The organism is Paenibacillus glycinis (assembly GCF_009909185.1).
Lineage (GTDB): Bacteria > Bacillota > Bacilli > Paenibacillales > Paenibacillaceae > Paenibacillus_Z > Paenibacillus_Z glycinis.
Genome location: NZ_JAAAMV010000001.1, coordinates 115,343 through 928,982 on the forward strand (window position 1 = coordinate 115,343; position 813,640 = coordinate 928,982).

The window sequence follows — 813,640 nt, forward strand, 5'->3', positions numbered from 1 at the left end:
AGACATAAATGCGCTCGCTGGAGACGTACACCCGATAAATCCAGCGGTCCGGAAACCGGCCCACGATCAATGCCTTCAGCTCGTCCGCGTTGCGGTTCAACAAATTCCCTTTATACGCATCTTCAAACGAATGGCAAATCGGAAACAGCTGCTTCGTGTCGATATAGAGCTTGTCCGTGTCCTTGAGCAGCAAGCTCGCGTATTTGCGCGGATGCCTGAGCAGCGGGAAGCTGTGCGGGACGCGATGCTCCGCAGCAAGCCGCAAAAAATGATGAAGCGCCTCCGTCTCCTGCGTCGACGATTGCCCGTTATACCGGACATTGAATCCGTTCTCCATCATCAAGCCGTACGTTTCGTTGTCGTTGGCGTAAATGTCGAGCCGATTGACAAAATAAGGCCGCTCGCCTTCGATCCGTTCATGAAGATACCCGCAGCACAGGATGTCGTAACCGAAAGTGTCCTTCAAGAAGGACGTCATTTCCGCAAAAATAGGGCGCTGCGCCTGAAGCCCGTCCTTGATCCGCTTCACCGGCGCATACAAGCCAACATCGATAATCATCTACACCTCCTCCAGTTCTGACGAATCCTGCCGGACCAGCAGCCCTTCATTAGACGCGCCGGCTTGGATTTTGTTCCTCTTACCAGCTTAGCAGAGATTTTGGGCATATGGGATAAAAATCGCATCCGGGCTCGGCCGGCGGTCAATAGGTCCAGCGGCAATCCTCGGGATTCTTGTCGAACAGAAAGCCTTTGAACCGCGTCTCCAGCAGCTGATGACGGTCGGTGCGATCCCGATATTCGATGCGGCAGCACAGCTTCGGCGTTATCCACCGGACGAGACGGTCCGTCCGATCCTGCAGCTGTTCGGCAATGGCCAGGAATGCGTGCTTCTCGAGGTCGGTGAATCCCGTCTCGACCGTGGCGACCGGTTTATAGCGGATCGTCCTGAAGTGAAGGCCGACGATGAGCGCGAATCGCGGTTCCGTTCTATACCCCAAGATGATGGCGTCGATCGTTTTGACATTCTTGATTTTGATCCAATCGCCGGAGACGACGTCCGTCCGATAGCGCGAATCCAGCCGCTTCGCGACGATTCCCTCCATATCCCGCTCGATCGTCCAAGCCTGGAGCGCTTTGCCCTTTCCGTTTACGCTGGCCGTAGGCGCAATCGTATCCGACGGCGCGACGATGTCGGCCAATCTTGCTTTCCGGTCCGTCAAGGGCTCGTCCATGTGATCGGCCGACGTATGCAGCACGTCGAACGCGATGAAGGTCGCCGGATGCGACCGGATTGCGGCGTTAATTTTGGCGGCATCGCCGATGCGCAAGCGATAGACGAAATCATCGAAGGCCGGTTTGCCGCCGCGCAAGCAAACGCCCTCGCAATCCAAGATCGCGGCGGGCGCTTTGATGGCTGCAACCGCTTTCCTCAATTCGGGAAACTTGCCCGTGACGACGTGCCCGTTACGGGTATACGCCTCCAGCCGATCCCCCTGCTTATGCAGCAGGATTCTCGCCCCGTCCCACTTGGGTTCGAACAGAAACGCTTCGTCGTCGAACGCCTTCATCCCCGTCGATAAGAGCATGGGCTTGATCGAAGTAAACAACATGGCCGGCTCGCCTCCTCTAGCGGTTATCGCAGTTCGGCTCTGCTTCAAGTATAACCTTGCCGGCGAAACGCGAAACCGCCCGTCAATCGCGCGCGAACAAGAAACAGGCCGCAAGCTGGCCGCGCGACGACGGCAACCGATCGGATACGGCAAGCGCGCGCGAGGTCCTGCAACGCATGAAAAAACCGCCGCAGGCTCTCCTTTGGCGGTTATTGGCATGCATGCTTAATGCGGCCTGTACGCCGCGCGCTGGCGGTTCGGGCTCGCGCAACGTCAACGATAGCTCGGCATCGTTCCAAACTCCGCGGCCGACTGCATGACGTTCCCCAAGAGACGGAGATGGTCCGCGCGCCCCTTACAGGCTCGGTTCGAACCGGCCCTCGTTGCGGTACTTCAGCGGCGAGATTCCCGTCTTGCTCTTGAAGAAGCGCGAGAAATCGTCGGCATCCTCGTAGCCGATCAGCTTCGCGACCTCGCCGATCGGACGCTTCTCCGTCTCCAGCAAATGCTTGGCTTTTCGCAAGCGAAGGTGAAGCTGCAGCTGCATCGGAGTGATTCCGTATATTTTCTTGAATTGGTTAGAAATGTAAGTCGGGTGCAGACTGTAGCGCTCTCCTAGCCCGGCAAGGTCGATGCGGGTCTCCGGGCTCTCGAGCAGTTCGTTCAGAATCGACGTGAACGCTTCCGAATAATCGGCCTTCAAGCGCGCATCCGGCTGACGCAGCGCCGATTCGATCAGAATGGCGGCCAATTCCTGCGACTTGGCGCCTCTCATCAAGCTGTCCGCAAGCGATGCGGGACGCTCCGCGCACCGGCGGTATTCCAGGTACAAATGCTCGAAGCGTTCCGTATCGCCCAGACGGAACAGCAGCGGAAACTGAAACAGCTGCAGCGCGTCCATGCAGTCCGCGATCGTGAGCGTGAAATGCCACCACAGCATGGTCGTGACCTCGCCCGTATCCTTCACTTGGTCATGAAGCGCCCGGGGCGGCACGAGGAGCACATCCCCCTGATTCGCATGGTAATCGCGGCCTCCGATTCGGAGCCGGCAGGATCCTTCCTTGATAAAAGAGACGACGTAAAACGGAAGCTCGCGGCCAAGCTGCCGAAGCTCAGTGCGCCGAAGCACGTCATGCTGCAAAATATGAAGCGATGCTTTCTCGATCAGGTGCAGCCACGGTTGCATGCCGTTCATGGAATCCTCCTGATGGACTGAATAAAGTATGCAGAATGACCTGCATCTTCATTATAAAACGGCGCGGCGACTTAGGCAGGGGGAAATTCGTACGGAATGAGGAACCCTTTTGAACCATTTTTTGGAATACGGGCTGCGCAGATGACGTTTTTCTTACCTGCCGGACCGTTCGGCGCTTGAACTCGCATTTCGGCACGAAGAATAACCGCATGAATGCCGGGACCGGCGCAGGCGAACGGACCGTTCTTATCATGTCGCCGCCCGATTCGCACGACCGCGCCATGAACGGAACGGGATGGATCAGTTCGTTTCGCTCTCGTGCCGTTCGTTGACTTCCTTCGTGATTTGTTCCCCGCCCTTCTTGTTCCATGCCGCGACGAAGCGGTCGAAGTCGGATATCGGCCTGCCGCCCGTGATAAACTCGAGAAACGCCTTCGTTTCGAGGTCGGTCAGCGCGCTCCAGTCGCGCTCCATCGTCTTGGTCGTGCCGGTAAACTCGTTGAACACGTTGTTCTGCTTCGTGCGCGCGACCACGCCGTTGCCTTCCATCCACGCCAGATAGGTCTTATAGTTGCCCAGATCCTTCTTCGGGTTATCCTTCTCCGACTTCACCCGATCGTAGATCGACCTCTCCGCCGCGTCGAGAATGTCCGGCCGCGCTTTGCCGGCGAAAATCGCGTCGAACTTGCGCACGGTGCGCGCCGTCGTGTCCGTGAACACCGGAGCGATCAGATTATTGTTCAAGCCGAACATATAGCGCGTCGAATCAGCCGATTTATAGATGCCGGTCGTCTCGAGCTCCTGCAGCTCCGGAATGCGTTGCTGGGATGCCTCTTTCAGCACGTTCATGAATTTCATCGCGAGCTCCGGGTGGGCGAAGCCCTTCTTCACGACCAGGAACGCATTGGAGACAAACCCGTTGTCGACGTTGACGTGATCGCCCGTCATGATCGGATACGCCTTCCACTCGCCCTTCGGGTTGTTGTCGATCGCGCCCCCGAGCGGCCAGACCGGAGCCCACCATTTGCCGAGCATCAACCCGGCGCTTCCGTCCGCCAAGAATTCGCTCGTCATGTTGCCGTCGCGAAGCGCGAACTCATGATCGATCGTGCCGTCCTTGTACATCTGCGCGAGCTTCGCGAGCACTTCCTTCATGGCCGGCTGCGTCGAGCCGTACACGAGCTTGCCGTCGCCGTTCTTGACCCACATCGCCGGATAGGCATCCATCGCCCACGCGAAAGCATTCAAGGAAAACGGCTGCGAATCGAACAGCATGTCTCCTTTGAGCGCCAAGCCTAGCGTATCCGCCTTGCCGTCGCCGTCCGGATCGTCGTCCTTGAACGCCTTGGCGACGTTCATCAGATCCGCGATGCTGTCCGGAGCCGGAAGCTCGAGGTTATCCAGCCAATCCTGGCGGACCCAGACCATCTGCACGTTGTTCATGTCCAGCACGTTCGGCAGACCGTACAGCTTGCCGTCGAAGGTCGCGTTCTGCAGCGCCTTGCCTTGGACCGAGTCCTGCACCTCCTTGATCGCCGGGCTGGCGTACTGCTCGTAGACCGAAGTCAAATCCTCGAGCATGTCGTTGTCGTACATCCGCTTCAGAATCGTCTTCGCCGGCTCGGCGTCGATACGTTCGACGGTGAAGATGTCCGGCAGGTCGTCGCTTGCGATCATCAGGTTGAACTTGTTGAAATACGCGGCGCCGTTCGCCTCCCAGAGCGGCGTCGATTTGATGTTGAGCGCGTTCTCGATATAGGTTTTGTACCGATTGGATTCGAATGATTCGCCCGGAGGAAAGCTTTTCGCCACTTCCGGATTGTTGTTCAGGATGGTCGTGAACGCGATGGTTTCCGGATATTTGCCGAACGGATCCGGGCCCGCGTCCGGACGGCCCGCGTTCGAAGCCCCGCCGGATTCGCCGCGGTCCGCCGCCGCGCGATCGGATGCGCGGTCGCCGCCGTTCGAATCGCATGCGGTTACAAGCAGCAGCGCCGTCAGCGCCGCGGCGACGGTCGTTATTCTCTTGCTCATGCGAGCCCTTCTTTCGCGATGTTGTTCATCATGAATCCATGTCGACCGGAATGCCCTGCCGGTCGAGCCACCACTCAAGGGCACGAAACGGCGCTCCCTGCCTAACGAAGGCGCTTATCCCGATATTCGGAGGGCAGCATGCCGGTTTGGACCCGGAAGATTTTGCTGAAATATTTCTCGTCCTGGAACCCGGTCTTCTCCGCGATCCAGTAGATCGGCATATCGGCATGATCGAGCAGCAGCTTCTTGGCCTTCTCCAGCCGAATTTCCTTGGCCGCGTCATGGAACGAACGGCCGACGATTTCCTTGAAAATCGTGCTGAAATAGCCTTGGCTCAAATTCACCTTCGCCGCCAGATCCGCGCGTCCGGCATGTTCTCCGTCCTCCGTCTGCAGCAGCTCGATCGCGCGCAATATGGCCACGAAGACGTCGCCCGAACATGCGAAGCCCTTCGCGATCGCCGCCAGTTCGTCGCGGTACCGCCCGAACCAGCGCAGCCAGTCCTCCAATGTGCGGAAGCGCGCGACATGCTCCCGCCATTGCCGGAACGGCTCGGAAATCCCGGCCAGCATCGCCCAGGAAGCCGCGCTCCGCTCGAACAGCATGATCGCCGTGCGGCTAGGCAGGCGCAACGTTCGCAGCATCGACGTCAGACCTTGAAACTCTTTCGCGTCGAATACCCAGCGCATCGCCGTCCAAGCCTGGCGCACGCACCGCACGTCCGTTTCCGACGGCCTCGGAAGCCGCAGCGCTTCCAGTTCTTCGAGCGAGACGGACCATGCGCCCTCCGCGAAGGCGTCTTCGTCATAGAACAGCTTCTCGCGCAGCGCGGCAAGCCATTCCGCGGGCTTCGCGCGCGCATGCCAATCCGTCACCCTGACGAAACCGGCATGGCCGACCAAGGGCGAAGCGGACAATTCCGCGATCAGGTCGTCGATCTCCGACCGGGCGCGGTTCGCGATCAGCCAGCTGTTCCCGCCGAGCGGGACCGCGCCGCCCGCGGGCTCGATCCGCGCAACCCCGGCTTCGTCCGCATTCTCCGTGCCGAGCAGGACCAGCGATTGCTTGATCGGCGCCGCCGCAAGAGCCAGCGAAGACGGATGCCTTTGGTACAGCTGCATGCGGTCCGCGACTCGTACCAGCATCTCTTCGAGGTTTTCGTCGGCCAAATTCGTCTTGACCACGTAATCGATCGCCCCGAGGCGCATCGCGTCCTGCAGGAAATGAAAATCCTGATGGCAGGTCAACACGACGGTGAACACGGACGGATACCGGCCCCTGACCCGCCTCATCAGCTCGAAGCCGTCCATGGCCGGCATGGTCAAGTCCGTCATGAGCAAATCGACCGGCAGCTTCTCCATCATGTCCAGCGCGGTCTCGCCGTTGTCCGCCTCGCCCACGACTTGAAAGCCGCGCGCTTCCCACGGCAGCGTCAAAAGCAAGCCTTGTCGGACCCAATGCTCGTCATCCACGATCAAAGTCCTGATCATCCCGAAACCTCCTTCATCCTGACCGGCAGCCGCAGCCGCATCGCCGTACCCGCGCCGAGCTCGCTCTCGACCTGCAATCCGTATTCGTCCCCGTAATAGACGGCGGCGATATTGTTGACGAACGCGAGCCCGATCCCGAGTCCGACCTTCCTTTGTTCCCGGCCGTCCTGCGCGAACAGCGCTTGTACGGTTTCCGGCGCCATCCCTTCTCCGTTGTCGGTCACCTCGATCAGGAAATGCCCGTCGCCGGTCAGCCCTACGGCGACGCGGATGACGCCGTTCTTATGCTTAAAGCCGTGATAGAGCGCATTTTCGACCAGCGGCTGCAGCAAAAACCGGGGCATCCGGATCGATGCCGCGTCCTCGTCCAGGTCGATCTCCACGCGGAACTGATGGTTGTAGCGCATCTGCTGCAGCTCGATATAATCCCGGACCGTTTGGATTTCTTGCCGAACGGTGACGAGCTTGCCTTCTTTGCCCAAGTTGTAATTCAGCACGCGCGCGAAAATCGACAGCAGCTTGACGATCTCCTCCTGCCCGTTGATCCTGGCCAGCCATTGCGCCGAATTGAGCGTGTTATGGATAAAATGCGGATTGATCTGATACATGAGCTTCTCGACTTCCAAATGGCGCTTGCGCGTCTCCTTCTCTTCGATCTCGGACATCAGTCCGCGGATGCGCTTGCGCATGTCGTAGAAATGCGAGAGCAGCTCGTCGAATTCCTTGATCTGTATGGAATCGGGCGGCTCGTTGAACCGGTTCTCGCCAAGCATCATGAACTGCGCGCGGATGCGCTGCAGCGGGCGGTAGATCATCGTCCAGATGACCCATCCGATCAGCAGGCCGACCACCAGCGAGAGCAGGGCGACGAGGGAGAAGCGCTTCAGCCACGTGTTCATTTCCTTGTGGTAATCCACGCGGTCGATGACGAGCGCCAGCTGGATGCCGTACTTGCTCGGGATATCGAAGAAGACGAAGCTGCTCTTGCGCGCGGATTGAATCTCCTTGTAGCTCGTTCCCGCAGGAAATTGCTTGTTGCCGCCGCTGTAGATGATGTTCCCTTGCTCGTCCAGCAGCAGATGCGTCACCGGCATGCCGTATGGTTCGCTGTTGAATAATTTGGCGACGGTCGACACGTTCGTCTCGATATAGACGAAGATGGGCGGTCCGTCCGGATTGTCCGAGCCCGCTTCCGTCTCGCGCATGATCGAAAACACGGAATTGTCGCTGTTGACGTACAGCGTCCGATGCGGCCCGTTCAGCGTGTAATTGTCCGTATCCGTGGTGATCTTATGAAAGCTTTCGATGCTCAGCTTCGGATTGATGTATAAGTTCTCGAAGAGAAACTGCTTCGTCTCCGGCAAATAATACGCGGTGAGGCCGAGCAGCGGATTCGTATAATTGATCAGCGAGATATAGTCTTCGATTTCTTCGCCCAGCTTCTGTTTGACGACCAAGTCGTCCTTCTTCAGATACGCCTTCAAATCCTTGCCGACCTTGCCCTCGAACGCAAGCTGCCGCGATGAATAGTCGAGGTTGCTCAGCACCGACTCAAGCCCGTTGCGCTCCTGCTCCAAATTCTTCTCGACGCCCCGTTCGACTTTGTTCTGCAGCACGTTGTAGATGCCGTAATAGGAGATCGCCCCGATGAGCGACAGAGGAATCATGACCGACAGGAGCAGCATCGCGAGCAGCCGGCGTTTTAGCGTATAGGGCAGCATGCGCTGCAAGCGTCTCGCTAGACCGTTCACCCGCCGCACCCCGCGTCCCGTTCCCCGCGGGTGACGGGCGGCTTTCGCTCCAGCCGTATTCTATTCACGAACAAGCCCGCAACCCCCTTCTGTGCGCATCATATCCCAAAAACGAAATCTGCGCAAACGGACCATTATGCGCCGCTTGCCGCGAAAGCAGGGCTGCGAGCTCCAAGGAGCCGTTTTCGTCGAAAACGGCAAAAGGCGCACCGCGCTTGGAACGCGGGGCGCCGATCTGTTGATCGTGCAGCCAGAGCGCCTGCCTGCCGACGAATCCTGCTTGGGCAGCGAGCATTGGGCAAGCAGCGATTGCTGCATCCTCTCCAGCGGATCAGGAATCTCAAGGTGCCGAAGCCGGACCGCAGTCGGCAGGAACCGCCTTCGGCAAGAACCGCCTTCGGCCGACCGGCTTCCGCTTGTCAACCCGATTCCGGCGGTTATCCGATCGGTCTCTTCGCCGCGAGCGTGACGCAGTCCGAAGCGAGGATGACCGGGCGTCCCTGCCGGTCGATGTCGAAGACCAGCGGTTTGACCGTGCGAGCGAGCATCTCCCAGCCGGCATAATGCTTATCGAACAGCGCGAGCAGCTCGGTTGTCGCCAAATTGATTTCGAACAGCGGCTCCAGCGCTTCGCCGGTGTCCGCGTCCTTCTCGCCGATGCCCGTGCCGACGACGAGGCAATGGACGCCTCCCGCCTTCGTGCCGCGGACCATCTCGGCAAGCTTGGCATCGAGCGCTTCAAGCGATGCCAAATGCTCCAGCGTCGATACGGCGACGATATAATCGTAACGTCCCGGCTCGATCTCGAACGCTTCGATGCTCGAGAGAACGGGCCGGATAATCGAGGCGACGCCGAACTTCCGACTGTACGCCGCCAGCTGCGCGACTGCCGAATCCAGCAGATCCACGCCCACGACGGTGCTTCTACGGCCGATCAACGCTTCGGCGATCGGAATGCTGTTGCGGCCGATGCCGCAGCCGAGATCCAGCACCCGCAGGTCTTCGCGGCCTTCGAACTCGGCCATCAGCTCCATGACGGTCCGAACCGGCTTGTGCAGCCACGATCCCGGCTCGAACAATCCGTGCTCGCGATAGCAGGCGTCATGGTAAGCCTTCTCTTGTTCGCGTATGTACGTTATCCGGTCCAAGCCGATGCCTCCTTCGACAGTCCATCATCCGCCGCTTGGCGTTCCGCCTTCGCTTCCGCCCGAGGCCGGCGTTGTCGTTCCGGTAACGCCTTGCTGCGCCTTGATGACGGCCGTTAATTCCGCGATCCGTTCCTTCATCTCCTGCATCTCGCGCCTATGCACGCTGCTCGCCGTGCGCAGCTCGTCGAATACCTCGCCCAGCACCGAGCCGTTGATCGCGGACTGGATGATCCAATGCAAGAGGAGGCCGCCGATGATCGCCGCGAACAACCAAATGATAACCGCAATGCCCATTCGCCCATCTCCTCCCGTTTAAGGCGGAATCGCCAAACTGTTGGCTACCGGATGCCAACCACCCCCGCGCGGGCTTCGCCGCCGTTCGAATCCACTGAAGGGTCGACGCTCCATAGCCCGGCCATGCGCAGCACGTCGGCTTCGTTCGGCGACACGGGCTCTTCGGCATCCATTCCGGTAAAGGCGAGATTCGCTTCCCGCTCTTCCCGGCTAAGCTCCCCTTGATCGAGAAGCGTCTCCCCGCGCTCGCCGAGATAAGCATAGCCGCGGACGATTTCCCCGTTCGACGATCGGATCCAAGCCTGATAGTCGACCACGCGATGCGTCGCGAAATAACACGCCTCGCCGAAGGCCAAGCTCAGTCCGGCGAGCGTCGGCAGCGGTCCCGCAGCTTCCGGCGCGGACAGATCCGGCATCGACGCGTTGACCACGAGCGTCCAGCCGCGCACCGGAGGAGCGACGAAATAATAGCCCCGGTAGGCGCCGTCGATGCCGGTCCGCCAATTGGCCCGCTGCCGGTCCGCCAGCTTCAGCAGATCCGCGACCGCGCGCGTATCCGTCGTTTTGACCGCATACCACTGGCATTTGCAGCCGAACGGAACCGGCATGTCCGGCGCGGCATCGAACGATACGCCGGCTTGCCGATTGCGACTCCCCGCCGAACGGCCTCTTTGCGCGTTCTTCTGAAATCGCCATAAACCGAAAATAAGCATAAAAAACATAACGGCCGGAACCGCGGCCGCGACGATTGGACTCAATATTTTCGATCCCCTTCATGCTGCAATGGTTTGATCAAGTAATAATGCCGATGTCCGAGGGGAGCATTATCGATGACGGCAAGCTCTTCGTATCCGTGCTTCTTATAAAATGCCGGCGCTTGGAACGAGAACGTGTTCAGCTTGACGAACGTGCAGCCGCGTTCCTCCGCGGCGCGTTCGACGGCCGCCAGCAGCGCGGAGCCGTACCCTTGGCCGCGGCAGGCGTCGTCCACCCACAGAATGTCGACTTCGATCCAATTCCAGCAATAGACGCTCAAAATCCCGCCGACGATCCGGCCGTCCGCATCGCGCTGAACGAGATCGATTTCCTCGTACCGGCTGCCCAATGCTTCCGGCAAACGGCTGCTATTGAAGGCGATCAGCCGGTTTCGAATATACGTGCTCACTTCGCGAGAGCTTGCCGGTTCCGGCATTCGCAGGTTCATGATGCAGCCGCTCCTTTCTTCGTTCATCTTGCGCATGTTGACCGCGTAGGGGACAAAGCCGACGCTTCGCCAAAACCGTTCCCCTCGCGGATTGGCGCTCAGCACGTCGAGCACGACCGCCGCGCCCGGCGGGAAAGCCTCCGCCTCCAGCATCGCGATGCCCGCCCGCCCGATGCCTTTGCTCAGGTACTCGCGCGATGATATACCGCCGCAGATGGACTTCCCAGCGATCCTCGTCATACGGACGGGGCTGTATCCGATAAAGCGCGTATCCGGCCGTGTCCTCCTTCAGCTCCAGGATCGCGCACGTCCAATTCGCTTGCAGAAAGCCCCGCATGCGCGCCTCCAGCTCGGCCGGTCCCATCGGGTTCTCGCTGCCCTCGTCCGCGATCAGCTGCCGGTTCATGCCGGCCAGCAGCGCCGCATCGTCCGGCACGGCGAAACGGAACGTCAATGGGCTCGACCGCTTAGCCTCCTCCTGCCTGCTCACGCCCAAATGCGATCCAATTGATCCGCATAGAAGCCGATCGCCCGGCCGTAGGATTGAATGCCTTCGTCCCGGCTCGTATCGGCGAGCTGGCGCAGCAGGATGTGCATCGCCGCGGCATGATCGTTCAAATTATACAGCACCATGGCATAAAACGTCTCGAATTCGCGCCGCTCGGGATATTCGCGAATCGCGTACTCGAATAATGCCCGGGCCTCGGCGTACCGGCCCAGCGTTCGGAGCGTGCTGCCGAGACCGAGCATGGCCCCCGGCCGCGCCTCGCCCGCCAGACCGAGCTCGAGCGCGCGCTTGTAATGCGGCACCGCTTCCCGCTCCAGTTCCATGACATCGTGCACCCAGGCATATTGGTACCAGAGATCCGGATTGCCCGGTTCTTGCTTCAGCAGTTCGGCCAGCATCGCCCGGGCCTCTTCCGGCCGGCCCTGCTCCCGGAGCGCGACCGCTTCTTGCATGTTCATCATGACGCAACCTTCCTTTACCGCTCAAAATGAAAATAATGGCTCGTTACGCATCCGATTCCCCGGGCTTCCAACCGGTCTTCTGGCTCCAGCGGCTGGCGCTCCGGAGGATGTCCCACACGTAAGGTTCCTTCTCCTCCGTGTACCTGTCGCGTTCGTGGCGCAGCGACTTGGCGAGCGAATGCTTGACGGCGGCGTAACGCTTCGCTTCGTGCGCATGGGCCCGGACGTAATCCCGGAACAACAGCGCCAGCTGCTCCGTGAAGCTTCCTTGCTCCCGGACATGGATATGCGTTCTGCGCATGCCGTCCGACTCCCGGAAATACCGCTTCGTCAAATCGGGATTATCGTCCCGAAGCAAGTAACCGAGCTCGGCGAACAACTCGGCCAACTCGCGCTTGTCGTTAAACCGCTCCACGGACACCTGGATATCGATGACCGGTTTGGCATCCAAACCGACGATCGCGGTGGACCCGATGTGGTCGATCCGCAGCGCCCGCGCCGCGAGGGCATGCCGCAGCCGGCTGCCGATCTCGTTGAATTCCGCCGGCCAATTCGCATCATAGGGCATGATCACGATCGGATCTCTCATGATTTCACCTTCCTCGTCAACGAATACGCCGCATACCCGATCAGAAACAGCGCGAAGCACGCGAGAAAACAAATCGCATACCCCGTCCATCCCACATGCATGACCATAAAATAACTGTCATGATATTGAAAATCGTTTGTTTGCGTTTGAAATTTGGCCTGCATGCCCAATAAAATAAAATACACCAGCCAAGGAAAGGCTGCGGAGATCCCCAATCCTGCCAATAGTAGACGCAATTTCATAGTCCATCTCCCTTCGCGGATTAACGTCATGTAAGGAAACGCCGATGTGTTGCGCCTTGCCGGTAGTTAGCTCCCCGTGTCGGTGCGCCAACGATCGCTTCTGTCATTGCCCGGCTGCGGCATGCATCCGAATCGCGTGGCCCAGCCGGTAAAGCTCGGCCAAATCGAACCTCCCGCCGCCTTGGAACCGTCGAACCGCCTCGCCGATATCGACCGCTTCGACGCGCAAGACCCGTTCGCCGTCGGCGGGGTTGAGCGGTTGGCCGACGACGATTACGTCGCCATATCCGACCACTCTTCGGAAACTCGGATGCGGAATGTAAGGCCGGTAAGGCGCAGGCGCGCTCGAGCGGCACAGAAAATGGCCGAAGATCCGATAGGACGCGAGCTCGGCGCCAAGCTCTTCCAACAGCTCGCGCCGCAGCCCGTCGAGGTAGAATTCCCCCGCCTCGAGCGTCCCGCCGGGCAGTTCCCACCGCCCGTCGTCCACTTGCATCATGACGACCTTGTCCCCGACATGCGGGACGATGCTGACATTGCTGACGAGCGACAAATCGCCGGCTTCTTCGGAGCCGACGAACGTGCCCGTCACCGTTCCCCAGACGATAGGCTTGGACAGCGTAGGATAGATACGAGCATCCGGCGTATTCAGCTTTATGCCTCCTTTTACGTCACGTAATTGCAGTCGATTCCAGCCGATAAGCGCTTTTGACGAAGATCGGCGCTTCCGGTCTTCCATCATTCTCCAAAGGAAGCGTTCCCAATTACAGTCGGAGGTCGATTCCCATGTGAATCGTGATGATGCTCCCTTTATGTTCGACGGGCACGATTTTCAGATCGAAGGGTTTAAAGCCCTGCTTATGGCAGAAGGCCAGCCCGCGACGCTGCCCGTGCCTTCCTCGACAACGACGGTAAGCGAATGTCGATTTTCGAGCAACGGCATGATCTGCTCGGCGGTCAGCGGATAATGAAACCGCGGGCTTACGTAAAACGACTCATCCGCGGATTGCGGAAACGTAGCGATCAACGCCGGTTCCTCGGCGGCCAGCGGTCTAAGCGAGAACTTGCCAATCTCCATTCAGGAAGGCTTGGATCGAGGCGTTTCCGTCATCTACTCCCCCCGAAACGACAAGCCCTTGCGTTCGAGCGCCCGACTTAGCAGCTCGATCGCCTTCGGGCCGATGCCGTGCAGTTCCTTGAACTCGCTTGCGCTTAGCCCGGACAACTGCGCCAGACTGTTCAGCCCGGCGTTCGCCAGCGCGCGCTGCGCGGGTTTGGACAGCCCTTCCGGCAGATCGCTGCCCGGCTGTTGACTTTGATTTTGACTTTGATTGGCACTCACTCGATCCATCCTCCTCCTCCGGCATGAACGATGCCGATCGACGATCCGCAAGCAGCGCCTACATGATCAATGTTCTCCGAAGCCGCTCATTTTCCTTCTTCATCCAAGACCGAACCCTTGTACTTCCGGTCAAATTCTTCGTTCCGTTGCTTCAGCAGTTCTTTGTAGCGCCGAGAAATACCCTTCATGAAACACTCGTAGAGGAGCACCGCGAGTCCCGCGACCGCGAGGCAGATCCCCATGACATGCGCGGCCGACCCTCCCGACTCCCGCAGTGCCTGATGCATTCTCGACGTCCTCCACGCCGTGACGTTCGGCAGGTAAATTACCGCCGCGATGCTCGTTCCGAGATATAATAAGATTCCGCAGAACAGCATCGAAATGCCTGCAACGATACGTTTCAACGCCTTCACCTCGCAGCTATCGCGCTCACCGATAGTCGATCGTTGCCCCGTGTTTCTCCCGAAAGGCACTCTCCCATTATAACGGTATTCTAAATATTGGAAAACAAAAAAAGGCGCCGACGGCGCCCTTCGTGGCAGCCGGCTCCTCCGAACGGGGCAAGAAGCCTTGTCCGCCTCACTCCGCGCGCGCCGAAACGCTTCTTCTTTGCCAGAGCCGATGTCCGATATAGATCGCGAGCAGGAAGCCCGCGTAAACGCAGATAGCGGCGATTAACGACCGCCGATCGCCCGCGATCCGGTCGCCGATGAAGGCGAACACGAGCATGCCCGGGATTTTGCCCAGCAGCGATGCGCCCGCATAGATCAAGAACGGGATCGGCAGCGCCGCCGCATAGACGTTCACCGCCTGCTGCGGGACGACCGGAAGCAGCCGCGCAACGACGATCGAGCGGAACGGGCGGCGCTCGACGAGGGTCGTCCAGCGGTCGGTCAGGCGATAACGGCCAAGCAGCAGCCGCGCCCGGTCGCGCAGCGTATACCGGAATGCGCCGTACATGATGAGCGCGGCAAACCAAGCGCCGGCTAAGCTCATCGACGCGCCGAGCAGCGGACCGTACAGATAGCCCATCGTGCCGATGACGACGCTGAACGGAATGACGGGCACGCAGGCAAGCCCGGCTACGATGAGCAGCATCAGCGCCGGCGGAACGCCGCCGCCGTTGAGCCAGGCGATGAGCTCGGTCTTGTTCGCCCATACCGCGGCGAGGATGACGAGATAAGCCGGCAGCGGCAGCCAGCGTTTCCAGGCCGACGTCCCGTTTCGAGGCCGGTCGTGCGATTCAGCGTCCTTGTTGTTCATTCTCATACTCAGCCTCGATCGAATGCGACATTTTGCTCACGTCGGATAATCTCCGTTCGTCTTGCCCTTGATTAACCCATGCCCTTCATTATAACGTGCTTGCGCGCGAAGGGACAGGCCGACGCTATCGGTTTCTCCGATCGTATTCATCATTGCCCTTCATGCGTTCGGAGGCGGACGGATGCGGCAAAAGGCCGCCGGAGCGGTACGGCAGCTGCCGTTTCCGTCTCCATGCGGCCTCTCTTCCGGGGTCAAGCCGTCTGGCTCCCGGAACGAAGCTTGAAGCCATTACGCCAACCAAGTCAGCTTGAGCAGCGCGGATTCCCCGGCCGCAAGCGGCAGCTCGATGGTTCCCGCGCCTTCGGTCGCGGCCCCGGACCACAGATCCTCCAGCCGGTAACGGGACGATCCCCGGCCGGCCGCCAGGCGCTCCGCCGGCACGGACTTTACGGCTGGCGATACCGGATCGAAATTAAACACGGCCAGATACATTCCTTCGCCATGGCTCTCCAGCACGAACGCATCCGTCGAGCCCGCGCCGGGAATGCCCTCGACCGGAACGAACGTCTGTCCGCGCCGGGCCAGCGCCATGACCTTGTCGTTCGGCAGCCATTCGGACGCCCGCTCCCGCGCCTCCTCCTTGCGGAAATCGTCTCCCAGGAGCAGGACCGTTCCGCTGACGACCGAGGCGTTCAACCGGCTTCGGCCTTCGTGATAAGACGTCGCGTCCTGATTGTAGCTCTTGTAGAGCACCGTATGGTCGGGATCGTTGAACCGGTAAATCGCATCGTTCGCCCACCAGGCCCCGCCGAGCGAGTTGAGCATGTATTCCGTGTCCGAGAGCGTCCCGAACGCGTCGCACGAGATGCGCCGGCTATGCCCGTATTGGTACGGAAACAGCGGCGCGATGGACAAGTTGACGTGGAACGGCCGGCCGATCCGTTCGGGGGCGAGCAGCTTGCGGACGCAGTCCATGCCGAGGTTATACGCCTGCATGCCCGTATGTACCGACGGATCGTGATGCTTGCCCTCCAGCGCCCCGTGGCCCAGAAAATCAAGCTTCACGTAGTCGAAGCCCCAGTCCACGAAGCGGTTCAGATGGTATTCGGTCCGCAGCAGATTGCCGGGATGGGTCGGATCGATCGCCAGCCCGCCGTCCAGTTCCGGCAGCACGTTGCCCTCGCGATCGCGCAGCAGCAGCTCGTCGTACGCATAACGCCCGTCCGTTCCTTCGACCTTGCGGCTCGCGTCCTTGCCCCAGAACGCGAACGGCGTCCAATAGATGCCGGCTTTCTGGCCGTTGCGGTTGACATGCGCCACCGACTGCCGGAGCTGCTCCGGCGTCAGATTCGTCCAGAACGAATCGAAATTGATATAGACGTCGCCGTTGTTGTGAAATCCCCGATCCTGCATCCCGCGCAAAAAATCCGACGTCTTGACGTACAAGTCGTAATCCAGCTTGTTGGCGGCCGCGGACCAGCTGTTCCAGCCGAACGGCACGCCTTGCTCCCACGCGAGCGCGGGAACGGTCGCCGCATTGGCTTGCCCGAACGCCTCGAGTCCCCGGCGATAATCCCCGTAGACGCCGATCCAGATGTCCGGCGAAGCGATCGTCGCCCCCGTCACGGCGCCGTGCGCGATGCTGTCACGGGTCAGCTCGCCGGCCGCCCCGCCGTACGCTTCGACCGCCTCGACGTGCGCGCCGCTGCCGCTCGCGAGCTTCAGTCCCGTCTTCCACGTATCGTGCCGCACGGACCCCATCACCATGCCTCTGCGCGATACCGGCTCGTAGACGGCGGTCGCTTCGTAGCTCTCCAGCGCACCGGGCATCGCCGTCGTCTCGTACCGGACCCATTTGTCGTTATCGAACGGCACGCGGAGCGCCAGCAGCGCAGTGGCAGCTTCGTTGCCGTCCCCAGCCCGTTCGCCGTCGCCGCTTCCCAGCCTGAGCGCGCCAAGCGCCGAAGCCGCCAGCACCGGCGCCAAATAATTCGATTCCAGCATGCCGCCCGCTTGGGCCTCCAGCTCGAAGCCGACGACGATCGACGGCCGCTCCTCATAGAGCGTGAAATGCTGCTTCAACAGCGGCAGCTCCGGCGCTTCGTGCCGAACCGTGAGCCGGATGCCGCGGACGGCGCCGTCGTTCACTTCCTGAATCGCATCCCCTCCCGCGGTATGAATCCCGTAATCCGAGGTACGCAATACGTCGTCCCCGAACCGGTACGCGGCCGAGACGCCGGTCAGCGCCGAGCCGTCCCTCCAGACAAGATCATAGGTCCCGGCCGCCAGATCGACCTGCAGCTCCATCAAGCCGTTGTCGACCTTGAGCAGCGCGCCGTCCGACGTCGTCCTCCATTGCGATTGTTCGATTGTCATCGTTTCACCCTCCCGAATTGAATGCCTGAAGGGGGCTTCGCAGCCCCCCCGTGCAACGCTATTTCCAAAGCTCCATGCGCGCCTTGTAATTGTCCGTGATGGCTTTCTCGACGCTCTCGTCGCCCGCCGCCTTCATCTCCGCCAGCATGGCGTCGAAGCCCGCGCTCGCATCCTGCTCGGATTTCGAGATGATGATCTTGGTCAGGGACTGCTTCATGATGTCCTGCACCTTCTGGAAGCTCAGCGATACCGGCGTGCCGCCCTCGGGGTTCAAGTTGTCGTACGGCGAGGTGTCGTAGACGGAATCCAGCAGGTTCTTCGTCGCCATTTGCTCGATTTCGCCCCGGTTAAGCCGCGAGATGTCGTACGGCGATCCGTCGGAGCCGAGTCCGTTCTTGATGAACCAGGTCCACGTGCGGATGCCCGTTTTCTTGGTTTCGCCCGCCCAGTCGTCCTTCAGCGCCTTCAGCACCTCCGGCTTCGGCGTATGCTTGCCGTCCTTGGTATCCCAGGTTTGGCCCTCCACGCCCCACATCAACAGGTATTGCCCTTCCTCGCTGGCCAGGTAATTGATGAATTTCATCGTTTCTTCCGGATGCTTGTTCGCCTTCGTGATGGCGATCGCGTCCCAGCCGAGCGGACTGCGCGGTCCGAACGTCGTTTGCGACGGGTCCGTGCCGGGCGCCACGACCTTGTAAGCGAACAGCTGTTTATCCAAGCCGCCGTCCTTCTTCAAGGCGCCGTTCGCGTTGCCGAGATCCCAATACGCGGATACGGTGGAGAACACGATGCCGTTCGATATCTTCTGCTCCCAGGTTTGCGATTTGTTGACCGCCCAATCCTGCTCGATCAAGCCTTCGCGGTAGAGCTTGTTCATATAGAGGATCATGTCGCGGTATTTGGGATCCTTCACGTCGAACTTCAGGCTGTCGCCGTCTTCGTAATAAGGCTTCATGCCCCACATGCCCTTGAACGTCCCCAGCACCGCGCCCATGTTCTCCGCGTTCAGCGTCAGCGGAATCGAAGGCTTGCCGTCGATGCTCGGATATTTCGCCTTGAAATCCTTCAGCAGCTGCTCGAATTCGTCCGTCGTGAACGGCTGGCCGCCTTCCGCTTTGTCCGGAGCCAGCTCCTTCAGCAGGTCCTTGCGCATCTGAACGCCGAATACCGGATCGTTGTCCATGCCGTACCAATTGGAGAGGTAATAGTTCTTGCCGTCCTTGAAGCGCGTTTTCTGCAAAATGTCGCCGTATTGCGACTTCACGTCCGGGCCGAACTTGTCGAGCAGGTCGTTCAGCGGAATGATCGCGCCGGCCGCGATGTATTTGTTCACGATATCGCCGCCGCGGTCCATCAAGATGATGTCCGGCAGGTCGTTGCTCGCCAGCATGAGGTTCAGCTTCTCCGACGGATTGCCGGTCGGCTGCTGAATCTCGACCTTGACGCCGGTGCGCTTCATGATCTCCTGGGCGACCGGATTGTCGAAGGCCGCGCCAGTGTTCTTATCGAAGAAGGTCAGCGTGATCGGATCGGACGGTTTGTCGGCGTTCGCGGCGTTCGCGTTGTCGGCCGCCGCATTCGTGCCGGCGTTGGATCCGGCGTTCGCGCCCTCGTTCGTGTTCGCGTTGCCGTCTCCGTTGCTGCCGCATCCGGCGAGCAGGGCCGGCATTAACGCCGCCGCGAGCACGAAGGGCAGAACTTGTTTTTTCTTCATGGAAACTTACCCCCTATAGGCATAGTTGATGAATCGGAATGGATCTTCCATCGAGCGGATGTCTATCGTTTCCGGCAGGCCGGGCTCGGGATGGCCGGCGTTCACCCCTTTCCAATTTGCATCGGTTCCCTTTAGCTTTTCACGGAGCCGAGCGTCATGCCTTTCACGAAATAGCGCTGCAGGAACGGGTACACCATGACGATCGGGATCGTGGCGACCATCGTGGCGGCCATGCGGATCGTGTCCGAAGAGACCGCCAGCCGCTTGCTGGAATCGGCCAGCTTCTGGGCATCGGATACCATCGCGCCCGTCTGGTACTGGTTCAGAATTTTGACGAGCACGGCCTGCAGCGTCTTCAAGCTCGACTTGTACGTGAACACGTAGGAATCGAACCAGGCGTTCCAGTGCCCGATCGCCGTGAACAGCGCGATGGTCGCCAGCACCGGCATCGTCAGGGGCATGATGATCCGGAAATACACCTGCAGGTCGTTCGCGCCGTCCATCTTGGCGGATTCCGAGATTTCCTGGGGAAGCTGCTCGATGAACGTCCGCACGAGAATCATATAGAAGACGTTCATGAGGCCCGGCAGCACGAACACCCAGAACGAGTCGATGAGCTGCAGGTTCTTCAGCACCATGTAGTACGGGATCAAGCCTCCGCCGAAATACATCGTGAAGATGAAGTAGAGCGTCACCGGCCTTCTGGCCACCAGCTCGCGGTTGCTTAGCGGATACGCGAGCAGGCTGATCACGATGACCGTCAGCGGCGTGCCGATTACCGTCCGCGCCACCGTCACCCAGACCGCGTGCAGGATCTCATGGTCGGTCAATATTTCCTTGTAGCTGGTAAAATTCAACTCCCGCGGCCAGAAATAAATGCCGCCTTTGATCGTGTCGGACGCGCTGTTGACCGACAGGACGAGCACGTTCCAGAACGGATAGAACGTCACGAACACGACCGCGAACAGAAATAGGTACACCACGCCCGCGTACAGCAGGTCCCCCGTCGATTTGCCTCTCATGCCCTCACTCCTTCGCGTATAGTCTCCGGCTTAGAACAGCGCTTGGTCGTTGACTTTCTTGGCCAGCCGGTTGACCATGAGCACCAGGATGAACGCCACGAGCGATTTGAACAGGCCGACCGCCGCGCCGTAGGAGAACATGCCGTTCTGCAAGCCGTACCGGTACGTGTACGTATCGATGACGTCGGAATATTTCAGCACGAGGTCGTTTTGCATCAGGTATTGCTGATCGAAGCCCGCGTTCAGCACGCCGCCGACCGCGAGGATGAGCAGGATGACGATCGTCGGGCGCAGCGCCGGCAGCGTGACGTGCAGCATTTGACGGATGCGGCTCGCGCCGTCGACCCTGGCCGCCTCGTACAGCTCCGGGTTGATGGAGGCGATGGCCGCCAGATACATGATGGCGTTGAAGCCCATGTCCTTCCACATGTTCGAGAGCGCGATGATCCACCAGAAGTACGGGCCGTGCTGGAAGAAGGCGATCGGTTTGTCCGTGACGTGCAGCAGCATGAGCACCTTGTTCACGAGCCCCTGCGAGGACAGCACCGAGATGATGATGTTGGCCGCGATGACCCACGAGATGAAATGCGGCAGGTAAGACACCGTCTGCACGAAGCGCTTGAACGCTCCGCTCCGCACCTCGTTGATGGCGATGGCGAGAATGATCGGCGCCGGGAAGCCGAACGCCAGGCTGAGCAAGCTTTGGGCCAGCGTGTTCCGCAGGATGATCCAGAAATCGCCACTGTCGAAAAAATACTTGAACCACTGCAGTCCCACGAACTCGCCGCCGAAGAACGACGACGCGAACGATCCTCCGGGCTGGTAGTTGATGAAGGCCATATACAGCCCGAACATCGGCGTATACGAGAACAGCAGCGTGCATATGAAGGCGGGCAGGATCATCAGCCACAGAAACTTCTGGTTTCGTAACCGTTTCCAATTGCCGGTTCGCCGCGCGGCCGGCGGCAGGCCGGAAGCCGCATGATCCGCTTGGGTTTTCACGATCGCTTTCCTCCGTCCATTATGTTGTCTTAGCGGGAACAATCCCCATTATAGGAGACAAACGGCCGGCGCATCCATGCAAACATCCGCCGATTCATGCTCCAAACCTCCTCAGTTGCTTCCGTCCCATTGTTGAAATCCATCGGCCGACATACAATAATGTAGCGGAAGCTCGCGGTTGGACGGCGATCGCATGCGATATCCGGCAGCAGATTCCATTTCATTGAGAAAGAAGGATGTATGCCCATGTACTCGATCCTGCTCGTGGACGACGAAAAAATGGAATTGGATACGCTTTCAACTTACGTGCCGTGGGAGTCGATGAACATTGCCGTCGCCGGCACGGCCAAGAACGGCAGGGATGCGCTCGAGCTGGCCCGCACGCTGGAGCCGGACATCATCCTGACCGACGTGCGCATGCCGATCATGGACGGGCTCGAATTCGCGAAGCGCGCCAAAGCGCTCAGCAAACGGGTAAAGATCGTCTTCCTCAGCGGCCATGACGAATTCCAATATATCAAAGCGGCCATCGCCGTAGAAGCGTCCGGCTACCTATTGAAGCCGATCGATCTCGACGAGCTGCGGACCCTGATGGAGAAAGTGAAACAGAAATGCGACGAGGCGCGGCTGGCGGAGCAGACGCACGCGATGGCGGCGGAGAAGCTGCTCCGCACGCTGTTCATCGAGCCGCGCCGCGAAGCCCGCTCGGGAGCCGCGGCCAAGCTGCTCCGCATGGAAGGCATGGCCGACCTGCTGCGCGGTCCGCTCGCGGCCGCCTGCCTGACCATCGGTTGGACGAACGGTGACGTCGGCTCGGCGTCCGTCCAAAGTCCGCCCAAGCAGCTGGAGGAGAGCCTGGGGGAAGCCGTCCGCGCCCGCCTGAAGGCGCTCGGCTTCGCCGGCGCCCTGATCGATTGGGAGTACGGCTCCTTCGCCGCGCTGTTCCCGTCCGACGATCCACGCAACGGCGACGCGCTGTGGACGGCGCTTCAGCGGGAGATGCAGGAGAGCTTCCCGGTACGGCTGACGATCGGCCTGTCCCGTCCGGGCGAACGGCCCGAGGACGCCTTCGCCCTGTTCAAGGACGCGCGCGCCGCGGCCGAGCATGCCTTCTACCTCGGCAAAGGCGCGCTGCTAAAAGCGGAAGCGATGCGGGAGCCCCGTACGGAGGAGTTCGGCGTCGAAGAGCATCAAGCCGCTCTCGTCCGCGCGATCGGCCAATTGAAGCCCGAGGAAGCCGACCGGGAGATCGACCGGTTCATGCGCGCGCTCAAGGAGCGCTACGTGCACCGCCATCCGGCGCGCGCCGCCGCCGTCCGCCTGCTGTCCGGGGTCAAGCAGCAGCTCGGCGCCTCCGTCAAGGACGCTTCTTCCGGCCTGAATCGCGGCGAGTGGGAGATCATGAACAACTGCGAGGTGCTCGATGACATCGGCGACTACCTGAAGCAGGCTTGCGGCAGCCTCATCCTCGTCTCTTCGGAGAAGGACCGCGATCGCCATCTCGGCATCGCCCGCAGCATCGAGGCGATTCTCGACCGATCGTTCCACCTTCCCTTGACCGTCGAGGACATCGCCAAGGAAATCTACCTGTCGCCGAACTACATCCGCACGATATTCAAAGAAAAGACCGGCCGGACCATCTTGGAGGCGATCACGGACAAACGGATGGAGCGCGCCTCCGCCCTGCTCGCGGACCGCTCGCTCAAGATTCACGAGATCGCCGGCCTGGTCGGTTACGAGAACGTGTCGTATTTCTGCTCGTTGTTTCACAAGACCGCCGGGGTTACCCCCAACCAGTACCGCAAACAATTTTATTGACGATGGAGGATGAAGCCTCGTGCATCGCCCGCTGGAACGCTATCTCATCAGGCCTTTCCTCGACATGCGCCTGCGCAACAAGCTGTTCGTGGCGCTCGGGCTCGCCTCCGTCGCGCCCCTATTGTTCTTTGCCGTCTATTCCTACGAAACGATGAAGAACGAGCTCAGCCGCCAAATGTACGCCAGCATGGCCACGACGACCGACCAGATCGGCGCGAATCTGAAAATGAAGCTGGACTCGTATTCCAAAGTATCCTCCTCGCTCTACCTCGACCGGCGGCTGCGGGACTTCCTGTCCGCCGACTATACGAACAGCTTTGCGTATATCGACGGCTACGACTACGTCGACGGCGTGTTTCGCAACATGCTCGTCACCAATTCCGACATCACGAGCATCGCCGTCTACCTGGACAACCCCACGCTGCCCGTCGACGAGGTCTACATCCGTCGCGCGAACGCGGACGCGAAGCGGTCGCCGTGGTACGAGGCCGCGAACAAAGCCTTCGGCAACGTCACCTTCACCCCCATGCCGGCGACCCACCCGACCGACCAGCAGGTGACCCAGGGCGTGCTGGAACGCAAGCCGTCCCGGATCGTGCTTGCGCGCCTGCTCGACAACGACAGCCTTAACTTTCCGTACGGCATCCTGACGATGGACATTCCGGAGACCGATCTGTACGCCCTCATGGCGAAGGAGAACCGCAACAAGGACCTGTTCATCGTCTCCGAGCAGGGCGTCATCATCTCCGCCCGGGACAAGGCGAAGCTGAACCATCCGCTCGGCGAATACGTCAAGGGCGGCCCGGAGCAAGGACGGACGGGCAGTTTCCTCGGCCGGTACGACGACGAGAACGTCTACGTCGTCTACAATGCGATCGAGAACGGCTGGAAGGTCGTCTCGATCGTCTCCTACGACAGCCTGCTCAGCAACGTCAAACGGGCGTTCTCCCGCCTGCTCACGATCGCGATCGTTTGCGTCCTCCTCGCGATCGTGCTGATCTACGTCGCCGCCCGGATGTTTACCAAGCGCATCGAGAAGCTGCTGCAGATCACGCGCCGGATCGAGCGCGAGGACTTCGACGTGCAGGCCGGCTCCGTCTCGCAGGACGAGGTCGGCCGGCTGATGTTCGCCATGACGAAAATGGCGGGCCGCATGAAGGCGCTCATCAACGAGGTCTACAAGAAAGAGATCGCCAAGAAGGAAGCCGAGATGAACATGCTGCAGGCGCAGATCAACCCGCATTTCCTGTACAATACGCTGGCATCCATCTCCGCGCTCGCCATGCGGAACCATGACGACCGCATTCAGTCGATGGTCACGCATCTCGCCAAGTTCTACCGCATCTCGCTCAACAAGGGCAAGACGATCGTGAGCCTCGGCGAAGAACTCCGGCTGACGAATTCCTACGTCGCGATCCAACAGCTCCGGTTCAACGGGCTGCTGCATTTGCATTATGCGGTCGACGAAGCCGCGCTGCCTTATCCGGTCGTCAAGCTCGTGCTCCAGCCGTTCATCGAGAACGCCATCAACCATGCCGTCTGGGACGATGATGCCGGCATCGCGATCATCATCAAGGCCCGGATCGAAGACGACACGCTCGTGCTGGAGGTCATCGACGACGGCATGGGCATGCGCCCGGAGACGCTGGCCCGCATCCGGAGCAGCGCGGCGGACGACGCGGCCGGCGGCGCGACGGTCGGCGCGACGGGCGGCGCGACGGGCGGATACGGGATCCGCAACGTCGACCGCCGCATCAAGATGACGTTCGGGGACGCGTACGGCGTGCGGATCTACAGCCGGTTCGGTATCGGCACGACGGTCCAGCTGCGGGTGCCGCTCAGCGGCCCGCTGTAGAGGCCCGCTGTAGAAGCCCTCTGCCAGTGAGCGCCATCGCTATGGTCAACCTTGAACAAGCCGGACGGAGGCTGGATGAACATGGCCCGACGCGGCCGGATATCCGATCCGCGCGCGACACGGCAAGTAACCCGGAGGCGTTTGCCCCCGGGTTACTTGCCGTGCTTCCGGCTGGGTCGCGGCATGCTTGCCGTTGCGACTCGCCGCATGCATTTTGATGCGATTCCATGCAGCGTACAATTTACATGCTTCCGGTTCTTGTCCCGGACCGGCGATGTCTAACGGCAGCCGGGCGCGGGGTTAATGCCCGTTTTTCTTGTCCGGCTCCAGGCGGAACAGCTTCGACTCCGTGCCCTCGAGCTGGACCGCCAGCTGGCCGGCAACGCTCGAAACGGCATTCGTCCACAGGTCGGTTACCTTGTAGGCCGCGCCTGCCTTCAGACCGGCTCTCGCGAGATCGATCGTCTTGGCGGCCGGCGACTTATCGTAGTTGAACACGGCCAGGTAATACGCGTCCTTGTCCTTCAGGACGAACGTTTCCGCCGCTTTCGCGCCCGTATTGCCTTCGAGCGGCCGGAACGCTTCGCCCTTCTTGGCAAGCGCGAGCACGGTCTTGTTCGTCAGCAGCGTCTTCATGTATTCCTGCGCGCGCTGATCGTGCATGTCGTCGGAGTTCAGGAACACGGTGCCCGAGATGACCGCGGAATTGACCCTCGATCGCGCTTCCGTCAGCGAACCCGCTCGGCTCAGCGCCATGTGGTCGGGGTCCGTGTACGAATAGATCGTCCCGTTCTGCCACCAGCCGTAGGTCAGCGCGTTAAGCTCGAATTCCGTATCGGAGATGCTGCCGAACGTATCGGTCGCGATCCGGCGGCTATGCGCGTATTGGCTCGGGAACAGCGGCGCGATCGACTCGCTGATGAACATCTGGTCCGCGACCAGCTTGTCGACATACCCCATGCCTTGATTGTACGCCTGCGTGCCCGTTTGAACCTTCGGATCGAAGTGACGCCCTTCCAGCGCGCCATGCGTCAAGAAGTCCAGCTTGATGTATTCGAACCCGAGCTTCTTGAATTTCTTGAGGTAATAATCCATCCGCTGCTTGGCGCCCGGATGCGTCGGGTCGACGGCATATGCCCCATCGAGCTTCGGCAGCAGCTTGCCGTTCTCGTCCCGCAAGAGAATGTCCCCGTACTTATACGTCGCGGAGCCTTCTACCGGCTGGTCCATATTATCGCCCCAATAGACGAACGGTCCCCAGTAGATGCCCGCCTTCTGCCCGTTGCGCTTGATCGTCGCGACCGCGTCCGCAAGCTGCGCGTCGGACAAATTGTCCCAATACGAATCCATGTTCACGTAAGTCGTGCCGTCGTTGTTGAAGCCTTGCTTTTGCAGGCTTGCTTTGATGAAATTCGAGGTGTCGATGACGTCCTGGAACGTCAGCCTGCTCTCGTAGGCGCCCCAGCTGTTCCAGCCCACCGGCACGCCGTCCGGCACGCGCTTGCCGAATTCAAGCGGCGGCGCGATCACGGCGTTCGCCCGGCCGTACGCCTCCATGCCCGCGCGGTAATCGTCGTAGAACCCGACGAATACCGTCGGAGACTGAAGCCGCGACCCGGTGACCGTGCCGTGCGGCTGCGAATCATGCGTCTTGGCGGAAGAAGCGCCGCCGTAGACCTCGAGCGCGTTCAGCTTGTTGGCGCCGCCCGCGAAACGGATGCCGGTCTTCCACGTATCGTGCGTCACGGAGCCGACGATCAGCCCGCTGCGGGTCGCATTGTCATAGACCGCCGATACTTCGTAGCTCGTGTCGGCGGCATTGATCGGCACCGCCTGGTGGCGGATCCACATGTCGTTGTCGTACGGCACGGACAATACCCGGCCGTCCGCGACGACCCCGACGTCCACGCCCCCGTTCGTGTTCGTGACCAGCGGCGCGAAATAATTCGCGCTGACCGGCGCGGCGGCGGTAGCTTCCGTGCTGGTGAGGAAGAACGGCGAATCGGCGTAGAAGCTGTACGTCTGCGTCAGGTCAGGCTGGCCGTCCTGCTTGTTGACGATCTTGAGCGAGATTCCTTTGCCGAACCCGTCCTTGATCGGCTTGACGTCGTTCATCGCGAAGCCGTGCGCGCCGTAGCAGCTGCTGGCCTGGTCGCCGAATTTGCTGTAAACGCCGGTTGCGACCGTCTTGCCGTTCCAGGCATAGGATGCCATGCCGGACTTGAGATCGAACGTGACCTTGTACTGTCCGTTATCGACGACCACGGCGTCGGCAAATTGCTTCACCGAGACGGACTGGATCGTCTTGCTCAATACGGATGTCCCCGGCTCCGCAGGGGTCGCTTGCGCCCGCTCGCACGGCTGGATCGCATGGCCGTCGTCGACCGTGACGACGAGCTTGTCGAAGTCCGGCGAGTAACCGCCGCCGTCGGAGAACAGAATCGAATTGCCGCCTGCGTTCAGCGGGGCGGCGAACGAATACGTCCCCGTCGTGTTCCAGTCCGCCGTGGCCGGGAACAGGATGTTCTGCGGCGGCGCGCCGTTCACGCTGACATCCGCCGCGCGCGGATCGCCGGAGATATAATGGACCGTCACCGTATAGCTTCCCGCGGCCGGAGCCTGGATGCCGTTGAATTGCAGCGAAGCGCCTTGATAGAGATTGCCGACCTTCTGCCCGCCCGAGCAGCCGCCGCATTCCGCGATCTTCGCGTTGCCGCTCAGCGCGTTGGCGGGCGATTCGGCTTCGTAGCCGGACGCCAGCGGCGCGATCGCGATTCGGTCGATGTCCGGCGAATATTGCCCGCCGTCCGAGAACAGGATCGCGTTCTCGCCTTTGCTCAGCGCGACCGTTATCGTCATGCTGCCGACCGTGTCCCAATCCGCCGTTTTATCGAAATCGACATGCCGGGCCGCGCCTCCGTTGACCGAGATGTCGGCGCTGCGCGGATCGCCGGAGATGTAATCGACGGTCAGCTTGTAATCGCCGGCTGCCGGCGCCGCGACATGGTTGAATTGCAGCGTCGCGCCCTGATAGAGATCGCCGACCTTCTGCCCGCCCGAGCAGCCGCCGCAATCGCCGACCTTCGCATTGCCGGTCAGGACGTTCCCCGGCGCTTCGGCCTCGTACCCGTCGGAGGCGGGCGCAATGGCGATCTTGTCGATATCGGGCGCATATCCGCCCCCGTCGGAGATCTCGATGGCGTTGCCGCCCTGCGCCAGCGTCATGCGGATGGTTTTGGCGCCGAGCGTGTCCCAGTCGGCGGTTTTATCGAATTCGTAATGCACCGGCGCGCCGTCGTTCACGCGAATATCGGCTCCCCGGGGGTCCCCGGACAGGTAGGCGAACGTCACGTCGTACTGGCCGGCATCCGGAACGGATACGTCCGCGAACCGCAGGCTGCTGCCTTGGTACAGGCCGCCGATTTTCTTGCCCCCCGAACAGGCGGCGCAGTCCGCCGCGGAAGCATTGCCGGTCAGCGCGTTGCCTTCCGCCTCGGCCTCGTAGCTGACCGGCGAATCGTCCGCGGCCGCCTGTCGGACGACCGCAGGCGAGCTTGCCGTCTCGGAAGGATCGGCATTGGATAGCGGCGCTGCGCCATAACCGATGCTGCCGGCCAGCAGGCAGATCGCCGCAATCCTCGAAAGCGTTCTCATGATTAACTTCTCCTCTCGCTTAAACGATGATATGAGGTACATGTCTCACTCTAATCGAGAGAATCGCGGCGTTCCATACAAGAATGCATCAAAATATGCCGGAAACGAACCGAAAAAAGGCCCGCTGCGCGAGCGGACCCCTGAACTTATTAAATGGAGCGGCAACGCGCCGTCCGTAACTGTAACCATGTAACCGCATCCTGCCTGCCGTTATAGGCGCTTGCGCATATTGACATGCGGAATGCCGGCATCGAGGAATACGCCGCCCGGCTCCGTCTCGTAGCCCAGCTTATGATAGAAGCCTTCCGCCGTTACCTGCGCGCCCAGCACGGCCGCCGAGTAGCCCGCCGCTTTGGCGTCGGCTTCCATGACCTCGAGCAGCTTTCTGCCCACGCCGGTTCCCCGGTAAGGCAGCAGCACGGCGATCCGCTGCAGCTTCGCGGTTCCGGGCTCGTATTCCTTCCATCTGCCGGCGGCAATCGCCTTCTCGCCGTCCTTGACCACGAAATGATGGCAGGATGCCGGCGTGTCGTCGTAAGCGTCCCGCTCTTCCTCGACCGGCACCTTCTGCTCATCCACGAACACCGTAAAGCGCACTTCGATGGCTTGTTCCAGCAAGTCTTGCGTCGTTACTTTCAAGTATTCCACTTCGAATGACCTCTTTCTTCTTATAGGGATGCATAAGTTCGTTCGTCTAGGAGTTCGTCTGCATGTCCGCCGCTTGCTGCGCCTGTTCGAAGTACGCCTCGACCGGCCCTTTCAGGAACGGGCCCGCGCTGCCGAGCGCGAACAAGTGCAGCTCGTGCATGGCGCGCGTGCAGACCGTGTAAAACAATCGGCGGTCGGTTTCCTTGCCGTAGCCCGAGGGCGAGCCGGAAGCGTCGTAGACGAGCACGGCATCGAATTCGACGCCCTTGGCCAAATACGACGGAATGACGACGACGCCCGGTTCGAACGTGGACGTCTCGGATTCCACGAGCCGCAGCGGCACGCCGTCCCGCAACGCTTCGTAGACCGCCCTGCTTTGAGAAGCGGTTTTGCAAATGACCGCGATCGTGCGGTTCCCCTGCGACGCCAGCTGTCTCAGCCTTTCGCCGATCATGCCCTCCAGCGCGTCCGCGTCCGCGGCGACGGTCAACGTCGGCTTGTCGCCGTCCCGGTTGAAGGGCTCGATCTCGCTGCCGCCGGGAATCAGCATGCTCGTAAACTCCACGATCGGCCGCGTGGAGCGATAGCTCTGCTTCAGGACGATCGTCTCCGTCTCCTCGGCCGCGTAGAGCGAAGCAAGCGCCGTAAAGCCCGTGCTCTCGCCCGTGTCCGCATGCGCCTGAATCGATTGATTGAGGTCTCCGAGCGCCGTGATGCGGCTGAACGGGAACAACCGCTGCAAGTACGCGAATTGGAACGCGGTGTAATCCTGCGCCTCGTCGATCAGCACATGCCGCACGGACGTATTGGTCTGGAAGCCCCGAAGCCGCTCCACGACGTACAGGAAAGGCGTCGCGTCCTCGTACGCCATTCTCTTGACGAGCAGCCGGTCGATCGTATCCTTGCAGATCGCCTCCCAATGCTCCGGAAGCTCGATGCCCGCTTGGGACGCCGCGCGCGCGGCCATGTCCGAATCCAGGAACAGCTTGAGAAACGTCGAGCGCACGTCGACGAAGGTCAGCCGCTTGATCCGCGCGCGAACCGGCTTCACCGCCTCCATCACGACATATTGGCCCAGCAGCTCGCGCTCGCGGTCATAATCGTCGAAGGATTCGTCCTTGAACTTCCGGTTCTGGCGCCTTATCGTCTGGTACGCTTTCAGATACGTTTCTTTGTCCAATAGGTCGACAGCCGCGTCCACCCAGTCTTCCTTGAGCGCGGCTTTCTGGCGCTCCTTCAACTGCCCGAGCAGCCACTCCGCCGTCAAGCGCATCCGGTTAGGCACCGCGATCGTGCGGTCCAGCCCGTAGAAATACGCGCCGATCGCCTCGCCGGCGACGAGAACCTCTTCGCGGAATCGCACGTCCCGAAAGACGATTCCTTCGCCGCCCAGTACCCCGAGATAGCCGTCGATCAGCCGCACGAAGCCCATCGTCGCTTTATACCGGATACCCGACATCCGGGATTCGTAGCCGGGCTCCAGCTCGGCTCTGAGCGCGTATTCCAGCTGGGCGTACGGATTCTCCAGCTTGAAGGAATGCCCCAGGCGCGCGGCCAGATAATCCTGGAACGTCGTCTGCTGCATGTTCTCTTCGCCCAGCTCCGGGAGCACCGTGGAGACGTAGCTGTTGAACATCGGATTCGGCGAGAACAACACGATTTGATCGGCGCTCAGCGTGCCTCTGAAGCGGTACAGCAAATAAGCCACGCGCTGCAGCGCCGCGGACGTCTTGCCGCTGCCCGCCGCGCCTTGCACGAGCAGCAGGCGGCTCCGTTCATTGCGGATGATGCGGTTCTGTTCCCGTTGGATCGTGCCGACGATGCTGCGCATCTGAGCGTCGGAATGCCTGCCCAGCACTTCCTGCAGCAGCTTGTCGCCGATAGTGACGCCGGTATCGAACAGGCTGACGATCTCGCCTTCCCGGATCACGAACTGCCGTTTGAGCCGCAGCTCGCCTTCGATGCGGCCCGACGGCGTTTGCAGCTCGGCCGGACCCGGCGGATAGTCGTAATACAGGCTGGCGATCGGCGCCCGCCAATCGTAGATCAGGTAATTCTCGTCCGCTTTGTCCCGCAGCGACGCGATGCCGAGATAGACCTGGTCCGCCGCCGTTTCGCCGTTCTCCAGAAAATCGATGCGTCCGAAATACGGCGAGGATCTCAGCTTGCGCAGCGTGCGCAGCTGCCGAGCGGCATGGCGGTGCGTGCGTTCCCGCTCCGACAGGATTTCCGCCTGCTGCTTGAGGCTCGCGAACGTCTCGGCCATCTCGGCCGAATCTTCGAAATTGACGGTCACGTCGTCCCAAAAGTTTTTGCGGATGTCGACCATTTCCGAATGCGCATCGGACGTTTCCAGCTCAAGCGCCTCGATACGCCGTTCGACCTGCTCGACGACCTCGTCGACGCGCTGCTGCTCGACAAGCCACTCCGGTTCTCTCTCGCTCACCCTAAACCACCCTTTCCTAATGTCGCCAGCGCGAAAATCGCTATGTATACATACGACTCCCCTTCAACCATCGTGCATGAAGACCGAGGGGACCGAAGGGGAGCCTGTGCACCGCTTATGATTACGCGTTTACTTTGTCGTGCCCGAACGTTATCGCGGCCTGTTTGGCTTCTTCGATCGCTTTGGCTTTGATTTCTTCCGCTTTGTCCGACATGGCGGCCATGCCTTCGCAGAAAACATGCTTGAAGTCGGTAATGCCGAAGAACTGCATGATGCTCGCCAAATGATTATGGCTGAAGTTCATGCCCGTGGCCGGACCTTCTGAATATATACCGCCGCTTGCTTGAATATGAATCGCCGATTTGCCCGGCAGCAGCCCGACAGGGCCGTTCGACGTGTATTTGAACGTTTTGCCCGCGACGCAGATGGAGTCGATGTACGCCTTCATGATCGGCGGATACGAGAAGTTCCACATCGGGTTCACGAACACGTATTTGTCGCCGCCGACGAATTCGTCGGCGATCGCGCCCAGACGGCCCACCTTCGACTGCTCCCCGGCCGACAGATCCGAGAACTGTCCGCCGGTCTGAAGCTTGCCCCAGCCGCTGAAGACATCGGCGTCGATATGCGGAATGTCCATCTCGTACAAATCCAGATGCTTGATCTCATCCTGCGGATGAGACGCGCGGTAAGCATCGATGAACGCTTGTCCGACTGCCATGCTGTATGACTTGGCGTGATCATGCGGATGCGCGGTAATGTAGAGTACTTTCGCCATGGTTGAATGCAATCCCTGCCTCTTCGTTAGAATGAGTGACGCTCCATAGGTTGTTCCGCCAAGGAGGGCTTCATGTAACGGTTCGGGCGCGGGAGCGCGATTATTGCTGGCGGGATTGCTTAATTTAACCGGCCCGGCATATACGCCGGCGGCTTTCCTCGGTACATTACGAATGCCCGGCGGAAGCAAATTAAAGTTGATTCCCCATGGGCGCGCCACGCTTGCCGGCCTTGAACACACGCCTCAATTCCGCCCGCGCGGAGCGTCAACCGTTTCCGGTCTTATTGTTATAGCACAGTCGGCCGCAATATGCCAATGAAGGTTTCCTCACGATTCTCCGCCAATTCGTTGCGGCGGCGGCTCGGACCGGCCGGTCAGCAGGTCGACGAAATGCAAGGCCGCCGGGACCGGCGCTTCGTCCGCCCGCGTGTACAGCAGGATGGGATTGCGCAGGTCGGTTCCTTCCACGTGCAGGCGCGCGAGTTCGCCTCGCGCAACCGGCGCCCGGGCTTCCAGGGACGAGACGAAAGCCAAGCCGAGACCGGAAGCCGCGGCAAGCAGCGATTCGTGGGCGCCGCTGACTTGCAGCGCGACCTTAGGCGGCGACATGGCGCGGATCCTGCAAAGCGAGAGCAGCTGGTTCCTGGCCTCGCTTCCTTCCTCCCGCATGACGAACGGCTCGTTTGCGAGCTTCTTAAGCGAGAACCGCCGACCGGCCAGCGGATGCGCAGGCGCCGCGACGAACCAATACTCGTCCTCCAGCAGCAAAGTCCGGGACACGCCGGGATCGTCCAGAATCACGCCTTCGATGACGGCGGCGTCCGCTTCGTAACGAAGCAGCGCGTTCAGCGCAGCGTCCGCATGGAAGGTCTTCAGCGAGATGGCGACGTCCGGATAAGCCGCCCGATAGGCGGCCAGCCGTTCCGGCAAGTAGAAACCGGCAGGCAGCGACGTCGCGGCTAGGCGGAGTTCCCCGGCCGCCCCCGACAGATAATCGGTCATGTCGCGCGCGATTTCCTGCTGAAGGGCAAATAAGCGGGCGGCATTCGCGGCCAATCGCTGCCCCGCTTCGGTCAGGAATATCCCTCTTCCCTTCGGGGCGAGCAGCGCAATGCCCAACTCGCCCGCCATGTTGCGCACATGCGCCGTCACGGCCGGCTGACTGATTCCGAGCGCCTCCGCGGCTTTCGTGACGCTGCCGGTCACGGCCACGTGATGAAACACGATCAACCCGTACAAGTTCATTGTTGGTAGCTTCCCCCGCTCGCACGCCGGCATGCATCTTGCGGCAAACCGTCTTCATTCATAATGATTGCTTATCGTTTACATGCATTGCATTGAACGGATTATTAATGATTTCCATTTATTGTAGTGTTCCGCCGAGCCGCCCGCAAGCGAACAAACATTAAAAAACGGCTAAAGCCCGCCTGCCGGCGCCTCGGACGCAGGTTTGCGCCGGACGCCGTCAGGGACGGGCTTTGCCGTAGTGTGCTGAAGAGCATGAGCGTTAGGAATCGAGAAAGAGGGCTTGCCGGAAACGCGTTGCCTGATGCGAATGGCAAAATCGCGGCAGCGACTTGTCTGCGGATCGCCGAATTCGGCGCGTGCGATTCGAAGAGCGTTAATTCCGGAAAGCTAGGCTTGCTTATCCGGCAGATTCGGGAGCGAGATCGTAATCGTCGTCCCGACGCCGGGCTTGCTCCTTGCCTTCACCTGGCCGCCATGCATGTCGACGATGACCTTGACGATGGACAATCCAAGCCCGCTCCCGCTGCCGTTATGCCTGCGCGTCCGGGATTTGTCCGCCTTGAAGAACCGTTCGAAGATATGCGGCAGGTCTTCCTTGTCGATGCCGATGCCGTTATCGGAGATGACGACGACGGCTCCTTCTGCGCTGCGCTTCACCTCGACGGACACGGTGCCGCCTTCGGACGTGTACTTCAAGCTGTTGGTCAGCACGTTCATCCAGACTTGAGACAGCAGCTCCTCGTCGCCGGTCAAGATGACGCGTTCATCCAAATTGACGTCCATCAAAATGTTTTTCTCCGTCCAGATCGGCTCGCAGGCCAGAATCATCGCGCGAAGCTGCTGATCCAGCCGGAACGGCTTGGGATGCAGCTGCTGCTCGTCCGCTTCGAGCGTCGTCAGCTTCATTAAGTTATCGCTCAGCCTGGACATGCGGATGCTCTCGGCTTCGATGATCCCGGCATAGTGCTGTCGCTGCTGCTCATCGAGCCCATCCTGCTGAAGGGCCCGCGCGAATCCTCGAATCGACGTCAGCGGGGATTGGATCTCGTGCGATACGTTGGAGATGAACGCCTGCCGCATCTGCTCCATCTGGTTCAGCTCGGCCGCCATGTCGTTGATGCTGGCGGCGAGCTCTCCGAAATGCCCGCGCATCTTCTCCGCCTTATCGATCGAGACGGTGAAATCCCCCTTCGACATCCGGCGAATGGCCGAGATGTAGACGTAGACGCCGCCCTGCTCCCTCCACGGCCGGCCGATGAGCATCATGAGGATGAACATCAGCAGGAAGCCGAAGAAAACGGTCAGCACCTGCTGCCAGAAATCGTGATACAGGCTCGGCGCCTTCTGCGCAAGGAACAGACCGGTAGGCTGTCCGTCGATTACGGCCGGCACGCCCGCCACCGCGGTCCCCTCGGAGAAAGGGTATCTCCGGTCAATCTCCTTCACTTCGACCCCGGCTATGACCTGCTGGACGTCCTCCTGCTCGATGTTGTTCCGATTGCCGTCCCCGTTCGCGGTCGAATAGGTCAGCTTGCCGGCGGCATCGGCCAACACGACCGTATACCGCCGTTCCTTCGCGATCGCCTGCAGCATGACCGGCCAATCGGCCGCGGGCTTCGACCCGAGCGCGTCGGTGATCAGCCGTCCGTCCTGGACCAACCGTTCCGTGATCGCAGCCTGGCCGTGCTTTTCTTTCACGAAGCCGATCACCGTATAGGAAATGAAGAAGCAGGTATACGTCAAAACATTCATGAGCAAAATGCCTGCGATCACCTTTACGACCTGCAGCCACATCGGCGGCTTCGGCTTTGGTACGCGTTTGGGCTTGGCCATCCGTCACACCTCCAGCCGGTAACCGAGCCCGCGGATCGTTTGGATGCGGAAACGGCTCCGCTCCTCGGGAAATTTCTCGCGCAGCCGCTTGATGTGCACGTCGACCGTGCGCTCGTCTCCTTCGTAATCGAAGCCCCAGAGCTGTTCGATCAACTGCTCGCGCGAAAACGTTTTGCCGGGATAGCTGGCCAGCTTGAAGAGCAGCTCGAACTCCTTGAGCGGCAGCGACAGGGTCTCTTCCTCCAAGGTCACCGCATGCGTCTCGCGGTTCAATTGCACCTTTCCGGCCTGGACGCTCCGGGACGTCGCGATCCGGTATCGCTTCAGCAGCGCCTTGACCCGGGCCACGAGCTCGAGCGGTTCGAACGGTTTTACGAGATAATCGTCCGCGCCGAGGTCGAAGCCTTTGATTTTCTGGCTCGTTTCCCCTTTGGCCGTGAGCATGAGCACCGGCAGCTCCTTGTCGCGGCGGAGCTCCCTGCACAGCTCCCAGCCGTCCATGTTCGGCATCATCACGTCGAGGACGACCAGCTGCACCTGCGTCTGCTCCAGCACGCGCAGCGCGTCCCCGCCGTCCTCCGCCTCGACGATATCAAAGCCTTCGCGCGCCAGAAACAGGCGCAGCAGCTCGCGTATATGGGGATCGTCGTCTACGACCAGCAATGTCGTCACCTTCATCATCTCCGCCTAGTCTAGTCGGTCCGCTTCGATTTCCCGCGGTCCTGATGAATCCACTATAGAATCGTTGCGTGAACGGAATATGAACAGCCGCGAACGAACGCCCGGTTCAGGGTCGCCGTTTCGTTTGCTCCTCCAGTCGCTTGGTTTCTTCGTCGATGCGGCTCGGATCGATGCGCTGGAACAAGAGCTCGAGTCCTTGAATCCGCCTGCCTTCCGGCACGCCGGCCGACTTCCAGGCCGGTTCTTCGAGCGCGAGAAAGGCGGTGATTTTCGCGCAGGCAAAGGGGATGAACGGCTGAAGCAGGCGGGAAAGATTGACGATGATCTGCGTGCAGGCGTGGAGCGTAGCCCCGCAATCCGCGACGCTCGTCTTGATCTGCAGCCACGGCTTGCGCTCGTCATAGAACTTGTTGGCCCGGCGGACGAGCTCGAAGATCAGCTCCAACGCTTCCTTGAGCCGGCCCTCTTCGATCAGCGCCCCGGCGTCCGCGTACAGCGATTCGATCGCGTTCGTCCATTCGGAATCCAGGCTTCCCGCGGGAACGCGTCCGTCGAACGACTTCTCGATGAAGGCAAGCGTCCGGTTGACGAAGTTGCCGAAGGCCCCGAGCAGCTCGCCGTTATGGCTCAGGATGAATTCCCGCCACGAGAAATCCGTATCCCGCTTCTCCGGGCCGTTCGCGATCAGAAAATAGCGGATCGAATCCGGCTGATAGCGGCTCAGGATATCCGGCACCCAAACCGCCCAGTTATTGCTCGTCGAGAATTTCTTCCCTTCCAGCGTCATGTATTCGCTCGAGACGATCCGGTCCGGCAGATGCAGTCCACCCGCGCCCATCAGCAGGGCCGGCCAGATCAGCGTATGGAACGGAATGTTATCCTTCCCGTGCACGTAATAAGCCGTAATCGCTTCCTGCCCGTCGATCCAGAAGGACGACCAGTCGCCCCCTGTCAGCTCGCCCCACTGCTTGCTCGCCGACAGAGCTGACGGCCTCGATCCAGACGTAGATTTTCTTGCCCTCGAAGCCTTCGACCGGTACGTCGACGCCCCATGTCAGGTCCCGGGTCGCCGCGCGGTCCTGCAGGCCTTCGTCCAGATAGCGCTTCGTCAGCTGCTTCGCGTTGTCCTTCCAGCCTTCGGCTTGCCCGGCGTAGCCGGCGAGCGCGTCTTGAAACCGCGAGAGCGCCAGGTAGAAATGCTCCGTCTCCCGCTCCACCGGCGGATTGCCGCACAGCTTGCAGACGCTGTCGATCAGATCGGACGGTTCCAGCAGGGTCGAACAGTAGTCGCATTGGTCGCCGCGCGCGCGATTCCCGCACACCGGGCAGGTCCCCTCCACGTAGCGATCGGGCAGAAACCGCCGATCCGTCTCGCAATACGTTTGCAGCGTCGTTTTCTGGTACAGATGGCCGTTCGTCAACAATGCCAAGAATAATTCCTGAACGACGCGGTGGTGGAAGGGCTGGTCGGTGCGCGTGTACAGGTCGTACGTGAAGCCCAATTGCGCGAAGCACGCCGCGAACTCCTCGTGATACCGGCTCGCGATATCGCCGGGCTCGATGCCCTCCTGCATCGCTTGGACCGCCACGGGCGTGCCGTGGCAGTCGCTGCCCGAGACGTACAGCACCCGGTCGCCCTTCAGCCGAAAGTAACGGGCCAGCACGTCTCCCGGCAGTACGCTTGCCAAGCGTCCCATGTGCAACGAACCGTTGGCGTAGGGCCATGCCCCGCCGATAAATACATTCGCCATGCCGATCTCCACCCTTCGAATTGTTCGTTGCCCGACCGTGGACCGGTCGCCGCGGCCCGTTCGTCGCCAAATGACAAAAAAGCCCTCATCCCAAAGGGACGAGAGCTGTGCTCGCGCGGTACCACCCAATTTTCATGAACGCCTTGCGGCGCTCACCTCTTCGGGTACGACGCCGGCGGCGTGTATACCCTAGCACGATAACGGGTGCGGGGCACGGCGCAGCCTACGCCCGCGAACGGGTTCGGCGCGCAGCTCGGAGACCATGTTCCCAAGACTCGTCTTTGCCCCTTTCCAGCTGCCGGGGCTCTCTGGCGAAAGACATGGCCAAGGTACTCTTTCTCTTCGTCGCTATTCAGCTTATGCAAGTTATTGTAAATAATAGTCAATCGCATGGGAGAAGTCAAGCGGCTCCCGCCCGAACGCGCGATACCCCTTCGGCACCCCGCCCGGTCGAATCCGTCATGGCCGTCCGGCGCCTTGTCGATCTTCGCCGTCATGTCGCGAAGCTCGCCCGGTGCCCTTCAGAGGATCCGCACGACGGACGAGATCAGCGTCATCGCTTCGTCCCTGACTATTCCCGCTCCTTCGCGCGAAGATTAACCCATCCAACAGCAAGGCCATGCCGATACCCGCGGCATAACGCAGCAAGTCGACGGCCAGGAAGCCCTGCCCCAGCACCAAGCCGCCCAGCGCCGTCCGCCTGATAGCATTGATCCAATCCGCCTGATAGAGCTGGCTGCATTCGACGGCGAAGCAGAACAGGACGGCGGCGATTGCCGCGAACGACGGCAGTCGTCCGGGCCGGAGCAGCCGGCAGCCATAATAAATCATCGCCGCCCACAAGGCGTCGCCCGCCTGGTCCGCCACCCATTCCGGCAGCGAAGCGGCGAAGCGCCTGGAGCACAGGCCGAGAACGACGGACGCCGCTGCGGCAAGAAAGTAGCCGAACCGTAGTCCGGTTCGACTGCCGCTGGGCCGACTGCGCTGTACGATATTCTTTCCGCCGCGATAGTTGCCCGGTCGTTCGCTTCCTTCACCGTCGTCGCCGTTCTTCTCGCTTCCGGCATGATCATTGCGGGTATGATTGCTGCTTCCACGTTCGTCGCCTGCCAGCTTCCCCACTTCCCTTCGCCGTCCGGATGTACGTTAATAGGGCAGGTTATCCTTCGGCTGCTCCTTCTCCTTGCCGCGCCCCACGACTTCGAGCACCTCCAGCAAATCCGGCGGCTGTAGCAGCTCCACCGGGGACATGCTGCGGTCGAATTGAAAGAAGTCGCCTTCAATGAGCGCAACGTAGCGCCCGTTATACGTCGCGAAATGGATCGACTGCCCGAACTCCGACAATGGCCCTTTCACCGAGACGTCGCCCAGCTTGAACGCCACGCTCAGATTCGGCTGCTGCTCCACGAGCTGTTCGGCCGCCGCGATCACGCGCTCCTGCGGCCAAGACTCCTGCAGCTCGCGCTTCTCGCTGGCCGCCCAGACCTCGAACCGCTGCGCTTCCTGCTGGCGGTCCTCGCCGTCTTGGCCCTGCCATTTATCTTCCATGTACTCGTGCACCATCGTCAGCACCTGCTCGCTCATCAGCTCGGGCATCGCCTTCTCATAGCTGATGAAGCGCAGGAAGTCCTCGAAATACCGGGCATGCGAAGCCTGGTGAATCTTCAGTTCCCAATATTCCAGCATGCCTTCCTCCGGCATGTGCGGGTATTGAATCGACTTCATGTTGCGCGCGCTGATCGCCATCTCCACGTGCGAGATCAGGTTGCGCTCGTCGGTGATGCGGGCGATCTTCGGTTCGAAATCGCATTTCAGCACGAACAGGATCGGCTGGTCCGTATGCCGGTTCGGCGTGGCGTGCACGACGATGAAGGCGCCGCCGCGCACGGCTGCCGCGTCCATGTAGAGCCGGACCAGCTCGTCCGCGAAGCCGTGAAATTCGGCGGCGTTCTCGGCCGTGCGCAGACGCTGGAACGTGTTGTAATTGGGATTGCTGTCAAGCTCGTAGCCGGGCTCCACGATGAACCGGCCGATCTTGGTCGGCGCCGCCTCCGAGTTCGGATGGCGCTCCGCCTTGCGTTTCACGATCCGGGAGAACTCGCCGTCCAGGAACGACTTCAGCTCGCTGTCCGCGTAATCGTAACGGTCCATCGTCTGATAATGGCTGAACGTCTTGGCCGCGTTGTTGTCGCCGCCTTCTCCTTGAATGACGAAGAACGATAAATATTCCACGATAAAGTCCATGCGGTAAAATGGCTCCTTTTGCCGAGATGATCTTCTAGCGTAAGAAGTGCCGAGCGGCACTCGAGTCATTAGCATAGCATAATTCGGCGCCGGCTGTCGTGACCGTTATCGGGGCATTTGGTCGTATTCGTTGCTTTCGTTCCGCCGATGTCGCGAAGGAACCGCCGCGCCGGCGCAGCCTTACGCTGACGGCATCGCCCTTCGTCTTCTTCGCCGCATGCCGACAATTCAAATCATAACGGGAGTGCCTCGTTCGAAAAAGAGAAATTCCCCGCGGCGCATGTTCTTGTTGTCGCGGACGCTAAAAAGTCCGCCTGCGCGAGGCGGACGGACGGAACGATTCGATGGGCAAACTTCTAACGGCATTCGCTAGACGACGGCCGCCGGTTCCGCGACCAGCGAGGTCAGCTCGCCGCAGTAGAGGAGCTTCAGCTTATGCAGCGCCCGGGTGCACGCGACGTACAGCAGCTTGGCGTCGTTGGCGCCGAAGCGCTCGCCGTCGGCATCGGCCACGAGCACGGCGTCGAACTCCAGCCCCTTGGCCAGGTAAGCGGGCACGACGGTAAGACCGCCGCCATAGGCTTCCTGCTTGCTCTGGACGAGGGAAGCTTGAATCCCGGCACCGTTCAACCGCTCCGCGATGGCTTCGCAGGAGCGAATATTGCGTCCCAGTACGGCGACCGTGCGGTAATCGCCGAATTGCTGCCAATCTCTCACGGTCCGCTCGACTTCGACCAGGCGTTGCTCGTCGGATTCCAGCGCCACGACGTCCACGGCCTCGCCGCTCCGGAAGACCGGCACGGCCGGCTTCACGCCGTCGCCCATGCCGCCGAGCACGCGGTTGGCGAAATCGATGATCTCCATCGTCGACCGGTAGCTGCGGTCCAGCTCGAAGTAGCCGGTGTCCGCCTGCGGGAACAGCGCCGTCAATTCGGCCCAGCCGTGAATGCCGGCATATCCGTGAATCCCCTGCTGCAAATCGCCCAGCACCGTCATCGACGGCTGGCGCTGGCACTGCTTCAGGGCTTCCAGCTGGAACGGCGAGTAATCCTGCGCCTCGTCGATGACGATATGATCGTAAGGCGAGCCGTCGAAGCCGTTCAAGCGCACTTGGATGTAGACGAGCGGAGCCAAGTCCTCCGGCCAAACGAGCTTTCCCTTGAGCAGCTTGGCCGTCGCGGCGCAGCTCTTGGCCGGCAGCAGCGATTGGGCGGCGGATTCGCCAAGCAGCGCGCCGTACAGCTGCGCCGCCGTCGGCGAAGGGATTTTCTTCGCATAGGCGGTCAGCTTCGCGTTCAGCTTCGACTTCAGCTTGGCGTCCGTCAAGCGGCGCGCTTTCCATTCCGATTCCAGCCAGCGCTTCAAACGGCTGACAAGGCGGGCGCGGCGCTTCATGTACGGCTCGCCGATGTCATCGGTCGCGAGCCATTCCGCAATCATGGCGGGGGTTACCCGCCAGCCGGCCATCGGCTCGAACGGCTCGCCGGGTATGAGCGAGGCTTCCGTGTGCGCCAGCTTCGCGTCGATGACCGATTTGAAATCAAGGCTGCCCTTGATGCGCCCGGTCGACGCCAACAGCTCTTCGCGCGTCCGCGGCTGCTCGAACCAATACGCCATCGGGTCGTACGCCTCGTCGAGCCGAACCTCCTGCCGCAGCTGCTCGAGCGCCCAGTCCGCGAACGTCGTCTGCTGGATATCGCCGACGCCGAGCTCCGGCAGCACGCCGGAGATATAATCGAGGAACATGCGGTTCGGCGCGAAGATGACCATGCGGTCCGCGCGTATGCTGCCGGCGTACCGATACAGCAAATAAGCGAGGCGGTGAAGCGCGACGGTCGTCTTGCCGCTTCCCGCCACCCCTTGGATAAAGACGGCTTTGTTCTTGTCCGTCCGAATGATGCGGTCCTGCTCCTGCTGGATCGTCGAGACGATGTCGCGCAGCTTGTTGTCCTTGCTCTCGCCGAGCCGGTAGAGCAGGAATTCGTCCGTGACGCTCTCGTCCTCCTGCCCCCGGACGTAGCTGTCGACGACGCGCTCGAGCTTCCCTTCGCGCACCATCAGGTTGCGCTTCAGATGCACGGTCCCTTCCACGTCGCCGTCCGGCGATTCGTAGGCGACCGGGGCTTCCCCGCCGCTGAAGGCATAGAACAAGCTCGCGACGGGCGCGCGCCAATCGACGACCAGCACTTCGTTCGACTTCTCGTGGGCAACCCCCGCTTTGCCGATATAAAGCGGCTTCGGCGCGGGATGCGCTTCTTCTTGAAAATCGATGCGGCCGAAATACGGCTCGCGCTCGGCGACGGTCAGCCGCTGTTCCCGCTGCTCGCGCTGAAGCTCGAGCATTTGCTCCGTAAAATCGTTCCCGGTGTACCGCGGTCCGATCTCGCGCAGCTGCTTGCGAATGCTGCGCAGCACCTCGTCGATGCGCTTCGCCTCTTCTTGAAAGGCACTTTGAACGGTCATGTCAGTTACCTCCCTCTGCGACAGCAAGCCTCGCGCGTCGTCCGCGGCCCGCGCTGCCCCCGAATTGCGAATGAAGGCGGCGAAAGCCGCATTCGCATGCGGCTTGGTCTGATCGTATTTGGTATGCGGATATGCGCTCGCTAGGAGCATGAGTTCACAATATAGCATACGCCGTAAACCGCTGTCAATCGGTGCCGAGCCGTCTAAGAGGCAGCTCCGGACAGCGATTTCAGAAACCGTTCGACGCCGGGAAGCCCTTCCTCTTCAAGCAGCGTGAGCAATCGGGTGCCGATGATCGCGATATCGCTTTTTCCCCGAAGGAAAGCGACGTCTTCCGCATGCTGGATGCCGAAACCGACGGCGACCGGCGTCCGCGCGACGGCGCGGACGCGGGCCAGGAACGCGTCCGTCTCTTCGCCGAAGGTCGTCTTCGACCCGGTGACGCCCTTGCGCGCCGCGCAGTAGAGAAAGCCGCCCGTTTGGCGGGACAGATACGCGAGGCGCTCATCGGACGTGTACGGCGTGACGATCAGGATCGGCTCGACGCCATGCTCGCGGCAGGCTTGGAGGAAATCGTCGCTCTCCTCCGGATACGCGTCGGGCACGATCAGTCCGCGGATGCCGATGTCGGCGCAGGTCCGGACGAACGCTTGAATGCCTTGCCGAACGACGATATTGTAATAGGTCATGAAGACGAAGGCGATGCCGGGAAAATCCGCCACCACCTTGCGGGCAAACCGCAGGCACTGTTCCGTGGTCGTTCCGTTCTCGAGCGAAGCTTGGTTCGCCTTCAGAAACACCGGCCCGTCCGCGATCGGTTCGGAGAACGGCAGCTGGAGCTCCACGATCTCCACGCCGTTCTCGTGGAACAGGCGAATCATCTCGTAGTTGGCGTCGAAGTCCGGATACCCGAGAATTTGATGCGTCATCAACTGGATCGGTTTCCCCGCAGCCGCGGTCCGCGCGATGCGTTCGGCAAGCTCACCCGTTGTACTGCTGATGCTTCCGCTCGATAAAGCCGTTCCATTCTTCATCCCGCAACCCCTCCGCTACATTGAATATATCTTTGTCGCCCCGCCCGGACATGTTGACGATGACGATCTCCGACGCCGACGTTTCCTCGATATGCTTGAACAACCCGGCGAACGCGTGCGTCGATTCCAACGCGGGAATCAGCCCCTCTGTTCGCATGACGAGCTGCAAGGCCTCGACGACCTCCGCGTCGGTCGCCGCCTCGAAACGGACGCGCCCGCGCTCGGCCAGATCCGCCAATATCGGCGATACGCCCACGTAATCCAACCCCGCGGCGATGCTGTACGTATCTTTCATTTGCCCGTCCCGATCCTGCAAAAACATCGTCTTGTAGCCCTGCGCGATGCCCGGCGACGCTTCGCCGTAGACGAGACGCGACGCATGCTTGCCCGAATCGCGGCCCTGCCCGCCCGCTTCGACGCCGACCAACTGCACCTCGTCGTGGGGGTGAAACGCTTGGAACGCGCCGAGCGCATTCGATCCGCCGCCCACGCAGGCATAGACCCGGTCCGGCAGACGGCCCGCCGTGCGCAGAACCTGCTCCTTCGCCTCGATGCCGATGATGGACTGGAAGAAGGAGACGATCGCGGGAAACGGATGCGCGCCGGATGCCGTTCCAAGCAGATAATGCGTCGTCTCGAAGCTCGACACCCAGTCGCGCAGCGTCTCGTTGATCGCGTCCTTTAGCGTCCGCGAGCCGTAATCGACGGCGACGACCTCCGCGCCCAGCCGCTTCATCCAGAACACGTTGGCGTATTGGCGTTCCATGTCCTCGCGCCCCATGTAGATGGTCGCGGACATGCCGAGCTTGGCGGCGACCGTCGCGGTCGCCACGCCGTGCTGGCCGGCGCCGGTCTCGGCGATGAGCCGCGTTTTGCCCATGCGCTTCGCGAGCATCGCTTGGCCGAGCGCGTTGTTCAGCTTGTGCGCGCCGGTATGGTTCAGGTCCTCGCGCTTGACGTAGATCCGCGCGCGGCCGAAATGCGCCGTCAGCCTGTCCGCGTGCGTGAGCGGCGTCGGGCGGCCGGAATAATCCGTCAGCAGCGCGGTATAGTCCTGCCAGAACGACGCGTCCTGCTTGATCGCCTCGAACTGCGCCGAGAGCTCCGCGAACGCCGGAACCAGAATCTCGGGGATGAACGTGCCTCCGTAATTGCCGTAATACCCGTTCTCCGGCGCGAGAACGCGGGTCGCGCCGGGAATCGCATTATCGGCTGCTATTGGTTCTGTTGACATGGGATGCGTCCTCCTTCGTAACGGTTAGCGTGATGAACTTGGGCTTGTTGTTGTCGGTTGTACGGACGACTGTACGTCTGTCTGTAAGAATGTACGGCTGTACGGTTGTACGGCTGAATGTTTCATTAATGGCGCAGACGGGCAGCTATTCAATCCAGCCTTACCAGGTCCGGTCGGCACGGCGTGAATTCAGTTCGTTCCTCCGCCTTGATGGAACGCCAGGACCGCTCTGGCCGTCGCCGCGTCGGTGACGAGGATGTCGATCCATTTGCCGCGCAGCGCCGCCGTTATCGCCTTCACTTTGCGTTCGCCGCCGGCCATGCCGATCACCGTCGGAATCGCCCGGAGCTCGGAGGCCGACAAGCCGATCCACCGTTGCCGTTCCGGAAAATCAAGCTCCCTGCCTTCGGCGTCGATGAACGAGGCGCACAGATTCGCGGCCGCGCCAAGCGCCTCCAAATCGCCGACGTCAGCCGGATTCATGCTGCCCGACTCCACCATCGTCGCCTGATCGTCCACTTCGCCGATGCTGATCACGGCTACGCGGCTTTGCCGGGCGAGCTGGAGCACCTTGGCGATCTCCGGCTCCTGCCGCAGGAGCCGCCCCGTCTCGACGCTGGCAACGGTGGCGGGCGCATGCATCATCCAATATTTCGCCTTCAGCCTGTTCGCGAACGCCATCGTGTTGGAGTTGGCATGCCAGTTGCCGCCCTCCGAGCCCCAGCCGCCGATGAGCGGCACGAACCGCAGTTCTTCGCGGGCGAAATAATCAAGCTCCTCCGCCGCGCTCGCCACGGTCCGGCCGGCCATGATGCCGACGATATCCCCGTCCATCAGCACGGATTCGAGCAACGCGGCGCCGGTCCGTCCAAGCTGCGCGCGCAGCTTCGCCGGATCGCCCGCGGACGCATCGATGATGATCGCGTCCTGGATGCCGAAGGTTTCGGCGAAGCGCTTCTCCAGCTCCTGCTCGCCGGAGAACGGATTCTGAATCGTGATCCGCACGATTCCCTCGTTCTTCGCGGCCGTCAGCATCCGGCTGACATGCGGCCTCGATATGCCGAGCCGTTTGGCGATCTCCTGCTGATTCAAGCCGTCCTCGTAATAGAGCTGGCAGATCTTGACGAGAATCCGGCGGCGTTCCAGGTTGATTTCGCTCATGATTTATCCGATCGCCACCTTTTTAGTACATATGTACATAGCATAAACATTTGTTCTTCATTGGATTGAGTATACCCCAGAGTCCCGCCCGTGTAAACCGGATTCAAGCGACGAAAAACGCCGCGGACGAAGAATGGTTCTTCCCCTGCGGCGTTTTCGTTGCAGCGTTATAAGGTTTCCAGCCAGACAATGACGGCGATATGGACGAGCAGCATGATCGGAATGCCCGCGGCGAACGCGGGGTGCTTCGTCTTATGCCGGAACAACCGCATGGCGGCGAAGGCGCCGAGCGCGCCTCCCGCGGCGCTGGCGCCCAGCAGCCTGCGTTCCGGAATCCGGTGCCTGCGGTCCTTCACGGCCCGGATCTTATCGATGCGCATCAGCGCGAACGCGTAGATATTGAGGATGACGAGGTAGATCGCAACGAGTTTCTCGATGGGCAACATATGAAATTCTCCTTTAGGATCGCGGGCTGCCTTGACGGCAGGCTGGATGCGTGCTTGCTGTTTCCGTGCTGCGGACGGCGAGGCGTTTGCGGCATGACCGCCGAAACGCTGGCTTACGCCAAAGCGCTGGCTGAACGCCGAACGAAGCGACGAGGCCGCTTACGCTTGCGGCCTCGGCTTGGCCCGGTTCGTTGCCGGCGCCTCGAGCGGATTGTCCGGCCAATAGTGCTTCGGATACCGGCCCTTCAGATCTTTCTTGACGTCGAAATACGCGTGTTCCCAGAAGCTGGCCAAATCCTGCGTCACCTGCACCGGGCGATGCGCCGGCGACAGCATGTGGATGGTCACGGGCAGCTTGCCGCCCGCAATCCGCGGCGTCTGCCGCAGGCCGAACAGCTCCTGGAGGCGGACGGCCAGCACCGGCGCGGCCGGATCGCCGTAGTCGAGCGGAATGCGCGAGCCGCTCGGTACCGTCAGATGCGTCGGCACCTCCTTCTCCAGCAGCTGGCGTTCCTGCCACGTGAGCAGCGATTCCATGATCGCGGCCATGGAGAGGCGCGACAGGTCGTTCCGGCTGCGCATGCCGCCGACGTACGGACCGAGCCAGTCCCGGATCGAATCGATCAGCGCTTCGTCGGAGACATCCGGCCATTCCGGATTATGCGCATGCATGAGATTCATCCGGTCCCGCAGTTGTCTCGCTTGCTTGGACCACGGCAGCAGCTCGAGGCCCTGCTCCGCGATTCCGCCGAGCAGCGCTTCGGCGACGAGTCCCGGATCCGCATCGGCAAGCTGCGATTCCTTCAGCACGAGCGCCCCGAGCCGCAGCCTCCGTTTCGCCCGCACGGCTTCCGCCTGACGCTCCCATTTCACTTCCGTCTCCGATTGGATCTGATCGGCAAAATACGCGAGCAGCTCGTCCAGCCCGAGCGGGGCCGCGAGCAGGATTCGGCTGTCGCTGCCGCTGTCTTCCAGCTCGGCCGTCGCCAGATACGGCGCCGCCGACAGCGGCTGCAGCTCCTGCACGGCGGCTCCCCGGCCGCCCCTGAGCAGGAAGCGGCCGTCGCCGCGCCGCTGGGCGATGCGGTCGGGGTACGCGAGCGCGAGCAGCACGCCGCAGGCGGCATCCGGCTGCGGCGGAGCGGCAGACGAGGCGCCGGAAGCTCTGCCGTCCGGGCTCGGCGATATACCCGCCGCGCGCATCCATTCGCGCGCCTCCGCGACGAGCCGCTGGACCGCCGCGGGATCGGCGGCTTCGCCGGCGCCGCGGCCATGCAGCGCGTCGAGACGCAGGCGGATATCGATGCTGCGCGTGCTCCGCAGCAGATCGCGGTCGCCTAGCAATACCGCGAGCTCGCAGGCAAGCGCGCCTAGGCCAAGCGGCTTCGCCTCCAGCACCATATGGGCGAGGCGCGGATGCATGCCGAGCTCCGCCATCGCCTGCCCGTGCGCCGTCGGCTTGCCGCCGGCATCCAGCGCGCGCAGCTCGCGCAGCAGCTCTACGGCTTGCGCGTACGCCGCGGCGGGCGGCGGGGACAGCCACGCCAGCTCGCCGGGATCGGCGTTGCCCCAGATCGCGAGCTCGAGCGCAAGCGGCGCCAAATCCGCGCCGAGCAGCTCCGGATCGCTCTGCGGCTTGAGCTGGCGCTGCTCGCCTTCCGTCCATAGGCGATAGCATACGCCCGGCGCCTCCCGTCCGGCACGGCCGCGGCGTTGATCCGCCGAAGCCGCCGATACGGGCACCGTCTCGAGCCGCGCCATGCCGGTTCGCGGGGAGAAGCGCGGAACGCGGCTTAACCCGCAGTCGACGACGATGCGCACGCCTCGAACGGTAACGCTCGATTCCGCGATCGAGGTCGCAAGCACGATTTTTCGTTCGCTGCCCGCCACGGCCGAGACGGCCCTGTCCTGCGCTTCCGGAGGCAGCGCGCCATAGAGCGGCAGCACGGCAACGCCCGCCTCCAGCCCCGGTCCGCGACCGTTCGCGCCGCCGGACTGCGCCGCGCGCAGCAATCGCTCCACCCGGCGGATCTCGCCCGCGCCGGGCAGGAACACGAGCGCGTCGCCTTCATGCGCGCGCATCGCCTCCAGCGTGCAGCGAACGACGGCGTCCTCCATTCGGCCAACCGTCGGCTTCGGCGCATACACCGTCTCGACCGGGAACGCCCGGCCTTCGCTGACGAGCAGCGGCGCGCCGCCCAGCAGGCGCGCGACCGGCTCGGCTTCGAGCGTCGCCGACATCACGAGCAGCCGCAGCTCCTCGCGGAATAAAGACTGCGCCTGCAGGCACAGCGCCAGCCCGAGATCGCCGTGCAGATGCCGTTCGTGAAACTCGTCGAAGATGACGAGCCCGACGCCGTCGAGCGACGGATCCTGCTGCAGCATCCGCGTCAGCACGCCTTCGGTAATGACTTCGATCCGCGTGCGCGGACCGACCTTCGTGTCCATTCGCACGCGGTAGCCGACCGTCCCGCCGACCGCTTCCCCGAGCGATGCCGCCATGAACCGGGCAGCCGAACGGGCGGCCAGCCGACGGGGCTCCAGCATGAGAATGCGCTGCCCGGCAAGCCATGGCGCATCGAGAAGCGCAAGCGGAACGCGGGTCGTCTTGCCCGCGCCCGGCGCCGCCACCAGCACCGCCGATGGCCGGTTCGCCAACGCCGTCCGAAGCTCCGGAAGCAGGTAGTCGATCGGCAGATGCCCCCGGGCGGCAGCGTTTTGGTTATCGTCATGATCGTTCATCGCCTAATCCCCTGTCCTGTCTTTTCCTATGCTCCATTATAGGGACTTTACGGCAGACCCGTCAAAAAGCGCCGGGTAGCCCGAACGGCCCGACAAAAAAGCGCGCAAACCGTTCGGTCTGCGCGCTTGGATTCCGGCTTGCCGTCTTTCGCTTGACTTCGGCTTGCTATTAACCGCTTGAATTCATGGTTTGCTTTTGCAGCAACAGTCTACTTCATCTTGACTCGTCCCCGTTCCGTCGAGACGCGGAAGCTTCGAACGGTCAAGCCTCGCCCTGCGTGCGCACGGCTTCCGTCACCGTATCGTATACGAGGCGGCCGATCGCGTCCCCGAGCTGCGTCGCCGCGCCGGCGTACAGATGCGTGCGTCCATGCCGGTCGGTCTGACTGGAGGCGATCACGATGGCATCCGTCGTGGTCCCCGTCGCGGGCCGGCCGTGCAGCTTGTCCAGCACGCCGCAGTCCTGCAGCGCCGCCGCCTTGGCTTCGGTCGCCGTGATGACCGCGTTGACCATCGCCGCCGCCGTCAAATTCCCGTCAATGAACAAGAATTGGTTGACCGTCCCCGGCTCGTAGGCCGGATACGTCTCGCGGGTCAGACCGGCGCGCGCGGCGTTCCCGGTCCCGGCCGTCGTGCAGCATAAGAGGCTGAACGCCTCGCCCTCCGACTCCAAGACCGACGCGTGCGACAGCTTCGCCGCGGTCAGAAATCCGATCGTCGTATGCGGCGAATATCCCCAGGCGCTCAGCATCAATCCGAAATCCCGGGCGGGGTCGGCGCAATCGTAGCTAAGCGGCACCTTCCAATTGATGAACCGATAGGCGCTTCCGTAACCGCCGCCGTGCACCGCGCTGCTTAAGGTGAGATAGGCGTCTTCCGTTTTCAGCACTAAGCGGTCTTCCTCGCAGCGAATGGAAATGCCGGGGCAAAGCGCGGATTGAAAGGACGCCGTTCCTTTTCGAAAAGGTTGACTCATCGCCCTCCTCCTCTCTATGAAGTTAGTCCGATGATGCGCTTCAGCCGATCGATGTCGACATGCTGCCGTACATGAGCGGCCAATCGCGCGAATGCCTGCTCCCGCAGCTCGCCGACGCGGATGCCGCCCTCGAGCGGAGCCATGCCCCTAGCCATGCGAAGCCGGTTCAGCCAGCCCCGGCGAAAATCATCATTATGCAGCACGCCGTGCAAAAACGTCCCCCACACGCGTCCAGCTTCGTCCGCGCAGCCTTCGGGCGCATAATCGGCCGCGGACGATTCTTCCGCCATGCGGCTTTCGCGCAGCCGGAACGGCCGGCCGGCCGCCGGCGATGCCAGTCCCGCTGATTCGGCCACCCAGGCCTGACCGCGCCAAATCACCTGGCCGGTATGAATTTCATAGCCCGACACGGGGAATTCCACCTGCCAGCCTGGCATGGCGGCATATCCTTCCGCCCGGACCGTGCGCTTCTCGGCCGCGAACCGCACGTCGAACGGAAACCAGCCGAAGCCCGGCACTTCATCGCGATCCGATTCCGTATGCAGGGGATCGAGCAGCCGCTCGCCGAACATCTCGTAGCCTCCGCACAGTCCGGCGACATGGCCTCCATCGCGTTTGAAGCGATCCAGCTTGTCCGCCAGTCCGCTCTCGCGCAGGAAGATCAGGTCGTCGACCGTGTTTTTGCTGCCCGGCACGATCACCGCATCCGGTTCGCCCCACTGCTCGGCCCTCGCGATAAAACGCACCGCAACGTCCGGCTCGGCGCCCAGCGGATCGATATCGGTGAAATTCGAGATATGGGGCAGCCGGATGACGGCGATATCCAGCTTGCCGGCGCGGCGTTCCGGCCGGCGTCCCGACGAGTCCGCCGCCGCCGCGATGGCCGTATCCAGCGAGAGGGAATCCTCGTCCTCCAAGCCGACGTTCGGCAAGTACGGCACGACGCCGAGAACCGGCTTGCCCGTCCGCGCCTCCAGCCAGTCGAGGCCCGGCTGCAACAGCGTGACGTCGCCGCGGAACTTGTTGATGACGAAGCCGCAGACCCGTTCGCGCTCATGCGGCTCCAGCAGCTCGAGCGTCCCGACGATCGCCGCGAACACGCCGCCGCGGTCGATGTCCGCCGCCAGCACGACCGGAGCGTCCGCCCAGGCCGCCGCCCGCATGTTGACGATATCGCGGTCCTTCAAGTTAATTTCCGCGGGGCTGCCCGCTCCCTCCAGGACGACGACGTCGTAGTCGTCTCTCAGCCGCCCGAGCGCCGCTTGAACGATCGTGCCGGCTTCCGCCAGCACCTCTTCGCGGTAGACCCGCGCTTCGAAGTCGCCGAGGGGCTTGCCGTGCACGACGACTTGCGACACCATCTCCTTCTTCGGCTTGAGCAGGATCGGATTCATGTCGGTCGTGGCGAGAATGCCGCAGGCGTCCGCCTGCATGCCCTGCGCCCGGCCGATCTCCTTGCCGTCCCAAGTGACGTATGAATTCAGCGACATGTTCTGCGATTTGAACGGGGCCGTCCGGTAGCCGTCCTCCTTCAGAATGCGGCAAACGGCCGCGGTCAGCAGGCTCTTCCCGACATCCGAGGCCGTACCTTGGATCATGAGCGTGCGCGCGGGGCGGTAATCGGAACGGCTCATTCGCATTCGGCCTCCCTGCTCGCCGCCTGCGGGTTCGTCGATAGCAGCTGCCGAAGCTGCTCCAGCAGCAACTCGTTGTCGGGCCGCAGCCGGACCGCCAGGCGGAAGTACCGTTCATCCAAACCGACGAAATGCGCCGCGTCGCGAATCAATATCCCCTTGAACCCCAGCGCCTCCTGCAGGCGCGCGGAGGTCCAGCTTCGCTTGTCCGGGAAGGCCGACAAGACGTAATTAACCGAAGCGCTGCCATAGGTAACCAAACCAAGCGCCGCCAACTCCGAGCGCAGCCATTGACGTTCCTCCCGCAACCACGCGATCGTGTCGCGCGCGTAGCGCGTATCCTCCAGCACGGCTTCTCCGATCTGCTGGGCGAGCGAGTTCACGCTCCACGGCACCTGCAGCGCCGCGAGCCGACCGATCAGCGCAGGATGCGCCGCCATGTACCCGAGCCGGATGCCGGGAATCGCGTAAAATTTCGTCATCGACCGGATGACGATCAGCCCCTCGCGCGAGGCGGCGTCGCGCAGCACGCCAAGCTCCGATTCATTCGCGGCGAAATCCATGAACGCTTCGTCCACGGCCACCGTTTCGCCTTCATCCAACAGCTCCTTCACGATCGCCGCGTCGACGACCTGTCCCGTCGGATTGTTCGGCGAGCCCAGAAACCACAGCGTCTGCCCGCCGCGCAAGCCCGATCGCCGCAGCTGCGCGAGCTTCTCCCTCACCGCTTCGGGCGTCAGGCGAAATCGTTCTTCGGCCCGCAATTCGATCGCTTCGACGTTTGCGCCGTTCTTGACCGCCGCCTCCCGATATTCGCTGAAGCAGGGCTCCGCGAGCACGGCCGCTTTCGGCCGCATCGACCGGAACAGCAGGTCGATCAGCTCGGCGGCGCCGTTGCCGACGAGCAGGCTGTCCATCGGCACGTCGTGATGCCGCGCAAGCTTGTTGCGCAGTCCGCGAACGGCAGGATCGGGATAAATCATGATCGCGTCCCCGTAATTCCTAAGAAGCTCGAAGACGCCGGCGGGCGGACCGAACGGATTCATGTTCGCGCTGTAATCGATGAATTGCCGGGGACCGCCGTTCGCTCCGAACAGCTCCCGGGCGGTTGCCCAATCTCCGCCGTGACCGTAGCGCTCCAACATCGTACCACTCCTCCCGTTAATTCAGCTCTCAACGCTAACTCACTTGCAAAACGATAACGAACAACAGCATCGCCTCGAGGATCTCGGCCATCGCGCCGTACGTATCGCCCGTCAATCCGCCCAACTTGCGGGTCAGCCAAGCGGCGAGCGCGGCGCCGGCCGCGACGGCAAGTCCCGCCGGCAGCGCGATTGCCGCCAGCCAGCCGATTGAAGCGGACGGTATCGTCAACAGGCACGCGACCGACATCGCCGCCTGGACGATTGCCGCGGCGACGGCATGTCGCGGCTTGACGTCCTTGAACAGCGCAGCCATGCCTTCATCGGCCCGCGCGAACGGCCAGCATGCCATGGCGGCGACGACCCACAAGCGGCTTAGGCCGCAGCCCAGCGCCAGCAGAGGCGCTTCCGCCAGCCAATCCTTCCCGTCGTCCAACCATGCCGCGAGCAGCGAGAATTTGAACAGCAGCAGCATAATCGCGGCCAGCACGCCCATGGCGCCGACGCGGCTGTCCTTCATGATCTCGAGCATCCGTTCGCGGGAACGATGGCTCAGCACCCCGTCGGCCGTATCCATCAGCCCGTCCACATGCAGCCCGCCGCTCAGCAGCACCCAGAATCCCAGCAGCAGCACCGCCGCGGGCATGGACGGCATATGCCCGTCCAACAATGCGCCTGCGGCGGCAACCAGACCGCCGATGACGCCCCCTACGACCGGATAATAGACCGTGCTCCGGGCCAGCAGCTCCGGCGTGAACGGAATCGACGCCGGCACCGGAATGCGCGTCAACAGTTGAAATGCGGCCCCGGCCGCCTGCAGCTCCCGTCTCAGGAAACCCATCGCCATGCGGCGACCACCCCCGCAAAACAAAATAAGCTCACGATATACAGCAGCCTGACGGTCCGCACGATATCCCGAGCCTCGATCGGCCGAAGCGGCCAGCCCATCCTGGCGCGTTCGCTGACCGCCCCGAAGTACACGTTCCGTCCGCCGAGCTCGATGCCGAGCGCGCCCGCGGCGGCGGATTCCGGGATGCCGCCGTTCGGGCTCGGATGAAGGCGCGCGAACTGCCGCACGGCCCGGAGCGCCCTGCCGGCCGACAGGCCCGGCGTGATCCAGGCGGCCGCGGCCAGCAGCAAGCCGCTTATTCTGGCCGGTATGTAATTCAGCGCGTCGTCGAACCGGGCGGATGCCCAGCCGAACCGCGCATAACGTTCGTTCTTGTAGCCGACCATGGAATCCAGCGTATTGGCCGCGCGGTACAGCATCGCAAGCGGAGCGGCCCCGAGCACCGCGAACAGCAGCGGCGACAGGAAGGCGTCCACGGTGTTTTCAGCGACCGTTTCGATGGCCGCGCGGGCCGTCTCCTGCTCGCCCATCGCCGTCGTATCGCGGCTGACGATATAGCCGGCGTATTTGCGGGCTTCGTTCAAATCGCCCGCGGCAAGCGGTCGGAAGACGAGCATCGCCGCGTCCTTGAGCCCTTTGACCGCCATCGTCGTCGACATCAGCCAAGCCGACGCGGCATAACCGAGCCACGGATGAATCCATGCGGCGAGCCAGCATATCCCCGCGGTCGCGGCCGCCGAGACGAGAACCGTCGCGACGGTCAACAGCACGCCGCGCCTTTTCAAGGCGATCGGCGTCAGGCGTACCCCCTCCGGGCGGAGCACCCGCTCCAGCCACGCGATCATCCGCCCGATCAGAATGACGGGATGCGTGATCCATCTGGGATCGCCGACGGCCCAATCGATCGCGATCGCGGCAGCCGCGAGCAGCAGCGTTTCGTGCAGGGAATAGAACAACATCCCGATTAATCCTCCTCCAGGCGAAACGCGTGCTTCTTCAGATCCAGCGGGATGCCGGCCACGACGAGATAGGCTTCCTCGCAGGTCGCGGCGAGCTTGCGGTTCAAGCGGCCAGCCTCATCGCGAAAACGCCTTCCGAGCGGGTAGGCGGGCACGATTCCGCTGCCGACTTCGTTCGTGACGAGCAGCAGCGGCCCGGTATAGGCGGCGACGGCGGCGGTCAGCTTATCCGCTTCCGCGTGCAGCTCCCCGTACGTTCCCGTATCCTGATCGCCATCGCCCTGCTTGCCTGCATCCAACCGCAGAAGCCAGTTCGTCAGCCATAGGGTCAAGCAGTCGACGAGCACCGCGGGCCGTTCGCCGCCGTCGTTCTGCTCGCGTTCGAGCTCGCCCAGCAGCTCCGCCAGGGCGAGCGGCTCCTCGATCGTCCGCCAGCGATAACCGGATCGTTCGCGCATCGACCGATGCCGCGCCGTCCGCTCCTTCATCTCGTCGTCCCAGCTCTGGGCGGTCGCGATATAGATGCCATGACCGGACAGCTTCATCGCATACGCTTCGCCGAAGCCGCTCTTGCCGCTTCTCGCCCCGCCCGTTATGAATATCGCCATTTCGCTCGCCCCGTTTCCGATATCGTTCCGTCCGCGCCCGCAGGCCGGACTCGTAATCCTAACGGCAAGTGTTCGCGCGGAACGAGCTTACTCTCTCGACACCCCGGCGCTTTCGAAGGTCGCCATTTCGCGCATCACGCCGAGAGCCGCGTCCACCAAATGAAACGCCAGCACGGCGCCCGTTCCTTCTCCGAGACGCATCTCCAAATGGATCAGCGGCGTGAGGCCGATGCGCCGCAGCAATCCGGCATGTCCCTGCTCGTGCGAGAGGTGGGAGCCGAGCATGAATGCGGCCGCTTTCGGAGCGATGGCGGTCGCGACGAGCGCGGCCGCGGAAGAAATGAAGCCGTCGACGACGACGAGACAGCGGTTCGCCGCCGCGCCTAGAATGACGCCGACCAGGCCGGCGATCTCAAGCCCGCCGACCTTCGCCAACGCGTCGATGGGATCGGACGCGTCGGGGCGGTTGAGGGCGATCGCGCGCTTGACGACATCGACCTTGTGCCGGCGGCGCGCTTCGTCGATCCCCGTGCCGAGTCCGACCGCCTCGTCCGCCGGCAGGCCGCCGAGCACGGCGCAGAGCGCCGCGCTCGCCGTCGTATTGCCGATGCCCATATCGCCCGTCGCGAACATCCGGTAACCGTCGGCCGCTAATCCCGCGACGAGGTCGAATCCGCCCTGAATGGCGGCTTCCGCATCCGCGCGCGACATTGCGGCTTCACGCGTCATGTTCGCCGTTCCGTTGCGCGTCTTGCATACGATAAGTCCTTCGTGCATCAGATCCGCATTCACGCCCATATCGACGCAAAAGACGTCCGCGCGGGCGCCTCGCGCCAGCACGTTCACCGCAGCGCCGCCCGCCAGGAAGTTCAACACCATCTGCGGCGTTACCTCCGCCGGGAACGCGCTGACGCCCTCTTCGCATACGCCATGATCGCCGGCCATGACGATGACGGCGCGCTTGGAGAAATCCGCGCCAATCTCCCCGGTTATGCCCGCGGCCTGAACGGCGATGCTTTCCAGCCGGCCCAGGCTCCCCGGCGGTTTCGTCAAGCTGTTCAGGCGTTGTTCCGCGGACGCCATGCCCGCGGCGTCCAGCTCGCCGATTTTTTCAATGCATGCCGTCAATCGTTCTTCGCTCATGAACTCGCTTCCTCTCTTCTCTCTTCGGCTGGCGGGACTTCCGGCAGCAGCAGCAGCTGCGGCACGCCGGTTTCGGGATGCGGCAGCACGACGGTCCGGGCGCCGAAGACCCGCTCTATCAAATCCGGTTGAACTACCTTGGAAGGCGGTCCGAACGCTTCGATGCCGCCGCCGTGCAGCACGAGCAATTCGTCGCAATAATGCGCCGCCAGGTTAAGATCGTGCAGGACGGCCACCACCGTCAACTGCCGCTCCGCCTGCCAACGCTTGACGGTATCCAGCAGCTGCACCTGGTAACCGATATCCAGATAAGTCGTCGGCTCGTCGAGCAGCAGCAGCTCCGGCTCCTGCGCCATCACTTTCGCGAGCGCGACGCGCTGGCGCTCGCCGCCGCTCAGGCCGTCGACCCGGCGATCCTGCAGCTCGGCTAGCCCCATATCGCGCAGCGCCCGCTCCACGACCCGCCCGCCTTCGGAGGCCTCCTCGCCGAGCCAGTTTTGGTACGGGAACCGCCCCATCGTCACGGCCTCGCGCACCGTGAAGCTGACGGCCGGCAGTCCGCCCTGCTGAAGCACGGCGACCCGTTTGGCCAGCTCCTTGCGCTTGTATGCCGAAGCCGGCTTGCCTTCCAGCAGCGCCTGTCCCGCAGTGGGGCGTTCCATGCCGGAGAGCAAGCGCAGCAGCGTCGATTTGCCGGCGCCGTTCGGACCGATAATGCCGTACATGGCGCCTTTGCGCATCGCGAAGCTCATCTCGTTCAATATCGAATGGCCGGCAATCGTCATCGCGAGTCCCTTCGCCTCGATCATGACGCACCTCCTTGCAGCACCTTGCGCCGATAGAGCAAATACGCGAAGAAGGGCGCGCCGATCAAGGCCGTCACGATGCCGAGCGAGATTTCCTTCGGACTGAGGGCCGTCCGCGCGAGCGTGTCCGCCCAGACGAGGTAAAAGCCGCCGCCGATCGCGGACAACGGCACGATAATCCGGTAATCGGGTCCCACGATCAGCCGGATCAGATGCGGCACGACCAGCCCGACGAAGCCGACGACGCCGGCGACGGAGACCGCGACCGCGGTAAGCAGCGTGGAGACGAGCAGGACGATCAGCTTCGTGCGCTCGACGTTGACGCCCAGATGCGCCGCATGCCGCTCGCCGAAGACGAACAGATTCAGATGCTGCGAATACCGGATCAGCACCGGCAATCCCACGACCAAGAAAGGCGCGACGAGTTTCGCGTGCTCCCAGCTTCTCGCGCTGAGGCTGCCCATGAGCCAAAACATCGCTTCGTTCACGACGTTCTGCGACAGCGTCACCAGGAACGAGACGAGCGCGCCGAGGAAAGCCTGCACGATCACGCCCGACAAGATCAGCGTCTCGACGTTCATGGCGCCCCTGGCCCGGGACAACGCGAACACGATCAGCAGCGTAACCATGCCCGTGGCGAAGGCGACCAAAGGAACGGTCCAAAGGCCTAGCGCCGTTTGCAGCCCGAACACGATCATGAAGGCGGCGCCTACGGAGCAGCCCGAAGCCACGCCGAGCGTGAACGGATCCGCGAGCGGATTGCGCAGCACGCCCTGGAAGCCCGCTCCGGCCAAAGCCAAGCAGGCGCCGACCAGCACGCCCAGCACGACGCGCGACAGACGGAGCTGCGTCACGATGGCGATCTCCGCGGCATCCCACTTCGTGCCGGCATCCGGCATCCATGGCAGCTGATGCAGCAGAATGCCCCACACGTCCTTCAGCGCCAAGCCGGCCGAGCCGATCGACAGGCTGATGACCATAGATGCGAGTAAGAGGAGCATCGCTGCTCCTCCATACGCGTATAATTTCTTCCGCATCTTAGTGGAACAGATCCGGATGCAGCTTCTTCGCGACTTCCAGCAGACCGTCGGCCAAGCGGGGACCGACGCGCGTCAGCGGATCCTGATCGACTTCGAATACCTGTTTATTCTTGATGGCCTTGATCGCATTCCAGCCCGGGCGCGATTCGATCGCCGCGAGGATCGGGTTTTTCTCGCCCTCCTTCACCGTCATGGACGCGTAAATGATCTCGTCGGGGTTCGCCTTTACGACGGCCTCCGGATCGATCTCGTACCAATTGGGCTCCGTGGCGATGTTCGTGCCGCCGGCCAGCGTGATGAGTTCGTCCAGAAACTCGCCCTTGCCGACCGTCCAGCCCGGCGAAAATTCCAGGTACACGTTCGGCTTCTGCGCATCCTTGACCGTATCCGCCACCTGCGTGCGCACCTGTTCCATGTGCTCGGCGACCGCCGCCGCTTCGTTCGCTTTATCGAGCACCGCGCCGATCTGCTTCACCTTCTCGATTACCGCGTCGTAGGTCTTGGGATCCGACGCATAGACCGGCAGCTTCAGCGCGCGCAGCTTATCGACGACGGCCGAGCTCATGCTGTACGAAGCGAGGATCAAGTCCGGCTTGAGCGAGACGATCTTCTCGATATCCGCGTTCATGTCGCCGATCTTCGGCTTATCCGCCGCTTCCTTCGGATAATTCGAGAAGTTGTCCACGGCCGCGACCGCATCGCCCGCTCCGAGCGCGTAGACGATTTCCGTCTCGCTCGGCACGAGCGTCACGATCCGCTGCGGCGCGGCCGCGAACGTCAGCTCGGTACCCGTGACGTCCTTGACCGTGAGCGGGTAAGTCGTGGCTTGCGGACCTGCCGCGGCGACTTCGTTCCCGGCGGCCGTGCCATTATCGGCGGCTGCTTCATTGCCGGCAGCCGCATTATCGGCCGTCGCCCCGTTGCCGGGCGCGTTGTTGCCGGCAGCCGCATTGGACGCATTGCCCGCCGCCGCATTGTTCGTCGCTCCGCCTTCGTTCGTTTTTTGCGTGCCGCAGGCCGTCGCGAGCAGCAGCAGCGCCGCCGCCAGCAGGACGAAGGCGACATTCCTGATAGCAGATGATTTCCGTTTCCATTCCCGTTTCATGTTCATCGTTCTCTCTCCCGTTCTTATCATCTTATGCCTCTACTTCTTCGCCTTCACTGGTTCCCGCAACAAAAAAAGCATCTCCGACTGCAGTGTCAGAAATGCTCATGTCCCAATGAACGGCGGCAATAAACGCTCCGCGGACGGAAGCGGCGGAATTCGAGTTCGTATCCGGCTCATTGCCATTTTCTAACACCCTCCTAAATCCTCGTAGGCAGCGTTATCCCGTTACAGGCAGGTCTCCTGACTCGGAGCAGCGGGCATCGTCGTCTTCCCGGACGGTCGAACCGTCCAGTGACTTTCATCGATGCCTTGCCCGGGCTCGTCATGCAGCCGGGGCGCTCCTTACAGTGGCGGGTCCGTGCCGGCTTCTCACCGGTCTTCCCTATTAAGCCGCACGCTCGCTGACAGCGCGGTCATGCAGCACCTGTAACTTCATCTATGCAATTGTATCTGAGCTACTATACCATTCCCCCGCAAGTATTGTCCAGACGATTCGCTGGCAATCGCGAGGTCTTTTGGCCGGGTTGTGCCGCATATCCTATACCCTTCCCCTAATTCCGAGCATGGCACTATACATTATTGGGAGGCGTTCGAATGTCTCGCCGGAAAGAGCTTCATGCCGCCAGATGCCGCACGGCGCTGTTCGCCGCCGCGGCCGTGCTTGCCGTTGCCCGCGTGCAGGCAGGCTGCGAGCCGCGACCGCTTAAGCTGCCAAGCGCCGGTCCAACTTGCGCTTCATCTGGCCATTCAAGCGAAGCGCGTTCCCCACGACCGATACGGAGCTGAGCGCCATCGCCGTTCCCGCCATCCAAGGCTCGATGCCGCCTACCGCCGCGAACGGGATCACGACCGCATTGTAGAGAAAGGCGAAGCCCAGGTTCTGCCGGATGTTGCGAACGGTCAGCCGGCTGATCTGCAGCGCCTCGGAGATCCCTGTCAGCCGCGACCTGAGCAAGGTCATGTCTCCCGCGTCCAGCGCAGCTTCCGTGCCGCCTCCCATGGCGATGCCCACGTCCGCCGCGGCGAGCGCCGGCGCGTCGTTCCACCCGTCCCCGGCCATCGCCACGACCAGCCCGTCTCCTTGCAGCCTGCGAATCAACGCGGCTTTCTGGTCCGGCAGCATGGACGCATGCACGTCCCGGATCCCCGTCAGCCCCGCGGCCTTCTTGGCCGCGGACGGATGATCGCCGGTCGCGAGCAGCACGCGGATGCCCTCTCGTTTCAAGTCCTCCACCGCTTCCTTGGACGTGCGCTTCACGGAATCGGCCAGCGCGAACGCCCCGGCGCAGACGCCGTCGACGAAAGCGTAGACGACGGTCTCGCCCGCTTCCTCCTTCCGTTCGGCAAATCCTTGCAGCGAGCGGTGAATCGGCCAAGACCGCTCCGCGGCGAAGCCCGCGTTGCCCACCGCGACCGCTTTGCCCTCGACGAGCGCCTCGATGCCTTTGCCCGGGTATGCGGCATGCGACGCCGAAGCCGGAACGACCAGCCCCGCGCGCCGGGCCGACTCCCGGATCGCTTCCGCGAACGGATGCTGCGACCGCTCCTCCGCCGCCGCCGCAAGCCGCAGCAGCCCGTTCGGCGCGCCGTTCAGCGCGGACACGCCCGTTACGGCCGGCTTGCCTTCCGTAAGCGTGCCGGTCTTGTCCAGCACGATCAGGTTCAGCTGCGCCAGTCGTTCAAGCGCGCTCGCTTCCTTCAGGACGATGCCCCTTCTGGCGAGCTTGCCCGTGGCCAGCACGAGCGATATCGGCGCGGCCAGCCCGAGCGCGCACGGGCATGCCGCGAGCAGCACGGCCAGCGCATGAATCGATGCCGTTTTCCAGTCGCCCGGGTTGAGCCACAGCAGCCACAGCGCCAGCGTGGCGAGCGACAGCGCCATCATGACGGGGACGAACACGGCCGCCATGCGGTCCACCTTGCGCCCGATCGACGACTTCGTCGCCTGCGCCTGCCTCGTGATCGCCGCGATGCGGCTCAGCAAGGTCCCGCGTCCCGTGGCAAGCACCTGCATGCGCAGCGGATGGCCGATGACGGTCGTGCCCGCAAACACGCGGTCTCCCGCGAGCCGTTTGACCATCCCGCTCTCCCCCGTCAGAAACGATTCGTCCAGCGTCGCTTCGCCATCCGCGACGATCCCGTCCGCTGGCAAATGCCCGTTCGCTTCGACGATGAGCTGATCCCCGACGCGCAGCCGGTCGAGCGGAATCCGTTCGGATTTGCCGCCGCGCACGACGATCGCTTCCTTCGCCTGCAGCGACGCGTAGCCGTCGCCTTCTTTCATCGCCCGCTCGGAGGCGGCGGCCTCCAGCAGCTTGCCGCCCAGCACGGCGGTGATGACGACGGCCGACGTCTCGAAATACAGGGCGCCTCCCGCCATCATCGAGATGTAACTGTACACGTAAGCGGCCGTCGTGCCGATCGCGACCAGCACGTCCATGTTGGCCGTCCGCTCCCGCAACGCATAGTACGCGCCGAAGTAAAACGGCATGCCGATAAAAAACTGCACGACCGACGCGAGCAGCAGCTGCAGGATCGGCTCTTCGATGAAAGCGGGCACCGGAATGCCGCGCAGCAGGTCGTAGTGATGAACCATCGTCCATAACAAAGGCAGCGTCAGCAGCGAACCCGCGATGACGCGGAGCTTCAACGCGTCGATCTCGGAGCCCGCATCCTCGTCCCGTCCGTGCGGAATGGCCTGAAAGCCGATTTGCCCGATCCGCTCGATGATGACTGCCGGCGTAACGGCCCCCGAAGCGTACGTAATATAAGCGGACTTCGCCGCGTAATGCACCGACACGCCGGACACGCCGGCCAGCTTGCCGACCGCCCGTTCGATCCGGGTCGCGCAAGCCGTGCAGCTCATGCCGTGGATGCGCAAATCCAGCACTTCTTCCTCGTCCAGCGGCTGCATGGCCCGCCCTCCTTCGATTCGTCGTTCGCGATGCAGGAACATCCGGATTACTCGACAGCCGTACAGACAAACCCAAGCTGTCCTACTCTCCACTATATGGCAGGAACGCAAGGCGCATGATACAAAATAAAAAGCACTTCCGCATCGAAATGCGAAAGTGCTTCTTCAAGCCGCTTAATTGCCGGTTTCGACTTCGCCCGGCCAGCTGAGCATGCCGCCGAGCACGTTGACGACCTCGTAGCCCTGCGCGGATAAATAATCGCAGGCTTTGCCGCTCCGGTTCCCGCTTCTGCACACCATGTACAGCGGCTCTTCCATGCCGTTCAGCTCGCCCACGCGCTCGACGAAGACGGACAGCGGGATGCTGACCGCCTCTTTAATATGGCCGGATTCCCATTCGTCCGGTTCCCTGACATCGATAACGCTCAGCTTCTCGCCTTCCCGAAGCCGAGTTTCCAGTTCGCTGGCCGTGATTTCTCCCATTGCTGCATGCACTCCTTCAAGCTTCATGTTGCCTTGCTATATAGGCATTTTACCGTTAAGCTCCTGGCCGTGTCCAGCTTCCCGGACATGAAGACGGCATCCGCGTTTATCGCGGATGCCGTCTTCGTCGCTTATTCGGGTTGAATGCGGACCGCCGTGCCGCTGACCGCGACCATCAGCATGCCTTCGCGGACGACCTCGTAATCGATGTCGATGCCGACGATCGCGTTCGCGCCCAGCCGCGAAGCCTGGCCGGACATTTCGCCGAACGCGACGTCGCGCGCTTCCTTGAGCTTCGTCTCGTACGCGCCCGAACGTCCGCCGACGATGTCGGTGATCGAAGCGAACAAGTCGCGCATGATATTCGCGCCCATGATCGCTTCTCCCGTTACGACGCCCAGGTACTGCTCGATCGGATGGCCTTCGATCGTCGGCGTTGTCGAATAAATCATCGTAATCCCTCCCACTCGGTATACTGCGTCATACGGTGCTCTCTCCAAAAGGTTTCATCATGCGCTTCATCAAGGATATACCCGTTTCAGGCGTTGCTAGAATGGCCCGCCGACGATCTTTTTATGCAATCCGCTAAAAGGTTTTCGTCCGTCCGTGCCTGCCGACCCGCGCGCTCGCGCGTTGCCGGTCGTTCGCGGTCAGCCAGCAGCTCAGCAGCAGCATGGCGGACCAGCACCAAATATAGGCGTTCCATACCGATTGAAAGTCCCCCTTGAACGCCCGGAACGCATGCGCCGACGCGTGATGCAGCTGATAAGGCGCGAGCAGGTATTCGCTCGTGCGAAAGAGGACAAGCGCGAGCAGCAGCAACGCCACGGCGGAGGCCCCGCCGGCGATTTTGCGGTTCTTGACGGCCCGGTATGACAAGGAAGCCACGAATACGCCGAACAAGGCCGAGGACAAAGGCGCCACGATCAGCGGACTGACCCAATTGTAACGATCTACCGAGAACGTCATCTTGGCCGCGAACAAGCCGAAGCCGAAAACCGCAGCCGTCGCCCACAGCAGCAGCAGCGTGCCCGGCCGCGAGATTTTCGGCGGACGCATGCCTTTCGCTTGCGCGTACCAGCTTCGATATCGGATGAACAGCAGCAGCGCCGGAATAAACAAGCCGACCAGCGATAACAGGTACTGCAGCAGCTGATAGGCCGGCAGGTCGCCGACGTGATCGCGCAAGACCGGAAACCATTTCACGAATACGCCGGTTCCGTGCGACCATGAATCCATGAACAGATGCGTCAAATACCCGATATACAACGACGCGAGATATACGATCCAGGCGCGAACGGAATTCAGCTTCCATTCCTCCGAAGACAAGCTTTTCGCGAACTGGTCCGCATGGCCGACCGACGGGAGAAACTTCGGAATCGCCGGCTTCACGACCGTATGGAACGCGAATGCGAGCGCGATGCTGAGCGGTACCCCCTGCACCAGAAAACCGCGCAGCGAATGTCCGATCGTTTGATAGGATTGCATGGCCATGAAGTATTCCATATCCGGAATCATGCTGCCGAGCAAGAGCCCCGTCACGCTCAGCCATCCGGGCGCAATCCGGCGGAGCGGCACCGCGAATAAAGGATGCGAGAATGTAAACGGCATGCCCTTACTCCAATTGACCGAACTTGCTCAGCGGCCACAGCCGGAACACGGCCCTTCCTTCGAGACTGGACAGCGCGATCGGTCCCAGCATCCGGCTGTCTTGGCTGTTCTCGCGGTTATCGCCCATGACGAATACGGATTTTGCCGGTACGGTATACGGCACCTTCAAGCCGTTGGAATACGTGAGCCCCTTCACGTATGGCTCCTGAAGCAATTTTTGATTCACCAGGACATGGCCGTCGCTCGTAAAATCAATCACGTCGCCCGGCAGTCCGACGACGCGTTTAATAAGACGCTTATCGCTCTCGGGCCCGTCGATGATGACGATGTCCCCCCGGTGCGGCATTTCGAAACGATAGCTGATTTTATCCTCGATGAGCCGCTGCCCGTCCACGAGCGTTTTCTGCATGGAGATGTTCTTGACCTCGGTTTGGGCAAAAGCGTAGTTCTGAATAAGGAGCGCCGCGGCAATCGCAATGCCCAGCGTGACGCACCAGTCCCGCACCTCTCGAATCCATGATTTCTTCATCTGCTTCTGACTCCTTTCCGGGTTTGCTTGTCCGAATGCCTGTAACTAATACGACAGTACCGCCAAATAAGTTTCTTTCCAAGGGACATATTGCTTAAAAAGGATTGCTCTTCCACAGGTCCTATTATACATTTAGAAAGCTGACATTCATAAATGCCGAAGGAGTGAAAGTTCCTTTGCCCGCATTGGAAAATACCCTGAACGGCTTCGCGCAGGGCATGCTCTGCCCATCCTGCTCGGGCTTGCCATCCAGCCGTTCGAATCGGCCAAACGCGCGACGGCCATGGGTTTCTACCAAGCCGTGTATTCCGTCGGCATGTTCACGGGACCGTTCCTGGCCCGCTTCGTGAACGATAGGTTCGGCCGGGATTACGGCTTCTGGCTCGGCGGCGGGTTCGCCGCGGCGGCGCTGCTGCTGACGCTGATCTGGAAGCATTCCTGAGCGGCCGCCTCCGCCGAATGAACAAAAACACCAGCCGGTTCGACGAGCGTCGAATCGGCTGGTGTTTTTATGGCCTGCTTACATGCACTCTTCCGGATCTTCCGTCTGCGCATCCTCGATCGTGATTTTCTCCGCGACCGTATCCCGAATGACGGACACGACCGTTTGCAGCAGGTAGTTGATGTCCGCTTGGCTTTGCTGGAACTCCGTGATGATCGGAATGCCGTCGAGCTCGTCTTGCAGCGTGGCGATCTCGCTCTCGATCTTCGCCACCATGTCGGCATTTTTGAACGTTGTCTCGAACGCGACGATTTCCTTCTGTTTCTTCTTGATCTGCGCAATCAAGCCTTGGATGCGATCATTGCCTTGAATCTGCTTCTCGGCGCGCTGGAACTGCTGCACTTCCTCGGACGTGAACAGCATGTTCGCCAATTCCTTCGTCTTGGCCATGATGTCCGCGCGGACGATAATGTCCTCCGTATTGAATTTTGGCACGCCGCAGCCCGCATCGTGGTCGTGATCATGCTCGTGTTTTGCCGTTTGTTCATTTGCCATCGTTTCCAGCTCCTCTAGTCGTTAAGATACGGCTTCCTGCTTCAATTCTTCTATGATCGGCTCTGCCTTGACATACCAGGTCTGCACGTCCGTTACGCGCGCTTCGATGAATTGTCCGATCCATGACGCCGGTCCCTTCATATGAACCAGCTTGTTCGTGCGCGTGCGTCCGGCCAGCACGTCCGGATTGTTTTTGCTCTGCCCTTCGATCAAGACCTCGAATGTTTGACCGAGCATCAGCTTGTTGCTTTGAAGGCTGAGCTCGCCGACGAGCGCATTCAACCGCGCCAAGCGCGCTTTCTTCACGGCCTCGGGAATATTGTCTTCCATGTCCGCGGCGGGCGTGCCGGCGCGCGGCGAGTAGATGAACGTGTATGCCGAAGCAAATCCGACTTCCTTCATCAGCGACAGCGTCTCCTCGAATTGCTCCTCCGTCTCGCCGGGGAAGCCGACGATGATGTCGGTCGTCAGCACGGCATCCGGAATCGCCCGCTTGATCTTGCCGACAAGGTCCAGATACAGTTCCCGCGAATATTTGCGGCTCATCCGCTTCAGCACTTCCGTGCTGCCGGATTGCACCGGCAAATGAATATGCTCGACGAGGTTCCCGCGCTCAGCCAGGACGTCGATCAAACGATCGTCGAAATCCCGCGGATGGCTCGTCGTGAAGCGGATGCGCGGCAGGTCGATCTTGGCCATGTCCGCCATCAGATCGCCGAACCGGTAATCGCGGTCCTCGAAGTCCTTGCCGTAGGCATTGACGTTCTGCCCCAGGAGCGTAATCTCCTTGAAGCCTTGGCGCGCCAGCTCGCGCACTTCGGCGATGACGTCCTCCGGACGCCTGCTTCGTTCCTTGCCGCGCGTATAAGGCACGATGCAGTACGTGCAGAACTTATCGCAGCCGTACATGATATTCACCCAGCCGCGCATGCCCTCGCGTTTCTTCGGCAGATTCTCGATGATGTCGCCTTCCTTGGACCACACTTCCACGACCATCTCTTTGCCGAACAGCGCATCCTGCAGCAAGTACGGCAGACGGTGGATGTTGTGCGTGCCGAAGATCAGATCGACGAAGCCGTGCTTCTGCATGATGCGTCCGACGACCGACTCCTCCTGCGACATGCAGCCGCAGACGCCGAGGATGAGCCCCGGCTTCTCGATCTTCAGGTGCTTCAGATGCCCCAGCTCGCCGAACACTTTATCCTCCGCGTTCTCGCGAACGGCGCAGGTATTGAGCAGGATGACGTCCGCCTGATTGCGGTCGTCGGTCGGCAGGTAGCCCATCTGCTCGAATATTCCTTTCATCACCTCGGTGTCATGCTCGTTCATCTGGCACCCGTACGTCGTGATGTTGTAGGTTTTTCCTTTGCCGAGCTCCATGAGCTCCGGCGGGATCGCGGATTCGTAGTGAACCTGAATCTCTTCCTTGCCCCTGCGCTTCTCGTCTTTGTAATTCGGCGCCGCGTTTATCGTTATATCTCTACCGTTGATGCGATAGGTTGTTTTTCCGTCCGATTCGTTCAGTACTTTCGCGTTCGAGAAATCAAAGTACTTGGAGAAGTCCTTCCCCGTGCTGGCCACAGCATTCACGTCCCCTCTCTATACGTGTCCATCTCCGCATTATAGCAAAATCCGCCGCGATTAGAAAGAAAAATGCTCCTCCTCTTCCATCTGCGCCGCAACGCAAAAAAGAGACGTTCGCCGCATGGCGGCAAACATCCCTTCGACTCGCTACCCGACGATTTCGGCCTCGTCGCCCGTTTTGGCTCCTGCGGCATTGGCTTCGTCGGTATCGATGTGCAGATCGAGCGCGAATTCCGGCGATACCCGCGCGATGACGTTTTCCAGCACGACGCCGCGTTCGCCGTGGAGACGTACCGCCAGCTTCTTCTTGTCCGCTATGCCCCAACGCTCCGCATCGCTCGTGTGGAAATGGATATGGCGCGCGGCCACGATGACGCCTTCCTCGATCGTCACTTCGCCGGCCGGCCCTTTGATCGTGATGCCGACGGATCCGTCGATGTCGCCCGACTCGCGAACCGGCGGGTTGATGCCGAGCGAGAACGCATCCGTGCGCGATACTTCCAGCTGCGTGCGCTTGCGGACGGGGCCAAGGATTCTGACCTTGCCGAAGCTTCCTTTCGGCCCGATTATCTCGACCGTCTCGTTCGCCGCGTACTGTCCCGGCTGCGAGAGCGGCTTGAACACCGATAGCTCGGCGCCTGGTCCGAACAGTTGCTCGACATGCCGTTGTTCCAGATGAATATGCCGGGCGGAGACGCCCACAGGTACTTTCTTCATGCTGCCCAAACCTTCTTTCCGTGCCCGGTCGTTACGACCGTTGCTTCTGCTAGTATTGCTGCGATTTCAAGAAGGCATACCGCCCCACACGGAAGCGGTATGCCTTCTGTCCTGCTGCGATGGGAAACTTGCTTAATGCTTATTTGAACTCCGCCAAGAGCTTGTCGAACTGGTCTTGGGAGAGCGACAGGTCTTGGTTGGCCAGACCTTCCGGCTGGAACCCGGTGATCATCGACTCGTACGCTTGACGCTCTTTGTTTTGATAGATGAGACCGGTCAGCATGCCGTTCGTCTCCATGATTTTGTTCATGGCCGCGATGCGGTTGGACGGATCGTAGTCCGGGAATTGATCCAGATTGACGATGTTCTCCTTGAACCAGTCGTAGGTGTTCACTTTATTGAACGTCACGCACGGGCTGAATACGTTGATGAGTGAGAAGCCCTTGTGGTTCAAGCCCGCTTCGATCAAAGCCGTCAGCTGCTTCAGATCGCTGGAGAAGGACTGCGCGATGAACGTCGCGCCGGCCGACATGGCGATTTCGAGCGGGGACAGCGTCGACTCGATGGAGCCTTCCGGCGTCGATTTCGTTTTGAAGCCTTCCGCGCTGCGAGGCGACGTCTGACCTTTCGTCAACCCGTAGATCTGGTTGTCCATGACGATGTACGTGAGGTCGATGTTGCGGCGAATCGCATGAACCGTATGGCCCATGCCGATCGCGAAGCCGTCGCCGTCGCCGCCGGACGCGATGACCGTCAGCTCGCGGTTCGCCAGCTTCACGCCTTGGGCGATCGGCAGCGCGCGGCCGTGAATGCCGTGAAGTCCATAGGCGTTAATGTATCCGGAGATCCGACCGGAACAGCCGATGCCCGATACGACGGCGAGGCTTTCCGGCTCGAGCCCGACGTTAGCGGCGGCGCGCTGAATCGCGGCCTGTACGGAGAAATCTCCGCAGCCCGGGCACCAGTTCGGTTTTACGTTATTGCGAAACTCTTTGAATGTCGCCATCTTACACCAACTCCTTGCATGCTTTGTGCACTTCGGAAGGCAAGAACGGATTGCCGTCGTATTTCAGGACGCTTTTGATTTTGTCGGCATGGCCGGCATGCAGCTTCACTTGATCGGCCAGCTGGCCGGTCGCGTTGTTTTCCAGCACGACGACTTTGGCGGCGCTCTTCAGGTAAGGCTCGACCAATTCCGCGGGGAACGGATGGATCTGGCGGATCGTGATATGGTTCGTTTTCAAGCCGTCGTTTTCCATGCGTGCGCGCGCTTCGTCGATCGTGCCCCCCGTCGAGCCCATGCCGATGATCAGCAGATCCGCTTCCGCATGAGGCGCGTCGGCGCGAACGGCATCGCGGATGTACATGCCGTCGAGCTTCGATAAGCGTTTATCCATCATCTTCTTGCGGTTGACCGAGCTTTCCGAAGGGCGTCCCGTCTCGTCGTGTTCCACGCCCGTGACGTGATGCAAGCCGAATTTGTCGCCGGGGATGACGCGCGGCGATACGCCGTCTTCCGTCAGCTGGTACCGTTTGAACAGTTCGTTCGTTTCCAGCTCGGGAAGTTCGCGCACGAGCTTGCCGCGGTTAATCGGCATTTTATGAAGATCCAGCGGCTCGCAGGATTGCTTGCCGAGCGAGAGCTGAAGGTCTGTCATGAGAATGACCGGCACCTGATACTGCTCCGAGAGGTTGAAAGATTCGATCGTGTCGTAGAAGCAATCTTCCAACGTGGCGGGCGCGATGACGATCTTCGGAATTTCGCCGTGCGTGCCGTATACCATCGCGTTCAGGTCGGACTGTTCTTGCTTGGTCGGCAAGCCCGTCGACGGGCCGCCGCGCTGCGTATCCACGATGACGAGCGGGGTTTCCGTCATGCCCGCCAAGCCGATCGCCTCCATCATGAGCGACAGTCCGGGTCCGGCGGATGCGGTCATCGTGCGAACGCCGGCATAATTGGCGCCGATCGCCATTGTCACGGCCGCGATTTCGTCTTCTGTTTGAACGACGGTGCCGCCGAACTTCGGAAGCTTCTTGATCAAATATTCCATAATCTCGGAAGCCGGCGTTATCGGGTATGCCGACATCAGCCGGCAGCCGCCCGCGACCGCTCCGAGACCGATCGCCTCGTTCCCGATCATGAACAGCTTTTGGTTGCCGTCGGCCGGTTCAAGCCGAAATTCCTCCAACGGTCCGCCGGCCAGCTCCAGCACGAAATCCGAGCCGCGTTTGACCGCTTCGATGTTCTTCTCCACGATGGCCGGGCCTTTGCGCCCGAACTCCTCTTCGACCGCTTTGTTGAACACGTCGATAGGCAGGCCAAGAAGCGCCCAGGATGCGCCGGACGCGACCATGTTTTTCATGAGCGACGTGCCCAGGTCCTCCGCGATCGACGTGATCGGCACCGGAAACAGGCGGGCATTGATGCCTTCCGGAAGAACCGGGTTAAACTTGGCGTCAGCCACGACGACGCCGCCGGCACGCAATTCGTGCGCGTTCAAATCGATGCTCTCTTGGTCGAACGCGACCAAGATATCCAGATCGTCCGAAATGGCAAGCTTCGGCTTCGTGCTGATTCTGATCTTATTGTTCGTATGACCGCCCTTGATCCGCGATGAAAAGTGGCGGTACCCGTACAAATAATAGCCAAGGCGGTTAAGCGCTGTCGAGAAAATACGGTCGGTACTTTCGACGCCCTCCCCCTGCTGTCCCCCGATTTTCCAAGACAATTGACTGATCAAAATGCCCATCTCCTCTTTTGAATAAACCTGCATATTTTCTGCTGCGTTAACGAATCGTAAAGGGTTGAACCATTCTATCTCATAATCAAATAAATTTTATGTCTCTAAGTACTAAAATGCAAGCAGTTCCAACGTATTTCTCGGATAGTTCTTTTCGATTATATCCATATCGCAGCGAGATCGGAATAAAAACATCGTTCACCGCGGAAGATGCATCGACAAAAACGACAATGCGTTTTCTTCGAAAAACGACTTTACCAAGGCCTCCGGGTATTTCGCCAGCAGCGCATCCAGCAAGCGATGCACCTCTCCCGGATGGGTCAAATCATTCACGTAACGGTCGATTCCGTCGAAATCCGATCCGAACATGAGCTGCCGCTCGCCGCCAAACTCGCAAATCCGCTCTACGTGACGCAGCACGTCAGCAATTTCGGCAGGAACGCGCGAAGAAACGAACTGCGGCACGAACGTCACCCCGATCAGTCCCCCGGCGGCAAGAAGCGCCTTGATTTGCTCGTCCGTCAAATTGCGCGGATGCGGGCATAGACTGCGGCTGTTGGAATGCGACGCGATGACCGGTTTGACCGTCGCCTGAAGCATATCCCAGAAAGCGCGGTCGCTCAAATGCGATACATCCAACAGTATACCCAATCTATTACATTCTTCTACGAAGGCGCGGCCTTTTTTTGTCAAGCCGCCGCCGCGGTGTTCGAGTACGCCGTCCGCCCCCCAATTCGCATGGTTCCAAGTCAGCCCCGCCGCCCTGACGCCGAGAGCGAACAAGATGCGAAGCATCGCTAGGTCTCCCTGGAGGCCGTCTGCGCCCTCGAGCGATAACATGGCGCCGATTGCCCCGGGTTTCCTTTGCAAAGCCTTAACATCCCCCGCCGTGCGGATAAACGTCATCTCGGGCGCGCTCAGTACCTTGCGGTAGAAAAGATCGATGCTTTGCAGGATCGGTACCATCGTTTTGTCCGTTCGCTCCGGCACGTAGACCGCGAAAGTCTGAAAGACAGACTCCGCTTGCTTCAACCTCGGCAGCGTCACGTCGAGTTTCCGCTGATCGTCCTGGATGAAGGACAGCGTCGGGTCCTCCAGCAGTTTCGACAGCACGTCACAGTGAAAATCGACCTTCCGAACATTCCCCAAGACCATCATCCTTCCTGAAATCGATTTGTCCGCGCAATGCAAAAAAACCTGCCTACGTCGTAAACAGGTCTAGTCGATTTACATGTCTCGCCTGGATTCCGGTTCTATCTGGGTTCGACGATCAGCTTGATTGCCGTGCGGTCTTCGCCATCGATGACAATGTCCGTAAATGCCGGAATGCAGATCAAGTCAACTCCGCTCGGGGCCACGAAGCCTCGCGCGATCGCGACCGCCTTTACCGCTTGATTCAACGCACCAGCCCCGATAGCTTGCAATTCAGCCGCTCCGCGTTCACGCAACACGCCGGCAAGCGCTCCTGCAACAGAATTTGGATTAGACTTTGCTGAAACTTTTAAGACATCCATGGAAAGTGACCTCCTCGGGAATGATGGATGAATACCGCTATTAAGATAGTATTCGAGAGAGGCAAAAAAATTCCTTCTTTCTTGCGTTATGTTAGCAAAATCTTCTGAATTGCGAGAATTTTCATAGAGCAGGAAGACCCCGCTTGACGTCCAGCGCACCGAGGCAAGCTTGCTCTCCCAGCCTGAGGACGCCAGTTAACGAGCTTTAAAGCTATCTGGCATCGTAGAATAGAAAACGGCTGCTACATGAGCAGCCATTCCGTTTCCGTCAACCGGATTTTTTGAATTTTTTTCGCTTTGCCCGTCGCATCGTCGATTTCCACGGAAACCCCGTGCAGATGCCAATCGCCTTCGTCGACCACGAAACGCGCCGGCAGCTGGGTCAGGAACCTATGCAGCACCGCTTCCCGCTCCATGCCGAGCACGCCTTCCATGGAACCGACCATGCCGACATCCGTAATATAAGCCGTCCCATTGGGCAAAATCCGGTCATCGTTCGTTTGCACGTGGGTGTGCGTGCCGACGACGAGCGAAACCTTGCCGTCCAGATGCCAGCCCATCGCGATTTTCTCCGAAGTCGCCTCCGCGTGAAAATCGACGAGAATGTTCTTCGTTTTCTGCTTGAATTGTTCGATGAGCTCGTCGGCTTTGCGGAAAGGACAATCGATCGGCGGCAGAAACGCCCGGCCCTGCAGATTGATGATCGCCAGTTCCTTCCCATTGGCCTTGATGATCGCGGCTCCTTGGCCCGGCGCCTCCGGCGCGAAGTTCGCCGGACGCACGAGGCGAGGCTGATCGTCGATCCATTCGAAAATATCTTTGTTGTCCCATGTATGGTTGCCCATCGTGATCCCGTGAACGCCGGCCTCCAGCAATTCCTTCACGATCGCGGCGGTAATCCCTCTGCCTGCCGCCGCATTCTCGCCGTTGGCAATGATGATATGCGGGTTGTATTTTGTTTTCAAGGCGGGCAGTACTTTTTTGAGTGCGGCACGGCCTACGTTACCTACGATGTCCCCGATAAACAATACGTTCATGTTCGTCAAACCTTTCTGTTATAAACCGAGAAAAGTGGCTGACAAGCAGCCACTTTTCCCGGTTTCATGCTATGTGGTTACTTGGCATATTCGACTGCGCGCGTTTCGCGGATGACAGTGACTTTAATATGCCCTGGATAATCGAGCTCGCTCTCGATTTTTTTCGTAATGTCGCGAGCCAAACGGAATGCTTCCGTATCGTCGATTTTATCCGGCTGCACCATGACGCGCACTTCGCGTCCGGCTTGGATCGCGTAGGATTTCTCGACGCCCTCGAACGATTCCGAGATGCCTTCCAGTTTCTCGAGGCGCTTGATGTACGTTTCGAGCGTCTCTCTTCTTGCCCCCGGTCTTGCCGCAGATAGTGCATCCGCAGCGCCGACCAGCATGGCGATGACGGAAGTTGCCTCGCAGTCGCCGTGATGCGACGCGATACTGTTGATGACAACCGGATGCTCTTTGTACTTCTTCGCCAGTTCGACGCCGATCTCGACGTGAGAGCCTTCCACTTCGTGATCAAGCGCTTTGCCGATGTCGTGCAGCAAGCCCGCTCTTCTCGCCAACGTGATGTCCTCGCCCAGCTCTGCTGCCATCAGACCGGTCAAATACGCGACTTCCATGGAATGTTTAAGCACATTCTGACCATAGCTCGTACGGTATTTCAAGCGGCCCAATATTTTGATCAGATCTGGGTGCAGACCGTGAACGCCAACTTCATACGTCGCCTGCTCTCCGTATTCACGGATGCGCTCGTCCACTTCCTTACGCGATTTCTCGACCATTTCCTCGATGCGGGCAGGATGGATGCGTCCATCCGCAACGAGCTTCTCGAGGGATGTCCGGGCGATTTCGCGGCGAATTGGATCGAAACCGGACAATATGACCGCTTCCGGTGTATCGTCGATGATGAGATCGATACCGGTCAACGTTTCCAGTGCGCGGATGTTGCGGCCTTCGCGGCCGATAATACGGCCCTTCATTTCTTCGTTCGGCAATGCCACAACGGAAACCGTCGTTTCTGCAACATGATCCGCTGCGCAGCGTTGGATAGCAAGCGAGATAATATCGCGTGCTTTCTTGTCTGCTTCTTCTTTCGCTTGCTGCTCGATTTCCTTGATCATTTGAGCCGTTTCATGACGAACCTCTTGTTCAACGTTGGTCAAGATGACTTGTTTGGCATCTTCCATCGTCAGGTTGGAAATTCGTTCCAGTTCATGAAGCTGCTGCTTGTAGAGTGAATCGATCTGCTCTTGCGTTTCCTCGATCCGCTTCTCTTTGTTGGCTACTTGTTCTTCTTTGCGTTCCAGCGCTTCTATTTTTTTATCCAACGACTCTTCTTTCTGAATCAGTCGTCTTTCAAGACGCTGTACCTCATTACGACGTTCGCGAATATCTCTCTCAGCCTCGGTACGGAGCTTGTGGACTTCATCTTTCGCTTCGAGAACCGTTTCTTTCTTCAGCGCCTCCGCGTCTTTTCTCGCATTCTCTACGATCTGACTAGCGGCTTGCTCGGCACTTGAAATTTTGGCCTCGGCGATCGATTTTCGAATAAAATAACCGACACCAAAGAAAATTGCACCAACAACGAGAGCGATCAGGATAGTTGCCCATACTGGCAGCATTATCTCACCTCCTCGTTGTTCACCTAAGCAAACGCTTGGGACAGTATTTGGTTTTCCAGCCGGTTTTTAACGTACATTCTTAATTGGCGAAAATAATCGTTTTGAATCAATTTTTGGAAGGAAAATCGATTCTGGAAGATAGAATACAAACTCATTTTATCTTTTGTGAAAATCAATTGTCAAGCATGAGCCCATCTTCATCCTCCAGATCCTCTTGCGCGGCCGTTTTTACGGCTTCTCTGACGGTCGATGAAGGAAAGCCCCTGCGCAGCAAAAACGCCGCCAGCTTCTGTTTCCTCTCGCGCTCTTCTCCTTTAATATAAGGCCATTTCTTCATCGCCGCGCGGATGGCGATCTCCGTCTCGGATTCTTCGTTCAGCTTCGCTGCGGCTTCCTTGGCCGTATCCCGCTTGATTCCGCGCTGCTGCAATTCCTGCTGCAGCAGTCGCCTGCCCTTCAATTGCGAACGCATCCGCTGCGTGGCATAAAGTTCCGCATACACGGGATCGTTTACCAGCCCCTCCCGTTTCAGTCGCTCGATCGCGATTAACGCCGCCTGTTCATCCAGTTCCTTACGGGCTAAATAACGCAAAATTTCCTTCTCGGTTCTCGGCCTGGCTCCCAGATGGGCCAACGCCAATATATAAGCGCGATGGTGGCTGTCCTCGAGTATAATTTGCTTCAGCTCATCCGCTTCGATTTCCCGCCCCTTCAGAAGCCGAAACTTGATTAATAGATCTTCATGCACGCTTGTGAATGGTTCATTTGCATCATTGACATACAAATAATACCGTTGTTTTTTCTTCTTGTCCTGCTCAACGCTCGTAATCGTAAGGATATGTCTTCACCTCTCTTATAAACAAAGAAGCACCTTGTTTAAAGGTGCTCCTGATATAACGTATACGGGATGCCGAATTATTCCAATTCGAGTTCCAATTCGTCCTCGGACTCTTCATCTTCGCTGAAAGCGGCAGCGTTCGCGTTCGCAGCCACGTTGCTAGCTTCGCGAATTTGTTTCTCGATCACGGAAGATATGTCCGCGCGGTCTTTCAGGAACTGCTTCGCATTCTCGCGGCCTTGGCCGAGACGCTCGCCGTTAAAGGAGAACCATGCGCCGCTCTTCTGGATGATATCGTGCTCGACGCCGATATCGACGATGCTGCCTTCCTTCGAGATGCCCTCGCCGTACATGATGTCGACCTCAGCTTGTTTGAACGGAGGCGCCACCTTGTTCTTCACGACCTTGATCCGCGTGCGGTTACCTACCACGTCATTGCCCTGCTTTATCGATTCGATACGGCGTACGTCAAGGCGAACGGAGGAATAGAATTTCAGCGCGCGTCCGCCTGGCGTCGTCTCCGGGTTACCGAACATTACGCCGACTTTCTCCCGCAATTGGTTAATGAAGATCGTGATGGTCTTCGATTTGCTGATGGCACCGGAAAGTTTACGAAGCGCTTGCGACATCAAACGCGCCTGAAGACCTACGTGGGAATCACCCATGTCTCCTTCGATTTCCGCCTTAGGCACGAGAGCCGCCACGGAGTCGACGACGACGATATCGACCGCGCCGCTGCGTACGAGCGCCTCGGCGATTTCAAGTGCCTGCTCGCCCGTGTCCGGCTGCGAAAGGAGCAGTTCGTCGATGTTGACGCCTAATTTGCTGGCGTAGGAAGGATCCAGCGCATGCTCCGCATCGATGAAAGCAGCTTGTCCGCCCGAGCGCTGCACTTCCGCGATGGCATGAAGCGCTACCGTCGTTTTACCGGAAGATTCCGGTCCGTATACTTCGATAATCCGACCTCTCGGAAAACCGCCGATCCCAAGAGCAATATCTAACGCAAGCGCACCGCTGGAAACGGTCTCGACTTGCATGTGTGTCGATTCGCCAAGCTTCATTATGGAACCTTTACCGAATTGTTTCTCTATTTGACGTAGAGCCATTTCGAGCGCAGCCTTACGATCTGCCAACGAACTCACATCCTTCATGATTTATACTCTCATGATACCTTGTTTCGAATGCTTTGACAAGACTTTTTACGAACATATATTCTTATTTCTCCATTGGCCAACAGAGAGCATAAAAAAAACCGCAGCAAAGTAATCTTCGCCACGGTTCTTCCGTCTAAGGTCGATTATAGTCGATCATCCATACGTTGGCAAGCTATATTTTTACACGATACGCTAGTTTACGTCCTTGCCGGACAACGCCTGCCACAGCCTGTAAAGAAGCGATTTCGCGGCGCGGACGCGAATCATTTCGCGGTTTCCGTTCAATGTGGCCGTGAATACTTTCGTCTGCTTCCCGCGCTCGGCCAATCCGAAATAGACGAGCCCTACGGGCTTGCCCTCGGACTCCGACGGACCCGCGACGCCGGTCAGCGAAACCCCGAAATCGCTCTCGGCCAGCTCCCGAACCCGCTCCGCCATCAGCGCCGCCGTCGATTCGCTGATCGCGCCCGGCGCGCCCGTTCCTTCCAGCTGTGACAACGGGATGCTGAGCAGGCGATGCTTCATCAAATTCGTATACGTCACCACGCCGCCCGTGAACTCCCCGCTGCTGCCAGGAATGCGGGTAATCAGTTGGGCGAGCAATCCCCCCGTCAGGCTTTCCGCGCTCGCCAGCGTTCTTCTGGAGGCCCTTAGAAGCCTGATGACCGCTTCTTCCAGCGTGATGTCCTCGCGCGCGTAGAGATATTGGCCGACGCGGTCCGTGATCTGCCGCTCCGCTGCATCCAGCCTGCCGTTCGCCTCCAGCTCGCTGAGCGCCTTGGTGGACAGCCTGATCGCCACCTCGCCCTCCTTGGCATAAGGCGCGATGGAAGGATCGGTCTGCGTCTCGATCAAATCGATCAAAGCCTGCTCCAAACTCGATTCCCCGATTCCCGCGAACTTCAGCAGCCGCGAGTACAATCGGCGTTCCTCGTTCATGACGGTTCGCAGCCATGCCTTTCCCGGTCCGTCGAACATCGGTTTCATTTCGCGCGGCGGGCCCGGCAGCAGCACGTAGTGGGTGCCGTCGACCGTGAGCGCGTTGCCGACGGCAAGCCCCGCTTCGTTATCCAGCGGATCGCTGCCTTCGATCAAATTCGCCTGCCTGCGGTTGCTCTCCACCATATGAATCCCGCGCGAGGTGAACATGGCTGCGATCTTGGCCATGCTCGGTTCGTGCTCCGAGATGGAACGGCCCAAATATTCCGCCAGGGCATCCTTCGTCAGATCGTCCATCGTGGGGCCTAATCCGCCGGTAAACATAATCAAGTCGGCACGGGTGCGAGCCAGCTCGATCGCTTGCCGGATACGGCCGGCATTATCGCCGACAACGGTTTGAAAATACACGTCGATTCCGAGTTCGGCCAGCCCTTGCGACAAATAGGTCGCATTCGTGTTGACGGTTTGGCCGAGCAGCAGCTCAGTCCCGACCGCTATGATTTCTGCACGCATCTGAACATCTCCACTTCTTATGTATAGGATTTGGCGATACCCGAGCAAGGAAAAGCAAAGCACCACTCTTTCCATAAAAGGCGAAGGAGTGATGCCGTATCTGTCGTGCTATGCCGTAAGCGGGATGAGATTCTTGTTTTTAACGAAGTAGTCGATCCCGGAATACACCGTGATCAGCGCCGCCGCGTAAATCGAGATCTGATCGAACGGAAAGTCCAGGAACGCGAACGGAAAATTGTTCAGCAACAGATCGATGATCATCGTAATCTGCACGGCCGTCTTCCATTTGCCCCACTTGCTCGCCGCCATGACCGTGCCTTCCAGCAAGGCGATTTGACGCAAGCCCGTAACCGCAAACTCGCGGCTGATGATCACGATGGCGATCCACGCGTGCAGTTTCTCCATTTCCACGAGGGAAATGAGCACGGCCGCGACCAAGAGCTTATCCGCGAGCGGATCAAGCAGCTTGCCCAGGTTGGTGACGATCTTGTTCTTGCGCGCGATATAGCCGTCAAGGCCATCCGTGCTCGCCGCTACTATGAATACGAGCGCAGCCAAAATTTGATTCCACGTAATGGAAAAATCGGAGCCGTCGAACGAGAGCGGCTTCAAATCCACGTTGATGAGCAGCAGCACCATGATGATCGGAACCAAAAAGATGCGTGCGAGCGTGATGCGGTTGGCTAAATTCACTATAGCCCCTCCCCGGACATGTCAAATTCGTAAGCGTGCGTGATCCGCACCTTTTGAATTTCGCCGATCGCGGCCTTGCAGTTGGAGATGAACACTTCGCCGTCGATTTCCGGAGCATCGTAAGGCGAACGGCCCACGTAAACGTCGCTGCGGCCGTCATAGCGTTCGACAAGCACTTCGATTTCTTTGCCGATATGCTTGCCGCTCAATGATTTGGACACTTCGCGCTGGATCTCCATCAACGTATTGGAGCGCCATTCCTTCACGTCGTCCGGCACCGCGTCCGGCAAACGAACGGCAGGCGTGTCCTCTTCCGGGGAATACGTGAAGACGCCGAGACGATCGAATTTCATCTCGCGGACGAAATCGCACAGACGTTCGAAATCTTCGTCCGTCTCGCCCGGAAACCCGACGATGATGGAGGTGCGAAGCGCCACGTCGGGAATCCTCGCGCGGATGCGGGCAACAAGCTCGCGCGTGTCGCGCTGCCTGCCCGGACGCCGCATCCGTTTCAGAATGGAATCTTCGCTGTGCTGCAGCGGCATGTCGATATAGTTGCACACCTTCGAATTGGTCGCGATCGTTTCAATCAATTCGTCCGAGAAGAACCCCGGGTACGCGTAATGCAGGCGAACCCACGAGATGCCTTCTACCTCGCTGACGCGGTTGAGCAATTCGGGCAGCATGAATTTGTCGTACAAATCCGTGCCGTAATTCGTGGAATCCTGCGCGATCAAGCTGACTTCCCGCACGCCCTGATCCGCAAGCTGCCGCACTTCGGCAACGATCGACTCCATGGAACGGCTGCGGAATTTGCCTCGCATGATCGGGATGGAGCAGAACGTGCAAGCATTATCGCAGCCTTCCGCGATCTTCACGAACGCGGTGTAACGCGGCGTCGTCACGAGCCGCGGCAGCTTCTGATCGTAATCGAAGGCCGGATTGCCGACTTTCACCGGGCGTTTGCCGCGAAGCGCCTCGTCGACGATGTCCGTGATATGATGGAAGTCGCCCGTTCCGACAATGCCGTCGATTTCCGGCATTTCCTCCATCAGCTGCTTCTTGTAACGCTGCGTCAAACAGCCGGAAACGATAAGCGCCTTCAATCGGCCGGTTTGCTTAAAATCGGCCATGTCCAAAATCGTATTGACGGATTCTTCCTTGGCGGCGTCGATGAATCCGCACGTATTGACGATTATGACCGTCGCCTCGTCGGCCTGATCCACCAGTTGGTAACCGCGCGCATCGATCAACCCCGACATGATTTCCGAATCGACGAGGTTTTTCTCGCATCCTAATGTTACGACTTTCACTCTTTCAGTCATCGATGTATCCCCCAAACCCCTCCGAAAAGCTATCCTAACAAGTATAATACATGGCCTATGCAGTGTCAAAACCGGAAAAAGTCCCACTCGGCCGCATTTATCGCGGCTTATGGGACTCCGATCTATGTAAGCAAAAAGCGTCCGGCGCCTTATTTATAGTTCGTGAATTGCAGATCGATTTGCAGATCCGCGCCTCGCAGCAGCGCGATAACGGCTTGCAACTCATCGAGGCTCTTGCCGGTTACCCGGATGGAATCGCCTTGAATTTGACTTTTGACCTTGATCTTGGAGTCGCGGATCAGAACGTTGATTTTCTTCGAGCTGTCCTGCTCGATACCCTGCTTCAGCTTGATTCGTTGTCTGACCGTTCCGAGGGATGCCCCTTCGACTTTGCCGAATTCCATGTTCTTGATCGGCACGCCGCGCTTGATCATTTTGGACTGCAAAATGTCGATGACGCTCTTCAGCTTGTACTCATCGTCCGAAACGACGACAAGGTCGCTCTTCTCGAGCGTAAAGCTGCTCTTCGTTCCCTTGAAATCAAACCGCGTCTCGATCTCGCGTTCCGCTTGCGTGATCGCGTTGCTCAATTCCTGCATATCGACTTTCGAGACAATGTCGAATGAATGTTCCGCCATGTGAGTTAGCTCCTTTATTTATACTTATTCTAAACATGTATTATAACGCATCCCGCTTCATAGGAAAAGGCATCCAGGACCGAAAAATCCAGTCTGAATGCCTCGGGCTTGCCGGGAAAATCATTGCGTCGTTGCCGTATCCGTTCCGGTCGCGCCGTCCGTGCCCGCCGTATCCTCGACGGGCGTCAGCTGCATTTTGCGCGGCTTGCCGGAACCGTTGCCATCGTCGATGGCGACGCCGTCGACGGTAACCTCTACAAAATCGGCTCGTCCGACCGATATATAAACGGGACCGTCCGCTTCGTACGTTGCGGTATCTCCGTCTTCCATCGTTTTGCTGAGGACCATTTTCCCGGATCGGCTCTTCTGGTAAATCCCCACCCAGGCATGGCCGGTGGACTTCATTTCAATCTTATGCGCGCCGCCCGGAGAAACATTGTAGTAGTCGGTCGAACCGGACGTGCGGTCAAGCGTAAGCGTCGTGGTCGGAGGAGGCGGGGTCGTATCCTGAGGCGGATCGGCCGGCGGATTCGAAGTGTCCGTCCCCGTGTCGCTGCCGCCGGTCGTTCCGCCGTTTGTCGCCGTATCTTGCCCTTGCTCGCCGTTTTTCACCGTATCCTTGTCCGGGGATGTCTCCGGCGGTTTCGTTTCATCGGTCATTTTCGTCTGATCGGCCGAATCCACTTTGTCCTTGGCCGGTTGTTTAATGGCGAAAATGTACACGAGCACGATGATGAGCAGCAAAAACGACCACATTAACGCACGAAAGCCCCATCTGCTGATGCGGTCGGACGTTTGCGATTGCGTCGCGCGGCGCGGTCGCTGAACGGGCTCGATGACTTGCTGCTCGGGTACGCTCGAGGGAATTTCTTTATTGTAGAGCCGAAGCACTTCCTCCGCGTCAAGTCCAACGGCTTCGGCGTAATTCTTCACGAATGCGCGCACGTAAAACGAGCCAGGCAGCACGCTGTAATTGCCTTCTTCGATGGCTTCAAGATAGCGTTTGCGGATCTTCGTCAAGTCCTGAATATCGTCCAAGGACAGGTCTCGCTGCTCCCTCGCTTTCTTGAGCAAAGCGCCCAAATCCGACATGACCACACCTCCTCTTCATTTTAACAAATGGCAGCTAGAAATCGTTGAACCCCATCGTGAACGATTCATACGATATTTCCTCGTCCGGGGTATTGCGCAATTCGATGATATAATCGAAATCGCTGTATTCAAATGCGGACTCCTTCACGAAAATGTCGGGATGCTCGATGACCTTGGTCGATGGCATCGCCATGATTTCCTGAAGCAGCGCATGATGTTTCTCGTTGGAGCGGATGGTGCTGACGATTCCGTCAATAATAAAAATATTGTTCGGTGTCATTTCTTCCTCGGACAGCTGGCTCCGCACAGTCTGGCGAAGAAGCGTCGAGGATACGAAGGTCCATCGTTTATTGGAGCATACGCTTCCGGCGATGATCGATTCCGTCTTGCCGACGCGCGGCATGCCGCGCAGGCCGATGACCTGATTTCCTTCTCTTTTAAACACTTCGCCCAAAAAATCAACCAGCATGCCCAGCTCGTCGCGCGTGAATCGGAACGTCTTGCGGTCGTCGGAATCCCGCTCGATGTAGCGGCCGTGACGAACGGCCAATATATCGACCAGCTTAGGCTCGCGAAGCTTCAGCACCGTAATATTGTCGACCTTTTGCAGCATCCGCCCGAGAATTTCGATCTTCTCGTCGTCGTTCGTTTGCAGGAGCATGCCCCGCGTCCGGTTCTCTACGCCGTTGATGGTCAGAATATTGACCTCGAGCATTCCGAGCAGCGATGCGATGTCCCCGAGCAAGCCGGGGCGGTTTTTATGTATTTTGTATTCCATATACCATTGTTTGAATTCCATATGACACCTCTGCTTGAGGAATAGTTGACGATAATGAAGCTTTAAAAAGTTTATTCTACAATATTCGTCAAATTCCTGCAACAATAAACGAACATTACAGAAAAGCCTCCGCTGGGGAGGCTTTTCTCGAGGAAGGTTTACGAATGTTGCACTAGCTTGACCATCAGGCCTGCAATCGTTTTGCGTTCCGACTCGTCGCCGGCATCCCACAGTTCTTTGAGCGTGCGTTGTTCTTCGTTTTTGGGATCGACCTTCTCATCAAGGAAGGAGCCGATCTCGAAAGCGAGGTTTGCAATGGTATCTTCGTTTAACCCCATGCTCTTTGCTTGTTCAACGCGGTCGGACAAAAACTCTTTCCATGTACCGAAGTTAGAAAGGACTGTTGCCATTAGTGTTGTTCCTCCTTTGCGTGTTGGCTGTTGATCAGCAACAACCGTATTGTTCGCGCAAGAGACGAATCTTATTCCTCCGGCCAAGGTCCTGTCCAACATTTGAGGTAGGTTATGATTTCAACCGATTCAGGTCAGCCATCCGCCGTTCGGACTGATGATTTGACCGGTTATGTAGGCCGATTCCGGCAAAGCCAGAAAATACACGAGCGACGCGATTTCTTCCGGCTGCGCGAAGCGTCCGACCGGAATTTCCGATTCGAGCGCCACTTTCTCGTCGGCATTCAGGTTGTCCAGCATGACGGTATCGACGGCTCCGGGAGCGACCGCGTTCACGGTTACGCCTGAGGGTGCAAGCTCCTTGGCCAGCGCTTTCGTAAAAGCGTTCATGCCGCCTTTGCTCGTGGAGTACAGCACTTCGCAGGATGCGCCGGATAACCCCCAAATCGACGATACGTTGATGATCCGTCCGAAGCGCTGATTGATCATGGCCGGCATGAAAAGCTGCGTGCATAGGAACATGCCCTTCAAGTTCACGTTCATGACTTCGTCCCACACGTCGTCCGTCACGTCCGCGAGCATGCCGTAATGCGCAATGCCCGCGTTATTGACGACGATATCCGGAATCATCCCTCTCTGCTCCAGCTTCTCGCGCATCCGCATCAGCTGGTCCCGCGACCGGATATCCGCCGTTACGGTAAGCACGTTCGCCGCGCCGAGCCGCATGCAGCCGCGAGCGGTTTCGTTCGCGGCCTCGTGCGCCTGGTTGTAATGAATGACGACGTTCATGTTCTCCACGGCGAATCGTCGGGCGATCGCCGCGCCGATCCCCCGGCTTCCCCCGGTAACCAGCACCGTCATTTCCTTCAAGGTTTTCACTTCTCGTCCTTCGCCACGATGGATACGGCCATCCGGTTCCAATCAAAGTGGCTGCGCAGGCGGGCATTTGCTTCCTCGAGCGTAATGTCCTCGTAAACCGGGAGCAGCTTGAACAAATCCGCGCCGCGGAACCGGTAACGCGTAAATTCGCTCGCAATCGCCTCGGGAGAATTAAGCATGCGAAGATAACCGCCGATTTTTTTGCGTTTCGTGCGTTCGAACGATTCCTTGTCCAAGCCTTTCGCCTGAGCGCCTTCGATCGCCGCGCGAAGTCTCCGCAGCAGTTCCTCGGGATCCCGGGTCTCGCCGCCGACGACGGAGAAGGCGTAATCCTCGCTGCTGTTGAATTCATGTCCGAACGAATCCGTTATGAGCGTGTCATCGTAAAGCTCATGATAGATCGGCGAGCTGGATCCCAGCAGCGCTTCCAGCATCAGCTTCGTGGTCAGCTCCGTGCGGAGCAGCTCGACCGGATCGGCCGAACCGCGGCTTTCCTTGAAACCGATCATGCACTTCGGCATGGAAACCGGCAGCGCCGTTCGCTTGAACGGCTCCTTGACGGTATCCGGCTCCGGTTCGAAGAAACGGGAAATGACGTCCTGCGGTTCATACGCCTTGCGCGCTTGATTGTCGCGGACCAGCTTCATCACGGCTTCGGGCTGAACGCCGCCGACAACGAACAGGAACATGTTCGAGGGATGATAGAACGTTTCGTAGCAGCGGTAAAGCGTCTCTTTGTCGATTTGGCGAATGGATTCCACCGTGCCTGCGATATCGATATGGATCGGATGCTTGTGATACAACGCGTCGATCAGCCCGAAATACACGCGCCAATCGGCGTTATCCCGGTACATATTGATTTCCTGCTCGATGATGCCTTTCTCCTTCTCGACGTTCTCGTCCGTAAAGTACGGGTGTTGAACGAAATCGATCAAGGTCGCCAAATTCGCCTCGATCTGCTCCGTTGCCGAAAACAAATACACGGTCCGGTCGAAACTCGTAAAGGCATTCGCAGACGCGCCTTGCGAGGCAAAGGTAGCGAAAATATCGCCGGTCGGCTCTTCGAACATCTTATGCTCCAGGAAATGGGCAATGCCGTCCGGAACCGAGATCGGCTGCTGATTGCCGACCGCGAAACGGTTATCGACGGAACCGTATTTGGTCGAGAAGGTTGCGTAGGTTTTGCTGAAGCCTTCTTTGGGTAAGACGACCACTTCCAGGCCGTTCGGCATGACTTCGCGGTACAACGTCTCTTGAACGCCGGGGTACGCTAACGTTTCCATAAGCTCAGCCCTCCTTTCTGTCGCGCAGGAAGTAAATCGTGTCCAGCTCGGTTTTGCGCGCGATCGCGGCGATTTGTTCGGCCGTTACGGCTTGCACCTGTTCCAGCAGCTGCATGGCCGAGCGCTCGCGCTTCGACAGCACGGCATTGAAATCAAAGCCGATCATCTCGTTCGCGGAGTCCTGGAGCTCCCGCAGGTGATTGGCGATCATCGCCTTCGTCTGGTTCATCTCCAGCTCGCTGTAGGAACCGCTGCGCATTTGCTCCAGCTGCTCTTGGATGATCGTCTTCGCTTTATCGTAATTTCCGAATTCGATGCCGGATTGAATCGTGCAAATTCCCTTGTGGCCGTCAAGGCGGGACGCCGCGTAGTAAGCCAAGCTAGCTTTCTCGCGAACGTTCAGAAACAGCTTGGAATGCGGGTAGCCGCCGAGTATGCCGTTATACATCAAGGCTGCCGGGTAATCGTCGTCGCCGTAAGCCGTATTGATGCGAAGTCCCAAATTAAGCTTGCCTTGGGTGACGTCCATGCGCTCCACGACGGTCCGGACTTCCTGGACGGGTTTGCTTACGCGCGGCAGGCCGTAATCGGCCGGCTCGCCTTGGTTATGCTTGAACGCCTCCGCAACCAGGGACTTCACTTCATCGAGCGACGTATCCCCGACCACGTACAAGTCGAACGCGGCTTGCGACAGCCAGTCCCGATAAGCGCCGGTGACGGATGCCGGCGTGATGCCGTCGATATCTTCCATTCTTCCGAGCGGATGAAGCCGATACGGCTCATCCTCGCACATGACTTCCAGGCAGCGCTCGGCCGCATACCTGATTTTGTCGTTGATGATCGCTTCGAGCCGTTTGCGCAGCGTGTCCTTCTCCGCTTCCACGTATTTGGACCTTAACTGGCCGTTCTCCAGCACCGGATCGGTTACCACTTCGCCAAGCAGCTTAAGCGAAGCCGCCAATAGCGGCCGGTCGGACGAAACGAACCGGTCGTTGATGACATCCATGCGGAACTGCACGATTTGCGCATCTCCGCGTTTATATACGTCAAAACCGAAACCCGCGCCGTACAGCTCATCCAATCGCTCGCGAAACGCGATCGTCTCCGGCGTGGAAGCGGTCCCTCTTCGCAGCACGAACGGAATCAAAGCGGCAGCAGTCACGGTCGATTCATGAAGCGGCAGTCCCGCGTACAGTGATATTGAAAAGGTTTTGAAACGCTGCGTCGGCAGCACATGCAGTCGAATCCGGTTCAGCTGTCCTCGTTGAAATGGCGAGTTGCTCACGCCTCACGTCCCCTTCCGCTCCAGTAATATAAAGTCAATCTATTCCAATTTCCAAGGATCTATTCCATTCTACCCGATCGGAAAAGGAAGAAGCAACCCGCGTCCAAATGCGGGCTGCTTCAGCCGACTCTACATGCAGAAAATATGTTTTCCGATTGTCTTCACCTGCGGCCGCGTCCAAATCCACTTGGACGTCGCCGTCTCCGGATTGAAGTAATAGAGGCAACCGCCGGTAGGATCCATCCCGTTCAATGCGTCTTGGACCGCCTGCGAAGCCTTCTCGTTCGGCGTTAACCAGATCTGGCCGTCGGCTACCGCCGTGAACGCGCCGGGCTGAAAAATAACGCCGGATACCGTGTTCGGGAAGCTCGGCGATTTCACCCGGTTCAGGATGACCGCCGCTACCGCCACTTGCCCGATGTAGGGCTCGCCGCGGGATTCGCCGTAAACGGCATTGGCCATCAGTTTCAGATCGTTCGCGGATAAACCGAGGTTGTTGGATTTGTCCACGTCCGATGCCGCATTGCCTTGATTCGATCCGCCGCCACTGCCGCCTCCCGAACCCGAACCACCGGAACCGGCCGTGTCCGCAGCCGACGGAGCCCAGCTTTTGGTCGCTTCCCAGAGTTTCAGCTTCGTCTTGGCGCCTACGACGCCGTCGGATTTCAACCCGAATTTCCATTGGAACCAAGTGACTGCGTTTTTCGTTGTCGTGCCGAACTGACCGTCGACTTTGCCGTCGAAGAAGCCCAGGAACTTCAGCCGCCCCTGCAGTTCGGTCACGTCTTTGCCGGACGAGCCTACCTTCAAGGTGGCGCTGCTGAACGTCTCGGCCGTCTTGCCGAAATACGCGTTTTTGAGGGTGAACGCCCCAAACAACAGAAGGACGATGACGATGGTCACCGCAATTAAACGATTTCTCATCTTGGAATCTGCCTTTCTCTTGCAAATGGTGTGCCAAGCAAGCGAAGCATATTCCTATTATGAGAAATCGAGGTAATAACTATGCATGATGCCGAATCATGAACTTATTCGCCCGGCATCGTATTGGTCGGCCGACAGCAGAACCTCGCGCGGCTTGCTGCCTTCGTAAGGACCGACGATGCTTCGCGCCTCCATCTGATCGATGAGCCTGGCCGCGCGCGTATAACCGATGCGCATGCGCCGCTGAAGCAGGGATACCGACGCCTGCTTCGCTTCAAGCACGATACGGACGGCTTGCTCGTACAGCTCGTCCAGAATCTCTTCGTTCTCGGCCGCCGAATCATCGATTTCCGGGACCAAATCTTCTTTGTACTCCGCTTCGCCTTGACCGCGCGCGTAGGCAACGATAGCCTCGACCTCTTGGTCGGAAAGGAAGGCGCCTTGAACGCGAATCGGCTTGGACATGCCTACCGGCAGGAACAGCATATCGCCGCGTCCCAGCAGCTTCTCCGCGCCGGCCATATCGAGAATCGTGCGCGAATCGACCTGCGAAGATACGCCGAACGCGATCCGGGAAGGGATATTCGCTTTGATGACGCCCGTAATGACGTCGACGGACGGGCGCTGCGTCGCGATGATCAGGTGGATGCCAGACGCGCGGGCCATCTGGGCCAGTCGGCAGATCGCATCCTCCACGTCGTTGGCCGCGACCATCATGAGATCGGCAAGCTCGTCGACGATGACGACGATATACGGCAATACGGCAGCCGGGTTGTCCGCCATCAACGTGTTGTAACCTTCAATATTCCGCGTGCCGGACTTGGAGAACAACTCGTAGCGTTTTTCCATCTCGACGACGATTTTCTTGAGCGCGAGCGAAGCGCGCCGCGGATCTGTCACGACCGGCGCAAGCAGATGGGGAATGCCGTTGTACATGTTGAGCTCGACCATTTTGGGATCGATCATGAGCAGCTTTACCTCATCGGGTCGCGCTTTGTACAAAATGCTCGTAATAATCCCGTTGATGCAGACCGATTTACCCGAGCCCGTGGCCCCCGCGACGAGCAAATGCGGCATTTTGGCCAAGTTGCCGACGATCGGTTGACCGGAGATATCCCGGCCGAACGCGATGGACATCCTGGAAGTCGCGTTCATGAACGACGGCGTCTCCATAACCTCGCGCATCGTCACGACGGACACTTCCGTATTCGGCACTTCGATGCCGATGGCCGACTTGCCCGGTATCGGCGCTTCCATCCGAATATCCTTCGCCGCAAGGGCAAGCGCGATATCATCGGTCAAGCCGACGATCCGGCTGACCTTCACGCCCGTCGCCGGCTGCACTTCATAACGCGTTACCGCGGGCCCGCGAACGACGTCGAGCACTTTCGCGCGGACGCCGAAACTCTCCAGCGTTGCTTCCAGCTTGCGGCGCGATTCTATCGAGTCCGCCGTATCCCCCGATTTCCCGCCTCCGCTCGGCTTCTGCAGAAGCGCCAAGGACGGCAGAAGATACGGTTTTTCCGTCGGCGGTTTAATGATGCTGCCCGGCGCGTCCAACCCTTCTTCTTCGTCCGGGGAAGCGATCGCCGGACTGCGAAGCGGCTGCGCGGGCGACGGTTCTTCGAACTCGTCCATCTCATCCGCCTCATCGAAGCTCTCCGCCGGATCAAACGGCGCTTCGTGCGCTTCCTCCTCAACTTGACGGTCAATCTGCGCCGGCGAATTCCGCAGCTGCTCTTGCGAAGGCAGCACGCCGGCGTTACCGCCGTCTTCAAGAACGGGATCCCGCCATGCTTCCTGATCGCCGTCCTCGTCCTCCTCGTCCTGCCAAGCAGCGGGATGACCCGGTTTGCTTCCGTAGGATTCGGTATCATGGCCGTCTTCAAGCTGCCATTCGTTCTCCCCGTGTTCCGAATGCTCCGGCTTGGATACGTCGTTAAACCACGAGAAGATCGGAGAACGTTTTTTCTGGGCGCGCGATTTCATTGCCGCCGCATAACCTTCGTCGTCGTCATCATCGTCCAAGTCGTCCAAGGTCACGGCCTTGCCCGCTCCTTTGGAAGCGGCAGCCGGCAGCGGTTGGCGTCTCGAGGCAAACTTCATACGAAGCAGCGACCATAGCCGCCCGCCCCGGACGCGGCCCGCGCGCAGCAAGTCCACGTAGGACTTGCCCGTCATCAGCATGATCGAGATCGCGAACATGACGATCATGATGAACTTCGCGCCGAAGTAGCCGAACAGCCAGTAGAGCAAGGTGTACTGAATCGCGCCCGCATAGCCGCCGCTCGCCGAATGGACTACGCCGTCCGCCGACGGATCGGCTGGAGAATCAAAGAGCGCTCCCCGGATGTCGCTTCCCAGCTGCGACAGTATATACGAGGCATCCAGTCCGCCGGTCGGCTCCGTTTTCTGATCCATGACGGCAATCGAGCTCCATAGCGTGCAGGCAAGCACGAGCAGCAGCACGCCCGTCTTGCGGCTGGACCAGCCCGAAGGCCATGCCCGTTTGATCATGACGGCCAAGCCGACATAGATGCCGACCAATGCCAAAACAAAATAGAACTTGCCTAGAACAAGTCCGAATAACTTCGATAATGCGCGGCCGACGGTCGCTTCTCCGGATAACGCGATGACGGAAACGGTTATGAGCAATATACCGTATACTTCGTACTTAAGGCTCGTCCCGACTGAGTGTTTTCTCTTCCTCTTTTTCTTAGCCAAAATCGTCACCTCTGGTAGCCATTATACCATAGGAGCAAAGCGCGATGTGCTACTATTATCCAGCAGCGGAGCTTGTTTACGGCGTCGTGGGGCCATACGCGACCATCGTGCCGGGCGTTAATTCAGGTCTCAAATAGGCATCGAGCGGACCGTCCAACAGCCTGACGATCCGGCCGATTCCCGGCGAAACGGCTTCGAGCTGCAGCCTTACGTCGCCGACTTGAACGGATACGTATGGCCCGCGTTCCTGGTGGATGCCTTCGAAGACGAGCTCCATCGGCATGATCGAATAGATCGTCATTGCGTCAGCCCTCCCGCCGCCGGAACGCCTGCCGATTGCCGTCTCGCTTCGATCAACTGATTTAATTCCCGGAGCGCTTGGCCGATGCCGCCCACCTTGTCGATCAAGCCATGCTTGACCGCGTCGGTACCGATGACCGTCGTCCCGATATCTCGCGTCAGCTCGCCTGTTTTGAACATGAGCTCCTTGAATACGTCCTCGGTTACGTTGGAGTGCGAGGTCACGAAGCGCACGACGCGCTCCTGCATCTTCTCCAAATACTCGAACGTCTGAGGCACGCCGATAACGAGCCCGTTCAGGCGAATCGGATGTATCGTCATCGTGGCCGTTTCGGCAATAAAGGACGTGTTTCCGGCAACCGCGATCGGCACGCCGATGGAATGCCCGCCGCCGAGCACGAGCGTCACCGTCGGTTTCGTCAAGGACGAGATCATTTCCGCGATGGCAAGTCCCGCCTCCACGTCCCCCCCCACCGTATTGAGGACGATCATGATGCCTTCGATTTTGGAATTTTGCTCAGCTGCGACGAGCTGCGGAATGAGGTGCTCGTACTTCGTCGTTTTATTTTGCGGCGGCAAGACGATATGGCCTTCCACCTGTCCGATGATCGTCATGCAAAAAACGTTGGATTCCGCGGCCGGCGTCGTCGTTTGCCCCAACTGCTGAATCGTCTCGACGATCGGGTTGACGATCGCCGGTTTACGCTCTCCTGCCGGCGGCTCCGGCTGTTCGGATGTAAAAGCTGTTTCCTCCCACATTGCTTGTCCTCCTCCGTATGCTTGCTAGCTTTGCTTTGGCTGGCTCTGCATAGTATGGAATCTGCTTACGGATTTATGCAAGCGCTTGGAAATAAAGCCAAGAGTGCGCAGATTAAAGGTATCGATTAGGCTTATGTAAATTTCACGACGAAAAACGGCCTTCGGCAGAAGCTCCCGCTTCGCCAAAGACCGTTTTGCAAGCAATCTATGAATTACACTTCCATGATGATCGGCAAAATCATCGGACGACGGCGCGTCTGCTCGTACAAGAAACGGCCGAGCGCATCCTTCACGTTCGTTTTGAGCGATGCCCATTCGTTGACTTTGTCGTTCATCAGCTTGTGCAGCGTCGAGGTTACGATACGATTCGCTTCTTCGAGCAGTCCTTCGGATTCGCGGACGTAGACGAAGCCGCGGGAGATAATGTCCGGTCCGGACAAAATCGTGCCGTCCTGCTTGCTGAGCGTGACCACGACGACGAGAATCCCGTCCTGCGACAGCAGCTTGCGGTCGCGAAGCACGATGTTGCCGACGTCGCCGACGCCAAGACCGTCGATCAACACGTTGCCGGCCGGTACTTTGCTGCCCTTGCGGCCAGAGCCGTTTTGGAATTCGACCGTATCGCCGTTATCGACGATGAAAATATTTTCGCGTTCGATTCCTACCGCCTCGCCGAGCAAGGCGTGCTGACGAAGCATCCGGTATTCGCCGTGGATCGGAATGAAGTACTTCGGACGAATCAAGTTGAGCATAAGCTTCAGCTCTTCTTGGCTGCCGTGACCGGAAACGTGCACGCCGGATACGGAACCCGGTCCGTAAATGACGTTGGCGCCCAAACGGAACAACTCGTCCACCGTGCGACCGACATAACGCTCGTTGCCCGGAATCGGCGTCGCCGCGATGATGACGGTATCGCCAGGCATGATGTCGACCTTGCGATGCGTGGAACGCGCCATCCGCGTCAATGCCGACATCGGCTCGCCTTGGCTGCCCGTGGACAATACCGCTACGCGGTCGGCGGCCATCTTATTGATTTCCTCGGGCTCGATGATCGTGCCTTCGGGTATGTTCAAGTACCCCAATTCGGAAGCAATCGTCACGACGTTGACCATGCTGCGTCCGACAACCGCGATTTTGCGCTTGGTTGCGATCGCCGCGTTGACGACTTGCTGAATACGGTGCACGTTGGATGCAAAAGTTGCGACAACGACGCGCTGCGTCGCTTTGCGGAAAATATCTTCCAGCTCCGAGCCGATCATGCTCTCGGACGGCGTGAAGCCCGCGCGCTCCGCGTTCGTGCTGTCCGACAACAGAGCCAGCACGCCGCGGCGGCCGATATCGGCGATTCGCTGCAGATCCGCGTATTGATTGTTTACCGGCGTATGGTCGAATTTGAAGTCGCCCGTATGCACGACGGTACCTTCCGGCGTGTCCAAGCATACGCCGACCGAATCCGGAATGCTGTGGTTCGTTTTGAAGAACGAAGCTTTAATGGAGCCGAGCTGTACTTCGCTGTCGGCATTGATCAAGATGCGTTTCGTTTCGCCGAGCAAACCTGCTTCTTTGAGCTTGCCTTCGATCAGGCCGAGCGTCAATTTGGTGCTGTAGATCGGCACATTGAGGTGTTTCAGCACGTACGGCAATCCGCCGATGTGATCCTCGTGACCATGGGTAATGAGAATACCCCTTACTTTATCGCGGTTCTCCGTCAAATACGTAATGTCGGGGATGACAATATCGATACCGAGCATATCTTCTTCGGGGAATTTAAGCCCCGCATCTACCACGACGATATCATTAGCATATTGAACGACATACATGTTCTTACCGATTTCACCTACGCCGCCTAGCGCGAAAATAAGCAGCTTATCCTGGATGTTCTTCTTAGACAAGTGAATCCATACCTCCTAATCGTAGTACGAAACAAGATGTACCCCGTTCGCAGTGAAAACAGCGAAAGAAGACACTCTGTCTCATCTATCCTATTTATTGTCCGTACTCAAATTACATGGCAGCCGTTCCCTCCCTCGGAAACGCCGCTGCATGCAATCAATAACTAGTGCTGTTGAACGCCGCCACTCGGCGTTACACTTTTTCAAAATTTTGCCGCACACCGTCACTTGCTCTCATTATACATGATTGAAAATAAGAAAAACAAGTAATCTTGCGTTGTTCCTTTTATGGAGTCGGTTCGAGTGGGAACGCTTTCGACCGCGGACAACGAAAACCGCGTCAATCGCGCCCGATTCATGAGCATCTCGATCGAAATCGGTAACACAAAAAACCGATGCAAGCGCACCGGTTTATCGTGAATATCGTCATAGGACCGCGAAACCAACGAACCTCAGTTCAATACGCGGCGAAGGACGGCTACTTCGTCCTCGGTCGCCGCTACCAGCGGCAAACGCACGCCGCCGACCGAAAGTCCGCGAAGCGCCAAGGCTGCTTTTACGAGGACCGGATTCGGAAGATCGAACAGCCCTTTGTAAATCGGAAGATTCTCGCCGTGCAGCCTGGCGGCCCGGGCAACATCGCCGTCCAAATAAGCTTGAATCATCGCTTTCATCGGCTTCCCGATAACATGGCTCGCTACGCTGACAATGCCATGCGCTCCGACGGATAAAGCCGGCAGTCCCGCGCTGTCGTCTCCGCTGTAGACGCGGAATTGTTCGGGCGCGCCCATGACGATCTCCGTCAATTGGTCCAAGCCCGCGCATTCTTTGGTGGCGACCACGTTCGGCAATTGCGCCAAACGGAGCGTCGTCGCCGCCGACAAGCTGATAATCGTGCGGCCCGGCACGTTATACAGCATGACCGGCAATGTCGTGGATTCGGCAATGGCTTTAAAATGCTGATAAAGGCCTTCTTGCGTTGGTTTATTATAATAAGGCGCGACCAGCAGAACCGCGTCCACGCCGCATTGCTCCGCGATTTTCGTCAGATGGACGGAGTGCGCGGTATCGTTGCTGCCGGTTCCCGCAATGATTTTGCAGCGTCCGCCGGCATGCTTGACGGCAAACGAGAACAGCGCCTGCTTCTCTTCGTCGTTGACCGTCGGCGATTCTCCCGTGGTACCGCAGACGACGATGCTGTCGCTCAGTTGATCTTCAATTAAATAGTCCATTAACCGCCCCGTCGTATCCCAGTCGATCGAACCGTCCGCCGAGAACGGAGTCACCATCGCAGTCACCAAGCGTCCGAAATCCAAAACTATTCCTCCTCAGAATTTTTGCGAATGCAAAAATTCGCATCGTAAGCATAATCTCCAATTTTTGCGAATGCAAAAATTCGCAGCGTCGGCGTAATCTAAGAAAAAATGATTCTATTCGCCATTGTAAGCTTATTTCGAGCTTACTTCAACTCTTTAATGTCATGCAGCGCGAATTTTGCATGGAGCGCCTGCAGCGCGTCAGCCATGTCGTTCTCCTGTACCAGCACCCAGATCGACGTGTTGGAATCCGCGGATTGCAGAATGGGAATCCCTTTTTCTGTCAAAGCTTCCACGATGCGCGCCATGATGCCGGGTACGCCGTTCATGCCGCCGCCGATGACCGAGACTTTGGCGCAACCGCTCACCGCGCGCGGCGCATAACCGATATCCCGCAATACGGATACCGCTTTTTTCGCGTCATGGTCGAAGACGGTATACACCGCCCCGCCCGGATTGACATTGATGAAATCCACGCTGATATGATGCCTGGCCATGGCCTGGAATACCTGCAGCTGCACGTCGGTGTGGCCGTCTTGCGCATGGACCGTAATTTGCGTAACGCCGCTAACATGCGTAACCCCGGTCACATGACGGTCGCGGACAGGCCCGGATTGCAGCGCTTCGATCGTGTCCGTGACCAGCGTGCCTTCGTCCTCCGAGAACGTCGAGCGGACGCGAAGCGGGATACGCGCCTGCTGCGCGATCTCGACGGCTCTCGGGTGAATGACCTTCGCGCCTTGCCTGGCCATATTGCCCACTTCCGAATAGCTGATGACAGACAGCGCCCGCGCATCCTTTACGATGCGGGGATCCGCGGTAAGGATTCCGTTAACGTCCGTATAAATATCCACGCGCTCGGCGCGAAGCGCGGCGCCGAGCGCCGTCGCGGACGTGTCGCTTCCGCCTCTGCCGAGGGTCGTGAAATCCCCGGATTCGGTCACGCCTTGAAAGCCGGTCACGACAACGACGTGATCCGATTGCAGCGCCTGATGGATCCGATCCGTGCGGATTTGCAAAATCCGCGCCTTGCCGAACTGATTGTCCGTTATGATGCCCGCGCCGCCGCCGGTCAACGCAATGGCCGGCACGCCGGCTGCGCGCAGCAAGCTGCACAATACCGACGCGGAGATAATTTCGCCGCAGCCCTGAAGCATATCGCGCTCCTTGGCCGGCAAGGAATCGCCGTGCTGGGCAATCAGGGTGAGCAGCGTGTCCGTTGCGTACGGATCGCCTTTTCGTCCCATTGCAGAGACGACAACGACAATCCCGTACTGTCGTTGCCGTTCTCTTTGGATATGCTGAATCACGAATGCCCTCGCTTCAGGCGAAGACAATGAAGTACCGCCGAACTTCTGCACGAGGATGCGCATGGTCAAACCTCCGTTATCCGACTGTGAAGCCCGTCGGATCGTCCCGTCTGACAACCACTCTGCCACGAATATTTATTCTTTCTCGATTGCGATGAATTCCGCGATTTGAACTGCATTCCATGCTGCGCCTTTAAGCAGGTTGTCAGATACGATCCATAAGTTGAGGCCGCGTGCATGACCCAAATCACGGCGAAGACGGCCAACGAACACTTCAGGCTTCCCGGCTGCATCCGTGGCAAGCGGGTAACGTTGACCTGCAGGGTCATCGACCAGTACGACGCCAGGAGCGTCAGCAAGCAGATTCTTGACGTCTTCCAGTTCATAATCGTTTTTGAGTTCTACATAAACCGATTCCGAGTGACCGTATACGACAGGAATCCGCACGCAGGTGGCCGTGACGTCGATGGATTCGTCGTCCATGATTTTTTTCGTCTCGCGCACCATCTTCATCTCTTCCAGCGTATACCCGTTCTCTTGGAACTTATCGATTTGCGGAATCGCATTGAAGGCGATTTGATGCTTCACCGGCAGCGAACCTACCGGCAAAATATCGGGATTCGGTTCGTTGCCGTCCAGTACCTCGCGCGTTTGGCGAAGCAGCTCGTCGATCGCCCGGCTGCCGGCGCCGGACACGGCTTGGTACGTGGAGACGATAATGCGGGAAATGCCGTACCGATCCTGCAGCGGCTTCAGCGCCGCGACCAATTGAATGGTGGAGCAGTTCGGATTGGCGATGATGCCCTTATGTTCGTTCACTTTATCGAGGTTGACTTCGGGCACGACAAGCGGCGTATCCGGATCCATGCGATACGCGTTCGTGTTGTCGATGCAAACGGCGCCATGTTCCACAGCGTGGGGGGCAAGTGCTTTCGACACGTCGCCGCCCGCGCTGAACAAAGCGATTTCAACGCCCGTAAAGCTATCCGGAGTCGCTTCTTCGACCGTATATTCCTTGCCTTTAAACGTAAGCTTCGTGCCCGCGGAACGGGCGGATGACAGCAATTTAAGTTCGGCGATCGGGAAATCGCGCTTCTCGAGCAACCCGATAATTTGTTCTCCGACTGCGCCTGTCGCCCCGACTACGGCGACGTTAAACAATTTCTGCTGCGACATTGGTTGTCGTCTCCCCTTCAAGAAAGAACTTATGTCAAGGATTGCTCCGTGTGCATACGTCGTCGATCGGCTAGATCACGCGCGTTCGATCAGCAGCGGCTGAAGCTGTTGACCGTTCAAGGCGGCTTCGCATGCTTCCGGAACCAGTTCCATTTTGGCAACCAAGGAATTCGGTTTCTGGATCGGGTTATCCTGTCCGAACGGTACGAAATATACGTTTTTGCAAACTAATAGTTTTGCTATGTTCGCCGCGTTCAAACCAAGTCCGTCATTGGTCGAGATGGCCAATACGAGCGGACGCTGATTGCGCATCTGCGCTTTGGCCGCCATCAGGACCGGACTGTCGGTCATCGCATTCGCCAGCTTGCTCGTCGTATTGCCCGTGCAAGGCGCGATCACGAGCACGTCGAGCAGTTTAGACGGGCCAAGCGGCTCGGCGTCGACAATCGTCGAGATGATTTCATTGCCGGTAATGCCTTTCAGCTGGCGCTGCCATTCCGCTGCCGTGCCGAAGCGGGTATCCGTCGTGATGAGCGTCTGCGTGACGATCGGAACGACGTTCGCGCCTTCGTCCACGAACCGCTGAATGACCGGCATAACCTCCGCGAACGTACAATGAGACCCGGAGAGCGCATAGCCCACCGTTTTTCCTTGCCATTTCATTGCTCATTCCCCCGTAACCTGGTATCTTCCAAAATCAATCGACTTAAACAATCCGCTATGATGCGTCCAGCTGTTTTGGGTGCGACGATTCCCGGGAGGCCAGGGGCGAGCAAAGCCTTGATTCCGCGCTTCTCGGCAAAGCGAAAATCCGTTCCGCCGGGCTTGGAAGCAAGGTCGATAATGACCGCTCTAGAGGGCAAATTTGCTATAATTTGCGCTGTGACTATCATAGTCGGAATTGTATTAAAAAGCAAGTCGATGCTGCCTGCGTATTGCTGCAAATCCTTGATGTAGAAAGGCTCGAAGCCCATCTCGTACGCCCGCGCGAAATGCTCTTCCCGGCGCACGCCGACCTTCACTTTCGCGCCGAGTCCCTGCAGCGTCCGCGCCAACGTCATCCCCGTCCGCCCGATGCCGAGCACCATGCAGGAGGAACCGTGAATCGTGATATCCGTGTTCTGGATCGCCATCATGACGGCGCCTTCCGCGGTCGGGATCGAATTGTAAATCGCCACGTCGTCGCGGTCGAACAGTTCGACCAGCGTTATGTCATGCTTTGCGCAAAGATTGCGAAGGTAAGGTTTGGCCATGCCCGCGTAGACTTTGCAGTGTTTTGGCAGCTTTGCGACGTACTCATCGGTCAGGACCAACTCCTGGTCGCTGAACACGGCTACGATTTTGCCGTCGTCATCCGTTCCCACCGCGGGCAGCACGAGCGCATCCGCATTCGCGAACAGCGCATCGCCCAACTCCGCCCGAACCGCGCCGTCGAGCGACGAATGCAGTTGATCGAATCCCGCGACCGTCACCGTTGCATCGAGCTCGGTCAGCTTTCGGATGACCTCCAGTCCCCGCGCGTCGCCGCCGAGCAGCACGACCTGAACTCCTGTCAGCATAAAGGCATCACTCCTTTCAACAGCAACCGATCCGCGCTGCTTCTTGCCAGCGGTTCGGTCGGCAGTACAAACTGAAACCGTCAGCCCGCGTAAAGGCTGCACGGTTGACAGTGTGCGCTCTTGGTTATAGACCATCTTATGCACCCGCCCAGAGCGAGGTGAGAACGATACGCTCTTTTAAGCAAAAAAGAAAAGCATCGGAGCTTGGGCTCCGATGCTTTTATGGATTTGCGCTTATTCAATGGATGGATATCCGCTAAACGCCGGTATGTCCGAATCCGCCGGCTCCGCGCACCGTATCGGGCAATTCCTCCGTCTCGGAGATCGCAACCTCGGGCACCAGCTGGAACAGCATCTGCGCGATGCGTTCGCCGCGTTCGATGGTGAACGGCTGCTGACCGAGATTGACGAGCAGCACCTTCACTTCGCCGCGATAATCCGCGTCGATGGTACCCGGCGAATTCAAGCAGGTGATGCCGTGCTTGAACGCTAGGCCGCTGCGCGGACGGATCTGCGCTTCGAGCTCGGCGGGCATGGCCATCGCGAAGCCGGTAGGAATCAGCTTGCGCTCTCCGGGATGCAGCGTTTCGGGTTCGTTAACGGCGGCATGCAGGTCGAATCCGGCAGCCAATTCGGACATCTTGCGCGGTAACTGAATGTCTTCGTTCCCAGGCAGGCGCTTAAACAATACTTGAAACAAGCGAGTCCCTCCCGATGGCGGCAGCCGCCTTGTCGTTGCTTCCGACCATCGCAACCGAGAATGGCACGGACAAGATCCGTTTCGTTACTTCCCGAATATCGCCCATTTGCACCGCGTCGATGCGTTCCAGCATTTGATCGAGCGTAAAGTGGCGGCCGAGCATCAGCTCGTTCTTGCCGAGCCGGTTCATACGGCTGCTCGTGCTCTCGAGACTTAGGATCAGGCTGCCTTTCAACTGTTCCTTGCCGCGCTGCAGTTCGGCGTCCGTCAAGCCTTTCGTCGCCAAATCGTGCATTTGTTCGAGCGTCAGGTCAAGCACTTCCTTCGTCTGCTTCGGCGCCGTGCCCGCGTAGACGGTGAACAGACCGCTGTCCGCGTACGACGTATGATACGAGTAGACGGAGTAGGCGAGTCCGCGCTTCTCCCGGATTTCCTGGAACAGCCTGGAGCTCATGCCCCCGCCGATTGCATTGTTCAGCAGAATCATCGCGTACTGCAGCGGATCGGCGATCGAACAGCCCGGAAACGAGATGCAAATATGATTTTGCTCCGTTTTCTTCTTATGGAACAAATAATTGCCGCTAAAGACCGGCGTCGTCACTTCGAGCTCGGAACCCGTCGTCTTGAATGCGCCGAAATGCTTCTCCAACAGCTCGAGCAGCGCCGCTTCCTCGACGTTGCCGGCAACGGAAACGACCGTATTGTCGATACGGTAATGGCTGTTCATATATCCGCGCAGGACATCGCCGTCCATGGCGTTCAACCGTTCTTCCAAGCCAAGAATGGAGTATGCCAGCGGATGATCGCCATAGGCCGCGCGGGATGCCTCGTCATGTACCTTGTCGTCCGGCGTGTCCTCGTACATCGAGATTTCTTCCAGGATGACGTTCTTCTCCTTGCTTAATTCCGTTGCATCCATCTTGGAATTAAAGAACATGTCGGCAAGCGCGTCCACCGCGATCGGCAGATGCTGGTCCAGCACTTTGGCGAAATAGCAGGTATACTCCTTGGCCGTAAAGGCATTGACGTTGCCGCCGAGGCCGTCGAACAGATCGGCGATGTCTTTGGCGTTATGCCGCTCTGTGCCTTTGAACAGCATATGTTCGATAAAATGGGAAATGCCGTTGTTCTCCGGCGTCTCGTTGCGAGATCCGGTTTTCACCCATATCCCGAAGGACACGGAACGGCAGGTCGGAATGTATTCCACAACGACTCTCAGGCCGTTGCTAAGCTTATAGTTGTTCAATCCTTACGCCTCCTACGGCAACAGCATGAAATTAATGACTTCACTATAACAAAATTATGGTGCCGTCTCAACTAACGATACCCGTTTGGCGGAAAGCGTGTCGCTGACCGTGCCGAGCATCAACCCTTTGGCCTTGATGGCCGAGATCATTCCCTGCAGCGCTTGGCTGGATGAATCCGTCGGATGCATAAGAATGAGCGAACCGGGCTCCACGCGCGTGCGGACCTTCTGAATAATCGAATACGCGGGCGGATGCGTCCAATCTACCGTATCGAGCGTCCACAGCACGGTCTTCAATCCCTGCTCGGCGGCGACATCGACCGTCATCTGATTGAAGTCGCCCGACGGCGGCGCAAACCAATGATTCTTTACTTGGAGCGTCGATTGCAGCAGCGCTTCCGTCTTCGCGATCTGATTGTACGCCGCATTGCGGTCCAGCTGGCTCATGTTAGGGTGCGTGTACGCGTGGTTCGATATTTCGTGCCCATCCGCTTGGATTTGCTTGGCGATGTCGGGATATTTCTTCAACCAGGAACCGTCGAAGAAAAAGGTCGCCTTGACGTTCTCTTTGTTCAGCGTCCGGAGCATGGAGGGAATATACTCATTGCCCCATGCGACGTTGATCATCAGCGCGACCATCGGTTTGTTCGGATTCCCTTTGTAAATCGGGACGCGGCCGAGATCTTCCAACGTCACTTTCGGTTCCACTTCCCGGTACACCAAGCGGATCGGTTCGTTCTCCGGCGCATGCACCATCAGCCTATAGGTTTTGTCCACGTCGACTTCAAGGCCGTTATAGCCCGGAATGGCTTTCCATACGCGGTCCACCCGAGCATCCACCGGAGCAACGCGTCTCTTCTCGGCTTCGGATTGAATCATCTCGCGCAGGGATGCTTTGCCTTGTGCCGAGGGCTCCGGCATCGCCGAGGCGTATACGGCCATATCCCCTTGCTTGACCGCGGACACGTAAGCCGACATCGGCGCGTTCAGCCTTACCGCGATCAGCAAAGCGCACATGGTCAAAAGCATGATGATCCCTTTCTTCAGCTTCATCGCGTTGTCCCACCCTTCTCCTTCATCTTATTATGGCTCGGCCCACAATATGAGAAGAAGAAGCGGACGCGGCAACAAAAAAAGGAGACAGGTTCGCCTGCCTCCTTGCGGTTCCGTACGCGATTAAGATTGTTGTGCGGGCACTTCAGGCGCCAGCACCGCTTTGCGGGACAAATTGATGCGACCTTGCGCGTCGATTTCCGTGACCTTGACCGTGATTTGATCGCCGATCTTCAGGACGTCCTCGACCTTCGCGATACGCTCCGTAGACACTTGCGAGATATGCACGAGACCGTCTTTGTTCGGCAAAATCTCGACGAAGCAGCCGAATTTCTCGATGCGCTTAACCGTTCCCAAGTAAACCTCGCCGACCACGACTTCGCGAACGATGCCTTCGATGATTTGTTTCGCGCGCTCGTTCGCCTCCGCGTTGGAGGACGCGATGAACACCGTGCCGTCCTGCTCGATATCGATCTTTACGCCGGTTTCATCAATGATTTTATTGATGATTTTGCCGCCGGAACCGATAACGTCGCGGATTTTGTCCGGATTGATATGCATGATCACGATCTTCGGCGCGTATTGCGACAAGCTTGTGCGCGGCGCCTGCATGACTTCGTTCATCTTGCCGAGAATGTGCATGCGGCCTTCGCGCGCTTGCTCGAGGGACTGCGCCAGAATCGCGCGGTCGATGCCGTCGATTTTGATATCCATTTGAATGGCCGTTACGCCAGCCGCCGTTCCGGCTACTTTAAAGTCCATGTCGCCGAGATGATCTTCCATGCCTTGGATATCCGACAGAATGGAGAAATGGTCGCCATCCTTGATCAGACCCATCGCGATGCCCGCGACAGGCGCTTTGATCGGCACGCCGGCATCCATCATCGCAAGCGTGCTCGCGCAGATGCTGGCTTGGCTGGTGGACCCGTTCGATTCCAACACCTCGGACACCAGACGGATCGTGTACGGGAATTCCGTTTCGCTCGGAATAACCTTCGACAGGGCGCGCTCGCCCAGTGCGCCGTGGCCGATTTCGCGGCGGCCCGGAGGACGAAGCGGTCTGGCTTCGCCGACGCTGAACGGCGGGAAGTTATAGTGATGCATGAATCGTTTCGTTTCCGTCAGGTCGATGCCGTCCAGAATTTGAACGTCCCCGAGCGCGCCGAGCGTGCAAATGCTGAGCGCTTGCGTCTGACCGCGCGTGAACAAGCCGGAGCCGTGCGTGCGCGGCAGAAGCGCGACGTCGCATTCGATCGGCCGAATCTCGCTCAGAGCCCGTCCATCCGGACGAACTTTGTCATGCGTGATCAAGCGTCGTACTTCTTCCTTCACGATATCGTATAGGACTTCTTTCACGTCGCCAAGCAATTCCGGCGTCTCGGCATACTCCACTTCGAAATGCGCGATGGTATCGGCGTTCACCGCATCGATCGCTTCTTGGCGGGCATGCTTCTCCGTGACTCGAACCGCTTCGACCAAACGCGCTTTGGCAAACGCGCGGACAGCTTCGTCCACGCCGCTGTCGGCCGCATGCAGTTTGACTTCCATTTTCGCTTTGCCGGCAAGGGCTTGCAGCTCTTCCAGCGAAGCTACGATACGGCGGATCTCGTCGTGACCGAACATGATCGCTTCAAGGATCACTTCTTCCGGCACTTCGTTCGCTTCCGCTTCCACCATCATGATGGCGTCTTTCGTTCCCGCGACGACGACATAGACATCGCTCTTCGATTCCTGTTCCACCGTCGGGTTGATGATGAACTGACCGTCGATACGACCCACGATAACGCCGCCGATCGGTCCGTTGAACGGAAGGTCCGAAATCGTAAGCGCAGCCGACGTTCCGATCATAGCCGCGATTTCGGGGGTGCAATCCTGATCCACGCTCATGACGATGTTCGCGATTTGAACTTCGTTGCGGAAGCCCTCAGGGAACAACGGGCGAATCGGACGGTCCGTCAGCCGGCTCGCCAGAATCGCCTTCTCGCTCGGCCGGCCCTCGCGTTTGATGAAGCCGCCCGGAATCTTGCCTACTGCGTATAAACGCTCTTCATAATTGACCGTAAGCGGGAAAAAGTCGAGATTCTTCGGCTCGGCGGACGAAACGACGGTGCACAGAATTACCGTTTCGCCGTATTTGACCGTCACCGCGGCGTTCGCTTGCTTCGCCAGGCGTCCCGTTTCAAGGATCAGCGGGCGGCCGCCCAATGTTGTTTCTACGCGATGCAGCATATATTTCCTCCTCATAGCAATGGACCGCCCGTCAGGAGCGTCCCATCGATAATAGTCTACTTTTTATGTGTCCTTATATGAAAGCCCGGCCGAAGAAGTCAAGCCGGTTCTGTTTTCATTTAGAGATTCAAGCTCCGCGGGGAGCTCATCAAGTCGATGTATGTATGCACGCGATGCGATATTTATAAAAAGCAACCCAGCGCAGCCGCCCGTCATTCCCGGGCGGCGTAACAACCAGGTTGCTTTTATCCCCGCATCTATTATCGGCGAAGGCCGAGTTTTTCGATCAATGCGCTGTAACGTCGTACGTCTTTGTTCTTCAGGTAAGCCAACAGCTTACGGCGTTGACCGACCATTTTGAGCAGACCGCGGCGCGAGTGGTGATCTTTCTTGTGCGTCCGAAGATGATCTGTCAAATTGACGATGTTTTGCGTCAGGATAGCGATTTGAACTTCCGGGGATCCCGTATCGTTCGCGTGGGTTTTGTGCTCGTCGATCAATTGGTGTTTGCGTTCTTGCGTAAGTGCCATCCGTGTTCACCTCCTTGTTTCATAATCGCCGTTAGCCTCGCCAGCGCCCGGTGAATGACGGACAGGCCAAGCTAAGGTTCAATTGCTGCGCATACCGATGTCAGTCTGTGACTACGCAACGTCTTAGAGTATACCATAACTGAAAGCAAGAAGTAAATGCGGTTCCTATTTCTTGTCGTAAGCCGTCAACAACGCCTTCGCTTGATCGGCATCGGAATGGATTTGAGCGATGAGTTCATCGATGGATCCGAATTTCTTCTCCGTCCTCAAAAAAGCAATGAATTGCACGGAGACGGTCTTGCCGTACAGATCGCCGCCGAAATCGAACAGATGCGCTTCCATGACCGGCTCGGTCAGGTTATCGTGAAAGGTCGGTTTGACGCCGATGTTCAAGACGCCCGAATAACGCTGCCCATCCGTCTCCGCCATGATCGCGTATACGCCCTGACGCGGAATTAAGAAGCCGTCTTCCTGCTGAATGTTCGCCGTCGGGTAACCGATCTTCCTGCCCCTGCCTTCGCCCTGCACGACAACGCCGCGTACGGCATAAGGCTCGCCAAGCAGTTCAGCCGCTTCTTCGGGACGTCCGTTCATCAGCGCCTCGCGAATGCGCGAGCTGCTTACTTTATCGCCGTCTTGCATGAATGGTTCCACAATATCCACCTCGATATCCGGTTCGCCAAGCGCCCATAACGTTTCCGGCTTGCCGGCGCCTTTGGCGCCGAACGTGAAGTCGAAGCCGACGACGGCCCGTTTCACCTGCAGCGGCCGCAGCATGTTGCCGACAAAGTCGAATGGCGATACCTTGGCAAAATCCAAATCAAATTGAACGATATACACGACATCGACCCCGAGCCTGCGAAACCGCTCGACCTTCTCGTCCAGCGGCGTCAAACAGGCGACGTACTGCTCGCTCCGGCCGAGAACTTGCTTGGGATGCGGATGAAACGTCATCACAGCCCCTTGGAGACCGAACGCCCGAGCCGACGAGATGGCCTTCGCGATGACATTTTGATGGCCGCGATGAACGCCGTCGAAATGCCCGATGGCCAGCGTCTTTGGCAAAGCAGCCCGGGCGGCTTCCGATTCCGCGATCGGGTACTGTAAAGAAATAATTTCCACTGCCGTCACACCTGCTTTATCAACTTGCTAGTCTGCCGTGGGCGTAAACACCTTGACGGCCTTAAGCGTTCCGGATTCCTCATCCGGCTGAAAGATACCTGCAAACAATCTATCTTCGCCATACACGCGCAGCAGCGAGCCTACATCGAAAGGCTCCTGGTCCAGTATGCCTTGAAGCGAAATCCGCTTGCCTTGGAATGCACGCTGCACGTCGGCCGCGCTGACCGTAACGCGCGGGAAATGATCCAGCGCTTCATCGGAAGCGGTCAGCCTGTCCGCAATCGTGTCTTTTAGCGCCGCGATTTCTTCCAGCGTCAGGCAATCTTCCTGCGTAAATCCGCCCGACATCGTCCTCGTCAGCCGGACCATCACGGACGGCACGCTGAGCGCCTCGCCGATATCGACGCACAGCGTTCGGATGTACGTTCCTTTCGAGCAGACGACGGAGAAACGGATGACGGGATGCGGCTGATCCAACTGAACCTCTAACAAGTCCAGCTCGTATATGGTCACTTTGCGGGACTGCCTTTCGATGACCTGGCCTTCCCGCGCAAGCTCGTACAATCGTTTGCCGTCTACCCGGACTGCCGAATACATCGGAGGTACCTGATCGATCTCGCCGATAAAGGATGCCAATACCTCGCGAATTTGCTGTTCATCGATAACGACTTCGGGCAACTCCTTGATGATCGTGCCGGTCAAATCCTCCGTATCCGTCGCCAGTCCGAACTGCATGACGGCTTCGTAGGCTTTAGGCCGTTCCTGCACGTACTCCACGACGCGGGTAGCCCTTCCGATGCAGAGCGGCAGAACGCCGGTCACCTGCGGATCCAGCGTTCCGGTATGACCGATGCGTTTGACCTTTAAGATTCCCCTGACTTTCGCGACGACGTCATGAGAGGTCCAGCCAGCCGGCTTCCAAACCGCCAATATGCCATCCATCATGCGCTCAGCGCCTCTCTTACGGCTTGCACGACGGATGCGATCGAGGCTTGAATATCCTGCTGCAGCCGACAGCCCGCTGCGCGGACATGGCCGCCGCCGCCAAAGGATTGCGCGATCGCCGCCACGTCGGCTCTCCCCGACGAACGCATGCTCACTTTCACTTCGCCGTTCTCCGTTTCTTTGAACAGGATCCCGACTTCCACGCCTTCGACGTTGAGCGCGTAGTTGACGAGACCTTCCAAATCGTCGCCGACCGCACCGGTCTCCGCCATATCGTCAAAGGCCACGTACAGCCAAGCAATGCGGGTGTCCTCCGAAAACGTCAATCTGCTAAGCGCCCGCTGCAGCAGCAGCAATTGCGGCTTGGTCATGCACTCCAGCAGATGGTTGGCGATCCAATGCCCCGTAACGTCCTCGGCGAGCATGCGCGAGGCGATCTGCATGACGCGCGGGCTCGTATTGGAATAACGGAATCCGCCGGTATCCGTCAACAAACCGGTGTAGATCGCCGTCGCCGCCTCTTTGTCGATCGGAATGCCTGCAAACTCGATAAGATCATATAAAATTTCAACCGTTGCCGCGGCGTCGACCCGAATCAAATTATGGGCGCCGAAGGCATCGTTCGTTGGATGATGGTCGATATTCAGCAGCTGCGCCTGTTCCGCGAAGCAGTCCTTGACGGTGCCGATTCGGCGGAAATCCGCGCAATCGACTGCAATGACACGGTCGAACTTCTCGTCCGGCGGTTGTTTGCCGTAGTGGATGACCGACGCTGACGCTTCCAGGAAATGGAGCCGTACCGGGACGGCTCCTTCGTTGATCAACACCGGCTGTTTGCCCAGCTGCCGGAGCAGCCAGCCGACGACGAGCGTCGAGCTGATGGCGTCTCCGTCAGGCTGAACATGCGAGACGACAAGAAATCTGCTGCCGTCCCGGATAAAATCCAATGCGTCCCGCAGCTGAGCTTGATAAGCGGCTGAAAACGCCGCCGCGTTCGACGCGGTCATTGCTCGTCTCTCCCGCCGCCGGAATTGATGTTCGTCAGCAGCGATTCGATTCGGCTGCCGTACTCGATGCTACTGTCGAACTTGAACAGCAGCTCCGGCGTATGGCGGAATCGAATGCGTTTGCCCAGTTCCGAACGGATAAATCCGGTTCCGCGCGCCAGCGCCTTGAGCGTCTCTTCCTTCTGCTCGTCGCTGCCCAGCACGCTCAGGTAGACGCGCGCCTGCGACAGGTCGTTCGTGACTTCCACGCCCGTCACCGTAATGAATCCGATGCGCGGATCTTTAAGCTCGGTCTGGATGATCGTGCTGAGCTCTTTCTTGATTTGTTCGCCTACGCGTCCTACGCGGACTTTGGCCATCGGTCAATCACCTCTCTACGGACTCCATGATGAAGGCTTCGATAACGTCTCCCTCTTTGAGGTCATTGTACCTATCGAGCGTAATGCCGCACTCGTAGCCTTGGGCCACTTCCTTGGCGTCGTCCTTGAACCGTTTGAGCGATTCGATTTCGCCTTCGAACACCACGATGCCGCCGCGGATCAAGCGGGCTTTCGCGTTGCGCGTGATTTTGCCGGACGTTACCATGCAGCCCGCGATAACGCCGACCTTGGTCACTTTGAACAGGTTGCGGATTTCGGCTTGGCCGATGATCACTTCTTTGAATACCGGATCCAGCATGCCTTTCATCGCGTGCTCGATCTCGTCGATCACGTTGTAAATGATGCTGTGGAGACGAATATCCACTTTCTCCTGCTCGGCCGTTGCGAGCGCCTGCGGCTCCGGACGAACGTTGAAGCCGATGACGATCGCGCTCGACGCGGCAGCCAGGTTGATATCCGACTCCGTGATCGCGCCCGCGCCGCTGTGAATGATTTTAACGCGAACGCCTTCGATGTCGATCTTCGCGAGCGAGCCTTTGAGGGCCTCGGAAGAACCTTGCACGTCGGCTTTGATGATAACGTTGAGATCCTTGATCTCGCCGTCTTTAATATGATTGTACAAATCTTCGAGCGTTACGCGCGAATTCGCGCCAAGCTCGGTTTGGCGATGCTTGATGGCACGGCGATCGGCGATCGCGCGCGCTTTGCGCTCGTCTTCGAATACGAGGAAGGGATCGCCCGCTTGCGGCACTTCCGTCAAACCGGTGATCTCGATCGGCGTGCTCGGTCCCGCTTCCTTCAGACGGCGGCCCTTGTCGTTGACCATGGCGCGGACGCGTCCGAAGCAATTGCCTGCAACGAAGGCGTCGCCGATCTTAAGCGAACCGTGCTGCACGAGGATACGCGCGACCGGCCCTTTGCCTTTGTCGAGCTCGGCCTCGATGACCGTACCGCGCGCCCGTTTGTTCGGGTTCGCTTTGTAGTCGTTCACTTCGGCGACGAGCAGGATCATCTCAAGCAGCTCTTCGAGGCCGATGCGTTGTTTCGCGGAAACGTTGACGAAAATCGTATCGCCGCCCCACTCTTCCGGCACGAGACCGTACTCGGTCAAGCTTTGCTTGATTTTGTCCGGATCGGAGCCCGGCTTATCGATTTTGTTGACGGCCACGATGATCGGCACGTTCGCCGCTTTCGCGTGGTTGATCGCTTCGACGGTTTGCGGCATAACGCCGTCGTCCGCCGCAACGACGATAATCGTAATATCCGTTACCTGTGCGCCGCGGGCGCGCATGAGCGTAAACGCTTCGTGACCCGGGGTATCGAGGAACGTGATTTTCTTATGGTTGATCTCGACTTGGTACGCGCCGATATGCTGCGTGATGCCGCCTGCTTCGCCGCTCGTAACGTTCGTTTGGCGAATGGCATCCAGCAAGGTCGTTTTACCGTGGTCGACGTGACCCATGATGGTCACGACCGGAGGACGCGCTTCGAGCAATTCCTCGTCGTCCTTCTCCTCGATCGTCTCGAATTGATCTTCTTCGACCGGGATCTTGACTTCGACCTCGACGCCGTATTCGGATGCGATCAGTTGAACCGTATCCAGATCGACCTCTTGGTTGATCGTCGCCATTACGCCGAGCGTAATGAGCTTCTTGATGACTTCGGAAGCATCCTTATGCAGCAATTTAGCCAAATCGCCGACGGTTACCGTGCCGCGGACGATGATTTTCTTCGGCGTGTTATCGATTTTCTCGCGGCGTTCCTGTTGTTGTCCGCCTTTGCCTCGGCTGTTCTTGCCCCCGCGGTTCTTGAAATTGCCGGACCGGCTGTTGTCGTCGAAACGCTTGTTGCTGTTGTACGAATTGTTCGATGCTTTCGGATTGTTTCTTCTCCGATCGTCGGAAGGTCCGCGATTGTTATCGAACGTGCGCGCCGGTGCGCTTGTGGCGCCGCCGCTTCCGCCGCGGCTTGCCGGTTGGCTCTGCGCAGGCGCGGAGGACGAACGGAATCCGCCTTGGCCGCCGCCTTGACTGCCGCCGCCTGCCGGGCGATTGCCTTGATAGCCGCCTTGACCGCCGCCGCCTGCCGGACGGTTGCCTTGATAGCCGCCGCCTTGGCCGCTGCCCTGTCCTTGCGGACGATTGCCCTGATAACCCCCGCCTTGGCCTTGCGGACGGCTGCCTTGACCGCCTTGACCGCTGCCTTGGCCCTGCGGACGGTTGCCTTGGTAGCCGCCGCCTTGGCCGCCTGCCGGACGGTTGCCTTGGTAACCGCCGCCTTGGCCTTGCGGGCGATTGCCTTGATAGCCGCCGCCTTGCCCTTGCGGACGGTTGCCTTGGTAGCCGCCGCCTTGGCCCTGCGGGCGATTGCCTTGACCTTGCGGACGGCTGCCTTGACCGCCTTGGCCTTGCGGACGCTGATTGCTGTTGTCGCTGCTTGCCGATGAACTGCCCGATGATTGCGCGGTCGAAGCCGAGCTGGCCGGCGTCTGACTTGTCGTCGTATTCGCGGACGATGCCGCGGTCGTGGTTGATTCCGTTGTATGTGAAATAGTCGTATTCCCCTGTTTTTCATTCGTATTTTTGTTTCCTTGCCCCTGCTGCACGGAAGCATTGAGCGTATGCTGAGGCTTGCGCTCCTGCTGGCCTTGCTGCCCTGGACGGTTGGACGACTGCGCCGCCGAAATCGTCGCGTTCTCCTGCGCGCGTTTGGCTGCTGCGTTCGCTTTGATATCCCGGAAGAAGCCTTCCACCTTCGAAACCATCTCATTCTCCATGACGCTCATATGATTGTTCACGGGCAGATTGAGACGTTTTAGAATGGTGATGATTTCTTTGCTGCTCATGCTGAGCGATTTCGCGTATTCGTATACGCGCAATTTATCTTTATTGTCTTTGTCTTGTTGTTTAGTCAATATACGCCACCTCCGTAGGTTCAGTTAAGCTTTGGACGATACTCTTGGCGAAGCCGGCATCCGTCAAACCCAGAATGACCCGCTCCGATTTGCCGATCGCTTCTCCGAGCGCGACCCGGTCGAAAGCTTCCACGCAATTCGTATTGTACGTCGCGCATTTGTCGCGAAACTTCTTCTTCGTATTATCTGATGCATCCGCCGCGACTATGACCAGTTTCGCCTTTCCTTGCCTGACGGATTTCAATACGGTTTCGTCGCCGGTCACCAGTTTGCCTGCCCGCATCGCCATGCCGAGCATGGCGAGCGCTTTATGCTTCTTCTTGTTCATCGTCCATCGCATCCTTACCGGCGTTAAACTCATCCTCGACGGCGATAAAATCCCGCGCAAGCTGATCGTAGATTTCCGGTCCGACCGTTTGCTTCAGCGCCCGGTCGAGCGCCCGGCTTTTCTTCGCCAGCCTGAAGCATTCCACCTTGCCGCAAAGATAAGCGCCGCGTCCCGCTTTTTTGCCCGTTAAGTCGATCAGGACGGCTTCGTCCGGCGTTCGCACGACCCGGATGAGCTCTTTTTTCGGCTTCATTTCTTGACAAGCCACGCATTTGCGCAGCGGAATTTTTCTCGGTCTCACCATTCATCCCTCCTGATACGCTTCCCCGTTTGCTCTTAGTCGATGGAGACGGAATCCTGATGCATGGTGCTCATGGGCGATTTCGGGCGGCCGAACTCCTGCTCCGCCTGCGTTTCGCTCTTGATATCGATTTTCCAGCCGGTCAGCTTGGCCGCCAGCCGCGCGTTCTGGCCCTTGATTCCGATCGCGAGCGAGAGCTGGTAATCCGGCACGATGACGCGCGCCATCTTCTCCTGCTCGTACACGATGACCTCGATGACCTTGGAAGGACTAAGCGCATTCGCCACGTATTCTTCCACGCTTTCGGACCAGCGCACGATATCGATCTTCTCGCCCTTCAGCTCCGTTACGATCGTCTGGACGCGCATGCCCTTCTGGCCTACGCAGGATCCGACCGGATCAACTTCCGCATTGCGCGAATGCACGGCGATTTTGGAACGGAAGCCCGCTTCGCGCGCAACGGAACGAATCTCGACCACCCCGTCGTAAATCTCCGGCACTTCCAGCTCGAACAAACGTTTGAGCAAGCCGGGATGCGTGCGCGACAAGAAGATTTGCGGCCCCTTCGTCGTGTTCTCCACTTTCGTGATGAAGGACTTGACGCGGTCGCCGTGCTTGAATTTATCCGTCGGCATCAGCTCCGTCAGCGGCAGGACCGCTTCCACTTTGCCAAGATCGATAAACAGGTTGCGCACGTCCTGGCGCTGCACGATGCCGTTCACGATATCTTCTTCCTTGTCGATAAAGGCATTGTAGATCAAGCCGCGCTCCGCTTCGCGAATGCGCTGCGTCACGACCTGCTTCGCCGTTTGCGCCGCGATCCGGCCAAAGTCGCGAGGCGTCACTTCGATCTCCGCGACGTCGTCGAGCGTATAATGCGGGTTGATTTCGCGGGAAGCCTCCACCGAAATTTCAAGGCGCGGGTCCAGCACGTCTTCGACGACGGTTTTGCGCGCATACACTTTGATGACGCCCGTAAACCGGTTGATGTCCACCCGTACGTTCTGGGCGGTGTTAAAATTGCGTTTGTAACTAGAAATCAGGGCCGCCTCGATCGCTTCCAGCAAAATATCTTTGCTGATCCCTTTCTCTCTTTCGATTTCCGTCAATGCTTCGATAAATTCCATGCTCATTGGAAATGAGTTCCCCCTTTCGACTGGTTCCCTAACGTTATAATAAAGCCAACTCTTCCAAGTCTTTTAGAAGACAATGGCCAAACGGGCGCTTGCTACTTTCGCATACGGAATCGCATGCTTCTTCTTGCCGATTTCCACGACCGCTTCTTCGCCGTCGAAGGAGAGCAGCGTGCCCTCGAATTCTTTCAAGCCGCCGATCGGCTCATAGGTGGTCACGAATACATGCTTGCCCACGGCCTTGGCGACATCCTCGGGCTTCTTCAGCGGGCGCTCCGCGCCGGGCGAAGATACTTCCAGGAAGTAAGCATCGGAAATCGGATCGTTCTCGTCGAGCTTCTCGCTCAAAAACTCGCTGATCCGTCCGCATTCGTCGATATCGATATTGCCTTCTTTGTCGACGTAGACCCGAAGAAACCAGTTGCTTCCTTCTTTGACATACTCCACGTCCACGAGTTCAAATCCATTTTCGTCGAGAAACGGTTTGACCATTTCCTCGACGGCGGTTTTGATTTTAGGTGTGCTCAAAAACGATGTACCTCCCACTGCAGCCGGTCGTCTCATTGTCGCGCTGTCAGTAAATTTTCAGCCGAAAAGCAATCTTGAAGTATAGCTTCTTGCCATTCGTAAACGTAAAAAGGTGCAGACAAAACGTAAAGAGTGGGTTTCCCCACTCTTCTGCGAAAAAGTCGTATCATCAGCATTACCAGAAAGATTATATCATAACCATGTAGTGGTGACAATAAGGGACGCCGGAATGCGCGATCGGGGCGGTCCATCGCCCCGGGCGGCGGCGAACTTGCGGCCGCCGTCGAACGCGCGATGCCGGACACGCACGCCGATCAGCGATCCCTTAAAACAACGATAATTGATTCGACTCCGGCAATCCGCGGAAGCAGCCCATGCCCGTCAACACTTCGACGATCGTCTTCGTCGCCTTCGACTTCTGCTGGAAGTCTTCGATGGACAAGAATTCCCCGAAATCGCGCGCGGCGGCAATGTTGCGGGCCGCGTTTTCGCCGATTCCGCTGATCGCGCCGAATGGCGGGATCAACGAAGTGCCGTCGACGATGAAGCGCGTCGCTTCGGAACGATACAGATCGACCGGCTTGAACGAGAAGCCGCGGGCGGTCATCTCGAGCGACATCTCGAGCAGGGAGACGCTGTTCTTTTCTTTCGGCGTGGCGCTGAAGCCTTTTTGCTCGATTTCGATCAGCTTCTTCAATATCGCGTCGTAACCTTGGCACAGCAGCTCCAGATCGAAATCCTCGGCCCGGATTGAGAAATACGTTGCATAATAATGGATGGGATAATACAGCTTGAAGAATGCCGTCCGCACGGCGGAAATAACGTAAGCCGCGGCATGGGCTTTCGGGAACATGTATTCGATCTTGAGACACGAATCGATGTACCACTGCGGCACTTTGCATCGCTTCATCTCTTCGATCCATTCGGGAGTCAAACCGCGTCCCTTACGCACGCTTTCCGTGATCTTAAACGCGAGTCCCGCATCCATGCCGGCTTTATAAATAAGAAACAGCATGATATCGTCCCGGCAGCCGATGACCGTCTTGATCGTGCAGGTCCGGTTCTTGATCAGCTCCTGCGCATTGCCGAGCCATACGCCCGTACCGTGGGACAAGCCCGAGATTTGCAGCAAATCCGCGAACGTCGAAGGCTTCGTCTCTTCCAGCATCTGGCGCACGAATTTCGTTCCCATCTCCGGAACGCCGTACGTTGCGACCGAGGAGCGAATCTTCTCCGGCGATATGCCCAAGGCATCGGTCGAGCTGAACATGCTCATGACCTTGGGATCGTTCATCGGAATCGTCGTCGGATCGACGCCGGTCAAGTCCTGCAGCATCCGCATCATGGTCGGATCGTCGTGCCCGAGAATATCGAGCTTCAGCAGGTTTTCCTCGAATGCGTGATAATCGAAATGCGTCGTCTGCCATTCGGCATTTTGGTCGTCCGCGGGATACTGCACGGGCGTGACGTCTTCCACGTCGATATAATCGGGTACGACGACGATGCCGCCGGGATGCTGTCCCGTGCTTCGCTTGACGCCTGTGCAGCCGCTGGCCAGCCTTGAGAGTTCGGCGCCGCGCCATTTCTTGCCCTTGTCTTCCTCGTATTTCTTGGCGAATCCGTAAGCGGTCTTCTCCGCAACCGTACCGATCGTCCCTGCGCGGTACACCGCTTTTTCGCCGAACATGATTTTCGTGAAGTTATGCGCCGTCGCCTGATATTCGCCGGAGAAGTTCAAGTCGATATCGGGAACTTTATCTCCTTTGAAGCCCAGGAACGTCTCGAACGGAATGTCCTGTCCTTCGCCCTTCAGCGGTTTCCCGCAATTCGGGCAAATCTTGTCCGGCAGATCGAAACCGCTCGGGTAACTGCCGTCGAGGAACCATTCGCTGTATTTGCAAGCCTCGTTCAAGCAGGTATAGTGCGCAGGGAGCGGGTTTACCTCGGATATGCCGAGGAAAGTCGCGACGACGGAAGATCCGACCGAACCCCGCGAGCCGACGAGATAGCCATCCTCGTTGGATTTTTTGACGAGACGCTCCGAGATCAGATAGTTCGCCGAAAAGCCCGCTTTGGTAATCGGCACGAGCTCTTTCTCCAAGCGCTGCACGACGACCTCCGGAATCGGCTCCCCGTAAAGACGCCTTGCCGTTTCGTAGCAGGTATTGCGCATCTCCTCGTCGGCGCCTTCCATGATCGGAACGAACAGCTTCGAAGGAAACAAATCGAACGGCTCGAACCGGTCGGTCAGCTCGTTCGTGTTCTTCACGACGACCTCGTACGCGCGCGCTTCGCCAAGGAAGGCGAACTCTGCCAGCATCTCTTTGGTCGTCCGGAAGTGTGCGTCCGGTTTCGTGATATCCTTCAGCGGGCTGAAGCCCGTGATGCCGTGAATCGTAATGTCCCGGAACATTTTATCCCGTTGAACCAGATAATGCACGTTGCCGGTCGCGATAACCGGCTTGCCCAGCTTATCGCCGATCTCGCAGACGCGGCGCAGCGCCTGTTCGATCTCGGCCCGGCTGGCGACGAAGCCTTTCTCGACCAGATGCATGTAGAAGGTGACCGGCTGGATCTCGAGCACGTCGTAATAACGGGCGGTTTCCTCGGCTTCTTCCATCGACTTGTTCAGGACCGCTTCGAAGAATTCGCCTTTCTCGCAGCCGGAAATGATCAATAGTCCTTCGCGGAGCTCGGTCAGCTTGCTCTTCGGAATGGTCGCGACGCGCTTGAAATATTGCGTATGGGATAAGGATATCAATTTGAATAAGTTCTTCTTGCCGACCGCATTCAACGCGTAAATGCAGCAATGGAACGGCCGCATGTTGGATAAATCGAGCCCTACGTAATCGTTCAGCATATGCAGGCCGGTAATGTTCCGGCCAGCCGCGTCGCCGATCAGGCCGAACAACACGCCTCCTAGGGCGATGGAGTCGTCGATGGCGCGGTGAGCGTTCTCGAGACTGATTTTGAATTTATCGGCCAAGGTGCCCAGCCGGTGGTTCTTCATCGTCGGATGCAGGAAACGCGCCAGCTCCAGCGTGTCGAGCACGGGATTCTTGATCTCCGGCATGCCGTAGAGCTTGCAGGCGGCCTGGATGAAGCCCATATCGAAGCGCGCGTTATGCGCCACGAGCACCGCGTCGCCGATAAATTCGACGAACTCGCGCATCTTCGGCTCCAGCTCCGGCGCGTCGACGACCATCTCGTTCGTGATGTTCGTCAGCTGCTGGATGTTGTACGGAATATTCTCATGCGGATTAATAAACGTCGAGAACCGGCCGATTTCTTTGCCTTCCTGCATCTTGACGCCCGCAAGCTCGATGATCTTGTTGTTCACGACCGATAGACCGGTCGTCTCGATATCGAATACGACGTATACGGCGGCCGCCAACGGCTCTTCGCGGGAGTTCAATACCATCGGCACGGCATCGTTCACGACATTCGCTTCCAAGCCGTACAGCACCTGGATGCCGTTCTTTTTCGCCGCCTTTGCCGCTTCGGGATAACACTGCACGTTGCCGTGATCCGTAATCGCGATCGCCTTGTGCCCCCATTTGGCGGCTTGTTTGATGTACGCGTCGACCGACGTGACCGCATCCATCGTGCTCATTGTCGTATGCAGGTGGAACTCGACGCGTTTCTCTTCCGCCTCGTCCTTCTGTTCCTTGGGCGCCACCACTTCATGCAAGTCGGACGGCATCATGACAAGCTCCGGCTCCATCATGAACCGGTCGTATTCCACGCGGCCGCGCGCCTTGATCCATTTGCCGTTCGCCAGCTGTTTGAGGACCTTGACGTCGTCCTTCGACTTGGCGAACATTTTCATGGCAATAGAATCGGTGAAATCCGTGACGTTGAACGTGAAGAGCGTGCTGCCGTTGCGCAGCTCCTTCTCGTCGAGACCGAAGACCGCGCCCTGCACGGTAATCTTCTTCTCTTCTTCCACGACGTTCATAATCGGCACGGCTTCCTCTCGGATGTCGTAGCCGACGACGAGGCGGACATCGCCTTCTTCCACCGGCGGCGCTTCCGGCATGGAGCTGGTCATCATTTGCTGAATGACGTCGCGTTCTTCCTGCTCCAGCTTTTGCGCAAACTCCTCATACATTTCCTGCTTCGATTCAGCGACCTTCAGCTTGACTCGGCATGCGACCGCGAATTGGTCTTTGTAGAACCCGACGGCCAGCTCATCGATCCGTTTCTTCTTGGCCATCTCGAGGCCCATCTCGTCCATCATATGCAGCGTGATGAGCTCCCCGTCCGTTTCCAGCTTCGCTTTGCTGATCCAACCGTTAACAGACGCATTGCTGTGCTTCAGCCATTCGACGCAAGCCGGCCAGTATTCGGTGACCAGTTCCTCCCGCGGAACGTCTTCGCCGTACTGGAATTGAAACGAAATCTTCGCGATATGCGCGAATTTCCCCTGAATCGCCCTGCAAAAAACACCAAAAGCCGGTAAAGGAACCAAGGACGCTTTGCTGATGCAAAACGTCCATTCCCGGTTACTCCGGCTTACGATCACTTTGTCTATATATCCGTCGCCAAAATGTTCATCCGTCAAATGCTGCGGCAGCTCCGCTTGCTTCATCAGAAGCTCGAACCTCTGCCGCTTTTCCCCGGTTTGGTTCATGTCGCCCTCCCCCAAAATCAATACGCCCGAGCAAATACGACGGAATGCTCCGCCTTCTCGCCGCATACCAAGCAGGTCGTCTTGCGTTCGGCGGGCTCGAAAGGAATGTTGCGGCTCGTAGCGCCCGTTTCTTCCTTCACCTGACGCTCGCAGGCTTCGGAACCGCACCAGCCCGCGAGCGCGAAGCCGCGCTTCTCCTCGAACAAGGCCTTCATTTCGTCCAGCGTTTCGACCGAATACGAATGCTCCGCCCTGAATTGCTTCGCGCGCTCGAACATATCGGCCTGAATGTCGGCCAGCATGCGTTCGATCTCTTCCTTCAGCTCGCTCTGCTGCACGATGCGCTTCTCGCCCGAAATGCGCGATACGAGAACGACTTGTCCATTCTCCATGTCGCGCGGCCCAAGCTCAAGCCGCACCGGCACGCCGCGCATCTCGTACTCGTTGAATTTCCAGCCCGGGCTCATGTCCGTGCGGTCGTCGACCTTCACGCGAATCCCGGCTTTCTTGAGTTCCGCAAAAAGCTCGTCCACGCGGCCGACCACTTGTTCGCGCGTCTTCGGCGGCCCGATCGGAATCATGACGACTTGCGTAGGAGCCACCTTCGGCGGAAGCACCAATCCGCGGTCATCGCCATGCACCATGATCATCGCGCCCATGAGTCGCGTCGATACGCCCCATGACGTCGTATGTACGAACTGCTGCGTATTCTCGCGGTCCAAATATTTGATATCGAACGCAACGGCAAATTTCGTGCCGAGATAATGCGAAGTTCCCGCTTGAACGGCGCGTCCGTCCTTCATCATCGCTTCGATGGAGTAGGTGTCCACGGCGCCCGCAAACCGCTCGGAAGGCGTCTTTTGTCCCATGATCACCGGAATGGCAAGGTAATTCTCGCAGAAGTCGCGGTAAATCTCGAGCATCCGATTCGTTTCTTCGCGCGCCTCCGACTCCAATTCATGCGCCGTATGCCCTTCCTGCCACAAAAATTCCGTCGTGCGCAGGAAAGGCAGGGTACGCTTCTCCCAACGGACGACATTCGCCCACTGGTTGATCAAAACCGGCAGATCGCGGTAGGATTGGATCCATTTCGAATACATATGGCCGATGATCGTCTCCGAGGTCGGACGGATGGCAAGGCGCTCTTCAAGCTTCTCGCCTCCCGCCTCCGTCACCCACGGCAGCTCCGGATTGAAGCCTTCGACATGCTCCTTTTCCTTCAGGAAAAAGCTCTCCGGAATAAACATCGGGAAGTATGCGTTGCGGTGTCCCGTTTCCTTGAATCGGCGATCGAGCTCGTCGCGCATATGCTCCCAAATCTCGAAGCCTTCGGGCCGAAACACGATGCACCCGCGGACCGGCGAATAATCCATCAGCTCCGCTTTCTTGATGACATCGATATACCAACGGGAGAAATCTTCGCTTTGCGGCGTTATTTCCGTTACGAATTGCTTTTCTTTCGACATGACCGACTAGTTCTCCCCTCTTACCAAACGCAAAATATCGTTGTACGTGACGGCCAGCATCAGCAGCATCAGCATCGCGAAGCCGACGAAATGCACCATGCTTTCCCGATTCGGGTCGACCGGACGTCCGCGAACCGCTTCCAGGCCAAGGAAGAGCAGGCGGCTTCCATCCAGCGCCGGAATCGGCAGCAGGTTGAATATCCCCAAATACAAGCTTAAAATGGCCACCCAAGACGTCAATTGAACGAAGCCTTGTTCCGCGATTTGGCTCGTCACTTGAGCCGTTCTAACGGGACCGCCGAGATCGTCGAGCTTAAAGTTCCCGATGATCAAATTTTTGAAGCCTTCGAAAATCGTCACCGTCATGTTCTTCATCGCCAGGCCCGCGTATTTGAACGTTTCGCCAAACTTGACGGAGCGCGATGGCACGGCGGCGGAAATGCCGAGTTTGCCTACGCCGGCGTCATCGGGCTTCGGCGTGATCTTGTTCGTGATCGTCTTTCCGTCGCGGATGACGGTAAACGTCAGCGGCACGTTGACCGATTTGCTGATCAAATCGATCATTTTCGTGGAATCTCCGCCGATCTTGACGCCATTCACGGAATCGATCGTATCGCCCACTTTGATATCGGCTTTCGAAGCCGGCATTCCGTCGACGATATCGCCGATCAGCAAGCGGTCCGGATTCTCCATCGGTACGCCCGACATTTGGAAATAGGCGAAGAACAGCACGAACGCAAGCACGAAATTCATGACGGGACCGGCCACGATGGCCAGTGCCCGCTGTCCGACGGTTTTGCTGCCGAACTGGCGGTCGAGCGGCGCGATTTGCGTCTCTTTCCCTTTCGCGATCATCAGGGCTTGCGGAATAATATCGAATTTTTCGATCACGCCGTCGGCATTCAAGGCGATCTTCAGCTTATTCTCGATGTCGATCGTTTCGACTTCGCCTCGCACGACGTTCGTTCGATCGTCGAGCCGATCCAAATATATTCGGGTTACCTTGCCGTCCTTCACGCGGACGGCTACCGTTTGGCCCGGCTGAACTTCAACCAGCTCCGGATCCTCGCCGGCCATCCGGACGAATCCGCCTGCCGGAACGAGCCGCAGCGTATAACGGGTTTCCCCGCGCTTGATGGAAAACAGCTTCGGTCCGAACCCGATCGCAAACTCCCTAACCAAAATCCCGGCACGCTTCGCAAAATAAAAGTGACCCCATTCATGTATGGTCACGATGACGAAGAAGACCATTACCGTCATAAAGACGACTTGAATCGTATGCATCGCTCTCGAGCCTCCTGTTCGTAACGGCCTGTACTTAGATTATCATTATTCTCCCGTTCGATACAAGAGAACCGTCGGTCAGACGCTTGCCGCCATTCGGCGGGCCCAAGCATCGACGTCGGCGATCGCCGCTACATCGGGCACTTCGACGATTTCATGCCGATTCAACACGGTTGCGATAACGGACTCGATATCGAGGAACGCGATCTCGCCGTTCAGAAACCGGGCTACTGCCGTTTCATTGGCCGCATTGAAAACCGTCGGCGCGGATTTTCCGGTCCTTCCGCTCTCGTATGCATAGCGCAGGCAAGGATAACGGTCGAAATCCATCTCCCGGAAATGCAAAGCGGACAGCTTCGCGAAATCGAGCGAATCCGTCGGCGTCGCCCTGCGCTCCGGATAGGTGAGCGCGTACTGGATCGGTACGCGCATGTCCGGCATACCTAGCTGTGCAATTACGCTGTGATCGACGAATTCGACATAAGAGTGAATGATGCTCTCCGGATGGATCAGCACGTGAATTTGATCGTAAGGCAACCCGAACAACCAGTGGGCTTCGATGACTTCCAAGCCTTTATTCGCCATGGTGGCGGAGTCGATGGTCACCTTCGCCCCCATCGACCAATTCGGGTGATTGAGCGCTTGCGCGACGGTTACGCCATGCAGTTCTTCTCTCGTTCGGTCGCGAAACGAACCGCCGGAAGCCGTCAGCGTTATGCGCTTGATCGCTTCCCGGCGTTCGCCGTTCAGGCATTGGAAGATCGCGGAATGCTCGCTGTCTACCGGAAGAATCGTCACGCCGCGCTCGGCCGCCCGCCTCATGACCAAATGCCCCGCCGTTACGAGCGTCTCTTTGTTGGCGAGCGCGATGGATTTCCCGGCATCGATGGCCGCCAGCGTCGCAGGCAGCCCTCTGCTGCCCACGATCGCCGTCACGACGGTATCCGCGTCCGTTCCGGCCGCGATCTCGACGAGCCCTTCGTCTCCGTATACCGCCTTCGTGCCGGCAGGCAGATGCGGCATCGCTTCGTCCGCCAGGGCTTTATTCGATAAGCATACCGTTTTGGGTCTGAACTGCTTGGCCTGCTCGATCAACAGGTCCACGTTATTCCCCGCCGCGAGTCCTTCGACTGCGTAACGGTCCGGGTTGCGGCCGATAATATCCAGCGTTTGCGTCCCGATCGAGCCCGTAGAGCCGAGAATCGTAATTTTTTTCACTTCGAATGCCCCCTAACCAAGCTCTACAGCGGCAGTAAATTCGTCATAATGAGGAGCGGGAATACGATCAGCCAGCTGTCGCAGCGGTCCAATACCCCGCCATGCCCCGGCAGGAGGGAACCCGAATCTTTGATTCCGCGAACCCGCTTGTAAGCGGACTGGATCAAATCCCCGAGCTGTCCCGCAACTGCCGCGATGAGGCCGATCATGACCGCACGGCCGATGCCGATGACATCCGGGTAGATGAAGGCGAATACGAGCGCGATGAGCAGCGCGATGACCACGCCGCCGAGCGAGCCCTCGATCGTTTTATTCGGACTGATCGCCGGCCAGAGCTTGTTTTTTCCGATCGCTTTTCCCGTAAAATACGCACCGGCATCCGATGCCCAAATGGCGAAAAACGCCATGATCGTCGTCATCAGGCCGTGCGTATCGCCGCCGCGCACCTCGTACATCGCATGAAATCCGTAGCCGATGTAGAGCGCGCCGAGCAGCATCAACGCCGACCCGTCGATCGTCACTTCATTCTTCGTGAGCACCGTTACGCTGAGCAGGATAAACATTAAAATCCAAATCATATGTAATGCAGCCGGCTGAGGCATTCCCATGTCATGCCATGGCAAGAATAGCAGCAACGCGCCCGCCATTCCGATCCAGGCAAACGGATGCTTCATCGACACGCCGTTCATTCGGATATATTCCGTCATCCCCACGACCGTCAAGAAGAGCAGCAGCGCAAAGAAGAACCACCCGCCGAGCACGGTTAAAACCACAAACGCAGCGCCAGCAATCACGCCCGATATTATGCGTTGTTTCACGCGTATGACACTCTCCAGTTCAGCTCGTTACAATCCGCCATATCGGCGAGCCCTTCGTTGGTACTCTCGTACCGCCTCATAGAAATGCTCGTCCGTGAATTCGGGCCAGTACACGTCCGTGAACCACATCTCGCTGTAAGCCAGCTGCCAGAGCATGAAATTGCTGAGACGAAGTTCTCCGCTCGTGCGAATGAGCAGATCCGGATCCGGAACCCCCGCCGAGAGCAGATGGCTTTCCATATGGGAGACTTCGATGTCCTCGGGAATCAGTTTCCCTTCCTTGACATCCCGTCCGATGCTTCGAACGGCTTCGATCATTTCTTTCCGGCTCCCGTAATTCAAGGCAAACGTAAGAACGAGTCCAGTATTGCCGGAGGTTTGAACGACCGCGTCTTCGACCGCCTTCAAGGTATGGGAGGGTAATTCCTCCTTGTGCCCCATCATCCGAATCTGGACGTTCTTCTCCATCAAATCTTTGATTTCCATCGTAAGGAACTCTTGCGGCAGCTTCATCAGAAACTCGACTTCCGCCTTGGGCCGCTTCCAATTTTCCGTCGAAAACGCATAGAGCGTTAAGTATTTGACACCTAGCCGATCTGCAGCCATCGTGATCCGCTTGACCGCCTTCATCCCGGAATGGTGACCGGCCATGCGCGGCAAGCCACGGCTCTTCGCCCATCTGCCGTTGCCATCCATGATGATCGCGATATGCTGCGGTATGTTATCAGGTTCAAGCGACAGCAACGGTTTCGCGGGCGCTTTGCCAAACAAGGCTCTTAATTGCTGTAACATGTTCGTCCTCCCGCCGCTAGCGTCGATTTATGCAACAAACCCCACCATTCGGAGGGGCCGGTGAGCACTATTAAACTTCCATGATGTCTTTTTCTTTGGCGGCAAGCACTTTCTCGACTTCGGCGACGAATTTATCCGTCGTTTTCTGAATGTCTTCTTGATGACGGCGGGATTCATCTTCGGATATGTCCGATTTCTCCAGCTTCTTGATATCGTCGTTCGCGTCGCGGCGAATGTTGCGAATTGCGACCTTCGCTTCTTCGCCGAACTTCTTCGTCATTTTGACGAGGTCGGAACGGCGCTCTTCCGTCAGCATCGGAATGCCGATCCGGATCGTGATGCCGTCGTTCGAAGGCGTCAAGCCGAGATCGGATTTCAGTATCGCTTTCTCGATGGCCGACAGCGAGGATTTATCCCAAGGCTGGATCAGCAGCGTGCGCGAATCCGGGGTGTTGATGTTCGCCAGTTGATTCACGGGCGTCATCGACCCATAGTATTCGACTTGAAGACGGTCCAGCAGCGCCGGCGTGGCGCGGCCCGCGCGAAGCGTGGACAAGTCGCGTTTGAGAGCCGAGATCGCTTTGTCCATCCGTTCTTCGGCGTTTTTCTTTATGGATTGTGGCATTTAAGTGGCACTTCCCTTCATCACGATTGTTCCGATTTTCTCGCCGAGCACGACTCGCTTAATATTCCCTGATTCCGTAATGGAGAATACGACCAGCGGAATGTTGTTGTCCATGCAAAGCGAGGATGCGGTGGAATCCATTACGCCCAGGTTGCGGTTCAGCACTTCCATGAAGGTCAACGTTTCGAACTTCTCCGCCGTTGCGTCTTTGAACGGATCGGCGGAATATACGCCATCCACTTTGTTTTTTGCCATCAAAATGACTTCGGCTTCTATTTCAGCTGCGCGCAAAGCGGCAGTAGTGTCCGTAGAGAAGAATGGGTTCCCCGTACCCGCGGCGAAAATAACGACGCGCCCTTTTTCCAAATGGCGAATCGCGCGGCGGCGAATATAAGGTTCCGCGATTTGCTGCATCGCGATCGAAGTTTGCACGCGTGTCGGCACTTCGATTTGCTCGAGGGCATCCTGCAGCGCCAAAGAATTCATGACCGTCGCAAGCATTCCCATGTAATCGGCCGTTGCGCGGTCGATGCCTTTAGCCGAACCGGCGATGCCGCGCCAGATGTTACCGCCGCCAACGACGATAGCCACCTCGACGTTCAATTCCACCACTTCTTTGACTTGCTCGGCGATCGAAGATATAACGGCGGAATCTATGCCGTATCCATTGTTACCCGAGAGCGATTCCCCGCTCACCTTCAGCACTATACGTTTGTACACGGGACTTTGCAACGTGGTTTACCTCCATCTTGGACCTTGTTTAAAGGCCGCATACTTTAAAAAATATTGCTTACCCTATAACCGTCGATAGGTAGAAAAAATGGCGGGGCGAACGCCCCGCCCCGCCTGTGCGTTCGGATTACAATTTTGCTTGGGACATAACTTCGGCGACGAAGTTGTCTTCTTTTTTCTCAAGGCCTTCGCCGAGCTCGTAACGAACGAAGCGACGGATGGAGATGTTCTCGCCGATCGTGCTGATTTTTTCTTTCAGCAGCGTGTGAACCGTTTTATCCGGATCTTTGATGAACGGTTGCTCAAGCAAACAGTATTCTTCGTAATATTTGCTGATGCGGCCTTCAACCATTTTGTCGACGATTTTCTCGGGCTTGCCTTCGTTCAGCGCTTGCGCTCTCAAAATCTCGCGCTCTTTGTCCAGCTCGTCGTTAGGCACTTCTTCGCGGCTGACGAATTTAGGGTTTGCGGCAGCGATTTGCATCGCGATGTCGCGCGCGAATTCGCGGAATTGATCGGTTTTGCCGACGAAATCCGTCTCGCAGTTGATTTCAACCAATACGCCGATTCGGCCGTTCGCATGGATGTAAGACTCCACCGTTCCTTCCGTAGCTACGCGGCCCGCTTTGTTCGCCGCAGCGGAAAGGCCTCTTTCGCGAAGCACGTCGACCGCTTTCGCGATGTCGCCGTTCGTTTCGTCAAGCGCTTTTTTGCAATCCAGCATGCCTGCGCCTGTTCTTTCACGCAATTCTTTCACTGCACTTGCACTAACTGCCATCGTTCGTGACCTCCTGAAATTAGATAAGGTTAGACTTTAAAAAAAGGGCGGTGAGAGGTTATACACCTTCTGACCACCCTTTCTAGTCGTTCGTTAATGCTTATTAAGCAGTCGTTTGCTCGCCTTGACGCGATTCGACGATTGCATCGGCCATTTTCGCCGTCAGCAATTTTACTGCGCGGATTGCATCATCGTTACCAGGGATAACGTAGTCGATCTCGTCCGGATCGCAGTTCGTATCAACGATACCTACGATTGGGATACCAAGTTTGCGTGCTTCCGCAACCGCGATGCGCTCTTTGCGCGGATCGATGATGAACAGCGCGCTTGGCAACGATCTCATGCCCTTGATGCCGCCGAGGAATTTCTCGAGGCGATCTCTCTCTTTGCGGAGAAGGATAACTTCTTTCTTAGGAAGCACGTTGAACGTACCGTCTTCTTCCCATTTGTCGATCGTTTTCAGACGATCGATACGTTTTTGAATCGTCGAGAAGTTCGTCAGCGTACCGCCGAGCCAACGTTGATTGATGTAGAAGTTGCCGCAACGTTCTGCTTCTTCTTTCACCGAATCCTGAGCTTGCTTTTTCGTGCCTACGAAGAGAATCGTGCCGCCTTCTTCGCCGATGGAACGTACGAAGTTGTAAGCCTCTTCGACTTTCTTAACCGTTTTCTGCAAATCGATAATGTAAATCCCGTTACGTTCTGTGAAGATATAACGATCCATCTTCGGGTTCCAACGACGCGTCTGGTGACCGAAGTGTACCCCAGCTTCTAGAAGCTGTTTCATGGAAATAACCGCCATCTCTTCAACACCTCCTGTTAAATGGTTTTGTGTTTGCCTCCGCCAATCTCATTTTTCGACATCACTCCGACCGGGTCGAAGCACCAATGACGAAATTAATCGGCGTGTGTTTTTAACACCGTCAATTACTATACCACAATTATATGCGGCCATGCAACCGCGATTGACGGCTTTTCAAAGCTCCTCTCGGCGTCCGTTCACCCGCCGCTCGCGGCCATTTCGTTTTTGGCCTTCTCCGGATCCAGCGGCTGGCTCGTGATGATGCCGCCCACTTGTTTCAGCGTTAATTTACCCTGAAAAGCAAAATAGCCTGCACGTATAGTCTTCTTACGCATCAGGTCTATAAACGCCTTCGTATCGGGGATCACGCCGCGATCGGAAAGCAAAGCCGCCGTCTCCGCTACGCTGGCATTCGGCGGTATGCGAACGATGATGCGGGACGGTTTCGACGCGTCCGGATCCCGTTCGCTCGTCTCGTGCTTGGTATCCGTCTTGACCGCCGGCTCGGACACTTGTTCATCGGCCGGCTGCGCAGGCTTGTCCGACTTGACCGCGGATGCCGGCTGCGCGTTCCGTTCGGCTTCGATCCGGCCGCGCTCATCGGAAACGGCTTTGTCGAGCTCGGCTTGCGTGTAGGTCCTCGCTGCCGGCTCCGCGTCGTTCAGCGCATCGGCCTGTTTCTCGCCGATCAACATTAATTGAAGCAACCCGGCTCCCAAAATAATGCCGATGCCGAGACCGAACAGGAATATCCGTTTATTCATGACGAGCCGCCTCCTCCTGTTTGGATAACTGGAGAATCAGCTGAACTTCGCCTTTGTTGCGGCCGAGCTTCTTCGCGATTGCATCAATCGACTTGCCGGCTTGATGCATGTCGAATAATTCCGCATATCGGACGCGGATCGACGGGGGGGAGAGATCCGGTTCGTTGAGTTCCGCGAGCTCTTCTTCCTGCAAGACGCTTGCCGTAAAATCCTGCCGCGCAACGGCTGGCTTTGCCTCATCGATCGCAGCCGGCTTCGGAGGAACGCTCAATAACGCTAATGCTGCTTGTTTCGTTTGCTCTGCAAGCGCGAGTTCGAGGTCGGCGCAGCGTTTCTCCAGTCGATCGATCCGTTCGTCGCGTTTGACTGCCTGCGCTTGCGCGTCTTGGTTCGATTTGCTGACCAAGCCGGCAATTTCCCGGTTGTCCGCCTCCATGTTCTCCATGAATTGCTCCAAGGCGGTTTCCATGTTGCGGACGGCTTGATTGTCGCTGCCTCTTCCGCTCGCGGCTGCCGCTCTGCGGGGAAGGACGGCGGAACAGACGACGGCGATGCCGCCGATAATCATGATGGTTTGCCAGGGTTCCATTACATTCACCTGCAATATGTTTAAAATGCCTTAAAGCGAATAATCGATGTGCTTGCCTTTAAAAGGATGCGGCGTTTGACTTGAACTATCCTGCTCGTCCGAAGCATCCTGCTCCCGAACGCTTCGCCGTTTGCGTTTGGACGGCGAATTCGAATCGCGATTGCGGTTGGCGGTTATGCCATGGTTGCCGCTCTGTTCCACTGCCGCATTGCGAGTGCGCTGCTGCTCGATCTGTTTGACCGCGTTCTGCTCCAGCAGCGTTTGTTCGATGGCCGGACGATGGTTCAGTTGGCTCTGCTGCGATGCGTTTTCGGGTGCGCGCGGCACGGAAATTTGAAAATCAATCGGCCTGTACGGCATTCATGATCCCTCCCATTCCGACAAATCGTCTCTCGCTTGACTGCGTCGATTACATATATGGTGCCATTACGATGTCGCCTTCGGAATAACGGAAGGACACGCGCTGCGTCGTGTCTTTAATGAAGCGCGTATAACGCCCGATGACGATCTTGGTTCCGCCATAGATGACATTGACCGCATCGACTTTGGCGCTTTCGGTATCTTCCAACGACTTCTCGATCTCGAGCACCCGGTCTTTGTTCACGGCAATCTCTTCAAGCGAAGCGCGTTTCGTCGAGCTCAGCTTGATGCGCATGGCCATCTTATCGTTCGACAATTGCCCGGCTGCGGCAAGCTGATCCAAGAGCGCGAGCGCTTTTTCCGTCTTGTCCAAATTATCGTTTAACTGCTTCAGCAGCGCTCGTTTTTCCATTAATTCGCTTCGCAGCTCCGGACGTACGCCGACCTCGATCGCGGTCGCGGTGGACATCGAATTGCCGATCACCCGCGCAACCACGCGGTCGCCCGCCTGAATATTGCCCCCGACCACAAGACCTTTCGCTCCGGTACATACGACATGCCGGCCCGCGCGCACCTGGGAATGCATGATGCTTTGCGAAACCATGACATCTTCGGCGGCCGATACGTTGCCTTCTTGGATAAAGGAGCATTTCACGTTTTTGCCTGCTTTTATGTAGCCTTTGCCGCTCCCGAGCACGCCGCCGGATATTTCGACGGAGCCGTCCGTTTCCAGAATGGCGCCTTCTACGCCGCCTACGACACGGATGTCGCCGGATGCCTTGACCTTGAAGCCGGTCAGAACGTTGCCCCGAATGACGACCGTTCCGACGAAATCGATATTTCCGGTCTTGTAATCCACGTCTCCGTTTACTTCATAGACCGGGAAAACGTTGATCTTGGATTTGTCCGTGATCGAGATCAAGCCGTCGATGGCGGCATAAATCGCCGTTTGCTCGGGATTGAGCACGACGTTCTTGCCCAGCTTGAAGTAGGCTTCTTTCCCGTTGCGGCACGGAATCGGATCTCCCGTAACCGCGATGCCGTCCCGGCCCGGGGTTGCTTTGACTTTCTCCGCGATGAGCTGGCCCCGTTTCACGTTTTTGAGCTGCGTCACTTCTTTGAAATCGATTTTGCCGCCTTCGAGCTCGACGGGCCGATAGTCGTCTTCGTTCATGTCATACGCGAAACGAATGAAGCCGTCTTCTCCCTGAACCGACCCTTCGCCTAACGCGACGACCGTTTGGCCGTGAAAAAACCGGCTCGGAAGCTTGACGATCTGTTCCAAAGTCTCGCGCTGCAGTCCGTATTTCACGCCATGGCTCTTCAAAAACTCCTCCAGCTGCGCCAGCGTGCAGGAGAAACTGTCGTCCGCGATGTTGAATTGAACGGTCGCGGTCAATTTGTCCGGTGACTGTTGGACAACAAGGTAATGCTGTAATTGTTCGGTCGTTGTCAAATCCGCCCCCCCTTATTGCATTAATGCTGCATCAACTGATCCTTTTGCTTCTCCAGGGCACCCCGGAGCCGCAAAATCGCCTTGGAATGAAGCTGCGAGATCCGAGAAGGCGAAAGCGACATGACTTCGGCAATTTCGCTGAGCGAGAGCTCCTCGTAATAAAAGAGCGAAATCACGGTCCGTTCTTTCTCGGTCAAACGGTCGATTCCGCGAACGAGCGACTCCTTCAAATAAAACTCGTGCACTTTGTAATCCGGATTTTTGGCCTTCTCGTCCACGAGGAGCGACAGTCGGGTCTCCGACTCCTCATCGCGGATCGGATCTTCCAGCGAGCATACCGTCGTAACGGCGATTTCCTGGAGCATGACGCCGAATTCCTTTTCCGTCACGTCCAGATGCCGGCTGATTTCGGAATCGGACACGGAACGCATATACTGCTGTTCTAATATTTGATAAGCTTCTTCAATTCGTTTCGCCTTCTCGCGAACGGAGCGCGGCACCCAATCCCCTTGGCGGAGGCCGTCGATGATCGCGCCCCGGATACGCCAGGAAGCATACGTTTCAAACTGAAGTCCTCTTCTGTAATCGAATTTTTCGATGGCATCGATCAGTCCCATGACGCCATTGCTCGCCAGATCGTCCTTGGAGACGTTTTTCGGCAAGCCGATGGCCATCCGGTTGCTCACGTAATCGACCAAAGTCAAGTAATACTCGATCAGCCGTTTCTTTGCTTCGATGTCCCCGTCTTCTTTCCACTTCCGCCAAATCTCGATGTTCGACAAATGAGGCGCTTTCGGCTCAATCATCGTCTCACCCTCCTGTTAGGTGACGTATCGCTTTTGCCAATTCTTCAGGCTCTTTGTTCTGCGTAGATACTAGTTTGGGAGGCGTCAGCGGTTTAAAAGTCGATTGTTGGCCTGGCTCAAGCATTACGTTTCCGTCCATTTGATTTTTGAGCAATTCATTCAGTTCGTCGCCTTCTTCGGGCGTGGAGTAATCGATCGCGTGACCGACGGCATGCTCCTCGCCGGCCGCGGTCTGGTGCATGGCCGCCGACGGGCTTGGCTTCAAGATCATGGCAAGCAAAGCCCGAAAGAGGAACGTCATTGCGAAAAAAGCGATAAATGCGTACAAACACCGGAAGCTGGTAATCGCCAGCCCGTTGCTGCCGAGCGAGAAAAGCAACGTCAGCAGGCTTCCGCCTATTCCAAGCGATACATTCCAGCGCCATGAACCGATCATGTTAAATCTCCTTTACTCCTTGCTGAACACTGCGAATGGTCAATATGCCGTTCATGCTGTTAAACTCGACCGTCCGGCCGTAATTCAAGCCCGTATCTTCCGACAGCAGCGGGATGTTGAACCGCTGAAGCATCAGTTTGCAGGCTTCCACGTTTCGCGGACCGATGCGCATGGTTTCGCTGCCCGTATTGAACGCGAACATTTGTGCGCCGCCGGCCATTTTCGCCACGAACCGTCTAGGCTCGGCTCCTTCCGTTCTCATCAATTCGATCAGATGGGGAACGGACGTATCCGCGTATTTAGCAATGTTGATCGATGCTTCCCTGGCGATCTCGGAAGACGGCAGCATGACGTGGATCATTCCGGCTACCTTGGTGCTTTCGTCAAACAAGGTTAATCCGACGCAGGAACCGAGTCCGGTCGTTTTCAGAATGGCTCCGCCTGCCGCAATCTTAAGGTCCGCCATACCCACCTTCACAACATTCTCTTGGATCATTCGTTAGGCACTCCCAAGGCGCTGAAAATTTTATCGAACGATTCCGGATCCGGAATTAGGAAGAAATGGCCGGCCAGCTCTTCCTGTCCTTCCAGGAACGTCGTGTCGATCAACAACGCGGAATCCCCCATCTCTCCGTAATGCACAAGCCCGTAACTTAGAATCGCCCCGGCCATGTCGACGGCAATCGCCGGCACCGTCGGCGATAAATACAAATGCGTAAAATCCGCCAACGACGATAAATACGAGCCCGCCAAAATATTCCCGATTTCTCCCAATGCCGAATATTCCATCTCGGAATACCCTTCATCCTGCACATCCATGGACAGCAAGTTGCGCAGCAATCGCTTCGCCGAATCTTCGTCGATGATGAAAAACATATTGCCCGGCGCGTCGCCTTCGACGCGCAGGAACACGGCGATGACGACCTGTTCGAAGCCGCCGACCTTATCGGCGACCTGCTCGAACGGAATTAGACTGACGGTCGGCACGTTCATATCGACAGGCTTGTCCAGCAGCCGGGACAGCGCTGTAGCGGCATTGCCCGCTCCGATATTCCCGACTTCCTTCAGAACGTCAAGCTTGAATGCCGCCAACTTGTTCAACGGATTCACGCCTTAAGCCTCTTGCTGCTCAAGCTGGATGATTTCGCTCTTGTTCAGCACTTCGGACAAGTTGAGCATAATCAGGAGCCGGCTGTCTCCGACCTTGGCCACGCCGCGCAGGTATTTCGCTTTGACGCCGCCGACGACTTCCGGAGGCGTATCGATGGTATCGGAATCGATATCGATGACGTCGTTCGCGGAATCCACGATAAAGCCGACTTCCAGCTCGTTCACCGCGACGATGATGATCCGCGAACTCTCGGTCGCCTCGGATTCAGGCAGCCCGAACCGGCCGCGCAAATCGATGACGGGAATGACGACGCCGCGCAGATTAACGACGCCTTTGACGAAGGCGAACGTTTTCGGAACGCGCGTAATCGGCATCATTCGCTCGATCGTGCGCACTTTTTCCACTTCGATCCCGTATTCCTCATTAGCCAATCCAAACACGATCACTTTCATTTCCTCACCCATACGTAATCCCTCCTTTATTTAATAAGCGCATTCGGATCCACGATCAGCGCGACTTGGCCGTCGCCCAGAATCGTTGCGCCGGAGATCGCTTCGATATTCGTCAAATATTTGCCGAGCGTCTTCAGGACGATCTCGCTTTGGCCGAGGAATTCGTCCACCGTCACCGCGCCGAGCTTGTTTCCTTTGCGGATCACGACGATCTCGGTCTCCAGCTCGTCTTCCTCCGGGAACGACCGGCAGTCCAGCACCTGCGCGAGCGAGATGAGCGGGATGACGGAACCGCGGTAATCGATCATGCGGTTGCCGTGGATTTTGCGGATCTGCTCCCGCGGCACGATAGCCGTCTCGACGATCGACGAAAGCGGAATGGCGTATTTCTCGGCTCCCAGCTTGACGAGCATCGCGGAAATAATCGACAGCGTGAGCGGAAGCTGAATGGAGAATTTCGTGCCCTTGCCCGGCGTGGATTCCACGCTGACGTGGCCGCCGAGCGATTCGATCTTCGAGCGAACGACGTCCAGTCCGACGCCGCGACCGGAAATATCCGAGATCTTGTCCGCGGTGCTGAAGCCGGCGGCGAAGATCAGCATGTTGATCTCGTTGTCCGTCAACCGGTTCGCTGCTTCGGCATCGAGCACGCCGTTCTTGATCGCGGTTTGTTTGACTCGCTCCGCGTTGATGCCCCGACCGTCCTCCTCGACTTCGATGAACACGTGGTTGCCGCTGTGGAACGCGCGCAGATGCACGGTTCCCGTCTCGGATTTGCCGGCGGCGACGCGGTCTGCGATCGACTCGATTCCGTGATCCAGCGAGTTGCGAAGCAAGTGGACGAGGGGATCGCCGATCTCGTCGATGACCGTCCGGTCCAGCTCCGTATCCGCGCCGGCAATGACCAACTCGACCTTCTTATCGAGCGACTTCGCCAAATCGCGGACCATTCGCGGAAACCGGTTGAATACGGATTCTACCGGCACCATGCGAAGCTTCAGCACGATGTTCTGCAGATCGCTGCTGACGCGGGACATATGCTCGACGGTTTCGGTCAAGTCGTTGCGGCGAATCTCGCTCGCCAGCTGCTCCAAGCGCACCCTGTCGATCAACAGCTCGCTGAACAAGTTCATCAACGAGTCCAGGCGTTCGATATCGACGCGGATCGTGCGCGACGCGTTGCCTCCCGCAGCCGGTGCCGCAGTCGTTGCGGCAGGTGCCGCGGGAGACGCCGCCGCTGCTGCGGTCTGGGCTTTGGCGGCCGCGACCGTTTCCTGCGCGATGGAAGCCGATGCCGTCGGCGCCCCCGGCGCGGACGCCGCGCCGAGCTGAATCAGCGATTCTTTGTCCAGCTGCGTAATCGCGGCGCTCTCGATCTCCGATACCGACTCTATGCCTTTACGCAGCTCGTCGCCCGAGATGCTGGCGATCGTGAAGACCGTGAAGGTACGGTCGAATTTCTCCTGCTCGATGTCCTGGGCGCTCGGAGACGACTTCACGATTTCGCCGCTGCGCTCCAAGAAGTCGAATACCATGTACGCGCGGGCTGCTTTGAGCACGCAGTCTTCGCGGACCGTTACCACGATGTGGAAAACCGACATGCCCGCCTCGATGGACTGCAGCAGGATCGAGCTTTGGAACTGATCCAGCTTGTTGCCGTCTTCCGGACTGGCTGTCCCGGCAGCCGAAGATTCCGACGCGGCTTCTTTCTTGTAGTCGCCTTTCACGATGGCCTTCAGCGAGGCTACGATCGCGGTCACATCCGCTTTGCCCGTTCCTCCGCCGGTAATGTCCTGCACCATCGATTCCAGCGCGTCCAGCCCTTTAAACAACGTATCGAAAATAAAATTGTCCATGGCGAGCTTATGGTTGCGTACGAGATCCAGCACGTTTTCCATTTCATGCGTGAGCGAAGCCAAGTCTTCGAAGCCCATCGTCGCCGACATGCCTTTGAGCGTGTGCGCGGAACGGAAAATGATTTGAACGATGCTGATGTCGTCGGGCGCGCTTTCGAGCTTCAGCAAATTTTCGTTCAGCGACTGCAGGTGATCGTTTGATTCGTCTATAAACATCGATAGATAGGCGTTCATATCCATTTCCATGCACCTCCTGTATGAGTGGTTGCCATACAAAACATTCGCTTTACTTGCTCACGGCTTGCACGAGCGCAGGCGCGATCTCTTTCAGCCGCAGCACGGCCTTCGCGGCGCCCGCTTCGACTGCGGAGCGCGGCATGCCGTAAACGACGCAGGTTTCTTCGGATTCCGCAATCGCGCTTTCTCCGCCGCAATCGTTCAACCGCAGCATGCCTTTCGCGCCGTCGTTGCCCATGCCGGTCATCAGCACGGCGTGGCGTCTCAGCTCCGGAAATTCCGCGCAGGATTCGAACATCGTGTCCACGGAAGGGCGGTGTCCGCTCCGCGGCGCGTCTTCCGTCAGCTTGATGCTGTAGCTCCCGCCAACCTTGGCCAATTCCATGTGATAGCCTCCGGGAGCTACATAGACCACGCCGGCGAAAACGCGTTCGCCCTGCTCAGCTTCCCGCACATGCAGCGCGCTGAACGAGTCAAGCCGTTGGGCCAGCGAGCGCGTAAACTTCGGCGGCATATGCTGCACGACGAGCACGGGAGCCGGAAAATCCTTGGGAAGCGACGAGATCACTTCGTGCAGCGCCCGCGGACCTCCCGTCGACGTGCCGATGGCGACGAGATGCTGAAACGCCTTCGACGGCTTCGGCTTGTCCATCGGCTGAAGCGGCGGCTCCGGCTCGTTCGATGCGGCGGTTTGCGATCGGGCAAGCTCTTTGCCGGCGCCGGCGGCCGGTTTCTCTTCGGCGGCAGGATGCCTGACGTTCGGTTCCGCCTGTTCCGCCAACGGTTCGAGCAGGGCCGGCATTTCCTTGCGCTCGGCCTTGCCGGCCGATCGTTTATCCGGCTTCTGCTTCGGCGGCGGCGGACTCACCGCCGGTTTCGTAATCGCTCCGGCGTTTCGCGGAGGCGCGATGCCCGAGACGTAAAATTTCGAATGCCGTTTCGTCATCGCCGCGACGCGAAGTTTCTCGAGCAGTTGCTCGCCGACGCTGCGGATATCGGGCGATTGCGGCCCGGCCGGCTTTCGGATAAAGTCGAAGGCGCCGTTCTGCAGCGCTTTGATCGTTTCCCTCGTCCCGTCATCGCTGATGCTCGACATCATGATGATCGGCACCGGATAGATGCGCATGATGCGTTCGACCGCTTCAAGGCCGTTCATTTCCGGCATTTCCAAATCCATCGTGACGACATCCGGCTTATGCTCGCGGACGGCTTCAATCGCCTCGCGTCCGTCTTTTGCCGTGCCGATTATCGTAAACTGCGAATCTCCCGCAATCAGATCACAGATTATTTTTCTCATAAAGGCGGAATCGTCTACGACGAGTACGCGAGAAGTCGCGCTCATTGGCCAGCCTCCCCAATATCAAAGGTTGATTATGATCGTTTGAACATGCGCTGTAGGAACCCTTTGACGCCATGGTTTACGGAAACGGATGAGCCGGGAAATTCCACGAACCGGCGGGCGATTTCGTCAATGGACCGCGTGGCGTCCGTACCCGGATAGGCGATGGCGAACGGAACCTGCTTTTTAACGGCTTTTATGACGTTGGGATCGTCCGGCATGATGCCGAGCACCGGGATGTCGAGTTCCAGGAACCTTCTGGCGACGAGTCCGATTTTGTCGGCGGTCGCCCGGCCTTCCCGTGCATCCACGGCCCGGTTGACGATGAGCTTGAAATTCACGTCATGCTCCATTGCCGTGACCATTTTGATGAGCGCGTACGCATCCGTGATGGACGTCGGCTCCGGCGTCGTCACGACGATGGTCTCCTGCGCGGCGGTAATGAACTTCACCGTTTCTTTGGACAATCCCGCGCCCGTATCGAACAGGATGACATCGTACTGCCCATGGAGCCTGCCGATCTGTTCCGCGAAATAATCTAGCTGGGATGCCGACAAATCCAGCAAATCCTTAAACCCTGAACCTCCGGCTATGAAATGAACGCCCTGCGGCCCCTCCTGGATAATCTCCCAAATCGTCTTCTCTTGCTTCAAGAGATGATAGAGATTGTACGTGGACGAAATGCCCATCAACACGTCGATGTTCGCCATGCTGATATCGGCATCGAAGATCAACACTTTCTTGCCGATCCGCGACAGGGCGAGCGCGAAGTTCAAGCTGAAATTCGATTTGCCGACGCCGCCCTTCCCGCTCGTAACGGTAAGGACGCGCGTCGTGCGGCCTTCGCTCCTTAATTCCTGATTGCGGACCATGTGCCGGAGCGCTTCCGCCTGGTCATTCATGCGAAGCCCCCAATAATTGCGCGACGTAGAGGGATGCCCGGAAAGCGGCGATATCGTCGGGAACCGTCTGGCCGTTGGCGATAAAAGTCGGCTTCAGCCCGTGCTCCAGCGCAAGGTTCAAAATCGATCCGACGGCGTTCGTCTCGTCCTGCTTCGTGAACAGGACGCGCTTGACGCCGTACTTCGCGAAATTGCCGGCCACCGCGGACATATCGCTGAACTTGCCCGTCAAGCTGAGCACCAGGAACGTCTCCGAATGGCTTCCGGACTGCAGCAGGCTGTTGACTTCCGACACGTAGAGCTCGTTGCGGAAATTGCGTCCCGCCGTATCCATGAAGATCAATTCGCGATCCTCCAGCGCCCGGAACGCTCTCGTCACTTCGGATGGCGAGAACACGACCTCCAGGGGCACGTTCAATATCGTCGCATAGGTGCGAAGCTGATCGACCGCCGCGATCCGGTACGTGTCGGACGTAATGAATCCGACCCGGCGGCCGGCTTTCAACGTTTGTTCGGCGGCCAGCTTCGCGATCGACGTCGTCTTGCCGACGCCGGTCGGACCTACGAAGTGGATAACCTTCGTCTCCTTGCCGATCTCGCCGTCTTCAAATTCGCTCAACCATTCAAGCAGCGTCCGTTCCGCGATGTTCCAAACTTCGGCGCGATCCGGGGCTATGTGTTCTTGGTCGTCCATCGCAAGTTCGAGCTGCGCTTCCACGGTTTCAAGAAGCCGGTCGATCCACTGCGGGCCGACTTCCTGCTCCAGCAAACGATCGTAAAGCGCCTGAATGGATTCGGGCCGCGCTTTGAGCTGCTGCTGCTTCGACATGCGCATGATCCACTGCTTCATGTCGCGAATTTCTTCCATCAGGGTATCGTCGGATACGCGCGCCTTCCGCTGCTCCGACGTTGACGTTCCGATCGGGTTTGCCGTTCGGGAGGATGGCTCTTGGGACAAAGGCACAGTTGAAGCCGTCTGCGCGGCCGCCGTGCACGCTGCATAGATTGCGCCGGGCGCAATCGCCGCAACCGGCTCCGGCTGAGCCGTTTCCGGCATGAGCACGGCTGCCCCCGCCTGCCTGGACGGCGCCGCCGACTGCTTCTCGCGGCCGGCTACCGCGGCCGATAACGTCGCCGCCATCGTCGCGGCGGCTTCCGGCGAGAGCGACGGCTTTGCCGACGACGCCGACGGCCTGGCAGCCGGCTTGGCTTTCTCGGCGCCGCTCGTTTCGACTGCCGCGATCACTTCCGTTTTTTTCTTGCCGAACATGCCGAGAAACCCGCCGACGCGAATTTCCTTCGTATTCAAGATAACGGCGTCCAACCCAAGCTCGCTGCGAATCATGGGCAGTGCTTCAGGTAATGCGTTGACGACGTAGCGCTTTACCTTCATAGATTCACCACCCCAATGCTTTGAACTTCAATGCTCGGTTCCAATTCGCTGTACGAAAGGACCGGAATATCCTGCATGGTTCGCTCCACGATTTGGCGGAGATACATGCGGATCGTCGGAGAAGCCAGCACGATCGGCTGGTTGCCGGATTGAATCTGCTTGTTCACCTGCTCGTTCAGCTTCTGATAAATGGTTTGCGTCGCGACCGGATCAAGCGCCAAATAGCTGCCTTGATCCGAGCTTTGCACGGATTCCGCGATTTTCTTCTCCAGGGAAGGGCCTACGGTGATAACGCGAAGCGTGTCGCCCTGATTGGAGAATTGCTGCGTGATTTGCCTCGATAGCGCCTGCCTAACATATTCCGTTAAAATATCGGGGTCTTTGGTATACGCGCCGTGATCGGCGAGCGCTTCGAAAATGGTCACCATGTCGCGGATCGATATTTTCTCGCGCAGCAGCTTGGACAGTACCTTCTGAACGTCGCCGACGTTCAGAATGGAAGGAATGAGCTCGTCCACGAGCGCGGGATACGACTCTCTCACATTGTCGATGAGCGCCTTAGTCTCTTGGCGGCCGATCAGCTCATGCGCATGACGCTTGATCAGTTCCGTCAAGTGCGTGGCGACGACCGACGGCGGATCGACGACCGTATAACCCGTCAATTCCGCGCGCTCTTTCATCGCCTCGTCGATCCATATGGCCGGCAGGCCGAATGCCGGCTCTACCGTTTCGATTCCGATAATGCCGTCGTCGTCGAAGCCCGGGCTCATCGCCAGATAATGATTGAGCAGCAGCTCGCCGCGCGCGACGGTGTTCCCTTTGATTTTGATCACGTATTCGTTCGGTTTCAGCTGAATGTTGTCCCGGATGCGGATGACCGGAACGACAAGCCCCAGCTCGAGCGCGCATTGCCTGCGAATCATGATGATCCGGTCTAGCAGGTCGCCGCCCTGCTGCGTATCGGCGAGGGGGATAAGGCCATAGCCGAATTCGAATTCGATCGGGTCCACCTGCAGGAGGCTGATGACGCTCTCCGGACTGCGAACTTCCTCGATTTCCTGTTCCTCGACCAATTGATCCTCCGCCTGCTGCTGCTTCGTCAGGTTCTGCTGCATCCGGTAACCCGCGAATGCGATCACGGCCGCGAACGGCAGCGTGGCAATCGGACCGATCGGCGTGCCCAGGCCAAGCAGCGTCACGGTCCCGGCGACGATATACAGCAGTTTGGGATACCGAAACAATTGGGCCGTCACGTCTTGCGCGAGGTTGCCGTCGGAAGCGGCGCGGGTCACGATCAGACCGGTTGCGGTCGATATGAGCAAGGCCGGAATTTGGCTGACCAAACCATCGCCGATGGTGAGGACGGAGAAGGTATTCAACGAATCGGCGAACGACATGCCGTGCACGGACATCCCGATGATGAATCCGCCGATCAAGTTGATGATCAGGATAATGATCGAGGCGATGGCGTCGCCTTTGACGAATTTGCTGGCGCCGTCCATCGAGCCGTAGAAGTCCGCTTCCCGCTCGATTTTCTGCCGGCGTTCCCTCGCCTGCTGCTCGTTGATCATGCCGGCGTTCAAATCGGCGTCGATGCTCATCTGCTTGCCGGGCATCGCGTCGAGGGTAAAGCGCGCGGCAACCTCGGCGACGCGCTCGGAGCCTTTCGTAATGACGATGAACTGCACGACGACGAGGATGAGGAACACGACGAAGCCGATAGCGATCTGTCCGCCGGCGACCCAGTTCCCGAACGTGCTCACGACTTTGCCGGCATGCGCATGCTGCAGGATGTTGCGAGTCGTCGAGATGTTCAGCGCTAGCCGGAACAGCGTCGTAATGAGCAGGAGCGACGGGAAAATCGAAAATTGGAGCGCGTCCTGCGTATTCATGGAAATCAGCAAAATCATTAACGCCGCGGAGATGTTCACGATCAGCAAGACGTCGAGCAGCGGAGTCGGAATCGGAATCACCATCATCAGCACGATGCCGATAATTCCGATGAGTATGGTTAAATCTCTGGCCTTCAAGTCGTTCCCTCCTCCATCGATCATGCTCTCGTTAGTTCACTCGGTTCTTGAGCTTATATACGTATGCCAATACTTCGGCCACAGCTTGGAAAAGGTCGGCCGGAACCGTATCGCCGATTTCCGTCCGATCGTACAACGCTCTGGCAAGCGGCCTGTTTTCCATCATAATGACTCCGTGCTCCTTCGCGATGTCTTTAATTCGAAGTGCGACGAAGTCCATTCCCTTCGCGATGATCGTCGGAGCTTCCATTTTCGTTCCGTCGTACTGCAGCGCGATCGCGAAGTGAGTCGGGTTCGTGATGATCACGTCCGCTTTCGGCACCTGCTGCATCATCCGCTGAAGCGCCATCCGGCGCTGCCGTTCGCGAATCTTGCCTTTGATGAGCGGGTCGCCTTCGGATTTTTTATATTCGTCCTTGATGTCTTGTTTGGACATTTTCAAGCTTTTCTCGTGTTCGTAGCGCTTGTAGAAGTAATCGAAAACGGCGAGCACGACGAGAATCGCGCCGATTTCCAGGCCGAGCCTGATGGTAATGCTGGCGATAAAGCCGAAGATATTCCCGATCGAAACGGTGGCGAGCCCCATGATGCGGTCCCGTTCGCTCCAAAGCGTGAAGTACACGATGAAGCCGATCAAAATCAGCTTCAGGATGTTTTTGATGAACTCCACGACCGAGTGCATGGAAAAAATATTTTTGAAGCCCTTGATCGGATTGATTTTGTCGAGCTTCATTTTGAGCGGTTCGCCCGTAAAGAGAATGCCGACCTGCGCATAGTTCCCGAGCAAGGCGATCAGGATCGCGATGATGAATATGGGCGCCAGAAGCATGAGGCCTTGCATCATCAGATCGGAGAACAGCGTCACGACGTTGCCCGTCGTTACCTCCATCAGCAGCTTCTGTTCCAGCAGCAAGCCGAATAGGTGCAGCAGACGCTCTTTGTAATAACCGCCCAGCATTATGAAGCTGAGGAAAACGAACAAGAGAATGAACGCGGCCGGCAGTTCCTGGCTTTTCGCGATCTGCCCTTTCTTGCGGGCCTCTTGCCGTTTCTTCGGGGTTGCACGCTCCGTCTTTTCCTGCGAGAACATCTGTAAATCGAGCGTCCAACGGTAATTCTTCATCACGAGAGCCTCCCACTTAAGATGCAGGACCCTGCAAGATCGACATCAGCTTCTGTATGGCGCTAAACATTTGTTCGAAAATATGCTCGTAGAGCGTGACCAGCGTCGGCATCAAAATGGCCAGCATCAGAAAGCCGACGAGGATCTTGATCGGTATTCCGATGACAAACACGTTGTATTGCGGCGCGGTACGGGCGAGAAACCCGAGCCCGACGTCCGTCAGAAACATCGCCACGACAAGCGGCGCGGACATCTGAAGCGCCAGCATGAACGTCTGTGCCAGCATCCCGGTGAGGAAGCTCGTTATGCTCCCGGTCTTGAGATGCAGGAACAGCGAATTCGATATCGGGATCCAGTCGTAGCTTTGCAGCAGCGCCGAGAGCAGATAGTGGTGCCCGTTGATCGATAGAAAGACCAGCGTCGCGATCATGCCTTTGAAGTTGCCGAGCAGCGGCGCCGATGCTCCGGTCATCGGATCGATGATATTCGCCATCCCGAAGCCCAGCTGCAAATCGATGAAGCTGCCTGCGGTGTTGATGATCGTGAAGAACAGATAGGCGACGAAACCGAGCAGCGCCCCGGCCAAGATCTCGCGAATGATGGCCAATATGTATTCGGCATCCGGCACGACGGTTTGCTTCATGCCATAGGTCAGAAATACGAGAAACGAGATGAAAAACGAGAATCCCAGCTTAAACGTATTCGGCACGTTTCGAGTCGAAAAGATTGGCGCCACGACGAAAAATGCTGTAATTCGACAAAAAATAAGCAAAAAAATAGGGAACCCTTGAAGAAACAACTCCATCGATCCACAGCCCTATCCGATGTATTTATACAAGTTATTCAGCAGGTTGTAAGTGAAATCGACCAGCGTGTTCAATATCCATGGACCAAATAACAAGATGGACAGCAAGACTGCCGCGACTTTCGGAACGAATGCCAGCGTTTGCTCCTGAATTTGCGTCGTCGCTTGAAAAATACTGACGATCAACCCCACGATCAAACCGATCAACAGCATGGGAGCGCTGGCCTTTAACACCGTATAGACCGCCTGCGCAGCCAAGGCGATGATGAAGTCCGAACTCATGATTGCACTCCTTCCCAGCAGGGGCTATGTCGTGTTAAAGCTTAACAATAACGACTTGACTACGAGATACCAGCCGTCTACGAGAACGAAGAGCAAGATTTTGAACGGCAGCGAAATCATCACCGGGGGAAGCATCATCATCCCCATCGCCATCAAGGTGCTCGCGACGACCATGTCGATGATCAGGAACGGGATAAAGATCATAAAGCCCATTTGAAAAGACGTTCGAAGCTCGCTGAGCGCATAAGCCGGCACCATGACGGTAATCGGGATGTCGTTGTACGTCTTCGGATCTTCCGTCTTGGTATACTTCATGAACAATTGAAGATCCTTCTCGCGCGTCTGGTTAAACATGAATTTCTTCATCGGTTCGGCCGCTTTGCCGAGCGCCTGCGTCTGCGTGAGTTCGCCCTTCAAATACGGCTGCAAGGCGACGTCGTTAATCGCGCCGATCGTCGGCGACATGATGAAGAACGTCAAAAACATGGCCAATCCGATCATGACTTGGTTTGGCGGCATGGATTGCGTGCCGAGCGAGGTCCGCACGAACCCGAGCACGATGACGATTCGCGTAAAGCTTGTCATCAAGACCAGAATCCCCGGCGCGACGCTGAGCACCGTGATGATCAATAGCAGCGATAGCGCGCTCGTCCCCGGTGTATCGCTTCCCTGGTCGCCGATGCTGACGCTGACGTTCGGAAGCGGTTCTGCAAAGGCATGCGCATGAAGCATAAGTCCAATAATTTGAAAAGCCAGTATCGCCAGTACGATTTTTTTATTCATTCGTCCAACTACCGATCATTGTGATTTTGCTCTTTAAGCAGCTCTTCGACTTTCTGTTTCTGATCCGCTTGCCGCTTCATTCCGTTGTTCAGCAGCTCCTTGAACGACACGGACGACTGCCAATCGTCCTCGGATGGGCGGGACGGCTGCTGCTTATTGCGGAGTCTGCCCAGAAAATCGGCAATTGTCGGCGTGCTCCAGGTACGGCCGTTCTGCTGTTCGATCGCGTCCATAATGGACGCCACGGCGTCCGGATCCTCGATTTTGTCCAGCATCGTGATAGCTTCGGCGACCCCGACGACGTACAAGCGTCCCGACAGCTCTACGACTTGCAGCGATTTGTTTTGCCCGAGCGGTATGCCTCCGAGCGAACGCAGCGCTTTGTTGGTGCCCCAACCGCGATTGCGGCTGGCGAGGTACTTGATGAGGAGCACGATCAATCCGATGACGATCAAGAGCGCGACGATCACCCAGATCAAATAGCCAATTCCCGTGCCGATCTCGGGCTTGCCTTCATCCGCCGCGCCGACCGCCGCGGATGCGAGACTTGCTGTCGTTAGCCAGCCGAAGACGGCTAATCCAGCAAGTCGGAATCCTTTCAAAACTTTCATCCTATTAACCTAGCGTTTTCTTGATCGCTTCGATGACGCGGTCAGCTTGAAAAGGCTTCACGATGAAGTCTTTCGCTCCGGCTTGGATCGCGTCGATGACCATTGCCTGCTGCCCCATCGCGGAACACATGATGACTTTGGCGTTGCCGTCGAGCTTTTTGATTTCTTTCAGGGCGACGATTCCGTCCATTTCCGGCATCGTAATATCCATCGTGATCAGATCCGGCTTCAATTCTTTGAATCGTTCGATCGCTTGCGCGCCGTCCTGCGCTTCCCCCACGACTTCATATCCGTTCTTCGTCAAAATATCGCGGATCATCATTCTCATAAAAGCTGCATCGTCAACGATCAAAATTCGGTTTGCCATTGCTTCTTCCCCCTATGATGTTATTGTAACTTTTGGATGCGATCCCATTGGCTTACAATGTCGGTCACGCGAACCCCGAAATTTTCGTCGATAACGACAACTTCGCCTTTGGCGATCAGTTTATTATTGACTAAAATATCGACCGGTTCGCCTGCCAGCTTGTCCAACTCGATAATGGAACCTTGCGACAATTCAAGAATATCTTTGATTTGTTTCTGAGTCCTTCCTAATTCTACCGTCACTTTCAACGGTATGTCGAGCAATAAATTCAAATTCGACTCGTCCGGTTGAACGTACGGCGTACCTTGAAAATTAGCGAATTGAACGGGCTGCACGTTCACGTTCCGGTTCGGCATCCCGCCGTAGGTTTGCGGCCCCGACTGTGCGGCGGCGGCATATTGCGGCATCGGCGGCTGCGCATAGGCATCGAGAGGGGCGGCCGGTGCCGGCGGCGTATGTACGGGAGCAGCCGCGACCGGTTCGACGTATGCGGCGGCCGGAATCGGCGTACTCGCCGCCGCAGGCGCTGATGCCGGGGGCGATGCAGGCGCAGGCGCGGCGTCCGAGGTGCCGCCCATCAGCGTATCCACCATTTCTTTCGCGAACGCGATCGGCAGCAGCTGCATGATGGTCGAATCGATCAGATCCCCGATCGTCAAACGGAACGAGACTTTAATGAAACGATCGTCCGGCGGCAGGTTGTCCACGCCTTCTCCTCTCGCCACGTCAAGGATGTCGATCCCCGGAGGCGAGATGTTGACGAAACGGTTGAAAATCGTCGACATCGACGTCGCGGAGGAGCCCATCATTTGGTTCATGGCCTCTTGAACGGCGCTGATATGAATCTCGTTCAGCTCGGAGCCCAGCAATTTGCCTTCTCCGCCAAGCATAAGGTCCGCGATCGTTTGGGCGTCCTTCGTTTTGATGACCAGCGAGTTGATGCCCTGGAAACCGTCAACGTAACTGACGGACACCGCCACATGCGGTTTCGGGAACTCTTCGTCCAGCTCGCTCCGTCTGATTAACGACACCTGAGGCGTCGTAATATCGACTTTCCGGCCGAGCAGCGTCGATAACGCCGTCGCGGCGCTGCCGAACGTGATGTTGCCGATTTCCCCCAGCGCGTCCTGCTCGATCGAGCTCAAGTACGTATTCAATTCCTGTTCCCGGCTAAGCGGCTCGGGCATATCGGGCTCATCGGAGGATTGACGCAGCAAGGCATCGATTTCTTCTTGCGATAAGTAATCTTTACTCGTCATACTCTTCTTCCACTCCTTCGGTGAGAACCTCGTTGATTTGAACGGCCATCCGTTCCTTGACCGAGCCCGGGCTGCCGATGAATTTCAGCTTGTCCCCGACTTTGATGTCAAGTCCCTGGTCGATCGATTTATTCAGCGAAATGACGTCGCCGACCGCGAGACCCAGAAACTCTCGAATCGATATGCTGGAGTTGCCTAGCTCGCACACGATCGGCAGCTTGGCTTTGCTGACCCGCTGCTTGAGCACCTCGATCTCTTCCGGCGCTCTCGTTTTCTTTTGCGATACGAACCAGTGGTGCACGGATAAACGCGGCATGATCGGCTCGATGACCACATGCGGGATACATAAATTGATCATGCCGGTCGTATCGCCGATTTTGGTGCTTAGCGAGATGAGCGCGATCGTTTCGTTCGGGGACACGATCTGCATGAACTGCGGATTCGTCTCCAGCGCTTCGAGCCGCGGTTGAATATCGATGATCGTCTTCCATGCTTCCTGCAGACTTTCGAAGGCGCGGCTGAATATCCGTTCCATGATCGTCGTTTCGATTTCCGTCAGCGCGTTGATTTTGGACGGCGCGAGCCCTTGTCCGCCGAGCATGCGGTCCAGCATCGCATAAGCGACGTTCGGATGCACTTCCAGCACCATTCGGCCTTCGAGCGGCTCGGCTTCGAAAATATTCAGGATGGTCATCTTCGGTATGGACCGGATAAATTCGTCATACGGCAGCTGTTCGACCTGAACGACATTTATTTGAACAAATGTGCGAAGCTGCGCTGAGAAATAAGTGGTCAAATATCGCGCGAAGTTTTCATGGATCCGCGTCAAGCTTCGGATGTGATCCTTCGAGAAACGAACCGCACGTTTGAATTCGTACACACGAATTTTCTTCTGCGTCTCTTCCTTCTTCAGTTCCTCCGCATCCATCTCGCCGGATGATAAAGCAGCAAGCAGCGCGTCAATCTCGTTCTGCGACAAAACATCAACCATTTTTCTCACCCCCTTCAAAGGAATGCGGCATTAGCTTACGATGATTACAGCTTCGTTACGATGTAGTCCGTGATTTCGACGTTGATGAGCTTGCCGTCCGGCAGCTCGGGATTTATCAAATTAAGCAGTTCTGCGCATAGCTTGTCTTTCCCCTGCGAGCCGTTGATTTCTTCCGGCTTCATGTCGGAAAGCGTCCGAATAATAATCGGCTTGATCTGGATGTCTTTGATTTTATCGAAGTCTTTCTTCGTCGATTTTTCATCCAGTTGAAAGGCAAAGCCAAGAACTGCAACATAATCAGAGTCCAATAAATTCGTTTGAATCTTCTCGATCGTGCTTGTCAATTCCACGCGTTTGTCCGCTGTGAGCTTCTCCGTTTTGACGGTCGCCGCGTTGTTCGCCGCTTTCGTTGCCGTGTCGTTGGCGTCGTCGCCGCCCATAACGGTTTTCATGAGGATGACGGCTACGATCGCAATCAAAGTGATGGCGAACAGAATGGTTATTAGCCAAGGCAGCATTTTCTTCATTGGGATGTTCCCTCCGTTTGATCACTCTTAATGGTCGCCGCATACACGCCGATCGAGCGAAGATAGGACTGTATGGAGGAAATCACGTCGTTTGCTTTCTCCAACACCAGTATTTTTTTACCTGTGGTCAGCGTAATCAATGTGTCAGGCGTTTCTTCAACCAACTCGATAAGCAGCGCGTTGAGATGCACAGTTTTTCCGTTCAAACGCGTCACAGCAATCATGGGCTTCCTCCTTAACCTGGTAGGGAGGCGAGTTAACGCCTCCCTTCGGCTATTTACCTATCGCTTAAGATTGACTACCTCTTGCAAAATCTCGTCCGACGTCGTGATGATTCGGGAGTTCGCCTGGAAACCGCGCTGCGCGACGATCATTTCCGTGAACTCGGAAGTCAGATCCACGTTGGACATTTCCAGTTGGCCGGCGATGATGGCGCCCGTTCCGGCTTCCGGATCGTTGGCGGTCGTCAACGTAACTTCGCCGTCGACGTTGGCGTTCGGCGTCATGCGGTACAGGTTGCCGCCGATTTTCTCCAAGCCGTTCGGGTTCGTGACCTTCACGATGCCCAGCTGAATGCCGGTTGCCGCGGTCGTGCCGTCGGCATTCACGGCGATGATGGAGCCGTCCTGCGCGATCGAGAACGACTTGACTTCCGCCGGATCCAAGACGATCGGGGCTCCGTTGGAATCGAGGACGAACATGCCGTCGCCGTTAACCATCTGTCCGGTCGCATCGACCGTGAAATTGCCCGCGCGCGTCAGGTACGGCGCTTCGGCGCCGTCGCCGTTAGGCGCTACCGCGAAAAATCCGTCGCCGTCGATCCGAACGTCGGTCGGCACGTTGGTCGTCATCGCGCTGCCCGGGGTATGAATCGTATCGATTGAAGCGATCGCGACGCCTAGACCGACTTGCTTCGCGTTCACGCCGCCCGTCGTTCCTTCTTCCGGACGCGTAACGCCGGATACGGTCTGGCTCAAAATATCCTTGAACATGACGCGTCCCGCTTTAAAACCTACCGTATTCACGTTCGCGATGTTGTTGCCGATCACGTCCAGTTTCGTTTGAAAACCGCGCATGCCGGAAACACCGGAGTACATTGATCTTAACATTCGATTGACAACCTCCTACGGGTATAAGTCGGATTTGCGAAAATGGTGCGTCAACGCCCGCGATGAGCCGCTTCCGTCGATCCACGGCCCTCGGCTTCCTATCAGCAGGTCCAGCCGGAATTACGAGACGATGACCGCACTGTCGATCTTAGTGAACACATTTCCTTGCATGGCGCTTCCGTCCATCGCGGTCACGACGGTCCGGCTCGGCACGTTGACGATCATGGCGATGTCGCGGTATACGACCAGCGAATCCTTCGCCCCTTTGGCGGCAGCCTGGTCGATGGCGTTACCGATCTTCGTCAACGTTTCCGGCTTCAGCGTAATGCCGCGCTGCGCGATGCGCTGTTCGGCATGATGGCTGAATTTGAGCACGTTGCGGTCCAACACTTCTTTAAAGGAAGCATTGCCTCCCGCGTTGTCCGTTTGCGCCGGTTTACGAAACTGCGCGTTCGCGGCGAGATGCAAATGACCGACTTTCATCACGTCATCCATTAACCGCATCACCGCCTTCGCTTTCGTCGGTATCGCCGCCTTCGCTGCCCGCGTCATCGCTTCCGATGGCCACGATGGCGCTCAGGTCGATGTCTTTATCGCCGACTCTCGCGTACTGCACGTTATCCTTGATGACAATGGAATCCACCACGCCGTTCTGAGGAATCATTTCCCCCGTATCCGAATAGTCGTACCATTGCACGTTTTTGCCGATCATCGTAGAGGCCATGCCCAAATTCTGACGAAGCGCCGTTAGTTGATCCGACATGTTCACCAGCTGCTCGACCGAGGTGAACTGCGCCATCTGCGCGATAAAATCCTTGTCCTCCAGCGGCTGCATCGGGTCTTGATTTTGCAGCTGCGTTACGAGGATCTTCAAGAAATCGTCCTTGCCCAAGGAAGTATCCTCCGGCTTATTCGCCGCAGCCTGGACGTTGCTTGAACTGTAATACGGCCATACATTCTGGGTTGAAACGCGATCCGGCATTTGTTCTCGTCACCTCCGTTCCCTTAAACTGCAATCGCGGCCCGCGGCTAGGCGATGGTATGAATGCCCCTGCCCAGTCCCAAGTCCCGGTCGACGGCCTGCTGCGTGGACAGCTCTTCCAAATCAGCCGTGAAATCGATCTCGTCGATGGCATCGTCCTGCGATTTATTGCGCTTCGAGGTTCCCTGGTTTTGTCCTTGTTGGCCCTGTCTGTCCTGGAACATGTTCGGCTGGACCGCCGTTTGGGAAACGACCAGCTTATCGACCTGCAAGCCCTGGGACTGCAACGCGGAGCGTAACTGCGCCATTTGGTTCTCCAGCATGTCCTTCGCCGTGACGGTATCCGTGACGAACTGCGCGGTCAGCGTGCCGTTATGAACGGAAATGTTGACGTTGACTTGGCCCAGGTGCTCCGGAAAGAGCGTTAGCTGCGCTTGGGAAATCCCGTTGCCCGTCGAAACGTTAAACTGCTTCACGACAAGGCCTTGGATCGTCGACGCAAATTGTTGAACGGGTACGGGCTGCGCGATGAGCGGCTTGGCGACCGACGCCAGCTGACGTTGAAGATCCAGGTTGGCTCCCGCGAGCTGCGGATTGATTTCGTTCGCGTCCGCGGCCAGCTTCGTCGATGCCTCCGCCTCGGTTCCCTGTTTCTCCGGCTGCTGCACCACGTTCAGCAGTCCAACGTGAAGAAGCTGATGGGACATGCGCTGAAGATGGGCGTTCCCTTGGATCGGCGTTTGCAGCGAACGGACGGAATCGACAACCTCTGCCGCATTCGCGTTGTTCGCAGCGGCGATCGGGTCGGAAGCGGCTGCAGGTTTTCCTTGCATTAACCGTTCAACCGACGCCAGTTCTTTGCCGATGAGGGCAAGCTGGTCCTTGTTCGCCGACGGCCCTTTCGGGTCTTGCAGCATGCCCCGCAAATCGGTCAGCGCTTCCTGCAAGCCGGCCTTTAACGCGTTCAGCTCTTCCAAATTCGCCACGACGGCTTGCGCCTGATTCGGCACGGCGGTTTCCGCCGCTTGCATGGATGCGGCTTGCGATACGGCCGCGTTCATGTTGGACAGCACGGCAAGCAGCGCGCTTCCCGCATCCGTTCCATTATCGGCGGAGGCATCGCCATCCGACGTTGCTCCAGCTTGAGTGGTCGCAATCGGCTGCTGCAGGAGCGGCACGCCGGCTAAGACGCTAAGCAGATCGTCCAGCTGCTGAAGCGCATCGGCCAGATTGCTCTCCGTCGTCGCCTCCGACAAATCCCCGGCATCGGCGTCATCCAACCGCTGCAGGAGCGCTTCGATCGCGGCCAGCAGATCCTTTGCATCCAGTTTTCCACCGAGCAGCGAAGCCAGTGTCGCGGAAGCCGAAGCCGCTCCTGCCGGAACCGCAGTCTCGCTACCCGCTTGCGCGCTCGCTTCTTTTCCTTGCGAGCCGGCTACCGTCTGAACGAGCGTTTGATTGAAATTTCCGCCATCCGTTCCTTTCGCGGAAGCAGCGCTTGCGGCGCCAGGGCCCGGAGCGGGAGCAGGAGAAGCGTTTGAAATTGGCATTTGCATATTTATCTCACCTCCTTTCGATGAAGGTTGAGCGCTGCTGCATGCGTTACTTTCCGACCATAAGCTTGGATACCAGCTGCGCCGTGATCGCCTTGTTCGCGGTCGACATCTCCGCGACGATCTTGGAGCGAGGCGCATCGTCCACGGCATTCAGGATACGGAGTACTTTGCTAGGGCTGAGGTCCGCCATTTTCAGCAGCAAGTCGGCCGCACTCTTCGGATCCATTTGCGAGAACGTGGAATTCAACTGCGCCGTGCTCAATACCGACGCGGCTTGGTCTTGCGTCGCCGTGGAGCCCTGCTTCTTGATCCTGGCCTGCAGCGCCGCGATCTCGCGATCCTTCACCGTTTTGACGTCTTTCAGCATGATCGTCGCGTCGGCGGCTTTCTTCGGCGTCATTTTCGCGAGCACGTTGGCCCGGTCCTCCGGCCGCATGGCGTCCAGCACCAGCACGGCTTCTTCCGTCTCCATGCTCTCCAAGATCGGTGCCGCCTTGCTTGGCGTCATCGTGGCATACATCGATGCCAATTCGCCGATTTTGCTCTGATACGCCGCATCGTCAAGCAGCTTATCCGCGTTCGCCTGTTTGAGCTCCTCGATCTGCTGCTTGAGATCTTTGACGGATCCGGTCAGTTGGCTTTTTTCGCCAAGCGCTTTGCTGAGTTCGGCTTCCTTCGCCGTAAGCTGGGATTGAAGCTCGGCGATCTTTGCTGTCGCGTTGGCCGATTTGATCGCGTCCTCATTGACGGCCTGACCGTCCTTCACCGCCGGAGCGGGGAGGATACGGCTCAAGAACGGAATGTCGTTCCCGATCTCCAGCGCTTTGTTGCGCAAATCAAAATTGAACAACGTCACAAGCACCCCAAGCAGAATGAGCGTGAATAATATCGGCGTAAAGAAAAACATGAATCGTTCGAATCCGCTATAGCCCTGCTTTTCCATTTCCAAGTCTGCCAAAATAATTCCCTCCCTCGGGCATTGGCTCCCGATTCGCAAAGCTTCTGTTCTCGTTAATGCGCGGCGTGCAAGAACCGAGCGGTCGCAAGCTCATCCAACGCGTTTTGTTCCTTCACCGACATTTCGGACTTGAAACGATGCAGCGCGTGCTCTTTCGATTTCAGCCATGCTTTCTCGTCAACCATTCGATCGGATAAGAATCGCCTGCCCGCTTCCACGGCCGATTCCGCCTTCTTCACGTCGCGAAGCTTGCGCAGGATGCCGTCGTCCAAAAAATCGATATACGTCTGTATCGTCAAGATTTCCGTCAACGGAACCGCGTGCACCGACGCGTTTTGCAGCTTCTCGCTCCAAGCGGCGCGATCTTCGCGCAGTTTCCGAAGACTGAGCTCCTCCTGCGAAAGCTTGCCGACGACTACGGACAACTGCCATTCCGCCTGCGATTTCTCGCTCGTCTTCAAATCGACGATTTTTTGGTAGGCATATTGAAATCGGGTCATGGATCAGTTCAACTCCCGTGGTTGTGGTAAAAATCATGGATCAGTCGATCCCGAGACGCCTCGTATCCGATCTTCTCATCCGTCTTTTGGCGGGTAAACGTCCGAATGGCTTCGTTGGCTTCGATCGCTTCGTCGATTTTTTCGTTCGAACCCCGCTGGTACGCCCCGATATTGATGAGGTCTTCCGAATCTTTATAAATAGCGAGCAGCCGCTTCAATTCATTGGCGGCTTCCTGCTGTTCCTCCGGCACGATTTCCTTCATGACCCGGCTTATGGAAGCCAGAATATCGATGGCCGGGAAATGTCCCTTATGCGCCAAATCGCGGCTAAGCACGATATGTCCGTCCAATATGCCGCGGACCGCATCCGCGATCGGCTCGTTCATGTCGTCGCCGTCGACGAGCACGGTATAGAACGCCGTGATCGTTCCCTTCTGGGCCGTTCCCGCCCGTTCGAGCAGCTTCGGCAAGTTGGCGAACACGGATGGCGTATATCCCCGGGTCGCCGGCGGCTCGCCGATGGCAAGTCCGACTTCCCGCAGCGCCATCGCGTACCGGGTTACGGAATCCATCATGAGCATGACGTTCAAGCCCCGGTCGCGGAAGTACTCCGCGATCGTCGTGGCGATCAGCGCGCCTTTGATGCGGATCAAAGCCGGTTGGTCGGACGTTGCCACGATAACGACGGATCGCGCCAGTCCTTCCGGACCGAGATCCTTCTCGATGAATTCGAGCACCTCGCGTCCTCGCTCCCCGATGAGCGCGATGACGTTCACGTCCGCGGACGTGTTTCGGGCAACCATGCCGAGCAGCGTGCTCTTGCCGACGCCCGACCCGGCGAATATCCCGACGCGCTGTCCCCGGCCGACCGTCAACAATCCATCGATGGCGCGAACGCCGATGCTCAGCGGTTCTTTGACCCGCGGCCGCATGAGCGGATTGCTCGGCTGATTATGCGTGGAATGATGCGGCATCCGGCTGGATATGTAAGATCCGTCGAGCGGCTGACCGAGTCCGTCCAGCACCTTGCCAAGCAGCTCGGAGCCCACTTGCACGCTTAACGGCTTGCCCGTCCCGACCACGTCGCAGCCCGGACCGATCGCTTGCAGCTCGCCAAGCGGCATCAGAATGACTTTGTTGTCGCGGAATCCGACGACCTCGGCTTTCAACGGTTTGGACGACTTGGCCGGATAGATCAGGCACACATCGCCGATGCTGGCATCCGGCCCTTCCGATTCGACGGTCAATCCGATGACTTGCGTCACCTTGCCGTTGACGCGAACGGGATCGATCGGTCTTAAATGCTCGATATAGCGTTCGGGATCCAATCGGTTAGCTTTCATCGGCAGCCCCTCGTTCTTCGGCCAGGACGGCCAGTTGGATCAGCTCGCGCTTGATTTCGGACAGCTGCGTGTCGATCCTGGCGTCGATGCTGCCAAAGGAAGAACGAATGACGCATCCGTAAGCTTTGACCGAGACATCGGGCACGATCTGAAGTTCGGCCTGCGAATCGATAACGAGCGTCAGCTCTTCGCGCGCCGCCTGCACGTAGGCCAGCTGCTGCGGCGACACGCAAAGGGTTATTACCCCTTGTTCGCGCCGGCGCTCCAAGGCTTTGCGGATAATATCGAGCGACCAAGCCGGCTCGACGGTCAATTGCTTCTGAATGATTTTCTCGGCGATAGCCGCGCTAAGCGCGACGACGAAAGGTTCGGCCTCTTGAATGATCTGCTCCTTCGTTTCGTACGAAGAATCGAGAATCGACTTCGCTTCCGTCAGCATCGCTTCCCATTGGGCGCGCACTTCCGCCTCGGCTTGCGCCTTGCCCTCCTGGAATCCGAGCTCATAACCTTCGCGGCGAATCGACGCCATCGTTTCTTCGTCCTGCAGGCGGCGCTCAAGCCACCATTGGTCGATTTGCGCCGTCGCGTCGGCATACATCGTTTCGATGTGCTCGCCGGTTTCCTGGATTCGCTGATTGGCGAATTGTTCGGCGTCATTCAGGATTTGATCGCGAAGCGAGACCGTTTCGGCGCTCGGCCCGGAAGGCTCGTCCTGCTCGGCTGCCGGCTTCACGTAGCGGTTATACCATTCCAGCCGTTTTAAATCTTCAACCGAGATAACGTTGGAAGATTTATACAACTTAGACAATGATATCATCCCCTCCGCCGCGTGCGATGATGATCTCGCCGGACTCTTCCAGACGACGGATCGTCGCTACGATGCGCGTTTGCGCTTCTTCGACGTCACGCAGCCGGACTGGACCCATGTATTCCATTTCTTCCTTGAACGTCTCGGCCATCCGTTTGGACATGTTCCGGAATATCGCTTCGCGCACTTCTTCGCTGGCCACTTTGAGGGCGAGCTGCAAGTCGGCGTTCTCGATATCGCGAATGATGCGTTGGATGGAACGGTTGTCGATGTTGACGATATCTTCGAAGACGAACATCCGTTTCTTGATCTCTTCCGCCAATTCGGGATCTTGAATTTCCAGCGCATCCAGGATCGTGCGTTCCGTGCCGCGGTCGACGCCGTTCAAGATTTGAACGATAGATTCAATACCGCCCGCACTGGTGTAATCTTGAGTAACGGTAGCGGACAGCTTCTGTTCCAGCACGCGTTCCACGTACGATATGACATCCGGCGACGTGCTGTCCATCAGGGCAACGCGGCGCGCCACCTCGGCCTGCTTATCCTGCGGCAGGGACGATAGAATCTGGGACGCCTGTTCCGCTTGAAGATAAGACAGGACCAGGGCGATCGTCTGCGAGTTCTCGTTCTGAATGAAATTCAGGATTTGACCGGCATCGGCTTTGCGCGCGAAATCGAACGGGCGAACCTGCAGCGTCGCCGTCAAGCGGCCGATCACTTCCAGCGCTTTCTGCTCGCCGAGCGCTTTCTCGAGAATTTCGCGGGCATAGGTGATGCCGCCTTGCGAGATGTATTCTTGCGCCACGCAGATTTGATGGAACTCGTTCAATATCGTCTCTTTGTCGATCGTATCCACCTTGCGCACATTCGCGATTTCAAGCGTCAGCTGTTCGATCTCTTCATCCCGTAAATGCTTGAAAATCTGAGCGGAAACTTCAGGACCTAGCGAAATTAACAAAATGGCTGCTTTCTGTCGACCGCTGAAACCTTGTAACTTTGCCATACCAGCCACCTCTATTCTTCAACGAGCCAAGTCCGGAGCAAATTAACGAATTCCTCTGGTTTGCGCTTGGCCAATGTTTCAAGCTGCTTGCGAACTTGACTTTCGTTCTGAACGCTTTCCAGATCGATCGTCGGGTATTCCACTTTCCCCGGTGCCGCCATTTCTTCGACGAGCGCCGCTTGTTTTCTCCGACGAACGACTACGTAGCCAAGTCCGCCGATCAACGCAAGAGCAGCAAGGCCGATTCCGACCAACCAGCCGGTCGAAAGGCCGGATGAAGAAGTTGCGCCGCCGTTGTCGATAAAACTTTGCGCCATGATCGAAACTTTTTTATTGATGAGCGCGTCATTAGTAACATCCTGTCCGGACTCGATCAATTGGGAGCGAATGAGCGACGTCAGAAAATTTGTCGTCTCCGTTTTGGCTTCTGCACTCAACTTTGTCTTTTCCACGCCGATACTAATAGATAGATCTTTGATTACATAAGGGCCGGACTCGATTTGAATGTTGCTTTTGTTGTAATCGTAGTTGGTGGTACGGCTGTTCTCTTCCGAAGTGCCGCCGCTGCTGTCGCTGGCCGTGTAGCCCGGAACGTCGGTTGCGCCCGTTCCCGCGACGCCTCCTGCGGAACCCGCGCCGTCGGTTGCCGATTTGGATGATGTCGACTCGCTGAGCACGATGCCGTTATTGTTGTTGTTCTCGAGCGGCGATACCAATTGCTGATCCGACTTTTTCTTGTCGAAATTGATCGAACTGGATACGTTTACGACCAGGTTGTCCATGCCGACCATCGGACCGAGGAACGATTGGATTTTTTGTTTCAAATCGTTCTCGTATTTATGCTGGATCTGATAGTGCGTCTCGAGCAAATCGCCGCCGATGCCGCCGCCCCCGACTTCGCTCGAAGCGAGCAGCTCGCCTTCGGGACTCGAGATCGTAATGTTTTCCGGTTTAATATTCGGAATCGACGTTTTCACGAGGTTATAATAGCCGTCGACTTCCTTTTGAGCCGGGCGATAACCAGGGCGGAACGTGAGCATGATCGACGCCGAGGCTTGTTCTTTCTCCTCCGTCGTCATGAATGGCGTCGACTCCGGCAGGTTCACCAACACGTTCGACTTCTGAACGCCTTGCATGTCGTTCAACAATCGCTGAATTTCCCCGTTCAACGCGCTGCGGTATTTGACGTCGAACTCCCGGTCCGTCGATCCGAACATCGAGGAACTGTCGTTGAACGATTCAAATCCGATCGACCCGTTGCGCACGATCCCCTGCGATCCGGCCTCGACTTTTACCTTAGCAGCTTCGGCGGTAGGAACCGATATGGTCTGCCCCGCATCGGAAAGCTTGTAAGGAATTTTACTCGCATCCAAATACTCCATGACCGCGGCTGCGTCCGTGCTATCCAAATCGCGAAAAGCGACCTCATAATTCGTTTTCGAAAACAGGACCGTCAGCAGAATGATCGACAAGATGAGGATCGCGGCCGAAGCGCCTAGCCAAATCTTCTGTCTTTTCTCCAATACGTTCCAATATTGAGCGACCTTAGCTCGATATTGGGCAAATTTCTCGTTCACGATTCCACCTCACTGTTGGCTTCTAATGCTTGTCTTGCTGTCATTAGATTTGCATCCGCATGATCTCCTGGTATGCCTCTATCACTTTGTTGCGGATTTGTGAGGTAAGCTGCAGTCCGAGCTCTGCTTGTTCGCTGGCCACCATGACCTGCGAGACGTCCACGTTTCCGAGCAAATATTGATCGTTCATCGTATGTACGTTTTGTTCCTGTGCGCCGACGCCGTCAAGCGCGTTTTGAAGGAAATCACTGAAGGTTTTTGTAATGTCTGCCGGTGAAGAAGAATTGCCGAGGTTGTTGGAAACGACCGGTTTAACGGTCTGGATTTGCACCGGGTTGAGTGTCATGGGGTTAATCAAGGGTATCCCTCCGCGTTATCTCTGTTTATTTACCGATTTCAAGCGCTTTGACAAACATGCCCTTCGATGCATTTAAAGCCGTGACGTTCGCCTCGTACGAGCGCGATGCAGAGATCATATCCACCATTTCCTTCAACACGTCGACGTTCGGCATCTTTACATATCCATTCTCGTCCGCGTCGGGATGCGTCGGATTGTATACCAGCTTCGAAGGCGTCGAGTCCTCCATGATGCGCGTTGCTTTCACGCCGGGAGCGGAATCCGAGCCGTTCATTTGACTATTCAACGTGTCGGCAAACGACTGGGAAGTCGGTTCTAACACGACCATTTTTCGTTTGTAAGGTTCGTAGCGTCCGTTTACGTAAGAGGCTCTTGTCGTTTCTGCATTCGCGATATTCGAAGAAATGACGTCCATCCGAAGACGCTGGGCGGTCAATGCAGAAGCGCTGGCGTCAAACCCGTTCGTTAGTCTCATAATCAGCTTCTCCCTTCGATCCCGATGCGCATCATTTTCACATCATGGTTGATTTGTTGAACGTAGAAGTTGTAATTCAATTGATTCTTGGCCATTAACGACATTTCCCGATCAATATCGACATTATTTACGTCGTTGTTCATCACGCTCGACTCGTCCGTGACGATCTGGGCTTGCGGCGCAGAAACCGATGAACCGATCGGTATATGTCTAGGATTCGTGCGCTTTCCGGCCAGCTGGGGCGTACCTGCGCCCATGTTCTGTTCGAGCAGCTGTTCGAAAACAACGTCGGAACGCTTGAATTTTGGCGTATCTACATTTGCGATATTGTTGGAAATGACACGTTGGCGCATCTCCGCAGCATTCAAGGCGCCCTGTAAGCGACTAAATTCCGGGCCATTCAACAAATTCACCAAAAAACCCCACTTTCGAATTCTTGTGATGTTAATATTCAACAGATTCCCCTGCAATCCTTCTTTGTTCGACAAAGAAATATTAAATAAATGAGAGAGTCTTGTCGAACTTTTCCAACAAACTAATCTTCCCCAACTTCCTAAATTATTACAATAAGAAAAAAGCCCCATCTTTGTCGAAGACGAGGCTTTAATCCGGGCTATTTGCACTAGTTTTTGAATGAAATTGTAATAAAATTGAAATTTTTAGCTTTTATTTTTTTTTAGCTCATGAAGAAGCTGGGTATTCAAGATACGGATATAGGTCCCTTTCATTCCTAAGGACCTGGTTTCGATCACGCCGGCGCTCTCCAGCTTGCGCAAAGCATTGACGATCACCGAGCGTGTAATTCCGACGCGGTCCGCGATTTTGGAAGCGACGAGCAGGCCTTCTTTGCCATCGAGCTCATCGAAGATATGTTCCACCGCTTCAAGCTCGCTGAAAGACAACGAACCTACCGCAACCGCAACGACCGTCCTGCTCCTGGCTTCCTGCTCGATCTCTTCCGCGCGTTCGCGCAAAATTTCCATTCCGACGATCGTGCTGCCGTACTCCGCCAATATCAACTCGTCGTCTCCGAACTGTTCGGAGCTCCGCAGCAGGATCAATGTCCCGAGCCGGTCGCGTCCTCCCACGATCGGGACCACGGTCATGATATCCTGCGCCGCCATCATCGGAAACGACTCCGAGATGCCGATGTCCGACGTGACGTTCGTCGCCGTTTCCTGCATGTTCATGAACCGTTCGTTGCTCTCAAGAGAAAACCGAAGCTCGGCTGCCGGCAGAGCGCGCAGCTGCTCGTGCTGATACGGCCCGGCCGCGGCGCATCCCAGTACTTTCCCCCTGCGGCTGACGACGAATACGTCAGCTTGTATGGTGGTACACAAGACTTCCGCCATCTCTCGGAAATTGAGCGCCCCTCCGGCCGCACGCTGCAGCAGCCGGTTAAGCGTTCTGGTTTTTGCCAATAAAATCATTGCTATTTGCCTCCTACTTTCCCTGTCCGACCCTTACAGTATATATTGACTCAGATCGCGATTTTTCGCAATATTGCCCAGCTTCTCGCGCACATATTCCGGCGTGATGGTCAGATGCTCGAGCGATAGCTCCGGCGCCTCGAACGATAGATCCTCCAGCAGCTTCTCCAAAATCGTGTGAAGACGTCTAGCCCCGATATTTTCCGTGTTTTTGTTGACTTCCGCCGCGATCGATGCCAATTCATGGACGGCTTCGTCGGAGAACGAAATCGTGATGCCCTCGGTTTCGAGAAGCGCCGTGTATTGTTTCGTGAGCGCGTTTTTCGGTTCCGTAAGAATCTTCACAAAATCTTCAAGGTTCAAGTTCGTTAATTCGACACGAATCGGAAACCGTCCTTGCAGCTCCGGAATCAAATCGGACGGCTTCGCCATATGAAACGCGCCGGCCGCGATAAACAGCACGTAGTCCGTTTTAACCGGTCCGTACTTGGTCATAACCGTCGAGCCTTCCACGATCGGCAAAATATCCCGCTGAACCCCTTCCCGGGATACGTCGGGTCCGGAGCCGCGCGACGAACTGGCGATCTTGTCGATCTCGTCGATGAAGATAATGCCCGATTGCTCCGCCCTGGAGACGGATTCGGCGATCACGTCGTCCATATCGATCAATTTGTTCGCTTCTTCCAGCGTAAGCGCTTTGCGGGCTTCTTTGACCGGCAGCTTGCGCTTCTTGGATTTTTTCGGCATCAGTTGGCCGAACAGTTCCTGCATGTTCGCTCCCATGCCCATGCCTTCGTTTCCCTGGCCCGCCAGCATATCCAGCATGTTCGGCGAATTGTCTCCCACTTCGATCTCGATTATTTCATTCTCCAGCTTGCCTGCCGCGAGCTGCTCTTTCGCCTGCTTGCGCCGCTCGACGACCGACGCGCTTTCTTCAGGCTCGGTCTCGGCCTCCTTCGCGCCTGAGGAGTTCCCGAACAGCATTTCAAGCGGATTCTTGGACGACTTCGCCTTCACCGAAGACGGAACCAGCAAGGTGACAATGCGGTCGTTGGCCATGGCCTCCGCCTTATCCTTCACTTTTTCCGTTTTCTCGAGCTTTACCATGCGAATCGCCGTTTCGACGAGATCCCGGACCATGGATTCGACGTCGCGGCCTACATAGCCCACTTCCGTGAATTTCGTTGCTTCCACCTTGACGAACGGAGCGTTAACCAGCTTAGCCAGCCTTCTGGCAATCTCGGTTTTGCCCACGCCGGTCGGTCCGATCATGAGGATGTTTTTCGGCACGATTTCATCGCGGATCGCCTCGTCCAGGCGGCTTCTCCGGTAGCGGTTGCGAAGGGCAACGGCCACGGACCGCTTTGCAGGCTTCTGGCCGACGATGTATTTATCGAGCTCCGTGACGATTTGTTTCGGTGTCAATGCTTCGTTTAGCATCTTATATCCCTCCAATTAGCCTTTCGCTGCCAACCTATTCGATCTCTTCGACAATGATATTCCGATTCGTGAACACGCAAATATCGGCGGCGATTTCCAAAGCCGATTTGACCATGTCCTTCGCTTCCATATGAGGGGCATGCTGACGGACGGCCCGAGCCGCCGCCAGCGCGAAGCTGCCTCCGGAGCCGATGGCAAGAATGCCGTCATCCGGCTCGATGATCTCGCCGCCGCCAGATATAAGCAGCAGGCCGTTCGCATCCATCACGATCATCATTGCTTCCAATTTACGCAGAACGCGATCGGACCGCCAGTCTTTGGCAAGCTCTACGGCGGCACGCTGCAAATTGCCGTGATGCTCCTCCAGCTTCCCTTCGAATTTCTCGAATAACGAAATCGCATCCGCTACCGATCCCGCAAAACCGGCAATGACTTGGCCGCGGTACAAGCGCCGTACTTTCTTGGCGTGATGCTTCATCACCATGCTGTTGCCGAATGTCACCTGTCCATCGCCGGCGATAGCGCCCTTCCCGTTATGCCGAACCGCGCAAATCGTCGTTGCGTGAAATTCCATGTTCATGTGAATGCCCCCTCGTTCATGTGCCGACAGCCGGATTATGTCAATGCAGCCCATGTTCATCATTCGTTAGAATAGCTTGATTATTGAAAAAACTTCAAACAAAGTCAACAGCGGCCGCCGTATGCTCGTTGCTGCCGCTGTTGACTTGTTCTTAGGCCGGCTTGCGGTTAATCCTGCAGTGCCGCTTGTTCCGCGGTTTGGTCGTTCAACTGCGTTTCTTTGAAGCGAGCCAGCTGTTCCAGCGCCCTGGAAGCAATCGCATCATTCTTGTCTTTCTTGCTGCGCATGCGTTTCTCCAGCGGCGGGAAAAGCCCGAAATTCGCGTTCATCGGCTGGAAGTGCTTGAAGTCCGCCGTCGTGATGTACTGCGCCATGCTGCCCAGCGTGGTGTCGGCAGGGAAGACGACCGGCTCCAACCCTTTGGCAACCCGGCCGGCATTGATGCCGGCGATCATGCCGGAGGCGGCCGATTCCACGTAACCTTCCACCCCTGTCATCTGTCCGGCAAAAAACAAGTTTTCGCGCTTTATCGTTTGATAGGTTGGCCGGAGCAGTCTCGGCGAATTAATGAACGTATTCCGGTGCATGACGCCGTAACGAACGAATTCCGCGTTTTCAAGTCCCGGGATGAGTCCGAGCACCCGCTTCTGTTCGCCCCACTTGAGATGCGTCTGGAACCCTACCAGATTGTACAGCGTCCCTGCGGCGTTATCCTGACGCAGCTGAACGACGGCATGCGGCAGTTTGCCGGTATGCGGATTAACGAGACCGACGGGCTTCATCGGCCCGAATAACACGGTTTGCTTGCCGCGGCTGGCCATCACTTCGATCGGCATGCAGCCCTCGAAATACTGCTCCTTCTCGAAATCCTTCACTTCGGCCGTTTCCGCCGTAATGAGCGCCTCATGGAAGCGTTCGAACTCTTCTTCGGTCATGGGACAGTTCAAGTAAGCCGCTTCGCCCTTGTCGTAACGGGAAGCCAAGTACACTTTCGACATGTCGATCGAATCTTTCTCGACGATCGGTGCCGCGGCGTCGTAGAAATAAAAATATTCTTCTCCCAGCAGTCCTTGGATCTGAGCGGATAGACTGGGAGCCGTTAACGGACCCGTAGCAATCAACACGATGCCCTCGTCCGGAATTTGCGTTATTTCTTCCATCCGCACGTCGATGAGCGGATGCTCTTTCAGCGTCCGGGTAATATCCCCGGAAAAGCCGTCGCGGTCCACCGCTAGCGCGCCACCTGCCGGAACGGCATTGCGATCGGCGCTGTCCATGATCAAGGAGTTCATGCGGCGCATTTCTTCCTTGAGCACCCCAACCGCGTTGGTCAAGCCGTTCGCGCGGAGGCTGTTGCTGCAGACCAACTCGGCAAATTGATTCGTATGGTGAGCCGGCGTTTTGGTAGCCGGCCGCATTTCGTATAACGTGACTGGGACGCCTTGCGAGGCGATTTGCCATGCTGCTTCGCTGCCCGCGAGACCCGCCCCGACAACGGTAACTCTTTGTATCTCTGACACTGCGCTTACCTTCCTTTCAATCCCGAGCCTCGGTCTACAATTCCGCGGATTCCGGCTCTTCAACCACTTCTTCGTTGTATTCGCATTGCGTGCAGATCAGCTTCGCGCCGCTGCGGTTGCGTTTCTCGACCATCAAACCGCTGCAATTCGGACAAGGCTTGCTGACCGGTTTATCCCACGATACGTAATCGCAGCCCGGATATTGATCGCAGCCATAGAAGAAACGGCCTTTTTTGCTGCGGCGTTCGATGATTTTGCCTACCTTGCATTTCGGGCATGTCACTCCGATATCCTTGACGATCGGTTTCGTGTTCCGGCAGTCCGGGAAACCGGAGCAGGCGAGAAACTTGCCGAAGCGGCCCATCTTGAATACCATATGTCGGCCGCATTTCTCGCAAATTTCATCGGATATTTCATCCTGCAGCTCGACTTCCTTCATTTCCTCTTCCGCGACTTCCAGCCGTTTCTCGAACGACTCGTAGAAATTGCCGAGCACGCGGACCCAATCTTCCTTGCCGTCTTCCACATGGTCGAGATCTTCTTCCATATGCGCGGTAAACTCCGCATCCAATATTTCGGGGAAAAACTCTTCCATCATCTGAATGACGAGATCGCCGAGTTCCGTCGGGATGAACTTCTTCTCTTCCATCGCGACGTAGCCGCGCTTCTGGATCGTTTCCAGCGTCGGGGCGTACGTGCTCGGCCTGCCGATGCCGATCTCTTCCATCATGCGTACAAGACGCGCTTCCGAATACCTTGGCGGCGGCTGCGTGAAATGCTGCTTCGGCTCAACGGCTTCTGCCGGGATCGACTCTTCCGCGACGAGGGGCGGAAGGAACTTCTCTTCGTCGGTCGTGCCGTCATCGTTGCCTTCGACGTAGATTTTCATGAAGCCCTGGAATTTCACTTTCGATCCGACCGCTCTGAATATAGCACCGTTGCCGACCGTAAAGTCGACCGTCATCGTGTCCAATACCGCAGAAGACATCTGGCTTGCCACGAAGCGTTCCCAAACGAGCTTATACAGCCTGAATTGGTCACGGCTGAGAAATTCCTTCACCGAATCGGGATCGCGTAAAACGGACGTCGGACGAACCGCTTCATGCGCGTCCTGGGCGTTGCTGTTCTTCTTCGCGTATACGCGAGGTTGTTCAGGCGCGAAGGCCGGCCCGTATTTCTCTTCGATATAAGCTTTCGTTTCCTCTTGCGCGACCGGAGAGACGCGCGTCGAATCCGTTCTCATGTAGGTAATGAGACCGACCGTGCCCTCCTTGCCCAAATCGACGCCTTCGTACAGCTGCTGCGCGACCGACATCGTCTTGGAAGCCCGGTAACCGAGTTTTCTCGCGGCCTCCTGCTGCAGGGAGCTGGTCGTGAACGGAGCGGCGGGATTGCGCAGCCGTTCTTTCTCTTTCACCTCGCTGACGGTGAAAGCGGACGTTCCCATCGCGTCCAGCACCGTCTGCATTTCCGCCTCGTTGCCGAGCTCTTTCTTCTCGCCGTTCAGCGAATGAAACTTGGCTTCGAACGTCGTCGCGCCTTTCTTCAGTTGGGCGGTAATGCTCCAATATTCTTCGGGAACGAACGCATCGATCTCGTTCTCCCTGTCGATGATGAGCTTGACCGCTACGGATTGCACGCGCCCGGCCGACAATCCTTTTTTGACTTTCTTCCATAATAATGGGCTGATTTTATAACCGACGAGCCGATCCAGAATCCGACGCGCTTGCTGCGCGTTGACCAAATCCATATTGATGGGCCGCGGCGTTTTGAACGCGTCCTTGACCGCTTGCTTCGTGATTTCGTTAAATACGACGCGACAGGTGTCGCTTTCGTCAATTTCGAGATAATGCGCCAAATGCCAGGCAATCGCTTCTCCCTCGCGATCCGGGTCAGCCGCGAGATAAACTTTTTTCACTTTTTTGCTGGCATCCTTCAATTCTTTCAGGACACTGCCTTTTCCGCGAATCGTTATATATTTGGGATGAAAATCATTATCCACTTCAACGCCGATCTGACTTTTGGGCAAATCGCGGATATGACCCATCGATGCTTTGACGATGAACTTGTTGCCAAGATATTTACCGATCGTCTTCGCTTTTGCCGGTGATTCTACAATGACAAGTGAATCCGCCATGGCTATGCCCTCCTCTCCACTGCTTTTTGCTACAATACACTATATATGGAACCGGGATGCTGTTCAATCTTCCGTTTTATAGTTAAATTTATCAGAACTGAGTGCAAAAGTCCAAACGGAAAGGACGAAAGCTCGTGAAGCTCATCCGTCGTACGCGCCTCTTCTTTCAAAATGCGGTAAATAATCGCTTCATTTTCTGTAAGCGAATCCTCTGATTCTACGGGAACCCGGTTCTCCTCGGACAAGGGCCGATTTTGAAAATCGAGCACGCCTTCGTACTCTTCCATGATATCCTGGAACGTGGCAACAAGCTTGGCTCCCTGTCGGATCAGCCCGTTCGTGCCCGCGCTTTTCGGAGACGAGATCGGCCCCGGAACGGCGAACACGTCGCGAGACATTTCGAGCGCTTGATCGGCCGTAATGAGCGACCCGCTGCGTTCCGCAGCCTCCACGACGACGGTGCCTAAGGACAACCCGGCGATAATGCGGTTTCTAAGCGGGAACAAACCCGGATGAAGAGGCGTTCCGGGCGGAACTTCGGAGACGACCAGTCCCCGTTCTGCGATTCTCCCGTACAGGAACCGGTTCTCGGCCGGATATACGCGATCTACCGGCGTCCCTAAGACGGCAATCGTGCTTCCGGCTCCATTTAGCGCGCCTTCGTGCGCCATGGCGTCTACGCCCCGCGCAAGCCCGCTAACGACGGTGATCCCTTTTTGCGACAGCTTCTCTCCCAACGAAGAAGCCGTTTTTCTACCATAAGAGGTCGGCCCTCTCGTTCCTACGATGGCAATCGAATGCCGTTGAAGCAATTCCAGGCGGCCGATCGCATATAACACCCAGGGCGGCTGAGGCGATTGCCTGAGCAGCTCCGGGTAAGCGTCGTCGTAATAAGTAAGGATGTTTATTCCTCTAATGCTTGCTTCCTGCCGCCTGACCGCGGGATTTACCGATGTAAACGCATTCGTTAACGCATTCGCCTGCTCCGGTTTCAATCCGACAGCGGATATCCAAGCTTCCGGCGAGAATCGCTCGTAATTGGCCCACTGGCCGCACTCGACGGCCTTTCGTACGGATTGCCAGCCTACGCCGGAGGTTTCATGCATCGTGATCAGTGCTTCATTCCGTTTATTCAACTCGTTCATCGAATAACCCAGCCTCTCGTAGGCTTGCATACTATTGTGCTTGAGCAGCAAGGAGAATGCAAGCCGATTTTAGGATCGCAAAAAAAAAGCAACCTCTCCTGCCCGAATCGGGCCATGGAAAGGTTGCTTACCTTCAGTGTTACGATATGCTATTGGCGATAAGCCTTAGTGCGTTTTGCATTTGTCCAGCAAGCCGCGCTCTTCAAGAACGCTGACAAGCGTGGAACCCATCTCGGAAGGCGTTGGAGCTACGCGAATGCCGCATCTCTCCAACGTCTCGATTTTCTCGGCTGCCGTGCCTTTGCCGCCGGAAATAATCGCGCCGGCATGTCCCATGCGTTTTCCCGGAGGCGCCGTTGCGCCGCCGATAAAGCCGACAACCGGCTTCGTCATGTTCGCTTTGACCCATTCCGCCGCTTCTTCTTCCGCCGAACCGCCGATCTCGCCGATCATGATAACCGCGTACGTGTCCGGATCGTCATTGAACATGCTCAAAATGTCGATGAATTCCGAGCCTTTGACAGGGTCGCCGCCGATACCGACAGCGGAGGATTGTCCGATGCCGCGAGTCGTCAATTGATGCACGGCCTCGTAGGTAAGCGTTCCGCTTCGGGAAACGACGCCTACATGGCCTTTCGTGTGAATATAGCCCGGCATAATGCCGATTTTGCATTCGCCTGGGGTAATGACGCCCGGGCAGTTCGGTCCGATCAGGCGCGTTTTGCGGCCTTCCATGTACCGGGTTACTTTGATCATGTCGATAACCGGAATGCCTTCCGTGATACAGATGACAAGATCCAGCTCCGCATCGACGGCTTCCAAAATGGAATCAGCCGCGAATGCCGGCGGTACGTAGATGACCGATGCCGTTGCGCCGGTTTTTGCGACTGCGTCCGCAACCGTGTTGAAGACCGGCAAGGAAACGACCGTGCCGTTCTCAAGCGTAATATCGACGTTGGTTCCGCCTTTGCCCGGCGTTACGCCGCCAACCATTTGGGTACCGTAATCCAGGGCGCCCTTCGCATGAAACAACCCTGTGGCACCTGTGATGCCTTGCGTAATGACTTTAGTATCTTTGCCTACCAAAATGCTCATCGAAACTCACATCCCCTAAAAGAATTCGTATGCCGCCGTATTGCGACAAAATTTAACTTATTTCACAAGCGCGACGATCTTCTGCGCACCGTCGGCCATGGAGTCGGCGGCAACGATGTTTAGTCCGGATTCGTTCAACATTTTTTTGCCGAGCTCGACGTTGGTGCCTTCCAGGCGAACGACGAGCGGACGGTCCAGTCCAAGCTCTTTCGCAGCGGAAATGACGCCGTCGGCGATAATGTCGCATTTCATGATTCCGCCGAAAATGTTGACGAAAATACCCTTAACCTTCTCGTCGGAGAGAATGATTTTGAAAGCTTCGGTTACTTTCTCTTTGGTAGCGCCGCCCCCTACGTCCAGGAAGTTGGCCGGGTCGCCGCCGTAATATTTGATGATATCCATCGTCGCCATCGCAAGACCCGCGCCGTTAACCATGCAGCCGATGTTGCCATCCAGCGCGATGTAGCTCAGATCGAATTTGGACGCTTGGATTTCCTTTTCGTCTTCTTCCTCCAGATCCCGCAGCTCGACGACGTCTTTATGACGGTACAGCGCATTGGAATCGAAGTTCAGCTTGGCGTCGAGCGCCATGACATTGCCGTCGCCGGTTACGACGAGCGGATTGATCTCCGCGATGGAGCAATCTTTATCAACGAACGCCGCGTACAACGAAAGCATGAATTTAGCCGCTTTGTTCACGAGTTCGTTCGGGATGTTGATGGCGTAAGCGAGTTTGCGCGCTTGGAAAACTTGAAGGCCGACGGCAGGGTCGATCACTTCTTTGAAAATTTTCTCTGGCGTGTGCGCAGCGACTTCTTCGATCTCCGTGCCGCCTTCTTCGGAAGCCATCATGACGATGCGGCCGGTTACCCGGTCTACGACGAGACCGATGTAGTACTCTTTCTTAATGTCGCAGCCTTGCTCGATAAGCAAGCGTTTGACTTCTTTGCCTTCCGGGCCCGTTTGGTGCGTGACCAGCACTTTGCCGAGAATTTGGCTAGCGTACTCCCGTACCTCGTCCAAATTTTTGGCGACTTTGACGCCGCCCGCTTTACCGCGTCCACCTGCATGAATCTGCGCTTTCACAACGACAACGGGCGTACCCAGCGATTTCGCCGCCTCTACGGCCTCGTCCACGGAGAATGCCACTTTACCGTCCGGTACGGCAACCCCATATTGCTTCAGCAATTGTTTACCCTGATACTCATGGATATTCATTTACGAAAATCCTCCTATCCGCAGTCAAATCCTACGTATGTACACAAAACCAATAAGTATTGTAACACGATTCGTCATGGCTTTCCTAATTTTTTAAGACAAAAATACAGCTTTTTTGATATCAGTTTCATCTCATATCGATATGAAAGCGGACAATATGCACATCGAATGGAGATGTATTGATATAGATCCTAGTATTACCAAAACCCTTCGAAATATCGATACGGAACGTTTGTTCTCGTCTGATCGAGTTTAGCATGATTATCCGAACGGAGCAAGCGCCTTTGCAATCCTCAGCTCGATTCGTTCGCATCGGCCTAAACTGTTGACAGCTTTTTCGCGTGTCATCTATGATGGTGATAAATATGTTTAGCGACGGACCTGTGAGGAAGCACCTTCGGCCGATAACGGTGAGGTGTTTTTTGTTATGTATATGCAAATTTGCAGCGGCAGCGTGTATGGCGTCGAAGGTCGAATGATTGCCGTCGAAGTCGACATTTCAAGCGGTCTTCCGCAAGTTAACGTGGTCGGCCTGCCGGATCCGGCAGTGAGGGAATCGGTCGAACGCGTCAGGGCCGCGGTGAAAAACTGCGGGTTCGCGTTTCCGATGGAGAGAATCACCGTCAACCTGGCGCCCGCGGATTTAAGGAAAGAAGGGACAGCCTTCGATTTGGCCATCGCCGCGGGAATATTGGCTGCCAGCAATCAGCTTCGCAGCGCGTTGTTTCAGGATTTTCTCGTGCTCGGCGAGCTTGCGTTGAACGGCGAATTACGAGCGGTCCCCGGCGTGCTCGCCATGGTCGAGCAAGCCAAGCTGCGCGGCGTGTCGAAGGTCCTCTTGCCGCGCGGCAACGCGGCCGAAGCCGCCTGCATTGAGGGCATGGAGCTGTATGCCGCCTCCCACTTGCGCGAGTTGGGAGACCCCAAGTCCGACAACCAATCCTGGGAACCCCTCCGCTACGACGCAGCCGCCGAGCGGGAACGGATTACGGTAAATTGTTTCGGAAGCGGAGGTGCCTTCATTCACGGCGATTACGGCGATGTATTGGGTCAGCATCATGCGAAGCGTGCATTGCTGATCGCGGCGGCCGGAAATCACAACGTGTTGCTCGCCGGACCTCCCGGAACAGGCAAAACGATGCTGGCCAAACGAATTCCGGGCATCATGCCCCCGCTTCAGGAAGAAGAAGCGCTGCAAGTGACGAAGATTTACAGCGCGGCCGGAAAACTGCCGGGCGGGATCCCTTCTCTCATGCACGAACGACAATTCCGAAGCCCGCATCATACGATTTCGGCAGCGGGATTAATCGGCGGCGGCTCCATTCCGAGACCGGGAGAAGTGACGCTTGCCCATCGCGGCGTTTTATTTCTGGATGAACTGCCCGAATTCTCGAGAACCGCGCTCGAAGTGCTGCGGCAGCCGCTCGAGGACCGGGAGGTGACGATCGCGCGATCGCGCGCCGTGTTTCGGTTCCCCGCTTCTTTTTTGCTGGCGGCGTCCATGAATCCATGCCCTTGCGGTTACTACGGCCACGACATGGACGAGCAGCGCTGCGTCTGTTCCGAGATTCAAATCGCCCGTTACCGCACCAAGATTTCCGGGCCGCTGCTGGATCGGATCGATATGCATATCGAAGTTCCAAGGCCGCTCACTTCCGAAGGCTTGACGGTTGGAATGACCACGGTTCAGATGCGCGAAATGGTGCTTCAGGCCGTCAGTCGCAAGCAAGAACGGCGCGGCGGACAGACGGAGCTGAGCCAGCTTGCCGGCGCCTCGCTTCGCAAGGCGGTCGAAATGACGAAAGATGCCGATGATTTGCTCCGAAAAGCTTTTGATTCCTTGGGCGTAAGCCTGCGCGCGCACGACCGTATCCTGAAACTCGCCAGAACCATAGCCGATCTCGAGAATGACGACCGCGTGGACAGCCAGCACGTGGCCGAAGCGATCGGCTACAGAAGCTTGGACCGCAAGCTTCAATCGCTATAGTCGGCACTGCTTGTATTCATGCTGCGGAGTAAAATAAAAGGAGATGCCATCAACGGGCATCTCCTTTTTAGCGTAATCCGGATTCCCGCGCCTCAGAACGCCGCCTCCACGTGACGCAGCTCGACGACTTCATACGCATCGGGCTCCCTCCCGCTTTGCGCAAGGGTAATGGCGATGACGTCGAATCGAATACGTATCCCGTGCAGCTTGTTCATCGACAGGTAGACCTCCGCCGTCGAACGGACCTGCAGCTGCTTCCTGGCATCGACCGATTCCACGGCGGTTCCGAATCTGCCGCCGGCCCTGCGCGTGCGGACTTCGACAATGACGATCGTCGACTCCAGCTTCGCCACGATATCCAATTCTCCCGAACGGCAACGCCAATTCCTGTCCAGCAGCAAATACCCTTTATCCAGCAAATAGCCGGCGGCTTCCGATTCGCCGTGAATGCCGATCGCGCGCCTGGCGTCCGGCTTCCCGGTCCGCTCCGGTTTAGTCAAAGCAAGCCACCTCCGGCGCGTTGATCCGAACGGTAAACGAAGGATAATATCTCGGCGACGAGCGTGTACAGTTCAGGAGGAATTTCCTGATCGAGATCCAGTTTCGACAAAACCTCGACAAGCGAAGAATCTTGTTGAACGGGCACCCCGTTCTCCGCGGCCTTCTCCAATATGGCTTCAGCCAATTTGCCTTTGCCTTTCGCTACGATGACCGGCGCGGTGTTCTCGCCCGGCTCGTATTTTAACGCGACCGCTTTTTTGGAGGGCTCGTACGTTTCGGTCTTCGACGATTGACTGCGTCTCTTCGGAGCGCTCATACGCGGACATCCACTCCTTTATACGGTTTTGCGAACCAATCCCGGTCTTCTGCCGTCGCAACCGTTCTTTCGGATGCATGGAACCGGTCCATGAACCGTTCCGGCATCGGTTCGGCCCGCAGCGTCAGCAATTGATACCCTGCGTTGGCAAGGGCCGCGGTTAACTCGGAGCGCGAAGATTCGATCAGCTGTTCAGAAGCGGGGTGGTCGTTCCAGACATGCAGGTTGACGATTTTATTGACGACCTGTACGTCAACCACCGTTTCGCCCATCGTCTTCATTCGCAAATCGAACAACAGTCGGCAGTTATCGCCATCCAGCTCCCCTTTGCGTCCTCTCCTCGTCTGGATATGAACGGATGCCGTTTGGCTGCCGTCCGGTCCCTTCATCGGGATGAACAGGGTTACGTGGGAGAACAATGAACCGTTTTTTTCCGGCGAAAGCAGCAGCTGCTGACCGGTAATATGCGACACGAGCTGCTGCGCGGTATCGCGAAGCTGTTGAGGTACGTCATCGCTCGCGGCAATGGTCAATAAAGCGCTCTTCAGCGTGTCGGCCGTGCTGGATTTCGTCCCTTCGCCATTCGGCGCGGCGCTGTCCTGGATGATGGATGCCAATGCGGTCGTTTGCTGCTGGTTCCGATCGAATAGGAGCGATGCGGCGCGTTCTTGACCGGCTGACGCAGGCATCCGAGCTTCGCTCGCCGTCTTCATAACATGTGGTGACTGCTCATCCTCTGCTGCATGCGGTACTGTAGCGGAGGCCTTTGACGAAGCATGCGCTTCTTGCTGAATGGTCGCCGTCGCCAGCATCCGCTCATGGTCGACGCCGATCCATTTCATCATTTGTCCTACCCAGCTGGTGCCGCTGCCAGCCTGAGCAGTTGTCCGCGCGGCGCCCGAACCTCCTGGTTGCCCAAGATTTGATGCTTGCGGGGCCGACCCTGTGTTCCTTCGGTCGTTTGCAACAGCCGAATTGCTTTGCTGCCGCGACGGCACACTTTCCGGACGTGCGAGAGACTGCTGCAAAGCACGGCCTGCTGGCGCATGTCCTACATCCGACACCGCTTCCCCGAAAACTTGTTGCTGCCCGCTGCTTAAGTTTGCTGGCGCTCCTGCTTGCTTTGAAGCACCGGCCGTGGCAGCAGTTTCGCTAAGTTGCGGCAATATCGCATGATCTATACTGACCTTCTGTCTTCCTCCGATTGTCGAAGCCGAACCATCGACAGGCAGCTTGCCGGAGTTCATTCCCTCCGCCACTCCGTTGGCGGCGCCAGCGGCGGCCGGCTGCGCCGACGCCGAGCTGCGCGCGCCCGGAGCGGCAGCCGCGCCGGCCGCTCCCCGGGGCGCCGGCTCCGCCCCGGCGCCCCCAAAACCCGCGGGCGGCTTCGCCCCGCCCGCCTGCTGCGCTTCGCGCATCAGCGCCGCGCCTTCGGCCAGCAGCGCCTGCAGCTTCGCTGCGGCCGCTTGCGCCGCCCCGGGCGGCTGCGCGGACCCTGCCGCGGCCTGCCCACCGGCAGGGTCGCTCCAAGCGGCAAGACCCGCCTCCAGCGCCTCCAACAGCGCATGCGCCGGCGGACCGGCAAGAACCTGCTGAAGCGCGCCGATCGTCGCGCCCGTCATCGGCAACCCGCGCTTGAAAGCCAGCGCGGCCGCCCGCATCCAAGACCGCGCGTCGCCGCCGTCCGGCATGGCGGCGAGCGCGGCTCTGAATTGCCCCGCCGTCTCGCGGGTCAAAACGACGCCGTCCTTGCGCAGCTCCCCGACCAGATCCGCGGACGCCTTCGTATCGGGCAAGCCGAGCGCCTTGATCCATTCCTTCACGCTCGCTTCCGGAATCGCCGCCGTTTTCGGATCCGCCGGCTTCAAGACAAGCGCGCCGTCGGCCGATTCGGGCTGCACCTGCAGCAAGACGGCCTTTCCCGGCTCCAGCGGGGTATCGAGCTTAGCCTGAACGGGCGTGCCGTTGATTTGCACGATCCCCTCCCGATCGCCGGTCATTTTCACCAGGACGCCGCGTACCGTTTGCCCGACCTTAAGCTCCAGCGCCTTGCCGTCGCCGGGCTGAGCATCGCCGATAAGGCCCTTCATTAATTGTCCGATCGACATCGACATTCGCCGCACATCCTTCCACTCGCACGATACCTATAGCTCTTTATCGGCCAACCGCGCCCTCGTCTGAACCCCTGGGCGACAAGGCGAGCTGGACGCACAGCAAAACGACGAGCTTAGAAGAGCGCCGCATTGGCGATTCTTGCGAATTGGTCATGTACAGCGCTTACGGGGCCGCCAAGCGATTCCTTGCCTAAACCAGGCCGTCGATATTTAAAACAACGCCTGCTGCTCCGCGAACAGCTTCCCCAGAAAACTTTGCCGGTGCATCGGACTCGGACCGTGCTCCAACAGCTTTTCCCGGTGCAGCTTGGTTGCGTAGCCTTTATGTATGGCGATGCCGTAAGCAGGATAAAGCTTGTCCCATTCGTCGCGGCATAACCGGTCCCGCGTGACTTTCGCGAGGATGGAAGCCGCCGCGATGGACTGGCTTCGCGCATCCCCTTTAATGATGGCCAGCTGCGGCAGCGCGATGTCCACCTTCTCGGCATCCACCAGCAAATACGCCGGCTGTACGCCCAGCGTCTCGACCGCCTGTTTCATCGCGAGCCTCGCCGCCTGCTTGATGTTGATGTCATCCACGACGGACGAATCCACGCGCGACACCGCCCACGCTTCGGCGCAGTCGACGATCTGCCAGTATAACTCCTCCCGCTTCTTCTCCGACAGCTTCTTGGAATCGTTGATGCCGTCCAAAACCAGTCCCTCCGGCAAAATCACCGCTGCCGCGACGACGTCGCCGAACAAGCAGCCGCGACCTACCTCGTCGATGCCGGCTAAGCTGCGGTATCCCTGCTCCCACAACGGTTTCTCGAATTCGTCCAACATTCGGTTCTCCCCCTTGTTCCCCTTAAGCTCGCTTGTGCTTATCTCGATGTACCTGCGTTATGTATCACTCGCCCGCCGCCTCTAATCCCGCAAATTCCTCCATGCCGATGTTGGCATCATGATCGCAATTTTCATTATCGCAATTTTCGCGCCGCCTGTCAGCAAAGCTTCCGAGAAGCTGCGTCCGCGTGATTCGATTCAACGACTTCAATGGCTCAAACCGGCATCCAGTCGATTGAGGCGCGATATTCATGGCTACTACTTTTCCAATAAAAAAACGACCGCCCTTGAGGCAGCCGTTCGGGTTATTTCGCGCCTTACGGCGTTTCCAGGGTGATGCGTCCCAGATTTCCTGCACGCAGCTCTCTGAGGATAATGCCGGACGCTTTCTCCAAGTCCACGCGCCCGCCGCTTACGAGGCAACCCCGCTTGCGGCCGATATCTTCCATCACGCGAACAAGCTCGTCGTTGTCAGTTGCGTCACGCGGCGGTTCGGTTAGGCCGAAGCGCTCCGCCAGCGCATCCCAGTACCGGACAACCAATTCTTTAATCGCGAAGAAAGCGACCTCTTCGACGTTCAGTACCTGCTCGCGGATCGCGCCGGTCATCGCCAGCTTGAAGCCGACGAGCTGATCCTCGAACTTCGGCCACAGAATGCCGGGCGTATCGAGCAGTTCCATCTCCGTGCCGATCTTGATCCATTGCTGGCCTTTCGTAACGCCGGGACGATCTCCGGTTGCCGCGATGTTTCGGCCTGCAAGGCGATTGATCAGCGTCGATTTGCCGACGTTCGGAATGCCGACGATCAGGCCGCGCACGGGACGGGGCGTCATGCCTTTGGCGATTTGCCGCGCGATTTTCTCATGCAGCAATTCTTTCACTTTTACCGGGATTTCGTTCACATGGCTGCCGGTCGAAGCGTCGATCGCCAGGCTGGCATAGCCCAGCCCGGTAAAGTACGCCCGCCATTTCTCCGTCGTCCGCGCATCGGCCAAATCCGCTTTGTTCAGCAGAATCAGACGCGGCTTGCCTTGCAGGATCTCATCCACCATCGGGTTCCGGCTCGAAAGCGGTACGCGGGCATCCAGGAGCTCGATGGCAATGTCGATTAATTTGAGCTTTTCCTGAATTTCCCTTCTCGCCCTCGTCATGTGGCCGGGAAACCACTGAATCGTCATGCTGTCATTCTCCTCATCCTTGTTTCACGAAAGCCAGTTTGTTCATCGGCCAGAAGATGACATCCGCCCGTCCGACGATTTCTTTGTCATCGACAAAACCGATAATCCGGCTGTCTTTGCTGTTGCGGCGGTTGTCCCCGAACGCAAGCACATGGCCCGCAGGGACGACGTCCGTATCGAAATTCGAGTTCGGGAAGTTCCGTTCCTCGCCGCCGTTATTGTTGAAGATTTCGCCGTTCGCTTTGGCAGCCGCAATGGATTCCTTCAGATAAGGTTCGTCCACCAGCTTGCCGTTGACGTAAAGATTGTCGTCCTCGTATTTGATCTTGTCGCCGGGCACGCCGATTACGCGCTTGATGAAATCGCGGCCTTCCTCAGGCACATGGAAGACGATGACTTCTCCGCGCTTCGGCTTGCGAATCTCGAAGATCGCTTTGTCGACGATCAATCGCTCGCCGGTATAAAAGTTCGGCTCCATCGATGGCCCGTCCACGATAAACGGCGCGAACAGGAAGTAACGGATCACCAGAACGAGTATCGCCGCGATCGCAAGCGCTTTGACCCATTCGAACACTTCTTTCTGCGCGCGTCCCTTAGCGGGCGGCTTGTTTGGCGTATCAGGGGTATCCGTGCCGTCGACGGGCGCTTGATGCTCCTCGGGCTTTACTTCTTCCTGCTCCAATTGTTGCTCGTCATTGCGGTGCTGTTGATCCACGATTCCACCTCTTCTAAGCAGGAATAATTTATTTCACCGACGCGATCGATAATCGGCTATGTAAGAGATAAACGTATTTTCGGCCAGGCAAGTTTCACTCCGCATGCATAAAAGCCGATTACGCCGAAATTGCTTTTTTATATGTAAAAAAGCGAAAAGGGACTTGTTTGCGCAAGTCCCCCTCTTGACGTACATTAGCGAATTTCTTTGATTCTCGCAGCTTTACCGCGAAGATTGCGAAGGTAGTACAGTTTCGCGCGACGGACTTTACCGCGGCGTGCAACTTCGATCTTCTCAATTTTCGGCGAGTTCACTGGGAACGTTCTTTCAACGCCAACGCCGTACGAAATTTTACGCACTGTAAAAGTAGCGCTGATGCCGCCGCCGCGACGTTTGATCACGACGCCTTCGAACAGCTGGATACGCTCGCGCGATCCCTCGATAACTTTTACGTGTACCTTAAGCGTGTCGCCCGGGCGAAAGCTTGGAAGGTCAGTACGAAGATTTTCTTGCGCAATGGTTTGCAAAAGATTCATTTGATTCAACTCCTTCCACCATAGACGTTCTTATAAGCTACCGGAATCACGTTAGAATCCGGATAATCGCTATATAGCGGACCGTCCGAGTTAACAAAGCAACTCTGCTATTCTAACATAATCCAGCCCAGAATACAACAACGGGAATCAGCATTGCCCGGTTGCTTTCGGAAGGCTTACAAAGATTCCTCTTCGCTGCGGGCGCGGATTTGTTCAGCCAGCCATAAACGTTCTTTCTTCGTCAATTCGGCGCTGTCCAACAGCTCGGGGCGGCGCTCCAGCGTCCGCAGGATCGATTGTTGGCGCCTCCAAATTTCCACGTTGGCATGGTGGCCGGACATGAGCACGTCGGGCACTTCCCAGCCGCGGAATACGGGCGGGCGCGTATAATGCGGATGCTCCAGCAAACCGGTGCTGAAAGAATCCGTGACGGCCGACGTTTCGTTGCCCAGCACGCCCGGCAGCAAGCGAACGATGCTGTCGATCATCACCATCGCAGGCAGCTCGCCCCCCGTAAGAACGTAATCGCCCAGCGAGATCTCGTCGGTCACGAGATGCTGGCGAATCCGTTCGTCATACCCCTCGTAATGCCCGCATACAAAGACCAAATGCTCCTGCGCCGACAGTTCCTCGGCCTTCTTCTGCGTATAAGGCTCCCCCTGCGGGCAAAGCAGGATTACGCGGGGTTTCTTCCCGTTCTCCGGCATGAGATCCTCCACCGCGGCAAACAAGGGCTCGGGCTTGAGCACCATGCCTCCGCCTCCGCCGTAAGGATAGTCGTCTACCGTATTATGTTTATTATTCGCATAATCCCGGAAGTTAACCGCGTTCAAAGCGACGATGCCTTTATCGCGGGCTTTGCCCAGAATGCTGGCGCCGAATACGCCTTGGAACATTTCGGGGAACAGCGTCAATACATCGATGCGCATGAGCTAGATCAGCCCTTCCATCAGATGAACCTTAACCGTTTTGTTCGGAATGTCCACATCGAGGACGACTTCGTCGATGACGGGGATGAGCACCTGTTTGCCTTTAGCCGGCTGGACGACCCACACGTCGTTGGCGCCAGGCACAAGGATCTCCGTGATGACGCCAAGCTCTGCGCCCTCGTCCGTCACGACTTTGCAGCCGATGATCTGGTGGTGGTAATATTCGCCTTCCTCCAGCTCGACAAGGTCTTCCTTGGACACCTTCAGCGACCAACCTTTGTATTTCTCGACGTCGTTGATGTTGTCGTACCCTTTAAGCTTCAAGAAAAACATGCCCTTCTGTTCTCGCGCGCTCACTATTTCCACGTCCAGCTGCTGGCCGCTCTCCTCGTTGATGAGCCTCAGCACCGAATTCGGCGCGAACCGCTCCTCGGGAAAATCGGTCTGCGATATGACCTTCACTTCGCCGCGAATGCCATGTGTATTGACGAGCTTGCCGACGGATAACCATTGTTGATCCATGCCCTGTCCCTGCCTTTTTTCGTATTTGCCATCGAAAAAGAGCTAGGATATTCATCCTAGCCCTGTCTCGATGTACGATCGCTACGAAATAATATCGACCATGACGCGCTTCTGCGATTTGACGGCTGCCGATGCGACGACCGTTCTCAGCGCTTTGGCGATCCGTCCCTGCTTGCCGATCACCTTGCCGACATCGTCGGGGTTGACCGACAGCAGGTAGACGGTGCCGCGATCGTCTTCTTTCACGTCGACGCGTACATCCTCCGGGTTATCCACTAAAGCCTTCGCTATGACAAGAATCAATTCTTTCATCACAATAGGCCCCCCGCACAGAGTAGGTTATTTTTGAAGTTTCAGCTCGTGAAGCTTCGTCATTACGCCTGCTTTGGAGAGCAGGTTGCGGACCGTGTCGGAAGCTTGCGCTCCGTTTTGAAGCCATTTAAGAGCTTTTTCTTCATCGATGTTAACTTGAGCCGGTTGAGCAACCGGGTTATAAGTACCGATTTCTTCAATGAAGCGGCCGTCGCGCGGGGAACGGGAATCGGAAACTACCACACGGTAGAAAGGCGCTTTATGCGCACCGATACGTTTCAAACGAATACGTACTGCCATGAGAATTCACCTCCTTCAATAAATATCGAGCCTGCTCTTGTCCAGGCAAGCCTTCCAAGCGGCAATGGCTTAGAACGGGAATTTCATGCCCTTCGGCAGCATGCCTTTGAGACCTTTCATGCCGCCCTTCGGTCCTTTCGGACCCATCATGGACGAGAACTGCTTCATCATTTTCTTCATATCGTCGAATTGCTTGATTAGCCGGTTGACCTCCGCGACGGAAGTCCCGCTGCCGATCGCAATGCGCTTGCGCCTGCTGTGATTGAGAATTTCGGGCTTGCGCTTCTCTTCTTTCGTCATCGATTTGACGATCGCTTCGACGCGTCCGATTTGTTTCTCGTCCACTTTGAGGTTCTTCATGTCCTTCATCTTGCCCATGCCCGGCATCATGTCGAGCAATTGATCCAGCGGACCGAGCTTGCGAACCTGCTCCATCTGCTCGAGGAAATCCTCGAACGTGAATTCGGCCGTCCGCATCTTGCGTTCCATCTCGGCGGCTTTCTCGGCGTCGATGCTGGACTGCGCCTTCTCGATCAGCGAGAGCATGTCGCCCATGCCGAGGATCCGTGACGCCATCCGCTCCGGATGGAACGGCTCGAGCGGCTCGATCTTCTCGCCCGTTGCGGCGAATTTGATCGGGCAGCCCGTAACGGCTTTGACCGACAGCGCCGCGCCGCCGCGGGTATCGCCGTCGAGCTTCGTCAGCACGACGCCCGTGAGCTCCAGCTGGCTGTGGAAGCTTTGCGCCACGTTCACCGCTTCTTGTCCCGTCATCGCGTCGACGACGAGCAGCACTTCGTCGGGCTTCGTCGCTTCGTGAATATCGCGCAGCTCCGTCATGAGCGCTTCGTCGATGTGCAGCCGGCCGGCCGTATCGATGATGACGTAGTCATGTCCGTTATCCTTGGCAAGCTGAAGTCCCTGGCGGGCAATGTCGACCGGCGAGGTTTGATCGCCGAGCGTAAATACCGGCACGCCGATTTGCTCTCCAAGCACTTGAAGCTGTTTGATCGCGGCCGGCCGGTAGATATCGCCGGCGATCATGAGCGGTTTATGCTTGTCCTTGAGCAGCAATTTGGCGAGCTTCGCGGAGGAGGTCGTTTTACCTGCCCCTTGCAAACCGGCCATCAAGATGACCGTCGGCGGTTTGTTCGACTTGGCGAGCTTGGTGTTCGTGCCGCCCATCAGCTCCGTCAATTCTTTGTTTACGATATCGACGACGACCATGCCGGGCGTGAAGCTCTTCGTCAATTCAAGCCCGATCGCCCGCTCCTTCACCTTCGCGATGAAATCCTTGACGACCTTGAAGTTAACGTCGGCTTCGAGCAGCGCCAAGCGCACTTCGCGCATCGCCTCGTTAACATCGTCCTCCGTCACTTTACCCTTGCCGCGCAATTTGCCGAAAACGTTCTGCAGCCTGCTGGACAACCCTTCAAATGCCATGATCGTCACCTCCTAAAAGTTTTGTATGCGGAGCCTTGCCGGGTATACGGCAAGATAAACAAAACTACTTCGTAAGCATAACCTTTGTTTTGTATGCGTAGCCTTGCCCGTTATCGGCAAGATAAACAAAACTACTTCGTAAGCATAACCGAAGTTATGTATGCGTAACCCATCTTGGGATCGGGCCCGACTTAGGTGCCCACCAATCCTTCACCGCGCAAGCCATGCGCGATTGCTTGGAGTTCCGCGCGGATATCGCCGTGATCCGCAAGCCGCTCCGCCAATTCGTCCAACCGGTTCAACCAACGTTCGGCCGACTCGTGCTTGGCAAGGAGGTTCAGCTTGCTTTCGCAGTTCTCGAGCACCGCTTCCGCGCGCTTGACATGCTCGTAGACCGCTTGCCTGCTAATATCGAATTCGGCGGCGATTTCGCCGAGCGAGTAATCGTCATGAAAATAATATTTAAGAAACGTCTGTTGCTTCTCCGTCAGCAATTGCGCGTAGAAATCGAACAGCATATTTATCCGGGTCGTCTTCGCCAAGGCGTCGGTTTCATGGACCGTCATGCTATCCGCTCCTTTACGTCAAGGCAATTACCTTTACACCAATTCCACGACGATTATCATAGCGCAGAGGCCTATGACCTGTCAAGTAGTTTTGCTTGTCACCCTTTATTGACCCGATTCCTTCTCGTCTTCCACGGATTGAAGCAAGCCGCCGAACAGCGCATGGACGAATTGTTCCGAATCGAATTCCTGCAGATCCTCCATTTTCTCGCCAAACCCGACCAGCTTCACCGGCAGATCGAGCTCGTTGCGGATCGCGATCACGATGCCGCCCTTGGCCGTTCCGTCCAGCTTCGTGAGCACAAGACCCGTCACGCCGCTCTTCTCCCCGAACAGCTTCGCTTGGCTCAGCGCGTTCTGGCCCGTCGCCGCATCGAGAACGAGCAGCACTTCATGAGGCGCGCTCGGAACCTCGCGCTGGATGACGCGGAAGATTTTGTTCAGTTCTTCCATGAGGTTGTGCTTGTTCTGCAGCCGTCCGGCCGTGTCGCAGAGGAGCACGTCGACGTTCCGCTGCTTCGCCGCATGGACGGCGTCGTACATGACCGCCGCCGGATCCGCGCCGGATTCCTGCTTGATGACGTCCACGCCGACGCGTTTGCCCCACACTTCCAGCTGCTCGATGGCGCCGGCGCGGAACGTATCCCCGGCCGCAAGCAGGACGGATTTGCCTTCGCGCTTGAATTTATGCGCAAGCTTGCCGATCGTCGTCGTTTTGCCGACGCCGTTGACGCCCACGAACAGGATGACCGTCATCCCCTGCTCCGCCATGCGCAGCTCGGTTTTGGCGTTTCCTTTCAGCAGCTCCACCAGTCGCTCGGACAAGATCGGCTGGAGCTCGGCGGCTTCTTCGATCTTGCGCTTCTTCACTTCCGCCCGCAGGTCGTCGATCAGCTGCATGACCGTATTGACGCCTACGTCGGCGCCGATCAAGATCTCTTCCAGCTCTTCATAGAACGCCTCGTCGATCTTCTTGCGGCGCGAGATCAGATCCTCGATCTTTCCGACGAACGCGGTGCGCGTCTTGGTCAAGCCTTCCTTGAATATGGACGTGACCGCCTCGGTCTTCTGGGCGATGCTTTCTTTCAACCGTTTAAAGAAACTCATGATTGGACCTCCATCCCTTTACTCGCAAAAACCGAGCCCGGCTGCGAGGGCCAGGCTCCGGCTTCTTGTATACGTCGATTGCGGTTATTTCGATGCAACATTTATGCGGATACCGCTTCTTCATCCTCCAGGCGGACGGAGACGAGCTTGGACACGCCGCCTTCTTCCATCGTAACCCCATAGAGCACGTCGGCTTCTTCCATGGTCCCTTTGCGATGGGTGACGACGATGAATTGCGTAAGCTCCGAGAATTCCCGCAAATATTGGGCAAACCGGGCCACGTTCGCTTCGTCGAGCGCCGCTTCCACTTCGTCCAATACGCAGAAAGGAACCGGCTTGACCTGCAAAATCGCGAATAGCAGCGCGATCGCCGTCAGCGCGCGTTCGCCGCCCGAGAGCAGCTGCAGGTTCTGCAGCTTCTTGCCCGGAGGCTGCGCGACGATGTCGATGCCGCTGTCGAGCACGCGGTCCGGCTCCACCATGATCAGATCCGCGCGGCCGCCGCCGAACAGCTTGGAGAACACGACCACGAAATGGCCGCGAATCGCTTCGAACGTGGTCCGGAACCTGCGGCTCATCTCGTCGTCCATCTCGCGAATGACCTGATAGAGCGTCGTCTTGGCCTCGATCAAATCGTTCTTCTGGTCATTCAGGAACGTATACCGCTCCTTGACGCGCTCGTACTCGTCGATCGCGCCCAGATTGACTTCGCCGAGACTCGAGATGCGGCGTTTCAAGTCGCGGACTTCGTTCTGGAGCGCGAGGACGTCTTCCGGAACGGGATATCGCTCCTTCGCCAGCTCGTAGCTCAGCTCGTATTCCTCGCTCAGCTTGCGAAGCAGGTTATCCAGCTCGACGTCGAGCCGGTTGACCGCGATCTCGATCTGGCGGAGCTGTTCTTCCACGCTGCGCAGCTGCGCCCGCTGTTCCTTCGTCTCGCTCTCGCCTTGCTCCAGCTCGCGAATGAGCTCCGCGCGCGCCGCACGCTTCAGGTCCGTCTGCTCGGAGCAGCCGTCCTTCTTGAGCTTCAAAGCATTTAGCTGCTCGATCTGCTTCGCGCTCTCTTCGCCGTGAATTCGCGTATCTTCGTCCTGGCGCTGATGCATGTCGCGTATGCCCGCCAGCTCCTGCTTAGCCCGTCCGATATCGGAGCGAACCCGCGCTGCTTGGTCCTCGAACGACATCTTCTCTTGGTCGGTCTTCGCGAGCGCGATCTTCAAATCCGTCAGTTGATCCTGAAGCTGCTCTTTGGCGGATTCTCCGGCCTTGCGTCGTTCCTCCGCCGCGCGGATCGCTTCCTGCAGCCGAGCCTCTTCCGTCGTCAGCACGGCAAGCCGTTCTTCCGCTTCCTTGGCGGAACTGCTGATCTGCCGCTGCTCCGACTTATGACCTGCGCTGTCCGCCTGGAACAGCTGCGCCTGATCGTCCAGATGCCGTTTCTCGTTATCGAGCGACTGCAGTTCGGCACGCAAATGCTGTTCGTCGATGCGCAGCTTTTCCCCGAGCTCTCGCAGCTCGTCGACCTTCTGGTTGCGGATCGACTGTTCTTTGCGAAGATCGCTGATCTTGTCGCGCAGCTTCGAGAGCTGGATATCCGCGGACTTGATCTCTTCGTCCAGCTGTTCGATTTGGCGCTGGCGGCCGAGCAGGTTCGCGCCTTTCTTCTGGATGCTTCCCCCGGTCATCGAGCCCCCGGCATTGACTACGTCGCCTTCCAGCGTGACGACCCGGAAGCGATACTGGATCCTGGACGCGATCCGGTTCGCCTGCTCCAGCGTTTCGGAGATCAGGACGTTGCCGAGCAGGTTCTCCACGATATGCGCATACTTCGCGTCGCAGGAAACGAGCTCTGAGGCGATACCGACAAAGCCTTCCATGCCGGCGATCGTTCTGCGGTCATGCTCGGGTATGTTCCGGCCGCGGATGACATCGAGCGGCAGAAACGTCGCGCGTCCCAATTGACGCGACTTCAGGTAAGCGATCGCCGCCCGGGCGCTGCGTTCATCGTTCATGACGACATGCTGCAGCGCCCCGCCGAGCGCGGTTTCGATGGCAAGTTCGACTTTCTCCGGCACCCGGACAAGCTCCGCGACCGCGCCGTGCACGCCCTCTACGCCGCCCGTCGTTCGGCGCGAGGCTTTGAGAATCTCGCGGACGCCGTGCATGAAGCCGTCGAGATCGTCCTGCATTTCCTTCATCGTATCGCGCCGGGACGTGAGCGCCTCGAGCTTTTGTTCCCATTTCCGAATCGCGGATTGCGCTTCCTCCAGCAGCTTCTGGCCGCTTTGCAGGCCTTCGGATTCGCCGATATACCGGTTGCGCATGTTGTTGATCTCCGCGAGCGTCTTCTCCAGCTTCTGCTGCAGCTCCGTTCTTCGCGCCGTAAGCCGCTCGTGCTGCTCCTGCCACTTGGCATGCTCGTCGCCGAGCCGCTCCATCCGTCGCTGAAGCGCTTCTTCCTGCTGCAAGGCGTAACGAATCTCGTTGCGCAGCTGCGCCATCGTGCTCAGCACGTCCAGCAGCTCGCCCTTCAGCGATTCTTCCGCGTCGCCGGAGGCGGAAGCGTTCGTGCCAAGCAGCCGCGATTCTTCCTCCGATAGCTTCTTCCGCAGCGTTTCGAGCTCGTTATCGAGCAGCGCGGCTTTGCTGCGAAACTCCGCTTCTTCCTTGGTGAGCGCCCCGATCCGCTCGTTTTGCGCGGTCAACGACGCATCCAGCTGCGCCCGGTTCTGATCCAGGTTGCGCTTGCGCTCCTTGAGCACTTCCCCGTAGCCTTCGCATTTCTCGTATTCTTCACTATATTGCAGCATCGCTTCGTGAAGCCGGTCCAGCGCTTCCTCCAATTCACGAAGTTTCAGGCGGTCCTTCTCCAACGTCGCGTCGTGCTTGCTTACGACCGTGGACAGCGACAGCTGCTCTTCCTGCAGCTTGGCCATGCGGGCGTTCGATTCCGTCCAAGACGTGTGGACCGTCTCGATATTATGTACGTACATGGAGATTTCCGCGGTTTTCAATTGGTCGCGCAGCTGTTTGTATTGAATCGCTTTCTCCGATTGGACCCGGAGCGGCTCCACCTGATCCTCGAGCTCCGTCACCAAATCGTGGATGCGCAGCAGGTTGGACTCCGTGTCCTCGAGCTTCTTCTGCGCCTCGCGCTTGCGCGACTTGTATTTGACGATTCCCGAAGCCTCTTCGAATATCCCGCGGCGGTCCTCGGAACGCGTGCTTAAAATCTCCTCTATTCGGCCTTGTCCGATGATGGAATACGCTTCTTTGCCGATCCCCGTATCCATGAACAATTCCGTTATATCCTTCAGTCTGCAAGACTGTTTATTGATCAAATATTCGCTGTCCCCGCTGCGGTGCACGCGGCGGGTCACGGTCACTTCGTTGTAATCCAGCGGCAGCGCGCCGTCCGCGTTATCCAGCGTCAAAGAAACCTCGCCGAAATTGACCGCCTTGCGCGCGTCGCTTCCCGCGAAGATGATATCTTCCATTTTGCCGCCGCGAAGGCTCTTCGCGCTCTGCTCGCCCAATACCCAGCGGATGCTGTCGCTGATGTTGCTTTTGCCGCTGCCGTTCGGGCCGACGACCGCCGTAATGCCACGGACGAATTCCAGTTCCGTCTTGTCGGCAAACGATTTAAATCCAGCTAACTCAATCCTTTTCAGGAACATCGCTTACCTTCACCTCAACGACTATTGTACCATAATTGCTAAAAAAGCACAGGTCGAAAAACGTCGAAAGCCAATGCGGAAGCGCATGCGATCCTTCAACCAGTCACCCATAACTGGAATAATAACCCACTCCCGATTCGTATCCAAAAAATGAAAAAATCCCGGTACCAGGGGTGCCAGAATTTTAGCCATGCTGCATATGCCGTTACTTCGACAGCTTCCGCCACGCTTCCGCCGCCGCCTGCTGTTCCGCTTCTTTCTTGGTCCGGCCGCTGCCTGAGCCGTAGGATGTCTCTCCGATGTACACTTCCACGATGAACTCGCGGTCATGCGCGGGCCCGCGCTCTTCGACGATCCGGTACTCGATCGGCCCCATGCCTGCCTGCTGCGCTTTCTCCTGCAGCGTCGACTTGAAATCCTTGCCGACCATCACGCCGTCGTTATCGATATGCGGGAACATGTGCGACGCCAGGAACGTTCTGACGACTTCCAAACCTTGATCCAAATAAATCGCCCCGACAAAAGCTTCGAACAAATCAGCGAGCAGGGCCGGACGCAGCCGGCCCCCAAGCTGTTCTTCTCCGCGGCCGAGCAGAATATGCTTGCCGAGTTCCAACATTTCCGCAAACCGCGCAAGCGAAGCTTCGCAAACGATCGAAGCCCGCATCCGGGTCAGCTGTCCTTCCGGACGCTCCGGAAAGGTCCGGTACAAAAATTCGGATACCGTCAATTGCAGGATGGCATCGCCGAGAAATTCAAGCCGTTCATTGTGCTCCGTACCGCTTTGACGATGCTCGTTGACGTATGAAGTATGCGTGAACGCCTGTCTGAGCAGCTTATTCGCACGAAAACGGAGCTGCAGACGCTGCTGCAGCTCATCAAACTGATCATGCTTCATATTTCTTCATCACGATCGTCGCGTTATGCCCGCCGAAGCCGAACGAGTTCGACAACGCGTATTGCACGTCCGCGTTGCGCGGCACGTTCGGGACATAATCGAGATCGCATTCGGGATCTTGATTATCCAGGTTGATCGTCGGCGGAATGATGCCGTTCTGCAGCGTCAATCCGAGAATAACCGCTTCAACGCCGCCTGCCGCGCCGAGCAGATGGCCCGTCATCGATTTCGTGGAGCTGACCGCCAGCTTGTACGCATGATCGCCGAACGTTTTCTTGATCGCGGTCGTCTCCGACTTGTCTCCGATCGACGTCGACGTGCCGTGCGCGTTGATATAATCGATTTGAGCCGGTTCCAATCCGCCGTCCCGAAGCGCCTTCGCCATGCAGCGAGCCGCGCCGTCCGGATCCGGTTCCGTCATGTGGTGCGCGTCGCCGCTCATGCCGTAGCCGATCACTTCCGCATATATATGCGCGCCGCGCTTTTGCGCGTGCTCCAACGATTCCAGCACCAGCACGCCCGAGCCTTCGCCCATGACGAAGCCGTCGCGGTCCACGTCGAACGGACGGGACGCTTTTGCCGGCTCTTCGTTGCGCGTAGACATCGCGCGCATGGAACAGAAACCCGCCAAGCCCGTCGGCCTGATCGTCGCTTCCGCGCCGCCGCAGATCATCAGATCGGCGTCGCCGCGCTGAATCAGCTTGAACGAATCCCCGATGGAATGCGTTCCCGTGGCGCAAGCCGTGACCGCTGTACTGTTCGGACCTTTCGCGCCGGTGGCCATCGATACTTGTCCGGACGCCATGTTCGCGATCATCATCGGAATGAAGAACGGGCTGACGCGCTTCGGACCTTTCTCCAGCAAGATGTTATGCTGGTCTTCCCACGTGCCCAAACCGCCAATGCCGGAGCCGATCATCACGCCTACGCGCTCGGCATCCACTTCGGCACCGATGTTGATGCCTGCATCCTTGACGGCGAGCTGGCTGGCCACAACCGCGAACTGCACGAAGCGGTCCATGCGGCGCGCTTCTTTCTTGTCGATGCCATACTCTTCCGGATTGAAGTTCTTTATTTCAGCCGCAATGCGGGTCGGATATTCGGAAACATCAAATGCTTCAATTAAGGAAACGCCGGATTTGCCTTCCAATAAATTACCCCAGAACGTCTCCAATTCGGAACCGAGCGAAGTCATAACCCCCATGCCCGTAACGACTACTCTCTGCTTCATCTCTATTCACCTCAAATGGGAACTCAAATCCTTGCTTTATCTATAAGAACGCTAATGCGCTTACAGCCGCTGCCGGGGCAGCGCCGTATCGCTCTATAGATGGAGAGAAGTCCCGCTATTGCAACGGGACTTGTCACTTTTTATTACTTCGCCAGAGAAGCTATGTAATTTACGACTTCTCCTACACTCGTAATTTTCTCTGCATCTTCATCAGAGATTTCCATATCGAATTCATCTTCCAGTTCCATGACCAATTCAACGACATCAAGAGAGTCCGCTCCAAGATCTTCTTTAAACGAAGCTTCTAGCGTCACTTCCGACTCGTCAACGCCAAGGCGGTCGACAACGATGCGCTTTACACGATCATATACATCGGACATCCGGTTCACCTCCTCCATGGTATTATACGAGAATTACGGACAAAATGCCATACGTCAAACGGTTTGCCCGACTGACGGGACATGTGTGAAATGGCTACATGTACATGCCGCCGTCGACATGAATCGTTTGGCCCGTCATGTAACCTGCTGCGCCGGAAGCCAGGAAACGAACCGCGGACGCGATGTCCCGCGGATCCCCGAGACGGGCCAGCGGAATGTCGCCCGCCAGCTTCTCGCGCATCTCCTGCGGCAGCTTGTCCGTCATGTCCGTCTGGATAAAGCCGGGCGCGACGCAATTGACCGTAATGCCGCGCGAGGCCAGCTCGCGGGCGGACGCTTTCGTCAAACCGATGACGCCTGCTTTGGCCGCGACATAGTTAGCCTGCCCCGGATTGCCAAGCACGCCCACGACGGACGAGATGTTGACGATGCGGCCCGAACGCTGCTTCATCATCTGGCGGGTGACGGCTTTGATGCCGTTGAACACGCCCTTCAAGTTCGTTTCGATGACTTGGTCGAACTCTTCTTCCTTCATGCGCATGATTAGATTGTCACGCGTGATGCCTGCGTTATTCACCAAAATATCAATGACGCCGAACGTATCGATGACTTGCTTGACCATGCCGTCGAACTCGTCGGCTTTCCCGACGTTGGCTTTCAGCACGAGGGAGCGGCGTCCGAGCGCTTGAACGGCCTCGGCCGTCTCGGCCGCGGCCGCTTCGCTGCCGCTGTAGTTGATGGCGACATCCGCCCCCGCCTCGGCCAGCTCCAATGCGATCGCGCGGCCGATGCCGCGGGATGCGCCGGTTACCAGCGCTACTTTGCCTGTTAGATCTGCGAACATACTTATCTCCTTCCCCCTAAATCCCCCTTCCCAGGAAGGGGGACCCCAAGGACTCCGTCCTCTGGACACCTGAATGGTATAACGTTGGCGCTGCTGAGAAGCGCGCTTGGGTTGCTGCGTGCCGGGCCTCGTTTTCGTCCCTCGCGGGACACACTTTACGATCGGCGCTCGCGAGTTACCGGCTGTCCCTTGCGGGACCCTGGTAACGTGGCGCGAGGCAGAGGCGCGTTTGGCGATTGCTGGTGCTTGGCCTCGCTTCCGTCCCTTCCGGGACACGCTTTACGGCGGTTGCAAGCCGGCGCCTTCGGCTGGCTTGCCTGGAGCGGCAGGTGCTCGCCGCTTGTTAGAGCAAGCCGGCGCCTTTGGCTGGCTTGCCTGGAGCGGCAGGTGTTCGCCGCTGAAGTTGGTTTATGGATGCCTGGGGCATCCACTTCTTACAGATTAATACCCTGTTCAAGTACCTTTTAATAACTTTTAAAGCGCGGCCGCTTTCAGCGCTTCCACGCTGTTGATCGGGACGATGTTGACCGATTTGTCGATTTTCTTGATAAGGCCGGCCAGAACCGTGCCCGATCCGATCTCGACGAACGTGTCGACGCCTTGTTCGATCAGATAACGTACGCTGTCTTCCCACAACACTGGCGAGTATACCTGTTCTGCGAGCAATTTGCGAATTTCGCCGCTGTCCGTGACCGGCTGGGCCGTTACGTTGGCGATCACCGGAACGGTCGCGTCCTGCATCTCGACGCCGGCCAAGACGTCTTTCAGGCGATCGGCCGCCGGCTTCATGAGCGAGGAATGGAACGGACCGCTGACCTCGAGCGGAATCACCCGTTTCGCGCCGGCTTCTTTGCCGCGTTCCACGATGGCTTGGACGCCCGCCGACGTGCCGGAGACGACGATTTGGCCCGGACAGTTGACGTTCGCGAGCTCGACGGCGCCGGCTTCGGCGGAAGCCGAGGCGCAGAGCGACGCCAATGCTTCGCGTTCCGCGCCCAATACCGCCGCCATCGCGCCTTGGCCGCTCGGGACGGCTTGTTCCATGAATTCGCCGCGGGCGCGAACCGTACGCACGGCATCCGCGAAGGAAAGCGTTCCGGCGGCGACGAGCGCGCTGTACTCGCCGAGCGAGTGTCCGGCCACGAAGTCCGGCTTCAGGCCGCTCGTCTTCAGCGCTTCAAGAAACGCGACGCTGACGGCAAGCAGCGCAGGCTGCGTGTTGACCGTTTGCTTCAGAAGCTCTTCCGGTCCTTGAAAAATAATGTCGCTCAATCTAAAACCGAGCGCTTCGTCCGCGGCGTCGATGATGGCGCGCGAAGAAGGGAACGCTTCGTAAATATCTCGGCCCATGCCAACCGCCTGCGCGCCTTGGCCGGGGAAAACGAATGCGGTTTTGCCCATTTGAATCTGCACCTCCGACACGATTACTATAGCTTGAAATTAGAAAGGAAGGATGATTACCATACCAAGACGGAAGCGCCCCAAGTCAAGCCGCCGCCGAAACCGACCAATACGATGCAATCCCCTTCGTTCACGCGGTCCTGCTCCACGGCTTCGGCCAGGGCGATCGGAATGGACGCCGCCGACACGTTGCCGTACTTGTCCAGGTTGATCATGCATTTCTCCTGCGGCAGATCCAAGCGGTTCATCGCGGATTGAATGATCCGAATATTCGCTTGATGCGGAATGAGCAAATCGACGTCCTTCTTGTCCATGCCCGCCTTGCGCAGCGCTTCTTCCGCGGCGTTGCCCATGATGCGCACGGCGAACTTGTACACTTCATTGCCGGCCATGTAGATGAAATGATCCTTGCCGCCGATGGTGTCCGGCGAGGACGGTTTCCGCGAGCCGCCTCCCTGAATGCGGAGCAACTCGCCTCCCGAACCGTCGGCCCCGAGCTCGAAGGAGCGGAAGCCGCGGCCTTCGGGCACTTGGCCGAGCACGACGGCGCCGGCGCCGTCCCCGAAGAGAATGCACGTGTTGCGGTCGGTGTAATCCGTAATCCGGGAGAGGCACTCCGCTCCCACTACGAGCACATGCTTGTACATGCCTGTCGCGATCATATTGGATGCCGTCGCGAGCCCGTAGATGAAGCCCGAGCAGGCCGCCGACAAATCGAACGCCGCCGCGCGCTTCGCGCCGAGCTTATCCTGCAGCAGGCAAGCCGTCGACGGAAAAAACATATCCGGCGTAATCGTGGCGACGACGATTAAATCGAGGTCCTCCGCCGCCAATCCTGCCGCGGCCAACGCTTTCAGCGACGCCTCATAGGCCAAATCGGAGGTCGCCTGCTCCGGGGCGGCGATCCGGCGTTCCCGCATGCCGGTCCGGGTCACGATCCACTCGTCGTTCGTTTCCACCATTTGCTCGAGGTCTTTGTTCGTCAATATCCGTTCCGGCACGTATTTGCCGGAGCCGATTATACCTACGGGATGTAGCTTCATGCTCATGCGCCCACTCACTTCCTGCTAATTTCCGCTGCGATCGAAGAGACCAAATTGCTCTCGATGGCCAATTTGGCTTGCCGCACCGTGCTTTTGATGGCTTTTACGTCGGAGGAACCGTGGCATTTGAACACAAGCCCTTTAATGCCCAGCAGCGGAGCGCCGCCATGCTCGTTGTAATCCATTTTCTTGCGGAGCAGCCGAAGCTTCGGCATGACGACCGCCGCGGCCAGTTTGGAAAGCAGCGAGCTCGTGAATACGTCGCGGATCGTTTTGAACAGCGTACCCGCCGTTCCTTCCATCGCCTTCAGCATGATGTTGCCCGCGAAGCCGTCGCACACGAGCACGTCGCAATTGCGCAGCAAGACGTCCCGCGCCTCCACGTTGCCGATGAAATGGATCGGCGCCGTCTCCAGCAGATCGTAAGCCGCTTTCGTCAGCTCGTTTCCTTTCATCGCTTCCGTGCCTACGTTAAGCAGACCGACGCGCGGATTGTTCTGGCCGTTCATCCGGGTCCGGTAAATGCTCCCCATGATGGCGTACTGCAGCAAATGCTCCGGCTTCGCATCCATGTTCGCGCCCAGGTCGAGGGCAAGCACCCCTACGTCGTCCATGGTCGGCAGCATCGACACGAGCGCCGGGCGCTCGATGCCTTCCAGACGTCCGACGACCAGCAATCCCGTCGTCATCAGCGCGCCGGTATTGCCTGCCGACAGCATGGCCTCCGCTTGACCGTCGCGAACCAATTGGCCCGCCATGACCATCGACGATCCTTTCTTGCGGCGAACCGCCTTCACCGGCTCGTCGTCCGGACCGATAACGTCGTCCGCGTGGACGATCTCGATGTTCGGCGGAATTTTCGCGCCCAAATGCGTCTTGATTTGCTCCGTGTCCCCGACGAGGACGATCGTGACGTCGGGCATATCGATCGCTGCTTCATATGCGCCTTTTACGATGAGCGAAGGAGCATGGTCGCCCCCCATCGCATCAATTGCGATCCGCACCCTCCATACCTCCTTCGATGACCGACTCGCCAGCGGAACGATAAATGACAAAGCTGCCTTGAAACACCATTTCATCGCTTACATAAGAAAACACTTCGACCTTCGCCTTGCTGCGCCCGCCGGAGATTGACCTTACATACGCTTTGGCAATGCATTTCTCGCCCAGCTTCACCTGCCGGACGAAGCGAATGTCCGCCGTGGCCGTCAAGGCGATTTCATCGTTGATCACCGCTACCGCGAGCGAGTTCGCCTGCGCGAACACATGATGGCCGCGGGCGATGCCGGTTCTGGAAAATACATGTTCTTCTTTGATTTCAAAAATGGAAATGCCGCTGTGATCCAGCTGCATATCCACGATATCGCCGATAATCTCGTGCAGCGGCAATGAACGGACCGGATCGTACGAACGCTCGGCCATCAATTTCATGCGTTCCCGCAGTTCGGGAATGCCAAGCTCCAGCCTGTCGAGCCGCACCGTCTGGATGCTGACTTTCAGCTGACGCGTCAGCTCTTGATCCGTAATGAACGGATTATCTTCAATCAGCGAGGTTAGAAGCTGATGACGTTCTCGTTTGGGAAGCCGTTCGATGGTCCGCACCACCTTTGCCTAGTGTTCTAAGTATATGCGCCGGCAGCCATTCATACGCGGCAATTCCCGCCGGCTGCTTCCCGGAATGCCAGCCGCCTTAAAATCAGCTATTATAACCAGGTACTAACAGTATATAGAAGAACACCGCCCGGCGCAATGTCAGGTGCCCGTTCCGGCATAAAAATAGCACTTCATCCAGGGATGAAGTGCTATTCGCGCCATTCAAGAAAGAGCATTTCATCCGCGATGAAGTGCTATAAGTTCATGCAAACTATTGTTTGATGATCTCTCTCGATTTGTAAGTTCCGCAAACCTTGCATACGCGGTGAGCCAATTTCAATTCTCCGCATTGATCGCACTTCACCATGCCCGGCACCGCCAGTTTGAAATGCGTGCGGCGTTTGTCACGACGCGTCTTGGATGTTCTACGTTGTGGTACTGCCATGTTTCCCACCTCCTTAACAGAATTGCTCGAAGGGCGCTTCGGCAGCGGCCCCTCTTATTGCTGCGAATCTTTAAACAAGTCTTTCAATGCGGCTAGCCTTGGATCGATCCGATCGTTCGAGCACCCGCAACTTTGCTCATTTAGGTTGGTTCCGCATGTGTGGCAAAGCCCCTTGCAGTCTTCGCTGCACAGCGGCACGAATGGCAGCGCAAGCATCAGCATTTCTTCCAGCATCGGCTCGAGCTCCAGCTTGTCCTCGTCGACCGCGATGATCTCTTCCGGCTCCGAACCGTCCATTGTCGAAGCAAGCTTGAACTGCTCATGAAACGGCAACACGACATGCTCGGTCGTCGGATCCAAGCAGCGGGAGCAGGCCAGTTCCACGTCGATGGACAGTTGACCCTCCACATGGGCAACGCCGTCTTCGCCCCAAGCCGTCATGTTCACGTCCATCGGACTCGCGTTCAGGACATCCTTGCGCACTTGCTTCAGCCAATCGGTATTCAAGCTGGACTTGAACGTCGTCGTCGCCGAACCTTTGGCCGCTACTTCTCGTACATGAATCTCCATGGTATCACTCCAAACAAACAAAGTTTATTATATCGATTATTGAATCGTTTTGTCAACATTTTCACGTCGTGATATAGTGAAAACGTAAGCATTGACGTACGGAGGTCTGCCCATGCGCACTGTAGGGATCATTGTCGAGTATAACCCGTTTCACAACGGACATCACTATCATTTGCAGGAATCGCTTAAAATAACGAACAGCGATGCCGTCGTCGCGGTGATGAGCGGGCATTTCCTGCAGCGCGGCGAGCCGGCGCTGCTGAATAAATGGACGCGCGCCGAGATGGCGCTGCGCGGCGGCTGCGACGTGGTCATCGAGCTGCCCGTGGCCTATTCCGCGCAGGCGGCGGAGTGGTTTGCTTACGGCGCCGCGGCCTTGCTCGAGGCGACCGGCGTCGTGGACGCCCTCTGCTTCGGCAGCGAGGCGGGCGATATCGCGCCGCTGCGCCGGGTGGCGCGGCTGCTCGCGCATGAGCCGGACGCGTTCGCGGCGCTCATGGCGGACGAGCTTCGGACGGGCGTCAGCTATCCGGCCGCCTATAGCGGCGCCGTCCGGCGCTTCATGGCCGATGCCGGCGATCCGGAGGCCGCGGCATTCCCGTTCGAGCAGCCCAACAACACGCTGGGGCTGCACTATCTGCTGGCGCTGGAACGGCTCGGCAGCGCGATCGAACCGTTCTCGCTGCGCCGCGAGAAAGCCGGATACGCGCAGACGAGCATCACCGACGCGCAGATCGCGAGCGCGACGGCCATTCGCAAGCTCGTGGCGGAATCGGCTTCCCCGGTCAGCGCCGCGCCTTTCGTCCCCGCTTCGACCTTGGAGCTGCTCATGCGGGACCACGCGCTGGGCCGCGGGCGCAACGGCTGGGAACAGTATGCGCCGCAGCTGTTCCACAAGCTGGTCACCGAGTCCGCGAACGCGCTCGGACGCTATCAAGAGATCAACGAAGGACTCGAGCACCGGATCAAGCGCATGCTGCCTGAACTGGAGAGCGCCCGTTTCGAGCCGTTGCTGGAACGCTTGAAAACCAAGCGCTACACGCGCACGAAGCTGCAGCGGGCCTTGCTTGCCATCCTGCTCGGGCACGACAAGGATATGTTATCGGCCGAACGCCTGCGAACGGGCGTTCGATACCTACGCGTCCTCGGCTACAGTCCCCGAGGCCGCGAATTGCTGAAGCGCATGCGAACGTCCGCCGCGCTTCCGATTGTGAACAGCGCAGCCGGAGTCGCGGAACACGATCCTTATCTGATGCTCGACGTCCAAGCTACATCGGCATATGCCCTTGGCTGGCCGAACGCGACGCCGCGGGATCTGTTCCGCGACTATTACGAGAAGCCGGTTACGATCGAATAGCGATCACCGAACAACCCTGGTCTATCCGCGAGCAGACAAGCGTAAACATGTAGTGGCCCCGGTTCATCCAGGCCCTACCTTGTACTTGGAGCGTGGTACGATGATTCGCACCCTTGCGCTTGCCTGTTTATCCATCCTGCTCGTCGCTTCTATCATCATGAAGCCCGACGAAGCCTTCCAGGCTTCGCTGCAAGGCTTGTCCGTATGGTGGAATATCGTGTTTCCCGGACTCCTTCCCTTCTTGACCCTGCTTGAGCTCATGCTGGCCTTCGGCGCCGTTCATGCGCTCGGCGCGCTGCTGCACCCGCTGATGGCAAAGCTGTTCCGCTTGCCGGGAGAAGCCGGCATCGCGCTGGCGCTTGGCTGGACAGGCGGGTTCCCCTGCGGAGCCGAAGCGGCAGCCGCCTTGCGCAAAAGCAGCGTCTTGACCGTCCCGCAAGGCAAGCGATTGCTTGCTTTATCGCATATGCCGAGCCCGATCTTCATGCTCCTCGTCGTCGGCTCCGGCTTCCTTCACCGTCCGGAGCTCGGCGCGGCCATCGCGATCGTCGTGTGGCTCGCAGCGCTCCTGCCGGCCTTGATCGCCGCCAGATTCGCCAATCGGGAACCGGTCGCCGCCACCGCCGGCACTTCGTCCGGATTAATGCGCCGAGCGGCCGCCGCGATGCGCGAAGCCCGGGCACGCGACGGCCGCACGTTCGGCAAGCTGCTGGGCGACGCCGTCACCGTCTCGGTCTATAAACTGATGGCCATCGGAGGCTTCATGATGTTCTGCGCCGTGCTCGTTCGGCTGGTCGGACCGCTAATCCCCGACAACGTCCCGCCCTTCGTGCTTCCCGGCTTGATCGAGAGCCATATCGGCGCGTATGCGGCAGCGGCCTCCGCATTCGCGGGCGGCGTGCCTTGGAAAGCCGCCGCGGTCTCCGCCGTGCTCAGCTGGGGCGGCTTGAGCGCCCTGCTGCAGGCAGGAACGGCGATCGCGGGCACGGGGCTCACCCTGCGTTCGCTCGCGGCTGCCCGCCTGCTCCAAAGCGCCGTCGCCTTTCTGCTCACGCTTCTGGCCTGGAAGCCGCTTACCGCGTTCATGAACGGCATCGCGCCCGCCGTCGCGACCTTCGCCGGACAGCGCGAAGAGACCGCCTACGGCCAACCCGCCGTCATTCGCGCCGGCGACCTGCACTCGCTATGGCCTTACGCGCCCGCCCTGCTGCTTGCGTTCGCCGGCGCGCTGCTGCTGCTGACCGTCGTCTCTGCGCTTACGGCCAAGCTGCGTCTATCCTGAACGTTCCTTATTCCGAGAACTTGGCGATCAGCGCCGCCTGCACCTCGGGCGGAACCAAATCCTGTACATTGCCATGAAACATGGCGATCTCCTTCACGATGCTGGAGCTTAAATACGAATATTTCGGATTCGTCATCATGAATATCGTTTCGATATCGTCGTCCAATTGATGATTGGTCGATGCCATCTGAATCTCGTATTCGAAGTCCGTAACGGAGCGGATGCCCCTCACGATCACGTGCGCCTCCCGCGATTTCATGAAATGCACGAGCAAATCCCTGAAGCTGTCGATCGTCACGTTCGGCAGATCCTTCGTCACATCGGCAAGCAGCTCTTTGCGCTCCTCCACGCTGAACAACGGTTTTTTGCTCGTGTTGTTCAGTACCGCCACGATCAAATGATCGAACTGCTTCGCCGCGCGGCGGATAATGTCCAGATGGCCGCAGGTTACGGGATCGAAGCTGCCGGGATACACGGCTACGCGCCGACCCGTCAGTCCCAATGGGGATGTGGATGATGATGCCATATTCAGTCCTCCGTTATGTCTTGCTCGTTCTCCGCTTCGTAGCGGTAAATCGTGACGGCCGTATCGCCGTAATGCGTATGTTTAATCTGCCTATAACCCGAAATCGACTCCGGATACCGGTGCTCCGCGTCATGCTCGACCACGATCGTTGCCGCTTCCTCAAGCAGCCCGCGTTCCGCAAGCCCCGCCATGAGTTCGTCCATATCCTTCATCCGATAGGGCGGGTCCAGGAATACGAGCGCGAATCTCAGGTCTCGTTTCGCCAGCGCTTTGACTGCCCGCGCCGCATCCGTGCGATAGATCTCCGCGCGCTCGGACAAGCCTGCCGCCTGCACGTTTTGTTTGATCACTTCGATGCTGGCGCCTTCCAGATCGACGAATACGGCGCTGTCCGCGCCGCGGCTCAACGCCTCGATGCCGAGTCCGCCCGTTCCGGCGAACAGATCAAGCGCGAGTCCCCCATCGAAATAAGGACCGATCATGCTGAAAATCGCTTCTTTCACTTTATCGGTCGTCGGGCGCGTGTTTTTGCCCGGCACCGCTTTTAAAGACCGGCCCTTGGCCGTGCCTGCGATCACTCTCAATGTTTCAGTTGCCCCTTTCGCTTTCCCGATGCCCACGCCTTGAATATCGTAACACAATTATCCGGGCAATTTAAAGATGCGGCTGTGCTTAGGCGTCGAACCTCGCGGATCGTATCAACGAGCCCGCACAAAAAAGCGTTTCGCCCGGGGGCGAAACGCTTGTCTTCTATTATATTACGCGTAATGGCAGGCAGCCCAGTGGTTCGGCTCCACTTCGCGGAATGCCGGCACTTCCGCCGCGCATTTCTCCGTCGCGAACGGACAGCGCGTGCGGAAAGGACAGCCGCTCGGCGGATTGACCGGGCTAGGCAGATCCCCGGACAATACGATGCGTTCCTTGTTGTCCACGAGATCGGGATCCGGCACCGGAATCGCCGACATCAGCGCTTTGGTATACGGATGCTTCGGGTTGGAATAGAGCTCTTCGCTCTCGGCAAGCTCCACCATTTTACCCAAGTACATGACGGCCACGCGGTCGCTGATGTGCTTGACCATGGCCAGGTCATGCGCGATGAACAGGTACGTCAGGCCGAAATCGCGCTGCAAATCCTGAAGCAGGTTGACGACCTGCGCTTGAATGGAAACGTCGAGCGCGGAAATCGGCTCGTCGCAGACGATGAATTTCGGATTCACCGCAAGCGCGCGGGCAATCCCGATCCGCTGACGCTGTCCGCCGGAAAACTCATGCGGGTAGCGCGAAGCATGCTCCGACCGAAGGCCAACGCGGTCGAGCAGGCGCTCGACTTGCAGTCTGCGGTCTTTGCCGCCGCTCGCCAAACCGTGAATATCCAGGGGCTCGGCGATGATGTTCTCGACCGTCCAGCGCGGGTTCAGCGAAGCATAGGGATCCTGGAACACCATTTGCATTTCGCGGCGCAGCGCCTTTAGTTTCGAGCCTTTGGCTTTCATGATGTTTTCGCCTTGGAAGTTTACGGCTCCCGCAGTCGGTTCGTATAAGCGAAGAATCGTCCGACCCGCCGTGGATTTGCCGCAGCCGGATTCTCCGACCATCCCGAGCGTCTCGCCTTGACGGATGCCGAAGCTCAGATCGTTCACGGCTTTGAGCGTTTGATTGCCGCCTACCTGAAAATATTTTTTTAAGTGATCGACTTCGATCAACACGTCGCTGTTTTTGCTAATCATGCGCTAGCTCCCTCCTTGCTGGCGGGATCATGCAACCAACATCTCGCGGTTTGCGTCTCGCTGATCGTGTAATTCACCGGATCGTTGTCGACGCAGATACGCATCGCCTCGTCGCAGCGCGCGCAGAACGCGCAGCCTTTCGGCGGAGCGGACATATCCGGCGGCGTACCGAAGATCGGCACGAGCGGCTCGTCCTTCTTATGGTCGAGGCGCGGCAGGGAACGCAGCAAACCTCTCGTATACGGATGCTGCGGGTTTCTGAAGATTTCCTGTTTCGTGCCGGTCTCCACCACTTTGCCGGCGTACATGACGACGACGCGGTCGCACATCTCGGCGACGATGCCGAGGTCATGCGTGATCAGAATGATGGATGTTCCCGTTTTCTCCTGCAGTTCCTTCATAAGCTTCATGATTTGCGCTTGAATCGTCACGTCGAGCGCCGTCGTCGGCTCATCGGCGATCAGCAGCGCAGGATTGCAGGCCAGCGCGATCGCGATCATGACCCGTTGACGCATGCCGCCGGAAAATTGGTGCGGGTATTGACGCACCCGATCAGCGGCGTTCGGAATGCCGACCAGCGTCAATAATTCCGCCGCCCGCGCCGTCGCCTGCGATTTCGTCAGCTTCTGATGCTTGATCAGCACTTCGGAAATTTGGCGGCCGACGGTCAGGGTCGGATTCAAGGATGTCATCGGATCTTGGAAGATCATGCCGATCTCATGTCCGCGGATGGCTTCCATCTCTTTCTCGGACTTCGCCAGCAAATCCTGGCCCATGAATTCGATGGTGCCTTGCTTGTATTCGCCCGGAGGCGTAGGAATCAAACGAAGAATCGATTGCGCCGTAACGCTTTTGCCGCTCCCCGATTCACCGACGATCGCTACGGATTCGCCGCGTTTGACATCCAAATTAACGCCGCGCACGGCCTGTACTTCTCCACCGCGCACATGAAACGAGATATGCAAATCGGAAATGCGTAAGATCGGATCGTTCATAGAGCTCACTCCCAGCGCTGTTATTTTTTCATTTTCGGATCGAATGCGTCCTGCAGACCGTCCCCGAAAATATTGAAGGCAAGCATCGTGATACTGAGCAGCGAAGCCGGAATAAACATCATCCAAGGATAGATCGTCCACGAAGACAGCGCTTCGCCGATCAACGTACCGAGGGAGGACGCCGGCGACTGCACGCCTAGACCCAAGAAGCTTAGGAACGCTTCGGCAAAGATCGCCGACGGCACCGACAAGGTAACCGTGACGATAATCGGACCAAGCGTATTCGGGATCAAGTGTTTAAACAAAATCCGAGCGCTGCTTGCGCCCATCGACTGGGCCGCCAGCACGTACTCTTGGTTTTTCAATTGCAAAATTTGACCGCGGACGATCCAGGACATCGTGATCCACCCCGTGATCGACAAGGCGATGATGATGGTCGTCAAGGACGAACCCATGACGACGCTAAGCAGAATGACGACGAGCAGATGCGGAATGGCATAAAGCATTTCCGCGATCTTGTTCATCGCGCCGCCTACGCGCGAGCCGGCATAACCCATGATGCCGCCGTAGATGATCCCGATGATCAAATCGAACAAGGCGGCCGCGACGCCGACGATCAACGAAATTCGTACGCCCAACCACGTGCGCGTAAACAAATCGCGACCCAGGTTGTCCGTTCCGAACCAATGCTTGGCCGAAGGAGACGCAAACGTATTGTCAAGGTTGTTCGTATACGACGTGTAGGGCGAAAAGATCGGACAAAAGATGGACAGCAGCGTAATCGCAATCAAAATATACAAACTGGTCATGGCCCAACGATTGCTGCGAAGCCGTGCCCAAGTAATTTGCCAAGTTGATCGGCTCTCGGTTGCGATAACCTCGGCCTCTTGATGCTTGTGTTCCAGCTTTTCAAACGGAGACGGAGCAGTTTGACTCATGATTTAACTACACCTCCGCTCAATTTGATACGCGGATCCACGAAAATGTACAGGACGTCGGTAATGAAACGCGCTGCCATCAGAATCACGGCATAGAAAATGGTAATCCCCATGATAAGCGTGTAATCCCGGTTCATGACGCTGTCCACGAAATACGCGCCGAGACCCGGAAGACCGAAAATTTGCTCGACGACAACCGAACCGGTAATGATGTTCGCCGTCATCGGCCCCAGATACGTAACGACCGGCAAAATGCCGTTTCGCAAGCCATGCTGCCACAAAATCGCGCGTGGCGTCAGACCTTTGGCTTTAGCGGTACGGATATAATCGGAAGTCAATACTTCCAGCATGGTGGAACGGGTAAGACGGGCAATGAAAGCGATCGGAAGCGTCGACAACGCGATCGTAGGAAGCACGTAATCGATTGGGCTTTCAAGCCCCGCAACGTGAAAAATCTGCAGTTTAACCGACAAAAAATACTGGATCATCGACCCAATAACGAAGTTCGGTACCGATATGCCGATTACGGCAAGAAACATGGCTGTATTATCGACCAGCTTTCGATGCCGGAGCGCGGCCATCATCCCCAGATAAACGCCGATAATGACCGAAATCACGATCGCGAACGCGCCGATCTTCGCCGATGTGCCGAAGGACTGCGAAATGATGCTCGTTACCGTACGGTCCTGACTCTTCATGGACAAGCCCAAGTCGAATTGAACCAGTTTTTTCATATAAATCAAATATTGCTCGCCAATCGGTTTATCCAAGCCGTAATGCGCCATGATGTTCGCTTTTATTTCCGGTGGAATAGCCTTCTCTTGGGTGAAAGGGTCCCCAGGGACTGCTTTCATCAAGAAGAAGGTTGCGGTGGCTAGAATAAGAAGGGAAAACACGATGTTGATAAGTTTACCACCCAAGTACCGAACCATCCTAAGCACTCTCCAATCATAGAGAAGGGATATATATGGGTGTACCACATATATCCCTATGTCCCCTGTATTCGTATTGCGTATTATTTTTCGATCGAGATTCGCGTGTAATCAAGGTTGCCGCTGTAATCCACGACGTAGTTTTTCACGTATGGTTTAACCAGCTGGTTGGACGAGTAGTAGTAAATCGGCATGACGGCCATGTTGTCGCCGATCAGGATTTGCTCTGCTTTCGCCATTGCGTCTACGCGTTTTTGTTGATCGGCCGTGCTGTAAGCTTCTTTAACGAGCGCATCGTATTCAGGGTTCTTGAAGCCAATGTCGTTGTTGCCGCTCTTGGACGTATACAAATCGATGAATGTCATCGGATCGTTATAATCCGCGCCCCAACCTGCGCGAGCGACGTCGTAATTCAAGCTTTGACGGTTTTTCAGGAAGACTTTCCATTCTTGCAGTTCAAGCTTCACGTCGATGCCGAGGTTTTCTTTCCACATGTTCGCGATTGCTTCCGCGATCGTTTTATGAGGACCTTCGTTGAACGAAAGCGAGAACTCGGGCATTTTCGTCATGCCTTCTTCTTTCAAGCCTTCAGCAAGCAATTCTTTGGCTTTCGCCACGTCTTCTTTGAAGTAATCGTCTTTCACTTCGGAACGGTATTCGCCGTTCACGCCGTGGATACCGGTCGAAACGAAGCCGTAAGCCGGCGTTTGGCCTGCTTTCGTGACTTTGTCGACGATGTCTTGACGGTTGATCGCCATCGAGAGCGCTTCGCGGACCTTTGCGTTGTCGAAAGGTTTCTTCGTGTTGTTGAAGTTATAGAAGTACGTGCTTGCGATACCTTTGATGGAGAGCTCTTTATTGTTTTCTTGACGCAATTTGTCGAGTTGAGCCGGCGGAATGCTGCCTGTAGGCAAGCCCGACCAGTCAAGCTGACCTGTCTTATACATGCTGAACTCGGTGTTCGGATCTTTGACCATCAAGAATTTTACGTCTTTCAGCTTGATGGAATCCTTGTCCCAGTAGTTTTCGTTCGGAACGAGTTCGATGGAATCGCCGTGTTTCCACGATTTCAGTTTGAACGGTCCGTTGCTGATGTAGCCTTCCGCTTCGCCGAATTTTGCATCTTTCTTAACCGGATAAGCCGTGAAGAAAGCCGCGATGTTCAAGAAGTAAGGCGTCGGGTTTTCAAGATCGACTTCAAGCGTTTTGTCGTCAAGCGCCTTGACGCCGACTTGGCTCGGATCCGAGACATGATCCGGATTGTCCGTAGCGATATTATAGTTTTGACCATTTTTTACGTAATAGAGCTGGTAAGCGTAAGGTGCCGGCGGATTCAACTTCGGATCAAGCGTGCGTTTCCACGAGTATTCGAAATCTTGTGCCGTTACCGGATCCCCGTTGGACCATTTTGCATTGTCGCGCAGATGGAAGGTATATTTTTTGCCATCATCGGATACATCCCACTTCTCTGCGACGCCCGGTGCGATTTCTCCTTTTGCATCCATGCGCACCAGACCCTCGAACAGACCCGAAAGCACCGTGAAGGACACTTGGTCCTGTGCTTGCGCCACGTCGAGACTTGGCGGTTCGGTCGTTAGGTTCATCCGGAACGTTTGATCGGAAGTACCCGATCCGCTCTTACCGCAGGCCGACAAAATTCCTGTCAAAACCAGCGTAAGTGAAACCAAAAGCAGCAATTTTTTCTTCATTCTTCAGAGCCCGCCTCCATGTTTCAAAAAGTATAATTTTTTAAACCTGATGCTTATCATACATCCATTTTTACAATTTGTAAAACATATTTTGAACACTTGTAAAGATTTACTATCCCCCTATGTCACATTAGTTCACATTTATGTAACTGGTAGCGCCTTCATCCGCGCCGCAACTTGAGATTTCTATAACAGTATGTCCGCAGAACAAAAAAAACACCGCAGCCAAATTATGGCTGCGATGCTTTTTGTTTCGATCAAAGCGTCCGATTACTGACCTGTACCCGTTGCTGCATTATTTGTCGTAGCCGGCGGTGCCGCTGGATCTGCGGCTGCCGGATCTGCGGCCGCTGCGTCGTCGGCAAGCGTGTTCGTGATTTTCGCTTTCTTCTTGAGATCGTCCAGCCATGCGGTAGACAGCTCCGATACTTTGGACTGAATCAGCTGTTCTTTGATCTCGTCCTTCTTCTCGGCCAACGTTGCCGCTTTGGCTTCGTGACGGTCCGTTACTTTAATAATGTGGTAGCCATATTGGGATTGCACCGGCGTTTTCGTCGTTTCGCCGACTTTAAGCGCGAACGCCGCTTTCTCGAAAGCCGGATCCATGGCGCCTTTGCCGAAGAAGCCAAGGTCGCCGCCGTTGTCTTTGCTGCCCGTATCCGTGGATTTTTCTTTCGCAAGCGCCGCGAAGTCCGCCCCGCCGTCAAGCTGCTTTATGATCGCATCGGCTTCTTCTTTCGTCGCGACGAGAATGTGGGAAGCCTTGACTTCTTCCGGCGTATCGTATTGCGCTTTGTTTTGGTTGAAGTAATCCTCGACATCCTTGTCCGTTACTTTGGCTTGCGGCTCAAGGATCTTGCGGATGCGAAGCTGCATCGGCGTTTGTTTCTTCAGATCGTCAAGCGTCATGCCGCTTTGCTGCAGCGCGCTCTCGAAATCGGCTTCCGTCGGGAACCGTTTCTTGATGTTCGCTATTTCCTTATCGACATCCGCATCGCTGATCACGATGCCGGCTTTATCGGCTTCTTGCTTGATAAGCTGGTCTTGGATAAGGTTGTCCATCGTTTGCGCGCCGCCAAGCTCCACCATCGCATCGTAGAGCTGATCTTTCGTGATTGCCGTGCCGTTGACGGAACCGATCGCCTTCTTGCCCGAAGCTCCGCCGAACGGAGGCTTGACCAACACGACGATCAAGATCAGCGCCAGAGCAAGCGAGATATACATCCAAGCTTTGCCGCCGCCTCCTCCGCCGCTTCTGACCGGTTGCGAAATTGGAGCCGCGCCTGCGATTTCAAGTTCTTCCCGATCGCGTAGGTGATGCTCAGGTTCTTCATGACCGCGATCTTCCGCAACCGTATTTTCGTTCTCGGCTACTGAATCTTCTTGGCCGTTCGCAAGCTCGTGAGTCGTTTCTTCTGTATCGGCACCCGCTTGGTTTTCGTGCTCCAACGAATCATCGTTGCCTTGCTTGAATTCTTTCTCTTTGTCGTTCAACTTGAAATCTCCCTTCCGGCTTTAGCAGTCGTCTTTCCTCTACTGTGTCACTATAGCAGAAAAAATATCGACAAACCTTAAGAAAAGATAAAAGTTGAAAATCCTGTTGAAACGGGTCGAAACCGTCTAAACTCGCCTGATTGAAGGACGATTCGAGAACCATGCAGCGCTGCTCGAGCCTGCCATTCAGTCCGTTCCCCAATGGCGTCACAGCAGCCAGGCGTGCACCGGAAGCAGCAGGATCGGCGTGAACACGGCGCAAGCCGCCATCGAAAATCCGCTGAGCCCGCCCTGCTCCTCCGACTCGGCGATCAACCGCGCGGATCCGATGCCGTGCGCCGCGGCGCCGATCGCGATCGAGGAAGCGATCCGATCCGAGACTCCGCATAACCGGAGCAGCGGCGGTCCCGTCACGCTGCCGAACAATCCGGTAAGCACCGTCAGTGCCGCGGTCAAACCGGGGGATCCGCCAAGCCAGCCGGATAAATCGACCGCGACCGCCGCCGTAACGGACTTCGGCAGCGCCGAGCGCAGGAACTCGGAGGTTCCGCCGAGCACCATGACGCAAGCTCCGTTCACGAGCAGTCCCAAGGCGCTGCCGGTCAATGCGCCCAGCAGCAGCGACGGAAGCATCGTTCTCAGCCGCGTCGCATGCTTGTACAGCGGCACTGCCATCGCGACCGTCGCGGGACCGAGGAAAAACGAAACCAAGTCGCCGCCGATATTGTACGTTTCGAACGAAATCCCGCTTATTCGTAGGCTGATATAGACGATGAGCGGCGCGCAGATCAGCGGATGCAGCCAGGAATACTTTCGGTACACGAGCACCGCAACCGCATAAGCCGCCAGCGTCAACGTCGTTCCCAGCAGCGGATCGGCAAGGAGGCTATCCTTCATCGGCAGCCTTCTCTCTTCGCCGATACGCGAGATGTTTCGTAGCCAGACCGGTCGCCACCATGATAATCGACGTTCCGACGGTGAGGCCGACGGCGGCGGCTAACCAGGATTCGCCGAGCGCGGGGAGAATCGCGGCCGCTCCCGCGAGCAGAGGCACGAAGAAAAGCATCATATGCTTCGTCAAGAACGAAGCGCTGTTCTCTACCCATTCCAGCTTGACGATGCGAAGAAACAACGCGGCCGTCAACAAAAGAAGGCCCAGCACGTGAGACGGGAGCGGCACGCCGACGGCTTGATGGAGTAAATAACCGGCCCCGTCGAAGCCCATGATGATGCAAAATCCGCGCATCGGTTCAATTGACCCGGTTGACGGCCCTGCCTTGCAGGAAGGCGCTCAAGTTGCCCGAAGCGATACCCATCAGGCGCCCCCTTGCCTCGACCGTCGCCCAACCGATATGCGGCGTAATCATGCAATTCGCGGCGGTCAGCAGCGGATTGGCGGGAGAAGGCGGTTCGGCGCTTAATACGTCCAAGCCCGCTGCGGCGATGACGCCCGCGTTCAAGGCATCCGCCAGATCCTGTTCCACGACATGGCCGCCGCGTGCCGTATTGATCAGCAGCGCGCTCTTCTTCATCATGGACAGCGTTGCGGCATTGATCAGACCTTGCGTATCCGCCGTCAACGGACAATGCAGCGTCACGGCGTCCGCTTCCCGAAACAACTCCTCCGTCGAGACGAAAGTAACCTGCTCCAAGCCCGGCACGCTCTTCTCCGATCTGGAATGCACGATGATCCGCATGCCGAATGCCAGCGCGATGCGCGCGACTTGCTGCCCGATGCTGCCGAAACCGACGATGCCGAGCGTCATGCCGACGAGCTCGTGAAGCGGAGACAAGGCAAACATGAAATCCGGCCCTGCCGCCCAGCGTCCGCCCCGCGCTGCTTCGCTATGCGCATCGACGCGGCTGGCATGCTGCAGAATAAAAGCGAAGACCAGCTGGGCAACGGAATTATTGCCGTAGTTCGGAACGTTCGTCACGACGATCCCCCGCTTGGCCGCGGCTTCAACGTCCACGATGTTATAGCCTGTTGCCAAAACGCCTATGTATTTGAGCTCGTTCAGTCCTTCGATAATCTCCGCCGACAACGGGGTCTTGTTCGTAAGCAGGATCTCGGCTCCCGCCGCGCGGGTCGCGATCTCTTCCTTCGGCGTACGGTCGTACACCGTCAGCTCCCCTAATCCGCCGATCGCCTCCCAGTCCAGATCGCCCGGATTAAGGGTATATCCGTCCAACACAACGATTTTCATCTCGATGCTTCTCCTTTCGGCTCCCATGCTTGGTTTGCGCTTAAGAAGATCATACAACAAGACAGCCGCGATGTAATGAAATCAGAAGAAAATCGGCATCGACGTATAGAACGGCGCATTATGGGCATTCTGAAGATATCGGCGTCGCGAGATGCCGTAGACAACCGCGGAGAAGACTTACGTTTCCCCATAAGCTCTTCGTCCGGTTTCTCCTCTCCCATGAAAGGGGCCCTTCGAAAGAAGGGCCCCGGATTTTTTATGCCGATTCGCGGCATCGATATCCATTGTCGATCATGCAAGGGCTGCTCCGAAACGAGCGGTTCTTTTTTATTTAAACAATAACAACAATTTCAAAACAGATAAGGGATTAATTTCCATAAATTTCAAGATAAATCGCGAATAAACGAATGCAGCCTACGCCGTTCGTCGGTCCGGGAAGCACGCCAGGATACGGTCGGCCCGAAAAATCCGTGGCCCCCACTTCTCCATATCGTAAGCCTTGACCTGACCGTCCTGGATCGCAATGACGCGAATGCGCCGCTGGGTAATGCTGCCCCGCCGGTCCGAATAAACGATCGTAACGACGGTGCCTACGTGTTTGGCATGCATCTGAAGCTCCTCCTTCTGAAGGCTATAGTGTCCGGTGCGTTCATTATATACCGGAACACTTGTTCTTATCAAGCGAAAACCGGCCGATCTATACAGGAGGTTATTGCCAACCCGTTACCGGCGAATCGGACGAGCGTTTGCGCCTCTCACGAAAAACTGCTCCCAAGAATCGAAAGCCTGCCGACGCAATAGTTAATTCATCACTGCATTTGGAAAAAATTCAAAATAACAGTCTTTAAAACCGGTTCGACAAAAGAAACGTTAACTCGCCCCTGCATTTCGACGTACTTTTTATCAAGATCGAGATAATATTCTAATATTGCGACAACAAAACTCTATTACTCTATAGTCAAAAGGAGAATTCAACTTTCCACATGAAAAAAAGAGAGGCTTATTCTCGGGCGACGTTTGAAGCGCATGTATCGCGGTTGGTAATCACGAGAACGAAAAAGCAGGCGATCGAGAAGGCTGCGCACGAATTGAATGCCTCCAACCTCCCGCTGGATCGGATCACGCTCAGGAACGAACTCGGCGAGTCGAAGGTATTTTCCGTCCTCCAGGCGGAGAGGCTTGATTGGTACGACGCGGAAGCAACGGATTCCACGCATCAGTTCAAGGCATACGGCCGCATCCGCTTATCCATCTGCACCGCGGAAGGCGCGATCGATCACCTCGATGCGATACGCAGCTTGTATTCATTACCTCGGACATCGCTCTATGACAAGCCCGTCTTGGTTATCTCGGAAGGATTGAATCACTTTTTCCTGACCGTCCTGCGGCAGGAATTGAACTGGGAAGCAGCCCAATTCTTAGGCGTGGCCCCCATAAGCAAGCTCGCATAGCATTAGAAGCACGCGCACGCGATAATCTTAGGACATAAGGGAGCTGGAAACATGCGTACGATTTACGAAAACTACAGAGGCTTCAGAGTCTTCAAGCACATGAACAACTACAATGCAATCATCAACAAGCCGGAAGAAAACGAACACGAAGTCGTATTCGATCATTCGCAGCTGATCGAAATCCTGAACACGATCGATAAATATATCGAACAATAAAACACCGTGTTTCAAAACAAAAAGCAACCCGTTCCGGCCTTGCGCCGGGAAGGTTGCTTTTTCGTCTCATTATGAAAGCGAGCGATGCCGCCTCAGGAATCAGCATAGGCGAAGACCAAAAAAATCGGCAGGCGCATCATCGAGCTTCGCCTATGGCGCGCGATTCCCCGCCTGAAGCCGCATGGATGCCTTGGCCAATTCAGTCTTGCCGACCAAAGCTCAGAGCAGCTTGGCGCGATGCAGCACGGCCAAAATCCGGTAAAAGTCGTAGCTTCCGCCTTCCGGCGTATCGATGACATGCGCCTGCGCCGCGGCGGCTACGGCTTCCTTGGCCCAAACCGGAATAGCCGCCGACCGGTGAAGCAATTCAAGCGCGTCGGCCCGCTCGCGCAGCGATTCCAGGGCTTCGTTTCGACTGTCGAGCTCGATTTTCAGCGCAACGTTATCCGAGCTCAGCTTGGCAACCGCCGCCTGCAGCGCGGCGAATGCCGCTTTCTCCTCCGTCGTCATGGGCTCCCCCTCCTCCTCTCCAACCTCGTCGTCGGCGATCAGCCCGTTGGCATTTATGATCGCGATGAGTTTATTCGCGTAATCCGGATCGGTCGCATATCCGCTCGCTTGCAGCATCCGCGCCTGCTCGAAGGGGCTGGCCGCGTTCCTGACGGAGAGATAGCGGCTCCTTGCGAACAATAGATCCTGATCCTTATAGAAGTCGTAAATGCTGTCGTAAGCCCGAAAAGACGCGATGACGTTTACCCATTTTCCGTCGATCACTTCCCACGTGCTTTTGCTCACGACCGCTCCTTTCCAATAGCCGTTCGGAACGCCGCCGCCCGCTTTATACCCGCCGAGGTTGTTCCACCCCGGAATGTTGCCGCCGGTTTCGAGCCAGCCCTGCGCCATGCGAACGGACGGGAAGATCGGCGAGCCCTCGGCATAGAGCAGCCGGGCGATCGGGCGAATCAGCCCGAAAAACGATTGTTTGTCCATCTTCACCCTCAGCCTCCCCGAAATAAACAAGCTCCTCTGTCCTATCTATATGCCGGAAACGCGCGCGGCGAAACCGCCGGTGCCCGGCTTGCCCCGGAAAGGGACGAACGCCTATCCGATCCCTAGTAAACGGAAAAGCGCGCGAAACCGATGCCTCCCAGCTTGCATCGTAAGGACGAACGCCCATATACGGCGCTGCATATGCTGTAGGGCCACATATTCGCTTCGTCTGCGAAAGGGATGATTTCTGGTGGAATTACATCTGGTTCCGCTGCATTGGGTTTATCTCGCTTTTATCGTGCTGATCCTCGGCGTGTTGATCAAGCGCCGGGATACGACGCTCGTGTGCGTCGTCGGCATTTTCGCCCTCGGGCTCATCGCGACCGACAGCTTGAGCGGCTCGGTCAGCGGCATATTCAACAGCTTCATCTATGCGACGCAGCAGCTGATCGGCACGATCTTCATCATTTCCATCATCGTGGCGATGAGCCGCATCCTGATTCGAACGGGCATTAACGAAATCATGGTCGAGCCGCTGACCCGCTTCATGCGGACGCCGGCGCTTGCGTTCTGGGGCATCGGCCTGATTATGATGGTGACGTCCTGGTTCTTCTGGCCGTCGCCCGGCGTCGCGCTCATCGGCGCCGTGCTGCTGCCCGTCGCGGTCCGCGTCGGGCTCCCGGCGCTCGGCGCGGCAATGGCGATGAACCTGTTCGGACATGGCATCGCGCTCTCCGGCGACTATATCATCCAAGGCGCGCCCAAGCTGACCGCCGATGCCGCCGGACTGCCAGTGACCAGCGTCATGGAGGCGAGCATCCCGCTCGTGATCGTCATGGGCGTCGTTACGACCGCTGCCGCCTTCTGGATGATGCGAAGGGATATCGCCAAAGGAAAATGGCGCGACGGGCTCGTCGAGGGCAAGACGCTCGCGGCATCCGCCGCCGAGGAGAAGATCCCGCTGCCGACGCGTTGGAAGCAAACGCTTGCCGTGTTGATTCCCCTGCTCTTCGTCCTCGACGTCGTCGGCATGTTCGCGCTCGATCTGCAAGGCGGCGACGCGACCGCGCTGGTCGGCGGCACGGCGATCTTCATCCTGCTGCTCGTGACGATGCTCGCGCACCGCAATAAAGGCCTCGAGCAAACGACCGAATACCTGATCGAAGGTTTCCAATTCGGCTTCAAGGTGTTCGGGCCGGTCATCCCGATCGCCGCCTTCTTCTACTTGGGCGATTCCGCCTTCACGACGTTGTTCGGCAACGCGCTGCCGGAGGGCTCGCAAGGCATCGTCAACGATCTGGGCGTCGCACTCGCCAACCACGTGCCGCTCAACCAGGCGGTCGCTTCCGTGACGTTGACCGTCACGGGCGCCATTACGGGCCTCGACGGCTCCGGCTTCTCCGGGATCTCGCTCGCCGGCTCCATTGCCCACTTGTTCGCGTCCGCGATCGGCTCCGGAGCCGCGACCCTCACGGCCTTGGGCCAAATCGCCGCAATCTGGGTCGGCGGCGGCACCCTCATTCCGTGGGCGCTCATCCCGGCCGCCGCGATCTGCGGCGTCAGCCCGTTCGAGCTGGCGCGCCGCAATTTGAAGCCCGTGCTGATCGGCCTCGCCGTCACGACGGTTTTCGCGATGTTCATCGTGTAATCGGAGCGTATTCCGCAGCTGGCAATACCCGCTTCTCTCCCGTCGACCTGTCACCTGGGCCTCCGAACTCGAGCGGCCCTATATTCAAGGCGATCGGATGCTCGTCAAACTAACGCCGATTACCGTCGAAAAAGCGCTCGCGGCGCTGCCGAGCGAATGGCCGGAAGAGCGGCGCGGCGCATTCCGGAACGCGCTGCTGCATCCGCCGAAGGGTCCCGTCGACCGAATTATCGGTTTCGGGCATGCTGAAACGCCGATCGCCGGCATCGCCGTGCTGGACACGCCCGGACATACGCCAGGGCATATCAGCCTCTATCATCGCGCCAGCAAAACGTTGATCGCCGGCGACGCGCTCGTCCTGACGGGCGGACGGCTGCAGCTCCCCGGCGCCGCTTTGAACAGCGACGACGCGCAGGCATTGCGTTCGCTTGAACAGCTGGAGGCAATGGAAATCGATGCCGTCATCTGCTATCACGGCGGCTGCTTCCGAGGCGACGTCCGGACGCAGCTCCGCGAGCTGCTGGCATAAGCGCAGCCGGCTTCGCCCGACCGGTCCGGCAAATCAAAGCGAACGGTATTCGTTTCGCCTTCAGATTACGAATCCGCTCCGCTGAAACGGCATCAAAAAGAGCGTCCTTCCATTCGCATGCGAACGGTCGGGACGCTCTTCCTCCACACCGGCAAAACCTACTCCTTCTGGCACGATTCGCATACGCCGAACACTTCGAACCGGTGGTTCATGATCTTGAAATTGCCCGGCAGGTCCAGCTTCTGTTCCATCGGGCAATATTCGAACGTCAACGTTTTCTCGCAGTTGATGCAGATCAAGTGATGGTGGTGGTGGTCCAGGCAGCTGGCCCGAAACTTCAAGCCGCCCTCCATGAAATAAAACTGTTCGAGCGCCCCCATCTCGCTCAGCAGCCGCAAATTCCTGTAGACCGTATCGAAGCTCACGCCGGGATAGGCGACCGCCATCTGATCGTATACGTCCTTCGGCGACAAATACCCTTCCGCCCGCGAGAAAATCACGGCCATCTCCCGGCGTTGTTCCGTAATCCGCCATCCGTTCGCGGTCATGACCCCGATCATCTGCTTCACGGAATCATGGTTATGCGCGTCTGCCATCGTCCCTCGCCCTTTCTCTGCTTATCGTCAGCCGCGGCACGATCGCCGCTTGCTCGCTCTAGTATACAAAGACGCTCAATGTTGCCCGGAAATGCGCAACCCAGCGACATCATCCGCAAATGCAGCGCCGTCATCGGAGCCGTTATGAATCTAGTTTAGCATATTTCGTCGAATATTCCTTCTCTTTTGAACCGCCCTGCCCGTTTGCATGCCGAATAGACCCTTCCCGCAAGGAGAAGGGCCGCATGCCGGCGTCCGCTATCGCAGACCGTAGAACGTTCTCGCGTTATCCAGCAGCCGTGATTCCGTTTCCGGAACCGGGACCCCTTTGAGTTCCGCGATGGCTTCGGCCACGCCGCGCACCATGCCCGGTACCGTCGGCAAGCCGGCGAAGGGGCCTTCGAACGGCCACGGCCCGTCGGTCTCCGTCATCGTCAGCTCGAGGGGATACCGCCGGACGAGCTCGCGGATTTCCGCCTCGTAGAGCACGTCGGGCGTGACGGAAACGAAATACCCGTTCGCGATCAAGCGCCGGACCGTACGCTCCGATCCTTTGAACCAGTGAAAATGCGCCCGCCTTGCGCCGTGCCGTTCCAACAGCTCGCAAGCCTTGTCGGCATCCTCGTATACCGCGTGCAGCACGATCGGCAGATCCAACTCCGCGGCTAGCCGCACGAAGCGCTCGAGCAAGGCAAGATACGGCGCTTCATCGAAAGGCTTGCCTGCCGCGGCGGCTTCCGTTCGCGTGTAATAGGGAAGCCCGACTTCTCCGATCGCGAACGCCTCCCCTGCCGACGCGCGCGCGCCGATCCAACCGATCAACGCCTCCAGCTCCGACTCGGACGGCGGCTCCTGCTCGGGATGAAAGCCGTACGCCGGATGGACGAGCCCCGGAAAACGCCGGGACAGCTCGTAATTCGTCTTGCAAGAGGCCAGGTGCATCGATACGGCCACGACGGACGAGATGCCGTCTTCCTCAAAGGTCTGCCGAAGGAGCGGAAGCCGCTCCGGCTCCTCGTACAAATCCAGATGGACATGCGCATCGATCCAGCGGCGTTGCCTATTGTCGCGATTCATCGTAATGCCTCCTCGAAAATCGGGTTAGAGCGTTGGATCGGGCCTCAGCATATCGTACAGCTCCTGCTTGAGGCGGATGAATTCGGCATCGCCCCACAGCGCCTCGGAACGCGGGCGCGGGAACGGAACCCTGACCTCCCGGATAATGGAGGCCGGCGCCGCGGACAGGACCAGAATCCGGTCGGACAGCAGCAGCGCCTCCTCGATGCTGTGCGTGACGAACAGCACGGAACGGCGGTTGCTTTCCCACAGCGACAGCAGCCACGCTTGCATGTGCTGCCGGGTCAGCGCGTCGAGGGCGCTGAACGGCTCGTCCAGGCACATCAGCTTCTGCGGGGACAGCAGCGCCCGCAGGAAGGATACCCGCTGCTGCATGCCGCCCGAAAGCACGTCCGGATACTGGTGCGCCGTCGCTTCCAAGCCGACCCGCGCCAGCCAGTCGCGCGCCAGCGCGCGCGCCTCGCGTTTGCCGATGCCGGCGATTGTCAGCGACAGCTCGATGTTCGCGGACACCGTCAGCCACGGCATCAGCGAAGCCTGCTGCGGCATGTACGCGATATGGCCGCGAGTACCTACGGCGTTTGCGCCATCAATGGAGATATCGCCCTCCGTCGGCAGCTCCAGCCCCCCGATCATGCGGAACAGCGTCGTCTTGCCGCTGCCCGACGGGCCGATGAGCGTCACGAACTCGCCCTCGCCCACTTGGAACGAGACGTCCGCAAGCACTTCCTTGGCAGGCGTCTTGCGCGAACCGGCGAAGCGTTTGGACAGGTGTCGAACTTCCAGCACGCTGCTCATGAGCGGCTTCCCTCCTTCCCGCGTGGAGACCCTCCGCGGACGAACAGCCGTTCCGCGAGCGCGATGACGCCGAACAACGCCAGGCTGAGCAGGACGATGACCGCGATGGCCGCGAACACTTTCACGGTCTCGAAGCCGTGCTGCGCGATCAGAATGAAGTAGCCGAGCCCGCTGTCCGAGCCGATCGCCTCGGCGTAGATGGCGCTGATGACGCTGTACGAAGCCGCGATCTTGAGGCCCGAGAACAGATGCGGCATCGCGCCCGGCAGCTCCAGCCGCCAGAACAGCCGACTTGGCGACGCGCCGATCATCCGCATATACTCGAACAGCCGTCCGTCGCTCTTCGACAGCCCCGTCATCATGGCGACCGCCACGGGAAAGAACGTCACGAGCGCGATCAAGATGACGCGCGGCAGCATGCCGAAGCCGAACCAGAGCACGAGCAGCGGGCCGATCGCCATGATCGGGACGTTTTGGCTCAGCACGAGCAGCGGATAGAAGCCCGACTTCACCCATGGAATGACATGGAGCAGCGCGGCGATCAGAAATCCGAGCAGCGCGCCCGCGCCGAAGCCGATCAGCGTGATGCGAAGCGTGCCCCACATATGATGCGCCAGCTGCGGCGCGGAATCGTACGCTTGCTTCGCGATGGCGGACGGCGACGGCAGGATGTAAGCGTCGGTGCCGAACAGCCAGACCGCAGCCTGCCAGAGCAGCAGAAAAGCCGCCGTCACGATCAACGGCGGCAGCAGGCGGGCGCGTTTACTGCCCATCCGGGTATTTCTCCAGCAGCACGTCCATCGACGCGGTGCCTGCCGGCACGTAGTACACCTTGATCTGCGAGATGACGGACGGGCAGCCCATCTCGGCCATCGCGTCGTTCATCTCCTGCACGACCCCGAACAGCTTGCCGAGATCGCCTTCCATCGTCGTCTCGAGCGGCGCGACGCGGTAAGGCACGCCGGCCGCCTTGATGATCTCGATCGCGCGGTCGACGAACGGAATGACGCTTTCCCCGTTCGGCGTGCGCGGTAATATTTGAATGCTTACGAGTGCGTTGGCCATAGTCGATCAGTTCTCCTTTTTGGGCAGGAAATCGTTGGTGAACGCCTTCTCGGCGTCGAGCTGCTTGTCGAGCAGCTTATGGTCGTACATCCAGCCGGCATAGTTGGTCCATACTTCGAGCTTCTGCTCGCCCCACCGCGGCGCGTCCGCTTGGTATTGGGGACTGAGCCATTTCTGGCTGGCGCGGACGAGGTCGGCGTTCAGATCCGGCACGGCTTTGATCAATACGTCCGCCGCTTCGTCCGGATGATCGATCGCGAATCGGTAGCCTTCGGATGCCGCCGCCATGAACGCTTCCACCGTATCCTTATGCTCCGCGATCATCTTCTCGTTGGTTGCCAGCACCGGCGTGTAGTAGTCGAGCTTCTTGCTGTAGTCGGTCAAGTAGACCATGTTGATCTTCTCGCCGCGCAGCTCCGCTTCGATCCCGTCCCAGCCGTAGTAGATCCAGGCGAAATCGATGTTCTTCTTCGTCGCGGTGAAGAAGTCGGAGTCGCCGATGTTGACGATCTTGACTTTCTTGGCGTCGCCGCCGTCTTCCTGCATCAGCGAGTCGATGACGGCCGGCTCCGCGGGCGAGCCCCAGCCGCCGTACGTCTTGCCTTCGAACGCTTTCGGCGAGTTGATGTTCTTCTCGGCCGGCGAAGCGAAGCCGGACGTGTTGTGCTGGATGACCGCCGCGATCGACACGAGCGGCACCCCTTGAATGCGCGCCTGGGTGACGCCTTCCTGGTAGCTGACGCCGAAATCGGCGGCGCCCGTCGCGATCATCGTGTCCGCGCCGGCCTCGCCCGGCTGGATGATGTCGACCTTCAGGCCGTGCTGCTCGAAAAAGCCTTTATCGCGGGCCACGTAGAGGCCCGTATGGTTCGTGTTCGGCGTCCAGTCCAGCACGACCTTGATTTCCTGCAGCTTGTCCGCGTCGGAAGCCGTTCCGCCGTTGTCGCCTGCCGCCGTTGTCGCGTTTCCGTTTGCGGCCCCGTTCTCGGTTCCATTCGCGGCATTGCCGTTATCGTTCTTCGCCCCGCAGCCTGCCAATGCCACCGCCAATATCAGCAGCGCCGACAGCGCGGATCTCAACCCCGCCTGCTTTAATCTACTTCCCACTTCCGTTCTCTCCCCTCGCATGCTCCTTGCCGGGCTGCGGATAGTTTGCGAGCCGTCAACCGTCCCATACCGTGACCTGATACCCTTATGTTTCCCCCGCGTTCCTGATTGAATCAGCGGCCGCGGCGCCGGCATGCCAACCGCCGTTCTCCCGCAAACGAACAAAAGGCATCCTCCGGTCGGAGGATGCCTCAATCAGCGGCTAACGGCATGCGGCAACGCCTTTCAAAGAGGCGCGCGCAAAGCCGAACGCAATTCCTACGCTGGCATTATCCAGATCAGGTCAAGGGTCGAGATCGTTAGGGATCTCCTCTCAGCCGGCCAATTCCCAGCTCCCCGTCATGTATTCAATTCGGTCGCAACGTGCCTATTATAGCAGACATTCCGTAAAATGGCACCCCTTAATGCGGAAAACTCCAAGGCGGGGGGCGCGAGCTGGAGGGCGAGGATGGGAGTGGTAGCGGGAGCTTCGTCGTACGGGAGTGAGTGCGGCGTAATACGGGAGCGGAGCATCACGTAAAACGGGAATGGACACAGCGTAGGACGGAAGCGGAGCCTCGCGTAAAACGGAATGGACGCAGCGTAGGACGGAAGCAGAACCTCGCGTAACACGGAATGGACACAGCGTAGGACGGAAGCAGAACCTCGCGTAAAACGGAATGGACACAGCGTAGGACGGAAGCAGAAACTCGCGTAAAACGGAATGGACACAGCGTAGGACGGGAGAGTTATAGCGTTATATAGGCCTGGTAGCTGGCTTAGCACGCGAGTGAACCCAGCGTAGAACGAGAGTTCTGGCAGCGTAGCACGCAAGTGAACGCAGCGTAATGTAAGAGCGGAAGCTGCGAAGCTTAGCGCTGCCTAGCTCGCGCTTTCGCCGTTCAGGAGGCGCTCGTAGCGCGCGATCTGCCGCAGGCTTGCTTCGCGCAGGGGCAGCCCTTTCATCCATGCCGCGTACCACTCGGCGGTCCAAGAGACCGCCGCCTCCGCGTCAAGGCGCGGCTGCCAGCCAAGGCGCGCCGCGGCCTTGGCGATATCGAGCAGGGTCGCCGCGGACGGCTGGCGCCCATGCTCGCCCTCGCCGGCGGCCCCGCCGCCCGCCGGCGCGGCCCAAGGGCTGCCGAGGCGGGCGCACAGCGCCTCGGCCAGCCAGGCCGGGGTCCGCGCCTCCGACGCGCGCGGACCGAGGTTCCACGCCTCGGCGAAGGCTTCGCCGCCGGGCGGGAACAAGCGCTGCGCGAGCGCGAGGCAGCCCGCGAGCGCGTCGAGCACGTGCAGCCAGGGCCGGGCATCCGCCGGCCCGGCGGGCGGCAGCGCCGCGCGCCCGTGCGAGACGGCGCGCGCGCAGTCCGCCGCGAGGCGGCCGGCCGCGAAATCGCCGCCGCCGAGCAGATGGCCCGCGCGCACGGTCGCGACCGCGGGCCCGCCGGCCGCGCCGGCGAAGAACGCGCGGCGGAACGCGGCCGCGGCCAGCTCCGCGCCGGCCTTGCTCGCCGCGGCGGGCGATTCGCCGCCGAGCGGGTCGGTCTCGCGCAAGCCGTCCTCCCCTGCGCGAGGCGCGTAACAATCATCCGACGTCACCGCGACGACGGCGCGAATGGGCACGTCGCGGCTGACGAACCGTACCGCGTCCAGCAGCGCGGCGATGCCGACGACCTCGACGTCGAACAGCGCCGCGAGCGCCGGTTCGTCGGTCGACAACGGCGCGGCGGCGCCCGCCAGATGAAAGACCAGATCGGGCTTCGTCTGCTGCAGGGCAGCGACCAGCCGGCGCGTATCGCGGATGTCTCCGCGAATCCATGGCAGATGCGGCTCGAGGCCGCAGAGCCGGTACATGGACGAACCGCTCGGCAGATCGTCGCTGAATCCCGTCACGGCGGCGCCGAGACGCTGCAGCCACAACGTCAGCCAGCTCCCCATGAAGCCGGTCTGTCCCGTAATGAAAACCCGTTTGCCTGACCAAAACGATGCTTCCGTCATGGCGGTCGTCAACATCCTCCCCGCTTCGAATGCGAAGCTTCAGAGCCGAAAGCCGCTCTTCGTCCTCTCAGCTTATGCACCCTCCGCCTCCGCCGTTTTTGTCCTTCTCCAATCTGGGCGAATGCCTTGCGCCACGCGCCGCGACGCACGAAAAAACCGGGGGCTAAGACCCCCGGCCGTTCCTGAATTTCTGCGTATGCGCCTTCGCCTCGTCGGTGTTCGTCACCCGGTTGCGGCTCCATTCGATCAAGATGCGGTCGATATACCGAAAATGCAGCTTGCCCGCGAAGACCGCTTCCTTGAGCGCGAAGCGGATCAATTCGTCCGGATACCGGTCCTGGTCGACCCAAGCGCTGATCGTCTCGCATTCCATCGGCGACAACGGCCGGCCGAACTCCTGCTCGAACGCGGTGAACAGGTCCCCCGGCCTCGGCCGTTCGCCGCCGGTCTGCTGCGCCGGCACCGCGAATCGATCCGGCTGCAGCTCGCGTTCGTGCTCGATGGCGCGTTTGGCTTCGTCCGCCTGCCACTCGGCGCTGCGGATCATGAAGCCGGTCCAGTTATAACGCTCAAGGCCGATGCCGCTGACGGGATCGACCTCCTCGTCGATCGCGAGCAGCCCGTCCTTCATCAAGCGCCCGAGCAAGCCGTGCGCCGCCTTCGGCAGGATGCCGAGCCGTTCGGCCAGCTGCTCCGGCGTCGGAAAATCGACGCCCTCCACCTGCCGAAACAGCATCAGCTGCAGCAGCAGGAGCATCTCCGTATCGGACATGCCGATGCCGCGGTATGCGCGCAGCAGACCGGCGGGGACGGAGACGCTGCCGCCGTTCATCGCCGCCGCCATCCCGCGCGCGTATGACTTCCACATTTCGTTTTTCACCGGTCGGTCCTCCCCCTTGCCTTGCCAAACCCCGGCCTCGGCCGGCTTACGGATACAACCGGTACAGCGTCCGCGGGAACGGAATCGTCTCGCGAACATGGTCGAGGCCGCAAATCCAGGCGACCGTGCGCTCCAAGCCGAGTCCGAAACCGGAATGCGGCACCGTGCCGTACTTGCGCAGGTCGAGGTACCATTGGTACACCTCGGTCGAGAGCTCGTGCTCCCGGAACCGCTCCGCGAGCAGCTCCGGATCGTCGATCCGCTGCGAACCGCCGATGATTTCCCCGTAGCCTTCCGGCGCGATCATGTCCGCGCACAGCACGACTTCCGGACGGTTCGGATCCGGCTTCATGTAGAAGGCTTTGAACGATGCCGGATAATGCGTGATGAACACCGGCCGGTCGTATTTCTCGGCGATGGCCGTCTCGTGCGGCGCGCCGAAATCCTCGCCCCACTGGATCTCTTGCCCCTGTTCCTGAAGAAAAGCGATCGCCTCGTCGTACGTGATGCGGGGGAACGGCGCCTGAATCGCTTCCAGCTTGCTCACGTCGCGGCCGATCGTTTCCAGCTCTTTGCGGCAGTTCGCCAGCACGTTCTGCACGACGAACGCGATGAACTGTTCCTGCACGCGCAAATTTTCTTCATGGTCGACGAACGCCATCTCGGGCTCGATCATCCAAAATTCGATCAGATGGCGGCGCGTCTTCGATTTCTCCGCCCGGAACGTCGGACCGAACGAGTAGACCTTCCCGAGCGCCATCGCCGCGGCTTCCATGTACAGCTGGCCGCTCTGCGTCAAGTACGCGTCTTCCTCGAAGTACTTCGTATGGAACAGGTTCGTCGTGCCCTCGCTCGAGGACGGCGTCAGGATCGGCGGGTCTACCAGCGTGAAGTTCCGATCGTCGAAGAACTGCTGGATCGAACGGATGATCTCCGCGCGAACGACCAGAATGGCGCGCTGCTTCGAAGAACGCAGCCACAGATGGCGGCGGTCCATCAAGAAATCGACGCCGTGTTCTTTGGGCGTGATGGGATAATCCTGCGCGATTTGAATGATCTCGACCTCTTCGACCGTCAATTCATAGCCGGATTGGCTCCGCGGCTCTTCCCGGACGATGCCCTTCACGTAGAGCGAGCTTTCCTGCGTCAGTTCCTTGGCGGCGTTCCATGCCGCTTCCGCCACCTCGCTCTTCACGACGACGCCTTGCACGTAGCCCGTGCCGTCGCGCAGCTGGAGGAACTGAATCTTCCCGCTGGAGCGTTTGCCGTTCAGCCAGCAGCCGATCCATACGGATTGTCCCACGGCTGCCTTCAATTGTCCGATCGTCGTCAATGTTTTCATCGTTTATCGTCCCCTATTCTGTAATCTCGGCCGATTCGGCCTTTACGATCTGATACGCGTCCCTGGCGATCAGCAGTTCCTCGTTCGTCGGCACGACGAGCGCCTTGACGCGGGATTCGTCGGTCGTGATGAACCGCGGTTGCTTGGATCGGACTTCGTTGCGCTGCGCGTCGAGCTCGATGCCGAGGAACGACAGGTTCTCGCAGACCGCCTTGCGCACCGCGACGGAATTCTCGCCCACGCCCGCCGTGAATACGACGGCGTCCAATCCGTTCATTCCGGCGGCGTAAGCGCCGATGTATTTGCGCAAGCGGTACGTGTACATGTCGAATGCCAGCTTCGCCTGCTTGTCGCCTGCGTCCATCGCTTCCACGATCTCGCGCATGTCGCTGCCGATGCCGCTGATGGCCTGCAGTCCGCTGTGCTTGTTCAACATGGAATTGACCTCGTTCAGCGTGAGCTCTTCCTTGTTCATCGTGAACGGCACGATTGCCGGATCGAGGTCCCCGCTCCGCGTGCCCATCATGAGGCCCTCCAGCGGCGTGAGGCCCATGCTCGTGTCGAATGACCTGCCGTTCATGATCGCCGCGCAGCTCGCGCCGTTGCCGATATGGCAGGTGACCAGCTTGAGCGTTTCCAGCGGCCGGCCGAGCGTCTCGGCAGCCTGCTTGCTGACATAATCGTGCGACGTGCCGTGAAAGCCGTAACGCCTGATTTTGTGGCGGCGATACAGCACCATCGGAATCGGGTACAGGAAGGATTCCTGCGGCATCGATTGGTGAAAGGCCGTGTCGAACACGACGATCTGCGGCACGTTCGGCAAATTGTTTTCCACGGCCGTGATGCCCATCATCGCCGGCGGATTGTGCAGCGGAGCCAGGTCGAACAGCCTGCGGATCTCCTTCTTCACGTCTTCCGTGACGAGCGTCGATTGCTTGAAGCTCTCGCCGCCGTGCACGACCCGGTGGCCGACGGCGTCGATTTCCTTCATGGACATCAGCACGCCGTGCTCCTTGTTCGTCAGCAGCTCGATCAAGCGGCGAACCGCCGTGTTATGATCCAAGATCTCGCTGACCTCGTTCACCTCCGGCTTGCCCGTCGGTTCGTGGACGACGATCGAAGCGTCCATGCCGATCCGTTCCACGCGGCCTTGCGCCAGCACGGACTCCTCTTCCATGTTGTACAGCTGGTATTTCAGCGAAGAGCTGCCCGCGTTCATGACAAGAATGATCATACCCGTCCGCCTTCCTTGTCGTATTCGAAGAACCCTCTTCCGCTTTTGACGCCAAGCTGGCCGCCGCGCACCATCTTCTTCAGGATGAACGACGGCCGGTACTTGAGTTCCCCGTAGTCGCGGAACATCCGATCGAGCGCGGCCAGCACGGCATCGAGACCGAAGCGGTCCGCCATCTCGAAGGGGCCGTGCTGAAACGCGTACCCGATCCGCATCGCGCTGTCGATATCCTCCGCCGACGCGACGCCCTCTTCCAGCACGTGCAGCGCCTCGTTGATGAACAGGCAGATCAGCCGCGTCGTGACGAATCCCGGGGACTCGAACACCATGACGCCTTTCTTATGTATCGTCGTCTCCACGAACTGCTTCGTCCGTTCGAACACCGCGTCGCTCGTTTTGAGCCCGCGCACGATTTCCACGAGATTCGTTTTATGAACGGGATACACGAAATGCATGCCGATGACCCGGTCCGGATTGGACGTCACGCTGGCGAGCTCCGTCAAGCTCAGCGTCGACGTGTTGCTGGCCAGGATGACGTCCGGCAGGCAGACGGCGTCCAGCTCCTTGAAGATCGCCAGCTTGCTGTCCAGGTCCTCCGTGATCGTCTCGATCACCAGCTCGCAGGCTTGCAGCTCGTTCAAGGAAGACTTCGGTTGAATGCGCCCCAGGATGAGTTTCTTCTCGGCGGACGTCAGCGCCCATCGTTCCATTTGTTTGTCCAAGCTTTGTTCGATCATGCTCATGGCATGGGCAAGACGGTCCTCGCCTTGCTCCGCCATATATACATCAAGTCCGTTTGCGGCGAGCATTTCGCAAATGCTCTGCCCCATCGTTCCGGCGCCTACGACGCCGACTTTACGTACTCCCGTCAACTTCCACACCTCCGAATTTCACCTATTAGTATACCGTTTTTCCGCAAAAATAAGAAGGCGGACAGCTGCTCCGCCTTCCCTGCGCGATCAGTGCGCGATCGCTCCGCGCTGCCCGTCCGTCAACTGCCGCAGCAGTTCGCGGAACCGGTCGCCGCTTAACGTCTCTTCCCGGATCAGCACGTCGAGCGCGGACAGGAACACCGCGCGATGCGCCTCCAGCAGTTCCTTGACGCCGTGCATCAACCCGTTCAGGATGCCTCCCGTCACGGCCGCCCATTTGTCCGGGGTCATCATGGAGCCGTCGACGATGCCAAGCTCCGTGAGGCCCGATTCCACCATGGACCGGACGATGTTCATCGCTTGTTCGAAATCGCCGCGGGAGCCCGTGCTCCGTTCGCCGTAAAACATTTCTTCCGCGGCGGCGCCGCCCAGCGCGATCATGATTTGGCCTTCGAGAAACTGTTTCGTGTACAAATATTTGTCCTGCTGCGGATTGTGCCGCACGTAGCCGAGCGCTCCGCCCCTTGGGAGCAGCGCCACCTGGGATACGCTCCCCGGCCGCACGAGCTCGGCAGAGATCGCATGGCCCAGCTCGTGCAGCGCGACGCGCTCGCGCTCTTCGTTCGTCGCTTCGCGGTCCGTGCGCTCGCCCATCATCACTTTATCGATCGCCATGGACAGATGCCGCTGGCTGATCGACTCGCCGTCTTCCCGCATCGCGTAGATCGCCGCTTCGTTCATGACGCTCTCGAGCTGCGCCCCGGAGAAGCCGAACGACTCTTCCGCGATTTTCTCCAGGCTGACGGCGCCTTCGTCGATCGGCTTATTGCGCGCATGCAGGTTCAGGATATGCTCCCGGCCCTTCTTGTCCGGCAGATCGACGGCGATATGCCGGTCGAAGCGGCCCGGGCGAAGCAGCGCGGCGTCCAGCACATCCTTGCGGTTCGTCGCGCCGATCAGCAGGATGCGCGGGGTATCCGTCGTATGGATGCCGTCGAGCTCCGTCAACAGCTGGTTCAGCGTCTGATCGTATTCGCGCTGCTGGCCGCCGTCGCGCTTGCCGCCGATGACGTCGATCTCGTCGATGAAGATGACGGCGCTGCTCTTGGCTTGCTTGGCGGCTTTCTGGCGCGCTTCCTTGAACAAGTCCCGGATCCGGCTCGCGCCGACCCCGACGTACATTTCCACGAATTCCGAGCCGGAGGCGCCGAGATAGACGGAATCCGTATAGTTGGCCGCGGCTTTCGCCAGCAGCGTTTTCCCCGTTCCCGGGGGTCCGGTCAACAGGATCCCCTTTAACGGGCGAATGCCGAATTTCGAGATCTGATCGACGTGAACGAGGAAATCAAGCGCCTCGATCAGCTCCTGCTTCGCTCTGTCCTGCCCGCCGATTTCCTCGAACGACATCGGCTTCAGCGGACGCGGCTTGCCTTTGCGCTCGCTTCCGACCGTCGCCAAATGGCCGCGCGCCCGCGCCATATAAATCAGCCCGCCAACGATCACGGCCAGCAGCACGAACGGAATGACGTTCACGCCCACCGCAAACTGCAGAAACAAAATCAAGACCGGCACGAAACCGATCAGCATTTCTTTTCCGTATTTAAGCATTTGGCCACGCCCCCATCGTATTGGCCTTGCGAGGCAGGACGATGTATTTGACGGCTTTGTCGTCCTTCAACGTAATGTACACGTTGGTATCGTCCATCTCCGAATCTGCCTGAATGCCGGAGTTGCCTCCCTGCGCCTTATTCAGCGCGGCCGGAATTTCCGCGTACTCGCGGTGGTCCATCGCCTGCGCGACCTGAAACAGCATGGATGCCCAAGCATCGTCCAGCTTGTCGGACGACCCGGCCTTCTCGATATTCAGCTTCAGCTCCCGGGAGCCGATGATGTCGTTGCCTTTCGTCGCGATCGTATCATATATCGTCCGGAGATTCGCATCCCGGTCAAGCGTCAAATTCACGGTAACGGAGCTGCGGCCGATCACGGGCTGGGCGTTCACGACGCCGGGTACGCCTGTCGCGATGCGGTCAAGCGGCTTCAGGTCGGCTTCGTTGCGGTACATGAACCAGCCGCCTACCAATAAACCCGCCGATATAACGGCTGTCAGCACAATCGGCAAAGGACGTATTTTCATGACAAAAAGCTCCCTTCATCCACAGAGTACGCTGCACTCTCATCTAGCAATTACGCTATACGAAAGTATATCATAGACTGTTGATTCCAGGAGCGTGCAATTACAGGGAAGGCTGGATGAACCTGTGCATCGCGCAAGGCTGCGCCTTTATTGGGAAGGCAGCTTGTACATCACGATGAGCGAGCCGTCGCGGAAGCGGTAGAAATCGTAGAAATGATTGACGTCGCCGGCTTGCTTGCGCGAGTAGAACACTTCCCAGACCGGTTCGCCTCCGAAGAGGCCTAGCCGCATGTGGGCGATGTCGGCATCCGGCTTCTGCTGCAGGAACTGCGATTTGATCTCTTCCTTCGTTCGGCCGTCGCTCGCCTTCAGCGTAATGGACGAATCTTTCTTGAGCCATACGTACGTGTCCGCGCCTTGATCGTCTTTCCCTTTCACGACCCATACCGGCTCGTCCCACACGTAGGAATACGAATCCGTTATCTCCTTTAACCCGCTCATCTGCCCGGCATCCGCTTCGGCCGTCGCTTGGGCCGCCCAAACCGGCGATTGCACGTAACGGTAATAGAAGTTGAACGCAACGAGCAGCGCCGCGACGACGATCGCGATCAGCGTGATCCATCGGCCCGTCGTCATGATCGGGGCTCTTTTGTACCGGATCGTGCGCATCAGCTGGATAACAGCCTTTCAAAGCAGCGCTGCGCTTCCTGACGAATGCGCGCATCGTCCAGGAACACGCACTCGCCGTCCCGGACGACTTGAACGCCGTCGACCCAGACATGGAGCACGTCCCGGCCGGAACCGGAATAGACGAGATGGGATACGATTTCCGTTCGCGGATAGAAATGCGGCTGTTCGGCGTTCAAGGCGATAAAATCGGCTTTCATGCCTTCCTTCAGCTTCCCGATGCGCTCCTCCTGCCAGATCGCGCGCGCGCCGTACACCGTTCCGAGCTTGAGCGCTTCCCAAGCCGGCACCGCCGTCGGATCCCCGGAGACGCCTTTATGTATCAGAGCCGCCAAACGGATCTCGTCGAACAGATCCAAGTTGTTGTTGCTGGCCGCGCTGTCGGTCCCGAGTCCGACGGTGACGCCCGCCGCGAGCATGTCCGTCACGCGCGCGACGCCGCTAGCGAGCTTCAGATTGCTGGCCGGATTGTGGGAGACGCCGACGCCGCGCTCGGCAAGCAGGGCGATCTCGTCGTCCGTCAAATGAACGGCATGCGCCACCAGCGCGGGACGCGAGAAGAACCCGAGCTTATCCAAATGCTCGACCGGCCGCACGCCGTAGTCGTTGACGTTCTGCTGCACTTCCGCGGCGGATTCCGACATGTGCGTATGCAGCGGCAGATCCAGCTCATGCGCCGCTTCCACGATGCGGGCAATGTAATCGGGCGGGCAGGTATACGGCGCGTGCGGAGACAGCATCGTCCGGATGCGTCCGTTCGCGCGGCCGTTCCACTCCGTTGCGAACTGCTTCGCTTCGTTCAGCTTTGCGGTCTGAACCTCCGGCGGGCACAGGCCGATGACGCCGCGCGTCAGCATGCCGCGCATGCCGGACTGCTCCACCACGTCCGCCACGATGTGCATCCGGTCGTACATGTCGACGAACGTCGTCGTGCCGGAACGCAGCATCTCGCTCACCGCGAGCGCCGTTCCCCAGCGGGCGTCTTCGTCCGTGTATTTGCCTTCCATCGGCCACATCTTCTGCTCCAGCCATACTTGCAGCGCCTCGTCGTCGGAATAACCGCGCAGCAGCGACATGGCCGCATGGCCGTGCGTATTGATCAGGCCGGGCATGAACACGAGCCCTCGCCCGTCGATGATCTCGGCGCCTTCCGGAGCCGGGTCTGGCGTCTCTTCGCTTAGATACAGAATCGTATCGCCTTCGGTGACCATATGTCCTTGGAGCACGGGACGCGCGTCGTCCATCGTGACGAAGGTGCCTTCTTTAATCCAGATCCGGTTCATGGTGATCCTCTTCTCCTTCTTCGTCCAAATAATACGCGAGACTCATCAATTCGGTCGTGAAATTCGCGTAGTGAATCCGTACCTGGTCCTGCACCCGAAGAATCGTCGGCGCGAAGTTCAGGATGCCGTCGACGCCGGCGTCGACGAATTGGTCCGCGACATGCTGCGCTTCGACGGCCGGCACCGTGATGATCCCGATCCGGATATTGCGCGCGACGATCGTTTCCTTCAGCTTATCCATCGGCAGCACGGTCAAGCCGTTGATCGCGCTGCCGATCATCGACGGATGCACGTCGAACACCGCCGTGATTTTCATGTTGTCCTTGAGGTACGTGTTATAGTTGCACAGCGCGCGGCCGAGATTCCCCGCGCCGACCAGCGCGACGTTGAGCGGCTGGTCGAGCTTGAGGATTTGCCTGATTTTCTCGATTAAATACGTGACGTCGTACCCGATCCCTTTTCGCCCGAAATCCCCGAAATACGCGAGGTCCTTGCGGATTTGAGCGGGGTTCAGATCCAGCCTGTTGCCAAGCTCCTGTGATGAAACCGTCTGCACATCCCGCGCGTTCAAGTCGTTCAATACTTGCAAATACACGGGAAGCCTGCGAACGACCGCTTCGGAAATTTTCATCGGTTTCATGATTCCACTCCTTCTGCGCTTGGTGTCAGCCATTCATGCATCCGCGGCACGATTTGGTCCAAATGCATCGTTTCGATTTTCGGACCCGGAAGCGAGTACAGAAAATATTTGCCGTAATACGTGTCGATCACGCGGGTATCGTAGATGAGGACGACGCCGCGGTCTTTCGCCGTGCGAACCAGACGCCCGAAGCCTTGCTTGAATCGAATGACGGCTTGCGGGATGGAGAGCTTCATGAACGGGTTCTGCTTCTGCTCCTGCAGCAGCTCCGATTTGGCTTCCACGAGCGGATGGTTAGGCGGCTGGAAAGGAAGTCTCACGATCGCGAGACAGGTCAATGCATCGCCCGGAATATCGACGCCTTCCCAGAAGCTGCTCGTGCCGAGCAGCACCGAGGCGGCCTGCTGCTGAAACCTTCGCGTCAGCTTGCTGCGGTTGCTGCTGTCGATGCCTTGTCCGAGCACTTGGATGCCGCTTTGCGAAAGCGCCTCTTTCAGCGGCTCGTATACCTGCTTGAGCATCTTATATGAAGTGAACAAGACCAGCATCCGCCCATGCGTGCCGACCGCCGCTTCGGTCAACGATTGCACCAGCATCTCGTTGAACATCGGGTCGCCCGCGGCTCCCTTCAGTACCGGAAAATTGCGCGGTATGATGACGAGCGCCTGATCCCGGTAATTGAACGGCGACGGCAGCTGGACGGTTTTCAATCTGCCTGCTTCCTCTTCGCCGCTCAGGCCAAGCTGCTCGCAGGCGTATTGAAAGGATTTCTGCACCGACAGCGTCGCGGAGGTCATGACCACGCTGCGCTTCGTCTCGAAGAAATACGTTCTGAGCTGATTGCTGACGTCCGCCGGGACCGCGTACATCTGAACCGACTTCGCCCTGGAATTGCTGTTGGCCTCCAGCCAATACACCGTATCCGTCCGGTCCGCCTTGATGAATTGGCGCAAATCGTCGCGGGCGCGGGCCAGATCCTTCACCGTGCCGCTCAAGTCGGTCACGAGCGCCGCGATGCCCGGATCGTCGACGTCCTCCTTGATGGCGGCGAACACTTTTTCGAGCGGCCGAATGATTTGGCTCAAGTAGCCATGTATGGCTTCTTCCACCAGCTGCGCTTCTTTCCACGGGTCGGGCAACTTGCCCCCTCGCAGTCGAAGCACGAACTGTCCCGCTTCCCCGCCGCCCGGACCGTCCTGGGCGGCGTTTCTCGCTCCGCCGCCGGTGCTCATGATGGCGTACAGGAGCTCGAACAAGCGGTCCCACTCGTCCCGCAGTTCGCCGAATACGGGCACGACCTCGTCGATCTCTTCCCGCCACTTCTGCGTATTCTCGACGTTCTCGTTCGCCAGCCTGCTGTTCAGCACGATCAACTGCCCGCTGCGCGCGTCCTTGCACAGGCGGAAGACCGGCTGCTGAACGGAATAATACGACAGCTGCGTGCCGAGATGCTTGCCCGCGACTTCTTCCAGATGATGCGCTTCGTCCAGTATCAAGTGCTCGTAGCCCGGCAGCAACCGATGATCCGCGCGAATGTCCGTGAACAGCATGGAATGATTCGTGATGACGACGTCGGCGAGATTGGCTTCCTGCTTGGCGCGATGATAGTAGCAGCGTTTGAACCACGGACACGCGCGGTTCAGGCAGGAATCGGCGTCGCTCGCCACTACGCTCCAGAAGTCCGCTCCGCGGTTGCCGAAGTTCAGTTCCTCCTGGTCGCCGTGCTCGGTCTCGCTCAACCATACGACCATTTGGGAAGCCGTGATGCGGTCTTCGGCCGGCGCGCCGAAGTCCCTCAGGTTTACTTTTCCCTCGAATTTGCGCAGGCATAAATAATTGCCGCGTCCTTTAAAGACGGCGGCCTTGAACGGATACGGCATCACGGCGAGCAGCAGCGGCAAATCTCTTGAGCGCAGCTGCTCCTGCAGGTTGATCGTATGCGTGCTGACGACTATCTTTTTATTATGCTGGACACCATAGTAGAGAGCCGGAATGAGATAACCGAGGGATTTTCCCGTGCCCGTGCCCGCTTCGATCAGCAAGTGCCGTTCCTCGTCCAGCGCGTCGATGACTTCCTGGAACATCATGTTTTGAGGTTCCCGCTCTTCGTACCCCGGAACGATCGCGGCTATGCCCGCCTTGATATGCGCGAGGAACGCGGAAAACGTCCAATCCGCCGCCGAAGCCGCTTGCTCTTCTTCGCTCCGCGGATGCTGTTCCTCCGTCCAGTCGCCGGCTTTCATCGCGAATTGGCGGAAGTACGTGTATGCATCCAAATCGATCGCGGTTTGCATTTCCTTTTTGAGCGCGAATTGCGAGGTAAACCAGCCCAGATCGTCGATCTCGTCGCCGAGCAGCTGCGTCAAGCGCTGCACCGTAAGCAGCGGCAAGCCGTCGAGCTTCCGGCAGCACGCGACGAACAGCTCCGCCGTTGCCATGGCGTCGCTGTCCGCGCGGTGATGCCGATCGTGTTCGATGCCGAAATGCTCCGTGACGGCGCCCAACTGATAGGTCGTCAACGCCGGATACAGGATCCGGAGCAGATCGATCGTGTCGAGCCGCCTGCCGTCGAACGCCACGTAGCCGCAGCGGTCGAGCGCCGCGTTCAAGAAGCCCGCGTCGAAGCCGACGTTATGCGCGACAAGCACGGCATCGCCGAGCATCGGAACGACTTCGAGCAGCACTTCTTCGAGCTCCGGCGCGTCCGCGACCATCGTCTCGTCGATTCCGGTCAGCCCCGTGATGAACGCCGGGATCGGAATCGTCGGCTTGACGAACGAACTGTACGTGCGCGCCACCTTCAAGTCTTCATCCAGCAGCACGAGGCCGACCTGTATAATATCATCGCCGGCGCCATGGCCGGTCGTTTCCAAATCCAATACGGCATAATTCATCCGGTACGTATCCTCCCCAAACGAGAAACGGGCCGCAACCCGAAACAAGCGGCGCAAGCTTCGCGAATTCCGGCTTGCGCCGCCATGGTGCAAGCGCGTTTCCTTCTTCGAACGTTCAGCGAGGATCCCTGACTATCCCCATGTTACTCGCCTGACTGTTCCATTCTATAGCTGACCGCTTCCGAAATAAAGCGATAAATGTCCTGCATGCTGCTCGCAGGATCTCATGTTGGCAAGCGGATCGGTAAATTCGGGATCGGCCTCATGCGCCTGCTCGAAATACTTTGCCGCCTGTTCCAGGTTCATTCGTACGGCCTGGATGCAGCCCAACGCGTTAAGGCCGAGCGCCCGCCACTTCGGATGTTCCGTCACTTCCACCAACAATTGGAAATGCCGCTGCGCTTCGTGCCATTCCTGCAAATGCATGAACGTCATGCCCAGAAAGAGCCGCGCGTGGTTGTTTTCGGGAGAACGGGTGACCGCTTCTTCGAAATGCTTCGCCGCGTCGCGGAACATCAGAAGCTTGAAGTACCCCTGCCCCTTGCTCATATGCAGCAGTTCCGCGGCTTCCCAGTCGTCGTTCCCGTTCTCCGTTCCGAGCGCGCTCGCCGCGGCTTCGGTTGAAGGGGTGACGGCCGCAGCGGCCGGTGGAACGGCGGAAACGATTTTCGGATAAGCGGCCTGTTTCGAAGGCTGCTTCGGTTCCGCCGCCGTCGATGAATCGGCGCTTTGCTTGAGGCATTGCTGCTGCAGGTCGCGAAAATCGGCCATGCTTTCCTCGAACTGCAGCCATTCCTCGATAAACGTATCGCTAAATTGCTTCAGCTTGGCTAATTGCTCATCCAGTCGTTTGCGTTCGGTGTCGTCGGCATGCGGATAATGGATAATGATGTCTTGAAGAATGTCCTGCATCGTTGCAAATACATGCTTGAACATGGTACGCACCCACCTTCACGCCGTAGTTGTGGAGAATGAAGCGATTTGTTATGCTCATTCTTTGCGCGGGCATCGCTTTTCATACTCCAACCCAACCGTTTCACAGCGCTGGCAGCGCGGAGCGGCGCCATCGGTCACGAAATCGTCGCGTGCCGTTCCTCGTTTGCCAATTGCACGGGTTTGTTGGCCGCATCCAAAAACACGACCTTCGGTTTGTAGCTTCGCGCTTCTTCTTCCGTCATCGTGCCGTATGAAATAATAATGACATTATCGCCCGGCTGCACCAGTCTGGCCGCAGCGCCGTTCAAGCAGATGACGCCGGAGCCGCGAGGACCGGTGATCACGTACGTTTCCAGCCTTGCGCCGTTGTAGTTGTTGACGATTTGAACCTTCTCGTTCGGCCAGATGTCGGCGAGTTCCATCAAGTCTTCATCGATGGTGATGCTGCCGACGTAATTCAAGTTCGCTTCAGTGACTGTAGCTCGGTGAAGCTTTGACTTCATCATCGTTCTGAACATGGGGTTCACCTCCAGCCAATTGGAATAATCGGTTATCGATCAGGCGCGTGCCGCCGAACTTGACGGCCAACGCCAGAATCAGCTGCGCGTTAATTTCGGCCAGTCGTTGATCGGGATCGAGCTGCTTCAGCGAAGGGTACTTCAGCACTTCCACGTAATCGATCTCCGCCAGCGGCGCCGTGCGGATGAGACCGGCTGCTTCCGCGGCCAAGCGGCCTGCCGTCATCTCGGGCTCGCGCAGCCGTTTTCCCGCCTCGTCCAGCGCCTTCGACAGAACCAGCGCTTGTGCGCGCTGCTCGGCGTTCAGGTAGACGTTGCGGGAGCTCATCGCCAGTCCGTCGGGTTCGCGCACCGTCTCGCACGGGATGATGTCCACCGGAATATTGAGATCGTCGACCATTTGCTGGACGACGGCCACTTGCTGCGCGTCTTTCATGCCGAAATACGCGCGATTCGCTTGAACCAGGTTGAAGAGCTTGCTGACGACCGTTCCGACCCCGTCGAAATGACCGGGTCTGGACGCGCCGCACAGCGATTCCGTCACTTCGCTGATCAGCACGCGCGTCAGCGGCTTGGACGGATACATCTCCTGCACGGAAGGCGCGAACAGAATCGCCGCCCCGTTTCGCTCGGCCAGCGCCGCATCGCGCTCCAAATCTCGCGGATAGCGCTCGAAATCTTCATTCGGCCCGAATTGAAGCGGATTGACGAAAACGGACACGACCGTGAACTCGCACTCGTTGCTCGCGCGCCTTATCAAGCTGGCATGGCCTTCATGCAGATAGCCCATCGTCGGCACCAGGCCGATGAAGCCGTTCGGCGACTTGCTTCGCTGGCGGGCCAGCGCGGCCTTCAATTCGCTGATTGTATCGACGATTATCATGATTGGCTGCCTCCTTTGACGGAGTCCGGCGAAGCGGCGCTCTCCGAATTCTTCTTCGTGCGCGGCTGCTTGCCCGGCTGGCCGGCTTCCGCTTCTTCATGCTCCGGACCGCTGCCGCTGCCGTACAATCTCCGCAATACTTCCTGCTCCATCGGGAACGCATGGGCTTGCTCCGGAAACGCCCGCGATTTTACGTCGGCCACGTACGCGCCGATTGCGCTGCGGATCGTCGATCCGATATCCGCGTACGTTTTCACGAACCTTTTCTCATAATAAGGAGATGCATATTGCAAAATATCGTGGTAGACGAGCACTTGACCGTCGCAGCCCCGGCCCGCGCCGATGCCGATCGTCGGAATCGTCAGCGCCGAGGAGATGGCTTCCGCAAGCGGCTCCGTCACGAGCTCCAGCACGATGCTGAACGCGCCGGCCGCTTCGAGCGCTTTCGCGTCGTCGATCAGCCGCTGCGCTTCCTTCTCCAGTTTGCCCTGCACCTTGTATCCCCCGAGCTGATGAACCGACTGCGGCGTGAGGCCGATATGGCCCATAACGGGAATGCCCGCCCTCACGAGCGCGGCCACTTCGTCCGCCACTTCCGCGCCGCCCTCGAGCTTGACGGCCTGCGCATGTCCTTCTTGCAGCAGTCTTGCCGCATTCCGCAGCGTCGTTTCTTTGCCGAGATGATAGGTCATGAACGGCAAATCCGCCACGATGAACGTATTTCTGGCTCCCCTGGCGACCGCCCGGGTATGGTACACCATATCGTCTAGCGTCACGGGAATCGTCGTATCGTACCCAAGCACGACATTGCCGAGCGAATCCCCGACGAGAATCATATCGAGTTCGGCTTCCTCCGCTAATTTGGCGGAAGGATAATCGTAAGCGGTCAGCATCGAGATCGGCTCGCCGCTTTGCTTCATTTTCTTCAGCTTCGTGATCGTAACGGGTTGTTTCATGGGCTTCGTCCTCCTCAGAATTGGATGGGCGTCCGCGAAGTTCGTCATGCCTAGTCTAAGCTTTCACGATCGGCGTTCGTCCTATGTGATCAACGCAAAAAAACCTTCTAGCCGCCGCTAAAAAGGTTCCGATCCGAAAAAGGAACATCCTGGCTAAAGCGGGCTTCCTTCTGTCTCGGTCCCTGACGGCTCAGAGCAGAATACGCACTGCCTTGCTAATGACGTTTATGATGTCATTCCCGCATGCCGCGTCGGTCGAGGGTGCGGTTCGCGATCGGCGATACCGCCCCAATAACGAGCATGGCTGGTAAGGCGAGTATATCAAAAAAACGGCCCCCCGTCTATGAACCGTTATCCCCCGGAGGCACCTGTTCGGCCGAGAACAACGGAACGACGGCACCGTCGTTCCGGCGTACGAGCAGCGCGCCTTGTTCGTTCAGTCCGACCGGCGTTCCGGTCGTCTCCAGACCGCCGATAATGAGACGCGTCGGTTTGTTAAGCGTGACGGACAACGCCTCCCACAACGTCTGTATCGGGGCGAAGCCTTCCCGCTGGTAGACCGCGTAGAGCTGCTGGAATTGCGAGAAGAAGCCCGCGATGATCTCGGCCCGGTCCAACGGCCGGCCCAGCTGGATCCGCAGGGACGTGGCGATTTCGCGCAACTCCGGCGGGTAATCGTCCTCCGTCAAATTGACGCTGATGCCGATTCCCGCGATCACGTATCGCAGCCGTTCTTCCTCGGCCGTCGATTCCAGCAGGATGCCGCTGATTTTTTTGCCGCCGATAAGCAGGTCGTTCGGCCACTTTATGCCGATATCGAGCGGCGCCGCGGCCGCTCGCAAGGCGCGGCATAAAGCGACTGCCGTCAGCAGCGTCAGCTGGGGCGCGAAATGAATCGGCATGCCGGGACGCAGGATGAAGCTCATCCAGATTCCTTTGCCGGATGGCGACACCCATTTGCGGCCCATGCGGCCGCGGCCGTTTGTCTGCTGCTCGGCGATGACCAGCGTGCCTTCCGGGGCTCCGTCTTCGGCAAGGCGCTGCGCGATGTTTTGGGTCGAATCGACCTCGTCGAACAGCCGGAGGCCGCCGATCATCGTTACGTTTTTCGCTTGAAACTTGATGCCGAGCTCCTGCGCCGTCAGCTTGGACGGGCGCCCGGTCAGACGATAGCCGAGGCGGCGCGAAGCTTCTATCACGTACCCCGCCGCTTCCAGCTTCTTGATCTGCTTCCAAATCGCCGTCCGGCTGATTTGCAGTTCTTGGCTGAGCCATTCCCCGGAGACGTAACCTTCGTTTTCCTTCGCCTCCAGCAGCTCGAGAATGCGATTGTTCATGGTCCGACACCTCGATTCTAATACGGCATGACTTCACTATCGATTGATGCTAGTATTCAACGAGCGCTCAACGTTCATGATCGCTCAGCAATTTCTTCGCTTTCGTCAATAAAAGGTCTTTCTCGTTCGGCACTTCGCCGAGCGCCGTCGCTTGCAGCAGCTGCTGCAGCAGACGGCCGAGCCAAGGGCCGGAAGGTCTCCCGGTCAAGCCAAGCAAATCCTTGCCCTTGACGGCAAGATCGCGAATCGCGGCTGCCGGCATCGCTTCAAGGGATGCCTGCAGCAGGTGTACGACGGCATCCAATGCTTTGCGGCGTTCGTCGGAATTCGTAACATCGGGCAAGACGAGCGAGGGAACGCGGCCGATGACGGAAAGCCAGCTCTGCGCGGCGGCTTGTCCATCATCCAACACGGACATGATCCAAGCCCTGTTCGCTTCCGCCGGCACCGGCTGCACTTGCTTCCCTGCAAGGCCATCCGACAATCGACGGATCGTATCCGCCATCGCGACGTGAATGCGTATCATCGCGGCAAGGCGCGACGACCGGGCTGCCGAATAGCGAAGCAGTCCGAACAGCTCCGAAGCTTGTTCGGCGTTCAGCGACAACGCGGCACACAGAGCCGCCCATCGATCCTCGGCCTCGCCGACCTCATGCAAGGCGCGAATGCCCGAAGCAATCCGTTTCCATGACGGGGGACTGGCGGCGTCCGATCCGAATGATGCAGGAGCACCTACCTGCGGTGTTCCGCGCCGGTCACGATTTTTGGTCGAGGCGTACGAGGACGCGGCGGTTACGATCTCTGCCGGAAGCGGGTCCTTCGTGCACGCAAGCAGCCCGCTCTCGGCTAGCAGCGCGGCAGCTTGATGCGGATGGGCGCCCGCGATCATCTTGTCGAATTCCAGGCCGATCCGCTCCATGGCGATATGCGCCAGCAGCGCCTTGTGGCGGCGTATCGCGCGCCATGTGCCATGCGCGATGCGCAGCTCGTAAGCCGCGGCGAAACGCAAGGCGCGAACGATGCGGAGCGCGTCTTCCTGCAGCCGGGCGTCGGCATCGCCGACGCAGCGCAGGACGCCCCTTTCGATATCGCGTCTTCCGCCGAAAGGATCGACCAGCGTGCCGTCGGCGCGCATCGCCATGCTGTTGATCGTGAAATCCCTGCGCAGCAGATCCTCGCGCAGGCTCGTGACGAACTCGACATGCGAGGGCCTGCGAAACCGCTCGTATTCGGACTCCGTGCGGAACGTCGTCACCTCGTACGTCTCGCCCTCATGCACGACGGTCACCGTTCCGTGCTGCAGGCCCGTCGGTATCGTATGCGGAAACGCTTCGATCACCTGCTCCGGCGATGCTGCCGTCGCGATATCCACGTCCTTCAGCGGTTTGCCGAGCAGCGTATCGCGGACGCAGCCACCTACGAATACCGCCTCAAAACCGCGCTCCTCCAGAACATAAAGCAAAGGGAGCGCCTTCGTCAGCGCTTCGCTCCTCGACATGGCCCTCCCTCCTTCTATAGGCTTACTCGCAAACCGGTTCCGGAATATCCGCTTCGATTCCGAGCGTTTTGTAGTAGATCCGTTCGTATTCGGACGTAATGCGGTCATTGCAGAATTGGTTCGTCGCCCGGTAGAGGCAAGCCTGCCGAACCTGACGGTACAACTCGTCGTTGCGCAGCAGCTTGATCGCGTTGTAGGCCATGTCGTCCGTATCGCCGATCGTCGAGAGGAATCCGGTCTCCCCGTGCGTGACCAGCTCCGGAATGCCGCCCGCGACGGACCCGATCGTCGGCACGCCGCAAGCCATGGCTTCCAGCGCCACGAGTCCGAAGCTTTCCTTCTCCGAAGGCAGCAGCATCACGTCCGCGATCGATATCACCTGCGCGACATCGTCTTGCTTGCCCAGGAAATGCACCCGGTCCTCCAGACCCAGCTGCCGGACCCGCGCCTGTACTTTCGGCAAATCCGGTCCTTCGCCGACGAGCAGGAGACGGCTCGGAACTTCCTTCACGACCTTGGCGAATACATCGACGACGTCCTGCAGGCGCTTGACCGGACGGAAATTGGAGATATGCATCAGTATCTTCTCGCCCGGCGAAGCATAATCGCTGCGCAGCGAACTGCATTCCCGCGGATAATACACGCGTTTGTCGACAAAATTATACGTCAGTTCGATAGGCTTATCGATATCGAGCAGCTCGCGCGTCTCGCAGATGAGATCTTTGGAAACCGCCGTGACGGCATCGCTTTTGTTGATGCCCATTCGAATCAGGTCTTTGAGCGATTCGTCCTGCGCCAACACGGTGATGTCCGTCCCGTGGAGGGTCGTCACCGTGCGGAGATTGCCGCCGACCATCTCTTTGGCCAAGTAGGCGCATACCGCGTGAGGTACCGCATAATGCACGTGCAGCACGTCCAGCTGCTGCATTTTGACGACTTGGGCCATCTTGCTCGCCAGCGATAAATCGTACGGCGGATAACGGAAAACGTAATAATCGTTCACTTCGACTTCGTGATAGAATATGTTTTTCTGAAACTGTCCCAGCCTGAACGGCACGCTGTGGGTAATAAAATGAATCTCGTGCCCTTTCTCGGCAAGCAGCTTGCCTAGCTCCGTCGCCACGACGCCGGAGCCTCCGAGCGTCGGATAGCACGTGATTCCGATCTTCAACCGTCTAGCCATGGTGCACCTCCAGTTCGTTCACTATCTATGCCTATGCCGGCGGCAATCGGGCTTTTCATGAATTCGGAAATATAAATGACGGGACAGCCGGGCTGCCGTTAGAACAACGTTACCGCATGAGGCCGGCGGATTGCAAATCCTTCGGCATGCGACCAGCCCCGCGTCTGCCCGAGCAGCATGTCCCGCGCTTCGACGCGCTGCACGTAGCGGTCGGTCAGCGGGGTCCGTACCCGGTCCTCGCCCGGAGCCGGCGGCGCGAATTGGGAGCGGTACGCTTGCAGCGCCGCCAGCTTCGTTCCGATGTGTTCGCTGATGTCGGTAACGAGGCTTACGTCGCCGCTGTCGTTTATGTAATAGAAATACAGCTGCTCCACCTGCACCGGCGGGAGCTCGGGCAAATAGTTGCGCAGCTTCGCGTTAAAAACCGCTTCCTCGATCAGTCGGCTGCAGCTGACGTGATCCGGATGGCGGTCGCTCCAATAAGGCGCGAATACGAGGCGAGGCCGCAGCCGCCGGATCTCGCTCACGATGGCCTGCAGCTGGTCGGCCGAGCCGTTCAACCCCCGATCCGGCAAGCCAAGCACGGAACGGTGCGATAAACCAAGCACCGCGGAAGCTTCGGCGGCTTCCTGCCGCCGAGTCTCCACGGTGCCGTTCGAGGACATTTCCGCCTCGGTCAAATCGCAGATCGCGACTTTGTACCCCTGCGAGACATGCTTGGCGATCGTGCCGCCCATGCCGATCTCGACGTCGTCGGGATGGGCGCCGAATGCCAAAATATCGACGTATGCCGTCATTGTTCTTCACCCGGCTTATATTTATGTACGAGCTCACGCCAGGCAAAATCCCCGCGCTGGAGCGCCCGGACGAGCAGTTCGCCCGTCGCCACGTTCGTCGCGACGGGAATGCCCTGAACGTCGCATAAGCGCAGCAGCGCGATGATATCCGGCTCGTGCGGCTGGGCCATGAGCGGGTCGCGCAGGAAAATGATCAAATCCATTTCGTTCTGCGCCACGAGCGCGCCGATTTGCTGGTCGCCTCCGAGCGGTCCGGACATGAAGCGGTGAATGCTCAATTGGGTCTGCTCCATGATCCTCGTACCGGTCGTACCCGTGGAATAAAGGGCATGCCCCTTGAAAACATGCTCGTATGCGATGACAAAGTTAACCATTTCATCTTTCTTTCGATCATGTGCAATAAACGCGATGTTCAACCTCGCCGCACTCCTCTCCTGGTTGTCCGCGAACTCTCGACCTGCCGGCTCTCGGGACAGCTAGTCCATCAGATGTTCAAACCCGTAAATAAGTCCGCTGTAAGTCATCACTTTCTTGCAAGCCACGGCAACGCCTGGCATGTACCCCGCGCGCTCGTATGAATCATGCCGAATTTTCAAGGTTTGGCCATGGCCGCCGAAGACGACTTCCTGCTGGGCGAACACGCCCGGCAACCGAACGCTATGTATGCGAAAACCGTTGTAATACCCGCCGCGCGCGCCCTCGATGACTTCTTTCTCGTTAGGATTGCCCTGACGCAGCTCCTGCCGCGCCTCCGAGATCAGCTCGGCCGTCTTGATGGACGTTCCGGACGGCGCGTCCAGCTTCTGGTCGCCATGGTATTCGATGATTTCCACATGCGGCATATACTTGGCGGCCTGAGCCGCGAATTTCATCATCAGGATCGCTCCGATCGAAAAGTTCGGCGCGACCAAGGCCCCTATGCCTTTCTCCTTGCAGAGCTCGTCCAGCTCCGTCATCTGCTCCGGCGTCAGACCCGTGGTTCCGATAATCGGACGCGCGCCGTAGGCGATGGACAGGCTGGCATTGCCATAGGCGGCATGCGGCACCGTGAAGTCGACCACCACGTCCGCGCCCGCGTCTTTTAGAGCGGTTTCAAGATCGGCTTGTACCGTAATTCCGCAAGGCGAAAGCCCGACGAGCGTCCCCGCGTCGACCGGACCCGTAGATGGGCTAATCGCCGCGGCCAGCGTCAGCCCTTCGTCTTGAAGCACCATTTTGACGACTTCGCGCCCCATGCGTCCGCTTGCCCCTGTGACGGCAACTCGAATTTGTTCTGTCGACATCTCTGATCACCTGTTCCTTTTTCGTTTGCTGCGCTGGCCGTATGCGCGCAGCGCCCTGCTTTTCCGTTTCAGCTCGGTATACAATCGCCGGGCCGCCGCGTGTTCCGGATCGAGCCGGACGGCTTCCCTCGCGTAGGCCGCGCCTTCGTCGTATCTCCGCAACGACGAATAGACCGAGCCGAGCAGCAGCAGTGCTTCCATGTTCAGCGGATCCATCCGCGACGCTTCGATCAGCATCGACAGCGCATGCTCCGCGTTCGCGGGCGATTGCGACAGCAGCTGTTCCGCGTCGCTGACGATCGCCTTTGCTCTTACCGTTTGCAGATGATAGCCGTATTCCTCGTGCTCCGAATCCAGCAGAACGGCCTGTTCCGCATAGTGGAGCGCCTTTTGCCATTTCCCGCTGCGGGCGCAGGTAATCGAGCATTTATGGTATAAAGCTCCATTTTCCGGATCCAACGAGATCGCTTCCTCGAAGCGCTGGATCGCCTGTTCGTAATCGCCGCTCAGGATGGCTTCGTAAGCTTTTTTCACGCTGCTGTCTACGTCCATCCGCCCATCCTCCTTGTACACAGGTTGATGGTACAGCATATGTAGAAACCCGTATTACGGTTCGACGTTTTTTCGCGTCCAGCGGTTCGCGTCGCGCGTATTGAACTTATGCATGACGCGGTCATGCGCCTCCGCCAAGTCGATGCCGAGCGAATTCGCGAAGCATACGACGATGAACAAGACATCGCCGAGTTCCATCTCGATGGAGTTGTCCGCCTCGTCCGATTTTTTAGGCTTCTCTCCGAAACGATGGTTGACCTCGCGCGCCAGTTCTCCCACTTCTTCGCTCATCCGCGCGAGCATGGAGAGCGGGCTGAAGTAGCCTTCCTTGAACTGCGATATGTATGCGTCTACCTCTTTTTGTATGTCCGCCAACGACTTTTGAGACACCGTCCAAGCTCCTCTCTGTGCATGAGGTTTCCTTCATATGTTATATCAAACCGTATCTGAAAACAATGCTTTTGACTTTCCAGTAAAAGAGACATACTATGATTATTGCCTTCATGTTCCAACCACTTTTCCGAAAGGAGCCGAATATCCTTTGAAAACGACCACCGCCCAGGTACTCCGCACACTTCTCCCCGTCATGCTGGGAACTGCGATTTACGCGTTCGGCCTTCATTATTTTCTGCTCCCCAACCAGCTGATGGAAGGCGGCGTGACCGGCATCGCGATCTTGCTCAATTACGCGCTCGGCTGGCCGTTGTCGATCTCGACGTTCGTGCTGAATATTCCGCTTTTCTTCATCGGTTGGCGCATCCTGGGCCGCTCCCATACGGGCTATACGATTTTCGGCGCCGTATCGCTGTCCGTGTTTCTCGCGCTGATGGAGAAGTTGATCGCGCTCGGCTGGATCGTCCCGTTCCGGACGTCGAACGATTACATATTGGCCGTCCTGTACGCCGGCGTGACGCTCGGCATCGGTCTGGGCATCGTGTTCCGGTTCGGCGGCACGACTGGCGGGGTCGACATTATCGCCCGAATCGCAGCCAAGCTGAAGGGCTGGAGCATGGGGCAAGTCATCCTGACCTTGGACGTCATCATTATCGGGTTGTCGCTGCTGTACATCCCGAAGGAAAAAGTGCTGTACACGCTTGTCGCCGTCTTCATCGCCTCCAAGCTGATCGATTTCATTCAAGAGGGCGCCTATGCGGCCAAAGAATTTTCCATCATCACGGAACGCGGCGACGAGCTGGGACTCAAGATTACGCAGGACATGGACCGCGGCGTCACGCTGTTTCCGGCGAAAGGCGCTTACTCCGGCAAGCCGAAGCAAGTCGTCTACTGCGTCGTCGCGCGACATGAAGTCCGCATGCTGAAAGCGATCGTCAACGGCATCGACCCGCGCGCGTTCATCGTTATCAATGACGTGCACGACGTGCTCGGAGAGGGCTTCAAAGCCGAATAAAAATAACCGGCCCGAGGGCCGGTTATTTTTATTCGCTCAAGAGGTAACCGTTATCATGATTGCTTCGTATGAAGCTGACATGGAATCTATGCGTCCTGATTCAAGGAGCGGCGACAACGACATGCATTGCCCTGCCCGTTCAATGGAATTTGTTGCGCGAGAACGGGACGACCTTATCTTGTCCCCGGTACTTGCGCCAACCGGCAAAGCCGAGCACGGCCATCACGAATGCGGCGATGAACATCTCCCCGATCAGCATTGCGCCTTCCCGTTGTTGGCCGACCGTCACGCCAGGCGGAATCGCTTCCGCGACCGCCGCTTCCCCGACTTGATCCGGATCGCGGAACAAATCGTTCGCGGCCGCAGCCAAGCTTTCAAGCGCGACCGTAACGGCTTCAGGACGAAGCTGCCCGGTTTCCGCGCCTTGCACGGCAGCTTGTAAGTACGCGATCCGTTCCTGCACGGCCTCGATTCGGCCGGCGTCGCGCTGCATCAGCGCCGCTACTTCCAATCGGGCAAGATGCTCGCTATAAATCCCGATCGAGGCTTCCGCGGCCATTGCCCGGTCCTCGGATTGCGATTGCCACGTAGCGCGTATTCGCTGCGCATCATCCTTCAGCACGCCTTCATATTGGAGCCAAAGCGGGGCTTCCGGCCGAAATACGGCATCGCTCGCTAATTTCAGCCGGGCAGTTTCCGTATACCACAGCGTCGTCGTGCCCCTTTGCGGCATCGCCTTCTTGGCTGCCTTCACGCTGAGGTCGAAAGCTTGCCAACCGACCGGCGTCCCCGACTTGCGCACGTCCGGCAGCGCGGCTAGTCCTTCGATTCGTTGCAGCAGGAGGTAGGCTTCCTGCCGATTGGATTGATTGGCGGCCGAATACAGCGCATCCGACCACGAACTGAGCTGCTCCAGCGATGCGTCGGCTTTTGCCGCGCCGACTCCGACCGGCTCCGATTGAGCATTCAAGACGGAAAACGGCTTCGAATTCAAGCTGCAGCCCGAAGCGAGAACCAGCACGAAGCCGGCGCAAACGAGCGCGATGATCGATGATAATGCCTTCATGCTCATCCCCCCTACTACATCGTATGGAGGGATGTCCCATCTTAGACCTTACGGAAAGAGATTAACAGCCACGTCACCAGCAAACTGAACGCCGATAGCCCGATCGTAAAGAGTTGGATCGCGGACAAGTCATCATCCAGGACGTCCGGAAGCCATGGAAACACGTAGTACGTATAATCGATCGTATCGTTCAGCAGGAGCCACAGCAGCGCCATGAATGCCATGAAACGCCCGAAGACCATATAGCGTACGAACAAAACCGCTTCGATCGCCATCCCCAGGTGAGAGACGACCAGCATGTAATGCTCCCATTCGAGATGGTCGCCCTGCGCTCCGCCCGCCATGATCATCGTTACCGCCCATATGCCGTATTTGATGGACGTCACGACGCCAAGCGCCTCGATCAAGGATCGAACGGCAATGCCGATCGGACCGGACTTGGCCAAGCGCGGGAACAGCAAAAAAAGCAGCGAGAGCGTAAAAAACAGACTGGCGGTCGGACTGTCGGGCACGAATATGATTTGCCAAAGCGCCTGCGTCTCGACGGTGTACTCCATCTGCTGGCCATACCAGATGTAACCGTATACAGTGCCCAACGCATTGACGATAAACAGAAGCCACAGCATCGTGCGATTGGTCAGCCAATCGCGGCTCCACGGAAGAACGGCTGCTTTCACTTTAAACCTCCCTGAGAGTGGAAATGAGGATACGGTGCAAAAAAACCTGATCGTCGGTTACGATCAGGTTTTGTCGTGAGCTGCACGCTTATTTGGCGGGGGCTTTTTGTTTCGAAAGCCAAGTCGTCAATTGATCGATTTCCTCTGCGGACAACTTGTCCTTGAAGGAAGGCATATTGTTCTTGCCGTTCGTGACGATATCGACTAGCTCTTCTTTGCTGAACTTGTCGCCGATGCCGTGGAACGACGGAATGCCCGAGCTCTCGTTGCCTTTCAAATCCGCGCCGTGACAGGCAACGCACTGCGCTTTTTGCGTGATCGCGACAGCGGGATCCTTCGCGTCGACAAGCGGGATTTCCGGTGCGGGTTGCCCCGCGGGAACGCCTGATTTCGCTGCTTCTTCCGCGGCCTCGCGCGCTTTCTCTTCCCGAAGAATCTGCTCCGGAATCGTATTCGTGATCTTCAGCTCGTGCTGGTAGTGATCCCAGGACTGCTTCGTCAGATAGAATACGGAGATCAGCGACATGAACATCAGTATCGACGTGATCGGACGTCTGTAGAAACGGCGCTCTTTGCCGGTGTCCAAGAACGGCGCCAGCAAAAGCGAGCCGAACGCGATGCCCGGAATTGCGACCGTACCGAGTACGACGTAATCCTTCGAGACGTATTGCAATTTAAGGAATTGATACAGGAACAGGAAGTACCAGTCCGGCATCGGAATAAACGAAGCATTCGTAGGGTCGGCCGGGTATCCGAGCGGAGCCGCTTCGGAAATCGTCAGTACGAGGAACCCGACGAGAACGACGACGCCGACCATCCATTCTTTAAGCAGGAAGTTCGGAATGAACGCTTCCGACTTGCCTGGATAAGCGGAGTAATCCGGCGGCGTGATTGGACCGGTAACCGCTTTTTTACGAACCCGGGAGTCACCGACGAATACGACTTTCTCGTTCGATTTGTGACCGTGTGCCATTCGCAAAATGCCTCCTTTCGGCTTATAGTGGGCCCGAAATACCTTGTTTCCGGATCATAAAGAAGTGAGCCGCGAGAAGCGCAAGCAGCGCGCCCGGCAGGAAGAAGACGTGAATCGCGAAGAAACGGGTCAACGTCTCGGCGCCTACGATCTCTCCGCCTTGCATCAGTTCTTTAATGTATGTACCGATGTACGGCACCGATTCAGCGATTTGAATGCCGACCTTCGTCGCGAAGTAGGCTTTGTTATCCCAAGGAAGCAGGTAGCCCGTGAATCCGAGACCGAGCATGATGAAGAAAATCAACATGCCGACAACCCAGTTCATTTCGCGCGGCGCCTTGTAGGAACCGGTGAAAAAGACGCGAAGGGTGTGAAGGAACATCATGACGATGACGAGACTCGCGCCCCAGTGATGCATGCCGCGCACGATGCCGCCGAAAGCGACTTTGTGCTGCAGGAAGTCAACGCTCTTGTAGGCATTGATGATATCCGGCACGAAGTACATCGTCAGGAACATCCCCGACAAAATTTGGATAACCGTAATGAAAAACGTCAGTCCGCCAAAGCAGTACACGAAAGCGGAGAAGTGATGCGCAGGGTTAACGTGTTCCGGTACTTCGTGATCGGCAACGTCCCTCCACATCGGCGTAATATCAAGACGTTCGTCAATCCAGTTATAAATACCTTTCATCATCCGATATACGCCTCCTTATACCCGTGTATTTGCTTTGATCGGTCCGAGATAGACCCAACCTTTTTCGATCTTCAGATCGTATTCGTCCAGCGGCTTCGGCGCGACGACCAAGTTTTTGCCGTCCTTGGTGTAATGGGCGCCGTGGCAAGGACAAACATATTCCTCATTCTTTTCGGTGTTCCAGCCGATCGTGCATCCCAGATGCTTACAAACCGGTGAAAGCGCAAACGCTTTACCCTGATCGTCTTTGGAGATCCATGCCGTCAACTCGGGGTCGCTCACGTACCAACCGTCCACCTGGTGGATTTTGAATTTGAATTCTTGCGGTTCATTGGTAAGTTTCGTTTCCTCGACGACTTTAATCCACGTGCCGGCTTCTTTCTTTTGCAAAATCGGATCAACGGCAAACCGGATCATCGGCAGTGTCATGCCCGCTGCCATGAATGCGCCTGCGCCTCCGAGCGTATACGACAAAAATTGACGCCGGGACATGCCGTTTCGTTTCACAGGACCGTGCGTTTTTTCGTGTTCATGGTTACTCATCTTCTGTTCTACCCCCTTTGCTGAGCCATATCTGTGTTCTGCCGGAGAAGGCAAAACATACGATGAACTAGGACATTACTTATAATAGCCTAGGTGATATGGAGCGTCAAGAATTTGCCAATCGAATATATGGACAGTTCAAAATGGGTTTTGTCAATTGTTATCATTTTGTCACAATTGACCTTGTCTGGCATTTGTTTTTCCCATTCCGTTGTCACCTTATGCAAATCGATGCAAGCTCTTCCGCCGAATTCAGGCCCGTCCGAGCCAAAGTTTGCGGATCGCCTCGCTTACTTGGCCCGCATCCGGCGCCTGATGATCGTTGTCCGCGCACACGACAAGATCCGCTCCGCTTCCCTCGGCGGACGGCAGCGCTATCGCCGATGCGAGCACGACGAATTTGAATCCGGCCCTTCGCAGGTTGGCGCAAATTCCGTTCAATTGCCGGACCAGATCGGGCGTCCATTCGCCGTACTGAACGGACGGGTATGTAACGGTTCTTCCTTTAAAGGGCTGCTCGATCGTGTTCAGCACCTCCCGCAAGCGTTCCAGCCGCAGCGTTGCTTCATGCGGCATTTCGGCACCGGTCAATCCGGTCACCGGCAGCACCGCCGTATCGAGGTAGGGCTGGAGCTCCGCCCACTGCTCCGCGTTTAATTCGCTGAATTTCATTCCTGTCCTCTCTCCTCCGGTCCTTAGCATATGTCATTTCAGAAAAATCCATTCTATTAATATACCACAGGAATCGCATATTTATTGAAAGAAAAAAATCCGGCCGCATTCGGTCCGGCAGCAAAAAAGCCAAGACGGCGGGCCTTCGCCCGTGCATCTTGGCATCCTGTAATCGATCGGCATCCGTCGACCGCCGCCGCCGCGACGATTCGCTTGCCTTCATTAAACGTGCAGGGACTTCAGTTCGTCCGTCAACCGCTGAAAGGTATCCTTGTCGCCGGAGGCAAGCGCCGTATCGATCGCGGCATACAGCTTATCCGTTCGAAATTTGAGTACGGCTTCATCCAGGAGCATTTCCGCGGCAAGTCCGAGCATCACTTCGTAAGATACTTTCATTTTGTCCATAGGATACACCTCCACCTGAGCGTTTAAGAGATCCTATATTCCTTTCCTTACGCCACTCGCTTCCTGATCGTCTTCGTTTCTCCAAGCCAATCGTCTATTCTGTCCTTGCCGACGACTCCCGCAGGCGAATAAGTGAAAGCATATAGGTGGTTTCCATGTCGGTGCGTTCATCCACTTAGGAATGAACCGGCTCTACTAAATTATATTCATTTAATTGAAAGAAGCTAAGGACGTTGGCCCTATGCCATGCCGAATGTGCGCGTGCCCACGGCTTGCCGGGACGGATCAACCGTTCAGGACGATTGCCTCGTCATCGATGCTTCGTCCCGCGACGATCGTCTTGCCAAGCGGCGTCATCCGGATGACTTGTCCATGCTCGGCATGCTCGCCGATGCGGAGCAGCCCGAGATGCAGCATCGTTCCGATCAAGCGCTGTTCCAGTATCGTCTCCGGCTGATCATAATAGAAAGGCTTCACGTAAGGCGTCAGCGTGGCCATGATCGTATCCGCCTTCACCCAACGGCTTCCAAGCTTGTCGATCCAATGCACGAGCGAGCGGATGTTCGGAACCGGTCCTTTGTACAACCGAAGCCAGAACTGATACAGCTTGTCCGGCGGCTCCGCCGACCGCAGGGCTTGGCGTTCCTTGCCCGCGGCCGAAAGCTCCAGCAGCTCGTTATTTTCGACGATCCAGCCCTGGTAATAGCAATAATCGTACAAGAGGGACAACCGGTTGGGGTAATCCTTGATCTTGCGGCCGTAGCCGAATCGCCATTCCCCTTTGCCCGGCAGCGGCTCCTTCACGCCGAACGACTCCAACAGCTGCACGATGCTGCGTTTGTACATCGTTCCATCGGTCGTCAGGGCCACTTCGTTCAGATGAACGTACGTGAGCAGGTGCATCACGTCTTCGCCCATCAGCATCTGCTCGTCCCGGTAAGCATGCGGTTCATCGTCGGCGTACACGACCTCGGAAGCCAGCCTCCGCTCCATCGTTTGCTTGAACCGTTCCTTCAAATCGCTCGGTACTTGAAACAAATATCGCTCCGGCCCCGCGTATCCGTTGAACAGCCAGCCGTACTGCTTGAACCGGGATATCGTTTCGCGCGGCCCGCTCTCCGGCTCCGGCCGTTCCTTGGCCTGCGGTTTTGATTTGGCGACGCGTTTGGTTGCGCTGCTCGCGGCCGATGATTTGACCGCGGCTTTCTTCGCCGGGGCCGCTTCGGCAGCTGCTGGGGCTTGCGCCAAAGCGGCGGGCAGGCCGAACCGGCTTTGCTGCACCCTGGCGATCAGCTCCTCCAGGCTAAAAGCGTCTCTCGCGTCGAACAGCAAGGAAATCATGAACCGTAAATCCTCGAGTTTCAAGGCGCCGATTTGAGCTTCGAACACATCTCTGCGATTCACCGTCGATAAAATCGACTGGATCAGCTCATTCTTGGAATTGCCGTTGCACTCGCATTGATAGGTTGTCGCGATGCGGCTCAGCTGCCCGATGTCCGCATAACTGAGCATGTCCGCTAATTTCATCTGCCGCCCTCCGTTCCCGATCCCTCTTGAAGGTTTACTATCATTATGGGAACATTGGCGTTTTTTATAACTACTGGTAGAAAAAAAGCCGTCATTCTCGCATGAATGCAAGAATGACGGCTGATCGCCCGGATGCAAAATCAATTTTGAAGCTGCTCGAGATGAAGCGTGCAATTGTGCAGCAGCGGCGTCCAACCGGCGCCTTCCCGCTCCATGATCGAGAATGAAAGATTGTGAATCGGTTTGTCGGCCAAATCCGCGCACATTGCCTGCAGCAGCTGCGCTAGCAGGCTGCCGTGGGTGACGACGAGCAGATGGCGTCCAGAACCGCCTGCCGCAGCTTCTTCGACGAACGAAAGCGCCCGCGCCCGAACCTGCTCGTCATTTTCTTGTCCGTTATCGCGCTTTTTCCAATCCGGACCCCAGCGTGCCAGCCGCTCGCTTTCCGTCGTCCCCTCCACTTCGCCATAGAACCGTTCGCGCAACCGCGCGTCCGGATCCAAGAGCGGAATGCCAAGTGCCTCGGCGATGATCTCGGCGGTCTGCTTCGCGCGCATCAAGTCGCTCGACACGACCGCATCCCATTTCATCGGCTCGCGGTCAAGCCGCCGCGCCAGCGCCTGCGCTTGACGGTAGCCCTCCTGATTGAGCGGAATGTCGGTTTGACCTTGGATTTTCCCAAGCTCGTTCCATTCCGTCTGGCCGTGGCGAATGAGTCCGATTCGCAATCCAATTCCCTTCTTTCAACGAAAAATCTCCTGGCACGCGGCCGGAGTCGTTCAAATGGTCTTCTCGATTATGTATGCGTCAGCTTCGCGTTCGTGAAAACCAGTTCAGGATGAGCAGCGTCATGATGATTCCGAGAAGCGATAACGCAACATAGTATTGCGGAACCGTCGGGACGATATTCAGGACGATGGGATCGCTGATGCTGGCTACGGGCACGTCGGCGTAGAAGGAGACGGGAATAATATTGTCGCCGCTTGCCGCGTCGGCCGTTTCGATCAATCCGGTCAGCTTGGCCACTTCCACGGAGGAAGCGTCATGGTTGCCGATCACAACGTAAAACAAGCCTACCACGAACATCGCCAGGCAGCAAGCGATAATGGCGGTCACGTTGCGGCGGAACGTTTTCGTGAAATGATAGCTTTTGCTTGCGACCGGCATGAACCAGGATTGCTCCGCATAAATGCGGTCCATCACGCCATGGTTCACGTGATCGATCGGCCCGATCGCGTCGGACTCCTCGGAGAAGAAGCGAATAAGCTGCTCGCTTTCTTCCCAAATTCGAAACTCCTCGCTGCAGGCTTCGCAGGTCCGGAGATGTTCATCTACTAGTAGGCGTTCGCTGTCGTCTTCGTTTAAATCCCAATAAACACCGAACGATTGCTGCACGTCGTGGCAGTTCATCGCATTTTCATCCCCTCGTACTCTTCCAGCATAGGCGATTCGCCAAAATACGGCTCCAGCTGAATCTTCACGCTGCTGCGCGCACGAAACAGAAGCGATTTTACGGAGCTTACGGTCTGACCGAGGATATTGGCGATTTCTTGATAATCCAATTGCTCGTACTCTCGTAAAATTAGCGCCGAACGCTGTTTCTCCGGCAGGCTGTTGATCGCTTCGCGCACCATCGTCATGCGCTCGTTCTGCAGCAGACGCTGTTCGGGAACGGCTTCCGGCGGCGCGATCGGAGTGAAACCGACTTCTTCGAAGGAGACGTTGCCCGCCTTTTGCTTGCGCAATTCGCTAAGTACCGTATTTCTTGCAATGGTGTACAGCCAGGTAGAAAAGGAAGCATCCACTTCCCTGAACGAGTGAAGACTGCGGTACGCTTTGTAAAAGGTTTCCGAGCACAGATCCTCAGCCAACAGCTCGAGCTTGGCGCTCTTCAGCATATGGAAGATAAAGGCAAGGATTTTACGCTGGTAGCGCCGCATCAACTCCGAATACAGCTGTATATTTCCATCTTTGATTTCGCGGATAAGCTGGGAATCCGTCATCGCGGGCGACCCTCCTTGGCCTGAGGAGTGCTCTCGAATCGGTTATACATTGTACCGAAACGAAAGTAAAAAGTTGCGCGATCATAAAAAAAATGCATACTCCGGCATCTTCTCTAATCATTTCGAGATATCCGCCCAAAATCCTGCTTCTTTCGACACGTTTCCAATCCCCACATTTTTACATAAACTACATCGATTGTAACACGGCCGGATAAGCGCATGGGTAAATATTTCTCAAAGTTCCGTTCGTAGAAGTTCCTGCAATGTATCTCGACGAGCGATAGCCCCGGATTGTTTCATAAAAGGCAAAAAAAAGACCGCCCTTATAGGGGGCGGCCCCGCAAAACTCTGCGATGGATTTGGATAGGAGTGGAGAGAAACCATACTGTACTTTTATTATATGTATACGTTTTCATTTTGTCAATAAGCGTTTTCAAAAGCGCTACAATAATTTTTAAAAGTGGACGGCGTAGCCGATTTCGCCCAACCGCTCGACCGCGCGGTCCAAATCCTCCTGCTTTCGGAAGCTGAGCCTAAGCACGCCGGGCACGTCTTCCCTGCTCTCGATGATTTGGATATTGCTCAGGTTGATCGCACTGTTGCCGAGCTCCGTCGCGACTTTCCCGATGATGCCGGGATGATCGGGCACGTCGATGTAGCATTCATAAATGGCATGAAGCATGCCTTTGCGCCGTTCCGGCAGCTGGCTCCGGAATTGTCCGGCGTCCTTGAAGGCCTTTTCCACCGCTTCCCCGTTCTCGACCTCCAGCATATCGAGGAACGATTCCATGCCCGACTGCCATTCTCGCAAGAGCCGCAGCAGGACGTTCCGGTTGTTGACCAGAATATCGCGCCAGACGACGGGATCGCTTGAGGCGATGCGGGTGATATCCCGGAATCCGCCTGCGGCAAGTTGGCTGTAAAGCGAATTGTCCTGATTGTAGCCGCGAACGAGATTGACGAGCGCGACCGCGATGATGTGAGGCAGATGGCTGATCGCCCCGACGATTTCGTCATGCTCCTCGGGATGCACGTGAACGATGTTCGCTTTGGTGTAGGCGAGCAGGTTCGTCAGCCGATCGACGTCGTGCTGAGGCGTCGATGCTTCGGGCGTGAGCACGTAGAACGCATTTTCGAACAAGTACAAGGAAGCCGCTTCGACGCCGGAGCGCTCGGAGCCGGCCATCGGGTGACCGCCGATGAATACCGCCTCGCCAAGGCTGGCCTGCCTGGCGCATGCCGCCACGGACGCCTTGGTGCTTCCCACGTCCGTGATGATGCAGCCGGGCTTCAACTCGAGCCGGCTCAAATCATGCACGTATTGCTCGAGCGAACCTACCGGCACGCAAAGAAAAATAAAATCCGCGCCTTCCGCGGCCTCGCGAAGAGACGTCGTCGCATGATCGACGACGCCTCGCTCGAGGTATTTGGCAGCGGATGATTCGCGTACGGAGTGACCGACGACGGTAATGCCGGGCTTGCCTTTAAAGCAAAGCGCCAGCGAGCCGCCGATCAACCCGACGCCGAATATCGCTATTTTCGTCATGGCGTTAACCTAGCACCGCCGCTTCTGCGAGTACGGACTCCAGCGCCGCGACGAACGCTTCGTTCTGCTCTTGGCTGCCGATCGTAATGCGGATGTACGTCGGGTAATGCGCCCACCGCGCGCGCGAAATGACGCCACGGCGAAGCAAGCCGTCGAACGCTTGACCGGACGGGATCTTCACGTCGACCATGATGAAATTGCCGTGCGCTTCGAAATAATGAAGTCCGAGACGGTCGAACTCGCGGTACATGTAGGCTTTGCCCTCCGCATTGCGCGCTCTGCACGACTGCAGGAATTCGTCGTCGGCGAGCGATGCCGCCGCCGCGGCTTGCGCCATCCGCGTCGTATTGAACGGTTCGCGGACTTGGTTGATCATCCGGATCAAATCGGCATGTCCGGCGCCGTAGCCGATGCGAAGCGAAGCGAGGCCGTAGATTTTGGAGAAGGTGCGAAGCAGGATAACGTTATTGAATTCGCGCATGAGTGCAAGGCTGTCCGGGAAATCCTCGTCCATGACGTATTCGATGTACGCCTCGTCCAGTACCACGATGACATTCGAAGGCACTTGGCGGATAAAGGCGTCCAGCTCGGCGTGCCGGACGATCGTGCCGGTCGGGTTGTTGGGATTGCACACCCAGATGATTTTGGTGCGCTCCGTCACTTTCGCCAGCATGGCGGGCAAGTCGTGCGTACCGTCTCGGAGCGGCACTTCGATGATCGACGCGCCCTCGATGACCGCGTTATGGCGATATTGCGAGAACGTCTCGTCCGCCGTGATGGTCTCGTCGCCCGGTGAAAGGAATGCGCGCGCGAGCATCAGAATGACTTCGTCGGAGCCGGCGCCGAAGATGATTTGATTGCGTTCGATGCCCAAGTACTCGGCCACCGCCGCCGTCAGCTCCGTGCTGAAGCTGTCCGGATATATGCTGATGTTTTCAAGTTCTTTGATAATGGCCGCTTTCGCGTGTTCCGAGCTGCCGAACGGATTCTCGTTCGAGGCCAGCTTGATGACTTCTTTAAGACCCAGTTCGCGTTTGACTTCTTCGATCGGCTTGCCCGGCTGATACACCGGCAGACTGACGATACTTTGTTTTGGTTGCATCCTTATCACCTCGTAAAAGTGTTTCATAGCTCAATGGTTATTTCAACATTGTCTCACAAGTTGCGCGCATTTAAAAGAGTCCGGCAAATTTTTCTTTCGTGCTTTTAAGCTTTTATGCATAGAAGCAAGCAAGAGCACGAACGGATTTCGCTCGTCGCGCCATCGTTCGATTCGTTCGCTGGGGACCTTACTGGCAAAGCAAAAAACCTCCGAGCGGCCTATGACCGTTCGAAGGTTAAGCGCAGGCATCCCGGTTCGCGCGGGTAGCCGGCTCAGCCCTTCAGCTCGCCGACAAACGCGCGGATCTGCGCAAGTCCATCCTGCTTCATGGCCGGCGATTGCAGCAGCGGCACGACTTCCTCGATCTTGCGCACGATCGCGCTGCCGACGATGACCCCGTCTGCCTGCTTGCTGAACCGCTCGACCTGCTCGCGGCTCGAGATCCCGAAGCCCACGGCGATCGGCGTGTTCGTCGCGCTGCGTACCGTAGCCAGAAACTCGTCGATGCCTTGGTGAAAATCGGCCCGCACGCCGGTCACGCCGAGCGAGGACACGCAGTATACGAATCCGCGCGCTTTCGCGGCGATGCGCACGACGCGATCGTTCGAGGTCGGCGCGACGAGCGGGATCAAATGAATATTGGCCGCTTCCGCCATGGCGCGAAGCTCGGCATCTTCTTCGATCGGCAAATCGGGGATAATGAGGCCGCTGATCCCTTTGGCCGTCACGAGCTCGAAAAACCGTTCAAGCCCGAATTGCAGCACCGGGTTATAGTAGGAGAACAAAATGAACGGCAGCTTGACGCCCGCGCCGCGCGCATGCTCGGCGACTTGGATGCAATCCTCGAGCGTGACGCGCCCGTTGGCAAGCGCGCGCTCCGAAGCCCGCTGGATGACCGGTCCGTCCGCCAGCGGGTCCGAATACGGCACGCCGAGTTCGATCATATCCGCGCCGGCCTGCTCCAATGCTTCGATGATCTCGACGGACGTGCCCAGATCAGGGTCGCCGATGGTCAGAAACGGGATAAGCGCGGTGCGCCCTTCTTCGCGAAGCCGCGCGAACGCGGCATCGATTGCGTTGACTTGGATGTCCATCCGCTTACATGCCTCCTTCGAGATAACCCATGATCGCTTGGACGTCCTTGTCGCCGCGGCCCGACAGGCTGACGACGATGATCTGGTCGCTGCCCAGCGTCGGCGCCAGTTTCATGACCTGCGCGATCGCATGCGCCGACTCCAGCGCCGGGATGATGCCTTCCGTGCGCGACAGCAGCTGCAGCGCTTCGAGCGCCTCGGCGTCCGTGATCGGCAGGTACGCGGCGCGCTCCGTGTCTTTCAAGTAAGCATGCTCCGGACCGATGCCCGGATAATCCAAGCCCGCGGATATCGAATGCGCCGGCTGCACTTGTCCGTATTCGTCCTGGAGGACGTAGCTTAGCGAGCCTTGGAACACGCCATGCCGTCCTTTGGTCATCGTAGCCGCGTGCTCATCGGTGTCCACGCCGCGACCCGCCGCCTCCACGCCGATCAGCTTGACGGACGCGTCGCCGATGAACGGATAGAACATGCCGATGGCATTGCTGCCGCCGCCTACCGCCGCCACGACGTAATCCGGCAGACGCCCGGCTTCTTTCTGGATCTGCTCGCGCGATTCGTCGCCGATAATCCGCTGAAAATCGCGAACCATCATCGGGTACGGATGCGGCCCCGTCACCGAACCGAGGATGTAATACGTGTCGTCGACATGGCTGACCCAATAGCGAAGCGTCTCGTTGCAGGCATCCTTCAGCGTGCGCGTGCCGGACGTCACCGGCACGACCTCGGCGCCGAGCAGCTTCATGCGGAACACGTTCAGCTCCTGGCGCTTCGTGTCCTCTTCGCCCATGAACACTTTGCATTCCATGCCGAGCAGCGCCGCCACCGTCGCGGAGGCCACGCCGTGCTGGCCGGCTCCCGTTTCGGCAATGATCTTGGTCTTGCCCATGCGCTTGGCAAGCACGCCTTGCCCGATCGTATTGTTGATTTTGTGCGCGCCGGTATGGTTCAAATCCTCGCGCTTCAAATAGATTTGCGCGCCACCGAGATGCTCGGACAGCCGCTGCGCATGATATAACGACGTCGGACGTCCCGAATATTTCGTCAATAAGTAGCGGACCTCCGCGATGAAATCAGGATCCTTCGAATAATGCCGATAAGCCTCCTCCAGCTCGATCAGCGCGTTCATCAGCGTCTCGGGGACGTACCGTCCGCCGAATTTGCCGAAGCGCCCGTTCTCGTCCGGGACTTGCGTCATAAACCTTGCACCCTTTCCGCGAAAAGTCTGATTTTCGTACTATCCTTCAAGCCGTCCGTCTCTACGCCGCTGGATACGTCCACGCCGTCGGGCGCATGCCGGGACAACAGCTCTTCCACGTTATCGGGATGCAGTCCTCCCGCGACATAGAGCGGAAGTCCGGCTGCTGCGGCCATATAGCGGTCGATGACATGCCAGGCAAACGTCCTGCCCGTCCCTCCGCCCGCCGTATCGATCAGGAACGCGTCCACGCTGCCGCGGTACGGCTCCAGCCTGTCAGGTCCGTCCGTGGATGGATCGACGGCGTCGCGTTCCGTCACCGACAATACTTTCCACACGTCGATGCCGAACGCCTGCTTGACATCCAAGCAAAATTGCGGCGATTCGTCGCCATGCAATTGGACGACATCGAGCGGCGCTAAGGCCAGCGCGGCGCGAAGCTCGTCCATCGTCGGATCGACGAATACGCCTGCCGTGCGCGGTATGCATCCATCGCGGTTGCGAAGCGCGCGAACCTCCGCGATCAATTCGCCCGCCAAGGCAGGCGTCACCTGCCGGCGGCTCTTCGCGAATACGAAGCCGACCTCGTCGATCGGCAGGCCGTCCATCGTTCGAATCGTCGCCGCATCGCGCAAGCCGCATATTTTCACTCGCGTTTTGCGCGAGCCCGGTTTCGCTTGTCCGGTCGCTGTCATCATCGGATCGTCACCGGTCCCATTAAATGCTCGACGGCCGCGCCGACATCCGCTTGGCGCATAAAAGACTCGCCGATGAGCACGCCCTTGGCTCCAGCTGCCTGCACGTACGCGATATCGTCCGGCGTCGCGAGCGCGCTCTCGCTGATGACCGTCACGCCCGAAGGCACTTGGCCGATCAGCCGCTCCGTCGTCTTCAAATCCGTCACGAACGTATGAAGGTTCCGGTTGTTGATTCCGACGAGCGTCGCTTTGCCGAGGCCGAGCACGTCCGACATTTCCTCTTCGTCGTGGACTTCCACCAATACGTCCAGCCCGATGGATGTGGCGATATCGTAAAATTCCGCAAGCTTGGAAGGGCGAAGAATCGCCGCGATCAGCAATATCGCATCCGCGCCGATCAAGCGCGCTTCGTAGATTTGACGATAGTCGACGATGAAATCCTTGCGCAGCAGCGGCAGTTTTACCGCCTCGGATACCGCGGTCAGGTATTCGTTCTTGCCTTGGAAATAATCCTCGTCCGTCAACACGGAAATGCAGTCCGCTCCCGCTTGCTCGTAAGTCCCGGCCAAGCTAATCGGGTCGAAATCCGCACGGATCAATCCTTTGGACGGCGAGGCTTTCTTCACTTCGGCGATGAGGCCGAGCGGACGGTTCGTCCGCCCCGCAAGCGCCCGTTCGAACCCGCGGCAGGCCGTTAGCTCCGCGATCCGGCGCTCGGCTTCCGGCAGCGAGAACCGCTCGGCGAGACTATCCACTTCTTTGTTCTTGGAGGCTACGATTTTATCAAGAAACATGGCTCAACTCTCCTGTCGTTTCAATCAATTGCCGCAGCTTGGACGCTGCGAGACCCGAATCGATGACCGTCTTGGCCGTCTCGACGCCTTCGAGCAAGGAGCTTGCCGCACCGCCGACGAAGATGCAGGCGCCGGCGTTGGCAAGCACGATATCCCGGTATGCGCCCCGCTCCGTCCCGTCGAAGACCGAACGGATAATGCGGGCGTTCTCCGCGGAATCGCCGCCGATGATATCCGACAGCGCATGGCTGCGAAGGCCGATATCTTCCGGCGTCAAGGTATAGGTCCGAACCGAGCCGCCGAGCAGCTCGGATACTTGCGTCGGCGACGAGACGCTGATCTCGTCCAAGCCGTCGAAGCTGCTGACGACCATCGCGCGCTTCAAGCCAAGATCGCTCAACACGGAGGCGATCGTCTCCGTCTTGGTTCGGTCGTAAATGCCGAGCAGCTGCCTGTCGGCGCCGGCCGGATTCGTCAACGGGCCGAGCATGTTGAAGATGGTGCGAATGCCGAGTTCCCGGCGCGGGCCCGCTGCATGCTTCAGCGAAGGGTGGTACAGCTGCGCGAACATGAAGCAGATGCCGATCGCATCCAGGCAGCGCGACGCTTGCTCCGCGGTCAGCGTGATGTTCACGCCGAGCGCCTCCAGTGTATCCGCGCTTCCGGATTTGCCGGACATGGCGCGATTCCCGTGCTTGGCAACCCTGACCCCCGCGGCGGAGGCGATAATGGCGGAAGCGGTGGAAATATTGAACTTATGAATGCCGGAGCCGCCGGTACCGCAAGTATCCAGCAGGCCGTTGCGCTCCGTGACGACGTGGTTGGAATGCGAACGCATCGCTTCCGCGAAACCCGTGATTTCGTCCCTCGTTTCGCCTTTGATGCGGAGCGCGGTCGCCACGGCGCCGATTTGGGCACCGGTCGCCTCGCCGCTCATAATGATGTCCATGACGCCGCGGGCTTCCTCTCGGGATAGGCTGGAGCCGCCGATCAACAGATTCAGGGCGCGCTGCATCGTCATGATTTCGTTTGTCACCGTCATCTGCCCGTTCACCCCTTCGCGTCCGCGTAATAGTCCATATTGATCATGCTCGCCGAACGCTCTAGCGGCGCGAAGGCCGCTTCCGCCACGCGGACGGCTTTCAGCAGCGCCATCGCTTTGTTCACCGTCTCCGCGTATTCGTTCTCCGGAACGGAGTCCCATACGATGCCGGCGCCCGATTGAACGTAGGCTTTGCCGTTCTTGAAGATCATCGTCCGAATCGTAATGCAGGTGTTCAAATTGCCGTTAAAACCGAGGTACCCGATCGCGCCCGCATATGCGCCGCGCGCCTCGTTCTCGAGCTCCGCGATGATTTCCATCGCCCGCAGCTTGGGCGCTCCCGATACGGTGCCCGCAGGCATGCAGGACACGAAAGCATCGAAGAAGTCCCGGTCTTCTCTTAATTTGCCGGAAACGTTGGACACGATATGCATGACATGGGAATAGCGTTCGATTTCCATGTAGGCGTCGCAGCGGACGGTGCCGAATTCGGAGACGCGGCCGATATCGTTGCGCCCCAGATCGACCAGCATCAGATGCTCGGCGCGTTCTTTCTCGTCGGCGAGCAGCTCCTTCTCCAGCGCCAGATCCTGCTCCGGCGTTTTGCCGCGCGGACGCGTTCCGGCGATCGGCCGCGTCTCGACGCGTTCGCCGTCTACCTTCACGAGCGCTTCCGGCGAGGTGCCGACGATGACCTCGTCGTCCATTTTCAAATAGTACATGTACGGAGACGGATTCATCGTGCGCAGCACGCGGTAAACATGAAGCGGATCGACCTCCGTCTCGATGCTGAAGCGCTGCGACAGTACCACCTGGAAGATATCGCCTGCGCGAATGTATTCTTTGGATTGCTCGACGTTCGCGAGGAATTGCTCCTTCGTCAGGTTCGAGGCGATCTCCCCCAGCTCCGGATCGGCCGGGATGCTTCCGCCCGTCATCAACGTCGTCGGCGTCGGCTGCTGAAGGCGCTCGATCGTCGCTTCGATCCGCCGGAGCGTTTCCTCGTATCGGCCTTCGATGACGCTGTCCGTTGCGCTTTCCGGAATATGGATATTGCCGATTACCTGCATCTGCTGCTTGAAGTGGTCGAATACGATGACCTGGTCGCAGAACATGAACTGCAGATCGTTCATCTGCAAATCATCGATCCGGTGCGCCGGCAGCTTCTCGTAATATTGCAGCAGGTCATAACCGAAAAATCCGATCGCGCCTCCGGTGAACGGCGGCAGGTCCGCGACCGCCGGACTGCGATACGCGCGCAGATGCGCCTTCAGCAGCTCGATCGGCTTCTCGCGCAAGATCGTCTCTTCCCCGTTCTTCTCGATGACCATCTCGCCGTTCTTGCCGCGAATGAGCATGAATGGATCCGTGCCGATAAAGGAATATCTCGCCCACTTGACTCCGCCCTCCACGCTTTCCAAGAGAAACGCGCGGCGCTCGCGGTAAAAATGCTGAAATATCCGAATCGGCGTCTCCGTGTCCGCCATCACATGCCTCACGATCGGTATGAGGTTGTACGTGCCGGCTTGCCGGATGACGCTTTGCAGCTCCTTGTTCATGCTCAATCTCCCCTTCTCTAATCGAAAATAAAAAACTCCTGCCGCAGCAGGAGTATCGTGGGTTAGAAGATGGTAAATGAGTATGAACGAAATAGGGAAAATAACAGTGCGCAGGGTCTAGCCGCCGCATACCGCCACATTCGAATCTCGCTGCTGGAATTGCTTTCACTCATCTCGGCTCTACTCATCTCTGCTCACTGTACTGCTGCTCGGCTCATCTCTGTTAATGCGTCTAATATGAACTTACTATACAATAGCGTAATTGCATCCGTCAATCCCGATCTTGAACGGCGTTCCGCCCGACTCCGGGCTATTACGCCTTCGCCAAATCCGGACGAAGCGCCTTCGCGCCGCCCAAATAAACATGCTCGACCTGCTCCTGCGTTTTGTCCGTATTGACCAGTACCATCAAACGGATGCATTTCTCAAGGCTGCCTTTGACGGGCACTTCCAGCGCGCACATTAGCGGGACCAATTCCCAGCCACCCATCGCGCGAATCGCTCTCGCGGGAAACGTCGCGTCCAAATCCCCCGTGACCGTCACGAAGACGCTCGCGATGTCGGTCGGCACGATGCCGTTGACTTTGACGATGCTGTTCAACAATTCGACGGTCGCTTGCAAAATCGGTTGTTCCTCGTTAACCTCTACCGTAATGGCGCCGCGTATTCCCCGTACTTGCATGCTAAACGGCCTCCTGTTTCAATTGTTCCACGATATCGCGGATAAGCGCGGTGGAAACTGACTTATTGATCTCTACTTTGCCGATCGCGACGGGCACGATGAACGTAATCGCGCCTTCTTGAAATTTCTTGTCGTGCATCATCGCGCGCATGATTTCGTCCGTATCCAGGTGCGCAGGCAGCCTGACCGGCAGGCCGACGCGCGAAAGCACGCGCTTCGTGACGCCGTATACTTCCTCCGGCGCGCCAAGCTTTACCGCAAGGCGGGCCGACCCGACCATGCCGATGGCTATCGCTTCGCCGTGAAGCAGCTCGCCGTAACCCGCGACCGCTTCCAGCGCATGGCCGATCGTGTGGCCAAGGTTAAGAATGGCGCGGAGATCGTTCTCCCGTTCGTCCCGAGACACGACCGCCGCTTTCACGCTGCAGCCTTTATACAGCGCGTATCCGAGTGCCTCCGGATCCAGCGCCAGCAGCTTCTCAGCATTGTCGTCGCACCACGAGACAAATTCCGCGTCCCAGATCAGGCCATGCTTGACGACCTCGGAAAGGCCTGCTTTCACGTCGCGTTCCGGGAGCGTTTGGAGGGTGCTCAGATCATAGAGCACCAGCTCCGGCTGGTGGAACGCGCCGATGATGTTCTTCGCCAGCGGATGATTGACCGCTACTTTGCCGCCGACGCTGCTGTCGTGCGCGAGAATCGTCGTCGGGATTTGAACGAAGTTGATGCCCCTCATGTACGAGGCGGCGACGAAGCCGGCCAGATCGCCGACGACGCCTCCCCCGAGCGCAACGATCGCGGACTTGCGATCGAGTCCGTTCTCGAGCGCGACGCCGACCAGTTTCTCCAGCTGACTCAGCGACTTCGAACCCTCGCCCGCCGGAATGACGGCGCTCGTCACGCCAAATCCGCCTTCCCGCAGAACGGTCTCCAGATGCGCCAAATGCCGCTCGGCGACATTGGCGTCCGTAATGATCAGCAGCGGCGACTTCTTGCTGATCCCATGGTTAGCCAGCAGCTTGCCCGCCTCGTCCAGCAGCCCTTCGCCGATATAGATCGGATACGAACGGTCGCCGAGATCGACGGTCAACTCGCGAACGCCGCTCATTAGTAGCTCCTCACTTGCGCCAGGTAATTGTCGTAGTTCGCGCGGATTTCTTCCATGGAATCGCCGCCGAACTTCTCCAGGAACGCCTTGGCGACTTCCCAAGCCACGACATGCTCCATCACGACGCTTGCCGCGGGAACCGCGCAGCTGTCCGAACGTTCGACCTGCGCCGTAAACGGCTCCTTCGTGTCGATGTCCACGCTTTGAAGCGGCTTGTAAAGCGTCGGGATCGGTTTCATGACGCCTCGAACCACGATTTGCTCGCCGTTGGTCATGCCGCCTTCGAACCCGCCCAAGCGGTTCGTGCGGCGGTGATAACCGCGCTCCTCGTCGTATAGGATCTCGTCGTGAACCTGCGATCCGCGAATCGTGCCCGCTTCGAAGCCGATGCCGATCTCGACGCCTTTGAACGCGTTGATCGACACGACGGCCTGCGCGATTCGGCCATCCAGTTTACGGTCGTACTGCACATGGCTGCCGAGTCCGATCGGCACGCCTTCCACGATGCATTCCACGATGCCGCCGATGGAATCGCCCTCCGCCTTGATCTGATCGATATAGGCGGTCATTTTCGCTTCGGTGTCCTTATCCACTACGCGTACCGGCGATGCTTCCGTCAACGCGATCAACTCGTCCAGCGGCAGATCGTTGGCCGGGGCTTCGATCTCGCCGATGCGAATGACTTGTCCGCCGACCTTGATTCCGAACGCCGCGAGAAATTGGCGGGCCACCGCGCCAACGGCGACGCGGGCCGCCGTCTCGCGCGCGCTCGACCGCTCCAGCACGTTGCGGAGATCCTTCAAATTGTATTTCAACCCGCCGTTCAAGTCGGCATGGCCCGGACGCGGCCGATTGACGCGGCGTTTCTCCTCGTCGCCGCCCTCGATCGGTTCGATATTCATGACGCTCGTCCAATGCTTCCAGTCGTTATTCGCCACGACGAGCGCGACCGGCGCTCCCGTCGTCTTGCCATGCCGGACGCCGCCGACGATATCCGCCGTGTCCTTCTCGATCTGCATCCGGCGACCGCGGCCATGCCCCTTCTGCCTGCGATGCAGTTGGAAATTCAATTCCTCGAAATCAAGCTGCAGGTTGCTCGGCAATCCTTCGATGATCGCCGTCAACTGCGGACCGTGCGTCTCTCCAGCCGTCAAATAGCGTAAACTCACAGTAAAGCTCCTCCTTCAATTCCGAACAACGCGAAGTATGATTTCGGCTAGGCATGTCGGCCTCAAATATCTTTGCTCATTATAGTACAGCGTCAACGCTTTGACAAGAAAATGCAAACCTGTCGAATCGGCGCGGCCAAACGAAAAAACTGCCCGAAACGCCTTCTGGAAAGGCGTTTCGGGCAGCCGGTGAAGAACCCCTTATCCGTTGACGGATTGTTGTCCTCGTAATGTCTGCGGGTCGGCGTTCAAATGGGGATCGTTCATGAGCCCTTTCATTTGACCGGTATCGATGCCAAGAATCTGGGCGCATTCTTGGACGCTGATAAAGCCACGTTTGTAAGCCGAGATCACTTTTCGCTTGTCCATGCTGCACCTCCTATGCGCAAAAGTTTCCATACGCCTAGTATCGGTGAAGCCGGAAATTCCTATACCTGCCTCCGCTACGCCCGTCGCCGGTAGAAGAACGTCTCCGCCGATTCGAAATCGTATTGGCCCGGCGAGAAGATCTGCTCCGTGCTGCCGACGAACAGCAGTCCGCCAGGTTTGAGCGCTTTGGAAAACTTATGGTACAGCATATGCTTCGCTTCTTCGGTGAAATAAATCATGACGTTGCGGCAGACGATAATATCGAATCCGCTTTCGAATGCATCATGAAGCAGATTTTGCTGCTTGAACGTAATGATTTTCTTCAGCGAATCCGTTACGGCGACCTCGTCACGGCCATGCTGCACGAAATAACCGGCCATATAATCTCGGGGCACGTCGCGGATGGAACGATCCTGGTAGACGCCTTGAATCGCCTTCTGCAGCACCAGCTCGTCCAGATCCGTTGCCAGAATCGATACCCGATCCTGGGCGCCAAGCGCATGCACGATCATGGCGAGCGTATACGGTTCTTCGCCGGTGGAGCAGGCGGCGCTCCAAATCTTCACCCGTCCGCCGTTCTTCAGGAGATCCGGAAGAAACTTCTTCTCCATGGCCTCCCAACGGCCCGGATTGCGCCAAAACTCGGACACGTTGATCGTCATCCGATCAAGAAATTCGGTCATCAGCTTCTTGTCCCGATCGAGATCGCGATAATAGGCCTCGAACGTGTCATAGCCGTATTTCTGCCTGAGCGTCGTCAGCCGGCGCTTCATCTGCGCTTCCTTGTACTGCGACAGATCGATTGCCGTCTTATGCTTGATCCGCTCGATAAAGAACGAAAAATCCTTGTCCTCCACGCTGTTTTCCCCCGCTGCAGCAGACTCAAGGCCGCGAATTAGTGATATTCAATGCCTAAATCCATTGCCCCATCGTCTGCGTGTAGGACAGCAGCTCGTGCGGCGCGAAGAAAATGCCGATTTCCCTTGCCGCGCTTTCCGCCGAATCGGAGCCGTGAATCAGATTGAAATTCGTATGGACGGCATAGTCGGACCGAATCGTTCCCGGCGCCGCCTCCAAAGCATTCGTCTTGCCGATCATCGCGCGCGTCAGACCGATTACGTTATCTCCCTGCCACACCATGGCAAACACCGGACTGGACGTGACAAAGGCTACGAGCGGCGGATAAAAGGGCTTCCCGATATGTTCCGCATAGTGGCGTTCGGCGATTTCGGGCGTAATGCGCATGAATTTCGCGGCGACGAGCTTCAGTCCTTTACGTTCGAAGCGCGACACGATTTCGCCGATTAAGCCGCGCTGCACGCCGTCCGGCTTGACCATTAGAAAAGTTTGTTCCATTCGAGATCCCTCCTAGGCGCGTTAGTAGTTTCGTTTCGCTACGAAATACGCGATATCGGTTAAGTTCTTCTTCGCCGTGATGTTCGGCAGACCGCTCAGGGCATCGATCGCTTTGTTCATGTAACGCGTAGCCATTTCCTCCGCGATGCCGATGCCTGCGCTCTTACGTATAATGTTCAACGCACGCTTCGTTTCCCCTGCTCCGTTCGATGCTTGGATTTTGTTAATTTCGTCCTGCAGCTCGTCGGCCTTCGCGGGCTCCTGCATCGCGAGTAAAATGGGCAGCGTGATATTTCCTTGGCGGATATCCGATCCCGGCGGTTTGCCGATCTGCTTCTCGGTGCCGAGCAGGTCCAACAGGTCGTCGCGAATCTGGAACGCCATGCCGACGTTATAGCCGAACCGGTACAGACTGTTCGCCGCGCGCCGGTCCGCTCCCGAAGCGATCGCGCCGAGCTGGCAGCTGATCGCGATCAAGAGCGCCGTCTTGCGGCGGATGCGAAGCAGATAGTTGCGAATGGATTGCTTCGTATTGAAGAAATCGCGGATCTGCTCCATTTCCCCGATGCACATCTGCACCATGGCCTTGGAGAGGATCTGGTGGATCTGCGGATTCTCGAGCTCCGTGACGATGGCAAGGGCTTTGCCGTATATGTAATCTCCCGTGTACATCGCGATCCGGTTGTCCCACTTCGACTTGACGGTCAGCTGTCCGCGCCTTGTCTCGGCGTTGTCGATGACGTCGTCATGCACGAGCGAGGCCATATGGATGAGTTCGAGCGGCACCGCTACTCTCTCGAGCACGTCCAGCTCGTAGCTGCCGAATTTGCCGGAAAGCAGCACGAATAAGGGACGGATGCGCTTCCCGCCCGCTTTAAGCAGATGCGTGGAGGCATCGCTTAGCAGCACATGGTCCGACGTAACGCTGCGCGCCAGTTTTCCTTCGATCGCGTCCAGGTCGCCTTTCATTTTGGCGTAAATATCGAGTAGTTTCATTCGTTCTTCACCTTAAGAGCGGCATGGTCCTCGAAAAATCGCATCCGTACCTCGTTCGGCAGCAATCCTAGCCGATGCGCGTATTCGAAGTAGAGCTTCAAGCCCGCCTGCTCGTCCGATCCGAAATTGTAGTGTAACTCGTGAAAATAACGATTCCAATAGGCCGGTTCCCCGCCCAGCTGCGCGCAGGCTTTATCCACCAGCGGCTTCAGGTTGCGGAGGCTCCGTTCCTTGCTCGTCGTCAAGGCATGCAGCACGTCGGCCACCGCGCCTGGATCGCGCTCGGCGATTTCCTTGCGGACGGCGACGAGGGCGAACGTCATCCCGTATCCGGTCCAGCTGCGCCACAGCTCTCCCAAGTCGATCACGGCAAGCCCCCTGTCCTTATTGGCCCAAGAAGCCTGGATCGCCGTATCGCCGATCAACAGCGCGGCATCCGCTTCGGCAAGCATCTCGTCCAGCGAAGGCTCCATCGTGACGAAGGAAGGCTCGGCATGGTAATAGAGCTTCATCAGGATCTTCAGCAAATTCACCGACGTGGCGGAGGTCGCCGTCATCGCGATCCGTCCTTGAAGCACGTCCTCAAGCGGCTTCTTCAAGAACAGCAGGATGGAGTTGACGCGGCCCTTCGCGCTCACCGACAAGTCCGGGAGCAGCAAGTAATTGTCGGCGTTCTCGGCATACGCGAAGGAGGACATCGAGGTGATATCGATCTCGCCGAGCTTCAGCGCCCGGTTCAGCGCGGCCGGAACCCGCTTCTCGATGCGGAAACGATCCATCGGCAGCTGCTGTTCCGCATAATGAAAAATCGGCCATGAATTCGCATAGTCTATGCGGCCGACCGTAATCGGGCGATTAGCTCCCATGCTGATCATCTCCCCATCTTCTGTACAAAGCATGCTCGAGCGGAAGCTGATCCAGCACTTTCCCGACCATGAAATCGACCATGTCGCTCATGCTCTGCGGTCCGTAGTAGAAGGCCGGCATGGCCGGAACGATTTTGACCCCAAGCCTGGCCAGCGTCAACATGTTCTCCAAGTGTATGGCATGCAGCGGAGTCTCTCTTGGCACGATCACCAGCTTGCGTCCTTCCTTCAGCATAACATCCGCGGCGCGCGTCATCAAATCGTCGGAGATGCCGTGGGATATCGATGCCAACGTCCCCATGGAACACGGCATGATGATCATGCCTTCCACCCGGTAGGAACCGCTTGCGATCGATGCCCCGATATCGGCGTTGGGATGGAGCGTCAGCCGGCCATCCTCGACCGCTTCGGGGAAATGCGCGGCCAGCGCGGCCGGGCGTTTGGTCGTATCCCATCGCTGCTCTTCCTTCAATACCCGCCAGCCCGCTTCCGTGACGACGAGATGCACGTCGACCCCGCCATCCAGCAGGGAGCGAATCAACCGAATGCCATATATTGACCCGCTTGCGCCCGTGATTCCGACGACCCACCGTTTGCGCGCGGCGGCGCCATTCGTTTCTACCATGGATGCAGCACCACCAAATCAAGCAGCGTAAACGCGAACAAGGTGATGCTGAGCGCGCCGTTCATCGTGAAGAACGCGGTTTGCACCCGGCTGATATCGTTCGGTTTCACGAGCATATGCTCATACCAGAGAAAACCGACCGAAGCGATCGCCCCGATCAAATAAATCCAGCCTAAATCCGTTAACCAATATAAAGAGATGAATCCGGCCGCGGTCAGAAAATGAAAGCCGCGGGCAATGCGGAGTCCCCCCGCAAGACCGAAACGCGCCGGGATGGAATAGACGCCTTCGCGGCGGTCGAATTCAATGTCCTGGCACGCGTAGATGGTGTCGAAGCCGGCCAGCCAGCAGACGACCGAACCGTACAGTACCCAAGCAGCCGGGTTCAGGTGGCCCGTAACCGCAATCCAGCCGCCCAGCGGCGCCAGACCGATCGTAATGCCGAGCACGACGTGGCAGAGCCACGTAAAGCGTTTGGTATAGGAATACAGGACGAGGAAAAAGACGGCGATCGGCATCAGCTTGACGCAGATGGGATCCAGCTGCGAGGCCGCGATAAACAGCACGACAAAGGACACCGCGATGAACACGACGACCTCGCCGGCTTTCAACAGCCCTGCCGGTATCGCCCGTTTCGCGGTGCGCGGATTCTTGGCGTCCATGACGCGGTCGACGACCCGGTTGAGGCCCATCGCCGCGCTGCGGGCGCCGATCATCGCCAGCAGGATCCAGCCGATCTCCGGCCAGCTAGGCAGCCGGTGCTCCATCATGACCGCGCCGATCAGCGCGCCCATAAAGGCGAACGGCAGCGCGAAAACCGTATGTTCGACCTTGATCATTTCCAATATGATGCGAGTTTTGCGTATCATCCTTTGTCCGTTCCCTTCGTCCCCGTGTGTAAAGCCGCGATGCCGCCCGTCAGCGGATAGGCATGCACGTTTCGGAGACCGATGTCACGGAATTTATCCGCCAGCTGATTGGAATCCGGGAAAGCCTTGAGCGATTCCGGAAGCCATTTGTACTGCTCGTACCGTTTGGCGAACAGCTTGCCAAGCGCCGGCAAAATACGCTCGAAATAAAAATAGTAAATCGATTTGAACGGCTGCCAGAGCGGCTTCGATAACTCCAGGCATACGACTTGTCCGCCCGGCTTGACGACGCGCATCATTTCCCGGAGCACCTGTTCCAGGTCCGGCACGTTCCGAAGCCCGAAGCCGATGGTGGCGAAATCGAACCGGTTGTCCTCGAACGGCAGTTCCATCGCATTGCCCTGATGAAGGGAAATCTGATGGTCAAGCCCTTCCCGGCGTACCTTTTGCTTGCCAACCTCCAGCATATTATGGCTGAAGTCCAGCCCCGCGATATCGCCGCTGCCGCTCGCGCGGGCGAGCGCGATGGTCCAATCGCAGGTCCCGCAGCATAGATCCACGGCCGACTGTCCCGGCCGTACGTTCATCTTGCGCATCGTGAACGCGCGCCATGCCTTGTGCCTGCGGAAGCTGAGCAGGTCGTTCATCAAATCGTACTTCGGCGCAATGCTTTCAAACACGGCATGCACGTGTTGTTCCTTCGATTTGGATTGCACTGTCTCTGTCACCTTACCTTCTCTCGTTGAGGGCGGAAGCCGCCGGAAGGAGAGGACGCAGGAACGTCTCTCCGATCTGTTGAAGTTCGCGCATGAGCTTGTCTGAATCCAAGCGCCCTACGATCGCCTGCACCTGAGCCACGGAATGCTTCAGCTTCTCGGCCAGTTGTCCGCGAATCTCGTACGCCGCGAGCAGCGAGGAGATAAACGACGGCTCGTCGTGCTTGTCGGCCAGCTTGCGCTTCTCTTCTTCCGTTCCGACGTTCAGGATATGCCAGTAGCCCCAGCTGCCGTTGAAACGATCCGGCTTGTCGCAGCGATTCCACTCGTCCAGTACGACCTCGCAGCGGCCCAGCCCTTGAAGCAGCTCCGTCCAGACCCGCGCCATCTTCTCGTCCAGTATCTCCGTGAAAACCGTAAAAAGTTCCGTTTTCAGCTGCACGCATTGATTCAGGTATTCTTCTGCGCTCAGCTTCAGCTGCTTCATCTTCATGTAAAAATTGACCTTGAGCTTATTCACTTCGCACACGCCGTCGCTGATCCGGCGAATCATGCCGACTTGTCCGGCTTGCGCGAGCAGTTGATAGAAGCGGCTGCTGTAATAGTCGCCCGCGAGCACCTTCAACTGCCGCGAGCGCATTTCCTTCTCCGCGACGCGTCCCGATTCGTCGATCATGTCGTGGGTATCCATGCCGAGCTGCACGAGCGACGCGACCAAGGTGTAGAGCTCGCTGTGCAGCAGCGGCGTACGCTGATTCGAAAGAAACACAAAGAGCAGCCTGGCCCGCAAGTCGGGAAACGCCGGCAGCTCCGTGTGGGCCAGAATCATATCGTACTCGACGTACTTTTTGGCGATCTCGGGAATTTTGTATGGTTTCATAGCCTAGCCTCCGGACAAACAGCAAAAGGTTAGCTGCTTTATAATCTAAATAATTATAGCACTATGTTTGCCGTTTCGCTACAACTGCGACGCGGACAAACGCAAGCGCTGACGCCAGATTTCATCCTGAAACGGCTTGGCGGCGCTTAAGTTTGACAGTTCTGTGGACAACCACGCGTCCGTTCTTCGCACGTCCACGGCAGCCAGCAGCCGCACGTCGCTCCGCACCCCTTCGATCTCCGGCCCAAGCGGCGCCACGAAGCGAACGAGCACCCGGCTGACGTTCTCCGTGCGGTTGAAGGCCAGTTCGAACAGCCGCCGCAAATCGTCCATCCATCTGTCCACATCATTCCCATATTCCTCGTTCGATAAATCCACGGACAGCACCGTACCGTTCCATGCTACCTTCTTCACCTTCAGCGACAGATTCAAACCGAGCATCGTATCGACGATCGTATCGGAGCTGAGGCGTTTGACGGGCACCGGCCGAAATACGGAGACGTCGCCCGCCCCTTCCTTCATCCGGCCGCCGGCCATCGGCAGCACGGACAACGACAACGTGACGGCAAGCGTCGCGGCACATGCGATGAGAAGCCCTTTCCAATGCGGCATGAAGCATCCTTCCTTCGCGCCCAGAATATCCTGCTTCTCTTAGTGTACAAACTAAAAAAGCAGGCTATGCCTGCTTTTCACTCGACGTCCGTATCGATGGTGCCGTATTTGGTCATCACGGTCGCTTTGCCGCGGATTTTAATGGCCGACGTATGGTCCGTGAATTGGCAAATGAGCACTTCGCCCTTGTCCAGCTTCTCGGTGTGGTGGAATTTCGTATCCTGCCCGCGCGTCAGGCCGATGACCTGCACGCCCTGCGCCTTTGCCTTTACCACGATGTATTCGTCATTCCGTTCCGTCATTTGCGCTGACCTCCTAGTAAGCTGTTGCGTTTCCGATCAGGACCGCCGATCTTCCGTTGCGCCCCGATATTTAAAAAACTGCCCCCGAACGTCCTTATCGAGATAGCAGCCGTTGCTTTGATTATGAGAGAACTGGTCGGGTGTACCGGATTTGAACTGGCGACCTCTACCACCCCAAGGTAGCGCTCTACCAAGCTGAGCTAACACCCGCCATGCGTCATGCGATTCCGTTGACCCAAGAACCGCAAACAACAGTCTACTGGAATTACTTGTACTTGTCAATAGACGGCAAATCGCGTCATCGTTCCTCCCGGCGAGACGCAAAACGCCCGAATGCGGGATGCATCCGGGCGTCTCGAACGGCAGGGCCGCTTCTTATTTGGAAACCAGATCTTTAAGAGATTTGCCTGCTTTGAAAGACGGGATCTTGCTGGCCGGGATATCGATCTCTTCACCCGTTTGCGGGTTGCGGCCTTTGCGCGCTTCGCGGCTTTTCACCTCGAAGTTGCCGAAGCCCACCAATTGTACTTTATCGCCGCCTTGCAGCGAGTCGGAGATGGCATCGAATACGGCATCAACCGCTTTGGAAGCATCTTTCTTGGAAAGGTCAGTCAATTCGGCTACTTTCGCAATCAGTTCCGTTTTGTTCATTTCTTTCACCTCCCCTGACGGCAGTTAAAAGGCACATCATTATCATTCTGTGTTACCGAAACCCCGGAATTTATACCTGTCGGCTCCGGTGAGAAGAAATTCCGGTATGTGCAATTCCTGCATACTGAACCTAGAACAGATTTATAGTAATACAGTTGCCTATGCGATTTCAAGAGGCACGACGCGATTTCCGGCGAAGATTCGCCGATTTCGCGCTCTTTTTTGATTTTCCGACGCGTTTCTTCCACCGATATGCAGAGAATGGGAGGCGCTTCCTCCATTCCGCAGGCCAACGCAAAAAAGGCGCGCCCGCGGCGCGCCTCTGCTGCAGCTGCTATAGAATGATGGCGATCAGGCCGCCGGAGCCCTCGTTGATGATCCTGCCCAGCGTCTCCTGCAGCTTGTAGCGGGCGTTGTCCGGCATCATGGCGATCTTGCCTTGGATGCCCTCTCTCACGATGGAATGGAGCGACCGGCCGAAAATATCGGACTCCCAGATCTTGATCGGGTCGTTCTCGAAGTCCTGCATGAGGTAGCGGACGAGTTCCTCGCTTTGCTTCTCCGTGCCGATGATCGGCGCGAATTCGGACTCGACGTCGACGCGGATCATGTGGATGGACGGCGCCGTCGCCTTCAGGCGCACGCCGAAGCGCGAGCCTTGGCGGATGAGTTCGGGTTCGTCGAGCGCCATCTCCGCAAGCGTAGGGGCCGCGATGCCGTACCCCGTCGTCTTGACCATCTCGAGCGCTTCCGCGAACCGGTCGTACTCCCGCTTCGCATGCGAGAAGTCCTGCATCAGCTGGAGAAGATGATCCTTGCCGCGGATTTCGACGCCGACCACTTCCATCAGGATTTGGTCGTACAGCTCATCCGGCGCGTAGAGATCAATCTCCGCGACGCCCTGCCCCATGTTCATGCCGCTCAGGCCGGCCCTCGCGATGAACTCGTATTCCATGAACTGCGATACGACGCGGTCTACGTCGCGCAGGCGGCGGATGTCCTTGACCGTGTCGCGCACGGAGTTCTCGTAGTTGCTGCGCAGCCAGTGGTTGTCGTTCAGCACCATGACCCAGCTCGGAAGATTGACGTTCACTTCGTGCACCGGGAACTCGTAGAGCACCTCGCGCAGCACGGACATGACTTCCTCTTCGCCCATGGAGGCCACGCTGAGCGTGATGACGGGAATATCGTATTTGGCCTGCAGCTCGCTCCGCAGCTGAAGCGCCTCGTCGCTCTTCGGACGCGTCGAGTTGACGATCAGCACGAACGGCTTGCCGACTTCCTTCAGCTCGTTCACGACGCGCTCTTCGGCTTCGATATACGAGCTGCGCGGTATTTCAGCGATCGTGCCGTCCGTCGTAACGACGACGCCGAGCGTGGAATGCTCTTGTATGACTTTGCGCGTGCCGATCTCGGCCGCTTCCTGGAACGGAATCGGTTCCTCGAACCACGGCGTCGTGATCATGCGCGGGCCGTTCTCGTCCTCGTAGCCCTTCGCCCCGACGACGGCATAGCCGACGCAGTCGACCAGCCGGATGTTGACGTCGAGCCCTTCGGCCACGCGGAGCTGGACCGCTTGATTCGGCACGAATTTCGGTTCTGTCGTCATGATGGTTTTGCCTGCCGCGCTCTGCGGCAGCTCGTCGATAGCTCTCACCCGATCGGCATCGTTCGTGATGTTCGGCAGCACAACCGTCTCCATGAACCGCTTGATGAAGGTTGATTTGCCTGTGCGGACCGCACCAACGACGCCGAGGTAAATATCCCCGCCGGTTCGTTCGGCAATGTCCTTGAAAATGTCCACTTTCTCCACTGAATATCCCCTCCCAATCGTATTTCGCCTGTACATGGACGTACCGTAACTGCTGCTTTCCTCCTGCTGTTTGTCGTCAGGGTTCGCCGCTACCCGCCTGCCGAGAGAGCAATGCAAGCGACGCAACTCGTACATGATTTTGGACTAGTAATAGCTTATTGCGAATGTCTCATGTTTATGACGACCGGGCGATGAAATCTTTCGATTTCCACGAGCTTCGTTCGGATTGACCTTCCAAGATTGAGATATATGAGAGAAAAGCGCCCGCTATGCCTGAACGACAAAAAAACTCCCGCCATGAAAGGCGGGAGCGAGCGACGTCGAAACGATAGCTTGGGCTATTTCAAAACAGCCTGCGGATCGCCGTTTACGAGTCGGTATATCGTCGATTTGACCGGAACGAAGTCCGAACCGTCGACCAGCAGCGACCGGAGATCCGCGTCCGCGGCAGGCTTCGAGCCTTCGCCGAGCTTGGAAAGCTGCTGCATGACGTCGGGACCGTAATCCAGGTAAACATGACCGGACGGGTCCATCATCGTCGTCAGCACGCTTCCGGTGAACACGCTTCGCAGCTCCGGTTCCTTCGCGTCCAGCGCATCGAAATCAATGGCCGCGAACGACGGATACAACTGCTGCCCGGCCGGCAATTTGCCTCCATGGGCATCGGAATAAGCTTTCACGGCCGCTTCCAGATCGTTGACCTTCTGATAGAGAACGAGATTCATCAGCTTGACGGTAGGATCCTTCTCTTCGTCGATTACGAGATAATAGTAGCTTCCGCCCTTCTCGTAGGCCGACTCCGGTATGGAGGACAGGTAATTCATCCGCTGCAGCTTGGCAAAATCGAGCTTGAATTTCTCGTAAACCGGCGTATTCTCGTCGCTGTTCTCGATCGGAAGAAGTCCGGTATCCTTCTGATATTGGTCGACGACCGTTTGTACGTTCAGAATCGCGTCTTTCGGCGGCTTCTGGAATTGTCCCATCTGATCCTTCGGATACAGACATCCGGACAACAAGGCAGTCATGCATGCGAGCACGAGGGCTGCCGCCGCGTTTCTAAAGCCTTTCATGATCCGATTATCCTCCTAGGTTGCATAGGCGCGCATCTCCGCGTCAGCGGAACGGCCAGCCTACCATAATTCATCGTCTTCCGCCTGGCGCATCATCTGTTTGCGAACAGCCGCGCGAAACGGATCTTCCGGCACCTCGACGACGGCGCGGCCGAATACTCTCGCCTGACAAGCGAGTCTTGTCCCCGACCTGTCAAGCCCGGCCAGCTTGCGGCGCTCGTTATCGTTCAGCGGCGTCAGCCCCGAAGAGCTATGGGGCATCGTCACCTTGCACATGAGACATGCCGCCTTGCCGTCGCAGCGCGTGCGGATCGGCACGCCGGCTTTTCTCGCGGCGTCGAGCACGGTCGTTCCGGCCCGCACGATGACGCTGCGTCCGGAAGGAAGGAACGTAATTTCCACATTCACCGGGATCCCCTGCTTCCCTCATACTTCTAGTTGATGCGCAATAGCTGCGCAACTTGCTCCTGCAAAGCCGCGGACAAGTCGTTCCGGGCAGCGATCAGCCTGAGGGCTTCCTGATGAAGGCCTGGTTCCTTCCGCATGTGCGTGGTGATCAAACTCACCCGGTCTTCCCTTGCCCGAAGCATGTTAAACCAAAGCTCGTGCGCAAGCGGCACGACGCCGGCCTCGAAAGCGCCGGTTGTCACCGTCAGCCGCAGCGGTTCCAGTACTTCTTCGACTTCAACGGTATAACGGTCCCGCCCGGCGGCGACGACAAAGCCCCCGACCAGCTCGACTTGCACGCCGTGAATGTCATAATGGCTGAGTAACGAACGATATATCGGGCTCACGCTCAGTTGCTGCTCGTCGACGGCGAAAGGACGCAGGGCTGCATGAAGGGTCCTGGCGGCTTCGTCGTCCGCATATAGATCCAGGTCCCTGGGCGGCGAAGGCAGCGCCAGCCCGCGCAGGAGCAGTCCCGTACTGCCGCCGATCAACCATTTCGCCCGGTCTCGCGAAACCGCGCCGGCAATGACCTCGAGCGCTCGGCCAAGCGGCTCCCCGATGCCTGTCGCTGCAAGCCCCTTCATCAGAAGTACGGCCGGTTCGCCGCTTTGATGAAGCCTGCCCCGGATTTGACGACTGCTTGGCAGCCCAAACGGTAGCCTTCTTCGAATTCATGAGGCTCCAAGCGGTCCCACTCCTCGTCCGTCGCCTCCTCCAGAAACTCCGCGCCTTCTTCGATCAGGCAGCGGCATCTGGCGCAGGTTCCGCGCGTGCAGGAGAACGCCCAGTCCAAATTATGCTTGATGGCCGCATCGAGCAGGGATAACCCCGCTTCCGCTTCGACCGTTATGCTTTTCGTACGGCTTTTCAATTCCAGCATCGGCAGATCATCCTTTCTTTTCTCCATCGGTTCGTTCAAGCTGCGTTATGCAATGGAGATAAGTCCAAGAAATCCGCCGATGACCAGAAACAAAAACGCGGTCAGCGACAATGCCATCCGCAAGACGCCTTTGGTCTTGAACCGTGCCAGCGAGATCATGACCGCGGCCAGCGCCATCAAACCGATGCCTACGAAAGACACCCACATTTTCATCATTGGATCCATGCCGACTTCTACCACCTTGTACATCCGATATTCGTTTCATTATACACTAGTGTCGATTAATGGGCTACTTCTGGAACGTACGAACGGCGGATAACAAGAAAAGACCCCCGCCTAGGCGCGGCAGCGGCTCCGAAGCTGCAGGCCGGTCGCGATATGCGGAAGTCGGAACGGTTACTTCTTCAACATCAGCCGCAGCAGCATTTCCATGTTGGTCGTGCTCATGCCGCTTTTTTTGACGGCGCCTACGATGTCGTTGATCGTTTTCTCCGTAACGGGCACCTTCGCCATCGCAGAGACGGACAAAATCAATTTGCGCAGTTCGTCTTCGTCCTGCATCGTATTTTCATTCACGCCGCTCGCAAGCTTCTTAACCGCGTTCTCGGTTACCGGCTTGCCGGTTTTTTTGTTCACGGCGTTCAGTACGTCCTTGGATAAATCCTTCTTGCCGGTCATCGTTTCCCTCCTCCACGCTTATAAAGCGCAAGAAATCTAGGTCAGCCACCCGCGCTACGGGGTGCTGCTAGCATCTTATGAAGAAGGGCCAATGTTGGTGCGGGCCAGGATGCATGGGCGAGCAGTCCATTCAATGCCTAAAAGCACCTGCACCCGTGTACGATCAGCCTATATGCCCGCGGTTTCTTCCGTCTCGTGCGTGCGGCCTCTGCCCATCAGCGACTCGACCGCGCTGCGCGGCGCCTTCTGCCGGAACAGCACCTGGTAGAGCTGATCGGTGATCGGCATTTCCACGCCGTATTGCCGGGAAATTTCCCGCGCCGCGTTCGTCGTCCTTACGCCTTCGACGACCATCCCCATCCGGTTCAGCACTTCGTCGAGCGACAATCCTTCCGCCAGCATGGAACCCGCGCGCCAGTTACGGCTCAGTTGGCTCGTGCAGGTCACGACGAGATCCCCGACTCCCGCCAAGCCTGCGAACGTAAGCGGATTGGCGCCCATGGCGGTGCCGAGTCGGCTGATCTCCGCCAAGCCGCGCGTCAGCAGCGCGGCTTTGGCGTTGTCGCCGAAGCCGAGGCCGTCGGACAGTCCCGCTCCGAGCGCAATGATGTTCTTGATCGCGCCGGCGACTTCGACGCCGACGACATCCTTGTTGGTGTAAACGCGAAAATGCTGCGTGATGAACGCGTCCTGAACTTGCTCGGCAGCCTCAAGGCTGGACGAAGCTACGACGACGGTCGTCGGAAGCCTGCGGACGACCTCCTCGGCATGGCTCGGGCCCGACAAGACGACGAGCCGCTCCGCGTCGACGGCCAGCTCCTCCGCCAATACCGTCGTCATCCGTTTATAAGTACCCGATTCAAACCCTTTGGTGGCATGGACGATGAGCGCATCCGCACGGATGAACGGCGCGGCAAGCTTCGCCACGTCGCGCATGGCCGCGGACGGCGCCACGAACAGCACCAGCTCCGCTCCGCTCGCCGCCTGTTCCATATCCGCGGTCGCGACGATCTGCTCGGGGAGCTCCGCATCCTTCAAGTACCGGCTGTTTCGGTGCTGCGAGTTGATTTCGTCGACCTGCGCTTCGTTCCGCGACCATAGGGCAACGTCGAAGCCGTTGTCCGCAAGCACGGCGGCAAGCGCGGTTCCCCAGCTGCCGGCCACGAGCACAGCCGCTTTGCGGCTCTTCATAAGCGTGCCTCCTTAGCCTTTTCTGGCCCCCAGCTTGTTTTCCTTGCCTTGCACCAGCTTTACGATATTCGTGCGGTGGCGCACGAAGGCCAGCAGGCAGACGACAAGGCTTGCCCACACGTACGTATGGGGCTTATCCCCGATGTTCCAAATGAAAATAGGCAGCAGCAGCGCGAATATGAGCGACCCCAACGAGACGAAACGGGTGATGGCGATGCAAATGATCGCGACCGCTCCGGCGATGAGCGCCGGCACGATGGCCAGGGTAGCCATGACGCCTACCGTCGTCGCGATGCCCTTCCCGCCCTTGAAGCCGAACCAGACCGGCCAATTATGGCCGGCGATCGCCGCGAGGCCGCACAGTACCGGGCCCCAGTCTCCGCCTGCGACGTTGAGGCCGATGATGACGGCAACGACGCCCTTGGCGATATCCAGCAGGAATACCGCGATGCCCGGGCCTTTGCCCAGCACCCGCAGCGTATTCGTCGCGCCGGCGTTGCCGCTGCCGAAATTGCGGATGTCGATGCCTTTTACCCATTTGGCGATCAAAATGCTGAAGGAGACCGAGCCTAATAAATAACTGATGAGAACTGTAATTACGGTGACCACGATTTATCACGCCTCTTTCAAAGATGTCCTGGGCGGCCTACCTTAATGATACGGCGGCCTGTCCGCAGGTTATGACAGGGAAACTGGTGCCCTCAAGACAAGGGCACCAGCGTTTTTGTCGAAGCATCAGGCCTTTCGCGCGGAGCGCGGCGGACTTAATCTTCGTCTGATTTTTTACGCGAGAAGATGCGTACGGGCGTTCCTTCAAAATGAAATGCCGCCCTGATTTTGTTTTCCAGGTACCTTTCGTACGAGAAATGCATCATCTCCGGGTCGTTGGCGAACAAGACGATCGTCGGCGGCTTGACCGCGACCTGCGTCGCGTAATTGATGCGGAGGCGCTTGCCTTTGTCCGAAGGCGGCGGGTTAATGGCGATGGCGTCGGCCACGACGTCGTTCAGCAGATGCGTCGGAATCCGGAGCGCATGCTGTTCGGACACATGCACGACGACAGGCAGCAGCTTATGAAGCCGCTGCTTCGTCAAGGCCGAGAGGAAAATGATCGGCGCGTACGTCATGAACAGGAAGTGATCCCTGATCTTCTGCTCGAACTGATTCATCGTCTTGTCGTCCTTCTCGACGACATCCCATTTGTTGACGACGAAGATCGCCGCTTTGCCCGCTTCGTGCGCGTAGCCGGCAATATGCTTGTCCTGTTCGATGATGCCTTCCTCTCCGTTGATGAGCACGAGGACGACATCCGCGCGCTCGATCGCCTTCAACGCGCGCATGACGCTGTATTTCTCCGTCGTTTCGTACACCTTGCCGCGCTTGCGCATGCCTGCCGTATCGATCAGCACGTACTTCTGACCGTCCCGTTCGAAGGGCGTATCGATGGCGTCGCGGGTCGTGCCTGCCACGTTGCTGACGATGACGCGCTCTTCGCCGAGCAGCGCGTTGACGAGCGACGACTTGCCGACGTTCGGCCTCCCGATCAGGGCGACGCGAATCACGTCGTCGTCGTAATGCTCCTCTTCGATCTCCGGCAGCTTCTCGACGGCCGCATCGAGCAAATCGCCGATCCCCATGCCGTGCGAACCGGAGATCGCGATCGGATCTCCGAAGCCGAGATTATAAAATTCGTAGATATCGTCTCTGCGATTCAGGTTGTCCACCTTGTTTACGGCGACGACGATCGGCTTGCGGGAACGCAGCAGCATTTGCGCCACTTCGTCGTCCGCATGGGTCAGACCGGCCTTGGCATCCACCATGAAGATAATGACATCCGCCTCTTCGACGGCGAGTTCCGCCTGCATGCGGACGGACTTCATGATCTCGTCCTCGCCGTCGATCTCGATGCCTCCGGTATCCACGATGCTGAACGCTCGGCCGTTCCATTCGCCGGAACCGTACAGGCGGTCCCTCGTCACTCCAGGCTTGTCTTCTACGATTGCCAACCGGTCACCGATGACGCGGTTGAATATCGTAGACTTACCCACGTTAGGCCGCCCAACTATGGCGATAATGGGTTTAGACATAGTTTCACTCCTTAATATAGAAACGGTTTCACACCGTTGTAATGAGCGGGACTCCGTCAATCCCTATGAAGCTTCGATGAGTCCATGAAGGGGCTTTCTCTACACTCACGCCTACCATCATAGCAAAAAACTACGGGATTGGCTAACATTTCATTCCGTTCGGTGATCCACCAAAATAAAGTTGCCGTCCTTCATGTCATGCGCGATGGCATCCAAAATTTTTTCCAGAAGGAATGCTGTCGATTCCCGTTTCTCCTTGTCGGGTTCGACGAAAATCGGCGCCCCGCCGCCTACCCGGTCTTGGTCCGACGTCACGATCGCGACGATTTTAGCCATGCTGCTTGCCCTCCCCTTGATTGACGCTGGCTTCGGTCGGCATGCGCACCGCGGATTCCAGGATCGGCACCTTCTGCACGACGGCCCGCGCCTTCTCGGCATCCTTCTCCTGAGGAAGCAGGAAAATCGCCAGCCGGCCGTCCTTGATGTCCAGCTTGGCCATCGGAACGAGCGCGGGCTCGCCGTCGTCCCGATATACGCCGAGGATCGTGGACAGGTCGAACAGGATCGCCTGCCGCTGTCCCAGATTGCTGAGCGTGGCCTTCCCGTTCGGATTATAAGGCGAAAGAATAATACCGAGACCGCGCTCCGCAATGATCTTCTGATTCGCCGATAACCCCACGTTCATGATATAAATATCGCCGACGTACAGGTCCGGACCGTTAATGACCACCTCCGCGATTTCCGCTTTCGCGATATGCGAGATGGATCTGCCCGACTTTAGGGCATTGACGAAAAACAGCGTCAGCACGCCCGTGATCAGGCCGAACGGCAACCCAAGCGAGAGCGATGCGAGACTCGTCAGGAGCGACGATAAAATCACCAGGTAATTGCGGCTTTCGAACACCATCGCAATGCCCTCGATGTAGGTCGAACCTCGCGATACCAACTCCATGCTGTCGATCTTGGACAGCGTCTGGCGTTCCATGTTGCGCACGTCGCGAAATTGCTGCGCCGCCAGCGTCAGGAACGTGATCGCGGTAAAATCCTTCTTATACAACGCTGGGACCGCAACCGCCCCAAGCGCGGCCGCGATAACCCCCAACGAAATATGAATAATGCGTCCATGGGGGTAAGTCGGATACTGCCTGTAGTCCGTTCGAAGCATAAGCAATCGGGAGCCTACTCCGAAAGCTACGCCGAGCATGATGCCGTACACCACATGGTGAGGCTGCCCCGATCTCAAATGCGTCCATAGATGTTCCCACATCGTTACGAGTTTCCCCCTCTTTCGCCGGATTGGTTGTCGATCATGCCAAACGTGATCTGCTTGATCCACGCCTTGATGCTGCCGACGACTCTTGCGGCAGTCAGCGCGATCGCAAGGCCGTCCCACCAAGCCAACGATCCGATCTCCAGCGGCGAATCCTGCGCGGCGGTTCCTATGAAATGATAAGCGAGCGCGAGTAAGGCGCTCAACACGACGATCGTGAAATGCGACCTGAACCGGTCGGCCAACAGTCCCGCGAACAGCCCTGCAAGCACGGGTCCGTCCCAGTGCGGATGAATCACGACGAATACGGGATCCATGCTATAAATATAGCGCATCCACGTCCACATGAAGCCGGTGAGCAGCGACGAAAACAAAACGAACAGCATGGTGCCCAGCCTGCGGACGGTGATCAGCAGCGTGACGGCCGTAACGATCGCCAGGACGGCGCTTCCCGTCACGACGGCTTCGCCGCGAATATTGATCGACACAAGTTGGAGTAAGCACGAAGCGCCGATGAATACGCCGATCGTCCGAAGGCGAATGCCGTCCGCTACCTGCTCTTCCCAACCGGTAAAATAAAGAATCGCCGCCATCGATAAGAGCCAAAACACGATAAAGCCATCATTCACGCGCCATCCCTCCTTGATTCCCTTATTATGCGCTTCCGTCCGTTCCTCTTATCCCTTAATCCGCCAACGCAAAAAAGCCGTTCATCCCGCAATAACACTGCGGAATGAACGGCTTCCAAGTAAGGGTTCGAATTTAATCGGAACCGATTATTTCAATTTGCTCAGCTTGTCGCCGAAACGCTCAGCCAGCGTGAAGCTCATGCTTTCGTTGCTGAGGCTGACGTTCGGGTTGTTCAGCTCGACTTTAGGACCGCGCGAACCGCGATCTCCGCGATCGTGGCGCTCGCCGCGCTCTCTCTCCGGACGCGCCGGTTGTTCAGGCGCTTCTTCCGTTTCCTTGATGCTGAGGCTGACGCGTTTCTCGGACGGATTGAAGTCCAAGATTTTGGCTTTCACTTCTTGGCCTTCTTGTACGACTTCGTTCGGCGTTGCCACGTGGCGATGCGCCAGTTGCGAGATATGCACAAGTCCTTCGACGCCCGGCGCGATTTCAACGAATACGCCGAAGCTGACGATGCGGCGGACGGTACCCGTCACGATGTCGCCGATGTTGAATTGGCCGTTCGCGGATTCCCAAGGACCCGGTTGAGCCGCTTTGATGCTGAGGCTGATTTTGCCTGCAGCCGGATCGACTTTAAGTACTTTTACGCGAACGGATTGGCCTTCGGCTACGACATCCTTCGGATGCGCTACGTGCTGCCAGGACAATTCGGATACGTGAACCAATCCATCGATGCCGCCGATGTCGACGAATGCGCCGAATGGCGTCAGGCGTTGCACCGTGCCGTCGATTTCTTGGCCGACTTGCAGACCGTTCATGATCGTTAGTTTGTTTTGCTCGAACTCTTGATCCAGCACTTCTTTCGCGGACAGGATCACTTTGTTGTTCTCGCGGTCGATTTCTTTAACTTTTACGCGGATCTTGCGGCCCTTGTAATCGCTGAAATCTTCAACGAAATGACGCTCGACCATCGATGCCGGAATGAATCCGCGAACGCCGATGTCCACGACCAGACCGCCTTTGACGACGTCCGCGATCGTGACTTCGAGCACTTCGCCCGCATCGAATTGCGCTTGCAGTACATCCCAAGCCTTTTCGCTGTCGATCGCTTTTTTCGAAAGGACGAGCTTTTCTTTCTCGTCATCGATGCTAACGACTTTCAATTGCACTTCTTGACCCACTTGCACGGCATCCGCCGCGCTGTCGAGCTGAACGGAGGAAAGTTCACGAAGTGGAATAACGCCGTCATATTTATATCCAAGGCTAACAGTCACTTGGTTATCTTCGATTTTGACGATCGTGCCGTTCACGATGTCCCCTTTTTTCAAGGACACGAAATTATCCAAAGCATCCTGGCTGATTGCTTCTGCAGCATCCTGGTTGATTGCTTCCGCGGCTGCGGACTCTTCTTGAACTTTTGTTTCTTCTGACATTTGAAATAACCTCCTCAATTCATACCCCAACTTTATTTAAACGTGAAGCCGCAGTTTGAAACGCAACTGGCCCACCGTTTAAAACATGAATAACGTGAAATAATTACTCTTCCTTCACCATCCTGCGAATATTGAGCATGATGGTTTCCGTCACTCGCTCCAGCACATCGGAAGAAGAATCTTGAATGAAGTCCGACATATCGATGGGCTTGCCATACTTGATGCGCATTTTACGGAAAACCTTATACTTTCCGATGATCGCGACGGGAATGACCGTCGCTCCGCTTCGCAGCGCAATCATGGCTGCGCCCTTCTTGCCCGCGCTGTCTCCGGCGGCGGATCTGGAACCTTCGGGGAAGATGCCCATCACCTTGCCTTCTTTGAGCAAGCCGATCGCCGTGCGGATCGCTTCCTTGCTCACGCCTCCGCGTTTGACCGGGAAAGCGCCCAGCGAACGGATCAAGGGTCCGAGCAGCGGAACTTTGAAGAGCTCCGCTTTCGCCATGTAATGGACGGTGCGGTTTACTTTCGTGCCGACGGTCGTCGGATCCAAATTGCTGATATGGTTGCAGCAGAGCACGACGGGACCCGAAGAAGGGATATTCTCCAAACCGCTTGCTTCGAACCGGAATAAGACGGCGTAAATGATGCGCAACAGGCTGCGGCAAATGCTATATAGCATAGTTTACTTCGCCTCCACCGTTTTGGTTCGGCATAAGTCTAGAATAAGTGCGACGACTTGGTCGATCGTCAGCTCCGTGCTGTCGATCACTTCCGCGTCTTTCGCACAAATCAATGGCGAAATTTCCCTGCGCTCATCGCTTCGATCGCGTTCCGCGATCTCCCGTTCCAGTTGTTGAAGCGGTACGGCCTCATTGCCGCTGAGTTCCCGAAACCGTCTCAGCGCGCGCACTTGAACGCTTGCCATGAGGAAAACCTTTACTTCCGCGTCCGGCAGCACATGCGTGCCGATGTCGCGTCCGTCCATGACGATTCCTTTGGATTCCGCCAGCCCTCTTTGCAATTCGACCAACCTCTGCCGAATGGCTTCGTGGGAAGCGATTTGCGAAACGATCAGCGTCACTTCGCGCGTGCGAATGGCCGAGGTGATGTTCTCCCCGTTCAGCCAAACCGTCTGTCCTGCACCGCCGGGCTCCAGCGTGATATTCAACGTTTGAACGAGCTGACCCAGCCTGTCCGAATCGTCAGGGGTGATGCCTGCACCGATTGCCGCATAAGCAACGGCCCTGTACATCGCACCTGTATCAATGTAAATGTAACCAAGTTGTTCAGCGACTTTGCGGGCGACGGTACTTTTCCCGGCGCCTGCCGGGCCGTCGATTGCCACATTTATTCGGCCGCTGATGCTTCCCCCATTCATGCCCAAGCGGTGTTTGACCTCCTTGAAAGTCGGGCAGCGGCTGCCACCATGCTCTAATCGTCATTAAAAAAGCAGGCTTTGCCTGCGATAGTAAAAATTATACCACAGCCGCTCGGGAAGTGCAAAGAATGCAAGACGCGCTAGAAGAAACTTCCGGCGCCGTCGCTGCAGGCCGCGAAGCTGTTCCCGACTTCGGGAAAACAACCGAATGCGCGGCTCGACCGCAAATGCTACCCGTTCTAAAAAGGCGTTCCTTCCAAACGATCCACGCCCGTCACCCACATCCGGACCTGCGGGATTTGCAGCGCCACCTGGCTGACCGCGATCGCGACAAGCAACGCTATGACGATGATCTTCAACGCTTTCGTCACGTTGTCGGCAAGCGCCAGGTAATCTTTTTGCGACTTATGTAGCACGGCGATGACCTCCTTATCCGAACCGTCGGCTCCTATTCGATAAACGGCGTCCGCCGCGGCTGAATCTCGGATAAGGCTAGTTTTTCCACGAATGGAATCCTTATTCATGCCATGGCCGGATTTATCGTTTTCGGAAATCGAGCTGCCGTTCAAAGCAGAACCTGATGATGCGCTGGCGTTCCCCGTCCGAGATTTTCGCGAATTTCGCCATCACCTGATGCTTGCCGTTCTCGAGCGTCTTGACCCTGACGACCTCGGCAACGAATTGGGAGTGGTCGACGGAACCGTTCCGATACGGGACGAGCAGCCAGCATTCCAGTTCAGTACCTTGCTCGATCGGCCATTTGGCGTCGGCCACGAAGGAAATGCCGCCGCCTCCCACGTCGTCGGTCACCCCGATAAATCGGACGTTGCCGGACAAGGTGATGGCGATTTCAAGCTCTGCCGCGACCCGCAGGAAATGGCGGCGCTGAATTTTGGTGATGGATTCGAGATCCGGTTTGCGGACCCGAATCAGCTTCAGCGTATCTTCTTTGAAGCCGATCACGTGCGTATTGAAATAATGCTTGACGCCTTCTTGCGTAATGAAATACGCGGAGAGTTCATCGCCTAGAAAGAGGCGTTTGTATCGGCCGGCCCCTTCGAGAATCGGAATCTCGATGAGCAGCTCGTCATCGGTGCTGTCCGCGATCCTGGCTTTATATTCCAACGCGGCCTCTTCTTCGTCGGATGAAGCAACTTGCAAGAACAAAACTTGGTTAATCATTGGCAGCATCGGTTTCCCTCCCCATTTTTCGATTATAGCACAGCATGTCGAAATTTGGGGAGAGAGGGAAATAGGCACAAAAAGACGTGCGTCCAAAGGCGCACGTCCAGGCGGTTATTCCGGCAGCTGCTCGATGGATTCCTCGACGCCGTTCTCCGCGTTTACATAAATTTTGTACGTCGAGCCGTTGATTTTCCCGACGAATTCATAACACAGCACTTCTTGGTCCGCATCGTTGTCGATCAGCGCCATCTGCTCCCGGTTCACTTTAAAATCGGGATTCAGCACTTTCCTCGCCTCGGCGCTCGTCAGCTTCGGCTTCGGCAGCTTCCGTTTGCGATGCTCGTAGACGTAATCCCCGGCTTGGATCGCGACGGCGTCGCCGTTATCCAGCGCGATCTTCACCGACAGCTTGGCGGGATAGATCAAGACGCCGTTCTGGCTTGCGACGAACGTGAACACCGCCGCGCGATTTCCGTCATCGTACGCGACGGGTTTCATGCCCGCGTAACCGTGATGAGCCAGGAAATCGCCCGCTTTTCGCTTCGCATCGCGGATGCCGACGGTCGGCTTGCCGATATCCCGCGAATTGTCGTACCAAATGAGCTGGGCTCCTTTTTGCGTATAATCGAGCTCGACTTGATTATCGGATTTGTTCGCCTTGTAGGTTGCCGAGAACGACGAATACTCGGTGCCCTTGCCGTTCTCCACGACCCGGATGTTCTTGGCCTGCGCTGCGTCCAGCCCCAGGAATTTCGCGGCCAAGCCCCTCACTTCGTCCGGCGTGCTCATGTGGCCGCCGAGCATCTTGATCGTCCGTTTCTGGTACATGCTCGCGACCGAGGGGCCCCAGTTGATCTCGGGATACTCGCTTACTTTCTTGTCGACGGTCTTGAAGCCGTCGATGATCGTATTGTCGAGCGTCGATTTCTCGGTCGCCAGCGCGGTTTCGACGTCCATCCAGCGCAAATTGTTGGACAGGACCTTCTCCTGCACGCCCGTCAGCGATTTGGAGATGTCCGCCGAATCCGCGTACAGCGTTTTTAGCGTCTTGAACTCGTCAGGACTGAGCGGCTGCTTAGTCAAATCGCGAACGGAGGTTTTGTACGAGAAATTAGCGATCTTCGAGAGAAACTCTTCCGTCTTGCTGAAAGGCAGCAGGGTGAGCGGCAGTTGGTTGATTTCATTCTGCGCTTCGCTCGTCAAACGCCAGGTATTGACCAGTCCCTTGCGCTGAAAGCCTTGCGAAGCGCCGTTCACGGCCAGCGTGTTTCCGAGCTGGTGGTGCAGCTGATCGACATGGTACGATAAATCGTGAAAGGCGCGCTGATACTGGTTCTCCGCCTTGATCAATATCGAATTTTTCTCTTGATGCTCTTGATAGCCCCAGTAAATGGAGCCGATGAAGAACAACGTCATGACCGGAAAAAGCACAGCGCTCAAGCGACGATACATATAGCAAAAGCTCCTTTCGTATGCAAAACCTGGTGTTAGTTTGGTTTGCCGAAAGGAGCTTTATGCATGTTTGGGTAAGATTTGCTATTGCCGGCGCTTGTCAGAGCGCCAGTTCTTCGATATCGAAATCTTGGATGTTATTGCACAGGCATTGCTTGAAGCCGGTATCGATCCGGTCCTTCTCCCTGCGTCCGCGAAGCACGAATTTCTCTCCGCAGCGATTGCAGCGGATGGCCACTTTTATACGCGCCGTTTCCATCATTTCCTCCTATAGGGGTTGCGAGCGAAGCCGGCGCCGTCATATACGGCGGGCGAAGCGTTCCGCTTCGGAAGCATGCGCTCGGCGTTTTCTACCTATTATGGACGGAAATGTCACAGCTTAATCTCTTCTTCGCGGCCAAGCAGCCTGAACGGCGACCGCGCATTCGCCCGGTTGATCCGCCGAACGCCCCTGATCCACAAAAACACCATCAGCGGCACGATGAACCATGCCCAATACGTCGAGCCGGAGCCCATGATGTAATCGTACAAGCCGTGCTCCAGCAGCGGAACGCCGGCCGCCAGAACCAAGAACCGCCATTTCGGCCTCCGGTCGGAAGCGAATTTGGCTTTGCCCAGATAATAACCCATCGTAACGCCGAACAACGCGTGACCGGATACCGGAAGCAGCGCCCGGATCAGCAGCGAACCCACCGTCATCGGCTGATAAATGGCGTACAGCACGTTCTCGACGGTCGCAAAGCCGAGCGAAATCGCCACCGCGTACACGATGCCGTCATAAGGCTCGTCGAATTCCTTATGCTTGAAAATGATATGGTAGAGCACGAACCATTTCATCAGTTCCTCGACGCCCGCCGAGACGGCGAACGAGAAGACGACCGGCCCGTTTCCGATGCCGAGCTCCAGTCCCCGCTGGATCACCATGATCGGGAGCACGATCAAGACGCCCATCAGAAATACCCGAAGCACCATCGAAATGGGTTCCGCCTCGTAACGGTCCTTCAAATAAAAGTAAGTCAACAGCGCGACGCCGGGAGCAACCGCAGCCGTTACAATCGAAAAAAGCAGCATCGTTTCGAGTCACCTTCCAGAGAGAAGGCAGGTACGCGCGCGAGGAAACTTGCCGTTTCCTTTATATCCACCCCCGCAATCGTACCGCCTCCGCCATTTTGCGAACGCCAACCATATAAGCGGCAAGGCGCATGTCGACTTTCTTCATCGCATGCAGCTCATACACGCTGTTAAAACCGCGGACCATCATTTCCCGCAGCTTGAGATCCACTTCGGCTTCCGACCAATAGTAGCCTTGATTATTCTGTACCCATTCGAAATACGATACTATGACGCCGCCCGCGCTTGCAAGCACGTCCGGAATAAGCAAAATGCCGCGGTCCGTTACGATGCGCGTCGCTTCGAGCGTCGTCGGGCCGTTCGCGGCCTCAACTATGATTTTAGCACGAATCCGGTCCGCGTTGCTTGCCGTTATTTGGTTCTCGATCGCGGCCGGCACGAGCACGTCGCATTCCAGCGAGAGCAACTCGTCGTTGGAGATGGTATCTTTGAATAGATTGGTTACCGTGCCGAAGGAATCGCGCCGGTCCATCAAATCTTCGATATCCAGTCCCTGTTCATTATACAATGCGCCGTTCACATCGGAAATAGCGATTACGCGCGCCCCGGCGTCATGCATGAATTTGGCCAGAAAGCTCCCGGCGTTTCCGAAGCCTTGGATGACGACGCGCGCGCCGTTCACGGGGATGTTCTTTTTGGCCATCGCCTCGTCGATCATGATGGCGACCCCTTTGGCGGTCGCGCTTTCGCGGCCCATCGACCCGCCGAGCACGAGCGGTTTTCCAGTTATGAAGCCGGGGGAATCGAATTCCCGGATGCGGCTGTATTCGTCCATCATCCACGCCATGATCTGCGCGTTCGTCATGACGTCCGGCGCCGGGATGTCCTTGGTCGGTCCGACGATCTGGGAGATCGCCCTGACGTAGCCGCGGCTCAATCGTTCGAGCTCGCGGAACGACATTTTGCGCGGATCGCAGATGATTCCGCCTTTCCCGCCGCCGTACGGCAGATTGGCGATGCCGCATTTCAAGCTCATCCAGATCGACAACGCTTTTACTTCGATCTCGTTCACGTCCGGGTGGAACCGGACGCCGCCCTTCGTCGGCCCGACGGCATCGTTATGCTGGGCGCGAAATCCGATGAACACGCGGGTTTTTCCGTCGTCCATGCGCACCGGAATGCGCACGGTCAGCAATCTCATGGGCTCTTTCAGTAATTCGACCATATCATCGCCGTAACCTAATTTCCGAAGCGCATCCTCGATGACGATTTGCGTCGAAGTCAAGACATTGTTGTCTTCCATTCCAGTCAAAGGAATGTTCACCACCTTTTCTTTCAGTATGAACGGGTGAAACGCCAACTATGCGATGGGTTCGAATCGGCCGATTCGGGGAATAAACAAAAAGCACCAGACACGCGGAATTCCGCTGCTGATGCTTTCAGAAACTGTTCGTTCTTAGAAATGAGTGCAAATTTCAAGCACTGCGTTCGCAGGCATGACCACTTTGCCGTATTCTTCGAGAACGGCCGTCGTAATGGAGGTTGCTTCGCCGTATTCTGCCAGCAGGGCGATGATGGCATGGTAACGGGGCAACTCGATGCCGACCGGTTCGAAGGCTAGCATATATTTGCCGTTGTAGGCGTATAGACGTCCGTCTTCAATCAAATCCACTGCCTTGAGCTGTTTGCAGACGGAAATGACATCCTCGATGTCGCGGAACGCATAAAGCACGATATCGCTTTGTTCCAGCGTGACTTCCATCTCGTAGACGTCTTCATCATTCTCTTCTTCGTGCAGCTGTTCGTCCGATTTGCCGTTTACTTTGCCACGCGTGACGATGACGACCATGCCTTGGGCGGGAAGCGCGAACACTTCTACGGCCAACGGGCCGCTGGCATCGAAACCCAGCTCGCTGTAGGCTTGATCCATCATTTCACTGAATAGCTCGTGCACCTTCGGAATTTCGCGCCACATGTCTTCCTTCTGGATCCCACGCTCCAGCAAGTCGTCGAACGTCAGGAAGATTCGGATTTTGTCTTGATTGAGCCGTTCGATTTTCATGATAGGATCCTCCTTCTCGAAAAGCATCTGCTTCGTGTATCAAAGCAAAAACCGTCTTCGAAAGCGCGTTGAACGCGGGTAACATTTGTTATACACAGCGTATGTAACTGCTGTGGTTTGGTGAATAAAATGTTCTTATTGCTATGTTAGCATGTCTGGGGTCGGAATGCACTAGTACGCAAAAAAAAGAATCGGTTCCGCCCAACAACTGTATATACGCAGCAGAGGGAGAAACGATTCTTTTTTTTGTCTTTATTAGTGCGTTTTCGCATCGGCTTTTATTTCGTCGACCTGTTCCTTGACGCCGGGATCGTTGTTCAGCATCATTTCGATTTGTCCCCAAGCGCCTGCGGAATCTCTAGCGGAAACGCCGGAATGCTTTGGGGACGAATGCGCCATCTCGCCTCCGAACTTGCGGCTGACCACCGCTCCCATCGCTTTTCTCGAAACTCCTGTCATGGCTTGGCCCGCCGCGCTGGTCGCCCAAGCAAACATTCCGGGTCTTTTCTTGGCCACGTAAGCCGCCGTCGCGGCGCCGGCCAGACCCCCAAGCAGAAATACAGACCATTTCATCGGTAAAGCCCTCCTCAAAAATGCTGATGCACTCGGATTCGAATATAGTTTTGCCTGGTCGAGGCGAGGTCATCCCAGCACAAATTAAGGAAAGGTGGAAGTTCGGACGGTTGTATATAATATGATACAATGAGGGCGTTCTTAACGCCGCGCGGATGCCGCGATTACTGGAGGTGGATTGACATGAAGCAACTTCAAGCCTATCTGACGACATTCACGATCATCGCGATCTTGACGATCGCGTCCGGATGCGCATCCGGCGGAAACTCCGCGTCATCGGATTCGGCCGATCCGGATCAAAAGGCTGATCAGACGCAATCCCCGGCAAACCCGAATATGCCCAATCCTCCTCGAACGAACGAATCGACCGTACTTAAGCAGGATGAGGAAGCCGCCGCCCCGGGAAACGGGAACGAAGACGACAAGCAAACGAACCCGCCCGCCGCCCCCGTTCAAGCCGCGCCGAAGAAATTGTACCGCATGAACAGCGTCTACAGTTTCGTTCCTATTAATAAGGAAGCGACGACCGGCAAGGTCGTGCTGCTGACGTTCGACGACGGCCCGAAAGCGGATAAAACGCTCGGCTCTCTGCTCGATACGCTCGACAAGCACCATGCGAAGGCGATCTTCTTCGTCAACGGCTACCGCGTGAAGACCCATCCGGAGCTGCTCGAAAAAATAGCCGACCGCGGCCAAACGATCGGCAATCATTCCTGGGACCACATCGATCTAAAGAAGGAAAAGGAAGCGACCGTGAAGAAGCAAATCGGGGATGTCCAAGCTATCGTCAAAAAGATCACCGGCAAGTACCCGCGTTTTTTCCGGCCGCCGTTCGGATCGGGCAACGACGCCGTGAAGAAGCTCGTGCGCAACGACGGCATGCTGTACATGACCTGGTCCAATGGTTCGCTGGACTGGGATAGCAGCACGAAGAACAAGCCGGATAAAGTCATCGCCAACGTCCTGGACCAGCTTCATCCGGGCGTAAACATCCTTATGCACGAGCTGCCTTGGACGACGGAGGCGCTGGATTCGCTGCTGACGAAGCTCGAAGCGAAAGGTTACGGCTTCATCGATCCATCTACGATCGAGCTTGGTTTGGATTCGCCGCAGAAGTCCGCAAAATAATGCGGTGCAGCTGCGGTTCCGTCATCAAGCGGATCGGGAGCCTCGATGTTCCGAAGCCGCAGCTGACGAACATTCTTGTCTTCGGAACGCCTATTCCTTGGACCGGCAAATCAAACCAGCCCCGCCAATAACCGGAGTCGTCGCTCCCCCGCCACAACGGTCCCGCAAGCGGCAGCGCGACTTGCCCGCCATGCGTATGGCCGGACAAGATGAGGTCGACGCATTCATCGCCCTTCAGCCGCTTCGCGATGATGGGGTCATGCGCCATCAGAATCGTGAACAGCTTGCCGCGCCCGTCTTCCATATCGGCAAGCGCGAGTTCCGGATCTTCATGATCGGTACGCGGGTCGTCCACGCCCGCGAGCCGGATTCGGCTCCCGTCTTTCTTCTCCAGGATGACGGACTCGTTCATGAGCAGCCGCACCTTCTCTTCGGCCAGCAGCACCTCGTACGAACGCATCTCTTCGTCGTAATCGTGATTCCCATGGACCATGTAGATCGGCGCGATCCGCGACAGGCGCCTGATGTTCTCGCGGATGCGCGCGGCCGGAACCGACTTTTCGCGCAAATCCCCGCCGATCAATACCAAGTCGGCGCCGCCGGAAGCCATGAAGGCATCGATCAGCTCGATCGGGATGATCCGTCTATGTATGTCGCTGATAAACATCAGCGCCGTTCCGTCGAACGCTTGCGGCAGCCTATCGAACGCCGCGACCTGTTGATCGAGCCGATACTGATAGGAAAGCCGCACCATATAGGCCAGCGCGACAATACCCAATGCGGCAATGACGACTAAGATCCAAATGAATGCCATTTATTCCGTTCGCACCTCCCGGTTCGTCGGGTAATTTGCCATGTCTTAATCGAACTGTCTCCCCCACCACAGCATGCCTGCCAGAAGCAGAAGAAACAAAACGATCAGCAGCCGGTAAAACCAACGCGTCAGCTGCTGTTTGCTTGAAGGATGGGACTGCCTTCTCGGCGGCAGCGGCAGTTTCTCCTGCCCGTTCGTTTCCAAGCCCCATTCCGCTTCCAACGCCGCCGCGGTTTCATCCATGAAATCCTCGGACGGCGCCCCTTTCCTTTTGCCGAATTTTTGAATTCTGCTCATGCTTCCCTCCGAAAACGAATGACCAACCCCATAACCAAATCAATGACGAAATGCGCGATAATTGGCGCGAGCAAGGTACCGGTCTTGATGTAAATCCAGCCGAGCGCGTAGCTGATCGCGAACACGAGTCCGGTCGGAATCCAATGCCTTAAATATCGGACATGAATGGTCGCGAATACGATGCTCGTCCAGTAAGGACCGATATGGTATTGTACGGCTCCGCGGAACAACGTTTCTTCGCAGACGGCCACGACGAGCGACAAAACCGCAATGTGCCAGACCGGGCGATGCCGAAAAATCCGATCGTTGACGCCTCCGTCGTCGCTGGCTTCGTCGGGCACGAAGCGTGCCGCCAGCATGTCGAGGGCGATTACCGCGGCGGCCAGTCCGATTCCCCAATAAACAAAATGCCAATCGATCCCGGGTTCGAACAAACGAAATGGATTCCGACGCTGAAATAATAGCCAGACGAAGCCGATAATGAAGGTAATCGCCTGCGTGGCGTACAAATTGATCAGCAGCATCCGGTCATCGATTTGGTCGATGTCCATCGTTTTCAGCCTGATTTTGCGGATGTCGAATTTTTTCATGTCCTGCTCCTGTCCTGCTCCTGCCATGGTAGGTTTATATTTCCTTTTTATAGGTTTTACCCTATACTAGGAGGACAATCGGGAAAAATTTGTCGAAAAATAGTACGAAGGGGATTAACATGGAGAAACGACTAACACGTACCGAAATGCTCTTTAGTCTTGGATTCCTTTTCATGCTCGTTTTCGCTGTCGGCGCGTTTTTCTATGGCGTCAAAATTGGTTCCGAGAAGACCGAAGCGAAGCTGGTGGAAAACGCCAAACACCTCAGCGGCAGCGGCAAAGGCAGTCCTAGCGCCTACCAGCAGCAAGATCTCGTATCCTTCTATCATACCGTATTTTTGCCTTACCGTGAATTTCAAAACGAATGGTTCGACACGATCCGCAAATTATCGTCCGGCCAGCTGAACGATGCCGGCTCGGCGTTGAAGGAACTGTCGGGTTCCGCGAACCAAACTTATAATGAAGCCGAACACGCGTCGGTCTCGGCGAGCTCGCCTCTCTTGGAATCCGCGCAGCTCCAACTGCTCAAGAGCCTGCGCATGCTGTCGGAAGCCTCGCAGCGAGCCGCCGGCTCCTCGAAAGAGATGGCCGAAGCCGATCTGATCAAGGCGCTCATGAAAGACGCCTATTACACCGACGGCGTAAAATACGCGCTCGGCGGCCAACAGGACTACTACGGGGCCATGCTGAAATGGAGCGCATCCGTAAATCCCGATATCCCCGGCGAATACGAAGCATCCGCCGGATTGAATATCGCGCAATGGAAGACGCTCCCGCTTACCGTCAAAAACAAGGTCGCCGCCGATCAGCTGAACGCGCGCAAATCGCTCGCTCCGTTCTATCCGCAGGATCTGACTTCCCGCGTCGACGAATTCATCCGTTCCGGCCAGGCCGGTTCCATGAAAATGCGCACCGTCGATTCCGTCATCGACCTGCTCGTGAAGACGGAAGCCGTCCGAGCCGGCGACTTCGGCACCAGCAAAGCCCAGCTTTATCCGAAGGAACTGCTCCCGCAGCTCCCCTTCTTCTTCCCCGAAAAGGAATAACCGGGCTACGATCAATCGTATTGGAATCCGTCATGCCGGGATACGGCAGCCATTCCGCCGACCACGTTGGCGAGGCTGCTGTATCCTTTTTCGTTCAGGTAGCGGCATGCCGCTTGGCTGCGCACGCCGTGCGCGCAGACGATGTACACCGGTTTATCCGCCGGAATCCGATCCCATGTTTCTTGGAAGGACGATAAAGGCATCAACGTGCTGCCTTCCAGATGATAATAGTTCCATTCTTCCTGTTCCCGAACATCTATGATTTGCTCCGGCTCAAGCTTGCCTTCCTGCACCAATCGCCAGAAAGCGTCCGGTTGTATTTGACTCCATGGCTCCATTGTTTTCGCCTCCCGTTTACGGTCGATCATAACGAAATTTTCACAATTGAGCAAGTTTTAAGCATTGCATTTATAGTTCATCTTGCTATAATAGGAGAAACATTAACGAAGCCCTAAATTGCTGGTTCCACAGGATTCAATCATAGCTCGATGTGTGATCGTGTGAACGGACTCTCGCCTTCGGCGCCGCGCTGTGCGGCGGGATGGACGAGGGTCTTTCACTTCTACTATACACCCCATCATACAAACGCTCAGGAGGCAATCCAACATGTTTAAAGTATTGGTCTCAGATCCAATCAGCGATTTAGGCATTCAGAAGCTCGCGGATGCGGAGGACGTCACGGTCGACAAGAAGCCGGGACTTAGCGAAGACGAGCTCGTGGCCATCATCGGCGAATACGATGCCCTGCTCGTGCGCAGCCAAACCCGCGTGACCGCCCGCATCATGGATGCCGGGAAATCGCTTAAAGTCGTCGGACGCGCAGGCGTCGGCGTCGACAACATTGATTTGGAAGCGGCTACGGGACGCGGCATTATCGTTATTAATGCGCCGGACGGCAATACCATCACGACCTGCGAGCATACCTTCGCCATGATGATGGCGGTCGCCCGCCATATCCCGCAAGCCTACCTGAAAACGGTCGGCGGCGAGTGGGACCGCAAATCGTTCCTCGGCGTCGAGCTCCGCGGCAAAATCTTGGGCGTGCTCGGCATGGGACGGATCGGAAGCGAAGTCGCCAAACGCGCCAAAGCATTCGGCATGGTCATCTGGGGCTACGACCCGTTCTTGACGGAAGAGCGCGCGGAGAAACTCGGCATCCGGTTGTCGAGCGTGGACGACATCGTGCGCAACGCGGACTTCATGACGGTTCATACGCCGCTTACGCCTGAAACTCGCCATATGATCTCCCGTCCTCAATTCGAGGTCATGAAGAAGGGCATGCGCATCGTCAACTGCGCCCGCGGCGGCATCATCGACGAGCTGGCTCTCGTGGAAGCTGCCGATCAAGGCATCGTCGCCGGCGCCGCGTTCGACGTCTTCGAGGTCGAGCCTCCGGAAGCGGATCACCCGTTCCTGAAGCATCCGAAAATCATCGTCACGCCGCATCTCGGCGCCTCCACCGTGGAAGCGCAGGAGAACGTCGCGATCGACGTTTCCGAGCAAGTACTGAACATTTTGCGCGACAAGCCGTTCTTGAACGCCGTGAACATGCCTCCGATCCCGGCCGACGTGCTGAACAAGCTGCAGCCGTACTTCAATCTCGGCGAGAAGCTCGGCAGCTTCGTCTCGCAGCTTACGGAAGGCGCCGTGGAAGAAATCACGGTCAGCTACGCCGGCGAGCTGGCCGAAGTCGATACGCAGCCGCTGACCCGTTATATCGTGCGCGGCGTGCTTTCCCACCATTTGGGCGCGGATCAAGTCAATGTCGTCAACTCGATGCACCTGGCGAAAGAACGCCATGTCAACATCGTCGTGAACAAGTCGCATACGGCACGCGACTTCACCAATTCGATTACGGTTCAGCTTCGCTCCAAGGTTGCTACGCGTCTCGTGACGGGCACCATGCTGACCGGATACGGCCCGCGGATCGTTCAGATCGATCGCTTCACGGTCGACGTCGCGCCGGAAGGCAACCTGATCCTAATCTCGCACAACGACAAACCCGGCATTATCGGAAGCGTCGGTACACTGCTAGGCAACAACGGCGTGAATATCGCGGCGATGCAGGTTGGCCGGGAATTGCAAGGCGGCGCGGCGATCATGGTGCTCTCCGTCGACAAAGGCGCCTCCAAAGACGTCGTCGCGAAGCTGGTCGAGCTGCCGGATCTCAACAAAGCCAAAGAAATCAACCTGTACTAGAATCGAGTCTTGCAGATCGGGCCAATACGATCGAAAAGCGCTGTCCTCCCGAGGAACAGCGCTTTTTTTATCCGATTTCGGCGTTTACGCAAAGAAAATGTTTCACGACCAACAAGATTAGTCTACTTCCTTCAACAAGAAGCGACTTTCACGCTGGTCGTAGTCCTAGTGGTCACGCGGAACGTATGGCATGCAAAAAGACGCTCCGCTCAGCGGAACGCCTCTTGCCCGTTCAGTCGCATTCATCGCGACGAATCGACGGGAAGCAGCAGCGTAAACGTCGTGCCGACGCCGACCGTGCTCTCCGCGCGAATCCGCCCTTGATGCGATTCGATGATGTTCTTGACGATGGCCAAGCCAAGGCCCGTGCCCCCGCTGGACGCGCCGCGCGTGCGCGCCTTGTCGGCCTTGTAGAAACGCTCGAAAATGAAGGGCAGGTCCTCGTTCGGAATCCCCTCGCCCTCGTCCCTGACCTTGATTTCAACGAAAAGTTTGCGTTCGACGACGGCTTGCCGCGCGCTCACGGCAATATGCGCTTCCTGGGGCGTATGCCGAATCGCATTGCTGAGCAGATTGGTCAGCACCTGCTCCAACCGGTCTTCGTCCGCTTCCGCGATCACGAGCGGCTCCGAGGGCAGCTCGATGTCCAGCTGAATGCTCTGCTCCTTTGCCAGCCCTTGGAATTTACGGTGCACGCGCTTCAGCAGCACGGTCAAATCCGTCGTCTCCAGCTTCATCTCCATATGGCCCGCTTCCATTCTGGCCAGATCCAGCAGATCTTTCACCAAGCGCCCCATCCGAAGCGATTCTTCGTAGATGACATGCGCGAGCTCCTTCCGTTCTTCCGGCGAAGCCGCGATGTCGTCCAGCAGCGCTTCGCTGTAGCCTTGCAGCATCGATAACGGCGTTCGGAGCTCGTGCGAGACGTTCGCGACGAAGTCGCGGCGCAGCTTCTCGAGCTTCGATTCTTCCGTGACGTTGCGCATGACGGCCACCGCTCCGCGAACCGTGTCGTTCGACTTGAGCGGCGCCATGACGACGGACCAGACGCCGCTCTGTACATGCACCTTGTCCGTCAAATCGCGCCCTTCCCGCAGCACTTTGCGGTAGAGATCGAATAACGGCTCCGGCACCTGCGAACGGATCCTCGACTCTTCCGTCCACTCCAGCTCGTTCCAACGATCGATCAGCTGCTGCCCGTGCGGATTCGCCAGGATGACCTGACCCGCGGCGTCGAAGGTGACGACGGCATCCGCCATGCTGCGGTGAACGCTCGCCAGATGCTCCTTCTCATGATTCAAGTCGCGGATCAGCGTGTCGAGCTCGGATGCCATATTATTGAACGTATTCGCCAGATCGCCGATCTCGTCCGTGGATCGGATCGGCACCCGTGTCCGGTATTCGCCCTGCGAAATGAGATCGGCCGCTTTCTTCATCTGGAGCAGCGGCTGCGTGATCTTCGTGGACAGGAAAAACGCGAAAAACGTGGAAAGGAGAAACCCGATAATCGCCGTATAGACGAAGAGTACTTTGACGGCATGCGAATTATTGAACGCGATATCGATGTACTGCAGCAGGAACATGCCCAGGATCAGCAGCACCGCCGCCACGAGTGCAATGATGGTTAGCCAAAGTTTGCCGACTACGCTGCGCCAGATCACCACTTATTTGGATACCTCTAGCTTGTAGCCTACGCCCCACACCGTCGTGATCATCATCGCCGCTTCCGGCGAAACCTTGTTCAGCTTCTCGCGCAGCCGCTTGACATGCGTATCTACCGTGCGCAGGTCGCCGAAAAATTCATAGTTCCATACGTCCTTAAGCAGCTCTTCGCGGGAAAACACTTTGTCGGGCGATATCGCGAGGTAGTGCAGCAGCTCGTATTCCTTCGGCGTCAGGCTGACTTCCTGTCCGCCGGCCATGACGCGGTGCGCGTCGTGCTCGATGATGAGATGCGGGAACACGATATTGTTGCTCGTCAGCGCTTCCTTCGTCAGGAAGGCCGTGGCGGACGAGCGGCGGAGAATCGCCTTGACGCGGTAGATGACTTCGCGCGGGCTGAACGGCTTCACGACATAGTCGTCCGCGCCGACCTCGAAGCCCTGCACGCGGTTCATCTCCTCGCCTTTGGCCGTAAGCATGATGACCGGTGTCGCCTTGACTTGGCGCAGGCGCGTGCACACCTCGATACCGTCCATGCCGGGCAGCATCACGTCGAGCAGGATCAGATCGAACTCGCCGACCGTCGCCATGCGCAGCGCGGATTCGCCGTCCTCCGCTTCCTCGATCACATAGCCTTCCTTCTCCAGGTACATTTTGAGCAGCCTGCGGATTCGTTCTTCATCGTCGACGACGAGAATGCGATGACGTTCTTCGGACATGCGGCATGTCTCCTCTCAATTGGATTGGACTTCCACTTCCCTAACCGTGCCGCAGGCGCGCGTCCCTAGAGACGCGCGCCTGTTTATGCGTGCAATTTAGACACCCGCGTACGAGTGCAAGCCGACGAGTACGAGATTGACCCCGATCAGCGTGAACATCACCACCACGAAACCGATGACCGCAAGCCAAGCGGACTTGGACCCGTGCCAACCGCGGGACAAGCGAAGGTGCAGGTAGGCCGTGTAGTACAGCCAGGTGATGAGCGCCCAGACTTCCTTCGGATCCCAGCCCCAGAAACGCGACCAGGCGATGTACGCCCAGATCATGGCGAAAATCAAGGCGCCGAGCATGAAGATTGGATATCCGATCGCGATGGCCCGATAGCTGATCTCGTCGATATCGTCTTCGTCGATGCCGTCCATCAGCGGATGGATCGCCGCGCCGATCCGTCTGCGCAGGACCAAGCGCAGCAGACCGTAAAGAATCGAGCCGTTGATGATCGACCACGTAATCGTGTTGAGCTTGCGCGCCGCATCGACGCCATGCATCCAGTGCGGCGTCTCGAACAGCGGCTTGTCGATGCCAAGGAACGAATCGATCGTCACCACTTGGCTGTTATACGGCTTGAAAATCGGCGGCAACGAGTATTCCACCGTATTGACCGTCGAATTCTCGACACCGCTGTCGTCGATCGTCACCGTCTCCTGCTTGAAGCTCGCTTCGTAGCCCGCGCCGCGGAACGCGAACACGGAGCCGATGAACGCGATGATGACAATGATAACATAGAGCGTGAATTCCACCCAACGCTGTTCGCGTCTGGACTTCTCGTCCTTCTTCGTGAAATCGACCGTTCGCAGCAAGTACATGAGCCCGGCGGCGAAACCGACCGCGAAGAACGCCTCTCCCGAAGCGGCGGTCGTAACGTGAATCTTCAGCCAGTAGGATTGCAAGGCCGGAATGAGCGGCTGCACTTCCTGCGGAAACACCGCCGCATACGCGACGATGATGACCACGAGCGGAAGCGTGAACAACCCGAGCAGCGGTTTGCGATAAATCGCGTCGACGATGATGAACGCCGCCATGATCGCCATCGCGAGGAACGACATGAACTCGTACATGTTGCTCGTCGGGATATGGCCGCCGCCCGCCCACCGGGTGAAGAAGAACGTCAGGTGCGCGATAAACCCGAGCAAAGCCACGAAGTAAGCGATCCGGCCCCAGCGTTTGGTATGCTCCTCGGGACTGCGTTTGCTCCATTTCTTGCCGAGCGCGGCTACTCCGTAAAATAGAAACCCGAAGCAGTAAAGAAAAAATGCGACGATAAACGCGTCGCTGCTGAAATCAAGCAAACTCACGATTTGTTCCTCCCGTTATCGAGCGACTTCGGCTCTACGACGATGCCTATTCCGCGCAGGGCGGACGCGACCTCGGCACGCATGCCGTAATTGTTCTTGTTCGTATGTGCGCCGAGCGTCACGCGGCCGTTATCGAGTCGCAGCCAGATCCGGCGGTGCTGCCAGTAGGAACCGAGCAGAAGGCCGAACATGGAAATGCCTGCTCCTACCCATATGTAAGGCATCGCGCGGTCGTAACGGATATTGAGCGAAGTCTCCACCGGGGCGAATTCGACGCCGTCCATCGAAGGCACCTTCAAATCGAAACGTTCGGCCAGCTTGCCGTTGATGACGTCCTGGCTGAAGCGCTCCTTGTCCGTTTGCTTCGGAAAGTACATGTAGGGCTCGCCCTTCTCGTCCAAGCCGGGTCCCTTCAAAACGAAGACGAACGCGGGCGCGTTCGGTTCGCGGGACTTGGTCGTCGGCTGGCCGTCCGAATTGAGCGCGAAATCCATGTACGATTGACGAAGCTCCAGCGTGTACGGGCCGAGCGCGTAATCGAGCTGCGGATTGCGCATGTCCAGCTTGAACGGTCCGTACGTTTTACCCGTTTGCTTATCGATCAGAACCGGATTGACCGCTTTCAATTTCGGCGTATCGTCGAATCCGAACTGATAGGCTTTGATGCCGTCATACGACAACGGGTCGTTCACGATGATGTCGTGACGCGTGACTTCCGTCAGCTTCGGCGTCTTCGAGGGATCATCGCAATCGGCGGAGCAGTCGTACAGGACGGCCTGCGTCTCGTACAGCTTCGCGCGGGCGGTGCCCTTCAATTCCGTCGGAAGCTCGGCATCGGCGTAATAATCGATCGTGAACTTCTCGTTCTTGATGTAATACTTCGTCTCCGGAACTTTCACCGTCTGCCCTTCCGGAACGGTCACGTAGTTGTCGATCGACCACCCGGGCAGCGTCCGGAGCAGGACGGCGAGCAGGAAGATGATGAGTCCGATATGGTTGACGTAAGGTCCCCAACGGCTGAACCGGTTCTTCTCCGCGAGCAGCGCGCCGTTCTCCATGTGCACCTTGTACCGCTTGCGCTTCAACTGCGCGGCCAACCGTTCCGTCCAAGCGGCCTCCGGTCCTTCGGCCGCACCGGTATACACCGTTCTCTGGCGGGTCAGGAATTGCTCGTGCTTGCGGATCTGCTGCTTGTTCAGCGCCCGGTACAGCGGGAGAACCCTGTCCAGGCTGCAGATGACGAGGGACGTGCCGATCATGACGAGCAGGCCGATGAACCACCAGGATTCATACGTGTTGGAAAAACCCAGCTTATAATACCATTTGCCGATCCATCCGTACTTGCCCTCGTAATACGTGGACGGATCGAACGAGATAAAAGCGTTTTCCTGCGTGAAAATCGTACCGATCATCGCCGCGATCAGCGTGATCACGATCAAGCGCACCGCGACCTTCACCGAAGAGAAGAAGTTCCAGACCCGGTCGATCGGGGACGGATTGCTCTTCTGCGAGCGACGCGCGATGCCGTCGTAGCGCATCTCCAGCGGGGCGTCGCTGCTCTCCTCCTCCGGATCGAGCGGGTAGCCGCAGCTTTCGCACAAGACGGTACCGGTTGGATTCTGGTGGCCGCACGTGCATTTCGTATTTTCAAAAGCTGACAATGCAAATAACCTCCTCCGACTAGGACGCCAGCAGTTTCGTGATGCGCTCGTCCATGTCTTGTTTCCCCATCGCTCCGATAAAGACGTCCATTATCGTCCCGTCTGGCTTCACGAAGAAGGTGGTGGGATACGACTTAAGCCCATATGCGCGTTCGACTTGCCGATTGTTGTCCTGCAGCATCGTGTAACTGACGCCGTACTGCTTAATAAAATTGCTAATCGCCAAATTATCCTCGCTCAGGTTAATTCCGACGATCTCAAACGGCTTGTCCCCGTGCTTCTTGTACTGTTCTTCCAAATCCGGCGTTTCCGTCACGCAGCCCGGGCAGAACGTGCCCCAGAAATTGATGACGAGCGCTTTCCCCTTATAGTCCTCGAGCCGGTGCGTCTTGCCGTCCATGTCGAGAAGCGCGAAAGACGGCGGCGTCTGGCCTTTGCCGGGCAGCCCGCCGCCGCTCGCAAACAGCGAGTGGCCGATGGCATATCCGCCCAGTATGAGAACGCCGAGGAAGATCAGCACTTGAATGAGTCTGCGGTTTGATTTCATGCTGGTTCACCGCCTGTTCGTGAGCTGCAAAGCTGCTGTTTTGCGTATTTCCATTATAACGAAAATCGGACGGCAATAGAGATTGCCGCCGCTCGTTATTTTTGAATTTTATGTGTCTTGACGGCCGCCGCGCGAAGCTCTTGAATCTCTTTCGGCGTCAAATGGCGGAACTTGCCGCGGGCCAGCCCGTGAAGGCCCAGCTCGCCGAAGCGAATTCTCCGGAGCAGAATAACGGGATGATTGATGGCGTCGAACATGCGTCGAACCTGTCGGTTGCGGCCCTCGTAAATCGTGATCGTGATGGTGGCTTGATTCTTCTCCGTGTCGACGTCGTGATACTCCACTTCGGCGGGAGCCGTCATGCCGTCCTCGAGCAAAATGCCCTGCTGCAGCCGTTCCAGCGCCGAGCCGTGCGGGACGCCTTTCACGGTTGCCCAATAGGTCTTCGGCACGTGATGGCTGGGATGCGTGAGCAGATTGGCGAACTCCCCGTCGTTCGTGAGGAGCAGCAGTCCTTCGGTATCATAATCCAACCGGCCGACGGGGTATACCCGTTCTTTGATGCCGGGCAAGTAGTCGGAAACGATCTTGCGCCCTTGCGGGTCGCTCGCGCTCGTAATGACGCCCTTCGGTTTATGCAACATCAAGTAAAGCTTGCTTTCGCTTCGGATTCTGCGGCCGTTCACGGTAATGACGTCCACGGCGGGATCGGCCTTGACGCCCAAGGTCGTCACGGTCTCTTCGTTGACCTGGACCTTCCCGGACAGAATAAGCTCCTCGCATTTGCGGCGCGATGCAACGCCGGCCTGCGCTAAAATCTTTTGTAAACGTTCCAATGTTTTCACCTCACCCCCCATCATACCCTAAATCGACATGCGAAAGAAAGTCCGGTATCGGGCGGGCCGTTCCGTCGAATGCGCAAAAAGCCCTATTGCGCGCAGGTACCGGCAAGGCACCGCGCCCGATAGGGCTTCGGGAATATGTAAGCTACGCGCCGAAAACGAATAAACAAATGATGATTGCCGCGAAAAACCCGACCAGGTCGGAAAAGAGGCCAACCTTCAGCGCGTACTTGCTCTTGCGGATCCCGACCGCGCCGAAGTACACCGTGAGCACGTACAGCGTCGTATCCGTGCTGCCTTGAATGGTGGAGGAGATACGGCCGATCAACGAATCCGGACCGTACGTCTTGATCAGCTCCGTCGTGAACGCGAGCGAACCGGCGCCCGTGAGCGGCCGGAGCAGCCCTAACGGCAGCACCTCGCTCGGGATGCCGAGTCCGTCGAACAACGGGCGGATGAGGCTCGCCAGCATGTCCATCGCCCCGGAGGCCCGGAACATGCTGATGGCCACCATCATGCCGACGAGATGCGGAATGATGTTGATCGCCGTGCCGAACCCGTCCTTCGCGCCGTCGATGAACGTCTCGTAAACGGGGATGCGCTTGAAAGCGGCATAGAGCGGGATGAACACGATCATGAGCGGAATGAGCCAAGCGGATATCATCGTTACCCACTCATACAATGGCCTCACCCTTTCCCTGGTCGAAGCCGGCGGACGCCGCACCCGGCGGCGCGCCGGGCAGCTCGCGGTCATGCTCTGCGCCTATCGGCCCGTCGCGGCCGATATCTCTCGGCGGCTTGCGGTTATACCGGTGCCGGTACCAGCGATCCGCCGCGATGGCGGCCGCGGTCGCCACCAGCGTCGCCGCCAGCGTCGTGCCGACGATCTCGGCCGGGTTCACCGAGCCGTACGTCATCCGGATCGCGATCAACGTCGTCGGCACGAGCGTAATGCTGGACGTATTGAGCGCGAGGAGCGTGCACATCGCCGCCGAGGCCGTTTCCTTATGCGGGTTCAGCTTCTGCAGCTCCTGCATCGCCTTGATGCCCATCGGCGTCGCCGCGTTTCCGAGTCCCAATATGTTCGCGCTCATGTTGCTCATGATGTAGCCGAGCGCGGGATGTCCCTTGGGAACATCGGGGAACAGGAACCGCACGGCGGGCTGCAGGAGAACGGCGATTTTGCGGAGCAGTCCCGCATCCTCGCCGATGCGCATCAAGCCAAGCCAGAACACCATGACGCTGATCAAACCGAAGCTGACGGTCACGCCGCTTTTGGCCCCTTCGAACGCGGCTTCCGTGAGCGCGTCCATGCGGCCGTTCAAAATGGCGGCAACGAAGCTGACCGCGATGAAAAACAGCCAAATGAAATTCACCATCCCGCCGCCTCCTTCCTTCAAGATGCAAGCTGCCGCCCTCCATGGCTTATCGGAACGAACCTCGCGGACTCATTCCGGCCGCGACCGCCGCGCGTTCGCCCGTCGTCCACGCCGGTTTGTCCGGCAGGCCCATCCGCGAGCCATTCGGGTCGTAGACAGGCGTCGAACCGATTCGTTCGTCGCCGAGGAACCAGTCCAGCGTCCCGCGTTCGCCGAGCAGGTACGCGGCGGAACGCGCGTCCACCAAGGTCAGCTTGTTGCGGAGCTGCGCCTTTTCGCCTTCGGCGAACGGATAACGAAGCGTACGTCCGACCGCCAGCGGATACCCGCTGACCGGCTGTCCTTTATGCGTGACCTCGCTGAGCGGATAATGATTGAAGCCATAGCTCAGCAGCCGCTGATGATCGTTCCAGTCGTCGCTGTCGTTCAGCGTAACGGCGACAAGCTGCTGGCCTCCGCGGGTGGCCGAGCTCACCAGGCAGCGCAGCGATTTCTTGGTGTAGCCGGTTTTCACCCCGTCCGCGCCTTCGTACATCGTCAGCATTTTGTTTTTATTTTTCCATAGGTAATTCCAATTGTCGTTGGGGTTCGGAGCCGACTTGCTCTTGGTCTTGACGATCTCCTTGAACACCGGATTCTTGAGCGCGTACGCCGTCAGCTTTGCCAAATCGTTCGCGGACGCGTAATGCCCTTCGGCATCCAACCCGCTCGGATTCATGAACTGCGAATTCGCGAGTCCCAGCATTTCGGCCTTGTCGTTCATGAGATGGACGAAGCCTTCCTCGGAGCCGCCGACATGCTCGGCGATCGCGGTTGCCGCGTCGTTGCCCGATCTCAGCATGAGCCCGTAGAGCATATTATGCAGGCTCATCTTCTCCCCGCGCCGCAAATAAATCGACGATCCTTCTTTCCCGGCCGCGCGGACGCTCGTCTCGACCATATCCGACAGCTTCCCGTGCTCGATGGCGACGATGGCCGTCATGATCTTCGTCAAGCTTGCGATCAGCATCGGCTTGTCCCCGTTATGGCTGTACAAAATCCGGCCGGACTCCACGTCGATCAGCGCGGCGCCCCTGGCACCCGTCCTCATGGTTTCCGGCGCCGCGTCCGCCGTTCCGGGCAACCCCGGAAGCAGCATCAGCGCGGCGATGGCAATAGCGATCAGTCTGTTCGTGATGCAGGCGAGCCTCATAGATGTCCTGTCCTCCTTGATGTCGGTACTCGTCTTGTACAAGTATATGAAGCGGTTCGGGATATATCCCAACCCGTCCTAAAAAAAAGAACCGCCCCCGGAGTGGACGGTCTGTCGGTGAAGCCGAAGCCCACCGTCGGCGCTAACGTACGTCCATGCTGTCGATGAGCACGGAATCGATCTCGGCGCCCGCGACAGCGTGGTCTTTTTTGAACATGTTTTGAATCTTGTCGAACACCTGCGGCGCGGAGTCGATCACGCGCTCCATCAGATGCGTTTGATTGTCCAGCGGCACGATTCGCACGCCGTGGGTGCCTACGACGAGAAACGCGATCGGCGTAATGGAGACGCCGCCGCCGCTGCCGCCGCCGAAGGGCATCTGGACATCGGCGTTATGCATGTCGGCGCCGGTCTTGCCGTGTTCGCCCATGCGGATATCGCTGCCGCCGGCCACGAAACCGAAGCCGACTTTGGAGATCGGCATGATGACGCTGCCGTCCGGCGTTTGCACCGGATCGCCGACGATGGTGTTGACGTCTACCATTTCCTTGATGTTTTCCATGGCGGTTTGCATTAAGCCTTGAATCGGATGGTCTGTCATCAAATAAAGTCCTCCTCGGATCAAAATCAGAAGCTGCTCTTGCCGTTTCTAGCGTTCCCCCGCCCACAGCGCATTATGTAATCATCCGCGCAGCAATATGCGCTGCCAGCCGACAACGCCGCGCTCCATTCCTTTGGCCGCGTGCTTCAGCTTGACCGAAATCCGGAAACCGGCGTAAATGGCATACGCGAAATTGATCTTGGCGGTGAATTTGCCTTCCGTCGAGAAATGCGGCGCCTGATAAACCGGCTGCACCGCCATGGAGGGATCCGTCTCCAGCCGGATCAGCTGGGACAGCACGCCGACCGCCGTCGTTTTCACGGACCAAGCCATTCCCGTCAGCATGGCCGTCCACATCGCGTCGCCCGTGCCGATCGCGCTCGTCCATTTCCATTCCGTGACGCGGATATGGCCGAGCGTCCGTTGGACCCAGCCGAGCAGATCGTCCGCATGCCGCAGCAGCGCATGCGACCATTCGATCGATTGCAGGATGCTTTTCGCGTTCACGTTCGACTTGTTGACCTTCGACTCGCTTCCGCCGATGTTCTCTGCCGTGAGCTCCCGTTTCAGTTCCATGCCGATGCCCTTCATTTTCATCTCGGGCAGTTTCCATTGATAGTTCACGATGCCGAGAAGCGCCCGGATGCGCAGCTCGGCATCGTCATTGTCGCCGACCCGCTTGATATGGCCGCGAATGACGACCGGAGAACACGCAATGACGAGCAGCAGCAAAAAAAAGAGACCTGCCGCGATCATCCATCCGAACGGGTAGCCGAGCATGGCGTTTTTCCCCCATTTCCCTACTTTGGTCGGATATAGTATGACCTTGCGGACAAATCTCATACGGCATTGCTCGTGCAAGTTAATTCTCGGACACCGTTTCCGGCTCCGGCGCGACGTGCAGCTCTTCGCCAAGCTCGGTGTCGAGGTCGGCAAGCGACATATCCTCGATCGTCATTTGGCGTCCTTCCAGCCGTTCGAAGAGCAGCTGGGTCTGGTCTTCCAAATCCTCGTTCGTCATCGCCGAAGGCTCCGGAAGCGCATCGAGCCCGGACAGGCCGAAGTAATCGAGAAACGATTTGGTCGTTCCGTACAGAATGGGACGCCCGATCTGTTCGGCGCGGCCGACTTCCTCGATCAGGTCCTTGCTGACCAGCGATTGCAGCGCCCGGTCGCACTTGACGCCGCGGATCTCCTCGATCTCCACGCGTGTGATCGGCTGCCGGTATGCCACGATCGACAACGTTTCCAGCGCCGCCTGCGACAGGCTGGAACGGGTCGGCGAGTAGGCCATCCGTTCGAAATACGCCGCGTGGTCCGGATTCGTCGTCAACCGGTAGGCTCCCGCGATCAGCGACATCTGGATGCCGCGCTTCTTGCTTTTCAAGTCCTTCATCAAATCTTTGGCCAGATCCGCCGCCACCGCCGCGTCCAGCTGGAGAATGTCCGACAGCTGTTTTGCCGTCAGCCCTTCGTCCCCCGCCATGAAAAGCAGTCCCTCAATAATCGACTTCAACTTCGAATAATCCGCCATCAGCCGTTTCTCCCCTCCAATGCACCACGATATCATCAAATAGGCTGTGCTGGAAACAGCGAATATGCTTCATCTTCATAAGTTCAAGCAGCGCCAGGAACGTCACGACGATCTCATGCCGGCTCATATCGTCCCGGATCAGCTTCGAGAAACGGACGGTTTCGAACTCCCGCAGCACGTCCACGATGTCGCGGATGCGGTCCTTCACGGAGATCTCGTCCCGGTGAATGGTCGCGATCACGTTGCGCCGCGTCGCTCTCCGGAGCGCCTTCTGGAAAGCCGCGATGAGGTCGCCGACCCCGAGTCCCTTGACGGGATTGTCCGGCACGACCTTCATGTACGGCGTCATATCCTCCGGTTCCTTCGAGAACACGAGGCTGCGCTCGAATTCCTGCTCCCGCAGCTGCTCCGCGATTTGCTTGTACTTGCGGTATTCCACGAGCTTCGCGATCAGCTCGTCCCGCGGGTCAAGGCCGTCATCCGGCCATTCCTCGTAATCGTCCTCGATTACCGGCGGTTTCGGGAGCAATTGCTTGCTCTTCATCGACAGCAGCGTTGCCGCCATGACGAGAAATTCGCTCGTGACGTCCAGCTCCAGCTCCTGCATCGCATTCAAGTAGTCCATGTATTGGTCCGTAATCTCGCTGACGGAAATTTCATGGATGTCGATTTCGGCCTTGTCGATGAGATGAAGCAGCAGATCGAGCGGTCCTTCGAACGATTCCAGTTTATAGGTCACCGCCATGGTGCGCGCCCACTCCTACACAGGTGATTGAAATTGCCTACGTCCGTTTAGCCTTGCAGCACTTTCGTCAGGTTGGCCATCTCGATGGCGGTAACGGCCGCTTCCCAGCCCTTGTTGCCGGCTTTCGTGCCCGCGCGCTCGATCGCCTGTTCGATCGAATCGACCGTCAGCACGCCGAACACGGTCGGCACGCCGGTTTTCAATCCGACGGACGCGACGCCTTTGGCCGCTTCGTTGCATACGTAGTCGAAGTGCGGCGTGGATCCCCGGATAACGGCGCCAAGCGTGATCACGGCGTCGTATTTGCCGCTCTCGGCCATTTTTTGCGCGATCAGCGGAATTTCGAACGCGCCCGGTACCCAGGCGATATCCACTTCGTTGTCTTCCGCGCCGTGGCGTTTGAAGGCGTCAAGCGCGCCTCCGAGCAGCTTGCTGGAAATGAATTCGTTGAAACGTCCTACCACGACACCGTATTTAAACCCCTCGGAAATTAAATGTCCTTCGAATACGTTCGGCATGTTCAGTCATCCTCTCTGATTTAACCCGCTCTAAGCTGGGATAGTAAACTGTTAAATGTTGTTTTGCATATCGTCAAATTTAAGCATATGGCCCAATTTGTCTTTCTTCGTGTGCAGGTACAGGTCGTTGTCCGCGTTGGCGTCCATTTGAATCGGCACCCGCTCCACCACTTCGAGGCCGTAGCCTTCCAGTCCGCGGATCTTGCGGGGATTGTTCGTCAGCAGCCGCATTTGGCGGATGCCGAGGTCTTTCAGGATCTGCGCGCCGATGCCGTAATCGCGAAGATCCGGGGCGAAGCCAAGTTTAATATTCGCGTCCACGGTGTCCAAACCCTGCTCCTGCAGCTGATAAGCCTTCAATTTATTGATCAGCCCGATGCCCCGGCCTTCCTGGCGCATGTACAGCAGCACGCCGCCGCCGGCCTCGTCGATCTGGCGAAGCGCCGCTTCGAGCTGAGGACCGCAATCGCAGCGGTGGGAGTGGAACACGTCGCCGGTCAAGCATTCGGAATGCACGCGCACGAGGGTCGGTTTCGAAGGATCGATCTCGCCCTTCACGAGCGCGACATGCTCCTTGTTGTCGACTTCGTTCGTGTAGGCCACTGCCCGGAAGACGCCGAAATCGGTCGGCAGCTTCACTTCGACGACCCGTTCCACCAGATTTTCCTTCTCGTTGCGGTAATGAATCAACGACTCGATGGAAATCAGCTTCAAATCATGCTTCGCCTTGAATTCGATCAGATCCGGCAGGCGCGCCATGGAGCCGTCTTCCTTGATGATCTCGCAGATGACGCCGGCGGGCTCGGAGCCGCACATGCGGGCGAGATCGATCGCCGCTTCCGTATGGCCGGCCCGGCGAAGGACGCCGCCCTTCTTCGCGATGAGCGGGAAAATATGGCCCGGCCGGCGGAAATCGTCCGCCTTCGTATTCGGATCGATCAGCGCCTTGACGCTGAGCGAACGTTCGTAAGCCGAGATGCCCGTCGAGGTCGACGCATGGTCGACAGACACGGTGAACGCGGTGCCGTGGTAATCGGTGTTGCGCTGCACCATCGGCGGAAGATCAAGTTCCTCCGCGCGCTCCTGCGTAATCGGCACGCAGACGAGGCCGCGCGCTTGCGTGATCATGAAATTGATGACTTCCGGCGTCGCCTTGCTCGCGAGCGCGATCAGGTCGCCTTCGTTCTCGCGGTCTTCATCGTCGACGACGATGATCGGTTTTCCGAGAATCAGATCGTATATGGCTTCTTCGATGGTATTGAATACCGGCCGTTCGTCCGGCAAGTTCCTGGCTCCCAGTTGGTTGCTCATCGCTTTTTCGCTCCTTTTGTAGGCGTGCTTGACTGCCTTTTATGTCTCTCGATCATACGGGTCGGCCGCCGATCGGCGGCGCGCCGCGTTTCGTTCATTGCCGGATGCCGGTCCAGACGGCTCGCGGACCGTTTCCCGAACGTCAGAAAAAACCGTTGTCCGCCAGAAACGCTGCGGTAATCTTGCTGCTGCCGTCCGGTTTGCCCGTTCGGCCGCCTTCGTCCCCGCCGCCTTTGAAATGAAGCAGGTGATCGACGTATTTGCCGAGCACGTCGCACTCCACGTTGATGGCCGCGCCCGCGCCTTTGTGCTGCAGCGCCGTCTCCTTCAACGTGTGCGGGATGATGGAGACTGTGAAGCTGTTCCGGTCGGCCAGCGCCACGGTGAGGCTGATGCCGTCCAGCGTGACGGAGCCTTGCGGAATGACGTAACGCATCAGCTTCTCGTCATGCGGCCGGATCGTGAAGACGACGGCGTTGGCGTCGCTGCCGCGCGAGACGATGTCGGCGGTGCCGTCGACATGCCCCTGCACGATATGGCCGCCGAAGCGCCCGCCTGCTTGCATCGCCCGCTCCAGATTGAGCGGTTCGCCGGCGCGAACGTCCTTCAAGGTGGAATGACGGTACGTCTGCGGCATCACGTCGACCGTAAACGAGCGGCTGTCGTATTCCGTTACGGTCAAGCAAACGCCGTTCACGGAAATGCTGTCGCCGATAGCGACGTCCTTCAACACGCGATCGGCCCCGATGACGAGCAGCATCGCTTCGCCTTGTTTAAACGACCGCTTCAACGTGCCGACTTCTTCGATAAGCCCGGTAAACATGAGTAGGTCCTCCTCTCCTCCCGAATGAATGGCTTGCCGCCATCCCCTTTATGCTCCGCTTGTGCGGTCGCCTGCCCCGTACTCGGGATAAGCGCTCAGGAAGATGTCGGCGCCGATCCGTTCCACCTGAACGTCCCGGAACGGAACGGCATGCGCCATCTTCTCGAAGCCCTCGAACTGGAATACCCCGGGAGCGGCTTGGCCGCCGATGACTTTGGGGGCTACGAACAACAGCAGCTTGTCGATCAAGCCGAGCTCCAGCATGGCGCCGTTCAGCTTGCCGCCGCCTTCGAGCAGGATCGATCCGATCTCCCGCTCGCCGAGCTTGCGCATGGCGATCGCCAGATCCACGCGTTTTCCGTCGCCGCAATCGACGACTTCCGCGCCGGCCGCCTGCAACGCGGCGCGCTTGCCGGGATCGGCGCCCTCCACCGTCAGCACGATGACGGGCACCGAGAGATCCTGCAGCATGCGGGCTTCGAGCGGGAGGCGAAGCCTGGAATCCACGACGATGCGCACGGGATGAACGGCCGGAACGGACAAGCGCGTCGTCAGCTCCGGGTCGTCGATCAACGCCGTCTCGGCGCCGATCATGATACCCATATGCCGGTGCCGGAGCGTGTGCACCATCTCTCTGGCCTGCGGCCCGCTGACGTAACGGCTGTCGCCCGTCTTCGCGGCCAGCTTGCCGTCCAGCGTCATCGCCGATTTCATCGTGACGAACGGCAACCGCGTGACGATGAACTTGTTGAACATCTCGTTCATCAGCAGCGATTCGCGCTCCAGCAAGCCCACCGAGACTTCAATGCCCGCCTCGCGAAGCCGTGCGATGCCGCGGCCGGCGACCTGAGGATTCGGATCCGTGCAGGCCACCACGACGCGCGCGACCTTCGCTTCGATCAGCCGCTCGCAGCACGGAGGCGTTCGCCCGTGGTGGCTGCAGGGCTCGAGCGTGACGTATGCCGTCGCCCCTTCGGCCTCGTCTCCGGCCATCCGCAGCGCGTGAACCTCCGCATGGCCTTCGCCGCGGCGCAGATGCGCGCCGAGCCCGACGATGCGGCCGTCCCGGACGACGACGCAGCCGACCACGGGATTGATGTCGGTCTGCCCCTGCGCCTTGGAAGCCATATCGAGCGCTAGGCGCATATACGTTTCGTCGTTCAATACATCCATACTCGACATAACAAAAATCACCCCTCGGCTCGTATCGCCAACGGGGTGATCGGAATGAACAGGTTAAAAGGTCGCGTTCGAAGACACATTCAAACAAACTCGGCTTCCTTGTGAAAAAATGAACAAGGTTGGCGAGACATGAAAAAATGGAATTCACGTGCCTTTTCCTTCTCCCATCCAGACTGTACTGTCGGTCCCGGATTTGCACCAGGTCCACCGTCAAGCAGCCGAGCGGTCCCAGGAGGGATTCGCACGCTTGCGAGCCGGGTCACGGACTGACAAAGGATAGCCGCCGGATAACGCTCAAATCGACTGCTTGCCTCTGATCACCGCCGGTTGGGAATTTCACCCTACCCCGAAGGAAAATCGTAAATACGTTTGTGGAAATGTTACCACTTCACTATCGAAAATGCAACCTGTTTTGTTGGAATAAATGTCGAATGCGCTGCCAAAGGCCGCCGCTCCAACAAAAAACGCGGTAGGCGAATAACTCCGCCATGCCATCGATATTCGCCGTTCGATCCTTTGCGGTTCGATCCTTTGCGGTTCGGCCACGATTGCAGGCATGTCCTGGAAAATAGAAAAGGTTACCCATCATGGGCAACCTTAATGATGCAGATGTACGAATTTTAGTTCTACTCGTCCCAGACCGTAACTTCTTTCATCTGGTCGCCCGGCTTCATTGCATCGACGTGCTCCATGCCTTGGGTCACCTTACCGAACACGGTATGTACGCCGTCCAAGTGCGGTTGCGGCTGGTACACGATAAAGAACTGGGAACCACCCGTATTTTTACCAGCGTGGGCCATGGACAGCGCGCCTCTTGAATGCTTGCTGGTGTTCGTTGCCGTCTCGCAGTCGATGGTGTACCCTGGTCCGCCGGTACCGTTTCCGTTTGGATCTCCGCCTTGAGCTACGAAGCCCGGGATAATGCGGTGGAATTTAAGACCGTTGTAGAAGCCTTCGTTTGCCAGCTTTTCGAAGTTTGCTACCGTGTTCGGCGCTTCTTCCGGAAGGAAATCGATAAGCACCTCTGCGCCGTTTTCAAGCGTGATCTTACCCTTTTTCATCTTAGCCACCTGCACTTTTATTGAATTCGACGACCGGAGAGTTTGCGATCTCCGGCCCTCGTTTAATCTCTACATTTTCCTCTATGTCAATCTGCTTGTCAAATATTCAAGTGCAGCATGTCATCGATCCTGGCCATAGCGCAGCAATCCTCTTGTTCGTCACTCGAATCGCCCTGCCTTTCTTCCACGGCGGGGATCGCTAGTCGAAACCGTTATTTAACCGCCGACGTTTGCAACCGCGCCGGAATGACGTCGTTGCCGACGATATCGTCGAGCGATTCCCGTTTGACGGCGACGTCCGCCGAGCCGTCCTTGACGAAGACGACGGCCGGACGGCGAATGCGGTTGTAATTGCTCGCCATCGCATAATTGTACGCGCCCGTGCAGAAGACGGCAAGCAGGTCGCCGCTGCTGGCTTTCGGAAGCTCCAAATCGATGATCAATTTATCGCCGCTTTCGCAGCATTTGCCCGCTACGGTAACGGTTTCTTCGAGCGCGTCGTTCGCGCGGTTGGCCAGTACCGCCTCGTATCTGGATTCGTACAAAGCCGGACGAGGGTTGTCCGTCATGCCGCCGTCGACCGCGATGTATTTGCGCACGCCCGGAATGTCTTTGCTTGTCCCGACGGTGTACAGCGTCGTGCCGGCGTCGCCGACCATGCTGCGGCCCGGCTCGACCCAGATCTCGGGCAGCGGATAGCCGGCCGCGGAGAAATTCGTTTTGATGGCGTCGGTGATGGCTTTCACGTATTGCGCGATAGGAAGCGGCGTGTCGCCCTCCACGTACCGGATGCCGAAGCCTCCGCCGAGGTTGATGACGCGGAACGTCACGTCCAGCTCGCTCTTGACCTGCATGGCGAAGCCGGCCACTTTGGCGGCTGCCATCGCGAAGCCTTCGACTTCGAAAATTTGCGAGCCGATGTGCGAGTGCACGCCGAGCAATTCCAGGTTCGGTTGGGCGGACGCTTCTTGGATCGCCTTGTACGCCGTGCCGTTGCCGAGGTCGAAGCCGAACTTGGAGTCGGTTTGACCCGTGGAAATATAATCATGCGTATGCGCTTCTACCCCCGGCGTGATGCGCAGCAGGATGTTGACCCGCTTGCCTTTGTCGGCCGCGAGGGCATTCAGCAGATACAGCTCGTTGAAATTGTCGACGACGAAGCAGCCGATGTTGGCGTCGAGCGCCATGTTGATCTCGTCCGGCGTCTTGTTGTTGCCGTGGAAATGAATGCGCGCAGCCGGGAAGCCCGCTTTCAGCGCCGTGTACAGTTCGCCGTCGGATACGACGTCGAGCGACAGGCCTTCTTGTTCCGCGATGGAGCACATCGCCATGACGCTGAACGCTTTGCTCGCGTAGGCGACTTGGAATTTCAAGCCGGACGCGCGGAACGATTCCACGTATTCGCGGGCTCTCTGGCGCACGAGCGCCTCGTCCACGATGTATAGCGGCGTGCCGAACTGCTTCGCCAATTCCGTCGTGTCCACGCCGCCGATTTCCAAATGTCCTTGCGAGTTAACTTTGCTGGTACCGTGTAAGTACATCCGTTTCCCCTCCGCTTTCTCCATCAAAAATTACCCAATCGTGTTGTTTGCACCATTTAACATCAGTATAGCGCATTCGGTTCCCCGCCGAAATGGATAATTCCACATTTCATTTGCATTTTTCTCGAAGGGGCTACCGCGATTCCTCGCCGTTCGGCATTCTGTCCCGCTGCTGCGGCTTCAGATAATTCGGGCGTTTGCGGTTCTGCAGGACCGGCGTCCGGAGGAGAATGCTCAGCATGCCCTTGAGATCGAACGGGATGAGCGGCCACATGTACGGGCGGTTGAACGACCGCTCCATGCAGAGCAGGATGAAGAAGGCCGTCGTCGCGATCACGAATCCCTCCACCTTGAACGAGGCGACCGCGACGATGAGCACGAGCCGAATGATCCGGTTCGCCAGGCCGAGCTCGTAGCTCGGCGTTGCGAACATGCCGATCGCCGCGACCGCCATGTACAGAACGACCTCGTTCACGAACAGCCCGGTCTTCACTGCAATGTCCCCGATCAGGATGGCGGCGATGAGCGACATCGCGGTCGCGAGCGGCGTCGGCGTGTGGATGGCCGCCATGCGCAGCAGATCGACCCCGATCTCGGCGATCAGGAACTGGGCGACCATCGGCAGGCGGCCGGCTTTCTGCGCGCCGATGAAGTCGAGCGCCGGCGGCTTCAGCTCCGGCTTCAGCGTGAAGAGGAACCAGAGCGGCAGCAGAAACAGCGACGCGGCCATTCCTATGAACCGCACCCACCGCAAATAGGTGCCGATGAACGGCGTCTGGCGGTTCTCCTCCGCATGCTGCAGCAGGTCGAAGTAGGTCGTCGGCAAAATCATGACGCTCGGCGTCGTATCCACGAAGACGGCGATGTTGCCTTCCATGAGGTGGACGGCGACGGTATCGGGCCGCTCCGAATAACGGACGAGCGGAAACGGATTCCAACCCCGCTTCACCGTCGCTTCCTCCAGCTGCTTGTCGGCCAGCGGCAGGCCGTCGATCTTCACTTCCTTGATTTTGTCACGGATGGATTCGAGCATCTCCCTGTCGACGATGTCGTCGATGTACGCGATGCAGATATCCGTCTGCGTGCGCTCCCCGACCCTCAGGATCTCGTACCGAAGATGCTTGTCCCGCAGCCGCCGGCGCACGAGCGTGACGTTGACGAGCATCGTCTCCACGAATCCGTCGCGCGCGCCCCGGACGACCCGTTCGAGCGTCGGTTCCTCGGGGTTGCGGGCCGGAAAAGCCTTGGCGTCGATCAGGAGCACCTTGGCTTCGCCCTCCACGTACATCGCCGTGCCGCCGGAGAGCACGTTCGTCATCATATTGTCCCAGTTCTCTTCCTCCACGACCTGGATCGCGGGCACGTACAGCCGGAAAAAATCATGGAACGACGCAGTGCGGAAATCTTCGGCATCGAGATACGTCAGCCGTTTGAGCACCTCGGTCAGAATCGTGTCCTTGGCGAAGCCGTTGAAGAAAAACAGCGCCACGCGGCGGTCGCCGAACGTCATCTCGCGCAGGACGATGTCGAAGCTGGTCTTGTAGCCGATCTCTTCCTCCAGCCTGTCCTTGAACCCCTCCAGCGTATCCGGAATCGGAGCAGGCTTGTGCTCCTCCGTCCCCGGCCTCCGGTGGCCGATGATCGGACGGTGCTCGGCACCCGGATCAAGGGGCGCATGATCCGCCGGAGCCGTCGCGGCCTCCGCGCCCGTCGAACCCGCTGCGGCCGCCGAACGGGATCCGTTTGCGGCAAATCTGCCGTCTGCTGCGATAGGATCCGCAACGGCCTCGCCTTCCGCCTGATCCGCCGGGGCATCGTTCTCGCCCGCACTCGATGCGATCGAACCTGATTCGCGCGCATTCGTCCCCATTCCGCTCGGACCGCCTTCGTCCTCCCGGACTTCGACCTTGAAGTCCTCCTCGTTCCCATGCCAAAATACATGCACCGGCTTCTTGAATTCCGTTGTCCCTCGTTCCTTGTCGCCATGCTCGTTATCTCGCATCTATAGCCCCTCTTTCTTCGTCATCGTCCCTGCTTCTACGGGTCCATGTATTGAAACACCAGCCAATCGAACAACGAGCCCGTCACTTTGCCGATGACCATGGCGACCACGAGCGTGACGAGATAGCGGCTGAGCCTGACCCGCTTCGCCAAGATCGGCAGCACGTTCATGACCTCCGTCAGCGCGGCGCCGAGCATGCCGACGAAGATGCCGTCGAACGTGCCGATGACGATCATGGCGGCGATCTTCGGCAGCCACAGCCGCCACTCGAGGAAATCCGCCAGCGACCAGAATACCGCGCCGCTGACGACGGCCGTCTCGAACCAGATGGACTTGCGATACGCAAATGCCAGCTGCGCCAGCCTCGGAATGATATCCAGCACGATAAGAAGCGCCGCCAGCGCGCTGCCGACGCCCAAGCCGCCCGCAAAGCCCAGCAGCGCCAAGAACGACCCGGCCGCGATGTTAACCATCGTCTATGCCCGTTTCTCCGCGGTTCCGCTTCGGATGCGCGGCGGCGGCTTCGCCCGGCTCGTTCTTCTTGCGCATCTCGTCGGCGATGACGTAGGCGTTGACGTTCTCCTCGTACATGTAAAGCTCCACTTCAAGCGGATTGGGCTCCTCGTTGAACCGTTTCCGGAACAAATGGTTGAAAAAAACGAGCATGCCGATTCCGATGCCGAGGGAATACGGCACCTGAAACCAAAGCGGATGCTCCGTTTTCTTGCCGGTGACGAGCTCCGTGATCCGCTCGTGCACCTCCTTCATGCTGACGTCGGTGTGGAAGTTCATGATCGCGAGCCCGGATCCGAAGAACAGCAGCAGCCACGTGACGAACAGCACGATTTTGCGCGGCTCTCGCGGCGCGTCGGCGACGATGACGAGCACCTGCGGATCCCCGTAGGCGTCGATGACGGCTCCCGGCGCTTCCTCCCGGATCGAACGGACGATCTGCAGCAGGTCGATTACGACGCGATTGCCGTCCTTCAACGAATGACGGTGCAGCGCGAGCGACTCCAGCCTCGCTTCGAGTACGGGATCGCTTGCGAACAAACGGGCGGCCTGCCCGAGCGTTACGATGCCCTCGGGCCGGATGCCGATCCTCTTGCGCAGGCGCAGATACACGCTCGGCGGCATGTCGGGATTCATCGCGCACTCCTCCTTATCGTCATGATCTCCCTGTTAGTATGAGATAAGGCGACGTAGGATAATCAGAGCAAACAAAGCAAAAAAAGCCAATTGCCCCGGCCGGGCAATCGGCTTTTCGCTAGCGCGGTTATGTCGCGTTCATTGCGCGATCTGGTCGCGGATGAGCTGCAAAATCTTTTTCTCCAGCCGCGATACCTGCACCTGGGAGATGCCGAGGCGGGCAGCCACCTCGGACTGCGTCTGGTCGCGGTAGTAGCGGAGGAAGACGATGAGCCGCTCGCGTTCCGACAGCCCGCCGATCGCTTCGTTCAGCGCGAGCTTGTCGAACCAGCGCTCCTGCGAATCGTCCGCGATCTGATCCATCAGCGTGATGGGATCGCCGTCGTTCTCGAAGACCGTCTCGTGAATGGAAGTAGGCGGCTTGTTCGCTTCCTGCGCGAACACGACGTCCTCTGGGGTGATTCCGAGCCGTTCGGCGACCTCCTTGATCGTCGGCAGGCGTCCCAGCACCTTCGACAGCTCGTCCTTCGTCTTGCGCACCTTGTTGGCCGTCTCCTTCAGGGAGCGGCTGACCTTGAGCGTGCCGTCGTCGCGGAGGAAGCGCTGAATCTCGCCGATGATCATCGGCACCGCATAGGTGGAGAATTTGACCTCGTAGGACAGATCGAACTTATCGACCGACTTCAACAGGCCGATGCAGCCGATTTGGAACAAGTCCTCCGGCTCGTAGCCGCGTCCCATGAAACGCTGCACGACGGACCAGACGAGACGAATGTTGCACTGCACCAACGTATCGCGCGCCAGCGTATCCCCGGCTTGGCTCAAAGCGATCAGCCGCTTCACCTCGGAATCATCCAAATATGGCTGCGCCGTTTGTTTCATATCGACATCCATGCGGTCCAACCCCTATGCGCCTAATTGAAAAGCGCTTTTTTCGATTCAATGCGCTTCGTCATCGCGATGGCTGTCCCGTTGCCCGGCTCGCTCGATACGTCGAAGCCATCCATGAAGTTCTCCATGATCGTAAATCCCATGCCGGAACGTTCCATCTCCGGCTTGGAGGTATACAACGGCTGGCGGGCGAGATCGAGATCTTCGATGCCCTTGCCGTTGTCCTTCACGATCAGCCGCACGACGTCGCCTTCGATCAGGCCTTCGATCGTGACCTTGCCGTTCGGATCGCCGTCGTAGCCGTGTATGATCGCGTTGGTGACCGCTTCGGAGATCGCCGTCTTCAGATCGTTCAGCTCCTCGAGCGTCGGATCCAGCTGCGAAACGAACGCCGCGACCGCGACGCGGGCAAACGCCTCGTTCTCCGACCTGGCGGAGAAGGTAAGTGTCATCTCATTTCTCTCGTTCATGAAACGACCTCCAGACTCGTGAGCGCAAGCCGCTCGTTATCGTGAATCGGCAATATTTTGAACAAGCCCGACAATTCGAACAGCCGGTAAACGCTCTGGTTCACGTCGCACACGACCATTTTCCCGCCTCTGGCCTTCAGCTGCTTGTAGCGGCCGAGAATGACGCCGAGACCGGAGCTGTCCATGAACAGCAGCTCCTTCAGGCTGAGAATGACGTGGTCGCTGTTGCCGCGAAGAATCGCTTCCTCCATTTTGAACCGGACGACATCGGCGGTATGATGATCCAGCTCGCCGCGCAGCCTGACGATAAGCACGTTTCGGTAATGCTCCAACTCGACCTGCAAGCTCATCCTCTCGTTCACTCCTATGCTCAAATTTGCGGAGCACGAGCCAATCCCGAACCCCTTGCCCGGCGATCGCTTTCGTGTTGAAGGAGGATTCTACGCCGCGCCCTTCGTTTCCTGCCCCCCGACAAAACTAGAAGCAGAGCGCTAAAGGCAGACAAATTGCGCGCCGCATCGCGCGGATTGCGCCGCGTTCGGGCAAGCTTAGCCGAACAGGCTGCCCATGGAGCGCTTGAACAAGGTCCACCAGCCCGCGCGGTCGATGGATGCCGGCGCGTCGACGGCGAATTCCGTCAAGACCTGGTCGCCTTGGAACACGACCAGCTTGCCGATCGGCTGGTTGACCGTTACCGGCGCCTTCAGCGGGTTCAGCTTCAGCTCGTAGCGGATATCCTTCACGGAGCTGCCCTTCTTCAGCAGCACGCTGTAGGAATGCTTCGCGGTCAGGGCCAGCTCGGGCACCATGCCCTTCTCGACCTTCACGCTGCCCATCGCGTCGCCTTTCTTGAAGATCGTGTGATTCATATATTGCGCGAACGAATAGTCGAGCATCTGGGACACCTCGGCGTTGCGCGTCTTCGTGTTCGGCTCGCCCATGACGACGGCGATCACGCGCAGGTTGTCCCTGTGCGCCGTGGCCGTCAAGCAGAATTTCGCCTCGCTCGTAAAGCCGGTCTTCAAACCGTCCGCGCCCGTATAGAACCGGACCAGCTTGTTCGTGTTGACGAGCCAAAACGGCTTCTCGCTCGATTTGCGCAGATAATCCTGGTACACGCCGGTATATTTCGTGATCTCGCTATGCTTCAGCAGCTCTCTCGACATGACGGCGATATCATGCGCGGACGAATAATGCTCCGCCGCGGGAAGGCCGTTGCAGTTCGCGAAATGGGTGTTCTTGAGCCCCAGCTCCGCCGCGCGCTTGTTCATCATGTCGACGAAAGCCGACTCCGTGCCGGCGATCTTCTCCGCCATGGCGACCGAGGCGTCGTTGCCCGATGCCATCGCGATGCCCTTCAGCATCTCGTCGACGGTCATCTGCTCGCCCGGCTCCAGGAAAATCTGCGAGCCGCCCATCGAGGCGGCGTACTCGCTCGTCGGTACTTTGTCCGTCAGCTTGATGCGTCCTTCGTCGATGGCTTCCATGATGAGCAGCATCGTCATGACCTTCGTGATGCTGGCCGGCGGCAGCTTCGCATGGCTGTTCTTCTCGTAAATGATCGTTCCGCTGTCCGCGTCCATCAGAATGGACGAACGCGCGGACGGCGCCAAATCGGCCGCGCCCGCGCTTTGCGGGGCTTGCCCCTTCTCCTCCGCCCAGGCAGATACAGGTACGGAAAGCGCTAATATCATCGTCAATCCGGCGACGACGAGCTGTTTCAAGTTGTTTTTCATCGAAGTTCTCCTCCTGAGTGGTGCCCGCGGCAAAGCAAGTCCGCAAAACGGCTAAAATCTCATTCCTAGTGTGCACCGTTCAGGAGTAAAATATTCCAATTCTACCAGCAAAAAAAGAAAGGCACCCGATGAAAACCGGATGCCTTTCGCGTGATCTGGAACCGCTTTGTTTTAAAAGCGCGTCACGCCTTGTTCCGTCACGATGGACAACAGCAGCGGCGACGGCGCGAGCTGCTCCTCGCCGATGGCGTACGCCTCCTGCACCCGCTTTAGAACGGTCTGAACGGCGGCGTTGTCTTCCCGCACGTGGAGCAGCGCGAGCGTCTCGCCTTCGCGGACGGTCTCGCCGACCTTGCGCTGCAGCGTGATCCCGACCGCATGGTCGATGACGGAGTCCTTCGTCTCCCGGCCGGCGCCGAGCAGCATGGCCGCCAGGCCAAGCTCCTCCGCCTGGATGGCGTGCACGCAGCCGCTCTTCGGAGCGGGCACTTCCACGAGAAGCGGGGCTTGCGGCAGCAGGGCCGGATCATCCCCGACCGCGGGATCGGCCCCCTGCGCGGCCACGAACTGCTTGAACTTGGCGAGCGCCTCGCCGGAGCGCAGCTTCTCGCGAAGCAGCGCTTCCGCTTCTTCCAGATCGCCGGCTTGTCCGCCGAGGACGACCATATGCGAAGCCAGCGCGATGCACAGCGCCGTCAGATCGGCCGGACCGCGGCCATGAAGCGTCTCGATCGCTTCGCGGACCTCCAGCGCGTTGCCGATGGCGAATCCGAGCGGCTGATCCATGTCGCTGATGAGCGCCGCCGTCCGCCGGCCGACCTGCGTGCCGATGTCGACCATCGCCTGGGCAAGCTTCTCGGAGTCGTCCAGCGTCTTCATGAACGCGCCGCTGCCGGTCTTCACGTCCAGCACGATGGCGTCCGCGCCGGCAGCGATCTTCTTGCTCATGACGGAGCTCGCGATGAGCGGAATGGATTCCACCGTCGCGGTCACGTCCCGCAGCGCGTAAAGCTTCTTGTCGGCCGGCGCCATATTGCCGCTCTGGCCGATGATCGCGACGCCGATGCCGTTGACCTGCGCGATGAAATCCTCGCGCGTCAGCTCCGTCCGGAAACCTGGCATCGATTCCATCTTATCGATCGTGCCGCCGGTGTGCCCGAGTCCCCTGCCGGACATCTTGGCGACGGGAACCCCGCAGGACGCGACGAGCGGACCGATGATCAGGCTCGTCTTGTCGCCGACGCCGCCGGTGCTGTGCTTGTCCACTTTAATGCCCCGGATGGGGGACAGATCGACCTGATCACCGGATTCGGCCATCGCCGTCGTCAGGGAGGCGGTTTCTTCCGCGCTCATGCCTTGAAAAAAAACGGCCATTGCCCAGGCGGACATTTGGTAGTCCGGAATTTCCCCGCGGCTATAGCCTGTTATAAGAAACGACAGCTCTTCGTTCGTCAATGCGCCGCCGTTCCGTTTCTTATGAATAATGTCGACCGCTCGCAAGTCTGATAACCTCCACTGCTTTGACCAGGATGCGCGTTTCGAGGCGTTCAGCCTTGAGCCGATCCCGGATTCCGCTTTTTTTCCCGCTGCGCTTTCACGATCAGCTGGTCGAGCGTCTGGCTGAGCAGCAGAACGTCGCGATTCAAAAAGGATCCCTTTCCCATTGCGGCGGAAACCATCTGCCCGCGCAGACGCTCAAGTAAATGATAGCTATGCTTGTCCATGAAAAAAATTCCCCACTTTTTGAAAGATGGTGTATTGATATCACGGACATTATACGACGATGAATCAAGAAAGAATGTCACAATGCGTCGAGCCCTTTGTTACATTTCTGTTACAGCCTATATCAAAGGAATCAGGCCCTTGACGAGACCAAGGAACCGGGATTTCACGCGTTCTGTCGTTTCCATGACTTCATTATGGGACAGCGGCTGATCCAATATACCCGAGGCCATGTTGCTTATACAGGAAATTCCAATAACTTCCATGCCGGAATGATTCGCCGCGATGACCTCGGAGACCGTCGACATCCCGACAGCATCCGCTCCAAGCACGCGCATCATGCGGATTTCCGCTGGCGTCTCGTAGGACGGGCCAAGCACGGCGATGTAGACGCCTTCCTGCAGCGAGAAGCCCTGTTCCTTGGCCACGCCCGCCGCCACTTCGCGCAGCCGCTTGCTGTACGGCTGCGACATGTCGGGAAACCGTACGCCGAGCTCCTCGTCGTTCGGGCCCACGAGCGGATTATGGCCCTGGAAATTGATATGGTCGGCGATCAGCATTAAGTCTCCCGGACTGTAATTCGTATTGACCCCGCCCGCCGCATTCGTGACGACCAGCTTGGAGGCGCCGATCGCTTTCATGACGCGCACGGGAAACGCGGTCAAGTCGGGACCGTAGCCCTCGTACATATGGAACCGCCCGCGCATGAGCACGACGGGACGTCCGGCCAGCGTGCCGATCATTAATTCCCCCGCATGGCCTTCGACCGTCGAGATCGGAAAATGCGGGATATCCGCGTATGGAATTACGACCGCGTTCTCGATATGGTCCCCGAGAATGCCGAGACCCGAACCCATGATCAAGCCGATCTCCGGCTTGATGCCTGTTTTCCCCAGAATGTAATCGGCCGCTTCGCGGACTTGCGCTGCCTTCAACATGTTCATATCCTGTTCCTCCTTATTGGTTCTTGCCGGCCTTGCCGCCCGGCGATGGAAGCTGCCGCGTCTCCCTCGCCGCTAGTGCAGCTCGCCGAGGAAAGACGTGCCGTTGGCGGGACGCTTCACGCCGAAATTGTCGGCGATCGTGGCGGCGACGTCCGCAAAGGTGGCGCGGACGCCGAGCGAGCCCGGCTTCGCGAGCGCCGGGCCGAACGCGAGCAGCGGCACGTACTCGCGCGTATGGTCGGTGCCTGCGTATGTAGGATCGTTGCCGTGATCGGCCGTCACGATCAGCAGATCGCGCTCGCCGAGCCGGCGTTCCAATTTGGGCAAGGCGCGGTCGAATTCCTCCAGCGCGCCGGCATAGCCCTGCGGATCGCGCCGATGGCCGAACAGCGAATCGAAATCGACCAGATTCGTGAACAGCATGCCGCGAAACGGCTTGTCCAGCGTTTCCAGCGTCTTGGCGATGCCGTCCGCGTTGCTCTTCGTCGGCAGCGCCGCCGTGATGCCTTCGCCGCAGAAGATATCGTTGATCTTGCCGACGGCGATCACGTCGAATCCGCCGTCCTGCAGCGCGTTCAGCACGGTCGGCTCCGGCGGTTTGACGGCGTAATCGTGCCGGTTCGGCGTCCGCTTGAAGGCGCCGGGCTTGCCGACGAAAGGCCGCGCGATGACCCGGCCGACCGCGAAGCGCTCGTCCATCGTCAGCTCGCGCGCGATCTCGCAGGCACGGTACAGCTCTTCCAGCGGAATCAGCTCTTCGTTCGCGGCGATCTGGAACACGCTGTCGGCGGACGTGTAGACGATCCATTTGCCCGTCTTCAGCTGCTCCTCGCCGAGCTCGTCCATAATCTCCGTGCCGCTCGCGGATTTGTTGCCGAGCACGCCGCGGCCGGTCCGCCGCTCGAACGCTTCGATCAGCTCCGCCGGGAATCCGTCCGTGAACGTTTGGAACGGAACGGCGATTTTTAGCCCCGCGATCTCCCAATGTCCGGTCATCGTGTCTTTGCCCGAAGAAACCTCGGCCATCTTCCCGTAATAAGCGGCCGGTTCGCTCTCGGGCCTCCAGCTGCCCAGGCGCTCGATCCGGTCGAGCCCCCAGCGCCGCATGTTCGGCAAATCCAAGGCGGGCACTTTCTCCAAGATATGTCCCAACGTGTGGGAATTCGCATCGCCGAAAGCCGGCGCATCGGGCAGTTCGCCGATGCCGACGCTGTCGAGCACGATAACGCCAATTCGATCAAAACGCATAGGTTCACTCCATTCTTGTCTCGTTGTTGCGGCCGTTCACGGATTGCGCTTGGCGCGCGGATGGGCTTGATGGTACACGTCCTTGATGCGCGACTTGGCCTGCTGCACATATAGCTGCGTCGTCTGCAGATCGGCGTGTCCCATCATCTCCTGCACGGACCGGAGATCCGCGCCGTTCTGCAGCAGATGCGATGCGAACGCGTGGCGCAGCGAATGAGGCGTCAAGCCGCTCCCGATGCCGGCTTCCCGCGCCGTCCGCTTCAGGATCTTCCAGAAGCCCTGGCGCGTCATGCGGCTTCCCTGCAGATTGAGAAAGAGGGCTTGTCCGCCGTCCTTCGCCAGCTTGGGGCGGACCCGTTCCAAATATGCGGCCACTGCTTCGGCCGCCGCGCCGCCAAGCGGTATGATCCGTTCCTGTTCCTTCGCGTTGATGCAGCGAATGAAGCCCAGCGTCAGCTGGACATGTTCAAGATCCAATGAAATAAGTTCGGAAACCCGCATGCCCGTCGCGTAGAGCACTTCCAGCATCGCGGTATCGCGCACGCCCGCGTCGGTCGCCCGATCGGGAGCCGTCAGCAGCCGATCGACTTCTTCCGTCGCCAGCGCCTGCGGCTGGCGCTTCTCCAGCTTGGGCGCCTCCAAATGCAGCGCCGGGTTGGACGACACCGCGCCGCCGGCGAGCAAATAATGAAAAAAGGCGCGGACGGATACCATTTGCCTGGAGATGGTCGCGGCCGCCCGCCCCTGCTGCTTCAATTGACGGAAATACAGCGACAGGTGGTGCTTCTGCACGTCCTCCGCGCGGCCGATTCCTTCGCCCGCCAGATAGCCGAGCACCTGCAGCAAATCCCGTTCATACGATTGAAGGGTATACGGGGAACGTTTGCGCTCCCCCTCCCGCAGCGAGCCGATAAAAGACTTCACATGCTCATTCATAAGCGTTCCTTTCCGGGATATCCGGGCAGTCGTCCATCCTCATGCTCTACTTCCACGACCGGCCGTCGATTTCCTGCAAAAGGCGCCGATTTTGTCGAATCCGGACGCTCGCGCGAGCGCGATTATTCGCCGTACCAGTAAAACAGCCGCAGCCGCTCGGCGATGCTGCCGTTCTCCCCCTGCTGTTGATCGCCCGCCTTGAATACCTTCAGCGCTTGGCCCTGCGGCACGCGGTACGGATCGTCCGGCGCGATCCAGACCGCGAGCAGCCTGCAGCCGCCGTACATCGTGATCGTGAAGAAGCAGAGCAGCAGCACGAACAGCAGCCGCCGCATCCAACTGCGCACCGATACCACCATCGGTCAGCGTCCCCTCTCATAAGAAAACGGACATCGGCCGCGGCATGCGCGAACAGGCCGAGGTTGTCCTTACAACACCTTATGAGCGTGGCGGCGGATTCATGCCTGGGCGGATGCCCGTTGCGAAAGATCGCGGGCGGCCGCCTAATTCAGCTTTTCGAACGGAATGCTTTGCAGCAGCTGTTCCAGGCCGACATGGGGCATGCCGACCGACTCGGCTACCTGCGGATGCGTGATTCGGCCCTTATAGGTGTTGACGCCTTTGCGAAGCGCTTCATGATGGCGAACCGCTTCTTCGAGGCCTTTGCCCGCCAGTTCCAGCGCGTACGGCATCGTGACGTTCGTCAGCGCGAGCGTCGACGTCCGCGGCACGGCCCCAGGCATGTTCGCCACCGCGTAATGCAGCACGCCATGCTTCTCGTATACGGGATCCTTGTGCGTCGTCACGCGGTCGATCGTGGCGATCGTCCCGCCCTGATCCACGGCCACGTCGACGATGACGGCGCCTTTCTTCATCGTTTTGACCATGTCCTCCGTCACGAGATGCGGCGCGCGGGCGCCCGGGATAAGGACGGCGCCGATCAAGAGATCCGCCTTCTTCACGGCGTTCGCGATGTTGTACGCATTGGACATGAGCGTCCGGATCCGGCCTCCGAACAGCTCGTCGAGATAACGCATCCGTTCGGCGCTGCGTTCCAGGATCACGACGCTCGCGCCCATCCCGAGCGCGATTCTCGCCGCGTTCGTGCCGACGATGCCTCCGCCAAGTATGATCACCTCTGCCGGAGGAACGCCCGGCACCCCGCCGAGCAGGATGCCGCGGCCGCCGTAGAACGCCTCCAGAAACTGCGATCCGACCTGCACGGCCATCCGCCCGGCGACCTCGCTCATCGGCGTCAGCAGCGGGAGACTGCCGTTCGCCGCTTGGATCGTCTCGTACGCGACCCCCGACACGCGCGCATCGAGGAGCGCCTTCGTCAATTCCGGCGCGGCGGCAAGATGCAGATAAGTGAACAGCAGCAGCCCTTCGCGAAAAAAGCCGAATTCCTCGGGCAGCGGCTCCTTCACCTTCATAATCATGTCCGCGCGCGCCCAGACGTCCTTGGCCTCGCCGACGATAACCGCGCCTTCGTCCGCGTAAGCGTCGTCCGCGAAGCTGCTCCCGCTTCCGGCGCCGCTCTGCACGACGACTTCATGGCCGGCCGCCTTCAGCATCGCTGCCCCGGCGGGCGTAAGCGCGACGCGATATTCGCTTGCTTTGATCTCTTTCGGCACGCCGATGATCATATGCATCTCCCTCTCCTGTTCTCCATGCTCCATCATATACAGGCGGCGGACGGGTTGACAGTCCTCGCTGATACGATTTCCTCGGCTGACATAAAATATGTACCCGCTCAGGCGGATGCCCAAGCCCCCGTGCGGATGTCTCCATACACTGCAGTAACGGCTCCGCTCATCTTCGCCCGAGTTTGCCCATTGCTAAAGGAGGAACAGCCTTGCCTAAGGTGGAGAAGCTGCTGCTCAGCTGCTCGACGGCCCGATCATCCACGCACACGTCGCGAAAGCTGATCAGCTTCAAGCGGCGTGACCACTACGTGAAATGCCTCAACCAGCTGGCCAATTTCGGCATCAAACCGGTGAAAAGCATCCGGCGCGGCCGGGTTATCGTCTGCCATGTCGACAGCCGCCGCGCCGATAAGCTGCAAACGCTCGCCCGTCATCCCGACGTCAGCTACGTCGAGCCGGATTTCAAGGTGCATGCGCACGGCTTCGTTCCGGGCCCCGGCGCGAAGACCGGCGGCGGGCGGACGCGTACCCGCAGCAGCAAACCCTCACTGCCGTACCTGAAACGAGATCTTCGCCCCAAAACCAATAAAGCTTCGATCCATTCGGAATCCACTTCCAGTTCTGCGCCCTGGAACATCAAGCAGGTGCAGGCCCATAGCGTATGGTCCGCGTCGCGCGGAAGCGGCGTAGGCATCGGCATCATCGACACGGGCATCGGCAAAAACGCCGATTTGTACGTGTCCGGCGGCGTCAACACGATGGGCGGTTCCTCGTACGCCGACGACAACGGCCACGGCACGCATGTCGCGGGCATCGCGGCCGGGCTCGGCAAGAACGGCATGCAGCCGGGCGTCGCGCCAAGCGCCAAGCTGTATGCCGTCAAGGCGCTCGACGCCAGCGGCGCCGGCTACGTCTCCGATCTCATCAAGGGCATCGAATGGTGCATCAAGAAGAAAATCCCGGTCATCAACATGAGCCTCGGCCTCGAGGGCGAAACGAGCTCCGCCTTGAAAGAAGCGGTGCAGCGCGCGCGGAAAAAAGGCATCGTCGTCGTCGCGTCGGCCGGCAACAGCGGACCCTCGAACACGGGCAGCATCGACCAGCCGGCGCGCTACTCCGATACCATTGCCGTAGCCGCCTCCACGCAAGGAGGCAGGATCGCCGATTACAGCAGCCGGGGATCCGGCATCGACGTGACCGCGCCCGGCAGCTTCATCAAGTCGACGAAGCCCGGCGGCGGCTACGAGATCATGTCCGGCACCAGCATGTCTTGTCCGCATGTCGCCGGCGGCGCGGCGCTCTTGAAATCGCTGCAGCCGAGCCTTACGCCGTACGGCATCAAGAAGCGGCTGCGCGCGACGGCGAAGAAGATCTCCGGCTCCAGCAGCCGTTCGCAGGGCTACGGCCTCGCGCAGTTCTTCGATGCCGCCGGCAGCGTCGGCGACGGCGGCGAGACCGAAGCCGCGAGCAAGCGGGGCGGCAGCCGGAAAAGCCGTCGCCGCCGCAAGAAATAACGGCGGGCGACGGCAGTCTCGAAGGCATCGAAGGCGGAGGCATAGCAGCCGTCCGATGCTCGCCGGGGGGCCCGCGCTTAGCCGCCCGAGGTTGCCGCTGCGCCGCGCCCGAGTACACGTCCCAAGCGCAGCGGCGACAAGCTCCTTCCGCTGCGGAAAGGTCGAACCGGGCAACAAAAAACTCCCTTTACAGCGGCGCGCAGTCCAAGGACCGTGCACCCTGCGGAAGGGAGTTATTGTTGTTCCGGTTTGGCCAGGTTGTTCTTCGCCCGGCAGTTTTTGCATACGCCCTGGAAATCAAGGCGGTGATCCAAAACCGTAAAGCCGTATTCCTGCTCCAAACGTTCCTCAAGCGGTCCAAGCCAATCCTCTAATATTTCGCTCATCGTGCCGCATTGCACGCAGATGAGATGATGGTGATGATGTTTGTTATTATCAGTCCGCAGGTCGTACCGCGCCACGCCGTCTCCGAAATTCAGCTTCTCCACGACATGTAATTCGCTTAGCAGCTCCAGCGTCCGGTAAACGGTAGCCAGTCCGATCTCGGGCGCTTTATCCTTCACGAGCATGAACACGTCTTCGGCGCTCAGATGATCCTCTTCGTTCTCCAATAACACGCGAACTGTAGCTTCCCGCTGCGGAGTAAGCTTGTACCCCTGCGACTGCAGCTGCTGCTTGATTTTATCAATCCGGGATTCCATGGCTTTCCCCCTCGCAACTCGACTTCGGCCGGAACCGGTGTGGTTTCAGCTTTAATTATAGGTGCTTCCATCGAGGAAAGTCAATTATTTTAGAATGATTCCAATTCACCGCGAACGCCGCTCACGAGCGGGACCGCCCATTTCAGAAGGATCGGCGTCAAATACGACTCCACCAGCGCAGCGCCGACCAATAGGATCAGCATGAAGGCGGCCGTCGCCGTGAACGACAGCAGCGGGCGGCCAAGCGGGCCGAAGCGGCCGAACAAGCGGCTTTTGACGACATGGACGGCGAAGGTGACCGCGGAGACGCTGGCGATCAGAAAAGCCGGCACGGCGATCAGATTGACGGGGGCCACGGAAGCCAGCGCGAACAGCAGCCCTTTCCATGCGAACTCCCGCACGAGCATGCCGATCGCGAAGCCGACGAGCACGCCTTTCAGAAAATCGAGCGCCAGCACGAACGGCATGCCCACGACGGTCAGCCCCAGCACCCAGACGAGCAGCAGCCATTTGGCCTGGAACCATGCCCGGTCCATGAAAGCGGCGCCGCCCTGCTCCGTCGTGCCGTTCTGAATATGCAAAATGAACTGCCCGATGTCGTCGGACAGGTCCTGCTGCTGGCCCAGCGTCAGCGCATTGATCATCAGCGCGCCGAACACGACGCCGACGACAAAAAGCACGAAAACGAAAACGTAAAGCGACAATTGATCCTTCACGGACGATTGCAGCGCGGATGTTCGCATGGCACACTCCTCCAAACCGGGTTGGTACAGTGTATGTCCAAGCTTCCCGCGCTATGACGGTCAAGCGGCGCTAGCCGCCTTGAACGACCTTGCCGTACTTGCCGCCACCGCCTGCCTGCAGGCGAAGGGCGCCGAGACGGGCGGAGGCGATCATGGCCGCCGCGGGTTCGCCGGCGGTCGCGGCGAGATCGGCTTCCGGCGCGTCGTGCAGGATGTTCATTTCGGTGCCGAAGCGCTCGAGCAGCTTGTCCAGCGTCTTTCGGCCGATCCCGGGAACGAATTCAAGCGGCACCTGGTAGACGTAGCGCGGCCGGTCGTCCGGCACGACAGGCGTCCCGCGTCCCGCTTGCTCCGCCAGCTCCATGATCCGGTCCAGCACGCCGCGGACCTGCTTCGGGCTGCCGCATTGGGCGCAGCGCTCGCCGTCCTCCCTCGCTTCGGCGAGCGAGCCGCAGTTCAGGCAGTAGGTCCGGTGGTATTTCCCCAGCACCGGATTGAGTCCGTAATTGGCCGTGATCTCCCGTCCTTCGGCGCCGCGAAGCGCAAGCGCGAGCTCCCGAAAGGAAGGCTCCGCCAGCTTCAGCTCGTTGTATTCGCGGCCGATCTTGGCCAGCGAATGGGCATCGGAATTGGTTAAGTACGGATAACCGTCGAGATCCGGAATGAAGCCCGCCATCCGGCTGTCCGCGCTCAGGCCAAGCTCGACGGCATCCACCATGCCGGGATCCAGCGTATCGGCAAGCCGGTCGGAGCAGCTGCCGAACAGGCTCTTGTGCGGCGTGAAGACATGGGCGGGCACGAACAAGCCGCCTCTCCCCTTGACCTCGGCTTGCAGCTCCCGGCTCGGCACGTACAGCCGCTGCGAGCTGAGCTGGACGTTGCGCATATGCTTCGAGAGCCACTGCGTGAAGTCCCGCATCGCGGCGAGATCCGGCAGATAGGCCAGGTGATGCGCCGTGCCGAACCCGGCATCCCTGACCTCGATCTCCGCGCCGAGCAGGATGACGGTATCCCGGTAGCGGATGCCTCCGCCGTCGGCTTCCGTCATTTCGCCATTCTGCAGCAGCTGCTCGATGTCCCGCTGCACGCCCGGGGAGTGGCAGTCGATGACGCCGAGCAGGCGGATGCCTTTGCGGACGGCCGCTTCATGCGCGATATTCCGGAAGGTCAGATCGCGGCTGCCGCTGATCTTCACCGACTCCCCCCGCTCCGTGCGGCCGATATGCAGGTGAAGGTCCGCGAATACCCGCTTCGGCTCGGCTGCTCCGGCGGCTTGGCCGCTCATTTAAATCTCTCCCGTCAGCCGGTAAACCTGCCAGGCGTATACCGCCAGTATCGTCTTCGCGTCGCCGATGCGCTCTTCCCGGATATACTGCTGCGCCTGCTCGAACGTGATCGCTTCCACGGCCAGGAATTCGTCGTCGTCGGGCGCGCTTTCGCCTTTCGTCAGCTCCTCGGCGATGTACAGATACAACTTCTCGTCCGCGAAGCCCGGCGACGTATAGAAGGCGCTCAGCGGACGCAGCCTGCCCGCGCGGTAGCCGGTTTCTTCCTCCAGCTCGCGCGCCGCCGCCGTCATCGGGTCTTCTCCGGCGTCCAGCTTGCCGGCCGGGATCTCGATCTGAAATTTCTCCATCGGCTTGCGATACTGCTCGACGACCAGCATCTTGCCGTCGATCAGCGCCAAAACCGCCGCGGCGCCGGGATGGCGGACGATCTCGCGCGTCGCCGTGCCTCCGTTCGGCAACTGGATCGTATCCACCTGCAGCGATATGATTTTGCCTTGAAAAATCGGTTCGGACTTTACGGTTACTTCCTGGAATTGTTCGGTTTTCTCCAGCACGTTCCATCTCTCCTCGGATATCGGTTGGCGGCCAAGCATAACTTGTCCCGCTGCGGCATATTCTCTAACAGATTAGCAAAAGGGGTGCGGGATGATGAAGCAATATATCGTGAACGGCCAATTGACGCTCGTGGGCAAGGCTTGGGAAATCAGGCATCAGCTGAAGCTGCTCAGCAAATCCGGCACGAAATTCACCGCCGCGCACGGCCGTCCGGCGCATACGCTGAGCGAATATTTGCAATCCTCCGTCCGCCCGACCTGATGCCCGCGCCAGGCGCGGCGCAGTCGATCGAACCGGAAAAGGGGTACCCGCGCGCAGAAGAACTTTCCCTGCGCTGGGGCGCCCCTTTGTCATGCGGTCGTCCGCTTGCGTTTACGCCTGCCGCTGCGCGGTCAGGGAAATGATCGCCACGACCAGCTCCGCCGTCTTCGCCAGATCCGAAGCCTTGATCTGCTCGTTGGTGGTGTGGATATGCTCGTAACCGACGGCCAAATTCACGGTCGGCACGCCGAAGCCGTTGAAGATGTTCGCGTCGCTGCCGCCGCCGGAATGGAACGTGCGCGGCGTTGCGCCGATCTTCGCGATCGCTTCCTTCGCGAGCTTGACGACCGGCTCGTCGTCGCCGTGCATGTAGGCGGGATAGGCCAGCTTGCTTTCGAATTCCGCTTTCGCGCCGAATTCCTGCGTCACGGATTCCACGGCCTCCCGCATCGCCTCGACCTGCTTCGCCAGCTTCTCGTTCACGATGCTGCGCGCCTCGGAGTCGAGCTTCACGAAGTCGCAGACGATGTTGGTCGCGCCGCCGCCCTCGAAACGTCCGATGTTCGCCGTCGTTTCGTGGTCGACGCGTCCGAGCGGCATCCGCGAGACCGCTCTGCTCGCCACTTGAATGGCGCTGATGCCGTCCTCCGGATTGACGCCCGCATGCGCCGATTTGCCGTAGATCTTGATCGAGATCTTCGCCTGCGCCGGAGCCGCCACGGCAATGGCCCCGATCTCGCCGTTGGAGTCGAGCGCATAGCCGTACTGGGCTTCCAGCTTGGAACGATCGAGCGCCGCCGCTCCGACCAGACCGCTCTCTTCGCCGACCGTAATGACGAATTGCACCGGTCCGTGCGGCAGGTCGTTCTCCTTCAGCACGCGGATCGCCTCGAACATCGCCGCTAGCCCCGCCTTGTCGTCGCTGCCCAATATCGTCGTGCCGTCGCTTCGAATATAGCCGTCGTCATCCAGGCGCGGCTGAATGCCCTTGCCCGGCGTCACGGTGTCCATATGCGAGGTGAAAAATATCGGCGGCGCCTGCTCCGCGCCTCTCGCCTCCAGCTTCACGATCAAATTGCCGGCGCCATGGCCCGTAACGGCAGCCGCTCCGTCCTCCTCGACAGCCAAGCCCAAATCGGTGAATTTCTTCGTCAGCACGTCGCAAATGTTCCGTTCGTTCTTCGTTTCGCTGTCCACCCGGACTAGCGACATGAACTCCTCTATCAATCGGTTCCGGTCGATCATCGGCTTTCCTCCGTCCGTCGTTATCGTTTACAATAGGGACAGGCCTTAGGTTATCTTGTACGAAAGGAGCATCCTGCCATGCGTCCCAATGCCATGATGAAAGTGTTCATTTGGGTGCTAATTGCTGCCATGCTGATCTCCACGCTGTTGATCGGCGTCGGCTGGATTTTCGAATAGCCCCTCCCGCGCGGCGACCTCATAGCCGAACTGCTTGCAGAAATACGGCAGCAGCTCCGCCGCGACTTGCTCCACGCTAAGATGTATGCCCGTCACGTCCGCGAAAGACGTCACCGCGTAATCTTGAATGCCGCACGGAATGATCCCCCGAAAGCCGTCCTCCGCAATGCCCGCCTTCACGTTCAGCGCAAAGCCATGACTCGTTATGAATCCCCGGCGAGTCCTGGCTTTATTGAATTTCACGCCGATCGCCGCGATTTTCTCGTTGCCGACCCATACGCCCGTATATTCGGGCTTGCGTCCGCCCTCGATGCCGTAGCCGCCGAGCCAGTCGATGATCACCTGCTCCAAGTCCCGCAAGTACCGGTGCAGGTCCAGGTTCGCCCCGTCCAAGTAAAGCAGCGGATAGCCGACGAGCTGCCCTGGACCGTGGTAGGTAATATCGCCTCCGCGGTCGATCTGGAACACGCCGATGCCGCGCTGCGCCAATTCTTCCTCGGAATACAGCAAATGCTCGGGATGCTTCTGCGAACCGACCGTATACGTCGGCGGATGCTGAAGAAGGAGCAGCGACTCGCGCCGCTCCTCCTTGTCGATCTCTTTGACGCAGGCCTTCTGCAGGTCCCAAGCTTCGGCATAGCCCATCATGGGCGTATATCGCACATCGATCGCCTTCACGTTCGTTGTCATCGCTTGTTCGCCTCGTTTCGTTTCAATACAGTTTCGTGTCCAACGTGAAGCCTTCCAAATTTTCTTTCACGCGCTGCAAAAACCGTCCGCAGATGACGCCGTCCAAGATCCGGTGATCCAGCGACAGACAGAGATTCGCCATCGAACGGACCGCGATCATATCGTTGATGACCACGGGGCGCTTGACGATGGACTCGAACGTCACGATCGCGGCCTGCGGATAATTGATGATGGGATAAGACAGAATGGAGCCGAACGATCCGGTGTTGTTGACCGTGAACGTGCCGCCTTCCATATCGGCCAGCGTCAGCTTGCCCTCGCGCGTTTTGCGTGCCAGGTCCTCGATCTCGCGCGCAAGTCCGGCGATATTTTTCTGATCCGCGTTTTTGATGACCGGCACCTTCACCGCATCCTCCGTGCCGACGGCCAATCCGATATGAATATCGCGCTTCACGATGATTTTATCGACGGCCCAGACGGAGTTCATGATCGGGAAATCCTTGATCGCGTTCACGACGGCTTTCACCCAGAACGCCATGTACGTCAGGTTGACGCCTTCGCGCTTCATGAAATCTTCCTTCAGCTTGTTGCGCAGGCTGACGAGATTGGTCACGTCGACTTCCATCATCATCCAGGCATGGGGAATTTCCGTCACGCTCTGGCGCATATTGCGCGCGATCGCGTTGCGCACCGGCGTCACGTCGATGAAATATTCGCTGCGGCCGGGCAGCTGCTGCCCTTCGATCTCGATCTTGGGGATCCGCGGCGTTTCCGACAAATGCAGGCCCGTCGAGCGGACCGGCTCTCTGGAGTTCAGGTTCGGCATGCCCGCCGAAGCGGCCGACGCTCCGCCGGATGCCGACGAGCCGGCATTGCGGCTGCCCGCTTCCACGTAAGCCAGCACGTCCTTGCGGGTGATGCGGCCGCCAAGGCCCGTTCCTTCCACGTACGTCAAGTTGACGTTGTGCTGGCCGGCCAGCTGCTGCACCGCCGGAGAGAAACGGTGGCGCATGCTGTCGTCGCCGTCCGCGCTCCCTGCCGAAGGCCGGCTCGACGCCTGCGCGCGCACGGCGGCTCGTTCGCTTGCGCTGGCGTTGGCCGCTGCCGGGGCCGGGCTCGCGGAAGATCTGTTCGCGGTTGCCGCAACCTGCGGCTCGTCGGCTTCTTCGGTTTCTTCGATCAGGCACACGGGCGTGCCGACCGGAACCGTCTCGCCCGCCCCGACGAGAATCTTGGCGAGCGTTCCTTGGATGGTTGAAGGCAGCTCCGCGTTTACTTTATCCGTCAAGATCTCGCAGATCGGCTCGTACATCTCGATGGCGTCGCCGGGCTGCTTCAGCCATTTATCAATTGTCGCGGAAACAAGTGATTCAGCGAGCTGCGGCATGACGATTTCCGTCATTTTTTTCATTCCGACCACTCCTAAACTTTATGCTTTTGAAACGCCTCGGTTTCGGCAAGGATCGGCTTGCGCCGTCCTAGTAAACCGCCAGACGCTTCATGGCTTCCTTCACTTTGTCCTTGTTCAGCATGAAAAATTTCTCGCCCGGCGGATTGATCGGCATGGCCGGCACGTCGGGTCCGCATAGCCGCATGATCGGCGCGTCGAGCTCGTACAGCATTTCTTCCGCGATAATCGCAGACACTTCGCCGCCGATGCCGCCGAATTTATTGTCTTCGTGGACGATCAATACTTTGCCCGTGCGGCGTGCGGCCGCAAGCAAGCCTTCCTTGTCCAGCGGCTGCAGGGAACGCAGGTCGAGCACATGCGCCGTGATGCCTTCCTCTTCCAGCTCGGCCGCGGCTTCCATGATGAAATGAAGCGGCAGGCTGTAGCTGATGACGGTAATGTCGTCGCCCTCGCGCAGCACGTTCGCCTTGCCGATCGGAACCGTGTAGTCTTCTTCCGGCACGTCCCCGTTCACGAGCTTGTAGCATTTCTTGTTCTCGAAGTAGATGACGGGATCCGGGTCGCGCACGGCCGCTTTCAACAGCCCCTTCGCGTCGTACGGCGTATAAGGCGCCACGATCTTCAGACCTGGCGTGCCGAAAAATACAGATTCCGGGCATTGCGAGTGATACAAGCCCCCGAAGATGCCGCCGCCGATCGGCGCGCGGATCACGAGCGGACAATTCCAGTCGTTATTGGAGCGGTAACGGATTTTCGCCGCTTCGCTGATGATTTGGTTCGTTGCCGGGAACATGAAGTCCGAATACTGCATCTCGGCGATCGGCCTCATGCCGTACATCGCGGCGCCGATGGCCGTCCCGACGATCGCGGATTCCGCCAATGGCGTGTCGAGCACGCGCTCTTCGCCGAACTGGTCGAGCAGCCCCTTGGTCGTCGTGAACACGCCGCCTTTGTAGCCGACATCCTCGCCGAGCACGAAGACGTCCTCGTCGCGTTCCATTTCTTCCTTCATCGCCAGACGGATCGCATCAATATAGTCCATTTTCGGCATATCAGTGTCCTCCTCTGCCTTCATCGTCGCCGGCATAGACATGGTACAGGATGTCTTCCGGTTCGGGGAACGGCGCTTGCTCGCCGAATTTCGTCGCGTCGTCGAGCGCCGCCTTGATCTCCTGCAGCATCTCAGCTTCGCGTTCCTCGTTCCATATGCCGCAGTCGATCAGGTACTGCCTGAATTTCGGAATTCCGTCCTTGTCCCTGTTCGCGTCGACCTCTTCCTTCGTGCGGTAAGCGAGATCCTCGTCCGACGTGGAATGCGGAGACAACCGGTACATGACGGTTTCGACCAGTGTCGGACCTTCGCCGCTCGCGGCCCGCGCGCGCGCTTCCTTCATGACACGGTACACTTCGAGCGGATCGTTTCCGTCGACCGCCACGCCCGGAAAGCCATACCCGATCGCGCGGTCGGCGATTTGGCCTCCGACCTGCTTGTGCAGCGGCACGGAAATCGCGTATTGGTTGTTCTCGCACATGAAAATCACCGGCAGCTTGTGCACGCCCGCCATGTTGGCTCCTTCGTGGAAGTCGCCTTGGTTGCTCGAACCGTCGCCGAACGTGACGAAGGTCACGAAATCCTTGCGCTTCATCTTGGCGGCCAGCGCAAAGCCGACGGCATGCGGAACCTGCGTCGTCACCGGACTGGAGCCCGTGACGATGCGCAGCCGCTTGGAACCGAAATGGCCCGGCATTTGACGGCCGCCGCTGTTGGGATCGTCCACTTTCGAGAAGAGGCAGAGCATCAGCTCGCGCAGCGTCATGCCGACGGATAATACGAACGCGTAATCGCGGTAGTAGGGCAAATAATAATCTTGCTCGCGGTCAAGCGCGAAGGCCGCGCCGACCTGGGCCGCCTCCTGGCCGATGCCGGAGACGTGAAATTTAATTTTACCTGCGCGTTGGAGCAGCAGACAACGTTCGTCGTAGCGCCTTGCAGTAACCATCACCTTATACATTTCAAGCACTTGTTCATCCGTAAGTCCAAGAGCCGCATGCTTGGTTTGCTGTACGGCCGATTCGGATTGGGACATGAGGATCACCCTCCTTTTAGCTACTATTATAACCAGGTACTAAGACTTGCCTATACCCATTATAACCGAACTGCTCGTGAAAAGGAAATGCTCCCTGAAATTGCCGCGGCGACTCCCGCCGCCCTTAAAATACCAGCGATTTGCCGTCGATGGCGAGCATCGCTTCGCCGATGGCTTCCGACAGCGTCGGGTGCGGATGGATGACTTGCGACACCTCCCAAGGGGTCGCATTCAGCAGCATGGCAAGCGAAGCTTCGGACAATAAATCCGTCGCATGCGGGCCGACGATATGGACGCCGAGCACGTCGTTCGTCTTCGCGTCCGCGATGACTTTGGCGAAACCTTCCGGCTCGCCGAGCACCTGCGCTTTGCCGATCGCCTGAAACGGCACTTTCCCGATTTTGACGGGATGGCCCTGCTTGCTTGCTTCGTCCTCCGTCAAACCGATCGATGCGATCTCCGGTTTGGAATAAATCGCCCGCGGGATGCGGGCATGATCCGGCGCTTGTTCCTTGCCGCCGAGAATATGATCCACCGCGACGAGCCCTTCGTGAGCCGCCGCGTGCGCCAGCTGCAATCCGCCGTTCACGTCGCCGATCGCGTAAATATGCGGTTCGTTCGTTTGGAAGTAGGCGTTGACTTTGATCGCGCCTTTCTCGACGCGAACATCCGTGTTCTCGAGGCCGATATTCTCGACGTTGCCCTGGCGGCCGACGGATACGAGCACCCGCTCCGCGTTCAGAATGACGGGGCCGTCCGCCGTATCCGCCGTGATGGCGGCTTGTCCGTCACTGTAGGTATACGTCTCGAGCTTCAATTGGATGCCGGTTAATATCCGAACGCCCCTGCGCCGCAGCTGCTTGGCCAGCTCTGCCGACGCGTCGACGTCTTCTCCCGGCAGCAGCCGCGAAGCCGATTCGACCAAGGTCACTTCGATGCCGAAGTCGATCAGCATGGATGCCCACTCCACGCCGATGACGCCGCCGCCGATAATGAGCATCGATTTCGGCAATCGATCCATTTCGAGCGCTTCGTCGCTGGACATGATCTGACCGGCCAGCGGCTCGAGCCCTTTCAGCATGCGCGGCCGCGAACCGGTCGCGATGATCAGATGCGCCGGCACGACCGTATCCATGTCGCCGTCCGGAAATTCTACGGCCACGCTGCCGCTCTTCGGCGAGAATATCGAAGGACCGATGACGGTACCGGTTCCCTGCACGACCGTGATGTCATGCTTGCGCATCAAATATTGCAGGCCTTTGTACAAACTTTCCACCGTGCTGTTTTTGCGCTGCTGCACTTTCGGGAAATCCAGGGAAACCGTTCCGTCCACTTGGACGCCGAACATCTCCGCTTTGCGCATCGTGGCATACACGTCCGCGCTGCGCAGCAATGCCTTGCTTGGAATGCAGCCTCTATGTAAACAAGTTCCGCCGAGCTTCTCTCTTTCCACAATCACGACTTTCTTCCCGGCCTGGGCTGCCCTGATGGCTGCCGTGTATCCCGCGATTCCTCCGCCAATGATGGCAATGTCGCATCCAATCGTCATGGTCGTACCCCTCTCCCTTTCATGAAGCTAATCCATTTCTATTGTACCTTTTTTCGAAGCCAAGGGAAAACATCGCCGGGTTTCCAAATGGACAGGCCTGCGCGGAAATAGTAAAATGGTACCGTAGAAGCGTTTTCTTTCAGGCTGCGGGAGGTTCGAACATAGGTTATGAAGCAGATATTCATTCGATTCATCGCGGTGCTGCTGCTCGTGGTTCCGGGTCTCGGGGCCACGTACGGTTTTCTTCTCATGAAAGACGCCATTTTTCATTTCTTCGCTTCCTTCGGGGACGATGCGTCCGTGCATTCGTTCGAATGGTGGCGTTTCATTGCAGGACTTGCGCTGTTCTTGCTCGGCGTCGGCTTCATCGGCGGATGGACGTTTTTTCGCGACCGGAAACGCAATTACGTCTCGCCTCGCTTCAAGAAGAAGCGGCCGCGGCCGCCTCGGCCGGAGTCCTGACTTTCGCGAAAGCGACGGACTTGGGTGATTGCTATTCGCAAGGAAAGGTTCGCCGTACAGAAAAACACAGGCTCCCTCGCACTCTTTCGCATGTCGTGCGAGCCCGATGGACGAACGAAAGGACCTCATTCTCCGCTGCAAAGCGGAGAATGAGGTCCTTTCGTGTTGGTGAAACTTGCAAGCTCGTAAAATCGCCACTGGGCTTTTGGGCTTTTGGGCTTTTGGGCTTTTGGGCTTTTGGGCTTTCGGCTTTCGGCTTTCGGCTTTGGGCTTTGGGCTTTGGGCTTTCGGCTTTGGGCTTTCGGCTTTGGACTTTGGGCTTTGGGCTTTCGGCTTTGGACTTTGGGCTTTGGACTTTGGACTTTTGAGAACTGGTTGTGTCTGAGCCTTTTATTTTCAGCCCTCTTTAAGCCCTTCATAGAGCCCATAATGGGCGCTGAATTGAGCCCTTTGCTAGGCTCTATGCTATCTTGCGTGCCGGATCGGAGCTGTTTGCACTCTCGCCCGATGAGGATTTAGACAATGATTTTATCCACGATCCCATAGGCCACGGCATCCTCCGCGCTCATGAAGCGATCCCGGTCGGAGTCCCGCTCGATTTGTTCCACGGATTGGCCCGTGTGATGCGCCAACAGCGCATTGATCTTCTCCCGCGTCTTCAATATCCAGCTGGCGTGGATTTGTATATCGCTCGCCTGCCCCCTTGCGCCGCCGAGCGGCTGATGGATCATGACCTCGCTGTTCGGGAGCACGAACCGTTTGCCTTTCGCGCCGCCGGCCAGCAAGATCGCCCCGAAGCTCGCGGCGAAGCCGGTGCAGATCGTCGACACGTCGGGCTTGATGAACTGCATCGTATCGAAAATGGAAAAGCCCGCCGTCACGGAGCCTCCCGGACTGTTGATATACAGCTGGATATCCTTCTCCGGGTCGTCGGCCGCCAGAAACAATAGCTGCGCCACGATCGCATTGGCCATATGATCCTCGATCTCCCCGCTGACCATGACGATGCGATCTTTCAGCAGCCGCGAATAAATATCGTAGCTGCGCTCTCCCCGATTGGTCGTTTCGATCACGTAAGGCGTCAAATTCATACGTATTCCCTCCTCATTCGCTTAAGCAGCAAACAGCATGCTTATGGATGAGGAGCCGGCGCCGGTCGCAGCATGCCGCTGACCCAACTGGCCGACGGCTTGAACGGCATCGACGATTTGCGCTTCCGCGTTCGCCAGTACGACCAGCGCTTGGGGATCGTTATGCCGTACCGCATTCACGTAGGCATGCAGCAAGCTCTCGCTGGCTTCGGACGTCCCGCCGGCCTGCGACTCCGGATTGCGATAGCGATTGCCCAGCTTCAGCTTATCAATGGCGGCTCTTGCCCGGTGGAGCGCCGCCTTCACCGCCCCCTCCGTCGTTGTCAGCTTCGCGGCGAGCTCCGCGTTCTTATAGCCGAACAGCTCTTTCAACAGAAAGACCGTGCGCTGTATCGGCGACAAATGCCGAATGAGCAATTGCAGCATAGATTCCATTTCCGGGGAATCCTCATACAGGCGGTTCAGCACGGCTTCGTTCTGCTCCATGAGCAGCAGCATGCGCGCTGCGCGTTTCTGACGTCTGGCTTGATCGACCGCGATATTCTTGGCGGTCCGCAGCAAATACGCCGTCGGGTTGGGATGCTCCAGCGCGCCGTTCATGACCGGCAGGGCCCGGAGGCAGGTTTCCTGCACCAGATCTTCCGCGTCCCAGACGGAACGCGTCAGCGAACAGCAGTACCGGTACAGCACGAACCGCATCTCCTCAACGGCAGCCGGGTGTGGCATCGTCATTTGATATAGCACCTCCTCATCCATTTCGTTTGCTTTCACTCCGTAAACGAACGGCCTCGCTAAAAGGATACGCGGCGGCGATAATTTATACGAACGTTTTCGCTTGGTCCGATTCGGCTCCCTTGGCATGCCTGAACAATAAACCCGCCGCGGAAAACAACGTGAACGCGCTGCCCAGCAAATAAAACATGCTCGACGCGGATACGTATTGTATGCAGTACCCTCCGACGCTGGGACCGAGCAAGCTGCCTATGCTGAAATGCATGGAGGCGATGACGTTCGCCGAAGGCAGCACGTTTCGCGGCAGCAGATCCGCCGCATAGGCGAGGCCAAGCGAGAAAAAAGAACCGACCAATCCGCCGATAAGCGCCAGCAGCGCAAACAAGATGAGCGTGCGATCCCCCGCGAGAGGCACCGCCATAAATAACAATCCCGCAGAAAACGCGCAAAACATGAGTACCCGCTTTCGGCCCAACCGGTCGCTCGCGCTGCCGAGCGGAAACATGAGCAGCAAACTGCCGATCCCGAGCGCGGGCAGCAGCATCGAGATGGTTGCCTTGCTGAGGCCGATTCGGAGGCCGTACAATGGAAAATTGCTATTCATCGTCGCCTCGAGCAAACCATACAGAATCGCCGGCAAGAGCGCAAACCATGCCGTGCGGTACGTGAACCAATACCGGTTTCCGTGTTCAGCGGCCGGTCTGGAAGAATCTGGATATTCCGGCTTTAACGACAGCACGAAAATCAGAACCAACAGGAAAAGCAGCGTGTTCAGGGCAAAAGGTATCCAATGTCCGACATCGATCAGATTAATGCCGATCGGACCAAGACTGAACCCGATTCCGTAAGACATGCCGTAAAGCGATATGAACCGGCCTCTTCGCTCAGGCGGACTGCTGCTGACCACCCACAGCTGGGTGCAATAATGCAGCGCGCTGTCGCCGATGCCTACGGCAATTCGCAATGCAAACCAGACCCACAGATAAGGAAGCAGCGGAAACAGCAGCGTCGCCGTTCCAGCGAGCGCAATGCCGCTGATGATGCCGGCCTTATAGCCGAATCGGCGGATCGGCTTCTCGATGAAAAACATCATGCTGAACGTGCCGACATATAAAGCCATGGAATTGATGCCGTTCATATCCGAAGATACGCCCCGCTGATCCAACAGGATGGCGAGAAGCGGCAGCAGCAGCCCTTGATTAAATCCCGAAATGAGCGTAACGGAGAGCAAGATGGTTAGTCGTTTCCAAGAAGGAACGGAAGCAAGCGTCGATGTTGTCAAAACAATCCTCCTAAATTATGCGCGCAACAAACATGAAACGCCACTTCCCATGGCAAGGGAGTGGCGTTCCATTCGAATCCGTTGCATTTACGTTCGTGCGTTATCCTTATGATACCTTATGTTCGATCCGCAGCTTGTCGGCGACCATGGCGATAAACTCGCTGTTCGTCGGCTTCGATTTGCTGATATTGATGGTATAGCCGAACAAGTGGCTGATGCTGTCGATGTTGCCGCGCGTCCAAGCGACCTCGATCGCGTGGCGGATGGCGCGTTCGACGCGCGAAGGCGTCGTCTTGAATTTCTCGGCGATCGCGGGATAAAGCGTCTTCGTAATGGCGCCTAAAATTTCTATGTTGTTGTACACCATCGTGATGGCTTCCCGTAAATACTGATACCCTTTAATATGGGCGGGTACGCCGATCTCATGAATGATGCTCGTGATGTTCGCATCAAGGTTCTTGCCTTTGGCGATCGGCACGACGTTGGATTTCGACGTCATCATGGAAGACGAGGAATTCGAATACGAAGACGATATGACCGTAGGATTCCCGACGAGCTGACGAATGCGGTTCGCGAGAATCTCCATGTCGAATGGCTTTAATATGTAGTAAGAAGCACCGAGTTGAACAGCCTTCTGGGTAATATTCTCTTGACCGAATGCCGTCAACATAATGATTTTCGGCATGGATGGCAGATTCATTTCGCGAAGGCGTTCAAGAACGCCAAGTCCGTCGAGATGAGGCATGATGATATCGAGAATCAAGATATCGGGACGCGTTTCTTCAAGCAGCCGCAGAACTTCCTCCCCGTTATACGCGACACCGGTAACCACCATATCGTTTTGTTCTGAAATGTACTCGGAAAGCAGCGTCGTAAATTCACGGTTGTCATCAGCCAACAATACTTCAATTCTTTGCAAGGTATAATCCTCCTTAGACTCAATTCCGTCAATTTAATGGTTATGACGCAGTTTGCTTACGTCTTTCCTGCTGTTTAACATTTTCGACATAAGGGATTAAATTCCTTCTGTCGAATAATATTTTTCTTTATTTTTAATTCATTGTGTTTTATAATAAATAATTTGTTACACGAAGCCTCACCGTTCGTATAATTTCGACAAAAAAAGCTTGAAAACGGTCTCTTCCAGTTTTATTATACAGGCTGACTTCCCCTTTGTAACCCCTTCTGCCCCCTCAAAACAAAAATCTTAAGGGGGCTTATGCCGCCTTAAGATTTAAGCTAGCCGGTTTCAGAAGAACCCCCGCATCTTGAAGCATCCATTCGATGAAGCAGCCATAACCCGATGTTGGATCATTGACGAACACATGCGTGACGGCGCCAATCAGTTTGCCGTCTTGGATAATCGGACTACCCGACATTCCTTGAACGATGCCGCCCGTCTGTTCCAGCAACCGACGGTCCGTGATTTTGATGACCATTCCCTTGGTCGCGGGAGATTGCTGCCGCGTAACATGCACGACTTCGACGTTGAAGCGTTCCACCTTCTGGCCGTTTACGACCGTGAGCAGCTGTGCCGGACCTTCTTTAACTTCCTCGGCAAACGCAACCGGAATCGATTGTTGATTGTAGCTGTGCGCAGGAAGCTCCTTCATTTTGCCGAAGATGCCGAACGAGGTATTCCGCTCGATATTGCCGAGCACCTTGCTTTCTTTGATGAAATGCGCTCGTTTTTCGCCAGGCTCGCCATTTTGGCTTTTATTGATGGACGTTACGTTGGACTGCAGGATTTGTCCTTCGCCGACTTCGATCGGCGTTTGGGTGTCCATGTCCGTAATGACATGTCCGAGAGCTCCGTAGACGCCTTGATCCGGCGCATAGAACGTTAACGTACCGACGCCTGCGGCAGAGTCTCGAATATATAAGCCAAGCCGCCAAGCTCGGTCTTCCGAATCGAACACGGGCAAAAGCTTCGTCTCGAACATCCTCGTGCCGCGTTTGACCGTGAGGTGAAGCGGACGATTGGCCGATCCGGCTTCTTCCGCCAGCTTGGCGACCTTATAAACTTCATTGACATAAGTGCCGTTGATGCGAACGATCAAATCGCCCAGCTGCAATTTTGCCGTTTCTCCCGGCGAAACCTTCGTTCCCTTCTCGCTCACGACTTGATGATGTCCGACGACCATGATCCCCGCTGATTTCACTTTGACCCCGATGGTTTGTCCACCCGGAATGACTCGCAGATCAGGCACGACGTTCACTTTCACCGTCTTGAATGGAATTTTGCCGAATAATTTCAATTTCAATGTCGTCTCTCCGCTATGGGAAGACTGAATCGTTACCGGCTTGTTAAGATTAATGGATGTGGATCTGTTGTACGAGCCATTGATCTGCAACGATTGCGAATCGGACGTGACTTGCGCATGTACGGGCATGCCGTAATCCAATTGCTTCAATTGGCCCGAGAACAATCGAACTTCATTCGGAAATGCGGCGAAATGTTGAATCGGAGAGGAAAGACCAAGCATGCAGACGATGATGACGAGGAGTAGACCCAGCCACCGCTTCCGCTGATAGGCATTCAATGACTTCACGCTCCCTGCTGCTGAATCGCTTGACGAGAAAGGTGGTTCGCCATTTGCGTACCTTTAAGGTATCCCTGCCCTTATTGTTTTATGTCGCCAAAAACATTCCCTGAATGGGTTCCATTATGCTCCCTTCTGTTTGTAAGCCAAGTCAAGCATTTCTTGTGCGTGATGCCGAGTTTTTTCCGTGACTTCCACGCCGCCGAGCATGCGCGCAAGCTCTTCGATGCGGTTCATGTGACTAAGCTCCAGGACACGGGTTGAAGTCCGCTCGGCCACGATCGTTTTTCTGATTTCGTAATGATGCTCCGCCATGCAGGCCACCTGCGGCAAATGCGTGATGGAGAAAACTTGGCATTGGCCGGACAGTCTGGCCATCTTTTCGGCGATGGATTGCGCGGCGCGACCGCTGACCCCCGTATCGACTTCGTCGAAGATCAGAACGGGAATTTCGTCGATGGATGCGAAAATCGTCTTCAACGCCAGCATGATCCGCGACATCTCGCCGCCCGATGCGATTTTGCTGATCGGTTTGAGCGGCTCGCCCGGGTTGGGAGCGATCAGAAAAGCCGCCTCGTCGATACCGTTGGCATGCAGCTTGAAACTGTCCCCGTTCCGGTGCTGCTCCAATTGAACCTTGAACGTCGTCCGTTCCATTTGAAGCTGGCGCAGCTCGCTTTCGATTGCGGCCGCTAGACGATCTGCGGCTTTGCGGCGCAAAGCAGACAGTTGAAGCCCCAGTGCCGTGCAGTCGGTCAACAGCTTCGTGAGTTCTTGTTGGAGCCGTGCCAAATGCTCGTCGCGGTTCTCGATTTTATCCGCTTCGGATTGAATGCTGCCCAGGTAGGCTATAATATCCGGGATGTTCTCGCCGTACTTGCGTTTTAAGCTGTTGATGAGGTCGATACGGTCGTCGATAAGCGTCAGTCGCTCGGGGTCGGATTCTACGCCGTCGCGATAATCCCTTAGCTGGAACACCGCATCCTCCAATTGATAAAAGGCCGACTGCAGTTGCTCCAGCAGCGGATCGATCACTTGCGGATCGAAATCCCGGATGTCGGTCACCTTGCCGACGGCTTTGCTGATGGCGTCAAGACCTTTGTTTCCGTTCAGCAAGCTGTAAGCCTCTGCCGCGGAATCCCGACGTTTAACGGCAGACATTAGCTTCTGCCGCTCTTCGGCGAGGTCTTCGTCTTCGCCGGGCTTCAACCGTGCGGACGCGATTTCTTCGATTTGAAAACGATACAGGTCGAGCATCTGCATGTTTTGCCTGGAGGACTCCTCCAGATCTTTCATTTCCGCGCGCACCTTCTCGTATTTCTTGTAGACGATGCGGTAGGACTCCAGCGTCCCGAGAACGGCATCGCCGGCATAAGAATCCAGCCAATCCAAATGCTTCTCCGTCCGAAGAAGCGATTGATGTTCGTGCTGTCCGTGGATGTTAACGAGTGATTCGCCTGCTTCGCGAAGCATGGATAACGTAACGATATGTCCATTGACGCGGCTGATGCTCTTGCCCTGCGAAGAAAGCTCGCGCCGGATGACAAGCCCTTCCTCGGGCGAAGCTTGTATCCCGAAAGCTTTCAGGATGTTCCATACGGGATGCGAGGCCGACAATTCGAACATGGCTTCGATCTCGGCTTTATCGCAGCCGTAACGAACCATATCCGTGGCGCCCCTTCCGCCGACGACAAGGCTGAGCGCGTCGATCAGAATCGATTTGCCGGCGCCGGTCTCACCCGTCAGGACATGAAACCCATCATGAAATTTCACAGATACTTGTTCAATGACAGCCAGATTGCGTATAGACAGCTCGCGAAGCATAATTGCTCTCCTCCTTAACGTGTTCGTTAATCCCCTCATAATCAGACCCGAAACATCAATTCATTAAACCAAGCAATCGGTCCACGATTTCTCCGCTAAGCGTTCTCGTTCTGCAAATGATGAGTATGGTATCGTCACCGCAGATCGTCCCCATCACTTCAACCCATTCCATATTATCGATCATCGCGCCGATCGCATTCGCCGTTCCCGGCAAACATTTCATGACGACCAGATTATCCGTGAAGTCGATGTGCAGGAAATGATCGGATAACGTGCGCTTTAATTTGGAGATCGAATGCGTGCGCGTTTCTTGCGGAATGGAATATTTGTACCTTCCGTCGTCGATCGGTACTTTAACGAGTTGCATTTCCTTTATATCGCGGGACACGGTTGCCTGCGTCACTTGAAGTCCCGCCGCTCTAAGCGATTCGACCAGATCGTCCTGGGTCTCGATGATTTGGCCCGTTATCAGTTCGCGAATCTTCATTTGTCGAACGCTCTTCATATTCTCCTCCTCGGTTAGGAACCGATCCGGAACGTAATCGTCCTTATAACGGATTCCTTGTGATCCACGAACAATACCCCTTCGCAATTCGGCATCAAAAGCGCGTAGACGAGCAGTCGGTCCCTTACGCCGCTGCCTGTCCAATCGATGGGCATCCGTTCGCGGGCAGTCTTGACAATATAATGTTTGCCGTCTTTCTCGGCAATTAAATCAATAAATAATCGGCTCTGCAAGGTTGTCCCGTCCAAATCGATCATCAGCGGAACGCGGTACTTGCCGTGCGTGACTTCATAACCGGCTTTCTCGAGAAACTGCACGTTCACGTCGTCTTCCCGGACTTCCTCCGCTTTGCTCAAAAGCAGCTTCGTATGCATGCCCGGCGGTTCATGCAGCCAACGGTAAAACGCCCGATAAATCCAAAGCACCAACAGTCCGCCGGCCACGATCATGACCAGCCAATCACCGAAGTCTCCCATGGCATACCTCCCGCGAATCGATCAGAATATCCTTAATCATTTCGCGCCAAGCGGAGAATTTCCTTTCGCGGCCACTACGAACATTTGTTTGCTTTCGTTCTTATCTTAGCAAATTATTCGCCGTCTGCAAAGGGGGCAAACGGGATTCGATGCCCAATCGTCAAAAAAAGCCTTTCATGCGGCTTCTTAGCCTCACGAAAGACTTATTCATGTCTCGGCAGCATGTTACCCCGATTCACCAAGCAAATCATGTAAACGCGGCCGAAGCCTCCGCGACAACCTCGGAGATCGCCTCATCGCTTGGCTCAGGCAGTTCGGCGCCAGGCTCCCAATGCCAATAGGCCAAAAATTCAATGTTGCCTTCGCCGCCCGTAATCGGGGAAAAGGTAAGCCGCTTCAAGTCGTAGCCCTGGACCGCCGCGAATCCAAGCACCTGACGGAGCACTTCGCGATGCGTCGCCGATTCGCGCACCACGCCCGATTTGCCGACTTTCTCGCGGCCGGCTTCGAATTGCGGCTTGATCAGCGCGACGACGCCCGCCCCCCGCTTCAGCAGCGTGCCCAAGGTCGGCAAGATCAGCTTCAACGAAATAAAGGACACGTCGATGGTCGCGAAGGTCGGCTCCGGTCCCTTCAAATCCTCCGGCACCGTATAGCGAAAATTAGTGCGCTCCATGACGTTGACGCGCTCATGCTGCCTTAGCGACCAGTCCAGCTGGTTGTACCCGACATCCAGCGCATAGACGTACGCTGCCCCGTTCTGGAGCGCGCAATCGGTAAAGCCGCCGGTCGAAGCGCCGATATCCAGCATGACCGCGCCTTCGAGCTCCAGCCCGAACTGCTTGATCGCTTTCTCCAGCTTCAGGCCGCCGCGGCTGACATAAGGATGAAGCGCGCCTTTCACGACGATGGAGGCGGTTCGCGGCACCTTCATGCCGCTCTTCTCGATGCGCTCGCCATCCACGATGACGAGACCCGCCATCAGCGCAGCTTTGGCTTTGACGCGGCTGTCGTAGTAGCCCTGCTCGACGAGAAGGATATCTATGCGTTCTTTTGCAATCGTCATCGGTTCCGAATCTCCTGTTTCTTAAGCCTGGCCGGGTACGCGCTTGCGAATCCGCGGAAGCAGCGTATTCAATTCCGCGGCAGCGTGCTCGGCGGTCAATCCCACTTCGAGGCGCTGCTCCTTCACGGAGCCGTGTTCGACGAAAACGTCGGGAACGCCCATGATGCGGATGTGCATGCCGTCTCTATGGTGCAAGGAATAAAATTCCAGCACCGCGCTTCCGAGACCGCCCAGCTCCGAACCTTCTTCCAGCACGAGCATCGGCAAGCCTTCATCCGCGATTTGCAGCAGCATGGCTTCGTCGAGCGGTTTGACGAACCTCGCGTTGACCACGCGGATGTTCAGGCCTTCCCGCTTGAGCAGCTCCGCCGCTTCCTCGGCCACCGGAATCATCGGGCCGATCGCCGCGATCACCGCGGATTCGCCTTCCCGCAGCACTTCCCACGTGCCGATCGCGATCGGCTTCATTTCTTTCTCGATCGCCACGCCGAGCCCGTTGATCCGCGGGTAGCGGATGGCAATCGGTCCGTCGTCGTAGTCGATGGCCGTCTTCATCATCCGGCGAAGCTCGTTCTCGTCCTTCGGCATCATCAGAACCATGTTCGGAACATGGCGAAGGAACGGAATATCGTACACGCCTTGATGGGTTTCTCCGTCCCCGCCGACAAAGCCGGCGCGATCGATCGCGAAAACGACGTTCGTGTTTTGCCGGCAAATATCATGGACGACTTGATCGTACGCACGCTGCAGGAACGTGGAGTATACCGCGAAAATCGGCTTAAGTCCCTCCATCGCCAGCGCCGCGCACATCGTCGCCGCATGCTGTTCCGCGATGCCGACGTCGATCATCCGGTCGGGGTAACGTTCCGCGAATTTGATCAAGCCCGAACCGCCCGGCATCGCGGGCGTCACGGCTATGATCCGCTTATCCTGTTCGGCCAAGTCCATCAGCGCGTCGCTGAACACCTCGGTGTACATCGGCGGACCGACGACCTTGAGCATTTGGCCGGAATCGATTTTATACGGCGTGGATACGCCGTGCCATTTGAACGAATCCGCTTCGGCGGGAGAGTATCCTTTGCCTTTGACGGTAATGACGTGCACAAGCACCGGACCCGGCATGCGGCTAGCCTGATCGAGCAGCTCCGTCAGCTGCGCCAGATCGTGTCCGTCTACGGGACCTAAGTACGTGAACCCGAATTGCTCGAACAAAATGCCGCTCATCAGCAAATATTTCACGCTGTCCTTGAGCCGCTCCACGGTTTTGGCCAGCTTGCCGCCGATCGCGGGAATTTTGTTCAGCAGCTGGTTGAGCTCATCCTTCGCCTTCTGATAATGGCGGTCCGTCCGGATTTTGCCCAAATAATGGTGCAGCGCCCCAACGTTCGGCGCGATCGACATTTCATTGTCGTTGAGGATGACCATCAGGTTCTTCTTCTCGTGACCGATATGATTGAGCGCTTCCAGCGCCATTCCGCCCGTAAGCGCGCCGTCGCCGATGACGGCGATGACTTTGTTCTTCTCGCCCTTCAAGTCGCGTGCGAGCGCCATGCCCATCGCCGCGGACAGGGAGGTGCTGCTGTGTCCCGCCTCCCACACGTCGTGCGGGCTTTCGGAGCGTTTCACGAATCCGCAAAGTCCCTTGTATTGGCGCAATGTATCGAATTGGTCCCTGCGCCCGGTCAATATTTTATGGACGTATGACTGATGCCCCACATCAAAAATAAACTTATCCTTCGGGCTGTCGAATAAATAATGCAGCGCCAAGGTAAGTTCGACGACCCCCAGGTTGGGAGCAAGATGTCCGCCCGTCGCCGACAGCTTCTCGATAAGAAAGTTGCGGATTTCTTCCGCAAGCTCCTCCAGCTGCGCGATCGACAAGGACTTCAAATCATTGGGCTCATTTATATGTTCCAGCAACACGATAATTCCTCGCTTTCCCGGCTTACAGCCCTCGTTGGCCAACAATCGTCAAACGTGGCTAAATTATATCACAGTTCGCGTCAGAAGCCCATGATCAGGGAGATCTAATGGTCCCTGCTCATGAGGTAATCGGCAATCGCGCGCAGCGTGTCCGGCTGCGCGAGATTTGCCTCGTCGAGCGCCTGCTTCGCTTCCTGCGTCAGGCGAACGACGAGCGCTTCGCTCTCTTCCATGCCGATCAGAAACGGGTATGTCACCTTCCGTTCTTCCACGTCGCTCTGCACGGGTTTGCCCAACTTCGCTTCGTCGCCGACCAAATCCAGAATGTCGTCTTGGATTTGAAAGGCCAGCCCGAGCTTGCGCGCGAACCGCTGCAGGGCTTCCAGCTGAGGCTGCGTCGCTCCCCCGATGCGCGCGCCAGCGAGCACGGAGAAGACCAAGAGATCGCTGGTCTTGCGCAGATGGATATACTCCAGTTCTTCGAGCGATGTAACGCCTTGCACGCCGTGAATGTCGGCTACTTGACCGCCGACCATGCCGGGCACGCCAGCAAGGCGGGCCAAGTCCGAAACGATCGCAAGCGCCACCTCGGGCGGCGCGCCGAGCGCCGCGGAACGCGTAACGGAGTAGAAGGCATGCGTGAGCAGCCCGTCGCCGGCCAAGATCGCCATCGCCTCGCCGAACACTTTATGATTGGTCGGCTTGCCCCGGCGAAAATCATCGTCGTCCATTGCGGGCAGGTCGTCGTGGATAAGCGAATACGTATGGATCATCTCGACCGCGCAGGCGACCGGCATCGCGATCTTCCGCGCGTTCTCGGCGCGTTCCACGGCCTCCGCCGCGCTCAACACGAGAATCGGCCGAAGCCGCTTGCCGCCGGCTTCCAGGGAATACATCATCGATTCCCGCAGCGTCGGCGGAATATCCCAGTCCTGCGGAAGCGAAGCCTGCAGCGCTTCCTCGATTTCCAGTACGGAACGATTCAAGTAGTCTGTAAGAGAAAGAGAGGTTTTCACGCTTAGTCTCCTCGGTCTTCGTTCGCCGGGGCAAACGGTTTTCGCTGCAAACCGTTCTCCGACTCGATCAGCATCTCGATCTTGCGCTCGACTTGATCCAGCTTGGAGCCGCAGAGCTGCGACAGCTTCATGCCTTCCTGGAACAGCTCGATCGCCGTTTCGAGCGGAACATCGCCGCTTTCTAGCTTCCCGACGATCGTTTCCAGGCGCTCCATGGCCGCCTCGAAGCTGATCTCGTCCTTCTCTTTTTCTTTCTCTTTTTCCTTCGCCGCCATCGTTTACGCCTCCCCTTTCAATCCCCATACCTGGCATTCCAGCTGGCCGTCCGTGACGTTCACCCGGACCAGATCGCCCAACTGCACGTCGGTTACCGACTTGACCAGTTTCTTGCCTTGCTCGTCATATACTAAGCTATACCCTCTTGACATAACTTTAAGCGGGCTCAATGCATCTAATTGCCGAACAGAGGCGACTAATTGCAGCCGTTTCGCTTTTAAACCCGCGGCCATGCCGGCTTCCAACCTGGCGCCGGCCTGCTGCAGTTGCTTCGAAGCCGCGGCGAGTTTGGCGCCGGGATGCGCCCTGTTCAGCGCATGATTCAAATTCGCGAACTTCTCGCGATTCCGTTCAGCCAGCCTTAGCGACCGTTGCTTCAGGCGCTCGCGCATCACGTCGAGCAGCTGCGACTGCTGCAGCACGTATTTGCGGGGGTTGAGGAAGACGGGCGATTTCCGCAGGCGGTTCAATCGCTCCTTGCGTCCTTGCAGCGTCATGCGCAGCATCTGAACCAGCCTGGATTCGGTCTGCGCGAGCTGCGCCTTCAGCTCGTGGACGCTCGTAACCGCCAACTCGGCAGCCGCCGTAGGGGTCGCCGCGCGCAGGTCGGCGACGAAATCCGCGATCGTGAAATCGGTCTCGTGGCCGACAGCCGAGATGACCGGAATCAGCGAAGCGGCGATGCTCCTGGCAACGGCCTCCTCGTTGAACGCCCACAGCTCTTCCAAGGACCCGCCGCCCCGGCCAATTATTAATACGTCTACCTCCGCCAAACGGTTCATGCTTTCGATCGCTTTGACGATCGAAGGCGCCGCCGACGCCCCCTGCACGGAAACAGGAAAAAGCAGCACCGGCACGGAAGGGTGGCGGCGCTGCAGCGTAATGAGTATATCCCGTACAGCCGCGCCGGTCGCCGACGTAATGACCCCGATCGCTTTCGGAAACGCCGGAATCGGACGCTTCCGCGAAGAGTCGAACAACCCTTCGTCCTGAAGCTTCCGCTTCAGCTGCTCGTAGGCCAAATAAAGGCTCCCGATTCCGTCCGGCTGCATCGCCGTGCAATAGAATTGATAATTGCCGTCCCGCTCGTAGACGGCTATATTGCCGCGCGCCAGCACCTTCGCGCCTTCCTTCGGCATGAAGGGAAGGCGTTGATTATGCGAAGCGAACATGATGCATTTCAGCCGGCTGTCCTTGTCCTTCAACGTGAAATACATATGTCCGCTGGAATGATGCGTGAAATTGGAAATTTCGCCGCGCAGCCAAACATCGCTAAGAAGATCGTCCGATTCCAGCTTCATCCCGATGTAGCGGTTTATTTCTTTGATCGAGAATATACGCGTTCGGTCCGCCATGGTACGGCAATCACTCCTTCACTGCGTGTTGCTGCTTCGCCGCCTTGAGCGTGTTTTGCATCAGCATCGTGATCGTCATCGGGCCCACGCCGCCCGGAACCGGCGTGATGTAACCGGCAGTCTCCAGCACGTCTTCATAATTCACGTCGCCTGCAAGCTTGCCGCTCTCGAGACGGTTGATGCCGACGTCGACAACCACGGCGCCCGGCTTGACGAACTCGCGGCCGATGGCGTTGGCCTTGCCGATCGCGACGACGAGAATATCCGCCGTGCGCGCGATATCCGCCATTTGGGCCGTGCGCGAATGACAGATCGTTACGGTCGCATGCTCGCGAAGCAGCAGCATGGAGACGGGTTTGCCGACGATGTTGCTGCGGCCGATGACAACGGCATGCTTGCCCGCGATGTCAATGCCCGTCCGTTTGATCAGCTCGATGACGCCGGCTGGCGTGCAGGGCAGCAAGCTGTCGTCGCCGATGACCAGGTTGCCTACGCTGACCGGGTGAAAACCGTCCACGTCCTTGGCCGCGCTGATGGCGTCGATGACCGCTTTCTCGTCGATATGCTTCGGCAGCGGAAGCTGCACGAGAATGCCGTGAATGCTGCTTTGACGATTAAGCCGGTCGATCAGGGCAAGGAGATCTCCTTGCGTCGTCTCGGCCGGAAGCTTGTGGACTTCGGAATAGAAACCCAGCTGCTGGCATGCTTTTTCTTTGCTTCCCACGTACACTTTCGATGCCGGATCTTCGCCGACAAGCACGACGGCCAGGCCCGGAACGATGCCCTGCGCAGCCAGCTTCGCCGCTTCCTCGGCGATTTCGATCCGGATGGCGTCGGAAATTGCTTTCCCTTCAATACGATGTGCGGTCACTTCGATCACTCCTAGTTATAAACGCCTCGAGGGGCTTAATTATCGGAAGCCCCTTACGCCTGCGGCTGCAAGGGGCTTATCGGAATCGCGGTGCAAAACCTACGCTTTCGGCTTGAGCTCGTCCAGCGCCTGCAGCAGCCGTCCGAGCACGCCGTTGACGAATTTGCCGGATTCGTCGGTGCCGAAATGCTTCGCCAGCTCGATCGCTTCGTTGATGATCGCCTTCGGCGGCGCGTCGTCCCTGAATACCAGCTCGTAACAGGCAAGCCGTAATATTTGACGATCCACGCGCGAAAGCCGATCCACCTGCCAGCCCGTCAAGTAGTGCTGCAGCATGTCGTCGATCGCTGCCTTATGTTCCACGACGCCTTGCAGTAGGCTCCGGATATACTCGTCAATCTTGCCGACGTCCGCCGCGTCCGCTTCGATTTCGTTCTCCGCGTGCACCTCGTCCACCAGCATGTCGACCGCGGACGCCGTCGTCGCTTCTTCGTTCATTTCCATTTGGTACAAGCTTTGTACCACGATTTCCCGTGCTAGCCTTCGTTTCATGTGTCCTCCTGACCGTTCCTCGAAAATTCCTGTATCAAGCGAATCGGCTCGCACCCCTGGGGTGCGACCCGATCCATTCCGGAGAAACCCAAACTCGGCATAAGGAACGCTTATCCGAGATCGGATTTCAAAAAATATGATCTCCTCCCTGCCCCGAACAGATGCCGCGTTGTCCGGGGTACGGAGGAGACCATAGTGCTATTTGAACGGCCGCCAGCGCTCCGTCAACCACTCCACCAGCTGCTGCCAGGGAATGATCGGGCCCTTCTGCTCGTCCTTCATTTTGCCAATCGCGTAGCCGACCCAAAGCAATAAACCGAAAAACAGCATATCCCAAAATCCTACGATGAAATAAAGAAGGCCCAGAATGATACCCACCGAGATACCGGCGATCCGTCCACCGTAGGTCGTCCAGATTTCCCTCCACATCGGCATCACCCCTATTCTACACGGCTTTTAAAGTTCGCGGTTTGGATGATGTTGGCCACGAAGACGGAAACGTTCGCCACGGGAATGCCCGTAATTTCCTCCACGTGGGACTTGACCGCGCGCTGAATATCCTCGGTCAGCGTCGGAATGGAGCTCTCTCCGTCCGCGATGGCACGCAGCGATACTTCGATACCCGATTCGCCGATGCGGATCCGCGCTTTCAAATCCTTCACGCCGCGCTGGCGCGCGGCCGCCTTGAGCGCCAAATTCTCGACCGTATCCAGCGAAATGCGAATGTCGCCGAATTCCGTGCGTTGGTCAATGGAAGGCGCGGACGCGTTGCTCCGCCGAAGCGAGACGTAGAAGAAGCGAAGGCTGATCAAGAAAACGACTGCCGCTACCGTGACGACGGTCAGCTGCAGCCAACGCATGTCGCCGCTGTACAAATTATGTACGAGATTGCCCAGCCATTCTTCCGGGAACCAATAAACCCCGGCGCAGAACGCGATGGCCGCCGCCACCCCGATCGCCAGGCTATATAGGAATAACAGCAGCTTGTCCAACATTCTAATCAACGACAGATGCCTCCTTGGGACGATTACGAAGAAACGGCTCATGCCGTCCTTACGTTGGGCGGAGCAAGATAAGCCGAGCGTGAAACAAAACCGAAATTTTCTTGTATTCCTAGATAAAACCCCCTAGCGCCGAGCGGCAAGCCCAACCACTAGGGGGTATGAGTCATTCATTTCCACGAGAACGATTATTTTACCCGAAGCTGAGCCTCTTCCAATTCCTGCTTCTCCGTCAGTTTGAAATGAACGTCATGGATATGAACGTTTACTTCGACGACATGAAGACCGGTCATGGTTTCAATGGCGCGCTTAACGTTGCGTTGAATGTCCGAAGCGATCTCCGGTATCCGGTTGCCGTATTCCACGATAATGGAAACGTCAACGGCCGCTTCGCGCTGCCCGACTTCGACTTTAACGCCCTTCGACAAGTTTTTGCGACCCAGAAGCTCGGCAATGCCGCCGGCGAACCCGCCGCTCATGCCCGCTACGCCTTGTACCTCGATTGTCGCAAGACCAGCAATGATTTCGATGACTTCGGGTGCGATTTGAATAGTGCCCATGTCCGTTCTCTCATAGTCCGCTGCCAGCGTACTCATGGTTATCCTACACCTCCCGTAAAGTAGCGTGCCTTCAGCCGCCAGCCGATAGCTTATCCGCTTCTTATTCCTATACTATAGCATTCTGGCGGAAATATGACAAACCGTGCAGGACTTGTTTCCCGCCTACTCCAACGAGAATTCCTCGGGGTTGTTGATATCGTGTTCCTCAAGGAATTTGATATCGAAATTGCCCTTCAGGAACATCGGATGATTGAGCAGCTTCATATGAAACGGAATGGTGGTGCGGATGCCGTCGACCGCGAATTCCGAGAGCGCCCGCTTCATGCGCGCGATGGCATCGTCCCGCGTGGCTCCCCATACGATCAGCTTCGCGATCATAGAATCATAGTGCGGCGATATCGTGTAGCCGGGATAAGCCCCGCTGTCCACGCGAACGCCCAAACCGCCCGGCGCCAGATAAAAGTCGATCTTGCCCGGGGACGGCATGAAGCCGCGTTCGGAATCCTCGGCGTTGATCCGGCACTCGATCGCCCAGCCGTTGATCTTCAGATCCTCCTGCGCGAAGGACAACGGATTGCCCTCGGCCACGGAAATCATCTCTTTGATCAAATCGACGTTCGTGATCATCTCGGTGACGGGATGCTCGACCTGAATCCGCGTGTTCATCTCCATGAAGTAGAAATTGCCGTCCGGACCGAGGAGAAACTCGAGCGTGCCCGCTCCGGAATAGTTCACGGCCTGCGCGGCGCGGACCGCAGCCTGTCCCATGCGCTCGCGGAGCGCCGGGCTAAGAACCGGACAAGGCGCTTCTTCAAGCAGCTTCTGTCTGCGGCGCTGGATGGAGCAGTCGCGCTCGAACAGATGGACGGCATTGCCGTGCTTGTCGGCCATGATTTGAATCTCGACGTGCTTCATGCCGGTCAAGTATTTCTCGAGATAGACGCCGGCGTTGCCGAACGCTTTCTGCGCTTCCTGCTGCGCCGTCGATATCTGGGAAATCAGCGATTCCTCGTTCTCGGCGATCCGAATTCCCTTGCCGCCGCCGCCGGCCGTCGCTTTGATGATGACCGGATAGCCGATCTCGCGCGCGACGCGGATGGCGTCGTCCATGTCCTCGACCAAGCCGTCGGAGCCCGGAATGATCGGCACGTCCGCTTCTTTCATCGTCGATTTGGCGACGGATTTATCGCCCATCTTGCTGATCGCTTGCGGCGACGGGCCGATGAAGGTTACGCCGCACGATTCGCAGATCTCCGCGAAGTCGGCATTTTCCGCCAGGAAGCCGTAGCCGGGGTGAATCGCGTCGCAATTGGTCAGCGTGGCCACGCTCATGATATTGGTCAGGTTCAAATAGCTGTCCTTGGAAGCGACGGGACCGATGCAATAGGCTTCGTCCGCCAGGCGAACGTGAAGCGATTCGCGGTCGGCTTCGGAATAAACGGCTACCGTCTCGATGCCCAGCTCGCGACAGGCGCGTATGATTCGAACGGCGATTTCGCCGCGGTTCGCGATCAGGATTTTATTGAATTTCACGGTTAAAAGCTCCTCTCGTGTCCGTTGTTTCCGGTTCGTTCCGCAGCGGGCGGATTATTCCGGCTTGACAAGGAACAACGGCTGCCCGAACTCGACCAGTTGTCCATTCTCGACGAGGATCTCGACGATCTCGCCGCGCACTTCCGCTTCCAGCTCGTTCATCAGCTTCATCGCTTCGAGAATGCAGACGATCGACTTGTCGTTGATGCGGTCGCCCACGTTCACGAACGGAGGCTTGTCCGGCGAGGACGCGCGGTAGAACGTGCCGACCATCGGCGATTTGATCTCGTGGTAGTTGTTCGCCGGAGCCGCTTGCGGCGCGGGAGCGGCCTGAACGGGAGCCTGCGCCTCCGCTTGGGTTTGGGGAGCCTGCGTATATGTAGTAACGAAAGGCGCGCTTTGCGAGACGTTCACCACTTCCGTCTTGCCGGGCTTGCGGATCATCAGACGTGCGCCGTCGTTTTCGATTTCGAGCTCATGGACCGAAGTCCCGTCGACCAGCTTGATCAATTCTTTAATCTCGCTCAGTTTAAACATCGTTTCACTCCTATAAGTTTTTGCATCCCCACTGCGGGACGCTGCTTGATCGCTTTAATGTAAGCGCTGTGTTAGCAACCGCGAAAAAACGGTGCAAATTTCCAAACCTGCACATAGCAAACCTTATTATAGCATAAATGCGTCAGAACACGAAGCGCATTTTTGACCCGCGCGAATTGGAAAAAAGCCCCGGCACCGCGTATTCCGGCACCGGGGCCCGCCATGGCGGCTTACTTCACGTACTGGATCGTCAATTGATCCGGCGACAGGCCCAGCTCCTCGATCGCCATCGTCAGGATGCTGTCCGCCTGGCTCCGTTCGAGCTTGTCGCTTTGCACGACGATCTTGTAGCGGTCGCCGCCGGCATCCGGCACCACGGCCGCGTTGCCGAATTGATTGGACAGCTCTTCTTCCAGCCCCGTGATCTTCGTGTTCTTGTCCTCGAGCAGATCGAGCTGTTCGAGCACGGTGGTGGCTTCGTCCTTGTCGCTGAGCTTCGTGTCGGACACTTTGCCCATCAACGAATTGTATTCTTCGTTGTACGATTCGTCGCGCTGCTCCTGAAGCTGGCTGAACACGCTCGTCGCCACGCCGCCGGCCTCTTCGAGTTCCTTCAGCACTTCCTCGTCGGTTTTGGTCGCGTCCGCGTTGCCGGCCGCGGCGTCTCCCCCGTTATCCGCGGCATTCGCCGCATCCGCCGACGCGTTGCCGGCGTTGTTCGCGGCGGCGTCGCCGGCAGCGTTGCCCGCGTCGTCGCCGGTCACTTCGTTCGCGATGATCGCGTCGTCGCCCGCTTCCGTTCCGGAAGCTTCGGTGGCATCGCTCGCCGCGCCTTGCTGCTTCGTGCCGTCCGTCGTCACGATATCGTTCGACGGCGTGCTGACGTCTTCCGTGAAGAGGTAGTATGCCGACAAAACCACCATCAAGCTGAGCATCGATACGAGCCAAATCGTTTGCCTTTTGTTATTCATTCTTGTACAGCCTCCCTTTTCATTATCCCAGTGGGTTTATTGTTGCTTGCGGGGAATAACCGAGATTCGGTTGACCGCAACGTTGAGACCCTTCTCCACGGCGTCGATGATAAGCCTGCGCACCGTTCCGTTCTCCGCGCCCTGCGCCACGATGAGCACGCCCCTGATTTTGGGTTGAATCCGCTTGACGATGATCGGCGCGCTGTCGCCATTCGTATCGTAAAGGACGACGTGTCCTTCTTTCGTAATCGACGTGATGCTCCGCTTGCCGCCGTTCTTGTCCGTTTCGTTCGTGATCTGCTGCGCTTCCTTCTCGTCGATTTGAACGACGGACTCTTCCGTGGAATCGACCATGACCATGACCTCCACCGGCCCGACGCCCACGATGGTTTCCAGGATCTCCTTCAGCCGGCTCTCGAGCGGCTGCTCGATGGCATCGAAGGGGCTGCCGCCGGATTTGATTCCCCCCGAGGCGGGTTGGTCGCCGGAACCGCCCGGCTGCGCTTGCCCCTGATCCTGCCCTTGCGCCTGTTCCTGCGGAACCTCCTGAAAATGAAGGAACGAATTCATCAGCATCAGCGCGGCTCCGATGCCGCCGATGACCAGCAGCCAGCGCAGCGTCCGGACCCGTTTCGGGCCTCCGTTTCCTTTGCCGAGCGTCGACTCCAGCCCGTCCAGCCATTTGGCCAACGTCGTTCTCCCCTTTCCCTATCGCGCGGAAGCCGCGGCCGGCGCCGGCTCCAGTACTTCTACCGCGGCCGGATTGACGGACCAGCCTTCCCGCAGCACCGATTGGACCGCGCCCGCGATCGTTGCCGACGCGGGCCGGTACGCGCCTCCGTCTCCATCGTTCGGTGTCGCGTCCGACGAAGGCGTTACGTCGACCTGTACGGCTTGCACCTCGTCTACCGGCGCCGCGTTCGGTCCGGTGCCGCCGTCGGCGGCGGTCCCTTCGTCCGGCGGCGCTTGTTCCGCCGGGACAAGCGTGACTGTTACGCCGCTCAATTGGACGGGCTGTCCGCTGCGGTCCGCCGTCATCTTCACGTCGACGGCCGCCACCTTGAGGCCGGTGGACTGTTCGATGCCCGTCTTCATCGCTTCGGCGATCCGCTGCTCGGCAAGCGCGGAAGCGGAAGCCGCTTCCTTCTGCTTCAGCGCTTTGGCATCCTCCTGGATGTCCTGCAGCGTCGGCATGCGGAGATCCTTCGACGAATCGGCGTTGATCCATTCCTCTACCTGCGCGTCCAGCTTGGCGCTGAAATCGCCCTGCAGCACCCGGATGATCGGCGTAAGGATCGTCAGCAGAATGATCAAGCCCGCGACCAGCCGGACGTACCGCTGCATGCCCTTGTTCGGCAGGAGGAGATCGATGAACCCCGCCAGCAGCACCACCGCTATGATTTGCTGCAGCCAGACGGCCAGCCAATTCAACATCTCATCGCCTCCGCTCACTCCGCTACTTCATCATCACCGCCGCGTTGCCTGCCGTCAGGATGATCGTGATGGCCAGGAAGAACATGAGCCCGACCGCGGCCAGCGCGGCGAAGACATAGATGAGCGTTTTGCCGATCGTCTGCAGGCAGCCTACGATAGGACTGTCGCCGAGCGGCTGCATGACGGCCGCGGCCACGTTGTAGATCAATGCCAGCGTGATGATTTTGACGGCGGGAAAGGCGCACAGGAACAAGATAATGACGACGCCCGAGAGGCCGATGGCGTTCTTCACGAGCAGCGATGCCGACATGACCGTGTCCGCCGCGTCGGAGAAGGTGCGGCCGATGACCGGCACGAAGTTGCCCGTCACGAATTTGGCCGTCCGCATCGTCACGCCGTCCGTCACCGAGCCCGTGGCTCCTTGCACCGAAATCACGCCGAGGAATACCGTCAGCATGACGCCCATCAGCCCGACCGCGAAATTCCGGAGCACGTTGGCCAGCTGGGTGACTTTGAACCTGTCCGACAACGAGCTGGCGATATGAAGCACGGCCGAGAAGAACAGCAGCGGGAAGACCAGCGTGTAAATGACGGTGCCGACGGCATGGATCATGAACACGATCAGCGGATGCAGCACCGATACCGTGACGACGCTTCCCATGGTCGCCAGCAGCGTCAGCAGCAGCGGCACCATCGCCATCATGAATTGGATCATGCCGGTAATGGCATCCTTCGCGTAGCCGATGGCGACGTTGAAGCTGTTGACGGCCAGCACGATCATCACCATGTACGTGATGCTGTAGGCCACCTTGCTGACGGTATTGCGCTCGAAGGCCGTCTGCATCGTCTCCAGCATCAGGCTGAACACCGTCAAAATGACGATCGTGACCAGCAGCTTTCCGTTGTAAAGCACCTCATGGAGCACGTACTTCAGCAATCCCGACAGCACCGTCGTCAGCTTCAAGCCTTTGCCGCCGGGCATGATCATCTCCACGAAGCTCGGCACGTCGTTGTCGGGAAAGAAACCGCCGTAATCGCTCATCAGCTTGTTCCAATACGTTTCCACCGTATCCGTGTCGATGCCGTTCATCTGCTCGTCCGATAATTGCTTGTCGACGGCGACCGCGCCGTCCTCCGCGGCCGGCTCGGCTGCGGCGGCATCCGCCTGCCGCCCGGCGCCAAGCGCCGAGCCGCCCGATGGATCCGCCGATACGCCCGCGGGGAGGAACAGAAGCAGTCCCCAGCAAAGCAGGGCCGGCAGGACCAAACAACGCATGACGCGCTGCCGCATAATCTTCAACTCCCCATCGGCAGTAAGCCTAATACGGTTTCGACGATGACGCTGATGATGGGCACGGCCAGGACAAGAATCAGAATTTTGCCGGCGAACTCGATCTTGGACGCGATGCTCTCCTGGCCGGCGTCCCGGACGATCTGGGAGCCGAATTCCGCGATATACGCGATGCCGATGATTTTGAGCACCGTCTTCAAGTAGATCGAAGGGATGCCGGACCGGTCCGCGAGCTGCTCCAGCACGCCGATGACGGTTTCGATTTTCCCGATGACGAACAGGAAGATGAACAATCCCGTGAACGCCGCGAGCAGAAAGGCGAACATCGGCTTCTGTTCGCGCACGACGAGCACGAGCACGGTGGAGACGAGTCCAAGGCCGACAATCTGGATGATTTCCAATCCTTACTCACCCGCCTCGCGATCGATCGTATGCGCCGTCTTCATTGAAACAAGAAGATCGTTTTGATTTCCGTGAACAGGTCGTTCAAAAGCCGGATGACCATGAACAAGACGACGACAAAGCCGATCAGCGTAACCCAATGCGCCATGTCTTCCTTGCCCATCTGCTTCAGCACGGTATGGATCATAGCCGTAATGATGCCGATTCCGGCGATTTGAAATATGGCGCTGACATCAATGTTCATGCATACGGCACCCCACTAAAGAATCAAAATGACGATAAGCGCCGCCGTGAGAACGCCCAAGCTTCGCCACATTTTCACGTACCGCACGCCATCGAGCCGCGCCGCGTCCTCTTCGAAATGCAGCTGCTGCACGGCAAGCTTCAGATGCTTCATCTGATCCTCGCGGTCGCTGATGCCGAGATTATGGCCCAGGCGGATCAGCGCCGTTTGTTCCGGCTGCCGCATCGCCGTATGCGGCCAAGCGTCCACTACCGCGGCTTCCCAGCTCTCCCGGAAGGTGAGCTCTCCGCCGCCCGCCAGCCGGCCGTTCACCGCCCGCAGCAACGAGGCCGCCGGCTCGGGCACATGCGCCGCGCACCTGGCGATCGCTTCCGGCAGCGGCGTGAAGCCGTAGCCGATCTCGGTTTCCAATCGCTGCAGCGCATGGATCAGCTGGCGGATCTGATTCGGGCGGGCGGCGTAGCGCGCCGCTTGCAGCCAGCCGATCATGGCGCCGGCGAACAGGATAAGCGCCGCCCCGATGAGCTTAACCATGCCCTCCGCCTCCTTTCGACGCTGTCGGCTCGCGGGCCGCCGGCGCCCGGAATGCCCCCGATACCGGGAAGACCCGCGCGGTCAGCCCGCCTCCGCCGCGCTGCAGCTGCGCGCAGAGCCGGAAGGCGCCGGCCTCCAGCAGCTTCCCGAGAACGGGACGGGCACGGGCGTCTTCGAGATCCAGCGCATGGGCCGTCGCGATGACCGCGACCCCGGCATGGCTGGCATCGAGGATGGCCGCGGCATCCTCGTCGCGGCCGATCTCGTCCACGATGAGGATGTCCGGCGACAGGGAGCGAAGCATCATCATCATGCCTTCCGCCTTGGGACAAGCGTCCAGCACGTCGGTGCGGGGACCGACGTCGAAGGTCGGCACGCCCCTGACGCACGCCGCGATTTCCGAGCGCTCGTCGATGATCCCGACTTTCCTGCCGGGCCAGCCGTTCGCCGACGGATGACCCCAATCTCCGCTGCTCGCCGCCCGCGCCAGATCCCGCACGAATGTCGTTTTCCCTTGCTGCGGCGGGGCGACGACGAGCGTGGACAGCAGCGTCTGCCGCTTATGGTCCAGCAGCTTGGGCAGCAGGCCGGCCGCCGCGCCGACCACTTCCCGCGCGATCCGCACGTTGAATGCCGCAATATCGCGGATGCCGCGGACGCTGCCGCCTTCGAGCACGGTTCGGCCGGCCAGTCCGATCCGATGGCCGCCGGCGACGGTGATGTACCCGCGCCGCAGTTCTTCCTCCATGGCGTACAAGGAATGGTTCGTGACCCGCTCCAGCAGCTTGCGGCAAACCTCCGCGGACGGCTTGTACGCTCCTTCCGGATGCGCTAGCGGCTGACCGGTCCGCGACAGAAACCAGAATCCCCGCGACGTGCCGATTTCCAGCGGCCGGTTCTCGCGGATGCGGATCTCTTCTACCTCTTCTTTCAATGATTCCGGTAATCGGCTCACCACTTCGGCAAGCTCGGCAGGCAGTAAATGCTGCACTCCTTTAAGCATCCGGCATTCCCTCCCGGCTTTCGATCTTGGCTGCCTTGCGGCTTTCCTGCTAGATTGCTAGAGTGATGGACTGTCCATCTTTGTTCCCATTGTATGCGGACAAGCCGCCGCATATGCCTAATCTACTTTTTGAGCGCCCCTATCAAAATGCACGCCACGCCGCCGACGATCCAGAGCATTTTGCCGAACGACAGTTTATCCGACAGACCGACAAGCCCGATCGTCGTCGTCGAAATCAGCACGAGCGGCCCCACCAGCGCCAGCGAAGAGTTCACCACGAGCGCCTTGTCGATCTGATTCAGACGCAGCATGAGGAGCGCCGCCATGATTTCGAGCGTCCCGGAGAACATGCGAATCGTCGCCATGCTGAGTACGATTTTGTTAAGCATGCCAATCCCTCTTTTCCGATTTGATGCTGAACCGACGCGGCTGCCATAGCAATTCCGCTCTAGTACAATCTATGCGGGCCTGTCTCTCTTTCATTCGTATAAAATGGGCGCCTGCCGGACACCCTTCGCACCGTCTCTGGGCGCACTGCATATATTGCTCGGGTGGCAAGAAGAAAGGGCTGGCGCCTTCCTTGCAAAAGGCGGAGCGAGCTTCTTCCCTCATGAATCTCGGGCAAAGCAGCCGAACTTGTCCGCTTGCCGGGAACTCAAGGATACGAATGGATAGCGAGGAGATCGAATGAAATCAATTTCTCAGGCGGCTTGGCCTGCCGCATTGCAGGATCCGAGCGGCCAACGCGAAACGCCGGGCGGACCGGAAGCGCAGCGAAAAACCGGCCGCGGGCAAACGATGGTCATCGACAAAGGACTGGGACGACATGCGTTCGCCGATCTGATGGAAACGGCAGCCGGTTATATCGATTGCGTTAAATTCGGTTTCGGAACGGCGCCGCTCTATCCAACGGACCTGCTGCTTGCCAAAATCGAGCTGGCCAAACGCTGCGGGCTGACCGTCATGCCCGGGGGAACGCTGCTCGAAACGGCGGTCCAACAGAACGTCGTGCCCGTGTTTTTCAGCACGGTGTGCCGACTCGGCTTTAACGGAATCGAAGTCTCCGACGGCACGATCGAGCTCGATCGAAAGCTTCGCACCGAGCTCATTCAGGAAGGCATCCGCAATGGCCTGAAGGTCGTCACGGAGTACGGGAAAAAGCTGACGGGCTCGCTCGTCGACGCCAACGAACTGCTGCTCACGGCGGAAGTGGATTGGTGGGCCGGGGCGGACATGGTGACGATCGAAGCCAGGGAATCCGGCGTCGGGGTCGGCCTGTTCGACCGCAACGGCGATTGCGCGCAAAGCGTGCTTGAATCCGTCAGCGCCACGCTCGGCGATATCAGCCGAATCATGTGGGAGACGCCGCTGAAGCAGCAGCAGGTGCTGCTGCTGAAGACGTTCGGCGCCGACGCGAATCTCGGCAACATTCAGCCATCGGAGGTCCTCTCCCTGGAGACGATGAGGCGCGGCCTGCGTTCGGATACGTTTCATTTCGGAGAGCGGGTCGAACCGTTCGTGTATATGATTTAAAGGCTTATACAAGAAGATCGACCTGCGGTCGGGATGGGTCTCCAATCGCTGTTGTAGTCGGATTTATTTGAATTGAAAATTATCAAATGGTATAAATCCGACTACAAAGGCGAACGCTGACGCTTTTCCGACTCCACCCCGACTCTCCGGTCATAGTCTTACAAACCCTTTAAATCTGTGTAATAGCAATAAGGAAGGAAGCGTTAGAAGGATGCAAATCGAAGTTATCTCCAGCGTCAACGAGGCGCAGGCCGACCGGTTCGCGCACCGGACGGTCATCGTCATCGACGTGCTCCGCGCCACGAGCACGATCGTCGCCGCGCTCGAAGCGGGAGCCGCCGGTATCATGCCCGTCGAGACCGTGTTGGAAGCGCGGGCGCTGCAGTGCAGCGGCCATCTGTTGGCGGGCGAGCGGTTTTGCCGCAAGATCCCCGGGTTCGACCTCGGCAATTCGCCGGAAGAATTCACGGCGGACCTCGTGCGCGGCCAGCGCATCGTGCTGACGACCACGAACGGAACCCGGGCGCTGCACAAGGCGATGCGCGCCGATTACGTGCTGGCCGGCTGCCTGAACAACGCCGCCGCCTGCGCGCAGTCCGCTGCCGAGCTGCGCCGGGACATCGTGCTGCTCTGCGCGGGCAGCCACAATGAATTCGCGCTGGAAGACGGTCTGTGCGCCGGCCTGATCATCGGCGAGCTACAGGGAATCAGTCCCTCCGCGGTCGAGATGAACGATCTCGGCGCCGCGATGCTCGGCTTGTTCAAAAGCAGCGACGGCAAGCTGCGCGAGCTGCTGCTCGGCAGTACGACCGGCCGCAGGCTGATGAAGAACGGCAGCGTACGGGACGTGGATCACTGCTGCCGGGTCAGCGTCAGTTCCATCGTGCCGCGGCTGCAGGGCGACATGCTCGCCTGACGATAGACATAACGGGAAGGCTTGTTCCATACAATGGAGTATGGACGCTCCATCAACTGCATGGAGGCGGTGACAACGATTGAAGGGGTCAACAAGCATGAGCGGGGAAGTCGTACTAGTCGTGCTGATCATTATCGGGTTAATCGGCCGCTCCCCGATTATTTCGACGGCAGCCTGCGTGTTATTGGTTGTGAAGCTGATTCATCTGGAGCGGTTTCTGCCGACCATCGAACGAAGAGGCTTGGAGCTCGGCCTGCTGTTCTTGACCTTCAGCGTGCTCGTCCCCTTCGCATCGGAAAAGATCAGCACCAAGGACATACTCGGCGTCGTCACCTCTTGGCCGGGCATATTGGCCTTGACGGGAGGCGCCATCGCCACCTTCGTCAACGGGAAAGGACTCGAGATGCTGAAACTCGATCCGCAGCTGATCGTCGGACTCGTGATCGGCTCGATCTTCGGGATCGTCTTTCTCCGGGGCATTCCGGTCGGCCCGCTGATGGCTGCCGGCATCACCGCGATTTTGTTCAAGCTGTTCAGCTTCATCGGCAGCCGGTTCTTTTAAGGCTAAGGCGGCTTGACGTGGCGCAAGCACAAAGAAGCCTCCGTCCGCGACGAACGCGGGCCGGAGGCTTCTTTAATGCTTAAATTCTTCATGCATATCTTGAACAACGAGGCCGGCGAAAGGATTAACGCCGATCCTGCGGGCCGCCGACGAAGACTTGCTCCGCCGTATCCAATCCGTAAGCGCTGTGAAGCGCGCGTACGACATCCTGCGCGCGTTCCGCCGCAATGATCACGGACAAGCGAATCTCGGACGTGGTCACCATTTTGATGCTGATGCCGAGGTCGTAGATCGCCTTGAACATTTTCGCGGCGACGCCGGGGTTGCTGACCATGCCCGCGCCCACGATGGAGACTTTCACGAGGTTCTCCTCCGAGGTGACTTCGCGGTAAGGCACTTCCTCGCGAATGCTTTCGACGACGCCGATCGCTTTTTCCTTGTCGGTCAACGAGATCGTAAAGGCAAAGTCGGCTTTGCCTTCCTGCGTGCCGCTTTGCACGATGATGTCGACGTCGATCCCGTTCGACGCGAGCGCGCCGAACACCTTGGCGAGCACGCCGGGGATGTCTTTCACACCCAGAATGCTGATGCGCGCCACGTTTTTGTCATAGGCAATGCCGCGAACGACCATTCCTTGTTCCATAACCGCTTCCTCCTTTACGCTCGTGCCTTCGTTTTGCGTAAAACTGGAACGCACAACGAGCTTTACGTTATAGTTTTTGGCATATTCGACCGCGCGCGGATGAAGCACGGCCGCACCCAAATTCGCCAATTCGAGCATTTCGTCGTACGAAATCTCGTCGAGCTTCCGCGCGCACTTCACGATTCGGGGATCGGTGGAGTAGATGCCGTCCACGTCGGTATAAATTTCGCAGACGTCCGCATTGATCGCGGCCGCGAGCGCCACGGCCGTCGTATCGGAACCGCCGCGGCCGAGCGTCGTGATCTCGCCCTCATCCGTCGCGCCCTGGAAGCCGGCGACGATGACCGCATGCCCGCTCTCGATCGCGTCGAAGATCCGCTTCGGCTGAATGTCGGTAATGCGGGCTTTGCCGTGCACGGACTCCGTCTCGATGCCTGCCTGCCAGCCGGTCAGCGACATCGCTTTATAGCCGAGCGCGTCGATCGTCATCGACAGCAGCGCGACCGATATTTGTTCGCCTACCGTCAGCAGCATATCCATCTCGCGTGCCGGCGGATTGGCGTTCAGAAGCTTGGATTGATCGATCAGATCGTCCGTCGTATCTCCCATGGCCGAAACGACGACAACGACGTCGTGACCAGCCTCTTTATTATCGGCAATTCGCCTTGCAACCCGCTGCATCCGCTCTGTCGAGCCTACGGAGCTGCCGCCGAACTTCATTACTATCAACGACACCGCTCATCCACTCCCACGAAAGTTCTAGTGTAAAAGTCATAGGTTGTAATGTTTCATCAAAACAAGATTATAGCATACCCGTGCTGTTTTGAATACGACAAAAACCGCCTAGCCTTGGCGGCCAAGCGGTTTTCGGGCGTTGCCCGCGAGCTGTAGGGGCTACGCGCGGGAGATATAATGTCCGTCGCGCGTATCGATCAGCAGAACGTCGCCTTCGTTGATGAAGAGCGGCACTTGTACGTTCAGCCCGGTTTCGAGCGTCGCGTTCTTCGTTGCGCCTTGCGCCGTGTTTCCTTTGACGCCCGGCTCGGTTTCCGTGACTTTCAGATCGACGCTGTTCGGCAGCTGGATGCCGAGGATTTCGCTGTTGTAGCTGGAAATGTTCACGGTCATGTTTTCTTTCAGGAAGTTGATCTCCCACTCCAGTTGATCTTTGTCGAGCGTGAACTGGTCGTAGGTTTCGTTATCCATGAAGGAGTACTCCGAACCGGAGTTGTACAGATATTGAACGGCACGGTTCTCGATGTTCGCTTTGCCGATGTTTTCGCCGGCGCGGAACGTTCTTTCGACCGTGTTGCCGTTGCGGAGGTTCTTCAGCTTGGAACGCACGAATGCCGCGCCTTTGCCCGGTTTAACGTGCTGAAAATCGATTACGGTAAAAATATCGCCGTCCACTTCGACGGTTACGCCTGTTTTAAAATCATTTACTGAAATCACTGCAGATTCCTCCTAGAATTGGTTGCCAATCGCTCGTTCGCGGCCGGCAGGTCAGATTTGATTTAAGTTTAACTCATTCCAAAATAAACAAGGTTTTCGGAGATGAGGTTAACAATGAAATTCCGTCGGCGGTGATGACGATGTCGTCCTCGATGCGGACGCCGCCGAAGCCCGGCAGGTAAATCCCCGGTTCGACCGTCACGGTCATGCCGGGTTCGAGCACGGTCGTGCCCGCTTTCGAAACCCGCGGCGCCTCGTGAATTTCCATGCCGAGGCCATGCCCCGTGCCATGGCCGAATTTGTCGCCGTAGCCGTATCGCGTGATGATGTCGCGCGCGATCGCGTCGGCTTCCTTGCCCGTCATGCCGGGCTTGATGCCCGCCAGCGTCGCAAGCTGGGCTTCCAGGACGATGTCGTAGATTTCGCGGTGGCGGTCCGTCGGCTTGCCGACGACGACCGTTCGCGTAATGTCCGAGCAATAGCCGTTGTAGTACGCGCCGAAATCAAGCTTCACGAATTCGTTCAAGCCGATGACGCGGTCGCTCGCGACGCCGTGCGGCAGCGCGGAACGCTCGCCCGACGCGACGATCGTGTCGAACGACGTCGAGGTTGCGCCTTTGCGCCGCATGAACGTTTCCATCTCGAGCGCCACGTCGCTCTCGCGCAGGCCCGGTTTAATAAAGGAAAGCATATACTCGAACGTCTCGTCCGCCAACCGGCAAGCGTCCCGCATGATCGCAAGCTCGGACTCGTCCTTGTACATCCGCAGTGCTTCGATCACGCCCGATACCGGCACAAGCTCGATCGCGCCGTCCAATTCCTCGCGCCAAGCGGCGTACTCGCTGAACACGACGGTGTCTTGCTCGAAGGCCAACTTCTTGACGCCCGCCGATACGGCAAGCTCCTTCACGGTTTCGATCCATTTGGGCGCGTGCTCCACGACGGTGAAGTCGACCGCCTGTTGAGGCGCCTGCGTCATATACCGGAAGTCGGTCAACAGCCAGCTGTCGCTCTGCGAAATCAGCAAGACGCCGGAAGAACCGGTAAATCCGCTTATGTATCTGCGGTTCACGGCGTTCGTGACGAGAATCGCGTCCGCGCCGAGATGCCCCAGTTTCTCTCTCAAGCCCGCTATGCGTGCCGTCGTCATTCCATCACCCTTTTTCCTTATCGTTGAGATGCTGTACGAGCGCGGTCAGTCCAAGCACGTAGCTCTGGACCCCGAATCCGGCGATTTGGCCAAGCGCCGCCGGCGCGATAACCGATACGTGGCGGAAAGCCTCGCGTTTATGGATGTTCGAGATATGCACTTCGACGACCGGCAAGCCTACGCTGCCGAACGCGTCGCGCAGCGCGTAGCTGTAATGCGTGAATGCGCCCGGATTGATGACGATGCCGTCTTCCGTCCCGTATGCCTCATGAATGCGGTCGATAAGCGCGCCTTCGTGGTTGGACTGGAAGAACGATACGCGAATGCCTAATTCGTCCGCCTTCCGCTGCACCAGCGCTTCGATGGCCGGCAGCGACATCGAGCCGTAAACGCCTGGCTCGCGGATGCCGAGCATATTGAGATTCGGCCCGTTCAATACAAGAATCGAAGTCATTGAGAAGCCCTCCCGGCGCATAGATCATTAGCCATTCTACCACAAAGACCTATGCTTTGAGAAGTGCCGGGGCGGCCGGCCCTTCTAGTGCGCGCCCGCCGGTTCGCGGGATGCTTCGTCCGTATATTCGAAGGCGATCGTGTAGCCGATAAACAGGCCCCAGACGAGGAACAACGCGCATTCCGTGAAGATCGTATCGTAGCCGATTTTGGTGATCGGCTGGAACAATCCCAGCGCCGGACCCGCCAGCGGGAACAGCACCGCCCACCAAAACAAGCCGTAAAACAACCCCGGCCATGGCCCGGCGATCCGGCCGAGCAGCAGCTTGTACAGCAGCGCGGCCAGAATCGAAAAGACGATAAAAAAGCCGATGCCGAGCAGATGTCCCCAGCTCGTCTTCAGGAACGACTGCCGGAAGAACGGATCCGCCAGGAATCCCGGAAGCACTTTCGTGAAATGAATGATGTACAGCAGCCAGCGCACGAGTCCCCATATCAAGCCGGCAAAAAAGCCCAGCTGCAGGCAGTAAAAGAAAGGGTTCGTATTGGTCGTTCCGTTGTACTCGGTTCGATTTGCTTGCTGTTTCCGGTCCTTCGGCGAGTTGCGCATCGACATTCCTCCGTTGATCAAACATCAGTTTAGGGAGCCTGCATTTAGTATGCGCAGCGGAACGGTCTCCAAATCCATCCGGGCGCGCCCGGTAAAGGATCCCGCTCGCAATGTCGCGTAGAATCAAGTACAATGAGAGAGAAATCTGTTTTTACTAGAGAACCTACGTCAACCTAAAGGATGGTGATTCGCCCTTGTCGCAAAGCACGCAAAACATTTATGGCGGACAGGCCGTCATTGAGGGCGTCATGTTTGCGGGAAAAAACGCGAACGTTACCGCAGTGCGCCGCAAAAATAACGAAATCAAGTTCTACGAAGTCCCGCGCAAAACGACGCCTTGGATTCAAAAGCTGAAGAAAATTCCGCTCGTCCGCGGCGTTGTCGCCATTCTCGAATCGAGCGCGAAGGGTTCGCAGCATCTGAATTTCTCCATGGAATCGTACGCGGAGGACGAGCTCGAGGACGATAAGGACGGGTCGATCGCCAAATCGCAAGAAAAAGAAAAAAAAGGCTGGAGCCTCAGCATGATCGTCGGCGTGGCCGTCGCGGGAATCATTTCCTTCATCGTCGGTAAATTAGTGTTTACCGTCGTGCCCGCTTTGATCGAACAATTGATCTTTGGACATGCGTTCAAGAATATAATAGTACACAACCTGCTGGAAGGAATCATCAAGATCCTGTTCCTTCTCTCGTATCTATACATCATCTCGCTTACGCCGCTGATCAAGCGTCTCTTCCAATATCACGGCGCGGAGCATAAAGTAATAAGCGCTTACGAAGCGGGAGCGGAGCTTACCGTCTCGAACGTCCAACGTTTTACCCGGCTTCATTATCGCTGCGGAAGCAGCTTTATCGTGTTTTCCGTGCTCGTCGGCATCGTCGTGTATTCTTTCTTTCATTGGGATTCGCTGTGGGAACGAGTATATCTGCGCGTTCTTCTGTTGCCGGTCGTCCTCGGATTCTCCTATGAAGCGCTCCGTTTCACGAACGCGCTGCGGGACCTGCCGGTGCTTCGCTTCCTCGGCTATCCCGGCCTGTGGCTGCAGAAGCTGACGACGAAAGAGCCCACGGACGAACAGGTCGCGGTCTCCATCGCTTCGTTCAACCGCGTGCTGGAATTGGATCGGCAGCATTCGTAATCGCTAAGAGCTTCAAACAACCTTGATTCGGGAAGGAAGGGTGAGCGCGTCATGCCTCGTAAACTGAGTCTGCCAACCATCATCATCCTATCGCTTGTCGTCATCGGCCTTGTTTCGCAAACGATCAGCAATCCCTATCAGCTTCTTATTCCGGTCGCTGTCTTCGGCGTGATTTACTTGCTCTACAAGTTTCCGCCGGGGGCTGCCGCCGCAAAAGCGAAAGCGAAACCGCATCAGCGGTATAAAGCAAGCGCTCGCAAAGACCAACAGCAGGCCGGCCGAACCAAAACCCGCAAGAACATGCCGTTCCGCGTGATCGAAGGCGGCAAGGACGACGATGACTTGCCTAAGTATCATTGAAAGGCGTTAACGACGAAGAAGGGGCTTTCCAAGGGCCGCATGGTGACATGCGTCTTTGGAAAGCCCCTTCTTCTTTGTCATGCTTCTTCGGTGTTCAGTTCGGAGTGGATGGATTTAAACGCTTCCAGTCTCTCTGGTTCTCTCCGAAAAAACTCCACCAGCGTCTCGATGCACGTAATGGAATCCCAACTCAAGTGATGCTCGATTCCCTCGACATCCTTGTAGATGTTCTCTTCCTGCACGCCGATCACGGTCAGGAACGATTCCAGCAGATGATGGCGCTCCATCAGCCGCTTGCCCATTTTCTTCCCCTTGTTGGTCAGCACGAGACCGCGATACTTCTCGTAGATCAAATACTGGTCCTTATCCAGCTTCTGAATCATCTTCGTGACGGAAGACGGATGCACTTCCAATCCTTCCGCGATATCGGAGACACGGGCATAGCCCTTCTCATCGATCAATTTATAAATCCGTTCCAGATAATCCTCCATACTCGGAGTCGGCATTAAACAACCTCCATTTCACCAGCATCCCGTACGTACGGATTCCCTGCGCGCGGCAGGATGCCAGCAGCTTCGCCGTCCGCGCTCACTCTTAGTATCATACACTGCCTGCCCCCACGCCGCAACCCGCGCCGGCGCACTTAACTTTCCATGTTTGCGGCCGCGCTTGTTTTCCCAAACTACCCGTATCCCGAACTCGAACCCAAGGAGGCCTGCAGCCATGGGCATCATGACGCCCGAGCATTCGACGCGGCAGAAACGCGTTCACGAATCGTTCATACCCGAACTCGTTTATTTCGAACCCGCATCCCTCGACTATCCAAAAGGACAGAAAATCATGGCATGGGTCAAGGCCATGGACATCCCTTACCTGATGACCTCTTCCCATAACCGGATCTTGAATTTCCCCGGCGAGACGGAATCGGAGCAATACAAGATCGCCAAACGAACCCTCGTCGTCGGCGTCCGTAAAACGCTGAAATTCGATACCTCCAAGCCGTCGGCGGAATACGCCATTCCGATCGCGACCGGCTGCATGGGCCATTGCCACTATTGCTACCTGCAAACGACGCTCGGCGCAAAGCCCTATATTCGCGTCTACGTCAACATGGACGACATCCTGCAGGCAGCCCAAGGTTATATCGACGAACGAATCCCGGAAATCACCCGATTCGAAGCCGCCTGCACGTCCGATCCCGTCGGCCTGGAGCCGATATCCGGCAGCTTGAAGGAGCTCATTACGTTCATGGCGGACCAGGAATACGGACGGCTTCGTTTCGTGACCAAATTCCACTATGTCGATTCTCTGCTCGATATCAAGCATAACGGCCATACGCGGATCCGCTTCAGCGTCAACGCCAAGTACGTAATCAAGCATTTCGAGCCGGCTACCTCGCCATTCGAGGAACGGATCGCGGCCGCGGCCAAAATCGCCGGCGCCGGCTACCCGCTCGGGTTCATCATCGCCCCCATCATCTGGCACGAGGGCTGGCAGAAAGGCTACGCCGAGCTGCTGGACTCGCTCGCCAAGGCGCTGCCGAAGAACGCCTCGTCCAACCTCACGTTCGAGCTGATCCAGCACCGGTTCACGAAGACGGCGAAGAACGTGATCGAGAAACGTTATCCCCGGACGAAGCTCGAGATGGACATCGAGAAGCGCAAATACAAATGGGGCCGCTGGGGACAGGGCAAATACGTTTACCCCGATGAACAAGCAGAAGCGCTCCGCATGTTTATCTCGGAGCGCATCTTTGAACATTTCGAGGATGCGAAGATCGAATACTTCACTTAAAAGTTAGTGAAGAGCATGCCCTGCAGTCAGCACGGATCTCCAATCGCTGTTGTAGTCGGAATAATTTGATCGAATCATTAAAGGTGATTATCCGACTACAAAGGCGACCGCTTAAGGTGATTGTCAACATATCCCTGTCATAAGACAGGAATGCTGTATTCACCTGTCGCTTTTCCGACTCCGTACTGACTTCCGGGCACTAACCCTTCAGAAACTTCTAGAATTTCATGAATTCAGGGGTCACGGAATTGAGCCAAATGGTGATTTTGGTCATTTGGTCCGTGAAGAGCAGGATGCCCATCAGGAGCATGACGGCTCCGCCGATTTTCATCATGAGGTTAGAATAGCGCACGATCCAACGCGTGGATCCGATGAAGAACGCCAGAACGAAGAAAGGAATGGCGAACCCCAGCGCGTAGGCGGTCGTCAGCTCGAACCAGGTGCCCGGCTCGGATGCCGCGAGCAGCAGGATGCTGGCCAGGATCGGTCCCGTGCAGGGCGACCAGCCCGCGGAGAAGCCGATGCCGAAAATGAACGAAGCCAGGTAGCCGGACTTTTTCATGCGCAAGGGCATTTTCATCTCGCGGAGAAGCACTTTCGGCTGAATCAGCCCTACCAAGATCAGACCCATCAAAATAATAAGCACCGCCGACAATTGGCGGATGAGGTCCTGGTACTTCGAGAATTGCTCGGCGAAGGCGTTCGTGCCGTAGCCTAGCGTATAGTATACGATCGAGAATCCGAGTATAAAAAACAGCGTATGGCTCATCGTGCGAATCCGCACTTCCCTGCCGGGACGCTCGCTCTTGAGGTCGGCGACGGATACGCCGGTTATGTACGATAGATAAGACGGATAAAGCGGCAGGCAGCACGGCGAGATGAATGATGCGATCCCCGCCCCGAACGCCGCCCATACCGTTACGTCTGACATGAATGATTCCTCCCGCTTCTAGCCTGCGCTGAACTTTCTCCTAAAGGAGAGCAGCACCAACAGTATAACGATCAGCAGCATGACGACCGTGCCGCCCGGAGCCAAATTCCATAGACCGGCCGTCATTAACCCGGCAACGACCGCCAATTCGGCGACCGCGACGACCGTCACGATGGACTGCCGGAAGCTCCTGGCGATGACGAGACTGCACGCGGCCGGAATCGTGAGCAGCGCCGATACGAGCAGCGCTCCGACGATCTTGATGGAGACGCTGATGACGAGCGCCGTAAGAATGCTGATCATGAAATTGAAATACCGCGTAGGCAGCCCGCTGACCGCCGCCGCATCCTCGTCGAACGTAAGCAGGAACAATTCCTTGGCATGCAGTCCGATCGCCAAGAGCACGACGACCGTCACGATGCCGATCAGCAGCAGGTCGATCGTATCGAGCGTATAGATGCTGCCGAACAAATAACCGGTGACGCTGACGTTGAAGCCTTTCCCCAGCGAGAACAGCAGCGACGCCAGCGCCACGCCGCCGGACATGATAATGGCGATCGACAGCTCCGCGTACGTTTTGTATGCCTTGCGCAGCTTCTCGATGGCGAACGTCGCCGCGATCGCGAACACGAGCCCGACCGCCACGGGGTATACCCCGATGAGAAATCCCAGCGCCACGCCCGCGATCGATACGTGCGACAGCGTATCGCCGATCATCGACAATCGCCGCAGCACGAGAAACAGCCCCATGAGCGGCGCGGTGATGCCGATCAGAACGCCTCCGATCAGCGCCCTCTGAAAAAATTCAAGCGTTAAGATATCCAACCGTTATACGCCTACTTTCCCTCTCTCCATGGAATGACGCAGCTCTCGAAGGCTGTGCGTCAGGTTCGTTTCCACACAATCCTCGAGATCGTGGGAATGCTTCACGTAAAATTTGATCTTTCCGCTCTGCTGCTTCGGCTCGTGCCCCAGGTAGGACCGAATCATCTCCATGTCGTGCGACACCATCAGGAACGTAATGTTATGGTGCTGGTGCATGTGCTTGATCAGATGAAAGAAACCCTCCTGCGTCTCCGCGTCGATGCCCACGGTCGGCTCGTCCAGTATGAGCAGCGCCGGGTTATTGATGAGCGCCCTCGCCAGGAAGGCCCGCTGCTGCTGGCCGCCCGACAGCTGTCCGATGCGCTTCCCGGCCAAATCCTCGATCTTCATGGCATGCAGCGCTTCCTCGCATTTGACCGCGTCGGCCTTCGTCACCCGCTTGAACAGCTTGCCGCGATTGTACAATCCGGACAGCACGACCTCCCGCACCGTTGCCGGAAACAGCGGATTGAACGAATTCTTCTGCGGCACGTAGCCGATCCGATCCCAGTCGCGAAACTCGCCGATCGGCTTGCCGAATAGCTTGATGGTACCGTTCGTCGGCTTCAGCAGCCCGACGATCATGCGCATCAGCGTCGTCTTGCCCGCGCCGTTCGAGCCGATCACGCCGACGAAGTCGCGTTCCTGCACGGCAAAGCAGACATCGTCGATGACCGGCCGCTGCTCGTACGCGAACGAAACGTTATCCAGCTCGATGATCGGCTCGTGGCAATTCAGCCGCGACGGCCCTTCTTGAATCCACATACAGCTTCACTCCCGATCCCGTACACGCTAGTTCTATTGTAAAGCCTGCACCAGATTTTGCAAATTCGCTTCCATCAGCGAGAAGTAGTCTTCCCCCTTGGACGCCTGCTTCGGCGTCAAACCTTCCAACGGATTCAGCACCATCGTCTCGACATGCGCTTCATGGGCGAGCGTCTTGGCGATTTCGTCGGAGACCAGCTCTTCGAAGAAGATATATTTGATGCCGTTCGCCTTCACGAATTTCGAAATTCGCAGCAAATCCTGCGCTTTCGGCTCCGCATCCGGCGACAACCCCATTATCGCCACTTGTTTCAGCCCGTAATCACGCGCCAGATACGCGAACGCTTGATGGGACGCCACGATGTCCTTATGCTTGAGCGGCGACAGCGTCTCCGAATATTCCCGGTCGAGCGCCTTGAGTTTCTGTTCGAGCACCGCGTAATTCGCTTCGTACCCGGCCTTGTGCGCCGGATCCGTTGCCTCGAAATTCCGCAGCACCGTGGCCGCCATGACCAGCATCGACTTGGGGCTGACCCACGTATGCGGATCGACATGGCCCGCATCCGCGCTGCCGCCGTCCGGATTCCCGGACAGTTTCTCGATGCCTTGGCTCGCTTCCACCGTGACCAGCTTGGAAGCGCCGGGCAAGCCTTGAAGAAAATCGTCGACCCAGCCTTCCAAGCCCGCGCCGTTGTAAAGAAACAGCTGCGCGTTCGAGGCCGTGTCCAGATCCCGGCTCTTCGGGCTCCAGTCATGCGGCTCGACGCCCGCCGGAATCATGTTGATGACGTTGGCTTCCTGGCCGCCGATCTGCTGGGAGAGGAAATAGAGCGGATAAAAGCTCGTCACCACGTTCAGCTTCCCTTCCACGAGCTTGCCTTGGCCGGAAGAGCCGCAGCCCGCCGCGAATGCCGCCATTACTACGAGCAAAGCCGCCGCGACGGCTTTGCGAAACTTGGACTTTCCTGACATTGCCGCACCTCAGTCTATCTATCTTCGTTCATAGCCGCGTTCATAATCGTAAACATTACTATGACGATTATATAGAGGGGCATGGTCCCTGTCAACAAACAAACCGCCGAAGCGTCGGGCTCCGGCGGTCAAGATTCACGCTTATTTCACAATTGCGCCGTTCGGCATATCGTCCGGCACGGTGGCGAGCGTCAGCTGATCGCCGTGGGACGCGGCCAGGATCATCCCCTGCGACATCTCGCCGCGCAGCTTCACCGGCTTCAAGTTCACCACGCAGATGACCTTGCGCCCGACGAGCTCCTCCGGCTTGTAAAACTTGGCGATGCCGGACACGACCTGGCGCTGCTCGAAGCCGAGGTCCAGCTGCAGCTTCAGCAGCTTGTCGGCTTTCGGGATCGGTTCGGCGGCGAGCACCTGGGCCACGCGAAGCTCGACTTTGACGAAATCGTCGATGCCGATTTCTTCTTTGGATTCCGGCGCAGCGGCCGCTTCGAGCGCGGTTACGGCTGGAGCCGCGTCCACTGCGGCTGCGGCTGCGTCCGCCGCGGCAGCCGGAGCCTCCTGCGCAGCTTCCGGCTCGGAAGGCGCAGCTCCGCCGTTCATGGATACGGCGATGAACGCCGTTTCTTCCGCGACGTCAAGACGCGGGAAGATCGGATCGCCTTTCGCGACGCGCGTGCCCCCTGGCAGGCTGCCGAAGCGCTTCGTGCTGTCCCAGGCGGTAAGCTCGCCTTCGGCGATGCCCAGCTGCGCGCGGATCTTGAGCGGCGCGTTCGTCAGGAACGGCTGAAGCAGGATCGAGATGATGCGCAGCGATTCCGCCAGGTGGTGCATGACGGAAGCCAGCTCGCCGCGCTTTTCTTCGCTCTTGGCCAGCGTCCACGGCTGCGTTTCGTCGATGTATTTGTTCGTCCGGCTGACGAGCTGCCAGATGGCGGTAAGCGCGACCGAGAACTCCATCCGTTCCATCGCCGCTTCCACCTGCTCCGCCGTGCCTTGGGCCAGCGCGGAGAGCTTCTCGTCGAACGCCGTGACCGGTCCCTCGTAAGCAGGCACTTCGCCGGCGAAATATTTGTCGATCATCGCGACCGTCCGGTTGAGCAGGTTGCCCAGGTCGTTGGCGAGATCGAAATTGATCCGTTCCACGAAATTTTCCGGCGTGAACGTGCCGTCCGCGCCGAACGGCACCTCGCGCAGCAAATAATAACGAAGCGCGTCGAGGCCGTAACGGTCGATCAGCGTCACGGGATCCACGACATTGCCTTTCGATTTGGACATTTTGCCGTCCTTCATCAACAGCCAGCCGTGGGCGAAAACTTTCTTGGGCAGCGGCACGTCCAGCGCCATCAGCATGATCGGCCAATAAATCGTATGGAACCGGACGATTTCCTTGCCTACCAGATGAACGTCCGCCGGCCAGAATTTGTCGAACCGTCCGCTCTCGTCCGTACCGTAACCGAGCGCCGTGATGTAGTTGGACAGCGCATCGATCCAGACGTACACGACATGCTTCGGATCGCCCTTGACCTTGACGCCCCAGTCGAAGGTCGTGCGGGATACCGCGAGATCTTCCAGTCCGGGCTTGATGAAGTTGTTGATCATCTCGTTCTTGCGGGATTCCGGCTGGATGAAATCCGGGTTTTCTTCATAGAATTGCAGCAGCCGGTCGGCGTACTTGCTCATCCGGAAGAAATAGCTCTCTTCCTTGACCAGCTCCACGGGACGTCCGCAGTCCGGACAGTTGCCGTCAACGAGCTGGCGTTCCAGGAAGAACGACTCGCACGGCGTGCAATACCAGCCTTCGTAATGGCCTTTATAGATATCGCCCTGCTCCAGCAGCCGGTCGAAGATCCGCTCGACGACAACTTTGTGGCGCTCTTCCGTCGTCCGGATGAAATCGTCGTTGGAGATGTCCAGCTTCTTCCACAGATCCTTGATCAGCACGACGATATCGTCAACGAATTGCTGCGGCGTCTTGCCCTTCTCGGCGGCTTTGCGCTCGATCTTCTGCCCGTGCTCGTCGGTGCCCGTCAGATACCAGACATCGTAACCGCGCAGGCGCTTGTAGCGCGCCATGGCATCGCCCGCCACGGTCGTGTAGGCATGTCCGATGTGCAGCTTGTCGCTGGGATAATAAATCGGGGTCGTGATGTAAAAGGTTGGTTTCGTTTCGCTCATGGGTAACACTCCCTCTTGCCTGCCGGAGCAAGCATGCATCGTTTTCGAAAAACAAAAAGAGCCCCCGTCCGCCATGGGACGAAAGCTGTCGCTAACGTGGTACCACCCAAATTCCTCTCTTCCGTCCGGCGGCGCCGCATGGCACTCGCGATAAAGGAAGAAAGCTTCATTCGGCTCACCCGCATCGGATGAGCATCAGACCGGTAACGAGGTCAGTCGCCGCAGCCTTGCCCCAGCCAGTCGCGCGCTGCTGCTCGAAAGCGGTTCTCCCGGACCATTTTCCTTAAGGCTGCACCCTGCCGGTTTCCAGCTGCCCCGGCTCTCTGGTAAGGTCGTCGCGTAAGTACTTATCCGTTCATCGAAAAATGGTATGCGTTTATTGGAAGGAATGCTCTTGCTGAAACTATACCGAATCCCCCGAGGGGCTGTCAAGCGGGGCGGTTGGCCTGCGTGCAAGCTCCTCGCGCGTAGGAGGCACGTAGTCGATCCCGCCGGGATGAAAAGGGTGACAGCGGCAAATGCGCTTGGCCGCGAGCCAGCTGCCGCGCAAGGGCCCGTGCTTGTCGATCGCCTCCAGCGCGTAGGCGGAGCAGCTCGGATAGAACCGGCACGTCGGCGGCTTGATCGGCGATATGAAACGGCGGTAAACGTGAATCGGCGCTTTGATGATCGTCCGCATGGCGGCACTCCTTTCGGCGGCGTGTCGGCGCTTTGGCCGCGCTGGCGCGCAAGGCTTGTCTGCTTCTATCATGACGCAATTCGGCGTCTGCGTCAATTTGCGGCCGGCTTGCGAAATGACGACAGCCGGTTTGTCGCGATTTTGCAGATTTATTGTCATGGAAACATATTATAGCGCGATTTTATTTGTGTTACCGTATACATGTGTCGCATAATTAGAGCATATAAAACTCTAATCGCGCGCCAAATCCAAGGCAAACCGGCCTTGACCCACTATTAGGAGGAATAAATCAATGATTCGCATCGCAATGCTCAGCTACTGGCATGTTCACGCTTGGGATTACACGAAAGACGTGCAAAACAATCCGAATTCCGAGGTCGTCGCCGTCTGGGACGAAATTCCGGCCCGCGGCCAGGAAGCCGCAGCCAAGCTCGGCGTGCCTTTCTTTGCCGATCTGGACGAGTTGCTCGCCCGCACTGACATCGATGCGGTCGTTGTCGATACGCCGACGAACATTCACCGCGACGTCATGGTGAAAGCCGCACGCGCCGGCAAGCATATCTTCACGGAGAAAGTCATCGCTCCGACGACGAAAGAAGTGAACGAAATCATCGCGGCGGTCCGCGAAGCCGGCGTGAAGCTGACGGTTTCCCTGCCGCGCCTCAACGACCGCTATACGCTGGCTGCGCAAGAAGTGCTTAGCCAAGGACTGCTCGGCGAGCTGACGCAGGCCCGCGTGCGTCTCTCCCACAACGGCGCGATCGCCAACTGGCTTCCGGAGCATTTCTACAATCTCGAGCAGTGCGGCGGCGGCGCCTTGATCGACCTCGGCTGCCACCCGATGTACCTGACCCGCCTCTTCCTCGGCCTGCCCGTCAGCGTGAACGCGACGTTCGGCTACGTGACCGGCAAAGAAGTCGAAGACAACGCGGTCGCGACGCTTCGCTACGAGAACGGCGCGATCGGCGTCGTCGAAGCGGGCTTCGTCAACGCCCACTCCCCGTTCAGCGTGGAAATCCACGGCACGGAAGGCTCGCTGCTGTACGGCACGCCGGATGAAGTCGTGCGCGTGCGCAGCAACAAGCTGGATGCGCAGGAATGGGTCACGATCGAACAACCGGAGAAGCGCATTTCCGCCTTCGACCAATGGGTCGGCCATGTGCTGAACGGCACGGAAGCAACGGAAAACGTCGGCCTTGCCGTCGATCTGACGAAGCTGATGGAAGCCGCGACGATCTCGAACGCGGAGAAACGCTCGGTATCCCTGTCCGAGCTGCAAAACTAAGGTCCGTTCAACGAAACGGGGAGAGGAGGAGTACAACATGGCCAAGCCGTTCGCTTATTCATTGATGGCCGAACGCAACGACGCGATCGACCGCCTCGATATCCAATTCCGCTGGGGAGGCTACGGGTTTCGCGTGCTGCGCTGCCACTTGACCTCCTTTTCCCCCGGCAAAATCGTCCGTTTCCACAAGCACTCGGAATACGAGTTTCATTTTATTCCGCGCGGCAAAGGAACCGTCGTGCTGGAGGAAAGCGTCTATCCGCTCCACGAGGGACTCTTCTACCTGACAGGACCGAACGTGATCCATCAGCAGGAAGCCGACGCGCGGGAAGCGATGGACGAGCTCTGCCTCCATATCGACATCGTGCCGATCAAGGAAACGGATCAGGAAGGGAACTGGGGCGATCCGTGGGAACGCCACGAAGCGGAAGCCTGCATCCGGGCGCTCGATACGCTGCCGATGAAGCCGCATGTCGATCAGTACAACGCGATGGCCTGGTTCCTGACGGCCTATCGCGCTTGGAACGAAGGCCAGCCCGGCGCGTTCTCGACGATCAAGCAGGCGATCATCCAGATCCTGCTGCGTTCCGCGCGGATGTCCGCCATTCCGAACGTGACGTTCGAGCCGCCATCGCGCAACATCAACGAGCACCGGTTCCGGATCGCGACGCAGTTCATTCACGACAACTACGCGCAGCCGCTGACGCTGCAGGAGGTCGCCGAGCGGATTCCGATCAGCGCCAGGCAGCTGCAGCGGGTGTTCCGCGAGCAGGGCGAGGATTCCTTCACGGCTTACCTGGAAAACTACCGGCTCTCCCAGATCTGCTCCGCCATCGTCGAAGGCAGCCGCCCGATCGAGCAGATCGCGCTGGAGCACGGCTTCGCGAGCAGCAATTACTTGTACTACGTCTTCAAGAAGCGGTTCAACATGACGCCGAAGCAATTCCGCAAGCAGCATGCGGGAGCGGGCGCCGAGGCGGCTCCCTTCGTTGCCGCCGCTCAAGGCCGGCGCTAGCGAGCGGCGCTCGAAGACGAAACAACGGCAAACGCAGAAAAGCACCTTCCCGATCCGCGGCAATCGCGGTCCGTGAAAGGTGCTTTTTGCGTTCGTGCGCCGGAGAGCGACCCGGCAATCCGCAGCGGCCCGACCCGGAGTCGGCTACAAGCCGCATGTATGGCGCCTGCCGTCCTTGAACCATACGGCCTCCGTATAGCCGATTCGCTTGGCCAGCTCGACCGCCTCGTCGATCATCGTGCCGAGATCGTCGGGAAAATGCGCATCCGAGGAAAACGTAACCGGCACGCCGCAGGCATGCATCGCGGCGAGCAGCTCGGGACTCGGGCACATCTCCTTCACGGGGTACCGGTAAGCGAGGCCCGTGTTCACTTCCGTCGCGACGCCCGCTTCCGCGAACGCGAGCGCCGTCTCCCTGTACAGCTCCGCCAGCCGTTCTTCATCCGGCCGGTAACCGAACACTTTGAGGTTATCGGGATGCGCGATCATATCGAACAGCCCGCTGCGGGCCGCCCGCTGAACGAGCGCGAAATGCCGCGCATACAGCGACTCCAGGTTCTCGTCCTCGAACCGGTCCGCCGTCTCCGGGTTGTCGAAGCCCCAGCCGTCGATGAAATGGACGGAGCCGATCACGTAATCCACGTCCAGCGTGCCGAGCAGCGCGGCCAGCTCCGCTTCCCCGCCGGCGAAATAATCCGCCTCGACGCCGACCGACAGCGCCCCGTCGCGGCCGGCGGCGTCTCGGGCCGCTTCGATGAACGCGGCCGCCGACGTCACGCATACCCGGTCCAGCCATTCCCGCTGCAGGATGCCGAGCGGCGTGTCGTCGACGCGGATATGATTCAGATAATACGGCTTGAACTCCTCGAACCGGTACAAATGATCGACCAGTCCGAAGCGTTCGATCCCCTTGCGCCTTCCCTCGGCCAGATACCGTTCGATCCAATCGGGGCTGAACGGTCCCTGCTCGATCCGCCGTCCCAGCGCTTGGCTGACGCCGCCGACCCACGCCAAGGAATGGAGCGCGGAACGCTCCGTCTCCGCTTCCCGCCCGACCCCGGGCGCCGTTGCCGCGAGCGCCCTCGCCGTCCGCTCCAGCCAGCGCAGCGAATACGGTCCTTCTTCCAAGTGAAAATGAAAATCGACCTTCATTCCCCGGCCCCGCCTTCGCGGGCAAGCTGCAGCGAGCAGCCCGGCAGCGCCGCGGGTCTCATCGCTGGCGAGCCCGGGATGCCAAGCAGGCCGCACACGAGCGGAGCCACCGCCAGCTGCGGAATAGGCGCTTCGTAGACGCCGGGCGTGAATTCCGGTCCGATGGCGTAGAACGGCACTTCCCGTTCGCCGCGGCCGGTGCCGCCATGCTGGCCGAATTCGTTCATCCCGTGGTCGGCCGTGACGATGACGCGGTAACCGTGTTCCAGCCACGCGGGAAGCACGCCGGCGAGAATCGCGTCCGCCGTGCCGGCCGCCTGCCGGTATTGGGCCGAATCCGATCCGTGCTTATGCCCGATATCGTCGATGTTCATCGGATGGATGTACAGAAAATCCGGCGCATAAGCCTGCCGAAGAAACTCGGCGTCGGTGAACAGATGCGAATCCGGATACGTGTCGTCGAAATAAAACAGCCCGTATTGGATCGGCGACGTGCCGTCCAGCTGAATCCGGTCGGTCAGCGGATTGAACGGCGCGCGGTTGTACAGCTCGCTTACCCAGTGATAGGCCGCCGCCGCGGTCGTGAGTCCGCGCTCGGCTGCAAGATGAAAGACGCTGCGCTGATTCGACAGCCTGACCGTATGATTCGCCGTAATGCCGTTCTCGACGGGCGGCGTCCCGGTGAGGAGCACCTCGTACAGCGGCCGCGATAGGCTCGGCAGCTCCGAGCTGACGCGGTAGCAGGCGGCGCGCTCCTTCTCGACCAGATGCTCCATATAGCCCATGACGGCGCGCGCCGTATCGTAGCGCAAGCCGTCCAGCACGACCATGATCGTTTTCCGCATGCCGTTATTCCTCCTTCTTGTGATCGGACGCGGCCTTGATCCACTGCACGCCCGAGCGGTCCACGGCGTGCTTCCATTCGTCCGGGCAGTCGACGTCGCAGATGATCGCTTCGACCCCGTCGAACGGCAATATCCGCGCGAACGTCGTCATGCCGAGCTTCGAACGGTCGGCCAGCACGACGACCCGCTGCGCGCAGCGTGCGAACAGCTGCGACATCGAAGCTTCGTTCGCGTCGTAATCGGTGATGCCGTCGACGAGCGATACGCCGCCGACTGACAGGAATGCCAGATCCACCCGGAACTGCTCCATCATCCGCTCGCACAACGGTCCGCTGATCGACTGCTGCTCCGGATTGAGCTCGCCGCCGAGCAGGGTCACCTTGCCGCGAAACCGCCCGTGATTCAGCGAATCCGACAACACCCCGGCGACGGCGACGGAATTCGTAATGACTTTCAGCTGCTGCTTGTCCTGGATGGCCTTCGCCAATTCCATGGCCGTCGTGCCGACGTCGATCACGATCGTGCTGCCGTCCTCGATCCAGTCCGCGGCGGCCCGGCCGATGGCACGCTTCTCCTCCGCGTGCTGGCTCTGCCGCTGCGCATACGGCGGCTCGAGCGGACTGTAGGCTGCATGCTTGACGGCCCCGCCGTAGACGCGCCGAAGCTGGCCTTCCCGCTCCAGCACGTCGAGATCGCGGCGGATCGTCTCCGAAGACACCATGAACCGGTTGGCAAGCGGAAGCACGTTCACTTTGCCTTCGCTCTCGAGGAGCTGGATAATGCATGCTTTGCGTTGTTCGGATGAAACTGACAATTGCGTCACCTCTGCTATGTTCGCTAACGATGTTCGTTTGGCGCGGTTCGTTGGAAAATTCGGCTTGCTGTTAACGGTCATGCTATGTGGCGCCTTGCCCATTAGCCGTGATGGCCGAAGGGCTGTTAAAACGCCGCTAGCCTTGAAGCGGGACGCACGCATTACGGTCGACTTCGAGCCGCACCCGGGCGCCCGCCGCATGGCGGCTGCTCGCCGGCGCGTTCAACTCGTCCGTCGTAATGCTCAGGTTCCCGACTTGCACGGTATAGCGCAGCAGGGCTCCGAGCGACGTGCAGTCCGACACAGTGCCGTCCATCGAATACGCGTCCGCCGGGCTGTCCCCGCTTCCGTCGTCCGCGGCGGATATCCGCACGGCTTCCGGCCGGATCGCGTACGCTTCCGGTTCGAAGCCGGCTGCCGAAGCCGACTGCGTCCGGCCGATCACGGCCATTTCCTCGGCGCTCAGCACGTTGTAATTGCCGATAAAACGCGCGACGAACGCCGTTTTCGGCCTGGCGTAAATCTCCTCCGGCGTTCCCGTCTGCTCGATCCGTCCCTGGTTCATGATGCAGATCCGGTCCGACATCGTCAGCGCTTCTTCCTGGTCGTGCGTGACGAACAGCGTCGTCATGCCCAGCTCCTGCTGGATGCGGCGAATTTCCACCCGCAGCATTTTGCGGATCTTCGCATCGAGCGCGCTCAGCGGCTCGTCCATCATCATCAGCTTCGGCTGGACGGCAAGCGACCGCGCGAGCGCCACCCGCTGCTGCTGGCCGCCGGACAGCCGGTGCGGATATTGCCCGCTTTTCTCGGACATGTCGATGATCTCCAGCATCCGTTTGACCGTACGCTCGATTTCGGCGCGCGCCATGCCTTTCATTTTCAAACCGAACGCCACGTTATCGTAAACCGTCATGTTCGGAAACAGCGCATACGATTGAAAGACCATCCCGACGTTGCGCTTCTTCGGCGCCATGTTCGTCAGGTCGACCCCGTCCAGCCGGACGCGGCCTTCGTCGATCTCCGTCAACCCGGCCACGCAGCGCAGCAGCGTGCTCTTCCCGCAGCCGCTCGGACCGAGCAGCGTGACGAATTCGCCCTTCTCCACGCCAAGCGACAACGCATCCAGCACCGGCGCTCCGCCGGCATTTCCGAAATATTTCGATACCCGTTCGAATTCAACATAGCTCATTTAGGATTCCTGACCTCCTTGCAGCGTGATTCCCGGCGCGGCTGTTCCCGGGCTCGCTCCTCTGCCCTTCTTGTTCCCCGTCGCCGGCTTGTCGTCGTCCGCGGGACTCGGCGCGTTCAGCACGCGCTTGCCCAATCTGAGCATGACGCCGGAAATAATGGCCACCAGCACGAAATACGTAATCGATACCGCGCTCGACAGATGCCCGCTCTCTCCTTGGCGGCGGTACAAATAAATCTGGATCGTCTCGTATTGACCTCCGACCAGCAGATTCGCCAGCACGAATTCGCCGAACAGCACCGCGAACGACAGCAGCAGCGAGACGGTCAAGCCCGGCATGACGTTCGGCAGCAGCACGTAACGGAACGCCTGCCAGCGTCCGGCGCCCAGCAGCATCGCCGCGTCCTGCAACATGACGGCATTGACCGAGCGCAGGCTGTTGCGGATGCCTTGATACATGAACGGCAGCACCACGACGAAATACGCGCCGCAAAGCAGCCAGATCGTGCCCGAGATGGCGAGCGGGCCGGAGGAATAGAGCCGGATCAATCCGACGGCGGCAACGACGCCCGGCACCGCATATGGAATCAGGGCCAGCATGTTCAGCACCTTTTCCCATTTGGGGAACTCGAGCACGACGATGATGACCGTCGGCACCATGACGGCGGTGCTGACGATCAGGCTGATCCCGCACACGACGATCGACCGGACGAACGCCTCCGTGAACCGGCTGTCGTGCAGCAGATCCTGGAACCACTTCAGCGTCCACGATTCCGGCAGGATCGTCGTCTGCCAATTGCCGGCCAGCGCGTACAACAGCGTCGCTACCAGCGGGAGCACCAGATAAATGATCAGGATCGCCCAGACGATGCGATGAAACCGTCCCGCGCTTCGACGTCCCCGCGGTTTATTGCTTTTCAACATGAACGCCTCCTTCCGCATTGCTTTCCGCATGGCCGGCTCATCCGTTCGTCTGCTCCTTGCGCAGTCCGCGCATCAGACGGGCATTCACCGCGAGCGCCGCCATCATCATCAGGCCGAGCAGCACGGCGAGCGCGCTTCCGAGCTGCGGCTTGGTCACGACGTCGCCGGCGACCAGAGACCCGATCCGGATCGCCAGCAGGTTGAAGTTGCCCCCGACGAGCGCATAAGCCGTCGCGTAAGCCCCCATGGAATTGGCGAACAGGATGATGAACGTGCCGGCAAGCCCGGGCAGGATGACCGGAAGCCCGATTTTCCGCCAAAACGCGAACGAGCCGGCGCCGAGCAGCGCCGCGGCTTCCTTCCATTGCTCCGAGATGCCGAAGTACACGGGATACAGCAGCAGCGTGGCGAGCGGAATTTGGAAATACACGTACACCAGCATCAGACCGGTCCAGGAATACAGATCGGGACTGAAGGCGTCGAGACCCCACGAATCCAGCAGGATCGTGAAGATCCCGTTATTGCCGAGCAAAATGATGTAGGCGAACGCCAGCGGAACGCCGGCGAAGTTGGAAGACATGTTCGAGATGGTCAGCAGCCGTTCCCTGGCCGCCCCGGACAGCTTCGTGAGCGAATACGCGGCGAACAGCGACACGACGAGTCCGATGACGCTGGAACCGAGCGAGATCGTGACGCTGTTCGTGATCGCTTTCAGATAGTACGGACTGGTCAGCGCCGTCGCGTACTGGGCTAACGTATAATGCGTCTCGTCGTCGGACAACAGGCTGGTCATGACCAGGTAGATGAGCGGCAGCACTTCGAACGCGACGATCAACGCGGCAAACGGAATCAGCGCGAGCGCGACCGGTTTGAAACGAAAACGGCGCGCGGGTTTCTTGGCAAGCGTCAACGGTTGGCTCATCCTCTATCCCTTCCTCGTGAAGGCTCGATTGTCGTCGGCCGCGCGACAGGCGAACGCGGGCGGCGCTTGTCTGCGCCGCCCGCGTTCGGGCCGCATCGGCCGGTTCGATTAGCTTAAATGAATCAGGACGTTATCCTGCCACAGCTGAGGCAGTTTCTTGGCGGTCTCGTCCCAAGCGCTGTAGTCGGAGATCGGCTTGGCGTTCTTGTATTGGTCGAGCGGAATCAGCTTGGCGGACACGTCGTCCGGCAGTTTGACGCTGTCGCGGATCGGACGGGCGAAGCCCTTCGCCAGGTTGATCTGGCCGGCATCGCTGAGAATGTATTCGCGGGTCAGCTTGGCCGCTTCCGGATGCGGAGCGAATTTGTTGATGATCGTGGCGTAACCGCTCACGACGCTGCCTTCCGAAGGAATCACGACCTCGAATTGATCCGGATTGATTTGATCGCGGTAACCGAGGGCGTTGAAATCCCATAACAGGCCGACCGGAATTTCGCCTTTCTCGAAGTTGGCCGTCGTCACGTCGGCGCTGCTGATCCGATTTTGTTCCGCGAGCTTTTTGAAGAAGTCTACGCCCGGTTGAATGTTCTTCTCGTCGCCGCCCATCGCGATCGACGCGGCCAGAACGGACATTTGCGCCTGCGCCGCTTTGGTCACGTCGCCGACGGCGATTTTATAATCGCCCTTGAGCAGGTCGTCCCAGCTTTTCGGTACATCCTTCACGAGGTCTTTGTTGACCATGAACGCGATCGTGCCTTGGTAGCCGACGACCCAATTGCCGTCCGCGTCTTTCGCCCACGACGGGATTTCGTCCCAGTAGGACGTTTTGTACGGCTGCGTTACGCCTTTCTCGGCCGCGACCGGACCGAACGCGATCCCGACGTCGCCGATATCGGCGGTCGCCTTGTCCTTCTCGGCTTCGAATTTGGCGATTTCCTCGGCGCTCGACATATCCGTATCGGTATGCTTCAGGCCGTACTTGCTGTCCATGTCCGCCCACGTGTCTTTCCAGTTCGCCCAAGAATCCGGCATGCCGACGCTGACGACTTCCCCTTGTTCCTTCGCTTTGCTGGCCAGCTCGTCCACCGAAAGTTCGGCCGGCGCCTCCGCGTTGGCGTTCGTTTGCGCATTGCCTCCGTTTTCGTTTGCCGCCGCGTTCGAGCCGTTGTCGTTCGCTTTCGTGCATGCCGCCAAACTTACCGTCGTCAGCATGACGGCCAAAAGCATGATGCCTTTCGTGAGTTGCTTTCTCATGGTTTCTCGTCCCTCTCCTTTTGTGAGTTGTTGAGACATGATGACTGTTTCTATCTGGTTTTACTTTAACAGCCATATGTTTTCGGTTTTTCAACCCAGCATGTTTCATTTGTAAAAGCAGTCCAAATCAGGAAAGGTTGCGCGGAATAGGCAACTCTCATGTTCGAGTCCTGATCCGCCCGGACCGAAAACCAACATTCGATTCAAAATCCAACATCGGATTCAAAGATGAACGTCGGAAACCAACACCGACCCAACATCGCGAACGGGCACCGGAATCCAACGAAAAATCCCCCAATCCATCGCGAGATGGATTGGGGGATGCAATTGGGGCGCGGCTCCGGGCTGCGTCCGGTTATCGCCGCTTATCGTGATTCCGTAATATCACAGGTTACCAGCGAAGCTCCGGCAGCGGCAGGAAGGTCATCGCGATCGGCAGGTTGCTGCCGGCCGCGAGCGTGAAGACGATGTCGACCGATTCTTCCGTCGCTCCGGTCCGGTACAGCGCCGTTGCCTGGGTGTTGTTCATCATCGACGTCGACACCACTTGGCCGTTGACCATGAACGCCCCGATGTACAGGCCGCCTCTCGCATTGAGCGCGATCAGCGTGCGCGGCGCCACATGCGGCAGATGCATGCGGTACAGCGTGCCGAAGTTGCCCGTGTTGTACTGCAGCTGGCCGGTCGTGTCGTCGATGCCGTCCAAGTATTTGTCGATCGTTTTGTCGCCCAGCACGATGCGCTGCTCGGTGTTGCCGAGCGTATCGTTGATCTCGATGGAACGGTCGGCGTTGTAGAACGTGCCGCGCACGTGAATGCCGTCGCGCGGGATGACGGCCATATTAGGCAGCTCCGCGACCGGATCCTTGCCCGCTGCCACGACGACGATATGGAACTGCAGCTCCTGATCGCTGAAGATGTCCGCGTAGGCGGTCAGCACTTCGTCCGCCTTCATCGGCGTCTTCGACAGCTCCGGCAGGATTTCGATCGTTTGATGCGGCCGCACCGTCATCCATTTCGGAGCGGGGTTGCTTTGGTACGCGTTCAAGTAGCGCACGACCGCCATCTTGCCCGTGTTTCCGACGACCGGATCGGGTCCGCCGACGCCGATCGAGCTCGTGTTCACGTTCACGACCGTGCTGTTGTTGTTCGTGGCCAGCAGGTACATGCGAACCGGATAGCCGATCTTATTCACGTTATGGAACATGAAGCGGACTTGCCCGGTCAGCTGCGCCTCGTAAGCGATCCCTTCCTGCGTCAGCGTCTCCGGGCTGTTGCTGCGCACCAGCTGGGACGTTTCGGAATTGACCGCGTACGTGATCGTCGGCATTTTCGGCACCGAATCGGGATCGATCGGGAAATTCTCGCCCGGCCTCGTATTCAAGCGGTAATACTCGTCCTTGGTATACAGGACTTCGCTCGTGACCGTTACCGTCCTCGTCACCGTCGACGTCAAGCCGTGCTTATCCTCGACGACCAGCGTGACGGTCTTGTCGCCGGGCTCGAAGAACACGCCGTCGTTGCCGGTAAACGTGCTCTTGACGATGGCGTTCTCGTCATCCGTGCTCATATCGATATAACGGACTTGCTCGCCGATGCGGTATTGCGATTTCTCGGTGGTAAAGTCCGCGACGGGCGGCTGATTCGGCGCTTTGACCACGACGGTGACGGCGTACGGATCGCTCCACGTGCCGTTGCTGTCCTGCACCTGCCGCGAAACGACGTACGTGCCCGCTTCGGGGAAGACGTCCATCCGGCCGTCCCACCGTTCGTCGATGAACGGCATGCCCGTCGGATTCGCCGCGTGATCGATATACGTCACCTGCGTCTGACCCGCGTAAATCTCGGAAGGCTGCACCTCGAAATTCGCCGTCGGCTTCGGCGGGACGACGACGGTCGACCACGTCAGCGTGATCGTCTTGCCGATCGCCGCGACCGCGCTGTCCGCCATCTCGCCCCACGAACGAAGCGGAACCATGAGATAGCCGTTCGAAATGTACGCGGCGCCGGTCAGCTTCGTCAGGACGCCATCCCGGTATGCGAAGCCGCTGCCGATCTTGAACACCAGCTCGTGCTTGTCGTTCCTGGCGATCGATTCTTTCTTCTGGGCGTCGTACGAAATCGCGTATCCGTACCGCTTGGCGATCGAGCTGAACGGAATGAACGTTCGGCCCTCGATGTTCGCGACGGGCTGCGCGGATTGGTACGCCGTCCCGTTATGCACCATCTTGGCGCTCCCCATCGTCAATACGAGCTGATTCGCGGCCGTGGCGTACCCCGCCGCGTCAAGACCCTCCGCGTAAACGTTCTTCGTCGCCGCATGCGTGAAAGGCACGAATAAGAACGATAAAATCAATAACCATTTAAGCGACTTCATGTTGTGTCTCCTTTTCTTTCTCCTTTGTGGCTCTGCGCGGGAAGCGTCATGGCCGGCTGTTCTGCAGCCTACTCTGACACCTTTGACGCAAATTTAACCTTAAAGTTGCGAAGGAGTTGTAAAGAGACAAGTTTTGACATCTGTTGCGAAGCGATCAACCGTTCACGCGCATGTTGATCAGGAAGAACGTAACCATGACAATGAACGAAGCCGAAGCGAGCATGCCGAACGCCAGCCGGGTCTTCTTCCGCTTCGCCACCAGCGGCGCATCCGCCTCCTGGCGGGCGGCGGTCACCGAGCGGTGCATGAAGAGAAACACGATCGCGAGCGTTACGAACACCATATTCGATAAGAACCATAATTGCTGCCAAAACATGAATGACCTCTCCCAACCTTAGGTGTGCAACCATACTAAAGTAGACTAACGGAATAGCCGCGAGATTGCAAACGCGAACCTATGCTATAATAGACGAACCAAACATGCGTTTCCCCGCGAAAGAAAGGATGATTCACTGCCATGACCCTGACGACTGAACCGGCAAACCGGGCATTCGCCGGATTTGCCCCCGACGACTTCGACGTCTTCGCGGTTCCGGGCCTGGAACCCCGCATGGATGCGCTCATCTCCCGCATCCGTCCTAAATTGAACGAGCTCGGCGAGCAGCTGTCGCCGTTCCTGACGGAATTGTGCGGCGAACCGATGTTCCCGCACGTCGCCAAGCACGCGCGCCGGACAATTAATCCGCCTAACGATACCTGGGTCGCCTTCGCGCCCGGCAAACGCGGCTACAAAATGTTTCCGCATTTCCAGATCGGCTTGTTCGGGTCCCACCTGTTCGCGCAGTTTGCCATCATTTACGAGTCCGACAACAAGACCGTCTTCGCGGAACACGCACTGCGGCAGCTGGACGAGATCGAACGGAACATTCCCGGCCACTACCTCTGGTCGGGCAACCATATGGTGCCCGGCGGCGACACCCAGGAGGAGCTCGGCCGCGACGGACTGGCCAAGCTGCTGGAGCGCCTGCGCACCGTCAAAGCGTCGGAAGCGCTGTGCGGCATCGTCATCGACCGCCAGGATCCGATCCTGCGGGACGGCGAGGCGTTCGTCGCCAAAGTGAAAGAGACCTTCCGCACCGTGCTGCCGCTGTACAAGATGTCGTTCTGAGCGAACGGCCGCAACCGGATACGACGACGAAGAGCCCCGCGCCGGATAACCGGCGCGGGGCTCTTGCGCGTTCAGGGCTAATTTACGCCGCGTGCTCCACGCGAGCATTGCTTCGCTGGCGCTTGGATTTGCGGAAGAAGAACAGCTCGTAGATGCACGGCACGATCACGAGCGTGAGCAGCGTCGCCGCGGCCAAGCCGCCGATGACGACGATCGCCAAGCTCTGCGAGACGATGCTTCCGCTCTCCGAGGATCCGAAGACGAGCGGCAGCATGGCGGAGATCGTCGCGATGGCCGTCATCAGGATCGGACGGGTACGGGTCGCGGCCGCTTCGACGAGCGCCTCGCGAATCGTCATCCGCTGTTCGTTCTGCTTCACGCGGTCGATCAGGACGATGGCGTTCGTCACCACGATGCCGACCAGCATGAGCGCGCCGAAGACGGCGGTGAAGTCCGGCGTGACGCCCGTGACGAGCAGCCCCACGACCGCGCCGATCGCCGCGAGCGGCAGCGAGCACAGGATCGCGAGCGGAGCGCGAAGCGTCTTGAACGTGACGACCATGATCAGATAGACGATGCCGATCGCGATCAGCATGATGATGCCGAGATCCGCGAAGTCGGACGATTGGTCGGCCGAAGCGCCGCCGACGGTATACTTGACGCCTTCCGCTTTCTTCAGGGCGTTTACTTTCTTCGCGATTTCCTTGCCGACGATCGACAGCTGGGCCGGATCGACGTCCGCCATGACGCGAACGTACGGCTTGCCGTCCTTGTGATAGAAGACGCTAGGCTGCTCGCTCTTGACGAGCTTCGCGACCGACGATACCGGCGCAGGGCCGGAGGCCGTCATGATGGTAAGCCCGTTTAAGTCCGCCGGCGATCTCGGATCGACGGAAGGCTGCAGGACCACGTTCGTTTGACGGTTATCGATCGTCAGCGCGCCGAGCGGGATCGGATTGAGCAAGCCTTGCAGCTGGGAAGCGACCTCTTGGCCGTTCGATTTTGCCGGATCCAGTTGGAACGTATACACCGGCTTCTTCTCTTCCTGGTTCGTCTTCACTTTCAGCACGTCCTTCACCGGCTTGATCGCCGCGATGACCTGGTCCGCGCCTTTGGCGATCGCGTCGAGGTCGTCCCCCGTCACGTCGACGAGCACCTGCGTGCCGCCGGAGCCGCTCATGAAGTCCATGGCGCCCGCGTTCAAATCCGCGCCCGGGAACGCCGCGCGCTGCTTCTGCACGTCGGCGATGACTTTCTCGGCGTCCGCGCCTTTCTTCATCTGCACCAGGTACGTCACGAGCGTCGGCGAGGACACTTCGCCGTATTGGGCGCCGTCCGAACTGTTGCCGTTCTGCATCAATGCCCAGTCGATGCCGGCTTGTTGACCGAGGAAGCCTTCCAGCTTGCGCCCGCCTTCGATGACGGCCTCATGCGGCGTTTCGCTCGGATATTCCAGCGTGATGTTCAGGTTCGACGCGCTGGACGAATCCAGCGCTCCCTTAGGCATCGCCATGTACGCGCCGACGGATCCGACCAACAGTACGACCGAGACGACGAGCGGCACCCATTTATGCGCCAAGCACCAGCCGAGGAAAGCGGTGAACCGTTTGGAGCCTTCGTGCTCCTTCATTTTCGTGTTGCGCAGCAGCACGGCGCTCAGCAGCGGCACGACCGTCAGCGCGACCAGCAGGGACGAGAGCAGCGAGTACGTCACCGTCAGCGCGAACGGCAGCAGGAACGCCTGCAGCGAGCCGCGCAGCAGCCCCATCGGCAGGAACACCGCGACCGTGACGAGCGTGGACGACGTGATCGCAGTTGCCACTTCCTTCGTGGCGTCCGTGATCAGGCCGATCGAGAACGATTCTTTCTGGAGCCGGCGGTAGATGTTCTCGATGACGACGATGCTGTCGTCGACGAGACGGCCGACCGCGACCGCGACCCCGCCGAGCGTAATGATGTTCAGCGTCACGCCGGAAACTTGCAGCAGGTAGAGCGTGATGCCGAGGGACAGCGGGATCGAGACGATGGTCACGAGCGTCGCCCGAAGATTGCGCATGAACAGCAGAATAACGATCGTGGCGAACAAGGCGCCCATCAAGACTTCGCGCAGCATGGAATTCACGGAATGCACGACCTGCTCCGACGTGCTCGACAGCACTTGGATATCGACGCCCTTGACGTCCTTGTTGAGCCGCTCGACCGTTTCCTGCACGGCGTCGCCGACCTTCACGGCATTTGCGTTCGCCGTCTTGGATATCGTCAGCATGAGCACGTCCTTGCCTTTCAGGCTGCTGATGCTTTCCCGCTGCGTATCCATCTTCACTTCCGCCACGTCGCCCAGCGTCACGCCCTGCGCCACGGGCAATTTGCGCAGCGTGTCGAGATCGTTCACGCTCGCTTCGACGCTCAGGTTGCCGGAGGCGCCGTCGATCGTTTTCTCCCCGATGGAAGCCGAGACGTTGCGTCCTTGCAGCACGCCCATCAACGCCTGGAACGGCACGCCCTTGGCCGACAGCTTCGCCGCGTCCGGCACGATCGACACGCTCGGCGCCGACTTGCCGCCGAGAGACACCTGACCGGCGCCGTCGACTTTTTTGAATTCGTCGATCAGGTCTTTCTCGACTTTATCCCGGTCGGCTTCGTTCACGCCGTCCAGCCCGACGGATACCCAGGAGATCGGGATCATCGAGGTGTTGAACTGGACCACGTACGGCGTCATGACCCGTTCGGGCAGCTGCACCGCGCGCACCGCCGCTTCCACCTCCGCCTTCGCGTCCTTCATGTTCGTCTTGGAGTCGAACGACAAATCGATCTTGGAGAAGCCGTTGCCGGACGACGAGGTCATGAGGCTCTTGCCTTTGACGAACTGAACCGCCTCCTCGAGCTTGGCCGTTACCTCGGTTTCCATCGATTTGGCGTCGTAGCCCGGGCCGATCGCGGCGATCGTGACCATCGGGTTATCCGCTTCCGGCAGAAATTCCATCGGCAGCCGGAAATAACTGACGACCCCCATCGCCAGCGCCATCAGCACGACGAGCTTCATCCCGGCCTTATTATTGAAGGCCCATTTCGTAATCCATTGCATTTCTCTTCCATTCCCCTTTCAGACTATGGTTCTCCTCGGAACTCCTTGTTAAAGTCTACCTGTTCCCGCCGGTGGCGCGTAAACGTCTGCAGACCAGTCTTTCTCCCCGACCTGAGACGGAGAACGAGCAGCGTCCGGCGACGTAGCCCGCATGCCCCATGCATAAAAAAGGGCCTGATTTGGAACGCTGATAATCAAGCCAAAGCTGGAAGGGAAGGGATGTTATGGCAGTGCCGGTCTTCAGCGACATCGACAAGAACTCCGCGTACCTCCGCGCCCGCTTCCATCCCTGCTCGGATCTGACCGCCTACCGGTGGCATTACGGCCCCGGACTCCGGCTGAAGGCGATGACCTTCTACCTGGACACGCTCGTGTTGGACAAACGGACCAACTATTTCAAGCAGATGCTGCAGGACCTCGTGCAGCACGAGATCGGCGACGGCTCCGAGGTCACGCTGGAAATGATCGTCAAACGCTTCGGCAACCACATCGGCTCGGAAGAATCCGGCCTGGTCATCGATTCGCTGGAAGAGGCCGAACAGTTCATTCTAAGCGGCTGCCTGATCATCTTCATCGACGGCTGGGATCACGCGATCAGCTTCCACCCGGGACGGTTCGAGACGAGACAGGTCAGCGAGCCCGTCACCGAGCCCGTCGTCCAAGGCCCGCGCGAATCCACCGTCGAGAATTTAAAGAAAAACATCGGCATGATCCGCGCGCGCATCCAGAACTCCAGCGTCAAATTCAACTTCCTGCAGACCGGAGGCGAATCGCGCACGGCCATCGCTTTCGGCTACATGGAGGGCATCGTGGAGCAGCAGGTACTGGACGCGTTCGTGTCGCGGATCGGACTCCTCCCCGACGGAGACGTGCTGGAGACGAGCTATATCGAGGATGTCCTCGAGGAACGCACGTGGACGCCTTTCCCGCAATTCCGCTACACGGAGCGCACGGACGTCGCCGCTTCCGCCTTGCTGAACGGCAAAATCATCGTGCTCGTCGAAGGAACCGGCAGCGTGCTGATCGGCCCGACCACGTTCTTCGAGCTGCTGCAATCGAGCGAGGATTTCTACCAGCGGACGCTGATGTCGAATTTCATCCGCGTGCTGCGCTTCGCCGCGCTGATGATCGCGCTCGGCCTTCCGAGCTTGTACATCGCGATCTCGACGTTCCATCCGGAAGTGATACCGACCGTGCTGTTGCTCGCCGTCGTCGACGCCAGGGAAGGCATTCCGTTTCCCGCCTTCGTGGAGGCCGTCTTGATGGTATTCATCTTCGAAATTCTGAGGGAAGCCGGCATTCGGCTGCCGCGCCCCGTCGGCTCCGCGGTCAGCATCGTCGGCGCCCTCGTCGTCGGGGAAGCCTCCATCAACGCCGGCATCGTCTCGCCGAGCATGGTCGTCGTGATCGCGCTGACCGGCATCGCGTCGTTCGCGCTGCCGCAGTACAACCTCGCCGTCTCGCTGCGGCTGCTTCAGCTTCCGCTGATGATCTTGGCTGCGATGCTGGGCATCTTCGGCCTGATGATCGGCTTTTCCCTGATGTGGATCCACTTGATCGGACTCAAGTCGCTTGGCGTCCCTTACATGAAGCCCTTGGCGCCGTGGACGGTCGGCGAACTGCAAAACACGGTGTACCGCAAACCGCTGAAAGCGTTGATGAAAAGCGACAAAGCGCGCGGACGCCGGCAGGGGAACTCGTAACGAACGGAAGGCATAGGAGGTACTCATGCGAACGAAGCGCATTCGGCTTTCCGCCGTGGCGGTACTGCTGCTGCTGTGCGGCTTCGCCGTCTCCGGCTGCGGGGACAGGGCGGAGCTGCCCGACAAAGGGTTCGTCATGGGCATCGGCATCGACGATGCCGGAGGCGGCCAAGTCATGGTCACGTTCCAGATCTACAAGCCGTCCCAGACGATCGCCTCCAAGGGCAAAACCGGGCAGCCGTACGTGAACATCCGCACGAAGGACGCCTCCGTCATGGAGGCGATCCGGGACATTACGATTCATCTCGGGCGCAAAGCGCAGTTCAGCCATACGCGCGTCATACTGATCAGCGAGAAGATCGCCCGCAGGGTTCCCGTGCCGCAGCTGCTGGATCTCTTCTATCGCGACAACGAACCGCGGCTTACCATATCTCTCATGGTGACGCGAGGCAGGGCTTCGGACTATTTCGATACCAAGCCGTTCATCGAAAATACGATCAGCCAGCAATATTACTTGAGCGAAAGGTCCGAAAACGAATACAGCGGCAAGACGCTCGGCACGAATCTGCTTCAGCTGGCCCTGCAGCTTCGCAGCGAATCGGAGGTCGGCGCGATCCCGTACCTTGCGCTTAGCCCCAAGGACATCGGCGGCGAACCCGGCGTGGCGGGCGTGACGATCATCAAGGACGGACTCGTCGCGGACCGTTTCAACGGCCAGGAAACCGAAGGGCTCCTGATGCTCTTGAACCGCTACAGCAACGGCGTCGTCGAAATCCCGTGCTCGGCGGCCGAAAATTCCGAGAGCAGCGAGAACGAATCAGGGGAAGCGCCGACGGCGCCGCTCGACGAATCCGCCGAGATGCTGCGGTTCAAAGCCCAGCGGCGAATGGAACTGAGCGAATCGGGCGCTCGCGTCACCTATCGCGTGCATGCGGTCGTGGCGACGCTCGAGCTGTCCTGCACGACGCTCGGCAACGAAAAGCAGGAAAACGACTACGAGGATAAGATTTCCGCGGCGATCAAACAGCGGATGCAGCAGTCTTTGGCGCATTTGAAACGCGATGAAGCCGACCTGCTCGGGATCGGAAACGACATCTACAGGCGCGATCCGAAGCGCTGGCGGCAATGGAAGAAGGATTGGCCGGAGCGGTTCGCCAGGCTCGATGTCGATATCGAAGTCGATACCGAGGTGCTGACGCACGGCACGAACGCCGGGAATACGCTGCTGAAGCCAAATCAAGATTAACGGAAGTGAGACCATGTTCGTAGCGCTCGTGACGGTCAGCCTCGTCTGCATGCTGGCGGTCGATTACAAAGACGGTGTCCGCGAAGGCCCGCGGCCGACGCGCGTGAAACTGATTTACGGACTGCTGCTCCTCTTTTGCCTGTACCATATGGTGCATGCGGAGGGTTGGGTTCACTTGAAGACCTATTACGACGCCGCGAACGCGCTGTTCGGACCGATGTCGGACGCGCTGTTCAAATGGTTCAAAGCGAAAGGATGAGAACGTTGGAAATCAAAATCACGGCAAACCAGGCGGCGCTGCTGATGTTCGTTTTTTTGACCAGCTCCTCCATCATCAACATTCCGAGCCCGATGATCCAATTCGCGGGCAATGCCGCCTGGATCAGCATCTTGGTCACCGCGGGGTTGGGGATGTTGACCATCCTCCCCGTCATTCTGCTCGCCAAGCGCCATCCCGGCCAAAATTTCATCCAATACAGCCGCGGCGCCGTCGGCACGCCGGTCACCGTCGTTTTCGGGCTGATGCTCCTGTTTTACCAGATTCACATGGGCGCCGCGATCGTCCTCGATATCGCGCTGTTTCTGAACAGCTCCATGATGCGCAATACGTCCGCGTGCTGGTTCGTCGTATTATCGTTTCTCGTCGCCGCGCTTTCCGTCCGCACCGGGATGGACAAAATGGCGGGCCTGTTCCCGCTGCTGATGAGCACGGTCATGCTGTTCGCGGTCTTGATCACGCTCTTGTCCGTCAATAATTACGCGTTCGGCAACCTGCTGCCCGTGTTTCCGGACGGGCTGAAGCCGATGCTGCACGGCATGTACTTTTCTTACGGATTCCCCTATTGCGAGCTGGTCCTGTTCTCGATGATTCTCTGCTACGTGCCGAACTTCGCGAAGAAGTTCGAGTTCAAGGCGCTGATGGCGGTGCTCGTCAACGCCATCTCGTTGGCGGGCACGACGGTCGTCACCATTTTGGTATTCGGTCCCATCGCCGGCGACCGCAAATATTCGCTCTTCGAGGTGGCCCGCTCCGTCAACCTCATCGACGTCTTCTCGCGGCTCGAGGCGCTGATCGGCTACTCCCTCATTCTGGCCTCGTTCATGAAAACGACGATCGTGCTGTTCACCGCCCATCAGACCTGCATTCATCTGCTCAAGCTCAAGAAAGACCGCATGCTGATCTTCCCGCTCGCGGCGTTCATGGCTTCCGTGTCCTTCGCGGCCTTGACACGGGGCGAGGCGAAATGGACCTACGAAGTAACGGCGATCCATCCGATGTGGGGCTTCGCCTGCGCGGTCCTGCCGTTCATGATCGTCTTCGCCGTCGACTTGATGCGCGGAACGAAGACAGCGCAGACGACTCCCGAAGCCCCTTCCTAAAAATTTCTTCATTTTCATCGCGAATGAGTGATTACTCACTTCACTTTTGGGTGCTGCTCGCATAGAATAAATGTGAGTAATCACTCATTACGGTGAAAGGTGTGATGATCCATGTCCCCCATCCAAGCTTCCTCTGCCGTTCCGGTCATCGACGTCCGCGGCGTCACCCGGCGCTTCGGCAGCCGAACGGTGCTGGACGGCGTCACTCTCCTGGTCGAGCGGGGCGAGCTGTTCGGTCTGCTCGGCCCGTCGGGCTCGGGCAAGACGACGCTGATCAAGCTGATGACCGGCATTGACCGAGCCGACGAAGGCACTGTCCGCATGCTCGGCGAACCGATGCCGAAGCTTGCCATGCTGCAGCGCTTCGGCTACATGGCGCAGTCCGACGCGCTGTACGGCGAGCTGACCGCCAAGGAGAATTTGACGTTCTTCGGCGCGCTGTACGGCTTGAAGGGCGAACGGATGAATAAGCGCATGCAAGCCGCCATGGCGATCGTCGATTTGGAAGCGCATCTGAACAAAGCCGTATCCGCCTATTCCGGCGGCATGAAGCGGCGGCTGTCGCTGGCGATCGCGCTGCTCCACGAGCCGGAGCTGCTCGTGCTGGATGAGCCGACCGTCGGGATCGATCCCGTGCTGCGGCAGTCCATTTGGCGGGAGCTCGGCGACATGCGCAAGCGCGGCACCACGATCGTCCTGACGACGCATGTCATGGACGAAGCGGAGAAATGCGACCGGCTCGGGCTGATCCGCGACGGCAAGCTGACCGCGACGGGATCGCCCGAGGAGATCAAGCGCCAAAGCGGCAGCGCGTCGATCGAAGACGCGTTCATCGCGCTCGGGGGAGGTGCACGCGCATGAGAATCCGCGCGCTGGCCCTTCGCATCATTCGCCAATTCGTCCGGGACAAACGGACGCTGGCGCTCTTGTTCCTTGCCCCGCTTCTTATTCTCGGACTCATGAAGCTCGTATTCAACGGCAATGCAATCGAACCGGATATCGGGCTCGTGCAGGCTCCGTCCGCGGCGGTCGGCGAACGCTTGGAGAAAGCCGGGGCGCATGTCTCCGCCTATCCGGAAGCCATAGCCGCCGAGGGAGCGCTGCGGGACCGCGAACTGGATGCGTACCTCGCGTTCGCGGACGGCCAACCCTCCGTTACGCTCGAAGGCAGCGATCCTTCCATGAACCAATCGGTGCTGCTGCTGCTGCAGCGCGTGCTGAGCGAGAGCGCGCAAGCCGTCCAGCCCCGCATCTCGTATTTGCACGGCAGCGAGGACATGGCTTCCTTCGACTCCTTCGGTCCGGTCTTGATCGGCTTCTTCTCGTTCTTCTTCGTCTTCATGCTGGCCGGCGTCTCCTTCCTGCGGGAAAGAACCGGCGGCACGCTCGAACGGCTGCTCGCCACCCCGATCCGCAGATCCGAGATCGTGCTCGGCTATCTGCTCGGCTTCGGCCTGTTCACGCTGCTTCAAGCCGCCTTGATCGCCTGGTTCTCGATCGACGTGCTCGGGCTCTACATGGACGGCTCCATCTGGTACGTCCTCCTCATGAACCTGCTGCTGTCGCTCACGGCGCTGACGCTGGGTACGCTGCTCTCCTCCTTCGCGAGCAACGAGTTTCAGATCATCCAATTCATTCCGCTCGTGATCGTGCCGCAGGTGTTCTTCTCGGGGCTGTTCAACCTCGACGCCATGACGCCGTGGCTGCAGTATCTGAGCCGCATCATGCCGCTCTATTACGGCGCGGACGCGATGCGGGACATCATGATCCGCGGCGAAGGCTGGTCCGGCATCAGCACCGACGTCTATGTGCTCGCCGGCTTCTCCGCCGTATTCGCCCTGCTCAACGTGATCGCCCTCAAGAAGCACCGCGCCATTTAAAACGGCCGGCGGCTATGCTAGGATAGAGTCTATCGAAAGTCGAAGCGTACCAAGGGAGTTGGCGTCATGAACGACACGAAGGAAGCATGGATCGAGGAACTGCTGAAGGGAGACGGCGCCGGCGGGAAAATGACGGAGAAGCAGTCGCGAATCGTCGAGTCGGCCATCGAGGTCTTCGCCGAGAAAGGCTACGCCGCTTCCTCCACCAGCGAGATCGCCCAGCGGGCGGGCGTGGCGGAGGGGACGATCTTTCGCCATTACAAGACGAAGAAGGATCTGCTGCTTGCCATCGTGGCGCCCGCGATGACGAAGCTGATCGCGCCGTTCGTGCTGCGCGGCTTCAATAAAGTGCTCGATTCGGAGTACGACAGCTACGACCAAGTGCTGCGCGCCATGATCGAGAATCGGATCGAGTTCCTGCAGAAGAACCGGAATATCCTGAAGATCCTGCTGCAGGAAATTCCGTTCCACCCCGAGATGCAGGAGCGCTTTCAGCGGGACGTGCTCGGCATCGTCCTCGAGCGGCTGCAGCGCATCGTGGCCAAGTTCCAAGGACAAGGACGAATGGCGGAGCTGCCCTCGTCGACCGTCGTGCGGCTCAGCATCTCGGCGATCATGGGCTACATTGCCGTGCGGACGGTTTACGGCGAACGGGAGGATGCGGTCTGGGACGACGAGCGGGAACGCGAGGAGACGATCCGATTCGTCATGCGCGGACTGGGTTTGGCCTGAACGACGACAAAAAGAAGCTTCGCGCGGCGCGCGAAGCTTCTTTTATTTGCCAGCCTACTTCCAGAGACTGCTTGCATTCGCTAGACCGAAGCCGACGGCTCCACCGCGCCGTGCTTGCGGTCCAAGCTGCGGAAGCGGAACAAGAACAGGAGCGCGGCAATCGACAGCAGGCCTCCCGCCACATAAGGCAGCGTGATATGCACATGAAACAATGCGGCGCCGACGAGCGGCCCGACGATCCGGCCCAGGCTGTCCATCGACGAGCTAAGGCCCGACGCGACGCCCTGCCCCACCGTCGTCTTCTGCGTAATGAGCGAGGTCACGCACGGGCGAATCAGCGCGTTGCCGATGCCGAAGATCGCCAGATAAATCGTCGCCGACGCCAGCGTATGCGCGCTCACCAGCAGCAGGAAGCCGGCGGCGGATATGACCAGGCCTGCCGCGATGTACATCGGCTCCTGCCCTTTGCGGATTCTTCTGCGCACGACGCCGCCCTGGATGAGGGCGCCGACCAGACCGCAGATCAGGAACATGAAGCCGACCTGCAGCGGCGTCACGTCGAAGCGCTGCAAGCCGAACAGCTGAAGCGTCGCTTCCAGCCCGGCGAGCGACAGCGACACGAACAGCGCCAGCACGTACAGATATTTCAACGAGCCCGTGAAGGCGCTCCATCTGGACGGTCTGCGCTCCTGCGCCGTTTGCCGCATCTCCGGCGTGATCGATTCCGGCAGCTTCGTCACGGCGATGAAGAACGTGACGAGCGCCAGCGCGGCCGCCGCGAAGAACGGCGTGTTGCCCGAGACGAGACTGAGCAGGCCGCCGAAGCCGGGACCGATCGTGAATCCGAGTCCGATGGACATGCCGACGAGGCCCATGCCCTTGGTCCGCTGATCCGGCGGCGTGATGTCCGCCACGTACGCGACGATCACGGACGTCACGGCGCCCGAGAATAATCCGCCGAGCAGCCGCGAAGCGTACATGATCGGCAAGCTGCCGTCCGCGATGCCGAACACGAGGAAGCTCGCCGCGAAGCCGAGCACGCCGATCAAGATGACCGGACGTCGTCCGATCCGGTCCGATAAGCCGCCCCAAAGCGGCGAAATGATAAAGGCTACGAGCGAATACAGGGACAGCATCATCCCCGTGTGGAATTCCACGGCTTCCGGGCTTGCTTCCTTAATAAGCTCCGGCAGGACCGGAATTATAATTCCGAAACCGATAAAAGTCGTCATCAGCATGACCATTACGATGCCTAAACGTTTGTCTTTGTTCATCTTGTTCCCTCCACTCCAATCATCGTACCACATCTGTCCGATGCCTGGTTATGAACAAATGAAGAACAAACAAGACGAGCAGCACGGCTCCGCTGACGAGAAAAGGCGAGTGCGGCCCCAGCTTGTCCCACAGTTTGCCGGAGGAGATGCTGCCGAATACCATGCCGAGTCCCTCGATCGTCAGGAAGAAACCCCATACGGCGCCGCGTTCCGATTTCGGAATCGCCTGCGCGATCAGCGCGTTCCATGCCGGGATGATGCAGGCGTAGCCGATGCCGACGAACGCCACGATCAGGAGCACGAGCGGCAGCGAACGCGAATAACCGAGCGCGGTCAGCGAGACGGCCGCGACGATGAAGCCGACATGCAGAAACCACCGGGTGCCGAAGCGGTCCACCCATTTGCCGACCGGGATCAACCCGAGCACCGTCACGGCGCCTCCCGCCACCAAGTACATGCTGTACTGCTGCGGAGTCAGATGCAGCACCGTGCGCGCGTATTGCGTCAGCACCGGCGTCAGCAGGCCCAGCGCGAAATTCTGGGTGAACATCGCCGGATAGAGCAGCTTGCTCGCGTGAAGCGAAGCGCCGACTCTGGCAAAATAACGCCGCACGCGAACTGTCCAAGGCAGATGCGCATGTTCCGAGACATGCGGAACTTCGCGGTTCTCGAGCGCCATCGACTGCTTCCTGTTCGGAAGGAACAGCGCCACCAGCACGACGAACAGCATCATGCCGATCAGGATGCGGAATCCGGGCGCGTAGGTATGGGCGATGAAGAAATTGATGACGATCGGCCCGCACCCGACGCCGGTCAGCCAAGCCATGTAGACGACGCTCATGATCGTGCCGCTGGAATCGTTGCCCGCCACGGTCGTGGCCCCGCTGATCACGCAGGGCCACAGCGGAGAAGTGCCGACGCCGAGCAGCAAGCAGGCCGCCACGATCCAGCCGAAGCCGCTCGTAAAGCTGATGATCAGCACGGACGCGCTGGTGAACAAGACGCCGAACAGCATCACGTAGCGGTAGCCGAAACGATCGATGATCCAGCCGAGCGGCGAGCGGAACGCGTTATCCCCGATATATTGAAGCGCGAGCGCCCAGCCTACCGCGTAAGCGGTCAGGTTCAATTCCTGTCTCATATAGACAGGAAGAATAGAAACGAGCAGCGCGCCTTTGACGAATTCGACGAAATACATGATGACGAGCAGCTGGACCACGAACGGCGAAGTCAGCACTTTTTTCCCCGCCCAGCTCTTTGCGATTTCCATTTCGGTTCCCCTTTCATGCCTATTTCAGGCCAAGCCTTCGTTCCTCTAGTCTCAACAAAAATGCCGCTTGCAATCCCCCCTGTTTTTGCTATACTCAACTTTGTTTGTAACAATCCAAGATGAAAGGCTGGGATGAAGAAGCAATGGATCATACCCGGACCCCGCTGTTCACCGCCCTGACGGAGCATGCGGCAAAAGACCCCGTTCAATTTCATATCCCCGGACACAAGAAGGGGATGGGCAGCGACCCCGAATTTCGCGCGTTTATCGGCGACAACGCCCTGTCGATCGATCTCATTAATATAGCGCCGCTCGATGATTTGCATCAACCGACCGGCGTCATCGAAGAAGCCCAAAAATTGGCAGCCGACGCGTTCGGAGCTGATTATACCTTTTTTTCCGTGCAAGGAACAAGCGGCGCCATCATGACGATGATTCTGAGCGTCTGTTCGCCCGGCGACAAAATCATCGTCCCGCGCAACGTGCACAAATCCATCATGTCCGCCATCATCTTCGCCGGCGCCCGACCGATCTTCATCTCGCCGGCGCGCGATTCCAACCTGGGGATCGATCACGGCATCACCACTCGTTCCGTGCAGCGGGCGCTCGACCGCCATCACGACGCGAAGGCCGTACTCGTTATTAACCCGACCTACTACGGCATATGCGCGGACCTGAAAGAAATCGTCGATCTCGTGCACAGCTACGATATTCCCGTGCTGGTGGACGAAGCGCACGGCGTGCTGATTCATTTCCACGAGAAGCTCCCGATGTCCGCCATGCAGGCCGGCGCCGACATGGCGGCGACGAGCGTGCACAAGCTGGGCGGCTCCATGACGCAGAGCTCGGTCCTGAACGTTCGCAGCGAACGGATCAACCAGAAACGCGTCCAGACGATCATCAGCATGCTGACGACGACTTCGACGTCGTACATCCTATTGGCTTCGCTCGACACGTCCCGCCGGAACTTGGCGATGAACGGCCATGACATCGCGGAGCGGGCGATCGATCTCGCCAAGTATGCGCGTTCCGAGATCAACAACATGTTGGGCCTCTACTGCATCGGCGAAGAGATTCTCGGCACGGAAGCGACCTACGACTACGATCCGACCAAGCTGACGATACACGTGCGGCATCTCGGCATCACCGGTTACGAGACCGAGAACTGGCTGCGGGAGCATTACAATATCGAAGTCGAGCTCAGCGACATGTACAATATTCTGGCGCTCGTGACGCCGGGCGATACGGAGGATTCCGTCGGCAAGCTGCTCGTCGCCCTGCGCGACTTGGCCGCGCAGCATCAAGTGAACGAAGCCAACGAGCTCGTCGTCAAGATTCCGGAGATCCCGCATCTCTCGCTCACGCCGCGCGACGCGTTCTACGCCGCCACCGAGGTGGTGCCCTTCAAGGAATCCGCCGGCCGGATCATCGCGGAGTTCATCTACGTGTACCCGCCGGGCATTCCGATTCTGCTGCCGGGCGAGGTTATCTCGCAGACCAACATCGATTACATCGTCGACCACGTCGAAGTCGGGTTGCCGGTCAAAGGTCCTGAAGACCGCAGCATCCAGTTCGTCAAAGTCATCGTGGAAGAAGAAGCCATCTCCTGATCCCGCCGTCCCCGGCGCTTGCCTGTTTCCAGGCGAGTGCCGGGGATTTTTTCGCTTCGTTTCCGGTTATTGTCAATCGATTTTCGGAATGCTATGATGTTGGTGGGGGTGGACGATGATGAGTCAAAGCGCTTACATTAAATTCGTTCCAGGGTCCGCGGTCGAAGCACTCAGCCTTGCGGAGGTGAAGGACCGGCTAAGCCGTTACAAGGAACAAACGGCGCTGACCGGTCAGCAATTGGACTGGAATTACGTGGAGGCCGCCTTCCCGTACACGGTGGAGACGAAGCCGGGCGAAGAAGACCGCTGGTTCTATCTGAAAGGAACGACGCCGCAGTACAACTACATCCTGTTCGGCATCGGCTCGGAAGCGAACGGGGATGCCAGCGTATCCCATGTCCAGGTCGTTCTCCCGGATGCCGCCACGCACGGCGACAAATCGAAAGCCAACGAACTGTGCAAATATATGGCCAAGCAGCTGAAAGCCGAGCTGAAGATGTTCAATGGCCGAACCATCTACTATAACCCGCGCAAATAACATGCCTTCCTCCGCGAATCAAAAAAACTCCGCTGCCTGCCGGGCATCGGAGTTTTTGTTTGTGGTTGTTATTGGCCTTCGTTTTCGCGTTTTGCGATTTCTTCGTAAATCGCCGTGACGCGTTCCCATTCGGCATCGTCTTCGATCCCGACGAGGAATGCTTCGCCGTCTTCTTCCTCAATGCGGAAAATGACGCCGTCGGATTCCGGATCGTTGCGATCCAGCAGGACGGAGTACACCTGCTCTTCGGATTCGAACGTAAATACCATCACCATCTCGCGTTCATTGCCTTCCTCGTCCGTGACAAGGAATACGTGCTCTTCGTGGTCATGATCGTGATCGCAGTTCTCGTCATGCACGTGATCGCTCATTGTATACCCTCATTTCCATTCATAGATACTTTTCCTACGTATAGTATCATGGAACATGCTTCGGGTCAAACGAAAACGCCCCTGCCGATCCGGCAGGAACGCGAACGTTTTTACGGCGCTTTGGCCGTGATCGTCTTCTGCGAAACCAAGCTCCAATCGTCTCCGGCAGACACTTTCATATAGAAGTTAATCGTATATTTGCCGGCCGTATCGAAGGAATAGGCGTAATCGTCGGTGCGGTACCAGAAATTATCCTTGTCGACCGTCACGTTCTTCGATTGAATGATCTGTTCGTTGCCGCCCGGGTCGACGATCGTCACTTTAACAGCCGATATATTGGTCATGAGATTATCGATTTGGGCAAATACTTTGAACGTAATCTTGTTGCCTTTGACGACATTTCCGAAGATCGTCGTATCCTGGAAAAGGAACATATGCACGTTCGGTTTGTAGATCGATACCTTCTTCGTGCCCTCGTCCCACAACACCAGGGACTGCAGCGTACTCGCGACTTGGCGAACCGATAGATAGGTTTTGCCGTCCGTGAAAATACCCGCGTCATCCAATTCGCTGCCGTTGACGATGACCCGGACGCGCTGCGACGCCGAATCCGCGAAGAGCATCGTCCCGCCCCACAAGGACATGACCAGCGACGCAATCAGAAGCTTTCTGAACTTCATGGTAGTAGACCTCCGTCCGTTAGTCTGGATGTATGGTTATACTCCCCAAGTCGTCCAAAGTTGCGCCAATACAAAAAGTTTTTTCCTCCCGGCAAGCGTGTCGCATGATGTCGAAAACTGCGCTTGCCCGGGAAATGCTAAACCCGAACTGGCAAAACTACACGTACGTTCGCGTCAAGATGCACGGCACGCCTTTGCCGACCGCGCCCGGCTGCTGCATGCTCTCGTAGTACCGCATTCCTCTGGCGCACGGCGTCTTGCATACCGCGCACGTATCCGACAGCACTAATTTGAGCACGGCCTGCTTGCGTTCCGAAGCCGACTTTTGCTTTTTGACCGTTTTTCCTTTGCTCGGCGCTTTTCCTGGAGCCATGTTATCCGCACCTGCCCTCTATGATCCGTTCATTGCTATCGTATGACGGACCCGGGCAAGCGTGCCTGGCCGATGCGTATCCCGCCGAAATAGTTTTTCTTTCCATTTGGGGGCGGAGATGATAAATTGAAAATTATTGCAAACGGAGGAGGAAGTCCCGTTGGATATTCAAATGCTCGGAACGGGCAGCGCATTCGCCAAAACGTATTTAAATACGAATGCGCTCCTATATGCGAATCAACAGACGCTGCTGCTGGATTGCGGCGTTACGGCCTCTCAGTCCTTGTACCGCCTGGGCAAACCGATCGAGGAGATCGACGCCGTGCTGATCAGCCATATTCATGCCGACCATGTCGGAGGCATGGAGGAGCTTGCCTTTCAGATGAAGTTCGTCTACGGACGCAAACCTCTGCTGTTCATTCCGGAGCCGCTTGCGAAGCCGCTGTGGGAATCCTCGCTCAAAGGCGGACTGCTGCAGGACGAGTGCGCGTCGCTGGACGATTATTTCGACGTGCGGCTCATCCAGCCCGGCACGAGAACCGAGCTGCTTCCCGGCCTTGCCGTCGAACCGATTCAAACCGCGCATATTCCGGGAAAGAACAGCTATTCCTACCTCATCAACGATACGTTCTTCTATTCCGCCGATCTCGTCTTCAACCCGGAGCTGCTTCGGGGGCTTGTCGAAGAGCGCGGCTGCACGACGATCTTCCACGATTGCCAGTTGAAGCCGCCGGGCGTCGTCCATACGACCTTGGAGGAGCTGATGTCGCTTCCGGCGTCGATCCAGGAGCGGATCTGGCTGATGCATTACGATGACACGAAGCCACAGTTCGAAGGAAAAACCGGCGTCATGCGGTTCGTCGAACAGCACGAACGGTATCGTTTCTAGCGAACGGCAGTTTCTTGACCCTAACGACAAAAAGCCCGCTCAGCGGGCTTTTTCGCATGAAACGGCAGCTTGCCTGCTCGGCACGACTTAATAGGTCGGCAGCTGATCCAGGTTGTTCGTCGGGTCGCCATCCGCATCGCCGCGGATGTACGTCTCGCCGTCTCTGCCTTTGAACGCGTTGACGCCTTCGATCGTGCCGTCCTTCACGGCCGACAAGGCTTCTTCATAGTTCAATTCGCGACCGGTCGAGGTTTTGAAGGACATCAAATCTCCGTCGCCGTTCTTGCGCGCTGCCACGAACGTCTCTCTGCCGGCTCCCGCCGCATCGTCATTCGGGTCATACAAACGTACCATCGGAATTCCTCCTTCATCATTTGGATGCCCATGTAGGATTTCACATCGACCGGGCGCTTATGCATGCGGGGATGCTAAAAAGCCCGGCATGCGTTAGGCAGCCGGACGGAGTGCGTTAATTCGTATTCAGCAGGGGAGGCTTCTCCTGCTCTGCGGCAGGCTCTCCCGGCATTCTCGGCACGAGCTCATGCGTCGCGCCCGGCGGTTCGTAGACGTCGCCGAACACGGACTGATCCTGCGGCTGCGGATAAACCGCCTTTGTCACGCTGTCGAACAACGGCGCATTCGGGCCGGATACCGTGACGGCCGGATCGGACTGCGCGCAGCCCGCGCAAAACAACAAAAGCATGATCGCGCTCAATCGTGTTTTCATGGTTACCACTCCCGATTATGGAAAAACTATCTTGGGAATAGTATACCCGCCGGAACGGAAATCAAACGCGGGGCCGCCCCGCCTACCGCTTCCCTCCCGCTTCCGGAGGCAGTTTACGCTTCCAAACGTATTGCTCGTCATAACTCGTGGAATCTTGAATGACCATTTTTGCCACATACACGCATACCGTGCCGACAATGCCAAACAGCCCGATCAGCCATACCGCCAAATAGGCAGCTTCCTCCACTAGACAACCCGCCTCTCCAGAAATCAAAGCTTGAGTACACCATATGCGGGTATACGAACATTTAGAATCTTTTTTTGTGAATAATGGTTGACTTCGTTGTGCTCGTTTGATATATTATTACTTGTCACTGAAACGAAGTACATATGATCTGGTAGCTCAGCTGGGAGAGCACTATCTTGACAGGGTAGGGGTCACAGGTTCGAACCCTGTCCAGATCACCATTATTCAACTGACGAAATCCTTAAGTAATTAAGGGTTTTTTTATTTGTCTGCACTATTTAAAGAGGCCCGTGCGATGTCGCACGGGCCTTCGTCTTACTATTAAGCACGAGACACGGGTCGCTTACAGCACCCTTCGCGCCCACATGAAGCGTTTATCCCAGTCCCCTTCCAAGGCGGTTATCGTGACCCCGGGATTGCCGTAGGTCTGAATGATCTTATTGCCGCCCAGATACAGCCCTACATTGCCGACGGCATCGTTGCTTCCGAATCTGCCGGGCGTATAGAAGAACACGAGGTCGCCCGGCATAAGGTTATTGCGGGACACGTTGGCCCCGACCGTCGATTGGGACTTTGCCGTCCGCGGAAGCGCAACGCCGACATGGCCGAATACATACTGCATGAATGAAGAGCTGTCGAATGCATGGCTTTGCGCGTACGGCTCGGCATTGAAGGCGTACGGCGTGCTCAGCAGCGTCTTCGCGAATGCGATCGCCTCCCTCGCCTTTCCGTTATCGGAATCGACCGACTCGGCTCGCATGGTATTGCCGCGGATATCCATCGTCGTGTTCTTCGTCGGTTCTCCGCCCGGTCTAGGCGATACGACGATCGTGTTGCTGGCCTTGTCCCATCTCACCGGCGTCTGCAGCAGCTGCGAGAGCGAACCGACTTCAAGATAAAGCGTATGCCCGACCATGCGAGGCGCTTCGCGCAGCTGCACGACGTCGTCGCCGATTTTGGCGCTTGCGGAGTTCATGGACAACGTGTACAACGGGTCGCCGAAGCCCATTGCAGCCGTGCGGCTCTTCGGGTTGACCGCATACCGGTAGTTCAACAGCGCCGCCGCCCGATCGGCGGGAATCCACAGTCGGCCGTTTTGCTTCAGGCCGTCCGCTTCGAATACCCTCGCATCGCCTTGCGTGCGGAGATGAACGACATTGCCGGCGTTCGCGGCTTTCGATCCGACCGCGTCGTCTTTGCCCGCACATGCGGTCACGCATGAGGACAATAAGAGGGCGGCAATCAAGATCAGCATATATCTTTTCATAGGGTACGGATCCTCCCGTTCGTGCTCGCATAGGTATGGATCGTTCTTCCATACGGAACTATAGTATGGCCGGGCAACGCCGCGAGTATGCAATCCGCTCGGATGGGCATAAAGCCGAAAAAAAATCGCGGCTCCCCCTTGCATTTTGCTCATTCCGCCGCTATAATAAATCTCACTGAGAAAAAATTTGGTTATGATCTGGTAGCTCAGCTGGGAGAGCACTATCTTGACAGGGTAGGGGTCACAGGTTCGAACCCTGTCCAGATCACCATCCACCATTCATTGAAGCCCTTGAGCAATCAAGGGCTTTTTTTATATTCGCGACAAACCCCCGCCGATACGCGTTCAGCGGGGGTTTGCTTATTTATACAGGTACACTTTCTTCGTGCCGTGATCCCACGACGCTTTCCCGCCGAGCAGCTCCGCGGCGGCCCGGACGCCGATATACGTTTTCCCGTCGATCAGCTTGAACGAGTCGACCCGTTTGCCGTCGACGTAAGGCGTGGCTTCCGCCGCCCGCCAGTCGACCGGAACGCCCAAGGCTTCGCCCAGCTGACGCAACGGGAGATAGGCATGCCCGTCGATGATCCGGCCGTACGCGGCGAGCTGATCATTGACGACGATCTTGATCTGGTCCTCCGCGGTCGGTTCCGGCACCGGATCGTCGCTCGCGCCGAAATGCTCATCGAAGAATGCCTTCTCCATCGCGTTGACGTCGGCATTGCCTTTGATGCCGTCAATCGTTCCTTTGGACGTGTATTGAAACACCGACCACTGCGGCCAGATGCCGTTATCCATCGGTTTATCGGTGCCGTAGTGGGCAACCCAGAGCGGATAATTGGCGAGGCTCTTGCCCAGATACGTCTTGGCGAAGCTCGCGCCGGTATAGATCATGACCGAATGGCCCGTCAGGCGGTTCACTTCCTTTAACCATGCCGAGCACCACGTCGTCAGCGCGCCTAATTTGGAAGCATCGCCCTCCACGTCCAGCACATGCGGGAAGTCTGCCTTCAAGCCCTTAACGATTCGAACGAAATGCGCCGCCTCCGCGGCGGCGGCGTTCAGCTCCGGGTGCGCGTAATGATAGAAGCCGATCCGCAAGCCTGCCTGAGCGGCTTCCGACGCGTTCGCCGCGAACCGGGGATCGACGAACGAGGCGCCTTCGGTCGCCTTGATGAAGGCGCCGGCCACGCCGCCCGTCTTCACCTCGTTCCAGTCGATATCGCCCTGATGATGCGAGACGTCGATCACGGTCACGTTACTGGCTTGTCTTGCCTGCATCGTCGCCGGACGCTCCTTTCTGCGCCTGCTTGATCAGCTGGCTGCCATACACCGATACGGCGCCTGTCAGTATGCCCTGCAGCACGCTCTTGACGTCAAACCCCAGCATGAACAGCGATATGATCACCGCAAAGACCGTGATGATATATACGATCGTCCAATCCGGGACGCGCGGCGTTCTCTTCAAGACATAGCCGAGCACCCAGCACGCGACGAGCAGGATATAGAGCGAAGGATCGATCAGTTCTTGAATGGCATCGAAATCCATATCTATCAACCTCCGTTTTTAATAGAATATGAAGCTAGCCGGCCGATGGTGCACAAGGAGCAATGATGATGCAAACCGTCCATGAACGCAAAAAACGGATAATGCCTGGGCGGCATTATCCGTTCTCGTCGGGTGCTACGAGGTATAACCGGGAAGGTTCGCATTCTGATTGGTGAGCTTGGGCAATATATTCATCGCTTCGATATGCGACTTCGTTTCCGGCGTTCCGAGCTCGTATACGAAGGCGTACAGATCCAGCAGATCTTCGCTGAATTCTTCCGTCGAAGGATCGCGCTCCGCCGATTTATACGGGATCAACGCCCGGGCCGAGGTCCGTTCGTCGTTCCGATCCTCCCGGTCCAATTTGCGCCGCAGCATCTCCAGCTGCCTGTCGGTTCCGCGGATGGCCAAGTGATCCGTCTCCGGCGCTTCCGCTTGAATCGTACGCGCGGATATCGATACGTAATACGTCGGCAATGTCATGATTCACGTCCCCTTTCGCGGCGACCGTGCCTAATCCGGGCGACCGAGCGCCCATCCCGCCATACTCCTTTTTACACGATCGGTTCGCAGTCGAAACGCGATGCATTCCTCGTCTATCGGCCGCCCCATCCAAACCTCCTTTCCGGCGCGCACATATGATGGACGAAAGGGAGGGAATGGACCATGCCCAATTACCGGATCATCGTGGATTTATCCGACCGCCAGCTTTATTTGCTCGATGGCAATATCGTCGTCAGGGGCTTTCCGGTCGGCATCGGCAAAATGCTCACGAGAACGCCTACGGGGAACTACGAGATCATCAACAAACAGCTCAACCCCGGCGGGCCGTACGGCGCTTTGTGGATGGGGCTCTCCAAGCCGCACTACGGCATTCATGGCACGAACGATCCCGGCTCCATCGGGCGCGAAGTTTCGCACGGCTGCATCAGGATGTACAATGAAGACGTGATGACGTTGTCCGCGCTCGTGCCCATTCATACGAGAGTGACGATTCGACCATAGATGTCGACATGGCAAGGCGCCGCCCGGGTTCATGCAACTTTTCATGACCCGGGTGCGTCTACATAAGCGAGGGCTGGTACAAAAATCTGGAAAATGGGGTGTGAAGAATGAAACGACCAATCGTGGCGGTTAGCGTCATCGTGCTGCTCTTCGCGGCATTGACGCAGTCCGTATGGGCATTCTCGGATACGAAGGGACACCCGAACGATGCCAAAATCTCCGAGCTGCAGAAGCTCGGCATCTTGACGGGCGATCCGAAGGCGAATACGTTCGACCCGAACGGCAAGCTGACTTACGCGGCGGGCATCTCGATGATCGTGAACGGCCTCGGCTTGAACCTGGACAGCATGAACTTCATTAAAGAACCGAAAGTAACGGACAGCTTCCCGAACATGAAGGACGATGCCTGGTACGCGAACGCGTTCATCATCGCCGCCATGAACGGACTGGATATTCCGCGGGAAACGAAAGCGGGCGACATCATGACGCGGGAGCAGTTCGCGCATCATTTGATGCAGGCGCTGCTTAAGAAGGGCGATTACGCCTTCATCGATCTCTACGTGATGTTGAAGGACGAAGCGGACGTCAATCCGGATTATATGGGCAGCATCCAAACATTGCTGGTATCCGGCATCGCGAAACTGGACGACACGCAGCTGTTCGATCCGAAAGGGGCGATCACGCGCGGCGACGCGGCAGGCTGGCTCTACGACACGATCCAGTTCGTCGCCAAGAACACGCCGATCGAGCCTCCTGCGGATCAACAACCGTTCCCGCTTGCGGGACTGAAGCTATCGACCAAGGCGATCAGCGCCGACGTCAACGAAGTGACGGTCTCCGCGCAAGCGCCGAATCCCGGCTACGGCATTCGCATCGCATCGATCAGCTTCGACGGCGATCAAGCCGTCATAACCGCCGCGCCTGTTTATCCCGACAAAGACAAGTCGTTCGCGCAAGTCATCACCGAGGTGAAGGCCGTCACGTACGTGTCCTCCGCGTTCAAGCCCGTGCTCGGCAACAACGTCTCCGGCGGCGGCTCCGCGGCAAGCGGCGGTTCCACGGGCATCATCGGCAGCGACGGCGATACGCAGAACGAATAGGCATCGGTACCGCAGCACAAATAAGCCAGCACGCAAAGAAGCCCTCGCGGATGCGAGGGCTTCTTTGCGTCTATCGGGGCAATCGGCGAATCAGGGCAAGAATCCTTCCTGGCCGAAGTAGACGCTATTCGCGGGCATATGCCGTCTCAACTCCTCGACGAACCGGTCCGCCGTCTCCGGCGCATACAGCGACTCCGCACCGAGCGCGCGATATCGTTCGGCCATCTGCAGCTGCGCCGATCGCTTTCCCCCGCTCCCGTCCCCGCGAAACAAATCGTCCACCACGACGCGATCGACCGCAGCGGCGATTAAAGCGGGAAATGCCTCGCTGCACGGCAGCAGCGGCGATATCGCGGCTTGAACCGGTATGCCGGCCAGCCGAAGCTCGCGAATGGCGCGCAGCCTGGCCGCGAGCGGCGGCGCCGACGGCGTGAGCTCCTTGCGGACGGCTTCCAGATCCGTTTCAACCGTCATGCTGACCCGTACCCGCTCCCCGAACCTCCGCAGGAGATCGATGTCCCGCAGCACGAGCGGACTCCGCGTCTGCACGAGGAGAAATTGCGGCAGCTCCTCGGCCATCGCCTCCAAGACCCGGCGCGTGAGGCGCTCCGCGTGCTCCGCGGGCTGGTACGGGTCGGTAGCCGACGACATGAACACCGTCAGGCCTCCCTTCGCAATCGCCCTTCGCCATTCACGCCGGAAGCTGTCGCCGTCGAATCGCTTCGGCTCCACCCATTCGCCCCACGGGCTGCCTCTGAATAACGCGAGCGGCATTCGCCTTACATAGCAGTAGGAGCAGCCGAACGTACAACCGATATACGGATTCAACGTATAGGCATAGCCCGTCAGATAGCCCGAAGCGGGGTTCAGCCAGCGGACGGGCTTCTGCTTCCCTTGCTCAGCCATATGCGCTCACCTCTTATTGTCCGCGGCCGGCTGCCGCTTCCAGTTCCGCGAGCGAAGGAATGGACCATTGGATTTCTTCCGAGCCGATCTGCCGCAAGCAGGCATTGATCTTGGAATACGGACGGCTCCCAAAGAAGCCCCGTCGCGCCGAGAGCGGGCTTGGATGCGGAGACGCGATGACGAAATGACGGGCCGTATCGATCAGCGATTCTTTTGCCTGCGCATGCTTGCCCCACAGCACGAAGACGACGGGCCCCTCCCGCTTGTTGAGCTCCGCGATGACGCCGTCCGTAAATCGCTCCCATCCCATCCCCTGATGCGACGCCGGCTGCCCGTCGACGACGGTCAGGACCGTATTCAGCAGAAGCACGCCCTGCTTTGCCCAAGGGATCAGGCAGCCGTGGTCCGGCATGTCGCAGCCGAGGTCGTCCTGCAGTTCCTTCAGCATATTCAGCAGCGAGGGAGGCTTCTTCACGCCCGGGAGCACCGAGAAGCTGAGCCCGTGCGCCTGCCCGGGGCCATGATAAGGATCCTGGCCGAGAATGACCGCCTTGGTGTCCGCGTAGTCCGTGTAACGAAAGGCATTAAAAATCGCGTCCTGTTTCGGATAAACGGTTTTCTGCCGATATTGCCGCGATACGTTTTCGAGCAGTTGTTGAACATACGGCTCGTCCCATATGCGCTCGAGCACGCGGGACCAATCGTTGTCAAAAGCCGGTTTTAACATCGCCATCTCCCCCGTTCATGGAAAAACCTCCACTGCAGCGAACTGTAAGCGCCAGAGCGGCTCTGCGGGAGGTTAGGTTGTTTCTATCAGTATAGGGAGTCGCGGCATGAAATACAAATCTTCGAGACATCCAACGGCGTCGAATAGAAAACCTCCTTCGATGGTCCGACGAATCATCGGAGCTTCAAAGGAGGTCTATTTCAAACCCTAATTTACTAACTTGGTGCCGAGGACGGGAATCGAACCCGTACGGTGGTCACCCACCGCAGGATTTTAAGTCCTGTGCGTCTGCCAGTTCCGCCACCCCGGCATGTTGTATGATTGTGTTGGAATGGTGGGCCCTGAGGGACTCGAACCCCCGACCAATCGGTTATGAGCCGACCGCTCTAACCAACTGAGCTAAGGGCCCTTACGATAGCAATCGAAAGGTTGGTTGCGGGGGCAGGATTTGAACCTGCGGCCTTCGGGTTATGAGCCCGACGAGCTACCGAGCTGCTCCACCCCGCGATAACACCAATTCGCATCAAATCATTCAATGGCGACAAGAATTAATATACTATAGGAATTAACGATAAGTCAAGCATAATCTGCTATGGGAGGAATCGAACCCCAAATCGGCCTTTGCGCGACTTGAAGACTTCGATCTCCTGCGGGCATTCGTAGCCATACACCCACCAATCGTTCTCCATTCGCCTGACCAAACAGCCGGCTTGAAATTTGGTCTCGTATAAGCGACCCCAGTATACCCATTTCATGAAAGCAGCCCCTTTCATTGCCGTTTCGCTTATCGTACCCATTTCAGCCAAAAATAAGCGTCCCGGCGAACGGCAGCATGCGGCAATCGGCGAGCGAAACCGCAGAAACGTAGAGGCAGCTGCGCTTCAATGCGCAGCTGCCGGATTGCGGGATCGGTTAACCGCCAGGCTTGATGCCGATCGGGGAACCTCCTCCGCCAGTGCCGTCTGACGGCCTGTTCGGATTCGTTTTGATTTGCTGGAGCAAGGCATCGCCCTTCGTTTGCAACTCCTTGAGCGCTTCGTCGACGGTTTTTTTCTTCTGCAGCACGTCCAGGAACAGCTGCTGCGCGATCGTATCAAGCTGGTATAGGTTCGGCTTGTCCAGGAACAGCTGCCGGATCGCCGGTTCTTGGGGCGATACCGGCTTCAGCGTGTAGAACGCCGCGATGTTGTAGTTCAAGCCGTCCTTCGGCTTCAGGAACGATTTGCGGGCCACCATCTCGTACGTGCTGCGTGATTTAAGCTTCGCCCATTCCTTGCTGTTGTCGAACGCGATGAAGTCCCATGCATCGTCAGGGTTTTGCGCATTTACGTTGATGGCCATGAGATTGCTTAGATAGACTCTGCCGCCGACGCCCGGCAATTCGGAAAATTGCGGCATCGTGACGACACCCCAGTCCACGGACGGGATTTTCGGATTGTTGGCCGCGGCATCCTTCGCCGTGGACAACTGCGTGACGTAGTTGTAATCCGTAATCATCATCGAGACGCGTCCTTGCAGGAAAAGATCCCCTTGGAACGGATTGTTATCATGCCCATCCCGGACGATGCCGCCGCCTCCGTTGTTGACGTCTTCCTGGGTCGGTACGGTTTTCGTCAGATAAAGGTCGGCGAGGTCGGTCCAAACCCTTTTCCATTGCGGCGAATCGACGGTCATCTTCTCCGCCTTGTTATCGAATACATTCAAGTGGAGCTGCCCGGCATAAGTCCCGGAATCCCAGTACGGATCGCTGAGGTAACGGTCGAAGGAAAAGCCGAATACCCGGTCCTTGCCGCTACCCTTCGCGACCCGCTTCGCAAGATGAATCGCGTCCGGCCACGTCATGTTATCGGTCGGCGGCTGAACGCCCGCGTCGGCGAACAGCTTCTTGTTGTAGAACAAAGCCGAGGAGCTGAACGTCGGCGTCAGCGCATAAATCGCCCCGTCGCCAAGCGTCTTGATACCTTCGATCACGGTAGGGACGATATCATCGATATCGAACTCCTTGTCTTGGATGTACGGATCGAGCTTCTGGATCAGATTGTCCCGCGCGAGGCTTCGGATCACGCCGGAATCCATGACGACGACGTCCGGCGGATTGCTCCCCTTCATCAATTCCTTGGTCTTCTCGTAGAAGTCCGGCTGTTTCTTGTTCGGGTCCGGCTCATCCATGCGCTGATCGTCGGCATTCGTGGCCGCAACGATCTCAATATCGACGTCCGGATGCGTCAGCTCGTAGCCGTCCGTGAATTGCTGGCGAAAATATTGATCGTTATCCGCGTTCGAGGAGACGACGCCGATTCGCAGCACATGCCGCTTGCCTACATCGTTGCCGGATTCTTGACTGCATGCCGCCAAGCTCGACGCGAGCAACGCCGCGGACAACGCCATCGACGAAGCCTTCCATATGATTTTCGACTTCGCTCGACGTACAGATTTCGATTCCATTCGATTATCTCTCCTATAATGGGGATTGCGTGCCGTTGAATTCCGGCTTCAACAAAAAAAAGCAGCTGCGCAAGAAGCGCAGCCGCTCTCTCACGGCGGTAGTTAACCGACTGGCTGAACGTTGATCAAAGGCCCGCCGCCGCCGATCCCAACCGCTCCCCCGCCCGTGCCGTCAAGCGGCCCGTTCGGGTTCGTTTTGATTTTCTGCAAAAGCACGTCGCCTTGCGTTTGCCACGATTTCAGCGCTTCGTCGACGGATTTCTTCTTCTGCAGCACTTCCTGGAACAACGGCTGCGCGACCTGCTGCACTTGATACAGGTTCGGCATATCCTGGTAAAGCTTGTCGATCGCCGGATCTTGCGGCGGTACCGGCTTCAACGTATAGAAGGCGGCGATATTGTAGTTCATGCCGTCCTTCGGCTTCAGGAACGATTTGCGGGAGACCATCTCGTACGTGCTGCGCGACTTGAGCTTCGCCCATTCCTTGCTGTTGTTGAACGCGATGAAATCCCACGCGTCATCGGGATTTTGCGCCTTGGCATTGATCGCCATCAAGTTATTGAGGTAAATGTTGCCGCCGACGCCCGGTACTTCGCTGAACTGCGGCACGGTAACGACATCCCAGTCCACGTTGGAGATTTTCGGGTTTTTGGTCGCCGCGTCTTTCGCTTGGGACAATTGGGAGACATAATCGTAGCCGCCGATGGTCATCGCCACGCGGCCGCTCAGGAACATATCGCCCTGGAACGGGTCATAGGCGACTTTGTCTTTGATAATACCGCCGCCGCCGGCGTTCATGTCTTCTTGGGACGGCACGATTTTGTTCAGGTACAGATCCGCGACGTCGCCCCAAACCTTCTTCCACTGCGGCGTATCGACGGACATTTTCTCCGCTTTGTTATCGAAAATCTTCAATTGGAGCGGTGCGGCATAGGTCTGGGAATCCCAGAACGGATCGCCGCTGTAACGGTTGAAGGACAATCCGAATTTACGGTCCTTGCCTTCCCCTTTGGCGATTCGCTTCGCAAGCGTGAAGATGTCGGTCCAGGTCATGTTGTCCGTCGGGGGCTCGACGCCCGCATCGGTGAACATTTTCTTGTTATAGAATAAGGCCGAGGAGCTGAACGTCGGCGTGAGCGCGTAGATGCTGCCGTCTCCCGCGTCCTTGATGCCGTTGATGACGGAAGGCACGATATCGTCGATATCGAATTCTTTATCCTGGATGAGCGAGTCGAGCTTCTGAATTAAATTGTCCTGCGCCAGACGCTGCAGATTGCCCGAGTCCACGATCACGACGTCCGGCGGATTGCTGCCGTTCATCATTTCCTTGACCTTCTCGTACGTATCCGGCTGTTTCTTGTTCGGATCCGGCTCTTGATAGCGCTGGTCGTCATAGTTCATGGCGGAGACGATTTCGATGTCGACGTTCGGATGCGTCAGTTCGTATCCGTCGGTAAACTGCTGGCGCAGATATTGATCGTTGTCCGCGCTCGACGAGACGAAGCCGACCCGCAGCACATGCTGCTTGGCATCGTCTCCGCTTGACCCTTTGCTGCAGGCCGACAGGCCAGATACGATCAGCGCGGCCGACAAGGCCATCGACGATGCTTTCAAAACTGCTTTCTTCCTCGTTCTTGCTTGCGTTGGCTTGTTCTCCATCCCCGTTACCCCTCCAATGATTTGGGCGGCGAAATAATGATTCGCTCGCCGTCAAATTCCATCGATGCTTTATCTGTAATCTGCAATGCCGTCAAATACGCCTTCGGAATCTGAAGCCGTCCGACGCGGTCCACGACGACGTACTCTTCGTGAACGGTCTCTTGCGGTGAAGAACCCGGTTCGAAATTATCGTCCAGATTCGGATTCCGCTTGATGAATTCGGTGCTCGTCAAGCCGTCCCGGATCGCGACGACGCGGTCGACCTTATTGGCCAGCGACAAGTCATGCGTTACGATCACGATCGTAATGCCCAGCTCGCGGTTAAGCCGCCGGAATATATCCATGATCAAATCCGACGTCCGCGTATCGACGGACCCTGTCGGCTCGTCGGCGAGCAGCATCTTCGGGCGGTTCGACAGCGAGATCGCGATGGCGACCCGCTGCTGTTCCCCTCCGGAGAGCTGATGCAGCTTGTTGTGCATCCGGTCCTTGAGGCCGACCCAGTCCAGGAGCTGCTTGGCGTACGCGCGGTCCAGCTTGGACGAGAACATCATCGGCATCTCGACGTTCTCGAGCGCCGACAAGTACGGCAGCAGGTTCCGCGCGTTATTCTGCCAGATGAAACCGACGGTGTCGCGCTTGTAGGACACGAGCTGCTCGTCGGTAATCTTCAGCAGATCCCACGGTCCCACGCTGACGCTGCCCGCGGAAGGCCGGTCGAGGCCGCCCAATATATTGAGCAGCGTCGATTTGCCGCTTCCGCTGTTGCCGATGATCGCCATCATCTCTCCTTCGCGGACGTGCAGGTTAAGCCCCTGCAGAGCGACGACCTCGAGATCGTCGGATTTGTAAATTTTGACCAAGCCTTCGCATGTAATCATGGCGTGTTAGCGCTCCTCTCCCATCTTGACGGCCTGATGCACGCGAAGTCTGCGAATATGCGCCAGCAGCAGCAGCGCGCCCATCAGCATCATGCAGGCGACGACGATATACAGCTGGTTCGTATCCTTGGCGTCGAACACGACCCGGAACGGCGGAACGGAATTCGCGACGTTCTCGGTCGTCTGCAGGAACGGCAGGAACAGGAGGCTCGCGATCTTGCCGATCAGGATGCCGAGGCCGATCGACAGCCCCGCCGTGAACACCTGCTCCAGCAGGAGCATGCCCGTCAGCTGCCTGCGGGATAGCCCCATCGCCCGCAGCACCCCGAACTGCACGATCCGGCCCGATAAATTAAAGAACCAGAAGAGGATGTAGCCCGTGAGCGAGATCAGAATGGAGACCAGGAAGCCGAGACTGAGGATGCCGAATACGCCGCCGCGCGTCGGATGCTTCGCCTGCGCGGCCAGCTCGATCCGGACGTCTTTCACGTCCGCGAGCTCGATCCCGTCGTCCTCCAGCTGCTTCATGATCGGCGCCGTCAACGCGCCCGGCTTCATCTTCAGCCATACTTCGTACGGAATGATCGGCACTTGATCGTAAATATAATCCAGGTTCGCGATAATGAACGGCGACTGGTCCGGATACTGCGCCGGCCAGTAAGGCACGATGCCGACGATCGCGAATTCCACGACGCCGTCCTGCAGGCCCGCGGTAATCGTATCGCCGAGCTTCAGCTGGTACTTCTCCGCGACATTCGACGGAATGATGGCCGCTTGCTCGTATAAACCAAGATTTTTCAAATAATTGAACGGATGAACCGGGTACAGGTCATTGCGGAACCAGGCGACCTTCGAGAAGTCGACGTTGTCGATGCCCATGACCGTGCCCTGGCCGATCGAACGGCCGGATACGACGATGTTGCCTTTCGTCTGAAGCACGCGGGCCGCCGCCTCGACGCCTTCCAGCTTGCGGAACACCTCGAAAGGCGGTTCGCTGTAATTGACGCGGGTCGGAACGGTCGTGCCGCCTCCATTGCCGCCTTGGCCGCCGCCGGAACCGCCGTTGCCCCCGCTTCCGCCGTTACCGCCGCCTTGACCTCCGTCGCCGGAGCCATTGCCGCCGCCGTTGCCGTTATCTCCGCCGGAGCCGCCGCCGCTGTTGATCACTTCGGTCTTGCCTTCCCAGACCGTCTGAACGACGACGTCCGTGCCGAATTTATATAACGTGCGTTCCGTCGAGTTCAAGTCGATGGTACGCGCCGCCGATGCGTTGTATACGCCGAGCCCCAACGTCAATATGAGCAGGATCATCAGCGGGTAATACCCTTTGGACGAACGGGACAGCTGCGTCAGCGTCAAGTACAGCGGCACGGGCAGCAGCTTTCTGCCGAGCCAGTTGAACAGCTTGAGCAGCCACGGGAATATCCGCAGGAAGAAGAGTCCCATCGCGAAGATCGCGAGCGCCGGCACGAAGAACAGGAACGGTTGGACGTTCAATTGGTCGGTCGTCAGGTTGCTCTTGATCGAGATCATCTGCCGTTCGTTGAACAGATACCAGCCGTAGCCGGCGACGCCGAGCAGCAGGACGTCCCCGTACCAGCGCTGCCAAAGCGGCTTGCGGTCCGAACGCGCGATTTGCTTCTTGTAATCGACGATCGACGCTCTCGCGTAAAGCACCGCCGGGATAACGGTCGCGAGAATGGCCAGCACGACCGCTCCGAGACCCGCCATCACCGCGTCGGAGGTGAAGCCGACCGGAATCGATTTGCGGTTGACGAACTCGAGGAAGCCGTTGGCCGAGCCGATGCTCTTCGCCATGAACCAGCCGAGCAGCGGTCCTACTGCGAGCGCGATGATGCCGAGGAACAGCCCCTCGATCAAGTAGATCCCGATGATCTGCCTCGTCCCCGCACCGCGGCTTCGGAGCACGGCGATGTCGCTGCGCTGCTTGTCGAGCGACTGCCGCGCGTTCATCGCAATGAAGTAGAACACCATCGCCAGCATCGGCGCGGCGAGCGTGAAGAGCAGCATTTGCAGCTGCAGGCTCTGCGTCTTGAATTCGCCCAGCAGCTTGGCGAACGAGATCTCCACGCGCGTGTCTTTCAAGTGCTGATAGAGATCGATGTTGAGCCGGTCCAGCGTGCTGGTGAGCGGAGCCAGCTGGCTTGTTTTGATCTCCTTCAGATCGAAGGCGTAGTACCAGCTTGCCGTATGGACCGGTATTTTCCTGTCCTTGAGCAATCCGTCCTGGAATGCCTTGTCTCCGATGGTGAGCGTGCTCATCAGGCTCTCCAGCCCTTGGTACCAGAACGGATCGGTATCCTTCAGCGGCTTGTAGGCGCCGACGATCTTGACCTTCAGCGTCAGGTTCAGCCCGCCGTAGATCGGATATTCGAACACGTCGCCGATATGGATGTCGCTGCGGTACATCGCCTCTTCCATCATGACGGCTTCGACGGTGTCGTCATCGCCGACGGAATCCGTGAACCAGCGGCCTTGCGTCAGCTCCGCTTTCTTGTCGAGCCCGGTCATCGACGTGATGGCCATCGTGCGGGCGCGGCTTGCGTCGACCTTGGTCGGATCCTCCGGCGTCAGCTCTGCGCTGCGGATGGATAAGCTCTGGCTGTACGTGGCGAAGGGAAAGCCGATCAAGGAAGGAACGTCCTCCCGGATGTACTTGCCGACTTCGTTCAGACCGTTCAAATCCGTCTTGCTTGAGGTTTCTTGATAACGCATCAGCAGCGAGCCGGCGGGCAATCCGCCGCTCTCGTCCATGAGCGTTTGGGCCACGACCCGCTTCAGCGCTCCGTCCGCGTACATCGGAATGCTGGTCGCGAAGGCGACGGCGATGATCAAGCCCGCGAGCGAGCTCAGCGTCATCCACCGCGTGTTCCACATTTTGCGGAACAAAAAGCGAAAGAGCGGTATCCCCATACGTTATCGACCTACGACTTTCTGCCCCGGCGTCAACCCTTTGAGGATTTCCACTTCCGTCGCGGTTTGCTGCCCGACTTCCACGTCCACCTCGCGTTTGCCGTCCGCATCGACGATTTGCACGTACGTGCGCGATCCGATGGAACGCAGCGCGGACGGCGGAATGACGATGGCGTTTTCCTTGCGGTCCATGATGATCGAGATCGATAACGGCGTGCCGCGCGTGACGCCTTTCGGCAGCGGCTTATCCAAGGTGACCGTCAGGAAATCTTCGGGTCTTTCGGGTTTTTGCCCTCCGCCGTTGCCCCCGTTGCCGCCATTGCCGTCATCGGTCGAGACGACGGGCAGCTGCGACACTTTCCCCGTCAACTCGCCCGCGTTGTTGATGTCCACGACGACGGGCATGCCGACCGCGACGCCTTCGAGCTCATCCTGCGTCATGATCGCGGCAGCCGTCAGTTTGCTCGTATCGGCGATGATGCAGATCGGGTCGTAGGCTTTGATGGCATCGCCCTTCGATACGTTCAAGCTGACGACCGTGCCGGTGAACGGCGCGGTCAGTTCCGCCTTGGCGATCTCGCCTTCGGCATCGGCCAATGCCTGGCGCTTCTCCTCGAAGGCGATCTTCGCCAGCTCGAATTCGATCGGATCCATCTCGTCCTTCTTGCGCAGCGTATCCTTCATCTGCAGCTCATCCTTGGAGAAGTTCAGCTTATCGGAACGAAGCTGCTTGCGCATGTCGTCCACGTCGAGCGAACCGATGACCTGGCCGGCGGTCACCTTCTGACCGATCTTCACGTTCAGGTCCTTCAATCGTTTGCCGTCCAGCGTAAAATAGAGCGTTTCTTCCTGCGTGGCAATCATTTTGCCGATTTCCGTCTTCTTCGTTTCCAGCGTCGTCGTCGTCACTTCATACTCCGGCTTCTTGGAGATTTGCGGCGGCGCGATCTCCGGCAGCACTTCTTCGGGGTCCTCGTTCGGCAGCAGCGAGCAGCCGCTCGATACGAGCAGCGAAGCGCCGATGACGACGACGGCAGCCGCCTTAAATGAATTTCCCGTCAACCATTTCGTAAACATGATCGGCAACCTCCAAAATCGTGGGATCGTGCGTTGTCATACAAATCGTTACTTGTTCGGTGCGAATGATCGTTTGGAAGACCGCCATAATCTGAGCGGCCATCTGCGAATCGAGCTCGGCCGTCGGTTCGTCCGCCAGCAGCAGGCTCGGCCGATGGGCGATCGCTTTGGCGATGGCGACGCGCTGCTGCTCACCCCCGGACAGCTCGAAGGGACGATGGCGCATCCGCTTGGCGAGGCCGACGAGGTCGAGGCAGTGTTCTACCCGCGATTTCCATTCCCCGCCGGGAACGCCCGCCATGCGCAGCGACAGCTCCACGTTCTCGTAGGCCGACAACAGCGGCATTAAAGCGAATGCCTGAAAAATAAAGCCCATTTCCTTGCGCCTGACCTTCGTGCGCTGGTCGTCGCCCATCTTATGGAACGGCAGGTCGTGGAAAAAAATATGTCCTTTGGTCGGCTGGTCCAGCCCGCCGATCATGTTGAGCAGCGTCGTTTTGCCGGAGCCCGAACGCCCTCGCAGCATGACCAGCTGCCGGGGCTTGAGTTCCATATGAAGACCCTTCAGCACGTGCAGCGGTTGACCGCCGACCTGAAAGGTTCGTTCGACACCTTCTACGACCAGCAGCGGTTTCGCATCGGCGCTTGCTTCCGATGACCGTTGATCGTTCTTATGTACGTCGTTTTCGACTGCTTCAGCCACGGAATGCCTGCTTTTCCACCATCCCATTTGACCGCGAAACCTCCTTCCTATGAGAAAACTCTAATCTTGCTAACGTTTAGACGCTCGTTGGGAACAAAAGGTTACACCGGTTGCGGACTTTAGGAGAATTTAATATAAAAAACCCGCTGCCCGCGGTCGATGTCGAACCGCGGGCAGCAGGGGTTCTTCGGCGCCAACCGGCGAGCGGCGGCGAGCGGCGCATGACATCTCCCGGCCGCCGGCGCGAATCCGCCTCAGCCTCTAAGCGTGATGGCGTTGCCGGATGCGTATCGCTTCAGTCCCAGCCTGAACGCAAGGACGGCCAGCGCGCCGAACGCGAGCGTCGCCGCGACCGCTTTCCAGACGAAAGCCGGATCGAAATCGCGCAGCAGGCCGATCGGCAGGAAGCTGATGAAGCCCGCGGGCAGCAGCGTGAAGAGCAGCGTCCTTGCCAGCCCTTTGAATATATCGGACGGGTACGTCGACAGCGCGACGAAGCTGTTGAATACCTGCTGCGCCAGCCCTTCCGCGTTACCGATGAAGAAGGCGAGGCACCCGGCCAGAATCGTAATGCCCATGAACAGCAGGCCGCTGAGCAGCAGGCCGAGGAGGAACTGCAGCAAGCCCGCGAGCGAATGATTGCCGACCCAAGCGTAGACGACCAGCCCGAAGAAGAAATCCCCCGCCGCCGTCAGCGACATGCGGCTGGCCAATACGTGAAGCAGCACCGGCTTCGGCTGCGACAGATAGACGTCCAATTGCCCGGCGGCGACGATCGGCGCGATGCGGTTGAAGTTGCCGAACAGCATATTGGCCCAGCCGAAGCCGCCCGCGCCGACGGCCCACATCATCATCACGTCGCCCATCTCCCAGCCGTTGACGACCTGGAACTTCCCGAAGAACAGGCTCCAGAAGAACAGCCACATGAAGTTATTGATGAACATCATGCCCGCCATCATGAAGAAGCTCGCCCGATACTCCATCGCCGAAGCGAGATTCACCTTCCAGCAGGTGATCAGAAACGCCAGCGTTCCCCGCAATCGTCCGGTGCGAGAGACGGATCGCAACCCACCGGCCTGTTCATTATCCTCCGTTGACATGCAGCTTCGACACTCCTCTCCTGTACATGAGCATGACGGCTGCCGCGAGCACCGCGATCCACGCCGCCTGAATGACGAATTGCTGCAGCAGCGGGGCGGCGCCGAAATTGACCGCCGTTCGCGCGGGAAAGTACAGCATCGCCTGAAACGGCAACCAGGCGCATACCCGCTGCAGCGGCTCCGGCATCAGATCGAGCGGCAGCAGCATGCCGCCGACGGTGAACTGCAGCTTGTGCAGCACGAATTCCATGCCCCTCGTCTCCTCGACCCACAAGGCGCATAGCGCCACGATCATATTCAGCAGAAACGCGATCGTGAGCGCGCCGAGCGTCAGCGAGAACAAGCCGGCCCACCCCAGTCCGAACGTCGGCGGTCCGACGCACAGCCAGGCGATGGCCCCGCCGACCGCCAGATGAATGTAGAACCGGAAGACCGCCTCCGACAGGTACGCGGCATAATGATAACCGATATAAGAGAGCGGCCGAATGAGGCGGATCGCGATGTCGCCGTTCTTCACCTCGTTCTCGATCAGCCCGCAAAGCGCGGGCACGCCCATCGTGATCGCTTCCGTGAACACGAGGTACCAGATGATCTGCTTCAGCGTAAAGCCGTTGATGACGCGTCCGGCGTCGCCGTCGTAAGCGGCGGACCAGAGCTGGACGAACACATACAGGATCATCAGCATGAAGCTTGCGCGCATGATGAAATCCGTTTTGTAGGCCATCTGCTGCTTCATCGTAATCCGGGCGACGGCCCCCGCTTTCTTGCTCCTTGCCGACAGAAGCTCCAACCTATCCCCGAAGACTCGGCTGCCCATGGTCCGCTAGCCTCCCGTTCCGTAAATATGCGCGATGATTTCCTCCATCGGCGGGTCCTCGACGGTCACGTCGTCGAGCCGGTACGTGCCGATGACCGTGCCGAGCACGGCTTCGATATCGGTGACCGCGAGATCGACGCCCAGCTTCAGCCGGCGCCCTTCGCCCGCGATCACCTCAGTGCCGGGAAGCGGCGGCAGCATGGAAGCATCATAGCCGGCCGCCAGCGTCAGCGAGATGATCTTGCGGTTCAGCACCTCCCGCTTCAGCCGGTCGACGGGCGCATCCAGCAGGATCCCGCCGTGATGAATGACGACCGCCCGCGAACAAAGCTCTTCCATGTCGCCCGCATCATGCGAGGTCAGGAAGACGGTCGTTCCCTCGTCCCGGTTCACCTCGCGGATCAGCTCCCGGATGCGCTGCTTGACGACGACGTCCAGCCCGATCGTCGGTTCGTCGAGGAAGAGCAGCTGCGGACGGTGCAGGAACGACACGGCGATCTCGCAGCGCATCCGCTCGCCGAGCGACAGCTTCCGCACGGGCGTATGCAGATAAGGTCCAAGCTCGAAGCGCTCGATCAAATCGTCCCGGCGGGCATGATAGTCCGCGCGGTCCAGCTCGTAAATCCGGCTGATCAGGTCGAACGTGTCGATCGGCGGCAGGTGATACCACAGCTGCGACTTCTGTCCGAACACCGCCCCGATGCGGAAAGCCAGCTTCTCCCGCTCCCGCCAAGGCGTGCAGCCGAGCACCTTCGCTTCGCCTGACGAGGGATGCAGGATGCCGGTCAGCATCTTGATCGTCGTCGATTTGCCCGCGCCGTTCGGCCCGAGGAACGCGACCATCTCGCCCCGCTGCACCGTCAGATCGATGCTCCGCACTGCCACCTTCTCCTCCCAGCTCGGCTTCAGCAGCGACCGGAAGCTGCCCGCCAAGCCGGCGTCCTTGCGTTTGACCGTGAATACCTTCCGCAATGCCTGCGTCTGCAATGCGACCACCTGCCCCGCCCCCTTTGCGTATTTCGGCGCTTCTTCCCGATAAAGCAAAAAAGACCTCCGACAAGCGCCGCCCAGTCATGCTGGGTGGAACTTGCCGAAGGTCTTTTATCCCTACGGTGTGGCAAGACGTATCGTCCTCTGCCTGGCTTCGCTCGGTTCGCCTTGAAGCGGATCCCTAGAAACCCTTCCATTTAATGTAACATATTACCATCGCATTTGCGGGCTGGCAAGAGGTTTTTTGTCTTCTTGTCCTTCTCCCAACCGCTGCAGGCGGCACGAAGAAAGTCCGGGAAAAAATGACCGGAGGGCGGTTCGGAATTGGAGCAACGCAGTGGTCGCCTTTGTAGACAGAATTCCACCTCTAATCATTTATGCAATGAGAAAATCTGTCTACAACAGCGAGCGGAGACCCGAACCGGCCGCAGGTCATTTTTTCCGCTCCGGACCCCATTCATGCCGTGTGCAGCAAATCCTCCATCATCGTGATCAGCCTTGTCCGCATCTGCTGCAGCCGCGCGGCGATCCGCTCGAGCGCGCCGTGGTTCCGGGCATCTATCGCATCGAAGGCCTGCCGCATCCGGCTGTACGCCTCGTCCATTTGCAGAATCTCGTCGCATTTCTCCAAGTTCCGATCGTATATGCGCACCCGGTACAGCAAGTCTTCCGTCGAATCCATCAATCGTTGATACATCGCATTCATAGTCGCTTCCTCGCATTCTCTTCATCTATTTGGCAATAATCCAGTGTATGAGGCAGGTTAGCTACATATAACCGATTGACGGAAAAGCGAAACAACTTGTCCGGCGCACGCAAAAAAACAGGACCCGGGCGCATGCCCGGAATCCTGTTCACCGTCGTTCATCTGCCGCTCATCTTCGAGGGTGCGATTAAACCCCGAAAGCTTGCGGATTCTCGCGCCACGATTGCAGCAGCTCGACGTCGCTCGATTGCACGATGCCGTTCTCGACGGCAACGTCGATGAGCGCCGAGTAATTCGAAAGCGTCGCGAGCGGGATGCCCTCTTTTGCGAATGCCTCGGTCGCCTGCGGGAATTGATACGTGAAGATCGCCACGACGCCCTGCACCTCGCAGCCGGCTTCGCGTACCGCGACCGCCGCTTTCAGCGAGCTGCCGCCGGTCGAGATCAGATCCTCGATCAGCACGATCTTTTGGCCCGGCTCGAAATGGCCTTCGATCTGATTCGTTTTGCCGTGGCCCTTCGCTTTGTCCCGCACGTACAGCATCGGCAGGTTCAGCTTTTGCGCGACCCAAGCCGCATGCGGAATGCCGCCCGTCGCGATGCCGGCGACCGCTTGGCAGTCCGGGTATTGCGCGCGGATGATCGTCGCGAAGCCTTCCGCGATCAGGTCGCGAATCGCCGGATAGGACATCGTCAGGCGGTTATCGCAATAAATCGGCGATTTCATGCCGGAGGTCCAGGTGAACGGCTCGTTCGGGCGAAGGGCGACCGCGTTGATCTGCAGCAAGCCCTTGGCGATTTCGGTTGGCAATTGTTCCAGCGTGGATGATGTCATCTATACCAGCTCCTCGATTATGGATTCCAAAGCTTGTCTCGGATCGGGCGCCCCCGTAATCGGACGTCCGATGACCATATAATCCGTTCCTTGCTCCAGTGCTTGGCGGGGCGTCATGATGCGGGACTGGTCGCCGATGTCCGCTCCGGCCGGGCGAATGCCCGGCGTGATCGTTTGAAACGATGCGCCGCAGGCCGATTTGATCAGCTGCACCTCCTGCGGGGAGGCGACGACGCCGCCCAGGCCCGCTTCCTGCGCCAGCTTGGCGTAGCGCACGACCGCGTCCGCGACGGAACCGCCGATGCCGATCTCGTCGTTCAGTACCGTTTGGCTCGTGCTGGTCAGCTGCGTCACGGCAATAACGAGCGGCCGCCGCAGACCGGCATTTCCGCTCAACGCCTGCTCGACGCCTTCCATCGCCGCCCGCATCATGGCCGATCCGCCGGCCGCGTGCACGTTGAACACGTCGACGCCGAGCTTGGCGATGCTGTTCGCCCCGCCTTTGACCGTGTTCGGGATGTCGTGCATTTTCAGGTCCAGGAACACCTTGTAGCCGCGCGCCTTCAGATCCGCGACGAAGCCCGGCCCCGCCGCGTAGAACAGCTGCATGCCGACCTTCATGAAACACGGAATGCCCTCCAGGCTTCGCACCAGCGCTTCCGCCGCGGCGGCATTCGGATAATCGAGCGCGACCATGACGCGTCCCGCCGCTTCTTCCCAGCTTCGCTTCATCTGCTCCAGTCCCTTCGTCTTTGTCGGTTTATGCATGGCGAAAGCCTGCTTGGGGGCAGGCTTTCGCGGCCGGATAACGGCCATTCGTTTGTTCGCTTGCGATTATTTCTGCGCGAGTACCGGCATCGGACGCGAGGAGAAATTGATCGTTTGCAGCATGTTGAGCAGCGCCCGAACCGTATCGAGCGAGGTCATGCAGACGACGCCGTTCTCGACCGCTTCGCGGCGAATGCGGAAACCGTCGCGTTCCGGCGTCTTGCCTTTCGTCAACGTGTTGACGACGAAGTGCGCTTGTCCGTCGCGGATCAGATCCAGGATGTTCGGCGAGCCCTCGCTCAGTTTGTTCACGGTTTTCACGCGCAGGCCCGCTTCTTCCAACGCCGTTGCCGTGCCGCCCGTCGCGATGATGTTGTAGCCCAGCTCGTAGAAGCCGCGCAAAATCTCGATCGCCTCCGGTTTGTCCTTGTCGGCCACCGTCGCGATGATGGAGCCCGTCGGCGGGATGCGCATCCCCGCGCCCACGAGGCCCTTGTACAGAGCTTTCGCGTACTGTTGATCGCGCCCCATGACCTCGCCCGTCGATTTCATCTCCGGCGTCAGCGTCGGATCGACGCGGCGCAGCTTCGCGAAGGAGAAGACCGGTACTTTCACGGACACGAACTCGTCTTCCGGCCACAAGCCCTCGACGTAGCCGAGATCCGCCAGCTTCGTGCCGAGAATCGCTTGCGTGGCCAGGTTGGCCATCGGGATGTTCGTCACTTTGCTCAGGAACGGCACCGTGCGCGACGAGCGCGGATTGACCTCGATGACGTACACTTCGTCCTGGAAGATGACGAATTGGATGTTGACCAGGCCGATGACGTTCAAGCCGCGCGCGATCTTGATCGTGATGTCGACCATTTTCTGCTGCAGCTCGCGCGAGATCGACTGCGGCGGGTACACCGCGATGGAGTCGCCGGAGTGAACGCCCGCGCGCTCGACATGCTCCATGATGCCCGGGATGAGCACCGTATCGCCGTCGCAGATCGCGTCGACTTCGGCTTCCTTGCCCAGCATGTAACGGTCGATCAGAACCGGATGCTCCGGATTGATCTTGACCGCTTGCACCATGTAGGTCAACAGCTCCTCGTCGGAGTAGACGATCTCCATGGCGCGGCCGCCGAGGACGTACGACGGGCGCACCAGCACCGGATAGCCGAGGCCTTGGGCGACGGCGACCGCTTCGTCCACGGACGTTACCGTCGAGCCTTGCGGCTGCATCACGTTCAACTCGCGAAGCAGCGCTTCGAATTTCTTGCGATCCTCCGCCGTGTCGATGCTCTCCAGGCTCGAGCCCAGGATGCGCACGCCGGCTTTCGTCAGCGGCGCCGCGAGGTTGATCGCCGTCTGGCCGCCGAACTGCACGATGACGCCGATCGGCTTCTCCTGCTCGATGACGTTCATGACGTCCTCGAAGAACAGCGGCTCGAAGTACAGGCGGTCGGACGTGCTGAAGTCCGTCGATACGGTCTCCGGGTTGTTATTGATGATGACCGCTTCGTAGCCGGCCTTCTGAATCGCCCATACGGCATGCACCGTGGAGTAGTCGAACTCGATGCCTTGGCCGATCCGGATCGGGCCGGAACCGAGCACGAGCACCTTCTGTTTGTCGGACTCCGTCACTTCGTTCTCTACCTCGTAGGTCGAGTAGTAGTACGGCGTCGTCGCTTCGAATTCGGCGGCGCACGTATCGACCATCTTGTAGACCGGTTTCAACTCCAGCTCCGCGCGGTAGGCGCGGATATCGAACTCGTTCGTGTACGTCGATTGGTTGCCTTCGCGGCGGATCTCCGCGATGGAACGGTCCGAGAAGCCTTTGCGCTTCGCTTGGTACAGCAGTTCTTTCGACAAGACGGAAGCGCCGCGAAGCTCGGCTTCGAAGGCGACGATGCCTTCGATCTTATCGAGGAACCACCAATCGATATTCGTCAGGTCTTGGATGTCCTGCAGCTGGTAGCCGCGGCGGAACGCTTCCGCCACGAGGAACATCCGCTCGTCGTCCGGCTTCTGCAGGCGCAGGCGCAGCGTGTCCTCGTCCAATTCGGACGCGTCCTTCAAGTGAATGCGGTGCGCGCCGATCTCGAGCGAGCGGACCGCTTTGTGAATCGACTCCTCGAACGTCCGGCCGATGGCCATGACTTCGCCGGTCGCTTTCATTTGCGTGCCGAGCTTGCGGTTCGCGTTGATGAATTTATCGAACGGCCAGCGCGGGATCTTGGACACGATGTAATCCAGCGTCGGCTCGAACATGGCGTAGGTTTGGCCCGTTACCGGGTTGACGATCTCGTCGAGCGTATAGCCGACGGCGATCTTGGCGGCCATCTTGGCGATCGGATAGCCCGTCGCCTTGGAAGCCAGCGCGGACGAACGGCTTACCCGCGGGTTGACCTCGATGACGTAGTATTGGAAGCTGAACGGGTCGAGCGCGAATTGCACGTTGCAGCCGCCTTCGATGTTCAGCGCGCGGATGATCTTGAGCGAGGCCGAGCGGAGCATCTGGTACTCGCGGTCGGACAGCGTCTGGCTCGGCGCCACGACGATGGAATCGCCGGTATGTACGCCGACGGGATCGAAGTTCTCCATGTTGCACACGACGATGCAGTTATCGTTCGCGTCGCGCATGACTTCGTATTCGACTTCCTTCATGCCCGCGATCGATTTCTCGATCAGGCATTGGCTGATCGGGCTGTACCGGATGCCCGACGCGACGATCTCGCGCAGCTCGGTCTCGTTCGCGCAGATCCCGCCGCCGGTGCCGCCTAGCGTGTAAGCCGGACGGACGATGATCGGATAGCCGATCTCATTCGAGAAATCCACCGCGTCTTCGATGGTCGTCACGATGACGCTCTCCGGTACAGGTTGTTCCAGCTCGCGCATCAGATCGCGGAACAAGTCCCGGTCCTCCGCTTTCTCGATCGCCGTCAGCTGCGTGCCGAGTAGCTGCACGTTCTCGCGCTCCAGCACGCCCGCGCGCGCCAGTTCGACCGCCATGTTGAGGCCGGTTTGTCCGCCGAGGGTAGGCAGCAAGCCGTCCGGACGCTCCTGGCGAATGATTTGGGTGACGAAATCCAGCGTAATCGGCTCGATGTATACTTTGTCCGCCATGTTCGTGTCGGTCATGATCGTGGCCGGGTTGCTGTTGATCAGCACGACCTCGTAGCCTTCTTCCTTCAGCGCTTGGCAAGCCTGCGTGCCGGCGTAGTCGAACTCGGCCGCTTGACCGATGACGATCGGGCCGGAGCCGATCACGAGAATCTTTTTCAGCTTGTTATTTCTGGGCATATTGCAGTTCTCCTCTCAATGATGCCGCCAATTGCGCTTGACGCGGTTTTTGCGGGTTGTTTTGTTTCGTGGTGCGGATCATCTCCAGGAACTGATCGAACAGGTAACTGCTATCCAGCGGACCGGGCGCCGCTTCCGGATGGTACTGCACGGAGAAAGCAGGTAATTCCGTATGCTTCAAGCCCTCGATCGTGCGGTCGTTGTTGTTGATGTGCGTAACCTCGAGCTTCGTGCCCGCCACGGATTCTTCAAGCACCGTGTAGCCGTGATTCTGCGAAGTGATGTAGCAGCGGTTCGTCGCCAACTCTTTGACGGGATGATTGCCGCCGCGGTGGCCGAATTTCAGCTTTGACGTGTCCGCGCCGCAAGCGAGCGCGAACAGTTGGTGGCCGAGGCAAATGCCGAAGATCGGATATTCGCCGAGGAGCTCTTGGATCATCTTCACGGCATGCGGCACGTCTTTCGGGTCGCCGGGGCCGTTGGACAGCTGGATGCCGTCCGGGTTGAGCTTGCGGATTTGCTCCGCCGTCGTGTCCTGCGGCACGACGACGACGTCGCAGCCGCGCTTCGTCAGCTCGCGCAGGATGCCGCTCTTCGCGCCGTAGTCGACGAGCACGATGCGCTCGCGGTCGCCGGGGCTCGTGAAGATGCTTTTGGTCGACGTACGCGCCACTTGGTCGCGCATCAGCGGCGTCGCGGACAAGCGCTCCTGCAGCTCTTCCACGCGTTCCGCGCCGGTCGTCAGGATGCCTTTCATCGTGCCGTGGTGGCGCAGGATGCGCGTCAGCATCCGGGTATCGATATCGCTGATGCCGATAATGCCGTGTTCCTTCAGCAAGCCGTCCAGCGTGTATTGCGCTCTCCAGTTGCTCGGGATCGGCTCGTGGCGGCGCACGACGAAGCCGTGGATGAACGGCGCGACCGTCTCGAAATCATCGCGCGTGATGCCGTAGTTGCCGACGAGGGGATAGGTCATGGTCACGATTTGACCGCAGTAGGACGGATCCGACAGCACCTCTTGGTACCCCGTAATCCCTGTATTAAATACGACCTCGCCGCTGGACTGTCCTTCGGCGCCAAAGCCGAGACCCGTAAACAGCGTGCCGTCTTCCAATAACAATCTTGCTTGCATCCGTATCACTCCTGTTCTCAAGTTGCGTGCTGCTCTCTTATTGTTCCGTCCAGACGATCTTGCCGTTCACGATGGTCGCCGCCGGCCAGCCGTACAGCTTCCAGCCGCCGAATGGCGTATTCTTGCCCTTGGAAGCGAACGAGGCCGGATCGACTTCACGTTCATGCTCAAGATCCACGATCGTAATATCCGCAGGAGCGCCTGCTTTCAAACGGCCGCTCGCCAGGCCGAACACGCGGGCCGGGTCCGAGGTCATCCGTCCGAGCAGGAAGCCGAGCGTCCATTTGCCGGTGCGGACGAAGCGGGTGTACAGGAGCGGGAAGGCCGTCTCGAAGCCGACGATGCCGAACGGCGCAAGCTGCATGCCGCGGGCCTTCTCCTCCGCGCTGTGCGGCGCGTGATCCGTCACGATGATGTCGAGCGTGCCGTCTTCCAGTCCTTCGATGACGGCCTGCACGTCGCGCGGGGTGCGGAGGGGCGGGTTCATTTTCCAATTCGCGTCCATGCCCGGAATGTCTTCGTCCGAGAGGATCAAGTGATGCGGGCACACCTCGGCGGTGACGTTGATGCCGAACTGCTTCGCATGCCGGATGAGGCGCACCGATTGCTCCGTGCTCACGTGGCAGACGTGATAGTGCACGCCCGTCGCTTCCGCCAGCAGGATATCCCGGCCGACGTGGATGGCTTCGGACTCGTTCGGAATGCCCTTCAAGCCGTTCTCCGCGGCGAATTTGCCTTCCGTGACCGCCGCGCCGACGACCAGCGAGTCGTCCTCGCAGTGCGCGATGACCGGCATGGCCATGGAAGCCGCCAGCTTCATGGCGTCCTTCATCATCTGGGCGTTCTGCACGCCGACGCCGTCGTCCGTGAAGCCGATCGCGCCCGCCTCTTTCAAGGAAGCGAAATCCGTCAGCTCGCGTCCCAGCTCGTTCTTCGTGATCGCCGCGTACGGGAGCACCTTGACGATGCCTGCATCGGCAGCTTTATCGAGGATATAGCGGACCGTATCGGCCGTATCCGTCACCGGGCGCGTGTTCGGCATGCAGGCGATCGTGGTGAATCCGCCCGCCGCCGCCGAGCGCGTGCCGCTCGCGATGTCCTCTTTGTATTCAAAGCCCGGTTCGCGCAGATGCACGTGCATGTCGATGAATCCCGCGGATACCAGCTTGCCGTTCGCGTCGATCGTTTCAAAGCCGTTCGTGTCCGGTCGGCCCGAGGAAGCGTCCGCGATCTCCGCGATGATGCCGTCCGCGATGCGAATATGCTTCAATTCCGTTTCTCCGGTTTCTTCGTTCCAGACCAACCCGTTCAAGATCCATGCTGCCATTCTATCGTTGACCCCTTTCGCTCGTTAGTTCAGTGCCCGTTCGATGACGGCCATCCGAATCGGTACGCCGTTCTGCATTTGCGTGAAAATCCGCGATTGGGGATGCTCCACCAGTTCATCGTCGATCTCGACGTTCCGGTTGATCGGCGCCGGATGCATGATGATCGCATGCGGCGCGATGCGCGAAGCCCGCTCCGTCGTCAACCCGTATTGCTCGCGGTAAGCCTCGGCCGTTCCCATCATGCCCGCTTCATGGCGCTCCAGCTGCACCCGCAGCAGCATGACGACATCCGCCTTCAGCGCTTCTTCCATCGTCACGAGCGGCGCGCCCAGCTCGGGCGCGGCCATGCTCGCCGGCGCGCAAAATTGCACGTTCGCGCCGAATTTCTGCAAGGCGTACAGATTCGAGCGCGCGACGCGGCTGTGCAGGATGTCCCCGATGATGGAGACCGTCAATCCTCGCAGCTCGCCGAATTGCTTGCGCATCGTATAGAGATCGAGCAGCGCCTGCGTAGGATGCTCGTTGTTGCCGTCGCCGGCGTTAATGAGCGGCACCTTGATCTTGGTCGCCAGGTCGGCGAGCACGCCGTTCGGCTTCAGCCGGATGACGCCGGCGTCGATGCCCATCGATTCCAGCGTGCGGACCGTATCGTAGATCGATTCGCCCTTCTGCACGCTCGACACGGCGGCCGCGAAGTTCAGCACTTCCGCGCCCAGCCGCTTCTCCGCGACTTCGAAGGAAAAGCGGGTTCTCGTGCTGTTCTCGAAAAACATATTCGCGATGAACTTGCCTTGCAGCGCCGGCTCGAGCTTATTCGAGCTAGCTTCCCAATACGCGGCGCGGTCCAAGATCGAGGCGATCTCGTCCATGCCGAGCTCCTTCAGCCCAAGCAAGCTTCGCCGATTCGTCAATGTTGCGGTTATCATATCGCGCGGCTCCCCCTCAATGGATAATCGTCACTTGATCGTTCTCGTCGACTTCCTGCAGAGAAACCTCGATTTGCTCTTGTTTCGACGTGGGCACGTTCTTCCCGACGTAATCGGGCCGGATCGGCAACTCTCTATGGCCCCGGTCGACCAACACCGCGAGCTGAATCATCTGCGGCCGTCCCAGATCCATCAGCGCGTCCATCGCCGCCCGGATCGTCCGTCCCGTATACAGCACGTCGTCGAACAGGATGACCCGTTTGTTCTTCACGTTCACGGAAGAGCCTGCCGCCGGTCGGATCGCGCTTCCTTCTTCCCGGTCATCGCGGTATTGCGTAATGTCGAGTTCCTGCACCTCGACGGGCAAACCTTCGATCTCGCGGATCTGCTCGGCGATGCGCTGGGCCAAGTAGATGCCCCGGGTGCGAATGCCGACGATCACGCAGTTGTCGATGCCCTTGTTCTTCTCGACGATCTCGTGGGCAATCCGCGTGAGCGCGCGCCGAATCGCCGTTTCGTCCATAATGACGCGATGCTGCTCATCCATTCGTATCAAGCGCCTCCTTGCATGATTGCGAAGTTCCATGGCCACAAAAAAACTCCTTGCGGCGTGCGCAAGGAGTTTCGTCGTTTTGCGGTATCAATCCGGGAAGTTGGACAAAGCCCACTTGCGCGAAGATGCGCCAGTGGTAGGGTTGTCCCCCTGTCGTTCGATTGATAAAACGATTCACGTTACCTTGCCAGCCTCTCTGGACTGAGTTAAAGGTACTGCTGTTTATCAAAAGAATTATGTCACATTCGACAATTCATGTCAATCGACTTTTGACTAAAGGCTCAATTTCGTGATCCGCTCGACCGCTTTTTCGGTATTCTCGCGGCTGCCGAACGCCGTTAAGCGGAAATAGCCTTGGCCCGCTTGGCCGAAGCCGACGCCGGGCGTACCGACAATATTCGCCTCGGACAGCAATTTGTCGAAGAAGGCCCAGGAATCGAGGCCGTTCGGCGTTTTGAGCCAGATGTACGGCGCGTTCACGCCGCCGAACACTTCAAGTCCGAGCGAGGCCAAGCCGTCGCGAATGATGCCGGCGTTCGTCATGTAGTAATCGATGATGGACGCGATTTGCGCTTTGCCTTCCGGCGTGTAGATCGCCGCTGCGCCACGCTGCGTCACGTAGGATACGCCGTTGAACTTCGTGGTGTGGCGGCGGTTCCACAGGTCGTTGACGAGAATCACGTTGCCGTCTTCGTCTTTGGCTTTCAGCTCGCGGGGAACCACGGTGTACGCGCAGCGAACGCCCGTGAAGCCTGCCGTCTTGGAGAAGCTGCGGAATTCGATCGCGACTTCCTTCGCGCCTTCGATCTCGTAGATCGAGCGCGGTACGTCGGCTTCTTGAATGAACGCTTCGTACGCGGAATCGTACAGAATGATGCAGTTGTTCGCTTTCGCGAAATCGACCCAACGCTTCAATTCATCCTTCGTCAGCGTCATGCCGGTCGGATTGTTCGGGTAGCAGAGGTAGATCAGATCCACTTTGCGATCGGGAAGGCTCGGCGTAAAGTCGTTGGATGCGTCGCATTTCAAATACACGATATTCTCGTATTGGTTCGTTTCCTTGTTGAATTTGCCGGAGCGCCCGGCCATGACGTTCGTGTCGACGTATACGGGGTACACCGGATCTTGCACCGCCACGACCGCGTTTTGGCTGAAGATCTCTTGGATGTTGCCGACGTCGCACTTCGAACCGTCGCTGACGAAGACTTCGTTCGTCGCGATGTCGATGCCGCGCGCTTTATAATCGTTCTCGATGATCGCGTTGATCAGAAAGTCGTAGCCTTGCTCCGGGCCGTAACCGCGGAACGTCGACGGATTCGCCAGCTCGTCCACGGCGTCGTGCATCGCTTTCGTGATGGCGTCGGGCAAACCGCGCGTGACGTCACCGATGCCGAGGCTGATGATTTGGGCATTCGGGTTCTCCTGCGTGAATTTCGTGCGGCGTTTCGCGATTTCGGAGAACAGGTAGCTGCCTTGAAGCTGCGTATAGTTGTGATTGATTTGCGTCATTGGCGTTTATCTCACCCTTCGATTCCAAGTTTATAGTTTATCATAATCATAGCGTAACGGAAGCGGCCGACCACATAAAGGATTTAGCGAAAAGTTTGCATTATTTCGTGCCTGGATATGGTGACCGAGGCGTGCATTTCCCGACCTGCGCCTTAATGAGCCGGCGAATGCTGCATTAGCGGTTCTCCGTCGGAGGATGCAACCAATCGCCTATCGCTGCCGCAATATCGTAAGCTCGTGCTCCATGTCCGCCGGAATCGGCGCGCGGAACTCCAAATATTCGCCGGAACGGGGATGGACGAACCCGAGCACCGCCGCATGCAGCGCCTGCCCTTTAAGCCCGATCGTTTTGTTCCGCCCGTATACGGGATCGCCCGCGAGCGGATGATCGATGTATTTCATATGAACGCGAATCTGGTGCGTCCTTCCGGTCTCCAATTGAAGCTCGAGCAGCGTGTAATCGCCGAAACGCTCCACGACTTGAAAGTGGGTGACCGCTTCCTTGCTGCCCTTGTGAATGACCGTAAACTGCTTGCGGTCATGCGGGTCGCGGCCGATGGGCGCGTCGACCGTTCCGTTCTCGTGCGGCATGTTGCCGTGAACGAGCGCCATGTATTTGCGCGTCACGGTATGGGCCTTCAATTGGGCGGCAAGCGAAGCATGGGTCAAGTCGTTCTTCGCGGCCATGATCAGCCCCGATGTGTCTTTGTCGATGCGATGCACGATGCCCGGCCTCAGCACGCCGTTAATGCCGGACAGATCCTTGCAATGATGCATCAATGCGTTCACGACGGTTCCCGAATAATGGCCGGGCGCGGGATGAACGACCATGCCTCTCGGCTTGTTGACGACGATTACGTCGCTGTCCTCGTAGACGACATCGAGGGGGATATCCTGCGCTTCGATGACCGCTTCTTCGGGCTCAGGCACAATAACCGTGACCACGTCGGCCACGGTTAGTTTATAATTCGCCTTCGCTTCGCGGTTGTTCACGAGCACGGCTCCGCCCTTGATCCAGTCCTGCACCTGCGTGCGCGACACCGCGCCGTCTTCCATGCTCTCGGTCACGTATTTGTCGAGCCGTTCGCCGGCGTCCCGGTCCTCGACAGCGAAGACCATCGCCTCTTGCTCGTCATTGAATGAATTGGTGATTTTCGGATCCTTTTCGTTCTTGTTCATTGGAATTTGAATCTCCGTTCTCTTTCTTGGATGTCAGCAGCGCATCCAGCAGAATCAACGCGACGCCGACGCAAATGCCGGAATCCGCCAGGTTGAATACCGGGAACACGTAACTGCCGAACGTGAATTGCAGGAAATCGACGACTTGTCCGTACACCGCCCGGTCGATCAGATTGCCTACGGCGCCGCCAAGCACGAGGCCCAGTCCCGAAAGCAGCAGCGCTTTGCCGGAATTGCGGTTCTTCGCCATATACCAGACAATGCCGGCGACGACGACGAGCGTGATCGCGATGAACAGGATTCGCTGCTCCTGCAGGATGCTGAATGCCGCGCCTTTATTGCGAATCGAGGTGAGGATAAAGAAATCGCCTATCACGTGCTTCGTCTCGTACAAGTCCAGGCTGTGTTCCACCCATTTCTTGCTCAGATAATCGACCACGAGCACAAAAACTGCCAGCCAATAGTAGTAAAATTTCACGGCGAATGCCCCCTTATCCCCCACATTGTAGCATATCCCATCCGCATTCCACCAGCCGGAATACGCTTCTCCTTGGCAGTGTATCCATGATTGACCGCCTCTAAAAACGGCCGTTCATGCAAAAGCTAACGGCACGACATCAACGCCAATCCTTTCCCATGAAAGAGGGTAACTTCCGATGAGGAATCTGACGAACGCACAGCTTCGCGATATCCGCAGCAGGCTGATCGTGGAGAAGGCTGCCGCCGAGCAGCGGCTGGCCAGCCGCGAGCATTACGGGCTGGACGCCTCGCTCCGGGACGAGTCCGGGGATCTGTCCGCCTACGACAACCATCCCGCCGATGCCGCCACCGAAACGTACGAACGCGGGAAAGACCTCGCGCTTCACGAGCAGGAAGAGCTGCACCTGAACCGCATCGACGCGGCGCTCGGCGCCATGGAAGACGGCAGCTACGGCAACTGCTTGACATGCGGGCAACCGATCCCTGCCGCCCGTCTGCTGGCCCTTCCGGATACGCTCTATTGCGTGGAGCATTCGCCCCGCCAGGAAGTATCCGAGCATCGCCCCATCGAGGAGGAGTTCCTGCAGCCGCCGTTCGGCCGCACGAGCATGGACGACCACGAAGGCGGGTACAACGGCTTCGACGGCGAGGACGCCTGGCAGATCGTCGAGAGCTGGGGCAATTCCGACTCGCCGGCCATGTCCGAGAACCGCGACGTTGCTTCGTACGACGATATCGGCATCGAACAGGACGAGGCGGACGGCTACGTGGAAACGTTCGAAAGCTTCGTGGCGACCGACATCACCGGCAATCACCGTTATGTCGTCCGCAACGACGCCTACGACAAGTATTTGGAGCAAGACGAAGGCGATCACTTGCTGGAGAAGGAATAGCGGGATCGGACTTCTTTCGGATCGGGATTGCGAACGATCGGGTCAATACGTCTTGCCTTCCAGCTGATGCTGCACGATTCGGACGATATCGGCGATAAAATCGCCGATGATCGGCAGGTTGAGCGCCCCGAGCAGCTGCAGGAAATACAATATGAACGTCGCGAATACCGTAAAGCCGAAGGCGATTCCGACTCCGCGCGACACGCCGCCGAGCAAATTTCGCCAGGCGAGCGAAAAGGGCCGGTTCATCAGTTGAACGTAATCCGCGATTTGGGTGCGCTCCATCTGCGCCGTCACCTTCTCCAGTCTTTTCTCGAGGGCTTGGAGCGACTGGCGGACGCCCGTTAAGTTTTCTTGGTCTTCTGTCATTCCGAACCTGTCCTTTCAAAACGAAACGAAGCCCATGCTGCGCGGAGGCCGAAGCGGCAAAAGCCGCCAGCCGCCGCGCCATGGGCGTTCGGTTTGGTTGCTGCTATGCAGTTACTATGCCCCCGCGATCGCGATTCCAATCTCGCGATCCCCGAGCGATACCCGTTCCATGGCCGATTCGCCGCCATAATCCACGCTGCTCAGCAGCACGTTCTCGAACAAGACGTCCTCGAACGCGCTCAGCGCCGCTCGCAGCTCGTCGTCCACGTCCAGCTTGAGCGCGATCCGTCGCTCGATCGGAAGATCGAGCTTCTTGCGCGTGTCCTGCACGGCGCGAATGACTTCGCGGACCAGTCCTTCCTGCTCCAGCTCCGGCGTGATATCCATGTTGATCGCGACCGTCAGCTGATACCCGGAAGCGGACGCGAAACCGGATTTGGCTTGTTTCTCCACGAGCAGCTCATCCAGCGCGATGACGAAGCTTTCGCCTTCCAGCGACGTATACGAGAGTTCGCCGGCTTTCATGATTTGGCTGGTTTCGTCCGGCAGCATCGACTTGAGGTACGATTGAATCGGACCGACGTGCTTGCCGTACTTCTTGCCCGCGACCTTCAGGTTCAGCTTAAAGGTGAAATCGACGAATCCGCTGTCCCCGCTCGCGATCGTGATTTTTTTGACGTTGATCTCGTCCTTGATGATATCCTCGTAAGGCGCAAGGTCGAACTCGTTGTCCAGCGCCACGATCAGCTCGGAGAGCGGCTGGCGCGTCTTGATGCCGGCCTCGTTGCGGACATTGCGCGCCAATTCGACGATCTGTCTGGCCGTCTCCATATCGCGTTCCAGCTTCTCGTCGATCGCCGACTCGTCGGCCTTCGGATAATCGGCCAGATGCACGCTGCCGCTGCCGCCCAGATTCAAATAGACATCGTCGGCCAGCATCGGCGCGAACGGCGCGATGAGACGCGCCAAGGTCAACAGAACGGAGCGAAGCGTGCCGTAGGCGTCCAGTTTGTCGTCCGTAAGCCCGCTGCCCCAGAAACGGTCGCGGGAACGGCGGATGTACCAGTTGCTCAGTTCATCGACGAAGCCCTCGATGCCCTTCGCCGCGTTCAGGAAGTCGTAGCTCGCGAGGCTCTTGTTGACGCTCGCCACGAGACTGTTCAGCCGGGACGCGATCCAGCGGTCCAGCTTGTTCGCGGATACCCGGGCAGGCTGCGCCGCAGGGTCATACCCGTCGATCGACGCATAGAGCGCGAAGAACGCGTGCGTGTTCACGATCGTATCGATGACCTTGGACTTGGCTTCGCCGACGATGCCGCGCGAGAAACGCTTGCTGTTCCACGGCGCGCTGTCCGCAAGAAGCGCCCAGCGAAACGCATCCGTGCCGTATTCGTTGATGATCTCCCACGGATCGATGACGTTGCCCTTGGATTTGGACATCTTCTGTCCGTTCTCGTCCAGGATATGCCCGGTCGAGATAACCGCTTTATACGGCGCCTTGCCGGCATAGAGCGTGGATACGGCCAACAGGCTGAAGAACCAGCCGCGGGTTTGGTCGATGCCTTCGCAGATGATGTCGGCCGGATATTGTTCCGAGAACGTCTGCTGCTTCTCGAACGGCTGGTGGTATTGGGCAAATGGCATGGAGCCGCTGTCGAACCACACGTCGACGACCTCGGACGTGCGCGTCATGACGCCGCCTTCGCAGTGCGGGCAATGAAGCTTGACGTCGTCCACGTACGGCTTGTGCAGCTCGATGTCTTCCGAGATCGGCGTAACGGAACGCGCGGCGAGATCCTTGCGGCTGCCCGGCGAATGCTGACCGCCGCATTTGTCGCAAATCCATACGTTGAGCGGCGTTCCCCAATACCGGTTGCGGCTGATGTTCCAGTCGACCAGATCCTCGAGGAACTTGCCGAAACGGCCCTCTCGGATATGGGACGGGTACCAGTCCACGCTGTTGTTGTTCGCGATCAGCTGGTCTTTGACCGCGGTCGTCTCGATGAACCAGCTGTCCGTCGCGTAGTAGATCAGCGGCGTCTTGCAGCGCCAGCAGAACGGATAGCTGTGCTCGTAGCGTTCTTTCGAGAACAGCAGCCCGCGTTCGCTCAGCATTTTCACGATATCGACGTCGCATTCCTTGACGAAGCGTCCCGCGAGATCCGTGACGGCATCCACGTAACGACCGGCATTGTCCACCACGTTCAAGAAGCTGATGCCGTTGTGGCGCGCGACCTTGTAGTCGTCGTCGCCGTGCGCCGGCGCGATGTGCACGATACCCGTACCGCTCGAGTCGCTGACGAAATCGCCCGGGATGATATAATGCCCGTTCTCGATCGACGCGTAACGGAAGGGCGGTTCATACTTCAAATTCAGCAGCTCCGCGCCTTTGACGGTGGACTGCACCGCGTATTCGCCCTTCATGACGCTCTCGATCAACGCCTCGGCCACGATGTATACGTCTCCGTCCTTCAGGACGCGCGCGTAGGTAAGGTTCGGGTTGACCGCAAGCGCGACGTTCGCGGGAAGCGTCCATGGCGTGGTCGTCCATGCCAGGACGTATTCGTTGCTGCCGGCAAGCTTGAATTTGACCGTCGCGCTGAGATCCTTGACATCCTCGTAGCCTTGCGCGACTTCATGGGAGCTCAAAGTCGTCTGGCAATGCGGGCAGTACGGGCTTACCCGGTGGCCGCGATAAAGCAAGCCCTTGCCATGGATGGTGGACAAAATATTCCACACGCTCTCGATGTAATCGTTGTTCAGCGTGATGTAAGGATCGTCCATGTTCGTCCAGTAGCCGATCGCTTCCGTCAGCTCGCGCCATTGCCGTTCGTACTCGAATACGCTGCTCTTGCATTTGTTGATGAACGCTTCCACGCCGTATTCCTCGATGTCCTGCTTGCCTGAGATGCCGAGCTGCTTCTCCACGCCCAGTTCGACCGGCAGGCCGTGGGTATCCCAGCCTGCTTTGCGGACGACCCGATACCCGTCCATCGTCTTGTAGCGGCAGATGAAATCCTTGATGACCCGGCCCAGCACATGCCCGATGTGCGGCGCGCCGTTGGCGGTCGGCGGTCCCTCGTAGAAGACGAAATTCGGTTTGCCGTCCCGGTTGTCGATCGACTGCTGGAACGTGTTTTCCGCTCTCCATTTGTTTAACACCCGCAGGTCGCGGCTTCTTGCCTTTTCTTTCACGTCAATGCGCTGCATGCCCGATTACCCCTTCCATGTCCCTAAAATAAAAAAAGCCCCGTCCCCGTAAAGGGACGAGACATGGCTCGCGATACCACCCTTGTTCCAATTCCATCCCGCCCGTTTTCCTTGGCTTGAACCAAAAAACGAGTGCGCGGATCCATTGGCAACTTCGTCACGGATGCCGACATGCCATCCGAGTTCCGGGTAACGGCGGAAATCCGGCGAAGCTTAATGCCTGCGAAACATTCGCAAGGTTCGGCGCCGCTTCTCGGAGAGGATATTCCGCAATCGTCCGCACACCGGCTTTCAGCATAGACCGGCTCTCTGTGGAGCTTCCAACTGCGTACTCGTTCTCGTCAACGAAATATGATCGTATACAATGATTATTACCATATATACGCCATTTCGATACATTTGTCAAACAAAAGTCGTGCTTTTTATTTACCCGCGGACATTCTCGCTTGCGAGCGAATGCTGGCTGTCGAGCGACTCCCAGCCTTCTTGGGCGAGCAGCTCCAGCTGCGCTTCCACGAGCGTCCGGAAACGCGCGCGGTAAATGGAGGCTTGCTTCTTGAGCTCTTCGACTTCGAGCGCGACCTTGCGGGATTTGTTCAGCGAATCGTTGATGATGCGATCCGCGTTCTTCTCCGCTTCCTTGACGATCAGCTGCGCTTCTTTCTTCGCGTTGCTCCGAACTTCGTCGGCCGCTTCCTGCGCCACGATAATCGTCTTGCTGAGCGTTTCTTCGATGTTCGAGAAATGATTCAATCTCTCTTGCAGGGCCAGCGCCTGATTCTGAATCTCTTTGTTCTCGCGAATCAACGCTTCGTAATCTTTGATGACTAGGTCGAGAAACTCATTCACTTCATCCTCATCGTACCCGCGAAGACGTCTGCCAAATTCCTTGTTATGTATGTCCAATGGCGTTAACGGCACTGGCGCACCTCCTGAATGTTTACAAGTTTCAAGGGCAGATCACCCATTTGTACATTCTAGTTTCGACAGATGAAGCCATATTCCTGCAAAGTCCTAGATAATTTTACCGATTTTGACCCGGATTCGGCCTTTTTTCGTGACGCCTTCCACGCCCAGGACTTTAAACCTTCCCAGCCCCTGCATGGACACGACGTCGCCTTCCTTGAGCGGCGCGGAAGGATCTTCCTCGACCTTCCAATTGACGCGGCATCTTCCCGCCCGGATCGGATCCACGATCTTGGTTCTGCTGATGCGGTGCACGTCGCTCGCGATGCCGTCCAGACGCAAAGAGGCCACCGACAAATTCATCTCCTCCATGGCCGAGACTGCCGGACGCAGCCGCTCCAAAGGAAGAATGTCCGTCAGGACATGAACGCGGTGGACTTGGCGCAAATGAATATTGATATAATCGGCGATCTCCCCGGCAACGAGCACATGGCAACCGTCTTCATGGACGTGGAGATCACCGATCCGATCCCGCTTGATGCCAAGTCCGAGCAGCGCGCCCAAATAATCGCCATGATCCAGCTCCAGATGTCCCTGCGTGCCGCCGGTCACCTCGATCAGCGCGATATGCGCCGGCTCGTCGTCCAGCACCCGGTAATCCGGAGCAAGGATCGCTCTTCTCCGTTCAGCCTCCGGATAGCCGCCGTCCAGTCGGATTTGCACGTCCGGATTACGGTTCGCGAGGGAGACCACGATATCCGCCTGCCGCGGGTCCAGAAAATCCGTCAGCTTCAGTTCATGGGCGAAAGCGGCGCGGTCAACCCATTCCGATGCCCGGTCCACGAAGGGCCGTTCGTCCGGATGGAAATGCACGTAAATATCGTTCTTCATATGAACATATCGAGGATCGCAATCAATCCGTACGCCACGAAACGGAGGGCGAACAGCGCCACGATCGGCGAAATATCGAGGACGCCGCCAATGGAAGGAATAAATCGGCGGAACGGCGCCAAATAAGGCTCGACCAGTTTTCCGAGCAGCTGCCCGATAAAACTGTCGCGGATGCCCGGCAGCCAAGAAAGCAGCACGTAGGCGATGATCATATACTGATAAATCTGGGTAAGCGTCCATATTAAGCCTGCAACGTCCAACTCAAGGTCACCTCATTTTTTTGTAATCTTGCTCTTCTGTCAGCATTTCCGTAATCGCGCCTTGAATTTCGACCGTATCCGGCGTGCAAAGAAATATATTGGGGCCCAGCTTCGAGATGCCGCCGTTCAGCGCGTAAATCGTGCCGCTCAGGAAATCGACGATCCGTACGGCTTGATCCGAGCGCACGCGCTGCAAGTTCACGACGACCGAACGGCGCGAACGCAGATGGTCGGCGATCTCCTGCGCCTCGTCGTAGGAACGCGGTTCGTTCAAGATGACGCGGACGTTCTTCTGCGAATGAATGCTGACGATATTATTCCCCTTCGAAGATGCTTTACGTGCTTCGAACTGAGAAGTTTCAACTTCTTGATCGTCATGCGCGTCCACGCGCTCGCGTTCCACGACCTCCTCTTCCTCTTGCAGCCCGAGAAAACTCATGAACTTATTCATCATGCCAATCGCCCTCTTTCGTATAAGATAGCTTCCCCTGCCGAACGGCGCAGCCGCCGCGGACGGCTAGCTCTTTCCTACCAGAACGGTTCCGAGTCTGAGCCAGGTGGCCCCTTCCTCGACGGCAATCTCGAAATCCCCCGACATGCCCATCGACAGTTCCGTTACCGGTTCCGCGGATGCGGCGCTCCGGTTCAGTTCATCGCGCAATTCCTTCAAGCCGCGAAAGACGGGACGCGATTGCTCGCCCTCGGCGTCGATCGGCGCCATCGTCATGAGACCGACGGGCCGGATGTGCCGAAACGCCGCGATCTCCTTGACGAACGGAATCAGCGCGTCCGGCGCCAAACCATGCTTGCTGTCTTCGCCCGAAACGTTCACTTGGACGAAGCAAGGTACGACGATTCCCAGCTGCTCGGCCCTGCGTTCGATCGCCTGCGCAAGCGACAGCCGGTCAAGCGAATGAATATATGTAAATTTCCCTAGGACGTCCTTCACTTTGTTCGTCTGCAGCGATCCGATGAAATGCCAGACGGCTTGTCCCGCCGGCGCGTTCGCCGGGCTGCCGTCCCAGCCGTTGCCCGTAATGGCGTTATACTTGTCGGCGGCGTCCTGCCAGCGGTTCTCGCCGAGATGCCTCAGCCCGTGCCCGAGCGCCGACTGCGTCTGCTCGATGCCCACGTACTTCGTGACCGCGATCAGCTCGATCTCCGACCGGTCCCGGCCGCTTCTGGCGCAAGCTTCCGCCAGCCTCCGCTCCACGTTATCCATTCGCTGTCTTAATGTCACGCTTTCAAATCCCCTTCGCTCATGCCGATCCAGCTGACCATCCTGCCCGTTGCTCCGCCTTCCATCCGATGGGAGAAGAACAAATCCGTCGAGCAGCCGGTACAGTAATCAGAACATTCGATACGACTCGGCAAAATTCCTGCTTTTATCATAATCTGTCGGTTCAATTCTTTCAAGTTTATCCGGGCTTTTCCTCCTTCGGTCGGATTAACCAGTCGATCCGGCTCCAGATTCAAGCTTCGCATAAGGGGTATTACCCGATCCAGCACGACTTCATTCACTTCATAGCAGCATAATCCGATCGAAGGCCCGATGGCCGCCTCGATATCCGCCGGGTCGCAGCCGAAGCTTGCGGTCATTGCCTCGATCGTCTCGCGGGCGATCTCGAGCACCGTTCCCTTCCAGCCGGCATGCGCAAGCGCGACGACGCCTTTCGCCGGATCGAAAAAATACAGCGGCACGCAGTCCGCATAGAACGAGGTCAGCAGCACGCCGCGCTCGTCCGTTGCCATCGCGTCGGCATCGCCGATGGCCGTGCTTCGGCTTTCCCGGCCTTTGCCGCGGTCATCCCTCCGAACGATCGCCACCCGGCTCCCGTGCACCTGCTCCGCGCAGGTCCACGCTTCGAACGGCCAGCCGAGCGCCTCGGCAAGCATCCTGCGATTGTGCACGACGTCAATGTCGGCATCGCCGACATGCAGGCCGCAGTTCAGCGATTGCCACGGCGCCGCGCTGACGCCGCCCTGCCTGCCGGTAAACCCGGCCGTCAGCCCGTTTTGCCGTTCGCTCCAACGCGGCAATAAAAAAAGCGAAGGTCCCTTCGCCGCTCGCTCGTTTACAAATGGTTCCATTCTCGGTCTCACCTCTGCCACTAGTGTACCATGCGGCCGCTCTTCGCGCGAGCGCGACGGCGCATGCGCGGAGAACAGCCGTCCGCGCCGGATCAACGAACGTTGACATCGTCCTCTTCCACCCGGTAGACCTTCGCGTCGTCAATGCTGACAAGCACGACGTCCGTACCGATCTTCACGATATTCCGCCACGGAATCACGACGTCCGTTCCGCTGCCGAACATGCCGAAAAAACGAGAGTAGCTCGGAACGACGATGGAATCGATCCGGCCTTGCCGCAGATCGAGCTCCAAATCGCTCACCTGCCCCAGCTTGCGGCCATCCACGATATTGATGACATCCTTCGTTTGGAAATCGGAAATTTTCACCTTGCCGTTCACCACGCTTCCCGGAGGGCTGCTTCCAATTAGGCCTATGTTATTACTATATGTGCCTATCGGGCAAAATGTCCTGCTTGGCAGGAATTATCGCCCGTCCCCTGCCACGCCGCTTCCGCGAACGAAAAAAAAAACGGCGCGAGGCGCCGTTATCGTTGGTTGAATGCGGGTTACGTCTTGACATGCTTCTGCATTTGCTGAATGGCCGATTTCTCGAGCCTCGACACCTGCGCTTGCGAGATGCCGATCTCGTCGGCTACCTCCATCTGCGTCTTGCCTTCGAAGAAGCGCATCGAGAGAATCATCTTCTCGCGTTCGTTCAGCTTGTGCATCGCTTCCCGGAGCGCGATTTCCTCGATCCAGGAGACGTCCTTGTTCTTGTCGTCGCTGATCTGGTCCATGACGTAGATCGGGTCCCCGCCATCGTGATAAATCGGTTCGAACAATGATACCGGGTCTTGAATGGCGTCGAGGGCGAACACGACGTCCTCCTTCGGGACGTTCAGCGCCTCGGAAATTTCGAATATCGTCGGCTCCCTTGAGTTTTTGTTCGTTAAGGCGTCCCGCACCTGAAGCGCCTTGTAGGCAATATCCCGCAGGCTGCGCGACACGCGGATGGGGTTGTTATCCCGGAGGTAACGGCGGATCTCGCCGATAATCATCGGAACCGCATAGGTTGAAAACTTCACATTCTGACTGAGATCGAAATTGTCGATTGCTTTCATGAGGCCGATGCAGCCGACTTGGAAGAGATCGTCGACGAATTCCCCGCGGTTGTTAAACCGTTGAATCACGCTAAGCACAAGCCTCAAGTTGCCATTGACTAATTTCTCTCTTGCTGCCCATTCGTTTTGCGTTTGCAATGCCGTGAACAGCTCGCGCATCTCGGCATTCGTCAGGACAGGCAGTTTAGCGGTATCCACTCCACAGATCTCGACTTTATTTCGGGTCAACGTGATTACCTCCCAAGGAGAAACATTAATGTACAGTATCTCCTCGGACCCCCAATTTATTCCCCGGCGAACAGAAGAAACTCGGCGTTCGGACATGCATAAAACGGAACAAAAAACAAGCCTTCGGCTTCGTCCGAAGGCTTGCTGCGCGTTACTCAAAATGTGAGATAAAAACCGTAAAGCTGCAGTTCTTTCATTCGTGCTGCCTGTTGCTCGGCATTGCCGTCCACGGCGATTTTGCCTTGGTAAACAACCTTGCCCCTCGTCGTATCCGCGACGATTACTTCGTACTCGGCATTGACCCGATTGAACACATACAGGCGATCGCCGTATACGATTTTCTGAATCGACGATAATTGCGACAGCTTTAACGAAAGCAGGATATCAAACGACGAACCCTGTTGCTGTTTCGCAATATCATATCGGTCGACATGGAGTTGATTGTCCTTCATCGAGAATGTAATAACCTGCCTCTCGCTCAGCATCGGATAATCCATCCCGTCAACTGAAGCTTTAATAGGGACTGGAATTAAGGTGTCAGCCGAGTACCGGTATGCCAAATAGTTTGACTCGATCGGTATCTCTTCTGTATTTCCATCGGAGAGCTGCTTCGTTTGGACAAGCGATCGACCGATCATTACGTAGTCGGAAGGAGAAACGAAATCGGCGTTAACGCCAATAATTTGAAAATGCTCCGCCCTGCCGCCTTCCAACTTCTTGTCGGAGGCAATCGTCTGATCGTCGATAATCCCTTCTTTATCCAAATCGACCGTATAGAGATGAATCTCGGACTTTAGAATTCCTCGACGGTAATCCTCCGCCGAACCTTTGGACAGCTGCGCCATAAGTTTCAATTGGCTTCCTTTAGCCTGAACGTCGTAAACGTATAAGGAATAGTACTTCGGCTTGCCCGGCAGGATAGCCTGGAAATCCTTCTTTTTCCCGGACTTCAGATCCTGCGTGCGGATCGAAATAGAATACGACGAGCGACCGTCGGACGAGTCACCCGAGCCACGATTAGCCGCGGCATAGACGAGCTTGATGTCGTCAGCATAAAAACCGCTATAATTGTTCTGGCCTCGCGTGAAACCGCGATGTTCTTTCTTTAAATGAGCCAAGTCTGGGTTGCTCTCGGTATAATAAACCTCTTTCATTTGATCAATCAGGGATTTTTTGATGTCGTAACTTGAACCATCCGCCCCGACTTCCAGTTGATAGCGTATTTGAGGTCGCTTGGTTTCTCCGTCTATTACGAGATTCGCCGCTTCCTTCGCGTCGCCGGTCACCTTCTCGATCCGATAATCCGGTAAATCCCGCATCGCCGCTCCGACGTAATACGTACCGATGCTTATCGCGACGAAGACCGGAAGCGCAATCGAAAACCAATATCGTTTCACGTTCATCCGTCTCCTCCTAAACTGTGACCTTTTTCGTTATGAGATGCAGCCCGAGCCATACCGTGACCGCCGCGACGACGAGCCCGAGCGCGGCTTCGATGCCGAACCATTCGATCGTATACCAATATGTCACGGTAAGGTTGCCGGGCAATAACACAGGCATCATCATGAATACGCCGACGGCGGCAATGTATAGGATCGCGGCCACGATTCCTTTCAACTTATAGCTGCGTTCCAGCAGCACCGCCGTGAAACCGATAAAGACGGCGATGGCGCCTGCGCCGTAATTGATGACGAAATCGGTGAACGTCTGCGGGATCAGCATCGACAATAGCCGATCGTTCGCAATCAAATCGAATATATTGCTCGATTCGAAGAGCGTATCGCCTCCCGCCATCATGTACAAACCGTCCTCGATCGGCAGCAGCACGAGTTGCAGCCCCACGAGCGCGAATACGAATAGAAGGATTGCCGTAAACTTCGCGAAGTAAATGTTTCTTCTCGCTGTCGGAAGCGTAAGCAACCGGTATATGAACGCGTTCTTGCCAAACCATTCCTTGTACCAAATCAAGAAGACGTACAAGACGAGTCCGCCGATGCAAAGCGCGATCGGCGCGTAAACCGCCAGACCCGCGCGCGCGAGGCCGTCGATGAACGAATGCTTGCCGTGCTCCTGCACGAAAGCGGCGATCGTGCTATGGTCCGATTCCACCCGATCATATACTTCGCTTGCGTATCTATGCGTTTCGTATAGGATACCAGCGCATTGCAGGACGATCGTCACGATCGCGAGCGCCGCCAACATCTTCCAAAAACGCGTAATTTCCCAATGGACGAGCTTCAAATAGCGATTCATCCGTTATACACCTCTCTCATGACATCCATGACCGATTTCCCCTCTTGCAAACGCACCTCTTCGGTCTCGAACTCCCTCCGGACGAGCCCGTTCTCGAGCAGGACGACCTTGTCGATCAGATGCTCGATGTCGTTGATCTCGTGCGTCGTGATGATTACGCCCCGCTCCTCGATGAGGTGGCTGGTGAACACGGAAGCGATCTGTTCCCGGCTGAACATGTCGATGCCGGAGAACGGCTCGTCCATCAGGACGTAATCGACGTCGAGTGCCAGGCCGAGCAGGAGATTGAGCTTGGCCGCATTGCCCTTGGACAGTTCACCGACTCTGTCGCGGCCGTTCAGCTTGAAGAATCCCGCGAGCTCGGCTGCCCGCTTCGTGTTCCAGCTGGCGTAATAATCTTTCATGAACTGCATGCACGCGTCCACGGTCATGTTCGGCGGCATCGTGATCGAATCGGGGATGAAAGTGATCTTGTCGTATAATTGGCTGGAAACCGTCCGTCCGTCGATCAGAATGGTCCCGCTTGCCACGGGCGTGAGCCCCATGATCGCCTTCAGCACCGTCGACTTGCCGACGCCGTTGATGCCGATCAAGCAGGTGATCTGCCCCTTCTCCGCCGTAAACGACACCTCCCTCAACACATGCTTGCGGCCGTACTTCTTGCCGATGCCTTTGACCTCAATCATGGCTCGTTCCCTCCGCTTCGTGCTTGGCGTAGCTGTCTTCGATGCGAAGCTTCACGATCGCGAGAAGCTCGTCGACGGGGACTTGAATCTTAGCGACGGATGCGACGAAGGCATCGACCGCGTCCGCGATAAGCTCGCCTCTGATGGATTGCAGCGTCCGCTCATCCGACGTAATGCGGCTAGGGGAGTTTCCTTCCGTTACGATCAAGCCTTGTTCCTCCATTTCCTTATACGCCTTCTGGGCCGTATTGGGGTTGATTTGCAGCGTGCCCGCCAGCTCCCTGCGCGACGGAATAACCTGACCCTGCGCCAGATGCCCGGTCGCGATTTGTTCCTTGAAATGCCGGACCACCTGCATGTAGACGGGATCGCGATTATTGAATTTCACTTCCAACGGATCATCACCCCTGTCGATTCGCTTCCTTATTTTGGTGTGTGTACTACTTAGTTCATACACTATATGTGTACTATACCCGTAATACACAACGCTGTCAATCGTTTTGTCCCGCGGGGAAGCCTTGCACGCAAAAAAAGCCCGCGACCCCCTTGACGGGGGATCCGGACTTTCCTCGGCGCTCGGTTTAAACCATCTTATTGAACTCCTTGCGCAGCCGCTTAATGATGCGTTTCTCCAGCCGGGAAATGTAGGATTGCGAGATGCCGAGCAGATCGGCCACGTCTTTCTGCGTCTTCTCTTCCCCGTCCGCAAGCCCGAAGCGCAGCTCCATGATGATGCGTTCCCGTTCCGTTAATTTATCCAATGCTTTATGCAGCAGCTTGCGGTCGACCTGTTCCTCGATGTTCCGGTAGATCGTGTCGTTCTCGGTCCCAAGCACATCGGAGAGCAGCAGCTCGTTGCCATCCCAATCGATGTTCAGCGGTTCGTCGAAGGACACTTCGGTCCGCGTCTTGCTGTTGCGCCGAAGATACATGAGAATCTCGTTCTCGATGCACCTTGACGCATAGGTCGCAAGCTTGATTTTCTTCTCCGGATCGAACGTATTGACCGCCTTGATCAGGCCGATTGCCCCGATGGACACCAAATCCTCGATATGAATGCCCGTATTCTCGAATTTCCGGGCGATGTACACGACGAGGCGGAGATTGCGCTCGATCAGCATGGCCCGGATGGCCGAGTCGCCGGAAGGCAGCTTCTCCAGCAAATATTCCTCTTCTTCGCGCGTGAGCGGAGGCGGCAGCGCCTCGCTTCCGCCGATATAATAAATTTCCTCGCTCTTGAGGCCGAATAAAAACAAAACGCGATAATAATATAACTGCAGGATTAATTTCCATTTGACGAGCATGCTGCTCCATCCCTTCCCGAAGTACTGTGAATGGTTTCGATCGTGACGCTTCGCTCTTGAAGAAGTGACGGATGGATAATCGCCCGGTAGGTCCCGTCTGCAACAAGCTTTCCCGCATCCAAGCCGATAAGCACTTTCTTGGACTGAAATACGTCCCCGTCCCGGTCGACGATGACCAGATCCGGTTTGATGGCAAGCATGAACTGCGCGCCGCGGTTCACCCCCCGGTATGGCACAAGCCGCAAACGATCCTGCCATACGAAAGGCTCATGGTCCGTCATGCCCGCGATAAGCTGATCCACCTTCGCCTCCCGGATGAGACGAAACCATGCCGCCGGGAGCACATCCTCCCACACGGAAGCTTCCATGACCATCACCGGCGTTCTCGTCAGCGGTTCGTACAGCTGATTCCCCGTATCGATCAGGCCCGTGCAGCCATGCACATGATCGCCGATTCGCACGCTCACCTCCGCGAGATGGGTTGTGACCAGATCCCGCTCCCGACGCTGCGCCATCACCGAACGGTAAATATAGTAGCCGACCACCACGATGCCGAACAAGAAGATCATCGTCGTGCTCAGCATGAAGCTCGGTTTGCCATTCACGTAGATGACGGTCCGCCACAGCTGGTTCGAGCTGTTCATGAACAAATAATGAAACCCGAGCACCGCTCCGGCGGCAGCGAAGTTAACCCCGTAAAACGCGCCGGTCAATCGGACAAAATGCTGCACGCTTCCAAATCCGAAGGCGATGAACAGCATGACGACGGACAACAGCAGCTTGACGACGATCGTAAACAGAAACGACAACGACGGAAAAACGATCATGACGGCATACAAGGAACCGACGCCGGCGGCCAGCAGCACCCGCCACCATTTGGCGCGAATGCTTCGCACCCAGGCGGTAAGCAATAGATTGGCGCCGTCGATCAACAGGTTTACCAGAAACAGTACGTCGATATAAACGGCATCCAGCACCTTCACCTTCCTGCTGCGGGTCCCACTCTTCGCCCCTCTTAAAAGCTTTCGCGAGTTTCCCGCGAGGCTTTCGCGAGTTTCTCGCGAGGTATCCGCACGCTTTACGCGCGGCGCTCGCCAGGCTCCCGCGATCTTTTATCGAGGAAGAGCGGCTTGTGTCTAGTATAGTTAAATCCTATTACGATGTCTGTCTAAACATGCCGTCAGGAGCGATCTTTTTTTGTCGAGCGAACCGCCGCCGATATAAGGGACAAGCTTGGCGAACATGCCCGTTTCTAGCAAAAAAGCCGCTTCCGTAGATACGGAAAGCGGCTAAAGTCCTCATTATTACCGATCGTTGTTGCGGCGGTTGCGAAGAAACGCGGGAATGTCGAGCTGGTCGCTGGACACCGGCGTACCGAACGGTTTCGGTCCATTGCCCGCAGCCGGCTGACGCGGCGGTTCGGACGCCGCCGGCGCCTCGTTATGCTGCGTGCCGACGGTCGGACGGCGCAGCGGCTGCGCGCCGCGATGTTCGAAGCCGGTCGCGATGACCGTCACTTTGATTTCTTCCTTCAAGTTCTCGTCGATGCTTGCGCCGAAGATCATGTTCACGTCCGGATCGGATGCGGATATGACGATCTCCGCCGCTTCGTTGACCTCGTACAGCGACAGGTTCGAGCCGCCGGTGATGTTCATGATAATGCCGCGCGCGCCGTCGATGGACGTTTCCAGCAGCGGGCTTTGAATCGCCTTGCGCGCCGCTTCCGCCGCGCGGTTCTCGCCGGTCGCATTGCCGATGCCCATCAGCGCGGAACCGCGTTCCGTCATGATAGTCTTGACGTCGGCGAAGTCGAGGTTGATGAGACCCGGCACCGCGATCAGATCGGAGATGCCTTGCACGGCCTGCTTCAAGACGTTATCCGCTTCGCGGAACGCTTCGAGCATCGGCGTCTTCTTGTCGACGATCTCGAGCAGCCGGTCATTCGGAATGACGATCAGCGTATCGACTTTTTCTTTGAGCGCTTCGATGCCGAGCTCGGCTTGTCCGGAGCGCTTGCGGCCTTCAAACGTGAAAGGGCGCGTCACGACGCCGACAGTCAGCGCGCCGCACTCGCGAGCGATCTCGGCGATGACCGGAGCGGCTCCCGTGCCGGTTCCGCCGCCCATGCCCGCGGTCACGAACACCATGTCCGCGCCCTTGAGCGTGTTCATGACGGATTCGCGGGATTCTTCGGCCGCTTTCTTGCCCACTTCCGGGTTGGCGCCCGCGCCGAGTCCGCGCGTCAGCTTGTCGCCGATCTGCAGCTTCTGTTCGGCTTTGGCCATATGGAGCGCCTGCGCATCCGTATTCACCGTAATAAATTCAACGCCTCTGACGCCATTCTCGATCATCCGGTTGACGGCATTGCTACCGCCGCCGCCAACGCCGATGACTTTGATTTGAGCCATCTGCTCCATATCGAAATCGAATTCCAACATGCTGAAGTTCCCCCGATCAAATAAATTCGCTAAACATATTTTTCAAACGCTCGAAAAGGCCGGGCTTCGAGGGAGTATTTGTTGCGTTTGCCTTCCTGTTCGCGCTCTTTTTCGGCGCGGATCCGGTGCGGCCCCTCATGTATTTCGATACATATTGAATCATGCCGACACCGCTCGTGAAAGCCGGGTCACGGACGCCGATATAGTCCGGTACGGCAATGCGTACGCTCGCTTCCAATTCGTGCTGGGCAAGCGGCAGCGTGCCCGCCATGGTGACGGTCCCGCCGGTCAGCACGTACCCGTTGATTTTGTCGCCGTAGCCCAAACGCCGGACTTCCTGGCGGATCAAGTGAAAAATTTCCTGCATCCGCGGTTCGATGATGTTGGCCAGGTCAACCTGGGTGAATTCCTTCTCCACGTTGCTGCCCATGCGCATGACCTTGAATTTCTGATCCTCCGCGGCGTCGTCCACGAGCGCGCAGCCGAATTTCTGCTTGATCTTCTCCGCTTGCTCCGTCTGGGTCCGAAGACCGTACGATATGTCGCTCGTCACGTATTCGCCGCCGACCGGCAGCGTGGACGTCGCGACGATGCTCCCTTGTTCGAAAATAGCAATCGTGCTGGAGCCTGCGCCGATATCCGCAAGCACAGTGCCCATCATTTTCTCGTCTTTGGTTAACGACATTTGGCCGGATGCCAGCGACATCAGGATAATGCCGGATATGCGCAAATTGGCTTTCTCGACGCACCGGACTAAGTTATGTATCGCCGTCTTCGCTCCGGTTACGACTGTCGCTTCCACTTCCAAACGGACGCCGATCATGCCGCGCGGATCGGAAATGCCTTCCAGTCCGTCCACCAAATATTGCTTCGGCACCAGATTGATGATTTCTCGTTCGGGAGGCAGCGCGACGACTTTAGCCGCTTGCAGGACACGCTCGATATCTTCTTCTCCGATCTCGCGGTCTTCGTTGGAAATCGCGACAACGCCGTGATTCGTCTGCAATCCGATATGGTTGCCCTGAATGCCTACATATACATCGGTTATTTGAATATCGACCATCCGCTCAGCGTGGTCCACAGCGTTTCGAATCGATGCGACGGTCTGGTCAATATCAACGATAGCGCCTTTGCGTATACCTTCTGAGTCGGCAGATCCAACTCCAATAATATTAATGACGCCGTTATTTACCTCGCCAATAATAGCACGAACCTTGGATGTACCGATGTCCAAACTCACGATGATGTCATTGCTGCTCAACCTCTGGCACCTCCGTTTCAACATTGATAAGGTACGTTTCTTTGCCGTGCCTGTGCATGCATTTCTTCTTATTCAACGCAGTACTCATTTTCCCTCTTTTTTCAACAATTTTTTCAACATTTTATTTATGCTGCCCGCGTGTCCGGGCGTATGTCCGGCATCGTCCGTTTCGAATAAAATGCAAAGGGGGTTAAATAAATCTACATAAATAAAATTCTATCACTCTTTGAAGCTATTGAGTAGTCTCTTTTTGCGTAACGGCGGGATTTTCCGGCTCTTCGGGGACGAACGGCGCGTATTTATCCGCAAGCAGCAGCGTAATGGTTCCGGGCGGCTGAATTTCGATCACGGCATTCATCGTCGCGATCTTATCGGCCAGCAGCGAGACCGCCGTAATGACCTCGAAGCGCGTCCTGGTGTAGATTTTGATCCGGTCGGGATAGGACGTCGACGGCACCGGGCTGATCTCGGAGAAATCGGACAGCGATTGCTCCGGAATCGCGGCCAGCGCCTTGCACAGGGAGGCGAGCACGGGATCGCCGGTCTTCCAGCCCGATAGGATCGGTTTGTCGACGACGAGGTCGGCTCCCGCGGGAACCCCGGTTCCGTTCGCCAAAACCGCCGTCAGTTCTCCTTTGTTCGACAACGAGTACGCGACGGTCTCGTATTCCTGCACGTGAATCGTGATGCCGCCCGGGAACGATTTGGTCACTCGGACGTTCTTGATCGGCTTCATGGCGCGGATTCTGGCCTCGATCGTTTCGGTCGACGTGCCGAAGAAGGAATCGCCCGCCGCGATGCCGGCGGTTTTGCGGATATCCGCTGCCTGCATGACCTTCTGTCCTTCGACCGTCACGGTCGATACTTTGCTAATGGAGGAATTGAAGAACAGCACGCCCAATATCACGATAAAAAGCAGCACGAGCACCGCCAGCAACTTTTTGCCGCCTCTGCGCCGTTTGACTGGTTCCCGCAGAACGGGCATCTTCTCTTGCATGGCTTGTCCCCTATTCGTATAAACGCAAACGGCGTCCCGCCGCTGATGGGCTGGAGCCGCTTACGCGTTATCTATCTGGTTCGGGATGCTGACTCAAGGCACGATCGTATTGTTGGGTACGGGTGAAAAGCGGGTAATCCTGGCGCCCAGACGGCCAAGCATCGTCTCGATCCGGTCGTAGCCGCGGTCGATGTGGTGTACCTGCTCGACGACGGTCTTGCCTTGCGCGGCAAGCCCCGCGATCACGAGGGCCGCGCCCGCGCGCAAATCCGTCGCTTCCACCGTCGCGCCGTAGAGCCTGGAAACGCCGCGTATGAACGCGGAGCTAAGATCGACGCGAATGTCCGCACCCATGCGGGCGAGTTCATCCACGTGCTTGAACCTGCCTTCGAAGATCGTTTCCTTCATGACGCTGACGCCGTCGGCCAGGGCCAGCAAGACCATGATCTGCGATTGAAGATCGGTCGGAAATGCCGGGTACGGCGAGGTGACGATCCGATCAATCGATTTGGGACGCGAAGCGGTTCCCACCTTGATTATATCACCGTCTACCGCTATTTGAACACCTGTGCGCCTGAGCACATGGATGAGAGAGGTTAGATGCGAAGGGCAGGTATTGAGCAGCGTCACCTGTCCGCGAGTCGCGGCCGCCGCCACCATCACCGTTCCGGTCACGATGCGGTCCGGAATGACCTGATAGCTGCAAGGCGTCAGCTTCTCTACCCCTTCGACGGTTATCGTGTCCGTGCCGGCGCCGATGATCTTCGCGCCCATGCGGTTCAGAAAATGCTGCAAATCTTGGATCTCCGGTTCTCTCGCGGCGTTGCTGATCGTCGTCAGCCCTTCCGCAAGCACGGCGGCCATCATAATGTTCTCCGTTGCGCCGACGCTCGGAAAATCCAGATGGATCTCCGCGCCCATCAGCTTCTTCGCATAGCAGACGATCCGGCTCCCGTCTTCTTCGATTTCCGCGCCGAGCGCCTCCAGGCCGCTCAGATGCAAATCGATTTTCCGTTCTCCGATCGCGCAACCGCCAGGCTGATAAATCGTCACTTCGCCGAACCTGGCCAACAGCGGCCCCATCAGAAAGATGGAGGAGCGCATCTGGCGCATCAGCGCTTCAGGAATGTGGGAAGAATGCAGGCTTGACGTGTCGAGCCGCACGGTTTGATCATCGTGCTCCGCCCGGCAACCGAGCTCGCGCAAAATGTTCAGCATGACGTCGATGTCCAGCAGTTTGGGCACATGGTCGATCGTCACTTTTCCTTCTACCAGCATGCATGCAGCCAAAATCGGCAAAGCGGCATTTTTCGCGCCTTGGATAACAATGGTTCCTGAGAGAGGTTTCCCGCCTTCAATCACCAATTTGTCCAATTTATCACCTCCGAATTACCGCTCACCCACAACCAGTACCTCCGTCACCAGCTCGATGCCGAATTTTTCCCGAACGGTCTTGCGTACGGTCGTTATCAGGGTGAGGACATCTTCAGCTGTCGCTTGCCCGGTGTTGACAATGAAATTGGCGTGCTGCGCGGATACTTCCGCGCCACCTTGTCGCATACCCTTTAACCCGGCTTCTTGAATCAGCCTTGCGGCATGATCGTTGGGCGGATTTCGAAATACGCTCCCCGCGGACGGCAGTTTCAGCGGCTGGGTGTGGAGCCTGCGCTGTTTGAGCGCGGCCATGGACGCCGCGATCGTTTTCCGGTCTCCCTCTTCCAGCTCGAATACCGCGCCCGTCACGATGCCCGGACTTTCGTGGAGAACGGAATGACGATAGGAAAACGCCATCTCCTCTGCCCCGAAGCGAACCAATTCCCCTGTTTCCAGCACAATGTCAGCTGATTTGAATATACGTGACACATCGGATCCGTGGGCGCCTGCGTTCATGTAGACGGCTCCGCCGACCGAGCCCGGAATTCCCCCCGCGAATTCCAGTCCCGTCAATCCCTCCTTGCCGGCCATGACCGACAATTTAATGAAGGAATATGCGGCTCCCGCATGAACGAGCGTGCCATCGAATCGCGCATAATCGAATCGTTCGCCCGGCTGAATGACGACGCCCCGGATTCCCTTGTCGCTGACAAGCATGTTGGAACCGCGTCCGAGATTGGTCCATCGCAACCCGTGCTGATGAAGCAACCGGACGACCGACACCAGCTGGTCTTGGGTATCCGGAATGATCAGGACGTCCGCCGGCCCGCCGATCTTCCATGTCGTATATGCTGCCAGCGGTTCGTTGTACATGACGCTGCCCGCGTCGATTTCACGTAAATCCGCCAAAAACTGCTCCATTTGTCGTACCTCCTTCTGCTGCAAGCGACTGAAACCTCCAGGCGTTCGCCCCTTCTTCCGAGCGGCCCGTTCCCGCGCTGCCGGCATGCGTCAAGCGCAGCTTCCAGCCGGGTTTCAAGCCCTCAGGATGATGGTCACGATTATGCTGTATACTATGCCTTCCCGCACAGGAGTGTGACAATCGCCTATTTGACAGGCACCGGCTTACTTCCCGGTCAGCCGCTTCAGCTCGCCGACGATCATCGCCGCCGAGTCCGGCATGCCGAGCGCCCGTGCCGCCTCGCCCATCTTCGCATGGACGTGCTTATCGTTCATAATGCCGACGATGCGCCCGAACAGCGCCGCCGCGTTCAAATCGCGTTCGCGAATCATCTCCGCCGCCCCGGCATCCGCCAGGCTGCGGGCATTCGCCTCTTGATGGTTGTTCGTCACGTTCGGCGACGGAACGAGAATCGAAGGAATGCCGAGCGCCGTGATCTCCGCCAAGGAAGAAGCCCCCGATCGGCCGACGACCAGCTGCGACGCGGCCAGCACCTCCGGCATCCGGTGCAGATACGGCAGCACCTGCAAACGGGCCGGAAGCTTCGGCGACGCCGCCTTGATGCGGCTCATCGTTCCCTCGTAATAGCTTTCTCCGGTTACAAACACAAAATGGACGTCTGGCAGCCGCCCGAGCAGCGGTACAATGTCCACCATCACGTCGTTTATCGCCTTCGCCCCCCGGCTTCCGCCGACCAGCAGCACGATCCGGCTGCGCGGCGGGATGCCGAGCAGGGCAAAGCCTGCTTGCTTATCGGCGCGCACGACGTTCGTCGCGCAAGGATTGCCGGTATAGATCGTGCTTCGCGACCGCTTGAACTGCGTCAACGCCGTCTCGAAGCTGACCGCGACGCTGTCCGCGTAGCGGGACAGAAATTGATTGGTCAAGCCCGCGACGGCATTCTGCTCGTGGATGAGCGTGGGAATGCCCAGCTTCGCGGCCGCATATAAGACAGGGCCGCAGACGTAGCCGCCCGTGCCCACGACCGCGTCGGGTTTGAATTCCCGCAGCAGCTGCTTGGAGCGGCGAACGCCTTTCAGAAACCGCATGACCGTTCGTACATTATCGTAAGACAGCTTCCGTTTGAAGCCGGTGATTTCGACGGGCTCGAAGGCGATGCCTTGGGCGGGAACGATGCGGCTCTCCAGCCCTTTCGGGGAGCCGATGTAGAGCAAAGACGAACCCGGCTCCTCCGCCATGACCTGCTTGCCGATCGCAAGCGCGGGATAGATATGGCCGCCGGTTCCGCCGCCCGACAATACGATACGCATAATGAAGCTCACCTCGAATAACGGGATATATTAAGCAAAATGCCAAGCGCGGTCAGCAGCAAGGTTAGCGACGAGCCTCCGTAGCTGACGAGCGGCAGCGTGATGCCCGTTACGGGAAGCATGCCGATAACGACGCCGATGTTGATGAAGACCTGCACGGCCACGATGCCGATGATGCCGACCGCGAGCAGGCTTCCGAACGTATCCGGCGCCGCGATCGCGGTCCGCATGCCGCGCCATAAGAGAATGCCGAACAATAGAATGATGGCCGCGCCGCCGATAAAGCCGAGTTCCTCCGAAAGTATCGAAAAAATGAAGTCCGTCTGCGGCTCCGGCAAATAATTGAATTTCTGGCGGCTCATGCCGAGACCCAGGCCGACGAGTCCGCCGGGGCCGATCGCGTAGAGCGACTGGATCGATTGATAGCCGGCGCCGAGCGGGTCGGCCCATGGATCCAGGAACGCGGTGATTCGCTGAAGTCTGTAGGGCGCCGCCAAGATCAGTCCGACCAAGCCGGCGACGCCGACGAGCGCGAGCGAGCCCAGATGGCGAATGCGCGCGCCCGCCGTATAAATAATGAGCAGCGAGGCGCCGATCATGACCGCCCCCGTGCCCAGATCCGGCTGAAGCATGATGAGGCCGAATGCCAAGCCGAGAATGCCGAGCGGCGGCAGCAGCCCTTTCGCGAACTGCGTGACCGCCTGCTGCTTCTCGGCTAACAGCTTGGCCAAGAAAATAACCATCGCCAGCTTCATGAATTCCGACGGCTGGATGCCGAAGGAACTGATGCCGAGCCAGCTGCGCGCCCCCCCGCGGACGACGCCGACGCCGGGGATCAACACGATCAGCAGCATGCCGAAACAAACGAGGAGGCCGAACTTGGCCCACTTCTTCCAAATCCAGTAGTCCGCGTTCATCGCGACGATCATCGCCCCGATGCCGAGCGCAGCGAACAGCACCTGGCGTTTGACGTAATAAAATTTGTCCCCGTAGTCGTGAAAGGCCAACACGGCACTGGCGCTGTACACCATGATGAGACCGATGGCGAGAATGAGCAGAATCGAGATAATCATCCACATATCCGGGGCGGACCTGGCTTTGGCCATGCGCGAACACCTCTTGCGAGCTGAAGTAGGGACAAGCCCCCTACTTACAAGTTATGCGCCGATTGCTTAAACATGCTCCCCCGCACCTCATAGGATGCAAACATATCCCAGCTTGCGCATGCGGGCGACAGCAGGACGATGTCCCCCGGTTCCGCCAGCGCGGCCGCTTCGCGAACCGCAAGACGGAGGGTGCTCTCGGCGTCCTCTTCAGGTTCGACGAGTTTGACCGCCGTTAAACCTGCCAGCTCCGCTACGCGCGCGAACTTGCCGCGCGTCTCGCCGAGCGCGACGACGGCTTTCACCTGATCGCGGAAATGCGGCAGCAGCTCCATGTAGTCCGAGCCGCGGTCGAGCCCGCCGGCGATCAGCACGATCCGGGGCGGGAAGGAACGCAGCGCGATGATGGTGGCCGTCGCGTTCGTAGCCTTGGAATTGTTATAGTAGGCGACGCCGTTCCGGTCGCACACGTATTCGAGTCGATGCTCCACGCCGCGGAATCCGCGCAGCGGCTCGACCAGCGATCCCGCGGACGCGCCCGCCGCGAGGCAAGCGGCGATCCCGGCCAGGGCGTTCGAGGCATTGTGCCTGCCGGGGAGGCCAAGCTCCGCCACGGCGATGATGTCGCGATCGCCGCCCTCTTGGTCCCGCCAAACGATCCGGCGATCGGCTTCGCCGTCGGGCTCCGTCAGCTCCCGCGGAAACGGAGGCGTGACGCATAAGCCGTAAGCCAGCTCCTCCGTCACGGAAAACGGAATGATCCTCGCCTGCAGCCGGCCCGAGCGCATCAGATCGCGGCAGACCGGATCATCGGCATTCAGCACCGCGGTATCGTCTTTCGTTTGGTTGGCGAACAGCTTCGCCTTGGAAGCGATGTAGTCTTCCATGTCGCCGTGGTAATCGAGATGCGTCTCGGCGACGTTAAGCAGCAGCGCGATCCGCGGGCGGAATTGCGCCGTGCCCTTCAGCTGGAAGCTGCTCAGCTCCGCGACGATCCAATCGTCCGGCTCCGCGACTTGGGCCGCTTCGCAGAGCGGCGTGCCGATATTGCCGGCTACCGTCGGCTTCAAGCCGGCCGCCTCCATCATTTCGCCGATCCACGTCGTGGTCGTCGTCTTGCCGTTGGAGCCGGTGATGCCGATGATCGGGGCCGGCGACAGGAGGTACGCGACCTCGACTTCCGTTACGACCTCGATGCCCTGCTCGATCGCCTGACGGACCGGCGGCGACGTGTACGGGATGCCCGGATTCTTCACCACGAGCGCCGTGTCCGGCGTCACGAGATTCTCCGGATGGCCGCCGCATAGAACAGAAACACCCAAAGCGTCCAGCTCGTCCGCTTCGGGGCATAATTGGCGTTCTTTCATATCGTTGACGGCGACGATCGCGCCGAGCTTATGAAACAGCTTCGCGACGCTGACCCCGCTCTTGGCCAGACCCAGTACGATAACCTTTTGATCCTTGTATAAGGATGGGTGCTTCATAGGTTCACTCCTTTATGCTCCTCTTGGAGAGGAATGCCAAGGGCGCTGCCCTCTGGACTCCCATTAAACTATTAGCTTCATATTTCCTTAATACCTTCAGAGCATCCCCCTAAATCCCCCTTGGAAAGGGGGATTCCGAGGGTTCCACCCTCTGGGCACCCGGATGGTGTAACGTTTGTGGTTCAGAGACGCACCTGCATGGGTTCGGCGGAAGGCACGATGCCCCTTGCGGGCCAACTTTACGTTTGCGCTCCCGGGTCACCCGTGCGACTTCGTCCTGACGAACGTTTGGGTCACAGAGACGGTTGGACTGCTTCGTTTCGGGCAGCGCCCGCTTTCGTCCCTTGCGGGACACGCTTCCATGTTGGCGAGCCAATGTTAGTTATGTCGGCAGCTTTGCTGCCTTGTTCCTATACGGAACGTTAAAGGTTACGAAAGGTGACCGGAGGTCGGCTTGGAGTCGTAGCAGCGTAAGCGTTCGCCTTTGTAGTCTGATTTCTACCTATTGTCACTTATATAATCCAAGAAATCAGAACTACAACAGCGAGCGAAGACCCATGCCGACCGGAGGTCATGCCCTTCGCATCTTACCTCTAACGTCCCAAGTAAACGCCGATCGCCGCGAGCACGATGCCGACCGTCCAGAACACCGTCACGACTTTCCATTCGCCCCAGCCGGAGAGCTCGAAATGGTGATGGATCGGGCTCATTTTGAAGATTCGCTTGCCTCTCAGCTTGAACGAGCCGACTTGCAGGATGACCGAAAGCATTTCCAGTACGAAGACGCCGCCGATGACGACGAGCAACAATTCCGTTTTCGTCAAGATCGCGACCGCCGCCATGCCGCCGCCGATGCCGAGCGAGCCCGAGTCGCCCATGAAGACTTTGGCCGGATGCGCATTGAAGACCAGGAACCCGAGCAAGGCGCCGATCATCGTCGCGGAGAAAATCGCCGATTCGTGCTCGCTCGCGTGCAGCGCCAGGATCGTGAACGCCGTGAAGGCGACAGCGCCTGTCCCGCCTAACAAGCCGTCCACGCCGTCCGTGAAGTTGACGGCGTTGGACGTGGCGAACATCATCACGACCACGAACGGATAATAGAACCAGCCGAAATCGATTGCAGCCGACGTGCCGGGGATGCCGATGACGGTGCTGTGGTGCATCTGATGCAGCAGCACGCAGATCATCACCGAGAACAGCAGCTGGCCGAACAGCTTCTGGAAGGCGGTCAGGCCGAGCGAGCGCTTGAACGCGATTTTAATGTAATCGTCGAGAAAACCGACCAGACCGAACCCCAGGCAGGCGATGAGCAGCACCCAGAATTCATTCGTCTTGTCGGAGAATTTCAAGAACGCCAGCAGCACCGCGAGCAGGATGATGATGCCGCCCATAGTCGGCGTGCCCGTTTTCTTCAGATGGCTCTGCGGGCCGTCGGTGCGGATCTGCTGGCCGAATTTGAGACGTCTCAGCAGCGGGATGAACAGAGGTCCGAACAAGACCGCAAGCATGAAGGAAGCGCCGATTGACAGTAGAATGACCTTAACGTCCATGATCCACCTCTATGCCCGCTGCAGCGCGTGGACGATTTCTTCCATGCGCATGCCGCGGGATCCTTTCACGAGTACGAGATCCTCCGGCTCGATCCGAGCTTGGAGCCATTCCGTTAACTGCCCTTTATCGTCAAAAGCGAGCACCCGCGCTTCGCCGCCGTCCGATGCAAACTGCTTCCCGGCTTCCGCCGCCGTGTTCCGCGACAGCGTGCCGTAGGTCAGGACGGCATCCGCTTTCAGCGGCGTGATGTAAGCGCCGACCTCGCCGTGCATCTCGTTCTCCCGCGGCCCAAGCTCCAGCATATCGCCGAGCACGAGCCATTTGCGCCTGTAGCCGGTCAGGCCGGCCACGAGATCGATGGCGGCGCGGACCGAGGTGGGACTTGCGTTGTACGCATCGTTGAGGACCAGGGCGCCGTTATGCGCCTTGCCCGGCTCGATGCGCATGCCGGTCAGCTTCAAGCGCTCGAAGCCTTGACGGATCGCGGCAGCCGGCACGCCCAGTCTCTTCGCCGCGGCGATCGCCGCCAGCGCGTTCGAGACGTTATGCCTGCCCGCGGCCGGAAGCGCGACGCGCGCAAGCTCGGCGTCGCCTCTCACGTCGAACACGGAAGAGACCGCGTCCCCGGAGATGTTGTCCGCCACCCAGCTGCTGCCGTCCTGCTGGCCGAAGGTCTGAACCTCGACGCCTTCAGGCAGGCGCGCCGACCGAAGCCCTTCGCGCAGCAGCGGCTCGTCGCCGTTGACGAGCAGCAGTCCGCCCGGCCGAAGCCCGGCGACGATCTCCAGCTTCGCCTTCGCGATGCCCTCGCGCGAGCCGAGCTGTTCCATGTGCGAGTCGCCGATGTTCGTGATGATCGCAACGTCCGGCTTGGCGAGCCGGGTCAGAAAGTCGATCTCGCCGAACTCGCTCATGCCCATCTCCAGCACGACGGCGTCGAAGCTTTCGTCCAGTTCCAGCACCGTGAGCGGCAGTCCGAGATGGTTGTTCAGGTTGCCCTCCGTCTTATGTACGCGGCAGGTCTCGGACAATACGGCCGCGACCATATCCTTCGTCGTCGTCTTGCCGTTGCTGCCCGTCACGCCGATGACGCGCAGGTCGAGCTCGTCGCGGTAATTCGCCGCAAGCCGCTGCAGCGCGGCGACCGTGTCGTCCACGAGAATCAGCGGCGCATCCGATAACGCGTCGGGCACCGCTTTGTTCCGGTCCCACAGCGCACCGCCGGCGCCCGCGGACAGCGCGCCGGCGACGAAATCATGGCCGTCGACGCGTTCGCCCAAGATCGGAACGAACAGCTGCCCGGGCCGCAGAGTTCTGGAATTGATGGAGACGCCGCCGATGACGACGCCGCCGTTATCGTTCAAAACCGCGCCGCCGCAAAGGGCGGCAATCGCGTTTAATGGTCGTATGATCACAATGAAAGACTCCTTATCGCTTCTTTGGCCACCTCTCGGTCGTCAAAGTCGTATTTGACGCCGCATATATCCTGGTAGGTCTCGTGGCCCTTCCCCGCAATTAATACTACATCGTCGCGGCTCGCCATTTCAACCGCTTTTTGAATCGCGGCGCGGCGGTCGGCAAGCAGCTCGTAGCGTTCCTTGGGCACTTCGTCCCGCAGCAGTCCCGCCTCCACGTCCGCCAGGATCCGAAGCGGATCCTCCGTGCGCGGATTATCGGAAGTGACGAAGCTGTAATCGGCATAGCGCGCCGAAATGCTTCCCATCAGCGGACGCTTCGTGCGGTCGCGGTCGCCTCCGCAGCCGAAGACGCAGATGACGCGGCCGGCGGCGAATTCCTTGACCGCCTTCAGCACGTTCTCCAACCCGTCCGGCGTATGCGCGTAATCGACGATGACCGCGAACGGCTGGCCCGCGTTCACCGCTTCCACCCGTCCCGGCACGCCCGGGAGCGCTTCGAGGCTGGCTTTGATTTGCCGCAGCGGAATGCCTTCGATCAAAGCGGCGCAAATCGCGCCAAGCGCGTTGTACACATTGTACTTGCCGGCCATCCGCAGCGTGATGTCCGCGGCCCCCGCGAACGTCTCGACGCGAAAGGCCGTTCCGTGCGCCGTAATGCGAACCTTCGATGCCCGCACGTCCGAATCGCGTTCGATTCCGTAGGTGACGACCTCCGCGGCCGTCGCGTCGGCGTAGCCGGGCGATGCGGGATCGTCCGCGTTCAGCACCGCGAACAGGCGGTCCTCCGGCGCGGCGGCGAATTCGTTGCCAAGCCGGCTGAAGAACAAGCCTTTCGCCGCCGCGTAGCGCTCCATCGTCTGGTGATAATCCAGATGATCCTGGGTCAAATTCGTGAAAATCGCCGTCCGGTACCGGCAGCCCTTCACCCTGCCCTGCTCCAGCGCGTGCGACGACACTTCCATCACGCAGTAGTCCGTGCCGGATTCCGCCATCGCATGCAGGGCTCGCTGCAGCTCGAGCGCCTCCGGCGTCGTTCCCGACATCGGGTGCGAACCCCCGCCGTAACGCATCTCCACGGTGCCGATGACGCCCGGCGCATGTCCCGCGTCGCGCAAGATCCGTTCGATCAGATACGTCGTCGTCGTCTTGCCGTTCGTCCCCGTCACGCCGATCAGCTTCAGCCGACGGCTGGGCTGCCCGTAATAATAGTCCGCAATGACGGCCATCGCATGCCGGCTGTCCTTGACGATGATTTGCGGAATCGACGCCGGCAGCTCGAGCGGCCGTTCCGCGACGATCGCCGCGGCTCCGTTCGCCACGGCCTGGGCGGCGAAATCATGCCCGTCGACCTTATGGCCGCGCAGGCAGATGAACGCGTCCCCCGTCCCGGCTTTCCGCGAATCGATCTCGATTCCGGCGAGTTCCGTTTTCCCTTCTCCGACAAGGACAGCCGTCAGCAGCAGTGAGGCCAATTGTTCCACCCGCATCGCTTTGGTCCCCTCCCATGAGCAGATCAGGTTGTGCGAGCCGCCGGAGCGGCGGCAGGCATCCTGCGCAGCCTACGCCAACTATCGATACTCTCACTACTCATTATAGTCAGGGATTTTCGCTTTCATCATCGTCTTGCGCTAAATATATGCGGATGGTTGACCCTCTGTCGACGCGCGTTCCCGCCGCCGGCGACTGCCGGATAACGGTATCGCCGCTGCCCGCTGAGGTCAGATTGAAGTTCATATTGAGATCTTCATAGATATCGGATACCGTTTTGCCGACGAGATTCGGTACCGTGACGATCGGCGTTTCGCCGTATTTGTAATCCTTGTTGATCTGTTTCGAGCTCGGCTGCACGCCCATGTAAGGCAGCGCGTCCGCCAGGATGTTATGCACGATCGGCGCGGCGACGACGCCCCCGAACTGAATGCCCTGCGGATTGTCGACGGCGACGTACACGACGATCTTCGGATTGTCCGCCGGCGCGAAGCCGACGAACGACACGATATGCTCGTTGGGCGAATAGCGCCCGTTGACGACCTTCTGCGCGGTACCCGTCTTGCCGCCTACCCGGTAGCCGTCGATGAACGCGTTGCGTCCGGTTCCTTTGGCGACGACGCTTTCCAGCGCGCCGCGCACCTGCTCGCTCGTTTTATCGGATATTACCTTGCGCACCGCCTCGGGCTCGACCGTGCTGACCGTTTCTCCGGTATCCGGGTTAATCCACTTCTTCGCGACGTGGGGCTTGTAGAGCGTGCCTCCGTTGATCGCGGCCGATACCGCCGCGATTTGCTGGATCGGCGTCACGGACACCCCTTGGCCGAATGACGTCGTAGCCAATTCGACCGGGCCGACCTGGCTCATTTTGAACATGATGCCGTTCTCTTCGCCGCCGAGATCGATGCCCGTCTTCTTGCCGAAGCCGAAGTTTTTAATATACTCGAAAAGCTTGTCTTTGCCAAGCCGGTTGCCGAGCGCGACGAAGCCGGGGTTGCAGGAATTTTGCACGACCTCGAGGAAGGTTTGGCTGCCGTGGCCGCCTTTCTTCCAGCAGCGCAGCCGCGCGCCGCCGATCTCCACGGCGCCGGGATCGAAGAAATGATCCGTCGTCAGGTTGACCTTGTTTTCTTCCAGCGCGGCGGCCAGCGTGATGATCTTGAACGTCGACCCCGGCTCGTACGTCATCCAAATCGGCAGGTTGCGGTTGTAGATCTCTTGGTCGACTTCCTTGTATTTGTCGGGTTCGTACGTCGGGCGGCTGGCCATGCCCAGAATCTCGCCGGTATTGGGATCCATCGCGATCGCGATCGCGTCGTCCGGCTTCAGCTTGACCATCGCCTGATCCAGCTCGCGCTCCATGATCGTCTGAATCTGTTTGTCGAGCGTCAGCTCCAGATTGAGCCCGTCCTTCGGCGCCGAATACGTATCGGACGAGCCCGGCATGAGATCGCCCTTGGCATCGGAGAGGAACGAGACGTTGCCATTAATTCCCTGGAGCAGCGCGTCGTATTTTGCCTCGATGCCCGTTAAGCCTTGATTGTCGATGCCGGTAAACCCGAGCACGTGCGAGGCGAAGCTGCCGAGCGGATAATACCGCTTGTTGTCCTCCGCGACGACGATGCCGGGCAGATTGAGATCCTTGATCTGCTGCGCCTTGTCCGTCGTGATTTTGCGACCGCCCGGCTTGATGTACACGATCAGCTGCTTCTTCGTGATCGTCGTGAAAATCGAATCTTCCGTCATGCCGAGCACGGCGGACAGCTTGGCCGCCGCATCGCGCGCGTCCTTCACTTGGGCGGGGATCGCCATAATGGTCGGCGAACTAATATTATACGCAAGCAGGCTGCCGTTTCGGTCCATGATCTCGCCGCGCTTGGCAGCAAATGGAATTTCCCTTCGCCAGCTATCCTCGGCTTTGGCCGCGAGTTCCTCGCCCTTCCACAGCTGCACGTATCCCAGCCTGCCGGCCAAAAGCCCGAAAGCAAGAACGCCAATGAGAAGCGCCGCGAACAATCGGCGCCTGATCGTTACGTTGGAAACCTTCACCTGTCATCCCTCCGAAAAGGCTCGTAAAACGGGAACGTTCGTCCAACCGTCTCCTATTCCAAGCCTATTCGAACAGAAAAGGGGATAGAACAAGCTATCCCCCGAGAAGAAGCGGCTATCGCCGTTCCGTGCCGATCCTCTTATCCGCTGTCCTTGCTTCCGGTTCCCTTGCCTTTTCCGCCATTCAACGCGGTCAGCGTTCCGTCGCTCGAGCCATCGGCGTCCGACGGCTTGAGCATCTCCTTGTCCGGCGGCGCCAAGTTCAATTGGAGCACGTCTTGGCCGTTCAGCTTCGCCTTCGTCTGCGATTTGACGAAGCCGCCGCCGCTGGCCAGGCATTTGACGCCGAGATTCGCGCAGATCTGCATCGCGTCGCGCAGCGACATGCCCTTCATGTTCGGCGTCGTCAGTTTGCTCTGTTCCTGCGTAAGCAGGAAGATATTCTGATCCGGGCCGATGGCCGTCCCCGCTTTCGGAATCTGCTTGAGTATCGTGCCGCCGTTTCCGACGACCGTGTAAGCCAGCTTCTTGTCCGTGAGGTTTTTCTTCGCCTGCGTCAACGTCAATTTCGTGACGTCGGGAACGGCTACCGTCTGCTCGGTGGCCGCGTTATCGGCCGCTTCGTCCTTGGTAATGATCGGCTGGACGCCCAGATGCTTCAGGCTTTGCAGCATGATCTGCTTGAAGATCGGCGCAACCGCGCCGCCTCCCGAAAGCAGCCGGTCGTTCGGGGCGTCCATGACGATGTACAGCACGACTTTCGGATTGCCGACAGGCGCGAAGCCGATGAACGACAGCACGTATTTGTCCTCCGCGTACTTGCCGTTGATTACTTTCTGGGCCGTTCCCGTCTTCCCGGCTACCCGATAGCCCTGGATATAGGCGTTTTTGCCTGATCCGATCTGTTGGTCGGAGACGACTTGTTCCAGATATTCATCCACCTGGTTGGCGGTTTTCTCGGTCACGACCTGACGCACGACTTGCGGTTTCGTCACGACGGACGTCTTCTTCACGGGATCGTCGATCTCTTTCACGAGATGCGGCACCAGAAGCTTGCCTCCGTTGGCGACCGCCGCTACGGCGGCCACCTGCTGAATTGGCGTTACGGTCACCCCTTGACCGAAGGAAGCCGTCGCAAAATCGGACGGATAAACCGGATTGACCAATCCTGCTACCTCTCCGCCGAGCTCGATGCCCGTTTTCTTCCCGAAGCCGAAGTTGTCAATGTAACTCAACAGTTTGTCCGATTTCAATCCCTCGTAGCCGAGTTTGACGAACGCAACGTTACTGGATCGCTTCAAGCCATCCAGGAACGAGATCGTTCCCCAATTTTGTTTTACGTCGTGGATGGTGGCCCCCGGAACTTTAATCGAACCGGACTTGTACATCGCACTCGGATCGAATATCCCTTCTTGCACCGCGCCGGCAAGCGTGACGATCTTGAACGTCGAGCCCGGTTCGTACGTCGACTTGATGGAATGATCGTAGAAATTCGCCTGCGGCGACGTCCAATAGGAGTTCGGATTGAAATTAGGCATGTTCGCCATGCCGAGAATTTCCATCGTCTGCGGATCGGCGGCGATCGCGGTAATGCTCTGCGGTTGATATTTGTAATACGCCTCTTTGATCGCGTCTTCGATATAATTCTGGATGTTGTCGTCGATGGTCAGCTTGACGTTCTTGCCGTCGACGGCCGGCGTCATGTCCACGGATCCGTTATCGAGTATCACGCCGTTTCCGTCGCGCTCGTACTTTATGCTTCCCTCGGTTCCCCGCAGCTGGCTGTCGAGCGCCGATTCCAATCCCAGCTTCGCGTTCCCTTCCTTGTCCTCGTATCCGAGAATGTGCGATGCGAGCGAGCCCTTCGGATAGAACCGTTTCTTCTCGTCGATCAGATAGATGCCTACGTCTTTCTCGTCGGTCTGCTCGATCAACTGCTCGCGGAACTTGATGATCCGGTCCGCAACCTCTTTATCGATCTTCCAGCCGCCGTCATGAAGCTCGCGCTGCATGTAAAACTTGCCGTTCGCCTGCTTCGCTTCGGCGACGTCCCGAACTTTTTCCTTGGATATGCCCAGCACGGAACTAAGCTTGTTGACGATCACGTCGCTCAGTTTCAACGTATGGATGATGCTAGGGTTGAGGGCAACGGTATACGCAGTCACGTCCATGGCGAGGACATTGCCGTTGCGATCCGTAATCGTGCCGCGCGCGGGGACGAGCTTCTCCGACCGCGACCATACTTCCTTGGCCTTCTCCGTCCAGAAATCCGCCTTGACGACCTGCACCCAGTAGATTCGACCGACGAGGAAAACAAAAAGGAGGGAAATAACCCCTCCGACAAGCAGCGTGCGCAGTTTTATTCGTTTTGTCATCGTCTCACCCTAATCCTTGTTCGCAAGCGAAGACTCGCTATTCGCTGCCGGCGCCTTGGTCGGCACGTTAACCTCGATCGGATCGTCTTCTTTCTCTTCCGGCAAGTTCATCCCCAACATGGTCTCCGCTTTCGACTTGATCGTCGCAGGATCGTTCGCCACTTCTTTTTGGGACGTCAAATGGGCGATTTGCTCTTCCAGCTTCGCCTGGTTGGTCGTCAGCGTCGCGATCTCCTTCTCCATCTGGTAGATTTGCGCGTACCGGAAAATAATTGCGCCCGCCACGACGACGCAGGCGAGGATCGTGAAGAGATACAACAGCTTCTCCTGCACGGGTATCGGCTTGCGTTTGATGACGACTTTCTTCGTCTCGCGGAAGGAAGGCTTCTGCTCGGGCTTTCGCTTCGGCTGAAGGGCGAGATTTCCATTTACATAGGCCATTGGCGTTCCTCTCTCTCCATGTGCTTCTTTCAATCTTCTATGTGGTCATCTGAGTTAGACGATGGTCGATTATAATTTCTCCGCGACGCGCAGCTTGGCCGAACGCGCTCTCGGGTTCTGCTCCAGCTCCGCCTCGCTCGGCACGATCGGCTTGCGGGTCACCAGCTTCAGCTTTCCGTCGCCCCCGCCGCAAACGCACATCGGGAAGTCCGGCGGACAGGTACATTTTCCAACAAATTTCGCGAATAATTGCTTGCAAATCCGGTCTTCCAGGGAATGAAACGTAATGACGGACGCGCGTCCGCCCGGGTTCAGCACGTCGACCGTTTGCTCCAGACCCGCTTCCTCGGCGCCGAGCTCGTCGTTCACCGCGATCCGCAGCGCTTGAAACGTTCGCTTCGCGGGATGAGGCCCCGTCCGCCTGGCCGCCGCCGGAATGGCGGTCTTGATGACCTCGACCAACTCGCCGGTCGTCGCGATCGGCGCCTTCTCCCTGGCCGCGATGATCTTGCGGGCGATGGATCTGGCGAATTTCTCTTCGCCGTAATTCGTAATGATGCGGGAAATTTCCCGTTCTTCCCAGGTGTTGACGATATCGTCGGCGGTCAGCATGCCGTCTTGATCCATCCGCATGTCGAGCGGCGCATCGTGATTGTAGCTGAAACCGCGTTCGCCCTCGTCGAGCTGCGGGCTCGAGACGCCAAGGTCGAACAAGACGCCGTCTACGCCGTCGAGGTTCAGTTCCTTCAGCACTTTGGCCAGGTACCGGAAGTTGCTCTTGACGAGCGTCACCCGGTCCATGTAGGCCGCCAATCTGACTTTGGCATTGTCGAGCGCCCAATCGTCCTGATCCAGGGCGATGAGTCGTCCGCCCGGTCCGAGACGCGAAGCGATAAGCTCGCTGTGACCGGCTCCTCCCAAGGTGCAATCCACGTATATGCCGTCCGGTTTGATGGCGAGTCCGTCCACCGCTTCTTCCTTGAGCACCGTTATATGTTGAAACATGATGTTATCCTCCCGGCTCTAAGGTTGCCGGCTCCTACGAACGAGATCGTAAAGGCCCGGCTAAAAATTGAAATCGAAATCCACAAGCTTCTCGGCAATTTCGTTGAACGTTTCCTCGGACTGCTTGAAGTAGCTCTCCCAGATCGGCTTGCTCCAAATTTCCACCCGGTTCGAGACGCCGAGCACGATGCAATCCCGTTCCAGCTTGGCATAGTCGCAGAGCGTATTCGGCAAGTTTACCCTTCCCTGTTTATCCAGCTCGCATTCCGTGGCGCCGGAGAAGAAGAAGCGCGAGAACGCCCGCGCGTCCGACTTCATCATCGGCAGCGACTTCAGCTTCTGTTCAAGCTGGCTCCATTCGCCGACGGGGTAAACGAACAAGCAGTTATCCAGTCCTCGGGTGACGACAAAATGGTCGCCAAGCTGTTCGCGGAATTTAACGGGGATAATGATGCGGCCCTTGTCATCGATGTTGTGCTGAAATTCGCCCATGAACATTCGACCGCTCCACCCTTCCCCCTAAATCCTCCACTTGGCTCCACTTTCCGCCACTAAGGTTCAAGTATTCGCCACCGGGAAAGTAATTCCTGCTCTCGGCCCATTTTTTCCCGAAATAATTTATGGGATTAATTTGTTACGAATTTGAAACTTTTTCCCCTTGCCGTTCGTGTAAACTGGGAGTCGGATACCCGCGTTCCCGCGCCGATTGACGGATGTCCGTTCCGAATGCCCGGATTCCGGTCCGGCGCAACATTGATTTCTCCATAGGGGGCCTGCCCATGAACGGCACTACCGCCTTGCATGATACGATCACCTTGCTTCGCAGCGTCGAGCATTATTGTTATCAAATCGCCTATTACTTGCTCGGCAACGAACGCGATGCCGCCGAGGCCAGCAAGCTGGCCCTGCTCTCGCTGTCCGTCAATCCGAGATTCGCGGATGCCGGGACCGACGAACGCCGCAGGCTAGCCAAATCGGCCTCCATCTCCTGCGCCATGCAGCGGGCCGGCGGCCGATTCGCCGACGGCAACGACAAAGAGCCGATTCCCCAAGTCGTCAACGACTAGGAAATCAGCTCTTTTGCTCGAACCGCCTTTGCTTCGGCCTACCTCGGCATCGATAGCAGCGCACGACTCCGATCTATCCAGCTGTTTATTTGTCGGTATCGTCCTTTCCGGCGACCGCGGGGTCATCCTCGATCTTTGTTAGCCCTTCATCTGTTGAGGCCCGTTCCGTCGGCCGAATGCCGGCTGCCGTCCGTTTCCCCTTGCTGCCGCTGCTTCTGCGATAGATCGCATAGCCTGGAATACCGATTACGGCCAGCACCGCCAGCACCGGTACGGCCCCGGCGGCGAAGACGACCAATCCTTGAAGAAAGGCGTACATGACTTCCGTGCTGCCTTTCACCGCCTCCGCGATCCGTTCCCCGAAACCGGTCTTCCCGTCATCCGCCGCCGCTTTCGCTTCAATCGTCTCGTACATGCGAAGGTCGATCGTCGAGAAGGCGACATTGGCGTCCAAATAACGGATTCTCCCTTTGATCTGCTCGATTTCCGTCTGCACGTCCCCGAGCTGCTGCGAGATGTCCAGCAGATCCGCCGTTTTCGTCGCTTTCGCCATGAAGTCGAGCAGCCTGGCTTCGACGACCTGCCGGGCTTTCAATCTGGCCCCCAGATCCACGTACTCTTGGGTCACGTCCGTTCCCTGCGCGCTGCTTTGATAGCTGAGATGCTTGATTTTCTCCAGCCCGCTCAAGAAACCGTCGAAGCCGGCCGCAGGCACTTTGATCGTGTAGGTGCCGCCCTTCTCCGTCGACGTCTTCTGATCCGCGAACTTGAGCAGATAGCCGCCGGACAGATGAATGAGGTCGCGCAGCGCCGTCTGGGCGGCATCGTACGCCTCGACTTCCATCGTTACGTTGCCGCGATAAACGATCTTCCGGTCGATCTCCCCGCCGACGCCGCTCTCGTTACCGCCGCCTAGGGACGACTCGGCTTCCGATCCGGCGGAACTTTCCGTAGCCGCGGCAGGCTTGTCATCCGCCGCCGCGCCGTCCGCCGTCCCGTTCATCGCAGTGCTCGCGCTGCTGTCCGCGGAAGCCGCCGGGCTCGCGGCCTCCGTTAATCGATCGTAATCGGCGCCATTGCCCGCATCGTTGCCGTTTGCCGCCGAGCATCCCGCAAGCATCCATGCCATCGCCAGTATGCCGGCCAGCGCGAACAGCCATTTGCCGCCCCTCCTACGACTACCCCTTTCCAACAGACTTCTCTTCATGCCACGACCCCCCGTTTTTGTGTAATCGATGCACTTCCCAAACGAGGAAAACCTTCCAAATGTTGCATGGAGCGGCAAAATCCCGTTCGCGTTCGCCGCCGGAACGCTCGATCGCGTAACCGCCCGAATCGAAGGTGGCCATGCGCGCCCGGACAAGGCGCTACGACTGCGGTCGTACGGCCCCGCTACGCAAAAAAGGAGCCGCCTTCTCGTCGAAGGGGCCCCTTGTCTTATTGTCGGGCATGCGGGCTGGGCTTAATGCTCCTGCCAGCTGTCCAGGTATGATTTCTGCTCGTCCGTGAGCTTGTCGATCCCGGTGCCGATCGCTTCCAGCTTGTAGCGCGCGACCTGCTCGTCGAGCTCGTACGGCACGTTGACGACTTTCTTGCCGATCGCGGCATAGTTGTCGTTCACGTATTTCAGCGACATCGCTTGCAGCGCGAACGTCATATCCATGATCTCCGCGGGATGGCCGTCGCCGGCCGCCAGATTCACGAGACGGCCTTCCGCCAGCAGATAGATGCTGCGTCCGTCCTTGAGCTTATATTCCTCGATATTGCGGCGCACGACGCGCTTGCTCGCGGACATGGCCTCCAGCTCCGGCTTGTTCACTTCCACGTCGAAATGTCCGGCATTGGACAAGATCGCGCCGTTCTTCATCACTTCGTAATGCTCGCCGCGAATAACGTCGCGGTTGCCGGTCACGGTCACGAAGAAATCCCCGAGCTTCGCCGCTTCCTTCATCGGCAGGACGGTAAAGCCGTCCATGTACGCTTCGACGGCGCGTATCGCGTCGATCTCGGTCACGACGACCTGCGCGCCCAGCCCCTTCGCGCGCATCGCCACGCCTTTGCCGCACCAGCCGTAGCCGACGACGACGACGGTTTTGCCGGCTACGACGAGGTTCGTCGTACGGTTAATGCCGTCCCAGACGGACTGGCCCGTGCCGTAGCGGTTGTCGAACAAATATTTGCAGTACGCGTCGTTCACGGCCACCATCGGGAAGCTGAGCGAGCCGTCCTTCTCCATCGCTTTGAGGCGCAGGATGCCGGTCGTCGTTTCCTCCGCGCCGCCGCGGATGTTCGCCATCAGCTCCGGACGCTCCGCATGGAGGATGGTCACGAGATCGCCGCCGTCGTCGATGATGAGATCCGGCTTCGTTTCGAGCGCTTTGATCAGCAGTTCCTTGTATTCCTTCGGCTCAGGGTTGTACTTGGCGAACACGGTGATGCCGTCTTCCACGAGCGCCGCGCAGACATCGTCCTGCGTGGACAGCGGATTGCTGCCCGTAATCGTCACTTCCGCGCCTCCGGCCTGCACGACTTTGGCCAGATAGGCGGTTTTCGCTTCCAGGTGGAGGGAAATCGCCACCTTCAGCCCTTTGAACGGCTGCTCTTGCTCGAACTGCTCCCGGATCCGGTTCAGGACCGGCATATGCGCGGCCACCCAATCGATCTTCAGATGCCCGTCCGGCGCCAGCGCCATATCGCGCACGATGCTGTCTTGCTTCGCATTCACAGTCATGGTCAACGTCCCTTCGTTTATAAATAAATCAGATGATGGCCGCCTGCCCGTTCGTACGGCGCATCCAGCAGCTTCTCCAGCCAGGCGGAACCGCTGCGGTTCCAGAAATCCGTCATGTTCAGCACCCGTTCCTGCGGCTTGTTGTCCGGCCAGAGCGCCAGCGCGATTCCATCCTGCTGCCGCAGCGCGGAATCGAACCTTCTGGCATGCGCTTCCTTCGTCCGCTTTTCCAGGTAACCGATCTGTTCCTGAATCCGGCGCAGATTGTCGGCCGCGAGATCCCCGAGCCCTTTCTCGAGGGAAGCGGACATGCCCATGACCGGACCGTACAGCGCCGCGAACTGCGACCGGGCCGCTTCGAAACGCGCCTCGATATCGAGTTCGTCCCGCTCCTTCAGCCATGCGGCCCTGTGCGCTTCGTATCGCTCGACGATATCCCGGTACGCCAAGCCGTACTTCGCCATATGCTTCTCGGTCGTCCGGTCGACGATCGTGTACGACATCCGCGGCAGGATAAGCGGCATCTCCATGCCAAGCGCGCGGAACGCTTCGCCCGTCAGCGTCCAATACGCGATCTCCCCCGGTCCCAGCACGGCGCCGAGCACCGGAAGCACGTAATCCTGCATGATCGGGCGGGTAAGCACGTTGTTGCTCAGGCGCTGCGGTTCATGCTCCGCGATGCGCAGCAGCTCTTCGCGGGACAAGCGGAACGTTTCCTTGCGATTGCGGAAGCCGTCGTCCCCCTTGAACAGCAGCATCCGTTCGTCCGCTTCGAACAGGAACAAATTCGCGCAGGTCTCGGCCACGTCCGCCGTCGGCGAATAGCCGAGCTCGCGAAGCGAAGCCGCCGACCGCAGGTAAGCGGCTTCCAGCTCGTCGTTGCGCCGGATCATCTCGGCGAACATCGGCGCTTCCAGCGACCGGATGCCGGCATCGTCGGAATCCAGCAGCACGAGGCCGTGCTTCCCGAACAGCCAGCCCATCGCGGCGGCGAACCACGCGGACAGGTCGTCGCAGTCCGACGCAAAGCCCGCAAGCGCCTCCAGCAGATCGCGCTTGAACTCCGTGTCCGGCAGCGCCGAACCAAGCTGCTCCAGCGCGTCCGCCATGGCCGCCGGGGCCACCTTCGTGCGGCTGACCGACGTGCGTCCGCCCTTCGGACGGGGGATCGCGAGGCGGGTCAGCGTCGTCTCGCCGCTCCGGACATAGGCATGATTAGCCTCGTCCCAATCGTGATCCTCGCCGGCGACCCAGAATACGGGCACGACCGCCGTGCCCGCAAGCCGCGAAGCGTCCTTCGCCGCCGATATCGCGGTGACGGCTTTATGTATGACAAGCAAAGGTCCCGTCCACAATCCGGCCTGCTGGCCGGTCACGACGACCGGGGCGCCCGACCGAATGGCTTCGATATTCGCCATGACGGCAGGATAATCATTCAACCGTTTATTATACGCCTGCAATGCTTCCGCCAGACGTTCGGGTGCTACGCGTTTGCCCGCTTGGGCTTTCAGCCAATTCAAACGGCGGTGCCAATGCGATTCCTCTGCGGGATGACTGCCGAACAGCGCCTCCACGCCGGGGTGGGTACGCTGAACGTAGGCCTCGACGATCGGCTGACTGAAAGGCAGCTGGACCGATTCTGTTCTCATCAACAGTCTCTACCTTCTTTGCTTCGGTTTACGAGCTGATATGGAGTGCGATTTTTTCTCATTCATTGTACACATTGTTTCGGTAACCGTCAAAATAAAACACCCTCCTTTGGCGGAGGGTGCGAATTGACGTTCAAGCCGCGAAGAGGCTTTTTCCGATGCCGATGCACATCAGGATGACATAGCAGAAACTCATTAAAAAAAAGCCGAGCCGCCAGATGGCGCGCATGATGCGGGACATGTCGATGTTCCCCTTCGTCCGGTACTGGACATTGCCGAGCAGGCCGCCGCCCAGCAGCAGGACGAGCAGAATGCCGTACAGCCCGAAACGGCTGTCGAACACGTCGTTGAACAGTACCGCGACGCAGCCGATCAGCAAGGCCGTCGTGACGTCCATGGCCATGCGGAACGCCTTCTTGCGGTCGCCGCTAACGGCCGCGTAGCCGAAGTAGACGAGCACGAAAGGAACGACGGGAAGAACAGCCAAGATGGCATAAACATGCTTGATGCTTTCCCAAATCCACTGCATCCCGGTTTTCCTCCTTCAAAGTCCTCCAAAGCGATTAAGAAGCGCCGAGCGCCTCGACCAGCGCAAGCACGGCATCGTTCAACCGCGACGGCATGCCGAGCCGCTTGGCGTACGCGGCAATGCCGCCGTTTATCCACTTGATCTCCGTGTCCCGTCCGGCGCGCACGTCCCGCAGCATGGACGACTCGTTCTGCGCGGTCGCCGCGCATACGCCGAGCAGCCGCTCCCAATGGTCCTCCGTCGAGGCAAGTCCCGCCGCGCGCAGGATGCCTTCGCTTTCCTCATGAAGCGCCCGCATCAGCATCAACCGGTATGGATCCCGGGGCAGGTCGCCGTTTTTGACTTGAAAAATAGCCGTAAGCGGATTGATGACCGCATTCAACAATAATTTTAGCAAAACTTGATCTTTGATTTCTTTCGACATATCGGCATCGATTCCTGCACCGCTCAACGCGCGAAGCAACATTTTTTGAGGTTCGGCACCGCATTTGTCGGCATTCGCCCAGCTGCCGAACGTCAACCGGCCGGTGCCGGTACGAATCACGGCGCGCGGATCCGTCCGCAGCGCGCCTTCTGTCGTAATGGCCGCGAACAATGGCGAGTCCGGCAACGCTTCCGAAAGCAGCTCCATATGCCCGATGCCGTTCTGCAGCGCAAGAAGGGGCACGCCGCCGGCCGTCAAGCGCCGCAGATCATCGAGGAGCCCGTCGTCCACGCTCGGCTGCTTCACCGCCAGCATCACCCAATCCGGGCTAAAGGCGCCTTCCCTGCCGGATCCGAGATAATCGCTTACTGACCGAGCGAACACCTCGATCGTCGTTTCTTCCCCCGTCGTTTCCTTATATAAGAGCCCTTCCGCGGACAGCGCCTCCGCCTGCTTGTCCGTTCTGGCGAGCAGGACGACCTCTTCTCCGGCCCGCGACAGCCTGGCCGCGTATGACAGGCCAAGGGCGCCGGCGCCCACGATGATGATATTCACGCGCCACACCTCGATTCGCTTGCTGGTTCCATACGGCAATCGTACCAGAAACAAACTAAAAAATCCCGCCGCGCCCGCAACGGGTTCGGAGAGATTTTAAGGTGCCGCCGCGGCGAGCGCGGCATGCCGGTTATTCGATTCGCTCTAAATTTCCGTTCGCGTCCATCTTGAACCTCGGTTTCGCCTCGTCTTCCTCCGTCAAAACGGTAAGCCGGCGGGCACGGTCCATGATTTGAATGAGCGTCTTATAATCGTCGTTCACCGCGCGATAATCGGTCTGCGCGTTGTTCACTTCGAGAGATAATCTCTCGTTCAGCTCGCGCAGCGCATGAAGCTCGTCGTCTTTCTCGCGCAAATCCCGCTCCAGCGTTTTGATTTGGCGGTTAAGCTCCTGATACGTGCCTTTCCACTGGCGCAGAAACCGGATGACGGCATCGACCGAAAGCGCTTCGTCCGTCAGCGGGTCGTTCTTGTATGCGCGTTCCTCGTTGTCCAGTACGTGAATGGAAGACACGTGAGGCGTCGCGGCGTACGTTTGCTTTTTCATATAATTCCGTTTCTGACGCTGCTGTTTCGCGATTTGAATGGCATCTTCGTAGCGCTTGCGAACGCAGCTGTTCCAGCGAAATCCGCATGCGGCCGAAGTTCGGCCGATCCGCTCGCCCACTTCTTCGAAAGCGGCTAGCTGCGTGCTGCCTTCGCGAATGTGCCGCAGCGTGACCTCGGCCAGAATAAGATCGTCATCCGGGCTCCAGGCATCTTGTCTCACTGCTGTCATGCAACCAAAACCTCCCAACATTAGGCGCTTACTTTATCTCTATGCCCTTGGTAGAGTTCATAGAATCTATCGGATACTAATTTGTATATCCATTTTTTTTTAGGCTCATACATGTTTTCTCACAAATTGATGCAAACTTGTACTAAAGCGTGAAGTAAAGGCGAAAAGTTTGCCAATTCGTCACGACTGAAACAGTTTACAGTCGTTACCTGAAACGTTATAATGGGCAATAGAAATCGGGTCGAGACTGACGAGAGGGGGAGAAATCATGGCACGCATGTTCCGGGTGCTCGGGTTTTGGACGCTTGTAATCGCTTTGATGGCTTTTGCGGGTCACATGAACGAGATGGCGCTCTTGTTCTTTATCCAGACCGCTGTGTTTGTCCTGTTAGGCTATTTGAACTTTTCCGAAAGAACATACATGCTGATGTTCTGGGGATATATGTTTATCTCGTTCATCGGCTTCACGTATTGGACGGTATTTGTAATGGGGAACCCATTCTAAATATACGGACATTCCACTTTCAAAAAATAGCCAAAAGGCTGTTCCAGGGAGACAAGCTCTCCGGAACAGCCTTTTTTCGAATGCGTTCGTTATTTGCGGAGCACGAGCACCTTGAACGTCTCGCTCATGCCGTCGCTCAGCAGCAGCTGGCGAATGGCGCGGTTGCGCTTTGCTTCGGGCCCGAACGGATTCTTGCCGTCGTGCGCGGCCAAGTCGGCCAGCACGCCTTGGTCGACGAGAAACTGCTTCTGCGTGCCGTAATAGCCAATCTCCCATCCCGCCGCGCCCGCGGCGCTCATGCAGGCGGTAAAGTTAACATGCGCGGTCATGTCCTGGCCGCCGGGGTCCGCGAACGGCTCGTCTCTCGCGACATGGTCCTTATAGCACAGCAGCGTGCCGCGCATCCGATGGGAAGCCGCCAGCTCGCCGGCTTCGTGGCCGTAGTCGATCAGCACCATGCAGCCCTGCCGGATCTTCCCGGCCATCCTCGCGATCCATTGTTCCGCTTCCAGGTTCACTTCGATGATCTGCCCTTCGCGGAGCGCGATGCCGTCCCGCCGCAGCACGGCTTCGATCCGCTCGTCGGACAACGGCATGTAAGCATAGCGGAACGCTCGTCCCGCGACGTTCGATTCGGCGGCTGCCGCCACGCCGAGCTCCCACAGCCTTCCGGCAACGCGGACGACGCGATGAACCGGAAACGCATCCAGCAATTCATTGGCGACGATCATCGCGAAGCGGTTATCCGCAGCGTCCCGCAGCAGCGTTTCCTCCGCCTCTTCGGGCGTCATGAAAGCAAGGCGGGACGCTCCTTCCCGCATCCAATCCCCGAATCGACTCCGGGCCTCGTCCAAATGCACGGGGTTGCCGTCCACGAGAAGATAGGACGCTTCGACAAGCCAGGAGGACGCGTTCTCCGTTCGCGCCCAAGCCGACAGCATCTGCCGAGACAAGGCTCCGGTTCCCGCTCCCCACTCCGCGATCGTCGCCGGCCGGGGCTGCCCGCCGGCGATGCCGGCCAGATAGCCGGCAAGCTTGTCGGCCAACACCGTCCCGATGCCGGAACTCGTATAGAAATCGCCCGACTTGCCGATACGAACGGCGCCGGACCGGTAATAGCCATCCCGTTCGTCGTACAGGCACCGTGCCATATAATCGCGGAACGTCATCGCCGGCAACGCGTCTTGACCGTCCGCCGCCGGCGTTACCGTCGCCCAGCCGCGCCTTTCGCTGGCGGCGATCTCATCCCGTATGGACGCTTCCAATCTTGAGCGATTCACTTGATTCAGCACCTCCACCCCAAGGACAAAATTACCGGTACCAGATATAATAGAACCATTCTGCGCATATAGTAGTGCATGCAAAATCGCCGGAAAGGAGGACGGTCCGTGCAAGGAACGATACGCCGACGGATCGCCGGGTTCGCCGTGCTCGCGCTGGCAAGCTGGCTCATGGTCTACCCGGCTCTGGCCGAACCCGCGGCGCCGGTCGACGAGGAGACGCGAAGCGTGCTCGAGAAGAGCTTGTCCGTCGTGGAAATCGACAAGGAAATCGGGCGCATCCAGACGGAGCAATCCGCCGTCAAAGCGAAGCTGGCCTCCTCCCAAGCCGCGCTGGACAAGCAGGAAGCCGCGATCGCCCAGAAGCGCGAGGATGCCGGAAAGGTCATCCGCGCCTATTATACCGGCGAACGCGACGTCTTGATCACGGCGCTGCTGTCGACCCGCAATTTATCCGGCCTGTTGGCCGTTTTGGACTTTTTCGATCAAATATTCGCATCCGACAAGATCACTCTGAACGATTACAAGAATCACTACCAGGCCCTTAAGAAGAGCATGGCTGCCCTGAATGCCCAGTCCGCGCGGCTGGACGAGGTGGAGGGCCGGTTGAAGAAGCAGCGCGAACGGGTCGTCGCGCTTCAGCAGGACGTGGATGCCGCCCTGGACGGCCGGACCGATGCGGATAAGCTGCGGGCGATGATCGACGAATATACGAATTACTGGCAAAATGTCGGCCTCGTCGAGGTCAACCGCTATTTCAAAGCGCTGTCCAAAGCGATGGGACAAATCCCGGCGTGGGTGGAGAACAACAAAGACCTGCTGGAGATCGACGGTTTCAACTATACGCTGACGATTCCCGACGATAAGCTGAACGAATTCCTGCGCGCGCAAAACGACATCTTCGACAACTTCGCCTTTGCCTTCGAACAGGACAAAGTGGTCATCACCGGCAAACGCGACGACCTCGAGGTCGAATTGTCCGGGCACTACTCGCTGGAATCGAACGGCTCCATCCTCTTCCACGTCGACGAGTTGGTCTTCAATGGCTTGGCGCTGCCCGACACGACGCGCGCGCAGCTCGAGCGGCAGTTCGATCTCGGATTCTATCCTTCCGAAATCGTCTCCTTCCTCAAAGCGAAGTCCGTGGAGGTCAAGGGCAACGACTTGATCATCAAACTATCGATCGGCCTATGACGGCGGCGCTTCGGCGCCGTTTTTTGCCGGCGTCGCCGGCTCCCCGTTCCAGGCGGCGATTATCCGGTCGGCCGCAGCCGGCGAGAACGGCGTCCCGTTGCCGCCGATCGAAGCGCAGAGCGCCGACCAGCGTTCCCAGCGCTCCCGCCAAGGCGGATTAGGCGCGGCGGCCGCGGCTTGCAGCATGCGCACCAGATAGTGCGGGGGACGATTCGCGATTTCGTTGTATTCGAACTCGCCCGTCATGACGGATATGCGCGCCGGAAGCCGGCCGAACGCGCGGTACCGGGCTAATTGCGCGTCCGAAGCGGTCATGTCCTGAATCCATTCCCGCGCTTCGGGCAGCTTGTCCGTCTCCGCGGTCAGCACGAAGCTGCGCCCGTCGCTGCGCACGATCGGTCCGTTCGCGGCTCCGATCGCAAGCATCCCGCGTTCTTCGTTCGTCATCCGGAAATAAACCGACCACGGAATAACCGCGCTGAGCAGCGATTCGGAACGGAAAGCCTGCATCAGCTCGCTGCGCTGCGTGAGCGGATCGAAGCGGGACAGCTCCTTGGCATGCTCAGCCGCATAGCGGAGCTGCTCCTTCTGACTCGCGGTAAACGGCGACAGATCCGCCGCGGACGACGCGTTCTCGGAAAATAATCCGAGCCAGGCGGACATGTCCCGGGTATCGGCCGTATCGAGATTGAACGGGCTTATCCCGCCGGGTTTGACGGTTGCCAATGCGGCCGCGAGCGCCTTGAATGCCGCCAGATCCTTCGGCGGTCCGTCGGCTCCGCCGTCTTTGAGCAGCTTCTTCGACCATACGTTCAGCAGCGGATTGCTGTCTACCGGCACGCCCCAGAGCGAGCCGTTCCATTTGACCATGTCTGTTAGCGCTTCCAATTGGTCCGCGGCCGTGTCTCCCGTTACGATCTCGTCAACCGGCAGCAGATAGCCCAGCATGGCGAACTCGCGCACGCGGTCGTTGTCGAGGAGCATGATATCGAAGGGTTCCCCCGCTTCGGACGCTTTTTTGCGGGCTTCGTCGGCGTCTTCGTCGCCGATGTTCGTTAGTTTGATCGACATGCGGGGATGGGTGAGCAGATACCGTTCGTTGCTTTTGATCCAATATTGGTATTCCGCATCGTCCATCGATACGGCAATGGTTAACGTGACATGCTCATTATCGTCGCCGTCCTCGACCTCCGGCAGCTGGCTGGAAGGCGTCCCGCCGCCTGACGGCGTGATGGGCGATCCCGGCTTGCCGATCGTCGATACGAGCAAAGCCGCGAAAATGGTAAAGACGCTCAGCAGCAGAATAACCGCTTTTCTGCGTGACACCTTATCCCTCCTCACCGTTTTCAAGCTAACTTTCATTGTAGCAAGAAAGCGTTTTTTTGTCGCTAACCAATTGCTTGCCGGGATGATTGCGTCCCTTGCCGTTATCCATCATACTAGCTGTTAGACGCCAGAAAGAAGGAGAAGGTTGCGATGAAGACCGTTTATGGCCTTGACCTGCTTTTGCCCGGGAACACGCTGCAGGAGGACCTTGCCCGGATCATCGGTTGGATAGCCGATGCCGTCACGCTGATCGATCGCCACCAAACGATGCTGTTCGTAAACGGACCGGAAGACTGCGAGGCGATCGAGCGCGTTGCCGCCATGTACGATGTCGATTGCGAACGGGGAATATGGCTGCGGCTAGAAGACGGCTGGCAGACGAATGAACGGGTATTCTCGGACTATGGCTTGACCTCGCACGGCCATCACCGTTTCCTTGACCTCCGGCTTGCCGCCATCGTAAGCTTGGCCGCCGCAGAGGACGGATCGTCGGAGCTCGGGCCGGCGCTGGAGCAGGCCGGCGAGCATGCTATAGCCGTGAATAAGCAAGACGACGGCCGACGCCTGCTTGCCGTCGACCGTCATCTGATTGAACTTTTGGCGGGCATCGCCCGCGCTTACCGCTGTTCGTTCGCTCTCGCGGCGACGACCGCCGATTAAAGCAAATCCGCCGCGAGTTGGGCGAGCTTCGAACGTTCGCCCTTCTCCAGCGTCATATGCCCGCTGACCCCTTCCTGCTTGAAGCGTTCCACGGCATGCGTGAGCCCGTTGCTGATGGAATCGAGGTACGGATGATCGATTTGCTCCGGATCGCCCATCAGCACGATTTTGCTGCCTTCCCCGACGCGCGACACGATCGTTTTCACCTCGTGGCGGGTCAGGTTCTGCGCTTCGTCGACGATAATGAACTGCCCCGGAATGGAACGTCCCCGAATGTACGTGAGCGCTTCGACCTGAATGCTGCCGAGTCCCATCAGGATTTTATCGATGTCTCCCGATTTCTTCGTATCGAACAGAAACTCCAAATTATCGTAAATCGGCTGCATCCATGGACGCAGCTTCTCTTCTTTCTCGCCCGGTAAATACCCGATATCCTTGCCCATCGGCACGACGGGCCTCGCGATCAGCAGTTTTTTGTATTTGTGCTCATCCTCGACCTTCATCAGCCCCGCCGCGAGCGCCAGGAGCGTCTTGCCCGTTCCCGCCTTGCCCGTCAAGGTCACGAGCGGCACGTCGTCGTTCAGCAGCAGCTCCAGCGCCATCCGCTGCTGCGCGTTGCGGGCGGTAATGCCCCATACGGGATCGTTGCTTAAGTAAAGCGGCTCCAGTCTCGCGCCGTCCTGGCTGACTTTCAAGAGCGCCGATTTCGAGGTGCCCATCTCATCTCGCAAGATAATGAATTCATTGGGATGAAGCCGCGTGCTGAGCCCCAAGTTTTTGATCGTCAGAAACCGGTAGGTATAAAATTCGTCGATGACCGCCGGGTGCACCTTTAACGTCAGATAGCCCGCATACACCTCGGACGGCGCCACGACTTGATCGGACAAATAATCCTGCGCGTCGATGCCGAGCACGTCGGCCTTGATCCGCACAAGCACGTCTTTGCTGACGATGCTGACCGGCCTGGCCTCCCCTTTCTCCTGCTCCTCCAGATGGTAATTCAACGCAACCGCCAGAATCCGGTTGTCGTTGGACATCTCGCCGAACATCTCCTGCACGCGGATGAAGCTCCGGTGGTTGAGTTCCACCTTGAGCACGCCCCCGTTTTCGAACACGATGCCTTCGTGCAAATGCCCGTTCTCCCTCAGATGATCGAGCAATCGGGACACATGCCTTGCGTTGCGGCCCAATTCGTCCGCGAGTCTTTTCTTCGAGTCGATTTCTTCCAACACCACCGCTGGGATAATGACCTCGTTGTCATCAAAGGCAAAGATGGCTTGCGGATCATGGAGCAATACATTGGTGTCGAGCACGAATATTTTTTTCATCGTGAGCCCTCCTGGCGTTGGAATTTCGTTCAAAGGCGTACATAGCGAACCCCGCTTTAAGGCAAACTAGGCTTGATCAAAAGAGGCAGACTTTAGAAAGGTTAGGTGGCGAATATGAGGAATTGGCTGGTTGTTCCCGCTATGCTCCTTTGTTTGCTGGCAACAGGTTGCAATACCGTCGCCCGCAATGAGACATCACCCTCTCCGCAGAATGATAACCGCGTTCGCGCGCAGCAGACCGCTCCGCAGAAGAAAACCATCAGCAATCCCAAGCAGGTCGCCGCGCATTTGGAAGATTTGGCGCGAGGCGTGCCGGGCGTCAAAGGCGCGCACTGCGTCGTGTTCAAAAATACGGCGGTCGTCGGCATCGACGTGGCCGGGAACGTCGACCGCTCGCGCGTCGGCACGATCAAATACGCCGTCGCGGAAGCGCTTCGCAAGGACCCTTACGGCATCAATGCCGTCGTGACCGCCGATATCGACCTCTCGCATCGGCTGACCGAGCTCGGAGCGGATATTCGGCGAGGCCGCCCGATCGCCGGCTTCGGCGAAGAGATGGCGGACATCATCGGACGGATCGTGCCGCAGATTCCCCGCGACGTGCAGCCCATGAAGGCTGAGCCGCAGAAGGCACGGTCCAAGGCCCAACAAAAGCTCGAGCATAGATCGTAAGGCGCCGAGCTTTCCTTTCCATGAGAAGCCGTATAAGAACAGAAAAAGCCTAGTGAAATTTCACTAGGCTTTTCTCATGGCCGCAAACACCTGTGCATCGAGTTTGTCGGCGGCTCTTTGATCATACGTTTTCTCATATTCCGGTTTAGCGGACAAGCGCGCGCCGTAAAACATCGCATCGCGAACATCCGCGATGTCAATGTCGTAGCAGACGAGCTTGAAGGGTACTGCTTCCAATGCTTCCGTGACGAGCCTTGCCGTGCCGTAGATCGTTTGAACGGTTCCCGGCGCGAACAACGTCACGCTTACTTCGGTTTTCGAAGCCATGTTCACCGATAAGCGAGAACGGCCGTCGATCGCAAATCGCAGCGTGGTGCGGTTGACCGCATAAATCCACGAGATTGCGCTGGACGTCGGGGATCCGCTGTCCGCGTCGATGGTGTGCAGAAGAACGAACGGTTCTCGGTTCAGCGCGCCATACAAATCGTCAGAGAGTACTGTGACGGGTTCGGTCAATCCGCATGCCCTCCTTGCTACCGTGTCATGAATGCTCCGATGCACCCATTATAGCATAGCCCCGATTGCTCTTCCACCGTCATTCAGCCAGTTTTGCGTCGAGCGCATCCTTCGCGGCTTGCAGCTTCGCTTCGTCCAAGTAGACGTACGGACTTTTCCACGCGCCTTCGAGCGGCATGAACGTGATATCGCCGGCGCTGATGCCGTAGTACGTCTTGAGCAGATTTTCGACTTCGCCCGTCGGGATATCCATCCTCAGGTTGTTGCCGACCGCCTTGATGACGCCGGCGATCTTCGGCACGCCGGAGAACGATTTCAGCTTGTCCGCGATCTGGCCGAGCACTTGGCTTTCGCGGCGATTGCGGTCGAAATCGCTCGACATGTTTTTCCCGTCGTTGGACTTGCGGTAACGGACGAAATCGAGCGCATCGTCGCCATTCAGCTTCTGATGGCCCTTGGTCAAATCGATATCGGTGCCGTCCGCCTTGTCGACGTAATGCATGTCCATATCGACGTCGACCTCGACGCCGCCGATCGCGTCGACGACATCGGAGAAGCCTTGGAAGTTGATCGTCGCGGTATAGTCGATCGGAATATCGAAAAATTTGCCGAACATCTTGCGCAGATCGACCTTCGCCTGCTGCTCGGCTTCTTTGTTCTTCAGCCCTTCGCGATGCTCCAGCGCCAGGAAATTCGCGTAATACGCATTCGCTTTGCGAATCTTATAGCCGCTCAGGGCGATTCTGGAATCGCGCGGTATCGAGACGACTACCGCGGACTTCGTCTTCGGGTTAAGCGCCGCGATCATCATGACGTCCGTATTGAGCGTCTGCGTCTGCTCGCGCGAATCCATGCCCAGCAGCATTAGCGCGACCGGTTTGACTTTCACGGAATTCTCGGGCGCCACGACGACGGTCGGATCGGCATCCGTCGTGATGTCCTTCAGCGCGTTTTTGGAAACGTATACCAAGTAGCCCAGGTAGCCGGCGACTCCGACCAGCACGAGGAGGAAGAGTACCAAGATGCGGCGCGGCCAGTAGTTTTTCTTTTTTTTCGGTCGAACGGCGTGCGTAGCCTTCCTTGACATGTTTTCCACCTTCGTCAATTGTATTTCGGATTCTCGTTGATGTCGGCCAGCAGCTGCTCCGCGGCTTCGCGCGGGTACATCTGCAGCTTCGAGCGGCCATCCTTGTCATACTTCAGGTGGACCATCGTATCATCCGTCTTATGTATGAGCAGGTTGGAGACGCCGTGATCTTCCGTCAGGATCTCGAGGAAAAAATCACGGGTGTCCGCTGCGGCGCGGTCTTCGGGTCTGTCTTCGGCGACCAGCTGAATTTGCAGCCAGTTGAACAAGGCATCCTCCAGGCGCACTCCGTCAGACCCCTTCCGCGTCGGATCGTCTGCCGCGTTTGGCTTTGATCCTGTCGTAGAGCTGTCTGCCCCGCAGCAACAGCATCATGAAGACGGCGACCGCCATGCATTGGATGATCGGGAGCTCGTCGTACTGAAGCACGAACAACACGAAAGCGCCGATGGCCATGATAACGTGAACCAGGATCTCTTTTAGGATCGGCAACCGTTTCTGCGCGCGGAACACCGCATTGAAAATGTAAATGGTGAACGCCAGAATCAGAATATACGTTAGGATGGGATGATCATGAAGCCAGTTTTGCATCCTGTCTCTACCTCCTTATCTTCTATATACATAGCATATCGCCGCCCTTGACGCAAACGGCAGGGCAACGGAAATCCCCTTCGGGAAATCCGCTGCCCTGCCTCCTTCAAAGCTGCATCATTGGCGATTCGGTAGTGAATTATACGCCTGCTTGGGCGGTTTTGCGTTGTTTCTCCGCGCGTTCGCGCTCGCTCTTGTTCAAGAGCTTCTTGCGCAGGCGGATCGATTTCGGCGTCACTTCGCAATACTCGTCGTCGTTCAAATATTCCAGCGCCTGCTCCAAAGAGAACAGCACCGGCGTTTTCAAACGAACGGTATCGTCTTTGCCCGAGGAACGAACGTTCGTCAGCGCTTTTTCTTTGCAGATGTTGACGATGATGTCGCTGTCGCGGTTATGCTCGCCGACGATCATGCCTTCATACACGTCGGTAGCGGGTTCCAGGAACAGCAGGCCGCGGTCTTCCACGCCAAGCATGCCGTAGAACGTCGTTACGCCGGTCTCGCTGGAGATCAAGACGCCTTGATGACGTCCGCCGACCGAGGATCCTGCGAGCGGACCATAGCTGTCGAAGGCATGGTTCATGATGCCGTAGCCGCGCGTGAGCGTCAGGAAATTCGTGCGGTAGCCGATCAGGCCGCGAGCGGGAATGATGAACTCGATACGAACTTGACCGTTGCCGTTGTTGACCATGTTGACCATTTCGGCTTTGCGCGATCCCAAGCTTTCCATGACCGCGCCCATGTTTTCTTCGGGCACGTCGATAAGCAGGCGCTCATACGGCTCGCTCTTGACGCCGTCGATTTCTTTGACGATAACTTCCGGCTTGGAAACTTGCATCTCGAAGCCTTCGCGGCGCATGTTCTCGATCAAGATGCCGAGGTGAAGCTCGCCGCGGCCGGATACGACGAATGCGTCCGGGCTGTCGGTCTCGTCAACGCGAAGCGCGACGTCGGTTTCCAATTCCTTGAACAGACGCTCGCGAAGCTTGCGGGAGGTGACCCATTTGCCTTCGCGTCCCGCGAACGGGCTGTTGTTGACCAGGAACGTCATTTGCAGCGTCGGCTCGTCGATCTTCAGAACCGGCAATGCTTCGGGGTTCGCCGGATCGGCGATCGTCTCGCCGATATTGATCTCGCGAATGCCCGCGATCGCGACGATATCGCCCGCGCCAGCTTCCTCGACCTCGATCCGCTTCAAGCCTTGGAAGCCGAACAGCTTCTCGATACGGGCTTGCTTCGTTACGCCTTCGCGGTTGATGACCGCCACGGACTGGCCTTGGCGAATCTTGCCGCGGTTGACGCGTCCGACCGCGATCCGGCCGAGGTATTCGTTATAATCGAGCAAGGTCACGAGGAATTGCAGCGGTTCTTCGACGCTTTCCGTCGGAGCCGGAATATGCTCGATGATCGTTTCGTAGAGCGCCTGCATGTTCTCGTCCTGCTTCTCCAAGTTCAAGCTTGCCGTGCCCATCAGCGCGGAAGCGTAAACGACCGGGAATTCCAGCTGCTCGTCGCTCGCGCCGAGCTCGATAAACAGATCCAGCACTTCGTCGACGACTTGCTCCGGACTTGCGTTCGGACGGTCGATCTTGTTCAGGACGACGATCGGCGTCAATTTGCTTTCCAGCGCTTTGCGCAATACGAATTTCGTTTGCGGCATGCAGCCTTCGAACGCGTCGACGACCAGCAGCACGCCGTCGACCATTTTCATGATGCGTTCCACTTCTCCGCCGAAGTCGGCATGTCCCGGCGTATCCACGATGTTAATGAGGTAATCCTTGTAATTGACGGCCGTGTTCTTCGCCAATATCGTGATGCCGCGTTCCCGCTCCAAATCGTTGGAATCCATGGCGCGCTCTTGGACCGTTTCATTGTCGCGGAACGTTCCGGATTGCTGCAGCAATTTGTCGACGAGCGTGGTTTTACCGTGATCGACGTGCGCGATGATGGCGATATTTCTGAGGTTCTCTCTGGCTTGCATAGTAAGTTATCCACTCCACTTTTTATTTAGTCTGTTTACTTTCGAACAACCTGAATCTTGTCAAACCCTTGCTTCCTTACCAACGGGCTTTACGCCCGACGACCAGCCATGCGCCGACTGCGATCAGGAAGACGGCAATGACGTACAACCCCCAACCCCAAACTAGCATGATGATGAAAAACGCAACCGCGGCAAGCGCAAGCACGATCGCGAGCGTCAGCGGAAACTTCGGACGGTACGTGTCGAAGAGGTGGTATTCGTACAATCCGGCGGCGACGCTGAGGATGATAAAAGGCCATACATAATGCATCTTGCCCCATCCAAGCGCCATGCAAAAGAAAAAAATAAAGGCGTTAATCGTCAAAATCGCTCCGGGAATCAATACGAACGGAGGCAATAATCGTCCGAAAAACAGCACGTGCAGCAAAATGCCGGGTATCAACAGAAAAAGCGGCCAGAAGTTTGTGCCGATAAACGCAAACAGCCCCAATTTTCCGAGCAAAATCACAGCGCCGGCGATCAAAAAAAGCAATCCGACGGTGTATTGATTTTTCGACATGCCTGATTTCCTTTCTCTCGACACTTTTTTAACATTACTAGTGTAATGGAACGGCAGGCAAAAAACCAGTGAAAGTAGTGCAAATTACTGAAAATTATAGGTTTCGCCCCTTTTTTGTTCGCAGCAGGGCCACTATGATGACCAGCGGCACGAAAAAGAGAGGCAGCGCCTTCGTCAGCACGGCCGCGTTTTCCGCCAGCATCCGGTGGATCGCCGGATCATGGACGAGCATCTCTCCCGACGCGTAACCGAGCAGGCCGCCTCCGATAAATACCAGCGAAGGAAACTTGCGCAGCATGTTGCTGAGGAGCTGGCTGCCCCATATGATCATCGGGATGCTGAGCACGATGCCGAGCATAATAAGCACGGGCTCGCCCTGCGCGACGGCCGCGATGGCCAGCACGTTATCGAGGCTCATGATAAAATCCGCGATGACGATCGTCCGTACCGCGGCGGCGAGCGAGCCGACTTTGCGCATGGCATGGAATTCCTGGGCGTGGTCCGAGGCGTCCATGATGAGCTTGACGGCGATCATGAACAACAGCACGCTTCCGGCGGCCTGCAGATAAGGCACCTGCAGCAAGGACAAGGCGACCAGCGTGAGCGCGCAGCGCAGTCCGACCGCGGCCACGGCCCCCCACAACACCGCTTTGCGCCGCTGCGAGGGCGGCAGCTGCTGGCTTGCCAACGCTATGACGACGGCATTATCGCCGCTTAACAGCACGTTGATGAACATGATTTGAAGGAATACGATTAAGCTGTCCATTCGGTTCGCCTCCTGCGAAGAAACGGCAACGATCGGGTCGCGGCCGTTTTCTTGCTCTGAAATACACGCTCGGGACGACGGGACGCAAATCCGAAGCTTCTTTTCATTCTAGAAAGGTCCCGTCTATGAACGGTATGTCCCAGTTGGACAGCTTATGTTTGCGAATTTTTGAATCTTTTTCTTCCGGCGTCCGTATGAACGAGAAAGTCAAGTTTCTCGCAATCAGAAAGGGTGTTGAACCAACCATGGAATTATTCTCGCTTGAATTTCTTACCGCACTCGTGACGATTGTCTTCATCGATCTGATCCTCGCCGGCGACAACGCCATCGTCATCGGCCTCGCCGCAAGAAAGCTGCCGAAGGAGCAGCAAAAGAAAGCCGTCATCTGGGGCACGGTCGGCGCGGTCGGGATACGGGCCGTGGCGACCGTGCTGGTCGTCTACCTTCTTCAAGTTCCTTGGCTAATGGTCGCAGGTGGCGTGCTGCTCCTGTGGATCGCCTACAAGCTGCTCGTGGATTCGGGCGATCACGGCGACATACAAGCCGGCAATACGTTGTGGCAATCCATACGAACCATCATTATCGCGGACGCCGCAATGGGCATCGACAATGTCATCGCCGTAGCCGGAGCCGGGCACGGCAGCATCCTGCTCGTCGTCCTGGGGTTGGTCATCAGCATTCCGATCGTCGTCTGGGGCAGCACGCTGTTCATCAAGATCATCGGCCGCTATCCTTGGATCGTATACATCGGTTCGTCCGTCATCGCTTATACGGCCGCTAAAATGATCACGCACGAGAAGCGCCTTGAAGATGTCTTCAACAGCAGCCCCGCTTTCGAGTGGGCATTCATGATTCTGGTCGTCGTGGCCGTCATCGCTTTCGGACTTCGCAAAAACGTCATGCGCGGCAGAGCGTCGCGGATGGAAAAAAGCGGCGAATCCCACTAAGCGCATTCGTCCAAACTAAACCCGACCCATAACGAAAGATCGCCCTCCGCGCGGAGGGCGATCTTTTTTAGTTATCTTTTTCAGCTATTACAAGGATGCGGCCGGGCTTTAGTGTCCCATCATCATCGCCGCGTCGGGTTGTTCCCCGCCGGCGGTTTGATCCTCGGGTCGCATCTTCGGCTTGCGAAGGATCAAGGACAGGATCACGCCGACGGTCGCGATGCAGGCGGAGAGGAAGAACGTATCGCCGTATCCGGCGACGACCGCCGTCAGCGGATTGGCGCCCGCGGCTGCCTCTGCCGAGTGGGAAGTGATCTGCGACGTCAGGTAGCCCGTCAGACCGGCGACGGCGAACGAGACGACGACTTGCTGCGCCGCCGTCGTGAGCGGCGTTACGCGGCTGACCAGACGCCTTGGCGCCGAGTTCAGCACATGCGTGTTGAGCGGCATCATCGAGAAGCCCATGCCGAGCCCCATCAAGCAGATCGAGACGATAATAAGCCCAAGGCTGGTATCGACCGATACGCCGGAAAGAATGTACAGCGCGACGGATACGGCGGCAAGTCCGCAGAAAGCAAGCGGCCTCGCGCCGATTTTATCGAACAAGCGGCCGCTGATCGGCATGCCGATCCCCGCGCACAGCGCTTGCGGCATCAGAATCCAGCCGGTCTCCAGCGCCGAATAGCCTTTTACGCCCTGCAGGTAAAGCGGCACGATCAGCATCGCGCCGAACAAAGCGAGCTGCACGATCCAGGTCAAGATGATGCTGCGCGTAAAGTCGGAGGATCTGAACACTTTCAGCTCCAGCAGCGGCTGCTTCTGTCTCAGCTCGACGAAGATGAAGGCGATCAGCGCGACGCCGCCGACGGCGAGGCCCGTGATCGTGGACGTCGAAGACCAGCTCGTGCCGCCCTCGCTCACGCCGTAAGCCAGCATGGCAAACGCGATCGGGGCCAGGCACATGCCGATTACGTCCAGATGAGGCGCCGTTTGGCGAACCGTCTTCGGCAAGTATCGGATTCCGAGGAAGAAGGCGATAATGCCGATCGGCAGGTTAATGATGAAGATCCAATGCCAACTCACGGAATCGACCAGCCAGCCCGAGAGAACCGGACCGAAAGCCGGCGCCATGAGCATCGGAATCCCGAGCATGCCCATGATGGAGCCGCGGCGCTCGGCAGGCGCGAGCTTGAATACCATCGCCATCCCGATCGGAGCGACCATGCCGCCGCCCAAGCCTTGAATAACCCGGAAAAGAATGAGCTGCTCCGGCGTTTGCGCGATGCCGCACAAGACCGAACCGATCGTGAACAAGGCGATCGTGAGCAGGAAAATTTGCTTGGAACCGAATTTGTCGGTCAGCCAACCGGCTAGCGGAATGACGGCGGATAGTGCCAGCGTGTAGCCGGTAACCGTCCATTGGATGGTCTTGAGATCCGTTCCGAAATATTCGACGAGCTTCGGAATCGCGTTGTTCACGACCGTGCTGTCGAGAATAACCATGATCATGCCCACGATGATCGCAAGCAGCGGAGGAAGGATGGCTTTGAGCGAAAAATCGTCGCCGCCGCCCTTTTGCGGTGAAGTTTGTGTACGAGCGGACATAAGAGCCTCTGCTTTCTGCTCAGCGAGCGGTATATTTGTAAAAATAATGATCCAGGAAGAAGTCGATCTGCTCCTCCACGGAAGCGGCGATTTGAAAACCCTGCGCCTCCATCTTCTCGGCCTTGTTCGCGAAGCTGGCCTTGATGATGGGCGACAAAATCGCCGCGAACATCTGCTGGAACATGAGCAGGACGGTGTCCCGGCTGGAAGGTCCGATGATTTCCGTCAACGTGGCGCCCAGCTTCTCGAACCCCTGGACCTTGAGAAACTCGGCATATTCCGTCTGGGATTCAAAAAAATGTTCCTGGCCGAGAAGCCGTTTGATCAGCTCGGGGTGCTCCTGCAGCGAAGATGTATAGGAAAGCATGAATTTCTTCATTCGCGCGAGCGGCGGCAGGTCCGTTTCGTCAAAAACGGAGAAAGCGGCACGGAACGAATGAAGCTGCAGCTTCAGCGTTTCGCTGATCAGCTTTTCTTTCGAGCCGAAGTAATAATTGACGAGCGCCACGTTCGCGCCCGCCAGTCCGGCGATTTTGCGAATCGTAACGCCGTCGAGGCCTTCGGCTTTGATCAGTTCCAAAGTGGCGGCGAGAATTTTTTCTTTCGTCGAGGGAATCACTCCGATCCGTATCGTTAAACGATGTTTTAAACAATGATTTAAACAATGTTTAAAATATACTCCGACACGTCGCCTTTGTCAAATGAAAAGGAGCCGCGATGCGCCCATCCTTAAGATGAGTTCATGCGGCTCCCGTTATCCGAGTTAAAACCAGTCGTCTTGCCCAGCGGTTTCGACCGCGGTTCGCCAATCCGGGGTAATGGTCAGCGTTTCCGTCGTCGCGACCGCCTGTTCGATCATCGCATCGAGCGAGGCGATGCTTTCCTCCGCCTTCTCCACGACGGCGAGATTCGGATTCGTCGTCGGATTTTTCGGCACGAACAAGGTGCAGCAGTCCTCGTACGGCAAAATGGACGTTTCGTACGTGCCGATGGTTCTGGCGATGCGAATGATCTCGTTCTTGTCCATCGTGACGAGCGGCCTCAGCAGCGGCAGCTCCGCCGTGCGGCCGATGACGTTCATGCTGCTCAGCGTCTGGCTGGCGACTTGGCCCAGGCTGTCTCCCGTTACCAAGCCCAGCGCCTCGCGCCTCTCCGCCAGACGCTCGGCGATCCGAAGCATGGAGCGCCGCATCAGCGTAATGATGAGCGAATTATGATTGCTCTGCGCGATGGCGGTTTGGATGTCGGTAAACGAGACGAGATGCAGCTTGATCGAAGCCCCGGTGTAATGCGACAGCCGTCGTACCAGCTCGATTACTTTCTCCTTCGCCTGCTCGCTCGTGAACGGAAAGCTGTGATAGTGGACGGCTTCCAGCTCCAAGCCCTGCCTCATCGCCAAATACCCGGCCACGGGGCTGTCTATGCCCCCCGAGAGCAGCAGCAGCGCTTTCCCGTTCGTGCCGTAAGGAAAACCGCCCGCGCCCGTTACGACGCTGCTGAAAACATAGGTCCCTTCGGGCTGGATCTCGACGCGGAGCTCGACCTCGGGCTCGCGCACGTTCACTTTAAGCCCCGGCAGCCCCCGCAGGACATGTCCGCCGACCAAATGGTTCATCTCCTGCGAATCATGCGGAAATTCCTTGTCCACGCGGCGCACGGATACTTTGAACGTCTCCGGCTGCTTCGGCAGCGCGCGCATGACGTCGAGCGCGGCGCTCCTGATCGCTTCCAGCTCGCTCGCCGACCTGCGGATTGGGCTGAACGAAGCGATGCCGAAAATATCCTTCAGCTTGGGAGCCATCTCCTCGTAGGATTCGCCGTTCAGCACGATATAGATGCGGCCGTAGGCGCGGGTGATTTCCGCGCGCGGAAACGCCGACAGCGCCTTTCTGACCTGCTCCGTCATCCGCTTGTCGAACTTTTCGCGGTTCTTGCCTTTTATGGTGAATTCGCCGAAACGAATCAATATCATATCCGGATTCATGCCGTCATCCCTCTTTTCGTTCCAGCGGTTTTAATTGCTGCACGACCTTCTTCAGCGTCGCGCAAAGCCAATCGATCTCGGTATCGCCGTGCTCGTCCCCGAAGCTGATGCGGATGCCGCTCGATGCCCTTTCCCGGGAAAGGCCCATCGCGAGCAGAACCCGGCTGGGTTCGTCGCTCTTCGAGGAACAGGCGGATTTGGTGGAAGCCAGTATCCCGTGCTTATCCAGCATATGGACGATGACCTCCGGTTTCATGCCGGGATACGAGAAGTTCACGATATTGGGAGCAGCCTGTCCGCCGATCTCGCCATCCGCGCTTCCGTTGATCGCGAGCTCGGGCATGCCCGCGACGCAGGCAAGCAGGCGTTGCCGCAGCGCATGCATCCGCTGCGCCCTTGCCGGCTGGCCTTCGACGGCAAGCCGGAACGCCTTGGCCGCGGCGACGATGGCCGGTACGTTCTCCGTACCAGGGCGCAGGTCCCGTTCCTGCCCGCCGCCGCTGTATACCGAGGCAAGCTGCAGGCCAGGACGAATGTAAAGCAGTCCGACGCCCCTCGGCCCTCCTACCTTATGGGCGGATGCCGAGAAGAGGTCGATTCGGCTGCCCGCGAGGTCGACCGGCATCTTGCCGACGCTCTGCACGCCGTCGACATGGAAGGCGATATTGCCATGCCGTTTCAGCATGGCGCCGATGTCCGCGATCGGCATGACCGATCCGACTTCGTTGTTCACGTGCATGATGCTCACGAGCGACGTCTCCCCGGTCAGCGCGGACTCCACGTCGGCGGCGGTTACGAGGCCCGCCTCGCTGGCCGGCAAGTACGTCACCGACCACCCTTCCCGTTCCAATTGCTTGCATGTATCGTACACGGATGGATGCTCCACCGCCGACGTAATCAGATGCTTGCCTTTTCTGATCATGCTCCTGGCCGCGCCGATGATCGCCATATTATTGCTCTCCGTGCCGCCTGAGGTGAATATCCAGTCGCCGGCGTCCGTGCCGGCAAAGGATCCGGCGATGACCGTCCTGGCACGCTCCAGCAAGTTTCTTGCCTCTTGTCCGCCTCGGTGAAGCGAAGACGGGTTCGCGTAATGCTTGGCCATGATCTCCGCCATCGTCCGGATGACTTCTTCATGCGGCGGCGTCGAAGCGCAGTGATCGAAGTAATGCATGTTCGTGTTTCCTTTCGCGTTCGCGTTTCCTATTAGTATCGCATAGAAACGAAAAGGAGATCAACGGAACAGAACCGAAGCCGGCGCACGATGCTGCCGTTTCAGCCTATTCCGCGATCTCCGATTAACCTGTCGTTGCTTGCTTTACGCCAAAAACCCGGTCTGCGCGTTCAGCACTTTCGAAACGTATTGCCGCGTCTCTTCCGGCAAGCGGTCCATCAGCGCCTGGAAGTCGTCGTTCGTCTGAATGCCCGCGCGGTCCACGCGGCCGGGACCGGCGTTGTATGCCGCCAAGGCGGCCTGTTCGTTGCCGCCGTATTTGTCCAGCAGATAGGCGAGGAATTTGGTGCCGCCCTCGATGTTCTGCTGCGGATCGAACGAATCCGTCACGCCGAGACTGCGGGCCGTACCGTCCATTAGCTGCATCAGCCCTTTGGCGCCGGCCGACGATTCCGCGCTGGGATTATAGGAAGATTCCGTATGTATGACGGCTTTGATCAGCGTCGGATCGATGCCGTATTTGGCGGCAGCCTGTTGAATGAGCGCATCGTAGTCGGCCGAACCGCTGCCGGCGATATCGGCCGGTTGGGCCTCCATCTGGCCCAGCATCGGGGCAAGCGCGTTCATGCCGCCGAGCGACAGCAAGCCGGAATACGCGGCCGGATCGTCCAACGCGGGATCGTTGCCCGATCCGCCGGCCATGTATTGCTGGAGCAGCGAGTCGAACATCGACGAGCCGTCCGTGCCGGATGCCGCGGACAATACATTGTCGTTGCCGTTCAAATCCAAGCTCGGCAGAAATTGAAGCTGAAGCAGCGATTTCATTATTCGTGGATCAATGCTCATCTTTTATGTTTGCCTCCATCACGTTCCGCTTTGATTCGACAAGGTTTAACACTATTTTACAACTTGCCGGGCTTTTATGCCAGTGAGTCGTTAGACCCATGTCGAATCCAATAAGAAAAGCCGGCGAAGCATTGTTCGCCGGCTCGACTGTCATGTTATCGCATAATAAAGAGGTACGAGGACCAGATAAGCCACGACCGCGATCATGCCGAGCACGATCGACGTGATACCGAAACCGCGAGCGCCCTGCCAGTACGCGATGAAGCCGACCACGACCGCGGTTGCGCCCAGTATGATGGGCCAAACGATCCAAGACATCACGGCCAAAATCAAGGCCGCCCAGCCTGTCGCGACACCGGCGGACTTCGTCTCGCGAACGGCATCGTTCGTCAGCTTGTTGCTGGTTTGGTCCGGATAATAATCCCGCATTGATGAGGGCGGAACCGCGATTTCGGCCGCCGATTCCTCATGATAAGCTTTCATGTCGGGATGGTACAGCGGATTCGCCGCCGAATCGTCATGCGGGCGGCTTTCCGACCGTTCGCGCGTTTCCTGTTCGCCTTCGCGTTCCATTCGGCCTCACTCCTTTGCTTTAAAGGTATGGCAGCATGTGGACGCACTGTTTTCGGCTTTGTCTTGATGCTCGTGACCAAATCCTTCTCCGGCAAACTCGGACCCGAAATCAACCTCGGCATGGCGGTCGATATCGACCTGAATTTTCTCGGCGCCGCACGCATTGCCCTCTTTCCAGAAGGAGCAGTTCGCAACGCTGCAGCTTACGCCATTCGGCATAAAAATCACCCCCGGTATCAAGTTGCCCGTACCGGGGGTGAGTTATGTCTGCCTTATTTTTGTCCTTGCATGCGGCGCTGCGTCATGTAATCACTTTCGTAATAAGACAGGTCGTCGCGAAGCTCCTCGAACACTTTGGAGACGGACAATACGATGTCGCGTCCCGCGCGAACCGGTTTCTTGCGGAAACGGATGGCATCTTGTCCGGTATACGCGTAACGTCCGTCTTCCGAATAGCATTCGTTCTTCGGATAGAAAAATGCGTTGACGCATTGATGGTACACTTCGTAAAGCGCTCTCTCCGCGAAATCAGTATCGAAATTAGGACGTCTCAGCGCAACGCCGAGCTTCTCGTACGCCACTTCGGAGAACACGAGCATATGACGGAGATCGGACAGCAAACCTTTATAAAAAAGCTCCGAGTCGTTTCCTTGGTCTTCAGCAATGAGCTGGGGCACGGCGTTTTCGTTCAGAAACGATTCCAGTTGGCCGATGGCAAGTTTTAATTTTTCTCGAGTAGATTCGCTAATCGCTTTGACGTTAGTCGAAGGCATGATTGGTAGATCCCCTTTCATCATCGCAAACAGTACTTAAATCATCAACATCGTACCACAAAATTGGAATAGATGGTACTCCGTCTTGACCCGGTCCGCCGTATATTTTCGTCCGGCGCACGTCACTCTAAAGCCAAGAAGAGATGGCTGGGTTTCATGACTTTCGCATCTTGCAGCGCCAAACAGGGAGGATTAGACGATATGACTCGACGTAAATGGATCGGCTGGTTTGCCGTACTTGCCGCGCTCGCTTTTCTTATTCCGCTTACCCCATGGTTCAGCGGACCGGCCAAAGCCCCGCAGAAGAACGCGCAGGTCAGCACGATGAACGCGCACAAAGAACGCCAAATGAAGCTCGCCGCCGTGAAATCCGACATGGATGCGACCGCGCTGCTCTGCACGACGGAGTGCGCGCGCAATTTCCAGAAACTGATTCGGCACGAAGCGGCGATGCCGATGAACAAGCAGCATCTCCGGCATATGATGAACATGCACAAGCAGATGGTGTACGTGTGGTGGCATCATCAGGGCGGCAGCATCGCGGAAGGCGACAAGCCGAATTCGGCTAAGCTGAACGGATTGATCCGCGAGGCCGAAAGGCAGGTCATGGCCGGCAAAAATTACGCGTCCCCCGCGCTGCAGGCGAACGGTCACCGTTACATGGTCATCGGCGAAGCGGATAAGCAGCATCAAGGAGACGGCATCGTCGGCGTGCTCCTGCAAGACATCGTCATGAAGGTCGAAGGGCATCAACGCCGCAACCTCCGCCTCGTGCCGTATCCGGCCGAAGGCAAGTACAAGATCGAATCCGTCAGACCGAATTCCACGACCGATATCACGGTCGACAGCGGCGAAGACAACGGGAACGCCAGCCATTACCATATCAACGAAGTCGTCGTCCGGTTCAAGCAGCATCCGACCGCCGGCGAGATGGCCCGGATCCAGCAGGACATCACGGCGATATCCGCGAGAAAGCTGGGCTATACGTACGTCTTCCGTTCGCGCGCCATGGAAGCCGACGACATGATGCGGTATTTCAAAAGCAATTGGAACGTCGCTTACGTCGAACCCCACTATCTCTACATGACCAACGACCTCCCCGGCGTCAGCATGGCGGCCGACCCGGATGCCGCGCTCACGCCGAACGACGCGCTGTACGCCCAATACCAGTGGAACCTGCCGGTCATCGAAGCGGAGAAAGGCTGGAATGTGTCCAAGGGCAGCGATCAAGTGCGGATCGGCGTGCTGGATACGGGCGTGCAGGCGGATCATCCCGATCTGATCGGCAAAATCGACAAGGGCACCAACTTGGTCGACGAAACCTCCCCGCCCGACGACGACGTCGGCCATGGGACGCACGTATCCGGCATCATCGCGGCCTCCGTCAATAACGGCGAAGGCGTGGCGGGCCTGACGTGGTACAACAAAATCGTGCCGATCAAGGTGCTCGATTCCTCCGGCGCCGGATCGACCTATTCCGTTGCCCAAGGCATCATCTGGGCAGCCGATCACGGCATCAAAGTCATCAACATGAGCCTCGGCAACTATGCCGAAGCCCAATTCCTGCACGATGCCATCAAATACGCCCATGACAAGGATGTCGTCCTCGTCGCGGCCAGCGGCAACGACAACACGAATCGGCCGGGTTATCCCGCCGCTTATCCGGAGGTGCTCGCTGTCGCATCCACCAACGCGGACGGCACGCGCTCGCCGTTCTCCAATTACGGCGACTACATCGACGTCGCCGCGCCCGGCATGACCATCGCAAGCACCTATCCGGGCAGCCAGTACGCCGCGTTGTCCGGCACGTCGATGGCTAGTCCCCATGTCGCCGCGTTAGCCGGGCTCATACGCTCCATCAATCCCGGACTTACCAACGACGAGGTGATGGACATCATCCGCAAATCGGCCAAGGACCTCGGCGACAAAGGCAAAGACAAGTATTTCGGATACGGCCAAATCGATATCGACCGCGCGCTGCTGGCCGCTCGCCAATCCAACGTGTCCCTGCAGCAGTTTCCGCAGCAGGTCGAGCGCCGCCTCGAGCGGATCGCGCGCAAATACAGCTAGCCGAGCAAGCCGATATTCCGCATCAAGACGAAATAACCCGCAAGGCATAAAGCCTTGCGGGTTATTTGAGCGTTTGGAAAGCTTGCCGTAAGCCGGGTTCTGTGCCTCTCGTGGTATGAACGGGAACTACCCTCCCACTTGTGAAGCGACAATCATCTATCTAGGCCGTTCATTGCTGAGCAGCTCAAGCGACCAACCCGAACGAGCCCCGGGCAGGGGTGCAGCGCGAAGCTGCTACGTTCTCTCGGTCTTGCTCCAGATGGGGTTTACCAGCACCGTTGTCACCAACGGTCCTCGTGGTCTCTTACACCACGGTTCCACCCTTGCCTGTGCCGCGCTAAGCACGGCCATCGGCGGTCCATTTCTGTGGCACTATCCTTCGGCTCGCGCCGACTGGACGTTATCCAGCATCTTTGCCCTACGGAGCCCGGACTTTCCTCTCGCGGCAACAAGGCCGCCAGCGATTGTCTGTCAAACTTTCCGCGTAATCAATAGTATACTAAGAACCGGGCCAAACCTCAAGGCGGAAAAGCCGATTGGACTGCCTTTTCTCCTTCCGGACAGAAAATATGGCCGTCCCGAAGCACTATTTGCGCTTCGTCTTCTATAAAAATTGGAAGGGTTCCGTATCGACCTGCGAGGCAATCGCTTCCGTCGCGTACTTGCGCTGCGCCAGCTCTTGGCGCAGCCATTCGGCGAGGCGCGGCTTCATGAGCTTCTCGATATTATGGCCGGGATCGATAATCGCGAGACCCGCGGCCAACGCGTCATGGGCCGTGTGGTAATCGATATCGCCCGTGACGAGCACGTCGGCTCCGGCAAAGGACGCATGCCGAATATACCGCGAGCCTGAACCGCCGAGCACGGCGACCTTGCGTACCATTCGCTCCGGGTCGCCGACCAGGCGCAGCATCGGCACGTCGAAGGCGGCTTTGGCTCTGGCCGCAAGCTCGCCCAGCGTAACCGGCTGCGGCAGCTTGCCGACGCGGCCCAAGCCGAAGACGCGGCCCTTCAGCTCGACGGGATAGAGGTCGTAGGCCACCTCCTCGTAGGGATGCGCCTTCAGCATCGCCTGCACGACCTTGCGGTGTGCGCTGTGAGGGACGATCGTCTCGACCCTGACTTCCTGGACGCGCTCGAGGCGTCCCGTCTCGCCGATGAACGGCTGCGCGCCGTCGCCCGGCTTGAACGTCCCCGTACCCGCGATATTGAAGCTGCAGTGGCTGTAGCCGCCGATTTGACCGGCCCCGGCATTCCAGATAGCCTGCAGCACCTGCTCGTGATGCGTCTCCGGAACGAAAACGACGAGCTTGAGCAGCTTGTCCGTGTGCACGTCCTCCAGCGAAGCGCGTCCTTCCGCCGGCAAGCCGAGCATGTCCGCCATCCAATCGTTGATCCCGCCGTCGGCGACGTCCAGATTGGTATGCGCAATATAGACGGCGATATCGTGCTTGATCAGCTTTTCGTACAGCTTGCCGGCAGGCGTCGACGTATCGAGCTTCGCGAGCGGCCGGTAGATGATCGCATGATGCGCGACGATCAATTCCGCGCCGTCCGCGATCGCTTCGTCCACGACCTCGGGCGTAACGTCCAGCGCGACGAGCACTTTGGTCACTTCCTTCTGAAGCGTGCCGAGCTGAAGGCCGATTTTGTCGTTTTCCATGGCGATATGCTTCGGCGCCAGCTGCTCTAGGAGCTGGACGACGGTTTGGCCGTTCGCAAACATGACAGCACCTCCTCGATGGCGTTCATTTCCTTGCGCAGCTGCGCTTCTTTCTCTCTCGATTCCGGGAGCTCCGACTGCTCCAGCTGCGCGCAGATTCGCGCCAGTTTGGCGTATTCATGGCGCCATTTGCCATGCAGCAGCTCTTCTCGCTCCCGAAGCAAGTAAGGGCCCATGCGGTACAACCAATCCCGCTTCTCCGCTTCGCCCAGCTGGACGGACAAGAAGGACGGGTCGTACAGCCATTCGTTCGTGACGTCATCGGGACTGTCGGACTCCCGCAGGGCATGAAGGACCTCGTAGAGCTTTCCGTCCTCTTCGAGCAGCGATTCGCTTTGCAGCACATACCCCTGTTCCGTCAGCCATCTGCGGACGATCTCCTCGCCGACGTTCGGCTGAAGCACCAATTCCCTGACGCCTTCCAGCTTGCCCGCTTGGCGTCCCGTCTCCAGAATCTCCGCCATCAGGCTGCCGCCCATGCCCGCGATCGTGACGGTATCCGCTTCGCCCGGCTCCAGGACGGCCAGTCCGTTTCCTTGCCTGGCCGCGATGGCCTTCGTCAATCCCGCCTCGGCAATCTGCTTTCTGGCTGCCTGAAGCGGCCCTGTGTTAAGCTCTCCGGCGATTGCCGACGGGCACTTGCCGGCTTGCAGCAGGTATACCGGCAGCAGCGCATGGTCGGAACCGATATCCGCCGCGCGCGCGCCAGCCGTTACCCGATCGGCGATCGTCTGTAATCGTTTTGATAGCTTTATCATGTCTACGCAACCCACGCAATCCATTGTTTTCGAAGCGAGAAGAGCAGTGCGCCCCCCGCGATAATTTTAACGATCAAAGCCAGCTGGATGCCGCTCATGCTGTCCGCGAACAACGCCGCGTACAGCTCGGGCATGAACCAAGCGAGCGCGCCGGCGATGAACAGGATCGAAGCCGCCGGCTTCGTCCACCGCTGGACGAACCAGCTGCACCAGCCGAATACGAACGATACCGGCAGCCAATAGAGCTGGATCTCGTACCATGCCGGCGATTCCGTATTGTTCGCCAGCAGCCAAGCATAGACGAGGAAAGAAGCCATCCATCCGCACAGGTGCAGCAGCGGAATTCTCGCTCCGATGCCGAACGCGACCCAAGTGAGCGCGCAGAACGACAGCAGGCCCGATTTCCAGCCCCAAGCATCCAATTCGTGCAGCTGCAGCATATACAGTCCCGAACCCAGCATGAGCAGCATCCCGGCGCCGACAAAACCTAGGCCTACCGATTCATTTTTCTTCCGATACTTTTGGCCTATAAACAGCAGGGCATATACGCCCGTCATCGACAGCGCAATTTGCAATAGCGGATGAAAAACGTTAAAATAAAGAACAACAAAACAAATCAAGGAAAAAATTCCAAATGTAAGGAGCCATTGCTTCGCCGAAGCTCCTTTCACTACAATCGCCGCTCGTCCCGTAAACGAAGCCGGAGCCCGGGTCTCCCCTTCGTCCAGATACAGATTCAACAGGAAGTCGCAATATTGCTCGGGCAGCAGCTTCGAGCGCTGCCAATGCTCGATTTCTTTGACAATCGTTTTCCGGCGTTCCTGATCCATGTCGGCTTGTGGTCCCTCTCTCCAGGCGTCATGTTGGCTTAAGTAAGAAGAAGCGGCAAAGTCCCGCACTTCCAAAAAAGACCTTGCTGCTTAACGCAGTAAGGTCCAGAAGGTTATTCAAGAAAATCTTTGAGCCGTTTGCTGCGGGACGGATGACGCAGCTTGCGCAGCGCTTTCGCCTCGATTTGACGAATCCGCTCGCGGGTGACGCCGAACACTTTGCCCACTTCTTCCAACGTGCGCGTACGGCCGTCATCGAGTCCGAACCGAAGGCGCAACACGTTTTCTTCACGCTCCGTAAGCGTATCGAGCACGTCCTCCAGCTGTTCCTTCAAGAGCTCGTACGCGGCGGCATCCGCCGGGGCGAGCGCTTCCTGATCCTCGATAAAATCGCCCAAATGCGAGTCGTCTTCTTCCCCGATCGGCGTTTCGAGCGATACCGGCTCCTGCGCAATCTTCATGATTTCCCGAACCTTCTCGGTACTCAGATCCATCTCGGCCGCAATCTCTTCCGGGCTCGGCTCGCGGCCCAGCTCCTGAAGCAGCTGACGGGATACCCGTACGAGCTTGTTGATCGTTTCGACCATATGGACCGGGATCCGGATCGTGCGCGCTTGGTCCGCGATCGCGCGCGTGATCGCTTGTCTGATCCACCATGTCGCATACGTGCTGAACTTATAGCCCTTCGTATGGTCGAATTTCTCGACGGCTTTGATCAGACCCATATTGCCCTCTTGAATCAAGTCCAAGAACAGCATGCCGCGGCCCACGTAACGCTTGGCGATGCTGACGACGAGCCGGAGGTTCGCTTCTGCCAGCCTGCGCTTGGCTTCTTCGTCGCCATGCTCGATCCGCTTCGCCAGCTCCACTTCGTCGTCCGCCGACAACAGGGGCACCCGGCCGATTTCCTTTAGGTACATCCGAACGGGATCGTTTATTTTAATGCCCGGCGGGAGCGCCAAGTCATCGTCGAAGTTGAAGTCGTCTTGTTCGCGTTCCTGATCGTCCCTGTTGCCAATCGGAAGATCCTCGTCGTTCTCGTTCACTACTTCAATGCCGATATCGTCAAGCTGTTCAAAGAATTCGTCGATTTGTTCCGGATCCTGATCAAACGGTGAAAGCTTCTCCATGATTTCTTTGTAGGTTAAGGAGGATCTCTTCTTCCCGTGTTCGATCAGCTGTTCTTTGACGAGCTCCAGCTTCTGTTCGGTATCCAATTCAGTATGTTGATCATTCGCCATATTCCGACTCCCTCCTCCCTAGAAACGATCATCCTACCGACCTTTAAGCTGTCTCTCTAGGGCTATAATCTCGCTTGCAGTTTGTACATTTCAATTCCAAGCTGTGCCGCTTTCAGGTTGTCGCCGGACCGCTCCGCCTTAATCATCGCTTCTTTTATCTGTTCAATCTCTCGAAGCTTAGGCACCTTGCTGATTTCGTTGACATAATCGTCGAGCAGCTGCTCGTCGAACGGCATGTCGTCGTCCATCATGAGGATGGAAGCGGCCGCCCGTTCAAGGCGGTCATCCTGAAGCGACGCAATAAATCGGCTAACATCCGGATCATGGCCCTGCGCGTAATAAGCGTATAAATAAGCAGCAAGCGCTGCGTGATCCTCCACGTGAAAAGCTTCCCCGAGCTTCTGGTGCACCGTGTTCGCGATATCCGCGCTCTGCAGCATTTGCGCAAGCAGCTTGCGCTCGGCTACCTGATAGGCGGGCAACACGGGCGGCGCAGAGGATGAACGGCGGTTTTCACGGTTTTCATTCCTACCATTATTCCACGAATTGTCGTTATTATCCCTTTGCGGTTTCATTTTTTGAAGCTGCTGCCGTTCGTTAAAACAGTCCTGCTTCAACGAATCCAAGGACATATCGAACTCGCGGGACAGCTCTTTCAAATAAAATTCCCGCTCTGTCGGCGAATCCAGCACGGCAATGATGCGTACGGCTTCCAGCAAGTAATTTTTCTGTCCCTCTTCTTCTAGGAGTATATGGTTTTTCTTAGCATATAGTAATTTAAATTTTGTGGCGGAAACCGGGTGTTCGATAATTTCCCGAATGAACGCATGCGCGCCGTTCTGTTCGATAAACTCGTCCGGATCCATGCCTTTCGGCAGCATCGCCACTTGAACGCGCAGCCCGGCCTTCTCCAAAATCGGGATGGTTTTGAGCGCCGCCGCTTGTCCGGCATTGTCGCCGTCGTAGCATAGAATCGCCTCGTCCGCATTCCGCTGCAGCACCGCCGCGTGCTCCTCCGTCAATGACGTTCCCATGGATGCCACGCCGTTATGCACGCCCGCGCTCCATGCTTTGACGACATCCATATAGCCTTCGAACAACACCACGCGCCTGCTCTTGCGCAGCGCCACCCTGGCATGATGGAAGTTATACAAATTCCGGCTTTTGTTAAACAGCATCGTCTCCGGAGAATTCAAATACTTCGGCTGTCCCTCCCCGAGCATTCGGCCTGCCAGCGCGATCACTTTGCCGTCGCGGTTCCAGATCGGAAACATGACCCTGTCCCGAAACCGGTCGATGTAGCCGCTCTTGTCCTGCTTCCCGATCAACAGGCCGCCCTTCTCCATCAAGGCGGAATCGAACTCCCGCTTCTCCAGGAAACGCGCGAGCGTATCCCATTCGGGAGGCGCGTAGCCGATCAGGAATTGGTCGATTTGCTTGTCCGTCACGCCCCTTCCGCGCAAATACTGCAGCGCGGGTTGTCCGTGCGTCGTGTTCATCAGCAGATAATGATACAGTTTGGCTGCCAGCTCATGCGCTTGAACCAGCTTGTCGCGCTCCCCGTTTCCCTCATTGCTCTGCCCGTCCGTCGATCCGGACCACGTTATCGGGATGCCGGCTTCTTCCGCCATGGCGCGCACGGCTTCCGGAAACGAATATTCTTCGATTTCCTCGATGAACTTGATGGCGTTCCCGCCTTTGCCGCATCCGTAGCAATAGAAGATGCCTTTCTCCGGCGTGACGGTAAAGGAAGGCGTCTTCTCTGAATGAAACGGGCAAAGCCCCTTCATGTATTTCCCGTTTTTCGAGAGGTGAACGTACTTTCCTACCGTTTCGACGATATCGTGATGCTTGAGCACCGCTTCAATGACGGAATCCGGTATTTTCCCGTATGCCATACCCCTTCACCTTCATCCTAAATGACAAGTAATACTATTCGCTACGGTTCAGCATTCTCCTGCCGAGATTCCAAAACTTTTGTCAGCATTTGTTGAAAACGGGTCCGATCCTCGTCCGACATCGCTTTGGGTCCCTTCGTCCTTCCGCCTGCCCGGCGCCGTTTCGCCAGCTCGTGCCTGCGCTCCATCAAGTAGTCGATATTGCTGTCATCGTACTCCTGGCCGCGCGGCGACAGCGCGGTCGCGCCTCTGGCCAAGACGATCGTCGCCAGCCCGAAATCCTGCGTCACGACGATGTCGCCGCGTTTGATGCGATTGGCGATGTACAGGTCGACCGATTGATCGCTGCGGTCGACCTGCATGATCGCGACGCCCTTCTCCGCCTGCAGCCGATGATCATGCGAAGCTACCATCAGAACCGGCACGCCGTGCGTTCGAGCAACCTCGACAATTTCCCGCTTCACCGGACAAGCGTCGGCATCGACTACAATTGTTGGCACCGCCGTCAAATTTGCACCACCGTATCTTCATGTAACTTCCGTACTATTATATACGGCAAATAACTAAAAAATCCTGCTTCCCGCGCGTCATCAAACGGATTCGACGTACTCCATGATGAGACTGGCGGTTTCCTCCACCGCTTTGTGGGAAACGTCGATCACGAGACAGCCGATCTTGTCCGTGATGGATTTCGCGTACTGCAGTTCGAATTCGATCCGGTCCGCCTTCGCGTACGACGCGCTGTCCGGAAGCCCGAGCGCCTTGAGCCGTTCCTTGCGGATGCCGTTCAGATAATGAACGTCGATCGTCAAGCCGACGACCTTCTCCTTCGGAATCTGGAACAGCTCTGGCGGCGGGCCGACCTCCGGAATGAGCGGAACGTTCGCGACCTTGAACTGCTTATGCGCCAGATACATGGAAAGCGGCGTCTTGGACGTCCGCGACACGCCGACGAGCACGATATCGGCTTTGAGTATGCCGGTCGTGTCCCGCATGTCGTCGTACTTGACGGCAAATTCCACCGCCTCCACCTTGCGGAAATAATTCTCGTCCAGCACGTGGTTCAATCCCGGTTCCTGGCGGGGCTTGCGGTCCGTCTTCGCCTCCAGGCTGTTCAGCAGCGAGCCGAGCAGATCGATCGCGGTCACGTCGTACTTCTCCGCCAAATCGATCATCCGTTCCCGAAGGCCCGGCAGCACCAGCGTATAAAGCATGATGGCGTCATGCGCCTTCGCCAGCCGGACGAAGCGTTCCAGCGCCGCTTCGTCATGTACGAACGGAACGCGGCGGATATCCGCGTGAATGGGATGAAATTGGGCCACCGCCGCCCTTACGACAAGCTCGCCGGTATCCCCGGCGGAATCGGAAACGACGTAAATAATGACGTCAGGCTGTGATTCGGCTGCCATTTCAATCCCCTCCTTCAAATATTCGCTTCAAGGTCTCCAAAACCGTTGCGCTTTGCTTCGCGCCCCGTTTACCAAACCAATTTCGAAAAGTCCGCTACCTGCGTTACGCTGCCCGCGATCGAGGCCAATGTCGCCAAACGGTTCGCGCGCACGGCTTCGTCTTCCGCCATGACCATGACATGGTCGAAATACGCATTGATCGGGTCCTTCAGACCCGCCAGCTTGACGATCGCCGCAGCCGCTTCGCCGCGCTCGACCTGCGCGGCAATATCCTCGCGCACGGAAGTCCACGCGCGATAAAGCGCGCCTTCGGTCTCATCCGCGAACAGGCTCGGATCCACTTCATTAGACGCGGCTTTCGCCGCAAGGTTGCACACCCGGTTGAGCGCGTCCACGACGGTCTTGAATTCCTCGCGCCGGTCGCCTGCAGCCGCGGCCGTCACCGCCGCCGCACGGTCGACCGTGACGCGCAAATCTTGATATCCGACGGCCATGACGGCGTCGACGACGTCGTAGCGAACGCTTTGTTCCGTGAGCACGTTCTTTACGCGAAGCGAGAAGAACTCGTACAGGTCCTTGCGTATTTCGGCCGCTTCGCGTTTCATGCCGCGCGCGGCGTGCACGTCGAGCGACAGGTCGAACAGCGTGCCGAGCGGCAGCTTCAAGCCGTGCGCGAGGACGATTTGCACGATGCCCGCGGCTTGGCGGCGAAGCGCGTAAGGATCCTGGGAGCCGGTCGGAATGATGCCGATGGAGAAGCAGCCGACGATCGTGTCGATCTTATCCGCGAGGCTGACGACGGCGCCGATGATCGAAGCCGGCGCGCGGTCGCCCGCAAACCGCGGCTGGTAGTGCTCGTTGATCGCTTGGGCGACCGCTTCCCGCTCGCCGGCCTTGCGCGCGTAATCTTCGCCCATGATGCCCTGCAGCTCGGGGAATTCGTAGACCATCTGCGTCACGAGATCGAATTTGCAGATCGCCGCCGTGCGCGCGGCATCGTCGGAGGCTTGCGCGTCCAAGCCGAGCGCGGCCGTCAATTTGCCCGTCGTTGCCACGATACGGCGGACCTTATCCGCTACCGTGCCGAGTTCTTCGTGATAGACGATCGATTCGAGCTTGGCCAGCGCGTCGCCGATCGCAAGCTTCTGATCCTCGCCATAGAAAAATTTCGCGTCGGACAAGCGCGCGCGCAATACTTTCTCGTTGCCTTTGGCGACGTTCTCGATGGAGGTGCGGTCGCCGTTGCGAACCGTGACGAAGAAGGGCAGCAGTTTGCCGTTGCCGTCCAAGACCGGGAAATACCGTTGATGCTCCCGCATCGACGTGATCAGCACTTCCTGCGGAATGCGCAGGAACGATTCGTCGAACGTGCCGAACAACACGTTCGGATACTCGACGAGGAACACGACTTCCTCCAGCAAGTCTTCCTTGATCGCGATATGCCAGCCCTTGTCGGCGGACAGCGCATTGATCTGCTCGACGATCAGCGCTTCGCGCTCGGCCGCGTCGGCGATGACATGCTGTTCCTTCAGGCGCGCCACGTAATCGCGCGGCATGGCAATGTCCGTCTCGCTGCCCAAGAAGCGGTGACCGCGCGTCGTTCTGCCGCTTTGGACCGCCGTGATTTCAAGCGGAACGATCTCCTCGCCGAACAGAGCCACCAGCCATTTGATCGGGCGGACGAAGCGCAGGTCGTAATTGCCCCAACGCATGTTCTTCGGGAAAGACATCGAGGTAATGATGGACGCAAGTCCTTCCGGGAGTACGTCGCTCGTCGCCGTGCCGATGCTGCTCTTGTTGGCGTAAATATATTCCACGCCGCCGACTTCTTTGAAGAAGAAATCGCCGGGCTCGACGCCTTGGCTGCGGGCAAAGCCCAGCGCGGCCTTGCTCCATTCGCCGTTGTCCCCAAGCGCGATTTTGCGGGACGGGCCTTTGACTTCCTCGTTCACGTCCGCTTGCTTCTCTTCGACGTCCCGGACCAATACCGTGAGACGGCGAGGCGTCGCGTACGCTTCGATTTCGCCGTGCGCGATCCGGCCGTTCTCCAGCCATTTGGCGGTTTTCTCTTTCAATTGATTCATGGCGCCGCGCACGAAACGGGCCGGCACCTCCTCGAGTCCGATCTCGAGCAGCAAATCCTTAGCCATTGACGTTCACTCCTTTCTTGAGCAGCGGGAAGCCGAGACGTTCGCGCTCCTCCAGATACGTTGCCGCGCATGCCCTTGCCAAGTTGCGCACGCGCATGATATACCCGGTGCGTTCCGTCACGCTGATCGCGCCGCGCGCATCCAACAGGTTGAACGCATGGGAGCATTTCAGCACGTAATCGTAAGCAGGAAAGACGAGCTTATGCTCCATCGTTTTCTTCGCTTCTTCCTCGTACATGTTGAACAGCGAGAACAACATCGCCGCATCGGACGTTTCGAAGGTGTATTTGGAATGCTCATACTCCGGTTGGAGGAAGACGTCGCCGTACGTCACGCCGTCGACCCACTCCAGATCGAACACGTTTTCTTTCTCTTGGATATAAGAAGCAAGCCGCTCCATGCCGTATGTAATTTCCACGGCAACGGGATTCGCGTCGATGCCCCCGACCTGCTGGAAGTACGTGAATTGCGTGATTTCCATGCCGTTCAGCCACACTTCCCAGCCGAGCCCCCACGCTCCGAGCGTCGGCGATTCCCAGTTGTCCTCGACGAAACGGATATCGTGATGAAGCGGATCGATGCCGAGGCGTTTCAGGCTTTCCAAGTACAGCTCTTGGATATTGTCCGGCGACGGCTTCAGGATGACTTGAAACTGGTGATGCTGGTAGAGACGGTTCGGATTCTCCCCGTAACGGCCGTCCGCGGGACGCCTCGACGGCTCGACGTACGCGACATTCCATGGCTCGGGCCCGATAGAGCGCAGAAAGGTCATCGGATTCATCGTGCCGGCGCCCTTCTCCGTGTCGTACGGCTGAACAAGAATGCAATTTTGTTCCGCCCAGAACTGCTGAAGCGTCAAAATCATGTTCTGAAAATTCATGTTCTTCTTCTCTCCTTTAATGATATTAACCCCGCCGTTTCCATAACGAGCGCGCATGAACGCCAAAAAAAGCTCCCGTCGCTACGTCTGGTTGTCAGACATAGGGACGAAAGCTTGAGCTTCCGCGGTTCCACCCTACTTGGTTTTCGAATGCATCAGTCGCGGCGACTGCGTCGAAAACCCGCTTTTAAGCCTTGCTCTCAAACTCCGGAGCGCCTTTCATCGCGTAGGTCCGTCCGGGCTTTCACCGCCCCCGGCTCGCTTGCGTCGGACAATTACCGATTACTCTCTCCATCATCGCTTATTCACATAATAATTTATCTTATCAATTCCAGGTCCTCGTGTCAAACCTAGCCAAACCATAAAGCCTCGAGTCCGTTCATATGGAGTATTTATCCATTTGATCCAGAAAAGCGCGAGATTTCAACGGCAGCGCCACATGCGTGTCCATCAGCAGACGCATGGCCTGCTTCAACTGCTGCTTCGTCTCGTCCTTGATCGCGATATTGCCGAGCCGCCTGAGATCCATCTGTTGGTATAGCCGAAGCAGCTTGAGCGCGCCATCGCCAAGCGGAAGCGCCTGAGGATCCTTGTACGCGCATCGGCTGCACAGAATCCCGCCATTTCGCGCGCTCAACGCCATCGGACCTGCTTCGTTGCCGCAGGATACGCATGCCCGGAAATCCGGCCCGTAGCCGGCAGCTTGCAGCACCTTCATCTCGAACAGCTGAATGGTCACCGTCACGTCCTTGCCTTCGGCGAAGGCATTCAGGCAAGCCTTCAGCTGCTCGTACATAAACGCGCCCGCGTCTTCTTCTTGAAGCGCGCGGTCTACCAACTCCGCGGCATAGGAAGAATAGGCGGTCAAATCAAGCTGTTCACGCAAAACATGGTGAGATTCGATGATCTCACCATGCGTCAACGTGCCAAGCCCGCTGTTTCGGAAAAACAGATACTCCCCGTGCGTGAATAGCTGCGACAGGGAACCGTAACGGCTCTTGATTTTCTTGGCGCCGCGGACGATGACGCCGATCTTGCCGTGCGTATTCGTCAACAGCGTCACGATTTTGTTGCCTTCCCCGTAATCCGTGCTTCGAATCACGATCCCCTCGACCCGGTACTGCATGAGCCTCTCCCCCAAACTCCCGCGGACAACGATCCGCTATGAAGCACCTTCGCGTTCGGCCGGCGCTTCTCCTTCTTCCTCTTGAGGAATGGCCTCAGCCGACGCGTGCTCTTCCATCTCCCTGTAAAGCATGAAAGCCTCCACATCCCCGGTCAGCGTAAAATACTTCCACGAAAAATTTCGCATTCGTATTCATCCTTTCCGCGCTCAGAAATGTTGCTCACGGATTAGGATGCGATGAAGGGATGAAGCTTATGCCGCCAAATTATTGTCATTTCCGGCTCCGGCTGGAACTTGTCAATCGTTGCGGAAGCCGAGATCCTTGAGCACCCGTTCCTGGTTGCGCCAGTCTTTCTTCACCTTGACCCACAGCTCCAGGAATACGCGCGAACCGAGCAGCGTCTCGATATCGCGCCGCGCCTCTTTGCCGACCTGCTTCAGCAGCGCGCCTTGCTTGCCGATGACGATGCCTTTCTGCGAGTCGCGCTCGACGTAAATGACGGCTCCGATATAGACCACGCCGTTATCCTGCACCTTCATATCTTCGATGGCCACGGCGATGGAATGCGGTACTTCTTCGCGGGTCAAATGCAGGATCTTCTCGCGGACGAGCTCCGCGCATACGAATTGCTCCGGATGGTCCGTCACCTGATCGGCCGGATAATATTGCGGGCCTTCCGGCAGGTAACCGCCGAGCACCCGAAGAAGCGTATCGACGTTGTTGCCCTTCAAGGCGGACACCGGGATGATCTCCGCGAAATCGTAAAGCTCTTTATATTGCACGATGAGCGGCAGCAGCGCTTCCGGCTCGATCTTGTCGATTTTATTCATAATGAGGAACACCGGCGTCGTGATCTTCTTGAGCGCTTCGATGATGAAGCGATCTCCTCCGCCGAGTCCTTCGGACGCATCGATGAGGAACAATGCCGCATCCACTTCTCCCAGCGTGCTGATGGCCGATTTCACCATGAAGTCGCCCAGTTTCGAGGTCGGCTTGTGGATGCCGGGCGTATCGAGAAACACGATCTGGGAATTGTCCGTCGAATAGACGCCGTGGATCTTGTTGCGCGTCGTCTGCGGCTTGTCCGACATGATCGCGATCTTCTGGCCGATGACTTCGTTGATGAGCGTCGATTTGCCGACGTTCGGCCGGCCGACGATCGCCACGAACCCGGAGCGGAATTTTTCTTTGGATCCTTTGGATCCGGTATTTGTCGTTGTCATAGGTGGTCTAATGGCCCCTTCCAGGCATTACGCGTAAATTAAGCTTGGTGAAGCTGATTGGACGAGAAAGCGCCGGGCAGCAACTCTTCGACCGTGAGTATCTGCCAATCGCCTTTCATATTGCCCATGATGACCGGCATGTCGAGCGAGCAGAGCTCCACGAGCACCTGCCGGCATACGCCGCAGGGCGTAATCGGCGTCTCCGTGTCGCCCACGACCGCGATCGCCTTGAAGCTGCGCGCGGCATGGCCGTCCGCGATCGCGCGGAACAACGCGGTTCGTTCCGCGCAGTTCGTCGGGCTGTACGCCGCGTTTTCCACGTTGCAGCCGTGATGCACGTCGCCCTCCGCATCCAGCAGCGCGGCGCCGACTTGAAAGCGCGAATACGGCACATAGGCTTTCTTCTTCGCTTCGATGGCTTGTTCCATCAACTGCCGAAAGGGCTCGGGCAGCGGTTGTTTCGTTAGTTCGGTCATGTGAAGTTTCTCCTTCTCTCAGGGCAGCAGATGCGGCCCGAATACGATCAGCCCTACGGCAACCGCCGTCGCGGCGGCAAACAGCACCGCCGCGGCCGCCGTGTCCTTCGCCGCTTTCGCGAGCGGATGCTTCTGCGGGCTGACCAGGTCGACGACATGTTCGACGGCCGTATTGAGCAGCTCCGCGGCAAGGACCATGCCCTGCACGATAATGATCGCCGCCCATTCCATGGCGGATAAACCGAACAGCAGGCCCGCCGCATTGACCGCGACGACAAAGGCAACATGAATCCTCATGTTCGCCTGCGTGCCGACGGCGCTGCGAAAGCCGCTCCAAGCGTAGGCGACGCTGCGCAGAAACCGTATCATTAACGGGTCAAACCTGCTTGCAGGAGCACGGCTTCCTGTTTCTTCGTCATGACGGCCTCGCTCTCCTCATCCTGATGGTCGTATCCGATCAGATGAAGGAAGCCGTGCACGAACAGGAAGCCGAGCTCCCGCTCGAGCGAATGTCCGTATTCCTCGCTTTGCTGCTTCGCGCGTTCCGCGGAAATGACGATATCGCCGAGCATCCCGTCGTAGGGGATCGGATCGCTCTCGTCTTCCACTTCGTAGATGATGCCCAGCTCCTCGTCGGTTTCTTCCTGCATCGCGAACGACAGCACGTCCGTCGGACGGTCGATGCCGCGGTAGTCTTTGTTCAGTTGGTGAATTTCCTCGTCGTCGACGAACGAAAGCGTCACTTCCCCTTCGGTCAAGCCTTCCGCTTCGCCGGCCAGCCGCAGCAGCTTCTCCAGCACGCCGACGAACGCCTCCGAAATGACCACTTTATCTTGATCGTTGCTCCAGTCCAACTGCAAACTCATGCCAGCCGCTCCTTTGATTTTACGTCTTCCGGGTATTCGATGCGCGAATGGAAGATGCCGATAATGGTTTCCTTCAGCGTTTGCGCGATTTTCTCGAGCTCTTTCAGCGTCAGGTCGCATTCATTGAACTGATCGTCTTCCAAACGGCCTTTGATGATCTTGTGAATCATGGATTCCACCTGTTCCATCGTCGGGCTGCGCATGCTGCGCACCGCGGCCTCGACGCTGTCCGCGATGCCTACGATCGCAGCCTCCTTCGACTGCGCTTTCGGACCCGGGTAGCGGAAATCCTCTTCGGTGAAGTCCGGCTCGACGCCTTCTTCTTCCGCCAGCTTGGTTGCCTTGTGGTAGAAGAATTTCAAGAACGTCGTGCCGTGATGCTGTTCCGCGATATCCCTGATCGGCTTCGGCAGCTTGTGGTTCTTCAGCATCTCCACGCCGTCGCGCGCATGCGCGATGATGATCGATTTGCTCAGCTTGGGATCGATGGAATCATGCGGGTTTTCGAAATTCGTCTGATTCTCGATGAAATAGCCGGGCCGCTTCGTTTTGCCGATGTCATGATAGTAGGAACCGACGCGGCACAACAGGCCGTTCGCGCCGATCGCTTCCGCCGCCGCTTCGGACAGGTTGCCCACCATGACGCTGTGGTGATAGGTGCCCGGCGTTTCCGTCAGCAGCTTGCGCAGCAGCGGATGGTTCGGGTTGGACAGCTCCACCAGCTTCAGCGCCGACAAAATGCCGAAGGTGACCTCGAAGAACGGCATAAGCCCCACGACGAGAATCGCCGTCAACAGCCCGCTCGCGAAAGCGAAGGCTACGGTCATGACCAGATCGGTTTTCGGCGGAATATCCCCAAGCAGCAGGATCGCCAGAACGGACGCCGAGCCGAATAAGCTGGCCATGATGCCGGCCTTCAGGATCGTGGACCGCTGGCTCGCCCGATGAATGGCGAAGATGGCCGCGAACGACACGACCGCCGTCGTGAATCCATAGTTGAAATCGAAGATCTGGCCGGAGCCCGTATTAAATATAATACTCCCCATAATGGCAAAAACAAAGGAGCTCACGACCGCCAGCTGCACGTCGAGGAGCATGACGATCAGCATCGCGCCCATTGCCGTCGGCGCCAGATAACCGACGTACGGCATCGTCCGCGTCTGCGTCAGCTCGACGATATGCATCGCCAGCAGGTTAAGCAGGTAGATCAGCAGCAGCATGAGAATCTGCGCGTTGCTGTATCCGGTCCGCGTGCCGCCGCTCAGGTTCGATGCCTTCTCCAAATATCCGTAGATGACGATCAGAAACAACGCCGAGAACAAGAACAGCCCCAGCTGCGGCCAGTAATTTTTCTTGGTCTGCAGCAGCCCGAACGAGGACAAGCGCTCGTACGTTTCCTTCGTGATCTCGTCGCCCTTATGGACGATCACGTCCCCTTGCTTGATGACCACCTGCGGGGTGTTCTCCTTCGCGGCCACCCGGGCGTCGTTCGTCGCTTGCTTGTCGAGGAACTTGTTCGGCATGATCGCGTAGCGCGCCAGTTCCTGCACGATTTCCCGCGACTTGCGTTCGCTCAGCGAGCTGGCGTTCACGAGCTCCGCGACCTTCGTCCGTGCCGTCTCCGCTTCGCGGAGCGAGTCGCCCATCAGCTTGTGCACGATCTGCACCGCGACGGTCTGCATATCGCTAAGCTGGGCGGCCGTCAATTGCGGCATTTTGTAGAAGGTTTCCTCCGGGATGCGATATGCCTGCTCTTTGACGACCGTGGACATTTCCTCGAGCAGCGAGTCGTTATACGTGCCGTTGCCTTTGTTCAGCCGAACGAACTGATCCACGTAATCGATGTACATTTGCGGAATCTCGCTGCGGTAGATCGCCACTTTGTTCTCGAGCGTCACTTGGTCGTCCTGATTCAGCTGCTCCATGCGGGCGAAAACCTGCTCCAACAGCGTTTCGCTGCGAAGCGCGACGATGGAGTACATCGGCTCGACGCGTTCGGCCGCGTCCTCCTGCGCCTGAAGGGTCGCTTTCTCGTCCTTGATCTCCATCGGCGCTTCGATGTCGCGGTCGCTCGCTTTGCCGAGCTCGATGTTGTACGTCTTGGGAAGAACATGCGGCGCCAGGCTAAAATAAAAAAGCAGAACGAACAGAAGCAGCAGCAGCCAGCGAACGGCACCGCTGTTCCTCCATCCACTCCAACCGAATGTCTTCGTTTCCTCCTGACCGGTCTGCTGATTCATCACGTTGCTATCCTCCTAAAACGTGCATCCCCCTAATCCCCGAACTTCGCGGGACCTCCAGGAACTTCCGTCCCATGGAGCCTCTCTCTATGCCGCCACGGACATCGTCCTTGGACCCTTATGATTATCATCCTATCATAGAACCAGCAATTGCGATTTTACAACTGTTTCGCGCTCGTGCAAGCATTAAAAAAATTTCACAAGCGCTAAAAAGCCATCAATTACAGCTGAAAAACAATTTCACAACCCCCTAAATCCCCCTTGCCTAAGGGGGACCCCAGGGACTCCGTCCCTGGACCCGGACGGGGCCAGCCTGCTACCGGGCCGACTTCGAAGATACTTTGGCCGATGGCTCGCTTACGTCCGCTAGCGCGGACACGCTTTACTTGCGGCGTGCTTTCGCTGCTTGTTGCCGAATTCAAGTTTGAAAAGGAATCCGGCACTTTGCGTTCGACATACTTCGGAGGCTTGCCGCGATTTTTGAAAGTAACGCAAGGCTTCCTAAAGCGCGAGGCGACTGCAAAAATAAATCAGCAAAGCGCGCGTTCTCGCTTTGCTGTAACTGCTCTTTTTGGAAGACGACCGGCAGCGCGCTTACTCTCCCCGGCTTTCGGCGTCGATATTGTAAGCGGTAATGATTTTCTGCACCAGCGAATGCCTGACGACGTCTTGTTCGGTGAATAGGATAAAGCCGATTTCCGGGATGTTCTGCAGGATGCGCTGCGCTTCGATCAGGCCGGAGCGCTTGCCCCGCGGCAGATCGATTTGGGTAACGTCGCCGGTAATGACCATTTTGGAGCCGAATCCGAGTCGCGTCAGGAACATTTTCATCTGCTCCGGCGTCGTGTTCTGCGCTTCGTCCAGGATGATGAAGGAATCCTCCAGCGTGCGCCCGCGCATGTACGCCAACGGGGCGACTTCGATGAGCCCGCGTTCGAACGCCTTCGTTGTCTGGTCGGGTCCGAGCACGTCGTGCAGCGCGTCATAGAGCGGCCGCAGGTACGGATCGACCTTTTCTTGCAAGTCACCGGGCAGGAAGCCCAAATTCTCGCCCGCTTCCACCGCAGGCCGCGTAAGAACGATCCGTTTCACCGAACCTTCCTTCAAGGCCGCGACCGCGAGCACGACGGCCAGGTACGTTTTGCCCGTCCCGGCGGGGCCGATGCCGAAGACGATGTCCATTTTTTTGATCGTTTTGACATAGTGGCGCTGGCCGATCGTTTTTACCCGAATCGGTTTTCCGCGAAACGTCGTCGTAATCTCCGCCTTGAACAAATCGAGCAGCTGATCGGCTTGCATCGTTTTGGACAACTCCAGCGCATACGCGATATCCCGTTCCGAAGGCGTATATCCGCCCCGCACCAGCTGCTGAAGCACCGTGTAGAGCTGCTCCAGCGACTCTACTTCGTCCGCCGGTCCGGAGATGGCGATTTCCGCGTCGCGCGACATGATGTCGGATGACGCCTGCTGCTGCACAAGCCGTAGGTATTTATCCTGCGGGCCAAACAAAGCCAGCCCTTCCGCCGCGTTAGCAAGTGGAATTTTGACAACCTTGAATTCATTCGGCAAAAATACTCAGTCCCCTTGCATTTGAACTAGCGGTCTCTCTTTCACGATCGACTGATCCACCTCGAAAAACACTTTCATATAAACTTTACCATTGTCCGTCTTTTCATGCAAAATGTTTTCCGCGAGGATCTGCGCGTCGGGTCCGACTTTGGCGATCAGATCGGCCCGCGCCTGCTGCAAGCCTTCCGCTTTGGCCTCTTCCACGCCGACCGTCGTCCGCTGCAGCTCGACCTCCATGATCGTTTCCTTCAAGCGCCCGAACGGCAGCTTCAAGGTCCGCCAGGCCGCCTTCTCCTCCTGCGTCACCCGCTCGTACATGTCGAACGGAATCTTGCCGAAGCCGCTCACCTGCAGGGCCCGTCCGCCCGCAACCCCGTACCAGATCGTTTTTTTATTGCCCGTATACACCTTCGTCGTGCGTGTGAGCGGCGACACGATATCGTACTCATGCCATACGAGCCCTTTCACCTCGCCTTTGGCCACGACCGCCTTGCCGGACGTCTCGTCGCCCAGCAGGCCGGAGATGAGGATGTCGCCCTGCTTGACGCGCATGTTGGTCTTCACGAGCGGGCGCCCGGATTCCGCCATGACCTTCGTGACGACCGCGTCCGTCGAGGCGACCAGGTGACGCGGACTCATGAGCGGCTTGGCATCCGGCGTGGATGATTCCACGACCCGGATCGTAATGTGCGTGCCGCGCTTCTCTACGCCGATCCAAGCCGCACCGGGGAGCTTCTGGGCGAGATGCCGCGACAAATCGGACGAGTCCCCGAGCCGGAACGACCACTGGAACGGGTAGATCCCCTCCGCCTTCGCCGCCTGCAGGATCTGCTCCTCGGACAGCTTGCTGTTGCCCTCCACGTCGATCGACCATACCAACGACGAGAGCAGGTACATCCCGATGAAAAACAGGACGAGCCCCGCCGCAAAAAAAACGCGCTTGCGCATCCGCTGCAGCCAGAACGGCAAGCCCGTCCTGTCCTGGACATGCACCCGGCAGCCTGTCCGTTTCAAGATCGGCCGCAGGCGAAAAAAGTCGTTCACGACGACTTGGCCCTGCATTTCCCCTTCTTTCGTACGGCGAATGGACCACAGCTGGAGCCCATCCGCAAGCGCTTCGTTCACGAGCCTCTCGATCGCTTGACCGCGTACGGTGACGGTGACGAATCCCCGCAGCCATTGCATCCATGTCGCATCCATGCTATTTAAGCCCCCTTATTCTCGCACCTCGATATTTTTAATGACGCCCTCGACGAACACTTCTTCGGTCCAAATGGTACGTATGACCAGATCGCTTCCCGTAACCTCGAGCTCCCCTTTGCTTAGGGCGAGGCGCAGCTTGTCGCTGGAGAAATGCAGGACGCCGCGATGGTTTTCAATATACAGCTGCCGGTCGCCGATCATCGTGAGACGGGGCAAATCCATGACGACATCCTGCGGCAGGTCCAGCAAATCGGCAGCCATTTTTCGAAGTTTGCGGTTTATGCGGCGCATCCAGGCAGAGGCCCCCTTCCCGTACTGTACCAAATTATGCGCTCGCGGCCGGAAATATGAGAAAAGCGCGCGACGCACGGGCGAGAATCGGCAAATAAAAAAGCATCCGCCCCTTGGGGGAGCAGATGCTTGAAAGACATGCGTACAGTCCGCGCGCTTACTTGCGATTCAACGGTCGCTTGGATCTCGGCGGACCCAGCACTTCGGCCATGATGAATGCCTGCCGCAGTTCATTGCCCTGCGGCACGCGAAAGGAATCGCTTCCGCCGCTCGAGGGCGAAGGCGCGGCAATCATACGGCCCTTCGACTGCGGGACGGCCGCTTCCATCGTACGTCCGGGCAGCCTTGATTCCATGAACTCCGAGCTGACGCCTTCGCCGGAGGCCGGCTCCTCCGGCGCGTATAGCGAACCGCGCAGCGGACTTTCCGCCTCGGCAGCAGGAGACTGCATCCGGCTCTCGGCAGGCCGCGGCTGCGCCGGCAGCCCCGTATCGCGCTGCCGCGGGCGCTCGGGCTGCGCAGGCCGTTCGGACAGCGGCCTGGCCGCCGGGCGGCCGGTCGTTCCTCCGCCGCCGAAGGGCGGCATTTTGTTGCCGCCGGGATTTTGCTTGCCGCGCGCCTTGTTCAGCAGCGTGAGCAGGAAGCCGACGACGATAATCACGATATAGATATTCGAGAACAGCAGCTTCAAAAGCTCTTCCATGCGCGCACCTCCCGCCGTAACTTATTCGGCCTGCTGGCCGCGAACATTACCGTTCTTCCTTCTCGTTGCCGTCGCCTTTGCCGATGGAATTCCGCATGCTCGTATCCGCCTCGATGTTCTTGAAGTTCATGTAATCCAGCACGCCGATCTTGCCCTGCTTCAGCGCTTCGGCCATGGCAAGAGGCACCTGGGATTCCGCCTCCACGACGAGCGCGCGCATCTCGATGACGCGGGCTTTCATCTCCTGCTCCTGCGCGACGGCCATCGCGCGGCGTTCTTCCGCCTTCGCTTGGGCGATTCGCTTATCGGCCTCGGCTTGCTCCGTTTGCAGATGCGCGCCGATGTTTTTGCCTACGTCCACGTCCGCGATATCGATGGACAGAATCTCGAACGCGGTTCCCGCGTCGAGCCCTTTGCCAAGCACCGTACGGGAGATGAGGTCGGGATTTTCGAGCACGTCCTTGTGCGACTCCGACGAACCGACCGTCGTGACGATGCCTTCGCCGACGCGGGCGATGATCGTTTCTTCGCCGGCGCCGCCGACGAGCCGGTCGATATTGGCGCGCACGGTGACGCGGGCCTTGACTTTCACTTCGATCCCGTTCTTCGCCACGGCGGCGACGATCGGCGTCTCGATGACGCGCGGGTTAACGCTCATTTGAACGGCTTGCAGCACGTCGCGGCCGGCCAAGTCGATCGCAGCGGCCCGTTCGAATTCCAGCTCGATGTTGGCGCGCTGCGCCGCGATCAACGAGTTGACGACGCGGTCGACGTTGCCGCCCGCGAGAAAATGGCTTTCCAGCTGATTGATCGTCAAGCCCAGTCCGGCTTTGGTCGCCTTGATGAGCGGATTGACGATTCGGCTCGGCACGACCCTCCGCAGCCGCATGGCGACCAGCGTGATAATGCCGACCCGCACGCCCGATGCAAGCGCGGATATCCAGAGCATGATCGGGAAAAAGCTTAGAAATACGGAAATCGCGATAATCGCGAGCACGACGATAATAATGACCGTTACTGTCGGATCTAACGTCAATGGAACCCCTCCACAACTTTATTCGTTCTCGCCTTTCGGTCTTACGACGACGCGGGTGCCTTCGACTTTGATCACCACCACGTCCGCGTTCGCCGCGATGAACTCGCCCAACGTCACGACATCGACGCGTTCGTCGCCGAATCGCGCCGTTCCTGCCGGCCGGAGCGGCGTAACCGCGACCCCGCTCCGTCCGAGATAGTCCGCTTTGTCGGAAGAAGAGCGGTAGCCTTCTTCGGTCGTCAATTGATCGCGGAGGATGAATTTGTTCCATACTCCTTTGTGCGCGAACCGCTTCGCGACGAAGAAGACGATGACCGCCGCGATCACGACGGCGGCCGCGAGCGAGAGCAGCGCGGATTTCGGGTTCGGAGCCGCCAGCAGGACGCCCGATACTAACGAGGCTGCGCCCAGAATGCCGAGGATGCCGAAGCTTGGGATGAAAAACTCCGACACGAGAAGCAGGATCCCGGCGATAAACAGCGCGACGTCTTCGAACCCGGCGAAGCCGGATACGTAGTGGCCGAAGAAATAGAGAACGAACGCGATCATCCCGATGATGCCGGGGGCTCCGAAGCCCGGTATCATGAATTCGATGGCGATGCCCGCGATGCCGACGATCAGCAGAATCGTCATCACGGCGGGATGGGTCAGGAACTGCCCGATTCTCTCGAGCGCGCTCGGCTCGTACGTGACGACGTTAGGCTGATTCAGCTTCAAGCCGTCCAGCGCCTCCTCCACGGTCGCCGCCGTGTACTCCGCGTAGCCGGCTTTCACGGCGTCTTGCGCCGACAACGTCAGCACGTCGCCCTTCTCCTTCGTCCGCCCGAGCTCCGTCAGTTCGACGACAAGCGACGGATTGACCATGGCTGCCGAGATATCGGGATCGCGATCGTTCAACAAGGCCGCCGACTTCATTTCCTCCGTCCAGAAGGAAATCGTCTTCGGGTTGTCGATCAGCGTCCCGCTCCCGTCCACGACCGCGGCGGCGCCGATCGTGCTGCCCGGCTGCATGACGATCTGCTGGGCGTTCAGCGCGATGTACGTTCCTGCCGACACGGCCTTGCCTTCCACGAAAGCGGTAGTCGGCACTTTGCTGCCGCGGATCAGTTCGCCGATATTCAGCGCGCTGTCGACCCGGCCGCCAAGCGTATTCAAGACGAGCAGCACTCGGCTCGCTTTCGCTTCTTCGGCTTCCTTATAAGCCCGTTTCAAGTGCTGGTACAACCCGGATTCCACCGATCTGTCCGCATCGATCACGTACACGGTAGAGCCCGCCGACGAATCGGCTGCCGTTCCTTCCGCCGAAACGGCCGCACCCGTCAGGATGAAGCTAAACAAGACGACGACGGGCAGCAGCCATTTGATTGTCAACCGATGGACATGCCGCACAATAGCCCCTCCTCTGCGCGTATTACAAGCGGCGTAACTATTCCTCTAGTACGGTAACGACCGCGGAACGTTTCAATTAGGCGTGCGATGCTTCTTTCAGCCGCACCGCGGTCCAATCCGTCCTGTAAAACCGGATCATGATGGAGAGGCCGAACACCATCAGGAACGAATACAACGCGATCCACGCGCCCATGCTCCCCCAATGGAATACGAAAATGAACACGTACGCGAGCGGCACGAACAAAAACCAGCTGACGATGAACGAGATCCGCAGCAGGAACGTCGTATCGCCGATGCCGCGCAAGCCGCCGGCATAGAAATTCAGCAGGCCGTCGAAAATCTGCAGATATGCGGATGCTTGGATAAGGTAAGCGGCAAGCTCGTATACCTGAGAATCGTTCGTGTACAATCGGGTGATCTCGTGCGCGAAAATAAATTCCAGCGTTCCGAGCACGAAGAGGAAGGCGGAGCCGAGAATCGCCGTATCCGTGCCGACCCTTCGTCCCAGCAGCGGCGTGCCTTTGCCCACGAATTGGCCGACCAGGATGGTCGCCGTCGATCCGAAAGCGAAGGCCGGCATGAAGCCGAAGGACATGATACTGAGCGCGACCTCGTTGGCCGCCAGCGCTTGATCGCCGAGACGCGCGACGAACGCGGTGAAGATGTACATCGACAGGCTGAGCGAAAATTCCTGCATGCCGAGCTTGCCGCTCTCCAGCATGATCAGCTTCATCTCCACCCATTTGAAGGCGATCGTCATGTACTTGCGGGTCTGGAACTTCTTGTTGAGGATGACGAAGAAGATGAACGCGCAGATGAGGGTTTGGGCGCTTTCCCCAATTAGTATGGCGATCCCGGCACCCTTTAACCCGAGCTCCGGCAGTCCGAGCTTGCCGTACGTCAACAAATACGTGAGCAGCAAAATCGGAACATTCGCCATCAGCGAGACGATCATGGACATCTTGGTCGCGCCGATGCCGCGGAGAAACCCATGGAAGGCAAAATTGATGATGCCGAACGACATGGCGTAGAAGCGCAGCTCCAGATAGAAGCTTCCCGTTTCCACGAGATTTTTCGACCCGCCGGTCCACCGCAGCACGTCGTCGGCGCCGACCAGTCCGACCAACGCGATCAGCAGGGCGAAAGCCAGGCACATGTACATGGCGATGTACGTCCGCTGTATGCCCCGTTTCATATCGCCGGCGCCGTAGTTTTGCGCGACCAAATAATTCACGGTATGGCCGATGCCCGAGAACAGCGCGAACGCGTTGTACATGATGATGTTGGAAACCCCGACGATGGCGATGATGAGCGAGCCGAGCTGGCCGACGATGATCAGATTGATCGTCCCGACGACGGTAGCGCTTGCAAAGGAAACCAAGGAAGGAATGGCCAGCAGCAAGATTTCTTTCCAATTACGCAGCATGAGCGTGAATGCCTCGTTTCTCTAGGTTAGCCCTAATTGTCGCCCAGGCGCGGACGCCGTGTCAATAGCTTTCCCTCGACGGGAAAAACGAAAAAACACTCCCCCGCGTGGAGGAGTGTTTGGCTGTCAGCCTATGTTATTGCAGAAATTGCTGCACAAATGTGTTTACTAGTTTACCATCAGCACGCCCTTTAACTTTTGGTAAAAGTGCGCTCATGACTTTCCCCATCTCGGCTTTCGAAGAAGCACCGGTCTCCTGGATGGTCTGCTGAACAATCAACTTGATCTCTTCTTCGGTCAGCTGCTGAGGCAGGTATACACTAATAATTTCAATTTCTGCTGCGACATCTTTCGCAAGATCATCGCGGCCGGCTTTCTCAAATTCTTGGAGGGAATCTTTACGTTGTTTGATCTCACGACTTAAGATATCAAGCACCTCGGAATCCTCAAGCGGACGTTTAAGCTCGATCTCCTGATTCTTGACGGACGAACGTATCATCCGAATCGTAGTGAGCTTGAACTTCTCCTGACTCTTCATCGCCTGCTTCATATCGTCGTTCAATCGTTCGCTAAGGTTCATTGTGGAAGGATCCTCCTAAAACTTTCTCTTGCGCGCAGCCTCGGACTTCAACTTACGCTTCACACTAGGCTTCTCATAATGCTTGCGTTTCTTCACCTCGGCCAATACGCCATCCTTTGCGATGGTACGTTTGAAGCGGCGGAGTGCAGCATCGATCGTCTCGTTTTTGCGAACTTTTGTTTCAGACACCAGTTTTCCCTCCCTCCGAATCAGACCGTCCAAGAAAGTTAACACGGTTCATCAAATTTAATTATAGTGGATAAAGAAAGGCAGTGTCAACTTGAACGGACAGGCTATTTTTCACGCCCCGTTCAGACCGTGCAATTTGGCGCCGCCGAGCAGGTGAATATGCAGATGGTACACGACTTGTCCGCCGTCGGCGTTCACGTTGTTGATCAGCCGGTAACCGGATTCCGCGATGCCGAGCTCGCGCGCGATCTGACGGGCGGCCGCGAACAACTCGGCCATCAGCGCGTCGTCCTCCGCCGTTACGTCGTTCATCGTCGGAATGTGTTTCTTGGGAATGATGAGAATATGTACAGGCGCCGCGGGCTGAATGTCGCGAAACGCGACGATGCGGTCATTCTCAAACACTTTTGCGGATGGAATGCTGCCCTCGATGATTTTGCAAAAAATACAGTCCATGCTTCAAAGCTCCTTCCCCGCCCAGTAATCGTCAATCTCCTCTTCCATCATAGCGAAAAATGGAAAGCAAGTCCAATGCCGAAAACCAGCGTCCCTTCGGGCACGCTGGTTGGTCAAGGCGGTACGGCAAGACGGGCCGCCAAGGGTCAATAGAACGGCAGCAGCGACAGGCCGAGCAGCGCCGCTAACGGAAATACTTGCCGGTAAAAGCGGCGGCGCGGGAAGTACGGATACGGATAAAGCGGCGGATAGAACGGGCCCGGGAAAAACGCGCGGTCCGCGCCTCCGAACTGCGGAACGGCGATGCATACGACCTCGTCGTCGATATGTTCGATGAATCCGTCGCAGCACCAGCCGTCGTGCGTATGGACAAGGACGTAACGGTGCATGTGCGCGTGGCACCAATGTTTCATTTCGTGCTTATGGACGTGATGGTGGTGCGTATGCGGTTTGGCCGGCTCGCCCGGCGATGACGGCTTAGGGCCGGTATTCGTCTTGGACGGCGGGGGAACGATCGTGCCCGTCGATTTCTTTCCGGACGGGGAAGCCGCCATCCCTTTGGACGATTTGCCCACCGGGGAAGTTGTCACTTTCTTCTCCATTCTCAACATGACCTCCTTCATTCTGCTACCATGATATTCGCCCGTGGGCAAATGGCGCCTATGGATGCGCAAAATGGGCGTTTATCCCGGTGCGACCGATGCCGATTCGATGGGACTATCAGTCCGAATCGAGATGGATCGGCCAAAAATCGGCGCGTATAATGAAGGCGTCAGAGCGTTTATTGCGCTCCGGGAAGCGGAGGCGGGCGGGCGCGGCGCAGTTTCGGCGCGGTACCCCTTTCGCGAGGATTGTTGATTCGGGAGGCGAAAATCTGCATGAAAGCAGCGATTATCGGAGGCGGGTTGGCCGGACTGACGGCGGCCGCTTACTTGTCGGAACAGCCGGATATCGAAGGCGTTCTGTTCGAACGAAGCCCGCAGTTGGGCGGACGGGCCTTTACCTACGAGAAGGCCGGCTTTACGTTGAATTACGGCGCGCATGCGATCTACGGCTTGGATCGGCATACGCTGTCCGTCATGGAACGGGAGCTTCATTTGCATTTTAGCAGCAAGCAGGTCGACAAACGCAAGGTGATGTACGAGAAAGGCGAGCAGATCACGCCGGCCCCGCTCGATTTCGTCAATCTGATGAAGACGGACATTTTGTCGGCGATGCAGAAGGTCCGTTTCGTCGGGGAAATTACGGCGATCATCGCGCATGTCCACCAAATCAAGCATTACGCGACGCTCGGCGATTATTTGGCCGATTCGGGGGCCGGCGAGGACGTCAAAGAGCTGTGGGAGCATCTCGTATGCAGCAATTTCTTCATTACGCCCGAAGACGCGCGCCGCGTGCCGGGTCCGGTCATCAGCGATTATTACCACAACCTGTTCCTGTCGCAGCGCCCCGTCAATTACGTGCTCGGCAGCTGGGCGGTCATCACCGGCCAATTGCGCGACAAAATCGACCTGTCCGGCCGCTGGACGACCGCCCTTCAGGAAGGCGTCGACGGCATCGCGTACGATCGCGGCAAATTCGTGCTGAAAACGAAAGCGCGCGAGGAAGCGTTCGACCGGGTCGTCTTCGCGATGCCGGTGCAGCAGACCGTCAAGCTGCTTCGCGGTACGGCGTGGGAACCGTTTCTCGCTCCGTACGAGCATAATTCGGCGACGGAGGTCATGGTGTACGACGTCGGCCTGTCGCATGTCGTTGCCCGCCCGTTCAGCTATATCAGCGACATGAACCATAAGATGTTTATCTCCGACGTATCCGCTACCGACCACACGCTCGTGCCGGACGGCGGGCAGCTCCTTCAAGGGATCGCTTATCTGAGCGACGAGCAAAACGGCGGCGAGACCGACCGCAAAGCGTACCTGGACGAACGGACGGAACGAATGGAAGCCTTGTTCGACCGGCATTATCCGGGCTGGCGGGAGGCCGTCGCCGTCAAGCGCGTGTCCAAGAAGGCGATGGTGCAGAGCGTCAAGAACGTCGCAAGCAACAAGCTGCTGCCGATCCGGATCGAAAGCATGCCGTTTTACTTCTGCGGGGACGGCTGCGAAGGCAAGGGCGAGCTGGCCGAGCGCGCGTTCTCGAGCGGACGAAGCGCCGCGAGGCTGCTCATCAAGGAATCGGCGAACGCGGGAACGCGCATTCACGTCTAACCAAACAGGCCGCGTTCCCCCTACACGAGGAAACGCGGCCTGTCTTGTCGTTACTTGGAAGGATCGAACGCCAGCTCGTCCGGTTCGTTCATATGCGCGAGCAGCTTGCCCGCCATCGGCGGCCATGCGCCGTCCACCAGGATCGCCAGCGACTGCTCGTGGTTGATCGTGTCGTGCCTGAAGGCGGACAGCTCCTGCTGGCAAGCCTTGAACACTTGAAGCAGTTCGCTCAAATAGGCTTGCTCCCCGTCCGCGAGCGGTCCGTCATGATTGCCGATCGCCTGAAGCGACGCCAGCGTCTGATCCATGAATTCGGTCGCGCTGCGCTTGGCAGCCGGAAACGGCTTGCCGTTCGCGTCCTCCGCCGCTTGCACGAAATCCTCGGCGGCGGTCGCCTGCCGGTAAGCGGCGATCAGCTTGCTCTTCGCCAGCATGCGGGAAGCAAGCTCGGGTTTGGCGATCAGATCGCCGGTTTGCGCGACGGCCAGGTCGAAAAAGGCTATGGCGTCATTTCCCGACTGCAGCACGCCCGCCCCGCGATCCGCTTTATCCGATTGCTCGTTTTGAAGCATTTTCGAGTATAAGAACACGTTGCCGATTAAACTGACGGTCAGCAAAATAAGTACGATCGGCGTAAAAATCGGCCGTTTGGTCTGCTGCTCTTCCACTGGACTGCCCCCTACACGAAAGTTCCGCCGACGGTTCCCGGCCCCAGCCCGTACCGCCTGGCATTCTCTTCCCTACGTTAGCGAATTCCCGTCCGGAAAGCAACCGAGCCGGCGCAACGTTAACAGATCCGTCACATCGTCTCGAGCTCGACCGAGCTTCCTTTGCCGAAAGGCTCGGACGGCGTCACGATCAGCCTGCGCGGCAGCCTTGCGCGCAGCTCCGGCACGTGGCTGATGACGCCGACCGCCAGCGTCTCGTTATGCAGCTTCTCGAGCGCGGTGATGACGGTATCGAGCAGCTCGGGATCCAACGTGCCGAAGCCTTCGTCGAGAAAGAAGAATTGCAGCGGATACTTGCCTCTGAGCTGGATTTGCCCCGAAAGCGCGAGCGCCAGCGCCAGCGACGCGAGGAACGTCTCCCCGCCGGACAGCGTCGAGACCGGACGCCGGATGCCGCCGCCGGCATCGTCGCGGATGACGAAGCCGCCACCGGCGTCGACCTCCAGCGCATAGCGGCGCTTGGTGAGGAACCCAAGCCGCTCGGACGCGGCCCTGCACACCTGGATCAGCTGTTCCTCCGCGACGTATTCCACGAACGCGTTGCCCCGGAAAACGGTCTGCAGCGATTTCAGCCTGCCCGTCAGCCGATCCATCTCCGCCCGCTTCGCCTCCAGCGCGTTCCAGCGTTCCTGCTTGCCCTTGAGCGACTCCAGATCCCGTTCCGCCTTCGCGGCGGATTGCAGGCATAGGTCGTTCTCCGCCCGGTGCAGCCGAAGCGCGTCGGCGGACGCTTCCCACTCTCCCTCGGTCAGCGTACGGCCGCCGAGCTGATCGCGCAGCAGGCCGACCTGCGCCGACAGCTGCTGTTCTTCCTCCCGGTGCCGGGCAACGATGTCCGCGATCGCGGCCTGCTGGCCCAGCATGGGCTCCAGCGCGGTCGCTTCGTCCGCGCTGCCGAACGGCGAACGCGCCAGCGCCGCATCCCTTTCCCCGGCGGCCTCCATGTGCCGGTCCGCCGCGGCGCGTTCCGCCTCCGCCGCCCCCGTCCGCAGCTCGGACGCCTGCTGCAGCGCCTGCTGCGCGGCTTCGTGACGCTGCGTAAGCAGCACGGTCCTGGCGCGAAGCTCCGCCAGCTCTTGCTCGGCCTCCTGAAGAAGCCGTACGGCCGACTGGCCGCCCGTAATCGCGGCCGCCTGCTCCCGCTTCTCCGCGAGCTGCTGCCGTTGCCCGGCGAGCGTGGCCGCAAGCTGAACGGCTTCCAGCTGCGCTTCCTGAGCAAGCCTGCCGCTCTCCTGCTGCGTGCGCGCCGTCTCCTCGATATAAGTGACGCTTCGTTCCAATCGGGTTCGCAGCTCGTCCGCCGCCGCTTCCCGGGCATCGAGCGCCTGCAGCGCTTCTTCCGCTTCCTGCGGCCGGAGCTCGCCGCCGATCTGCGCCCGCCACTCGGCAAGTTCGCGATCGAGCGCGTCCCGGCATTGATCGTACTGTCCCTGCGCGCGGCCGGCCAGCGCGTCTTGGGTCGCATACGCCGATGCGCCCTGTTCCAGCCGGCGCTCCGTCTCCGCATAGCGGATTCGGGCCGACGCGGCCGCCTTCTCGCCGGCGGCAAGCTGCCGGGCATTGACGTCCGTCAGCTCCTGCACGAGATCGAGCGCTCGCCGAAAATGCTCCAGCGCCTCCGCGTGCTGCGCGGATTCGGCCGGTTCCAACGGATCCAGGTCTTGCGTCCGGCTCGCGAGCGCGGATTCGGCCGTCGCCGCGACCTCCCGGAGGAGAAGCTCGGCCGACGGCCAAGAATCGGCGTCCATCGCACCGGGAAGCTCGTGGCGATCTGCGCCCTGTACCGTCTCCAGCAGCCGTTCCGCGGCAGCTTCCGCTCTCGCCTGCAGCGGAGACAGCTCGAGCTGAAGCTGCCGGTGCCGGCCGCTCAGCTCTTCCCAAGCCTGCAGCAGCTTATCCGCCGATTCCGCAGGCTCGTTCTGCGAGGCATGGCGGCCGTGATGATCATAGGAACCGCAGACCGGGCAAGGTTCTCCGTCGCGAAGGTCCGCGGCCAACGCGGCGGCCAATTCCATGCGCTGCTGCTCGCGCTGATCGCGGCGGGCGCGTTCCGACCACTTCGGAAGCGCCGCTCCCAGCGGATGCAGCTTCTCCGTTATATAAGCGAGCAGGCTGCGGATCGGGAGCAATTGTTCGGCTTGGCCCCTTAACGCCGCATGAGCCTCCCTCTGCTCCGTTCGGATCGCGCCGTGCGCGAGCTTGGCTTGTTCGCGGCGTTCCGAAGCCGCGGCCAGCTCCGCCTGCGCGGCATCCGCTTGCGCGGAAAGCTGATTGAACTGCTGCAGCCTCTTGGTCAGCGTGCCGCGCCGCTCCCGGTCCGCGGCGGTCAGCTCCGCCGTTCTGAGCTCGCCGCGCAGCTCCGCCTGCTTGGCGGCCGCGCGGCCGAGCATTTCCTGCGCCTTGGCCGCCTGCTCGCCATAGGCGCGCTGCCGCTCCGCGGCTTCGCCGGCGCGCTGCTCGACGGCCGCGGCATCGGCCGCAAGCTCGGCGGCTTCGCGCTCGAGGCGCTGGGCGCCCGCAAGCTGGTCGAGCCGCAGCGCCAGGCGCGGCTCGCCGGCCGCGGCTTCGGCGGCGGCCGCCGTCCACGCGGCGGCTGCGGCCGTGGCCGCCTCCAGCCGTGCGGCATGCGCCTGCACGGCGGCCTCGCGGCGCGAAGCGGCAGCGCGCAGCGCCGCTTCGGCCGCGCCGGCGGCGGCGAGCGCCGGCAGCAGCCGCTCCGCCGCCGCGAGGCGCTGCAGCTCGCGCTCCAGCTCCGCGACGCGCGGAGCGTCCGCCTGCAGCTTCGCGTGCAGCGCTTCCTTCTCGCGCAGCGCCAGCAAGCGCTCGCGCACGTGCACGCGCTCCGCGTGCAGCCGCTCCGCTTCCGCGAGCGCGGCCCGCGCGTTCGCGGCAGCCGCTGCCGCTTCGCGGTAACGGGCCGCCGCCGCATCCACCGCGGCGGCCGAAGCGTCGCCGAGGCCAAGCTGCTCGGCCGCCGCCTCCTGGAGCGCGGCTTCCGCCGCTTTCATGCGCTGGCTGAGCTTCAGCGCCAGCCCGTCGCCGAACCGCTCCAAATGGAACAGCCGCTGCAGCATCGAGCGCCGATCCTTGCCGGTCAGCGACAGAAACTCGGCGAACTTCCCCTGCGGGAGCACGACCGCCCGCGTGAAGTCCTGCATGTTCAGGCCGATGTGGGTCTCCACGCAGCGCGTGACGTCGGCCAGCTTGTCCGCGATCACGACGTCGCCGGCTTCCGTCACCTCCACGAAGCGGCTCAGCGTGTTGCTGACGGACACGTCGCCGCCGCGCTTGAACTGCCGTTCCACGCGGTAGCGTTTCCGCTCGCCGGCCCCCGCGAGATCGAAGGTGAACGCGACCGCGAGCGTTTTCTCCGCTTGGTTCATGATTCCCTGCGTGCCGCCGGCCGCGCGTTCGACTTTGCCGTACAGCGCGAGCGTCACGGCGTCCAGGATGCTGGACTTGCCGCTGCCCGTCGGACCGAATATCCCGAATACGCCCGCTTCGCACAGCCGTTCGAAATCGACCTCCTGCGTTTCGCGGTAGCTTTGCAGACCGCTCAATCGAAGCCATATCGGTTTCATGCGCTTTCGCCTCCCGCGTACGATCCGCCGCCGCCTTCGCCTTCGGGAGAAGCCGGCGCTTCATCGTCTTCGTCTTCCGCGATCAGCTCGAGGAACAGTCGAACCGTCTCCGCGTCCGGCTCGCCGCCTCCGGTCTGCCGCGAGAAGAAGCGGCGAAACAGTTCCTCGGCCGGCATCTGCTCCCGCGAGCGGGCATCCAATTCGATCGTTTCCGCCGTTTCCGGATAAACGGGCCGGATATGTACAAGACCTTCATGCTGCCGGCGAAGCTGCTGGATATGCTGCAGCGTCATCGCCTCCGTCATATGGACGCTGAGATCGATCCACGCCCTGGCGTCGCGTCCTTCCTCCAGCCAGGCGGTGACCTCGGCGATTCCGCCCTTGGCGTTCCAGCTGACCAACGGCCGGCCGGAATTCAGGTGGATTTGCCGCGGAACGACGGGATCGCCGGGCGCGGCGTCGAAGACCGTCACGGCCTTCGCGTAATCCGCCTCCGAGAAGCTGTACGCGAGCGGCGATCCGCTGTAGCGCATCGTCTCGTCGCCGGCCACGCGCTGCGGACGATGCAGATGGCCGAGCGCCACGTACTGCGCCCCGATCCGCAGCGCGGACGGGTCCACCGTATACGCGCCGCCGATCTGAATCGGCCGTTCCGAGTCCGTCTCCAGGCCGCCCAGCACGTAAATATGACTCATGGCCAAATTGACCGTATCGCCGCGGAAAGCCGTGCCGAGCTGCTGCATCAGCCGCCCGACGCGCTCCGAATACGCGCTTCGCAGCTGCCCTTCGTCCGTCGCTTCGCTCAGCAGCTCGCGCAGGCGCGACTCCGACGGATACGGCAGCGCGGCGATGACCGCCTGCTCGCCCGTCCGCGGCACGTCGACGACGAGCGGCCGATCCGTCGGCATGCCGACCAGCCGGATGCCGCTGCGCGCGACAAGCGGCGCGGAGGCGGATACCCGGTCCGGATGATCGTGGTTGCCCGCGATCACGGCGATCGTCCGCCGGCCGCCGTCCGCGAGTCTCGCGACGGCTTCATAGAACAGTCCCTCCGCCGCGGCGGGCGGATTGACGGAATCGTACACGTCGCCGGCGAGCAGCACGAGATCGATGCCTTCGTCCTGCGCCAGCGCGGCGAGCTCGTCGACGAAAGCCGCTTGTTCCTCGATTCGGCTCCGGCCTTCGAGCGAACGCCCGAAATGCCAGTCGGCCGTATGCAATATGCGCATGATTATTCGTTCCCCCGTCCTGTGGTCTAAAACAATTTGACGGCTTTGCCGCCGTCCAGGAAATACACGTAACACTCGTCGACTTTCCGTCCGATGATCGACGCGATCGCCTCCGCGTACAGCGACAATTGGAAGCGGTGGCGCTCGGCCGCCTCTTCCCACCGTCCCATGCGGACGCGGTCGGTTTTGTAATCCAGCAGCACCAGCCCGCGTTCATCCCGGAACAAACAGTCGATGACGCCTTGGATCAGAATCGGTTCCGCGCCTACGCCGGTTGAAAGGGACGGATAGACGCGGCCGGCCGGAAGCGTGCAGCTGAACGGCGTTTCCCGCCGGATCCAGGGCGCCGCGAGCAGCCGGCGGCCGATCTCCTGCGCGAAGAAAGAAGCCGTTCCCGCGACGTCCACGGCGTCCGCCTGCTGCCTCGTGAGCATCCTCCGCTCCACCAGGCCGGAGATCGTGCGGGTTACCGTCTCCTCCGTCACGTCGCCCTCCCCGTCCAACGGGATGTGCTGCATCACGAGATGACTGACCGTTCCCCGTTCGGCGGGCGTAAGCGAGGCTTCTTCCATGAATCGCGGACGCCGCAGGCGGAACGTGTACTCCCCGCCGCTCGGTACGCGCGCGGGGGCAGCTTCTTCGTGAGGCAGCGCGTCCCGAGCGGACTCGCGCGCGTCGCGCTGTTCGCTGACCCGGTGCTCCGCGTCGCTCGGTTCTGACGGATCGAGTTCGCCAAAATCGAAGCTCACCTGTTCAACCGTCCCTCCAGCCGCCATATCCTCCGAATACGAAGGATGCTCGCCGTTCAGGGTCGTCTTCTCCCGCTCGAAGCCGAGCGGAGAGCGAGCGTCCGGAACGGCTCCTATAACCCGATCCGCGGCTTGGTCGGGGCTGGAATCAGACCCTTCTTCCTGCGACAGCGCAACCTGACCATCCGCGCCGCCTGCCGAACCGTTCCCGCCTGCCGCCTCCGGCAGCATGAGCGCGTCCTCGTCTAGCCCGACTTCCGCATGGAGCCGCTTCATTTCCGTCACTGACGTTTTGGCTGCGGTCAGCGCAGCTTCCGCGAACGGATATCGCCAGCTGAGCCGCCGGTCGATTTCGGCCGCCGCGGCAGGATCTCCGTCATCCTCGATCAACGCCAGCTGCTGCACGGCGGTCATGCGATCCGTGAAGGCGGCCCTTGCCGCTTCGTCCGTTTCCGAGCCGGCCGCCGCTTCCAGGCCGAGCACGGACGCAGGGACGACCGAGGTCCGCCAATTTCCGAACGGAACCACGTTAACTTCGGCCGCCGTCCTCGCCTGAACTAAGAATTCGTCTGCGTGCCGCGCAATCTGCGACGCGTGGCTTTCGCCGAAGCCGTCCGCCGCGGTTTCCGCTTTGCCGCCGTCCTGCTGTTCGAATAAGAAATCCGATGCGATGTCAGAGCGTCCCTCGGGTTCCGCAGACATCCTAGCTTCAGCCGACTGCCCGGGCTCCGTACGATGCTGGCCATTCTCGGTTTGCGCGATGACGGCGTCCTCGGCGGCGTTCTCCTCCCCGCTCCTCGGTGGCGCTGGCGAAAACTCCCCTGCTACCGTTACGTCTTCGTCTGGCGCAAGCTTCGCTTGAACCCCGCTTTCAACGGTGACGGGAATTCCCGCGCCCATCGCGAGCGGGCCGAGCCAGTCGAGGAAGCGTCCGGCGCCCGCGATCCGGAAATCCGGAAGCCGCCCCTGCGCATCGAGCGCGGACTGCCAGCGCTGCAGCTGCTTGGCGGCGTCGCCGACCGTGCCGACGAGGAACATCTTTTCCTTCGGGCGGGTCAAGGCGACATACAGAATCCGCATTTCTTCGGCAAGCGATTCCATGCCGAGCCGCTGACGGATCGCAAGGTACGGCAGCGTAGGATAAGCGACCCGCAGCTCCGTATCGACGAAGCGCGGACCGAAGCCGAGCTGCTTATGCATGAGGAATGGACTATGCAGGTCTCTCCGGTTGAACGACTTGCCAAGGCCGGCCGCGAACACGACCGGGAATTCGAGTCCTTTGCTCTTATGAATGGACATGATGCGCACGACGTCCTCCTGCTCGCCCAGCGCCCGGGCGGTGCCGAGATCGCCGCCGCTCTCCCGCATCCGGTCGATGAACCGGAGGAATCGGAACAATCCGCGCAGCGTCGTCGCCTCGTATTGACGCGTGCGGTCGTGGAGCGCGCGCAGGTTGGCCTGCCGCTGCAGGCCGCCGGTCATGCCGCCGACCAGGTCGTAATACCCCGTTTCCCGGTAAATGCGCCACAACAGGTCCGCCAGCGAGCCCTGCCGAGCTTCGTTGCGCCACGCTTCGAGCGCTTCGAGGAATCGGCCGAGCTTACCCCTAGTCTCCTGCGGTACCGAGTCGTTGTCCGCGGCCGTTCGAACCGCTTCGAAGTACGGCGCCCTTCCTCCGGCGATGCGGATCAAGGCCAGCTCCTCCCCGGACAAGCCGACGATCGGCGAGCGCAGCGCGCCCGCAAGCGGAATGTCCTGGTACGGGTTATCGATGACGCGCAGCAGCGAGAGCATCGTCTCGACCTCCGTCGCCTCGAAATACCCGCTGCTCAATTCCGCGTATGCCGGGATGCCCTGCTGCTGAAGCTCTTCGATGATGACCGGCGCCCACTGCTTGTCCGCCCGCAGCAGGATGACGATATCCCGCCAAGCGAGCGGACGCTTGCGGCCTTTCTTGCCGTCGTAAACGAGGAACGGCTCCTCCGCCATGCCGTCCGCCGCGGCAGCGCCCTTCAGACGAAGGATCTGTCCCGCGATCCAGCGCGCTTCCAGCTGCACGGTCTGCAGCTCCTCCGCGCTGTCCGCCGGCGATTCTCCGCCCTCGGCAAATGCCGGGTCGTCGACGGATTCGCTCCGCTCTTCCCCGTCGTCGCCTTTCCCGCGATCGAGCACGGCAAACTCCACGGCATACCGCTTCGCCGATCCGCCGTCGTCCGCGGCCGGGTAAGAAGCGCCGCACACGAGCTCTGCGCGCGCATCGTAGTCCATCTCCGCGGCTTTCTCGCGCATGATCGCCCTGAACACCTCGTTGACGCCGTCCACGACCTCCTGCCGGGAGCGGAAATTGCGCGCCAGATCGATGCGCACGCCGTACTCCAGCTCGGAGGCGGCAATCAACTCCATCCCGGCGGAAGCTGCTTCCCCGGAGGCAGCAAGCGCCTCAAAGCGTTCTGCCTCCGATACTACTGCCTCCTCGGCATCTCCGAAGCGCGCAGTTTCATCCACGCCTGGTTCTGCGGTATTTTTAAACCGCACAGCCTCGTCCACGCCTGCTTCCCCGGCATTTCCAACCTGCTCAGCCTCAACATCCATGCCCGCTTCGCCGGCATCGCCGATCCGCCGTTCCGACGCGGCGGCGGCTTCGGGGGCAAAGACGGCCGCATGCTCCGTCGCCTCCGATGCCGAACGGTACGATTTGTATTTGCGCAGAAACAGTCCCGGCTCCGCCAAACGGAATCGGTAGATGCTCTGCTTCACGTCCCCGACCATGAACCGGTTCCCTCTGCCGGAACGGCTGATGAGCGAGACGATCGCTTCCTGGACCATGTTCGTGTCCTGGTATTCGTCGAGCAAGACCTCCTGAAACTGCTGCTGGTATTCCAGCGCCGCCGGCGACGGCAGCATCCGTTCCGGCGTAGACGCGCCGTCCCGCAAAATGCGCAGGCAATAATGCTCCATGTCGCCGAAATCGATCAAGCCTTTCTCGAGCTTGGCCCTCTCGAACCGGTCGCCGAACTGCTCCACGAGCTCGGCCAGCGTAGCCATGTACGGAGCCGATTCCCGCAGCTCCGCGACGAATTCATCCGGCGTCCGCACGAACAGCTCGTCGTTCAAGCCGCCGATCATGTCTTTCGCCCGCTCGCGCAGCTCCTTGGCCCGCTCCTGCAGCCCTTTGTCGTACGCGTCTCCGCGCTGGCTCTTCAGCTTGCCGAAGCTTGCCGCCGAGAACCCCTCGTGCCACGCTTCCCATGGCAAGCCAGCCACCTTGGCGATCAAGGTTCGGACGAGCGCCAGATCATCCTGGAGCGTCTCGCCGTACGCATCCGGTCCCGCAGGCATGCGCGCGACGTCGAGCGCCTGCTCCAGCAGGCTCTCCGCGCCCTGAAGCGTCAACGCCACGGCATCCCCCAAGCTGCCGACCCATTCGGTGCGTCCGAGCTCCGCGGCATCCCGCACGCGGAACGACGCGGCCGTCTGCCGCAGCCATGCCTTCGGCCAAGGATGGCTTTGGGCGAAATCGTACAGCTTCAGCACGAGCGCATAGAGCGGCTCGTCTCCCCGCTCGCCTCCGAAACGGTCGGCCAGCGCCAGGAAAGCCGAATCGGTTCCATGCTCGCGCTCGTCCTCGTTGTCCGGAACGGCGTACCGCTCCTCGAACAACGCGTCCAGCACGTCCATGCGCAGCAGCTCCGCTTCCGTCTCGTTGGCGATCCGAAACCCCGGGTCAAGGCCGATCAGCGAATAATACCGGCGGATAACGTCCAGGCAGAAGGAATGAAGCGTCGTGATCGACGCCCGCCCCATGAGCGCGAGCTGCCTGCGCAGATGATCGGAGTCCGGCTTCTTGTCCAGCTCCTTCTCCAGCGCGACCCGGATGCGCTCTTTCATTTCCGCGGCCGCCGCTTTCGTGAACGTCGCGACCAGCAGCCGGTCGACGTCCGTATCGTTCGCGATCTTGCGAATGATCCGTTCGACGAGAACGGCCGTTTTGCCGGAGCCCGCCGCGGCGGCCACGAGAATGTTGCTTCCTTCCGTCACGATGGCCCGCCATTGGTCGTCCGTCCACGTGCTTCCGGCCGGCTTGGGCGGTACCCGATGTCCGTTCGTTGTCGTCATGCTTCCTCCTCCTTCCCGGAATGTTCCGCGGCGCTCGCGCGATCCGCATGCTCCGCGTTCTCGGCCGCCTCGCCTTCCGCGGACGCGAGCAGCTGCCACACCTCGTCCTTGCCCGTCTTCTGCAGCTTGTTGTATTCGTTGCCTTCGATCAGGGGGTCGAATTGGCAGACGGGCTTATAATCGCAAAATTGGCACGGCGTCTTGCCGCCCAGCCGATAAGGCGAGATCGACACGTCTCCTCCGGCGATCCGATCGCCGATGCGGCGCAAGGTGCCGCGCACGGATCTGCGCAGCGTGTCCCACTGGCCGTCCGATACGACGGACGAGCTGCTGTAGAACCCGCCGTCTCGCTTCAGCGCCAGCGGCAGCAGATCGGAATACCCCGTCGTCAGCGCGTTGTCCATCAATTTGACCGTTTCTTCGTCGGCCAGCACGAGGCCTTTCAGCTTGAAACGTTTCAGCATTTCCGCCCGCGCTTTCGCCGGCGGCAAGCCGTTGGACGAAGAGAGCATCGGGTTGTGCACGTGGAAATACAGCGCGCCGGCCGCTTTCGCAGGCTGCCCCAGCCATTCCGGCGCATGCGTGAGCAGCACGTCCAGATACGTCAGCATTTGAAGCGCCATGCCGTACGCCACTTCCTCGAGGCGAAGCTGCTTGGCGCTCGACTTGTAATCGATGACGCGCAGCAGCAGCCCGTCCGTCGTCTGCGCGGCGTCGACGCGGTCGATCCTGCCGGCCATTTCGAGCGTTCTGCCATCCGCGAGCGGAATCGTCACCGGCGGCAGCGGGCCGTCCGGGCCGAAGCCGATCTCAAGCCCGACCGGACGGAACGCCGCCCGGCGCGCATGCTCGCCGAGAATGACGGCCGCTTGGCCGACGATATCCGTCAGCTTGCGCGCCACGTATTGATGGCGGCTGCTGCTGAACAGGATTTGCGACTGAAGCCGCGTCGCCAGCTCGCCGACGATCGCGGAGCAATGCGCGCGCAGCTCCTCCGCGCTCAGCGAGCCCCAGCGGTCGCCGAGCGTTTCCGTCAGGCGGCTGAGCGCGGCGTGGAAGAGCTGCCCGATGTCCGGGGCGGCCAGCTTGTACTGCGCCCGCTCGCGCAGCCGCAGCCCGTGTATGGCGAAATGCTGGAACGGGCAGGAGACGAACCGCTCCATCCGGGAGACGCTGCCCCGCAGCAGCTTGCCGTAAAGCATGTCCGCCGTCTCGCGGGAGAGCGAAGGCTCCTCGTTCGAATATTGAAGCGAACCGACCAGACGTCCCAGCTTGTGCTGCCAAGCCGGCCTGATCGCGTACCAATTGTAGGTCTCCCACCAGACGGGCGAAATCGCCGTTCCGTGCCGCCATGCCCGCAGCTGCGTGATCAGATAGGACAGCGTCCGTTCGGGATGGGCCATGAACGACCGCTGCTCCGCTTCCGGCATGCCCGGCGCCGGTTCGACGGCGGCTCCCGCTTCCACGAGGCCCGGAAACAGTCCCTTGATTTGCCGAATGACCTCGGACGGCAGCAGGCTCTTGCCTTCTTCGTCCGCGAGCGGCCAGCTGATCCAGAGATGCCTGCTCGGCGTGGTGAGCGCGTTGTAGATCATGAACCGCTCGTCGAGCAGCTTCCTGCGGACGCCCGGCGCCATGACGAGCCCGCCGCTTTCCATCGTTTCGCGCTCCTGCTCCGTCAGCACGCCGTCTTCCTGCATCCGCTGCGGCATGACGCCGTCGCTGGCTCCGAGCAGATAACAGACGTGAATATTGCCGGAGCGCGTCCGGTCCATGCTGCCGATCAGCACTTGATCGAGCGAAGGCGGGACCGACGCCAGCTTCAGGCTCTCGAGGCCCGTCTCCGCCATGCCCGCGAACAGCTCGATCGACACGGCCTCCGTACCGGTCATCTCCGTCAGCTGGTCCAGCAAATCCATGACGCCTTCCCACAGCTGGCGGTGTTCCCGCGCCCGCAGCGCATTGCCCGCGGCGCTCTCCTTGCGGCTCCATCGTTCCAGCCTGTCGGGCGCGTCGACGGCCATCAGCAGCCGGTAGACCGCCTCGCACATGCCTCGAACGTCCGCCGCCTTCTTCAGCTCGCGGATGAATTTCTTCAGTACGGGCACGACGGCTTCGCGCGCGTCCACGATCGCTTCGAATTCGCGGAGCTCCCGTTCTCCCGCCTGCGCGGGATCGCCGTCCAGCGTATCGCGCATAAGCGGCTTCCATTGGCTGAGGGACAGCCACTTATTGCCGTTCATGCCCGTTGCCAGCGCGTAATTCTCCAGCAGGTCGAACGTTTCCCTCGTGACGCTTCCGTCGTCCGGAACGAGCAGCTCCGTCTTGATGCAGCGAAACACCGCTTCGAACCGCCAGCCGAATGCGGCGATCTCGAGCGCGGAACGGATAAACTCGACGAGCGGGTGATGCAGCGCGGCGTTCTTCTGGTCCAGGAAGAACGGAATCCCGTAATCCGCGAAGATCGCCTTGATGTAGTCGTTGTAATCCGGCGCATTGCGGACCATGACGGCCAAGTCGCGGTAACGGAGGCCTTCGTCCCGGACTCTGCGCACGATGTCCCGGGCGGCTGCCTCTACTTCCGCCCTTCTCCCGGAAGCCGCGTGCAGCGAGATCCCGCCGTCCGCGAGCTCGCCGGCCGACAACCGCAGCGGCTTCCGGGCGGCGTGGCCGTATTGCCTTTCGACATGGGCAAGCATCGGACTGTCCTGGAACCGATGGGGAGTGCCTCCCAGCAGGAGAGGCTCCTCGATATCCATGCCGTTGTTCGCCGCGAGATCGCGCAGCTTCAAGAAGGTCTCGGCCGTCGGCCGGAACAGGTCCAGCTCATGCGGCATCTCCCCGTTCCCGTAATGCTTGTCCAGGCACAAGGTCACGGTCATGTTCTTGGCGTGCTTCATCAGCGCTTCGAGCGCTTGGAGTTCCTTCGGCGTAAAGCCGTGGAAGCCGTCGACCCAAATCTCGCAATCCCGCATCGAAGGCGCCTCGTGGAATCCCTTCACCAACCACGCCAAATAATCCTCCGCGTCTATGTATAGGCCGTCAAGCTCCTGTTCCAGCCGGTTCGAAATGAGCTGCAGATCGCCGAGCTTCCGCCCGAGCAGCGAACTCCGCGTACTGGCTGAATAATGTTCCCCGAACGCCCGCAGCGCCTCGGCGTCGATCCCGTACCGCTTCCACTCCGTCATCAGCTCGCCCAGCCGTTCAATGAAGCCGTGCTGGCTCTCGCTGCCCTGAAATAATTGCAGCTCCTTGTTCAAGCGGGAGACGATTTTGTACAGCAGCATGTTTTTGCCGTTCTCGCTGATCGGCGTCAGCGCCGTCCCGCCGGTCTCCTGCATGACCCGGAAGGAAAGCCGCCGGAAGCTGAGCGCCTGCGCCCGGATCGTTCCTTGCAGCGGCGAATCCGGCCTGCCGAGCAGCGCGTATTCCGTCTGGAAGGTCGCCTGCTCCGGCACGAGCATGATCAGCGGAGCGCCGTCCGGCTGTTCCAGGATCCGGTTCGTGATGGCCGACAGGCAATGATGGGTTTTCCCCGCCCCCGAGCGGCCGATAACAAAACGAAGCGCCATGCGCCCACCTCTTCTTTTCGCGTATTCGATTCTTCTATTCGATTCTACTTATTCGGTTCTTCTATTCTAGCATACCGGATGCGATCTGTTCACCCGAAAACGCGAATGTTTGTTCGATGCCGCCACAGGTAAATCCTTCTCCTCCCGCATGGCGGTCCTATCGCCCCGGACAAACGCCAAAAAAAGCGGTTCCGAAGAACCGCCCCCCGCTAGCCGATCACCTATCCCGGCCGCCAGTCTGCCGGAGTTCCGCTGCTCTATTTGCTGCGTACCTCGAAAATGCCGAACTTCAAATAATGCCCTTCGTTCACGCCGAGAATCTGCGGATGGTCCTTGCCCGCCGCCCGCCATTCGATCAGCCGCAGCGTCTTGCCGGCATCGACCGCCGCCGCCTGGATCGTCTCCAGGAACAGCTCCGGACGCATATGGTACGAGCAGCTTGCCGTCACGAGATAGCCGCCTTCGTTAACCAGCTTCATCCCGTGCAGGTTGATGTCCTTGTAGCCTCTGACCGCGCCTTCGATGGCATGCTTGGACTTGGCGAACGCCGGCGGGTCCAGGATGACGACATCCCATTTGCGTCCCGCCTCGCCGCTTAGCGGCTTCGACGTATCGAGCTTCGGCCCTTTGGCGTTGGCATTGACGACGGCAGCCTTGCCGCGCTCCATCCGCTCTTCGATCCCCTTCACTTGTCCGCGCAAATACTCGAAGGCATCCGCGACCACGAATTCGACGCGGTCGGTAAATCCGTTGCGCGCGACGTTGCGCTGCGCCGTCTCGACGGCATGGGCGGAGACGTCCAGGCACGTCACTTTCTTGGCGCCGTACTTGCACGCGTGCAGCGTAAAGCTGCCCGTGTGCGCGAAGCACTCCAGCACCGTCGCGCCGTCCCAATACGGGAACGTCACGACCTTGCCGTTGGCGTTGACCGGGACGAGCCGGGGTTCCTTCAGCTCGGCAATCGTGCCGGTATCGTCGGCTTCGGCGGCGTTCTCGTCGAACGGCTGCTCGGCTACGCGAATGCCGCTCCGCTCTCCCCAGCCGGTCATGAGCGGGGCGATCGAGGCACGGTTCTCGCGCTGATCGAAGAAGTAGCCCGTCTTCTGGCCTTCCACGATATCGACCTCGAGCTTCAAGCCGTTTTCCACGATTTCCACGATCCGCGGACATTCCCCGTAGAGCATGCCCGTGCGTTCCTCCAAGCCTTCCAAGGCGCGCACGGAAACGTCGCTTCGTTCATAGATGCCTTTCGGCTCGAATACGGCGGCCAGCGCCGAGACGAGCGCCTCCCTGTGCGCCTCCATGCCGAGCGTCAGCAGCTGGACGACGAGCACGTCGCCGAACCGGTCGACGATGAGTCCCGGCAGAAAATCCGCCTCGCCGTAAACGAGCCGGCAATCGCTCCCGTTCACGAACCGTTTGCGGTGCTGCTTGCATTGCAGCAGACGCTCGGCGAAAAAGGCTTCGTCCATCGCCTCCACCGGCTGATGGCCGACGACCCGAATCGTAATTTGCGATGCCGGATTCCAATACCCCGTCGCCAAGTAGCGGCCCTGGTGATTCACGACGTCCACGAGGCCTCCCGGAGCGCCTTCGCCCTCCATGCGGTCGATTTCGCCGGCAAAAATCCAGGGATGGCCGGATTCCGTTCTTTTTTTGCGTTCCTTCTTCAATACCGCTTTCGCGCGTTCCATCGTCTCTACGCCTCTTTCGCTGCTGAAATGCTTGTCATGCCTGTCTTGCCGTTCGCATATGTATCGTTACCCGCATAACCGTTTCCCTGTATCCCTGCACTTCCGAATGCAAAGGAGATTAACCGACCATGTTCTTCGCGATCCTGCTGCCGATGATCGGCGGCTTTGCCTTGTTTCTGTCCGGCATGCGGACGATGGAGCTCGCCCTGCACCGTTCCGTCGGCCGCAACCTTCATCGCGTCATGCAGCGGTTCACGTCCACGCCGCTGCACGGCTTGCTCGCCGGAACCGCAGCAACGGCTGTCCTGCAGAGCAGCACAGCCGTTACGGTCATGTCGATCGGGATGGTGAATGCCGGCCTGCTGACGTTCCCCCGCACGCTCGGCATCGTGCTCGGCACCAATATCGGCACCTGCCTGACGACGGAACTGCTCGGCTTGAACCTCGGCAAGTACGGCCTGCCGCTGCTCGGATGCTCGGCCGCGCTATGGCTGCTGACCGCGCTCTTCGGCGAAATGGAACTCGCCCGCGGAAGCCGAGCCGGCAGGCGGATCGGACGCTTGCTTGCCCCGCTTCGAACCGCAGCCGTCGTAACCGGCGGATTCGCCCTGCTGCTCGTCGGCATCCGCATGATGCAATCGATCGCGCCTGCCGTGCAATCCTCGGCTTTCTTCGGCGCTTTCCTAAGCCGCGCCGACGCCAGCGTCATCTGGGGCTTGGCCGCCGGGGCCGTGCTGACCGCCGTCATTCACAGCGGCGCGGCCGTGATCGGCATCGTGATGGGGCTGGCCGAATCGGGAGCCATGCCGGTCGAAGTCGGCGTCGCCGTCGTCCTCGGCGCGAACGTCGGCACCTGCGTGACGGCGGTCATTGCCGCGATCGGCGGGACGCGCTCGGGGCAATTCGTCGCCTGGTCGCATGTGCTGCTCAACGTCGGCGGCGCCGCGCTGTTCGCCCCGTTCACGCACGAGCTTGGCATGGCCGCGGCCTGGTTGGCCGCTTCGCCCGCCGCGCAAGTCGCCCACGCGCAAACCCTGTTCAACGTGCTGTGCTCCTTGCTGGCTCTGCCGCTGTGTTACCATCCTCGAATCCGCGCGCTCAAACCCGGTTGACGACGGAGCGCTCAGGCCTCGTCCATGAACGTCAGTCCCAGGAGGCGCAGCGCGCCGCCTAGAATCCGGTCGTTGTTGTTGTACCCGGATTGCTTCTGCCTGCGCCAAGCCTCCGCCGGTTCGAACCATTCCACGCCGCGGATTTCCTCCACCTGCGCCTGCAGCTTTCCGCCAATGGCTTCCACAAGATAATAATGGACTTCCTTGTCGATGACCCCTTTGGCGTCATGGCTGTACCGATATTTGATCTGGTCGATCGGGGAAACGATCGCGCCTTGAATCCCGGTCTCTTCCGAAATTTCGCGCAGGGCCGTTTGCTCCACGGTCTCTCCCGGCTCCATTTTGCCTTTGGGCAGCGATATTTTGCCGTAACGATCTTGAATCAGCTGTACTTGCAGTTCGCCGTTAACCCGGCGGAAAACGACGCCGCCTGCTGAAATTTCCTTCATCTGTGTCTCCCCTCCGCCCTTTCGGAATCGGCTCGGTTATGTAGAGCAAGGATTCTTACGCAGCCATGTCAGCGGGGCGGCTTCAGAATCCTTGCAGCGTTCTTATTTATCGGCTCACGCTTGCATCGCTTGCGGCAGGGGCTTGCGCTTGGCTTCCTCGGCGCGGGACGCCGATTCCGGACGTTCCGCCGCCGGCGCATGCTCTTCCAGCACGCGAACCAGCTGGCCCTGGCATTCGTTGACGCCGGCCTGCGTGACCTTCACGCGGCATAATTGGCCGATCAGCGACTCGGCGCCGTCGAACGCGATTTGAATGTAGTTGTCGGAATAGCCCATGACCTTGGCCTCCCCGGACGCACCGTTAAAGGCGCGCTCCGGAATGACGTCCAGCACTTCGCCGACGTACTTCTCGGCGTACTTGAGCTGCATCCGCTCGGACAAGTCGATCAGCTGGTGAACGCGCTCGTTCTTCACGTCTTCATCGACCTGGTCGTCCATCCGCGCCGCGGGCGTACCCGTCCGCTTGGAATACGGGAAGACGTGCATCTCGGCAAAGCCGAGCTTCTCCATGAAATCGAAGCCGTTCCGGTACATCTCTTCCGTCTCGCCCGGGAAGCCGACGATGACGTCCGTGGTGATCGCCACGCCCGGCATCGCTTCGTGCAGCAGGCGGATTTTCTCCGCGAACTGCTCCACCGTGTATTTGCGGCGCATCCGCTTGAGGACGTCGTTGTCGCCCGCCTGCAGCGGAATATGCAGATGACGGCACATTTTGCTCGAACGGTTCAGCACGTCGATCATCCGATCGTCGATTTGGCTCGCTTCGATCGAGCTGATCCGAATGCGCTCCAAGCCTTCGATGGCATCCAGGTCCCATAGCAGGTCCGTCAAACGGTAGTTCTCCATATCGTCGCCGTATCCGCCCGTATGAATACCTGTCAGCACGATTTCTTTGTACCCTGCGGCCACGAGCTGGCGCGCCTGATCCAGCACGCTCAGCGGATCGCGGCTGCGGGACAGTCCGCGCGACCACGGAATGATGCAGAAGGTGCAGAAGTTGTTGCAGCCTTCCTGAATCTTCAGGAACGCGCGCGTGCGTTCCGCGAAATCCGGTACGTCGAGTTCCTCGAACTCGCGCGTTTTCATGATGTTGCGGACGGCGTTCACGGGCTTGCGCTCATTTTGCAGCTCTTCGATGTAGCCCATCAACTTGTCCCTGTCCTGCGTCCCGATGACGAGATCGACGCCTTCGATCGCGAGGATCTCGGCCGGCGACGTCTGGGCATAGCAGCCCGTCACCGCGATGATCGCGTCGGGATTGCGGCGAATGGCGCGGCGAATGATCTGCCGGCTCTTCTTGTCTCCCGTGTTCGTCACCGTGCACGTATTGATCAAGTATACGTCCGCGGTCGTCGTCTCGAAGTCGACCTGTTCATACCCCTCGTGCTTGAACAGCTGCCAGACCGCTTCCGTGTCGTAGAAGTTCACCTTGCATCCCAATGTATAAAAAGCAACCGACGGCATGTCGTTAAACGCCTCCCATTTCTCCTGATTCGTACATGAGGCAGGCGAGTCCAACCATCGCAGCGGTTTCCGTGCGCAAGATTCGCTTGCCCAAGCCGACGACGATCGCGCCGGCCTCTTCTGCTTCTTCGGCTTCGCGCTCGGCGAAGCCGCCTTCCGGACCGACGACGAGCAGCACTCGGCGAGCTTCTCGGCCCCATCCGCCGCTCTGGCGATGAGCGGACACGGCTTCTCTCAAGCCCTTGCCGCCGCTCTCCTTCTCATAGCAAAACAGCGCCAAGTCAAACGCGGGAATCCGCGCAAGCAGCTGCTTCCACGAAGCGACCGCCTCGATGTCCGGAATGACGCTCCGATGCGCCTGCTCGGCGGCTTCCTTGGCGATTTTGCCCCAACGCTCGAGACGCTTGGCTTCCTTCTTCCCGTCGTACTGCACGATCATCCGCTGGGATTCGAAGGGCAGGAAAGCCGCCGCCCCGATTTCGGTTCCCTTCTGGATGACCAGTTCCATCTTGTCGCCCTTCGGCAGGCTTTGCGCGACCGTCACCGACCAGAGCGGCTCGCCGCCGATGGGCAGCCACTCCGCGGCTTCCGCTTCCACGATGCCCGGCGAGAGCGCCGCGATCCTGGCTTCGGCCACGCGCGAAATCCCGTCGCTGACGATGATGACGTCGCCTAGCTCCATGCGCATGACGCGCGTTATGTGATGAGCATCGTCGCCCGACAGCGCGATTCTGCTTCCTTCGATCTGTTCCGGCGTTACGAAATATCGCTGCATGTCATTGAACCTTTCCCGTCAAGTCGCAGGCCGCCGTATCGGCCTTCCGCGTGAAAACTCCAACCTACATCATACACGTTTTAGCCATGCCGCGCCAGCGGTTGCGGCATTTTTCCAGCAGTTCTACATGCGGCTATCTCGAAGCATCGTAGAAGAATTGCGCCCAATCGACTCGGTCGAATACCAATTCGCATGCGCTGATCAGCCAAGAGACGATATCCCCGGAATAGGCGAATATCGGATCCAGCGTTTCCGCGCGCAGGGCTGGAATAAACACGATCAGCAGAAAGACGAAGATTCCCCAGTGCGCATATTGATCCATGCGAATCCGGACGTTCACCGGCACGAGATCTTGAATGATGCGGTATCCGTCGAGCGGCGGAACCGGGATAAGGTTAAAGATGAAGAGCATGATATTAATGGTGATGAGATAATACAAAAAATGGACGATCGCCCTATGTACGCCGATGGAGCCGGCATCCAGCAGTCCGGCCTGATTGAGCGCGTGCACCGCCAGCACGCCGATCGCGGCCAAGATCAAGTTGCTGACCGGCCCGACCGCCGACACGACGATCCCCATCAAGCGGGGATGCTTGAAGCGTCCCCGGTTGACCGGCACGGGCCTTGCCCAGCCGAAGCCGGCGATCAGGATAAGCGCCATGCCGAGCACGTCGACATGCACGCGCGGATTCAGCGTCACCCGGCCGGCGTCGTAGGCCGTCCGGTCGCCGAATTTGTATGCGGCGTAAGCATGCGCGAATTCATGCACCGTAAAAGCAAGCATGATCACGAGAAAAATGAACGGGATATCCTTGAGCGGATACCATAAAAGGTCCGACACGCTTCAGCCTCCTAATTTATACGCGCTATTCCGGCTTCTTCGCCACGAACGCGATCCAATCCTGGTCGCGCTGGCGGTCCACGATCGCAAAGCCCGCCGCCTCGAGACCGGCTTCCACCGCGTCTTCCTTGTTCTTGAAGATGCCGGAGGCGATATAGGTGCCGCCGGGCTTCAACGCCGCATAGACGTCGTCGATGAACAACAGAATGATCTCCGCCAGAATATTCGCCACGACCAGATCGACCGGAACCGTGACGTTCAGCGGCACCGAAGCCCCGCCGTCTTCCTGGCTCTTCAGTACGCCGAGCAGGTCGCTCAGATGCACTTGGATGTCGTCCTGAAGATTGTTCAAGCGGCTGTTCTCCGAGGCGGAGGATACGGCGATCGGATCGAGATCGAGTGCCAGCACGCGGCGCGCGCCGAGCAGCATCGCGCCGATGGCCAGGATGCCCGAGCCCGTGCCGACGTCGATGACTTCCTCGTCGCCCCGGATGACCGACTCCAGCGTCCGCAGGCAGAGCGCGGTCGTCGGATGCGTCCCCGTTCCGAACGCCATGCCCGGATCCAGCTCGATAATGCGTTCGCCCGGCGAAGCCTCGTAGTCTTCCCATGTCGGCTTGATCGTCAGCCGGTCCGTGACGCGGATCGGCTTGAAGTATTGCTTCCAGGCATTGGCCCAATCTTCCTCGTCGACAAGCGCCTTCGTGATCGTATACGCGCCCGGATCGATGTCGAACTCGCGCAGCTCGTCGATTCTCGGCGTCAGCTCCGCGATCAGCGCGTCGACCTCGGTGCCCAGCTCGGAGAAGTATCCCTTGATCACCGCCTGGCCTTCCGGAATGTCGTTCAGCGGATGCTCATACCATTGGCCCAGCGAGGTGTCCCGCGGTTTGTTAAGCGTGCCGGATTCTTCGATAGATACACCGTCCGCGTCCATTTCATGCAGGAAGTTGGAGATCATTTCAATCGCTTCTTCCGTCGTGTTGATCGTCAATTCATGCCATTTCACGTTCAAGGTCCCCCTGATTATCGTCGTCTATGATTTCGCAATGCAAACCTATGACGTCTATTCTACACCAGAAGCCGCATCTGCACAAAATCGCCATGCGCCGCGGTCCTGTCCGGAATTCTACGGCATTCGCCCTTGCTGCCGCGGCTCCGCGATAGACTCGGCCCTAAGGACGCTCCGCGCAAAAAAGCCGGACGTTCCGGTCCGCAAGGGAACCGAAACATCCGGCTTGCCTGTCTACAGCTCTACCGTCCCGCCGGTTTGCCGGACGAGATGGATCGCGCGCTCCACCAGCTCGTCGCCGACCGTCGCGGTCCAAGACGCGCCGTCCGCGCCTTCGTCGATCCCGTCGACGCGCAGGAACCGCAGCTTATGCCGCGCTTCCTTGGCGCGTTCCCCGTCCTCGAACATCGCGTGAATCGTCGTCACGGAAGCCTCGCGCTCACAGCAAGCGCTGCGCTTGCTGCGAAGCGTGGGCCTGCGCTCTCGCGTCCGCTTCTTCCGCGCGTTTCATCGCGACTTTATCGGCGTCGTCCGCCTGTTCCTCCGAAAACTCCACGTCTTCGTTTTTGCCGATCGGCAATTCGGCGAAATTTTGCTTCTCGAGGTTTTTATCGCTCATGGTCATGCTCCTTCGGGTTTGGGATGGGATGAACACGAAGGTTAGCATGGACCAACGGGCGCGATCTTATGCCTCGAACAAGCGCCGGCGCGGGCCTGGCGTCACTCGCCGCGGAACGCTTTCTTCATCTTCTCGAAAATCGTCTCGTGGTGTTCATGCTGCACATCGCCGCCGCTGCCGATGCCGGAAAATTGGCGCAGCATTTCCTTCTGCTCCTCGGTCATGTTCGTCGGCGTCACGACCGTTACCTTGACGTGCTGATCACCTTGGCCGTATCCGCGCAGGCGGGGAACGCCTTTGCCTTTTAAGCGGAAGAACGTGCCCGTCTGCGTGCCGGCGGGAATCTTCAGCTTGACCTTCTCGCTGAGCGTCGGGATCTCGATCTCGTCTCCGAGCGCCGCCTGCGCGAACGTGAGCGGCACTTCGCAGTAAATATCGTCGTTCTCCCGTTCGAAGAAGTCATGCGGCTTGACGCGAATGACGATATAGAGATCGCCGGACGGACCTCCGCGCGATCCGCCTTCGCCCTCGCCGGACAGGCGGATTTGCGCGCCTTCGTCGACGCCGGCCGGAATTTTCACGTTGATCTTGCGGTTCTTTTTTACTTTGCCCGCGCCGTGGCAGGTCGTGCATTTTTCCTTGATGATTTTGCCGGTGCCGCTGCAATTCGAGCACGCGCGGCGGTTGACCATGCGGCCGAACGGCGTATTTTGAACGACTTCCTGCTGACCGCTGCCCCGGCAGACGGTACAGGTTTCCGGCTTCGTGCCCGGCTTTGCGCCGGAGCCGGAACAAGTGTCGCAATTTTCCGTGCGTGGGATCGTGATTTCGGTCTCTTTGCCGAAGACGGCTTCCTTGAACTCGATCGTCATCGTATACTGCAAATCGTTGCCGCGCGCCGGCGCGTTCGGATCGCGCCGGCCGCCGCCGCCGCCGAAGAACATATCGAAGATATCGCCGAAACCGCCGCCGAAGTCCGCTCCGCCGCCGCCCCCGCCGAAACCTTGGTTCGGGTCGACATGCCCGTATTGGTCGTAAGTCGCGCGTTTGCCGTCATCGCTCAGAACGTCGTACGCTTCCTTGACTTCCTTGAACTTGGCTTCCGCGTCCGCTTCCTTGTTCACGTCCGGATGGTATTGGCGCGCCAGCTTTCGGTACGCCTTCTTGATCTCGTCCTCGTCCGCGCTTTTCCCAACGCCGAGCACCTCGTAATAATCCCGCTTATTGGCCAAAATCCGTCACCCCGTCTCCTATTTACGCTGGTTTCTCTCTCCGACTGCAAACAGATAAGAAGAAACGGGCTCCCGCCGTCTTACTTGGCGCAGCAAGTTTCTTCCTTGGGACCCTATAGCTATGACGATGCATGAATTCAAGACATCCTATAAGGTCGAAAAACGGCTGCGCCGTCCGAATTTTCAAGGACGGCGCACCGTTTACGCAAAACCAACCGCATGCATATCGAGGAGAGGCTTATTTCTTGTCGTCGACAACCTCGTAGTCGGCATCGACTACATTGTCTTTGCCGCCTTGCGCGCCGCCCGCTTCAGGACCTGCGCCTTCGCCGCCGCCGGCTGCTTGCGCCTGTTCATACAGCTTCACGGACAGCTGCTGGATGATTTCCGTCAGCTCCTGCGCCGCCGTGTTGATTTGCTCCACGTCGTCGGTCGAGAGAGCCGCGGTTACTTTTTCTTTCGCCGCGTTCGCTTTGTCGATCTCGGAAGCATCGACTTTATCGCCGAGGTCCTTGATCGTTTTGTCCACGGAGTAGACCAGTTGGTCCGCGCTGTTCTTCGCTTCGACCAGCTCGCGGCGCTTGCGGTCTTCTTCCGCGTTCAGCTCGGCATCTTTCATCATACGATCGATTTCTTCATCCGACAAGCCGCCGGAGGACGTAATCGTGATTTTTTGGCTCTTGCCCGTTCCTTTGTCGAGCGCGGAGACGTTGACGATGCCGTTCGCGTCGATGTCGAAGGTGACTTCGATTTGCGGTACGCCGCGCGGCGCCAGCGGGATATCGCCCAGCGTGAATCGGCCCAGCGTTTTGTTGCCGGCTGCCATTTGACGCTCGCCTTGCAGGACATGGATCTCAACGCTCGGCTGATTGTCCGCGTACGTCGAGTACACTTGCGACTTGCTCGTCGGGATCGTCGTGTTGCGGTCGATCATCTTGGTGAACACGCCGCCCGCCGTTTCGATACCGAGGGACAACGGCGTTACGTCGAGCAATACGACGTCCTTGACGTCACCCGTCAATACGCCCGCTTGAACGGCCGCGCCGAGGGCAACGACTTCGTCCGGGTTCACGCCCTTATGCGGTTCTTTGCCGATCAGCTTCTTGACCGCTTCTTGGACGGCAGGGATCCGCGTGGAACCGCCGACCAGCACGACCTTGTCGATCTCGCTCGGGGAGATGCCGGAGTCGCTGAGCGCTTGGCGCGTCGGGCCGAGCGTGCGTTCGACGAGCGGCGCGGACAGCTCTTCGAATTTGGCGCGGGTCAGGCTAAGCTCCAAATGCTGAGGCACGCCGTCAGCCATCGTGATGAACGGCAGGGAAATCGTCGACGTCAATACGCCGGACAGTTCTTTCTTCGCTTTCTCCGCCGCGTCCTTCAAGCGTTGAACGGCCGCTTTGTCCTTGGAAAGATCGACGCCTTGTTCCTTCTTGAATTCCGATACGAGGTAGTCGATGATCACTTGGTCGAAGTCGTCGCCGCCGAGACGGTTGTCGCCGCTCGTCGCTTTTACTTCGAAGAAGCCGTCGCCCAGCTCGAGGATGGATACGTCGAACGTACCGCCGCCAAGGTCGTAGACGAGGATCGTTTGATCTTCGGATTTCTCGAGACCGTAAGCCAATGCCGCGGCCGTCGGCTCGTTGACGATACGAAGCACTTCGAGTCCGGCGATTTTGCCGGCATCCTTCGTCGCTTGACGCTGGCTGTCATTGAAATAAGCAGGAACCGTAATAACCGCTTGCGTGACCGTTTGGCCCAGGTACGCTTCGGCGTCGGATTTCAGCTTCTGCAGGATGATCGCGGAAATTTCTTGCGGCGAGTAATCCTTGCCGTCGATGACTTCCTTGTGGTTCGTGCCCATATGGCGTTTGATCGAGATGATCGTGCGGTCCGGGTTCGTGATGGCTTGGCGCTTGGCCGATTCGCCGACGATGCGCTCGCCGTCTTTCTTGAAGCCGACGACCGAAGGCGTCGTGCGGTTGCCCTCCGGATTCGGGATGACGACGGCTTCGCCGCCCTCCATTACCGCTACGCAAGAGTTGGTTGTTCCAAGGTCGATACCGATTACTTTACTCATAAGTAGAAATCCTCCTTCTGATCTGGAAATGAATATAGGCAGCCAAACGTTAACCGCTGACCTTCACCATGGCGGGACGCAGCACTTTATCCTTCAACATGAAGCCTTTTTGAATTTCTTCGACGACGATGCCTTCTTCGTGTTCATCGGATTCCACCGTCATGATCGCTTGATGGAAATCGGGGTTGAACGGCTGGCCGACGGCATCCATCGGTTTCAAGCCCTCGGCTTCCAGAACGCCCTCGAATTGGCGGAAAATCATGTCCACGCCTTTGGAGAACGACTCTACGTCGCCGCCGGCTTTCGCGGCTTCGATCGCACGGCCGAAGTTGTCGACGACGGGCAGCAGCTGGCCGATCAGCTTCAAGGAAGCGTACTGGGCAAGCTCTTCTTTCTCCTTCATCGTGCGGCGGCGGAAGTTGTCGAAGTCCGCCTGCGCGCGCAGGAAACGCTGTTGGTTCTCGTCGGCTAGCTTCAGCAGCCCGGCGTAGCGGGCGTCCTCTTCCGTGCCTTCCGGAACGTCGGCTTCAAGGATAGGCTCCTCGGTTACCGTTTCCCGTTCCTCGTTAGAAACGCCGTCCATCTCTTGCTTATGTTCCTCATCTGTATGCTGTTCATTCACAGACACGCGATTTGACACCTCCTGAAAATAATGAGCATCACTTGTACCAGCGGCCAAGCAGCACGGCCATGTCCTTCGACAAAATATCCAGCAGGCTGATGACTTTCCCGTAATCCATCCGCGTCGGTCCAAGTATGCCGATCGTGCCCAGCGATTTGCCCTCGACGGAATACGTCGCCGTAATGAGACTGCAGTTGTTGATGGCTTCATGCGTATTCTCCGTCCCGATCCGGACCTGAATGCCGCTCGGAAGCGCGCTGAACATCTGCATGATCGTGGGCGTTTCTTCCAATAGATCAAGAAGCGTCTTCACTTTGTCGACATCCTTGAATTCCGGCTGCGTGAGCATGTTCGTCGTTCCGCTCATGAAGACGCGGTGATCGTTGTCGCTCGCGAGCGTCTGATCCAGGATGCCGAGCAGCCGTTCGAATTGATCCGCGTAACGGCCCAGCTCCTGGCCGACCTCCGAATACAATTTCGCTTTAAGGCGAACGAGCGGAACGCCGATCAGCTTGGCATTCAAAATGTTCACCGCCTGCTGCATCTCGTCCATGCTCATTTCCTGCGGGATGGAGATGGTCCGGTTCTCGACGTGCCCGGTATTCGTGACGATGATCGCCACGGCCGTGTCCTCGCCCAGCGGCACCAGCTGAAAATGCTTGAGCGACGTCGTGAACGTCTCCGGCCCGAGCACGATGCTCGTATAATTCGTCATGTTCGACAGAATCATCGCGGCATGTTGGATGATTTGTTCCATTTGATTCATTTTCTCGGTAAAAAACGAGCGAACGAACAGCAAATCCTGTTCATTGACTTCGCCAAGCTTGACGAGATGGTCGACGTAATACCGGTAGCCTTTGATCGAAGGAATCCGACCTGCGGAAGTATGGGGTTGTTCCAAGAAGCCGAGCTCCTCCAAATCAGCCATTTCGTTGCGGATCGTGGCCGGACTATACCCGACGTCGCTTCGCTTCGAAATGCTGCGTGAACCGATTGGCTCCGCCGAGCGGATATAATCGTCGATGATAACATTCAAAATCATTCGCTGCCGATCAGATAGCATCGCAGTCCCTCCATATTCCCAAGATCGAATCCGCTCCGCTTCGGGGCGAACCGTCAAAGCCGTTCCTACCGCCTTCGTTAGCACTCGATAGCGTTGAGTGCTAATCATTACTACAAAAATACCAAACCCCCTTGGCTATTGTCAAGTCGGTTCGGCATTTTCGGCGCGCCTATTTCAGCGCTGGCCGGAGAGATGAATTATCCGCCTATTCCGGTAAAACGGCCGCATTTCATTCTATAAACCGTAACTCGCACGCTGAAACGTCCGCTCAGTTCAACGTCTTCAACACCGCGATCTCGTCGCAGGCATGCTGCTTGGGGCAGTTGACGCAGTCCGTCCACACCTTCTCGGGGAAAATTTCCTTGTTGACGACGGTGAACCCGTTCTTCTCGAAGAACTGCACTTCGTATGTCAACGCCATGACTTTCGGAATATGCTGCTCCTTGGCTTCGACGATCAGCTGATCGACCAGCTTGCTGCCGATGCCGAGCCCCTTATAGCCGTCCGAGATGCCGAGCGAGCGGATCTCCACGAGATCGGTCCCGAGTCTCGTCAACGAGCCGCAGCCGACGACCGCGTTCTCGACCTCGGCGACGACGAACGAATCGATCTGGCGTCTCAGCGCTTCGCGCGATCGCGGCAGCATAATTCCTTTCTCCGCATAACCGGCTATCAAATCCGCCAACGTCTCGATATCGTTCTCGGTCGCTTTTCTGCATACCGCTTCCATCGCGCTCGCCCTCCACCCGCTCGAATTCTTGATTTCCCAACATTCAATACGAATAAATATACAACAACGTGCATTTCTACACAAGACCTATTTGCACCGCGGAACACTGTCGGCTCAACTTATGAAGGCGCCGAATACTTCATTGCCCAAGGGGATGCCCTTCTGGGACAAACGATAGCCGCCGACCGCGTCCGCGGACTCGATCAACCCCAGCTTCAGCAGCCGTGCCAGCGGCTCGCCGAATACGTCCTCGATCGTCCGGTCCGGGAACTGACGGGCAAAATCATCCCCGCTCACGCCCCGCAGCATGCGAAGGCCGACCATCATGAAATCTTCCATCGCCTCTTCTTCCGAGACGGCGTTCGTCTCCAGTCGCGGCAGACGCGACGCCGCGGCGTCCAAGTAAGGCTGGATGCCCTTGATGTTGACGTGGCGCTCGCCCCGCGCATACCCGTGGGCGCCCGCGCCAAGACCGTAGTACGGCTCGTTGCGCCAATAGGTAATGTTGTGCCTGCTTTCGAAGCCGGGCTTCGCAAAATTGCTGATCTCGTAGTGGCCGTATCCCGCGCCCGTCAGCCGGTCGATCAACAGCATGTACATGGCCAGCTCGTCCTCTTCCGGAGGCAGGGGCAGCTCGTTGCGCTCGTACAACGCATGGAACAGCGTATTCTCCTCGACCTTCAGTCCGTAGAGCGAGTAATGCGGCAGATCCAGCGCGAGCGCTTTGGCTACGCTGTCCGAAAGCTGCTCGACCGATTGGCCCGGCAACCCGAACATCAGATCGATGGACAGGTTATGGACGCCGGCCGTTCGCGCGTTCTCGATGCTTCGGTACACGTCGTCGACGTTATGAATGCGCCCGATGCGCTCCAGCAGCCCGTTATCGAACGATTGCACGCCGAAGCTGATCCGGTTGACGCCGCCCGCGCGCATCGCCTGCAGCTTGTCGAGATCCGTCGTGCCCGGATTGGCTTCCATCGTAAACTCGGCGTCGGCATGTATGGGGAAATGCCGCTTCACCGAAGCGAGAAACCGCTCCATCTGCGGCGGCGTCAGCACCGTCGGCGTACCGCCGCCGACGAACACCGTCCGGATCTCCTCCGGCGGCAGCGCCTCGGCGGTCATGACCATCTCCCGCTCCAGCGCATCCAGATAAGCATCCACCGGCTGGCCCTTCAAGACGTAAGACGTAAAATCGCAGTAATGGCACTTGTTCGTGCAGAAAGGGATATGAATATAAAGCGCCTTAGGCGCGTGAGTTAACATCGTGTATGACCTCCAGGGTCTTGCTAGAATTTCAAAATCAGCGGGGCAATAGACATCCACTGCCTCTAAATATGCCGCCCAAATAAAGAAAAGGGAGCGAGGATGCTCCCTTAAAACTGCTGCGTTTAGGCGGCCGGAAAGCCGGCAAGGAGATGGAGCAACGAAGTGGTCGCCTTTGCAGCCGTATTTCAACCTTATACGAATCGTTCAAGAAATTCGGGTGCAACAGCGAGCGTAATCCCATGCCGGCCGCAGGCCTATCCTATAACGCATAGCGGGTTTTAATCCTCGTCGATTTTCAGAACCGCCATGAACGCTTCCTGCGGCACCTCGACGCTGCCGACCTGCTTCATCCGCTTCTTGCCTTCCTTCTGCTTGTCGAGCAGCTTCCGTTTCCGGCTGATGTCGCCGCCGTAGCATTTGGCGAGGACGTTCTTGCGCATCGCTTTGACCGTCTCGCGCGCGATGACCTTATGGCCGATGGACGCCTGGATGGGAACCTCGAACATTTGACGCGGGATCAGGTCCTTGAGCTTCTCGCAAATGATCCGTCCGCGGTTGTAGGCGCGGTCGCGGTGCACGATGACGGACAAGGCGTCGACCTGCTCGTTGTTGAGCATGATGTCCATCTTGACCAGCTTCGACTGGCGGTAGCCCGACACTTCGTAGTCGAAGGACGCGTAGCCCTTCGTGCTGGATTTCAGCTGATCGAAGAAATCGTACACGATCTCCGACAGCGGCATGTCGTACGTAATCGTGACGCGGTTCGTGTCCAGGTATTCCATGTTGACGAACTCGCCGCGCTTGTTCTGGCAAAGCTCCATGATGGCGCCGACGTAGTCGTTCGGCACGATGATGGCCGCCTTCACGTACGGCTCTTCGACGTATTCGATCTTGCCGACTTCCGGATAGTTGGACGGGTTGTCGATCTCGATCACGTCGCCGTTGGTCAGCGTCACGCGGTAGATAACGCTCGGCGCGGTCGTGATGAGCGGAATGTTGAATTCGCGCTCGATCCGCTCCTGGATGATCTCCATGTGCAGCAGCCCGAGAAAGCCGCAGCGATAGCCGAAGCCGAGCGCCGTGGACGATTCCGCTTCGTAGCGAAGAGAAGCGTCGTTCAGCTCCAGCTTCTCCAGCGCGTCGCGCAGGTCGTTGTAATCCTGCGTCTCGATCGGGTACAGGCCGCAGAATACCATCGGATTGATCTTGCGGTAACCCGGCAGCGCTTCGGGAGCCGGCTTCTTCGCGTCCGTGATCGTATCCCCGACGCGGGTATCCTTCACGTTCTTGATGCCCGCGACGACGAAACCGACGTCGCCGACGGCAAGCTCGTCCACGATGCCCATGCGCGGCATGAAGGCGCCGACTTCGATGACTTCGAATTCCGCCGCGGTGGCCATGAAGCGAATTTTCTTGCCGGCTTTGATGCTGCCGTCCATGACGCGCACGTACACGATGACGCCTTTGTACGGATCGTAGTGCGAGTCGAAGATCAGCGCCTTGAGCGGCTGATCCGGATCGCCGGTCGGCGCCGGCACCTTCGTCACGACCTGCTCCAGAATCTCCTTGATGCCGATCCCGGCCTTCGCGGAGGCGTGCACCGCTTCGCTGGCGTCGAGACCAATAACGTCCTCGATCTCCTGCTTGACGCGCTCCGGCTCCGCGCTCGGCAAATCGATTTTGTTCAGCACCGGGATGATCTCGAGGTTGTTGTCGAGCGCCAGGTACACGTTCGCGAGCGTCTGCGCTTCGATGCCCTGCGCGGCGTCGACGACGAGCAGCGCGCCCTCGCAAGCCGCGAGGCTGCGGGAAACCTCGTATGTAAAGTCGACGTGTCCCGGCGTATCGATAAGATTCAAAATATATTCCTCGCCGTTATCGGCTTTGTAACCGAGACGTACCGCCTGCAGCTTTATCGTAATGCCGCGTTCGCGTTCCAAATCCATTTGGTCGAGCACCTGCTCCTGCATTTCCCGGGAGGACAATGCGCCGGTAAATTCAAGGATCCGGTCGGCCAGCGTCGATTTCCCATGATCGATATGGGCAATGATGGAGAAGTTCCTGATTCGTTTCTGTCTTTCGCGTACGTCCGCCATGCTTAACCCCCAGAGGTACCTAATTGCTAATCATCATTGTATTATACCAGTTCGGGCAAGCACCATCAATCCGTTACCTTCTCGAAAAACGAGACGACCATGCGAATGCCCTTCGAGGAGATGGATTGCAGCGCGCCGGCCGTCCCGTCCGCGACTTGATTGACCGTCGATTGGCTCTGCATGTCCGGCAATCCCGGCAGCCGCTTGGCCAGTTCCTCCTGCAGCTTACGCTCGTACTCGCGCCGAATGTCGTCTTCCGTGCGGCCATGCTGCGCGTCCTCGACGGTCATCTGTCCCGCGGAAGAAGCGTAAACGTTCTCGGGCAGGCGTTCTACCGGCTGCTGCGGCTGCATCGTTGTCGCGTTGTCCTCCACCGGACCGTAGATGCGTTCGATGCCGCTCGTCGCGGTATCGATGCCGAACAGGACGATCAGCGCGACCGCTCCTCCGACGAAAGCCGTTTTCAATGTGTGACGACCCATGGCCGTTCCTCCTTTTATCTGCGGACCGAATCGATTCATCGCCCGTTCGGTTGCCGCCCGCGATTATGGTTTCGTTATCATTTCGTCGTCGCTTCCGGCGCCGTTACCTTCTCGTCCTTCCAGTAGAGGTCGGCGATCACCTTCGCCAACGCGTCCACCGTGCGGTACGATTCCGCGAGCGTGTTGTCGACGCCGCCGATTTCGATCAGCACGCTGTCCGCCGCGAGGGATTGGTTGTATTCGCCGTTTCCGTTGGCCGTCGTCTTGCCCCAGATGCCGCGGGAGAGGCCGGGATATTTCCGCTCGAGCTCGTCGTGAATCTCGCTTGCGAACGCTTCGTTCCTCTTCCAGTCCGGGTTGCCGTGGCCGATGATGAAGAATACCTGCGCGTAGTCCCGGCCGCCGATCGTCGCGGTCGTTTCCTTGCGGTGCTGCGAATCGCGGTGAATGTCGAAGAAGAATTTCAGGTCCTTGTTGTCCGCCATCGCCGTCAGCACCGACTGCTTCGAATATTTATAGGATAGGAGCCAATTGTAATTTTTAACCGCGGTCGGGTAATCCGTCGCGGAATGCAGCGATCCGATGCCAAGCTTATCCAATTGATTGGCCAGTCGCGTCCCGAGCAGCGTAATGTTCCGGGTCGAGGATTCCGCCGTCTTCTTGCTCTTGACCTCCGGGAACCACGATTCCCGCGCATGGGAATGATAGATGAACACCACGTTTCGCCCGCTGGTCGTCGGCTTGGCCGGATCCGCCGGAATCGGCGTATCGCCGGAGGCATCCTCGGGCGTATCCGTCGCCTCCCCGCCATCGACGGTTCCGATATCGCCGGGATCGTGATCCGGCCTGTCGGCGTCGTTCAGCCCGTCGGGCGCGTCCGTGCCCTCGCCGATGCCGCCGTTACCGTCGTCGCTCCCCGTTACCGTCTCATGGTCTTCCGGACCGACCGACGCGTCCGTGCCGGAACCACCCTGGAGCAGCGTCGTCTTCTCCCCGTCGAGTCCGGGGTATTGGCTGGCGAGCAAGCTCTTGGGATCGTCGGGATTGATGTCCGTCAGCAGCCGTACGAGAAAACTGCCGATCTGATGGCCGGAGATGGAGGGCTTCACGTCCGTCTTGGCCGTTCCGGGCATCTCCATTGCCAGCATATCCGCGAACAAACCGCTTGAAACCGAGGCAGCGAAGCCTTTCATGGACGCGACCGGCGATGTCGAGGCGCGCTGCTGCACGATCACGCCGATTCCGACGACGAGGACAAGGACCATCGATCCTAATGACAGCAAGGCGAAGGTGCGGCCGGCAATGAGCAGCTGCCTGAGCCGCAGGCTGCTCCTGCCGATGTTCAGCGTCATTATGACTCGTTTCATTGTTGTTCCTCCAGTTCCATTTCGAGATCTTCGCCCGATTCCAGGCCTGATTCCATCTTATGAAGACAGGCCGTTTGCTAGAACCGAAAGTTTAGTAGAGCGCTAGATTCGCTTGCCAGACCGCTAGGTTGCTAGAATCGCCGCTTTCGGCGAACGACGCGAAAAAGCCCCCTCGGCTCGGGGCCGAAGGGACTGACGAAGTCCTGATATCCATGCGGTCAATGCGTGTAGGCAGCTACGTTGCTCTTGTCGACGGCTTCGTGAAGCGCCGCGTTCAAGCCGCTCGCGACGATGTTCGCGATGTCTTCGATGAATTGGTCGATTTCCTTCGGCGTGACGAGCAGATCGTGGCCGAGCGGGCCAAGCGCCTCGCGCACCAGCTGGAGCCGCTCGTTCTCGTCGATCGAATCCAGCAGTCCCATGAACCCGTCCGCCGTCTGGCCCGCGTGCTTCTTCAGATGATCCCGCATGAGATCGATGCTGTTGCTGACGATCGTGGAGGCATACAGCACCGTCGGAACGCCGATGGCGATAACGGGCACGCCGAGAATGTCTTTCGTCAAGCCGCGGCGTTTGTTGCCGATGCCTGATCCGGGGTGGATGCCCGTGTCCGCGATCTGGATCGTCGTATTGACCCGTTCCAGCGCCTTCGATGCCAAGGCGTCGATCGCGATGATCACGTCGGGCTTCGAGCGGTCGACGATGCCCTGCACGATATCGCTCGATTCGATGCCCGTAATGCCGAGCACGCCAGGCGCGATCGCGCTTACGTTCCGATACCCGGGGGCGACTTCGTTCGGCATCAGCTCGAAAAAATGCCGGGTCACGAGCGCGTTCTCCACGACGATTGGTCCGAGCGCATCCGGCGTCACGTTCCAGTTGCCGAGGCCGACGATCAATACGTTCGCCGTCTTGCCGATGCCGACCCGCTCGAGAAAGGCCGCGAATTCCTGCGCCAGCTTGGTCGCGACGCGATCCTGCAGGCCGGTATCCTGCTTGCGCAGCTCGGGCACCTCGAAGGTGACGTAATGACCCATCACTTTCCCCATGGCGCGCGAGCCTTCCTCGGTCGTCACGTCCAGGCGGGTAATCTTGATGCCGTCTTCGTCCGAGACGTCGGACAAGACGCCGGGAATCGGCCCGTTTCCGGCGGACTCCGCCATTTCCTTCGCTTCCAGCGCCAAGTCGATGCCGACGTTAAATCGTTCCAGGTCCAAGTCTGTCATGTAATAAGGGCGCTCCTTCCATGTCGAATGGCTTTAGTGTGCGGAAGCCGGACATGAATTATGCGGTCGGACGCGAGCGCGGATGCGGATAAGAGCGGGAACCGCTATTGCATTTTGACCCTGCCCATGGTACACTGTGTCAAGTTGTGTTTGTTACAAAGGGTTTTCCCTTTTTACAGGAGGTGAATGCAATGCCAAACATTAAATCCGCAGTAAAACGCGTGAAAACGATCGAGAAACGTCGCGCGCTGAACGCTTCTCAGAAATCCGCGCTCCGCACGGCCGTTAAAGCTGCCGATCTCGCTGTCGTCGCGACGGATGTGGAAGCTGCCAAAGCAGCTTTGATCACCGCTACGAAAAAGCTGGATAAAGCCGCAACGAAAGGCCTGATCCATAAAAATGCAGCTGCCCGCAAAAAGTCGCGTCTGGCCAAAAAGCTGAACGCGCTTAGCGCTCAAGCCTAAACCAACCATAAAAGTCCTGCCCTTTCGCCTCGGCGAAAGAGCAGGACTTTTTTAATGCGCATCTCCGTCGATCCGGCAGCCGGCCGAAGCACGCGGCCTACACCGCAAGCGACAGCAAAAACAGCTCCAGGCCGAGCGTTTTGTCCACGCGCCCCGTCTTCATCCCGTAATCCAGCTCCGCAAGCTTGCTCAGATGGCGTCCGAGCGTCTGGGCGGTGAAGCGCTTCGCCTTCTCGGCGGCCAGCTTGACGGCGTACGGATGAAGGCCGATCTGGCCGGCCATCTGCTGCTGCGAATAATTATGCTGCTCCAGCTCCTTCACCTGCAGCATGATCCGGAACTGCCGCGCGATCAGCGCCGCGATTTTGATCGGCTCTTCCCGGCGCAGCAGGAGCTCGGCGTACAGCTTGAGCGCCTTCTCGACGTTCAGCGACGCCATCGCATCGATCAAGGCGAACACGTCCTCCTCGACCGTCGACGCGATCAGCGTCTCGACGTCTCCGCTCGCGATCTCGCCGCCGCTGCCGGCGTGCAGGCAGAGCTTATCGACTTCGTGCGCCAGCTGCTGCATGTTCGTGCCCGTGCGCGCGAGCAGCAGCTGCGCGGCATCGCGCCCCATTTTCCGTCCCTGCTCTTCGGCGCGCTTCATCGTCCATTGCAGCAGCTCGTTCTCCTGCAGCTCCTGGAATGCGAGCAGCGCGTCCTGCTCCTTCAGCAGCTTGACGACCTTGCGCCGTTCGTCCAGCTTCTCCGCCATGACCTGAAACACGATTACGCTGCTCTCGCAAGGCTGCTTCAAGTACGCGATCAGCGAATCGGTGCCGTGCTCCAGCTTGCCCTCCTTGCCCTGGGCGGCCGCAAGCACGGACACGTCCCGAATCAGCACGAGCTTGCGCGAAGCGAAGAACGGCATCGTATCGGCTTCCGCCACCGCCTCCTCGATCGGCGTCTCGGACGTGTCGTATTTCACGATCCCCAGCTCCCGTTCGTCCTCCGGCAGCAGCTTGTCCGTCAGCGCCTCGACGAATTGGCGCATCCGGTAGCGGTCCTTCCCGTACAGGACGTATACGGGCCTGAACTGTCCCGCCTTCCATTCCTTTGCGGCATCCTTCAACTCCATCCGCTGTTCCCCCTTCAAAACCGACAATCCTACGATAGCGCCATTCCGCCGAAAACGCAACAAAGGGATGCGGCAGCTTCGCCCCATCCCTTTGTCCCCGAACATCTATATAAACATTCGCGAGCGTCGGCCCATGGTACCGGCTGCGAATGGTCATACGACGTCAAGGCTTTCTCGATCGTCCCATGACTGTTCCTTCTCTTCAACATACGCGAATATCACGTCATGTGTGCATGGGCGATGTCATTAATTGCTAGATTGTACCTGCTCTGTCCCCGCGATCGGATCGACGACGAACGATTTCTTCGTTCCGTCCGCATCCACGGCCGTATACGTAAGCTGCTTGCTGTCGTCCGACCACTTCAAATCGGCAATGCCCGTGCGTTTGGTCGCGCTCTGGTATTTCAGTTCGCTGTCGCTGACGGTATATACGCTCACCGTATCGCCGTCCACGATAAACGCCTGATACTGCTTATCCGGCGAGATCGGCGACGCCATGACCTGCGGCGCGAGGCTGCCGACCTTCTGCTCGTTGCCCGGCCCCGGAACGCTGGCCTGGCCGGCATCCGCGGAATCCGCCGCCGCATTTCCCGCGCCGCCCGTTTGGCCGCCGTCCGCGGAATCGGATCCTTCGGAGCTGCCGGACGCCGGGGCATTGCCGCCCGCTGAACCGCCGGAATCGGAGGTCGCGTAATTCGGGGAGTTCGCCTGATCGCCCGCCGCATCGCCGTCCTGTCCTCCGGACGTTATCGGAGGCATCGCTTCGCCGTTCGGATCGACGGCGCGTCCTTCCTCCGACTTCAACACCATGTTCTGCTGTACGGGAACCTTATCGTTCGACGTTCCCTTGTCGTGCGCGGCCGGGCTGCCGTTCTCTTTCGCGGCGCTGGCATCGGAAGAGGAATCCGCGGCGTCTCCCGAATTCGTCCTGGCTTCGTCCATCACCGACGCGTTGGCGGAACCCGTGTCGGCCGCCAGCCCGCTGTCGTTGCTGTCGCGCAGCGAATGCATCCCGTTGTTGCTCAAGAAGAACATACCGATGATCACGCCCGCGGCCACCGTGCCGCCGATCGCGGACAGCGGCAGCCACCGCCGCCAATTGCCCGCCTGCTTCTGCACCCGCCGCGGAGGGTTCGTCCCTTCGCCGGCAATGACGATGCGCGGCGGTTCGACCGCAGCTTCGGCCGCAGCTTGAATCTCCGCCAGCTTCGGCAATATCGCGTCCACCAAGCTGTAGCTCGGCGCGACTCTCGGCAAGCTTTCCAATCCTGAAGAGAGCAGCTTCAACCGCTCGAACATAGCCGCGCAATCGGAGCAATGCCGCGTATGATTCATCAAGATTTCGGTTTCCCGTTCATCCAGGTCTCCGTCAAGCTGTCTCTGCATATAGTCCATCACCTCTTGACAATTCATCCTCGGACACCTCCTCTCTGGTAGTCATGCAGGTATGTTTGAAGCTGCTGCCTGGCCCGGAATAAGTATGATTTGACTGTGTTGAGCGGCAAATCCAGCGAATCCGCGATCTCGTTGTACGAGAAGTCCTGCAGATACCGAAGCACGACGACCGCCCTGTGATGCTCGGGAAGCTTATCGATCGCCTTGCGGATATCCTGCGACGTATATGCGGACATCACTTCTTCCTCGACGGAATGCTGATCCTGGAAAACCAGGTCATGCTCGTCGATGGACACGGTCGGCTTGCTGCGCCGGAACTTATCGATGCAAATATTCGTGACGATCCGCTGGACCCACGTCTTGAATTGAGCCTTCTCCTCGTAGGTGCCGATCTTGGTATAAATGCGGATAAGCGCTTCTTGGGCGGCATCCATCGCGTCCTGCTCGTTATTGACGATATAATAGGCCGTGCGGTAAACATGATTCTCGATCTGGCGCAACAGAGTAATAAGAGCTTCGCCATCGCCGGCTTGCGCGGCTTTGATCAGGCCTGGCTCTACCACGGAGGATCCCCCCTCTTGCAACATTACAGACGCGGATGGCCCGTCTTATGTTGCATCGTATATGAACAAATTTTTTATGAAAATTTTGGGTACCCCGAACCCGAAACGAAAATACGCGGTACATCAAAAGAATAGCAGAAAACAAAAGGACCGTACACCCTGCCAGAGATTTTCCAGCAAGCGGTGCGGTCCTCGCTTAAGTCCCTCATGCGGCGTTAATACTGGGCGTTCAAATCGACGATGTTCCGGCCGGGAGCGCCATGCTCGCGGTAATGAACCAAGTTAGCGAGCACGATTTCCAAAGCGCGCTCCGTATAATGGGAAGTATTGCCGGATTCGTGAGGCGTCAGAATGACGTTGTCCAGTCCCCACAGCGGATGGCCTTCCGGCAGCGGCTCCTGCTCGAACACGTCGAGCCCGGCGCCGGCGATGCCGCCGTTCCGTAGCGCGTCGATCATGGCGGCCGTGTCCGTCGTGGCGCCTCTTCCGATATTAATATAGTAAGCCGTCGGCTTCATCGCTTTGAACTGGGCTTGGCCGATCAACGCCCGCGTCTCGCTCGTGTGCGGCAGGCAGTTGACGATATAATCGCTCTTCGCCAGCACGTCTTCCAGCCGGTCGATGCCGTACATCTCGTCGACATGCTCGGCGGGTTCCCCCGACCTGCGGACCCCGAGCACTTTCATGCCGAACGCTTTGGCGATCTTCGCCGTCTCCTGTCCGATCGCGCCCGCGCCGAGAATCGCGAGCGTCTTGCCGTGCGCTTCCCCGAGACCGGGCGAAGGCTGCCACTTGCCCGCGAGCTGACTGCGGATCGCGCGATGTACGCCCCGGGTAAGGGACAGCAGCATAGCGAAGATCGACTCGGATATTTGAAAGGGATGCACGCCCGAAGCGTTCGTCACGACGATGCCGAGCTCCTTCACCCGTTCAAGCGGCAGATGATCGACGCCCGCCCCCAGATTCTGCAGCCACTTCAACGCGATTCCGTCCTCGAACAGCGTCTTCTTGACGTCCCGGTTCCACCCGAGGATGATTTCGGCGGACTGCAACTGCGCCCGCGCCTCCTCCTCGCCGAGCCCGACGGCGGATATAAACGAATAGTCCGGCAGCGCGGCTTGAATCGCCGCGGCCTGATCCGGATCGAAAGCATGAACGGAAACGATCTTCCCCATCTGCAAGGCTCCTCCTCCCTAATTGCTCAAACATTACCATCTGCCGCCGGTTGTGTCAAACGCTCCGGAAGCGGTTATCTTATTAACAGGTCAACCGAACTGCGAGCATAACCGGCTGCGGTCTTCGCCGGATAACGAAGGATCATTCAAGGCGGGAGGGTCTCACGATGATGCTGACGAAAGAGCAGTGGAGCAGGCAATGGGTGGACGATCAGCTGGACTTGTACAACTTTGCCCTGGCGCTCGGGGATACGGCTTGGCAGACGGAAATTGCGGAGGCGCTCTGCCGTCAGGAGTCCGCCTACGACGACAAGATTCGCGAATGGACGAAAGAACAGCTGTGGCTGCAGTTCAACACCATCAATTACAAAATGATGGAGCTGTTCACGCTGATGCGGCAGAGCGGCAACTCGGAGGAAGAGTCCGCCATCCGGGACTTGATCTGGCAACTCAAGCAGCAGCGCATGGATTTGGCCAAACGGATCAAGGAGCTGTGTTGAACGAACGGAAAAAGGCCCTTTTTCGCCCGCGAAGCTCCGCGGTTGAAAAAGGGCCTTTTGCATGCATGGCGTCAATCGACGATCAATTTGCCGACCATGTTCGCGTGTCCCGAGCCGCAGACGATCGAGCAATTATACGGATGCTCGCCCGTCTTGTCGGCGGTAAAGGTCGCGGTGCCGTTGTTCTCCTTGATGTCGACGCCGAAGTCCGGAATCGTGAAGCCGTGCATGCCGGCTTCGTCGACCAACGTGATCGTCACTTTATCCCCCTGCTTGACGTGGATCTCGGTCTGGTCGAATTTGAAATTGGTCGCTTTGACGGTAATCGCCTGGTTGCCGCCCCCGGAGCCGGCCCCCGCATTGGCGCCGTTGTTCGTCCCCGCGTTCGTGCCGCCGTTATTCGCTCCGTTGTTGGCGTTGTCCGACTTTCCGCAGCCGCTTGCGGCCAAGGCGGCCGTGCACAGCAGCACTGCCGTGAACGCGGCGGTTCTCCATCTGTTGGTCATCTTCAACACTCCTTATTTGGCTTGTTCCAATTCCTGCACGGGCTGCTTCTCTTCGGGTGCGTCATCGATTATGATGCCCTTCGTGGAGTTGCGGAATTCACGAAGCGTATCGCCGAACGCCCGGCCGAGCTGGGGCAATTTGGCCGGGCCGAACACGATCAGCGCGATGGCCAGGATGATGATCAAGCCGGAAATGCCGACATTGTTGAACATGGATAAAACCTCCTTTAGATCAAAATTTTGAACCTTCATTGCAAGACCGGATTCAGCCCTTGCTTTTCCCTTCTTCTGAAATACCGCATGCTGACGAAAGCGCTGATCTCGAACAACAGGATGAGCGGCAGCGTCACCGACAGATGCGACACGAAATCCGGCGGCGATATGAGCGAGCCGAGGACGGCTAGGCCCACGTACGCGTATTTGCGCACCTGCTTCAGCTTCCCCGGCGACAACAAGCCGATGCGGGTGAGCAGCAGCATGACCAACGGCATTTCGAACGCGATTCCCATCGGCAGCAGGAAGCTGACGAGAAACGAGACGTAATGCTGGATGCCGTAGACCTCGTTCGCCCCGATGGAGCGATTGAGCTTGATCATGAACGAGATCATCATCGGCAGCGCCACGGCATACCCGAACAGCACCCCCGACGCGAACAGGCCGAACGACAGCGGCACGTAGAGCAGCGTGCTCTTGGCTTCCGCGTCCGTCATGCCCGGTCTCGCGAACGCCCATAATTGGTAGATGAACACCGGCAGCGAAAGCAGCAGCCCTACCATAAGCGCGCATTTCATGTAGACGGCGATCCCGTCGGACAACGCGAACACGCTCCACTCCACTTGCACGGACCCGAGATGCGTCTTCACGAAATGCAGCAGCCGCGGAGAGACGTACAGACCGGCGGCGAGCGACAGGACGAACCAGATCGACGCGATGATCAGCCGCTTGCGCAGCTCCGTCAGATGCAAGACGAGATCGTGGTCCGCCGACAGCTTGCCGCTTTCCCCGCCGCTCATACCAGCGAACCCGGTTTGGCGATATACTTGGCGATGCCTTCGGCCGCCCGGTAAGCGAGCGCCCCGACGGTCGCCGTCGGATTGAACCCGCTGTTATGCGAGAAGGCCGAAGCGCCGCAGATGAACACGTTCTCCGCATCCCACATTTGCAGGTAGTTGTTGACGACCGAGGTCTTGGGATCGCTGCCCATGATGGTGCCGCCCGTGTTATGGGTGGATTGGTACGGCACGATGTTGTACTGCTTGATGGAGTCGTGAATCTCCGTCTTCGTCCCGCCCATGCCGTCGGCGATTTCTTTCGTCTTGCCGGCGATATAGGTGACCAGCTCGCGATCTTGATCCTCGAAGTCGAACGTCAGGCGGATAAGCGGCTGCCCGAGCGCGTCCTTGTATTCCGGGTCCAGGTCAAGATAGTGGTGCCGGTAGGGCATGCTCGAGCCCTGCGCGGCGACGGTGAGCACGCGGTTGGCGTAGTGCAGCGTCTGCTTCTTGAACTCGGCTCCCCATTTTGCTGTCCCCATCGGAGCCGGCTGGGACTGGATTGGCCGGAGCCCCGTCTGGGTGAAGCGGATGTTCGCGCCGTGGAGGAATTTCAGATCGGCATGGTCGAAATTGTCCCCGTTAAAATCGTCGAGGCTGCTTCCGAGCGCTCCCGCCCCCATCGCCATATTGAATTCGCGGTCCTCGTACATGACGTTCGTGCTGGCGCCGTTCACCTGGTACGCGTAATTGCGCCCAACCGCTCCGGAATCCGTCTTGGGATCGTACGGCTTGCCGAGCTTGGACATCAGCAGCAGCCGGACATTGGAGAACAGGTAGCTCGACAGGATGACGATATCCGCCGGTTGAATGTACTCCTCGCCCGTCGGCGTGTTCACGTAGCGGACGCCCATCGCTCGCTTGCCGTCGTGGAGGATCTCGGTCACGTTGGAATGCGTGCGCAGGTCGAGCTTGCCCGTCTTCTGCGCGACCGGCAGCACGGTCACGACGGGGTCGGACTTCGCCCCGTACTCGCAGCCGAAGCGCTCGCAGTAGCCGCAGTATTGGCAGGCTGCCCGTTCGATGCCGTCCGGATTCTTGTACAGCTCGGTCAAGTTGGCGGACGGGATGACGTAAGGATGATAGCCGAGCTTCTTGGCCGAATCCTCGAACAGCTTCATCGCCGGCGTCTTCTTCATGGGCCCTACGGGGAACGGCTTGGACATTTTCCCGACGTTGGGCTGGGTCGTCGGTTCGCCTCCGATGCCGGCCATCTGCTCGAATTTCACGTAATACGGCTCGAGCTGATCGTAGGTGATGCCCCAGTCGCGGATCGCCATGCCCTCGGGAATTTTTTTGGCGCCGTAGCGCTCGATGGTCTTGCTCCTGATCTCGAAGTCGTACGGCAGGAACCGGTAGTACTGCCCGTTCCAGTGCACGCCCGCGCCGCCAAGCCCGTCGCCGAGAAGGAACGAACCGTAGCTCCGCATCGGCAGCGCCCGCTGCTTGTCCGAATTCCGGAAGGTAACGGTTTCCTTCGACAGGTCCTGCATCAATTCGTAGCGGGATGCGTACCGCAGCTCGTCATGCACGTGAAAGTAATCCTGCGTGTTGCGGCTTTTGCCCCGCTCCAGCCCGACCACGGAATGGCCGGCTTTCGTCAATTCCGCGGCGATGATGCCGCCTACCCAGCCCATGCCGACGATGACGATCGGCACTTTGGGAAGCTTCGTTGCCATGTCAGTTCGCTCCTTTGCTCAGCCGATTTCCAGATGGTCGCTTAAGCTGAGCGGTTCCATCTTGACGAACTCGTCCTTCTCGATGTCGTTTGTATAGCTCATCTGATTTCCCGGGAAATTGCGCATGCGCCAGCCGCCCATGTTTTTGTTGCCGCCGTACAGCGGATCCGCGTAAACGCCTTCGATCGTAAGGTTCAGGAAATACGAGAAGAACGTCGAAGCCGGCACGCCCTTCAAATTGACCGCATCCTTCTCGAAATCGCCCAGCACCTTGTCCTGATCCTCCGGCGCCAGATCCGGAAAGGCCTTCTGCAGCTTATCGTTGCTGTACGTATTCAGCGCGTCCAGTCCGAGCGCGATGAGCTCCCGGCGCTTGAACGAAAGCTGATAACCCTGCGTCGCCTCCGATTTGTAAAACGGCGGAGACATGTATTCGCGTCCGTTCAAGCCGTAGGAGCTCGCCATCTGATGATCGATGAAGAACGCCACGCCGAGCTCCTTCGCCCCTGGCCCCGAATCGTCCTTGGGGTAGATTCGTTCGGCAGCAGCTTCCGCCGCCAAGAACTGGTCCTGATTGAAGAACATCAGCGCTTGGTTAAAGTCCCTTTCGGCCGCTTGGGCCGGCTTGCCCGTATCCGGCTGCGCCGGAGGCGTTTCCTCCGTCTTGCCGTTCTTGCCGTTCGCCCCGATGAGGCCGCCGATGACCCCGCCCACGACGACGCCGCCGATCGCCGTTCCCGAGTATTTCAGAAACTTCCTGCGCGATTCGTCGCGCGGCTGGTGCGGAGGTTCTTTCTTGCTGTCTGCCATCTCTTCTTCGCCTCTCTTCTGGATAGTGGAGGAAGCCGTTGGGCTTAGTCTTTTCCAGCGCGGGAAGCATTATCCATGCCGATGATAGAAATATTCGGCCGTGTGCCAGTAACGGGACGGCACCTCGAAGAATCGGGAATGAATGCGAAACGCGACGAATAAATAAACAACAGCGGCCATTTTAGGTAAGCACGATTCGGAATTGGGAGGTGTACGATGGCTTGTGCGAATCTCGGCGTGGCAAATGATTTCAATGTCTTCGTGCTGGGCAATCATACGCAGTCTTTCGTGGATGCGGGAGGAAGGGTCGCGGTAGGAGGCAACGCGACGTACCGCAGTTATGGAATCGGAAGCGCGCTTAACGTATCCACGACGCGGGCCGATCTGATCGTGGGCGGCAACATGGACATCATCGGAGGCACGAACTTTAGCGGTAACAGCGTGATCAGCCCCGGCGGGACGATCGTGAATTACACCATGACGAACAACAACGGCGTTTTGCCGCAGCCGCAAAGAGGCACGCCGATCGATTTTGCCGCGGCCGGGCAGTATTTGACATGCGCCTCCGCCTCTTGGGGCGCCTTGGCGCCGACGGGAACGGTAAACGTCGCGTTCGGGGGCATCACGCTGACAGGCAGCAGTCCGACGCTTAATATTTTCTCGATCAACGGCAATAACGTAGCCGGCTCCGGCGTGTCTCTGGCATCGGCCAACTCACTCAACATCGTCACGCCCCCGGGCTCGACCGTGCTCGTCAATATATCCGGAACCGGGGTCGGTTTCGGCAACTACACCATCTTCATCAACGGCGGGCAGCCTACGCCAAGCAACGGATCTGTAATTCTTTGGAATTTTTTCCAGGCAACTTCGGCGTTCAACCTCAACCTGTCCATCAAGGGTTCGGTGCTGGCTCCGCTTGCCGTATGGAGCGCCGTCGGCTTCGGCAATATCGACGGCACGATGGTCGCCCAATCGTTCGTGAATACGACAGGCACGCTGGAAGCCCACACCATTCCGTTCATCGGCTGCCTGCCGGAGGTCGCCTGCACGCCGTCGTTGACAATCCGCAAAACGGTAAACGGCGGCACCTCGTTCTCCGGCACGGTCGGAACGCCGCTCACCTACGTGATCCAGGTGAGCAACACCGGCGGCGGCATTCTGACCAACGTCCAGATCAGCGATCCGCTGCTCGGTTTCAATCAAACGGTGCCGTCGCTTTCTTCGGGCCAACAAGTCGATTTTACGATCAATTCGGAGGTACAGCCCGGAGACCCCGGCACCAGTTATCTGAACACGGCTTTCGCCCAGAGCGACCAAACGCCCCAGCAATCCAGCTCCGTCACCATTACGATCGAAGGCTTCTTCGACGTCAGCTTGATCAAAACCGCCGACCGGATGAGCGCGGCTCCGGGCGACACGATTAACTATACGTTCACCGTCGTGAATCCGGGGCAAGCGTCGCTGCAAAACGTGACCCTCACCGACGCGACGCTCGGGCTCAATCTGTTCTTTCCCACGTTCGTGAGCGGCACCATCGCGACGTTTCCGTACACGGTTCCGGGCAATGCCGTCATCGGAAGCACGCTCGTCAATACCGCGATTCTCGACGCGTCGAACCTGCCTGCTCCCGTATCCGCCCAAGCGTCGGTCTTCATCACGGAGACGCCTTCCGTCTCGCTGTCCAAATCCGCCGATCGCGCGACGGCGCTGCCCGGCGATACGATCGAATATACCGTAACCGTGTCGAACGATTCCGTGATCACGCCGGTGTTCAACCTGCGCTTGACCGATCCGCTGCTCGGCTTGGACCAATTGATCGTCCAACTGAACCCGCAGGCTTCGTCCGTCTTTACCGGCATGTACACCGTACCTCAAGGCACCGCGGCAGGGACGGTGATCACGAATACGGCCGTCCTGCAGTCCTCGCTCGGCACGCAAACCGCGACCGTTCAAGTTACCGTCTCGCCCGTGGCCTCGATCACGATCACGAAGACGCCGCGGCGGCCCGCCGTCGCGCCGGGCGATACCGTCATTTACGACATCGTCGTCACGAACACGGGCAACGTGCCTCTGACGCATGTCGTCGTGAGCGATCCCGCCCTCTCGTTCTCGACGACGATCGACTTCCTCGGGATCGGCGCGCAGAGTGCTTCCGAGGCGTTCTTCACGGTCCCGCTCGGCACGCCAGCCGGAACGAAATTCTTCAACACCGCCTTCGTCATCACGGATCAAACCCCGCCCGCGGAGGCGTCCAGCGAAATTATCGTGGCCCCGGTATTCTCGGTGTCCATCCAAAAGATTGCCTCTCCCACGATTGCCGCTCCGGGAGCGACCGTCATCTATACGGTGACCGTGACCAACACGTCGAACGCGCCGATTACGAACGTCGTCGTCTCCGATCCGACGATCGGCCTGCAGCAGTCCATCGGCTCGCTGCCCGCCAATGCCGTGGTTGCGTTCGAAATTCCGTTCACGGTTCCGCTCGGTTCGGCCGCCGGGTCCGTGATCGCCAATATCGTCAGCGTCTTCTCCGATCAGACGCCGGTCAGAACCGCCTCGGCGCAGGTCACGGTCGCCGCGGTGCCGAGCTTGACCCTGACCAAGTCCGTAACGCCCGCGATCGCGAATCCCGGAGACTCGGTCACCTACACGCTGACGATCGCCAACGCGGGCAATGTCGTGCTGACCGACGTGGTGCTGGTGGACGGCGATCTCGGCATTCAGGAATTCGTGCCCTCGCTTGGCATCGGCGCGGTGACCGAATTCAATGTTCCCTTTACCGTGCCGGCCGTCCCGCCCGGAACGATTCTGACCAACACGGCGGCTGCGGCATCGGACCAGACGCCTGCTCCGGTCTTCGCCTCGGCGGCCTTGACGGTCGTGGGCTCGCCGTCCATCACGCTTACGAAGACGGCCGACGTTCCCGGCGCGGTGCCGGGTCAGACGGTCGTTTTCTCGGTCGGCCTGACCAATTCCTCGGCGATCGCCTTGACGAACGTCGTGCTCGTGGACGAATTCCTCGGCATCGTCGACAGCTTTCCGACGCTGCTGCCGGGCGAAACGAAAACCTTCACCCTGGAATTCATCGTGCCGGCGGACACTCCAGCCGGAACGGTCTTCACGAACGTCGTCACCGCGTCCTCCGACCAGACCCCTCCCGTATCCGCCGAAGCGCAGGTCATCGTGCTTGCCATTCCCGGCATCGCCATAACGAAGTCCGGCAATGTCACCGTCGCATACCCGGGCGAGATGGTCATTTACACCGTCGTGGTTACGAATATCGGCAATTCGACGCTGCGAAATGGCATCGTAACGGATGATAATCCGCCGCTCGACGCGCTGATTCCTTCGTTGGCGCAGGGGGGGAGCGTCACGTTCATCCTTCCGTTCACGGTGCCGGCCGACGCCGTTCCCGGCTCGATCCTCGTCAATAGGGCATCGGCCGGTTCCTTGGAGACCCCAACGTTCGACGCAAGCGCCGAGGTGCTGGTAACGCCGCTTCCAACCGATTCGGCGAGCATTCAAAAGCTGGTAGAGCCGCAAGTCGCTTCGCCCGGCGAAACCGTGGAATATACGATCATCGTCACGAACAATACCGTCATAACGCTGTACAATATTCACGTAACCGATCCGATCATCGGAGTCGATCAAACGATCGCGTCGCTGGACGCCGGCGAAAGCATCTCGCTGCTCATCCCCTTCGTGATTCCGGCCGGCACGCCGGCCGGCTCGGCGTTCACCAACGTCGCGACCGCGACGGTCGCCGGCTTCAGCATCAGTTCCTCCGCGACAGTGGACATTTTGTTCGCGCCGAGCCTGGCCCTCTCGAAGACGGCGGATGTCTCGTCCGCCCTTCCCGGCGAATCGGTGGACTACACCCTGACCATCACGAACACGGGCAACGCGACGCTGACGAACATTGCCGTTAACGATCCGCAGCTCGGATTCGCGACCGTCTTCCCGTCACTCGCGCCAGGAGCAAGCCAAAGCTTCGTCGTGCCGTTCATCGTGCCCGCCTTGCCGGTCGGCACCATCATCGCGAACACGGCCACGGCCGCATCCGACCAGACGCCGGTTCCGGTCGAGGCCACCGCATTCATCAGCGTAGGCGCAGCCGCCACGATCGCGATCGCCAAAACAGCCGACCCGGTCCAAGGCGCGCCAGGCGCGGTCATCGCGTTCACGATCGTCGTGACCAATACGTCCGCGGTCACGTTAACGAACGTCATCGTTTCGGATCCGCTGTTCGGGTGGTTCGAGATCGTGCCGACGCTTCTGCCGGGAACATCGAAAACGGTCGTGGTCAATTATACGATTCCGCCGCTTTCGCCGGCGGGCTCGACGATCATCAATACGGCGACCGTGTTTTCCGACCAGACGCTTCCCGTCTCCGCGGAAGCGAGCGTGCTCGTGACGGCGGCTCCCGCGTTGACGCTCAGAAAGTTGCAGGATAACGTCACCGTCAGCCCCGGCGACATGCTGATCTACACGCTCGAATTGACGAACACCGGCAATACGCCGCTGACCGGCATCGTGCTTGTCGATCCGCTCGTCAATCTGAACGAGACGATCTCTGTCATTCGGCCGCAGTCGACGCTGGAGATCACCGCCGTGTATCGCGTCCCTGCCGACGCGATCGCCGGATCGCGGATCATCAATATCGCGACCGCGACTTCGGACCAAACGCCGCCGCAGCAAGCGATCACGTTCATCGAAATCGTGGCCGGCTACTCCATCCTGGTGACCAAAACCGCATTGTCGCCTTCCGTGCAGCCGGGCACGTCCATCACGTTCGTGACGGACATTACGAACACATCCAACGACACGCTGACGAACCTGTTCATCGAGGACCCGCTCGTCCGTTTGAGCGAGAACGTCACTTCGCTCCCGTCGGGCATGACGATCCGACTGACGTCCGTCGTGCCGGTCGCCGCCGACGCGACGGTCAATTCGCTGATCACGAACGAAGTATTCGTCTCCTCCACCGAGACGGTCGTGACGTCCGCGCAAAGCTCGGTCACGGTGCTGCCCGGACCGCGGCTCGGCTTAACGAAGGACTTCCCTTCGCTCGGCCTGCCGGGACAGCGCGTTCCCGTGACGCTGACCGTGGCGAATATCGGAAACATCCCGCTGCATCGCGTGCGGTTGACCGATCCGCTCACGTCGATCAGCGTCGTGACGGCCGAATTGCTGCCGGAAGCGGCCTTTACCTTATTCGAGTTCTATTTCATTCCGGAGGACGCCGTCCCGGGATCCGTGATCGTCAATCGCGCGGAAGCCGTCTCGAACGAGACCGAACCCCAGTTTGCGTCCAGAGAGCTGCTCGTCGTCGGTCTCCTCGTCGAGAAGAGCGCTTCGAGTACCACCGCGGAAGTCAAAGGCTTCGTGGAGTTCAACGTGAGGTTATCCAATCCGACGCGGCTGACGGCCCACGACGTCAGCTTGAGGGATCCGCTGCCCGCGGGCGTATCGCTCGTGGCCGGAAGCGTGACGGTGAACGGACAGCCGGTCGCAAACCCGAACTTCGAAAACGGGCTTCGGCTGGGCGCGCTCAAGCCCGGGGCGAGCGTCGACGTCGCGTTCAAGGTCCGGATCGACAAGGAACAGCCCGACGATACGCTCGTCAACCAAGCCTTCGCGAGCTTCGAATTCCGAACCGACTTCGAGCTGCGGGGAACGTCCGCCTCCAATCGGGTCGCCTTGGAGGTCTTCGAATCCGAGGAGTAAACACGATGCGCATGGGAAGGGTTATGATCTAATCGGCTGCGGTTGCGAATGAATGGTCCGCAGGCGAGCGTCAGCGGCAAGCCGCGTAAGCCTCGTTCTCGTGCTGATCGGTTGCTGAATACTCCAAAACCCTGGAATGCCGCGTCCGCTGCGGCATCCCGGGGTTTTTTCAGGCTTGCAGGAAACTTCATTGGGTCGTACGGCGGTACGGATTGCGGCAGCTGGCGAACGGCAGTGTCATCCCCTCGTTCCCGCATCGATTTCGATTCATGTCGCTCCAACCGCATTCTATCTGGTTCCGGCGCTTCATGACCGACTCGCAAGCCTAATATGCTCGACCTCCATGTTCCGGCGCGCAGCGTCCGTCATTTCTGCGCAGGATAGATCGTGCGCTCGCTTAAACGATGATCGGGCCCGACCTTGAACTGCACTTCCCCGTTCAGGTCCGTTCTCGCCATCGGGATTCCCGCCTGCTGCAGCCGCGCCACGACGGTCGGGTGCGGGTGTCCGTAGGTATTGTTCCGCCCGACGGAAATAACCGCCTCGGCGGGCTTCCAGTAAGCTAGCCATTCATCCGATGTCGAGGTCTTGCTGCCGTGATGCGATATTTTCATGACATCGATGGCCGGCGAAGACGATGGCGGCGGAGAGTCGGCGGCAGCTTTGCCGGTCGCGCCGCTCATTTGGCCGAGCAGGCTGCGTTCCTCCGCGACATCGGCGTCGCCGGTGAACAGGAATTGCCGCCCGTACAGGTCGAGGAGCAGCGGGACGCTCTCCCCGTTCTGCTCGTCGGCCTCGGGGACCGTTCCCGCGTCCCCCTCGTGAATCAGCGCCGGCGGCGTGCCGACGATGGTAAGCGCGGCATGCCGATCGACGGTCCAGCTCCGCCCGCCCTCCGCGCGATATAACGGAATGCCGGCGTCGACCGCTTCCCTCAATAAGCTCACGGCATCCGCCGAATCCTTGACCGACCCGTTCCACAGCACCGCGCGAACGGGAACGTTCTCCATCACGGCGATCAGTCCCTTGATATGGTCGCTGTCCAGATGCGAGAGCACGAGCAGGTCGAGGCGATGCACGCCGCGCTGCTGCAGCAGCGGCACGACGACCTTGCGTCCGACCTCATAGGGATCCTTGCGCTGCCGCCAAGCTTCCCGGCTCCCGAATACGACGGCGCCGCCTCCGTCGATCAGAATATGCTTGCCCTCGGGCGTGCGGATAAAGATCGAATCGCCTTGGCCGACATCGAGAAAATCGATATAGCCGTTCCGGTCGAACGCGTCGGGGAAATAAGCGCCGACCAGCAGCGCCGCCAAGGACAACGCCGCCAATCCGGCAAGCAGTCGGTTCTTCCTTCTGGCGCCGGACGAGGCTGACGGAAGCTCGATGAACGGAGCCGACCATTCGCCGTCTCCATTGCCGCCGCCGAAGCCGGGCACGAGCGAGGAAGCCGGATGAACGGCGCTGCCGTGTCCGCCGTCCCCGTGCGGCGGGAGAGATCGGCGCAACGGCTGTGTCTCGTCGTCCTCCGACGCGGAATCTCCAATCGACGCGTGACCGCTTAAAGGCGCGTCCGGCCGAGGCGCCCCCGCGTCCATGCTCACTGCTTCCTCCGCATCGCGTCTTGCGGCCTGAAGGCGGTTCAGCGCGTTGAACAACGCCGCCAGAACCGCATAGAATGCGGCCACCCACCAGAGCGGCGGCGTCGCCCAGATCAGCCGGAAGCGATTCAAGCTGCTCAGCTTCAGGACGAAGCCGAAGGTCAGCTCGTTGCCGATGCCGGCCACCTGGGCGGCAAGCGCGCCCGCGGGATGCCATAGCCATTCCAGCAGGAGCGAAGCTCCTCCGAGCGGCATGACGACGAAGCTGATGAACGGCACGAGCACCAGGTTCGCCGCGATCGACAGCACATGCATTTGATTGAAATAATAGACCGTCAGCGGCAGCGAGACGGCTTGGGCGACTACCGTGACCGAGAGCAGATCGAACAGCGCGGTCGTCCACCATTTCCTGCCGCGGGGAAGCAGGCCGCGGATCGGCTGCGAGCCGAGCATAAGGCCCGCCGTCACGAGAAACGAGAGCTGAAAGCCCACGTTTCCCAGCATGTACGGATCCCATATCAGCATGAGCAGCGCGGCGGCCGCCAGCAGATGCAGCCCGTCCTTCAGCTTGTGCAGGCGCGCAGCCGCCAGGCCGAGCATCGCCATGATGCCGGAGCGCACCACCGACGGCGAAGCCCCGGCAAGAAAGACGTAGAACGGTACCGCCGCGATCACGATGAGCAGCATGCGTTCCCGCGTCATGCGCAGGAGCCGCAGCAGGCCTCCGAGCACGTAGAGGAATACGGCGACGTGCAGGCCGGATATGGCCAGAATATGCGTCAAACCCAGCTGCGAAAACTGTCGGAACACGTCCGGATCGAGATCGTCGCTTATGCCGAGGACGAGGCCTTTCATGTAACCGGCTTGGATGCCGGGATACAGCGCGTCCATCCGCTTGCCGAGTTCGGCGCGCAGGTCGTCCATCGGGCGCAGCAGCGCAGCCGTGCTCCAGCGCGGGCCGGCGCTCGTCTGCACGGCGGAAGCGCCGTCGGCGCCAAGCAGCCAGTGAATCCGCTGGCCGTGCAGGTACGCGCGGTAATCGAAGCCGCCGAAATTCGTCCGCGCCGACGGGATCGACAGCGCTCCGGCAACGGCTACCTTTTGCCCGCGATGCCATGAGGCCGCGTTCGTCAGCTCTTGTTCCTTCGCGAGCTTGACCTGCACGAGCATCCGTTCGCCGTCCAGCTTCACGTCCGCGGCAGTTCCGGCATCCGGCAGCTTCAGACTGCTGCCCGCCACGCGAAATTGCACCCGGTCGCCGTCAATCTCCGGAGGCGACACGATAATCCCGGTCAGCGCCGCCGTATACTCGGCGGCATCCGCCGGCGAAGCCGCGAGCGCGGCCGCGTATAGCGCAGGCAGCGCGGTGATATTGCGGGCATCGGACCAGGCCCGATGCCCGGCCGCCAACCCGAACGCCGCCAAGCAAGCGGCGGCAAGCGGCCATGAGCTGCGGCGCAGCAGAGCCAGCCCCGCCAGCGCGACAAGCAGCGCGGCGCCGGCGAGCGCCATGCCGCGCGCAGGCATGGATGCAGCGGCGGAACTCCCCAGCACCCAGCAAACCGTGAACCAAACGAGTGGCCTTGCATTCATCGTGCGGCCGCCTCCTTTCGTCGATCGCCGTCAGCCACGCGGCGACGGCGCCAATCTTGTTGCGGCGAATCTGCCTATCTTCATCCGATATCGCAAGCCGCCAAACGAAAAAACCTCCGGCGCGCCGCGAGAAGCCCTGCCCGGCCGAATAAGGCCAAGCATTGCTTCCCGGGGGCAGCCGGAGGTTCTTCCTCCTGGATGCATGATTTCATTAAGAGACGACGGTCATGCCCGCTTGAGCCGGCGGCTCGTAGGCGGACAAATGGCGAAACACGATCCCTTTCACGCGCATCAGCGCGATCACTTTATCGCTGTCTTTCGAGTAAGCGCGATGATACGCGATTTCCTTCACGCCGCTGTTGGCGAGCATGTTCGCGCACGTCCAGCAAGGCTGGTCCGTCACGTATACCGTGGAGCCTTCGCGGTCGATCCGGTCCGTGAACAGCAGCAGATTCTGCTCCGCGTGAATGGTCCGGATGCAGCGCTGCTTCTTGATCATCCGTTCCTCGCCGTCCTCGACCTGCAATTCGTACTCCTCCACGATCATGCAGCCGTCCTCGGAGCAATCCGCCACGCCCATCGGCGCGCCGTTATAGGCGGTGCCGAGCAGCTTCTTGCCCTGCACGAGCACCGTACCCACGTGTCGCCTCGGACAGCGCGAGCGGGTCGAAACCATATACGCGATGTCCATGAAGTAGGTATCCCAATCTTTTCTCGCGTTGTCTTGTACGTCCTGTGCCATGTCTAACGAGACTTCCTTCCTCCCGCGCTTGCGGTTACTGCTGGCTTGCCGCTATCGCTTGCGTTAAATCGTGCAATATATCGTCGATGCCTTCCGTGCCGACGGACAGGCGTATCATGCCCGGCGAGACGCCCGCGGCCAACTGGTCGTTCTCCTCCAGCTGCTGGTGCGTCGTGCTGGCCGGATGGATGATCAACGATTTGGAATCGCCGACGTTCGCCAGATGCGAGAACAGCCCGACGGCGTTAATGAGTTTTTTGCCGGCCTCGATGCCGCCTTTGATGCCGAACGTCAGGATCGCTCCCTGCCCCTTCGGCAAATATTTCTGCGCGAGGTCGTACGACGGGTGGCTCGGCAGCCCCGGATAATTGACCCATTCCACCGCTTCGTGCTGCTCCAGGAACCGCGCGACGGCCTGCGCGTTCGAGCTGTGGCGCTCCATCCGCAGATGCAGCGTTTCCAAGCCCTGCAGCAGCAGGAACGAATTGAACGGCGCAAGCGCCGCGCCCATATCGCGCAAGAGCTGCACGCGCATTTTGATAATGTACGCCACCGGTCCGACCGCTTCCGTGTAAACGACGCCGTGGTAGCTTGGATCCGGCTCCGTCAGACCCTTGAATTTGCCGCTGGCCCGCCAGTCGAATTTGCCGCCGTCGACGACCACGCCGCCGATCGACGTGCCGTGCCCGCCGATGAACTTCGTCGCGGAATGCACGACGATGTCCGCGCCGTGTTCGATCGGACGGCACAGATAAGGGCTCGGGAACGTATTGTCGATGATCAGCGGAATGCCGTGCCGGTGGGCAATGTCCGCCACCGCTTCGATATCGATGACATCGCCCCGCGGATTGCCGATCGTCTCGGCATACAGCGCTTTCGTTTTGTCCGTGATCGCGCTTTCGAAATTGGCCGGATTCGACGGATCGACGAATTTGACGCGGATGCCGAGCTTGGGCAGCGTGTTGGCGAACAGGTTGTACGTCCCGCCGTACAGGCTCGTAGCCGAGACGATCTCGTCTCCCGCCTCGGCGATGTTCAAGATCGAATATGTAATGGCAGCTTGTCCGGAAGCGACGGCAAGCGCGGCCGGCGCGCCTTCAAGCGCGGCGATCCGCTTCTCGAACACGTCGCTGGTCGGATTCATGATGCGAGTATAAATGTTGCCGAATTCCTTCAATGCGAACAGGTTCGCCGCATGGTCCGTGTCGCGGAAGCCGTAGGAAGTCGTTTGATAGATCGGCACTGCGCGGGAAAGGGTCGTCGGGTCAATTTCCTGGCCTCCGTGGACGGATAGCGTTTCAATCGAAAGCTTGCGTTGTTCGGACATTTGAAATCTCCTCCTCGCCTGAATGGAAGGGCCGCCATGGAGACCCTATCTCTGCCATTGTCGCATAATCATGGCCCGAGAACAATGAGAGACTTCATCGTATCTAGTAGTTTCGGACCAATTCCCTTGACGCGCAGCAGGTCGTCGGCACTGCGGAACGGTCCGCCCCGTTCACGCTCCGCGACGATGGCTTCCGCTTTCGCCGCCCCGATGCCCGGAAGCGCGTCAAGCTCCGCGGACGTCGCGTGGTTGACGTCGATTTTCCCGTCCGCGGAGGGTGACGAAGCCGTGTCCGGATCATCTGCCGCGCTTGCACCGCTTTGCGGCGTGGAAGGAGGCTCTCCGTCCGTTTCCGCCGCTGCGCCTTTTGTCGCATCGACGGCGGTTGAAGCTTCATCCGCCGTGCCGCCGGTTGCCGCACCGGCAGCCGGCGCATCCTGCGTTCCGACAGCTGGCTTCTGCGCCGCTCCGTCCGACTCGGTGGCTGAAGCAGCCGGCGCACCCTTCGCTCCGGCAGCCGGCTTCTGCGCGGCTGCGGCCTTCGTCGCGTCGGCTTCCTTTCCTCCCGCCTGCGCCTGCCGGTCCGCCTTTCCTTGTTCGATCGAATCCAGCGCATGATCCACCTGCGCGTTCATCGCCGTCCAATGCGGCTGGTCATCCGAACCTTTCTGCAGCAGCGCTGCCGCGAGCAACGCGATGGAGACGGCGATGCACAGGCCGGCTATCAGCTGCATCCCGCTCCAGCGCTTTCGATCCATCAATCGCTTTAACATCGTATTTCCCCCTTTTGGTCGTCTTGCGATCATTTTCCAGAAAAATGGTCATGTTGGCCTTGCCCGCCGGCATAGTGTAGTAAGAGGCATCACCGGTACGGTCGCAGCCGCCGTACGCGAGCGTTAGTCGGAACGGGCCGACGCCTACGGAGCGAGGCCGATCGGCTGCATGATTGAAGATTCAAAGCTGTTGAAGCCGCGCCGATGCAAAAAAGGCGCACGGGAGGGATTGCAATGAATGTCGGGTTTATCGGGATTGGGAGCATGGGCAGCCTGCTTATAGATGCGTTTATCGGATCGGGAGCACTCAAACCATCGCAAATAACGGCCAGCAATCGAACGTTCGCGAAAGCCGTTCGCTTAGCCGATCGCCATCCCGGCCTGCAGGCGGTCCCGTTGAACCGCGACGCCGTGACCGATCAGGACGTAATCTTCCTCTGCGTCAAGCCGCTCGAATACAAGACGGTCCTCGACGGCATTCGCGATGCCGTGCAGCCGAATCAGCTCGTCGTCTCCATCACGAGTCCCGTCCTGCTCGATCAGCTGGAGGAAGAGCTGCCCTGCAAAATCGCCAAAGTCATTCCGAGCATCACCAATTACATGTGCAGCGGCGCCTCGCTCTGCATGTACGGCAGCCGCATGACCGACGCCGACATCGCCAGGCTGAACGGCCTGCTCTCCTATATAAGCGAACCGCTCCAAATCGATGAATCCCATACGCGCATCGTCTCGGATCTGTCCAGCGTCGGCCCCGCCATCATGGCCTGCCTGCTGCAGCGGTTCATCGACGCGGCCGCCGAGGAAACCGGCATTCCGCGCGAGCAGGCCAGGCTGATCGCCAGCGAGATGCTGCACGGAACGGGGCAGCTGCTGACCTCCGGCGGGATGTCGCCGGAAGAGCTGCAGACCCGGGTCGTCGTGCCGGGCGGCATCACGGCGCAGGCGCTCGCCCTGCTGAACCGCGAGCTCGACGGCGTGTTCAACCGCGTCATTCGCACGACGCACGCCAAATATCACGAAGATCTGGAGCGCGTCTCCGAAGCCTTGTACGGCAAAGAGGTGAACGGCCCTTAACGCATGCTTTGCGTTAAGAGGTCGTTCACCTCTTTTGGGGATGACCGTTCGCCTGCCGGCTTACCCGACGACGATGTTGACCAGCTTGCCCTTCACGACGATCAGCTTGCGCACCGTCTTGCCCGCGATCGCTTCGGACACTTTATCCGACGCCTTCGCCACGCGTTCCATCTCCGCTTCGTCCATGTCCGCCGCGATCGAGAGGCGATCGACGATCTTGCCGTTCACCTGCACGACGATCTCGACCTCCTGGTCCACCGTCCAAGCTTCTTCGTACGCCGGCCAAGCCGCGTATGTCAGCGTGTCGGTGCGGCCCAGCTTCGACCACAGCTCCTCGGCGATGTGCGGCGCCAGGGGCGAGAGCATTTGCACGAAATGCTCCGCCGCTTCGCGCGGCAGCGTCTCGGCTTTGTAAGCCTCGTTCACGAAAATCATCAGCTGGCTGATCGCCGTGTTGAAGCGCAGATTCTCGTAGTCGTCCGTCACTTTCTTCACGGTGCGGTGCCATGTGCGCTTGAACGCATCCGCGGCATCGCCGCCGATTTTCTCGCTCAGCTCGCCGTTCTCGCCGATAAACAGGCGCCATACGCGGCCGAGGAAGCGGTACATGCCTTCGACGCCGTTGGTGTTCCATGGCTTCGTCGCTTCCAGCGGTCCCATGAACATCTCGTACATGCGCAGCGTGTCCGCGCCGTATTCGTTCACGATATCGTCCGGGTTGATGACGTTGCCGCGGGATTTGCTCATCTTCTCGTTGTTCATCCCGAGAATCATGCCTTGGTTGACGAGCTTGTGGAACGGTTCCTTCGTATCGACGACGCCGATATCGTAGAGCACCTTATGCCAGAAACGCGCATACAGCAAGTGAAGCACCGCATGCTCCGCGCCGCCGATGTAGAGATCGACCGGCAGCCATTCCTTCTGCTTTTCCTTGGAGCAAAGCTCCTGATCGTTGTGCGGATCGATAAACCGCAGGTAGTACCAGCAGCTTCCCGCCCATTGCGGCATCGTGTTCGTCTCGCGGCGCGCGCGCATGCCGGTCTCCGGGTCGATCGTCTCCACCCACTCCGTCACGTTGGCCAGCGGCGATTCGCCCGTGCCCGACGGCTTGATCTGATCGACGTCCGGCAGGAGCAGCGGCAGCTGGTCGTCCGGCACCGGCTTCATCGTGCCGTCCTCCAGATGGAGAATCGGAATCGGCTCGCCCCAATACCGCTGGCGGCTGAACAGCCAGTCGCGGAGACGGTACGTCACCTTGCCTTGGCCCTTGCCTTCCGCTTCGAGCCAGGCGATCGCTTTCGCGATCGCTTCTTCCGTGCCCAAGCCGTCCAAGAACCCGGAATTGACATGCGGGCCTTCGCCGGCGAAAGCAGCCTCGCTTACGTCCCCGCCCTGCACGACTTCCAGAATCGGCAGGCCGAACTGCTTCGCGAACTCCCAGTCGCGCTCGTCGTGGCCCGGAACCGCCATGATGGCGCCCGTTCCGTAACCTGCGAGCACGTAGTCGGCGATCCAGATCGGCACGCGGACGCCGTTGATCGGATTGACCGCGTAAGCGCCCGTGAAGACGCCGGATTTGTCTTTGTTCAGGTCCGTGCGCTCCAGATCGCTCTTGCGGGCCGCCGTCTCCTGATAGTCCTTCACCGCGGCTTGCTGCTCCGCCGTCGTGATCGCCGCGACGAGCTCATGCTCGGGCGCAAGCACGCAATACGTGGCGCCGAACAGCGTATCCGGACGGGTCGTGAACACGACGAGCGAGGCGTCGTGGCCGTCGATCGCGAAGGTGACTTCCGCTCCCTTGGACTTGCCGATCCAATTGCGCTGCATGTCCTTGATGCTCTCCGTCCAGTCGAGCTCTTCCAGATCCTCGAGCAGGCGCTCCGCGTATTCCGTAATGCGCAGCACCCATTGGCGCATCGGCTTGCGGACGACCGGATGGTTGCCGCGCTCGCTCAGGCCGTTGATGACTTCTTCGTTCGCCAGCACCGTGCCGAGCGCCTCGCACCAGTTGACCGGCACTTCCGCGACGTAAGCCAACCCTTTATTGAAAAGTTGGATGAAAATCCACTGCGTCCATTTGTAATAATCCGGATCCGTCGTGCTGAACTCGCGGTCCCAATCGTACGAGAAGCCGAGCGATTTGATCTGGCGGCGGAAATTGTTGATGTTCTTGACCGTGATCTCGCGCGGATGCTCGCCCGTATCGAGCGCGTGCTGCTCCGCCGGCAGTCCGAACGCGTCCCAGCCCATCGGGTGAAGGACGTTATAGCCGCGCATCCTCTTGTACCGCGACACGATGTCCGTGGCCGTATAACCCTCCGGATGGCCGACGTGAAGTCCCGCCCCGGACGGGTACGGAAACATGTCGAGCGCGTAAAATTTCGGTTTGCCCGCGTCTTCCGTCGTTCTGAACGTCTTGTTCGCGTCCCAATGCTGCTGCCATTTCGGCTCGATGACGAGCGGGTTATACCCCTGTTGTTCCTGGCGTTCCTGTGTCATGATCCATTAGCCTCCCTGTTCGCTATCCTGCGCAAGCGCGCAGACCGCAATAAAAAACCTCCCGCCCCCAGCGATATACGCTAGGGACGAGAGGATTACGCTCCCGTGGTACCACCCTAGTTAACGGACGGTATGCTTTACCCCCGCTCACTCTATACCCTTAACGCGGGCGAATCGGCATGATGATCGCTGATCGGAGGATCAGTCGGTTCATGCGGCTCCAAGGCGAGTTCGCTTCACGTTGGTCCGGCTCGCACCACCCGCCGGCTCTCTTGACCATACGCTTTCGAAGCTACTGCTCCTCTTCAATGCCTCATTCATGTTGAAAATGGTTAGTTCGATTATAATGAAGCCGCGCCGTCCGTGTCAAGGCAGGAACGCCCAGCACCGCCAATAATGGACAGGCGTCACTTGACGGCGGCGAAAAACAGCCGCTCCGTGCCGTCGTCCGCCGGCTCGAGCTCGAAGTCCCCGAACAGGTCCACGCGCGTGAAGCCCGTAGCCAGCAAGGCTTCACGGATCCATTCGGCATCGTAGGCGCGCTGCACGTGCATTTCCTCGATTCGCGCAAACGCGTCTCCCCGGCCCCCCGAAGCATCGGCGAAAATCGTCAGATGGTGCTCGATTTCCATCCGTTCCTCGTCGAGCTCGCTCGTCCAGATATACGCGACGTCGGGCTCGTCCAGCACGAAGGGCTGCTCCTCCGCATAACGGCGAAGCGTCCTCGGCGCATGCACGTCGAACAGAAACAGCCCGCCGGGCTTCAGCCCTTGATAGGTCGCCGCGAACGCGGCCAGCACGTCGTCGTCTTCCGTCAAATAGTTGATGCAATCGCAGAACGAAAGGACGCTGTCCGCCAATTCCCCGAGCTCCCATTCGGTCATGTCCTGCTGCAGCCATGTCACCGTTCCGCTGCCGGCGGCTTCGCCTTGCTTGCTGCGCCCGACCGCCAGCATATCGGACGATAGGTCGATGCCGTATACCGTATAGCCGCTGCGCGCCAAGGGAAGGGCGATGCTGCCCGTGCCGCAGCCCAGGTCGACGACGGTCGCCGGTTTCCCGTATCGCTGCCAGCACGCCTCCGCGAACGCGATCCACCGCGGATAAGGCATGTCCGCCATCAGGCGGTCGTATACGGCGGCAAATTGCGTATAAGCTTCCATCGCGCCGCCTATTCCTTCGAATCCGGCTTCGCGGACGATTCGGAAGCGCTTAGACCGCTCGCCGAAGCGCGGACGGATGAAGCCGCTGCGCTTGCGGCGCCTTCGGCAGCCGCCGTCCGGTCCGCGGAATCGCCCGTTCCGCCGTCAGCCGACTCGCCCTTCTCCGTCAGCTTCGTCCAGCTGCCGTCCTGTTGGATAAGGCCGTCGCGCATCAGCTTGCCGAGCGCACGCTTGAACGCGCTTTTGCTGATGCCGAACTTCAGCTTGATGATGTCCGCCTGCGTCTCGTCCGAGTAGGGCATCGCGCCGTTCGGACGTTCCTTCATGAAGCTCAGGATCCGGTCCGAATCCTCCAGACGGCCGACTTCTTTGCGCTGCTGCATGGACAGGTTCACGCGTCCGTCCTCCCGGACGAACGTCACGCGCGCTTTCACGCGCTCGCCGAGCCGGAGCAGCCGCGTCCGGTCGTCCGCCGGAATGAAGCCGTACGCGCCGAAGCCGAGCACGCCGCCGTCGATCATGACGAACGACCCGATCTTGAGCGTTTTCGTGACCCATCCCTCTACCCATGTATTATGCCACGAGGAAGGCGCATGGAACGCGAGCTCCGCGAGCTCCTCCTCGAACGCGACCTTCGCCACGAGACGGCCGATCTTGTCGTGCGCGAGAATGACATGCACTTCGTCGCCGCGCTTGGGCCGCAGCTCCTTCAGTTCCGGTTGCTCCGAGAGCGGAAGCAGCAGCTGCCGCCCGAGGCCCATCTCCAGAAACGCGCCGATGCGCGGATGAATGTCCGCGACCGCCAGCCGCGCGACTTCCCCGAGCTGAATGAGCGGCTTCTTCATCGTCGCCGCGATGCGGTCCTCGGAATCGAAGAACAGGAAGACCTCGTAGGAGTTGCCGATGACCGGCCTTTTCCCGACGAGCTCGGTGTAGTGCATCAGCACTTCCGATTCGCCGTCGGTCAAAAAATAACCATAGGGCGACACTTCGCGCGCCACCCTTAAATTCATGGTTGTCCCTGCTATGAGGTTCATGCGAACTCCACGACCTTCGCATCCGACCAGAGCCGTTCGATGCTGTAATATTCGCGTTCCTCCCGATGGAACACGTGCACGACGACGTCGCCGATGTCGACGAGCACCCATCTGCCGCTGTCCGCGCCTTCGATGCCGCGCACGCGCGCGCCGCGCGCTTCCGCCTGCTTGCGGATTTCGGTCGTGATGGCCTGTACCTGCACGTCCGAGTTGCCGTGGCAGATCACGAAATAATCCGCGACGAGCGAGATGTTTTTCAGATCGAGCGCCACTATGTTATGGGCTTTCTTTTCTTCCGCCGCCGCGACTACCGCTTGCAGCAGCCCTTCCGAGCTAATTGTCATTCTCCAGCCTCCTGTAGGTGTAAAATCAAATCGTTCCGCGCGGCGATGGTCAGCGGGAAAATCCGCCGGCCCTGCTGCAGCAAATACATGATCGTCGAATCGAAGCCCGCGAGCAGCGCCCTATTCAAGCTATGCTCGGCCAGCTCCCGAATGTGCTTCACGCCCGGAAAATCCCGCCCCGGCTCCATGTAATCAGCCAGGCAGACGATCTTGTCCATCAACGTCATGCGCTCGCGCCCGGACGTATGATAGCGGATCGCATCCAGAATCTCGGCATCGGACACGCCGTAATCCCGTTCCGCGACGAACGCGCCGACCGGCGCATGCCACAATTCTTTATCGTAGCGCAGCAGCTCCTCCGGCAGGCCGTGCTCCTTGATCATCGTCTCCATCCGCGCCGTCGGCCAATACTTCGCCACGTCGTGCAGAATCGCCGCCCGCTCGGCCCGTTCGGGGTCGCCGCCAAAACGCTCGGCGAGGATGATCGACGTCTCCATGACCCCAAGCGTGTGCGTCCAGCGGCGCTCCGGCATCTCGGCCTTGACGGCCGCCATCATCTCACTGCGATTCATAAAGTCCGTTCCTCCGTATGAACGAATGCACCTTCTCCGGAACCATGAACCGGATGGAGCGTCCTTCCGCGACCCGTTCCCGGATCGCCGTCGACGAGATATCGATAAGCGGCATCTCGACCACGGTCAGCTTGTCCGTAATAAAGGCCGGCAGCTGCTCCAGTCGAAACGCCTCTCCGGCGCGGGTGACGCCGATGAACGACGCCATCTCCGCCAGCGCCTCGATCTCGTGCCACTTCGGCAGATCGTTGACGCGGTCCGTCCCGATGATGATGCTGAAGGTCCGCCCGGGATAAATCCCGTTCAGCTCCTTGATCGTATCGATCGTAAAGCTGGTTCCTTCCCGTTCCAATTCGACGTCCATCGCGCGGAAATGCGGCTGAAAATCGATTGCCCGGTATACCATCTCCAGCCTCGAAGCGCCGTCGGCCCGGGGCCCATGGTCCTTCAGCGGCGGATGACCCGACGGGAAAAACCAGATCTCGTCCAGGCCGCATGCCTCTCTCGCGGTCTCGGCGGCAAGCAAATGCCCGTAATGGATCGGATCGAACGTTCCGCCCATGAATCCAACTTTAATCAACTGCCCGCAGCCCCTTTCGATTTCTGCCGTAGTAGCCCCGGTCAAGGCAGCTCGATCGTCTTGTGGTCCTTCGATTCCTTGTACAGCACGATCGTCTTGCCGATGACTTGGACGAGCTCGGAGCCGGACTCCGCGGCCACCCACTCGCCGACTTCCTTCGGATCTTCCGAGCTGTTGTTGAGCACGTTCACCTTGATGAGCTCGCGCATCTCGATCGCTTCCTCGATATGGCGGATCAAATTATCGTTCATGCCGCCCTTGCCCACCTGGAAAATCGGGTTCAAATGATGCGCCAGCGAACGCAAATGGCTCTTCTGCTTGCCTGTTAACATAGGTCATGTTCCTTCTCTCGTCAAATTAACTTCCGGACTGCAGCGCCGCCAGCACCGTTTCGCGCATGGCTGCCGCGGGCGCGGGCTGCCCCGTCCAGTATTCGAAGGCGTAAGCGCCTTGGTAAATAAACATCCCGAGCCCGCCGTGGACGAGGCATCCACGTGCCTTCGCTTCCTCCAGGAAACGGGTCGTCAGCGGATTATAGATCAGGTCGCTGGCGATGCTGCCCGGTCGGAGCCAATCGCCGTCAAGCGGCGAGGCATCCACGTTCGGGTACATGCCGAGCGATGTCGTATTGATCACGATGTCGCTGTCCGCGCATGCATCGCGCAGCTCGTCCTGGCCGATCGCGCGAATGTCCGGGACGAGGCCGCGGAACGCATCCGCCAGCTCCTCCGCTCGGGCCAAGGTCCGGTTCGCGATCGTCACGGACGCGGCGCCTTCCCGGGCAAGCGCGTACAGGATGCCGCGCGTCGCGCCGCCGGCGCCGACGATGAGCACGCGGGCTCCGGTCAGATCGGAGCGCGCTTCTTCCTTCAAGGATCGGACGTAGCCGATGCCGTCCGTATTGTAGCCCGTCAAACGTCCGCCGTCGTTCACGATCGTATTCACCGCGCCGATGGCCTGCGCGCTCTCGTGAATCTCGTCCAGCAACGGCATGATCGCGAGCTTATGCGGAATCGTCACGTTCACGCCGCGCATGCCCATGGCTCTCGCGCCCGCGACGAAATCGCCCAGACGGTCGTCCGTAATGTGAAAAGCCGTATAAATGCCGTTAATGCCGCGCTCCCGAAAGGCGCGGTTCATCATGACCGGCGATTTGGAATGCCGGATCGGATCGCCGATAACGCCGTAGAGGACCGTATGGCTGTCCACCGTGTTGCCCATGCTCTTCCCCACTCTCCCCATAAGCGTGATGAACCGGCGATTAAATCAGCGCGTCGCGGGTCAGCACCCGGATCCCTTTCGGCGCGTGAATGTCCACCAACGCGCCGTCCTCGCCGTTCACGTGTATCCAGCCGAGGCCGGAGACGAAGATATCGGTGTCGACGCCCCGGCGGATCTTGAGGCGGTGACGCGTCCACGGCGGCATCGCTTCCAACTGCTCCCGCGAGGGCGGCGCCAGAAGCTCCCCCTTGTGGTCCGCGAACAACTCGTCCGCGCGCTCCAGCTTCGTCCGGTGCACCTGAAGCGCGTTGGAAACGTAGATCGAGAACGATTGACGGTCTCCTTCGATGAAGTCGAATCTCGCCAGCGCCCCGAAAAACAGCGTCTGTCCCGCGTTCAGCTGGTACACGAGCTGCTTGATCGGCTTGTCCGGCAGCAGGGCGCCGAGCACGTCGCGCTCCACGATCTCCGTCATGCGGTGCCGGTAAACGATCCCCGGCGTATCGATGATGTCCCTGCCGTCGTCGAGCGGGATATGCACGGCGTCGAGCGTCGTGCCGGGATAACGCGAGGTCGTCAGCTCGCGCTCCATGTCGCTGTAGTCGCGGATCAAACGATTGATCAGCGTCGATTTGCCGACGTTCGTCGCGCCCACGACATAGACGTCGCGGTCCCCGCGGTGCCGGCCGATCGACTCGATCACCCGTTCGAAGCCGATATTGCGCTTGGCGGAGCAGAGCGCGATATCGACGACCTTCAGGCCCTCCGCCTTCGTCTGCTTCTGCACCCAATTGAGCAGCCGGTTCGGGTTGATGCCCTTCGGCAGCAGATCGATCTTGTTCACGACGAGCAGCACGGGATTGTTGCCGACGAACCGCTGCAAGCCGGAAATCAGGCTGCCTTCGAAATCGAACAGGTCGACGATATGGACGACCAGGCTGTTCGTCCCTGCGATGCTGCCGAGCAGCCGCAGGAAATCGTCGTTGTCGACCGCGACCGATGCCGCTTCGTTATAGTTTTTAATCCGGAAGCACCGCTGGCAGATCGGCGGTTCCTTGGCCAGCGCCGAAGCCGGGATATAGCCCAGCTTGTTCGCCGTTTCGGTCTGCAGCTTGATGCCGCATCCCGCGCACGACGCCGCGCCGTCTTCTTGCTGTTTGATCATGAATTCCGTTCCTCCTCGGGCCAAAGCCCTTTCTTCCGCAGACGGGACAGGGCGACCTTCTCGAGCATCCGGTTGAAGCGGGTCATGATGCCCTCGTCGTCCGGCGCGATCGGCCTGACCAGAATCGTGAACAGCCCCATCCTTCTGCCGCCGAGCACGTCGGTCATCATCTGGTCCCCGATGACCGCCGTTCGCTCGGCGGGCAGGCCGAGCTCCTTCAGCGCCTTCACGAAAGCCGCATTAGCCGGCTTCCGCGCGGCATGCACGTAAGGAATTCGGAGCGGCTTCGCGAACTTGGACACGCGCGTTTCGTTATTGTTCGATACGATGACGACCTTGAAGCCGAGGTCGCGCACGTCGTCGAGCCATTTGACCAGCTGCGGCGTCGCGAGCGGCACTCTTGCGCCGACAAGCGTATTATCGAGATCGGTAATGATTCCTGTGACGCCCTGCTCTTTCAGGGCATGCAGATTGATATCGTAGATGGTATTGACGCGCATTTGCGGCAACAGCCGTTCGAACATAATTTCGACTCCCTCGGTTGCATAGGCGAGCAATACGCCTACGTGCATTCGTAAATAAGCACATGGTTACGACCAGCCCTGTCATGGCTATCACGCAAACTATACCATAACTTGCGAATTTGTTGCAAAAACACGCAGGCGCAGAATTTCGGCACCGGGCGCGATCGGGAAACGCCCGTCCGCCCGGCATCGCAAAAAAAACCGGCGCGGATGCATACGCACCTTTGCCGGCTCCATGACTCCATCAGCCCAAATGCTCGCGAATTTGTTTCATCGTCGCCGATACCCGGTCCGCTTCCTCCTGGGACATCGACTTGCTGCTGTACATCGCCTGCTCGAAGGCATGCTGCACGATGCTGAATTGCGGCTGCAGGGACGTCAGCCGAACCGACCAGCGGCTCATCGTCTCCCTAACCGTTTCGTTGCCCTGCACGTCCAGCCCCTTCTTGCGGCAATGCTTGATCAGGCGGTTCGTCTCGCTTACGATCCGGGCGTTAATCGTGTCCGAACCGCCGCGATAGCGGCGAAGCACCGCCGGGAACGCGCGGTACGAATAGACGGCGAGCGCCAGCGCCAGCGCGCCGGCAGCCGCCCAGAACATCCACGGCTTCACTTCGAAGCCGCCGTCTTCCTGCACCGGTTCGACCGTCGTGCTGACGTCGGCGGCGGGATCGACCTGCGCGGGAGCTTCCGGTTCGTCCTTCGGCAGCGCGTACGGATAGCTGAAGCCGGGCGTTGCCTCGAACGGCAGCCAGCCGTAGCCGTTGAAATAAATCTCGACCCAGGAATGCGCGTCCGCGTTGCGCACGGTATACGTGCCGGCGCCGTCCGGATTCGCGTTGACCGCGTCGGGAATGCCTTGCATCTGCTGCAGGCTCGGATTGCCAGGGAGGCTGCCTGAGGAATAGCCCTTCACCCATCTGGCCGGAATCCCGAGCGAACGCGACATGACCGCAAGGCTCGTGGAGAAATAATCGCAATAGCCTTCCCGGATCTCGAACAGGAACGCATCGACGAAGTCCTTGCTTGATTTCTTGCTCAAATCCGGGGTGTTCGTATAGTTGTAGTTCAATTGCAGGTAGCTGATCAATGCCCGCACCTTGTCGTACGGGGTTGCCGCGTCCTGGGTCAGCTGCCGCGCAAGCTCGCTGACGCGGTCCGGCAGTCCCTTGGGGAGCTCCAGGTAGATGCCGGCGATGCCGGCGATGCCGCCCGCAGGCTCCGCCGCCGCTCCGCTGCGAAGCGCGTTCTCGTCCAGCACGGGCACGTTCGACTGCACGGCATACGTCTTCGGATAACGAACCGCCGCCCCCTTTGCCAGCCGCAGCTCCCAAGAATCGGGCAGCCAGCTCATCGCCGGAAACGCATCCGCGCTGTCGTTGACCTTCGTCACCTTGGTGATCGGCCCCGCTCCGAACAGCACGGGAAACTTGTCCTTGCGGACCATCTCCACGGTCTGGTCGACGACCTCCGTCGCCGTGGTCTCCGGAATGCCGTTCGCCGGAAGCCCTTTGCCCGGCGCGACGCCGGCATGCGCCGGTTCGGCCTTTTCTTCCGGCGATTCCAGCCAGCCTGTGCCGTTGTAGAGCGCCCTCGTCTCGCCGCGCCAATAGCTGCGATAGTTGGTCGTCACCGTCATGACCGGCGTGTAGTCGAACGTGAAGCCGCCGCCGAGGACGCTGTCGTTGCGGCTGTAGCCTGACCGGGTATCGGCGTTGTTCTTGGTCGTCGCCACCGTGATGGCCTTATCGCCGACGAACGAAGGCACGGTCTCGCCGCGCGATTCCTTCCAAGCCGTATACGGATCGGTCAGCACCGGCTTCACCGTGGGCACGAACAGTCCCGCGGCCATGACGAGCGTCAGGATGAGCAGGATCGGCAGAAACAGGCTGAGCGGATATTCGACCATCTGCGCCCAATTTTCAGGATGGCGTTCCTTGAAGCCCGCGAAATGGCTGGCCACCAGCCAGCCCAGGCCGATGAAAACGATCCAAGCGATCTCTTCCCACAAATAAATCGGCGTGAAGATGGAATCCGCGACCGTCAGGGACAGCACCGCCGCGCCGGCAAGCAGCAAAATAAAAATGCGCTTGTACCGAAGAAGAACGAGCACATGAAAGGCGGCCAACGCGCCGAGGCTGATCCAGAGAAACGGGTTCAGCTCCCCGAATTGATCGCCTATCCAATGGAACCAATCCATGATATTCCGGCGGCTGCCTTCGAACGGAAGCCACTGAAAATCGGTGAACGCGACGTTCAATCCGGCAAGGGCGATCAGTTGAAGCCCGATCGACAGCCCCTTGGACGGAATGAGCAGGTTGGCCAAGGCCGCCGCGAGCAAGACGCCGTTGACGATCGTGAACGTCTCGCTCCACCAGTAATCGCCCAGGCAGCGGATCCATTGATAGATCATGAGCGCCGCGAAGCAGGCGGAGATTTTGCGGTACACGTCCGCGGAAAGCCAACGGAGAGCCCGATGTCGGAATGCTGTCATGCTCGGCCTCCTTCCAGCGATTCGGGCAGCTCCTGAAGCTTGCCGATCGTATAGACGGTAAAGCCGCTTCTGCGCAGCAGCCGCAGCCATTCGCCCGAACGGATGTCGCTGACCTTGCTGCCGCGAGGATCGTCGGGCCGTTTCAAATGAATGAGCACCGGCACGACGCCGGTGCGGTTGAGCCATTCCATGGCGCGGATCGTCTCCTCGCCCTCCTGCGGGCTGACGATGATGACGAAGGAACCCGCTCCCGCGATGGCTCCGGACTGACGAATCGCGCGGTACAGCGGTTGATCCCCGTCCGCCTGCACGCGCACGAGATGCTTCAGCATCAACTCGCGCTGGTCGGCGGAGGCGTTCGGCGCATAGCCCTCGTGCTTGGCTCCGACGGAGATCAGCCCGACCGCCGTCGACCGGCGAAAGCCGAAGTCAAGCAGGGAAGCCGCGGCGGATACGGCAAGCTCGAATTGCTCGTTCTTCCCGTAAGCGCCGGAATACCGGTCCAGCATGACGATCATGCGCGGCAGGGACTCGCGTTCGAACTCCTTGGACTTCCATTGGCCGGTCTTGGCCGTCGCGTTCCAGTGGATGCGGGAAAGCCGGTCGCCGTATATATATTCGCGGACGCCGTTGATTTGCGTCGTTTCTTTCGAAGACAAGCGCGACACGGAGGTGGAGAACGGCCCTTTCGAACCGCGCTTCATCTGCCGCCAGTCGCGGATGGCCGCCGTGCGCGGGTAGACGCTAAACGGCACGGACGATTGGAACGTCCCCGAATGCTCGAACAGCCCGAATATATCGCGCGTGGAGCATTCCGTCGATTCGAAATGGTACACGCCCCGCTCGAGGGGAGGCGTCATATAATTGATGTTTCCCGCCCGGCGGTAGTTCGGCACGAACGAAGCCTCGAACGGGACGGTGCTGCCGTTCTGCGCGACCAAGCGGTCGCGGACGAGCACGTACGGAATCGGCCAAAAGCCGGGAATCTGCACGTCGATATTCACTTCCAGCCGCGAGCCTGCCACGAGCGCCTGCTCCGTCGGCGCGTTCCCGCCGTAGTTCAGCCGGCGCTCTCCGGCGACTTGGGCGATCCCGCTCCAACGGCCGAACACCAGGTATACGAGCAGCACGTTGAAGATGCAGAACAGCATCAGCGACGTTTTCCCGCCTTGAAACAGCACGAACAACAATGAGGCTATATAAAGAAATCCGATCAGCCGCCACCTGAGTATCGTTGCTTTCGCCGTCAACATAAACGTTAACGCTCCATTCGGACAGGTACGCTCGTCTCGCCGACGACCGCCTGCACGACATCCTCCGTGGTCAAGCCGTTCATCCGGGATTCCGTATGCAGAATGATCCGATGCGCCAGGACGGACGTGGCAAGCAGCTTGATGTCGTCGGGTATGACGTAATCGCGTTCCTGCAGGTACGCGTTCGCCCTGGCGGCCGCCGTGAGCGAGATCGCCGCCCGCGGGCTTGCGCCGAGCTGCACGCCGCTATGCTCCCGCGTGCCGCGAATGATGCGGATGATGTAGTCGGCGACGGCGGCGTCGAGGTGAACCCGCTTCACGTCCTCCATTATCTGCGCGACCTGCGAGGCGGTGGCGACGGGCTCGAGCAGCTCCGCCGGCGACGTGGCGTGAGGCGATACGATCATTTGGCGCTCGGTCGCCGCATCGGGATAGCCGAGCGAGAGTTTCATCATGAATCGGTCCAGCTGCGCTTCGGGCAGCGTATAGGTGCCGTCGAATTCGATCGGGTTCTGCGTGGCGATCAGCGTGAACGGCACCGGCAGGCCGTACGTATCGCCGTCGACCGTGATATGGCGTTCTTCCATCGCTTCGAGCAGCGCGGACTGCGTCTTCGTCGTCGCGCGGTTGATCTCGTCCACGAGCACCAGGTTCGCCATGACGGGACCCGGCCGGAACATGAAGGTTTCGTTCTTCGGATGGTAGATGGCTACCCCGGTTATATCCGACGGCAGAAGGTCGGGGTTGCATTGAATCCGGCGGAATTGGCCGCCGATCGTGCGCGCGAGCGCTTTGACGAGCTGCGTTTTCCCCGTGCCCGGAACGTCTTCGATCAGAACGTGGCCGCCCGCCAGCAGCGCGATGAGCAGCCGCTCGATCTCGGCTTGTTTTCCCAGGATGCAGCTCTCCAGATTGCGGCGGATTTCATTGCTCAAACGGTATTCCGCGGTACGTGTATCCATGAACATTCCTCCCGGAAAAAGTGCTAGATAATGAGTGCAGTTTCTAGTCCTATTATTTTACAGAAAATACAGGGTCCCGTATAGCGCAGAACCGCCAAAAAAAATTGGAGATTCCCACAGGGAACCTCCAATTTGGCTGGTAAATGCTGCCGTTACCCCTTCGGCCGGACGGCGAGCGCCGCCAGGAAGGAGAAAATGATCGCCGCGGATATGCCCGCGCTCGTGATGTCGAAGATCCCGGTGATGATCCCGATCCACCCGTCCCGGTTGAGCTCCGTGATCGCGCCGTGCACCAGCGCGTTGCCGAAGCTCGTGATCGGCACCGTCGCGCCCGCGCCCGCGAACTTGATGAGCGGATCGTACCAGCCGATGCCGTCCACGATCGCGCCCGCCACGACCAGCGTCGCCATCGTATGCGCCGGCGTCAGTTTCGCGACGTCGAACATCAGCTGTCCGATCAGGCAAATACCGCCGCCGACAATGAATGCCCACAAATAAATCATGCTGCCTGCTCCTTTCTTACGGTTAGTTGTGCAAGGGACTTTCGATCGCAACGGCATGCGCGATGCAGGGAATCGTCTCCCCTTGCTGGTACGACAAGGGCGACAGGAGCGCCCCGGTCGCGCAGACGAGAATGCGCTTCAGCTCGCCCTTCTTCAGCCGCTTCAGCAGATGCCCGTACGTCACGACGGCCGAGCAGCCGCAGCCGCTTCCGCCCGCCTGCACCTTCTGTTTCTGCACGTCGTACACCATCAGCCCGCAGTCGCCGAATACCGTGTCCTCCATGGGAACGCCGTCCCTGGCGAACAAATCCTTGGCGATGCCGTGGCCGACGGTCGCCAGATCGCCCGTCACGATGAGATCGTAGTCCTTCGGCTGCCTGCCCGTGTCGTTGAAATGCGCCGTCAGCGTATCCACGGCCGCCGGGGCCATCGCGGCGCCCATGTTGAACGGATCCGTGATGCCGAGATCGACGATTTTGCCGATCGTCGCGCATTCGACGACCGGCCCCTCGCCGTCCGGCGCGATCACGACCGCCCCCGCGCCCGTTACGGTGTATTGCGCGGTCGGCGGCTTCTGCGCGCCGTATTCCGTCGGGTACCGGAACTGCTTCTCCGCCGTGCAGTTATGGCTGCACGTGCCCGCGAGGACGTATTGCCCGGAGCCGGAATTGACGATCAGCGAGGCCAGCGCGAGCGACTCCATCGAGGTGGAGCAGGCGCCGAACACGCCGAGATAGGGAGCGCCGATCGTACGGGCGGCGAAGCTGTTGCTGATGATTTGGTTCATCAGATCGCCCCCGACGTAAAATTGCAGCTGCTGCTTGTTGACTTTGGCCTTCTCGAGCGCCATCTGGGACGCCTGCTCCAGCAGGAGGCGCTCCGCCTTCTCCCAGCTCTTCTGCTGCATGTCGAGCTCCGGATGGACGAGGTCGAAATCGGCGGCGAGCGGTCCTTCCCCCTCGTCGGGACCGACGACCGTCGCTTCGCCGATGATGACGGGACGCCGATCGAACCACCATGTTTGTTTTCCGCGCAGCATCGTCAGTGTCCCTCGATTCCGAAGATCAGATAGACGAGCCCGACGAAAAACGCGGCGACGACGCCGAATACGATGACCGAGCCGGCCAGCTTGAACATGTTGGCGCCGACGCCCAGCACGAGCCCTTCGGCGCGGTGCTCGAGCGCCGCGGAGCACATGGAGTTGGCGAAGCCGGTGACGGGAACGGCCGAACCCGCGCCGGCCCACTGCGCGATTTTGTCGTATACGCCGAGGCAGGTCAGAATGACCGAGATCAGGATCAGCACGGCCACGGTCGGGCTGCCGGCCGCCGTCCGCGACATGTGGAATCCGTACACGAACACCTCGGATATGGCTTGTCCCACGATGCAGATCAAGCCGCCGATCAGAAAAGCCCGAACGCAGTTGGCCAGGATCGATCTCGAAGGCTCCCGCGTCTTGGCGAAGTTTTGATATTCTTTGGGTGACATCGACATCTTTTTGTATTTGTTTTGTCCCGCGCTCTTGGTTGCGATAATGGTACCCTCCTCTTGATGGTCTTTAAAGGAGTATGCGTCATCCAAGGTTTCTTTATGCCAGAAATGGCAGGGCTCGCGGCAGGGGAACGTCCGACCGGAAACGCCGCTAAACCCTCGTTCCCGCGCATCGGAAACGAAGGTTCGGAGGGTGGAGAGCCCGGACGCTCCAAGGGCTCAAAACAGCGCGACCACCAGCAAGACGACCAACAGCACGTAAAGGACCAACGCCAGCAGCATGAAGATGCCGCGCAAATCGCGTTCAAAGGGCATTCGAAGAAACTCCTCTCGGCCGGGATAGGCTTCCGGGTTATCCTATGCGGGCGCTTGCGGAGTGGCGACATATCCGGCCTAGATTCCCGCGTCTCAGCCCGAATTCCGCACGACCAGCCGCGCCGAGAGAATGATCTTCTCCGACTGCGAACCGGGCTGCTTCAGCTTGCGGACGAACGCTTCCACGGCCCGGATGCCGAGCCGTTCCTTCGCCAGGTCCACGGTCGTAAGCGGCACGGAAGCTTCCATGCCCGGCGCGGTATTGTCGATGCCGACAACGCGGATGCCGCGCCGGCCAAGCCCCTTCTCCGCCAGCAGCTGCAGCAGGCATAGCGCGATATCGTCGTTGGCGCAAACGAACCCTTCCGGCAGGCTGCCTTCGGCCGCGGCGGCGTCCAAGCGCCGTTCGAGCACCGCCTGCCAGGTCCGCCATTGCGCGCCGCCATAGGGGATCGTCCATTTCTTTAATTGAGGAAGGAGCTCTCCGCCGGGATCGGCAGAGCTGCCGGTTGCGCCGGCTGCATCCGGCACGTATGCGGCACGGGCCGGCGCGCGACGCGTCTCCTTCGCTTCGTCCAGCGCCAGCCGGCAGCCCCACCAGCGTTCCCGGAAGCTGACCGCAAAGCTGTCCCTGCCCACGAACGCGAGCGCCGCGCAGCCTTGCGACAGCAAATGATGGCAGGCCATGCGGCCCGCTTCCGCATTGGCGTTCAGCACGGCGTCCGCGCCGGTCAGCGGCGCCTCGTGGTCCGCCAGCACCATCGGCAGGCCGAAGCGCGCCAGCTGGAGCAGCGTGCCGATCGGGCAACTGCCGGCGATGATGAATCCGAGCGCGCGCCGTTCGGCTCCGCTTGCGCCAAGCAGCTCCGGCAGCTCGTCGAAGGCATGGGCCGATTGGCCGAACGTGAAGAAGCTCGGCGTCAGCCCCTGCAGCCTGCAGCCCGCCTCCAGCCCTTCGACGACCCGCTTCCAGAAGTTCGGTTCCTTCGCATGGCGCTCGTCGAGGCCGATGAAGAGCAGCGGTCCGTCTTCGGGCGGCGGGATTCGCCCTTCGAATGGCGGAGATTGAGTATTCTGCAAGCGCTGCAGCTCCGGCGCATGCTCCGGTCCGGGCAATGACCGCATCTCCGCCATAGATCGCTTTTTCGGTAAAGGCTGCATTCCCTGCATGGACGGCATTTGCGGCATGCGCCGAGCCTCCGGTAACACCTGCGGCTGCCTTCCTTTTCTGCCCGATGCCCGAAGATCGTACCCAAGCGCTTCCGCGAGCGCCGTCACCTCGCGGCGCGTCGCTTCGCTGACGCCGGGCTTGCCTGCAAGCGCCTGCGACACCGTGTATTTGGACACGCCGAGCCTGTCGGCGATATGCTGCATCGATATTTTTCGAGCCATTCCCGTGCCTCCGTTCCGTGAGCGGGAAATCGTCATCCGCTTCGTTGACTTTTGTCTAGTTTACCTCTAAAGTGGGCCCGGACAAAGCATCTTTTACCTAACAAACCTAACAAATCCCGGCCACACTTACCGACGAAAGGCAGTGAAGAAGAAATGGGCAATCCTCATATTCTGTTTTACGATGAAAGCTTCCCTTACGCGGGCGAGCGCCCGGATGCGGCATCGATCGCGCGCCTGCGCGAAAGCTTCCAAATCGTATCGGCGTCCGAGCTGGCGGACGCGCTGCGGGACGCGGCCGTGTACGTGCATTTGCACGGTTCTTACTTTCCGAAATCCGCTTGGCCGGCCATCCTCGCGCATGTCTCCGAAGGCAGGGGACTGATCGCGGCCGGCGGCGCGCCGTTCAAAACGCCGGTGATCGGCACGGGCGGCAGCTGGACGCCGGAACCGGATCAAACCGCGTATCACCAGCAGCTCCATATACACGAAGCGCTGCCCGTGACGACCGAAGGCGTCGCCAAGCTCGCGCATCATCGGGAGATTCCGCTCTTCGCAGGCTGCGAGCCGCTCTTCGCGATCGAGCCGACGTTCGGGCTCGTGCTGCACGTGACCCGCGCGGACGACCGTCCGGGCGAGCTCGGCTCCGCCGGCCCGATCGACGCGCATATCCATCCGCTCTTGAAAGGCGTAAGCGGAGACGGGCTGGAACGCGAACGCTCCGCCCCCGCCGTGCTGCTCGAGCATACCAAAGGACCGTTCGCCGGCAGCCGGATGATCTTCGTGAACCAGCGGCTGGGAACCGCGTTCTGGTCCGGCAGCGGCGCGGAAGCGCTGGCGCGCTGGGCCGAGTTCGCGGCGGCCGGTGTCACGGAGCTGTGGCTGAAGCCGAACTACGGCTCTTACGAGCCCGGCGAGCGTCCCGTCCTGACGCTGCAAGGACAGCAAATCCTGCAAGCGCGCACGGAACGCGTCAGCTCCGGCACCGCGGCCTGGTCGTTCCATATTCGCATCCTGAAAGCGAACAGCAGCGAAGCCGCCGAGCCCGTGCCGTCGTATGATTACGACGGCGGGCATTTCATCGAGGTTTGGCGCACGGAAGCCGCGTTCGAGATCGGCCGCGAGCTCGTCATTCAGCGCATCGCCGCGCCTCTGGACGCGGAAGCGGGTTTCTACGCGGTGGAATGCGAGGCGGTATCGCCGAGCGGAGAACGCCGCCTGCTGCGCCAAGGCTTCTGGGGCATGGACCAAGCGCTGCTGGAATCCGGCGAGCCGATCTCGTGCGACCGCGATTATTTCATCAAGAACGGACGGCCGCTGCCGATCGTCGGCATGACCTACATGACGAGCGACGTGGCCCGCAAATTCCTGTTCCTGCCGAACGCGGCCGTCTGGGACCGCGACATGGCGCAGATGAAGCGCGCCGGCATCAACTCCATCCGGACCGGCTTCTGGACGGCATGGCGCAGCGTCATGTTCGTCGACGGCCACCCGTACGAGGAGGTGCTTCGCGCGATCGACGCCTTGTTCCTGACCGCTAAGCGCTACGACATGGAAGTGACGTTCAATTTCTTCGCCTTTACGCCGGAAGCCTGGGAAGGCGTCAACCCTTACCTCGACCCGCGCAGCGTGGAAGCGCAGAAGCGGTTCATCGCGGCCATCGTATCGCGGCATGCGAATTCGAAGCACGTGCACTGGGATCTCATCAACGAGCCGTCCATGTTCGATCCGAAACGAATCTTCAAGGGACCGCGTTCCGCCCGGGACCCGTTCGAGAAAGCCGCCTATCTGGCCTGGCTGCGGGAGCGCCACGGCGAGATCGGGCTGCTGCAGGAGCGTTGGAACATGACGCCCGCCGAGCTGCCGTCGTTCGAGGCGGTCGCGCTGCCGGAGCCGGACGACATCAACTTCGGCACGACGGAGAATATCGCCAAGCGCGGCGGCCAGTGGCTCGATTACACGCTGTTCACGATGGACATGCACAACCGTTGGGCGTCCCGATTGATCGAGACCATCCGTTCCATCCAGCCGAAGCAGCTCGTGACGGTCGGCCAGGACGAAGGTCTCGGCAAGCAGCGTCCCTCGCCGTTCTTCTACGCGGAAGCCGTCGACTATACGACCGTGCACTCGTGGTGGCTGATGGACAATCTCGTGTGGGACGGCATCTTCGCCAAAGCGCCGGACAAACCGAACCTGATCCAGGAGACGGGCATCATGTACGTGGAGACGCCGGACGGCCGCGCGAAACGAAGCGAGGAAGAGCTGCGCAACATTCTCGAGCGCAAATACGCCTATGCGTTCTCCACCGGCGGCGCCGGCGCCGTGCAGTGGATCTGGAACATCAATTTCTACATGAACAACGTCAACGAATCCAACATCGGCGCGCTGCGCGCGGACGGCACGGAGAAACCGGAAGCGGCGGTCTCCTATGATTTCGGCGCTTTCATGGCGGGCATCCGCGACTTGTTCATGGACCGCCGGCTCGAAGAGGTGGCCGTCGTCTATCCGTACTCCAACGACTTCTCCAACCGCAACCTGGCGTACGATGCGACGACCCGCGCCGTCCGCACGCTGTCCTACGCGATGAACGTCCATGCCTTCGGGGTCGGCGAATATCAGCTGGCGTCGCTCGCCGAGTCGAAGCCGAAGCTGATCCTCGTGCCGAGCGCGCACAGCTTCAGCGGCGCGGCGCTGGAGCGGCTCGTATCCCACGTCGAGACGCACGGCGGCACGCTGCTGTTCACCGGGCCGCTCGGCTTGGACGAATACTGGCGGCCGGTTCAGCCGAAGGCGGCCGCGCTCGGACTCGGCGGCGTCGGCAACCTGCTCCGCGAGGAGTTGCTCGAGCTGAACGGCAAATTGCAGCCGGTCTCGTTCGGCGGCACGCGCATCGCGGACAGCAATAAAGGCCTGGCGGCCGCCGCGGAAGGCGGTCCCGCGAAGCTGACGGCACTGAAGCTCGGCGCCGGACGCTTGCTGTACTGCCCGCTGCCGATCGAGCTGAACGAACGCCTCGAGCCGCTGCTGGCGGTGTACGGGGAGGCCATTGAGCAGGCCGGCGTCGAAGCCGAGCTCGAATGGCTGCACGGCGGCGAACTGCCCGGCGTATACGGGCGCAAGCTGACGTTCGCTGCCGGCTCGCTCTACGTCTTCGTCTCGGAATTCGCCTGCGATGCCGCGATCGAAGTCCGGGATCCGAAGACGGGCGTGCGCTACGCGTTCTCGCTTCCGCAGGAACGGACGGTCATGTTCGCCGCGGATACCGGCGGCAGGCTGCTCGGCGTATACCGCCCGGACGAAGTCGCGATCGAGGTTCGATAGGCCCCGCAGCTTCCATGTCCGGCGTGTTGGGGCAATAAAAAGGCGAGCGCGTTCCCTCGGGGGACGCACTCGCCTTTTTATTTTGCCTTTTTTCTTATGCTTATCCTAGCCCTCTCGCCTCGCGCTTTTCCCCTTGCTTGATTGCCTTTCGCTTAGCCTTTCGCTACTTGCCGTCAGCCGCTTCAGGCCTCGATCCACGTCGTCTTGCTTGCCGCCGACGACCGTTTCGCTTGCGGCGGCGTCATGTCGGGAACGCCCAAATAAATAAAGCCCAGCATCTTGTCCTGCGGGCGCAGGCCAAACGCTTCGTTCATGAGCGGGTGATAGCACGGCTCTCCGCTTCTCCACACCGCGCCCAGGCCGAGCGCATGAATCGTCAGCAGCATATTTTGAATCGCCGCGTTGACGGCGCCGTATTCCTCCAGCTCGATGACGTCCTTGCGCTCCGTCGGAACGACGGCGACGGCGATGACGACCGGCGCGCGCAGCGCTTTTTTCTTGGCATCCTCGGCCTTGGCTTCCAGCGCCTCCGCGTCCAAGCCGGCGCCCGCCTGCGCTACTGCGATCGCCGCCAGCGCTTCGCCCAGCTTGCCGCGGCCTTCGCCGCTCAGCACGAAGAAGCGCCAAGGCTCCGTCAGCCGGTGATTCGGCGCCCATACGGCCGCTTCCAGTATTTGCTCGATCGTTTCTTTGGCCACCGGCTCCTGCGTAACTTTGCCGATGCTTCTTCTCGTGCGGATCGCTTCGATAATGTCCATGTTCGTCTCCTGTCCTCTACCAACGGTTTGATAGATTTATTGTAGCATAGCCGCGGGTAAAAGTTGAACGGGCGGACGGCGCCGTGCATGCTCCGGCGAGCAAAAAAAGTCCCGCCCGGACCGGCAGTCGCCGATCCGAACGGGATGCTCCCGCTTGCAGCCGCTTAAGCCAAGCCGGCCGCAAGGTAAACTTTATCGAAGCCGGCTCTGGAGCGGGCCAGCAAGCCTTCCGGCGTATCGGTCGGCGCTTCCGACGCCAAGATCTCCTGCGTGACGGAGCCTTTGTAGCCGATCGCGTTCAGCGCCTTCAGGAAGCCGCCCAGATCGATGACGCCTTCGCCCGGATACAATCTGCCGTTATCGCGGGCTTCTTCCACGGGCACGTCCGGCGCGTCGTTGATATGCACGTGGACGATCTGATCCGGCGTCAACGCCTCGATGGCCGAGAGGCCGAGGCCGTTCGTGTACCAATGATAGGAGTCGAACAGCAGGCCGACATTCGGCTCGCCGATGGCCGCGATCCAGTCCAGCGTTTCTTCCAGCGTCCACAGAAACGGATTCGCCCAAGCGGTCCGCAGATGATGCGGGCCGACGAATTCCAGGCCGAGGCGGATGCCGAAAGCGCCGAGGATTTGCGCGCAGGTGCGCAGCCGGCGCGTCGCGATCGCGGTGAAATGGGCTGCCTTGTAATCCGTCGCGGGCAGCACGTACGTGCAGCAATTGCGAACGCCGAGCGAAGCCGCCGCCGCGGCTTCCTCCGCCAGCTTCGCGAGTCCGGCGCGGAAGGTATCCTCCGAATGCCGCCACTCCGCGGACAAGCCGATGGAGCCGATCGTCACGCCGCTGTCCGCCAGCAGCTTGCGCGCGCCTTCGAGGCCGTTGCGGTCGATCAAGCCTTTCGCGTCGATGTCGACGGTTTGAAAGCCGTATTCGCCGGCAAGCGCGATGAAGCGCTCGTCGCTGCCGATATCGCCGAGTCCGGCGCGGGAAAGTCCTTTTAACATGTGCTGTCAGCCTCCATAGGTTCAATAGATTAGGAATAACGGGATGATTCGAGCCTTACAGATTCCAGTCGAGCTTCACTTCATGTCCCGTCCGCGACGATTCGTAAATCGCGTCCAGCACCAGATTGTTCGTAAAGCCCGTCAGCGCCGACGTGATCGGCTGCTTGCCCGTGATGATGCAGTCCAGGAAATGCCGGCTCAGGCGAAGCCGCTCGTGCTCGTCGTTCTCCGGCCGGGAAAGCGGGGTTTCCAAAGGCTTGTCGAACTTCTCCGTCAGCAGTTTCCCGGTCGCGCCGCGGTAGCTCGCGCCGCCCTCGGTGCCCATCAGGTGCACGAAAGGCGTGTTGTCCGTATCCATATGAACCGCCCAGCTGACTTCAAGCGTGAGCGAGCTGCCGTCTTCCATCTTGATGAGCGCCGTCGCCAGATCCTCGACGTCGTAGATGCCGTTCCAGTTCGGCTTGCCCCAGGTGCCGATGCCCTTGCGCTTCGGTCCGAATTCCGCGTACGTCGCGCCGTAGACCGACACCGGCTTCGGGTTGCCCATGAGATACAGCGCCAGGTCGAGCATATGGACGCCGATGTCGATCAGCGGACCGCCGCCGGATTGATCCATGCGCGTAAACCACGTGCCCCAGCCCGGGATGCCCTTGCGGCGGTACCAGCCGGTCTTGGCCGTATAGATCCTGCCGAGCTCGCCGCGGTCGACCTGTTCCTTGATCTGCATCGGCACGGATTCCCAGCGCATCTGATGACCGATCATGACGACCTTGTCGGTTGCTTGGCTTGCTCGCAGAATCTCCTTGGCCGCCGCCGCGTTGATGCCCATCGGCTTCTCCAGCAGCACGTGCTTGCCGGCTTCGATCGCCCGAACGGCCAGCTCCGCGTGGTACTGGTTCGGCACGCCGATGACGACCGCGTCCACGTTCGGGCTTTGAATGAGCGCCTCCGGCGATTCCAGCACGGCCGGAATGCCGTATTCGACCGCCCGCTGCTCCGCCAAAGGCAAATAAAGATCCGTGATTGCCGTTATTTCGCAAACGTCGCGCAGCTGCGAGAACTGCGAAGCGTGAACGCTTCCAATATTGCCGGCGCCGATAATGCCGATCCGAATTGCCATCGCTTAGTTCCTCCCCGGATACCTTGCCTGCGTGATAACGCTAGTGTTCGATTCTATGATAAAGTAGTCTGTAGAAAAAAGCTTGTCTCATATTTCGATAAACGTCCCATTTCTTCGGAGGATCGCAATTGCCATGACCCATTTTCCGGATTATTTGAAAACGTATCCGAACGCCGACTCGGCGTTCCCTTTCCATATCGGCATTCATGCGCTGCAGCGCGGCTTCCGGGCGCATCGCCACGACTTCCTGGAGCTGTCGTACGTCATCGAGGGCCGGGGCTCCGAGGTCGTCAACAACGTCCGGCACGAGATGGTGCCCGGCACGTTCACGTTCGTGCAGCCGTACCAGGTGCACGAGTTGTTCACCGAACCGGGGAGCACGCTGCTCTTGTACAACTGCATGTTCAGCATGGACCTGCTGATGGACGCCGGCGGTCACGGCGACGGGCTGGCGGAGCTGATCGAGCCGAGCCCGCTGCCGCCGTATACGGCGTTTACCGGCGTCATTGCGGAGCGCACCCGCTTCCTCATCGACGACATGATGCGCGAATACGAAGGGAACGCGCCCTGGCGGCTTACGCTGCTGCAGGCCCGGCTGAAGGAGCTGCTCGTCTGCTTCGACCGCGAGCGGCGGAAGCACCAGCCCGGCGTTGCGGCGATCGCGTCCTCCGCGAAGCCGGGCGCGTCCGTCTGGCCCATCATTCATCATATCCACCGCAATTACCAGGAGGACGTGACGCTGACGCAGCTGGCGGACCGTTTCGGCATGAGCGCCTCGCGCATCAGCGAGGTGATCAAGGAGAAAACCGGGCAGACGTTCGTTCATTTCCTGCAGGATCTGCGGCTGCGGCATGCGAGCTCCCTGCTCGTCTCGACCGATTACAGCGTCGTCGAAGTCGCGCTCGAGGTCGGGTTCGGCTCGTACAAGACCTTTGCCAAAGTCTTCCGCGAACGCAAGGGAATGGCGCCGCTGGCCTACCGCAAAGCCAAAAGACCCGTCTGATTAGAGACGGGTCTTGAATTCGTTCGCCGCCGCTTAGACGCGATGCAGCTGGCGGCCCTGATCGTCCTTCACCGCCTGCCAGAGACGCCGCCACTCGCCGGCATCCCGCAGCACGCTCTCCGGCTCCGACGCGCTGCGCACGGGGAAAGAAGGCTGGGACGAACGGCCCGACGGCGCCCCCGTCTTGTGATAACGCAGATCGACGGACCAGCGCACGATATCCGAGCGGTTGCCGATGCCCCTGTGCGGCGTGTATTTGTTCATGATGACGAGGCCGCCCTTCGGGCATTCCGCGAGCACCGGCTTCGCCTCCGGCAGCTTGTCGGGGTCGATGGTCGTTCCGCCCTCGGCCCGGTGATTGACGTAGCCCTGCTTGAATACGCGCGGCATGACTTCCATGCAGCCCGTCTCCGCCGTCGCGTCCACGAGGGGCATCCAGAACGTGATGATCTCCGATGCCTCGGAATCCGGCGACGTCACGGCGCAGTCTTGATGCCAAGGCACGTTTTGAAAATAATCCGGTTCGTCCGCGGCGAGCTTCGACGGCACCTTCGCCCGCACATGCTGGATCGGGTTGCAGCTGAGCTCGCTGCCGAGCAGGCATTCCACGACGTCCACCAGCTTGCCGTGCCCAAGCAGACGGAACATCGCCTCGCCCAGATAGGATCGGATGTCCAGCCCCTTGCCGATCTCCGGGCACTCCGCGTACAGACAAGCGTAACGACGTTCGAACGGCTCCTTCTCGTAAAGCGCTTTCAACTTTCCTTCCGCGAACAGCCTCCGCGCGCGGCCGTCGATCTCCCGCGCCAGCTCGTCGATGACCGGCTGCAGGTCATGGCCGTCCAGCACGTCCGGCACGATCAGATACCCTTCCGTTTGATACGAAATGATTTGCTCCAGCGATAACCGCATATGCGCATGCCTCCGTTTTCGAACGCTTCGATTGGTCTTCCCGCCATCTATGCTACCAGCAGGCCGGCCGTCGTTGAAGGTACGAAATTCGCTTCCATGCGGACGATCTTATCCTCTTCGGTACTCGACGGGCGCGCGCCCGTGATGCCTGCGGAACAGACGCGCGAAATACGACGGATCCTCGTAGCCCAGCATGGCCGCGATCGTAAACACGGGATAATCCGTATACAGCAGCAGCTTCTCCGCTTCCGCCATCCGCAGCCGCTGCAAATACGTCATCGGCGCCATGCCGGCGTGCGTCTTGAACGCGCGGCACAAATAATTGGGCGACCAATGGACGAGCTCCGCGAGCTCCTCCAGTCGGACGGGTTCGCCGAGGCGGGCGGCCATATGGCGTTTCAGCGTATCGATCTCGTCGGCGACGCCGACCCTGCCCGGCACGATGCCGTCCGCGGCGATCAACTGCCACAGCAGCTCCTCCGCGCGCAGCAGCAGGTCCATGGCTTGGAGGGATCGATGCTCCGCCGTGAGAAAGCGGTTGGCGGGATCCAGCAGCCGGTTGAAGCCTTCCAGCAGCCACGGACGGAGCTGCGCAGGGACGGCGATGGGTTGTGTCCGCAGCAGCCACGGCACCGGAACGCCGCGCTTCTCCTCGAACCAATCGAAAAAGTTGGCGCAGGCGGGTTGGTCCTCCTCGTCGCGGACGAGAAAGGTGCATTCCAGATTATGCAGCGGAGTCCGTTCGTCCCCGTGGAACTGATGCCATTCGTCCGGATTGATGATGTACAGCAATCCCGGCACCGCCCGGGTCATCCGTTCGTTCACGAGAAAACGGCCTTCGCCGTCCGTGACGTACATCAGATGAAACACGGGATGCCGATGCCGGACCGTCAGCATGCCGGCGCGGCCCTGCTGGCGATCCGTCGTCACATGTTCCAAGCGCAAAAGCCGGCCGTTCATCAAAACGCGCATACTCATGGCGGAAGCCTCCCCGTACGATGTCAAACGGAACCTCTCCCACCATTTTACCAAGGCAGGCCAACGCCGAAAAGACCGGGACCCTCCGTCCCGGCCTTTTCTTATATGAACGCCTCTTCTATGATCAATAGAATTGGCCGAGGCGGTTGCGGCCATGCAGGATCGGCGCGCTGCCGTCCGCATTCTGTTCCTGCTTCTCCGCGATCGCGTGCAGGCGCTCGGTCAACTCCGCGAACCACTCCGAATCGCGCGTCGCCAGCGCCAGCTCGATAAAGTCCATGATCGGTTCTTCGTAATCCAGCACCTGAAGCGTCGGCTGCTCCTTGAGCCAACTGCTCAACACGGCGACCGTAGTGCCTACGGCGGCATCGTGATCCGATTGAACGACATAAACCGTCGCAATGTTTTGCCTTTCGTTCAGCGACGTTATGAAACCTTGAATAAGTTCCCCGTCTTTCGTTCTGCCTTGTACCCAATCACTAATCGCAAAGCCCATCGTCAGCACCACCTGTCTGCGGATTTTTGGAAGCTCCTTAACTGTAAGTGTATCAGTTACAGTATAGGGTGGAAAAGAGGACGATTCGCATGGCTGCCTGCTAGCCGTCCCTTTTCTCTGTTACTGTAATTATATGAGTTACAGTTATTTATGTCAAGCAGCTTACTAAAATAAAGTAAATAACTGATGATGTTAAAACTTTACGTCGCCGGACCCTACACCGTCGCCCGCGCAACGGCGACGCGTCCCGAGAAAAAGGTCGCTCCTTGTCCCATGTCCGCGACGCGGTCGGGCGTCAGCGCGTTTACGACGGCCTTGCGATCCGCGCCGTCCGCCCACAAGCCTTGGCTGACGACGACGCCGGGCAGCACGTCCTCCCCGACGGCGGCCGTCAGCTCGCATTCGCCGCGGCCGTTCCACACTTTCACCGCGTCGCCGTCCCGGATGCCGAGTCCTTCCGCATCGGCGGCGTTCATGTGCAGCTTCGGCGTCTTCTCCATCGCGGCATGCTTATCGTTATGCGCGAAAGTGGAATTCAAGAAGTTGTGGTTGACCGTCGGAATGAACAGAAACGGATACGGTCCGTCCTCGGCCAGCGGCGTATAGGTCGGCATCGGCGGAAAGCCCTGGCGTTCCATCGCGACGGAATACAGCTCGATGCGTCCGCTCGGCGTCCGCAGTCGTCCCGGCAGCAGCGGCCGCACGTTCGCTTTGGCAAACTGCTTCTCCTGCAGCAGGCCGGCCGTCATGCCCTGCAGGTTCGGGTTGTTCGGATTGTTCAGCGCCTGATCGATCATGTCCATGTCGCTGTCCCGCAGTGCCTCGTCCTCGTAGCCCATCGCCTCCGCGAGCAGGCGGAACACTTCGGTATTGGATTTGCTTTCGCCGTAGCGCGGGATCACCGGTTGTTGAATCTGCACGTAGTGGTGCCAGTAGGACGAATAGACGTCCGTGTTCTCGAAGGTCGAGGTAGCCGGGAGGACGATGTCGGCGTACTTGGCCGTCTCCGTCATGAACAGTTCGTGGACGACGGTGAACAGATCCTCGCGGGCCAGCCCTTCCCTTACCTTGTCCGCATTCGGCGCGACCACGGCCGGGTTGGCGTTGTACACGTACAGCGACCGGATCGGCTTCTCTTGCTCGTGCAGCGCGATGCCGAGCAGATTCATGTTGATCTTGCGCGGGCGCTTCAGCTCCCTTGGCTTCAGGTCCGGCCTTGCCAGCGCCCGCTGGTTGAGCGCCAGATGGCCGCCGTTGCCTTTGATCGCCCCGCCGCCCTTCTTCAGCCATTGGCCGGTCAATGCCGGCAGGCAGGCGATCGCCCGGGTCGTCATGCCGCCGTTGTCGTGATGCTGCGGCCCGTTGCCGATCCGTATGAACGCGGCGCCATCGACGCCGCCGTACATGCGGGCCAGCTTTACGATATCCGCCGCGGGCACGCCCGTAATCGCGGAGACATGCTCCGGGGTGTAGGATTTCACATGCTCGCGCAGTTCCTCGCGGCCGACCGTATATTGCTCCATGAACGCTTCGTCCACCAGCTCCTCGGCAAACAGCACGTGCATCAGACCGAGAGCGAGCGCCGCGTCCGTTCCCGGAAGCACCGGAATAAACCAGTCGCCCCACTTGGCGGTGCGGTTGCGGTGCACGTCGATGACGACGATCGTCGCGCCGTTCTTGCGCGCTTTCTCCGCGATCGCGACCTGGTGCATGTTCGTGCTGACCGCGTTGACGCCCCACATGACGATCAGCTTCGCATGCACGGTATCCTCCGGATCCGTCCCGTAGCTGCCGCCCATGGTGAAGCCGTACCCGACAGTCCCGGCCGCTTCGCAGATGGAATAGATCAGCTCGCTCGCGTTCATCCGGTTGAAGAACCGGCGGCCCATGCCTTCCGTATTGACCCGGCCCATGTTGCCGTAAAAGCTGTACGGCAAAATCGACTCCGGTCCTTCTTCCGCGATCAGCGACTTCCAGCGAGACGTGATCGTCCGGATCGCTTCCTCCCAGCCGATCGGCTCGAACTGCCCGCTTCCCTTGGGACCCGTTCGGCGGAGCGGCTGCTTCAAACGCTTCTCGTCGTAGATCCGCGCGGTCATGTTGCGGACTTTATTGCAAATCGCTCCCTGCGTGACGGGATGCGAGGGGTCGCCCTCGATCTTGACGATGACGCCGTCTTGCTTATGGACCAGCAGGCCGCACTGGTCGGGACAATCCAGCGAGCATACCGATGGAAATACGCCGTTCTTCTGTTCCGCGTAGCCGCTCATGATGCCACTCCTTCCGCGCTTGCGTTACCTTGATTATACTAGATTGCTTCGTCGACGGCATCCTCGGGCGTGCCGACGTGACCCGAGCCTACAAAAAAAGTCTGCCGGACCCGGTATAGGTCGGCAGACTTCCGCATTACTCGCCTGTTTCCAAATAATGCACCTGCTGCAGCGTCAGCGCCAAATCGCCCGCCGCGCAGCTGTCGATGACATAGGCCGGCTTCGATGCCCCGATGATCGGGAATACCGGGAACGGCTGGGACGTGAGGTAGGCCAGCGCGATCGCCGAGCCGGTAGCGCCGAGCTCCGCGGCCAGCTCCTGCACGCGGTCGAGCCGGGCAAAGCTGGTCTCGTTGAAATAATGGCGCTCGACCCCCGCGGCGCTGCCTTCGCTGCCCGCTGCCTGCCCGCGCGCGTAGCGTCCGCTGAAGAAGCCGTTCGCCTGCGACGAGAACGGAATAACGGCCATCCCCGTTTCCTCGAAGTAGTGCTTGTCCGCTTCGCTCATCGCGACGAGCGTCTTGTCCCCGATGGATCCGGGATTGAGCGAGGCGAGATTCCACAGCGGCTGGCTCGCCGCAAACGGCGCGAGGCCTTTGCTTTCGGCGTAAGCCCGAGCCTGCTTGATCCGCCCGACCGTCCAGTTGGAGCAGCCGATGCCGCGGATCTTGCCGGACTTAATCAGCTCGTTCAGCGTGTCCATGATGCCTTCCACCGGCGCAGCGGGATCGTCGCGGTGCAGCCAATAGAGGTCGATGTAATCCGTCTGCAGCTGGCGCAAGCTCCGGTCGACGTCCGCGATGAGGTCGTCCCTGCCGAGCCTTCCGATATGCATCGTGCTCAGCTCGGGATGACCGCCCTTGGTCGCGAGCACGAGCCTCTCGCGAATGCCGCGTTCCTTCAGCCATTTGCCCAGCCGAATTTCCGTCAAGCTTCTGCCTCGGTTCAGCCAGTCGTCGTAGACGATCGCCGTGTCGAAGAAGTTGCCGCCCTGTTCCACGTACAAGTCGAATAATCGAAAAGCGTCCGCTTCCGCCATCGTCCCGCCGAAGCCGGCCGTTCCCATGACGATGACTGCCGCGTTCAAATCCGTTCCGGGTATTGCTTTGTACCGCATTTGCGATCCCTCCGTTAATAGATGGCTGCATGTGATGGTCGATGCAAGCTGCCGGTTCTGGATGTCGCGGAGCGGATAAGTTCGGCAAATGTTTACGGCGTCGCGGAAACCGCGGTGCCTTCTTTGAGCGGAAGATGCGACACGTAGCTATCCGCCAAATTCAGCAGCTTGAGCGCCCGCTCGTACTGCGAATCCGTCGCCGGCGTCGTTTGCGTCTCGCCCGGAAGCGGGAAGTTCGTTCCGTCCTCGAAGCCCTTGCCGGGCACGAACACGCTCTCGTCCGTGATGAAAGAGCCGGTCGGTAGGAAATGCCGCATCGGCAGCAGGTTGGAGCTTTCGTTGAACAGATCCTGGCCGAAGTGAATCTGATTGGCGGTCGATACGCCGAGCAGATTGGCCACGGTCGGCAGAATGTCGATCTGGCCGCCCACGTCGTGCTGCACGGACGGATACGTCACGCCGGGCACGCTCAGAATGAGCGGAATGCGGAACATGTCGGGATACCCGTAATCATGACCCAGCATATTCTTCAGCATGTCTTTCTCGTCGCCGCTGAGCGAGTATATCGGCAATCCCTGATGGTCACCATACATAACGACGATGCTGTCATCCCAGAGCCCGGTGTCTTTCAAGCCTTGAATGAAGGCGCCCAGCGCGTAGTCCGCGTAATTCTGCGCATGGATGTAATTGCCGACCAGCGTGCCTTCCATGTTTTCCGGCAGCGTCATTTTGTATTTCGATTCCGGAATTTTGTACGGGTGATGCGCGCTCATGGAGATGACTTGGGCATAAAACGGTTTGTCCGCTTGATCCATCCGCTGCAGCTCCGGAATCGTCTTCGCGTATAGAATTTCGTCCGAAGCGCCGAATGCGATATGGTCGTCGTCCCCGTAGAAATGCTGATCGTAATACTTATCCCAGCCGATCGAAGCGTACAGCTCGTTGCGGTTCCAGAAATGAACCTCGTTCGTATGGAACGTCGCCGTGTCGTAGCCGTTCGCGTGCAGCAGCTTCGGCAGGCTCGGCAGGGCCTTCTCGACGTATTTGTCCGTCGCGGCTTCGTGATGCGGCACGTAGAGCGACGTATTGACGACGTACTCGGCGTCGGATGTCGTGCCTTGGCCGGCCATCGTGTAGAAACGGTCGTAATGGAACGTTTCGTTCATCAGCTTGTTCAAATTCGGCGTGACTTCCTGCCCGTCGATTTTCAATCCGATGAGGAAATCCTGGAACGATTCCATCTGCAGAATGATCAGATTCTTGCCTTTGGCAGCGCCGAAAAGCTTCGGAGCGGCCGGCGTCTGGAAGCCCTTCAGCTCGTCGATCTTGGCCTGCGTGATATCGGACATGTCCACGACTTCCTGCTTCTCCGTCGAATCGGACAGCAGCGTGTAGACCTCGTAGTTGAGAATGCCCATGTCCTCGGCCTGCTTGTTCTCGTTCATGCTCGCCCGGTTCGGCCAAACGTTGAACACGCACAGCGCGAGCGAAGCGACGATCATCGCGTAGAGCGAGGCTCTGCGGCGCGGAAGCAGCCGTTTGTGGACCGAGCCCGGGTCGTACGAAGAGGCGTAACCGGCGTTCTTCTTCGGCCAGAAGTGGATGACGCCCAATACGACGATATCGATAAAGAAGAGCAGGTAGTACGGATCGAGAAGCGAATACGTGCTCTCGCCCACCTTCGTTACTTTATCGGCCTGATGAAGCGCGTGGTACGTGACGATGACCCCGTAATATTTGTAATAAATGACGACCGTGAAGTAGAGCAGCGTAATCAATAAATTCGAAACCAGGTAATACACGACCTTGCGTTTGCGCGCGACTAGCTCGATGAAGCAGAAAACGATCCAGATGAACGGAAGCTCCGTCACCAGCGTTTCCCAGGAAAAGCCGATGTCGAACACGACGTACATGACCAGGCTTCCCTTAATCAGCAACAGCAGCGTAAACAGCAAAAAACGCCGGCTTAACAATTTTGACCAAAACATCCTTTTCATCACCTTCATGCCATTGATGTGAAGCCTCCGCCGCCTTGAACGCATGGCGGAACGCTTCGAAATAACGACGAATGACCCGAACGAACGTCCGGCTGCGGCGAATGCAACAAATAAGAAGAAACGGCCGACGCCGCCCTTGCAGGCGGCGACGCGGTTTCTTCCCTGAAATACAGGCAAGCCGAAGTGAATTTCATGCTTTCCTTATCGCTCATCTTCCATCCTTGCGCAAATCCAACGATCAAGGACGATCCGATGATGTTGCAGCCGTCCTTCTTCCGTCACGCCTGCCAGAGGCTTAACGTGAAATCGACCATTTCTTCCAGATACGCGACGACGTCGGGCTCGGAAACGACCGCGATGCCGATGATGGCGCTGTACGTGAACTGCATCCACATCGACATCAATTGCCGGGCCGCCAGCGTGAAATTCATCGTGCGAATCTCGCCCTTGGCATGCCTGCGCCTCAGGAAATCCGCGATCGACTCCACGCGCTCCGACATCATGACGGACAGCTGCTTCGCTTCTTCCAAATCCAGCAGGTCGTTCTCTCGGAACAGGATACGCATGAGATCCAGATCGTCCAGGAACAGCTCGTTGATCTTGCCCATGATGGCCAGCAGCGCCTCGCGCATCGGAAGATGTTCGATCGTTTCATTCGTCAATTGCTTGATTTCGTACACGCGATGCTCGAAACTTTCCCGCAGCAGGACAGACATGATCTCTTGCTTCCCGCCCGGAAAATAGTGGTAGAGAATGCCATCGCCTTTCTGGATTTGCCTTGTGATCGCACGAACCGGAGTGCCGTGATAGCCCATCTCAGCGAAAAGGTTTTTAGCGGTTTCCAGTAACTTCTCTCTCGTAGCCGTTGCTTGTTCTTTTCGTGTGAGTTGCGCCATTCAAGTAACCTCCAGCTTTCGTTGAACGATCGTACAATGAGAAGTATAGTCCCGGCCCGCTCGTTCTGTCAATGAGAAGATCACCCTCATCGCAGGCCCGTTCCGCCGTCCACCGTAAGCACTTGGCCGGTCACTTGGCTGCTCAGCGACGACGCCATGAACAGCACGCCGTCCGCGATGTCCTCGCCCGTCTGGATGCGTCCCATCGGCAAGCGCGCGGATACTTCCGCGAACAGTTTGTCCGGGTCCACGCCGGTCGCGCGAAGCCTGGCCGTCTCCCCCTCCGAGGCGACCCAGCCGGGCTGGACGCAGTTGACGCGAATGCCGTGCTTCGCGAATCCTTTGGCCAAATTCCGGGTCAAGGTCACGAGACCGCCCTTGGATACCGCGTAAGCCATGGCGGCGGGATCCCCGCTTCTGGCATGCGTCGAACCGATGTTGACGATGCTGCCGCCTCCCTGCTCGATCATCCACGGCACGAACGCCCGGCACGTCAGATAAGCGCCCTTCAAGTTAATGCCCATGATCCGCTCCCAGAACGCTTCGTCCGTGCCCATGAGATCGGCCCGGGGGAAAATGCCCGCATTGTTGACCAGCACGTGCACGCCGCCGAGCTTCGTCCGCACTTCCGCCGCCATGGCCTCGATCTGCCGAACGTCGGACACGTCGCAGCGCATGAAGTGCGCCTCGCTCCCGGCTTCCGCGAGCTGCCTCGCCAACGCGGCGCCTCCTTCGTCCACGTCCGCGATCACGACCCGCGCGCCATGCTGCGCGAACCGCTCCGCGATGGCCCGGCCGATTCCTTGCGCGCCGCCCGTCACGAGCATCGTCTTGCCGGATATGCCGAGGATGTCCGTCACCGGGCCTTCACATCCTTCCGCTCCGCAGCTTCGTAGGCGATGACAGGAATCTGGGTCGCGAGCTTGCCGCCGCTGACGTCGATCATCGTGCCGGTGATATACGATGCGAGATCCGAGGCCAGAAAGCAAATCAGGTTCGCGACGTCGTCCTTGCTGCCCCAGCGGCGAAGCGTCAGCGTATCCAGCAGGCGGTTTTGCCGCTCCTCGCTCAAATCCGCGAAATGATTCATGTCCGTCGGGATCATCCCGGGCGAGTAGCAGTTGACGGTGACGTTCCACGGTCCCAGTTCTCCGGCCAGCACGCGGGTGAATTGCTTCACGGCGGCCTTGGAGGAGGCATAGGCGGCGCTTCCGTAGGCGGGCACGATCGCGGCGAAGGAAGCGGCGTTCAGGATGCGCCCCCCGTTCTGCGCTTTCATGATCGGGGCCACGGCCTTGCACATGAGGAACGTGCCCTTCAGATTGATGTCCATATTAAGGTCCCAGATCTCTTCGCCCAGCGATTCCACGACGCCGCCGCTCGCCACGCCGGCATTGTTGACCAGAATATCGATTCGGCCGAAGAGGCTCTGCACCTCCCGTACAACTTCTGTTACGCGATCGGCGTCCCGAACGTCGCATAAATATTGCGCGCTTGTAAATCCCTGCTCCGCGAACAGCTCGCCTACTTCGTCCAGCAGCTCCTGCCGGACGTCCAGCAAGGCCGTCTTGACGCCTTCCCGCGCCAGCGTCAGCGCGATTTGCCGCCCGATGCCTCTCCCCGCCCCGGTAATGATCGCCGCTTTCCCGCTCAAATCGATAATCATGAGACCGCCTCCTCGGATTCGCTTGACTCGGTTCCCTGCAAGAGCCGCGCGTTCATGCGCCGTCTCGCCCTTCCTGCACGTGCATGCACTTGTAAAGGAATGCGCTTACATGTTACCATTCTGCTGACCGCCTTGGATTTACATTAAAATGACCGTTTTTTGGACTTTTCCGTAATTCTAACGTACGGTGGTGATGCGTTTGGAAGCTTCCCCTTTTGCCGTTCCGAGACCCTGCGCCCTGCGCGATTTGTCGCCCGTCGTTCATTGGGCCCGGCATCATGTCCGGACGCCGTCCTTTCATTGGAAGCGGCGGATCTACGACTTCGAGCTGCTCTTCGTCAAGCACGGGGAGATCCTGGCCACGATCGGAGACGAACGGCATTCGGCCGGAGCCGGGACGCTGCTCGTGCTTCCTCCTTGGACGCCGCATGCCGTCGTCATCCGTTCGGAGCCGCACGCGGAGCTGCTCGGCGTTCATTTTGACTTTTTCGACGGGGCGGCCGCCGGCCACGACATCATCGTCGACGAAGGCCAGATCAACCCGCTCGCCTTCAGCGCCGTTCCCTATACGTTCGATAAGCCGCTGCTCGCGAAGCTATATTATCCCAACGTCTCGGCGCGGATCGTTTCCCTGCTCGAGGGCGTCATCCAAGAATGGCAGGAACGGCTGCCGGGCTACGATGCGGCCTGCAAGGCCATGCTGCTCCAGCTCTTCACCTTGCTCGTCCGGCCGGGCAGCGAGTCCGCGAGACGGCCGCATCCGAAATACGAACAGCCGCTCTTCGCGCTGACGGATGAAATCCGGCGTCACTACAGCCGCAGATGGTCAAGCGCGGAGATGGCCAAATTCCTGCTCGTGCACGAGGATTACATGAGCCGGCAGTTCAAAGCGCTGATGGGCGTCGGGCCGAACAAGTTCGTCCAATCCGTCCGCCATCAGGAAGCCAAACGGCTGCTCCGCGAAACCGACCATACGATCGAACGGATATCCGCCGAGGTCGGCTACGAGGACTTTCATTATTTCAGCCGGATCTTCAAACGGTGGGAAGGGATGACCGCGCTGCAGTTCCGGAAGCTGACGCGCACGATCTAGCGCGGTACGTGCAGCATGGGACTGTCCGGGCATCCGGCCGTTCGGCACGATTCGGCGACAACGAATATGATGCGGCGCGATCCGACCGGTGTTGACGGCCGAGCACGCCGCCCACAGCGACAAAAGGCCTGCTTCGCGACGCGAAGCAGGCCTTTTGTCGAAAATGCAGGTCAGAGGAAGAAAAAAGCGGGTCCGGGGAAAAAGAAGTACGAAGGAATAAAACAGCTCTCACGACGGCTTATTAATAGAAGAAAACTTTTCTTCACAAGCGTGTATCCCGCGCTGAAGAGTTCGAAGATTCGCGGCCTACCAGGCGTTCGTCATCGTCACCGGCGCGATCGCGCCGCCGTCGATGTCCATCCGGTCGATGCACAGCACGCGGCTGCCGGGATCCGTGTCGCCGATGATGCGGCGGTGATAGACGATCAGCCATTCGCCGCTCTCCGGCAGATGCAAGTAACCGTGATGCCCGGGGCCTTCGGCGATCGGCTCCTGACGCTGCAGCACCGTTCCTTTCGGCGCGAACGGGCCGAGCGGGCTGTCGCTGACGCCGTAATCGACGCTGTAGGTGCCGTTCGTCCAGCCGCCCTTGGACCACATGAAGTAGTACAAGCCGTCTTTCTTGACCATGCACGGTCCTTCCACGTAGCCCTCCGGCGTAATGCTGCGATGCAGCTCGCCGTTCTCGAACGGGACGAAGCCCGTTATATCCTCGTTCATCTTGGCGACGTTGCAATGGCTCCAGCCGCCGTAATACAGATAGATCGTCCCGTCGTCGTCCTTGAACAGATGCGCGTCGATCGGCTGGGCGCCGTGAATGAAGCGGTCGATCAGCGGCTTGCCCAAATAACCGCGGAAAGGGCCTTCCGGCGTATCGGACACCGCGATTTCCAGCCCGCCGACCGCCTCGTCGTTCTGAATGTCGTTGGACGCGAACACGAGGTAATAGCGGCCCTTGCTCTCGATGATCGTCGGCGCCCACACCGCCCGCCATATCCAAGAGAAATCCTCCATCGCGATGATGCCTTCGTGCTTCTCCCAGCTGACGAGATCGGCGGAACTGAAGGCGTCCAGGTTCATTTGTTTCGTATACTCCGTGATCGATCGGGTCGCGTAGATCCAATGGCGGCCTTCATACGTTCTCGCCTCGGGATCGGCGTAAAAGCCGGGTACGATGGGATTGACGATGCCTCTCAACTTGGTATTCCTCCCAGAATCGGATAATTGTACTCCCCGTGATTATACGTAGCCGCGGCAGAGCTTGTCCATGCCGATCTGCGCGAATCCGCATTACGGTACATCATACAGGAAGGAAAGCCGAACCTGGCGCGTCCGACCGCAACGCGGCTAAAGACCGTTCCGGGCAATGGCCGCGAAACGGTCCGAGCGAACAGCGATGCCAGGAGGCTCACGGCTCGCGAGTGCGAACTCCCCTGCCTCGAAGCTGCGCCTCCGGCAGCATGCTCCGAAAGTTACAGCCGAATCGCCTGGCCGCAAGCATGGACGACTACGCCGCTCATGTCCCCGCCGAGCACGTCCACGCCGAAGCTCCATTCGCCGGTGGCGGGATCTTTGGCCTGGCGGTAGACGCCCCAGCCGCGGCCCGTGCTCCAGAACGTCCGATAATCGTCCGCCGGCCGAACGGGTTCGAACGACATGCTGCCCGCCGCCATATCGAACCGGAAGCCGGTCAGCGCGATCAAGAGCCCCCAGCTCGACATCGATCTGGCGTAGTGATGGCCGCATTCCACCTCGTTCCACGGATTGCGCCGGTAGCCGTCCTGCCTGTCGCGGACCGCTTTCACGATCGTCAGGCCCTCGTCGACGAAGCCCTCGTAGATAAGATTCGTCGCCACCTGGTATTCGATGCCGGTCCATATCTCGTCGGAGTAGACGAACGGAAGCTTCGGCCGCCCGCCGTTCGGCCAGGAGCAGAGCACGAGTCCTTGCTCGTCGTGCAGGGCATAGACCCGCTGGCAGTTGACGTGATCATTGAGATCGGACTTGTAGTTGTAGCGGAAAACGGCCTGGATCGCGCTCTTCAGCCGGTCTTCTTCCATCAAGTGGCCGAGCCCGTACAGATGCGCCAGCTGCTGGCCGAGCAGCTGATCGGACAAGCAGCCGATGCCATGCTGATATTTGTAGGCGTTAACGTCATCCAGCACCTGTACGAAATATTCTCCGTTCCAGGTCAGCTCGCCGAGCCGCTTCGAGCCGCGCGACCAGGCGCTGCCGTATCGCTCCGCCGCTTCGGCATCCCCGAGGCCCACGGCCATCGCTTCGCCGGCCTTCAACGCCCCGAGCAACATGAAGCCCGTCAGCGGATTCGGCCCGTAAAATTCGATGTCGTACGTATTATGCTGCTCGCCTTCCATGACCCCGTCGCCGTCGAGATCCCAATGCGGCAGGGCGAAATCCAGTGCAAGCTTCACGTTCGGCCATAGCTCCCGCAGGAAATCCCCGTCGCCGGACAGCTTCCACTCCCGGAATACGCGCATGACCGAGCCAAGCTGGCCGTCCGCCGCGGCAGGCCCGGCGCTCTCGCCCCAGCGCCATTCGCAGCCGAACATCCGCATCGCGCGGAAAGCCATCTTGCCGGCGGCGTCGACTTCCTCCAGAAACTCGACGCGGCGCATGGTTCTCTCGAGCGTCGGGTACAAGAACGCCAGCGTTTGCTCGTAGTTCCACACATGCGTGCAGCTGCCGTCGCAGGAGCCGCCGTCGTCGAACGTGCCTTCGTAGCCGAGAAATTTGCCGTTCTCGAGCCAGAAGCAGGTCGTGCTCCGCAGCACGGGCATGTTGCCGGCCATGGCGTCGACGACTTCGGCCGGCAGCGACGAGTCGAACAGCGCGTCCCGGAACGCGGACGTCCGCTCGCGAAGGCCCTCCAGGCCGCGCAGCAGATACGCGCCCGCCTCCCATGAATCCGCGAACCGCGTCGCATAATGATTGCGGATCGTCTCGTGCCCCGGGCGGACATCCTTGATGTCGTCGGACCAACCGTTGAGCCGGTTCGGGAAGAACCAGGACAGCACGAACGGGAACGACTTGGTCTCGCCCGGCTGGAGCGTCTCGACGATGCCGAGGGAGCCCGTGTCGGTGCGATGCTCCTCCGAAGGGGTTTCGTACCCGAGATCCGTCAGCCTGCCGTCGGCGACGAAATCGTCCCAGAACTCTTGCAGGAAGTCGTACCACGCGCCGCGCAGCCAAGCCCGCTTCACGGTCAGGCCAGACGCCGTGGTCAGGAGCGACAGATTGCCGAAATCCAGGTCGCCCGGCGCCCATTTCTCGGAGGAGAAATAGAGTCCCGAGATGTCCGCAACCTGCCGGAACGCGTTTATGTTCCGCCCGCAGGGCATCGCATGATGCAAATTGCCGAACTTGTCGTACTTCAAGCCGCCGACCGGGTTGATGAGCGAGCCCGCGATGACGACCTCCGCGGGACGATCGCCCGTGTTCGTGACGCGGTATGTCAGGGAGGCGCCCGGAATGCCCGAATTCTCGGGATCGAGCGGCATCATCGGCGTGAACGCCTCCAGCTCGACCTGCACCGGAAGCTCGGCGTCGCGGAAGACGACGCGCGCCATCGGGTACGTGCCGATCAGCTCGGACTCTTCGAAGCGCGGAAGACCCGCGCCCGTGAGCGGATGGTACCCGTGCGACAGCGCGTGCGGCGGCAGCAGCTTGGACTCCAGCACCTTGGCGACCGGCTGCCCGCCCTCCTGCTCGACGCGAATCGCGAAAAACGTGTTGGGCATGTAAGTGCCTTTGGCCGGCTGGTTGAAAATCTCCCAATCCCGCAGCTCGCCTCGGCTGCCGAGCGATATGTTGCCCGTGCCGATGCCCCCGAGCGGGAAGAGCGCCTCCCTGGCGTCGCCCGAATACGTGCGTTGGCCGCGGCCGGCCCGAACCTGTTCCTTCGTCTCGATCATGGATGACACCTTCGCTTTCCGTTGTATGGGATGAATGCGATTAATCGTCCCGCGCCTTGCGGGATAAGAAGCGGTCTGCCGGCTGCTCCGCAGGCACCGGCCGCCGCCAGCATGCTGCGTCCCGAGGCAGGACGGGCTGTCGGCTCCATGACTGCGCCGAGAAGGACGCGATCTCTCTTGCAACGCATGCTTGCTATTAGCGGTACAGCGGTCCCAGCGCTTGGCACGCCCGGAAATCCGCGCCGACCGGATCCATGCCGCCGAACGCGCTCCACATGCTCGGACGGAACACGCGGTCCTCCGCGACGTTATGCATGCTGACCGGAATGCGCAGCATGGACGCCAGCGTCAGCAGCTCGCCGCCGATGTGCCCGTAGCTGACCGCCGCATGGTTGGAGCCCCAATTGTTCATGACGGCATATACATCCTTGAACAATCCCTCGCCCGTCAGGTTCGGCACGAACCAGGTCGTCGGCCAGGTCGGGTTGCTGCGCCGGTCCAGCTTGTCGTGCACGTCGTCCGGCAGCTCGACCGTGTAACCTTCCGCCAGCTGCAGGACGGGCCCGAGACCCGCGACCAGGTTGATCCGCGCCATCGTGACCGGCATGCCCGCGCGCGTCGTGAAATCCGTCGAGAAGCCGCCGCCGCGGAAGAAATCGACCGCCGGGCTCCAGCGGGTCGCTTCCAGGCAGGCTTCGACCTCCTGCTCCGCGATGTCCCAGAACGGCTTCATCGCCGGCTCGCCGCCGATCGTCTGGCGGCCGGTGCCGTCGAGCGCCGCCGGCCCGGAATTGATCAGATGAATGATGCCGCCCGCCGCCCGGCCTTCCAGCCGATGCCCCGTTACCCGCTTCACCGCATCCGGACTCCAGTAGGTGCGCACGTCCGCGAAGATCTGCGCCGCATCGGTCAACAGGTGCCCGAACAGCATCGTGATGCCATTGAGCGTATCGTTCTCCGTCGCCAGCATGAACGGCTCGCGGATGCCGTTCCAATCGAAGGAAGACGTCAGCATCGCTTCCATGAAGTCGCCGTTCGGGAAAAAGTCCGTCCATGCGCGCTGGCCTTGGAACCCGGCGGCGATCGCGTTATGGCCGAGCGCTTCCTCGCCGTAGCCGATGTCGTCCAGCTTCGGATTGCCGATCATCAGGTCGCGCGCGATCAGCGCCATCTTCACGACGGTTTCCCAGTCGCCCGCCTGCTGCTCGGCCGTCCGGCGCAAATGCTCCGGATTGACCTCGGCGCCAGGCTTGCAGTTCGCCTTCGTCCAAGCCAAGGCGCGCTCGTACTCGGCACGGTCGTAGATGCCGAGCTCCATGCGCCGCACGAATTCCGTCATGTCCACGTATTCGTTGCGAATGCCGAGGAAACGCTGGAAGAATGACTCGTCGACGATGCAGCCGGCGATGCCCATGGACACCGAGCCCATCGACAAGTAGGACTTGCCCTGCATCGTCGCGACGGCCAGCCCGGCCTTGGCAAACTGCAGCAGCTTCGCCTGCACGTCCGGCGTGATCGTCGTATCCCCGATATCCTGGACGTCGCGGCCGTAGATCGAGAACGCCGGGAGTCCCTTCTGGTTGTGGGCGCCAAGCGCCGCGGCCAGATACACCGCGCCCGGACGCTCCGTTCCGTTGAAGCCCCAAATCGCTTTCGGCCGCGTCGGGTGGGCGTCCATCGTTTCGGTCGGATAACACCAGGACGGCGTGACCGAGATGGTCAGGCCGACGCCCGCCCGCGCGAACTTCTCCTCCGCCCGCGCCGCTTCGGCCACGCCGCCGATGCAGGTATCGGCAATGACGCATTCGACGGGCATGCCGTTGCTGTGTCTCAGATTTTCCGACAGGAACGCGGCGGCGCCGCGCGCCATCTCCATCGTCACCTCTTCGAGCGATTCGCGGATGCCGCCGCGGCGGCCGTCGATGATCGGCCGAATGCCGATCGCCGGCAGGCTGCCCTGCAGCCGGTTGCCGATATGGATGTCCATGTTCATTCCTTCTTTCGTACCGAGTTGAATTGCCTTCGCAAGACGAATCAATGGCCGTCAATGCATTTGTTTGATTTCATGGCGGAAAATCTCGTTCGCCGGCTCATGCGCCCCGTTCTCCCCGCGGATGCGGCGCAGCAAAATCTCGCCGGCCCGAAGCCCCATTTCGTAGGGCGCCTGATCCACGTAATAGAGCCTCGGCTCCTTCAGGAGCTGACCCGCCTCCACTTCGCCGAAGGACGCGACGGCCATGTCGCCGGGAATCCGCAGACCGCCTCGCACCAGCTCCAGCAGCACGCCGTGGCTCATGCGGTTGTTCAGGGACACGATGGCCGTCGGCCGCTCCTTCTCCCGCAGAAACCGTCGAACCGCCCTCATTCCGCCCTCCGTGGAGAAATCCCCGCTGTACAGCAGCAGCTTATCTTCCACGCCGCGCTCCTTCAACGCCCGAAGCACGCCTTCCAACCGTTCGCGCCCCGTGCTGACCCGCGTCAGGCCGTTCACGATGCCGATACGGACATGACCGTCGTCCAGCAGCGCCCGCGTCAGATCGTACGCGCAGCTCGCGTTGTCCTCCGCCACCAAATCCAGCGCAGGCGTCTCGCCGCCCGCTTCCAGCCGCCGGTCGATCAAGACGATCCGCTGCCCGTTGCCGATCAGGGCGTCGATGGCCGCCGCGCTGCCGCCGGAGGTCGCCAGCACGATCGCGTCGACGCGTTTCTCGTGCAGCAGCTGCAGCAGTCTCGTTTCCTTCTCCGGCGCCTCGTCGGAGCTGCAGAAGAGCAATTGAAAGCCTTCCGGCCCGACGACGTCCTCGATGCCCCTGGAAATGCCCATGAAGTACGGATTGGAAATATCCGGCGCGATGACGCCGATCATGAACGTCTTATCCTGCTTCAAGCTTCGGGCGATCGCGCTGGGCTGGTAATTCAGCTTGGCGATGGCGGCGAATACGCGTTCTTTTACTTCCGGGCTGACGTAACCGTTGTCGTTCAGCACGCGGGACACGGTAGCCGTCGATACGTCGGCCTCGGCCGCGACTTGTTTGATTGTTGCTTTGGACAAACCTCATTCACCTCTAAATAGGTTGTGTAACCGTTTACGTAATCGATTACACGATGAGGGTACAACGATTGGCGTTTACTGTCAATCCCTAATCGTTCGACAATCAACAGCGTCCCGCCTGGCAGGCTTCCGTTAACCAACCGGACAACTGGAGATCCAATCAAGCAAATCCGCCGACTGCGGCGAACATCATTATGAAGAAAAGGAAAACGCCTAAATATTCCTTGACAGGAATATTCCGAATTGGGTATATTGATAGTGGAAGCACGGCCGACGACAAATATCGGCAGGCAAAACATCATGATTTCGTTTCGGTTAGCGGGCTGCGCCCATTCCATTCATTTAGGAGGCATTATAATGGCGAATCAAATGACGGCAACGGTAGAAGGGAAAGAACTTATTTTGGAGCGCGTGTTCAAGGCGCCGAGCAAGCTGGTCTTCCAAGCATTCTCCGATGCGGAGCATCTGAAGCGCTGGTGGGGACCGCGCGGTTGGGACCTGACGGTATGCACGGTCGATTTCCGTCCGGGCGGCGTCTGGCACTACTGCATGAAATGCATGGACCCGAACCAAGGCGACTTCTTCGGCATGGAATCGTGGGGAAAAGCGATCTACGAGGATATGGTCGAAGCGAAGAAAATCGTCTACGTCGACTATTTCTCGGATGCCGAAGGCAGCACGGTCGAAGGCATGCCATCCTCGCATATCACGATGACGTTCATCGAGCAAGACGGGGCTACGAAGCTGATCAGCCGGGCGCGCTACGAATCCGAGGAAGCGCTCAGAAAGGTCATCGAAATGGGCATGGAGCAAGGCGTCACCGAAACGTGGGACCGTCTCGCCGAGCATCTGGCTTCCCAGCAATAATCGAATACACGTGTCTAGTGAAGAAAGCCGTCCCGCAAAGGACGGCTTTTGCGTTGTGTCGTACGGTCCGCGGGCGGGATCGGAACGGAAAAAGACCTCGTCCTGAAAGACGAGGTCTTGAACCGAATGCTCCCGTTAATCAATCTCGAATCCGTCGCTGATGACTTTCAAGACGTCGAACGAAAGATAATTCCCCGACGATTTCGGATTCTTCTCGGCCGTGTTGACGATCTTGATCGTATGCATCTCATTGTCCAAATCCGTTAATTCGAACACGCTCGACTGGAATCGATAAGACGGACTGTACAGGTCGACGGGGCTCGAAGTCGCAAGCTTCCCGTCGATATAGATTTCCGCCTTGCCCCTATTCGGCCCTTTGGTGCCCATCACGATGATGTGCGATCCCCGGAAGGACGTTTCCACCGTGCTGTTCGTCTGGTTCGAATAGCGCGAGCTTTTCCCGCTGTTCTGCGGCGACAGGTTCGTCTGCCAGATCCCGGTCATTTTGACGTTCGGATTCGTGTCTTCGATGTTGACCGTCGTGGTGTTCTCCGTCTCGTCCTTCGTCGCCTTCGTCACGACGAGCGCATCGATCTGAAGCGGCTGCTGGCCGATGGCGATAAAATCGGTGACGTTGATGATCCGGATCGTGTGCTTGCCGTTCTGCAGCTCGCCCGTGTCGAATACCGGCACTTGATACGTGTCTTTGCCTTCTTTGTCCCCGTTCAGGTTGACGATCTTCTCCGTCTCGGGCTTATCGTCGACCGTCACCGCTATCAGCGGCGTCACGCTGTTCAGCTTGCTCGCGAGCAATACGCCCCGGGTACCGGTAAAGGTGAGCACGGCCTCGTCCCCGACTTCGTACGATGCCATGGCGAATCCGTTCGAGTACGACGAGTTCGATATCCGCTTCCACTTGCTCGAAAAATCGAAATTCACATCGTTCTCCTCCAGCTTGACGGTAAAGGTCTCCGCCGGATTGGCGACGCGGAGCTGATCGACGTTGATGGCCGAGCCGACCGAAGCGGGCTCCTGGCTGCCGGTCCACTCGATGGTCAGCGTATGCGCGCCGTTATGCACGGATTGCTTCAGCAACACTTGATTCATTTGCTTATATTTATTATACAACGAAGGCGATGCGACCTTGACGCCGTCGATGTACGCATCGGCGATGCCTTGGTCCGGGCCTTTGACGCCGGTCCACGTGATTTCGCTGCCGGTAAACGCGAAGCTTACGCTGCCCTCGGCGTTCAAACGCTTCAACGTGCCGTTCGAATAGCCGGCATCGGAAGCCGACTGCCACGCCCCGGTATACGCAAGCGCCGGATCGGTGTCCTCGTAGTCGCCTGTTCCGTGCGCCGCGATTTCGTCATGGTCCATGCGAAGCGCGTACGTTCCCGCGCCCGCATAGGCGTGAACGTCGACGTAATAGTAGCCCGTCTCCGGAGCGGCGTAGACGATGGATTCCGTCGAGCTGCCTTCGGTTTCGGCATGCGCCACCATGTCGACGCTGGACTGGATCGTTTGCGCGGACGGAGCGTAGACGTACAGGTCGTAATCCGTCTCCGCGCCGCCCGTCAGCGAGAGCGTCAGCTTATCGCCGGCAAGCAGATGGACGAAATACACGTCGTCCGGATTGGCCGCTTCGTCCAGCGTGCCGCCCGGATTGCCGCCTGCGAGCGGTTTGCCCGGCAGCTCGTCGTCGGTCAGCGCGCCATAAGCATCAAGCATTTTGCCGCTGGCCGTTTTATTCTTCAGCGAAGCCAGCGGTTTGCCGCTCAGGTCGAGGCGTTCCTTGACCGTCTCCGCGCTCTCCGACGGATCCTGGCTGAGCAGCAGCGCCGCGACGCCCGCCGCGTATGGGGCGGCCATCGACGTCCCGGTGCTCTTGCTGTAGTCGTCGACCGGAATTTCCAGGTTGATCCGGGTAATCGACGGATCGGTCGTCTCGACGTCGCTGAAATTCATCTGATCCGTCAAGTCGTACTGCGCCGCTTCATAGATCGTGCCCGCGACGCCGAGCGCGTAGCTCCAGCTCTCGTACTCGGGAACCTCGAAGCGAACGAAGTCGAGGTGGAGCGTGTCTTGCATGAACGGCGTGCCGACCAACTGGAAGAGCGAGCCTTCGCCGGTGAGCAGCATGCTTCCGCCGCCGTTCAGGTAAGCGGTCAGGTTGTCCTGGTCGGCCGACTTCAGCGACGAGTTGCCGAGGCCCGTGAACCAGATGACCGTATCGTAGCCGTTCAGCTTCTCGAGGGACGGTCCGTCCTGACCGGCGCCTACCGTCTCCACGTCGTACGCGTAGCCGGCGGCATCCAGCAGGCCGGTATAGACGGCAAGCTCGTCCGGGAATCCGGCGTCCTGCATGTCGTCCTGCACGAGCAGCACGGACGGCTTCTCGGTATCGCTGCCGCCCAAGAACTGCATCGCGCCGTCGAACGCCATCCGCCGCTGCTCGGCAGACGGCATCGATTCAAAGCCGAACACGTTGTAGACCGCCTTGTACGTGCCGTTATCGATTTGCGCCCCGAGGCCGATGTTGCGGGAAGGCGCCGTGCTCAGCACCGCGATGCCCGGAGCCGCCGCATCGACGGTCTTCGGTCCGTAGTTGCTGAAGTAGGAGAACAGCCCGTCAGGACCGACGGCCCCTACGGTCACGATATTTTTGCTGCCGTACGAGCCCGGATAAACCGGAGAGACGTCCAGGTTCTTCGGCGCTTTCAACGAGAAATCTTCCTTCGGCTCATTGCCCGCCGCAACGGTGAAGAGCAGCGGCGAAGCTTCGATCGCATCCTTCAGCGCCTGGCTGTACGTATCCGTCGTCCAGCTCAGGTTCGCGATTTTCGCCCCTGCGCGCTCGGCGTACTGGATCGCGCGGATGACGTCCGACGCATAACCGGTGCCGTCGGGACCGAGCACCTTGAGCGGGAGGATTTTCACGTTCGGGGCGACGCCGCTGATCCCGATGCCGTTATTTGCCGAAGCCGCGATGACGCCCGCCACCTCGGTCCCGTGGAAATCCCCTTGGCTCGCGTCGAATACCGTGCCGTCCGCATTGTAGAAATCCCACCCGTTCACGTCGTCCACGAATCCGTCGCCGTCGTCGTCGATGCCGTTGTTCGGAATTTCGCCCGCATTCTTCCAGATGTTGGCCTTCAGATCGGGATGGGACGTGTCCACGCCCGTGTCAAGCACCGCGACGACGACGTCGCCGCTGCCTTGGCTGATATCCCACGCATTGATGGCATTGATGTCGAAGCCGGGCAGACCTTTGACCGGCCCGTCGATAACCTGACCGACATTCCGCAGTCCCCATTGATCGGGAAACAACGGATCGCTCGGCACGGAAGCCATATGAACCTTGACGTCCGGCTCCGCATAGAGCACGCTCGGATCCTGCTTCAGTTCGGCTATGACGCCGTTGACGTCGGCAGATGACGTCTCAAGCACTTCCAGGCCCGTTCCGGGAAGGTTCCACGCGTCCGCGACCGCCGCGGATTTGGCGCGAAACGCCGCGGCATCTGTCCCTTGCTTGTATTTGACGATGATCCGGCCTCCCGTCGTAGACGGCGCCGTTCCCTGCCGTTCGCCGAGGCCGGCCAGAAATTTGTCCTGCTCGGTCACGGGAAGAGCCGATGCGGGCACAGTCGCTTGCAAAGAGCCAACCTCCGCGTCGTCCGCGGAGGACATGCCCCCGGCCGGCGCCGGCCACTGGCTTTTGCGTTCTTTGCCCGGATTCGTCTGCGCGGCCGGATTCGTATCGTCCGCCATATGCGCGCTAGCCGCATAGCCCGGAACGGATAGCCCGAACGCCGTCGACAACGAAAGCGCTACGATCAGCGCTTGTTTGCGTACATGTCTTTTCAAAGTTTTGGCTCCTTCTGTCACAAATAATGTGCTGCCGCCGCGAATCCCGATGAGGACCGGGGAAGCCGGCCTGCGGCTCCCCCGAAGAAGTCCCTTCCATCGGACCGAAACGGATTATTGAATCAGGCCGGCGGATTGCAGAAGGCTGTGGAGCACCTTCGCCACGGCTTCGCGGCTCGTTGCCGCTTTCGGGTCGAATTTGACGCCGCCTTGCGCTTCGTAGCCTTCCATCAGACCGAGATCGCTCACCGTCTGAACGCTGTCTTGCGCGTACGCGCTGATCTGCGCCGCATCCGCGTAAGGCTTGTGGGTGCCTTCCGGCTTCAGCAGGTTCAGCAGTTCGGCCGCTCTGGCCAGCATCACCGTCAGATCTTGGCGATTGATTGGCGCGTTCGGATTGAACGAGCCGTTCGCGCCTTCCACGAGGCCGGCGGCATAGGCGGCCGCCACGTCCTGCGCGAACCAGTCCGTCGCCTTCACGTCGCCGAACGGCGCCTTAGCGGCCGTTTTCTGCAAGCCGAGCCCTCGGACGAGCATCGAAGCGAATTGCGCGCGGGTCACGTTCGCTTTCGGTTCGAACTTGCCGGCCTTCGTGCCGTTCAGCAGGAATGCGTCGGCCAGCGTTTGAATTTGATCCTTCGCCCACGATGCGCCGATATCGGCGAACGCGACATGGCGTTTCGCTGCCGCATACGTCGAGAGGCCCGGGCGATCGATCGTGACGATCGTCGTGCCGTCCGCCGCGGCCGTAAATCTAGCCGCCACCGGACTCACGCTGCCGTCTTCTTCGTACAAGGCGCCCGCATTCGTCGCGTCGATGCCTTTATCGAGCACGAAAGAACGCTTGAACGATTGTTCCGCCGCGAAGATTACCGGCGTCGACTTGCCGTCCGCTGCCGCGAACGCCTCGAAGGCATATGGCGCTCCCAATACGTCGGCATCCGGATATGCAGCTTGGAATGCCGCCTTGGCGTCGGCGTTCTTCGCCACGCGAACGTTCAGTCCGGCGCCGGCCGTCAAGCCCTTCAACGCCGACAGCGGGAAGGCCACTGAAGCATCCTCGTTCCAAGTGAACACGATGGAGCTGCCGGCCGGCGCTTTGCGCAGCAGCTCGACTTGCGCAGACGTCAGCTGCAATTGCGCTTCCGTCGCATCGTCGTTCGCGACGTCAAGCGCGATGGCCGCAGGAGCTTGCTTCGCCGCGTCGAGCGCCGTTTGGAGTTCCGCGTCCGTCACGGTCGCGATCAACTGCTTGCCTTGCAGCGAAGCGGAGGCTTTCGCGGTCACGAGCGATTGACCTTTCTCGATCACGGTCGGCGCGATGCTTCCGTTTGCCGGAGGCGTCACCGTGCCGCCGTTGCCCGGATTGCCGCCGCCGGGATAACCGCCACCTGGATTGCCAGTGCCCGGATTGCCGGTGTCCGGATCGCCATTGTCCGGATCGCCATTGTCCGGATCGCCATTGCCCGGACCGCCGACGCTCAACTTGCTGAATTTGACCGTCGTGTACGCGACCTGCATATGGTCCGCGTCCAGCTCGCCGGTGGTTTTATCGATATGCTGCGCGAAAATTTCAAGCTCGTACAAGCCGTCCAGCTGGCCGAGCAAATAATTGCCTTCCTCGTCCACCCGCGGATCGTCGATGTCGATGCAGCTGCCGTCGATCTGCTCGAAGCGAATCGGTCCCGTCGGAATCGTGGCAAGCTCCTCGTCGTACATGCTCGACACGAGGCAAGGGGAAGCAAAGGGATCAAGCGGCATGGCGACCAGCAGCAATTGCTGCATGTCTTTCGCGTTCAGCTTGGCCGTGACGTCGATCGGATGATCGGGACCTGCGACGACGTCCGTCGCGCGCATGTCCGTCACGCCCCATTCGCTCGGGTCGGAATCTTCGCCGACATGGATAACGAACGGCAGGTGAAGCGTAGGCAGGCCGTCGCTTTCCAATATAACGTCGCCTTCGTAGACGCCGTCGGCCGCATCCGCTTGCGCTTCGGCCGTCAGCGTCAAGTCGAAGTCGCCATTAGCCGCGACCGAGACCGTATTGCCGTCGCCGAGACCGCCCAGCGTCATATCGATCTTGGATACGTCCGGCGTCGGAACGGCCCGCAGCGGATCCGGGTCCGACGTAACTTGCTTGTGCATTTCCACGTGCGCCTCGTACGTTACCGCGGCGTTCGACGTGTTCTGCACTTCCAGCGGCTTCGAGACGGGCTCCGAGCCGGCATCGATCATGCCGAAGCTCACGCTGCCCGCTTCGCTCGCCATCTTCGTCGGCTTCATCAGACTGTCGTAGATGGTGATCTCGTCCATCGATTTCAGCAAAGCCGGCGTCGCGATGGCATTCGCCACGTTGGCTCGGCCCGCGCCTTGGGAGTAGACGTCGTACGTCGTTCCGGACGGATCGCTGATCAGTTCCGTCGTGTTGTCGAGCGCCGCGCGGATGTCGAGCGGCGTCCAATCCTTATGCGCTTCTTTCACGAGCAGCGCCAGACCCGCAACGTGCGGCGTCGCCATGCTCGTGCCCGACTCGCGCATGTAAGCCTGACTGTAGTCGGCGCCCGCAACGAATTTGCCATAGGCCGGCCAAGTCGAATAAATGTTGACGCCTGGCGCGACAAGGTCCGGCTTAATGCTGTAATTGCCGTCCGAGTTCGGGCCGCGCGAGCTGAAATCCGCCATGTTGTCGCCTTTGTTTTCAAGCTTGTCGAACGCCTCGATCGTGAAGCTGAGGGTTTTCCCCGCGGCGGCGGTCAGCTCGCGCGCGATTGCGCGGCCTTCGACGCCCGCCATGTCGAATGTCGGGATATTATCCGCCCCCGGTCCGGAATCGAGGCCGATCAGGCCGTTTCGGCCGGCCTGGTCTTCGGTCAGATCCGGAACCGTCACGCCATTGACGACTTTCGAGTTGCCGTTGAACATGACGACCGCAAGCGCGCCGTGCTTCTTCGCGAAGGCGACTTTGTCGACGAACGTGATGTCGCCGCGCGAGACGAACGCGATCTTGCCCGTCACGTTCACGTTCTTGTAATCGGAGTCCTTGCCGAGACCGACGTACACGGCTTCGATCGGATCGTTGCCGAACATGGCTTCGAAGTTCTCTTCGCCCGTCTTCCACTGGGCGAGCTTCAGCGGCTTCGCTTCGGACGGCGCGCCGCCCGAGATCTGATGGGATGCGCGCGCGCTGTAGATCGGCATCGCGCTCGGGCTTGTGGCCGCGCCGACGGAAAAGGCGAGCTGCGCCGCCGACGGGGTGCCCATCGAGTAGTAATATGGCCCTTCCGTCGCCGCGTTGCCGTTCGCGACCACCACGGTCACGCCCGCCAGAACGGCATTGTTGACCGCGATCGAATCCGGCGAATTCGGGCTCTTGTTCTCGTCCGAGCCGAGCGACATGTTAATGACGTCCACGCCGGCCTGAACTGCCCGCTCGAGGCCGTCGATGATCGTGGCCGAAGAACCGGACACCAGACCGTTAGAGGCTCGGCCAAGCACCTTGTACACATACAGGTCCGCATCGTACGCGACGCCTTTCTGCACTTGCGACGCCGCCGTATTGCGCGCCCGGCCCGCGATCGTTCCCGATACGTGCGTGCCGTGCTGGGTACCCTCGAAGCCGATGCCGAGCACGTCTTCCGACGGCGTGAGCGGCGGCTCCTCATACGGATCCTCGTCTTGGTAAAAGGAATCGTAGCCGCCGGCAATGTTCAAGTCCGGATGCATGTAGTCGACGCCCGTATCGAGAACGGCCACCTTCATGCCTTTGCCCGTATAGCCTTCGGCCCACGCCTTGTCGACGCCGATCTGCTTAAGCGGAGCGTCATCGTACGCCGGATCGGCGGCGACGGCCGCGCCTCCCGCACTGCCCGCACCGTCCGCAAGCGGATAGTACGTCAGGTTCTCGTTGATGCTGACGACGCCCGGCAGCTTGGCAAGCGTCGGAATTTGGTCCGCGCGCACGGTGACTTCCATGCCGTTCAGCACGTTGGCGAACTTGCGGTTGACCTTCAGCGTCACGCCTTTCGCCTTCGAAGCGGCGACGAAGGAAGTTTGCTCCTTTTGAATCGCTTGCGTTGCCGACTGCGCCGAGAAGGCTTGCCTGCGGAGCTGGGCGGCATACTTGCCGACGACCACGGGATCCTGGCTCAATTGCACGATGACGTTCACGTTGCCGGTCGCTTTCGTGTTAATGTTCGGCGAAATGATCGGCGCCGTCGACGTTGCCGCCGCCGCGGAAGCTTTGTCGATCGCTTCCTTCAGCTGCTTGTAGTCGATCTTCGGCATGCCGCTCGTCGCATCGGCTGAGCCGTTGTCGGCAGCCATGACGTGCGCGGGCACGTTTAACAGCAGCAGCATGGAAGCTGCGAACGCGGCTGACTTTTTCATGAGTACGTTATTCAAGTTTGTGTTCCCCATTTCCGCATGAATGATAGAGAAGTGCTATTGCGCCGCCGACTCCGGCGTCCGTAGGCCGCGAGGCTTACTTGACGACGTAGAAGGCGTCGATCGAGATCGTATAACCGGTGGATAGCGCGTTCTTCTCGCCCGCGTTCACGATTTTCACGTCGTGGCTGCCATAAGGCAGAACGTCCGAGACGAACACTGGCACCTTGTATTTGAATTGCGGGCTGTACATATCGACCGGATCCGCGTTCACCTTGACGCCGTCGACGTACACGTCGACCATGCCGCGGTTCGCCCCGGTTTGCGCCAGCAGCGACACTTTCGTGCCGAGGAACGAAAGCGTCGCGGAATTGCCGGCCGCGTCGGAATACTTCGCGCTGCCGCCGGCGTTCTTGGTAGACAGGTGCATCGACCAAATGCCGGTATAATGCACGAACGGGTTCATGTCCTGATAGATTTTGAGGCTGTCGTCCCCGGACGGCTTCGTCACGACGACGGCATCGACGTTGGTGCCGTAACCGCTCGACTTCTCGTTCTTCGCGTGCACGTTGACGATCCGGATCAAATGCGGGCCGTAAGACAGGGCGCCCGTGTCGAACACCGGAACCTGGTATTGCGCGGTAGCGCTGTAGAGATCGATCGTCTTCGCCGTCTCCGGCTGATCGTCGACCATGACGGTGACTTTGCCGCTGCTTGGCGTCGTGGCCGCTTTCAGGACCGCGTTCGTCCCGGTGAACGTGAACTCCGCGTACGCGCCGGCGCTTTCGGTGACTTCCGCGTGTCCGCCGGAGTAGTTGGCATTGGATTGCCATGCCCACATGCCGACGAAATTGAACGCCGCGTCCGATTCTTCCGCGATGGATGCAAATGCGCCGCCGCCGTCTCCGACGATGAACGAATCGACGTTGATCGCGTGAACCGTTCGCTTCACCGCCGGATCCGCCTTGCCCGTCCACGCGACTTCAATCGTGTGGTACCCGAATTTTAGCGATTGCTTGAAAATCGATTGCTTGGCTTGCGGCGTCTTGCTGTACAACGAAGGCGATGCGACCTTGACCCCGTCCACGTAAACGTCCGCGATGCCCATCGTGTCGTCCTTCAGCGCCGTCAGCTCGATCAGGCTGCCGGTAAACGAGAACTTCGCGCTTCCCGCCGCGTCGATCGTCTTGATCGTTCCGCCGGAATAGCCGGCATCCGCTTGCTCGGTCCAGGAGCCGGAGAAGCCGACGGCCGCATCCATATCCTCGTAGGTGCCGGTCGGATTGCTAGATTCCAAGTTTTTGCTGAGCGTATACGCGCCGGAGGCGCCGGTGACGATGACACTTACATAATAGTAGCCGGTCTCTTCCGCTTGATAGGAGATGGCCGCCGGAGCGCCGTCTTCCCTGCTCGTCGCGAGAAGCTTGTCGGATGCGTCCCAATCGTTCAATGAATTCAGGTGCGGGTTGTACAGCATCATGACGAATTTCGTGTCCGGATCGCCGGTCAGGGACAGATTCACCTTGTCGCCCGCGTTCAGATGCACGTAATAGACGTCCTGATGATCGCCCATGATATCGAGCGAGTCCGTCTGCAGCGCTTGGAGAGGCTTGCCCGGCGCGTCGTCGTCGCTGACTGCCCGGAACGCGTCGACCATCCGGCCGTTGTCGTTATAGACCGGGCTGTCGTAGTCCAGCAGCGATTCGAGATGCTTGCCGGCGAGGATGACCCGTTCCTTGACCGCCTCGGCATCCAGCGTCGGATCCTGGCTCATGACGAGCGCAGCTGCGCCAGACGCGAACGGCGAGGCCAGATAGGTGCCGAACTCGTAATTGTAGTCGTCCATCGGCACGCTTAGGTTCATGCGGGCGACGGATTCGTCATTGGACTTGTAATCCGAATAGAAAATCGAAGAAATCTGATAGCTTTGATTCTCGTAAATCGTGCCCGGCTGCCCGTCGGCGGACCGCCAAGTACTGTAGTCGATCGCGCCGCGGTTGAAGTCGTAGCGGATGAAATCAAGGTGCAGCATGTTCGTCACGAATTCGCTGCGCTCCATGTTGGTGAGCGCGCCGGGACCTGCCAGCAGCAGATGACCGCCGCCGTTCAGGTAAGCCGTCAAATTCGATTGATCCGCGCCCCGCAGCACCGTCGTCAGCTGGCCGTTCACCACGGAGCCGACCGCTTGGCCCGTGAACCAAATGACGATGTCGTACTGGCTAAGCTTCTCGAGCGCCGGACCGTCCTCGCCCGCCTGCACGTTGACGATGTCGTAGGAGCGGCCGGCCGACTGGAGCAGGTCTTGATAGAGCGGCAGCGCATACGTCTGTTCTTCGTCCGACACCAACAAAATCTTCGCGTCGCCGCCCGGCTTGTCCAGATACGCCAGCGCCTTGTCGAAGCCTTCCTGGCGATTAATGATGACCGAGCTCGGATCGGAAGGATCTTCCGACGACGTGAATAAGCCCTCATAGCCTAATTCGTTGTAAATCACCTTGTACGTGCCGTTGTCGATCTCGGCGCCGACGCCCGGGTCGCGGGTCGGCACGGTCGTCAGCACCTTCATGTTCGGCGCCGCGATATCGACCGAGCTCCGCCCGTAGACGCCGTACATCTTGCCGTCCATGTCGATGCCGGCCACCGACAAAATATTGTCGCTGTCGTACGCCGCCGGATACTCCGGATAGTTGTCTTTGTTGATGTTCACCTCGTCGTCGCCAGCGCTCGCGACGAACAGCATGGACGATGCGTCGATCGCGTCCTTGAGCGCCTGGCTGTAACCTTCGAGCGACCAGCTGACGTTGGCGATCTTGGCTCCCATGCGTTCGGCGTAATCGATGGCCATCAGGGCGTCCGACACGTAACCGCCCTCCGGTCCCAGCACCTTCATCGGCATGATCTTGACGCCCGGCGCGACGCCGGAGATGCCGATGCCGTTGTCGTTGGCCGCCGCCAGGATGCCGGCGATTTGCGTGCCGTAAAAATCGTCGTCGTAGACGCTGTACGGCGAATTGTCGCCGCCGTAAAAATTCCAGCCGTGCACGTCGTCGACGAAGCCGTTATGGTCGTCGTCAATGCCGTTGCCGGGAATTTCGCCCGCATTCGTCCAGATGCTGTCCTGCAGGTCGGGATGCTCGATGTCGACGCCCGTGTCCAATACCGCGACAACCGTATCCGGCGTCCCTTTCGTGACGTTCCAAGCTTCCGGAGCGTCGATATCGACATCCCACGTCCCGAAAATCGGCGACCCGGTCTCGCCGTCGATGCCTTGTCCTTCGTAATGCAAACCCCACTGATTCATGAACTGCGGATCGTTCGGAACGGCAGCTGCCGCCATGCCCGCCTCAGTTGCCGCCTCGCTCTGCGGCGCGACGGAAGCGCCCTGCTTCTGATTGCCGTTCGCGCCCGTAACCGGCGCGCCCGCCGGTCCGCCGGAAGGGGACGAACCATCCTTCGGCTTCAACGGCTTGTGCTGCTTGATCTTGATGTCCGGTTCGGCATACAGCACCGACGGATCCTGCTTCAGCTTGGCGATCACGCCCGCCGCGTCGGTTCCCGCAGCCACCTCCATGATCTCCGTGTTCGACCGCGCGAGGCTCCATGAAGCCGATATGCCGTTATCCGCGTGGATCCCGGCCGCGTTCGCGCCGTCCTTGTATTTCACGATAACCCGGTTTCCCGTCGCAGCCGCCGGGGGAGGCCAATGTCCGAATGTTCCGCTCGCATATGGCGACGGACTCGCTTGACCTCCCGTTCCCGCTTCGGCGAACATCGGACGTGGAAGCAGGCCGAACGCCAACGATACGGAAAGCAACATCGTGAAAGAATGTCTTGCCACTCTACTTTTCAAGCGTTTCGCTCCTTCTGTCGCAATTGGACTTCTACGTTATGAAACTCATCCATGCGTGCCGCGCGATTCGTTCCGAGCTTATCCGGAACCGCGGCACTGCCCCTTCGGTTAAGACAACTCGCCTAGCAATCTGATCCAAACTTACTAGTAAGTAGATAGAACGACAAAATAAAACCCCGCTTCATTTCCTAATAAAGGTTGATAGGGGTTTCCGTTATTCTATGATTTTCGTAATACGACCACCTCTTCTGTCTCGAATGTAGGTCAACGTCAGATAACATAACATCTTGTCTGAATCTGAGGAAAATTATATATTTCCGCTATTGGAAACGTCAAGAAATTTATATTTTTAAACTCTCATGAAAAAAGATAATGAAAAATTAGGAAATTGGTGTTATATTAAATAACGTAGATGGGTCTATCCTCTCTCACCTCTCATGTCGAAATATCTGCGGTCCTAGTAGATAGGCCAAAAAATAGCCGCCAAAAGGCAGCCGATTTGGGGTTTCGCCGCAGCGCGCGTCTACGCGCCGTTCAGCAGGCGGTCGATTCCGTTCCGAATCCCGGAACAGAAATGCCCGCACGGCGTTCGCCGATCCGTAAGCGCGCCTGTGACGGCGGACGGATTCGGGAGCGATTGCCATGCGCGCGAGTCGATTGAGGGATCAGCTCACGTTGTTGCCGGCTTTACGAATTGCGATTTTCCCGATTTCCATTCCATCCGTACTATTTAATTGTAAAATATAGTAAAACATTAGCGCTATTCAGTAGAATTATCTCCCCTATCCAGCAGAAATCGCTCCCCCTATACTAAAAAAACGGCTGCCCGCGAGAGGAGCCTTCTTTGGCGTTCCGATCGGTGGCGCCATATTGAATGCCCATAAAATCCTAATTATGAAATGATAGCCCAGAAGAGGGCGTTCCTTGCGGAATGTGATACCTAAAGTCTTCCTTAAGTCTTGCGCGAAAGGCCGCTTCCCTTTCGAGACGACGTCCGCTCTTCACGGGCCAAAGTACCTATTCGCCGATGGACGGGCGGAATTTGCCGAGAATCCCATTCTTGTCGCGCCAAGATTCGGGATCGAATGCTTTCTATTGCGCTTACAATGTTATCCAAACGCACTAGAGACGACGCGATACGAATTCCCAAGTATAGCCACAAGGACCTGTTTCGGCTTCCATTCCTAGGCAATAACGCCCATTGTTCTCGTTATATCGACAGAATATAATGACGCTGTGAAACGGGACGCTCCCGAAATGGGGATGAAAGTTTCATATGCGCCGACGGCGCAGCTCGATTCAAGCCCTTAGGGGTACTTTCAGAGGAGGAAAAATAAGTATGGGTTCACTTGCTAAACGCATTACCAAGACACGTACGCCGCTCACATCGTTATCCATCACCGCCGCTATGCTGATTGGCTCGTTGAACATGCAGCCTGCCGCGCAGGCCGCAAGCTCGTCTCATTTGCTATCCTATGAAGGCGCAGCTTATGCTTCATCGATGGAAGGCGGCCTCTCGCCCGACAAGGCGGTGGACGGAGACTTGGACTCCCGCTGGGGCAGCGCGTTCAGCGCCGACCAGCAATGGATCTACGTCGATCTCGGCGCCCCCGCGACCATCGACAAGGTCGTTCTCCGTTGGGAGAACGCCTACTCCAAATCGTACAAGATTCAAGTCTCCGACGACGAGTCGGAGTGGAAGGACATTTACGTCAATGCCGCCGGCGACGGGGGCGTGGACACGATCGCATTGACGGGTTCCGGCCGCTATATCCGCATGCTGTCGCTGCAGCGCTCCGGCAATTACGGCGTCTCGCTGCACGAATTCGAGGTATACGGCACCGGCGGCAGCAATCCGCAGCCGATCGTGCTCGGGCCGGACGTCGCCCTGAAAAAACCGGTCGTCGCTTCCTCTTACCAAATACCCGATAAAGATAAACCGCTCCTGCTCCCGGAGTACGCCGTCGACGGAGATCCGAAGACGCGCTGGTCTTCCCGCGATACCAGCGACGAATCGCTCTATGTGGATCTCGGCAGCGTCCGCGAGCTCGGCCGCGTGCGGCTGAACTGGGAAAACGCGGCAGGCCGGGTCTACGATCTGCAGGTATCCGACGATGCCGAGCATTGGACGACGGTCTATCGCGAGATGAACGGTCATGAAGGCTGGATGGACACGCCGATCTACGCCAGCGGCCGCTACGTGCGGATGAAAGGCATCAGCCGGACGACGAGCTACGGCTACTCCCTGTACGACTTCAACGTGTACGACTACGTGCCGGGCGACCCGAAACCGGTCTATGACATCCCGGCGCTGCCGACCGCGTCCGTCGTCGACGTCGGCAAGGGCAGCTACCTGACGAGCGACATCTCGATGCCGCAGCCGCGTCCGCCGATCAACAAGACGGCCGACGTGACCGCGCCGATCGCCTCCAACGACTGGTGGCAATCCGTGCTGATCAAGAACCTGAGCGACAGCCTCGTGACGCTTCCGCTCAAGTCCAAATACACCTCGCAAGGCCTCGGCATCCTGAACCCGGGCGCGGGCTGGGTCAACAAGGACGGCAATTCGCAAGCCGCGGACGGCGCGCCCGATTTCTACCTGTCGGCCGGCAACATCGGCGCCTCGCGCGCCAAGAACGTCGTCTCCGGCTACAGCGACTGGTCCGCGACCGTCGTATTCAGCGACAACGACACGAAGAAGATGGAAACGACGCTGGTCAAAGGCTCGCCGTACCTGTATTCGGAGTTCAGCGATCCGACGACGCCGGACCTGTACTTCCCGGTCGCCACGACGTTCTTCGGCGACGACGGCAAGCCGGTGCTCGCGACCGACGGCGCCGCGCTGACGTCGGACCACATCGGCTTCACCGTCACCAACGTGGACGGCTCGCCGGAGCAAAAGACCGTCGTTCGCCACTACGGCGTCTTCGCGCCGGAAGGCTCCTCGTTCATTAAAGTCGGCAACAAGGTTAAGATCCGCCTCGGCGGCGGGGCGCATTACCTGTCCCTGGCCGCGATGCCAGCGGCAAGCGACCTGAACTATTTCTATCAACACGGTTACGCGTTCGTCGCGAAGACGACGGTCACGCCGGGCTTCGACGAAGCGACGTCCGAGGTGACCACCAAGTTCGAGGCGACGATCGATCTGAAACGGACGGATCTTGCGCACACGACGCTGATGGCGCTGCTGCCGCATCAATGGAAGCAAACCGCGTCGCCGCTGACGGCGTTGTCGTACCCGTCCATTCGGGGCACGCTGAAGGTGCATGAAGGCAACGACTTCACGACGACGGACCGGTTCTACGGCATCGTGCCGCAATTCACGGAACCGGGCGACCCGACCTATTCGCGGGACGCGCTGCTGGAGCAGCTCGCTTATCTCGACGAAGCGACGTCGAAGAACATCATGTCCGGCGACGCGTACTGGCAGGGCAAAGTGCTCCACCCGCTCGCCATGGGCGTGCTGATCGCGGATCAGATCGGCGACGATGCCTACAAGAACATGTTCCTCGGCCGATTGCGCACGATCCTGACCGATTGGTACACGTACACGAAGGGCGAACCGGACTATTTCATGTATTATGATCCGACGTGGGGAACCATGTATTACAAATCGAGCGAGTTCGGCGCCAATACCGGCCTGACGGACCATCACTTCACGTACGGCTACTACGTGTTCGCCTCCGCGATCCTGGCGACCTACGACCAGGACTTCAAGGACAATTACGGCGGCATGGTCGAGCAGCTCGTGCGGGATTACGCCAACCCGTCGAAGAACGACCCGCAGTATCCGTTCCTGCGCAACTTCGATCCGTACGAGGGCCATTCGTGGGCCGGCGGATACGGGGACAACAACAACGGCAACAACCAGGAAGCCGCCGGCGAATCGCTGTTCGGCTGGGTCGGCGAATACATGTGGGGGCTGCTGTCCGGGGACAAATCGGTCCGCGACATCGCCATCTACGGCTTCACGACCGAGCTGAAAGCGGTCGAGCAGTACTGGTTCAACTACGACGGCGACAACTGGCTGCCGGCATTCGACCACAAGTCGACCGGCCAAGTCTACGGCAGCGCCTATAACTTCGGCACGTTCTTCAGCGGCGATCCGGTCAACATATACGGCATCCACTGGCTGCCGACCGGCGAATACCTGACGAGCTACGGCTTCGATCCGCGGAAGGCCGCCGATCTGTACGACGGCATGGTCGCGGACAACGAAGGTCCGGAGGACGCGTGGCAGCATATCGTCTGGCCGATCGAATCGCTGAGCGACCCGCAGGCGGTGCTGGACAAATTCACCGTCGAAGGCACGCAGAAGAACGAAATTTTCGACACGTACTGGTTCGTGCACAACATGGCGACGCTCGGCCAACGCACCACGGACATCTGGGCAAGCGGTTGGTCCGGCGCCACGGTCTACAAGAAAGGCGCGGCTTACTCGGCGATGATCTGGAATCCGACGAACGCGCCGATCGCCGTGACGTTCCATAACGCCGCCGGCGTGACCGGCTCCGCCAAAGTCGGCGCGAAGTCGCTGGTAAAGGTCGATCCGACGAAGGTGACGGACCTGAATCAAGCGATCCCGCCGCGCCTGACGGCCGATACGACGCAAAACATCGTCGGCCAGCCGGTCGAATTGACGTTCGCCGACAACGCGGCATGGCGGCAAGCCATCGGCGCCGTGAAGGTGAACGGGGCAACGGTCGATGCCTCGAACTATCGCGTGCAAGCCGGCAAAATCACGCTTGATGCGGTTGCGTTCCCGGTCGAAGCCGGCTACGACATCGCCGTGCAAGCCGCCGGTTACCCGGACGCGACGATCAAGCAAATCGTCACCACGAACAGCACCGCGAACCTGGCGCTGAACAAGCCGACGGTCACGTCCGACAACGCGAACAAGGCCGGCGCCTTCGCGGTCGACGGCAAAGCCGACACCCGCTGGGAGTCCGCGTTCAGCGACCCGCAGTACATCACGGTCAACCTGAAGTCCGAATACAAAGTCAGCCGCGTGCGCCTGAACTGGGAGAACGCCGCAGGCAAGGATTACACCGTTCAGGTGTCCGCGAACGGCAAAGACTGGAAGACCGTCTATGCCACGACGCGCGGCCACGAAGGCATCGACGACATTACGTTCGCGGCCGAGAATGCCCGCTACGTCAAGGTAAACGGCACGGCGCGGACGACCGATTACGGCTACTCCCTCTGGGAGCTCGAGGTGTACGGCACGCCGGCCGGCGCGCTTGACGCGCCGGAATTGACAGCGGACGCCACCCTTAACCGCGCCGGACAGCCGATCGATATCGGCTTCGACGATTTCGCGGATTGGCGGACCGCCATCACGGCCGTGAATGTGAACGGCACGCCGGTCGACGCCGGCAAGGTTCAAGTATCGCCCGGCAGGATCACGCTCGACGGCTCGCTGTTCGCGAAAGCCGGCAGCTACGACATCGCGGTCGAGTCGAAAGGCTTCGCCAATACCGCCGTCAAGCAAACGATCGTCACGGCCTCGAACGTCAACCTCGCCCTCCGCAAGCCGGCGACGACGTCGATCGACGCGAAGCAGCCGGGCAAGAACGCGGTCGACGGCAACAAGAACACCCGTTGGGAATCCGATTTCAGCGACCCGCAATTCATCACGGTCGACCTTGGCGCGGAGAACGTCATCAGCCGCGTGCTGCTGAACTGGGAGAACGCCGCCGGCAAGAGCTACACGGTGGACGTGTCCGCCGACGGCAAAACCTGGAAAACCGTCTATGCCACGACGAACGGCAAGCCGGGCACGAACGACATCGGCTTCCTGCCGGTCAGCGCGCGCTACGTGAAAGTGAGCGGCACGGAACGCACGACGAACTACGGCTTCTCGCTCTATGAATTCGAAGTGTACGGCGATGCGGACGGCTTAGCGAGCGCGCCGGAGCTGAACGCGGATACGACGGACGCGGTCGTCGGCCAGCCGATCGTCCTCACGTTCGACGACGACGCGGCTTGGAGAAGCGCGATCGGCGCCGTCAAGCTCGACGGCACCGCGATCGGCGCGGGCCAGTACGCGGTAACCGAAGGCAAAATCGCGCTGAACGCGGCCTTGTTCGCCAAAGCCGGCTCGTACGCGATCACGGTTGAAGCGAAGAATTACGCGGACGCGGTTGTGCAGCAAACGGTCGCGGCCAAAAACGACCCGAACCAGAATCCAGATCAGAATCCAGGCCAGAATCCGGGGCAAAACCCTGGGCAAAACCCGGGACAAGATCAGGGGCAAACGAATCCGAACCCGCTGAACCTGGCGTTCAACCGACCGACGGCCTCTTCGCCGGATTACCACCGTTCGAGCGCGGACGCGGTCGACGGCAGACTCGACCGCCGCTGGGAATCGGCCTTCGCGGACAATCAATGGATGAGCGTCGACCTCGGCGCCGCCAAGACGATCAACCGCGTCGTCCTGAACTGGGAGAACGCGTACGGCAAAGCATACACGATCGACGTCTCCGAGGACGGCGAGAAGTGGACGACGGTCTTCGCGACCGAGAACGGCAACGGCGGCATCGACGACCTCTCGTTCGATCCCGTCAGCGCCCGTTACGTCAAAATGAACGGCATCACGCGCGGCACGCCTTACGGTTTCTCCCTCTGGGAGCTCGAGGTGTACGCGGGCGACAAAGCGCCGCTCGCCGGACCGGCGCTGCAGGCGGACGACGCGGGTAACGTCCTCGGCAAGCCGATCGAGCTGACGTTCGCGGACGACCAAGCTTGGCGCGGCGCGATCAACGCGGTCGAGCTGAACGGCGCGGCGCTTCGCGCCGACCAGTACGCGGTAGCCGCGGGCAAGCTTACGCTGAACGCGGACCTGTTCACCGAAGCCAAGCAGTATCAAGTGACGGTGCAGGCGGTCGGCTACAGGGGCAACGCCGTCGTCCAGGCGATCCTGCCGGCGACGAACCTGGCGCTGAACAAGCCGACGGCCACGTCCGAGAATCCGCTGCAAGGCGGCGAACGCGCCGTGGACGGCGACAAGAGCACCCGCTGGGAATCGGCGTTCAGCGATCCGCAGTGGATCAGCGTCGACCTGGGCGCCGTCACGACGGTTAGCCGGGTGCTGCTGAACTGGGAAAATGCTTCCGCCAAGGCCTACGCGATCGAGGTGTCGACGGACGGCGAGACGTGGACGAAGGTCTACGCCGCGACGGACGGCGACGGCGGCATCGACAATATCTTCATCGCGCCGGCCGAAGCCCGTTACGTGAAAGTGACCGGCACGCAGCGCAATACGCAATACGGCTACTCGTTGTTCGAATTGGAAGTTTTCGCTTAAGCCGCGAAAGCTTGCCGCAAGGCGCAACGACAAGGGCCGGGAACACCTGCTATCAGGTGCTTCCCGGCCCTTTTGCCGTTGCGCTCAGTCCACGTCGAGGAGTTCGAGGATGACGCCCAGATCGCCCGTGCTTTCCACATAGGCGTATTTGTCGCCGTTTTGGATGAGGGGATATCCGAACGCCTCCAGCTTCGCGGCCGTTTCGAGCATCCGGTTCTTCGCCTTGAAGGCGATGTGGTGCACGCCGGGCCCTTTGGTGTCGAGAAATTCCTTCCAGGTGGTCGGGTCTTCCGTAGGCTCGATGAACTCGACGACGAGATTCTCCATATGGAAGAAGGACAATCTGACCCTGCCTTTCGTCGGTTGTCCCATGTACGTCACCGTATCGCTGCCGTCCTCGTTCGCCATGATGACTTTCGGGGCGGGAACGCCGAGCAGCTCGGCGAAGCGTGCGGTAGCCTTTTCCACGTCCCGAACGATCATCGCGATTTGACAAACCAGGGTTGTTTGAAGAATCGTGTTTTCCATGCTTACCTCCCAGTACGAATTATTATGCGATAGGACTATCCCCGCTGTCGCGGCAACGTCCCGCAATACGATCTCGCCAGCCGCATGCAATCATGCCGTTCTCGGCCGGACCGCGCGGATTCGCGCTCGACTCCCGCTTGCTGCCAACCGTCTCTTGTCCGGCCTCTCTATTCTTTCACCCTGTAGCTGACAAAAGCCAGTCGGCCGCCGTCGGGCGACCAGGAATTGACGTTCAGGGTGCCTTGCCCGCCAAAGAGCTCGACGAGCGTGCGGAACTCGCCGCCTGCGCTCGACATGACGCGAATCTCGACCTGCTTGTTCGCGGGATGATCGCCAGGAGCCACGTCGCCCTTGCGATACGTAATATAGGCGATCGATTCGCCGTCCGGGGATACGTGCGGGAACCAGCTGTTGCTCTCGTCGAACGTCATCTGGACCTGCTCGCTGCCGTCGGCGTTCATGCGCCATACTTGCATCAGTCCCGATCGCACCGAATTAAACCAGATATGCTTGCCGTCCGGCGAGTATTCGGGGCCGTCGTTAAGGCCGGGCACGTTCGTCAGCTGCGTCTCGATGCCGCCGTCGACGGGAATCGTGTAGATGTCGTACTCGCCGTTGCGCTCCGCGCAATACGCCAGCGTGCTTCCGTCCGGCGACCAGCCGTGCAGATAGCTCGGGGCCATCGGCGTGACGAGCAGCGGTTCGCCGCCTGCCAGCGGGAACGTATAGATGCGGGACTGTCCGTCCTCGTAGGTATGATGGCTGACCGCTACCCGCGCATTGTCGGGCGACAGCACATGGTCGTTGTTGCATTGCACCGCGTAGCCCGATTCGATGACCGTGCTTTCTCCCGTCGCGATGTCGTACGCGTACAGGTACCCCAGGCTGTTGTAGACGAGACGACGGCCGTCGCCGGTCCAATTCGGCGCCTCGATCAAATAATCGAACACTTTCAGGACGCTGCGCTCGCCGCTGCGCACGTCGATCGTTTCCAGGATGCTGATCACGTTCCTGCCTGTTTCTTTGCGTGGTTCCGATAGTGTATTCATCGTCTAGTCTCCTTAAGTTTCGATTCTCTCGCCGCTATTCTTGGATGACCGCGGGTTAAGCCCGCGGCTTGATATTCAAATTAACGCCCAAATCGTCCTCGCTGTCAACGATCGTCCAGCTGCTGCCCGGGTAGAAGCCGATCGTGCGCATCGCATAGCCCATCTCTTCCAGCTCGCCGATGATCGCGTCGCGCTTGTCGCCAACCTGGAAACCGAGATGATGCACGCCGTTGCCGTGCTTATCCAGAAATTCGCGGAACGTGCTGTCGTGCTCGTCCGGTTCGTGCAGTTCAATGACGAAATTGCCGGCCTTGATCACGGCGAACTTGAGGCCATAATACGCGGGCTGTCCGCGGTAGGTCAGCTCCGGATTGCGCGCCGGCGCATGATTTTGGATCTCGGGCACGGGAATATTGAAAAATCGGGCCCATGTCTCGGCCGTCTTTTGGATGTCTTTCACGACGAGCGCGATCTGAATAAATCCGTCGAAGCTGATATTGTTTTCCATGTGAGCACCTTCCTCGTTTCGTTGGTATAAGATCGGTTTCCTTGCGGGTATAATCCGATTTCCTTCTGATTCCCTTATTTATCCAGTGTGCCCAAATACCGCAGATGCTCCTTCATGTACGCGTCGGCCTTGAAGGCGAACCCGAACGTTTGCTTGATCTGCGAGACGTCGATGGGCATGGCGCCGGGATCGGGCCGGCCCTTGTCCTCGAGCACGATTCGGCTTCCCGAGCCCATGAGGTCGACCGCCATTTGCGCGATCTCGGCCCAAGTACGGAACTCGGTACTGACGGCGGTATAATAGCCGCGGTTCAGTTCATCGGAATGGAGCAGTTCCGCGTAAACCTTCGCAAGGTCGCCCGCCCAGATGAATTGCGTGCCGTCATGCTTGACGAAGGACATCGGCTCGTTCGCCATGGCGCTCCGTACCATACGGACAAGCTTCAGGTCGGGATAGAGCGGTCCGCCCTCCACGCAGGGATTGCCGAACGTATAGCCCGGCCGCACGATATTCGCCTGCAGGCGGTATTGTTGGGCGATGGCCATGAGATACGCTTCCGTTGCCGCCTTGGTGGCGCCATAGTACGACGACGGCTTGATATAGCCCCGATCGTCATTCGGCGCCGAGCCGAAGCTCGCGATGGACGACGTATAAACGATCTTGCCGACTCCAGCTTCCGCGGCTGCCTGGAACAGGCGGATCGAGGGAAGCGTTTCGTTGACCGCGTTCTCGATCGCCGTCCCGTCGAGCCACGAGAGCGCGACATGGACGCATGCGTCCTGCCCCTCGAGCCCCTCGGCGATCGCATCCGAATCGCCCATCGTTCCGGTTACGAAGCGGATGCGTTCATGGCCCGTAAAACCCGGGACCTTATTGGCATTTCTGGCAAGAAGCGTAAGCGCATGGCCATGCGACAGCAGCTCCTTGACGACGTAAGACCCGATAAACCCGGTGCCTCCGGTAACGAATATGTTCACTGTTCGGCTCCCTCCCGTATCATTCCTTGACGCTGCCCATCACGAGTCCGGTCGTGAAGTACTTCTGCAGGAACGGATAGATGCACAGAATCGGAATCATGGCCAAAAACATTTGCGCCGCGCCCGTCGTTCGGGCGCTGACCATGGACAAGTATTTGGATAAATTGCCGCTGAGGTCGGTGTTGTTGCGAATGAACTCCTCCGGATTCACGACGACGGTCTGCAAATACGTCTGCAGCGGATAATGCTGGATCTGGTTCATGTAAATCATCCCGTCGAACCAGCTGTTCCAATGATCGACGAACGCGAACAGCGTGACGGTCGCGATCGTCGGCGCCGAGACCGGCAGCACGACCCGGACCAGCGTCTGCACATGACCCGCGCCGTCCATGTGCGCCGCCTCCAGCAGTTCCTTCGGCAGGCTGCGCATATAGTTCATCACGACCAGCATGCTGAACACGGGAACCGCGCCGGGCAGCACGAGCGACCAGACGGAATCGATCAACCCGGTGGTTTTCACTACCATATACGTCGGAATCAAGCCGGCGTTGAAGAGGATCGTCACGACGAAAAACCACGAGAACAGGCTGCGCGCCCGAAAATCCGATCGCGATTTGGAAAGCGGATACGCCGTCAGGATGATCAGCAGCAGATTGATCGGCACGCCGATCGCCGTGCGATGGAGCGAGACCAAGAGCGACATGAAGAACTTCGACGTATTCGTGATGAACTGATACGAGACCGTCGTAAAGCCGACCGGAAAAAAAGTAACCTCCCCCGCGGCGACCGCGGTTTTGTCGGAGAACGACACCGCCAGCAGATTAATGAACGGCGCCAGGCATAACAAGGCAACGATCAGCAGGAAAGCCATATTGCACACCAGAAAGATCTTACGTGGCATGGAAGCCTTTATTCTCATTGTCCCGTCCTCCGCTAGAAGACTTTATATCCGGTAAACTTGTCGGCCAAGTAATACGACGCCACGATGAATATCATCGATACCCCTGATTTGAACAGGCCGGCGGCCGTGGAAAGCGAGTATTGCGCCTGCTCGATGCCGAGCCGGAACACGAAGGTATCCAAGATGTCGCCGGTGGAATACACCACGGGGCTGTACATGTTATAGATCTGGTCGAAGCCGCCGTTCAAAATATTGGCCAGCCCGAGCACGCTCATCAGCACGACGATGGACGAGATGCCCGGCAGCGTGATGTGCCATGTCTGGCGCCAGCGGTTGGCGCCGTCGATCACCGCGGCTTCGTACAGCGCCGGGTCGATTCCCGTCAGGGCCGCCAGATAGATGACCGATCCGAACCCGAAGCTCTTCCAAATATCGCTCGCGACCATCGTGGCCGGAAACGCGTCCGGGTTGCCAAGGAAAAAGATCGGTTCGATCCCCAGCTTGGCGAGGAGGATATTGACGAATCCTTCGCTCGGCGACAACAGATTGATCAGAATGCCGGACAAGATAACCCAAGACAGGAAATGCGGCAAATAGACCACCGTCTGAAAAATGCGCTTGGTCAGCAGACTTCTGACCTCGTTGAGCAGCAGCGCGAACGCGACCGGAACAATGACGCCGGCGACCATCTTGCTTAACGCGATGACGACCGTATTCCGAATCACCGTGCCGATGTTCGGCATGGAAAACAACGTCGCGAAATTTTTGAATCCTACCCACTGCTGATGCCCGAACAGCCCTCTGGCCGGAATGAACTTCTGGAACGCGATTATGACGCCAGCCATGGAACCATAGCTGTAAACGGCCACCAGAACCACCGCGGGAAGCAGCATGAAATACAGAGGAAGCTCTCTTGCCAGCTTATCTTTTCGTTTCAGACTCGCAAACACCGGATCTCCACCGCCTCTAACCGAATTGGACAAGCCCGCCGCTTCCGGCAGCCCGCGGCGGACGCGCCTGCCGCGGGCCATGCTTAGGCGTTATTTCGCCGGATACATGGTATCGAGTTCGTCGAGCGTCTGCTGACCGCCCGCTTTCAGCCATTGCTGCACGAAACTGTCGAAGTAATCGACGGGCTTGGCGCCGGTTATGATATCGGTGAAGGCCGTAATCGTGAGCGTATCCAGCGAAGCCACGTTCGTCAGCCAGGTTTCGGGTCGTTGAATGCCCAGGATGCTCTGCACGATCGCATGATCCGGCATGTACTTGTTCAGCACGATCGGCAGCGAGCCCGATTTGGACATTTGGCCCCAGGTGCCGAACGCATTGTCGTCCTTCGCGAGCGATCCGTCCTCGAAGCCGGCGATATAATCGTACAAGGGCTTCGCGGCGGGAGCGAGTCCGTCGGAGGAGCCTTTGTCGAAGGCTTTCAGCAGGTCGGCCGCGTACACTTCGCCCGGCTGGTCGATATAGAGCGGCGATAATCTGTACTGCTCATCCGACCAATACTTGAGATAGTCTTCCTTCGTCGAGTAATTGACGGTCTGATCGTACAAGTCGAGAATCTTGATGGCCGCTTCGGGATGTTCGTACTCCGCGCTGACCATCGTCATCTGACCGACCGCGTTGCTTTCGATGCCAATCTTGTAATCATGGCCGGCCTCCGTAGGAATCGCGTACGGATGAACGATAACGCCGTCCTTCTTGTACACGTTGTTGTACGGGTACCACGTGCCCCAGTTGCTGCCATACGCCATCCCGATCTTGCCGCTCGTGATATCCTCGACGAGCGCCGATTCGTTCTTGGACGTAAATTCCTTGTTGATCAGGCCTCTCTTGTACATGTCGGCCAAGACCGCGAGCGCTTCTTTCATCTCCGGCTGGATCCAGGCAAACGTCATCTTGCCGTTCCCGTCGCGGTAGAACATGCTCTCGTCGCGGCCCGGAACGCCGAACGCGGAGACCAGCCCAAGAATGCTGCCGTGATTTTGCCGGATGAGATCCTTGTTCAGGGCAAGGCCGTACGTGTCGCCGTCGATGCCGTTGCCGTCCGGATCGCCGGTAGCGAACTTTTCCGCGAGCGCGACCATCTCTTCAACGGTCTTGGGCGGCTGGGAACCGGTATTTTTCAGCCAATCCTCGCGTATCCAAAGGAACGGCGCCTCGTGGAAGTTGTCGTTCATCCGCGGTATGGCGTAAAGCTTGCCGTCTACCGTCGCGCCCGCAAACGAATCGGCAAACCTTTCCTTGTAGGCCTTGAGCGAATCGGAGGCGTATTTGTCGAAAACGTCGGTGAGATCGGCCAGCTGGCCGTTCTGCGCCAGCTGCAGGAATACGTTCGCGTCCTGCGTTTTGAATACGTCCGGCAGATCGCCCGAAGCAATGATGGCATTCAGTTTATTTTTGTAGGCGTCGGTGCTGCTGTCGGCAGAGAAAGCCACCTTGAGATCGATATTGAGCTTGTCTTTAATCAAACGGCTCCAGCGATTGTCTTCCCAGGTGTCGTTGTCAAGGAGCTTGGAGGCTGCCGCGGTTTGAACGGCCCATGACATCGTGATCGGTTTCTGATACTTTCCGTCGGCATCCGTCGGCTGCGAAGCATTGCCGGCATTAACGGCATTCTCCTTGGCGTTGCCCTCATCGGATCCATTGGAAGCGGTTTCACAAGCTGAAAGGACAAAAACCATAAGCAAGCCCGCCATGACATGCGGCAGAACTCTTCCGGATTTCATCTTCTTCACGCACAACTCCTCCTTATGATCGTTGCTACGTTGTTACAGCTTACTCTCGCCCGCGGTATAACCGTTACCCGGTCCCGCCAGACGGATTCGAAAACTGATCCGTACACTGCGCGAACTATCAGCCGCCGACTACATGCGGCATCACCCCTCTCGGAAATAAGCGGATGCGAGCAAAATACCGTGAACGCGCGTTTAATTTGAAGTAAATCGTGCCAAAAACGCCTTGAACGCGCGTTTATGCAGATGCAAAAAAAGAGTGCTTTCGCTTCCGCACGCATTCGCCGATTGCCGGAGCGCAATTATGCGCGATTTCGTTGCATAAACGCATGTTAATGCCTTCAAAACAACGCAATCCATTTCGTTCACCTAACAATGACCGTCGCGTTCTGCAATGGTTATGTCACGCGTACGTAAACGCGTGTCTACGGACTCATAATACACAACTTACAAAAACGCTGTCAATCGTTTATTTCTAAGCTTTTCCAAAAATAGTTTATGAGTCACCAAAATGATCATTGAGTAAACGCGCGTTTATGCTATAATGCAGAAAACGGCAACCACTTCTCTGGCTAACGAAAACGGCGCCCCCTCATGACTCCCTGCAACCGGCTTTTGCGCCGCGAACCTACCTTGCTCCCAAATTCCCGCCGTTCATGAGGAGGCATTAGGCATGAAAAACGACAAAGCCGATTTCATCCCTATCTTTGACGGACATTCGCTCGCGGGTTGGCATCCCGTCCCTCGCCTGCCCGTTTCCCGCGCCCCGGGCGAGCCTTCGCCGGACCCGGACGACGAGCGTTACCGGCGCGCCATGCAGACGACGGGCAAATGGACGGTCGAGCATGGCGCGATCACGGGGCGGCAGGATCCGCCCGGCTGCGGTTACGGCGGTTACCTCCTCAGCGACGGGGTATACGGCGATTTCGAGCTGCTCTTCGAAGCCCGTCCGGATTGGCCGGCCGATACCGGCATTCTCGTGCGTGCCTCCTCGCTCGGCTCCCAAGGCTTCCAGATCTTGCTGGATCACCGCCGCTCGGGCAATATCGGCGGGATTTACGGCAACGGTATCGGCGGCTTCCATGGCATTAATTTTACCCTCGACGCCAAGTACGACGAGCATGGCCGGCCCATAGGATTGAGACTGGAGGATCCTGCGGCCGCCATCGAGCCGATGACGCCCGACAAGCCCGCGCTTCTTGACGACGCGGCAACCGGCGAGCAGTTTCTCTCGCGATGGAAGTGGGACGATTGGAACGAATTCCGGATTCGCGTCGAAGGCGCTTCTCCGCGGATCACCGTCCATATCAACGACGGGAAGATTTCCGAAATCGATACGGAAGCCCTCAAGCATCCCTTGTATAACGCCGCGGCGGTTCGGGATCTGCTCGGCCCCAAAGGCCATATCGCCTTCGAAATCCATGATAACGATCCCGGCATGGGCGAAGCGCGCTGGGGAGCGAATGCGGCTTGCCGATGGCGCAATATCCGGATTCGCGAGTTATAACCGCGGCATTAGATCGGCATTTCTTGACCCCGGTAATCGACGAAATTGAACCTCGACACGGGAATCGCTTTACGCTCGATCAAGTCGAGAATGCCCTTGGCGCTCGCGCGCGGGTCGGTCGGCGCGTTCTCTCCGCCCATGTCCGTCTTCATCCAGCCGGGATGAACGCTCAGCACCTGAATGCCGCGGTCCTTGACGTAGGCAAGGAGCTGCCGGGAGAACATGTTCAGCGCCGTCTTCGTGATCGCGTACGGATAATCGCCCGGATAGGCATGCGTGATGCTGCCCGCTTCCGAGGAAATATTGATCAGCGCGGCATCCGGCTCCGTCAGCAGCGGCAGGAAATGCTTCGCCACCCGCATCGGTCCGAATAGATTGATATCGAACGAACGGATGACGTCGTCCATGTCAAGCGCTTCGATCGGGGTGTTGCGGGCCGCGAGTATGGCCGCATTGTTCACGATCGCGCCGAGCGTCTTGCCTTCGTGCTTCAACCGCGCGGCAAGTTCCGTCAGCCCCTCTTCGTCCGTCACGTCCAGGGCGGCAAGCGCGATCCGATTGTCGTATTTGCTGGCGAGCGCGGCCAATCGCTCGTCCTGCGCATAGGGATTGCGCACGCCCGCGATGACGGCATGCCCGCGCTCGAGCGCTTCGGCGGCGATTTCGAAGCCCAGTCCGCGATTGGCGCCGGTGATCAGCATATTCATTCGATCTTTCCCCTTCCCTTCGGTTGTTCCTTGATTTTCGCGCGCGAAGAATCAAATTCTTCGACAGGAGTCCCTTACGACCAAACTGCAATCCAGCGTGATTTCCTTGACGGTCAGCGTCTTCTGTTCGATGGTCGCGATCAGCAGGGAGGTCATGCGTTTCAACATGTCACCCAAATCGACGCGAATCGTCGTCAGGGCCGGGTGATGCTTTTCGCTCATCGCATGATCGTCGAAGCCGATGACCGATATGTCGTCCGGCACGCGCAGCCCCTGTTCTTTGAGCGCCCGAATGGCGCCGAACGCGACGCTGTCATTCGCCGCTACGATCGCCGTAGGCAGGTTGACCCCGCTGCGAAGGAGGGTTTGAACGGCATTGTAACCGCTCGTCTCGTGAAAATCGCCGTCCAGCACCCAATCCGGGTTCACCTGCAAGCCGCACATGCGCATTGCCGTCATGAAGCCCTCGTATTTGGTCTTTCCGGACAGGCGGTTCATATCGCCGTTGATGACCCCGATGCCGGTATGGCCGAGTCCGGCCAGATATGCCACGGCCTGCTTCATGCCCGAATCGTTGTTGAAATTGGATACGATCCGGTTTGGCTCGGGTTGCTCCGGAAGCTCCTGATCGACGACGCCGACCACGAAGCCTTCGGCGATCAATTCCTCGATGAACGGCTCGCGATTCGCCGCGCCGATGAAGATGCCGCCGTCGATCCGCCGCTGATAGAAGATTTCCATGACGCTTTTGACCACTTCCGTGTCCTTGGCATCGCGAATAATGTGCGTCAGGACGTAATAGCCGTGCTCGGAAGCATGCTCGATCACGCTGACGATCAGCATGTTCGTCAGCACGTCGGCGGAAACCCTTCCCTGGCCGAAGAGAAAGAGGCCGATCGTGCGGGCGCGCTTCCCTGCCAGAACCTGGGCGGATACGTTAGGAAAATAGTTATGCGCTTCGATCACCTTCATAACCTTTTCACGCGTTTCGGCAGGAACATTGGTATAATTGTTGATTACCCTGCTTACCGTGCTTCTGGATACCCCGGCAAGCCTGGCGATCTCCGTGCTGTTGATCTCTGATTTTTTCATGGTACCCATCCTCTTTCATAAACGCGTGTTTACGAATTTATCATACACATGGCCGTGAAATGTTGTCAATCTTTTATGCGGGCATGCGACTATTTCAGCGATCCGCACTCTTGAATAAACGCGTGTTTATGATATGCTTAAACCGAAGCACTCATTTTCGGTACGGCTACCCTATTGCGAAGGATGGGATTCTGGTGCGTCTTGGCGGACAGGTATTTCTCGAACGGAAAAACCCGGAAAATTGGGCGCGAGCCCTCGCGGAAGCGGGCTTTCGCGCAACGACTTGCCCGATCGGCGGAGAAACGGACATGGCCGAGCTTGACGATTATCTGACGATGGCCCGGCGTCACGATATCCTCATCTCCGAGGTCGGCGCCTGGAGCAATCCGATCAGCCGGGACGAGGAAACAAGGCGGAAGGCGATCGCCTACTGCATTGGACGGCTGGAGCTGGCCGAGCGAATCGGCGCGCAATGCTGCGTCAATATCGCGGGCTCTCGCGGCGAACAATGGGACGGTCCCGATCCCGACAATTTCAGCGACGACACGTTTGCCCTGATCGTGGAGACGACCCGCGAGATTATTGACGCCGTCAAGCCCGAGCGTACCGTATTCGCGCTGGAGATGATGCCTTGGGTGTTCCCGGACTCCGCGGATTCCTACTTGTCGCTCGTACAGGCGATCGACCGCAAAGGATTCGGCGTGCATTTCGATCCGGTGAACATTATCAGCAGCCCCCGCACGTACTATCGCAACGGCGATATGATACGCGACTTTTTCGCCAAGCTCGGGCCGTATATTCGCAACTGCCACGCCAAGGATATACTGCTGCGAGGAAGCTTGACCGTGCATCTGGACGAGGTTGCGCCCGGACTGGGCAATTTGGATTATCGCGTCTTCCTTACGGAGCTGAACAAGCTTCATCCCGATACGACGCTCATCATCGAGCATCTCTCGACCAACGAAGCGTACCGGCAAGCCGCGGGCTACATCTCCGGCATCGCAGAGGAGCTTCGCATTCCCTTATGACGGAGGTTCGCGCATGACGAAGGAAGAATCATTATTGGCGGAATTGCTGCAGGAGGAAGAGGAGCTGCAATTCGCCTCCTTCTCCAACGATACCGCGCTCCATATCGGGATGGCGATCGTCAAGCGGGCCCAATCGGACGGCAAAGCGGTCACGGTCGATATCAACCGAGGCCGGCAGCAGTTGTTTCATTATGCCTGCTCCGGCACGTCGGCCGACAATGACGATTGGGCCGCGCGCAAAGCCCGCATCGTGGAACGCTTCGGTCGCAGCTCGTATTATCTGGAGGTCGAACTCAGCGCATCGGGCCGCACGATCGCCGAGCGTTATTTTCTCGACCCCGCCGAATATGCCCCTTATAACGGCGCGTTCCCGATCCGCGTGCGCGGCGCCGGTATCATCGGCACGATTGCCGTCTCGGGCTTGCCCGGGGATCAGGACCATCGGCTGATCGCCTCGGTTCTCCGAGCGTATCTGGCCGGCGAAAGGTAGTCGATGTTCCTTGACGCAACATCCGTGCCCCCGCGCAACTGCAAAACAACCCATCATTTCCGCTGCAGCCGAGCGTGAATGAGGGGTTGTTTTGCTTTCGCCGAATACATGTTCATGAATGAATCTTCCCGATCGTCGATGCCGCTCTAGCGCATCATCTTGTTCCCGACAAGTTTGGACTGCCGAGCTCAGAACACCCGTCTCGCCGTCACGAACCGGTCCTTCCACTGCCCGTCGAAAGCTTCGATATGGACCCCGAGCTTGTCCGAATACGTGTGCAGGATTTTGCCGTCGCCGGCATAGATGCCGACGTGCCCGATATCGAGCCCGCGCGCGCTGAAGAACAGCAAATCGCCTTTTCGCAGGTCATCGAGCTTGACTTCAACGCCTTCCTTCGCCTGATCGTAGGAGACGCGGGGAAGATCGATCCCGAGCACGTCGCCGAATACGCGCTTGACGAACGATGAACAATCGAAAGCATCCGTTTGATCGGAATCCGCGCCGAAATCATAATGCGTGCCGATGAATGTCGAACCGAATGCGATCAGCGCATCCGCTTGCTTCATCGCTAGATCCGGGCTCGAATAATTCGAATACTTGGGCTTCGCCGACATGAACCCGATCTTCCCGTCCTCCGTCTGCACCTCGAGCCAATTCGCGTCGACGGCACGGATCACGTGGATCCGCTGGCCTTTCGCGAGCATCCGGACGAGGGACGCATCCGCCTCCGAGCTCGGCTCGGTTCTCAAATTAACGCCGTATGTAATCTCGGTCTCGAACGTATGGATGGACGAAATGCTGATCGAGCGGGCGTAGGCATGCCACTGGACGACATTGCCCAGCATCTCGCTGACGAACCGCAGCGGCACCATGGAGAACCCGTTGATCAATTTTCCCGGCACGGGGAGCGTCAGCTTCTCCTGATTTTTATAAGCGACGCTGTCGCCCATACGATACGTGATAACCGCGCCGTCCTTCATCGCCTTAACCGATTGCGTGCCCTCGTCCCATTTGACTTGGGCCCCTTCCGCTTCGAAGACCGGACGCAAAGGCACGTAGCTTACGCCGTTCTCGATGACGGGCGGCGCGGGAAATGCCAGCGCGCGACCGTCGAGCAGCATCGTCGGCGGCTGCTCGCTCGCCGCGTGCGCGTGCTTGGCTTGGACCGTCGTGATCGTCAAGGCCAGCAAGGCGACCATGGCGTATTTAATTGTGCTTTGTTGCATTCCTTGGACACCCTTTCCAACCGAGATAATGATTAGACGCGAATGCGGGCCGGTTTGTTTTGGTCTTTTTTGCATTGGATGCATTTACCACTAACTGCAGGCTGTTGGTACATGCGGTTGGATAAGGGAACCTATTGAACTATGAAAGCCTATGACCGCCGCGATTGGCGATCATAGGCTATGGAAGTTAGGCAATTATACCGCGATGCCGCTGCCTCTTGGCAGCGGATGGCGGTGCGGCCGAAATCAATTGATCCGCCGGCCGTCTCGACACTCTACCCGATCAGCAGCCCGCCGGCCGCCGGCGCGCCCGGGAATGCGCCGGTCAGCTGCTTGCCCGTCGATACCGCGAACTTCAAGGCCTCGTCCATCAGCGCGAGCGGCACGGGACGGAAGAAACCATGTATTTCGTAAGTGAAATCGCCTTGGTAGCCGGCATCCGCCAGCCCGGCCATGACATCGTCCCACTGAACCGTGCCTTGGTGCGGGAGCAGATGCGCGTCGGTCAGCCCATGATTGTCCTGGACATGGATGGTTTTCAGCAGCGCGCCCAGCACGCGAATCGAATCGCGTTGACGCAAGCCTTGGATATGCGCATGCCCCGTATCCCAGCAGGCGCCGAACAACGGATGGTTCAGACTGCCGACCAGCTCGGCCAATTCCTCGGGCGCGGCGCAATAGCTGCGCAGCGGCCGGCCGCCGCCTCGCGGACGGTCGAACATGTTCTCGAGCGCCACGCCGACGCCCGTCTCTTCCATGACGGGCAGCAGCCGCGAATACGCGTTGCGGTTAAATGCCAATTGCTGCGCTTGCGATTCCGCGCCCGCAAGCGTTATATTGCCCGGATGCAGCACGACCCATGGCGCGCCGAGAATCGCGGCCGTCCGCAAGGCCCGCTCCGAATAAGCCAGATAAGAATCAAGATCAAGCCCCAGCTGCATGCTGTCGAAGGCTGCGCCGTGAATAGGTCCGTGCGTTTGCGTGAACGCCGCGCCATGCGTCTCTGCCGCCTCGCGAATCTCCTGCGCCCAACGTTCTTCCTCCGCCCAGGACATGCCGAGCAGGCGGGACACGTAATCGGTATAGTTGAAATCCAGCGCCTCGAAGCCTGCGGCCTTGCATCTGCGAATCGCCTCTCCGATCGGGTAATCCGTATCGAACATATGAATGGATGTGGAAATTTTCATCTCGCTAATTCCTCCTTAGGGTCGTCTTGAAGTAAATAGTGATGCACGATCCAGGCTACCCCGTCTTCCTCGTTGGTCGGTCCGACCAGCTTGGCCAGCCGCTTCAGCTCGTCCTCGGCATTGCCCATGGCAATGCCGAGACCGGCAGCCCGAATCATCGCCGCGTCGTTCATGCCGTCTCCGACCGCGATGACCTTCTCCATGGGAATGCCCCATTGTCCGGCCAGCTCGGCGACGCCCGACGCCTTGCTCACGCCCCTGGCATTGATCTCGCATTGAAGCGGATTTGCGCGGCTGACTTCCACCTGATCCTGCCATTCCAGCACATTTTGCCTGATGCGCGCCATGATCGCATGGTCCCGGGATTCGACCGCGAACGAGAACCAAGCCGCTTCCTCCGGCTCCGGGAACGGAAGCCCGGCGTTGCTGTAATAGCTTCCCTCCCTGGCATGGCCCCAGTGCAGGACGCCGTGTTCCTCCGCCGCCAGCCGCAGCCGGCGGACCCAAGGCGCATCCAGGCCGCGCTCGCTGAAGAGCTTCCCCGGCGCAAGCCAGTTCTGGGCGCCGTTGGCGCAGACCATCGGCGTGCTCAAGCCGAGCTCCTGCATGACCGGGAGCAGTTGATCTATCGGCCGGCCGGAAGCCAAGATCACGAGACAGCCGCGCTCCGAGGCTTGGCGCAGCGCTTCGCGAGTCGCAGGAGCCAGTTCCCCCCGGGGGTTAAGCAGCGTGCCGTCGATATCGAGCGCGATGCAGTCATAGGTCATGGAATCGCCTCCTAGCCCGTTCGTACCGGGATGCGGCGTTCATCGCGGCATCCCGATGCGCGGTTAATTTCGGGTCAACGAAAAATCATCGTATTGCGCCCAGGCGCCGGCGTTGCCGCTGGCCGAGATCGCCAGCTTGACCGAAGCGCCTTCCGGAACGCCGATACCGCCGATACTGTACTCCGTCCAAGTCGTCGTGGTCGGCAAATTCAACTCTTTGCTCAAAGCGCCGTTCACGTAGACCTGCAGCTTTTTGGACGCGAACGCGTTGCCGCTCCGGTGCCATACTTTGGCCGTGTACGTTCCCGCGCTCAGCCCGGAAGCGGAGGCGTTCTCCAGCAGCGTCGTATACGCGCTATTGCTCCAGGACTTGGCACCCTTGGAACCGGAATGCACTTCCGCCGCGTCCGTGGCGATGCTGATATTGCCCGCGTACGTCCAATTGCTCCAATCCGACTCGAAGCCCGGGTTTAACAGACCGCCGGTTGCCGACCAGGTCCCCTGCGCCGCATCGATGTTCCAGCTCGCATAGCCGTTGATCGTAGGCGAGCCGTCGGCCGCGAAGCTGAGCGGGTACCAGGCGTATACGCCCTTGCCCATGTCGCCGCCGGAATAATTGCTCCAGCGGTCGCCGCAGTAAACGTACGAGGTACCTTGCGTTCCCTGAACCTCCAGCACGAAATCATGCTGCGTGTTGAACGAATCGGAGGTAGCGGGGGACGTCGCCACCACCTTGCGCGCCGACCAAGGTCCAGCCATGCTGTCCGCGGTCCGGTACGCCGTATCGCTGGATTTCCAGCCCCGGGTATTAGAGGTGAAGTAGTAGTACTTGCCATCCCGCTTGAAGATCGAGGCCGCTTCGCGAACGTCGCCGTTATCCCATGTGCCGCCGGAGAACTCGCTGTAATTGCCCGCGACCGGCGCCAGCGGCGTCAGGAAATCATCGGACAGCTTGAGGATCGCCTGCCCCCCGTTGGCTTGTCCTTTATCGAAGGTATACATCAGATACGCGCTCGCTCCGTCCTGATAAGCGCCCAAATCGCCCAGGCTGTAGAGCGTGCCCGACGCGTCCGGCAGCTTCTTGATCAAGCTGGCGCTCCGGTAAGTCCAGGCATTGCCGGCCGACAAGTCCGTTGCCGTCAGAAAGGCGTATTGGTTGCGCACCCCCGTCTCGTGGCCGCCCCATTCCAGCACCATCACGTAGGTGCTCGTGGCCGCGTTCCACATGACGTAAGGACGTCCTACCCAATCGCCGGCTTGGAACGGAATACTCGGCATGCCCGGCGCAATCCGTCCGCCGCTTTGCTTGGTCCACGACCGCAGATCCGTCGAGGTGTAGTGATTGATCGCATAGAAACGATAGTCGCCCGCGCTCCCGAAATCCGGTCCGAACCAATGATACACGCCGCCGACTTCAATCATGCCGCCGCCTTGGGCCTTGATCGGATTACCGTCGGTATCCATCCACAGCGTATCGTTATGAATCGCGGCCGAAGCCGCATGCGCGGAAGGCATTCCCTCGAACATGAAGCACAACATGAGCAGCGCCGCCAATGCTTTTTTCATTTTTGACCATTCCTCCATCGAATAAGGTTCGTTATTCGTCTGTCGGTCTCATGGTGTAATAGTCCTATTTGATGCCCTTGAATTCCTGATACTGCTTGGTCCATACCTCGGTCAATATGTCGCCTTCGATCTTCATGTAATCTTCGACGGCCTTGTCCCAGCCCGCTTCGTCGATCGCTCCGATGATGTACTGAATTTGCGATTCGGCGATTTTCGTTGCCCCGTCGCCGGTCAGATTCTCCGCCGGCGTTCCCGTCAGCGTGAACGGAATGGCGGCATCGAAGGGCTCGACGAACTTGTAATCCTTGTAAATGTCTCTCATCCTATACTCGATCTTGCCGGGCTTGTCGTAGTCCGCCGGCACGTAAGTCGGCCAGATCGCCGGGTCGAAGAAGTCCGCCAGGTTGTAATAGCCGGCGTAGCGCTCCGAGGCGTTTTCCAGCAGCGTGAACGTGTTTTTGCTCTTGTCCACCCACTCCCAGTTCTCGCCTTCGATGCCGTTCCAGGTCAGCATGACATTGTCCGGCGAAGCCAAGGTCCAATCCAGATATTTGATCAAGAAGGCCGCGTTCTTGCTCGTGCTTGGAATAAGCAGCGTGGAGGAATATTTCGGATTGCTTCCCCATGCCGGCGTTCCCGTCGCCGGCGCATCCTCGAGCGGCGGCAGCGGATCGTACGCCACGTTCGGATTCTTCTCGTTCAGCTTGATCTGATTGCCGACCATGGAATTGAACCAGCCCGAATAGGCGCCGACTCTGTCGGCCAGCACGAGATCCGTGATCTGGTTGGTGTTGATGGTCGCGAAGTCCTTCAGGATGTACCCCTTGGCGTACCAATTCCGGAACGTGGTCAGCATCTCCTTGTAGCCCGGGGCGCTGACGGCCGGAATGACTTCGTCGCCTTTGAGGTATCGGGTGGATTCGTCTCCCATGAAGTAGGGCTGGAAGATCTGGATGAGCCCGTTCAGGTTCCAGGAGTGCAGCAACGGAATTTCGTCATGCTTGCCGTTTTTGTTCAGGTCGGTTTTCTTCACGGCATCCATGTAGGCCTCGAATTCGGCCATCGTGTGCGGCATTTCCATGCCCAGCGCATCGAGCCAGTCCTTGCGGATCGTCGGCGCGTAGCCGGTCGGGAAAGACTCTTGTCTCGGAATGCCCCAGATGACCCCGTCCTTGTCCTTCATGACCTCGAGCGCGTCCTTCATGTATTTCTGGATATTGGGCCCGTATTGGTCGATCAGATCGTTCAGCGGCATGAGGGAGCCTTTATCCTTCAGCGCCGTCCAGCTGACGAGCTGTCCTTCGATAAAATCGAACTTCTCTCCCGAAGCCAGCAGCAGATTGATCTTGTCCGGATAGACATCCCGCGGAATAACCTCCGCTTCCAGCTTGATTCCGGATTGCTGCTCGATGATGTCCAGCACCTTCTGGTTGTCGGTGCCGTTCTCGCGGGTGCCCAAGCTTCTTCTGACGATTTTGAGCGGTTCGGTTTGCACGGGCTGCTCGGCCGGAGCGGCGTTGGCGTCCTGCGGCGCATTCGACGCGCTCGCCGTATCGGATTCTTCGGCTCCGCCGCTGCCGCTGCAGCCGCCCAGCACGGCTACGGTCACCATGGAAGTCAATACCAGCGTGATCAAACGCGTCTTCTTTGGCAAGTTCCTCTTCATATGTTCTCTCCCACTCCCAAACCGATTGTATTGTTGCTGCCCGCGGGCGATGCCGGCCGGATCATGGCGTTCCGCCGCAATCCATTCAGCCCTTGATCGAGCCTACGGTGATTCCTTTGACGAAGTAGCGCTGCAAGAAAGGGTACACGCACAAGATCGGCAGCGTCGTCACGACGATGGTCGCCATGATGACGGACTGCGCCGGCGGATTGACCTCCACCACGGCATCCGACCGGATCATATCGTTCAAATTCGTATTGTGGATGATTTCCCTCAGAAACACTTGAACGGGCCATAAATCGCGGTCATTGACGTAAATCATGGCATCGAACCACGAATTCCAATGGCCTACCGCGTAGAACAGCGAGATGGTCGCGAGCGCGGCGGTCGACAAGGGAAGGATGATTCGCAGGAAGATCACCAGCTCGCTCGCCCCGTCCATTTTGGCCGATTCGATGACGCCTTGGGGTATCTGCATGAAGAAATTACGCAGGATCAACATGTTCCAAGCGCTGATCAGACCGGGCAGAATGAGCACGGCGAAGTGATTGTACAGCCCCAGGGACTTAACCAGCAGGAACATCGGGATCAGCCCTCCGCCGAACCACATCGTGAAGGCGATGAGCATGGTGAACGCACCACGCAGCGGATAATCCCGGTTGGACAGCACGAAGGCCAGCGCCGCCGTGAACAGCATGTTGCAAAACGTCCCTGCGATCGTCCGCAAAATCGTGATCGCGTAGGCATTTACGATATAAGAGCCGGATGAAAAGACGTATTTGTAGCCGGAAATATCCCATGCCGTCGGCCAGATGGCGAACGGATGAGCCGCCCTGTCCAGATCGGTCATCACCGAACGCCCGAAAACGAACAACACCGGGTAAAGCATGACGAGGCACACGAGGATCAGCATGATCGTGTTGCACGCGTCGAACAGTTTCTCACCTAACGTCTGCTTCAAGACACGCCTCCTGTACACTGAAGCCTTGCGGCAAAGTCGGCTCGCCGCCAGCCTGGACGGCTACCATAAGCCATCGGAGCCGAGCCGCTTGGCAGCCCGGTTGGCCAGCACGACCAACGCCAGCGCCACCGCCGATTTGAATAAGCCCACCGCGGACGAATACGCAAACTTCGCCTCCACCAACCCTTGTCGATAGACGTAGGTATCAAAGTTGTCCGCAACGTCATAGACCGCCGGGCTGTAAAGATTGAAGACTTGCTCGAAATGGCCGTCCAAAATGTCGCCCATGCCGAGAATCAGCATGATCGCCACGATTTCCTTTATGCCTGGCAGCGTAATATAAAACATCTTCTGCCATTTTCGCGCGCCATCCATGGCAGCCGCCTCATAAAGCTCCGGATCGATGCTGGCCATCGCAGCCAGATAGATGATCGTTCCCCAGCCGACTTCCTTCCAGATATTCGTCACCACCAGGATGAGACGGAAATAGGCCGGGTCGCTGGTGAAAGCCACCGGTTCTTTGCCCATCAGCTCCATCAACGCATTGACGGGTCCGCCGGTTGGAGTGAGCAGCTGCAGCACCAGTCCCGCGCACACGACCCATGACAGGAAGTGCGGCATATAGCTGATGCTCTGAACGACTTTCTTGAACCATCGGCCCCGCGCTTCGTTAATCAGCAAGGCCAGAATGATCGGGGCGGGGAAAGCAAAGATCAGCAGATACAGGCTGAGCACCAGCGTATTGCGCAGCAGCCGCCAGAAGTAGATGGAGTGGAAAAACAGATTGAAATTTTTCATCCCCGCCCAATCGCTATGAACGATGCCCTCGAAGCCGCCCATGCCCTTGTAATCCTTGAAGGCAATGACGATGCCATACATCGGCAGATACTTGAAGATCAGAAAATATAGCATGCAGGGCAGAGCCAGCGCGTGCAAATACCGGTATTTCCAAATCCATGTCGCTGCCTTCCTGCGGGCCGTGCCGATCGAACGTTTCCTGCTTGGTGCGGCGATCGTGTTCATTATCGGATTCTATCCTCCTTTCCTCTTCGTTGTCCGACCCCGTCTATCGTAGCCGCCGCGCGGTCCGAACGTAAATCGGAATATCTGAAACTCCGTACCAAATTCTCGCAATCCGCGTCCCACAATCGCAAACAACGTGCCACCGGACGTTCCGCCAACAGAAAAATCCTTGATTGCTCAAGGATTTTCGATCCAATCGATATGATAGCCTTTGACGTATTTGCCGGGGGTGATGCCCTTGATCTCCTTGAAGATCTTGATGAAATACTTCGAGCTGCTGAAGCCGACCCATTGCGCGATGTCCTTGATCTTGAGATCCTCCTCCTGCAGCATGGAGCAGGCCTGCTCGATTCTCGTATTGTTGAGGAGCTGAACGAACGTGCTGCCCGTATGCGCTTTAAGGATTTGATTGATGTACGTCGGACTCAAATTCACCTGCTCGCTTACCGACTCCAGCGTAATGTCCTGCATGTAGTGGTCCTTGATGTAACCGGCGATCCGTTGATAATACTTGCTGGCCCGGGTCGTCTTGTTGGCTTCGATCACGTCGATGATCGTATGAATCAAGCCGCTGAAGAAGATTTCCACCCGCTCCTTGCCGTTCAGGCTGCTGAGCCGGTCGATGCTGTATTCCTCGCCGTAGATCTCGTCGACGGACAAGCCGAGCTCGTTGATGAGCGCCATGAGCGTGCTGTTCAGATGGAACACGAACTGGTACATGTTCTGGTAGCGCCGATCCTTGCTGATCCCGCCCAGCATCTCCATGAACAACGCGAGCGCGTCGTTCTTATTGCAGGCGCGAATATTGTTTTTGAGCAGCTCCTCTTTATCGTAGGGGTAATTGTACGCCGTCTTGTCGCCGCTGCGGATGTCGCTCGTCAGCATGATGTCCGTCCGGCCGTATAAAATTTTGTATTTGAGCAGCTCCCGCACTTCCCGGTAGTTCCTGGCGATATGCAGCAGATCCGTGGGCTCGTCGCTCACGATCGCGGTAAAGGATACCTGCAGGCGGTGAAGCAGCTGCTGCTGCAATTCCCTGATCTTCGCCAGCAGCTCGCCCGCTCCCGCCGAAGGGCTCTCCAGCGCCACGACGAGCTGATTGCTGTGGTTAACGAGACTGAAGCTTGCGATGCCTTGTCTGAAGCCGAAGTATTCCGTCACCGCATCGAGCACGGAATAGAGCAAGATGCTGTCATTGCGCGCCTTGTAGCCGCCGGTCCCCTCGTCCACGTCCAGCTCGAGCAGCATCAGCGTCAGATTCCGCCGGGGAATGTCCAGCGCGAACAGCTTCAGGTTATCCTCGATTTCCTCCCAGCCGGTGTATACGCCCCAGATGAGATTGTTCAGAATCTTCTCCCGGAACACGGGAACCGTCAGCTCCAGCTTCTCCTCCAGCTGCTCGTGATTGTCCAGTATATCCAGCACCGCGTCGCGAATCACGCCGAGCTCGTTGCCCTTGCCGAGGATGCGGCGCGTCCTTGCGCGGATATGCTTGCGCAGCTCGTCCACCGGCTTCACCGCGCGCATCGTGAACAGCAAGGAGACGATGAGGCTGAAGGCGAGCAGGACGAAGCTCATCAGCACGATGATATTGCGGATCATATGAATGCTGCCCGTGATGCCGCCGAACGGATACATGGCCACGTAAGTCCAGCCCCGGTTTTCCGCGGTGTTGTACACGACGAGCTGCTCCTTGTCCCCGACGTTCGACACGAAGCTGCCGCTCGTGCCGGCGAATGCGTGCTGAAAGCTCGGCCGGGTACGGATATCCGTATACAAGTCCTCCTTGAGCCCGGAAACGATGACCTCCTTCTTGCTGTTGAGCACGAGGAAAGGCGTCTCTCCGCCGTTCTGAATTTGGGCATGCAGCTCCCGGTAGACCAAGGATTGGTCGATATTGATAATCAGCGCGCCGTTGTAATTGTTCGCCCGATCGAGCGGCAGATGGGCGTACACCGAGAATACGTCCAGCGTTCGCGGGCTGTTGTTCCAGAATTTGACGGGATGCGTATCCGACACGATCAGCGTGCGGCTGTCGTTCTTGTACCACTTCATGAAGTCCAAGTCGGGAAAAACGGCCGCATCGGATATCCCGTACTCGGTCGAGATTACTTTATCGTTCTTGGCCAGATACAGATAAACGGAATGCACATAGCGATTGGACGCTTTGATCTGGTTGATCTTCTGGTTGATATAGTCCCAATCCGCGTAGTGCTCGTCCGCGTCGGCGCTGGCCATGATCTGGTTCAGGCGGCTGTCGTTGTACGACTGCTTGGAGATATCGATGATATTATTGACGACCAGCTCCACGGAGGCGGCGAATTGATCGAGCGCCTGCTGATTGGACTCGCCGAAATTCTTGATCACCATGCCCTTGGCTTCCCGGTAATAGACCGTACCCAGAATCGCGATCGGCACGAGAATCAACACGGTAATGAACAGCTGGATTTTCAACATCAGGATCCGATCCTGAATCAATCGGCCGACGGCCTTGAAGCTTCTCACGCTATGCCTCCACCCAAAAATGGAATAAATTGCAGTGCCTATTTTACGCGTTCATCGTTTGCCTGGCGTTAAAGGGATGACAAGTTATTGTTAAGCTCCGGCAGCCCGGGCGCGAGCCGGTCCATGCCCCCGAATAAAAAACCGCTCCCCGGCACATAGCCGGGAAGCGGTCGCTTCGAAGGAATCTCGTCTATCGGCAGTCCTATGCTATCCGATCCGATTTCTGCAACGCGGAATCAAAAGTCGAGCTCGAGGCCGAATTCCCGCGCGGCCTGCTCCAGCACGCTCCGGTGTTCCTCGCCCACCGGAATGCCGTCCGTGCCCCATGCCCGTTCGCGTTCCGCCTCCAGGACGCCCGGCAGGACGGCCCGGTCGAAGCCGGGCAGCGGACGCATCTCGGCCGCGAGCTGCATATACCGGTCCATCTCGTGCTTGAACGCATCCAAGGAACCGAATTTGGCCGCGTCCAGCGCGATGATCAGCGATCCCTGGTTGGCGCCTTCATACGAACGCGCCGCGCGCTCGCGTTCCACCGGCACGCCGGCCAGGAAGCCTCCCAGCGCCTGGCACATGAAGCCCAGTCCCATGCTGCGGAATACCAGGCCCGGAGTTTGACGGATCACGTCCGCCCGGTGGGGCGAGTCGTCGTACAGGTCGTGCATCGCGCCGAAGTCCAGCACCATGGCTGGCGCGTCGCCGGCCGGCACGGCGAACGACATCGGGGATCCGCCCGCCGCCTGCATGATGGATTGCTCCGCGCTCAGGTCCAGCTGGTGGCCGGAGGTCACGTACCCGATCAGATCGTGTTCGGCCAGCACGCGCGAGTAGATGCCCGCCGCCCCGATATGTCCGTGATTGCGGGTAACCGCGGCGGCGATTCCGCAAGCCCGGCACTTCTCGACCAGCAGCTCGGCTGCCCGGTAAGCGGGAAAATACCCCAAGCCCCCGTCCCCGTCGACCAGCAGCGTTGCCGGCGTCTCGTCGATCACCTTCACCTCGGGATTCGGATTGATCAGCCCGTCGCGCATGATGCGCGCGTACGCGGCAATCTGTCTCGATCCGTGGCTGAAGACGCCGCGCAGATCGTTTTGGACGAGCAGGTCCGCCAAAAACCGGTTCTTCGCCTCCGGCATGCCCGACCGTTCGGCCAGCGCGGCCACGGCGCGCTTTAGCTGCTCCGGAGGTACCGCGGCATATTGTGCAGGTAACTGATTCATGACGTTCGCTCCTTTTAATGAAGAACGGCTTCGGATGGTACCCGCCGCTCTCATGCTTTCCGCTCCTAAGATATTACCCGTTGCGCGGTCGGAGAGCAATCGAACGCCGTTTTGCGCATGACTTGCATAAGTTTCGGATTGATTGTCACAGAATAACTCGCAGCATCGTTCTATCTCCGGGCAGTAGACGGAATTTCCGAGACAGGGATCGAAATCCCCCAGCAAAGCGAGGAAACAATATGACACAACGCGTAAATTTCGCTCAGCAATCGCCTAAACTATTCAAATCCTTTTTGGCTTTTACCAACGAATTGTTCGACAGCGCCATCGAAGTAAATCTCATCGATCTCGTGTCCATCCGAATCTCGCAAATGAACGCGTGCGAATTTTGCCTGGACCTGCATGTCAAGCAAGCGGTTATCCGCGGCGAGAGCGAGCTTCGGCTCCGGCACGTTTCCAAATGGCGGGAATCGGATTTGTTTACGCCCCGGGAGCGAGCGGCGCTGACATGGAGCGAGCTCCTGACGGAGCTGCCGGAGGAGGGCATCTCCGACGAGGCGTACGCGCACGTTCGCGAGCACTTGTCCGAACAGGAAATCTCGGACCTGAGCTTCTTGATCGTGTCCGTTAACGGATGGGACCGCATCAACATCGGCTTCAAGACCGCGTCCGGCCGCCTGACGCGAAACTTTGATTAGCGCGTGCGCGTTCCATGCGTTCGCCGGTCTACATCAGGCGGCATACCGGCGCCAACGTCAAAGAACCCCGCTGAGTATGACGGCGAGGTTCTTTGACCGTCGTTCATCGCTTCTGAAGAGAACGCGCATTCCAGCCTTCCGGCACCTGCACCGCTTCGCGCTGACGGTGCTTCCGCCGCGTTCAACCCCGCATCATGCGCATGTCCGATATCCAAGCATACGCCCTTCGGGTCCGATTCCCACTCGTCATGTACCCGAATGCGCTCCTCCGCGCGAGCTTATTTGAGCATCTCGTCCATCACGCTGCCGTCTACGTCCTGCATCTTGAAATTCAGCATGGCGGCCATGGTCGGCGCCATATCGACCAGGCTCGCCTGTTCGACGACGGCGCCCTGCTTCACGCTCGGGCCGCAGGCGATAAACGCCGTATGCTGCTCCTTGTACGGCAAGCCGCCGTGGCTTGCCTTGGCCGTCTTGTAATCGCCGACGCTCGTTTCCGAGAATACGTCCTCGCCGGCCAGGAGATTGCCGAAGGAAATCGCGGCGCTGCCTTCGATGACGAATTCGAACGGACCCGTAAGCTTATATTGCGCGCGGACCTCTTCCTTCGTAAACACATGGCCGAGCCCGTATTGCGGATCCTCTTTCACGGAGAGCAGGAAGTCGTGCACCCGCTGCTTCATGCTTGCATCGGAAGGATCCTTCAGGCTGATCCAGGCGGACATGCCCACGGAGTGGCAGTAGGCATCGTAATCGACCAGCTGGTTGTCCCGATCGACGGTCAAGAATCCGGCTTGCTTCAGCAAAATATTAAAATTCAACACATGATCGATATCCGTTTGGCCATGATCGCCCAGCACGACGACATTCGTATGCTCCAAGTCGCCGTATTGCCGGATTTGTTCGAGCAGCGACCCGAATTCCGCGTCGTGCTTGCGCAGCTGCTCCATCACGCGTTCGTTCATTACGCCGTACTGATGGCGCACGCTGTCCAGATCGCACATTTTCACGAGCATGACGTCCGGCTGATTGTAATCTTTGATGATATCCAAGGCCAAGCTCATCGTATATTGATCCAAGCTGCGGTTCTGACCGATCAGATGATGGCTGTATTTATCGTAGTAGCGGTCCAGCAGCTCCGGCGTGGCGGTGCTTTCGAAGAATTGCAGCGGGTTTGGGCCTCTGTATCCGATCGGCACGATCATCGGCATGTTCAGGTCGTAATCCGCCCCGCCCGATACCGGCCACGTGATGGAACAGGTCGTATACCCGTTTTCTTTGGCATAATCCAGCATCGTTTTGGATTGGACGTCTTTTCTCATATTGTACCAAGGCGCGTGCTGCTCGCCCGCTTTGACGATTTCATTGTGCGGAATGCCGTGCTTCTCGACATAGTTGCCCGTAATGATGGAGCAATGGCAGGGGTAGGTAACGGAAGGGTAGATCGAATGCATATGGTTGACCCAGGAGCCTTGCTCGAACAGCAGCTTGAAGTTCGGCATCGTTTTCATATATTCCATGTCCATGGCGCATAGGGCATCCAGGCAAAACACCAGCAATTTCGTCTTTTTCATCATGTCGTCCTCTCCGTGCGACCGTGACGGTCGCATCCATGGCATAAATTGCGGCCGCGGCCCGAGCCTGCTAATCCGGCAGCTGCTCGTCCAGCTTGGCGACGATCACTCTCGGAATCATGTCCCGAAGCTTCTCCAATATCGGGACCGGGATCCCTTCGTCGGTCACGAGGACGTGAATCCGCTTGGTCTCCATGCCGAACAGGAAGGCGGTTTGATTCATCTTGGAGGAATCCGCCATCAGGATAAGCTGATGCGACTGGTCGCTCAGGGTAACGGCGGTGCTTTGCGGCTCCATCTTGGAGAAATACAGGCCTTGCGGCGTAATGCCCGCGCAGGAAAACAAGCCCTTGTCGAACCGGTACTGCTTCAGCTCCTGCTGCAGCTTCAGGCCGGACGTCAAGCCGTTATCGCCTACCTTGCCGCCTACGATATACACTTCCGAACGGGTCTTCTTCTGGCTTAAATTAAACGCGACCATAATCGAATTGGTGACGATGATCAGTTCTTTATGGTCGGGAATCAAGCGGGAGAGGGTCAATCCGGTCGTGTTGCCGTCCAGAAACACGCTGTCTCCGTTCTCCAGGAGGTTAATCACTTCTTTGGAGATTGCCTTTTTCTGCTCGACATGGTAGTTGATCCGCTCCGTGTACGGCATCTCCCACGTCATCTGTTCCTTCTTCTCGGCGCCGCCGTAATTGCGCCGCAGCAGCCCCTTGTCGTGAAGGATGCGCAAATCCCGGCGGATCGTCTCCACGGACAACTGATAGCGGTCCGCCAAATCTTCCACGAGGACGGCGCCGTCGCGAAGGACTTCCTGCAGGATTTCGTTCCGTCTCTTTGCTGAGCTCATGGCTGCATTCCCTTCGTCAACGTTGGTGGTAAGGGGGAAATCCCCAAGGCATGCGAGGCGAATCCGCATTCCCCGGGGATTTGAAGCTTACTTGTTCTCCGCCAAAAGCTTCGCGGCTTCCGCCTGGAGGCTCTTCAAGGCATCCGCGACGGACGCTTTGTTCGAGTAGACGTTCATGATCGCGGTATTGACCGCGTCTTGGATCACGTTGCTCGCCGCCGTGGCAACCGGCGCTTTGCCGAAAGGGAACACTTCTTTGAACGCTTGCGCCTTCTGCGGGTTGGCCGCGTAGTCTTGTTTCAGGACGTCGACGTCTTGGGAGGACAACGTCGCGGGGAAATAGCCCGTTTTCGCGCCGTAGATGGCTTGTCCTTCTTTGCCGGCAAAGTATTTCAAGAACAGCCAACCGGCCAGCTGCTGCTCCGGCGTGGTTTTGAACAGGACTTGGTTGCCTCCGCCGATGTTCGTAGTCGGCTTGCCGGCGTCGCCTTGCGGGAACAACGTGATGCCCCATTGGAATTTATCCTTGATCAAATTGAGCTTCGAGGTGGTACGGGCCGTCGTTCCGATCTCCATCGCGGCACGGCCGTTCGTGAATTCTTGCTCCGTGTCTTCGGCGACCACGATCGCTTTTTGGTCGAGCAGGTTTTTGTAAATCCCGAGCAATTCGGCCGCTTGCGGATTATCGAAGTTCACGCCGGACAGATCCGGAGCGATGGGATCGATGCCGTAAGACGACAATTCCGTCATGAAGTTAAAGGCATGCGAGCCGTAGCCCGTGCCGTTGCCGATGACCAGCGCCGGAACGCCCGTTTTCTTATAGATGTCGAGCGCTTGCTGTTCGAACTCTTTCCATGTTTTGGCCGGAGCGTCATAGCCGGCTTTTTTTAGCACGTCTTTGTTGTAGTAAATGCCCGTCGAGCTATTGCCGTGCGGCCAGCTCATCGTCTTGCCGTCATAGATGGCGCGCTGGCGATCGAGAATCGCCGGCAAAATGTCGCTCACTTCCTCCGGCTTCAAGCCATAGGTCGGATCGTTGATGTAATCGTCCAATTGAACGATCTGGTCGGCTTTCATATATTGCAGGATATCGCTCTCGTTGGCCATCGCCACCGCCGGAAGTCCGCCGCCTTGCAGCGCCGCGCGCAGCTTCTGGTTCAATTCCGTATACGAGCCTTGGAACACTTCGTTCACGACGATTTTGCCTTCGTACGCTTTGTTGAATTGCGCGACGATGTCTTTGACCGCTTCGCCGTATTCCGTTGCTTGAATATGCCAGAAATCGATTTTCACCGGGCCGTCCTTGCCCAGCTCGATGTCGATGCCGGCAGGCTTGTCCGACGGCGCATCGGCGGTATCGGTAGGCGTCGGGGAGGTATCGGAGGTCGATGCGCCGCCCGCGTTCGCGGTACCGGAATTGTTCGAATTCGTATTACTCGCTCCGCATGCGGCCAAGACGACCGACAATGCGAGCATGACCGTTACCATCCCAAAAACCGTGCGAAATCTTTTATTGAACAACATGATTTCCATACCTCCTAGTTTTGGCCGATAAGTTGATCTATTTGAACCGTTTCTCCGTATGCCGGGTAAAAACGGGGGATGCCTCTGCTATCGAACAACGTCGGGTTCATGCTGTGCAGCGGTATGACGACCTTCGGCCGGATCCGTTCCGTCAGCTCGCCGATCTCTTGCGGCGCGGCATGTCCGCCCGTCGCGCAGTAGTGGTACTGAACGCCGAATTCGGTCAGCCAGCGATGCAGCATCTCGTCGTTCGGCACGAGCGGATTGCCGTCGGCATGGACATAATGGGAGCCGTGCGACCGATCGCCCGCGCACTCCAGCTCGGCCATGACCGGCAGCTGGTAATACGGCAGGTACATGCAGTAGCGCTGCTTGTCCGCGACGATGTCGGCTATCGAGACGGATGAATACGGCAGCGTCAGGCCGGCTTCGATCGTCGGCGAGTTTAACGTCGGCAGCACGCGGATCACGTCTTCGGCGCAGGTCAATGCCGGATGTCCCGTCAGCGCCGCGATGCCGACCCGATTCGCCTCGTACCAGAACGCGGCCGTGCTCTCGTCCATCGCGAGCGTCCTGCCCGCATCCTTCGCGGCGAGGATCAGATCGGCGAAGCGCTCGACGTTTCTGGCCAAGATGTTGACGTACACGAGCCCCTCGGCTTGCGCCATCACTTCGCGGCAGCGTGCCGCAACCTCCGTTTCGAGCCGATCCGCGGGTTTGCGATACAGCGTGTCCGCCCGGAAGCGCGTCCCTTCGGTGATCAGCACGTCGACCGCCTCGCTCCGGCACAGCGCGATGAAGCGATCCATCCGGTACGCGTGCCGGCCGTGACGGCGCCAGTCCGCGGTGAAGCCGATCTTCGCTCCGGAAGCGGTCGTCAGGATAAAGCCGGAACATCCCGGCGAATCGTGATCGACCTCGATGATCTTCAGCCGCGCCTTGCCTTCGTCGTCGAGCGCGATCTCCTGCAGATCGTCGAGCGCGATGATCGTTCCCTTGGTATCGCCGTATTCGCCCGAAGCGACGACCGCCCGATAGACGGCGTAAGCGTCCCGGCTCATATAGATCGGCGTCCCTTCGGCAACGTACGGCAGCAGCGCCATATGGTCCTGATGGATATGGCTGACGAAGACGCGCAGGTTGTCGTATTGCGGCAGCTCCTCGCGCTTCCAGACTTCCCGCAGCTGCGGAAGCGTCAGCCCTTCGGTCGCTTCCGGCGGGTAAAGATTCAGCAGCGGCGGAGCCGAACGGGTCAGCATGTAATGGCGCGCGCCTTCCGGCGCCTTCGTCTTGATGTGCTCACCCAGCATTCCCCGCATCGCGAGTCCAAGATCGAACACGAATCCCGTGTTCTCGTGCCCGTAAACGATTTGTACGCCGCCGATCGTATGCAGGCCGCTGTAAAACGTTAATCGATCCTCCGTTGCCAACGTAACTCCTCCTCCATCTTGCATGATTATTCTGGGTCGCTTTCGAGTTGCAATAGGAAAGCGGCCAGTTCGTCCAACGTGCGGATTCGCAGATCCCAAGCTTCCTCGTCATGGGTTTCGTAGCGGGAGACCAACACGGTGCGCCCCCCCATCCGCTTGATCGGATACAGTTCGTTCCAAGCGTTGTCGCCGATCGAAGCGATTTGACCCGGCGCGATCCCGTTTTCGTTCATGTAGCGCCGCAAGTACTCGATTAATCCGTCGGGCTTGTTCCCTCCGTAGACAACCGTATCGAACGCGTTCTCCAGCCCCAGCTTGGCCACGAAACCGACTGCCGCTTCTTCGGGAGAATTGGTCATGAGCAATTTGTGGCGGATCGACTTCAGTCCGCGAATCGCGGCATTGACCCCCTCGTGCGGCGTGATGGAGTTCAGATTGCCGATCATATCGCGGCGAACGCTCAGGAAGGCTTGCGAGCGTACCGCGGGCGGAATGCCGACAAGCTCCGCGATGGCGCCGAGAACGCCCCACGAGTCTCCGATGTAGTGCATCTCGCCCTCGGAATGCCGGAGGCTCTCGATCGGATGCTCCACGTCCATGCCTTCCCAGTCGTAGAGCGAGAGCGGCTGTCCGTCTTTGTGCCGAACGCCGGATTTATGGGCTTTGCTGAAGAAATGCCCGACTTTGACGGGATGCTCGCCTTTCAAGATCCGCTCCGTTTCGGTTTGCCATCTCGACACGACCGATTCGTCGCCGTCTTGAAACAAGTAAGTCAAATAAGGTCTTATGAAGTTCTCGTCCTGATATAACGTGCCGTCCAAATCGAATACCAGCACCCGAATTTCTTTCATCCATTCCAATGACGTCGTCTCCTTGTCGTGTTAGCCTTTAATGCCCGAGGCGGCGATACCGGAATGAAACCAGCGCTGCGCCGCGAAGTACAGCAGCACGATCGGCAGCACGGTAAACGTCGCGGCCGCCATGAGCTCGTGGTACCTTGATCCGTTCTCGCTGACGAAGTAGAGCAGTCCGACTTGCAGCGGACGAATCGCTTCCGTGGAAGTAATGATGAGCGGCCAGGACACCGCGTTCCACTTGCCGATGAAGCCGAGCAGGCCGGCGGTCACCAGACTCGAGGCGGACAACGGGATCAAGACCGAATACAGGTAGCGGAAGCTGGACATGCCGTCCACCTGCGACGCCTCCCAGTAGTCTTTGGGCACGGACAGGAACGCTTGTCTCAACAGGAAGATGGAGAACGCATCCGCCAAGTAAGGCAGCAGGATGCCCATATAGCTATCGTAGAAGCCCTTCCCGCCCGCGCCCGCCCAATCGTTGCCGCCGGCGAACGGAATATGGCGAAGCGTCACGAAATTAGGCACCAGCGTAATATCGTACGGAATCATCATGGTCGCCACGACGAGCATGAAGATGACTCCTCTGCCTTTGAACGCGAAATGCGAGATGGCGTACGCGATCGGAACGCAGATGATCAGCTGCAGCGCCGTTCCGAGTCCGGCGACGACGATCGTGTTCCAGAAGTATCGGGCGAACGTCGACTCCGGCTTCATCCAAGCCTCCGCGTAATTTTTGACCATCCACGCATGGGGGAAAAAATCCGGCGGCATCAGATTGATTTCGTCCGCCGTTTTGAAGGACGTCAAGAGCATCCACAAGAACGGAAACAGCACCAGCGCAGCCAGCAGCAGGACGATGACGGTGACGATCCCCCACAAGAAGCGGGAGCTGAGCTGAGAGAAGTTGAAACGTTCCGCATTCATCGCGGCATCCTCCTTTTATCGTAGGTAGTGAACCCGTTTCTCGCCGTACTTGTACTGCACCCATGTCAGCAGCAATATGATCGCGAACAAGAACATCGAGATCGCCGACGCGTAACCGACCTGGCCGTAGACGTAGAACGTTCTGAAGATATACAGCGGCAACGACATCGTCGTGCCGAGCGGGCCGCCTTCGCCGCCGCTGATGATATAGAACGCGTTAAACGATTCGAAGGAGCCGATGACCGAGATGATCGAGAGCAGGAACACCATCGGCGATAACAACGGCCACGTGACATGGCGCATGATTCTTGCCGTTCCGGCTCCGTCGATTCTGGCAGCCTCGTACAATTCGGGCGATACGCTGCCCATGCCCGCCAGGAAGATCACGATATTGAACCCGATGCTGGACCAGATCGTAAAGAGCATGATGACGATCAGCGCGTAAGACGGCCCGGCAAGCGCGGTCGGGATCGAGGAAGGCCATGTCCCGCCGAACGCGGCCGCGACATGCACGAACAAGGGATCCGGATCGGATAACCAATCTTGCGGCTGCAGGCCGACGGACTTCAGTGCCGCGTTGGCGACGCCGACGTTCGTATGGAAGATCCATTTGAAGACCAGGCCGGCCGCGACTTGCGAAGTGATGTACGGGATGAAGAAGACCGTTCGCAGGATGCCCTTGCCCTTTATCTTTTGAAAGAGAAAATAGGCTAGCAAGAACGACAGGAAGATCGAAATCGGGATGGTTCCGATCGCATAATACACCGTGACCATCAAGCTGTTGGCGATCGGACCGAACTGCCAGCCCAGCAACGCATCCTTGTACAACAGGCCTTCTTCGAAGATTTTGGCGAAATTTCCGAACCCGATGAACTTATCGGGCACGAAGCCCCATTTCCATAAGCTGATCCAAGCGCCGAACGCCATCGGCCAAAAACGGAAAACCAGGAGCAGCAGCAATGCCGGAGCCGCGTAGGCGAATCCGGTCCAAGCTTGTTTCCGGGCGAACTTGGAGGCCCGCTTCTTCGCGAAGATCGGTTTTCGCGGCAAACTCGTTTCCTTGGTCTGTTCCATGTTGTGTTCCCTCCTCGCTTAGTACAAGTGTAGCGGGGAAGCATACGTCGAAAATCAGGTCGAAGTTAATGATTTGTTGACTTTATGTCGTGTTTTAATCATTTTCCGCAGTATTTTATTAAAAACGGTCATGCTTCGTGGATGAAACGGTCATCTATTTCCATCATTTATTTCCAGCGGACATCAAAAAGCCCGACCGGATAATAAGGTCGGGCCGCAAAGGATATTGCGTTTGGATCGAGCGGCGGCTTGGCGCTTTGCTCCAAAAAACGCCGCATGGCAGCTAGTGATTGTCGTAGGCGATAGACACATATAGGAACACTTTCTGATCCGGGCTATAGTCATGCTCGGTATGTCCTTTAACCTGCCAAACCGCGGTGCTGCCGACGGGCACGCCGGCTCGGCTGTACTCGGTACCGTCCGGAAGTTGCGATGTCGGTCTCGGCGAGCGGTATTCCTTGTCGACGGTCTGCAGACTAAGATCGACATTTTCCCCATCCGGCGAAATCATCGAGACCGTAATGAGCCCGTGATAACCTTCGGGAGGCGTCCAAGATCCGCTCAACACTTGGCCTGGCGATGAAACGTACCCGTAATACAACGCATACTCGTAAGTTGTCCAGCCGTCCGAATACGTTTTGGAATCGGAAAGCCGAAAAATGCCGGGCGCCGCAACGGGTGCCGTCGTGAAAGTTAGCTCTTTCTTCTCGCTTTGATTGCCGTCCGCATCGACCGCAACCACGGAAAGGGTGTAGGTGGATTCCGGAGACAGCCCCTTTACTTCATAGCTGTTCGCGTCCCCATTCAAGGTAGCCAGCAGTTCGAACGCGGTGCGGTAGACCAAGTACTTGTCTACGCCCGTTTGGTCTATGGCCGGTTTCCAGTTCAGACGCACGCCAGTAGAGGTCACGTCGGTCACCGTCAGCGCGTCGCCCTGAGGCCACTGCGGCGCCATGGGAACGGCTAACCAAGCTCCTTGAACTTGAACGGGCGTATATTGAGCGGTCGTGGTTCCGTCGCCGAGCTGCCCATTCCCGTTTAGACCCCATCCCCAAACGGTTCCATCGGTTCTTACCGCCAAACTGGATGCGCCTGCCGCGATGGCGGACACCGAATCGAGCCGGGTTACCTGAACGGGCGAAGAACGGTTGGTCGAGCTTCCGTTTCCCAGTTGGCCAAAATGATTTTCTCCCCACGCCCAAACGGTTCCGTCGCTTTTCAGCGCCATACTATGATCGCCGCCCGCGGCGATGGCGGTCACTGAATCGAGATGGGTTACCTGAATAGGCGTAGAACTGCCGGTCGTCGTTCCATCGCCGAGCTTGCCGGCGTAATTATTACCCCACGCCCAGACAGTCCCGTCGCTTTTCAATGCCATGCTATGCGAGAAACCGTTGGAAGACCCTGCGGCAATGTCGATTACCGAGCCGAGATCCTTCACTTGAACCGGCGTATAACGGTCTGTCGCGGTTCCGTCGCCCAGTTCGCCGCCTCCGTTGTTTCCCCACGCCCAGACGGTTCCGTCGCTTGTAAGTGCCATACTGTGGCGATTACCCGCAGCGACATCGGTGACCGAACCGAGACCTTGCACTTGTACCGGAGCATTGCGGTCTATCCGGCTTCCGTCGCCTAGGGAGCCGAACGCATTCGCTCCCCACGCCCAGACCGTTCCATCGCTTAGAACCGCCAGATTATGATCGATTCCTGCGGCAATGGCAACCGCGGAGCTAAGATTGGCAACTTGAACGGGGGAAGAACTTTTAAACATCGTGCTTCCATCGCCCAGTTGGCCGCTCGCATTGCTTCCCCACGCCCAAACGGTTCCGTCGCTTTTCAGCGCCAAACTGTGCTCGGAACCCGCAGAAATGGCGATAACCGAATCAAGACCCTGCACTTGAACCGGCATCTTGCTTCCTTCCGATGAACTTCCATAACCCAATTGGCCGTATGCGTTGTTTCCCCATGCCCATACGGTTCCTTCTTTTTTTAGCGCGAGCGTATGGCCTCCTCCCGATGCTGCCATCGTTACGCCGGCATTCGGATCTTCCGTCGACGCCGCGGAAGCGGCCTTCGCGTCGGCCGTATGGAAAGGCAGCAGCCATATCGGCAGCAACATTACGCAAACCAGAAGCATTAACCATCCTCTCATGCATCTTCCTCCGTTTTTTTAGCTTTAATCTACCACATTACCTGAATCTATAAATGCGCCCGTCGCACTATTAATAACAAATCATCCAAAATTCGGATATTGTGCGAGTTCATGCCCGAAATCCGCTTCAGCTCTGGCTTGCGCACCCGTCCGGGAAAGCAAAAAGCTGCTTCCGGTTGCCTACCGGGAGCAGCTTATGCATAGGGTTCAGTCATTGCATTTCTCGACGCGCGCCTATTCCCCGTCCGACAACACAAACCGCTTGAGTACCGCGAGCATTTGCCGGCCTTGGGGGCCGAGCGACGCGGCCCAATCCACGATTGCCGTCTCGTCGATCCGCGTGATGCCGGCGAGTTGAACATAACGGGTCAAGCCATCCTGCAGCGGAGCCCTTATCTCCTCCGGCATGAAGCAGCGAAGCGCGAAATAAGCGTCCCTGCCGCCCTCCGTCCATGCTTCGCCGAGACCCAGGCCGACTTCCCGATGCTGCCGCCGAGCCTCTTTCTCCTGCCGAAGCGCCGCTTCGCCCACGATGCCGTCGACCGGAATGCCGATCCGCTCGAATTGCTCCCGCGGCGCGTCGTTCTCGCGCATCAACTCCGCCATCAGCCTGATCATCCTTGCCTCGACGGCCGTATCCTCGATTGGCGATGACTGCTTCGGATCGAGCTCCAAGTCGAACAGCAGCGTGCCGTGCACGTACGGATTGATGAACGTATGCGCGGGAATTTCCAGCGTGCGGCAGCCTTTCGTGAACGAAAACGGCTCGCGCAGCCGGAGATCGGACAGCTCCTTCACGTCGAACCGGTTGTGCATATGGGTCGGCATGAGCGTGTATTCAAGGAGCGGGCCGTTGTCGAAGCTCTGCGGCGCCCTCATGTAGACGTATCTGCCGTCCGTCACGTTGATATGGCCGCCGTGCATGCCGAACAAGGCGGCTTCCCGTAACGGCGCCCGGCCGTCGGAGCCGATGGCTCCGCCGAGCGGTTTGCCCAGCATATCCGGCGGAAGCTCCGCCCCGAAGAATTCGAGCAGCGTCGGCGCGATATCGATCGTTTGCGCCAGCGCGGCGCTGCGCTCGCCTCTCGCTCCGCTCCGGGGATCCCAGACGAAGAGCGGCAGCCGCGCGATCTCGTTATAGAACGGCTGGATGTTTTTGCCCCACCAAGCATGCTCGCCGAGCAGGAAGCCGTGGTCGGTGTTCACGATGAGCATCGTATCCCGCCAGAGATCATGCCGGTCGAACAGGTCCAGCACGCGGCCGAGATAAACGTCGCACATGCTGACCAGGGCCGCATATTCGTAGATCGCATGACGGATCTCCTCCGGCTGCTGCGTGACCCTGCCGTAATCCGGCCAATCGAAGTGCTTGCCGTCATAGGCATGCGGGTAGAGGTCCTTGTACTTCTGCTGCGTGAAGAACGGCTCATGGGGATCGAAGGCTTCGATCTGGAGAAACCAATTATCCTGGGACAGGTTCGTTTCGATAAATTCGATGCCATTGGCGAAGGTGACCGCAAGGGGCTGCTTCTCTTCCGAATCCAGATAGGCGCGGTTTACCCAATCCTGTCGCCATAACCCGCCGATCTTGGGACCGGACAGCGACTCCGGAATGTGAGGGTCCCGTACGTTGCCCTTCCAGGGATCGCCTTCCTGGCCCCTCGCGTATTCCCACGTGTTGAACCGCGTATGGTACGTCGCTCCGCCGTCTTCGAAATAATGCGTATGATCCGTCGCCAGATGCGTGTATATTCCTTTGCGGCGCAAAATATCGACCATGGAATCGTCGTAAGGCTCCAGCGGTCCCCAACTGCGATGCAGGAAATTATGTCGCCCGGTATGGAGCTCCCTGCGAGCCGGCATGCAGGGCAAGCTCCCCGCATAACAGTTGTCGAACGTCACGGTCTTCTCCGAGAGCCGCCCGAAGTTCGGCGCCCGCAGCCATTCGCCGCCGTAATTCGGCAGCATATGCCGGTTTAAGGAATCGAACATGACCATTACAGCCTTCATTTCTTTGCCCCTCTCGAATGTCAAATTGGCGTCGGTATTCTCGCGGGAACCTCGCCGGCCGCTACGCGGAAGCCCAGATTGCCAGCCGAGCTGTCCGGGCTGTTGGAGCTCCGCGCGGCGACGCGGTAGCGGTTGCAATACGAGGCGTGACAGAGGTAGGAACCGCCGCGCGTCGACCGGGCCGCCCCCGTGCGGGGACCTTGCGGATTGGCCGGCGGGTCGTTCAGCGGCGACGACGGGCTGAACCAATCCGAGCACCACTCCCAGACATTGCCGACCATGTTGTACAGGCCATACCCGTTGGGGGCGTAAGCATCGACGGGCGCAGTGCCTTCGTACCCGTCGGACGCGTTGTTTTTCGCCGGAAATTTCCCCTGCCAGATGTTGCAGCGGTGCTCCCCGTCCGGCTTCAGCAGATCGCCCCACGGGTAGCGCTTCCGGACCAGCCCGCCGCGGGCGGCGTATTCCCACTCCGCTTCGCTCGGCAGCCGCTTGCCGGCCCAGCGGCAGAACGCCTGCGCATCGTTCCACGAAACATGGACCACCGGATGATGCATCCGATCGCCGATCGCGGAGCCTCGACCTTCCGGGCAGCGCCAGCCGGCGCCTTCCACCGCCCGCCACCACGGGGCTCTCTGAACCGTGCCGCGGACATCCCCCGCCGCCTTCTCGGCAACGAAGAGATGAAAGACATAGGACCATCCGAACGCCTCGGCTTCCGTGACGTAGCCGGTATCCCGGACGAATTCCGCGAACTCGGCATTGGTTACGGCATGCGGCGCGATATAGAACGGGTCCAGCTTTACCGGTCGAACGGGTCCTTCCCCGTCCGCGGGAAATCCTTCCCGATCGTCCGTGCCCATTAGAAACGACCCGCCTTCCAGCCGGATCATGCCTTCATGGGGACTTCGGCCCGATCTCGCGCGCGTATCGAATGCGGCTCGCGCTTGTTTGGCAGGCGGTCCTTCTTCCCGGCCGCGGCCGGCTTGGCAGCAGCAGCTCGCTCCTATTGCCGCGTGCGCCCGATCGACCGCCGCTTGCCGCGGCGAAGCGTTCCGCTCGGCTTGATCCTCATGCGCGCCGGGCCCATGCGGCGTACGTTTCCGTTCGATGTTCATCCGTTATTCCTCCCGCGGAAATTCGGCCGTACCGGCCGGTGACCGTGCCGCGTCTCCGAGTTCTTGCCGTCGCCACGGATCGGGCGATGCCTCCAGCAGCGTACGGGTGTAGGCATGCCGCGGAGCGGCGATAATCGCCTCGGTATCCCCGCTTTCGACGATCCGCCCGCCGTTCATGATCAGCATGCGGTCCGACATGTAGCGCGCGCTTCCCAGATTATGCGTAATCCAGATCAAAGCGAGATCGTAATCCTGCTTCAGATCGAGCATCAAATTCATAATATCGATGCCGATGGATACGTCCAGCATGGAGGTCGGCTCGTCGGCGACCAGGACGCGCGGGTTAATGCCCAGCGCTCTGGCGATCATGACCCGCTGCTTCTGCCCGCCCGAGAGCTGGGAGGCGTATTTATCGATATAATCCTCCGCCGGCGTCAAGCCGACCTTGCGCAGCAGCGCGAGCACCTGCTCCCGAATATCGCCTGTCGCGCCGTGCAATCGGAGCGGCCGTCCGACGACGTCGTGGACGCGATGATTGGGATTCATCGTTTCGAACGGATCCTGGAAAATCATCTGCAGCTCCCGGGCGACGGACTTGCGGCTCCGCGATTTGCTGCCGACCTCGCTGCCCTCGAGCAGAATCCTGCCCTTCGTGGCCGGAATCAAATTGACGATCATGCGGGCAAGCGTGCTCTTGCCGCTGCCGGATTCGCCGACGATGGCCAGCACCTCGCCCTTGCTCAAGGTAAAGCTCACGTCGTTGACGGCCGTGAACCGCTTCTTCCGCAGAAAAGAACCGGATTCGAATACTTTGCTAACGCTGTCGACTTGCAGCAACGGGTTCATGGCCGGCCTCCTCCGTTTCATATAAATGGCAGGCGACGCTGCCTCCGGCGTCCGCCGCCGTCATGGCCGGCTGCGCAGCCGAACACGCCGCGACCGCGTGCGCGCAGCGGGGCTGAAATCGGCAGCCCGCGGGTGGCGAGACCAGATCCGGCGGCGAACCGGGTATGCCGGCAATCCGAACCTTCGGCCCCGTCAACGAAGGGAACGCGCGCAGCAGCCCTTGCGTATACGGATGCCTCGCCCCGCGAAGCAGCCGGTCGGCGCGGCCGATCTCGGCCATTTTGCCCGCGTACATGATGCCGATGCGGTCGCAGATCTCCAGCATCAGGGGCAGATCATGCGTGATGAACAGCACGGCGAAGCCGAGCTCCTTCTTCAGTTCGACGATTCGTCTCACGATGCCCTGCTGCGTCACCACGTCGAGCGCGGTCGTCGGCTCGTCCATGATGATCAGATCCGGCCGCAGCGCGAGCGACATCGCGATCACGACCCGCTGCCGCATGCCGCCGGAGAGCTCGTGCGGATAACTCCGCAGCCTGTCTGCCGGGAGCTCCACCAGCGCAAGCAGCGATTCCGCCCGGCTCCAGGCATCGCGCGCGGAGGTGCCGGGTTCATGCGCGAGTATCACGTCCGTCAGCTGGCTGCCGACGCGCATGACCGGGTTCAGGTTGTTCATCGCGCTCTGCAGCACGACCGACATCCGCGACCAGCGAAAAGCTTGAAACGCAAGCTCGGGCATGCCGGTCAATTCCTGCCCGTCGAACAGAACGCGTCCTCCCGCCAATCGGGCCGGAGGACGCAGCAGCCGGCTGATGCCGAAGGCCGTCGTCGATTTGCCGCAGCCGGACTCGCCCGCCAGGCCGAAGATTTCTCCGCGTTCGATGGAGAAGCTGACGCCGTCGACCGCCTTGAACGCGCCTCGCGGCGAAGCGTACTCGACTTGCAGATCCGTAACCTCCAATAAGCTCATCTGGTTGCACCTCCTATGAAAAATGCTGCTGCGCGCCGCGTTTGGCCCGATAACGCTCCAGCGTCCCGTTGCCCAGCAGGACGAATCCGAAGCAGAAGAGCGCGATGGCAAGGCCCGGCGGAACGATCCACCACCACGCGTCGTACATGATCGCGTTGTTGCTGTGCGCCAGCGCCAGAATCGTGCCCCAGCTTACGCTCCGCGGATCGCCGATGCCGAGGAAGCTGAGCCCGGCTTCCGCCAATACCGCCTGCGTCGTCACGCTGACCAGGTTCGCCGCGATGATCGGAAACAGGTTCGGCAGTATTTCCTTGATCATGATCTCGGCGTTGCTCATCCCGACGACCCTGGCCGCCTCCACGTACCCGCGCTGCCGCTCCGACAGCGTCTGGCTGCGGATGCTGCGCGCCATGTAGAGCCAGCTTAGCAGGCCGATGACGAGAATAATGCTCGTCAGCCCCATCGAGGGCAGGAACGAAGCCAATATGATCATCAGCGCCATCACGGGAATGATGAGCAGCAGGTCCACGACGAACATCAAGGCATCGCTCACCCATTTGCGGTAGAAGCCCGCGGTGAGGCCGACCAGAACGCCGATGACCGTCGTTATCGCGCCCGCCAGAATGCCGACCAGGAACGAGGTATGCGTGCCGTATATCAGCTGGGCGAATACGTCCTGGCCATAGCTGTCCGTACCGAGCAGGTGCTTCATGGACGGCTTGAGCCACGCCTCGAAATCGATATCGTTCTTGGGATAAGGGGCTAGCCGCGGTCCGATAAACGCCGCGGCGGCAAAAAACGCGAGGATCGCGAGTCCCGCCAGCTGCTTGGCATTGTGCCCGGAGGCACCCGCAGCCGATGCCGATTTGGCCTTCATTGCATTCATCAGCTCCTAGTTCAGATTGACGCGCGGATCGATCAACGGGTAAATCAGGTCGGCCAGCAGGTTGACCGCGATGATGGATACCGCGATGACCAGGAAAGCGCCTTGAATCAGCGGGTAATCGTGATTCAGGATCGCGTTGTAGGTCAGCATGCCGATTCCGGGATAGGAGAAGACGATCTCCATCGTGATCGCGCCGCCGACGACATGCCCGAGCGAAAGCATGAAACCCGTGAACGACGGAAGAAACGCGTTGCGGATCCCGTAATGAAACACGCGCCTTCGGGCCGATAAGCCTTTGGCGCGGGCAAGCACCATATAATCCTCCGATAGGACGCGGATCAAATTATTGCGCAGGACGAGGATATGCGTCGCGATCGAGGCCAAAGCCAGCGACGCGATCGGCAGCACGGCATGATAGGCAATGGAGCCGAGCTTATGCAGGCTGTCCAGCGAATCGTATTCGACCGGAATGGCCTGCCCCATGGGAAACCAATCCAGCTTATAGGCAAAGATCAGAATGAGCATGATTCCGACCCAGAAATACGGGACCGAATTAATGAAGAAGCTGACGCCGAGCGCCGAATGATCGAACCAGGAGCCGGGCTTCAAGGCGCCTTTGATGCCAATGAACCAGCCGGCCGCATAGCTCAGCAAAGTGGCGATGAGCACGATCCCCAGTGTCCAGGGCAAGGCGTTCCACAGCACGTCCTTGACCGGCACCGGGTAGTTGAAATACGAGATACCGAGATTGCCGTGAAGCAATTGCGCGATATAGCTGCCGAACTGATGAACGAGGCTCGGATCGTCCAGCCCGAACTGCTTGCGCAGCGCATTCGCGACGTCGGGCGAACCGAGCGCCGTCTGCGAGGCGATCATTTCCGCGGGATCTCCGCCGATGAGCCGCGGGAGCAGGAAGTTCATCACGATGGCCGCGAAGAGAGTCGCGATCGCAAACGCGACTCTCCGGATCACATAGGACAATTGAATCTTCATCGGGAATAGCTCCTCTTTATTTCTTGGTTACCTTGGCAAGCGAGATGACGGACGTCGCCGGAACGCTCGTATCGTAGTTGGTAAAAGCCGTCTCGCTGTATGGCGTCTTGCCCGTGCTGTACAGCGTGACGATCGGCGCCAGCTCCGCGACCCGGTCCTGCACTTTCTTGTACAGCTCCGCGCGCCGAACGGCGTCGGCCGAAGCGGCTTGGTCGAGCCATTGATCGACCTGGGCGTCCTTGAATCGCTCCCAATTCAAGCCCGGCGTATTCTGGCCGATCGGCGCCGTCATTTTGCTATGGAACACTTCGAGCGCCGCCTGCGGATCCGGCGGTACGGTAATGCCGTTCTGAATCAGATCGTAATTGCCCGCCATCGCCAAGCTCGTCAATTCCGGCCAGGTCACGAGTTTAATGGACGTCTCGATTCCGGCCTCCTTCAGCCAACCGGTTATCATCGTGCCTTCCTTGTTCTGCGCCGGGGCATTCGCCGCCATGTAATACACGAAGCTCAGCTTCACGCCGTCTTTCTCGTAGACGCCTTTGCCGTTCTTCTCGTAGCCGGCATCCGTCAAGGTCTTGTTCGCCTGCTCGATGCTGAACTGCAGCGAAGGATCCTTCTCCAGGTCCGCGTCCACCAAGCTGCCGAACCCTTGCGACAGGAACCCCGGATTGCCGAGCGTCGCGGCGCCCATCTCGCCTTTGTCCACGATCTCTTGACGGTTGACCGCCTGCTGGATCGCTTTGCGCACTGCCGGATCCTTCAGCCCCGGTTTGTCGTTGTTGATAATGACCGCGTAGGTGGACAAGCCCGGGAACTGCTGCAGCTTGTTGTCCTTGTTCTCCAGGAGCTTCGGCAGGCTCGGCATCGCCAAGGCTCCGGTCGTGCCTTGAATCTCGCCCTTCTGCAGCGACAGCGTGATGGCCGGCGAATCCTTGAATCGCTGCAGGACCAATTCGCCGATCTTCGGCGCGCCGAGGAAGTAATCCGCGTTGGCCGCCAGCAGTATGGCGCTTTCGTTGATGCTTTTGAACGTGAACGCTCCCGTCCCGACCGGCGTCTTGTTCAAGAACGTCTCCGGGTTCTCTTTCTCGAACACGTGCTTCGGCACGATATAGACCGTAGAGAGGTAGTTGGGCAAGGAAGGGAACGCGCCGTTCAGTGCGAACGCGACCGTATCCGCGCCGACCGCCGTTACTTTGCTCAGGCGAGTGTCGCTCCACAGCTGATAGGAATCCAGGACGGGATGATCTTTAAGCGTTTGGAACGTATAGACCACGTCGTCGGCCGTGAAGGGCTGCCCGTCATGCCATTTGGCCGCCGTATTGAGCTTTACCGTGAACGTCTTCCCGTCCGCGGACCAAGCTCCGTCATCGGCCGCCAGTCGGTCGATCAGCTCGCCCTTGACCGGATTGAAGTAAAACAAGGCATCGTACACGTAGTCGAACAGCGGTCGATAGTTCCCTGTTTTCAAAAACGGATTGAAATTGTTGACCTGCTCGGGATTGATGATGTCGCCGAGCCGGTAAGAAACGTTCTCCGTTTTCGGCGGATTATCGGGCGAGGCCGTGCCGGTATCGGCGTTTCCGGCCGAATTGCCAGCAGCCGGCGAATTGCCCGCGTTATTGCCGCAGCCCGCGAGCAGCGCAACGGACAGCAGCGCGGCGATGCCTAGCGGGAGCAATCTTTTCTTTCTGGATAGTGGCGTTGGTCGAGATCTCATGTTCATGTAACCCTCCATTTATCATGATCCGCTTTAACCGGCCGACAAAAAAAACACAACGCAAAATCGATTGCCGCTGGCGGCAATTGCTCGCATCGTGTCTCCGGATGTCCGGTAGATCAATTCCTATAAGAATAGTCGGTTATTCGCTAACGGTTTCATCATACAACCCGCTTAACACTTTGTAAACCCTTATTTATACACTGTTCATTTCTCGTGGGATTCGTCGTATAATGGAGGACGCAAGAGGATCGGGCGGACCGGTCCGCGAATGAAATAGGCACGCGGAAATAGGCATTTCGACATACGTACGCAGCATGGGCAAAAAGAGAGGTTGGGTCGCGTTGAAAACATGGGAAGAAGAATTGGACGAACTGCGCAGCAAACGGCGCGATCAGATTTTGGACGCGGCCAGGGAGATCTTTCTGGAGAAGGATATGGCGCAAATCACGATGGTCGATATCGTGGCCAAGGCGGGGGTCAGCAGGGTTACGCTCTATAAATATTTCAATTCCATTCACGAGATCGTCTTCGAAATTCAAATCAAAATCATGAACGAGATCTCGCGGTACTTCGAGGTGGAAGGCGACGCCGGCAAGACGGGCGCGGATAAACTCGGCTTCATGATCAACGGCTGGCTCCGGCTGTATCGCGAGCAGCCCGACCATCTGCGGTTTATCGCGCTTTTCGATCATTTTTACCGCAGCTCCTTTCCGTCCGAGGAGCTGCGCAAGCGGTACAAGAACTCCATGGAAGACCGGGGCGAGAAGTTCAAAGCCGCCATCGAAGAAGGCATTCGTGACGGCTCGCTGCACGCGGTATTCGATCCTACCCTGCTGGAGACGATGATTCAGAACACCTTGATCAGCATGATGCTGCGCATGGCGACGAGGGGGCATCTCATTCAGAAGCAGTGGGACATCGATCCCGAGCAGATCTTGATCTATCTGATGCATTTCATGTCGCAGTTCGTCCGCACGACGCCGGAGTTGTCCGTATTCGGACTGCCGCCGGCCGCGCGACCGTAAAATCGGGACATAAAAAAAAGCTTGAATGCTCAAGCTTTTCGCCGATACGCGATGTCCTTATCGTCTAATGATCGATTGACAAATGCCGCTCATAACTTCGGGCAGCATATCTTCGTTAATGACGCGCCCATACTGTAACGATCCTTTGATGGCCGCCAATACGACCAACGCCATCGCTCGCGAATCCGCTTCGCGGCCGGATGCTTCATCGGTGATCATGTCCTGCATGACCGTCAGCTCCAGACGGCTGATCTCTTGCATTTTAACCCGCATCCGTTCCGGCAGCAGTTCGAAATCGGTCTGCAGCGCCGATACCGGGCATATCTCGTTCGCCGCGAATTTCTCGGATTGCAGCCGATAAAACCGGTCCAATTTCTTTTCTAACGACTCCCGGGAAGTCGCGATGCTGGCCGAGAATTCGGTCAGCCTCAGATGGAGCCGGTTCAGCACGGCGAGACCCAAATCTTCCTTTTTTTCGAAATGATAATGGATGCTCGCTTTCGTTATGCCGAAATGCTTGGAAATATCGTCGTAACTAAAGGCGGCATAGCCCTTCTGTTGAATAAGCGATTTCGCGAAGCTGATAATTTCCGATTTTCTGTTTTCCATGTCGTTCGCAAGTCAAATCTCGACCTGGAGGGCCGCGGCCCCCCGGAAGGACTTGCACTTCTCCCTTTCGCTTTAGATGACGCCCTCAATCTGCGCTTCGTTGATGCGTTTGATGAAATCGTTGATGACCAGTACGTGTTTATGCTTGGATTTGAATCCGATCAATAATTCATTGCGAACGCTCATCTGTTCGAACACGACCCGCCATCCGGGTTCCGTTACTTTGTGATGCTTCAGCATATAGGTCGGAAGCAAACTCACCCCCGCGCCTTCCGCGATCGCCATCAAGATCAAATGCAGGCTGGGAATGACATGGACCGGATTGATCGTCGGCCTCGTCTTGAAAAACTCTCTCCAGTATCGCCGAATGATGGGAAGGTCAAGTCCGTAGCTTATCCATCGCTGCCCCGAAAGCCAAAGCTCCTTTTCCTTGTAAGTCTTGCATTCGGGCACGTTCGTTCCGATTGGCGCCACGACGACAAAGCGTTCTTCCATAAGCCGGACGTATTCGATGCCGGGCGTCATAAATTTTTTTGTCGTTAAAATGATGTCTACGCGATCCTCTTTCAGAAGCTCCAGCAATCGGTCGGCATCGCCGAAATAGGTAATCGTATTCAGATCCAATCGCGACAAGTAAGAAATAATGTGCTCCGTGAACAACTCCTGCGTTGAACCGATTTTTATCATTTCCATCGTCGGGGACAAATGCAGCTTCAACCCCATCGTCTTTTCCTCTAACGACTCGATATGAGGCGCCAAATGAGAATACAGCTGCTTGCCGCGTTCGGTCGGAACCAGCTTTCGCGTGGTTCGGGTGAACAACGGTTCGCCCACTTCGGCTTCCAAGGAAGCGAGATGCTGGCTCATCGCCGGCTGGGTCATAATCCGGGTCCTCGCGGCTTCGGTAACCGAATTGTGTTTATAAATGGCGATGAAGCTTCTGTACCATTCAAAATCGACCATAGCTGCTCCTTCTACTAGTCATGGAAAGTTCGACATGAAGTTTCGGTTTCGCGAATGAAACCGACTTTCCCGCTTGCGTAACTGAGATAACCCGCCTTTTAAGTGTAAGATATTCTCACACACACAACAAATTATGAAATAAAGAGTTTGGTATAAATTTATTTATTTAAACAAATCGCTGCCATGCTCTCGAAAACTATCATGCGGTTCATACGTTTGCATGTTAATTTCCATCACAGGGCGCTATCCCTGCAGCGTCGGCTTCAGAAAATTCCTCCGCAAGAAATTGCCTCAATTTTAAGCTCCCAGCTTCAACGTGAAGACTGCCTCCTTTAAATGTTATTTATTCCCATCCCAGAGACGCTTTGCTGCAGAACGTCTCGGTAACGTCAAGACCCCTTTCTTTGGCCGGAACTGCCGCCCTTTTCCTCCTTGCCTTCACTTCAGATTCGCCGGCAAAGCAACTGTCGTACGATTGCGGCGATATATAAATCTATTTATACGCTTTCTTTCATTTCATTATTTGTAGTTCCTATCAATAGACCTTACACTATCACTAATTCCGGACATAAAATGTTAAATTTCCTAACATATAGTTCCGGTACTGCCACACCTATCTATAAATCGGGAGTCGTTTCAACGAGCAGTCGTGCCCGTATAGGCCAGGAAAGGAGCATGTTTATTCCCAACAGACGAGGCATTATTGTTCTACCCGCCTTCATCGCGCAGATTCGGAAGCACCGCGCCTATTTTATCCGCAGCACCCTGACATACGATTCGGAATGATATCGCACCCGATGCGAGTCGAGTCTCAGGACTATTCATCCAGGAGGAGATCATGACTTGAAGCTTCATGCGAAGAAGACAATGTACTTATCGTTATTGCTAACTTCCGTTTTACTTACCGACACCTTGCCATTAACCTTCGATTCATCCATGCACGAGGTTGCTTCGGCGCAAGGAACCGCATCCTCGGGGAAACTCCGAAAGACGATGCTGCCGGAAAGCAATGCAATCGAAGCAGAGCCGGCCATCGAAGTTCCGCCCAGCCCTTTCCCGCAAGCCGATCCTCCGCCGGGAGTTACGCTTCCGAAAGCCGACAGCATTATCGTGAAATATAAACCCGGAACCATCCCGGCCGCGAATGCCTCGGCTTCTGGTTTGACGCTCGAGAGAACGCTGCCAAGTCTTAATGCCGAGGTGCTCAAGGTGCCGGATGGGATGGATATCGGGCCCCTTCTGGCGCAATTCAAATCCGACCCCAACGTCCTGTACGCAGAGCCGGACGACCATGTCGTGACGTCCGAGCCGGATGCCTCCGGTGCCGTCGCATCGCATCGCTCCCCGGCACCGGAGGCCCCGGCATCGCAGTCCGTCGCACCGACGAACGAGCCGGCTGCCGATTCTGCCGCGCTTCAGCCTCTCATCCCGAATGATCCTTATTTCCCACAGCAATGGGGCTTGCACAATACCATAGACAACAGTGAAACAAGCACATCGGATATCGACATCAACGCGCCGGAGGCCTGGTCGCTTCTGCAAGACGGCGGGAAAGAGGTCGTCGTCGCGGTAATCAGCGACGGCGTGGATATCGATCATCCGGATCTGGCGAACCGCATCTGGACGAATGACAAGGAAATCCCGAACAACGGCATCGACGACGACGGCAACGGCTATGTCGACGACGTCCACGGATGGGACTTCAATCATGACGACAACAATCCCGACGATTTGAACGATCCGGCCATGCATGGAACGGTGATATCGGGCACCGTGGCAGCGAACGCGAACAATGCCATTGGGATTGCCGGCGTTGCGCCGAACGCGAAGATCCTTCCCATCAAGACGTTCTCGTCGACCACACGCAGCGGAACATTCTCCCAAATCCTGGAGGGCATCGCCTACGCCGAGCAGATGGGCGCCGACGTCGCGGTGCTGGACTTCACGTCCTGGGAACCGAGCGAATCGATATTGGATGCGCTCCAGCACTCCGATATGCTGTTCGTGGCACAGCCAGGCGAATCTTATCTCTCGGACCTGGACCAATCCCCGAGCTACCCGGCCTCCTACAAGCTCCCGAACGTATTGACCGTCAGCGGCATTCAGGCACAAGGCAAATTGCTGACCGCCTACGGCAAAAAGACCGTTCAGATGGCCGCTCCCGCCTCGGATACATGGACGACCTTGCCTTCGGAAAATCCGGCATACGGCGCCCAAATTGACACCGGCGCATACAGAGCGATCTATAACGGGCTCGGCTTCGAGAATTTGCCTTCGTCGGTCCAAACCGACACCTTCCGCAAGGCGCTCGATTTCTTGGGCGAGGGCATCGACAAACCGTCCATCCTGCTCGTCCAGGACGACAATTCAATCGGCGGCAACGAGGAGGAACATAGCTTCCTGGCGCTGTATAAGAGTTTCCTGCTGTCGGCCGGTTATGAAACCGACGGGATTCCGCTCGACGATGCGCGCGGAACCTTCCACGTCGCGTCCGTACCGAAAAACGAAAACGGCCCCGCCCTGGAAGCCATGCAGGATTACGACGCCGTCGTGTGGTTCACGGGCTATGCCAACGCGAACAGCTTCCCGGATTCGAACGCGCCTTCGGTGCTGACCGACTCCGACAAGGCGAATGTAACAAGCTATCTGCAGGCCGGCGGCCGGCTTCTCCTTACGGGCAGAGACGCGCTCTTCGGAAGCGAAACGTCCCCATTCCTGACGGACGTGCTGCATCTTGACTATCTGTACGATATCAACCAACTCTCCCAAATCGTTAATATAGACAACTACAATTTGATCGGGAACGACGGGACGATATACGCCGGACAATCCGTTCCGCTGCCGATTACGTCGAATAGCGACTTCGTCGCTCCACGGGATTCTTCCGCCCGCGGCAATCTTCTGATCGATATGCCCGACTACAACTACTTTTATGACTCCTACGGCGCCCCAGCCGTCGCGTACGCCGCGGGTACGGCCGCTTTGGTGCTTGGCCAAAATCCGAGCTATGACGCCAAGATGACGATTCAACGACTGATGAACAGCGGGAAGAAGGTAAGCACCTTGGCGGGTGCGACGATATCCGGCAAAATGCTCGACGCATATCGCGCCATCTCCGACAAGGATATCCCCGGTACCCCGCTCGAGGCTTCGGAAGTGAGCGAGCGGCTTGACGAAACGTCTGATTCGGATCGGGTGTACGCGGTCGAACTAAACGCAGGCGAGACCATCCAAGCGGAGCTGACCGGCGACGCGGGCACGGACTTCGACCTGTACCTGTACTCGCCTTCTGCCGTTACCGTCCATGGCAAAACCGGCATCGTCGCCGCTTCCGAACACCCGGGAACGTCCGGCGAAGGCTTCTCTTATCTAGTTAAGCAAACCGGCACCTATTACTTGAACGTCTATGCATTCGCGGGCACGGGCGGATTCACGTTGCGCCTGCAGCACGCCAACGCGAACGGCACTTACGAGGAAGATGCCGATGAATTGACGTTCGCCGGCGATTGGGAGACGGTATCGGACGAAGCGCTGTCGAGCGGAAGCGCGAAACGCATCGATGCTCCGGGCCATGTCGAATTTACCTTCGAGGGCAGCTACATCGAATGGATAGGCGCGAAGAACCCGCAGCAAGGCATCGCCGATGTCTACATCGACGGCAAGATTGCTTCATCCGTTTCCTTGTACGATACATCCGAGTCGACGCGGCAAACGCTGTTCAAGAAAGCTGTCTCCTATGACAAGCATACGATACGAGTCGAATGGACGGGCAAGACCGATCCAAGAGCCAGGAAGGGCGACCCCGCCTTCGTGAACGTCGATGCGTTCGTCGTCAAACATCTCGTCCAAGATGCCGATACCTCCCAAGTGCGGTACGAGGGCACATGGATGACGAGCTTCAGCACCGTATACTCGGGCCACTCCGTCACGACTTCCCTTAAGAAAGACGATTTCGCCGAAATCACCTTCACGGGTACCAAAGTCCGTCTCCTTGCCCCTGTCGGCGACAAGCGCGGCATCGCGAATATCTACCTCGACGGGCAATTGACGAAAACGGTGGACTTTTATCGAACGGTCCGGCAGCAGGGAACCGTCGTCTTCGAATCAGACGCGCTAGCCGACGGCACGCATACCGTTCGCGTCGTGAACAGCGGAACGAAGAATCCGGGCTCTTCCGGCTATGCCGTCTCGATCGATGCCTTCGAGATCAACTAATTCATGCGAGAACAGACACTTTTAATCAAGAAATGGGGAACCCGGATTTGAAGAACATGCATAAGACATTCGCTAAGGTATCTTCCATCATTGTCAGCACGGCCGTCCTAGGGGCCGCCCTGTTCCAGCCTTCCTATGCGGCTGCCGGCGGGGTCCCGACGAACGGCCCGCTTCCGGCCGCCGTCATGGCGGGTTCGGATTTGAATCTGTTCGAGACCTTCGCCGATGCGTTGAAGCCCACGGACAATCCCATTATCGCGCGCGGGATCGACACCTCCTCCTCGAAACCCGTCAGCGTCATCGTTCAATTAAGCGCCCAGCCCGCCGCCGTCGGCAAGTACGCCGCAAGCAAGGGGTATAAAACGCTGGCTGCCGAATCGACCGCGAAAGCGGTGCAGAACGAGCAGGCCGCTTTCATGAAATCCGCCAAAACCAGCGGCATATCGATGGATGTCGGCTATCGGTACAGCCAAGTGCTGAACGGGATGGCCATTACGCTGCCCGGCAACCGGATCGCCCAGCTGGCAAAGCTTCCCGGCGTAAGGGCGATCTATCGGAATCGAACCTATACGGCCAAGCCGGATTTATCCTACGACGCGCAAGCGGAGGACCCGCGAATCGACATGGATCCCCTGAAGCAATTGGGCGTCGATAAGGCTTGGGCGGAAGGCCTCACCGGCAAAGGACTGAAGGTGGGCGTCATCGATACCGGCGTCGATTATGTGCATCCCGATCTGAAAGGCGCATTCAAAGGCGGCCACGATTCCTACTACAACGACGACGATCCTTACGAAGATGTCCCCTCGGAGATCGAGGATAACCCCGGCTCGACCCACGGCACTCACGTATCCGGGACGATCGCGGGACGCGCCGTGAACGCGAATGGAAAGGCGCTGCAGAAAGGCGTCGCTTACGAATCGGACTTATACGTGTATAAAGTATTGGGCGGAAGGTTCAGCACCGGTACCACCTCCATGATCGTCGACGGCATCGAGCATGCCGTCAAAGACGGCATGGACGTCATTAATCTGTCCTTGGGCGACGATGCGACGAAGGATCCTTATTCCGCGGAAGCGGTCGCCATCAACAACGCGGCGCTCGCCGGCGTCGTGCCCGTCATCGCGGCGGGCAACGCAGCCATGGACGCGCCTTACTATTATTCGCTCGGCTCCCCGTCGACGGCGGAACTCGGCATTACGGTCGGCGCCGCCACCAGCCGGATCGACACGTACGAGACGGCCGCTTCAAGCTCCCTGACAGGCCAAGATTACACGCTTCGCGCAATGGCCTGGGCGCCGGGCACGGATTTTGCCGGCCTCCTCGGCTCGGATCCCATTCAAGCCGTTTATCTTGGCTCTGGCAGCGAAAACGATTACGAAGAGAAAGACGTGGCGGGCAAGATCGTCATCATCTCCAGAGTTCACAGCAGCCGGCCTCTGTCGTTCGATTCTCAAATCGCTTTTGCGAAGAGAAACGGCGCCAAAGCGGTCGTCATCTTCAACGGCACGACCAACGCATTGCGAGATTCGCCTAATCTGCCCACTGAGGTCAATCTGTCGGAATCCATTCCTGGCAGGGACGGCCCTATCGGTTACATGGGCTTCCTGGGGCAATATTCCGAATTTATTCCCACTTTCGACATGGCAGGCAAAGAAGGCCGCGCCTTGGTTCGCGCCATGCTGAAGCAGCCCGATAAACCGGTTACGCTGACATTCGACAAGCCCTTCGCGAGCGTCTCCCTGGACGGCGATACGATCGCGGAATTCAGCTCGCGCGGGCCGAACCAAACCGACAACTTCGGAATCAAACCGGACATCGTCGCGCCGGGCCATCGCATCCGGTCTTCGGTTCCCGCATACGGCTTGATCAATCCGCAGGCCGATTACGCCGCGGCATACGCCCGTTATAGCGGTACGAGCATGGCGACGCCGCACGTCGCCGGCCTGGCGCTGCTGTTGAAAGAGAAATACCCCGATTGGACGCCCTCCGACATCCGGGCGGCGCTCGCCAATACGTCCGATCCATTGAAGAATGAAGACGGCACGCTCTACGATGCGTATTCGCAAGGCGCAGGGCGCGCCGATGTGGAAAATGCCCTTCATTCGGCCGCTTTATTGAAATCGCTGGACGAGATTACGATCTTGGACAAGGACATGAAACCGGTCAAGCTTCCAAGCGAAGCAAGCAGCGTCGCATTCGGCGTCATCGATCCTGCCGGCGACGCCGAAGCCGCAAGCACGCTGCAATTAAAGAGCGTGACCGACAAACCGGTGACGTACGTTGCTAAGACAGAACTGCACGAGGCATTCACGAATACGCCCGGTCACGTGACGACCCCGGACTGGGACGACGTCGCGGTCAAGCTGACCGGGCTGGATGCGGGCGGCAAACTCGCGCTCGGCGCGGGAACGGCCCGTACCTTCGGCCTGTCCGTCGAAGCGAAGCCCGGCGCCAAGCCCGGCGTGTATGAAGGGACCGTAGTGCTGGAAAGCAACGGCATCCCGTCTCTGCACCTGCCGTTCGTCTTCTATATCGGGAAGAAGCCGGTCGATAACGAGCACCCGATAAGCTTCAGCCTCACGAACCGGATTGTATCGCCGCAATCGCCGATCGATATTACCCTGCACTTCAACGGCGGTTATAACATCCTGCAGCTCGCCCTGCTGGACAATAACGGGAATTATTACGGGCTGCTCGGGAACTGGAGCAGCAACGAGAACGGCTTTGTGCAATTTGTGCCGAAAGGCGAATATGTCATCGAAGACTTTAACGGAAGCTATCTGTCGCCCGAGCAGAGCGGCGCTAACGGCAGCTTCGACCTGCCTTCGCTTCCGGACGGGCAATATGTATTGTCGGCTTATGCGGCTTATGCGCTCAATCGTTTTGTCTTCGATCAGCAATTCGCGAATATTACGATCAACGTAGACCACAACTACACCGGCGGCGAGCAGCCTGGAGACGGAGACCCCGGCAACGGGAATCCGGGCGGCGGCAACGGGGAGCAGCCGGGTTCCGGAACGCCGCAAACGTCGAACCCTGCGCCTACGCCGACGAAGAGCGACGCGGACGTAACGGCGTCCGTCATCGCGGCCGATCAGAAGACGATTGCGCTGGATGCGAAAACAAGCATGGCAGCCGGCGTTCTGACGGCGACCGTCGACGATGCCGCTCTGGACCAAGCGCTTGACGGCTTGAAGCAATCGGCGGCATTCGTCGTCGACGCCTCGACCGCGGAAGCCGATGAAGCCGAGCTTCGCTTCACGCCGGCCCAGGCGCAGCGGTTGAAGTCCGCGCCAACGGGCAGCTCGGTCGTGCTTGCCTGGAACGGCGCATCCGTCGCGCTCCCGTTATCCGCGCTAGGCAGTCTCGAGGATGGCGCTAGCCTTGTCATCCGAATCAAGAAGAACGAAGACAGCGTCAAGCGCTTCGAGACGGCCTATCCGGATGCCAACGTCATCGGAACGCCGATCGCCTTCGAAGCGGGCTGCGTGAAGGACGACCGCGAGACGCCGCTTCCGATCTCGATCAAAGACACGGTGACGCGCGCTTTCCTCATCGAAGGAGACCTCCAAGCCGCGAACGCAGGCGCCTTGTATGAGGATAACGGCATCGTTCGTCCGGCGCCAGCGACGTTCAAAGCAGGCAAGGACGGCGGCACGGTCGTAACCGTGGCGCGTCCCGGCTTCTCGACCTATGCAGCGGCTAAGCGTAACGTCGCGTTCTCGGATATCGGAACTTCGTGGGCGAAGGACGAGATCCGGAAACTCGCCGCCGATTTCTTGATGAACGGCGTTGATTCCGCCACGTTCGCGCCGAAGCGCAATGTGACGCGAGCCGAATTTGCATCCATGCTGGTCCGGGCGCTCGGTCTGAATGCAGCGCATGAAGCAGCTCCGTTCTCGGACGTGAAAGGGACCGATTGGTTCGCCGGCGAGGTTGCCGCGGCGCAAGCGGCCGGATTGGTAACCGGCGATCACGGACGCTTCCTGCCGAATGCGGCCATAAGCCGCCAAGACTTGGCCGTCATGCTGAATCGCGCGCTCAAGCTGCTGGGCGTCAAGCCGGCGGCAAGCAGCGGCATCGCCTATGACGATGCGCGGTCGTTCGGCGCTTATGCGATCGAAGACATTGGGGCCGTCACCGAAGCCGGCCTGATGAACGGCATTGCCGCGCATGGCGGCCGCTTCTTCTCCCCTGCCGAAGCAACGACGCGCGAGGCGGCCGCCAAAGTGCTGTATCAGCTGCTGCAGGCCGCGAAGCGCATCAATTAACCGTTAGAACAAACCGATAAAGAGCTGGGCCGCACCGAAAAGATGATTCCCGTACTGAACGGGAGTCATCTTTTTTATGCTCCGATCGCGCTGCTGAACAGGTGTCCTCGCAAGATCCCCAGCCAAAAACAAAAACCTTGAATGGCACGGGGCCGTCCAAGGTCAAGGTTACCTTTCTTCCACTAATGAAACACATGATTAATCGATTTCAAATTGATCTCCGATGACCTTCACCGCGTCGAAGGAAATGTAGTAGCCCGTAGATTTCGGGTTTTTATCGCCAACGTTAACGATTCGGATCGTATGCTGCTTATCGTTCAAATTCGTCAATTCGAACAAGCGAGACTGGTATTTGTAGGACGGACTGTACAGATCGATATGATCCGGCGTCACCAGCTTGCCGTCGACGTAAATGTCCGCTTTCCCCCGATCCGGTCCTTTGGTCCCCATCACGATGATTTGGGCGCCTCGTACCGTTACTTCCGCCGAGTTCCCCTTTTGGTTGGAGTACTTCGCGCTTTTGCCGCTGTTGCGGGGCGACAGATTCAAACTCCACGCGCCATTGAATTTGACGGCAAAGTTCGTGTCTTCAATGGATGTCGTATTGGTATTGGCCGCTTCTTCCTTGGTCGCCTTCGTCACGATCAGCGCATCGACGACGGACTTACTTTGCCCAATGGAAGCAACCTCATTGACATAAATGATCCGTATGGTATGTTTCCCGTTCGGCAGCTTGCCCGTATCGAAAACGGGGACCTGATAGGAATCCTGGCCTTGCTGATCCTCATTCAAATCGATAACGACTTCCGTCTCGGGGCGATCGTCGACGGTTACGACAATTTTCGGATTAACGCCGACCAGGCGGTTTGACAACAGCACAGCTCGCGTTCCGGTGAAGGACAGCACGGCTTCGGAGCCATCGGCGTTTGTCCCCATCGCGTGACCGTTCGAGAACTGCGTGCCTGAAAGCCGCGTCCAAATGCCCTTGTAGGTGAAATTCAAATCGTTCTCTTCTAGCTGAACCGTATACCCTTCTGACGATGCCGCCACTTGAATGGCGTCGATATTTATGGATGTGCCATGCGATAACGGGTCTTTATTTCCCGTCCACTTGATCGTAAGCGTGTGCGCACCTTTCGACACGGTGTGCTTCCAGATCACTTGGTTCAGTTGCTTCCACTTATTGTACAAGGACGGCGAAGCAACTTTCACTCCGTCGATATAAACGTCCGCGATGCCTTGATCCGCGTCTTTCAATCCGAGCCAAGTAACTTCGCTGCCGTTGAACGCGAAGCTCACGCTGCCATCGGCATCCAGTCGTTTAAGCGTTCCTTTCGAATAACCTGCATCGGACGCCAGCGTCCAGTTGCCGGTAAATTTCAGGGCAGGTTCGTTATCCTCATACTTACCTTCGCCGTGCGTCGTCGTACGATCGCTGGAGGCGGTCAGCTCATATGTCCCTGCTCCTGCGAATGCATGTACGTCAACATAATAGTAGCCGGCTTCCGAGGCCACGTAGACAATGGATTCCGCCGAACTGCCCTCTGTCTCGGAATGGGCGACCATCCCCGCGCTGGATTGAACTGTATTCGCAGAAGAATCATACATGTATAGGTCGAAGTCCGATCCCGCGCTGCCGTTCAGCTTCAGCGACAGCGTATCGCCCGCAAGCAGATGGACGAAATAAACGTCGTCCGGATTCTCGCCTATATCCATTGCGCCTGTCAGCTTCCCGTCTTTAATTGGCTTACCCGGCAGCTCGTCGTCGGACAATGCGCCGAAGGCATCGAGCATTTTGCCGTTCGAAGTCTTGCCATTCAACGAGTTGAGCGGTTTGCCGCTGAGCTTAAGGCGCGCCTTGATCGTTCCCGCGTCTTGAGATGGATCTTGGCCGAGCAGCAGTGCCGCGACCCCCGCAGCAAATGGAGCGGAGATAGATGTGCCATAGCTTTTGTTATAATCGTCCACCGGAATTTCAAGATTGATCCGAGCGATAGCCGGGTCGTTCGTTTCGACATCGCTATAGATGCCTTGATCCGTCAGATCATACTTCACGCCGTCATAGATCGTGCCGGCAACGCCGGATGCGAAGCTCCAGCTTTCGTTGTCGGGATTCTCGAAACGAACGAAGTCGAGATGCAGCGTATCGCGCATGAACGATGTATTCGCCAATTGGTACAAGGTACCCGGACCTGTCAATAGCAGTCGACCGCCGCCGTTTAAATAAGCGGTCATGGTATCGGCATCTCTCTCCGTGAAGGACGAATTGCCAAAGCCCGTAAACCAGATCACGACATCGTAGCCGGTCAACTCGTCGAGCACCGGGCCGCTCGCTCCCGTCGGCACCGTCTTCACTTCGTACGTGTATCCGGCATCATCCATCAGATCGGCGTAAACGGATAGCGCATCCGGATTGCCGATGTCATGCATGTCATCCTGCACGAGTAGCACGGAAGGCTTCTCTCCGCCATCGCTGCCTAGAAAACCCATGGCGTCGTTGAAAGCCGCCCGCCGTTGTTCGTCCGACGGCAGATTCTCAAATCCAAAAACGTTATAAATCGCCTTAAACGTTCCGTTATCAATCTGTGCCCCGAGTCCGATATTCCGGGTCGGAGACGTGCTGAGCACCGCGAAGCCCGGGGCAGCCAAGTCGACCGTCTTCGGACCGTAATTGCTGAAGTAGGCGAAAGACCCGTCCGCGGCTACGGAAGCGACGCTCACGAGATTCGGGCTGCCGTACGATGCCGGGTATTCAGGGAATAGATCCAGGTTCTTCGGCGAAGTCAACGTGTTATCGTCCTTCACCTCATTGCCGGCGGAGACGGCGAAGAGCATCGGGGACGCTTCGATTGCATCCTTGAGTGCCCTGCTGTACGTATCCGTCGTCCAGCTCAGATTCGCGATGCGGGCTCCAGCGCGATCCGCATATTGAATCGCGCGAATGACGTCGGACGCGTAGCCGGTTCCATCCGGTCCGAGCACCTTCAGCGGCAACACTTTCACGTTGCGCGCCACGCCGGAAATCCCGATGCCGTTATTCGCCGATGCGGCGATCACGCCTGCCACGGCCGTGCCGTGATAATCACCTTGGCTCGCATCGAAGACGGTTCGGTCGTTATTGTAGAAATCCCAACCGTTCACGTCGTCCGCGAACCCATCCCCGTCATCGTCGATGCCGTTGTCAGGAATTTCCCCTGCATTCCGCCAAATGTTGGCCTTCAGGTCGGGATGGGAGATATCCACGCCCGTATCCAGCACCGCGACGACGACATCGCTGCCGCCCTTGCTGATCTCCCAAGCTTTCAACGCGTTGATATCAAAGCCAGGCAAGCCTTTGACCGGCCCGTCGATGATCTGGCCCACGTTGTGAAGTCCCCATTGATTGGGGAACAACGGATCGTTCGGCACGGATGCCATCCGTACCTTGACGTCGGGCTCCGCGTATTCTACGTTCGGATCGCTCTTAAGCTCGGACAACACGCTGCTTGCGTCGGCGGTCTTCGTCTCCAGCACCGTCAGGTCCGTGCCCGGTAGCGCTTCGGCGGCCGCGATCGCCGCGGACGCCGAGCGATATGCCGCACCGCCAGCGCCTTGTTTGAATTTTACGATAATGCGGCTTCGTTCCTCATCCGTCGTCGTTACCTGCTGTTTCCGGAGACTTGCGAGAAACTTATCCTGCTCGGTCGCCGGAAGCGAATACGCCGGCTGCGGTTCCAAGCCGGCGTCCGCCGCCAAGTCGTCCGCTTCATCGGACGCCGAAACGACCGCTGGCCATTGGCTTTTTCTCGCTTGATCCGTGGTTGTTTGCTTGACCGATTCCTGACCGTCCGCCGCTCCTGCATCCGCCGCGAAGCTCGTCATCGTCAACCCGAACGCCATCGCCAATGAAAGTGCCGCGGTTAGCGTTTGTTTGCTTCTATGTCTTTTCAACGTTTTGGGCTCCTTCTTTCACAGATAGTATTGCACCATGCAACCATCGAGGTGAGCAAGGGAAGCCGACGCGCAGCTTCCCTTCACTCCCCATGCTTCCGCGCTGTTTCGAACGATTAGTGAATCAAACCGGCGGCTGCCAGCAAACCGTGAAGCACCTTCGCCACCGCTTCGCGGCTTGTCGCGCCGCGCGGATCGAACGCGATGCCGTCCTTCGTCGCATATCCCTCCATCAGGCCGAGGTCGCTTGCCGTCTGAACGCTGGATTGCGCGTACGCGCTGATCTGCGCCGCATCCGCGTAAGGCTTATGCGTGCCGGACGGCTTCTTCAGCTCGAGAAGCTCGGCCGCTCTGGCCAGCATGACCGTCAGATCTTGACGGCTGATCGAGGCGTTCGGATTGAATTTACCGTTCGCGCCTTCGACTAAACCTGCCGCGTATGCAGAGGCAACGTCCTGCGCAAACCAGTCTTTCGCATGCACGTCGGCGAACGGAGCCGGCTCCGTTGTCTTCTGTAGGCCAAGTCCGCGGACGAGCATGGACGCGAATTGCGCACGCGTAACGTTTGCCTTCGGCTCGAATTTGCCTGCCGTCGTGCCGTTAAGCAAGAACATATCTGCCAACGATTGAATATCTTCTTTAGCCCAAGACTTGCCGATATCGGTAAACGCAACATGGCGTTTGGCCGCCATATAGGTCGACAAGCCCGGACGGTCGATCGTCGCGATCGTCGTGCCGCCCGCGGTTGTAAACGTCGCGGCTACGGGGCTGACGTTGCCGTCTTCTTCATACAAGACGCCTGACGCGGAAGTGTCCGTGCCCTGCGCGATCACGAAGGAACGCTTGAATGACTGATCCGGCTTGAACGATACCGGCATCGATTTGCCGTTCAGAACGAATTCCGCTTCGAACGCGTAAGCATCCCCGAGAAGGTCGGCTTCCGGATATGCGGCTTGGAACGTCGCCTTGGCATCCGCGTTCTTCGAGATGTGAATCGTCAATGCCTCTCCTTCGGAGGCGCCGCCGAGTGCCGACAGCGGGAAGGCGACGGAGGACGTGTCATTCCATGTAAAGACGATCGAACTATGAGCCGGTGCTTTGCGAAGCAGGCCGACCTGAGCCGGCGTCAGTTGAAGCTCGGCACCAGCCGCCGTCTTGTCCGCCGCACTTACCGTAATGGCCGCCGGTGCATCCTTCGATCCCGCAAGCGCCTGCTTCAGCTCATCATCCGTCACGGTCGCAATAAGGCGATCGCCTTGAAGCGCGGAATCCGCCTTCGCGGTTACGGCTGTCTGGCCTGCCTCAACGACCGTCGGCGCAATGACGCTTGCCGGAGGTGCGTCGGTGCCGCCAGGACCTCCGCCAGGACCTCCGCCAGGACCGCCTGTGCCCGGATCGCCATCGCCCGGATCGCCATCGCCCGGATCGCCATCGCCCGGATCGCCATCGCCCGGATCTCCGACATTCGATTTACTAAACTTCACGGTTGAATAAGCGAAGTGCGCGTTATTGACATCTACTTTGCCCGTCACTTTATCGACATGCTGCGCAATAATTGCAAGCTCGTACATCCCATCCAACTGCTCGAGATTATAATTGCCTTCATCGTCGATCTCAGGGAAACCCAAGCAGCTGCCGTCGATCTGCTCGAACTTAATCGGTCCAGTCGGGATCGTCGACAGTTCCTCATCATACATGGCGGACACGAGGCATTCCGATCCGTTTGGGTCAAACGGCAGGGCAACGAGGAGCACTTGCTGTATATCCTTCGCGTTCAGCTTTGCCGTTACATCGATCGCATGGTCGGGCGCGACAACGGCATCCGATGTCTGCATGTCCGACACGCCCCATTCCGTCGGGTCGGATTCTTCGCCGACGTGAATGACGAACGGCAGGTGAAGTGTCGGCACGCCTTCGCTTTCCAGCACCACTTCCCCTTCATAGACGCCATCGGCAGCATCTGCTTGCGCTTCGGCCTTCAGCGAGAAGTCCACCTTGCCGTCAGGAGCGACCGTCAGCATACCGGCTTCGCTTACCCCTTCCAACGTCATATTGACTTTGGATACGTCTGGCGTCGGCACGGCACGAAGCGGATCGGGATCCGACGTGACCTGCGGGTGCATCTCCACATGTGCTTGATAAGTCAGCGCTTCCTCCGATTTATTCTCGAGCTCCAGCGGTTTCGATATCGCCTGCGAGCCGGCGTCGACCATGCCGAAGCTGACGCTGCCCGCCTCGCTCGCCATATGGGTCACGTTCATGACGCGGTCGAAGATCGTAATGGGATCCATCGATTTTAGCAGCGCAGGCGTCGCGATCGCATTTGCTACGTTCGCCCGGCCCGCGCCTTGGGAATACGCGTCATAGCGCGTTCCCGATTCGTCGCGAATGCTCTCCGACGTATTGTCAAGAGCGGCACGGATATCGAGCGGACTCCAATCCCGGTGCGCTTCCTTCACGAGCAGCGCGAGGCCCGCGACGTGAGGCGTCGCCATGCTCGTGCCCGATTCGCGTATATAAGCCTGGCTGTAATCCGCATCAGGGTTGAACTTGCCGTACATAGGATAAGTGGAATAGATATTGACACCCGGTGCGACAAGGTCCGGCTTAATGCTGTAATTGCCGTCCGAGTTCGGACCGCGCGAGCTGAAATCCGCCATTTGATCGCCTTCGTTTTTTAGCTTGTTAATGGTTTCGAACGTGAAGCTGAGCGCGTTGCCTCCGGCGGCCGTCAACTGCCGTGCGATCGCCCGGCCTTCAACGCCGGACATGTCGAACGTTGGAATATTATCCGCGCCTGGGCCCGAATCAAGGCCGATCAAGCCGTTGCGTCCAGCCTGGTCCTCGGTCAGATCGGGAACCGTCACGCCGCCGACGATCTTCGCGTTGCCGTTGAACATGATAATGGCGAGCGCGCCGTGTTTCTTCGCGTTGGCGATTTTATCGACGAACGTGAGTTCGCCGCGCGATACGAACGCAATCTTGCCCGTCACGTTCACGTTATTGTAGTCGGCATCCTTGCCAAGGCCGACGTACACGGCTTCGATCGGATCGTGACCGAATTTGGCTTCGAAGTTCTCATCACCCGTTTTCCATTCGGCGAGCTTCAGCGGCTTCGCTGCTGAAGGGGCTTGACCCGGGATTTGATGCGCGACGTTCGCGCTGTAGATCGGAATGTCGCTCGGGCTTGTAGCCGCGCCGACGGAGAAGGCGAGCTGCGCCGCAGCCGGAGTGCCCATCGAATAATAATAAGGACCATTCGTCGCGGCGTTGCCGTTCGCGACGACGACGGTGACGCCGGCAAGCACCGCATTGTTGACGGCGATCGAATCCGGCGAATTGGGATTCTTGTTCGAGTCCGCGCCGAGCGACATGTTAATGACATCTACGCCGGCTTCGACCGCGCGCTCGAGGCCGTCAATGATCGTTGCGGAGGATCCGGCTACCGCTCCATTATCAAGTCGGCCGAGAACCTTGTATACGTACAGATCCGCTTCATAAGCAACGCCCTTCTGAACCTGCGCCGCCCTTCCGTTGCGCGCGCGTCCCGCAATTGTCCCCGAGACGTGCGTGCCATGCAGCGTGCCTTCGAAACCGAGACCTAGCGGATCTTGCGCCGGCGTGAGCGGCGGCTCTTCGTATGGATCATCGTCCTGGTAGAACGTATCGTATCCGCCCGCGATGTTCAAATCCGGATGATAGTAATCAACGCCCGTATCCAAGACGGCCACCTTCATGCCTTTGCCCGTATAGCCTTCCGCCCACGCTTTGTCGACGCCGATTTGCTTGAGCGGCCCTTCATCGAACGTCGGACCGGCGGCGACGGCCGCGCCGCCGTCAGCGGCAAGCGGATAATACGTCAAGTTTTCGCTGATGCCGACGACGCCCGGAAGCTTCGCCAGCGTCGGAAGCTGGTCCGCGCGCACCGTGATTTCCATCCCGTTCAGCACCATGTTGAACTTGCGGTTCACCTTCAGCGAGACGCCTTTCGCTTTCGATGCGCTGACGAAGCTCGCTTGTTCCTGCTGAATGGCTTGAACAGCCGTCTGCGCGGAGAAAGCTTGCCGGCGCGATTGCGCCGCATAGCGTCCGACCGCGACCGGATCCTCGCTGAACCGGACGATAACATTTACATTGCCGGTTGATTTGGTATTGAGGTTCGGAGAGAGGATCGGCGTCGATAGGTTTGACGCTTTCGCCTGGGCGAGCGCTTCCTTCAGCTGGTTATAATCGATAGTCGGCAGCTCGCTCTTCACGTTGGCGGCCGCGTCGCGGCCTTCGGCCATGGCAGGCGAAGGCACGTTCGACAGCAGCGCTGCGGCGGCAGTGAAAAGGGCCATTTTTTTCAAGAGTGCGTTTTTCAAGTTTCAGTTCCCCATTTCTGCATAAATGATAGACAAGTTCAAGAGCAGGACCGCAGTCGGCCTATCGCGGCACCCATCTACTTAAAGACGTAGAAAGCGTCGATCGCAATCACTTGCCCGGAGGATTGCTCGTTCTTCTCCCCTGCGTTCACGACCTTCACCTCGTGGCTTCCGCTTGGCAACGCCGAGGATTCGAACACGTTCACCTTGGATTTGTACGTCGCGCTGTACAGATCGATCGGATGCGCGTTGACGAGCTGGCCGTCGATATATATATCGACCATGCCCCGATTCGGACCGGTCTGGGACAACAACGCGACCTTCGTGCCCTGGAAGGCAAGCTTCGCGGAATTGCCTGCGGCATCCGAATATTTCGCGCTGCCGCCGGAATTCTTAGCGGACAAATGGAGCGTCCAGACGCCCGTATACTTCACGAACGGACTCATGTCCTGATAGACTTTCAGGCTTTCGCCGGCCGGCTTCAAATAGACAACGGCATCGACGTTCGTTGCGTAGCCGCTGGACTTGTCATTCTTCGCATGCGCATTCACGATTCGGAGCGTGTGCGGACCGAATGCCAATTCACCCGTATTGAAGACCGATACCTGGTAACGCGATACCTCGCTGTACAGATCGATCGTCTTCGCCGATGCGAGCTCGTCGTCGACGATCACCGTCACTTTGCCGCTGCTTGGCGTCGTCGCGGCTTTCAGCACCGCGTTCGTGCCCGAGAACGTAAATTCCGCGTAGGCGCCGGAGCTGCTTGTGGCCTGCGCTTGTCCGCCGGAATAATTCGCATTCGTCTGCAACGACCACGCACCTTTAAAGTTAAATGCGGTATCCGACTCTTCCGCGACATTCGTGAACGTGTCGCTGTCGCCGACGACAATCGTGTCGACGTTTATGGCATGCACCGTCCGCTTCGCCGCCGGATCGGCTTTGCCCGTCCATACCACTTCGATCGTATGGTAGCCGTACTGCAGTGATTGTTCGAACACCGTCTGTTTGGTTTGCGGCGTCTTGCTGAACAAGGAAGGCGAAGCCGCCTTAACGCCATCCACGTAAATATCCGCGATCCCCATCGTATCGTCCTTGAGCGCCGTCAGTTCGATCTTGCTGCCGGTGAACGCGAACTTCGCGCGGCCCGCTGCGTCGAGAGTTTTGATCGTGCCCCCGGAGTAGCCGGCATCCGCATGCTCGGTCCACGAACCATCGAACGCGAACGCGCTGTCGGTATCCTCGTACGTCCCCGTCGTATGCGCGCGATCGGCGTTCATGCCGAGCGTGTAGGCACCAGAACTGCCTAAGAAGAGGACGGCCACGTAATAATCGCCGGTCTTGTCGGCTTGATAGGCAATCGTTGCCGGCGTGCCGCCGGTCGCCATGGCCGTTCCAAGCACTTTGTCTTGCGCGTCCCAATCGGTGATCGACTTCAGCTCGGCATTATAAAGCGCAAGCATGAAGTTGGACCCGGCTTGCCCCGCAAGCGATAGATCCAGCTTATCGCCTGCGTTCAGGTGCACGTAGTAGATGTCCTGAATATCGGCCTGATCGAGCGAATCCGTCTGCAGCGGCTTCAACGACTTGCCGGGAACGTCGTCGTCGTTGACCGCCCGCAGCGCGTCGACGATGCGGCCGTTGTTCATATACTCCTCGCTGTCTTGATACCAGAGCGTTTCGAGATGCTTGCCGGATAAGATAAGCCGTTCCTTGACCGACTTCGCGTCCAGCGACTTATCCTGGCTAAGCACGAGCGCGGCTACGCCGGACACATAAGCAGGCGCCATGTAAGAGCCGTAGTCATAATCGTAATCAACCATCGGAACCGCCAAATTGATATGGGACGCATTGTCGTCGTTGGACTTGTAGTCGGCGTACACAACCGCCGAAATATCGTAGCGCTGTCCTTCGTAGATTGTTCCTCTCTGCCCTTCAGCAACCTCCCAGCGGCTCCTGTCCCCGCTGCCCCGGAAAGAGTCGTACCGCACGAAATCCAAGTGCAGCATATTCCTTACGAAATCGCTGGTTTCGATATTGACCAGCGCCCCGTTCCCGGACAACATCAGACGGCCGCCGCCGTTCAAGTATGCCGTTAAATTTGCCTGGTCCCCGTTGCGAAGCGCGATAGGCGGGCCGTTCTGCGGGGAACCGTAACCGAAGTAGCCGGTGAACCAGATGACGATGTCGTAGGACTTCATTGTTTCGAGCGAAGGGCCGACGGCGCCTTGCGGTACCTTGACGAGATCGTACGCAGCCCCTGCCGCGTCCAGATGGCTTTTATACTTCCAAAGCACGCTTTCCTGCGCTTGCTCGGAAACATCTTCATCGTCGACCAACAGGATGGTCGACGGGCTTCCGTCCTCCTTGCCTAGATAATTCAACGCGCGTTTAAAGCCGTCCCTGTGGTTTTCGATTTCCGAAGCATCCCCGGTCCACATCGCCTCGAAGCCCATCTGATTATAGATCGCTTTGTAAGTGCCGGTATCGATTTCGGCGCCGACGCCTGGATTTCGCGTAGGAAGGGTCGTCATGACTTTGGCGCTAGGCGCAGCGAGATCGACCGATTTGAAGCCATAGGCGTTGTTGAAGCCGCCAAACATATCAAGACCGGCGACCGACAACACATTGGCGCTGTCATAGGCCGCCGGATATTCAGGAAAATCGTCCTTGTTGATGTTTACTTGTTCCTCGCCCGCGTTCGCCACGAAGAGCATGTCCGAGGCGTCGATCGCATCCTTGAGCGCATGGCTGTACGTTTCTGTCGACCAGCTGAGGTTCGCGATTTGCGCGCCCATTCGTTCGGCGTAATCGATCGCGTGCAGGACGTCCGAGACATAGCCGCCGTCCAGTCCCATGACTTTGAGCGGCATGATTTTGACGCCGGGGGCTACGCCGGAAATGCCGGTGCCGTTATCGCCGGACGCCGCGATCAATCCGGCGATCTCCGTGCCGTAGAAATCGTCGTCGTAGATGTTATACGGCGCGTTGTCGTTGCCGTAGAAGTTCCAGCCCTGCACGTCGTCGACAAAGCCGTTGCCGTCGTCGTCGACGCCGTTGCCGGGAATCTCGCCGGGGTTGGTCCAGATGTTGGCGGCGAGGTCGGGATGCTCGACGTCCACGCCCGTATCCAGGATCGCGACGACCGTATCGGGCGTTCCTTTCGTGATGCTCCATGCTTCCGGCGCGTCGATGTCGACGTTATAACCGCCGTACGAACCGTCAATGAGCTGACCATCGTCGTGCAAGGCCCATTGGGTGGGGAATAGCGGATCGTTCGGATAAGACGGGATAACAGCCGAGAGGGCCGCCTCCGGCGCATCCTTCGGCAGAGCTGGCGTTGCGGGCGACTTCGCTTGCGACGCCGGCCCCGGAGCCGCGGACGAAAGCGGCGCCGCAGGCGGCTCTGCGCTCGGGCCGCTTGCCGGATCGACGGCGTTCGCGCCCGGCGAAGCGTCGCTTGGCTTCGGCTTCAAGGAGACGTGCTTGCGAATCTTTACGTCCGGTTCGGCGTAGAGCACGTCCGGATTCGCGTTAAGGCTTGCGACTACGCCGGCGACATTCGCGCCGGGCGCCAGGTCCAGCACCTCCATGCCGAACTTAGAGAGCGGATCGATTCGGACTTCCGCGGATGCCGCGCGGACGCTGGCGCGGTCGGCGCCAGCCTTGTATTTGACGATAATCCGCTGGCTCGCGGGCATCTCCGGCAAGCTAAGGCGCGAAGCTTGGCCTTGAGTAATCGGTCCCGCGGATTGCGAGGTCGCGGACGGTGCCGTGTCCGCATGCAGCATAATAGGGAAGAGGCCCATCGCCATAGACGCGGACAGCAACATCGCGATAGATCGTATCGCTGCTATTCTTTTCAAATCCTTCGCTCCTTCAATGCGTGTTGTATGACAGCATAGGCTGTCGTGAATCCAGATCGCGCGAGTGAGAGATGCGGGAATGCTTGCCCTTTAAGGTCTTGCCGAACAAAGTCGACAAACCGTCCAATAAGCAATCACTAGATCCCCCCGAATCTACGAGAGCCCGCTTCGGCTTTTATTTGTAATCCAACCACCTCCGAGCCTTGGATGATACCTTGGTTGCTGATTGCGCTCCGAAAAAAACGAGCAATAACAACAAACGGATCCCCTTTTGTGTCAACTATAGTGACATGTTAAATATTCCAAATACCGAAAGAATTATATATATTTCATATGAAAAGCGTCAATCCATTTATTATTTTATGAATCGCATAAAAAAATTTATAAAAAATAGATTATAAGTCACGTTTACTTACATTAATTATTTAATTAATAGATTGCTTTTTTCTTGGCAATGTAATTTCCGTGTAAGATTATCTAACGCTTCAGAACAAACAGCTCCATGTCGTTTTTATTTGTTTAACAAAACAAACGAATACGCAAATAAGCTGCCGGCTAGAGCCGGCAGCTTATGACATGGACTAGGTATTACCGATATCGACGCCGCAGGGGCGGCGCGTGCTCGACCGGCTCCTTTCGGAACGTTTCGAGTTACTGCTGAACGAGGAAAGCGGCGTCCCGAAGCAGACATGCCGCGGCTTCCTTAGAAATATGCTTCCCGCTTTGCGCGTTAACCTCGTTGATGAAGCTGTTCAGGTTTTCTTTCTCAAGCTTCTTCAGCAAGCTGTTCGCGATACCGCCGTTATCGATCGATCCGTCCGCTCTGAACCGTTCGATCAAGGCGCGCAAAGAGTCGATGCTTGCGGTCGTTTGGAAATGAACCGTCAATTTGCCGGCATTGCCGGCATTGTCGCTTGCTTCCGAGCTCAAGACGTGGGGTCCGAGCGTCAGCGCGCGCAGTTCCACGGATTCGCCCGGCTGAAGCCGCACGCCGTCCAGCCAAACGGTCGTTTTGCTCGCATCGACGCCGGAACCCGTATCCGAGACGACGATTTCCGGTACGATCGCTTGGTCATCCGCGAACACTTCTCCGTCACGAACCGAAGCGGTTACGGATGGGGCTGTCATATCCAGTTTCATGGCGATTTCTTTAATCGATTCGACGTTTCCCGCGGCATCCGTCGAGCGGTAGCCGATCGTGGCCGCCGTATCTTCGCCGAGCGCGATCGGACCGGTATAGATCAGCCAGTTCACTCCGCCGTCAACGCTGTATTCCGTTTTTGCAACGCCGGACAATTCGTCCGAAGCCGTCAGCGTCAGCTCGACCGGATGCACGTACCAGCCGTTCTGCCCGTCCGGCTCGGAGGGCGCCGCGGTCAGCGTCGTGACGGGAGCCGTCTTATCCAGTCCAGCAATCGCCAGATTGATCGCCTGCTGAATCGAGGCGCTGCTGAAATATCCGGCTGCCGGCTTGCCGCTTACGATCGCCTGGGCTACGGCGAGCTTCCCGTCGCCGCTCAGCAGATTCCACTTCGTCAGGTCCAGATGAAGGCCCGGCGAAGCCGGCGAGTCGAGCAGATGGAGCACATTCGCGGCAGCGGCCGCCTGATTGAGACTTAAGAACACGGGATTGACCGCATACCCGCCGATCTCGAATTCGTAGATGCGGGCCGCGTTGTCGGTCGTGCTGGTCGGCTTCGTCACCCACAGCCGGACATACCGGGCTTCCGACAGGTCGATCGTATGCTCGGTCCGTCCCTTCGTGTTCCCGCGGATATCGACGACGTCCCTCCAGGTCGATTTGTCGTCGCTGAGCTGGATTTTGTAATCGTACGTATTCATGCTGACCGCTTCGCCGCCAAGCTCGGCATGGGAGAGCGCGAAATCCGTGATTGCGTAATCGGCGCCCAAATCGCTCATCACCCAGTGCGGTCCGCTGCCGGCATTGGCGCACCATTTGGTTTTCAAGCTGCCGTCGAACGCGAATGTCCCGCCTTCGGCCGACGCGCAGGCCGAACTGGCCGTTGCCGTCTTGTTGAGCGCAAGATTGGACTTGCCGCCCGTTACCGCCCAAGTCACTTCTACTTGCTCCGCATGCACGTCTACTCCCGAGCTGTTCGAGGCGGTCAACGTAATCGTGTAGGTCCCCTCCCGGTCGTAGGTGACGACCGGCTGCCCCGAGCTGTAGTCTACACGGCCTCCCGGTACATCCCAGTCGACCGTTTCGGCCGTTTCCGACGATCGACTAACGAGGCCAATCGGTTGACCCGGCGCGGCGTACCGCTGGCTGACGGCGAAATCCGCCGCCGGCTTCGGATAGTCCGGCCAATTTAGCGTGACGGTCGCAGGTGCGCCTTGCCGGAAGTCGCGATCGACGCCGACGATTTGCAGCGTCGTTTGCATTTCTTTGCCGTTCCGTTTGATTTCGGACACGTAATAGGCGTCATTCGGCGTAGCACCGAGAAACTCGCGCGTGCCGTCCGGCTTCAGCCGATAAATCTCGTACAACGCGGCAGCAGGATCCGTCTTGGTCCATGTCAAACGGGCATCCGCGGCAATGCCTCCGGTAAATTCGTTTTCCATCGCAGGCGCGCTCGGCTGGCGAACTTGCGAGGGCTGCCCGGCTTCGTCGGATACAGATAACTGCCCGATATTGACGGCGTAGCCGCTGATCGCCGTGTCGCTCGCGAAGCTGAGCCCGATGGCGGCAATCCGCTTGCCGGCATATTGACCGAGCGACATCGACTTCGCAGTCCACGCACCTCCCGGCGCGTCTCCCGCATCCAGGTATACGAATCGGTTCGGATCGTCCGAGAACGAAATCCCGACCTGCATATGCGATGCGGCAAGGTCCGCGTCCGCCAATTTGAACGCCAAACCCAGCTTCGTGTTCGCGTCTACCGGCAGATCGGTCTTATAGAGCTTGATCCGCGTGGCGTTCGCCGGGCCGAGGTCGCCCGATACCTTCAGCGAGCTTCCGCCGTAATACGCGTTGGCGAAATCGATATCCGGCTTCAGCGCGGTACCTTCGCTATCCACGATCCAGCGCCAGGTCGGCATGACGTCCTGCAGGCTGCGGTTGTTCCAGTCCTTGCTTCGCAGCACTTCGCCGTTAACCGCAAACGTATGCCCCTGACCCGTATTGAAATTCGTTACGAACGGCAGGCTCGTCACCGGCGTTTTGTCCGAAACGTAATTCGCGATTCCCGGCCATGACGTCCCGGGAGCCGTACGCCGCGGATCGCCGTTCGGTCCGACCCAGAAGCGGTTTTCTCTGGCGTAGTAATCCGCCTGCCCGGTCGAGGATTTGTAAGCCCAGTCGGGACGGTACAAGCCTAGCGAAGTAACGGCCTGACCTCCGGTCGGGAAGATGGCGCTCCATCTCGGGAAGGAATCATAGCCGTTCGCTTCCACGTCGATGCCGGCATACAGATCGTACGGACTTCTGCCCAGGCTCGTCGCCGTCGCGTTCGAGGAGCTCAAAGTGCCCGCACTCCATCTGAAATCGACAAACATGCTGTCGGATGCTTTTCCGTTATCCTGGAAAAACATCGCGTTGTTTGCGTTGAGCGCGCCCTGCCACGATACCGATCCGCTGCGAATCATGGCGTCGTACCACATGATTTTCATGTTCGCGGGCTTTTTGGCCTGCAGGTAATTGAGCATTTGCTGCATCTTGGTCGCGGTCGCCGCGCTTCCGCCGGCGGTCTCCTGATTGATGAACCAGCCGTCGAATCCGTAATAAGTCGCAACCTCGATCAGCTTGTCCGCGAAAGGGAACGAGCCGTCCGGATTTTGCACCAAGGAATCGTTCACCCAGCCGATTTGTCCGCCGTAGGCGGTCGGCGGATAGAAGATCGTGCCGAGAATCGGAACGCCGTTCTTATGGGCGGCATCGGTGGCGTCGGCGCTCGGGGGCACGATAATGCCCTCTCCGGAGGAGCCGGCCCAATCGACGAGCAGATCGGCATACTGCCAATATTGAAACGCGTACGTATTAAATTGGTCCGAACCTTGCGACGGCGTTCCGCTCGTATGATCGGCCATCGACGAAAGCGCTGCCAATTTAGGGTTTAAGGTCACGTTCGGATTGACTTGATAGCCCGTGTAACGGCTGGCCAGCGGTATTCCCGACTTGTTGAACGCGGCGTCCTTGTCCGTCCCGGGGGACCAGTTCAGCAGATCCTTCGGAAACCAGTATGAGGAATACGGCTGCTCCGCATGCGCGGACGCGTGCCAAATCATGCAGGAAGCCGCAAACACGGCCGCCAAGGCGAATACGCTTCGTATGAAATACAATCTCATCCTTCCCTTCCGCTCTCGAATGATTAAGCGCTTTCATGAAATCGAATAAAGCCTCGTCGGATATTGTTCACCCGCCGGTTTACAATCGCTTCGCAACCCTCCCGCGCTCCGGCTTTTGTTAATCTTTAACAATTTCACTGGCGTGCAGGTCATATTTTACTTCAAGCCCATGCCATTGAATAGTCAATAAACGATAGACCGTAGTGGAGAAATGAAAGATTTAAGCTAACATTATCTCTTGGCGATCAGCGCCGTGCCCCGCCGGGAAGTCCGCTCATATCTTAGAGTGAATGCCTACGGCAGACAACGACCCAAGGAGCTGAGGGCACGTGAGAATTGCGCAAATCTCGACGAATACGATTCCTGTACCGCCAAAGGATTACGGAGGTACGCAGCGCGACGTGCATTATTTGACGGAGGAGCTGGTCAGACGGGGTCATGAGGTGTTCCTGTTCGCCAAACGGGGCTCGACATCGAACGCGACCCAAACGTTCGAATACGAATCCGATGACCAGACGAAGCAGCTGGACTTCATTATCAAGCACATGCCGCCCGACATCGATATCATCCACGACCACTACGGCATCGTCGCGAAAGCGAATCCGCCGATTCCGACCATTTGTCAGTCTCATTCGAAAGCCATCAAGTCGAACGTGCAGATTCGAGTCTACGTCAGCAAATTCATCCTGCGGAAATACGGCAAAGGGAAAGGCTACGCCGTCTACAACGGCATGCGCATGGACGATTACGCGTTCAAGAAAAAGAAACGAAAGTACCTGCTCTTCCTCGGCAGGCTGATGAAGGAGAAAGGCGTCCATCTGGCCATCAAGGTGGCCAAGAAGACAAACCGCAAGCTCATCATCGCGGGCACGCTGAACGACAAGAAGTATTACAACGCCAAAATCAAGCCGCACCTGGGCAAAAAAATCCGCTACATCGGGCCTGTCGGAGGCGCCCGCAAGCGCAGGCTGCTGGCCAATGCGCACTGCGTCCTCTTCACGTCGACCTGGGATGAGCCGTTCGGGCTCGTCCTCGTCGAAGCGATGGCGAGCGGCACGCCCGTGCTCGGCTTTCGTCGCGGCGCGGTGCCGGAGGTGCTTCGCGGCGTGCCGCGGCTCGTGTGCGATACGACCGCCGGCATGGCGGCGAAGGTCCGTAACCGCAAGCAGCTGCCGAGCGCGCGCAGATTAAGGCGGTATGCTCGTACCCGCTACTCCGAGCGCAACATGGCAGACGCGTTCTTGCGGCTGTACCGAAAGGTCCTTACCAAGAAGCTGTATAAAATAAAGCGCAACACGTTATGGAACCGGCGCAAAGCCAAGCTTCAACCTGCCTCGAACGGAGATGAGGATTAGATGATTACCGTGATCGCGTGCACGATGAGGTCTTCCTGCATCGATAACGTGTTCGAAAATTACGATCGCCAGCTATGGAAAAACAAAAAGATGATCATCGTCCTGAACAATAACAAAATGGACATTGCGGCCTACAAGGAGCGGGCCAGTCAATACCCGGCAGGCGAAATCACCGTGTACCAGCTGCCGCAGAAATACAGGCTCGGCAAATGCCTGAATTATGCGATCAATAAGGCGGACAACGGCTTCATCGCCAAGTTCGACGACGACGATTACTACGGTCCTAGGTTTCTGCGAGAGGCGGCCCGCGCGATCAAGCGCGGTAAATCATCCATCGTCGGCAAGCATACCGCTTACCTTTATTTCAAAGCCAAGCGGGCGCTGATGGTATTCCGCCGAGGCGGGGAGCGAAAATACAAGCGCAAGGTCAAAGGCGGCACGCTGGTATTTCGCAAGTCGGTTTGGCGCAGGGTCAAATTCCCCGCGAATCGGAAATCCGGCACGGATGCCAAATGGCTCACGCGCTGCGTCCGCCGAGGTTATCGCGTGTATTCCGTCTCCAAACGGCATTATGTCTGCATCCGCAGCAAGAATTGGAACAGCCATACGCAGAAAAAAAGCACGCACCGCTATATGCGGCACTGCAGGCTCGTACGCCGGACGAAAAATTTCCGTCGTTATGTTCATTAGACGCGATGGCCTATATGGATCCGAGCGTTCCGATGGAGATCAAGTCCTCGCGTATCCCGGGCTATACCGGCGCATAAAGAAACGACAGCCTTTAACCGGCTGTCGTTTCTTTGCGTTTATCAAGCAATCGTTCACCGTCGGCATTCCCATAAACGAGCAACTGGCCGTTCGAACGAATACGGGCGCCTTGGTACGATGGGGTTATGCGCCGTCTCTTGGTTTCCTCCAATTCGATATAAATTTGCGACTCGCAACAAAAAACAATCATCCAACCTATCATGTCATGAATAGCGGAAAGCCTTTCCTAGTAAGCAACAACCGCATGAACCTAGTTTATTAGGTAATCAATGAAAACGCCAATTATAAAATAATAAGCCTATCATAAATGAATTTATAATCATTTTTATATCTGCTGTCCCTTGCAGCGAAAGTCGGTAACCGCCGCTGCAACTGCCGCCATACGTCCTGGATCGTTGGAACTAGTCAAGAATATTCCACCGGTATCCATAAATTCGATTATCATTCGCCGGTTATTTTGTTATTTGTTTTCTGCATTTCCACAACCTACAATGGCAATACCCATTCACGACGGCAAGACTTCGAGATTCTGCAGAGCCGTATGTGATGGATTTCACTTGAGGCTGCGAAGCCCGCTCCTGCGCCGGCAATCGGCGAAGAGGCATTGCGTATAGCCGAGACTTGCTAATCCCTTCGAGAGATTTTCTCCCTGTCGGAGGAATCGAGCAGAGGAGGTGGTGGTTGAAGAACGCAACGGGCTTAGCAAAAAACAGGTTGCGAAAGACGTCGGGAACATGCGGATGTTCTCAAGCCGAATTAAATTCACAATGCCAGGTACAGGAAGGAATTAAACAATGCCAACCATATATCGTAAGATTGGAATCTGGTTTTCGGTCGCGCTGCTGTTATGGCCGCTGCTGAGCGTTTGGAAACCATCGGTCGCGAATGCGCAAGCAGGAGATAAACGAATCATTAAATGGGACGTAAGCGGTCTGAACGGCGACTCTAACTGGCAACGGGAAACGAACGCGGCCAGGTATGCGAGCGTTATCCAACAAATCAGGAATGCCGCCTTAGGCAGAACGCTGCAGAACGGCGTGCAATTAACCACGACTACGCACCGGATCATCGAGGTGCAGATCTATAATGGCTACAACGTGGCAGGATTTCCGAACTACCTGGTCACGGTCTACTTGTGGGCGGACACGCTCTACGCGTTCGGCTACTGGACACCGCAGGGCGATTACTACTTCTACAATGATCAGACGCTTGCCTACCATGCCAGAAATGATCTTGGGCTCACTGCAAATCAGGTCACCTATCTTCCCTGGAACGGCAATTATGCAACAATGCCCGAAGGTTCGCCCGAGGCGCGTGCGGCCAATGAATACACGAATGATCAGCTGTGGAATACCGTCTGGAATCTCTCGGACATGCACGATTATCTTAATCGGAACGCTCAATCGCGCAATACCGTCGGCCACAACATGGTCCGCATAATCGGCGCCTTGGCGGAGGCTGCGCGCTTCCAAGTCATTCGCAATGTCATTTACAATAATCTGCTGTATGGTACGAATGCTCCGATCGGAGAAACGCCGGCCGCGATCGAGAATAACTGGGCTACCATCACCGACTGGGCCATCCAACAGGCCAATGGAAACTACTACGGGATTACGATCAATGATCATTACTATTCCACGCTTGCCGCGTTCCTTGCGGTTGCGTACTATGTGCTAGGACGAAACCCGTGCGGCGGCGGTGGCGGCGGCGGCTCCTGCGGCTAATTAACCCAAGACCGTCTCAACCTTGCCGATGGCTATCCGTCCAATACAAAGGAGCAAGCTCTCGATTTTCGAGGCGCTTGCTCTTTTTTTGGACTATTCGCGAATGCGATGCAAGCGAATAGATGACGGAGGATCCATGCCATCGGACTCCCCCTCGCTGATGAAAGGATTCGCATCGAATAATCAGAACGCACGAAAAAGGCCGCCGAGACATGCTCGGGCGGCCTTTCGTCGCGTTGGTCTTAGTCTTGAATGCGACCCGCGGTTAGAAGCAGGTCGTGCAGCACTTTGGCCGCGGCTTCGCGCGTCGTCGCATCGGCCGGCTGGAAGTAGAAGCTGCCTTTCGATTCGACGCCCTTCATCAGTCCGGCGTCGGTGACGAGTTGAATGCTCGCTTTCGCGTACCCGCTGAACTGCGCGGCATCGGCATAAGCGCTCGGTCCGCTCGCGGCAGGCGCCTGCAGGCCGATGAGCTTGACCGCTCTCGCCAGCATGACCGTCAGATCTTGGCGGGTAATGGCGGCATTCGGATTGAATTGGCCGTCAGCGCCCGTGACGAGTCCGGCCGCATACGCCGTTGCGACGTCGGAGGCGAACCAGTCGCCGCTCTTCACGTCGCCGAACGGCGCAGCCGCCGTTTGCGCCTGCAAGCCCAGCGTCCGGACGAGCATGGACGCGAATTGCGCGCGGGTCACGTTCGCCTTCGGCGAGAAGACATGGTCGGAGGTGCCGTTCAGCAGGAACTTGTCCGCGAGCGATTGGATATCCGCGCGTGCCCAGGACTTGTCGATATCGGTGAACGAGACTTGTCTGGAGGCCGCCGCGTACGTCGAGAAGCCCGGTCTGCGGACGGTCAAGATGGATGCGCCGTCGCCGGTTTTCGTGATGTTAGCCGGCACCGGATACACCTTGCCGCCTTCGAGATAGAGCGCACCCGCTCCGCTCGTATCGACGCCTTTGTCGATCAGGAACGATCTTGCCGCGGCTTCGCCGGCTTTCAGCGCAAGCGGCTCGGAATCCGCGCCTTTCACGCTGTCTACCTCGAAGACGTACGGCGTTCCGAGAACGGAAGCGTCTTTCGCTTGCTTCACGAACTCCGCCTTGCTGTCGTCATCCTTCTTGATTGCGATGACGATGTCGGCGCCTTCGGCAACCGAGCTCAATGCCGAGAGCGGCAGGGAAACGGAAGCGTCGTTCCAAGCGAAGACGATCGTACCCGCAAGCGCCGCGTCCTTCAGCTGTTTCGCCTGCGCGGCCGTGATCGCGAGCTTCGCGGACGAAGCATCCTTGGAAGCCGCTCCGATCGTCAGGGCAACAGGAGACTTCGCGTCTTTCAGCGCCGCTTGAAGGTCGGCATCCTTCACGGACACGGACAATTGCGAACCTTCTTGGCTCGATTGCGCCTCGACGGCGATGCCGGTTTGACCTTTCTCGATTACGGATGCCGCGACATCTTTATTGTACGCCGCGTCGTTTGGCGTGATCGGGAAGCTCGGATACGAGCCCGGATCCGTCGGCGGCGGCGTGCTGCCGGTTTCTCCGCTCACGTAGAACGTTCTGAACGCAGCGCTTTGATCGACGACCTCGTAGTTCTCATCGTATAACGAGCCGATGAGAACGATCTTGTAACGTCCTTCCGGAAGCTGCTCGTTATAGAGGTTGCCGTCATTCAAGTAGACGCCGACATTATACGAGCCGTCGAATTCCGGTACGACGAATTCGGACGGGAGCGGCTTCAACAGCTCCGTGTCTTCGTCGAGGTCGAAATCTTCGGCCAGGACGCCGATCGGCTCATCGTTCATATCGTAGATTGCCGCGTACATGTGATTGATTTTGCCCTTCGGAAGCGGCGTCAGCGACGCCGTTATGTCGATCGGCGCGTCCTTGGACACGATGGTATCGCTCAGCGCGATGTTCTGAATCGGGAAGTCGTTGTCCTCGGACGATTTGCCGACGTGAATGACGAACGGCAGGTGCAGGGAAGGAACCCCATTGCCCTGGAGCAATACTTCGCCCTCGTACACGCCATCCTTCGCCTTCGCGCCGACAGCCGCGGACAGGTTGAATTCGAAGACGCCGTTCGCGCCGACCGTGATTCGATTGCCTGCAAGACCGTTCAGCTTCGCCGTGATCGCGCCGGTGTCCGGCGTCGGAATCGGATCATTCGGATCGGAAGTTACCGACGGATGCATGACCACCTTGGCGTCGTAAGCGACGGACGCGTTCGATAGATTCTTGACGCGCAGCGGCTTGCTCTCCGCATCGGCGCCGGGCTTCAGCATGCCGAAGCTGACGCTGCTCGCTTCGCTCGGAATGACCGTCGGTTCCATTTTATCGTCGTAAATCGTAATGTCGTCCAGCGATTCGATGATGGCGCGCGTGTCGATCGCGTTCATGACGTCAACGCGCCCCGCGCCTTGCGAATACACGTCGTACGGCGTGCCGTTCTCGTCGACGAGCTCTTTCGCCGTATTCGCCAGCGCCGCGCGAATATCGGTCGGCGTCCATGTCGGATGCGCCTGCTTGATCAGCAAGGCGAGTCCGGCCACATGCGGCGTCGCCATGCTCGTGCCGCTCATCTTGGCATAAGCCTTGTCGTAGCTCGCGTCCGGATTAGCCGCACCGTAGGCCGGCACCGTGGAGAAGATCTGCACGCCTGGCGCGCTCAGGTCCGGCTTGATGCCGTAGTTGCCGTCCGAGTTCGGGCCACGCGAGCTGAAGTCCGCCATGCGGTCGCCCGCCAAGGGTACCTGCTTGAAATCGTTCTTCATCGTGAACTGCAGCGTTTCGTTCGGGTGCGCCTTCAGCTCGCGAGCCAGCGCGCGCCCGGTCGTTCCCGCCATGTCGAACGTCGGGATATAGTCGTAACTGTCGCCGAGGAATGCGATCGGTCCGATCGGTCCGTTGCGGGACGGTATGTCCTCCGACAGGTCGGGGACGGCGATCTGCGGGTCGACGGAGTCGCCGTTGAAGATGACGGCGGCCTTCGCGCCGTGCTTGGCGGCATTTCTCACTTTCTCGTCGAACGTGAGAATCCCCCGGGAGATGAATACGATCTTGTTCGACAGGTCTGCCGAGTCGAGTCCCAAGTCCTTATATTCGTCATTCGACCCGAGACCGACGTAGACGCCCTCGATCGGGCCGTCGCCGAACATCTCGTTAAAGTTCTCCTTGTCCGTCGTCCAGCTCATCAACTCCATATGCGCTTCGTCCGCCAGGGAGCCGGCTTCGCTGCGCACGCCTCCCCCTACGCGGATGCTGTCGCTCGTGGCCGCGCCGACGGATATGGCCAGCTGCGCCGCCGCCGGCGAGCCCATGGAATAATAATATTGGTCTCCCGCACCTGCGTTGCCGTTCGCGACGACAGCTACGACGCCTGCCAGCACGGCATTGTTAACCGCGATGGCGTCGGGCGAATTCGGATCCTTCTCCAGGTCGCTGCCCAGGGAGAGGTTAATGACGTCCATCTTGTCTTCGACGGCATGTTCGATCCCGTCGATAACCATAGAGGAAGAGCCGCCCTCCGGTCCCAGAACCTTGTAGGCGTACAGCTTGGCGTCATAAGCGACGCCCTTCTGCACATGCTCGGCCGTCGTGTTCGAAGCCGTCCCGGCGATCGTGCCCGATACGTGCGTGCCGTGATGAGACCCTTCGTATTCGTTGACTGGCAGATCCTCGTACGGGTCATCGTCTTGGTTGACGGCGTCGTAGCCGCCTTCTTCGTAATTCCCCGCAAGATCGGGATGCAGGTAGTCGATGCCCGTATCGATGACGCCGACCTTCAAGCCCTTGCCCGTAATTCCCCGCTCCCATGCCTTCGTGACGCCGATCTGCTCAAGCGGCACGGTATCGATCGCGGACGACCCAGCCGCAGCGGCTTGATAGCTGTCCGGCAGCTCGGCCGGATAGTAATGAATGTTCTTATGAACGGACTTCACGCCCGGCAGCTTCGCCAGCTGGGGGATTTGATCCGCGCGGATCGTGATCTCCATCCCGTTCAGGACGGTGTCGAAGCGGCGGTCGATCTTGAAGGGAACGCTGCTCGCCTGCGCGCTGCGGACGAAGGCATCCTGCTCGGACTTCACGGCCGCTTCGGTCGACTCCGCTGCCAGCTTCTTGAAGCCGAGCTTGCCTGCGTACCGTCCCACGGCCGCAGGTTGGCCGCTGAATTGAACGATGACGTTGATTTCGCCCGCGGATCGGGTGTTGATGTCTTCGTCCACGTATGGTTCGCCCGGAACCGCGCTGCTAGCCGCTTCCGGCCCGGCCGCTTGCAGCAGGCGGGTTACCGCCTGCAGGCTTTCTTTGGTGACAAAGGTTTTATTCAGCGGAGCGGCGTGCGCTGCGGGCAGGTTAGGGACGGCGAGACTCCCGGCCAGCAGCGAGACCGTCGCGAGCGACAATGATTTCTTGAGAAGTGATCGATTCACGTTCGGGTTCCCCATTTCGGATCAGATTAATAGCCTCTCGAAGTTAGCTCAAATTCAGAACATCCAAACCGTCTATGGTGACGATGCTGCCTTTCGACTTCGGATTTGCCGCGCCCGCGTGCTCGATCTTGATCTTGTGCAAGCCGGCGGCGAGTTCGCCCGACGTGAAGACCGGCACCTGATAATGGAGCGTGTCGCTGTATAGATCGACCGGCGTCGGCGTTACGGAGCGGCCGTCGATATAGATCTTCACCATGCCGCGGTTGCTGTTCGTCGTCGACCAGAGCGTAACCTTCGTGCCCGCGAAGCTGAACTCGGCGGCGCTGCCGGCCGTCGTCGTGTAGGTCTCGGAGCCGTCCGGATATTGCTTGCCGTATTTAATCGCCCACGGACCGGTGTAATTCGCGGATTTGGCCGTCGGCGATATCAAGCTGGAGAATACGAAGGCGTCTACGTTGATAGCGAAATAGGATCCACCGGTTCGGCTGCCGGGACGAATTTCAACGTCATGATGTCCGTTCTGAAGCACCATTTTGAACAAGGACTGCTTCGTCTGGGACGTCTCGCTCTCCAGATTGGTGGTGCCTGCCTGCAGGCCGTCGATCCAAATCTCGGCGGCGGTTTGCTTGTCGTTCTTCATACCGATCCATTCGAACAGATTGCCGCGGAAGCCGAATTTGACGGAACCTTTGCCGGTTAGCTGCTTCATGGTGCCGCCCGAATAAGAGGCATCCGTTACCGTCTTCCAGTCGCCCTCGTAGGTCAGCGACGGATCGTCGTCTTCCAGCAAGGTCGACGCGTTGCCGTAGTCGACATTCAGCTTATAGCTGCCGGAGCCGCTCACGGCATAAATATTAATGTAGTACGTGCCCTTCTTGGGCGCGCGATAGGTGATCGATTCGGCGGACGTGCCCGGTTTCTCGGAATACGCGACCGCTCCCTCGTTGCTCGCGACCGTCGTCGCGGAAGCATCGTACAGGATAAGATCGAAATCCGTGCCCGCATCGCCCGTCAGCGTGAAGGTCGCTTCCTCGCCGGCGCTTAGCTCGACGGAATAGACATGGTTCGGATCGTTCGCATGATCAAGCTTGCCGGCAATGGAAGGATCGATCAGCGTCATGCCCGGGATATCCTTGTTCCAGAGCGCGCGGTACGCGCTGATGAGCTTGCCGCTCGCCGTGCTTGTTCTGCCGCCGTATCCAATCGTCTTGCCGCTTGTCATGATGCGCTGCTTCACGTCGAGGGCGCTCATGTCCGGATACTGGCTTTGCACCAGACCGGCTACTCCGGCTGCATACGCGGCGGCATAAAGCGTGCCTTGAACATACGAATATTTGCCGAAGCTGTTCTTTAGGTTGACGGCGGTCATCTCCGGCTTGTTGCTGATGACGATATCGGCAAACAGCGAGATGTCCATCAATCTATAGGTCTGTCCCTCGTAGATCGTGCCGGGAGCGCCCCAAGTTTTGGCCAGCCACCCGCCTTCCGCGGCAAGCGTCAAGCCCAATACGTCTTGAACGAACGGGGATGTCGCGATTTGGTCGATGGCGTCCTGTCCGGTCAGCATGAGATGTCCGCCGCCGTTCAGATAGTCGGTCAAATCGGCTTGATCTTGAGCGGTGATCAGGGGAGTCGTTCCGGTAATGGCTGTTCCTCCCGTGAACCAGATAACGACGTCATATTGCTGAAGCATCTCAAGCGGCGGACCGTCCGCGCCCTCGTCCTGCGTCGTGAACGTATCGTAGGCATAACCTGCTTGCTGCAGCAGCGCCGGATAGACGGTCGAAGGATTGTTGTTGTCCCAATCGAGGCCGGGAATTCCGATTCCGCCGCCGCCGCCGTCGCCGCCGCGTTCGCTATCGTTCACGAGCAGGATCTTCGGCGCATCGACGCCTTCCGGCTTGAGGTAGTTCATGGCGCGATCGAACATATCCTGGCGTTGACCGACATACTGCGGGTCGTTCTCCGGAATTTCCTCGAAGCCGATACCGTGATAGTAGGCTTTATAGGTACCGTTATCGATCTGAGCGGCATAGCCTGCATCGATGCCGGCCGTCGTCGAGAGGATCAACTCGGACGGCGCCGAGACATCGACGGAGGTTTGGCCGATTGCGGCAAGCACGGACGGAACGCCCGTGACGCCAACGCCGGTCACCGACAGGATGTTCGGACTGGAATAGGCAGCCGGATAAATCGGCGTCACGTCCGTATTCAAGATCTGTTTGCCGTTGCTGTCGCCGGCCGGAGCCACGAACAACATAGGGGAGGCATTGATGGCGTCTTCGACCAGCCTGCTTTTGTAGCCGTACACCATGCCGAGCGTGGCGATCTTCGCTCCATGCGCCTCGGCAAAGTGAATGGCGTCCACGATATCCGTGAAGTAGCCGCCGTCAGGCGAGATGACCTTGAGCGGCATGACGTTCACGTTCGGCGCGACGCCGGCGATGCCCTCGTTATTGTTCATCGCTGCCGCAATTTGACCGGCGACCGTCGTGCCGTAGGTGTCGCTGAAGCCGTCGCTCGTGTCGAACACCGAATTGTCGTCGTGCGCGAAGTCCCAGCCGTTGACGTCGTCGATCAGTCCGTCGCCGTCGTCATCGATGCCGTTGCCCGGCGTTTCCTTGCCGTTGGTCCAGATTTGACCGATCAGATCGGGAATCTCGGTATTGGTGCCGTTACCGATGACCGCGACGGTGACGTCCCTGCTGCCCTGGGTAATCTCCCAAGCTTCCGGCAGGTCCATGTCCATATCCGGCACGGCGGCTTGGACCGTGCCGTCATTGAGGGGTTGTCCGATATTGTGCAACCCCCACTGCTCGCCGAACAAGGGATCGTTCGGCAATGCCGGGGAACCGCTCGCCTGCGCGGCCGCGGCGGCAAGCGCGGCGGCGTCTCCCGCCGCGGAGACCGGCGCGGCGGCAACTCCCGCCGCTGAGCCTGCAGCGGCATCATCTGCCGGTTTGAAAAGCGGAACGGCCGCGGAAGATACCTTATAATCCGGCTCCGCGTACATTACGTTCGGATCCTTCAACAGCTCTTGAATGACGCTATTTACATCGGCGCCGTCAGCCAGCTTCAGCAGCTCCGCATTCGACACGGACAAGGGGCTGACGCTTGCAATTTGCGCGGACAACGATTCCGCCTGGACGGATGCCTCTGCCGAACGATATTTCACGATGACGCGGCCAGGCGCGTACTCGGGAAGCGCGCCTGCCGGCGGAGGCAGCGCTGCGGAAGCCTGCGCTTGCGCTTCGGCGGATGGCTTCGAATCATTAGAAGCGGGTTGTTGAACCGCATGCTCGGTGATCCATTGGCTTTTTCTTAGCGGATCCTGCTGCGGGGCTTGCTTGGCCAATGCGGGCGTAACGACGCCGAATGCCAGCAATAAGGAGAAAATAGCCGATGCGGTTTTTTTCGTTTTCCTGTTCAAGCCTTGTCACTTCCTTCGCCAATTTAGTTCGATGTTGCAGTGGAGAGGCGCCTCGACGATGCGATGATTGCGAGGTCTTCGGTGCGCAACCGCCCAGGAGCCGCTTGCCGTCTCGTCCGGGAGTGCGTCTAGCGATGGATAAGCCGAATCATGACGTTAAAGCACCACCTCGGATATCGTTGGTATGTAACGGCGGTGCTTCGCGAATCGCGTTCCGCCCCCCTGCCATCCGAGCGAAGGCGCGCCGGCCGCGATCTCAGGCTCATGTCACTAAATCTAACAAATGACTGCCTGATTTCTGAGAGGATTATAAATCTCCGATTTTCATAGCGTCAATATGTTTATTTTTTTAAATTTTTAACGGCGATCGCGAGATTTCTGACATTCAAAGATATGTTTTTTCGTATTTGCAATCTAAATTTTTCTTAAATTTTTCCTTTTCAGGAGCCTGCAAAATGGTACGTCGCTCGGGTTCCGATCTTCAAGAACCTCTCTATCTTCTATCATTTTTATTTCGAAACGATCGTTCTTGCATAAGATTATTTATGGCTAGCATCGCCGTGGTTCATAGGACTTCGGATACACATCTACGAGACGGCACGCTGCGAATCCGCTTCGCCATTGAGATTCCTCCGCAAAATCGCGGTCGGGCTTCGTCAATCAATAGAAGAGACAGCTCCCTGCTTGTCATGACTACCCCGGATGTCGCCGGAAAGTAGTTTCATAAATTTATTGATGATTGACCGCGTCGTCCATAAAAATTCTTTCTTTTCTCGTGCAATCAAGCAGCATCGAAAAACGTCGAATCCGCGAGCTCCCAAGTTATCGCCCCTCCCTGAGCGCTAGCGATTTTCATAAAATAATTTATGAAATATAATTTCATCCATAAAATCTTTTTCTTTACGCATTGTCCACAAAAAAGAGCCTGATTGGCTCAAGCTCCGCGTGTTTCTATGGATTCGCATCTCGCGAAGCGGCATACGCGCTCCCGTCTCCGCGCTTCTAAACGCCCTATTAAAAATGCCCCTGCGCAGGACAGGGGCATTCGAAAGTTCTTGTCGGCATTCGCCGGCTTTATAGCTTTTTCAAAAACGAAACGATCGTCAGGAGCCCTTTATCGAAGTTCTCCAGGTTGAAATGCTCATTCGGCGCATGCAATTTCTCATCCGGCAGGCCGAAGCCCATCAGGACGACGGGCGCCCCCAACAGGCGAGCGAACGCCTCTACGATCGGGATTCCGCCGCCGTCTTTCGTGAACAGGGCACGCGTGCCGTAGACCTCCTCGTAGGCGTCCGCCGCCAACCGGAGCATTCGATCGGAAGGATCGATATCGTACGCGCGAATCTTCACGCCGCTCTGAACGGATAGCTTCGCGCCTGGCCGCATATGCCGCTGCAGATGACGCGTGATCTTGTCGAGTATATCCTGCGGGTCTTGATCGCCGACGAGGCGGCAGGTGATCTTGGCATGCGCTTCTCTCGGAATGACCGTCTTCATGCCTTCGCCCTGGAAGCCGCCGTAGACGCCGTTAAGCTCCAGCGTCGGCCTTGCTCCGATCCGCTCCGCAAACGAGAAGCCCTCCTCGCCGTACAAGGCATCCAGCCCCAGGTTCTTCCGCAGCTGCTCCTCGTCGTGGTTCAGCTTCGCGAATTCCGACTTCATCAGCGGCGAGATGTCCGGCACGCCGGCATAGAAACCCTCGACCGCCACTTTGCCGCGCTCGTCGTGAAGGGTGGCCAGCAGCGACACAAGCGCATGCAGCGCGTTCGGAACCCCGCCTCCGTAGAGACCGGAGTGCAGATCGGTATTTGCCGTATTCACGGTCGCCTCCAACGAACAGATGCCGCGCAGGCCGGTCGTGATGGACGGCTTGCCCCTGTCCAGAAACGGCGTATCCGAGACGACCACGACATCGGCCGCCAGCAGCTCTTGGTTCGTCTCGAGAAAATGAAGCAGGCTCGGACTCGTAATCTCCTCTTCTCCCTCTATGCATAGCTTGATGTTGACCGGCAGCTCGCCCTCCTGCTTCAAGATCGCTTCGATCGCCTTGATATGAAGGAATAATTGTCCCTTGTCGTCCGTCGCCCCGCGCGCGTATAGTTTGCCGTCACGAATGTCCGGCTCGAACGGCGGCGTTATCCACAAATCAAGCGGATCGGCCGGCTGCACGTCGTAATGACCGTATACGAGCACCGTCGGCTTCCCTGGCGCGTGCAGGTAATCCGCCGTAACGATGGGATGCCCGTTCGTCCGGTGAAGGCGGACATGTTCGAGACCCGCTTCGGTCATCTTGTTCGCAAGCCATTCGGCTGCCCGCACCATGTCGGGCGAATGTTCGGATAGGCAGGAAACGCTCGGGATGGCAAGCACCTCCTTCAGCTCGGCGAGATGCTTCTCCCTGTTCGCCCCGAAATAATGTTCGTAGTTCATGGCATGCACTCTCCTTCATCATGAATTTTGCAAGGATCATTTTATGAATTTTATCCGTAATGACAGCTCGAAGACAAATAAGAAAATTTCGCTATGGCTATCATGAAATTTATCCTTTCCCCCGGCGGGAAGCGGATAGCATGAAAGACCCGAATTGACTTTTGGAAAATACATCATGCAAGCGTGCTCGATCATGACGAACGAGGCGCTACACGCATCCATCTTCAGAAAAGAGGCACTTCCAGCAGCATCGCTCGTTTGGTTCTCAGTTCCTTTATCTGTAGAACTGAATAAAATACACTAACCGACAAGCGATTGCTGACGGATTATTCGCGGGTAAAAGATTGGACGTATTAACGTAAAGCGAATGGCTTAAGCGAGGTCGCAATTCATTGTTGGTAAATATTTCGTCATATTATATCGCTCAAAATATAATTGACCAAATTGTAATTCGCATGTATACTCATAGCTGTGAGATATATAGTGCAAAGCTTAATTTTGAACAACATACATCGAGAGGATGATCCAACATGTCTATTTACGATTTTGAAGTCACGACCGTCAAAGGCGAATCCAAATCGCTCCGCGAGTATCAAGGCAAAGTATTGCTGATCGTCAATACGGCCAGCAATTGCATGTTTACGTCCCAATACAAGGAGCTTCAGGCGCTGTACGCCAAGTACAACAAAGAAGGCTTGGAGATTTTGGGGTTCCCTACGAACCAGTTCGGCAACGGCGAGAAAGGCTCGAACGAAGACATCCATAGCTTTTGCGAAATCAACTACGGCGTCTCTTTCCCGCTGTTCGAGAAAACCGAAGTAAACGGCGATAACGCCCACCCTTTGTTTCAACACCTGAAGCAAGCTGCTCCCGGCGTGCTCGGCTCGAAATCGATCAAATGGAACTTTACCAAGTTTCTCGTCGACCGCAACGGCAACGTGCTGAGACGGTTCGGCTCCGCCGAGAAGCCGGCGCAGCTGGAAAAAGATGTATCCATCCTGCTCTAAACGACTATCATCCGTCCGTTTAGGAGCTTTCGCAACGCAAAAAAAAGCCGGCGTTCCAAAGCGCGACAACCATCCTCGCAAATAAAACAAACAAAATTTGCACATGCTACGCATAGCTAAGGAGGACGCAAGCATGAGTATCGCTGCGAATCATTCGAAGAAACCGCTTATTGTCTTTATCCATGGCGCTTTTATGACTCCGGATAGCTGGTCGCCGATGAGGGACTATTTTCTGCAAGCAGGATATGCGTCGATCGCTCCCGCCTGGCCCCACCATGATCGCAGTATCGAGGAGCTTCGAAATCATCCTGCCAAGGACCTTGGAAAGCTCGGTCTGGAGGACATCGTTGCCCATCACGCGAATCTGATCAAAGCATTGCCCGAGAAGCCGATCCTGATCGGGCATTCGTTCGGAGGTTTAGTCACGCAGATCCTGATGGATCGCAACCTAGGCTTGGCCGGAATCGCCATTGACCCTGCCGCTCCTAAAGGCATCAGCGCCGGGGGATACAAAACGGCGCGAAAATCGGTGGCATCCATCCTGTTCAAGCCTTGGAAAAAGACCGTTGCATTGACGTTCAAGCAATTCCAATACGCTTTCGTAAACAACATGCCTTTAGAGGAGCAAAAAGAAGCGTTCCGTTATTCGGTCCCCGAGACAACCAAAATCTTTTTTCAAAGCGCGCTTGCCGCTTTCCATGCCGAGAGCCAGCTTACCGTCAACTTCAAGAACGGCAATCGAGGGCCGCTTCTCATTGTGGCAGGCGAGGAAGACCATATCGTGCCGGCCGCGATGGTGAGGAAAAATTTCGGGCTTTATGATCAAACATCCGGCGCATCGACGCATTTTGCGGCATTTCCAAATCGTTCGCATTGGATTATCGCCCAAAAAGGGTTCACCGAGGTTGCGGATTATATGATGGCATGGGTTCAAGAGCAGGTTCGACCCTCACACGCGAATGAATCCGCAAACCTCGAGCCTGGCGAATTCGCGAACGGATCCCCTCCTCCCGAACAAGAACATCGTCCCGGCGAACAAACATTTTTACACTAATAGCAAACAACCTTAGCGGCAATAAAAAGCCTTCGATGAATGGCATCGAAGGTTTTGTTGTTGGTGGTGGTGGTTAAGCCATCTCTTGATTCTTATTTTACGTTCAAGTCTACGTAGAACGGGATATCGGTCACGCCTTGCTCGCGAGCGTAAACGAAAAGCTGCCCTTTATGATGAGCCTCGTGCGCGACCAGGCGATGGCACATTTCTTCGACCGGCTCCGTGACGTCGACACCGTTAATATTGATCGTGGCGATTTGTTGAAGGTCGGAATCGGTGTAGGACGCCAGTTTTTGCTCCGTGACCTCGGTGAGACGTTTGACAAGCTCGCGCGCTTCCGGCAGCGTCGAAGGAACCGGCGGGATGTTCATGTCGCGCTTCTCGATTTGGGCGAAAAAGAACTCGGGCGTCCAGGCGAGATGATGCACCAGCTCCAGCGTGGTCCAACCGCCTTCCCACGGACGCCAATGGCCGCTCGAATCAGGCAGTTTAGCCACGAGTGCAATCAGGCTGTTGTGGTGCATTTTCCAGCCTTTCATAATTTTTTGGGCTGCTGACAGTTGTGTTATCACTTGAATGCCTCCTCATTTTCAAATAAATGTCCGGTATTCTTCGAGATGGCGTAAACGACTGATGCCAAAAAGTTCGACTTCAAGACGCTGCCCTATCACATGGCGTATTTTCTGCTTTAATAACGCGTACTATGCATAATCAAATTCACGGTAAGCCATTCGTTTTTTTATGAATGATCCTTCATCCGATGGATTCGCCGGACACGACTCGCGAGCTTACTGGTTAATGATGAAGCCTGCCAACTGTCTGCTGACGGCCTCTTCACGCGCAATGATCGAGATTTGGCGGGTCAACCCAAAATTCAAAATCGGTATCGCCTTCACGGGATCCTTCATCTGATGAACAAACATGGCAGGCAGAATGGATATTCCCTCGTTGGCCTGTATCAATTCCATGATGCTTTGTCCCAACTCGACTTCCGTGACCAGCTTTAACTTCTCGCCTCTTGCGGAAAACTCGTCCTCTACCAGCTCCCTTGCATCGCAGCCTCCCGGCAGCATCAAGAAGGCTTCATTCTTGATCTCTTCGAACGATACCCCTTTTTTGCCTCCGAACAGAGCGTGATCGACGTTAACGAACAACAAGAACTCCTCCGTAAATAGAGGCGAAGCGTAAAATGAATGCTTCACTCCCCTGTCATCGAATAGCGCAGCATCGAGCGTGCCGTACTCCACGTTTTTCAGCAATTCGTGAAAACTATAATACACGCGTATGTTTATTTCTACGGATTGGGCCTGTTGATTGCCCGCAAGCCGGTTGGGCAGAAAGAGCGTTGCCACGCTCGGCCAAGAACCGACCGCGAAATCCGTCTTAACCTCGTCCTGAAGCGATGCAATCTCCCGGCGAAGCGCGCTTATTTCGTTTGTGATCGTTTTGCTGCTATCCAGCAGCATTCGCCCGGCCGGCGTTAGCGTGACGCCTCTAGACGAACGCAATAATAACGGCGCCCCCAAATCCGTCTCCAGATTCCGGATTTGCTTGCTCAGCGCAGGCTGGCTGATATGCAAGCGTTCGCTAGCCTTCGTAAGGCTTTTGGTCTCGGCCGCTTGCAGAAACGCCTCCAGCCATTCCATCCTCATCTTCATCCCCCCATGACTTCCGGTTGTCCCTGCCGGGAAAGCAATCCTCCGACTGTCCCCTCTGCCTTTATGAAGATGCATGACTTTACGCGAAAAGCCAACAAACCAAGAACGGTCGGCTGCGTCCGGCCCATTCTTGGTCTCTTATGCCGATCTTATCACAGAACAGGATTCGGAACCGTAACTTTGTCACATAACGGTTATACCATTTTTATCCTTTCTCATTAGCCGCTAGTTTGCGAATGACTTCTTCAGCCGCGCGTTGGGCTGATTGCGGATTTTGACCCGTGATGAGATGACCGTCGACTTGAACGTTAGTCGTCCAGTTGGGCGTTAATACGATGTTGGCGCCTAACTGGCGAAGCTTGGTCTCCAACAGGAACGGCATGTATCGATCCAGCGTGGTCTCCCGCTCCTCCTCATCGGTAAACGTTGCGATCGTCTTCCCGCCGACCAATGGCGTGCCATCCGAAAGTCTCGCCCCCACGAGGGCCGCCGGCCCGTGACATACGGCAGCCACCACTCTTCCCGACTCATAGAAGGCGCGAATGATGGATTGAAGCAGCTCGTGATCGGGCATATCGAACATGCACCCATGTCCGCCAGGGATAAACACCGCGTCAAAAGAGCCGCTATCGTCAACGTTGTCGAGTTTGACGGTATGTTGCAAATGAACGGCTGCATCGAGCACATCCTGGGGCGCGCCGTTCAAGCTTCGATGATCGACCGGCACCCGTCCGCCCAAAATGCTTGCGATCGTGACCTCGCAGCCTTGTTTTGAAAATGCCGCGAAGGGTTCGGCGAATTCCGACAGCCATAAACCCGTTTGCTCGGTATCGCTCATTCGGTCTGCGCTTGTAAGTACCATCAGAATGCGTTTTGTCATGGCGGTGCCTCCTTAAGCGATTATTTCCTGCCTGCCTCGACTAGTTTTCTCGCTAAGTAATCCGGCTGCGCATACGCCGTAGTCATATGATCGCCTTCCCCGACAGTCAGCCGAAATTGCCCCAAATGGCTGGATTGGGCAGGATGGAACCCATAACGTTCCCCTTGCGGCGTAACCGTATCCGAAGTTAGAAACAGATAACTTTTAGGGATATTCAAGCTATAAAATTTCTTAAGATCAAGCTTCTGCACAAGCGGAGCGGCCGGTTCCGGTTTTGCGCTTTTATAGATCGTTTGGGCAAGCGCATAACTTGCCGTATTGACAAAGCCTTCTCTGAACGACGAGAACGGCAGCTTAATGGTGCCGTTTCCGGATGTTTCGGCTAATTGCCCAAACACCTTTTGAAGCTCCGGCGGGAATTGGTCGCTCACGCTTTGCCCGTCGAGCGGCACGAAAGCATCGAAAAAGACCAAGCGGGCGATCCGATCCGGTACCTGCTCGGCAACCTTCTGAATGACGGTCCCTCCAAAGCTGTGTCCGACAAGGACGACATTTTTCAATTTTTTTGACGTCATGTAATCCGTAACGGACTTCACGATCGCTTCGTGCTTCACGGAAGGATTATACAATTTACCGTGGCCGGCATATTCCGGCACGTATACCGTATGGCCTGCTTTTCTCAATGCCGCAGCGGTATTGTTCCAATAGCTCGCGTCCGCCCAAGAACCATGCACGAGCACAAATGTTAAACGTTCCTGGCCCGAGGGCGTTGCCGCCGCCTCTATAATCGGTTTTGAATCCGAGTAGGCAGCGCTTTTTTGAACGTCGTTATTCGCGGCATTCCGGTTATTCGATTGCGCGCATCCTGTCGTTCCGCCGATCAGGATCGCTGCACCCAGCATGGCTCCTAAACATCGATTAGCGTTCTTCATTGATTTGAACTCCTTCTTGAATGGTCTTGAATCGCAGCCCGCATCCGACAAACCATAATGTAAACAACTTTAACCGCCTTGATGCAGATCGGACAGGATCTACGGATCGTCATCAAAGGTTGCCATTGGCCGTCTGTGCCACTATTCATGACGGAATGCCCGCGCAACTAATAATCCGGGCACTCCCTGAGTAACCTAGCTTTATCGGGCATCCATTTGGCCGTCTTATTGCGCAAGTCCTTAGGATCGCGGTTTAGAATGTACATCGGCTCCCGAAGCTTCGATGGGGCGGTGTCCACTACATTCACGAAGGAGATGTATCATGAGCGAAGGCATCGAAAACAAGGTCGTGCTGATTACGGGCGGCGGCACCGGTATCGGAGCGGAGGCCGCGCGCCTGCTCGCATCCAAGGGAGCGATCGTGGCGGTGGCCGCGCGCCGGAAGGATAAGCTCGACGAAGTGGTTGCGCAGATCACGAAGGCCGGCGGCAAGGCCGGCGCCTACGCGCTCGATGTGGTCGATAAGGCGCAGTTCAAGTCTGTCGCCGATGCGGTCATTGCGGATTTCGGCAAACTCGACGTCCTCGTCAACAACGCCGGCCTAATGCCGATCCGTCCCATGGCCGAGGTAAACACCGACGAGTGGGACATGATGATCGACATTAACATCAAGGGGGTTCTGTACGGCATAGCCTCGGTCCTGCCGGACTTCCTTGCCAAGAAGAGCGGTCATATTATCAACATTAGCTCGGTTGCGGGAATCAAGGTATTTTCCCCGGGCGGCACCGTCTATTCGGGCACGAAATTCGCGGTGCGCGCGATTTCCGAAGGCCTGCGCCATGAAGTCGGCGACAAGGTCCGGGTCACGTCTATCGAACCCGGAGGCGTGGAAAGCGACCTGAAGTTCAACACCACCGGCACGTCGGCGACCTCCGTGATGGAGTTCTACAAAACCGCCATTCCGGCCAGCGCGGTGGCGCGGGCCATCGCCTATGCCATCGAACAGCCGGTGGAGGTCGATGTCAACGAAATCGTTCTGCGTCCGACCGCGCAGGAATTCTGATACGCCCTTGCTACGACGGAAAGCCCCCTTATAGGGGGCTTTCGCGTGTCAAGAAGTCTGTCGGTCTTACTGACTATCGAATACGATTCGAAGCTTGAAGCAGGTCATGGATGACTTTCGCGGCCGCTTCGCGCGTAGCAGGATCGGATGGATGGAAGTAGTAGCTCCCCTTCGTTTCGACGCCCTTCATCAGACCTGCATCGGTGACGATTCGAATGCTCTCCTTCGCATATGCGCCAAACTTCGCAGCGTCGGCATAGGCATGGGAATTGCTTGAAGTCGGCGCCTGCAAGCCGGCGAGCTTCAATGACCTTGCCAGCATGACGCTCAAATCTTGGCGCGTCATGATTGCGTTCGGGTTGAATACGCCATTCTCGCCCGTAACAAGCCCGGCCGCATATGCCGTCGCCACGTCGGAAGCGAACCAGTCACCGCTCTTCACGTCGTCAAATGGAGCCGCCGCCGCTTGCGCCGATAAACCAAGCGCACGAACGAGCATGGACGCGAACTGCGCGCGCGTAACGTTCGCTTTTGGCGAGAACGTACTCGCTGTCGTACCATTCACCAGGAATTTCTCCGCAAGCGATTGAATTTGATCCTGCGCCCAGGACTTGTCGATATCCGTAAACGCCGCTTGTCTGATGGCCGCAGCATAAACAGAGAAGCCCGGACGACGAATCGTCGCAAGGGATGCGCCATCAGCCGTTGTCGTCATCTTCGCAGGAACCGGATTGACTATGCCGTTCTCCAGATAAAGCGCGCCGGCATGACTTGCGTCGATTCCACCGTCGATAAGGAACGATCTTGCCGCTGCTTCGTCCGCTTTCAGTTTCAACGGCGTTGACACGCCGTTGCTTGCTGCGCTCGCTTCGAAGACATACGGCGTTCCAAGAACGGCCGCGCCTTTCACTTGCTTCTCAAACTCGGCTTTGCCTTCTTCGTCCTGCTTAATCGTCAAGACGAGATCCGCGCCGGCTGCGGCTTGTTCGATTGCCGATAACGGCAAGGCAATTGCCGCCTCGTTCCACGCGAAGACAATCGCGCCCGTCAGAGCCGCTTCTTTTAATTTCCCGACTTGATCCGCGCGAAGCGTCAATTGAGCGGCATTCGCTTCGTGGGAAGCCGCTCCGATTAGCAACGCAACGGACGACTTCGCCTCTTGCAGCGCAGCCTGCAGATCTTCATCCTTGACGAATACGGACAATTGCGAAGCTTGCAAACTCGTTTGAGCATCAAGCTCGATGCTCGCCTGTCCGCTCTCCATGACCGACGAAGCAACTTCCTCGTTATAGGCCGGCTTGACCGGTCCCGGCAAGTTCGGATATGGCCCCGTTCCCGTCCCCGTACCCGGGTCTGGCGTTCCTGCGCCAGGTTCTTCGCTCATGTAGAATGTCTTAAAGGCAGCGCTCTGATCGACCAGCTCCATGTCCTTGTTATAGACGGACCCGATCAGGACAACCTTGTATCGGCCTTCCGGAAGCTGCCGGATCGCGTTATTGCCTGTATCCAAGAAAATTCCTTCATTATAAGAACCCGAGAATCCGGAAAGGAAAAAGTCCGACGGAAGCGGATTTAATGCATCCGTCTCTTCGTCCATGTCAAAAGATTCGGCCAGAATGCCTAATAATCGGTTATTCATATCGTAAATTGCCGCTAATAGATGATTGACTTTGCCTGACGGCAAGGATGCCGTAATATCGATCGGCGCCTCCTTGGACACCTGCGTACTGCTGATCGCGAAATCTTGGATCATGAAATCGTTGTCTTCCGATTCTTTGCCGACGTGAATGACGAAAGGCAAGTGCAGAGAAGGCTGGCCGGCGCTTTCCAGCAAAACCTCGCCCTCGTATACGCCGACTTTCGCTTTCGAGCTTGCCGCTGCGCTAAGATTGAATGCCAAGCTGTCGGCTGCGCCGATTTGGACGCGATTACCCGAAAGCCCTTCTAGTTTGACCGTGATCGCGCCGGGATCCGGCGTCGGTATGGGATCATGAGGGTCGGAAGTAACCGTTGAATGCATGACGACCTTGGCATTATAGGCAACGGATGAATCGGATAAATTCTTAACGCCGAGCGGCTTCTTCACCGCTTCCGCGCCCGGCTGCAGCATGCCAAAGCTCACGCTGCTCGCTTCGCCCGGAATCTCGGTCGGGTTCATCTTATTGTCGTAGATCGTAATGGTATCCAGCGATTCAATGATGGCGCGCGTATCAATCGCCCTGATTACGTTCACTCGTCCCGCGCCTTGCGAATAAACATCGTATTGCGTACCCTCTTCATTCGAAAGCGTTTCCGCGGTATTGGCAAGCGCCGCGCGAATGTCCGTCGGCGTCCAATCCGGATGCGCTTGTTTGATAAGCAATGCGAGGCCCGCGACGTGCGGCGTCGCCATGCTCGTGCCGCTCAACTTCGAGTAAGCTTTATCATAGTTCGCGCCATAACCGGGCACGGTCGAGAAGATTTGAACGCCCGGGGCCGTCAGATCCGGCTTTATTCCATAATCGCCGTCGGAGTTCGGACCGCGGGAGCTGAAATCCGCCATCCGATCTCCGGCCAAATCCGAAAATCCGAAGTCTTTCTGCATCGTGAACCGAAAGGCTTGACCGGGATTGTCTCGCAATTCTCGAGCCAACGCGCGCCCCATCTGACCCGGCATATCGAAGGTCGGCACATAATCATACGTATCTCCCAAGAAAGCGATCGGACCTATCGGACCGTTTCGGCCGGGGATATCGTCTGCTAGATTAGGCTCGGATAGCTGCTGCGCATTTTGAATCGCATCGCCGTTGAAGATGATGACGGCCTTCGCGCCGTGTTTGGCTGCTTCTTTCACTTTCTCGTCGAAGGAATAGATGCCGCGAGAAACGAAAACAACTTTACCGGCCACGGAATCATCGTCAAGACCCAAATCCGAATAACTGTATTTACCGCCAAGTCCGGCGTACACGCCTTGAATCGGACCCGTACCGAACATTTCGTTGAAGTTCTCTCCTTCCGTCTTCCAAGCCATCAAGCTTAAGCGTGCATCTTCCGTCATCGAGCCGACTTCGCTGCGTACGCTGCCCGATACGCGAACGCCGTTGCTCGTAACTGCGCCGACGGAGATCGCGAACGGAGCGGATGCCGGCGAGCCCATGGAATAGTAGTACTGCTGCCCCGCGCCGGCGTTGCCATTGGCCACCACCGCGACCACGCCGGCAAGAACGGCGTTGTTCACCGCAATGGCGTCGGGGGAAGCCGGATCCTTCTCCAGGTCGCTTCCCAGCGAAAGGTTAATCACGTCCATCTTATCCTCTACGGCATGCTCGATTCCATCGATGACTTGGGCGGAAGTACCGCCATCCGGCCCCAGTACTTTATAGGCATATAAGCTAGCTTGATAAGCAACGCCTTTCTGCACGAGATTGGCGTTCGGGTTAGATGCCGTACCCGCTATCGTACCGGATACATGAGTGCCGTGGTACGACCCTTCGGAAATATCCGTCGGTAGGTCCTCATAGGGATCGTCGTCCTGATTGATCGCATCGTAGCCGCCTTCGGCGTAATTGCCCGCGAGGTCGGGATGCAAGTAGTCGATCCCCGTATCGATAACGCCGACCTTCAAGTTCTTGCCCGTCAATCCGCGTTCCCAAGCATCCAGAACGCCGATCTGCTTCAGCGGGACCGTATCGATAGCCGTAGATCCTGTCGCCGTTTGATAGCTTTCGGGCAGGTCGGCCGGATAATAGATCACGTTCGGATGTATGGATTTCACGCCCGGCAGCTTGGCCAGCATCGGGATCTGGTCGGCGCGAACCGTGACCTCCATCCCGTTCAGTACCGTGTTGAACTTTCGTTCGATCTTCATCGGAATCCGATTCGACTGCGCGCCGCGCACGAACTTGTCCTGCTCGGATTGCACGGCCGCCTCCGTAGATTCCGCCGCCAACGCCTTGTAGCCAAGCCGGGCCGCATATTGCCCGACGGCAATCGGTTCGCCGCTCAGCTGAATAATGACGCGAATCTCGTTCCTTGAAGCCGTATTGATGCTATCGGCCACGTAAGCTGCGCCGGGAGCCGAAGCGGAACTTCTTGCTTCCGGGCCGGCCTCGTTCAATAAACGGCCAGCCTCCTGGATGCTCGCTTGCGTAATGAATGATTTCTCTCCATGAACGGCATTCGCGACGGGAAGATTCGGAAATGCGAGACTTCCGGCCAACAACGAGACCGTTGCGATCGAAAGCGGTTTTTTAAGCGGTGATCGTTTCACGTTCAGTTACCTCATTTCGGATCATAATATAAGGCCGTTGCCGCTATTTTAAATTTTCGATTTCCAAACCTTCGATCGTGACCATACGGTTGCTGGACTTCGGATTCGCATCGCCTGCGTGCATGATCCTGATCGTGTGCTGTCCGTCCGATAGATCGCCGGAGGTGAAGACAGGCACCTGATCCTGCGGCTTCTCGCTGTACAGATCGATCGGCGCTGGCGTTACGGAACGGCCGTCGATCATCACGTTCACTTTACCGCGGTTGTTGCCCCGCGAAGACCACAGCGTCACTTTCGTGCCATGGAAAGGATATTCCGAGTAGCTGCCCGGCGTCGTCGTATAGAGCTGCGAACCGTCGGCGTATTTCGCGTCGTATTGAATGACCCATGGACCGGCTTGCGTGGAAGATTTAGCCGTCGGCGATAGGAAGCTGGATACCTTGAAGGCATCCACGTTAAACGCCCAGAATTTTTCTTCTCCATAACTGATCGTCCGAATCTCAACGGCGTGATGGCCATTCGCGAGTACTTGTCTAAATAAGGACTGCCTAAATTTCGGCTGCTTGCTATATAAATTCACAAAACCCGCTTGAATGCCATCGATGTAAACCTCTGCGTTTCCTTGATTTTCGTTTGTCGCGCCAATCCATTCAAACAAATTGCCCCTGAATCCGAATTTGACGGAACCCTGTCCGGTCAGCTGTTTGATGGAGCCGTTCGAGTAATCCGCTCCGGTTACCGTCTGCCAATCGCCCTCGTAAGTCAGGGATGGGTCGCTGTCCTCGAGCACAACGGATGAATTGCCATTATCCACGTTCAGCGTGTATTGCCCTGCGCCTGCAACGGCGAAGACATTGATATAATAAGTGCCCGATTGCGCTGCACGGTACGTGATCGATTCGGCGGATGTGCCCGGCTTCTCGGAATAGGCGACGGCGCCTTCCTTGCCGGCTACGGTCGTTGCCGAAGGATCGTACAAGACGAGATCGAAATCCGTGCCGGCATCCCCTGTAAGTGACAGCGTCACTTCTTCGCCGGCGTGCAGCTCGATGGCATATACGTGATTCGGATCTTGCTTGCTATCCAGCTTGTTCGAGATAGAGGGATCGATCAAGCTCATGCCCGGAATGTCCTTGTTCCAAAGGGCACGGTAGGCGCTAATGAACTTCCCGGTCGCCGAGAATGAATAATTGGTACGCGGCATGGTCTTGCCGCTCGTCATGATGCGCTGCTTCACGTCCAACGCGCTCATGTCCGGGTAGACGCTTTGAACGAGTCCCGCCACGCCGGCCGCATAAGCCGCGGCAAATATAGTCCCCTGTGCGTACGCATAGTCACCGCTGCTGTTTTTCAGGTTAATCGTCGTCATTTCCGGTTTACTGCTTACGATGGTGTCGATATATAATGAAACGTCCGGCAGTCTATACGTCTGACCATCGAAAATCGTGCCTGGAACGCCCCAGCCCTTGGATATCCAACCGCCTTCGCCGGCAATCTGAACACCTAGCACGTCTATCGCGAAGTTGGAATCCGCAATGGCATCCAGCGAGTTCTGCCCCGTAAGCAGCAAATGTCCATGGCCGTTTAAATAGGCGGTCAAGTTGGCTTGATCCTTTGCGTTAACGAGAACATCGCTGTCGCGGTCGCCTGCCGCACCGGTAAACCAAATCACGATGTCGTACCCCTGCAATTTACTGAGCGAAGGTCCATCAGCCGTCATGCTCTCCGTCGTGAAGGTGTCATAGGCATAGTTCGCGTTCGTAAGCAGCTGTTCATAGATTTGCTGATCCGGTGATTCACCGGGAATACCGATGCCTGAATCGCTGCCGCTAACGCCTCCGCCGCCATTATCGCGCACGCTGTCATTAACGAGCAGCACTGTCGGTATGGCATCGCCGTTTTCGTCTTTCATGCCCTCTTTCAAATAGTCCATCGAGAGATTGAACATATCCTGCCGTTGCGCCGCGTATTCAGGCTGATCGTCGGGAATCTCCTCGAATCCGATGCTGCTGAAGAACGCTTTGTACTTGCCGGGGTTATCGATTTGGGCTGCATATCCGAAGTCGATGCCTAGATTCGTAGATGCGATCAATTCCGAAGGCGCCGAGACATCGATGGATTCCTTGCCGATCGCCGCAAGGTCCGATGGATTGCCTAGTATGTTGGCACCGGAGACCGTTAATAGATTGGGGCTCGCATAGGAAGCCGGATAGACAGGATTCACGTCAATGTTCAGTATGTTATTGTTGATACGATCCCCTGACGGAGCCACGAACAACATTCGAGAAGCATTGATCGCCTCTTCGACGTATCTGCTTTTGTACGTGTAGACAAAGCTGAACATCGCGATCTTAACGCGGTTTTCTTCCGCGTAATGAATCGCTTCCACGATATCCGTATACCGGCCGCCTTTTTTCGTCATCACCTTGAGCGGCATTACTTTAACGTCAGGCGCGACGCCGGCAATGCCTTCATCGTTATTCCACTTCGCTGCGATTTGGCCGGCCGCTACCGTACCGTATGCGTCCGAATAGCTGTCGCTCGTATCGAACAAGGAATGATCCCCGTTCGCGAAGTCCCAACCGTTGAGGTCATCTATAAGTCCGTTGCCGTCGTCGTCTACTCCGTTGTCCGGAATTTCGCCCTTATTCTCCCAGATCTGCCCATCCAAGTCCGAGACATCAATCTTCGCGCCGCCGCCAATGATTGCAATCGTGATATTCCCGCTGCCCTTGGTGATGCCCCAAGCTTCCGGCAAATCCATGTCCATATCCGGCGTACCGCCGGGAACCGTGCCATCCTTCAAGGCCTGGCCGGTATTGTGCAAGCCCCACTGCTCGTTAAAGAGCGGATCGTTCGGGAACTGCGGTACCCTGCCGTCCGCCGTATCGGCCGAATCGGAAGAGATGGCTGCCGATGTCGACGCTTGTGCCGATTCATCCATGCGCCGGGAAGTCTGAGGGCCGAGCGCGTTAGGCACCATGTAATTCGGTTCTGCGTAGAGCACGTTCGGATCCTTCAGCAACTCTTCGATAACGTTAGGTACGTCGGCATCCTCCCCGAGCTGAAGCAGCTCCGCATTCGGAACCGGTAACGGACTCGAGCCTGTAATTTGCGCAGATACCGAATTGACGCGCGAGGAGGCCTCCGACTTGTACTTCACGATGACTTGGTCCGGAGCATACTCCGGCAACTCTGGCAGCAAGCCGGCATATTCGAGCTGCCCGCCGGATGTTGGCGGTTCTTGCGGCTCAGCGTTCATATCCGGATCCATGGATTCCTCTTGGTTGCGTTCGGCGGCTTGTACCTGCTTCATCTGGCTTTTCCTAAGCGGATCGTGCGTTTGATCGTGAGATTGCATGGCTAACGCCGGCGATACTAAACCGAATGCCAGCATCGCGGCGATTAGTGATGCCGTCATTTTTCTGTTTTTCTTGCTCAAGCCTCGTCACTTCCTTCGCTATAAATGTCAATCGTACCGAGAATAATCCGTGTAAATGGTCATCTCGTCGGCCGGTAACGGCGCGTTGCGCAACGTACCGCGTTCCGGTCCCCACCGCATCCTAAGGCTCGAAGATTAATGTCATGTTTACGTTATTAAACCTGACAAATTTCACCCAATTACTGAGAGGATTATATAGCTCCGATTTTCATAGCGTCAACAAGTTTCATTTTTCAAACTTTTAAGCGACATCCACTATTTATCTCACGTGTTTAGTTATATTGATTAACATAAATTCTTGAATTCGCGCCTCATAATCACGATTATCGTGATTCCAAGTGGATGTCCCCTTCGCTTTGATCGCTTCACGACCGTACTTTCGTTTTCATAAACCATGCTATGAATATAGAAGCAATCCATAAGAGCATTTCGTCCCGGTCGTCCAAAATAACCGGCGATTCCCGCCCGGTTTCCATGACAGCCTCAAACCGCCCTGTTCATCCCTGTCTAACTTCTTTCATTAAATAGATAACAAAAGCTCAGGCCATTCATAAATTTATTTATTGATTTCACGCAGTAAGATCAATTCGGGCATTGTGGAATCCGGCGGCTCACCGGTCATGGACCGCCCCTCCGCGCCAATCCTAGGCATAAAATTATTCAACCTGCATCGCGTCATCCATAAAAAATCTTTTTATTGCGATTTTCCACGTCTCCAGGGCTGCACAAAAAAAAGCCGGCATTGGCCGGCTTCCATGAACGGACGAATATTCTCCCGCTGCTTCGCTCTATAAGTCTCGTGATACAGCTTCATGATACAGCACACTTCTCGCGTCAACCTATTCGCAGGGCTTGCAACCTATAAAATCGCCTATCGTCCATCCGGACCGTAAGCGATCAAGGTCAGACCGCCGTCGACCCCGAGCACCTGCCCCGTAATGAAGCCGGCTGCCTCCGCGGCCAGGAACAACGCGACATGGGCGACGTCTTCCGGCTGCGTCAACCGCCCGAGCGGCGTGCGGCCGATCACGTTCGCTTTAAAAGTATCGAACGTATCCTTGGCGTAAAAGCGCACGGAATCCGTCTCCACCACGCCGGGCGAAATCACGTTGGCCGTAATGCCCTTCGGACCCAGCTCCGCCGCCAGGTACCTCGTCAGCGACTCCAAGGCCGACTTCGCTGAACCGATGGTGGAATAATTGGGCAGCGCGAACTGGCTTCCGAGACTGGATACCGTCAAGATGCGGCCCGCTCTTCCTTCCATCAGCGGTACCGCGCGCTGCACGGCGTGCAGCACGCTCTTGACGACGACTTGATACGTGCGGTCGATATGGTAATCCTTCGTTTCCATGACGGGCTTGAACGCCGTGGCGGCAGCGTTCGCCATCAAGACGTCCAGCGCTCCCCACGTATCCGTAATCTCGTCGAACATCGCGTCGATCTCGGCCGGCGATTCCAGCTCGGCTTTACAGACAAGCGCTTCCACGCCAAGCGCACGCACTTCATTCGCCGTCGCTTGGGCGGCATCCGCATCCCGGCGGTAATGGATCGCCACGTCCGCCCCTTCCTTCGCGAACGCGAGCGCCGTCGCTCGGCCGATGCCTCGCGAGCTGCCGGTGATCAGTACTTTTTTTCCGATAAACGAAGCTGACAATGTCCCCACGTCCCTCTCTGATAACATCGAATTCTACAGCTTGACGGCAGCCTCGTAAGCCTGCCGAATCGCCCTTGCTGCATTCAGTTCCGCCGGATCCGCCGCTCCGCCGACCGCGTCGAGCGCCTCGTGCGCGAAGGACGAATCGTCCGGCGCCAAGTTGGAGCGCTGGCCCATGCAGAGCACGACCTGATCGGCTTCCACGAACAGCTGCTCTTCGCCGTTATCCACCCATATGCCCTCCGCCGTGATGGCCGTGCAGCGATAACCCTTCAATACCCGCACGCCGCGGCGCTTCAATTCTCCCAGCAGCACCCAGCGAGAGGTGGGACCGACGCCTTTCGCCGCTTTCTCCGAACGAGACACAAGCGTGATCTCGGGTGCGGCCGGAGCCGGAGCCTCGAAGCCCCGTTCTGCGAAAAAAGCCGCCTCTTCCGGCTGCAAGCTCGCCCGCTCCGCCAAGTAATGCGCGACGTCGCTGCCGATCCCTCCGCCGCCGACAACGGCGATTTTCTTGCCGAACGGCCGCGTTCCCGCGAGCAGCTCGGCATACGTGCACACATGCGGAAGATCGGCGCCCTCGAGCGTGTCCGGCACGAACGGACGGACGCCTGACGCCAAGATGACATGATCGAACGCTTCCAGCATCCGCGGCGTAGGCGCGGTTCCCATCCGAATGTCTACGCCGAGCCGCTGAAGCATCACGCGGAAGTAACGAATCGTTTCGCGAAATTGACCTTTGCCGGGAATGCGGGATGCGAGCAGAAACTGCCCCCCGAGCCGGTCGGTCTCCTCGAACAAGGTTACGCGATGTCCGCGCTCCGCGCTCGTCAACGCCGCCTGCAGTCCCGCGACGCCGCCGCCGACAACGGCGATTCGTCTTATCTCGGCAGGAGGCGGAACTATCTCCGCTTCATGGCCCGTCCGCGGATTTACAAGGCAGCCGACCGGCTTGGGAGGATGTCCGAGGGTATGATCCAAGCAAAGCTGATTGCAGGAAATGCATGCGTTCAAGCCTTCCAGATCGCCTTCGGCGATCTTGCGCGCGAAAGCGGGATCCGCCAGCCAAGGGCGCGCCGGGGCGACGAAATCCAGGTCGCCGCGGAGAAGAAGCCGCTCCGCGACCTCGGGCGTATGGATCCGGTTCGCGCCGATGACCGGAATCGAGACGACGCCGCGAATGCTCGCGGCGACCGATGCGAAAGCGCCCGGCGGCACGATCGCCCCAACCGTCGGAATCGCGGATTCATGCCAGCCGATTCCGACATTGAGCGCATCGACGCCGCAGCGCTCCAGACGCCGAGCGAACTCCAGCGTCTCCTCGCGCGTCGTGCTTCCTTCCATGTAATCGTCCCCGGAGATGCGGTAGACGACCGGAAACTCGTCGCCGATCCGCCCGCGGATGTCTCCGATAATGTCAAGGCACAGCTTCATGCGCCCTTCGCTGTCTTGACCGTATTCGTCGCTTCGTCGATTGGTCAGCGGCGAGACGAACTCATTCAGCAGATAGCCTTCGGAGCCCATGATCTCGATCGCGGCGAAACCGGCGTCGACGGCAAACGCCGCACCGTCCCTGAACGCGTCCCTCAAGCGCTTGATATCCGATCCGGTCATCTCCGCCGGCACTTCCTTGGTCAGGCGGGAAGCGATCGGGCTTGGCGCCCATGGCATAAGGCCCGTCTCCTTGCTGCTGGCATATCGCCCGCGATGGGACAGCTGAAGCGCCAAGCGGCCGCCGGATTGCCGAACCGCCGCCGCAAGCTCTTCCAGCTGCTTGCGATGGTCCGGCTCCGTCAAGCAAAACATGCCGCTTCCCCCGCCCTCGGGAAGAACCGCGACATTGCCGGTCATCATGAGCGCGGCCCCGCCGCTGGCCCGTTCCCGATAGAAGGAGATCAGCTGCGGCAGCGCTTCCCGCCGGCCTTCTATGCCCAGATGCATGGCGCCCATCAGGATGCGGTGCTTCAGCTGAAGCGTGCCGATGCGTCCCGGCTCCAGCAGTAACGAGCGTGTCATGATCCCATTCGCCTTTCAGCCAGCACATGCTTGGCGATGACCGCTTTCTGAATTTCCGCCGTGCCTTCCTCGAACTTCTGGGCGCGCGCGTCGCGGTAGATCCGTTCGATCTCGTAGCCTTTGAAGTAGCCGATGCCGCCCCAAATCTGCTGCGCCTTATCCGTCACGCGCTGCAGCATTTCGAGCGCGTAGAGCTTCGACATCGACGCCGGCGGAGGGGTCAGCGTTCCCTCGTCCTTCAGCCTTCCCGCGTACAGGACCAGCTGACGAGCCGCTTCGATGTCCGTCGCCATCTCGGCGATCCACGTCTGCACGACTTGGCGCTGGCTGAGCGCTTTGCCGAACGTGACGCGCTCGCGGCTCCGTTCGACGGCGATGTCGAACGCGCGCTGCGCCAGGCCGACGCAGGTCATGCCGACGCAGATCCGGCTTGGATCCAGAAACCCGTTCAGCGCGCCGGCCAGTCCTTCCCCGACATGGCCGAGCAGATGATCCGCGGGAACGCGCGCGTCCTGCAAGACGATATGGGCATGCCCCGTTCCCGTCAGCCCCAAGGTCGAAGACATCTCGCGAATCTCCACGCCCTCGGCCGTGCGGGGAACGAGCAGCGCCATCGTGCCTTCGTAACCCTTCGTCCCTTCCATTCGGGCGTAAAGCAGCAAATAATCGGCCGTATCCCCGAACGTAATGAGCCACTTTTCCCCGTTCAGCACATAGGTATCGCCTTCCTTGCGGGCAGACGTTTCGATGTCGGCGCCCGAGCCCGCATTCGGCTCCGTGAGGGCGAAGGCGGCGGTGATCTCTCCCCGCACGAGCGGCTTCACGAATCGTTCCCGCTGCGCCTCGCTTGCAAGGAAATCGACGGGCCGCCAGATGCCGTTGACGACGTGGACGATCATGCGGATCGAGCCGTGCGACTCCGAGAACATTTCGAGCAGCTGCAAGTACTGCGTGAAGCTAAGGCCCCAGCCCCCATAGGCTTCCGGCGCCGCCAAACGGAGATAGCCCCGCTCGCGAAGCTCCTGCCAGACGTCCGGGCCGCACTGCCCGGTCTCTTCGATGCGCTGCGTCAGCTCCCTTAGGCGCCCGTCCACGTAAGCTCGGATCTCCGCTTTTAATGATTGAAATTGGCTATCGTTCATCTCTTATCGTCTCCCTCCAGGATAGGACCGTTATTCCGCCCGCAGCTTGTCCGAAATCAATTGCCGCAGCACGTACTTTTGGATTTTGCCCGTGGACGTGCGCGGCAGTTCCGGCAAGATCTCCACTCTTTCCGGCCAATAGGACTTGGTGACGCCCTGGGCCTGCATATAGGCGGTCACGTCCGTCAGCGTCAATTCGCGCTGCGGATTGGACAGCGACACATAGGCGCAGATCCGTTCGTTCAAGCGGTCATCGGGCATGCCCACGATCGCCGCATCGCCGATTCCCTCCATCCGGTACAGGAGATTCTCGATCTCGGAGACCGGAATCTTCAATCCGCCCCGGTTGACGATGTCCTTCACGCGGCCGGTCAAATTCAAATTGCCCTGTTCGTCGATGACGGCCAAGTCGCCGGTGTTGAAGAAGCCTTCCGCGTCGACGGCCGCTTCGTACCACTCCGGATGATCCAAGTACGAGGTAAACATCGCCGTCGTCTTGACTTTGAACAAGCCCTCTTTCCCCGGCGGAAGCGCTCGGCCTTGCTCGTCGACGACCTTCATCTGCCTGCCCGGGATGACCTGCCCGTCCGTACGCCAGGAGCTGTCCTCGTATTGCTTGACCGAGCCGATGCTGATCATGCAGGTCTCGGTCGACCCCCAGCCCCCGACGACCTTGCAGTCCAGCCGCCGCCGCGCCTCCTCCGCCAGTTTACGCGGAACGGGAGCGCCGGTCGCGACGAAGATCTTCAATCCCTGCGGCGGCCGCGCGTCATGGGCGATATCCGCCAGGAACGGCATTGCGGCCTGCACGAAGGTCGCGCCGTGCCGCTCGATCGCGACACGGGCGGTCTCGACATCCCACGCGGACTGGCATACCTGCTTGGCGCCCAGGTACATCGCAAGCATCATGCCATACAGCAATCCGGTCTGATGCCCCATCGGCGACGGAACCCAGATCGTATCCTTCGCGGTCAGACCGAGCGCCTCGACATGCGCGGCCAAAGCATCGCTAAGGGTTCGATGCGTATGGATCACGCCCTTCGGCTCGCCCGTCGTTCCCGACGTGAACAGCAATTGAGCAGGCGCGTTCGGATCCGGACGACGACGCGCGATCCACTCCCTGTCGGGCTCCCGGCTTGCCAGCCCGCCCAGGCAGTTCTTTAGATCCTTGGGATCGTTGGGAGCCACCGTGATGACATGGCGCAAATTCGGCATGTCGGGAAGAATCTTTTGAATAAGGGGGCCGTATTGGAAATTCCGGTACGCATCCGGAATGACGAGCACCTTGCTCTTCGCGCGCCCGACGACAAACGGAATTTCCCGTTCTCTCATCGCCGGCAGCATGGGGCATGCAACCGCTCCGATTTTCCACACCGCTAGCGTTAAGACGATAAATTCCCAGCGGTTCGGCATGAGATACGCGACATTCTCGCCTTCCTGCACGCCGAGATCCAGCAGCCCTTGCGCGGCACGATCCGAGAGCTCATTCAACTCTCCGTACGTTATGCGAATCGGAGACGAGGCGACGGATAGGTCCACGACCGCGCTGCTCTCGGGGTTCGCCAAGGCAAGCCGGTTAAGGAACAGAAGATCATGTCTCGATGCCTGGCTCGTTATCATCCGTGCAACGCCTCCTCCGCGATCCGTCTCTCGTCCGAGCCGTGCCGCAATCCGGTGTCGATGCCAAGAAGCGCTAAATGTTCGAAAAACTCGGGATACGATATCCGATAGGCATTCGGAAACGTCAGCTCGCTCGGATTGCCCGACGCCCGCAGCGAGGCGAGCGTAAACGCCATCTGCACGCGATGGTCGTTATACGTCGAGATCGAAGCGCCGCCCGTCAGTTGGCCGACGCCATCGATGATGAGATCGTCTCCGACTTCCTTGATGCGCGCCCCCATTTTGTTCAACTGCAGCATCGCTTTCACGCGATTGGATTCTTTCATTCGGCCCGGCCCGATATTTTGCAGCACGGTGGTCGTGCCGTCCGCCAGGGCCGCGACTACGGACAGCACCGGAATGAGATCGGGGATATGCCGCATGTCGATCGTTATCTGCCGCGGAGCTTTGCCGCCTGTACGGCGCGCGCGCAAGCCGCCCGCTTGCCCGTCGATTGCGAGGTCGACGCCGTATTGTCGGATAATATCGATGATTTGTCCTTCCGGATGGGTGCCTGCATGCTGAAGGCCTTGCAGCACGATGTCGGAAGGAAACAACGCCGCCAAGGCGAGCAGGAACGCGGCCGACGACAGGTCGGGCTCGATGTCGATCCTGCCGGGCTTGTATCGCTGCTTGGCCGCTACCTTCCACGTCGCGCCGCCTGCCAATGCTTCGACTCGGATGCCGAACTCGCGGAGCATCCCGATCGTCAGGTTGACATAAGTCAGCTCGTTATGCGGCGGGAGCGCTTCGACGATCGTATCTTGTTCCGCGAACGGCGCGAGAATGAGCAGCCCCGATATCCACTGGCTGAGCGTCCCTTGAATGCGGACGTGACCGCCGGTAACCTTGCCGGGCTGGATCGTAACCGGCATTTTGTAATCTTCGGCCAGCCACCGAACGCCCATGGTGCCAAGCGCCTCGAGCAGCGGTTTGATCGGCCTTTCCCGAAGTGCTTTATGACCGTTGTAGACTGCAGCTTGTCCCGTGGATAAACTTCCCAGTCCAAGCATGAATTGCAGCGTCGAGCCCGAGCTTCCCACGCGAATATGCCCGTTCGCCGGACGATACGCGCCGCCCTTCACCCGGTAGCCGTCGTCCGTCTCCCGAATGGCGATTCCAAAATCCTTAAGCGAATGAAGCGTGTCCAGAATATGAAGAGCGCCCGATTTTCCGACAATCGTCGTCTCGCCTTCGGCAAGAGAGCCGAAGATCAAAGCCCGATGCAGATGGTACTTGGACGGAGGAACGGGAATGCTTCCTTTGACCTCGCCGCCATGCGGAAAAATCTTCAATTTCTTCATCGTGCCGACACCTTCTTCGTTGTGATTTCAAAGTCTTCTTTCGTGCCAAAGCGAATCGTGATTTGCGATGCTGACTCCATCTCCAGCTCTCCTTCTACCAGAGCTTGTCTGAATATTCTTTCATTTCAGGGCGTCGTTTCCAGTTACCTGACCGTTCGTCCCTGGTTAAAGCTCTGGTTTGTTTTTTCAGTACCAACTATATTCCCATCGTCTTGGGTGCGTCTAATTAATATATCTCATAGCCGCAATAGACCACGTCTATAAAAAGCAAGCGAGATTTTAAAGCGGCGACGGGCTGCCGAAACGATGAAAACATGATGAAAACGCCGCTTTCGCTTAGAAAAAGCAGGGTTCGGTTCAGGCGGCAAGCCGGTTTCCAGGCGAATATCCTGCACGGGCGGGCGGCAGGCATCAAACTCTTTTAATGATCATTTCGATGTCCCTCCATTATGAAATAATTGTGAACAACGATTTTACTATGCATCCTATGGTAACATAATGTCAACTATAGATATACTAAGTTTCTTAATAGTGAACAAACAAATTTGGGCCCGGTCTCCTCGGCCTGATCGGCTCGGCCGCCATTGCCGTCGTTCTGATGCAATGGTTCTTCTCGAACGATTCTTCTTCGTTTGCGCTTATGGCGATTGAATTGACGCTCTTAGCGAGCGGTCTTGGAATCACGGCGTGCGCGGGTCTTACGGCCGCCGCATTGGGAGGTCCGCTGCCCGACTTGGTCAACCGTATGACCGCTGCCCAATTCATTCGCTTTTTAGCAAATGTTATAGTAATATTATTGGCTGGATGGTATGTGAACGTCGATCATTCGCGCAACCTGAAAGCCATGGTCCGGTCCGGCATGGCAGGCGATGATCCGAAAGCGCAATCCCTGTCCCTCTTCATGACTTATCATGATCTCTTCTTCATCGCTTGTCTGGCTGCGGCAGTGCTAGCCTGCTTGTCCATCGGACTTCATTTCACCGGCAAAGGCCATAAACTCGCTCATAAGCCTCATCGCGAACCGGCGCACTAGCACTTGGAAAGGTGGATTATATGGCAACGGAATCAAAGGGCCATGGCATCCAGTCTGTAGAATTGGGATTGGGTATTTTAATGATGATTTCCGAGGAACGAAAGCCGCTGACCGCAACGGAAATATCCGTTTTGTGCGGCATTTCCAAAAGCAAGCTTCATAAATATTTGACGAGCTTCACGAAAATCGGATTTCTTCAAAAAAGCCAGGATCTCAAGTATTCGTTAGGCACGGAGTTGATTCACCTCGGGCTTAAAGCATCCGAACAGCTTGATATCCGAGATATCTGCATCCCTTATATCACGAAGCTTCGAGAGGCGCTGAACGAGACCGTCGCGCTGGCGATTTGGGGGGAAAGCGGTCCCTTCTTTCTCCGATGGGAGCAAAGCGACCGCGCCATCAATTTAGGCATCAAGGTCGGATCGCGGGTGAGCGTGACCGAAAGCGCGCCGGGACGATTATTCAGCGCATATTTGCCGAAAGCCAAAACGCAATCCCTGATCTCAAGCGAGCTAAAGTCGGATCAACTGCAGGAGACGCTCGTCAAGGAGCTAGAGACGATTAAACGCAAGGGATTCGCGATCACGTCCGGAACCCTGGTGCACGGAATCACGGCAGTGAGCTGTCCGGTATTCGATCCGAACGGGTCGATCCTCGCCGCATTGACGGTGGTGTCGATGAAAGATGCCCTCGATACGGACGAACATTCCGATTTCATCACGACATTAAAGCAGACCGCATTAGCATTGTCGCAAGAATTGGGATTTAAACCTTAACTCCTCCATTCATAAGCAAGAGGCTGCGGATGTTCCCACCGGAACGATCCCAGCCTCTTTTTGGTGCTTGCATCCGTAGGCTGCCATCACTACATGGCGATAGTCGCGCCCTTTCGCGCTCATCCAGAATATCTAAATTTTTGCATACTTATGCAAGTCGCGTGATCACAACATGCGCGGAGACAGGCCTTGTTCCTCCTGCAAACGGAGTAATCGTTAATGCAGTTGAATTGCCGGCTGGATTTCGTATGGTGAGAATGGAATTGAGGACGGTTGTTTGTACGAGAGCCATTCCTACGATTTGCGAAGTACCCGTTGCCCGCCCTACTACCGTATAGGCTAAATCCACCCCATTTATCGTCAATATCAGTTGACCCGCTTCGTCGATACTCACTTGAAACACGACCATGTAAGTCCCGATCGCAGACAGGTTAAACGTACTGGGGCCGGTACGGACGATCGCGCCTCCACTAGTAGGTCCGTCTTGCGGAAAACTGACGTCAGTACCCGGGGCTACCGTCGCCGCATTATCTGGCGGCATCAAGGCAAAAAAATCCGCAAAACCTAATACGCTACCGGTTGCGCCTGTGGCTCCGGTTGCTCCGGTGGCGCCTGTGGCTCCTGTGGCTCCTGTTTCACCTGTTGAGCCTGTGGCTCCTGTGGCTCCTGTGGCTCCAGTTTCACCGGTAGCACCTGTGGCTCCCGTAGCTCCTGTAGCTCCTGTTTCACCGGTAGCACCTGTAGCTCCAGTTTCACCGGTAGCACCTGTGGCTCCCGTTGTTCCGGTTGCTCCGGTAACGCCTGTGGCTCCCGTGGCTCCGGTTGCTCCGGTGGCGCCTGTGACTCCAGCTTCACCGGTAGCACCTGTGGCTCCCGTGGCTCCTGTGGCTCCAGTTTCACCGGTAGCACCTGTGGCTCCCGTGGCTCCTGTGGCTCCAGTTTCACCGGTAGCACCTGTGGCTCCCGTTGCCCCTGTGGCTCCGGTGCCTGTGGCTCCCGTCGCTCCCGTAGCTCCAGTTTCACCGGTAGCACCTGTGGCTCCCGTTGTTCCGGTTGCTCCGGTGCCTGTGGCTCCTGTTGCGCCAGTTTCACCTGTTGCGCCTGTGGCTCCCGTGGCTCCGGTTACACCTGTAGCTCCCGTTGCCCCTGTGGCTCCGGTTGCGCCTGTGGCTCCCGCTACTCCTGCAGATCCCATTGCACCTGTTTCTCCTGTTATACCAGTTGCACCGGTTGTACCCGTGACTCCCGTAGCTCCCGTTGCCCCGGTTTCTCCGGTTTCACCTGTGGCTCCTATTGCTCCGGTTTCACCTGTGGCACCCGTGACTCCCGTTGTGCCCACTGCTCCGGTTTCACCAATCGCACCTGTGACTCCTGTGACTCCCGTGATTCCCGCTACGCCCATTGCTCCAGTGATACCAGTGACTCCAGTAAATCCGGTCACTCCGGTTGCACCTGTAACTCCGATCTCTCCCGTTGCGCCGGTCATCCCGGTGATTCCGGTTGCTCCAATGGTTCCTGTTGTTCCTGTTGTTCCAGTTGGACCCGTTACGCCCTGAGGTCCCGTTGGACACGGATGACACACGCCTTGCGGGCCCAACGGTCCTTGCGGACCTCTTGGACCTCTTGGGCCTCTCGGCCCCTGTTGGCCGGGCGGCCCCGGGGAACCCCGCAATCTTCCCATAGGTGCATGCCCTCCTTTATTAAGGCTAAACACAATGATTTTAAGGATCGGTTTGATTTTATCGTCCAGACATTTCTCATTTTTTTAAGTTTATTCCGCTACGTTGACGTGAATGCAAAAAATGCGTATCGATGGCATCTCGATACGCATTTTTCAGCCTCTTCCATTCCCTTCGTTCCGCCGCTTAGCCTTTCGGAATTTCAACCCCGTTCAGGATGAGCTTGAAACGAATCTCGGCGCTCAAGGAATCCGACACCGCGCAATACTTTTCTTTCCCCATTTCAATCGCCTTCCACACCCGATAATCCGGGATGTCGCCTTCCACGCGAAAGATCAGCTCGATGGCGGTGAAGCCCGACGGCGTTGTTTCCTTCCGAGTGCCGTCGGCTTCGATTTCGATGCTTCGGATCGAGCCGAGGAATTGATCCAATATCATCGTGACGTCGATGCCGATGCAGCCAGCCAAGCCAGCCAGAACCAGCTCCATCGGAGTAGCGCCTTTGCCGTCGCCGCCGTAAGCCGGCGTCGCATCCATTTCGACCGGATAACCGGACGCGCCGACGGACGTAAACAATCGTTTGCCGTTCCACGTAGTCGTAACCTTCATGTGCGTTCAACCCACTTTCTTTTGGTAGATAATTAAGAATCCTGCATGTCGGAACGATCAGCGTTCATTCAACTGATTCAAAAATTTCCGGGCTCTCTCCGATTGCGGATGTTGGAAAAACGCCTCCGGAGCCTGCTCCTCGACGATAATGCCGCCGTCCATGAAGAGGACCCGGTTCGCAACCTGACGGGCAAACTTCATCTCGTGCGTCACGACCGCCATCGTCATCCCTTCCCCTGCCAACTCGCGCATGACGGCCAGCACTTCGCCGACCAGCTCCGGATCAAGCGCCGAGGTCGGCTCGTCGAATAACATCACGGAAGGCTCCGTCGCCAGCGCGCGCGCGATGGCGACGCGCTGCTGCTGGCCGCCGGACAACCGGGACGGATACTGATCCCGCTTATCCGCCAAGCCTACTCGTTCCAGCAGCCGCATGCCGATGCTTTCCGCTTCGGTTCGCGGCAGCTTCTTGACGATAAGCAAGGATTCGATGACGTTGCCAAGCACGGTTTTGTGCGGATACAGATTGAACTGCTGAAACACCATGCCGGTGTCTCGACGAATGTCCCGAAAGCTTGCCCGCTTCTTGCTTGCCGGCATATCCGCATCCACGCGGATGCCGTTCACTTCGAGAGATCCGCCGCTCGGATCCTCCAACCCGTTCAGACAACGAAGCAGCGTGCTTTTGCCTGAGCCGCTCGGTCCAAGCAATACGACGATCTCCTGGGCAGCGATCCGCAGGTCGATGCCTTTCAATACGTGCAAGTCATGAAAGGATTTAGATAATCCCGACGTTTGTATCATGGTACGGTTTACACCTCGATCTTAGTAAGCCCTGGACAACCGCTTCTCGATCGTCCCGAGTATCCATGAAAAGACGGTGCTCATGACCCAATACATGGCCCCGATCCCCAAATAAAAGGGCATATTGACAAAATACTGGGCAATCAACAGCTGAGCGGAGCGCACCAATTCCGTGACCGTAATCACGGAGACCAGCGCGGTTTCTTTCAGCATGCCGATAAAAGTGTTCCCGATCGGCGCGATCGCCACGCGCGCGGCTTGCGGGAAGATGATTCGCCGCAGCGTCTGCCAGCTCGACATGCCGGATGCATAGGCCGCCTCGGTCTGCCCCTTCGGGATGGCAAGTATCGCGCCCCGGAATGTCTCGGACAGGTAAGCGCCGACATTCACGCTGAGCGCCGCGCAAGCCGCGGTCAGCGGTCCAAGGGTGATTCCGTAGTCCACCAGCCCGTAATACACCACTAATATTTGCACCAACGCAGGCGTTCCCCGGATAACGGAAACATAACCGCGCGCCAACCAGCGGATCGGGCGATTCCCCTTCAGTCGGGCTACCGCGACCACGATGCCGATCATAAGCCCGAAGCACATCGAGATGACCGTGATCAGCAAGGTATAGTAGGCGCCTTTCAACAAGAAGAAGAGGTTGTCCCCTACCAGATTCATATGATTGAAGTTCCCCTTTGTTTTCGCTTGTCTCGTCGCGCGGCTGCCATGGCGTCGCCACCGCGGCGCCTGCCCGCTCCCCCGGTTACTTCGCCGGCGGCTCCTCGCCGAACCATTTCTTGAAAATGGCGTTGTACGTGCCGTCAGCCTGCATGTCCGCGAGCGCCTTATCCAGCGCGGCCAAAAATTCCGGGTTGTTCTTGCGAACGGCAATGCCGGCTTGGTCGGACTTGATCGCCGTCCCGACGGCTTTGATTTTGAAGCCGTTCTTGTCCACGATCGGCTTAAGCGCGTATAGATTGTTGATCGTGGCATCGATGCGGCCGGCGTTCAGATCCTGCAAGGACGTGATCACGTCATCGTAGGTTTTGATCGTGAATTTGCCCACCTTCGGAAGCACTTCGTTGCGCAGGTACGTCTCGTCGTTCGTGCCGAGGCCGACCCCGATATTTTTGCCTTTGAAATCCTCCAGCTTCGTAATGTCGTCGTTCGCTTGGCGAACGATGATTTTGACTTCATTGGTGATGTAGGGCTGCGTAAAGTCAATCTGCTTCTTGCGTTCGTCCGTGATCGTGACTTGGCTGATGATCGCGTCGATCTTGCTTGCCTGCAGGCTCGGGATCAAGCCGGAAAATTCTTGCGCGGCGAACTCCGCTTTAACGCCCAGGCGCTTCGCGACGTCTTTGGCGATGTCGGCGTCGAAACCGTCGATTTCCTTCTTGTCGTTCAAGAAATTATAAGGCGCGTAGGTCCCCATCAGACCGACCTTCATCACGCCCGAAGCTTTGATCTGGTCCAGCAAATTCTTGGTCTCGCCGGCCGGCGCCGTGCTGCCGGATTGGTTGTTCGGCGAAGCATTCGACGGCTCCTGCGAATCGTTGGATTTGGAGCCGCACCCCGCCAATGCCAGTACGAGAAGCAAGACGGCGGACAGAACAAGAAACGGTGTTTTTTTGGATTGATGCAGCATTTGAATTCTCTCCTCTATATTTTTGTATAAATTGCCCAAAGTTACGTTCAACCATCCCTAGGCAGCGTTTTTTTAGCCAGCTCCCCCGGAAACGCTCCCGAACTGCTTAGCCTTAGCGACAATAAAAAACCTTCGATGAGTGGCATCGAAGGTTTCGTTGTTGTTTAGCCATTTCTAGCTTATTATTTTACGTTCAAGTCCACGTAGAACGGTGCATCGGTCACGCCTAGCTCGCGAGCATAGACGAAAAGCTGCCCTTTGTGATGTGCCTCGTGCGCGATCAGGCGATGGTACATTTCTTCGATCGGCTCCGTGACGTCGACACCGTTAATGTTGATCGTGGCAATTTGTTGAAGATCGGAATCGGCGTAGGACGCCAGTTTTTGCTCCGTGACTTCGGTGAGACGTTTGACAAGCTCGCGCGCTTCCGGCAGCGTCGAAGGAACCGGCGGGATGTTCATGTCGCGCTTCTCGATTTGGGCGAAAAAGAACTCGGGCGTCCAGGCGAGATGATGCACCAGGTCCAGCGTGGTCCAACCGCCTTCCCACGGACGCCAATGGCCGCTCGAATCAGGCAGTTTAGCCACGAGTGCTATCAGGCTGTTGTGGTGCATTTTCCAGCCTTTCATAATTTTTTGGGCTGCCGACAGTTGTATGTTCATATGAATGCCTCCTAAAGTTTTCAAATAAATACAGGTGCCAAGAATAGGGTACTGATCGTCCTCTGCGATAGCTGGACTAAACGATGTTTCGGAACTCAGTCAGATTGCTGAATCCGCTGCTTACGCTTCAAGATGAAGTCCAAGACTAACGGAAAGTGCGCGCAAAATCAGCGTAACCGATTCTTCACGAGAGGCTTGCTCATTTGGCGCGAATGTATGATCGTTCCTGCCTTTCACGACGCCGGCCTCGGCAACAGCCTCGATATTCTTAACCGCCCAATGGTTGTCCACATCTTTGAAAGAGCTCGTCCGGGCCGCTTGGCCAAAATCAATGACTTTCGCGAGAATCGTAACGATCTCAGCCCGCGTAATCGGTTGGTTTGGCCTAAACGTGCCATCTCCGTAGCCGTCAATGAAATCATAGGATTTCAAAGCCTGGATCGATTTCAACGCCCAATGCTTCTCCGCATCGGCAAACGTCGCCGTATCTGCGGCTGCTTGAAGTCCTAGCGCATTAGCAAGCATCGATGCGAACTCCGCGCGGGTGATGGATGCCTTCGGATGGAAGGAGCCGTCCGCGTACCCTTTCACGAAACCGATCTTGGTCGCCAGCTTGATTGCATCGGAACTCCATGAGGAAGGAGATACGTCGCCGTAGCTTACCTCGGCGGGCTCTGCCAGTGCCTGCTCCAGCTTCACCTTCACCGCACCAGCATCCACTGCTTTACTCACAACGGGATGAGCCGGCGATGGTTCCGGCGTTGGCGTTGGCGTTGGTTCTGGTTCCGGGGCCGGTGCAGGGCCAGGATCCGCCGGAATCGGACCGGAAGAGCCGCCAGCCGATACCTCGACATTCAACCGTTCCGTAAATCCGTTATAGAATACGGTTATTTTGGCCGTGCCGGGTCTGATCCCGGTCACTTTCCCATCATTCGTAACCGTGGCTACTTCCGGATTTTTCGATTGGAAATACGCATATTGCGTAACGTCTTCGGTCGTGGAGTCGCTAAGCGTTTGCGTCGCCGTTAATTGCTTCTCCTGGCCTACCTGCAATGCCGTCAGTTGAGGCGTAATATCGAGCGAAGTCGTTAACGGCGGCGCATCGGAATACGTAACGATAACAGGAATTCGCTCCGCTTCGCCTTGATAGATGGCATTCACGACCATTCCGCCTTTGTAATACGTTCCGTGCAGCTTGCCCTCCTCGTTGAAATCGGCAATAAGCGGGTTACCGACTTGCCATTGCAGATCTTCATTATTCATCGCGGTAACGGTGCCATCGCTATAGATGCCATTGATGACCGGGGTGCCTTCGTCTTCTTTTTTATTCAATATGAAGTAGGTTGGATCCGCGCTCAGCTTCAACAATTTCGGTTGAATCGGATTTTTCGTAACGGTAACGTCGAATTGAATCGTCTTTCCGTTGTACGCGCCCGTTACAGTCGTCGTGCCCTCTGTCGTGCCCGCTATGAATCGCACATCGTTCGGCACGTTGTAATCATACAATAAGCCCACGATGCTATCGTCGCCGACCGTCCATTGGATGAAACGGTCGAGGTCCTCTTTATGTTCGTTGGACAGCTCGTCAAGATAGACTTCCTCCAGTTGAATGAATGAGGATAGTTGAGGATTGATTTCCACCTTGTAATGGCCCTCCGCCACGAATGCCGCGTCAGCCTCGATTCGCTGCAAATCAACCACTTGCAGCTGCAACGTTGCTTGATACGTAATCCCGTAATGGACATAGGTGTACGTAGCCGTCACATCCCCGGCTGCAATGCCTTCCAATGACCCGTCCGGATTCGCCTTCGCGACATTGGGCTTATCAAAGCTCCACGCGCCGCCCAAATCTTGAACGGCTCCGCCTTCCGAATCGACGGCTACCGGTTCCAGCAAGTACGGCTGACCGTCGTACAGTCTAATCGTGTCTCCCGAAGCATAAATGCCCGATCCTTCGGATTGCGGATCGATGAATTGCGTTGCAACAAGATCAAGTTCATCCTGCTTCTCCGTTACCGATACATTGAGTTCAAGCGTCGGAAAACTGTCATAGGCGATCGAGACGGTGGTTTTCCCGCGCTTCGGAATTTCCGTATAGTCGCTGCCTGTGGAAACGCCGACGATATTCATCTCGCCATCGTCTTCCGCCACATCCGCGATCGTCGGATCGAAAGATGACCATGCGGCTGCAGTACTGACATCCGCTGTCGTGCCGTCGCTCTTGACGGCCAGCAGTTGAACAGGGAACTTCTCGCCCTTCTCGATTCTGACGTTCGTCGTGGACACCAGCAGCGCGACAGTCGTCGGATCAGCTGCTTCCGCGCTTTGATCCGGGATACGAACATTGGATGAAACGTCTCCGTCCCGCACGGCAACGCGTACGATAACGATCGCGCCATCCAGCGCCAGCTGCACGGAAGTTGAACCCGGCCCGACTGGCGTAAGCACGCCGTCGGTCACTTGGACAACGCTCGCATCCTTCGTCGTCCAAGCTCCTTTCGTCGTCACGTCGGCCGTCGTTCCGTCTTGATAGCCGGCTTGCACGGTAACCGCATGCGCGCCGCTTCCCGCTTCCAGCATGACGTCCGGTTCGCTGACCTTCAAGCTCGTGATTGACGCGGGCGCTTCAGGAAGCACGGATGCTCGCGTGCCGGCGACATTCACGGTAACGGACGTCGACTGTCCTCCATATCCAACATCGATCGTCGTCGTACCCGCACCGACTGCCCGCACGACGCCATGATCGGAAACAACAGCAACCTGCGGATCCTTCGACGTGTATGAAGACACCTGCGTCTTATCGAGTTTCGTTTGATCGTCGAGCGTGGCCTCTACTTGAAGCTGATGCTCTGCTCCGGCTTGGAGATCGAGCGCAGCGGTCGCCACGTCTAACGCAGCCGACTTTCGTTGATCGGCTTGCTTGACGATAACGGGAATATAGACCGGCCAACCGTAATAAGTGCCTCTCAGAATCGCAGAGCCTGCCGACTCCGCAACGACTTCGCCATTACCCGACAGATTCGCGACAGTCGGGTCCGAAATCGCCCAGTCGGATTCGCTTAGCTGATCCGTAATATCCTCCACCAGACCGTCGCTGTAGATCGCCTTGATCGTCGGCAATCCGACCGGCTTGCCGTCTGTAATGGTGTAGTGGTCAGGCTCGGCTACCAGATTGAGCAGCGGAGCCTTCACTGCATTCGATACCGTTACTTTGAATTCGATTTTATAATCCAAATACGTGCCTCTGATCGTAGTCGTGCCTTCCTTAGAACCCGCGTAGATTCGTCCGTAATTCGCAATCGTGGCGATGGACTTGTCTTCTACCGTCCATTCGATGTCGCTCGTGATCTCATCCACGGTATTTTCGCCTCTGAGGCCCTCGTCATAGACCCCCTGAATGCTGGTCTCTTGGTAGGAACGCGAATGCAGGATGACCGGCTCATCCAGCGGCACCGTGAACCCTTGATAATCCGTGCGCACCAGCTTGATTGGACCGCCGACAAAGACAAGCGCCGCATCGATGCCCAGCCCGTCATCGTACCCCTCTTCCCCTGGCGTTCCGACTGGAGCGGTCACTTTGTATTCGAAATAAATATAAGCTTTCCCCTTGCCTACGGGCGTAACTACGCCGTTCGCGTCCACCTTCGCAACCTTCTCGTCCGACGAATACCAGCGGCCGAATGCCGTGATATCGAACAGATCCTTATCGGTAAAGGACAGATCCGCGTACAGCTTGTACGGCGCATCCGTCACGAGGAGCTTAAGCAGGTTGCTCGTCAATCGCAGGCTCTCGGTCATGTCATTTATAATGCGATCCTTCTGCACCATGACCGAAATCGATAACGCGGGCAGATCGCCGTACTTCACCTTGATCGAAGTCGCTGCGCCCGTCTTCAGCCCTTTAATGATTCCGTTCCGAACCGTCGCCACCGTAGGATCTTCCGAAGTCCATACGGCGTCATCCGTAATATCGATCGTTTGGCCGTCCGAGTAAGTGCCTCGCAGTTTGACCGGATAGATGGTGTCCGTTTCTACGGCCAAGTTCAACGTCGTTAGGAAAAAAGCAACGAACGTAGGCTCGTCCGCCCCCGCTTCTTCCGGCGTTTCGGCTTCCGGCGCAGCCGTGACCTTAACCGCGATATTCACGACGGCGTCTTTAAGATTCAGCAGAACCTGCGCGGTCCCGACCGCGACAGCCGTAATCTTGCCGTCCGCCACCACGGCGACTGCCGGGTTGGAGGATGTCCATGCTCCTTGCGTCGTGACATCCTTGATCGAACCGTCTTTGTACTTCGCTTCGACGGTTACGTCATGCGCGCCTTCGCCTAAGGCGAGCGTTACTTTGCTCTCGCTTGGCGTAAGCGTGTCGAACTGCGCCGACTGTACATTGTGTTCCTGTTGGGTCGGATTTGGCGGTTCAATGCCTATTCCGATATCCGAGGAAGCATGAACCAAGCTGCTGAAGAGTGAACCAATTAGAGCAACGACGAGGAATGATGAGATAATGCGTCTAGCAGCTTTTCGAAATGACATGAACCTACCTCCGACAGCTTATTTATATGAATCACTCCAATACCGGAATGTACATATCAAGACGGGTAAGCCATAGAAATCTGTTTCGATTGCGGGCATAAGAGATAAATAAAGCCGATTACCGAGTTCTGTCGGAATCAGCTTTCGCGATGCTCGAGCGAATGATTGCCCTCGCTACGGCGACGAGGAAATCGAGTTGGCCGCTCATCGCCCAAGATATTTTATCGTAATCAAGTAGAGGCATAAATTAACAGAATTTTCACATGGATTTATTGTAAGGTTTTCTCTCCTATTCAACAAATTACGAAATCATAGGATGCATATAAGGTTATTTATAAACCGTCCCAGTATGCTTGGAGGCACGGCGCGCATTGCGGGAGAGCTTGTTCGCAGCGATTACATCGAAGGATTGGGCAAGATGTGGAGGGTGACGGCGAAGACGAGAACCACTCATTTTTCTGAATCGGCGGAGCCACGCGCATTGCCCAATCGACTTCTCGAGGTTTGCATATTCCTGGATACCGGGATATGATTCCCTGCCTTGCCCAATCCGAACTTGGGCATATTGTTATACACGCACTCGAAATCTCCAAGCTCAACCCTGTAGGTTTCATGGAAAATGCCTACCGCTCCGTTTGCGCTGATGGTTTTGTTATACGAATCCCAAGTCTTTAAGTGCAGTTCTCCACGCGCGTATTTCTCGAGCTGATCGTAGCTTCTCCAATACTGAACGACGGTCAAGATTCTCCCGTTTCTGGACAGCTCCGCGGATAAAAATCCGGTTTCGGGATTTTGCGTCAGCTCTATGATCATCGCGCGCATGGCTTTGGATACCGGTATCCATTTATGAACGGCCAAGTAACGGTTGATTCGCATGCCGATGATGAAAACAACAAAGGATTTATCCATTTCGACCGTATATCTGCCTTGCATCACATGCTTCATTTCGATCACTCCTTTTTGAGGGTTTAAATGTTACCGGGCATCTGGAACTTGCGATCGTCGAGTAAAATCTGCTTCAGATAGTCAATGACGGTTGCGTATGCATCGGAATCGGAAAAGGCGATATGAATCGGGATCTCGATTGTTTCCGCGAGTGGAACCATGCGCAGTCGGGGATATTGTTGCGGCAGCAGGATACCGCTTAAGGCGGGCATGATCGAATAGCCTTGACCGCTGGCGAGCATTCCCATCAACGTCGACATTTCATTCGCGAGGTGAAACCGCTCGGGAATTTGTCCGAACATGGCTTGCCATGCCAATTTTAGCTTGTCGTAAATCTTCATCGCGTAACGCTCGCATAATACGAACGGCACGTCGCTGAACAGGGCTGCATTGCTAAAATCTTTCTCTATTTCGCCGTAATGCGCAGCATCGTAAAACAATGCCAATCGGTCCATCGCCAACGGGTAAGAGCGTACGGGCGGTCCTTCCTCCTGCCAGATGAAAATGGCGACATCCATCCCTCCGTTGCCAAGCAAATCCAGCATCGGCTGCAAGGGCCTTGATATATAGTGACAATTCAATTCAGGGAAATGGCGGCGTATTTCGGGTATGACTCGCTCGATAAGAAACGGTACGAGCATTTCTTCAGTGCCGATTATCAACCGCTTTTCGCTTAGTATTTGGCTGATTTCCGATCCTGTTGTTTGCGAGATTTGATTAAAATAGGACACCGCCGTGTTAAGGTCTTGCACGCACTGAGTGGCGACGTACGCGAAGTATTGTCCTTCGTCGGTCAATCGTATGCCGCTCCAGTTGCGATCCAGAAGCGTAAATCCAAGTTCATTTTCCAATTTGCGAAGCCTTATGCTCAAGGTCGGTTGCGTGATATGTAATTTTTTGGATGCTTTACTTATGCTTCCTTCAAGCGCGACCGTTAAGAATGAATACAAATTCTCCAGATTCATCCTACGTACAATTCCCTCCTTTATCATCGATGCGGACGGACAAAACCTTACCATATCATTTTCAAATCGCCTCCGTTTCATACTTTCTCTTTGTCGATGCACGCTTGCCTCCGAACCGTGCGTTTTCGAGCGCAGCCATAAAAAATGCAAAAAAAGAAATCCATCGTTTATGGTTAAACGAGGATTTCTCTACAATCCGAGAAACTTCACATTCCGGTAAACATGACACGAAAAGCCATGCCGTTGTTGAGACAAATCAGTGCCCATAAACGGATGGTTAGCAGAAAGAAAATTTTATCCGGTGGCCACGCGGCTATAGTTTAGTGTTCGTTGAACGTAAGGAATGGATTCGAATCGTTCCGCCTACAAGAAGAATCTTATCACATAACCGGTCAGCATAAGTTATTGAAACTATTTATAGCCCGGTTTACCCGTACGCGGATTCAAAATTTAAACGAACGGTTGAATAATAGAACACGTTGTCTAAATAAGTGTTTATACTCCGGAGGCTGATTACATGAACGCAATTTGGATATGGAATGTAGTAACGTTGATTTTCATTGTTGCATCGCTGTTGACGATTTGGAAAAAATCGACGTGGATGCTCCGGGTGATCAACCTGATCGCCATCGGCATGATCATCATAGTGTTGGTCATGACGATTGAAAATTAGAGCCGCGCGATCGGATGACGGTTGCTAGAAAGCTCCAAATTGAACTCTTTGCGCGTTGAAACCTGCGTGTACCCGGACCGTAAAAATGCTTGGGCCATCGGGAAATCGCTGACATCCGTATCTGCGCGAATCAAAGATTCGCCCGCCGCAAGCAAGATGGAAGTACCTTGCGCAAGCTGCCACCAGCCGGAACCGGAGCCGCCGCTGGTGTTCAATGGCCGATTGCGGCAATCGTGCGAAAGTCAGACGATTTTATCAAAAAGAAAAGTGACCTGTTCGGTCACTTAAGCAATGCTTACTGAAACAAAAAATCCGCGCAAAAGGCGGATTCAGATGGATATATGACGATAGCAACGAAAAAGTTTTCACCGGTTTGCATCGACGGCGAATTGCTCGATAATACGGTCCTCGAACCGATGCGGCAATTCTACCTTTCCGCCGTATTCGGCAGTATGATAGATCGCCATAATCACTTGGTACGATAACATCGCATGGGCCAGGTCGCAGATGTGACCGGCCTGCGGATTCGCCATGTATTCGGGAATGGAATCGATGTAATCGATCAAAGCATCCAAATGATGATCATCCCAGCTCGATTTTTCGATCGTATGCTCGCCCGTGATGTAATTTCTCACTTCCAATGTTTGATTGAGCGCGATCTTCAGGTGTCCTTCCGAGCCGTACAAATCCACTCCGATATGATAAAACGGATTCGTTTCGCCTTGAAGCGAGCGCGCGAACGCGCCGCATTCAACGATAGCCCTGACGCCGTTGGAAAATAAAATCGAAGCCATCGCCTCGTCGGGCGCAACAATCGAAGAGCTGTCCTTGCCCTCGTACGGACCGGCCTGCCCCATCACCCATCGGACGGGACTAAAGTCGTTAAAGTACATCACCATATCGATCAGGTGCGAGCCTTGCTCCATGATATTGACCTTGGTGGAGGCACGAATAAACTCGATTTCACCGATCGCGCCGGCGCGCAGCAGCTGCTGTGCCTTGCGCCATGCCGGCAAATATTTATGTTGATGATTGACCAGCGCCAGCTTGCCGTTCGCGTTGCAGAGCTCCTCGATTTCATAGGCTTCCGACGGAGTTAACGCCAGCGGCTTCTCGATATTGATCAGCTTTACGCTTGGAAACCGGGCGGCCGCCTTGATCAGCTCGAGGCGTGCGTCGGCGCTGCTGACAATGTCTACGATATCCGGGGTCGTCTCCTGCAGCAATGCAGCCAAATCCAATGATCGGGCAGCAATTGCATATCGATCCGCAAGCGCTTTCAATCTCTCCGTATTCGAATGCCCGCATATCCCGACAAGCTCCATGCCGTCGCTTGCTTGATACGCCTTGGCATGAGCGTCGGCCCAGCCTTTCGTTCCGACGAGTACGACTTTCAATTTCATCGCAGGTATCCCCTCTCGAATGAGCTGTCGGCTAGTGCGCATCGCATTATTCGTTTTGTTCCCTAGTACCACTTTATCATAATCCTGGAGCCAGCGTTCCGAATGCTGTAGCAGGGACAGTCCAGCTTGGAGAAGCAGGGCCGGCGCGCCTTAAATTTTATCTCCTTTATGCAGTACGAAATTTTGCGATTGATGGTGCCTTTTCAAAAAATCCGCTTGTTCCGAACTGAATAGTTTAGCTAATTCCACCGTATTGGAGTAGGCGTCATATATGCCGAAGAAATAAATCGCCGGAAAATATAGCGTCCATTGCGCATCTACGATTGCCCTGACTCTCGAGAAGTCCCCTAGCAAACAATTGTGAATGCCTTCAACAAGGTGCGAGTTATAGATTACGATGATGGTGTTCATCAGAATCAAAAAAGCGCCAATGACGCGATGAATATACAGTTGTCCAAGACTTGGGAGAGCCATCGACCAAACGAAAGCGATCCATGGCTTTTTCTTGCTTATGAAGTTGCATGAGAATGCGCTCATCGAGAATGTCGTGAACTTGGCATTTTCCCGTTTCGCCAATAGATGGATCATATTTTCATCGGCTGCAGTCCGGTAGCTGTCCCATATGGCAAATAAATAAAGCGGAACATACAGGCAAATATACCTTTCGTCCAAAATAGCCTTCGTTTGCGCGATATCGCCGTTTAACGAATACATCACTGCAGTATTAAGATGAGCGAGCTGGTTAATATAAAATCCCCAGCCAAACAAGGCAAAGCCCGTGATGAATTTATGGACCAAGAAATGGCCAAACCCGGGAAAAGCAACGGACCATAATGCAACGATGTGAGGATTTCGCTGATGAAGTTGAATGGTACCGAAAGGCGTAAAGTTGGCTTGATAATAGCGATTTCTGTATTTGTTCCTGAAGTTGTTCATTCCTTGTTACCCTCTTTGCCTTTCGATAAATGATCCCTTGTTATTTTTTCCTTATTTTTAGTATCTATTCAAATAAGTTAATCCTTTCAAAACGCATCATACCTCTAACGTAACCCTTTAGTTCGACCAATCAAATGACTGCTCGGGTACCTTCGATTTTGTTAAAGTGCACCTGCATCTCTTGCCGAATAGAACGACGGGTAAATCGGTCGATAATGCAATTCGTCTCTTATACGCGATGTATCGACAATCAAATGCCATGGATCAAAATCTTGCTGCAGCGCTTCTGACGAAACTTCGCTATTATGCAGCTGCAACAACTCCGCGACGGAGATCGGCGCATCGTCGGCAACATTGTAGATTCGGCCATCAATACCCGGCGTGGAAGCTGCGAGCAGCAGGGCTTGACTTACATCCGCATGGTGTGCCATTTGCATTCGTTTGGCTGGATTCCAATTACGCAATAACGGCAGAACTTCCGTGATATGGGGATCGTGCTCACCATAGACAAACGGAAGCCTTAATATGCGCAGTCCTAATCCCTGTTCGCGATGAAGCCGTAGCAGCGCCGCTTCGGCATCAGCTTTGCTTTGAGGATATGGAAAGGCGGGCTTCAACTCGTCATCTTCGCGGCTCGGTCTCGAATGCTCCCCGGAACCATACACATGATTGGTGCTGGAAAAAATAAACCTTGGCACATCCGCCTCCAGCGCAGCTTGAGCTAAAGCTATGCTGCCATCGATGTTTGCTATACTGGCGGTGTTCTCGTCTGCACCACGGAACTGTGCTGCCAAGTGAACCACAACATCGGTGCCCCGGAGAGCGTCGACATAATCGTCCGGCTGCAGAAGATCGCCTTCTAAAACTTCAGCCCCTTGCTGGTGAAGCCAGTCCGCCTTTGCAGCGTCCCTAACCAACAGTTTAACGTGATGACCGCGCTGTAACATACGCGGAACAAAACGGCTTCCTACTTTACCTGTGGCTCCAGTTACAAAAATGTTCATTTTCAAATCCTCCTTCGTTTTATTTGATGCTCTATGGGCATTATAATAGAAAGTGCAACTAGCATCCTTCCTGCGTTTATCGTATGACTGGAAGTGTCAGGTTAAGGAGGAGTCATAAATGGAAGAGATTTCTTCCAGAATGTCGTTAGGCGATTTTTTGCGTTCGCGTAGAGGTCGTCTTACGCCAGAAGATGTAGGGTTAGTATCTTACGGACGACGACGGACCGCGGGGCTTCGAAGGGAAGAAGTAGCCCAGCTTGCCCATATTGGAGCATCATGGTATACCTCTTTAGAACAAGGCAGAAATGTCAATCCCTCAGAGGATGTACTAAATAACATCGCAAAAGCGCTGCGATTGACTGAGGATGAACGTCACCATCTCCATCTTCTTGCAAGACCGGTACGACAGGAAGTGGTAGAAGAAGACCAGCAATTAAATGCAGGTTTGGAACGGACGATACGGGCTCTTGATCCGAATCCGGCATTCGTGATTGGAAGGTACTGGGATTTGCTGTTATGGAACAAAGCAGCCGAGTTAGTTTTCCGTTTACCGTCATTTTCTTTGCACCAGAGACCTAATTGGATGAGACGTCTTTTGACGGACGCTAAGCTAGGTTCGAACATAGAGGATTGGGAAACCAGAGCACAAGTCTTGATTGCTCACTTTCGCGCGGATTACGCACGCTTCCCTCATGATACGAGGTTTAAGGAACTTATTGAGGAATTCATGCAGACCAGCCAGCTGTTTCGCGAGATATGGCCGTTACATGACGTTCAGGCCATAACGGATCGCCACAAACGGAGATACGATCCTCGTATCGGAGAGATGGAGTTTGAACATGTGACCTTGCAGCTTCCGACCAATCCGGATCTAAAGATCATGATTTATGCAGCTTCAACGGATACGGCTGCGCGTTTGCGAAGTTTAATGAGTGCTCGGGAGGATTGATAAGTCACTTGTGACTTGCGTTAGGGACATCACTCAAGAACTGTGATTGCGCGTTTTGGCAAAAAACTACCGCGCCTTAGGCTTGCTTTACCTCTCGGTGACAGAGAGAAACCGGTTTAGGGATGCTTCTGATGCTTCTGTCACCGTGTCACCGAGAGGGTCCGTATCCTAACTCGACAGCAAACTTAATGGCCTTAGCCAGGTCGGCCGTATGGTTACTTACAGCTATTTTACCGCGTTTAATTGCTTCTTTAGCATACTCATCAGAATAGTAAAGCGTCTCATCCTTCATATGCACAAGGTAATATTGCCGCTCCTCATCTACTTTACGGCTTTTAAGTTTGGTATCCACGATCCTCTTTGCCCTGCACAAGCTGGCTCCTTCATGAATATCTATTCCCCAGATTTCTTGGCTGCTGTTATCTAACACTTCATACCCAACAACGACTTTCTTTCCAAGAAGGTCCGATAAAACAAGAACCTTCAGAAAAGAATAATATGTGGATCTGGACAATTTTTGCGATTGCTTTGGAGGTTCTTTTTTTACAGCTCTTTTCTTTTGTCCTTCATAGCTGCTGCTTGTAGAAGAACCTTCATCCGGTTTAATAATCGTTGTTGTTAATTTTTGAAGGAGATCCTGCTCCATCTCTTGTTTCATCTTCTGCATGTCTGCTGTCATTTTCCGAGATAATTCATTTTCTAATTTATCCCACTCTCTTGATCCTGCTGCAGGGCGCGGTGTATTAGGACTTCCATTTTTTCGTGTGCGATTTCGTTTTCGCGGGACACGCTTTGGCGCCGTCAGCGAATGAATCTTTTTCGTAAGCTTTTGCAGCAGGGTCTTTTTGACCTTCCGTTGTCTCTTCATCATCGCCCTCCTTTTAGGAAAAACCCTCTATGGTGAGCTTGGCAACTTACGTTCTTTGCGAAACTGCCTCATCGTGACCAGGCGCTAACCAGCAGCCGATCAGTATTTTAGAGCGCAGATGCTGGAAAAACCCGTTACAGTAAAGTTAGTATACCATATCCTTTTCTCATGACGCCTAGCAGGCATTCTCGGCTGCCTACTATGACTTTGCGTTTACCGGAATTTCGTTTTGTTGCCACCTCCTATCTGGCTTATACTTATACGGAGGCAGCTATCATCGCACTAGAGAAGGAGCAGAATCGTGGCATTTTGGAAAGCATTGTTTGCGCTGCCGATCGCGGCCGGCCTGCTGCTGACAAACCAAAGTCCGTTATCCGCGGCCAAAGAAGAACAGATTTTTCGAATCGCGAGTATCGTTATACCGGAACGGCTCGATCCCAACCTCGCGGAGGATGGCGTGACCGAAACGGCGCTTAACGGCTTGTTCGAAGGATTGATTGGTGCGCGAGAACCAATACGGAAAAGTCGTCCCGGGCATGGCGGAATCCTGGAAAATGTCGGGCGACGGGAGAACGTACGATTTCAAGCTGCGCGCAGGCGCGACATGGAGTAACGGTCAGCCGGTCAAAGCCGGCGATTTCGAATACGCCTGGAAAAAAACCCTCTCTCCCTCGTCGCAAGCCGCATATGCGTATCAGCTCTATGTGCTGGCCAATGCGGAAGCCTATCACGCCGGATCGATCAAGGACGCTTCCAAAATCGGCGTCAAGGCGATCAACGACCAGCTGCTCCGCATGACGCTGACCCGTTCGACGCCCGCGTTCTTGCAAATGCTGTCCTGGATGACGTTCGATCCCGTGAATGCGGCGAACGCGAAGCAGCATCCGGATTGGGCCGAGGATCCGGAAACGATGGTGACAAACGGCCCGTTCACCCTGAAATCCTGGACGGACGATGCCATCGTGCTGGAAAAAAACCTTTCGTACTATGCCGCGAACGAAATCTCGTTCTCCGAAGTGCGGATGATCGGCGATAGGAGCTTGGGATATGGCACGCAAATGCCGACGGAAAGGTACTTGAAAGGCGATTACGATTGGATCGGCGGCATCGAGACGCCAGATCTTCAAAGCGTCGACCGCGAGACTCTGCTTAGCGATTACAAATCTTTTCCGCTCGGCGCCAGTTACTACTACCAGTTCAACCTGACCGAGGCGCCTTTCAACAACGCGAAAATTCGCAAAGCGCTTTCGCTTGCCGTGAGCCGGAAGGAGCTTGGGTTCGGATCGCCGGCTTTCGGGATTATTCCACCGAGCATTGCCGGAGCCAAGGGTGATTTTCGGTCCGAAGTGCCGGATACCGCTTACTTCTCCGAAGAAAGCGAAGCAATTGCTCGCGGAAGGCATGAAAGAGGCCGGCATCACGACAAGTACATGAATCAGGCCCGATTCACGTACGATCCAATTGCGCGCACGCTGCTGTACGCGAAGGCGGAGAAATTGCTGATCGATCAAATGGTCATCTTGCCTCTGTATTATTACGTATCCGACGTGCTCAGCAAGCCGTACGTGAAGGGCGTAAAGACTGGACTCGACGGCAGCGTTCAGTATGCGAGGTTTGAACCAAGAAAAATAACGCGCAGAAGCACCGCGAATTACGCGGTGCTTCTGCTTTTCATGGAAACCTATAGCGGGATCAGGCCCAGCTGCACGATCGTCAGTCGATTACTATTCACCCGACGTCCTGACGGAAAAATGAAAAAACCTGGTACGGATCAAGTGAATGCAGCAGCAATCATTGTGGAATTGTTTGCTTCTGTAGATTCCGATACCTTCGTCACGGATCTGCCTACGTCCGGGGCTCTTAAAAGAATATTCGTTCGGTTAACCACAAGCCGCCTAATACAAAAGCGATCGCTGAACATACATTGACGACTCGCACGGAATACTTCCGTTTATGAATAAAGAAGAGAACAGGCAACAATATTGCGAGAATCCCAAGCTGGGCAACCTCGATCCCCAAATTGAAACTAAAGATATTAATAGCGAGAGAGTTTTTTGCCAGATTCATGCCTTTCAATAAATCGGCGAACCCCATGCCGTGAATTAAACCAAATACAAACGTAATCATCCAGCGTTTTCTCACGTCTTTTTTGAAAATATTTTCAATCGCGACATAGCAGATGCTAAGGGCAATCGCCGGTTCCACGATACTAGACGGCACGTCAATAATGTCGAGCACGGTTAAGGTCAACGTTAAACAGTGCGCGATGGTAAATGCCGTAATAACCGACGCGTATTGTTTAATCGTTTGCCTCGCAATCAACAGCGAGAAAATAAATAACAAATGGTCATAACCCGTTAAAATATGTTCTATGCCTAACCTGAAGAACGAAAGGAATGCAGAAATCATTTCCGTGAACCCTCCCAAAATTTCGAAAGATCAGTCATTTCCTTTTGCTTTTGAAAAAACAAAACTATTAATCATATAGATGAGTACAGTTACAATAGCTGAACTCCATAGCAAGAGGATGAATGCGGAACTCAATGGATCTACATCTGCCTCTATTGCAGTGTTCATGATGATTTTCTTTCCGCTGTAAACAGTCAGGTAATAAACCATGAACAACGCGGCGGCCATATGCAGACCACTCATCGATATGAAAACCAATCTGCCAGTTTTTCGTGACAGCGGAGCAAGAAGCTGGATAAGGATTATGGAGAGGACCGACAAGCCCGACAGCCAAAAGAAAAACCGCGGGTCCGCTTCCGGCTCTTGCATGATCTTCAGGATTAAAACAGGGCCAAGCGAAACCAGGGCCAGAAGCAAAATAGGCTTGACAAGTCGATCGAAGACATTGCTTGCATGGAAGGATCTCCAAAATTTAACCGGAAAAAGCAAACCGACTACGGCAAGATAATAGATAAGACAACAGATAAAGCCAACCATCATGTTCCGATGGTTTATGATTTCGCTTTTTTTCACGGCATAATTAAAGTTTTCTTCCGGACCTGCCAATGCTATTGCCTGATCCAAGGCCCGAATAGCCTTGCTAAAATGATGTTGCTTCACGAGGATGTCGGCATACAACCGCAAAGCCAAGGCTTGGTCAGTATCGGTCATGCTTACCTTGCCAAAGCTGTCTATATAGCTTTTCGCATGCTCGCTTGCGGCTTGATATTCGGCGGCTTCAAAATATTTGTTAGCCAAGTAGATATGCATTTCGGGCGCTATCGATGCGTTTTCATTCTTTGAAAGAATCGTTTCGACTTTCGCCAGCCTATCCTGAATGGAAATATTGTCTTCCTCTGACTGAACGCTTCTGAAATCCCGCAATGCTTGCCATTCGGAACGTCTCTCCTCGAGATATGCCATTCTGTCCCGAAAGTCTTTGGAAAATGTACCGTTCGGGAAATGGTTGAGATACATCGTATAAAAGCTCAATGCCTTATCGAAATCAAATAGGTAATCGTCGTAAATATGCGTTAACTGCTTGTACACGATCTCGTCATTAAGGTCCGGATTCTTGGCCAACAGTTCCTCCAAGACCGTTGCCGCCTGCTTATAATTTTTAGCGGCTAAGAGCTGGTTCGCTTCCGTACGGTATTCCTGTTCGTTAACGGCAGAACTGCTTTGCGCCATACAGGTACCAGAAATCATAATGAAGACCATGCCTATCATCATGATGATTGCAAAGAAATAAGTTGCACGATTCTTCTTCATGGATTTCTCGCTTCCTGCTTGCTTAGAATGGGACCAGTTGCAAATTGAATAGCCGATCGACGAACCAGACGAAACCAACGATAAAAATGGCCGCGGATGTTACGATGGTTACTCTTCTGAGAGAGAACTTTTTCTTTATCAAGTAAAGCAGAGGCAGCGTGACTAATAAGATCAACAGTTGTCCAACTTCTACGCCGACATTGAACGAAACCACCGAGCGAACAAGATTCGATTTGTTTGCGACATATTCCTGAAGGACACTGGCAAAACCGAATCCATGAACCAGCCCGAACATAAAGGTGAACAGCAATCGATAATTGACCTGTTTTGACAAGAGGTTTTCCGCCGCGATATAACAGATGGAAAGCGCAATGACGCTTCCGACATACTTCGGGTTCAGATTGACAACATGCATGGCCGCCAGCAGCAAAGTAATGCTGTGCGCCACAGTAAATGTCGCGATGATTTTTATGGTTTCCCTTGTGGATAAACCGATCACGATTAAAGCAAGCAAGAACGCGATGTGATCATACCCGGTTAGGAAATGTATGATGCCGAGTCCTACATAAGTGGCGATATCAGCCACAATTGCCGCGGTTTTATCAGAGAAATCCCATACAGTATTGTTGGAATCGAATATGTTTTGCAAATCCGGCGGAGTCTTATCGAAGACCGCTTGCACCGAATCGTCATCGGCATCGGTATAATAAATATAGCCAATATTCGCATGTTGATTATTGGTTTCTTCAAATAATAGATGATAAGCAATTTTCACCTTATTTTTTTGCCAATTAAAATCCAGATCACTTACTTTCAGCCATATTATCCACGTTGTACCTTCCCGCTCAATTTTAACCACCTTTTCTGGATATGAGCGGTCATTGATGGAAACCGATAGCTTCTCGTTGATATAGGGTTGGATGACCTTGGTTGTCATTTCATGGAGCTGGTCATCAGTCAGATGGTCCAGGTCAAATCCAAGTTCCTTGATCCCTTTTATTTGCTGGAATAACTCGGGGTCGAGCTCGATTGTAGACAGAATACGATCTTTGCCAAAGGCCCATTTGGAGCTTCCTAGATACATGTCGTGAGCAAACGCGGGGGTCACTCCGCAAAGTAATAAGACGAGGACCAGGATCAATGCCGCTAGTTTTTTGTACCCTTGTATAAGCATTCACAATGCACTCTTTTCTTCTGTAAGCTATGCCATGGCCGAAAGAAACACTCCGACCCTTGACCTCTTGGCAGTACGGAAACCAGACTGAATTGATTATTAACCAATTAATTATATGAAAGGTATGTATGGCGAACATAAAAGTTATGTTGTTTTCTCGTAAAAACTGAGATGTAGCACGATTGAAAGCAACCATGCCACAGGAATAAAGAAATGGCGGAGAAAGGATTCATTCCCTAACGCCGCCATTTTTAATTACCTATGTTTGAGGTAAACCATCCATCCTACGATGGAGAATAGCTTATCTTTTTGACAGCCCGTTTCGGAGATATGCAGGGCGTGTGACACGCCCCGCTGCCCCAGATGTCTTAAAGGCTGCCTTTCTCCTGCAACATCAGATAGAGAGTGTAGATCATTTGCGCGGTTTCCGCTCTCGTCGCTTGACCCGTCGGGTTCAACAACGAGCTGCTGCCTTTCACGATACCGGCATTGACCAATTCTTCCACAGCTTTGACTGCGTAAGGCGCAACCTTCGCCGTGTCTTTGAAGCCTTTCAAGTCTGCCGTCGTGCCGCTTAGGTCCAGCTTGCCGGTGACGTCCATTGCCCGGCTCATAAGAACCATCATGTCCTGACGCGAGATGAATTCACGCGGATTGAACTTGTTGTCTCCCGTGCCGTTCGCGATGCCGAGCGCTTTGACGATGCCAAGCGCTTTATAGTAGTAGTCGTTCGCCTTCACGTCGCTGAAGTTGGACGTGACGTCCGCCTTCAGGTCCAACATGCGGACGAGCATTTCCATAAAGTCCGCTCGCGTGATCTGCTTGCCCGGCTCGAAGGCCGTAGCCGATGTGCCGTTGATGATGCCCTTGTCGGCCAGCACCGCGATTGCGTCTTTTGCCCAGTCGTAATGCGAATCGACGTCTTTGAACGGATTGGCCGGAATGACCGGCGTTCCGCCGCCGTTACCCGGAGGCGTCGTTCCGCTGCCGTTGTCCGGAGGCGTCGTTCCGCCGCCGTTACCCGGAGGTGTCGTTCCGCCGCCGTTTCCACCGCCATTGTCTCCGCCGCCGTTACCCGGATTCGTCGTATCTGCTTTTTGGTAGATGACATGGAGTTGTGGAATCTGCTCTGCATGGGTGCCTGCGCCTTCAAAAGATTCGGCGGTTCTGGTGCCCTGACCGGTTAGAATGAAGCCTAGCGTATTCCCTTCAACCCACTCATCCTTATTTACGATGTCCTGGACCAAAGATGCAACGTTAGGCGTTTGCTGGTCTGGGCCTGCTTCATGCTCTACCGTCCACTTAGGAATATCCTTCCAGTTTACAGAATCCTTCGTCTTCACCCGCGACGAAACATTCGGCGGATCTTGCAGTTGCGAGTTCGCAACGTCTTCCGCATAAATATTCACGTCGAACGGATCCACGTTATTATCGGGCTCATCAACGGAGAACTGGATATAGGCGTCAAGAATCTTCGCCCCTTTCGGAATAGCCAGTTCAGCAAATCGGAGCAAGATCTGTTGGTTGGAGTCTTCCGTTACGATTTCCAAGTCGGAACTTTCCAAATCCAACGTTCCATCCGCACCTTCTTCCGTATCGTCGTATTGGCCTTTGATAGGCGCTACGAGTACTTGGGCATCTTCGCCCGCCGAAGGGCCGACAATGATGGATACCGTATTACTATCGACTGTAATTCCCCCGACGGTAACTGCTGCCTGAATGGTTACGGCCGTCGTACGAACCGGCGCATTCTTCACAGTTACAGTGCCATCAGCGGAAATGGACAAGATATTTTCCAAGCTTGTCTTATAGCTGACGGTAGCCGAAGAAAGGTCCATAGCGGCTCCTACATTGTCTTTCGCCGATAAGCTTAGCTTAGCCTTAGCATCACCGGACAATGAACCGCGATCCGAAGTTAACGTTGATTCTGCCAACCCATCCGGATTTTCGATCTTGATGGTCACCTTGTTACTCGTAACCAACTTGCTGCCGTCATAGATCTCAGCCCAAACCTGAGCGGATTCATTAAACACAGGCTTGTTCTTCAGCGACACTGTTCCATCTCCCGCAATGGTGAGTCTGTCCGGCTTATCCGTGTAATATCTTACAACGGCACCGGCAAGATCCACATTTGCATTTTTGCTGTCGACAGCCGCCAGACCGAGCTTAATGCTGCTTTCGGGAGAAGCCGTTTGCAACGTATCTTTGTCTGGGGTCATGGTCAGCTTGGAAATGTCCAATTGAGTCTGCGTGTTCTTAACCGTGATGGTCTCGATATCCGTGCCGTCAATCCGACGGGAGGTTACTTTCATCGTGTCCCCTTTAACATCGAACTCGGTTAAGAAGTACGACGCATCGGCCTTGACGATGTTCGGCCAAGTCGGGTCCACTTGATATGTCGGAGCGCCGCCGCCGCCGGAGGTGAGGTACTCGATGCCGTCGACCTCGGCACGGGCATAGTTATGATTGTGTCCGTTCAGATACAACGGTACCCCAAACTGCTGCAGGATAGGGTGGATGTATTTTTGAAGATCCGTATTGTTCTCATGCGTGCCGGCACCCCAAGCCGGTTGATGGCCCATGACGATTTTCCACGGTTTGGTCGTGGTGGACAAGTCGTTGATCAGCCAGTTATACTGCGCCGAGCCGGGCTTAAAGTCCGCATACTCGTCCATTACGGAGATATGGACCGGACCGTAATCGAAGGACCAGTAAAAGTCATTCACGTATGGATAAGGGAAGTACTTCTCGTAGACCGAACCTACGCCCTCATGGTTGCCTCTTGCCCCCATCATCGGAACTTCGGCCTGGAGAGCACTCAACGCCGGGTAAGCGGTCTTATCATTCATGAAGTATTGAGCGGTCCAGTTGCTCTCGGAGTCGCTCGAAGCAATATCCCCGCTGTTCAGGAGAAGCGTCTGGTAGGATGGGTCGGCGTTATAAGCCTCCCGTGCCAGGGCGGCTACTTTCTCCTGGTAAGCCGGTTGGGTACGACTGTCGCCGTAGGAAAGAAATTTCACGGAAGTAGCGTCAGCAGCAGGCGCGGTGACGAACGAACCGGCCTGACCGTCTACCTCATAATAATACTTGGTAGCCGGCTGCAAGTCGGTCAGGTCGATCTTATGCTGGTTGTCGCTACCGTATGTCTCGACGGACTTTTCACCCAACGAATAATTGGTGTCGGTCCCCCACTTGATCGTATTCGGTTGGTTATCGCTCGTCTGCCAAAGGACGCTCATCGCGCTGTTTGATCCTGTATAGAGCAAATACGGCCCCTTGATGATCGTGCTTTCAGCCGAGACGTTTAAAATCCCGATGGAGAACAGAATCGTACATACGAACACAGCCAATGTTAAACCTTTCCATTTGGCTTTCAACTTCACCTTCATGTCATCTCCCCATTCTCTTTCATTAGCAGTCGGCCATGGACCCCCGGTTCGGCATCTTCCTCCATCAATCCAAAACTAACGAAATCCCCTCCTTACTTCGCTGTTATCGACTTACTAGCAGGTCAGCATGCACGTCTCTCTCTCTCTTCGTGCCATGTAAAGAATTGCGGAATTCCCAGAATATACCTAATAATAAGCCGCCAACTGCTCTAGCCATTATACTCGCAATCTTTCATTTGAAAATTTAAGATAAAATTAATTTTGTATTAAGCTAATTTTAAGCATCGACGCCGCCTCGTCCCAGCCATAAAAACTGCCTCGTTTCGATAACGTTTGCAATATCCTAAACTGGCATTAACATTCTTCTGATAATTCATGTCTAGAATTATCGACAACATAATCCCTAACGAAAGAGATGGACTGGCGATGAAATCAATCTTCAATGCAAGAGATTTTGCGGTTACGCAAGCGAGCGTAGCCGCGCTGCTTTTTTTATGCATTCCTTTGTTTAATGTCATTGGATTCAGCAATCACAAGCTGGAAGCCGTTCTTCATGGCTTAGGCGCGACCATCACCGTGATCATGAGTTGCCAAGTGCTTCATTTGACCTATCCCATGCTGCGGGGCAAGAAAGGAGCAGCGGTCACCCTGGAATGGGTACTTTGGCTCACAAACATCCTGGTTCTGGTTACGATCATCTTTGGCAATTGGCTTTACATCGCTTACCGAGGACCGGATGGTCCCCAGCAGTGGCTGATGTACCGCAGCCCCGAGGTCCATCTCATCCTAATGGAATATAAAGAATTCGTCTCGCTGTACCCGCTCCCCCTGGGAATCGCGGCGGCCGTCTTATTGCGCCGGTTTCGCCATCAGCTCGAACCGGGCTCGGCAATTAGCGGAATCATTGCTTTACTGATCACGCTGTTCTGGATCTGTTTACTGGTCGGACTTGCATTCGGGCTCGGCTTGACGAAACTGAAAATGGTATGATTTTCAACATGATAGGGAGAGAACATAAGGTGAAAGAAACAAAACAACGAAAAACAGGCGAAATCGCCGCTATCCTGCTTTCCGTATGGCTCGGTATTGCAGCGACAACGCTCACTCACTTGTGGAGTTACTATAATCCGCTTCATGCTAATGCGATCTTGCTGAATTGGGGTTCCTGGATCCCCTCTTGGTGGGCCATCGGTCCCTATACCGGCAAAGAAACGGCGGGACTGGTCGTCTGGTTGGGCACATGGGCGATACTCCACTGGACGCTGGGACGGATCGAGGTCAAGCTGAAGCCTTGGACGATCGGATTCGCGGTTGCTTTTATCGTCAATCTGATCATTCTCTGGCCGACCGTCTACCACGCCATCTTGTGGTGGCCTTCCTTGCCGAACACGTTACCGGGAGGAGAGGGTTAAGCCTATGGCAGCCTTATACAAATATAAGCTTTCTTTATCGCTGCTCGTGTTAATTGGCATTCTGTTTTGTTCCTTCTATTGGACAAGGGTACCCATGGTGGGATCAAAGTTATCCGCCGCATCCTCGACGTCGTTTCGGTTTGGTTATTTCAGCCAGCAGGACGGGGACATCGGGGAATGGATCAAGCAATTCCGGGACATCTCGTATTTCGCTGCGTCCAACCGGTTGCTGCAGGATCATCCGGATGCGCGATCGTTCCAGCTCTACCCCGTCTATGACGGTTCTGCGACGGAACAGGACTTCGACCAAGCGTATCCTCACGTGCCTACCGAGACGCTTCCGGGTTACGGGAAATCCGTTTACGCGATTAAGCAAGGAAACGCCAAGCTCTTCTTTCTGAACGCAGGCCGGTTAAGCGATGCGGGAGACAAGCAGTTGGAATGGATCCGCACGACGATGAGCGGAAGTAAACAAACCTTCGCCCTTGCCTGGCTAAGCGAAGATCCGAAACTTCCCGAGGTGTGGAAGGCGCTCCGGACGGCCGGTATTAACGCGGTATTCGTCCGCGATACCGTCTATGTCCTTCATGTAGGCGTCTCCCAAGAGCCTGCCAATTATCAGCCCTCCGGATACGAGGACTGGGACAAATGGGGCTTGTCCGAGATGAAGGAATCGTCTGTTATTACGGTAATGGAAGCGAATGCCAATGCGTTGACCATGAAAGCGGAGAACGAGCAGGGACAGATCGTGGATCAACTGGTACTGGATGCGGATAACCTGGCTTCGTGGGACCTTGCCACGTTAAAGGAAAAAAAGGAAATTCCGCTCGTGGGCATTCAATCCTTATGGCACTATCACCCCGGTGACGATTCGATTAAATCCTCCATTCCAAAAGGGGTAGACTTAGTGGGAGAAGGACCGATTATTGAAACCACCCACACGGAACCGGTTCCTCTGCCTGCTGACGATTGGCGAAGTCCGGATTACGACGATTCCGACTGGAAAACCGGCAGAGCTCCTTTGGGATTTACGAATAACAAGGAGCTGCAAGCCTATCTTCAAACCAAATTAGAGGTCGTGCCGTCCCCGACCTATTATTTCCGCAAGTCGTTTGAACTGAACGGCGATCCGCAGGAACTGTCTGATTTGGATTTGAATATCGCCTTCGAGGACGGCTACGTCGTTTATCTGAACGGCCAGGAAGTATCTCGAGACGCGATTATTTCCGGGTTCCTGACCGAATCCTCGCTTGCTTTTCCGAATGAATTTACCTTCTATCGGAGAATTGATCTCAAGGCCCATTTAAACAAGCTTGTGAAGGGGACCAATGAAATTGCGGTCGAAGTGCATCGCGGCCACCCCGGCGCGCCCAATCTGTTTTTTGACCTCGGCCTGTCTGTTGAATCCAATGGAGAGGAACGTTGATTATGCTCAGGAACGTGGCGAATTGCCTAAGAAAACCGACAAGGCGTAATGTTACCTCATGCTTGCTGGTCGTTGTTCTCGTCTTGTTAATGACCGGATGCGTCCCGGCTCCGAAAAGCTCGATTCCGATTGCCGACATTGCCCTGACGAACAACCATGTGATTGTCCAAAACGAAACCGGATTTATTTGGTATCATGCAAAGCTTACCATTGACGACAAGTACACCTATGAAGCACCGATGATGACCGCCGGCAAATCCAGCGTGCCATTAGCCAAATTCGTTGACGACCAAGGCCATGGTTACAAGCGCGATCGGTTGAGCATCCGCCATCTGACGATCGATATTACCGACACGTTGGGCACTAAGAGGCATCTTAGTTGGTGATACAGTAAATTTCCATTCCAAATCAAACAAAGAAGGAGCAAGCCCCCCAAAATTCGAGGGCTTGCTCCTTTTTTGTGGCCTTTTCAGCGGCCTTCTTAACAACACGAGCCATCCAAGGGATGGTTTTCTAACGATAGCGCTTAAGCGGCTTCATGCAGCGATACACGCTCGTCCGTGCCGGAGGTAACGTCGCCGTCGATCGAGAAGGCTAAGACAACCGTATTGGTTCCATCGGCCGAAACCACGTTAAGACGATGATCTGTCGTAATCTCTTCGGTTGCAGCAACCGCGTTACCGCTACCATCGACAACCGAGATCGTTTGAACGCCATTCAAGGATATTAACTCGTCCAAAACATTTCCAACCGTAGTTCCGGCTTTAATGTCGATCGCATCGCCTGAAATGGCATTGATATGCGTGCTTGTATACGCAATATCTACAGCTGCGTCGGAGACAATGCCCGGAAAAACGTAGGATTGCGATAAATTTGCCTTTACGGAACTATCGAAATCGGTACGGCCATTTGCGTCGGGAAGCACGGTTGCCGTATGTGTTTGATACTTCTTATTGAATGTTTGAATCGCAATATTGCTAAAATGGTAACTTGAAGCACCTCTAACTTGTACCGCGCTGCCGATTAACCCGCCTTGTAAAATATTCAGGTTGCTTAAATTAACGTCCGTTCCATTATCCACGACAATCGCAAATCGGTCATTTCTTAAATTGTCTTCGTATTTTATGGAACTGTCTTGAATCGTGACATGATCGACATATTTCATGAGTATGCCATATGCAGGGAATGCACTCGCATTCGCGTAGGACGACGTTCGATAGTTCCCCCCATTCTTGGCTTCCGCGATCACTTCCGTCGTGTTGGATAGAACGGGCTTGGAGGCAGGTTTGGCTGGATTAAAGGATGCCGTAAGCGCAAGGTTTTTAATCGTGACGTTGCGAACGGGATACGTTTCTCCGTCTACGATCGTTCCGACCGAACCAACGTCGACTTGGCCCGCGGCTCCGGTGCTTGGAAATCGTTTATAGCCTTGAATCACAATCGGGAACGCTCCGTCTCCTCCGGCGTTCTTGGATAATACGGCCCCGTCCACCGTTACATTCGAAATCGAACCGGGTCTTCTTATTCCAAGCGGCAGCCTTGCCGTTTGAAGACTTCCGTCTTCGTCAAGCCCGGCGCCTTCGAAACGAGGAGACACGCCGAAAGCAATGCCGCCGGAGGTGTTTTCCAAATGCAAATCCGACAAGGTTACGTTGCTTACGTTTGACCCGTCGTTAACCCAGATAGCCACGCCGGTTTTATTCGCGTTCGTTGTTAAAGTCAGATTCTTCGCCGTTATATTTTCCATATCCCCGACCGTTTCCGAGCCTAGCTGGAACACGTTTCCGCCTGCGATGTCACCGGCAGCAATTTTTTCAATATTGATATTGGAAACATGTCTAATGAACCCTAACGAAAAATCGCTTCCTAATTTCGCTACGTCATTGCTGGATTTCAACGTCGTAACGTTAAAAGCGGAGGCGTCGTTATCTTGCATAAAGTTGAACGTATCTCTTTGACGACCGGACGTAGAGTCAGGCAATACGATGTTTTGAACCCTTATGTTATCGCAGCCGGTCGTTAGTATCGAGAACCAGCCGCCTTGTTCAATGGTTAGTACATGATCCTCGTCCGTTCCGCCAACCACGATATTTTTGGATAGTTTGAACGACAACGTTTTCGTTCCGTCGCCAGGAACGTAAGGATCGCTGTAGCCCGTATAGAGGTTCATATTTCCGTAAATTTTGGCTGAATTCCCGATGATTTTGATGTTCTCTACGCGAACGCCCCACAAAAGCGCGTCTTCCCAATAGCCATGACCGTCATCCTGCCCCAATGCGAAAGGATAATTTAACGGAGCTTCTCTTGCGTCGATCTTGTCCAAGGCGGTAAGTTGAGCGTTTTCGTCAAAATATAAATAGACGTCGCTTCTTAAATGGATGCTGTTGGAGGCAAAATTCGAGTCTCCTTTAAAGTAAACCGTTCCGCCGCCGTTTTTGCTTGCTGCTACGATGGCTGCATTTATGGCAGCGGAATTATCCGTCCCGGCATATTTAAGCATGTCGCCGGCGCCTTCCGATACTTTTGCGTCCGCAACGGCACCAAAGCTCGTTACGTCATATTGACCTGTATAGTAGCTCACCATGTTTGAACTTCCGTCGGGTGTTACCAGCTTAAAGTAATAGGCGGTCTCCGGCAATAGGTTCGAAAGAATCGCTTGTTGCGATTTGAGACCCGCTCCTGTATTCACCCAAGATAAACCTCTGTCCAGACTTGCATAAACGCTTGCTTGTTTATTCGTCGCATCCGCTTCCAGCACAACCGTTGTCGGCGTGTCATAGGAGACGTCGGCAGCTTTTCTGACTAAATGGGTTACAGTAGAACTTACATTGAAGCTTGCCGTCCCCGTCTCCGTATAATCCGCTTCGCGAGGCGTTCCCGAATAAGCCTTGCCGCTAAAAGTCGCACTGAACGCTCCGCCTCGTTTTGGAATTTTTTTGTTTTTCAAAACCAACGTAACGTCAACGCCGTTGTATGCGCTAAAATCCGTATCCTTGATGGAAACCGTTTTTCCGCCGTCCGTTATGGCCACTTTTGTTCGTAAATCTTCATTTGAATTTAAATCTCTAACCCAGTTTCGCCCCGAATGGTTATAGTCTTTTGCGGAAGCGATAGCAGCATCATTTAATTGTACAAAACCCCGGCCGATTAAATCGAACGTATCCGTAGAGGACGCTGTTACTCCATCCGGCAAATGAAAGGTTAACGTCCCATATAAATATTTTCTTTCCGGCGTGGTTTTATTAATCGAATATTCTAAACTTATGTCTTGCGTTTGACCTGCCGTATATTGCTGAAGGTTTGCTTTTAAAGTTGATAGTTGGATGGTATACAGTTTGGATGTTCCATCTTCGGCAACTACGGTCAATCGATCATTATTGACGATCTCATCGGCTAACCCTTTTTCGGTTCCCGAACGATCCGTAACCGCATAATGTTGAATCGAATTGTCCGTTGAGTCAATTTCGGCAAGCAATTGTTCAACATGGTACTGAGGGATCATATAAATCGTACGATGTGCGTTGTCGATGCTTGATAGGTGAATGGCGTTATTCAGCACCCTAAGCTCTGTGTTGGCAGAACTTTTCGGCTTGAAAGCGGCTTTTTTTAAAGTTATCGAAGAATGACGAATTTGCAACGTGTAGGATTTGGCGTGATCGACCGCAGGCAAATTCGTTATCGAATAGGCGATTCCATCTATGCCTTTCAGTACACTGATTTTAGCATTAGACAGATCTAGATCATTCCTTCCGTCATCGATAGAAATATAAGGAGGAACGCTGTCGCTCGTAATATTCAATAGATCGATCGTAGAAGATGTCTGAAAGGAAAAGGTATCCGAGGCTCTTACGTTAGACGAAAATCCCAAAGCGGTTATTTTCTTCGACTGTCCGTGATTATCCTGCTTCACCTGTTTCAAGCTGTCGCCGGGTTCCGGATCAGACGCAGCCCATGCACCGTAAGCCAGACTAAACAACATCGTTAGCGCAATCATAGTAGATATAAGCAGCTTCTTTTTCAACTTTACTCACACTTCTTTCTATTGATTTACATGCAGTACTAGAATAATTCAGTTTTGTTCGATGATTGTTAATTAGTCAATAATTGAGTACAAACGCCTAGTTTATTTTTTCCAAGGAAGAATTTGTTCTTGTTAAGACTCAAAAGGTCTATCCGATCGGTTATAATAATGTATTAAATGGAAATAAATGGTTTAAACTGTCCCCCGTATAGTTCTAGATATGCACGTCTCCACGTTGCCATAGCGATTCTCGCTCCCATGTCTCAACGAGTCATTGCCCTTTGATTCCTTCGTCGCATCTAACTCTGAGATAGCCAGCGGGACGGCTCTAGTTGGATCGTAAGACTCCCATAGACTTAGCCGAACGATTCAAAAACAAAAAATGGCCGCCCCTAAGAGCGACCACTTTTCGTATTCTTTTCTTCGCCTTTTAAAAGACACGTACGAGCGCGAGATACCCAGCTCCTTCGCAATTTCCCGTCTAGAAGCTCTCGATCGCCTTGATTAGCCCGATCGTTCCGATGGAGATCAAGTCCTCGAGTCCTTCGCCCATATTGTCGAACTTCTTGACATTGTGAACACAACCCGATGTAAAAATGGAAGTGTTTGAATCGCCGACATCATCATTGTTACTTAACCCATTTATCGTCAATATCAGTTGACCCGCTTCGTCAACACTCACCTGAAACAAGACCATATAAGTCCCGATCGCAGTCAGGTTAAATGTACACGCCCGATATCGCCCAAGAGCACGGGCGAAGTCGGCGCCGGAAAGGTACAGGCGCTCGAATTATTAGCTTCAGAGAGTCGTAAATCAAGACAATGCCTTCACTTTATCTCTGCTTTTCATAAACTATAAGAAAGATTCATAGGATTTGTGATGGCACAGCCTATAACGAAGCTTGTATAAATGCCTGCATCCTTGCGCGAACGGTCATGGTTTGATACAGATATGCAATCGTTCCCGATGTTGTGATCTGCCCGTTGTAATTGAAGACGGATGACGTCGATGCCGCATCCAAGAGGTTCGATTCTTTCATCGCACGAATGAATGTCGCATCTGCCGGCGCATGCGCGCTGTCGAAGATGATGCACCACTCCGCCTTTGCTCTCCTAAGTGCCTTGTGCAAGGCGTAGTTGATTGAATGATTAACATAATACAAGATTCGCACGCGCGGATCGTGGAATGCTTCCATGATCTCTTCGATTTCGTTCTGCGTGGTCAGGCTGACGATGATCAGCTCGCAGTTGGTTTCGTACTGGTCGATGATGTTACCGATCGCGGTATGAGCATTCGCCACTTCGCCCGGTTTCACGATGAACAATGCGCTGAACAAAAGCGGTATGCTTCGTCTCTGGCGCGTTTCATAATGAGCCCGGTGAACCTCGTTCCAGCACAAACGGTGCTTCGAGATATCGTTCGCGATGTGTGTAGACAAGCTGTACGGGGAATTAATCCGATAATCCATCAGCTCGACAGGTACGTACTTAATGTCGCAATTATCGGTCATCCGCAGCCAATAATCATAGTCTTGAATGTATTTGAAGCGATATCCGTCCACGAGACGGCAATACTCCGCACGATGAATAAAGGAAGGGCCGATGATGCAGCCATCGAGCAGTGCCTCCTTGGGACGATTCTGCCAGCTGTGCAGCGTGCGAAGAAACTCCGGCGTATGCGCGGGCTCGCCGTTTTCGAAGATTTGATTAAAGCTGCTGTACACGATGCCGACATCGGGACCCGTCCGGTCCATCGCGCTCACTAACGTGCCCAAGAACTGCGGGTAATAGACGTTGTCCGTCGATACCCATGTCAAGTAATCGTAACCTTGGTCCATCAAGATCTCGAATCCGTAATTAAGCGCAAACGCGACGCCTTGGTTGACCGGATAGGAAACGATCGTTACCCGTTCATCTCCGGCGGTGCACGCCTGAACAAGCGGCAGCAGCTCGGGCGCTCCGTCGATGACAATCAGGAAGGTAAAGCTTCGATAAACCTGATTGCGCATCGTATGGATCGCCAATCGGATATAAGCTTCATTTTGATAATAAACCGGCATGACAACGCCGACTTTCGTCATGCTGACACCCCCTCTATTATAGTAATCTATGTATAAATCACCGTCGCCGAGATAGTCAGAGCGCACATTTCTTTGAATCGAGCCTGCTAGGCTTGGCTCCGCCCGTTGCTCTCAAATACGAAAAACCCTGATTGCTCAAGGTTTCTGGTTTCAAGGTATGGTATAGTCCCGGGGGAACGTAAAAAGCCGCCATCGCGATGGATAACGGCTTACATTCTTCATGCTGTCGGGACTAATCCGCCGAGTTAATGCTGTAGCACTAAGTCCGGTTTGGACACCCGAGATTACAAGCATGCGGAATTCTTTTTCACTCCAAAATAAGGATAGTGGGACGACGATTCGGAAAAGGAATAAAATTCGTGACATCTTGGGATACCGCTTGTCCTGCAGGGCTTACCATCGCTGCGTGAAGGTCCTCGTTGTTCATAAATTCAACCTCGACGACCAGGTACGGCTCATTATCCGTATGCTGGGCGCCAACGACGCGATGCAAGGATACCCCGGTCACCTTCGGGAGTTTTTAGCAAGCGGAATATGAATTCTTACCCTTTCTAGTCGTGCAATCGTCTTCCTGAAAGGCTAAAACGATAGCGTTGGAATGTCTGCCTGTATTTCGAAAGTAGTTATTCCTTAATGCGTAAAGAATATACTATTTTCCCGGTTTCCTCCTAGTAAGCAATTACCGCATGAATGCAGTTTATAGCGACACGTCGTGGATCAAAAGATCTTTGTAACGCCTAGAATCAAATTGACGATTACTCCAAGGTGAGCGATGTCCAGCAAGACCCGCGATCATAATATACGCTTTAAGAGATAGCCAGCTCCACTGAACGAACCAACCGAACGCTCCTTGGGCCATAATTAATGTCATGGCAAGGCCGGACAGGATGAGCAAGGCGGTTACAACTTTAAAGTAAGGCACTGCTTTAAGCATGCTTTGTACCATGCGGGCTTCAAATTTGCGTCCAATTCACGCCAATCGCGGACACCTCAATCATGTTGAGTGCTGTAGCGACTCCTTAAGCCGAGGCAGCGAAAGCTTGATCAGCACGGCATATAAGGGCTGCGGGCTCTTCTTGTTGTAGTTCGGAGGGAAATAAGCGTTAAGCAGCAATTGTTACGCTTTTTTACGCAATACTTCCTTTTCGAACGCATCAAAAAGGAGCCTCTAAAAAAGGCTCCTTAATCAGGCTTTGTTTCAATTACTGCAACATTTGCCGCCGCTATTTTCAAGTCAGCTTCAAAACGGAGGCGAATAGATGAAGTCCTTGCTTGCTTCATCGAGCGATTTCAACACGTCTTCGTCAAGCTCGAGATGTACTGCCTTCAGATTCTCGTCGATCTGCGATTCGCGAGTCGCTCCGGCGATGACCGTGCTTACCGCTGGCTGGTGCATTAACCAAGCCAACGAGAGCGCCGTAGCAGAAGTACCAACCTCAGCGGCGATTTTCGTTACCTGTTCACCCAACTGAACGCGGGCGGAAACCAATCTGCGCGCAAAATTAGGGTTCTTGTCCAATTGCGATCCGCTTGGCACGGAACCGCCCGAATATTTGCCGGTTAGAATTCCTCCAGCCAGCGGGAAATAAGGAATGAGTCCGATCCCCTGATCTACGCAAAACGGAATCAACTCCCTTTCGACGCCGCGATCGGCCAGCGAGCACTTTTGTCGCAAGGAGCACGTCTTGACGCCGCCCCTCGAACGCTTCGCCGATGATCTCTTCCGACTTTGTGCCGGTATAAATATTCGCGGTATCGATGAACGTAATCCCGTTGTCAACCGCATGGTGCAGCACTCGAATCGAGGTATCTTTATCCGCGCGCCCGCCGAATGCATTCGTACCCAACCCCAGAACCGAAACTTCCAACCCGCTGGTCCCCAAATTCCGATATCGCATGACATATTCCTCCTATACGATTAGAAACGCAATCTTGCTTGAACCTGGATCCGCGCGGAAATTCCGTCGAGCCTCGCGCTACCGGAGCGCTAACCGGCAGCATCCATCGAACGCCTGCTGCTCGCTCCTCTTTCCCGGTACAACACCGCGCCAATAATCACTAAGGATAGCGCAACCAAAGCACTGGGGATGAAGAATATGTTGGGCGTTATCCCGTGAACGAACAACGGCAAGAAATATCCGATTAATGAAGCCGTCTGCGATATGAACACGTACAAGCTTGCCCCGAAGCCCGTTCGGCTCAAAAACATCCGCTGCACGTAGCCCATCGCTACGCCGTACAGGATCGATACAAAAAACGAGTACAACGGCTGCACGGCAAAGAAGACGGGAAGCGAGGAACTTCTCGTATACGTTAAATAAGCGGCGAGCGCGAAACACCCGGCAAGGAACATAATCTTCTTGCTGCCGTACCGTGCCGCCCAATATCCGCCCAGCGTCATGAATAACAACTCGAATACCGCCTGGGTGCTCCAAATGTACGACATGATCTCAGGTTTACCGAACAGCTTCAACACGACGAGCTGCAAATATAATCCTCGTACGGCATCGGCGCAAGAGAGCAGCAGCAGCGCAACCAGCATAACAAGGGAGAACGGTTCTCCATTCGCCGGCGGCTTCGCTCCCGGGACGTCCGTCGTTTCTTCATACGACAGCAGCAGAACCGCCAGGCAGGCATAGCCCGCCATGTTTCCCCACAATACGCCGTTAAACGTCGCGAGGACGAAGATGTTCGCGCCAAGCAGCAGTCCCATAAAAAACCCTACGCTGAAGGAGGCGCGGAGCCATAGCTGGGCCATCTCCACAATGTCGCCGGCGCGACGGAAAAAATGATTTCTGGCCATGCCGAACAGCTGGCCCATGATCAATCCGGACGGCGCCACGGCGATCGTCATTCCGAGGAGCGCGCTCCGAAAACCGGAAGCATTCATGTAAATGAACAGCCCGATCATGCAAAGAATTGCGGCCAGCAGCGGGAGCCGCTTCTTGTTCTTCAGACGGTCGCTGATCCAGCCGACCGTAATCGTAATGACTACGTTGCAGAACAGCGATACGGCGAAGACGGCAACGATTTGTTCTTTGGAAAGCCCGATGCTCTCGTCAAGATATACGGCGTTCATCGGAGCCAAGATGCCGGTTCCAATCCCGTAGAAAAATAGAATCGCGAGCAGCTTTCTCGCTCCGGGGATCGAAATAAACGTGCGAACGTCACGAATGATGGGCATCATTATCGAATCGAAAGCACCCGCTTTCTTATTCAAGGGCTATTTTGCGGATTTCCGCGAGAGCTGCTTCATCCAACGACGCATCGACGGCGGACAGAACGCTCAAGATATGGCTTGGCTTGCGAACGCCTACAATAGCGCTGGTCAAGGCCGGATGAGCGAGATCGTATGCGATGGCAAGCTGCGGCATGGTCAAGCCGTACCGGCTCGCGATGCGTTTCAACTTCTCGACGCGGTCTACGTTTTTCCTTAGTCCTTCCCCCGAATGCGCGGCGTTGCGGGAACGCCAATCGTCATCCGAGAATTTGGTGTCGTACGTATAATTGCCGGACAGCAATCCCGAAGTCAGCGGGCTGTAAGCCACGACACCGATTCCTTCCTTCAGGCAGAAGGGCAAAATCTCTTTTTCGACAGCCGGCCTCAGGATGGAATAAGGCGGCTGCAGCGCATCTACATGCCTCACGGAAAGCGATGCTTCCAATAAAGGAACCGTATAATTGCTCACCCCTACGTAACGCACCTTGCCGTCTTGCACCAGCCTGTCCATCGCGCGCATGGTTTCTTCGGCTGGCGCGTTCGTATCCGTATCCGGCCAGTGCATCTGGTATAAATCGATATAGTCGGTTCCGAGGCGGCGCAGCGATGCCTCTGTTTCGCGGAGGATGGAGTCGTAGGTACCGTTCTTGGAGACGGTTTTGTTCTCGTCCCAAACGAGGCCGCATTTGGTCGCCAGCACGACTTTGTCGCGGTCGCCCTTTAACGCTTTCCCGATGACTTCCTCGGAATGACCCAGCCCGTAAACGGCCGCCGTATCATAGAAGTTGATCCCGCTATCCAACGCGACGCGCACGCTTTCCACCGAAAGTTCATCGTCCTGGTCGCCCCAAGCGCTGGCCCAGCCGCCTCCCCCGATTGCCCAGGACCCGAACCCGATAACGGACAGTTCAGGGCCGTTCTTGCCAAGTTTACGATATTTCATTCGTATCATCCCTCCTGTTTCCATGCGAATGTCTACGTCTTCTTTTCCAAGCCCAACCATTCGTCGGCGATCTCCGATTATTTGACAATTTCGATTATAGAGAATTCAACATGACATGAGAAGAAGTGAAAAATATTATATCTAGTTACTTGAAGTTAACTAAATAAAGAACGAGGCTATCGCGCGGGAAGGGATGGAATAGAGCGCGGCGATATCGGACCATGCCTGCTTCGCCATGGGGGCTCTGTTCTTGTATAAGCGTTTGAAGGTCCGTGAAGCGACTTGGCTCGCCATCGGTATGATTTTTGTTTCGGTGGGTATTCTTCTGCCGTTGTTACCAAAGGCACCCCTGCTTATCATTTCAAACATTTTAACAACCATCGGTATGTTTTATTTCGGGACGATTTGGAACTCGAGACAATTCAGAATGATTACGAAGCAAACCATAATTCAACAAGCTCATATTTTTTTATGGCGAGAATGCTTCTTGAATGCTTCCAAAATACTATTGGTCTTATCGGTAAAGGAGATTCATGGAGGAACGTTTATTGGTTTAATGTTGTTAGCGCTTGTCTGCGCTTTAATGGTCCCGTATTTCTCCGGTAAGAGTACCGAAGTGTTAGATAAACAGCCGAAGTGATTTTCCTTAACAGTACTTCCCGTGAACCCGAACGAGCCGAAGCCATCCCGGTTCATACTCCATCTCTTTCAGCTCTTCAAACAACTGAACAGCACGCTGTCTTGTTTTGACAAGGAACTCTGTGGTAAATCATTCAAGCGCATAACGCGTTTTATTGTGTTTGGGGATAAAGTTCCTGTCTATTCCAAAGGACAAGAACTTTATCGCGATTTTTACCTATACCTGATCGGTCTGTACCTGTTTTTTATTCGACGGCGCAAACCAACCGAGCAGGGCCACCAATACCAAGACCGCATAGAAGATAAGCGTCCATACCGTGCTATGAGGGAAATGATAATCTATCACGGCGATATCTTCGTGCGCCAGTGTTATTACGGCGAGCTTTACGCCGACCCACGCCACGATCGCATAAGCGGTGGTCTCGAGCGCCGGCCGTTGGCCCAGCAACTTTACGAACCATGTGGCCGCGAATTTGATCAGGATAAGTCCAGCAATCCCGCCAAGCACGACAAGCAGGAATTTGCCTCCGTCCATGCCGCCGAAATGGGCAAGCGGGGAATCCGGGAGACCAAGGGCAAGCGCTACCGCGGCAAGAATGGAATCGATCGCAAAAGCAAGGTCCGCCAGCGCGATTTTCCCCACGGTTGGCCAGAAGCTTTTTCCCGCAGCATCTTTTTTGTCGTCCTCGCGAAGGCTCCCGTCTTTCTTGCCCAAACGTGCTTTGAGGATGTGCTTCAACCCAAGGTAGAGAAGATAAGCAGCTCCGATCGCCTGTATTTGCCAGACGTTGGCAATAAACGATATCGCGAAGAGCGCGGCGAAGCGGAAAACAAATGCCATGATGATCCCATAGTTGATGGCTTTCTTCTTCTGGTCTGCCGGTAAATGCTTCGCGATAACAGCCAGTACGAGCGCATTGTCTGCCGACAGCAGTCCTTCCAAGCCGATAAGAATCAGCAACGCCCACGCATACTCCAACCACAATGATTCCAATTTGCACGCTCCCCTTTACGATCATGGTCAGTGAGCCAACAAGCCAGTTATATTCCGTAATAGATATACGGATGACATCGGGGGTAGAGTTCATTTTTTTGGCCTAACGACGGGCAGTAAATATAATACAAGCCAAGGTGTTACATTTGCGATATGAACTATGATACAAAAAATTCTCCTCCTGTTTGGTTATCGATTATGTCTCCCCAAAGGACTCAGCATAAATTGCGAACAAGACTTGTCCTGTATCGTTATTGACACTTCAGATAGCGATTGAAATCCAAGAGGAGTCGAATGGCTAAATCGATGATCTCTGCATTCTCTCTACATTCAGTAAGACATAAACAGGCAGTCGCGAGTTTGAGCCTGCAATCAATGTTCCACCAGCGTGCATGAAAACCATTAATCCAAAGAAGACCAGGTACATCGAATATGAACCATCATAGGGTTGGAATTAGCCTAGAAACACAGAAAAACCCCGAGGCTCTTTTGCCCTCCAAGGTTTAGACTTGTTTTCATATTCGCGATTAAACAGTGATTCCTTTCACGACGCGGCCAACAAAACCGAATGTACGTTCGTCATGCAAGAGGTGAATTATTACTCCGCGCTTCCGGCTCGCAGGCTGCTCCGCCCTGGAGTTCACGTTTGGGCGCTGAGTGCGTATCCTATTGGGTAAAGATTATGAGTCGCGGAGGTAACGACGGTGGGATACTTTGTAACGGTGGAGCCGGGGGTAAAGCTCTATGTAGAGGACATCAACCCGGCAGGAAGTAAAACAATCGTTTTTCTTCATGGCTGGCCGCTCAGCCATGACCAGTTTGAATATCAGTTCGACGTGCTTCCGGGCATGGGCTACCGCTGCATCGGCATCGACTGGCGCGGCTTTGGCAAGTCAGACCGGCCCTACGATGGCTATAATTTAGAGCGGCTTGCGGACGATATCCGAGCCGTTGTTACAGCGCTGCAATTGAAAGATTTCGTGCTCGGCGGACATTCGACCGGGGGCGCAATCGCGATCAAATACGTCGTGCGGTACAATGGTGGCGGCGTATCGAAGCTCGTTCTAATCGATGCGGCTGCCCCGCGCGGGTTTACCGAAGAGAACGCCGCGCAACTGTTGAAGCAAACCTTGAACGACCGGGCGAACATGATGCTCGGCGTGACGAACATCTTCTTCTTCCGGTACATCACCAAGCCCTTCTCGGATTGGTTCAATCAGATGGGGATGGAGGCAGCCGGCTGGTCGACAGCCGCGGTCATCATCATGCTACGAGACTTTGATTTGACCTCCGACCTAACTCGTATACAGCTGCCTACGCTAATTGTGCACGGCATTCACGACCAAGTCATTCCGTTCAGACAGGCGGAGGAAATGCATCGAATAATTCCCCATTCACGACTCGTGCCGTTCATCTACAGTGGCCACGGTTCATTCTACGACGAACGTGACAAGTTCAATCAACTGATGCAGGAGTTCATCGGGGCTGCGACGGGATGAACCCGCGCCTCGGAACCGTAATAGAACGCACATCAGGCAGCCGCTTTTTCCGCTGTCTGATGTGCGTTCACTTATTAAACAGTAATCATCGGGCCACAATTTGAAGGTGGCCTTCTTAAGATGCGCCCAAACCGTGACGAATTAAAACTGGACAAGATTACAGAAATTGATTATTTGCGACTATTTTGACGCTCGTCGCGTTGATCCAACCTAATCCGCTGCAGTCATGAAGCCTCAAAAAGACCGTTAAGCTCTCAAGGAAATATCAGATTGTTGGATGAAATCTTCATCGCGACCATATTACAGCCGTAATTATCACCCGGATCGCGGACAGCGGCTGGGTAGAGGGCTAAATTTCCTCCCTCTTAATGCCCGGTTGTAAATAAAACGCATTCGTGTTAACTAAGCGGCCAATATGTAGACTTTGATTACGAGGAGTACAGTGCCGATTTATCCACTCACTTAGCAGATCGGTTATCATTACCCCCAATTGCCGATACCACTCCCCATGTGGCTCCTTTTCACATTGTGCTATTGCTCCAATGAGCGAGCGAGTTCATTCCTTTCCGACCATTCAACGTTACATTTAATGTTTAAGCTTTGAACATGCTTTTTCTACAAAAGGGCATAATAACCTCGTGCTGCTGGTTCTACGTTCGTTATGGTGGCTTTTCTTAAGCGGCGACATGGTCCTCGCGTACTTTATAGCGACGTCCCGGTCTTCAAGAATGTGCTTTTGAAACCTCGGCATAGAAAGCCGGATTGAGTGGATATAATCCGAGGACGCGTAGGTATCACTATGACCAAGCGCTACCAACCGCCAGATGCCAGAGGCAGGGAACGCTAGAATGGAGATGTTCATATACAGATGAGAAGAATTTTGGTTTTTTTCCTGCTGTTCTCTTGGGTTCAGGGAATATCATCCTTACATGCACAGGGCAACTCATATGAAAAACCGTCATACGATACGCGATCGGTCGAGAAACAAAGGAAAATCGAACAGAAAAATACGGTTCAAGCATATCGACGCGGTGCGATACGTTCGCCCAGAAGAAGCTTTAATCCCGGAGTCGGCCCCGGCCGCACGGCGCCTTCTAGACAGGACCAAGGCGGTCGCAATCCGGCGGCTGCGAGAACGTCACCCGCTCAGCGGACCGGATTCGGCGGGTTTTTCGGCGGCTTATTCGGAGGACTGGCACTGGGCACAATTTTCAGCTCCCTATTTAACCCGTTTGCCGGTTTTTCGCTCGGCTCTCCCTTGCTCTCGCTGCTAAGCATCGTCTTATGGCTGATCGTAATCATCTCTCTCTTCCGGATGTTTCGCAGCCGAAAAAAATATTAATGTTCCTTCTTTCTAAACTCATATGAAAAGCTGCCGTCTCCGGCAGCTTTTTTCAATCTCATTGCTTCTCATTTTTCCCCTTCTTTTAAATTGTCTCAAACATCGTCCATGTAAGATCGTTCCGCCATTTCGGAAGGTTCTTCCCTATAAGAATAATTCCAATTGTAAGCGAGAACTCTCGCGTTACTGGGTTCGTGTCCGTTGAACATTGTTCTCATTCCCCACCTGTAATAAAGCGATAGCTGCACCATAGATGCTTTGAATGCATTTTGTTTTAAAAGGCCCGTCCACTTTTTTGCGTAGCAATGTGATTGTGGCATCGTCGGCATTCAGCATCACATCCGACTCGAGTACCCAAACCTGATTCAGCAGCTTGTCCCGTGAAAGAACTTGTCCCACATGGCGCATCAAACAGATGAGCAATTGAAGTTCGGGTCGTGTCAACGGATCTCCGTGCCACTACGTGTTACTTCGAATCGGTTGAGATGCGCTGATATATCTCCTAATTTGATTGTAACCGACGATCGGTACCCCCGATCGCCGAAAAAGAGCCTCGCTCCTACTGATTTTCCGTACGAGCTCTAAACCTGTCATATCGGGCATCATCCAATCCAGCACGTATATGTCATACCGGCGAGCTGCTAATGCTTCCTTCGCCTTACGGCCATCCTTCATCCAATCGACAACATGATATTGCCGCTTCAGCTGATGCTCGGTAAGCGCACCAAGCGTCTCATCATCCTCGGATAACACCAAAACGACCACCTACAACAGATTTTGTAGACGGTCGTTAGTGGTTTTGTATTCTTTGGCGAATCATGCTGCAACTCTATTTTTCTTTAAGGATTATTTAAGGATTATTTGTATGCTGTACATTTTGCAGTTTCTGCGACGGTTTGCCTTTACCTTTCTCTGCGTTTTTCCGTTGCTTGGCTTGTGTATCATTGAACTTTTTCACGAATTCATTCGTGGATTCCATGTACCATCACCTCGCTTTGTATTGACATCTTGCAAAGGACCATTAGCAGTCATTGAAATTGAACTGTGCTTTGTTGAGCGAATTGCACTGTTTTTTGCTGCGTTTGCTTGTATTGCACGACCTGCTTGTCTATTTCTTGCTGCAGGACGGGCGACGAGGCGTTATACAAATTGGCCTGTTTCAAAGTCGTATACAGGTCCCCTTGCATCGTAAGGGTTTCGTTCAACAGGTCGGTAAACATTTGCCGAATTTGAGGACATACGGATTCGGTAGCGGCAGTCGCATATTCCCTTGTAACCCTTTTTAAATCCGCCAAAATTGTGTTCGCGATGTCTTCTTCAGGTAAGCTTAATGGACTATTCATGTAATATATCCTCCTATTGTTGAGGTTGCGTCGGAGCCATTTGTCTGTGCTGTTCCATCATCGTTAACAATGTTTGATAATGCTGGGTATGTTTGCTCATCAACTGATTTACGGTTTGTTTTATTTGCGGGTTTTGGACGGTAGCCGCTGCGACCACGCACTGTTTATACAACAAATCTTCGTTGGACATAGAGTCGGCTATATACTCCAACTCCTTTGCCGTCATTGCGTCTGCTGATTGGTTCATAATCATGCTCCCTTCTTTTTCCCTTGGAAACCAGTTCATAATTTTCCTCAACGCATTGATTTTTATTCACAATCGCATTGTCTTCATAACATAAAAAAATCCGCGCAAGCGGCGGTTTTCAATTGATTATGAGGTCTTGTCCTCCTACAGGATCTTACCGCACAACAAATGTGGTTCTTTCAGAATAACGGTACGGTTTCGAAATTGTCTGATCGACATCGATTACCTGCAAGGCCGCGGCAACAACCAATGGAAAAGGTTTCAATTATATCCAGCACGCTTGATCATGGTCGGTTCAGTCAAACTTACATTCGTTTTCTTTATCGGCAGTAAGAGATGCACATGGATGCTCAAATCGCATAGCGAAGAGCTAAAGCGATGTGTTAAATGAAAACTCGCAACTGTGTTCTTGGCATAATATAGCCCATCTCTAGTAAATACGCATGCGACTATAACATTTGATAGATTGGATACATAGTTTATATAGAATCTATAATCTAAGGAGTCGATCATATGTCTGGACAAGTATCGCAAAGGAAAAAAGGCTCGGAAGGCAGTAAAGGCTCGGACGGCAGTAAAGGCTCGGACGGCAGCAAAGGATCGCGTGGCAGTAAAGGCTCGGACGGCAGCAAAGGATCGCGTGGCAGCAAAGGCTCGGACGGCAGCAAAGGCTCGCGTGGCAGCAAAGGCTCGGACGGCAGCAAAGGCTCGCGTGGCAGCAAAGGCTCGGACGGCAGCAAAGGATCGCGTGGCAGCAGAGGCTCGGACGGCAGCAAAGGATCGCGTGGCAGCAGAGGCTCGGACGGCAGCAAAGGCTCGCGTGGCAGCAGAGGCTCGGACGGCAGCAAAGGATCGCGCAGTAGCAGAAGTGAATAAACGATAATAATTACTACATTAGGCCCGTTCTTAGGGTCTTTTTCTTTTGCAATCCAAGTGAAAGGTAATGCTCTTTATTGAAATGTGACCCACAAGAGGGTCAGGTTATTTCAACGTGTCCATAGTGGATCACATTTCAAACACTCGTGTAGGTAGGCGGTCTTTTTTGCAAGTCATTTCTTGCTGTAGCTCACATATCATATCTAGGGGTTATTTGTATGCTGCAAATTTTGCAGTTCATGCGACACCCTATCTACCCACTTATTAAGTTGCCTCAACGAAATGAATATTATCCATAACGCGATAGTAGTAACTTTCGTTAACATTTAATAAAGCACCTCTTTACCGCTTGCGTTTGATTATAGAGCAGATGTAGCATTTATGATTCATCCCTTTGATTTGTTGGATGTTTTCACAGTAAACGCATTTCATTGTAAGTCACCCCCACGGGTATTATACCCGGCGGAATAAAGTGCATATTCAATTTAAGCCCTGATATCAATGTATTTTTATGCGTTAGCACAAACGCTGTCCAGATCAGATTGCCCTCTCTTAGCACGCTCAATCCGGCTTCTATAAGCTCGAAAACCCGCCGTGCAATAAGGCGATGTATTGTCTTTCATAACATAAAAATCCGCGCAAAAGGCGGATTTCAATTGATATATGTTCTTGTCCTCATACAGGATCAAGTTCTTACCCCTAACAAAAAATTCCTGGGAATAACGTTACGGCTTCAAAATAATCTTCAGCGCGTTGTCCTCCTTATGGCGCTTGTCCCTTTTCTATTTCTCAAACCTCGTATTTCTTCATAATTGGAATGCTGCCCGTTACTTCAATGAACAACGGCAGCCGATTGGGTCGTGAACTGCACCCCGTCAAGTAGACAGTATAAATAAACGAAAATTATTTAAGCGGCCTTGGTCCTAAATTCCATCGG

At 58.0% G+C, this 813,640-nt stretch carries 728 protein-coding genes, 6 tRNA genes, 1 other RNA gene, 5 pseudogenes, 3 riboswitches and 2 other annotated features (1 of these 745 only partly in view); of the genes and pseudogenes, 87 read left to right on the plus strand and 653 right to left on the minus strand.

Translation table 11 applies throughout. The features are described from left to right. From GT019_RS00445 to GT019_RS00510, 14 genes are all read right to left on the minus strand, one after another. Window positions 1-559: the 5' portion of a hypothetical protein gene (locus tag GT019_RS00445; protein ID WP_161740110.1), read on the minus strand. The gene continues 197 nt to the left of window position 1, outside the view; the window shows 559 of its 756 coding nt (coding positions 1-559); the start codon lies at window positions 557-559; the stop codon falls past the left edge of the window. Window positions 560-701: 142 nt separating this feature from the next. Continuing rightward, window positions 702-1,610 carry an ATP-dependent DNA ligase gene (locus tag GT019_RS00450; RefSeq protein WP_161740112.1) on the minus strand — a complete coding sequence of 303 codons (909 nt, stop codon included), beginning with the start codon at window positions 1,608-1,610 and terminating at the stop codon, window positions 702-704. Window positions 1,611-1,965: 355 nt separating this feature from the next. Then, on the minus strand, window positions 1,966-2,805 hold the full coding sequence (locus GT019_RS00455; RefSeq protein WP_161740114.1) for a helix-turn-helix transcriptional regulator: 840 nt from the start codon (window positions 2,803-2,805) through the stop codon (window positions 1,966-1,968). Window positions 2,806-3,105: 300 nt separating this feature from the next. Then, window positions 3,106-4,839 (minus strand): type 2 periplasmic-binding domain-containing protein, encoded by a 1,734-nt coding sequence (locus GT019_RS00460; protein ID WP_161740116.1) that lies wholly within the window; start codon window positions 4,837-4,839, stop codon window positions 3,106-3,108. A 101-nt stretch (window positions 4,840-4,940) separates the two neighbouring features. Further along, window positions 4,941-6,329, minus strand: a complete 1,389-nt coding sequence (locus tag GT019_RS00465) for a response regulator (protein WP_161740118.1) — start codon at window positions 6,327-6,329, stop codon at window positions 4,941-4,943. After that, complete coding sequence (locus GT019_RS32385) at window positions 6,326-8,080, minus strand: cache domain-containing sensor histidine kinase (RefSeq protein ID WP_161740120.1); 1,755 nt, start codon at window positions 8,078-8,080, stop codon at window positions 6,326-6,328. The genes GT019_RS00465 and GT019_RS32385 overlap by 4 nt, the downstream gene beginning before the upstream one ends. 437 nt (window positions 8,081-8,517) lie before the next feature. Next, entirely contained in the window at window positions 8,518-9,228 is a 711-nt protein-coding gene (locus tag GT019_RS00475) for a class I SAM-dependent methyltransferase (RefSeq protein WP_161740122.1), read from the minus strand. Window positions 9,229-9,252: 24 nt separating this feature from the next. Further along, window positions 9,253-9,522: a hypothetical protein gene (locus tag GT019_RS00480; protein WP_161740124.1), complete on the minus strand. Its 270-nt coding sequence runs from the start codon at window positions 9,520-9,522 to the stop codon at window positions 9,253-9,255. A gap of 44 nt (window positions 9,523-9,566) precedes the next feature. Continuing rightward, on the minus strand, window positions 9,567-10,280 hold the full coding sequence (locus GT019_RS00485; protein ID WP_235946587.1) for a hypothetical protein: 714 nt from the start codon (window positions 10,278-10,280) through the stop codon (window positions 9,567-9,569). Next, window positions 10,277-10,966: a GNAT family N-acetyltransferase gene (locus tag GT019_RS00490; RefSeq protein ID WP_407945052.1), complete on the minus strand. Its 690-nt coding sequence runs from the start codon at window positions 10,964-10,966 to the stop codon at window positions 10,277-10,279. The genes GT019_RS00485 and GT019_RS00490 overlap by 4 nt, the downstream gene beginning before the upstream one ends. Before the next feature lie 246 nt (window positions 10,967-11,212). Beyond that, on the minus strand, window positions 11,213-11,695 hold the full coding sequence (locus GT019_RS00495) for a tetratricopeptide repeat protein (protein WP_161740126.1): 483 nt from the start codon (window positions 11,693-11,695) through the stop codon (window positions 11,213-11,215). Window positions 11,696-11,738: 43 nt separating this feature from the next. After that, window positions 11,739-12,284: a GrpB family protein gene (locus GT019_RS00500; RefSeq protein WP_161740128.1), complete on the minus strand. Its 546-nt coding sequence runs from the start codon at window positions 12,282-12,284 to the stop codon at window positions 11,739-11,741. Continuing rightward, window positions 12,281-12,526, minus strand: a complete 246-nt coding sequence (locus tag GT019_RS00505; protein ID WP_161740130.1) for a hypothetical protein — start codon at window positions 12,524-12,526, stop codon at window positions 12,281-12,283. Before GT019_RS00505 ends, GT019_RS00500 begins: the two co-directional genes overlap by 4 nt. A 103-nt stretch (window positions 12,527-12,629) precedes the next feature. After that, window positions 12,630-13,268, minus strand: coding sequence for an NUDIX domain-containing protein (locus tag GT019_RS00510; protein WP_235946588.1), 639 nt, complete (start codon window positions 13,266-13,268; stop codon window positions 12,630-12,632). Between the two features lie 46 nt (window positions 13,269-13,314). Here GT019_RS00510 and GT019_RS00515 point away from each other — a divergent pair, with 46 nt between their 5' ends. Continuing rightward, window positions 13,315-13,494, plus strand: coding sequence for a hypothetical protein (locus GT019_RS00515; RefSeq protein WP_161740132.1), 180 nt, complete (start codon window positions 13,315-13,317; stop codon window positions 13,492-13,494). 143 nt (window positions 13,495-13,637) lie between these two features. Here the strand turns inward: GT019_RS00515 and GT019_RS00520 are convergent, their stop codons facing one another. The 7 genes from GT019_RS00520 to GT019_RS00550 all read right to left on the minus strand — a co-directional run bounded on the left by GT019_RS00520 (window position 13,638) and on the right by GT019_RS00550 (window position 21,146). Beyond that, window positions 13,638-13,868: a helix-hairpin-helix domain-containing protein gene (locus GT019_RS00520; protein ID WP_328803884.1), complete on the minus strand. Its 231-nt coding sequence runs from the start codon at window positions 13,866-13,868 to the stop codon at window positions 13,638-13,640. Between the two features lie 86 nt (window positions 13,869-13,954). Continuing rightward, window positions 13,955-14,281, minus strand: coding sequence for a hypothetical protein (locus GT019_RS00525; RefSeq protein ID WP_161740137.1), 327 nt, complete (start codon window positions 14,279-14,281; stop codon window positions 13,955-13,957). A gap of 166 nt (window positions 14,282-14,447) precedes the next feature. Next, window positions 14,448-15,131, minus strand: coding sequence for a TVP38/TMEM64 family protein (locus GT019_RS00530; protein ID WP_161740138.1), 684 nt, complete (start codon window positions 15,129-15,131; stop codon window positions 14,448-14,450). 288 nt (window positions 15,132-15,419) lie between these two features. After that, entirely contained in the window at window positions 15,420-17,507 is a 2,088-nt protein-coding gene (locus GT019_RS00535; RefSeq protein WP_161740140.1) for an alpha-amylase family protein, read from the minus strand. Window positions 17,508-17,565: 58 nt separating this feature from the next. Continuing rightward, on the minus strand, window positions 17,566-19,221 hold the full coding sequence (locus tag GT019_RS00540; protein WP_161740142.1) for an extracellular solute-binding protein: 1,656 nt from the start codon (window positions 19,219-19,221) through the stop codon (window positions 17,566-17,568). Between the two features lie 131 nt (window positions 19,222-19,352). Next, window positions 19,353-20,243 carry a carbohydrate ABC transporter permease gene (locus GT019_RS00545; protein WP_161740144.1) on the minus strand — a complete coding sequence of 297 codons (891 nt, stop codon included), beginning with the start codon at window positions 20,241-20,243 and terminating at the stop codon, window positions 19,353-19,355. A 30-nt stretch (window positions 20,244-20,273) separates the two neighbouring features. Beyond that, window positions 20,274-21,146 carry an ABC transporter permease gene (locus GT019_RS00550; protein WP_161741448.1) on the minus strand — a complete coding sequence of 291 codons (873 nt, stop codon included), beginning with the start codon at window positions 21,144-21,146 and terminating at the stop codon, window positions 20,274-20,276. 345 nt (window positions 21,147-21,491) lie between these two features. Between GT019_RS00550 and GT019_RS00555 the strand changes: the two genes are divergently transcribed. Beyond that, complete coding sequence (locus tag GT019_RS00555; RefSeq protein WP_161740145.1) at window positions 21,492-23,063, plus strand: response regulator; 1,572 nt, start codon at window positions 21,492-21,494, stop codon at window positions 23,061-23,063. Between the two features lie 19 nt (window positions 23,064-23,082). Then, window positions 23,083-24,918, plus strand: coding sequence for a cache domain-containing sensor histidine kinase (locus tag GT019_RS32390; protein ID WP_161740147.1), 1,836 nt, complete (start codon window positions 23,083-23,085; stop codon window positions 24,916-24,918). A gap of 300 nt (window positions 24,919-25,218) precedes the next feature. On the opposite strand, the gene GT019_RS00565 is transcribed toward GT019_RS32390, so the two are convergent. The 31 genes and pseudogenes from GT019_RS00565 to lepB (GT019_RS00710) form a co-directional block, all read right to left on the minus strand. After that, window positions 25,219-28,572, minus strand: a complete 3,354-nt coding sequence (locus GT019_RS00565) for a carbohydrate-binding protein (protein WP_161740149.1) — start codon at window positions 28,570-28,572, stop codon at window positions 25,219-25,221. A gap of 210 nt (window positions 28,573-28,782) precedes the next feature. After that, window positions 28,783-29,220 carry a GNAT family N-acetyltransferase gene (locus GT019_RS00570; RefSeq protein WP_161740152.1) on the minus strand — a complete coding sequence of 146 codons (438 nt, stop codon included), beginning with the start codon at window positions 29,218-29,220 and terminating at the stop codon, window positions 28,783-28,785. Between the two features lie 46 nt (window positions 29,221-29,266). Continuing rightward, window positions 29,267-31,666 carry an RNA polymerase recycling motor HelD gene (gene helD / locus GT019_RS00575; protein WP_161740154.1) on the minus strand — a complete coding sequence of 800 codons (2,400 nt, stop codon included), beginning with the start codon at window positions 31,664-31,666 and terminating at the stop codon, window positions 29,267-29,269. Window positions 31,667-31,787: 121 nt separating this feature from the next. Next, window positions 31,788-32,444 (minus strand): FMN-dependent NADH-azoreductase, encoded by a 657-nt coding sequence (locus GT019_RS00580; RefSeq protein WP_161740156.1) that lies wholly within the window; start codon window positions 32,442-32,444, stop codon window positions 31,788-31,790. A gap of 327 nt (window positions 32,445-32,771) precedes the next feature. After that, window positions 32,772-33,689, minus strand: coding sequence for a LysR family transcriptional regulator (locus GT019_RS00585; RefSeq protein WP_161740158.1), 918 nt, complete (start codon window positions 33,687-33,689; stop codon window positions 32,772-32,774). A gap of 390 nt (window positions 33,690-34,079) precedes the next feature. Next, on the minus strand, window positions 34,080-35,525 hold the full coding sequence (locus GT019_RS00590) for a sensor histidine kinase (protein WP_161740160.1): 1,446 nt from the start codon (window positions 35,523-35,525) through the stop codon (window positions 34,080-34,082). A 3-nt stretch (window positions 35,526-35,528) separates the two neighbouring features. Continuing rightward, entirely contained in the window at window positions 35,529-36,197 is a 669-nt protein-coding gene (locus GT019_RS00595) for a response regulator transcription factor (RefSeq protein WP_161740162.1), read from the minus strand. Window positions 36,198-36,312: 115 nt separating this feature from the next. Further along, window positions 36,313-37,957 (minus strand): annotated as a pseudogene (gene metG, locus GT019_RS00600) (methionine--tRNA ligase). 459 nt (window positions 37,958-38,416) lie between these two features. Beyond that, window positions 38,417-39,079: a ribosomal maturation YjgA family protein gene (locus GT019_RS00605; protein ID WP_328803885.1), complete on the minus strand. Its 663-nt coding sequence runs from the start codon at window positions 39,077-39,079 to the stop codon at window positions 38,417-38,419. 24 nt (window positions 39,080-39,103) lie between these two features. After that, window positions 39,104-40,201, minus strand: a complete 1,098-nt coding sequence (locus tag GT019_RS00610) for a DUF3900 domain-containing protein (protein ID WP_161740164.1) — start codon at window positions 40,199-40,201, stop codon at window positions 39,104-39,106. A gap of 369 nt (window positions 40,202-40,570) precedes the next feature. Then, the gene (locus GT019_RS00615) at window positions 40,571-42,664 is read right to left on the minus strand and encodes a HelD family protein (protein ID WP_161740166.1); all 2,094 of its coding nucleotides are present in this window, start codon (window positions 42,662-42,664) and stop codon (window positions 40,571-40,573) included. A gap of 203 nt (window positions 42,665-42,867) precedes the next feature. Continuing rightward, on the minus strand, window positions 42,868-43,698 hold the full coding sequence (gene trpA / locus GT019_RS00620) for a tryptophan synthase subunit alpha (protein WP_161740168.1): 831 nt from the start codon (window positions 43,696-43,698) through the stop codon (window positions 42,868-42,870). Then, on the minus strand, window positions 43,646-44,932 hold the full coding sequence (gene trpB, locus GT019_RS00625) for a tryptophan synthase subunit beta (protein ID WP_161740170.1): 1,287 nt from the start codon (window positions 44,930-44,932) through the stop codon (window positions 43,646-43,648). The genes trpA (GT019_RS00620) and trpB (GT019_RS00625) overlap by 53 nt, the downstream gene beginning before the upstream one ends. A gap of 189 nt (window positions 44,933-45,121) precedes the next feature. Beyond that, the gene (locus tag GT019_RS00630) at window positions 45,122-46,093 is read right to left on the minus strand and encodes a sugar-binding transcriptional regulator (protein WP_161740172.1); all 972 of its coding nucleotides are present in this window, start codon (window positions 46,091-46,093) and stop codon (window positions 45,122-45,124) included. A 167-nt stretch (window positions 46,094-46,260) separates the two neighbouring features. Then, window positions 46,261-46,539, minus strand: a complete 279-nt coding sequence (locus tag GT019_RS00635) for a DUF1294 domain-containing protein (RefSeq protein WP_161740174.1) — start codon at window positions 46,537-46,539, stop codon at window positions 46,261-46,263. Window positions 46,540-46,698: 159 nt separating this feature from the next. Next, window positions 46,699-49,281 carry an ATP-dependent helicase HrpB gene (hrpB, locus tag GT019_RS00640; RefSeq protein ID WP_161740176.1) on the minus strand — a complete coding sequence of 861 codons (2,583 nt, stop codon included), beginning with the start codon at window positions 49,279-49,281 and terminating at the stop codon, window positions 46,699-46,701. Between the two features lie 262 nt (window positions 49,282-49,543). Then, window positions 49,544-50,257, minus strand: coding sequence for an adenosylcobinamide amidohydrolase (locus tag GT019_RS00645; RefSeq protein WP_161740178.1), 714 nt, complete (start codon window positions 50,255-50,257; stop codon window positions 49,544-49,546). A gap of 14 nt (window positions 50,258-50,271) precedes the next feature. Beyond that, the gene (locus GT019_RS31500; RefSeq protein ID WP_201755174.1) at window positions 50,272-51,891 is read right to left on the minus strand and encodes a cobyric acid synthase; all 1,620 of its coding nucleotides are present in this window, start codon (window positions 51,889-51,891) and stop codon (window positions 50,272-50,274) included. Next, on the minus strand, window positions 51,888-53,036 hold the full coding sequence (gene cobD / locus GT019_RS31505) for a threonine-phosphate decarboxylase CobD (protein WP_201755175.1): 1,149 nt from the start codon (window positions 53,034-53,036) through the stop codon (window positions 51,888-51,890). Before cobD ends, GT019_RS31500 begins: the two co-directional genes overlap by 4 nt. Window positions 53,037-53,070: 34 nt before the next feature. Further along, complete coding sequence (gene cobS / locus GT019_RS00655) at window positions 53,071-53,880, minus strand: adenosylcobinamide-GDP ribazoletransferase (protein WP_201755176.1); 810 nt, start codon at window positions 53,878-53,880, stop codon at window positions 53,071-53,073. Further along, window positions 53,862-54,842 (minus strand): adenosylcobinamide-phosphate synthase CbiB, encoded by a 981-nt coding sequence (gene cbiB, locus GT019_RS00660; protein ID WP_161740180.1) that lies wholly within the window; start codon window positions 54,840-54,842, stop codon window positions 53,862-53,864. The genes cobS and cbiB overlap by 19 nt, the downstream gene beginning before the upstream one ends. 5 nt (window positions 54,843-54,847) lie before the next feature. Further along, window positions 54,848-55,450, minus strand: a complete 603-nt coding sequence (cobU, locus tag GT019_RS00665) for a bifunctional adenosylcobinamide kinase/adenosylcobinamide-phosphate guanylyltransferase (protein WP_161740182.1) — start codon at window positions 55,448-55,450, stop codon at window positions 54,848-54,850. Between the two features lie 87 nt (window positions 55,451-55,537). Beyond that, on the minus strand, window positions 55,538-56,593 hold the full coding sequence (cobT, locus tag GT019_RS00670; RefSeq protein WP_161740183.1) for a nicotinate-nucleotide--dimethylbenzimidazole phosphoribosyltransferase: 1,056 nt from the start codon (window positions 56,591-56,593) through the stop codon (window positions 55,538-55,540). Beyond that, entirely contained in the window at window positions 56,590-57,402 is an 813-nt protein-coding gene (locus GT019_RS00675) for a heme ABC transporter ATP-binding protein (protein WP_161740185.1), read from the minus strand. Before GT019_RS00675 ends, cobT begins: the two co-directional genes overlap by 4 nt. Continuing rightward, window positions 57,399-58,436, minus strand: a complete 1,038-nt coding sequence (locus GT019_RS00680; RefSeq protein ID WP_161740187.1) for a FecCD family ABC transporter permease — start codon at window positions 58,434-58,436, stop codon at window positions 57,399-57,401. Before GT019_RS00680 ends, GT019_RS00675 begins: the two co-directional genes overlap by 4 nt. A 1-nt stretch (window position 58,437) precedes the next feature. After that, window positions 58,438-59,550 carry an ABC transporter substrate-binding protein gene (locus GT019_RS00685; protein WP_235946589.1) on the minus strand — a complete coding sequence of 371 codons (1,113 nt, stop codon included), beginning with the start codon at window positions 59,548-59,550 and terminating at the stop codon, window positions 58,438-58,440. Between the two features lie 210 nt (window positions 59,551-59,760). After that, a riboswitch (cobalamin riboswitch) is annotated at window positions 59,761-59,990 on the minus strand. Window positions 59,991-60,250: 260 nt separating this feature from the next. After that, window positions 60,251-62,461 (minus strand): heavy metal translocating P-type ATPase, encoded by a 2,211-nt coding sequence (locus GT019_RS00690; RefSeq protein ID WP_161740189.1) that lies wholly within the window; start codon window positions 62,459-62,461, stop codon window positions 60,251-60,253. Window positions 62,462-62,635: 174 nt separating this feature from the next. Next, on the minus strand, window positions 62,636-62,944 hold the full coding sequence (locus GT019_RS00695; RefSeq protein WP_201755177.1) for a rhodanese-like domain-containing protein: 309 nt from the start codon (window positions 62,942-62,944) through the stop codon (window positions 62,636-62,638). 131 nt (window positions 62,945-63,075) lie between these two features. Further along, on the minus strand, window positions 63,076-63,396 hold the full coding sequence (locus GT019_RS00700; protein ID WP_161740191.1) for a heavy metal-binding domain-containing protein: 321 nt from the start codon (window positions 63,394-63,396) through the stop codon (window positions 63,076-63,078). Between the two features lie 133 nt (window positions 63,397-63,529). Continuing rightward, window positions 63,530-64,555, minus strand: a complete 1,026-nt coding sequence (locus tag GT019_RS00705; protein ID WP_161740193.1) for a DUF4184 family protein — start codon at window positions 64,553-64,555, stop codon at window positions 63,530-63,532. A gap of 4 nt (window positions 64,556-64,559) precedes the next feature. Beyond that, window positions 64,560-65,084: a signal peptidase I gene (gene lepB, locus GT019_RS00710; protein ID WP_161740195.1), complete on the minus strand. Its 525-nt coding sequence runs from the start codon at window positions 65,082-65,084 to the stop codon at window positions 64,560-64,562. A gap of 247 nt (window positions 65,085-65,331) precedes the next feature. Between lepB (GT019_RS00710) and GT019_RS00715 the strand changes: the two genes are divergently transcribed. After that, the gene (locus GT019_RS00715) at window positions 65,332-65,526 is read left to right on the plus strand and encodes an MFS transporter (protein WP_328803902.1); all 195 of its coding nucleotides are present in this window, start codon (window positions 65,332-65,334) and stop codon (window positions 65,524-65,526) included. 78 nt (window positions 65,527-65,604) lie between these two features. Here the strand turns inward: GT019_RS00715 and GT019_RS00720 are convergent, their stop codons facing one another. The 100 genes from GT019_RS00720 to sucC form a co-directional block, all read right to left on the minus strand. Continuing rightward, window positions 65,605-66,081 carry a RicAFT regulatory complex protein RicA family protein gene (locus tag GT019_RS00720; RefSeq protein ID WP_161740199.1) on the minus strand — a complete coding sequence of 159 codons (477 nt, stop codon included), beginning with the start codon at window positions 66,079-66,081 and terminating at the stop codon, window positions 65,605-65,607. Window positions 66,082-66,102: 21 nt separating this feature from the next. Then, window positions 66,103-67,662 carry a tRNA (N6-isopentenyl adenosine(37)-C2)-methylthiotransferase MiaB gene (gene miaB, locus GT019_RS00725; protein WP_161740201.1) on the minus strand — a complete coding sequence of 520 codons (1,560 nt, stop codon included), beginning with the start codon at window positions 67,660-67,662 and terminating at the stop codon, window positions 66,103-66,105. Window positions 67,663-67,812: 150 nt separating this feature from the next. Beyond that, on the minus strand, window positions 67,813-68,382 hold the full coding sequence (locus tag GT019_RS00730; protein ID WP_161740203.1) for a phosphate propanoyltransferase: 570 nt from the start codon (window positions 68,380-68,382) through the stop codon (window positions 67,813-67,815). A 139-nt stretch (window positions 68,383-68,521) separates the two neighbouring features. Beyond that, the gene (locus GT019_RS00735; RefSeq protein WP_161740205.1) at window positions 68,522-69,388 is read right to left on the minus strand and encodes a 2-oxoacid:ferredoxin oxidoreductase subunit beta; all 867 of its coding nucleotides are present in this window, start codon (window positions 69,386-69,388) and stop codon (window positions 68,522-68,524) included. Between the two features lies 1 nt (window position 69,389). Beyond that, complete coding sequence (locus tag GT019_RS00740; protein WP_161740207.1) at window positions 69,390-71,123, minus strand: 2-oxoacid:acceptor oxidoreductase subunit alpha; 1,734 nt, start codon at window positions 71,121-71,123, stop codon at window positions 69,390-69,392. Window positions 71,124-71,321: 198 nt separating this feature from the next. Then, entirely contained in the window at window positions 71,322-72,272 is a 951-nt protein-coding gene (locus tag GT019_RS00745; RefSeq protein ID WP_235946590.1) for a dipeptidase, read from the minus strand. 104 nt (window positions 72,273-72,376) lie between these two features. Continuing rightward, window positions 72,377-72,637 carry a stage V sporulation protein S gene (locus GT019_RS00750; protein ID WP_028597363.1) on the minus strand — a complete coding sequence of 87 codons (261 nt, stop codon included), beginning with the start codon at window positions 72,635-72,637 and terminating at the stop codon, window positions 72,377-72,379. A 242-nt stretch (window positions 72,638-72,879) separates the two neighbouring features. Next, window positions 72,880-73,674 carry a TIGR00282 family metallophosphoesterase gene (locus GT019_RS00755; protein ID WP_161740211.1) on the minus strand — a complete coding sequence of 265 codons (795 nt, stop codon included), beginning with the start codon at window positions 73,672-73,674 and terminating at the stop codon, window positions 72,880-72,882. Window positions 73,675-73,751: 77 nt separating this feature from the next. After that, the gene (rny, locus tag GT019_RS00760) at window positions 73,752-75,296 is read right to left on the minus strand and encodes a ribonuclease Y (protein WP_161740213.1); all 1,545 of its coding nucleotides are present in this window, start codon (window positions 75,294-75,296) and stop codon (window positions 73,752-73,754) included. 172 nt (window positions 75,297-75,468) lie between these two features. Continuing rightward, window positions 75,469-76,044, minus strand: coding sequence for a regulatory protein RecX (locus tag GT019_RS00765; RefSeq protein WP_161740215.1), 576 nt, complete (start codon window positions 76,042-76,044; stop codon window positions 75,469-75,471). A 167-nt stretch (window positions 76,045-76,211) separates the two neighbouring features. Further along, a complete protein-coding gene (gene recA, locus GT019_RS00770) occupies window positions 76,212-77,267 on the minus strand; it encodes a recombinase RecA (RefSeq protein ID WP_161741453.1) in 1,056 nt (351 codons plus the stop codon). A gap of 213 nt (window positions 77,268-77,480) precedes the next feature. Then, the gene (locus GT019_RS00775) at window positions 77,481-78,740 is read right to left on the minus strand and encodes a competence/damage-inducible protein A (protein WP_161740217.1); all 1,260 of its coding nucleotides are present in this window, start codon (window positions 78,738-78,740) and stop codon (window positions 77,481-77,483) included. 108 nt (window positions 78,741-78,848) lie between these two features. Next, window positions 78,849-79,433, minus strand: coding sequence for a CDP-diacylglycerol--glycerol-3-phosphate 3-phosphatidyltransferase (gene pgsA, locus GT019_RS00780; protein ID WP_161740219.1), 585 nt, complete (start codon window positions 79,431-79,433; stop codon window positions 78,849-78,851). Further along, the gene (rimO, locus tag GT019_RS00785; protein WP_161740221.1) at window positions 79,433-80,758 is read right to left on the minus strand and encodes a 30S ribosomal protein S12 methylthiotransferase RimO; all 1,326 of its coding nucleotides are present in this window, start codon (window positions 80,756-80,758) and stop codon (window positions 79,433-79,435) included. The genes pgsA and rimO overlap by 1 nt, the downstream gene beginning before the upstream one ends. A gap of 149 nt (window positions 80,759-80,907) precedes the next feature. Next, entirely contained in the window at window positions 80,908-81,396 is a 489-nt protein-coding gene (locus GT019_RS00790; protein WP_161740223.1) for a YajQ family cyclic di-GMP-binding protein, read from the minus strand. A 120-nt stretch (window positions 81,397-81,516) separates the two neighbouring features. Beyond that, a complete protein-coding gene (locus tag GT019_RS00795) occupies window positions 81,517-82,488 on the minus strand; it encodes a helix-turn-helix domain-containing protein (RefSeq protein WP_161740225.1) in 972 nt (323 codons plus the stop codon). A gap of 34 nt (window positions 82,489-82,522) precedes the next feature. After that, a complete protein-coding gene (locus GT019_RS00800) occupies window positions 82,523-83,287 on the minus strand; it encodes a DUF3388 domain-containing protein (RefSeq protein ID WP_090637512.1) in 765 nt (254 codons plus the stop codon). Between the two features lie 137 nt (window positions 83,288-83,424). After that, window positions 83,425-83,676: a DUF3243 domain-containing protein gene (locus tag GT019_RS00805; protein WP_161740227.1), complete on the minus strand. Its 252-nt coding sequence runs from the start codon at window positions 83,674-83,676 to the stop codon at window positions 83,425-83,427. Window positions 83,677-83,805: 129 nt separating this feature from the next. After that, the gene (ymfI, locus tag GT019_RS00810; RefSeq protein WP_161741454.1) at window positions 83,806-84,537 is read right to left on the minus strand and encodes an elongation factor P 5-aminopentanone reductase; all 732 of its coding nucleotides are present in this window, start codon (window positions 84,535-84,537) and stop codon (window positions 83,806-83,808) included. A 14-nt stretch (window positions 84,538-84,551) separates the two neighbouring features. Next, on the minus strand, window positions 84,552-85,838 hold the full coding sequence (gene yfmH, locus GT019_RS00815) for an EF-P 5-aminopentanol modification-associated protein YfmH (protein WP_161740229.1): 1,287 nt from the start codon (window positions 85,836-85,838) through the stop codon (window positions 84,552-84,554). A 4-nt stretch (window positions 85,839-85,842) separates the two neighbouring features. Continuing rightward, on the minus strand, window positions 85,843-87,123 hold the full coding sequence (gene yfmF / locus GT019_RS00820) for an EF-P 5-aminopentanol modification-associated protein YfmF (RefSeq protein WP_161740231.1): 1,281 nt from the start codon (window positions 87,121-87,123) through the stop codon (window positions 85,843-85,845). A 129-nt stretch (window positions 87,124-87,252) separates the two neighbouring features. Next, complete coding sequence (sleB, locus tag GT019_RS00825; protein ID WP_161740233.1) at window positions 87,253-88,047, minus strand: spore cortex-lytic enzyme; 795 nt, start codon at window positions 88,045-88,047, stop codon at window positions 87,253-87,255. Window positions 88,048-88,143: 96 nt separating this feature from the next. Continuing rightward, window positions 88,144-90,771, minus strand: a complete 2,628-nt coding sequence (locus GT019_RS00830; RefSeq protein WP_161740235.1) for a DNA translocase FtsK — start codon at window positions 90,769-90,771, stop codon at window positions 88,144-88,146. Between the two features lie 76 nt (window positions 90,772-90,847). Then, complete coding sequence (locus tag GT019_RS00835) at window positions 90,848-91,072, minus strand: YlzJ-like family protein (protein WP_161740237.1); 225 nt, start codon at window positions 91,070-91,072, stop codon at window positions 90,848-90,850. Further along, window positions 91,069-91,830, minus strand: coding sequence for a ClpP family protease (locus GT019_RS00840; RefSeq protein WP_161740240.1), 762 nt, complete (start codon window positions 91,828-91,830; stop codon window positions 91,069-91,071). Before GT019_RS00840 ends, GT019_RS00835 begins: the two co-directional genes overlap by 4 nt. 212 nt (window positions 91,831-92,042) lie before the next feature. Further along, window positions 92,043-93,722 carry a ribonuclease J gene (locus GT019_RS00845; protein WP_161740242.1) on the minus strand — a complete coding sequence of 560 codons (1,680 nt, stop codon included), beginning with the start codon at window positions 93,720-93,722 and terminating at the stop codon, window positions 92,043-92,045. A gap of 452 nt (window positions 93,723-94,174) precedes the next feature. Further along, entirely contained in the window at window positions 94,175-95,038 is an 864-nt protein-coding gene (gene dapA, locus GT019_RS00850) for a 4-hydroxy-tetrahydrodipicolinate synthase (protein ID WP_161740244.1), read from the minus strand. A 143-nt stretch (window positions 95,039-95,181) separates the two neighbouring features. Then, on the minus strand, window positions 95,182-96,411 hold the full coding sequence (gene dapG / locus GT019_RS00855) for an aspartate kinase (protein ID WP_161740246.1): 1,230 nt from the start codon (window positions 96,409-96,411) through the stop codon (window positions 95,182-95,184). 72 nt (window positions 96,412-96,483) lie between these two features. Next, window positions 96,484-97,524, minus strand: coding sequence for an aspartate-semialdehyde dehydrogenase (locus GT019_RS00860; protein WP_161740248.1), 1,041 nt, complete (start codon window positions 97,522-97,524; stop codon window positions 96,484-96,486). Window positions 97,525-97,599: 75 nt separating this feature from the next. Next, window positions 97,600-98,187: a dipicolinate synthase subunit B gene (locus tag GT019_RS00865; protein ID WP_161740250.1), complete on the minus strand. Its 588-nt coding sequence runs from the start codon at window positions 98,185-98,187 to the stop codon at window positions 97,600-97,602. Further along, on the minus strand, window positions 98,184-99,083 hold the full coding sequence (gene dpsA, locus GT019_RS00870) for a dipicolinate synthase subunit DpsA (protein ID WP_161741455.1): 900 nt from the start codon (window positions 99,081-99,083) through the stop codon (window positions 98,184-98,186). The genes GT019_RS00865 and dpsA overlap by 4 nt, the downstream gene beginning before the upstream one ends. A gap of 256 nt (window positions 99,084-99,339) precedes the next feature. Beyond that, window positions 99,340-99,783 (minus strand): dUTP diphosphatase, encoded by a 444-nt coding sequence (dut, locus tag GT019_RS00875; protein ID WP_161740252.1) that lies wholly within the window; start codon window positions 99,781-99,783, stop codon window positions 99,340-99,342. Continuing rightward, the gene (locus GT019_RS00880) at window positions 99,764-101,029 is read right to left on the minus strand and encodes a M16 family metallopeptidase (protein WP_161740254.1); all 1,266 of its coding nucleotides are present in this window, start codon (window positions 101,027-101,029) and stop codon (window positions 99,764-99,766) included. Before GT019_RS00880 ends, dut begins: the two co-directional genes overlap by 20 nt. Before the next feature lie 54 nt (window positions 101,030-101,083). After that, window positions 101,084-102,082, minus strand: coding sequence for a polysaccharide deacetylase family protein (locus tag GT019_RS00885; RefSeq protein ID WP_161740256.1), 999 nt, complete (start codon window positions 102,080-102,082; stop codon window positions 101,084-101,086). A 123-nt stretch (window positions 102,083-102,205) separates the two neighbouring features. Further along, window positions 102,206-104,311 carry a polyribonucleotide nucleotidyltransferase gene (pnp, locus tag GT019_RS00890; protein WP_161740258.1) on the minus strand — a complete coding sequence of 702 codons (2,106 nt, stop codon included), beginning with the start codon at window positions 104,309-104,311 and terminating at the stop codon, window positions 102,206-102,208. A gap of 260 nt (window positions 104,312-104,571) precedes the next feature. Then, window positions 104,572-104,841, minus strand: a complete 270-nt coding sequence (gene rpsO / locus GT019_RS00895) for a 30S ribosomal protein S15 (RefSeq protein WP_161696834.1) — start codon at window positions 104,839-104,841, stop codon at window positions 104,572-104,574. Window positions 104,842-105,006: 165 nt separating this feature from the next. Next, entirely contained in the window at window positions 105,007-105,963 is a 957-nt protein-coding gene (locus GT019_RS00900) for a bifunctional riboflavin kinase/FAD synthetase (protein ID WP_161740260.1), read from the minus strand. A gap of 27 nt (window positions 105,964-105,990) precedes the next feature. Continuing rightward, window positions 105,991-106,908, minus strand: coding sequence for a tRNA pseudouridine(55) synthase TruB (gene truB, locus GT019_RS00905; RefSeq protein ID WP_328803888.1), 918 nt, complete (start codon window positions 106,906-106,908; stop codon window positions 105,991-105,993). Next, complete coding sequence (locus GT019_RS00910) at window positions 106,905-107,915, minus strand: DHH family phosphoesterase (RefSeq protein ID WP_161740262.1); 1,011 nt, start codon at window positions 107,913-107,915, stop codon at window positions 106,905-106,907. Before GT019_RS00910 ends, truB begins: the two co-directional genes overlap by 4 nt. After that, window positions 107,912-108,274, minus strand: coding sequence for a 30S ribosome-binding factor RbfA (gene rbfA / locus GT019_RS00915; RefSeq protein WP_161740264.1), 363 nt, complete (start codon window positions 108,272-108,274; stop codon window positions 107,912-107,914). Before rbfA ends, GT019_RS00910 begins: the two co-directional genes overlap by 4 nt. 7 nt (window positions 108,275-108,281) lie before the next feature. Then, on the minus strand, window positions 108,282-111,209 hold the full coding sequence (infB, locus tag GT019_RS00920; RefSeq protein ID WP_161740266.1) for a translation initiation factor IF-2: 2,928 nt from the start codon (window positions 111,207-111,209) through the stop codon (window positions 108,282-108,284). Further along, window positions 111,202-111,537 (minus strand): L7Ae/L30e/S12e/Gadd45 family ribosomal protein, encoded by a 336-nt coding sequence (locus GT019_RS00925; RefSeq protein ID WP_161740268.1) that lies wholly within the window; start codon window positions 111,535-111,537, stop codon window positions 111,202-111,204. Before GT019_RS00925 ends, infB begins: the two co-directional genes overlap by 8 nt. Continuing rightward, entirely contained in the window at window positions 111,518-111,838 is a 321-nt protein-coding gene (gene rnpM / locus GT019_RS00930) for an RNase P modulator RnpM (protein WP_161740270.1), read from the minus strand. The genes GT019_RS00925 and rnpM overlap by 20 nt, the downstream gene beginning before the upstream one ends. 35 nt (window positions 111,839-111,873) lie before the next feature. Then, entirely contained in the window at window positions 111,874-112,971 is a 1,098-nt protein-coding gene (nusA, locus tag GT019_RS00935) for a transcription termination factor NusA (RefSeq protein WP_161740272.1), read from the minus strand. A 66-nt stretch (window positions 112,972-113,037) separates the two neighbouring features. Then, window positions 113,038-113,499 carry a ribosome maturation factor RimP gene (gene rimP / locus GT019_RS00940; protein ID WP_161740274.1) on the minus strand — a complete coding sequence of 154 codons (462 nt, stop codon included), beginning with the start codon at window positions 113,497-113,499 and terminating at the stop codon, window positions 113,038-113,040. Window positions 113,500-113,824: 325 nt separating this feature from the next. Then, window positions 113,825-118,132, minus strand: a complete 4,308-nt coding sequence (locus GT019_RS00945) for a PolC-type DNA polymerase III (protein WP_161740276.1) — start codon at window positions 118,130-118,132, stop codon at window positions 113,825-113,827. Window positions 118,133-118,149: 17 nt separating this feature from the next. Next, entirely contained in the window at window positions 118,150-119,598 is a 1,449-nt protein-coding gene (gene proS / locus GT019_RS00950; RefSeq protein WP_161740278.1) for a proline--tRNA ligase, read from the minus strand. Between the two features lie 6 nt (window positions 119,599-119,604). Next, complete coding sequence (gene rseP, locus GT019_RS00955; RefSeq protein WP_161740280.1) at window positions 119,605-120,882, minus strand: RIP metalloprotease RseP; 1,278 nt, start codon at window positions 120,880-120,882, stop codon at window positions 119,605-119,607. Between the two features lie 78 nt (window positions 120,883-120,960). Further along, window positions 120,961-122,100, minus strand: coding sequence for a 1-deoxy-D-xylulose-5-phosphate reductoisomerase (locus GT019_RS00960; RefSeq protein ID WP_161740282.1), 1,140 nt, complete (start codon window positions 122,098-122,100; stop codon window positions 120,961-120,963). Between the two features lie 23 nt (window positions 122,101-122,123). Next, window positions 122,124-122,918, minus strand: a complete 795-nt coding sequence (locus tag GT019_RS00965) for a phosphatidate cytidylyltransferase (RefSeq protein WP_161740284.1) — start codon at window positions 122,916-122,918, stop codon at window positions 122,124-122,126. Window positions 122,919-122,945: 27 nt separating this feature from the next. Beyond that, entirely contained in the window at window positions 122,946-123,710 is a 765-nt protein-coding gene (locus GT019_RS00970) for an isoprenyl transferase (RefSeq protein WP_161740286.1), read from the minus strand. A 70-nt stretch (window positions 123,711-123,780) separates the two neighbouring features. Beyond that, on the minus strand, window positions 123,781-124,335 hold the full coding sequence (gene frr, locus GT019_RS00975; RefSeq protein ID WP_161740288.1) for a ribosome recycling factor: 555 nt from the start codon (window positions 124,333-124,335) through the stop codon (window positions 123,781-123,783). Beyond that, window positions 124,336-125,067 carry a UMP kinase gene (gene pyrH, locus GT019_RS00980; RefSeq protein ID WP_161740290.1) on the minus strand — a complete coding sequence of 244 codons (732 nt, stop codon included), beginning with the start codon at window positions 125,065-125,067 and terminating at the stop codon, window positions 124,336-124,338. A gap of 127 nt (window positions 125,068-125,194) precedes the next feature. Further along, window positions 125,195-125,845, minus strand: coding sequence for a translation elongation factor Ts (tsf, locus tag GT019_RS00985; protein ID WP_161740292.1), 651 nt, complete (start codon window positions 125,843-125,845; stop codon window positions 125,195-125,197). Window positions 125,846-125,948: 103 nt separating this feature from the next. After that, a complete protein-coding gene (rpsB, locus tag GT019_RS00990) occupies window positions 125,949-126,647 on the minus strand; it encodes a 30S ribosomal protein S2 (protein ID WP_161696799.1) in 699 nt (232 codons plus the stop codon). A 197-nt stretch (window positions 126,648-126,844) separates the two neighbouring features. After that, window positions 126,845-127,411, minus strand: coding sequence for a hypothetical protein (locus GT019_RS00995; protein WP_161740294.1), 567 nt, complete (start codon window positions 127,409-127,411; stop codon window positions 126,845-126,847). Next, on the minus strand, window positions 127,404-128,000 hold the full coding sequence (locus tag GT019_RS01000; RefSeq protein ID WP_161740296.1) for a hypothetical protein: 597 nt from the start codon (window positions 127,998-128,000) through the stop codon (window positions 127,404-127,406). Before GT019_RS01000 ends, GT019_RS00995 begins: the two co-directional genes overlap by 8 nt. Window positions 128,001-128,030: 30 nt before the next feature. Continuing rightward, window positions 128,031-128,360, minus strand: a complete 330-nt coding sequence (locus GT019_RS01005; RefSeq protein WP_161740298.1) for a hypothetical protein — start codon at window positions 128,358-128,360, stop codon at window positions 128,031-128,033. A gap of 49 nt (window positions 128,361-128,409) precedes the next feature. Next, complete coding sequence (locus GT019_RS01010) at window positions 128,410-129,816, minus strand: DUF342 domain-containing protein (RefSeq protein ID WP_161740300.1); 1,407 nt, start codon at window positions 129,814-129,816, stop codon at window positions 128,410-128,412. Window positions 129,817-129,836: 20 nt separating this feature from the next. Continuing rightward, window positions 129,837-130,622 carry a FliA/WhiG family RNA polymerase sigma factor gene (locus GT019_RS01015; RefSeq protein ID WP_161740302.1) on the minus strand — a complete coding sequence of 262 codons (786 nt, stop codon included), beginning with the start codon at window positions 130,620-130,622 and terminating at the stop codon, window positions 129,837-129,839. 4 nt (window positions 130,623-130,626) lie between these two features. After that, entirely contained in the window at window positions 130,627-131,058 is a 432-nt protein-coding gene (locus tag GT019_RS01020; protein ID WP_161740304.1) for a hypothetical protein, read from the minus strand. A gap of 1 nt (window position 131,059) precedes the next feature. Then, window positions 131,060-131,554 (minus strand): chemotaxis protein CheD, encoded by a 495-nt coding sequence (locus tag GT019_RS01025; RefSeq protein WP_161740306.1) that lies wholly within the window; start codon window positions 131,552-131,554, stop codon window positions 131,060-131,062. Further along, entirely contained in the window at window positions 131,551-132,168 is a 618-nt protein-coding gene (locus tag GT019_RS01030) for a chemotaxis protein CheC (protein ID WP_161740308.1), read from the minus strand. The genes GT019_RS01025 and GT019_RS01030 overlap by 4 nt, the downstream gene beginning before the upstream one ends. 3 nt (window positions 132,169-132,171) lie before the next feature. Continuing rightward, window positions 132,172-132,633, minus strand: a complete 462-nt coding sequence (locus GT019_RS01035) for a chemotaxis protein CheW (protein ID WP_161740310.1) — start codon at window positions 132,631-132,633, stop codon at window positions 132,172-132,174. A 14-nt stretch (window positions 132,634-132,647) separates the two neighbouring features. Continuing rightward, window positions 132,648-134,717 (minus strand): chemotaxis protein CheA, encoded by a 2,070-nt coding sequence (locus GT019_RS01040; RefSeq protein ID WP_161740312.1) that lies wholly within the window; start codon window positions 134,715-134,717, stop codon window positions 132,648-132,650. A gap of 46 nt (window positions 134,718-134,763) precedes the next feature. After that, the gene (locus GT019_RS01045) at window positions 134,764-136,056 is read right to left on the minus strand and encodes a protein-glutamate methylesterase/protein-glutamine glutaminase (protein WP_161740314.1); all 1,293 of its coding nucleotides are present in this window, start codon (window positions 136,054-136,056) and stop codon (window positions 134,764-134,766) included. A 29-nt stretch (window positions 136,057-136,085) separates the two neighbouring features. Then, on the minus strand, window positions 136,086-136,955 hold the full coding sequence (locus GT019_RS01050) for a MinD/ParA family protein (protein WP_161740316.1): 870 nt from the start codon (window positions 136,953-136,955) through the stop codon (window positions 136,086-136,088). After that, window positions 136,948-138,348, minus strand: a complete 1,401-nt coding sequence (flhF, locus tag GT019_RS01055; protein ID WP_161740318.1) for a flagellar biosynthesis protein FlhF — start codon at window positions 138,346-138,348, stop codon at window positions 136,948-136,950. The genes GT019_RS01050 and flhF overlap by 8 nt, the downstream gene beginning before the upstream one ends. Continuing rightward, the gene (flhA, locus tag GT019_RS01060; protein WP_201755180.1) at window positions 138,345-140,378 is read right to left on the minus strand and encodes a flagellar biosynthesis protein FlhA; all 2,034 of its coding nucleotides are present in this window, start codon (window positions 140,376-140,378) and stop codon (window positions 138,345-138,347) included. Before flhA ends, flhF begins: the two co-directional genes overlap by 4 nt. 31 nt (window positions 140,379-140,409) lie before the next feature. Continuing rightward, the gene (flhB, locus tag GT019_RS01065; protein WP_161740322.1) at window positions 140,410-141,501 is read right to left on the minus strand and encodes a flagellar biosynthesis protein FlhB; all 1,092 of its coding nucleotides are present in this window, start codon (window positions 141,499-141,501) and stop codon (window positions 140,410-140,412) included. A gap of 16 nt (window positions 141,502-141,517) precedes the next feature. Further along, window positions 141,518-142,306 carry a flagellar biosynthetic protein FliR gene (gene fliR, locus GT019_RS01070; protein ID WP_161740324.1) on the minus strand — a complete coding sequence of 263 codons (789 nt, stop codon included), beginning with the start codon at window positions 142,304-142,306 and terminating at the stop codon, window positions 141,518-141,520. A gap of 12 nt (window positions 142,307-142,318) precedes the next feature. Beyond that, complete coding sequence (gene fliQ / locus GT019_RS01075) at window positions 142,319-142,588, minus strand: flagellar biosynthesis protein FliQ (protein WP_161740326.1); 270 nt, start codon at window positions 142,586-142,588, stop codon at window positions 142,319-142,321. Window positions 142,589-142,612: 24 nt separating this feature from the next. Further along, the gene (gene fliP, locus GT019_RS01080) at window positions 142,613-143,371 is read right to left on the minus strand and encodes a flagellar type III secretion system pore protein FliP (RefSeq protein WP_161740328.1); all 759 of its coding nucleotides are present in this window, start codon (window positions 143,369-143,371) and stop codon (window positions 142,613-142,615) included. Window positions 143,372-143,379: 8 nt separating this feature from the next. Beyond that, window positions 143,380-143,973: a flagellar biosynthetic protein FliO gene (locus GT019_RS01085; RefSeq protein ID WP_161740330.1), complete on the minus strand. Its 594-nt coding sequence runs from the start codon at window positions 143,971-143,973 to the stop codon at window positions 143,380-143,382. Window positions 143,974-143,986: 13 nt separating this feature from the next. Further along, the gene (locus GT019_RS01090) at window positions 143,987-144,349 is read right to left on the minus strand and encodes a response regulator (protein ID WP_161740332.1); all 363 of its coding nucleotides are present in this window, start codon (window positions 144,347-144,349) and stop codon (window positions 143,987-143,989) included. A 20-nt stretch (window positions 144,350-144,369) separates the two neighbouring features. After that, complete coding sequence (fliY, locus tag GT019_RS01095; RefSeq protein WP_161740334.1) at window positions 144,370-145,608, minus strand: flagellar motor switch phosphatase FliY; 1,239 nt, start codon at window positions 145,606-145,608, stop codon at window positions 144,370-144,372. Continuing rightward, the gene (gene fliM / locus GT019_RS01100; RefSeq protein WP_161740336.1) at window positions 145,598-146,599 is read right to left on the minus strand and encodes a flagellar motor switch protein FliM; all 1,002 of its coding nucleotides are present in this window, start codon (window positions 146,597-146,599) and stop codon (window positions 145,598-145,600) included. Before fliM ends, fliY begins: the two co-directional genes overlap by 11 nt. A gap of 44 nt (window positions 146,600-146,643) precedes the next feature. Further along, on the minus strand, window positions 146,644-147,126 hold the full coding sequence (locus GT019_RS01105; RefSeq protein WP_161740338.1) for a flagellar basal body-associated FliL family protein: 483 nt from the start codon (window positions 147,124-147,126) through the stop codon (window positions 146,644-146,646). After that, entirely contained in the window at window positions 147,123-147,350 is a 228-nt protein-coding gene (locus GT019_RS01110) for a flagellar FlbD family protein (RefSeq protein ID WP_161740340.1), read from the minus strand. The genes GT019_RS01105 and GT019_RS01110 overlap by 4 nt, the downstream gene beginning before the upstream one ends. 57 nt (window positions 147,351-147,407) lie before the next feature. Further along, a complete protein-coding gene (flgG, locus tag GT019_RS01115; protein WP_161740342.1) occupies window positions 147,408-148,235 on the minus strand; it encodes a flagellar basal body rod protein FlgG in 828 nt (275 codons plus the stop codon). Between the two features lie 120 nt (window positions 148,236-148,355). After that, window positions 148,356-148,730, minus strand: a complete 375-nt coding sequence (locus tag GT019_RS01120; RefSeq protein WP_161740344.1) for a TIGR02530 family flagellar biosynthesis protein — start codon at window positions 148,728-148,730, stop codon at window positions 148,356-148,358. Next, window positions 148,723-149,217, minus strand: a complete 495-nt coding sequence (locus tag GT019_RS01125) for a flagellar hook capping FlgD N-terminal domain-containing protein (RefSeq protein ID WP_161740346.1) — start codon at window positions 149,215-149,217, stop codon at window positions 148,723-148,725. The genes GT019_RS01120 and GT019_RS01125 overlap by 8 nt, the downstream gene beginning before the upstream one ends. 47 nt (window positions 149,218-149,264) lie before the next feature. Further along, window positions 149,265-150,773: a flagellar hook-length control protein FliK gene (locus GT019_RS01130; RefSeq protein WP_161740348.1), complete on the minus strand. Its 1,509-nt coding sequence runs from the start codon at window positions 150,771-150,773 to the stop codon at window positions 149,265-149,267. A 46-nt stretch (window positions 150,774-150,819) separates the two neighbouring features. Beyond that, window positions 150,820-151,731, minus strand: coding sequence for a MotE family protein (locus tag GT019_RS01135; protein WP_161740350.1), 912 nt, complete (start codon window positions 151,729-151,731; stop codon window positions 150,820-150,822). Window positions 151,732-151,784: 53 nt separating this feature from the next. After that, window positions 151,785-152,231, minus strand: a complete 447-nt coding sequence (gene fliJ, locus GT019_RS01140) for a flagellar export protein FliJ (RefSeq protein ID WP_161740352.1) — start codon at window positions 152,229-152,231, stop codon at window positions 151,785-151,787. Window positions 152,232-152,239: 8 nt separating this feature from the next. Continuing rightward, on the minus strand, window positions 152,240-153,574 hold the full coding sequence (fliI, locus tag GT019_RS01145; protein WP_161740354.1) for a flagellar protein export ATPase FliI: 1,335 nt from the start codon (window positions 153,572-153,574) through the stop codon (window positions 152,240-152,242). Beyond that, on the minus strand, window positions 153,564-154,382 hold the full coding sequence (locus GT019_RS01150) for a FliH/SctL family protein (RefSeq protein WP_161740356.1): 819 nt from the start codon (window positions 154,380-154,382) through the stop codon (window positions 153,564-153,566). Before GT019_RS01150 ends, fliI begins: the two co-directional genes overlap by 11 nt. After that, the gene (fliG, locus tag GT019_RS01155; protein ID WP_161740359.1) at window positions 154,375-155,385 is read right to left on the minus strand and encodes a flagellar motor switch protein FliG; all 1,011 of its coding nucleotides are present in this window, start codon (window positions 155,383-155,385) and stop codon (window positions 154,375-154,377) included. Before fliG ends, GT019_RS01150 begins: the two co-directional genes overlap by 8 nt. Before the next feature lie 11 nt (window positions 155,386-155,396). Continuing rightward, window positions 155,397-156,962 (minus strand): flagellar basal-body MS-ring/collar protein FliF, encoded by a 1,566-nt coding sequence (gene fliF, locus GT019_RS01160; RefSeq protein ID WP_161740361.1) that lies wholly within the window; start codon window positions 156,960-156,962, stop codon window positions 155,397-155,399. Window positions 156,963-157,005: 43 nt separating this feature from the next. After that, window positions 157,006-157,320, minus strand: coding sequence for a flagellar hook-basal body complex protein FliE (gene fliE, locus GT019_RS01165; RefSeq protein ID WP_235946592.1), 315 nt, complete (start codon window positions 157,318-157,320; stop codon window positions 157,006-157,008). A 25-nt stretch (window positions 157,321-157,345) separates the two neighbouring features. After that, window positions 157,346-157,795, minus strand: coding sequence for a flagellar basal body rod protein FlgC (gene flgC, locus GT019_RS01170; protein WP_161740363.1), 450 nt, complete (start codon window positions 157,793-157,795; stop codon window positions 157,346-157,348). Between the two features lie 2 nt (window positions 157,796-157,797). Continuing rightward, entirely contained in the window at window positions 157,798-158,208 is a 411-nt protein-coding gene (gene flgB / locus GT019_RS31700) for a flagellar basal body rod protein FlgB (protein ID WP_161741458.1), read from the minus strand. 246 nt (window positions 158,209-158,454) lie between these two features. Then, window positions 158,455-159,225 carry a GTP-sensing pleiotropic transcriptional regulator CodY gene (gene codY / locus GT019_RS01180; protein ID WP_161740365.1) on the minus strand — a complete coding sequence of 257 codons (771 nt, stop codon included), beginning with the start codon at window positions 159,223-159,225 and terminating at the stop codon, window positions 158,455-158,457. 33 nt (window positions 159,226-159,258) lie between these two features. Beyond that, window positions 159,259-160,665: an ATP-dependent protease ATPase subunit HslU gene (gene hslU / locus GT019_RS01185; protein WP_161740367.1), complete on the minus strand. Its 1,407-nt coding sequence runs from the start codon at window positions 160,663-160,665 to the stop codon at window positions 159,259-159,261. Between the two features lie 34 nt (window positions 160,666-160,699). After that, window positions 160,700-161,245 carry an ATP-dependent protease subunit HslV gene (gene hslV / locus GT019_RS01190; protein WP_161740369.1) on the minus strand — a complete coding sequence of 182 codons (546 nt, stop codon included), beginning with the start codon at window positions 161,243-161,245 and terminating at the stop codon, window positions 160,700-160,702. A 167-nt stretch (window positions 161,246-161,412) separates the two neighbouring features. Further along, window positions 161,413-162,765, minus strand: coding sequence for an FADH(2)-oxidizing methylenetetrahydrofolate--tRNA-(uracil(54)-C(5))-methyltransferase TrmFO (trmFO, locus tag GT019_RS01195; RefSeq protein ID WP_161740371.1), 1,353 nt, complete (start codon window positions 162,763-162,765; stop codon window positions 161,413-161,415). Between the two features lie 34 nt (window positions 162,766-162,799). Further along, on the minus strand, window positions 162,800-164,902 hold the full coding sequence (topA, locus tag GT019_RS01200; protein WP_161740373.1) for a type I DNA topoisomerase: 2,103 nt from the start codon (window positions 164,900-164,902) through the stop codon (window positions 162,800-162,802). A gap of 29 nt (window positions 164,903-164,931) precedes the next feature. Continuing rightward, window positions 164,932-166,047, minus strand: a complete 1,116-nt coding sequence (dprA, locus tag GT019_RS01205) for a DNA-processing protein DprA (protein ID WP_201755183.1) — start codon at window positions 166,045-166,047, stop codon at window positions 164,932-164,934. A 165-nt stretch (window positions 166,048-166,212) separates the two neighbouring features. Next, complete coding sequence (sucD, locus tag GT019_RS01210; protein WP_161740375.1) at window positions 166,213-167,142, minus strand: succinate--CoA ligase subunit alpha; 930 nt, start codon at window positions 167,140-167,142, stop codon at window positions 166,213-166,215. 57 nt (window positions 167,143-167,199) lie between these two features. Continuing rightward, on the minus strand, window positions 167,200-168,360 hold the full coding sequence (gene sucC / locus GT019_RS01215) for an ADP-forming succinate--CoA ligase subunit beta (RefSeq protein WP_161740377.1): 1,161 nt from the start codon (window positions 168,358-168,360) through the stop codon (window positions 167,200-167,202). 427 nt (window positions 168,361-168,787) lie between these two features. Here sucC and GT019_RS01220 point away from each other — a divergent pair, with 427 nt between their 5' ends. Continuing rightward, window positions 168,788-170,347, plus strand: coding sequence for a YifB family Mg chelatase-like AAA ATPase (locus GT019_RS01220; RefSeq protein ID WP_161740379.1), 1,560 nt, complete (start codon window positions 168,788-168,790; stop codon window positions 170,345-170,347). Between the two features lie 92 nt (window positions 170,348-170,439). Here the strand turns inward: GT019_RS01220 and GT019_RS01225 are convergent, their stop codons facing one another. The 26 genes from GT019_RS01225 to GT019_RS01345 all read right to left on the minus strand — a co-directional run bounded on the left by GT019_RS01225 (window position 170,440) and on the right by GT019_RS01345 (window position 193,793). Continuing rightward, window positions 170,440-170,847 (minus strand): YraN family protein, encoded by a 408-nt coding sequence (locus tag GT019_RS01225; RefSeq protein ID WP_161740381.1) that lies wholly within the window; start codon window positions 170,845-170,847, stop codon window positions 170,440-170,442. Then, a complete protein-coding gene (locus GT019_RS01230; protein ID WP_161740383.1) occupies window positions 170,844-171,164 on the minus strand; it encodes an EscU/YscU/HrcU family type III secretion system export apparatus switch protein in 321 nt (106 codons plus the stop codon). The genes GT019_RS01225 and GT019_RS01230 overlap by 4 nt, the downstream gene beginning before the upstream one ends. Beyond that, entirely contained in the window at window positions 171,161-173,278 is a 2,118-nt protein-coding gene (gene fliK, locus GT019_RS01235; protein ID WP_161740385.1) for a flagellar hook-length control protein FliK, read from the minus strand. The genes GT019_RS01230 and fliK overlap by 4 nt, the downstream gene beginning before the upstream one ends. A gap of 210 nt (window positions 173,279-173,488) precedes the next feature. Continuing rightward, window positions 173,489-174,103 (minus strand): ribonuclease HII, encoded by a 615-nt coding sequence (locus GT019_RS01240; protein WP_161740387.1) that lies wholly within the window; start codon window positions 174,101-174,103, stop codon window positions 173,489-173,491. 64 nt (window positions 174,104-174,167) lie between these two features. After that, the gene (locus GT019_RS31510) at window positions 174,168-174,461 is read right to left on the minus strand and encodes a hypothetical protein (protein ID WP_201755237.1); all 294 of its coding nucleotides are present in this window, start codon (window positions 174,459-174,461) and stop codon (window positions 174,168-174,170) included. Continuing rightward, entirely contained in the window at window positions 174,421-175,281 is an 861-nt protein-coding gene (ylqF, locus tag GT019_RS01245) for a ribosome biogenesis GTPase YlqF (RefSeq protein WP_161740390.1), read from the minus strand. Before ylqF ends, GT019_RS31510 begins: the two co-directional genes overlap by 41 nt. A 13-nt stretch (window positions 175,282-175,294) precedes the next feature. After that, entirely contained in the window at window positions 175,295-175,963 is a 669-nt protein-coding gene (gene lepB, locus GT019_RS01250) for a signal peptidase I (RefSeq protein ID WP_161741460.1), read from the minus strand. Between the two features lie 227 nt (window positions 175,964-176,190). Then, window positions 176,191-176,532, minus strand: coding sequence for a 50S ribosomal protein L19 (gene rplS, locus GT019_RS01255; protein ID WP_090637675.1), 342 nt, complete (start codon window positions 176,530-176,532; stop codon window positions 176,191-176,193). 176 nt (window positions 176,533-176,708) lie between these two features. Beyond that, window positions 176,709-177,461, minus strand: coding sequence for a tRNA (guanosine(37)-N1)-methyltransferase TrmD (gene trmD, locus GT019_RS01260; protein WP_161740391.1), 753 nt, complete (start codon window positions 177,459-177,461; stop codon window positions 176,709-176,711). Window positions 177,462-177,464: 3 nt separating this feature from the next. Next, window positions 177,465-177,983 (minus strand): ribosome maturation factor RimM, encoded by a 519-nt coding sequence (rimM, locus tag GT019_RS01265; protein ID WP_161740393.1) that lies wholly within the window; start codon window positions 177,981-177,983, stop codon window positions 177,465-177,467. 81 nt (window positions 177,984-178,064) lie between these two features. Continuing rightward, on the minus strand, window positions 178,065-178,295 hold the full coding sequence (locus tag GT019_RS01270; RefSeq protein WP_161740395.1) for a KH domain-containing protein: 231 nt from the start codon (window positions 178,293-178,295) through the stop codon (window positions 178,065-178,067). A 27-nt stretch (window positions 178,296-178,322) separates the two neighbouring features. After that, window positions 178,323-178,595 carry a 30S ribosomal protein S16 gene (gene rpsP, locus GT019_RS01275; RefSeq protein WP_090637683.1) on the minus strand — a complete coding sequence of 91 codons (273 nt, stop codon included), beginning with the start codon at window positions 178,593-178,595 and terminating at the stop codon, window positions 178,323-178,325. A gap of 69 nt (window positions 178,596-178,664) precedes the next feature. Continuing rightward, the gene (gene ffh, locus GT019_RS01280; protein WP_161740398.1) at window positions 178,665-180,038 is read right to left on the minus strand and encodes a signal recognition particle protein; all 1,374 of its coding nucleotides are present in this window, start codon (window positions 180,036-180,038) and stop codon (window positions 178,665-178,667) included. 191 nt (window positions 180,039-180,229) lie between these two features. Next, complete coding sequence (locus GT019_RS01285) at window positions 180,230-180,604, minus strand: putative DNA-binding protein (RefSeq protein WP_161740400.1); 375 nt, start codon at window positions 180,602-180,604, stop codon at window positions 180,230-180,232. A 105-nt stretch (window positions 180,605-180,709) separates the two neighbouring features. After that, complete coding sequence (gene ftsY / locus GT019_RS01290) at window positions 180,710-181,711, minus strand: signal recognition particle-docking protein FtsY (RefSeq protein ID WP_161740401.1); 1,002 nt, start codon at window positions 181,709-181,711, stop codon at window positions 180,710-180,712. 101 nt (window positions 181,712-181,812) lie between these two features. Further along, window positions 181,813-185,388 carry a chromosome segregation protein SMC gene (gene smc, locus GT019_RS01295; RefSeq protein WP_161740403.1) on the minus strand — a complete coding sequence of 1,192 codons (3,576 nt, stop codon included), beginning with the start codon at window positions 185,386-185,388 and terminating at the stop codon, window positions 181,813-181,815. 205 nt (window positions 185,389-185,593) lie between these two features. Continuing rightward, a complete protein-coding gene (gene rnc / locus GT019_RS01300) occupies window positions 185,594-186,286 on the minus strand; it encodes a ribonuclease III (RefSeq protein WP_161740405.1) in 693 nt (230 codons plus the stop codon). After that, window positions 186,276-187,517, minus strand: coding sequence for a beta-ketoacyl-ACP synthase II (gene fabF / locus GT019_RS01305; RefSeq protein WP_161740407.1), 1,242 nt, complete (start codon window positions 187,515-187,517; stop codon window positions 186,276-186,278). Before fabF ends, rnc begins: the two co-directional genes overlap by 11 nt. Window positions 187,518-187,660: 143 nt before the next feature. Further along, window positions 187,661-187,897, minus strand: coding sequence for an acyl carrier protein (gene acpP, locus GT019_RS01310; protein ID WP_161696667.1), 237 nt, complete (start codon window positions 187,895-187,897; stop codon window positions 187,661-187,663). A gap of 94 nt (window positions 187,898-187,991) precedes the next feature. After that, a complete protein-coding gene (gene fabG / locus GT019_RS01315) occupies window positions 187,992-188,741 on the minus strand; it encodes a 3-oxoacyl-[acyl-carrier-protein] reductase (RefSeq protein ID WP_161740409.1) in 750 nt (249 codons plus the stop codon). Between the two features lie 474 nt (window positions 188,742-189,215). Continuing rightward, window positions 189,216-190,142, minus strand: a complete 927-nt coding sequence (fabD, locus tag GT019_RS01320) for an ACP S-malonyltransferase (RefSeq protein ID WP_161740411.1) — start codon at window positions 190,140-190,142, stop codon at window positions 189,216-189,218. A 56-nt stretch (window positions 190,143-190,198) separates the two neighbouring features. Beyond that, complete coding sequence (locus GT019_RS01325; protein ID WP_161741461.1) at window positions 190,199-191,185, minus strand: beta-ketoacyl-ACP synthase III; 987 nt, start codon at window positions 191,183-191,185, stop codon at window positions 190,199-190,201. Window positions 191,186-191,199: 14 nt separating this feature from the next. Beyond that, window positions 191,200-192,189, minus strand: coding sequence for a phosphate acyltransferase PlsX (plsX, locus tag GT019_RS01330; RefSeq protein WP_161740413.1), 990 nt, complete (start codon window positions 192,187-192,189; stop codon window positions 191,200-191,202). Further along, window positions 192,173-192,790: a transcription factor FapR gene (gene fapR, locus GT019_RS01335; protein WP_161740415.1), complete on the minus strand. Its 618-nt coding sequence runs from the start codon at window positions 192,788-192,790 to the stop codon at window positions 192,173-192,175. The genes plsX and fapR overlap by 17 nt, the downstream gene beginning before the upstream one ends. A 259-nt stretch (window positions 192,791-193,049) precedes the next feature. Next, entirely contained in the window at window positions 193,050-193,223 is a 174-nt protein-coding gene (gene rpmF / locus GT019_RS01340) for a 50S ribosomal protein L32 (RefSeq protein WP_090637702.1), read from the minus strand. A gap of 54 nt (window positions 193,224-193,277) precedes the next feature. Further along, complete coding sequence (locus tag GT019_RS01345; protein ID WP_161740417.1) at window positions 193,278-193,793, minus strand: YceD family protein; 516 nt, start codon at window positions 193,791-193,793, stop codon at window positions 193,278-193,280. A 112-nt stretch (window positions 193,794-193,905) separates the two neighbouring features. Here GT019_RS01345 and GT019_RS01350 point away from each other — a divergent pair, with 112 nt between their 5' ends. Both GT019_RS01350 and GT019_RS01355 read left to right on the plus strand, forming a co-directional pair. Next, entirely contained in the window at window positions 193,906-195,150 is a 1,245-nt protein-coding gene (locus tag GT019_RS01350; RefSeq protein WP_161740419.1) for a nucleotidyltransferase, read from the plus strand. 100 nt (window positions 195,151-195,250) lie between these two features. Continuing rightward, window positions 195,251-196,432 carry a nucleoside recognition domain-containing protein gene (locus GT019_RS01355; RefSeq protein ID WP_161740421.1) on the plus strand — a complete coding sequence of 394 codons (1,182 nt, stop codon included), beginning with the start codon at window positions 195,251-195,253 and terminating at the stop codon, window positions 196,430-196,432. Between the two features lie 7 nt (window positions 196,433-196,439). On the opposite strand, the gene coaD is transcribed toward GT019_RS01355, so the two are convergent. The 12 genes from coaD to GT019_RS01415 all read right to left on the minus strand — a co-directional run bounded on the left by coaD (window position 196,440) and on the right by GT019_RS01415 (window position 207,569). Further along, window positions 196,440-196,958 (minus strand): pantetheine-phosphate adenylyltransferase, encoded by a 519-nt coding sequence (coaD, locus tag GT019_RS01360; protein ID WP_161740423.1) that lies wholly within the window; start codon window positions 196,956-196,958, stop codon window positions 196,440-196,442. Between the two features lie 2 nt (window positions 196,959-196,960). Next, complete coding sequence (rsmD, locus tag GT019_RS01365; protein WP_161740425.1) at window positions 196,961-197,542, minus strand: 16S rRNA (guanine(966)-N(2))-methyltransferase RsmD; 582 nt, start codon at window positions 197,540-197,542, stop codon at window positions 196,961-196,963. A 174-nt stretch (window positions 197,543-197,716) separates the two neighbouring features. Continuing rightward, window positions 197,717-198,685 (minus strand): ABC transporter ATP-binding protein, encoded by a 969-nt coding sequence (locus GT019_RS01370; RefSeq protein ID WP_161740427.1) that lies wholly within the window; start codon window positions 198,683-198,685, stop codon window positions 197,717-197,719. Then, window positions 198,682-199,680, minus strand: coding sequence for an ABC transporter ATP-binding protein (locus GT019_RS01375; protein WP_161740429.1), 999 nt, complete (start codon window positions 199,678-199,680; stop codon window positions 198,682-198,684). Before GT019_RS01375 ends, GT019_RS01370 begins: the two co-directional genes overlap by 4 nt. A 20-nt stretch (window positions 199,681-199,700) precedes the next feature. After that, window positions 199,701-200,618 carry an ABC transporter permease gene (locus GT019_RS01380; RefSeq protein ID WP_161740431.1) on the minus strand — a complete coding sequence of 306 codons (918 nt, stop codon included), beginning with the start codon at window positions 200,616-200,618 and terminating at the stop codon, window positions 199,701-199,703. Beyond that, entirely contained in the window at window positions 200,615-201,550 is a 936-nt protein-coding gene (locus GT019_RS01385; RefSeq protein WP_161740433.1) for an ABC transporter permease, read from the minus strand. The genes GT019_RS01380 and GT019_RS01385 overlap by 4 nt, the downstream gene beginning before the upstream one ends. A gap of 83 nt (window positions 201,551-201,633) precedes the next feature. Continuing rightward, window positions 201,634-203,259: a peptide ABC transporter substrate-binding protein gene (locus GT019_RS01390; protein ID WP_161740435.1), complete on the minus strand. Its 1,626-nt coding sequence runs from the start codon at window positions 203,257-203,259 to the stop codon at window positions 201,634-201,636. Window positions 203,260-203,529: 270 nt separating this feature from the next. Continuing rightward, window positions 203,530-204,753, minus strand: coding sequence for a peptidylprolyl isomerase (locus GT019_RS01395; protein WP_235946593.1), 1,224 nt, complete (start codon window positions 204,751-204,753; stop codon window positions 203,530-203,532). Between the two features lie 207 nt (window positions 204,754-204,960). Further along, window positions 204,961-205,650: an LrgB family protein gene (locus tag GT019_RS01400; RefSeq protein WP_161740437.1), complete on the minus strand. Its 690-nt coding sequence runs from the start codon at window positions 205,648-205,650 to the stop codon at window positions 204,961-204,963. Beyond that, the gene (locus GT019_RS01405; RefSeq protein WP_161740439.1) at window positions 205,640-205,999 is read right to left on the minus strand and encodes a CidA/LrgA family protein; all 360 of its coding nucleotides are present in this window, start codon (window positions 205,997-205,999) and stop codon (window positions 205,640-205,642) included. The genes GT019_RS01400 and GT019_RS01405 overlap by 11 nt, the downstream gene beginning before the upstream one ends. Before the next feature lie 4 nt (window positions 206,000-206,003). After that, window positions 206,004-206,960, minus strand: a complete 957-nt coding sequence (locus GT019_RS01410) for a D-2-hydroxyacid dehydrogenase (RefSeq protein ID WP_161740441.1) — start codon at window positions 206,958-206,960, stop codon at window positions 206,004-206,006. A 414-nt stretch (window positions 206,961-207,374) separates the two neighbouring features. After that, on the minus strand, window positions 207,375-207,569 hold the full coding sequence (locus tag GT019_RS01415) for a hypothetical protein (RefSeq protein WP_161740443.1): 195 nt from the start codon (window positions 207,567-207,569) through the stop codon (window positions 207,375-207,377). A gap of 374 nt (window positions 207,570-207,943) precedes the next feature. Between GT019_RS01415 and GT019_RS01420 the strand changes: the two genes are divergently transcribed. Next, a complete protein-coding gene (locus GT019_RS01420) occupies window positions 207,944-208,411 on the plus strand; it encodes a hypothetical protein (RefSeq protein ID WP_161740445.1) in 468 nt (155 codons plus the stop codon). Window positions 208,412-208,462: 51 nt separating this feature from the next. Then, window positions 208,463-208,627 (plus strand): hypothetical protein, encoded by a 165-nt coding sequence (locus tag GT019_RS01425; RefSeq protein ID WP_161740447.1) that lies wholly within the window; start codon window positions 208,463-208,465, stop codon window positions 208,625-208,627. A gap of 219 nt (window positions 208,628-208,846) precedes the next feature. On the opposite strand, the gene GT019_RS01430 is transcribed toward GT019_RS01425, so the two are convergent. Then, a complete protein-coding gene (locus tag GT019_RS01430; RefSeq protein WP_161741463.1) occupies window positions 208,847-209,617 on the minus strand; it encodes a glycoside hydrolase family 73 protein in 771 nt (256 codons plus the stop codon). 250 nt (window positions 209,618-209,867) lie between these two features. On the opposite strand from GT019_RS01430, the gene GT019_RS01435 reads away from it, so the two are divergent. Then, window positions 209,868-211,265 (plus strand): hypothetical protein, encoded by a 1,398-nt coding sequence (locus GT019_RS01435; protein ID WP_161740449.1) that lies wholly within the window; start codon window positions 209,868-209,870, stop codon window positions 211,263-211,265. A 97-nt stretch (window positions 211,266-211,362) separates the two neighbouring features. Beyond that, complete coding sequence (locus tag GT019_RS01440; protein WP_161740451.1) at window positions 211,363-211,794, plus strand: MBL fold metallo-hydrolase; 432 nt, start codon at window positions 211,363-211,365, stop codon at window positions 211,792-211,794. A gap of 158 nt (window positions 211,795-211,952) precedes the next feature. On the opposite strand, the gene GT019_RS01445 is transcribed toward GT019_RS01440, so the two are convergent. From GT019_RS01445 to GT019_RS01585, 29 genes are all read right to left on the minus strand, one after another. After that, a complete protein-coding gene (locus tag GT019_RS01445; protein WP_161740453.1) occupies window positions 211,953-212,390 on the minus strand; it encodes a Fur family transcriptional regulator in 438 nt (145 codons plus the stop codon). Between the two features lie 258 nt (window positions 212,391-212,648). Then, window positions 212,649-213,467 (minus strand): TatD family hydrolase, encoded by an 819-nt coding sequence (locus GT019_RS01450; protein WP_161740455.1) that lies wholly within the window; start codon window positions 213,465-213,467, stop codon window positions 212,649-212,651. Window positions 213,468-213,491: 24 nt separating this feature from the next. Further along, on the minus strand, window positions 213,492-214,265 hold the full coding sequence (locus tag GT019_RS01455) for an ABC transporter ATP-binding protein (protein WP_161740457.1): 774 nt from the start codon (window positions 214,263-214,265) through the stop codon (window positions 213,492-213,494). Next, the gene (locus GT019_RS01460; RefSeq protein ID WP_161740459.1) at window positions 214,262-215,038 is read right to left on the minus strand and encodes an ABC transporter permease; all 777 of its coding nucleotides are present in this window, start codon (window positions 215,036-215,038) and stop codon (window positions 214,262-214,264) included. The genes GT019_RS01455 and GT019_RS01460 overlap by 4 nt, the downstream gene beginning before the upstream one ends. Next, the gene (locus tag GT019_RS01465) at window positions 215,028-215,330 is read right to left on the minus strand and encodes a thiamine-binding protein (RefSeq protein ID WP_161740462.1); all 303 of its coding nucleotides are present in this window, start codon (window positions 215,328-215,330) and stop codon (window positions 215,028-215,030) included. The genes GT019_RS01460 and GT019_RS01465 overlap by 11 nt, the downstream gene beginning before the upstream one ends. Window positions 215,331-215,336: 6 nt before the next feature. Next, complete coding sequence (locus GT019_RS01470) at window positions 215,337-216,437, minus strand: ABC transporter substrate-binding protein (protein WP_328803890.1); 1,101 nt, start codon at window positions 216,435-216,437, stop codon at window positions 215,337-215,339. A 238-nt stretch (window positions 216,438-216,675) separates the two neighbouring features. Further along, window positions 216,676-216,786: riboswitch (TPP riboswitch) on the minus strand. Between the two features lie 512 nt (window positions 216,787-217,298). Then, entirely contained in the window at window positions 217,299-218,417 is a 1,119-nt protein-coding gene (rfbG, locus tag GT019_RS01475) for a CDP-glucose 4,6-dehydratase (RefSeq protein ID WP_161740466.1), read from the minus strand. Between the two features lie 163 nt (window positions 218,418-218,580). Further along, window positions 218,581-219,297, minus strand: a complete 717-nt coding sequence (locus tag GT019_RS01480) for a DnaD domain protein (protein ID WP_161740468.1) — start codon at window positions 219,295-219,297, stop codon at window positions 218,581-218,583. A 46-nt stretch (window positions 219,298-219,343) separates the two neighbouring features. After that, entirely contained in the window at window positions 219,344-220,639 is a 1,296-nt protein-coding gene (gene asnS, locus GT019_RS01485) for an asparagine--tRNA ligase (protein WP_161740470.1), read from the minus strand. Between the two features lie 13 nt (window positions 220,640-220,652). Next, the gene (locus GT019_RS01490; protein WP_161740472.1) at window positions 220,653-221,873 is read right to left on the minus strand and encodes an acetate kinase; all 1,221 of its coding nucleotides are present in this window, start codon (window positions 221,871-221,873) and stop codon (window positions 220,653-220,655) included. Continuing rightward, window positions 221,870-222,745, minus strand: coding sequence for a 3-hydroxyacyl-CoA dehydrogenase family protein (locus GT019_RS01495; protein ID WP_268896002.1), 876 nt, complete (start codon window positions 222,743-222,745; stop codon window positions 221,870-221,872). The genes GT019_RS01490 and GT019_RS01495 overlap by 4 nt, the downstream gene beginning before the upstream one ends. 87 nt (window positions 222,746-222,832) lie before the next feature. After that, window positions 222,833-224,353, minus strand: a complete 1,521-nt coding sequence (locus GT019_RS01500) for an AAA family ATPase (protein WP_161740474.1) — start codon at window positions 224,351-224,353, stop codon at window positions 222,833-222,835. After that, the gene (locus tag GT019_RS01505) at window positions 224,346-224,882 is read right to left on the minus strand and encodes a hypothetical protein (RefSeq protein WP_161740476.1); all 537 of its coding nucleotides are present in this window, start codon (window positions 224,880-224,882) and stop codon (window positions 224,346-224,348) included. The genes GT019_RS01500 and GT019_RS01505 overlap by 8 nt, the downstream gene beginning before the upstream one ends. A gap of 147 nt (window positions 224,883-225,029) precedes the next feature. Next, complete coding sequence (locus GT019_RS01510) at window positions 225,030-225,518, minus strand: cell wall elongation regulator TseB-like domain-containing protein (protein WP_161740478.1); 489 nt, start codon at window positions 225,516-225,518, stop codon at window positions 225,030-225,032. A gap of 32 nt (window positions 225,519-225,550) precedes the next feature. Continuing rightward, window positions 225,551-226,852 carry an amidohydrolase gene (locus GT019_RS01515; RefSeq protein ID WP_161740479.1) on the minus strand — a complete coding sequence of 434 codons (1,302 nt, stop codon included), beginning with the start codon at window positions 226,850-226,852 and terminating at the stop codon, window positions 225,551-225,553. Beyond that, entirely contained in the window at window positions 226,833-227,492 is a 660-nt protein-coding gene (locus tag GT019_RS01520; protein WP_161740481.1) for a redox-sensing transcriptional repressor Rex, read from the minus strand. Before GT019_RS01520 ends, GT019_RS01515 begins: the two co-directional genes overlap by 20 nt. After that, window positions 227,489-230,386: an ATP-dependent DNA helicase DinG gene (gene dinG, locus GT019_RS01525; RefSeq protein ID WP_161740483.1), complete on the minus strand. Its 2,898-nt coding sequence runs from the start codon at window positions 230,384-230,386 to the stop codon at window positions 227,489-227,491. Before dinG ends, GT019_RS01520 begins: the two co-directional genes overlap by 4 nt. A gap of 165 nt (window positions 230,387-230,551) precedes the next feature. After that, window positions 230,552-231,322 (minus strand): tetratricopeptide repeat protein, encoded by a 771-nt coding sequence (locus GT019_RS01530; protein ID WP_161740485.1) that lies wholly within the window; start codon window positions 231,320-231,322, stop codon window positions 230,552-230,554. A gap of 134 nt (window positions 231,323-231,456) precedes the next feature. Then, a complete protein-coding gene (gene panD / locus GT019_RS01535) occupies window positions 231,457-231,840 on the minus strand; it encodes an aspartate 1-decarboxylase (RefSeq protein WP_161740487.1) in 384 nt (127 codons plus the stop codon). Then, window positions 231,791-232,723 (minus strand): pantoate--beta-alanine ligase, encoded by a 933-nt coding sequence (gene panC / locus GT019_RS01540; protein ID WP_161740489.1) that lies wholly within the window; start codon window positions 232,721-232,723, stop codon window positions 231,791-231,793. The genes panD and panC overlap by 50 nt, the downstream gene beginning before the upstream one ends. Continuing rightward, on the minus strand, window positions 232,720-233,679 hold the full coding sequence (panB, locus tag GT019_RS01545) for a 3-methyl-2-oxobutanoate hydroxymethyltransferase (RefSeq protein WP_161740491.1): 960 nt from the start codon (window positions 233,677-233,679) through the stop codon (window positions 232,720-232,722). Before panB ends, panC begins: the two co-directional genes overlap by 4 nt. Before the next feature lie 341 nt (window positions 233,680-234,020). Then, window positions 234,021-235,016: a biotin--[acetyl-CoA-carboxylase] ligase gene (locus tag GT019_RS01550; protein WP_161740493.1), complete on the minus strand. Its 996-nt coding sequence runs from the start codon at window positions 235,014-235,016 to the stop codon at window positions 234,021-234,023. A gap of 67 nt (window positions 235,017-235,083) precedes the next feature. After that, on the minus strand, window positions 235,084-236,514 hold the full coding sequence (locus GT019_RS01555) for a CCA tRNA nucleotidyltransferase (RefSeq protein ID WP_161740496.1): 1,431 nt from the start codon (window positions 236,512-236,514) through the stop codon (window positions 235,084-235,086). A 22-nt stretch (window positions 236,515-236,536) separates the two neighbouring features. Then, complete coding sequence (gene bshA / locus GT019_RS01560; RefSeq protein ID WP_161740498.1) at window positions 236,537-237,697, minus strand: N-acetyl-alpha-D-glucosaminyl L-malate synthase BshA; 1,161 nt, start codon at window positions 237,695-237,697, stop codon at window positions 236,537-236,539. A gap of 98 nt (window positions 237,698-237,795) precedes the next feature. Further along, window positions 237,796-238,494, minus strand: a complete 699-nt coding sequence (bshB1, locus tag GT019_RS01565; protein WP_161740500.1) for a bacillithiol biosynthesis deacetylase BshB1 — start codon at window positions 238,492-238,494, stop codon at window positions 237,796-237,798. Continuing rightward, window positions 238,491-238,910, minus strand: coding sequence for a methylglyoxal synthase (locus GT019_RS01570; RefSeq protein ID WP_161740502.1), 420 nt, complete (start codon window positions 238,908-238,910; stop codon window positions 238,491-238,493). Before GT019_RS01570 ends, bshB1 begins: the two co-directional genes overlap by 4 nt. 60 nt (window positions 238,911-238,970) lie before the next feature. After that, window positions 238,971-239,777, minus strand: a complete 807-nt coding sequence (dapB, locus tag GT019_RS01575) for a 4-hydroxy-tetrahydrodipicolinate reductase (protein WP_161740504.1) — start codon at window positions 239,775-239,777, stop codon at window positions 238,971-238,973. A 6-nt stretch (window positions 239,778-239,783) separates the two neighbouring features. After that, entirely contained in the window at window positions 239,784-240,329 is a 546-nt protein-coding gene (locus tag GT019_RS01580; protein WP_161740506.1) for a tetratricopeptide repeat protein, read from the minus strand. Window positions 240,330-240,383: 54 nt separating this feature from the next. After that, window positions 240,384-240,719, minus strand: coding sequence for a nucleotide pyrophosphohydrolase (locus GT019_RS01585; RefSeq protein WP_161740508.1), 336 nt, complete (start codon window positions 240,717-240,719; stop codon window positions 240,384-240,386). 196 nt (window positions 240,720-240,915) lie between these two features. Between GT019_RS01585 and GT019_RS01590 the strand changes: the two genes are divergently transcribed. Then, the gene (locus tag GT019_RS01590; RefSeq protein WP_235946729.1) at window positions 240,916-241,737 is read left to right on the plus strand and encodes a YitT family protein; all 822 of its coding nucleotides are present in this window, start codon (window positions 240,916-240,918) and stop codon (window positions 241,735-241,737) included. Window positions 241,738-241,876: 139 nt separating this feature from the next. Here the strand turns inward: GT019_RS01590 and GT019_RS01595 are convergent, their stop codons facing one another. The 59 genes from GT019_RS01595 to GT019_RS01875 all read right to left on the minus strand — a co-directional run bounded on the left by GT019_RS01595 (window position 241,877) and on the right by GT019_RS01875 (window position 289,757). After that, the gene (locus GT019_RS01595; protein WP_161740512.1) at window positions 241,877-242,803 is read right to left on the minus strand and encodes a sporulation protein YpjB; all 927 of its coding nucleotides are present in this window, start codon (window positions 242,801-242,803) and stop codon (window positions 241,877-241,879) included. A 41-nt stretch (window positions 242,804-242,844) separates the two neighbouring features. After that, window positions 242,845-243,429: a DUF1405 domain-containing protein gene (locus GT019_RS01600; RefSeq protein ID WP_161741465.1), complete on the minus strand. Its 585-nt coding sequence runs from the start codon at window positions 243,427-243,429 to the stop codon at window positions 242,845-242,847. Window positions 243,430-243,568: 139 nt separating this feature from the next. Further along, window positions 243,569-244,453 carry a menaquinol-cytochrome c reductase cytochrome b/c subunit gene (locus GT019_RS01605; RefSeq protein WP_161740514.1) on the minus strand — a complete coding sequence of 295 codons (885 nt, stop codon included), beginning with the start codon at window positions 244,451-244,453 and terminating at the stop codon, window positions 243,569-243,571. Between the two features lie 22 nt (window positions 244,454-244,475). Continuing rightward, on the minus strand, window positions 244,476-245,147 hold the full coding sequence (gene qcrB / locus GT019_RS01610) for a menaquinol-cytochrome c reductase cytochrome b subunit (RefSeq protein ID WP_161740516.1): 672 nt from the start codon (window positions 245,145-245,147) through the stop codon (window positions 244,476-244,478). A gap of 15 nt (window positions 245,148-245,162) precedes the next feature. After that, window positions 245,163-245,690, minus strand: a complete 528-nt coding sequence (locus tag GT019_RS01615; RefSeq protein ID WP_161740518.1) for a ubiquinol-cytochrome c reductase iron-sulfur subunit — start codon at window positions 245,688-245,690, stop codon at window positions 245,163-245,165. A gap of 252 nt (window positions 245,691-245,942) precedes the next feature. Then, entirely contained in the window at window positions 245,943-246,362 is a 420-nt protein-coding gene (locus tag GT019_RS01620) for a DUF2487 family protein (protein ID WP_161740520.1), read from the minus strand. Window positions 246,363-246,584: 222 nt separating this feature from the next. Further along, window positions 246,585-246,767: an IDEAL domain-containing protein gene (locus GT019_RS01625; RefSeq protein WP_161740522.1), complete on the minus strand. Its 183-nt coding sequence runs from the start codon at window positions 246,765-246,767 to the stop codon at window positions 246,585-246,587. 285 nt (window positions 246,768-247,052) lie between these two features. Beyond that, on the minus strand, window positions 247,053-248,294 hold the full coding sequence (locus tag GT019_RS01630) for a hypothetical protein (protein WP_161740524.1): 1,242 nt from the start codon (window positions 248,292-248,294) through the stop codon (window positions 247,053-247,055). Between the two features lie 140 nt (window positions 248,295-248,434). Next, window positions 248,435-249,022 carry a histidine phosphatase family protein gene (locus tag GT019_RS01635; RefSeq protein WP_161740526.1) on the minus strand — a complete coding sequence of 196 codons (588 nt, stop codon included), beginning with the start codon at window positions 249,020-249,022 and terminating at the stop codon, window positions 248,435-248,437. 79 nt (window positions 249,023-249,101) lie between these two features. Continuing rightward, window positions 249,102-249,704 carry an anti-sigma factor family protein gene (locus tag GT019_RS01640; protein WP_161740528.1) on the minus strand — a complete coding sequence of 201 codons (603 nt, stop codon included), beginning with the start codon at window positions 249,702-249,704 and terminating at the stop codon, window positions 249,102-249,104. Next, window positions 249,701-250,297, minus strand: a complete 597-nt coding sequence (locus GT019_RS01645) for an RNA polymerase sigma factor (protein ID WP_161740530.1) — start codon at window positions 250,295-250,297, stop codon at window positions 249,701-249,703. The genes GT019_RS01640 and GT019_RS01645 overlap by 4 nt, the downstream gene beginning before the upstream one ends. A gap of 454 nt (window positions 250,298-250,751) precedes the next feature. Continuing rightward, complete coding sequence (locus tag GT019_RS01650; protein WP_161740532.1) at window positions 250,752-251,843, minus strand: prephenate dehydrogenase; 1,092 nt, start codon at window positions 251,841-251,843, stop codon at window positions 250,752-250,754. A gap of 4 nt (window positions 251,844-251,847) precedes the next feature. Next, window positions 251,848-252,945 carry a histidinol-phosphate transaminase gene (hisC, locus tag GT019_RS01655; protein WP_161740534.1) on the minus strand — a complete coding sequence of 366 codons (1,098 nt, stop codon included), beginning with the start codon at window positions 252,943-252,945 and terminating at the stop codon, window positions 251,848-251,850. Between the two features lie 272 nt (window positions 252,946-253,217). After that, window positions 253,218-254,039, minus strand: coding sequence for a tryptophan synthase subunit alpha (gene trpA, locus GT019_RS01660; protein ID WP_161740536.1), 822 nt, complete (start codon window positions 254,037-254,039; stop codon window positions 253,218-253,220). A 4-nt stretch (window positions 254,040-254,043) separates the two neighbouring features. Continuing rightward, on the minus strand, window positions 254,044-255,237 hold the full coding sequence (gene trpB / locus GT019_RS01665; protein ID WP_161740538.1) for a tryptophan synthase subunit beta: 1,194 nt from the start codon (window positions 255,235-255,237) through the stop codon (window positions 254,044-254,046). After that, the gene (locus GT019_RS01670; RefSeq protein WP_235946595.1) at window positions 255,234-255,935 is read right to left on the minus strand and encodes a phosphoribosylanthranilate isomerase; all 702 of its coding nucleotides are present in this window, start codon (window positions 255,933-255,935) and stop codon (window positions 255,234-255,236) included. The genes trpB (GT019_RS01665) and GT019_RS01670 overlap by 4 nt, the downstream gene beginning before the upstream one ends. After that, a complete protein-coding gene (gene trpC / locus GT019_RS01675; RefSeq protein WP_161740540.1) occupies window positions 255,932-256,729 on the minus strand; it encodes an indole-3-glycerol phosphate synthase TrpC in 798 nt (265 codons plus the stop codon). The genes GT019_RS01670 and trpC overlap by 4 nt, the downstream gene beginning before the upstream one ends. Then, on the minus strand, window positions 256,719-257,771 hold the full coding sequence (gene trpD / locus GT019_RS01680; protein WP_161740542.1) for an anthranilate phosphoribosyltransferase: 1,053 nt from the start codon (window positions 257,769-257,771) through the stop codon (window positions 256,719-256,721). The genes trpC and trpD overlap by 11 nt, the downstream gene beginning before the upstream one ends. Before the next feature lie 8 nt (window positions 257,772-257,779). Next, window positions 257,780-259,330: an anthranilate synthase component I gene (trpE, locus tag GT019_RS01685; RefSeq protein ID WP_161740544.1), complete on the minus strand. Its 1,551-nt coding sequence runs from the start codon at window positions 259,328-259,330 to the stop codon at window positions 257,780-257,782. A gap of 313 nt (window positions 259,331-259,643) precedes the next feature. Beyond that, window positions 259,644-260,012, minus strand: coding sequence for a chorismate mutase (aroH, locus tag GT019_RS01690; protein ID WP_161740546.1), 369 nt, complete (start codon window positions 260,010-260,012; stop codon window positions 259,644-259,646). A gap of 1 nt (window position 260,013) precedes the next feature. Beyond that, the gene (gene aroB, locus GT019_RS01695; protein WP_161740548.1) at window positions 260,014-261,120 is read right to left on the minus strand and encodes a 3-dehydroquinate synthase; all 1,107 of its coding nucleotides are present in this window, start codon (window positions 261,118-261,120) and stop codon (window positions 260,014-260,016) included. Continuing rightward, on the minus strand, window positions 261,120-262,289 hold the full coding sequence (aroC, locus tag GT019_RS01700) for a chorismate synthase (protein WP_161740550.1): 1,170 nt from the start codon (window positions 262,287-262,289) through the stop codon (window positions 261,120-261,122). The genes aroB and aroC overlap by 1 nt, the downstream gene beginning before the upstream one ends. Before the next feature lie 201 nt (window positions 262,290-262,490). Beyond that, complete coding sequence (locus GT019_RS31515) at window positions 262,491-262,658, minus strand: hypothetical protein (protein WP_201755185.1); 168 nt, start codon at window positions 262,656-262,658, stop codon at window positions 262,491-262,493. Window positions 262,659-262,732: 74 nt separating this feature from the next. Next, window positions 262,733-263,515 carry a CheR family methyltransferase gene (locus tag GT019_RS01705; protein ID WP_161740552.1) on the minus strand — a complete coding sequence of 261 codons (783 nt, stop codon included), beginning with the start codon at window positions 263,513-263,515 and terminating at the stop codon, window positions 262,733-262,735. Window positions 263,516-263,570: 55 nt separating this feature from the next. Beyond that, window positions 263,571-264,014 (minus strand): nucleoside-diphosphate kinase, encoded by a 444-nt coding sequence (ndk, locus tag GT019_RS01710; protein ID WP_161740554.1) that lies wholly within the window; start codon window positions 264,012-264,014, stop codon window positions 263,571-263,573. Between the two features lie 21 nt (window positions 264,015-264,035). Then, window positions 264,036-265,010, minus strand: a complete 975-nt coding sequence (locus GT019_RS01715) for a polyprenyl synthetase family protein (protein ID WP_161740556.1) — start codon at window positions 265,008-265,010, stop codon at window positions 264,036-264,038. Next, window positions 265,007-265,876, minus strand: coding sequence for a menaquinone biosynthetic enzyme MqnA/MqnD family protein (locus GT019_RS01720; protein ID WP_201755186.1), 870 nt, complete (start codon window positions 265,874-265,876; stop codon window positions 265,007-265,009). The genes GT019_RS01715 and GT019_RS01720 overlap by 4 nt, the downstream gene beginning before the upstream one ends. Further along, window positions 265,866-266,501, minus strand: coding sequence for a UbiX family flavin prenyltransferase (locus GT019_RS01725; protein ID WP_161740558.1), 636 nt, complete (start codon window positions 266,499-266,501; stop codon window positions 265,866-265,868). The genes GT019_RS01720 and GT019_RS01725 overlap by 11 nt, the downstream gene beginning before the upstream one ends. Continuing rightward, window positions 266,495-267,370 (minus strand): UbiA-like polyprenyltransferase, encoded by an 876-nt coding sequence (locus tag GT019_RS01730; protein WP_161740560.1) that lies wholly within the window; start codon window positions 267,368-267,370, stop codon window positions 266,495-266,497. The genes GT019_RS01725 and GT019_RS01730 overlap by 7 nt, the downstream gene beginning before the upstream one ends. After that, window positions 267,367-268,098, minus strand: coding sequence for a demethylmenaquinone methyltransferase (locus tag GT019_RS01735; protein ID WP_161740562.1), 732 nt, complete (start codon window positions 268,096-268,098; stop codon window positions 267,367-267,369). Before GT019_RS01735 ends, GT019_RS01730 begins: the two co-directional genes overlap by 4 nt. A 1-nt stretch (window position 268,099) precedes the next feature. After that, entirely contained in the window at window positions 268,100-268,966 is an 867-nt protein-coding gene (locus GT019_RS01740) for a heptaprenyl diphosphate synthase component 1 (protein WP_161740564.1), read from the minus strand. 78 nt (window positions 268,967-269,044) lie between these two features. Continuing rightward, a complete protein-coding gene (locus GT019_RS01745; RefSeq protein ID WP_161740566.1) occupies window positions 269,045-269,578 on the minus strand; it encodes a hypothetical protein in 534 nt (177 codons plus the stop codon). A 77-nt stretch (window positions 269,579-269,655) separates the two neighbouring features. Next, window positions 269,656-269,880, minus strand: a complete 225-nt coding sequence (gene mtrB / locus GT019_RS01750) for a trp RNA-binding attenuation protein MtrB (protein WP_161740568.1) — start codon at window positions 269,878-269,880, stop codon at window positions 269,656-269,658. Window positions 269,881-270,013: 133 nt separating this feature from the next. Next, a tRNA-Pro gene (locus tag GT019_RS01755) sits at window positions 270,014-270,090 on the minus strand. Window positions 270,091-270,255: 165 nt separating this feature from the next. Continuing rightward, on the minus strand, window positions 270,256-270,531 hold the full coding sequence (locus GT019_RS01760; protein ID WP_090976740.1) for an HU family DNA-binding protein: 276 nt from the start codon (window positions 270,529-270,531) through the stop codon (window positions 270,256-270,258). Window positions 270,532-270,865: 334 nt separating this feature from the next. Next, window positions 270,866-272,344 carry a stage IV sporulation protein A gene (spoIVA, locus tag GT019_RS01765; RefSeq protein ID WP_161740570.1) on the minus strand — a complete coding sequence of 493 codons (1,479 nt, stop codon included), beginning with the start codon at window positions 272,342-272,344 and terminating at the stop codon, window positions 270,866-270,868. Window positions 272,345-272,682: 338 nt separating this feature from the next. Then, window positions 272,683-273,414, minus strand: a complete 732-nt coding sequence (locus GT019_RS01770; RefSeq protein WP_161740572.1) for a hypothetical protein — start codon at window positions 273,412-273,414, stop codon at window positions 272,683-272,685. Between the two features lie 60 nt (window positions 273,415-273,474). After that, the gene (locus GT019_RS01775) at window positions 273,475-273,822 is read right to left on the minus strand and encodes a 2Fe-2S iron-sulfur cluster-binding protein (protein ID WP_161740575.1); all 348 of its coding nucleotides are present in this window, start codon (window positions 273,820-273,822) and stop codon (window positions 273,475-273,477) included. Window positions 273,823-273,848: 26 nt separating this feature from the next. After that, entirely contained in the window at window positions 273,849-274,448 is a 600-nt protein-coding gene (locus tag GT019_RS01780) for a nucleotidyltransferase family protein (RefSeq protein WP_161740577.1), read from the minus strand. Further along, the gene (locus GT019_RS01785) at window positions 274,448-274,744 is read right to left on the minus strand and encodes a 2Fe-2S iron-sulfur cluster-binding protein (protein WP_161740579.1); all 297 of its coding nucleotides are present in this window, start codon (window positions 274,742-274,744) and stop codon (window positions 274,448-274,450) included. The genes GT019_RS01780 and GT019_RS01785 overlap by 1 nt, the downstream gene beginning before the upstream one ends. Before the next feature lie 45 nt (window positions 274,745-274,789). After that, window positions 274,790-274,969 carry a DUF2768 family protein gene (locus tag GT019_RS01790; RefSeq protein WP_161740581.1) on the minus strand — a complete coding sequence of 60 codons (180 nt, stop codon included), beginning with the start codon at window positions 274,967-274,969 and terminating at the stop codon, window positions 274,790-274,792. A gap of 171 nt (window positions 274,970-275,140) precedes the next feature. Next, entirely contained in the window at window positions 275,141-275,422 is a 282-nt protein-coding gene (locus GT019_RS01795) for a stage VI sporulation protein F (protein WP_161740583.1), read from the minus strand. A 168-nt stretch (window positions 275,423-275,590) separates the two neighbouring features. Beyond that, complete coding sequence (locus tag GT019_RS01800; protein ID WP_161740585.1) at window positions 275,591-276,613, minus strand: NAD(P)H-dependent glycerol-3-phosphate dehydrogenase; 1,023 nt, start codon at window positions 276,611-276,613, stop codon at window positions 275,591-275,593. Between the two features lie 12 nt (window positions 276,614-276,625). Further along, a complete protein-coding gene (gene plsY / locus GT019_RS01805) occupies window positions 276,626-277,225 on the minus strand; it encodes a glycerol-3-phosphate 1-O-acyltransferase PlsY (RefSeq protein ID WP_161741468.1) in 600 nt (199 codons plus the stop codon). A gap of 152 nt (window positions 277,226-277,377) precedes the next feature. Then, on the minus strand, window positions 277,378-278,700 hold the full coding sequence (der, locus tag GT019_RS01810; RefSeq protein WP_161740587.1) for a ribosome biogenesis GTPase Der: 1,323 nt from the start codon (window positions 278,698-278,700) through the stop codon (window positions 277,378-277,380). A 150-nt stretch (window positions 278,701-278,850) separates the two neighbouring features. Then, on the minus strand, window positions 278,851-279,036 hold the full coding sequence (locus tag GT019_RS01815) for a capping complex subunit for YIEGIA (protein ID WP_161740589.1): 186 nt from the start codon (window positions 279,034-279,036) through the stop codon (window positions 278,851-278,853). After that, entirely contained in the window at window positions 279,029-279,967 is a 939-nt protein-coding gene (locus GT019_RS01820; RefSeq protein WP_161740591.1) for a YIEGIA family protein, read from the minus strand. Before GT019_RS01820 ends, GT019_RS01815 begins: the two co-directional genes overlap by 8 nt. A 2-nt stretch (window positions 279,968-279,969) precedes the next feature. Then, window positions 279,970-280,599, minus strand: a complete 630-nt coding sequence (locus tag GT019_RS01825; RefSeq protein WP_161740593.1) for a YphA family membrane protein — start codon at window positions 280,597-280,599, stop codon at window positions 279,970-279,972. Window positions 280,600-280,746: 147 nt separating this feature from the next. Beyond that, on the minus strand, window positions 280,747-282,033 hold the full coding sequence (rpsA, locus tag GT019_RS01830) for a 30S ribosomal protein S1 (protein WP_161740595.1): 1,287 nt from the start codon (window positions 282,031-282,033) through the stop codon (window positions 280,747-280,749). A gap of 103 nt (window positions 282,034-282,136) precedes the next feature. Then, entirely contained in the window at window positions 282,137-282,715 is a 579-nt protein-coding gene (locus GT019_RS01835) for a lysophospholipid acyltransferase family protein (RefSeq protein WP_161740597.1), read from the minus strand. A 3-nt stretch (window positions 282,716-282,718) separates the two neighbouring features. Next, the gene (gene cmk, locus GT019_RS01840; RefSeq protein ID WP_161741469.1) at window positions 282,719-283,414 is read right to left on the minus strand and encodes a (d)CMP kinase; all 696 of its coding nucleotides are present in this window, start codon (window positions 283,412-283,414) and stop codon (window positions 282,719-282,721) included. Between the two features lie 239 nt (window positions 283,415-283,653). Then, on the minus strand, window positions 283,654-283,830 hold the full coding sequence (locus GT019_RS01845) for a hypothetical protein (protein WP_161740599.1): 177 nt from the start codon (window positions 283,828-283,830) through the stop codon (window positions 283,654-283,656). A gap of 121 nt (window positions 283,831-283,951) precedes the next feature. Further along, complete coding sequence (locus GT019_RS01850) at window positions 283,952-284,605, minus strand: flagellar brake protein (protein ID WP_161740600.1); 654 nt, start codon at window positions 284,603-284,605, stop codon at window positions 283,952-283,954. A 105-nt stretch (window positions 284,606-284,710) separates the two neighbouring features. After that, window positions 284,711-286,051 carry a germination protein YpeB gene (gene ypeB / locus GT019_RS01855; protein ID WP_161740602.1) on the minus strand — a complete coding sequence of 447 codons (1,341 nt, stop codon included), beginning with the start codon at window positions 286,049-286,051 and terminating at the stop codon, window positions 284,711-284,713. A gap of 100 nt (window positions 286,052-286,151) precedes the next feature. Beyond that, window positions 286,152-286,310: a hypothetical protein gene (locus GT019_RS31520; RefSeq protein WP_201755187.1), complete on the minus strand. Its 159-nt coding sequence runs from the start codon at window positions 286,308-286,310 to the stop codon at window positions 286,152-286,154. Window positions 286,311-286,423: 113 nt separating this feature from the next. Further along, complete coding sequence (gene prsW / locus GT019_RS01860) at window positions 286,424-287,122, minus strand: glutamic-type intramembrane protease PrsW (protein WP_161740604.1); 699 nt, start codon at window positions 287,120-287,122, stop codon at window positions 286,424-286,426. A 61-nt stretch (window positions 287,123-287,183) separates the two neighbouring features. Next, window positions 287,184-288,425 (minus strand): Glu/Leu/Phe/Val family dehydrogenase, encoded by a 1,242-nt coding sequence (locus GT019_RS01865; RefSeq protein ID WP_161741470.1) that lies wholly within the window; start codon window positions 288,423-288,425, stop codon window positions 287,184-287,186. A gap of 153 nt (window positions 288,426-288,578) precedes the next feature. Then, on the minus strand, window positions 288,579-289,184 hold the full coding sequence (locus GT019_RS01870; RefSeq protein WP_161740606.1) for a genetic competence negative regulator: 606 nt from the start codon (window positions 289,182-289,184) through the stop codon (window positions 288,579-288,581). 255 nt (window positions 289,185-289,439) lie between these two features. Further along, complete coding sequence (locus GT019_RS01875; RefSeq protein WP_161740608.1) at window positions 289,440-289,757, minus strand: hypothetical protein; 318 nt, start codon at window positions 289,755-289,757, stop codon at window positions 289,440-289,442. Window positions 289,758-289,940: 183 nt separating this feature from the next. Here GT019_RS01875 and GT019_RS01880 point away from each other — a divergent pair, with 183 nt between their 5' ends. Further along, window positions 289,941-290,885, plus strand: coding sequence for a polysaccharide deacetylase family protein (locus GT019_RS01880; protein ID WP_161740609.1), 945 nt, complete (start codon window positions 289,941-289,943; stop codon window positions 290,883-290,885). Here the strand turns inward: GT019_RS01880 and GT019_RS01885 are convergent. From GT019_RS01885 to GT019_RS01895, 3 genes are read right to left on the minus strand one after another with little or no spacing between them, the layout of a single operon-like run. Further along, a complete protein-coding gene (locus GT019_RS01885) occupies window positions 290,839-291,699 on the minus strand; it encodes a metallophosphoesterase (RefSeq protein WP_161740611.1) in 861 nt (286 codons plus the stop codon). The two genes, GT019_RS01880 and GT019_RS01885, sit on opposite strands and share 47 nt — an antisense overlap. Window positions 291,700-291,744: 45 nt before the next feature. Next, window positions 291,745-291,996 carry a hypothetical protein gene (locus GT019_RS01890; RefSeq protein ID WP_161740613.1) on the minus strand — a complete coding sequence of 84 codons (252 nt, stop codon included), beginning with the start codon at window positions 291,994-291,996 and terminating at the stop codon, window positions 291,745-291,747. Continuing rightward, complete coding sequence (locus GT019_RS01895) at window positions 291,993-292,586, minus strand: CPBP family intramembrane glutamic endopeptidase (RefSeq protein WP_161740615.1); 594 nt, start codon at window positions 292,584-292,586, stop codon at window positions 291,993-291,995. Before GT019_RS01895 ends, GT019_RS01890 begins: the two co-directional genes overlap by 4 nt. A gap of 173 nt (window positions 292,587-292,759) precedes the next feature. On the opposite strand from GT019_RS01895, the gene GT019_RS01900 reads away from it, so the two are divergent. Beyond that, window positions 292,760-293,632 carry a hypothetical protein gene (locus tag GT019_RS01900; RefSeq protein ID WP_235946596.1) on the plus strand — a complete coding sequence of 291 codons (873 nt, stop codon included), beginning with the start codon at window positions 292,760-292,762 and terminating at the stop codon, window positions 293,630-293,632. A gap of 11 nt (window positions 293,633-293,643) precedes the next feature. Here GT019_RS01900 and GT019_RS01905 read toward each other — a convergent pair whose 3' ends face one another. Next, window positions 293,644-293,970, minus strand: coding sequence for a rhodanese-like domain-containing protein (locus GT019_RS01905; RefSeq protein ID WP_161740619.1), 327 nt, complete (start codon window positions 293,968-293,970; stop codon window positions 293,644-293,646). Window positions 293,971-294,238: 268 nt separating this feature from the next. Here GT019_RS01905 and serA point away from each other — a divergent pair, with 268 nt between their 5' ends. Beyond that, complete coding sequence (serA, locus tag GT019_RS01910; protein ID WP_161740621.1) at window positions 294,239-295,831, plus strand: phosphoglycerate dehydrogenase; 1,593 nt, start codon at window positions 294,239-294,241, stop codon at window positions 295,829-295,831. 242 nt (window positions 295,832-296,073) lie between these two features. Here the strand turns inward: serA and GT019_RS01915 are convergent, their stop codons facing one another. From GT019_RS01915 to ald, 33 genes are all read right to left on the minus strand, one after another. After that, complete coding sequence (locus GT019_RS01915) at window positions 296,074-297,495, minus strand: HAMP domain-containing sensor histidine kinase (protein WP_161740623.1); 1,422 nt, start codon at window positions 297,493-297,495, stop codon at window positions 296,074-296,076. Beyond that, the gene (locus GT019_RS01920; RefSeq protein ID WP_161740625.1) at window positions 297,496-298,212 is read right to left on the minus strand and encodes a response regulator transcription factor; all 717 of its coding nucleotides are present in this window, start codon (window positions 298,210-298,212) and stop codon (window positions 297,496-297,498) included. It abuts the gene before it with no gap. 96 nt (window positions 298,213-298,308) lie between these two features. Continuing rightward, entirely contained in the window at window positions 298,309-299,568 is a 1,260-nt protein-coding gene (gene ccsA, locus GT019_RS01925; RefSeq protein WP_161740628.1) for a cytochrome c biogenesis protein CcsA, read from the minus strand. Then, window positions 299,565-301,229: a cytochrome c biogenesis protein ResB gene (gene resB / locus GT019_RS01930; RefSeq protein ID WP_161740630.1), complete on the minus strand. Its 1,665-nt coding sequence runs from the start codon at window positions 301,227-301,229 to the stop codon at window positions 299,565-299,567. The genes ccsA and resB overlap by 4 nt, the downstream gene beginning before the upstream one ends. 19 nt (window positions 301,230-301,248) lie before the next feature. Beyond that, window positions 301,249-301,776: a redoxin domain-containing protein gene (locus GT019_RS01935; protein WP_161740632.1), complete on the minus strand. Its 528-nt coding sequence runs from the start codon at window positions 301,774-301,776 to the stop codon at window positions 301,249-301,251. Window positions 301,777-301,871: 95 nt separating this feature from the next. Next, on the minus strand, window positions 301,872-302,612 hold the full coding sequence (locus tag GT019_RS01940; protein WP_161740633.1) for a pseudouridine synthase: 741 nt from the start codon (window positions 302,610-302,612) through the stop codon (window positions 301,872-301,874). A 151-nt stretch (window positions 302,613-302,763) separates the two neighbouring features. After that, window positions 302,764-303,282, minus strand: a complete 519-nt coding sequence (locus GT019_RS01945) for a spore maturation protein (protein ID WP_201755216.1) — start codon at window positions 303,280-303,282, stop codon at window positions 302,764-302,766. A 10-nt stretch (window positions 303,283-303,292) separates the two neighbouring features. Next, a complete protein-coding gene (locus tag GT019_RS01950) occupies window positions 303,293-303,997 on the minus strand; it encodes a nucleoside recognition domain-containing protein (RefSeq protein WP_161740637.1) in 705 nt (234 codons plus the stop codon). A 46-nt stretch (window positions 303,998-304,043) separates the two neighbouring features. After that, window positions 304,044-305,189, minus strand: a complete 1,146-nt coding sequence (locus tag GT019_RS01955; RefSeq protein ID WP_161740638.1) for a D-alanyl-D-alanine carboxypeptidase family protein — start codon at window positions 305,187-305,189, stop codon at window positions 304,044-304,046. A 142-nt stretch (window positions 305,190-305,331) separates the two neighbouring features. Continuing rightward, window positions 305,332-305,790, minus strand: a complete 459-nt coding sequence (gene ytfJ, locus GT019_RS01960; RefSeq protein WP_161740640.1) for a GerW family sporulation protein — start codon at window positions 305,788-305,790, stop codon at window positions 305,332-305,334. A gap of 81 nt (window positions 305,791-305,871) precedes the next feature. Continuing rightward, window positions 305,872-306,633 carry a DUF2953 domain-containing protein gene (locus GT019_RS01965; protein WP_161740642.1) on the minus strand — a complete coding sequence of 254 codons (762 nt, stop codon included), beginning with the start codon at window positions 306,631-306,633 and terminating at the stop codon, window positions 305,872-305,874. 19 nt (window positions 306,634-306,652) lie between these two features. After that, window positions 306,653-307,324, minus strand: coding sequence for an SMC-Scp complex subunit ScpB (scpB, locus tag GT019_RS01970; protein WP_161740644.1), 672 nt, complete (start codon window positions 307,322-307,324; stop codon window positions 306,653-306,655). Then, window positions 307,290-308,069, minus strand: a complete 780-nt coding sequence (locus tag GT019_RS01975; RefSeq protein ID WP_161740646.1) for a segregation and condensation protein A — start codon at window positions 308,067-308,069, stop codon at window positions 307,290-307,292. The genes scpB and GT019_RS01975 overlap by 35 nt, the downstream gene beginning before the upstream one ends. Before the next feature lie 47 nt (window positions 308,070-308,116). Then, window positions 308,117-308,587: a 6,7-dimethyl-8-ribityllumazine synthase gene (gene ribH, locus GT019_RS01980; protein ID WP_161740648.1), complete on the minus strand. Its 471-nt coding sequence runs from the start codon at window positions 308,585-308,587 to the stop codon at window positions 308,117-308,119. A gap of 51 nt (window positions 308,588-308,638) precedes the next feature. Continuing rightward, the gene (locus GT019_RS01985) at window positions 308,639-309,898 is read right to left on the minus strand and encodes a bifunctional 3,4-dihydroxy-2-butanone-4-phosphate synthase/GTP cyclohydrolase II (RefSeq protein WP_161740650.1); all 1,260 of its coding nucleotides are present in this window, start codon (window positions 309,896-309,898) and stop codon (window positions 308,639-308,641) included. Between the two features lie 142 nt (window positions 309,899-310,040). Further along, window positions 310,041-310,721: a riboflavin synthase gene (gene ribE / locus GT019_RS01990; protein WP_161740651.1), complete on the minus strand. Its 681-nt coding sequence runs from the start codon at window positions 310,719-310,721 to the stop codon at window positions 310,041-310,043. Window positions 310,722-310,769: 48 nt separating this feature from the next. After that, on the minus strand, window positions 310,770-311,894 hold the full coding sequence (gene ribD / locus GT019_RS01995) for a bifunctional diaminohydroxyphosphoribosylaminopyrimidine deaminase/5-amino-6-(5-phosphoribosylamino)uracil reductase RibD (RefSeq protein WP_161741471.1): 1,125 nt from the start codon (window positions 311,892-311,894) through the stop codon (window positions 310,770-310,772). A 161-nt stretch (window positions 311,895-312,055) separates the two neighbouring features. After that, window positions 312,056-312,261: riboswitch (FMN riboswitch) on the minus strand. A gap of 268 nt (window positions 312,262-312,529) precedes the next feature. Continuing rightward, the gene (locus GT019_RS02000; protein WP_161740654.1) at window positions 312,530-312,964 is read right to left on the minus strand and encodes a peptidylprolyl isomerase; all 435 of its coding nucleotides are present in this window, start codon (window positions 312,962-312,964) and stop codon (window positions 312,530-312,532) included. A 212-nt stretch (window positions 312,965-313,176) separates the two neighbouring features. After that, window positions 313,177-314,505 carry a diaminopimelate decarboxylase gene (lysA, locus tag GT019_RS02005; RefSeq protein WP_161740656.1) on the minus strand — a complete coding sequence of 443 codons (1,329 nt, stop codon included), beginning with the start codon at window positions 314,503-314,505 and terminating at the stop codon, window positions 313,177-313,179. A 133-nt stretch (window positions 314,506-314,638) separates the two neighbouring features. Then, window positions 314,639-316,507: a spore germination protein gene (locus tag GT019_RS02010; RefSeq protein WP_235946597.1), complete on the minus strand. Its 1,869-nt coding sequence runs from the start codon at window positions 316,505-316,507 to the stop codon at window positions 314,639-314,641. Window positions 316,508-316,542: 35 nt separating this feature from the next. Then, complete coding sequence (locus tag GT019_RS02015) at window positions 316,543-316,980, minus strand: stage V sporulation protein AB (RefSeq protein WP_161740658.1); 438 nt, start codon at window positions 316,978-316,980, stop codon at window positions 316,543-316,545. Then, complete coding sequence (locus GT019_RS02020) at window positions 316,973-317,656, minus strand: stage V sporulation protein AA (protein WP_161740660.1); 684 nt, start codon at window positions 317,654-317,656, stop codon at window positions 316,973-316,975. The genes GT019_RS02015 and GT019_RS02020 overlap by 8 nt, the downstream gene beginning before the upstream one ends. Window positions 317,657-317,794: 138 nt before the next feature. Beyond that, window positions 317,795-318,550 (minus strand): RNA polymerase sporulation sigma factor SigF, encoded by a 756-nt coding sequence (sigF, locus tag GT019_RS02025; protein ID WP_161740662.1) that lies wholly within the window; start codon window positions 318,548-318,550, stop codon window positions 317,795-317,797. Between the two features lie 20 nt (window positions 318,551-318,570). Beyond that, the gene (gene spoIIAB, locus GT019_RS02030; protein ID WP_161740664.1) at window positions 318,571-319,017 is read right to left on the minus strand and encodes an anti-sigma F factor; all 447 of its coding nucleotides are present in this window, start codon (window positions 319,015-319,017) and stop codon (window positions 318,571-318,573) included. Further along, a complete protein-coding gene (spoIIAA, locus tag GT019_RS02035) occupies window positions 319,014-319,367 on the minus strand; it encodes an anti-sigma F factor antagonist (RefSeq protein ID WP_161740666.1) in 354 nt (117 codons plus the stop codon). Before spoIIAA ends, spoIIAB begins: the two co-directional genes overlap by 4 nt. A gap of 198 nt (window positions 319,368-319,565) precedes the next feature. Then, window positions 319,566-320,753 (minus strand): D-alanyl-D-alanine carboxypeptidase family protein, encoded by a 1,188-nt coding sequence (locus GT019_RS02040; RefSeq protein ID WP_161740668.1) that lies wholly within the window; start codon window positions 320,751-320,753, stop codon window positions 319,566-319,568. A 171-nt stretch (window positions 320,754-320,924) separates the two neighbouring features. Continuing rightward, complete coding sequence (locus GT019_RS02045) at window positions 320,925-322,253, minus strand: pyrimidine-nucleoside phosphorylase (RefSeq protein ID WP_161740670.1); 1,329 nt, start codon at window positions 322,251-322,253, stop codon at window positions 320,925-320,927. A 47-nt stretch (window positions 322,254-322,300) separates the two neighbouring features. Next, window positions 322,301-322,477 carry an aspartyl-phosphate phosphatase Spo0E family protein gene (locus GT019_RS02050; protein WP_161740672.1) on the minus strand — a complete coding sequence of 59 codons (177 nt, stop codon included), beginning with the start codon at window positions 322,475-322,477 and terminating at the stop codon, window positions 322,301-322,303. A gap of 117 nt (window positions 322,478-322,594) precedes the next feature. Continuing rightward, a complete protein-coding gene (locus GT019_RS02055) occupies window positions 322,595-323,419 on the minus strand; it encodes a purine-nucleoside phosphorylase (RefSeq protein ID WP_407945053.1) in 825 nt (274 codons plus the stop codon). Between the two features lie 72 nt (window positions 323,420-323,491). Next, window positions 323,492-324,667: a phosphopentomutase gene (locus tag GT019_RS02060; RefSeq protein ID WP_161740674.1), complete on the minus strand. Its 1,176-nt coding sequence runs from the start codon at window positions 324,665-324,667 to the stop codon at window positions 323,492-323,494. Between the two features lie 36 nt (window positions 324,668-324,703). Continuing rightward, the gene (gene xerD / locus GT019_RS02065; RefSeq protein ID WP_161740676.1) at window positions 324,704-325,603 is read right to left on the minus strand and encodes a site-specific tyrosine recombinase XerD; all 900 of its coding nucleotides are present in this window, start codon (window positions 325,601-325,603) and stop codon (window positions 324,704-324,706) included. A gap of 122 nt (window positions 325,604-325,725) precedes the next feature. Further along, entirely contained in the window at window positions 325,726-325,962 is a 237-nt protein-coding gene (locus tag GT019_RS02070; RefSeq protein ID WP_161740678.1) for a DUF4227 family protein, read from the minus strand. Window positions 325,963-326,106: 144 nt separating this feature from the next. Next, on the minus strand, window positions 326,107-327,249 hold the full coding sequence (ald, locus tag GT019_RS02075; protein ID WP_161741474.1) for an alanine dehydrogenase: 1,143 nt from the start codon (window positions 327,247-327,249) through the stop codon (window positions 326,107-326,109). Window positions 327,250-327,467: 218 nt separating this feature from the next. Between ald and GT019_RS02080 the strand changes: the two genes are divergently transcribed. Beyond that, a complete protein-coding gene (locus GT019_RS02080) occupies window positions 327,468-328,763 on the plus strand; it encodes a S8 family peptidase (protein ID WP_328803903.1) in 1,296 nt (431 codons plus the stop codon). Window positions 328,764-328,996: 233 nt separating this feature from the next. Here GT019_RS02080 and fur read toward each other — a convergent pair whose 3' ends face one another. From fur to GT019_RS02100, 4 genes are all read right to left on the minus strand, one after another. Continuing rightward, on the minus strand, window positions 328,997-329,464 hold the full coding sequence (gene fur / locus GT019_RS02085) for a ferric iron uptake transcriptional regulator (protein ID WP_161740682.1): 468 nt from the start codon (window positions 329,462-329,464) through the stop codon (window positions 328,997-328,999). An 89-nt stretch (window positions 329,465-329,553) separates the two neighbouring features. Continuing rightward, on the minus strand, window positions 329,554-330,207 hold the full coding sequence (gene spoIIM, locus GT019_RS02090; RefSeq protein ID WP_161740684.1) for a stage II sporulation protein M: 654 nt from the start codon (window positions 330,205-330,207) through the stop codon (window positions 329,554-329,556). 70 nt (window positions 330,208-330,277) lie between these two features. Then, window positions 330,278-331,492, minus strand: a complete 1,215-nt coding sequence (locus GT019_RS02095; protein WP_161740686.1) for an endonuclease Q family protein — start codon at window positions 331,490-331,492, stop codon at window positions 330,278-330,280. Further along, on the minus strand, window positions 331,493-332,050 hold the full coding sequence (locus GT019_RS02100; RefSeq protein ID WP_407945054.1) for an NUDIX hydrolase: 558 nt from the start codon (window positions 332,048-332,050) through the stop codon (window positions 331,493-331,495). It abuts the gene before it with no gap. Between the two features lie 94 nt (window positions 332,051-332,144). Here GT019_RS02100 and mciZ point away from each other — a divergent pair. After that, a pseudogene (gene mciZ, locus GT019_RS31705) lies at window positions 332,145-332,237 on the plus strand (Z-ring formation inhibitor MciZ); the annotation flags it as partial. Window positions 332,238-332,423: 186 nt separating this feature from the next. Here mciZ and GT019_RS02110 read toward each other — a convergent pair. From GT019_RS02110 to lpdA, 6 genes are all read right to left on the minus strand, one after another. Further along, window positions 332,424-333,557 carry a M20/M25/M40 family metallo-hydrolase gene (locus GT019_RS02110; protein ID WP_161740690.1) on the minus strand — a complete coding sequence of 378 codons (1,134 nt, stop codon included), beginning with the start codon at window positions 333,555-333,557 and terminating at the stop codon, window positions 332,424-332,426. A gap of 117 nt (window positions 333,558-333,674) precedes the next feature. Continuing rightward, complete coding sequence (gene lipB / locus GT019_RS02115; RefSeq protein ID WP_161740692.1) at window positions 333,675-334,424, minus strand: lipoyl(octanoyl) transferase LipB; 750 nt, start codon at window positions 334,422-334,424, stop codon at window positions 333,675-333,677. Between the two features lie 22 nt (window positions 334,425-334,446). Continuing rightward, the gene (locus GT019_RS02120) at window positions 334,447-335,835 is read right to left on the minus strand and encodes a dihydrolipoamide acetyltransferase family protein (RefSeq protein WP_201755188.1); all 1,389 of its coding nucleotides are present in this window, start codon (window positions 335,833-335,835) and stop codon (window positions 334,447-334,449) included. A gap of 67 nt (window positions 335,836-335,902) precedes the next feature. Continuing rightward, window positions 335,903-336,886: an alpha-ketoacid dehydrogenase subunit beta gene (locus tag GT019_RS02125; RefSeq protein ID WP_161740696.1), complete on the minus strand. Its 984-nt coding sequence runs from the start codon at window positions 336,884-336,886 to the stop codon at window positions 335,903-335,905. Between the two features lies 1 nt (window position 336,887). Further along, window positions 336,888-337,922, minus strand: a complete 1,035-nt coding sequence (locus GT019_RS02130; RefSeq protein ID WP_161740699.1) for a thiamine pyrophosphate-dependent dehydrogenase E1 component subunit alpha — start codon at window positions 337,920-337,922, stop codon at window positions 336,888-336,890. Window positions 337,923-338,046: 124 nt separating this feature from the next. Then, a complete protein-coding gene (gene lpdA / locus GT019_RS02135; RefSeq protein WP_161740701.1) occupies window positions 338,047-339,471 on the minus strand; it encodes a dihydrolipoyl dehydrogenase in 1,425 nt (474 codons plus the stop codon). Window positions 339,472-339,639: 168 nt separating this feature from the next. Here lpdA and GT019_RS02140 point away from each other — a divergent pair, with 168 nt between their 5' ends. Beyond that, window positions 339,640-339,933 (plus strand): DUF2627 domain-containing protein, encoded by a 294-nt coding sequence (locus tag GT019_RS02140; protein ID WP_161740703.1) that lies wholly within the window; start codon window positions 339,640-339,642, stop codon window positions 339,931-339,933. Between the two features lie 515 nt (window positions 339,934-340,448). Here GT019_RS02140 and clpP read toward each other — a convergent pair. The 29 genes from clpP to GT019_RS02285 form a co-directional block, all read right to left on the minus strand. After that, the gene (gene clpP, locus GT019_RS02145; RefSeq protein WP_161740705.1) at window positions 340,449-341,024 is read right to left on the minus strand and encodes an ATP-dependent Clp endopeptidase proteolytic subunit ClpP; all 576 of its coding nucleotides are present in this window, start codon (window positions 341,022-341,024) and stop codon (window positions 340,449-340,451) included. A gap of 21 nt (window positions 341,025-341,045) precedes the next feature. After that, window positions 341,046-341,756 carry an RNA polymerase sigma factor gene (locus GT019_RS02150; RefSeq protein WP_161740707.1) on the minus strand — a complete coding sequence of 237 codons (711 nt, stop codon included), beginning with the start codon at window positions 341,754-341,756 and terminating at the stop codon, window positions 341,046-341,048. An 85-nt stretch (window positions 341,757-341,841) separates the two neighbouring features. After that, on the minus strand, window positions 341,842-343,038 hold the full coding sequence (locus GT019_RS02155) for an MFS transporter (RefSeq protein WP_201755189.1): 1,197 nt from the start codon (window positions 343,036-343,038) through the stop codon (window positions 341,842-341,844). A gap of 106 nt (window positions 343,039-343,144) precedes the next feature. Further along, window positions 343,145-343,957, minus strand: a complete 813-nt coding sequence (gene spo0A, locus GT019_RS02160; RefSeq protein ID WP_161740709.1) for a sporulation transcription factor Spo0A — start codon at window positions 343,955-343,957, stop codon at window positions 343,145-343,147. A 298-nt stretch (window positions 343,958-344,255) separates the two neighbouring features. Continuing rightward, entirely contained in the window at window positions 344,256-345,581 is a 1,326-nt protein-coding gene (spoIVB, locus tag GT019_RS02165; protein WP_201755218.1) for a SpoIVB peptidase, read from the minus strand. 123 nt (window positions 345,582-345,704) lie between these two features. Continuing rightward, window positions 345,705-347,405, minus strand: a complete 1,701-nt coding sequence (recN, locus tag GT019_RS02170; protein ID WP_161740713.1) for a DNA repair protein RecN — start codon at window positions 347,403-347,405, stop codon at window positions 345,705-345,707. Between the two features lie 55 nt (window positions 347,406-347,460). Beyond that, window positions 347,461-347,910, minus strand: coding sequence for a transcriptional regulator AhrC/ArgR (gene ahrC / locus GT019_RS02175; protein WP_161740715.1), 450 nt, complete (start codon window positions 347,908-347,910; stop codon window positions 347,461-347,463). Window positions 347,911-347,924: 14 nt separating this feature from the next. Next, window positions 347,925-348,386 (minus strand): hypothetical protein, encoded by a 462-nt coding sequence (locus GT019_RS02180; protein WP_161740717.1) that lies wholly within the window; start codon window positions 348,384-348,386, stop codon window positions 347,925-347,927. Window positions 348,387-348,633: 247 nt separating this feature from the next. Then, a complete protein-coding gene (locus GT019_RS02185) occupies window positions 348,634-349,452 on the minus strand; it encodes a TlyA family RNA methyltransferase (protein WP_161740719.1) in 819 nt (272 codons plus the stop codon). Window positions 349,453-349,473: 21 nt separating this feature from the next. Further along, complete coding sequence (dxs, locus tag GT019_RS02190) at window positions 349,474-351,375, minus strand: 1-deoxy-D-xylulose-5-phosphate synthase (RefSeq protein WP_161740721.1); 1,902 nt, start codon at window positions 351,373-351,375, stop codon at window positions 349,474-349,476. A 104-nt stretch (window positions 351,376-351,479) separates the two neighbouring features. Then, window positions 351,480-352,391, minus strand: coding sequence for a polyprenyl synthetase family protein (locus GT019_RS02195; RefSeq protein ID WP_407945055.1), 912 nt, complete (start codon window positions 352,389-352,391; stop codon window positions 351,480-351,482). Window positions 352,392-352,393: 2 nt separating this feature from the next. Continuing rightward, window positions 352,394-352,666: an exodeoxyribonuclease VII small subunit gene (gene xseB / locus GT019_RS02200; protein ID WP_161740723.1), complete on the minus strand. Its 273-nt coding sequence runs from the start codon at window positions 352,664-352,666 to the stop codon at window positions 352,394-352,396. A 3-nt stretch (window positions 352,667-352,669) separates the two neighbouring features. Then, complete coding sequence (gene xseA / locus GT019_RS02205; RefSeq protein ID WP_161740725.1) at window positions 352,670-354,022, minus strand: exodeoxyribonuclease VII large subunit; 1,353 nt, start codon at window positions 354,020-354,022, stop codon at window positions 352,670-352,672. Between the two features lie 10 nt (window positions 354,023-354,032). Continuing rightward, window positions 354,033-354,893 carry a bifunctional methylenetetrahydrofolate dehydrogenase/methenyltetrahydrofolate cyclohydrolase FolD gene (gene folD / locus GT019_RS02210; RefSeq protein ID WP_161740727.1) on the minus strand — a complete coding sequence of 287 codons (861 nt, stop codon included), beginning with the start codon at window positions 354,891-354,893 and terminating at the stop codon, window positions 354,033-354,035. Between the two features lie 99 nt (window positions 354,894-354,992). Then, the gene (gene nusB, locus GT019_RS02215) at window positions 354,993-355,445 is read right to left on the minus strand and encodes a transcription antitermination factor NusB (RefSeq protein WP_161740729.1); all 453 of its coding nucleotides are present in this window, start codon (window positions 355,443-355,445) and stop codon (window positions 354,993-354,995) included. 198 nt (window positions 355,446-355,643) lie between these two features. Continuing rightward, complete coding sequence (locus tag GT019_RS02220; protein ID WP_407945056.1) at window positions 355,644-355,874, minus strand: DUF2273 domain-containing protein; 231 nt, start codon at window positions 355,872-355,874, stop codon at window positions 355,644-355,646. An 11-nt stretch (window positions 355,875-355,885) separates the two neighbouring features. Continuing rightward, window positions 355,886-356,449 (minus strand): alkaline shock response membrane anchor protein AmaP, encoded by a 564-nt coding sequence (amaP, locus tag GT019_RS02225; protein ID WP_161740733.1) that lies wholly within the window; start codon window positions 356,447-356,449, stop codon window positions 355,886-355,888. 185 nt (window positions 356,450-356,634) lie between these two features. Further along, window positions 356,635-357,042 carry an Asp23/Gls24 family envelope stress response protein gene (locus GT019_RS02230; RefSeq protein WP_161740735.1) on the minus strand — a complete coding sequence of 136 codons (408 nt, stop codon included), beginning with the start codon at window positions 357,040-357,042 and terminating at the stop codon, window positions 356,635-356,637. Between the two features lie 126 nt (window positions 357,043-357,168). Continuing rightward, window positions 357,169-358,539 (minus strand): acetyl-CoA carboxylase biotin carboxylase subunit, encoded by a 1,371-nt coding sequence (accC, locus tag GT019_RS02235; RefSeq protein WP_161740737.1) that lies wholly within the window; start codon window positions 358,537-358,539, stop codon window positions 357,169-357,171. A 54-nt stretch (window positions 358,540-358,593) separates the two neighbouring features. Further along, the gene (accB, locus tag GT019_RS02240; protein WP_161740739.1) at window positions 358,594-359,076 is read right to left on the minus strand and encodes an acetyl-CoA carboxylase biotin carboxyl carrier protein; all 483 of its coding nucleotides are present in this window, start codon (window positions 359,074-359,076) and stop codon (window positions 358,594-358,596) included. 230 nt (window positions 359,077-359,306) lie between these two features. After that, a complete protein-coding gene (locus GT019_RS02245) occupies window positions 359,307-360,047 on the minus strand; it encodes a SpoIIIAH-like family protein (protein ID WP_161740741.1) in 741 nt (246 codons plus the stop codon). A 36-nt stretch (window positions 360,048-360,083) separates the two neighbouring features. Beyond that, window positions 360,084-360,737 (minus strand): stage III sporulation protein AG, encoded by a 654-nt coding sequence (spoIIIAG, locus tag GT019_RS02250; protein WP_161740743.1) that lies wholly within the window; start codon window positions 360,735-360,737, stop codon window positions 360,084-360,086. 18 nt (window positions 360,738-360,755) lie between these two features. Then, complete coding sequence (spoIIIAF, locus tag GT019_RS02255) at window positions 360,756-361,481, minus strand: stage III sporulation protein AF (protein WP_161740745.1); 726 nt, start codon at window positions 361,479-361,481, stop codon at window positions 360,756-360,758. A 22-nt stretch (window positions 361,482-361,503) separates the two neighbouring features. Next, window positions 361,504-362,757, minus strand: coding sequence for a stage III sporulation protein AE (gene spoIIIAE, locus GT019_RS02260; RefSeq protein ID WP_161740747.1), 1,254 nt, complete (start codon window positions 362,755-362,757; stop codon window positions 361,504-361,506). 20 nt (window positions 362,758-362,777) lie between these two features. Further along, window positions 362,778-363,173 carry a stage III sporulation protein AD gene (gene spoIIIAD, locus GT019_RS02265; protein WP_161740749.1) on the minus strand — a complete coding sequence of 132 codons (396 nt, stop codon included), beginning with the start codon at window positions 363,171-363,173 and terminating at the stop codon, window positions 362,778-362,780. A gap of 41 nt (window positions 363,174-363,214) precedes the next feature. Beyond that, entirely contained in the window at window positions 363,215-363,418 is a 204-nt protein-coding gene (gene spoIIIAC, locus GT019_RS02270) for a stage III sporulation protein AC (protein WP_161740751.1), read from the minus strand. Window positions 363,419-363,433: 15 nt separating this feature from the next. Continuing rightward, window positions 363,434-363,952, minus strand: coding sequence for a stage III sporulation protein SpoIIIAB (spoIIIAB, locus tag GT019_RS02275; RefSeq protein WP_161740753.1), 519 nt, complete (start codon window positions 363,950-363,952; stop codon window positions 363,434-363,436). After that, complete coding sequence (spoIIIAA, locus tag GT019_RS02280) at window positions 363,945-364,955, minus strand: stage III sporulation protein AA (protein ID WP_161740755.1); 1,011 nt, start codon at window positions 364,953-364,955, stop codon at window positions 363,945-363,947. The genes spoIIIAB and spoIIIAA overlap by 8 nt, the downstream gene beginning before the upstream one ends. Before the next feature lie 122 nt (window positions 364,956-365,077). Continuing rightward, window positions 365,078-365,344, minus strand: coding sequence for a YqhV family protein (locus GT019_RS02285; RefSeq protein WP_161740758.1), 267 nt, complete (start codon window positions 365,342-365,344; stop codon window positions 365,078-365,080). A gap of 298 nt (window positions 365,345-365,642) precedes the next feature. Between GT019_RS02285 and comA the strand changes: the two genes are divergently transcribed. From comA to GT019_RS02300, 3 genes are all read left to right on the plus strand, one after another. Next, on the plus strand, window positions 365,643-366,488 hold the full coding sequence (comA, locus tag GT019_RS02290; protein WP_161740760.1) for a phosphosulfolactate synthase: 846 nt from the start codon (window positions 365,643-365,645) through the stop codon (window positions 366,486-366,488). A 211-nt stretch (window positions 366,489-366,699) separates the two neighbouring features. After that, window positions 366,700-367,404 carry a 2-phosphosulfolactate phosphatase gene (locus GT019_RS02295; RefSeq protein ID WP_161740762.1) on the plus strand — a complete coding sequence of 235 codons (705 nt, stop codon included), beginning with the start codon at window positions 366,700-366,702 and terminating at the stop codon, window positions 367,402-367,404. 97 nt (window positions 367,405-367,501) lie between these two features. After that, window positions 367,502-367,966, plus strand: a complete 465-nt coding sequence (locus tag GT019_RS02300; RefSeq protein WP_161740764.1) for a DUF441 domain-containing protein — start codon at window positions 367,502-367,504, stop codon at window positions 367,964-367,966. A gap of 124 nt (window positions 367,967-368,090) precedes the next feature. Here the strand turns inward: GT019_RS02300 and GT019_RS02305 are convergent, their stop codons facing one another. The 5 genes from GT019_RS02305 to GT019_RS02325 all read right to left on the minus strand — a co-directional run bounded on the left by GT019_RS02305 (window position 368,091) and on the right by GT019_RS02325 (window position 372,274). Next, a complete protein-coding gene (locus tag GT019_RS02305; protein ID WP_161740766.1) occupies window positions 368,091-369,344 on the minus strand; it encodes an aspartate kinase in 1,254 nt (417 codons plus the stop codon). Between the two features lie 159 nt (window positions 369,345-369,503). After that, complete coding sequence (efp, locus tag GT019_RS02310; RefSeq protein WP_161740768.1) at window positions 369,504-370,061, minus strand: elongation factor P; 558 nt, start codon at window positions 370,059-370,061, stop codon at window positions 369,504-369,506. Between the two features lie 73 nt (window positions 370,062-370,134). Beyond that, complete coding sequence (locus GT019_RS02315) at window positions 370,135-371,211, minus strand: M24 family metallopeptidase (protein WP_161740769.1); 1,077 nt, start codon at window positions 371,209-371,211, stop codon at window positions 370,135-370,137. Window positions 371,212-371,215: 4 nt separating this feature from the next. Beyond that, window positions 371,216-371,665, minus strand: a complete 450-nt coding sequence (gene aroQ / locus GT019_RS02320) for a type II 3-dehydroquinate dehydratase (RefSeq protein WP_161740771.1) — start codon at window positions 371,663-371,665, stop codon at window positions 371,216-371,218. Window positions 371,666-371,749: 84 nt separating this feature from the next. Further along, a complete protein-coding gene (locus tag GT019_RS02325) occupies window positions 371,750-372,274 on the minus strand; it encodes a YqhR family membrane protein (RefSeq protein ID WP_235946598.1) in 525 nt (174 codons plus the stop codon). A 194-nt stretch (window positions 372,275-372,468) separates the two neighbouring features. Between GT019_RS02325 and GT019_RS02330 the strand changes: the two genes are divergently transcribed. Both GT019_RS02330 and GT019_RS02335 read left to right on the plus strand, forming a co-directional pair. Then, complete coding sequence (locus tag GT019_RS02330) at window positions 372,469-373,413, plus strand: DUF1385 domain-containing protein (protein ID WP_235946599.1); 945 nt, start codon at window positions 372,469-372,471, stop codon at window positions 373,411-373,413. Window positions 373,414-373,464: 51 nt separating this feature from the next. Beyond that, window positions 373,465-373,773 carry a hypothetical protein gene (locus GT019_RS02335; RefSeq protein WP_161740775.1) on the plus strand — a complete coding sequence of 103 codons (309 nt, stop codon included), beginning with the start codon at window positions 373,465-373,467 and terminating at the stop codon, window positions 373,771-373,773. Between the two features lie 77 nt (window positions 373,774-373,850). Here GT019_RS02335 and mntR read toward each other — a convergent pair whose 3' ends face one another. Then, complete coding sequence (gene mntR, locus GT019_RS02340) at window positions 373,851-374,279, minus strand: transcriptional regulator MntR (RefSeq protein ID WP_161740777.1); 429 nt, start codon at window positions 374,277-374,279, stop codon at window positions 373,851-373,853. A 226-nt stretch (window positions 374,280-374,505) separates the two neighbouring features. Here mntR and splB point away from each other — a divergent pair, with 226 nt between their 5' ends. Further along, window positions 374,506-375,567, plus strand: a complete 1,062-nt coding sequence (splB, locus tag GT019_RS02345; RefSeq protein WP_161741479.1) for a spore photoproduct lyase — start codon at window positions 374,506-374,508, stop codon at window positions 375,565-375,567. Window positions 375,568-375,784: 217 nt separating this feature from the next. Here the strand turns inward: splB and GT019_RS02350 are convergent, their stop codons facing one another. The 6 genes from GT019_RS02350 to yidD all read right to left on the minus strand — a co-directional run bounded on the left by GT019_RS02350 (window position 375,785) and on the right by yidD (window position 381,956). Then, window positions 375,785-376,498, minus strand: coding sequence for a cytochrome c biogenesis CcdA family protein (locus GT019_RS02350; RefSeq protein WP_161740779.1), 714 nt, complete (start codon window positions 376,496-376,498; stop codon window positions 375,785-375,787). An 18-nt stretch (window positions 376,499-376,516) separates the two neighbouring features. Further along, complete coding sequence (locus tag GT019_RS02355) at window positions 376,517-377,323, minus strand: metal ABC transporter permease (protein WP_161740781.1); 807 nt, start codon at window positions 377,321-377,323, stop codon at window positions 376,517-376,519. Window positions 377,324-377,326: 3 nt separating this feature from the next. Then, on the minus strand, window positions 377,327-378,127 hold the full coding sequence (locus GT019_RS02360) for a metal ABC transporter ATP-binding protein (RefSeq protein ID WP_161740784.1): 801 nt from the start codon (window positions 378,125-378,127) through the stop codon (window positions 377,327-377,329). A 33-nt stretch (window positions 378,128-378,160) separates the two neighbouring features. Further along, entirely contained in the window at window positions 378,161-379,099 is a 939-nt protein-coding gene (locus GT019_RS02365; RefSeq protein ID WP_161740785.1) for a metal ABC transporter solute-binding protein, Zn/Mn family, read from the minus strand. A 141-nt stretch (window positions 379,100-379,240) separates the two neighbouring features. Beyond that, window positions 379,241-381,277 carry a methionine--tRNA ligase gene (gene metG, locus GT019_RS02370; protein ID WP_161740788.1) on the minus strand — a complete coding sequence of 679 codons (2,037 nt, stop codon included), beginning with the start codon at window positions 381,275-381,277 and terminating at the stop codon, window positions 379,241-379,243. A 403-nt stretch (window positions 381,278-381,680) separates the two neighbouring features. Then, on the minus strand, window positions 381,681-381,956 hold the full coding sequence (yidD, locus tag GT019_RS02375; protein ID WP_235946600.1) for a membrane protein insertion efficiency factor YidD: 276 nt from the start codon (window positions 381,954-381,956) through the stop codon (window positions 381,681-381,683). 292 nt (window positions 381,957-382,248) lie between these two features. On the opposite strand from yidD, the gene GT019_RS02380 reads away from it, so the two are divergent. Further along, window positions 382,249-383,241 (plus strand): Gfo/Idh/MocA family protein, encoded by a 993-nt coding sequence (locus GT019_RS02380; RefSeq protein ID WP_161740789.1) that lies wholly within the window; start codon window positions 382,249-382,251, stop codon window positions 383,239-383,241. 37 nt (window positions 383,242-383,278) lie between these two features. Then, entirely contained in the window at window positions 383,279-384,256 is a 978-nt protein-coding gene (locus GT019_RS02385; RefSeq protein ID WP_161740791.1) for an AraC family transcriptional regulator, read from the plus strand. Window positions 384,257-384,400: 144 nt separating this feature from the next. Here GT019_RS02385 and GT019_RS02390 read toward each other — a convergent pair whose 3' ends face one another. The 9 genes from GT019_RS02390 to GT019_RS02430 all read right to left on the minus strand — a co-directional run bounded on the left by GT019_RS02390 (window position 384,401) and on the right by GT019_RS02430 (window position 394,112). Beyond that, a complete protein-coding gene (locus GT019_RS02390) occupies window positions 384,401-385,408 on the minus strand; it encodes a PHP domain-containing protein (protein ID WP_161740793.1) in 1,008 nt (335 codons plus the stop codon). Continuing rightward, a complete protein-coding gene (locus GT019_RS02395) occupies window positions 385,405-386,253 on the minus strand; it encodes an alkaline phosphatase family protein (protein WP_161740795.1) in 849 nt (282 codons plus the stop codon). Before GT019_RS02395 ends, GT019_RS02390 begins: the two co-directional genes overlap by 4 nt. A gap of 4 nt (window positions 386,254-386,257) precedes the next feature. Continuing rightward, window positions 386,258-387,067 (minus strand): DeoR/GlpR family DNA-binding transcription regulator, encoded by an 810-nt coding sequence (locus GT019_RS02400; protein WP_161740797.1) that lies wholly within the window; start codon window positions 387,065-387,067, stop codon window positions 386,258-386,260. Window positions 387,068-387,203: 136 nt separating this feature from the next. Further along, window positions 387,204-388,259 carry an ABC transporter ATP-binding protein gene (locus GT019_RS02405; protein WP_161740799.1) on the minus strand — a complete coding sequence of 352 codons (1,056 nt, stop codon included), beginning with the start codon at window positions 388,257-388,259 and terminating at the stop codon, window positions 387,204-387,206. Continuing rightward, window positions 388,260-389,183 carry an ABC transporter permease gene (locus GT019_RS02410; protein ID WP_161740801.1) on the minus strand — a complete coding sequence of 308 codons (924 nt, stop codon included), beginning with the start codon at window positions 389,181-389,183 and terminating at the stop codon, window positions 388,260-388,262. A gap of 37 nt (window positions 389,184-389,220) precedes the next feature. After that, complete coding sequence (locus tag GT019_RS02415; RefSeq protein ID WP_161740803.1) at window positions 389,221-390,105, minus strand: ABC transporter permease; 885 nt, start codon at window positions 390,103-390,105, stop codon at window positions 389,221-389,223. Window positions 390,106-390,213: 108 nt separating this feature from the next. Further along, window positions 390,214-391,359, minus strand: a complete 1,146-nt coding sequence (locus GT019_RS02420) for an ABC transporter substrate-binding protein (protein WP_161740804.1) — start codon at window positions 391,357-391,359, stop codon at window positions 390,214-390,216. Window positions 391,360-391,750: 391 nt separating this feature from the next. Continuing rightward, window positions 391,751-393,736: a copper amine oxidase N-terminal domain-containing protein gene (locus tag GT019_RS02425; RefSeq protein ID WP_161740806.1), complete on the minus strand. Its 1,986-nt coding sequence runs from the start codon at window positions 393,734-393,736 to the stop codon at window positions 391,751-391,753. A 154-nt stretch (window positions 393,737-393,890) separates the two neighbouring features. Then, entirely contained in the window at window positions 393,891-394,112 is a 222-nt protein-coding gene (locus GT019_RS02430; protein ID WP_161740808.1) for a hypothetical protein, read from the minus strand. Between the two features lie 141 nt (window positions 394,113-394,253). On the opposite strand from GT019_RS02430, the gene GT019_RS02435 reads away from it, so the two are divergent. Continuing rightward, window positions 394,254-394,904, plus strand: a complete 651-nt coding sequence (locus GT019_RS02435) for a YktB family protein (protein ID WP_161740810.1) — start codon at window positions 394,254-394,256, stop codon at window positions 394,902-394,904. An 82-nt stretch (window positions 394,905-394,986) separates the two neighbouring features. On the opposite strand, the gene GT019_RS02440 is transcribed toward GT019_RS02435, so the two are convergent. Continuing rightward, window positions 394,987-397,989, minus strand: a complete 3,003-nt coding sequence (locus GT019_RS02440) for an efflux RND transporter permease subunit (protein ID WP_161740812.1) — start codon at window positions 397,987-397,989, stop codon at window positions 394,987-394,989. Window positions 397,990-398,213: 224 nt separating this feature from the next. Between GT019_RS02440 and GT019_RS02445 the strand changes: the two genes are divergently transcribed. The 7 genes from GT019_RS02445 (at window position 398,214) to GT019_RS02475 (ending at window position 404,930) form a co-directional block, all read left to right on the plus strand. Further along, the gene (locus tag GT019_RS02445; RefSeq protein ID WP_161740814.1) at window positions 398,214-399,692 is read left to right on the plus strand and encodes a spore germination protein; all 1,479 of its coding nucleotides are present in this window, start codon (window positions 398,214-398,216) and stop codon (window positions 399,690-399,692) included. Window positions 399,693-399,717: 25 nt separating this feature from the next. Further along, the gene (locus tag GT019_RS02450; protein WP_161740816.1) at window positions 399,718-400,938 is read left to right on the plus strand and encodes a Ger(x)C family spore germination protein; all 1,221 of its coding nucleotides are present in this window, start codon (window positions 399,718-399,720) and stop codon (window positions 400,936-400,938) included. 13 nt (window positions 400,939-400,951) lie between these two features. Beyond that, window positions 400,952-401,197 carry a hypothetical protein gene (locus tag GT019_RS02455; RefSeq protein ID WP_161740818.1) on the plus strand — a complete coding sequence of 82 codons (246 nt, stop codon included), beginning with the start codon at window positions 400,952-400,954 and terminating at the stop codon, window positions 401,195-401,197. A gap of 5 nt (window positions 401,198-401,202) precedes the next feature. Beyond that, window positions 401,203-402,318, plus strand: a complete 1,116-nt coding sequence (locus GT019_RS02460; RefSeq protein WP_161740820.1) for a GerAB/ArcD/ProY family transporter — start codon at window positions 401,203-401,205, stop codon at window positions 402,316-402,318. A gap of 111 nt (window positions 402,319-402,429) precedes the next feature. After that, complete coding sequence (locus GT019_RS02465) at window positions 402,430-403,179, plus strand: ABC transporter ATP-binding protein (protein WP_161740823.1); 750 nt, start codon at window positions 402,430-402,432, stop codon at window positions 403,177-403,179. Further along, window positions 403,176-404,198 carry an ABC transporter permease gene (locus tag GT019_RS02470; RefSeq protein ID WP_161740825.1) on the plus strand — a complete coding sequence of 341 codons (1,023 nt, stop codon included), beginning with the start codon at window positions 403,176-403,178 and terminating at the stop codon, window positions 404,196-404,198. Before GT019_RS02465 ends, GT019_RS02470 begins: the two co-directional genes overlap by 4 nt. Before the next feature lie 66 nt (window positions 404,199-404,264). Then, window positions 404,265-404,930: a TetR/AcrR family transcriptional regulator gene (locus GT019_RS02475; RefSeq protein WP_161740827.1), complete on the plus strand. Its 666-nt coding sequence runs from the start codon at window positions 404,265-404,267 to the stop codon at window positions 404,928-404,930. Window positions 404,931-405,010: 80 nt separating this feature from the next. Here the strand turns inward: GT019_RS02475 and GT019_RS02480 are convergent, their stop codons facing one another. After that, a complete protein-coding gene (locus GT019_RS02480; protein ID WP_161740829.1) occupies window positions 405,011-406,204 on the minus strand; it encodes an MFS transporter in 1,194 nt (397 codons plus the stop codon). A gap of 19 nt (window positions 406,205-406,223) precedes the next feature. Beyond that, window positions 406,224-407,474, minus strand: a complete 1,251-nt coding sequence (locus GT019_RS02485; protein ID WP_161740831.1) for an MFS transporter — start codon at window positions 407,472-407,474, stop codon at window positions 406,224-406,226. A gap of 143 nt (window positions 407,475-407,617) precedes the next feature. Here GT019_RS02485 and GT019_RS02490 point away from each other — a divergent pair, with 143 nt between their 5' ends. Continuing rightward, a complete protein-coding gene (locus GT019_RS02490) occupies window positions 407,618-409,084 on the plus strand; it encodes an aminotransferase class I/II-fold pyridoxal phosphate-dependent enzyme (RefSeq protein WP_161740833.1) in 1,467 nt (488 codons plus the stop codon). 118 nt (window positions 409,085-409,202) lie between these two features. After that, window positions 409,203-409,622: a DUF1885 family protein gene (locus GT019_RS02495; RefSeq protein ID WP_161741481.1), complete on the plus strand. Its 420-nt coding sequence runs from the start codon at window positions 409,203-409,205 to the stop codon at window positions 409,620-409,622. Window positions 409,623-409,690: 68 nt separating this feature from the next. Here the strand turns inward: GT019_RS02495 and GT019_RS02500 are convergent, their stop codons facing one another. From GT019_RS02500 to GT019_RS02510, 3 genes are all read right to left on the minus strand, one after another. Further along, window positions 409,691-409,993, minus strand: coding sequence for a DUF1292 domain-containing protein (locus GT019_RS02500; RefSeq protein ID WP_161740835.1), 303 nt, complete (start codon window positions 409,991-409,993; stop codon window positions 409,691-409,693). A 110-nt stretch (window positions 409,994-410,103) separates the two neighbouring features. Then, window positions 410,104-410,673: a stalk domain-containing protein gene (locus GT019_RS02505; protein ID WP_161740837.1), complete on the minus strand. Its 570-nt coding sequence runs from the start codon at window positions 410,671-410,673 to the stop codon at window positions 410,104-410,106. 157 nt (window positions 410,674-410,830) lie between these two features. Next, window positions 410,831-411,046, minus strand: coding sequence for a hypothetical protein (locus tag GT019_RS02510; protein ID WP_161740839.1), 216 nt, complete (start codon window positions 411,044-411,046; stop codon window positions 410,831-410,833). 172 nt (window positions 411,047-411,218) lie between these two features. Between GT019_RS02510 and GT019_RS02515 the strand changes: the two genes are divergently transcribed. After that, on the plus strand, window positions 411,219-411,935 hold the full coding sequence (locus GT019_RS02515) for an MBL fold metallo-hydrolase (protein WP_161741482.1): 717 nt from the start codon (window positions 411,219-411,221) through the stop codon (window positions 411,933-411,935). 87 nt (window positions 411,936-412,022) lie between these two features. Here the strand turns inward: GT019_RS02515 and GT019_RS02520 are convergent, their stop codons facing one another. From GT019_RS02520 to GT019_RS02530, 3 genes are all read right to left on the minus strand, one after another. Further along, the gene (locus GT019_RS02520; protein WP_161740841.1) at window positions 412,023-412,289 is read right to left on the minus strand and encodes a DUF3892 domain-containing protein; all 267 of its coding nucleotides are present in this window, start codon (window positions 412,287-412,289) and stop codon (window positions 412,023-412,025) included. A gap of 115 nt (window positions 412,290-412,404) precedes the next feature. Beyond that, window positions 412,405-412,662: a hypothetical protein gene (locus tag GT019_RS02525; RefSeq protein ID WP_161740843.1), complete on the minus strand. Its 258-nt coding sequence runs from the start codon at window positions 412,660-412,662 to the stop codon at window positions 412,405-412,407. Between the two features lie 82 nt (window positions 412,663-412,744). Beyond that, window positions 412,745-412,909, minus strand: coding sequence for a hypothetical protein (locus GT019_RS02530; protein WP_328803892.1), 165 nt, complete (start codon window positions 412,907-412,909; stop codon window positions 412,745-412,747). 145 nt (window positions 412,910-413,054) lie between these two features. On the opposite strand from GT019_RS02530, the gene GT019_RS02535 reads away from it, so the two are divergent. Next, window positions 413,055-413,130, plus strand: a tRNA-Val gene (locus GT019_RS02535). A 122-nt stretch (window positions 413,131-413,252) separates the two neighbouring features. Here GT019_RS02535 and GT019_RS02540 read toward each other — a convergent pair. After that, window positions 413,253-414,176 carry a C40 family peptidase gene (locus GT019_RS02540; protein WP_161740846.1) on the minus strand — a complete coding sequence of 308 codons (924 nt, stop codon included), beginning with the start codon at window positions 414,174-414,176 and terminating at the stop codon, window positions 413,253-413,255. A 195-nt stretch (window positions 414,177-414,371) separates the two neighbouring features. Between GT019_RS02540 and GT019_RS02545 the strand changes: the two genes are divergently transcribed. Continuing rightward, window positions 414,372-414,447: transfer RNA gene (locus GT019_RS02545), tRNA-Val, on the plus strand. An 89-nt stretch (window positions 414,448-414,536) separates the two neighbouring features. Here the strand turns inward: GT019_RS02545 and GT019_RS02550 are convergent. The 3 genes from GT019_RS02550 to GT019_RS02560 all read right to left on the minus strand — a co-directional run bounded on the left by GT019_RS02550 (window position 414,537) and on the right by GT019_RS02560 (window position 416,208). Continuing rightward, window positions 414,537-415,457, minus strand: a complete 921-nt coding sequence (locus tag GT019_RS02550; RefSeq protein ID WP_161740848.1) for a GH25 family lysozyme — start codon at window positions 415,455-415,457, stop codon at window positions 414,537-414,539. Beyond that, the gene (locus GT019_RS02555) at window positions 415,435-415,725 is read right to left on the minus strand and encodes a phage holin family protein (protein ID WP_161740850.1); all 291 of its coding nucleotides are present in this window, start codon (window positions 415,723-415,725) and stop codon (window positions 415,435-415,437) included. The genes GT019_RS02550 and GT019_RS02555 overlap by 23 nt, the downstream gene beginning before the upstream one ends. A 135-nt stretch (window positions 415,726-415,860) precedes the next feature. Beyond that, entirely contained in the window at window positions 415,861-416,208 is a 348-nt protein-coding gene (locus GT019_RS02560; RefSeq protein WP_161740852.1) for a hypothetical protein, read from the minus strand. A 183-nt stretch (window positions 416,209-416,391) separates the two neighbouring features. On the opposite strand from GT019_RS02560, the gene GT019_RS02565 reads away from it, so the two are divergent. Next, complete coding sequence (locus GT019_RS02565; protein ID WP_161740854.1) at window positions 416,392-416,730, plus strand: L,D-transpeptidase; 339 nt, start codon at window positions 416,392-416,394, stop codon at window positions 416,728-416,730. Window positions 416,731-416,837: 107 nt separating this feature from the next. Further along, window positions 416,838-417,830: an S-layer homology domain-containing protein gene (locus tag GT019_RS02570; protein ID WP_161740856.1), complete on the plus strand. Its 993-nt coding sequence runs from the start codon at window positions 416,838-416,840 to the stop codon at window positions 417,828-417,830. A gap of 90 nt (window positions 417,831-417,920) precedes the next feature. Here the strand turns inward: GT019_RS02570 and GT019_RS02575 are convergent, their stop codons facing one another. The 25 genes from GT019_RS02575 to lspA all read right to left on the minus strand — a co-directional run bounded on the left by GT019_RS02575 (window position 417,921) and on the right by lspA (window position 444,747). After that, the gene (locus GT019_RS02575; RefSeq protein WP_161740858.1) at window positions 417,921-418,736 is read right to left on the minus strand and encodes an SPL family radical SAM protein; all 816 of its coding nucleotides are present in this window, start codon (window positions 418,734-418,736) and stop codon (window positions 417,921-417,923) included. Window positions 418,737-418,749: 13 nt separating this feature from the next. Then, window positions 418,750-419,469 (minus strand): uracil-DNA glycosylase, encoded by a 720-nt coding sequence (locus GT019_RS02580; RefSeq protein ID WP_161740860.1) that lies wholly within the window; start codon window positions 419,467-419,469, stop codon window positions 418,750-418,752. Window positions 419,470-419,684: 215 nt separating this feature from the next. Further along, window positions 419,685-419,773, minus strand: a tRNA-Leu gene (locus GT019_RS02585). 22 nt (window positions 419,774-419,795) lie between these two features. After that, window positions 419,796-419,872 (minus strand) — tRNA-Ile (locus tag GT019_RS02590). A 21-nt stretch (window positions 419,873-419,893) separates the two neighbouring features. After that, a tRNA-Met gene (locus tag GT019_RS02595) sits at window positions 419,894-419,970 on the minus strand. Between the two features lie 405 nt (window positions 419,971-420,375). Further along, window positions 420,376-421,908: an ABC transporter substrate-binding protein gene (locus GT019_RS02600; protein WP_161740862.1), complete on the minus strand. Its 1,533-nt coding sequence runs from the start codon at window positions 421,906-421,908 to the stop codon at window positions 420,376-420,378. A gap of 102 nt (window positions 421,909-422,010) precedes the next feature. Beyond that, window positions 422,011-423,522: an ABC transporter substrate-binding protein gene (locus GT019_RS02605; RefSeq protein WP_235946602.1), complete on the minus strand. Its 1,512-nt coding sequence runs from the start codon at window positions 423,520-423,522 to the stop codon at window positions 422,011-422,013. 50 nt (window positions 423,523-423,572) lie between these two features. After that, window positions 423,573-424,448: an ABC transporter ATP-binding protein gene (locus tag GT019_RS02610; RefSeq protein WP_161740866.1), complete on the minus strand. Its 876-nt coding sequence runs from the start codon at window positions 424,446-424,448 to the stop codon at window positions 423,573-423,575. A gap of 6 nt (window positions 424,449-424,454) precedes the next feature. Continuing rightward, window positions 424,455-427,382, minus strand: coding sequence for an ABC transporter permease (locus GT019_RS02615; RefSeq protein WP_161740868.1), 2,928 nt, complete (start codon window positions 427,380-427,382; stop codon window positions 424,455-424,457). 3 nt (window positions 427,383-427,385) lie between these two features. Then, window positions 427,386-428,459 carry an efflux RND transporter periplasmic adaptor subunit gene (locus tag GT019_RS02620; protein WP_161740870.1) on the minus strand — a complete coding sequence of 358 codons (1,074 nt, stop codon included), beginning with the start codon at window positions 428,457-428,459 and terminating at the stop codon, window positions 427,386-427,388. Then, complete coding sequence (locus GT019_RS02625; protein WP_161740872.1) at window positions 428,425-429,189, minus strand: ABC transporter ATP-binding protein; 765 nt, start codon at window positions 429,187-429,189, stop codon at window positions 428,425-428,427. The genes GT019_RS02620 and GT019_RS02625 overlap by 35 nt, the downstream gene beginning before the upstream one ends. Window positions 429,190-429,416: 227 nt before the next feature. Then, window positions 429,417-430,262 (minus strand): ABC transporter permease, encoded by an 846-nt coding sequence (locus tag GT019_RS02630; RefSeq protein WP_161740874.1) that lies wholly within the window; start codon window positions 430,260-430,262, stop codon window positions 429,417-429,419. Continuing rightward, window positions 430,246-431,079, minus strand: coding sequence for an ABC transporter permease (locus GT019_RS02635; RefSeq protein ID WP_161740876.1), 834 nt, complete (start codon window positions 431,077-431,079; stop codon window positions 430,246-430,248). Before GT019_RS02635 ends, GT019_RS02630 begins: the two co-directional genes overlap by 17 nt. Before the next feature lie 6 nt (window positions 431,080-431,085). Continuing rightward, a complete protein-coding gene (locus tag GT019_RS02640) occupies window positions 431,086-432,075 on the minus strand; it encodes an ABC transporter ATP-binding protein (protein WP_161740878.1) in 990 nt (329 codons plus the stop codon). A gap of 451 nt (window positions 432,076-432,526) precedes the next feature. Further along, window positions 432,527-432,766 carry a hypothetical protein gene (locus tag GT019_RS02645; RefSeq protein ID WP_161740880.1) on the minus strand — a complete coding sequence of 80 codons (240 nt, stop codon included), beginning with the start codon at window positions 432,764-432,766 and terminating at the stop codon, window positions 432,527-432,529. A 196-nt stretch (window positions 432,767-432,962) separates the two neighbouring features. Next, complete coding sequence (gene pyrE, locus GT019_RS02650; protein WP_161740882.1) at window positions 432,963-433,610, minus strand: orotate phosphoribosyltransferase; 648 nt, start codon at window positions 433,608-433,610, stop codon at window positions 432,963-432,965. After that, complete coding sequence (gene pyrF / locus GT019_RS02655) at window positions 433,611-434,378, minus strand: orotidine-5'-phosphate decarboxylase (protein ID WP_407945057.1); 768 nt, start codon at window positions 434,376-434,378, stop codon at window positions 433,611-433,613. Window positions 434,379-434,444: 66 nt separating this feature from the next. Beyond that, window positions 434,445-437,663: a carbamoyl-phosphate synthase large subunit gene (gene carB / locus GT019_RS02660; RefSeq protein WP_161740884.1), complete on the minus strand. Its 3,219-nt coding sequence runs from the start codon at window positions 437,661-437,663 to the stop codon at window positions 434,445-434,447. Further along, window positions 437,650-438,795 carry a glutamine-hydrolyzing carbamoyl-phosphate synthase small subunit gene (gene carA / locus GT019_RS02665; RefSeq protein ID WP_161740886.1) on the minus strand — a complete coding sequence of 382 codons (1,146 nt, stop codon included), beginning with the start codon at window positions 438,793-438,795 and terminating at the stop codon, window positions 437,650-437,652. The genes carB and carA overlap by 14 nt, the downstream gene beginning before the upstream one ends. A gap of 37 nt (window positions 438,796-438,832) precedes the next feature. Beyond that, entirely contained in the window at window positions 438,833-440,122 is a 1,290-nt protein-coding gene (locus tag GT019_RS02670; protein WP_161740887.1) for a dihydroorotase, read from the minus strand. Between the two features lie 24 nt (window positions 440,123-440,146). Next, a complete protein-coding gene (locus tag GT019_RS02675; RefSeq protein WP_161740889.1) occupies window positions 440,147-441,049 on the minus strand; it encodes an aspartate carbamoyltransferase catalytic subunit in 903 nt (300 codons plus the stop codon). 16 nt (window positions 441,050-441,065) lie between these two features. Beyond that, the gene (pyrR, locus tag GT019_RS02680) at window positions 441,066-441,596 is read right to left on the minus strand and encodes a bifunctional pyr operon transcriptional regulator/uracil phosphoribosyltransferase PyrR (RefSeq protein ID WP_161740891.1); all 531 of its coding nucleotides are present in this window, start codon (window positions 441,594-441,596) and stop codon (window positions 441,066-441,068) included. A gap of 279 nt (window positions 441,597-441,875) precedes the next feature. Further along, on the minus strand, window positions 441,876-443,111 hold the full coding sequence (locus GT019_RS02685; protein ID WP_161740893.1) for an LL-diaminopimelate aminotransferase: 1,236 nt from the start codon (window positions 443,109-443,111) through the stop codon (window positions 441,876-441,878). A gap of 210 nt (window positions 443,112-443,321) precedes the next feature. After that, window positions 443,322-444,290: an RluA family pseudouridine synthase gene (locus GT019_RS02690; protein WP_161740895.1), complete on the minus strand. Its 969-nt coding sequence runs from the start codon at window positions 444,288-444,290 to the stop codon at window positions 443,322-443,324. Continuing rightward, on the minus strand, window positions 444,244-444,747 hold the full coding sequence (gene lspA, locus GT019_RS02695; protein WP_201755224.1) for a signal peptidase II: 504 nt from the start codon (window positions 444,745-444,747) through the stop codon (window positions 444,244-444,246). The genes GT019_RS02690 and lspA overlap by 47 nt, the downstream gene beginning before the upstream one ends. A 199-nt stretch (window positions 444,748-444,946) precedes the next feature. Here lspA and GT019_RS02700 point away from each other — a divergent pair, with 199 nt between their 5' ends. Further along, a complete protein-coding gene (locus GT019_RS02700) occupies window positions 444,947-445,663 on the plus strand; it encodes a TraR/DksA C4-type zinc finger protein (RefSeq protein ID WP_161740899.1) in 717 nt (238 codons plus the stop codon). Window positions 445,664-445,705: 42 nt separating this feature from the next. On the opposite strand, the gene GT019_RS02705 is transcribed toward GT019_RS02700, so the two are convergent. The 32 genes from GT019_RS02705 to mraZ all read right to left on the minus strand — a co-directional run bounded on the left by GT019_RS02705 (window position 445,706) and on the right by mraZ (window position 480,677). Beyond that, on the minus strand, window positions 445,706-446,032 hold the full coding sequence (locus tag GT019_RS02705; protein ID WP_161740901.1) for a DUF5665 domain-containing protein: 327 nt from the start codon (window positions 446,030-446,032) through the stop codon (window positions 445,706-445,708). A 114-nt stretch (window positions 446,033-446,146) separates the two neighbouring features. Further along, complete coding sequence (gene ileS, locus GT019_RS02710; RefSeq protein WP_161740903.1) at window positions 446,147-449,242, minus strand: isoleucine--tRNA ligase; 3,096 nt, start codon at window positions 449,240-449,242, stop codon at window positions 446,147-446,149. Window positions 449,243-449,291: 49 nt separating this feature from the next. After that, window positions 449,292-449,596: a binding site (T-box leader), on the minus strand. Window positions 449,597-449,668: 72 nt separating this feature from the next. Further along, the gene (locus GT019_RS02715) at window positions 449,669-450,163 is read right to left on the minus strand and encodes a DivIVA domain-containing protein (RefSeq protein ID WP_161740905.1); all 495 of its coding nucleotides are present in this window, start codon (window positions 450,161-450,163) and stop codon (window positions 449,669-449,671) included. A 93-nt stretch (window positions 450,164-450,256) separates the two neighbouring features. Continuing rightward, on the minus strand, window positions 450,257-451,039 hold the full coding sequence (locus tag GT019_RS02720) for a YlmH family RNA-binding protein (protein WP_161740907.1): 783 nt from the start codon (window positions 451,037-451,039) through the stop codon (window positions 450,257-450,259). Then, window positions 451,036-451,299, minus strand: a complete 264-nt coding sequence (locus GT019_RS02725; protein WP_268896006.1) for a YggT family protein — start codon at window positions 451,297-451,299, stop codon at window positions 451,036-451,038. Before GT019_RS02725 ends, GT019_RS02720 begins: the two co-directional genes overlap by 4 nt. 7 nt (window positions 451,300-451,306) lie before the next feature. Then, on the minus strand, window positions 451,307-451,759 hold the full coding sequence (locus GT019_RS02730) for a cell division protein SepF (protein ID WP_161741486.1): 453 nt from the start codon (window positions 451,757-451,759) through the stop codon (window positions 451,307-451,309). A 57-nt stretch (window positions 451,760-451,816) separates the two neighbouring features. Next, window positions 451,817-452,539, minus strand: coding sequence for a YggS family pyridoxal phosphate-dependent enzyme (locus GT019_RS02735; protein ID WP_161740909.1), 723 nt, complete (start codon window positions 452,537-452,539; stop codon window positions 451,817-451,819). Continuing rightward, window positions 452,536-453,390, minus strand: a complete 855-nt coding sequence (gene pgeF / locus GT019_RS02740) for a peptidoglycan editing factor PgeF (protein WP_161740911.1) — start codon at window positions 453,388-453,390, stop codon at window positions 452,536-452,538. The genes GT019_RS02735 and pgeF overlap by 4 nt, the downstream gene beginning before the upstream one ends. Window positions 453,391-453,482: 92 nt before the next feature. After that, a complete protein-coding gene (locus GT019_RS31710; RefSeq protein WP_161740913.1) occupies window positions 453,483-453,758 on the minus strand; it encodes a YlmC/YmxH family sporulation protein in 276 nt (91 codons plus the stop codon). Window positions 453,759-453,937: 179 nt separating this feature from the next. Then, window positions 453,938-454,720 carry an RNA polymerase sporulation sigma factor SigG gene (gene sigG, locus GT019_RS02750; protein WP_161740915.1) on the minus strand — a complete coding sequence of 261 codons (783 nt, stop codon included), beginning with the start codon at window positions 454,718-454,720 and terminating at the stop codon, window positions 453,938-453,940. 155 nt (window positions 454,721-454,875) lie between these two features. Then, window positions 454,876-456,123, minus strand: a complete 1,248-nt coding sequence (locus tag GT019_RS02755) for a hypothetical protein (protein ID WP_161740917.1) — start codon at window positions 456,121-456,123, stop codon at window positions 454,876-454,878. A gap of 10 nt (window positions 456,124-456,133) precedes the next feature. Continuing rightward, window positions 456,134-456,973, minus strand: a complete 840-nt coding sequence (locus tag GT019_RS02760) for a hypothetical protein (RefSeq protein ID WP_161740919.1) — start codon at window positions 456,971-456,973, stop codon at window positions 456,134-456,136. Then, a complete protein-coding gene (locus GT019_RS02765) occupies window positions 456,970-457,659 on the minus strand; it encodes an ATP-binding cassette domain-containing protein (RefSeq protein WP_161740921.1) in 690 nt (229 codons plus the stop codon). The genes GT019_RS02760 and GT019_RS02765 overlap by 4 nt, the downstream gene beginning before the upstream one ends. Further along, on the minus strand, window positions 457,652-458,053 hold the full coding sequence (locus GT019_RS02770; protein ID WP_161740923.1) for a GntR family transcriptional regulator: 402 nt from the start codon (window positions 458,051-458,053) through the stop codon (window positions 457,652-457,654). Before GT019_RS02770 ends, GT019_RS02765 begins: the two co-directional genes overlap by 8 nt. Before the next feature lie 187 nt (window positions 458,054-458,240). Then, window positions 458,241-458,963, minus strand: coding sequence for an RNA polymerase sporulation sigma factor SigE (gene sigE, locus GT019_RS02775; protein ID WP_090638315.1), 723 nt, complete (start codon window positions 458,961-458,963; stop codon window positions 458,241-458,243). After that, a complete protein-coding gene (gene spoIIGA / locus GT019_RS02780; protein WP_328803893.1) occupies window positions 458,942-459,940 on the minus strand; it encodes a sigma-E processing peptidase SpoIIGA in 999 nt (332 codons plus the stop codon). The genes sigE and spoIIGA overlap by 22 nt, the downstream gene beginning before the upstream one ends. 327 nt (window positions 459,941-460,267) lie before the next feature. Next, entirely contained in the window at window positions 460,268-461,401 is a 1,134-nt protein-coding gene (ftsZ, locus tag GT019_RS02785) for a cell division protein FtsZ (RefSeq protein WP_161740927.1), read from the minus strand. Between the two features lie 16 nt (window positions 461,402-461,417). After that, entirely contained in the window at window positions 461,418-462,662 is a 1,245-nt protein-coding gene (ftsA, locus tag GT019_RS02790) for a cell division protein FtsA (protein ID WP_161740929.1), read from the minus strand. 232 nt (window positions 462,663-462,894) lie between these two features. Further along, window positions 462,895-463,659, minus strand: a complete 765-nt coding sequence (locus GT019_RS02795; RefSeq protein WP_161740931.1) for a cell division protein FtsQ/DivIB — start codon at window positions 463,657-463,659, stop codon at window positions 462,895-462,897. Between the two features lie 93 nt (window positions 463,660-463,752). Next, on the minus strand, window positions 463,753-465,033 hold the full coding sequence (gene murA, locus GT019_RS02800) for a UDP-N-acetylglucosamine 1-carboxyvinyltransferase (protein WP_161740934.1): 1,281 nt from the start codon (window positions 465,031-465,033) through the stop codon (window positions 463,753-463,755). Between the two features lie 15 nt (window positions 465,034-465,048). Beyond that, window positions 465,049-465,954, minus strand: a complete 906-nt coding sequence (gene murB, locus GT019_RS02805; protein WP_161740936.1) for a UDP-N-acetylmuramate dehydrogenase — start codon at window positions 465,952-465,954, stop codon at window positions 465,049-465,051. 204 nt (window positions 465,955-466,158) lie between these two features. Continuing rightward, complete coding sequence (murG, locus tag GT019_RS02810) at window positions 466,159-467,265, minus strand: undecaprenyldiphospho-muramoylpentapeptide beta-N-acetylglucosaminyltransferase (RefSeq protein WP_161740938.1); 1,107 nt, start codon at window positions 467,263-467,265, stop codon at window positions 466,159-466,161. A gap of 8 nt (window positions 467,266-467,273) precedes the next feature. Continuing rightward, a complete protein-coding gene (spoVE, locus tag GT019_RS02815) occupies window positions 467,274-468,371 on the minus strand; it encodes a stage V sporulation protein E (RefSeq protein WP_161740940.1) in 1,098 nt (365 codons plus the stop codon). Between the two features lie 44 nt (window positions 468,372-468,415). Continuing rightward, window positions 468,416-469,852 (minus strand): UDP-N-acetylmuramoyl-L-alanine--D-glutamate ligase, encoded by a 1,437-nt coding sequence (gene murD / locus GT019_RS02820; protein WP_161740942.1) that lies wholly within the window; start codon window positions 469,850-469,852, stop codon window positions 468,416-468,418. A gap of 593 nt (window positions 469,853-470,445) precedes the next feature. Next, a complete protein-coding gene (mraY, locus tag GT019_RS02825; protein ID WP_161740944.1) occupies window positions 470,446-471,402 on the minus strand; it encodes a phospho-N-acetylmuramoyl-pentapeptide-transferase in 957 nt (318 codons plus the stop codon). Between the two features lie 9 nt (window positions 471,403-471,411). Then, window positions 471,412-472,818, minus strand: a complete 1,407-nt coding sequence (locus GT019_RS02830) for a UDP-N-acetylmuramoyl-tripeptide--D-alanyl-D-alanine ligase (protein WP_161740947.1) — start codon at window positions 472,816-472,818, stop codon at window positions 471,412-471,414. Then, complete coding sequence (locus tag GT019_RS02835) at window positions 472,815-474,308, minus strand: UDP-N-acetylmuramoyl-L-alanyl-D-glutamate--2,6-diaminopimelate ligase (RefSeq protein ID WP_161740949.1); 1,494 nt, start codon at window positions 474,306-474,308, stop codon at window positions 472,815-472,817. The genes GT019_RS02830 and GT019_RS02835 overlap by 4 nt, the downstream gene beginning before the upstream one ends. Window positions 474,309-474,417: 109 nt before the next feature. After that, window positions 474,418-476,358, minus strand: a complete 1,941-nt coding sequence (locus GT019_RS02840) for a stage V sporulation protein D (protein WP_161740951.1) — start codon at window positions 476,356-476,358, stop codon at window positions 474,418-474,420. A 140-nt stretch (window positions 476,359-476,498) separates the two neighbouring features. Beyond that, window positions 476,499-478,733, minus strand: a complete 2,235-nt coding sequence (locus GT019_RS02845; protein ID WP_161740953.1) for a penicillin-binding transpeptidase domain-containing protein — start codon at window positions 478,731-478,733, stop codon at window positions 476,499-476,501. 9 nt (window positions 478,734-478,742) lie between these two features. Next, a complete protein-coding gene (ftsL, locus tag GT019_RS02850) occupies window positions 478,743-479,174 on the minus strand; it encodes a cell division protein FtsL (RefSeq protein WP_161740955.1) in 432 nt (143 codons plus the stop codon). 69 nt (window positions 479,175-479,243) lie between these two features. Then, window positions 479,244-480,179, minus strand: a complete 936-nt coding sequence (gene rsmH, locus GT019_RS02855) for a 16S rRNA (cytosine(1402)-N(4))-methyltransferase RsmH (RefSeq protein WP_161740957.1) — start codon at window positions 480,177-480,179, stop codon at window positions 479,244-479,246. A gap of 60 nt (window positions 480,180-480,239) precedes the next feature. Beyond that, entirely contained in the window at window positions 480,240-480,677 is a 438-nt protein-coding gene (gene mraZ / locus GT019_RS02860; protein ID WP_161740959.1) for a division/cell wall cluster transcriptional repressor MraZ, read from the minus strand. Window positions 480,678-480,958: 281 nt separating this feature from the next. On the opposite strand from mraZ, the gene GT019_RS02865 reads away from it, so the two are divergent. After that, a complete protein-coding gene (locus GT019_RS02865; protein WP_161740961.1) occupies window positions 480,959-481,246 on the plus strand; it encodes a hypothetical protein in 288 nt (95 codons plus the stop codon). A gap of 85 nt (window positions 481,247-481,331) precedes the next feature. Here the strand turns inward: GT019_RS02865 and GT019_RS02870 are convergent, their stop codons facing one another. The 6 genes from GT019_RS02870 to GT019_RS02895 form a co-directional block, all read right to left on the minus strand. Next, a complete protein-coding gene (locus GT019_RS02870) occupies window positions 481,332-482,453 on the minus strand; it encodes a DUF4349 domain-containing protein (protein ID WP_161740963.1) in 1,122 nt (373 codons plus the stop codon). Between the two features lie 255 nt (window positions 482,454-482,708). Next, window positions 482,709-483,977, minus strand: coding sequence for an adenosylhomocysteinase (locus tag GT019_RS02875; RefSeq protein ID WP_161740965.1), 1,269 nt, complete (start codon window positions 483,975-483,977; stop codon window positions 482,709-482,711). Between the two features lie 17 nt (window positions 483,978-483,994). Next, window positions 483,995-485,626: a bacillithiol biosynthesis cysteine-adding enzyme BshC gene (gene bshC / locus GT019_RS02880; protein WP_161740967.1), complete on the minus strand. Its 1,632-nt coding sequence runs from the start codon at window positions 485,624-485,626 to the stop codon at window positions 483,995-483,997. Between the two features lie 133 nt (window positions 485,627-485,759). Beyond that, window positions 485,760-486,155 carry a DUF3397 domain-containing protein gene (locus GT019_RS02885; protein WP_161740969.1) on the minus strand — a complete coding sequence of 132 codons (396 nt, stop codon included), beginning with the start codon at window positions 486,153-486,155 and terminating at the stop codon, window positions 485,760-485,762. 34 nt (window positions 486,156-486,189) lie between these two features. After that, complete coding sequence (locus GT019_RS02890) at window positions 486,190-487,134, minus strand: ketopantoate reductase family protein (protein WP_161740971.1); 945 nt, start codon at window positions 487,132-487,134, stop codon at window positions 486,190-486,192. Between the two features lie 130 nt (window positions 487,135-487,264). Further along, window positions 487,265-487,912, minus strand: a complete 648-nt coding sequence (locus GT019_RS02895; RefSeq protein ID WP_161740973.1) for an RsfA family transcriptional regulator — start codon at window positions 487,910-487,912, stop codon at window positions 487,265-487,267. Window positions 487,913-488,180: 268 nt separating this feature from the next. Here GT019_RS02895 and GT019_RS02900 point away from each other — a divergent pair, with 268 nt between their 5' ends. Then, window positions 488,181-488,417, plus strand: a complete 237-nt coding sequence (locus GT019_RS02900) for a DUF2626 domain-containing protein (RefSeq protein ID WP_161740975.1) — start codon at window positions 488,181-488,183, stop codon at window positions 488,415-488,417. 89 nt (window positions 488,418-488,506) lie between these two features. Here GT019_RS02900 and GT019_RS02905 read toward each other — a convergent pair whose 3' ends face one another. Further along, window positions 488,507-489,697 carry a class I SAM-dependent methyltransferase gene (locus GT019_RS02905; protein ID WP_161740977.1) on the minus strand — a complete coding sequence of 397 codons (1,191 nt, stop codon included), beginning with the start codon at window positions 489,695-489,697 and terminating at the stop codon, window positions 488,507-488,509. A 108-nt stretch (window positions 489,698-489,805) separates the two neighbouring features. Between GT019_RS02905 and GT019_RS02910 the strand changes: the two genes are divergently transcribed. Further along, on the plus strand, window positions 489,806-490,891 hold the full coding sequence (locus tag GT019_RS02910) for a coiled-coil domain-containing protein (protein WP_161740979.1): 1,086 nt from the start codon (window positions 489,806-489,808) through the stop codon (window positions 490,889-490,891). Here the strand turns inward: GT019_RS02910 and GT019_RS02915 are convergent. Beyond that, window positions 490,886-492,217 (minus strand): extracellular solute-binding protein, encoded by a 1,332-nt coding sequence (locus GT019_RS02915; RefSeq protein ID WP_161740981.1) that lies wholly within the window; start codon window positions 492,215-492,217, stop codon window positions 490,886-490,888. The genes GT019_RS02910 and GT019_RS02915 overlap by 6 nt on opposite strands. Window positions 492,218-492,367: 150 nt before the next feature. Here GT019_RS02915 and GT019_RS02920 point away from each other — a divergent pair, with 150 nt between their 5' ends. Continuing rightward, on the plus strand, window positions 492,368-492,877 hold the full coding sequence (locus GT019_RS02920; RefSeq protein ID WP_161740983.1) for a hypothetical protein: 510 nt from the start codon (window positions 492,368-492,370) through the stop codon (window positions 492,875-492,877). Here the strand turns inward: GT019_RS02920 and GT019_RS02925 are convergent. Continuing rightward, window positions 492,874-494,205 carry a PhoH family protein gene (locus tag GT019_RS02925; RefSeq protein ID WP_161740985.1) on the minus strand — a complete coding sequence of 444 codons (1,332 nt, stop codon included), beginning with the start codon at window positions 494,203-494,205 and terminating at the stop codon, window positions 492,874-492,876. The genes GT019_RS02920 and GT019_RS02925 overlap by 4 nt on opposite strands. A gap of 114 nt (window positions 494,206-494,319) precedes the next feature. Between GT019_RS02925 and GT019_RS02930 the strand changes: the two genes are divergently transcribed. Further along, entirely contained in the window at window positions 494,320-494,877 is a 558-nt protein-coding gene (locus tag GT019_RS02930; protein WP_161740987.1) for a YhcN/YlaJ family sporulation lipoprotein, read from the plus strand. A 63-nt stretch (window positions 494,878-494,940) separates the two neighbouring features. Here the strand turns inward: GT019_RS02930 and GT019_RS02935 are convergent, their stop codons facing one another. The 7 genes from GT019_RS02935 to GT019_RS02965 form a co-directional block, all read right to left on the minus strand. After that, a complete protein-coding gene (locus GT019_RS02935) occupies window positions 494,941-495,393 on the minus strand; it encodes a PNPOx family protein (RefSeq protein ID WP_161740989.1) in 453 nt (150 codons plus the stop codon). A gap of 79 nt (window positions 495,394-495,472) precedes the next feature. Further along, entirely contained in the window at window positions 495,473-496,480 is a 1,008-nt protein-coding gene (locus GT019_RS02940) for an LCP family protein (RefSeq protein ID WP_235946603.1), read from the minus strand. A gap of 14 nt (window positions 496,481-496,494) precedes the next feature. Beyond that, window positions 496,495-496,767, minus strand: coding sequence for a hypothetical protein (locus GT019_RS02945; RefSeq protein ID WP_161740991.1), 273 nt, complete (start codon window positions 496,765-496,767; stop codon window positions 496,495-496,497). Between the two features lie 4 nt (window positions 496,768-496,771). Beyond that, entirely contained in the window at window positions 496,772-497,071 is a 300-nt protein-coding gene (locus tag GT019_RS02950) for a YlaH-like family protein (protein WP_161740993.1), read from the minus strand. A 139-nt stretch (window positions 497,072-497,210) separates the two neighbouring features. After that, complete coding sequence (gene typA, locus GT019_RS02955) at window positions 497,211-499,052, minus strand: translational GTPase TypA (protein WP_161740995.1); 1,842 nt, start codon at window positions 499,050-499,052, stop codon at window positions 497,211-497,213. A 76-nt stretch (window positions 499,053-499,128) separates the two neighbouring features. Beyond that, the gene (locus GT019_RS02960; RefSeq protein ID WP_161740997.1) at window positions 499,129-499,611 is read right to left on the minus strand and encodes a hypothetical protein; all 483 of its coding nucleotides are present in this window, start codon (window positions 499,609-499,611) and stop codon (window positions 499,129-499,131) included. 94 nt (window positions 499,612-499,705) lie between these two features. Next, window positions 499,706-500,377, minus strand: a complete 672-nt coding sequence (locus GT019_RS02965) for a TerC family protein (RefSeq protein WP_161740999.1) — start codon at window positions 500,375-500,377, stop codon at window positions 499,706-499,708. 245 nt (window positions 500,378-500,622) lie between these two features. Between GT019_RS02965 and GT019_RS02970 the strand changes: the two genes are divergently transcribed. Continuing rightward, window positions 500,623-501,324: a TerC family protein gene (locus GT019_RS02970; protein ID WP_161741001.1), complete on the plus strand. Its 702-nt coding sequence runs from the start codon at window positions 500,623-500,625 to the stop codon at window positions 501,322-501,324. Between the two features lie 108 nt (window positions 501,325-501,432). Here the strand turns inward: GT019_RS02970 and GT019_RS02975 are convergent, their stop codons facing one another. The 8 genes from GT019_RS02975 to GT019_RS03010 all read right to left on the minus strand — a co-directional run bounded on the left by GT019_RS02975 (window position 501,433) and on the right by GT019_RS03010 (window position 508,279). Beyond that, on the minus strand, window positions 501,433-502,929 hold the full coding sequence (locus tag GT019_RS02975; protein ID WP_161741003.1) for an MDR family MFS transporter: 1,497 nt from the start codon (window positions 502,927-502,929) through the stop codon (window positions 501,433-501,435). Between the two features lie 19 nt (window positions 502,930-502,948). Next, the gene (locus GT019_RS02980; protein ID WP_161741005.1) at window positions 502,949-503,548 is read right to left on the minus strand and encodes a TetR/AcrR family transcriptional regulator; all 600 of its coding nucleotides are present in this window, start codon (window positions 503,546-503,548) and stop codon (window positions 502,949-502,951) included. Between the two features lie 144 nt (window positions 503,549-503,692). Next, on the minus strand, window positions 503,693-504,913 hold the full coding sequence (gene thiI / locus GT019_RS02985; RefSeq protein ID WP_161741007.1) for a tRNA uracil 4-sulfurtransferase ThiI: 1,221 nt from the start codon (window positions 504,911-504,913) through the stop codon (window positions 503,693-503,695). Window positions 504,914-504,917: 4 nt separating this feature from the next. After that, the gene (locus GT019_RS02990; protein ID WP_161741009.1) at window positions 504,918-506,087 is read right to left on the minus strand and encodes a cysteine desulfurase family protein; all 1,170 of its coding nucleotides are present in this window, start codon (window positions 506,085-506,087) and stop codon (window positions 504,918-504,920) included. A gap of 144 nt (window positions 506,088-506,231) precedes the next feature. After that, window positions 506,232-506,933, minus strand: coding sequence for a lytic transglycosylase domain-containing protein (locus GT019_RS02995; protein WP_161741011.1), 702 nt, complete (start codon window positions 506,931-506,933; stop codon window positions 506,232-506,234). 150 nt (window positions 506,934-507,083) lie between these two features. Continuing rightward, a complete protein-coding gene (locus GT019_RS03000; protein ID WP_161741013.1) occupies window positions 507,084-507,506 on the minus strand; it encodes a DUF4190 domain-containing protein in 423 nt (140 codons plus the stop codon). Between the two features lie 6 nt (window positions 507,507-507,512). Continuing rightward, window positions 507,513-507,725 (minus strand): DUF1540 domain-containing protein, encoded by a 213-nt coding sequence (locus GT019_RS03005; RefSeq protein ID WP_161741015.1) that lies wholly within the window; start codon window positions 507,723-507,725, stop codon window positions 507,513-507,515. 53 nt (window positions 507,726-507,778) lie between these two features. After that, the gene (locus tag GT019_RS03010) at window positions 507,779-508,279 is read right to left on the minus strand and encodes a YpuI family protein (RefSeq protein WP_161741017.1); all 501 of its coding nucleotides are present in this window, start codon (window positions 508,277-508,279) and stop codon (window positions 507,779-507,781) included. 201 nt (window positions 508,280-508,480) lie between these two features. On the opposite strand from GT019_RS03010, the gene GT019_RS03015 reads away from it, so the two are divergent. Beyond that, window positions 508,481-510,349 carry a S8 family peptidase gene (locus GT019_RS03015; protein WP_161741019.1) on the plus strand — a complete coding sequence of 623 codons (1,869 nt, stop codon included), beginning with the start codon at window positions 508,481-508,483 and terminating at the stop codon, window positions 510,347-510,349. Window positions 510,350-510,422: 73 nt separating this feature from the next. Here GT019_RS03015 and rnpB read toward each other — a convergent pair. From rnpB to GT019_RS31715, 28 genes are all read right to left on the minus strand, one after another. Continuing rightward, window positions 510,423-510,829: RNase P RNA component class A (rnpB, locus tag GT019_RS03020), an RNA gene on the minus strand. A gap of 124 nt (window positions 510,830-510,953) precedes the next feature. Further along, entirely contained in the window at window positions 510,954-512,075 is a 1,122-nt protein-coding gene (locus tag GT019_RS03025; RefSeq protein WP_161741022.1) for a Nif3-like dinuclear metal center hexameric protein, read from the minus strand. After that, complete coding sequence (locus GT019_RS03030; RefSeq protein ID WP_161741024.1) at window positions 512,039-512,830, minus strand: tRNA (adenine(22)-N(1))-methyltransferase; 792 nt, start codon at window positions 512,828-512,830, stop codon at window positions 512,039-512,041. The genes GT019_RS03025 and GT019_RS03030 overlap by 37 nt, the downstream gene beginning before the upstream one ends. 2 nt (window positions 512,831-512,832) lie before the next feature. Further along, window positions 512,833-513,660, minus strand: a complete 828-nt coding sequence (locus tag GT019_RS03035; RefSeq protein ID WP_161741026.1) for a hypothetical protein — start codon at window positions 513,658-513,660, stop codon at window positions 512,833-512,835. A 113-nt stretch (window positions 513,661-513,773) separates the two neighbouring features. Next, window positions 513,774-514,901 (minus strand): RNA polymerase sigma factor RpoD, encoded by a 1,128-nt coding sequence (gene rpoD / locus GT019_RS03040; RefSeq protein ID WP_161741028.1) that lies wholly within the window; start codon window positions 514,899-514,901, stop codon window positions 513,774-513,776. A 62-nt stretch (window positions 514,902-514,963) separates the two neighbouring features. Continuing rightward, window positions 514,964-516,799, minus strand: a complete 1,836-nt coding sequence (gene dnaG / locus GT019_RS03045; protein WP_161741029.1) for a DNA primase — start codon at window positions 516,797-516,799, stop codon at window positions 514,964-514,966. Between the two features lie 41 nt (window positions 516,800-516,840). Next, window positions 516,841-517,308, minus strand: coding sequence for a YaiI/YqxD family protein (locus GT019_RS03050; protein ID WP_161741032.1), 468 nt, complete (start codon window positions 517,306-517,308; stop codon window positions 516,841-516,843). Between the two features lie 81 nt (window positions 517,309-517,389). After that, window positions 517,390-518,208 (minus strand): pyruvate, water dikinase regulatory protein, encoded by an 819-nt coding sequence (locus tag GT019_RS03055; protein ID WP_161741034.1) that lies wholly within the window; start codon window positions 518,206-518,208, stop codon window positions 517,390-517,392. Window positions 518,209-518,276: 68 nt separating this feature from the next. Beyond that, window positions 518,277-520,358 carry a glycine--tRNA ligase subunit beta gene (gene glyS / locus GT019_RS03060; protein WP_161741036.1) on the minus strand — a complete coding sequence of 694 codons (2,082 nt, stop codon included), beginning with the start codon at window positions 520,356-520,358 and terminating at the stop codon, window positions 518,277-518,279. Then, entirely contained in the window at window positions 520,351-521,238 is an 888-nt protein-coding gene (glyQ, locus tag GT019_RS03065) for a glycine--tRNA ligase subunit alpha (protein ID WP_161741038.1), read from the minus strand. Before glyQ ends, glyS begins: the two co-directional genes overlap by 8 nt. Window positions 521,239-521,617: 379 nt before the next feature. Beyond that, the gene (gene recO, locus GT019_RS03070) at window positions 521,618-522,364 is read right to left on the minus strand and encodes a DNA repair protein RecO (protein ID WP_161741041.1); all 747 of its coding nucleotides are present in this window, start codon (window positions 522,362-522,364) and stop codon (window positions 521,618-521,620) included. Window positions 522,365-522,400: 36 nt separating this feature from the next. After that, window positions 522,401-522,550 (minus strand): YqzL family protein, encoded by a 150-nt coding sequence (locus GT019_RS03075; RefSeq protein WP_161741043.1) that lies wholly within the window; start codon window positions 522,548-522,550, stop codon window positions 522,401-522,403. 111 nt (window positions 522,551-522,661) lie between these two features. Next, on the minus strand, window positions 522,662-523,588 hold the full coding sequence (gene era / locus GT019_RS03080; RefSeq protein WP_161741045.1) for a GTPase Era: 927 nt from the start codon (window positions 523,586-523,588) through the stop codon (window positions 522,662-522,664). 38 nt (window positions 523,589-523,626) lie between these two features. Next, entirely contained in the window at window positions 523,627-524,064 is a 438-nt protein-coding gene (gene cdd / locus GT019_RS03085) for a cytidine deaminase (protein WP_161741047.1), read from the minus strand. Between the two features lie 18 nt (window positions 524,065-524,082). Continuing rightward, on the minus strand, window positions 524,083-524,433 hold the full coding sequence (locus GT019_RS03090; RefSeq protein ID WP_161741049.1) for a diacylglycerol kinase family protein: 351 nt from the start codon (window positions 524,431-524,433) through the stop codon (window positions 524,083-524,085). Next, window positions 524,433-524,930 carry an rRNA maturation RNase YbeY gene (gene ybeY / locus GT019_RS03095; protein WP_161741051.1) on the minus strand — a complete coding sequence of 166 codons (498 nt, stop codon included), beginning with the start codon at window positions 524,928-524,930 and terminating at the stop codon, window positions 524,433-524,435. The genes GT019_RS03090 and ybeY overlap by 1 nt, the downstream gene beginning before the upstream one ends. Beyond that, window positions 524,927-527,170, minus strand: coding sequence for an HD family phosphohydrolase (locus GT019_RS03100; RefSeq protein ID WP_161741488.1), 2,244 nt, complete (start codon window positions 527,168-527,170; stop codon window positions 524,927-524,929). Before GT019_RS03100 ends, ybeY begins: the two co-directional genes overlap by 4 nt. Before the next feature lie 594 nt (window positions 527,171-527,764). After that, window positions 527,765-528,739, minus strand: a complete 975-nt coding sequence (locus tag GT019_RS03105) for a PhoH family protein (RefSeq protein ID WP_161741053.1) — start codon at window positions 528,737-528,739, stop codon at window positions 527,765-527,767. A gap of 6 nt (window positions 528,740-528,745) precedes the next feature. Then, a complete protein-coding gene (yqfD, locus tag GT019_RS03110; RefSeq protein WP_161741055.1) occupies window positions 528,746-529,939 on the minus strand; it encodes a sporulation protein YqfD in 1,194 nt (397 codons plus the stop codon). Between the two features lie 15 nt (window positions 529,940-529,954). Continuing rightward, the gene (gene yqfC, locus GT019_RS03115; RefSeq protein WP_161741057.1) at window positions 529,955-530,233 is read right to left on the minus strand and encodes a sporulation protein YqfC; all 279 of its coding nucleotides are present in this window, start codon (window positions 530,231-530,233) and stop codon (window positions 529,955-529,957) included. 157 nt (window positions 530,234-530,390) lie between these two features. Continuing rightward, entirely contained in the window at window positions 530,391-530,936 is a 546-nt protein-coding gene (locus tag GT019_RS03120; RefSeq protein ID WP_161741059.1) for a hypothetical protein, read from the minus strand. 46 nt (window positions 530,937-530,982) lie between these two features. After that, entirely contained in the window at window positions 530,983-531,972 is a 990-nt protein-coding gene (gene floA, locus GT019_RS03125; protein WP_161741061.1) for a flotillin-like protein FloA, read from the minus strand. An 18-nt stretch (window positions 531,973-531,990) separates the two neighbouring features. Continuing rightward, on the minus strand, window positions 531,991-533,361 hold the full coding sequence (locus GT019_RS03130) for an NfeD family protein (protein WP_161741063.1): 1,371 nt from the start codon (window positions 533,359-533,361) through the stop codon (window positions 531,991-531,993). Window positions 533,362-533,437: 76 nt separating this feature from the next. Continuing rightward, a complete protein-coding gene (locus tag GT019_RS03135) occupies window positions 533,438-534,787 on the minus strand; it encodes an MATE family efflux transporter (RefSeq protein WP_161741066.1) in 1,350 nt (449 codons plus the stop codon). A 136-nt stretch (window positions 534,788-534,923) separates the two neighbouring features. Next, window positions 534,924-535,367 (minus strand): GatB/YqeY domain-containing protein, encoded by a 444-nt coding sequence (locus tag GT019_RS03140; RefSeq protein WP_161741067.1) that lies wholly within the window; start codon window positions 535,365-535,367, stop codon window positions 534,924-534,926. Between the two features lie 15 nt (window positions 535,368-535,382). Further along, window positions 535,383-535,556: a 30S ribosomal protein S21 gene (gene rpsU, locus GT019_RS03145; RefSeq protein ID WP_090573672.1), complete on the minus strand. Its 174-nt coding sequence runs from the start codon at window positions 535,554-535,556 to the stop codon at window positions 535,383-535,385. A gap of 111 nt (window positions 535,557-535,667) precedes the next feature. Next, window positions 535,668-536,012: a histidine triad nucleotide-binding protein gene (locus GT019_RS03150; RefSeq protein WP_161741070.1), complete on the minus strand. Its 345-nt coding sequence runs from the start codon at window positions 536,010-536,012 to the stop codon at window positions 535,668-535,670. A 146-nt stretch (window positions 536,013-536,158) separates the two neighbouring features. Next, window positions 536,159-536,614 (minus strand): hypothetical protein, encoded by a 456-nt coding sequence (locus GT019_RS31715; protein WP_235946604.1) that lies wholly within the window; start codon window positions 536,612-536,614, stop codon window positions 536,159-536,161. Window positions 536,615-536,890: 276 nt separating this feature from the next. Here GT019_RS31715 and GT019_RS03160 point away from each other — a divergent pair, with 276 nt between their 5' ends. After that, the gene (locus GT019_RS03160) at window positions 536,891-538,219 is read left to right on the plus strand and encodes an FAD-dependent oxidoreductase (RefSeq protein WP_161741072.1); all 1,329 of its coding nucleotides are present in this window, start codon (window positions 536,891-536,893) and stop codon (window positions 538,217-538,219) included. 50 nt (window positions 538,220-538,269) lie between these two features. Here GT019_RS03160 and GT019_RS03165 read toward each other — a convergent pair whose 3' ends face one another. The 6 genes from GT019_RS03165 to GT019_RS03195 form a co-directional block, all read right to left on the minus strand. Further along, window positions 538,270-538,887 carry a hypothetical protein gene (locus GT019_RS03165; protein WP_161741074.1) on the minus strand — a complete coding sequence of 206 codons (618 nt, stop codon included), beginning with the start codon at window positions 538,885-538,887 and terminating at the stop codon, window positions 538,270-538,272. A 131-nt stretch (window positions 538,888-539,018) separates the two neighbouring features. Continuing rightward, entirely contained in the window at window positions 539,019-542,528 is a 3,510-nt protein-coding gene (locus GT019_RS03170) for an AAA family ATPase (RefSeq protein WP_161741076.1), read from the minus strand. Continuing rightward, a complete protein-coding gene (locus GT019_RS03175) occupies window positions 542,525-543,757 on the minus strand; it encodes an exonuclease SbcCD subunit D (RefSeq protein ID WP_161741078.1) in 1,233 nt (410 codons plus the stop codon). The genes GT019_RS03170 and GT019_RS03175 overlap by 4 nt, the downstream gene beginning before the upstream one ends. Before the next feature lie 26 nt (window positions 543,758-543,783). Beyond that, the gene (locus tag GT019_RS31720) at window positions 543,784-548,622 is read right to left on the minus strand and encodes a UvrD-helicase domain-containing protein (protein WP_235946605.1); all 4,839 of its coding nucleotides are present in this window, start codon (window positions 548,620-548,622) and stop codon (window positions 543,784-543,786) included. After that, entirely contained in the window at window positions 548,619-552,194 is a 3,576-nt protein-coding gene (gene addB, locus GT019_RS03190) for a helicase-exonuclease AddAB subunit AddB (RefSeq protein WP_161741081.1), read from the minus strand. The genes GT019_RS31720 and addB overlap by 4 nt, the downstream gene beginning before the upstream one ends. Window positions 552,195-552,451: 257 nt before the next feature. Further along, complete coding sequence (locus tag GT019_RS03195) at window positions 552,452-553,888, minus strand: class I SAM-dependent rRNA methyltransferase (RefSeq protein ID WP_161741083.1); 1,437 nt, start codon at window positions 553,886-553,888, stop codon at window positions 552,452-552,454. 128 nt (window positions 553,889-554,016) lie between these two features. On the opposite strand from GT019_RS03195, the gene GT019_RS03200 reads away from it, so the two are divergent. Further along, window positions 554,017-555,000 (plus strand): Na/Pi cotransporter family protein, encoded by a 984-nt coding sequence (locus GT019_RS03200; protein ID WP_161741085.1) that lies wholly within the window; start codon window positions 554,017-554,019, stop codon window positions 554,998-555,000. Window positions 555,001-555,011: 11 nt separating this feature from the next. Here the strand turns inward: GT019_RS03200 and GT019_RS03205 are convergent, their stop codons facing one another. The 17 genes from GT019_RS03205 to gpr all read right to left on the minus strand — a co-directional run bounded on the left by GT019_RS03205 (window position 555,012) and on the right by gpr (window position 572,384). Further along, window positions 555,012-555,449: an NUDIX hydrolase gene (locus GT019_RS03205; RefSeq protein WP_161741087.1), complete on the minus strand. Its 438-nt coding sequence runs from the start codon at window positions 555,447-555,449 to the stop codon at window positions 555,012-555,014. 114 nt (window positions 555,450-555,563) lie between these two features. Further along, window positions 555,564-556,973, minus strand: coding sequence for a tRNA (N(6)-L-threonylcarbamoyladenosine(37)-C(2))-methylthiotransferase MtaB (gene mtaB, locus GT019_RS03210; protein ID WP_161741089.1), 1,410 nt, complete (start codon window positions 556,971-556,973; stop codon window positions 555,564-555,566). Between the two features lie 4 nt (window positions 556,974-556,977). Then, entirely contained in the window at window positions 556,978-557,748 is a 771-nt protein-coding gene (locus GT019_RS03215; protein WP_161741091.1) for an RsmE family RNA methyltransferase, read from the minus strand. 133 nt (window positions 557,749-557,881) lie between these two features. Continuing rightward, window positions 557,882-558,589, minus strand: a complete 708-nt coding sequence (locus GT019_RS03220; RefSeq protein WP_328803895.1) for a site-2 protease family protein — start codon at window positions 558,587-558,589, stop codon at window positions 557,882-557,884. 25 nt (window positions 558,590-558,614) lie between these two features. Then, window positions 558,615-559,598: a 50S ribosomal protein L11 methyltransferase gene (gene prmA, locus GT019_RS03225; RefSeq protein WP_161741093.1), complete on the minus strand. Its 984-nt coding sequence runs from the start codon at window positions 559,596-559,598 to the stop codon at window positions 558,615-558,617. A 237-nt stretch (window positions 559,599-559,835) separates the two neighbouring features. Beyond that, a complete protein-coding gene (locus GT019_RS03230; RefSeq protein WP_161741095.1) occupies window positions 559,836-560,027 on the minus strand; it encodes a hypothetical protein in 192 nt (63 codons plus the stop codon). A 13-nt stretch (window positions 560,028-560,040) separates the two neighbouring features. Next, complete coding sequence (locus tag GT019_RS03235; protein ID WP_161741097.1) at window positions 560,041-560,220, minus strand: YfhD family protein; 180 nt, start codon at window positions 560,218-560,220, stop codon at window positions 560,041-560,043. A 101-nt stretch (window positions 560,221-560,321) separates the two neighbouring features. Next, the gene (gene dnaJ / locus GT019_RS03240; protein WP_161741100.1) at window positions 560,322-561,452 is read right to left on the minus strand and encodes a molecular chaperone DnaJ; all 1,131 of its coding nucleotides are present in this window, start codon (window positions 561,450-561,452) and stop codon (window positions 560,322-560,324) included. A 238-nt stretch (window positions 561,453-561,690) separates the two neighbouring features. Then, window positions 561,691-563,529 (minus strand): molecular chaperone DnaK, encoded by a 1,839-nt coding sequence (gene dnaK, locus GT019_RS03245; RefSeq protein WP_161741102.1) that lies wholly within the window; start codon window positions 563,527-563,529, stop codon window positions 561,691-561,693. A 49-nt stretch (window positions 563,530-563,578) separates the two neighbouring features. Continuing rightward, on the minus strand, window positions 563,579-564,151 hold the full coding sequence (gene grpE, locus GT019_RS03250; RefSeq protein WP_161741492.1) for a nucleotide exchange factor GrpE: 573 nt from the start codon (window positions 564,149-564,151) through the stop codon (window positions 563,579-563,581). A gap of 37 nt (window positions 564,152-564,188) precedes the next feature. After that, complete coding sequence (gene hrcA, locus GT019_RS03255; protein WP_161741104.1) at window positions 564,189-565,214, minus strand: heat-inducible transcriptional repressor HrcA; 1,026 nt, start codon at window positions 565,212-565,214, stop codon at window positions 564,189-564,191. A gap of 268 nt (window positions 565,215-565,482) precedes the next feature. After that, window positions 565,483-565,944: an N-acetyltransferase gene (locus GT019_RS03260; RefSeq protein WP_161741106.1), complete on the minus strand. Its 462-nt coding sequence runs from the start codon at window positions 565,942-565,944 to the stop codon at window positions 565,483-565,485. Between the two features lie 114 nt (window positions 565,945-566,058). Beyond that, a complete protein-coding gene (gene hemW / locus GT019_RS03265) occupies window positions 566,059-567,210 on the minus strand; it encodes a radical SAM family heme chaperone HemW (RefSeq protein WP_161741108.1) in 1,152 nt (383 codons plus the stop codon). A 281-nt stretch (window positions 567,211-567,491) separates the two neighbouring features. Beyond that, entirely contained in the window at window positions 567,492-569,309 is a 1,818-nt protein-coding gene (lepA, locus tag GT019_RS03270; RefSeq protein WP_161741110.1) for a translation elongation factor 4, read from the minus strand. A 65-nt stretch (window positions 569,310-569,374) separates the two neighbouring features. Beyond that, a complete protein-coding gene (locus tag GT019_RS03275) occupies window positions 569,375-569,791 on the minus strand; it encodes a hypothetical protein (RefSeq protein ID WP_161741112.1) in 417 nt (138 codons plus the stop codon). A gap of 77 nt (window positions 569,792-569,868) precedes the next feature. Next, the gene (gene spoIIP, locus GT019_RS03280) at window positions 569,869-571,158 is read right to left on the minus strand and encodes a stage II sporulation protein P (protein ID WP_161741114.1); all 1,290 of its coding nucleotides are present in this window, start codon (window positions 571,156-571,158) and stop codon (window positions 569,869-569,871) included. Window positions 571,159-571,376: 218 nt separating this feature from the next. Beyond that, on the minus strand, window positions 571,377-572,384 hold the full coding sequence (gene gpr / locus GT019_RS03285; RefSeq protein WP_161741116.1) for a GPR endopeptidase: 1,008 nt from the start codon (window positions 572,382-572,384) through the stop codon (window positions 571,377-571,379). A gap of 191 nt (window positions 572,385-572,575) precedes the next feature. On the opposite strand from gpr, the gene rpsT reads away from it, so the two are divergent. After that, window positions 572,576-572,848 (plus strand): 30S ribosomal protein S20, encoded by a 273-nt coding sequence (gene rpsT / locus GT019_RS03290; protein ID WP_161741118.1) that lies wholly within the window; start codon window positions 572,576-572,578, stop codon window positions 572,846-572,848. Between the two features lie 97 nt (window positions 572,849-572,945). Here the strand turns inward: rpsT and holA are convergent, their stop codons facing one another. The 4 genes from holA to GT019_RS03310 form a co-directional block, all read right to left on the minus strand. Next, window positions 572,946-573,968, minus strand: a complete 1,023-nt coding sequence (holA, locus tag GT019_RS03295) for a DNA polymerase III subunit delta (RefSeq protein ID WP_161741120.1) — start codon at window positions 573,966-573,968, stop codon at window positions 572,946-572,948. A 246-nt stretch (window positions 573,969-574,214) separates the two neighbouring features. Beyond that, window positions 574,215-575,381 carry an anti-sigma factor family protein gene (locus GT019_RS03300; RefSeq protein WP_161741122.1) on the minus strand — a complete coding sequence of 389 codons (1,167 nt, stop codon included), beginning with the start codon at window positions 575,379-575,381 and terminating at the stop codon, window positions 574,215-574,217. Continuing rightward, complete coding sequence (locus GT019_RS03305) at window positions 575,378-575,926, minus strand: RNA polymerase sigma factor (protein ID WP_161741124.1); 549 nt, start codon at window positions 575,924-575,926, stop codon at window positions 575,378-575,380. The genes GT019_RS03300 and GT019_RS03305 overlap by 4 nt, the downstream gene beginning before the upstream one ends. Before the next feature lie 215 nt (window positions 575,927-576,141). After that, window positions 576,142-577,101, minus strand: a complete 960-nt coding sequence (locus GT019_RS03310) for a D-2-hydroxyacid dehydrogenase (protein ID WP_161741126.1) — start codon at window positions 577,099-577,101, stop codon at window positions 576,142-576,144. 167 nt (window positions 577,102-577,268) lie between these two features. On the opposite strand from GT019_RS03310, the gene GT019_RS03315 reads away from it, so the two are divergent. Further along, complete coding sequence (locus GT019_RS03315) at window positions 577,269-577,601, plus strand: hypothetical protein (protein ID WP_161741128.1); 333 nt, start codon at window positions 577,269-577,271, stop codon at window positions 577,599-577,601. A 71-nt stretch (window positions 577,602-577,672) separates the two neighbouring features. Here the strand turns inward: GT019_RS03315 and GT019_RS03320 are convergent, their stop codons facing one another. The 5 genes from GT019_RS03320 to GT019_RS03340 are packed head-to-tail and all read right to left on the minus strand — an operon-like array spanning window position 577,673 to window position 581,648. Continuing rightward, the gene (locus GT019_RS03320) at window positions 577,673-578,107 is read right to left on the minus strand and encodes a cupredoxin domain-containing protein (RefSeq protein ID WP_161741130.1); all 435 of its coding nucleotides are present in this window, start codon (window positions 578,105-578,107) and stop codon (window positions 577,673-577,675) included. Window positions 578,108-578,119: 12 nt separating this feature from the next. Next, the gene (locus tag GT019_RS03325; protein WP_161741132.1) at window positions 578,120-578,320 is read right to left on the minus strand and encodes a twin-arginine translocase TatA/TatE family subunit; all 201 of its coding nucleotides are present in this window, start codon (window positions 578,318-578,320) and stop codon (window positions 578,120-578,122) included. A gap of 35 nt (window positions 578,321-578,355) precedes the next feature. Next, a complete protein-coding gene (tatC, locus tag GT019_RS03330) occupies window positions 578,356-579,120 on the minus strand; it encodes a twin-arginine translocase subunit TatC (protein ID WP_161741134.1) in 765 nt (254 codons plus the stop codon). Then, window positions 579,117-580,838, minus strand: coding sequence for a GMC family oxidoreductase (locus GT019_RS03335; protein WP_161741136.1), 1,722 nt, complete (start codon window positions 580,836-580,838; stop codon window positions 579,117-579,119). The genes tatC and GT019_RS03335 overlap by 4 nt, the downstream gene beginning before the upstream one ends. Window positions 580,839-580,856: 18 nt before the next feature. Continuing rightward, window positions 580,857-581,648, minus strand: a complete 792-nt coding sequence (locus GT019_RS03340) for a gluconate 2-dehydrogenase subunit 3 family protein (RefSeq protein WP_161741138.1) — start codon at window positions 581,646-581,648, stop codon at window positions 580,857-580,859. 216 nt (window positions 581,649-581,864) lie between these two features. Here GT019_RS03340 and GT019_RS03345 point away from each other — a divergent pair, with 216 nt between their 5' ends. Next, complete coding sequence (locus GT019_RS03345; protein ID WP_161741140.1) at window positions 581,865-587,375, plus strand: DUF7507 domain-containing protein; 5,511 nt, start codon at window positions 581,865-581,867, stop codon at window positions 587,373-587,375. A 365-nt stretch (window positions 587,376-587,740) separates the two neighbouring features. Here GT019_RS03345 and GT019_RS03350 read toward each other — a convergent pair whose 3' ends face one another. From GT019_RS03350 to GT019_RS03365, 4 genes are all read right to left on the minus strand, one after another. Further along, window positions 587,741-590,569 carry a ComEC/Rec2 family competence protein gene (locus GT019_RS03350; protein WP_161741142.1) on the minus strand — a complete coding sequence of 943 codons (2,829 nt, stop codon included), beginning with the start codon at window positions 590,567-590,569 and terminating at the stop codon, window positions 587,741-587,743. Window positions 590,570-590,780: 211 nt separating this feature from the next. Beyond that, window positions 590,781-591,311: a deoxycytidylate deaminase gene (locus tag GT019_RS03355; RefSeq protein ID WP_161741144.1), complete on the minus strand. Its 531-nt coding sequence runs from the start codon at window positions 591,309-591,311 to the stop codon at window positions 590,781-590,783. 34 nt (window positions 591,312-591,345) lie between these two features. Further along, a complete protein-coding gene (locus GT019_RS03360) occupies window positions 591,346-592,638 on the minus strand; it encodes a homocysteine synthase (RefSeq protein WP_161741146.1) in 1,293 nt (430 codons plus the stop codon). A 68-nt stretch (window positions 592,639-592,706) separates the two neighbouring features. Further along, a complete protein-coding gene (locus GT019_RS03365; protein WP_161741148.1) occupies window positions 592,707-593,411 on the minus strand; it encodes a ComEA family DNA-binding protein in 705 nt (234 codons plus the stop codon). Between the two features lie 234 nt (window positions 593,412-593,645). Here GT019_RS03365 and comER point away from each other — a divergent pair, with 234 nt between their 5' ends. Next, window positions 593,646-594,485 carry a late competence protein ComER gene (gene comER, locus GT019_RS03370; protein ID WP_161741150.1) on the plus strand — a complete coding sequence of 280 codons (840 nt, stop codon included), beginning with the start codon at window positions 593,646-593,648 and terminating at the stop codon, window positions 594,483-594,485. 60 nt (window positions 594,486-594,545) lie between these two features. Here the strand turns inward: comER and leuS are convergent, their stop codons facing one another. The 17 genes from leuS to GT019_RS03455 form a co-directional block, all read right to left on the minus strand. After that, complete coding sequence (gene leuS / locus GT019_RS03375; protein WP_161741152.1) at window positions 594,546-596,984, minus strand: leucine--tRNA ligase; 2,439 nt, start codon at window positions 596,982-596,984, stop codon at window positions 594,546-594,548. 79 nt (window positions 596,985-597,063) lie between these two features. Then, window positions 597,064-597,302 (minus strand) — a binding site (T-box leader). An 89-nt stretch (window positions 597,303-597,391) separates the two neighbouring features. After that, window positions 597,392-598,147 carry a class I SAM-dependent DNA methyltransferase gene (locus tag GT019_RS03380; protein WP_161741155.1) on the minus strand — a complete coding sequence of 252 codons (756 nt, stop codon included), beginning with the start codon at window positions 598,145-598,147 and terminating at the stop codon, window positions 597,392-597,394. An 8-nt stretch (window positions 598,148-598,155) separates the two neighbouring features. Beyond that, a complete protein-coding gene (locus tag GT019_RS03385; protein ID WP_161741157.1) occupies window positions 598,156-599,184 on the minus strand; it encodes a CvfB family protein in 1,029 nt (342 codons plus the stop codon). Next, window positions 599,181-599,528 (minus strand): ribosome silencing factor, encoded by a 348-nt coding sequence (gene rsfS, locus GT019_RS03390; protein ID WP_161741159.1) that lies wholly within the window; start codon window positions 599,526-599,528, stop codon window positions 599,181-599,183. The genes GT019_RS03385 and rsfS overlap by 4 nt, the downstream gene beginning before the upstream one ends. Then, window positions 599,525-600,100, minus strand: a complete 576-nt coding sequence (yqeK, locus tag GT019_RS03395) for a bis(5'-nucleosyl)-tetraphosphatase (symmetrical) YqeK (protein ID WP_161741161.1) — start codon at window positions 600,098-600,100, stop codon at window positions 599,525-599,527. Before yqeK ends, rsfS begins: the two co-directional genes overlap by 4 nt. Continuing rightward, a complete protein-coding gene (gene nadD / locus GT019_RS03400) occupies window positions 600,087-600,677 on the minus strand; it encodes a nicotinate-nucleotide adenylyltransferase (RefSeq protein ID WP_161741493.1) in 591 nt (196 codons plus the stop codon). The genes yqeK and nadD overlap by 14 nt, the downstream gene beginning before the upstream one ends. 44 nt (window positions 600,678-600,721) lie before the next feature. After that, complete coding sequence (gene yhbY / locus GT019_RS03405; protein ID WP_161741163.1) at window positions 600,722-601,012, minus strand: ribosome assembly RNA-binding protein YhbY; 291 nt, start codon at window positions 601,010-601,012, stop codon at window positions 600,722-600,724. A gap of 25 nt (window positions 601,013-601,037) precedes the next feature. Continuing rightward, complete coding sequence (aroE, locus tag GT019_RS03410; protein WP_161741165.1) at window positions 601,038-601,901, minus strand: shikimate dehydrogenase; 864 nt, start codon at window positions 601,899-601,901, stop codon at window positions 601,038-601,040. 40 nt (window positions 601,902-601,941) lie between these two features. Beyond that, the gene (yqeH, locus tag GT019_RS03415) at window positions 601,942-603,066 is read right to left on the minus strand and encodes a ribosome biogenesis GTPase YqeH (RefSeq protein ID WP_161741167.1); all 1,125 of its coding nucleotides are present in this window, start codon (window positions 603,064-603,066) and stop codon (window positions 601,942-601,944) included. Further along, window positions 603,063-603,590 (minus strand): YqeG family HAD IIIA-type phosphatase, encoded by a 528-nt coding sequence (locus GT019_RS03420; RefSeq protein ID WP_161741169.1) that lies wholly within the window; start codon window positions 603,588-603,590, stop codon window positions 603,063-603,065. The genes yqeH and GT019_RS03420 overlap by 4 nt, the downstream gene beginning before the upstream one ends. Window positions 603,591-603,834: 244 nt before the next feature. Then, complete coding sequence (locus GT019_RS03425) at window positions 603,835-606,084, minus strand: transglutaminase-like domain-containing protein (protein WP_161741171.1); 2,250 nt, start codon at window positions 606,082-606,084, stop codon at window positions 603,835-603,837. Next, entirely contained in the window at window positions 606,081-607,337 is a 1,257-nt protein-coding gene (locus tag GT019_RS03430; protein WP_161741172.1) for a DUF58 domain-containing protein, read from the minus strand. The genes GT019_RS03425 and GT019_RS03430 overlap by 4 nt, the downstream gene beginning before the upstream one ends. 5 nt (window positions 607,338-607,342) lie before the next feature. After that, a complete protein-coding gene (locus tag GT019_RS03435) occupies window positions 607,343-608,299 on the minus strand; it encodes an AAA family ATPase (protein WP_161741174.1) in 957 nt (318 codons plus the stop codon). A 152-nt stretch (window positions 608,300-608,451) separates the two neighbouring features. After that, on the minus strand, window positions 608,452-608,802 hold the full coding sequence (spoVAE, locus tag GT019_RS03440) for a stage V sporulation protein AE (protein WP_161741176.1): 351 nt from the start codon (window positions 608,800-608,802) through the stop codon (window positions 608,452-608,454). 22 nt (window positions 608,803-608,824) lie between these two features. Next, on the minus strand, window positions 608,825-609,841 hold the full coding sequence (gene spoVAD / locus GT019_RS03445; protein ID WP_161741178.1) for a stage V sporulation protein AD: 1,017 nt from the start codon (window positions 609,839-609,841) through the stop codon (window positions 608,825-608,827). A 2-nt stretch (window positions 609,842-609,843) separates the two neighbouring features. After that, window positions 609,844-610,296, minus strand: coding sequence for a stage V sporulation protein AC (gene spoVAC, locus GT019_RS03450; protein ID WP_161741494.1), 453 nt, complete (start codon window positions 610,294-610,296; stop codon window positions 609,844-609,846). Window positions 610,297-610,701: 405 nt separating this feature from the next. Continuing rightward, the gene (locus GT019_RS03455) at window positions 610,702-612,000 is read right to left on the minus strand and encodes a LacI family DNA-binding transcriptional regulator (protein WP_161741181.1); all 1,299 of its coding nucleotides are present in this window, start codon (window positions 611,998-612,000) and stop codon (window positions 610,702-610,704) included. 153 nt (window positions 612,001-612,153) lie between these two features. On the opposite strand from GT019_RS03455, the gene GT019_RS03460 reads away from it, so the two are divergent. Beyond that, complete coding sequence (locus tag GT019_RS03460) at window positions 612,154-615,318, plus strand: alpha-amylase family protein (protein ID WP_161741183.1); 3,165 nt, start codon at window positions 612,154-612,156, stop codon at window positions 615,316-615,318. A 182-nt stretch (window positions 615,319-615,500) separates the two neighbouring features. On the opposite strand, the gene GT019_RS03465 is transcribed toward GT019_RS03460, so the two are convergent. The 3 genes from GT019_RS03465 to GT019_RS03475 form a co-directional block, all read right to left on the minus strand. Next, entirely contained in the window at window positions 615,501-616,076 is a 576-nt protein-coding gene (locus GT019_RS03465) for a nitroreductase family protein (protein ID WP_161741185.1), read from the minus strand. A gap of 164 nt (window positions 616,077-616,240) precedes the next feature. After that, window positions 616,241-617,080 (minus strand): sugar phosphate isomerase/epimerase family protein, encoded by an 840-nt coding sequence (locus tag GT019_RS03470; protein WP_161741188.1) that lies wholly within the window; start codon window positions 617,078-617,080, stop codon window positions 616,241-616,243. 55 nt (window positions 617,081-617,135) lie between these two features. Next, window positions 617,136-618,200, minus strand: a complete 1,065-nt coding sequence (locus GT019_RS03475; protein ID WP_161741190.1) for a Gfo/Idh/MocA family protein — start codon at window positions 618,198-618,200, stop codon at window positions 617,136-617,138. A 133-nt stretch (window positions 618,201-618,333) separates the two neighbouring features. Between GT019_RS03475 and GT019_RS03480 the strand changes: the two genes are divergently transcribed. Then, window positions 618,334-619,203 carry an AraC family transcriptional regulator gene (locus GT019_RS03480; RefSeq protein WP_161741192.1) on the plus strand — a complete coding sequence of 290 codons (870 nt, stop codon included), beginning with the start codon at window positions 618,334-618,336 and terminating at the stop codon, window positions 619,201-619,203. 33 nt (window positions 619,204-619,236) lie between these two features. Here the strand turns inward: GT019_RS03480 and GT019_RS03485 are convergent, their stop codons facing one another. From GT019_RS03485 to GT019_RS03525, 10 genes and pseudogenes are all read right to left on the minus strand, one after another. After that, the gene (locus GT019_RS03485) at window positions 619,237-620,115 is read right to left on the minus strand and encodes a phytanoyl-CoA dioxygenase family protein (RefSeq protein WP_161741194.1); all 879 of its coding nucleotides are present in this window, start codon (window positions 620,113-620,115) and stop codon (window positions 619,237-619,239) included. A 108-nt stretch (window positions 620,116-620,223) separates the two neighbouring features. Then, window positions 620,224-621,093 carry a helix-turn-helix transcriptional regulator gene (locus GT019_RS03490; protein WP_161741196.1) on the minus strand — a complete coding sequence of 290 codons (870 nt, stop codon included), beginning with the start codon at window positions 621,091-621,093 and terminating at the stop codon, window positions 620,224-620,226. A gap of 124 nt (window positions 621,094-621,217) precedes the next feature. Then, complete coding sequence (locus tag GT019_RS03495) at window positions 621,218-621,589, minus strand: hypothetical protein (protein ID WP_161741199.1); 372 nt, start codon at window positions 621,587-621,589, stop codon at window positions 621,218-621,220. A gap of 215 nt (window positions 621,590-621,804) precedes the next feature. Continuing rightward, window positions 621,805-623,859: a molybdopterin-containing oxidoreductase family protein gene (locus GT019_RS03500; protein WP_161741201.1), complete on the minus strand. Its 2,055-nt coding sequence runs from the start codon at window positions 623,857-623,859 to the stop codon at window positions 621,805-621,807. Between the two features lie 136 nt (window positions 623,860-623,995). Beyond that, window positions 623,996-624,976, minus strand: coding sequence for an aldo/keto reductase (locus tag GT019_RS03505; protein ID WP_161741203.1), 981 nt, complete (start codon window positions 624,974-624,976; stop codon window positions 623,996-623,998). A 92-nt stretch (window positions 624,977-625,068) separates the two neighbouring features. Further along, complete coding sequence (locus tag GT019_RS03510) at window positions 625,069-626,964, minus strand: LTA synthase family protein (protein ID WP_328803897.1); 1,896 nt, start codon at window positions 626,962-626,964, stop codon at window positions 625,069-625,071. A gap of 287 nt (window positions 626,965-627,251) precedes the next feature. Continuing rightward, window positions 627,252-627,689, minus strand: coding sequence for a TetR/AcrR family transcriptional regulator C-terminal domain-containing protein (locus GT019_RS03515; protein WP_235946613.1), 438 nt, complete (start codon window positions 627,687-627,689; stop codon window positions 627,252-627,254). A 9-nt stretch (window positions 627,690-627,698) separates the two neighbouring features. Continuing rightward, a pseudogene (locus tag GT019_RS32605) lies at window positions 627,699-627,869 on the minus strand (TetR/AcrR family transcriptional regulator); the annotation flags it as partial. A gap of 86 nt (window positions 627,870-627,955) precedes the next feature. After that, a complete protein-coding gene (locus GT019_RS03520; protein ID WP_161741209.1) occupies window positions 627,956-628,729 on the minus strand; it encodes an SDR family NAD(P)-dependent oxidoreductase in 774 nt (257 codons plus the stop codon). Beyond that, window positions 628,726-629,535 carry an SDR family NAD(P)-dependent oxidoreductase gene (locus GT019_RS03525; protein WP_161741211.1) on the minus strand — a complete coding sequence of 270 codons (810 nt, stop codon included), beginning with the start codon at window positions 629,533-629,535 and terminating at the stop codon, window positions 628,726-628,728. Before GT019_RS03525 ends, GT019_RS03520 begins: the two co-directional genes overlap by 4 nt. Before the next feature lie 199 nt (window positions 629,536-629,734). On the opposite strand from GT019_RS03525, the gene GT019_RS03530 reads away from it, so the two are divergent. Continuing rightward, window positions 629,735-630,628: a helix-turn-helix transcriptional regulator gene (locus tag GT019_RS03530; protein ID WP_161741213.1), complete on the plus strand. Its 894-nt coding sequence runs from the start codon at window positions 629,735-629,737 to the stop codon at window positions 630,626-630,628. A 306-nt stretch (window positions 630,629-630,934) separates the two neighbouring features. Here GT019_RS03530 and GT019_RS03535 read toward each other — a convergent pair whose 3' ends face one another. From GT019_RS03535 to GT019_RS03550, 4 genes are all read right to left on the minus strand, one after another. Beyond that, entirely contained in the window at window positions 630,935-631,825 is an 891-nt protein-coding gene (locus GT019_RS03535) for a glycoside hydrolase family 43 protein (RefSeq protein WP_201755193.1), read from the minus strand. 275 nt (window positions 631,826-632,100) lie between these two features. Continuing rightward, window positions 632,101-634,560, minus strand: a complete 2,460-nt coding sequence (locus GT019_RS03540; RefSeq protein WP_161741214.1) for a GH116 family glycosyl-hydrolase — start codon at window positions 634,558-634,560, stop codon at window positions 632,101-632,103. A gap of 196 nt (window positions 634,561-634,756) precedes the next feature. Continuing rightward, complete coding sequence (locus GT019_RS03545; RefSeq protein WP_407945058.1) at window positions 634,757-636,547, minus strand: L-fucose isomerase; 1,791 nt, start codon at window positions 636,545-636,547, stop codon at window positions 634,757-634,759. Between the two features lie 57 nt (window positions 636,548-636,604). Next, the gene (locus GT019_RS03550) at window positions 636,605-637,612 is read right to left on the minus strand and encodes a LacI family DNA-binding transcriptional regulator (protein ID WP_161741218.1); all 1,008 of its coding nucleotides are present in this window, start codon (window positions 637,610-637,612) and stop codon (window positions 636,605-636,607) included. Window positions 637,613-637,969: 357 nt separating this feature from the next. Here GT019_RS03550 and GT019_RS03555 point away from each other — a divergent pair, with 357 nt between their 5' ends. Continuing rightward, window positions 637,970-638,479: an SRPBCC domain-containing protein gene (locus GT019_RS03555; RefSeq protein ID WP_161741220.1), complete on the plus strand. Its 510-nt coding sequence runs from the start codon at window positions 637,970-637,972 to the stop codon at window positions 638,477-638,479. Between the two features lie 135 nt (window positions 638,480-638,614). Here the strand turns inward: GT019_RS03555 and GT019_RS03560 are convergent, their stop codons facing one another. The 3 genes from GT019_RS03560 to GT019_RS03570 form a co-directional block, all read right to left on the minus strand. Further along, entirely contained in the window at window positions 638,615-642,346 is a 3,732-nt protein-coding gene (locus tag GT019_RS03560; RefSeq protein ID WP_161741221.1) for a S8 family serine peptidase, read from the minus strand. A gap of 114 nt (window positions 642,347-642,460) precedes the next feature. Next, entirely contained in the window at window positions 642,461-646,747 is a 4,287-nt protein-coding gene (locus GT019_RS32395; protein WP_161741223.1) for a S8 family serine peptidase, read from the minus strand. 79 nt (window positions 646,748-646,826) lie between these two features. Continuing rightward, entirely contained in the window at window positions 646,827-650,393 is a 3,567-nt protein-coding gene (locus GT019_RS03570) for a S8 family serine peptidase (protein ID WP_161741225.1), read from the minus strand. A 1,525-nt stretch (window positions 650,394-651,918) separates the two neighbouring features. Here GT019_RS03570 and GT019_RS03575 point away from each other — a divergent pair. Continuing rightward, complete coding sequence (locus tag GT019_RS03575) at window positions 651,919-657,885, plus strand: galactose-binding domain-containing protein (RefSeq protein ID WP_161741227.1); 5,967 nt, start codon at window positions 651,919-651,921, stop codon at window positions 657,883-657,885. A gap of 84 nt (window positions 657,886-657,969) precedes the next feature. Here the strand turns inward: GT019_RS03575 and GT019_RS03580 are convergent, their stop codons facing one another. From GT019_RS03580 to GT019_RS03610, 7 genes are all read right to left on the minus strand, one after another. Next, window positions 657,970-658,413: a VOC family protein gene (locus tag GT019_RS03580; protein ID WP_161741229.1), complete on the minus strand. Its 444-nt coding sequence runs from the start codon at window positions 658,411-658,413 to the stop codon at window positions 657,970-657,972. A 167-nt stretch (window positions 658,414-658,580) separates the two neighbouring features. Further along, on the minus strand, window positions 658,581-659,462 hold the full coding sequence (locus GT019_RS03585) for a TolB family protein (protein ID WP_161741231.1): 882 nt from the start codon (window positions 659,460-659,462) through the stop codon (window positions 658,581-658,583). Between the two features lie 55 nt (window positions 659,463-659,517). Further along, window positions 659,518-659,970 (minus strand): VOC family protein, encoded by a 453-nt coding sequence (locus GT019_RS03590; protein WP_161741233.1) that lies wholly within the window; start codon window positions 659,968-659,970, stop codon window positions 659,518-659,520. A gap of 74 nt (window positions 659,971-660,044) precedes the next feature. Further along, complete coding sequence (locus GT019_RS03595; protein WP_161741234.1) at window positions 660,045-660,947, minus strand: NAD-dependent epimerase/dehydratase family protein; 903 nt, start codon at window positions 660,945-660,947, stop codon at window positions 660,045-660,047. Window positions 660,948-660,966: 19 nt separating this feature from the next. Next, complete coding sequence (locus tag GT019_RS03600; protein WP_235946615.1) at window positions 660,967-661,848, minus strand: carbohydrate ABC transporter permease; 882 nt, start codon at window positions 661,846-661,848, stop codon at window positions 660,967-660,969. 32 nt (window positions 661,849-661,880) lie between these two features. Then, window positions 661,881-662,741 carry an ABC transporter permease gene (locus tag GT019_RS03605; RefSeq protein WP_235946801.1) on the minus strand — a complete coding sequence of 287 codons (861 nt, stop codon included), beginning with the start codon at window positions 662,739-662,741 and terminating at the stop codon, window positions 661,881-661,883. 147 nt (window positions 662,742-662,888) lie between these two features. Continuing rightward, entirely contained in the window at window positions 662,889-664,580 is a 1,692-nt protein-coding gene (locus GT019_RS03610) for an extracellular solute-binding protein (RefSeq protein WP_235946803.1), read from the minus strand. A 679-nt stretch (window positions 664,581-665,259) separates the two neighbouring features. Here GT019_RS03610 and GT019_RS03615 point away from each other — a divergent pair. Further along, the gene (locus GT019_RS03615) at window positions 665,260-666,093 is read left to right on the plus strand and encodes a 3-keto-disaccharide hydrolase (RefSeq protein ID WP_161741243.1); all 834 of its coding nucleotides are present in this window, start codon (window positions 665,260-665,262) and stop codon (window positions 666,091-666,093) included. A gap of 8 nt (window positions 666,094-666,101) precedes the next feature. On the opposite strand, the gene GT019_RS03620 is transcribed toward GT019_RS03615, so the two are convergent. Further along, window positions 666,102-666,800, minus strand: a complete 699-nt coding sequence (locus tag GT019_RS03620; protein WP_161741245.1) for an SDR family oxidoreductase — start codon at window positions 666,798-666,800, stop codon at window positions 666,102-666,104. A gap of 51 nt (window positions 666,801-666,851) precedes the next feature. Next, window positions 666,852-667,892 carry a LacI family DNA-binding transcriptional regulator gene (locus tag GT019_RS03625; RefSeq protein WP_161741247.1) on the minus strand — a complete coding sequence of 347 codons (1,041 nt, stop codon included), beginning with the start codon at window positions 667,890-667,892 and terminating at the stop codon, window positions 666,852-666,854. A 194-nt stretch (window positions 667,893-668,086) separates the two neighbouring features. On the opposite strand from GT019_RS03625, the gene GT019_RS03630 reads away from it, so the two are divergent. Continuing rightward, on the plus strand, window positions 668,087-668,920 hold the full coding sequence (locus GT019_RS03630; protein ID WP_161741249.1) for a sugar phosphate isomerase/epimerase family protein: 834 nt from the start codon (window positions 668,087-668,089) through the stop codon (window positions 668,918-668,920). A gap of 13 nt (window positions 668,921-668,933) precedes the next feature. Beyond that, window positions 668,934-669,410, plus strand: a complete 477-nt coding sequence (locus GT019_RS03635) for a heme-degrading domain-containing protein (protein WP_161741250.1) — start codon at window positions 668,934-668,936, stop codon at window positions 669,408-669,410. A 188-nt stretch (window positions 669,411-669,598) separates the two neighbouring features. Here the strand turns inward: GT019_RS03635 and GT019_RS03640 are convergent, their stop codons facing one another. The 9 genes from GT019_RS03640 to GT019_RS03680 all read right to left on the minus strand — a co-directional run bounded on the left by GT019_RS03640 (window position 669,599) and on the right by GT019_RS03680 (window position 681,528). Further along, the gene (locus GT019_RS03640; RefSeq protein ID WP_161741252.1) at window positions 669,599-670,636 is read right to left on the minus strand and encodes a stalk domain-containing protein; all 1,038 of its coding nucleotides are present in this window, start codon (window positions 670,634-670,636) and stop codon (window positions 669,599-669,601) included. A 275-nt stretch (window positions 670,637-670,911) separates the two neighbouring features. Then, window positions 670,912-671,823, minus strand: a complete 912-nt coding sequence (locus GT019_RS03645; RefSeq protein WP_161741254.1) for a sugar phosphate isomerase/epimerase family protein — start codon at window positions 671,821-671,823, stop codon at window positions 670,912-670,914. Continuing rightward, the gene (locus GT019_RS03650; protein ID WP_161741256.1) at window positions 671,820-672,590 is read right to left on the minus strand and encodes a Cof-type HAD-IIB family hydrolase; all 771 of its coding nucleotides are present in this window, start codon (window positions 672,588-672,590) and stop codon (window positions 671,820-671,822) included. Before GT019_RS03650 ends, GT019_RS03645 begins: the two co-directional genes overlap by 4 nt. A gap of 63 nt (window positions 672,591-672,653) precedes the next feature. Next, window positions 672,654-674,156, minus strand: coding sequence for a hypothetical protein (locus tag GT019_RS03655; protein ID WP_161741258.1), 1,503 nt, complete (start codon window positions 674,154-674,156; stop codon window positions 672,654-672,656). Between the two features lie 64 nt (window positions 674,157-674,220). After that, entirely contained in the window at window positions 674,221-675,822 is a 1,602-nt protein-coding gene (locus tag GT019_RS03660; RefSeq protein WP_161741260.1) for a type 2 periplasmic-binding domain-containing protein, read from the minus strand. A gap of 85 nt (window positions 675,823-675,907) precedes the next feature. After that, window positions 675,908-676,783 (minus strand): carbohydrate ABC transporter permease, encoded by an 876-nt coding sequence (locus GT019_RS03665; RefSeq protein ID WP_235946618.1) that lies wholly within the window; start codon window positions 676,781-676,783, stop codon window positions 675,908-675,910. A gap of 60 nt (window positions 676,784-676,843) precedes the next feature. Then, window positions 676,844-677,806: an ABC transporter permease gene (locus GT019_RS03670; RefSeq protein ID WP_161741263.1), complete on the minus strand. Its 963-nt coding sequence runs from the start codon at window positions 677,804-677,806 to the stop codon at window positions 676,844-676,846. Window positions 677,807-677,983: 177 nt separating this feature from the next. After that, window positions 677,984-680,311: an AraC family transcriptional regulator gene (locus tag GT019_RS32400; RefSeq protein WP_161741264.1), complete on the minus strand. Its 2,328-nt coding sequence runs from the start codon at window positions 680,309-680,311 to the stop codon at window positions 677,984-677,986. Window positions 680,312-680,547: 236 nt separating this feature from the next. Next, window positions 680,548-681,528: an Ldh family oxidoreductase gene (locus GT019_RS03680; RefSeq protein WP_161741266.1), complete on the minus strand. Its 981-nt coding sequence runs from the start codon at window positions 681,526-681,528 to the stop codon at window positions 680,548-680,550. A gap of 239 nt (window positions 681,529-681,767) precedes the next feature. Here GT019_RS03680 and GT019_RS03685 point away from each other — a divergent pair, with 239 nt between their 5' ends. Further along, window positions 681,768-682,226 (plus strand): carboxymuconolactone decarboxylase family protein, encoded by a 459-nt coding sequence (locus GT019_RS03685; protein WP_161741268.1) that lies wholly within the window; start codon window positions 681,768-681,770, stop codon window positions 682,224-682,226. A gap of 278 nt (window positions 682,227-682,504) precedes the next feature. On the opposite strand, the gene GT019_RS03690 is transcribed toward GT019_RS03685, so the two are convergent. The 15 genes from GT019_RS03690 to GT019_RS03760 form a co-directional block, all read right to left on the minus strand. Then, window positions 682,505-683,803, minus strand: a complete 1,299-nt coding sequence (locus tag GT019_RS03690) for an alkaline phosphatase family protein (protein ID WP_161741270.1) — start codon at window positions 683,801-683,803, stop codon at window positions 682,505-682,507. A gap of 67 nt (window positions 683,804-683,870) precedes the next feature. Next, entirely contained in the window at window positions 683,871-684,653 is a 783-nt protein-coding gene (locus tag GT019_RS03695) for a DeoR/GlpR family DNA-binding transcription regulator (RefSeq protein ID WP_161741285.1), read from the minus strand. A gap of 87 nt (window positions 684,654-684,740) precedes the next feature. Next, window positions 684,741-686,177 carry an ABC transporter substrate-binding protein gene (locus tag GT019_RS03700; RefSeq protein ID WP_161741287.1) on the minus strand — a complete coding sequence of 479 codons (1,437 nt, stop codon included), beginning with the start codon at window positions 686,175-686,177 and terminating at the stop codon, window positions 684,741-684,743. Between the two features lie 14 nt (window positions 686,178-686,191). Beyond that, window positions 686,192-687,607 (minus strand): MBL fold metallo-hydrolase, encoded by a 1,416-nt coding sequence (locus GT019_RS03705; protein ID WP_161741289.1) that lies wholly within the window; start codon window positions 687,605-687,607, stop codon window positions 686,192-686,194. Between the two features lie 26 nt (window positions 687,608-687,633). Then, on the minus strand, window positions 687,634-688,458 hold the full coding sequence (locus GT019_RS03710) for an HAD family hydrolase (protein ID WP_235946810.1): 825 nt from the start codon (window positions 688,456-688,458) through the stop codon (window positions 687,634-687,636). Between the two features lie 30 nt (window positions 688,459-688,488). Then, a complete protein-coding gene (locus tag GT019_RS03715; protein WP_161741293.1) occupies window positions 688,489-689,388 on the minus strand; it encodes a carbohydrate ABC transporter permease in 900 nt (299 codons plus the stop codon). A gap of 15 nt (window positions 689,389-689,403) precedes the next feature. Further along, the gene (locus GT019_RS03720) at window positions 689,404-690,462 is read right to left on the minus strand and encodes a carbohydrate ABC transporter permease (RefSeq protein ID WP_161741295.1); all 1,059 of its coding nucleotides are present in this window, start codon (window positions 690,460-690,462) and stop codon (window positions 689,404-689,406) included. A gap of 283 nt (window positions 690,463-690,745) precedes the next feature. Then, window positions 690,746-692,611 carry an RCC1 domain-containing protein gene (locus GT019_RS03725; protein WP_161741297.1) on the minus strand — a complete coding sequence of 622 codons (1,866 nt, stop codon included), beginning with the start codon at window positions 692,609-692,611 and terminating at the stop codon, window positions 690,746-690,748. Between the two features lie 234 nt (window positions 692,612-692,845). Then, window positions 692,846-694,621, minus strand: a complete 1,776-nt coding sequence (locus GT019_RS03730) for a sulfatase (RefSeq protein WP_161741299.1) — start codon at window positions 694,619-694,621, stop codon at window positions 692,846-692,848. 20 nt (window positions 694,622-694,641) lie between these two features. Continuing rightward, complete coding sequence (locus GT019_RS03735) at window positions 694,642-695,739, minus strand: formylglycine-generating enzyme family protein (protein ID WP_161741301.1); 1,098 nt, start codon at window positions 695,737-695,739, stop codon at window positions 694,642-694,644. Between the two features lie 3 nt (window positions 695,740-695,742). Further along, window positions 695,743-696,585, minus strand: a complete 843-nt coding sequence (locus GT019_RS03740; RefSeq protein WP_161741303.1) for an ABC transporter ATP-binding protein — start codon at window positions 696,583-696,585, stop codon at window positions 695,743-695,745. Beyond that, window positions 696,554-697,555 (minus strand): ABC transporter ATP-binding protein, encoded by a 1,002-nt coding sequence (locus GT019_RS03745; protein WP_161741305.1) that lies wholly within the window; start codon window positions 697,553-697,555, stop codon window positions 696,554-696,556. Before GT019_RS03745 ends, GT019_RS03740 begins: the two co-directional genes overlap by 32 nt. A 13-nt stretch (window positions 697,556-697,568) precedes the next feature. Further along, the gene (locus tag GT019_RS03750; RefSeq protein WP_161741307.1) at window positions 697,569-698,432 is read right to left on the minus strand and encodes an ABC transporter permease; all 864 of its coding nucleotides are present in this window, start codon (window positions 698,430-698,432) and stop codon (window positions 697,569-697,571) included. Between the two features lie 15 nt (window positions 698,433-698,447). Beyond that, the gene (locus GT019_RS03755) at window positions 698,448-699,434 is read right to left on the minus strand and encodes an ABC transporter permease (RefSeq protein ID WP_161741309.1); all 987 of its coding nucleotides are present in this window, start codon (window positions 699,432-699,434) and stop codon (window positions 698,448-698,450) included. 16 nt (window positions 699,435-699,450) lie between these two features. Beyond that, window positions 699,451-701,157: an ABC transporter substrate-binding protein gene (locus tag GT019_RS03760; protein ID WP_161741312.1), complete on the minus strand. Its 1,707-nt coding sequence runs from the start codon at window positions 701,155-701,157 to the stop codon at window positions 699,451-699,453. A 344-nt stretch (window positions 701,158-701,501) separates the two neighbouring features. Here GT019_RS03760 and GT019_RS03765 point away from each other — a divergent pair, with 344 nt between their 5' ends. Next, window positions 701,502-702,185 carry a TetR/AcrR family transcriptional regulator gene (locus GT019_RS03765; RefSeq protein WP_161741314.1) on the plus strand — a complete coding sequence of 228 codons (684 nt, stop codon included), beginning with the start codon at window positions 701,502-701,504 and terminating at the stop codon, window positions 702,183-702,185. 57 nt (window positions 702,186-702,242) lie between these two features. On the opposite strand, the gene GT019_RS03770 is transcribed toward GT019_RS03765, so the two are convergent. Beyond that, the gene (locus GT019_RS03770) at window positions 702,243-702,794 is read right to left on the minus strand and encodes a TetR/AcrR family transcriptional regulator (RefSeq protein WP_161741316.1); all 552 of its coding nucleotides are present in this window, start codon (window positions 702,792-702,794) and stop codon (window positions 702,243-702,245) included. A gap of 72 nt (window positions 702,795-702,866) precedes the next feature. Then, window positions 702,867-703,757: a LysR family transcriptional regulator gene (locus GT019_RS03775; protein WP_161741318.1), complete on the minus strand. Its 891-nt coding sequence runs from the start codon at window positions 703,755-703,757 to the stop codon at window positions 702,867-702,869. Between the two features lie 993 nt (window positions 703,758-704,750). On the opposite strand from GT019_RS03775, the gene GT019_RS03780 reads away from it, so the two are divergent. Together GT019_RS03780 and GT019_RS03785 are read left to right on the plus strand one after the other, a co-directional pair. Continuing rightward, on the plus strand, window positions 704,751-707,972 hold the full coding sequence (locus GT019_RS03780) for a S8 family serine peptidase (RefSeq protein ID WP_407945059.1): 3,222 nt from the start codon (window positions 704,751-704,753) through the stop codon (window positions 707,970-707,972). 56 nt (window positions 707,973-708,028) lie between these two features. Continuing rightward, complete coding sequence (locus GT019_RS03785) at window positions 708,029-712,243, plus strand: S8 family serine peptidase (protein WP_161741323.1); 4,215 nt, start codon at window positions 708,029-708,031, stop codon at window positions 712,241-712,243. 198 nt (window positions 712,244-712,441) lie between these two features. Here GT019_RS03785 and GT019_RS03790 read toward each other — a convergent pair whose 3' ends face one another. The 4 genes from GT019_RS03790 to GT019_RS03805 form a co-directional block, all read right to left on the minus strand. Next, window positions 712,442-716,173, minus strand: coding sequence for a S8 family serine peptidase (locus GT019_RS03790; protein ID WP_161741325.1), 3,732 nt, complete (start codon window positions 716,171-716,173; stop codon window positions 712,442-712,444). A 116-nt stretch (window positions 716,174-716,289) separates the two neighbouring features. After that, a complete protein-coding gene (locus GT019_RS32245) occupies window positions 716,290-720,537 on the minus strand; it encodes a S8 family serine peptidase (protein WP_161741327.1) in 4,248 nt (1,415 codons plus the stop codon). A gap of 77 nt (window positions 720,538-720,614) precedes the next feature. After that, window positions 720,615-724,400 (minus strand): S8 family serine peptidase, encoded by a 3,786-nt coding sequence (locus GT019_RS03800; RefSeq protein ID WP_161741329.1) that lies wholly within the window; start codon window positions 724,398-724,400, stop codon window positions 720,615-720,617. A gap of 651 nt (window positions 724,401-725,051) precedes the next feature. Next, the gene (locus GT019_RS03805) at window positions 725,052-728,699 is read right to left on the minus strand and encodes an endo-beta-N-acetylglucosaminidase (RefSeq protein ID WP_235946621.1); all 3,648 of its coding nucleotides are present in this window, start codon (window positions 728,697-728,699) and stop codon (window positions 725,052-725,054) included. A gap of 335 nt (window positions 728,700-729,034) precedes the next feature. Between GT019_RS03805 and GT019_RS32405 the strand changes: the two genes are divergently transcribed. The 3 genes from GT019_RS32405 to GT019_RS03820 all read left to right on the plus strand — a co-directional run bounded on the left by GT019_RS32405 (window position 729,035) and on the right by GT019_RS03820 (window position 732,552). Then, window positions 729,035-730,060 carry a glycosyltransferase family 4 protein gene (locus GT019_RS32405; RefSeq protein ID WP_161741331.1) on the plus strand — a complete coding sequence of 342 codons (1,026 nt, stop codon included), beginning with the start codon at window positions 729,035-729,037 and terminating at the stop codon, window positions 730,058-730,060. Beyond that, the gene (locus GT019_RS03815; RefSeq protein ID WP_161741333.1) at window positions 730,061-730,750 is read left to right on the plus strand and encodes a glycosyltransferase; all 690 of its coding nucleotides are present in this window, start codon (window positions 730,061-730,063) and stop codon (window positions 730,748-730,750) included. 872 nt (window positions 730,751-731,622) lie between these two features. Then, window positions 731,623-732,552: a ribosome-inactivating family protein gene (locus tag GT019_RS03820; RefSeq protein WP_161741335.1), complete on the plus strand. Its 930-nt coding sequence runs from the start codon at window positions 731,623-731,625 to the stop codon at window positions 732,550-732,552. 242 nt (window positions 732,553-732,794) lie between these two features. Here GT019_RS03820 and GT019_RS32410 read toward each other — a convergent pair whose 3' ends face one another. The 3 genes from GT019_RS32410 to GT019_RS03835 form a co-directional block, all read right to left on the minus strand. Next, on the minus strand, window positions 732,795-736,982 hold the full coding sequence (locus GT019_RS32410; protein ID WP_161741338.1) for a S8 family serine peptidase: 4,188 nt from the start codon (window positions 736,980-736,982) through the stop codon (window positions 732,795-732,797). A 43-nt stretch (window positions 736,983-737,025) separates the two neighbouring features. Beyond that, entirely contained in the window at window positions 737,026-740,412 is a 3,387-nt protein-coding gene (locus tag GT019_RS03830) for a S8 family serine peptidase (protein WP_161741340.1), read from the minus strand. A 1,074-nt stretch (window positions 740,413-741,486) separates the two neighbouring features. Then, window positions 741,487-742,842 (minus strand): dipeptidase, encoded by a 1,356-nt coding sequence (locus GT019_RS03835; RefSeq protein WP_161741342.1) that lies wholly within the window; start codon window positions 742,840-742,842, stop codon window positions 741,487-741,489. 530 nt (window positions 742,843-743,372) lie between these two features. Here GT019_RS03835 and GT019_RS03840 point away from each other — a divergent pair. Together GT019_RS03840 and GT019_RS03845 are read left to right on the plus strand one after the other, a co-directional pair. Continuing rightward, the gene (locus GT019_RS03840; RefSeq protein WP_161741344.1) at window positions 743,373-743,849 is read left to right on the plus strand and encodes a glutathione peroxidase; all 477 of its coding nucleotides are present in this window, start codon (window positions 743,373-743,375) and stop codon (window positions 743,847-743,849) included. A 133-nt stretch (window positions 743,850-743,982) separates the two neighbouring features. Then, window positions 743,983-744,903, plus strand: a complete 921-nt coding sequence (locus GT019_RS03845; protein ID WP_161741346.1) for an alpha/beta hydrolase — start codon at window positions 743,983-743,985, stop codon at window positions 744,901-744,903. Between the two features lie 92 nt (window positions 744,904-744,995). On the opposite strand, the gene GT019_RS03850 is transcribed toward GT019_RS03845, so the two are convergent. The 4 genes from GT019_RS03850 to GT019_RS03865 form a co-directional block, all read right to left on the minus strand. Beyond that, window positions 744,996-745,475: a DinB family protein gene (locus tag GT019_RS03850; RefSeq protein WP_328803898.1), complete on the minus strand. Its 480-nt coding sequence runs from the start codon at window positions 745,473-745,475 to the stop codon at window positions 744,996-744,998. A 216-nt stretch (window positions 745,476-745,691) separates the two neighbouring features. Continuing rightward, window positions 745,692-746,549, minus strand: coding sequence for a LysR family transcriptional regulator (locus GT019_RS03855; protein WP_161741348.1), 858 nt, complete (start codon window positions 746,547-746,549; stop codon window positions 745,692-745,694). A gap of 217 nt (window positions 746,550-746,766) precedes the next feature. Further along, a complete protein-coding gene (locus GT019_RS03860; RefSeq protein WP_161741350.1) occupies window positions 746,767-747,441 on the minus strand; it encodes a type 1 glutamine amidotransferase domain-containing protein in 675 nt (224 codons plus the stop codon). Between the two features lie 20 nt (window positions 747,442-747,461). Then, window positions 747,462-748,373, minus strand: coding sequence for an alpha/beta fold hydrolase (locus GT019_RS03865; protein WP_235946623.1), 912 nt, complete (start codon window positions 748,371-748,373; stop codon window positions 747,462-747,464). Window positions 748,374-748,695: 322 nt separating this feature from the next. Between GT019_RS03865 and GT019_RS03870 the strand changes: the two genes are divergently transcribed. Next, window positions 748,696-749,436, plus strand: a complete 741-nt coding sequence (locus GT019_RS03870; protein ID WP_161741352.1) for an SDR family oxidoreductase — start codon at window positions 748,696-748,698, stop codon at window positions 749,434-749,436. 73 nt (window positions 749,437-749,509) lie between these two features. Here GT019_RS03870 and GT019_RS32415 read toward each other — a convergent pair whose 3' ends face one another. From GT019_RS32415 to aroA, 7 genes are all read right to left on the minus strand, one after another. Then, window positions 749,510-753,532 carry a S8 family serine peptidase gene (locus GT019_RS32415; RefSeq protein WP_161741354.1) on the minus strand — a complete coding sequence of 1,341 codons (4,023 nt, stop codon included), beginning with the start codon at window positions 753,530-753,532 and terminating at the stop codon, window positions 749,510-749,512. 196 nt (window positions 753,533-753,728) lie between these two features. Next, window positions 753,729-757,001 (minus strand): S8 family serine peptidase, encoded by a 3,273-nt coding sequence (locus tag GT019_RS03880; protein ID WP_161741356.1) that lies wholly within the window; start codon window positions 756,999-757,001, stop codon window positions 753,729-753,731. A gap of 997 nt (window positions 757,002-757,998) precedes the next feature. Further along, a complete protein-coding gene (locus tag GT019_RS03885) occupies window positions 757,999-758,790 on the minus strand; it encodes an SDR family oxidoreductase (protein WP_328803899.1) in 792 nt (263 codons plus the stop codon). A gap of 24 nt (window positions 758,791-758,814) precedes the next feature. Further along, window positions 758,815-760,797, minus strand: coding sequence for an FAD-dependent oxidoreductase (locus GT019_RS03890; protein ID WP_161741360.1), 1,983 nt, complete (start codon window positions 760,795-760,797; stop codon window positions 758,815-758,817). Then, the gene (locus tag GT019_RS03895) at window positions 760,794-761,939 is read right to left on the minus strand and encodes an acyl-CoA dehydrogenase family protein (protein WP_161741362.1); all 1,146 of its coding nucleotides are present in this window, start codon (window positions 761,937-761,939) and stop codon (window positions 760,794-760,796) included. Before GT019_RS03895 ends, GT019_RS03890 begins: the two co-directional genes overlap by 4 nt. 30 nt (window positions 761,940-761,969) lie before the next feature. Continuing rightward, entirely contained in the window at window positions 761,970-763,559 is a 1,590-nt protein-coding gene (locus GT019_RS03900; protein ID WP_161741364.1) for an AMP-binding protein, read from the minus strand. Beyond that, the gene (aroA, locus tag GT019_RS03905; RefSeq protein ID WP_161741366.1) at window positions 763,556-764,902 is read right to left on the minus strand and encodes a 3-phosphoshikimate 1-carboxyvinyltransferase; all 1,347 of its coding nucleotides are present in this window, start codon (window positions 764,900-764,902) and stop codon (window positions 763,556-763,558) included. Before aroA ends, GT019_RS03900 begins: the two co-directional genes overlap by 4 nt. Window positions 764,903-765,635: 733 nt before the next feature. On the opposite strand from aroA, the gene GT019_RS03910 reads away from it, so the two are divergent. Together GT019_RS03910 and GT019_RS03915 are read left to right on the plus strand one after the other, a co-directional pair. Then, on the plus strand, window positions 765,636-765,935 hold the full coding sequence (locus GT019_RS03910; protein ID WP_161741368.1) for a hypothetical protein: 300 nt from the start codon (window positions 765,636-765,638) through the stop codon (window positions 765,933-765,935). A gap of 20 nt (window positions 765,936-765,955) precedes the next feature. Further along, the gene (locus GT019_RS03915; protein WP_235946846.1) at window positions 765,956-766,711 is read left to right on the plus strand and encodes an IclR family transcriptional regulator; all 756 of its coding nucleotides are present in this window, start codon (window positions 765,956-765,958) and stop codon (window positions 766,709-766,711) included. A gap of 148 nt (window positions 766,712-766,859) precedes the next feature. Here the strand turns inward: GT019_RS03915 and GT019_RS03920 are convergent, their stop codons facing one another. From GT019_RS03920 to GT019_RS03960, 9 genes are all read right to left on the minus strand, one after another. Continuing rightward, the gene (locus GT019_RS03920; RefSeq protein WP_161741372.1) at window positions 766,860-768,197 is read right to left on the minus strand and encodes a collagen-like protein; all 1,338 of its coding nucleotides are present in this window, start codon (window positions 768,195-768,197) and stop codon (window positions 766,860-766,862) included. A gap of 379 nt (window positions 768,198-768,576) precedes the next feature. Continuing rightward, a complete protein-coding gene (locus GT019_RS03925; protein WP_161741374.1) occupies window positions 768,577-768,999 on the minus strand; it encodes an OsmC family protein in 423 nt (140 codons plus the stop codon). Window positions 769,000-769,056: 57 nt separating this feature from the next. Beyond that, entirely contained in the window at window positions 769,057-769,803 is a 747-nt protein-coding gene (locus GT019_RS03930) for an amino acid ABC transporter ATP-binding protein (protein ID WP_161741376.1), read from the minus strand. A 21-nt stretch (window positions 769,804-769,824) separates the two neighbouring features. Further along, window positions 769,825-770,469, minus strand: coding sequence for an amino acid ABC transporter permease (locus tag GT019_RS03935; RefSeq protein WP_161741379.1), 645 nt, complete (start codon window positions 770,467-770,469; stop codon window positions 769,825-769,827). An 85-nt stretch (window positions 770,470-770,554) separates the two neighbouring features. Next, a complete protein-coding gene (locus GT019_RS03940) occupies window positions 770,555-771,439 on the minus strand; it encodes a transporter substrate-binding domain-containing protein (RefSeq protein WP_161741381.1) in 885 nt (294 codons plus the stop codon). Window positions 771,440-771,621: 182 nt separating this feature from the next. Beyond that, window positions 771,622-772,101, minus strand: coding sequence for a DinB family protein (locus GT019_RS03945; RefSeq protein WP_161741383.1), 480 nt, complete (start codon window positions 772,099-772,101; stop codon window positions 771,622-771,624). 120 nt (window positions 772,102-772,221) lie between these two features. Then, window positions 772,222-776,634, minus strand: a complete 4,413-nt coding sequence (locus tag GT019_RS03950; protein ID WP_161741385.1) for an S-layer homology domain-containing protein — start codon at window positions 776,632-776,634, stop codon at window positions 772,222-772,224. Window positions 776,635-777,084: 450 nt separating this feature from the next. Continuing rightward, a complete protein-coding gene (locus GT019_RS03955) occupies window positions 777,085-777,579 on the minus strand; it encodes a DUF4188 domain-containing protein (RefSeq protein ID WP_161741387.1) in 495 nt (164 codons plus the stop codon). A gap of 23 nt (window positions 777,580-777,602) precedes the next feature. After that, window positions 777,603-778,544 carry a LysR family transcriptional regulator gene (locus GT019_RS03960; RefSeq protein WP_161741389.1) on the minus strand — a complete coding sequence of 314 codons (942 nt, stop codon included), beginning with the start codon at window positions 778,542-778,544 and terminating at the stop codon, window positions 777,603-777,605. Window positions 778,545-779,061: 517 nt separating this feature from the next. Between GT019_RS03960 and GT019_RS03965 the strand changes: the two genes are divergently transcribed. Both GT019_RS03965 and GT019_RS32250 read left to right on the plus strand, forming a co-directional pair. After that, window positions 779,062-779,217, plus strand: coding sequence for a hypothetical protein (locus tag GT019_RS03965; RefSeq protein WP_161741391.1), 156 nt, complete (start codon window positions 779,062-779,064; stop codon window positions 779,215-779,217). A gap of 136 nt (window positions 779,218-779,353) precedes the next feature. Then, entirely contained in the window at window positions 779,354-779,488 is a 135-nt protein-coding gene (locus tag GT019_RS32250; protein WP_328803904.1) for a CGNR zinc finger domain-containing protein, read from the plus strand. 94 nt (window positions 779,489-779,582) lie between these two features. On the opposite strand, the gene GT019_RS03975 is transcribed toward GT019_RS32250, so the two are convergent. The 3 genes from GT019_RS03975 to GT019_RS03985 form a co-directional block, all read right to left on the minus strand. Beyond that, window positions 779,583-780,620: a Gfo/Idh/MocA family protein gene (locus tag GT019_RS03975; RefSeq protein WP_161741393.1), complete on the minus strand. Its 1,038-nt coding sequence runs from the start codon at window positions 780,618-780,620 to the stop codon at window positions 779,583-779,585. 150 nt (window positions 780,621-780,770) lie between these two features. Then, window positions 780,771-781,556 (minus strand): hypothetical protein, encoded by a 786-nt coding sequence (locus GT019_RS03980; protein WP_161741395.1) that lies wholly within the window; start codon window positions 781,554-781,556, stop codon window positions 780,771-780,773. Window positions 781,557-781,717: 161 nt separating this feature from the next. Beyond that, a complete protein-coding gene (locus GT019_RS03985; protein ID WP_161741397.1) occupies window positions 781,718-782,560 on the minus strand; it encodes an NAD-dependent epimerase/dehydratase family protein in 843 nt (280 codons plus the stop codon). Between the two features lie 118 nt (window positions 782,561-782,678). Here GT019_RS03985 and GT019_RS03990 point away from each other — a divergent pair, with 118 nt between their 5' ends. After that, window positions 782,679-783,509, plus strand: a complete 831-nt coding sequence (locus GT019_RS03990; protein WP_161741399.1) for a helix-turn-helix transcriptional regulator — start codon at window positions 782,679-782,681, stop codon at window positions 783,507-783,509. Window positions 783,510-783,657: 148 nt separating this feature from the next. On the opposite strand, the gene GT019_RS03995 is transcribed toward GT019_RS03990, so the two are convergent. After that, on the minus strand, window positions 783,658-784,377 hold the full coding sequence (locus GT019_RS03995) for a hypothetical protein (protein WP_161741401.1): 720 nt from the start codon (window positions 784,375-784,377) through the stop codon (window positions 783,658-783,660). A 500-nt stretch (window positions 784,378-784,877) separates the two neighbouring features. Here GT019_RS03995 and GT019_RS04000 point away from each other — a divergent pair, with 500 nt between their 5' ends. Beyond that, window positions 784,878-786,305: a peptide ABC transporter substrate-binding protein gene (locus GT019_RS04000; RefSeq protein WP_161741403.1), complete on the plus strand. Its 1,428-nt coding sequence runs from the start codon at window positions 784,878-784,880 to the stop codon at window positions 786,303-786,305. Here the strand turns inward: GT019_RS04000 and GT019_RS04005 are convergent. From GT019_RS04005 to GT019_RS04020, 4 genes are all read right to left on the minus strand, one after another. Next, on the minus strand, window positions 786,238-786,786 hold the full coding sequence (locus GT019_RS04005; protein WP_161741405.1) for a HupE/UreJ family protein: 549 nt from the start codon (window positions 786,784-786,786) through the stop codon (window positions 786,238-786,240). The two genes, GT019_RS04000 and GT019_RS04005, sit on opposite strands and share 68 nt — an antisense overlap. Window positions 786,787-786,816: 30 nt before the next feature. After that, entirely contained in the window at window positions 786,817-788,097 is a 1,281-nt protein-coding gene (locus tag GT019_RS04010; protein WP_161741407.1) for a tetratricopeptide repeat protein, read from the minus strand. A 22-nt stretch (window positions 788,098-788,119) separates the two neighbouring features. Next, a complete protein-coding gene (locus tag GT019_RS04015; RefSeq protein ID WP_161741409.1) occupies window positions 788,120-789,271 on the minus strand; it encodes a HupE/UreJ family protein in 1,152 nt (383 codons plus the stop codon). Window positions 789,272-789,639: 368 nt separating this feature from the next. Beyond that, window positions 789,640-792,660, minus strand: a complete 3,021-nt coding sequence (locus tag GT019_RS04020; protein ID WP_161741411.1) for an S-layer homology domain-containing protein — start codon at window positions 792,658-792,660, stop codon at window positions 789,640-789,642. Between the two features lie 426 nt (window positions 792,661-793,086). On the opposite strand from GT019_RS04020, the gene GT019_RS04025 reads away from it, so the two are divergent. From GT019_RS04025 to GT019_RS04040, 4 genes are all read left to right on the plus strand, one after another. Next, a complete protein-coding gene (locus GT019_RS04025; RefSeq protein ID WP_161741413.1) occupies window positions 793,087-793,650 on the plus strand; it encodes a hypothetical protein in 564 nt (187 codons plus the stop codon). A gap of 158 nt (window positions 793,651-793,808) precedes the next feature. Then, window positions 793,809-794,072: a hypothetical protein gene (locus GT019_RS31785; RefSeq protein ID WP_235946630.1), complete on the plus strand. Its 264-nt coding sequence runs from the start codon at window positions 793,809-793,811 to the stop codon at window positions 794,070-794,072. Between the two features lie 226 nt (window positions 794,073-794,298). Beyond that, a complete protein-coding gene (locus tag GT019_RS04035) occupies window positions 794,299-795,498 on the plus strand; it encodes a hypothetical protein (RefSeq protein ID WP_161741417.1) in 1,200 nt (399 codons plus the stop codon). A 2-nt stretch (window positions 795,499-795,500) separates the two neighbouring features. Further along, window positions 795,501-795,884, plus strand: coding sequence for a hypothetical protein (locus GT019_RS04040; RefSeq protein ID WP_161741420.1), 384 nt, complete (start codon window positions 795,501-795,503; stop codon window positions 795,882-795,884). 140 nt (window positions 795,885-796,024) lie between these two features. Here the strand turns inward: GT019_RS04040 and GT019_RS04045 are convergent, their stop codons facing one another. The 6 genes and pseudogenes from GT019_RS04045 to GT019_RS04070 form a co-directional block, all read right to left on the minus strand. Beyond that, a complete protein-coding gene (locus tag GT019_RS04045) occupies window positions 796,025-799,519 on the minus strand; it encodes a hypothetical protein (protein WP_161741422.1) in 3,495 nt (1,164 codons plus the stop codon). A 484-nt stretch (window positions 799,520-800,003) separates the two neighbouring features. Next, window positions 800,004-800,117 (minus strand): annotated as a pseudogene (locus tag GT019_RS32420) (flagellar biosynthesis protein FliA); the annotation flags it as partial. A gap of 292 nt (window positions 800,118-800,409) precedes the next feature. After that, on the minus strand, window positions 800,410-801,600 hold the full coding sequence (locus GT019_RS04055) for a glycosyltransferase (RefSeq protein WP_161741424.1): 1,191 nt from the start codon (window positions 801,598-801,600) through the stop codon (window positions 800,410-800,412). Window positions 801,601-802,840: 1,240 nt separating this feature from the next. Further along, window positions 802,841-803,498, minus strand: a pseudogene (locus tag GT019_RS04060) (aldo/keto reductase). An 89-nt stretch (window positions 803,499-803,587) separates the two neighbouring features. Then, the gene (locus tag GT019_RS04065; RefSeq protein WP_235946632.1) at window positions 803,588-804,787 is read right to left on the minus strand and encodes an MFS transporter; all 1,200 of its coding nucleotides are present in this window, start codon (window positions 804,785-804,787) and stop codon (window positions 803,588-803,590) included. A gap of 25 nt (window positions 804,788-804,812) precedes the next feature. Beyond that, the gene (locus tag GT019_RS04070) at window positions 804,813-805,763 is read right to left on the minus strand and encodes an aldo/keto reductase (protein WP_161741426.1); all 951 of its coding nucleotides are present in this window, start codon (window positions 805,761-805,763) and stop codon (window positions 804,813-804,815) included. A 250-nt stretch (window positions 805,764-806,013) separates the two neighbouring features. Here GT019_RS04070 and GT019_RS04075 point away from each other — a divergent pair, with 250 nt between their 5' ends. Then, entirely contained in the window at window positions 806,014-806,403 is a 390-nt protein-coding gene (locus tag GT019_RS04075; RefSeq protein WP_161741428.1) for a hypothetical protein, read from the plus strand. Between the two features lie 216 nt (window positions 806,404-806,619). Here the strand turns inward: GT019_RS04075 and GT019_RS04080 are convergent, their stop codons facing one another. Then, window positions 806,620-807,396 (minus strand): TerC family protein, encoded by a 777-nt coding sequence (locus GT019_RS04080; protein ID WP_161741431.1) that lies wholly within the window; start codon window positions 807,394-807,396, stop codon window positions 806,620-806,622. Between the two features lie 704 nt (window positions 807,397-808,100). On the opposite strand from GT019_RS04080, the gene GT019_RS04085 reads away from it, so the two are divergent. After that, the gene (locus GT019_RS04085; protein ID WP_161741434.1) at window positions 808,101-808,895 is read left to right on the plus strand and encodes an alpha/beta fold hydrolase; all 795 of its coding nucleotides are present in this window, start codon (window positions 808,101-808,103) and stop codon (window positions 808,893-808,895) included. 868 nt (window positions 808,896-809,763) lie between these two features. Next, on the plus strand, window positions 809,764-810,237 hold the full coding sequence (locus GT019_RS04090; RefSeq protein ID WP_161741435.1) for a hypothetical protein: 474 nt from the start codon (window positions 809,764-809,766) through the stop codon (window positions 810,235-810,237). A gap of 183 nt (window positions 810,238-810,420) precedes the next feature. Here the strand turns inward: GT019_RS04090 and GT019_RS32610 are convergent, their stop codons facing one another. The 5 genes from GT019_RS32610 to GT019_RS04115 all read right to left on the minus strand — a co-directional run bounded on the left by GT019_RS32610 (window position 810,421) and on the right by GT019_RS04115 (window position 811,827). After that, entirely contained in the window at window positions 810,421-810,681 is a 261-nt protein-coding gene (locus tag GT019_RS32610; protein ID WP_161741436.1) for a winged helix-turn-helix domain-containing protein, read from the minus strand. 15 nt (window positions 810,682-810,696) lie between these two features. Then, window positions 810,697-811,002 (minus strand): response regulator, encoded by a 306-nt coding sequence (locus GT019_RS32615; RefSeq protein ID WP_407945060.1) that lies wholly within the window; start codon window positions 811,000-811,002, stop codon window positions 810,697-810,699. 85 nt (window positions 811,003-811,087) lie between these two features. Then, complete coding sequence (locus GT019_RS04105) at window positions 811,088-811,216, minus strand: DUF4023 family protein (protein ID WP_161741438.1); 129 nt, start codon at window positions 811,214-811,216, stop codon at window positions 811,088-811,090. A gap of 49 nt (window positions 811,217-811,265) precedes the next feature. Further along, window positions 811,266-811,580, minus strand: a complete 315-nt coding sequence (locus GT019_RS04110; protein ID WP_161741439.1) for a spore coat protein — start codon at window positions 811,578-811,580, stop codon at window positions 811,266-811,268. A gap of 13 nt (window positions 811,581-811,593) precedes the next feature. Next, window positions 811,594-811,827, minus strand: coding sequence for a hypothetical protein (locus GT019_RS04115; RefSeq protein WP_161741440.1), 234 nt, complete (start codon window positions 811,825-811,827; stop codon window positions 811,594-811,596). Window positions 811,828-812,340: 513 nt separating this feature from the next. Here GT019_RS04115 and GT019_RS04120 point away from each other — a divergent pair. Beyond that, on the plus strand, window positions 812,341-812,703 hold the full coding sequence (locus GT019_RS04120; RefSeq protein ID WP_161741441.1) for a hypothetical protein: 363 nt from the start codon (window positions 812,341-812,343) through the stop codon (window positions 812,701-812,703). Window positions 812,704-813,640 lie beyond the last annotated feature (937 nt).

What these genes read in the sequence shown, in the direction of transcription:
- GT019_RS02755 (WP_161740917.1), bottom strand. Translation starts at nt 456,123, where the DNA reads ATGAACGTGAAACGATATTGGTTTTCGATTGCGCTTCCGGTCTTCGTC.
- GT019_RS03975 (WP_161741393.1), bottom strand. Translation starts at nt 780,620, where the DNA reads ATGAAATTGAAAGTCGTACTCGTCGGAACGAAAGGCTGGGCCGACGCT.
- ftsY (WP_161740401.1), bottom strand. Translation starts at nt 181,711, where the DNA reads ATGAGTTTCTTTAAACGGTTGAAAGAAAGCATCGCCCAGAAGACCGAG.
- GT019_RS00460 (WP_161740116.1), bottom strand. Translation starts at nt 4,839, where the DNA reads ATGAGCAAGAGAATAACGACCGTCGCCGCGGCGCTGACGGCGCTGCTG.
- GT019_RS03385 (WP_161741157.1), bottom strand. Translation starts at nt 599,184, where the DNA reads ATGAACCTCATAGCAGGGACAACCATGAATTTAAGGGTGGCGCGCGAA.
- mraY (WP_161740944.1), bottom strand. Translation starts at nt 471,402, where the DNA reads ATGGACGTTAAGGTCATTCTACTGTCAATCGGCGCTTCCTTCATGCTT.
- GT019_RS03555 (WP_161741220.1), top strand. Translation starts at nt 637,970, where the DNA reads ATGGCGAATCAAATGACGGCAACGGTAGAAGGGAAAGAACTTATTTTG.
- cmk (WP_161741469.1), bottom strand. Translation starts at nt 283,414, where the DNA reads ATGAATGGGGGAAGCATCAGCGGCCGAATAAATGTGGCAATCGACGGC.
- GT019_RS01445 (WP_161740453.1), bottom strand. Translation starts at nt 212,390, where the DNA reads ATGGCAGACGCGCATAACCATGATTCCGTGAAGCAGATGATCGGGGTC.
- ndk (WP_161740554.1), bottom strand. Translation starts at nt 264,014, where the DNA reads ATGGAACAAACTTTTCTAATGGTCAAGCCGGACGGCGTGCAGCGCGGC.
- sigF (WP_161740662.1), bottom strand. Translation starts at nt 318,550, where the DNA reads ATGGATGTCGATATGAAACAAACGGCGCAGCCATATTTGGATGATTCC.
- GT019_RS01890 (WP_161740613.1), bottom strand. Translation starts at nt 291,996, where the DNA reads ATGAGCAGAATTCAAAAATTCGGCAAAAGGAAAGGGGCGCCGTCCGAG.
- GT019_RS00580 (WP_161740156.1), bottom strand. Translation starts at nt 32,444, where the DNA reads ATGGCGAAAGTACTCTACATTACCGCGCATCCGCATGATCACGCCAAG.
- GT019_RS03740 (WP_161741303.1), bottom strand. Translation starts at nt 696,585, where the DNA reads ATGAACCCGTTGCTGCAAGTCGACAGCGTTAGCAAAGTATTCGAATCC.
- GT019_RS01870 (WP_161740606.1), bottom strand. Translation starts at nt 289,184, where the DNA reads ATGAAAATCGAACGGCTCAATCAAGACAAAATCCGAATCTTCCTGACG.
- pyrR (WP_161740891.1), bottom strand. Translation starts at nt 441,596, where the DNA reads ATGGATGAGCAGCATCGCGTCATTATGGACGAAACGGCGATTCGGCGC.
- GT019_RS02385 (WP_161740791.1), top strand. Translation starts at nt 383,279, where the DNA reads ATGGCCAAGCCGTTCGCTTATTCATTGATGGCCGAACGCAACGACGCG.
- GT019_RS02965 (WP_161740999.1), bottom strand. Translation starts at nt 500,377, where the DNA reads ATGGACAGCTTAATCGTATTCCTTCAAATCATGTTCATCAACGTGCTG.
- GT019_RS03730 (WP_161741299.1), bottom strand. Translation starts at nt 694,621, where the DNA reads ATGAAGGCTGTAATGGTCATGTTCGATTCCTTAAACCGGCATATGCTG.
- GT019_RS01935 (WP_161740632.1), bottom strand. Translation starts at nt 301,776, where the DNA reads ATGAAATCAAACCGCAGACTCATTCAAGTGCTGATCTTCCTCGGCGTT.
- sigE (WP_090638315.1), bottom strand. Translation starts at nt 458,963, where the DNA reads ATGCTCGTCAAATGGAAATTAATCCTGCAGTTATATTATTATCGCGTT.
- dapB (WP_161740504.1), bottom strand. Translation starts at nt 239,777, where the DNA reads ATGTCGACAGAACAAATTCGAGTTGCCGTCACAGGGGCAAGCGGACGC.
- GT019_RS01350 (WP_161740419.1), top strand. Translation starts at nt 193,906, where the DNA reads ATGCGCACTGTAGGGATCATTGTCGAGTATAACCCGTTTCACAACGGA.
- hrcA (WP_161741104.1), bottom strand. Translation starts at nt 565,214, where the DNA reads ATGCTATCTGATCGGCAGCGAATGATTTTGAATGTTATCATCGACGAT.
- spoVAE (WP_161741176.1), bottom strand. Translation starts at nt 608,802, where the DNA reads ATGATTTATTTGTGGGCATTCATTGTCGGCGGCGGTATTTGCCTGATC.
- GT019_RS03670 (WP_161741263.1), bottom strand. Translation starts at nt 677,806, where the DNA reads ATGAACACGATCGCCGCACCAAGCAGGAAACGTTCGATCGGCACGGCC.
- GT019_RS02445 (WP_161740814.1), top strand. Translation starts at nt 398,214, where the DNA reads ATGGCAGTGCCGGTCTTCAGCGACATCGACAAGAACTCCGCGTACCTC.
- GT019_RS03845 (WP_161741346.1), top strand. Translation starts at nt 743,983, where the DNA reads ATGAGTATCGCTGCGAATCATTCGAAGAAACCGCTTATTGTCTTTATC.
- GT019_RS00530 (WP_161740138.1), bottom strand. Translation starts at nt 15,131, where the DNA reads ATGAACAACAAGGACGCTGAATCGCACGACCGGCCTCGAAACGGGACG.
- GT019_RS04090 (WP_161741435.1), top strand. Translation starts at nt 809,764, where the DNA reads ATGAGAAGAATTTTGGTTTTTTTCCTGCTGTTCTCTTGGGTTCAGGGA.
- GT019_RS04055 (WP_161741424.1), bottom strand. Translation starts at nt 801,600, where the DNA reads ATGACGAAAGTCGGCGTTGTCATGCCGGTTTATTATCAAAATGAAGCT.
- yqfC (WP_161741057.1), bottom strand. Translation starts at nt 530,233, where the DNA reads ATGCGCCGCATAAACCGCAAACTTCGAAAAATGGCTGCCGATTTGCTG.
- rbfA (WP_161740264.1), bottom strand. Translation starts at nt 108,274, where the DNA reads ATGGCCAAAGTCCGCGTAGGACGCGTAGGCGAACAAATCAAGAAAGAG.
- metG (WP_161740788.1), bottom strand. Translation starts at nt 381,277, where the DNA reads ATGAGCGAAACGAAACCAACCTTTTACATCACGACCCCGATTTATTAT.
- GT019_RS03925 (WP_161741374.1), bottom strand. Translation starts at nt 768,999, where the DNA reads ATGAAGGTTACGACTACGTGGAACGGCAAACGATTGTTTACGTCCGTC.
- GT019_RS01380 (WP_161740431.1), bottom strand. Translation starts at nt 200,618, where the DNA reads ATGAGTCAAACTGCTCCGTCTCCGTTTGAAAAGCTGGAACACAAGCAT.
- GT019_RS01605 (WP_161740514.1), bottom strand. Translation starts at nt 244,453, where the DNA reads ATGGCACACGGTCACAAATCGAACGAGAAAGTCGTATTCGTCGGTGAC.
- fliR (WP_161740324.1), bottom strand. Translation starts at nt 142,306, where the DNA reads ATGGAGTTGTTTCTTCAAGGGTTCCCTATTTTTTTGCTTATTTTTTGT.
- GT019_RS00610 (WP_161740164.1), bottom strand. Translation starts at nt 40,201, where the DNA reads ATGGACTTTATCGTGGAATATTTATCGTTCTTCGTCATTCAAGGAGAA.
- spoIIIAB (WP_161740753.1), bottom strand. Translation starts at nt 363,952, where the DNA reads ATGGTTAAGCTCATCGGGGCGGCGCTTATCCTGTTCGCCGGCGCCATG.
- GT019_RS03585 (WP_161741231.1), bottom strand. Translation starts at nt 659,462, where the DNA reads ATGAATACACTATCGGAACCACGCAAAGAAACAGGCAGGAACGTGATC.
- clpP (WP_161740705.1), bottom strand. Translation starts at nt 341,024, where the DNA reads ATGAATTTGACGCCTTACGTGATCGAAACGACCAATCGGGGAGAGCGC.
- GT019_RS01460 (WP_161740459.1), bottom strand. Translation starts at nt 215,038, where the DNA reads ATGGGCAGTAAACGCGCCCGCCTGCTGCCGCCGTTGATCGTGACGGCG.
- GT019_RS03650 (WP_161741256.1), bottom strand. Translation starts at nt 672,590, where the DNA reads ATGACCTATGACTGCATCGCGCTCGATATCGACGGCACGCTGCTTAAC.
- GT019_RS02875 (WP_161740965.1), bottom strand. Translation starts at nt 483,977, where the DNA reads ATGACTGTGAATGCGAAGCAAGACAGCATCGTGCGCGATATGGCGCTG.
- GT019_RS31715 (WP_235946604.1), bottom strand. Translation starts at nt 536,614, where the DNA reads ATGGAGAAGAAAGTGACAACTTCCCCGGTGGGCAAATCGTCCAAAGGG.
- proS (WP_161740278.1), bottom strand. Translation starts at nt 119,598, where the DNA reads ATGTCGAAAGAAAAGCAATTCGTAACGGAAATAACGCCGCAAAGCGAA.
- xerD (WP_161740676.1), bottom strand. Translation starts at nt 325,603, where the DNA reads ATGAATGAGCATGTGAAGTCTTTTATCGGCTCGCTGCGGGAGGGGGAG.
- GT019_RS03940 (WP_161741381.1), bottom strand. Translation starts at nt 771,439, where the DNA reads ATGCTGCATCAATCCAAAAAAACACCGTTTCTTGTTCTGTCCGCCGTC.
- GT019_RS02350 (WP_161740779.1), bottom strand. Translation starts at nt 376,498, where the DNA reads ATGTCAGACGTAACGGTATGGGCGGCGTTCGGGGCGGGGATCGCATCA.
- GT019_RS01905 (WP_161740619.1), bottom strand. Translation starts at nt 293,970, where the DNA reads ATGGAGCCATGGAGTCAAATACAACCGGACGCTTTCTGGCGATTGGTG.
- GT019_RS03525 (WP_161741211.1), bottom strand. Translation starts at nt 629,535, where the DNA reads ATGATTATCGATTTGAGCGGGAAAGCGGCGATCATTACCGGGGCGGGG.
- topA (WP_161740373.1), bottom strand. Translation starts at nt 164,902, where the DNA reads ATGGCGGATTCACTTGTCATTGTAGAATCACCGGCAAAAGCGAAGACG.
- GT019_RS03035 (WP_161741026.1), bottom strand. Translation starts at nt 513,660, where the DNA reads ATGGATCAGGAACGCCGGAAAACGATTGTCAAAGAAATCGAGCATTGG.
- GT019_RS02675 (WP_161740889.1), bottom strand. Translation starts at nt 441,049, where the DNA reads ATGATAACCGCAACATTGACGAATCGGCGAAGCTTGCTTGGGCTGAAG.
- ribH (WP_161740648.1), bottom strand. Translation starts at nt 308,587, where the DNA reads ATGCCGAACGTATTCGAAGGACATTTAATTTCCGAGGGGTTTAAATAC.
- GT019_RS01965 (WP_161740642.1), bottom strand. Translation starts at nt 306,633, where the DNA reads ATGAGATTTGTCCGCAAGGTCATACTATATCCGACCAAAGTAGGGAAA.
- GT019_RS01410 (WP_161740441.1), bottom strand. Translation starts at nt 206,960, where the DNA reads ATGAAAATCGTTGTGTTGGACGGATATACCCTTAATCCGGGCGATCTG.
- GT019_RS03605 (WP_235946801.1), bottom strand. Translation starts at nt 662,741, where the DNA reads ATGCTGCTTCCCGCGGTGGTTCTGGTGGCCGTTTACAGCTATGGTTCC.
- GT019_RS03600 (WP_235946615.1), bottom strand. Translation starts at nt 661,848, where the DNA reads ATGCCACGTAAGATCTTTCTGGTGTGCAATATGGCTTTCCTGCTGATC.
- GT019_RS01945 (WP_201755216.1), bottom strand. Translation starts at nt 303,282, where the DNA reads ATGATATCCGCTTGGCTCATTCCGCTCATGATCGTGTTCATCCCGCTC.
- GT019_RS02150 (WP_161740707.1), bottom strand. Translation starts at nt 341,756, where the DNA reads ATGACGATGCCACACCCGGCTGCCGTTGAGGAGATGCGGTTCGTGCTG.
- GT019_RS02490 (WP_161740833.1), top strand. Translation starts at nt 407,618, where the DNA reads ATGGATCATACCCGGACCCCGCTGTTCACCGCCCTGACGGAGCATGCG.
- GT019_RS03545 (WP_407945058.1), bottom strand. Translation starts at nt 636,547, where the DNA reads ATGGACATCCATATCGGCAACCGGCTGCAGGGCAGCCTGCCGGCGATC.
- GT019_RS02950 (WP_161740993.1), bottom strand. Translation starts at nt 497,071, where the DNA reads ATGCAAAACTGGCTTCATGATCATCCCATCCTAACGTATATTCTGATT.
- cobS (WP_201755176.1), bottom strand. Translation starts at nt 53,880, where the DNA reads ATGGCGATGGGTTTCCTGAGACGGGAGCTGCAGGCGGCCGGGGCCGCA.
- GT019_RS01720 (WP_201755186.1), bottom strand. Translation starts at nt 265,876, where the DNA reads ATGGGAGCTAATCGCCCGATTACGGTCGGCCGCATAGACTATGCGAAT.
- GT019_RS03300 (WP_161741122.1), bottom strand. Translation starts at nt 575,381, where the DNA reads ATGAATTGTCAAGAGGTGATGGACTATATGCAGAGACAGCTTGACGGA.
- GT019_RS03010 (WP_161741017.1), bottom strand. Translation starts at nt 508,279, where the DNA reads ATGCCTTCGACTAACGTCAAAGCGATTAGCGAATCTACTCGAGAAAAA.
- GT019_RS03770 (WP_161741316.1), bottom strand. Translation starts at nt 702,794, where the DNA reads ATGGAAAACAGAAAATCGGAAATTATCAGCTTCGCGAAATCGCTTATT.
- fliK (WP_161740385.1), bottom strand. Translation starts at nt 173,278, where the DNA reads ATGTCGATGTCGATCGGACAATTAATGAAGGGCCTTATCGGCGATGCT.
- rimM (WP_161740393.1), bottom strand. Translation starts at nt 177,983, where the DNA reads ATGGATCAACAATGGTTATCCGTCGGCAAGCTCGTCAATACACATGGC.
- GT019_RS03455 (WP_161741181.1), bottom strand. Translation starts at nt 612,000, where the DNA reads ATGGCTCGAAAAATATCGATGCAGCATATCGCCGACAGGCTCGGCGTG.
- GT019_RS00690 (WP_161740189.1), bottom strand. Translation starts at nt 62,461, where the DNA reads ATGCAGCCGCTGGACGAGGAAGAAGTGCTGGATTTGCGCATCCACGGC.
- GT019_RS00455 (WP_161740114.1), bottom strand. Translation starts at nt 2,805, where the DNA reads ATGAACGGCATGCAACCGTGGCTGCACCTGATCGAGAAAGCATCGCTT.
- sleB (WP_161740233.1), bottom strand. Translation starts at nt 88,047, where the DNA reads ATGAGAAATCGTTTAATTGCGGTGACCATCGTCATCGTCCTTCTGTTG.
- GT019_RS01625 (WP_161740522.1), bottom strand. Translation starts at nt 246,767, where the DNA reads ATGGACAAAATGAAAGTATCTTACGAAGTGATGCTCGGACTTGCCGCG.
- GT019_RS01455 (WP_161740457.1), bottom strand. Translation starts at nt 214,265, where the DNA reads ATGAGCAGCGTGCTGGAAGTTCGACACCTGTCCAAACGCTTCGCCGGT.
- GT019_RS01740 (WP_161740564.1), bottom strand. Translation starts at nt 268,966, where the DNA reads ATGAAACCATACAAAATTCCCGAGATCGCCAAAAAGTACGTCGAGTAC.
- GT019_RS31520 (WP_201755187.1), bottom strand. Translation starts at nt 286,310, where the DNA reads ATGGAAACGGCGCGTATAAAAGTGGCCATCCGCTGCAATCGCTGCGGA.
- GT019_RS02015 (WP_161740658.1), bottom strand. Translation starts at nt 316,980, where the DNA reads ATGGTTAACATCGCGGCCGGGTCGTTCTTGGCGCTGCTGGGCTTTGCG.
- trpA (WP_161740536.1), bottom strand. Translation starts at nt 254,039, where the DNA reads ATGGACATCCAAGTCAACGCAATCGATGCCGCGTTCGCGCGGCTTCGC.
- GT019_RS04070 (WP_161741426.1), bottom strand. Translation starts at nt 805,763, where the DNA reads ATGAAATATCGTAAACTTGGCAAGAACGGCCCTGAACTGTCCGTTATC.
- rpsA (WP_161740595.1), bottom strand. Translation starts at nt 282,033, where the DNA reads ATGTCAGAAGAAACAAAAGTTCAAGAAGAGTCCGCAGCCGCGGAAGCA.
- GT019_RS01645 (WP_161740530.1), bottom strand. Translation starts at nt 250,297, where the DNA reads ATGACGGATTCCCAGCTTATCCGCGAAATCAAAGATGGAAATATACAG.
- fliP (WP_161740328.1), bottom strand. Translation starts at nt 143,371, where the DNA reads ATGAATAAAAAAATCGTACTGGCGATACTGGCTTTTCAAATTATTGGA.
- GT019_RS02685 (WP_161740893.1), bottom strand. Translation starts at nt 443,111, where the DNA reads ATGACGCAAATCAATCACAACTATACGCAGCTTCAAGGCAGCTACCTG.
- qcrB (WP_161740516.1), bottom strand. Translation starts at nt 245,147, where the DNA reads ATGATGAAAGGTATTTATAACTGGATTGACGAACGTCTTGATATTACG.
- GT019_RS03755 (WP_161741309.1), bottom strand. Translation starts at nt 699,434, where the DNA reads ATGAAGATTCAATTGTCCTATGTGATCCGGAGAGTCGCGTTTGCGATC.
- GT019_RS01590 (WP_235946729.1), top strand. Translation starts at nt 240,916, where the DNA reads ATGCTGGGAACTGCGATTTACGCGTTCGGCCTTCATTATTTTCTGCTC.
- GT019_RS02555 (WP_161740850.1), bottom strand. Translation starts at nt 415,725, where the DNA reads ATGGATTTCGATGCCATTCAAGAACTGATCGATCCTTCGCTCTATATC.
- frr (WP_161740288.1), bottom strand. Translation starts at nt 124,335, where the DNA reads ATGCCACAATCCATAAAGAAAAACGCCGAAGAACGGATGGACAAAGCG.
- GT019_RS01785 (WP_161740579.1), bottom strand. Translation starts at nt 274,744, where the DNA reads ATGCTGGAATTGAAAAGCCGTACGAAAAGCATAACGGTCGAAGCGGAA.
- sucD (WP_161740375.1), bottom strand. Translation starts at nt 167,142, where the DNA reads ATGAGCATTTTGGTAGGCAAAGATACTAAAGTCATTACGCAAGGCATC.
- GT019_RS02300 (WP_161740764.1), top strand. Translation starts at nt 367,502, where the DNA reads ATGAGCGGGGAAGTCGTACTAGTCGTGCTGATCATTATCGGGTTAATC.
- GT019_RS03335 (WP_161741136.1), bottom strand. Translation starts at nt 580,838, where the DNA reads ATGGCAACGAAGCTTCCCAAAGTGCCGATCGTCATCGTCGGCATGGGC.
- GT019_RS03985 (WP_161741397.1), bottom strand. Translation starts at nt 782,560, where the DNA reads ATGAACATTTTTGTAACTGGAGCCACAGGTAAAGTAGGAAGCCGTTTT.
- GT019_RS31515 (WP_201755185.1), bottom strand. Translation starts at nt 262,658, where the DNA reads ATGGACAAGCGAAAAGTGATCTCGGCTTACAAACGTGGCTTTATCAGC.
- GT019_RS01465 (WP_161740462.1), bottom strand. Translation starts at nt 215,330, where the DNA reads ATGGCCAACGCACTCGTAAGCATTCAAATATTACCGCGCACGCCGAAC.
- GT019_RS00480 (WP_161740124.1), bottom strand. Translation starts at nt 9,522, where the DNA reads ATGGGCATTGCGGTTATCATTTGGTTGTTCGCGGCGATCATCGGCGGC.
- GT019_RS03920 (WP_161741372.1), bottom strand. Translation starts at nt 768,197, where the DNA reads ATGACCGGCGCAACGGGAGAGATCGGAGTTACAGGTGCAACCGGAGTG.
- GT019_RS01385 (WP_161740433.1), bottom strand. Translation starts at nt 201,550, where the DNA reads ATGGTTCGGTACTTGGGTGGTAAACTTATCAACATCGTGTTTTCCCTT.
- GT019_RS03310 (WP_161741126.1), bottom strand. Translation starts at nt 577,101, where the DNA reads ATGGGGAAGATCGTTTCCGTTCATGCTTTCGATCCGGATCAGGCCGCG.
- GT019_RS02000 (WP_161740654.1), bottom strand. Translation starts at nt 312,964, where the DNA reads ATGAAAAAGGGTAAGATCACGCTTGAAAACGGCGCAGAGGTGCTTATC.
- GT019_RS00685 (WP_235946589.1), bottom strand. Translation starts at nt 59,550, where the DNA reads ATGAACATGAAACGGGAATGGAAACGGAAATCATCTGCTATCAGGAAT.
- flhF (WP_161740318.1), bottom strand. Translation starts at nt 138,348, where the DNA reads ATGAAGGTAAAGCGCTACGTCGTCAACGCATTACCTGAAGCACTGCCC.
- spoIIP (WP_161741114.1), bottom strand. Translation starts at nt 571,158, where the DNA reads ATGAAACGAGTCATAATGACGCTGAACATCGGCAGGAGCAGCCTGCGG.
- recN (WP_161740713.1), bottom strand. Translation starts at nt 347,405, where the DNA reads ATGCTTCGCGAGCTGTCTATACGCAATCTGGCTGTCATTGAACAAGTA.
- hrpB (WP_161740176.1), bottom strand. Translation starts at nt 49,281, where the DNA reads ATGAACGATCATGACGATAACCAAAACGCTGCCGCCCGGGGGCATCTG.
- ribE (WP_161740651.1), bottom strand. Translation starts at nt 310,721, where the DNA reads ATGTTTACCGGGCTTATCGAAGAAGTCGGCACGTTGAAGCGGTCGTTT.
- bshC (WP_161740967.1), bottom strand. Translation starts at nt 485,626, where the DNA reads ATGAGAACAGAATCGGTCCAGCTGCCTTTCAGTCAGCCGATCGTCGAG.
- GT019_RS01020 (WP_161740304.1), bottom strand. Translation starts at nt 131,058, where the DNA reads ATGATCGGTTCATGGCGCTGGAATGTATCGCTTGGAATAGGCGGAAGC.
- GT019_RS03325 (WP_161741132.1), bottom strand. Translation starts at nt 578,320, where the DNA reads ATGTTCAACAATGTCGGCATTTCCGGCTTGATCATCATCCTGGCCATC.
- GT019_RS03735 (WP_161741301.1), bottom strand. Translation starts at nt 695,739, where the DNA reads ATGAACATCGAACGGAAACGTACGCCGCATGGGCCCGGCGCGCATGAG.
- lpdA (WP_161740701.1), bottom strand. Translation starts at nt 339,471, where the DNA reads ATGACGATTGGATGCGACATTGCCATCATTGGCGGAGGAATCGCGGGA.
- GT019_RS01600 (WP_161741465.1), bottom strand. Translation starts at nt 243,429, where the DNA reads ATGCTGTGGCTTCTGTTTATCGTCAATGCGTTGGGCACTGTATACGGT.
- lysA (WP_161740656.1), bottom strand. Translation starts at nt 314,505, where the DNA reads ATGTACTTACACGGTACCAGCAAAGTTAACTCGCAAGGACATTTGGAA.
- accB (WP_161740739.1), bottom strand. Translation starts at nt 359,076, where the DNA reads ATGTTTAAACTGAGCGAGATTAAAGAATTGATCAAGCTGGTCGACGGG.
- GT019_RS01850 (WP_161740600.1), bottom strand. Translation starts at nt 284,605, where the DNA reads ATGCTGCCAATGATTAACCAAGTTTTGTTCTTGCAAGTTGCTTCATCC.
- GT019_RS03895 (WP_161741362.1), bottom strand. Translation starts at nt 761,939, where the DNA reads ATGAACGATAGCCAATTTCAATCATTAAAAGCGGAGATCCGAGCTTAC.
- GT019_RS03510 (WP_328803897.1), bottom strand. Translation starts at nt 626,964, where the DNA reads ATGTTTTGGTCAAAATTGTTAAGCCGGCGTTTTTTGCTGTTTACGCTG.
- GT019_RS01420 (WP_161740445.1), top strand. Translation starts at nt 207,944, where the DNA reads ATGAAAAAAAGAGAGGCTTATTCTCGGGCGACGTTTGAAGCGCATGTA.
- GT019_RS02380 (WP_161740789.1), top strand. Translation starts at nt 382,249, where the DNA reads ATGATTCGCATCGCAATGCTCAGCTACTGGCATGTTCACGCTTGGGAT.
- GT019_RS02470 (WP_161740825.1), top strand. Translation starts at nt 403,176, where the DNA reads ATGAGAATCCGCGCGCTGGCCCTTCGCATCATTCGCCAATTCGTCCGG.
- spoVAC (WP_161741494.1), bottom strand. Translation starts at nt 610,296, where the DNA reads ATGTCGATGTCACCCAAAGAATATCAAAACTTCGCCAAGACGCGGGAG.
- yqfD (WP_161741055.1), bottom strand. Translation starts at nt 529,939, where the DNA reads ATGGATGCGACATGGATGCAATGGCTGCGGGGATTCGTCACCGTCACC.
- GT019_RS01230 (WP_161740383.1), bottom strand. Translation starts at nt 171,164, where the DNA reads ATGAGCGCTCCGAAGAGACGCAGTCAATCGTCGAAGACCGAAACGTAC.
- GT019_RS02475 (WP_161740827.1), top strand. Translation starts at nt 404,265, where the DNA reads ATGAACGACACGAAGGAAGCATGGATCGAGGAACTGCTGAAGGGAGAC.
- ftsZ (WP_161740927.1), bottom strand. Translation starts at nt 461,401, where the DNA reads ATGTTGGAATTCGATTTCGATATGGAGCAGATGGCTCAAATCAAAGTC.
- GT019_RS03000 (WP_161741013.1), bottom strand. Translation starts at nt 507,506, where the DNA reads ATGGAACGCGAAGGCGAACAGGAAACGCGCGAACGGTCGGAAAGCCGC.
- GT019_RS01820 (WP_161740591.1), bottom strand. Translation starts at nt 279,967, where the DNA reads ATGTGGGAACATCTATGGACGCATTTGAGATCGGGGCAGCCTCACCAT.
- GT019_RS03690 (WP_161741270.1), bottom strand. Translation starts at nt 683,803, where the DNA reads ATGATGAAAAAGACGAAATTGCTGGTGTTTTGCCTGGATGCCCTATGC.
- glyQ (WP_161741038.1), bottom strand. Translation starts at nt 521,238, where the DNA reads ATGAATTTTCAGAACATGATTTTGACGCTTCAGCAGTTCTGGGCGGAA.
- GT019_RS03355 (WP_161741144.1), bottom strand. Translation starts at nt 591,311, where the DNA reads ATGGCACAGGACGTACAAGACAACGCGAGAAAAGATTGGGATACCTAC.
- hslV (WP_161740369.1), bottom strand. Translation starts at nt 161,245, where the DNA reads ATGAACATGGAATTTCACGCAACGACGATTTGCGCGGTTCGGCATAAC.
- GT019_RS01640 (WP_161740528.1), bottom strand. Translation starts at nt 249,704, where the DNA reads ATGAACTGCCACGACGTGCAGCAATCGTTCGGTGTTTATTGGGATTTA.
- GT019_RS03320 (WP_161741130.1), bottom strand. Translation starts at nt 578,107, where the DNA reads ATGACCAACAGATGGAGAACCGCCGCGTTCACGGCAGTGCTGCTGTGC.
- GT019_RS00550 (WP_161741448.1), bottom strand. Translation starts at nt 21,146, where the DNA reads ATGATCCTGCCCGCCTTCATATGCACGCTGCTGTTCTCGTATACGCCG.
- GT019_RS02930 (WP_161740987.1), top strand. Translation starts at nt 494,320, where the DNA reads ATGAGGAATTGGCTGGTTGTTCCCGCTATGCTCCTTTGTTTGCTGGCA.
- GT019_RS02570 (WP_161740856.1), top strand. Translation starts at nt 416,838, where the DNA reads ATGAAACGACCAATCGTGGCGGTTAGCGTCATCGTGCTGCTCTTCGCG.
- trmD (WP_161740391.1), bottom strand. Translation starts at nt 177,461, where the DNA reads ATGCGCATCGATGTATTGACGCTGTTCCCCGAAATGTTCCAAGGCGTA.
- aroQ (WP_161740771.1), bottom strand. Translation starts at nt 371,665, where the DNA reads ATGACTTCGATTCTTGTATTGAACGGGCCGAATCTCAATATGCTCGGC.
- dnaK (WP_161741102.1), bottom strand. Translation starts at nt 563,529, where the DNA reads ATGAGTAAAGTAATCGGTATCGACCTTGGAACAACCAACTCTTGCGTA.
- GT019_RS02395 (WP_161740795.1), bottom strand. Translation starts at nt 386,253, where the DNA reads ATGCGGAAAACGATCATGGTCGTGCTGGACGGCTTGCGCTACGATACG.
- comA (WP_161740760.1), top strand. Translation starts at nt 365,643, where the DNA reads ATGAAATCAATTTCTCAGGCGGCTTGGCCTGCCGCATTGCAGGATCCG.
- GT019_RS03615 (WP_161741243.1), top strand. Translation starts at nt 665,260, where the DNA reads ATGAAAAACGACAAAGCCGATTTCATCCCTATCTTTGACGGACATTCG.
- GT019_RS01415 (WP_161740443.1), bottom strand. Translation starts at nt 207,569, where the DNA reads ATGCATGCCAAACACGTAGGCACCGTCGTTACGATCGTTTATTCGGAC.
- GT019_RS03475 (WP_161741190.1), bottom strand. Translation starts at nt 618,200, where the DNA reads ATGGCAATTCGGATCGGCATTATCGGCGCCGGCAATATTGGAAGCGTT.
- smc (WP_161740403.1), bottom strand. Translation starts at nt 185,388, where the DNA reads ATGTTCCTGAAAAGGATTGAGTTAGCTGGATTTAAATCGTTTGCCGAC.
- GT019_RS03680 (WP_161741266.1), bottom strand. Translation starts at nt 681,528, where the DNA reads ATGAATCAGTTACCTGCACAATATGCCGCGGTACCTCCGGAGCAGCTA.
- GT019_RS01325 (WP_161741461.1), bottom strand. Translation starts at nt 191,185, where the DNA reads ATGAAGCTACATCCCGTAGGTATAATCGGCTCCGGCAAATACGTGCCG.
- GT019_RS03160 (WP_161741072.1), top strand. Translation starts at nt 536,891, where the DNA reads ATGAAAGCAGCGATTATCGGAGGCGGGTTGGCCGGACTGACGGCGGCC.
- GT019_RS04010 (WP_161741407.1), bottom strand. Translation starts at nt 788,097, where the DNA reads ATGAAGAAGAATCGTGCAACTTATTTCTTTGCAATCATCATGATGATA.
- mtrB (WP_161740568.1), bottom strand. Translation starts at nt 269,880, where the DNA reads ATGACGGAACGGAATGACGAATACATCGTGGTAAAGGCAAAGGCGCAG.
- GT019_RS01985 (WP_161740650.1), bottom strand. Translation starts at nt 309,898, where the DNA reads ATGAGCAACCAACTGGGAGCCAGGAACTTGCCGGACGAACGGCCGGTA.
- GT019_RS01345 (WP_161740417.1), bottom strand. Translation starts at nt 193,793, where the DNA reads ATGGAGATTCATGTACGAGAAGTAGCGGCCAAAGGTTCGGCGACGACG.
- panB (WP_161740491.1), bottom strand. Translation starts at nt 233,679, where the DNA reads ATGAAACAACCCGTTACGATCACGAAGCTGAAGAAAATGAAGCAAAGC.
- GT019_RS00615 (WP_161740166.1), bottom strand. Translation starts at nt 42,664, where the DNA reads ATGACCGTTCAAAGTGCCTTTCAAGAAGAGGCGAAGCGCATCGACGAG.
- GT019_RS01025 (WP_161740306.1), bottom strand. Translation starts at nt 131,554, where the DNA reads ATGATCCAAGAGAATGTTGTGAAGGTGGGTATGGCGGACCTTAAGATT.
- spoIIM (WP_161740684.1), bottom strand. Translation starts at nt 330,207, where the DNA reads ATGCGAACATCCGCGCTGCAATCGTCCGTGAAGGATCAATTGTCGCTT.
- GT019_RS02510 (WP_161740839.1), bottom strand. Translation starts at nt 411,046, where the DNA reads ATGGCTCCAGGAAAAGCGCCGAGCAAAGGAAAAACGGTCAAAAAGCAA.
- bshA (WP_161740498.1), bottom strand. Translation starts at nt 237,697, where the DNA reads ATGGCTAGACGGTTGAAGATCGGAATCACGTGCTATCCGACGCTCGGA.
- GT019_RS00490 (WP_407945052.1), bottom strand. Translation starts at nt 10,966, where the DNA reads ATGACGAGGATCGCTGGGAAGTCCATCTGCGGCGGTATATCATCGCGC.
- rnc (WP_161740405.1), bottom strand. Translation starts at nt 186,286, where the DNA reads ATGAAGCATGATCAGTTTGATGAGCTGCAGCAGCGTCTGCAGCTCCGT.
- GT019_RS00835 (WP_161740237.1), bottom strand. Translation starts at nt 91,072, where the DNA reads ATGACGATCTATTCGATCATGCCGATGGAGCTCGTCTTCGAAGGCATC.
- GT019_RS02110 (WP_161740690.1), bottom strand. Translation starts at nt 333,557, where the DNA reads ATGATCGACCGGAACCGATTGATAGAGGAGTTCATGTCGCTAGTCCGG.
- asnS (WP_161740470.1), bottom strand. Translation starts at nt 220,639, where the DNA reads ATGAAAACATTGACGACGATCGGACAATTGAAGGCAGCCGTGGGACAA.
- GT019_RS02580 (WP_161740860.1), bottom strand. Translation starts at nt 419,469, where the DNA reads ATGGCGATGTTAAAACCGGCTTTTGACAACGATTGGTCCCGCGTGCTC.
- GT019_RS02010 (WP_235946597.1), bottom strand. Translation starts at nt 316,507, where the DNA reads ATGCGAGATAACGAGCATGGCGACAAGGAACGAGGGACAACGGAATTC.
- GT019_RS02335 (WP_161740775.1), top strand. Translation starts at nt 373,465, where the DNA reads ATGCCTCGTAAACTGAGTCTGCCAACCATCATCATCCTATCGCTTGTC.
- GT019_RS02610 (WP_161740866.1), bottom strand. Translation starts at nt 424,448, where the DNA reads ATGATTACATGCGAAGGCTTGGTCAAAATTTACAAATCCGACGATCTC.
- GT019_RS00450 (WP_161740112.1), bottom strand. Translation starts at nt 1,610, where the DNA reads ATGTTGTTTACTTCGATCAAGCCCATGCTCTTATCGACGGGGATGAAG.
- carB (WP_161740884.1), bottom strand. Translation starts at nt 437,663, where the DNA reads ATGCCCAGAAATAACAAGCTGAAAAAGATTCTCGTGATCGGCTCCGGC.
- GT019_RS02960 (WP_161740997.1), bottom strand. Translation starts at nt 499,611, where the DNA reads ATGTCGAAAAATCAATACACCGTCGGATTGCTTTTTTTGATCGCCGGC.
- codY (WP_161740365.1), bottom strand. Translation starts at nt 159,225, where the DNA reads ATGATTTTATTGGCAAAAACCAGAACGCTTAACCGGCTGCTGCAGCGT.
- rfbG (WP_161740466.1), bottom strand. Translation starts at nt 218,417, where the DNA reads ATGACGGAAGCATCGTTTTGGTCAGGCAAACGGGTTTTCATTACGGGA.
- cobU (WP_161740182.1), bottom strand. Translation starts at nt 55,450, where the DNA reads ATGGCGATATTCATAACGGGCGGGGCGAGAAGCGGCAAGAGCGGCTTC.
- GT019_RS03990 (WP_161741399.1), top strand. Translation starts at nt 782,679, where the DNA reads ATGGAAGAGATTTCTTCCAGAATGTCGTTAGGCGATTTTTTGCGTTCG.
- trpE (WP_161740544.1), bottom strand. Translation starts at nt 259,330, where the DNA reads ATGAACAAGGAGCTGCAAAGCGTCATCCGGCAAGCCGGCACGTACAAC.
- dpsA (WP_161741455.1), bottom strand. Translation starts at nt 99,083, where the DNA reads ATGCTGACAGGAGTTCAGGTCGTGCTGCTCGGCGGCGACGCGCGGGGA.
- GT019_RS03075 (WP_161741043.1), bottom strand. Translation starts at nt 522,550, where the DNA reads ATGCGAAATTTTTCGTGGAAGTATTTTACGCTGACCGGGGATGTGGAG.
- fabD (WP_161740411.1), bottom strand. Translation starts at nt 190,142, where the DNA reads ATGGGCAAAACCGCATTCGTTTTCCCCGGCCAAGGCGCGCAGGCGGTT.
- GT019_RS02540 (WP_161740846.1), bottom strand. Translation starts at nt 414,176, where the DNA reads ATGAAAAGATATATGCTGATCTTGATTGCCGCCCTCTTATTGTCCTCA.
- pyrF (WP_407945057.1), bottom strand. Translation starts at nt 434,378, where the DNA reads ATGCATAAACCGACAAAGACGAAGGGACTGGAGCAGATGAAGCGAAGC.
- coaD (WP_161740423.1), bottom strand. Translation starts at nt 196,958, where the DNA reads ATGGCATCATCATCCACATCCCCATTGGGACTGACGGGTCGGCGCGTA.
- serA (WP_161740621.1), top strand. Translation starts at nt 294,239, where the DNA reads ATGTTTAAAGTATTGGTCTCAGATCCAATCAGCGATTTAGGCATTCAG.
- GT019_RS03700 (WP_161741287.1), bottom strand. Translation starts at nt 686,177, where the DNA reads ATGTTGTTCAATAAAAGATTTCGCACGGTTTTTGGGATGGTAACGGTC.
- GT019_RS02565 (WP_161740854.1), top strand. Translation starts at nt 416,392, where the DNA reads ATGCCCAATTACCGGATCATCGTGGATTTATCCGACCGCCAGCTTTAT.
- GT019_RS02700 (WP_161740899.1), top strand. Translation starts at nt 444,947, where the DNA reads ATGAGGAATCTGACGAACGCACAGCTTCGCGATATCCGCAGCAGGCTG.
- GT019_RS03575 (WP_161741227.1), top strand. Translation starts at nt 651,919, where the DNA reads ATGGGTTCACTTGCTAAACGCATTACCAAGACACGTACGCCGCTCACA.
- GT019_RS03995 (WP_161741401.1), bottom strand. Translation starts at nt 784,377, where the DNA reads ATGAAGAGACAACGGAAGGTCAAAAAGACCCTGCTGCAAAAGCTTACG.
- GT019_RS02630 (WP_161740874.1), bottom strand. Translation starts at nt 430,262, where the DNA reads ATGTCAACGGAGGATAATGAACAGGCCGGTGGGTTGCGATCCGTCTCT.
- nusB (WP_161740729.1), bottom strand. Translation starts at nt 355,445, where the DNA reads ATGAAACGAAGGCTAGCACGGGAAATCGTGGTACAAAGCTTGTACCAA.
- GT019_RS02870 (WP_161740963.1), bottom strand. Translation starts at nt 482,453, where the DNA reads ATGAAGAGAAGTCTGTTGGAAAGGGGTAGTCGTAGGAGGGGCGGCAAA.
- tatC (WP_161741134.1), bottom strand. Translation starts at nt 579,120, where the DNA reads ATGAGCGGCGGGGAAAGCGGCAAGCTGTCGGCGGACCACGATCTCGTC.
- GT019_RS02455 (WP_161740818.1), top strand. Translation starts at nt 400,952, where the DNA reads ATGTTCGTAGCGCTCGTGACGGTCAGCCTCGTCTGCATGCTGGCGGTC.
- pgeF (WP_161740911.1), bottom strand. Translation starts at nt 453,390, where the DNA reads ATGGAACCATTTGTAAACGAGCGAGCGGCGAAGGGACCTTCGCTTTTT.
- yhbY (WP_161741163.1), bottom strand. Translation starts at nt 601,012, where the DNA reads ATGTTAACAGGCAAGCAGAAGAGCCATTTGCGTTCGCTGGCGCATCAT.
- GT019_RS00945 (WP_161740276.1), bottom strand. Translation starts at nt 118,132, where the DNA reads ATGAACCAAACCGGGGAAAAGCGGCAGAGGTTCGAGCTTCTGATGAAG.
- GT019_RS03345 (WP_161741140.1), top strand. Translation starts at nt 581,865, where the DNA reads ATGGCTTGTGCGAATCTCGGCGTGGCAAATGATTTCAATGTCTTCGTG.
- GT019_RS01220 (WP_161740379.1), top strand. Translation starts at nt 168,788, where the DNA reads ATGTATATGCAAATTTGCAGCGGCAGCGTGTATGGCGTCGAAGGTCGA.
- GT019_RS00675 (WP_161740185.1), bottom strand. Translation starts at nt 57,402, where the DNA reads ATGATCGAGGCGAAGGGACTCGCGATGACGATTGCCGGCCATTCGATA.
- GT019_RS02975 (WP_161741003.1), bottom strand. Translation starts at nt 502,929, where the DNA reads ATGTCCGCTCGTACACAAACTTCACCGCAAAAGGGCGGCGGCGACGAT.
- GT019_RS00865 (WP_161740250.1), bottom strand. Translation starts at nt 98,187, where the DNA reads ATGAAATGGCAAGGAAAAACGGTGGGCTATGCGCTCTCCGGGTCTCAT.
- fliQ (WP_161740326.1), bottom strand. Translation starts at nt 142,588, where the DNA reads ATGAGTTCGGACTTCATCATCGCCTTGGCTGCGCAGGCGGTCTATACG.
- xseA (WP_161740725.1), bottom strand. Translation starts at nt 354,022, where the DNA reads ATGGCGGACCGAACGCGTATATTCTCGATCAAAGAAATAAACCGCTAC.
- GT019_RS01745 (WP_161740566.1), bottom strand. Translation starts at nt 269,578, where the DNA reads ATGCCGCATTGGAAAGGGCTTCTCATCGCATGTGCCGCGACGCTTGCC.
- GT019_RS03960 (WP_161741389.1), bottom strand. Translation starts at nt 778,544, where the DNA reads ATGAATCTGGAGAATTTGTATTCATTCTTAACGGTCGCGCTTGAAGGA.
- GT019_RS02315 (WP_161740769.1), bottom strand. Translation starts at nt 371,211, where the DNA reads ATGACGACGGCACGCATAGCGGGCTTGAGAGAGAAACTGGGGCATCTC.
- trpD (WP_161740542.1), bottom strand. Translation starts at nt 257,771, where the DNA reads ATGACGGTGACAAACGAAATCATGACGATGCAGCGCGCCCTGAATCTG.
- flgG (WP_161740342.1), bottom strand. Translation starts at nt 148,235, where the DNA reads ATGTTAAGATCAATGTACTCCGGTGTTTCCGGCATGCGCGGTTTTCAA.
- GT019_RS03315 (WP_161741128.1), top strand. Translation starts at nt 577,269, where the DNA reads ATGATGCTGACGAAAGAGCAGTGGAGCAGGCAATGGGTGGACGATCAG.
- GT019_RS02645 (WP_161740880.1), bottom strand. Translation starts at nt 432,766, where the DNA reads ATGTATCAACGATTGATGGATTCGACGGAAGACTTGCTGTACCGGGTG.
- GT019_RS04120 (WP_161741441.1), top strand. Translation starts at nt 812,341, where the DNA reads ATGTCTGGACAAGTATCGCAAAGGAAAAAAGGCTCGGAAGGCAGTAAA.
- GT019_RS03835 (WP_161741342.1), bottom strand. Translation starts at nt 742,842, where the DNA reads ATGAACTACGAACATTATTTCGGGGCGAACAGGGAGAAGCATCTCGCC.
- GT019_RS03610 (WP_235946803.1), bottom strand. Translation starts at nt 664,580, where the DNA reads ATGAAATCCGGAAGAGTTCTGCCGCATGTCATGGCGGGCTTGCTTATG.
- murG (WP_161740938.1), bottom strand. Translation starts at nt 467,265, where the DNA reads ATGCGTATCGTATTGTCGGGCGGCGGAACCGGCGGCCATATCTATCCC.
- GT019_RS03175 (WP_161741078.1), bottom strand. Translation starts at nt 543,757, where the DNA reads ATGCGCATATTGCATACGGCCGACTGGCATTTCGGGCGTTCGCTCGAA.
- ald (WP_161741474.1), bottom strand. Translation starts at nt 327,249, where the DNA reads ATGATCATCGGCGTGCCGAAAGAGATCAAAGCAAGCGAATATCGCGTC.
- acpP (WP_161696667.1), bottom strand. Translation starts at nt 187,897, where the DNA reads ATGTCCGATGTATATGATCGTGTAAAGCGCATCGTTGTCGACCGCCTT.
- GT019_RS04110 (WP_161741439.1), bottom strand. Translation starts at nt 811,580, where the DNA reads ATGAATAGTCCATTAAGCTTACCTGAAGAAGACATCGCGAACACAATT.
- GT019_RS03720 (WP_161741295.1), bottom strand. Translation starts at nt 690,462, where the DNA reads ATGGAACAGACCAAGGAAACGAGTTTGCCGCGAAAACCGATCTTCGCG.
- GT019_RS01715 (WP_161740556.1), bottom strand. Translation starts at nt 265,010, where the DNA reads ATGAAACTACTCGATATTTACGCCAAAATGAAAGGCGACCTGGACGCG.
- GT019_RS00700 (WP_161740191.1), bottom strand. Translation starts at nt 63,396, where the DNA reads ATGATTTATTCGACAACGCCGACGATCGAAGGCCATCCGATCGAGCAG.
- GT019_RS01885 (WP_161740611.1), bottom strand. Translation starts at nt 291,699, where the DNA reads ATGGCATTCATTTGGATCTTAGTCGTCATTGCCGCATTGGGTATTGTC.
- cobT (WP_161740183.1), bottom strand. Translation starts at nt 56,593, where the DNA reads ATGAGCGAAGAACGATTGACGGCATGCATTGAAAAAATCGGCGAGCTG.
- GT019_RS02485 (WP_161740831.1), bottom strand. Translation starts at nt 407,474, where the DNA reads ATGGAAATCGCAAAGAGCTGGGCGGGGAAAAAAGTGCTGACTTCGCCG.
- GT019_RS02095 (WP_161740686.1), bottom strand. Translation starts at nt 331,492, where the DNA reads ATGAGCGGCCAAGCCGCCGGAGCAGCCGAGCCGAAGCGGGTATTCGCG.
- GT019_RS03260 (WP_161741106.1), bottom strand. Translation starts at nt 565,944, where the DNA reads ATGGAAGCGGTATGCAGAAAAGCGACCGAGAACGATATCGAGACGTTG.
- yidD (WP_235946600.1), bottom strand. Translation starts at nt 381,956, where the DNA reads ATGCGGACGATCATCAAAGCGCCGATTCACGTTTACCGCCGTTTCATA.
- GT019_RS03855 (WP_161741348.1), bottom strand. Translation starts at nt 746,549, where the DNA reads ATGGAATGGCTGGAGGCGTTTCTGCAAGCGGCCGAGACCAAAAGCCTT.
- murB (WP_161740936.1), bottom strand. Translation starts at nt 465,954, where the DNA reads ATGGAGCAGTTTTTGGCGGATTTACGTGAAATCGACGCGGGCAGCGTC.
- GT019_RS02040 (WP_161740668.1), bottom strand. Translation starts at nt 320,753, where the DNA reads ATGAAAAACAACTTGAAACAGCTCGTCGTCGCCGGATTGACGATGATA.
- GT019_RS00910 (WP_161740262.1), bottom strand. Translation starts at nt 107,915, where the DNA reads ATGACCGCGTCGAACGCGGCGGCGTTTTCAGCCGCTTATCAAGCTCAG.
- fliY (WP_161740334.1), bottom strand. Translation starts at nt 145,608, where the DNA reads ATGACGAGTAAAGATTACTTATCGCAAGAAGAAATCGATGCCTTGCTG.
- GT019_RS01770 (WP_161740572.1), bottom strand. Translation starts at nt 273,414, where the DNA reads ATGAAAGGCTTTAGAAACGCGGCGGCAGCCCTCGTGCTCGCATGCATG.
- GT019_RS02990 (WP_161741009.1), bottom strand. Translation starts at nt 506,087, where the DNA reads ATGCATTACTTCGATCACTGCGCTTCGACGCCGCCGCATGAAGAAGTC.
- GT019_RS03710 (WP_235946810.1), bottom strand. Translation starts at nt 688,458, where the DNA reads ATGAAAGAAATTCGGGTGCTGGTATTCGATTTGGACGGCACGTTATAT.
- GT019_RS03170 (WP_161741076.1), bottom strand. Translation starts at nt 542,528, where the DNA reads ATGAAACCGATATGGCTTCGATTGAGCGGTCTGCAAAGCTACCGCGAA.
- GT019_RS02550 (WP_161740848.1), bottom strand. Translation starts at nt 415,457, where the DNA reads ATGCAGGCAAGACAAGCCAGTAACGTGACCGTGATCGACGTCTCGCAT.
- spoVE (WP_161740940.1), bottom strand. Translation starts at nt 468,371, where the DNA reads ATGGCCAAAGCCAGGTCCGCCCCGGATATGTGGATGATTATCTCGATT.
- GT019_RS03420 (WP_161741169.1), bottom strand. Translation starts at nt 603,590, where the DNA reads ATGTTCGAACGGCTGTTGCCGCAAATGCGCGTCAATACCATCTACGAT.
- GT019_RS01005 (WP_161740298.1), bottom strand. Translation starts at nt 128,360, where the DNA reads ATGCCGTACAGGCCGATTGATTTTCAAATTTCCGTGCCGCGCGCACCC.
- GT019_RS00495 (WP_161740126.1), bottom strand. Translation starts at nt 11,695, where the DNA reads ATGATGAACATGCAAGAAGCGGTCGCGCTCCGGGAGCAGGGCCGGCCG.
- spoVAD (WP_161741178.1), bottom strand. Translation starts at nt 609,841, where the DNA reads ATGCTGCGCGGAAAACAAACATGGTGGTTCGATCGGCGTCCCGTCATC.
- GT019_RS00750 (WP_028597363.1), bottom strand. Translation starts at nt 72,637, where the DNA reads ATGGATGTCTTAAAAGTTTCAGCAAAGTCTAATCCAAATTCTGTTGCA.
- GT019_RS01090 (WP_161740332.1), bottom strand. Translation starts at nt 144,349, where the DNA reads ATGGCAAACCGAATTTTGATCGTTGACGATGCAGCTTTTATGAGAATG.
- GT019_RS03750 (WP_161741307.1), bottom strand. Translation starts at nt 698,432, where the DNA reads ATGAAGGCCAAATCGGCATCGGCTGCGGGTGCCTCCGGGCACAATGCC.
- GT019_RS03580 (WP_161741229.1), bottom strand. Translation starts at nt 658,413, where the DNA reads ATGGAAAACACGATTCTTCAAACAACCCTGGTTTGTCAAATCGCGATG.
- rpmF (WP_090637702.1), bottom strand. Translation starts at nt 193,223, where the DNA reads ATGGCAGTACCACAACGTAGAACATCCAAGACGCGTCGTGACAAACGC.
- GT019_RS03500 (WP_161741201.1), bottom strand. Translation starts at nt 623,859, where the DNA reads ATGAGCGGCTACGCGGAACAGAAGAACGGCGTATTTCCATCGGTATGC.
- GT019_RS02390 (WP_161740793.1), bottom strand. Translation starts at nt 385,408, where the DNA reads ATGAAGGTCGATTTTCATTTTCACTTGGAAGAAGGACCGTATTCGCTG.
- GT019_RS01880 (WP_161740609.1), top strand. Translation starts at nt 289,941, where the DNA reads ATGAAGCAACTTCAAGCCTATCTGACGACATTCACGATCATCGCGATC.
- GT019_RS03900 (WP_161741364.1), bottom strand. Translation starts at nt 763,559, where the DNA reads ATGATAACGAGCCAGGCATCGAGACATGATCTTCTGTTCCTTAACCGG.
- yqeK (WP_161741161.1), bottom strand. Translation starts at nt 600,100, where the DNA reads ATGAATCGCAGTGAGATGATGGCGGCCGTCAAGGCCGAGATGCCGGAG.
- rny (WP_161740213.1), bottom strand. Translation starts at nt 75,296, where the DNA reads ATGCTGCCAGTATGGGCAACTATCCTGATCGCTCTCGTTGTTGGTGCA.
- GT019_RS02120 (WP_201755188.1), bottom strand. Translation starts at nt 335,835, where the DNA reads ATGAAAAAAATGACGGAAATCGTCATGCCGCAGCTCGCTGAATCACTT.
- GT019_RS01400 (WP_161740437.1), bottom strand. Translation starts at nt 205,650, where the DNA reads ATGAAGGATAGCCTCCTTGCCGATCCGCTGCTGGGAACGACGTTGACG.
- rsmH (WP_161740957.1), bottom strand. Translation starts at nt 480,179, where the DNA reads ATGTTTCAACATATAACGGTGCTCAAGGAAGAAGCGGTGGACGGACTC.
- GT019_RS04065 (WP_235946632.1), bottom strand. Translation starts at nt 804,787, where the DNA reads ATGATGCCCATCATTCGTGACGTTCGCACGTTTATTTCGATCCCCGGA.
- GT019_RS02405 (WP_161740799.1), bottom strand. Translation starts at nt 388,259, where the DNA reads ATGAGCTATGTTGAATTCGAACGGGTATCGAAATATTTCGGAAATGCC.
- GT019_RS01780 (WP_161740577.1), bottom strand. Translation starts at nt 274,448, where the DNA reads ATGAAGGGGCTTGCAGCGACAGGCATCGGGGAGCCGCTTGGCCGAGCG.
- GT019_RS02940 (WP_235946603.1), bottom strand. Translation starts at nt 496,480, where the DNA reads ATGTCAAGGAAGGCTACGCACGCCGTTCGACCGAAAAAAAAGAAAAAC.
- GT019_RS00510 (WP_235946588.1), bottom strand. Translation starts at nt 13,268, where the DNA reads ATGATGGAAGACCGGAAGCGCCGATCTTCGTCAAAAGCGCTTATCGGC.
- GT019_RS03860 (WP_161741350.1), bottom strand. Translation starts at nt 747,441, where the DNA reads ATGACAAAACGCATTCTGATGGTACTTACAAGCGCAGACCGAATGAGC.
- aroE (WP_161741165.1), bottom strand. Translation starts at nt 601,901, where the DNA reads ATGGGCAACACGGTGGACAGCCATACGGTCCTCTACGGCGTTATCGGC.
- GT019_RS01955 (WP_161740638.1), bottom strand. Translation starts at nt 305,189, where the DNA reads ATGAGGCTCGCCTGCATCACGAACAGACTGATCGCTATTGCCATCGCC.
- GT019_RS01630 (WP_161740524.1), bottom strand. Translation starts at nt 248,294, where the DNA reads ATGAAATTAGCGGACATGCTCAGTTATGCGGACATCGGGCAGCTGAGC.
- truB (WP_328803888.1), bottom strand. Translation starts at nt 106,908, where the DNA reads ATGATGGATGGCATATTGGCGGTTTGGAAGCCGGCTGGCTGGACCTCT.
- GT019_RS03950 (WP_161741385.1), bottom strand. Translation starts at nt 776,634, where the DNA reads ATGTCATTTCGAAAAGCTGCTAGACGCATTATCTCATCATTCCTCGTC.
- GT019_RS02440 (WP_161740812.1), bottom strand. Translation starts at nt 397,989, where the DNA reads ATGCAATGGATTACGAAATGGGCCTTCAATAATAAGGCCGGGATGAAG.
- spoIIIAC (WP_161740751.1), bottom strand. Translation starts at nt 363,418, where the DNA reads ATGAACATTGATGTCAGCGCCATATTTCAAATCGCCGGAATCGGCATC.
- mntR (WP_161740777.1), bottom strand. Translation starts at nt 374,279, where the DNA reads ATGCCGACTCCGAGTATGGAGGATTATCTGGAACGGATTTATAAATTG.
- GT019_RS00840 (WP_161740240.1), bottom strand. Translation starts at nt 91,830, where the DNA reads ATGTGGGAGGAAACAGCTTTTACATCCGAACAGCCGGAGCCGCCGGCA.
- spoIIAB (WP_161740664.1), bottom strand. Translation starts at nt 319,017, where the DNA reads ATGAACGAGAGAAATGAGATGACACTTACCTTCTCCGCCAGGTCGGAG.
- GT019_RS03485 (WP_161741194.1), bottom strand. Translation starts at nt 620,115, where the DNA reads ATGCGGTTATCGCTGGAGCAAATCATTTCGTATCAAACGGAAGGGTAT.
- GT019_RS00590 (WP_161740160.1), bottom strand. Translation starts at nt 35,525, where the DNA reads ATGGCCAAGCCCAAACGCGTACCAAAGCCGAAGCCGCCGATGTGGCTG.
- carA (WP_161740886.1), bottom strand. Translation starts at nt 438,795, where the DNA reads ATGCAAGCAAGATTGTTATTGGAAGACGGCACGCTGTTTACGGGTCTC.
- spoIIIAF (WP_161740745.1), bottom strand. Translation starts at nt 361,481, where the DNA reads ATGTTGAATTGGCTGGCCGTCTGGCTGCAGCAAATCATAGCGGTGGTG.
- xseB (WP_161740723.1), bottom strand. Translation starts at nt 352,666, where the DNA reads ATGGCGGCGAAGGAAAAAGAGAAAGAAAAAGAGAAGGACGAGATCAGC.
- GT019_RS02900 (WP_161740975.1), top strand. Translation starts at nt 488,181, where the DNA reads ATGGCACGCATGTTCCGGGTGCTCGGGTTTTGGACGCTTGTAATCGCT.
- GT019_RS01920 (WP_161740625.1), bottom strand. Translation starts at nt 298,212, where the DNA reads ATGTCCGAAGAACGTCATCGCATTCTCGTCGTCGACGATGAAGAACGA.
- GT019_RS01285 (WP_161740400.1), bottom strand. Translation starts at nt 180,604, where the DNA reads ATGACGGTCCATGAAACCGACGCCTTGGCGAAGACGACCCGGATAAAT.
- GT019_RS03980 (WP_161741395.1), bottom strand. Translation starts at nt 781,556, where the DNA reads ATGAACAACTTCAGGAACAAATACAGAAATCGCTATTATCAAGCCAAC.
- GT019_RS03480 (WP_161741192.1), top strand. Translation starts at nt 618,334, where the DNA reads ATGACCCATTTTCCGGATTATTTGAAAACGTATCCGAACGCCGACTCG.
- GT019_RS04020 (WP_161741411.1), bottom strand. Translation starts at nt 792,660, where the DNA reads ATGAAGGTGAAGTTGAAAGCCAAATGGAAAGGTTTAACATTGGCTGTG.
- GT019_RS02760 (WP_161740919.1), bottom strand. Translation starts at nt 456,973, where the DNA reads ATGAATCGCTATTTGAAGCTCGTCCATTGGGAAATTACGCGTTTTTGG.
- yqeH (WP_161741167.1), bottom strand. Translation starts at nt 603,066, where the DNA reads ATGATCAAACAGCAAGAAGACGGCGCGGCGTCGTGCGCGGGATGCGGC.
- GT019_RS02420 (WP_161740804.1), bottom strand. Translation starts at nt 391,359, where the DNA reads ATGAGAAAGCAACTCACGAAAGGCATCATGCTTTTGGCCGTCATGCTG.
- GT019_RS03880 (WP_161741356.1), bottom strand. Translation starts at nt 757,001, where the DNA reads ATGAAGCAGGTACAAGCCGCCGAACGCAACCAAGAGGAATCCATGGAT.
- GT019_RS03955 (WP_161741387.1), bottom strand. Translation starts at nt 777,579, where the DNA reads ATGAAGCATGTGATGCAAGGCAGATATACGGTCGAAATGGATAAATCC.
- dinG (WP_161740483.1), bottom strand. Translation starts at nt 230,386, where the DNA reads ATGAATTATGCCGTATTGGATTTGGAAACGACCGGCCATGGCGCCGGC.
- GT019_RS01950 (WP_161740637.1), bottom strand. Translation starts at nt 303,997, where the DNA reads ATGGTGAATTTCATTTGGCTGTTTTTCATCGCGGTCAGCTTCGTTGCC.
- GT019_RS01975 (WP_161740646.1), bottom strand. Translation starts at nt 308,069, where the DNA reads ATGGCGGTGACCTATAAACTGGAATCGTTCGAAGGACCGCTCGATCTG.
- GT019_RS04005 (WP_161741405.1), bottom strand. Translation starts at nt 786,786, where the DNA reads ATGATTTCTGCATTCCTTTCGTTCTTCAGGTTAGGCATAGAACATATT.
- fliM (WP_161740336.1), bottom strand. Translation starts at nt 146,599, where the DNA reads ATGGTTGATGTTTTGTCGCAGAACGAGATTGACGCGCTGCTTGCTGCT.
- GT019_RS03815 (WP_161741333.1), top strand. Translation starts at nt 730,061, where the DNA reads ATGATTACCGTGATCGCGTGCACGATGAGGTCTTCCTGCATCGATAAC.
- GT019_RS02600 (WP_161740862.1), bottom strand. Translation starts at nt 421,908, where the DNA reads ATGGAATCGAAATCTGTACGTCGAGCGAAGTCGAAAATCATATGGAAG.
- trpA (WP_161740168.1), bottom strand. Translation starts at nt 43,698, where the DNA reads ATGAAGAATGGAACGGCTTTATCGAGCGGAAGCATCAGCAGTACAACG.
- yfmH (WP_161740229.1), bottom strand. Translation starts at nt 85,838, where the DNA reads ATGGAAACGTTAGCGTACCCCGGCGTTCAAGAGACGTTGTACCGCGAA.
- GT019_RS03205 (WP_161741087.1), bottom strand. Translation starts at nt 555,449, where the DNA reads ATGAAGGAAATTTCAGCAGGCGGCGTCGTTTTCCGCCGGGTTAACGGC.
- GT019_RS03275 (WP_161741112.1), bottom strand. Translation starts at nt 569,791, where the DNA reads ATGGGTCGTCACACATTGAAAACGGCTTTCGTCGGAGGAGCGGTCGCG.
- ytfJ (WP_161740640.1), bottom strand. Translation starts at nt 305,790, where the DNA reads ATGACAGACCATCCGATTCAAGGCTTAATGCAAACCGCCATGGAAAAC.
- GT019_RS03635 (WP_161741250.1), top strand. Translation starts at nt 668,934, where the DNA reads ATGACGAAGGAAGAATCATTATTGGCGGAATTGCTGCAGGAGGAAGAG.
- leuS (WP_161741152.1), bottom strand. Translation starts at nt 596,984, where the DNA reads ATGACACAGGAACGCCAGGAACAACAGGGGTATAACCCGCTCGTCATC.
- rpsP (WP_090637683.1), bottom strand. Translation starts at nt 178,595, where the DNA reads ATGGCAGTACGTATTCGTTTGAAACGTATCGGTGCGCATAAAGCGCCT.
- GT019_RS00535 (WP_161740140.1), bottom strand. Translation starts at nt 17,507, where the DNA reads ATGACAATCGAACAATCGCAATGGAGGACGACGTCGGACGGCGCGCTG.
- GT019_RS02765 (WP_161740921.1), bottom strand. Translation starts at nt 457,659, where the DNA reads ATGATTGAGGTCAAAGGCATCGGCAAGAAGTACGGCCGCAAGCATGTG.
- GT019_RS01835 (WP_161740597.1), bottom strand. Translation starts at nt 282,715, where the DNA reads ATGCTATATAGCATTTGCCGCAGCCTGTTGCGCATCATTTACGCCGTC.
- GT019_RS02495 (WP_161741481.1), top strand. Translation starts at nt 409,203, where the DNA reads ATGAGTCAAAGCGCTTACATTAAATTCGTTCCAGGGTCCGCGGTCGAA.
- GT019_RS03515 (WP_235946613.1), bottom strand. Translation starts at nt 627,689, where the DNA reads ATGTCTGTCCTGCTGCGGGAAAGTTTCGAGCATCGCGTGTACGAAATC.
- GT019_RS03140 (WP_161741067.1), bottom strand. Translation starts at nt 535,367, where the DNA reads ATGAACCTTAGCGAACGATTGAACGACGATATGAAGCAGGCGATGAAG.
- murD (WP_161740942.1), bottom strand. Translation starts at nt 469,852, where the DNA reads ATGAAGCACCCATCCTTATACAAGGATCAAAAGGTTATCGTACTGGGT.
- GT019_RS03685 (WP_161741268.1), top strand. Translation starts at nt 681,768, where the DNA reads ATGACACAACGCGTAAATTTCGCTCAGCAATCGCCTAAACTATTCAAA.
- holA (WP_161741120.1), bottom strand. Translation starts at nt 573,968, where the DNA reads ATGGAGTTGAAGGATGCCGCAAAGGAATGGAAGGCGGGACAGTTCAGG.
- GT019_RS02575 (WP_161740858.1), bottom strand. Translation starts at nt 418,736, where the DNA reads ATGGCTGAGCAAGGGAAGCAGAAGCCCGTCCGCTGGCTGAACCCCGCT.
- GT019_RS00565 (WP_161740149.1), bottom strand. Translation starts at nt 28,572, where the DNA reads ATGAGAACGCTTTCGAGGATTGCGGCGATCTGCCTGCTGGCCGGCAGC.
- GT019_RS02185 (WP_161740719.1), bottom strand. Translation starts at nt 349,452, where the DNA reads ATGACGATTGCAAAAGAACGCATAGATATCCTTCTCGTCGAGCAGGGC.
- GT019_RS03870 (WP_161741352.1), top strand. Translation starts at nt 748,696, where the DNA reads ATGAGCGAAGGCATCGAAAACAAGGTCGTGCTGATTACGGGCGGCGGC.
- rpsB (WP_161696799.1), bottom strand. Translation starts at nt 126,647, where the DNA reads ATGGCGGTTATTTCCATGAAACAGCTTCTAGAAGCTGGGGTACACTTC.
- der (WP_161740587.1), bottom strand. Translation starts at nt 278,700, where the DNA reads ATGTCTAAACCCATTATCGCCATAGTTGGGCGGCCTAACGTGGGTAAG.
- GT019_RS00925 (WP_161740268.1), bottom strand. Translation starts at nt 111,537, where the DNA reads ATGAACAAGAAGAAGCATAAAGCGCTCGCCATGCTCGGCATGGCGATG.
- rpoD (WP_161741028.1), bottom strand. Translation starts at nt 514,901, where the DNA reads ATGGCGAATGATCAACATACTGAATTGGATACCGAACAGAAGCTGGAG.
- GT019_RS02835 (WP_161740949.1), bottom strand. Translation starts at nt 474,308, where the DNA reads ATGCGGGTGGAACAATTGGCCTCACTGCTGCTGACGGCTGTCCTTGTC.
- ymfI (WP_161741454.1), bottom strand. Translation starts at nt 84,537, where the DNA reads ATGACGGTGCTGGTTACCGGGGGAAGCCGGGGGATCGGCGCGGCGATC.
- GT019_RS01490 (WP_161740472.1), bottom strand. Translation starts at nt 221,873, where the DNA reads ATGATCATTCTTGTCATGAACGCGGGCAGCTCTTCGCTGAAATACCAG.
- GT019_RS03540 (WP_161741214.1), bottom strand. Translation starts at nt 634,560, where the DNA reads ATGATCGAGACGAAGGAACAGGTTCGGGCCGGCCGCGGCCAACGCACG.
- GT019_RS02055 (WP_407945053.1), bottom strand. Translation starts at nt 323,419, where the DNA reads ATGAACATGTTGAAGGCAGCGCAAGTCCGCGAAGCGGCCGATTACATT.
- GT019_RS03760 (WP_161741312.1), bottom strand. Translation starts at nt 701,157, where the DNA reads ATGAGATCTCGACCAACGCCACTATCCAGAAAGAAAAGATTGCTCCCG.
- GT019_RS03340 (WP_161741138.1), bottom strand. Translation starts at nt 581,648, where the DNA reads ATGGCAGACAGCAAGAAAGAACCTCCGCACCAGCCGCGCGACGAATCG.
- GT019_RS02720 (WP_161740907.1), bottom strand. Translation starts at nt 451,039, where the DNA reads ATGAAGAACGATATTTACGTGCATTTCCATCCGGACGAACGGCCCTTC.
- GT019_RS00630 (WP_161740172.1), bottom strand. Translation starts at nt 46,093, where the DNA reads ATGAGCGAAATCAACCTGGAACGCCGCCGGATTCTCGTCAAGATCTGC.
- GT019_RS03935 (WP_161741379.1), bottom strand. Translation starts at nt 770,469, where the DNA reads ATGAATCTGGTAGGGGACAACCTCTTCTTCTTGTTGAAAGGCGCCTAC.
- flhB (WP_161740322.1), bottom strand. Translation starts at nt 141,501, where the DNA reads ATGAAGAATTACCGTTGGACGCTCGATTTACAGATGTTCTCGCAGGAA.
- GT019_RS02885 (WP_161740969.1), bottom strand. Translation starts at nt 486,155, where the DNA reads ATGCAGTGGATTTGGGAAAGCATCAAGCATGTTTATGCCATCTTGGCT.
- GT019_RS01405 (WP_161740439.1), bottom strand. Translation starts at nt 205,999, where the DNA reads ATGCGCGGATTTTGCATCATCATGGGCTTCGACGGGGCCGGTTATTTA.
- GT019_RS03380 (WP_161741155.1), bottom strand. Translation starts at nt 598,147, where the DNA reads ATGGAAGCTTATACGCAATTTGCCGCCGTATACGACCGCCTGATGGCG.
- GT019_RS01530 (WP_161740485.1), bottom strand. Translation starts at nt 231,322, where the DNA reads ATGTTCAAGCATGTATTTGCAACGATGCAGGACATTCTTCAAGACATC.
- GT019_RS02515 (WP_161741482.1), top strand. Translation starts at nt 411,219, where the DNA reads ATGCTCGGAACGGGCAGCGCATTCGCCAAAACGTATTTAAATACGAAT.
- GT019_RS01500 (WP_161740474.1), bottom strand. Translation starts at nt 224,353, where the DNA reads ATGCTTAAATACGGAAAAGAAATGCTGATCGGTTTCGTGCCGGTCTTG.
- GT019_RS01430 (WP_161741463.1), bottom strand. Translation starts at nt 209,617, where the DNA reads ATGGACAAACAATCGTTTTTCGGGCTGATTCGCCCGATCGCCCGGCTG.
- tsf (WP_161740292.1), bottom strand. Translation starts at nt 125,845, where the DNA reads ATGGCAGTTAGTGCAAGTGCAGTGAAAGAATTGCGTGAAAGAACAGGC.
- GT019_RS01130 (WP_161740348.1), bottom strand. Translation starts at nt 150,773, where the DNA reads ATGCAAATGCCAATTTCAAACGCTTCTCCTGCTCCCGCTCCGGGCCCT.
- GT019_RS03715 (WP_161741293.1), bottom strand. Translation starts at nt 689,388, where the DNA reads ATGAATGCGGAACGTTTCAACTTCTCTCAGCTCAGCTCCCGCTTCTTG.
- GT019_RS00540 (WP_161740142.1), bottom strand. Translation starts at nt 19,221, where the DNA reads ATGAAGAAAAAACAAGTTCTGCCCTTCGTGCTCGCGGCGGCGTTAATG.
- pyrE (WP_161740882.1), bottom strand. Translation starts at nt 433,610, where the DNA reads ATGACATCATCCACGCTGGAACAATTGCCAACCGAAATCGCCAAGGGC.
- lepA (WP_161741110.1), bottom strand. Translation starts at nt 569,309, where the DNA reads ATGGCGGACGTACGCGAAAGACAGAAACGAATCAGGAACTTCTCCATC.
- GT019_RS03655 (WP_161741258.1), bottom strand. Translation starts at nt 674,156, where the DNA reads ATGAAAAAAGCATTGGCGGCGCTGCTCATGTTGTGCTTCATGTTCGAG.
- GT019_RS02415 (WP_161740803.1), bottom strand. Translation starts at nt 390,105, where the DNA reads ATGAGCCAACCGTTGACGCTTGCCAAGAAACCCGCGCGCCGTTTTCGT.
- GT019_RS03470 (WP_161741188.1), bottom strand. Translation starts at nt 617,080, where the DNA reads ATGTTAAAAGGACTTTCCCGCGCCGGACTCGGCGATATCGGCAGCGAC.
- GT019_RS03215 (WP_161741091.1), bottom strand. Translation starts at nt 557,748, where the DNA reads ATGCAGCGATATTTCGTAACGCCGGAACAGATCGAAGGAAGCAGAATC.
- GT019_RS00680 (WP_161740187.1), bottom strand. Translation starts at nt 58,436, where the DNA reads ATGCGGAAGAAATTATACGCGTATGGAGGAGCAGCGATGCTCCTCTTA.
- GT019_RS01105 (WP_161740338.1), bottom strand. Translation starts at nt 147,126, where the DNA reads ATGAAGAAAATGCTGCCTTGGCTAATAACCATTCTGTTCGCCATCACT.
- GT019_RS01865 (WP_161741470.1), bottom strand. Translation starts at nt 288,425, where the DNA reads ATGGAAGACAACAATGTCTTGACTTCGACGCAAATCGTCATCGAGGAT.
- GT019_RS00995 (WP_161740294.1), bottom strand. Translation starts at nt 127,411, where the DNA reads ATGAATAAACGGATATTCCTGTTCGGTCTCGGCATCGGCATTATTTTG.
- hemW (WP_161741108.1), bottom strand. Translation starts at nt 567,210, where the DNA reads ATGTTAACTCACGCGCCTAAGGCGCTTTATATTCATATCCCTTTCTGC.
- GT019_RS03435 (WP_161741174.1), bottom strand. Translation starts at nt 608,299, where the DNA reads ATGGATACACGTACCGCGGAATACCGTTTGAGCAATGAAATCCGCCGC.
- GT019_RS02070 (WP_161740678.1), bottom strand. Translation starts at nt 325,962, where the DNA reads ATGGTGGTATCGGTGCGCAGTTGGATGCGGCGGCTGCTGTTCGTGCTG.
- GT019_RS03625 (WP_161741247.1), bottom strand. Translation starts at nt 667,892, where the DNA reads ATGAAAAAATCAGAGATCAACAGCACGGAGATCGCCAGGCTTGCCGGG.
- GT019_RS03780 (WP_407945059.1), top strand. Translation starts at nt 704,751, where the DNA reads ATGCTGCCGGAAAGCAATGCAATCGAAGCAGAGCCGGCCATCGAAGTT.
- GT019_RS03235 (WP_161741097.1), bottom strand. Translation starts at nt 560,220, where the DNA reads ATGAGCGATAAAAACCTCGAGAAGCAAAATTTCGCCGAATTGCCGATC.
- trpB (WP_161740170.1), bottom strand. Translation starts at nt 44,932, where the DNA reads ATGTCAACAGAACCAATAGCAGCCGATAATGCGATTCCCGGCGCGACC.
- rplS (WP_090637675.1), bottom strand. Translation starts at nt 176,532, where the DNA reads ATGAATCTTTTGCAAACCATTGCGCAAGAAAATCTTCGTACTGACCTT.
- era (WP_161741045.1), bottom strand. Translation starts at nt 523,588, where the DNA reads ATGACAACGACAAATACCGGATCCAAAGGATCCAAAGAAAAATTCCGC.
- GT019_RS01015 (WP_161740302.1), bottom strand. Translation starts at nt 130,622, where the DNA reads ATGATTGAGCCGAAAGCGCCTCATTTGTCGAACATCGAGATTTGGCGG.
- GT019_RS01390 (WP_161740435.1), bottom strand. Translation starts at nt 203,259, where the DNA reads ATGAAGAAAAAATTGCTGCTTTTGGTTTCACTTACGCTGGTTTTGACA.
- GT019_RS00755 (WP_161740211.1), bottom strand. Translation starts at nt 73,674, where the DNA reads ATGAACGTATTGTTTATCGGGGACATCGTAGGTAACGTAGGCCGTGCC.
- GT019_RS02895 (WP_161740973.1), bottom strand. Translation starts at nt 487,912, where the DNA reads ATGACAGCAGTGAGACAAGATGCCTGGAGCCCGGATGACGATCTTATT.
- GT019_RS03745 (WP_161741305.1), bottom strand. Translation starts at nt 697,555, where the DNA reads ATGAGCTTATTGGAGGTTACGGATCTGCAAGTCGAGTACGCTTCGCCG.
- GT019_RS02125 (WP_161740696.1), bottom strand. Translation starts at nt 336,886, where the DNA reads ATGCCGAAAATGGACTATATTGATGCGATCCGTCTGGCGATGAAGGAA.
- GT019_RS03965 (WP_161741391.1), top strand. Translation starts at nt 779,062, where the DNA reads ATGAACGCAATTTGGATATGGAATGTAGTAACGTTGATTTTCATTGTT.
- mraZ (WP_161740959.1), bottom strand. Translation starts at nt 480,677, where the DNA reads ATGTTCATGGGCGAATTTCAGCACAACATCGATGACAAGGGCCGCATC.
- aroA (WP_161741366.1), bottom strand. Translation starts at nt 764,902, where the DNA reads ATGAAGAAATTGAAGATTTTTCCGCATGGCGGCGAGGTCAAAGGAAGC.
- prsW (WP_161740604.1), bottom strand. Translation starts at nt 287,122, where the DNA reads ATGCTGCTTTTTTCGATTGTAACGGCTGCGGTTGCTCCCGGCGTCGCG.
- GT019_RS02465 (WP_161740823.1), top strand. Translation starts at nt 402,430, where the DNA reads ATGTCCCCCATCCAAGCTTCCTCTGCCGTTCCGGTCATCGACGTCCGC.
- hisC (WP_161740534.1), bottom strand. Translation starts at nt 252,945, where the DNA reads ATGCAACCAAAACAAAGTATCGTCAGTCTGCCGGTGTATCAGCCGGGC.
- GT019_RS00885 (WP_161740256.1), bottom strand. Translation starts at nt 102,082, where the DNA reads ATGAAGCTGAAGAAAGGGATCATCATGCTTTTGACCATGTGCGCTTTG.
- GT019_RS04115 (WP_161741440.1), bottom strand. Translation starts at nt 811,827, where the DNA reads ATGAACCAATCAGCAGACGCAATGACGGCAAAGGAGTTGGAGTATATA.
- GT019_RS03725 (WP_161741297.1), bottom strand. Translation starts at nt 692,611, where the DNA reads ATGAGAGGATGGTTAATGCTTCTGGTTTGCGTAATGTTGCTGCCGATA.
- gpr (WP_161741116.1), bottom strand. Translation starts at nt 572,384, where the DNA reads ATGACAGACTTGGACCTGGAACGATTTAACGTCGGCATCGACTTGGCG.
- GT019_RS03100 (WP_161741488.1), bottom strand. Translation starts at nt 527,170, where the DNA reads ATGAATCAGCAGACCGGTCAGGAGGAAACGAAGACATTCGGTTGGAGT.
- GT019_RS00585 (WP_161740158.1), bottom strand. Translation starts at nt 33,689, where the DNA reads ATGAACTTGTACGGGTTGATCGTGTTTCATCACGTGGCCGTGACCGGC.
- GT019_RS01035 (WP_161740310.1), bottom strand. Translation starts at nt 132,633, where the DNA reads ATGGGTGAGGAAATGAAAGTGATCGTGTTTGGATTGGCTAATGAGGAA.
- fliG (WP_161740359.1), bottom strand. Translation starts at nt 155,385, where the DNA reads ATGGCAAAGTTACAAGGTTTCAGCGGTCGACAGAAAGCAGCCATTTTG.
- GT019_RS03620 (WP_161741245.1), bottom strand. Translation starts at nt 666,800, where the DNA reads ATGAATATGCTGATCACCGGCGCCAATCGCGGACTGGGCTTCGAAATC.
- GT019_RS03915 (WP_235946846.1), top strand. Translation starts at nt 765,956, where the DNA reads ATGGCAACGGAATCAAAGGGCCATGGCATCCAGTCTGTAGAATTGGGA.
- rpsT (WP_161741118.1), top strand. Translation starts at nt 572,576, where the DNA reads ATGCCAAACATTAAATCCGCAGTAAAACGCGTGAAAACGATCGAGAAA.
- GT019_RS02995 (WP_161741011.1), bottom strand. Translation starts at nt 506,933, where the DNA reads ATGAGCATTGATCCACGAATAATGAAATCGCTGCTTCAGCTTCAATTT.
- GT019_RS03865 (WP_235946623.1), bottom strand. Translation starts at nt 748,373, where the DNA reads ATGAAGAACGCTAATCGATGTTTAGGAGCCATGCTGGGTGCAGCGATC.
- GT019_RS02425 (WP_161740806.1), bottom strand. Translation starts at nt 393,736, where the DNA reads ATGAAGTCGCTTAAATGGTTATTGATTTTATCGTTCTTATTCGTGCCT.
- GT019_RS00735 (WP_161740205.1), bottom strand. Translation starts at nt 69,388, where the DNA reads ATGGCGACATTCAAAGAGTTTCGCAATAACGTAAAACCGAACTGGTGC.
- GT019_RS01510 (WP_161740478.1), bottom strand. Translation starts at nt 225,518, where the DNA reads ATGACGACGGGCCGATGGATCACGCTGATCGCGATCGTCGTCGCGGCG.
- GT019_RS02020 (WP_161740660.1), bottom strand. Translation starts at nt 317,656, where the DNA reads ATGAATCCCGACATGCCGCCGAGCGTGTATCTGCGCCTGCGCAAGAGG.
- GT019_RS02500 (WP_161740835.1), bottom strand. Translation starts at nt 409,993, where the DNA reads ATGAGCGATCACGTGCATGACGAGAACTGCGATCACGATCATGACCAC.
- GT019_RS02365 (WP_161740785.1), bottom strand. Translation starts at nt 379,099, where the DNA reads ATGTCAGGAAAGTCCAAGTTTCGCAAAGCCGTCGCGGCGGCTTTGCTC.
- rpsO (WP_161696834.1), bottom strand. Translation starts at nt 104,841, where the DNA reads ATGGCACTTACGCAAGAACGCAAACACCAATTGATCGACGAGCACAAA.
- GT019_RS02410 (WP_161740801.1), bottom strand. Translation starts at nt 389,183, where the DNA reads ATGTTGAAAAGCAATAAACCGCGGGGACGTCGAAGCGCGGGACGGTTT.
- GT019_RS01595 (WP_161740512.1), bottom strand. Translation starts at nt 242,803, where the DNA reads ATGAAGGCATTATCATCGATCATCGCGCTCGTTTGCGCCGGCTTCGTG.
- GT019_RS03360 (WP_161741146.1), bottom strand. Translation starts at nt 592,638, where the DNA reads ATGTCCGAACAACGCAAGCTTTCGATTGAAACGCTATCCGTCCACGGA.
- GT019_RS01050 (WP_161740316.1), bottom strand. Translation starts at nt 136,955, where the DNA reads ATGAATGACCAGGCGGAAGCGCTCCGGCACATGGTCCGCAATCAGGAA.
- dprA (WP_201755183.1), bottom strand. Translation starts at nt 166,047, where the DNA reads ATGAACGAGTTGAATAAACGGAATGAAGCACTGATCACGATGCATGAA.
- GT019_RS01550 (WP_161740493.1), bottom strand. Translation starts at nt 235,016, where the DNA reads ATGAACAATCGCATTCTCGAGCTGCTGGAGGCGAAGGAAAACGAAGGT.
- trpB (WP_161740538.1), bottom strand. Translation starts at nt 255,237, where the DNA reads ATGACGCAAGTCCCGGACGAGAACGGGCGCTTCGGCAAATTCGGCGGA.
- GT019_RS02285 (WP_161740758.1), bottom strand. Translation starts at nt 365,344, where the DNA reads ATGCTTAACAAAATCGTACTCAGCATGGCGACGATTCGCATGTTCTCC.
- GT019_RS01110 (WP_161740340.1), bottom strand. Translation starts at nt 147,350, where the DNA reads ATGATTGCTGTGACGCGTTTGAACGGAAAAACTGTGCATCTCAACGCG.
- spoIIIAA (WP_161740755.1), bottom strand. Translation starts at nt 364,955, where the DNA reads ATGCTTAAAGGAGTGCAGCATTTACTGCCTGCCGAGCTTGCCGAAGTG.
- panD (WP_161740487.1), bottom strand. Translation starts at nt 231,840, where the DNA reads ATGTTCAGAACGATGATGAAGTCAAAGCTTCACCGAGCTACAGTCACT.
- GT019_RS02670 (WP_161740887.1), bottom strand. Translation starts at nt 440,122, where the DNA reads ATGGCAGCATGGATCTTGAACGGGTTGGTCTGGAACGAAGAAACCGGA.
- GT019_RS02690 (WP_161740895.1), bottom strand. Translation starts at nt 444,290, where the DNA reads ATGAACAAGAACGAAAAGGATCCGAAAATCACCAATTCATTCAATGAC.
- bshB1 (WP_161740500.1), bottom strand. Translation starts at nt 238,494, where the DNA reads ATGACGGCATACGTCGATATTTTGGCATTCGGCGCCCATCCCGACGAC.
- GT019_RS02360 (WP_161740784.1), bottom strand. Translation starts at nt 378,127, where the DNA reads ATGTGGATTCAAGAAGGGCCGTCGCGGCTGAATTGCCACGAGCCGATC.
- aroH (WP_161740546.1), bottom strand. Translation starts at nt 260,012, where the DNA reads ATGCAAGTACGGGGAATACGCGGCGCCATTACGGTAGAGGTTAACGAG.
- GT019_RS02505 (WP_161740837.1), bottom strand. Translation starts at nt 410,673, where the DNA reads ATGAAGTTCAGAAAGCTTCTGATTGCGTCGCTGGTCATGTCCTTGTGG.
- GT019_RS01620 (WP_161740520.1), bottom strand. Translation starts at nt 246,362, where the DNA reads ATGAAATTCAGCGAATTAAACGCGGAGCAGTGGGCGGAGCTCCAGCCC.
- fabF (WP_161740407.1), bottom strand. Translation starts at nt 187,517, where the DNA reads ATGAAGCAGAGAGTAGTCGTTACGGGCATGGGGGTTATGACTTCGCTC.
- GT019_RS01615 (WP_161740518.1), bottom strand. Translation starts at nt 245,690, where the DNA reads ATGAGTAACCATGAACACGAAAAAACGCACGGTCCTGTGAAACGAAAC.
- GT019_RS03640 (WP_161741252.1), bottom strand. Translation starts at nt 670,636, where the DNA reads ATGCAACAAAGCACAATTAAATACGCCATGGTCGCCTTGCTGGCCTTG.
- GT019_RS01375 (WP_161740429.1), bottom strand. Translation starts at nt 199,680, where the DNA reads ATGAACGATCCGATCTTACGCATTTCCGATTTGCATATCTCGTTTCAT.
- GT019_RS03505 (WP_161741203.1), bottom strand. Translation starts at nt 624,976, where the DNA reads ATGCGGTACAAAGCAATACCCGGAACGGATTTGAACGCGGCAGTCATC.
- GT019_RS02050 (WP_161740672.1), bottom strand. Translation starts at nt 322,477, where the DNA reads ATGGACAAGCATAGCTATCATTTACTTGAGCGTCTGCGCGGGCAGATG.
- GT019_RS03490 (WP_161741196.1), bottom strand. Translation starts at nt 621,093, where the DNA reads ATGAGTATGCGCGTTTTGATGAACGGCCGGCTTTTGCGCTTGGAACAT.
- GT019_RS03660 (WP_161741260.1), bottom strand. Translation starts at nt 675,822, where the DNA reads ATGAAGAGGAACTTGCCAAAGAAGACGCGTTTGATCACGCTGGTATTG.
- GT019_RS01815 (WP_161740589.1), bottom strand. Translation starts at nt 279,036, where the DNA reads ATGGCTAAAATCGTCGCGATCGTGACGTCGGACCAAGACCGGGTAGGC.
- rseP (WP_161740280.1), bottom strand. Translation starts at nt 120,882, where the DNA reads ATGCATACGATTCAAGTCGTCTTTATGACGGTAATGGTCTTCTTCGTC.
- GT019_RS02845 (WP_161740953.1), bottom strand. Translation starts at nt 478,733, where the DNA reads ATGACAAAACGAATAAAACTGCGCACGCTGCTTGTCGGAGGGGTTATT.
- GT019_RS01040 (WP_161740312.1), bottom strand. Translation starts at nt 134,717, where the DNA reads ATGGATATGAACGCCTATCTATCGATGTTTATAGACGAATCAAACGAT.
- sucC (WP_161740377.1), bottom strand. Translation starts at nt 168,360, where the DNA reads ATGAATATCCATGAGTATCAGGGTAAACAATTGCTGAAGCAATATGGG.
- GT019_RS03030 (WP_161741024.1), bottom strand. Translation starts at nt 512,830, where the DNA reads ATGATAAAGCTATCAAAACGATTACAGACGATCGCCGATCGGGTAACG.
- GT019_RS00635 (WP_161740174.1), bottom strand. Translation starts at nt 46,539, where the DNA reads ATGTTGCCCATCGAGAAACTCGTTGCGATCTACCTCGTCATCCTCAAT.
- GT019_RS02180 (WP_161740717.1), bottom strand. Translation starts at nt 348,386, where the DNA reads ATGGGAGACTTCGGTGATTGGCTGGTCATGATCGTGGCCGGCGGACTG.
- GT019_RS00505 (WP_161740130.1), bottom strand. Translation starts at nt 12,526, where the DNA reads ATGAAATTGCGTCTACTATTGGCAGGATTGGGGATCTCCGCAGCCTTT.
- GT019_RS03945 (WP_161741383.1), bottom strand. Translation starts at nt 772,101, where the DNA reads ATGAACATACAACTGTCGGCAGCCCAAAAAATTATGAAAGGCTGGAAA.
- GT019_RS03200 (WP_161741085.1), top strand. Translation starts at nt 554,017, where the DNA reads ATGTTCTTCGCGATCCTGCTGCCGATGATCGGCGGCTTTGCCTTGTTT.
- GT019_RS03135 (WP_161741066.1), bottom strand. Translation starts at nt 534,787, where the DNA reads ATGCTGCGTAATTGGAAAGAAATCTTGCTGCTGGCCATTCCTTCCTTG.
- GT019_RS01730 (WP_161740560.1), bottom strand. Translation starts at nt 267,370, where the DNA reads ATGATACGCAAAACTCGCATCATATTGGAAATGATCAAGGTCGAACAT.
- GT019_RS02435 (WP_161740810.1), top strand. Translation starts at nt 394,254, where the DNA reads ATGACCCTGACGACTGAACCGGCAAACCGGGCATTCGCCGGATTTGCC.
- GT019_RS02795 (WP_161740931.1), bottom strand. Translation starts at nt 463,659, where the DNA reads ATGCAAGAGAAGATGCCCGTTCTGCGGGAACCAGTCAAACGGCGCAGA.
- GT019_RS03695 (WP_161741285.1), bottom strand. Translation starts at nt 684,653, where the DNA reads ATGAGCTCAGCAAAGAGACGGAACGAAATCCTGCAGGAAGTCCTTCGC.
- ahrC (WP_161740715.1), bottom strand. Translation starts at nt 347,910, where the DNA reads ATGAAGAGCGTTCGACAAATGAAGATTCGCGAACTGATAACGGGCCAA.
- GT019_RS03350 (WP_161741142.1), bottom strand. Translation starts at nt 590,569, where the DNA reads ATGAATGCAAGGCCACTCGTTTGGTTCACGGTTTGCTGGGTGCTGGGG.
- GT019_RS00805 (WP_161740227.1), bottom strand. Translation starts at nt 83,676, where the DNA reads ATGGCAACAGTCCTTTCTAACTTCGGTACATGGAAAGAGTTTTTGTCC.
- GT019_RS01270 (WP_161740395.1), bottom strand. Translation starts at nt 178,295, where the DNA reads ATGAAAGAATTGATTCTTGTCATAGCGAAGGCTTTAGTGGATAACCCG.
- ylqF (WP_161740390.1), bottom strand. Translation starts at nt 175,281, where the DNA reads ATGACGATTCAGTGGTTTCCCGGCCACATGACGAGGGCGAGAAGGGAA.
- pnp (WP_161740258.1), bottom strand. Translation starts at nt 104,311, where the DNA reads ATGCTGCATCGCGTAGAAACAACATTGGGCGGCCGCCCGCTGATCCTT.
- GT019_RS00465 (WP_161740118.1), bottom strand. Translation starts at nt 6,329, where the DNA reads ATGATCAGGACTTTGATCGTGGATGACGAGCATTGGGTCCGACAAGGC.
- GT019_RS02705 (WP_161740901.1), bottom strand. Translation starts at nt 446,032, where the DNA reads ATGACAGAAGACCAAGAAAACTTAACGGGCGTCCGCCAGTCGCTCCAA.
- GT019_RS01555 (WP_161740496.1), bottom strand. Translation starts at nt 236,514, where the DNA reads ATGTCGAGGAGCGAAGCGCTGACGAAGGCGCTCCCTTTGCTTTATGTT.
- GT019_RS02620 (WP_161740870.1), bottom strand. Translation starts at nt 428,459, where the DNA reads ATGTTTACGAAATGGTTGACGGGAAATTCATTTAAGGCGGCTGCCGTC.
- nusA (WP_161740272.1), bottom strand. Translation starts at nt 112,971, where the DNA reads ATGAGCATGGAATTTATCGAAGCATTGACGGAAATCGAAAGAGAGAAA.
- GT019_RS01670 (WP_235946595.1), bottom strand. Translation starts at nt 255,935, where the DNA reads ATGATGACAGCGACCGGACAAGCGAAACCGGGCTCGCGCAAAACGCGA.
- lepB (WP_161740195.1), bottom strand. Translation starts at nt 65,084, where the DNA reads ATGAAGAAATCATGGATTCGAGAGGTGCGGGACTGGTGCGTCACGCTG.
- GT019_RS03465 (WP_161741185.1), bottom strand. Translation starts at nt 616,076, where the DNA reads ATGGACATTATCGAAGCGATCCGCACGAGAAGAAGCATCGGCAAAGTT.
- GT019_RS03460 (WP_161741183.1), top strand. Translation starts at nt 612,154, where the DNA reads ATGGGCAATCCTCATATTCTGTTTTACGATGAAAGCTTCCCTTACGCG.
- GT019_RS03775 (WP_161741318.1), bottom strand. Translation starts at nt 703,757, where the DNA reads ATGGTCGATTTTGAATGGTACAGAAGCTTCATCGCCATTTATAAACAC.
- GT019_RS03015 (WP_161741019.1), top strand. Translation starts at nt 508,481, where the DNA reads ATGACTCGACGTAAATGGATCGGCTGGTTTGCCGTACTTGCCGCGCTC.
- rimO (WP_161740221.1), bottom strand. Translation starts at nt 80,758, where the DNA reads ATGACTGAAAGAGTGAAAGTCGTAACATTAGGATGCGAGAAAAACCTC.
- GT019_RS01790 (WP_161740581.1), bottom strand. Translation starts at nt 274,969, where the DNA reads ATGGATCCAATGATGAAAATGTGGGTGTCTTTCGTAGGCATCGGTTTG.
- GT019_RS01505 (WP_161740476.1), bottom strand. Translation starts at nt 224,882, where the DNA reads ATGAAAATACGTCCTTTGCCGATTGTGCTGACAGCCGTTATATCGGCG.
- GT019_RS31500 (WP_201755174.1), bottom strand. Translation starts at nt 51,891, where the DNA reads ATGAGCCGTTCCGATTACCGCCCCGCGCGCACGCTCATGATCCAAGGT.
- GT019_RS01800 (WP_161740585.1), bottom strand. Translation starts at nt 276,613, where the DNA reads ATGAAGAGCCGCAAAGCGGCTGTGCTCGTGGCCGGCAGCTGGGGAACC.
- thiI (WP_161741007.1), bottom strand. Translation starts at nt 504,913, where the DNA reads ATGAATCCGGATATGATATTGATTCGTTTCGGCGAATTCACCATAAAA.
- GT019_RS03840 (WP_161741344.1), top strand. Translation starts at nt 743,373, where the DNA reads ATGTCTATTTACGATTTTGAAGTCACGACCGTCAAAGGCGAATCCAAA.
- GT019_RS02325 (WP_235946598.1), bottom strand. Translation starts at nt 372,274, where the DNA reads ATGCGCAACTCGCCGAAGGACCGGAAACAGCAAGCAAATCGAACCGAG.
- GT019_RS01355 (WP_161740421.1), top strand. Translation starts at nt 195,251, where the DNA reads ATGATTCGCACCCTTGCGCTTGCCTGTTTATCCATCCTGCTCGTCGCT.
- GT019_RS00970 (WP_161740286.1), bottom strand. Translation starts at nt 123,710, where the DNA reads ATGTTACAGCAATTAAGAGCCTTGTTTGGCAAAGCGCCCGCGAAACCG.
- GT019_RS00500 (WP_161740128.1), bottom strand. Translation starts at nt 12,284, where the DNA reads ATGAGAGATCCGATCGTGATCATGCCCTATGATGCGAATTGGCCGGCG.
- cobD (WP_201755175.1), bottom strand. Translation starts at nt 53,036, where the DNA reads ATGTTGGAGCGCTACGGTCACGGCGGAGATTGGGCAACCGCCCGGGAG.
- spoIIAA (WP_161740666.1), bottom strand. Translation starts at nt 319,367, where the DNA reads ATGAGCTTGCAGGTCGAGTTGGAGCATTACCGAAACGTGCTTATCGTC.
- aroB (WP_161740548.1), bottom strand. Translation starts at nt 261,120, where the DNA reads ATGAGCGGCGTTCGCGAGTTGACCGTCGATCTCGGCGACCGTTCGTAT.
- GT019_RS02060 (WP_161740674.1), bottom strand. Translation starts at nt 324,667, where the DNA reads ATGCGTTTTGATCGAATTGGCGTTATCGTGCTCGACAGCGTCGGCATC.
- cbiB (WP_161740180.1), bottom strand. Translation starts at nt 54,842, where the DNA reads ATGTTGTTCTATTCCCTGCACGAAACGCTGCTGCTCGCGGCTGCCGCG.
- fliI (WP_161740354.1), bottom strand. Translation starts at nt 153,574, where the DNA reads ATGAAAGCTAACCGATTGGATCCCGAACGCTATATCGAGCATTTAAGA.
- GT019_RS02925 (WP_161740985.1), bottom strand. Translation starts at nt 494,205, where the DNA reads ATGAAAAAAATATTCGTGCTCGACACCAATGTATTGCTCCATGATCCG.
- GT019_RS03055 (WP_161741034.1), bottom strand. Translation starts at nt 518,208, where the DNA reads ATGGCAGCCGAATCACAGCCTGACGTCATTATTTACGTCGTTTCCGAT.
- fabG (WP_161740409.1), bottom strand. Translation starts at nt 188,741, where the DNA reads ATGTTCGCAGATCTAACAGGCAAAGTAGCGCTGGTAACCGGCGCATCC.
- GT019_RS01900 (WP_235946596.1), top strand. Translation starts at nt 292,760, where the DNA reads ATGCTCGTTTTCGCTGTCGGCGCGTTTTTCTATGGCGTCAAAATTGGT.
- GT019_RS02865 (WP_161740961.1), top strand. Translation starts at nt 480,959, where the DNA reads ATGAACGGCACTACCGCCTTGCATGATACGATCACCTTGCTTCGCAGC.
- GT019_RS02625 (WP_161740872.1), bottom strand. Translation starts at nt 429,189, where the DNA reads ATGGGATGGTGGAAAAGCAGGCATTCCGTGGCTGAAGCAGTCGAAAAC.
- GT019_RS00645 (WP_161740178.1), bottom strand. Translation starts at nt 50,257, where the DNA reads ATGAGTCAACCTTTTCGAAAAGGAACGGCGTCCTTTCAATCCGCGCTT.
- GT019_RS03090 (WP_161741049.1), bottom strand. Translation starts at nt 524,433, where the DNA reads ATGATACGGTTTCTGCGCAGCGTCGCCTACGCTTGGAGCGGCTTTCGC.
- GT019_RS02920 (WP_161740983.1), top strand. Translation starts at nt 492,368, where the DNA reads ATGAAGACCGTTTATGGCCTTGACCTGCTTTTGCCCGGGAACACGCTG.
- mtaB (WP_161741089.1), bottom strand. Translation starts at nt 556,973, where the DNA reads ATGCCGTCGGTTGCTTTTTATACATTGGGATGCAAGGTGAACTTCTAC.
- lipB (WP_161740692.1), bottom strand. Translation starts at nt 334,424, where the DNA reads ATGACAACGAACGTGAAGGCGATCGATGTGCGATATACGCCCATGATG.
- GT019_RS02230 (WP_161740735.1), bottom strand. Translation starts at nt 357,042, where the DNA reads ATGAGTACGCTGGCAGCGGACTATGAGAGAACGGACATGGGCACTATT.
- GT019_RS00795 (WP_161740225.1), bottom strand. Translation starts at nt 82,488, where the DNA reads ATGTCGGATTTGGGCGCTTTGCTCAAGAAAGCGAGGGAGCAGCGAGAC.
- comER (WP_161741150.1), top strand. Translation starts at nt 593,646, where the DNA reads ATGAATGTCGGGTTTATCGGGATTGGGAGCATGGGCAGCCTGCTTATA.
- GT019_RS02520 (WP_161740841.1), bottom strand. Translation starts at nt 412,289, where the DNA reads ATGGTACGTTTGTATGACCCGAATGACGATGCGGCGGGAGCCGGCAGA.
- GT019_RS03425 (WP_161741171.1), bottom strand. Translation starts at nt 606,084, where the DNA reads ATGACAGCATTCCGACATCGGGCTCTCCGTTGGCTTTCCGCGGACGTG.
- GT019_RS02525 (WP_161740843.1), bottom strand. Translation starts at nt 412,662, where the DNA reads ATGAAAACACGATTGAGCGCGATCATGCTTTTGTTGTTTTGCGCGGGC.
- GT019_RS03645 (WP_161741254.1), bottom strand. Translation starts at nt 671,823, where the DNA reads ATGAAAATTTCCACATCCATTCATATGTTCGATACGGATTACCCGATC.
- GT019_RS02970 (WP_161741001.1), top strand. Translation starts at nt 500,623, where the DNA reads ATGGAATTATTCTCGCTTGAATTTCTTACCGCACTCGTGACGATTGTC.
- GT019_RS01440 (WP_161740451.1), top strand. Translation starts at nt 211,363, where the DNA reads ATGCTCGTCAAACTAACGCCGATTACCGTCGAAAAAGCGCTCGCGGCG.
- GT019_RS03785 (WP_161741323.1), top strand. Translation starts at nt 708,029, where the DNA reads ATGCATAAGACATTCGCTAAGGTATCTTCCATCATTGTCAGCACGGCC.
- GT019_RS01725 (WP_161740558.1), bottom strand. Translation starts at nt 266,501, where the DNA reads ATGGTAGAAACGAATGGCGCCGCCGCGCGCAAACGGTGGGTCGTCGGA.
- trpC (WP_161740540.1), bottom strand. Translation starts at nt 256,729, where the DNA reads ATGTTTCTTGATAAAATCGTAGCCTCCAAGAACAAAGAAGTGGATAGT.
- GT019_RS00695 (WP_201755177.1), bottom strand. Translation starts at nt 62,944, where the DNA reads ATGGGAGAAATCACGGCCAGCGAACTGGAAACTCGGCTTCGGGAAGGC.
- GT019_RS00730 (WP_161740203.1), bottom strand. Translation starts at nt 68,382, where the DNA reads ATGAAGAAAGTACCTGTGGGCGTCTCCGCCCGGCATATTCATCTGGAA.
- dapG (WP_161740246.1), bottom strand. Translation starts at nt 96,411, where the DNA reads ATGCGCATCCTCGTGCAGAAGTTCGGCGGTACTTCATTGTCTTCGCCT.
- addB (WP_161741081.1), bottom strand. Translation starts at nt 552,194, where the DNA reads ATGGCGCTTCGTTTTGTTATCGGCCGCTCGGGGGCGGGGAAAACCCAT.
- ffh (WP_161740398.1), bottom strand. Translation starts at nt 180,038, where the DNA reads ATGGCATTTGAAGGGTTGTCCAGCAGGCTGCAGAACGTTTTCGGCAAA.
- GT019_RS03890 (WP_161741360.1), bottom strand. Translation starts at nt 760,797, where the DNA reads ATGACACGCTCGTTACTGCTGGAGCCGGGACGCATCGGCACGCTTCAG.
- GT019_RS00775 (WP_161740217.1), bottom strand. Translation starts at nt 78,740, where the DNA reads ATGCGTGCAGAAATCATAGCGGTCGGGACTGAGCTGCTGCTCGGCCAA.
- GT019_RS31720 (WP_235946605.1), bottom strand. Translation starts at nt 548,622, where the DNA reads ATGACGACAACGAACGGACATCGGGTACCGCCCAAGCCGGCCGGAAGC.
- GT019_RS00860 (WP_161740248.1), bottom strand. Translation starts at nt 97,524, where the DNA reads ATGTCGCAGCAGAAATTGTTTAACGTCGCCGTAGTCGGGGCGACAGGC.
- GT019_RS00705 (WP_161740193.1), bottom strand. Translation starts at nt 64,555, where the DNA reads ATGCCGTTTACATTCTCGCATCCTTTATTCGCGGTGCCGCTCCGCCGG.
- fur (WP_161740682.1), bottom strand. Translation starts at nt 329,464, where the DNA reads ATGGAATCCCGGATTGATAAAATCAAGCAGCAGCTGCAGTCGCAGGGG.
- GT019_RS02130 (WP_161740699.1), bottom strand. Translation starts at nt 337,922, where the DNA reads ATGTCCCAATCCGAATCGGCCGTACAGCAAACCAAGCATGCGGCTCTT.
- fliJ (WP_161740352.1), bottom strand. Translation starts at nt 152,231, where the DNA reads ATGACCCGATTTCAATATGCCTACCAAAAAATCGTCGATTTGAAGACG.
- GT019_RS02635 (WP_161740876.1), bottom strand. Translation starts at nt 431,079, where the DNA reads ATGGGCAGCCGAGTCTTCGGGGATAGGTTGGAGCTTCTGTCGGCAAGG.
- ypeB (WP_161740602.1), bottom strand. Translation starts at nt 286,051, where the DNA reads ATGTATCGTCGCTTGAGCGCTGTGCTTTTTCCGGTCATGACGTTGTTC.
- GT019_RS01895 (WP_161740615.1), bottom strand. Translation starts at nt 292,586, where the DNA reads ATGAAAAAATTCGACATCCGCAAAATCAGGCTGAAAACGATGGACATC.
- GT019_RS02140 (WP_161740703.1), top strand. Translation starts at nt 339,640, where the DNA reads ATGAAGCAGATATTCATTCGATTCATCGCGGTGCTGCTGCTCGTGGTT.
- GT019_RS01520 (WP_161740481.1), bottom strand. Translation starts at nt 227,492, where the DNA reads ATGAAACCGATGAAAATTTCCGAAGCGGTCGTTCGCAGGCTTCCCGTG.
- GT019_RS03495 (WP_161741199.1), bottom strand. Translation starts at nt 621,589, where the DNA reads ATGGGCTTTGCGATTAGTGATTGGGTACAAGGCAGAACGAAAGACGGG.
- GT019_RS02560 (WP_161740852.1), bottom strand. Translation starts at nt 416,208, where the DNA reads ATGACATTGCCGACGTATTACGTATCGATATCCGCGCGTACGATTCAA.
- GT019_RS03590 (WP_161741233.1), bottom strand. Translation starts at nt 659,970, where the DNA reads ATGGAAAACAATATCAGCTTCGACGGATTTATTCAGATCGCGCTCGTC.
- GT019_RS01425 (WP_161740447.1), top strand. Translation starts at nt 208,463, where the DNA reads ATGCGTACGATTTACGAAAACTACAGAGGCTTCAGAGTCTTCAAGCAC.
- GT019_RS04015 (WP_161741409.1), bottom strand. Translation starts at nt 789,271, where the DNA reads ATGCTTATACAAGGGTACAAAAAACTAGCGGCATTGATCCTGGTCCTC.
- ftsL (WP_161740955.1), bottom strand. Translation starts at nt 479,174, where the DNA reads ATGGCCTATGTAAATGGAAATCTCGCCCTTCAGCCGAAGCGAAAGCCC.
- GT019_RS01450 (WP_161740455.1), bottom strand. Translation starts at nt 213,467, where the DNA reads ATGAATCGCGACAATAGGCAACGCCGCTGGATCGATGCGCATGTCCAT.
- panC (WP_161740489.1), bottom strand. Translation starts at nt 232,723, where the DNA reads ATGATAATCGTCGATACAATCAGCGAATTGAAGGCCGCGCTGGCCCGC.
- typA (WP_161740995.1), bottom strand. Translation starts at nt 499,052, where the DNA reads ATGCAAGCCAGAGAGAACCTCAGAAATATCGCCATCATCGCGCACGTC.
- spoIIIAE (WP_161740747.1), bottom strand. Translation starts at nt 362,757, where the DNA reads ATGCGTTGTTTGGTCCTGCCGGCCCTGCTTTGCTGGGGACTGCTTCTG.
- GT019_RS03820 (WP_161741335.1), top strand. Translation starts at nt 731,623, where the DNA reads ATGCCAACCATATATCGTAAGATTGGAATCTGGTTTTCGGTCGCGCTG.
- GT019_RS00800 (WP_090637512.1), bottom strand. Translation starts at nt 83,287, where the DNA reads ATGGAATTCAAACAATGGTATATGGAATACAAAATACATAAAAACCGC.
- GT019_RS00790 (WP_161740223.1), bottom strand. Translation starts at nt 81,396, where the DNA reads ATGGCGGAACATTCATTCGACATTGTCTCGAAAGTCGATATGCAGGAA.
- GT019_RS01875 (WP_161740608.1), bottom strand. Translation starts at nt 289,757, where the DNA reads ATGAAATGGTCTGTATTTCTGCTTGGGGGTCTGGCCGGCGCCGCGACG.
- GT019_RS02220 (WP_407945056.1), bottom strand. Translation starts at nt 355,874, where the DNA reads ATGTGGAGGGAAATCTGGACGACCTACGGTGGACGGATCGCCGGTATC.
- GT019_RS03025 (WP_161741022.1), bottom strand. Translation starts at nt 512,075, where the DNA reads ATGTTTGCGAACGGCCAAACCGTCGTCCAGCTCCTAGAGCAGCTGGCG.
- GT019_RS03365 (WP_161741148.1), bottom strand. Translation starts at nt 593,411, where the DNA reads ATGTTAAAGCGATTGATGGATCGAAAGCGCTGGAGCGGGATGCAGCTG.
- GT019_RS03150 (WP_161741070.1), bottom strand. Translation starts at nt 536,012, where the DNA reads ATGGACTGTATTTTTTGCAAAATCATCGAGGGCAGCATTCCATCCGCA.
- glyS (WP_161741036.1), bottom strand. Translation starts at nt 520,358, where the DNA reads ATGGCTAAGGATTTGCTGCTCGAGATCGGACTCGAGGAGGTGCCGGCC.
- GT019_RS01650 (WP_161740532.1), bottom strand. Translation starts at nt 251,843, where the DNA reads ATGACGAAAATAGCGATATTCGGCGTCGGGTTGATCGGCGGCTCGCTG.
- GT019_RS00720 (WP_161740199.1), bottom strand. Translation starts at nt 66,081, where the DNA reads ATGGCAAATGAACAAACGGCAAAACACGAGCATGATCACGACCACGAT.
- hslU (WP_161740367.1), bottom strand. Translation starts at nt 160,665, where the DNA reads ATGCTAAACGAAGCATTGACACCGAAACAAATCGTCACGGAGCTCGAT.
- GT019_RS03120 (WP_161741059.1), bottom strand. Translation starts at nt 530,936, where the DNA reads ATGGAAGAGCTTTTGAAGCTGCTGTTCTCGAATATCTATATCGTGATT.
- GT019_RS01125 (WP_161740346.1), bottom strand. Translation starts at nt 149,217, where the DNA reads ATGCCGGATCGCGTTTCAACCCAGAATGTATGGCCGTATTACAGTTCA.
- splB (WP_161741479.1), top strand. Translation starts at nt 374,506, where the DNA reads ATGACGCCCGAGCATTCGACGCGGCAGAAACGCGTTCACGAATCGTTC.
- cdd (WP_161741047.1), bottom strand. Translation starts at nt 524,064, where the DNA reads ATGACCGAACTAACGAAACAACCGCTGCCCGAGCCCTTTCGGCAGTTG.
- GT019_RS04040 (WP_161741420.1), top strand. Translation starts at nt 795,501, where the DNA reads ATGCTCAGGAACGTGGCGAATTGCCTAAGAAAACCGACAAGGCGTAAT.
- GT019_RS03930 (WP_161741376.1), bottom strand. Translation starts at nt 769,803, where the DNA reads ATGATACAAACGTCGGGATTATCTAAATCCTTTCATGACTTGCACGTA.
- scpB (WP_161740644.1), bottom strand. Translation starts at nt 307,324, where the DNA reads ATGGCGGATTATTCGAAGTTGAAGTCGATTATTGAGGGACTGCTTTTC.
- ribD (WP_161741471.1), bottom strand. Translation starts at nt 311,894, where the DNA reads ATGGATGTATTGAACGACGAAACGTATATGCGCCTAGCGCTCGATATG.
- GT019_RS02430 (WP_161740808.1), bottom strand. Translation starts at nt 394,112, where the DNA reads ATGTTTTGGCAGCAATTATGGTTCTTATCGAATATGGTGTTCGTAACG.
- ybeY (WP_161741051.1), bottom strand. Translation starts at nt 524,930, where the DNA reads ATGAGTTTGCAGTTGGACTGGAGCAACGATCAAGATAAAGTGGTCATT.
- GT019_RS01760 (WP_090976740.1), bottom strand. Translation starts at nt 270,531, where the DNA reads ATGAACAAAACGGAACTGATTGCGAAAGTAGCCGAATTGACTGACCTT.
- recO (WP_161741041.1), bottom strand. Translation starts at nt 522,364, where the DNA reads ATGCAGTACCGGGTCGAGGGGATCGTGATTCGAAGCACGGATTACGGG.
- GT019_RS02295 (WP_161740762.1), top strand. Translation starts at nt 366,700, where the DNA reads ATGCAAATCGAAGTTATCTCCAGCGTCAACGAGGCGCAGGCCGACCGG.
- GT019_RS03195 (WP_161741083.1), bottom strand. Translation starts at nt 553,888, where the DNA reads ATGGAACGCGCGAAAGCGGTATTGAAGAAGGAACGCAAAAAAAGAACG.
- GT019_RS01515 (WP_161740479.1), bottom strand. Translation starts at nt 226,852, where the DNA reads ATGAACCGGATCTGGATTAAAGAAGGCACCTTCGTCACGATGGACGAC.
- ileS (WP_161740903.1), bottom strand. Translation starts at nt 449,242, where the DNA reads ATGCAGCGCATTGACGTGAAAGAAAAGGCAAGAAGCCGCGACCTGCGG.
- GT019_RS01580 (WP_161740506.1), bottom strand. Translation starts at nt 240,329, where the DNA reads ATGGACGTAGACAGCAGCGTGAAAAAAGCTTACGAAGCCATCCTGAGC.
- GT019_RS01045 (WP_161740314.1), bottom strand. Translation starts at nt 136,056, where the DNA reads ATGAGCGCGACTTCTCGCGTACTCGTCGTAGACGATTCCGCCTTTATG.
- GT019_RS02245 (WP_161740741.1), bottom strand. Translation starts at nt 360,047, where the DNA reads ATGAATAACAAAAGGCAAACGATTTGGCTCGTATCGATGCTCAGCTTG.
- GT019_RS04105 (WP_161741438.1), bottom strand. Translation starts at nt 811,216, where the DNA reads ATGGAATCCACGAATGAATTCGTGAAAAAGTTCAATGATACACAAGCC.
- GT019_RS01370 (WP_161740427.1), bottom strand. Translation starts at nt 198,685, where the DNA reads ATGATTAGCAAAAACAGCGACGTGTTGATCGAAGTCGATCACTTAAAA.
- GT019_RS03005 (WP_161741015.1), bottom strand. Translation starts at nt 507,725, where the DNA reads ATGCCGAATGGCGTAAGCTGCAGCGTTGCGAACTGCTCCTTCTGGAAA.
- GT019_RS01795 (WP_161740583.1), bottom strand. Translation starts at nt 275,422, where the DNA reads ATGACCGGCAAGAAGGATTTATCCAAGGACGTACTGAACGCCGTGAAC.
- GT019_RS00555 (WP_161740145.1), top strand. Translation starts at nt 21,492, where the DNA reads ATGTACTCGATCCTGCTCGTGGACGACGAAAAAATGGAATTGGATACG.
- flgC (WP_161740363.1), bottom strand. Translation starts at nt 157,795, where the DNA reads ATGAGACTAACGAACGGGTTTGACGCCAGCGCTTCTGCATTGACCGCC.
- dnaG (WP_161741029.1), bottom strand. Translation starts at nt 516,799, where the DNA reads ATGGCATACGGGAAAATACCGGATTCCGTCATTGAAGCGGTGCTCAAG.
- GT019_RS03430 (WP_161741172.1), bottom strand. Translation starts at nt 607,337, where the DNA reads ATGTTGACGGCGAAAGCAACGATACTCAGGTGGCGGCTGATCGGATTT.
- GT019_RS01240 (WP_161740387.1), bottom strand. Translation starts at nt 174,103, where the DNA reads ATGTTGGACGAATTCGAGAAACCGTTGTGGGAGCAGGGATACCGCAGC.
- GT019_RS01000 (WP_161740296.1), bottom strand. Translation starts at nt 128,000, where the DNA reads ATGGAACCCTGGCAAACCATCATGATTATCGGCGGCATCGCCGTCGTC.
- rsfS (WP_161741159.1), bottom strand. Translation starts at nt 599,528, where the DNA reads ATGACAATTAGCTCGGAAGGGCTGCTGCAAGCGGTAGTCGCGGCGGCG.
- GT019_RS02450 (WP_161740816.1), top strand. Translation starts at nt 399,718, where the DNA reads ATGCGAACGAAGCGCATTCGGCTTTCCGCCGTGGCGGTACTGCTGCTG.
- GT019_RS02615 (WP_161740868.1), bottom strand. Translation starts at nt 427,382, where the DNA reads ATGGGGATACCGCTCTTTCGCTTTTTGTTCCGCAAAATGTGGAACACG.
- GT019_RS00545 (WP_161740144.1), bottom strand. Translation starts at nt 20,243, where the DNA reads ATGAGAGGCAAATCGACGGGGGACCTGCTGTACGCGGGCGTGGTGTAC.
- GT019_RS04025 (WP_161741413.1), top strand. Translation starts at nt 793,087, where the DNA reads ATGAAATCAATCTTCAATGCAAGAGATTTTGCGGTTACGCAAGCGAGC.
- GT019_RS02480 (WP_161740829.1), bottom strand. Translation starts at nt 406,204, where the DNA reads ATGAACAAAGACAAACGTTTAGGCATCGTAATGGTCATGCTGATGACG.
- GT019_RS01120 (WP_161740344.1), bottom strand. Translation starts at nt 148,730, where the DNA reads ATGGATGACGTGATGAAAGTCGGTCATTTGCATCTCGCCGCGAACGCG.